This window comes from Rhizobium sp. NFR12, from assembly GCF_900108545.1.
Taxonomy (GTDB): Bacteria; Pseudomonadota; Alphaproteobacteria; order Rhizobiales; family Rhizobiaceae; genus Neorhizobium; species Neorhizobium soli.
This window is the reverse complement of record NZ_FNWM01000003.1, coordinates 1-652,201: the sequence shown is the minus strand read 5'-3', so window position 1 is coordinate 652,201 and position 652,201 is coordinate 1. Positions and strand designations below refer to the sequence as shown.

Below are 652,201 nucleotides of genomic sequence, written 5' to 3'. Positions count from 1 at the left end.
CAGGGACACTTCCGGGGCCTGATGGTTCGGTCCGACCACGCAGCCGGAGAGAAGGAGCATGACGAGAGGAGCGGCTACGCGAATGGATGTCATATGCGTCCGAAGTCCATTACCTTAGCTTCCACAGAGAAATATCCGACGGATCTTCTTCGCTAAAGATTGACGAAATGGGTTAACAAAAGTTTACGATAGAATATTAAGGCCGTTATTTTCGATTTTGGAACGCCCATTTCTTCAAATCATTCCATATACAGCGTAATATCGAGAATAGATCTGTAATATATTCTACTAGTATGAATTTACTGATTTTAGATTGTATATTAAAACTGCGCGTAAAATATTACGTCGTCATTATTTAATATGTAGATGATCCTAATGGAAAATTTCTGTAGAGAACTATGCGTTTTTAGAATATACACTACTCTAGTATCCGACATTATTTTAACGGACCCAACAATTGACGACACCGTTGACTGTTGAGCCGCTTCCGCGATGTTTCGGTCAAATTAAGCGTCAGAGTTGGCCTACCGTTGAGGTCAGGCCAAGCCTTCTGGCCATCCCTAAGCAACGCAGACTGGACAGGTTTACCGGGCAACCTCGTAGTATGCTCGAATCTATACGACGTTCAGCCGTTGATGTTGAGCCATGAGACTTCCTTTAAACCCGTAGCGCGAGACTGTTGTTCATTGGTACGGGGCGGAGTGTAGAGTGAGTTATGAGGCTCGGCGCACGCCAAAGCGTAGTCCGCCACGTCGAGCCTCTACTGCAGTTATAGTCCGTCTTGGCAGCCGCAGGGTGGTATTATGCTGGTTCGGTATCGCAAACGCAACACCTTGGACTTATAAGCATCGTTGTCAGCTCAGTGGATAGTTAAGTCCTCGTCAAGAGGATCCCGGCATAACTCCGCCGCTTCCTCAGATAACTCCTTTAGTCGTTGACATATCGCTTTGAGGAGCACCACAGCTTGCCTTACGGCATTCTCGTCTATTTGCTGCTCCTCGTCTGTCATCGTCGCCTCTACGAAAACTAAGAATTCGGACGTTCTGTTTACATCATATTGATCGTGCAGGAACTCAAGGTTACTACGATCAGTGCCAGCTTCAAGACCTTGCCCGGAGCAAAGCAGCTGCGTGTTCGCGAAAGCGAGAGCAGTGATTTGCGCGGTAGCTGAAGGGAAGTACGAACCTCATATATAGCGCGTGTATCTTGCTACGCCATTGATCTTGACGTCCATGCTTTGCATGGTCGCCCCATAGGCTAGGGCGCCGGGGACAACTTCTCCATTGCCAGTGAAGTAACGCACGTCCTAGGCGCTGGTTACAATCTCAAGGTTCTGTTTCTATCAAGTGCCGATAGCGAACTTGGTCTGATAGGCTGTGAGTGGCCTGCCAACAGCCTTCTTGCCAAGCCGCAGAGCAGCCGCTTCTCCGCCTTTCATACAACGTACTACCTCTTTTGACCCCGTTTCCCCTTCTCGAAAACCGCTTATAGTTTCCAATTGGTCTAATCGAGTCGATATATGGAAAGTCGACAACGCTACATGTATCATCAAGTACAGAATCGCAAAATTGTTTCTATGTCATCAAGGTATATTGCAATGAATGATTTGATGACGGCATTTTTATTTTTTGCGGTCTGTGCCTTATTGGCGTGGGGTATGGCGGGAAAGGAACGAATCTATGAATTTCCTTTCCATGTGGGAGCAGTCTCATTCGCGTTTATCTTAGTACAGGTTCCGGGGCTGGCTCACGACTATTTCGTCACAGAGTTCGCTTTCGTCAGGGCGGTTGCTTTCATGATTATCTGCCTTCTGATGTGTTGGCTTGGATGGACCAGAAACCCTAGACCGCCTGTAATCCTTGAATGGACCTTCAGCGAGACACGGCTTCTTTTTGCGGCCGTGTTGCTTTCGGTAGCAGGGGCTTATTTCTATCTCGTGCTAAGCCGGCTGCCGAGCGAGCTGACGATCGCAGTTCAGATGACTGGGGCTCCAGTAATCTTCGTCTTCTTCTCCCGGTTGCTCGTTTATGGACTTGCGATTTCCGCATTATGTCTCGCGCGCCGCTTTTCCTTCGCGGCACTGGGTATTGTTGCTTTTGACCTTTCGTTCATTTTTGACAGGATCTTTCGGAGTGGAAGTCGCGCGGATACTGTCGAAGTTTGCATGATCTTCGCTCTCGCATGGTGGTTCTATCGAGGTCGCGTCATTCCGAGATGGGCTGTTCTTTTTAGTCTTCTGTTCGGGACCCTGCTAATGAACAGTGTCGGCGACTACCGAGCCATCAGCAAGGGCAGTAGTGGCTTTACTTTTGAGGCGATGTCCGAGATAGACCTCATCGGCAACACCTCGACTGTCCTTGCGAGAGGCGGAGACGAGTTCAGGAATGCTATCAGTAGGATTAGGCATACGAACGAAACAATGCAGTTCGATTACGGTTTGTCGCACTGGAACCGGTTGGTGTTCTCATTCGTCCCAGCGCAGCTTCTCGGAACAAATTTCAAATCTAGTCTGATGGTTCCGCTACCGGCATTGGCGAGAGACTACAATCCTATCCTCGGAACTACCGAGACGGGACTTGCTGACGCTTTTCAGTCCTTCTGGTATTTCGGCGCGGTAAAGTTCTTTTTGTTGGCGTATTTAATGCGGTGCATTTTAACCTCGGCAGAAGCCGGAGAGTTTGCCGGGCAATTTGTGTATGTCCTTTCCGTCGTACCGGCTATGCACGCGATTTCGCATAAGACGGACTGGATCTTAATGGTGTGGGTACACATGATCCTGTTCGCGGCCCCCATCCTCGCCTTCACCATCATACCCTCTTCTCATCGACAGACGCGCCGTGATCTCACTTCCTTGCAGCCATCATAGACAGCAGTATTCGACACCACTTATCCGCGAGCCACGGCGGCTGTGATTAGAGCCATCGCGGCGTTGTTCCGTCAGCAGACGTACAGGGGCCCCGATGTCAAACGAATGTTTCCGTCATGTTAGAATGTTTACGGTCCTGTATCTTGATGAGAACCAGATTCAGCATTCGAGCTTGGGAAGGGGGGCGCTCCCTTACAGGGATGTTTACATCGGATGTGCCTCAAACCTGATAGCAAGTTGCAGTCGACACGGGGTGCATGTCGAGATACTGACGAACCAGCCCGCGTATGTAAATGCGCAGCTGAGGCGTCTGGGCGCGCCCGAGAGCGCGATCGGTGCAAGCTTTTCGCGTGATGTGCCTAAAAATATTCCCTTCTATGCCGCGCATTTCAAGCTTGATGCTATTCGCCGGCTCGCAAGCGGCGAGTTTGGAGATTATGTCAGCTTGATCGACAATGATGTTGTTATGCTTGATCTCCCCAAAGTCGATTTAGCCTTTTGGACCAACACCCGCCTTTTCGTATACGATATCTCCTCTACCGTCTTGGAGGAATATGGCGAGGATCTGGTTCAATCGGATCTGCGACGCGTGGCTGCGGCCAACCTCCAGTCGACGAAATGGTTCGGCGGGGAGTTTATTTCAGGATCGAGTTGTGCGTTCAGAAAACTGTCTGAGAGGCTCGAGCTTTTGTGGCCGACGTATAAGGCGCTGACCCGGGCCTTGCACCATGTGGGTGACGAGATGATCGTATCTGCGGCCCTCAATGGATTGATCGACGAACAGAAAATTCAAGTAATCGATGTCGGCGATGCACCATATCGCTGGATAAGCCGCTGGTTCTCGACGCGGTCCCGGTTTCGTCAGATGCCATTGTCCATTCATCTCCGCAGTTCGATGTTGCACCTTCCTGCTGACAAGCGGTTTATTGCCGGATCCCTTACACGTTCTTTCGAGCCCGAACGATTTATTTCGAAATATCGCAGGCACGTTAGACGCAAGCTGCTTCTCAGGAAAATTGTCAATACAGTCGGCATGATCCGGGGCAAAATGATCCGCCAGGTTCCCCGGCTTTCATGAGAGGAGCGGGACGGGAAACGTCTTGTCTTGGTCTGCCGCGTCTACATGGTGATGCGTAACTTTCGTTCGCGGCCGAAATTCGTTGGCAGTCGTCGGCCTCTTCTGACGACAACGTATACAAAAGCTAATGTCTACTGCTTTCGATCATATTGTCGTCGTTGCGATCCTAGTGCTGATATGCCCTCAAAATTTTGAGGCGAGGAGGATGTGGTGAGGGTTATCTTCGCGAACCGTTATTTTTATCCTGACCAGTCGGCGACGAGCCGCGTGGTATCTTCGGTTGCTTTCGGGCTGGCGAGGAGGGGGTTCGATGTCACTGTGGTTTCAAGCCGCGAGATCCACAATCAGCGCGACGTTGTGCTGCCTGCTAAAGAGATCGTCGGCGGGGTAACGATCAGGCGACTGTCCACGACGCGGTTCGGACGCCATAGCCTCCTGGGCCGGGGTGTTGACTATCTGTTTTTTCATGCGCTGGCCTTCTTCTGGATGATTTGTAATATTTCGTTCGACGATATCGCCGTCATATGCACCGATCCGCCGCTACTTTCGGTGACCAGTGGCCTTGCGCTTCGGTGGAAGAATGCCGTGATGGTAAATTGGATCATGGATCTTTTTCCCGAAGCGGCCATAGAGCTCGGCTATTTCGCTCGGTTCAAAAAAACCGCACGGTTGATGCTGGTGCTACGCGACTGGTCACTTCGCAGTCGCGGCCTCTGCATTTGCCCGACGGATACGATGGCGGAGTACATCACGCGTCGGGGCTTCCGCAAAGATCACGTCATCGTTTCGCACCACTGGTCGGACGGTGAGGAAATCCGCCCAGTCGAGCGGGCTCAGAATAGCCTACGACGCAAATGGGGTATCGAAAGTGCATTTGTCGTAGGTTATTCCGGCAATTTTGGAAGGGCGCATGAATTCGAGACGATGCTCGGTGCGGCCGAACGTTTGAAAGCCGATGAGAATATCCGATTTTTAATGATCGGCGGCGGCCATCATCTCTCAGCCGTTACCGCCAAGGCGCGTACGGATGATCTCCGCAACATATTGTTTCGCCCGCTGCAGCCGATCGAGAACCTTTCCGAAAGCCTCGGCGCCGCGGATGTCCATCTGGTTTCACTCCTCCCACTGCTCGAACATTGCGTAATCCCAAGCAAATTCTACGGCATCCTTGCGGCCGGTCGCGCGACTATCTTCATCGGTGATCCAAAGGGCGAAGTGGCACGCGTCATACAAAAAACGGGCTGCGGTCTGCATGTCGACCTTGGGGATATGGATGGTCTCACGCGAGCTATCCGATACCTTCGCGATAACCCAGCGATCTGTAGGTCCATGGGTGCGCGCGCGCGCCAGCTACTGACCTCAGAATATTCGCGCGACGGCGCCATCGACGCCTGGTGCCGGATTATCACGTCAATTGCTGCACTAGATCTTCCGTCACGTCACGTAAGCCGAGGTGTTTCGCCATGAACAATAAGGTCGTCGTCAGCCAGTTGGGCGCACGGATGCATTACGCCGTCCCTAAGATCTTTGGGTCACACGGAAGGCTGGCGCATTTCTACACGGACATCTGCGCGACTAAAGGTTGGCCACGCGTTCTAAAATTTCTTCCGCGGGGGGTTCTGCCCGCTTCGATCAAGCGTCTTGTCGGACGTCAGCCGAAGGACATACCGGCCGACATGATCACCGTGTTTTCCGGCTTTGGATTGCAGTCGGCGATCCGTAGGATGAAATCCACGGACGTCGTCAGCGAGACCTCACACGCTCTATGGGCTGGTGCGCGGTTTTCGCAACTAGTTGCTGGGCAAGGCTTTCACGGTGCAGCCGGTCTCTACGCGTTCAGCGGCGATGCGCTTGAGCAGATGCAGGCCGCAAAGAGGGAAGGTCTGTGGACGGCCGTCGAGCAAATGATTGCGCCCAGAGAGATTGTCGAAAGGCTGATCGAGCAAGAGGCCGCGCGCTATCCAGCCTGGGCAGGCCAACAAACGACGAATGGCTACGCCTCTGTGTTTGCAGAGCGCGAGAAAGCCGAGTGGGCCATTGCTGATGCGATCATCTGCCCTTCGCGCTTTGTGCGCGACCATGTCGTTGCATGTGGTGGACCCGCCGAGCGCTGCGTCGTCGTTCCCTACGGAGTGAGTGCGCCTGTTGGTCTGGAAAGAACAAATCGCATGCCAGGACCGCTGAAGGTCCTCACAGTCGGAGAAGTCGGCCTGCGGAAAGGCTCACCTTATGTGGTCGAGGCGGCGCGCCTTGTAGGGCGATCCGCAGTGTTCCGCATGGCGGGTCGCACCTTATTGCCGGCGGCGCTCCAGAAGGAAATTTCGGAATGGGTGACGCTAAGAGGCATCATTCCTCGTGCGGACATCGGCGAGGAACTTCGGTGGGCAGACGTTTTTCTTCTACCCTCAATTTGCGAAGGATCGGCTACAGCCGTCTACGAGGCGCTTGCTGCAGGCCTTCCGGTCATCACGACCGAAAATACGGGCAGCGTCGTTCAGGACGGCGTCGAAGGCTTCATCGTTCCTGCAGGCAGCGCGACAGACGTTGCCCATGCTGTGGAACGTCTTGCAAGTGATGACAACCTTCGCTCCGAGATGTCGAGAAATGCCTTGAACCGGGCTGCAGATTTTACCGTAGAGAAATATGGAACTCGCCTACTTGCCGCCATCTCGCAACTACGGATTTCATAGAATCGTGCTTTTAAACAGTAAGCACTGGATCAGCCGATGAAGATCGTCCACGTCATTGCCTCCATAGACCCAAAGAACGGGGGTCTTCAGGCGGTCGCAATGCGGCTTGCAGCAGCCCAGGCCTTAACCGGAGCAGAGGTTCATATCGTCGCGTATGGAAGTGACGACGTTCATCGGCAGGTGATTGAACTGGGCAAGGCCATCCCGGGTTTCTCCAGCGTCGAGCTGCATATTCTCGGGACGCCCGGCTGGTTCGAGAGCGTTTTCTGCGTTAGTGGCAGGCGCTCGCTGAGAAGCTTGTTCGTAGGCACGACTTTCATCCATATTCACGGTATCTGGGAGCCCTTGCTGCTACACGCCTCGAAGTTGTCAGGCAACATTCCCTACTGCGTCTGTCCAGCTGGGATGATCGATCACTGGAGTCTTGCCCAGAAGCGTTGGAAGAAAAGGATCGCCTTGCATCTTTGCTACGCCCGCATGCTGAACAAGGCGGCGTTCATTCATGTCCTCAACCTCGATGAACTGAGGGCGGTCAAGCCACTTAGGTTTCGGGCGCCGAACGTAATCATTCCCAACGGTGTCTTCACCGAAGAATTCGACCCGATGCCGCCGAAGGATCTCTTTCGCGCGCAGATTGGCCTCAACGAGAACCGTCGCTACATACTTTTCCTTTCACGCCTGCACTTCAAAAAAGGGCTCGATATCCTGGCGGACGCCTTCTCGATCCTGGCGCGAGAATATCCAGAGGTCGATCTGGTTGTGGCGGGCCCTGACGGCGGAGCGGAAGCGGGATTTAAAGCCCGCATCGAAAGGTCGGGTCTTTCCGACAGAGTGCATCTGACTGGGCCTCTCTATGGCACTATGAAGATAGCGGCCTTGGCAGAAGCGGAATGTTTCTGCCTCCCCAGTCGTCAGGAAGGATTTAGCATCGCGATCCTTGAGGCACTTGCCTGCGCAACGCCTGTGGTGATCACAGATCAATGCCATTTCCCAGAAGTAGCGGAAGCTGGTGCAGGTTTGATCGTCACACTCAATTCTGGTGACGTTGCCAAAGGTCTTTCTTTCGTTCTTGAAAACAGTTTCACTGCCCGGCAGATGGGCCAGAATGGACGACAGATGATCTTCGAGACGTTTACTTGGCCAGCCATTGGAAAGACGACGCTCCTACACTACGAGGCGAGCGCGTGCGATGCGGCTGCCTCTGGCCGGCGGTCCCGAATTGGCTTTGCCGGATTTCCGACATAGATCGTCCAAGGTTTCAGCGAACGTGCCGCAACCCCTCTTGCTCCGAGAACGGCGCCTTCTCCAAGCGTTACGCCGGGCCCGACAAATGCTTCGGCCGCAACCCATGCGTTGGCGCTTATGACGATCGGGCGAGCGACCAACGGAAACGCACTATCCTGAACGTCGTGCGTACCCGTGCAAAGATGCGCACGCTGCGAGACCGAGGCAAAGGCGTGAATGGTGATCGACGCGACATTGTAGCAGATCACACCAGGGCCCATGGACGCGTAGTCCTCCATCACCAGATGCGCCGGCCACCAGATACGGGCCTTCGCATGGACCGTCGCCGTCTCATCGATCCGACCTCCGAACAAGCGAAGGAGCGTGTTGCGCCAACGACGAAGTTGGGGCGGAGTCCAGGCGGCCAGAAGTAGCCATACAATCGTCCAGACCAACCGAAGAAGGCGGAATCGGAGGGCATACGTCGGCCCTCCGAAGCGAGGTAGGGGAACGCTTTTCATGTCAAAAGACGGGTCATCATATCTCGAGCGCATTTTCACGTCCCTGTTTGTGGTAAATTCTGTCCCAATCCATCTATCGACGGACCCGGCTTAGGCATAGGTTTGGACACACGCGTGCTCATGCTTCTCGCTCGACGTCTCTGCCTCCCTTAAGGACGGCGACCGGTTCCCGAATGCTAAGGATGTCTTGCTCAGTTGCCAAGTTGCGAGCTTTCGTGACGGATTTAGCCAGCCGCGTACGCGTCAGGCAACCTGTCGAAACGAGGACGAAAAGCGTGTGCAACGAAATCGGTAGGAGAAGGCCTGCCGCCATTATGTCTGCGGGAACCCGCAGCCGGATGCCGGCATAACCCACTCCTCCGCACAGAGCGGAAATGTACATCAGGATATGCGTAGCGGAAGACGTGGTAACGCCGTGATCTAGCATGAGATGATGCAGATGCCAGCGATCAGCGGACATAGGGCTCCTCTTCGCAAGGATCCGGCGAACGATCAGGCTAAGCGTATCCATCACGGGAACGAATACCACCCAAAGCAGCGCGGGAAATGAGACAAGTGGGCTGCTTGTAGCTATTAGAAGGATGGCGCAGGCGATTACCATTCCGAGCGCTGTACTGCCCGCGTCACCCAGAAAGACGCTGGCACGTACCCGCCAAGGACTGCGCATGTTGAAGACGAGGAAGGCGCAGAGGCAGACGAGCAGCGTTTCGAGTGACTGGATGAGATCTGGCATGCCAGCGAAGGTCGCGATGGCGATCAACCAGACGAGGCTCACCGCCGCTGTTCCACCAGCAAGCCCGTCGATACCGTCCAGCATGTTCCACGCGTTTATCAGACCCGTAATGAACACGGTGCAGATCAGGAAAAGAACGGGCGCAAGGGCAGGCGCATCCGGCACGTTCAGGACGCTGACTGCCAATGAACCTGTCGGCAGGTTTCCAGTAATGAGGATCGAGACAAGCACCTGTGCCGCTAGACGGCCCGTTGCAGGAAGAGACAGGAGATCGTCTACGACGCCGATACCGACGATCACCGCAAGGCCTAGCCAGAAGTATGGACTTAGAAGTGTCGATGTGGCACTTAACTGAGCCGCAATGGTAAACGTCGCAAAGATCGCCGCCCCTCCGCATAAGGGGACGGCTCCCCGATGGCGCTTTCTGAATGCATCAGGACGATCCACCACCCCGAACGCGATGCTAAGGCGGCGCGCGACTTCCAAGGAGGCGATGCCGAGGACAAATGTCGCACTGGTTGTTCCAAAAAGCATCCAAGACATGGCAGATCCTCTCGATCGTGAAGGGCAACGGAGGTGCGCATTCCACCTAGTATCGACGCTTGCCCCAATTCGAAAAAGCTTGGCGTTTCCGACAAGTCGAGCAAGTACCTGACGTCTCCGTCAACAGGAGAGAGACGCGAGCCTCTTGGCTACAACCTTTCGCGAACTACCCGGAGATAGTTCTTCAATGGAAGTGGAATGACGCTACGCAACCCTGCTCGCAGACCGTTCGGGATCGACCAGGCGTCGAGCTCAAGGATCGGCGAAATTGTTGGGCGATCAATCAGTGCCGACTTTATGATTGCGTTGTAGCGGGCCGCCATCTTCTCGATTCCAAACCGCCCGGGAATGGCCTCCCTTGCAGCAGCCGACATTCTTGCGAGAAGCTCCCGATTGGCATCGAGCTTGCTAATGGCTTGGGCGGCTGCAGTGTAGTTTCCTACGGGAAAGAGGATGCCGTTCCGTCCGTCGTCCACGACAGTATCGGTGACGCCTCTGATGTGCGAGACCACCGGAACGCAACCTCCAGCCATGGCCTCGATCATCGTCATGCCAAGGCCCTCGAACCGAGATGGCATTATGAGTATGTCGTGTTCGGCCATGAATGAGGGTATGCGAGAGGGATCCACTGCCCCTGTGAAATGAACGCGAGACGAATGGGGGGTCAGCCGCCGTTTAAGCTTGGTGAGGTCCGGTCCATCGCCGACAACGGTCAACTGGACTGTGTCCGGCAGGGCATCTAGGATCTCCCGAAGCCATAGGACGCCTTTGGAGGCATCTTCTATACGGCCGACGAACAGCATCCGAAGGTCCGGCGGGGCCGGTTTTCGGCGTTCGCACATAGCGCCAAATGCATCTGTATCGACCGCAGTGGGAATGGCGAACGTTCTGTCATGGGAGAAACCATGGTGTTCGATCAGGTCCTCGCAACAGCGCTCGGAAACACCCACGGTGACATGGGTATAGTCACGGATAGCCTTTGCAGCCGCATAGGTGCCGGGTGTGATGTTGTGGACAATTGCGATGCGCAAGACATCCGGCGGCAAGTATCGGGCGATATTAGTCTGGAAGCGATCCCCGAGAATATTCACGAAAATGCCTTCATATCCCTGTTTTAGGATCTCGCGTACAACAAGCTTTGCCCGCTCTTTCTGACTCGCATCAGGGGGCAAGTGCAGCATTAGCCCGGTATCACTATGACGTTGCGAGGCGCTCGGTGCATCGGGGCTGTACTCGCATATTCCAAACCACCTGACATCAACACCATAGGGCGCCAATCCTGCCCTTAGGGCGGTGAAGACAGAAAAGGTTCCACCAATGTGCGGAACGACGAAATAGGCAAGCTTCATCGGACGCCTCATGAAATTTCTTGACCGGACGTAGGGTACTGATCCGGCACCTGACTAGAGAACAGCTCCAACCGTTCGCCTTACCGGATAGTAGATGGGCTACCAGTCGTGTGTAGTCGTACTGAGGGCGCAAAGCTCGCCTTCTTTGAACGACCTGATGCGGCCGGCTTCTCCCTTTGGGTTAGTCCACTCGCCAAACGGCGGCGTGGAAAGATCGTTAAACGAGCGATAACCGTTGCAGCGTGCCAATCGCGGTCGGCACGCGTCGCCTTCCATATTCTGGTTACGCCACCATCTGGCGTCTTGAAATGAGCATCCCGCGTGTAACCTGGCTTCTTTTTGCGGCGTCACGCCGGCGCTTGGAGATCCGATGAAAATCAGCTTGTTCGGGCAATTCGGTTCCGGCAACACCGGCAATGACGGCTCTTTGGAGTCGATGATTCTTTTCTTGCGCAAAATGCGCCCCGACGCAGAACTTCTGTGCATCTGCTCCGATCCGAAGGATGTTCAGGCACGCTACGGCATTCCTGCGATGAGCGTGGGTGGGCCAGCCTTGTCGGGAACTGCCGCAAGACTGCTAAACAAAACCTTTTGCAATCTGCCGCGAAGGCTTGCCCTTCTCTGTACGGCCCTCGTCCAATTCAGTGGTATCGATCTCTTAATTATTCCCGGCACCGGAATTCTCGATGACTTTCAGGAGCGGGCGTTTGGCTGGCCTCTGGTGCTTTTCTGCTGGTGTCTTGCCGCGCGGGTGCGCAATACCCCGATCGCATTCGTCAGTATCGGGGCGGGGCCGATCAACGGGCGGCTCAGCCGCTGGCTTCTGGTCTCAGCTGCACGGATGGCCACCTATCGCTCCTATCGCGACGACACATCGTTGCACTTCATGAAATCGGTCGGAGTCGATACTATAAAAGACTATCGTTACCCTGATATCGCTTTTAGCTTGCCGTCGCCCCCGTCCAGTCCCAACGAGTCGGGACAACCTCCGGCCCGGCAGCCTTGTGCCGGCCGAGGCGCAACGGGCTCGGACAAACCGCTGACGATCGGCGTCGGGATCATGAAGTATCGCGGATGGCAGAGCGACGACCCGCGGGCCGACAAGATCTATGCCGACTACATTGCCAAAATGTCCCATTTCCTTACAAGGCTGCTCGCGGACGGTCACCGCATCTGTCTATTTATGGGCGATGTAACCGATGAGCTTGCCCGCGACGACATTCTCACCGCTTTGGCAGGCGCAATCTCTACATCGGATCGGGCTCGGCTCGAGGTCCATTCCGTTGCTTCGCTCCATGATGTCATGGCGATCGTCGGACGCGTGAATGTCACAATCGTCTCTCGTTACCACAATTTGGTCTGCTCGCTAAAACTGGCGCGACCGAGCATATCGCTGGGCTACGCTCAAAAAAATGACGATCTGATGCAGGCATTCGGTCAGCAAGCCTATTGCCGGCATATCGAAACATTCGACACGGAGGAACTTCTGGTTCTCGTGCGGCAACTGATTGCCAAAAGGATCGATGTGACCGAGATCATCGACCTTTTCAACGCACGCGTGCAACTGCTACTAGCGGACCAGCAGGACCTCCTAAAGCGGACACTTTTGCCCGACCAATTGCCTCTCATGACGGCAGGTCCTTTGGAGGCGTCGGAGGTTCCAGACCGGTCTGAAGGTAAAGCCGCCGTGCTTTAGTGAGCTTCTGGCGACAAAAACGACCTTATATCTCCGCGTTCTTGCCGATTCCCGATGGAGCTACACGGATGGTCGTAAATACGAAGCTGGCACAAGTGAGCAAGGCTCGAACGTCAAAGGTTTTTACTATTTCAAGGAGGCAGTCATGACAGTTCGACGTGCCTTTATCCTTTCGTCGATCGAACAGTATCTCGCAATCGTGATAAACGTCGTCGTTGTTGCAACGATGGCGCGCTTGCTGACAACGGATGGCATCGGCCACATGGTCACCGGCATCGGCATCGGCGCCGTCGCACTCTCAATCCGGGAGTTCGCCACTCCGGAGTTCCTGATCCAGCGTCAGACGATCGACCTGCGCGATATTCAGACGGCCTTCACACTGCTCGCCGCCATAACGGTATTCGTCACTGTCTGCTTGATGAGCGCGGCACCTTGGATCGCAAGCTTCTACGCTTTCCCGGATCTCCCGTTCTTTCTGTTTCTGGTTCTGCTTTCCGCCTTTGCAGAGATCATATCGCATCCGATCATCGCCATCATGCGCAGAGATATGGCGTTCGGGCGATTGGCCAATATCCGAACCGTCTCTTTGCTGTTCTCCGCTTTGCTGACCATTTTTCTCGGATATCTCGGGGTAGGGTACATGAGCTATGCCTGGGGTGCGCTCGCAGGGGCGGTGTCGCTCGCGATTTTCGCCGCAATCGTATCTCCATATCCGTTGTCGACTATATGCCGCCCGAGCCTCGCGTCGCTCCAATGGGTAATCGCATTCGGACGCTACAAGGGCGCTTCCCAGCTCATCGACCGGATGTATGAAACCCTGCCGCAGTTGCTGCTGGGCAAGATCATCTCGCTGTCATCCGTCGGTCTCTACAACCGTGCCAACACCGTTTGCGGCATTCCAGACCGAATCATCATGTCGGCGTTCTACGCCATGGCCTTTCCAGCGCTCAGCGCTAGTTTGCGGGACGGACGGAACATTCAACATGCCTATCTACAAACGCTCGCGTATATCTCGTGTCTCTACTGGCCCGGCGTGCTTCTTATCGGCTTCACCGCGGACCCGATTGTAAATCTCGTACTTGGATCGCAATGGCATGAGACCATCCAGCTGGTCCGGATACTCTCGTTTGCCTCCGTTTTCTGGTTTGCCGTCATCGTCACCAATCCGCTCCTCCTGGCTCTAGGAAAAAACAGGGACGCCTTCTACAGCAGTCTTATTTGCCGCTGCCTCGCCACAATCGTGCTCTGCACAGCAAGCGTCCACGGCGTGACGGCTATGGCGCTCAGCCAGTTCGCGTCGCTTCCTATCCAGATGATCATCTCTCTAAGCTTTGCGAAGCGACATCTGCATTTTACCCTTTTTGAGCTTTGGTCCGCGATCCTGCCGAGCATCCTTGTCACGGCCTGTACGATGACTGGGCCGCTGGTGCTGCTGATTGTCCGAGGATGGGAGGGAGGCATGGGGCTGGGGGTGCTTGCCCTCACATGTGTTCTTGCGGCGGTGGGATGGTTGACGGGGCTGATAATGGTCCGACATTCCTTTCTTGGTGAGGTCCGCTTCATGGCGTTCAAGCTCCTCACCAGGCTGCCCTGGCTGCGGCGCTGTTTTCCGGCGTTTGGAGGATAACCCTTGTCTAGCATTGATGTTGTCGTCCCAAACTACAATTACGGTCGATACCTTAGGACATGTGTCCGTAGTGTACTGGAGCAGCAGACCGTCGCGGTTCGCATCCTAATTGTCGACAATGCGTCAACGGACGATAGCGTCGAAATCGCAACCGCACTCGCCGCTGAGGACGACAGGGTAAATCTTATGCTACGGCCGCGGAACATGGGTGCGCACGCCTCCTTCAATCAGGGAATTGAATGGGCGAGCGCGGACTATTTCCTCATTTTGTGCGCGGATGACCTGCTTGTTCCCGGTGCGCTCAGCCGCGCTGTGCGTGTCTTGGAAAGTGATCCATCAATTTCGTTCTGTCACGGCCGGGATGTGCCCATTCACGGTAACAAGCAGGTGCCCCGGATCGTAACAAGTACGGATTTGCCGGCTTGCAGACTGATTGGCGGCCGGGCGTTTATCAAGCGCTTCTGCAGGACGGGTGTCTTCCAGATTTCTAGCCCCACGGTCGTCGTGCGGACGAGTGTGCAGAAACGCGCCGGCCACTATCGAGAGACATTGCCACATACGGACGATTACGAGATGTGGCTGCGACTTGCCATGCATGGACCAGTTGCGGAACTCGATTGTGTCCAGGCCGGCTTGCGCCTACACGACCGCAATCGCTCGAAGGGCTTCGTACCGGATCAACTGCATCACATTCTTCATACGGTAGCAGCAGCCAGCTCATTCTTCGACCACGAGGGCGGCACAATGAAGCGCAGTAGAAGTTTGCGCAGGCTGGCCCGGCAGGGTCTCTCCCATCGCGCATATTGGTGCGGGGTCACTCGTCTCCTGCGTCGAAAAGACAGGGCCCTGGACTATTTCCGACTTGCTTTCCGCCTATCACCTATCGTAGTCGCGCTCCCACCTATTTCCTATCTACTCAACCGCCCCGACAGGCTGCGCCGATTTTGTCCCTGGCTTCGATGAGATGAAGGAAGGAGGAGCATGTCTTCCTTTGAACGGGCGGCGACCCGAAGCGTCAGCTACACTAAGTTAGAGAATGAGGCTCTATTCGACCGTCACCGACTTGGCGAGATTACGCGGTTGGTCGACATCCGTCCCCATTAGGACGGCTGTTTGATACGCCAGCATCTGAAGCGGCAGAGCAAAAATCATCGGCGCGATTATGTCGTGCACATGCGGCAGAACGATCCGTGCAACCGACGGGAGATCCGACTTGGCCGCACCCCTTTCGTCGGTGAGGAGTATGATCTTCCCGCCGCGTGCGGCGATTTCTTGCATGTTCGAGACGGTCTTTTCGAAGAAGCGGTCATAGGGTGCAATGACGATTACAGGCATACTTTTGTCGACGAGAGCGATGGGACCGTGCTTCAACTCGCCGGCCGCGTAACCTTCTGCATGGATATAAGCAACCTCCTTCAGTTTGAGAGCGCCTTCCATGGCGAGGGGATAGCTGACGCCCCGTCCGATATAGAGGACGTGCGGAACTCGGACGAGTCGATCTGCCAGGTCTTCAATCTGCAGCTGGATTTCAGAGAGGACTTCCCGCATGATTCTCGGGGCCTCGATAAGATGTCCCACAAGTTCCTGTTCTTGAGCGGCGTCTATTATTCCGCGACGGCGCCCGGCAGCGATGGCAATGCACGCGAACACTGCTAACTGGCAGGTAAAGGCTTTGGTCGAGGCAACACCTATTTCCGGACCCGCAACGATGGGGAAGACAGCATCGGCCTCGCGCGCAATGGTCGAACCCTCAACATTGATCATGGCGCCCGTTGCAATTCCACTCGCCTTACACGCATGCAGCGCCGCGAGCGTATCTGCGGTTTCGCCCGACTGCGAGACGAACAAAGCTACCCTATCCATGGGAAACGGGAGCTCCCGATAGCGGAATTCGGATGCGAATTCAGTTTCTACGTTTAGGCCAGCATACCGCTCAAGGTAGGTTTTACCTATGCAGCCGGCGAGGAAGGCCGTTCCGCAGGCGGAGATTGTAATCCCTGCGGCAACTGAGAAATTCATCTCGCGTTCTATCTTGACGAACTTTGCGGAAAAATCGACGTAACGGGCAAGCACACGGGCGATTGCCTCTGGTTGTTCTGCGATCTCCTTCTCCATGAAGTGACTATAACCGCCCTTGTCCGAGAGGTAGCTACCGACCTCTGAGAGCTGCCGCGCACGCTCGACTGGCTGGCCGTGGGCATCGAAGAGTGTCACATCATTCCGCGTGATCACAGCGCAGTCACCGTTTGCAAGATACGTCACCTCATTCGTGAGCGGCGCCAGGGCAATAGCATCCGAGCCCAAGAACATTTCACCAATGCCATGCCCGACCGCCAGAGGTGGGCCGAACCGCGCAGCCATCATCATACTGGGATCTGAGCGAAACATCACGGCGAAGGCATAGGCACCGCGCAGGCGAGAGAGCATGGCGAGCATGGCGGCGATGGGCTTTTCCCCCCTAGCCAGCGACTGCGCCATGATATGTGCGAGGATCTCTGAATCTGTCTCACTCTCAAAGGAAACGCCGGCCCCCGCTAGGTCCTTCCGAAGCTCTGAGAAGTTCTCGATAATGCCATTATGAACGACGCAGACATCTCCAACGACATGTGGATGTGCGTTTGTCTCGTTCGCAACCCCGTGTGTGGCCCAGCGCGTATGCCCCATGCCGATCACGCCGTCGATTGGATCGGCATCGAGCCGCTGCTGAAGATTTAACAACTTTCCAGGCGCCCGGCGACGCTCCAACCTGCCTCCCTTGATGGTTGCGATGCCTGCGGAATCGTATCCCCGGTAATCTAAGCGCCTCAGGGCGTCCATCAGCCGTCTGGCAACAAGTTCACCGCTCACAATACCGACCAGTCCGCACATCCGCAAATCTCCCTCCGATGATCGAGTAGGGCCGACTGTATAAAACTTGCTTGCGAATCCCATCACGGCTTTAGAATGTAAAAATACGCTGTGTAAGTCTTTTGGACGACGAGACAACATCCTGCAGACGTCGGTCTTGCAAAAAAGCCGGCGGCATGAAAAATACTTTAGAATCAGAATGATAATAGATCTACTAAGTTGGTTAAAGATGGCGATCCTTTCGATAGTGCAGTGACGCTTGTAAATAAAAAAAATTGATATAATATAATTATATTCTGATATCCGTGGGGATAGCACTTTATTCTAGTATTGAACGACGATGCAGAGGCATGAGTACAGAGTTGCAGTCTATCGGCTAGTTGGCGTCTTGCTTGGAAAGTGCGTCGGGGGATCCGTTTGAAGGATGATAGCGCGCCATTCCAATTCGGTTAGTAAGAGCGTCGGCACGCCCGTTCATAACCAATCGGGGGACAATGATGTCAGCAGGCAACGCGACTATTGGCCAATCTTCACGCCCACAAGCATTCAATGTATTTAGTGAAATCGATAGTTTAGGGTTGGAAGCCTCTTCCTGCAGGCTCGCGATCATCGATGATCGCGCGCTTGATCGGGAGTGCCTCGCACAAAGCCTAATCGCTAACGGCCTCCGCATGAATGTCGAACTGTTCTCGTCGATCATCCGATGGCGCAAAGCCTCCAGTAACGGCCATGCCGGTGTGCTTATCAATATTGGCCGCAACAGCTTCACAGAGACGTCGTTCTTGGCTGACGTTCGGCAGCTAGTTGCCGACCATCCGGGCTTGCCTGTCGTCATACTGGGCGAAAATAGAAATCTTCAACAAGTCATGCAGGCTTTTGAGCTTGGCGTCCATGGCTACATTTCTTCCTCCATCGGTCTCTCCGTATGTGTTGGCGCGATCTCGCTGGCCGTCGCCGGTGGTGTCTTCATCTCGGCCGAGAATCTGGATGATCTTCGCCAAATGCTCGTCGTCGCAGAAACAAGGGAGCGGCGGAGGGCGAAAATCTTTACAGAGCGCGAGATGAATGTCATCGATGCGCTGACTAAGGGCAAGCCTAATAAGATCATTGCCTACGAGCTCAATTTGCGGGAAAGCACCGTAAAGGTTCATGTCCGCAACATCATGAAGAAGCTACAAGCACGGAATCGAACGGAAATAATCTTTAAGATTTCGTCTATGCTCGACGGATGAAGTGTCCCCACGTCGCAGCTACCTAAATATCGGAAGATGAGCCTTAAGCCTTTCGGCTATGCGGGGCTGACAAACCGCCAGGCTGACGGCTTTTGCGTCTGCTGACATCCTGCGTGTTGAATCGCAAGACATGGGTGGCGTCGATGGGACAACTGATACACGACTTTGAAAATTCAAACCGCCTTCGCGAGCAGGCGCATCGTATAATTCCGGGTGGGGCGCATACCTATGCCAAGGGTGATGATCAATATCCTTTGCTTGCGCCGGGTTTCATTGCCAATGGCTATGGGAGTCATGTCTGGGACGTAGATGCTAACGAGTACATCGAATATGGAATGGGCAACCGCTCCGTTGGACTCGGCCATGCTTACGCGCACGTGCTCCAAGCCGTGACGAGCGAATTGGTGCGCGGTTGCAATTTTACTCGTCCAGCGAGAATAGAAGTTGAATGTGCTTCGGCGTTTCTGGATACGGTGCCAACTGCGGAAATGGTGAAGTTCTGTAAAAACGGTTCTGACGCGACATCTGCAGCCATCCGCCTCGCGCGCGCAGCAACGTGTCGGGATCTCGTTGCAATCTGCTACGATCATCCGTTCTTTTCAACTGATGACTGGTTCATCGGCTCGACCCCCATGAATGCCGGCGTTCCCGACGCAATCCGAGAGTTGACCATCGGGTTTCGATATAACGACCTCGAGAGCGCTGAAGAGCTGTTCAAACGACATCCGGGCAAGATCGCAGCCTTCATTCTTGAGCCTTCGCGAGGAGAGGATCCTCAGGATCACTATCTCCAAAAGCTGCAGGCGCTCTGCCACGCAAACGGTTCTCTCCTCATACTCGACGAGATGATCACTGGCTTCCGGTGGCATAGATGCGGGGCCCAGCATGTCTATGGCATCGTTCCGGATCTCTCTTGCTTCGGCAAAGCGCTCGGAAACGGGTTCGCCATCGCTGCATTGGCTGGTAAACGTGAGTTTATGGAGCTTGGCGGAACCCAGCAGACGAGTGCCCCCCGGGTGTTTCTTTTGTCTACCACGCATGGGGCGGAAACCCATGCGATGGCTGCCGCCATCGCCACGATGCAGGTCTATAGACACGAACCCGTCATTGAACACGTCGTCCGACAGGGCCTGAAGCTGAAGACGGCGCTTAAGGAGGTCGCGACAGTTCATGGTCTCCAAAACCACTTCAAAGTCTCGGGACATCCGGCTTGTTTGCTATATTCCACCCTGGATGCTGCAGGACAGCCGTCCCAAATCTTCCGGTCGCTTTTTCTTCAGGAAACGATACGGCGAGGGATTCTAGCGCCATCTCTGGTGGTCAGCTACACTCATTCTGACGAGGACATCGAAAAGACAATCGATGCTATCAGCGAAACTCTCGTTGTCTACAAGCGTGCACTCGACCACAAAGTCGAGGCATTTTTGAGTGGCCGATCCTCGGAGCCTGTCTTCCGGAGATTCAACGTCAAGTCGCCGGCGCGTGATGATGCTCCACGCCTCGATGGCGTTGGGGAGGCAGTTTAGTGTCAGGCGTTGCAGCGAGCATGGGCCAAACGACGTAGAAGCCAATTTCCTTCCAACCTTGGCATGCCGGGCGCCTCCGCATGCGGCAATTCCCCGCTCTTGGGTTCAAGCAGTAGGCTTGCCTCTCTCAATCATGTGGAGGATCTGAAATGAAGGTCATGATTACCGGTCATCGCGGTTATATCGGCTCCGTCATGGTGCCCATCCTTAGGGAGGCAGGCCACGACGTGTACGGCTACGACTGCGAGTTATATCATCGCTGCACCTACGCTCCTGGGGGGGCGCTGCCGGTCATCGCCGGTCTGCACCATGACGTGCGTGACATCAGTGAAGCCGACCTGAAGGGTTTTGATGCGGTTATCCACCTGGCAGCTCTATCCAACGATCCGCTGAGCAACCTGAACCCGGAAAACACCTATGCCATCAACTACCACGCAAGCGTAAGGGCGGCGGCGGCAGCTAAAAAGGCGGGCGTGCGGCGGTTCCTCTTTGCGTCGTCCTGCAGCAATTATGGCGCGTCGGGACTGGGCTTGGTCGATGAAACGGCAACTCTCAACCCGGTAACAGACTACGGCCGTTCGAAGGTTCTCGCAGAGCGCGACATTGCTCGCTTGGCAGATAGCGATTTTTGCCCCGTTTATTTGCGTCCAGCGACGGCCTATGGCCTGTCGCCCATGCATCGCTTCGACATCGTCCTCAACAATCTGGTTGCATGGGCGGTTACAGAGGGGGCTATCCGGCTCAAGTCCGATGGTACACCCTGGCGGCCGATCGTTCATATCGCGGACATTTCGCTCGCGTTTCTCGCGGCGCTCGAAGCACCTGTCGATGCGGTCCACAATCAGGCCTTCAATGTTGGCCAGGAAGCGCATAACTACCAAATTAGAGATATCGCGCAACTCGTCGCGGATACGGTTCCCGATTGCCATCTAGTATATGCAGCGGATGCGAGCCCCGATACGCGCTCGTACCGAGTCGATTTTTCGAAAATCCGCAGAGCGTTACCTGCTTTCAAGCCGAGGCACAGTGCCGAGGATGGAGCGAGGGAATTATATCATGCTTATATCAGCGCAAGCTTGACTACGGCGGAATTCGAAGGACCGCGGTATCAGCGTATCGGTCAACTCCAGCAACTCATTCAAAACGGCGAAATTGATCTTTCGCTTCGGCGCGTTAACACGACGCGTAGTACTCGTCGACTGCCTGAGGCAGTGTGATACATGGATCTCACCACGGACGCATCCTGCGCGTCAGAGCCAGATGATGGTGCACAGGACATAGGCAAATCCATTTACGCGCTGGCCGCGCGCCTGTATCCTATATGTCGAAGCATCACGGGGCAGGGCGTATTGGCAACGCTCGATATTCTTCGCCAGCATATCGATATCGACGTGCACAGCGTTGCCTCGGGAACTCAGGTCTTCGGCTGGATCGCTCCCTCCGAATGGATTGTACGCAGCGCAAGCTTGAAGGGTCCATGTGGACGGACAATCGTCGATTTTGCCGATCATAATCTCCACGTTCTAAACTATAGTATCCCGGTGCACGCGCGAATGCCGCTTGGCGACCTCAAGCCACATCTCCATACACTGCCGGAGCAATCGGATGTCATACCGTATAAGACCGCCTATTACACGGATGAGTGGGGGTTTTGCATGCGCCATGATCAGTTCGCTACCTTGGAGGAGGGGTTTTACGAGGTCTCTATCGACACGGAAAAGGTGCCGGGTCACTTAACCTATGGCGACTACCTTCACCGAGGGCAGGTCGAGGACGAGGTGATTCTCTATGCCCACATCTGTCACCCAAGCCTTGCGAACGATAATTGTTCAGGCTTAGCGCTGCTGACCTGTCTTGCGGAAAGCATGCGCTCGGAATCGACTTATTACAGCTATCGCTTCATTTTTGCGCCGGGCACGATTGGCTCTCTAGCTTGGTTGCAGCGGAACGAGGAAAGACTGGGCAGGATCAAGCATGGCTTGGTGCTCTCGTGTGTTGGGGACGGCGGCGGGCCTAACTACAAACGCAGCCGGCAAGGCCTTGCGATGATAGACCGGGCGGCGGCCTGTGTGCGCTGCGGCCCGGACAACATCTCTCCGACTCTTTCGGACTTCATCCCTTACGGATACGATGAGCGCCAGTTCTGCTCACCCGGCTTTAACCTTCCAGTCGGGCTACTCCAAAGGAGTGCTTTCGGCACATTCCCGCAGTACCACACCTCCGCCGACAATCTCGACTTCATACGTCCAGAGCATCTAGGTTCTTCTTTCCAGATGGTGCAGGACATACTCCAGATATTGGAAACCAACTGGACGCCGCTTAACCTCAGTCCGAAGGGCGAACCGCAGCTCGGACAATATGGACTGTTCTCCGCGATCGGCGGACATAAAACCAACAGCGACCGTGTCATGGCCTACCTCTGGGTTCTCAACCTAGGGGACGGCGCCAACTCTCTCCTCGACATCTCAGAACGGTCTCGCATGCCTTTCTCCGAGATCGCGGCCGCCGCGGACACACTTCAATCCGTTGGACTTGTCGCGAACTTAGGTATTGTCCGACTGTAACATCGTTGCTACCGCTGGCCGTTCCAGCGGGGGCCACTCGAGATCTTTGGATGACAGCACCACGGGGGTTGCCGGCCAGTCTATTCCGATGGTGGGATCGTCGTACCGCACGCCCGCGGAGCTGCCGGGAACATATGGCGTTGAGATCAAGTATGTCACAGAAACCTCATCCGTGAGGGACAGAAAACCGTGAGCGAAGCCTTCGGGAATGAGGAACTGTGCGCCGTTCTCATGTGAAAGGACCTTGGATACCCAGGACAGATAGGTTGAGGACGTTGGACGAAGATCGACAGCGACGTCCCATATCGCACCGCGCACGCAGGAAACGATCTTAGTTTCACGGTGTGGATGCTTTTGAAAGTGCAGGCCTCGCAGTGTGTGTTTCCGCGTAGACATTGAAATGCTATTCTGAACGAACCGGTGCGGCAATCCGCGACTGGCGAATTCGTCTGAGCAGAACGTTCGAGCAAAGGATCCCCGGTGATCATCGATCCGTTCCGGTTCGATGATCCAGAGATCCCGAATGGCAGTCTCTAAAAAATGCATTAGAGTTTCTCGTTTCCCGCTTTTAGAGCAGTTGTTTGCTTCATAACACCACGTTCCGTGATCTGGAACGGTCTTCAAGGCACGACTATTGTCGATCTTCTCCACCAAATAACCTGGCAAGTTTCCGTGCCAGACATCCGATTGGCGTTAGAGGTAGAGCGATGGTTAGATCAAAGCAGAAATCGTCGACTCGGCTACGACCATTGGATGAAGGACTAATCCCTCGAGCATCATCGTACGAAATTTCTCTTCGTAATATTCTCGATTGAAATTGTAGGCAGCGTTTCTTCCGCGAATACGAAACTGGGGGACTTGATATGGATGCAAGATCGGAATCCATGGCATGCAGCACGAAGGCAAAGGCAGAACAACACTGCCGCCTCTGCAACACGCGACTACATCACACCTTCGTTGATCTCGGAATGTCGCCGCCCTGCGAGAGTTTTCTAACTGCTGATGCAGTCGATGAAATGGAGAGCTATTATCCTTTGCATGCGTTCGTGTGCGAGGCCTGCTTTCTTGTGCAACTGCCCGAGCACGTCTCACCACAGAACATCTTCGAGGAATATGCCTATTTCTCATCCTACTCGGACAGCTGGGTCGCGCATGCTAAACTCTACTGCGAAACAGTAATCCCGCGTTTCTCCCTTGGGTCGAAGAGCCTCGTCGTCGAGTTGGCAAGCAATGACGGATATTTGTTGCAGCATCTCTTGGCGGCCGAAATTCCGATCCTCGGTGTCGAGCCTGCACTCAACGTTGCACAGATCGCGATCGACAAGGGCATACCCACCATTACCCAGTTCTTTGGGTCGCATCTCGCGAGAGTAATGGTTTCAAACGGGGACCAAGCGGACCTGATCGTCGGAAACAATGTCCTTGCTCAGGTCCCTGACCTCAATGACTTCGTCGCCGGAATGACCCTGCTTCTGAAGCCGCAAGGTGTAATCACTTTGGAGTTCCCGCATGTCGCAGAGCTAATCGCAGAGAGGCAGTTCGACACAATCTATCACGAGCACTTTTCATACTTCTCGCTGCTGACGATTGAAATTCTGGCTGCACGGCATGGACTAAAGGTCTTCGATGTCGATCAGCTGCCCACACACGGGGGATCTCTGCGCGTCTATCTCGTTCATGCGAACAATCCCGTACCATGCGAAGCGAGGGTTAAGCAGCTGCGCGATCAGGAACACGCGGCCGGCCTCGATATGCTTGAAACCTATACAGCCTTTGGTATGGCCGCCCGTCAGAGCAAGAGAGATCTGCTGTCGTTTCTGATCGGGCTGAAGAACGCAGGTAAGACAATCTGCGCCTATGGGGCACCAGGCAAGGGCAACACACTTTTGAACTACTGCGCGATCGGCACGGATTTTATCGACTTCGCCGTCGATCGCAATCCATACAAGCACGATCGTTTCACCCCTGGCATGCATATCCCAATCAAGCCGGTCGAGGAACTTAACCGGGCGCGGCCCGATTACGTCCTCATCCTGCCCTGGAACCTTAAGACGGAGATCATCGCGCAGATGAGATCGATCAGCGACTGGGGCGGCAAATTCATCGTTCCGATTCCACACGCCGTAGAAATCGATCCGAAGGAGCTTGCATCATGAAAGTCGTCCTTTTTTGCGGCGGCCGCGGTACCCGGATCCGTGAATATTCTGAGAGCGTGCCGAAGCCCCTGATACCGCTCGGCTCCCAGCCGATACTGCGTCATGTCATGCAGTATTACGCGGGCTACGGCCACGATAATTTTATATTGTGCCTTGGCTATAAAGCCAATGTCATCAAAGAGTTCTTTCTAAGCAGCAAGCCAGAAACCTATGCCGACTGCATCGTCTCTGGCTCTGGCCGCGTGGAAATGATGAAGGCGCCGACCCGGGACTGGCGGATTGCGATGATTGACACCGGTATCTGGCGCAATATCGGAGAGAGACTGTGGGCGGTCCGCGATCAGGTCCGCGACGAGGAAATCTTCCTTGCGAACTACAGCGATGGACTAACGGATGTCGATCTGGATGACATGATCAAGAAGTTTCGCGCAAGCGACAAACTCGCCTGTTTCCTCGCCGTCCGCCCACCCCTGACCTATCACTTGGCCGACATCGATGCCACCGGCCGCGTACGAGAGTTTCGGTCTTCGGAGACCTCTGACATGTGGATCAACGCCGGTTTCTTCATCATGCGAAACGAGATCTTCAACTACATGTGCGAGGGCGAGGAACTGGTCCTCGAACCCTTTGCGAGGCTGATCGCTGATGACAAGTTGATGGCCTATAAGCATGAGGGCTTCTGGCGGTCCATGGACACACTACGTGACTGGCAGGCCCTCGAAGCGATGGTAGAGCGCGGCGATATGCCTTGGCTCATGCGCGGTTCACCTATCGGAATGGGGGTAAATGCATCGGGAGCGCAGCCATGAAACCAATGTTTATGGTTTCACCGGGTGAGCGTTTGTCGATTCTCTGCCTAGGCGCCCATTCCGACGACATTGAAATTGGCGCTGGAGGAACAATTCTCGACCTCATATCAAAAGGTGTGCTTCTCGATGTTACCTGGTGCGTTCTGAGTGCGGGAAACCAGCGCGTTGTGGAGGCACAAGAGTCGGCTAGGTCATTCCTGAAAGGCGCTGCGTCCGTCAGCGTGAAATTCGGTACCTTCGACGACAGCTTTTTTCCCAGTCAGAGCCGGGAGATTAAAGACTGGCTTAACAATGTACGCGCCGGATGCAATCCCGATATCATCTTCACTCATGCTCGGGAGGATGCGCATCAGGATCATCGGGAAATCAGTAGACTATCGGGAAATGTCTTCCGAGATCACCTGATTATGGAATACGAGATCCCAAAATGGGATGGGGATATATCGAGGCCGAATGTCTACGTTCCCCTCAGCGACTACGCACTCGACCTGAAGGTTGCCCTGCTGCTCGATCATTTCGGGACGCAGCGCTCGAAAGACTGGTTCGACGCTGAAACGTTCCGGGGTCTTGCTCGCTTACGAGGTATTGAATGCCGTGCCCCGGCAAGATTCGCTGAGGCTTTCACCGTTCGAAAGATGACTTTCGCTTAAGTTGCTCGCACCGTTGACGACAATCCATTCAGTCTAACCGATTTTTGGAGCGCTTATGAAATGAGTGTTGATGTAGTCCGGTTGCAGCTCGCGACCCAAGTAACTCCGCCGCAGAACAGCCTATCCTTGATCGCGGCCGTCAATAATACCCAATATTCCCCTCCCCAGGACGAAGCGGGCTACGTCGCGCTGATCGACAAGCGCATGCTCGAAAGGGAGTGTCTGGCGCATAGCCTGGAATATCACAGGATAGGCCGGAAGGTTTTGACATTCTCCGATCTTGGCGAGTGGATAACAGCAAGCCGCTCAATCGGTGTACCATCTGCCGTCCTTTTCAATGCTGGCAATGCAGCTAGTGCGCCGCGACAGCTTGTCGAAGAAATCGCCGAGCTTGTCAAAGCCATGGCACCGGCAGCAGTGGTCATCCTGTCCGACAACCAGGAGATCAACGTCGTTCTTGAGATCATGGCACTTGGCGTGAGGGGATATATCCCAAGTAGCGTGTCCATCAATGTTTGCATTCATGCTATCAGCCTTGCCATAGCAGGTGGGCGGTTCATTCCTGCCAGCAGCCTCCGCGGGGTTCGAGATCTATTCGGCATCTCGGCTCAGCAATCCATGCCCGCATTCGCGTTCACGGATCGACAATTGGCTGTGGCTGAAGCCTTGCGGTGCGGCAAGGGGAACAGGGTCATCGCCGTCGAACTACAACTTAGCGAGAGCACAATCAAAGTTCACATCCGTAACGTCATGAAGAAGCTCGGTGCGACGAATAGGACGGAAGTAGCTTGCAAAATCGGCTCTATGGGATTCACAGATAAAGCGCCAGACGTAACACCAAATTTCTGGCGGGAAGCATGATCACGAACACGAAACCGTCCGCCCATTCGCAAGAGGGTCTCTCCCGTCTTGTTAGCCTAATCTGGCAGCACCGTTTCCTCTTCACCGCTTGCCTCCTCTTCACCGGGCTCGTTGCCGCAATCGGATACATGCGTGCACCTAAGCGGTATCACTCGGAGGCTGTTGTCGCGCTTGATGTTCGTAAACTTCAAGCTCTGCCTAGTGAATCAGTGATGTCTCCTCTCCCTCAGGAGAGCCCCGTGCTACGTACTGAAATCGACATTATTGGATCCCGGTCAATGGCCGAGCGCGTTTATGCGAACCTCGGGCTCGGACAGCCAGCCGCTGACAAGAGCAGCAAGAACGACCGGTTCGTGACCGCGTCCAACGTAGATAGCTACGTAAAAGCGATTGAGGAAATTCTCGCAAATGTTCGAGTTATGAACGATGGTCGCTCCTACACGATCTACATTTCTTACACGGCGAAAGATCCCGTCTTTGCAGCTACCGTCGCAAACGCTTTCGCCAATGCATATATCGACTACCAGATCGACCTTCAGACAACGGCGACGCGGCGAGTCAGCGACTGGCTTGGCGAACGACTTGGCAGCCTTCAAAAAAAGCTTGAGCTTTCCGAGCAGAGCGCAGCAGCTTTTCGCCAAAAGGAGGGGCTCGTCAGCATGGGCGGTACAAATCTCCAGGCACAACAGTTGTCCGGACTTAATACCGAACTAACCTCCCTCCAGGCTCGACTTGCCGAAGCCAGAGCGCGTCTGGCAACGGCCACCGAAGTTTTGCAGACGGGTGAGGGCGTAGGCCTTACCGAGGTTCTTTCCTCGCCCACCATTCAGTTGCTACGGGCAGAAGAGGCCCGCGTGATCCGCAGCATCGCTGACCTTGACCAGAGCGGCGCACGGATGAACCCGCAACGCCCGCAGCTTGGGTACCAGCTTGCGTCGCTGAAGAGCCAGATCCGTCAGGAAGTTATGGAGATTGTGGCAAGCCTCCGCAACGAAATTGATATCAACCAGAAGCAGCAAAGCGAGGTCTATCAAAATCTCCAAGACGTCCAGCGTGCCATGTCGACCGCCAGTATGGCAACAGTCCATGCTGGCCAACTTGAGCGCGAGGCCAATGCCAATCGCTCGATATACGAGACCTACCTTGCCCGCTACAAGCAGATGATTGAGCAGGATGGCATCGCGACGGCAGAGGCGAGAATTATTACGCGAGCCACGCCGCGCACGAAGCCGACAAACCCCGACAAATTTCTGTGGGTTTTGAGCGCTTTGCTGGCCGGTACGACATTCGGGGTGGGGGCGGTGTGGCTGAGGGGGGTCAGCAGCCGATCGGTTGGGTCAATCACGGCACTTCAGCAGAAAACAGGCCTTGTCGTCTTTGGCCGTGTTCCGCGGATGCGGGCCGGCGGGATCTCTGTAGGACCCGGAATGTTTAGCGGAAAGGACAGCGATTTTCATTGCGCGGTCGCTGAGATCCGGACCTCCATTCAACTGGTCCAGGCAAAACGGCAAGGCAAGAGCCAGGTCGTTGCGCTTACTTCTTCGACCTCGGGAGAGGGCAAGACCTTCATCGTCACAAACCTCGCGCGCTCGCTGGCATGCGGCGGTTTTAAGGTGCTTGTCATCGACGCCAACCTCCGAAATCCTTCCATCAGCGATGCATTCGGAATATCAAGCACCTATCATCTGTCGCGCGCAATCAGAGGAAAAATCGCGTTTGACGACCTCATCCACCGTGACCCACTGTCTTCAGTCGATGTCATCGTGTCCGAACGACAGGCAACGCCGCCTGATTTCATTCTCGGCGCCACGAGCTTCACGGCTCTAATTCTGGAAATGCGGACGCGCTACGACCTTGTGCTCGTTGATTGCCCGTCCTGCACTTTCGAATTGGACCTCGCGCGGATCGCCGGCATGGTGGATGCCGTTGCGTTTGTCGTGAATCCGGAGCGCACCGATAGCTTGGTTCTCAAGACTGCCGCCGATTACCTGCGCGCAAACGGCGACCAAGTGCTGGGGATGGTTCTGAACGGAGTCCGGCGTCGAGATTACAAACGGGGCGAAAGGGCAAGTCCCTTAATTCAAGACCCGACCGACAGCCGGCAGATGAAGCCTAGACCTCGTCCAGCTCTGTTGGCTGGAGAATAGAGATGCGCGTTGTTTTGCGTTCCCGGTTTTCTATGACGAAAGTATTCGTGCGCACCGTCATTCTACTGTGGGCCGTACTATCCCATGGTGCTTCCTCGTCTCACGCGGCATCCACGTACCGCGTCGTCGCCGGTGATGTCCTAATGATCTGGGTCTATGGAGACGCCGGCCTTACCGGTACTTTTCCCGTCGGCGCAGACGGCATGATCGGATATCCTATCCTCGGTAATGTGGAGGTGGCCACTAAGACTACGGTCGAGATCGGAGAGGCTATTGGTATGGCGCTTGCCGAGCATGTGCCGAACCTGTCCGTCGCGGTGACCGTCAAAGAATATGCGCCGGTGTTTATTGTGGGCGAGATCCAGAAGCCGGGAAAGTACGAGTTCCGTCCCGGAATGATCACGCTGGAGCTTTTCGCGCTCGGCGGCGGCCTTAGGGACATCGCTACACGGACAGATATGTCGGGCGTGCAACTGATCGCCGCTCAGCAGGAATATGAGGATATGGCGCTACAACTAGTTGGAATGGAGATCAAGCAGGCTAGGTTGGAGGCGGAACTGAACGATGCCCCCTTCGATGAGAAGGCTGCAAGCAATTCCGGCCGCGATCCTTCAGTCGTACAGCAGATGTTAAACGTGGAGGCAGGCATCTACAATCTGCGTCTGGCAGCCCTAAAAAGTGAACGCGATAATCTGCAGACACAAAGTAGAAACTATGCAGAGGAGATTGAAACGTTGACGAAAACGGGTGCAATGCGCAACCAACAGTTCGAGCTGCTTCGTCAGGATGTCGACGCAGCGCAGGAACTTTTTACCAAAGGCGCCTCAACGCAATCAGCCGTACGGGACAGAAAGCGCGACCTTTTGGCGATGAACCAGCAGCTTCTCGAGTTCGGATCATTTTTATCCAGGGCTCAACAGAACAAGAATGAGGTAGAGAGGCGCATTCAAGAGCTTTCGAGCAAACGTCACAACAACGCCGCAGTGGAACTCCGGGACATCCGGCTGGACATGCTGCGACTCAAGAGGAGAATGGCTTTCAGCGGGCAGACCATGGCCGAGATTGGCCTTGCAGCCAAGCGCGTGAGTGCTATGGAAAATATGGTCGAGACCGAATTCACGCTCGTTCGCCTAGTCGATGGGCAATATCAGGAGAGCTCGATTAACGAGCACGCGGCGCTTCAATCAGGCGACGTCGTTCGCGTTCGCCTTGTCGCTTACCGGCCCGCCGAGCGTGCCGTTAAATCGCCAAGACCTGAAGAGCAGCGCTAATCCTAGAATACAGTACGACGCCCCGAGTTTCTGTTGCCACTATTTCTCGATGATGCCGGCGGACGGTCCTAAGTTGCCGGTTTCGAAACGTTTCCATGTTGATCCGATATTGACCCAGCTATTGCCAGGATGCATCGTCACAAAGCCTCGGCTGCCAATCCCTCCGGCAGAGCCACCGTCGAACCGATTATGATATAGCACGGTGCGGAGACGCTTTGAGTGTGGCCCGGGGGCCGCTTTAAACGTCCCGTCATGAGTCCACATCAGCCTATAACCATCTACGAAGCCGAAACGCACATCGACTAAGCTATTACTATCAAAAACCGTTCCGTCGAAATCCGATCCATACTGATCCCATGTATCGTACTCGATCCCGATATGGGTTATCTGCTCGAACCTGTTCTTACGATAGACATTGCCGAGCCCGCCCCAGACGGCCGGGATACCTCTCTCGGCAAACGTCGTACCCACGTAGAGGCCACTGTTGCTGTTGATCACGAGGTTGTTCGAATACTGCAGGAAATAGGGGCTCAGGCCGCTCGCGGAATCCAACGCGACCGTCATCATGCCGTGCCGCATCCGGGAGATGCGGTTGCTGTCCACGACAACATCGTAGACATTACCATAGAGAAGCACTCCGGTCGTATCTGAATCGTGCAGGCTATAGCTTGATCGGCCTTCGAAACGATTGTCATAAATAGCCGCATTAGACGCCACCGCTGCGAGGGCAAGCCGGCTCGTTTTATCGGGGATCACTGTCCAAGGCTCTTCCAGAAGTACAGTGGTGCCCGAATGGGATAGGATATGCCGATGCTGTCCGGCGCCGCGCCCGCCGACGATTACCAAATCCCGGCCGCCGGGAACGTCCTCTGGCATCTCCGCCAGTGACCGGAAGGTGACTTTCCCGGACTGTGCGCTGATGATATCGGTCTGCAACAACCGACTACCATAAATTTCGAAGCAGATCTGCTCGCCTTTGTTGCAATCTACCTTCTTGCAATCGCGCGGGCCTGCATTTTGAGAAATGTTACCAGCCCAATAGAGGTTCCGCATGCTGCCCCGATGTGTCTGGGCAACAAAGAAGCGGCCAATGCCGTTCCCATCTTCTAAGCTTTCGTCCGCGTTGGTCAGTGTGTTGTCCGTCATCGAAAAGTCCCGACCGCCCCAGAGAGACGCAACGGATTCACCGTCGCCTGTCATCCTGAAGCGGTTTCCGGCCAAAAAGACCTGTCGGCTATTTCCATAGAACGAGCCGTCTTCGATTAGTTCGGACGACAGGATCGAAAGACCTTCTACGTCCTGCGCATCGAGCGCGGCAGCTCCCCAGGCGTCAATCTTCACATGATCCAGGCGAATATTGCGTGCTGACCCCATAAAAAGAAGTGGGGCCTGACGAATGTTGCGCCCTGCACTCAGCGTCAGATGCTGGAACTGTAAATTGCGTCCGTCGCTCGCGACCATGCTCGTCGAGAGCGGTGTTCGAAGCCGGATCTCGGTCTTATCCATACCTGCGCCGCGCCAGGTCAAATTATCGGGTGCGACGAGCGTTTTCGAGACAAGATAAGTCCCTTTCGAGAAGACTACCGTAGCCGGCGCAACCGCCGCAGCTGCTTTCAAAGCGAGAACGATCGCTTCTGTATCATCAGTCTTGCCGTCTGCAGCCGCGCCGAAGTTTTCGACATCAACGATGGTTTCGGCCTGCATCGCCCACGGTGATCGCGCCATGATGTCGAGCTCCAAAGGGCCACTCCAGCCAAACCTGCCTCCGTGGCCGTTGTGTAGCCAGACCTCGTAGCCGCCCGAAGGTAGATCCGGAATGTCGATATCTACTTTGAAGGGATTGACTGAGATAGGCTTGAGGTACCTACCCACTTTGCCGACCGGCTTCAGATAGACATGGCTGGTCTCGGTCCCATTCGAGGTGGCGAGATTTCGCCCGTAAATCGATATGCGCTCGCCGGGGGCGCCGGCGTTGGGCCCGACCCACCACGCCTCCGTCTGGTTGATCGCAAGCATAGCACCGCGATCCTCGCCACGCTTCGGCCAAAGAAGGTACATCGACCAAGCAGGAATGCTCTCTGGAAGTAGTAGTGTAGCCGCCGTCGCATCCGCCGACAGTGGCCTAACCTCTGTAGTCGTGCCGCTTGATGCAGATGGCGGCTGGGAAAAGAGCTCAAAGGTCGTTACCCCGTCGAGATCCACCCCTGTCATGGACACGACCTCCCCATGATCCGCAGTTCGAGCCACCTTAGAAATAGCTGGAGCGCCTTCGTCGACCGCGAAAACGTGAGGATCGAAGAGATCAACGCCTTCGGGCAGGGAAGGCTCGGGAACAGGCACTTTAAGCTCAAAGGACAGCGTTTCCCCCTTAGGTGGCGGATTATACATACCTCCCCTCTGGCTTGAGAGCTGCCTCGCGTCTTGGTACATCGATGGAATGGCGAGCAGGGCAACAGCGAGCAGCAGACGCCGATCGAAAGTAAACTTCATCTCGCCCTCTTCTAAGCTCTTAGGCGGCACTTCTAAGTTGCGGGCAGCTCCACAATAACCCTCTCGGCCGCGTCCTGGGCTGAACTCTGCCACCGACGATAGAGATCCTCTATCCCGCTCCGTAGGTCCACTTTCGGCTTCCAGCCCATAGCTGAAAGGCGAGAACTGTTAAGCAGCTTCCTTGGAGCACCGTCCGGCATTTCCTGGTTGAATACGATACTGCCTTTATATCCGACAATGTCCGCGACAAGGTGAGCCAGTTCGCAGATGGAAAGCTCCTGCCCCGATCCAATGTTGATGATTGGCAAGTGGGCATGGTTTTTAACAAGAAAGACACAGGCATCCGCAAGGTCATCAGCATGCAGAAATTCCCGCAATGGCGTACCGCTACCCCACAACGTAACGTTTGGAGCGCGGGTTGTCTTTGCGAGATGCAGTCTGCGAATCATTCCCGGTATTACATGGGAAAGCTCGGGGTCGAAATTGTCGTTCTGCCCGTAGACATTCGTCGGCATGATGCAGATGGAGGGGATGCCATGCTGCTGGGCGTAGGCCTCCGCCAGTTTGAGAGAGGCAATCTTGGCGATAGCATAGGCTTCATTCGTCGGCTCCAGCGGACCAGTCAGGAGAGCTCGTTCATCGATCGGCTGCGGTGCATGCTTGGGGTAAATGCAGCTAGATCCCATCCAGAGCAGGCGCTCGACAGCGTTAGCGGCTGCCGCCTTCATCACATTCATAGAAATCATAGTATTGACGTAGAGGAAATCGGCAGGGTAGGCCACATTCGCCCCGATCCCCCCGACCTTTGCAGCCGCCATCAGTATGACATGTGGACGAGCATACTCGATCCAACGCTCAGTCTCCGATTGGCGAGTCAGATCGACCTCGCGCCGGCTGACGGTGAGCACCGCGCAGCCCTCCTCAGTCAGCCGTCGAACCAGCGCAGATCCCACCAAGCCATTGTGGCCGGCAACCCAGACACGCTTTCCTTCGAGACGGAACGTCGTGTTGGTTTGATCAAGCAAAGACATCGTTGCGGCCCTTCTGTCGGCTCATGAGCAGCAGGTCAGAGTGGACCATGTCCGTAACGAGCTCCTCGAACGACGTCGTGTGATGCCAGTCCAGTTGACGGCGGGCCTTGCTTGGATCGCCAAGGAGAAAATCGACCTCCGTCGGTCGGAAATAGATCGGATCGATCCCGATGATGACCCTTCCGCTTTTCGCGTCGATCCCAACTTCGTCCGCCCCTTTCCCCTCCCATTCAATCCTGCGGTCGACCGCGCCGAATGCGCGTTCAACGAATTCGCGAACCGTGTGGGCCTCTCCGGTTGCCAGAACGTAATCCTCGGGTTTTTCCTGCTGGACGATTCGCCACATGCCGTCTACGTAATCGCGGGCGTGTCCCCAGTCCCGCCTGACGTCCAAGTTTCCGAGGAACAGTTTTTCGGAAAGACCGTGCTCAATGGAAGCGACAGCGCGGGTAATTTTTCTCGTGACGAAAGTCTCTCCGCGCAAAGGGCTCTCGTGATTGAAGAGAATGCCGTTGGAAGCATGGAAGCCGTAGGCTTCGCGATAATTGACGGTCATCCAGTATGCATAGAGCTTGGCCGCTGCGTAAGGGCTCCGGGGATAGAATGGCGTCTTCTCGTGTTGCGCGGCATTGCCCATGCCGCCAAACAGTTCCGACGTCGATGCCTGATAGAAACGGCATTCCTTACCCAGTCCGAGTATACGGACGGCCTCAAGGACCCGGAGTGTGCCTAGCGCGTCGGAATTCGCGGTATATTCCGGTGTCTCGAAGCTGACCTGCACATGGCTCTGTGCCCCGAGATTGTAGATCTCGTGCGGGCAGACTTCCTGGATGACCCTGCAAAGATTGGTCGCGTCGGTCAAATCGCCGAAATGAAGATGGAACCTCGTGTCCGGCCGGCGCGGGTCGCCGTAGAGGTGATTGATCCGACCCGTATTGAACGATGAGGATCGCCGCTTTAGCCCGTGAACGATATAACCCTTGGACAACAGCAACTCACTAAGATAGGCACCATCCTGTCCCGTCACGCCGATGATCAACGCAATTCTACCTGTCATGTACACGTCCTCGGATATCGGTTGGCGGCTCATCCGCTCAGTTCGAGATCGATTATAGGGATGCTGTGCCATGCGACATCCTGCCCAAAGTGTTATGGCGCGATCCCAATGCTCCACCGTTAGTCGTAGGGTATGCGGGAGCGGGCGTTTTCGGAGACCCCTGTTTCCGCTCCTTGTCGGCATCCATCATCGCGGCGAAGCGACCACATTCGGGTTTCCACGGATTGTCGGTAATTTCGTTCCGCGCAGCAAGCTTCCGATGAGATGGGTGTGGAAGCTGACACGAGAAAGCTAGACAAGATCGAGGAATGAGACCCGACGAAGCGTATCATGAGCCCTAAGCTGCATTTGCGTACGTGGACCAAGCATGTGGCGCGTATCGCGTAGACGGTAGCCAACAACCGATATGGTTTCGATCAAGCCGTTTCATGCTTTTGATGTGACGGCAGCTTTCACCTATACCGGTCAGGAAGGAGATCGCCCGCTCCCAGCCCGATTGCAGGTGCAATATTGTGATGAATGTCAGCGGTCGCTTCCTGGAAGAGAACATCAACTCTTTGCAGGCTGTTCCAATTCAAAAATTTACAAGTCTCCGTGCGTTCAGGCCCCCGCAACCAACAAAACGTGTAAATTCGAGCACTTCAAATATTTGCTCTGGAGCTCCTCGCCATAACGGTCGAGGAGTTTTTTGCGTTTTTTCCGCTTATCAATCTCGGCAGCCACAAGCCGCGCCATGAGAACGTTGCCAGCGGTCGCCATTAAATGTTGCTCCATAACATCGAGGACCGCCCTTCAAAGCCAATGATGTTGGCAATTGAACTATGCACCTGCAGGGATGATGGCTTATCGCCGGGTGTTCGCAAATTACCACCGTCTGGATCAGGACGCGAATGGCAACCTCGACATTGGGGATTGGACTGCTACTTCAGTCCGGCGATTTATTACAGATAATCGTCCGCCAGCACGTCGATGCAGGCGAGCCGAGACCACCTTCTAACGCGTGCTTCGAGTTCATCGTGCTGAGCGTCTAGGATGGCAAGGCGCGGCCGGCGCTCTGTGTGTTTGGCGTGAAAGGCGGTCAATCGAATGGACTGAACCCTCGTCGTTTTGGCAATGTCGGAGATACGGAAAGCGCTCCGGCCAACGCTCCCAGCATCCTGTTTCGGTCCCTGGCTGACGTTCGCAAAAGACGCCATATCTGTAGACGAGAGGTGGATTTCATTGCCACTGACTCGATTTTTTGCCAGTCTGTTCCCTGGATAATCTCGGCCACGACATGATCGAAGCAACTCTACAGGGATGACTGGAATAGTATGACAATGTTGAAAAATATCCCGAAGCATCTGAGTCCAGACGTTCTTTGGGCACTCGCAGCAATGGGGCATGGTGATTGTCTCGTAGTGGTGGATGCCAATTATCCAGCATATTCCCGTCATCAACGCGTCTTGCCGATTGTAGGGGTCCCTCTCGTTTCAATCATCACCGATATATTGAAGCTGATGCCGGTCGACGATTTCCTCGAAAAGCCCGTTGTGAAAATGGTCCCTGACGGCGACCTCGGCTACGGCACGTCGGTTCATGACGATGTCGCAAAAATAGTAAACGAAATAGAGCAGCGGGAGGTTGGCTTCCAGCCCGTTGAGAGGACGAGATTCTACGATGTGGCGGCTGGTGCATTTGCTGTTGTCGCGACTACGGACGATCGACCATTTGGATGTTTCATTTTCACAAAAGGCGTCATCCGATCTGTCTAATTTGCATCCAGCGGTTCAATTTACCAGCCTTTTCATGTGGTCATGCCGCCCATCGAGCGCAGGATCGAACCTGCGAGCATGACTCAGTAATGCAACGTGAAGTGGCTTCTGATCGCGATCTCGCCTAGAAATATAGAGGAAAGAGCGCTTGCCTCATCATCGGTCACGCCAGCGGTTCGCGTGTTGATGCTTTCTCCCCCAGCCAGGCTGCGGCTACGCCGACGGCCAACACGGCGCCTGTAAAATTGCCAAAGCCTAAGAGTTGCGACCGCCCAAACGAGCAGCGCGGAAGATTCGGCTGAAGCCAGCCGTTGAAGGGGAGGCGAAGATTGCAACGCCTACCGCAGCGTCGGCAAGACCCCTCCGACATATTCCGCAAAAGCAGTATGTTGGTCGGAACCACGGTCAACAATAACTGATTCCTGCCCACTGGAAATGCCGTGACGCGCAACGCCGCCGCGCACCGGATGGATACAATGCCGGTATACTTTTGGGAAACCCGCAGGCGCGCGCCGTCCGGAATAATCCAGTTCCACGATGTGGAGGTTGCACTCCTTCAACATCGGAGTTGAGAACTCGCCGGTCCAGGCCGCTCGTTGGCCCAGTGCAGAGTTCTCCGCTCCAATCTTCCCGGAGGTCTCCGCGTGCGAGGCCGTCGCCTCGCGCATGGAGTAGAAAGGCGAAATGACGAAACGCTGAATGGGGGATCACGCATCGCGTCAGCGGCTATCGGCCCTCGACAAGGGTTTCGCCTCTGCCATTGCCTTGTTCATCTTCCAACTGATGCCAATCCGCGCACGTGGCTTTGGCTGTTTTTATTCCAGTTGTTCGGCTGCAATCGTCAGATGTGCCTGTAAATCCTCTTGTCAGCTCACCAGCACGCGGGCGGTCGGTTCGTCGGTGATCAGGCCTTTGAGGCGGCGGCTGCGCAGGACGGCGCGGATCGAGGCAAGCTTTTGCAACCCGCCCGCGATTGCTACGATGCGGGTCTGTTCAGGCGTTTCGAGATCGACCGAGAGCGTGCGGGCACTGAGCGTCGTTTCGAGGACGCGGCCATCTCCATCGAAGAAGTGGCCGAGCATTTCCCCGACAGCGCCGACGGCGGCGATTTCCGTGATTTCCCGCCGTTCGATCATACCGGAGGCAACAAGCTGTGCGCTGGCGTCTGCCGTTCCGATGCCGACGAATTTGAGGCCGGCACCGTTCGACATGTCAAAGATTTCCCGCACGCCGCGCTGGGCCAGCAGGATTTCGCGATCTTCTGCAGAGTTGGCAAAAAAGGGTACTGGCATCACATAGGATTGCGACCCGGTCTTCTCCGCCAGATTATACATCACGTCATGCGGATTTGCGGCGTAATTGCGGGTGAGCCCACCAAGCAGTGATACGAAGCACACGCCGGTCGCTTCAAAGCGCGGCATTTGGCGCACCGCAGCAGCCAGTGTGCGGCCATGGCCAAGGCCGATGACTTTGTAATCGCCACCCTCGATCGTGCGGCGCAGGAAGCTGGAGCCGGCAAGGCCGAGCGCGCGAAGCGGCAGGCCGTCCTCTCCCAGATCCGGCGCCACCTCGCAGGTAGCGAGCCCATAGCGATCGCAAAGCTGAGCTTCCAGTTCGGCGCATTCGACGATGGCGCCATCGATCGAGACCTTGACGGCACCGTCGGCCACCGCGCGTGCAATGAGTCGATGCGCCTTAACAGAGGGCACGCCGAGCCGCTTTGCCACCGCAGCCTGCGTCAGTCCGCCAGCGTAATGCAGCCAGGCCGCGCGGATCGCCAGGCTTTCTTCGGGATCGCTGTCACTGCGGCGGGCCATTGCTCTTCCTTCTGCTGCTGTCTGTCGTCAGGCTGGTCAAGACAAGGATCTCCTGCAATTCGCCCTCTGCGCCGTTTCCTGCAAGAGCCGCTGTCTGATGAGATCGGATCAGATATGCAGGTCCTTGATGCCGCTCTCGATATGGGGTGCCCAAAACGCAATGCTTTCGGCGATCTGGGAAATCACCTGACGGTCGTTCGGATCGCGCTCCTTGAAGGACAGTTCTAGGCAGATCTCGTTGTTCTCCGCGCCGCCTTGCGCAAAGGCTTCGAGCAGCGGCTCGGGATGGATGCGGCCCTTGGCGTTGAATTCGGCGATGAACGGCCGGTGACCGCCCTTGTCCATCAGGCTCTGCTTGATGTGGATGATCGGCGACACTTTTGGCACGGAGCGGGCCCAGGCATAAGGGTCGAAATCGTCCGGATTGGCGGAGGTGACATCGCCGTGGTCGATATCGGCCATCATCCACATCGGGATCGCCATATTCGCTGATGTCAGCCGATCCTGAAGGTGAAGACAGCCTGCGATCGTTTCGCCGAATTCGCGCCCGACGCTCATCGGTTCCCAGAACAGGAAGGAGAGGCCGGCACCCTTGGCATGTTCCGCCACCTCGGCCCAGCAGTCGATGGCGATCTTGATCAGCTCTTCGCGACGGGCCGGATCATCGAAATCCTTATAGGTGAAGATCGCAAACTGCGTGCCGACGGAGGTGCCGCCGAGATCGGCGGTGATATCGGCAAAGGTCTTGAACCAGTCGATATAATAGCGCCGCACATCGGCATCCGGATGGCCGAAATGGTTGAGGCGGCCATAGGGTCCGGTCATGCCGCTGGTCACGCGAACGCCGGTGCGGTTAAGGGCAGTGCCCATCTCCCGCGTCAGGCGGCGGATGACGGGCGCCGGCCAGCTCGGGTTGATGAACTCATGGGTCAGCTGCAGGTCGCGGACTTTCAGGTCGCGCGCCACCGTTTCGATGAGATCGGCCGGCTCGGCAAAACGGTTCACCAGCGGGTTGGTGTTGAGGGAAAGCGTCAGCGGCATGGGCGGTCTCCGGTCTCAGGCGGCACTGGCGAGATTTGCTTCGTCAAACCAGGCGGTAAAGGCAGCCTGTTCTGCCTCAGTCAAGTGCAGGTAATGTTTCGTGCGGCGGTAGAGCACGTCCTTGGCTGTGCGTGCCCATTCGCTTTTCACGAGGTAGCGCACCTCCGCCTCGTAAAGCTGGCCACCGAAATGCCGGCCTAGATCTGCAAGACTATCTGCCGTGCCGGCAATCTGGCGCGTGCGCGTGCCGTAAAGGCGGCCGTAATGCTGCAGAAGCGCACGCGGCATCCACGGATAAAGATCACGTAAGGTATTGGCAAAACTCTCGTAGTCAGCATTGGGCATGTCGCCGCCAGGAAGCGGCGCCGTTTCCGTCCAGTTGCCCCCCATTGTGGGAAAGACCTGGGTCAGCTTCTGCATCCCGCGCTCGGCAAGCTCGCGGAACGTGGTGATCTTGCCGCCGAACACATTGAGGAGCGGCGCGCCGCCCGTTTCGTCGAGATCAAAGACATAGTCGCGCGTGACGGCCGACGGATTGCCCTTCCCATCGTCAAACAGGGGCCGCACGCCGGAAAACGTGTGCAGCACATCCTGGCGCCGGAGCTTTTCCTTGAAATACCGGTTCACGGCAGACAGGAGATACTCGATCTCCCGCTCGTCGGCACTCACCTCTTCGGCACGGCCTTCATAGGCAATATCGGTGGTGCCGATCAGAGCCTTGTCTCCCTCGTAAGGGTTGATGAAGATCACCCGCTTGTCGTGGTTCTGCACCAGATAGGCCTGCGGCCCTGCCCACCATTTGGGCACGATGATATGGCTGCCCTTGACGAGGCGCACGTTGCGCGCCGAGTTGGAGCCGGCCACCCGGCCGATAATGTCCGATACCCACGGGCCGGCGCAATTGGCAATGCAGCGGGCGCGGAATTGGCGAGTTTCGCCAGTCAGAACATTCTTCGTGGTAATGGACCAGGCGCTGTCTTCGCGCCGTGCGGTGACGGCGGCTGTGCGGGTCAGAACCTCGCAGCCCTTTTCTGCGGCATCCACTGCGTTCAGTACGACCAGGCGCGCATCGTCCACCCAGCAGTCGGAGTATTCAAACCCCTTGGTGTAGTCGTCGAGGATCGGTGCGCCTTCGGGATCGCGGGTGAGATCCAGCGTACGGGTACCCGGCAGTTTCTTGCGGCCGCCGAGGTGATCGTAGAGAAAGAGGCCGAGCCGTACCAGCCAGGCGGGGCGATCCTGCGGGCTATGCGGCAGAACGAACCGCATCGGCCAGATGATGTGCGGGGCGGCCTTCAGCAGCACCTCGCGTTCGATCAGCGCCTCGCGCACCAGACGGAATTCGTAGTATTCGAGATAACGCAAACCGCCATGCACCAGCTTGCCGGAGCGGGAGGACGTGCCTTCGGCCAGATCGTCCTTCTCGCACAAGACCACTTTGAGGCCGCGGCCGGCAGCGTCGCGCGCCATCCCGGCGCCATTGATGCCACCGCCAATCACGAACAGATCGATCATCTGTGTTTGCGTGCTCATGTCTTTTTCCTCTGAAGTGTCGCATCGCGGGCCGCCGCCAGCTTCGTCCAGGCGGGAACAAGCGCGTGACGCGCGGATTGGAAAGCGGGAAACAGCCGCTCATAGGTGGCGGCAAGTTCTGCGTTCGGGGTCTCCGGTGCAGCAAGCAGCGGCGTCACCCATTCGCCAACGCAGGCGTTCATGTCGGGATAGGCGCCGATGGCAACGGCTGCCATCATTGCGGCACCCGCAGCGCCTGCCTCTTCACGATCGGAGACGCGGACCGGCGCATTGATCGCAGCTGAGAGAACCGCGCGCAGACCGCGCGAGCGCGCCGCGCCGCCGCTGAGGCGTAGTTCCGAGGGAAGGCCGCCCATCGCCGCATAACAATCGCGCATCGCCATACCGAGACCTTCAACCACGGCGCGCACCAGATCCGGGTAACGATGACTGGCCGAAAGGCCGATGAAACCGGCACGGGCCTGCGCGTTAACGAAAGGCCCACGCTCGCCAGCTTCGGAAATATAGGGATGGTAGGCGATCTGGCCGGGAGTGGATTTTTCAAGCCAGCCCTCGATACGGCCCATCAGGTCGCGTGGTGTGATCTCCTGTCGCATCTCGCGCAGCAGGTCTGTGCCAAGGCTTAAGACCCAGTCGAGATTGAGGGTGGCGGCCATATTGGTTTGGGCCTGCACGACCGTATTCGGTACGGGGAGCGCCATGACATATCCGGTGCCTTCGGCGTTCAGATGTACGCCAGCGATATTGGTTGCCCGCATGTGGACGCCGGTCGAGCCGACGATGGAGCAGGCGGTATCGCCGGTACCACCATAAACGCCGGCACCCAGCGCCGTCATCACCATGTCCACGTAACCGAGGCAGACGGGCGTGCCCTCCAGCAAACCCGTCTGTTTTGCCGCCGTCGCTGTCAGCGGATTGAGGGTCTGCGTGCCCTCGATGATTTCAGGCAGCAGATGGCGGCGGTGGCCAAGACCCAGCGCGTCAAAAACCTGGTCTTCATAACCGCGCGTGCGGAAATTCCCGAAGGTGAAATTTGCTTCCGACGGATCGGTGGCGCGCACGTCTGTGAAGTTGAGATAAAGCCAGTCCTTGCAATGGAGGGCAACGTCGGCAGAATCGAGAAGTTCTGGAAAAAACCGGTCCATATGCGCCATTTGCGCACCCTGCTGGCAGGTGTTTAGCCCTGTACCCGTCAGTTCAAATCGAGCCCGGTTGTCAGACTTTGCGGCAAGCACATCAACGGTCGGGGCCGCGCGGGCGTCAAGCCACAGCCAGGCATCGCCAACGGGCCGGTTATCGCGGTCGACAAGCCATGTACCGTCGCCCTGAGCCGTCACCGCAACCGCTGCCGTCCGACGGGCAAGATCCGTGACCCGCTCTCCAAGACCGCGTAGCGCCCGCGTGCAATCGGACCAGGTTCTGTCGAGCGGCTGCGTCGCGGATCCATCGGAACCGGACAGGTAGCTGTTGGGCACGCTGGAGGACGAGATCTGCCGGCCTGCCAGATCGAAGGCCACCGCCTTGATAACCGAGGTGCCGGCATCAATGCCGATGATCACATCACGCATGGCGCATACCGCGGATCGTCGCACAGACAGGGACGCACAAAGGCGCCTTGGAGATAGTCTTCATGCAGTTTCATCCTCCTCCGCGCGATACCGTTGCATCTTGTCGAAGGCATTCCTCACCCCGCGCCCCGGATCGCTTGCACGCTGATAATACATATCACAATGATAACAAGGAACATGATTTTTTTTGCAGACGCGGAAGTTTTTTTCAGCTATGTTAGAAAGCTATAGGGTTTCTTCGTTGCTTGCGTGCGGCCGGCGCTGTCTCGCTACATGCGACAGTCTTTTGCGCTGGTACGCTCGCCTCGGCCACCGGCAGACTTTAGCGCGGTCGCATCGTGGTTTGCGGATTTTTGTTTAAGTTCAAGACATTGCTGCAAGTGCGTTGTGTCGGTCCGCAAGAGTGCTTTGCCCTGCAAGAGCGTCGGGCGGCTTGCACAATCGGCGGCCGGCGCGCCTGGAAGGCCTTCGGATCTGGCGAATGTGCCGTCGATCCCGTGCAAGATCTCACCTCTGCGTGAGCGATCTCTCAAAAAGAACCTGTCTTCAACATAACATACTTGACGGCCTATATAACGTGAATATAGCGTAGCGGGATGAAGCGATCGTAGGGCCTGGAGGAGGCGCTGCGGCTATCAAGAATGGGAGGAGGCCATGCTGCTTTACGCCGCGCGCTGCAAGCGTTTGCCGCCGATCAGGAAGGCCCGGCTTCGGGCTGCCTTCCTGCTTCTTTCCATACTCTTTCAACATCGGGCGAAAGGCGAGGCCGGCTCATGAGCACCCTCCAATCTTCAGTCGCCGCATTGCGTGCGCGCAAAGCCAAGCAATCGTCGAAGCGCACGGGTGTCGTCCTTGTGGGTGCCGGCCTGCTTGTTCTGTCTGCCATCGCGCTCGACACGACGGTTGTCCATGTCGGGTCGGAAGCCGATGTTCGCCAGCAGGCGTTTTCGCCCGATACGTTCGGCACAAAGGAATTTCCGCGTGTTCAGTCGGTGGTGGTGGAAAAGGCTGCCGACGCCGTGACGATCGCGCCGGAAGTGCTTGCCGACAAGGCAGCTGCCGGCAAGAAATACGGCACCGCGTCTACGACCGGTACGGTGATGATGGTCAAATTTTCCGGTGTCGTGGGGGAAGGCAAGTCCGGCATCTATGAGGTGGCTGTCGCCGGAATGCCGGCCGATATCAAGCTGCGCATGCAGACCGGGCCCGCCATTAACGGCACAGATCTGCGCGATGCGCCGGGCGATATCGCCTTCGGGTCGTTCAAGAACCAGATCGAATACCAGGACGCCGGTTCGGCCATCAACCGTGCCATGAAGGCCTCGGTGCTCGATCCGATCGATACGTCGGCGCTGACGGGCAAGAGAGTCGACGTCGTCGGCGCCTTTCGCCTCGTCAACCCGAAAAACTGGTTGATCACGCCGGTGAAGGTGGATGTGAAATGAGCGAGCCAGAGACGAAAGGCCCCCGCCGCGGCGATGTCGTGCTGTCGGCGCGCAACATCGCCAAGTCTTATGGCAACATCCATGCTCTCAAGGGCGTGAATTTCGATATCCGTTATGGCCAGGTCACCACGCTGTTCGGCGAAAATGGTGCCGGCAAGTCGACGCTGATGAAGATCCTGTCTGGCGTCGTTCAGCCGACATCGGGTGAAATCGTGCTGGATGGCGAGGGTGTGAACTTTACCTCGTCGACCGAGGCGCGTGACCACGGCATCTCGATCATCCACCAAGAACTCAGCCTGGCACCCAATCTTTCGGTGCGCGACAACGTGTTCATGGGCCGCGAGATCCAGGGCGCCACGGGCGTAGATTTTGCCGAGGAAGAGCGTCAGGTGCGGCTTCTCCTCGAAGAGTTGGAAGAAGACATCGACCCGCTGACGCCCGTAGAAGACCTGCGTCTCGGCCAGCAGCAGATCGTGGAAATCGCCCGCGCGCTTTCAATCGACAGCCGCATCCTGATCATGGACGAGCCAACCTCGGCGCTTTCGGCGGCCGAAGTCGAGGTGCTGTTCAAGGTTATTCGGGATCTCACAGCCAAGGGCGTATCGATCGTTTATATCTCGCACCATCTCGAAGAAGCGCTGGAAATCACCGATCACGCCGTCGTGCTGCGCGATGGTACCATGACCGCTTATGCGCCGCGCGCCGAGATCGATCTGGAATGGATCGTGCGCAACATGGTGGGCGAACATCATGATCTGGGATCCCCGCCGTCAGGTTATGATTTTGGGGAAACGGCGCTTTCAGTGGTCGATCTGACGGTTGCCGATCCCAATGCCGGCTTCAACCTAGTGGACCGCTTGTCGCTCGATGTGAAGGCCGGCGAAATCGTCTGCATCTACGGGCTGATGGGGGCAGGGCGCACCGAGTTGCTGGAAACGCTGGCCGGCCGCCTCAAGCCGAAATCCGGCAGTATCTTTCTGGAGGGCGAGGAAATCTCCTCGCTCTCGATTGCCGATCGCATTGCCTGTGGTCTAGCGCTCGTGCCGGAAGACCGCCAGCGCGATGGCCTGGTGCAGACCATGAGCGTCGGTGAAAACATGTCGCTCGCATCGATCATGAATTTCACCCGCGGCCTCTTTACCAGCCGGCGGATCGAGCAGTCGCTGATTGCCGATACCATCCGTAAGGTCACCGTGAAGACGTCTGGCGGTGGCGCCCCCATCGGCTCTCTTTCGGGGGGCAACCAGCAGAAGGTGGTCATCGGCAAGATGCTGGCGACCGATCCGACCGTGCTCCTGCTCGACGAGCCATCGCGCGGCATCGATATCGGCGCCAAGGCAGAAGTGTTTAAGCTTCTGGCAGAGCGCGCGCGCACCGGTCTGGCGGTGGTATTTTCCACGTCGGAAGTCAGCGAGTGCCTGTCGGTCGCACATCGCATCATCGTCATGCACAAGGGTCGTATCTCGGCCGAGTTCGATTCGAGCGTCACCAAGGAAAAGATCATGGCTGCCTCCGGCGAGTCTGTGGCTGCCTGATGCCGTCAATTGGGGAATTCTAGACCATGAACCAAGCCATCGCACCGAAAGCCGAAACTGCCAAAGTCGACAAAGCTGGCGGCATGAGCATTGGCCAACTCCTTTTGGAGGGGCGCGCCTTCTTCGCCCTGATCCTCATCATTGCCGTGTTTTCCTACCTGTCGCCGAACTATTTCACCGTCGCCAATTTTCTCATCATGGCTTCGCATGTCGCCATTTACGGTATCCTTGCCATCGGGATGCTGCTAGTGATCCTGAACGGCGGCATTGACCTGTCGGTCGGCTCGATCCTTGCACTCTGCGGGGTCGTTGCCGGCGCCATGATGCAGGGCGTCGAGCTTTCGGCCTTCGGCGTCATCCTTTACCCGCCGGTCTGGGCGGTAGTGGTGCTGACCTGCCTGTTCGGCGCTTTTGTTGGCGCCATCAACGGCATCCTGGTCGCCTGGTTCCGCGTGCCGGCCTTCGTTGCAACGCTCGGCGTCATGTATGTTGCCCGCGGTATCGCGCTGTTGCAGACCAATGGCCTCACCTACAACAACCTGTCGGGCCGTCCCGAACTTGGCAATACCGGCTTCGACTGGCTTGGCTTCAACCGTCTGGCTGGCGTCCCCATCTCCGTCATCGTTCTGACCGTGATCGCCCTCTTGGCCGGCCTGATGCTTGCCCGCTCGGCTTTTGGCCGCTGGCTGTATGCATCTGGTGGCAACGAGCGGGCGGCAGATCTCTCCGGCGTGCCGGTCAAACGCGTCAAGATCACCGTCTATACGCTCTCCGGCATCCTGTCGGCCATTGCCGGGCTGGTGCTGTCATCACAGCTGACATCTGCTGGCCCGACAGCCGGCAGCACCTATGAACTGACGGCAATTGCCGCTGTGGTTGTCGGCGGTGCGGCTTTGACCGGTGGTCGCGGCACGGTACGCGGCACGATGCTTGGCGCTTTCGTCATCGGTTTCCTTTCCGACGGCCTGGTCATCATCGGCGTCTCGTCCTACTGGCAGACCGTTTTCACCGGCTCGGTTATCGTGCTGGCCGTCCTCATGAACACAATTCAGTACGGCTCCGGCGCACGCAAGGGCTGACGTCCAAGAACTTGTCCGCAAAGGCCTGTTGGGAGGGTACCGCGGAAAGGATGCCTGAAGAGGCGAAGACTGCAACATTCCAATGGGAGTAGAAAATGTTGAAATCCTTTCAGAAATTCATGCTTGCCGCCGTCGCGACAGGCCTCATGACGACAGCTGCCATGGCAGACGGCCTGATCTCGATCATCGTCACGGATCCGGCCAACCCCTATTGGCGCACCGAAGGTGAAGTTGCCAAGAAGACGGCGGAAGGCCTTGGCTACAAGGCGAATGTCGCCGCCCACAAGGGCGACACCAACACCGAATCGACCCTCATCGATACGGCGATCACCAACAAGTCGGCCGCCATCATCCTCGATCCAGCCAATGCCGATGGTTCGGTCGGCGCGGTGAAGAAGGCTGTTGCCGCGGGTATCCCGGTCATTCTCGTCAATGCCGAGATCAACCAGGAAGGTCTTGCCAAGGCGCAGCTCGTTTCCAACAACGCGCAAGGGGCAGCGCTTGGTGCCGAAACCTGGATCTCGATGGTCGGTGAAAAGGGCACCTATGTGGAGCTGTTCGGCAACCCCGCAGACAACAATGCCGCGACCCGCTCTAACGGCTACGAAACCGTCATTACCCAGTATCCGGACATGAAGAAGGTCGGCAGGGAAGTGGCCAACTGGGATCGCACCCAGGGCTACCAGAAGATGCAGTCCCTGCTTCAGGCCAACCCGAACATCAACGGCGTTATCGCCGGCAATGACGAAATGGCGCTGGGTGCGATTGCAGCGCTGAAGGAAGCCGGCAAGCTCGACAAGGTCAAGGTCGGCGGCTTCGACGGTTCGCCGGATGCGGTTGCCGCCATCAAGTCCGGCGAGATGCAGTATACGGTGCTCCAGCCGGTTGCCGTCTTCTCGGCCGAAGCCGTGAAGCAGGCCGATTCCTTCATCAAGACGGGCAAGACCGGCGCTGCCACCGAAAAGCAGCTCTTCGATTGCCTGCTGATCACCAAGGACAACGTCGACAAGTATACCGGCCCGTTCACGCTCTCGCAGTAAACGGATACGATCTATCCGGGGCCGCACTCGCTGCGGCCCCGACCTCCCGCGATTTCAGCTCTTCTTTGCGCGGAAGATCATTCCAACCGGTGGCGCCCCGCTGAAGACGTGCTAGATGTCGATTGCACCAGAGGCGCGTATGGCGTGCGGATGTTCCCTGTGAGCGAGCAGCGGTGCGACAGACCGGAGCCATGGAGATGTGCGTTCACCAGTTCGCGCGGTTCTCCGGGAGATGTGGGCAATAAGCATGCGCGACCAACAGGAACGTCCTCTCGAGCGCCTGATGGGCGAGGAGATTTCCAGCGATAGCCGCCAAGCCCGCCAGATCGCTCGAAGGCAGCTGGTGGCCGAGGCCGTGATGGCTGAGGGCACGATGCGCATCGAGGATCTGACCGAGCGGTTTGGCATCAGTCTGATGACCGCTCACCGCGATCTCGATGAGTTGGTGAGCCGCGGCCTGCTCCGCAAGACACGCGGCATTGTCTCAGCGGCACCGACAAGCCTCATCGAATCCAGTGACGTCTATCGATCCACGCGGCAGGCATCCGAAAAGCGCGCCATTGCTGCTGCTGCTGCCGAGTTTATCCAGCCGGGGCAGGCGATCTTCTTTGATGATTCCACGACCGTTTTGCAAATGGTGCCGCATCTTTCAGCGCGCGTGCCGCTCACGGCGATTACCAATTCCATCACGATGATCAATGCCCTGCGTGAGGTGAGCGACCTGACGCTGCTCTGTCTTGGCGGGCAGTTCCAGAACTGGTGCAATGCCTTCATGGGACCCGTGACCACCAACGAGATCCGCCGCCTGCGCCCCGATCAGGTGTTTCTCTCCGTATCCGCCATCAGTGAAGACATGCTGTTTCACCAGTCTCCGGATATGGTGGACATCAAGCGGGCCATGTTCGAATGCGCCTCGCGCCGCATCCTGCTGGTCGACCATACCAAATTCGAGCGGCGCGCGCTGCATGCCATGGGATCGCTGGATGAATTCGACGTGGTCATCGTCGACAGAGCCACGCCTCCGCGCACCATCGAGCGGCTGCGCGCGCGGGGCATCAATCTCGTAGTTGCCGCACCAAACGGCAATGCGGATGATACAAAGAGTGATTTGTAACAGTACATCTTGTGAAGTTAACAGTAGAGTGCCCGTTCTAACGAAGCGGGCCGTCTGCCCGTGCGGGCCGGGCGCCTGACATCTCACGCATTGCGCCGGCCAGACAAGCGGATCTTCGACCACGCGATGCATTTTTTCGGAGCTTCCGATGCCCTGTCTGCTTGGGATCGACAATGGCCTCACCGTCACCAAGGCGGTTGTCTTCGATGAGACGGGTGCCGTCCTGTCGGTGGCGCGGCGACGTATTCCCCAGATCATGACAAAAGCCCGCCATGTCGAGCGCGATATGGCAGGCCTCTGGGCGGCAACCGCCGAGGCCATTTCGGACGCGATTGCCGAAAGCGGCCGGCCGGCATCCGGGATCGCAGCGGTGGCCGCAACCGCTCATGGCGACGGGCTCTACCTTCTGGACCGCGACGGCAATCCGCTCGGCCACGGCATCCTGTCTCTCGACAGCCGCGCCGGCGACATCGTTGCCCACTGGGATGGCGATGGCACGGCAGAGGCGGCGCTGGCCTTGAGCGGCCAGCGGCCGCATGCATCCGCGCCGGCATCACTTCTGGCCCATATCCGAGAGGATGAACCTGAGCGGTTTGGTGCCATCGGAACGGCGTTTGCCTGCAAGGACTGGCTGCGTTACTGCCTGACCGGCACGATCGGCACGGACCTGACGGAAGCCAGCACTTCCTTCACCGAAGTAGCGTCGCAGGCCTACGCGCCTGACATCCTCGAGCTCTACGGCCTCGGCGCGCTTTCCGGCGCTCTGCCGGAGGTGGCGCTGCCGGATGCGGTGATCGGTGGCGTGACACCGCAGGCAGCGGCTTTGACCGGGCTTGTCGCCGGAACGCCTGTTGTCGCCGGCCTGCATGATGTCACGGCCTCGTCGCTCGGCATCGGCGGTTATGGCGTGGGTCAGGTGGCAGTGGTGGCCGGCACCTATTCCATCAACGAGACTGTCTCGACGCGCCCCGTGGTCGATGCCCGCTGGTTCTGCCGAAACGGGTTGAGGTTCGGCCAGTGGAACAATATGGCGATTTCGCCGGCGTCTGCGGCAAACTATGACTGGTTCCTCGACCGCCTGTGTAAATCCGACCAGAAGGCGGCAGAGGTCGAGGGTGCTTCCATCCATGAGCGTCTCGGCCGCGAAATCGGTGAAGCAATCGAGCGTCCCTCGACGGTGCTGTTTCACCCCTACCTGTTCGGCTCTCCGCATGGATCGACGGCCAGCGCCGGATTCCTCGGCCTGCGCGGTTGGCACGGCCGGGCCGACATGCTGCGGGCGGTGATCGAGGGTATTGCCTTCAACCATCGGGTTCATGTGGGCGACCTGCGCCAGGGTTTTGAGATGAAGACGGCAAAGCTGACGGGCGGCATCTCCCGCAATCCGCTTTTTGCGCAGTTGTTTGCCGATGTGCTTGGGATGACGGTGACCGTCACGGACACCGAAGAGGCCGCAGCCTGGGGAGCCGCACTCTGTGCTGGCTCCGGTATCGGGCTTTTTTCCTCCCCGACGGATGATCCGCGAGATCTGGCCTCCATCGGCCACGACTACCATCCCGACCCTGTACGGCAAAGGGCGCTCGACGAGCGGTATGGCCTGCATAGCGATCTGGCGAAGGCGCTTGCGCCGCTCTGGCCCCGTATCGAAGCCTTCGGATCGGAGGGCGCGGAATGACCGCTGATACCCGCCGCGAGGCCATCGCCGCTTATGTGATTGAACGCGGCGAAGCCCGTATCGACGATCTCGTGACAGAATTCGGCGTCTCGCGCATGACGATCCATCGGCACGTGGAGGACCTGGCAAGGCAGGGCGTGTTGCGCAAGCTGCATGGTGCCGTCAGCGCCCAGCCGTCAGGCGTCTATGAGAGCCTGTTCAGCTTCCGCAAGACCCGCTCGCTTGCCGCCAAGGCGGCGCTGGCCAGGGCTGCGGTTGGCGAGATCGAGCCGGGGAGCGTGATCCTCATCGATGATTCCACCACCGTCAACGCGCTCGCGCCGCATATCACGGAGGTGAGGCCGCTCACCGTCGTCACCAACAGCCTTGATCTTTCGGAACGGCTGAGTGGGGTTGATGAGGTGAAGCTGATTTGTCTCGGTGGCGAATATCACCCGACCTATCACGCCTTTATCGGCCATCTCTGCGAAAGCGCCTTGTCGCGCCTGCGCGTCAATCTCTTGATATGCTCGGCGTCGGCGATCAGCGGCACCTCTGCTATGATCCAGGATCCGCTCGTCGTGCGCGTCAAGCAGGCGATGATGGCTTCCGCCGTGCGCAAGGTTCTGCTGGTGGATTCGGAGAAATTCGACCGGGTGGCGCTGCACCTTTTTGCCGATCTCAAAGAGTTCGACGTGGTTTACGTCGATGATCGCCTTCCCGTAAAAACAGCCGATGCCCTACGGGCGGCCGGTGTTAGCCTCAAGCTGGTGACGGAAAATGACTGATATTGAAGACGTGGACGTTCTGATCCTAGGCGCTGGCATCAATGGAGCCGGGGTGTTTCGCGATCTCTGCGAGCAGGGGCTGACCTGCGTCATCTCCGACAAGGCCGATTTCGGTTCCGGCACCTCGGCGGCCCCTTCGCGTCTCATCCATGGCGGCATCAAATATCTTGAGACGGGCGAGTTTCGCCTTGTCGCGCAGTCGACGCTGGAGCGCAATCTTCTCCTCAAGAACGCGCCGCATTGCGTCAGCCGCCTGCCGACAGTGATCCCCATCTTCTCCTGGTTCAAAGGAATTCCGGCAGCACTTCGCACGCTCTTCGGCTCTACAACGGCGCCGCGAAGCCGTGGCGCGGTGCTGATGAAGATTGGTCTCGCGCTTTACGATTTCTATGGCTCGCGTCATCGCATGATGCCGCGCCATTCGCTGTGGAGCAAGGCGCGGGCACTCGCCACCATTCCGGCGCTCACGCCGCGCATTGTGGCGGCCGGCCTCTATTATGACGCCAAGATCAGTCATCCGGAACGGTTGGTCCTGGAATTGATCGAGGATGGCCTGCGGGCAAGTCCTTCGTCACGTGCCCTAAATTATACGCGGATCGGTGGCACGGATGGGCAGGCCGTGGTCCTCGTCGATGAGGACGGGAACGAGCAGCCTATTCGCCCACGCCTCGTCATCAATGCCGCCGGCCCCTGGATCGACCGGGTGAATGAAGATCTGGGTGTAACCTCCCGCCTGATCGGCGGCACCAAGGGGTCCCACATTCTTCTCGATCATCCGGATCTCATCGAAACGCTCGGCGGGCGGATGATCTACTTCGAGGCGGATGACGGGCGCATCTGCCTCGTGTTCGATTATCTCGGCAAGGCGCTGGTCGGCTCGACAGATATTCGCGACGACGACCCGGATCAGGTCACCTGCAGCGATGCCGAGATCGATTACCTGTTGCAGAGCCTCAACGGCCTGTTGCCGGGTCTTTCCTTCGACCGCAGCCAGATCGTCTATACCTATGCCGGCATCCGCCCGCTCCCGGCCTCCGATAGCACGGCCCCCGGCCTCATCAGCCGCGATCATTCGGCACCGGTCATCGAGCCGGAGGGGGAGAGACCGTGGCCGATTGTCTCACTCGTCGGCGGCAAGTGGACGACATTTCGCGGCTTTGCCGAGGAAGTGACCGACATGGTTCTGGTCCGGCTTCAGCAGACGCGCCGCATCAGCACGCAAAGCTTGGCCATTGGAGGAGGACGCGGTTTTCCGCGCGAGAACGAGCGGGTCAAGTGGCTGGACATGGCCTGCTCAAGGACCGGCGTGGATCAGGCTCGCGCCGACACGCTGCTATCGCGTTATGGCACGACGGCGCTTGCCATTCTGGAAGCCGAAGGGAATACGCCCACCATGCTGGCGGATGCACCGGATTATTCATTTGATGAATTGGCCTGGATTACGGGCCATGAGCAGGTGGCGCATCTGGACGATCTTGTGCTGCGCCGCACGGCGCTTGCCATCACCGGCCGCCTCAGCGGACGCGATCTAGATGCGATGGCAGATCGCATGGCGGCGCAGAAAGACTGGAACCCGGAGCGTCTTGCGGTGGAACTTCGCGCCACCAAGGCAAGACTTGCCGCGCGTCACGGGTTTTCGTTTGCTTGAGCAGCTCGGCGACTCCGCCGGTCGCACTGGCCTCAAACCGGTATATTCAAGACCAGCCGAATACGTTTCGTGCCGAGACGGCAGCGATGGGTTGTTTTGTTTCCAACCGCGTCAGGCGGCAATACAACGAAAACCCAGTACTCTCTCTTTTATCCAGAATAACACGTCCTGCGCGTATTTATTTAGGTATTCAGAAGCGCTTTTTCCTCGAACCGATTGCCGCGTTTTTTGTATCCATCGCGGTCATGGGATTGATGCAGATTTTGGTATGAACTCAATCTGTTAGACTGCAAGCCTACGAGAGTTTCGAAGTTCGCTTTTAGGGACTTGCATATGGATAAGCTCCAGTCTGTTAGCCTGCGCCGAGGGAAAGCAGACTAAATTTTCGATGGAGGCTCCTGTCCGGAGCAGGGTCACCAAGCCGCGCGCGATCAATCGGGCTTCCCTCCAAAGCATCTTCCTAGTGTCTAAGAGGAGATAGCGCCGAAAAGCTTGGTCCTTGCCCGATGTCCCAACACTCCAACTAGACACATGGCCTAAGAATTGCGTGTGACCGGGAGATAGTGAGCCGGGAGACGTCATTGGCAGTTTACGCGCCCATCCAATGCATCGTGATTGCGCTGAGCTGCATCGGAATGAGAGCGATCAGCGCATTTTCGCGCCATGATAGGACCAAAGCACTTGTGTTGCCGGTCATTGCCGTACGCGATCTCGAAGTAAGGCAAACCCTGATCTTCGTGAGCAACAGGAGTGCGTCTTTGCTCCGGGGTCGGGGGGCTGCGTCAAGCGTGGGCCGCTTGCATCTCGCATGCCATTGCTCTGTTGCCCCGGCATGAGCAGATCAAAAATCACCACGGACCTGACGATCCTGGTCATCGACGAGAACGCCATCCGGGGTTCGATCATCGAAGAGGGTTTGAACGAGGCGGGGCACCTGAATGTCAGGGTCATCCATGAGATGCAGGGCGTGGCGCGGCTGATCGAGACGATGGATCCGGATGTCATCATCATTGATATCGAAAATCCAAATCGTGACATGATGGAGCACATGTTCCAGCTCACCCGCATGATTTCGCGGCCAATTGCCATGTTCGTGGACAGATCCGATACGGCGGCGATCGAGGCTGCTGTTGATGCCGGGGTTTCCGCCTATGTGGTCGACGGGCTGAAGAAGGAGAGGATCAAGCCGATCCTCGATATGGCGGTGAGCCGCTTCAATGCCTTCAGCCGGTTGCAGCGCGAACTCGCCGAGGCACGCAGTGCGCTTGAAGAGCGCAAGGTCATCGAGCGGGCAAAGGGCATTTTGATGAAGATGCGGGGGATGAGCGAAGAACAGGCATACGCGCTGCTACGCCAGACGGCGATGAACGAGAAGAAGAAGCTGGCAGACATCGCGCAAAGCGTCGTCACGGCTGCAGGAATGCTGCTTTGAGCGCGGCATCGATCGGAGAATGCTGGTGAGTGATCGTGTTTCCACGCAATCGGGCGACAGCGCCGTCAAAGCGCCGTCGCGTGTCCGCGGCAAGGAGCAGAGGCTTCTGCGCGCGGGATACATCCCTTTGATGGATGCCGCGATCCTGATCGTTGCAGCCGAGCTCGGCTTTGCGGAGAAAGAGGGACTGCGTCTCGAACTGGTACGGGATGTCACCTGGGCCAATGTGCGGGACCGGCTGGCGTTTCGTCAGTTCGACATTGCCCATATGCTGTCGCCGATGCCGGTCGCCTCCATGCTGGGGCTGGGATCCAATCCTTCGCCGACGATCACACCCTTTTCGCTTGGCCGCGGCGGCAATGCCATCACGCTGTCGGCGCGGATCTTCGAGCGGATGAAGTCGTTGACGGGGCTTGCCGATGATGCGGGCGCGCTTGCCAATGCGAAGGCTCTCGCGGCTCTACTCGCCGACATGCGCTCCCGCGGCGAAGCCATGCCGACGCTTGGCATGACCTATCCGTTTTCCTCGCACAATTACGAGTTCCGCTACTGGCTGGCAGCTGGCGGCATCAATCCGGACCGCGACGTCAAGCTGGTCGTGGTGCCGCCGCCGCTGACATCCGATGCGCTTTCGGCAGGCGCGATCGATGGATTTTGCGTCGGTGCGCCCTGGAACATGATCGCCTCTGAACGCGGGACTGGCAGGATCGTCGCGGCCAAGCAGGACATATGGCCTCTGGCGCCGGAGAAAGTGCTGGGCATGCGGCCGGAATGGGCTGAGACCAATGCCGATACGGTGTCGCGCCTCATTATTGCGCTCGACAGGGCGGCGCGGTGGTGCGACGACGCCCAGAATCACAACGAACTCGCAGAGATCCTCAGCGCTCCCGATTATATCGCCGCGCCAACGAGCATTATTCGAAGCGTCTTGAGCGGAGAGTTCAATCTGGATGCGCAGGGTACGACGCGAGTCGTTCCCGACTATTTTCTCTACCATGGCAAGGCGGCAAACTATCCGCGGCCGGACCAGGCAAGCTGGATCTATAGCCAGATGATACGCTGGGGGCAGGCTGATTTCAGCGAAGAAGGCATGGCACGGGTCAGGAGCGCCTTCCGGCCCGACCTCTACGAGATGGCGCTGGGCGCAAACGCGGCCACCCCGGATGAGCCGGGCGAACGAAGTGCATCGGGATATGATGGCTTCATGGACGGGGAGATTTTCGACCCTCGTGATGTGCAGGCCTATGCGGAGCGTTTTGCGGTTCGCTCGACGTCGTCAGGCGACGACGTGACCGAAGCGTAATCGCGCGCGGTGCGCAAAGCTGAGGCATCTGCATCGAAAGTCAGGCTTCATAACGTGCAGCGCCGCTTGCCCTGCAATCGGCTACGCGTTCGGCAACTGTCCGTAAATGCAAACTAATCGTTCCCGTTGATGGCCTTATTTCGATCTGGCACGATGTTTGCTTGTATCTAACTGTCCGCGGTCAATGGCGATCGCAGGACAGATGAGCGCCCGATCAGGCGCAAATACCCATCCGACACCGACGTCGCATGCTCCCTTGCCGTCCGGCGCTTATCGCCCGGACCCGGCAGACGGGCACGCGGCGTTTTTTTGTTTCCGGATCTCCGTCACACCAGAGGGGCACAACGCTATGACGAAGACTACAGGAATGAACATCAACCGCCGGCAGATCCTGAAGATCAGTTCTGCCGTTGCTCTGGCAAGTGCTGTGCGCGCCGCATTTCCGTCCGGCGCCTTCGCCGCCTCGGCAGGTCCGGAAGTCAGCGGCCTCAAGATCGGCTACATCGCGCTGACCGACGCCGCGCCGCTGATCATTGCGCAGGAAAAGGGCCTGTTTGCCAAGCATGGCCTGCCGGATGTGGAAGTGCTCAAACAGGCATCCTGGGGCGCGACGCGCGACAATCTCGTGCTCGGCGGTGCCGCCAACGGCATCGACGGTGCGCATATCCTCACCCCGTTGCCCTATCTCATGTCCACCGGCAAGGTGACCCAGAACAACGTACCGGTGCCAATGTCGATCGTTGCCCGCCTCAACCTCGACAGCCAAGGCATTTCGGTTGCCAAGGAATATGCCGGGACCGGGGTCCAGCTCGATGCTTCCAAGCTGCGGGAGGCGTTTGCCGCCAAGAAGGCTGCCGGCAGCGAGATCAAGGTCGCCATGACATTTCCCGGCGGCACCCATGATCTCTGGATCCGCTACTGGCTTGCCGCCGGCGGCATCGATCCGGACAAGGACGTGTCGACGATCGTGGTGCCGCCGCCGCAGATGGTGGCGAACATGAAGGTCGGCAACATGGACGCCTTCTGCGTCGGCGAGCCTTGGAACGAGCAGCTCGTCAACCAGGGTATCGGCTTCACTGCCTGCACCACCGGCGAGATGTGGAAAGGTCATCCGGAAAAAGCGCTCGGGCTTCGCTCCGACTGGATCGAGAAGAACCCGAATGCCGCGCGTGCGCTGATGATGGCCGTCATGGAAGCCCAGATGTGGGCCGACAGCATGGACAACAAGGAAGAGATGGCCGCCATTCTTGGCAAGCGCCAGTGGTTCAACGTCCCGCCGAAGGATGTCGCCGGCCGCCTCAAGGGCACCATCAACTACGGCAACGGGCGCCTTGTCGAGAATACCGGGCTGGAGATGAAGTTCTGGAAGGACCATGCCTCCTATCCGTTCAAGAGCCACGACGCCTGGTTCCTCACCGAGAACGTCCGCTGGGGCAAGTTCGCACCCGATACCGACATCAAGGCGCTGGTCGACAAGGTCAACCGCGAGGACATCTGGCGCGCGGCAGCAGCCGATCTGGGCATTGCTGCCGCCGACATTCCGGCGTCGAGCTCGCGTGGAAAAGAGACCTTCTTCGACGGCAAGGTCTTCGATCCGGAAAACCCGAAGGCCTATCTCGAGAGCCTGACGATCAAGGCAAGTGCCTGAAGCAGCGGCCCTTCACGCGGCAGCGTATGGGGGGCCTGTCTTGTCCAGAACGAACATCACTTGAAGGGATCACCATGACTGCAACAGCCCGCAAGTCAGACCAGGCAACAACGCCAAAAACGCCGGCGGCGTCGGAGAAAAGCGCGACCGTTGTCATGATGGTCCAGCCCCCAGCCCGCAAGCTCGCCATCCGGCATGCCGCCACTGCCGTCTGTCGCAACGTACTGCCGCCGCTGGTGGTGCTGATCGCGCTCCTCGCCATCTGGCAGATCGCCTGCTCCGGTGCTGGCGCTACTTTGCCACCGCCATCGCAGGTCTGGATCGACAGCTATGACCTGATCGCCCATCCGTTCTTCGATTTCGGGCCGCAGGACATAGGTCTTGCCTGGCGCGTGCTGATCTCGCTTCAGCGTGTCGCGATCGGCTTCGGGCTTGCAGCAGTGGTCGGCGTCTTCCTTGGCGCCCTTGTCGGGCAGTCGGTCTGGGCCATGCGCGGCCTCGACCCGATCTTCCAGATCCTGCGCACTGTTCCACCACTCGCCTGGCTGCCGCTCTCGCTCGCCGCCTTCCAGAATTCCAATCCGTCGGCGATCTTCGTGATCTTCATCACCTCGATCTGGCCTGTGATCATCAACACCGCCGTCGGCGTGCGCAACATACCGGACGACTATCGCAACATCGCCCGGGTCCTGCGCCTCAATCAGCTCGAATTCTTCATCCGCATCATGGTGCCGGCGGCAGCCCCTTACATCTTTACCGGCCTTCGCATCGGCATCGGCCTGTCGTGGCTTGCCATCGTGGCCGCGGAAATGCTGACCGGCGGCGTCGGCATCGGCTTCTTCATCTGGGATGCGTGGAACTCCTCGCGCCTCACCGACATCATCGTGGCGCTCGCCTATATCGGCGTGACCGGCTTTGTCCTCGACAAGCTGGTGGGCCTGCTCGGCTCGATCGTCACCCGCGGCACCGCCAGGAATTGAGGAGACGGCCATGAGCGCCTACCTGAAAATCGATCACGTCGACAAGAACTTCGAACGCGCCGGCACAACAACAGAGGTGCTGAAGGACATCTCGCTCACCATCGACAAGGGCGAGTTCGTCTCCATCATCGGCCATTCCGGTTGTGGCAAGTCGACCCTGCTGAACCTGATCGCCGGCTTGACGCGGGTTTCCACCGGTGCCGTCCTGCTCGAAAACGTAGAGGTCAATGCGCCGGGCCCGGAACGCGCCGTCGTTTTCCAGAACCATTCGCTGCTGCCCTGGCTGACCGTCTATGAAAACGTCAATCTTGCGGTCTCCAAGGTCTTTGCCGGCAGGAAGACGCGGGCCGAAAAGCATGACTGGGTGATGCGCAACCTCGATCTCGTCCAGATGGCGCATGCCAAGGACAAGCGCCCTTCCGAAATTTCCGGCGGTATGAAGCAGCGCGTCGGGATTGCCCGCGCGCTCGCCATGGAACCGAAGATCCTCCTGCTCGACGAACCGTTCGGTGCGCTCGATGCGCTCACGCGTGCCCATCTGCAGGATGCGGTGATGGAGATCCATTCCCGCCTCGGCAACACGATGATCATGATCACCCATGACGTCGACGAGGCCGTGCTCCTCTCCGATCGCATCGTCATGATGACCAACGGTCCGGCCGCCCGCATCGGCGAAGTGCTGGATGTGCCCATCCCGCGGGTGCGCGACCGCATCGCGCTCGCGGCCGACCGAACCTACCTCAAGTCCCGCGAAGCCGTGCTGAAGTTCCTCTACGAACGTCACCGCTTCGTCGAAGCTGCGGAGTAACCGACATGACGGAAAAGCTCGTTATCATCGGCAACGGCATGGCGCCCGGTCGCATGCTGGAAGAACTGTTCGAAAGGGCCCCCGGTCGTTTCGACGTGACCATCTTCAACGCCGAACCGCGCGTCAACTATGACCGCATCATGCTCTCGCCGGTTCTGTCCGGCGAAAAGTGCTACGACGACATCGTCATCCACAATGACCATTGGTACGCCACCCATGGCGTGACACTGTATAAGGGTGCAAGGGTCACTGAGATCGACCGCCAGGCGAAGACGGTCACCTCGGCCAACGGCATCACCGCAGCCTATGACAAGCTTGTCATCGCCACCGGCTCTCTCCCGTTCATCATCCCGGTTCCGGGTCACCAAGTGCCGGGCGTTCTCGCCTACCGCGATCTCGCCGATGTCGAGAAGATGGTCGAGATTGCGGGCGCCAAGGGCCGCGCCATCGTCATCGGCGCCGGGCTGCTGGGCTTGGAGGCTGCTTACGGGCTGAAGCGGCAGGGCATGGAGGTGACCGTCATTCACCTCAACCCGACCATCATGGACCGTCAGCTCGATCCGCCGGCCGCCTATCTGCTCGAAAAGGCGCTCACCGAACGCGGCATCGACATCATCACCAAGGCCAATACCAAGCGGATCCTTGGCACCGACAAGGTCGAGGGTATCGAGCTGGATGACGGCCGCGTCATCACCGGCGATATGGTGATCATGGCCGTCGGCATCCGCCCGGCCTCGAGCCTTGCCAAGGATGCCGGCATCGCCGTCAACCGCGGCATCGTCGTCGACGACGGGATGATGACCTCTGACCCGAACGTCTTTTCGCTCGGCGAATGCGCCGAACATCGCGGCATCTGCTATGGGCTCGTTGCGCCCCTTTATGAGGCCGCAAGGGTTCTTGCTGATCGCCTCATCGGCGGTACCAGCGAATATCATGGCTCTGTCGTCAACACGAAGCTCAAAGTCACCGGCATCAACCTGTTTTCGGCAGGCGATTTTGCCGAAGCGCCGGACCGCGAGGAAATCGTGCTGCGCGATGCGTCCGCCGGCATCTACAAGCGGCTGGTCCTGAAGGACAATCGCATCATCGGCGCGGTACTCTACGGCGAGACGGCGGATGGCTCTTGGTTCTTCGACCTGATGAAACGCGGGACCGATATCTCGCAAATGCGCGACACCCTGATATTCGGCCAGTCCTACCAGGGAGGGTCTCCGCTGGACCCTATGGCGGCCGTTGCAGCCTTGCCGGATGATGCGGAAATCTGCGGCTGCAACGGCGTCTGTAAGGGCAAGATCACCACGACCATCACCGGCAAGGGTCTGACCTCGCTGGATGACGTCCGCGCCCACACAAAGGCATCCGCATCCTGCGGCTCCTGCACTGGCCTCGTCGAGCAGCTGATGGCGCTGACGCTGGGCGATGCTTACAATCCGGCCGCCGTCACGCCAATGTGCACCTGCACCGAACTTGGCCATGACGACGTCCGCCGCCTAATCAAGGCCAAGGGTCTGAAGACCATTCCCGCGGTCATGCAGGAACTGGAATGGAAGACCTCCTGCGGCTGCGCCAAGTGCCGGCCTGCGCTCAACTACTATCTCGTCTGCGACTGGCCGGACGAATATGCCGACGACTACCAGTCGCGCTATATCAACGAGCGTGTGCACGCCAACATCCAGAAGGATGGCACCTATTCGGTCGTGCCGCGCATGTGGGGCGGTGTAACGAACGCCGCGGAACTGCGCGCCATCGCCGATGTCGTCGACAAGTTCGAAATACCGATGGTGAAGGTGACCGGCGGCCAGCGCATCGATTTGCTCGGCATCGAGAAGGAAGATCTGCCGGCCGTCTGGGCCGACCTCGGCAAGGCCGGATTCATCTCGGGTCAGGCCTATGCCAAAGGCTTGCGCACGGTAAAAACCTGCGTCGGTTCCGACTGGTGCCGCTTCGGCACGCAGGATTCGACCGGGTTCGGCATCCGCGTCGAGAAGTTCATGTGGGGCTCGTGGACACCGGCCAAACTGAAACTTGCCGTCTCCGGCTGTCCACGCAACTGCGCCGAAGCCACCTGCAAGGATATCGGAGTGATCTGCGTCGACAGCGGTTTCGAGATCCATTTCGCCGGTGCCGCCGGTCTCGACATCAAGGGCACGGATGTCCTGGGTCTGGTGAAAACCGAGGATGAGGCGCTGGAGCATATCGTGGCGCTCACCCAGATGTATCGGGAGCAGGGCCGTTACCTTGAGCGCATCTACAAATGGGCCAAACGCATCGGCCATGACGAGATCCGCCGCCAGATCATGGGCGATCCCGAAAAACGCCGTGCCTATTACGACCGCTTCGTCTTCTCCCAGACATTCGCCCAGGTCGACCCCTGGTCGGAGCGTGTCTCGGGCAAGGACAAGCACGAGTTCAAGCCCATGGCGACCATCAGCTACAACCAGGCAGCGGAGTGAGGCGATGAACAGCAACTGGATGACGATCGGTCGAATCGACGACATTCCGCTGCGCGGGGCGCGTTGCGTAAAGACGCCGCAGGGCAAGGTTGCCGTGTTTCGCACGGCCGAAAACGAGGTCTTTGCAATCGAGGACCGTTGCCCGCACAAGGGCGGTCCGCTCTCCCAGGGCATCGTCCATGGCAAGGCCGTGACCTGCCCCTTGCACAACTGGGTGATCTCGCTTGAGAGCGGCCGCGCACTCGGCGCCGACGAAGGCTCCGTCGCGACACTGCCGCTGCGCAACACGGACGGCGAATTGTCCATCCTCCTGGAGAGGCGGCTGGAAGCGGCCGAGTAAACACCCCCATCCTGCATATTCCCAAGGAGGCGATGATGCTGTCAAAATCAGACGTGACCGAGATGATCTACGAGAAGAAGCGGCAGGCCGGCCTGAGCTGGGCCTCGATTGCCGAAGGGATCGGCATGAGCGAGGTATTTGTTACCTCGGCCTGCCTTGGAATGAATGCGCTGCCACGCGTGAAGGCCGATCTTCTGGTGCGCGATCTCGGTCTGCCCCAGGAATGTGCTGTCGTCCTGGCGGAGTTCCCGACCAAGGTCTGGGGTCGCGATATCCCTACCGATCCCTGCATCTACCGGCTCTACGAGATCGTTGGAGTTTACGGCGAGACCCTGAAAGAGCTCATCCAGGAGAAATGCGGTAACGGCATCATGAGCGCCATCGATTTTGACATGGTGGTGGAGAAGGTTGCCAATCCGAAGGGCGACCGCATTGAGATCCGCATGAGCGGAAAATATCTCGGTTACAATAGTTGGTGAGATGCGGGAAGCCACCATGTCCGGTGTAACCAAGACGACCTGCCCCTATTGCGGTGTCGGCTGCGGCGTGATCGCCGCAGTCGACGACGAGGGCAAGATCAGCGTGTCGGGCGATCCTGACCATCCCGCCAGTTACGGAAGGCTTTGTTCGAAAGGCTCGGCGCTGGCCGAAACGCTGGATATGGACGGTCGCGCACTTTACCCTCGAGTTCATGGCGAAAGAGCCGGCTGGGACGAAGCGCTCGATCTCGTTGCCGCAAATTTTCAGCGGGCCATCGGCAATCATGGCCCGGATTCCGTTGCCTTCTATGTTTCCGGGCAGATGTTGACCGAAGATTATTATGTCGCCAACAAGCTGATGAAGGGGTTTATCGGCTCCGCCAACATAGACACCAACTCACGCCTGTGCATGGCCTCGTCCGTTGCCGGTCATCGCCGCGCCTTCGGCGCCGATACCGTCCCGGCCTGCTATGAGGACCTGGAGCTGGCGGATCTCGTGGTCCTGGTCGGCTCCAACATGGCCTGGTGCCATCCTGTCCTTTACCAGCGTCTGGCGGCGGCCAAGGCTGCCCGGCCTTCCATGAAGGTGGTGGTGATCGACCCGCGCAAAACCGCGACCAGCGACATCGCCGATCTGCATCTGGCCGTGGCCGCCGATGGCGACATAGCCCTGTTCAACGGCCTGCTCACCTATCTGTCCGAGACCGGAGCGGTGGACGAAAACTACGTGTCAAGGCACACATCCGGGTTCCCCGAAGCGTTGATGGCAGCGGCACCTGGCTCTGTTTCTGACCTTTCGGTGGCGACGGGCGTGTCCGGCATGCTCAGCCGTCAGTTCTACCGTCTCTTCGGACAAACCGAGAAGGTCGTCACCTGCTACAGCCAGGGCGTCAACCAGTCTGCCGTCGGCACGGACAAGGTCAATGCCATCATCAACTGCCATCTCGCAACCGGCCGGATCGGTCGGCCTGGAATGGGACCGCTGTCGCTGACCGGCCAGCCGAACGCCATGGGCGGACGCGAAGTCGGCGGCCTCGCCAACATGCTGGCGGCCCACATGGCGATCGAGAACCCGGTGCATAGGGATCGGGTGCAGCGCTTCTGGAGTTCACCCACCATCGCCGACAGACCCGGCCTGAAGGCCGTCGACATGTTCGAGGCGGTGGCAGACGGTCGGATCAAGGCGATCTGGATCATGTCGACCAATCCTGTCGTTTCCATGCCCGATGCCGATGCGGTCAAGGCGGCCCTCAAGGCATGCCCCTTCGTGGTGGTCTCGGACATCCAGCAGGATACCGATACGGCCCGTCTCGCCCATGTCCTGCTTCCGGCCACCGGCTGGGGCGAAAAATCCGGCACGGTGACGAATTCAGAGCGTCGGATCTCCCGGCAGAGACCGTTCCTATCTGAGCCGGGCGAGGCCCGCGCCGACTGGTGGCAGATGGCTGAGGTGGCTAAGCGTATGGGGTTCGGCCCGGCTTTCGATTACGGCGCTCCGGGCGAGATCTTCGCCGAGCACGCGGCCCTATCCGCCTTCGAGAACGAGGGCGAGCGCGATTTCGACATCGGCGCCCATGCCGCAATCAGCCACAGCGCTTATGAGGAGCTCCAGCCATTCCAGTGGCCTTCGCGTTGTGACGGTTCAACGCTTGCCCGTTTCTTTGCCGATGGTGGTTTCTTCACTGCCGATCGAAGGGCTCGTCTCGTACCGGTCGCGACGCCTGCGCTGGAAAAGACGGGTGCCTGTTTTCCCTTCACCCTCAATACGGGCCGGATCCGCGATCACTGGCATACGATGACGCGCACGGGAAAGAGTGCCCGGCTCTCCGCCCATATCGCGGAGCCCTTCTGCGAGATCCATCCGGCGGACGCGGCGAACGTCGGTATCGGCGATGCCGACCTCGTGCATGTCGAAGGCGAAAACGGCAGGTCGATCATCGTGCGCGCCCTGTTGACTGAACGGCAGATGCGGGGGTCGGTCTTCGTTCCCATGCACTGGACCGGCGAGACGGCGCCGAGTGCCCGCGTCGATACGCTTGTCCCACCCCGCGTCGATCCGGTTTCCGGCCAGCCTGCCTTGAAGATGGCGCGCGTTTCTGTCGCCCGCCACGAGGCGCAGGCGCATGGCTTTCTGGTGACGGCGAAGCGTCCGCTCGTTCTCCCGTTTGCCTATTGGGCGATCGCGAGAACCGAAGGCGGTTACCGACTGGAATTTGCAGGTGACCAGCCCGCCGATGGCTGGGAGGACTGGTTGCGGCGCAGCTTGCAACTCGACGACCGCCAGGACTTCTCCGGTTACCTCGACCGGCAGGCCGGGGATCACCGCCTGCTCGCCTTTGGCGGAGAGCATCTGCTGGCAGCCTTGTTCGTGTCATCTGAACCGGTCAGCGTATCGCGGCAATGGGCGGTCGAGCAGCTGAAGGAGCGGCATCTGGACAGCCGCACCCGTTCCATGCTCATAGCCGGCCGTCCGGCAGCGGGGCGACCGGACAAGGGCGCGATCGTCTGCTCTTGTTTTTCGGTCGGTATCAATGAGATTAGTGCCGCCGCCCATCGCGGTTGCCGGTCTGTGGAAGCTGTCGGCCTAGCCTTGAATGCCGGAACCAATTGCGGCTCCTGCCGCCCCGAAATCAGGAGGATCCTGGATGCGACGCAAGCCCTTGCAGCAGAGTGACGGAAACGAGCGCATCGCAGCACTTGCCAAGCTGCCGGTCTTCTGGAACCTTACGGGCAAGCGGGCGGTCATGGCGGGCGGATCGGATGGCGCCGCCTGGAAGGCAGAGCTTCTGCAAGCCTGCGGTGCCGAGGTGGAGCTGTACTGCGAAACCGCCGAGCTCGGCGACACGATGAAGGCGCTGGTCGAGCGGACCGGGCTGACGCATCATGACCATCCCTGGCATTGCGGTATCTTCGCCGGGGCATCGCTGGCGCTCGCCGACTGCGAGACCGATGCCGAGGCGCAGGCCTTCTACTGCGCGGCGCGCGCGGCCGGCATCCCCGTCAATGTGATCGACAAGCCTGCCTATTGCCAGTTCCAGTTCGGCTCGATCGTCAACCGGTCGCCGGTGATCGTGTCGATCTCGACGGATGGAGCGGCACCGATCCTGGCCCAGGCAATCCGCCAGCGGATCGAAACACTGCTGCCGCCGGCGCTGAAGCACTGGGCAAGCCTTGCGCAGTCGCTGCGGGAGGCGGTCAACCGCCGGCTGTCGCCAGGTCCGGCAAGACGCCTTTTCTGGGAGCGTTTCGTTGCCCGAAGCCTCTCGACCAACGAGCCACCAGCGCAAGATACCGCGGACCGGTTGCTCGCCACCGCCGAGCAGATCGCTTCGGTTCCGAGTTTGGGATCGGTGACACTGGTCGGGGCAGGGCCGGGAGATGCCGAACTGCTTACGCTCAAGGCCATGCGGGCGCTGCAGGCCGCCGATGTCATCCTGTTCGATGATCTTGTCTCGCCGGAGGTGCTGGAACTGGCGAGGCGTGAGGCGAAGCGGTTCCTCGTCGGCAAGAGAGGCGGGCGAGAGAGCTGTCGCCAGGATGACATCAACGACATGATGGTGCGGTTCGCAAAGGACGGCAAACGCGTTGTCCGGCTTAAATCCGGTGATCCTATGATCTTCGGGCGGGCTGGCGAAGAAATCGCCCGGCTGCAAAGCGAGGGCATTGCGGTAGACGTGGTGCCGGGCATCACCGCAGCGTCGGCCATGGCCGCGTCGCTGAAGACATCGCTCACCAACCGCGACCACGCCCAGCAGGTCCGCTTCGTCACGGCCCATTCGCGGGATCATGAACTGCCCCAGACCGTCGACTGGGCCTCGCTCGCCAAACCCAACCAGACCTCGGTGTTCTACATGGGCGGCAGAATGGCAAGCCAGATCGAGCAGAGATTGATGGACAATGGGATGACAGCTGACACGCCCGTCGTCGTGGTTTCCTCCGTCAGCCGCACGCACGAACATCGCTGGGCTGGTCCGCTCGCAAGACTTGGCTATGCCATGCGCACGATCGGCGTCGAGGAGCCTGTGCTGATCGGGGTCGGAGAGGTGTTCGGCGCGGTTGCCGGAGAACACGATCAGGAAGGGCAGCAGCATCGGGTTGGAAGCGTTTAAGCGATGCTGAGTGACGTCGCTGGGAGGGAGCGGCAAACAAAGGATAGGCCCTGAATGCGCCGAGACTTGCAAAAGTTGCTACATTCTACTTCCGTGCGCCACGTGGCAGTAACTTCAATGGCCTGCCGCGACGCCGGCCGGTGTCATTCGTCTTTGCAACCACCGCAATGTCTGAAAACTGACGCACGATCGGATTTGGCTTGACCTAGCTCCGCCCTCTGATGCGATTTCGACGAAGACTCACGTTCGGCACGGATTTCTGGTGAATAGTGCGTCGATCTGAGGCGCGTTTTGAGAAAACAATTGCCAGAGGAGCATGGCCAGAACGAACATCACATTCCAGGCAATCACCACGTCCGAGAGGAAGTGGCCTCCGAACATCACTCGGTTGAATGAGAAGGCTGCCGCGACAATGCCGACCGGTGCGAGATAAGTTGTCCGGTGTCTGGGGGTGACGAACACGACAAGTGTGAGCAGCGCAAAGGCGCTTGCGGCCTCTCCCGAGATAAAGGAACAATTCCTGACACATTGGTCGGTGAGCTGCCACGGAGGGGTAAAGATCGCACTGCCGCCGAATTCGTCGAGTGCTCTTGGACGCGCCCTCCCGACCAGCATCTTGATGACTTGAACGCCCAGCCCCGGACCTGCTGCAAAGAACGTCAGCACGAATAACAACTTATGCGGTGCGGCTGAGTATTTCGGGTTCCTGAGGAAAGGACTTGCAAGCAAAAGCACGATTGCAAACCCGATCACGACCCAAGGCAGAAGCCTGTTGAGGTCACGAAACGCAATGAGGAAACTGTATTCCTCGAAAGCGAAGCCCGCGATGGGATCCCAGAAATAACGACTGACGATCAGGTCGATTTCCGGCACAGTCGCAAAGATCAGCGATACAAAACCCAAAAGCATAAGCGCCTCTGGAAGCAAACGGTGTGCTTCGTCTTCAACGGTCTTCGGATTTGCTTTCTGAGCGTGGTTGAGATCAGTTACGTCCATGGGTGGTTCCTCTGTGAGGACCACGTTCTCTCGCCGGATTATCAAGATTTGACCGAGAACCGGAGAAGAGCATGTCAAAGTCAGAGAGTTTGACGATGATCTCATCGCTCGTGCTGGTCGTCGAGGACGACCAAGAGATTGCTTCCCTTATTGAAAAATATCTCGCAAGAGCCGGCTACAGGACGGTAAAGGCTTCGACAGGCCTTACGGCTCTCACCCATGTCCAGAGATTGCAGCCCGACCTGATCCTGCTCGATATCGGCCTGCCTGACATCGATGGCTTCGATCTTCTGGCGAGGGTCCGGGCAAATTCGAGCGTGCCGGTCATCTTCCTGTCGGCGATGGATGACAGTACCGACAAGTTGCTCGGCCTGAAGCTCGGCGCCGATGACTATGTCACCAAACCGTTCAACCCGCAGGAAGTCGTGGCGCGGGTGGGCGCTGTCCTCAAGCGCACCAGAGGCGTTGGCGCTCATGAGGTTGTCCGGCACGACGGGGTCGAGGTTCAGCTGGAGTCCCACATCGCGATTGCCTCGACGGACAAAGGCCGGGTCGAACTGCCGCTGACCGCAACGGAGTTTCGCCTTCTCGTCTGTTTCGTCCGGTCGCCGTTCAAGACCTTCGAAAGAGCATCCTTGCTGGATGCGTGCATGCCCGAAAGCGATGCGCTCGATCGAACCGTCGATACGCATATCGCCAACCTCAGGCGAAAGCTGGCGAGTTGCGGCCTGGACGGCTTTATCGTTGCCGTGCGCGGGATAGGCTATCGTTTCGCGAGGTCGACAGGTGTCTAGACCGGCTCTATCAACACTGACGGCGGCTCTGGTTTCCGTCATTCAACTGATGACCATCGCGCTCCTCTATATCCTGACCGACTGGTATATCGATCATGCCGAATTATCGGCACTGGACGCGCTGCCCCCCGATGCGAAACGTGCCTGGGTCAGCATCAACAATGGCGAGATCCCCGCACCGAGCGATCTCGCGGCACTCGCGCCGCTCTATCCGACACTGGAAGAGGCGACCGAGGCGTCCCCTGTCGAGGGTGTTTTAGGTTTCGGATTTCTGCTGATCGTGTTTACCAGCGGCATTGGCGTCGTCCTGGCCTACCGGCTCGTCGCGCCGCTCACCCGCCTGACGGCCGCAGCCGAAAAGATCCGGCAGGGCGATTTTCAGGTCACGGTCGAACCGGGCGCAACCAAGGAAGTCGAAACGCTTGCGATCACCATCAATCGCATGGCGAGCGAGTTGCTTGCATTGGAGACCCGCCTGAAATTCAACACGCGCGCGGTGGCCCACGAACTGCGCACACCACTGACGGTGCTGCAGGGCAATCTGCAAGGCATGACTGACGGCGTCATTCCCGTCAGCGAAGACCAGTTGCGTGCGCTCTTGGCGCAGACACGGGGCATGTCGCGGCTGGTGGACCAGCTGAACACGCTCTCACTGGCAGGCACGATCGACTTTGTGACCGCGACCACGGCGACCGACCTGGCCTTGCATGCTTCGGAGACGGTGACCCTGTTCCAGATCTCCGCAGGCGGTGATGTCAATTTCCGAACCTACCTTGCGCCCGCACCGGCAATGATCGATCCGGACCGTTTCCGCCAGGCTATCCTCGCTCTTCTGGAAAACGCACGGCGATACGCGGGCGATTTCGGGCCGATCGATGTTCACACTGGGGTGGATGACACGGGGCGGTCGTTCATTTCTGTCCAGGACAAGGGTCCAGGACTACCAGACTATGCGCAGCACTCCTCTTTCGACATGTTCTGGAGAAGCGAGAGGCTCAGCGGTCGTGGCACAAGCGGTTCAGGGCTTGGTCTGACGATCGTCAAAGCGATTGCGGAAGGCCACAATGCCCGCTTGGAGGTCGGAAACAATCCTGACGGTGGCGCATACGCCAAGGTTACATTTGAGGTCGCGTAGACCTAAGCGATCCCGAGGACGCTCCAACTGAAATGGAGGCGAACAGCGCCGGCCTGTCGCACCGGGTAAGAATCTACCGCTCCTGACCGACAGCGGAAATGCCTCCGCCTTGCGCCTCAAATTCGGTCGTCAAGCACTGCATTGCTCAGTTCAGACTGTTGGCCTAGCTTCGTGGCGTCGTCACGTCGTCGGTGTGCATCGTCCATCCTGTTGAACGCAGCTTCCGGGATGGGCCCGCTGTTCGCACAATCCCGTATTCGCTACTTCCCTGAAATAGGAGTGGAGCGTCGTCTGAAGCGCTCATAGCGCTCCATCAGGGACAAATTCCACGCAAGTGGCAATGACGAGGAGACGTTTCATGGCTGGAAGCGGCAAAGCAACGGGCGCTGTCCTGATCGGCCTGGCGCACGCCCATGCCGAAGCGCCACCGGTCGACGTGATCATCGTCGGAGGTGGGTCCGCCGGAGCGGTGCTTGCGACGCGCCTCAGCGCCGATCCTCATCGCACCATACTGTTGCTGGAAGCGGGGCCTGATTTCGCGCCGAGCGCCTATCCGCAGAGCCTGACCGATGCCGGCACTGTGGGGACTCCGGATTTCGATTGGCACTATCACAGCGACGACACGACAAAGCTCGGCCATGACATTCCATTGCCGCGGGGCAGGGTCGTCGGTGGCAGTTCCGCCGTCAATGGTACGGTCGCCATGCGGGCACGGCCGTCCGACTTCGCACGCTGGGCGGCGCGCGGGATCGAAGGTTGGTCCTGGAACGATGTGTCGGCCGCTTACAAGGCTTTGGAAAACACCCCGACCGGCGACGATACCCTGCATGGTCGATCCGGCCCCTTTCCGGTCCGGCAGCGAACCCTCGAGGAACTGACCGCGTCCTCTCGCGGCTTCGTTCACGCCGCGTGGGCCTTGGGTCTGGCTGACGTTTCGGATTTTAACAGCGCGGCTGCGGACGGGGCAGGGGCCTATCCGCTCAACGTCGTCGACGAGAGGAGGATGAATACCGGCATCGTCTATCTCACCGAGGAGGTTCGCGCCCGCCCGAACCTCACCATCCGCGGCGAGACAGAAGTGGATCACGTTGTCTTCAGCGGCAATCGGGCCACCGGCGTCCGGCTGGTGACGGGAGAGGTTTTGACCGGCGGCGAGATCATCCTGTCGGGCGGGGCGTTCGGAAGCCCGGCCATGCTGCTGCGCTCCGGCATCGGGCCTGCCGGCGATCTCCGCGCGCTGGAGATCCCTGTTCTGGCGGATCTGCCGGTCGGATCCCGTCTCCAGGACCATCCGTTCTTTTACAACGTCTACGCACTGAAGGCCTCCGACAGGGCGATGAGCCCCGCAGCCGGTGCGCTTGTCTGGACGGGCTCATCGTCCGCAACCGACGGCGATCTCGACCTCCAGATATCCGCGACCCACTTCATCGACCCGAAGGCGAGCCCGACGGGCGGCGCGATCGTTCTCGCGGCTGCGGTGACGCTGCCAAAGTCGGTCGGCAGCTTCCGCCTGGCCTCGCGAGACCCACGCGTTGCGCCGCGCATCCACTACAATTTCTTCGACGACCCGAGCGATCTCGACAGGATGGTGGAGGCGGTCAAGCTGTCCCGCGAAATCGGCAGAACCGCTCCTTTCGTGGGCATGGTTGATCACGAGATGGCCCCGGGAGACGGCGTGCACAGCGACGCGGACCTGCGCGCCAACATCATCGCCAACATTGCGGCCTACCAGCATCCGACCTCAACGGTTCCAATGGGCATCGACACCGACGAGACCGCCGTTGCCGATGCCTTCGGGCGCGTGCGCGGCACCGAGAACCTCCGCGTCGTCGACGCCTCCATCCTGCCAGACATCCCATCGGTCCCGACCAACGTCACCACCATCATGGTCGTCGAGCGGATCGCCGCGCGCATCCTCGCCTGATCGATCGGACCGAACGGTCAAGCCGACGGTCTCGCCCATCATCGCCCACATACGAAGGAGCATTCTCATGACATCTCTTATAGGCAAGGTGGCGCTGATCACCGGTGCATCGCGCGGCATCGGCCGGGCGATCGGTGAACGGCTTGGCCGCGAGGGCGCAACGGTCGCGATCAATTATCGCAGCCGTCCGGAGGAAGCGGCGGAAGCGGTGCGGGCCGTCGAGGAGGCCGGCGGCGTGGCGCATCCCTTCCAGGCCGATGTGGCCGATATGGCGGACATCCGGCGGCTGTTTGACGAGGTCGATACGGCCTTCGGAAGCCTCGACATCGTCGTTGCCAATGCCGGGCTGCCGTTCATTGGCGTGCCGGTCGTCGACGTCCGGGAAGAGGATTTTGACCGAATTTTTGGTCTCAATGCCAAGGGCTCGTTCTTCGTGCTCCAGGAGGCGGCCAAGCGGGTGCGGGACGGCGGAAGGATCATCGACATCTCGACCTCGACCACCGCGTTCACGGCACAGGGCATGGGCCTGCACGCGGCCTCGAAGGCCGGATCGAAGCTGATCGTCGAGGTTCTGGCGATAGAGCTGGGTCACCGCGGGATTACCGTCAACTCGGTCATGCCCGGCGCAACCAACACCGAGTTCATCAAGGATGCGCCGCAGGAAGAGCGTGACCGGATTGCGGCCGGCTCGCCGCTCGGACGCCTTGGTGAACCCGACGAGATCGCCGATGTCGTCGCCTTCCTAGCTTCCGACCAGGCACGCTGGCTGACGGGGCAGCATGTTCTGGCCAACGGTGGAGCACGGGTATGAGCAAGAGCTATGTCGCCGTCTATACCGCGACCCTTGCGGCAAGCCCGGAACGGATCTGGTCCGTCGTTCGCGATTTCGCAGCGGTCGCCTCGTGGAACCCGATTGCCCGTGAAAGCCGTCTGCTCGCCGACGGAGAACGGGAGCTGGTCACGACCGACGGGACGACCGTCCGCGAGCGGCTGATCAACCGCGACGACGGGGCGCGTCATCTTACCTACCAGATGGTGACGTTACCGATCCCAGTCAGCGAGCAGACGAACCAGATCCAGGTTCGTCCCGGCGTGAGCGCCGATGAAGCCAGCATCCGCTTCGAGGCGTCGTTCGTCCCGGTGAATGGCGTCGATTCGGAGGTGGTGATGGGGATCAACCTCTCGGCGTTTGCGGCGGCATCTAGAGGGCTGGCCCATCATCTCGGGGTTGCGCTTGTCAGGGCGTCTCTCTAATGCTGGTCGTGGTCTCCTTGGAATTGGCCCATAAAAAACGGCCTTTGGCGGTCTTTGCGCCGATCTCGTGGAGGGACTGAACCCGTGCTCGACCTCAATGATTTCCGTACCTTCGTCCAGGTCGTCGACAGCGGCGGCCTGACAGCTGCAAGCCGCAGCACAGGCGTTGCAAAGTCGACCCTCAGCCATCGGCTGCAGCAGCTTGAAGCTGCCCTCGGCGTCCGGCTGATCAATCGAACGTCACGGGTGCAGACGCTGACCGAAGCGGGCACTCTCTTCTATCGCCACGCGCTTGTTATGCTTCAAAACGCCGAGATCGCCGAGAACTCGGTGCGCCAGAGGCTGGAGGAGCCGACGGGGGTCATCAAGTTCACGACGGCAATCGCGACCTCGGTCTATGTCCTACGGCAGATCATACCGCAGTTCGCGATCGACCACCCGAAAATCCAGCTCGTCCAGCACACGGGCGACGAGCAGACGGACATCGTCGGCGGCGCTTTCGATCTCGCGATCCGGGCTCACGAGGGGCAGATGACCGATTCGGCACTGGTGCAGCGGACGCTCTCTCCGGCGCCCTGGTTCATTTTCGCAGCGCCGAGCTATATCGAGCGTCGTGGCGAACCGAAGACACCGGACGAGCTTTCAGAACATGACCTTCTGGCGATGCACCGTCCCGGGCAGGCAACGGTGTGGAAGCTCAGCCATCCCGTGATTGGCGACCGGGTGCTTTCCGTCCAGCCACGCATGGCGGGCAACGACCTGATCATGCTGAAACAGGCTGCGGCAGACGGCATCGGGATCGCGGCGCTTCCCGGTTACATCTGCCGGGAAGACGTGGCTGAGGGCAGATTGCAGAGGGTCATGCCGGAATGGCTGGCCGGCAAGGCGGAGATCACCGCCGTCCTGCCGTTCCGGGATTATGTGCTGCCATCGGTGCGTGCGTTTCTCGACTATCTCATCATCGAGCTGCCGAAAGTGGTCAATCCGGATTCTGATCCCGTTTGATCCGCCTTTTCGTCAGCATTCTCATTTGGAGCCTTTATGTTTGAACCTAAGCCGCTGCACTTCGTGACCCTTCTCGGAAGCCTGCGTCATAAATCCTACAATGCTGCAATCGCTCGCTCCCTGCCGTCTCTCGCCCCCGAGGGCGTGACCATCACGGCACTCGGCTCGGTCGGCACGTTCCCGCTTTATGACGAGGATGTGCAGGCGGCAGGGTTCCCTGCGGAGGTGACGGCGATGGGTGAGGCGATCCGTCTCGCCGACGGCGTAATCATCGTCACGCCCGAGTACAACTACTCGGTCCCGGGTGGCATCAAGAACGCCCTGGACTGGCTTTCGCGCCTGCCGAACCAGCCGTTTTCCGGCAAGCCGGTGGCCATCCAAACGGCGTCAGCCGGTATGCTCGGCGGCGCCCGGGCTCAGTACCATCTCCGACAGATCCTCGTTTATCTGGATGCCGCCGTTCTCAACAAGCCGGAGGTCATGATCGGGCATGTCGCGGCCAAGGTGCACAGCGAAACGCTGGAACTGACCGACGCCGAAACCCGTCACTTCCTGGAAAAACAGGTTTCGGCCTTCGTGCACTTTGCGCAAAGGTACCGAGTCTCAGGCTGAACGCCGCCTGCAACGCGTGCGGATAACCGACGGACCAGGCGCCTTTTGGCTCAGTAGGTCGGAACCCGCATTTTCGTCGCCTTGTCCTCCGGCGGATACGGAAAGGCCGCCTCGGCAACCGTCGCTTTGAGAAACGACCTTTTGCTCAGGCCGAGAGGCGTGGCTTCACCTCGCGGCCGAGCATTTCGATCGACCGCAGCATCGCCGGCTGGTCGCTCGCCGCGGAGCTCATCTGGAACGTCAGCCGGTCGATGCCGCCGAGGTCTTCGGACGTCTGCCGGATCTTTGCCGCCACCGTATCGGGATCACCGACGAGGAACGCGCCGCCGGGCCGAACCAGGTTGTCGAACTGCGCGCGCGTCGACGGTGCCCAGCCACGCTCGAGGCCGATCTTGGTGAACATCGCCTGCCAGCCGGGGAAGAAGCGATCCTCCGCCTCGCGGTCCGTCTCGGCCACGAAGCCGAGCGCATGAATGCCGACGCGCAGTGCTTCGGGCGCGTGCCCGGCGCGTGCTCCGGCCTCCCGGTAGAGATTGACCAGCGATCGAAACCGCCGGAATTCCCCGCCAATGATCGCCACCATCAGCGGAAGACCGAGGATTCCGGCACGGGCGAAGGATTGCGGCGTGCCGCCAACCCCGAGCCATATGGGCATCTTCGGCTGGGCAGGACGTGGGTAGACACCCTGGCCGTCGAGTGGCGCCCGAAACCGGCCGGACCATGTCACATTGGTCTCGTCGCGCAGGGCAAGCAGCAGTTCCAGCTTTTCCTCCGACAGGGCATCGTAGTCGTTGAGGTCGAGACCGAACAGCGGATAGGCCTCGATCGAGGATCCCCGACCGACGACGATTTCAGCCCGTCCCCGCGAGATGAGGTCCAGCGTCGCGAACTCCTGGAAGACGCGGACGGGATCTGCGGCGCCAAGCACCGTTACCGCGCTGGTCAGCCGGATCGACTTCGTCCGCGCGGCGGCGGCGGCAAGGATGACGGCCGGTGCGCTGTCGAGATAGTCGCCGCGGTGGTGCTCCCCAATGCCGAATACGTCTAGGCCGGACGTATCGGCCATCTCGATCTCGTCGAGCAGGAAACCCATGCGATCCATGGCGCTGACACCCTTGACGGTTGCCGCAAAACTGTCAATTCCGATTTCCAAAACCATAGTTCCTTCATTTGCAGTCGATCGCCGGTGATGCGCTCGTTTTAAGTCATGGGCTCCGGCATCAGAAGGGACACGAGCAGGACGCTAAGTCCAGCACGTTGGACAGAGGTAAACGCCGCAAGCGCCATGTCAGAGGGATTTCGCGGCTGTCGCCGATAGCTCTTCCAGATCGAGGTCCCGCTCCAGGTCATGCAGCGTTTCGTCACTGATCTGGTGGGCGCGATGAAGGCGCACGAGTTCGGCCCGGCCGGCCCTTACCGCCTCGAGGACGAGGTCGTAGTGGGCCGTGATCTCGTCTACGAAAGTGTCTTCATCGTCCGCGTTCTGGAATGCCTGGTCGGCGCGCCGCTGGAAGCCCTCGAGCAATCGCGGGTGGGCAAGCGTTCCGTCGTCGGTACAGGCCTGCGACCGGACGGCGACGAGCTGGGCTGCTGCGACCGCCGCTTCCGCCTGTGCAAGGCTCAATGCCGGGCGCACGCCCCGATCAGACAGGTTCGCCGCGCGGATAACCAGCCCAAGCGTCGTCCCCTGGAGAAGAACAGTGACGAGAATGGCGGCGAAAGCTGCGACCAGCATGAGGTCGCGACCTGGCATTGTTTCGGGGACGGTCAGGGCAACAGCGAGGGTGACCACGCCACGCATGCCCGCCCAACTCATCACCGTCGCGGCCCTCGGGCCAAGCGGGTCGTCGATGGGAAATCCGATCCGGTTGAGCAGCGCAAGAACGGCGTCACAGCCGAAGATCCAGACGAAACGCGCCAGCGTCATCGCGACGATCACGCCCACGACCGGAACCGCCATGGTGGCAAGGACAGTCTCGAATCCCCCGACGCGTTCCAGCACGCCACGCAGCGAAAGACCGATGAGGATGAAGATCATGGCCTCCATCAGGAACACCATGACGTGCCAGAAGGCGCCGGCGCGGATGCGAACGCTCGCGGTAAAGACGACGTGCTGGTACCAGCCGAAAACCAGGCCCGCGGTGACTGTGGAGATGACGCCCGAGACGTGGACCGCTTCGCCAGCCAGATAGGCGGCCCAGCCGAGGATCAGGGAGGCGAGGATCATCAGGGTCTCGTCGCCCAGCCGCCGGAGGAGGAAGGTCCAGGCCCCACCCACGACGGCGCCGACCACGACGCCGCCAATCGCCAGGAAGCCGAACTCGCGGCTCGCATCCACGGCATCAAAACTTCCCGTCAAGGCTGCCGCGACAGCGAAGCGGAAAAGCACCAAGCCGCTGGCGTCGTTCAGGAGGCTTTCACCCTCGAGAAGCGTTGTCAGCCTGCGGGGAAGCTTCACGCGCTGCAGAACCGCCCGTGCCGAGACGGCATCCGGTGGCGAAACAATGGCGCCAAGGGCGAAACAGGCGGCCCAGGGCAGCGCCGGGACCAGCCAGTGGACAACAAGTCCCACCACCAGGGTGGTGAAGACGACCGCGCCGATGGCCAGCGACAGAATGCCGGCGCTGTGGCGGCGGAAGGCGGCAAGCGCGGTATAATAGGCCCCGTCCATCAGGAGCGGCGGCAGGAAAAGCACGAGAACCAGCTCGGGATCCAGCTCGATCACCGGCAGTCCGGGAAGGAAGGCCAGGGCCCCGCCGCCGACGAGAAGGGCGACAGAAGGCGGAAGCTTGGCGCGTTCGGCAAACCAGTGCAGGGCGAGGATCGCGAGAAGCAGGGTGAAAACCAGTTCGAACGTTTCGGCCGGATGCATCTCTCTCTCCCCAAGGTGCCAATCTCTCTGATGGCGGCATACCTCCAGAGTATAGGGCCAGTCGCCCAAAATTTACGGTGTCTAACAGATCAATGGATGTGCATTGCTGCTCCTGCACCCGTAGGTATTCGAACAGCTGCTTAAGGCAGTTACTCTGAGCATTTGCGACATAGCAAGAACGGCCGCCTGATCCCAACGCTGCTGATGAACCGACCATGTGGTTCGTCGCGGGCATGCAGACCAAAAGATAGGATGGGTCGCGATAGCGGGCCACACCTGATCAAGTTCGCGGTGCCTCAGGCGGGTTGGATGCCGGCTGACGTCCTGATCGATGGGCCGTCAGCCTTGTTGTGTGCAGTCGAGGGATCAGCGGGCGATGAAGCCGCCGTTGATGAAGAGGGTCTGCGCGGTGACCCAACTGCCGCCTGGGCTGACCAGGAACTCGATCAGCGGCGTGATCTCGTCGATTTCACCGAGCCGGTTCTGCGGGCTCATGCCGGAGAGGAAGGCCTTCGATTCCGCGCTTTCCACCGGGTAGAAGAAGGAGGTGTTGAGCGGGCCGGGTGCTACGGTGTTGACGGTGATGCCCCGGTGGCCGATCTCTTTGGCAAGCGCGCGCGTGAAGTGTTCGAGCGGCGCCTTGGAGCCCGCATAGATCGCGTATAGCCCGGTCGTTGCCGCCTGCAGCGTCGTGCCGATGTTGATGATACGGCCGTTGTCGGCGATCCTTTTTGCGGCTTCCTGCATGCAGAAGAACGCCGCCTTGCTGTTGATTGCGAAGCTCTGGTCGAAGTCGGCCTCGGTGATCTCGACAAATGGCTTCTTGACCACCTTGCCGACCGTGTTCACCACGATGTCGAGCTGGCCGAACGACTTGTCGACCGCGTCGAACAATCTCGCGACATCGGCGACCTGGGTCAGGTCGGCGCTGAACAGGAGGGGTTCGGCACCGTGATGCTTGATCTCGGCGGCAGTTTCTTCCGCTTCGCCGCGGGAGGCCTCGCCGTGATAGTGGACGGCCACGCCGCGGCAGCCGTTGCGCGCCAGCATGACGGCATAGGCCCGACCCTGGTTGCGCGTTGCACCCATCACCACTGCAACCTGGCCGTCGTTATTTTTGATCATGTCGCTGGTCGTCATTGTCTTTCTCCTTGTTGATGATCAAGGAATAGGCGACATGGAGGGGGTGCGGCTTTCAGGATACGCGCATCGTTGTTAGTAAATCCGCACGCTGGACGGGAAACAGCCATGTCAGATGCCATTCCGCCCGAAGCACCGCATGTCGCCACTGCCGACACGCCGGTGCCGAACTGGGGTCGGCTCGTCCGGTCCGATTTCGGGACGGCGGCGTGGAACCGGCGGAACGCAGGCGAGATCAGCCAGTCGATCCCCCATCATCTCGTGCTCTTGTCGTTCAAGCCCTTCAGCAACCGCGAGTCACGCCTTGGCGGGACGCGGATCCGCACCGCCTCGGCTGCGAGCGGATGCTGTGAAATCGTTCCGGCAGGCGCAGACTACTGGGCGCGCTGGCATGAGCCCAAGGAAGTGGCGGCATTCTCGCTGTCGCAGCCATGGCTTGACGGTCTCGCCCAGTCCGACCTCGACCTGCCGGCCGCAACCGTCGTCGCGGATGCCTTGCCGGTCGTCGACCGGCGTGTCGGGTTGATCGGTGGCATGCTGCGCGACGAACTGCGTTCAGGCACGCATGGCACGATGGCCGGCCTCGAGCTCGACTCGCTTCTCAACCTGCTTGGCATCCACCTCATCCGGCAATACGGCGTAGCCCGGCCCCAGAAGGATCTGGGTGGGCTGTCTGATCGGCAGTTCCGACAGGTGCGCGATCACATGCAGGCGCATCTCACACTGGGTGTCAGGCTCGAGGACCTGGCCTCGCTGGTCGGGCTTTCGTCGAGCCAGCTGCTTCGCTCGTTCAGGCGTCGAACGGGCACGAGCCCGCACCAGTACTTCACCCGACTTCGCCTCGACGAGGCCCGTGCACTGATTGTCAACGGACCGCTGCCACTGGCAGAGATCGCGCTTACCTGCGGCTTCTCCAGCCAAAGCCACCTGACGACCATCATGCGCCGGGAAGACGGCCTCACCCCCGGCGCGCTGCGGGTGTGATGAGGTCCGGATTATTGAGGTTTCCGACGGTCTCATGCTTTTCAATTCAGCCGGTGAACGGCCGAAGTTCGCGGCGCAGGTTCTAACGATCTCGGGCAAGCCAGCGGGACGATCGTGTTGATCGGCTCCAGCGCGGGCGACATCGGGACCAAAGGATATGGCGTTTACGGAGCCACAACGACTGATGTGCGCTCCTTCACCCGCACCTGGGCCAACGGGTTTGCTCCGAAAGGCATCCGTGTCAACGTCGTAAGCTGTGGCCCAAACGATACGGCCTTGATGGCCGCAGCCCCGCAAGAGGTCCGGGATGAGCTTCTCCGGTATGATCCCGCTAGGGCGCATGGGCCGGCCAGACGACGCTGCCCATGCCGTCCTACCGGGAGCGTGGATCAAGCGCGTCGCGCAGACCGTCGCCGAGCAGGTTGAACGACAGTACGGTCATGAAGATTGCCATGCCCGGCCATAGCGCCATCCAGGGAGCGTTGCTCATAAACCGTTGGGCAGAATTCAGCATGGAGCCCCAGGATGGTGCCGGCGGCTGTAAGCCGAGGCCGAGGAAGGACATGCTGGCTTCGGCGATAATCGCGGATGCGATCGTCAGGGTCGCCTGTACCATCAACTGGGGAAGAATATTCGGCAGGATATGGCGAACCGCGATCCGCCAACGTGGGTTGCCGACGGCACTTGCGGCTTCGATATACTCTTCGGCCCGGATCGAAAGAACCTGACCCCGGGTCAGTCGGATAAAGAGCGGCATGGCGGTGATGCCGATTGCGAGCATCGCATTCGTCAGGCTTGGACCGAGAAAGGCGGCCAGTGCGATTGCAAGGATCAGGAACGGACAGGCGAGCATGGCATCCGTAAACCGGCTGATAAAGCCATCGACCACGCCGCCGAGAAAACCTGCCGCAAGCCCGAGGGGCACGCCGATTGCCATCGCGATCCCGACCGAGGTGAGTCCTGCCAGCAACGAAGCGCGGGTGCCCCAGATGATGCGGGAAAGTATGTCGCGGCCAGCCTCGTCCGTGCCGAACAGATGCGCCATTGACGGTGCCTTGCGAACCGCCGTCCAGCTCTGGGATGCCGGATCGTAGGGTGCAAGCAGGGGGGCAAGAATGGCGACAAACACGACGAACATCACCACGAAAAGGCCGACGAGCGCGCTTTTGCGCTTCGACAGGCGTCGCCACAGGCGACCTTGGAAAAAGTTCGTGACGGAGCTGATCTTGGGGGAGACAGCAGGTTTGGTCGTTGCGATCGTTGGCACGGTCAGCCTCTCAGTCTCGGGTTAACAAGGATATACCCGATGTCGGCCAGCAGGTTGAGGGTGATGTAGAACAGCGAGGTGACAAGCACCACGCCTTGGACCACAGGATAATCGCGCGTGAAGACCGCATCGACGATCAGCTTCCCGAAGCCGGGGATCGTAAAGATCTGTTCCGTCAGCACGGCGCCGGATAGCAGGGCGCCGAACTCCAGCGCACCGAGCGTGATGATAGGCGTCAGCGCGTTACGCATTGCGTGCTTAAATACGACGACCCACTCGCTTAGACCTTTGGCCCGGGCGGTGCGGACATAGTCGCTTTCCAGCGCCTGCAGCATGGCGCCGCGGGTATGGCGCATGATGACGCCGGCGATCCCGGTGCCCAGAACGAAGGCGGGCATGATCGTCGTCATAAGGTTCATCTTCAGGTCTTCCCACGGGCTGACGAAGCCGGAGGCAGGAAGCCAGCCAAGGTACACCGAGAAGAACATGATCAGCATGATGCCAAGCCAGAAATTCGGAAGCGAGATGCCGGCCAGCGAGACGACATTGGTGGCGTAATCGACCGGAGTGTTCTGGCGCAGCGCCGAAATTACACCTCCGGTAATGCCAAACACCAAAGCAAGGACAATTCCCATCACGGCGAGCTGCAGTGTCACGGGCAGCTTCAGAAGGATAAGTTCGAGAACCGGGCGATTATGGCGCATGGATTGCCCAAGGTCACCGGTAAGGACGCCCTTCACCCAGTAGAGATATTGCACGAGCAAGGGCTGATCGAGATGATACTGGGCGCGGATTGCGGCAAGCGTCGCTTCATCCGGACTTTCTCCCGCAAGCACAAGCGCCGGGTCACCAGGAAGCAGATGCTGGAGCGAGAAGATGATCAGCGACAGCAAGACGATGGTCGGAATGAGCTGCAGCAGACGACGTGCAAGAAGCGAGGTCAAGGGTTTAGCCTCCGGTCACGGTTGAGGAGGGCGTGGTCGTCATCCGGGCTGCAGCCATCGCTTCGAAGGCTGCAAAAAGCTTTTCCAGCTTCGGATCGCGAGGTTCGCGGGTGATCTCGGCCGTATCGAGTTCGGGTAGCTCTCGCCAGAAGGCGCACGCATTCGCATGGCCGCTTGCCTCAACATCGAGCTCCATGCTGACCGCCCTGCATTCGGGTCGCGCGTGGGGACACCGCGTATGCAGCCTGCAACCTTGCGGAGGCGACATCGGGCTTGGCAGATCGCCATGCAGGCGCGCTTCCTTCGAACGCTGCTGGCTGGGCGGGGCGGCGACCGGAATGGCAGACAGCAACGCCCGGGTATAGGGATGGCGCGGGGTCGCGAAGATTTCGTCCGACGTCCCGATCTCGACGATCTTGCCGAGATACATGACCGCAACGCGGTCGGCGATGTGTTTCACGACGCTCAGATCGTGCGAAATAAAGATGAACGCCAGACCCAATCGGTTCTGCAGGCTCTTCAGAAGGTTCAGGACCTGCGCCTGGATCGACACGTCGAGGGCAGACACGGCCTCGTCGCAGATGATTGCCTTCGGTTCGGAGGCAAGCGCACGCGCAATCACCACGCGCTGACGCTGGCCGCCGGAGAATTCATGCGGATATCGGCTGGCCTGCTCTGGACGAAGGCCGACCATTTCGAGCAGTTCCGCAACCCGTCGAGCCCGCTCGTTTGGCGGCACGATATCGTGCAGCATCAGCGGTTCGCCGATTGTCTGGGCAATCGTCATGCGCGGATTGAGCGAAGCGTAAGGGTCCTGGAAGATCAACTGCACATGCCGCCGCTGCCGGCGCATCGCCGCATGGCTGATGTTGGTGATATCCTGACCATCGATCAGGACCTGACCGTCGGTCGGCTGGATGAGGCGCATCAACAACCGGCCGAGCGTCGACTTCCCGCAACCGGATTCGCCGACGATTGCCAGCGTCTCGCCGGGCATCAGGGACAACGACACGTCGTCGACAGCGCCGACGGACGCCAAGGGCCGGCCGAAGACGCTGCGTTTGACGACGAAGTTCTTGCCAAGGTGACGCGCCTCGATGATCGGCGTCTTGGCTTTCAAGAGGGCTTCACTCATGGGACGAGGTCCTGCAATGGCGCACGCCAGCAGCGGCTGAGGTGACCTGGGGATATTTCCATCAGGGTGGGCATCTCGGCGCATTTGTCGATGCTAAACGGACATCGCGCCCGAAACCGGCAGCCGGACGGTGGGTTGGCCATGTCCGGGACCGTGCCGGTGATGGCGACAAGCTGTTCTCGCTTCTCGTCCAGACGCGGCAACGATCCGAGAAGACCAACGGTGTAAGGATGCTGGGGAAAGGTGAAGAGGTCTTCGACCGAGCATTGCTCGACAACCTGACCGGCATACATGACGATCACGTCGTCGCAGGATTCCGCGACAACGCCAAGATCATGGGTGATGAGAACGATGGCAGTTCCGGTCTTCTGCCGCAGTTCCCCCATCAGTTCGAGGACCTGGGCCTGGATTGTCACGTCCAGCGCCGTCGTGGGTTCGTCGGCGATCAACAGTTCCGGCTCGCAGGCAAGCGCCATGGCAATCATCACGCGCTGGCGCATGCCACCGGAAAGATTGTGCGGATACTGGCGGTAACGCGTTTCCGGTGATGGGATACGAACCAGCTTCAGCATGGCGATGCCGCGCTCTGTCGCCTCTTTCTTCGAAATCTGTCGGTGACGCAGGATGACTTCGTTGATTTGCTCGCCGACCGTATAGGACGGATTGAGAGAGGTCATAGGCTCTTGGAAGATCATTCCCATCCGGTTGCCGCGCAGGCTGCGCATACCGCTCGTCGTTTCCTCGAGCAACTCGCGACCGGCGAAATTGATGCTGCCGGACACGCGTGCTGTGTGTTCGGGGAGGAGGCGCATGACGGCCAGGGAGGTCACGCTCTTGCCGCTGCCGGACTCGCCGACGATCGCGAGCGTGCGCCCTTTTCGAACGTCAAAACTCACGCCGTCGACGGCAGTGACGGTACGCGTGTCGTCTTCAAAGACGACACGCAGATCATCGACCCGCAGCACCAAGGCCGCGTGGTCGTCAGCCCGATCCGATCGGGCTGACTTGTCTTGGATGAGATCAGATGAGGTGCTCATTACAGCCTTAAGCCATCAATTCTTCCGGCTCACACCACTCAGGCGGATGATGCCATCCGGAGCGGGCGCAAGGCCGGTGATGTTGGAATTGTGCGCGAAGATCCACTGCGAATGATACATGTAGACGATCGGAAGGTCCTTCTGGAGGATCGCGATTGCCTTGCTGTATTCTGCCTTGCGGGTCTCGACGTCTCCCGATGCGCGGGCTTTCGCCAGGATCGCGTCGAGTTCCTCGTTGCAGTAATGCGCGTCATTGGTCGGAGCACCGCAGGACAGCATCGGCGTGATGTTGAGGTCTGGATCGACGCGTCCGCTCCAGCCGACGAGATGCGATTGGAACTTGCCCTGGCGAGCAACGTCGAGCAGTGTCATCAGCTCAGTCGGCTTGATCGAGACGTTAATTCCGACTTCGGCAACCATCGCTTGGATGAGCTGGGCAACCTGCTGACGTTCGGCATCGGTGGGCACTAGAAGTTCAAGATCGACGGATTCGACGCCGGCTTCCTGCATCTTCTTTTTGGCAGCGTCCAGATCCCGCTGCGGAATTGGGAAGTTCTTATCGTAGTACTGATTGGAAGGCGGGAACGGCTGGTTGCCGATGCTCGCCTGACCATCGAATACGACATCGCTGATGGCCTGGCGGTCGATTGCAAGGCTGAACGCCTCGCGGATTGCTGCCTTCTTGCCGGCATCGAGGTTAGCCCCCTCGCCACCAATGCTGAATGTCACGCCGTAATATCCAAGTCCGACGACCGGCTCCACGGCCAACGATGAATCCGCCTTCACGGCTTCGACTTCGGTGGCAGCGAGCCGTTCGATCAGATCGAGCTGGCCGGAACGAAGGTTGAGCAGCCGCACGTTGGAGTCGGGCATGCCGCGATAGACGAGTCGGTCGAAGTGGTATTTGTCGGCGTTGTAGTATTTTGGGAATTTCGCAAGGACAATGCGGTCCTGGATCACGCGTTCGGCGAAGGTGTAGGGGCCTGAACAGACCGGAGCATCGGTGAACTTCTCACCGAGCTTTTCAGCTGCAGTCGGGCTAACGATCATGCCCGCGCGGTCGCTGAGCGCTGCCAGCAGTGGTACCGATGGCTGTTTCAGGTTGATCTGGACGGTTGTCGGATCGACTACGTCGACGGTGCTGATGGAGCTGATTTCAGGTTTGCGGCGCGAGAACTTAGCATTGAGAGCCCGCTCGAGATTGTACTTGATTGCGGCAGCGTCGACCTTGGTTCCGTCGTGAAAGACGGCATCGTCGCGCAGTTTTAGCGTCAGCGTCTTGCTGTCGTCACCCCATTTCCAGCTGGCAGCCAGCATCGGGATGATCTCACCCTTCTCATCGATATCGACGATCTTGTCACACAGCGACTGAAGAACGTGGCGACCAACGAAGCTCCAGTTGGTTGCGGGGTCGAGCGTATCCGGATCGTCCTGAAGGCCAATATTGAGCGTCGATTGTGCGGCCGCTGGGGCAGCTGTCGCTTGAATGCCTGCGAGCGCCAGTGTGGCGGCCAGTGCGAGATAGTGTGGTTTCATCGCTATTCCCTCTCTTATTCGAAAAGTCTCATTCATCGGGCAACGGCGTAGCCCTGTACGCCCCGCGGATTGGCGCCGGCCTTTACGAGTTGAACGTCACCGTCCATTTCGCGGGCAACTGCCGACAGACGCCCTTCCGACCATGCGTCGCCCACTGTGATCTTGTGTCCGAGTGCTGCCAGATCCTCGCAGACCGTGTTGGAGAAGCGCGATTCAAGCGTCACCGCACCGAGGCTGATTTCTCGCGGCCAGAAGGAGCTCGGCAGGTGATCGGTATGGAATGACGGAGCATCGATCGCCTCCTGCAGGTTCATTCCCTTGTGCAAGTGGCGCAGCAGCATGATCAACTGCCACTGGTCCTGCTGATCTCCGCCCGGAGTTCCCAACGCCATGTAGGGCTTGCCATCGCGGAAGACGGTGGTGGGCGTTAAGGTCGTGCGGGGTCTTGTCGATGGCATCAGCGACGAGTTGAGACCCTCCTCCAACCAGAACATCTGGCCGCGGGTCGTGAGGCTGAAGCCGAGACCTGGAATGACGGGGCTCGATTGGAACCACCCGCCGGACGGCGTGGCAGAAACCATGTTGCCCCATCGGTCGATCGTGCTGACTTGCACGGTATCGCCGCGCTGAGCACCCTCGCGGGTCAGCGCCGGTTCGCCCTGCCGGTCATTGGGCAACGGCTGCTCGCGCGCGACCGTCGGCTCGCCGCCGCCGAGCCCCGGCTGCATAATTGTACCCACAGCGCGCAGGGGCGGCAGGTTGGGGTTGCGACCGTCAGGCGAGCCTGGACGCACCTCAAGAGATGCAGAGCGACCAATCAGAGCGCGACGGATGTCGGCGTAATCTGCAGACAGGAGTGTCGCCATCGGCACGTCGACGCTATCGCCGTACCAGGCCTCGCGATCGGACATGGCAAGCTTTGCGGTTTCAATAACGAGATGCACGAACTCTGCGCCCATCGGGTCAAGGTCCGCGATGTCGGTTCCCTTGAGGATCTGCAACATCTGCAAGAGGACCGGCCCTTGAGACCAAGGTCCGCATTTGAACACTTCACAATCGCCGTAAGTTACCGACACCGGCTTCTCGATCGATGGCGTATAGTCTGCCATGTCCTGCGCTGTGATCAGGCCCTTGTGTCGTCGGCCTGAGACATCCCATACTTCCTGCGTTTCGCAGAACTGCTCGATCTGTTCGGCAACCGGTCCGCGATACCAGAAATCCAGGGCGGCATTGATCCTCGCCTCGCGGCTGCCGGCCGATTTCGTCTGATCGAGGATCAGTTGGTACATGTCTGCAATGTGCGGGTTGCGAAAGAGCTTGCCCGACTGGGGCAGGGCACCGCCTGGCAGATAGACGGCGGCCGATGTTGGCCAGTGCGTCTGAAACAGCTCCTGCATCGATGCGATCGTGTTTGCGATGCGCGGCACCAGCGGGTGACCAGTCCTTGCATAGTAGATCGCCGGGGCAAGAACCTCCTCGAGTTCAGCCTGTCCGTAGTCCCGCAAAAGCGTCAGCCACGCGCCAAAAGCGCCCGGGATACAGGCTGCGAGAAGCCCTGTCCCGGGAATGATGTCCAGACCAAGTTCCTTGAAATACTGAATGGTCGCCTTCGCAGGAGATGGGCCCTGACCGGAAATGACAACCGGAGCATCGGCGCCCGCTGGGGTGACGATAATGGGAACTTCGCCGCCGGGGCCGTTCAGGTGCGGCTCCACCACCTGCAGTACGAAACCAGCTGCCACGGCCGCATCGAACGCCGTGTGCCCTTTTTCGAGAATAGACATACCAACGGTCGAAGCCAGCCAGTGCGTCGACGAAACTGCCCCAAAGGTGCCGCGCAGTTCCGGTCGGGTGGTAAATGTCATTTGCTTCACTCACTCCTCGTGTGAAGGCGGCAGCGGAGACAGGACCATTGTCTATCTCCACGCAAATTGCCTCCAACGTCCCTTTGGGATACAATCCCGTCCTCTGTGGACACATTGTATATTATTCGGGCGCATGGCAAGTCAGTTGTGTAATTTACTTTCGTCGCGATAGGATGGTGTGTGACCTTGTGGGGAAGGAAACCTATGCTGGATGGACGGACGCCACTGAAAAAAGCTCGTAGCGATGTTATCGCCGACCAGCTGGAAGAAGCTGTGATCACAGGGGAAATTGCTGCTGGATCGCGGCTCGACGAGAACTCTCTCGCGGTCCAGTTCCAGGTGTCTCGCACGCCCGTCCGTGAGGCTCTTCGCATCCTGTGCGGCCGGGGACTGGCCGAGCGGGAAGCATTCAAGGGCGTCATTGTCACCCAGATTTCCACGGAGCGCATCGACGAAATGTTCGAGGCCATGGCGGAACTGGAAGCGACATGCGGCAGGCTGTCGTCCCAGCGCATGACGATGCGCGAACGGGCTGAGCTGGAAGCCATGCATCGTGAGATGAACGGCCTCGCACAGGATGGAGACCACGTTGGCTACAACGCCGTCAACACGGAGTTTCACAGCCTGCTGTTTCAGGGTTGCCACAACAGGGATCTGATCAGTGCAGCGCAAACGCTGCGGTTGAAGCTTGCACCCTTCCGGAAATATCAGCTGAAGGACGTAGGGCGTCTGAAACGATCGTGTGACGAGCATCAGCAAATCGTTGACGCGGTTCTCGAGCAGGATGCGAAAGCCGCCGAAAACGCGCTGAGGCGGCATCTGGTCTCGGCCGCGCAAGAGGTTTTGGTCAGGCGTCAGCAGCAGAAGGTAAAGACCATCCAGGACAATGATCCGCTGGATAATAAGGAGGCTCATGATGACGCAGGATGATGAAAAACAGGCCATCCGCGACGTCATTGGCGTTATGCAACAAGCGTGGAATACCGGCAACTTTCATGGCTACATGGCTGGCTTTGCCAACCCGGATGTCGTCTTTGTTTCCCGCGGCCGCGTCCAGAAGGATTGGCAGGCGACGCTCGACCATTACATCAGCGATTATGGCGGGTCCGAGGGCTCGCAAGGTCTGCTGACCTTTTCCAATATCCGCATCGAAATTCTGTGCGACGACGCAGCCCAGCTCATCAGCAACTACCAGCTGATCCGCCCAGCGGGAAATCAGACGGGAGTGAACACGCGGCTGATGCGCAAGCGCGAAGGAAGGTGGCTGATCGCCCTCAACCACGTTTCGCAGATCGAGATGTAATATATGGCGTATGCTTGTTCGCTCAGTCGACTTGTTGTCGCGACCGATCTGACATCAAGGGATAACAGGCAAGCTTTGCTATTGCCGACTGGGTTGCTGATCGTCAGGCGCGCGCCCATGGTAGCCGTCGGATCTAAACCTATGCAGCGGGATGGCTGATGCGCGTTTTTCTTGTTCGCCACGGCGAATCCCTCGGTAACCTCGACGAACGGGCTTACAGCCAGTTTGGAGATCACAACGTACCGCTGACGCAGTGGGGACATCGCCAGGCCGCCGAAGCCGGGGCTGTGATCGCGGCCTATATGTCCGGCCTGACCGGGCGGGGGGTGCAAACGCTGCGCGTATGGTACTCACCGTTCCTGCGGACACGGCAAAGCAAGGACGCGCTCCTTGAAGCCTTGCCTGTCGAACGCATTGGCAAGGTGCGCGAGGACTATCTGTTGCGGGAGCAGGATTTCGGCCTCTTTACTGAAATCTATGACCACGCCGAGCGGAAGCAAAAGTTTCCCGACGAATTCGAGAAGTGGGCGAGACTGCGTAGCAACAGCGGTAAATTCTACGCCCGGCCGCCAGATGGTGAAAGCCGCGCCGATGTTGCACAGCGCATGCGGTTGTTCCTGCAGACGATCATGCACGAGGCCCGACACGGCCACGACAACGTGGTGATCGTCGGCCATGGTGTCACCAACCGAGCCTTCGAGATGAATTTTCTGCAGCATCCTGTCGACTGGTTCGAACGTTCGGACAATCCCGGGAATGCTGACATCACTCTGATCGAGGGAACGCGCGAAATGGGATACACCTCGACGCTGTTGCACCAGGCGACCGACCGTCAGCCTGGTCAGAACGATCTGCGACAGGCGTATGGCGCAGAGCTAACGATCAGGCCAGAGCCGGAGGCGTGAAATGCCTTGACCAAACTGGACCTCGTTTTTGCCGGCGATAGATATCAAGCTGAGTATGGGTATCCCGATAACACCCGCCGAATGACACTGCAGATCGATAACCGGGCTCGCTTGTCGGGTACCTCGAGCGATGGCTGGTTCCGTTCAACGTCCCGCAAATCAGCGATGGTGACGTACTGATGCCGGTGGCGGAGAAGACCAGCTGACAATCGACTAATCGCTATTTTGGGCACTTGCCTTTGATATCAATTGTCATCGATGAGATTCTAGGCACGGTAACCAAGCCTCAATACGTTTTCTCTATAAGGATCGGTATCGTCCTACCATTGAGCCTTGGCAGTTTTCCTGCAGCTCATTCAGCAAGATATCGAGGCCTACGTGAGGTTTTTTGGAAATTTGAAAATAAGGACGCGGGTCGTTCTCGTAGCGTCGATCCCGACCATTGCGTTGATCGCTGCTGTCGTACAGGACAATATGAAGCGCCTTGAGCAGGCTTCGGAAGCGCAATCTGTCGCCGAAATTTCTTCGATGGCGCCCGTTATTGGCTCAGCCATCCATGAAATCCAGAAGGAGCGCGGTGCTTCCGCTGGTTTCGTCGGTGCCAAGGGCCTCGGTGAGTTCGGGTCGCTCCTGGAGAAGCAGCGTCTCGCAGCGGATGCAGCACTCGCCAGTTTCAAGGCCTTGAACCTGACGACGAGCGAAGCTCCGGGTGGCCCTGAATTGCAGCAGCTTGCGCTCTCGGCCCAAGCCAAGCTCGACCAGCTCAAGACAATGCGTGACGAGGTTACGGCGTTAAAGGCAGGCGTGCCTGATATTGCGTCCTATTTCGAGGATACGATAGGTAGCCTCATCAAACTGATCGGATCCATGAGTTCGCTCACCAGCGACAGCACGATCTCAAACCGGATTGTTGCCTACTCGGCTCTTCTGCAGGGTAAGGAACGCGCTGGTCAGGAACGCATGATCGGCACTGCAGCATTCGCGGCCGGTAGTTTCTCGCCGGAAGGATATCAGCAGTTCGTGAAGTTTGGCGTCATGCAGAACGTCTACTTTGCGGATTTCAACAGCTATGCAGGCGCACCGCAGCGTGCCGCGCTTCAGACGGCCCTTGCGAGTGATGCCGGTCAGCTTGTCGAGAAGCAGCGCAGCGTCGCGCTGAAGGCTCCGTTCGGCGGACAGATGGGTGGAATTTCCGGTGAAGACTGGTATAAGGCTTCGACCAACCGCATCAACGCGCTGAAGACAGTGGAAGACCAGACCGGTCTGGAGCTAAAGGATTATGCGTCCGCTTCGGCTGCGGTTCAGCACAGGAATTTCCTGATTTCGGTCTTCACCTCGCTGGGCGTTCTGGCGGTCGTTGCTGTTCTCGCGACCATCGTCACCCGCTCCATCACCCGTCCCGTCACGCGGATCGTGCAGACGATGCGTGAGCTCGCGGCCGGCAACGCACAGGCTGAAATCGATGCCATTGCAGATCGAAGCGAAATCGGCGACATGGTCAAGTCTGTTGCCGTCTTCAAGCAGAACGCGCAGGACACCTTGCGCATGGAAGCGGAAGCGCAGGCTAACCGTTCGATGTCCGAACGTCAGCGCCTCGAGCAGCACGAGCGTCAGGCGGAAGAAGCAGCCGAAGTGCAGTTCGCAGTCGATACGCTCGCCGTTGGCCTCGGTGCCATGGCGAATGGCAAGCTGAACCATCGGATCGACCAGGCGTTTGCAGAACGCCTCGACAAGATCCGCGTCGACTTTAACGGTGCGATCGAGCGTCTCGAAGATGCGATCGTGGACGTCAGCGGCAACGCGCAGGCGATCTCGGCCGGTTCGAACCAGATCCGCTCCGCGGCTGACGACCTTGCAAGGCGCACCGAACAGCAGGCAGCATCTGTCGAGGAGACCGCAGCAGCCCTTGAGCAGATCACCACCACGGTTGCCGACACGACGCGTCGCGCAGAAGAAGCAGGTCGCCTGGTCAGTGAAACGCGCAAGAACGCCGAGCACTCGGGCCTCGTGGTGACAAACGCAATCAACGCAATGAATGCGATCGAAGCGTCATCCAACGAGATCTCCACCATCATCGGCGTCATCGACGAAATCGCGTTCCAGACCAATCTTCTGGCACTGAATGCGGGCGTGGAAGCGGCCCGGGCAGGTGACGCCGGCAAGGGCTTTGCAGTCGTCGCGCAGGAAGTTCGCGAACTTGCGCAACGGTCCGCAAGCGCCGCCAAGGACATCAAGAGCCTGATCGCCAAATCCGGTGAACATGTCAGAAGCGGCGTTTCCCTTGTCGGCGAAACGGGCGAGGCGCTTGGGCAGATCGTCGATCAGGTCAAGGCAATCAGCGTGAACGTCTTCTCGATCGTGGAAGCTTCGCGCGAACAGTCTACGGGTATCAAGGAAATCAACCATGCCGTCTCGTTGATGGATCAGGGGACGCAGCAGAATGCCGCTATGGTGGAAGAATCCACCGCAGCGAGCCATTCTCTCGCGAGAGAAGCCGAAACGCTCTTCCAGCTCGTTGGTATGTTCGAGACAGGATCAGTGGCAGGTGGCATTCACCACTCGCATCAATCCGGCGACGCTCCAGCTCCTTCGAACCGGTTGATGACCCGAGTGACCTCGTCCTTCTCCAGACGCGTGGCATAAGCTTCACGGCATCCCGGCTAACCTCCCAAAGCACACGCAGAGAGTGAACCGTAAAAGCCGCCGAAGAAATCCTTTCGGCGGCTTTTGTATGAGGCTGATCCGTGCTGGTTGGTGAAAAGAAGCTTCCAGCTGTCACGACATCTTTCGCTTGATCTGCAGCCGCCAAGACACCCCCACCAGCCACGTGCTCGTGTCATCGTGGCCGCGATGGACGAAGTGACAGTGAGAGACGCGTTCCTCAAACATCTTCTCATGCTCGCGCAAGATTTCGGCCAACGTCCCCAATCTTCAGCGAGATGCCGTCCCGTCGAAGGTTTCTCGCATCGCCTTGAGGATCACGACCGCGGAGGCAGCGCCCGGGTCGATATGGCCAAGCGAGCGTTCGCCCAGTCTTGCGGCGCGACCACGAAGCGCGATCATGGATTGCGTTGCTTTGGCGCCCAATTCTCCCGCTTCGCAGGCCGAGGACCAAATGTGTCCGGGTTCGCCGGATCTCGCCTCCGCCGCATCGGCTGCCGGCATCCAGGCATCGAGCATGGTCTTGTCTCCGCGCATTCCTTTGCCCCGCTGCTGAATGCCGGTTGTGATGGCTCTCAGCATCGCGACCTGGCCAGCGGCATCGAGAGGTCGATGTGCGTTCATACGATCGGATGCATGGAGAAAGCCGGTCGCATAGAGCGGGCCCGTGGATGCGCCTACCGCATCGAGAAACGTGGTCGCAGCAGCCGCCATGACTTCGGCGGCAGTCATGCTGTCGAGATCGCTCCGCGACAATTCACTCGCAACAGCGCTGAAGCCAAGCGACATCGTGATGCCGTGATCGGCGTCTCCGATCGCCTCATCAAGCTCGGTCAGGAAATCCTTCTCCTTGGCCATCGCATCGGAGATCTTGTTGAACATTCGGCTGAGTAAGCGCGCATCGTTTCCGTGCACCATTTCCCTCCAACTGTTGCACTGTGCCATTGAAAGCCCTGCCTTACCCTATTTTCAACGCCGCAGTGTCGCAGGGATGATGGAGCAGAGTAGTCAGATCGTCATCAAGATGAAGGATTGAGATCGAGGCGCCGACCATATCCAATGATGTGCAGTAGTGGCCAATCCAGTTTGCTTCGATCTCGATGCCCTTGGCCTTCAGCCTCTGCTCGACACGCCTGAACAGAATATAGAGCTCCATCAATGGCGTTGCACCGAAGGAGTTCACCAGCACGGCGACACGGCTGCCTGCGACCGCCCCCATCTCGTGAAATATGCGATCGATAATCTTGTCCGCAATCGCGTCGGCATTCTCGATCTTCTCGCGACTGACACCCCGTTCGCCATGGATGCCGATGCCGAACTCCATCTCGTCTTCCCCGATCTCGAAACTCGGACGGCGCGTCTGCGGCATAGAGCCGGCTTCGAGTGCGACACCCAGCGTGAATGTGCGGGAGTTGGCCTTGCGTGTCAGTGCTTCGCACGCGTCGAGCGAGTGACCGCGGTCGCAGGCTGCACCGGCGATCTTGAAGGTAAAGAAATTGCCGGCGACACCGCGTCGGCCGTCCCGGTCTTCCATGGAGGACGAGGCGACATCATCGGTGGTCAGGACCGTGCGCACCGCGATGCCCTCGGCCTCGGCCATTTCTGCCGCCATCTCAAAGTTCATGACGTCCCCGGCATAGTTGCCGTAGACGAAAAGCACACCGGCATCACCCGAAGCGGCCCGGGCGCAATGCAGGATCGGCATCGGCGGCGGGGAGGAAAAGACATTGCCGACGGCGACCGCATCCGCCAGCCCCTTTCCCACATAGCCGAGAAAGCAGGGTTCATGACCGGAGCCGCCGCCGATGACAAGACCGACCTTGCCGGGCCGCGGACCTTCCCTGGCAATCAACGCCCGGTTGGATTTTCCGGCGGGCATCAGATGTTTCTGATGCGCCCGCACGACGCCTTGCAGCATTTCCTCAACCACATGATCCGGATCATTGAGGAACTTCTTCACGCGATTGCGCGTCCGCGTCCCTGTCACTTGGGTAGACGGGCTTTCCGAGCGAGGGCGCTGCGCTAGCATCTGGTCGATCACGGTCACGCCGTCGGCATTCAGAATACCCCGTCCGGTCGCCGCATCGGTGATCAGCACGTTGACATAGCCGCCGCGCAGGGCAGCGAGGATCGCCGGCACCTTGTCGAATCCTCCGGCCGCAGCAACGCGGAGGCCGACCGATTTGAGCATGTCGAGTGACATGCCGATCAGGCGCTCGTCCAGCGGCCCTGCCACCGGACGCCCCTGGCCGTCGATGAAGCGGCCAGAGACGGCGCCGACGGCGCCCTTGGCGAGATAATCCTGCAGCGCCACGTCTTCGAAAAAGCCGCTTGTGTGAATGGTCGAATTCGGCCTCAGTGACGAGATGCCAAAAAGCGCCTTGTTGGCACGCGACAGCATGCCGAACTGATCGGCCACCAGCGGCTCTTCTAACAGAGCGTCACGCATCGTTCGAGACGAGAGGATGGCGGGGGCGGATATGTTGACGAGCCTGCCGCCAACGGCCCCGGCGACAGCCGCTGCGCAAAGCTCCGGCGTATAGGAAAAGCTTGCCCGTGTTCCGCCCGCCGCCTGAATGACCGTGACATCCTGCAATCCGGGAACATGGGCAGCTTCGCCGATCGCAAGCATTGTGCGCCCCCAGGAAACGGCGACCGTATCGCCCGACTTGATCAGACGCTGCAATGCCTGGCCGCCGGCAGCACCGATCCGTTCGATCAGCGATTTGCCGGTTTCTTCGCTGGGGACGACAAGACAGTCGACGAGCCCGAAATGCCGCTTGAGTTCGCGCGCGATGGTCAGTGACGCAAGCCGGGCGGGTTCGATGGCGATGTTGACGATGCCGCGCTCACGCGCCTCTGCGAGATAGTTGTTCACCGTGGCGCGCGACACACCCATCGTGGCAGCAATATCGCCTTGGGTAAGACCATCCTCGTAATAAAGCCAGCAGGCCCAGACGAGGGGGTCGTCGCCATATCTCAGAGACATGCCCTCGCGGGCGTGTTCGACATCGTTGGTGCCGATCATCGCATTGCCGGACTGCTGTGTCTTCACTGGTGTCAATCCGAAACGTGCTCCGACAGTCGATACGGGGCCGAGCTATCCGGACCGCCGGAATTTTTTAGGACAATTTATCGACGTTGGCTTCTTATTTCTGGAATTAAGCGGCGACCTGCCCGCAAAGGCAGGTCGCCCGGTCCTGGGAGGGGTTTGCTGAGTTCAGGGCGCCTGCAACTTGCCTGTCACGCCCTTCGCGATTTCCTTGAGGATCAAGGCGCATGACGTGGCACCGGCATCGAGAACGCCAAGCGAGCGTTCGCCGAGACGGCTGGCGCGCCCGATCTTCGCGACGAGGTCGATGGTGGAATCACGTCCGTTGTCGGCGGCTTCGGTCATCGCCGCCAGCGCGTCAGCAAAGGACTGTCCGCCTGCGACCGTGCTGTCGAACGCTTCGATGGCTGGCACGAACGCGTCGATCAGCGTCTTGTCGCCAACCTTGGCAGAACCGATCGACTGAATGCCGGCAAGGCCCATATGAAGCATTGTCGAGAAGAGGCGAGCGTCAACGACATCCTTTCCTTCGAGCGTTTCTGCGAACTCGGTGAACATCACGCCGTAAAGCGGACCCATAGAGCCGCCAATCTCCGTCATCAACACAGTGCCGAGCGTATCGAAGGCTTCGGCCAGCGACACGTCTTGGGTCTTGAGGCGCTCGGACGTCATGCCGAAGCCCTTGGCCATGTTGACGCCGTGGTCACCATCACCGATCTTGCCGTCGATCTCACTGAGATAGGCGCGGTTTTCGATGATGCGGTCGGCGATCGCAATCACGATATCGCCCGCGTGGGCATTGAGGAAAGTCTGCATCGCCAGGTCCTTAAAGCAGCATGGTGCAGCGCGTCTCGAGATCGAGAAGCGGCTTAGTTTCGTCGTCGAGCGCCATGACCGTCAGGGTCGCTCCCACCATTTCGAGCGACGTGAAATAGTTGCCGATGAAGGTCTTGTAGACCTTCAGGCCACGTGCGGAAATCTCGGTTTCGATCGTATCGTTGAGGATGTAGAGTTCGTTGAGCGGCGTCGCGCCGAGGCCTGACACGAGCACGGCGACTTCGACGCCGGCCGGCAGGTCATGATCGTCGAGCACGATCTTCACCATGTCCCTTGCAACGTCTTCGGCTTTTTTGAGCGGTTCGACCCGCACCCCAGGCTCGCCATGGTGGCCGATGCCGACTTCCATCGTGCCGGGCTCGATCTGGAAATTGGGATGGCCGACGGCGGGAAGTGTGCAGGGGCCAAGGCCGACCCCGATCGACCGGCAGTTGTCGATCGCCTTCTGCGCGACGGCGCGAACCTCCTCGAGCGAACCGCCCTGGCTGGCCTTGGCGCTGCCGATCTTCCACATGAAGATCTCACCGGCGACCCCGCGGCGCTTCTCCCGCTCGGACAGGGGAGCCGAGCAGACGTCGTCGTTGGCGACGACCGTCAAAACCTCGATTCCTTCCTTGGTGGCAAGCTTGGTTGCCATCTTCACGTTCATGTTGTCGCCGGCATAATTGCCGTAAAGGCACACCACTCCTGCGCCTCCATTCGCCTCGCGGAATGCGTCAGAGAAGCTCTTGGCCGTCGGCGAGGAGAAGAGTTCGCCAACGGCGACCGCATCCAGCATGTTCTTGCCGGTGTAGCCCATGAAGGCGGGTTCATGACCCGAACCGCCGCCGGTGACGATGCCGACCTTGCCTTTGACGGGGGCATTCTTCGCCACGACGACACGTGGGTTTTCCGCAAGCCGGACGATATCGGAATGGGCCTTGACGAAGCCCTTGACCGTATCTTCGACGACAAGATCAGGATTATTGACGAAACGCTGCATGGTTTGTCCTCAGAGAATTGTGTAACCGCCGTCGATCAGGAGATCGGCGCCGTTGATCATGTCCGCACCATTGGAGACAAGAAAGACTGCCGCTGCGGCGATTTCCTGCGGGTAGGCGAAACGGCCGATCGGGATACGCTTCTTCGCATTTTCACCCTTTTCGCCGGCCCAAGCCTTCTTTCCGAGTTCCGTCAGCACGACTGTTGGCGAAATGGTATTCACGCAGATACCGTATTTTCCCCACTCGGCCGCGAAGGTCTTCGACATGCCGATGACGCCGAATTTGGAGGCGCAGTAGGCGACGTGCTCCTCGATTGCGACGGTGCCCGCCTGCGAGGCGAGATTGACGATCTTGCCGCCCTTGCCAGCGGCGATCATCGCCCTTCCGACTGCCTGCGTGAAGAGAAAAGTGCCCTTCAGGTTGATGTCGATCGTCTTATCCCAGTAATCGAGCGACAGATCCTCGGCCGGAGCGAGGAAGACGACCCCCGCGCTGCTGACGGCTATATCGATGTGGCCGAAGGTGTCGAGGACGCCCGCGATCGCCTTCTCGACGGAAGATGCCTGCGAGACATCGCAGACGAAGGATTTCGATGCGCCACCGAGTTCGGCCGCTTTTGCTGCGGCCAGTTCGGCATTGAGGTCAAGCACGGCGACGGTCGCGCCCTTTTCGGTCAGCGCGTCGCAGACGGCAGCGCCGATGCCGGATGCGGCGCCGGTGACGACGGCAATCTTGCCGTTCAGGGGGAAATTCAGGTCGATCTGGGGAGCGGTATCACTCATGTCTTCAAGCCTTTGCGACGGAGACGGGAGGGGCGGCGGTCACCGCCCCTTCCTTGGATCGAAAACGAAAAGTATCAGTTACGGGACTCGAGCAGCTTGTCGGCGTTTTCTTTCGTGACAGGCGTCCAAGGCACGAGGTAGTCCTTCTCGGCGCCATCCGCCCACTTCATGTCCGGATACTGGGTCCAGATCTTCGATTCGGGCTTGTAGTCCTTGTTGGCGGCCTTGATGGCGACGTCGAGAGCGCCCTGAGCCTGGGCGTTGGCGTCCTGCAGGATGGAAGCCATCTCGCCGCGCTTCACCGAGTTGATCGCATCCGTCACGCCATCGACGCCGGCAATCGCGAAGTCTTCAACCTTCAGACCTGCAGCCTTGATTGCCTCGATCGCACCGAGTGCCATTTCGTCGTTCTGGCCGATGATGCCATTGATCTGGCCCGGATGGGATGTCAGCCAGTTTTCCATCAGGGTCTGAGCTTCGGCGCGCGACCAGTTGCCGGTCTGCTTTTCGAGAACCTTTACGTCCGGGCAGGCAGCGAGTGCCTTTTCATTGCCTTCCAGGCGCTGGATCTGGCCGGACTGGCCGATCGGGCCTTCGATGATGACGAGATTGCCCTTGCAGCCCATCTTGTCCAAGACTGCCTTGGCTTCGAGCTCGCCGGCTTCCACGTCGTTCGAGCCGACATAGGATGTGAGGAGATCGGAATTGACGCGGGCATTGGAGCCGACAACGGGGATGCCGGCATCATGGGCCATCTGCACAGCGGTCGCGCCGGCCTCGATATCCATCGGCACGAAGATGATCGCGTCGAATTTCTGTGTGATCATCGTGTTGAACTGTTCCTGCTGGACCAGCGCGTCATATCGGCCATCGAACACCGTGACATCGACCTTGCCGCTCTTGACGGCCGGATGTTCCTTCAGAGCCGCCGACCAGATCTGCATGAATTCAGCATTGAGACCATAGGTGGTCGCGCCAATCTTGAGCTTCTTGTCCTGCGCCATTGCGGGTGCCGAAAGCATCGCCGCACTGGCGACGAGAGCAAGCAAAAGTTTCTTCATTTTCTTCTCCTCCACGGAATGTCCGGTCGCCGTTTTGACGCGCGGTACATGTCGGACCGTTTCGCGATCCGAATTGTTCTGGGGTCAGGCCCCTTGATTGCGTTTTTGATCCAGCATGACCGCACCGACGATCAGCGCCCCTTTGAGGACCTGCTGGTAGTAAGATTCGATGCCGAGCAGATCGAGACCGTTGTTCATGACGCCGATAATGAGCGCGCCGATCAGGGTTCCCGTGACGCGACCGACACCACCCGAGAGGCTGGTACCGCCGATGACCACGGCCGCGATGGCGTCGAGCTCGTAGGCAACACCGGCCTGCGGCAGGCCGGAGCCCGTGCGAGCGGCAAGGATCATACCGGCAAGACCCGCAAGTGCTCCCGAGATGCAGTACACGGCGAACTTGATGCGGGTGACGTTGATTCCTGAAGTCACGGCGGCATGCGGGTTGCCGCCGACGGCGTAGATATAGCGGCCAAAGCGCGTGCGGTTGAGAACCCACCAAGAGGCAATGAAGACGACGGCGAGAACGACGACCGGCATCGGGATGCCGATAATGTTGCCGGTTCCAAGCCAGCGAAAATCCGGGATAAGCGCCGGGACAGGTCTGCCGCCGCCATAGATCAGCGTCATGCCGCGTGCCGCCGACAGCATGCCGAGGGTGGCAACGAAGGCGGGGACGGAGAAGCGCGAGACGATTACACCGACGACCATGCCGCATGCGAGACCGACGAGAATGCCCGCCGCGAACGCGACGAATGCCGGATAGGGGCCGCCCGCAACGCCGGCGGTCGCTGAAGTCGTCGCAAGGCTCGCGGCCACCATACCAGCGAGCGCTACGACCGAGCCGACGGAGAGGTCGATGCCCCGGGTCAGGATGACGAATGTCATGCCGATCGCCAGCACCCCATTGATAGATGTCTGTAGAAGCACGTTCGAGATATTGCCGGCGGTGAGGAAGTACTCGTTGGAGACCGACAGGATGAATGCCAGGAGCAGGAAGGCGAGAAAGATGCCGTATTCCTGGATGAGCAACTTGCGGTTATCCGAACCGAACCATGCGGCTGCCGGCTTGTTTTCTGTGGCGGACACTGTTCTTACCTCTTCCCATGCCGATCGAATCTTGAAAATGCGCGTCTGGCCCAGTGACCCGGGCCCGTCACGTAGAAAGGTGCACCAACGCCTGCGCGTCTGTCTCCGCGCGCGGATAGATGCCAGTCGAGCGACCGTTGCGCATGACGAGGATGCGGTCGGACATGCCCAGCACTTCGTCGATTTCCGATGAAATCATCACTACGGTTCCACCGGCCTCGGCGAATTCGCAGATGATGCGATAGATCTCGCGCTTGGCGCCGACATCGACGCCACGCGTCGGTTCATCGAGCAGAAGCACCTTGGGATTGCGCAGGAACCACTTGCCCAGGACGACCTTTTGCTGATTGCCGCCTGACAGGCCCGAGACCGGCATCGTGTCGCGGGCCGCCTTGATCGCAAATCTTTCGATCATGTTCCGGCTGGCAGCCTGCTCGCCGCGGCGACGCATGACGAAATTGGGGCTGAGTTCCGGCAGGCTGGCAAGCGCAATGTTGCCTCTGACGCTATCGGTCAGATTGAGCCCGGTCAGCTTGCGGTCCTCGGTAACGAAAGCGAGCCCGTGCTCCATCGCGTCAGCCGGCTTGCTGACCTTGACCGGCGCGCCATCGATCCTGATTTCGCCGCTATCGAGACGATCGAGACCAAAGATGCAGTTGAAAATTTCCGACCGGCCGGATCCCATAAGTCCGTAGATCCCGAAGATCTCACCCTTGCAAACCGAAAACGAAATGTCGTCGATCTTGCCGGCGGCTGTCAGCCCCGTAACCTGTAGGCCATCCGCTTCCGTCGGCGTGTTGGTCTTGATATATTCCTCGCCCAGTTCCCGACCGACGATCATCTTGATCAGGCTCGGCCTGTCGATATCAGCCAAGTCACCCGAGCCGATATAGGAGCCGTCGCGGAACACCGTGTAGGCATCCGCGATCTGGAAGATTTCTGACAGGCGGTGCGAGACGTAGACGATACCCTTGCCGGCGGCCTTCAGCCGTTCAATCGTTTTGAAGAGCTGCTGCGCTTCCTTTTCGCCGATTGCCGATGTCGGCTCGTCCATGAAGATGACTTCCGCATCGTGGCTGAGCGCCTTGGCGATCTCGACCAGTTGCATCTGCGCAACCGAAAGGTTCATCATGAACTGAGTGGGACGGATCTGGAATTCGAGCTGATCCAGCAACCGCTGGGCGTTACGGTTCATCGTCTTGAAGTCGACGCCGCCGAAGCGCCCGGAGGGTTCGCGACCAAGATAGATGTTTTCCGCCACGGTCATATGAGGGACAGAGCTCAGTTCCTGTTCGATGATCGCGATGCCGGAGGCGAGCGCTTCGGCTGGGCCTGAAAAATCGACGTCCTGACCGCGACGGCGAATGGAGCCGGCATCGCGCTTGTAAATGCCCATGAGGATTTTGAGGAAGGTCGACTTTCCGGCGCCGTTGCCGCCACACAGCGCGTGCACCGAGCCCGGCTTCAGCTGAAAGCGACCCTCACGCAATGCGGCAACGCCGCCGAAGGACTTCTTCAGTCCTTCCACCTCAAGCAGATATTCCACGCTAATTTCCTCCGATGATCCTTCCGCTCGATGAGCGTCGGACCAATCACTGTCTGGGTTAACCGCCCTCCAGCGGCCAGCACGTGACATTTGTCAGATAGTTTTCGACAAATGTCAACATGCCTTCATTGTAGGCTGAAGGTGTCCCTATGGTGAGCAAAAATCCTGTTTTTATCGTTTTAAAACAAACGGAAGGACTGCTTGGTGGGGAGAGCGAGACCTTGGGGGCGAAGGGGCGATACGCGCAAGAAAGAAGCGATAGCTGCTGAAAATCTCACCAAACAGCACTTTTCTTTTTCAAACCGGTCGCTATTCCTAGGTCAACCGATGCGCCGAATTTGGCGCCCATCGAGCAAAAGGATCCGATGATGAAAGCCTTGGTACTGGAAGAAAAGGGCGTTCTCGCCCTTCGAGACATTGACCTGCCGCTGGCGGTCGGAGCTTCGGAACTGAAGATCAAGATTCACACGGTTGGCGTCTGCGGCAGCGACGTACACTACTACACGCACGGCGCAATCGGACCGTACGTGCTGCGTGAGCCAATGGTTCTGGGACATGAGGCGGCAGGCACGGTGATCGAGGTCGGCTCGGCCGTTTCCGGTTTCAAGGTTGGAGACCGGGTGTGCATGGAACCGGGAATACCGGACCTCTCGTCGCGCGCATCCAAGCTCGGCATCTATAACGTCGATCCCAGCGTCCGGTTCTGGGCAACGCCGCCGATCCATGGCGTTTTGACATCCGAAGTTGTCCATCCCGCGGCGTTCACCTACAAGCTTCCCGACAACGTGTCCTTCGCCGAAGGCGCGATGGTGGAGCCATTTGCCATTGGCATGCAGGCTGCAGCGCGTGCCCGCATCGCCCCCGGCGATGTTGCGGCGGTGATCGGAAGCGGCCCGATCGGGATCATGGTCGCTCTGGCGGCGCTCGCTGGTGGGTGCAGCCGCGTGTTCATTTCCGATTTCAGCGCACCGAAACTCGCCATCGCTGCCCAGTATTCCGGTATCACCCCTGTCAATATCGGGGAGGAAAGCTTCGCCGAGGTCATCGCACGGGAAACCGACGGCTGGGGCGCCGATGTTGTTTTCGAAGCCAGCGGCAGCCCGAAGGCCTATGACGGGATATTCGACCTCGTTCGCCCGGGTGGAGCGATCGTGATGGTCGGCCTGCCGGTGGACAAGGTTTCGTTCGACGTGGCAGGCGCGATCTCGAAGGAAATCCGAATAGAGACGGTCTTCCGCTACGCCAATATCTTCGACCGGGCGCTGCAGCTGATTGCATCCGGCAAGGTGGACCTTAATCCGCTGATTACCGAGACTTTCCCTTTCGACAAGAGCATTGAGGCCTTTGAGAGGGCAGCAGCCGGCAACCCGTCAGACGTCAAGCTGCAGATCCTTCTGGGTGACGCCGCGGTTTAGGAAAATCCGATCAGTTCTGAAGGCCGGTGGCCGGGAAAGCATGGGATCGTCACGCGAGATCATGCCGTCCCGGCCGCGGCTTTTGCGATGTGACGGTAGGACCACCTGGACATCCCAACGATAGACCTGTCTTTTCGGTGCCAATTGATCGTGAGTGCGGAGGCCGGCCTTAAAGCCGACCTCCGGTTTTGTTACTTGCCCGAGGCCTGGGCAGAGTACATGTAGCTGTCATAGCTGTATTCGGCGACGCGGAACCACTCGAAGGACTCGTCCCTGAACTTCTTCCAGCCCGGATAGATCTTTGCCCATGCCGGGTGCTTGGCGCTATATTCCGCGTAGAGTTCGAACGTCGTCTTGTAGGCTGCATCCATGACATCGCGTGGCAGCGGTCGCAGTTTGACGCCCTTGCCGACGAGCGAACGGATCGCTGCGGTGTTCTTCACATCGTAGAGTGCCTGCATGTTGATGTTCGCCGCCTTGCAGGCGGCATCGAGTGCGGCCTTGTAGGCGGGAGGCAGACCCTCATACTGTGCCTTGTTGATGAAGAAGTGGATCGTCAGGCCACCTTCCCAATAGGCCGGATAGTAGTAGTTCGGCGCAATCTGATAGAAGCCGAGGCGTTCGTCGTCATAGGGGCCGATCCACTCGGCCGCGTCGATTGTTCCGCGCTCGAGAGCCGGATAGATATCGCCCCCCGGTAGCTGCTGCGGCACCACGCCGAGCCGAGACATCACTTCGCCGGCGACACCGGCGATGCGCATCTTGACGCCCTTGAGGTCGGCGACGCCCTTGATCTCCTTGCGGAACCATCCACCCATCTGGGCACCGGTGGCCCCGCCGGGGATGCCAACCACGCCATAGGCAGAGAGAAACTCGTTATAGGCCTCGTTGCCGCCGCCGTGGTAAAGCCAGGCGTTCTGCTGACGACCATTGAGACCGAAGGGGATGGTCGAGCCGATCGCAAATGTCGGATCCTTGCCGGTGAAATAGTATCCGCAGGTATGAGCGATCTCGACGGTGTTCGCTTTCACCGCATCGATCGCCTGCGGTCCGGGTACGAGTTCGCCGGCCTGAAACACCTGAATTTGGAATTTCCCGTCGGTGATCTTCGACAGTGTCTCCGCCATGACGGTTGCGCCGCCGTAAATCGTGTCGAGGTTGTTCGGGAAGCCCGAAGTCAGGCGCCATTTGATGCTCGGCAGTTCTTGGGCAACCGCCGGTGCGGCGAGTGCGGTCGCGGCGACTGTTGCCGCCCCTCCGACTGCGCCTTTCGTCAGGAAATTGCGTCTGTTGATGGTTTCCGTCATTGCGTTTCCTCCTCCTCAGGTTCGGCAGTATCGAACGCACGCTGTGCGATCAAAGCGTGTGTCTAGTTTTTCGGTGCGCCGAAGCTTGGCGTCGGGGAACCGAAATCTGGTGCAGGGATATCAACGGCCGGGGCGGCGGGATCGCCGGAAGACTGCTCCGGTGCGCCGAAAGGCTGGGTCGGTGTTCCAAACGGGTTAGCGCCATCGGCACCCGGCATCGGTACGTTGAGCTCAATCGTCGATGGATCGACGACGGCAGATCCTGATTTGTAGTGGGTCACGAGACCCGGAAAGACGATGACGACGACGACCATGACGAGCTGGATCGCCAGGTAGGGCAGGGAGCCCATGTAGATCTGGCCGGATGTGACCGGCTGGATTGTCGCACCGGTGATGCGATCCTTGTAGGCCCGTGTCGGAGCGACGGAGCGCAGGTAAAACAGCGAGAACCCGAACGGCGGATGCATGAACGACGTCTGCATGTTGATCGCCAGCATCACGCCGAACCAGATCAGGTCGATGCCGAGCGCATCGGCAACCGGTGCCAGCAGCGGGATGATGATGAAGGCCAGCTCGAAATAATCGAGAAAGAAGGCCAGGAAGAATACGAGCAGATTGGCAACGATCAGGAAGCCGATCTCGCCGCCCGGGATCGACGTCATCAGGTGCTCTACCCAGACGTGACCGTCGACACCGTAGAAGGTCAGCGAAAACACGCGCGCGCCGAGCAAGATGAAGATCACGAAGGAGGACAGTTTCGCCGTCGCGTAAAGGGCCGACTTGACCATCGCCAGCGTAAGCTTGCGATTAAAGGCTGCAAGAAGCAGAGCACCGACTGCGCCCATCGCGCCGCCTTCGGTCGGCGTCGCAAGGCCGATAAAGATTGTGCCGAGAACGAGGAAGATCAGCACGAGCGGCGGCACGAGCGAGGTGATGACCTTGGCCACAAGCTTCCAGCCACGAAGCGATCGCGCCTCGATGGGAAGAGCCGGCACGCTTGCCGGACGCAGAAAGGACATCAGGATGATGTAGCCGGTATAGGCAGCAACCAGCATGAGACCGGGCACGAGTGCGCCCTTGTACATGTCGCCGACCGACCGGCCGAGCTGGTCGGCCAGAATGATCAGCACGAGGCTGGGCGGAATAATCTGGGCAAGCGTTCCCGACGCTGCGATCGTGCCGGCCGCGACCCGTCGGTCGTAACCATATCGCAGCATGATCGGCAGGGAGATCAGGCCCATCGAGATGACGGAGGCCGCAACGACGCCTGTGGTGGCTGCAAGGATGGCGCCCACGAAGATGACCGCGAAGGCGAGCCCGCCGCGGATCGGGCCGAACAGCTGGCCGATCGTATCGAGCAGATCCTCGGCCATTCCGCTTCGTTCGAGAATCAGCCCCATGAAGGTGAAGAAAGGAATGGCGAGCAGCGTCTCGTTCGACATCTGCCCGAAGATGCGGTCAGGGATCGCTCCGAACAGGTTGATGGGCAAAAGGCCCATTTCGATGCCGATGAAACCGAAGACAAAGCCGACAAAGGCGAGTGCGAAGGCAACCGGATAACCAAGCAGCAACACGACGATCAGTGATAGAAACATGATCGGCGCGAGATTTTCCGCAAAGAATGCAAACATATGAGCGTATCCTGCTACGAATTAGAGCGCTTGCGCTTCGGCGTCGGCGAGAGCGACGGCGTCGGGCATCGCACCGCTGAGGATCGCTAGCCGTTTAATCAGTTCCGACAGTCCCTGTAGTGCCAGCAGTCCGAACCCAATCGGGATCATGGCCCAGACTGGCCACAGCACCAGGCCACCGGTATTGTTGGAGACCTCTCCGCTCACATATTTGGCGATGACGATCGGCCAGGACAGGTAGATGGTGACGAGGCAGAACGGCATCAGGAAGAAGATTGTCCCGAACACCTCGATCCAAAGCTGCGCCCGTCTGGGGAGCTGACCATAGACCAGATCGACCTTGACGTGCTCGCTGCTCAGCAATGTCCAGGCCGCCGCCAACAGGAAGGCTGCGGAGAAAAGGTACCATTGCGCCTCGAGCCAGGCATTTGAGCTGAGATTGAAGACTTTTCGGGTCACTGCGTTGATGGCGCTGATCAGCACTGCCGCCAACAAAAGCCATGAAACGGCTTTACCGAAAAGCGTGTTCATCGCGTCGATAGCGCGCGACACGGCGAGTAGACCAGACATTACAAACCCTCCCAGGCAAGCTGCCCGAAGGCAGCTGTCCCATGCACTACTATCGCCGCAAATCACACGCGACAAGAGCATTATGACAAGAGGCCAATCTAGCGGTCTGGGAAAAGGCTTCGATACACGTTGCTATGGGCTGGAACAGACAGTGACGCAGGGAGCGCAAACGTCCCCGCTGATTCTCGATTTCGACGCTTATTCTTTTCGCATGCAGGGTGAACGCGTGACGCGCATGACGAGCGATTTTTGTCGCCAAATCAGTGACTTTGAGAAAAGAGACCTGGTTGCATCCGCCGTCGCTTCGGGCGACAATCGACGGATAGTGCACCGACGGCAAGCAAACGGGCGCCTAGGGCGCCCGTCGCAATACAGATCCGGAGCGGCCTTATTCGGCCACAACCGTCTTTCCGCCTTCCCACTTGTAGACGGAAAAGCTCTGCGAGCTTAGATCGCCGGTTTCACCGTAGGTCAGTTCGCCAATGGCAGTCTTGATACCGGTGCCATCCTTGAGCGCGGCAGCAACTGCCTCAGCGTCGTCGGTGCTGCCAGCCTTGGCGATGCCGGCGGCGATGACCTCGACGGCTGCATAGGCGTTGAGGGTAAAGGCTTCGGCGGGGATCTTCTTTGCAATGAGCGCATCGGCCGCGGCCTTGCTGTCTGCATTCTTCAGCGCGTCGGCAGCGTTGGTGAAGATCGTGCCGTTGGCTGCGTCGCCGCCCGTGGTGATGAACTCGCTATTGGAAAGGCCGTCACCCGCGATCAGCTGCACATTCATGCCGGCATCCTTCATCTGGCGCACCAGAAGGCCTGCTTCCGGGTGATAGCCGCCGAAATAGAGGACTTCGGTGCCTTCCGACTTCAGGCGTGTCACCAGCGCGCTAAAATCCTTGTCGCCCGCCGTCAGCGCGTCGTTGAAGACTTCCGTGATGCCGGCCGCATTCAGCGATGCCTTGAAGGCATCGGCGAGACCCTTGCCATACTGCCCCTTGTCGTTGAGGATCGCGATCTTCTTGTCCTTGAATTTCTCGACCACGAATTTTGCTGCAACGTCCGCCTGCTGGTCGTCCCGGCCGCAGGTGCGAAACACGGTGGAAAGGCCACGCGCGGTCAGTTCCGGCGAAGTGGCTGTCGGGGTAACCATCAGTGCACCGTTTTCGGCAAACGCGACCGAGGCGGGGATAGAGACGCCCGATGTGACAGGGCCAACCACGAAACGGATATCGTCGGCAATCAGCTGATTGGCGGCAGATACGCCCTGTTTGGGTTCGCCGGCATCGTCGACAATTTTGAGCACGAGCTTCTCGCCGTTGACGCCGCCCTTCTTGTTGATTTCCTCGACCGCTGTTTCAGCGCCGTTCTTGATCTGCGCGCCGATCGCAGCAACCGGGCCGGTCAGCGGCGCGATGAGGCCGACCGTGATGTCGGCGTAGGCAAGCGGGGCGAATGCGAGTGTGGCAGCGAGTGCCGCAGTGATTGTCTTCAATGTCATGTCAGTCTCCTGGGATGCGGACCTCCCGACCCGCGTGCTAATCGTGCGCCGAACCCGCTCAAACCGTCGGCAATGCCATGACTGGTGGAAGAGGGAGGGCGCGTCCGTCCGCGCGTGGCCATATTAGCTTCTCCGTGCGTCCGACAATTTTCCTAGAAATATTGGGCCGGTGACGCAAGAAGATAACCGGAAGCAGTGACCTCTTGATTGAATAATTCACGGCTTCTTGTGGGGACGTAATGGGCCGCTGCAGCCGTGCCTTTTCATGCCGGCAACTCCCACGACGGAACCAACCCATGATTCGAGCAGCCGTCCATGGCGCCCCGCCGGCGATCAGGCGGATACGTGTCTTTCTCCACACTGCGCCGCGGTCCGAAGACGACGACGGTGGGCATATTGCTGAGAGTGGCGACTCAGATGCTGAAAGCGGCTCCGATCAGCGCCCTTGTGTAATCGGCTTTCGGGGCGTCAAAGATCGCGTCCGTATCGCCTTCCTCAACAATCTTTCCGTTGTTCATGACGATCACATGATCCGCGATGGCCCTGACCACGGCAAGGTCGTGGCTGATGAAGACGTAGGAAAGGTTGTGGTCGGACTGCAGCTTGCGCAACAGGTCGATCACCTGTCCCTGCACGGACCGGTCGAGTGCCGAGGTCGGTTCGTCGAGGATAACCACACGCGGCTTGAGGATCATCGCGCGGGCAATCGCGATGCGCTGGCGCTGACCGCCGGAAAATTCGTGCGGGTAGCGATTGCGCGCCTGGGGATCGAGCCCGACTTCGGTCAGGGCGGCGATCGCGCGCCGGTCTCGATCCGCCTTGTTTAGCGAAGGCTCGTGGACGAGCAGACCTTCGGTGATGATCTCGCCGACTGTCTGACGCGGCGAGAGAGACCCAAAGGGATCCTGGAAGACGAGCTGCATCTCCTTGCGCAGGGACCGCATCTGCCGACGGTCGAAGCCGGAGATGTCGGTCTTGTCGAAGCGGTAATGACCATTGCTGTGGAGAAGCCGGAGCAGCGCGCGCCCAAGCGTCGATTTCCCCGAGCCGGACTCACCAACGATACCGATCGTCTGGCCCTGCCTGAGCTTGACGGTGACGCCGTCGACGGCCCGGAAACTCTTTGGACCCTTCGAAAAAAGTCCGCGGCCGATCGGAAAATCGACCGTGACATCGCGTCCCTCCAGGATGATCGGCGCGTTTTCCGCCGGCGGTTGCTTGCGACCCTGCGGTTCGGCATCGATCAGCATGCGGGTATAGGCGGAAGTCGGAGCCTCGAAGATCTGTGATGTGGCTCCCTGTTCCACCACTTCGCCGCGCCGCATGACGACGACACGTTCGGCAAAATGCCGGACAATGCCGAGATCGTGGGTGATCAGCACAATCGCCATGCCGAAACGCTCCTGGAGCGAGCGCAGCAGCTTCAATATTTGCGCCTGGACCGTCACATCAAGCGCCGTCGTCGGCTCGTCGGCGATCAGGACGTCGGGTTCGTTGGCAAGCGCCATGGCGATCATGACGCGCTGCCGCTGGCCGCCGGACAGTTCATGCGGGTAACTGTCAATGCGGCGGGCGGGATCGGGAATGCCGACCAGTTCCAAGAGTTCCAGCACGCGGCTGCGGGCCGCTTTCCGGCTGCCGCCGCGGTGGTAGACGATCGGTTCGGCGATCTGGCGGCCGATCGTGTAAAGCGGATCGAGCGAGGTCATCGGCTCCTGAAAGATCATCGTGATCTTGGCACCGCGGATCTTGTTGAGCTCGTTATTTCGCAGTCCGACCAGTTCCTTGCCCCGATAGGCGGCGGAGCCAGTGACGGTGCCGTTTCCAGCGAGCAGGCCCATAATGCCCATCATCGTCTGGCTCTTGCCGGAGCCGCTTTCGCCGACGACGGCGAGCGTCTCGCCGGCACGGACATCGAAGCCGATGCCCTTGACCGCATTGACCGTGCCATCCGGCGTCGTAAAATTCACTTTCAGGTCGCGGATCGAGAGAATGGTGTCTTTTTGATCGGTCATGTCAACGATCCTTCGGGTCGAGCGCGTCGCGCAGGCCGTCGCCGATAAAGTTCAACGAAAACAGCGTTGCCACGAAGAAGATGGAGGGAAAGATCAGGAGCCAGGGTGCCGACTGGATATTGTTGGCGCCTTCCGAAATCAGAGCGCCCCAGCTGGTCAGTGGCGCCTGAACCCCGAGCCCGAGGAAAGACAGAAAGCTTTCCAGGAGGATTACCTTCGGAACCACGACGGTGACGAAGACGATCACCGGTCCGATCGTGTTCGGGATGATATGCCGGCGGATAATTTGCCAGTCGCTCAGGCCGAGCGCTTGGGCAGCGCCCACGAATTCCCGGCGCTTCAGCGCCAGCGTCTGGCCTCGCACGATGCGCGCCATGTCGAGCCATTCCACAGCACCGATCACCAGGAAGATCAGGATGAAGGAACGACCGAAGAAGACGACCAGGACGACGACAAGAAAGACGAATGGCAGAGAATAGAGGATCTCGACGAAGCGCATCATGACATTGTCGACACGGCCGCCAAGATAACCCGCGGTCGCGCCGTAGAGCACGCCGATGCCAAGCGAGACGAGGCTGGCCAGCACGCCGACGGCAATCGAGATCTGGCCGCCGAGCATGACACGGGCAAGCAGGTCGCGGCCGTTCGGATCCGTGCCGAACAGGAAGTATTCCCGGCTGACATTCCCTTCGACCTTGAGAACGCGCCCGTCTTTTTCGGTCGCCACTACCTTGGTGTCGTCGAACTCGTTGGCACGGTCGAAATAACGCGTAGTGCGTGGGTCGATCGGATCCTCGGCGCTGATGGTCGCGGAAAAGATCTGGCCCGTCACCTCGAACGCGTCGAGGTTGACGCGGGCGCGAGTCGCGACGCCTTGCATGGCGCCCTCCAGCGATGCCTCGTCTGGCCGCGGCTCGAGACTTGGCGCCACCGTCACATAGGAAGAAAAGACCTGGTCATAGCTATGAGGCACAAAAAGTGGGCCGAGATAGGAAAAGAGCGCGATCAGAACGAGCATCACGCAGCCGCCCATCGCCGCCTTGTTGCGACGGAAGCGGATGGCGGCAAGCTGGAAAAGACTGCGGCTTGTGCTCTGGGGCGGGGTGGAAGGCGGATCGTTGGCGATATCAGTCATGACGGACCCTCGGATCGAGCAGGCCGTAGAGAAGGTCGACCAGGAGATTGAAGACGATAACAAAGATGGCGATCAGGACGACGGTGCCCATGACCAGCGTATAGTCACGATTGAGCGCGCCGAGCACGAAATAACGGCCGACGCCCGGAATGGTGAAGATGGTCTCGACGACGGCCGAGCCGGTCATCAATGCGGCGGCACAGGGTGCGAGATAGGAGACGACCGGCAGCATGGCGCCGCGCATGGCATGCGTGATGACGACGATCCTTGCCGGAAGGCCATAAGCGCGCGCGGTGCGGATATGGTCGGCATGCAGCGCCTCGATCATCGATCCGCGCGTCAGCCTGGCGAAAACGGCAAGCTGCGGCAGCGCCAGTGCGATCATCGGCAGGAGCAGGAACGAGAACGAACCATCTCCCCAGCCACCGGCCGGCAACAGCGCAAGAAGAATTGCGAAAATCAGCGTCAAAACCGGGCCGACGACGAAATTCGGGATCGTCGTACCCATCGTCGCGAGCGTCATGATGGAAAAATCGAGCACGCTGTTCTGGCGCAGGGCCGCGATCGTGCCGAGCGTCACGCCGCCAATCAGGGCCAGAAGCAGAGCGTAGAAACCGAGTTCAATGGAGTAGGGAAGGCCTTTTCCGATCAGTTCCGCGACGGTGTTGTCCTTGTAGATATAGCTTGGACCGAAATCACCCTGCACGGCATTGCCGATATAGGTGAGATATTGACGCCATAACGGCTGGTCTAGCTGGTAGGTCCGCATGATGTTTTCCATCGTTGCGGGTGGCAGCGGACGTTCCAGGTTGAAGGGACCGCCCGGAGCAAAACGCATCAGGAAGAAGGAAATCGTCACGACGATGAACAGCGTCGGGACGGCGCTCGCGAGGCGGCGCAGGATAAAAGACAGCATGCAGTAGTCTCCTGCGGGATGGCGTCCGAAACGCTGTCGGACGCCATCCCGTGTCGATTATTCGGAAACGCTCAGGAAGCGGCTCAGGTGTTCATTGGCAGCATTGTCCTGCCAGCCCTTGATGCGGTCCGAAACAAGCCACAGATCGGCCTGGGTCAGGAAGGGAGCAATCGGCTGGTCGCGCATCAGGATTGTTTCCGCCTCATGCATGATCTTCGATCGCGCAGCCGGATCCGTTTCCGCATACGACTTCTTCATCAGATCGTCGAATTCCTTGCTCTCGTAATGCCCGTAATTGAAGGTCTTGTTGGTCGAGAGGTTCAAGGCGAGGAAGTTTTCCGGATCGGCATAATCGGCAACCCAGCCGGCACGTGCCACGTTGAACTTGCCGCCTTCCTGGAGATAGGCGTAGTGCGAGGAGACATCGAGATTGCTCATCGTCACCTTGGCACCGAACGTGTTTTTCCACATGTCGGCAACGGCGGTGGCGACACGTTCGTGGTTCGGGTTGGTGTTGTAGCGGACCTCGATATTGAGCGGCTTGCCGCCTTCACCGTAACCGGCTTCCTTCATCAGTTCGATCGCCTTGTCTTCGCGGTCGAGCTGGGAAAGTTCTGCGAAATCGGCCTTGGCGGGTTCGCCATAGTTCGCCATGCCCGGCGGCACCAGCGAATAGGCGGGAAGCTGCGACCCGCTATAGATCTTCTTGGCCAGGAAATCGCGGTCGACGGCCATGGACAGGGCCTGGCGGACACGAACGTCGTTGAAGGGAGCCTCGCGGCCATCGAAGACGTAATAATAGGTTGCAAGCGTCGGCGACACGTGCACCTGGTCCTTGTAGGCCGAGCGCAGCCGCTCGATCTGGTCGGCGGAGAAGTTATAGACGAGATCCATTTCCTTCGCCTCGAAGCGGCGGACGGATGCGGCCTGGTCGTCGATCGGGTAGAAGATCACCTTGTCGAGCTTGACGTTGGCGGCATCCCAGAAATTGGGGTTCTTTTGGACAACGAGGCTGTCGTTCGGCACATGGCTGACGAGCTGGAAGGCCCCGTTCGACACCATCGTGCCTGGCTTGACGAAATCGGCGCCGTTCTTCTCAAGGCTTGCCTTGGAGACAGGCAGGGCAGTCTGGTGAGCAAGAAGTTCAAGGAAGAAGGGGGTCGGGCGCTCGAGGGTGATCTCGAACGTCTTGTCATCGACGGCCTTGATGCCGAGTTCCTTCGGATCGGCCTTGCCGGTGTTGACCATTTCCGCGTTCTTGATCGGGTAGAGGATGTTAGCATATTTCGCGGCGGTCTTCGGATCTTCCACGCGCTTGAACGAGAATTCGAAATCCTGCGCCGTGACGGGCGAGCCATCGGACCACTTGGCATTCTCGCGCAGCTTAAACGTGTATGTCAGTCCGTCGTCGGAGACCTTCCACGACTCCGCTGCACCCGGTACAATCTTGCCCGCAGCGTCGTAGATCGTCAGACCTTCATAAAGATCCTTCAGGATGAAGGCTTCGATATTGATCGAGGTCTGGGCCTGATCGAGCGTCTGCGGTTCGCCGGAATTGCCACGATGAAGCACCGTTTCAGCAAATGCCGGTGCCCCGGCCAGCAGAGTTGATCCGAGCAAAGCGACTGCAGCCGCACGCATGAGACGAGATGACATACCGTTATCCTCCTGGTTTTCCGTCCGATTGGGCGAGTGAATGCCAGAAATATCGGAACCGCAAGGCTTTTTTGCTCTCGACTCAAATGCGGAGTGTATATCCGCGCGCCTCGACTAACCTCATAATTGCAGGGTCCTGTAGAGGCGATAGCCGGGGTATCCTGACCTTGCATCCGCGCCAGACCGTGAATCGAGAGAGCAGCGACATTTTACGTTCAGGTAAACCGAGCAGCGAATACCATGGTGTCGCGATCAGGGTGCCTGGAGTAATTTTATTGCAGGACCGCAAATGAAAGCAGTTCCCACCGATCCATCTCGATACAATCAGGGAGGGCATGGTTGGGCATCATCGGACTGCCATATGCGCCTCTCGCAATATGACGATCCGGCACCCCATCAGCGGCTCTCAAACATCGGGGACGGTGTAGCGTCGGCTATCACGGGCAACGAGCCGATGAGGCAAAGCGTCACGAATCTGCACGCTCCGCGGCTCATCCCTTCAACAAAGCGCTTCGGCCAAGCATGCGGGAGGTCGCGCCTAGTGGCGCTTTCTTCTGGAGATCTTGTTGCCGTGTGGACCGCTGACGACCGGCGTCCTGTCCCGATTTTCGGTGACCAGGGTTCGCCACCGGTCGAGACGATCGCCTGCAAGTTCGCCGCTTGCGACTGCAGCCTGAACGGCACATCCGGGTTCGTGGACATGGCTGCAATCGCGAAACCGGCACTGCGATGCCAGTTCGGCGATATCGGAAAAGAAGACATCGATACCGTCGGCAACATCACTTACATACAGCGTCCGGATCCCGGGTGTATCGATCACCCATCCGCCACCCGGTAGCGCGTGCAGCGATCGTGCCGTCGTGGTGTGTCTGCCCTGCGAGTCGTATTCCCGGATCGTGCCGGTCTTCTGTGTGTCCGACTGAGACCCGACGAGCGAGTTGACCAGGGTTGATTTCCCAACGCCCGACGATCCCACGAGCGCGCAGGTCTGTCCCTCGCCGCACCACGGCGCCAGGAGTTCGCGTGCCTCTACCGAGCGTCCGTTCAGGAGGATAACGGGCAGGCCAGGCTGCAGTCCCTGCGCCTGGACCCGGAAGACGTCAGCGTCTTCGGTCGTGTCCGCCTTTGTCAGGACGATCACCGGGTTGCTCCCGGCTTGTTCGGCCAGGATCAGATACCGTTCCAACCTTGAAAGGTTGAATTCGGCGTTGCAGGACGTCACGATGAACAGGGTATCGACGTTGGCAGCAACCAGTTGCGGGATCGTGTCGTTCCCCGCACGTCGTTGAAAGAGAGTTTTCCGTTCGAGACGGCGAACCAGCATGCCGCTGATCGGGTCGGCGAGGATCCAATCGCCGACCGCGAAATCGGCTGTGTTGGCGTTGGCTGGGAGCTCGAGGGCGGCCGGACCACCGGCATCAATAGCCTCCACGCGCGACCGGTGGACGGAGGCAATGCGCCGCGGCGCGAGTTCGTCTTCATCGGATGTGAGCTGATCCGAAAAGAAGTCCGACCAACCAAGTCGTTTAAGCGCTGTCATGTGAAGGGGGTCGATCAAAGGAAGGTCGCAATCTTTGGAGCTGTTAGGGTTGGACGGGGCCTGTTGGCTTCGGTTTCCCTTGGCTGCGCGAGAAGTTTGGCCGAAAAGAGTCTATGAGCGTCGGTGCGTCGCGGACGGAGGCAAGTTCTTTTGGACGCTGGCATACACAACCATCCTCTTCAGACTGTATGCGCGGGGCAGTTGGCGGACAAGCCCTAACGAACCTCGTCGTGCGGGACGGGTCTGCAGAGCAGGTCAAAACTAAAGGTTGACTTGGCGGCCCTTCGTCTCTATCTTTGGTTTATCGATCTTTTGCTTGCTGAACTTTGGTTACCGCGCGATTGGCACCGCGCTCTGAACGAACTTCCCTCTCAAAATCAATCGTTACACTCATCCGTTCGGCTTCGGTCCTACGGTCACTCAACATTGCTTTGAAAGGGTTCATCATGACCACAGGCACAGTAAAATGGTTTAATTCCACCAAGGGTTTCGGCTTCATCGAGCCTGACAACGGCGGCGCTGACGCGTTCGTCCACATCTCTGCCGTCGAGCGCGCGGGAATGCGCGAAATCGTAGAAGGCCAGAAGCTTGGCTACGAACTCGAGCGCGACGCGAAGTCGGGCAAGATGTCGGCCTGCAACCTTCAGGCTGCCTAATCGTACCTGGTTTCGTCCTTGACCACGGATGTACTGGCACCGACGACACCAAGTTATCTGAGAGGCCGGGCTTATAGCCTGGCCTTTTTTGTTGGCTCGCTCAAAGCAGGCTCAACCACAGGAAAATCCATGACACAGACCCATTCGAAATCCAGACAGCAGGCCGAGATTGCCTTCGGCAACACGCAGACGCAGTTCTTTGCCCGAAATCACGCCGTCGCGGAAATGGACTCCCTCGTTGCGGCGCGCGAGACGAAAACACAAAGGCTGCGGCAGGCACGCCTCGCGAAGGATGCCGACGACATCGCCAAGGCATCCGCAGGCCTGATCGCAATGCGCGCCCGCAAGTCCGACCTTTAAGGATGCCATCTTGATGGACCAGAACACCGAGTGGACATCCGGTCAGCTGCGACGCGCGATCAAGGCGGCAGGCGTGGCGCTGTGGACCTGGAACGTCGATACGGACGCGTTCACGATGGACCAGCGTGGATATGCACTATGGGATTTGGAGGTCGATGGCGTCCTGTCCTTTGAGGACCTGTCGGCCAAGGTCCATCCGGCCGACCGCGATCGTGTCAGGGCAGCGTTCTCGGCAACACGTGCCGTCGTTGGACCTTACGAGATCGACTTCAGGATCATGAGCGATGTTGAAGTTCGCTGGATCTCAGCACGCGGTCAGGGGAGCGATGAGGATATTCTGGCTCGGCAGATGACCGGCATCTTTCTCGATGTCACAGGCCGCAAGCAGGCTGAAGAAGGGCATGAGCTTCTCGCCGGAGAAATGAGCCACCGGGTCAAGAACCTGCTCGCCATCGCGTCAGGGCTGACGCAGATGACATCCCGGTCCTCGAGTTCGATCGCCGATATGACCTCACAGCTCACTCTAAGGCTAACCGCTCTCGGCCGTGCTCACGACCTTGTCCGGCCTTTACCTGGCGGGCAGGGCAAGGCCGCTCTTCTCGGTGACCTGATCACGATCTTGCTCTCCCCCTATGACGAGACGGCGGCGTTTGCTGGCCGTATTCGGGTAGCAGTTCCAAGGATGGGCGTGGGAGAGGCGGCAGCCACAGGCCTCTCGCTGGTGATCCACGAACTCGCCACGAATTCACTGAAATACGGCGCCCTGTCAGTCGGCACCGGAACACTGGATGTGTCCGGATCGGTCGAGGAGAACAATCTGATGGTGACCTGGATCGAGCAGGGCGGGCCCGAGGTTGTCTTCCCACAGGGCCCGGCCGGCTACGGTAGCAGAATGCTGGACCGTACCATGTCCGCTCACCTTGGAGGAACGATCTCCTATAACTGGACACCGGACGGAGCGCTGGTCACGCTTATCATCAACACGAGCCGGCTTGCCTCTTGACCGCTTGGAAAAGGCCTCGGCCGCAAGCCCGCGCCGGAAACTCCTACGGGCTGACGCGCAGCCGTGTTGTCGTTGAACGTCTGCGCGGTCGCTCTTTTGCCGGTGAATAAGTTAGCGTCCGCTTGTACCGGAAACATGGGTAGATGAAGCGCGCTGATCAGCGCTTTTCGACATCGACTCGAAGCGTGCAACGATCAGATCAAGGTCATACGGCTTCGAGAAGAATTGTGCCGAAGACGGCAAGTCGATCTCACCGGGCGTGATGCGACCGGAGGCAACCACGATCCCGGCGTGAGGGAACCGAGCGGCGACTTCGTGGGCAAGGTCCACACCCGTCAGAAGGCCGGGCATCTGGATATCTGTGAACAAGAAGTGAATGGTCCCGTCATCGATCTTGTCCAGGGCCTCGTCCACCGTGCCGGCCTCTATGACCTCGAACCCCGCATCCTCCAGGGCGTCTGTGACCGTCATCCGGATCAACACCTCGTCGTCCACCACGAGTACTTTGCGCATGTCCCACTCCCTGCATGTGGCCCTACAACAGACCGACGCGGTTATCGTTCCAAAAAACGCAGTGGGTATCAGACAACTGCATTGGCCTTTCCGGCTAGTGCGTTGGATTGCAGTGGCAGTGGCAGTGCCAGCTTTCGGTGAGTAGCAAGTAGATGGCAGTATCCTTTGGTCTGCTTCGGGTGTGGGGACAATCTTCTTGTAGCCGATGGGCTATCGGCGGCGCTTTCAACACCACGGCTGTGACCGAAGCGGCCGCCCAGGGGTACGGCGCAAACATGTTGGTCATTGCGCTGCCAGCCGCCGACCACAAGACAGGAATGCACCCTACCGGACATCTGAACACACGGTTGTATTCAGATGTGCGGCGTGGTTCGGCGCACGTACGTCGCGCGCCTTGCTGCAACGCGCAGGATCCATGTCACGAGACGGTACCGGCTCCACGAAGCCGGTGTCCGGATCTTCTCGGCCATGTACGGACGTGATTTCGCGGCTGAGAACGATCTTCTCAACGCGCTTGATCTAGACGTAATGTCATTGGATGAATTAAAGACCCTTTGCCAAAACGGGTTTGCACCCTTGGCCGCGTGACCATCGTAAGCCTTCGATCTTTGCTTCACCGTCCGGCAAACGGACCGAGCAGCTTAAGGTCGAGGCAGGGGAGGTAGGAGCGTCAACGCGCTTCTCCTGTCCCATACCCGAACTTCTCAAAGCCGCGACGCGGATGCGTCGGAGGCAAACAAGGTTGCATTCACAATGAGCAACGCATTCCTCGCACATCTCTCCACCGAACTTGCGGGTCTGAGGTCTTCGGGTCTCTACAAGACCGAGCGGGTGATCGTTTCCAAACAGGCCGGCGAGATCGAAGTCGCATCTGGTCGCAAGGTTTTGAATTTTTGCGCCAACAATTACCTTGGCCTTGCCGACAACGCCGAACTGGTGGAGGCCGGCAAGAACGCGCTGGATCGTTACGGCTACGGCATGGCATCTGTGCGTTTCATCTGCGGGACGCAGGAAGAGCACAAGCAGCTCGAAGACCGGATTTCGAAGTTTCTGGGATTGGAGGATACGATCCTCTATTCGTCCTGCTTTGATGCCAATGGTGGATTGTTCGAGACGCTTCTCGGCGAGGAGGACGCGATCATATCGGACGCACTCAACCACGCTTCGATCATCGACGGGGTGCGCCTCTCCAAGGCGAAACGTTTCCGCTACGCCAATAACGACATGGCGGCGCTGGAGGAGGAACTGAAAAAGGCCGAAGGCAGCCGGTTCAAGATGATCGCCACAGACGGCGTGTTTTCGATGGACGGCATCATCGCCAATCTTGCGGGCGTCTGCGACCTTGCCGAGAAATATGGCGCCATGGTCATGGTCGATGACAGCCATGCCGTCGGCTTCGTCGGCAAGCACGGTCGCGGCTCGGCGGAACATTGCGGCGTCGAGGGCAGGGTGGATATCATCACCGGCACGCTCGGCAAGGCGCTCGGCGGTGCATCCGGCGGCTATACGTCCGGCAAGAAGGAAGTGGTCGACTGGCTGCGCCAGCGCTCGCGTCCCTATCTGTTTTCCAACACCCTCGCTCCGGTGATTGCGAGCGCCTCGCTGAAGGTGTTTGACCTGATCGACAATGGTGACGCATTGCGCGCCCGGCTAGAAGCCAATTCCCGCCTCTTCCGCGATGAAATGAGCAAGCTTGGGTTCACGTTGGCGGGCGAGGGGCATCCGATCATTCCCGTTATGCTCGGCGATGCGTCGCTGGCGCAGGACATGGCGGCGAGGATGCTGGAAAAGGGTGTCTACGTCGTCGGCTTCGCCTTCCCGGTCGTACCGAAAGGCCAGGCGCGTATCCGCACCCAGATGTCTGCGGCGCATAGTGAGGACGATGTGCGCCGGGCCATTGCGGCGTTCGAAGAGGTCGGCAGGGAACTGCGCGTGATCGAGTAGATGCCCGGCCCGAACCGATCCAACTCATTGACAGGAATTTTTCGATGACCAACATGATGCGCGCCCTCGTCAAGTCGAAAGCCGAAACCGGTCTCTGGATGGAGCATATCCCTGTTCCGGACCCCGGCCCCAACGACGTGCTGATCCGGGTGAAGAAGTCCGCGATATGCGGCACCGACGTTCATATCTGGAACTGGGACAGTTGGGCCCAAAAAACCATCCCGGTGCCGATGGTCGTCGGCCACGAGTTCTGCGGGGAGATCGCGCAGGTGGGCTCTGCGGTCACCAAGGTCCAGGTCGGCGCGCGCGTCTCCGGCGAGGGGCATATCGTTTGCGGCAAGTGCCGCAACTGCCGCGCGGGGCGCGGACACCTTTGCCGCAACACGTTGGGCGTGGGTGTCCACCGGCCCGGATCTTTTGCCGAATTTGTCTGCATTCCCGAAGACAATGTCGTGCCGATCCCGGATGATGTGCCGGACGAGATTGCCGCGATCTTCGATCCGTTCGGCAACGCCGTGCACACCGCTCTCTCCTTCGATCTGGTCGGCGAGGACGTCCTGGTGACCGGAGCCGGTCCGATCGGCATCATGGGTGCGATGGTTGCCAAGCGCTCCGGCGCCCGCAAGGTCGTGATCACCGACATCAACCCGGTGCGCCTGGCACTTGCCGAAAAGCTCGGCATCGACCACGTCGTCGATGCGTCCAAGGCAAACCTGTCGGACGTGATGAAGCGCATCGGTATGACCGAGGGCTTCGATGTCGGTTTGGAAATGTCGGGCGCGGCCCCCGCCTTCCGCGACATGATCGACAAGATGAACAATGGCGGCAAGATTGCCATTCTCGGCATCGCGCCGACCGGGTTCGAGATCGACTGGAACAAGGTGATCTTCAAGATGCTCGATCTCAAGGGCATCTACGGGCGGGAAATGTTCGAGACCTGGTACAAGATGATCGCCTTCGTGCAGGGCGGCCTCGACCTTTCGCCTCTCATTACCCATCGCATCGGCATCGACTCCTTCAGAGACGGGTTCGAGGCCATGCGCTCCGGCAATTCCGGAAAGGTCGTCATGGACTGGTGAAGCCAACATGAGGTCCAACAAAAAGCCGACCGATGGGGGCAATACGATGTCGATCAAGACTATAGGGCAGGCGAAGCTCTTCTGCTCAGGCCCTTTCGGATTATGACCATCTTGCCGGAACAGGGAGCAAAGGAAAACTGGAACCGTCGGATGGTCTTCCTGGCGCTTCCCATCATTCTCGCAAATCTGGCTCAGCCGATCCTGTCACTTGTCGATACGATGGTGGCGGGACATCTCCCGGGGTCTTTCTTTCTCGGCGGGGTAGCGCTGAGCGGCGTGCTGTTCAATTTCCTTTTCTGGAGTTTCAGTTTTCTGCGCATGGCAACGACCGGTCTGGTCTCCCAGGCGTGGGGTGCCAAAGATAGCACGCTCATGCGCATGCATCTGTTTCGGGCGCTGCTTATCGCCGCTGCCGGCGGTGCCGTGATCATCCTGCTGCAAAAGCCGATCATCGAGATCGGACTCGGATTCCTCGGCGGCAGTGAAGCGGTCTACCGGAGCGCGTCGGATTATGCATTCGCCAGAATCTGGTCAGCGCCTGCGACGCTCGGAAATTTTGTCCTTGTCGGCTACCTTCTCGGTTGCCAGCGCGTGATGATCTCACTGGCGCTACAAGTCGCCCTTAATATCGTCAACTTGCTCGCAACTCTCACGCTGGTTCTTGTTTTCGACTGGGGTGTCGCCGGCATAGGGGCGGGGACCGCCGTTGCCGAATGGGTGGCCTTGATCGCAGGCCTCTTCATCATCAAGCCATTCGGTGCGCATCCCGCAGTGCGGATGAAAGAGCTGCTGGACGGGTTGGCACTTCGACGGCTGGTCGCGGTCAACCGGGACATCTTTCTGCGAAGCTTCTTCCTTCTGCTCTGTTTCGGCTGGTTTGCCCGCAGCGGTGCCAAGGAAGGCGACACGATCCTCGCCGCCAATGCCATCCTTCTCAACCTCCACGGCTTTACATCCTATGGGTTGGACGGGTTTGCGAATGCCACTGAAACCCTTGTCGGTTCAGTCATCGGTGCGCGGCAAAAAAAGGCGCTCGCCCAAGTGATCAAGGCCGCGTTTGTGTGGTCGGGTCTGGTGGCGTTTCTGTTTTCGGTCGTTTACGCCTTCGCTGGCTCATCGATCGTCTCGCTCCTCACCGATCAGGAAGATGTTCGTACCGCCGCCATTGCCCTGCTTCCCTTCCTGATCGCGTTGCCGCTCGTTTCCGTGACCAGCTTCATGCTTGATGGCATCATGATCGGAGCCATGCGCGCCCGCGATATGCGCAACAGCATGATCATCTCCACCTGCATCTTCATCGCCACCGCTTATGGTCTGCAGCAGATCTGGGGAAATGAAGGGTTGTGGACAGCGATGATGATCCTGATGATAGCGCGTGCGGTAACGCTCGGCTTGAAACTGAAAGAGACATTTGCGCAGGTGTAGCGGCAATTTGCACAGCGCTCATAGCGGCGAAAACGACAAGGGGCGCAGTACGGTGTGCTGTCCTTCATACCCACCGACGAACCTCAACGGATCAGCGTGACGTGGAAGCAGGGCAAGAGGACCTTCTGTCGAACCGGAAAACGGCTCGAGCAGCGCGACCGCATCAGGCGGCGCATGGTCGGTCACCAATCCTGCACAGTCAGGGGCAAACAAGGGCGTGCCTGCGGGCCGTGGGCCATGCTGCCGGTGACGGTCGGCGACGGCCGTGTCGAAAACGGGTGATCCGCGCCCAAGCGTCGCCAGATAGTTATGCTGCTGCAACACCATCGGGAAAGCCTGGGGGATGAAGCCGTTTACCCAAGCCTCTTCATTCGAGAGTGCGGCGCGGCATGCTTCGCGTTCAGCCCAGTCCGCATAGGTCCAGAGATGGTGGATCACGTTCAGAGGGCCGGTTTCCGCCTGCCAGTAGCCGAGAAGCGGCAGGTGCCGTGTCACAAGCGGAAGCCCGAGGTCTGCAAGCAGTGCGAGGTACTCGCCGGTTGCGCCCGGCTTTAGCTGATAGGTTCGCCATTCGTGGATCATCACCGTCTCCCGTCGCGCAAGTCTGGCACGCCGGACCGCCCGCGAACATGGATAAGGCATGCAAGAGATTGGACAATTGAGCCTATCAGCTGTCGTGTCGTGCCGCCTGTTTGCGATAGGTCCCCGGAGAGATCCCGACACGCTGGGTAAAGAAGCGGTTGAAATAGGCGGGGTCGTCGAAACCGGTCATATGTGCCACCTGCGCGACGCTGCTCTCGGTATAGACGAGGTAGCGCTTGGCTTCCATCAACAGCCGCTCGTAGAGCAGGTCCGACGCGGTCTTGCCGGCGCGCGCCTTGCAGGCAGCATTGAGCCGCGCCTGCGTCGCCGCCAGCTCTTTCGCGTAGAAGGTCAAGGATCGCTCCGTCCGGAAGTGGCGCTCCAAAAGGGCCCTGTAGCGCAAAAGCAGATCATAACCCCGGTCTGGCGTGGATATACCGGTCTCGTCATGGGTGATGTTAAGCCTCAGCACGATCACGAGCAGCCGCATGTAGTGTGCCATCATCGATATGCGCCGGCCGGGTGCCGACCAGATGAATTCCCGATGCAGCCAGTGAAACGTGTCGACGACGGCCGGAATGCTGACGCCGGTTCCTTCGATCGGGTAGACTGCCGGTCTCGATGCAGCCGTTTCGAGCCGCGGGTCCGAGCTCGACGCTGCCTTCAGGCAACCGAGTGCGGCCGTCACCACGTAGCCGTCAGTCCCCGGATCAAAATCGATCTGGTGCACGATACCGGCTGGAACAACCATGATCGCAGGCGCGGGTATGAATGAGATCTGATCCTCCATGCGGATCGTTCCACCCCCCTCTCTGACCAGCAGAACCTGCATATGGTCCGGATGGGCATGCGGACGAATTCTCCAATCGTTTGGCCCGCTGCGGTCACGCAGGGGTTCAATATGCAGGAAGTCCAGATCGACGTCGGCACCCTGATCGCCATAGAGATAGTAAAGCGGAATGCCGCCTGCGGCCAAGCTTCCCATGTGTCCTCCTCATTATCTCCCTGGCAAATAGTGCAACAATTGCGCGACGGCGTCCATTGGTCATCCCCGGTATGCGGGTTAGCAAGATCTCCATCAAACGCGACCGGGAGAAGCGGATGGAGCCGAAGAGGGAGGAGGGGCACGTCTGTGACGTGCTGGTCGTCGGATCGGGCGCGGGAGGGCTTGCCACCGCGATCACGGCGAGGAAACACGGCCTGTCCGTGATCGTGATCGAGAAGGAGCCTGTGTTCGGAGGCACGACGGCGTTTTCGGGTGGCGTGCTGTGGATACCCGGAAACCGGCACGGGAAATCGAACAACCCGAGCGATACGCGCGACGCGGCGCGCCGTTACCTCAAGGCCGAGACCGGGAACTGGTTCGACGCGCAAACGATCGACGCGTTTCTCGAGGCCGGTCCGAAAATGCTCGACTGGTTCGAACGCGAGACGGTGGTGAAATTCGTCCCCACGCTTTACCCGGACTATCACCCGACGGTGGATGGCGGCGTCGATGTCGGGCGCTCGGTGCTGGCGGCGCCTTTCGACAGCAGCGTGCTCGGCAGCGATCTTGCCCGGCTGCGGCCGCCGCTCGGCTCGATCACGTTCATGGGCATGATGTTCAACTCGTCCAATGCCGATATCAGGCATTTCTTCAACGCCACCAAATCGCTGACCTCGTTTTCCTACGTGATGAAACGCCTTGTCGCGCATGCCGGCGAGGTTGTGCGTCACGGCCGCGGCGTCCAGGTCACGAGCGGCAACGCGCTGGCAGCGCGGCTGGCCGCAGCCTGTCTCGATCTCGATATTCCGATCCTGACCGATACGCCGGCGCTAAGGATGACCAAGGACGGTGGTCGTATCACCGGTGTCGAGGTCGGTGGCGCGTCACCCGGCCGTATCGTCGCCCGGCGGGGAGTAGTCCTTGCTTGCGGAGGATATGCGCAGGATCTCGCGAGGCGAGCCGGGATCTACGCCCATCTCAAGGCAGGCGGTGAGCATTTTTCGCCGGTACCGGAGGGCAATACCGGCGACGGCATCCGTCTCGGCGAAGAGGCAGGCGGCGCATTTGATGCCGAATTCGCCCAGCCGGCTGCCTGGATGCCGATCAGCCGTGTGCCAGGCATAGGCTATTTTCCGCATCTGCTCGATCGCTACAAGCCGGGCATGATTGCCGTTCTGTCCAATGGCCGGCGATTTACCAATGAGAGCGAGAGCTACCACGATGTCGGCGCTGCCATGGTTGCGGTGGGCGAGGGGGGCGCGTGGCTGATTTGCGACCATCGGGCGATCCGCAAGTATGGTCTTGGCCACGCAAAGCCCGCGCCGGTGCCGCTTCTGCCGTGGCTGAGAAACGGCTACCTCAAGAAGGGAAAGACACTTGCCGATCTCGCCAAGGTCTGCGGGATCGATGCGACCGGTCTGGTGGCGACCGTGGCCGAATTCAACCGGGGCGCCAGGCACGGACGGGACGAACAGTTCCATCGCGGCGAGACCACCTTCAACCGATACCTTGCCGATCCCGACCACAAGCCCAACCCTTCGGTTGCGCCTCTCGAGCATGGGCCGTTCTACGCCGTCCGGCTAGAAATCGGCGACCTCGGAACGTTCGACGGACTGAAAACCACAGTGGAGGGCTCGGTCGTCGATCGGGATGGCCGGGTGATCGATGGCCTGTTTGCGGTCGGTAACGACCGGGCCTCGATCATGGGCGGCAATTATCCCGGTGCCGGGATCACGCTCGGCCCGGCGATGACATTCGGCTGGATCACCGGGCGCTATCTCGCAGGGATCGCACCGGCGGCGACGGGGGAGGGAGACGCGGCATGAGCTGGCTTGGACTGGAGGGAAAGACGGCCGTCATCACCGGCGCCGGAGGCGGCATCGGTCAGGGGCTGGCGCGCGCCTTCGCTGCGGAAGGTGTGCGGGTCGTGCTGCTCGACCGTGACGAGGCGCAGACGGCGTCGCTCGCTGCCGAACTGGGTATGGGTAGTTTCTCGCTCAAGTGTGATGTGTCGCGGGCAGACGACGTTGCCGCAGCGGCGGATGCGGTCGAGGCGCTGGGAGGCGCTGATATCCTGATCAACAACGCCGGAATCCTGCGGCCCGGCCCGCTCGAAAGCGTCTCCGAGGCCGACTGGTCGGCGATGCTTTCCGTCAACCTTACGGGTTATCTCGTCACCGCTCAGGCGTTCGGTCGCGGCATGATGTCCCGCGGACAAGGTGCCTTGGTGCATGTGGCGAGCATCTCGGGCAGCTACCCTCAACCTGCAAGCGGCGCCTATTCCGCGTCGAAGGCAGCAATCCTGATGCTGTCGCGCCAGCTTGCCTATGAATGGGGACCGAAGGGCATCCGCTCGAATACGTTGAGCCCGGGACTGGTGCGCACGGCGCTTTCCGAAACCTTCTACGCCGATCCGCAGGTCAAGGCCCGGCGCGAAGCCATGGTCCCCATCCGCCGTATCGCAAGCCCTGAAGATCTGGCAGATGCGGCTTTGTTCCTCGCCTCGCCGCGCGCATCCTACATCACGGGACAGGACATCCTCGTCGATGGGGGGCTGTCGCAATCGCTGATGGGACTGGTACCGAGGCCTGGTTATGCGTGAAGCCCTCGTCACCGGCGGCGCCGACGGGATCGGCCTGGCAATTGCCCGAGCGCTTGCTCAAAGCGGCCACCGCATCACCATCGCCGATATCGACGGCGATAAGGCTGCTGAGCGGGCGTCTGAGCTGGGCGATGTCCATCGCGGCATGGCGTGCGATGTGACCGACGAGGCGCAGGTGGCCGCGGTAGCTGGTTCGGCTCCGTTCAGTGTGCTGGTCAACAATGCCGGGATCGGCGACAGCCACCTGCCAACGCTGGAGCAGGGGATCGAGGCTTTCCGGAGGGTGCTCGATGTGCATCTGGCCGGCACGTTTCTGATGTCGCGGGAAGTGGCGCGTGGCATGGTCGCGCGGGGCGATGGCGCAATCGTCAACCTGTCCTCGATTGCCGGACTGACCGGTCTTCCCAAGCGCAATGCCTATGGTGCTGCCAAGGCCGGGATTGTTGCCATGACGCGGGCGATGGCCTGCGAGTGGGCTGGGCGTGGTGTGCGGGTCAATGCCGTTGCGCCGGCTTTCGTGCAGACGGCGCTCGTGGAAAAGCTGGCGGCCGCAGGCCGGATCGATCTGCCAACGCTTCGCCGCCGCACGCCGATCGGGCGGCTGATCATGGCCGAGGAGGTAGCTGCCGCCGTGAATTTTCTAGCCTCTCCAGCGGCATCGGCGATCACCGGCGTGGTGCTGCCGGTCGACGGCGGCTGGACCGCGTTCGGTGATTTCGGCGACGCGTCCCCTTGAGAACGCGTCGCCGAAAAGGTTATGCGATCGCGAGGATCGATCAGGCGGCATCCTCGATGTGACCGCCGAGAAACAGCTGGCCGACACGCGGATCATTGAGCAGCTTATCCGACTTGTCGAACATACGCGTCTGGCCGAGTTCCAGCACCAGCCCGTAATCGGACATGGCGAGCGCCGCCTTGGCATTCTGTTCGACCATCAGGATCGTTACGCCCTGGTCGCGCAGGCGGGTCAGCGTCTGGAACACCTCCTGCACGAGATTGGGGGACAGGCCGATCGACGGTTCGTCGATCAGGATCAGCTTCGGATCGAGCAGCAGCGCGCGGGCGATCTCAAGCTGTTTCTGCTGGCCGCCGGAGAGCTCGATCGCCTTCTGGTCCTTGCGCTGGCGCAGCATGGGGAACTGGTCCATGACCTGTTCCATCCGCATTTTCACCCGCGCCTGATCCTTGGCGGTGATGCCGCCGAGTTCGAGATTGTGCAGCACGGACAGTTGCGGCACGACATTGCGGCCCTGCGGCACGTAGGTGACGCCGCGGGCAATCATGTCGGCCGGGCGCTTGCGCGTCACGTCCTCGCCTTCCAGGTGGATGGAGCCGGAATTGATGTCGAGCAAACCGAAGATCGCCTTGAACACCGTGGATTTGCCAGCGCCGTTCGGACCGATCACCGTGGTGATGGAAGCTTTCGGTATGCTGAAAGACGTCCCGTTGAGAATTGTGATGCGGCCGTAACCGCCATTGAGGTTTTTCACTTCCAGCATGTCAGCCTCCGAGATACGCGTCGATGACCAATTGGTTCGCCCGGATTTCGTCCGGGGTCCCCTCGGCGATGATCTCGCCCTGCGCCAGCACGATGACGCGGGTGCAGAGCGACATGACGAATTCCATATTGTGTTCGATCACCACGAAGGTTGTGCCGTGTTCGCGGTTGTAGGTGATCAGCCGGTCCTTGAGGTGCCCAAGCATGGTCAGGTTGACGCCGCCGGCCGGCTCGTCGAGAAGTACGATGCCGGGTCCCGCCATGAAGGCCATGGCCGCATCGACCAGCTTTTGCTGGCCGTAGGAAAGCGAGCCCGCCGGCGTATCGCGGTAAGGCGTCAACCGGAAGAACTCGATCAGCTGTTCGGCTTTTTCCGTCAGTCCGGCGTCCGATTCGCCGAACAGGCGCGACAGCATCGAGCCTTCATGCTCCTGGCCGGCAACGATGATATTGTCGAGCACCGTCATGTTGGGGAAGACCGAAAGCTGCTGGAAGGTGCGGCCGACACCCATCAGAGACAGGTCGGCAGGCCTTACGCCGTCGGTGGACTTGCCGTTGATCTGGCAGTGACCCTCGGTCGGCTTCGACTGGCCGAGAATGCAGTTGAACAGCGTCGATTTGCCAGATCCGTTCGGGCCAATCAAACCAAGAATTTCGCCTTTGTGCACGTCGAAGCTGACCTGGTGGACGGCACGGATGCCGCCGAACCGTTTCGAGATGTTGTGAACCGAAAGAATGACCTCCTGGGCCGCCGCATTCATAGCTGGACTCCCTGTTTGAGATCGCGGCGGGCCTCATGCTTGGGCCGGAACCTTTCCGCGAGTTTCTTGCCGGCCCCGATCAGGCCGGTTGGCGAAAACACCATCAGGACGATCACCAGCGTCGAGTAGATGATCAGGTAATAGCCTTCCGTGAAGCGCAGCAGTTCCGGCAGGAGAATCACCACGGCGGCACCCAGCATCGGGCCGAAGAAGAAGCCCGAACCGCCGACCACCACCATCAGCAGGATTTTCAGGGAATGGATCAGTGCAAAGCTGCTGGGCTCGATGAACTGCACCAGCGGTGCCTGCAGCGCGCCGGCAAGACCGCCGAACGCAGAGCCGATGGCAAAGGCGAGCAGTGTCTGGCGTCGAACCTTAAGGCCGAGGCTTTCGGCGCGGATTGGATTTTCCCGCAGCGCCCTGAAGGCTCGCCCCCAGGGAGAGCGCAGGATCCACCACATGGCGCCGGCGGAAACGATGAAACACACCAGCGTGAAATAGTAAAAGGCGATGTTGCTGTCGGTGGTGATACCGAAAAACGACGGCCGAGGCATGCCCACAAGGCCGAACGACCCGCCGGTTATCTCTTCCTCGTTGCGCAGCACGAGGAACAACAGCGTGTTGAAGGCAAGCGTGACGAAGGCGAGGAAGTGGTGCTGAACCCGCAGCGCGGGGTAGCCGAGCAGCAAGCCGACCGCGAAGCTTGCTGCGATCGACACGATCACGGCCAGTCCCCAGTGAATGCCGTTGAGTGTCATCAGCGCGGTGATGTAGGCGCCGATGCCCATGAAGGCGGCCTGCGCCAGGCTGACTTGGCCGGCATAACCGAGCGTCAGGTTGAGACCCATGGCGGTGATCGAGAAAATCAGCCACGAGGCCAGCGTGTAGACAATGTAGTTGCCCTGGCCGATCGGAGCGGCGACGAGGGCAGCAATACCCAGCAGAAGCAGAAACGGTTTCAGGCGGATCATACGGTTCTCCCTTCCGAGGTGCCGAGCAGGCCCTGCGGACGCAAGAGGATGATGGCGATCAGCAGCAGAAGCGGCATGGCCGAGCGGTACTGGGCGGAGATGTAGACGGCTGACAGATTGTCGATCACGCCGATCAGCAGACCGCCGACCAGGGCGCCGCGGATCTGGTTGAACCCGCCGACGATGGCGGCGATGAAGGCGACGAGGCCGAGCGTTTCACCATTGGAAAACTTGGCGAGATAGATCGGCGAGATCAGCACCGAGGCCACGGTGGCAAGGCCGGCATTGATCAGAAATGTATAGAGCACCATGCGCTTGACGTTGACGCCGAGGATTTCGGCGACCGCCGGATTCTGGGCGCTGGCCTGCATGCATCGGCCGGTCCGTGTTCGATTGAGAAACAGCTGCAGGCTGCCGATGGCGAGCATCGAGACAACGAGATTGCCGATATCCTGCATAGAAACGCTGGCGCCAGCGATCTCGTAGACCGTCTGCGGAAAGATCGCAGGGAAGGGCTGGGCGGTCGCGCCGTAAAATTCCTTGACGCTTTCCTTCATCAGGAGGCCGAGCGAAATGGTGGCGATGACCAGCGGCAGCGTTCCGTGCGGCAGCATCGGTTCGACGATCAGCCGCTTGAAGGCCACGCCGAGAATAAGAAGCGACAGCGCGAGCGCCAGCGCCACGGAGGGCCATAGCGGCAGGCCAAACACTGTCATACCAACCAGCACGAAAAAGGCTGGCAGCATGACGAACTCGCCTTGGGCAAAGTTGATGGTTTGCGATGCCTGCCACAACAGGGTGAAGCCGACTGCCGCAAGGGCGTAGATGGAGCCGGCGGCGAGACCGGAGACAATAATCTGGATAAACTCGGCCATGGGGTCGTCCTCACGGGCTGGTAATCGGCGTGACGTGCAGGATTGATGACGACGTGCCGGCGGCGCGAACCGCCGGCACTTGTCTCGTCATGCGATCGGCATCAGTTCGGCGGCAGCACCGCCTGGACCACCTGTTTGCCGTTCTCGACTTTCACGACAAAGCTTTCGCGCGACATCTCGCCGGTGTCGTCCCAACTCACATCCATCAGGACGCCGGGATGATCCTTGGCGGTCAGCTTGAGACCGTGCAGCTTTTCCGCGATGGCCTTGCTGTCCGGCTTGCCGACCATTTCCGTGACGTATTTCAGCGTCCAGGCGGCGGTGTAGCCTTTGATGGCATTGTGGTCGGGCGTGTACTTGAACTTCGTCTTGAAGCGCTCGACCATTTCCTTGACGGCGGGGATATCGGCATCGGGCGTCAGGCCGACATGGCCCATAGCGCCGTTGGCAGCATCGCCGGCAAGTTCGATGACCTTGTGGCCGATCAGAGTAGTTTCGCCGAGAAGCGGTTTGTTCAGGCCTTGCTTGCGGGCTTCGCGCAGGAAGCGGGCGCTTTCTTCCTCGGTGTAATAGATGAAGAAGGCTTCGGCCGTGGAGCCCTTCAGCTTCAGCACGTCGGCGGAGAAGTCAGCCTGCGCCTGTTCAGACGGCACATCGACGACGACCTCGATATTGGCAGCCTTCATCGCATCGACGAAAGCCTTGTGGCCGCCCTTGCCGAATTCGGTATTGGCCCAAGCGACGCCGACCTTTTTCAGACCCATCGTCTCGGACATGTATTTGGCAAGTTTCGGCACGCCCTTTTGCGAGCCGAAGGCGGTGCGGAAGATGTAGGGGTTTTTCATGGCGACGATGGACGGGGCCTCGGAGCCGGTGAACTGCGGAATGCCGGCCTGACGCGCGACCAGCATGTTGACCACGGTTGATGACGAGAACACCGTTCCCATGATCGCGTAGATGCCGTCGTCGATACCCTTCTGCACCATGGCGCGCGAAACCTGCGGGTCGGTCTGGCTGTCATATTCCAGAACCTTGACCGGCTCCTTGAGGATGCCGCCCTGCGCATTGATTTCCTCAAAGCCCATCTTCACGCCATCGCGGAAGTTGGTGCCGGCCGCGGCACCGGGTCCGGACAACTCGACGATCGAGCCGACCTTCAGTTCGGCAAGCGCCGGCATTGCGCCGAGCGCCAGTACCATTGCAGTCGTGGTGATTAGTTTTCTGATCATGACCTTCCTCCTTGGCTGATCGATATTTCCGTCCCGGCGGCCAGGTCTCCTCCCTTGTCGCCGTATCCCTCCTGCCCGTGCGTAAAGCCGGGCCTGCGGTGTCTTCGTCTCGATCGCCTAGGCGTCGATCGTGCGTGTCCCCATCAACAGATCGGCCAGCAGCACGGCCTGGGCGTCGAACATGCCTGACCCGGACATGGTGCCGCAGCCCTTGTCGCGGGCAGCAGCAATCAGCGGCGGCACGGCCGGTCGCGTCACGACGTCCGAGACGAACTGGTCTGAGGTCAGAAGATCCGTCTGCACCGGCAGGGGATCGGTCTCCCGCATGCCAAGTGGCGTGGCATTGGCGACCAGTGCAAAACCGCGTGGATCTGTTGAGCCTATCCGCGCACGACCCGGAAATGCCTTGTTCAACTGCGCGATCAACGCATCGCGTTTGTGCGTGTCGAGATCGTGCAGGGCCAGTTCCGAGGCGCCGCGCGCCAGGATTTCGTAGGCGATGGCCGCTCCGGCGCCGCCGGTACCCACCAGAAGCGCAGACTTGCCGGCGATCTCGAAGCCTTGGGCCGCGATACCGTCAAGGCAGCCGTGTCCGTCGGTCGCGTCGCCCACCCAGTCGTCGCCATCGCGGATCATGATGTTGACGGCGCCGGATGCCTTTGCGCGGGCCGATATGCGGGCGCAGAATTCGAGGCAGGGGACTTTGTGCGGTACCGTGACAATGATGCCCGCGACATTGCGCATGCTCTTTGCCTGCGACAGCCAGCCGGCCAGGTCTTCGGGGAGAATATGGACCGGTGCGACGATGCCGTTAAAGCCGCGATCGGCCATGATCTGGCTGAGCGAAGCGGGCGATTTCACCTGTCCGATCGGATGGCCGATGATCGGGAAGAGCTTGGTCTCCCCATCGACCTTTATATGTATACTCACGCCTTCCTCCCCTCGGCATGCGATCCGACCCTTGTCCGGTCGTTCTCAAGCTCGACAAAAACATAGGCCCCGTCATCGGCAAATGGACGATGGGGGCGAAACGTTGGACTATTCAACACCGGCGGTCTCCTTCAGTTCGGCCAAGGCCCGGGCGATGCCGTTGCTGACGGTCGTGACAGGCTGATTGCCGAGGAGGTGTGGCACCGGGTCCGACGCCAAATTGGCGGGAATACGCAAGGGCGGCCCGCTGATCCGGATCTCGTTCCAGCCGGACTGGTGCCTGAGTTCGGCGACAAAATCGGTCATCTCCACCGTATCGCCGACCATTGTCAGAACGGTCGCTCCTTCCAGCGGCACTGTCATCGCGGTCGACAACATCTGTGCCACGTCGTCCACGTAGACGAAGCCGACGCGGCCGGAAAAACGGATTTCAGCCGGTTCGTGGCGCACGGCGGCTCCAAGCGCGATCGACGGACCAGCCGCGATGCCAGCGCTTTCGCCGGGACCGTAGACGATGTAGGGGCGAAGGCCGAGGCTCGGGATGCCGTGGTCGAGCAGATAGGCCCGCGCCATGCCTTCGACCGCAAGCTTTGTCGCCCCATAGACCGTCATCGGCCTTGGATTGACGGCATCGTCGAGTCCAAACACGCCGGCCGAACTCAGATAGGCAATCGGTAGGCGCTTTGCCTTTGCCGCCTCGAACACGTTGATGCTGCCTAGAAGATTGACGCGCGTGCCGAGCGCCGGGCTGCGGGCACAATCGACCGTCATCAGGCCGACGAGATGGACAGTTCCGTTGCATCCATCGGCAGCTTTCGCCACCGCGGCGGCATCGGTGATGTCGCCCGAGACGATCTCGACGCCATCCATGACGGATAGTCGTTCCGGCTTGGGAGCCAGGTCGAAGATCCGGACCCGGTGCCCGGCCGCCTGCAATGCCCTGACGGTTCGCAGGCCGACGAAGCCGGTTCCGCCGGTCACAAGGACGAGGCTCATGCAGCCTCTCCCTTGCGAGCAGCGACGGCGCGGCGGGCTGCATGACGGGCGGCGATGGCCCCGAACACGATCGCCGGGCCAACAGTGATGCCTGGGCCGGGATAGACCCCGCCCATGATCGACTGCAAATCGTTGCCGCAGGCGTAAAGGCCTGAGATCGCCGATCCGTCGCGCCGCAGAAGCTGGGCATTTTCGTCGCCGACCAGGCCTATGGCCGAGCCGATATCGCCAGGCCAGAGTTTGACGGCATAATAGGGAGCCGTCTCGAGCGGCCCGAGCGTCGGATTGGGCCCATGCGTCGGATCGCCATTGGCCTTTTCGTAGACGGTGGTGCCGCGGGCGAAATCGGCGTCCGTGCCGGTCCTTGCATAGGCGTTCATTCTGGCCACGCTGTCGTTCAGGCCGGCAGCGTCGATGCCGAGCTTTCTGGCGAGTTCGTCGAGCGTCGCAGCCTCGGTCAGGTAGCCATCGGCAAGATAGGGGGCAATGTTCGCACCACCGGGCCGGATCATCCCCATGCCGTATTTCTTCAGCGCCGCAGCGTCGGCAATCAGATAGGTGGGCACATGGCTGCCGTCCTTGTTCGCCGCATACATGGCCGACACGAACAGGTGGTAGCTGGTGCTTTCGTTGACAAAGCGACGACCGTCGCGGCCAACCGAGATGATGCCGGGTTTGGAACGGTCGAAGACGAAATGCGGAAAAACCGCCATCGAGCCATCGGCGCGCTTGCGATGCGAGACCGGCGCCCAGAAGCACGGCTGCGCCGCCGTGTCGCCGTGATAGGCGCCCGCGGTAAAGGCGAGATCATGCAGCGTGCCCGTATGACCAGGCGCCGACGGGCTGAATTCGGGCAGTGGTTGCGGCAACTTGTCTGCACGCATGGTCGGGTGACGGGCAAAGCCGCCGGAGGCGAGGATCAAACCGCCCGTGACGTGAATCTGCCGTTCGGTATCCTTCTGACGGAGTGTCACGCCTGTTACGCCTTGAGGCCCGGTCGTGAAGGCCAATGCCTCGGTTTCGGTTAGGATGGTGACCCCAAGCTTGCGCGCGGCAAGCAGCATCCTGCCGATGAGAGCATTGCCCATCACCAGCCGCGTTCCGCGGCCATGGCGGATCTTGTCCAGGTAGTAATGTCCGATCAGTCGAGCCGAGTAAGCGGTCGACTTCGCCGATTTGCCGATTTTCATCAGATGGGCGATGTCGTCACGGTCCACCATGAGGCCGCCGAGAATGGTAAATTCCGGGATGGGCGGACGGATGAGATGCAGGTCTTTCCCGAGCGCCGATGCATCGAACGGCAAAGGTTCGAGAGCCCGCCCGAAGGACGTGGCGCCCTCCAGCTCGTAAAGATAGTCGGGGTGAAAAGGGCGCGCACGGAATTTGACGTCCGTTTTGTCTTCCAGCGCATCGACCACACCTTTCCCGGCTGCAACAAACGCATCGCGCACGGATTTGGAGCTGTGGTTGCCGACAGCGCGATCGAGAAAGCCCGAAACCTTATCGCGGCTGTCGTCGGCACCCATGGCCTGCGCGTGACGGGTAAGCGGGATCCATGTAGTCGCGGCGGAATAGGAGGTCGTGCCGCCGAGATATTCGGTGCGCTCGACCAAAAGGACACGTGCGCCTTCCATCGCGGCAAAGATGGCGGCCGACATGCCGCCTGCGCCAGCTCCCAGTACGACGACATCGTAATCTGGCCCGACTTTCGTCAGTGCATGTTGCATGTGGCAATCCTCCCAAAAGACGAGACAGGCCAATCTTCTGTGGCCACCATCACAAATTATGGAATGACATTCAAGAATAAAAACTAGTTCCATTTTTTTCGTCTGTCTGATACCTCATATCTCCGTTCTGGGAGGATCTGGATGAGAAGTGTAATCGACATTGCTGTGATTGGAGCCGGTGCCATCGGCCGCACGCATATCGATACGCTGGCTGGAATGCCGCGTTTTCGCCTGACCTCGATCGTCGACCCGATGCCGGCGGGAGCTGTTCTCGCTGCCTCGCTCGGCATTCCCTGTCTTCCTTCCGCAGAGGCGTTGATCGATTCGGGTCTCGCTCAAGCGGCGATCGTTGCTACGCCGAACGAGACGCATCTTCCCGTATCCGAAGCCCTGTTGCGGGCCGGAATTCCGGTGCTTTTGGAAAAGCCGGTTGCCGAAAGCCTGGCTTCGGCGCTGAGGCTGATCGCGATTGCCGACGAGACCGGTCTGCCGCTTCTGATCGGCCATCACCGTCGCCATAACCCGATCATCCGCGCAGCCCATGCGGCGATTCATGCCGGCCGGATTGGCGATCTGGTGATGGCGACCGTGACCTGTTCGCTTGCCAAGCCGGCCGGATACTTCGAGGCCGCGTGGCGCAGAACTCCGGGCGCCGGCGGGCCACTGCTGATCAACATGGTCCACGAAATCGATCTGCTGCGGCATTTCTTCGGCGAGATTGCGCAGGTCCAGGCGATCGCCAGCCATGCGCGCCGCGGTTTTGCCGTCGAGGATACGGCGGCGGTCAATCTCTCCTTTGTCGATGGCGGGATCGCGACCCTGTGCATTTCCGATACCGCGGTCGGCCCCTGGGCTTGGGACCTGACAGCGGCGGAAAATCCGGCACGCTTTCCAGCTCATCCGGTAACCGCCCATCATTATGCCGGCAGCAAAGCTGGCCTCTCGCTGCCCGATCTGACGCTCTGGGAACCGAAGGGCGAGCCGGACTGGACTGAGAAGTTGCGACCGACAGTACTCGATGTCATCCAGGCCGACCCCTACGAGCGCCAGCTTTCCCATTTTGCCGATCTGATGGACGGGTCAGGCACGCCGATCGTGTCAGTACGGGACGCGACGGCCAACCTGATCGTGCTCGATGCGATCCGCACGGCAGCCGATACCGGACAGTCCGTCACAGTTGACCTTTCACCGCTCGAAAGCCTTAGTGGAACCGTGTTCAACAACGGAATGGGTCCATGAGCAGCGTTCTCGGAAAATCCCTCGCCATCATCGAACTGCTGGTCAATCATCCGGCCGGCCTCACCGTGTCGGCGATCGCCAGCGAAATCGATCAGCCGGCAAGCGGCGTACACCGGACTTTGCAGGAGCTCGCGCGGCTAGGTTATGTGCGCCAGGCGCAGGCGCAGGGCGATTACGCCCTGACCATCAAGCTGCCGGCCATGGGCGTCGGGTTTCTCGGCCGTGCCGGCATTACGGATGTGGCGCAGCCGGTGCTCGACGAACTGGCGGCGCATTCCGGCGAGTTGATCCGGCTTTCCGTCATCGATGGCGACCGTCTGACCTGGGTGGCGGTGGCGCAGGGGGCAACACGTGGCCTCCGTTACGATCCGGGCCAGGAACAGGGCGTTGTCGTGCATCTGGCGAGTTCCGCCGGCGGTAAGGCGTGGCTTTCGTCGATGAGTGATGAAGAGGCGCTGTCGCTTGTCTCTGGCCAAGGGCTTTTGCGACAGGCGGAAGGCACGGGACCGAACGCCCCGCGCAGCCTTACGCTGCTGTTGGAACAACTGGCTGAGGCCCGCGCCCTCGGTTACGCGACGGCGGTGGATAGCTATATCGCCGGCATGGCGGCTATGGCCGTTCCGGTCCGGTATCACGGCCATGGTCAGGTGCTCGGATGTCTCTCGATCGCCGGCCCGGCCGTGCGGATGACGGCGGAGCGGATGGCGGTGCTCGCACCCCGGCTCCAGGCCGCGGCCATCGAACTTGGCGAGGCAGCCTCGGGATCGCAATATTTTCAGGCAGTCGTGAAGGCGGTTGAGCCGGCCAGAGGAATGGAACGAAAGACCGCGTAGCAACGCGCCGTTCCACTGTCTTGTCCGGGCATGTACGTAAGGCGGGGATGGATGGAACGGCAATCTGTGAACACCATGACCTGTGATGTTCTCGTCATCGGTTCCGGCGCTGCCGGGCTCGCGGCGGCGGTGACGGCAGCGCACTACGGCTGCAAGGTCATCGTCGCTGAAAAGGCTTCTGTTTTCGGCGGTACATCGGCTTGGTCGGGCGGCTGGCTCTGGATACCCCGCAATCCTCTGGCGCGGGCTGCCGGAATAGACGAACCACCGGAGGGCCCCCGCGGATACCTGCGCAGCGAACTCGGCAACCGTTACGGTGATCCGCGCGTCGCGGCCTTCCTGGACAATGGTCCGGAAATGGTTTCCTTCTTCCAGGATCATACGGAGGTCCGCTGGGTGGACGGCAATCGCGTGCCGGATTTCCACGACACGCCCGGTGCTCTGAAGGGTGGCCGGTCGGTGACGGCAGCTCCGTATGACGGGCGGCGGCTCGGGCCATGGATCGACAAGCTCCGCCCGCCGCTCGACGTCGCCAGCCTCTGGGGCATGGGGCTCGCAAGTGGTGCCGACATCGGACATTTCTTCAAGGCAACCCGCAAGCCGCGTTCGGGGCTCTACGCAGCGGGCCGTCTCGTCCGGCATCTCCGCGATCTTGCCCTGCACCGGCGCGGCATGCATCTCGTCAACGGCAATGCTCTTGTTGCACGCTTGTTGCGATCAGCGCTCGATCTCGGCGTTTCGATGATGGAACAGGCGCCGGTAAAAGAGCTGTTGCGGAATGGCGATCGGGTCGTCGGCGCGCGGCTGGGCACCGACGGTGGCGATACGATCGTTCATGCGGCGCGGGGCGTCGTGCTGGCGACCGGTGGTTTTCCGCATGACCGCGACCGTCTGACTGCGCTTGCCGGATCGGCCGGCGGCGGCGAGGGACATTTCTCGGCAGCACCCCGCAGCAATACGGGCGACGGATTGCGGCTGGGGGAAACCGTCGGCGCCACCGTTTCGGCAGATCTCGCATCGGCCATGGCGTTGGCGCCGGTGTCGCTGGTGACACGGCCGGATGGCAGCGTGGCACATTTCCCGCACCTGATCGAACGCGCCAAACCCGGCATCATCGCCGTCACCGCGTCGGGCAGACGGTTCGTCAACGAGGCGGACAGTTATCACGACTTTACCAAGGCGCTGCTCGATGCGACGCCGCAGGCAAGCGCGCCCGTTGCCTGGCTGATCGCAGACCACAAGGCACAGCGGCGCTGGGGCCTCGGATGGGCAAAGCCGTTTCCCTTTCCTCTCGGCCCGGCGATCCGATCGGGTTACCTCAAAAAAGGTCGAACGCTGGCCGAGCTTGCCGCGGTCTGTGGCATTCCCGAAGCGGCACTCAATGACACGGTCGCGACTTTCAATCGACATGCCGAGCGCGGCGAAGACCCCGAATTCGGGCGCGGCCAGTCCGCCTACAACCGGGTCCAGGGCGATGCCGACCACGGGCCCAATCCATCGCTTGCACCGCTTGCCCATGGGCCGTTTTACGCGGTGAAGATCGTGCCCGGATCGCTCGGAAGCTTCGCCGGATTACGCACCGATCCGCAGGCCCGGGTTCTGGATGCGGGCGGCGAGGCGATCCCCGGTCTGTTTGCCGTCGGCAACGACATGACGTCGATCATGGGCGGCAATTACCCGTCCGGCGGCATCACACTCGGTCCGGGCATGACGTTCGGATACATCGCCGGTCGCGTTCTATCCGGCCAGTCCGTCACGGTATCCGACACACTTTCACAGGAGGAAATGCAATGAGCCTTTATGAACTCGCGACGCTCGACACGGTGATCTTTGGCGCCGGCAAGGCAACGCCTGGGATCGAAGCCTGGGTGGCCGCAGGCGAGGGGCGCCTCTGCGGAGCCTGGGGCACCGATATCGGCTCGCTGAACCGTATCTTCCTGCTGCGCGCCTTCGACAGTCTCGATAGTCTCTACGGCGAGCGCGAGCGGGCGTTGCGTAGCGACAACCCCTTCGGCTGCGTCGAGCAACTGGTTTCGCTCAGCATGGAAAGCTACCGGGCGCTGGAATTCCTGGCTCCCGTCGAGGCGGGCACGTTCGGTCCCGTCTATGAATTCCGCACCTATCACACCCGGATCAACGGCATCACGCCGACCGCGGAAAAATGGGCCGATGCGGTGCCCGCGCGCGAGGCCTATTCGAAGCTCACCGTTGCCATGTACGGGCTCGACGGCAGGCCGCGGCTCACCCAGATCTGGCCCTATGCCAGCCTTGCCGCCCGCACAGAGGCACGCGGGAAGTCGGTCACCGACGGAAAATGGCCACCGAAGGGCGGGCCGGACTGGTTGACACCTGAAATGACCAGCCAGATCGCCATGCCGCTGCCCTTCTCGCCGCTGAAGTGAAGGCGTCGATCGGGCAGGCCATCATCGCGACGGCCTGGTACGATACGTCTGGACGTCATCCTACCGCTCTCCGTGTCCAGCGAGCGTTGCTTTTCTGCGTGAAGGCGGACCGGGATCAGTCCTATAGATTGGCCGTATAATCCATTGCTCAAACGCCTGCGGGTGCGCTTAAAGAGACCCCAAGATCTACGGAGGATTTCATGCGCACCCAAGTCGCCATCATCGGTTCAGGCCCGTCGGGTCTCCTGCTTGGCCAATTGCTGACCAATGCCGGTATCGACAACGTCATTCTTGACAGGGTGAGCAAGGACTACATTCTTGGCCGGGTGCGGGCGGGCGTGCTGGAGGAGGGCATGGTCAGCATGATGGAGCGTGCCGGCGCGGCGGACAGGATGCACCGGGACGGCCTGCCGCATGACGGGTTCTCGCTTGCCTTCGACGGCCGCGACCACCGTATAGACCTGTTCGGGCTGACCGGAAAGCGCGTGCTGGTTTACGGCCAGACCGAAGTCACCCGCGACCTGATGGATCAGCGCGAAGCCTCCGGCGCAACCACGATCTATAGTGCCGAAAACGTAGCGCCGCATGACTTCGATGGAACGAACCCGTACGTGACATTCGAAAGAGAGGGCGTCAGCCACCGGATCGACTGCGATTTCATCGCCGGCTGCGACGGTTACCACGGCATCAGCCGTAAATCGGTGCCGGAGCACAGTCTCACGACGTTCGAACGGGTCTATCCGTTCGGCTGGCTCGGGATCCTGGCGGATGTGCCGCCGGTCAGCCACGAACTGATCTACGCCAATCACAGCCGCGGTTTCGCACTGTGTTCGATGCGCTCGGCCAGCCGCAGCCGCTACTATATCCAGTGCGGACTGGACGAGAAGATCGAGGATTGGTCGGATGAGCGCTTCTACGACGAACTGCGTCGGCGGCTGCCGGCGGAGCATGCGGAAAGCATGGTCGTCGGCCCCTCATTCGAAAAATCGATCGCGCCGTTGCGGTCCTTCGTTGCCGAGCCGATGCGGATCGGCCGCCTGTTCCTGGTCGGCGATGCCGCCCATATCGTGCCCCCGACCGGCGCCAAGGGGTTGAACCTTGCAACCAGTGACGTGTTCTACCTGTTCGAAGGTCTGCAGGAGTATTTCTCAGAGAAATCAGCCGCGGCAATCGACGCCTATTCGATGCGAGCCCTCAAACGGGTATGGGGCGCCGTGCGCTTCTCCTGGTCGATGACGACGATGATGCACCGCTTTCCCGAAGCCGGCGAGTTCGACCGGAAAATCCAGGAAGCGGAACTCAATTACCTCGTAGGCTCGAAGGCTGCCGCAACAGCACTCGCCGAAAACTATGTCGGCATTCCCTATTAGGCTCCGTCGGAAAGAGTTGTAGGCCGAAGCTGCGGAGCGGCCGCCATACACGCCGATCGCGATCATTGCCCATCGCAAACGTGATAATATGTTGTATTCGTCGACATGCGTCATACACTTGGCAGGATGGTTGGGCGTTCCTGATCGTCGGCATCCGCAATATCGGTTGTGTGTCCCACTGAATATTTTATGTTGAAGTGACAGCAGACGAGAACGATCGATTGGTAGATACGCACGACAGTCCTTTCACCACTCAGAAATCGGTACATCGGCGGAAAGCGTGCAGCGCTTGTGCCAACTGCGATGTGCGCACAATGGCTGTTTGTGCTGCGTTGGCTGACGAGGAACTTTCCGAACTCGACAAGATCATGACCTCTCGGCATCTTGCTCCCAACGAGATGCTTGTGAGTGAAGGCGACCCTTTGCATCGGACCTACAGCCTTACTGCAGGCATGTTGCGACTATCGATCGCGCTCCCCGATGGACGCCGCCAGATCACCGGCTTTCTGCTGCCGGGCGACTATCTTGGCCTGGCGGATGAGGACGTCCATTCCTCCACGGCGGAAGCGATTGGTTCAGTCCAGCTCTGTTCGTTCTCGACGCGCGAAATGCATGCGCTGATGGAACGCTACCCCAAGCTGAAGGACCGGCTGCATTCCTTTACCCGCTCGGCGCTTCGCGAGGCCCGTGATAATCAGATGATCCTCGGGCGCCTGGCGCCGGTCGAAAAGCTTGCGAGCTTTCTTCTGGCGCTGTCTGCAAGGGCTGCGGAGCATAAGCTTTCCGCCAATCCTCTGTCACTGCCAATGTCGCGGACCGACATAGCGGACTATCTTGGGCTGACGATCGAAACCGTCAGCCGCTCCTTCACCAAGCTGCGCAATACTGGCATGATCCGGCTACCCGATTCGCAAACCGTCGAACTGATCGACATGTCTGCGTTGGAGGCCGTTGCAGGCATCAACGTTCACTGATCTTCGCGCAGACGTCCGTCCGTCAGATGGAGGATGCGGTCAACGATCCCGAACGGCAAGTGCGCATGGCTGATGAGGAGGACGGTTCGTCCCACCGTCGCGTTCCTGAGATCACTGAAGAACGAGAGTTCGGTTTCCCGGTCGAGACCGCTGGTCGGCTCATCGAGAACGAGGATCTCCGCCTTGGACAGAAGTGTGCGGGCGAGGCAAAGCCGCCGTGCCTGTCCGACGGAGAGTGTATGACCGGCTTCTCCGACCGGCATTTCCAGACCGGCAGGCAGACTGCGCACAAAATCGGCGAGACGCGCCTTGCCGAGAGCGAACCAGCATTCGTCATCGCTCGCTCCGTTGCAGCCGATCCTCAGATTGTCACCGATCGTGCCGATGAAGACCGGCGCGTTCTGTTCGAGAAGGGCGATCCTGGCGTGAAGATCGGACTGCGCGATGTCGCGGATATCCGTACCCGCAACGCGCACGGCTCCCGCGATGGGATCAGCGAGGCGCATGAGAAGGGCGCCGAGTGTGGATTTTCCGGCGCCGCTTTCCCCCATGATGGCGACGCTGCTTCCGGCGTCCACCGTCAGATCGAGGTTCCGTAGGACAGGCCGCCGCGGATCGTAGCCGAAGGTCAGGCCTTCGATTGAGATACTTCCCCCGGCGGGAAGGGCTGCCGGGTGGAGCGTATCGACGACAACAGGTGGTGTCTCCGCCAGTCTCCTCAGTCGCTCCGCCGCAGCGATCGCGCTACCGAACTTTGCGACCTGACGGGTGACGGCCGCCGTTGCCTCGAAGCTCCCGAGCGAGGCGAGAAGAAGGCCGACGAGAATAGGGCCGCTGATCAGGCCACGTTCCAGAGCCGTCAGCCCGGTCAGCAATGTGCAGACGACTGCAAGTCCTCCCAGGACGGCGATTGCTGCTGACGCCGATGCCGAGGCACGGGCGAGACGCAGCCTCGTCCTTGAAAGATCTGCAGCGATTGCATCGGAGCGTGCCCGCATCCGATCGGCAGCACCGAATGCAGTCAGATCGGCGTGGCCGTCGACCATGTCGAACGCCGCCACACGCAGTTCGGTCGAGAGGTCTATGATCCGGGCGCCCAGCCGGCGCGTTCCGCTTGAAAGGAGAATCGGAACGACAAACAGAGCTGTCGCCATGACGACCGCATATACGATAACAGCTGCCGGCAGCATGACGGACAGGAAAACGGTCACTGCCGTTGCTGTGAGTACACCCGTCACGAGCGGACCGGCTGCGACGATGAACACACTGTCGAGCGCATCCACGTCTGCCGTTAGCCGTGAAACCGCATCGCCTTTGCGGAGCGCTTTGCTGGCTTGATGCACGCCGGGACCGAGGCGTCTGAACAGCCATTCTCTGATGTCGGCCAGTACTCGAAGCGTCGTGTCGTGACCGACGAGCTTTTCGCCGTAGCGCGACAGGATGCGCAGCATCGACAGTCCTCGGACAGCAGCCGACGGACCGAAAAGATTGAAGCTCATGGCAGCGGTGGTCAGGAATGCCGCGGTCAGGAACCAGCCGGACAGGCCCAGCAGAGCAACGCCCGCGAGAAGGGTCGCCAGCGAAAGCCAAAGCGCAATAGCGAAGCCTGCCAGATGGCGCCGAAACAGCGGGTGAAAAGACAGAAGCGCTCTCATGCGGCAAACTCCCGACCAGAGGAAACAACAGACAGGGTCGGCTTCATTGGCAAGAGATGTCCGTTCTCGAACCGCAATGTCGCATCCATGCGGGACGCGACTGTCATCGAATGCGTGGCAATGATCATCGTCCGTCCATGGGCGAAACCCTGGAGGCGATCGAGCACGGTCGCTTCCGTTTCGGGATCGAGATGCGCGGTCGGCTCGTCAAGCAGGATGATGGACGGATCGGTGAGATAGAGGCGGGCCAGGCCGACGCGATGCGCCTCGCCGCCCGACAGACCGAGACCGCCTTCTCCGATGCCGGTGGCAAGGCCGTCCGGAAGGCCATCGCTGAACGTCGTGACCAGGGCCAGATCGGCCGCGCGGCGGATCTCGTCGTCGCTGGCGCCGGGATGGGCAAGGCGGATATTGTCGGCGATCGTGCCGTGAAAGAGATGCGGTTTCTGACTGACGAAGGTCAGCATCCGGCGGAGCTCGCGCTCATCGATGTCGTCAAGCCGGTGATTGCTGAACTCGATTGTGCCCTCAGTGCGCGCAAGCCTTGCCAGCACATTCAGCAGCGTCGACTTGCCGATGCCACTGCGGCCGACGAGGGCGATATGCTGGCCAGCCGGGATGGAAAGTCTGCTCGATGTGAGCAGAATGGAGCAACCGTCCGGCGTTTTGATGCTGAAATTGGTGGCGAGGATCGGGACCGCGGAGGAGACAAGCCGCACCGGTGCCGGAGGGATGATCACAGCCACGGGCATGGGAAGCTCGCCGAATTGCCGCACGATCTCTGCGACCGCCCCCTTGGCATGGGCGCGGTCGTGGTAATGTGCGGCGAGCGATCTAAGCGGAAGATAAACTTCCGGAGCCAGCAGCAGACAGAAGAGCCCGGATTGGAGCGACAACTGCGTACCCGGCAGGTCGACCATGCCGAGATAGCTGAGGCCGACGTAAAGTGCGACGCCGGCAACGCCAAGCGCTGCGAAAAATTCGAGCACTGCCGATGACAGGAACGCGATGCGCAGCACGCGCAGCGTCCGCCGGCGAAGCTGGTCTGTCGCCTCGTGCATGGCTCCAGCCTCGATCTCCATTCGTCCGAACAGCTTCAGCGTGAGGAGACCGCCGAGACGGTCGGCGAAATACTCCGACAGCCGCGACAGCGCATTGGCCTGTGCATCGCTTGCGGCCTGTGCCCCGAAGCCGACCAGTGCCATGAACAGCGGGATCAACGGCGCAGTGAACAGAAACAGCAACCCGACCACCCAGTCGAACGGCATGACGGCCGCGGCAAAGATGATAGGGAGCAGCGCGGCCTGGATGGTTGCGGGCAGGAACCGCGAAAAGAATCCCTCCAGAGCCTCGACCTGATCGACGACCGTGCTCGCAAGCGCGCCGGACGACCGGTCTTGTCTCCAGTCCGGACCAGGGGCAAGCAGCCGCGTGGTCAGGCTGTCGCGCACCGTTCGCTTGATCTTTTCGGCGGCGAGCGATCCCGCCCATTCGGCAGCAAAGGCAAGCGCGATCCGGAGAGCAAGGAGGGAGGCGAAACCGAAGATCTGCGGCCAGAGCTGGTCTAAGGGAACGCCATCCTCGATCGCCCGGCCAAGCACCTGCGACAAAAGCAGCACCTGCCCGATCAGCAGCAGGCCGGAGACTATAGGGAGTGCGACCGCGATGCCGAGGGCGATGCCGCCGTGTCGGCGCAGGGCGGAAAGCGCTTTCCGGTCGCCGCCATCTTCACCCATTTCCTGCTCGTCTGTGCTTGTGGTCATCGGTTTCCGCACTGCCCTGATCGTCGTGGGACTATCTAATCCGGCATGCAGGAGGGCTCATTGATTGCAATCAATGCACGGGGCCCGTGCGGTGGATTATGCCGCTTTCAGACCGGGGATTTCGAACCGGAAAACCTGAAAACAGGCGGGTAGACAAATGATCGACTTTACGGTTGTCGACCTTTCGCGACTGCAGTTCGCGGCGACGGCAATGTACCACTTCCTCTTTGTTCCGTTGACCTTAGGGCTGTCGTTTCTGATGGCCATCATGGAAAGCGTCTATGTGATGACCGGGCGCGAAATCTGGCGGCGCATGACGCTCTTCTGGGGCACGCTGTTCGGCATCAACTTTGCGCTGGGCGTCGCAACCGGCATCGTCATGGAGTTCCAGTTCGGCATGAACTGGAGCTATTACAGCCACTATGTCGGCGATATCTTCGGGGCGCCCCTGGCGATCGAGGGCCTGATGGCCTTCTTCCTGGAAGCCACGTTTATCGGCATCTTCTTCTTTGGCTGGGACAGGCTTTCCAAAGTCGGCCATCTGGCCGTGACCTGGCTCGTGGCGCTCGGCGCCAACTTCTCGGCCCTGTGGATCCTGATCGCCAACGGCTGGATGCAGAACCCCGTCGGCTCGACCTTCAATCCCGATACCATGCGCATGGAAATCACCGATTTCGCCGCTGTCATCTTTAATCCCGTGGCGCAGGCAAAGTTCGTCCACACGGTCAGCGCCGGCTATGTCACCGGCTCCATGTTCGTCATGGCGATCAGCGCCTGGTTCCTGCTGCGGGGACGCCATCTGGATCTAGCCAAGCGGTCGATGGCGGTCGCTGCGAGCTTCGGCCTCGCCTCGGCTCTTTCCGTCGTCGTCCTTGGTGACGAGAGCGGCTATGTCGCGACCGAGCACCAGCAGATGAAGATCGCTGCGATGGAAAGCATGTGGGAAACAGAACCGGCCCCTGCCGGCCTCAATGTCTTTGCCATCCCGGGCGTCCGCGAGAACAGCTATGAGGTGAAAATCCCTTACGTCCTTGGCCTCATCACCACGCGATCACTCTCCACCGAAGTGCCCGGCATTCTGCCCTTGGTCGAGCGTGCGGAAGTCCGCATCCGCAACGGCATGACCGCCTATGCGGCGCTGGACCAGATCCGCGCCGACCGCAACAATGCCGCTGCCCGCCAGACCTTTGCCGATACGTGGCGTGACCTCGGTTATGCACTCCTGTTGAAGCGTTACGTCGATGACGTGCCGGCCGCGACCGAAGAACAGATCGAAAAGGCCGCCTGGGATACGGTGCCGGACGTGCCGACGCTGTTCTGGAGCTTCCGGTTCATGGTCGCGATCGGCCTCTACCTGATCGTCTTCTTTGCGGTGGCTTTCTATCTGGCCTCCCGCCACAGGCTTGGTGAAAACCGCGTGCTTCTGTGGATCGCCCTGTTCAGCCTGCCGCTGCCATGGGTTGCCATCGAATTCGGCTGGCTCGTTGCCGAATACGGGCGTCAGCCCTGGGTGGTCGAGGGAGTGCTGCCGACTTTCTATGCCGCGTCGGGCCTAACCCTCGTGGATCTGGCGATCAGCCTCGGCTTCTTCCTCACGGTCTACACGACGCTTGCCGTCATCATGGTTCTGCTGATGCTCAAAATCATCAAGGCAGGTCCGAGCGAAAGAAACGTGCTGATCGACGGCATTCGCGGATCGGCAGTGGTTCCCGAACGCGCCGCTGCTGCGCCGCAACGCTGACCCTCTCATTCGAAAGCAAGGTCCATGTCCCATTTACCTCTCGATTATGAAACATTGCGGATCATCTGGTGGCTGCTGCTCGGCGTCCTCCTGATCGGCTTTGCCATCGCCGACGGCTACGATCTCGGCGTTGGCGCCCTCCTGCCATTTGCGGCCAAGACGGACGAGGAGCGGCGCATCCTGCTCAACCTGATTGGGCCGACCTGGGAAGGGAACCAGGTCTGGCTCGTTCTGGGCGGCGGCGCCATCTTTGCCGCTTGGCCGGCGCTCTACGCGGCTTCTTTCTCCGGCTTCTACCTTGCCATGATCGCCATCCTGCTGGCCCTCATCCTCCGGCCGGTCGGTTTCAAGTTCCGCGGCAAGGTCAAGGATCCGCGCTGGAGAAGCACCTGGGACTGGGCGCTTTTCATCGGCGGTTTCGTGCCGGCGCTGATCTTCGGTGTAGCGGTCGGTAACGTGCTGCTCGGCGTACCTTTCGGCCTCGATGGCACGATGAGGGCCCATTACGACGGGAATTTCTTCGGTCTTCTTCGGCCATTTGCCCTGGTCGCTGGCCTCACCAGCCTGTCGATGCTGGTCATGCACGGAGCCGTGGTCATTGCCATGCGCTGCTCGGGGCCGGTCGCCGAACGCGCGACGCGCTTTGGCCGGATGGCGGCCGCAGCCACCGTCGCCCTGTTCGCGCTCGCCGGCTTGTGGGTCGCCTTCGGCATGGACGGCTATGTCGTCACCAGTATTCAGGAAGCTGCCGGTCCATCCAATCCGCTGGCGAAAACCGTCGTCACGCAGGCTGGAGCATGGCTCAACAACTACCATGCATATCCCTGGATGATCATTGCGCCGGTTCTCGGTTTCGTCGGGTCGCTCGTCGCCCTGGCAGGACTTGGCAGCCGCCGGTTCAAGATCGCACTCGCTGGATCGAGCCTTGCCATCTTCGGCATCATCTCGACCGCCGGCCTGTCGCTGTTTCCCTTTCTTCTGCCGTCCTCGATCGATCCGGCCGTGAGCCTGACGGTCTGGGACGCGTCATCCAGCCACCTCACCCTGTTCATCATGCTGCTGGCGACCGTCGTCTTCCTGCCGATCGTGCTCGCCTACACGGCCTGGGTCTACCACGTGATGCGCGGTCCAGTGAACGCGGCCTCGATCGGTCGCAATCCGAACGCTTACTGAAGGAGATCATTTATGTGGTATTTTTCCTGGATCCTCGGCGTCGGCCTCGCCTGCGTCTTTGCCATCCTCAACGCCATGTGGTTCGAGATGAAGGAAGACCGGCGCCTCTCGGCGCTTCCGGACCCCTCAAACAAGCCAAAACGCAGCTCCGTCGGAGATCCGGCCGCATGAAACCGGATATGGTCGAGCGTCTCGCGGAAATGCCGGTTCCACGATACACATCCTACCCCACCGCCGCGGATTTCAGCGAGGCGGTGGGGCCCAAGGAACAGGCCGCCTGGCTCGGCCAACTTGATCCGGCCGAACCGGTCTCTGTCTATCTGCACGTTCCCTATTGCCGGCAGCTTTGCCACTATTGCGGTTGCCATGCCAAGGCGGTTCGGAAGGCCGAGCCGGTCGAGGACTACCGGACCACGCTGGAGGCAGAGATCGCGCTGGTTGCCGCTCACCTGCCAGCCCGGCTGAAGATCGGCCGCATCGCCTGGGGCGGCGGCACGCCCTCCATTCTGGGCGAGGCAGGCTTGAGCTCCGTTCTCGGTATGCTTAAGAAGCATTTCGACCTGGAAGACGACTACGAGCATTCGATCGAACTCGACCCGCGGATGCTCGGGCGCGATCTCTGCCAAGCGCTCGGCCGGCTCGGGATCAACCGCGCCAGTCTCGGCGTCCAGGATCTCGACACCGTTGTGCAACAGGCAATCGGGCGGGAGCAGCCGGAAGAAAAGGTGGCCGCCGCCGTCCGCGACCTGCGCGACGCCGGCATTTCACGCATCAATTTCGATTTGATCTATGGTCTGCCGAACCAAACCCAGGAAAGCTTGCTGACGACCTGCCGTTCCGTCGTGGACCTTAATCCGGATCGCATCGCCTTTTATGGATACGCCCATCTACCATCACGAAGGGCCAACCAGCGCCTGATCGATAGCGCATCGCTTCCTGGACCCGTCGAGCGTTTGCAGCAGGCAAGCGCGATCGCGTCTTTCTTCATTGGCGAGGGCTATCAGGCGATCGGCATCGATCATTTTGCCACGCCTTCCGATCGACTGGCGGCTGCCGCAAGAGAAGGTCGGCTCCACCGCAATTTTCAAGGCTACACGGACGACGATCGCCCGACCCTGCTGGGGTTCGGGTGCTCTTCCATCTCGCGGCTCCCCGGTGGCTACACGCAGTCGGAATCCGGTATCGAGGCTTACAAACGCCATATCGCGGAGGGGTCTCTACCCACGCGACGCGGCCACGCCTTTGTCGAGGACGATCATGAACGCGCGACAATCATCGAACGCCTGATGTGCGATTTCTCCGTCGATCTGGGACAGAATGCCGCCGGTTATGCCGACGAACTGGCCTTGCTGCGACCGTTCGCTCTGAGCGGTCTGTTGACGGTGCGGGCGAACCGCATCTCGATGACGGCAAAGGGGAGACCCTATGTTCGCACGGTTTCGGCGATCTTTGACCGGTTCAGAAGCCAGGGGCAAAATCTGTTCAGCCCGAGCGTATGAACGTCACCACTGAACGTCATCACTGACATAATGAATTTGAGGATTTCGGCTTGAGGAGCGGAAAGCGCGCCCTCACGAAAGGCAGACGGGATGAATATAAGAGAACTTGATTATCAGGAGTGCATGGCATTCCTTTCAAAAACCCGGATGGGGAGATTGTCCTGCGTCCTCGAAGGCCGCCCGTACACGGTTCCGATTTCTTTCATCATCGAGGACGACTGGTTCTACAGCTTCTCGCTCGAGGGCAAGAAGATCTCGTGGATGCGCGAGAATAACTCCGTCTGCATTCTGGCAGACGAAATCTCCAGTCCGCAACAATGGCGGACCGTTATCGCGAATGGGCAGTTCAAGGAATTCGATCAGGCTGCCGAATGGGCGAAGTATGCGCGTGCATGGTCTCTTCTGCAGTCCAGCAACGCAACCTATTGGTTGCCTGGAGGACTGAAAACAGCAGCGGCCGGGGTGCAAAACAAACCCGTCTACTATGGAATTCGGATCGAAAGCGTCTTGGGGAGAGAGGCTTATCTTTCGAGCGAGAGCGAACGTGTGCCCGGCATGCATCCGCATTGATGCGCGCGATGTCGCCCGGCTCACGCGCCAGCCGGGCGACATCAAAGCCGTCCGGCTTCGGCTGCCGCCAGACTTAGACGCGCGCTACTCTGCGGGGTGCTGCTTGCGCGTGTGGAACCGCGCTTTCAGCCAGACCAAAAGATCATCCAGGAATGTGAACACGACCGGGATGACCAGCAAGCTCAGGAAGGTCGAGGTGATCAGCCCGCCGATCACCACGATGCCCATCGGCTGGCGGAAGCTTGAATCGCCGGATACGAGGCTGAGTGCGGCGGGCAGCATGCCGCCCGCCATGGCGATCGTCGTCATCACGATCGGCCGCGCTCGCTTGTGACAGGCATCCACCAGAGCGTCATAGCGGGACATGCCGGCGCGCCGCGCCTCGATCGCGTATTCGACGAGCAGGATCGAGTTTTTCGACACGATGCCCATCAGAAGCAGCAGGCCGATGACCGCAGGCATCGAGAAGCTTGTTCCCGTCAGCACCAGTGGCAAGAGCGCGCCGCCGAGAGCCAGCGGCAAGGCCATCAGGATCGTGACCGGCTGCAGGAAGTCATGGAAAAGCAGGACCAGCACCGCGTAGACGCAGAAGATGCCGATCGCCATCGCCAATCCGAAACTGCTGAACAGCTCGCTCTGGCGCTTCAACTCTCCCTGCTCGACGAATTTCACGCCCTGCGGCAGGTTCTTGTAGCCGGGAAGCTGCGCTGCCTCGTTCGTCACTTCCGAAAGGCTCCGGCCGTTGAGCTCGATCGTGAGCGAGACGTTGCGCGACCGGTCGAGCCGGTCGATCTGGCTGGGGCTAGAGCCTAGCGATATGTCGGCGATGGCGCCGAGCGCGACATTGCCGTCCTTGCCCTCGACCGGGATGAGCGACAGCGCATCCAGCGATTGCCGGCTCGCCGTGTCGAGCATGACCCGGATGGGGACCTGGCGTTCCGGCAGGTTGAGCTTCGACAGGGCCGCATCATAGGCGCCGGCCGTTGCGACCCGAATGGCGTCGGCGATCGCCTTCGAGGTCACACCCAGAGATGCGGCTTCCGCGAGATTAGGGCGGATGGTGATCTCCGGTGATTGGGTCGCGGCCGACGAGGTCACGTTGCCGATGCCGGGTAGCGTGCGCAGATCGGATTCGAGGCTGGCGGCCGCTTTTTCCAGTAGGTCGGAATCGTCGCCGGCCAGCGTCAGCGTCAGCTGCGTACCATTGCCGCCGGATCCGATCTCAAGACGGACGCCGGGCAAGGTTTCCAGCGCCTTGCGCAAATCCGCTTCGATCTGAGATTGCTTGACGTCGCGGTCGTCGATCGACGTGAGGTTGACGACGAGCGTCGCACTGTTGGTGCTGGCATTCGAGGTGCTGTTCATCCCGCCTGTGGAGGCCGTGCCCGTTGCCTGGAAAACCGAGGTGACGTGGTCGACGCCGGCAATGACCGCGGACGCCTTTCGCGCCGCTTCGTCGGTCGATTCAATTGTGGAGCTCGGAGGCGTCGTGATCGTGACCTGGGTCTGGCTGCTATCGGAAGCCGGAAAGAACCCGGTCGACAGATGGCTGAGCAGCAGGATCGTGAAGGCCAGAAAGCCGACCGTGCCGAGCACTGGTATCCAGCGCCGACGAAGCGCGCCTTTGACGGCCCAGAGGTAGGACCGCATCAGGCGACCGTCGCCTTCGTGTGTTTTGCCGCTCGGCTTCATGATGTAGGCCGCCATCATCGGCGTCACCAGGCGCGCGACGAGAAGCGAGGCCAACACGGCGACAGAGGCCGTGATGCCGAATTGCTTGAAAATGATGCCGGGAATACCGCCCATGAAGGCTGTCGGCAGGAACACGGCGACCAGGGTGAAGGTGGTGGCGATCACGGCGAGGCCGATCTCATCGGCCGCTTCCATGGCCGCATCCATGGGGCTTTTCCCCATGTTGAGATGTCGCTCGATATTCTCGATCTCGACGATCGCATCGTCGACCAAAATCCCGACCACAAGAGACAGCGCCAGAAGCGTGATCGTGTTCAGTGTATAGTCGAGGAGATACATCACGAGGAACGTCGGGATGATCGACAAGGGCAAGGCAACAGCGGCCAAAAGCGTTGCCCGCCAGTCACGCAGGAAGAGCCAGACCACGAAGATCGCGATCAACGCGCCCTCATAGACCATATGCATCGATGATTCGTAGTTCTGCTCGATCGGGACGATCGTGTTGTAGGCCTCTTCGATCGTCACTTGCGGATTTTCTGCCGCGAACGACTTCATCTGTTCGCGGATACTGTCCGTGACGGCGACGTCCGAGTAGCCCTTGGACCGCTTGATCTGCGCGGCAATGACCGGCTTGCCGTTGATATAGGCAAGCGAGCTGAGATCGCTGTGGGAATCGGTGACCGTGCCGAGTTCGTCCAGCCGAACCCAGTTTCCCGCCGGCAATGGTATCGGCAGTGCGCGGAGCTGTTCGACGCTGCCGACGGCCGCCAGCGTTCGGACAGACTGGCTTTCGCCGCCGATCCGCCCCTTGCCGCCCGACAGGTCAGACTGCACTGAATCGAGCTGCCCGTTGACGTCGTTTGCAGACAGACCGAGGCCATCGAGCAGATTGGCGTTGAGTTCGACGCGGACCTCCCGGTCGACGCCACCCAGGCGCCCGACTTCGCCGACGCCTTCGACAGCCATCAGGGCACGCGACATATTGTTGTCGATGAACCAAGAGAGTTCCGCCGCATCCAGCGTGTCTGACCGCACCACATAGGTAATCAGCGGCGATGCATTCAGCGACTGTTTGGAAACCGTCGGTGCGTTCATTTCTTCCGGCAAGTCGTCCTGCGCCTGATCGACGGCGCTCTTTACCTCGTCGAGTGCCTCTTGCGTGTTCTTTCCAACTTCGAAGGCGACGGAAATGCTGACGGAACCATCGGTGACCGTCGTGGTCACGGAATCGAGCCGCGTCAGTCCCGTCAGTTCGTCTTCGATCTTGCGGGCGACCTCGGTCTCAAGCTGTGAGGCTGCGGCCCCGTCGAGCGACGCACTGATCTCGATCGTCGGAAGATCCATGTCGGGAAAGTTCTGGATGTCGAGACGGTTGAACGCCCACAGGCCGCAGGCCGTCAGCAGGACGAACAGCAGGATTGGCGGAACGGGATTGCGGATGGACCAGGAGGAAAAATTCACTTCGTCGCCTCCGTCTCGGCTGCGGCGACCGTATCGACCACCCGCACCACGGAACCGTCCGCAAGAAACGCGCCGCCGGAGACGACGACTTCCTCGGTCGTGTCGATCCCCGATACGATCTCGACCCGGTCGCCTTGCCGCCGGCCGGTCTCGACACGCTTGCGGGTTACCGTCGGCTGATCGGTCGCGTTGAGGACGAATGCGTAGGAAAAGCCGTCCCTCAGGGTGACTGCCGTTGCCGGAACTGTCAGCGCATCGGTGGCGCTGAATTCGAAATTGCCGCTGACGAGAATGCCGGTCTTCGGTTGTGGCATTCCGACTGCGGGCTGCAGGGCGACATAGACAGTGACCCGACCGCTGGCGGTCGAGCTCGTGGGCGAGACAAGCCGCACCTCGCCACGGACATCGCCGAGCGGCGTCGGAATGACCGCTTTGGTGCCTTCCTTGACATCGGCCAGCCGCTTGACCGGCAGCTCCGCCTGCCACTCGATGCGGTTCTGGCGGATCAGCTTGAACAGTTCGTCGCCGGCGGTCACCACCTTGCCAAGCGACGCGGACCGTTCAGAGATTACGCCATCGTCGTTCGCGTAGACGTTCGTGCGGTCAAGGGTCAGCTGCGCGGATGCCAGCGCGGCCTTCGACGACGCAAGGGCTGCTTTCGACTTGCGCTCCGTGATCAGATATTCCGTCGTCTGCTGGGCGGAGATCGCACCGGAGCCGGTCAGCCCGCGGGCGCGGTCGGCATTCGCGACCGCCTGATCGAGATCGGCCTTTGCCTGCTCGACGCTTGCCTGCTGTTGCTCGAGCTCGGCCTGCGCGGTTTCGGCGTCGAATTGCACCAGCAACTCGCCTTTTTTTACCGTCGCTCCCACATCCGCATTGATGCCGATGATCCGCAATCCGCTGACTTCGGCGGAGATCACCGCTTCATGCCAGGCCGCAAGGCGCCCGCTTGCCGGAATGAGCACCGGCCACTGGGAAACCTCCGGTTTCGTCACGCTGACCGTGAGGGCGGCCGCGGCGGCGGTCGTCTGCGTCGCGTCCTGTGCCCGGCCTGCCGGGGTGAAAGCGAGACAGACGACGCAGGCAAGCGCCATCGTCGTGAGCGGGTGTGATGTTTTAAGCATTAGTTGAGTTCCCGTGCAGAAGAGGCAGCGGCGGTCGGAATGGACCAGCCTCCGCCAAGCGCTTTGTAGAGGGCGATCCAGTATTGGACGGCGTCGCGCCTAATTTCGATGAGAGTGATGGCCGCCGATTGCGCCGATCGGCGAGCTTCTTCGCGGTCGAGAATGCTGACGCCTCCGGACGCCCAGTTCTGGTCGACCGCGCGAAAATAGCGCTGATAGTTGTCGGCAGCGCTTTTTGCGTCGGCAATCCGCCGAAGCGCCGTATCGACCCGCAACATCGCCGTCTCGACTTCGGCAACGGCGCCAAGCACGCCAGACTTATAGTTCGCAACCGCGATATCGTAGTCGGCAACCGCACTGCGCACAGCCGCCCGTCGTGCTCCGCCATCCAGCAACGGCACCGACAGCGCCGGTCCGAAGGACCAGGGAACGGATCGGCCGGTCACGGTGGACTGGCTGATCGAGATTGATCCGCTGAGGCTGAGGCTGGGGTAAAGATCGGCCTTCGCCGCGCCGACGTCCGAAATCGTTGCGGCGACTTCAGCCTCCAGCGCATTGACGTCGGGCCTCTGTCGCAGGACGTCAGCAGGCACGGCAGTGATCCGCACCGCAGTTGGCTGCGGAATACGCCGTTTGCCCTGATCGAGTAGCCGGCGGACCGCCGGTTCGTCGCCGCCCGTCAATTGTGTGATCGATTTGATCAGGATCTCGCACTCGCCGCGCTGGGCCGTCAGGCTTGACGAGGAGGCAGCAGCGCTTGCCCGTGCCAGCGCCAGGTCAGCTGTGGACGTAAAGCCTGACTGTGCCGACCGTTCCGTGGCGCGGATGGTGGCCGTCTGCGATGCAAGCTCGTCGCGGTAGAGGCGCTCCAGTTCGCGGCAGGCGCGGTACTGGACATAGTCGTCGCCCACTTCGGCGGCAATCGAAACGCGGGCATCGTGCCAGGACCAGACCTCGCCAGCGGCCCGCGATGCAGCGGCGCGCACCTGCTTCTTGGTCTTGCCGAACAGATCGACTTCCCAGGCGGAATCAAGCCCACCGCTTTTTGTCGTCCCGGCGGTCAGCCTGTTATTGTCGTTACCCTTATTGCCCTCACGGCTCGCCGATGCAGAGCCGTCGAGCGATGGGAAAAGCCCTGACGCGGTGCTGTCGAGCGTGGCGCGCGCCTTGTCGATATTCGCCACCGCTTGCTCGATGGTCGGGTTTTTGCGGTCCGCCATGTACAACAAGGCGTCCAGCGAGGGATCCTTGAAGCTTGCCCACCAGGTCACGAGATCGGCTGTTCGACCGCCATGCGGAAGCGTCGCGTGCCAGAAGGCGGCAACAGCCGGCGTCGCCTGCTTGAGAGTGCCAAGGCTCGTGCAGCCGGTAAGCAAGGCCGCGACGGCCAGAACTGGTAGAACTGAAGAAAGAGTGCTGCGCATCGATTGGACACCGCCTTAACTGAAGGCCGCAGTATAGGGATCGCGATGTTAATGTCGGTCAAGAGCAGGTTAAGTTAGGTAAAACTGCTGTCTTCGCAGCCTCAAGGTCGTAAAGCTGAAGTTATCGAAGGAGCAAGAGCAGGGCATGACCAAGCTACTATTGATCGATGACGATGCCGAGCTGACCAACCTGCTGGGCGAGTATCTGACAGAGGAAGGCTTCGCCGTCGAAACGACTGCGGATGGTCGCGTCGGCGTGGCCGAGGCCATGTCGTCCTCGACCGATCTGATTGTTCTCGACATCATGATGCCGCGGATGAACGGCATCGAGGTTCTGCGCAAGATCCGGCAGGTGAGCGATGTGCCGGTGCTGATGCTGACGGCACGGGGAGACGATATCGACCGCATCGCCGGCCTCAATCTCGGAGCCGATGATTACGTCTCAAAACCCTGTTCGCCGGGGGAACTGGCTGCGCGCATTCGCGCCATCCTGCGCCGCTCGGGCCGAACCGAGCGGGACGGCACCGTCAATGAGATCAGGACGGGCGAACTGGTGCTTTATCCGTCGAACCGCAGGGCGATGTGGCGGGCGGCACCCCTGGAACTGACCGGAACCGAGTTCAGCCTGCTGGAAGTGCTTGCCCGCTCCTCCGGCCAGCTCGTCTCCAAGCAGGAGATATCGTTGCGGGCGTTTGCCAAGCCGCTCACCGCGTTCGATCGCCGGATCGACGTCCACATCAGCAGCATCCGGCAGAAACTCGGCGCCCGCCCGGATGGGCAGCCCTGGATCCAGGCCGTGCGCGGCCGTGGCTACCAGTTGCTGGAAGGCTGACCATGCATCGCCTGTTCTGGAAATTCTTCACCGTCGTCTGGTTGGCCATGGCCGGCTCGATTGCGATCCTGTTTGCGATCAGCACGCTGTTCCAATCACCGTTCGAGGAGGAGGTTGCTGGCCGGGAACTTAGCCTGACGCTGGAGACCGCAGCCCAGGTGCTCCAGTCGGATGGCCTGGAGGCGACGGCCAGGCTGGTGGCGGCGGTTCGGCGGACCGGTCGCGACATCCCGGTTACCGTCACGACCGACGGGCCGGCGATCGATTGTGCCGAACAAAATGAGGAGGCGCTCGTTCGGACCGCCGTGCGCGACGGAGAGTGTTATCGCCTGGAAATTGCCGGCGCAGCGCCGAGCATGATGGCTAAAACCTGGCCTCGGGCTGTTCCGTGGCTGGCAGCCCTTCTGGCGGCAGCAGCTGCGGCCTATTGGCTCGCCCGCTATTTCATTACCCCGGTCGAGCAGCTGCGCTATGGGCTGCGCTCGCTTGCCAGGGGAGAACTGGACGTGCGGATCGCCCACAAGATCGGCGCCAAACGCGACGAGATCGCGTCGCTGGCGCACGATCTGGATATCACCGCTGCCCGGTTGCAGGAGCTCCAGATGGCTCAGCAGCAGCTGTTCCACGATATTTCGCACGAACTGCGCTCGCCTTTATCGCGTCTGCAAGCTGCTATCGGCGTTTTGCAACAGAACCCCGTACGGCTGGCGGTGATGATCGAGCGGATGAGCCGCGAGGTCGAGCGGCTCGACGAACTGGTCGGCGAAATCCTCACTCTCGCCCGGCTGTCGGATCGCGATACACCGAGGTTCGAGCGGCAGACGCTCGACCTTGTCGATCTCCTGCGTGAGATTGTGGACGATGCCGGCTTCGAGGGACAGGCACGCGGGGTAACCGTCCAGTATGAGGGCGTCGACACATTCGTGGCTTCCGTCAACGGCGAGCTGATCTACCGCGCGCTGGAAAATGTGATCCGCAACGCCATTACCCACACGGGACCAAGCACCGCTGTCCGTGTGACGTCCAAGGTCTTGGACCGGAAGCTGATCGTGACCGTCGAGGACGACGGCGAGGGTGTGCCGGAGACGGAACTGGAGGCGATCTTCAAGCCGTTTTCGCAAAGTTCAACCGTCACCACCCGTTCCGGCTTCGGCCTTGGGCTTGCCATTACCCGGCGTGCGGCGGAATGGCACGGCGGGGGCGCAAAGGCAGAAAACAGACCGGCCGGTGGTCTGTCCGTCCAAATCACAATTCCGACCTGTGCTGCCCCACGAAAGCTTGTGGCAGCAAATTAATCGCCCATCGCGGTTCGGCCTTGGCAAATCGGTGCCGCCGACTACTTCACCCGGGAGTCGACAACGACAAGGAGACACACAGGATGACCGCCATTCGCCGCATCGTCTTGGCAAGCCGACCGACCGGTCAGCCCGAGGCTGAGAATTTCCGCATCGAGAATTTCGAACTCCCGGAAGCAGCAGAAGGAGAGGTCACCTTGCGATGCCTCTATCTTTCGCTCGACCCTTACATGCGCGGTCGCATGAGCGACGCAAAGTCTTATGCAGCGCCCGTTCCCATTGATGGCGTTATGGAAGGCGAAACGATCTGCGAAGTGGTGAAGTCGCGCCACACAGCCTTTTCGCCCGGCGATAGCGTTCGTGCTCGGACCGGATGGACGACCAATGCGGTTGTCCACGGAGATACCCTGACGCGTGTCGAAACGCACGGCGCAACGCTGACGACGGCACTCGGCGTGCTGGGAATGCCAGGCTCCACCGCCTGGAGCGGAATGAAGTTCATCGGGAAGCCTAAGCAAGGCGAGACCGTCGTTGTCGCCGCTGCCTCCGGGCCTGTCGGTTCGCTGGTCGGCCAGCTTGCGAAACTTGCCGGGGCGAGGGCAGTCGGGATTGCCGGTGGACCGGACAAATGTGCGTATGTGAAAGATGGCCTCGGCTTTGACGCCGTTGTCGATCACCGCTCGAAAGATTTTGCGTCCGATCTCGCTGCTGCATGCCCTGACGGCGTCGATGTCTATTTCGAAAATGTCGGCGGGCACGTTTGGGACGCCGTCCTGCCGCTGCTGAACCAGTTTGCCCGTGTCCCCGTCTGCGGGCTTGTCGCGCACTACAATGGCGCCGGATCTGCGGAAACGGACAGGCTTCCGATCACCATGTCGGCGGTTCTGAGGCGCAGCCTTCTCATCCGCGGCTTCATCCAGACTGAATTCATCAGCCACTTTGGAGACTTCCTCGATGAGGTCGGCCCGCGCGTCGCGTCCGGCGACATAAAGTATCGGGAAGATATCGTTGACGGCCTCGAACGTGCGCCCGAGGCTTTCATCGGCATGCTCACCGGCGGCAATTTTGGAAAGCTGATCGTGAAAATCGCTGACTGACTGGCTCAAGCAGCCTAATCCGGCCATGAATTCGCCGTGTGTAACAAAGACCAGACCCCGGACCGTGGCAACACCGTCCGGGGCCTGCAAATCCTGGCCTGCCTCGGATCTCTCCGCTTGAATGATGCACTCGCGTTCCGGTCGACTGGCCAGGTGGTGCAGGCGAATTTAGCGTGGATTTCAGCCAGTTGAGTTCGGCAACATTTCGTGGCATCAACCGGCACCATTCACCTTTCGAAAGTCGCTGGTTACGATGCAGTATTCCGTATTGACGCGGCGATGGATCTCGGCTGCGATTATCGCGATCGTGTCCGCTCAGCTCGTTGCCTGTGCCAACAGGCCTTCGGCCTCTGTTCTCGATCCGGTCGCGGTCAACCCGGCATCCAGCCGTCAGCTTACCGTCCTTACTGCGACGAACCGGTCGCGGGACGGCGACGGATACTCGTCCCGCCGTAACGCAGATCCGGCCTTCGAAACGTTCACGGTCGCAATCCCGCCCTCGCACCGGCCGCCGAAGATCGAATGGCCTGTCGGTAGACCCGACGCGTCGACGGACATGGTTGTTTCCGAAAGACGCTCTCTCGACCAAAAACAGTTTCTGGCGTTGGCGGACGCGCCCAACAAGGATGGGGCGGTTGGCATCTTTGTCCACGGGTATAACTATACGTTCCAGGAGGGTCTGTACCGGCTCGCGCAGGTCGCCGCCGATTCCAAGACGGATGGAAAACCCGTCCTTTTCTCCTGGCCGTCGCAGGGATCCCTTGCCGGATATCTCGCGGATCGTGACGCGGCCCTGGCTTCGCGTGACACCCTGGTCTGGCTCGTCAAATCGATGGCAGCCAAACGCGATGTGAAACGGGTCATCCTGTTCGGGCACAGCATCGGCGGCTTCCTGATCATGGAAACGCTTCGCCAGCTGAAGCTGGAAGGCCGCGGTGACGTCCTCGACAAGTTGGTCGTCGTGCTCGCGGCTCCAGACATTGACGACGATCTGTTCAGGTCGCAGCTGGAGGTCGTCGGTCGGATGCGTACCCCCATCACGCTGTTTGTTTCCAAGGACGACAAGGCGCTCAAGATCTCCAGTTTCATCAGCGGGGAGAAGCCGCGCGCGGGATCGCTCAATGTCGATAGCCCTTCGGTGCGCGACGCAGCCTTGCGCTATGGTCTGCGGATCATCGACATCTCGTCGGTCAAGGCAGCAGATGGGGTCGGGCACGACCGGTACGCCAATCTCGCACAACTGGGTCCGCAGCTTGCGCAGGCGGGTGGCGGGGCGGTTTCGGTGCCGGAGGCGGGCGCCTTCGTCTTCGACGTCGCGGCATCGGTCATTTCAAGTCCGTTCAGATTGGCAGGCGCGGTCGTCGGCGGGCGCTGAGCTTGCGGTTTCTGGAGAAAGACCAGGGAAGAATGCTTGATCCTTCTCTCTCATTCTTGTGTCCGTGCGTGGTCGCACTTGTCGATTGTCACCCTATGTTGCGTGTGTTGAACCGAGAGACACCGATTTGCGCCGAGCATTCCACTTCCTCGCCCTGACGGGCGTTTTCATCGTCATTCTACTCGTCTCGGCGTGGTCATCGCTGGCACTGTGGTACCGTCTGCCATTGCCGCTCCCGGCAAGAGCGGTGTTCGCTGCGCTGTTTGCCGCTCTCGGTGTCTGGACCATCGTCTCTGTGATCCGCCACCGATGGCGGGCTCCGACGGGCGTGTTCTCGGTGGCCTTCGCGATCGTGCTTTCGTGGTGGTTCACGCTCGCGCCCCCAGCGGTAGGAGACTGGTCGCCGGACGTTGCGCGACAGGTCACCGGAACGATTTCGGGCGACACGTTGACCCTGAACGGTGTGCGGGACTTTACCTGGAGAAGCGATACCGATTTCACCGAAAACTGGGAAACAAAGACGTATGATCTAAAGACGCTGACGTCGGTTGATCTCTTCATGTCCTACTGGTCGGGACCGCTGATGGGCCACATGCTGGTCAGCTTCGGCTTCTCGAATGGCGAGCACGTCGCCTGGTCCGTCGAGGTCCGCCGCAAGCGCGGAGGCGCGTTTTCGCCGATCGCGGATCTCTTCAAGAGCAATCCGCTTGTGATCGTCGCGGCAGAGGAGCGGGATATCATCGGGGTTCGTACGATCGTGCGCGGCGAGGACGTCCAGCTCTACCGGGTGAACGTCTTGCCGCAGACAGCACGCAACCTCCTGGTCGCCTATGTCGAGGATGCAAACAAGCTGTCCCGCCAGCCGCAGTGGTACAACTCGCTGATGACGAACTGCACGACTGCGGTTGTGGCCATCGTCAGAACGCTTGGAGGCACGGTCCCTCTCGACTGGCGGCTGTATGTGAACGGCTATCTACCCGAATACGCCTACGATCAGGGCATCCTCGACACTGGGTCCCCGATGGCGGTGCTCAGGAAGCAGTCCCATATTGCCGAGAAAGCCAAGGCGGCGGGCATGTCCGAGGACTTTTCAGAGGCGATCAGGCGAGATCGGGTAACCGAACCGCCTGCAACGAACTAGGCGCAGCTACCGGGAGCCTGTCATCTTACGACGTATAGGCGTTAAGCGTCTGCCAGACATCATAGGCCGAGATCACCGTCTCCATCTGCGCCGTATGGCCCGTGACGAAATCGTCGCCGTAGATAGTCTCGTCAGGATATTCGGTGATCAGCGTCAGCGGTACGGTATGGCGATCGTCAATCGACGACAGGCACGGGAAGCCGTTGATGATGCGGAAGCCCGTCTCGCCGGCATGGGTTTCGTAGAGTGCGATCTGGCGATTGTTGTAGTCGAGAATGCCTGGAATTGCGCCGAGATGCCGGGTGACGTGGTCGAGGATGGCTTCCGCCTGCTGCGTCCAGCCGGCGTGGTGGCGCATGATCAGGAAGAAACCCTTCGGCAGCGTCCACATGCCAAAACCGCGCGGCACGTAGCCGGATAGCGGCCGCGTCCATTCGTGCGATGGATAGCCGTGCAGGTTGATATGCAGCTGTGCGCCGCTCAATTCCTGCGCTGTGAAACGGATAGCTTTTTCGTTGAGATGCTGGCCGGAATTTTCCGCCGTCCGGTATTCAAGATCGTCGCCGAGCGCGGTGTAGCGGGCGGCGTGGTGCATGTGGCGCGGGTTATCGACCCGCAGGCGCTGGTGCAGCGCGTAGCCGTCCGGGTTCTCGATCGGCGAGATGGTGAAATGAGCACCGGCACGCTGCTTCAGCGCACGGGCAGCGCGGATGGCACCGACAATGCCGGTCGTCTCGTTCGGATGCTGGCCGCCGCTGATCATGACCGCCGTGTCGCTGCCTCTGACGTATCGCGCCGAGAGAACGCGGCCGGAGCGCGACCGGGCATCGAATTCCTCTCCACCGATGTCCGACAGCAGTCTCGACATCTGCGCAACGGCCGGTGGTTCGCTGGCCGTATCGATTTCCTGTTCGGGGCCATCCCTAAAACCTGTGCTCAACGGCCGGGTCTCGACACGAACGCTGATCTCGCCGTTGCTGCGCACCATCTCCGGCACGATCTGGCCGGGCTTCAGGCCACGGTCGCCAAGCGGACGTCCGGATTTCTTCTGGAAGAATTCCAGCAGCGAGAAATAGAAATCCTCGTGCAGGGCCTCGCGGAGGCTGACGACCTCGTCGCCAACCGCCAGCGGCATGTCTTCCGCCGGATGGGAAACGGCGATGTTGAGTTCTTCGAAATAGGGTTCTTCGTTGCCCCAGTCGTGGTTTGCGATCGCGTCGATTGCGAGGCTGAACAGGCGCTCGTAATCCGTTTTCAGGCGCTCGCCGGTCGCGCCATCGCGGCTGATCCAGCCGGTCGGGGAGAGATTGGTTTCCCCGACCGCATCGGTATGCACGCGGTTCGGTGCCTGAACCTTCAGCGTTTCCGTCTGGCCGTTGCGGGTGAGCGCGACGTCATAGACCAGTTCGTCATCTTCCCGCGCGATGAACGCGATATCAGCGTCTCCGACAAGTGCCGCAAGCGGATAGGCTTCGAGCCGGAAACGGTTGGCCGGGGCGTCGGCATGAACCGGATAACGCACCTCGATCGCTGTGACGCCTTGACAGTCGATCTCTTCCAGAAACGCAAACAGAAGCGGCTTGTAGGCACTGCGGATGCGGGCGGTGACGCCTCTGTACTTCAACGCCTGTTCGGCGGCACGACGGCTCGTCGTGTCGTCGAATGTCCAGGTCTCGATGGACTGCCCGGGCGTCGCGCTTGCAACCAGCGTGTCGAGCGTACGCTCCAGTTTGGTTTCAAAGATCGAAGTCATGACGCTTAACCCTTGTGAATGCCGTGCTGCTTATCGGGACGTGCGGCCGGTCGGATCGAGGCTGTCGCGCAGCCAGTCTCCGAGAAGGTTGAGCCCGAGCACCGTGAGCAGGATCGCAAGACCCGGGAAGACGCTGACCCACCATGCAGTCTGCAGATAGGTTCGGCCATCGGCGAGCATGCCGCCCCAGCTTGGAATGGTGGGATCGACGCCGAGGCCGAGGAAGGTCAGGCTGCTTTCGAGCAGAATGTTGTTGGCGACATTGAGCGTCATCAGAACGATCACCGGTCCGATCAGGTTCGGCAGCAGGTGCTGGATGATGATGCGCCAGTCCTTCACCCCGATCGCGCGGGCCGACAGGACGAACTCACGCTCCCTCAGCGTCAGCACCGAGCCGCGCACCAGACGGGCATACTGCACCCATTGCGACACGATCAGAAGGATGATCGTGTTGGTCAGGCTTCCGCCGACGATGGCGATGAATGTGATAGCGAGCAGAATGAACGGCATCGCGAGCTGCAGGTCGGCAAAACGCATCACCAGCATGTCCCAGAAACCGCGGTAATAGCCGGCGATCAGGCCTACCAGCACGCCGAAGACGACGGCGCCGATGACGGAGGTGAAGCCTACCAGAAGCGATATCTTGCCGCCGGCAACAACACGGGCCAGCACGTCGCGGCCCAGCGGATCGGTTCCGAACGGGTGAGCGGCGGTCGCAAAGGGTTTGGCGAGCCGCGCCATCAGGTCGATCTTGTCGGCACCGCCCGGAAACAGCACGTCGGAAAACAGCACTGCAAGGCAGATGACGACGGTCAGGACCGTGCCGAGAACGAATTCAAGGCTCGCGAAGCGCCAGCGGCTAGAGGTTTTGGTTGCCATTGCCGGTTACTCCGTGCGGATGCGGGGATCGACGAGGCCATAGGCGATGTCGACCAGAAGGTTGATGCCGACGATCATCAGCGACAGAACGGTGATGACGGCCTGAAGCACGGGAAAGTCGCGGGCGCCGACGGCGTCGAAGGCAAGCGTGCCCAGTCCCGGCCAGTTGAAGACACGCTCGATGACGACGATGCCGCCGAGCAGGCCACCGAACTGCAGGCCGAAATAGGTGATCAGCGGAATGGCGCAGTTGCGCAGCGCGTGCTTGTAGAGAACCTTGCTCTCGCTCAAGCCTTTGGCGCGCGCGACCATGATGTATTGCGACTGCAGCGTTTCCAGCATCGACGTGCGGACAAGACGCACATTCGTCGCAGTCAGGATCACGCCCATGGTGACGGCCGGCATGACATAGCTCGAAAAGCCCGACATGCCGCTTGGCGGCAGCCAGCCGAGAGTGATCGAAAACAGCAGGACGAGCATGGTGGCGAGCCAGAAATTCGGAAACGACAGGCCGATCAGCGAGAAGATGCGGATCGCCTGATCGGCGGCCTTGCCGCGCGACGTCGCGGCCTTGATGCCGAGCGGGATCGACAGCGCGATCGACACGAACATCGAGATGAAGGCGAGCAGCAGTGTCGCCGGCAGGGCATTGCCGATCAGCATCGAGACCGACGTACCGCCGGAAAAACTGCGGCCGAAGTCGAGCGTGACCAGCCCCTTCATGAACGTCCAGTACTGGACGAGGAACGGCTGGTCGGTTCCGAGCGCTGCGCGAATGCGCGCCAGATCGTCTTCCGTCATGCTGCCGCCGCCCTGGAACATCGTGACGGCCGGATCACCGGTGAGGCGAATGGCGAACGAGACGATGAGCGTGATGGCGATGACGACGAAAATCGCCTGTAGCAATCGCTTGATGAGGAAACCGGCCACTGTGTTGTCCTTAAGGAGAAGTTCGGCCCCGCCCGGGTTGGCCCGGGCGGGGTGGCTTTTCAGATGACTATTCGACGGTGACGTCGGTCAGCTTCAGGCGGTTGTCCGGGGGCGCGATGAAGCCCTTGACCCGCTTGTTGATGCCGAAGATGGCGTTGCTGTTGTAGAGCGGCAGTTCGAGCGCGCGTTCCGACGCATAGGCGCCGACTTCGCGGAGGATCTTTTCGCGGGCCGCACGGTCGGTCAGTGGACGCTGCGATTCCAGCAGCTTGTCCAGCTTTTCGTCCTTGTCGTACGGGTTCCACTTTTCGCCCGAGTGGTACATCGAGTAGGCGGTGTTGTCGTAGTCGAAGGTCCAGCCGCCCCACTTCTGCTGGAACATCGCGCCGGTCTTGCCCTGCGGGATGATGTCGTTCAGCAACACGTTGGTCTCATAAGGCTTGATGGTGGCGGTGATGCCGACCATCGACAGGTAGCTCGAAATGACCTGCGCCACTTCGTTCATCGTCGCATCATTGCCGCGGATATCGATCTGCAGCGTCGCACCAGCCTTCACGCCGGCCTCTGCCAGCAGCTTCTTGGCACCGGCCGGATCATAAGGGATTGCCTTGAGATCAGGATCGAAGCCGAAGGAAAGCGCGCTCTGGAAGCTGGTGATCTCGGAGGCCTGGCCGGCGAGGATCGACTTGACGATCGTGCCCCGATCGACAGCCATGATGATCGCCTTGCGCACTTTTGGGTCGGCAGTGATGCCGTCGCGGGTGTTGAAGCGCAGCGCGTCGACGGTCGGGCCGGGAACGGAAACGATTTCCAGCTTGTTGTCGCCTTCGATGACCGGCAGCATGCCGATCGGAATGGTCGGCGGGATCACCAGATCGACGCGGCCAGCCTGCAGTTCGGCAACAGCGGTTGCCGGCTCAGCGATAAATCGGAACTGGAGTTCCGACAGTTTCGGCGCGCCGCCCCAATAGTCGGCATTGGCTTCGAGCTTGATGTCGACCTTCGGCTGGTAGGACACGAACTTGAACGCGCCCGTGCCGATCGGGTTGAGGTTGAAATTGTCCTCACCCTTTTCCTGGATGTATTTCGGCGGAACGATCATCGCGCCGTAACCGGCGAGCTTGGTCAGAAGAACCGGATCGGCAGCCTTGAGCTTCAGGTCGACCGTATAGTCGTCGATGACGTCGATGCTCTCGATCGAGATGTAGTTCGAACGCTGCGGTCCCTTGGCACCCTGTTCGCCGAGAAGGCGCTCGAAGGTGAACTTGACGGCGGCTGCGTTGAAGGGCTCGCCGTTGTGGAACTTCACATTCTGGCGCAGCTTGAAGCGAATCCGCTTTCCTTCGTCGAGTTCTTCCCAGGATTCAGCGAGACCCGGAACCAGCTTCAGGTCCGGACCACGATAGGTCAGTCCGTCGAAGATGTTGGTGGCAACGGCTGCCCACTGCACGAGAAACGTATCGATCGGATCCCAGCTGCCCGGATCCTGTGGGCTCGAAATGGTCAGCTTTCCGGCAGCGAAGGCGGGCGCCGACGCGAAAGCTGTCGAGAGCGCAAGCGCCACTGCGGTCGCCTTCAGTCCCCGTTTGATTGTTGTCATTGATCTGTTCCTCTTCAGATGGTTGCGATTGTGTCGCTGGTTTCAGGCGCTCTTCGCGACGAAGTGGCCTGGATTGATTTCCTCGTGCACGAGGATGGCGGGCTCGTCACCGACGCGCCTCACCGGATTGGGAATTTCGCCCTCGATCATCGCCGACTGGCGGGCAACGGTCGGATCGGCGACCGGTACCGCGGACAGAAGGCGACGGGTGTAGTCGTGGGCAGGCGTCTCGAAAACCTGGCGCCGTGAGCCAAGTTCCATGATCTGGCCGAGAAAGAGAACGGCGACGCGGTGGCTCATCTTCTCGACGACGGCCATGTCATGGCTGATGAACAGGTAGGCGAGACCGCGTTCGGCCTGCAGGTCCATGAACAGGTTGATGATCTGCGCCTGGATCGACACGTCGAGCGCCGACAGAGCCTCGTCGGCGATGATCAGCTTTGGATCGGAGGCGAGCGCGCGGGCAATACAGACGCGCTGCCGCTGGCCGCCGGAAAACTCGTGCGGATAACGGGTTGCGACATCGGAGGTGAGGCCGACACGCTCCAGCAGTTCGTCGACGCGGCGGCGGACGGCCTTGGCATCGGAGATCAGGCTGTGGGTGTTGATCGGCTCTGCGATCGAGAAGCCGACGGTCTTGCGCGGATCGAGCGAGGCGAACGGGTCCTGGAAGATGTACTGGACATCCTGGCGCAGGCGGAAACGTTCGGCAGCCGACATCGACGAGAAGGTTCGGCCGTTGAAGGCGATGTCGCCGGACATGGCAGACTGAAGCTGCTGGATCGTCCGGCCGATCGTCGACTTGCCCGATCCGCTTTCGCCAACCAGTGCCAGCGTCTCACCGGGGTTGATGTCGAAACTCACTTTCTGCACGGCGCTCAAGCGATGGGTGGCCTTGCCGAACAGGTTTTTCTTGATGTCGAAGCGGACGTAGAGATCCTTGACCGACAGGAGCGGCGTTGCGCCATTCTTGACCGTGTCCTGGATCCGCTCCTCGCCGACGACGGTCGGCTTGCCATCCTGCAAAATGGTCAGCGGCAGACGCTTGGGGAAAGCCTCTCCCGTCATGCTGCCGAGCTTCGGCACGGCGGAAAGCAGGGCCTGGGTATAGGGGTGCTGCGGGTTGGCGAAGATCTCGCGAACCGGGCCTTCCTCGACTTTCTTACCCTTCCACATGACGACGACATGGTCTGCCATTTCGGCAACGACGCCCATGTCATGGGTGATGAACACCATGCCCATGCCGAGGGTCTTCTGCAGATCGCGCATGATGTTGAGGATCTGCGCCTGGATGGTGACATCAAGCGCAGTCGTCGGCTCGTCGGCAATCAGCAGCTTCGGGCGGCAGGCAAGCGCCATCGCGATCATCACACGCTGCCGCATGCCACCGGAAAGCTGGTGCGGATAGCGGGTCAGAAGTTCTTCAGAGTCGGGCAGTCGCACCATGTCGAGCAGCCGGCCGGCCTCAGTCAGGGCCGCGCTCTTGCTCATCTTCTCGTGCAGGACAAGCACTTCGCAGATCTGGTCGCCGATGGTGAAGACCGGGTTGAGCGAGGTCATCGGCTCCTGGAAGATCATGGCGATCTCCTTGCCGCGGACCGACCGCATCTCTTTCTGACTAGCTTGCAACAGGTCGCGGCCGTTGAACATGATACGACCGGACGCATAATTCGCACCCATCATGTCGGCGAGACGCATGGTCGACAGCGAGGTCACCGACTTGCCCGAACCGGACTCGCCGACGACCGCGACCGTCTGGCCGGCCTCGACGGTAAAGGATAGGTCGTCGACGACGCGGCTTTCGCCGAATTCGACGCTCAGGCGTTCGACCGACAGGAGCGGCTTGCTGTTTTCGGTCATGCTCATGTCCGCGTCTCCGTCTTGCTAGTGGTTCCGGGGTCGTCCGGGGCGATACGGGCAATGACTGCGCCGGCAGTCTGGGAGGATCCGGCCTTTGCCAGTAGGCTGATGATACCGTTAACAGGTGCGGTGACGGCGGTTTCCATCTTCATCACGTCCATCATGGCAACAACCTCGCCTTCACGGACGGCTGCGCCATCCTCGACATTCCATTGCACGAGCAGGCCTGGAACCGAGGCGCGAACAGCGCCGGCATCATTCTCGGCAGCGTCCGGTCCGGCGCTCGATGCCGTCGCAGGCATCTGGCCTAGCAGGCGAAGGAAATTATCGGGAATGCCGATCTCGACACGTTTGCCGTCGATCTCGACATGGCCGCGAAGAAGCCCGCTGGCGGATGCCGGGGCAGGGCGGGCAGCGTCTTCGAGCGTCTCGGCGAAATCCGTTTCGATCCAGCGCGTGTGAACGCGGAAGTCCGTGCTCGAGAAATCCGCATGATCGAGCACCGCACGGTGGAACGGCAGGACGGACGGCACGCCTTCGATCGTGAATTCGCTGAGCGCGCGGCGGGCACGGGCAATGGCCTGATCGCGCGTCGCACCCCAGACGACGAGCTTTGCAGCCAGCGAGTCGAACATCGGCGGAATGACCGAACCCGTCGTGACGCCGCTATCGAGACGTACGCCCGGCCCCGATGGCGCCGTGAAATTCGAGATCTCGCCGGCGGACGGCAGGAAGCCGCGACCGGGATCTTCCATATTGATGCGGAATTCGATCGCGTGGCCACGCGGCTCCGGCATCGTGGTCACGCTGATCGGCAGGCCTTCGGCAATGCGGAACTGTTCGATGACGAGGTCGAGACCGGTAGTCTCTTCGGTGATCGGATGTTCCACCTGCAGGCGGGTATTCACCTCGAGGAAGGAGATGACGCCATCGGCGCTGAGCAGGAATTCGACTGTGCCGGCACCGGTATAGCCAGCCTCTGCGCAGATATCGCGCGAGGCCGCGTGGATCTTTTCGCGCTGCTCGTCCGAGAGGAACGGTGCGGGGGCTTCCTCGACGAGCTTCTGGTTGCGGCGCTGCAGCGAGCAATCGCGAGTGCCGACGACAACCACATTGCCGTGGCTGTCGGCCAGAACCTGAGCTTCGATATGTCTTGGGCGGTCCAGGAACTGCTCGACGTAGCACTCACCACGACCGAAGGCCGCGACCGCTTCGCGCGTAGCCGATGAGAACAGTTCTTCGACCTCATCGAGATCGCGCGCGATCTTCATTCCGCGTCCGCCACCGCCATGCGCCGCCTTGATGGCGATCGGCATGCCGAATTGGCGTGCGAAAGCTAAGGCCTCGGCAGGCGAGGTGATTGCGCCGTCGCTACCGGCAACCAGCGGCGCGCCGACCTTCTGCGCGATCGCGCGGGCCTGGAGCTTGTCGCCGAGCGCTTCGATCACGTGAGGGGCAGGGCCGATCCAGATCAGCCCGGCATCGATGACAGCCTTTGCGAATTCAGCGCGCTCGGAGAGAAAGCCATATCCCGGATGCACGGCGTCGGCGCCGGAGCGCTTTGCGACCGCGATCAGCTTCTCGATGTCGAGGTAGGTTTCCCGGGCCGTGGCACCGTTCAGGGAATAGGCTTCGTCTGCCTGAGCCACGAACATCGCATCGGCATCGGCGTCCGCATAGACGGCAACCGAGGTCAGGCCGTAATCCTTGCAGGCCCGAATGATCCGCACCGCGATCTCGCCGCGGTTAGCTATCAGAACCTTCTTCATGGGTATTTTCCTAGGATGGACCGGGGAGCGAAGGCGCTGATCGCGTTGAAACGGATCCTTGCTCCGACAGGGATCTGGCCGGCGAGATCGAGATGATGGCGGGCGACATTGGCAATGACCGGATAACCGCCGGTCAGCGGATGATCGGCAAGAAACAGGACCGGCTGACCGCTTGCCGGCACCTGAAGCGCCCCGCGCACGGTCGCCTCACTCGGCAACTCGCCATGGTTCTGGCGCTCCAGCGCTTCGCCTGAAAGACGGATGCCGACTCGACTCGATTGCGGTGTCACCGACCATTCCTGGGAAAGGAAGTTCTCGACGGCGCTTTGTGTGAACCAGTCTGTGCGCGGCCCCATGACCACGTCGAGCACGACGGTTTCGCCTGCGACCGGCATGTCGAACGCCGGTAGTTCTGACGCAGCAACAGTCGATCCGGGCGCCGGCGGGAGAATTCCGATAACGGCGCCCGCGCCAAGTGCTGCAGGCCCGATCTGCGCCAGGGTATCCGTCGCCGCGCTGCCGAGAACCGGCGTCACGTCAAAGCCGCCTCGCATCGCCAGATAGGAGCGCATGCCGGCCGGAGGCTGTCCGAGAGAAACGATGTCGCCGTCATCGAGCGCGATCGCCTCGCCATGGGCTACCGACAGCTTTTGGCCAAAGGTGGTGACAATCGTGATCGGCGCCAGCGCACCCGTCACCGCCATCACGCCGCGGCCGCGCATGCGAAAACGGAAGCCGCCAAGGGAGATCTCCAGCGCCGGCGTGCCGAGCGGATTGCCGACGAGGCGGTTGGCGGCCTTGAAACTGCTGCGATCGACTGCGCCAGATACGCTGATGCCCTGGTTTGCTTGACCAGCGCGGCCGAGATCCTGAAACAGGACCGGCAGGCCGACGGCCAGAACCTCGATTGCGCAGTTTGAATAGCTTGCCGCAACAGGAGCAGTCGCAGTTTTCGCAGGGGCCGAAACTTCGTAGGCTTTGTCGGCCGCCATATCGCGAAAACGCACGCGACTTCCCGGCTGGAGAAGCGAGGCGGGTGCGCGATCGATATCGAACATGGCAAGCGGCGTCGTGCCGATCAGCTGCCAGCCGCCTGGGCTGGTCTTGGGATAGATGCCGCTGAATTCTCCGGCAAGGCCGACGGCGCCGGCTGGAACCCGTGTCCGGGGCGATTTGCGTCGGGGTACGTTAAGCCGCGGATCGCCGCCGGAGAGATAGGCGAAACCGGGCGCGAAACCGGTAAAGGCTGCGACATACTCACTTTCGCCGTGCAGGCGAATGACGTCCGCGACGCTCAGGCTGAGGATGCCAGCAACTTCGCCAAGATCCTCGCCATCGTAGCGAACCGGGATTTCGACGAGCGGGCCGGAAGCCGCCTTGCGCTCGCCCCCGGCGAGTGCAGCGACCGCATCCGTCAGGGCTTCGTTGGAGATCACGCCCGGATCGAAGGCAATCAGCAGCGTGCGGGCTGCCGGAATGATCTCGCGGATACCGTCGACTGGGTTGGTATCCAGCGCATCGAACAGCGCCAGCGCCTCACCGAGCTCGGCCAATTCGACAAGAACACTGTCGTCGCGCACGGGTAGAAAGCGCATGGATGTATCACGAGGCATGGACGGGGGAGCGATATGCATGCCGGGTTATACGGCCGGCGCGAAGGGCTGGACGGCATGGCCGGATTCTTCCAGAAGCGCGCGCAGCCGCTCCGCGATCGCGACTGCTCCGGGGCTGTCGCCATGCACGCAGATCGACTGGGCATCGATCTGCGTCATCGTGCCGTCGATGGCCTCGATCACACCGTCGCGGACCATGCGCAGCATCCGCTGGGCCACGAGTTCGGGATCATGCAGGACCGAGCCTTTTTCGCGGCGGGAGACAAGGTTGCCTTCCGGCGTATAGGCGCGATCGGCAAAGGCCTCGGCAACAACCGTCAGGCCGGCCGTGCGAGCCTGCTCGACCAGCTGCGAACCGGCCAGAGCCATCAACACCAGCGAGGGATCGATGGCCCGGATTGCCGCGATGACGTCGGCTGCCTGCCGCGCGTCGATGGCAATCGTATTGTAGAGCGCACCATGCGGCTTCACATAGGTAACGCGGGTGCCGGCAGCCTTGGCCAAGCCCTGCAAGGCGCCGATCTGATAGATCACGTCGCCAATCAGTTCTTCGCTCGAAGGATCCATGTTGCGACGGCCAAAGCCTGCCAGATCGCGATAGCCGACATGCGCACCAATCGCCACGCCACGTTCTGCGGCGGCCTTCACTGTCTTGAGAATCCCTGCCGGATCGCCGGCGTGGAAACCACAGGCGACGTTGGCGCTGCTCACCACGTCGAGCATGGCGGAATCGTCACCCATCTTCCAGGCGCCGAAGCTCTCGCCCAAGTCACTGTTGATGTCGATGGTCAGCATACTGTCCGCGCGCCCTCATCCTCGTTGACTAGACGCTAACAAAGGCGAACAATGCTGTCCAGAGTGTTGAACAATTTTTATATGTTGCTCTACAGTTAGGCAAATGCGCAATAATGATGCGTCACCCGCGTTTTGCACGGTTTAGTGGACAATGCGGGTTCGAGTTCGGCTCATTTCGCTTGTGACGGGGTTCGAAGCGCTTTACCGAAAATTGAGACGAGATCCGGAGCGAGGGGCAAAGGCTTGGCTGAACGCAAACTGCAAGGCGCTGATAAAGGCGTGCTTTCTGTTCCAGACGGCAACGGTCCAGTGATTGCGCGTCCGGGCGAGCCGGTGCAGACGCTTGCCGAAAGCGTTGCCAGTCGTATCCGCGATCAGGTTATCTCCGGCAGGCTTACCCCCGGCAGCCATCTTTCCGAACTGACGCTCAGCGACGAGATGCAGGTATCACGCAACACGTTGCGCGAAGTATTCCGCATTCTGACCAAGGAAGGGCTGCTGCGATACGAAGCCAATCGGGGCGTTTTCGTTTCGACGCCCAGCATGGCGACAATCATCGATATCTACCGCGTCCGGCGGGTCATCGAATGCTCGGCAATTGCCAATGCGCATCCGCGCCATCCGGGCGTTGCGAAAATGCGGGCGGCCGTCGAGGCTGCGGCACTCTCGCGGGAGACGAAGGACTGGTTGAGCGTCGGTACTGCCGATATCGCATTCCATTCCGCCGTCGTCGAACTCGCGGACAGTTCACGCCTTTCGGCCTTCTACGCACAGATATCGCTGGAACTGCGGCTCGTCTTCGGCCTACTGCGCGATCCGGAGCTGCTGCATGGTCCGTTCATCGACCAGAACCTCGAGATCCTCACCGAACTGGAAGCGGGTCGCGCGCAGGAAGCATCCATCATGCTCGAGGCCTACCTCCTGCGCGCCGAACGGCTCATTCTGGGCGCCTATGCGCGCGTGACGAAGTAACGCTTTAGTCTTCGAATTCGACCATCACGCCGGGCTTCACCATGCTGGCCAGTTCCTCGGCATCCCAGTTCGTGAGACGCACACAACCGTGCGAACCCGCCTTATCGATCAGCGACGGCTCTGGTGTTCCGTGAATGCCATAGGTCGGCTCAGACAGATCGATCCAAACCGTTCCGACCGGATTGTTGGCACCGCTCGGGAGTGTGAGCTTGGACTTGTTTTGTCCCTGCTGGAAGTTGATTTTCGGATTGTATTCATAGGTCGGGTTACGGGCGACGCCGTTGACCTTATGCTTGCCGGAGGGCGAAGGGTTGTCCTCGCTCCCGATCGTGGCCGGATAAACCGCGATGATAGCATCCTGATCGTCGTAAGCGACCAGCTGTCCTTCCTTGCGGCGAGCTTCTATCCGTTTGACGACGCCGGCCCGGGGCGCGCCAATGTTAGCGACCAAGATGGTTTCCCCGGCCTCAAATTTCGCCGATGGGTTCAGCGCATGCACGAGGTCCACGTCCATATGGAACCGCTCGGCGAGCTTTTCAGCGACGCTGGTAAAGCCAAGATGCTCCATCTTCGCCTGTTCGGCATAGTCCTTCGGAATCTCGGCGACGATGTCTGCAGCATCATCGGGATCGATCTGGTATGGACCGATGACATGCTGATCGTCTGCCAGACGGGTAACCACGTCGGTGTCGACTTTCCCGTCGACTGGAAGGCTCTGCAGAGCTTCGAAACCAGCGACAGCCTTGCGAACATTGTTTCCGTCCAGGCCGTCGATCACGCCCGGGGAAGCGCCGGCGCGATCGAGGAGAACCTGAAGGTGAATGATCGCGGGATCCGGGGCAGGCTTCTCCTGCTGCTGGACTGGCTCTGGCGGAACAGAAGCAATATTCGCGTTATTGACCGCCTCAGCGGTCAATTCCTGCGCTTGCGCGGCTCCGAATGTGATTGAGGATAGAAGCGAGACGAGCAGGATTTTGTTTTTCATGGCGTTAGAAGGCGTGAGTCCGACCGAAGTTCCGTCCATTTAGAAATTCTGGTCGGGCAAGCGGCTTAGACAGCCAGAGAACGCGCCAGCCGTTATCCTGACGACGGGTTTACAGCCCGCGAATATCGAGCCGTCCCGACTTCTGCATGTCTTCGAACCAGCGCTTTTCGGCGCCCCAGGCATGACCGTCCCAGCCTTCGAACGAAAAGCCCGCTACGATCACAGGCGGTGCATCTTCCGGGCGATCGAGGAGGGTTTCGAACGCATAGACAAAGCCCGAGCTCAAGGCTGCGTCCGGCGCCGCGCCACGTGCCTCCAGCTCCTGTCGGGCCTGATCGTGAACGGATTGCTCGATATAGCGCACGCGTTTTCCGATGCCCTCCAGCAACGACGTGAGCTCCAAGGCGCCGCATTCGTCGCCGGGATCCGAACTCGGCGGAAAAACCAAGGTAATCAGTGCGGCTTTCGTCACCGCGGGGCGATTGGTGAACTCCGGGTCGGCCAGCCATTCGGTCGCCTGTCCGCCGCGGCTGACGAGAACCAGTTCGGAGATCTCCGTCCCCGAGACGTCCATGAACCCCGCGGTATTGTTAAAGCGGGTGACCCAGTCACAGCGATCCGTCATCTGCCCGGCATCGACGAAGTCAGGAGAGTTGCCGATGATCGCGATATGGCTTTCGTCTCGGATGTTTGTCTCGTCCTTCACGGTTTTGCCTTTCCAGACTTGGCTATTGCCTGCCGGTAGAGCGCCATGGTCTCGCGACCGAGATAGGGTCTATCGAAACGGCCGGCGGCCAGCACGGCGCGGTAATGCAGTTGTTCGCGCAACTGTGGCGACTGGATAAGGGATCGCAATGAGGCTGCGATGTCCTGGGGAAGCGTTCGTTCCGCGAGTAGCCCGGCTCCGGTCGCTCCGACGAATTCCCGCGCGCTCGGATCTTCAGCCGATGCGACCACGGGCCGCCCGAACGCAATCGCCTCCTGGTAAACCAGTCCGAAGCTTTCGTATCGCGACGGTGCCGCAACGATATGAGCCTGCCGATAGAGGTCGTGCAGCATTTCGTCGGGTTGGCGGCCCAGGGCGGTTACCCGTTCGCGCGCATGAGCGCTCATCTGCGACGGCAGATCGACGGACGGCACGCCGAGCAGATTGACGTGAAACGGAGGAAGTGTTCCGGAAGCGACTTCGGCGGCCAGAAGCTCTACCGCGCCCATCAGCTCTGCAAAACCCTTGCGCTGTTCCGCACGTCCGACGAACAGGATTCTGACAGGTTCCTCTCCAGCCGGGTAGGGCGATGACTGTGCCGTCTTCAGCAATTCAGGCGGCAGCGAGAGACCGATCGTCCGATGCGGTATTTGGCTATCGATCTTATAGAGGTCGACGATCCGTCGACCGTGTTCGTCCGTGTTGGAGATCAGCCCGGCGCTCGACCCCGCCTGCTTCTTTTCCAGCAAGTCCGCAGCAGCCGCGTCCAGCTTGTCGCGAACCGGCAGCTCAGCCATCCTGCTCCAGGCAGCGGGCGTCGAATTGCGCGTCACAAGCGCAAATCCGTGCCGACCCGTCAGCAAACTCGCTGGCGCGTACCAGTTGGTTGCTTCCACCACGTCGAAGGGCTTTGCCGCATGATCACGCAAAACGGCCTGCCGGAACCGCAGCGGTGCGGCGGCGTGACCGATCGCAGCCCATTTGCGCAGGCGGCCGATACGGGATTGATCCGGGATATCACAACCGACGACGCGAACGCCGTCTATGTCCTGAGCTCCCGAGCGATCGAGCGTAAAGACAGTCACGTCGCAGCCCTCGCCAGAGAGCGCCATAGCGATCTCCCTGGCCGCCGTCGAAAGTCCGCTTGGAGACGGCGGGTAGTCCCAGGCGAGAAGCGCTGTCCGCATCACGACTTCAGCATCCTCTTGTATATCTCGATATAGTCCCGCGCCATGCGGTCTGCGGTAAAGCGCTCCTCGAACCGGGCGCGGATGCCGCGGCGATCGAGGCTCGCGACTTTGTTGACCGCTTCGACTGCCTGCGCTTCGTTCTCAACGATAAAGCCGGTGACACCGTCTTCGACCACTTCGGAGACCGAACCCTTGTTCCATGCAATCACGGGCGTACCGCAGGCCATGGCCTCGATCATGACCAAACCGAACGGTTCCGGCCAGTCGATTGGAAACAGCAGCGCTGTCGCACCGCGGAGCAGCTCGCTCTTGGCCGCATCACCGACCGGGCCGACATACTCGACACCATCGCCAAGCTTCGGCCGGACATAGGTGTCGAAATAGAGAGGATTGCCGACGTCAACCGTACCGGCGAGCTTGATGGGGTGACCGCACTCGACCGCAACGTCGATTGCCTTGTCCGGCCGCTTCTGGTCGGTCATGCGCCCGATGAAGGCGAGATAGGAACCGGGCTCAAAGGAGGGCTCGAAGCGGTCTCCGTCGACGCCGTGAAGGACGACGCCGGCGCGGTTGGCTTCTGGGATCCCACGTTGCTGGGACGCTGAGATGGCCGCGACCGGCAGGTCGGGGAAGGCATTGAAGAACAGCTTCCGGTCAAGCTCGTCGACGCGCCAATGGATCGTTGTCAGCGATTTCGAGCGCTGATCGCCCAACAGGGTCGCGTGAAAGAACTCGCCGTGGAAATGCAGGATGTCAAACTCGGCGAGCCGCTGGCGAACCTCATCCAACGTCACGCTTTCGAGCACTGCCGGTATCGAAGGCGGCACGGTGCCGTGTTCGCTCTCCAGAAACTGCAAGCTCGGCAGGGACCCGATCCGGGTGACCGGCGTGGTGCTGTCGGATGCCGCAAACAGGGTAACCTCACAACCCTGGCGTTGCATCGCTACGCAGAGATCGTGGATCACACGCTCCGTTCCGCCATGATCGCGGGGAGGAACGGGGAAGATACTTGGTGCAACCTGCGCAACCCTTATCGGCTTCGGGAGTTCCGGTGCGCATTCTAGCATTTTGTATCCTTGTTGCTCAGAAAGGTTGTGTATGTTCGTTCTTCATGTTGCACTTCAAGGGTGTCTGCGCGGAAATAATGTCGAGTATGGGCTAACGGCCGATACCGGCGGGCATATCCGCTACTTGATGGATCTTGTCGGCGCCTGTGAAGCCTCTGACACCGACTCCAAAATAGTGATCGCAACGCGTGCCTTCGAAGGCCACGGCGAGGACTATCAGCGGCCTTCCGAGGCCGTGAGCCCCCAGATTTCGATTGTACGGTTGCGTACCAACCGCCCCGATTATGTCAGTAAAGAGGATATGCATGCAGAGGTTGCATCCTTCAGCGACGCGCTGATCGCGCACCTTCGCGAACATGGGCTTCCTGACATTGTCCATGCGCATTACGCGGATGCTGCGGTCGTCGCTGCGCGGATCAAAACGGAGTTGGGCATCCCTTTCGTTTTCACGGGGCATTCGCTCGGCAGGGTGAAAATTTCGGCCATGCCGGAAATCGCATCGGATGCATCCATGACGCATCGTCTTGCGGCGGAAGAATGCGCGCTTGAAGAGGCGTCCCTGATCATTGCGTCCTCGCGCGACGAGGCTGAGCTGCAGTACAAAGGATATGACAACTACGACGCCGGCAAAATCCGCGTGCTTCCGCCCGGCAGCGACCTAGATGCTTTTCAGGGCGCCCAGTCATCGGAAACTGTCGAGGTCCAGCTCGCTCGTTTCCTCGCTGAACCGGAAAAGCCTGTCTTGCTTGCCATCGCGCGCCCGGTCACCAAAAAGAACTTGATCGGGCTTGTACGGGCCTACGGAAAATCGCCAGCGCTCCAGGAAGCTGCGAACCTTGTGATCCTCGCCGGCAACCGCTGCGAAATCGACGAGCTCGAACCGGATCTCGCGGACAACCTGCGCGAAATCCTTCATCTCGTCGATACCTACGATCTGTACGGCAAGATCGCCTATCCGAAGATGCATCAACCGGATTTGGTGCCAGCCTATTATGCCTATGCTCGCGATCGCGGTGGCATTTTCGTCAATCCGGCACTCAACGAACCGTTCGGATTGACGCTCCTGGAAGCCTCGGCCGTTGGTCTGCCTTTGATCGCGACAGACAGCGGCGGCCCCAATGATATCGTCGAGACCTGCGGCAACGGTGTCTTGATAGACCCGCGCGACGAGGACGGTCTTGCTTCCGCGGCGCTGAAAATCCTGGGCTGCTCGGAAACGTGGCAGACTTACTCCAAGGCCGGCGAACGTGCTGTCGCCTGTTATGACTGGGCACGACATACCGAACGGTATCACGGCCTGCTCTCGGAGCTGATCGACAAGCCCGCAGCCAAGACGGAAAAGCCCTCGCAGCTACTGATCAGCGACATCGACAACACTCTGGTGGGATCGGTTCCGCATCTTCATGCCTTTGGCAATTGGCGGCGACAGCAGAGTGGATTGTCTTTCGGGGTCGCGACCGGTCGTTCCTTCCACAGCGCCATGGCCATTCTCGAACAGGAGGATGTGCCGAGGCCGGAAGTCATGATCACCTCGGTCGGATCCGAGATCTATCACCTGAGCGAGAACGGCGTCTCCTACGAGTATGACCGGCATTGGGCCGAGCGCATCGCCGAGAACTGGGACCGAAGCGGCATCGAGAGAGTTCTGCGCAAGGCAGGCTTCCTCACCCCGCAGGCGTCACTCGAACAGCGCGATTTCAAGCTCAGCTATTTCAGTGACGGCTCGAGCTCCGTCGTGGCACGCATCAAGGAACTGCTGGAAAAGGCAGGTTTGCGCGCGTCGGTGATCCACAGCCATCGACGGTACCTCGACGTCCTGCCGCTCAAGGCATCGAAGGGTACGGCCGTTGACTACGTCCGTCGTGGTGCTGGACTGTCTGAAAACATGGTGTTCGTCGCCGGCGATTCCGGCAACGATATCGAGATGCTTCAGGCCATCCCGCAGTCGATCATCGTCGCCAACTACTCGGATGGACTGGCCACGCTTCCTGCACTCAGCCATTCCTATATCGCCTCAGAAACCCATGCGGCAGGCATCATCGAAGGTGTTCTCCACTTCCGCAGACAGGCGGAGGCTGAATGTCTCTCAGTGTCCTGACCCTGGTTCGTGGCCGCGAGCGACATCTCGCCAACCTGATGCGCAGCCTTGGGGAGCAGTCGTGCCTTCCGACGGAACTCGTGATCGCCTGGATGCAGCCAGAGCCTTTCGAGGATCTGCCGAGCCTGCCGTTTCCGGTCAAGCACGTGTTCGTCGAGGGAGAGGACTTGCCGCTTGCTAAGGCGCGGAACGCGGCGGCAAACGCGGCGTCGGGGGACACGCTCATGTTTCTCGATGTTGACTGCATCGCGTCGCCAACGGTTGTTGAATCCTACTCTGCCGCCTTGAACGAGCATGACGGTATCTGTCTGAGCGAAGTTCTGTATCTGCCGGCAGAAGTGACCGATTTCCGGGGAGACTACGGTGTGCTCGACGAGCTCGGCAAACCGCATGTCTCCAAGCCTCGGTTTCCTGAATTCGGCCGTGTCGAGCAGGAACCGGATGGCGGCCAGCTTTGGGGCCTGTCCTTCGCGCTGCGAAAACGCACGTGGCAAGCGATCGGCGGTATGGATGAGCGCTTCGTCGGTTATGGCGGGGAAGAAACCGACTTCGCCGCATCGGCAGAGCAAGCCGGAGTGAAGACCTACCGGGTGGGTGGCGCGCGCGTCTACCACCAGCATCACCCGGTCCTCATACCGCCTCTGCACAACTTCGACCCGATCCTTCGCAATGCCCGCCTCTTTCAGGAAAAGCATGGCCGCTGGTGCATGGGCTACTGGCTTGGCCAGTTCCGCGAGGCGGGGCTGATCCGATGGGAGGAGGATGGCGATGCGCTGGACGTCCTGCGCTTTCCGGACCCGACTGAAATTGAGGCCGCGCGACAGCCCGGTACCGTTCTGTATTCATAGGAATTATCGAGTATGAAAAAGCCAATCGCGTTTTTCGCCCATCATCAGGGCCGCGGACATGCCAACCGTATTATGGCCATTGCCGAGCATTTCAGCCAGGACAGGCAGGTCTCTGTTCTGACGGCCGGGCCGGACTATTTCGAGTCCGTAAGCTCAAGCGTCGAGGTCGTCGCGCTGCCGAACATGATCGGCGAAACGGTCCCGACCGCGCGGCTGTTCGATGAGCCTACACCATCGGTCATGCACTGCGTTCCCTTGGGCCTGCCGTCGATGCGGAAAACGATGCGCACCATCGTCGAGCATCTCGACGACCGCGATATTGGTCTGTTTGTCGTGGACGTGTCGTCGGAGATCGGAATGTTGGGTCGGATCTGCTCCACCCCAACGGTTCAGATGCGCCTCCACGGCGACCGCAACGACGTCGGTCATATCGGATCCTACGAAGCGATGGTCGGCATTCTGGCGCCGTTCGACGAGCGTATGGAGCAGCAGGACTATCCGCGCCATCTTCGCGACAAGACGTTCTATACGGGTGGTCTTTGCACCACCCGCGATCAGGTTCTGTCCCGTGCAGAGGCACGCCAGAGACTTGGGCTGCCCTCTGATCAGAAGATCGTGCTGGTCATGACAGGTGGCGGCGGCAGCGGCACGCCCTATGCGCCGCTGACGATTGCCGCACGGGCCGTCCCGGATGCGCTGTGGCTCGTCGCCGGTCCTGTTCTGCGGGAAGGCCATGAGACGGATTTCCCCAATTTGAAGGAACTCGGCTGGGTCGACAACGTCACGGACCATATCGCAGCGGCCGATATCGTTGTGGCCTCCGCTGGCGACAACACGGTTCATGAGATTGCGCGTGCGGCCCGGAAATTCGTGGTGATGCCCGAATGGCGGTATTTTTCCGAACAGCATCGCAAGGCATCCGAGCTCGTCCGACTTGGCGCAGCGGTTTCCGCTCCATACTGGCCGGGAGATTACGAGGGATGGCGGGGGCTTCTGCAGCGTGCCGAAGAGCTCGACACGGAAGCACTTGCAACTCTGCACGAGCCGGCCGCTGCGGCCAGGGCCGCAAACTGGCTGGAAGAGCTCTGCGACCAGCTCTGGATGGGTGATGCGCGGCGTATTGCAAGCCCGATGCTCAAGGTCGTCTGATCATGGTCACGTTGACGACCGTCCTGCGCTCCGGGGGGCGCTACGAGCCGATCTGGGTGGAACGCCTTGCCCGCGGGGCGAGGCGGCATATTGCGGGCCTTGATCGCATCGTCTGTATCACGGATTTCGATGAGGCAATGGACGGTGTCGAGACCGTCAAATTTCGCCACGACTGGCCGAAGTGGTGGTCGAAATTCGAGGCTTTCCGTCCCGAGCTCTCCGACGATGTCAACATACTCTGCGACCTGGACACGATCTTCATGTCCTCGGCCAGCGAGCTTGCATCAAAAGGCGATGCCGTTGTGATGGAGGATCATTTCCTGAAGTCTCGAGCGTCGACCGCGTTGATGCGCTGGAACAAAGACGATTTCTCGTTTCTGTACGAGCGGTTCAAACGCGATCCGGATCACTGGATTGCGCCGGGCAGTTGCGGAACCGTTCCCAACTCCGTGCACGGCGACCAGGTCGTGGTCGACCATTTCCTACGCGACCAGCAACCGTTCCCGGGCTTCATCCAAAACGAGTATCCTGATCTACTCGATTTCTACGATCCGGTTCGCAAGAACAGCGGACCGGTACTGATCTTCATTGGGGATTCCAAGCCCGACAACGCGACGGCCGACGTCAAGGACGCATGGCTGAACAGCTAGCACTGTCGGGAAGTGCTAGCTGCTGCCACCTCAGACTGTGAGCACCGCCCCGATTTGAGCCATTGACGCATCCATCTTCAGCACAAGTCCTGTGGGATTATATGCGACATCAACAGATCCCATCGAGCCCAGGCTCGACTTGATCAGTTTTGATCCGAAACCCTTATGCTCTGGAACGGCGACGATGGGTCCGTCCACTTCGATCCAACTAAACTGAAGCCTTTTCTCGCCACCCTGTGGCACGACAGACCACTCGATATCGATATGGCCAACCTCGTTGGAAAGCGCACCGTATTTGACGGCGTTGGTCATCAGCTCGTGAAGTACCAGGCCGAAGGACATGGCAGCCTGGGGTCCGAGCATGACGGTCGTCCCACGAACCTTGATGCGGTCGCTGTCCTGCATCCCGATATTGCAGACAGTGTTGGCCACCACATCGCGCAATTCGGCTCCGCGCCAATCCTCTTGCGTCAGCATGTCATGCGCTTTGGAAAGAGCGGAGAGGCGCGACTGGATCTTGTCGCGCGCATCGTCCACCGTCTGGGCATTGCGCAAAGACTGGGTGGTGATGGCCTGCACCACGGCAAGCGTGTTTTTGACCCGGTGCGCGAGTTCGTGCATCAGCAGCTTTTGCGTTTCTTCGGCCTGCTTACGCTCGGTGATTTCGACAGATGCACCCGAAAAACGCACGGGCTCGCCGGAAGAGTCGCGGATAAGACGGCCCTTTGCGTGGACCCAGCGAACACCGCCACCTGGCTGGATGATGCGGTATTCGTTATCGAAGGTCGACTGTCCCTCGAACAACCGCCCCAGTTCCGCTTCGAACGCTGGCATGTCGTCGGGATGGAAATTCCGGGTGTATTCCTCAAGCGGCGCGCCGGCGGCTGCGCGACCCGGTTCTACCGTATAGATTTCGGCGAAGTTGGGGTCGGCATAGATCAGGTTCGTCTTCAGATCCCAATCCCAGATGCCGACCATTGTCGATGCGCCGAGAGCAAGCTGCAGGCGCTCTTCGCTTCGTGAAAGCTTGTCCTGCATGGATTTGAGCTCGGTGATATCGAGCGATACGCCGCACATCGCGACGGCCTGCCCCCGGTCATCGTGGACGAGCTGGCCACGCGCGAGCACCCAGGCCACAACACCGTCGGGACGGATGACGCGGTACTGGACATCGTAGTCCGAGCTTCCTGCCAGGGTTTCCTCCACCGCGGCTTGCATGCGGGGCAAGTCGTCGGGATGGATAGCGCTCTGCAGATCGTCATAGCTGAGGGACTGGTCCCTGTGACGACCGAAGTTTTCCCGGCACACGTCAGAGGTCTGGAGTGCCATCGTCGCGAGGTCGAGCTCCCAATACCCGAGGCTTCCAGCCTCGAGAGTTTCCTTCATCCGGCGCTCGGAGCGAATAGCTGCCTGTTCCGCCTTTTTCGTTCCTGTGATGTCGCGGGAGATGGACAGGATCCGATCGGGCTTGCCGTCTCCTCCAAGGATTGGGGAAACTTTCACTTCCCACCAACGCGAGTTTCCTTTGGCCGTTTCCGCCGTCCCGACAAAGCTACAGCTCCGTCCGGAGCGCGCAGCCTCAAGCGCTTCGCGCGCTGCCGCGTTCCCGTCGTCTTTCCAGAAATCAGGCCAAGGACAGTTGCGGATGGTTTCGAAATCGTCGATTTCCATGACGCGCATGCCGCCAGCGCTCATGAACGTAATGTTGCCGGCGAGGTCGATAACCTTGATACAGTCGTCGCTCGCGGACAGGATTTCCGCCATGAGAGCAACGTCCATCGTGTTTGCCAATGCGACTTCGTGCGGTCGCTGGGATACCGTGTTCATTGTGTATCCGATCGCAAGCGTATGGATATCCGTGTCGAAGTCATTGTCGGCCGTTTCTGAACTGCGAGTGCAAGGTAGCCGCGAGACGGCAGTGGGTGAATGTTGCGGGGAGTTCCCGGTAGTTCAATCAGTCTCAGTCACGGTGCAGGCGGCGCGACGATAATGCTGGGTGGAACGCTCAACCCGATGTCGCCGCGCAGAAGTCGCGCGATGTATTCGAGAGCATTCTTCAAGCCGTTCATCGTATACGGCTTTTCGATTACACCGATTGCACCCACGAAATCTTCCGGAATGCGCTTCAGGTTTCCGGTGATGAATACGTACGGGATCCCCCGGTCGGCAAGGTGCCGCCCGACCTCGAGTCCGGTCGGGCCATCGGTCAGATGCACATCGACAAAGGCAAATTCCGGTATCTGGCCTTCCAGAATGGCCAGCGCCTTTTTCCGGTTCATGGCCTGACCGATTACAGAATGGCCCGCCGCCTCGACTTCTTCTTCGAGCTCAAGCGCCAGAAGGGCCTCGTCTTCAACGATCATGATTTTCAAGCTATGCTCCATATCAGCTATCTAGCGGCAAGATGATGCGGACAGTGGTTCGCCGACCCTCTACCTCACGTTCGATCTCGGCCTCGACCTGACGGCAGCACGTCTCCAGCATCAGCCGTCCGAATTCGTTATCCTCTTCGTCGACGTCGACCGGATCGGCCGTATCGCGGACTTCGATGATGAAATGCCCGTTTGGACGATTGACCACGAGGTGGATCTCTCCACCGCCCACGCTCAATCCGCGTCGGACCGCATCGCCAATGAGTTCATTGACGATCAGAGACAGTGGGGAGGCCTTGGCGGCGGGCACAAGAACCGGTGACAGATCCATGGTGATCCGGATATCGTCGCGCCCGAGCGATCCCACAAGGTCGACAACGTGATCGCGGGCAAAGTCGGCGACATCGAAGCGACCGACGTCGTTCGACATGAAGAGCTTGCGTTGCACCGTGCTGAGGGCCTCGACACGGTTGAGAACCGACAAAAGCGTATGCCGGACCGTTTCGTCCCGTGTTTTCCTGGCCTTGAGTTTCACGATCGAAGCGATGGTCAGCAGGTTGTTCTTGACGCGGTGGTCGACCTCGTGGACGAGGGTCGTCTTTGCATCGAGGGCCTGGGTGAGTTCTGCTGTTCGGGCAGCGACCTCCGCCTCGGCTCTCCGACGCGCCGAAGCCGACTGCATCTCCAACGTCTTGTCGTCCGTGAAATCAAGCTGCGACGCGAAGTAGTAGAGCGGATCGCCCTGATCGTCGAACACAGGGCTGATGAAAAGAGCGTTCCAAAATGTCGAGCCGTCTTTCCGGTGGTTGACGATATCGATCGCGATCGACCTCTGGTCCCTGATCGCTTCCCTTATCTTCTGAACTGCCGATGGGTCGGTCTCGGGTCCTTGCAAAAACCGGCAGTTGCGTCCCACCAGTTCGTCCGCCGGATATCCGGTCAGGTCACTAAAGGCCTTGTTGGAAAAGATGATCGGATTGTCGTACTGGCGCGGATCCGTGATGATCATCGGCATCCGGGTTGCTTTGAATGCTGCGGAGAAGGGATCCTTGGAAGAATGCTCTGCAAGAAGCTTGTCCCCGGCGTCCTGTGCCCCCCTTTTCGCCGAGATCGAGTCGTTCATGAGCATGCCTAATTTACAATTTGCTTTCCAACGCGTGCTCTTGGCTAAATGTTCCGCGCGGTAAAGCCACACGACGGTTTGGGTGCTTTGTGTCACGCGGCCGCTTCAGACGCCGCATCTAAACAGCGCACAGATCTTGATCGTCGTGCGGGATATTACCGGGACAACACCAAAGACCGATGCAGCGGAAACGAGCACTCGGCTGACAACCATCTCATATGATCGGTTCGCGCCGATATTCCTGAGCGCCTCTCGCTTGCTGATCAGGCGATTTTCAGTAAGTGTAAATAACTGTAAATAAACGTAAATGTCAGATCCCTGATAGGAACCGCATGGAGCCTTTGCTGTTGTTCGCTTGCTATCAAAGGAGCTGACATTGAAATACTCTGCATACCTCGCGACAGGATTGGTCGGCATACTCGTGCTGACCGGGATCTCCACTGCCAATGCCCAGATGATGGGGGCGAAGCCGCTTTCCAGGGGTGACGTTCAGCTTGTCCAGAAGCAACAGGGCAAACAGCATATGCTCAAGGGCCACCGCGGTATGAAGGAACGCCGTCAGGGCTACCGGCGCCACAGCGACGGCTACTGGTACCGCCCGCAGCATTCGCGTCTGAGGCTCCAAAGAAAAAGCCAGGCCGATCGGACAAAGCTCCGTCACCGGTCAGAAAATTCTAGGAGAGAACGCGGCTCATGGGCACTCATCCTCAGGCCGTCAACGAGGTAGTGCCGCGTATTGTGCATAGCTGCACTGCAACATGCTGCCTTTCTACATTCGGATAAATGGAATATCCAGGCTTCCAACGAAGCAATGCACCTCCTCCCGCAGAGCTTCGTGTTCCAGGCGACCACTCCTCCCAATGGGCGTCTGGCAGAACAGCGGCACTCCTCCTCCCAGCCGTTGTTCGATCTTTTCGAAAAGCCTGCCGCACCTCCTCCCGCGGCAGGCTTTTTCGTTTTCGGCGAGCCACAAGGCACGTTCGACTGGCCGGCACTTTGGCGCTGCAGCGTGCGCTTTGTGGCAAACAGGGATGTGAACGAGGGCCATGCGGTTCTTCTTTGAGGTTCACCTGTAGTTTTCGACAACCTTATGCCGTACCGAGCGTTTCGATCCTTTACCGACGTCGTCCAGGGAGAAGCGCGTGCCGCAGGAATTTCGTTTTGAGATGCTAGCTAAGTTCGGCTATGCCGCGCGAGGTGTCGTTTTTCTTCTGGTTGCGGCGTTGGCGCTGTTTTCGAGCTTCGGCGGCGGTCGCCCCGAAAGCAAGTCGGCCATATCGTCGTTGCTGGATCAGCCGTTCGGCAAGGTGTGGGTCGGGATAATCGGCATCGGGCTTTTCTGTTTTGTGGCCTGGCGGCTTGCCCAGGCTCTGGCCGACAGTGACGGACATGGCAGCGATGCCAAAGGAATGGTCATTCGAGCAAGCCTTCTCGGCAGCGCCGTGACCTATGTCGGTCTCGGGATCTACGCAATCGGGCTTTCGGTCTTCTCGGGCGGCGGAGGCGGTGGTTCTGGAGAGAAGGGCCTGGCGACATGGATCATGTCCCAACCTTTCGGCTCCTACCTCGCCATCATCGCCGGCATTGGACTGTTCGCAGGAGGTGTCGTTACCATGATAAAGGGCCTGACGCGGAAATTCGAGAAGTATATCAGCATCCCGAGCAACGCCAGCTGGCTCACTTATGTCTGTGTATACGGTCTCGTCGCCCGCGGTGTCGTCTTTGCCGTTGTCGGCATCCTGTTTGCCTATGCCGGCTTCAAGGTCGATCCTGATCAAGCTGGCGGCATGGCTGACGCGATGGACTGGTTGAGCGAGCTGCCGGGCGGTGCGACCATCTTCATCGTCATCGCAGCCGGGCTCGCAGCGTTCGGTATCTATAACCTTGTCGCCGCAAGATACCGGACAGTCCGTGGCCCCTCCATGGCAGACGTCAAGCGCACTGTCAGCCGGCCCTTCAACTAGCCGATCGGGACCGTTGACTGGGATCCTGAACTCAGCTGGTCATCGAAATCGCGACCATCATAAACGCGTGAGGGGGTGGGAACGGTCCGTTCCCACCCCCTCATTTGCTATATCCGGCATGCCACGAAAGCAGTGACACGCAGGGCTATTTATTGCGTTAGGCGAGCATGCGCACCTTGGGTTCGCGATCCCAGTACCGCTTTGCAGCGGCCTTCAGGAAGCCGTCCATCCCGACAACACCGTCATCGGTTTCGACGCCGGCTTTCTGCAGCAGTGGCTGGGCCTCGTTCGTATGGCCAATAGCCTTGAGGTGGCCGAACGCATCCATCACCCACTGGACCGCTGCGGCTTCTCGGGTCAGCATGTCGCTGCCTTCCTTCGAGAGGAGAACCGCGACCGCGTCGAAGAGCTGTGACGGCGAACCGGCGAGCTGACCATCGGCTTTCGTTACGTTGCCGTCGGACAGTTTTGCCTTTCCGATCTTAGGCGCAACGACGAATGCGGTGGCGCCAGCCTGGCTGATGGCGTTCTTCAGATCACTCAATGCCTTCGCATCGGTGCCATCAGCAATAAGGATGCCGATCTTTCGACCCTTGACCGTCTCGACCATGTTCTTCTGGATCGACAGGGCTGGCGACGGATCGAGATCGACCGGTTCCCGTGCAGCCGGATTGGCAGCCGGAAGGTCGATTCCGAGACCATCGGCGACCCGCTGCGCCAACTCCTCGTCAACGTTCAGGAGATTACCAATAACGCGCGGCGGAACGTGATCGAACTCGACCTTGGAAAGCTCGAACACGAAAGACGACGCGATATGCGCTTGCTCGGACGCTGTCTGAGACTTCCAGAACATTCGTGCCTGGCTGTAATGGTCGGCAAAGAGCTCGGCGCGGACCCGCAGCTTGTCGCCCTGTTCCTGATCACCTGTCGCCCGTTCGAACGACCGGAAGCCAGTTGCGGGACACTCGCGTGGGCCGCCTTCTTCTCCAGCCATTGAGAGGCTGTTGGGTTCGTAATTGGCACGACCCTTCGGAACGCTCATCTGCATCATGCCGTCACGCTGGAAATTCTGCATGGGGCACTTCGGCGCGTTGATCGGCAGCTGATGGAAATTGGCCGTGCCGAGACGCGATTTCTGGGTATCCAGATAGGAGAACAACCGGCCTTGCAAAAGCGGATCGTTGGAGAAGTCGATTCCCGGGACGACGTTCGACGGCAGGAAAGCCACCTGTTCCGTTTCGGCGAAGAAGTTATCGGGGTTGCGATCAAGCACAAGCCGACCGACGATCTTGACCGGCAAAATCTCTTCCGGGATGATCTTGGTGGAGTCGAGCACGTCGTAGGGGAGCTTGCTTGCGAATTCCTCGTCGAAAAGCTGAACGCCGAGCTCCCATTCCGGAAAGTCACCACTGTCGATGGCTTCCCAGAGATCGCGACGGTGGTAGTCGTTGTCGGCGGCCTGAAGCTTGAGCGCCTCATCCCAGATCGTCGACTGAACGCCGAGCTTCGGCTTCCAGTGGAACTTCACGAAGGTCGACTTGCCCTCTTCGTTGACGAAGCGGAACGTATGAATGCCAAAGCCCTGCATCATGCGCAGCGAGCGCGGAATGCCACGGTCCGACATGGCCCATAGAAGCATGTGGGTGGTCTCAGGCATCAGCGACGCGAAATCCCAGAAGGTACCGTGCGCGCTGCCGGCCTGCGGATAGGCGCGGTCAGCTTCCATTTTCACCGAGTGAATGAGATCGGGAAACTTGATTGCATCCTGGATAAAGAAGACCGGAATGTTGTTGCCGACCAGATCCCAGTTGCCTTCCTGCGTGTAGAATTTGACGGCGAAGCCGCGAACGTCGCGAGGGGTATCGACAGAGCCAGCGCCGCCTGCAACGGTCGAGAAGCGGACGAAAACCGGAACCTTGTCCCCTACACGCTGAAACACGTCGGCTTTTGTCACGTCACTGAGGGATTCCGTGAGCTCGAAGTAACCGTGTGCGGCAGAGCCTCTGGCATGCACGATGCGCTCAGGGATGCGTTCGTGGTCGAAATGAAAGATTTTCTCGCGGAGAACGAAGTCCTCAAGCAGGCTCGGACCGCGATTGCCGGATTTCAGACTGTTCTGATTGTCGGAGATCCGAACGCCGTGGTTTGTCGTCAGGTGGGCCTGAGCAGGATGCGAGCCATCGGACGGAACATGCTGGTGGGTCTCGCCGCCTTCACCGCGGTCCGTATCGTATGTCGTCGGGTCAGCCATTGGATGGTCCTTTGCTCGAATTCAATCAAGCAACAGATATGCCCGCGCGACGCTGCGGCAAGCGTCCGTCGGAGAGATTATCCAAGGGATTACTTTCAAAGCTGCAGGTCAGGCACCGGAGGTGGCTGTGGGCTGAGCTCCCGAGAGTGGTCAGTAAAGGTGTCTCGTAGTCCGCTGTGCCTGCATTAGTGGCCTGACCGGCGTTCGAGGAGGCGCTGCGGTGACGCCGGTCCGGCCGGGAGAGATGCCTATCCCGCGCAAAACTTTCCCGATTGCTCTCTTAGCAAGGCAAGCCCTTGCTCTGTCACGAGGTTCATCCTCGGGTTGCCGCGGCGCCCCGCGAAAAGGTCCGGATACTGGGATGACGTAACAAGTCTCACTTCCGTTCGCGGCAGCTTCTGCAGGTGAACACTTGCACCCTTACGCGCAATATCGACGCCCAGCGCACGAAGCGCGTCAGGTGCCGCGATCCAAATGGTGCCGCTGATGTTCAGCATCCGGATGGTGTGTCCATGGCAGGTCACGGTGTTCATCGTCCGTCCTCAGCCGTCGCGACGTCAGCCAGGCCGTCGCTCGAAATCGCAACGACGACGGCTTTCGACGGAGAAACAGGTGTATCTCCAACCGCTCCGAAAAATCCTGACAGCATCCGTAAATCCTTCGTGAACCACCGATTATGTGCATTGCACAAAACTAGACGCCGGTTATATACGTGCCCGACTGTATGTAAACTATTCTTGTGCGGAGCACTCGATGCCTAAGGCGTTGCGATCTATCCTGACCATCACTTGCCTCCTCGCCCTCGTCGGGTGCCAGAAGGAAGAAGCCGCAGCACCTCCGGCGCCGCCTCCATCGCCCGTTGGCGTGGTGACGGTGCAGCCCGAGACCTTGCCGATTACCAGCGATCTGCCCGGCCGTATCGCTCCGACCCGTCTCGCCGAGGTGCGCCCGCGTATCTCCGGGATCATCGTCGAGCGCGTCTTCGAACAGGGATCCATCGTCAAGGCGGGCGACGTGCTTTACCGCATCGACCCGGCACCGTTCCAGGTTCAGGTCGACAGCGCGCAGGCCACGCTTCGGAGTGCGCAGGCAGCGCAGATGCAGGCTCGCCAGACCGCCGATCGTCAGACCCAGCTCAGCAAATCGAACGTCGCCACTCGCCAGGACCTCGATACCGCGATCTCTGCACTGGCGCAGGCGGACGCTCAAGTCGCCGTCGCCCAGGCCGGCCTTGCCCAGGCCGAGCTCAGCCTGCAATACGCCAATGTCACGGCACCGATCAGCGGCCGCATCGGCCGTGCGCTGATCACGGAAGGCGCCCTGGTCAGCTCGACTGGCTCTGAAAACCTCGCGACCATCCAGCAGCTCGACCCGATCTATGCGGACTTCACCCAACCGGCCGCCGATCTGATCCGCCTGCGCAAGGCGCTGCAGGACGGCAAGCTGATGACGGGACCGAACGAGGCGAACGCCTATCTCATGCTCGACGACGGCACCAAATACCCGGAAACGGGCCGTTTGCTGTTTTCGGAAGCAGCGGTCGATGAAACCACTGGGCAGGTGACCCTGCGCGGTGAATTCCCCAATACCAATGGGGATCTCCTCCCGGGCATGTATGTCCGCGTGCAGATCGAGGAAGGTCTGGAGCGCGACGCCTTCGCCGTGCCGCAGCAGGCCCTGCAGCGCGATTCCGGCGGCCAGGCGAGCGTGCTCGTGGTCGGCGCCGAAGACAAGGTCGAGCAGCGCCGCGTCACCGTAGGCCGCGCGCTTGGCGAACGCTGGGTCATCTCGCAGGGCCTGAAGGCCGGCGACCGCGTGATTGCCGAGGGGTTCCAGAAGACGGCCCCCGGCGCCACCGTCAAGCCTGAGCCCTGGTCCGCGGACAAGCCGGCGACCGAGCAATCGACGCAGGGCGACGCCAAGGCTGCTCCTGCAGAGCCGGCGAAGAAGTAAGGACCAGGTTACATGGCAAGTTTCTTCATCGACCGGCCGATCTTCGCCTGGGTCGTCGCAATCTTCATCATGCTCGCAGGCGTGCTGACAATTCCGATGCTGCCGATCGCGCAGTATCCGAATGTCGCGCCGCCGCAGATCACCGTCTCCACCAACTATCCCGGCGCTTCGCCAGACGATATCTACCAAGGCGTGACGCGTCCGATCGAAGAAGAACTGAACGGCGTTCCCGGGCTGATCTATTTCGAATCGACGTCTGAATCGTCGGGCCGCGTGTCCATCAACGTCACCTTCGCACCCGGTACGAATATCGGCGAAGCGCAGGTCGAGGTGCAGAACCGCATCGCCCGCGCCGAACCCCGCCTCCCGGGTGCCGTCACATCGCAGGGCGTGCGCGTCGAGCAGGCAGGCACATCGTTCCTGATGGTCGTGTCGCTGACCTCCACGGACGGCAATACTGACGTCATTGGTCTCGGCGACTATCTGAACCGCAACGTGCTTGGCGAGATCCGCCGCGTGCCCGGCGTCGGCAGTGCTCAGTTGTTCGCGACCCAGCGCTCCATGCGGATCTGGATGGATCCCGACAAGATGGTCGGCCTCAAGCTGACGGCCTCCGATGTTACGGCTGCGATCAGCGCCCAGAACGCCCAGGTTGCCGCCGGTCGTATCGGCGCGACGCCGAACCCGATCGGCCAGCAGATTTCCGCAACCATCAACGTCCAGGGACAGTTGACCAACCCCGAAGCGTTCGGAGCGATCGTTTTGCGTGCCAATCCCGATGGTTCGTCGGTGCGGTTGCGCGATGTCGCCCGCATCGAGGTCGGCGGCGAAAGCTACAACTTCTCCAGCCGCCTCAACGGCAAGCCAAGCGCTGCCATCGGCGTCCAGCTGTCGCCAACCGCCAATGCACTCGATACGGCGAAAGGCGTGCGCGCGGTCATGACCGAGCTGCAGCAGTATTTCCCGTCCGGCATCGAATACGAGATCCCGTACGATACCAGCCCGTTCGTGGAAGTCTCGATCGAGAAGGTGATCCATACGCTGATCGAGGCGATGATCCTCGTCTTCGTGGTGATGTACGTCTTCCTGCAGAACATCCGCTACACGCTGATCCCGACACTGGTCGTCCCGGTGGCGCTGCTTGGCACCTGTGCGGTGATGTATGTCTCCGGCTTCTCCATCAATGTGCTCACCATGTTTGCGATGGTGCTCGCGATCGGCATTCTCGTCGACGACGCCATCGTCGTCGTCGAAAACGTCGAGCGCATCATGGCACAGGAAAAGCTGTCGCCGAAGGAGGCGACCCGCAAGGCGATGGGCCAGATTTCGGGCGCCATCATCGGCATCACGCTCGTCCTGAGTGCGGTGTTCATCCCGATGGCCTTCTTCCCCGGTGCGGTCGGCATCATCTATCAGCAGTTCTCGCTGACCATGGTGGTCTCGATCCTGTTCTCGGGTTTCCTTGCCCTGTCGCTCACGCCCGCACTGTGCGGTTCGTTCCTCAAGCCGATCAAAGGCGATCACCACGAGAAGAAGGGCGTCTTCGGCATTTTCAACCGCGGTTTCGACAAGGCTTCGCACGGCTATTCCCGCACGGTCGGTGGCATCATCAAGCGATCCGGTCGCTTCATGGTCATCTACGTCGCGCTTCTGGTCGGCCTCGGCTGGGCCTATCTGCAGCTGCCGAGCTCGTTCCTGCCCAACGAAGACCAAGGCTTCCTGATCGTCGACGTTCAGGCACCGGCCGAGGCAAGCACCGACCGCACCACCGAGGTCGTCGCGCAGATCGAAAAGATCGCGCTGAGTGAAAAGGCCGTCGAGCGCATTATCGCCATCAACGGCTACTCCTTCTCCGGCAGCGGCCAGAATGCCGCGCTCGCCTTCATCACCCTAAAGGACTGGTCGGATCGCGGTCCCGAGGATTCGGCTGATGCGATCGCCAAACGGATCAACGGCCAGATCTTTGGCATCCGCGATGCGATCGCGTTCTCGCTGTCGCCGCCGCCGATCCAGGGTCTCGGCAACTCGTCCGGCTTTACCTTCCGATTGCAGGATCGTGCCGGCAACGGCCAGACGGCACTTGGCGCGGCGCGCGACCAGTTGATGGCCGCAATCGCCAAGAGCCCGGTTCTCGCCGGCGTTCGCATCGAAGGCATGCCGGATGCAGCGCAGGTCAACCTTCTTATCGACCGCGAGAAGGCCAACACGTTCGGCGTCACATTCGGCGACATCAACTCGACGATCACCGCAAACCTCGGCTCGTCCTATGTGAACGACTTCCCGAATGCGGGACGCATGCAGCGCGTGCAGGTTCAGGCCGACGGCAAGCAGCGCATGAAGACAGAAGACCTGCTGCGGCTCAACGTCCGCAACGCCAATGGCGGCATGGTGCCGATGGCCTCATTCGCGTCGGTCGAATGGGTCCGGGGCCCGTCGCAGGTTGTTGGCTATAACGGCTACCCGTCGATCCGCATCGCCGGCCAGGCAGCACCGGGCTTCTCCTCCGGTGACGCCATCACCGAGATGGAACGGCTTGCCGGCGAACTGCCGAACGGTTTCGGTTACGAATGGACCGGCCAGTCGCTGCAGGAAATCCAGTCGGGGTCGCAGGCACCCGCCCTGATCGCGCTCAGCGTGCTCTTCGTGTTCCTGCTGCTGGCAGCCTTGTACGAAAGCTGGTCGATCCCGATCTCGGTCATGCTCGTGGTGCCGCTGGGCGTCATCGGTTCGGTTGCGGCCGTCATGCTTCGGGGAATGTCGAATGACGTCTACTTCCTCGTGGGTCTGATCGCCATTATTGGTCTGTCGGCGAAGAACGCCATTCTGATCATCGAGTTCGCCAAGGACCTCCGCGCCGAAGGCCGCTCCACGTTCGATGCGACGGTCGAGGCAGCGCATCTGCGCTTCCGCCCGATCCTGATGACGTCGCTTGCGTTCACCCTCGGCGTCGTTCCAATGGCAATTGCCACTGGTGCCAGTGCTGCCAGTCAGAATGCGATCGGCACCGGCGTGCTCGGCGGGATGATCTCGGCGACCTTGCTGGCCATCTTCTTCGTTCCCGTGTTCTTCGTCTTCGTGATGAAAGTCTTCCGCGTGAAGGAGCCGAACCACGAAGCAGAAAAGGCAGCTCCCAAACCGGCGGAGTAGGGGAGAGCGGGAAGAGGAGACAAGGATGAGACGAACGAAAGCCGAAGCGGCCGAGACGCGCTGTGCCGTCCTGACCGCAGCCGAGCAGCTTTTTTTCGAGAAGGGCGTCGCCAACAGTACTCTGGACGAAATCGCGGCTGCCGCGGGTGTCACACGTGGAGCGGTCTACTGGCACTTTGCCAGCAAGAGCGACCTGTTCCTCCAACTCTACAACGCGGCGCAGCTTCCCCGGGTCGACATGAGCGACGCTGCCGGCTCGGGTTGCGAGGATACTGATCCGATCTCGGCGGTGGAAACCATTGCTCTCGACTGGTTTGGGATGCTCGCAAGCGACGTCCAGCGTCAGCGGCTCCTCACGATCCTTCTGAGAACGAACTTCGAACATGAGTTCGAACCTGTCCTGCAGGAGATGGACGCCCTCAGCGCTGAGCACACTAAAAACATGGAGCGCATCTTTGCCAAGGCTGAAGACAAGGGACAGCTGTCACCCTTGTGGACTCCTGCCGCGTGCAGCCGCGCCGTGCACTGGCAGATGAAGGGTATCTGTTGGGAGTGGCTGCTGTTTGGCCGGAAGTTCGACCTCGTCATCTTGGGCGGAGACAGCGTCCGAAAGCTGTTCGCGACCTTCAGGCGCTGATCGTGATGGATGGGGAGAAATCGGCAGGCTCGGTCAAGCAAGTGGACATTGTCGCCGGATCTGTCGATGCTATGCTTTCCCCGATGACCGATATCTTCCAGGTCTATACTGACGGTTCGTTCGACGCCACTTCCCGATCTGGCGGCTGGGCGATCGTCGCTTTCAAAGGCGACGTGCAGATCCATGTCGCCTCGGGGACGACGATCGGCAGCTCGAACAATTCGTTCGAGGTGCTGTCTGTCATGCGCGCGGCGTCTTGGCTTGAAGCCGAAGCGACGGGAATGGCTGCGGTGATCTGGACCGATTCCGCCCACGTCGTCGAAGGGTGTCGTCGATGGCGGTTCATGTGGCGCGGCAACGGCTGGAAGCGGGTAAGATCAAACCCGCACGAACGTCGTCGGCCAATCCCGGATGCAGATGTCTGGCGCGAATTGGACACTCTCCTGGAGCACAACCCGCTTATAGCAATTCAATTGTGCAAAGGGCATTCCGGAATCTCCGGAAATGAACAGGCCGATGCGGCAGCGAGATCCGCCTTGGGTCTGGGATAAGGCACGTTGCCGGCTCCCGAGCGCGAAAGACCTGCTAAACTTGACAGAAGTCATGTGGCGGACTTGCAACTGTGATTGTGCAGTCGCTACTGCAAGATCATCTTTATTAGCTCTTTCCGTTAGCAAACAGCGCGACTCTGATAGTGGATTGAATCACCGATCAGGCATCGGACCACTAAAGGATATGTCATGAACACTCTCTCAAAAGCCCTGGCCACCGTTCTCCTCGCCTCGGCAATCGCAGTCCCGGTGTCTGCCGCAGATCTCGCGCCCATGGAAACTCCGCTTGCCGCACCGGCGACGTCTGGTTTTTACTTTGGTTCGCTGAGCTCCGTAAACTTCCTTGACGATACAGGCTTTGATTTCGGCGCCGCGTCGGTGTCCACCGAGTATGACGTCGGCTACTACAGCGCACTGCGCGCCGGCTATAACTTCGGATCGATGGGCTTCGTTTCGCCGCGCCTCGAGCTTGAACTTGGTTATGGCAGCGCGTCTGTCGACGAACACAGCGTTTCCGGATTTGGCGGCGTTGGTGGTATCGACTCCTACGGCGACGCTCGCTCGTTCCAGGGCTATGTCAATGGCTATCTCGATATCCCGCTTGCAGCTGAAGGCGCAGTCAGCGCGATCACGCCTTACGTCGGCGGCGGTGCAGGTTTCATGAACCTGGAACTGCGCAAGCAGGGCGTCAGCGGAACCGGTACCGGCACGCTGATGGATGATTCCGACACCCAGTTCGCCTACCACCTTGATGCCGGCGTCGGCATCAATCTGCAGGCTATCGGTCTGTTCACGAACACTTCGCTGTTCGACAACACGACGTTTGATATCGGGTATCGCTTCACAGCTGCCGACGATTTCAACTTCGAGGCCCGCGACGGATCCACGTCGAGCACCGACTTCCGCAGCCATGCTGTGACATTCGGCCTGCGTCGCCAGTTCTGATCTGAGGGTCTGGCCGGTTTCGCGACCGGCCAGACCTATTCTGCTTGAGACGTTTCAGATCTCGCCCTCGGGCTTTTCGCCCTTGGCGTCTTCAAGGCCTTTTTCGGCCTTCTTCAGCAAATCCTCACGGTCCTTGTCGGCATTCTCGCTCGTGCGATCTGCATCGCTTCCGGTCTTTTTGTCGTCACTCATTTTATTCTCCTTCTGGTCAGAGATTCACGATGGCCAGATGGTCCAGAATATAATTCCGACCACCACGATGAACGACAGCGGCAGCGCTAGGAACCGCAGCATGCCAGTGCCTGTGTTGTCCCGGCCCAGCCAGGCGAACCACCAGTCCGGGCCTTGATTTCCGCTCTGTGACATCAGCGCCCTTTCACTTGGTTGTGCCGTATCCGGGCGTACCTGTTTTCTCCGGGGCGTCTTTGCGTTCCTGCTCCGGAGTTCGCGTCGTGTCGACGCTTTCCTTGAAGCGCTGGTGCCCATCATTTTCGATCAGCGTTTTGTCGGCGTCCTCGGTAACCGGTGGGTTCTTCACGGTCATTCCTTCCAGTCCTGTCACGACGAGCTCATGAGCCCGTAGATGACGATTGCGATATACAGGCTGAAGGCGCCGAGCACGTATATGCCAAGCACGACGATCACTCCGCGCCCTAACAGTCCCTTCTTCTTTCGGACTTCAGGCGGGTCTCTCATTTTGTCGATACTGGGTTCATCTTCGGGCTTCATCGCATTTCCTTTCATTCAAGGAGGCGAACAGTCCGCGAGCCGCATAGTTCCGGCCGTTTCGAGGCGCAGCAGAATGTGAGGACAATCCGTGCGGCCTATCCACCAGTGCCGTCTTCTTTTGAAATTTAAACGCAAAATTTCGGCGAGACGTCGATCTCGCCGAAATCCGGTGTTTGCCGTGCGTTTACTGCTGCGGTTCGTGGAACGGACAGCCGTTGAACTTGGCTCTGAAATCGGCAGAGTGGCGGTAGGTTTCGTTACGTGCCCGGTTGATGCCGCCGAGAGGCTGGTGATCTGCAAGTCCGGTCCAGACGCTGAACCGCATTTCCTCGTCGACCTTCTGCACCTTGGCGTCGCTCCAGCTATCCTGCGGAGCGGCGCTCAAAGTGGCAACGGTCACGAACGGAGCTTCGTCTTCCTTCCATTCTACGGTCGGATCCTCGATCGGTTGCGCTTCAATATCGCGACAGAGCTGGACCTGGAATTCCCAAAGGCCTCGCGTTTCCTGCATTTCCGCCTGGACCGTCTCACGGATGGCGTTCTCGCGGACGCTGGCATCGATTTCGGTTCCGGTGCGCTTGGTCAGATCCGGTGAGATCGGCTTCACGCGGAACTTCGCGACGTAGTCACCATAGCGGAACGGCGTGACACTGAAATAGGTCTCGCCGAGCGGATCGACATTCGGCGCGCCGCCGAGCGACTGAATGGTGGGGCTCGTCACGCCGACGGCTTCGAGGCCCTTGTTGACGGTCTGAAGCACGCTGGACATCACGGTCTTTGTGCCTTCCAGCTTGTCCGTGGTCTTGGCAAGGAGCTTGAGGCTGGAGAGAAATTTCTTCGGATCCGGCGTCTGGAAGATCGGGCCGTTGACCATCACGAAGTCCTGGTTATTGCCGTCCGCGCCCGGCAGGCGAGTACCCTCGACGCCGACAACCTTGATCGCCAACCCGCGTGGAAGAGCAACAGCGTCGGGCAAGATGTCGCCGGCGTTTGTGGAAAGACGCATGTAGACCGGATGTTCGCCCGGTTTGGCAAACAGACCTTGCGCGAACTCCGGCGGCAGCCCGCTCTTGACGGTCATTGTACCCTCAAGGATGCCGTGTGCTTTTGCGTGCACGGACCGAACGGCATGGCCGTAATCCTCTGCGGTCTTTTCAAGAATGATGTCGAACTGATCGATAAGACCCGAGATCGTCTCGCGCTCATCAGGTTTGACTGTTTCGAGGTCTGGGGAATAACGGACGGGCGTGGCTGCAATCATCTGGCGCTCCTTCAAAATCGAAAAACGCCAGAATAGTGCTCCTGGTTCCAGCGCAAGCTAATATGCTCGCCGGCTGAGGATGCGGCCCATCGGGGAGCCGCATCCTGAGTAGTCACTCAGGCGCTACGGGCCTGCTGTGGGTGTTTGCCCTCTTCGAATTCCTCGACGATCTTCGCACAGAAAGCCGGCAAATCCTTCGGGGTTCGGCTCGTTACGAGCCCCTTGTCGACAACAACTTCCTTGTCGACCCAGATGCCACCAGCGTTCTCAATGTCCTTGCGAACTGTCGGATACGATGTCACCGTCCGGCCATTCAGGACGTCTGCTTCGACGAGAAGCCACGGTGCGTGACAGATGACGCCCACGGGTTTTGCCTGCTGGAAGAATGCGTGCACGAAGGCGATCGTCGCCTTGTCGGCTCTCAGCTTGTCGGCGCCCACGCATCCGCCCGGAATGACGAGGCCGTCGAACTCGTCAGCCGAGACATCACTGACCGTCTTGTCAACGGTATAGCTGCTCCCGGCGTCGAGGTCGTTGTTGTTCGTCTGGGCCTCGCCGCTTTCAAGGCCGATGACAGTGACCGTGGCACCGGCTGCCTCGACCGCGTCTTTCGGCTGCTTGAACTCGGGCTCTTCAGTGCCGCGCGGAGCGATAAGAATGGCGATTTTTTTGCCTTGAAGGGTCATCGTGTTTCCTCACTTTTCTTGATGTGGAGGAGCCTTAATGACGGTTGGCATGAAAAGTTTCATCCAGCCGAACACTTCGACTTGTCACCTTGCTCTGCCGCCAGTCGAAGTTTCCGGAGGCGCTCGCTTTTTTCCTCTCGACGTCGCCGTTCGTCATCTGCAGTCTCGCGCGCAACGGCATTGGTGTGCTCGAAGGCGGCCGCGCGTTCGCCCATGGTCAGCGTTCTCCTGATCCTTGAAACCATCGTATCCATCTCTGTGATTGCTTCCCCGATACATGGGACTCGTTGAGCGCCTCATCAACATGTTGCGCCTGTACGGTAGCGGACCGACACGACACGAAGGCACGCGAGACATCGCAGATCGCGGAGGAATCCCCATATCAGCAAGGTGAAACCCGGCTCGTTGCTGTTTGCTCAGTCTGGACAGATGGGGAACATCTTTCGATGTCGGTTGTTCTGTCAATGTGCGCCGCTTTCCGCGGGGCAGGAGATTAAGATGCGTAAACGCGTAGCCATTATTGGATCGGGTCCGACAGCCATATTCGCACTGCAGGACCTCGTGAAATGCAGCGCCTCCCTGGATATCGCAATTTTCGAGCGAACCGACGTCGCCGGCAAGGGAACACCCTACCAGCGGGGCATCAACGACCTCGCGATGCTGTCGAATATACCGAGCATCGAGGTGCCGGCTCTGCCGGTGATGCTCCACGACTGGCTGGCACTCCAGTCCGACGAGTACCTGAACGAGATTGGTGTTGCTCGCTCGGAAATCACAGACCGTGCATTCTATCCGCGTGTCGTGGTTGGCGATTATTTCAGATCTCAGTTCGACGCGATCATCGACGCATCGCGGGCCTCCAGGCATACGGTCGACGTGTTTGAGAACGCATCCGTCGACGACGTTCAGCCTGTCGGTGATCAGTTCAAATTGTGCCTGAGCCCTGAACATGGCGGCGCAGAGGCGCTGTTCGATTACGTCGTCATTGCGACCGGACATAGCTTTCCGTCCGAACCTGAGACGTCGCCCGGCTTCTTCGAGGCGCCATGGCCCGCGACCGCATTGCAGAGCATCCCGAGCGGCAAGATCGGAATTTTGGGGACTTCGCTGAGTGCGATTGATGCCGTCATGACGGTCGCAACCAAGTTCGGTGAATTCACCAAAAGCAAGGGTGGCGAACTTAAGTACTCCTTCAACGCGGACGGCCAGGCTCTTGATATCGTGATGATGTCCCGCAAGGGTCTTCTTCCCGAAGCCGATTTCTATTTTCCGATCCCCTATCTTGAGCCGAAGATCTGCACGCAGCAGGCGGTCGATGACCGCATCGCGCTTGGCAGCAGCGGACTGCTCGATGACATTTTCGAGCTGTTTCGCCAGGAACTTGCTGTTGCCGATCCGGAATATTCCAAGGCCATCGGTCTAGACGGCTTGACTGTCGATACGTTCGCCGTTGCGTATTACGGGGTTCGCGACAAGGAAGACCCGTTCGAATGGGCGGCGTCTAACCTTACCGAAGCCAAGCGGAACTATGCCCAGAAGCACACTGTTCCGTGGCGCTACGCCATTCTCATTACCCATGAGATCATCGAGACGGCGGTCGGCTTTATGAACGCTGACGACCTTGGCCGGTTCAACCGGAACTTCAAGAGCATTTTCGCTGACGACTATGCGACCGTTCCACACCTGTCGATCGAGCGCCTACTTGCGCTTCATCGGAGCGGTTGTCTTGGTATCGTTGCCCTTGGCGATGACTCGGAGATCGTGAAAGAAGGTCTTGAACGGGGCGCTACTGTCGAAATCGGCGGTACCACCATGCGCTTCGATACGTTTATCGACGCCACGGGCCAGAAAACTCTGTCGGCGACCGACCTGCCATTCCCATCCCTTATCGAACGAGGGCTGATATCCGAGGCAAAGACGATGACAGCCATTGGCAATCACCGCCGTACGGGCGGGATTGACGTGGACGACCAGTGCCGACCGCTGATCGCGGGCGTGCGACCGGTGAGGCGACTGTACGTCCCGGCTGTCTCATATCTTCTGCACAAACGTCCGTTCATTCAGGGCATCACAAGTGCTGCCGAACTCGGACAGATCGTTGCAGCCTCCATCATTGCCGAGGTGACAAGACCGGTCCGCAGCCGCCGCGTCAGGTCATCCGCCCGTGCACAGGCGCCGGCTGAGATCGCAGCGTAAGATCTGCGTGCTAGTGAGCGTTGGTCGACTGAAGTGATAATCCCGCCTCTCGAGGCGGGATTTCTTTTTCAATGCCTGCTCACCTCGACCATACGCGGTTCTCGCTGACGGTGTGGGGTTTTTGATTATGCCAACTGAAACCACTCTGCCTATACGGCAGCGGAGAGGCACGCCTACAACCTTGAGCGATGACGAACCGAAGCATCATAGCAGCACGATCGAGCCGACCGGCGTCAGCGTGGCCGGCAATCTCTCGGCTGTGACCCGGACCTGCGGATCACGAGCAGCAGGGCTCCCCTGAGATGCGTGTCGGACGAGAAACCTTCAGGACTGACCGAAGGGGAACGCAACGAAGCCTCTGTCTCATCCTGAGAGCAGAGGCTTGTTTCTTGAGATGGAAGTCGGATCGTCGAAGAAAACCAGGCCCTCAAACGCTGAGCTTATTCTCTGCTTCAGCCCGCCGTGGCGTTTCGAATGGCGTCGATGACAGTTGCGAGAACGCTTTGACCTTCGTCGGTAATCTCCGCTCTTTTTCCGTCGATGCGGATGAGGCCGCCGTCTTCGAGTTCTGCCTTGCCCTTCGAGCTTGCGTGATGACCAGCACCATCGTCCAGAACGACTTCCTTTACGGGGTCACCGCTAAGGAGTTGATGATAGGCCGCAAACACGAGGATGGAACGCGCATCGTCTGAAAGTTTCATAGGGATCTACCGTTTTGCTTGAGGATGAAGGGATGGTGCCCCTTCCAATCACACTGTCGATGTTGGGTCGTCTGCGGGAACCTTGCCATCCGGGGTCAGCTCATCGACCGCGCGGGGAAGATCCTTGCTCAGCCGCGCAAGTATCTCATCTCGCGACAGTCCTGTTTTCGCTGCCAGTTCATCGAGAACTTCGGGTCCGATCGCTTCGGCAAGCTGATCCCCATCGATATCCTCGTTGGATCCGGGCTTGACCCAAGATTCGGCCTTCTGACCATATCCGTTCTGCTGGAAGGTTTTCAGGAGGTCACCCAGACCACCACTCAAGACACCGCCGGACGCAAGTCCTCCGAGAATTCCGCCAAGGCCGCCTGCTTCCTTGCCGCCCGTAAGCTTGCCGAGCAGACCCTCAAGACCACTTGTCTGCCGGGGACTGGTCTCCGGAGCGGTGTTCGCTCCAGCCGGTTGGGTCTTGTTCACGCCCCGTAGGAGCTCCGCGATTTTGTCCCTGTTCTGAAATCCAGCAACGGCGAGTACGCCGAGCAGTGCTTTCAATTGACCGCTTGCCATGGTGTTCTCCTCGATTTCGCAGCCATAGCCGGGATGGCGTTAAGGCTTCATGCAAAGCAAACGACCAGTCGGCGGCGAGGTTCCTGCAAGGGCACCCGTTGGCCGAACATTTGCTGCTGGGAGAGGGTTCGGGGCGGTTCGGAATAACTCCGAAGGTGAGGTGACACGGCCGCCGATCCGCTGCCGTGGTCCAAAAAACGAAAAACCCCGCCATTGCTGGCGGGGTCTCTCATTTACGCACCGGTGAAGATGTTAGCGGCAAACCCGGCGTGGGCCCGAGTTCGGCTGGTAGGTGTTGTCCGAAGCGCGATACGAGCGGTAACGCGCTGCGCAGCTGCTGCTGCCGTTGCGGTTCTGCGAAGCGATCGCACCACCGATGAGTGCACCTGCAGCCAAGCCGCCGATGATGGCGCCGGTGTTGTTGCGACGACGGTTGTCGTAGCGACGGTCATGGCGGCGGTGGTTGCTGTAACGGTTGCGGCGATCGTAGCGGTCACGACGATCGTAGCGATTGTTGTATCGACGCTCGCCACGGGGGACGTAACGGCGGTTGTCGTTGCGGTACTGGACCTGCTGGACGTCAGCCGACGGTGCAGCCGCGGTAATCGCTGCCTTCGGCATGGCCTGCGCGGGCACGTATCCGGTAAACGCGGTCATGATCGAAATGATTATAATTGCGAGCTTTTTCATCTGTCTCTTTCATTGTTGTAAAACGGAGATAGGGCGAATCTCCCGTATGGGTAGAGCGCTGGTTGAACTTGTGAACACGTCCACGACACAAGCGCTTGCGCAAACACCGGCGTCAGAGTTCGACCGCAGCTGGTGGTCCGCGGAAGGCGTCGAGTCGGTCTGGGGCATGGAGCCTCACGGGCGCTCCCGATCGCGCTGACTCGTAGATTGCTTCCATCACAACATGATCCTGCACACCTTCCTCGCCGGGCGTTCGTGGCTTGCGGTCCTCGATGATGCAGGTCGCCATGTGGTCGATCTCGGCCGCAAACTGGTTGTTGAGCGCGATCTCGACCTTCTTCTGCACGGACTTTTCGCCGTCCAGTTCGGTGACAGTCAGGCTCTGGCCGTCGTATTTGTAGGCGTTCGCCATATCCACGGTGGCCTTTTCGAAATTGAGCCGCTGATGCTTGTCGTCTCGCGCGCCATAGCTGGTGAAGCAGTTGGCGATGAAATTGGATGGGAAGCGCAAGGTGAACGAGACCGTTTCCTCGACCTCGGCATAGCGAGCGTCACCTTCGGGGCTGTAGTGCGTCGCCATGACTTCGACCGGTTCCTCACCTGTCAGGAAGCGTGCGGTGTTCAGGCAGTAAAGCCCAATGTCAGGGAGTGATCCGCCACCGGCAAGAGCCTTCTTGTGCCGCCATTGCTCGGCACCGTTTTCGGCAACCGTCTGAACGTTGATCGCGGACATTCCGACAAGGCGGCCATAGGCTTTGCTGCGGACTTTTTCGGCGAGGTAGAGATTGGCGGCTTCGTACTGGATGCGGTAGGCCACCATCAGCTTGACGTTCTGCTCTTCGCAAACCTTGACCATTTCCTGCCCGTCCGCCGAGCTGATCGACATGGGCTTCTCGCAAAGGACATGCTTGCCTGCCCTCGCTGCCCGTTCGACATATTCGCGATGCATGCTGTTGGGCAGAACGATGTAGACGGCCTTGATGTCCGGATTGGCCTTGATGGCATCGAAACTCTCGTAATCGTAACAGGCATCCTCAGCGATGCCGTATTGCCGGGCGACGGCCGATAGCTTCTCCGGCGTTCCGGACACGAGTGCCACGAGTTTCGATTTTTTCGTTTCGCCAAAGGCGGGAAGTATTTCTTCGAGGCTGAGACGACCGAGAGCTACGACCGCAAAGCCGACCCTATCTTCCGGAGGAAGCGGCGCTGACGGGTTTCCGCTCGGGGTCTCATCGGGCCCGCGCCATTCCGGGAACTTGACCTTGCCGTCCTCGACCATGCCGGTGTCCACCTGCGTCGGTGCGGGGTAGCTCTGAGCGCCGGCAACCGTCGTGGACAACACCACCCCCGTTGCGCCTGCGGCTCCAAGTTTCAGAAGATTGCGTCTGTTGAAAGCGCTTGCCTGATCCATGCCGGTCTCCAAATTGCTCGCCGCCTCACAAACAACGCCGTTTCGCCGATGTTCCTTTGCATCCCGCGTTTGTCGGATGCGGAAGGTGGCTTGGATATGCGGGTCCGGTGTGAGTATTCGTCGGGGCGCGGATGCCAAGTCGTCGCGGCGCCGACCCTTCTCGCAACTTGCCTCTATTTCCCTTTCGAGAATTGCTGGTTGCACCGAGAAGCCTATATCCCCGTGAGGACCTCATGGAAGGAGCTATGCGTGATTCCGAAAAAAGCACCGCCCGTTACTCTCGTCATCTTCGGCGCCACCGGCGACCTGACGCGTCGCCTGCTCATTCCGGCGATCATCAACCTGACACGCAGCGGCCTGGTCGGAGACGATCTCGCTATCCTCGGCGTCGGGATCGATGAAGGCGACGACGAATTTCTGCGCGGTCGGCTCGATGAGTTCCTCACCCATCTCAGCCCAGACGGCGAAGAGCCGACCCGCAAAGACGACGCTTGGTTCAGTCTGCGATCCCGCATTTCCTATATGAGCGGCGATTTCACCAGGGACGATATCTATCAGGCGATTGAAACGCGGCTTGGATCGACGGCAAATGCTGCTTTCTACCTCGCCGTCCCGCCCGTTCTGTTCGGACCTATCGTCGAGAAGCTGGCAGTACATGGCCTGATGCAGGAAACCGAGACATGCTTCCGGCGCGTCGCGATCGAGAAACCCTTCGGGACCGATCTCGCCTCGGCGAAGGCTCTCAATGCCCGTATATTGTCGAATGTCGAGGAAACCCAGGTCTACCGGCTGGATCATTTTCTCGGCAAGGAGACTGTGCAGAACCTGATGACGGCCCGTTTTGCCAACATGATCATCGAGGGCCTGTGGAGCAACACCCATATCGACCATGTTCAGATCACGGCGGCGGAGGTTGTCGATGTCGGCAGTCGCGGCAAGTTCTACGATGCGACAGGTGCTCTCCGCGACATGGTTCCGAACCACCTGTTCCAGTTGCTGGCCATGATCGCGATGGAACCCCCGAACAGTTTCGATGCCGAGGCTATTAGAAACGAGAAGGGCAAGGTGCTGAAAGCGCTGCGTGTCTATTCGGCTGAAGAGGCTGCCGCAAACAGCGTGCGCGGCGCCTATGGTTCGGGCGATCTCGGCGGCAAGTCGTTGTCAGCCTACCGGGACACCAAGGATGTCGCGCCCGACAGTCGGACCGAAACCTATGTGGCCCTCAAGCTTTATGCCGATACATGGCGCTGGGCCGGTGTACCGTTCTACTTGAGGACGGGAAAGGCTTTGACCGCCCGCGACACGGAAATCGTCATCACGTTCAACAAGGTCCCATTTGCCCAGTTTCGCGAAACGGACGTGACGCGTCGTCTGCCGCCCAACCGGCTCGTCATCCAGGTTCAGCCGGATGAAGGGATGAGCATGGAAATCTCGATCAAACGCCCCGGCCAATCCGTCGAGACAGTGCCGGTGACACTGGATTTCCGCTATTCCGACAGGTTCGACATCGGCAACACGACGGGCTACGAATCCCTGATCTACGACCTGTTCATCGGCGATCAGGCGCTGTTTCAACGCGCCGACAGTATCGAAGCCGGATGGGCTGCCGTCCAGCCTTTCCTGGACGCCTGGGCAGAAGACGGCTCGGTTCCAGAACCCTACGCCCCCGGCAGCATGGGCCCAGCCTCAGCCGATGACCTTATCCGCAAAGACGGTCGTGAGTGGCATGAACTCGGGGTGGTGCTGCATCAGAGGAAGTGAAGCGGTGATTTTGTGTGAAGACCGTCGGTGTCTAGAAGCCCGACTGGTTTTTGTTTTCCACAGGTCTTCGAAATTTTTCGAAGTTATCAAATGCCGTGCGCGATGAACCCATCCTGTTGATACGATGAGTGGCGGGTAGCGGCCGAGGCAGCCACAACGGGACCAATTCCGTTAGTGCTCGCAGTTGAAGGACAGCTTCTCACGAGACTTACGAGGTAAAACTATTCTGCTTTGGAATGGCCCATCACCAATTTTCATTGGACGTGTCTGTCTCTCCGCGACATCATGATTAAATATTATACATGCATAAATTTTATGCATATTGGACGTTGTCGTGGTGCTTATCGAAATGCCTCAAAGCCAACAGCCCCTTACCTATCTCGTGCAAGCTGACGAAATGCATGTCCTGCATGTCGAGGAATTCGGGAGCAAAGACGGTGTTCCGGTCGTCATCCTGCATGGAGGGCCAGGTGCCGGCATCTCGCCACAGCAGATCAAGACATTCGATGCCTCTGCGTTCCGCATCATCACTTTCGATCAGCGGGGCGCAGGGAAATCTACCCCTCATGCCGAGCTTACCGGAAACACGACCGATGCGCTGATCGAAGATATTGAGGGTGTCCGCACGGCGCTCGGTATCGAACGGTGGGTGGTCGCCGGCGGTTCCTGGGGCAGCTGCCTGGCACTTGCCTATGGACAGGCGTATCCGCAACGGTGCCTCGGCTTTCGCCTGCACGGAATTTTCCTGGCCGGCCCGGACGATATCGACTGGTGGTTTAACGGTGTCCGCTCGATCTTTCCCGAGGAATGGGAGGAGTTCGCGGACTTCATTCCGGAAAACGAACGCGGTGGCCTGCTATCGGCATACCACCGCCGCCTGACGAGCGGAAACCCGCAGGTGGAAGCCGCCGCCGCACTGAGCCTCCGCGGCTTTTCAGCGAAGACGCAGACGTTCCTGCCGGATCCTGCCCATGTCGCCGCCCTAATGGATCCCAAGGCGGCCCTCGCCGTCGCCCGCATCTTCACCCACTACTGCGTCAACGGTGCGTTTCTGAAGCCGGGGCAGCTGCTCGTCGATATCGACCACATCCGGCATCTTCCCTGCCAGATCGTCCATGGCCGCTACGACACGGTGACGCCGATGCTTTCAGCGTGGCGGCTGCATCGAGCCTGGCCCGAAGCCGGCTTCACCATCGTTACGGAAGCCAACCACCAGTCGACCAAAGGCCCGCTCTTCGACGAGCTCAAGGCCGCATCCGAGAGGCTGTTGCACCAGCTGGCCGACAACCGAGACCTCAATCTGGAGCATAACCATCGATGACGAGAACGATCGACGCATCCGCGATCCTGCCATTCATCGGGATCTGCTCCGTCAAATCGCCGGCGGTATCACCTGATGGGCAGTGGCTTGCATACCTATCGGACGCCACCGGGTTTCACCAGATCTGGATCCGTCCATTTGCGGGAGGGCAGGCACGTCAGCTGACTGAAATGCCGGAACCCATCGGGGCTTTTGCCTTCAACCCGAAGGGACCGCAAATCCTCTTCACAATGGATTGTGGCGGCGATGAGCGTCATCAGCTCTGGCTGCTCACGGACCTGACGGCAGAGCCTGTTGCGCTGACATCCGCCACGACCGTGGTGCATTTTTGGGGAGCCTGGTCGCCTGAGGGAACGCGTATTGCGTATACTTCCAACGCTCGTTCACCCTATGACATGGACGTCCACGTCACCGACATCGCGAGCCGCGAAACGAAGGTTGTCCATGTCGGCAGTGGCATGCGAGAAGTTCTTGCGTTTATGCCGGATGGCCAGTCGCTCCTGGTGCGAGAATCGCTGCGCTCCGGCAATGACCAGGACATCTATCGTCTCGATATGGCCACCGGTTCTCTTGCGCCACTGATGCCGCATGACGGCAAGGCGCGCTATCTTTCCGCCCGGCTTTTTAAGGAGGGCACCGGTGGTTTGACAATCAGCGATCAGAATCGCGACTTCATGGCCATCTCGAGGTTTTCGGCCGAAGGCGGCGAGACCACGCCTGTGCTGGAGTTCTCAGGCTGCGATATCGAGGCGATGGCGCTGTCTCCCGGTCAGGACCGCATCGCCTTCACAGTCAATGAGGATGGCTGGAGCCGGATCGGCATCGCAGATCGCGATGGTAGCAATTCAATCCGTTTCGACCACCAACCCAGCGGCGTCATTACCTCTGTCGCCTTTACGCCAGATGGTCAGTCGCTCGTCTTCCCCCTGGAAAGTGCGTCGAAGCCCTCATCTCTCTGGAAGGTCGACCTCGTGACTGGCCAGTTCGAACAACTCGTCGCGCCACATACGAACGGCTTCGATGGCGGCGACTTTGTCGAACCGGTTGTCGAGCGCTTTGAAAGCTTCGATGGTCGCTTGATCCCGGCATGCGTCTACGTTCCGGCATCGCCGCCTCCGCTGCTGGGATACCCCGTGCTGTTCATCATGCATGGCGGCCCGGAAATGCAGTGGCGTCCGGATTTTCGCGCCGACGTGCAGTTCTTGCTGAGCCAGGGCGTCATGGTCGTTGCGCCAAACGTTCGCGGCAGCACCGGTTATGGCCGCTCCTTCCATCAACTCGACGATCGCGAAAACCGGATGGATACCGTGTCCGATCTGCGGGCGATCAGGCTGGCGATCGGTGCCCGTGACGACGTCGATGACGATCGCATCGGCGTGTTCGGCCGCTCCTATGGCGGGTTCATGGTCCTTTCGGCGTTGACGGAAGATCCGGACCTCTGGTCGCTCGGCGTGGATTTTTACGGCGTCGGAAACTTCCTCACCCATCTGCGCGCAACCGGCCCCTGGGGACGGCAGCAGCGGGTTGCCGAGTATGGCGATCCGACTGTGATGCGCGAAGCACTGGAGCGGTTCTCGCCGATCAACCGCATCGACCGGATGAAGGCACCCTTGCTGACCGTCCATGCCAACCGCGATCCGCGCGTACCGATGGGCCAGAGCGAAGACGTCTATTCCTGCCTGAGCGGCCTCGGACACGACTGCGACTATCTGCGGATCGATCACGAGGGGCATGGTTTTGCCCGGCTGGACAACCGCCGCACCGTGTTTTCCGCGTTTGCCCGTTTTCTACAGAAACACCTTTAACAGCAGCCTTCTTGGAGAATTTTTACCATGCAGAACAGTGAGCCGATCTGGGATCTCGTCGACGAACACAAGGCGGAATTCGAAGCGCTCAGCGACCGCGTCTGGGGAATGCCTGAAATCGCCTATACCGAATACGCCTCTGTTGCCGAGCATGCCGACATGCTGCGCCAGCAAGGATTTCGCGTAACCGATAATGTCGCGGGCATTCCGACGGCCGTGATGGGCGAAGCGGGGGAGGGTGGACCGATCATCGCCATCCTCGGCGAATACGACGCGCTGCCGGGCCTCAGCCAGGAAGCAGGCATTGCCGAGCCGAAACCAATGCCGGGCAACGGTCACGGCCATGGCTGCGGTCACAATCTCCTTGGCTCTGCCGCCATGCTTGCCGCGACGGCGATCAAGGATTGGCTGGAGAAATCCGGCACGCCGGGCCGTGTCCGGTATTACGGCTGCCCGGCTGAAGAAGGTGGTGCGGCAAAGTCCTTCATGGCACGCGAAGGCGCTTTCGATGGCGTCGACGCGGCGATCACCTGGCACCCGAGTGCCTTCACCGAAGTCGCGCGCGCGCAGTCGCTTGCCAACACCCGCATGGATTTCCGCTTTACCGGCCGCGCCTCGCACGCCGCCGCAGCACCTCACCTTGGCCGCTCGGCACTCGATGCCGTCGAACTGATGAATGTCGGTGTCAACTATCTGCGCGAACACGTGCCGGAATCCAGCCGTATCCACTATGCCATGCTCGATTCCGGCGGCATCGCGCCGAACGTCGTGCAGGCGAAGTCAGCCGTGCGTTACGCCATCCGGTCCCGTGACCTCAAGGGCATGCTCGACCTCAACGAACGCGTGAAGCGCGTGGCACATGGTGCGGCGATGATGACCGACACGACGGTCGAAATCTCCATCATGAGCGCGGTCTCCAATCTGCTCGGCAACCGGCCGCTGGAAGAGGCGATGCAGCGCATTCTCGAACGGCTTGGCCCTGTGCCTTTCGACGCCGCCGACAAGGCGTTTGCCGCTGAAATCCAGGCGACGTTGAGCGATGATGATATCGACAACGCCTATCTGCGCACCGGCCTGCCGCGCCGCGAGGAAACGCCGCTTTGTGATTTCATCGTGCCGCTCGATGTCCAAGGCGAGCCGATGATCGGTTCTACCGATGTCGGCGATGTCAGCTGGATCATGCCGACCGTCCAAGCCCATACGGCGACGATTGCCATCGGCACGCCGGGTCATTCCTGGCAGGTGACGGCGCAGGGCAAGACGCCGGCCGCGCACAAGGGCATGACCCATGCCGCCAAGATGATGGCCGGCACGGCGATCGATCTTCTGGAAGACGCGGAACTGCTGGCAGCCGCCAAGGCCGACCATCAGGCGCGCCTGGGCAAGACGGCATACGTCTGCCCGATCCCGGAAGACGTCAATCCGCCGCTTCAGCCACGCCCGAAAGAGGCTGCCTGAGATCCAACTGCCGGGGGCGGAAAAGCCCTCGGCCTGAAATCAGCGTTCAAGATTCAAAAACAGGGGAACTGAAAGCATGATGACGAAACACTTTGCCAAGCATAAGAGGGCGATTGCCGCCACTGCCGCCGCATTGCTCACCTCGATTGCTCTGCCTGCCCACGCTGCGACGCCGGCTTCGGCACTTGTCATGGCATGGAATGTCGATGCGATCAGCACGTTCGATCCGGCTCAGGTCGGCGAGGTCGTCACCAACGAGCTTCTGCAGAACACGTGCGACTCGCTTGTCGACTTCGATCCCAAGGATGAATCCAAGGTCATGCCGCTGCTTGCGAAAAGCTGGGACGTGTCTGAGGATCGCAAGCAGATCACCTTCCACCTCAATGAAGGCATGAAGTTCCCGAGCGGCGAAGCCGCCACTGCGAAGGAGCTCGCCTGGTCAATGCAGCGCGTCGTGATGCTGGGTTACGGCAACGCCGCGACGCTGACCGAATACGGCTTCACCAAGGACACGGTGAAGGACCGTATCGTTGCCAAGGATGACAACACGCTTGTCCTGACGCTCGACAACCCCTATCCGACCAACCTCATCCTGCAGGCGATCGGTGCGAACCGCGTTTCGGCGCTGCTGGATCAGGCGACGCTGACCAAGAACGAAGTCAACGGCGATTTCGGCAACAAGTATCTTGCCACCAACACCGCCTGCGTCGGGCCTTACAAACTCGTGCAATGGAATGCCGGTGAATCTATCGTACTCCAAGCCAACGACGATTATTACGGCAAGGCGGCCAAGCTCAAGCGCGTGCTCATTCGCCACGTCGCCGAGCCGGGCACCCAGCGCCTGCTGCTCCAGAAGGGTGACGTCGATATCGCCCGTGACCTGTCGCCGGACGATCTGGCCGATCTCGACGGCAAGCCCGGCCTGAAGGTCGAACGTGTCCTGAAGCCGCAGCTGTTTTTCTGGACTTTCAATGCGCTCGATCCGGTTTTCAAGGACGAGAAGGTGCGCCTCGCGATGCGGTACCTGATCGACTATGACGGCCTTGGCAAGTCGGTGATGAAATATCTCGGCGTGCCGCGTGCAAGCTTTGCACAGCTCGGCGCCACCGGTGCGCTCGATGCCGAACAAGGCCAGCCCTTCAAGCTCGATATCGAAAAGGCCAAGGCGCTTCTGACTGAAGCCGGCTATCCCAATGGCTTCGAGGCAAACGTGCTGATCGGCACGCTGCCGCACTCGGCGCCGATCGCGCAGAGCATCCAGCAGAACGCCTCCAAGGTCGGGGTTAAACTGAACCTTGAGCGCATGGCCAATTCTCAGTTGTTTGCCCGTATTCGTGGCCGCGAATTCCAGACTGGAATGCTCGCCTGGCAGACCAGTGTACCGGATGCGCACGGCAACGCCTCGCGCCTGATCTACAATCCGGACAACCGCCCGGAAGCCAAGCTGACGCAGATTCCGGCTTGGCGCTCAGCCTACCAGAACGAAGACTTCAACAAGCGGATCAAGGAGGCGCTTCTCGAAGGCGATCCGGAAAAGCGCAACCAGATCTACTACCAGCTGCAGAAGGACACGATGCAGCAGGGGCCGTCGGCGATCATGTTCCAGATGTATAATATCCTCGGCATCAGCGATAAGGTTCAGAACTGGACCTGGAACGGTTTCCGCGTCTACTACGATATGGCCTCCAAGTAGGGCGGGTCATCATGGCGGACATCACCCACTCGGTTCCCCGCAGCGATGCGGGGAACGGTACGAAGCCTAATCCGGTCCTCGTCGTGCTCAGCATTCTGGGCAAGACGCTGCTACCGGTCTTCGTCACCCTTTTTGGCCTCGCGGCGCTCACATTTTTCATCGGCAGAATGCTGCCGATCGACCCGGTTGCCTCCATCCTCGGCGATAATGCCACGCAGGAGGCGTATGAGAAGATGTCGGCGGCGCTCGGCATGGACAAACCGCTCTGGTACCAGTTCGGTGTCTATCTCAAAGGCATCGTCGTTCTCGATTTCGGCGACGCGCTGACGACGGGCAAGCCCGTGATCGACGATATCGCACGCGTCTTCCCGGCAACGATCGAGCTTGCCACGCTGTCGATCATCATCGGGACCGGACTTGGGATTCCGGCTGGCGTTCTGTCTGCCATGTACCGTAATTCCTGGCTCGACAACGTCATCCGCTTCACGGGCCTGATCGGTTATTCGGCCCCGAATTTCTGGCTCGGCCTGATGGGACTGGTGCTGTTTTACGCCACGCTCGGTTGGATCGGCGGGCCGGGACGTATCGATTTCATCTACGAATTCGATATCGAGCCGATAACGGGCTTCTACCTGATCGACACGGCGCTCGTTGGCAATTGGGAAGTGTTTCGCAACGTCTTCGGCCACATCATCCTGCCGGCTTCGATCCTCGGCTTTGGCGCGCTCGCCTATATCAGCCGCATGACGCGCAGTTTCATGATCGAGCAGCTCGGCCAGGAATATATCGTCACCGCGCGTGTCAAAGGCCTGTCCTGGGCGAGAACCGTCTGGATCCATGCCTTCCGCAATGTCGCGGTTCAGGTGATGACCGTCGTTGCGCTCTCTTACGCCTTCCTGCTCGAGGGTGCGGTGCTGACGGAAACGGTGTTCGCCTGGCCGGGCTTCGGCCGCTACCTCACCAACGCACTTCTCGTCGGTGATATGAATGCCGTGGTTGGCTGCTCGCTTCTCGTCGGTGTCATCTTCGTGACGCTCAACCTGATCTGCGATCTTCTTTATCGCGTCTTCGACCCCAGAACCCGCTGAGGCCGCCATGACTGACAAAGCCATCACCCCTTCGACCGCGCTGCCCGCCAATGCCCGAACGGGACTTGGCGCCTGGCTGCGCGCGCCGGTTCCGACCTCGCCCTCGCATGCCCGCATGCAGCAACTGTGGCTGCAATGGCGGCGGTTGCGCGCCAACGGTTCCGCCCTGTTCGGATTGTGCGTTATCGTCTTCCTGCTGATCGCGGCGACGTTTGCACCGCTTCTCGCGACGCACGACATCTATGATCAGAACCTCGCGGCACGCTTGCTCGCCCCATCCGCGCAGCACTGGCTGGGAACAGACGAACTCGGCCGAGACGTCTACAGCCGGCTGCTGTTCGGCGCCCGCATCACCCTCTACATCGCGCTTCTGACCACCGTCATCGTCGCACCGATCGGGCTTATCGTCGGCACCACCGCGGGCTATCTCGGCGGATGGGTGGATACAGTCCTGATGCGCATCGTCGATGTGTTTCTCGCATTCCCCAACCTCATCCTCGCACTTGCCTTCGTCGCAGCGCTTGGTCCGGGCATCGAGAATGCGATTATTGCCATTTCGCTTGCCTCATGGCCGCCGATCGCTCGCCTTGCCCGTGCCGAAACGCTCACCGTTCGGCACTCGGATTATATCGCCGCCGTCCGCCTTCAGGGCGCGTCCAGTCTTCGCATCATCTTCAGCCATATCATGCCGATGTGCATTCCCTCGGTCGTGGTGCGCGTCACCCTCAATATGGCCGCGATCATCCTGACGGCCGCGGGCCTCGGTTTCCTCGGTCTCGGTGCTCAGCCACCGAGCCCGGAATGGGGTACGATGCTGTCATCCGGCCGCGAATTCGTGATGACCAGCTGGTGGATCGCAGCCATTCCCGGCACTGCCATCCTCATCACCAGCCTTGCCTTCAACCTGTTGGGCGATGGCCTGCGCGACGTATTGGATCCCCGCAATGGATAAGCCGCTGATCGACGTCAAGGATCTGACCATCCGCTTCGAGACCCCGCAACGCAGCTTCGATGCGGTGCGCGGGCTGTCCTTCACCATCGGCCGGGAAAAGGTCGGCATCGTCGGCGAGTCCGGATCAGGCAAGTCGCAGACCGGTCGCGCCCTTCTAAAGCTGACGCCGAAGGTTGCAAAGATCACTGCCAGTCATATGCGCTTCAAGGATACCGATCTGCTTGCAGCCAGCGAAAGGGACATGCGAAAGATTCGTGGCAACCGCATTTCGATGATCCTGCAGGACCCGAAATATTCGCTCAACCCGTTGATGCGCATCGGCCAGCAGATCGTCGAAGCGTATCGCCTGCATCACAATTCGCCAAAGGCGGAAGCGAAGGCCAAGGCGCTCGCCATGCTGGAATCGGTGCAGATCCGGGATCCGGAACGTGTCTTCAAGCTCTATCCGCATGAAGTCTCCGGGGGCATGGGCCAACGCGTCATGATTGCCATGATGCTGATCCCTGAGCCGGACCTGATCATTGCCGACGAGCCGACCTCCGCCCTCGACGTGACTGTCCGCCGCCAGGTGTTGACCATTCTGGATGAACTGGTAACGCGCCGCGGCACCGGCCTGATGTTCATCAGCCACGACCTCAACCTCGTGGCGGATTTCTGCGATCGGGTCCTGGTCATGTATGCCGGTCGCATCATGGAAGACCTGCCGGCGAAGGATTTGCACAAGGCGCAGCACCCCTACACGAAGGCCCTGCTCAAGAGCCTTCCGCGGCTCGATGTCGAGGCCGACGAACTGACGGTGCCGGTGCGAGATCCCGACTGGCTCGACGGTCCTGTTTATCGCAACGGAGTTTTGGCATGATCGCAGCAAGACCCCTTATCGAGGCGATCGGTCTCTCCATCAGCTTCGGCCCGCACCATGCCTGCAATCGCGTTGTCGACGACGTGTCGTTCCGTATCGGAAAAGGCGAAGCCTATGGCCTGATCGGTGAATCCGGCTGCGGCAAGTCGACCATTCTGAGGGCATTGTCGGGCCTCAGCAGCGAGTACCACGGCGCTTTGACGCTTGCCGATCGCGAGCTGCCGAAGAAGCGCAGCAAGGATTTCTTCCGCCGCGCGCAAATGGTGTTTCAGGATCCCTATGGCTCGCTTCATCCGCGCAAGATCGTCGAAAAGGTTTTGTCGGAACCGTTGCGCATCCACGGCTTCGATCGACATTCTGAACGCATCGCTGAGACGCTCGACGCCGTCGGCCTTGGTGCGTCCTTCCGGTATCGTTATCCACACGAGCTATCGGGTGGCCAGCGCCAGCGTGTAGCGATCGCGCGGGCGCTGATCGTTGAACCGGAAATCCTGCTGCTCGACGAACCGACCTCCGCACTCGACGTCTCGGTGCAGGCGGAAATCCTCAATCTCCTGAAGCGTCTGCGGAGAGAGCGAAACCTTACCTATCTGATGGTCAGCCACGACCTCGCCGTCATCGCTCATATCTGCGAGCGGGCCGGCATGATGTACAAGGGGCGTATTCTCGAGGAGCTGACATCGCAGCAGATCCGACAGTCCGAAGCGAAGGAAGACTATACGCGGGAATTTCTTCAGGCGAGTGTCGAGGCCGTTGCCCGCTCGCCGGAGGTGGCGGCATGATCGCTGCCTCATCCGTTGCCAATCCCGGAAAGGATTGGGAATTGCACGGGAGCGAGACCGAGGCGGGATTTGATGGCGATGGCCTCGATACTTTGCGTGCGTTTGTGGCGACCCAGCCGACCGACATGCTTCTCGTCGTCAGGCAAGGAAAGGTGGCGCTGTCGCTTGGCGAGCCAGACCGCAAATTTCTCTGCCATTCGATGCGCAAGAGCTTTCTCGCAGCCCTGATCGGCTTTGAGGTCGAGGAGGGGCGGATCGATCTTTCTGCGACGCTCGAACATCTCGGCATCAACGATCGCGAAGGGCTGAGCGACATAGAAAGGCAGGCAACGGTCTATGACCTCCTGACGGCACGCTCCGGCATCTATCACCCTGCCGGATACGAGACGCCCTGGATGCGGCGCATCAAGGAACCTCGCCACTCGCACGCGCCGGGCACGTTCTGGTGCTACAACAATTGGGATTTCAACGCCCTCGGCACGATCTTCGAGACGTTGACGGGCGAAACCGTGCATCAGGCATTCGCGCGACGGATCGCTGGACCGATCGGCATGCAGGATTTCACCCATGCAGGCGATGAGCCGGATGGCTGGCACGAGAGCTTCGATATCAGCGAGCACCGGGCCTATCCGTTTCGCATGTCGAGCAGAGATCTCGCACGCTTCGGGCAGCTGTTTCTGCAGCGGGGCCTCTGGAGCGGTACCTCGGTTCTGCCCTCCGGTTGGGCACAGCAATGCGTTATGCCCTATTCGCATGCCGGCACGCATGGTGGTTATGGCTATATGTGGTGGCTGGAGCGGGAAGGCGTCTTCCTGCCGAGCGTTGTGACGCCGAGAGGGAGTTATGCGGCAATGGGTGCCGGCGGGCATTATTGCATCGTCATCCCGGCACTCGACATGGTGGTCGTCCATCGCGTCGACACCGAAATCCAAGGGCGTGAGGTCACGCGTTTCGGCATGGGGAAATTGTTGCGTTTGCTCCTCGCGGCCATGAACGATACGTCCTGATATCCTCCCCACACCGCCCCAAGATACCTCGTCCTGAAACGGGCTCCTCGGCGCGGCAAGGACTGCTTTTTCATTTCCAGCAACGGGCCTTCGAACATGACCGTCATCGAAACCATAGCGAACTGGTGCTGGGCACCACCGACCAGCAGCGATACGGCCCGCCGTCTGGCGCGAGAAGCGATCGCCGATACCGTTGCCTGCCTTTACGCTGGTCGCAACGACATGACCACCCGTGCCGTTGCCGATGCGTTCGGCCGCCAAGCAGACGGAGAGGCAGCGCTCGTCACCGGTGGGCGGCATTCGCAATCCGTCGCGGCTCTGGTCAATGGGACGGCGGCACACGCACTCGACTACGACGATAATTTTCGCCCCGGGATGAGCCACGCTTCGGCGGTCATCTTGCCGGCACTGCTGGCCGTTGCCAATCGCGCGAGTGCAAGCGGCTGCATGCTGGTGGATGCCTATCTCGTTGCCCTGCAGGCGCAGGCATTTGTGGGGAGCGGTGTTGCCGGTTCCCACTACACCGCCGGCTGGCACGGGACCTCGACCGTCGGCAGCATCGGCACGGCTGCGGGCGTTGCCACGCTGCTGGGGCTCGATGCCGCCGGTATCGCGCGCGCTCTTTCGCTCGGCGCCAGCATGGCATCTGGCACAAAGGGTCAGTTCGGCACGCCGGTCAAACCCTTCCACGCCGGCATGGCAGCCCGAAATGCCGTGGAGGCAGCTTTGCTCGCTGCGCAGGGCCTGAGCGGCCGCCTCGATATTCTCGAGGGCGAGCAGGGGTTTCTCGAAATGTTTGGTGGTATCGGTCCTCTAGGCTACGACATCAATACTATCGCTCAGACCCGAGAACACACGATCGAAACGACGGGCGTGATGCCGAAAATGCACCCATGCTGCGGTTCCACCCACATGATCGTCGATGCAGCCCTCGACCTGATGCAGATGGAGCAATTCGATATCGACGCGATCGTCTCGGCCGAATGCCATGTCGGAATCGCAAACTATCGAAACCTTGCCTATCCGGAGCCGAGGGACGAGATGCAGGCGCGGTTTTCCATGCAGTATTGCCTAACCCTTGCGCTTCGCAGGAAGACGCTTGTCCTGTCGGATTTCACGCCTGCCGCGATCGAGAGTTTTGCAAGCGATCCGCTGCTAACGAAGATCTCCATGACACATTACAGCGCTGAGGAAGAGGCTGCCGCCAAATCCAATCTGCCGCACAGGCTGACAATAACGCTTTCTGATGGAAGGATTCTGGAAACGCAACGCGCAGCGGCCCGCGGCGGCCTCGCCAATCCCTTCCAGGATGATGCGCGTCGCGCAAAGATCAGCAATTGCCTCGATGATATGGAGGATGTCGAGCTCATCCAGACCAAGCTGAACCAGTTGGACGACCAACCCGACCTGCATTTCCTGGATGTGCTTTTCGATGGCCGTGCCGCTGCTGCTTGAGGCAGTTTACGGCAGGGCAACCCGGTCGGCGAGCATGCCGACCTCTTCCGCACGGCTCCAGAACCGGCCGACGCTTTTGCATCTCAGCCGGAAGGAGCGGTAGAGCCTAATCTCCACGATCATGTCATAGGCGGAGTCGGCAGCTCTCACGAGTTGCTTGTTCTTGAGCTCGTTGACGGCAAGGCTTTCGGGTATCCACGCAACCCCGTGGCCCGCGACGGCCATTGCTTTCAGGGCAGCAGACATGGCGTTCTCGTAAACGGTGTTGAGCTGGAAAGGTGCTCTTTCAAAGATCGCTTGTGGCAGTGCCTGCGCGAAGAAGGAACTATCCCGGTAGCTGAGATAATTCACCGGCGCCCCGCCGATCGTGAGTGGGTGGATCGGCTGCCCTGCCTCGTCCGGGGCGGAAATGGCAATCACGCGTTCCGAGCCCAGCGTCAGATAGGGGTGCTCCGCGAGATCGCGGATCGCCGGCACGCTTTCATGCGCATAGGTCAGAAGGAAATCGCATTCGTTGCGGAGCAGCTTGGAGACATTTCCGGAAAATGAGGAATAGGCTTCCGAAAACCGCGTCCGGAACGGCTCCCCCAGTGCCTCGACCTTCTCCATCCAGAGCGGGAAGAATGTTAGGACCAGAGTACTCATCGTTGCGAAGGAAATTACTTCTTCAGGAGCGCTGTGAGTTCGCAGCGTATCCTCGCGCAGCGAGGAAATTGTATCGACTGCCTTGCGAGCCCGCGGCAGAAAGCTTTCGCCGGCCGGTGTAAGCCGCACCGGATAGGTCGAGCGATCGACCAGCGTCAGTCCCGCCCATTGCTCAAGCTGCATGATGCGGCGGCTGAGGGCTGACTGTGTGATATTCCTGTCCTTGGCTGCGGCCGTAAAGTTCAAGAAATGGCCGAGAGTCAGGAAGTCCTCTAACCATCTGACTTCCATAGAAAACCTCTGTATTGCTTTCGAAACAAACCATTACACGGCGCCTCGCGACCGGCAAGCGGTTACATTCGGCGATCAAGGCCACCTCCGCTATCTGCTGTGTCGATCAAGTGCTGACAGGTTGACAGTTGATTCAAGGTAGACGCCGTCATTCGATGTTCGATGCGATAGCGGAACTTTAAAGGCCTCTGCCCAGCTTTTTGCAGGGCGGATGATGGTCGATCCTGCGACCAGAAACAATCACCACCCTACTGGCCAGTCGAGCCGCCGCTACGCGGTGTCTACCTCACCGTACCCACTGCATCCCGTCGATCTGGATGTCTTGTCCGGTGAGGAAGTTCGGCTCCGATGTCGCGAGGAAGGTGACCACGCTTGCCACATCCTGTGGCGTGCCGACGCGCTTCATAGCAATGCCGGCGGCGAGTTGGGCTTCTCGGGCGTCGATCATGGCGTTCGAGCGTTCCGTCTTGATCACACCCGGGCAGATGGCGTTGACGACGATTTTGGGGGCGAGTTCCTTGGCGAGCGCCCGGGTCATGCCAAGAATGCCGGCCTTGGCTGACGTATACGCAAACTTGCTGACAGCGCTGGTCACGCCACCGGTGTGGGCGTTCATCGACGACATATTGATGATCCGGCCGCCGCCGTTGCGGCGCATAAGGGGTACGGTCGGCTGGATATAATTGAAGGCACCCTTGAGATTGATATCGATCGTCGTGTCGAACTCGTCCTCGGTGATCTCCTCGATCCCCTTCGGCATCGGCTTTCCGGCATTGTTGAACAGCACGTCGATACGGCCCCAGTGCGCATCGACTTCGGCGACGATCTCAGCGGCGCGTCGGTAGTCGCGTACGTCGGCGACGAAGGTCAGTGCCTGGCGGCCGAGATCGGCAATTTCGCCGGCGGTTCGAGCCAGATCGTCCTCGATCAGATCGACCAGAACGATATCGAAACCGTGTTTTGCCAGATCCAGCGCGCAGGCGCGACCGATGCCGCGGCCGCCGCCGGTGACGAGAGCCACTTTGGGTGTCGTGTCAGTCGTTTCAGCCATCGGCATTCTCCTTGGCAAAGCGGGCAATGTCGGCATGGGTGCCGAACCATACGTCGTCGTGCTGCTTGATGTGCTGGATCAACTCTTCGAGGATGAAGATGCGCGAGCGGTAACCGGAGACATGCGGATGCATGGTGAGCAGAAACAGGCCGCCTTCCTGGTAGGCGAGGTCGAACTCGCGCTTGAAGATGTCGAGCACGGCCGGCGGCGGCGTGTAGGGGCGGTGGGCGGTAAACCGGTTCATGTTGAAGTAGACGGCATCGTCGCGGATCCATTCGACGGGCAGTTCTACCATTCCCGTCGGTTCGCCGTTCTCGACCAGCTCGTAGGGATCGTCGTCGGCCATCAAGGATGAATCGTAGATCAGGCCCAGTTCGCGTTCGATCTCCAGCGTTACGTCAGAGAAATCCCAGGACGGGGTGCGCATGCCGACGGCCCGTACGCCGGTGATCTTTTCCAGCGTGTCGGCGGCGCGCAGATGCAGTTCGCGTTCCTTCTCCGGCGGGACCTTGGTGTTCACCTCGTGGATCCAGCCATGCAGGCCGATCTCGTGGCCCTCGGCGATGACTCGTTTCTGCTCGTCCGGATGAAGGAGGGCTGCAACGGCCGGCACGAAGAATGTGGCGGGCACGTCGGCAGCCTTCAGCGTTTCCAAGATGCGCGGTACACCGCGGCGATTGCCATATTGGCCCCATGACAGGCGACCGATGGATTCGCCGCCGTCACGCAATTCGTTGGTCTCATGGTCGCTATCGAAAGAGAGTGCGACGGCGCAGCGGGCGCCATTCTTCCAGGTCTTCGGCTTCAGCGAACGGCCGGCCCGCACCTTGTCGACCTTGCCGCGCCAGGTCGCTTCGTCCCATTCCCAGGGTTCCATATCCCGTCCTCCGTTTAAGTCATTCGGCTGCCTGTGGCAGCACCGGTACGGCCGCCAGCAGTCGCTGCGTGTAGGCATGCTGCGGATCGGCATAGATGGCGGCGGCTTCGCCCTCCTCGACGATCCGGCCCTGGTACATGATGGCAACGCGGTCGCAGAGGTGGCGTACCACCGACAGATCGTGACTGATGAACACCAGCGACAGATCGAGTTCGGCGCGAAGTCGGATCAGAAGGTTGATGATCTGCGCCTGGATCGACACGTCGAGCGAGGCGACCGGCTCATCGCAAACGATCACATCCGGCTGCATGGCGAGCGCCCGGGCAATAGCGATGCGCTGCCGCTGGCCGCCGGAAAACTGGTGCGGGAAGCGGTTGGAAAAGCTCGGGTCGAGACCGACGGCTGCCAGCCATTGTCCGACATAAACCGCCGCCTCGGCACGGCTTACCAGCCGGTGGGCAAGCGGCCCCTCGGCGATGATGTCGCCGATGCGCATGCGGCCGTTGAGCGAGGCAAACGGATCCTGGAAGATCGTCTGGATGCGGGTCGTGATCTTTTTTGGCGCTCGGCCGGTGCTCATGACGGGCTGGCCGTTCAAGCGGATCGTGCCCGATGTCGGCACGGTGATGCCGGCTGCCATACGACCGAGCGTCGATTTACCGGATCCGGATTCGCCGACGAGGCCCAGAACTTCGCCACGCTTGACCGTCAGCGAGACACCGGCGACGGCGTGGACGACATTGAGCGGCTGTGACAGACCGGACTTGATCGCGAGGTTCCTGAACAACCCGGCCGGCTTTTCGAAGCGTTTCACGACATCGTCGATGACCAGATAGGGACTTCCGAGGGGCGGCAGGTTGGCGGTTGCCGATTTGCGCGGCGGTGGTGCCGCGTCTGCGATACCGCTGCCGCGCAACAGAAGTTCGCCGGGTTTGGCGCGCGAGGGCAGGGCATCGAGCAGCGCGCGCGTATAGTCGTGCTGCGGTTTCGTCAGCACGCCGAGTGCCGGGCCGATCTCGACGATGTTGCCGGATTTCATGACCGCAACCCGGTCGGCGATCGATGATACGATGGCAAGGTCGTGGCTGATCCAGATCAGCGCCGTGCCGAGCTCGGAGACAAGCTCCTTCATCTCGGCAAGGATTTCCGCCTGGATAGACACGTCAAGTGCGGTCGTCGGTTCATCGCAGATGATCAGTTTTGGCCGGTGCAAAAGCGCTATCGCAATCGCCACGCGCTGGCGCATGCCGCCGGAAAACTGGTGAGGGAAGAAATCCACCTTGCGTTCCGGATCGCTGATGCGAACCTGGGCCAGCGCCTTGATCGCGCGCTCACGGGCTTCGGCACTGCCGATATTTTCGTGAGCTTCCAGCGCGAGCTTGATCTGCATGCCGATGCTCAGGACCGGGTTGAGTGTCATCATCGGGTCTTGGAAGACCATCGAAATGGTCTTGCCGCGAATGGCACGAAGCTCGTGGGCGGGCAAGCCGACCAGTTCGCGACCTTCCAGCTTGATCGAGCCCTCGACGATGCGGCCGGGTTCGTCGATCAGGCCAATTATTGAAAAGCCGGTGATCGACTTGCCGGAACCGGATTCACCGACGAGACCCAGCACCTCTCCCGGCGCGATCGAGAAGGAGACGCCGTCGACGGCTTTGACTTCGCTGCGCCCGCTTGGGAACCAGGTCTTGAGATTGGTGACTTCGAGAAGCGGCGTCGCCGGTGTTGTCACTGTATCGGTCATCGGCGGAGCCTCGGGTTGAGCTGGTCGCGGATCTGGTCGCCGACGAGATTGAGTGAGACGATGAAGATGATCAGTGCCAGGCCGGGGTAGATCGAGATCCAGTAGCGACCAGAGAGCAGATACTGGAAACCGTTGGCAATCAGCATGCCGAGCGACGGTTCGGTCGGCGGCAGGCCGACGCCCAGGAACGACAGCGTTGCTTCAAGCGAAATCGCGCTGGCGATCTGCACGGTGGCGACCACGATCAGTGGTGGCAGCGAGTTGGGCAGGATATGCCGCAGCACCACGCGCCAGGGCGACAGCGGGATGGAGAGCGCTGCCTCGACATAATCCTTCTGCCGTTCGGCCGCCGCCGCACCATGGGCGGTCCGGGCAAAATAGGCGTATTGGGCAAAGATCAGCGCGAGGATCAGCTGGTAGCGACCCTGGCCGAGAATGGCGGCGATGACGAAGGCGAGCAGAATGGCCGGGAACGACAGCTGCAGGTCGACGATGCGCATGACAAGGCTTTCGAAGCGACCGCCGATATAGGCGGCGGCACAGCCGACCACGGCGCCGATGACGAAAGCGGTGCCGCTGGCGATGATGCCCATCTGCAGCGAGATCCGCAGGCCGTAGATGATGGCGGACAGAAGGTCGCGGCCTTGCGAGTCGGTCCCGAGCCAATGGGTGTAGCCGCCGGTCCCGACGTAACCGGGCGGACGCCGCGCGTCGCGCAGCACCAGATGCGCGAGGTCGTAAGGGTCTTGCGGCGTCACCAGCGGCGCGATCAGGGCGATGAACACGATGACGAACACGAACACGGCAGCGCCGGTGGCAACCTTGTTGCGGCGGAATTCATTGAGAAAACGGGAGAGTGGAGTGTCGCGCATCAGGCACGCCCCTTTCTCAGACGCGGATCGAGCAGCGCATAGGTGAGGTCGACCACGAAATTGATGACGATGAACAGGAGGGCGACGAACATCAGGTAGGCAACCATGACCGGACGGTCGAGCGAGGTAATGCTGTCGATGATCAGCTTGCCGAGGCCGGGCCAAGAAAAGATCGTTTCGGTGACGACGGCAAAGGCGAGCGTCGAGCCGAGTTCGAGGCCAAACACGGTGACCAGCGGAATGGAAATCAGCCGCAGCACATGCCGGCTCAGCACCGTGAATTCCGAAAGGCCGGCGGCGCGAGCAAATTTCACCGTGTCGCTGAGCATCAGCTCGCGAGTGCCGGCACGGGCAAGACGGATCATCAGCGAGAACTTGAACAGTGAGAGGTTCAGCGCCGGCAGGATCATGTGGGAAAGGCCATCACCGGTGAGGAAGCTGAAGTCGACGCCGAACAGGCTGGCGGTCTCGCCGCGTCCGCCGGCCGGCATGCAGCCGCATTGCACGGCAAACACCATGATCAGCATCAGGCCGAACCAGAAGGTCGGGACGGAAAAGCCGAGGATGGAAAGCGCCATGATGGCACGCGAGATGGGGCTGTGCGGCTTATAGCCGGCATACATGCCAATCGGGATGCCGACGAGGCTGGCAAACAGCACGGCCGCCAGTGTCAGTTCGAGCGTTGCCGGGAGACGGGTCAGGATCAGTTCGCTGACCGGCATGTTGTAGACGAATGAGCGGCCGAAATCACCGTGCAGGATACGCCCGACAAAGGTGAAATACTGCTGCCACAGCGGCTGGTCGAGACCGTATTGCGCGATGACGGCGGCGCGGATGTCTTGCGTTGCGTCCGGTGAGATCAGCACGTCGATCGGGTTGCCCACGGCATAGACGCCACAGAATACCAGTGCCGACATGGCAAGGACCACGATCAGCGCCTGCCACAGCCTTTGCAGGATGAATCCAAACATTCGTTCCCTGTTCTCCCGTCTCGTGCGGGGTTCGAAAATGCGTCGTGTGTCAGGCGGTGGTCAGTGCCAGTCGCCTTCCAGTAGTGCGCGGGTCTCGGAAACGGCGACCTCCCAGATCGCTGCCATGTCTTCATCGGGGCGTTGGTAGAGACCGTGATAATTGCCGTCACCGAGCAGTTCGCGCTTCTGCGCAGCGCCGACGCGGGCAAGCGCCGCGTAGTCGATCTGTGGCTTGGCAGTCGTCGGCTGACGCGCGTCGGTGGTGCGCGTCCAGGGGAAATTCTCCATCCAAGACGCGTGCGATGCGGCGGGATCGGTCTGCTGCACCTTGGCCAGCGTCTGCGGCGCCCGCCACCAGTCGTGGAATTTGACCGATGCGTCGGGGTGGGCATTCAGCCATTCGGAAATCACCACCGTCGCCGGCGTGTTGCCGCCATGGCCGTTGACGATCAGGATTCGCCGGAAACCGGAGCGGTAGATACTGTCGAGCAGATCCTCGATAACGCCAATATAGGTGGCGAGCGACAGCGTCAGCGTGCCCGGAAACGTCGCGAACGACGAGGCGAGACCATAAGGCACGACCGGGAAGACCGGAATACCGAGCGGCTCTGCGGCATCGACCGAGACCTTTTCAGCCAGGATCATATCGGTCGCGAGACTGAGATAGGCGTGCTGCTCGACGCTGCCGATCGGTAAAATACAGCGATCATCTTTTGCGACGCGCTCCTCAACCTGCATCCAGTTCATGTCGGCAATCTTCAATTCGCTACCCTCGTTCTCAAACTTCGTGCAACTGCGCAAAGAACGTTCTGTTTTTCGCACGGACGCACAATATTTGTGCTTTCCGATGCTTTGTGTCGCATGAAGCAAAGTTCCATACGGGACTAAAAAAAGAAATTGACAGCCATTTAAACGATCGTCAAGTTCCATACGGGACTAAACTTCACGAAGCTCGAAAGCGACCGAAGAGTGCGACAGACGCGTGGACCGACACTGGAGACCCTGCTGCGGGAGGGCGGAAAAGCCGCCGCCGGCACGCATGGCGTCGAGGATCTGGTGTCCGTGAAACTTTGGCGGAACCCGTGCTGGTTGTCGTTCCGGTTCAACTTTCTGGCGCTGCAGTTCAACGAGCCGATCTACCGACTGATCGAAAAGGAACACGGCCTGGCGCGGCCGGAATTCGTCGTCATCTATTCGCTCGGCCTGTCCGACGGACTGACGGCCAGTGCCATCTGCAATTCCTCGGGCTTTCCGAAGAACACGATCAGCCGGGCGATCCAGAAGCTGATCGACAAGAACATCGTCCGTCGCGAAATCGACCAGGCGGACCTCAGAAGTTTTGTCCTCTACATCACCGAGGAGGGCAGACGCATCGTCGATCAGGCCATGCAGCCGATGGTGGAGCGCGAGATGGCCATGATCTCGTCGCTGACGCCGGCCGAACAGCTGATGTTGTCGGAACTGCTCGCCAAGGTCGTCGTCGATTCACCCAACTGGCCACCAATGACAACAATAGAGGAGAACGAAGAATGACGGCTTCCAAGACATTCCGCACCATCGTGCTCGCCACCGGCTTGCTCGGCGGCGTTTCGGGCGCAGCCCTTGCTGCCGACCTCACCATCGGCGTGCGCGCCGGTCCGCTGTCGATCGATCCCGATTTTACCGCCGCCGGCACTCACGCCGAGGCGATGAAGCACATCTACGACTCGCTGATCAAGTCGGGCAACAATCTCGAACTCGAGCCGGGCCTTGCCACCAGATGGACGGCGATCGACGACACGACCTGGGAATTCAAGCTGCGCCCGAACGTCAAATTCCATGACGGTTCGGACTTCACCGCCGAGGACGTCAAGTTCTCGATCGAGCGTATTCCGAAAGTCGCCGGCCCGAACCCGACAACCATCTACGTCCGCCGCGTCAAGGGCGTCGAAATCGTCGATCCGCTGACGATCCGCGTCAAGACCGATGGCCCGGCACCGAACCTGCCCAACGATTTCATCCGTCTGTTCGTGGTGTCGCACATCGCTGCCAAGGATTATTCCGACAGCGCGGAAAAGGCCTCGGAAGGTTTCAATTCCGGCAAGGCTGCAATCGGGACCGGTCCATACAAGTTCGTGTCCTGGACGCCGAAGGAGCAGCTGGTTCTTCAGAGCTTTGACGGTTACTGGGGCGGTAAGGAGCCGTGGGACAAGGTCATTCGCAAGGAGCTCCCCAACGACGCCGCGCGCGTTGCACAGCTGAAGGCCGGTCAGGTCGATCTGATCGCCCGTATTCCGGCATCCGACGTGCCGACACTGGAAACGGATTCGAAGCTGACGATCGTTCGCCAGGACAGCGTCTACCTGTTCAACATGGCTTTCGACTTCCGCGAAAAGTCGCCGCAGGTGAGCGCCAAGAACGGTTCGCCGCTGCCGAAGAACCCCTTCATCGATCCCCGTGTGCGTGAAGCCTTCGATCTTGCGATCGATCGCGAAACCATCACCGAGATCGCCATGGAAGGCATGGGCACCGTCCAGTCGCAGCTCGTGACGCCCAACATCTTCGGCTACAATCCGGATGTGAAGCCGGCACCTTCCGATGTCGAGAAGGCAAAGAAGCTGCTTGCCGACGCCGGTTATCCCGATGGTTTTAAGGTGACGTTCTCCTTCACCAACGACCGCCTGCCGGGAGACAAGGACACCGGCACGACGATCGCCCAGATGCTGACTGCGATCGGCATCCAGGTGGAAGCCAACGCACAGCCCGGCGCCGTCTATTTCCCGGCCAACACACGCGGCGATTATTCGCTGACCATGTCCGGCTGGGGCACGCTGACGGGTGAGGCGAACTACACGCTCTCGTCGCTGGTCCATACCAACGATCCGACGAAGAAGCTCGGCGCCTTCAACATCCGCGGTTACTCCAACCCTGAGATGGACAAGCTGATCGAGGCGGCCGGTGTCGAGATGGATGCGGGCAAGCGCGAACAGTACCTGAAGGACGCCAACGCGCTGGTCGCTTCCGATCGCCCCAATCTTTCGATCGCCTCGATCGTATCCGCCTGGGGCATGAAGAAGAGCATCACCATCGTGCCGCGTTCGGACGAAGACACACTGGCCATGAACATCAGGCCTGCGAAATAGCCTCCACGCCAACCGGAGGTAAACTTGGCCGGGCGGTTCTGCTGCCCGGCTTTTTTATTCATGGGAAGGAGAAGATCATGGGCAAGATTGCACTGGCGATCCATGGCGGTTGCGGCGTGATGGCAAAGCTCGGCCTCAGCGAAGCGGAATGGGAAGCGGCACGCGTCGATCTCGGTCATGCGTTGAAAGCCGGATGGGCGGTGCTGAGCACCGGCGGCTCGGCGCTTGACGCCGTACAGGCATCGGTCGTGGTGCTGGAAGACAGCCCGCATTTCAATGCCGGCTATGGCGCAGCCCTCAATGCCGCCGGCGAGCACGAACTCGATGCCTCGATCATGGATGGCGCGACGCTCGAAGCAGGCGCCGTGACACTGGTGCGGCGCATCCGCAATCCCGTCAAGGCGGCGCGGCGGGTGATGGAAAAGGGTGAAGCGGTGCTGATGGGCGGCCATGCCGCCGACGAGTTTGCCAAGGTCGAGGGCCTGGACGTCGTCGAACCCGATTATTTCACCACCGAAAAGCGCGTGAAAGCGCTGGCTGCGATGAAGGCGCATGCGGCGGCCGGCACGGCTGCATCGGCGAGCGAATCCGAAAAGCACGGCACGGTGGGGGCCGTCGCGCTCGACAGTGCCGGACATCTGGCGGCCGCAACCTCGACCGGTGGCTACAACAACAAACCGGTCGGTCGTATCGGCGATACCCCGATCGTCGGCGCCGGCACCTATGCCCGCGACGGTCTCTGCGCTGTATCTGGCACCGGCAAGGGCGAGCTCTTCATCCGCTATGCCGTCGGCCATGAGGTCGCAAGCCGCATTGGCTATCTCGGCGAAACCGTGGAGCAGGCGGCGTCGAAGGTGATCATGGAAGACTTGAAGCCGCACGCTATCGGTGCCGGACTTGTGGCCGTCGGAGCCGACGGAACGATCACCACACCTTACAACACCGACGGCATGTTTCGCGGCTGGGTCACGCCTGACGGCGAATTCTTCGTTGCTACCCACGACGTGGTGTTCAGGATCGAGTAAGGCGACCCGGAGATTGCGGAGGCCGCTGTTACGGCGGCCTCGCGGCGCTTAGATTGCGCTGGCGATCTTGTCGGCGATGTAGAGTTCGCGCAGTTTGAGCGTCAGAGGCCCCGGCTTGCCGTCGCCGACGGGTTCACCGTCGATGCGGGTGACCGGCATGACGAAGTTGGTGGCGGATGTGATGAAGGCTTCCGCGGCATTCATCGCTTCATCGGGCGTGAAGGCGCGCTCGTCATAGGGAATGCCGGCTTTCTCCGCGAGATCAAGCACGCTTGCGCGCGTGATGCCGTGCAGGATTGCGTTCGACAGCGGGCGGGTGATCAGCCTGCGACTCTTGTCGATGATATGGGCGGTCGCCGAGCTTGCCTCCGTGACGAAGCCGTCCTCTACAAGCCAGGCGTCATCGGCGCCTTTGTCCATCGCCTGCACTTTGGCCATCGATGGATAGAGCAACTGCACCGTCTTGATATCGCGGCGCTCCCAGCGCCAGTCGGGCAGCAGAGCGACGGACAGGCCGGTCGCTAGCTTGGGGTTTTCGATCACAGATTTTGCCTGGGTAAAGAGAACCAGCGTCGGCAAAGGATCCTTCGGGAAGGCGAAGTCACGGTCGGCCGGGCCGCGCGACAGCTGAAGGTAGATCAGGCCTTCCTTGAGTTCATTGCGTCTGATGATCTCCCGGTGAGCCTCCAGAAGTTCGCTGGCGGAAATCGGCAGGTTCAGACCCAGTTCCGTGATCGAGCGCTTCAGGCGGGCGGCGTGGCCCTCATATTCGAGAAGCTTGCCGTCGATGACGCCGGTCACTTCGTAGATGGCATCCGCGAACAGAAATCCGCGGTCGAACACGGAGACCTTTGCTTCGGCTTCGGGCAGCCATTCGCCATTCAAATAAACGATACGGGACAAGACAATCTCCTTCAGCATGTCGGGAATTCAAAACACATCGCCGGCGGCTCGCTTCAGTTCGGCGATGAACCCGTGCAGCAGGCGTGAGCGCGGTATGCCTTTGCGGGTAATCAGGACGGCCGCGACTTCTCGGGGTGGCTGGAAGGGCAGTTGCACCAACCCCTGCAATGACTGGTGGGCTGCACTATAGGGATCGACGACCGCCGCCCCGACGCCTGCTCCGGCCAGAACCGCAGCCGTTGCGCAATAGCGCACCTCGACCCGTGGCTCATAGTCGATACCTTCGCGATCGAAGGCGTCGCGCAGCATCTGGCCCATGCGCGATTCTGCTTCGAGGCCGATAAAACCGTGTTCGGACAAATCACTGACCGTCACCTCCTGCCGGCTAGCGACCGGGTGGTCCTTCGGCACGAGCGCGACCATATGGGTGCGCGACAGGATCTCTACATTCACAGACGGATGCCGTTCCAGCGCGATCGCAAGACCGACGTCGGCGGCCCCGCTCTGCACAGCTTCGATGACGTGTTCGAGCCGGCGGACATCGTAAGCGACCGAGACATCCGGACGGTCCTTCAGGAACCGTGCAAGCGCCACCGGTGCGACCGTATTGCCAAGCGGCGGCGTCGACATGACGCGCAACCGTCCCGATGTGCCATGCCTTATCGAGCGAGCGCGGGCGGAAAAGCTGCGCAACATGCTGAAGACCGGGCGCACCTCTTCAAACAGAAGCGTGGCTTCCTCAGTCGGCTCAAGCCGCCGGTGCAGCCGCTCGAACAGCGTTATGCCGAGCTGGTTTTCCAGCTGGCGGATGCCGTTCGAAACGGCGGGCTGGGAAATGCCCAACTGCTCGGCGGCCTCGACGGTCGTTTCGCAGCGCATCATGGCCCCGAAGATTTCGAGGAGGCGCAGGGAGATATCTGGTTTCTGCTCGGTTTCGGTCATGGCGTTCAGGTGAGGACTGCGCCAAGCGCCATCGCGACGGCAGCCTGGGTCGGATCGATCACGCGCACATCGAGCTCCTCTTCAAGCCGGCGGCGGTGGCCGGACATGCCGGCACAGCCCAGCACGATCGCGCCGGCGCCCATCTGGCGCAATTTCAGCCCGGCTTTCACGAGAGCCGCATAGCTTTCCTCTCCATGGCCGCTGTCGGCGACGCTGATTGCGCCTTCAAGCGCGACCTCGCCGGCAAGCCTGCCATCGACGCCGAGGCGGCGAAGGTTGCGCATGTGACGGGGGATTGAACCTTCGGCGACTGCGATGACGCCGAAGAGATCTGCAAGCGCCAGGGCGCTCAGTACGCCGGCATCCTGGATGCCGTAGACCGGCTTGGTGGTGATCGACCGTGCAAGGTCCAGCCCGGGCTGCGAATAGCAGGCGAGCACATAGGCTGATGCATCCGGCCGGGTTTCGATCAGGTCGGCAGTGCGCAACGCGGCTTCATCCACATGGCGCTGGGTGACGACGCCGGGCGGACCCTCATCGATCGTGACGCATTCGATAACGGGACCAGCCGGAAACTGCATTCCGGAGAGCGCCTCGCGCAGGCCTTCGGTGACGCTTTCCGAACTGTTCGGGTTGATGACGAGGATCCGGCCGACGGTTCTCATGGGGCGATCTCCACGCCGAAATTCTGCGCCGGATCGAATTCCTTGGCACGGTAGCCGGGCTTGCCGGTCAGGTCGATGGGGCTGCGGGCAATGAAACGACCACGACCACGGTCCGCCTTCAACTCGCCGTTCTCGACGATGACATCGCCGCGGTTCATGGTGAGGACTGGCCAGCCTTCGATCTCCATGCCCTCAAACGGTGTGTAGTCCATATTGTCGTGCTGATCGGCAAGCGTTGCCTTGCGGCGGGTTTCCGGGTCCCAGATGCAGATATCGGCTTCGTAGCCGGGTGCGATCGATCCCTTTTTAGCCATACCGAATGTCTTGGCCGCATTGGTGCTTGAGAGTGCAACGAACTGCTGCAGCGTGATGCGGCCTTTAGCGACGCCCTCCGAAAACAGATAGGGCAGGCGCATGGCGATGCCGGGCATGCCGTTGGAGATCTTCGGGTAGTGCGCATCGGCACCATTGGCAAATTTTCCGCTGGCATCGAAACGGTAGGGCGCGTGGTCGGAGGAGACGCTTTCGAACGTGCCTGACTGCACATGTCGCCAGAGCGCTTCCTGCGTTGCCGCGTCGCGGAGCGGTGGAGAGCAGATGAATTTCGCCCCTTCCATGCCGGGCCGATCGAGATCATCACGGGTCAGCGCCAGATATTGCGGGCATGTTTCGGCAAACAGTTTCGTGCCGGCGAGCTTTTCGCGCTGGACGATGGCAGCGCCGCCAGCCGTTGAGACGTGGACGATGAAGAGTGCTGCATCGACCAGCTTTGCCAGCGAGACGGCCCGGTTGATCGCTTCTTCCTCCGCAAGCTCCGGACGGCTGATCGCGTGGTATTTTGGCGCGGTCAGCCCGGCCGCCGCGAGCCGCTTGTTCATCCACTTCACCATGTCGTTGTTTTCGGCATGGACCATGGTGAGCGCCCCATGGGTTTTGGCAACGGTCAGGATATCGAGCATGCCGCCGTCGCCAATATTCATCAGGTCGTAGGTCATGAACACCTTGAACGACGTGATGCCCTTGGCAAACACGCCCGGCAGCTCTGCAAGAACTGACGCCGAGGGGTCGGAAATGATCAGGTGGTAGGAATAGTCGAGCACCGAGTGCGGCGCGGCACGACCGTCATAGGTCGCGATGACATCGGCGATCGACTGGCCGCGATGCTGGGCCGCGAACGGGATGAATGACGAATTGCCACCGAAGGCGGCGGAGACCGAGCCCGAATAGTAGTCGTCCGCGGTCATCACGCCCGCGGAGCTTTCCTGGGCGATGTGGGCATGTGCCTCGATGCCGCCGGGAACGACCAGCCTGCCTCCGGCATTGATCCGGCGCGCGCCTCCAGCGATCTTCTCGCCGATCGCCGCAATCCGACCATCGGTGATGCCGATATCGCCATCGAATATGTCGGATGCGGTGACGATGCGACCGCCATGGATGACCGTATCAAACGCTGTCATGTCGGTCTTTCCTTACACTTCGATGATCACGCCGGTCTGGCTCGTTAGGCGCCCGTAATGCTCGATACGACGATGGCGCTCGAAATCAAAGATCGTCTTCTTGCCGAAGTCGCATTTGGAAAAATCGCATTCGGCGATGATGAGTTCGTCCTCCTCCGTCACGGCACGGGCGAGAACGAAACCGTCAGGATCGACGATAATCGAGCCGCCCATCAGCGGGTGGCCGTCCTCGTTGCCCGCCTTGGCGACGCCGACGACATAGGTCGAGTTCTGGTAGGCGCCGGACTGCAAGGAAAGGTCGGAATGGAAAAGCCGCTTCTCCAACCCTTCGGCGCTCATCTGGCTGTTCACCGACGGCGTGTTGTAGCCGATCGTCACAAGTTCGACACCCTGCAGGCCGAGGCAGCGGAACGTTTCCGGCCAGCGGCGGTCGTTGCAGATAGCCATGCCCATGATGACGCCTTCGTTGCGCCAGACGTTGAAACCGAGATCACCGGGCTCGAAATAGCGCTTCTCAAGATGCTGGAAGGCCCGTTCGGTATCGTATTCGGAATGACCGGGAAGATGCACCTTGCGATACTTGCCGACGATATTGGCCTGCCGGTCAGTAACAACCGAGGTGTTGTAATAGTGTCCGTCCGGGGTCTTCTCGCCGTAACCAAAGGTGATGGCGATGTTGAGCTCGCGGGCGCGATCGAACAGCGGCAGCGTCGCGGCATTGGGCATTTCTGTCTCGAACCAGAAATCGACCTCGGCCTGGTCTTCCATATACCAGCGGGGGAAGAAGGTCGTGAGCGCCAGTTCCGGGTAGACGACCATGTCGGCGCCCTTCGAAGCGGCTTCATCGAGAAGCGCAATCATGCGGATGACGACGCTTTCGCGGCTGTCTGCTTTCTGGATGGCGCCGAGCTGGGCACCTGCGATCTTCATGATGGTCATCGGAGTTTCCTTTCGAAAGCGATCAGGCGGCAAGGCGCCGCTGGAAATGACTGACGAGGCGCACCAGCGGCCACAGCAGTACGAGATAGATGAGAGCCGCCAGCACCAGCGGCGAGGCATTGTAGGTGACCGAGCGCGCCATGCCGGCATTGTAGAGAAGTTCGGACAGCGAGATGACGGAGGCAAGCGAGGTGAGCTTGACGACTTCCACGGTGTTGGACAGCAGGTCCGGCAGGATATTGCGCACGGCCTGAGGCAGGACGACATAGGCAAGCGTCTGTACCGGGCTGAGGCCCGTCGACTGCGCCGCTTCCCACTGTCCCTTGGCAACCGAGATGAGCCCGGCGCGATAGACCTCGGCGTAATAGGAAGAGTTGTTGAGCAGGAAGGCGATGACGACGGCGTAAAACGGCGAGATGTTGACCCCCGCAAAGGGCAGGCCGGCATAGATGAAGATGAGCAGCACCAGCGGCGGCAAGGCGCGGAAGAGATCCGTATAGGCGATCGAGATCCAGCGCAGCCAGCGGCGCTCGCTCATGTTGCCGAGCGCAACGAACAGCCCGCCGATCAGCCCGAGCAGAATGACGGCGCTGCAGAGTTTCAGCGTCATCCAGAGGCCCGACATCATCAACGGCAACGACTGGCGCATGATGTCTAGATTGAAGAACTGGTCGATGAAGATGTCCATGTCAGCCTCCTATCGCTTCTTCCAGGCGGTCCGGCTTTCCAGCCAGCGGGCGAAGACCACCATCGGCAGAAAAATCACCAGATAGGCGACGACCGACATGGTGAGCGGCGTGGCACTGCCGGAAAAACTCTGCGCCGTCGTGGCACTCGACAGGATTTCCGACACACCGATGGCAGAGCCGAGCGCCGTCATCTTGGTGATGGCGAGCACGCGGTTGACGAGCGGCGGTATGGCAAGACGGACGGCCTGGGGCAGTGCGACATAGGCAAGCGTTCGGGTGAAACCGAGCCCGGTCGCGATGCCGGCCTCCCACTGGCCCTTTTCGACAGAGGAAAAGCCGGCCCAGAATATCTCTTCGGCAAATGCTGCAAGGGTTGCCGCGAGAACGAGGAAAAGAACCATCGGGCCTGACAGCTGGATGCCGATCGATGGAAAACCGAAATAGAGGATCAGGATGACGACGAGAGGCGGCAGGGCGCGAAAGATGTCGGCATAGCAGATTATGAAGAAGTTGAGCGTCCTGACGCCATAGCTGCGCAGGCAGGCGAGCGCGAGGCCCGCGAGGATTCCGGCCACGATCACCGCAGCAGCAATCTGCAGCGTGACCCAGATCCCGGCAATGATGTCAGGCGTATACTGCGCCATGACCACCGGGTTGAAGAAGGTTTCGAGGAACCGGTCCATCGCCGTTACCCGGAAACGCGTGAAAGAAAGGCGCGGGTGCGATCGGCCTTCGGGTTGCCGAAGAGCTCGTCCGGCGTCCCCTCTTCGACGACGACACCGCCATCCATGAAGATCACCCGGTCCGCGGTCTCGCGAGCAAAGCCCATCTCGTGGCTGACGACGACCATCGTCATGCCCTTGGATTTGAGGTCCTTCATCACCTTGAGGACGGAGCCGACCAGTTCGGGGTCAAGCGCCGACGTCGGTTCATCGAACAGCATGACTTTCGGATCGAGCGCGAGAGAGCGGGCGATCGCCACGCGCTGCTGCTGGCCCCCGGACAGTTCACCGGGATAGGCATCCGCCTTGTGCGCCAGGCCAACCTGTTCGAGCATGTCCATCGCCCGCGCATCGGCCTCTTCCTTGGCGCGCTTCAGCGCCTTGCGCTGGGCGAGCGTGACATTCTTGAGGACACTCATATGCGGGTAGAGGTGAAAACCCTGGAACACCATGCCGATCTGCAGCCGCATACGGTCGAGATCGCGGCGGGTACCGGCCATGATGTTGCGGCCGTTGACGATGATATCGCCCGATGTTGGCTCCTCGAGCCGGTTGCAACAGCGCAGCATCGTGCTCTTGCCGGAACCGGAAGGACCGATGACGAACACGAGTTCGCCCTCTGCGACCCTCAGGTCGATCTTCTTGAGGACGGAGGTGGTCCCGAAGCGCTTTTCCAGCGCGACGACTTCGAGCATTGGGCGATTGGCCATCTTGGCACCTCCGGCAGGCACGATGCGGGCAGATTGCCGGCTGGATTCCAAGCGCGCTCTCCGATGGGAGAGACGATTGGGGGCCGGCTGCCGCATCCTGTCTGATCAAGGGGGAGGGCAGGCGACGGACGCGCCTGCCCGTGCTGCAGAGCGTTACTTCAGGTTATCGCAGGAGGCTTTGTGGTAATCGTCCTTGTAACCGTCGAAGCCTGGCGTCCCGAAACCCTTGGTCGGGGTGACGATCGTGGTGCCAGCTTCCGGCGTGACGCCGAACCATTTGACCGAAAGCTTCGCCATCGAGCCGTCGAGCTTCAGGCATTCCATCGCACGATCGACGAGATCACGGTTCGTCTCGTCGCCTTTGCGGAAGGACAGCGCCCAAACAAGGCCTGTCTCGTATTCGAAGGAGAGTTTCAGGCGTGGGTTCTTCTTGACCGCCCATGCAGCGGCAGTGTTGCCGGCAAGGTTCGCATCGGCGCGTCCAGCAATGACGGCTGCCACGGCGTCGGTATTGGTACCGTAGCTTTCGACCTTCCAGCCGAATTCCTTTTCCTTCTCCCGCAGGAAGCTGTCATAGGCAGAGCCCTTGTTGACGGCGATCGTCATGCCCTTGAAGTCTTCCAGCGTCTTGTATTCAGGCGCATTGGCCGGCACGACGAAGCCGAAATTGGTGTCCATGAAGCCTTCGGTGAAGAGAAGGTTCGCGGCGCGCTCCTTGTTCACGGTGACCGGTGCGACAAGGAAGTCGTAGGTGCCGGCCTGAAGTGCTGGGATGAGGCCGGAGAACTGCGCTCCGGTCAGATCGACTTTCTTGCCCAACCGTTCGCCGATCAGGTTTGCCATATCGACGTTGAAACCCTCGATCTTGCCGTCGAGGGTTGGCATCGCGTGCGGCGCGAAGGTCGCGTCGATCGCGGTCTTGATCGTGTCTCCGAGGGAGTAGGCTGGCGTGCAGGCAAGCAGAGTAGCTAAGCCGACAAAGCCGGCCCTGATAGATGGTTTCATCGATGTTCTCCTACTGGCGGCTCCAGGCCTTTGCGGCCCTTGTTGACGCCAGTGTTCCACCGAACCTGCTGCGCTGCAATATAATTGATTATTATAATCGAACTAGGATTATACGATTTTCAAATAGTGATTGTGTCGATCGTCGTCGTTGTCGCAACCGGCCAATGGCGCATATTGCGTCAGCTCTGAAGAGGCTGAGGCTCTTTCGGAAGAAGTTCGCCTTCGATGCGGTAGTGCAATCCATCCGTGCGGTAGTCCACGTTGGCGACGCCGTTGAAATAGGTCGGCACAACGCGCTCCATCAGGCGGGAGCCAAAGCCGCGCCGCGTCGGTTCGCTCACGGCCGGCCCCTTGCTTTCGATCCATGTGAAGGCAAAGCCGTTTTCGCCGGGCGCCGTCCAGCGGATCTCGACCTTGCCGTCGGCCGTGCTGAGCGCGCCATATTTGGTGGCATTTGTCGCAAGTTCATGGATTGCCAGTGCCAAACCCATGGAAGGCTGTGCTTCCAGCACCATCGGAGGCCCGAAGATATCGAAGCGGTCGGGACTGTCCTGGTGCGGTTCGACGGATGTCCGTACAATCGTCTCGACATCTGCTGCGGACCAGTTCGTTGCCGTCAACGTATCCTGTGCCCGGGCAAGTGCGTCGATGCGGGCCGACGCCATTTCACCGGCAAGCTTCACGTCTGTCGCATTGCGCAGGCTCTGGGATACGACGGCTTGAACCATCGCCAGCGTGTTCTTCATTCGGTGGGACAATTCGCGCTGCAACACACGCTGTTGGCGCTCCCGTTCCTTTTGCTCGGCAAGAAGGCGCTGTTGTTCGCGCACCAGATCTTCGCTGCGCAGACGTTCTTCCTGAAGATCATCAACCGCCTTGTGCATGACCTGGATCAGCAGAATGTCCACGATGACCACGCACGCGTAGAAGGTCAAAGCCACGAGGACCGACCCGTTGATCTCGAACATCGCAAACGGAGGTATAAACCAGTACCAGGCAGCCACGCCACAGGCCACGGCGCAAACGGCCCCGGGCCAGACGCCCGCCAGAAACGTCGTCAGGATTACCGCGGGGAAGAAGGTCAGATACGGGAAGCCCGGCGGCAGGAGATGGTCGCATAGAAACCGCGCGTAGAGCGCAAGCCCGAACGCTGCAACCGCCACTCCCCAGCGCTTTCCCGGGGAAGCGCGGACGTGGTCGCTCATCTCGAACAATTGCATACGTAAGGGCTTCATTCCAAGTGGGTTCCCGCGGCGTTGCTTGTTCTTGGCTTGTTCGGGGTGTTCCGTCAATCAGCAACTAGAAAGGTACGTAATGTCCGACGGGATAAGGGACAAGTTTGGCAACACCGGTGAAAGCACGGCGTATGCGGACAACAAACGTGACGAGCACGTTGAGGCATCAGAGGCGCGATATGCGGGGACAGGAGGCGCTCCGCGAGACTGACAGATCGTCAGCCTCCGACGCGGGGTTCTGACAAAAATTCGCGGGCCCACAGTACGGGCCCGCGCTATCGTCGATCAAGTCAAACCGTAAAGCCTCAAGGCCTTCGCGCCGCCAGAATGAGCCGCTCGAAGAACTTCAGCTGCTCGTCGCAGGTCTGGGCGACCGTCTCAAATATCAGCCGGTCTTCCCGCCGGATTGCCGCAATCTTCTTCGTCAGGGCCGAAATCACCCTTGCCGGCATCTTGGCAATGGTCATCGCAATCGCCTTCGGTCCGGCTTCGAGTTTGGCGATACCGAGATGGCCTGCTGCAAGCTGCAGCCTGGTTGTGCGCAACAACAGCAGCGTCTCCTGCGGCAATTCGCCGAAGCGATCCTCGAACTCTTCTTCCAGATCATTCACGTCGCGCTGTGAGGATGCCCGCAGAAGTCTGGCATAGAGATTGAGCCTGACAGCCGGATCCGGCACGTAATCCGCCGGTATCGTGCCCGCGACGTCGAGATGCAGGATTGCGCGCTTTCTGGTGGCCGAAAGTCGTTTTCCCAGTTTCGCGACTGCACGCGCGAGGAGCTTCTGGTAAAGGCCAATGCCGATGACCTTCATATGCCCAGCCTGATCCTCGCCGGCGATGTCGCCCCCGCCGCGCAGATCGAGATCGCGCAGACTGATCGCAAGCCCGGCGCCCAGGCGGTCGTTCTCTACGAGTGTCAAAAGCCGCAAGCGCGTTTCCTCGGGCAGTTCTGCACCTTCTTCCGTCAGAAGCGTGGTCATGCCCTGCGCGCCTCCACGGCCGACCCGTCCACGCAACTGGTGCAGCTGGGCCAAACCGAACCGCTCCGCATTCCAGATGAACATCGTATTGGCGCGCGGCACATCGAGGCCGTTTTCAATAATGTTGGTGGCGAGAAGGACATCGCCATCGCCGTCCGCGAAACCGACGATCGCTTCGTCGATCGTCGCCGCCGGCATCTTGCCATGCGCGACCTTAACCAAGAGCTCGGGAACAATCTTGCGCAGGATCGCCTCGACGGCTTCGATATCCTCTATGCGCGGCACCACGACGAAGCTTTGTCCGCCCCGGCGGTATTCGCGCATCAATCCGGTGCGCATCGATGCGTTGTCGAATGCTGCAAGCGATGTGCGAACGGGTCGGCGCCGGGCGGGCGGAGTCGTCAGGAGGCTGATCTCCTGAACTCCGACCATTGCCGACTGCAAGGTGCGTGGGATAGGTGTTGCCGACATGGCGAGCGTGTGGAGGGTCGGCGCGAGCGCGTTCATGGCCCGTTTATCCTTGAGCCCGAACCGATGTTCCTCATCCACGATCAAAAGCCCGAGATGCGCAAAGCGCACGTCTTTTGCAAGGATCGCATGGGTCGCGACGATAACGTCGATTTCACCCTCGGCCAACGCCGCCTTGACCTGCTTCGCCTCGCTTGGCTTGACGAGCCGTGACAACATTCCGACAGAGATGCCTGTTCCTTCGAAGCGTCGCTTGAAGGTGGCGAAATGCTGACGTGTGAGAACAGTCGTTGGGGCGATGACGACCACCTGACCGCCCGCAAGTGCTACCGCTGCTGCGGCCCGCAGTGCGATCTCCGTCTTGCCGAAGCCGACATCGCCGCAGACAAGGCGGTTCATCGCATGCCCGGACGCGAGATCGGAAAGCGTGGCCTTGATGGCTTCGGCCTGATCTGGTGTCTCGGCGAAAGGGAACCGTCGGATGAAGGCTGAAAATTCGGCGCGGGGGGGAATGAACGTCTCGGCCGGCGAGGCCTGCCTGTGCTTTGCGATGGTCGAAAAATGACGCGCCGTCGATTTGATGTCCGCGACGATCTTCTCGTGCTTCTTTTGCCAGGCGTCGGTGTGAAGACGATCGAGCGAGACCGCCTCGGGTTCGGAACCGTAGCGCCACAGCTTTCCGAATTCTTCCATCGGAACAAGCACGGAAGCACCTTCGCGATATTCCAGACGGGCAGCGTCACGCGCGACACCTGCAACGGCGATGCTCTCCAGATCTTTTAAAATGCCAATGCCGTGATCTTCGTGGACGACGACGTCGCCGATCCGAAGATCTGGTTCGGCAAGAAAGGAATTGGCACTGGAAACATGTCGGTGTTCGTCGCCCGCGGCGATCACAGCAACATTTTGCGCGACGTCGAGGAACCCGTGATCGAGGGCGCAGGCGAGCTTCAAAAGCGCGCCGGATTTGGCGTCCATCACCTGCGTCCAGCTGTCGACGGACCGAGGCGATACGCCAGTTGCTTTCGCGACACGGCGGCAAAGCGCCTCTGATGCCTTGCCTTGCCCGGAAATTACAACCTTCATTCCATCGCCCAGGCGTTCCTGTGCAAACTTGACCAGTGCCTTGCGCGGGTCCGCATCCGACGCCCCGGAAGGCAGGTCACCCCCTTGTTCGAGATCCAGTGCGCTGGTCTGCACGCCGGTGAAGCGCTGTTCCCACTCCTCGCTGTCAAGATAGAACGAGCAAGGAGAGGATGTTCCGGTCTTACCGAAATCCGTGCGGGACTGGCGGGCGTCGTCGATGATTTCCAGATTCCGTGCGACCCGGTCTGCTGCGCCCGGAGCCGCAGTCAGAGCGGCATTGCCGAGGATATCGAAAACCGTCACCATGTCCGGGTAAAGGCGGGAAAGCTGGCGCTCCATCGTCTCAGATTTTGAAGCAGGGGCTTCCGGAATGAGGTCTGCGAGTATGGCTTCGGATGCCGGACCGAAGCTCAACCGTTCAAGGTAGCTCTCGGTTCGCTGCGAGACGCGGTCAAACCCACGCAATTCGGTCACGTGATCGTCTTCCGACAGGACGATGCGCATTGGGCCCGGGGCGCCGGCGGGATAGATGTCGATCATCCCGTCGCGCACCGCCAGTTCGCCGGGATCGTCGGCAACGCCCTCTTCCACATAGCCTGATCGTCTGACGAAATTCAGGAATGCCTCGCGATCGAATGGCTCGCCGACCACCAGTTCGATCTGGCCATCGGCGATGACCCCCGCCGGCGGAATGCGCTGCAGCGTCGCGTCGATCGATGTCAGCAGCAGTCGCGGCGTGTCGCTAGGCCTGGCCCATATCCGCAATGCGTCCATGCGTCGGCCCATGCAGTGCCGCGAGGGCGGAACCCGATCATAAGGAAGGCAGTCCCAAGGCGGCAGAACAATGAATTGGACCGAGGGAAAGAGCGCTGCCATGGCATCCGCTATTTTTTGCGCAGCATTTTCGCTCAATGCCACGTAGCAGAGCGAACGACCGGAGCTCCGGAGCGATGCTTCAAGCCGGGTTGCCACCAAACCCGGCGGCAGTTTCAGATGCGGGGTCTGTTCGGATGCGGGGAGGGGAGAGGGGGCGTTTTCATTTCGGGACTCAACGATACTCACATGAACCTGCCATTCTCGCGTCAGCAATTTTATCAGGCTGCAAGAACTTAGTTTGTCGCGCCCTGTTCCCTTCGAACTTTGCGTTTTCTCTTCACGCGGTCAGGCCGCCATGACGGTGAGACATCAGCGACCGGATGCCGCGTTGCCTTGCAGGGAACAGGTCGATGTCGAGCGGGTTATTCGACCTCACGGATAGGAGAACCATGTGAAAGTGTTCATCTACGGCACCCTGAAAAGAGGCTTTGCGCTTCACGATAAGGGGCTTGGGAATTCGGAATATATCGGGGATGTAGTGACGGTCGAGCCCTACCCCCTGTTGATAGCAGCACCATTCTACGGGCCGATGATGCTCGAACAACCGGGAACCGGTTTGCAGGTGACAGGGGAGTTGTTTGAAGTCCCTGAAGACGATCTGCCGGTTCTGGATAAGCTGGAAGACGTGGGTGAAGAGGGCAGTTTCCGGGCAATGCTCAAGGTTCAGGCATCGGGCGGCGGTCTCGTTCATGACGCCCTTGTCTTTTTGAAAGACGAGAACTGGCTCGACCCCATCCATTCCGGGTTCCTGTCCGCCTATAACGACCGCAGATTTATCCCGCCATGGAACCGGTAACGACAAGACAAGAGGGACGTCACGATGCGCTACGAGGCAAAGCCCGGCGATGTCAGCCTATTCGAAAATGAAAAAGCCGGCCACGAGCGTGCACCGGACCACCGCGGCTATTTCATCGCTCACAGAGATATCAAGGCCGGAGAGAAGATCGAAATGGTGCTATGGGCCGGAAGGCCGAACAGTTCGCGCTCATTTGGTGGCAGACTATCCGACGACCAGAAGGCGAGCGCGTCAGCGGTTCCCGACCCGGTTGATCTGTTTGGCAATCCTTTGCCAAAGCCACCGAAAGCGTGACGCTCCGTTCTCGTTCGATTTGACGTCTCAAACCACGGCTGTGCTCTCGCTTCGCGTCTCGGTGGAGGAACTATGGCTCCGGTTGCTGGTTACGGGGCGAGTCAACGAGAGAGATACAGTGATGAAATTTGGACTTCTTGGCGTCGCGTCGGTCGCGACCGCGGTATTCTTGAGCAGCGCAGCCTATGCACAGCAGGGCGATGGAACCGAAGTCCAGATCACGACCAACGTGTTCAAGCCGAACAAGATTCCGGCAACCGCGGAACGGATCGCCACCTTGAAGGCGCCGGAAGGTTTCACCGTTGAGCCTTTCGCCCAGGGTCTCGGAAACAGCCGCATCATCGCCGTGTCGGATAAGGGCTATATCTATGTCAGCCGCCGCGAGGAAGGCGACGTGCTGCTGCTGAAGGACGAGAACGGCGACGGCAAGGCCGACGGCGCTCCGGTGAAAGTGGCAGCGCGTGCGCAGGCCCACGGTCTGGCAATCAAGGATAACAGGCTGTACCTCGTCACGGTCAAAGAGGTGTTCGTCGCGGACATCAAGGACGACGGCACGCTCGGGCCACTCGAAATGATCATTGGCGATCTGCCGGATTCCGGACAGCATCCCAACCGCGTCATGGAATTCGGTCCTGATGGCATGCTCTACATCAGCGTCGGCTCCACCTGCAACGCCTGCAATGAGAGCAATGCCGAAAACGCAACGGTGCTCCGGGCGACCCCTGATGGCAAGAGCCGAACCATCTTCGCGTCCGGCCTTCGCAACACGATCGGCTACGACTGGAACCGCGAGACCGGTGAACTTTGGGGGCTCGACCATGGCATCGATCTCCTCGGTGATGAGGTGCAGGCAGAAGAACTCAACCTCATCGAACAGGGAAAGCAATATGGCTGGCCGCATGTTTACGGAGCAGGCGACATCTATCCGCAGTCGACACCGGTCGGCGGGGTGACCAAGGAGGAGTGGAAGGCGCAGAGCGATCCGATGAAACTCGGCTACACGGCACACGCAGCCCCCATGCAGATGAAATTCTACAGCGGAACGTCGTTTCCGGCCGAGTTCTCGGGCGATGCGTTTGCAACCATGCGCGGATCCTGGAATCGTAACCCGGCATCCGGATACGAGATTGTTCGCATTCACTTCGAAAATGGCAAGCCGAAATCCTTCGAACCTTTCGTCACCGGCTTCCTCAGCGATGGTGGCAAGACGCATTTTGCACGACCGGTCGGACTGGCCGTCGCCAAGGATGGCGCCTTGCTGATGGCCGACGATGCAAACGGTGTCATCTACAGGGTGGCTTACACCGGCGACGCGCAAAAGGCACAAGCGCAGCCCGCTGCGCCCGTTGAACCTATGAAGGCGCAGGCCGCCAAAGGTATCGATGTGCCACTTGCCATGGATCGCCCGGAGACCAAGACGGAAGGCAGCGTATCCGTCTCGTCCTCGTCTTTCGACAACGACGAACTCATGCCGCAGCGTCATAGCGAATATGCCGAGAGTGTCTCACCGGCGATCAGCTGGAAGGCCGTCCCGAAGGCCGCGTCCTACGCGATCATCGTAGAGGATCCAGGCTCCTCACCAACCAAGCCGTTTGTTCACTGGCTGGCGTGGAATATCCCGGCAACGGTGACGTCCCTGCCGGAAGGGTTGCAGGAACAGCTCCGCCTCGTCGAACCGGAAGGCGTCCTTCAGGGCCGCAACACGTCCGGCAGTCACGGCTATTTCGGACCAAAGCCGCCGGCCGGCGACCCGGCGCATCACTATCACTTCCAGGTTCTTGCGCTCGACAAGATGCTGGATCTTCCCCCGACATCCGACAGGGATGATCTTCTCGCCGCAGTGGCCGGTCATGTGATCGGCAAGGGTGAGATCGTGGGTCGCTACCAGCAGAAGGTCGATCCTGCGAAGAAGTAAGGCTTCGTCCGATCACGCCCCGCTGCAACGCTCAGCAGTAGACGATGTTTTTTGGAGGAGGAGGCCGTTCTGGAATCAGGCGGCCTCTTCTTCGATTGCGAGGTCTCGCAACAGGGTGTGGATCTGCTCGCCGCTTAGCCGCGACGGATCGAAACCGCTTGACGAGCCGACGTCGGAGAAGCGCTTTGCGTGGGCTTCGGATGTCCCGATAAAACCCATTGCCCAGTTCGGGAAATACCGATGGCTGATCGGGTCCACGGCCAGCAGCGAAACTTCGCCGTGGCGTTCGTCCTGCTGGATGCGCTCGAATGCGGCTTCCACCCGCTCGAGCGGACCTTCCAGAACCTGGGCGAAGCAGCCCGCGTTGAACAAAAGCGCCCCGGTGATCTCGTCACGCAGATTGTTCACCCGACTTTTCGCCAGGATCTCGTCGACGTTTGAGCTAAACGCCGCGCCATCGTCGCCGATCTGGTTGCGGCTGTAGTAGACCAGGCGATACAAGCTGTTATCCATTATTAGTTCCCCTTTATAAAATGTGTTGTGCCAGGAACGCCGGAATCTGATCCGTGCCCATGGGCCGTCCCGTCAGATAGCCCTGCACATGGGTGCAGCGTTCGCCACGAATGCGCGCCAACTGTTCCGCCGTCTCAACGCCTTCAGCCGTGATCGACATCCCGAGGCTCGTCCCGAGACTTGCGATTGATCGCAGGATCGCCTCGCTGTCTGCGTCTTCACAGGCGACAAACGAGCGATCGATCTTCAGTTTGTTGAATGGAAACTTCTGCAGGTAGCTCAAGGACGAATAGCCAGTGCCGAAATCGTCCATGGAGATTCTGACGCCAAGCGCGCGCATGGCATTCAGCGTCTGGATGACGTTATCCGTGTCATCGAGCAGGGCGCCCTCGGTAATTTCGATTTCCAGGCGATGGGCTGGCAATCCCGAGTGCCTTAGCGCCGATGCGACCGTTTCCAGCAGTGTGTCCGCCTTGAACTGAAGCGGCGAGACGTTGACGGCGACAATCATATCATTCGGCCAGGACATGGCCTCCAGACAGGCTGTGCGCAAAACCCATTCGCCGATCTTGACGATCAGGCCGTTTTCCTCTGCAAGCGAGATAAAGGAAAGAGGCGGGATGTTGCCTTTGACGGGATGTTCCCAGCGGAGCAGGGCCTCAAAGCCATCCACGCGTTTGGTCGAGACATCGAGGAACGGCTGATAGTTGAGCTTGAACTGCTTCAGGGCCAGCGCGCGGCGGAGATCGATCTCCATTTCCCGACGTCCGAGGAGTAGAGCGCCCATCCCACTTTCGAACATGCGGTAACGTCCACGCCCGGCCTTCTTTGCCTCATAGAGAGCAAGATCACCGTTGCGGAGCAGGTCGTCTGGCTGGAGCGCATCAGCGCCAAAGGCGACGCCGACGCTTGCGCCGATATTGATTGTGTGACCGTTCAGAACATAGGTGCGGCCGACAAGGTCCACGATCCGCGAAGCGAGTTTTTCGGCCGCAGCAAGATCATCGACATCATGCTGGAGGATCACGAACTCGTCCCCGCCAAGACGCGCAACGACATCGCTTTTGCGGCACGCGGCCTTGAGGCGGTCGGCCACCTTTTTCAAAAGAAGGTCGCCTGTTGCATGTCCCAGCGTGTCGTTGACTATCTTGAAGCGGTCAAGATCGAGGCAGTGGACGGCGATCGATGAAGATTTAGAACCGTTGCTCAAAGCGGACGACAGGTGCGACAGCAAGGCGTTCCGCTTGGCAAGGCCCGTCAGTTCGTCGACATCGGTCTTGATGGCGATGCCCTGGTTCTGCGATGCAGGTCGCAGGTCAACGAGATACTGCCCGTCGTCGAAAGAGACGAACGCGGCATCGAAGCTCTCACCGCTATGGATGGACGTGACTGAAACCGGGGCGCAGCTGGTGTCGGGCAGGTCTGTGACCAGGCCCGTAAAAAGCGCGTGGACAGCGCCCCCGGGAAATGCGCCGAATGAGACTTCGCTCGCCTTGTTGGCGTAGACGACGAGACCATCGGATCCGACAACCAAGACCGGGCGCGGCAACATCTCTAGTATTTTCTCGGTGTTGAGAAGCTGAAACGGATGAGGTTCCAATGTGTGGAGGATAGACGTCACAGCGTTCATGGTTGGTTACCGTTCGGAGTTGACCGAGAGGTAATCCGCAAACGTTTCTAGGCAATGGATGCCAAGCCCCGGGACATGACTGTTTGTCGAGAGAGGGTTATCGATTGCTAAAGATGGACTGATGGCGGCAGGAAGGGCACGCCGCACAGGATGCTCGCCTCTACTTCCGGCAAACTGAACGTGAGACTACCCAACATAGATTAGGCAATAGGAATATACTATTGAGCAACGCTTAAATGTATTTTTACAAAGGCTTATTCTTGTTTTTTGCCAAGTCTTAATTACTAATTTAACAATTGTTTGCGATGAAGGTTGACCAATCACCTGTATTGCAAGGCTTCGTAATGTTCGATTTTTTCGGCGCAAACTCTAATCAAATTCTTTCGGCCTTAGACCTGTCCTTCGCGATCATCGAGTTCGATACCGAAGGACGCATATTGCGAGCCAATACAAACTTCTGCGATCTGATGGGATATAGCGAGCAGGAGATTATCGGTCAGCATCACCGGATTTTTGTCGACGGAGATTACGCTGCAACGCCTGAATACAAAGCCTTCTGGAGCAAGCTTAAGGGCGGCACGTTCGAGTGCAGCGAATTCAAGCGCATTGCGAAAAACGGCCAGGAAATCTGGATCCGCGGCAATTACAATCCGGTAAAGAATGCCAGCGGCAAGGTGTTGAAGATCATCAAGTTTGCCAACGACATCAGCGAAACAAAGATGAATGGGCTCGACAGCGCGGCCAAACTTTCAGCTGTTTCCCGCGCGCAGGCAACCATCGAATTCACGCCCGAGGGTGAAATCCTTACCGCCAACGACAACTTCCTGTCGGCGCTCGGATATTCCTTGAACGAGATCGTGGGTAAGCATCACCGGATCTTTATGGACCCGACCGAAGCGGCATCCCCGCAATACACGCAGTTATGGGAGCGCCTGCGCGGCGGCGAATATGTTGCCGACGAGTTCCGCCGCATCAGCAAGGACGGCCGTAGCGTCTACATCCAGGCTTCCTACAACCCCGTTTTCGATCCCAGTGGCAAGGTCATCAAGGTCGCCAAGTTTGCCACCGATGTTACCGGCCGGGTCGAGAACGTCGAGCGCCTCGCGGAAGGCCTGACGCGTTTCGCCGATGGTGACCTTTCGCAGCAAATTGCAAAGCCGTTTATTCCATCACTGGAGCGCCTGCGGACCGACTTCAATGCCGCGTCGCAGAAGCTGAAGCAGGCCATGGTGATGGTTGCCGAAAACGCGAAGGCAATTTCGGCCGGTTCGAATGAGGTTCGCACATCGGCGGACGATCTGGCGAAGCGGACCGAACAGCAAGCCGCATCGGTCGAGCAGACCGCAGCTGCTCTGGAAGAGATCACCACGACCGTGAAGGATTCCAGCCGACGCGCAGAGGAAGCCGGCCAACTGGTTGCCCGCACGAAGGAGCATGCCAACCATTCCGGTGACGTGGTGCGTGAAGCGATTGGTGCCATGGACCAGATCGAAGCGTCGTCGAAGGCAATCTCGAACATCATCGGTGTGATCGACGAAATCGCCTTCCAGACAAACCTGTTGGCGCTGAACGCCGGTGTTGAAGCGGCGCGCGCAGGCGAGGCCGGTAAAGGCTTTGCCGTCGTTGCGCAGGAAGTGCGTGAACTCGCGCAGCGCTCTGCAACAGCGGCCAAGGAAATCAAGACACTCATCACGGCCTCCAGCACGCATGTCGGAAACGGCGTCTCGCTGGTCACGAAGGCAGGCGCCGCCCTGCGCGAGATCGCGACCCATGTCGAAGGTATCAACGGCGACATCACCGCGATCGTCGAAACCTCACGCGAACAGTCCACCGCGCTGACCGAAATCAACCGTGCGATCAACACGGTCGATCAGGGCACACAGCAAAACGCCGCGATGGTCGAGCAGCAGACAGCTGCGAGCCATGAAATGGCAAGGGAAGCGGCCGCGCTGTTCCAGTTGCTCGAACAGTTCAATTTCGACAACGATCGGGCCCCGGCCCAGACATTGCAGAAGCGCAATCCGATCGCCCATCGCCCCGTCGCTTCAAGACCGGTCGCACAGCCCATTTCCGATCGCCCTGCAGCCGTCGCAATGCCGCGCAAGATTGCTAACGCCTCGTCTTCCGCTGCCCTGGCGGTTGCGGACTGGGAAGAATTCTGAGTTAACAATAGGCTCCAAGCCGTTGAAAATAAGCTGTTACCGCCGCGAGCCCGGATCACGCTCGCGGCGGTTTCGCCATCTCGTTTTGGTTTTCTAGACGTTGCGCTAATGTAGCAAAGCTCATCGCGTCAGATGCTTCAGTGTTGAAGCTTGATCGCGCGCTTACTGTATCTCGTTGACGTAGCGGTGGTCCGCAGTCGTCGCCCGGTGCGCAGAGATGAGCACTGGCACGGCCATCTGGTCGTAGGCCACTTCGTCGATCGTCATGACTGCGGCTGGAAGCGTCAGGTTCAGCCAGCGTGCATCATCCTCCGATGCCAGGTCCGCGCCGATCTGTTCACGGATCGCCGAAATCCGGATCCCGTAGTTTTCGAGGAGATGCAGATAAAAGAGCGGCGGGATGTCCTCCTGCTTCTGCGGAAAGCCGGGGACGCGCTCGCGCGGCAGCGTCAATGTTTCGTGCATGATTGGCCGGTCGTCGATATAGCGGACGCGGTGGAAATGCACGATCGGCCGGCCCGTTTCAATCTGCAGCTTCGCCGCTGTTTCGTCCGAAGCCTCGCCGAATTCCAGCGACGTGACCTTGGTAACGGATTTGCTCAGCGAGCCGTCCAGCCCGTGAAGACGAAAATACTGGAAGAACAGGCGCAATCCGTGCTGCGGTTTGCGTCCGGTCACGACGGTCCCGGTCTTGCGGCGTCGGCTCAAAAGTCCGTCGTTGGTGAGATCCATCAGCGCGCGTCGAATCGTTCCGACAGCAACGCCATAGGTTTGCGCCAGGGCGATCTCGCTCGGCAGCACGGAGCCGGGCTCCAGGGCGCCGATCATGATCGCCTCGGTGATCTGTCGTTTCACGACCTCATAGAGAGGCAGAGACAGGTCGCTCAGTCGGGCGGCATTTGCTGAATTATCAGGCAATGAATTGCCTCTTCTTTGGAGTTGACACGTGATGCCGATCTACGCTGTATTACTATATAGTTTATATTAATGAGCCGAGTTGTGAAGGCTGTCGGAATGCGGAGGACGACCGAGATGAGCCTACAGCAACCAGGCACCACTTCTGAGCCCCTGACGTCTGCCATGGCAGCGATTGACCGCGATGTCGAGATGGCCGTGCAGGATCTTGCACGGATGGTTGCGGTCGACACCACCTTTCCACCGGGCGAAGGCTATGGCGCGTTTGCGGATCTGATGACCGAGTTGCTGATGCCGCTTGGCTTCGAATTCGAGCGCGTGACGGTGCCTCACGACCTCTGGCATGTCGAGGGCGGACCGGCGTCCGGCGAACGCATCAATCTCGTTGCAAGGCGCGAAACGGACAGGCCTGTCTGCGGTCTCTACTATCATGTCGATACGGTTCCGGTTGCTCCGGGCTGGAGCCGCGATCCGCTGAAGCTGACGGTCGAAGGCGATGACCTTTTCGGGCTTGGTGCTGCCGACATGAAGGGCACAATCGCTGCGACGCTTCTGGCGCTTCGGGCGGCACGCGAATGCGGCGTTTCTCTCGCTTACGATCCGATGCTGCTCCTGTGCACGGATGAAGAAGGCGGTCTCTATCCCGGCATCCGCTATCTCGCAGAGCAGGGCATGCTCAAGGGCCATATCCTCAATTTCAACGGAACGGCCGCACCACGCGTCTGGGCCGGCTGCTTCGGCATCTTCAACCTGCAGGTCACGATTACCGGCCATGCGGTCCATGCCGGCGAGGGCAATCGCACCGGCGCGGGTGTGAATGCCATCGAGGGCGCCTTGCCGGTTCTGAATGCGCTCGCAGCGCTAAAGCCTGACGTGGCCAAACGCGCATCCAAGCTCGCGCCGCCGCCGCATGCAACCGGGCCGCTGCGGCCACAGCTGACCATATCCGCCGTCAACGGCGGCACAGCGGGCGGGCAGGTTCCGGCCGAGGTGAAGATCCTCGTCAGCCGTCGATATGCCCCGGAGGAAAGCTATGAGGACACGCGCGCCGAGATCGAAGCGACGATCCGAAATTGCATCGAAGGGACAGAGCTCGGGCTCAAAGTCGATCTTGTCGGTCATCTGATCCCGACCGACGATCCCGATGGCCCGCACTGGCCGCGCTGGCAACAGGCGCTTTCGCTCGGCTTCGGATACAAGCCGAACGATTTTCAGAAATGGGGCGCCGCCAGCTGTTCGGACTTCGGCTATGTCCAGAAGGCCGGCTTTGGCCCTGAAGTATTGCTCGGTGGCCTCGGCCGCCCGGAAAGCTGCATCCACAGCCCGGAAGAGCACACGACCCGACAGGACATCATCGCACTCGCAAAAAGCATTCTCGCCTATCTCGCGGCGGATTTCGCTGCCGAGGCCATGCCCGAAAGTCGCATATAACCATACCAAGCAGCATCGAAGCATAAAGGGAACGATAAACATGCTGGAAATGAAACGCCGCTTCTTCCTGGCCGGCACCGCCGCCATTCTCGCAACGCCATCGCTGGGCTCTGCCCAGGCCGCAGCACCGGCCAAGGGCGGTACGCTGAAAATCTCCGTCGACCAGGCCGTCAGCGTCATCCACCCGCTTCTGACCCGCGTCAACCCGGAATACCTGGTGACCGAGCTGCTCTACAGCAACCTCACCCGTCTCAAGGTCGACATGTCGGTCGAGCCGGATCTGGCCGAAAGCTGGACACCGAACGAGGCGCTGACCGAATGGACGTTCAAGCTGCGCACCGGCGTTACCTTCCATGATGGCTCGCCGTTCACGGCCAAGGACGTCGTCGCAACCTTCAAGGCAATCCTTGATCCAGCGACAGCATCCCCCGGCCGCAACAATGTTGGCCCGATCGCCGATATCGTCGCCGTCGACGACGCAACCGTCATGTTCAAGCTGACCGGCGCCTATGCCGACCTTCCCGTCTCCATGGCCTATACAAGCGCCCGCATCATTCCGGCATCGATCGCCACCGGCGACCTCAAGAGTCTGTCGACCAAGGCCGTCGGTACGGGTCCGTTCAAGCTGGTCTCCTATGAGCCCGATCGCCTGATCGTCGTCGAGCGCAACGAGAAATATTACGACCCGGCTCGTCCTTATCTTGACCGCGTCGAAGTGCAGGTCTTCCCGGACATTTCCGCTGAAGGTTCCGCGATGATGTCTGGCGATGTCGACATCGTCTCCACCATCCAGCCGACAGAATATCTGCGCCTCGACGGCAGCGATGGCGTCGACGTGCTGCGCACGCCGTCCGGCCAGTTCTGCAACATCAACTTCGGTTGCGATACGGCGCCCTTCAACGATCCGCGCGTTCGCCGCGCCATCGCACTGACCGTCGATCGTGAGGCAATGGTCGGTTTCGTCACCGAAGGTTTCGGAACACAGGGTAACGACACGCCGCTCAACGGCTCCTACCAGTTCTTCAAGGGCGTCAAGCAGCGCGAGCAGAACATCGAGGAAGCCAAGAAGCTGCTTGCAGAAGCCGGGTTCCCGAACGGTTTTGAAGCCACCCTTGTCGCCTCCGACCGCCCCGCTGTTCGCACGCAGCTTGCCGTTGCGCTGAAGGAAATGGCCAAGGAAGTCGGCATCACCATCAACGTGCAGACGATGCCGCATGCGACCTACCTCGAGCAGGTGTGGAAGAAGGGCTCTTTCTACGTCGGCTTCTACAACATGCAGCCGACACCTGATGGCATCTTCAAGCTGCTCTACACGTCGGACGCATCCTGGAACGAGACGCGCTGGAACAACAAGGCGTTCGATGCGCTGGTCAACGAAGCGCGCGGAACGATCGACACCGACAAGCGGACCGAGCTCTACACCAAAGCGCAGGAGATCATGAACGAGGAGGTTCCCTCGATCATTCCGTCCTTCTTCGACGTCCTCTCGGCTAAGCGCAGCTGGGTTTCAGGTTACGAAGCGCATCCGCGCGCATCGGTGTTTCGTCTCGACTATGTCTCGCTGACATCTGACGCACCGAAGCGCGGCTGATCTTAAAACCTGCCGGACGCCACCGGGCGTCCGGCTCTCTTGTCAGAGGAACACGACCCTGTCCCCGAATTACATAGCCAAGCGGCTGGTGATGATCGTCTACACGCTGTTCGTCGTGTCGCTGATCGTCTTTGCCATAACCCAGGTCCTGCCGGCCGATGCGGCCGTCATGATGTTGGGGGAAAACGCAACCCAGGAAGCGCTGGACGCGCTGCGCGCAACCATGGGCTTGAATGCGCCGATCTGGCAGCAGTATCTGACCTGGCTGTGGCATGTGGTTCAGGGTGATCTCGGAACATCTCTGCGCACCGGCCAACCGGTCGGCCCGGTCATGTTCGAGGCGCTCGGTCGTTCGCTGCTTCTGGCCTTCCTGTCGATCGGCCTGATGCTGGTTCTCGCCATTCCGCTCGGCATCATCGCCGCCATCCGTCGCGGCAAGGTCGCCGACATGGTGGTGAGCCTGATCTCCTATGCGGGCGTCGCACTTCCGGAATTCGTGACGGCGACGGTGGCCGTGCTGTTCTTCGCCGACTGGCTGAAGTGGCTGCCGCCAACCGGTTACGTGCCGCTGACCGAGGACTTTTCCCGCGGGATCGCCCATCTCGTCCTGCCCGTCTGCGTCATCTCGATCATCCTGATTGCCCATGTTTCGCGCATGGTTCGGTCCGAACTGGTGGACGTGCTGCATACCGACTATATCCGCGCCGCACGGCTCAAGGGGATTTCCCGCGGACAGGTTCTGCGCCGCCATGCGCTGCGCAACGCGCTTCTTCCCACCATCACCATTGTCGCGCTCGATGTCGGTTATCTTCTGGGCGGCGTCATCGTCGTGGAAGAGATCTTTGCCATTCCGGGCATCGGACGCCAGCTGATCGTCGCCATCCAGGCCCGCGACCTGCCGGCAATCCAGGCCGGCGTGCTGATCATGGCTGCAACCTATTCGATCGTCAATTTCATCGCCGACATCCTCTATGCCTGGCTCGACAAGAGGATTCAGTATGATTGATTTCACAAAACGTCTGTTGAAGACGCCGCAGGGCGCGATCGGAATTTTCCTCGTCGTGTTCGTGCTCCTGGTCGTCGTCTTCGGCCCTCTTGTCGCGCCGCACGATCCGGAAAAGCTGTCGCCTCTTGCCCGCTATAAAGGTCCGAGCCTCACCTACTGGCTCGGCACCGACCAGTATGGTCGCGACATTTTCAGCCGGCTTCTTATTGGAGCGCGGGCCACCGTCGTCATGGCCGTACTGGCCACGATCGTCGGCACCCTGATCGGGGCGCTGATCGGAACCGCATCCGCCTTTCTCGGCGGTCGCGCGGACGAGTTGATCATGCGCACCATCGATGCCGTCATGTCGATACCGAGCCTGCTGTTTGCGCTTCTGGTGGTCAATCTTCTCGGCTCCAGCACCGTCAATGCGCTGGTCGCTGTCGCCATCGCATTTGCGCCGGGCATGGCCCGCATCACCCGCAGCGTTGCGCTGTCGGTGCGAAAGCAGGACTATGTCAACGCCGCTGTCGCGCGGGGCGAAAGCGCCGGCTACATCATCCGCCGCGAAATGCTGCCGAACGTGATTGCGCCGATCATCGTCGAGATGACCATTCGCGTGTCCTTTGCGGTGATGCTGTTTGCGACCTTGAGCTTTCTTGGTCTCGGCGCCCAGCCACCGGCTGCCGAATGGGGCCTGATGGTATCGGAAGCGCGCCGCTACATGCATCTTTCCGCCGGCATCCTGATCTGGCCGAGCGTGGCGATCGCCATCGTCGCCGTCGGTTTCAACCTCCTGGGCGACGGTCTCCGCGATGCCCTCAATCCGCGGGCCTGAGGTGAAAATCATGACCACTACCGAACACCCTTCGCCCGATACCCCAGTTCTCACAATCGAGAACTATTCGCTGGATTACGAGACCACCAACGGCCCGTTTCACGCGCTGAAGAACATCGACCTTGCCATCCACCGCGGCGAGATCCTTGGCCTCGTCGGAGAATCCGGATCGGGCAAGACGTCGCTTGCATGGTCGATCATGCGCTACCTGCCCAAGAACGCCCGCGAGCCCGGCGGACGTATCTTGCTGGGCTCAGACAATCTGCTGGAAAAGGCGGAGCGCGAAATGGAAACGTTTCGCGGACGGCGTATCAGCATGGTGTTCCAGGATCCAAGCACATCGCTCAATCCGACCCTCTCGCTCGGCAAACAACTGGCCGAGGTTCTCGTGCGCCACCGCGGCCTGTCCTGGCAGCAGGCATGGACGGAAGGAGAGGCGCGGCTTGCCCATGTCGGCCTGAAGACGCCAGCGCAGATGATGCACCGCATGCCGCATGAGGCATCCGGTGGCGAAAAGCAGCGCGTCGTCATCGCCTCGGCGTTTGCCTGCAATCCCGAATGCATCATCTTCGACGAGCCGACCACCGCACTCGACGTCATCACCTCGCGACAGATCCTCGATCTCTTCGTCGAGCTGCAGGCCGAAACCGGCGTCGCCTCGCTCTACATCTCCCACGACCTTGCGCTGGTCGCCCGCACCGCCGGCCGCGTGGCGGTCATCAAACGCGGCGAGATCGTTGAGCAGGGAACCGTGCGTGCCATCTTCACCAATCCGCTGCAGGACTATACCCGCGAGCTGATCAACGCGGTTCCCGATCCCGCCCGCCGGCTGGTGAACGATGATGTCGCTCCGGCGGACAAGCCGCTGGTCGAGGTCGAGAATGTCAGTGTCCATTTCGGTCGCAAGCCGTTTCTTTCGGCCCTGACCGGCCGGAAGACGGAGCGCGTGACCGGCAACAATGCGATCAGCCTCAGCATCAGTCCGGGAGAAATCCTCGGCATTGTCGGAGAATCCGGCTCGGGCAAGTCGACGCTTGCCAAGGCCATGACCGGTCTCAACCGGTTCGAGGGCAAGATCCGGTTCGAAGGACGTGAGATCCGCAATCTCGGCGATATGGACAATGCCTATCGCAAGGACGTGCAGATCATCTTCCAGCACCCGGATGCCTCGCTCAATCCGCGTCAGAAGATTTTCGAGATCCTCTCGCGTCCGCTGAAACTGTTCGGCGATGCCAGCGATCTCGAGAGACAGGTCGGCGACATGCTGGAGCAGGTGCGCCTGCCGCGCACCCACGCAAACCGCTATCCGCATCAGCTCTCAGGCGGCGAAAAGCAGCGCGTGGCGATTGCCCGTGCCTTCGCCTCCAAACCGAAGCTTGTGATCTGCGACGAGATCACGTCTGCGCTCGACGTCTCGGTGCAGGCCTCGGTCGTCGAGCTTCTGCTGGAACTGCAGAAGGCCAGCGGCACGGCATACCTCTTCATCACCCACGATCTCAACCTGATCCGCCAGATCGCCCACCGGATCGCCGTCATGTATCGCGGCGATCTGATCGAGGTGGTGAAGGCGTCCGAGATCGATAGTCCCGACCGGGCGGAATACACCCGCCGTCTGATCGAGGCGGTGCCACGCGCCGCCGCGCAATACCAGTAATACCGCATCAAGGAGCATGACAATGGACCCGAAGTCCCTCGTGGATCGGATCGACGAAAAGGCCTGCCTCGATTTTCTGTCGAAGATGGTTCAGCATAAGAGCCATTCGGAGACGGAAGGCGAGAAGGTTCTGGCGCGCTGGATGGCAGTTGAGCTGGAAGAAATCGGCGTCGAAGCCGAGCTTCAGCCCTTCGACGATGGCCGGCGGTTCAACACGATCGGTCGCCTTAAAGGCCAAGGCGGCGGCAAGAGCCTGCTGTTCAACGGCCATCTCGATACCAATCCGGTCACCGAGGGCTGGACTGTCGACCCCTATGCCGGTCTCATCGACGACAAGTTCATCTACGGTATCGGCGTTTCCAACATGAAGGCCGGCGATGCCGCCTATTTCTGTGCGGTAAAGACGCTGCTCGAGGCGGGCGTCAAGCTCAAGGGCGACGTGATCCTGACCTTCGTCGTCGGCGAATTGCAGGGCGGCGTTGGCACACTTGCTGCCATCAAAAGCGGCGTGAAGGCCGACTATTTCATCAACAGCGAACCGAGCGATCTCGTTGCCGTCACCATGCATGCGGCAGCACTGAGCTATGTCATCGAGCTGACCGGCGACACCCGCCACCTGTCGAAGCGCGAGGAATCCGTCGACGCGATTGCCGCCGCCTGCGATATCATTCCGCGCATCAATGCGATGACCTTCAGCGGCGCCAGAAGCGATGTGCATCGCTCGATCAACCGCGGCCATGTGGGCGTCGTCCACGGCGCGCTCGGTCGCGACCTCGAGGAATGGCGTCCGCCGCAAGTGGCCGACTTCGTTCGCCTCAAAGGATCGTGCCGCTATGCGCCCGGCCAGACGCAGGAAGGCGTTCTCGCCGATCTCGACAAGGAGTTGCGGGCACTTGAGGGCCGGTTCCCGGGCCTGAAGGCAAAGCTGGTTCCCGAGATGATCGAAGGCCGTCCGTTGATGCCGCCCTTCGAAGTATCGCCGGATAGCCGCATCGTGACCTCGATCAATGCGGCCTATGAGGCCGTCCGCGGTGAAAAGCAGCCGACCGGCGCGATCACGCCGACGCGCTTCTATGGCACCGATGCCGGGCATCTCTACCATGAGCTCGGTATGGAAGGCATCGTCTGCGGTCCGGGTGGTCGTTACAACACCATGCCGGACGAGCGTGTCGACATCGTCGATTTCCTCGACATGATCCGCGTCTACATGCTGACCATCCTCGATATCTGCGAAGTGGCCTGAAACCTGGTCCCGGGCGTATCGATCGCCCGGGACACCCGACTTGCTGACGCTGGCTCCTTCACTCAGCAGCAACAATCGATCGGCCCCGGATCCGTGCCGCCATGCGGTAGGCGCGCGGTGTCAGCCCGGTTTCCATCCGGAAATAGCGGTTGAAATTGGAGAGGTTGTTGAAGCCTGCTTCAAAGCAGACGCCGGTGATCGGCATCTCCGTTTCCGCTAGCATGGTCCGAGCCCGCCAGACCCGGACCGAACGGCTGTAATGAGAAAAGTTCATTCCCGTCAGGCGTCTGAACGCGCGGGAAAATGCGGAAGGCGCCAGACCGACCATATCAGCTACCTCATGCATCTGCTTGACCGGGTCGGACTGCAGGATCTGGATGGCTTGGTCGATCCGGCGATGCCGTTTGTCGGACTGTTCGTTGTAGAATGATATGAAGTGCTCGCTGGCAAGCAGGCGCTTGCGGGGAGCGGCTTCGATCTCGTTGAGGATGTCGAGGAACAGCGTCAGACCGCCGCGGCCTTGCGTTTGGTGCAGGAGGAGAACCTTCGCCCCGATCTCCGCTGCCTCGGGCCCGAGGATCTCGACCCCACGCGCGGCAAGCGAACTCAGTCTGTGGAGCACGTCGAATTCAGGGCACACATTGCGGATTCCGATCAGCGCGTCCGCATCAAATTGCAGGACGAGATCGCGGCCGGGAAGCGAAGGAGCGCCGGGCGAGATCCAGTTATGCGGTAGATTGGTTCCGGTGAGGATCAGATGCTCGGATTTGAACGGCCCCACATAATCACCGACATAGGCAAAACCCTGGCCTTCGGGAATATAGTGGATCTCCCATTCCGGATGATAATTCCAGACGCCGATCGGGTTCGGATAGTCGTCACGGCGGATGAGGTAGGACATGCCGCCGGGCAGAACGATCTGCTCGCGCATGGCCGCGTGCGAAACAGGCTGCGCCAAATTCCGTTGGTTTGTTGTCGCCATCCCGTCACCTTGCACCGCAGCATGTCAAAATAATACCAGTTGAAAGCAAGAAGCCAACTAGTTTCATGTCGTAGGAGCGTTCACAGTGGCGATGTCTGCGGCATGGAAGAAAGATAAAGATCATGAAAGCACTAGTTCTCGAACGCGTCGGCGAGCTTACCCTGCGCGATATCGACCTGCCGCAAAACCTTGGCCCTGACGACGTCCGCATCAAGCTGCACACCGTCGGCGTGTGCGGCAGTGATGTCCATTATTACACGCACGGTCGCATCGGCGATTTCGTCGTCAACGAGCCGATGGTGCTGGGCCACGAGGCTGCCGGCACAGTGATCGAGGTGGGCGCCAACGTCAGCCACCTGAAAGACGGCGACCGTGTCTGCATGGAACCCGGCATTCCCGACCCAAATTCGCGCGCGTCCCGCCTCGGGATCTACAATGTCGATCCCGCAGTGACATTCTGGGCAACGCCGCCGGTTCATGGCATCCTCACCCCGGAGACCGTCCATCCAGCAGCTTTCACCTACAAGCTCGCCGACAACGTCTCGTTTGCCGAGGGCGCGATGGTCGAGCCCTTTGCCGTCGGCATGCAGGCTGCATCCCGCGCCCGCATCACGCCCGGCGACACGGCGGTCGTCACCGGTTGCGGCACGATTGGCATCATGGTGGCGCTGGCCGCACTGGCTGGCGGATGCTCGCGTGTGCTGATTTCGGACCTGTCGGAAACCAAGCTCAAGCTTGCCGAGACCTATGCCGGGATTACCGGCGTCAATCTGCGAGAGACCGACATCGTCACAGCCACAAACAACGCCACCGACGGCTGGGGCGCGGATATCGTGTTCGAATGCTCCGGTGCGCCCGCCGCCATCTGCGACATCTTCAAGATCGTTCGCCCCGGGGGTGCCGTGGTGCTCGTCGGCCTGCCGCCGGAACCCGTCCCGTTTGATATCGCCGCCGCCTGCTCGCGCGAATGCCGGATCGAGACCGTGTTCCGCTACGCCAACGTGTTTGACCGGGCCCTGGCGCTGATCGCGGCCGGCAAGGTCGATCTCAAGCCGCTGGTATCGGACACGTTCGATTTCGACCAGTCGATCAAGGCGTTCGAACGGGCAGCGGAAGGCCGGCCGGAAGACGTAAAGCTGCAGATTGTCATGGGCGGCTGACTGCCGGCCCGGAAGAAATTCCGGGCGGCGACCTCCTGATCGAAAACCGGCTCGTCGAGGCTTACTTCAGCTCGACGACACCGGCGGCAATGTCGGGCATTTCAGGAATGATACCGCTTTTGGCGTACCACTCAGCCACGGCACTGATCTGCTTCACGTCGGCTTGCGAAACGGCTGTCGTCGCTACCGCATTGTTTTCACCGATCTTCGCCCCGAGTTCGGCCGGGACGTTCATTTCCTTGACCCAGATTGCACCGGCCTCCGCCTTGTTGGCGACTGCCCAGGCGTTTTCGGACTTGATGACATCGAACACGAGCTGCAACTGATCGGCCTTGTCCTTAGCGAAATCGCGGCTCGCAACAAGAACCACGGCATTGTCGGACCTGATGGCGGCGCCATCGGCGATGACCCTGCCGTCATAGGCTTTTTCCGCGATGGTCAGGAACGGATCCCAGGTCGCCCAGGCGTCGACATGGCCCTGGCTGAAGCTCGGGCCGCTGTCGCTGGGGCTGAGATAGACGCGTTCGACGCTCGTCTGATCAATCCCGTTCGTCTCCAGTCCGCGCATCAGCAGATATTCCCCCGTTCCCCCGCGGTTCACTGCCACCTTTTTGCCGGCGAGGTCCTTGATGGCGGCGATGCCGGAACCCTTCGTCGCCACGATGCCCTCAGAGCCTGGCGCCATCTTCTGATAGGCAAAGATTACCAGCGGGATTTTTGCGGAAAGGGCTGCAATCGCCGATGTCGAGCTGCCGGCCGTGATATCGATGCTGCCGGCGTTGAGCGCTTCGAAAGCGGGTGCCGCCGCCGGGAAGGGGCCGGCCCACTCGACCTTGATGCCCTTTTCGGACAGCGCCTTTTCCAGCGTGCCCCGCGACTTGGCGAGCGTGATGTCGTTGGGTCCCCGCAACCAGCCGATCCGCACCACCGGATCGGCTGCCTGCACAGAGGGGGCGAACACGGCTGCGGCAGCGACGAGGGTGACAGCGGCAAGGAGAATACGCTTGGTGATCATGGCTTAGTCCGATCTGCTATTTGGGTACGGAAGTCAGTCTTGCGTGGGAAGGACGCCGAGCTCCTCCAGAAGCGCCGCTTCGATACGGCCTGTTCTGGGGTCGTCGCGGCGGCGGGGGCGGTCGATATCGACCTTGATTTCGAGCACGAAACGTCCCTGGTCGAGCACCAGGATACGGTCGGCAAGGGCGACGGCTTCCCAGACATCATGGGTGACGAGCAGCACGGCCGGGCAATGCTTGCGCCACAACGCGAGGACGAGCTCATGCATTCGCAACCGGGTCAGCGCGTCGAGGGAGGCAAACGGTTCGTCCAGCAGCAGCAGTTGAGGTTCGCGGACCAGCGCCCGCGCAAGCGCCGATCGCTGCGCCTCGCCGCCCGAGAGCGTCAGCGGCCAGGCATCGAGCCGGTGCGACAGGCCGACTTCCTCCAGTGCCTGGGTCGCCAGCGCTCGCGCATCCGGGTGGAGCAGACCGAGCGCGACGTTGTCGATGACGCTTTTCCACGGCAGCAGGCGCGGTTCCTGGAAAACCACTGAACGGCGGGTGGTCAGCTGAAGCTTTTCGGCTGGAGAGGTATCGAGCCCTGCCAGAATGCGCAGCAGCGTGGTTTTTCCGGAACCACTGCGGCCGAGCAGGGCGACGAATTCGCCGGGCGCCATGGCGAGGTCGATGCCGTCGAGAACGGCCGCGCCGCCAAACGAGCGGGTGAGTTGCCTGATGTCGACGAGGGGGATCAACCGAACACCACCGGACGCCAGCGCAGCGCATAAGCCTCGATCATGCGTACGAGACCATCAGTCAGCAGGCCTAAGATGGCGTAGACTAGAAGGCAGACGACGATGACATCTGTCTGCATAAAGTCGCGGGCATAGGAAATCGTGTATCCGATACCACTGGAGGCATTGATCTGTTCGCCGACGACGAGGCTGAGCCAGGCGACGCTGAGGCCGTATCGGACGCCCACGAGCAGCGAGGGGAGGGCGCCTGGAATGATGATATGGCGAATGATGCTTGTCGTGCCGAGGTCCATCATCTGCCCCGCCTCGATCAGCTTCCTGTCAATGCCGCGAATGCCGCCATAAAGGGTGAGGTAGATCGGAAAGATGGCGCCGAAGGCGACGAGCCCGATCTTCGGCATCTCGCCGATCCCGAACCAGAGGATGAACAGTGGCAGAAGACCCAGGAACGGCATCGCCTTCAGCATCTGGATCGGCGGGTCTATCACCGCTTCTCCGAACCGAGACAGGCCGGAGATCAGAGCCAGAACAATCCCGGCGACGAGCGCAATCGAAAAGCCTGCAAGCACCCGCAGGAACGATACGATCAGCCCGTTGATCAGTTCACCGGACGCGATGAGGCGGCTGGCTGTCGCGACGATGTCGCTCGGTCCGGCGAGAATACGCGGCGACAGCAGTCCCGTCATGCTGGTGGTCTGCCAGATGACAAGGAGGGCAATCGGCGAGGCGAGCCGCGACGCGAATTGCGCCAGGCGGCCGGGCCTCGCAGGACCCGCCATAGCTCGGTTCATGCCGGCCACCATTTGTGGAAGTGGTGGACCGGGCCATGCCCGCCGCCGATAGAAAGAGCTTTTCCGGCAATCAAAGCGTCCTGAAGATATGTTTTTGCAGCGCCAACGGACTCATGCAACGACAGGCCGCGGGCGAGGCCGGCGGTGATGGCCGCCGCAAGCGTGCAACCGGTGCCATGGTCGTTTCTCGTATCGACACGGGGAGAAGAAAACTCCGTCACGCCTGACTGGTCGAAGAGGAGATCGATGCTGTCGCAGCCGGTTCCATGCCCGCCCTTGATCAGAACGGCACGGGCTCCGGCGTTGAGGATGGTCTCCGCCTGACGGGTCATGTCGGACCGGGTTTCGGAGACCGGCATGCCGGTTAGCAGTGCAGCTTCCGGCAGGTTCGGCGTCACGATCGTCGCTTTCGGCACGAGGCTGGAAATCAGCGCGGATATTGCATCTTCGCGCAGCAGCCGATCGCCCGAGGTGGCGACCATGACCGGATCGAGGACGACGGGACCGCTGTAGTCTGTCAGCCCCCCGGCAACCGCGTGGATTGTTTCGCAGCGGGACACCATGCCGATCTTGATCGCATGGACCGTGATATCGGCGAGCACCGCGCGCATCTGCTCCCGGATCATTGTCGGCGAGATGTCTTCGACGGCGCTCACGCCCCGCGTGTTCTGGGCGGTCACGGCGGTGATGACGCTGGTGGCGAAGACGTTGAGGGCGGAAAAGGTCTTGATATCGGCCTGAATGCCGGCACCTCCGCCACTGTCGGAGCCGGCGATTGTCATGGCAACGGATGTCATCGTTTCACCTCGCTCAGAGCATCATCCACCCGGCGCCAAAAACTGCGGCAGGCGTCTGCAGGGTCCGGTGCGCGGAAGATTGCCGAAATGACCGCGACACCGTCGGCCCCCGCGTCGATGACGCTCCGCACCTGCTCCAGCCCAATGCCCGCGATCGCGCCGACCGGGAGGGCCGGATCAAGTTGTCGCAACCGTTCGCGCAGATCCCGCAAGCCTTCGAGGCCAACCGGTGGATCGGGGTTCTGTTTCGACAGGGTCTCGAATACCCCGCCGATACAGGCATAGCTCGCCTGCGCCCGGCCGGCGCGTTCCGCATCGGCACGTGTCTTGACGGTGAGGCCGATGATGGCGTCGGGGCCGAGCAGCCGGCGTGCGGTCCCGGCATCCATGTCGTCAGCACCCAGATGCACGCCGTCGGCGCCTGAAGCGAGCGCCACATCGACACGGTCGTTGATCACAAGCGGCACGCCGGTGCCTTCAAGGGCGGCCTTGATGCTTTTGGCCATGGCGATCATCTGCCGGGTGGAGTCGGTCTTGTCGCGGTACTGGATCAGCGTCGCGCCATTTCGGGCGGCGATCGCGGCGAGGTCGACGAGATCGCCGACATCGGAAAGACCCGCATCGACGATCGGGTTCAGTCGGTAGTCAAATTTCATGGTCGATCCTTCCGTGCAGACTGAGCTCTTCGGCCGTCAGCGCTGACAGTGCATCCAGGAAGGCAACGGCGAAACTGCCGGGACCGCGCGCGTGCTCGGCGGCCTGTTCCGCGGCGACGCCGGTCGCCGCCAGCGCTGCTGCGGCCGCTGCCATAGCATCCGGTTCCACGGCCAGAAACGCGGCGATGACGCCGCCCGATAGGCAACCGGTCCCGGTGACATCCGCCATCCATCGGTGGCCGTTACGAACAGTGCCGGTTCGCGCGCCATCCGTCAGGCGATCGTGAGCGCCGGTCTCGATTTTCAGTGTTTCGCCAATGTCTCCGAACAGCGCCATCTCCGCGCTGTTGCCACGCAGTACTGTTGGGCGGCGGGCGATCAATGTCTTTGCAAACTCCAGCCGCACGGGGGAATAGTCGCTATGAACGGGATCGAGGACCCAGGGTTTTCCATGATCGTTTGCGACCTCGACAGCCAGTTCGATCACCTTGCGACGGTCAGCATCCAGCGTGCCGAGATTGACGACGAGGACATCAGCCTTGGAGACGAAACCGACGATTTCGTCCGGGGAGGAGGTCATCGAGGGGATGGCGCCGATTGCAGTGATGCCGTCAGCAACGAATTTCTGCACCACGGTGTTCATCAGGCAATGGACGCGCGGGCGCCGGGCCCTCACACGTGCCAGGAGATCGCCGGCCTGTTGCGGCGTCGGGGAATTGTTCATTGTCATCACCGGATTTCGATCGCCACGTCATCGACCGGCGGGGCCTGCGGAATAAGGCCGCTCGCGGCCATGAACTCACCGAAGCGCTGGTAGCGACCCCGATCCAGCGCTGCAGGCCGTTTGGCGAAACGCGGCAGCGTGTCGGTGAACGCCTGACGATTGAGCGGGTCGTCGAGGTTGGGATAGGCCTTGATGAACAGTTTCCAGGCATCATCGGGGTGATTGGTCAGGAAAATGGCAGCCTTCTCGACGGCTTCGAGAAAGCGGGGCAGGCGAGGATCTGTCGCCAGCCCGTCGCGTGTGACGAAGATCAGCTCGTCGTAAACGGGGACGCCGTGTTCTTCCGGAAAGAATGAACGGCCCTCGTGCCCTTCGATCCGCATCTGCGTCAGTTCGAAGTTTCTGAAGCCGCCAAGCGTGGCATCGACCTTGCCGCCGATCAGCGACGGCGAGAGGGCGAAATTGACGTTGATCAGTTCGACCTCGGTAAGCCCAATGCCTTCGCCCTCGAGCATGCGCTTCAGCATCGCGTCTTCGAAACCCGTGACGGAAAAGCCGACCTTCTTGCCGCGCAGGTCCTTGAGGCTCTTGATCGGGCCATCGGCGAGAACCGTCACCGTATTCAAGGGCGTTTCGACGAGGGTACCGATTCGCTTGAGCGGCAGGCCGGCTGCACGATCGAGATACAGGTTCGGTTGGTAGTGGATGCCGATATCGGCCTGGCCGGCGGCAACGAGGCGAGGCACCGTCGACGGGTCGGCGGGAGGCACCAGCTCGACATCGAGGCCGGCGGCTTTGAAATAGCCGTTTTCGGCGGCAATCACGAGCGGCGCATGGTCCGGGTTCAAAAACCATTCAAGCATGACGGTGAGCTTTTCTGCGGCATGCGTTGCGGATGCATTCATGCTGGCGGATATGGCAATGGCAAAGGCCAGAAGCATGCGTTTCATGGGTGGTCGTCTCTCCTCACGATGATAACTGTGTCTGTTGTTCGGTCTCGGTCGCCCAATGGGGGCGTCCCTTTACGAGACGGTCGAAACCGAGGCGCAGCGCGACGCTGGTCAGGGCCAGGATGGTCATGGCTGCGAAAACGGTGTCGGTCTGCATGCGGGCGTTCGCCTGAACCATGACGAAGCCGAGCCCGGCTGAAGCCCCGACCCATTCGCCGATCACGGCACCCAGCGGCGCGAGCGGCACGGCGACGCGCAGACCGGACACGAGCGCCGGCAGCGCAAGCGGTGTTCTGAGCCTCACAAGGATCTGCCAGGGCGTCGCGCTTGTCAGCGCGGCGGCTTCCAGGATCGCTGGTTCCGTCCGCCTCAGGCCATCTGCGAAGGCGGAGGCGACCGGGAAGAAGATGACGAGCGTCGTCATCATCACTTTCGACGCCATGCCGAAACCGAGCCAGAGCACCAGGATGGGTGCCAGCACGAAGACCGGAAAGGTCTGCAGGATAAGGATGATCGGCCAGGCAAGCCTGCCGGCCCGCGGGAATGCCACGACGAGAAACGCGACCGCCGCACCGAAGATGCTGCCGGCGACGAGACCTGCAAAAATCTCGGTGATGGTGACAGCGGTATGATGAGCGAGGAAGCTGCTCTGACGCACCAATGCCTGCACCACCGCGAGCGGTGACGGCAAAAGATAGCGTGGCGGCGAAAAGACCTGAACGGCTATCTGCCAGCCTACCAGCAGCAGAAAAAGCCCGAGGGCTGCAAACCGGGACTGCATGTCAGCGACGCGGGTTGAAACCGTCGAACCGCATTCGTCCTATTCGGGTATTTCTCGAGAGCGTAAGCATGGCTGATCTCCTGACCTTGACATCATGGAGATCCAGGCGAGCGGAGAATAAGAAAGAGGTGCGGTATTGCGCCGTTTCCGTTCCTACGCCGGTATGACCCGGATCAGGTTCAAGGGTCCGGCTCACCGCCATCTCAGCACCGTTCGATGCTCCCCTCGGAATGACGCTAAGGTTGAACAAAGAAACGGCCTTTGTCAATCGCTTGCGATCGCTGTCCGGCAGAGCCTGCGCGGCGAGCTGACAAAAATTTTATTCTATGTCATCCGCCTCCCGGAAACCCGGGGCCCGTCCGCTGGTTATGTCTTCGCAACTTAGGAGGAGCAACCATGACCGATAGAGAACAGGAACAGCGCGAACGGGCCTACAGACTGTGGGAGGAAGAAGGCCGTCCTGAAGGGTCCCATGACGATCACTGGAAGCGTTCCGAGCATCCAGCCGACATGTCGGATCAGGAAAGCGACGATGTGACCAAGGTCAACCAGCAGGCTGATGCGGCGTTTGGTGGAGAGAACGATGCAGCGGCCGACGATGCCGCCACAATCCGGCCTCCGTCGTCAGTCGCGCCGGACTGACGTCGACCAGCGGTAGTCTGGATAGGTATCAGACCTGCCCTGCATGAAAGGGGTTGGCACAACACCTCGAAATATCGGCTGCCGATAGTTCGGCCGTCGACACACTTCAGCCGTCACAAAACCCGTTCGTCCGGTCCACTTTATGCGTCGTCGGGCGATCGAGAACCTGACCGAAACACACGACGGCCACCCGTTTTCCGGTGGCTTTCGCCAGATACATATAGTCGTCAGCGCGTTTGACATAGGTTTGCGGCGTGTCTTCGGCCTTTAGGAACGTAACGCCGACCGCGGCACCCGTGAATGTCACCTGGCCATCGATGGGGATCGGCTTGAACACCCTTTCCATCGTTTCCTGAATATGCGTCTGCATATCGCCCGCAAACTTGCGATCCATGTCGAGAAGAATAGCAAACTCGTCTCCTCCGACCCTGGCGATGAAATCCGTTGCTCGGAAACTTTCGCGAAGTCTCGCCGAGATCGTTCGCAGGACTTCGTCGCCTGCGGAATGCCCCAGACTGTCGTTGACGATCTTGAAGCCGTTGAGATCGATGTAGGCGATGGCGAGCTTTCTGTCATTGAGCAGGTTGCGGGCAACCTCTCCGGCAACAACCTCATCGAAACAGGCTCGGTTTGGGAGACCTGACAGGGCATCGGTCTGCGCGGAGGTTTTCAGAGCGCTTTCGATAGCGCGCTGCTGCCTGACGCGGGCAGACACATCGACAATGACCTCCACATCGAATGAAACGCCATCGACGATCGTGCGTTGCGCGGAAATCAGGGTTGGGATGATCGTACCATCCGAATGAGCAATCTCAACATCTTCGAGCTCGTAGGCGCCGTCCTCGCGCAATAGCCGGTGCCGTCTGTCGCGGGCGGGATTGTCGATCGCGGCACCCTCGGAAATCAGCTTCTTTCCGTTGATCTCGTCCCATTTCAGGCCGGTGAGCTTCAGATAGGCATCGTTGACTTTGACGTAGCTCGAGGTTTTCGTGTCGCTCGTCGTGATGGCCATGGCAATGGGCGCGGACTCAAACATCCTCATCAGCATTGAGATCAAGTGTTGCGTCGGCAGGACATCAGCCTGGTCCGGATCATGCCAGACATGAGGAGCCTTCACGGATACTTTCCCGTCCAGCGGGACCTCCGTGGGCACGATCTCGGTGATGGTGCCGTACCATTTCACGATCTTGCCGGTCGCATCGCGATGAGGCTTTGCCCGACTGACCATCCATCGCCAGCTGTCGTCGTGCAGACGCATGCGAAACCTGGTTTCGAATGGGTCGCCGGATGGCAGCCATCCAAGCCATTCCCGCCGAACCCGCAAACTGTCGTCCGGATGCATCCGACCGTACCAGTCCGCGATCCGGTCACGCATCCTGGACATCGTCGGGTCTGGCGTTGGCCCCATGAAATTGACAATGCCTTCGGCATCGCTCGACCAGGGAATGTTCGGGCTGAGTTCGATCGACCATCGTGCGTGGTCTTCCGTCTCGGTCAGCGCCTTTTCCATCGACTTGTGACCGGTAACATCGATCGCCGTGACCGAAATGCCGATCGGCTCGCCCGCGTCGTCATCGACCCGCTGGTTCACCACGAGGAGAATGTTCTCACTTCCGGGCGGACGATATTCGTCCACAATCAAAGGCTCGCCCGCAAAGACTCGCTGAAGATCTTTGGTGACCCGGCGCGCCTCTCGTGCCGGCATGAAACTGTGAACGGTGAGCCCGATCATCTGCTCGGGCGTTAATCCCAGCATTGCAGCGAACCGATTGTTTACACTGACATGGCGCAAGTCTGAATCGAGAAAGCAGAGACCGACCGGTGCCGCCTCATAGAGCGTTTCCAGTTGATGGACCCGCTGGAACAGCGAGCCGGTTCCGCGGCGTTCCGTGAGTGGCTTCTGCTTGCTGACAGCGAGAAGCCGTTCTGTCGCATCACCGTCGACAGGTCTGCCAAACAGCCACCCCTGTCCAACGTCGCAACCAAGGCGCTTCAGCATTTCTGCCTGTTCTTCGGTTTCAACGCCTTCGGCAACAACCGTCATGCCAAGGCTTTGCCCCAGCCCAATGACCGAGGCGACGATTTTCCGGCTGCCGCTGTCATGCTGCATGGAGCGCACGAAGCTTGTGTCGATCTTCAGTTTGTCGAAGGGGAACGCGTGAAGCCGCGTCAGGCTGGCAAAGCCGGTCCCGAAGTCGTCGAGGGAGATGCCCATTCCGGCAGACTTGAGCGATGCTATGTTTTCCCTGACGACTGTATCGTCATCGAGCAGTGCGCTTTCCGTCATTTCGATATGGATCCGGTTCATCGGAAACCCGGTGTCCGAGATTATCGAAGCCAGAAAGTGGAAGAGGTCTGGGTCCTGAAACTGCGTCGGCGACAGGTTGATCGCGAGGACAAAGCCTCCCCTCCAGCTTGCAGCTTTGCGACAGGCATCCTGGACGATCTTTTGCGTCAAAGCGCCAATCAGATTGCTGGTTTCGGCGAACGGAATGAAATCTGAAGGTGCGATGGCACCTGCTTCAGAATCGGTCCAACGCGCAAGAACCTCAAAGCCGATGATCGCACCGCTCTGCAGATCGACAAGCGGCTGAAATGCCGGCCAGATCGCATCGGTTGAGAGGGCGTCGGAAAGTCGTCGCTTTGACAAGATGCCGTCTTTGGCGGACGCGGGTCCTTTCGTCAAAACCTGCGGTGCAGATTTCCGATTTGCCGGACCGATATGTCGACCAGAGATCATGGCACTTTCCACACTTGCGGAAAAGCAATGTCAGAGACCGCTTAAGAATAGATTAGCATGGCTTAATTTAAGAAACGATGCGTATCTGTCGGCATCTACATTGGTTCGATGGCCGCCATGAGCTATGACCCCGATCGTGAGACTACAGGAGCGCGCTGCGGATCTTGCTGATGGCGACGTCGGGATCCGAGCCATAGGGAATGAGCCCCTTCAACCGGCCATCCGCACCGATCAGGAACAGGTCCATCGTGTGGCTCATGGAATAGCCGCCACTCTTGTTCGGCTTCTTTTCCGCGAATGCGCGCCATCCGGCGACCACCCGCCGGATCTCTTCAGGCGTTCCGGTCACCCCCGTGATCCGGTCGGAAAAGGCGGTGACATAGCCGTTCATAATGTCAGGAGTGTCCCGTTCCGGATCGACCGTGAACAGGTAGCTTTTGATCGGCAGGCCGTCTTCACCCAGTTCCTTGAGGTATCCAGCAACTTCATAAAGCGTCGTCGGGCAGGCTTCCGGGCAATGCGTGTAGCCGAAATAGACCAGTGACGGGTTGCCCTTGAAGATCGACTGATCGACCGCTTCTCCCCGATCGTTGATCAGAGAAAACGCGGTATTGAATGTGGTGTTTCTTGGCTCATCCTTGAACGTGAAGAAGAGGATTCCGACGAGGACAGTGATGAAGATTGCCGAGATTGTCGTTGCAACCAGCATGAACGGGTTCTTCGTCATCAGTCGTGACCTCCGTGTGCGGCATGAGGCTTCTGCGCGCCGGCAAACGGTCCGACGGCAAACTCGACCTCGATCGGCCCGGCCTTTTCGAAGATCAGCGTGACCGCCAGCGTCTCGCCCTCCTTGAAAGGTCTAGAGACATTCGTGAACATGAGATGATAGCCACCGGGTTCCAGCTTGACGGTAGACTTGGCCGGCACGGGGATACCGTTGTCCAATTCCCGCATTTCCATCACGGCGCCGGTCATCTTCATCTCGTGGATCTGGACTTCTTCGGCACGATCAGACTTCGCACCGACAAGCCGATCGGCCGCGCCGGCGTTGTTGATCGTCAGGTAACCCCCTCCGACCTTTGCCACCGGCAGCATGGCGCGGGAAAAGGCGGATTCGATCGTGATATTACCGGTCCCGTGTGCATGCATGTGCTGGGAAGATGCGGTGCCAGGCAGCATCAATGCCACGGCCGCTACAAGAAATTTCGCTCGGATTGTCGACATGGGTATTCGCCTTCGATGTAGCAGAATCGGTTTTGCTTATTCCGTCAGCTACGAAGAGGGGGCCCTCTGGCCGAGGTGCCGGTCAGCAGGACGAACCGAGGAGGGCTCTCGTCGGTTCCGGAATGGGCGTGAACGATCTCGCGCAGGATCGGCGCACCCAACGTATCTGTCGGCAGTGGCAGTATTGATGCCGTCACATGCCGGCAGGCGTCGCAGGAGATCTTGCTTTCACCTTTATGGTGCTGCGTTTTCCCGGCTTTTGAGGGAAGGCAAAGAACAGGCAGACTTCCGTCCGGGAGGATGTAGGACGCAATCGCGATGGTCTCGATCGAGCGCGCATTGGCGGTCGGATGGGAATTGGCAAATCCGAGCAACAGAAACGCAAGGCTGCAGAGAATGCGCAACCCTACCTGTCTAATCTGCCCAAAACGCCGGATCATCTCGCCTATCAGCTCATCGTGCAGCCCAAGGTCATAATGAGTTACGGCAACCCATGCAATGAGTTGCAACCACAAGGACATTGTGACGCAGGTGAGCCGAGCGGGCAGACGACCCTCCCGATCACGTGCAGCGCTGAATCGGCGTCAGAGGCTCACGCCGCTTTCCCGGTCGAAGACGTAGACAAGGTTTTTGTCGATGCCGGCGCGAAACTGAGTCCCGTGTCGGACAGGATGATCTCCGTCGACGATCGCTGTCATCTGCTGACCGGCAAATTCGAACAGGACGTGTGTTTGCGCGCCCGTGGGTTCGACGAGCAGCGTTTCGCCACCGATATTGTCGCCGCCGGCCGTCAGGTGTTCGGGGCGGAGCCCGAGCTTGACGCTCTGGCCGCGTCGCACCTTGCGCAGCGGTGAAATGTCGATTGCGGATCCTTCCGCCAGACGAACGACCGGCCTGTCGTTTTCGCCGTCGATCGTGCCGTCGAGAAGGTTCATCGCGGGTGAGCCGATGAAGCCCGCGACGAAGAGGTTGGCGGGTGTCCGGTAGAGCTCCATCGGCGTGCCGACCTGCTCGATGCGGCCGGAATTGAGGACCACGATCCTGTCGGCGAGGGTCATCGCCTCGATCTGGTCATGCGTCACATAGATGGACGTCGTCCCGACCTTCTGGTGCAGCGCCTTGATCTCGGTGCGCATCTGCACGCGCAGTTTGGCGTCGAGATTGGACAAGGGTTCGTCGAACAAAAAGACTGCCGGATCGCGAACGATCGCCCGTCCCATCGCGACGCGCTGCCGTTGCCCGCCCGAAAGCTGGCTGGGCTTGCGGTCCAGCAGATCCTCGAGCGCCAGCATGCGGGCGGCTTCTCCCACCCGGGTGGCGATATCTGGTTTGGTGACACCGGCAAGCTTGAGGTTGAAGCCCATGTTCTCGCCGACCGTCATGTGCGGGTAGAGTGCGTAGGACTGGAACACCATGGCAATGTTGCGTTCCCGCGGCGTCATGGCATTGACCACCGTGCCGCCGATCGTGACTTCGCCGTCGCTGATGTCTTCAAGCCCCGCGATCATGCGCAGCAGCGTCGACTTTCCGCAGCCCGACGGCCCAACCAGGGCGATGAATTCGCCGTCATCGACCGACAGCGAGATATCGTGGACCACCTGGAGCGCGCCGTAGCTCTTGCGAACGTTTGTAAGGCCAACCGATGCCATGATGCTAATCCTTCAATTCAAGACTTTACGGCGCCGGCGGTGAGGCCTGCGATGATGTGTTTCTGGGCCAGGAAGAAGACGATGATCGTCGGCAGGATGGTGAGCGTGATAAAGGCAAGCACCAGTTGCCAGTCGGTGCCGAACTCGCCGCGATAGACCATGATGCCGAGAGGCCACGGATATTTGCTTTCGGTATTCAGCATGATCAGCGGCAGGATGTAGCTGTTCCAGCTGCTAACGAAGGTGACGATGCCGACCGTGGCAACGATCGGCCGCGATAGCGGCAGCGATATGTACCAGAAAAAGCGGATATAGCCGCAGCCATCGACAAAGGCCGCCTGGAACAGCTCTTCCGGCAGGTTGCGGAAATAGTTGCGGAACAGAAGGATGCTCATACCGAGCCCGAATGCGACCTGCGGCAGGATCACGCCCCAATAGGAGTCGAGCAGGCCAAGATCGCGAATACGGATGAACAGCGGGAGAATTGCCGTTGCTGCCGGAAACATCAGCCCAATCAGGAAGTAGTTGAGCAGCTGGTTTGAGCCGAAGAAGCGGATATGCGCAAAACAGAAGGCCGCCATCGATGAGACCACCAGTGTCAGGAACACGGTAACACCCGCGATGATCAGCGAGTTCATCATCTGGCGCCAGTAGCGCTCGCCAAACAGGATATCGACATAGTTGGACCAGACCCATTCGCTTGGCAGTCCGAACGGATTGAGCCGGAGGTCGCCAAGCGTCTTGAAGCCGCCTAATGCCGTGGTCACAAGCGGGACGAGCACGATGGCAGCGACCAGCGACAGCGAAACATAGACATAGAGGCGCGTTGCTGTGGACACGCGGACTGTGGACGATGTGTCAGTCATTGCGCATGAATATCCTTTTGTAACCGAATGCGATCGTTACACAAATGACGAACAGGACGACGCCGACGGCGCTCCCCAATCCGACCTGCATGCGCGTGACGCCGTAGGTGTAGAGAAAGGTGACCATGGTCTGCGTCGAGTTCGACGGACCGCCGCCGGTCAGCGGCATGATCAGGTCGAACAGTTGCAGCGATCCGATGATGGCAAAGAAGACGGACAGGCGCACGGTCGATCCGAGCAGTGGCAAGGTGACGTAGCGGAATTTCTGCCAGCCGGTCGCACCGTCGATCTCGGCCGCTTCCATGACGCTCTTGTCGATCGACTGGAGGCCGGCGATGAACAGCATCATGTGAAAGCCGAAATATTTCCAGATGACGACGGCCAGCACCGCGTAGATCGCAAGATCCCTGTCAGCTAGAACATACGGTGTCGCTACGCCGAGAAAGCCGGCGATTGCGGCGAACAATCCATAGTCACCGTCATAGACGAAGCGCCAGATGAGACCGGCGGCCACGTCGGCCAGAACATAAGGTAGAAAGAAGATCAGCCGGAATGCGACGACGCCTCTGATCTTCTTGCCGAGCATCACCGCCAGCCAGATTGCCAGCGGCACCTGCAGCAGCAGGGACACGACGATGATCAGGCCATTGTTGATCAAAGCGGTCGAAAAGGCGGCGTTGTTGAACAGCACCTCGAAATTGCGAACGCCCACAAATTCGGTCGGCGTGCCGTAGCCGTTCCAGCGATAGAAACTGTACCACGCGGCTTCGCCCATGGGCAGGATCACAAAGAGCGTGAACAGAAGCAGGGCGGGCGGCAGGAAGATGATCAGCGCCGGCAATCGGCCACGCGCGGTCGGGCTTTTGTAGCGCACCTTTTCCGGCACACCCATGACGGAGGCGCCGCTGATCTTCGCGGTCATGTTGTTCATCCGGTCTATCCTTGTCGCACCAATTCAGAAGTGCCGTTGCCGGTGACGGCGCTGCCGCCACCGGCTTGTCGGCTTACTCCAGTTCGGTCGCGTCCTGGATTGCCTGCGCTCCCTCTTCGGCGGTCATCTGCCCGGCGAGAATTTCGACCGAGACATCATTGACGACGCGGCCAACCGATGGACCGAGATCCTGGTCGAAGAAGTTCTGGTGCCAGGTGGATGCGGCGAGCTGGTCGGCAGATTCCCGCATCAGCGGATTTTTCAAGCCTTCCTCGGCATCGACAGCCGCAGGAATGATCATTCCTTCGGAGGCCATCTGCCGCTCCATCTCCTGACTGGTCAGGAAGCGGAGGAAATCGACAGCCGCCGGCGAAGCGTTCTTGCTGACGCCCCAGCCGTTCAGCCCGCCCAGCGTATCGGTGGCTTTGCCGGCGCCGCCTTCGACAATCGGGAACCCGAAGCGGCCGATGTTGTCGGCAGCAAGCCCCTTGCCGTCGCCGGCATTCTTGCGCTGGTTTGGCTCGGTATTTTCAAAGCCGAGAAGCATTGCAGCCCGTCCATCGCCGAACGCACCGAGCGTCTGCGGCCAGTTGGCGCCGAGATAGCCATTCTGGAAAGGCTGAAGCTTCCCGAGCTCTGCCAGTTGCTCGCCGGCCTTGATCACCGCAGGGTGCATGAAGCCTTCGCCTTCCTTATTCTTGGCGGCTTCGAACACCGCTTCGCCGCCATTGCGCATGACGAGGAAGCTCCAGTAGAAATGCAGCGGCCACTTATCGCCACCGCCACCTGCGATCGGTGCAATGCCGGCACCTTTCAACGTCTTGACCGCTCCCAGGAAATCGTCCCAGGTCTTGATGTCTTCGGCCTTGACGCCTGCCTTGGCGAACAACTCCTTGTTGTAGAAGAAGCTGACGGTCCCCATGCGGTAAGGGACGGCATAGATCTTGTCATCGAATGTCAGGCCGGCGACGGCGGCTGGCTTGTAGGTCTTGGCCCATTCGCCGCCGTTTGCGTTCATGGCCTCCGTCAGGTCCATCAGGGCGCCCGTCTGGGACTGCTGACGAAGAACGCCGCCACCCCAGCTGTAGAAGAAGTCAGGCGCCGCGTCAGACTGCAGAAGCGTCGGCAACTTGGCCTTGAACGCTTCGTTTTCCAGAAACTGCAGCTGGATATCAACATCCGGATGCTGGGTTTCATATTTCTTGGCGATGTCTTCCCACGTCTTGATATAGGCGGGGACAGTTTCGACGTGCATCCATTTGACGACGGTCTGCGCAGCAGTTGCCGTATGGGTCCCGAAAAGCGTCGAAAGTGCTGTGGCTGCGGCGAGCGCAGTGATCCGAACGCCCGTATAGGACGTTGCCTTGTGGTGATAGGTCATTCTTCCTCCTCCAAAGGGAAACAACCATCCTCAATTTTTCCCTTATGCGGATTAATTCAAACGACATTTGCATCATTGTCAACCGCGCTCGCTGAAGTTTTGCTCACATTGGCTTGACAAGAGGCAGTTCGTCGACGCTATTTAATTCGTGATCCGACATAAATATCGGAATCAAACGTCATAGCGATACGGGCATCCGGCTTTCCATGAAGACTGCAGATCCAGAATTGATGCGGGCGATCAATCGTTTCACGGTGCTGGACAAGATCCGCAGGCGCGGCCCGATTTCCCGGGTCGAGATCAGCGAACGTTCGCAGCTGTCGACCACGACCGTCTCGGCTATCACCGCATCGCTGCTCGATGACGGGCTGATCCTGACAAGGCACGAGGGCGATATCCGCAATACGGCGGCACGTGGCAGGCCGCGTGTGATGCTGGAGCTGAACCCGGATGCGGCACGCGTCGTCGGCGCAAAGATCGCCACCAACCGCCTCGTCTTTGCTCTCACGAATTTCTGCGGCGAGGTTCTGTCGCAGCTCACCATTCCGGTCCGCGTTGACAGGTTGCCGATCGCCGTCATCAGCGATCTGGTCGAAGACGGCGTGCGCCGGTGCATCGTCGATGCCGGGATTTCGCTGAGCGACATCGACACAGTGTGCCTGGGCCTGCCGGGTGTTGTCGAACATCGCACCGGAAAGGTGCGCTCCAGCCCGATCTTTCGCGAGACGGATATCAATTTTGCCGAGGAGATGACGAGCCGGCTTGGCCTTCCGACCATCGTCGAAAGCGATGCGCACGCGATCGCCTTGTCGCATCACTGGTTCGGTCAGGCCCGGGATCTCGACGATTTCGTCATCGTCTCGCTGGAGCAGACATTAGGCCTTGCCCTTCTTCACAACGGCCAGGTTTTCCGTGGCGCTGGCGGTCTCAGTCATAACCTCGGCGATCTGGTGCTCGGGGCGACATGCGAGGAGACTCTGCGGCTTTCAGCGGTCGCGGGCGAGACAGCCATTTTCGGCGAGCAGCAAATGGTCGGTCACTTTGCCGAAGCCGTGCGGCTTGGGCGCGGCATGGCGCATGCGCAGGCGCTGATCGCCTCCGAGAACAATCCCTTGTCGGGCGCCGCCGTAAGGGCCGGCGAAGCGGTCGGCTTGGCGATTGCCAACATCGTCACACTGTTCGGTCCGCCCCGCGTCATCATCGTCGGCTCGACGCTGGGGCTCGGCGCCGTGTTTACCGACAGCCTGCAGCAATCCTATTCCCGCGCGATCCCGAGCTCGATCAGCGAAGTCGCCGAACTGGTTTTCGACCAGTCGACCGACGAGGCGTGGGCGCAGGGCGCGGCGGTCGTCGCGTTGCGCGAGCTTTACGAGTCGCCCTGGGGAACGACAGGTCCCGCTTCGAGCCTCTAGCGCAGGCGAACCACATATTTGCAACTTTGGGAGGAGACTATGCAAAAACTCGGCATCGGCATCATCGGATGCGGCAACATATCGTCAGCCTATCTGAAAGCGATGGCATCTTTCCCGGTCCTCGACATCCGCGGCATCGCCGACCTCAATCACGGTCTGGCCGAGCAGCGAGCCGGCGAGTTCAACCTTGCGGCCAAGAGCATCGATGAGTTGCTCGGCGATCCGGAGATCCAGCTGATCGTCAACCTCACCGTGCCAAAGGCGCATGTGGAGGTCGGTCTTCGCGCCCTTGCGCATGGCAAGCATACCTACTCCGAAAAGCCTCTCGGCATTACCTTTGCAGAAGGCAAGAAGCTCGCGGAGACCGCGAAGTCGACTGGTCTCCGGATCGGCGCAGCGCCGGATACCTTTCTTGGCGGTTCGCACCAGACAGCCCGGTCGATCATCGATACGGGCGTGCTGGGAACGCCGGTTGGCGGAACCGCCACCTTCATGTGCCCCGGGCACGAACGCTGGCATCCAAACCCTGACTTCTACTATGAAGCCGGCGGCGGGCCGATGCTCGATATGGGACCTTACTACATCACCGACCTCGTCAACCTTCTGGGTCCGGTTGCCAAAGTTGCAGGCTTTGCGGTCACTCCGCGCAATGAGCGGACCATCACCAGCGAGCCTCGCAACGGCCAGAAGATCCCAGTGCATATTCCGACGCATGTTTCGAGCGTCATGGCGTTTGAAAACGGCGCCGTGGTGCAGATCAGCATGAGCTTCGATGTCGCGGGCCACAAGCATGTGCCGCTCGAAGTCTATGGCACCGAGGGAACGCTGATCGTCCCCGATCCGAACCATTTTGGCGGCGACATTCAGCTGCTGAGGAAAGGCGGCAGCTTCGAGCTGCAGCCGACGACGGAACCCTATGTGGATGGCAATTACCGGTCGCTCGGCGTTGCCGACATGGCGCATGCCATCCTGTCCGACCGCCCGCATCGGGCAAGCGGCGACCTGGCTCTGCATGTCCTTGAGGTTATGGAAGCCTTCGGCACCGCGGCGGACAAGGGGCAGACCGTTGACATCACCACCAAGCCGGAGCGGCCGGCGCCGCTTTCGCAATCCTTGATAGACGGGCAGATCGCCCGCTGACACTACACTGGAGGAGACTGATATGCGCGAAGCTTTGATCGTATGGGGTGGCTGGAGCGGGCATGAACCGCAGGAATGCGCTCATGTCATAAGGGACATTCTTCAGGAGGATGGTTTCAAGGTCTATCTGGAAAACACGACGGAAGCGTTTGCTGATCCTTCCATTCACGACCTGTCCCTGATCGTGCCGATCATGACCATGTCGAAGATCGAAAAGGAGGAGGCGAAGAACCTCGCGTCTGCAGTCGAAAACGGTGTCGGCATCGCCGGCTACCACGGTGGCGCCGGTGACGCGTTTCGCGAATGCGTGGAATACCAGTTCATCATTGGCGGCCAGTGGGTGGCCCACCCCGGCAACATCATCGACTACACCGTCAATGTGACCCGCCCGGACGACGAGTTGATGCAGGGTATCGGCGATTTTCCCTACACGTCCGAGCAATACTATATGCACGTGGACCCTTCGAACGAGGTGCTTGCGACGACCACGTTCAATGGCGATCACGCCTACTGGATCGACGGCGTTGTCATGCCTGTCGTCTGGAAGCGCAGATACGGCAAAGGGCGCGTCTTCTATTCGTCGCTTGGCCATGTGGCGAAGGAATTCGACGTGCCGCAGATGAAGACGATCTTTAGACGTGGTGCAAACTGGGCGGCGCGCTGATGGTTGCCTGACGCTCAGTCCACCCGATCTCCGACAAGCATGGCTCGGCTCTCATGAAAATCTCGGCGATAAAGCCCTATGTCACCAAACTCGGTGTTCGCAACCAACTGCTTCTCAAGGTGGAAACGGAGGAGGGGATTTATGGTTGGGGCGAGTCGGGCCTGTCATATCGAGAGAAGGCGGTTCTCGGGGCGATCGATCACTACAGCCGGTTTCTGATGGGTCGCGATCCGATGCATTGCGGCGCGCTGTGGCAGGAGATGTATCGAAGCCAGTATTTTGAGGGCGGCCGGGTGTTGACGGCGGCGATCTCTGCCCTCGACATCGCCTTTCACGATATCAAGGGCAAGGCTCTCGGAGTGCCCGTCTACCAGTTGCTCGGAGGCCGGCAGCGCGACCGGGTGCCGGCCTTCGCGACAACCTCTGCCGAACCGGGACCAGAGATGGTGGAGCAGGCGCTGCTTTTGAAAGACCAGGGATGGCGGTGCATCCGGATGATCGCCACCGGCCAGGAAAATAGCGATCATTTCGAACCGCGCGAGTCGATCGCGACGACGGCCGAGTGGGTCACGCGGGTGCGCGAGGCCGTGGGTCATGAGATAACGCTTGGCGTCGAGTACCATCATCGCCTCAGCGTCGCCGAGGCCGCCTCGTTCTGTCAAAAGCTGCCGCGGGGCACTCTGGATTTCATCGAGGAACCGATCCGCGACGAGACGCCCGGTGCCTACGAAGCACTGCGCAGAATGACGGAGATACCGTTTGCTATCGGCGAGGAGTTTTCGTCGAAATGGCAATTCCTTCCCTATGTCGAACGTGACCTCCTGCAGTTCTGCCGCATCGACATCTGCAATGTCGGCGGTTTCACCGAAGCGATGAAGATTGCCGGTTGGTGCGAGGCGCATTACGTCGACCTCATGCCGCATGCGCCGCTTGGCGCCGTATGCACGGCGGCCTCCGTCCACCTTGCCGCAGCCGTCGCCAACTTCGCTTGGCTGGAATGCCGCAACTCACCGACAGAGCAGCTGGGTTTCGGTGACCCCGCAACCTACCCGAAACAGATCGGGATGGATGGAGCCTTCTACCGCGTGCCGGACGAGCCGGGTCTCGGTGTCGATGTCAATGAATCGCTTCTTCAGGCGTCGAGCTTCGAATACAGCGAGCCGCCGCACCTGCGCCGCGATGACGGCTCTTTCACCAACTGGTGAGATCGGGACCAACCGTGTTCGTATCGTGGGTGAACGCGGATGCGCGTCCTTGGTTGATCCGCCGTGCCTAATCTCAACGGAACAAAATCCGGCTCCGCGGGTTGTCCTCCGCGCATTCGAAAGTGAATGCAGAACTTGGAGGAACACCATGAAAAAACTTAGCTTTGGCCTCGCTGCAGTCCTTCTTTCGGCATCCGCCGTTCTGGCTCAGACAGAGCCTAAGACGACCGAGACGACACCAGCGGTGAGCACCTCCGGCGAAACAAATCCGGCCGCACCGGTTGCTGGCAAGAACAGCTTCACAGAGGCGCAGGCAAAATCGAGAATCGAAGAAGCCGGTTACGCGGAAGTCTCCGGTCTCAAGCTGGACGACCAGGGCATCTGGCGCGCCATGGGTACCAAGGACGGCAAGCACGGCAACGTGGCGCTGGACTTCCAGGGCAATGTGGTGATGGCGAAGTAAGCCTGATCGTCCCAACAACAATAACGACGAATACGAAGAGGAAATTCCCATGCGTACCATTACTGGACTTTACGACAGCTACGATGACGCCCGCGCCGCGGTGAAGGCTCTCGAAGATGCTGGCGTGTCATCCGACGACATCAGCATCGTGTCGCACAAGAACGGCAAAGAAGATATCGAAGGCCAGGGCAGCAACGCTGCTGAAGGCGCGGGCACAGGCGCTGGCATCGGTGCCGTCGCTGGTGGCGCCGGTGGTCTTCTGGCCGGTCTCGGAATGCTCGCAATCCCAGGCGTTGGCCCGGTTGTAGCAGCTGGTTGGCTTGCAGCAACGGCAGCCGGTGCTGTCGCTGGCGCAGTGGCCGGTGGCGCAGCAGGCGGCATCGTCGGTGCAATGATCGAATCCGGTGTGTCGGAGAAGGACGCCCACCTTTATGCCGAAGGCGTACGCCGCGGCGGTTCGCTGGTCGTCGCCAAGGTCGATGACGACAAGGCAGTGGCTTCGGAAGCGATCCTGACCCGTTCGCGTTCTGTCGATCTCAACGAGCGTCGTACAGCCTACACCAATGATGGCTGGTCGCAGTTCGACGACAACGCTGATCCTTACACACAGGACCAGATCGATGCCGAGCGCGGTCGCTACCGCACCAACACTCCGATCTGATCCATATTCTGAAAGGGCGGTCTTCATGGCCGCCCTTTCTCTATGCCGGGCAACTGCCGGCGACTCCGCAAGGCGGCATCGATCTGTCAACTTGTGCTTTGTCAAAACCAACACGCAGCACCGCAAATTTTGGCTGGGCCGCGAACTCGATAGTAGCACTCGGGTACAATTCGCGTGAAAATAGCCAGCTACAACGTCAACGGCATCAACGGGCGGATCGATATCCTCCTCCAGTGGCTGGAGGAATCGCAGCCTGATGTCGTGTGTCTGCAGGAGCTCAAAGCGCCTGATCAAAAGTTTCCCATCAAAGCCATTGAAGCAGCCGGTTACGGCGCCGTGTGGCACGGGCAGAAATCCTGGAATGGCGTGGCGATTCTAGCGCGCGGCGAAGAGCCGCTGCTGACTCGAAAGGGCCTCCCTGGCGATCCTGACGATGTCCAAAGCCGCTATATCGAAGCCCTAGTGGACGGTATCCTCATCGGCAACGTCTATCTTCCGAATGGTAATCCTTCACCCGGCCCGAAATTCGATTACAAGCTCGCGTGGCTTTCGCGACTGCAGGACTATGCCGCCGAGCTGATAGAATTAGACGTTCCGGTCGTCATCGCGGGTGATTACAACATCATACCGACCGAACTCGACGTCTATAAGCCTGAGCGATGGGCAGATGATGCGTTGTTCCGGGCCGAAGTTCGCAATGAATTCAGGGAGCTTCTCGCGCAGGGCTGGACGGATGCCATTCGCAGGTTACATGCCGACGAGCGCATCTACACCTTCTGGGACTACATCCGGAGCGCGTATGGGCGAAACGCAGGACTTCGCCTCGACCATTTCCTGTTGAGCCCAGGTCTCGCAGACGACCTCTCGCGAGCCGAGGTCGACACGCATGTTCGTGGCTGGGCCCACACGAGCGACCATGCACCTGTATGGATAGAGTTGTTGGACGATCTTAAAAAAGGAGCTGAGTGATGGAAGGCCATTGGACAAACGAACTTCGCCAGAAGGTTGAGGCACTCGTCGACGAATACGTTGCAGCTGGAGCATCCCAGAGCGATGTGCTCGATGTCATAGCAAAGACAGGGGTCGATCTGCGGCTTCCGAAAACCGATGAGCCTGATCGCGCCAGCGACAAGGCTGTTGTCGAGGAACCCGCCAACGATTGGCCGGCTGCGACGTAAGGCTGCGCGGAGGGGCGTGACGATCACGTTGCCGCGGACTACCATAACCGCCCGGCATGGCGGTTATGGCTCACATATGGGAAGGGAACAGAAACATGACAAAGCGGATCGTTTTCACTGGCGGCACCGGAAAAGCCGGCAAGCATGCGGTATCGTATCTTCTGGCGAAGGGATACTCGGTCCTGAATGTCGATCTGAAACCGCTCGATATGCCCGGCGTGAATACGCTGATCACGGATATCACCGACAGCGGCCAGGTCTTCAATGCGTTGACGACGCATTTTGGGTTCTCCGGCTTCGAAGACGGCGCACCGCCATCGGCACCCGATGCGGTCGTCCATTTCGCAGCGGTTCCACGCGTGCTGATCGAGCCTGATAACAAAACATTCGAAGCCAATGTCATGGGCACCTATAACGTGCTGGAAGCCGCCATGAAGCTCGGCGTACGCAAAGTCGTGATTGCTTCAAGCGAGACGACCTACGGCGTCTGCTTTGCCGAAGGTGACAAGAATTTCCACGCGTTTCCGCTGGAAGAAGATTACGACAGCGATCCGATGGACAGCTACGGATTGTCGAAAGTCGTCAACGAAAAAACCGCTCGCGCCTTTGCCATGCGCTACGGAGCCGACGTCTATGCTCTGCGCATCGGAAACGTGATCGAGCCTGACGAATACGACAATTTCGCAGATTTCCTTGAACAGCCGATGTCGCGAAAACGCAATGCGTGGAGCTACATCGACGCGCGCGACCTTGGTCAGATCGTCCATCTCTGCCTGGAGAAAGACGGGCTTGGCTATCAGGTCTTCAACGCAGTCAACGACACGATCACCGCCGAGCTGCCAACCGCCGAATTCCTCGCCAAATATTGTCCGGATACGCCGGTCTGGCGCGAGATGGGTCGGGATGAAGCGCCGCTCTCGAACCGCAAGGCCCGCGAAGTTTTAGGCTTCCGCGAAGAGCATCCCTGGCGGCGATATATGCTTCGCTGAGCTGCCAGATTGTCCGCTTCCGCGAGGGCGGGGGAGCTTGAAATGGATGCGGACGTCAGCCTATCGGAGGGGCTGGCGTCATCTCCGGCAAGCGGTTAGCAATAGTTCTAGACGAAGCCGCAGCTTCATCTTTGATCGCGAAGGCATAAGGCGCGCCGCTGTCGCATCAGCCTTAGCTGGGGCACGGGGACGAGGGGATGGGAGACGACAACGCATGCTGCAGATAATCGAACAGCTGGAACAACGCAGGGCTGAGGCGCGTCTCGGAGGGGGACAAAGACGGATCGACGCCCAGCACGCGAAGGGCAAGCTGACGGCGCGCGAGCGGATAGAGGTCCTGCTGGACGAGGGCTCCTTCGAGGAGTTCGACATGTATGTCACCCATCGCTGTACGGATTTCGGCATGGAGACACAGAAGGTGGCCGGCGACGGTGTCGTGACCGGCTGGGGCACCATCAACGGGCGCCAGGTCTATGTCTTCAGCCAGGATTTCACAGTGCTCGGCGGGTCTCTGTCCGAAACCCATGCCCAGAAGATCTGCAAGATCATGGATATGGCGGTGAAGGTCGGGGCGCCCGTCATAGGCCTCAACGATTCCGGCGGGGCTCGCATTCAGGAAGGTGTTGCGTCCTTGGGCGGCTATGCGGAGGTGTTTCGACGCAATGCCGAGGTTTCCGGCGTCATCCCGCAGATCTCGGTGATCATGGGACCATGCGCCGGCGGCGCCGTCTATTCGCCTGCCATGACCGACTTCATCTTCATGGTGCGTGACACGTCCTACATGTTCGTGACGGGCCCGGACGTGGTGAAGACCGTGACGAACGAGATCGTGAGCGCCGAAGAACTGGGGGGCGCCACGACCCATACCCAGAAATCCTCGGTCGCGGATGCCGCATTCGAAAACGACGTGGAAGCGCTGGAAGCGGTCAGACAGCTGTTCGACTTTCTGCCTCTCAACAATCGCCAGAAGCCACCGGTTCGACCCGTTCATGACGATCCGTCGCGGTTGGAGATGCGCCTGGACACACTGATCCCGGATAGCGCGGCCAAGCCCTACGACATGAAGGAGCTTATCACCGCACTTGCCGATGAAGGCGACTTCTTCGAGATCCAGGAAGCCTTTGCGAAAAACATCATCACCGGTTTCATTCGCATGGAAGGCCAGACGATCGGCATCGTTGCCAACCAGCCGATGGTGCTGGCCGGCTGCCTCGATATCGACTCGTCGCGCAAGGCAGCGCGGTTCGTGCGGTTCTGCGATGCGTTTTCCATTCCGCTGCTGACGCTGGTCGATGTGCCGGGCTTCCTTCCGGGCACGGCGCAGGAATATGGCGGCGTCATCAAGCACGGCGCAAAGCTGCTGTTTGCCTATTCGCAGGCCACCGTGCCGATGGTGACGCTGATAACCCGCAAGGCATATGGGGGCGCGTATGACGTGATGGCGTCCAAGCATATCGGCGCCGATATCAACTATGCCTGGCCGACGGCTGAAATCGCCGTTATGGGCGCTAAAGGTGCGACCGAGATCCTGTATAGGTCGGAGCTTGACGATCCGGACAAGATCGCAGCCCGCACCCGGGAATACGAGGAGCGGTTCGCCAACCCGTTTATCGCGGCAGAGCGTGGCTTTATCGACGATGTGATCATGCCGCATTCGTCGCGCCGTCGTATCGCAAGGGCATTTGCCTCGTTGCGCGACAAGCAGGTGCAGACCCATTGGAAAAAGCACGACACAATCCCGCTGTGAGGCTCTAAGCATGATCAAGAAAATCCTGATCGCCAATCGCGGCGAAATTGCCTGCCGGGTCATCCGGACCGCCAAGCGGATGGGTATCGCAACCGTCGCCGTCTACTCCGACGCCGATCGTGATGCGCTGCATGTGAGGATGGCGGATGAGGCGGTTCATATCGGTCCAGCACCTTCCGACCAGTCCTATATCGTCATCGACCGTATTCTCGATGCCGTCGCGAAAACAGGCGCAGATGCCGTCCACCCTGGATACGGGTTTCTGTCGGAAAACGCCCTGTTCGCAGCAGCGCTCGAGAAAGCCGGCATCATCTTCATCGGTCCGCCGGTCAGGGCGATCGAAGCGATGGGCGACAAGATCACGTCCAAGAAGATCGCCGCCGAAGCGGGCGTTTCGACCGTGCCGGGTCACATGGATCTCATTGCGGATGCCGATGAGGCCGTAAAGATTTCCTCCTCGATCGGCTATCCGGTTATGATCAAGGCGTCTGCCGGCGGTGGCGGCAAGGGCATGCGGATCGCCTGGAACGATGCCGAAGCCCGGGAAGGTTTCCAGTCATCCAAAAACGAGGCGAAGTCTTCCTTTGGCGACGATCGCATCTTCATCGAAAAATTTGTGACGCAACCGCGTCACATCGAGATCCAGGTACTCGGCGACCAGCACGGGACCACGCTCTATCTCGGGGAGCGCGAATGCTCGATCCAGAGGCGAAACCAGAAGGTTATCGAGGAAGCGCCGTCTCCCTTCCTCGATGAGCAGACCCGGAAAGCGATGGGCGAGCAGGCCGTCTTGCTCGCAAAGGCCGTTGGTTATTTCTCCGCAGGAACAGTCGAATTCATCGTCGACGGCAACAGGAATTTCTACGTCCTCGAAATGAACACCCGGCTGCAGGTCGAGCATCCCGTGACGGAGCTAATTACCGGCGTCGATCTCGTCGAACAGATGATCCGGATCGCGGCTGGCGAAAAGCTGGCTTTCAGACAGGATGACGTGAAGCTCGAGGGCTGGGCGATCGAAAGCCGGCTCTATGCCGAAGATCCCTATCGCAATTTCCTGCCGTCGATCGGCAGGCTCAGCCGCTATCGTCCGCCAGTCGAGGGCGTGAAGCAAGATGGCACGATCGTGCGCAACGATACCGGCGTCTTCGAGGGTGGCGAGATCTCGATGTACTACGACCCGATGGTCGCCAAGCTCTGCACCTGGGCGAAAGACAGGACGGCTGCGATCGATGCGATGGCGACAGCGCTCGACGGTTTTGAGGTCGAGGGCATCGGCCACAACCTACCCTTCCTCTCGGCGGTCATGAGCCAGGAGCGTTTCCGCTCCGGCAACTTGACGACGGCCTATATCGCCGAGGAGTTTCCCGATGGCTTTTCCGGTGTGCATCCCGATGCGGATGCGTTGCGGACGCTGGCAGTGATTGCGGCGTTTGCGCATCAGATGATCAGGCAGCGGGCGCTGCAGATCTCAGGAACGCTTGCGACCGCTCGCCGCGTGGCGGCAAAGGACTGGATCGTGGCACTGGCAGACGCTGAGGAAACGGTCACGATCGAGACCGGATCGGCAGAAAGCGCCGTCGTATTTGCAGATGGCAGTCGCTTCGCGATCTCTTCGGACTGGCTGCCCGGCAAGCGACTTGCCAGTTTTACCATCGGTGACAGAGTTGCCGAAGTGAAAATCGATCTGATCGGATCGGCCATCCGGCTACGTTGGCGCGGTATGGATGTCAGGGCGCGGGTGCGTTCACCGCGTATTGCGCAGCTTGCACGCCTGATGCCGGTCAAGGTCCCGCCGGATATGTCGCGAATGCTGCTCTGCCCGATGCCCGGTGTCATCACCTCGGTCACGGTCGGCGTGGGCGATCAGGTCGAACCAGGTCAGACGCTGGCGACTGTCGAGGCGATGAAGATGGAAAATGTCCTGAAGGCGGAACGTCGTGGCGTGGTAAAGCGGGTGACAGCCGTACCCGGCCAGAGCCTCGCGGTCGATGAACTGATCATGGAGTTCGAGTAAGGTTCGCCGACGATCTCTCATAATCGGTGCCGACGCCGCACTCGGGACACAGAGTTTCAGCGGTTCTTGAGAACCGTGCAGGAAACGCCGTGGGCTTTGATTTCATTGCAAAGCTTGACTGCAGCGGCCCGGCTTTCCTCACCGATGCGGGCTGCGTATCGCGGACGACGACCGAAATTTCCGCCGCGCTGGCGCACGATAAGTGCGCGTTCGGCATTAAGCGGCGAGGGCAGTTTCGCAGCCGAGGCGGCAAATAGCCGGCCGGCAACGCCAGGGTTATAATGCGCGGCGAGCTGGACACCCCAGGGCGCCCAGTCGGCTGACGCACCGAGAACCGGATCGTTGATGCGACGAGTGTCCGCCAGCGCGACGCAGGCGTCCTTGAACGGTTTTTGAGGGTCCAGATCGGGTGCGGCAACCGCCGGAGCATTGTCTCTCCAGACTTCCGCGGGATAGCCTGTAATCGCGAAGACGTAGTCCCGCGTCTCCATCGGCAGGCTTCCTGAACCGAGAAACCGCTGAAGCCTTGCCTCTCCGGCATTGTAGGCGGCTGCCGAGAGACCAAAATTGCCGAACTTGTCTTTCATTTCAGCGAGATATTTGGCCGAAGCATCGAGCGCATCGATGACGTTGAAGCTGTTGTTCAAGCCGCGCAAACGGGCGGTATCGGGCATGAATTGCGCGATACCCTGCGCGCCCTTCGGGCTGACTGCTTCAGGCCGAAACAGGCTTTCACGCCATATCAGGCGGGCGAAAAAGGCGGGCGGGATCTTCTGTTCTGTCGCGAAATGTTCGATTGCGTGACAGAGATCGACGTTGAACGTCTCCTTGGCGATGCAGAGCGCTTCGTCGCCGTCGCGCCGCTCGTAGAGGCACTCCGTCTCTTTGGTTGGTTCCGGAAGTGAGGTCTCGGCAGCGACAGGGTCGGCAAAGGCAGCCGCGACCATCAAAGCGCCAGCGCCCAGAAGTTGGAATTCCCTCTTCAACAAAAACCGCTCTCTTCTATCCGCTTGCATGTCCGCCGCCCAGTGTCACGACAGAGGCGATCTTTGGCGCAGCCTTCTTCTTGACGACATCCTCCAGCGTTACCGGCCGAAGCCCCTGCGCATCGACGCCAACATCAAACTGCCGTGGCAGCGGTTTGAGCCGGCCATGCGAGTGGCCGTGGAGGTTGATCGATTTCTTGCCCATCTTGTTCCAGGTGCGAAACGCGTAGTGGCAGAGGATCAGATGGACATCGTCGATATGAAGCTCATGATAGTGCTGCACGGACGTCCAGCCACTGGCCGACGTCGTGGTCTCCGGGTCGTTATTGCCGATGATCAGGTGTTTGCGGCCGTTGAGCTTCGCCAGTAGCCCATCGCAATCGCCACCGCGTACCGACTTGAAATCGCCGAGATGCCAGACATCGTCGTCAGCGCCGACTATATCATTCCAGTATTGAATGAGTGCCTCGTCGTGCGCGACCATGTCCGGGAACGGTCGCCGGTCAATGCGCAACACGCGGGGATCGCCAAAATGAGTGTCGCTGGTGAAGTAGATCATGAGGTTTTAACCGGACCGCGCGAAAAAAACAGCAACATCTATAACGGACATGCTGGTGCTATGCGGTCTCTGTCTTGGCCTCCAGATTTTCTGCCTTAGCTTTGCGACCGCTGAAGATGCGCCGTACGAGCACGAAAAACAGCGGGACGTAAAGCGTTGCAAGGATCGTCGCCGTGATCATGCCGCCGATGACCGCCGTACCGATGGCGATGCGGCTCTGTGCACCCGCGCCGGACGAAATTGCAAGCGGCAAAACGCCGAAGATGAAGGCAAGACTGGTCATCAGGATCGGTCTTAGCCGCAGGCGGGCGGCTTCCATGGCCGAATCGTAAGCGCTCTTGCCGGCCCGTTCCGCCTGTTCCGCGAACTCGACGATCAGGATCGCATTCTTTGCGGAAAGGCCCATCGTGGTCAGAAGGCCGATCTGGAAGTAAACGTCGTTCTCCAGTCCGCGCAACGTGACAGCACAGACCGCTCCGATGATGCCAAGCGGGATGATGAGCATGACCGAGAACGGGATCGACCAGCTTTCGTAAAGTGCTGCAAGACATAAGAAGATGACGAGAAGCGACAGCCCGTAGAGGATGGGCGCTTGTCCGGCGGACAGTCTTTCCTGGTACGAGAGACTGCTCCAGGCCACCGACGTCCCCGGCAGGTCCGCGGCCAGTTCCGTCATACGGTCCATTGCCTGACCGGAGCTTAGGCCCGGTCCCGCTTGTCCCTGGATTTCGTAGGACTGCAACCCGTTGAACCGCGTCAGCGTTGTCGGCGCCTGGGACCAGCTCGTCTTGGCAAACGAAGAGAAAGGTGCCATTTCGCCGCTTGCCGTGCGCACATACCAGCCGTCGAGATCCTCGACAGCGCCGCGGTGGGCGGCATCACCCTGGACGTAGACCCGCTTCACGCGCCCACGGTCCACGAAATCGTTGACATAGACGCCACCCCAGGCTGCGCTCAGGGTTGCATCGACATCGGACTGCTGGATCCCGAGTGCGCCGACCTTTTCGTCGTCTATGTCGATCTGTAACGTCGGGACGTCTTCAAGTCCGCTCGGACGTACGCGCGCAAGTGTCGGATCCGCCGTCGCCGCAGCGAGAAGCTGGTCGCGCCGCTGCTTGAATTCCGTCAGGCTGAGATCGCCATTGTTCAAAAGTTGCATGGTGAAGCCGTTGGACTGACCCAGTCCCTGCACCGATGGCGGTGTCAGCGCGAAGAACTGGGCGTCGCGCAAGGAGCGCCCGAGCGCGGCTGTGGCACGCGCCACAATCGAGGCGGCCGCGTTCTCTTCGCCCACTCGTTCGTCCCATGGCTTGAACTGCACAAAACCCTGACCGACGTTCTGGCCGGAACCGCTGAAACGGAAACCCGAAATCGTAAACAGGCCAGCAATATTCGCCTGCTCCGGTCCGAGGAAGTGGTCTTCGATCGCGGCTGCCGTCTCGACCGTGCGAACGCGTGTTGCGCCGGGCGGAAGCGTGTACTGAACCACGCCGTAACCTTGATCCTCAACCGGAAGAAAGCCGCCGGGAAGTTGGAGGAAGAGAAACACGACGGCGCCGACCAGCGCACAAAAGGCGATGATCGAAAGCCAGATCCTGCGGATGGCGATATTGACGGCCGCGAGATATGTCTTTTGAACCCAGCCGTAACCGCGGTCGAACATCGTCCCAAATCGCCGGATCAGACCACCAGTGCGCTTCGGCGCATTCTCTTTGACGCGTGGTTTCATGAGGGTTGCGGTCAGGGCCGGCGTCAGCACCAGCGCCACCACGACCGACAGAACCATTGCGGAGATAACAGTGACCGAGAACTGCCGGTAAATGACACCGGTTGAGCCGCCGAAGAATGCCATCGGAACAAACACCGCCGACAGGACCAGCGCGATCGCAATCAACGCCGTCTGGATTTCACCCATCGAGCGAAGCGTCGCGTCTCGGGGGCTTAAGTCCGGCTCCTCCTCCATGACACGTTCGACATTCTCGACGACGACGATCGCGTCATCGACCAGAAGACCGATCGAAAGGACCAGTCCGAATAGGGTGAGCGTGTTGATCGAATATCCGAACAGTGCGAGCACGCCGAAGGTGCCGAGCACGACGACCGGGACGGCAAGTGCTGGAATAAGCGTCGCGCGCCAGCTGCGCAGGAAGACGAACATGACGATGACGACAAGAACGATCGCCTCGATCAGCGTTTTCACCACTTCCTCGATCGAAAGCCGGATGAACTCGGTGGAGTCACGAGGGTAGGTGACGCGGTAGCCATCCGGCATGTTTGCCGCTTCGCCATCGATAGCCGCTTTCACCAGCTCGGCCGTTTCAAGCGCGTCCGCGCCGGGGGCAAGCTGAACGGCAATGCCGGATGCCGGATGACGGTTGAAACGGGTGAAGCGCGTATAGCTTTCCTGTCCGAGTTCGACGCGGGCGACATCCGCCAAGGTGACACGTGCGCCGCTTTCGTCTGTGCGGATGACGATCCGCTGGAACTCCTCCGGTGTCGTCAGGCGCGAACGGGCGGTCACGATCGCATTCAGCATCTGCGTGTCGGGGGAGGGTTGGGCGCCGATCTGGCCGGCCGCAACCTGCGTATTCTGCGCCTCGATCGCGGTGATGACGTCCGACGGCATCATCCCGTATGAAAACAAACGACCCGGGTCGAGCCAGATGCGCATCGCGTATTGCGAGCCGAAAAGGTTGGTATCGCCGACGCCGGGAAGGCGACCGATCCGCTCCTGGAGATTGGCGGCAATGTAGTCCGAAATGTCGGAATCCTTCGCCTTATCGGTTTCATCGTAAACTGCGGCGACAAGCAAAAAGTCACTGTTGGACTTTGTAACGGTGAGACCTTGCTGCTGCACCTGCTGGGGCAGACGAGAGAGAGCCTGCTGCACTCTGTTTTGAACCTGAACCTGTGCGATATCGGGATCGGTGCCCTTGTCGAATGTTACCGCGATCGTGACCTGGCCTTCGGCGCTGGAGGTCGACGTGAAGTAGATGAGGCCGTCGATGCCGGTAAGCTGCTGCTCGATCACCTGTGTCACGCTGGTTTCAAGCGTTGCAGCAGAAGCCCCAGTGTAATTGGCGCGGATGTTCACCTGCGGCGGCGCGATATCCGGATACTGCTCGACCGGAAGCGTCAGGATGGAGCCGATACCACCCAACATGATCACGATCGCGATCACCCAGGCAAAGATTGGACGATCGACAAAGATACGGCTGATCATAGCGCGGGGACCGCCTTGTTCTCTGTTGCTTCTGCGGTCTGCTTCTTACCCACGTCGACAGTCTTGACCTTGTCGTCGGGTTTGACCTTGGAGACGCCTTCAACGATGACCCGGTCTCCGGGAGCAAGGCCTTCCGTCACAAGCCAGCGATTGCCGACAGCCTGAGCGACCTGTAGCGCACGCCGCTGGACGGTATCTCCCTCGCCGACCACGAGCGCGCTTGCCTCTCCCGTCGGGCTCCTCGTCACGCTCTGCTGCGGCACGAGGATCGCGTCCTTCGCTTGAGTCTGTGAGAGAACTGCGCGGACATACATGCCTGGCAGCAGGATGGCGTCGGGGTTCGGAAACTCGGCGCGAAGTGTGACAGATCCGGTCGAAGGATTGACGGTGACATCGGTAAACTGGAGTTTGCCCGGAAGCGGATATTCCTGACCGTCTTCCAGTTTCAAACGCACCTCGGCCGTGTCCTTGGACAATTCGCTCGAGGCCATCGCATCTCGCAGCTTCAGAAGCGCGGTCGAGGATTGCTGAATATCGACGAAGATCGGGTCGAGGCGCTGGATGGTCGCCAAGGCCTGCGTCTGCTGAGCCGACACGAGCGCACCTGTCGTCACCAGCGAACGGCCGATCCTGCCGCTGATCGGCGCGGTCACCTTGCTGTAGCGCAGGTTGATCTCCGCGGTCTGGAGCTTCGCATTGTTCTGTGCGACGGCCGCAGTGGCAGACCGGAGCGCTGCAGTGGCATCCGTAAACGCCTGCTCGCTAACCGCTCCCTTTTGCGCCAGGGGCTTTAAACGTTCGAATTCGATCCGCGCGTTGTCTTCGCCGGCCTTGGCACTTTCGAGATTGGCACGTGCCTCCGCAACCGAGGCTTCGAACAGGCTTGCATCGATCTGGTAGAGCGTGTCTCCCTTCTTGACGAAAGCACCTTCGGTAAACGAGCGAGCCTCGATGATCCCTGACACCTGGGGCCTGACCTCAGAAGTCTCGAACGGGGATGTGCGACCTGCAAGCTCGTTCACGAGCGGCACGTCTTCTGTCATCGCCGTCACAATCCCGACTTCCGTTGGCTGGCGCGGTGGCTTTGCTTCCTCCTCTGCCTGCAGATTGCAGCCGGCAAGTGCAACGGCACAGCCGATGGCTGCAAGCCGCGGCAGCAACCCCTTCTTCGGGTAGGAGAACTGTGTGGGGATCATCGTAATTTGGCCTGTTCCGTCGCTGCCGAGATGAGTTGCTCGGCAGGTAACGCGGAAGGTGGCAAATCGTACGGTGCTGTTTCATCACGATGTTGCGATGCAATCGCGAGCCGGACATTTTGCGTCCGAGAGGCCTGAGAAAGCTGGCCTGTCCGCAGTTTCTGCAAACAGTTTCAGAGTAGCTGTATGGTGACTGCTTCGACCAGAATATGATAGATATTCTCTATGACCGTCTGGGAATCCGTTTTGAACGGTGCCGACAGGTTTTTAGAATGTTCCTAAAGTGTTCATATTATCGGTATCTAATATTATCGTTTGCTAATTTTGCAACGCGGTCGCGATCCCGCTGCCCCCTTAAATCTAGGGGTGTGTCGATTGATATTTTCTATCAGGTCATTTGTTTCGTGCCTCAATGTCATTCGGGCACGAACCGCTTGATGGATAGTGGCGATATCTGCGGCGGCGGGCTTTGCAAAGGTCGTGCCGTGTGAGATGGCTCGCGAGCAAGGATGGAGGCGGAACGAGCTCATGCAAGCGAAATCAACCAGCCAAGATGGTGAACGCAAAAGCGGTATGCAGGCGGATCCGGTCGGGGTTTTGCAGAAGGTTTACGGCTACCCTTCCTTTCGCGGCGACCAGGAGGCTGTCGTTCGCCATGTTGTTTCGGGCGGAGACGCGGTCGTGCTGTTTCCGACGGGCGCAGGAAAATCCCTTTGCTTTCAGATCCCGGCTCTCTGCCGCGACGGCGTCGGCATCGTTGTTTCGCCGCTGATTGCGCTGATGCGCGATCAGGTCGAGGCGTTGAAGCAGATCGGAGTCCGTGCCGCCTCGATCAACTCCTCCATGCCGCGGGAAACGTTCGGTGAGGTCAAACGCGCGCTCGCGGCCGGCACGCTCGACATGCTGTACGTGACCCCCGAGAGGATCGTGACATCAGGGTTTCGCGAGTTGATCGGAGACGCCAAGGTCGCGCTGTTTGCAATCGATGAAGCGCATTGCGTCTCGCAATGGGGGCATGATTTTCGCCCGGAGTATCGGCAGCTCGGTGAACTCGCCGACCTTTACCCGGGCGTGCCGCGTATGGCGCTGACCGCGACCGCCGACCCGCATACGCGGGAAGATCTCATCGACAGGCTCACCCTGCGCGATGCCCGGGTCTTCACCGCGTCGTTCGATCGCCCCAATATTGCCTACGAGATCGTTGAACGGGATCAGCCGCGCCAGCAGTTGCTGCGCTTCCTGGAGAATCACAAGGGATCGAGCGGTATCGTCTACTGCCTGTCGCGCGCGAAGGTCGAGGAAACCGCGGAGTGGTTGAGTGCGCAAGGCATCCGCGCGTTGCCCTACCATGCCGGTATGGACCGGGAGGTTCGCGATGCCAATCAGGACGCCTTCCTGAAAGAGGAAGACCTCTGCCTCGTCGCAACCGTCGCGTTCGGGATGGGCATCGACAAACCCGATGTACGCTACGTCGCGCACCTGGATTTGCCGAGCTCAGTCGAAGCCTATTATCAGGAGACGGGCCGTGCCGGTCGTGACGGTCTGCCGTCCGAAGTTTGGATGGCCTACGGGATGGCCGACGTCATTCAGCGCGGCAGGATGATCGACAACGGCACGTCCGGCGACGACGTCAAGCGGGTCGAGCGCGCCAAGCTCAATGCGTTGCTTGCGATCTGCGAAACAGCCGGCTGCCGACGACAGGCGATCCTCGCACATTTTGGAGAAGAGCATGCGGGGCATTGCGGAAACTGCGATACCTGCATCAAGCCCGTGGACACCTGGGACGGAACCGAGGCCGCCATCAAGGCGCTCGCTGCCGTGTATCGAACAGAGGAACGGTTCGGTACCGGCCATTTGATCGATGTCCTGCTCGGCAATGACAACGAAAAGACACGTCGCTTTGGCCATGTGGACATGCCGGTCTTCGGTGCGGGAAAGGATCTGGCGCAAAAGACGTGGCAGTCCGTCTATCGCCAGCTTCTGGCCGCAGGCCTGGTGCGCGTCGATCACCAGGCTTTCGGGGCTTTGAAACTGGAGCCTTCGGCACGCGATGTCTTCCGCCACGAGCGGACCGTCCGTTTCCGCAAGGACCCGGTGACCGGCCGCAAGACGGCACGAGGGCAAACGGCAGGCTCGAAAAACCCAAGGTCGCAGTTGGGAGAGACCGATGCGGTCTTGTTTGAGGCATTGCGCAAAATGAGAATGACGATTGCGAAGGATCTGGCGATCCCTCCCTACGTCGTATTCGCCGATGCGACGCTGATCGCGTTTGCAACGCAGAGGCCGACAACCCACGATGCGCTCCTCGGTGTATCCGGCGTCGGGCAAGCGAAACTTGAGCGTTATGGCGACGCGTTCCTCGATATTATTCGGGCACACGACGGATAATCGATAGACGACTGTTCGATTGAAAGGTGGAAGGGCGCTGCGAGCGGCTAATGGTCGTCCCGACACTATATCGGGACGACGCCAGTCTTACTGCTTTGTGACGGGAAACGTTCTGAGGCGGTCCGGCGGGCACGTGCCCTCGATCCCGGCGCGTCTGTCCGCTACGTACTGGATTGCTTTCACGACCTCGAGATCGAGGATCGGCTTCTCCATGACGCCAAGCGTTCCCTTCACGCCCGCCCCCAACGCGCCCGGATCGCTCGTCATGAACAAGACGGTGATGTCGGCGATTGCGAGGTCGCGCCCGATGCCCGGACCGGTTGGACCGTCATCGAGGTTAACATCGACCAAAGCCATATCCGCTGTGGCCGCAAGCAACGTGGCTTCCGCTCTGTTTCTCGCCACACCGATTGAATGGTGCCCCAACGCTTCGACAGCGTCCTCCAGACCCATTGCAATAATCGGCTGATCTTCGACAATCAGAACATTGAAAGCCATTTCCATTCTCCGTTCATGAAGACTTTTGCGTAATCTCTTAGTGAGCGAACGGGCGGAAATGCAGGGTGTTCCAGTCTTCGTCACAAATACTTATGGTTGAGCGTGGTTATCGCGTGATGCCCCACAGAAATCCGATAGCCGCCGCAAGCCCAACGGCTCCGATTGGCGATCTTTGGATACCGCGCTTGATGTCGTCCACAATAAGGCGGGGTTCGTTCGCGTACTCGCGGTATGTTGCCGGCTCTACGGCTCTGTCCTTCAAACTTTCGAGCTCGGCACGCAGGGCTGTCAGCGTATCTCGTGCTTTGGCAGTTGCCGAGTTGTCGCGGTCGTGGACCGATGCCAGAGCTTCATCGACAAGCGGTTCGTCTGAACTCGTGCTCGGGCCGCCAAAGCCTGTGGCAGTGGACGACGATGAAACAGGATCGGAACCCGGGAAGGTCTCCTCGAGGCCCTGTTGCAGGACTTCGTCTGGAGTGCGGGCGCGTTGTGCTGCCTGTTCGCGGAGAAGAGACGCGGCAGCAGGCGACTGGGAATGATCGGCCATTGGGTTTTCCTTGCTTGTTTGTTTGGGGATCGAGACATCCTCTGATCCGGCTCGTGTTTCTTTGGGTACCGAACTCGCTCTTCGAGAGCGGTTTCGGGAGAGGAGCGAGCCTTCCCGAAACCGAACGACAATGAACGGATCAGATCATGATCTCGCCGCCGGTCACCGGAATGACGGCGCCAGTCATGTAGCTGCCAAGGTCGGACGCCAAGAGAACATAGGCACCTGCCAATTCGGCTGGCTGGCCCGCACGACCGAGCAGGGTCTGCTCGCCGAACTTCGCCGCCTTTTCAGCCGGCATGGTCGAGGGAATGAGAGGCGTCCAGATCGGGCCCGGCGCGACGGCATTCACCCGGATCCCATGTTCTGCCAACATTTCGGCAAGACCAGCCGTAAAGTTGGAGATGGCACCCTTGGTCGAGGCGTAGGCGAGAAGCTGTGGCGAAGGTTGACGAGACTGGATCGACGTCGTGTTGATGATCGAGCTACCCGGCTTCATCAGAGGGACAGCCGCCTTCGATAGGAAGAATGGTGCGTAGATGTTGGTCCGGAACGTCTCGTCCCACTCTTCCGCAGTGATATCGGTAATGGTGGCATAGGTGCGCTGGAAGGCGGCATTGTTGACGAGGATGTCAATTTTTCCGAGCTCATCGGCCGTGCGCTTCACGAGCGCGTTGCAATGCTCTTCCGACTTGATGTCGCCGGGAACGACCACTGCCTTGCGGCCTGCTTCGCGCACCCACTTCGCCGTGTCTTCAGCGTCTTCGTGTTCGCTGAGGTACGAAATCAGGATATCTGCGCCTTCGCGGGCGAATGCGATCGCCACAGCTTTGCCGATGCCTGAGTCAGCACCGGTGATCAGCGCGACCTTGCCCTCAAGACGACCATTGCCCTTGTAGGAGTGTTCGCCATGATCCGGCGCCGGATCCATCAATGCGGTCTGGCCTGGCGGATCCTGATGCTGGGCGGGGTGGGGAGGTGTCGGGCGACGTGTTTCTTGCATGGTTTGATCTCCAGTCTAGCGTTCTGAGCAGAAACAAGCTGATCCACAATCGGTTCCGTTGTCGCTCACGCAGCCTCTTCGAAAGCGCTCCAGTCGGGCCGGGGAAACTAAAAGTTGACTTTCGGGAGCGTAGCCGCTATTTGTGGTTTATCGATATTTTGCTTGCTGATCTTTGGTTATTGCGCTTCGAACGAAGCGCCTGAGCGAACTTCCTCTTCAAAACAAATCGCTATCACCTTCTGCAAGATCTCGTTTTGCAGATATCTTCTCTATGCTTTGAAAGGGTTCACTATGACCACCGGCACAGTAAAATGGTTTAATTCCACTAAGGGCTTCGGCTTCATTCAGCCTGACGATGGCGGCGCTGATGCGTTCGTTCACATCTCCGCAGTCGAGCGCGCCGGAATGCGCGAAATCGTTGAAGGCCAGAAGCTGGGCTACGAACTTGAGCGCGACGCAAAGTCGGGCAAGATGTCGGCCTGCAACCTTCAGGCTGCTTAATTCGATTTTTGCTTCGCTTTGACCACGGATGTACTGGCACTGTCGAAGTAGCAGTTGGTGAGGGCCGAGCATACGTGCTCGGCCTTCTTATTTGGCGTCTACCGCCAGGATTGGATAAGAAATGACGGAAACAATGTCGAAGTCGCGCGAGCGTGCGGAAGCCGCATTTGCTCAGACCCAGACCCAGTTTTTCTCCCGCGTCGAAGCGGTCGCAGAATTAAACGCACACGTCGCCGAACGTGACTCAAAGACGGCTCGGCTCAAGGCTGCGCGCCTTGCAAAAGAAATTGAAGACCGCGCCTCGGCGACTGCTGCCCTGATTGCCAAGCGCGCCAAGAAGGCCTGACACTAGCCCGACTTCGAATGAACTCGGCCCGCAGCCTGCGCGGCCGATCTTGTTTCATGCCCGTGGCTCCGACTACCGCTATAGTCGACCAGAGATCACGGACCTCCGATCGTGGGCAGATACGTCTCGACTTCACGCCTTCCCACGGTGTCGAGCACAGCGATATTCTCGTTCCAGAAATCTTCAGCTTCTTTGGTATCGGTTCCCCATGCACGCGTAGCGCTGCGACGGCCACCGAGACGCAGATACTGATGGGCCAGCATCGACAGGCCGGACGCAGTCCCAGTCTCAATCGTGGAGTTTCTAACGGGAAGTGCAGATAGCATCCGCTCAAGCGCGTCGTGCTCGGGGCCACGTGGGTGTTGACCCAGGAACACGTCCACTGGAATCCGCGTTTCGTGGCCACCGGACGGCAAGTTGCCACGGTGCGTGACCGTTGCGCGATGGTTCTCGGAAGCAGGATCGATAAACCACCGATCTCCATTGGTGCTGTGCGCAAACTCCTGCGGTTCGTTCATGCTGCCGATCCTTACGAGTTTTCGAGGGAGAGACGCTATCCGGCTTGTGTTCTTGCCGTGCGCCTCGCTTATCAACAGTCACCGCCGCCAATGGTTGCCGGAGGCGTCGAATTGTCTTCGAGCTCCGGCTGCAATCCCCCTAAACTCGTTCCAAAGCCAGAGCTATCCCCTGGCCAACGCCGATGCACATCGTGGCAAGCGCGTATCGCGTACTCCCGAGCGATAGATTCAGTGCAGCGGTTCCGGCAATGCGTGCTCCGGACATGCCGAGCGGGTGACCCAGCGCGATCGCACCGCCATTCGCGTTGACATGCTCCGCATCATCGGGGATTCCGAGCTCGCGCAAAACGGCGATGCCCTGAGAGGCGAAGGCTTCGTTTAGCTCGACAATCCCGAAATCCTGCGGCGACAAGCCGAGGCGTGCGCAGAGTTTCTGCGTCGCTGGCGCAGGCCCGATGCCCATCACCCGTGGCGGAACGCCAGCCGCAGCGCCGCCGAGGATGCGTGCAATCGGCGTCAGGCCATATTTTAGGGCCGCTTCCTGCGAGGCGATGATCAGTGCCGCTGCCCCGTCATTGACGCCGGATGCGTTGCCGGCAGTGACCGTGCCGCCTTCCATTTTGTTCACCGGCCGGAGTTTAGCCAATGCCTCCAAGCTGGTTGCGCGGGGATGCTCGTCCTTGTCGACGATGATGCTATCGCCCTTCTTTTGCGGAACGCTGACGGCTTTGATTTCTCTTGCTAGCCTGCCGTTCTGCTGGGCGGCAGACGCCTTGTTCTGGCTGCGCACTGCAAACGCGTCCTGATCCTCGCGAGAGACATGGTAATCGATCGCGACATTGTCGCCGGTTTCCGGCATGGAATCGACGCCGTACTGCTTCTTCATGAGCGGATTGACGAAACGCCACCCAATGGTGGTGTCGTATATCTCCGCGTTGCGTGAAAACGCGGTCTCGGCCTTCGGCATCACGAACGGAGCGCGGCTCATGCTTTCCACGCCACCGGCAATCATGATGTCGGCTTCGCCGGCCTTGATGGCGCGGGCAGCGGTGATCACGGCATCCATGCCCGATCCGCAGAGACGGTTGATCGTCGTGCCGGATACGGACACTGGCAGGCCGGCAAGCAGCAGCGACATGCGCGCGACATTCCGGTTATCTTCGCCCGCCTGGTTGGCGCAGCCAAAGACCACGTCGCCGACCGCTTCCCAGTCGACGGCAGCGTTTCGCTCCATCAGTGCCTTAAGAGGTACAGCGCCAAGATCGTCCGCCCGGACCGATGACAGCGCGCCGCCGAAGCGACCGATCGGGGTGCGGATATAATCGCAGATAAATGCTTCGGTCATCAATCTCTCCTCAACGCGCCGGTACGACAAGATCGGCAACAGCGCCGTCCACATGGAGCTGCGCGCCGGTCATCGCCTGCAATTCCTCGATGGTCATTGCGGCGAGCTTTTCACGCAGGACAAAACGGCCGTCAGCGATATCGATCACCGCATGGCTCGTATAGACCCTCGTGATGCAGCCGACGCCAGTCAGGGGAAATGTGCATTTGGAGACAAGTTTCGGCTTGCCGTCCTTCGTCACATGCTCGGTGATGACGAAAACCTGCTTGGCACCATGCACCAGATCCATGGCGCCGCCGACCGCCGGCACGCCTTTGGAGCCGACGCGCCAGTTGGCGAGGTCGCCATTTTCCGCCACCTGATAGGCGCCGAGGATTGCAACGTTGAGATGGCCGCCCCGCACCATGGCGAAGCTGTCCGCATGATGAAAGAAAGCCGCGCCGGGCTTGACCGTGACGGCCTTTTTGCCCGCGTTGATCAGATCCCAGTCTTCCTCACCAGCTGCCGGAGGCTCGCCGAAATCGAGGATGCCGTTTTCCGTATGGAAGATCGCCTGTCTGCCGGGCGGCTGATAGCGGGCGACCATTTCCGGAAAACCGATCCCGAGATTGATATAGGCGCCATCTTCGATATCCTGCGCGGCACGCCAGGCGATCTGCGTGTTCGACAGTTTGATGTCTTCGCGGGTGTCCAGTGTCTGAGTTTCGCCGCTCATGCGCTCATTCCTCCGGCATAGGCCACTCCGGCCCGGATGAGTTCTTCTTCTTGCTGAGGGTTTGAAACCTCGACCACCGCATCGACAAAGATGCCGGGCGTGATCACGTGTTCGGGGTCGATGTCGCCGGGTTCAACGATCTGCGAGACCTGGGCGATGGTGGTGGTCGCCGCCATGCACATCAGAGGATTGAAGTTCCGGCCGGCCTTGCGATAGGTGAGGTTGCCATGGGTGTCGCCGAGATGCGCCTTGACGATGGCAAAGTCGGCCTTGAGCCAGCGCTCCTGCACATAATGTCGTCCATCGAATTCGGCGACCGGTTTGCCCTCGGCCAGTTCCGTTCCATAACCCGTCGGCGTGTAGAAGGCCGGTATGCCAGCGCCACCTGCGCGGATCCGCTCGGCGAGCGTGCCTTGGGGGACGAGTTCCAACTCGATTTTTCCGGCCAGATAGGTATCGGTAAAAGCCCGCGGATCGGACGAGCGAGGGAAAGAGCAGATCATCTTTGCGATCATGCCCGCATCGATCATTGCCGCAATGCCGATGCGTCCGTTCCCGGCGTTGTTATTGATCACGGTCAGGTTTTTAGGACCATTGTCGATCAGCGCGTGGATGAGTTCGATCGGCGCACCGGAGCCTCCAAAACCACCGATCATCACCGTGGCACCGTCGGTAACCTTGGACACGGCATCAGTCAAAGTCCGAATTGTTTTATCCATCAGTATCCTCCGCAAACCGCTCCCGCTGCAGAAACAACTAAATCCCATAAGGATGGACGGCAAACCATTTGTGCGATATCGTCTCTTTGTACGATTATCGCACAAAACGAGGCTCTGTTGGACGTCAAGACGAGAGACATGATGGGCGGGCTGGCAAAGGGCCTCAAGGTCATAGAAGCCTTCTCTGCCGAGCGACCGCGTCTCAGCATCGCCGAAGCCTCACAGCTCACCGGTTACGATCGCGCGACGGTAAGACGATGCTTACTGACGCTAGCCGAACTGGGCTATTGTGCCTATGACGGAAAATTCTTCACCGTCACGCCACGCGTCCTGCGACTGGGAACGGGATGTCTGGCGGCCATGCCACTGCCGAAGATCGTACAGCCCTGGCTCGATCACCTGTCGGAACAAACAGGCCAAAGCACATCCGTCTCCATTCTCGATGCAAGCGACATCGTCTACGTCGCGCGGGCCGCGCAGCGCAGGGTCATGTCGATTTCGCTGATGCCGGGCTCACGCCTTCCAGCCTACTGCACCTCTATGGGGCGGGTGATGCTGGCAGCACTTCCTGTCGAGCAGGCAGAAGATCTTCTTTCATTAAAGCCGCTCGTGGCGAGGACGGCAAAGACCGTGACCGACATCGAAACGCTCAAGGGCGAACTGCTCCGCATCCGTGATCGCGGCTATGCCTGCATCGATCAGGAGGTCGAAATCGGCCTTCGCTCTCTGGCCGTCCCGCTATTCGGCCCCCGCGGCCAAGTCGTCGCCGCGCTGAACATCGGGCTAGCCGCGTCAGAGGAGCCGATGCAGGCTGTCGCTGACCGTTACATTCCGTCACTGCTTAAAGTTCAGAAGGAGCTGACCGGCATATCCGGTTGAATTTGCGGCATATGCCGGCGTTCCAACTCCGAAACCATCTTATTCCCGCGGTATCTCCTGCAGCATCCGGATGATGGCGGAAAAGTCCTCGCCGCCGTGTCCGGCTGCCTCGAACTGGGCGTAGAGGTCGGCCGCGTGGGCTCCGAGCGGTGTCGCGGCGCCGGATTGTTGTGCTGCCTCTTGTGACAGCAGCAAGTCCTTCAGCATCAACGCCGTGGCAAAGCCGGGGCGGTAGTCGTTGTTGGCAGGCGATGTCGGCACGGGACCGGGCACGGGGCAATAGGTCGTCAGCGACCAGCACTGGCCCGATGAGGTCGAGGCGACATCGAACAGCGCCTGATGCGAGAGGCCGAGCTTTTCAGCCAGGCCGAACGCTTCGCAGACGCCGATCATCGAGATGCCGAGGATCATGTTGTTGCAGATCTTTGCAGCCTGACCCGCACCATCGCCGCCGCAGTGGACAATCTTGCGGCCCATGGCTTCGAGGATAGCCTTACCCGACGCAAACGCACTCTCCGAGCCGCCCACCATGAATGTCAGCGTGCCCGCTTCCGCGCCGGTCGTTCCGCCGGACACCGGAGCATCGAGAGAGAGGCAACCCATCGCGCTGCCCAGAGCATGCGCCTTGCGGGCGCTCTCCACGTCCACGGTCGAACAATCGATGAGCAGCGTTCCCTCGGGGATCACGGATGCCAGATCCGACCAGACGGCGAGGACATGCTGGCCCTTGGGCAGCATGGTGATGATGCAGTCTGCATTCAGCACAGCCTGGGGGAGGGTGCTTGCCGCGTTGACGCCATGCGCGCTTGCGGCATTCCTGCTCGCCTCCGAAAGATCGAAGCCCCAGACGTCATGTCCCGCCTTGACGAGATTGGCCGCCATCGGCCCGCCCATGTTCCCAAGTCCAACGAATGCAACCTTGCTCATAGTCCCCCCTTACCGATTGTCCGCCAAGATCATCGCCGCCGCCTTTTCGGCAATCATGATCGTCGGAGAATTCGTGTTGCCCGATGTGATGGCGGGCATGATTGATGCGTCGGCAATTCTCAGCCGGCCGAGTGCTCTCATTTTCAGTCGCGGATCGACGACGCTATCGGGATCCGACCCCATCCGGGCCGTGCCCACGGGATGGAAAATCGTCGTTCCTATTTCGCCGGCAGCGCGCTCCAGATCTGCATCCGTGTCGTAGGCCGGCCCCGGCTTGTATTCTTCCGGCTGGTAGCGGGCGAAAGCAGGCTGCGCGACGATGTTGCGGGTCAGCCGGATCGAACTTGCCGCGACACTGCGGTCGCCAGCTGTCGAAAGATAGTTCGGCCGGATCGCCGGCGCTGCTGCAAAATCGGGGCCTTTCAGATGCACGGAACCGCGGCTCTCGGGACGAAGGTTGCACACGCTTGCGGTGATTGCCGGAAAAGTATGAACCGGATCGCCGAAGCGGTCCAGCGAGACCGGTTGGACATGGTATTCGAGATCAGCCGTTTCCTTGTCCGGACCCGACCGGGTAAAAATCCCGAGCTGGCTTGGAGCCATGGACATCGGTCCTGAGCGTTTCAGCGCATATTCCAGCCCGATCGCAGCCTTGCCGAGCCAGCGAGAGGCTTTCTCGTTCAGCGTCGGCACGCCGGTGACCTTGTAGACCAGCCGTAGCTGCAGGTGATCCTGCAGGTTTTCGCCGACCTGTCGCACCTCCTTGACCATCTCGACCCCGGCGTCCGCCAGAACTTCGCCGCGTCCGACGCCTGAGAGTTCGAGCACATGCGGCGTCCCGATCGCGCCGGCCGAAAGCACCGTCTCGCGACGGGCATGAGCCACCTGCGACACGCCATTCTGCTGAAACTCGACGCCTTTCACCTCACCGGTTTCGATGATCAGGCGGCGGACATGCGCCTTGGTGAGGACGCGTAGGTTCGGCCGCTTCATCGCGGGCCGCAGAAAGGCCTTGGAGGTGTTCCAGCGAATGCCCGAACGCTGGTTGACGTCGAAATAGCTCGAGCCTTCGTTGTCGCCGCGGTTGAAATCCTCGATCATCGGGATGCCCGCCTGTTCCGCCGCCTTGCGGAAACTGTCGAGCACCGCCCAGTGCAGACGCTGCTTTTCGACCCGCCATTCGCCGCCTTCGCCATGCAAATGGTCGCCGCCCTTGTAGAAGTCCTGGCTCTTGCGAAACAGCGGCAGCACGTCGTCCCAGCCCCAGCCGGCACATCCCATCTGCCGCCATAGGTCGTAATCGCGCGCTTGGCCGCGCATATAGATCATGCCGTTGATCGAGGAGCAGCCACCGAGCAGCTTTCCGCGCGGATAAAACAGGGAGCGGCCGTTAAGGCCTTCCTCCTTTTCGGTGGCAAAACACCAGTCGGTGCGCGGGTTGTTGATGCAGTAGAGATAGCCGACCGGGATATGCACCCAATGATAGTTGTCGGTCCCGCCGGCTTCGAGAAGCAGCACGCTGTTGCGGCTATCGGCCGAAAGGCGGTTCGCAAGAACGCAGCCGGCGCTTCCGGCACCGATGATGATGTAGTCGTAGGTTTCCATGATCTTCAGCCAATCAGCGGCGGTGCTCGAAGCCGAGTTTGCGGCCGAGCCGGGAAGCGTAGAATTCCCCGATCAGGCCGCGCCGGAAGAGGAGGACGCAGACCATGAAGACCACGCCGGTGATGATCGTCACGGGGAATTCCGAGGTCGCGAGATAGTTCTGCAGGGCCACTACGAGCCCGGCGCCGAAGATCGGACCGATCAGCGTGCCGATGCCACCGAGCAGCGTCATCAGGATCACTTCGCCGGACATCTGCCAGCCGACATCGGTCAGCGTCGCGAACTGGAAAACGAGCGCCTTGGTGCCGCCTGCGAGCCCGGCAAGGGCTGCCGACATCACGAAGGCGCCAAGCTTGTAGCGGGATACGGAGTAGCCGAGCGAGATGGCGCGCTGCTCATTCTCGCGGATCGATTTTAGGATCATCCCGAAGGGCGAGTTGATGAAGCGCCAGATGATCGCCATGCCAATCATGAAGACGGCGAGCACGAAATAGTACATGTTCGTCGTTTCGCTGAGATCGATGAAGCCGAACAGGTGGCCGCGCGGCACGGACTGGATGCCGTCTTCGCCATGCGTGAATTCCGCCTGCAGGCAGAAGAAGAAGAACATCTGCGAAAGCGCAAGCGTGATCATCGCAAAGTAGATGCCCTGCCGCCGTATCGCAAAGAAGCCCATGATCAGGCCAAGCACGGCCGCTCCGAATGCACCGACGAGAATGCCGAGTTCCGGCGACAGACCCCAGACCTTCACGACATGGGCAGTAAAATAGGCGGCTCCGCCGAAGAACGTCGCATGGCCAAAGGACAACAGGCCCGTGTAACCCAACAGCAGGTTGAAAGCGCAGGCAAATAGCGCAAAGCACAAAAGCTTCATCAGAAAGATCGGGTAGAAGAACAGCGGTGCAACAAGGAGCAGCACCAGTCCCAACCCGATGAAGATCGCGTAGGTTTTCGTGGCTGTGCCCGACCTCTCTATGCGCGGCGGGGCGGCGGTGTGGATGATGTCGCTCATCTCTGGCATCCTTCCCTAAACATCCCGGCCGAAAAGACCGGCTGGCCGCAGAAGCAGCACGATCGCCATGATCACGAAGATCACGATGCTCGATGCTTCCGGATAAAACACTTTCGTCAGGCCCTCGGCGATTCCGAGCATGTAGCCGGTCAGGATCGCACCCATGATCGATCCCATGCCGCCCACCACGACGACCGCAAAGACGACGATGATGATGTTGGATCCCATCAGCGGCGAGACCTGGTAGATCGGCGCGGCCAACACACCCGCGAAGGCTGCAAGTCCGGCGCCGAGCCCGTAGGTCAGGGTCAGGAGCACCGGCACGTTGACGCCGAAGGCCTGCACGAGGGTCGGATTTTCCGTCGCTGCCCGCAGATAGGCCCCGAGCTTGGTTTTTTCGATCAAAAGCCAGGTGCCGATACAGGCGATCAGCGACACGACCACGACCCAGCCGCGATAGATGGGCAGGAACATGAAGCCGAGATTGGTGCCGCCGGCAAGCTGCGGCGGGACCGAATAGGGCTGGCCTGACGATCCGTAGAGATACCGGAACGTGCCCTCGATGGTAAGCGCTAGCCCGAAGGTGAAGAGCAGACCGTAGAGATGGTCCAGCTTGTAAAGCCGCGATAGCAGAAAGCGTTCGGTGACGGCGCCGAACAGGCCGACGATGAGCGGCGCGAAAACAAGCGCGAACCAGTAGTTGATGCCGAAATACTGCAGCAGCAGCATGGCGACGAACGCGCCGAGCATATACTGCGCGCCGTGGGCAAAGTTGATGACCCGCAGCAACCCGAAGATGACCGCAAGACCGAGGCTTAAGAGTGCGTAGAAAGAGCCGTTGATCAGGCCGATCAGGAGCTGTCCGAGGAAAGCCTGGAGCGGAATGCCGAAAATCATGGTCATGGTGCGGCGCTCCCGAACTGAGACATATCAAAGGGGTAGAAAGTCCCCTCCCCACCCTCCCCACAAGGGGGAGGGCTTAACCTGGCCGACCCGCTGTGGCTCAATCGGGGCCGGCGTGTGAGGCAGGTCTTCTCCCCCCTTGTGGGGGAGATGGCCGGCAGGCCAGAGGGGGTTTCGGTCAGCGCGCTGCCAGGGTGCAATGCCATCCTCAAACCCCCAGAACCTTGTGCAGCATGTCCATCCTCTCCGGCAGCTCGCCGACGGGGAAATTGGCCACCATTTTTCCGTGGTCCATCAGGTAGAACCGGTCAGCGACGCGGCTTGCGAAGCGGAAATTCTGCTCGACCATCAGCACGGTCATGCCGCGGTCCTTCAGCGTTTTCAGGACCTCGCCGATGCGCTGCACGATGACAGGCGCAAGCCCTTCCGTCGGCTCGTCGAGGATGAGCAGTTTTACCCCGGTGCGCAGGATGCGGGCGATCGCCAGCATCTGCTGTTCGCCACCGGAGAGCTTCGTGCCCGGGCTGGAGCGGCGTTCGTGAAGGTTCGGGAATAGCTCGTAGATCTCGCTGAGTGGCATTCCCCCTTGCGCAACGACCGGCGGCAGCATGAGGTTTTCCTCGACGGTCAGCGTCGAGAAGATACCACGCTCCTCAGGCACAAAGCCGAGACCCGCATGGGCGGTTCTGTGCAATGGAACCCGCGACATGTCCTGGCCGGAAAAGAGGATCTCGCCGCGGCGTTCGCGGATGATGCCCATGATCGTGCGCAGCGTCGTGGTCTTGCCGACGCCGTTGCGACCGAGAATGGTGATGGTTTCGCCCTCATGCACCGTCATGTCGACGCCGTGCAGGACGTGGCTTTCGCCATACCAGGCATTGAGATTGGAAACCTGAAGCAGGGGTTGCGCCATCATGCCTCCTCCGTGCCCATGTAAGCCGTGCGGACGCGCGGATCCTGGCTGACCGTCGCGTAATCGCCCTCGGCCAGAATTTCGCCGCGCTGTAGCACCGTGACGTGGTGGCAGATATCTGCAACGACGGAAAGATTGTGCTCCACCATCAGCACCGCGCGGGTTTTCGCCACTTCGCGGATGATGGCGGACACGGTACCGATATCCTCCTGGCCCATGCCGGCCATCGGCTCGTCGAGCAGCAGCACTTTGGGATCGAGTGCCAAAGTCGTGGCAATCTCCAGTACCCGCTTGCGACCGTAGGAAAGGTCGGCCGCCAGCGCGTTGCGCTCGCGTTTCAGCCCCACAGTCTCGATCAGCTCGTCGGCGCGGGCATCCAGCCGGTCGAGCGAGGAGAGCGGCAGCCAGAACTGTGTCGACAACCCGCTCGGACGCTGCAATGCGACGCGGACATTGTCACGCACTGTCAGATGCGGAAACACGGCTGAGATCTGGAAGGAGCGGACCAGCCCCATGCGCGCCACCTTGTCCGGCGGCAGTTTCGTGATGTCGGCGCCGAGCAGCGTGATCGAACCGGCGGTCGGCTGCAAAAACTTGGTGAGCAGATTGAACACCGTCGTCTTGCCGGCGCCATTCGGACCGATCAGCGCATGGACACTGGCGTCGTGAACATCGAGATCGACATTCTTGACGGCTGCGAATGCTCCAAAGCTCTTCGACAGGCCACGGGCGGACAAGACCACCCGTGGCTGCTCGTTAGTCGAGATCGATGCGACTGCCATCGCTCACTTCACCAGCTCGCAACCGGCCTTGGCCGGGTCGAGATAGGCCTCCTTGCCGGGAATGGTGGCAAGCACGTTGTAATAGTCCCACGGTTCCTTGCTTTCATCAGGCTTCTTCACCTGCAAAAGGTACATGTCGTGGATCATTCGGCCGTTTGCGCCAACCGTACCGCCGCGAGCGAAGAAGTCGTCGACCGGCATTTCATGCAGCGCTTTGGAAACCGCGTCGCTTTCGTCCGTACCGGCCTTCTGCACGGCTTTGAGATACTGCGTCACGGCAGAATAGGTGCCCGCATGAACCATGTTCGGCATCTTGTTGGTCCGGGCAAAAAACTTCTTGGCAAACTCGCGGCTCTTATCGTCGAGGTTCCAGTAATAACCTTCCGTCAGCGTCAGGCCTTGTGCTGCCTCAAGTCCGAGCCCGTGCACTTCGGCCAGCGTGAACAGGAGCGCGGCCAATTTCTGACCGCCTTGGACAATACCGAACTCGGCCGCCTGCTTGATCGAGTTGGCCGTGTCGAGACCGGCGTTGGCAAGCCCGATCACCTTCGCGCCTGATGACTGCGCCTGCAGCAGGAAGGATGAGAAATCCTGGCTCGACAGGGGATGCCGCACCGAACCGACGACCGTGCCGCCATTGGCCTTCACGTAGTCGCTGGTCTGCTGCTCGAGGGAATAGCCGAAAGCATAGTCCGCGGTCAGGAAAAACCAGCTGTCACCGCCCTGTTTGACCATCGCACCGCCTGTGCCGACCGCAAGCGCATGGGTATCATATGCCCAGTGGAAGCCGTAGGGCGTGCAGGACTTGCCCGTGAGATCAGTGGTCGCCGCACCGGTGTTGATGGTGATCTTCTTCTTGTCCTTGGACAGCGCCTGGACCGCGAGACCGACCGACGACGTTGTCAGGTCCATGATCGTATCGACCTGCTGGGTATCGTACCACTGGCGGGCGATGTTGGAGGCGATGTCGGGCTTGTTCTGGTGATCGGCGTCGATGACCTCGATCGGAACATCCAGAACCTTGCCGCCAAAATCCTCGACCGCCATCTTTGCAGCCTCAACGGACGACTTGCCGCCGAAATCGGAATACACCCCGGACTGGTCGTTCAGGATACCGATCCTGACCTTGCCGTCGGATGCCGCTTGGGAAAATGCAGTGCTGCTGGCAAGCAATACGGCCAGCGGTGTAACAACGGACGCCACAAACGTCTTTCGCATAAGGTCTCCTCCCAGAGATAACAGCGCGCGAATCTGTTCAAATTTGGCGGGCCACCCTCCTCAAAGCAGCCCCTCCTGTGGGTATGGTCGAGTAAAACGAACGTTGACGCAAGGAGGAGCGCGCTATTAATTGCAAACAGCCTCTGTTCAATTTTGAACAGACACGTGACAGCGTTTGAACAGATAGGGACATTGGAGCGCTAACCGCCGACATGACAGCCAGCCCGAACTTCACCTGGGACGACCTTCAATATTTCCTGGCCGTCGCCCGAACCGGGCAGCTTTCCGTCGCGGCCCGGCAATTGCGCACCAGCCATGCCACCGTATCGCGCCGCATCGACCGGCTGGAATTCAGTCTCCGGATCAAGCTTTTCGAGCGCAATCCGCGCGGATACGTTCTGACGGGCATTGGTCAGCGCTTTATCGAAGCGGCGGAACGCATGGAGGCGGAAGCGGACCGGTTGCAGATGGATATCTTCTCGGGGAGCGCTGCTCACCAGGGCGTCGTCCGTCTCAGTGCTCCGGAAGGAATTGCGAACTTCTTCCTCGCGCATCAGATCAGTGATTTCACCGTCCAGCATCCCAATCTCTCGCTCGAGCTGGTGACGATCCAGCAAATCATGTCCTTGTCGCGCAAGGAGGCCGACATTGCCATCTCGCTCGATCCGCCGAAGGGCGGACCCTACGAAATCGAGAAGATCACCGACTATCGGCTGAACATCTACGGCGCAAAATCCTACCTGTCCGAGCGACCGGAGGTTAAAAGCCGCGACGACCTGCTGCTTCACCCGTTCATCGGCTACATCCAGGATATGATCTTTGCGCCGGGACTGGACTATCTTGGCGACGTCCATCCGGGAATCCGGCCGCGGTTTCAGAGCTCAAGCATCTCGGCGCAACTGACGGCGACGCTTCAGGGCCAGGGTCTCTGCATCCTGCCGCATTTCATTGCGCGCCGTCAGCCGGATCTCGAGCTGGTGCTGTCCCGCGAGGTGCAGTTGACCCGGCACTACTACCTGGTCCGCCACCGCGACATAAGCCGCATTCCCCGTGTACGTGCCGTCGCCGATTACCTTTTGGCAGTCGTGCAGAACAATCGAGATGCTTTTCTTGGCGAAATAGAAAGCGCCTGAGCAGAACGAAATGTGCCCGCCAAACCGGGTTTACCTGGCGTGGCGGGCACTGTACCGAGACAGTACTCGCGTTCGGAATCAGTGGCTGAAGATTTTTACCGGGATTGCCTTGGACGCCGGCGTCTTGGACATCTCGTCGTGATGGTCGATTGCGTTCAGCACATTGCATTCGGGATAGTACCCGCCGATCGTGCCGCGCGGAAGCTTGTGGGCTCGGACCGTCAGCCCGCTGAGTTCGCGATGTTTGCCGTCTTCGAAGTCACTGACGAGCGATACGACCTGACCTTCCCGAAGCCCTGCTGCAGCGATGTCTTCGGGGCACATGAGAAGCACGTCTCGCGTGCCCTCAATGCCGCGGAATCGATCCGAATAGCCATAGATCGTTGTGTTAAACTGGTCGTTGGACCGCATCGTGATCAGCCGGAACCGACCAGGCGCATCCTCGAACGACAACGCGTTGAGCTGATGCGGCGTTGTAAAGACCGCTCTCTTTTCCTCGGTATTCCACTTGCGTTCGTGTGCATCATTGCCGCGATAAAAGCCGCCGGGCTCGAACATGCGCTGGTTGTAATGCTTGAAGTCGTCGGGGTAGGTTGCCTCGATGAGATTGCGAACGAGGCTGTAGTCCCGCGTCCATTCGTCCCATTTCAGCTTCGGGTTATGGTCGAGGGTTGCCTTGGCGATGCCGGTCACGATCGCAAGTTCGCTCTGGAGTTGCTTGGATGCCGGCGTGCGCTTTCCGATCGAACCGGAAATGTGGGAGAAGCTGTCTTCCGTCGTGACGGACTGATTTCCGGTCGCCTGCATGTCGATCTCGGTTCGGCTGAGACATGGCAAGATCCAGGCCTCCTTGCCCGGAAACAGATGGCTGCGGTTGAGCTTGGTCGAGACCATGACCGTCAGCTCCTGCTCGGCCCAGACCCGCTCCATATCGACCTGATCCGGCACGGCGCGAAGCAGATTGCCGCCGAGTGAGATCGTGGCGCGAATGGTTCCCGCCATCATGCCTTTGACCGCATCGACGATGTGCGTTCCGTCCTCGGTCGGAGGATCGAAATCGAACAGTTCCTTCAGTTTGTCCATCGGGATGAGCTTGGTCTTTTCAGCGATGCCGACGGTCCGCTGGCCCTGAACGTTCGAGTGCCCACGCACCGGACAGCAACCAGCTCCCTCGCGGCCGATATTGCCGCGCAGGAGGAGAAGGTTGACTAGCATCGCGATGTTGAGGCCGCCCTGCGAATGCTGGGTCAGTCCCATTCCGTAGACGCCGATGACACGCTTGGCGGCAATATAAGTCGCGCCTGCCTCGCGCAGATCAGCCTCCGTGAGCCCGCTTTCGCGCACAATGTCCGACCAAGGCGTGTCGCGCACGCATTCGATGAACTTGTCGAAGCCCGTCGTATGCTCGGCGATGAAATCGACATCGAGAACACGCGCCCGGCCAGCGGCAACCGCTGCATCATCGGCCTCGACGACGGTCTTACAGAGACCCAGCATGGCAGCGACGTCACCACCGGCCTGCACCTGCAGATACTGATCGGATATCTTGGTCTCGTTGCCCGTGACCATGTCGAGCGGATTTTGCGGGTTCACGAATGACACGAGACCCTGCTCGATGACAGGGTTGAATGTGACGATCTTCGCGCCGCGCTTTTTAGCTTCCTGCAGCGGATGCAGGAAACGTGGACTGTTGGTGCCCGGGTTCTGGCCGAAGAAGAAGAAGGCGTCGGTCTTTTCCAAATCTTCCCAGACGATGGTACCGACCGGCGAGCCGATGACCTTGGTGAGGCCGACGGACGTCGTCTCGTGGCACATGTTCGAGCTCTGCGGCAGGTTGTTGTTGCCATAGGCGCGTGCCAGCAAGGCATAGAGGTAGGATGCTTCCAGTCCGGCATGGCCGGACGAATAGAAGACTACGCTCTTCTTCTCCAGGCGCTTTAGCGTTGCGCCGATCTTCTGGAACGCCTCGTTCCAGGTGGCTTCCACGTATTGTCCGGTCGCGTGATCGAAGCGGAGAGGATGGGTCAGGCGACCTGTCATCTCCAGATCGTGGTCTTTCCAGCCCTTCAGCTCCTCCACCGTGTGCTTCTTGAAGAAATCAGGTCCGCAACGGGAGTTGGTCAGGTCCCACATGGTGGCCTTGGCACCATTCTCGCAAAACTCGAAAGGGTGATAGTTTTTGGGCTTTGGCCAGGCGCACGAGACGCACATGAATCCGCCCGGCTTGTTTTGGCGAGACAACGTTTCGAGAAACGCTGGTGGAGGCGAACTCTCGCCGTAGATCCGGAAGATCGACTTTACCGAGCCCCAACCACCTGCAGGGCCTTTGCCTTCAGGATTGCTGATGTTGTCTGCCATGGGTGGGCCTCCGAAATGTTCGCTGAAAGGGATGCTAGGGGCGGCATCGACATAACTCGAATAAGGCGCGATCGTTCCTCCCGCCGGGCAGTCGTTTCCGAGCAGCTGTCGGATCCGGAGACGGCATACGGCCTCGGTTTCAGGACGAGGCATACCGCAAATGACTGACGTGACGTTGCTCCACTATTCTTCTTGAACCGGCGGCATATATAGGCGTTTGCGTCCGGACGATTGCGGTTGGGCGCGCGAGGCAAGACTAGTTGTAAACAGGGAGATACCGGCCGTGCACCTGCCCAAGATCGTGATCGGAACCATATTCGCCATTGCCGCATCTGCGGCCACGGCATCGGCGCAAGTCGTCGTATCATCAAAGATCGATACCGAGGGCGGCGTCCTCGGCAACATCATTTTGTCCATCCTGAACGCAAACGACATCAAGACGACGGATCGCGTTCAGCTCGGTGCCACACCTGTCGTGCGCAAGGCGATCACCGCTGGCGAAATCGACATCTATCCGGAATATACCGGCAATGCGGCGTTCTTCTTCGAAAAAGCCGAAGACCCGGCCTGGAAGGATGCGGCAAAGGCCTATACTGAGGCCAAGAAGCTGGATTACGATGCAAACAAGATTGTCTGGCTGACCCCGTCTCCGGCAAACAACACCTGGGCGGTCGCCATCCGCAAGGAAGTCGCGGACGAAGGCAAGATCAAGACCTTTAGCGAATTCGGCTCCTATGTTGCTGGCGGCGGTAAGGTCGTTCTGGCTGCCTCCTCGGAATTCGTCAACTCGGCTGCAGCCCTTCCGGCCTTCCAGAAGACCTACGGCTTCACGCTGAAGTCCGACCAGCTGATCACGCTGTCCGGCGGCGACACCGCTGCCACGATCGCAGCAGCTGCAAACCAGACCAACGGCGCCAATGCGGCGATGGTCTACGGCACGGACGGTGGCATTGCGCCATCGGGTCTCGTCGTTCTGGAAGACGACAAGGGCGTCCAGCCGGTCTACCAGCCGGCTCCGATCATACGTGAAGCGGTTCTGAAGGAGCATCCACAGATCGAAACGCTTTTGAAGCCTGTCTTCGAAAAGCTTGACCTTGTGACACTTCAGGAATTGAACGGCCGCGTGCAGCTCGGTGGCGAACCGCCGAAGGCCGTTGCCGAAGACTTCCTGAAGAAGAACGGATTTCTGAAGTAAAGCTGGCTGTATGAGGCATTCCACCCTCAGGGGCGGGATGCATCACCCGGGGGCCAAGGAGGATCGGATTGAAGCTTCGCCTCGATAAGCTGGGTGTCGTCGTGGCGCTGCTGGCGGTCTACGCTGCCTTCTTCGCGCCCCTCATGATTTTCCGTCCCAACCGGATCGTGCCGGGGCAGGGGAAGTCTCTCTGGGAATCCCTGCCGCCCTCCACGTCGATCGCCTTCGTCGTCGTTATCGGCGTCGCGATCCTCATAACACTCTTCAAAACACCTCTTTATCTGAGGCTGTCGGCTGCGGCGGCCGTTCTCGCGGGACTTGCCATCTCCGTCGGTTCCGCCGCGTCGTTTCTGACGCCGGACGGCAATACCTATGCTCGTGTTTCGCCGGCCTCCGGTGCCTGGCTGTTGATGCTTGCCTTCGCTCTGCTCGCCGCCGATGCGATCGCCAGACTGCGGCCAACGCCCGTCGTTCGGATCGCCTTGCTGGCGGTCAGCCTAGCGGGAATAGCGGTCGTCCTGTCTTCGGGTCTCTGGGACGGACTTTCCATCATCAGGGAATATGCGGGCCGCGCCGACGTCTTCTGGCAGGAAGCGGGAAAACATGTGACATTGGCGATCGGATCGCTGATTGCAGCCGTCGTCGTCGGTCTTCCCCTCGGCGTTCTTGCCCACCGAGTCACGTCCTTGCGTTCCGGCATTCTCAACACGCTGAACTTCGTCCAGACGATCCCGTCGATTGCCCTGTTCGGCATTCTCATCGCGCCGCTCGGCTGGATCGCCATCAACGTGCCGGGTGCGGCCGCGATCGGCATACGCGGCATTGGCGCTGCACCCGCGTTCGTCGCGCTGTTCCTCTACTCCCTGTTGCCTGTTGTCGCCAACACCGTCGTGGGACTCGAAGGCGTGCCCCGGGAAGCAAACGAGGCGGCCCGCGGAGTCGGCATGACCGGGCGCCAACGCCTGTTCGGCATCGAACTGCCGCTCGCCATGCCCGTCATCCTGACCGGTATCCGCATCGTTCTGGTTCAGAATATCGGGCTTGCGACCATTGCGGCCCTGATCGGCGGCGGCGGGTTCGGCGTCTTCGTCTTCCAGGGCGTCGGCCAGACGGCAATGGATCTTGTGCTCCTGGGCGCCGTACCCACCGTCGTGCTCGCCTTCACCGCAGCCACCGTATTGGACGCACTCGTCGAACTGAACGCCCCTGTTGGCACTCGAGGCAAAGCCGCATGATCGAAATCGAGACCCTCACCAAGCGTTACGGCGACAATACGGTTGTCGACACAGTGACTATGACGATCCAACCGCGCACGGTAACGGTCATTGTCGGAACGTCCGGCTCCGGCAAGACCACGCTTCTGCGGATGATCAACCGGCTCGTGGAACCGACCTCCGGAACCATCAAGCTCGACGGCGTCGACAATCGCGACCTGCCGGGGTTCGAACTGCGGCGCAGGATCGGCTACGCGATCCAGGGACACGGGCTTTTTCCGCATCGAACCGTCGCGCAGAATATCGCCACTGTTCCGGGTCTGCTTGGCTGGGACCGGCCCCGCATCGACGCCAAAGTAAAAGAGCTGCTCGAACTCTTCCAGCTCGACCCCGACGATTTCGCCTCGCGTTTTCCGCATGAACTCTCCGGCGGGCAGCAACAGCGAGTCGGCGTGGCACGCGCTCTCGCGGCTGAACCCAACGTGCTCCTGATGGATGAGCCGTTCGGCGCTCTCGACCCGATCATTCGCGCTAAGGCGCAGCAAGACCTTATCAGCATTCAAAAAGTGCTCGGCACGACTATCGTTCTCGTCACGCACGATATGGACGAGGCCTTTCATCTGGCGGACCGGATTGCGGTGATGGACAAGGGCAAGGTCGTTCAATACGGCGCGCCCGTCGAGCTGGTTCGACAGCCTGCGACCCCGTTCGTCGAGACCCTGATCGGTGATACGGAGCGGCCGTTCCGGCTCCTGTCGATGCAGACTATCGGTGAGGCCCTCGAGCCCAGACAAGCGACAGGGGAACCACTGTCCGAAGACATGAGCCAGCGAGAAGCGCTGTCAAAGCTTTTGTGGACGGGACAGCAGGCATTGCCTGTTCGCGCATCCGATGGGCGGATCATCGGCTCTGTTTCGGTCGAAGGACTTTCGAAGCGCGCGGCGGGTCTGGCATGAGAGCGTGGCTTCCTCTCATGCTGCGGGCGTTACTGCTCGTTCTTCTGCTGACGTTCCTGCTGATGCCCGAATTGTTCGATCCCATCCTGCGCCCGCTGGTTCAGCAGAATGCGCCCGCGATCTACAATCAGGGAAGTCTTCTGACACTGACGCTTCTGCATCTGAGGACGGTCGCCATCGCCACGACAGCAGCGATTCTTGTGGCTGTTCCCATGGCAGTTCTCGTGACGCGGCCGATCGGCGCCGAGTTTTTGCCGCTCTCGCGGGGCCTCGTGAATATCGGGCAAACCTTCCCGCCAGTGGCGGTGCTGGCGCTCGCGGTTCCAACGCTGGGCTTTGGTGAAAAACCGACGCTGGTCGCGCTCTTTCTCTACGGTTTGCTGCCGATTTTCGAAAACACACTGACGGGGCTGACGACCCTTCCGCCGTCTGTCATGGAGGCGGCGCGCGGGACAGGCATGACCGGGTTGCAGCGGCTGTTCAAGGTCGAGCTGCCGCTCGCCACACCCGTCATCCTCGCCGGTATCCGTCTGTCGGTCGTGATCAGTCTCGCCACGGCCACGATCGGTTCGACCGTTGCCGCAAAAACCCTGGGCGAAGTCATCATCGCCGGCCTGCAGGCCAACAACCTCGCCTTTATCCTGCAAGGCGGCCTGATCGTCGGCGCTCTTGCGATCCTCATCTACGACACGCTGTCCGCCGTCGAGCGGGTTGCAGCTCGTCGTACGGGCCTGAACGTGCGGTAATTCCGCTTCTGGTAGAGCTTCAACGCTGACAGTCTAGCTGTCCCACTTCGGCCCGACACCGCGGCCGGTGATCAACCAGCCGAGGCTTACCTGCAGGGAGCGTGCGACGATCTCGAGATCGGTTGCGATCGGTGCGTCACGGTCGTTCTCCCAGGCCTCCCAGACACTCCGGTCAACACCGGACATGTGGGCGGCATCATCTACCGAAAGATCAGTCGCGTCGCGTGCCAGCGAGATACGCCCGCCGAGCGTATCGCCGGTAGCCTGGTCGAGATCCGTTCCGTCAATAAACATCGTCTGCTCCTAACAACTGGACGCTGGCATCAAGTAGCAAAATGGCTCCGCGGATACCCGCGAAGCCCGAGGCCTATGTCAGCCGTCTTCTCCAACCCAGGCCTTGACCTGATCCGGATGGTCCTTGATGTATTTTGCGACCGCTTCGTCGTAGGACGTCTCCTGCGCGGTAAACATCCCCGCCTCGAGATCAGCGATCGGCAGCTTCATGCGCGAGAGGAAGCCGGCAACCTTCGGATTTTCGGTCTTGAAATCCTTGCGGGCGAGAACGTCGACATGCTCTGCTTCACCCAACGACTTCTTGGGGTCGGTCAGGTAACGAAGCTTGTACTTTCCGAACATCCAATGGGGGCTCCAGGACGTGGCGACGAACCACTTTTCGCTGCGCATGGCGCGATCGACCGTCGTCAGCATGCCCGCCTCACTGGAGATCTGCAGCTTGTAGTCGTCGAGACCGTAATCCTTCACGGCCTTTTCTGACAACCGTGTCAGACCTGCTCCCGGATCGATGCCCTGCACGATGCCGGAAAGCTTCTTCTGCACTTCAGGCTTCTTCAGATCCTCGATCGAAGCGATCTCGCTTTCCGGGATATAGGCCGGAACGACCCAGCCCAGCTTTGCGCCATCATAGACGGTACCGAGCGTTTCGACCTTGTCTTTCACCTTGTCGTAATAGTCCGCATGGGTCTGCGGCAACCAGGCCATCATCATCGCGTCGAGATCGCCGCGGCTGACACCCTGGTAGAGCGGAGCGACATCGGACTGTACCAGCTCGACTTCCGTGCCGAGTTCATCCTTGATGAGCTTGGCGGCGAGCTTGGTGACAAATTCAGCATCGGACCAAGCGGACCAGCCGATCTTTACCGGCTTGGCGTCCTGCGCCATCGTTGCGGTCACAGATCCACCGATGAGGGTGGCGGCGAGCCCGAGGGTTGCGAGGGTCTTGAACATGTAGTCTCCTTTTTGGGAGGTTTGCAATTGCGGGTTCATCACCCGCACGGTTCGGCGAAGGACTGGATCAGGCGGTTGCCGTCACCATATCCTCACGCTCGTTTCTCTTGAAAAGCGCGCGCCAGAGGGCGTTCGGCTTTCTGGATTTCTGGCCGAGGCTCTGGGTGATCCGGTCGAGAATGACGGCCAGGATGACGACGGCAAGACCGCCCTCGAAACCCGTGCCCACATCCAGGCGCTGGATACCGGTCAGGACCGTGTTGCCGAGCCCGCCGGCGCCGATCATCGAAGCGATGACGACCATCGACAGCGACAGCATGATCGTCTGGTTGATACCGGCCATGATCGAGGGCAGGGCATTGGGAAGCTGGATCTTGAACAGAAGCTGCGTCGAGGTGCAGCCAAACGCGTTGCCTGCCTCGATAAACTCGTGATGTACCTGGCGGATGCCAAGATTGGTCAGTCGCACGACAGGCGGCATTGCAAAGATCACCGTGGCGATGGCACCCGGTACTGCTCCAAGCCCGAAGAACATCGCTGCCGGAATGAGGTAGACGAACGCCGGCATGGTCTGCATCAGATCGAGGATGGGCCGGACGATGGCTGCGACACTATCCTTGCGGGCCATGGCAATGCCGAGCGGCAGGCCGATGATCATCGCCATCAGCGTGGACGCGATCACCAGGGAAAGCGTCTCCATCATGGCGCTCCAAAGACCCATGTGGTCCACCAGCCAAAGTGCGATGCCGGTCAGCAGGCCGAAGCCGAGGCCGACCCGCCAGAGGGATAGCGCAACAAAGATGGCAATGCCGACGGGCATCGGGAGCGCAAGCAGCGCATCCTGAATCGTCCCGGTCACAAAGCCGATCGCCGACGCGATCAGATCGAGAAAGGGGGAGAAGTTGTCGAGGATGTAGTTGACGGCTGTATCGATGCCGTCGCCGATGTTGAAATTCATGTCTGTCTCCGGTTTCTGGCCGGCTACAGCGCCGCCTGCATCATGGGCCGGCAGGGCGCTGCAACAATTCTAAGGTCGTGAATGGAAATCAGCTGGCGCGGTCGAGCGTTTCAAGCAGCGTCGTTTTGCTGATCGATCCGAGATAGCGCTTGGCGTCATCGATGACGGGGACCGGCCAGGCGCTGGCGGCGACCGTGCCGAGAACGTTGGAGAGCGGTTCGTCGGCTGCGATTGTCTCGATCCCGGTGAGAAACGCTCCGCGGTAGGGATCATCCGCCTTGGCGCGCAGCTTTTCGACAAGCGATGTCTGGCTGACCATTCCCTGGTAGGTCTTGTCGCGACCAAGAATGATCGCGTATTCGCGGTCGAAGTGCTTCATGCGTTCGAGTGCGGCGGCGGCCGATACACCCTGACGGTCGATGATCGTGACCTGGGTCTTGCGGGCAACATCGCCGGCCTTGAAGACATGGCTGACATCAACATTGCGGAAGAAGGAGCGGACGTAATCATTGGCCGGGCTCATGACGATTTCGTCCGGCGTGCCGACCTGAATGACGCTGCCGTTCTGCATGATGCAGATACGGTCGCCGATCCGCATGGCTTCGTCGAGATCGTGGCTGACGAAGACGATCGTGCGGCTTTGTTCGGACTGAAGACGGACCAACTCGTCCTGCATCTCGGTCCGGATGAGCGGGTCAAGTGCCGAGAAGGCTTCGTCCATGAGAAGAATGGTCGGTTCACTGGCCAACGCACGGGCAAGGCCGACGCGCTGCTTCATGCCGCCGGACAGCTGATCCGGAAGGCTGTCCTCGTAACCGTCGAGGCCCACGGCCTTCAAAGCAACGAGAGCCTTCTGCCGACGCTCGGCTTCGTTGACGCCTGCGACCTCGAGACCGAAGGAAGCGTTGTTGAGCACGGTACGGTTGGGCAGAAGCGCGAAGGACTGGAACACCATGCTGATATCGCGGCGCCGCAGATCGATCAGTTCCTTGCGCGACATCTGGGTGATGTCACGCCCGTCGATTTTTATCGCACCGGATGTCGGCTCGATGAGCCTGTTCAGCAGACGAAGGAGGGTGGATTTTCCGGAGCCGGACAGGCCCATGATCACGAAAATCTCGCCAGCCTTGATCTCGAAGCTCGCGTCGTTGACACCGACGGAGCAACCGGTCGCTGAATGGATTTCGGATTTTGTCTTGCCGGCGCGGATCATGTCCAAGGCCTTGTCAGGCCGCTCGCCGAAGATTTTGTAGACGTTGTTTAGACTGATCTTGGTCGGTGTCGCTTCGAGCGGCGCGTCATTTTCAGTTGCATAAGCCATTAAAAATTTGGCCCGGGCTCGGTAGCGCGGGCATTCTCCTAGACAGTCGGATCTACTCTACGGCGGAAGCATAGGCTTTCCGGCCAGAGGTCGTCCGTGTATTTTATTTGGGCGATATAGCCATCGCCGGCGAAGAACCAATCCGATCAGCGTATCGCGAGGATTGTATCAAGTCAGACGTCACGCACTAAAAGCGCGCTTCAGACGCACATTCGTTATGCGCATCTGCAGCCCGTCCATGACCTGTTTGTAGAGCGAGAGATGTGGATGTCCATCAAAAAATCCAATTTGCATGGGTCGGAAAACCTCCCGAAGCAGGCTCATCCATCGCAGATCCACTGCATCAACGAGCATCTCGCCCTATCGAACCCGGATTTCAGACCGGCCATCACGAAACCGTGAAACAATGAAAATCTTGCTCTAGCCCAGATTGCGAAGGTCCAGACTTGTGAGCCGGTGAGCTACACTCCGCCGCGCAATCGTCCCAACAAGCCGATTTCCCGACCGTTAGCCAGCCAACGCAACTCCCCGCAGCCGCTCTGAGAAACACTCGCGTTGCAATGCGACATGGGATATTTGCATTGTTGGGTGATGGGCGAGTAACGACGTCTGGTCTTTGTGAAGCGGTTTACTCAGCGTGGTCTCATGAGCGTTGTCGGGCAGAGTACTTTTATCATCGACAATCTGAGATTAGCGGACGGTCGCCAAGGCATGTCGCTGAGTGTTTCGAACGGCGTGATAGTCGCGATCGGAGAGCAGACCGCACAGCTATCGTCGCCGCGTCTCGATGCTGGAGGGGTGCTGATCCTGCCGGGACTGACGGATGCGCATGTCCATCTCGACAAGGCGATGATCCTTGGCCGCTGCCCGCTGTGCGAGGGGACCCTTGCTGAAGCCGTTCGGCTGACGGCGCAAGCGAAACGCAGCTTTACCGCAGAGGATGTCGACGCGCGCGGCGCGCAAGTCTTGGAATTGGCTGTGCGTGCGGGTACGCAGCGCATGCGCAGCTTCGTCGAGGTGGATCCACGCGCAGGTCTTCGAAGTCTGGAAGGTCTGCTGCGGCTGAAGCGCAGATGGTCGGGTCTCATCGACGTCCAGCTTTGCGCCTTCGTGCAGGAAGGCCTGACCAACGAGCCTGAAACCATCGACCTTCTTCACGAAGCCATGAAGATGGGTGCGGATCTGATTGGCGGATGTCCTTATACGGACCCTGATCCCGTTGCCCATGTCGAGCTCATCTTCGGCCTTGCCCGTCATTACAACGTTGATGTCGACTTCCACGCCGACTTCGATCTCGATCCCGGAAATTCCATTTTGCCCGAGATCATCAGGCAGACCGAAGCCTTCGGCTGGGGTGGGCGTGTCACTGTCGGCCATGCAACGAAGCTTGCAGCCTTCGACCCTGACGAGCGTGAGAGGATGGCGCGGAGCATGGCCGAGGCCGGTATCGCTCTCGTCGTCTTGCCCGCGACAGACGCGTTTTTGAACGGATCGCGCGACAACCCGATGCGGCCGCGAGGCATCGCTCCGGCAGCCCAGATGAAGCGCTTCGGGGTGGATGTCGCGCTCGCCACCAACAATGTGCAAAACCCGTTCACACCGTACGGCGACGCCTCACTGCTTCGGATGGCAGGCCTCTACGCCAATCTTGATCAGCTCTCGACGGCAGCCGATATGCACAGCGTTTTCGAGATGGTGTCGACAGATGCGGAGAAGATCACGGGGATGCTGGCGCCACCGATCGCTGTGGGGGCGAAGGCCGAATTCATTCTTGTTGCCGCAGAAACGGCTGAAGATGCGATCCGCCGCAACGCGCCCGTCGTCGCCGCTGTCAAACGCGGCGTGTTGCGACTATGGGCGCCTCTTGCGCCTTTGATCATTCCGGACTGAAACTTTCCTTGTCCCGCGCGCGTAGTAGGAGCGAAATGCTCATTTCGGCGAAACGCATTGAGGACTAATGCAAAAGATTGTCTTGCTTCTGGGGTTTGCGCTCGCGGCGTTCGGCATCGTCGGCGCGCGGCAGGTGACGGCCGATGACCATGTGCCACAAGCGGTCCGGGTCGATGTCGGCGGTTACAAACTCAACAGCGTTCTGATCGAGCCGGACAAAAAAGCGGATCTTCCCCCGATCGTTTTTCTCCATGGTGCGAGCACGAGCCTGAAAGATCCCCTCTTTTCGTTCAGGAAGACGTTGCAGGGCAGGGCGCGACTGCTGTTCGTCGACCGACCGGGACATGGCAGTTCCGATATCGGAGGCGAACAGAATATCCTTCCGGATGGCCAGGCTGATGCCGTCGCGCAACTGATGAGGAAGCGGGGGATCGGCAAGGCCATTATCGTCGGCCATTCCTTCGGGGGCGCCATCGCCGCAGCATTTGCAGTTCGGCATCCGGACATGGTGTCCGGTCTCGTCTTCCTGTCGCCGGCGGTCTACCCCTGGGACGGAAGCGTCGCATGGTATTATTCTGCAGCCACAGCCCCTGTCACGGGCCAGGTCTTCAGCGCGCTCGTCGTTCCACCGGTGGGGCTGCTGGCGATCAAGGGGGCGGCCAGCGCAGTCTTCTCTCCCAATCCTGTCCCAGCCGGCTATATTGCCGAGACCAATGCGTTTCAGGCGCTGAGCCCAACCGCATTTCGCCATAATGCGCGGGAAATCTCGGCGCTCAGCGACTGGGCACGTACCGCCTCGCGACAATATCCGAAGATCAAGGCGCCGACCGTGATCATCACCGGTGATGCCGATGAGATCGTGTCTCCCGAAATCCATGCCAAACATCTGGCGCGCGATATCCGCGGCGCAAAACTGATCGTCGTCCACAAGCTCGGGCACAAGTCCGACTACGTCGCAAGGGATCTGGCGGTGGCTGCCATGGAAAGCGTTGCGGGCCGACGCAGGGACTTAGCCTCCATTGCAAGGTCGGTGGAGCGACGGATAGCGGCAGATGCAAAGGATTGAACCCGCCAGGGAACGCGAGGGACAGGACCTGACCGTCTGGCGCCGTCGGTGCCGGTTGGGCCTCTTCCTGTTCTACGCCGCAGCGGGCGTCCTGCATATCACCGTGCCGCGGCCGTTTCTCAGCATCACACCCAGCTGGGTCCCTGATGCGCCGGAGGTGATTCTTGTAACGGGCCTTTGCGAGATCGCAGGCGCGATCGGATTGCTTGTTCCGTGGTCGCGTCGGTATGCGGGCATTGGCCTGGCGCTGTACGCAGCCTGCGTCTTTCCTGCCAATATCAAGCACGCAGTTACCAGCCTGACTGCGCCAGACGCCTCGCAGTGGCAGTGGCTCTATCACATGGTCAGATTGCCGTTGCAGCCTGTTCTGATCTGGATCGCCCTGTTTGCGGCGGGCATCGTCAGGTGGCCGATGAGGGCGAGGGGCTGATCTGTCGCCTCTGCGCGACAACAATTCCGCGCCGGCATCGTGCCGCGCTCGGCGAAGGTCGGAGGATTTCCAACCCGAATCCACCGGCAGCACGACACGACCTTAAGGGTTTCAAAAAGGAAGAGACCATGTCCTCCATTTCCAGAACCGGCTTTACGATACTCTCAGGCGCACTGATCGCCGTCACGCTCGGTGTTTCGGCCTTTGCGGCAGACACCGTCCGGGTCCGCGGTACAGTCGAGAGCCTCCAAGGCAAGACCCTGTCTGTCAAAACCCGCGAAGGCACGAATGCCAAGATCATGCTCAAGGATGACTGGAAGGTGTCGAGCGTTGCCAAGGCCTCTATCGATGACATCAAGCCTGGTGACTTTGTAGGGATCGCCTCGCTGCCGACTGCCGATGGCGGTGACGGCGCTCTTGAAGTTCTGATCTTCCCGGCGGCGATGAAAGGCACCGGCGAAGGCAGCTACGCCTGGGATCTGAAGCCGAACAGCTCGATGACCAATGCGACGGTTGCCGATGCGGTCAAATCCGTCGATGGCCACACAGTCACCGTGACGTACAATGGCCAGGAGAAAAAGATCTCGATCCCTGAGGGCACACCGATCGTGACGTTCGCGTCAGCAGTCGAAGCGGATATCAAGGCAGGCGCGACTGTGTTTGTGCCGTCGGAAAAGGCGGCCGATGGCTCCATGTCGAGCGGCCGGGTCGTTGTCGGCACCAACGGCGTCGTGCCTCCGATGTGAACGAGCTCGTCGATCGCCTAGAGATGGCGCAGTTCTATCCGCGCTTCGAAACCGTCGGAGCGTCCTGTCGCCGGAGATGCGAGGATCAACTGTCCGTTCATCTGACCGAGTAGTCGGTCCACAATTGAAAGACCGAGACCGGAGCCTTCGGCTTCGGTCCGGCCACGCCCGAAGCGCTTGCGAATGGCGGCAAGTTCAATCGCACTCATAACCGGCGATCCGTTGGTAATGCGCACTGGGCCACCATCCTCAAGAAACACCTCGACCGGTTTATCCGGTGTCCCGTGAATGAGTGCGTTTTCGATCAGATTGCGCAGCACGATCGCGAACCCGTCTTCGCTCACCGGCGCCGTCAGGCGCGCGCCAGTTGGATGGCGGAGGACCAGCCGGTCGGGATCGGCCATGCCGCGCTGAAAATCGGTCACCACCATGTCCAGAACACGACCGAGATCGACGGCGTGGTCGGCGAGGCCGATGCCCGCTTCCGCGCGAGACAGTTGCAGCATCTTTTCCGCAAGGTGGCTCAGTCGCGTCAGTGAGGCTTCAACCTGGTCGGCACGCCGGCGATGAGGGTTTCCCACAAGTTCGGCGACCAGCATCTGAGTCTGCGCCAGCGCGCCCGCAATCGGCGTTCTCAGCTCGTGGGCGCTGTTGGCGGTAAATTCACGCTCCGCATCAAGTGCTGTGCGCAGGCGCTGCATCAGCCGATTGACCGATGCGGCAATCGGCATCAACTCTTTCGGAAGCGCCGTCGCGTCGATCGGCTCGGTGTTGCCGCCGTCCTTGGTTTCGATCTCCTCGCGCAACGCACCGACGGGACGGACAGCTCGACGCACCACGAACCAGATCGCCATTCCGCAGACGGGAATAAGCAGCAGGAGTGGCAGAAACAGTGCCATGGCGCCTTCGCGAAGCGCTTCTTCTCTGTTTTCGAAAGCGTCGGCGACCTGCACGAAGACACTCCGATCGCCATTCGCCGCGGTATAAAATTGATAGGTGTCGTTTCGCCACAGCCCTGCCTTCAGCGGCGCCTCGAAAGGTTCTGCCGGCGCATCATGGGACCGGATCAGGATCCGCCCGGCCGTGTCTCTCACCTGATAGATCAGGTACTCCCGTTCGCCGCTCGAACTCGCGGTCTGTAGTTGTTGGGGGGAGGCGCCGACGAGGCTGCGATGTTCAAGGTCGTCGACGGCAAGAGGAACCAGTCTCTCGGCCGTATCCTGCAGAGTACCATCGAAAATTTCGGCGAGCTCCTCTTCCATCACAACCAAGCCCAGGCCCACGGCAAGCAGCCAGAGAAACGCCATCACCACAGTCAGCCACAAAATCAGACGCCGGGTCATGGAAGGCGCCGTCTTGGCAAGAAGCATGCTCATCGATCTACCCTAGCCGATATCCAATTCCGCGCAGTGTTGTGATGTGGTCGCGGCCAAGCTTCTTGCGCAAGCGGCTGACATAGACTTCGACGGTATTGCTCTCGATTTCGGAGCCGAAGGCGTAAAGCGCTTCCTCGATCTGCGATTTGGAAACGACCGCGCCGACACGAGACGACAGCGCGTCAAGCACGGCCCATTCCCGGCTGGAAAGTTCGATGACGGCGCCCGTTGCGGTAACGCGACGGTCGGTCGCATCGATCTCGAGATCGCCCACGCGAAGAAGCGAAACCGGACGGCCGCTGTAACGGCGACTAACCGCCAACATGCGCGCCGTCAGCTCACCCAGGTTGAAAGGCTTCACAAGGTAGTCGTCTGCACCGCTGTTCAATCCTTCGATGCGATCTGAAATCTGGTCATGTGCCGTCAGAATGATTACCGGCGTGGTAATACCCTTGGCGCGCAGGCGTTTCAAAAGCGCGATGCCGCTGCCATCCGGCAGGCGCAGATCCAGAAGGACAAGACCGTAGCCGGTCGTCGAGAGGGCGCTCTCTGCAGCGTCAAGCGTCTTGGTCCAGTCGACTGCATGGTCGGCGCTCGCCACATGGTCGCGCACTGCTTCCCCAAGTGTCACGTCATCCTCGACCAGAAGAACTCTCAAGCAGTCTGCTCCATCCCTTTGCCATTTCGCTTCGGCGATCCGGAGGCGAGAATAGCCGGAAATCTCAGGAAGTGGAGCGACAATCGTGCGCACACAAGCGAAGCACGAGAGTCCTGTTGCCAACCCAGCAAGCGATGTCGAGAAGAACTGTCTGACCGGACTACCACCAGTGTCGAACGGGTCAGAAGTCTGCACGCGCGCTGGCAACGCCGCTACTGTCTCTCACCCGCCGGCATGATGCCATTACGTCAAGGTCCGGCTTGTAGCTCGAAGTCCGAACGGACATCATTCCGAGTACGGTGTGAAACAGATTGTCATGTGAGGCGGGTGCAGCCGCTCGGGAAGAGAGGCATTGCGGATCGGTCGTGGTTTTCAACTCCGACCCTTGCCACAGCACAAAGGGCACGTGGGTCTGCTGCGATGGCGCAACGACATACGGAGCGCCGTGCAGATAAAGGCCATGCTCACCGAGCGACTCGCCGTGATCGGACATGTAGATCATGGCTGGAGCGATGACGTCCTGACGCGCCTTCAAACTGTCGATAACCGACGCGAGGATGTGGTCGGTGTAAAGGATCGTGTTGTCATAGGCGTTGACGATCTCATCGGTTTTGCAATTGCCCAGTTCAGCATTGCGGCATTCCGGCTTGAAGCGGGCAAAGGACGTGGGATAGCGCTCAGAATAGGCGGGGCCATGACTTCCCATCTGATGGAGGACCAGGACGCTGTCGCCCTTGACTGTCGAGAGCCAGCCATCGAGTGCCGCGACCATTCCCTCGTCGAGGCACTCCCTGTCTTTGCAGTAGCGGGGATCGTTGGCATCGGAAAACGAGTGGTAGGCGGTACGGCTTGCAACGTTCTTGCTGCCGGTGTTGTCGTCCCACCATTCCGTTTTGACACCCGCGTGACCGAGGACGTCGAGCAGATTTTCATTCGCGAGGCCGGCACGATGGGAATAGCCGCGCCGTGTCAGGTTGGAAAACATGCAGGGCACGGAAACCGCTGTTGCCGTGCCGCAGCTTGATGTTTCCTTGAAGTAGGTAATGTCTCGGCGGGCGAGCTCCGGATTGGTGTCGCGGCCGTAGCCACCAAGCGAAAAATTCTCGGCACGGGCCGTCTCGCCGACAACGATCACCACGACGCGCGGTCGGCCGGAGGATGTCGGGGCAATGACGCGGGCATCGGTCCCGAGCGATTTCACGACGACGGTTTCGTCCTCGCCGGTCGCCGTGGCAAAGCCGATGGCATTGCCGATCGGCACGAAGGGGTTGAGTGTCATCATCAGGTCTTTGTGGAGCCGCGTGACGGAGGCAATGCTGCGAGCGCTGCTCATTCCGCAGGCGAGCGCGACCAGCAGAAGTGGAACGATTGCCGCGCTGTTCCACAAAACTTTGCCGAAGAAAGGCCTGTGTTCGATCTTGACCCAGCAGACCAGAAGCGATGGCAGAATACCGAAAACAGCCATGTGCAGCACGAAGGCCGGTGTCAACAGATGCCCGGCTTCGGACGACGTCGTCTGGACGGCGTTGCGGATCATGTCGACGTCGATGATCGTTCCGAACCTGTCCATGAACCAGGAGCCCGCAGCAGCGCTCACGAAAAGAAAGACCAGAACCGGCTTCAGGACATACTTGAGCGACAACGATACGATCAACGCTGCGAAAAGGCATGCGAGACCGAGTATGAAGGCAGCAAAGGCGAGGTGACTGTCGAAATAGGCGAAAGCCCGCGTGAGAAACATCCGGTTGGTAAAGGCCGCCAGATAGAGCGCACCTGTCACAGCCAGGGTAACGCTACCCATCCGCGGGCGGAAGAAAGGAGGTGCGGTTCTGGACAGACTGTAGATCGGCACTGGTTGATCCTCGGCGAACTCGATTGCCACGGATTTGCATCGGATCCTGACACGCACCTGAATGCCCTAGACCAACGGCCACCCTTCAGCTGGGAGTCAGCTTCGTTCGTCATCATTGCCTGAGTGAGAAGCAACAAGGCCTATACTCGGTGAACAGTTTTCGTCTTCGGCCCGGTCTAATTTTCGTGGGCATATTCGTACTGATCGTTTGCTCGATCTCGCTGCTGCGCGATCCCCGGCACGTTCGCAATCCCCAGACGCTACCGGGATCGAACGTTCGACAAACACATATGCCGACGGGTTGAGCCACCGCATCTTGACCGGCCGATGTCCGGTGCGCCATGTCATGGGGTGCATCTTTACGGACGACGGGGACAGGCAGTGGGCGATATCGATCGGGACAGGGCAGAGCGATTGATGCAAGAGGCCGATCTTGACGGCCTGCTGCTATTCCAACCCGAGGCATTCCGCTACGCAATCGGCGCACCCGCTGGCGTCGCAACGATGTGGGGCAGGGCAGGGGCAGCAATCGCTTTTGTCCCCGCGCATGCGGGGCTCGCGCTTGCCGCCGTCGTCAGCGATCACGCCCTGCCAAGCATCCGCAAATCCGCACCTGATGTCGAGCTGCGCAGTCATCGGATCTGGATCGACACCGTCGATACATCGGACGCCGGCTCCATCGCGCAAATCGACCAGTGCTATCGCCGAGGTAGGTCGACGGGGGAAAGGCCTGAAACCTTTGATCGCGAAGCGTCCTTCTGCCTGCTGGGAGAACTGCTTCGCGAGCGCGGTCTATCTGAGGCTCGTCTTGGCGTTGACATGGAGTTCATGCCCGCCGCCGATTTTGCCGCGCTGAAGCACCATCTGCCCCGCGCCTTGTTGACAGATGGATCTGCGGTTCTGCGCCGCCTGCGCTCGGTGAAGACGCCGGTCGAGATCGCTCGATTGCGTCTTGCGGCCAATGCGGCAGAGGCAGGCATCGTCAGAATGGTCGAGGCCATACGGACTGGCTCCTCTGTCCAATCGCTTTCCGACGCTTGGAAATCCGGCGCGAAGGCGTTCGCAATCGGGAAGGGCGTCAGCCTGTCCGGGTCATGGGACTACATCTCCGTTGGCCCGGATCTTTCAGACGCGAACGCAACGGTTGTTCCGGGTGCGCTCATCAAGGCAGATGTAGGAACGCTGGTGGAGGGATATTCTTCCGATAGCGCACGAACCTTTGTCTATGGCGAGGCGTCGCCGCTCGCGAACGATCTCGATAAGATCCTCCTCGAGGCATTTGAAGCGGGCCTCGAGCACATCCGGCCCGGCAATACATTCGGCGCGGTGCATCGGGTTGTCACGGCCGCCATCCGCCGTGGGGGATTGAGCGAATATCATCGTGGGCATTTCGGGCATTCGGTCGGCGGCAGTGCCGGCATCGAGGAATGGCCATTTTTCTCGATGGGAAATGAGGAACTGATCCAGCCGGGCATGGTGGTGGCGCTCGAGACGCCCTTCTACGGGAATGGCTTTGGTGCCCTGATGATCGAGGACCAGTTCCTTGTGACCTCTGACAGCACGGAATGCATGAATAGATTGCCGCGCGGTCTTCAGAAGATCATGCATTGAAGCCTGACGACCGAACGCCCGCGAACGGCATTCTTCAGAAATCAGGGGCCCTCCGCGCACGCCGTTCGTCCTGGTTCTTGCGATGGACACGCAATATTGCACACCCAGACAGTTGCCAAAACTCGATCATTGTTGCACCACCATTGCGCAAAACGAACCGACATCGCAATTGGAACATAGCGGAATGCGTCTGAGATATTCTTTCTTTGGTCTACTTCTTGCCATCGCACCAGCAGCCTATGCCTTGGAACCGGGCACACCCCCCGTCTTGGCTCCGCTCGATCGGCAGGCACAGGCGGCCAATATCAGCGCACAGTTTCTCGGCCGCTACAGCTATAAGCCCGTACCGCTGGACGACGCGCTGTCGGTCAAGATCATGAACAGCTTCATCAAGTCGCTGGATCCGGACCGGAGCTTTTTTCTCAAATCCGATATCGACAGCTTTGCCGCGAACAGCAAGAAGATCGACGATGCGATCGAAGACGAGGACCTGAAGCTTCCCTTCTCGATTTTCAACGTTTATTCGCAGCGCGTTTCAGAGCGCCTGACCTATGCACGTGAGTTGCTGAAGCAGGGTTTCGACTTCACCCAGCGGGAAGAGTATTCCGTGCTGCGAGACGACGCGCCGTGGCCGCAGTCGCAACAGGAAAGCAACGACCTGTGGCGCAAGCGTGTGAAAAGCGACTGGCTGCGCCTGAAACTGGCAGGCTCCCAGGACGCGACGATCCGCGAGACGCTCGACAAGCGCTACCAGAACGTCCTTGATCGGACCTACCGTTATAAGAGCGACGATGTATTCCAGTCTTTCATGGCTGCCTACACGACGTCGGTCGACCCGCACACGGACTATTTCGGGGCGAGGGCGGCGGCTGAATTCGACATCTCCATGAGCCTGTCTCTCGTCGGTATCGGCGCGGTTCTGCAAGAACGCGACGGTTACACCACGATCCGTGAACTCGTGCCTGGCGGCCCGGCACAACTTTCTGGAAAGCTCGCTGTTGGCGATCGCATCGCAGGCGTTGCGCAAGGTGAAGATGGCCCGATGAAGGACGTCGTGGGTACGCGCCTCGACGAAATTGTGCAGATGATCCGTGGCGCGAAGGATTCTGTCGTCCGTCTGGACGTGCTGCCTGCAGATACCGGTGAGACCGGAAGCCACCGGGTTATCAGCCTTGTGCGCGACCGGGTTAGTCTTGAAAAACAGGCGGCCCAGAAAAGCATTATTCCGGTCGAGGACAAAGGTGTCACCCGCCGCATCGGCGTGATCACTCTGCCTGCCTTTTACGAGGACTTCGAAGCGAGACGCAAAGGCGAGAAGAACTACAAGAGCGCCAGCCGCGATGTCGCCAAGCTGCTCGTTGAACTCAAACTGGAAAACGTTGATGGCGTCCTGATTGACCTGCGCGATAACGGAGGCGGATCCCTGTCTGAAGCGATTGAACTCACCGGGCTCTTTGTCGGCAAGGGACCGGTCGTGCAGCAGCGCGATGCCAAGGGTAAGGTTGAAATCCTGAAGGACGATCGGTCTGCTCCCGCTTGGGCGGGCCCGGTCGGCGTGCTCATCAACCGCGGTTCGGCTTCGGCCTCCGAGATCTTTGCTGCAGCTATCCAGGATTATGGTCGAGGCGTTGTGATCGGCGAGCCCAGCTTCGGCAAGGGAACCGTGCAGACCGTAGTGGATCTCGATCAGGCGACGCGCAGCAGCGAATCGAAATACGGCGAATTGAAACTGACCATCGCCCAGTTCTTCCGCGTCGATGGCGGTACGACCCAGCTTCGCGGTGTGACGCCGGATATCAGCCTCCCGGGCCTTTCTGACCCGAAGACGCTGGGTGAGGCGAGCTATGACAATGCGCTCCCATGGACACGTATCAAGCCTGCCAAATATGCCGCAGTCGGAAATGTCGCATCGGTTCTGCCACAACTGCAGACCCAGCACGAAGCCCGAATCAAGGATGACCCGGATTTCCAGCGGTTCATCGAGGACGCTGCCGAACTGAAGCAGCAGCGCGAGAAAAAGGTCATCTCGCTCAACGAGGCCGAACGCCGGGCAGAACTCGCAGCCGTCGCCAGTCGTCTGAAGGCTCGCGAGCAGATCAACAATGGCCTGGTCGGCAGTGAAGACGATGGTCTGCAAGCAAACGAACGTAGCTTGAGTGCGGAGATTGCTCTTGAGGATGCGCGCAAGAATGCCAAGGACGTCCTGAAAAACGAGGCGTCTGCGATTGTCGCCGATCAGGCGACCTTGCTGCAAGACAGCAATGCACAGCCCGGGCGCGCCAAGCGGAACTAGTCACAAGCGGGCTGCGGGGTCGTCGGGGTTCAAGTGAACCTTATGACGGTCAGTGGAGCAACGTAAAAAGACGTTGACAGCGCGCGGTAGAGATACCGTGCGCTGTCGTCAAAGCGAAGGGGATATGCAGTTTCGCCGACGTGGAAAACCCGAGTCACCCAACACAGCGCATCACCCAGTTATCAGATAATATGCATTATGGAACCAACGGATATTGATGGCAAGTAGCAGGCTTAGCGGCCTTGGCTGAGACGGTAGATACGTCCGCTACGGTTCAACGTGCCGCCTCTGAAGCGCCGATATCAGCACGCCATTTCCGGCTATCTTTGCCGACGCGTGAGAGACGAAGCGAGAGAGACGAAGCGTGACAAAGCAAGTGGCCGCGGGTTTGAAAAATGCAAATCCTGGTTCAGCCGCGACCTTCGGTAGCTTGTAATCCCGGCCGACCTTGGAGCCTTACCAGACCGCGGCTAAAACTCCTCCCACGCCTCGGCGACAGCTGCACTTGTTGGAAAAGAGCTGTTCACTCTCGCCATCAGCTTTCTGGCTGGGGACGGCATATGGGGCGCGCCGTTGGCGTTTCCGGTTCGAGGTTGAAGGTCATGTCCTTTGCTCAACGTGAACCGACCAATCATGGTGAAAAGGTTATCTGCTTCGCGGGCAAGGCTGTTGCTGGCTGCAGTCGATTGTTCGACCATGGCCGCATTCTGTTGCGTGCCCTGGTCCATCGTATTGACCGCCATATTGATTTCCTTGAGCCCGACCGCCTGCTCCTTGGCCGCTTCGACGATGGCGGTGACATTGACGCTGACGTCTTGGACGCGGGAGACGATCTCAGTGAGCGATTTTCCGGTTTCTGCAACAAGCTGAACCCCGTTTCGAACCTGCTCGCCTGACGTGTTGATCAGGGTTTTGATCTCCTTGGCCGCCTTTGCAGAGCGTTGAGCAAGTTCACGGACCTCCTGGGCGACGACGGCAAATCCCTTTCCGGCCTCCCCGGCGCGCGCCGCCTCGACGCCGGCATTCAATGCCAGCAGATTTGTCTGGAAAGCGATATCATCGATGACCCCTATGATATTGACGATCTCGTTCGACGAGCGCTCGATTTCGCCCATTGCCGAAATCGCTTTTCGCACGACGTCGCCAGACTTTTCGGCACTGTCCTTTGTCTCGGTGACAAGGCGACCAGCGGCTTCGGCACGCTTGCTCGATTCGGCAACGGTGGTCGTGATCTGCTCAAGGGCCGCAGCCGTTTCTTCAACAGAGGCAGCCTGTTGCTCGGTGCGCTTCGAAAGATCATTGGCGGCCGACATGATCTGGTTGGAACCCGCCGCGATCGTCTGCGCGTTCTGGCCGACGGTGCGCAAGGTCTGCTCGAGGCGTTCCATGGAGCTGTTGAAGTTCGTCCTCAACACATCAAGCTGCGCAACGAATGCTGCATCGATCCGATGCACGAGGTTCCCATTCGCAAGCTGATCGAGACCATGTTTCAGGTTATCGACAGCGAACTCCATCGCTTCGGCTTCGGCGGCTCTGATCCGGTCGCGTTCAATACGCTCCCGCTCCGAAACGCTGCGGTTTGCATCGGCCTCGGCCTCCAGACGAGCTCGATCTTTCGCACTTTGCCTGAAGACACCAACGGCGCCTGCCATTGTGCCGATCTCGTCGCGGCGGCCCTCGCCGAAGATGCGCACGTCAAGTTTGCCGCCCGCCAACTCGGTCATGGCCCTCGTCATCTCGGTCAACGGCCGGATAACCGCAGAACGAACCGTCCAAACCGAAATCACCACGACGGTAAGACCCGCGAAGGCAATGATCGCCATGACCAATGTCAGGCCAGCCTTCATCTCCTTTCCTGTCGCGAGCGTTTCGGCTGCGACACGAAGCTGAAGCTTCACCAGTTCGTCGATGGGACCACCAAGCGGATCGATTGTCGGATAAAGATCGGCGTCGGCGAAGCGTCCCAAGGCATCCAGATCGCCGGATGCAATCAGGGTCAGCAGGCCTTTCAGCTTTGCATCGGCCGCTGAGCGAGACGCCTCGAAGGTCGTAGCGATCGCCGACTCATCGGCTGTCATCTTCGTGTTGCGATATTCGCGCCATCGCAGGTCGATGACCTTCATGGCGGTCTCGATGTTTTCGGTCGCCTGCCGGGCTGTCAACGTTCTCGCGCGGGCCTTGTGGACCGTATCGACGATGTTTACCGCGTAACTATCGGCGACCTGCTTCAACTGTGCCAAGGGGATGACGCGATCTTCAACGATGGAATTGGCAAGCTTGCCTTCTTCGTCGAGTGCATAGAAAGCAAAACCAGCCATCAACAGTAGCGCCGTAGCAAGGACGAAAAGACAGGCTAGAAGCTTTGTTCGTATTAACATTTTCAACCTCTCATCGGGCATCGACCCGCCACCGGCACAACGGGCCGGAAGTCAGTATGGTCGCAGATTGTGGATTTTGGAAAAACTGACCGTATGCAGTGGCAAGGCGTCTTGCTCGCCGGTACCGCAGGGGTCGATCGGAAAAGGAATTCTAGACGATTGGCCCAAACTAAAATTGTTGCCGTTTACCGGGCAGTGCAAATCCTGAAATCGGTCTCGCGCTGACAAAAGACGAGCGCCTACCCACTCCCTCGATTTGTAGGGCAGATTCGTTAAACTGTGGTTACGATGCGAAAATCAGCAATTCGTCTTAATCAAATACTCATACGTTGTGTGATTGAGGCGTAAGTTGCGTTTCAGGTTGTACCTGCTTCCGCAAGCCAAGTTTGGTCGTGCACCGAACTGTCATCTGACAGTCACGGAGCGTCTAGGCGGATGCGTGCGAACGGCGCAGCTATCAGGCGGCGATGAGGCCGGCGGTATTCAAACCTTCGAACATTCGTTCCAGGTTCAGAAAACAGATCATTCCTGTGGGCTGGACGATGATGCCGTCGGAATAGCTCGTCGCGGCACCCGCGTTCATGTCAGGCACAGGCTGCATGTTTTCGACGGGAATCGTGAGGATGTCCGAGACCCGGTCGACAACAAGACCAAAGGCCATTCCGTGGACTTCCGCCACGACGATCGCACTCCGCTCATTGGGTTCGGTACTCCGCATACCGAGCTTGCAGGCGAGGTCGATGATCGGAATCACCGCACCGCGGAGGTTCATCACTCCCAGAACCTCTCTGGGTGAATGCGGGATCGGCGTCGCAGGGCCCCAGCCGCGGATTTCGCGGATCGTCACCGTCCTGACGCAGAACTCCTGGTCGTGAAGGCGGAACGCGATGATTTCCAGGGTCTCACCGGAACGTGCAGAATTGGAAGGATGCAAAGTGTTCATTTCATCGTCCTTGCAAAGCGGTCGGTTGATTTTCGAGTTCGTAGTTCTGTGTTGTTGGTGACGTCATCATTGCAACAGTCAGTGGACCGTCATTTTTCTCCACGCGGGCATCGCTGATGGCGCGGCGGCAGCGTTCAAAGGATTCCTTCGACTGCGAGCACCCAGCGTGAACCGGGATGCAGCTTGTAGGCACTGAAAGCAGGCTTTCCCTGCGATCGGTCTCCATGATTTCGAGAATGACGGACAATGCCTTGTCGAAGGCATCGACGCAGCGGGGGTCGAAGTGGCTCCCCGATCTTTCACGTATGTGGGCTACGGCGCGATCCACGCTCCACGCCTCTTTGTAGGGCCTTGCGCTCGTCAACGCATCGAAATTATCGGCAATAGCGACGATGCGGCCGGAAACCGGAATGGTCTCACCCGAAAGACGGAACGGGTACCCCTGCCCGTCCCAGCGTTCATGATGACTGCCAGCAATTTCGGCAGCAAGCTGCAGAAGACTCGACTTCGATTCCCGGAGAATATCGCAGCCGACGACCGTATGTCGCTGCATGGCCGCGAACTCCTGTTCGGTCAGCTTGCCGTTCTTCAGGAGGACGGCATCGGGAATGGCGACCTTTCCGATATCGTGCATCGGCGAGGCAAGCCTGATGTCGGAACAAGCCCGCGCCTCCATGCCGTAGGCCCGCGCGATTGCCTCGGAGTAAAGGCCTACGCGCCGCGTGTGCCGGGCCGTCTCGAAGTCCTTGTAACTTGCTGCGATAGTCAAGCGGTCAATGATTTCCTCCTCGCGGGCACGCAGCTCAACGACCGCTTTCTCGACCTCGATACGAAGCCACTCGGCCTTGTCGGCAAGCTTGTTGCGCGCGTCCACGAGGGCGACCAGGTTCTTGATCCGGGCCTGAAACTCCAACGGGTTCACGGGTTTCGTCAAAAAGTCGATCGCGCCTGCATTGAGCGCCGCCATGCGCGTCGCCGTATCGGTATCGGCCGTGACAAATACCACGGGCTTGTCGCGGTAATTCTCGAAGCGAACGAGTTCGGTCAATAGCTCGATGCCGCTATAGACAGGCATCTGGAAATCGATGACGGCGATGTCGAATTCGAGCGCTGGAGCATCTGCCAGCACGTCTTCGGGATGAAGATAGGGAATGGCGACGCAGTCCGGCAGTTTCTCGACGAGTCTCGTCAGGAGAGAGAGGTTCGTTTTATTGTCGTCGACAAGTAGAATGCGCATGTGAACGTCCCTTATGCGACAAGGAGCTGCCTGTAGCGGGTGACTGTGTCTTCAAGGTCTGCAAGTACGGTTTCGGTGATTGATGCATGACGGAGGTCCTGAGACCGGTCAGCCACGTCTTGAAGACCGACGCTGCTTGCTGCGCCCTTCAGAGTGTGCAGCAGATGATCGGTATGACGGTGGTCATTGACGGCCAAGGCGGAGTGAAGATCAGTGAGGAGTAGGCTTGCGTCTTCGAAAAAGCTCGACAGGAGTTCGTCGAACGTCTCTTCGCCCAGTGCATCCACGATCTCCAACCGCCGGGTTTCGAACGCGTTATCGATGCTCGGACTTTGGACAGCCTCCACAGCAGTTTCCGCAGCCGCCTCCAGAGACCCGATGATACCCCGAAGCTGATGCATCGAGACCGGCTTCGACTGGAACCCCGTCATCCCCGCCTCCTCGCAAAGCCGCCTGTCGTCGTCAGAAGCATTCGCGGTCATGGCGATGATGGGAGCATTCCGGCTAAGGCCGTTGGAAGCGCGAATTTGCTTGGTAGCCTCTATGCCGTCCAGCCTCGGCATTTGCATGTCCATGAGGACGAGATCGAAGCGGGTCGTCTCCGCCAGTTTGACGGCTTCCAGCCCGTCGTTCGCGATCGTGACCAACTGGCCGAGATGGGCGAGAAACCCGGCCGCGACCTGCTGATTGATCACGTTGTCCTCGACAAGAAGGATATTCCATGCCTGAAACTGTTGGGGCGCGGCCTTTGCCGCCAAGGCGTCGACAAGACCCTTCTCGGCCGGGTTGGCAGGGATTACGAACCAAAAGATGCTGCCCTCGCCTTTGCGGCTGTTGACACCTATTGTTCCCGACAGCGCCTCTACGATCTGCTTGCAGATGGTCAGTCCCAGTCCCGTACCACCGTATTTCCGGCTGATAGACGCATCGACCTGCGAGAACGGCTGGAATAGCTTGCCAAGACCTTCACCGTCGATCCCGATGCCTGTATCTTCAATCTCAAACCTCAGCTGTGCGTCTTGCGGATCGCCAATCTCCAGCACGCGCAACGTGACGGTGCCCTCGCTCGTGAATTTGATGGCGTTGCTCAACAGGTTGAGAAGAACCTGACGCAGACGGGTGGGGTCCGATGATATGACCGGCGTGGTGAACGAGATCGGCAGTTCGAGCGCAATGCGATTTCCGTGTTCAGTTGCCCTGTCTCGTACCATTTCGACCGTGGCTGTGACGACGGCCCGAACGTCAACCGCGCGGGTCTCGACGTCCAGTTTTCCGTGTTCGATCTTTGCGAAGTCTAGGATTTCGTTGATGATCTCGAGAAGCGCCTGACCAGAACGCCTGATGGTCTGCAGGCCAGGGGCAACTGACGGCGGTAGCGGAGACAACTCCAGTAGTTCCGCAGTTCCGAGAATGGCGTTCAAAGGTGTGCGGATCTCGTGTCCCATCGTCGCCATGAACTGGGACTTGGCGCGGTTCCCGGCTTCCGCCGCGAGATATGACTCCTTCAGCTGGTTCGAAATCGCCTCCAGGCTGAGACCGGCAAGCTGAACTGACTTGAGCTGACGTCGCAGCGTAAGAATGAGGAATACCACGCAGCAGACAAGAAGTGCGACGAGACCCGCCGATTTCATCTGAAGGTCAAGGACTGCGTCCCGAGCCTCAGCCCGTTCGATGCTGACGGTGCTGTTCGTATAGAGAAGCAGTTTTTCCGTATTCTCTACCAGCCTCTCAAACTCTGAATCTGCTGTCTCTAGCTGCACCGGATCCACGGGGTCGCCTGCGGCCAGTCTGTCGAAAACGGCGCTGCGACCGAACACCGCGTCGCGAATGGCAGTGACCTGCTCGGCAACAGCCGCATCCAGCTTGAACTTCGTCTCGAACGAGGTTTTGTCGAGAATATTCATTCGCGAGTACAGAATGTCGTAGCGCGTCCCGAGAGCCTTGATGCGCTCCGGAGTCAGGTCGTTTTCGACGAGCATGATGTGCAGGGTCTCGTGCAACCGGCGCGCTTCCCGGTCGAGCTGGTAGACGGACCACAAAGCGTTCTCGCGAATGCCGTCCTGCAGGGCGGAGTATTTCCTTGAGATATCGGCAAACAGAAAAACGAGGCCCAGCAACAGCAACACGGCAAAGCACTGCAGCACGACGGTCGCCTTGCTGGCTTTCCGGATGATATCGCCACTCTGCTGGGCGGCAGTGATCATTCAGCGACCTCGATATCCTTGATCTGCCAGACCGACCGGGAGAAGTATTTCTCGTTGAACAGACCTTGGTCCTTATCGAAAGGATACACGAGGAAGAGCGGGCCCTTGTCGCGGACAGACATCAGCTTGCCGTCCATGCGGGTGGCGAGCATTGTGTCGAGCAAGGTTGCATCTTCCATCGGCAGGTCAGCGGCATAATCGTTGAGCGCAATGACCTTGAGCTTGGTGCCATGGGCCCCCGCTGCCTCGAGTACAGACCGCAGAAGCGGGCCGGAGAACTTGACCACGCCTTCGGTCCAGGGGGTCTCCATTTCACCCGTGCGGCCCGCAAGGGCTTCGAGCATAGGCATGTCGAACTGGGCTTTGCCACCGACGTTGGGATGATCGAGCTTGGTGCCAGTCACCGTAAGCACCACCTTGCCTTTCGGCAAGTCAAGCGCCGTCGCCTGAAGAGGAAGCAGCGCGCCGGCGACAATGACGGCTGCGATCATGATGCGGTTTATCACTTGAAACTCCAAGATACGAAGTAGACTCGCGGCGCGCGCGACAAGCTGTCAAAACGGGGGGTGCCTATTGGCCAGCGTCCCATCGGGGCATGCGTGGTGGAATACACCGCGCGCTCCTCCCAGATCGGCGTCATGCCGATTGCGTGTTCAACGCTGTGGACGCCTTAATTCTAGGGCGGAGGCATTTATATTAGGTGAATCTTGAAATGAGAATTGGAGTAGAAAGAGACGTTACGAGACGTATCGCTCAATTCTTACTTCTTTGCTGTTGCCTCAGGCGCTTACGGTCGAAAAGATGACCGCGCCCTGTGGCAGATCGCTTTTTAGCTAAGCCGATGCGATCATGCGATGAGCCGGCGGCGTATAGCTTCGGCAATGGCCTGCGTTCGGTTGGTCGCGCCGATCTTCTTCACGGCCGACTTTATGTAACTGTTGACAGTATCGTTCTGGTATCCGGTCGCGACCGCAATTGCCTCGCTCGTAAGCCCAAGACTGGCCTGGGTCAGGCAGGCAATTTCACCCTTGGAAAGCCGAAGCTGGTGGGCAGCGAAGCGATCCATCAGCGGCTTGGTGACAGCCGTGTGAATGGATTCCGCTACAAGCGAAAGGAAGATCAACTCCTTTTCGTCAAACGGTGTCGAGCGGGAAAAACAGATCGCTCCGTAAATGACATCGTTCCTGAGGATCGGGATAAGCGTTCGGTTGTGCAGGCCGAAGGTTCGTTGGAGGTAAACGAGCCTCTGCGGCGGCGGAGTTTCCGCGTAGACCTCGCTCTCGACCACGATCACGTTCGAGGCCTTCGCGGCTAGCACGAACGGGTCGGTCAGATAGAGGCGATCCGCGTCATAGGCGTCGAGGAATGCAGGAGGCATGTCGGTGTCGATCGAAAAACCCTGACCGAACCTGTAGTGGTCGACGTCGAGACCGCTGATGGAGATGTAGTCAAATGGAACCGCCAACCGCAGGCGGTCAACGATGTCGTTTTTTCCGAAATGACGATGCTTCGGCACCGAACGCAGGTCGCAATAGTCGTCGAGAGCGTTTGGATCAAGAATGGAAAGCGCGCTGACGGGCATATCAGAATCCGTTGGAAGATCGTCAACACGAGTTTTGGCGTCTCAGCGTTAACAAAAGGTAAAGACTCAACCTTGGATTTTGCAACCAACAGTCGGGCTCTTTCAAGCGAGGGCTTTTCTGAGGTCGATATATGGGAGGAGCCGCCCGTCCGCTGACCGAACCATGAAGTCTCCCAGGATCCGGTGCTCGAACCCGCTGGAGTCCGTAGCGTCCGGTCCTGTCGCACATTTCGAGGCCATTTCGATCCGTGCCAGACTGTCGACCACCAGGCCAGTCGTCTTGAGGCCGTCCGACACGAGCAGAACGCGACCTTCTTGGCCGGGAGGAACTGCAGGCAACCGGAGCCGTCTGGCAAGGGAGATGAGAGGGATAGCTGTGCCACGGTGGACAAACAGGCCCATCGTGCCGCGTCCGACATTGTTCAACGAAACGTAGTCTTCCGGCATCTCGACGATCTCCCGGACATCGGCAACCGGCGTTGCCATGTCTCCCCCTGCTCTGAAGACCAAGTATGGCAGCAACGCGTCTCCGCGCTGCCCCGGCGCTCGACCGGCCGCCGCTGTCTTGGGCTTGGTGGATGAAAGTCGCGAAAACATCAGCAGGACATCGTCACTCATCATTGTGCGCTCGTCGAGGACGAGAAACAATGTCCGTCCGTCGACGGAATAGACACCGCTAAGAACAGACCCGGTCTCTACGGCATTATCAGGCATCGCCATAATGTCGCCCAACGGTATCGGCCGTATATCGACGACGGTATCGAGCGCAAAGCCCAGCAGCCGGTCGTCGGGGTAACGCAGGACGAGGACGGACGACTGCTTGCGTTCCGACAGGACGCCCATGCCAAGCACCCGAAGCGTATCAAGAACCGGCACCTGGGTGCCATGATGATCGATGACACCGAGGCAGGTCTCCGTCTTCATCGGCGAATCCTTCAACTGCGCGGTCGGCGCGGTGGCCTCGACCACCCCGGCCGCAACGCCGAAAGAAAACGCGCCGCACGTGAACAGCAGAAGCGGCTTCGCATTCGAGCTCGTCTTTGCGACCGCCTCCGCGACTGGCTCTTGCACCGACGGAATTCCCGGCAACGCCAAGATGCGCTCCGCTGCCAGGACCGAGATTACCTTTCCGCTGTGGAAGAATGAATGCGTGACCAAAGGTCCCTGTACAGCGGGTCGCGACACGCCCAGTTCATCGAGTGCCGCGACGTCTTCTGTCGCGATGCCGCGCACTTCGTCAGCAAAAATGCATATCAGCCTCTGTCTTACCCGCAGGACCAGAATCACGGCGCCGTAGGCCTCCGTCGCCGGCAGGCCGAGCATCGGTCGGATATCCATAACCGGGATGGTGCTGCCTCTCAATTCGAACAACCCGCACAAGCCGGTTGCCGCGATGCCTGCATTCGATAGCCCACCGGGCGCCGGAACGACTTCTCGGATATTCTCGACATTGATGGCAAGCATCGCCTCGCCAATGCGCAGGAGGCCGAACTGCTGCGTTGCAGGGCGACTGCCTCTCAGCACTTCCGGCATCGCGAGAGATCTGACCATCTGGTTCATGGGTTAACCCACTTTGCGCTGTTGCGCCGTCGATGACGTCAGGTCATTGATGAGCTCGACAACAGTCCTTGAGACACGCTGCTGAGCATCCGTCGATTGCGCAATCTCCCGGATGGACTCGCCGGTCTTGTTCACGCTGCCGACGATCCGTTCGAAAGCCAGTCTCGCATGCTGCGACCGGTCCGTTCCCTGGTTGACGCGCATGGTCGATTCCTGGATGAGCTTGGATATCTCGTGCGCAGCTTCCGAACTTCTCTCGGCGAGTTTCCTGACCTCGCCCGCGACGACCGAGAACCCGACCCCATGTTCCCCTGCCCTTGCGGCTTCGATTGCCGCGTTGAAGGCGAGAAGGTTGGTCTGACTGGCGATCTCGCCAATCACCTTGACGATATCGGAGATTTCCGTGGAGGACTTCTGGATGAGATCGATTGCCGCGATCGCGCTGCCCAGCGCTTCTGAACCCTGTTCCGCATTGCCCTGCGTCTCGGACGCAAGCGTGGTGGCCGTGCGGGTGTTAGCGGTGATTTCCGCGATCGATCCGGACAGTTCTCCGACAATGCTGGTCATTTGCTGCGATTTCGAACGGATGTCATGCTCGAGCTTGACCTGATCGGTGATGTCGCTGGCATACTTCACCACGCGCACCGTCTCGCCCCGCAGATTGACGATCGGGCTGTAGATCCCCTGAATGTGCACTTCCCGGCCATACTTTCCAACGCGGGCAAAACGCCCCGAAAAGAATTCACCCTTGTTGAGACGCAGCCAGAAATCCCGGTAGTCTTCCGAGACGATGTAATCCTGGCTGCAGAACATGCTGTGGTGCTGCCCCGTGATTTCGCGAAGTGAGTATCCCATGACCCGTAGGAAGTTCTCGTTGGCGGAAACGACATGTCCGTCGAGATCGAATTCGACGACCGCCTGCCCCCGCGAGATCGCGTCGACCCTTCCCTCGAACTCGATGTTGCGCAGTTTCGCCTGGGTGATGTCAGAGGCGAACTTTACGATCTTGATCGGGCGGCCTGCGAGGTCGAGGATCGGATTGTAAGTCGCCTGAAGCCATATGTCGTTACCGCTTCTGGTGAGGCGTCGGTATTCCCCTCCTTCGAACTGGCCACGTCCCAGCCGGTCCCAGAAGGAAGCGTATTCCGCTGTCTGCGTGAAGGCAGGGTCGCAGAACATCCGGTGGTGCTTGCCCCGGACTTCTTCCAGTGAGTAGCCGACGGCGGCAAGAAAGTTCTCGTTCGCGTCAAGGATATTGCCGTGCAAGTCGAACTCGATGACGGCCTGGGCCCGGCCGATCGCGTTGACCTTGCCTTCGAACTCGGCGTTCCGGATCTTGCTTGCAGTCACGTCATAGGCATACTTGACCACCTTGCAGGGGTTGCCGTTGAGATCGAAGATGGGATTGTAGGTCGCCTGGATCCAGACATCCTTTCCGCCCTTGGCGAGACGACGGTACTCTCCGCTCTCATAGTCGCCGCGCCCCAACCTCTGCCAGAATGCCTTGTAGGCGGGTGTTCGGGTTTGGTCGGCTCCGCACAGCATCCGGTGATGCTGACCGATGACCTCTTCCCGAGCGAATCCCATCAGGGTGAGGAAATTTTCGTTCACTGCGAGGACGTGGCCTTCGAGGTCGAATTCGATCACGGCCATTGCGCGGTCGATCGCCGCTACTTTTCCCAGGAGTTCCGCCTCTACCGACTTGGTCGCTGTGACATCCATCGCGTACTTGACCACGCCAACGATCACGCCGTTGTCGTCGAGGATCGGATTGTAGCTCGCCCGTATCCAGACCTCGCGTCCGCCGCGTCCGATGCGCTTGAACTCACCGTCGTGGAGCTTGCCCTCCGCCAGATCACTCCAAAACGCGGCATATTCGGGAGCTTCCACGATCTCCGGCTCGCAGAACATGGAGTGATGCCGGCCACGCACCTCGGCCAGCGAATAGCCCATGAGGGAAAGGAAGTTCTCGTTAGCGTTCTTTACCGTGCCGGTTAGATCGAATTCGATGACCGCTTGCGCACGGTCGATTGCGCGTGCCTTGTTGCGCAGAACGGCGATCTCGTTGAGGTCCGAAAGGGTGCTGACAGAAGACTTTAAAGTCATGGGAGAGCACTTTCGGTAACCAGGCAAACTTCGAATTTCATCACGAACCCCCTCCATCTGAAGCAACGGCACGACCGCGACGGTCTGATACCCGAATTTTAGAGGCAACTAACTAATGAAGGATTAATGCTAAATTAGAGCCCGCGTCGTTATGCGTCCGTTTCCGGTCGTACTGGCGCCGTCGCGGTAACCAAGTCGCTGTAACCAAATTTTGACGGGTTAGCGCTCATCCTTGTCCTGAATTGTAGTGAGTACGGGATAGGAACATGCGTTTCAGCGCTCAGCGGCTTGGCGATCTCGCCGGTATCATCCGGCATCTGAACTGGCGCCTCAGCCCGCTCAGCCGGATGGGTGTCGCCCGGATGGTCAACGACACGACGGCAGCGCTGGAAACTCTTGCTCGCAGCGAGGCCGATCTCTCGATATCGGAGCAAGCTGAAATACGGGCTATTGCCTCGCGGCTGATCGTGATCCTCCAGGACGCGTATTCCGGCAAAACACCGACAATCCATTGACGTCGGCAACCGGCCGTGTCCCTCCCACCTTTTTTATCGGACCGGTCCTGCGGATCCCGCCACCTGAATTTCGAACGCCGACAGCGATCCGCCGGCAAATTGACAATTGATAATAATACTCGATGAAGTCGAGCAAGCCACGAACTTCCCGCAGAGGTAGGCATTTGTGCGCACGCATGGCAGCATCGCTAATTAGCGCAAAATTTTTCTCATAAATCGTACCTCATAAGCATTGCATACTCAAACCTTGCGGGTTTAAAGGTCAGCAACGAATGAGGCCATATGTCGCAGCGACGGGTGCCTCACGTTTCCAGCCTATTCGGTTCCGGCCCCCTGTCGGGACACCAAGGAGCGATACAATGAGAGATGTCCCGGGGTTACCGTCCCGCCGTAGCTTTTTGAAAGCTTCGGCGGCAAGTGCGGCCGTCGTCGGCGTGGTGATGCAGGCGAAGGCGGAGACCCCGCCGGCCCCGCCACCGATCGAAGAATACCAGCCGGTCTGTCTCAAGCCCACTGAGTGGGCCTTCGTTATGGCTGCCACGGCGCGGCTCATTCCCTCCGAAGGCGAAGGTCCCGGTGCCATCGAGGCCCGCGTCCCCGTCTTTATCGACAAGGAACTGGCCGGTGGATTCGGTGAGGCGGCAGACTGGTACATGGAAGGTCCGCACGATGCCGCAGCCCATCCGTTCCGCGGCTGGCAATCGCCTTTGACGCCGCTGCAAATCTATCAGCAGGGTATCCCGGTGTTCGACGCATGGTGTCAGCAGACCCACGGCAAGATATTTGCCGAGCTTGACGCCGCAACTCAGGACAAGGCCCTGACCTCCCTCCAGAAAGACGAGATGAAGATCAAGCCCGAACTGCGCGACTTCTTCACGATCCTCTTGCAGAACACCAAGGAGGGCTACTTCGCAGACCCGATGTATGGCGGCAATCACGGCATGCAGGCCTGGAAATATATCGGTTTTCCAGGTGCCCGCGGCAGCTACAAGGAGTGGGTGTTGAAGCACAACGTCGCCTACCCGCTCGGTCCCGTTTCGATTTCCGGTGAGAGGGCATAACGATGGCACGCACTGCAAAGAAGAAGGACGTCGTCATCGTCGGTCTCGGCTGGACCGGCTCGATCCTCGGCATGGAACTCGCCAACGAGGGTCTGGAGATCGTTGCGCTTGAACGCGGCCATGACCAGAACACCGTTCCGGATTTCCAGTACCCGAACATGATCGACGAGCTGAAATACGGCGTTCGTCTCGGCATGATGCAAAAGCCGCGCAATTCGACCCTGACGATCCGTCGCAACGTCGATGAAGCCGCCCTGCCCTATCGCAGCCTCGGCTCGTTCCTGCCGGGTATCGGTGTGGGCGGTGCAGGCACCCACTGGAACGGTCTGAACTGGCGTCCGCAGCTCTCGGAATACCGTCTGCGCTCGCATGTGGAAGAGCGCTGGGGCGCCGGCATCATTCCGGAAGACATGAACCTGCAGGATTACCCCGTCAGCTACGAAGAGCTGGAGCCGTTTTTCGATCGGTTCGAGCATGTCGCGGGGATTTCCGGCAAGGCCGGCAATCTCAATGGCAAGAAAATCGAGGGCGGCAATCCGTTCGAGGCACCGCGCTCGCGCGAATACCCGATGCCGCCTATGCCGGTGACCTGGGACGGAGCCAAATTTGCCGAAGCCGCGAAAGCTGCCGGCTGTCACCCGTTCCCAAGCCCGGGCGGCATTGCCTCGCAGGCCTATGTCAACGAATACGGAATGCAGATGGGCCCTTGCAACCACTGCGGTTTCTGCGAGCGCTACGGCTGCTACAACTATTCGAAATCCTCGCCGCAGACGGCGATCCTCGACGCGTTGAAGCGCAAGCCGAATTTCGAATACCGCACCCATGCGGAAGTGCTGAAAATCGAAATGGCGCCCGACGGCAAAACCGCGACCGGCGTGACCTATTTTGACGAAAAGGCCGGCGAAGAGGTGTTCCAGCCCGCGGATCTGGTAATCCTGGCCGCCTATCAGTTGCACAACGTCCATCTGATGCTGCTCTCGGGCATCGGTCAGCCGTTTGATCCCGCAACGAACGAAGGCGTCACCGGTCGCAGCTATGCCTACCAGATGAACGGCGGCTACACGATGTTCTTCAAGGACGAGGTGTTCAATCCGTTCATCGGTACCGGTGCCAACGGCATGTCGATCGATGATTTCGGCATGGACAACATCGACTTCGGTCGTGAAGGCTTTATCGGCGGTGCCTACTGGCGTGCCGGCCAGTCCAACGGTCAGCCGATCCGCTCCATGGCGCTCCCCGCGGGCACGCCGACCTGGGGTGCCGGCTGGAAGAAGGGCATCGGCGAGTGGTACGGCCACTCGATGTCGATCGGCTCGCACGGCTCGCACATGTCCTATCGCGGCAACTATCTCGACCTCGACCCGACCTACAAGGATCGCCACGGTCGTCCGCTGATGCGCATGACGTTTAACTGGCAGCCGAACGACATCCGCATGACCCAGTTCATGAAGTCGAAGATGGAGCCGATCGCCAAGTCGATGAACCCGACCTCAATGCAGGAAGGCTTCAAGAAGGACGGCGCCATGTACGACGTGCGTCCTTACCAGACGACGCACAATGTGGGCGGCACTGTGATGGGAGACAATCCGAAGACCTCGGCAATCAATCGATATCTGCAGGCCTGGGACAAGCACAACATCTTCGTGATGGGCGCCGGCGCCTTCCCGCAGAACACCCAGTACAACCCGACCGGCATGGTCGGCGGCCTGGCCTATTGGGCGGCGCATGCGATCCGGACGCAGTACCTGTCCAATCCGCGGCCACTGGTGTGAGGAGCGCAACGATGAAAACCTTTCTTCGCGTCATTCTCATCCTCGCCGTTCTCGGCGTCGTCGGCCTTCTCGCCTTCATCTTCGTGCCGGTCCAGCGCACTGCCGCGGTTGCCCAGCTCCCGGCTGATTACAAAGCACCGGCAGGCAGTGGCGAATACGCCATGCGGGCCGGTGACTGCATGGCCTGTCACACCGCGGAAGGCGGCGAGCCCTTCGCCGGCGGCCGGCCGATCCACAGCCCGATGGGCACGATCTGGGCCACCAACATCACCCCGGACAAGGAAACCGGCATCGGCAATTACACGCTCGATGATTTCCGCGCGGCGCTCTACGACGGCGTTCGCAACGACGGTGCGCATCTCTACCCGGCCATGCCTTACGAAAACTATCGCAAGCTGACGGAACAGGACATCCAGGCCCTCTACCAGTATTTCATGACCGAGGTGCCTGCAGTTTCCAACAAGGTCGAGGAAACGGCACTGTCCTTCCCGTTCAACCAGCGCTGGGGCATTCGCGCCTGGAACTGGCTGGCGCTGGGCAAGCCGGGCTTTGAACCTGTTTCGCAGGACGAGCAGTTCAACCGTGGTGCCTATCTCGTGCAGGGCGCCGGACACTGCGCCGCCTGCCACAGCCCGCGCAACCTGCTGATGGCACAGGACGGTACCGACGAGAGCAGCGCTGCCTTCCTGACCGGTGGCGAGATCGATGGCTATACGGCACCTGACCTGCGCGGCCCGCAAAGCGCACCGCAGAAATGGTCCACCGAAGAGCTCGCGGCCTATCTTACGACTGCCCGCAACGCGCATTCCACGGCAACCGGCGAGATGATGCTGGTGGTGCGCGATTCGCTGCAATACATGACGCCCGAGGACAATCTGGCGATCGCAACCTACCTCAAGAAGATCGGCAGCACTGGCGGTTCCACGGCACCGGCAACGCCTTCGGCGGCGCCTGAAAAGGCCGAGGTTACCGACACCGAGAAAATGCTGACGGAAGCCAAAGCGGATATGCCGCTCGGTCCCCGCCTCTATCTCGACAATTGCGGTGGCTGCCACTTTGTCAACGGCAAGGGTGCCGCGGAAATCTTCCCGGAGCTTGACGGAAATTCGCTGGTTACCGCGAAGTCTTCAAAGGGCCTATTGGATGTCATGCTGCACGGAGCGGAACTGCCTTCGACCAAGGACCGTCCCATGCGCGTGCGCATGCAGGGCTATAACGACCGCCTGAACGACGAAGAAGCGGCAGCACTTGCCACCTTCCTGCGCCAGGCCTGGCATAACGACGCTCCGCCGGTCACTGCGGAAGACGTCAAGGCTGTCCGCCGCTAGACCACGACATCAGACCCTGCCGGTTCGTAACCGGCAGGGTCTTTACACGTCGCCATGGGTGGCATCAGCCGTTGGCCGTTGCCAAGGCCTCCGGCGGCCCGAGGATCGCAATACTTCGCCGCGTCAGTTTGGCGTGATACATGCGCCGATCTACGAGAGCGACAAGAGCCGTTCTCGACCACTTGACCTCGCTTGCAAAGCCAAAACCCAGCGCCGCACCGACGCGCAGCGTTTTGCTTCCGATCGTGACGGCGGCCAGCACAGTGTCCATCATCACGGCGAGCCTCTGCTCCTGCATTTCACTGTCTCCCATGTCTGACTGGAACAGGAGGGCAAACTCGTCACCGCCCAGCCGCGAGACGAATTCGCCCGCTCTCAGGGACGACAAAAGCCTTTTCCCGATAACCGCAAGCAACTCGTCCCCGACCGGGTGACCGTGCATGTCATTGACGATCTTGAAGCCGTTGAGATCGAAGATTGCGAGTCCGAACTCCTCATGGTTGGCGCGATCTTCGATAAAGTGAGCGATCCGTTGCTCGAACCCAAGACGGTTCGGAAGCCCGGTCAGGCTATCGGTGACGGCCGCGGCTCGCAACGCCTCTTCCTGTCTGATTTGCGCGCTCGTCTGTTCGGTGACATCGGTCAGCGCCTCGAGATCGTAGAGGTCGTTTCCAATCTTGATCCGGCGTGCGGAGATCATCACGGAAATTTCCCGCCCGTCACGATGCCGGATCTTGCCCGACTGCGCGGAGTAATACCCAACCTCGTCAAGGAGTTTGATCCTGGCAACACGGTCTGAGCCATCGACGATCAGGCCGACATCCGTCAGTTTGCGACCAACCAGTGCCGTTTCGTTCATCCCGACGAGGTCCATGTAAGCCTGGTTGACCCGCACATAAACGGAGTTTGGCCCGGCCGTCGAAATGGCATAGGCAAGCGGAGAGATGTGAAACAGCGTCTGCAACATTCCGTCCAGCCCATCTCCGCCTTGTGTCGCAAGGGAAAAGAGTGAGGCTGCCGCCCGTTCATCCGAAAGCATCGGCCTAACCCTTATTCACTTTAGGGGATTGCCACAGCAGGACGACCGGTGACGGCAAGAACCGCAGATCCACCCGATATTGCATGTCGCAGGTTCTGTCTGTCATCATTCCCTAGCCTCAACCTCGCCCGATGGAGAGGTTCGCGGGTGAAAAACCTCCAGCTAGTTTTGCGTCCACAATACGAGTCACAAACTCGACGACTTCCGTCATCTCTATCCATTCGTTTCCGGTCGCTTTGGATCCCGACCTATACCCTCGGCGACCCGCAAACCCCGTGAGCATGTTCAGATCGAACTGCGCCGTATTCCCGACGTCCAGGTGCTCGAGATTCCTCCTGACCAAAAGGATCAGTTTATCGAGCGCTTGTGCGGTGGAGAGCCCGGCAGCCAGCAGTGCGAGTGGTATTGCGATCAGCATTTTCACAAAACTACCCTCATGATGTGGCGTACCGGGTCGCCCTGCTCAGAATTCCGACCAGCCTTCATTGGCCGCCTTCGACCGCTGTAGTTTGCCAGGAAGCGACTGGATCATTTGTCGCGCAGGCGAAGCTGCAGGCGCATGCGCCCGACCGTTGCTTTGGCCTACCGCGCTTGGCGTCGTTTTGAACCCGGCGACAAGCTCGGAAAGTCTCTCGGCCTCGTTGGAGAGTTTTATCGTCGCCGCAGACGTCTCTTCCACCATGGCAGCGTTTTGCTGCGTGATCGTATCCATGCTGCCCACGGCAGAGTTGATTTCAGCTATCCCAGTCGCCTGTTCGCGCGACGACATGGCAATCGATACCATGTGTTCGTCGATCGTCTGCACCTGTCTGCCGATGCTTCTCAATGCCTTGCCCGTTGTGTTCACAAGATCGACGCCGCGCGCGACATCCTGAGAAGATCTCGAGATGAGATCCTTGATTTCCTTGGCGGCCCGGGCTGAGCGTTGCGCGAGCTCCCGCACCTCCTGCGCCACCACCGCAAAGCCTTTCCCCTGGTCACCGGCACGGGCTGCTTCGACCCCCGCATTGAGTGCGAGGAGGTTCGTCTGGAACGCAATTTCGTCAATGACACTAATGATGTCGTTCATTTGTTTGGATGACTCGACAATGTCGCTCATCGCCTTGACGGCCTGCTCTACGATTTCTCCGGACGTTGCTGCCTCTGTTGCAGAGGCCGTTACGACCGCCTGGACTTCTGTCGTCCGGGTTTGAGACTGCCGCGCGATTGAACTGATCTGCTCTAGCGCTGCCGCTGTTTCTTCAAGCGCCGTGGCCTGCCGTTCGGTGCGCTTTGCCATTTCGTCGGTCGCAGTGGCGATTTCGGCCGACTGCGAGAGAACGAAGCCGACCGTGCTTGAGATCTCGGAAAGAGCACCGTTGAGGCTCGATACGGAATCGTTGAAATTATGCTTGAGCCCGTCGAAACTGACCGCGAGGGGCTGTTCCAAGGGCCGGGTCAGATCACCGCCGGAGAGAGATCTCAACGCACTTTCGAGGGCTGAGAGCGCTGTGTCTTGTTCCGCTTTCAGCGTCGCCTGCTCCGCTTCGGCCTTGGCTCTCTCGTCCGCAAGGACGTCGAGATAGACGGAGATCGCGTAATCCATGTCCACGAGGGCCGCTTTGACAACCGTCGTTACGTCGTCTCCGATCTTCTGGCGTTTGCCGCGCACCAGGAAACTACCGAGCTCGTTATCGATGACGGCGCGCACAATGTTCTCGATCATCAACGCATAGCCGCCAATGTACCAGCGCGGTTGAAGCCCAAGCCTTGCATGGGCTTTGCCGATCATGGTGACTTCATCAACATAGGCTTCGTCGAACTTTGCCGAGGAAATCGTTTCCCAGTGTCGAGCCTGTCGTCCTTTTGCCTGGGTGATGTGATTTTCACCGGAAAAGTATTTGGAGGTTTCCGGGTGATGACGGACCTTGGCGTAAAACACATCGAGCGCGCTATCGAGCGACCCGTTAATGATGGGCGCCAATGCTGCGAGTGTCCTGCGCTGTGGATCGCCAAGACCAGCGAAGTCCAGTCGGTCGTTAAGCGTTGCCTGTGCTGATTTCTGCGTACTCATGTATGTCCCCTGCTGCGGTCCCTTGGTAACAAGGCATGGTTGGTCTGCCCGCTAAAGCGAGTGCGATCTGTTGCTGACGGGAACGCAGTCCATCACCGGCGCGCGTGCTTCGAAGCCATCGCGGGGCAAGCAAGGGGGCTCAAAAACCCAGATGTCTACCGAACAGGTGTTAGACTGTCAGGTGGCGGCTGTTCCTGATCTTCACGGCCATAAAACCCTCATGGGTATGCGGCGCCACGGCGCCTATCTGGCACCACAAATCTAGGATTCAGGGGATAAAAAACCGTTAATAGTTCGCCCTATGCTATAGTAGCAGAACTTGATTTAAGCAGCGCGATCGTTTGACCGAGGCTATATCTGGCAATCGTCAAGCATAGAGCCAAAAATACGAGTTTTTGCCTTAAAATTCATGCCGCATGTAAGCGCTGCTATGACCGGCAGCGTGCTCATTGCATTCTCAAGACAGCGGTCGATATTGACAAAAGAGAGCTGGGACATCGTCAAGGTCATTGCGTAGGGTCTAAGCGTAGGCAACCGCCACAGCTTCGTGAGTCTCTGCGACGGGACAGAATATGCTTTGCATACAGTCAAGAACCTGGCGGACACCTTCCTCGTGAGAGCGATAGAAAACCGTCTGCGCTTGTCGACGCGCCGAGACGAGGTTCGCGTCCCTGAGAATCTTCAGATGTTGAGAGAGTGCCGATTGGCTGAGATTCACCGCCTTTGCGAGTGAACGCACGTCGCGCTCCCGATCCTGCACCAGACAAAGGACTTTGAACCGTGCGGGGTGCCCCATAACCTTCAGTAGATCGGCGGCGTCGCCCTCATCGAAGGGAAGAACTTCTCCCGACAGACCGATGTCCATAACGCCTCCAACCACCATTGAATAAAATCGCGTATCTTCATGGACCGAACCGAGTCCGGCGCCACATAAGCGAGAAGTAATACAAGCAAGATATAAGCTGCGGTGGCTAAGCATCTCCGCATTACGTCTCTGCTTCAATACGCAAGTTGTACTTTATTTTATCGCAGTCCAGACGTTTTACGCATCTTAACAATACTTAACTCTGATAACCGCCGAATCTGTATTAAGGCAGATACGAAACGCGGTCTCGCCGCCCAATATACATTCAATGCTGGTGTAAAATGACAGAAGCAGACGCGTTGGAGATCCTGCGGATCTCTGTCTGGGCAATGCTCCTTGCGTCAGCGCCTGCGGTTTTCACCGCGATGGCAGTCGGCCTGGTTATCAGCCTTGTCCAGGCTCTCACGCAGGTCCAGGAAAGCACGCTGAGCTTTGCGCCAAAGATTGTTGCTGTCTTTGTAGCGCTGGCAGTGGCCGCCCCGTTCATAGGCGGCCAACTCAATCTTCTCGTTGTCGAGATTTTCTCTCACGTACAGTCGGGTTTCTAGGCCGGCTGCGATCTTAAGAGGTCAGGCGTCTGCAGTCTCTCGCACTTCGTCGAGCAGGAAGAACACGACCACATAGCGGGTCGCATAGGATCGGCCGCCCTCGGCATCGCCTGCGTCCGAACCTCCGTCCGCCGGGTGCCATTGCTGGTAGTGCGGATTGTTGGCGATCAGCGTGATCGCTTTGCCAGTACGGCTACCGCCAAGACGATAGCGTGTTTCCGCCAACGGCCAGACACGTTCGTAATCCTGTTGCGTGAGACGGACCTTAAGAGCATGGCGCGTTACCGTTTCGCCCTGCGAAACATCTCCCTTGCGGGCCACTGGAACCTCCAGCGAAACCTCCTCAGCCCCATCCAGTATGAAGTCGAATTCCTCAGGCCACGTCCGCTTCATGTAATCGCTCCTCCAAGCTATACCGAGGGTTGCCGACGACTGTATCGTCGTCTGCCGAGACAATATGCAAACATTATCCCCTTCTGAAAAGCATCAAACCGCCTGCGGCCGCACTATTTCGTGAGGTTGCGCTTGGCGCCGACAAATGTCTTACCAGGCCGCCACAGGGAAGGCGTCGATCGGGATCTTCAGGTACCTCACACCGTTCGCCTCCTTTGGCGGCAGCTCTCCTGCCATCAGATTGACCTGCAGGGCATGCAGCATCAGTTTTGGAAACGGCAACGTTTTGTCACGGCTGATGCGGGACTGGATGAACTCGTCACGCCCTGACCGGAGGTGAATGTTCTGCGCCTTCTGTTGCGCGACGGTGCTTTCCCAGAGCGCTTCCCGCCCGCCATGACGATAATCGTGACCGGTGAACAGCCGGGTGTCGTCGGGCAAGTTCAGGATTGCCTCAATCGACGACCAGAGATCTTCAGCGCTGCCTCCGGGAAAATCGGCGCGGGCCGAACCGCTGTCGGGCATGAACAGCGTGTCGTGGATGAAGGTCGCATCACCGACCAGATACGTGATCGATGCCAGTGTGTGGCCGGGCGAATGCATGACGCGGCTCTCGATCTCACCGATCATGAACCGGTCGCCATCCGAAAACAGCCGGTCCCACTGGGATCCGTCGGTTGGCATCGCCGGCGCATTGTAGATGTCCTTCCATAGCGCCTGGACCTTGACCACGTCGGCGCCGATCGCGGTCGGCGCGCCGGTCTTCGACTTGAGGTATGCTGCTGCGGTGAGATGGTCTGCATGGGGATGCGTGTCGAGGATCCACGCGACGTCCAGTCCCTGCATCTGGATATGTGAAAGGAGCGCATCGGCGTGACGCGTGGCCGTGCTTCCGGATTTCTCGTCGTAGTCGAGAACCGGATCGATGATGGCGCATTTCTTCGTGGCCTTGCAGCTTACGACATACTGGATGCTGCCGCTACGCGCGTCGTAAAAACCAGCGACTTCGGGTTGGGCACTCATGGTGTAAAATCCGGCTTGTCAAACGCCTGCACTGGCGCGGCTTTATGATGGTCTGGCCACAGGATGTCCACGAGGCAGGTCTGATCGCAGCAACGCTGTGACAGCGGGCAAGACGAGGACATCAAGCGTCACGGCGGCCCCTCCTAAGTCAACCTCTCACGAACGTCAACTCGGAGCCCTTTGCCGCAATCTTGCTTACCAAGCGATAGGGCCAACCCGATAAGCCGCGCCATTGGATCGAGACCAGCCGAGCAGTTGTTCGCGCGTGGCAACGCGCTTGATTTTGCCCGTCGCAGCCATAGATCCACATCGTTGGCCGGCAAACAAACTGGTTGTGCCTGTGGCGCATGTCTCGGCGACCCTGGATGCGGCTGATGTGTGGTTCCGTTTGGCAACTGCGAGTACTTCCGCGGGGAGTACGGTTGCCTCGAGATCACGCGGGATCGGCAACCGACAGGATGAGCATATGCACAATCTTATCAGACATCTCAGCTTGCACTTAATCACATGCCTTTTCGCGATCGGCGTCGTATCGCAGGCCCTCGCCGCTCCCGATGTCGTCAAAGTCGGGCCGGATCATTACCAGGGGACATGGCTGGAAATCGGGAGGACCCCGATGTTCCTGACCGACGGCTGTGTTGCCGGTTATTCCACCTACCGCAAGGGCAAAACGCCTGACACGGTCATGGTCGAAGACGGTTGTCGTGTCGATACTCCAAACGGTCGCCTCAAAACGATCAATGGGACCGGGAAGATCCAGGATTACGGAACGACGAACGCAACGATGCGCGTCCGCTATCCACTGTTCATCACCTTCACCTACCGCGTGCTCTACAAATCGCCGGATAAATCCTGGTTCATCAGCGCCAACCCGTCGATGTCGGACCTGTGGATCTATTCGCGAACCGTACCATCGAAATCCAAGCTCAACCGCATGGTGCGCAAGGCGAGCGAACTCGGCTACGACGTAAAGAAGCTGGAATTTCCGCCAGCCCGCTAGGCTGACTGGAAAGCGTCCGAACGGTTTGGCGTCCACGCGACAAGACAACCGTTCGGAACGCGAGCTTCGCTGCGGCTTCGAGCCTTGGTTTTATAAAGCTCGGCCCCTACCCTGCGACCAGCTTGAGAGACCGAATGGAATTCTGGGATCGAGCGCGCGGGCTTCGTCACGCAGATTGTTTTCGACCAATATTTCAATAATCCTTGAAGTCTTGAATAATTGTTGTTCTATTGCTTTACCTGGCTTTGAGGGCCGGGCAAGCGCCCGCGCCTGGTCACTATCAGCGCGTATTGGACAAGGAATGAACTGGTGAACGAGCGACAGGTCCTTGATGCGTTTGGCGCACTGTCACAGCAGACCCGGTTGCAGGTCATTCGTAAGCTCGTCATCGCCGGCCCCGGCGGACTGGCGGCGGGTATGATTGCCGACGCTGTGAACGTGTCGCCTTCCAACATTTCCTTTCATCTCAAAGAACTGGAACATGCGGGCCTGATCAGCGCTCAGCGGGAGTCACGCTCCATCGTCTACAGCGCGAATTTCGAGACCCTCAACGGCCTCGCCCATTTCCTGATGGAGAACTGTTGTTCGAGCCAATCTGATGCCGGTTGCGGGCCTACAGAACTCGTAGGGTCTGCGTTATAGGAGCCTCAAATGCGAACGTTTCAATCTTTTTCGATGGAGTATCCAAATGGCTGATCTGCCAGCCGCCTCGCTTGATCTCATTTCCCAGCCCGACCTTGAGGCACTTCGACCACCCTATTCGCAGCACAAGCCGCGGATCCTGATCCTCTATGGATCGCTGCGGAAGATTTCGTTCAGCCGTCTTTTGGCGGAAGAGGCAGCACGGCTCCTCGAGCACCTTGGATGCGAGGTGAAGATCTTCAATCCCGAAGGTCTGCCCCTTCCCGATGGCGCACCGGATACGGATCCGAAGGTTCAGGAATTGCGCGCGCTTTCTCTCTGGTCGGAAGGCCATGTCTGGGTCAGCCCCGAGCGGCACGGTGCGATGACCGGCATTATCAAAGCGCAGATCGACTGGATCCCCCTCACGACCGGTTCGGTGCGACCGACGCAGGGCAAGACGCTCGCCGTCATGCAGGTCTCCGGTGGCTCGCAATCCTTCAACGCGGTCAATCAGTTGCGCATTCTCGGTCGCTGGATGCGGATGATCACCATTCCGAACCAGTCGTCGGTTGCCAAGGCATGGCAGGAGTTCGACACGGATGGCCGCATGAAACCCTCGGCCTACTACGATCGCGTCGTCGATGTCTGCGAGGAACTGGTCAAATTCACACTGCTGACCCGCGATGCGTCCGACTACCTGACAGACCGCTATAGCGAGAGGAAGGAAGAGGCCGCAAAGCTCGAACAGCGCGTGGATCTGAAGTCGATATGAGCGAGCGGCCGCCGATCGGCACTATCCTTGCCCTGGGCCTCACCCAGATCATCGGCTATGGAACTCTCTATTACAGCTTCAGCATTCTTGCACCCGATATGGCGCGAGACCTGAACTGGTCGACGGAGTGGATATTTGCCGCACTTTCGGCGGCACTTCTTCTGGGCGGCTTGACCGCTCCCTGGCTCGGCCGGGCCATTGATCATTTTGGCGCAGGACGGGTGATGACGGCCGGATCCGCGATTGCTGCGGCAGCGCTGGTCGCTTGTGCCTATGCGCCGGGAAAGAGCGGCTTCGTCGCCGCTCTGGTCGTGATCGAGATCGCCGCCAATCTCGTACAATATGGCGCAGCCTTTGCGCTGCTGGTGCAGGCAAGCCCCCGCACCGCCCAGCGCAGCATCACCTATCTGACCCTGATCGCCGGCTTCGCCTCGACGATCTTCTGGCCCATAACAACGGCTCTGCACGCCAATCTGTCCTGGCAGAATGTCTACCTGGTGTTTGCCGGGCTCAATCTGCTCGTCTGCCTGCCTCTGCACGCCTGGCTGTCCTACGGCCTTGCCCAGGGGAAGTCGCAGAAACAGAACGGCACGGCGCAAGTCGTCGAGGGGTGCCTCTGCCCGGACGTCCGCCAGTTCGGGTTCAAGCTGATGGTGGTGGGGTTTTCGCTGCAATCTCTCGTCAGTGCGGCGATCCTGGTGCATATGGTGCCGCTGCTGTCGGGTCTTGGCCTTGGGGCCACCGCCGCCATTGTCGGCACGCTGTTTGGTCCGTCACAAGTGCTGAGCCGGTTTGCCAATATCGTGCTCGGCGGCAATCTGCCGCCGCTGGCTTTGGCAACGATTGCCGCCACGTTGATCCCCGGGGGTGTATTGATCCTCACCCTTACCGCTCCGTCGGTGGCAGGCGCCATGGCGTTTGCCGTTGTCTTCGGTTTGGGCAACGGTCTTTTCAGCATCGTCACCGGCACCCTGCCGCTGATGCTGTTTGGCAGCGCTGGCTACGGCAGGCTGCAGGGCAAGGTCATGGCCGCACGATTGATCCTGTCCGCGACCGCGCCGTTTGCGCTGTCGTTTGCCATGGCCCATATCGGCACGCTGTGGTCACTGACCATCACAACAGCGCTCGGGGCCTGTGCGATTGTCGCCTTCGTCGGGATTGCGCGACTGGAGCGCCGCCAAAAGTCTGGCGATCATCTCGCGAGCCGTCCGGCCTGAACCAGTACGCTGGGATCCGTGCGTCCTTGGTTGCCCGCTGGGAGCGCTACACGGCCGGGCTTCCTGCCGATTTGGCAAAATATCTGCGGCCCATCCACAGTGCCATCTTTACCAAAAGGATCAGCACAGGCACCTCGACGAGCGGGCCGATGACGGCCGCAAATGCGACCGGGGACGCCAGGCCGAACGCGGCAATGGCAACCGCGATAGCCAGCTCGAAGTTGTTGCCGGCCGCAGTAAAGGCAACCGCTGTCGTGCGCGGATAATCCGTCCCCACCGACCTCGCCATCCAAAAACTGACAAGAAACATGATAAGAAAGTAGATCGTCAGAGGAATGGCGATCATCACCACATCGCCCGGCAGGCGGACCACGTCTCCGCCCTTCAGGCTGAACATGGCGACGATCGTAAACAGAAGGGCGGCCAGCGTCATCGGGCTGATCTTCGGCAGGAAAACGTTTTCGTACCAGTCCCTGCCCTTGCTCGCGGTCAGCAAGCGGCGCGACAGATATCCCGCAAGGAACGGAATACCGAGATAGATCAACACCGCTTCCGCAATCGTCCAGAACGAGACGTCAATCACACTGCCTTCAAGACCAAACAGCGGAGGCAGGACGGACAGGAAGAACCACGCATAGACGCTGAAAAACAGGATCTGGAAAATCGAATTGAAGGCAACGAGACCCGCGACATACTGGTTGTCACCCCGGGCAAGCTGGTTCCAGACGAGAACCATTGCAATGCAGCGGGCAAGACCGATCAGGATGAGGCCGGTCATGTATTCCGGATAGTCCCGCAGGAAGATCACCGCCAGCGCAAACATCAGCACCGGACCGATAATCCAGTTCTGCAGGAGAGAGATCGCCAGAACCCGCTTGTCGGCAAACACCTGAGGGAGTTCCTCAAAGCGCACTTTCGCCAGAGGCGGATACATCATCAGGATGAGGCCGATGGCAATCGGAATATTGGTGGTGCCGATGGACAGGCTGTCGAGCGCTACGGGCAGACCGGTAAACACAGTTCCGAGCAGCACACCCAGTGCCATTGCGGCAAAAATCCAGACGGTCAGATAGCGGTCGAGGAACGACAGACGCAGTGTTGGTTCTTCGGGACGCATGGCGGCCTCCTTGGCAAAATCGTCGCACGGGTTCGGCTTGAATGGCTTGCGTCAGACGACGCGACGACCGGTCTGGTCGACGACGACTTCGCCATCTTCCTTGGCAAACGCAGCCTGCTGGCCAGCTGGAAGAATATCTAACACCGCTTCCGATGGTCGGCACAGCCTGACACCGGCAGGCGTGACGACGATCGGGCGGTTGATCAGGATGGGATGGTCCATCATGGCATCGACCAGTTGCTCATCGGACAAGGAAGGGTCGCCCAAACCGAGTTCGGAAAACGGCGTTCCCTTTTCGCGAAGAAGATCGCGCGCGGAAATTCCCATCCGGTCGATCAACTGCTTAACCAGCGCGCGCGCTGGCGGGGTTTTGAGATACTCAACCACATGGGGTTCGATGCCGGCGTTGCGGATCATCGCAAGCGTGTTGCGCGAGGTCCCGCAGTCCGGGTTGTGGTAGATGACGATATCGATGGGGTTAGTCATGCAACGTCAGGCCTTTTGTTTGTCGATCCTTCGAGCTGACCGATTTCCTGAAGCTTGGCGGTCAAGCTTATCCTTTCGAGGCTTTCCAAAGGCAGCGCGGCGAAAGCTGCAATACGAAACTTCATGTGGCGAAGCGCTGTGGTGAAGGCGATGCGCTTTTCCGCGTCGGTACCCTCCACTGCAACAGGATCGTCGATACCCCAATGGGCGGTCATTGGTTTTCCCGGCCAGACCGGGCAGGATTCGCCAGCAGCGTTGTCGCAGACCGTAAAGATAAAATCTAATTGCGGAGCCTCGGCACCCGCAAACTCGTCCCAACTTTTTGACCGAAGTCCCTCCGTGGGAAACTTGTGGCCAACAAGCACATCGAGCGCCATTGGGTTGACGTTGCCTTTAGGCTGGCTTCCCGCCGAGTAGGCATTGAATTTCCCAGCGCCAATTTTTCGCAAAACACTTTCCGCGAGGATCGATCTCGCAGAGTTGCCGGTGCACAGAAACAGGACGTTGAATGTCTTGTCGGTCATGAGAGCGCCTTTTCCGGAGGGCAGCACGGGGTGAGTTCCGCAATCAGCGGCGCGCAGAGCTCTGCGTTTCCGCCACAGCAGTCCTTGAGAAGGAAGAGCACCAATTCCCGTAACGTCTCCATCTCCACACGGTAGGTAACGACGCGGCTTTGGCGCTGCGAAGAAACAAGACCCGCGCGTGACAAGATGTTCAGATGCGCAGACATCGTGTTTTGTGGCACCGCGAGCGCGCGCGCTATGTCACCTGCGGGCAGTCCATCCGGTTCATGCCTGACAAGCAGGCGAAAAGCTTCGAGCCGGGTTGGCTGAGCAAGCGCAGCAAGGGCGAGAATAGCGACTTCTGATTCCATATATCCAGAATACTGGATTTATGGAATCAGTCAAGATGCGTGTTCCGGGTCGTCTTCTTACGATCGACGGCAGGTACTCGTGTTCAGAACCAGGAAGTCAGTGCGATTTCCGCCGGCCAGCGCTTGCGTAGATCAGCGCTGCCACCACAACCAGCAATCCCTGGAAGAGATACTGGTAGGTCTGGGTCAGCCCCAGGAATGTCACCGCGTTCAGCACTTCGGTCAGAAGCACGGCTCCGAGAAGGGTTCCGATGAAGGTTCCCCGCCCGCCCGAAAGGCTCGTTCCGCCCAGAACGACTGCGGTGATGCTGGCCAGCGTGTAGTTCACGCCCTGGCGCGGGTCACCGACACCGATCTGCGTCATCAGCATGATGGCACCGACAGCGGTCAGCAGCGAACAGGCGATATAGCCGCCGATGAAGGTGAGTTCGACAGGAATGCCGGCCCGGCGCGCAGATTGTTCATCGGATCCGACCGCCCGCAGACGCCATCCGGCCCGGGTCCGGCGCAGCAAGAATTCGGCGCCGACCGCTGCAACAACCAGTACCAGAAAGGCGACCGGGAAAGGACCCAATTGCCAGTTGACCCAGTCGGTGACCGTCGCGCTGATATAGCCATCCGGATTGTCACGCAGCAGGAAGCTGCAGCCCTGGATCGCGATATACATGGCGAGCGTCGCGGCAATCGGGGTGAAATTCGCAAATCGGATCAGCACACCGTTGATAGCCCCGGTCACAAAGGCGCCGGCAAACATCAGGAGGAAGCCGACCGCCATCATCGCAGTGGAATTGTCGTCGGTAATGAAAAATGACGCGACCACGACCAGAAATCCGGCGAGCGGACCGACCGAAAGATCGATCCCGCCCATCAGCAGCGCCACGGTCTGGCCCATGGCAATAAAGCCGAGCGCGGTCGCCAGAAGCAGGATGTTGTAGATGTTGTAGACGGAGAAGAAGTTCTCGTTCTGGCCATAGACATAGAGCCCGAGAAGCACGGTCACGATGGCAAGCGGGACCGCTGGAGCATTGTCCGACCGCAGAAGGTCGCGCCATCGGCTGCCGGTACTCGGCTGTGCCACCGTCGAACTGCTGTCGCCATGCGTCTCCGCTCCAACTGCCGCAGTGACTATTCGTTCTTCGGTGACGTCGTCACCTTCGAGGATCTCGACCACATGCCCGCGCGACAGCACGACGACCTTGTCGCACAGCCCTTCGAGCTCCACGGCATCGGACGAGTTCACCACAACCGGCGTTCCCGCCTCGGAGACTTCGCGCAGGATGCGATAGATTTCGAACCGGGCGCCGACATCCACCCCTTGCGTCGGTTCGTCCGCAATGATCAATCCCGGCTCGGACAAAAGCGCGCGCGCCATGACCACTTTTTGCTGGTTGCCGCCCGACAGGGCAAAGATCGGCGCTTCCATACCGGGCGTCTTCACCGCCAGTTCGCTGAAGATCGCGCCGACCTGCGCCAGTTCCTTCTTGCGGCTCATCACGCCACCGACCGCGAACTTCTCAAGCGCGGAATAGGTTGCATTTTCCCGAACGGTCAAACTGCCGGCGACACCTTCGACGTGGCGATCCGACGGCATGAAGGCCGCCTCATGGAGGAGTTCCGGTTGGGCGAGTGCGCGCCCGCGTAAGACGATCTGCCCCTCGGCAGGCCTCAGCCCTGCAAGAACCCGCATCAGTTCCGGCTGACCGTTGCCGGCGACACCGGCGATCCCCACGATCTGCCCGCGCGGTACGTCGAAGCTGATATTCTTCAGGTCCCTGTTGGTGATGCCCACCACGGACAGACCGGTCTCCGTATCGGCCGATGACGCTTTCGGCGGGAATGCCGATTCCAGAGTACGCCCGACGATAAGCCCGACCAGATCGGCATCGCTGATCTCGCCGATGACGGCGGAGCCGCGCACGCGACCATCCCGAAGCACGGTGACCCGATCGGCAATCTGGCGAAGTTCGGCCAGGCGGTGGGTGATGTAGATGACCGATGTGCCAGCGGCCGCCACCTCGCGGATGCGGGCAAACAGCATGTCGGTCGAATCCTGGTCGAGCGAGGCGGTGGGTTCGTCCAGGATCAGCACCTTCGGCTCGAGCGCCAGCGCCTTGGCGATCTCAAGCAAATGCTTCTGCGCAACCGTCAGACCGTCGGCGCGCATGCCAAGAGGGAGATGCAGGCCGACCTTGGCAAGCACGCGCCGGCCCACATCGTCGGGCTTTGCGCCCGCAAACACCGAGGCTGGCAAGGCCACGCGCAGGTTTTCCAGGATCGACAGATCGTCCAGAATGGCAGGATGCTGGAAGCAGATGCCAATCCCGTGGGACTTGGCGATTTCCGGGGTCATTTGCTGTACGGCGCGGCCTTCGAAGTGAATCTCTCCCTCGGTCGGCTGCAGCGTTCCGGAAATGATGTTCATCAGGGTCGATTTGCCGGCGCCGTTCTCGCCGAGAAGGGCATGCACTTCGCCGGCGCGGAATTCCACGCTGACATCGGCCAGTGCCGCGACAACCGAGAAATATTTCGAGATGCCCGAAAGGCGGATCACCACATCCCGAGCGTCCAGCGCCACGTCTTGACTGTTTCGTGCCAACATTATTTGCAATCCGTCCTGGTGACAGAGCCCCGGAAGGTAAACCCTCCGGGGTCAGCGATGCGTAAGTTTCAGTTACTGGCCGACGGCCTTTGCCTGGTCTTCCGGCTTCAGCGCCGAGGACATGTAGATGGCGCCCGGCAGATCCTTGCGGCACTGAACGGCATTGGGCTTGCCCGATACGGAATCCTCATAAGCAGGCGCCTCGAAGATCTGCTCCTTCGGCTTTTCGCCGCCGGTTGCAAGCGCGACGGCCCACTGCACGGCCAACCGGACATTGTCGTTACCGGTGGCGACGGTGAACAGCTTGAAGTCCGGGTTGCTGGCGTGATTGTCCTGCCAGAAGCAGCCGAGCGAGTTGCCGTCCGACGTGGCAAGCGCCGGGATGGACTTGCCCTGCTTGGTGAAGGCCGGCAGAGCACCGACCAGCGACGGGCCGAAATCGGACACGATGACGTCGATCTTGGCGTTCTTGGCGATTTCGGCGGTCAGCACCTTTTGCGTCAGCGCCGGATCCCAGTTGGTGACGGCAAAAGGCGCCTGATTGACGAAGACATACTCAGGCCCGAGCACGCTCTTCAGCCCTTTCAGCTCATCCAGACCCTGGCTGTTGCCGGCAGGACCGCTGAGGAACAGGACATTGCCACCCTTGGGAAGCACACCCTTGATCCATTTGCCCCAGGTGACGCCGTCGTTTTCGAAGGAGGAGCCGATGAACTTCGAATAGTTCATGCCTTCCTTGCCGCCAACAGCGACGCGGTAGGGCACAATGATCTTTCCGGCCTTGAAGACGCTGGTGATGGCCGGCAGCATGGCCGGGCCGGCGTCGCCAAAGACGACCAGCGCATCGACGCCCTTGGCGGCCATACCCTTGATGTCGGAGATTGCCTTCTGGGTGTCGCCCTGGCCGTCGGCATACTCATACTTGGTGATACTGGGGCACAGTTCGACGGTCTGCTTGCCGGATGCCGTCGTCACCTGACGCCAGCTGTTGCCGCCGTAGCCGTCGAGAAGGGCAAGCGTCGCCTTCTTCGGCCCGCACCAGGACGGTGTCTCCGCCTTGGCCAGACCCGCACCTCCCAGTGCGATGACCGCAGTCGCAACCGAGACTGCCAGGCCCTTCTTCAAATTTGCATAGTTCATGTCTGCTCCTCCACTTGTTATTGTTAGGTTGTTTTTCTGACTTTCCCGCTCCACCGGAGCGAGTAGACGCCGATGCCGAAACCAAGGGCCAAAGCCTGGATGATGGTTTGTGCTGAATAGGGCACACCGACCGACAGCGCGAACTGGCTCAGCTGGTTGAGGAAGAAGGCCGCCAGCACCGTCGAGATGGGAAATCCGCGCCCGCCGAGCAGCGACGTGCCTCCCAGCACGACGACGGCAACCGACGGCAGCAGCAGGCTATCGCCTTGGAAGGCCGTGGGTTCGCGGGTGATGCCGGCAATCAGGACGCCGGCCAGGCAATAGAACAGCTGGGCATAGACATACGCCATCATCTGATAGTAGCGCACGCGCAGGCCGGCGGCCTCTCCGGCAGCAGGGCTTGCGCCGATCGCCTCGAACCGGCGGCCGCCCACGGTCTTTTTCAGCATGAAGGAGACCAGCGCGGTGGCGCCGAGGGCGAAGTAGACGGCATTGGGCAGGCCGAAGGTTTCGCCGCCGGCAATATTGGCAAGCAGGCCCGTCGTAACAGACGGCACCCCGCCCGACATGGCAAAGACGGTCGCATAAAGCAGTGCGTTGGTGCCAATCGTCGCAATGATCGAGTTCAGGCGGAAGATGCTGACGAGCGCGCCATTGAGAAAGCCGATCGTCAGATTGAAGGCCAGCGCCAAGAGCACCGCCTGATACAGCAATCCGTCATTCTGCTGCGGGTAATGGGTCGAGACCACGACGGCGAGAGAGACGGCACCGGGAAGCGAGAGGTCAAAGCCGCCCTGCTGGACCACCAGCAACTGGCCAAGGCCGACGATGGCAATGATCGCCGCGAACGGAAGACTGCCTGACAGGGCACCCCAAGATACGCTTGAGGGCGCAAAGACTAGGCAGGCGATCAGAAGGACCATGGTTGAGAAGACCACGGTCACGAAACTCCGCGTCAGCTTCATCCGGCCTGGGGCATAGCTGTCCGCCCGTGTGGGGATTGTCGAGACTGCACTCACCGGTCGGCTCCTTTTGATGATCGCACCTCACCCGAGGCGATGGCCGGGCGGCGCAAGCCGATCTCTTCGGCGGCGCTGGACGCCGCCTTGAAGTCTGCAAAGAGACACGTCGGTTTGTCAGCAAAATCAGGCATCGCGTCCTCCTCCCAGAGCCGGTTATGGTTCATACCTGGAGGAAGCAATCTGCTGGACAGATCCTTGGCATCGTCGGCCTCAGCCTCAAGCTTCGGCAAGCCTGTAGCTGGCTCCGAACCGCTGCGCGGTCAGAACTTCACAAGGCACGATGATTTGCGGATTGCCCAAATTCTTGCTCCTCCAAGAATTTGTCACTCTGACCGGTCAGCATCTCTTGCTAAAACAAGTACGCAATCCGGCGCTTCAAATACGTCAGGAAATTCTCTCCTCCGAACTCCTTCCGATCAACTGTATGTATTTTGAAGACTACGAAAACCCTGAAAATATCCGCTTTGGATAAGTGTATTCGAGACGGGAAACATATCAGTGCGCCCTCAGCCCGCCGGGATGCTGGCCGCATAGGTTTCGATCAGCAGAGCGGCGTTTTCTGGCTTCGCCTCAAGCGTGTCCGCCTCGATCTCATAGGCCAGGTCTACGACCCGCTGATTGATCGGGGCCGTCCGGCCATGCGCTTTCAGCGTGTCGATGACCCAGCCGTTGACCTCCTGGATCTCGGCTCGCCGGCCCTTCCGCCAGTCCTGCAGCGAGGTCGTGAGCGTATCGGCTTGCGAGAAGACGGTGAGCACTTCCTCGAAGATCTGGTCCACATAGCGCTCCGGATGATTGGTGGTGACCGGCGGCATGCCGATGATCGGAACGATCTTTGCGCCATCGGCAATTGCCGCCTGCATGGCCTCGTAACCGGCAGCCCGCATCACCTCGAGCATTCCCGGACTGCGCGCCGCATCGCCGAGCGGCAGGTTGACGATGGCAGACGGAATAAGTTCGGCAGCGTTGACCACGAGCTTCATCCATTTGGCGGAGCGGATATCATCCGTCACCTCGACGGTCCCTGTGCAGCGCAGGAGTTCCGCGACCGATTCCACCCTCTCCTGGGTCTGCGGATCGAGGGCGCCGAGCGCAAACCAGGATGTGTCGTGATCGTTCTGCCGGTTGGTGACGCCGGGTACGAACATGTTGGAAGCGATCTCTATGACGGCGCCAATGGTGCGCTCCCGCCCGACGATCGCGGCGATATCCTCATGCGTCATGCCGTTCTGGAGGCCGATGACCAAGCCGTCCTTGGCCAGCACCGGCTCGATCAGCTGGGTCGCCCATTTCGTGTCGTAGGCTTTGACCACCAGGAAGACGAGATCAAACGGCTCCTTGATCTCCGCGACTTCGCAGAGATGCAGGGCCTTGACCTTGGCGTTGATCGTCCGGCTCGGCAGATTGACGGTGATCCCATTTTCCCGGATCGCGTTCACATGGTCGGGCCATTGCTCGATGAAAGTCACGTCATGACCGGCGAGAACGAAGTCCGCCCCGATCGAAGCGCCCTGAGCGCCGGTTCCGAGAAAGGCAATTCTCGGCGTCTTGGTGGAATGGGAGGTCATGCGATGGTCTCCTTGAATGGCATGAAGGCGGGGCCGCGCCGCGCTTGTCGCGCGGTCAGGCGACACGCGTGGTCAGCAGATATAATCGACCTGATGGCGGGCGATCCGGATGCCCTCGAGCTCGGCCCGCACCTTCGCGTGCGCCGGATGGTCCGCGTAAAGCTTGAGAGCGGCTTCGTCGTCGAACTCGGAGTAGAGAACTACGTCGCAGGCATAGGAGATGCGGCTGATGTCCAACCCCACCTCAATTGTACTCAAACCGGGGATCTGTCCTTTGAGGCCTTCGAATTTGGTCTTGATCAGACGCGCAGCCGCCAGTTTCTCCTCGGGCGTCTCGCCGCGCACGTTCCACATGACGATGTGCCTGATCATGGCTTGTCTTTTCGCTCGGATGAGCCGTCGTCCACGACGTGGGCCGCGCCCAGTTCACGAAGCCAATCCGATATCACCTGCCAGTATTCACTAAGCCACTTGCTCATCGCTACCCCCTCCCAAGGGCCTTTCATTATAGGACGTTATTCTGGTCGCTGGCCCTCGTAAGCCCCGGCTAGGAGCTGGTGCAAACCATCCTTTTCCAGCACTCGCGGGTTCCAGTAGGCATTGGCCATGGCCTGCTCGACGGCAGGATCGATGCCGTCGTCCGGCATGCCCATAGTTTTAAGAGCCATCGAAGCCCCCAGTCCTTGAGCCAAATCAAACAGCCCCGTTGCCGCATCCTTTGCGGAGAGCGCCTGCGCAATACGCGCCATGGCTTCCGGCGCGGCCGGTGCGTTATAAGCGACCGCATGCGGCAGAAGTGCCGTATGCATGGGGGCGTGCGGCAGGTTGAACATGCCGCCGAGCGTGTGGCAAAGCTTGTGGTGCAACGCCATGCCGACGGATCCAAGGCACACGCCACAGAGCCAGGCGCCATAGAGCGCGTCCGCCCTGGCATCCGGATCATCCGGGCGACGGGCAATGATGGGGAGCGCGCGGGCAATCGCGGAAATCCCCTGCTCCGCCATCAGCGAAACAATCGGGTTGGCCTCGCGGGCATAAAGCGCTTCCACCGCATGCGCCACGGCATTGATGCCGCTTGTAACCGACATGGCAACCGGCAGGGTGAGAGTGAGGTCCACGTCGTAGACGATGACCTCGGGAAGGATGCGCGGGTCGGATTTCGTCACCTTACGGCCATTCTCCGTCTCACCCAGAATGGGAGTCGCTTCAGACCCGGCATAGGTCGTCGGCACGACGATCTGCGGAAGGTCGGTGCGAAAGGCGATCGCTTTACCAAGCCCTGTCGTAGACCCGCCGCCGATCGACAGAACCGCATTGGCCCCGAGGCGCTCGACCTCACGCAAAGCATCGGCCGTCACGTCGACCGGCGTATGCATCTGCGCCTTGGAATACAGCCCGGCAAAGCGCGAGCCCAGAACCTCTGCAATCCCTTGCGCCTGGTCTGCCTGTTCGGGCGTTGAAAGCACCAGCACCCGGTCGGCCGACAATCGCTCGGCCTCTTCCGCCAGGCGAGAGATCGTTCCACGCCCGAAAATCACGCGGGCCGGATTTCCATTATAGATGAAATTGTCCAAGCCTGGCTCCTATCTTGACTGGTCAGGTCGCACGAGGATGAAATCGAACTCCGAACGCCACAGCGTGTCGCCGTCTTCAAGGCGGTCGAAGGGTGCGACGAGGGTCGATTTGACGCCAAACACCGCGTCGGATTCGAGATACGCATCACCACCGACAAACGTATGCGTCACCAGCTTCTGATAGCCTTCGGCTCGCACCATGTAGTGCATGTGGGCCGGGCGATATGGGTGCCGTCCCAGATGCGCGAGCATCTCGCCCACAGGACCGTCGTCGGGAATGGGGTAGGACACCGGCTTGATGCCGATGAAGCTGTAATGTCCGTCGGCCCCGGTGACGAATACGCCGCGATTGTTCCATTTCGGCTGAATGTCGGGCTGCTGGACGTCATAGTAGCCGTCGGCATTGTCGGACCACACGTCGATCCGCGCCCCCTCGATCGGCTTGCCCTCGAGATCGAGCACACGGCCGAGGAACAGGCAGCTCTCGCCCTTACCATCCAGACAGATCTCGTCGCCCATCTCCCGCACCGGCGCGCCTTCGACATGGAACGGACCGAACACTGTGTTTTCCGTGGCACCCTTGGGCCGGCGGTTGTTGATGGCATCGACCAGCATCGAGAGACCGAGCGTATCGGACAGAAGAATGAACTCCTGCCGCTCCGGCGTGCAGGTCTGGCCCGTGCGCGTGAGGAACCCAATCGCTGTCTCCCACTCGTCCTGCGTCAGCTGGATCTCCCGGGCGAACCGATGCAGATGCTTCACGAGGCTCGCCATCACTTGCGCAAGGCGCGGATCAACGTCATCGCCCATGCGCGCATTGACGGTGTCGACCGAGTTGGTCTCCGTAAAATAACCGATGTCAGCCATGGCGTGTCGATCTCCTTGCTGGTCGCTTGGTTCCGGCATCACGGAATGATCCGGTCGGCGCGCAGACGATCGAAGGCGTCCGTGAACGATTTCGTCGTGTCCTGGTAGGCGAGGAAGCCCGCCTTGCGGCTGCGGGCCATGTCGTTGAACGTTTCCACCTGCCGTCCGAGGTCGGCATCCGTGTGCCAGAATGAGGCGACGCGCGAGAGCGCATTTTCCTTCAGACCGTGCTTCTTCACCAGCGCGTCCCAAATGGGCGCGGCATCGGCCATCTTTATCTCGAGCGGCTGGGGAGAGCCCGGATAGTCCGCAGCTTCGATGCCGAAATAGGCGGCGATGCGCGGCCAGAGCCACTTCCAGCGGAACACGTCACCATTGACCACATTAAACGCCGTGTCGGCAGCTGCTGGCGTCGTTGCCGCCCAGGCGAGTTGATTGGCAAGGATGCGGGCATCCGTCACGTCGGTCGCCGCCTGCCATTGCTCGGCGGATCCCGGAAACACGAAGGGCGTGCCGGTTTCCTTGCAGATGGAGGCATAAACGCCGAGCGTGGCCGCCATGTTCATGGCATTGCCGACCGCATAGCCGATCAGCGTGTGGGGCCGATGCACCGACCAGGTGAACCCTTCCCGGGCCGCTGCCTCGAAGACCTCGTCTTCCTGCACATAGTAGAAGTTCTGGTTGGGAAGGCGCTCCTGCTCTTCGCGGAACGGCGTCTGCGGCGCGACTTTCGCATAGTTCTCGAAAGGCCCAAGATAATGCTTGGTGCCGGTAACGAGGGCGACATGGTTCACACCTCGGCCACGCAGGGCATCGAGAACGTTGCGGACGATCGCACCATTCACCTTGCAGTTCTCGTCTTCCGTCTCCTGCCGCGACCAGGCGGTGATGAAGACATGGGTAGGCCGGATACCCTCGAGGGCGGCAGCGACGGAGGCAGCGTCGGTGAGGTCGCAGGACAGGGTCCGGACGGCGGCAATCGGGCTTTGCGACCGGGACAGACCGGAAATCTCCCAGCCGCCTTGGGCCAGCAGGTATTCGGCAAGATTGCTGCCGGCAATGCCGGTCGCACCGACAATGAGAGCGTGATGTGTCATGTTCTCATCCATTCAAAAGAGTGATCTTGATGCTCTTGGTCGCATCCTTGCCAAAGCCGAATGCCTCCACGGCATCCGTCAGAGCATAGTCATGGGTCTGGATCGGCGAGAGGTCGATGCCTGTTCGCTCCAGGAAGCGGATTGCGGCCGGCCAGACGCCGGGGGAGCCGATGCAGCCTCGGACCGTCAGATTCTTCATCTGGATCTGGCCGATGACAACAGGGACTTTGCGGCCAATGTTGATGCCGACCATCGACATGCGCCCGTCTTCTCTTGCGTAGTCGAACGCCGCCGCAAGCGAGGCATCATGTCCGGAGGCTTCGACCACCAGATCAGCGCCATGACCACCGGTCATCTCGCGGATCCGATCTGCCGCGCCACAATCGGATGGATCGATCGCAGCGTCTGCGCCGAGTTTCAGCGCCACATCGCGACGGGTTGCGAGCGGATCAACGACGATGACGCGCGCACCCATGCCAATCGCAGCCGCTGCCGACACCAGGCCGATGGTTCCGCCGCCGGAGACGACGACCGTCTCGCTGGCATTGGTGCCGCCGGACCGCAGCACCGCATAGAAGCCGCAGGTAAACGGCTCGATCAGCGCCGCCTTCTTGTCGTCCACCGCGTCCGGCAGCTTATGCAGCCACTCCGGATTGACGGCGAAGAACTCCCGGTCGGCGCCGCTTATCGAAAAACCGAAATGATGAAGCCGCTCGGGCGTGCGCACCACGCATTCGCCGACGACACGGTCTCCCGCCTTGAAGCCCGTGACGTTGCGACCGACCTCGACGATCTCGCCGCTCCACTCGTGGCCGGGCGTCACCGGATAGGAGATCGGAATGATGTAGCGACCGGCCAGAAGTTCGTAATCCGAGTGACAGATGCCGACGGCACGGGTTCGGACGAGGACCTCGTTGGCAGAGATTTCCGGCATGGCCAGATCGGCAATGACAGGCTTGTCCGGTGCTTCGAATACCAAGGCTTTCATGATGCTCCTCCCAAAGCCAATCTCAAAGTTGCTCGACTGCGCCCGAGCGGGCAGACAGGATGATCGCTTCGAGCAGCGCAATATTGTCGATCATTTCTTCGCCGCTGATCGGATAGGTCTCTCTGCCGCGGACAGCGCGCGCAAAAGCCCGCAGGTTGTCCCGGACCGGCTCGGCCGGTGACACTTCGCGGGTCGTTATCGGCTGGCCCTTCCAGCCCTCGGTGACGATCCACCCATCAGGCGATTCCACATGCGCTTTGTCCCGCACCTCGATCCAGCCGAGCGTGCCGAACACCGCAAAGCGCGAGATGAACGGCGTTGCAAGTGTGGCGGACACATAGGCCGACCCGCCGGACTTGAAGCGGATATGCGCACTCATGGTGTCGCCCTGCGGGATTTCCGACGCGAGGTTTTCGCAGATGACGCGGACATCCTTCGCCGGCCCCATCAGCTTGACGGAGAGGTCCGTCAGATGGATGCCGGTGGCGGTCATGCCGCCCGCCGGCGCCTGTTCGGCATTGAGCCGCCAGTTGGACGGATCGAGCCCCAGGAACTTGTCATGGCTGAAATTGGCTTCGATCTGCAGCAGGCGGCCAAGGCGGCCCGTGGCTGCGGCATCACGGATCTCGGCAATCGGCGGTTCAAAGCGGCGCTCGTGGCCCATGCCAAGCACCAGACCGGCGTTCTCGCACAGCGCGACAGAGGCTTCGGCGTCCTTCCTGGTCATCGCAAGCGGCTTTTCGCAAAAGACATGCTTGCCGGCGGCAACCGCCTGCGCGATCTGGCTCTGGTGCAGCGAATGTGGCGTTGCCAAAATCACCGCCTCGACCTCGGGATCGGCAAGCGCCTCGCCGAGTTCGGAGGAGAAACGCATGCCCCGTTCCGCGGCAAAGCCCTGCTCTGCCGGGTTGGGGTCGACGCCATGCACGAAGTGCATTTCAGCACCTCCGGCATTGACCAGCGTCGCCATTTTCTTGCCCCACCAGCCAAGGCCGACAATGGCCGCCTGGACGGGTTTTCCCTCGTAGCCGCTCATCGGTTGTCCACCCGCTTGGCAAAGGGATGGATGTTTACCGACGCCCAGACGCCGGCAGCATTGAACGGATCTGCCTGGTTGAAGGCCACCACCTCGTCCTTCGTGTCGGCCTCGAGCAGGAACAGCGAGCCGATCATCGTCTCGTTGTCGTCGGCGAGAAGAGGACCGGAGATTACGGTCTTTGTCTTGGCAGATGCCAGATAGGCCTTATGGGCATCGTAATGGGCGAGGCGCTTGTCAACGGCACCGGGATGGTCGAGGCAATGAACGATGTAATGCATGATAACCCCCTTGGATCAGGCTGTTTCAAGTGCTGCAGACCGCCCGCAAATCACCTTTGGTCGGACGGATCTGCGTGGCGGCCGCGCTTGTCACGGTCCGCGGCAAGCGCAGGGTGTCAGCCCTGCATGTTGACCAGAATCTTCATGTGTGACGCATTGGGATCGAGCAGAGCCTCGAAACCCTTCTCGACCACATCCTCCGGCGAGATCTGCGCGGTCACAATCTGCTCAACCGGAAAGATGCCGGCGCCGATCATCTGGGCGATGCGTGGCCAGATCGTCACCGGATAGCACCACGTCGCCTCCACTGTGATGTCCTTCAAGGCCCAGAGCATGGCGTCGATCGAGGCAGGTTTGACATGCAGGCCGACCTGGACGACCGTGCCTCGGCGCTTGACGGCCTTGACGCAGAGATTGAGAGAGGCTTCCGCGCCGACGCATTCGAGCGCCACATCGACGCCGACGCCGTCCTCGGTATGCTGGCGGAACAGGCTTTCCGCATCCGTTTCGCGCGGGTCGAAGACGATCGCCTCCGGGACAAGCTTTTGCGCCAGCGCCCGGCGGTTGGGGTTGAGTTCGGAAACGAAGATCGTCGTCGCACCGGCTGCGCGGGTCGCCAGAAGGACCAGCGCTCCGATCGGCCCGACGCCGGAGACAAGGACCGTGCTTCCGGCCTCGACACCGCCGCGATCGACGCCATAGAGCGCGACCGCCGCCGGTTCGATCATCGCCGCCTGAACGTCGCTGACGCTGTCAGGGACCGGAAAGACGTTGTAGCTGTTGACGACAGCGCGCTCGCCCATGCCGCCCCAGTCCCAGGACAGGCCGACGCAGGCCATTTTCTCGCTGAGATGATATTGACCGCGGCGCCCGTAATAGTCGTCGCGTGGGGAGATGAGCGGCTGCACCGACACGCGGGTTCCAGGCGAAACATGCGTGACGTTGCGCCCGACTTCGAGGACGCGCGCCGAAAATTCGTGGCCTAGAATCTGTGGCAGTGTTGCGCCCGAATAGACATGAGGCGTACTCGGCGTGACGATCGGCCCGGCAATGTATTCATGCAGGTCGGTCCCGCAAATGCCACAGACCAGCGGCTCTATCAGCACCATGTCGTCCCCGAGCGGACCCGAAGGCACCGGGACATCCTCCACCCGGATGTCTTTCTGTGTGTAGTAGCGAACGGCTTTCATCTGACTGTCCTTCCCGAAATAACTGCATCTGCCTGCGCTGCCAGCCGCGCCCCGCCAATCTCCGATGTCACGAGGCGACATGGCGGCAGTGGCCTCACCAACGCATTGCCGAGGTTTGCTAGCGGCGAATATCCAAATTTCTGAAATGATCGTCTTGCATGGCGGATCCTCCTCCGATCCTCGACATATCCTGCGAAACACACGGCACAGGTGAACGACGCTCGACAGCGCGCACACCATGATCCTTGTTGTCAGCTAAGTTCCTCCCACGGAACGCTGAACGGTCCGACTTCAGGCTAGTAGATAACGGAACCTGTCACAGCCCCCCTTTTGTCCAGAATGGATATTTTGCAGAGAGCATTCGGTAGGCTGTCGCTCTAGTGTTTTGGAGGGAGGAAATGTCTGGTCCGCGCTGATCGATGCGCGCGCTGGGCGTATGGATCCCCAGGCGATGGCCAGATCGGTGGTCCGTCACAGCCTGTTGTCGATTGGGACGGGAGGACGCAATGAACGAAGAAATTTCAGTCGGCTGGGCTGGCATAGGCAAGATGGGCGCTCCGATGAGCCGCCGGGTACTGGAAGCCGGTTACCGGCTTCACGTCTATGAACCCTTGCCCGAAAATCGGGCGACGATCGTTGCGGAAGGCGCCAATGTCGCCCACACGCTTGAGGATCTGGCCGCGAAATCCGACGTCGTGATCCTGACTATTCCCAACGACGCCGTTTTGCGCGACCTCATCTTCGGCAAGGGCGGCCTTGCGAGCGTCATGACATCAGGCCAGACGCTGGTGGAAATGAGCACTGTGTCGCCCGCGATCTCCGCCGAAGTGAATGAAGCCATGAGCGCATGCGGCGTCCATTACCTGCGCGCACCGGTCTCGGGCAGCACGGCGACCGCGTCTGCGGGAACCCTTTCGGTCATGGCGTCAGGTCCGGAAGACGCCTACAAGCGCCTCGATCCTATCTTTGGTTGCTTTGCCTCGCGTCGCTTCTATGTCGGCCAGGCCGAGGAGGCCCGCTATCTGAAGCTCGTCCTCAACGCCTTGGTGGGCGCCACATCGGCGCTGCTGGGCGAAGCGCTGACGCTCGGCCTCAAGGGAAACCTCTCGGTTGAGACCATGCTCAATGTCATTTGCGAAAGTGCAGTTGCGTCGCCTTTGATCGCCTATAAGCGTGACCTTCTGGTCCAGCGCAATTTCGATCCGGCATTTTCGGTGTCGCAGATGATGAAGGACTTCGACCTGATCCTCGACGCGGCCCGGGCAGACCATATCCCGATGTACATGGCATCGATGATCCGTCAGCAATACGAGACCGCCTTTACGGAAGGGCTGGCTGAAAAGGACTTCTTTGTGCTGTTCGAGCAGTCCGAACGCCGCGCGGGTCTGCTGCCGCCGGCGGAAAAATAATCACCACATTCGCGTCAGCACCTGGAGCGCCTAGCCAAGAGGCGCTGCAATGGCTACGAACATCGTCTAGTGACGCGACGGACGGGGGGCCGACGTGAACGACTACGAAATGCTGCGGGTGATTGAGTTCCTGGACAAGACCCGGCGGCCCTTCGGCGACGTGATCGGCGGATTCGACGAAGACCCCGGCTGGAAAATCGTGGTCTTTCTCATCAAGGCCCATATCCACAGCCAGACTGTCGCCATCTCAACGCTCGGCCAGGAATCCGGCCTGCCCTACGCAACTTCCATGCGGCTGATCAATCGCATGGTGGACAGTGGCTACATTTTGAAAGTCCCCAAGGGGCCCGGCGCCAAGACCTTTTCCCTGCAACCGAGCGAAAAGCTCCTGCAGTCCTTCCAGGCTTATGCCGGAAAGACGAAGTCCCTGCTTGCCCAGACGCTCGGCCTGCGCGGCGGCGAGCAGGAGGAAGACTATTACTTTGGCGGGACCCCGTTGGGCTCGCAGATCATCCCGCCCATGCGACTGGTGCAGAAGCGGGTCGAGTCGCATATCGAACTGCGCTTCCTCCTCAACGACGACAACTACTTTTCGTCCATGCGCAACATGTGGGCCGACTTCCGCAACAACCTCGCATCGAAGAAGAACTTCGATCTTCTGCCCCTGCCGGATCTCTATCGCCGCATCCTGGACAATCGGAACAAACCGGTCTCCGACTACGATGTTCTCGCCATCAACATGCCCTGGCTTGGCGAGTTTGCCGAAAAGGACATCATCCGCCCCTTTGATGCCCTGATTCAGAAAACCGGTATTAACCCGCTCGACTTCCATCCTTCCATCTGGTCGACGGCCCGTTGGGATGGCCAGGACTATGGCGTTCCGGGCTACTGCACGATTGAGATCCTCGCCGCCCGGCGGGACCTGTTTGCCGATGCCGGGCTGGATTTCCCGCGAAAGTTCGAGGACGTGCTTGCCGCAGGCCGGCATTTCCACGCCCCGCAGCACGGCATGTATGGCGCAGTCTGGGACGGTGCCCGCGGCATGCCGATCGCGTCGAGCTTCATGTTCTTTCTCGGCGCTTGCGGCCAGCCGACCATTTCACTGCGCAAGTCCCGGGCGGGCTTTACGCTGGAGGGTGTGAACCTCGAAGAACTGCACTGTACCATCCAGTCGGATGCCGCCCTCTCCGCGCTGGACTTCATGCGGCGCCTGATCGAGATCTCGCCGCCGGGCATTCTCAACATGGCGTGGGACAAGACGCTTGACGTGTTCATGAAGGGAAAGGCCAGTCTCGGCTATTTCTGGACGATGCGCGCGGCAAGGTTCGAGTACGACGTCCAGTCCGTGGTCAAGCGGCGGGTCGAGTACCTGCCACAGCCCTCCGGGCCCGGCGGCACCCGCGCCTCGCCGATCGGCGGTTTCCTTTTCTGCATTCCGTCCAATCTGCCCGAAGCCCGGGTGGAACTCGCCGCAGACGCAATCGCCTGGATGGCGTCGCGCGAGGCCATGAAGGCCCATGTCAAGAACGGCTTTCCGATCGCCCCGCGCTTCTCGGTGAGTGCGGACCCGGAAGCTGCGGCGAGTTCGCCGATCGTGCGTTTTGTCGATCAGCTCGCGAAGAAGAACCTGCTGCACACATGGCAGCGACCCAATATTCCGCAATATTCAGCGATCGAAAGGATCCTTGGCGAGGAAGTGCATGACGCATTGTCGGGGGCAAAGTCAGACAGGACAGCATTGGCAGATGCGGCCGATCGGATCAACCGGGAGCTTAAAACCTCAGGGAAACGACGCACCGGGCCTGCGAGCTAGAAAAGGACGGAAGCCGTCTTGAGACGGCCACCGGCACTGTGCCATCGAGATACCTGCGGCTTCGCCAACCTATCGAGTTGATGACGCTTGAGAGCGCAGTTTCAGCCACCCGTTCAAAAGACGTAGCGGAAAAGCATGACGCCATAGGCAAGCGCGACAAGCGCAGTCACCCGAATGCGCAGTTTCCAATACCACTGCCGTGAAGGATCCGTAGAAAGGGTCCTGTGGTCGGCGATCAGCAGAAGGGCAAACAACAACACCTGTACCAGCAGGGCTATCGGCAAAGGACTGGCAACCAGTGTCGCAAAGGCAATGAGAGCCAGCACGTTACTGGCGACAATGATCACCAGGTCGCCCCTGCCGGTTTGAGCGCTTCCCCAGAGGGCTCCGGCCATAAAGGATGCGATGACTGCCCCGTAGGACAGGAATGCGGGTGCCGTTTCAAAACCGAGAACGGTCGAGGGGGCAAATGCCAGCAGCCAGAACGGCAGGGCCCCGCAATAGGTCAGAAGCGTGGAGATGGTCCGCGGGGTCATTGTCATGGCGCTACCTTTACGATCTGTTTGAGCGCATCGCCAAGGGCCGCGGCGCTGAGGAACGCTGCCTCGACCCGCCCTGCGATGCACCAGTCTCCGCAAGCCGCCAATTGGGACACATCATCGAGAAGGAAAGCCTGTCCGGCCGGCCGATCGACATTGGCATAGCGCCAACGATGGATGGTTGCAGCCTCAGCCTCACTCGGGGAGATCGGAATATAGCGCTGGAGCGCCTCCAGCATCGTCCGACGAACGTCTTCCAGTGGCTCCTCCAAATTATCGTCCGACCACTTGGCCGTCGCGTTCACCACTAGACAGGGGTCGTCAGGCCGTTCCGGCTTGGAATTGTTGCGGGAGATCCAGCCGATGACCGGATCATCGACACGGGCGGCAGCAAAGGGAAGCTTTGCATCCTCGGTCTGGCGAATCATCAGCGTGAAGCAGGCATTCATCCGGGTTTTTGCCAGCGCCCCGTGATGCGTAAACTCGTCAGGAAGAAGCAATGCCGACTGTGGGGCTGGCGCCGCTGAAACCAGCCAGTCGAACGGGCCCTCGCGGCGATCGCCGATTTTCAAGAACCACTTACCCGCCGTGCCGCTGATCGCCTCCACAGGCGCGTCGGTCTGGATATCAAGGCCTGCCGCCATCGCTTTCGCAAGCGCGTTCATCGAAGGGCTCCCGACATAACGCGTGGTGTCGCCCCCCGACAAAGCCGCGAGATTGCCGTCGGGCAGCGTTGCAAGCGCACCGGTCCAGGGCTGAATCACTCCGTCGGCCTGCGCCGTCTGCAGCGCTGCACGGAAACGTCCGTCCCTGATGGTGAAATACTGCGCTCCATGATCAAAAGTCACGGCATCGGTTCGCCGTGTCGCCATCCGTCCGCCGACGCCTCTGCTTTTCTCGAAAATCCTGACATCCGCACAGTCGGCCATGGCTCTGGCCAGAGTCACCCCGGCGATCCCTGCACCGACAATGCCCAGTCGTATTCGTCTTGCCATGTCTGTCGATCTCCGGCGGTGGCTGAGGCCATCAATGCCCCATAGGTTCCGCCGCCGCAAGCCGATCAGGCTGCGTCTCTGGTTTCCATCTTGGATGCGGCCTTGGTTGAATACTTGGGCGCTCGTGGGCGCAAGGTGCCCTGTATCGGGGGTAGAGAGCACCGATCCAGCAGGTAGGCTGTGATGTAACCTATGCTTGCGGAACATCTGTGCAGATGGGATGGTTTGGCATTCTTCGCACTCGAGGTATTAGCCATGCTCATCAACACTACGAAGCACACGTCATGATGGAGCAAGTCACCGTCTGGTTTGACAGCGGCTGCCCGCTTTGCCGGCGCGAGATCGCGATCATCCGGAGGCTGGACCGCCGCAATGCAATCCGCTTCATCGACGCCTGCGATCCCATGGCATCGTGTCCTGTCGATCGTGTGGAGATCCTGTCGCGGTTTCATGCCGAAGAAGGAGGCAAGCTTTTGTCGGGGGCGGCAGCCTTTGCCGCAATGTGGCGGGCGATACCCCTTTTGCGCCCGCTCGGTCTCATCGCAGGCTGGCCTCCCGCCACGCCATTGTTCGAGATGGCCTATCGGGGGTTCCTGCGACTGAGGCCGTCTCTGCAGAAGTTTTTCCGGTGAGTGATACCGTGGTCACGGCGCTGTCTGAGCGCGGCTCGCTGCCGACCGTCTGGAAATTTGCCGATTAGAGCGGGGGAAGCCAGGCACGCCTTCATCAAGAGCGTGCCTGGCTATGAAACCGGGTTGTTAGGCCAGCCAGAAGATGATCCCGGAAAGCGCAAAGCCAACGAGGCCCACCAACGTCTGCATCGCGGTCCAGGTCTTGAACGTGGTCTTGATGTCCATGTTGAAGAAGCGACCGACCAGCCAAAAGCCGGAATCATTGACATGCGACAGCATGACAGAACCGGATGCGACCGCGATGACGATCGCTGACAGCTGAATACCCTGATAACCGGCAGCCTGCACCGCAGGCTGCACCAGGCCAGCAGCCGTGATGAGTGCAACCGTCGCGGAGCCCTGTGCAACGCGCAGCGCGGTCGAGATCAGGAAGCCTGCCACCAGTATGGGCATACCGATATCGGCAAGCACATCCGACAAAGCATTGCCGATCCCAGAAGCACGCAGAACGCCGCCAAACATGCCGCCCGCGCCGGTGATCAGGATAACAGAGCAGACAGGTCCAAGAGCAGAGTCAACGATGCGCTCCACCTTGATCGGATCGCGACCGCGCATTGGCCCAAGAACGTAGCCGGCGACGAGAACCGAAATCAGAAGTGCGATTGGAGTAGAGCCTACGGTGCGGGCAAGCTGGAACCAGCTGGCATCCTTGCTGACCCATTCCTGTGCGCGCGCGAAGTCGAGGCCGGTATTCATGAAGATGAGAACGAGCGGCAAAAGAAGAAGTGCAACGACGAGGCCAGGGCTCGGCAGGGAGATTCTATCGTCGTCGGAGGATTGCTCATCAGTGACGTTGTCGGGCACCGGCAGGTAGATGCGTTTGCCGATCCAGCTTCCGAAAAAATGGCCCGCAACGACCCAGGTCGGGATGGCGACCAACAGACCGACGATGATCAGAAGTCCGACGTCAGCGCCCAGCAGTTCGGCTGCGGCGACAGGCCCGGGATGCGGCGGCACGAAAACGTGCATGCACGAGAAGGCGGTCGCGACCGGGATGCCGTAGAGAAGAAGGCTTCCGCCAAGGCGACGCCCTACCGTGAACATCACCGGAAGCATGACGACGAGGCCTGCATCGAAGAAGATCGGGAAGCCGAAGAACAGCGACGCGATGCCCAACGCCAGCGGTGCACGTTTTTCGCCAAATCGGCGGACGAGGTCATCCGCAAGAGCCTGCGCACCACCCGATACTTCCAGCAAGCGACCCAGCATGGCGCCAAGGCCGACAAGCAGAGCAACGCCCCCGAGGGTCGAGCCAAATGCGGACGTGAGGGTGGTGAGGATATTCCCCGCCGGAATTCCCGTCACGAGCGCGGTCAGGAAACTGACGAGAATGAGCGAGACAAAAGCGTGGATGCGAAACTTGATGATAAGAACCAGCAGCAGCGCAACGGCGCCAGCCGCAATGGATATGAGCGTACCCGCTCCCAGGGTCTGTTCGAACTCCGGCAAAATTATACTCCTACAGGGCTTAGCGGTTGTGTCTGCGCGATGTACGGAGGTATCGCCCAGAATGCAAACTCAACCTCAATCGACGTGCACGACCACGTTAGGGCCGCTGCTCAGCGCGGCTTACAGGAATTGCCTGCGAAGGCTCTATTCAACTTGAAATCGGACGTTCAACCAGAACGGCTGGTCATCAAGCAGTGTCAGTCGCGTCGCGCATTTGCCTGCATCCTGCGGCGAAACGCGGATGGCCGGTCGGCGAAGCGGTCAGCAAAAGCTTCGTAGAAGCGCGACACCGAGCCGAAGCCGGATTCGAAGGCGACATTCGTGATCGACATGTCTGTCGAGATCAAAAGCGAGCGAGCCGTGTCCAGCCGGTGGCGGGCAATCGCCTGGTTCATCGTCTGGCCGACCGCCCGCTTGAACAGGCTCATGGCATAATTTGGATGAAGTCCCACATCCCGCGCCACGTGATCGACGGAAATATCGCCGAGGGCGTGTTCGGCAATGAAACGCAACATCTGCTCCACATGACCGGCGCGCCCGCTGTCACTGGATGATAGGCCGGCAATGGCAGGGGCGTGTTCGCGCAGATCCCGCCAACCTTCCCGTTCGATCCTCAAAACCCGGGCCGTGAGCTCGGTTCGGACGATCTCTGCCAGTCCCTCGTCACCCTGCAAGAGTTCCTCGCGCCATCTGAGAAAGACGTCCTCATCGAAAGGCCTGATAACGGTCGCTTCGATGACCGCACCACGGAAGACGGCATCCCGGAACCGGCTGAGAGTGGCAAGACCAAGAAAAACGGACATGGGAACATAGAGACAGACAAACCGCGTACCTTTTTCGATCTCCGTCACCTGATGCGGAACCATGCCCCAGAAAAGGCAGAGACGGCCCGCGCCGATCGTCAATTCCCGCCCGTCGAACCAGTAGGTCATTTGGCCCTGGGTAAGAAAATTCAGTTCGATCTGACTGTGCATATGCGGGCCTGCCATCCGCTGCACGACAAGAGTTTCGCCGGCGCAGAACCGATGGTCGCCGAACACGACAAGCGGGTGCCGCGGATCGAGATCGGGATGTGCCGGAACCGATCCGTCCTTTGAAATGGTTGATGCGGCCTTATCCATCTTAGGATCCCGGAAAACATTCCCTGAAATACGGTGGAACTCTACGGGTTTGTGGCGGAACATCAAGACGGGCTGGAGGAGCTCGATCGGTAAGGCTGAAATCTAGGACTTCATCCGGTTACCGATGGTCACAAGGGAGGAACACATGACCGTTCTAAGAAAGAGGCTGCTTGGCCTCGCATTGTCGACTTTTCTGATCGCGCCATCGGTTTTCGCGGGCGAAATCACTGTCAATTCAGACCATTCGGATCCCGTGCCGAAAAAGGCGATGGGCGATCTGATTGCCGCCTTCGAGAAGGCCAACCCCGACATCAAGGTGAAGTGGAACAACTTTGACCACGAAGGCTACAAGGCCGCCATCCGCAACTTCCTGACCGCCGACGCGCCTGATGTCGTCGCCTGGTATGCCGGCAATCGCATGGAGCCCTTCGTCAAGGCGGGACTGTTTGCCGATGTGAGCGATGTCTGGGCGGCCAATGGCTACGATCAGCAGATGAAGGCTGCCGTACCGTCAATGACGATCGACGGCAAGAAGTGGGGCATGCCCTACACCTATTACCAGTGGGGCATCTACTACCGTAAGGACATCTTTGCCGAAAAGGGCATCACCCCGCCAAAGAACTGGGCAGAGCTGATTGCCGCGAGCGCCAAGCTCAAGGCTGCGGGGATCACGCCCTTCACGATCGGCACCAAGGCACTCTGGCCGACCGGCGGCTGGTTCGACTATCTCAATCTTCGCGTCAACGGCTACCAGTTCCACATGGACCTGACGGCCGGCAAGGTTCCTTACACCGATCCCAAGGTAAAGGCCGTGTTCGAGAAATGGGCCGAGCTCGTCAAGCCCGGCTATTTCATCGAAAACCATGCGGCGATCGACTGGCAGGACGCAGTCCCGCAGCTTGTCCAGGGCAAGGCCGCCATGTATCTGCTGGGCAATTTCGCCGTCGCCACGATGAAGGACGGCGGTCTGAAGGAAGAGCAGATCGGCTTCCTTCCCTTCCCTGAAATCACCCCCGGCCTGCCGAGGGCCGAAGAAGCGCCGACGGATACGTTCCACATTCCGGCCAAGGCCAAGAACAAGGAAGACGCCAAGAAATTCCTCGCTTACGTCGGCTCGGCCCAGGCACAGTCAACGATGAATGCGACGCTTGGCCAGCTGCCCGTCAACAATCAGGCGGAAAAGCCTAAGGACGTCTTCCTCGAGGCGGGCTTCACGATGCTATCGGGCGCCCAGGGTCTTGCGCAGTTCTATGACCGCGATGCCAATGCCGAAATGGCAAAGGCCGGCATGGAAGGCTTCCAGGAGTTCATGGTCAAGCCGGACAAGATCGACGCCATCCTGGCGCGGCTCGAGAAGATCCGCACCCGCGTCTACAAGTAGCGCTTCCTCCCAGGAAACCGGGCGCAGCGACCGAAAGGTCCTGCGTCCGGCCGCAATCCGAAGAAATCTGCAGGGGTATCGTCGTGAGCTATTCCGCAACGCCGCCGTCGCGCCGCTCGAAGAACAACAGGGAATGGCTCACGCCATGGCTGTTTCTCGCCCCCGGCCTTTTCATGTTCATCGTCTATGTCCTTTTGCCGATCTTCCAGTCGATCTGGATCAGCTTTCATGACTGGGACGGGCTTGGCGAAAAGGTCTGGATCGGGCTTGGCAACTACAGCGAACTTCTGGATGACGATTCCTTCTACGTTTCCCTCAAGAACAACGTCATCTGGCTGCTGCTCTATCTTTTGGCGATCCCTGCGGGCCTTGCCGTAGCACTTTTTCTCAACCAGTCGGTCACCGGCATCCGGCTCTACAAATCGCTGTTCTTCTTTCCGTTTGTCATCAGCCAGGTCGTGGTCGGCCTGATCTTCACCTGGTTCTACGCGCCGGATTTCGGGCCGTTTTCGAAACTGCTGGAGTGGCTGACGGGCGAGCAGCTGGCGGTCCTGGCGGATGAGCGCTACGTCACCTACGGCATCATCATCGCCGGCCTGTGGCCACAGACGGCCTATTGCATGATCCTCTACCTGACAGGTCTCAACAACATCAATCCGGAACAGGTCGAGGCCGCGCGGATGGATGGCGCGAAGGGGCTCAAGCTTCTCTGGTACGTCGTCCTGCCGCAGCTTGCGCCGGCGACTTTCATCGCGATGGTCGTCACCGTCATCGGTTCGCTGCGCTCCTTCGACCTCGTGTCGATCATGACCGCCGGCGGTCCTTACGGATCGAGCCAGGTTCTCTCCTACTTCATGTTCGAACAGGCATTGTCGGAATACGGTTTCCGCATGGGGTATGGCGCCGCCATCGCAGTCGTGCTGTTCCTGATCATGATGGTGTTCATCTCGCTCTTCATCGTGCGGATGCTTGTCCAGGAAAGGAACGCCTGATGTTCCCCTCCCCCATTCAGAACGCATCGCCATGGATGCGGACCGGCTACAAGGTGCTCTTGCCTGTGTCGCTCGTCCTCTGGCTGCTGCCGCTGATCGGCGTCGCCATCACCTCGGTGCGGCCGGCGGGCGATCTTGCAGCCGGCAACTACTTCGGCATTCCCTCCGGTTTTGCCGGTGTCGAGAACTATACGGCCGTCTTCCGGGATTCTCCGATCGGTCTCTACATCCTGAACTCGTTCAAGGTGACGATCCCGACGGTGATCGGCGCGGTCGGTATTTCCTGCCTGACCGGGTTTGCGCTTGCGGTCTATCGCTTCAAGGGCAATCTCGTCCTGTTCTTCATGTTCGTCGCGGGCAATTTCATTCCGTTCCAGATCCTGATGGTGCCGGTTCGCGACCTGACGCTGAAACTCGGTCTCTATGACACCGTGACAGGACTGGTGCTTTTCCATGCAGCCTTCCAGACCGGTTTCTGCACGCTCTTCATGCGCAACTTCATCAAGGGCTTGCCCTTTGCCCTGATTGAATCCGCGCGCGTCGAAGGCGTGTCGGAATGGAAGATCTTTCGCCATATCGTGCTGCCGCTGATGCGGCCGGCGATTGCGGCGCTGTCCGTCCTGATCTTCACCTTTGTCTGGAACGACTATTTCTGGGCGACCGTGCTCGTGCAAGGCCAGCACGCCATGCCGGTGACTGCCGGCCTCTACTCGCTGAACGGCCAATGGGTTGCCGCCTGGCATCTGGTGTCCGCCGGTTCGATCATCGCGGCCCTGCCGCCGGTCGCCATGTTTTTCCTGATGCAACGGCATTTCATTGCCGGCCTGACACTTGGAGCGACCAAGGGATGAGTGACATCGTAACTGTCGGCTCGGGCGATTTCGCACTCAGCCTGCGCCTGCCCGAAACCGGAATGCCCGAGTTCCTGGCCTTCGGCCGCCCGCCGGTTGTCGCCGATCCGCTGTTTGAGATCGAACGATCGAGCCGTATCAACGGCATGGACGTCGCCGTCCCCTCGGCCGTCCTGCTGCCATCTGGCGGAATGGGCTTTTTCGGCTGGCCGGCGATTGCAGGCCACCGCGCCGGCCGCGATTTCATTCTCGCGTTCAGCGGCTGGTCGGTAGCACGGGACGGAGCACAGACCGTGCTTTCGGCAAGCGACCCGGTTGCCCGGATCGGGATCGCCATCACGCTTACGGACCATGCTTCCGGCGTGCTCTCGATCGCAACCCGGCTCTCCAATCTAGGCGATACCGACTACCAGCTCGATCGCTGCATGGCCGCGAGCTTCCTCGCGCCCTCAGGTGAGACAACGATCACCAGTTTTACCGGCTCATGGGGACGAGAATTCCAGACCCGTCGTGAAACGCTCGGCAATGGCCTGTGGATGCAGGAAAACCGCCGCGGCCGCACCTCCCACGACCGGTTGCCGATGCTGTTCGTCGAGAGCGCTGACCAGCGTTTCGGCGTCACGCTCGGATGGAGCGGCAATCACCAGATCGCCATCGACCGTACCGATGATGGTCAGCGGCTCGTCCATCTCGGCGAACTGTTCGAGCCGGGCGAGATCATTCTAGCGCCGGGCGAGAGTTACCAAAGCCCGGTCGCCTATGCCGGGCCGCATAGCGAGGCATTTCATGCCTTCGTCCGCACCGAGCTTGTGCAGTGGCCGGGCGGCTCCATGAGCCCACGGCCGGTCACGCTCAACACCTGGGAAGGCAACTATTTCGACCACCTGCTGGGTTCGCTTCAGGCACAGGCGTCCGCTGCGGCCGCACTCGGCATCGAGCGGTTCGTTCTGGACGACGGATGGTTCGGCAAACGCGACGACGACACGACCAGTCTCGGCGACTGGGATATCGACCCACGCAAATATCCTGACGGACTGAAACCGCTCGTCGATCACGTGACCGGCCTCGGCATGCAGTTTGGCATCTGGTTCGAACCGGAAATGGTCAATCCCTTGTCCGACCTGTTTACCGCCCACCCGGACTGGGCGCTGCAGGTCGAAGGGCGGCCACTGCTCGCGTCCCGCAACCAGCTCGTGCTCGATCTCACCCGGCGGGACGTCTCCGACTATCTGTTTTCGAAGATTGATGCGGTGCTTGGCGCCCACGCGGTTTCCTATGTCAAATGGGACATGAACCGCGACCTGACCCATAGCGGCGGTCGCGACGGCAAAGCAAGGACCGCCGCCCAGACACGCGCCGTCTACGCCCTGATGGACCGCGTTCGCGCCGCTCACCCCGATGTCGAGATCGAAAGCTGCGCATCGGGCGGTGGTCGGATCGATTATGGCGCACTGGCGCGCACCCACCGCGTTTGGACATCGGACTGCACCGATGCGCTGGAGCGGCTGGAAATCCAGCGCGGCGCCTCGGTTTTCGTACCGCCGGAAATCCTCGGAAGTCACATCTCCGCAGACCCCAACCACCAGACCAACCGTCGCCATTCCCTGAGCTTCCGGGCGCTGGTGGCGATGGCCTATCATTTCGGCGTCGAACTCAACCCGCTGGAGCTCTCGGCAAAAGAGCGCGCCGAACTGGCGCTCTGTATTGAGACCCACAAGCGGCTTCGCCCTCTTCTGCATGCGCCCGGCGCCAATTTCCGGCTTGAGCCGATCGACGGCCGTTATGTCTGGGGTGCCGCCAGCGCTGAAAAGATCGTCGTCATCGTTGCGCAGGGACCGCAGATGGTGGGCGAACAGCCCTCTCCGCTGCGATTGCCCGAACAGATCACGCGCTTCCGCGGAACCTGGCGCATCGAGACCGTTCTGCCCGAAGAGCCCGAGTTCATCCGCATATCGGACGGTCAGAAGCGCCTGCTTTCGGGCGAGATCACTTTCGATTTGGCGAATGCCGGTCTTGCTGGCCTTCCCTTGCCGATGCTTCGGCCCGAAAGCGCCCTGCTTCTTGAACTAACACCTAACCATGGGAGACAGATGCGATGAGCGACGTCAGCCTGCGCGCCGTCAAGAAAAGCTTTGGCGCCGTCAATGTCATCAAGGGTGTCGATCTCGATATTGCCGATGGCGAGTTCTGCGTTTTCGTCGGCCCGTCCGGCTGTGGCAAGTCCACGCTGTTGCGGATGATCGCCGGCCTGGAGAAGATTTCCGAGGGCTCGCTGTCGATCGGCGGGCAGGAGATGACCGATGTCGGCCCGTCCGAGCGCGGCGTCGCCATGGTCTTCCAGTCCTATGCGCTCTATCCCCATATGACTGTTGCGGAGAATATCGGTTTTGGCCTGAAGATGACGGGCCATCCGAAGGCTCTGGTCGCGGAGCGCACAGCCTATGCGGCAAAGATGCTGCAGCTTGAGCCGCTGCTGCAGCGCAAGCCGGGGCAATTGTCGGGCGGTCAGCGCCAGCGCGTCGCGATCGGCCGCGCCATCGTCCGCAATCCGGACGTCTTCCTGTTCGACGAGCCGCTCTCCAATCTGGATGCGGCGCTGCGCGTGCAGATGCGCTCGGAGCTTTCGAAACTGCATCAGGATCTGAAGGCGACGATGATCTACGTCACCCACGATCAGGTCGAGGCGATGACCATGGCCGACAAGATCGTCGTGCTGTCGGCAGGTCGCATCGAGCAGGTCGGTGCGCCGCTCGAGCTCTATCACCGGCCGAAAAACCTGTTCGTCGCCGGTTTTATCGGTTCGCCAAAGATGAATTTCCTCACCGTTCCCGTGACATCAGGAGAAAACGGCCGTGTCAATGCAAGCCTTCCCGGCGGCGCATCGCTTTCGCTCGACACGCACGGCGCCTCTGTGAAAGGCGCAACGATGACGCTTGGCATTCGCCCCGAACATCTGGATGCGACCGGCACGGGCGACGTCGTTCTCGAAGGCCGCGTCAAGCTTGCCGAACATCTCGGGTCCGAGACGCTGTTCTTCGTTTCGCTCGCCGATGGTGCAGAGATTTCTGTCAAGGCCGACGGTCTTGCAAGCCAGCGGGCCGGCGACCCTATCCGCATCGGCATTCCGGCCAGGGCCTGCCATCTGTTCGATACCGACGGCCTCGCCGTCGTCAATGGGGATCTGACACGATAATGCTTGGCGTCTGCTACTATCCGGAACACTGGAACGAAGACCGCTGGGAAACCGATGCCCGGCGCATGCGCGAGCTCGGAATTTCCTTCGTGCGCATCGGCGAATTCGCCTGGTCACGGCTTGAGCCGAGCCGCGGCAACTTCGACTTCGCCTGGCTCGACCGGGCGATGGACGTCCTGACAAAGGCTGGCCTCAAAATCGTGCTCGGCACGCCGACGGCGACACCACCAAAGTGGTTGATCGACGAGTATCCCGACATCCTGCCCTATGACGAACACGGCCGTCTGCGCGGTTTCGGCTCGAGGCGTCATTACACGTTTTCCTCAGAGACTTGGTGGCGCGAGAGCGCCCGCATCGTCGAGGCGGTCGCAAAACGGTACGGCGACCATCCGGGCCTCGCCGGCTGGCAGACCGACAACGAATACGGCTGCCACGACACGACCCTGTCCTTTGGGCCTGAAGACCTCAAGGCATTCCGCCGCTGGCTGCGGCTGCGTTACCAGTCTGCCGAGCAGCTCAACGAAGCCTGGGGTTCGGTGTTCTGGTCGATGGAAGTCGGAAGCTTCGACGATGTCGCGCTGCCGAACCTCACTGTGACCGAAAGCAATCCGGCAACGCGGCTCGATTTCTGGCGTTTTCACTCGGATCAGGTCGCAGCCTATGACGCGATGCAGTGCGAGATCATCCGCCGGCATTCACCGGATCGCTGGATCACCCACAACTTCATGGGCTTCGTTCTTGATTTCGACCATTTCCAGGTGGCCGACAATCTCGACCTCGCCTCCTGGGACAGCTACCCGATCGGCTTCGTCGAGAAGTTTCCGTTCTCCGAGGCGGAGCGCAATCGCTGGGCCGAGACATCGCATCCGGATATCGCGCCGTTCCACCACGATCTCTATCGCGCGGTGGGTCGTGGCCGGTTCTGGGTGATGGAACAGCAACCCGGCCCGGTAAACTGGGCGCCCTGGAACCCGATCCCGAAGCCCGGAATGGTGCGCCTCTGGACCTGGGAAGCGCTGGCCCATGGCGCGGAAGTCGTCAGCTATTTCCGCTGGAGGCAGGCACCCTTCGCGCAGGAGCAGATGCATGCGGGTCTGAACCTTCCCGGCCTAGACGAACTTTCGCCCGGCGGCCGTGAAGCGGGACAGGTAGCGAGCGAGCTCGCCACCTTCGGAACTCTGCCGGAAACACAGACGGCTAAAGTTGCTGTTGTCTTCGATTACCAGAGCTACTGGACGACGGTGATCCAGCCACAGGGCAAGGACTTCCGTTACGAAGAACTGACCTTCCGCTGGTATGAAAGCCTTCGGCGCCTCGGCGTCGATATCGACTTCGTGCGCCCCGGCGCGCCGCTGGATGGCTACGCGCTCGTCGTTCTGCCCTGCGTCACGGAAGTACCCGCGGATCTGGAGAGGGAACTCCGCCAATTCGACGGCGTGGTCCTGATCGGTCCACGAACCGGATCCCGAACCCGCAACTTCACCATTCCCGACAATCTGCCCCCCGGTCCGCTCGCCGATCTCACAGGCCACCGCGTCCTGCAGGTCGCCACCCTGCGGCCGGGCCTTGCCCAGCCTGTGACCGGACAGATCTCAGGCGCAGCAATCCGCTGGCGCGAAGATATAGAAGCGACCGGCGATGTTCTTGCCCGCTTCGGCGATGGCATGCCGGCCCTCACCCGCAAGGAGAAGATCCATTACCTGGCCTGCTGGCCGGATGAGTCACTCCTTGCCGCAACGATGAGCCTGGTTCTGGACGCTGCGGACATCCCCACGTTCGAGCTGCCGGAACATGTTCGTATGCGGCGACGCGGCGAGCTCGTCTTCGCGTTTAACTACGGTGCGGAGGACTGGACGGTACCAACCGGGATCCGCATCGTGCTCGGCGAGCGCACTCTTCGCCCGTATGAGGTTGCTGTCTGGCGGGCGTGAGCGAGCCAGACAGCAACCAAACACGCGCCTGCCAAACGGTTGCTCGGGAGCTGAACGGGCCCTATGGAACGGTGCGGAACTGACCGAAATGATGCGAGCGGATCTCCACTACGACATTCGCTGAGCTGTATCAGGATTCCGGCTTAGGCCGGTTCGCGGCAGGGTGTCGACCCGACATCCTGTTTCGATCTTCAGGAATGCCAGATGGCCCGCATCAACGGATGCTGAAGGGGAAATATTTCGCGTTGATGCTGTCATAGACTTCGCCAGCCTGAAGCTCCGCCAGGGCCGCATTGATCTTTGCCGTCAACGCAGCATCGTCCTTGCGGAAAGCGATGCCCGCACCTTCGCCGAAGATCGATGTGTCCTTGACGTCGGTGCCAACGAACTTGCAGCAACGTCCTTCATTTGTGTTCGTGAGCCAGTCGTACACGGCAAGCTTGTCTTCAAGCATGACGTCAACGTCCTCGTTTGCCAGCGCCTTGTAAAGCTCCGGCGAGGAGCGAAACACCGTTGTCTCGGCGCTTGGGAAAAACTTCTTGATGTATGCCTGCTGTGAGGTCTCCGCCGCGATGCCGACGCGCAGGCCCTTGAGGCTTTCGTCCGATATGGTGGTCAAGACCGAGTCTTTGCGTGCGATAAAGACGGAGGGACTGTCGTAGTATTTGTCCGAGAATGTCACGAGTTTGCGTCTCTCTGCACTCATCGACATGGACGATACGATCATGTCGTATTTGTTCGAAAGCAGATTGGGGATCATGTCGGTCCATTCCTGGACGACCAGTTCGCAGGAAAGCCGTGCCGTCTCACAAAGGGCCTTGGCGATGTCGACGTCGAAACCCTGCAGTTGACCGCTGGAGTCCACGTAGTTGAAGGGAGGAAAGCCTCCCTCAAACGCAACCTTGATCTTCTGATCTCCTGCCCGGTCGGCAGCGACTGCCTCTCTAAGGTTATGTGTGGGCAAAAGGAGCAACGAAGCAGCTATACACAGTGTGATCAGCGCTCTGGGGTTCATTTTCGGCATCTGGCTCTCCTCTTGTCGTCCGGGCTCGATTCCCGTATTGGGAATATTAGAACATACAAGGATTAAGAGCTTCTCTCGCATGCTTGTCAGCGGCCAACCAGAAGCTCATCTTGACCCCGGCCGCTTCCGGCATTGCGTGTTTTCGTCATCAATCGCGAATGCTTCAATTTTGAGACATGCTTTAAAAGCATTTCGTAATTAATCCCCTCTACACTTCCCTGGGCGAGGGGAGATTCCGTGTCTTCAAACTGGGTGTTTTCATTGTTGACGCGACTGTCGGCTCGTTCGTCGTCGCAGTCGGTTTTGATCCTGCTGACCGGAACCGGTCTTGCAATATTAGGGCTCGTTGTTCTCGCAGCCATTTGGGCCGGAAGTGAAAGCGACTCTGCGGCGCGCGACAGGCAACGAGAGCTGGTTGACGGCAGGCTGCAAAATCAGGTCGACCGCGTTGCACAGGATATGCAACTGCTGGCGGAAGGCTATGCTTCATTCTTATCGCCCGGCTCTTCGGACAGCGGCACGGAGATATCCAGAAGCGCGTCGATCCAGACGTTTGGTCGGATCGCCACATCCGTCTTTGGCTACAGCGCCGTTTTTCTGATTTCGCCCGACGGAGAACTCGCACTCCAGCCTGACCCCGATAGCGTGCGTCGTTTCAAATGGGTTCGTCCCGTCCTTTGGCCAATGATCTCGGCCGTAACAAAAGGCCTGGAAACCAATGGGCAGCACGCTCCCGCTCCCCAAAAGAACCAGGTGGAGTTGCTCCGGCTGGAAGGCAGGCCCTCGATTGCGGGCATCGTTCCGGTGGTTCATCAGGTGCAAGATGATCCAGGTAAGGTGAAGGCGGAATACTATCTGATCGCCATCCGGTTTTTGGACGGCCCGACGCTCGATATGTTGAGCAGGGAGCAGGGTCTCGCGGGGGCACGTTATGCTCGCACAGCGGATTACGAACCGGGTGAGGTCGCGTTCCAGGTGGCGTCCACCCGCACGGCAGAGCCCATCGGATTTATCGTCTGGAAACCGGATCTGCCTGGGTCTCGCGTTATCGCGCGTCTCCTGCCCTTCCTGTCTGCCGCCGGACTTGTCGTCACCATCTTGTTTTCCGCCCTGCTGCTGCGCCTGCGTTATAGCCTGAAACAACTCGCTGCGAGCGAGACCCATGCGCGGCATCTTTCCCATCACGACGTGCTGACCGGTCTTCCCAACCGCGCTTTGTTTGCGACAAGACTTGAGCAATGTCTTACCGAACTCGGGACACAAGACCGCCAGACTGTCGTCGCGCTGATCGACCTCGACCGATTCAAGCAGGTCAACGACGTCTACGGCCATCTCGCTGGCGATGAGCTGTTGCGTATCGCCGTAGAGCGGATGAAGTCGCTTCTTCGGCCTGGTGACACACTTGCGCGTTTCGGCGGCGACGAGTTTGCCCTCCTCATCCCCTCTCTCGGCCACAACCGAAGCATCATCGGTTTGTGCAACGAGATCATGGCGCGCATCAGCGACCCGTTTCATCTTGTGAACGGTACTGTCGTTGTCTCTATCGGCGGCTCCATCGGATACACGGCCCCTGAGGGCGCGTTTACCACTGCCCGGGAACTCCTTCGTCGGGCAGACGTCGCACTCTACGATGCCAAGGAAAGTGGCCGCGGCCGCGCGGCAGAATACAATAGTTCACTGGACACCCGCGCAAACGAACGCACCGAACTGCGGAACGAACTGCGCATCATGCTGGAAAGAGATGAAGGTCCGGGTGACACGCAACGGGTGATCCGCGACAACAGGGTAGGTCATCTGGAAGTTTTTGCTCAAGGCGTCCATCAGGCAGACAGGTCAGGTGATCTTACAGGTGCGGAAGCTCTTGTCCGATGGCGCCACCCGACAAGGGGGCTTCTGTCGCCCGACAAGTTTATTCCGATTGCTGAAGAAGCCGGGATGATCAACCAGCTTGGCCGATGGGTCTTGCTCACGGCCGCCGCCGCTGCTGCGTCCTGGCCGGCTCATCTCTCGATTGCCGTCAACGTCTCCCCGTCACAAATCGGACAGCGCAACTTTGCCCAGATGGTTCTGTCGATTCTGAGAGATTGCGGGCTTTCGCCGGATCGCTTGGAGCTTGAAGTAACAGAGGCTGCCATTTTCAACCTCGACGAAGGCGCGGCCGAGAACCTGAACCTACTCAGGTCACGCGGGGTGAGAATTGCGCTCGACGATTTCGGCACCGGCTTTTCGTCGCTGAGCCATTTGATTGACCTCAAAATCGACCGCGTAAAGATCGACAGGTCTTTCGTCCAATTGCTGGGCTGCAAGGCAGAAGGTGCCGCCATCGTCTCCGCTATCGCCAGTCTGAGCCGAACATTGGGCAAGGCAACAACGGCCGAGGGTGTCGAAACCGAGGAGCAGAGGGAGTTCCTGATCGCAGCGGGATGCGACGAGCTGCAAGGTTACCTTTTCTCGCGACCCATACCGATCGAGGCCTTCGGCCACCAGGTGCGGCCGAGCCAAATACGCCTCTCGTTATAAACGGAACACGAACGGTGGCAGAATTCCTTCGGTCGTTTCGGATCTGCCACAACTCTCGACAGTCGATGACGTCTTGCCTACAACGGATCAGGTCGTATGTTGTCTTGCTAACGTTACGGCGCGCGAAACAACTCCTGAGGAGGAAAGCTGGAATGAATTTCTTCCCGAGGGTGGCTTTGGTGGCCGTTGTCTTGCAGTTGGGTCTCGGTCATGCGCGGGCAGACCGTCCTGATGTGGATCAGTCGGTGATGGTGTTCGGTGGCGCTATGGTCGATGAGAACATGCTCGACGCTGCCAACGTGTTCGGTTCTGACTACGAAGATAACGCGTTGATTGGGCTGGGTTACCAGGTGTTCCCATACCAGTTCGGGACGTTCAGCTTCGGCCTCGAGGCGGGTCTTGCTGGTCGGTTCGGCCAGAGCACGAGCGGCGAGGTGTGGGGCGGTGTCGTGGGCCGACATGACGGCGTCAAGCTTGGTCCTGTGCGTGTCGCGCCATCTTTCACGTTCGGCCTCAGCCATGTCACCAAAAGCCAGAAAGGTCGGGAGCGGGATCACGAGCAGGAACGGGACGGCAACGCCCGCACCCTGTTCTACCTTGGGCCTGAGCTGAGCCTTTCGAGCGACAAGCTCCCGAACACGGAAGTGTTCTGGCGGCTCCACCATCGCTCAGGCGCATGGGGAACGCTGGGCGACATGCACGGCGGCTCGAACGCCAATGTCGTAGGGGTCCGGTACAAGTTCTGACAAAAAAGGTCCGTATCAGGCTCAGCCTGATCGCATGGCCTGACGTTTGAAATGTCGATCGGCAGATGCCGGCGGCAGATCACACTGACTTTGGGAACAGTGGAGTCACATTCGTGGTTGCATTCCCGGTGGCGGGTTGGAGCTTGTTTGCGGTCGCCTTATCGAGGCCGTGCAGAATCTTGGCCAGCCCTTCCGCCTGACGATAGTAGTCCGGTTTTTCAGGAAGGGTCAGGTCGAACTCGCTGCTGATCCGAGCAATCAGATCCATCGCTCTTGCAGCAAGCCGGGCGTAACCCTCAATGCGGCGCTCGAAAAAGCCGTCATGCGCGGGTTTCGACAAATCGAGGCTTTCGAGAGCGTTCTCGTGGTTGCTAACACGGTTTGAAAACCACAATATCTCTTCGCCAAGATCTGCCCCGAAAAGTTGCCAGTCCGCGTCGTCAGGAAGGATCAGCACTGGTTCGGGAAGATGGAACGCGAACTCCTCTTGGTCCATAGGATTGAACTCAGGCCGGTCATGGACGGCTGCGTAGGCAGCCCCGACATAGTCATCGAGCGCCAGCATCGTTCGCATTGCAAGGCTGCGCGCGTTCCGGTTTGTCTGTCCCGGACGGACGAGAACGCCAAGTTTGTGGATGGACCGACTGGCGGATCCCAGAGCAAAGCTACCAGCGCCAATCAGCGCTCCCAACGTCATGAAACCTTGCGTTGTGCCGAAGAAATCAATCACCGAGTACCTCGTTAAGTAAGCCCGTCGTGGAGTCGACTGAAGAGTAAAAAACCGGAATCGTTCCAAGTGACAGTCTGCACCGAAGCGTGCATAAAACAAACGTTACCGTTCCAGTTTGATGAGATTTTCAAGATGGAGCGGGCTTTACCGGCAATAGATGTGATGCCGAGCAGCCGTGTTCAAGTCTGCGGGCGATGCCCATCCTTCAGCGCGGGGCCTACGTCATAGAGGTTCTCCATGTCTTCTGGACGAGGCATTGTCACGAGAAACAGGCTTCGTCGCCGGCAACAAGAACCGCGTCCATGCGTTATCGTCGCAACGGTCTCATGGTAACTGCGAATAGATCGATAATGGAGACGACGATGGTGGCGGGTGTATTTGACGTTACGCAACTCAACTTGATCAGAGACGCGCACCTCGACTGGTGCGCCGTTAACACCGTTGAGCCGACCAGCGTGTTGGGGGAGGAAGCGGTTGCCTATCTGTTGAGGGCATATGGCGCTGGCTGCGACAGCCCCCAAGAGATGATCGCGTCCCTCGATCGTCACATCAGCGAACGGGCGAGCCACGTACAGCTGGGATCGCCTGCTATACCATCATCCGGCGACGAACGTTGAAACCAGCGGCTGAGGCAACGCTGCCCGGCGACCGACCACGCAATCTCGTGTGTAAGTCTTAGACGATCGTTCGAGCGCCGGTCACAAGGCTTTGCCTTCCAAACGGGCCCGCAGTGTCGCGTTTTCTGCTTCCAGCTGATGCAGTCTTTGACGAAGGGGTGCTACCGCTTCCTCGACCTGCTGCTCGGTATAGCGCGGGATGATGTGTTGCGGGCAGTTCCAGTCGTAAGCCTCGAGCCGAAGCTTGAATAACCGCTCCGGCCTGCCTTTGTAGGTGGGATCGGAGACCAGATCGGTAAGAGCCTGATCGGCATCGAGCGTTAGCCGCTCGACATGTGCGTAGATTTTGAGCCGGGCTCGTCGGACGTAGTCCATCAGGAACAGGCAGGCTCGGTCGTTGGCTGCGAAATTTCCTGCACTGATGTACTGGCGGTTACCTCGATAGTCGGCAAATGCCATGGTTCGAGGATCGACGACCTTCAAAAAACCAGCTCTCCCTCCACGGTGTTGAACGTATGGCCACCCGGTTTCAGACACCGATGCCATGTAGAAGCTGTCGCGCGAGGCGATGAAGGCGATTTCGTTTTCCGTGAATGTATCTGAGGGGCGGTCGTGGTTGCCCAACCATATTTGATCCGCACCCATATCCGCCTGTGCGGCTCTGACGCTCGGCGTCACGGCGACTTCCAGGAAATGATACGACACGTGAACCCCCATATTCAGGCGGGCCCGCATGGTGACCGGACGGCGCCGCGGATCGGACTATAGCTCGACCAAATCAAAGATTGGAATGCTCATTCTTCCGGCCGGTGGACATTCCGGCCGCAGTTGATCGGGATCACACTCTTCGGTTCGTCTCTATCGATGCACGCTTTCTCCCGTCAAATTCTTCCTGTCCGATCTCCTACCGCACAACAGTGAAAACCGAGACTTCCTCGCTCTTGCCTTTGACGAGGATGCGGCCGAGCTCCCTCACACCGCTCGTGTCGGCCAGGCTGGCCGCCGTCCCTGCCCCGATCAATAGTGAGACGCCGAGGTTCTTGGATTCCCCCTCAAGACGTGCTGCCAGATTGACGGCATCGCCGAGCGCGGAATAGTCAAAGCGCCGGGTCGAACCCATGTTGCCCACGACGCAATCACCCGTGTTGATGCCGATGCCGATACGCAGCTCGTGATGCGTTCGACCGGCGATCTCCGCCACACGCGCGAGCTCGGCGTTCAGGCTCTCCATTGAAGCGAGCATTGAGAGCGCGGCTGAAACCGCGTGATCGGCATGGTGGGGATCGTCGAGCGGCGCATTCCAGAATGCCATCAGGCAGTCGCCGATATATTTGTCGATCGTTCCCCCATGGGAGAGCACGATATCCGACAGCGGCGTCAACAGCCGGTTTATCAGCTCGGTGAGGTGTTGAGGGTCATCCTTTAGCTGCTCGGCGATTGTCGTGAACCCGCGGACATCGCAGAAAAGGACGCTCAGCTTCTTCTTCTCGCCGCCAAGCTTCAAACGGGTCGGATCGCTGGCCAATTGAGAAACAAGGTCAGGCGATAGGTACTGAGCGAACGCTTGCGTGATTTGGCGACGGCCCGCCCGCTCCTTCGCGTAATCGAGCCCCGCCTGCGCAGCGCTCATGCTGAGCATCGCCAAAGCGGGTGAGACCGGAGACACAAACACCCTCCCGAACCGCAACGCCGCGTAAGCTCCACCCAGCATCACGACAAGCGCGACACTGTTGTACAACACGGTTTTCCAACCCGTATCCTTGCGGACCAGCAGCGCCCCGATGACGACCGCACCAAACAGCAGAAGTTGACGCAGTGCCTGGTCAGCTTCTGTAACGGAAGATCCCAGTCTTATGTTGTCGACGATCGTCGCCTGGATTTCAGCGCCGGCCGTCAGGTGACCGGTGTGGACGGTGTAGGGTGTTGCATAAGCGTCCGCTCCGCCCTTCTCCACCGTCGCTGCGGTTTGAAGGCTTAGACCGACCAGAACGATCCTATCCTTGAAAAACCCATCGGGCAGGAACCGCTCCGGCTCGAGCGCCTGGTAATAGGAAACTGTCGGGTATGTGCGGGCTGGCCCGTAAACCTGAAGCAGTTTGTTCGGCACTCCCAGAGGAATTTCGAAACCTGCAGCAGTCGCAACCGTGGCGGCGAAGCCATCGTCATAGGGTGGCAGACGACGCAGAACGCCGTCGCGATCAAGCGTAATCGAGGCAATGCCCGTCAAAGCATAGGCGTCACTGAACATTTGCAGCGGCAGAACCCGCACGAACTGATCCGCCTGCGCAGACGTCACAAGCGTTTCGTCACCGGCGAGCACGACGTCTGGTCCAAGCGCTGCGGCAAGGGCGGCGTCGTCTCCCGGATTGGACGGCTCCGCGAAGATGATGTCCATGCCGATCGTCTTGGCACCGGCCGCGCGCAACGCCGTGATCAGTCTTGCATGCAGGCCTCGTGGCCACGGCCACTGGCTCTGGATTTCGGCGAGAGAGGGTTCGTCGATCGCAACGACGATCGGGCTGTCCGAGGTAAGCGGCAAAGGGTTGAGGGTCGAGAGATAGTCGAACGCACGGTTGTCGAGCAGCGACCAAGCTGGAAGCTGAGCGATCAACGTCAATGCGACGTAGATTATCAGTGACAGCGCCGTGAGCTTTAGCTGCCGAGACCGGAGCATGGGCCCGCCGCGGGCATTCGACCGACTACCGGACATCTAAAAACGAACCTTCAACGTACCCTTGAAGGATCTTCCCCATGCGGGAACGCCGGCGTCGACTTCGAACTCTTCGTCGAGCAGATTGAAAGCCTCCAGTATCAGCGCCATCCGCTTGTCGAGAGGCTCCCAGGTCAGCTTGCTGTCGAGCGTCCAGTAGTCACCAAGGCCAGTCCCGGCACTGCCTATCCGCTCGCCAATGTAGTTGGCGGCCAGCGAAACCTGGACATTGGCCGGATTGACATAGGTGAGCGCCAGCTGGCCTGCCCATTCCGGGATGAACGGCAAGGATGAGCCGGCGGGCAGGCTGCCGCCTTTTTCTTCCGTATCCGCGTAGGCGATCGTGGACGAGAGACCGAAGCCGTGCCCTAAGAGAAGATTGCCTGTCAGACTCGCCCTATCGATGCGTCCCTCGCTGGTGGTGAAGGGAACGGCTGTCAGTGGAACTGCGATCTGCATGTCGCGCACGTCCTGGTGCTGGAACTCCGCAGCCGTGAAGAACCGGTCTGTCCACTCGGCATCCCACCGAAGTGCGACCGTATCGGCACGTCCTTCGGGTGCAACGTCGAAAGCATTCGGCTGCAGGCCGACGACAGAGACCGGCGACAGCGTCGGCGTCGACAGATCCGTGCTGCTGCGCATCACGGCAGCGCGGAGCCACTGTCCCTCGACCGGTGACCAGGCAAGGCCGAGACGCGGCTCAAGGCGAACACCGTCAGATGCGTCGTTGCTGAGGTAGTTACCGAATACGGCGTACTCAGCCTTCAAGTTTGACTGGATCTCGTGGAGCAGATCGACATAAACGCTTGCGACGCTCGTGCGATCCGAGCTGCTGGCGGTCCCGGAAGCCCCGCCGATAAGGTCTTCTATCGTCTGTGTCTGGGATTCGGAGATCCAGCCACCTTCCAAACCATAGCGCCAGGTGAGATCACCCGCTTTGAACGTATGGCTTAGAGCAGCAATATAGGCATTTTCTTCATACTTATCGCGTTCGCGAGCATTTGGAATCGTCGGAAACGGAGTTCCAAGGTCGATCTCGCTGTACCGTGTGTCATTGCGCCTCGTGCCGCTGTGAAGAATGGCGGCATTCACGACATTCTCGTAGGCGAACGTGTGGCTCCAGCCCAAACCTCCGTTGCGGCTTCGGCCGACAATCTCGTCTTGCCGCGTTTCCGTGACGACGGGCAACGTTCCGGGGATCGTCACTTCTTGCTCGAAGGTACTCTTTGCATCGTTATAGTAGAATACGATGCGGTCGTAATAGGTCGGACTGGTGGTCAGGAAGACATTGCCGCCGAGCACCTCCAGCTCTGTCCCGATATCCGTGATCAAGCCGGCGTCGCGGGCGTCGAGTGACTTCTGCCATTCGAAATTGGCGTAGTAGCTCGTTGGGTTCGGGAAGTTCGTATAGCCCTGAATCTCTGCCTCGCCCGTCCCGCCGGTGCCTCCGCCCGCCGCAGTGAAGCCACCTCCGACAGATACTTCGAAGAACGGCCGGGTGAGAATGTCAAACCCGCGACTGGGAGACGAGATCAGTGTCGGCTCCAGCAGGAGCCCCTGAAGCGTTGATGAAAAAAATTGCCCGTTCGGGGCATTGTTGATGACGTCCTCACCATAGAGGTAGCTGTTCGCGAATGGGTTGACGCTGCCACGGATGCTTTCATCGATATAGGCAGCACCGGAAAACGGATCGAAGACGGCATCGCTGTAGAATTCGCCCCAGGCGTTCAGCCCTTGAAAGCGGAACGCACTGTTGAGAATCGAACCCGCCTGCTGGTTTGCGCCAAGCGACGTGTACTCACCGCCGCGCGCTCGCGCACGCAGGACGTAGTCTCGCGCATGTTGGATCGCACCCGGCGCATCATACTCCGAAATGGCCACCGACGCCCGAACCGCCGAGATGACGGGATCGTTGTTATCCAGTCTATCGGCATTGTCGATCGCCTGTTCTGCAGCGACACGGTCCCCTTTCTGGTAGTAGGCTGCGCCAAGGACGATCTGCCCCTGGGCATCCGCCGGATTGGAAACAGTGCCTGCGAGCAGGTCTTCGACCGCCTTGTCGGGCTCGCCTGTTTGGAGATAGTAGCGACCTCTCGCAATCAGAACCTGATCCAGCGCCGGATCCGCAGCCATGGCGAGATCGATCTCGCGCTTCGCCTCCTTCACCCGGTTTGTGTCCAGATAGAAGATCGCCAGATTCGAGTGCGATATAGGATCGATCGGATCCAACTCGATCGCCTTTCGAAGCGCTGCCTCTGCCTCTCGATTGGCACCTCTGGTCGAGTGGATGTCGGCGATCGCATTCCAGGTGGTGCTGCTTCCAGGCGTTACCTTCAGAACCTCGTAGAGATCTGCCAGCGCTCCGTCGTTATCGCCCTGGAACCCTGCCTTGAAATGAGATCGCGCCTCCAGCGCAGTGGGCTCATGCGGATCGAGAGACAGTGAGCGGTTTATCGCCTCCTCCGCCTGCTTGCGGTCATTCAACAACAGTGCGATCCAGCCGCGATAGGCCGGAAGCGAGGGGTCGGAGGGGTACTGTCGCTCCGCTTCGCGAAGAGCCTCGATCGACGCGTTCAGGTCCTTCAGGAAACCGACCGCATAGGCCCGCAGAAAAGCGGCTTCCGGTCCTCCAGCGCTCGGTGGCAGCGGCTCGACACGGCTTGGATCTGCCAGCGATCGTGCGTAATAGCCACCCCAGAGCGCGATCGCTCTCCTGCGCGGATCGAGGCGGTGAGAAACCTGCGCGAAAAGGGCCGCCGCTTCACCGTATTCCGCTTGGTTGGCTGCGATGATGGCCTTGATCAGGATCAGCCGGTCCCGTTGGGTCGACGGTAACTGCGTGCGCTCCAGCGCACCAAGCATCCCCATTGTCTTTGCCGGGCCTTCAAGCGACAACTGCGCTTCCGCCAGATCGACCAGGTCGGCGGTCGAACGTTTCTCAGGTGGAATCGCCAGAATCCGATCGGCATTTCGGCGCATGTCTGCAAATGGGACCGCTGCTGGCGGCATACGCTCGAACGCTTCTCGCGGTGGAAGGTAGAACAGCATTTGTTCGCGGTCATCGGACTCGACGATAACCACCTTGCGAGGCGCCTGACCCAAGGTGGCTGCTGCCGCCTCACCCGCACGCACGTCGACCATGCCTTGTGGATTGGCGAGTTGCACGACCCCGTCGAGGACCGTCAGCGACGTGTCGTTGCCGCTGACCGTCATGGTCCAGTCGGTCCCTCGAATAGCGGCAGCCGCTGCGGCCGTCTGGACCTGTACGCCGGGCCCTCCGCGCTCGGCCCGGGCCCAGATCGTTCCTGACTGAAGCTGCAACACCGTGTCGGAACTCGTCTCACTGGTGATCTGCTTCACGACCATCGAGGTGTTGCGGCCGAGCCTGACCTGGGTACGGTCCGAGAAAACGATGGCGAGCTGGCCGACCGCGTTCGTGCGCAGGATATCGCCGCTCATCAGGTCTTGTTTGAGATCGACGGACCGCCAGTCGGACACGTCAATAAAGCGGACTTCCTCGCCAGTCTTACGTGCGATGACGGCCCCAGCTGCAGTACCTGAGCGCGGAACGGGCTCCGCACCCGCAGGCTCAAGTGCAGCCGACAACAGAACAGCCGTCGTCAGCGACAGCACTGTTGCTGCCTTAAAAAGTTTCACTCTACAATCCGGCATCCCCCGCCGCTCCACCCTTAAGCAACTAAGTGTCGTAGTCGCCCTAGCAAGACTATTGAATAGCCGCCAGAGTCTTATTAGAGAGGATACTTTGTAAGCGGAGAATTTTCACGTGAGTGACTTTGATAGCGCACCTACGGAGATGCTTGACCTGACCATGGCGAGCGGTGAGGTGACGGAGGAGTACATAAACCACATCCGAAAGATCAACGACGTCTTCTATGACCAGATTAAGATAGCTGACCAAAAGGCCGCCTATATCTTCACGTTCATGCTGGCTTTCTTGATCTCTTCTGCGGAAGGGCGAAGTGTGTTCGACTGGGCGCTCTATGCAAAGGCAGACATTCCGGAGGCATTGCTTCGCGCGATACTGGCCTGCGCGTCAGTCTTTTCAATCATTTGCGCAATCCTGGTTGTCCTCCCCCGCAACATCCCCCGCTCGACGTCTCTCTTCTGGGGAACCTGGCCGCATCATCGCCCGCTGTTCGAGCTCGCTGCGGCGAACCGCGATGTCTCTTACCTGTTCAACGAATATCTCGATAACGCCGACATCCTGTCGCTGATCTCGCGCCGTAAGTACAAGTGCGTGTCGTTCGCCTTCCGCGGACTGGTCCTGACCGTCCTCGCCTATGTCATTCTCCTGCTGGCGACGCAGAACATCCGCTAATCACGCCATCTTGTGGCGATGAGCAGTACTCAACCCCGGTCCTGTTCATCGTCACATCGGCACGGCTGCGGCACCCACCAAGCGACCGCGGAATCGGTCTTTCGAAAGAGGTCGATCCATTCCGTTTCTGACGTCGATTTGGATCAGGTGTGATCGCCGCTATGCCACATCGTGTTGGTGTCGATCTCGGACCGATGCGAGGGAAAGTCTTCGCCGCGGTAGCTGATCAGCAGCTTGAACAGGTCGCTGCGCAGCCTTTTGCGGGGTTCGAGACGGTGCTCGATCTGACGCGTCAATGCGGCCTGCATGACCGATAAAGCTTCGACAGAGGTTCCTTCGGCGATGATGACAACATTGACCGTATCAGGGTCGGTCGCTTCATCTTGCTCGAAAACCTCGTACACCTGGTTGGGCTCGGCGAGTGCGACCTGGAAGCCCGTTATGCGGGTTTGGGTCATCAGCTGGCGCAGAGTTTCTTCCATCATCGGTATTGATGCATGGGCCTTTCCGCTTTCGACAGAATAGGCCTGCACGAGTGTTGCGCCGCCGATACCGCTTCCAGCCTTTACAGCGATCTCGCCTGGGATCCGCAGCACGCTCGAAAAATGCTGCCGCATTTTCTGAGACCAGGGGGTCGGATTTCGCACAAGATCGAGATAGGACGGCTGCTCGATCACCTCGAGACTTTCAAGCTCGTAGAGGGTGAAATAGCTCTCTTTTTCGGCTGCCGAAACGTATCGGCTGGCGGCACGCATGCCGGCGACCGTCAATCGCTCCGGGACATGCTCGAATGTGTGCCAGGCGTCGTATTCCTCCGCCATGGCGGCGGGATAATCGTTCCAGAGCGCGAGAATGGCGGGGCTCATCAGGGCTCTCCCATGCGAAGGACGACCTTCGATGCGATACGGTCCTGCGCGGCCTGGAACCCCGTTAGCGCGTCCGACAGTGTGAGCGTGTGCGAAATCAGCTGTCGCATCAGCGGCTGATTGGCGTCAAGAAAGGCAATGACGCCGTCCCAGTCGGCAGCAGGTGCCCGGTAGGAGCCGCGGATCTGCTGATGCATGCGCACGACGGCTGTGAGGTCGATTTCGGCTGGCCGAGGGTGGATGCCGACAACGGTGAAGATCCCGCGCTTCTTAAGATACGGGAGCGTGGCGCTGACGAGCGCGGGTACGCCGGCCGCCTCGATGATCGCGTCGAACGGCGCAAGGTCCGCCAGGGCGCTCGCCATGTCTGTCTTCGCCGTATCGATCAGTTGCTCGAAACCGGCCGCGCGGAGTGCATCCAGCCGCGGCCCGTCATCGCGGCCGATCACTACGACCTTGGCACCTATCGCCCGTGCCATGATGGCGATGCCCTGCCCGATGAAACCCGGACCGATCACCAGAATGGTTTGCCCCGACTGGACCTCCGCAGTCGCGACCGCCTCGGCGCAGACGGTCATCGGCTCTGTCAAAGCCGCGACATCCATGTCGAGACTGTCGGGAAGGACGTGGCAGTTATGGTAGGGCACACACACGAACCCTGCAAATGCGCCGTTGCGGCCGATGCCGATGCCTTTGCGCGCCGTGCAATTGTCTTCGTCGCCGCGAAGGCAGGCATCGCAACGGCCGCAGGTGGTAGAGGGTCTTGCGGTAACGCGGGTGCCGATAATCGTTTCCGACAAAGCCTCCCCTACCCGTTCGATCGTGCCCGCAAACTCGTGGCCAAGGGTGACGGGCATGGCGCGCTCCATCGACTCGTAACCCGGGGTCCACTCCGCGATGTGCAGGTCTGTTCCGCAGATGCCGGCCGAATGGACACGGACCAGAACGTCGCGCGGAGCAAGAGCTTCCGGCACGCCGATCTCGCGAAACTCCACGCCTTTGGCGGGCCGGACCTTTTGCAATGCCAGCATGGTGTCGTTCCCTTCGATAATATTTAGGTGTTCAGCCGCGCCAGCTCAGAAAGCGCTTTTCGACCTGCCCGATTACAAAATTCACGAGCAGTCCCATGACCGAGAGGATGGTGACGCCGGCAAAGAGCTTTTCCAGGTCGTAGAGCGAGCCGGCCTCGAGGATGTAAGAGCCGACGCCGTATTGCGCACCGAGCATCTCTGCGGCAACGAGAAGAATGATCGCGATCGAAATCGAGACGCGCAGACCCGAAAGGATGGCCGGGAATGCCCCGGGCAGGACGATCTTGCGGACGATCGACCACCAATTCAGCCCGAAGCTCTGGCCCATGCGGATCAGCGTGCGATCGACGTTGTCGACGGCTCCATAGGTGGCAACCACGGTTGGCGTAAACGTGCCAAAAGCGATCAGTGCGTATTTCGACATTTCGTCGATGCCGAACCAGATGACGAACAGAGGCAGGAGCGCGATCTTGGGGATCGGAAACAGCGCGGCGACAAGCGGGACCAGTCCGGCGCGGACATAACTGAAAAGACCGATCAGCACACCGACCGCTATGCCGACGCTAATGCCCATGAACGCACCGACGAAAAGCCGCTGCAGTGAAGGCAGAAGATGCTTCCACAGCAGACCCGTCTGCCAAAGCTGGACAAAGGTATCGAGGACCGCCGAGGGCCGTGGCAGCGTCAGGTTCGAGATGAACCCGCTACGGGTGCCGATTTCGGCGAGCGCGATCAGAACGACAAAGACTGCAATGCCGACGCCCTGCACCGGGATCGGCGCAAAGCCGCCACCGCGGAACGATACGGTCGATATCTTTCCTGTTTCACCCTTGCTTGATGTCTCTACAGGGCTGGAAAACGAGGTGACGTCAGACATTGACCAACTCCTTGTCGGCCGCCATGGCCTCTTCGCGCATCAGGTCCCAGAGCTGCTTCTGTTTTTCTTCCAGTACAGGATCGCCGAGATGCCGATCCGACAGTGGAATGTCGATATCGACGATCTCGCGGATCCGGCCTGGCCGGCGGGACAAGACGACGACGCGGTGCCCGAGCCGGACCGCTTCGTTGAGATTGTGGGTTACATAAACCGAGGTGAACGGCTGGCGCGTCCAGAGCGAGATCAGGTCATCCATCAGCAGTTCGCGGGTCTGGCTGTCGAGGGCTGATAGCGGTTCGTCCATCAGCATGACTGCGGGACGGACCGCAAGCGCCCGGCTGATTGCCACACGCTGGCGCATGCCGCCCGACAGTTGCTTGGGGAGCGCTTTGCGGAACTCGGAAAGGCGGGTGCGATCGAGAACATCCGTCACGATTTCGTCCATCTGACGTCCGCTCAGCCCATGGTCCTCGAGGACCAACCGGATATTGCCCTCGACCGTGCGCCAGGGCAGCAGAGCGAAATGCTGGAAGACGTATGTCAGCGGGTTGAGCGAATCTGCCGGCGGATTGCCGACCTGCAGCACGTTGCCGGAGGTCGGCCGCTCCAGGCCACCCAGGAACCGAAGCAGGGTCGACTTGCCGCAGCCCGACGGTCCGATCAGGCAGATGATCTGCCCTTGCGGAATGTCGAGCGAAATATCCTCCAGAACCTCGACGGCTCCATAGGAGTGGCTGATGTTGTTGAGCTTCAGATCCATGGGTACTCCAGGCAGGCCGCAGTGCTGCCGCGGGTTCGACCGGTCAGATAGTCTTGACGTAGGACGTATCGAACAGCTGTTCGTTGGTGATCGCGTCCTTGACCATGCCTTCGGACTTGAACCATTCGAGCTGTTCGACACAGCTTCCAAGCGACAATGCGAGGCCCTCGTTGACGCGCATGGCGCCTTCGATCAGGTTCTGCTTGGCCGTTTCGAATGGGCTGTCGCTTTCCACATATTTGTGGACGATCTTGGCCAGGGCGTCGCGCTCGGCGTCACCTGCCTTGTTGTCGACGAAAGCAGCGTTGTAGTCGGCGATCGCCCGCGAATAGGCCTTGACGAAAGACGCGGTCATGTCGCGCTCGTTGGCGGCGTTTTTGGTCGAGGTAAAGGCGGTCGTCACCTGGTAATCCGGTGCGTAGTCCGACACGAGGCCGATTTGCTTGGCAGCGCCTTCGCGGATCATCTTCTTGGCGACATTCGGCTGAATGGCCCAGGCATCGATCTGGCCCGTGGTCAGGGCGCCGACGATTGCGCCAAGCTTCTGCAGCGGACGCAGCTGGATGTCGGACAGCTTGATGTTGTTGGCTGTGGCAATCTTGTGCGCCATGAAATGGAAGGAGGATCCGGCCGTTGTGATGCCGAAACTCTTGCCGGACAGTTTCGAAGGGTCGGTGAGACCGGCCTCATAAGCCTTGTTCGACGCCAGGATGATCGCGCCGGTAACGCCCTTCTGTTCGGTCAGCGCGCCGCCGATAACCTTGATGGCGTCCTTTTGCGCGAGGCTGATCAAGCCACCGCTCATCGCGGTAACGCCGAAGTCGGCATCACCCGAAGCGATTGACACGGCCATTGGCTGCGCTGCTTCGAAGAACTTCAGTTCGATGTCCAGCCCTGCGTCCTTGTAGTAACCGCGTTCGAAGGCAATGAAGCTCGGTGCGTGGCTGGCAAGGTGAAGCACGGCGAGGTTACGGGTTGCAGCCCGCGCAGGCAGACCAAAAGCCGCAGCGCTGCCGAGTGCACCCATGCCGATGAGTGCCTGACGGCGATTCATTTGAAACTTCATGATTATCCTCCTCCAAGGACGGCGTTGCGTTACGCCAGTGCCCCTCATTGCCACTCACCGCACCAGAAGACAACAAACAATGATTATGCCTCCCATGCCTTCAGAGCATGTTATCCGGCCTCTCAGGGCAGCGGCGGCAGGGCTGACAGTCGTGCGGCGATGATCTCGATCAGTTTGCGCAGGTTGGCAGAGTGCGAGCGACGACGGTTCCACAGGACGGATATCGAGAACTGGGGTGCGTTGTGGATCGGTCGGATGACAAGATTGCTGCCAACCGGACCGAGAGTCGTGACGTAGTCGACAAGGACGATACCCATGGCTTCGTTCGCCAGCGCCAAGGCAGTGTCGGAAAAGCGCGCAACGGCACGGGTGTTGACCTTCAGTTTCTCGCGGCTGAGGAAACGATCAACGATTGTCTGATGGGCACCCCCGGCGGCAAAGCTGATGAAATCCACGTCGGCAAGATCCGCTGCATGGATGACGGGACGGGCCGCAAGGCTATGGCTCTTGGGAATGACGGCCACCAGATCGACGCGCCCGACATGTTCCCTTTCGATCAGCGGATGGTCCAGCGAAGCAATCGTCACCACCGCTTCACCGCGGCCGGTAATCAGATATTCCTCGATCTGGTCGACCGGCAGCACGTCGAAGAACAACTCGATACCCGGCACTTCGACGGAGAGCGTCCGCAGCGCCTGCGGAACCAGCGCCCGCGCCACGCTGGCCGTCGAGCCGACCCGAAACACGGCGGTTTCGCCGCGCGCGATACGGCCGATCTGCGTTCCAACACCGGTCAGCTGGCGGATCAACGGATCGATTTCCGCGTATATTTCCAGCGCCTCGGACGTCGGCACCAGCCCGTTACGATCACGGGCGAAAAGCGCGATTCCAAGCAGGTCCTCAATCCGGCGGATCGTGCGGCTGAGCGCCGGTTGCGATATGGTGAGAACCTTGGAGGCGCCGGTGATCGAACGCGCCTGCATTACCGCATGGAAAACCTCCATCTGGCGCAGGCTCAGCAATCCGTCGGTGGTGGCCGGCACCCTGTGCTGGTGGTCGTCGTTCTCAGCGGGCATCGGTGATTTTCCCAAGGAAGGCCAGCAACCTCTCGATCATCTGGTCAGCCGCCGTTTCGGGCAGCAGATGTCCGCCTGGAAGACCCTCGCATTCTACCGAGACCGCCCAGTCAGCCCAGATGTCGAGCGGCGTGCGTCCGCCACCGTAGAGCCGGCCTTGTTCGGAGAGCACCAGCACCGGCGCCTGTATCTTTCGACCGGAGTTGCGATCGGCAAGGTCGTCTGCCTCGTCCACCGACGCGCCAGCCCTGTAGTCTTCGCACATCGCATGACGGACCTCGTCACTGTCGAAGGCCATCCGGTAGTCTTCCAGCGCCGCAGGATCGATCAGGCGGATGTCGCCGGCCATCTTGGCGAGCGTCAAGTCGATAAGAAAACGCGGATCGGCCGCCATCAGCGTTTCAGGCAGCGGTGCGGGTTGCGCCAGCATGAACCAGTGCCAGGCGCCAAGCCCGAAAGCCTTGCCTGCCCCTTCCCACATTTCCGGCGTCGGCACGACGGTGACGGACACCAGTGCGCGCACCTCCTCCTCGAAATCGAGCGCGAGTCGATAGGCAACCCTTCCGCCGCGATCGTGGCCGACGACGACGAAGCGGTCGTGCCCAAGGGCTCGCATCATCTCGTGCAGGCTCTTCGCCATCCGGCGCTTGGACCCCATATCCATGAGCGTCCCGGTGACCCGGCTATTACCGTAACCCGGCAGGTCGGGCACGACCACGGAATAGGAAGCAGCGAGCACGGGCGCGATCCGGTGCCAGGCCGAACGGGTTTCCGGATAGCCGTGCAGCAGCAGGATGGCAGGGCCGGAGCCTGAGGTGAGGACGGCGAAATCGACATCAGCCGTCTGGACGCGACGGTCCTTGAACCCCGGGAACAGGGCGTTTGCCGGTCTACTCATCGGTTTTCGCTCCTGCTTGCGTGTTCGTCACAGCTGCCGCGATTTCTCGGAGCGCGGTTATTAGGCTGTCGACGCCTTTCTGTCTTGGACGACGGTCGCAGACGTGAACATAGGCGGAAACGCTGGCGCTGTTTTCGATCGGTATTGCCACCAACCCATGGACATCGCAGTCGATTGCCGAAAAGGCATCGAGAACGCTGATGCCGATACGTTCGGCGACGAAGGCGAGAGCGGCGTCGACAAAATGGACGTAGACCGCCGTTTTGCGCGTCTCGCCCCAGCGCTGATAGGTCTGATCGATCAGAAGACCGTGCGTCGTGGTCGCGCCAAACGAAATTAGTTGTTCGTCCGAAAGATCCGCTGGCCTGACGGACCGTCTACCTGCCAGCGGATGGCCAGCAGGCACCACGCAGACCAGGCCAGCGGTGGCGATCGGGACAGTCTGGATAACCGGATCGTTAACCTCCGCGATCGTCGCGACGCAGGCCCCTTGGCCAAAGAGGAGGTAGTCACGCACATCGCGCTGCGACAAGGAATCGCTGTAGAAAGTGCCGGCGGTGCCTTGCTGCTGCAAGCGCTTCAGTGCCTTCGGGATCAGCCGGGCGCCAAGGCTTGGCGTGGAGCCGAAGCGGAAGGTGGACGCGTCGCCCCGGGCAATCGAGTAGATGACATCGGACAGTATTTCCGACTGCTGATGAACATGCTCGACCTCGGCAAGAATGAGTTCGGCCTCCTGCGTCGGGACCAGCCGGCCGGAGATGCGGGCAAACAGCGCGATGCCGAGCTGGTCCTCCAGACGCTTGATCGCGGTCGACAGGCTGGGCTGAGAAACGCCGAGATGTCTTGCGGCAACCGTCAGCGAACCCGTCGCCATGATCGTCCGAAAAATCTCGATCTGCCGTTCCTTGAGCTTGGGGTTCGGCATCCGCCACGGGTCTCCGTCCTATAAATCCGGGTTATACCCTGGTTCGGAAACTGTATTGGCGTCAATACCCGCGGCCGCCTATCGTCGCCTTTATGCTCGCAACCGCAGTGAGCATCATCGATTGAGATCCATAGGATGAGCATTATGCGTGGTGGTCGATATGATGTCGTGGTGGTCGGAGGCGGTGCAGCCGGCATGAGCGCGGCGGTGGCCGCATCCCGGTTTGGCGCACGAGTTCTGCTCGTCGAGCGGTACGGCTTTCTCGGTGGCGCAGCGGCAAACGCGCTGGTGCTTGCCTATTGCGGCTTCTACCAGAAAGGCCCCGAACCGGTCTTTGCCGTGCGCGGCATAGGTGCGGATCTCTTGCACACCCTCGGCACGCTCGGCCAGGAGGTCGCGCCGATCAGGTCGAGCAGCGGCAACTGGATCGTCATGCTGGATCCGGAGGCAATCAAGTTCGGCTTCGACCAGATGACCGACGCTGCCGGTATCGACGTGTTGCTGCACTCTCGCGTGACAGCCGTCGCAACCGGCTCGGACGGCCTGACCGCAATCACCGTGACTGACCACGCCGGTTGCTACGAGATCACTGCCGCCGCATTCGTCGATGCCAGTGGCGAGGCAGCGCTCGCATCGCTCGCCGGGTTCGAAATGACAGTCAACAGCATGGCAGGCGACAAGGTTCAGCCGGCCTCATTGCCGGTTCGCATCGGCGGAGTAGCGCCAGGGGTTTCATTCGACCGGGCGCGGATGGCAGACCTGATTGCAAGGCACAACGAGAGCGGCGATACGCAAATCCACCGTGCAGACGGGGGCGTTATGCTGCGGCTTCCGACATCGAACGACTACTGGTGGATGACGATCGACCTCGACACGGACGGTTTGAGCGGCGCAAGTCTTGGATCAGCGGAACGCCAGGCACGACGAGAAGCGTGGCGAAACCTTCAGTTGCTGCGGCAGCTACCGGGCTTTGAAACGGCCTTCATCGCAGCGACCGGACCGCAGATCGGCATCCGCGAAACGCGCCGGACACGGTCGCGCAACGATCTGACCGGTGCAGCCCTGGCAAAAGGCGAGCGGCGCGAAGACGGTATCGGCCGCGCAGCCTGGCCGATGGAGGTTCACGAGGCGCCTGGGAAAGTTCGTTTCGTCGATCTTGGGGGAGAAGGATTTGCAGACATCCCGATGGGATCGATCGAGGCTGCCGGAGCTTCCAATCTTTTCCTCGCGGGCCGCGTCGCCGGGGCCGATCAGGCAGCCTATGGTTCGCTGCGGGTGATGGGAACCGCTTTCGCAACAGGGCATGCAGCCGGCATTGCCGCAGCATTGCGCGCCTCGAGCACCACAGTTTCGGCCGACGACGTGCGGGCAGCGCTTACGCTCCAGGGCGCGTTGATTTGAAATCCTGCAGGTTCACTGGCGGCCGGAAATCTTCGGGGCAACAATGACTTTGATCACCGCAGTGCCGGGGCCGCGTTGAGTTCAACACGGCCACGGCGTTTATCGTCGCGGAAACAGGAACCGTTTTACCCGCGAGCGCAAAGATCAGGGCTTGCAGGTCTGTACAGCGCCGGGGAGCGTGCACCAGTCGGCATACCAGGTGTCGAACAGCGTCAGCTGGGCTTCCACATAGCCGCGCTGGCTGTCGCTGAGCACGTCCGTTTCGATGAAGTTCAGCGCATATTCTGCGTCGCCCTTCAGGACCATCATGTGCTTGAAGTAGAGAACCAGATCCGGGCCTTCATCGAAGGAGGAAAGCACGCCGAGCGCTTCTTCCAGTTCCTTGGCGCGCAAGCGTGCATCCGCGTTACCCGTGGCCGCGGCTTTCGCGAGGTTGCACAGATGCAGCACTTCCCTGGGAAGAACGTTGCCGATGCCTGTAATGGCGCCGGTTGCGCCGCAATTGACGTAGCCGTGGTAGACGGCCGTATCGACGCCGATCATCAAAGACACGCCGTCATCGCGGCTGGTAATGGTTTCGGCCGCATAGCGCATGTCGGCCGGACCGCCGAATTCCTTGAAACCAACAAGGTTGGGGTGTTCCGCGCGAAGCGCGAAAAACAGATCGGCGCGCGTGGCAAAGCCGTAATAGGGGCTGTTGTAGATGACCGCAGGCAGGTCCGGTGCAGCGGACAGGATTGCCTTGAAATGCGCCTTCTGGGCGGCGATCACAGAGCCGCGCGACAGAACCCGCGGGATGACCATGAGACCGTTTGCGCCGACCTTCTGGGCGTGTGCGGCAAGCGCGACGGCAGATGCGGAGTTGATCGCGCCAGTGCCGACAATCACGGGGATGCCAGCCTCAACCAGGCGCGAGACGCCTTCCATGCGCTGCGCATCTGTGAGCAGGGGCCAGTCGCCCATGGATCCGCAATAGACCACTGCCGACATGCCCGTTTCGATCAACTGCTGTGCCTTACGGACCAGCGCGTCAAAATCCGGCATGCGGTTTGCGGTGCACGGTGTCATCAGCGCCGGAACGACGCCCGAAAATATGCTTGCAGTCACGGGAAGCTCCTTCGTTTCGGCGCACGGAAACGCGCCCCTGTCCCTATCGACGAGCAGCATAGCGTCTTCTTCAATCTTGTCGACAAGAAAAATACAAGGACCTACAGGAGGATGTCGAGCCTGTCATGGCGGGTGAGCAACCGCTCGATCTGGGCTTCGATCTGCTCACTGTGAGCGCGGCCGAGCCTGTCCGCGGCCTCGACGTCTCGCGCTTCGATCGCCGCGATGATTTCTTCGTGTTCGTCCACAAAGCGGGATGGCAGCCGATCATCATAGGATTGGTAGTAGAGACGCAGCATTCTCCGCCCTTCGCCCAGCAGACGCTCAAAGAAGCGCGCATAGTATTCATTGCGGCCAGCCGCAGCGATCGCCGCGTGAAAGTCCGCATTGGTTGCGATCATGGCCAAGGCGTCCTGGGCTTCGACAGCCGCTTTGAATTCTGCCTGATGAGCTCGAATGATGTCGAGGTCACCTGCCTTGTGGTGCTGCGCGGCGAGCCGCGTCGTGACCCGGTACATCAAACCCAGCGCATCGAAATAGGCGTGCATGCCGAGAAAGTCGATGTTCGACACCATGGTCGACCGGTTCGGCAGGGTCTCGATCAGCCCCTCTCCGGCAAGCCGCACCAGAGCTTCACGGATCGGCGTGCGCGACATGCCGAACCGCGTTGCCAGTTGAACTTCGTCGATCGCACTTCCAGGGGCGAGGCGAAGATCAAGGATTTCATCCCGCAAGAGGTCATAGACCTGCCTCGCGCCGGATCCCCTCTTGCGCTCCAGCGCATGATTTTGATTGCTGTCGTCCATGCCGGCACCCACAAAGTTTTTATCTGTCATTCATGCACTACTGCATCCTCTCCTCGTCGTCAGCCCGTCCGGCAATTCGAACGAAAGTCTTGACGACCGTCGACAGCAGCATATTCATCGCCCAACGCTACCGCTACGCCAACTGCGCACGCTCAAAGATCTCACCCCTCGCGTAGGCCCCGCCCGCCGAACAGCGCTTTCAGGAAAGTCCCAGCATGAGTGCCCCTGCCTACATATCGTTCGAACAGTCGCTTGCCGGTTTTGACAATATTGCTGCCGCGGTTCCGCCGATCTCGAAGGAGGAACTGAACGCGCGCATAGCCAAGCTGCAGGGGCTGATGCGCGACGGAGGCGTCAAGGCGGTCTATCTCGATACATCGACGAGCCTCACCTATTTTACCGCCATGACGCTCGGGGCGAGCGAACGCATGCATGGTGCGATCATCCCTTCGCGCGGCGCTCCGATCTATATCAGCCCAGCCTTCGAGGAGCCGAAGACCCAGACGCTAATCACGATCCCCGGCGAGATCGCGGTCTGGGAGGAGCATGAGGATCCGGCCCGTTTGGTCGCTGACCTGATCTGCAGCCTTGCCGCAGACGGGAACATTCTGGCCTTCGATCCGGCGACGCCGTTCGCATTTTCCAGCCCAATCACCACGCATCTCGGCGACCGCCTGACGGTTACCGGCGCCAAGGACTTGATTGCCCAGTGCCGGCAGATCAAGTCGGCGAACGAGATCGCGATCATCCAGGCCGCGATGACCGCGAGCCTTGGTGTTCACAAGGCCGTCTGGGAAGGTCTCTACGAGGGCGTGAAGACAACGGAAGTCACCGATTTCATTGCCGCTGCGCATGCCAAGCTCGGTATGAAACACATCTTTGCCGCTGCGCAGTTCGGCGAAGCGACCGCCTATCCGCACGGCGTTCCCTATGCGCAGACGCTGAAGGCGGGCGACATGGTGCTGATCGATCTCGGCGCGCATATCCACCGCTACTGCTCTGATATCACCCGCACCTATGTCTTCGGAGAGCCGACGGAACGGCAGCGCGAGATCTGGTCGCTCGAACAGAAAGCCCATCGCGCCGCCTTTGACGCGGCAAAGATCGGGATCGCCTGCGAAGAGGTTGATTTTGCCGCCCGCAAGGTGCTGACCGATGCCGGCTACGGTCCCGACTATCAGGTTCCCGGCCTGCCGCACCGAACCGGACACGGGCTCGGCATGGATATGCACGAAGACCCCTACATCGTTCGCGGCAACAAGACACCTCTTGCTCCAGGCATGGTGTTTTCCGACGAGCCGATGCTTGCACTATACGGCGAATGCGGCGTGCGCCTGGAAGACATCATCTACATGACCGAAGAGGGCCCCGCCTTCTTCACGCAGCCGTCGTCCTCTCTCGAGCGGCCGTTTGATTGACGAGGCGAGTCTATCCGAGGGCGTGAGCCGGGGCCGGCGTCACCTGTGTCGGCCGGCGCAGCCTTCTAGCCAGTCGTCATCCTGCGCAGAACATTTGTTTTCCAATAGAACTGGTGGACAAGAGCGCCCAGCACATGGCCGGAGATCAGCACCCATAAGGCGACTTTGAGGACATCGGCATGCAGTTCCCCTGCACTGCCGTAGCCAAGATAGTATGCAGCCATGCCAGTCAGCGGCATTGCGACGAGCAGAATGTAGAGCGCGGCATGCGCGGCTGTGGCAGCCATCCGAAAAATCGGGGGTTCCTGCGGCGGGGATGCCGGAACGCCACGGGTGAAGCGGATGATCAGGCGAAGCACGACGAGAGCCAGAATAGAAATGCCCACATAGGCGTGAATATTGGCACTTGCCACTTGGTCGGCAGAGGCCATCCCGTCTCGCTCCATACTCCGGTTCCAGTCGCTCATGCCATCGGGCAGGACGAGGTTGAAAGTGACGAGCGCAGCGGTAAGCCAGTGCAGGACGCGTTGAGATACGGAGAATGATAGAGGTCTAGACGTTGTCATTGGTGATCCTTCCATCGTGGTTGTCTCAGACGTCGCATGGGGCGATCGGATGGTGAGCGTCGAAGGGGCATTGGGTTTGATCATCGAGATCGCTTGGTGCGGGGACTTCAGCTTCACACGCACCGTTTCATTCCTTCGGTTGTCAGGATGATCGACTAGAGGCCGAAGCTGACATTGAACTGAAGGCGGTCAGGGTCATTTCCCAACGCCTGCCTCCGCTGCCATGACGCGGTCTCGAAGCGTTTCGCGACTGCATCAGGTAGAGAGACCCAGCCGCCACGACGTCCCGTTCCGGACGGCCCGAACACCGTGCCGGTCGCCGTGGAAAGGTTCATCCGCGGCAGCCGTTGCGGTCACGGATAGAGTTACACGGGGTGAAAGTCCGATCATTCAAAGCGTATGCGAAAGCAGAAAAAAACAGACGCCGTGTTCAGGGGAGTCAATCCAAAAGTTCGCGTAAGACGGTCGCGAGCTCCCGAGCAGTATGTGGTTTCCGCAACCATCGTCCTGACTGAGCCAGTTCTTTACCTGCGATGGTTGGCTCGGCGTATCCGGACGTGAACAGAACCTTTATCGTCGGCTTTGCCATCCTCACTTGATCCGCAAGCTCGTTGCCTGTCATGCCGCCTGGCATGACGATGTCGGTAAAGAGGAGCGAGATGTCATCGTGCTTTTGGAGGAGTTCGAGCGCCTGAATTCCAGTTGCTGCTTCGATGATTTGGTAGCCGAGGTCTGCAAGCCGTGCGACCACCACTCGACGCACCCTCGGATCGTCTTCGACGACCAAAAGCTTTTCCCGGCCTCGGGGCAACGGAGCGGTTTCTGCCGTGTCGAAATGCGTGATCTCTTCGTCAGCTTTTGACCGGGCGGAAGGCAGAAAGAGCCTGACGCTCGTTCCCTGCCCGGGCTCGCTGTAGAGCTGAATGTTTCCACCGGATTGCTTGGCAAAACCGTAGACCATACTCAAACCCAGACCTGTCCCGGCACCAAGGCCCTTCGTTGTGAAGAACGGGTCAAAAGCCTTCTCGCGAACCTCGGCCGTCATTCCCGAACCCGTGTCCGTTACTGAGATCAAGACAAAGTCACCAGTCCTTACCGACGGATAGGTTTTCGCGTAGTCAGCATCGAGTTTGACGCTGGAGATATCGATCGTCAGCCTTCCGCCTTTTGGCATAGCGTCGCGCGCATTTATCGCCAAGTTCAGGATGGCATTCTGAAGCTGCGATCCGTCGACCGAAGCCTCGATGGCCGCGCCTGATATAACCGTGCGAAGCTCAACGGCTTCTCCAAGGGTTCTGCGCAACAGGTCCGAAAAGCCGCCGACGAGTTGCCCTATGTCCACCGTTCTCGGATTGAGGCTTTGACGCCGTCCGAATGCGAGAAGCTGGCTTGTCAGTTTGGCACCGTCATCTGCCGCGCTTTGCGCCTCACGCAGGAGCACTCGAAGCTTTGGGTCCTCAAGCTTGTTATCGATCATTTCCAGATTGCCGCTGACCACGGTCAGGAGATTGTTGAAATCATGAGCCAAACCGCCGGTCAGCTGGCCAATTGCCTCCATCTTCTGCGATTGGCGCAGTTCTTCCTCGATCTTGTGTCGGCTCGTCAGGTCCCGGATGAAGCCCGTAAAGATCCGCTTGTTGCGGGTTGCTGCTTCGCCCACCGAAAGCTCCATCGGAAAGGTCGAGCCGTCCTTGCGTCGTCCGGTCACAACCCGGCCATATCCGATGATGCGCCGTTCGCCGGTCGTCAGGTAATTGGAAATGTAGCTATCGTGCGCCGCGCGGTCGGGGTCGGGCATCAAAACTTTGACGTTCAGTCCGCAGACTTCTGCTGCCTTGTATCCGAACAGCCGTTCCGCAGCCGCGCTGAACGACGAGATGATGCCCGCTTCATCAATGACGACCATCCCGTCAGGAACGGTATCCAGGATAGAAAGCTGGTGGGCCTCGCGCTCGGCGACGGTTTCCTGCATCACTTTCATCGCCGTGACATCGTTGTTTGTCTGGACCACGACCTGCTCGGCCGAGCCCAGCGGCGATAGAAGAACCCAGTGGGTCGCAATGAAGAGAGGACGGCCATCCTTGTGGTGATGGATGACTTCGCCGCTCCAAGACTGCGCAGCCAAGAACCGGTTTCTTTGCTCTTCAACAGATTCAGGGAACTGCGTGCCGAGAAGCTCGTGAACCTCTTGGCCAACGGCCTCAATGCGTGACCATCCGTAGAGGTTTTCGCATCCTGCAGTCCAGCTGCGGATGATACCATCCGTTCCGTGAACAATGATGTTTGCCGCATCCAGCAAGCCTGTAACAGCAGAAAGCTGTCGTTCGAGCTCATCTCGACTGCCTCTATATGACATAGCTTTCCCATGATCGCACGCTCAGTGGGACCGTCCCCCGCGGACGATCGTTAACCGGGGCTCGCGGGAACGATCATCTTCATCTCCGGCCATCTGCGCAAGCAGAACCGGACGGCAGATCGTTATCGCGTTTCGAGCCGCCACACCGTCGATTTGGATGGCACCCTTGCCGATGAGCTTTGTCATGGTGCGCGAGACTGTTTCGATTGTCAGTCCAAGGTAATCGGCTATGTCCTGCCTCCCCATGGGAAGCTCCAGCGTGGTCCGGTTGCCTGAGGAAGCCGCTTGGCGCCGGAGTGTCGCCAGCAGAAAGGAACAAAGGCGTTCCTCCGCGTTCTTGGATGACAGGAGCACCATCTGATCCTGCGCTGCCGCCATCTCGTCGGAGACCAGAGCGAAGAGCTGTGGGCGCAAGTGATCACTCTCGGTCACCGCTGCATCGAACCGGCGTCGTGACAATCGCCTCAGGGTTACAGACGTCACCGCCTCGGCACTGTAGAGATAACGCCCGCCAAGCGAGATGCCGACGATATCGTTTGGATAGAGGAAGCCGGTAATCACGCGCCGTCCGTCGGCGATGATCCGAAAAATTCTCAAGGTACCTTCGAGAATTTCGAAAACATCGACCGCATCGTCGCTCTCAAAGAAAAGCGCTTTTCCCGCTGTCAAATGTTCAAACGGCTGCTTGCAGAACAGGCTGTGAAGGCTGGTTTGGTGATGGACTGCGTGAAGAGCAGTCGTCCCACTTTCATAATTCTGAGTTGTACTAAGCATAACCGTGCCTCCAATCTCGATGCACGCAGTTGACTCGCGTGGCGTGACGGGCGGATGCTGTTTCCGTGACAATCTATGGAATTGCGTAACACATTGTAACAGGAGGGGATAATGGCGCGGCAAAATCCTGCGACAGCTCACATCCTCATCGTCGATGATGATGTGAGGATCACTCAAATGTTGAAGCGATATCTCAACGAAGAGGGCTATTTAACCAGCGAGGCCAAGGACGGTGAGGAGATGCGCCTGCAACTTGCGCACACACAGGTCGATCTCATCCTGCTGGACGTCTCTTTGCCCGGAGGGGCCGATGGTTTTGATCTTGTTCGGGAGGTGCGAGCGGCGTCCGATACCCCGATCATCATGCTGACCGGTCGAAATGACGTTGTGGACCGGATCATCGGGCTTGAGATGGGCGCCGACGACTATCTCGCGAAGCCGTTTAACCTCAGGGAGCTGCACGCCAGGCTGAAAGCCATTCTGCGCCGGCGAAACGTGCAACCTTCCGAGCAGGAAGAGACCGACAAGATCGTCCATTTCGACCGCTGGGCTCTGAACCTTACGCGACGCGAGCTGTCATCAGCGGATGGCGAAGGTATCCATCTGACAACAGGCGAATACGACCTCCTTGCTGCCTTTGTGGCCCATCCAGGACGCGTGCTGTCGCGAGATTTCTTGCTAGAGGAAACAAAAGGGCGCCATCTCGATGCCTATGATCGGGCAATCGACGCTCAAATCGTCCGGATTCGGCGCAAGGTGGAGGTCGACCCCAAACAGCCGCAAATCATTCGCTCCATCCGGGGCGTCGGCTACATGTTCGCCGCACGCGTCAGCGTGGCGAAGGTTGCTTAGAGGGCGATAGGTCATACGTTAAACCGGCCCGCGGTACTTTGAAAGTCGAGGTGTCGCCCAGGAGCCAGTGGTCGGTTTTGGCGACGGGCCAGACGTGGATGCGATTGCATCCTTCCTCTGCAGCGCGGTGTTTCGCATACTCCAACAAGCGCCCTGCCACGCTATGCTCATTGAGGAGACTTACGGACGCGAGAACAGGAACTTCCAGCTGTTTGCTCAAGCCACTTTGCGTGCTGACAAATACCAGGGAAATCCCGCGGACAACCCCTGCCGGGTCAATTACAGTAAGCCAATTTCTCCGGAGGTCTTCTTTGGAAGTCGCTGCCTGCCACTCGGCAAGATCAATGTTCGGAAAGAGATGCCGAACGATTGCGTAAGCACGAGCAACGTCCGAGGCTCGAAGTGCACTGACCGTATAGTCCGCATCCATCTCCATCCCCCCGTTGCACCGATAATCTTTGGTGGACCGGCTGAGCCTGCATTGACGGCGGTCAACGCAACGACTGCAGATGTCGAAGGGTTAGCGCGGGTGAAGAAAGACGCAATATGGACGCTGAAGCGCCTTCTTCAGCGCGTAGCGTGAGGATCGAAGGAGAGCGCAAGGATGTGCTTATCCATTCGCCCGATGAACCTGGAAGGCATGCCTGCTCGGAAATCAGGCGACGGTCTTCAACTGGTCCTCTGCCAACATCCGCTGCGCCACAAACGCCTGACCCGCAATGGCTCAACGATCAACGCCCCGTTGCATTGCGCTTTATCAATGAGAGCCGCACCATTCCGGGTGAAAGAGTTACCGGAGGCGAGCCACCGAGAACGACCGTTTTGAACACGCGGCCCCAAAGCCCAGCCATGCGGTCGCAGGACTACTGAATGATTGCCATTACAGCGCCGTGTCGAGCCGCGGGCTGCAAGAGGACGTGAAACAAGGACGCCTTTATGACGGACAAGCTTCTCCTCACCTTCAATGCCGGATCTTCATCCGTGAAAATCGGCATCTTCAGAGTGGACGGTGAAAGGCCTGAGCGGATCGGCAAAGCCGTGGTCGATTTTGCAAGCGACCCCGTGTCGCTGCATCTGAAGGAAGGTCCGGCGCAGTTCGAACTGTCGCTGGAAGGCGCTTCCGGCGACGATCTTGCCGGCCTGATGGACAAGGTGTTCGGGGAACTGAGTGCCCATTTCGATCTCGACGCCGTCACCTCCGCCGGTCACCGCATCGTCCATGGCGGCGACGTCGTCGACGGTCCCGTGGAACTGACGACCGCGACTGTTGCGAAGGTTCGGTCGTTGACGGCACTTGCGCCACTCCATCAGCCCCAGGCGCTGCGGATGATCGAAGCCGTCCGGCACCTGCGCCCTGATCTGTTCCAGACCGGCTCCTTCGATACGACTTTCCATGCGACACAGTCCGACCTCGTGCGGCGTCTCGCAATTCCGCGCGCCTATCATGACGAGGGCATCAAGCGGTACGGCTTCCATGGACTGTCCTATCGCTACGTCGCCGGTGCACTGGCCGCCAAGGCGCCCGGTATTGCGGACGGCAAGGTCATCATCGCCCATCTGGGCAGCGGCGCCAGCCTCTGCGCCATCGAAAACGGTCTCAGCCGCGATTCCAGCATGGGCTTTTCGACGCTGGACGGAATCCCGATGGCAACGCGACCCGGCTGGCTTGATCCCGGTGTGCTGCTGCATTTTCTGGGGCCGCTCGGCAAGTCGGTCGAAGACGTGGAGGACATGCTCTACCACAAGTCCGGCCTGCTGGGTGTTTCAGGCCTTAGCGGCGATACGCGCGAGCTCCTGGAGAACGACAGTGAAGAAGCGCGGGAGGCAATCGATCTCTTCACGCTCCGGATCGCCGGCGAGGTCGGGAGGCTTTCATCCACGCTCGGCGGGCTCGACGGCCTCGTCTTCACCGCCGGCATTGGCGAGAACCAACCGGAGATCCGCAGGCGTATTACAGACCAGCTTTTGTGGCTGGGCGTAGAGCTGGACGGTTCGGCCAATCAAAACAACGCGCTCACGATCAGCACCGCGGCAAGCCGCGTTGCCCTTCATGTCATCGCTACGGATGAAGAACAGATGATCGCAGAGGAGTGCCTGTCCGTTTTTCGCGCGGGGGAAAATCCCGCCACCTGACGGCACCCCGGAGGCGTCGCTCCCAGTCACGACAGTAATTTTCGATCACTCGCCCTTTCGAAGGAGCAAGAAGATGCAGCTACGTAACAACCTGCCCGTCACGCCCGAGATCAGCACCGAGGAGCTGACGCTCATCGACCGCTATTGGCGGGCGGCAAACTATCTCTCAGTCGGGCAGATTTATCTTCTCGACAACCCACTGTTGAAGGAGCCCTTGAAGCCGGAGCATATCAAGGCACGGTTGCTCGGCCACTGGGGCACGACGCCCGGCCTCAACTTCATCTACGCGCATCTCAACCGGATGATCCGCAACCGCGATCTCAGCATGATCTATGTCTGCGGACCCGGCCATGGCGGTCCCGGCATGGTGGCGAGCACCTATCTCGAGGGCACCTATAGCGAAATCTATCCGGACATCTCCGAGGATGCCGAAGGTATGCGGAAACTGTTCCGGCAGTTTTCCTTCCCTGGCGGGATTCCGAGCCATGCAGCGCCGGAAACCCCGGGCTCGATCCATGAAGGCGGTGAACTCGGCTACGCTCTGGTGCATGCCTATGGCGCAGCCTTCGACAATCCGAACCTCATCGTCGCCTGCGTCGTCGGCGATGGCGAGGCAGAGACCGGACCGCTTTCCGCAAGCTGGCAGTCGAACAAGTTCCTGAACCCCGCCCGCGACGGTGCGGTGCTGCCGATCCTGCATCTGAACGGCTACAAGATCGCCAACCCAACTCTTCTCGGCCGCATGGCCGACGAAGACATCGAGCACCTTTTCCGCGGACACGGCTACGAACCGTTTTTCGTGGAGGGCCATGAGCCTGCCGATATGCACCGGCAGATGGCTGCGGCATTCGAGACGGTTTTCGATCGCATCCGCACGATACAGGCCGAAGCCCGCGACGGTACGGTGTCGGAAGGCTTCCCACGCTGGCCGATGATCGTGTTTCGCAGCCCCAAGGGCTGGACGGGACCAAAGGAAGTCGACGGCAAGAAGGTCGAGGGTTTCTGGCGCGCTCATCAAGTGCCGGTCTCCGGCTGCCGTGAGGACGACGGGCATCGCAAGGTCCTCGAGGACTGGATGCGGAGCTACCATCCGGACGATCTGTTCGACGCCAACGGCCGGCTGAAAGAGGAATTGCGGGCGCTTTCGCCCGGCGGCGAACGCCGCATGGGTGCCAACCCCCACGCCAATGGCGGCCTTTTGCGCAAGGAACTCATCGTTCCCGACATCCGCGACTATGCGGTTCCCGTAAAGACGCGGGGCGCCGACATGGTGCAGACGACGGAGATCCTCGGGAAGTATCTGCGCGACGTGATGAAGCGCAACGACGCGAATTCGAACTTCCGCATCTTTGGTCCGGACGAAACGGAATCGAACCGGCTCGGCAATGTCTTTGAGGTCACCGACCGCGTCTGGATGGAGAAGATCGAGCCCTACGACGTGCATCTGTCCCGTGACGGCCGTGTGATGGAGGTGCTTTCAGAGCATCTTTGCCAGGGCTGGTTGGAAGGTTATCTGCTGACCGGCAGGCATGGCCTTTTCTCCTGCTACGAGGCCTTCATCCACATCATCGATTCGATGTTCAACCAGCACGCCAAGTGGCTGAAAGTGTCGAGTGAACTGCCATGGCGCAAGCCCGTCTCCTCGCTCAACTACCTGCTCACCTCGCATGTCTGGCGGCAGGACCATAACGGCTTTTCCCACCAGGACCCGGGCTTCCTCGATCTCGTTGCCAACAAGAAGGCGGATATCGTGCGCATCTACCTGCCGCCGGATGCCAATACTCTGTTGTGGATCGGCGACCATTGCCTGAAGACCTGGGACCGCGTCAACGTGATCGTTGCCGGCAAACAGCCTGAACCGCAATGGCTGACCATGGACGAAGCGATCCGGCATTGCGAGGCCGGCATCGGCATCTGGGACTGGGCTGGCAACGAGGACGGTGCGGTCGAACCCGACGTGGTGATGGCCTGCGCCGGTGACGTGCCGACGCTCGAGACGCTGGCGGCGGTTTGCCTGCTGCGGGACGCGATCCCGGAACTCAGCATCCGCGTCGTCAATGTCGTCGACCTGCTCGCCCTGCAATCGCAGGACCAGCATCCCCATGGTCTCTCAGACGAGATGTTCGATCGTCTGTTCACCACCGACAGGCCGGTGATCTTCGCCTATCACGGTTACCCCTACCTCATCCACCGGCTGACCTACAAACGCACCAACCACCAGAACATCCATGTTCGAGGCTTCATCGAAGAAGGCACGACGACAACTCCATTCGACATGACGGTGCTGAACGAACTCGATCGCTTCCATCTCGCGATAGAGGCGATCGAACGCGTACCCGGTTTGAAGGACAAGGCAGGCAGCGTGATCGCGATGCTTGAGGACAAGCTGGCGGAACACACACGCTATGTCCGCGAACATGGCGAGGACATGCCGGAAATTCGCGACTGGAAATGGAAAACCTCCAAGACGGTTGGATAAAAGGCCGGGCATCAAACGAAGCAGCCCGACCTATCACGCTCGGGCTGCTTTGAGCGGAAGCACCAAGTCCCCTTGACCACGATCAATGCCCTTTCCTGCGAGTGGAAGACTATCCGGTCTCACACTCAAAACTCGGGGACACGATGACGACATTCTCATTTGAGCAGCGGGAGCAGCGCGAGACGAAGTTCAAGGCGATCCTCCTCCAACGACAGCAGTATCTGCAAACACGCCTCGAAAAAATCGAGCATGACTTTGAACAACCTCGTAATCGCGACGACGACGATCGTGCGGTCGAACGCAACAACGACGAGGTTCTGGATGAGCTCGGCGAGGCGGGGCAAACGGAGCTGTTGGCGATCGAGGCCGCCCTTCACCGGGTAAAGGAAGGCACTTTCGGTATCTGCGCCAAATGCGGCAATGCCATCAGCGACCAACGTCTCGACGTCGTCCCGCACACGCCGTTCTGCCAATCCTGCGCACACGCGCTTCAGCATCTCTAGACCGCCCTATGGCGGCGTTACGGGCGAAGGCGTGAATTCCGGCGGTGGCTGCGTCTCGGGCGCCTTGCGTTGCGCAAGATCAAAGGTCTCCAGCATCGCATCTGTCAAAGTGAATAAAAGCTGCGAGAGGATTGTTTGATGTTGGTCAGGGACTTCATGACACAGAGGCCGATCTGCGTGTCGGCGAACACGAGTATCAAACATGCGATCCAGCTGATGCTCGATCACAAGGTCAGCGGTCTGCCGGTGATCAGCGACGATGGTCAAGTCGTCGGGATGCTGACGGAAGGCGATCTCTTGAGTCGGAGCGTCTTCAATCTCGGCCCGCAGTCTCCACCGAAAGACCCTGACGATAGTTTCTTCGAAAATTACGTGCGAGCGCACGGCACCACCGTGGCAGATTCCATGACAAAGGACGTTATCTCCGTCTCGCCACAACAATCGCTTGCGGATGTTGCAGCGCTTGTCAGGACGCATGGTATCAAACGGTTGCCCGTACTTCAGTCGGAAAGGCTCGTGGGGATCATCAGTCGGAGCGATATCATGCGGGCCGTGACTGCAAACCGCGATGCCGTGGCAAAAGGAGATGTCGCGTTGCGGCTTGCAGTTTTGACGCGGCTGCGCTCGGAGCTCGGCCTCGAGCCAGAGCGACTTACAGTTGAGGTCAGGAATTCGATCGTCGAAATCTTCGGCCCTGTCCCCTCGCCTGCGCAAAGGCGTGCCATGCAAGTCGTGGCAGAAAGCGTTGCTGGTGTAGCCGGCCTGATTTTCGAAACCAACTGCGTTGAGACACTGGACCACTGACGCGACGTTCGCCCTGTCTGACGCCTTTCGGTTGTCCACATAGGCGGGCGCAGGCGGCGACCGCCCCTCAAAACGAAGACGATCATGCGCGAGCGATTTCGTACGGTCCGTCCTTCGCAGGCACTGTTCGGCTTAAAATCCTGGAGGTGAGACTGGCATCTCCGGTAGTCCGACAACCAGAATCTGATCGATCACCTTGGTGACACCCAGAGTGTTCTCAGCCGCGACCCGCGCAGCCGTCTTTTCGCGTGCATCCAGTACCCTCCCTTCCAGTGTGACCACAGTCGCGTCGACGGCCACCGTGATGGTGTCACCCCACCGTTGCCGGTCATATTCAGCCTCAAGTCCGGCTTTGATATCCGCGTCGATTCGATCGACGGCGGACGCTGACATCTGTCGGATCAGGGTGCGCATGATGTCGGCTCGCGTGACGATGCCGACGAGCTTGTTATTTTCGACAACCGGCAGGCGTTTGATGCCGCGATCGCCCATCAGGTTCGCGGCATCCTCGACGGTTATCCATGGCTCTACCGTGATCGCCGGCGAGGACATGACTTCGCTCACCTCTTTCCCGAAAGCTTTCGCGTAATCCTCCGCCAACGCACCGCGTGACGAAAACAGCCTACGCCACATCCCGGGCGAAGCCTGCGACCTAAGCTCCCCGCGTCGCAGGAAATCGCTTTCACTGATTACGCCCAGCACCTGCTCGTCATGATCGATCACAGGCAGACCGCTGAACCCGCAATCCAACATGGTGTTGGCCGCCTCCCAGATCTTGGCGTCTGGGTGAAGAGAAATCGGATCTGTCGTCATGATGGATCGCACGGTCTGCATGGTTTTTTCTCCCTCGTTGTGGGGAGGTTAAACCCGCGGCTGGGGCCGTCCTTGATCTTCATCAACGATCACCGCTTCGAGCGCCCCAGTCCGGGCAACGCGCGTGCGACGAGGCCGGTCTGAAGATAATGGACCTGTTGGGTCTCCCGAAAGCGCTTTCGTACCCATCGATTGACAAAGATCATCGCCATCTCTTCCGAGGCTTCTAGGCTTGCTTCATCCAAGACCTCTGAAATGATGGAGCCAACCATGTCGTTCAAAACTATTCTTGCTGTCGTCGGTGAACACGGCGCCAACGCCGATATTGCCAAGGCCATCGAGCTGACAATTGAGTCAGACGCGCATCTTTCGATCATGGTCATCGGCACGGCGTTGCAGCCGATCACGTCCGACTATCCCGTGGGGACCGCCTGGCTTGAGCAACGGCAGGAAGAGATAAAGGCGCTGGTCAACGTCAAGACGGCCGCCGAGGCGCTGTGCAGCCAGAGCGCCATTTCCTTTGATATCGATCACTTTTACGACGACAATTTCATCCTTCAGAGCAATATCGGCGTGCGCGCCATGTATGCCGACCTCGTCATTCTCGGCAACAGCGTCCGGCGCGAAAGAGGGTTGCGACGTCTTGTGGTCTCGGCTGCAGCCTTTGACGCCCGCACGCCGATCCTGCTGATCCCTTCCAAGGGCAACATCACTTTTCCGCCCAAAAATGTTCTTCTCGCCTGGAATTCCAGAGCGGAATCCGCAACAGCCGCCAAGGATGCACTGGATATTCTGAAACGAGCCGATGCCGTGCATGTCGTTCTCGTCGATCCGGATGGTGCCTACTTCAAAAACGGGGGCGAGCCTGGCGCAGACGTTGCCGCATTTCTCTCGCGACATGGCATAAAGGTTGTCGTCGAACAGCTGGCGAGCGGCGGCCGAGCAACGGAGGACATTCTCACGCAGCATGCATTGGAGACCGGCTGCGACATGATCGTCATGGGAGCCTACGGCCATTCGCGGCTGCATGAACGTATCTTCGGCGGTGTGACGGCAACCTTGCTGGAATCTTCGGATTTTCCGATATTCATGGCCCGATGAGCGGCTGTCACGCACAGTCTCCGAACCTTAGGCGCATCGGCTGCGGTCGGGCCTCTCGTTCCGTCCGGCGCGTTGACGGCCTCACGGCCGTCGCGCGCCCGATGGTTCTCGTGGTTCAGGGCTTGGTCCGCCCGGCACGTTCCCCCGTCGCTGACCCGGTCGATCCTATGCAAATCGTCTCGGCGGCAACCGGGGTTGGGAATACCGCACTCTTAAGATTGCAATCCTGATCATGCGGTCGGTCCCTGGTAGCGGATCCCGGTGACGGTCCCCTGCCTCATCAACAAGCGCTTGAAGACGAGGATGACTATGCCCCTGGAACACTGGCTCCGGCCGTTACGGCCCCTTCTCGTCGCGGCCCCGATCTTCGGGCTGACAATAGGATTGATCGCCTGGCACGGCGGATTTCAGGATCTCTATGCCACATCGCTGGCGCTTGCGACCGGCCTCGTCATGGTCGCCCTCGTTGCCCAGATCATCGCGCGGATTGGCGCCGGTGAAATCGGTCTGGATGTCATCGCGCTTCTCTCAATGGGCGGAGCCCTACTTTTTGGCGAATACCTTGCGGCGGCGATCGTGGCCTTGATGTATTCCGGCGGTCAATATCTCGAGAATGTCGCCGAGGGCAGAGCCCGCCGCGAGATGACCGCGCTTCTTTCGCGTGCACCTCATGTGGCAACGAGGCGCCGTGAAAGCCAGATGGAGGAAGTGTCGGTCGATTCCATAGCGGTTGGCGACTGCCTTGTTGTTCGGCGTGGCGATCTGGTGCCGGTCGACGGAACCGTGAATGACGGCGAGGCTGTTCTTGACGAGTCCGCACTGACAGGCGAACCGCTGCCTGCCAAGAAACGCCCGGGCGATGTCGTCATGAGCGGGGCCGCCAATGTCGGTGACCTCTTTAATATGACCGCCACAAAAGCAGCCTCCGACAGTACCTATGCGGGCATCTTGAAGCTTGTTGAGGCGGCCCAGCAGAGCAAGGCGCCGATGTCCCGCATGGCAGACCGGTATGCGTTGGTCTTCCTGACCGTCACAATCGCAATCGCTTTGCTGGCTTGGTGGATTTCCGGGGATCCCGTCAGGTCCGTCGCTGTCCTCGTGGTCGCAACACCCTGCCCACTCATCCTCGCCGTACCGATCGCTTGGGCTGCTGGTGTCTCAAGGGCGGCAAGCTCCGGTCTTCTGATCAAGGGGGCAAAAATCCTTGAAGAGCTTAGCATGATCCGGACGCTGGTGCTCGACAAGACAGGGACGCTGACCGATGGCCGACCGACCCTGCGAGAAATTTCTACATCTTGGCCGGAGGACGAGTTTCTGCGCCTCGTCGCCTCGCTCGATCAGGCATCGAGTCACGTGGCCGCCAAGGCGCTGGTTGATGCAGCGCATGCCCGGAACTTGAGCCTTGTTTCGCCGGAACAGGTGAGCGAGGAACCCGGCGAAGGAATTGCCGGGACGGTTGGCGACAGAAAGGTTGCCATCGGTGGCATCAACTTCATCGCCTCGGCCTACGGCGTTGAAATCAACGACGCACACACACCAGGAACCATCGCCGCAGCGGTCGCGATCGACGGGAAATTTGCCGGCATCTTGTTGTTTTCGGATCAACTGAGGGCGGGAGCTGCTTCGGCGTTGAACGGTTTCAAGGCAATTGGGGTAACGCGGATCATTCTGGCCACGGGCGACCGCGCGATTGTCGCACGCCAAATCACCGCCGGCCTGCCTTTCGATGAGGTCAGAGCCGACCTCTCGCCAGGCCAAAAGATCGACATCGTCAAGGATGAAAAGACACGCGCGCCGGTGATGATGATCGGCGATGGCGTGAATGACGCGCCTGCCCTTGCTGCAGCGAATATCGGACTTGCCATGGGTGCGCATGGCTCAGCTGCCGCCATCGAGTCGGCCGATGCGGTTCTGTTGGTGGAGAGGCTCGACAGGATTGTGGAGGGCATCGCGATTGCGCACGCCTGTCGACGGATCGCGCTACAGAGTATTTTTGCGGGCATCGGTCTGTCGGTTGGCGCGATGATCCTCGCCGCAGCGGGGTATTTGACGCCGGTGCAAGGTGCACTGTTTCAGGAGATCATCGATATCGCCGTCATCCTCAACGCCCTGCGTGCCCTGAGAATCCGACCTTCCGCCTCGCGTCTGTCATAACGCGATTGGCGTCGCGCCTGTCTATTCTACCGCCACTGCTTGGTTTGGCTTGGATCGACGACCCGATCTACATAGGCGGCAGTTCTCAGCTGCTTTCACCTTCAATCAGGTCCATGGGCCATACCAAACGTTTGACGGCATCAGGGTAGTGCAGCTTGTATTCCGGCATGATAGATAACAGACCTTCGGCAAGGCTTATGCCGAGATCGCGAAGAGAAAGACTGAAGCAGGTCAGGCTTGGTTTGAGAAACTGGGCCTGCGGGCTCTGCCGCCCGATGATGGCGATGTCCTTGCCGGGCATCAGCCCGACCTCTTCCAGCCCACGGTAGAGCCCGGTCACCAACGTCTCGTTGACAAGGACAACAGCCGTCGGACGGGTTTTGCAGTCCATGATCTGACGAGCCACGCCATAGCCACCCGTTTCGCTCGGCGTGGCACGAAAAATGTGCTCCGGCGAAAGCGACAGATTGTGCCGGGCAAGAACCTCCTGGGATCGGTGAACGAACAGATGGCCGAGGTTCAGATCACCATTCGGCCAGATCAGGCCGATGTGCCGGTGACCGCTTTTCACAAGCCGCTCGATGGCGACCTCCGCCATGCCCTCGAAATCCAGATCGATCCAAGGCTGGCCGACATCGGTCTGGCTTCGCCCCAAGGTGATGAAGGGAATATTGTGGCGAGCGAGCAGTTCGAAACGCGCATCGTGGAGACGGGTGGCAGACAGAATGACAGCATCCGCGAAGCCACGCGCGACGACGCGCTGAAGATAGGCGTCCGGGTCTTGGTCGGATGAACACAGCAGTGCGACGAGATCGAGCTTGTGACGGGCAAGGACGGTTTGCACGCCGTCGAAGACACTCATAAAGAACGTGTCGCCCTGGCCTGTAATTTCGGGTCCCGTCTGCATCATGAAGCCGATGACGCCTGTCGACCCCTTGCGCAGAGAACGCCCCGACTGGTTGGCGACATAGCCCAGTCTGGTGGCCGCTTCGAGAACCCGGCGCCGAGTCTCTTCATTCACGTCCGCCTTTCCGTTCAAGGCGCGGGACACAGTTCCTATTGATATATCTAGATAATTTGCCAGCTGGCGAATGCCCTTCATGAACTGCCTTTCCGCGGACCCGAATGCGTCGCCCAAAACAATATTGACAAATTCTGGCTCCTGTCCATACTACCGTAAACGTTTACGGAAAATCGGAAGAGGAGTTTTGATTTCCGTAAGGAGGAGGATACCAGTGACATACAATGCTGTTTTGTGTGGATGCGGAGCTATGGCCAAAGGCTGGCTCCGGGCGGTGCGGGACACGCCCCACATCAAAGATGCCATAGAAATCGTTGGCCTCGTTGATCTCGACCGAGCGACAGCTGAGGCGCTTGCAACCGAATTCAATCTTCAACAAGCGGTTATCGGGACGGATCTGGAAGTTGTTCTCGCGGAGACCAGGCCAGACATCCTGTTGGATGTCGTCATCCCCAACGCTCGCCATTCGGTGGTCAGCGCCGGCCTCGCCCATGGCTGCCACGTCCTAAGCGAAAAGCCGATGGCAACCTCCATGGAGGAAGCGCAGGATCTGCGCCGTGCCGCCAGCGCAGCGGGTCGTATTCATGCCGTCGTTCAGAACCGACGTTTCATTGCAGGCGTCCGCCGCATGCGTCGTCTGGTCGAAAGCGGCGCGATCGGCGAGGTCACGGGCATTCATTCCGATTTCTTCCTCGGCCCACATTTCGGTGGCTTTCGAGAAGAGATGGAGAATGTCCTGCTCCTCGACATGGCGATCCATACGTTTGATGCAGCGCGTTTCGTGTCCGGCAAGGCACCCCTCTCGGTCTATTGCGTTGAAACCAATCCGGCCGGCTCATGGTACGCCCATGGCGCTGCGGCCAATGCGATTTTCCGTTTCTCGGACGATGTGGTCTTTACCTATCGAGGTTCCTGGTGTGCCGAAGGCGAGCGCACCAGCTGGGAAAGCGCGTGGCGCATTGTCGGCTCGAAAGGCATGCTGACCTGGGATGGCGAAGACACGTTTAGGGCTGCCGTTGCCGGGAACGATACCGGCCTCCTCCCGGGCTTTACGTCAATTGACGTGCCTGCCCCTGCCAGAGACGAGGAAACCCACGGCCACGCCAGCGTGATCGCCGATTTCCTCGTTGCCATCAGCACCGGGCGCGAACCCGAAACAGTCAACCACGACAATATTAAAAGCCTGGCCATGGTGCTTGGCGCCATCGAAAGCGCCAAGTCGGGCCAATCCGTCGACATTTCATCATAGGGACCGTGACATTGATCAACCAGCAGGAAAAATCCATTCGCATCGGCACCATGGTCAGCGCCTCGAAGGGGCAGGCTGCAGAACGCATTTCGCAGATCGCCGACATGGGGTTTGAAAGTTTCGAGCCCTTTTTCTGGCAGACGACCAATGGTCAGGACATTGCCGAGCTCGGCAAGCGCTGCCGCGAGGCGATTGGAGATCGCGACATTACGATGTCGACACTTGGCATGTTCGGTAACCCGCTCGAAGAGACCGACATGGACCTTCAGACGTTGCAGGGTTGGAAGGATTGCATCGACAACGCCCACCATTTTGGAGCGACGTGCGTTGCCGGCTTTACCGGCCGCATCCGCAACAAGCCCCTGCCCGACAGCCTTCCACGTTACAAGCAGATTTGGAGTGAGCTGGCCAAGCGGGCGGCGGACAAGGGTGTGAAAATCGCTTTTGAGAACTGCGCCATGGACGGCAACTGGGCGACGGGCGACTGGAATATCGCTCACAATCCGGATGCCTGGGAGCTGATGTTCAACGAGACCCCCGATGACAATATTGGGCTTGAATGGGAGCCCTGCCATCAGATGGTCTATCTCATCGACCCACTGCCGCAGATCCGCAAATGGGCTTCGAAGATCTTTCACGTCCACGGCAAGGATGCGACCATTCGGTGGGACGTCATTCGCGAACATGGCATCTTCGGCAAACATCCGTTCGTTTTGATGCGCACACCCGGTTTCGGCGACAGCAACTGGACGGACATCATCTCCGAGCTGCGACTGGCGGGCTGGTCCGGCTCCATCGACATCGAAGGCTGGCACGACCCGGTCTATCGGGATGGACTGGAGATGACCGGACAGGTTCACGGTCTCAATCACCTGAAACAGGCGCGCGGCGGCGATTTCGTCGTCGACCCGGCTTAGATCGTTCAATGTTGGCGCGGCAAGGAGGAGGCCGCGCCGCGCGAAAGTGCATTCCGGAGAACCACAAAGGAGGACAAAATGGGTATCCGAACATATACGATCGCCATCGCTACGGCGTTTGCAGCAACTGCATCGCTTTTTGCGCTCAGCGCTCAGGCAGAAGACGTCAAGCTGACGCTATGGTCGCTCGACCGAGACATTCAGCCCGCCCCCAATCTCATCAAGGAATTCAACGCCCAGAAGAACGGCATCCAGATCGAATATCGCCAGATTCAGTTCGACGATGTGGTCAGCGAGGCGATGCGAGCCTATTCGACCGGTAAAGCACCTGACATTATCGCAATCGACAATCCAAATCATGCCATGTTTGCGTCTCGCAAGGCATTTCTGGACCTTACCGACATGATTGCCGGTTCAAGCACGATCAAGCCGGAAAACTACTTCCCCGGCCCGCTCGCCTCCGCCACCTGGGACGGAAAATATTACGGCGTGCCGAAAGCGACCAATACGATCGCGCTTTATTACAACAAGGACCTGTTCAAGGCCGCGGGTCTGGATCCGGAAAAGCCGCCGCAGACCTGGGACGAGTTGCTCGAGACCGCCAAGAAGCTGACCGACCCATCCAAGAATGGTTACGGCATCACCTTCTCGGCCAAAGCCAATGAGGAAGGCACGTTCCAGTTCCTGCCCTGGGCACAGATGGGCGGCGCCACCTACAAGTCCATCAACAGTGATGGGGCTGTCCGGGCGCTGACGATCTGGAAGCAATTGCTCGACGGCAAAATGACATCTCCCGACACATTGACGCGCAGCCAGTGGGATTCCACGGCAACCTTCAATGCGGGCAATGCGGCGATGGCGATATCCGGACCTTGGGAAATCGACCGCATGGTGACCGATGCCAAGTTTGACTGGGGAACCGCGCTCTTGCCGGTGCCGCAGGAAGGTGCCGAGCGCTCTTCCGCTATGGGCGACTACAACTGGGCAATTTTCTCCAACACCAAACATCCGGAAGAGGCGTTCAAGGCGCTTGAGTTCTTCGCCTCCAAAGACGTCACCATGTACAAGGATTTCGGCCAGATCCCTGCCCGTTCCGACCTGCCGATCCCGCCGACCGGAAATGCGCTTAAGGATGCGGCCCTCAAGACCTTCGTGGAACAGCTGAAATATGCCAAGCCACGCGGCCCTTCGCCAGAATGGCCGAAGATTTCCAAGGCAATTCAAGATGCCGTCCAGGCGGCGCTGACCGGACAGATGGAGCCTAAGGCCGCGCTCGATCAGGCTGCAGAGAAGATCAAGCTAATCGAAGGCTGAGGCAGGACTGCCTTTCTCAGGAGCCGATGGCACTCGTGCCATCCACCTTTTCCTCCCGGAAGGAGCTGTCTCGTTCGTCAAGAGCGGACAGCTCCACACCGGATCTTATGGGGTTTCCATGAAAAGGATACTTTCCAGCATCACGGACGGCCGCGGCTTCGACATTGGCCTGGTCGGAGTTCCCTTTGCCTTCCTGTTCATTCTTGCGGGCTTGCCCTTGCTCTACAATATCCTGATGAGCTTTCAGGAAGTGGACATGTTCAGTCTGGGAAGCATCATCAGGCCATTCGTCGGCTTCAAGAATTACATCGATCTGTTCAAGCAGCCCGAAACCCTGCCCATTCTCTTCAACACCGTCATTTTCGTGGTCGGCTCGATCGCTGGCCAGTTTCTCATCGGGTTTGGCCTTGCGCTGTTTTTCTGGGTCAACTTTCCGGGATCATCGTGGCTTCGTGGATTGTTTCTGGTCTCTTGGGTCATGCCGGGTCTGGTCGTCGGTGCGATCTGGAACTGGATACTCTCGGGGGACTTTGGCGTCCTGAACTTCTTTCTGCGTGAAAGCGGCCTGATCGACAGCAATATCTTCTGGCGCTCAGACCCCAATTTCTCGCTCTGGGCGGTCGTGCTCGCCAATATCTGGCTTGGTACATCGTTCAATATGATCCTTCTGTCCGTCGGTCTTTCCGCCATACCCGGCGATCTCTATGAAGCAGCCGAGCTGGACGGTGCAAACGCCTGGCAGCGCTTCTGGACCATCACATTGCCCATGATGCGCTCCACCATCGGTGCGATCATTTCGCTCGGGCTTATCTTCACACTGCAACAGTTCGATCTGTTCGCGGCAATCACGGATGGCGGGCCGAACAACTCATCCAATGTCGCCCAATACTGGGCCTGGGACCTCTCCTTCCGGCAATACGACTTTGGCAAAGGTGCCACGATCTCGGTCATCATGACTGTGTTCGTGATGTTTGCGGCTATCGTCTATGTGCGCTCGACCCGTCATGAGGTGCGCGGATGACTGAAACCAACCGAAACCGCCTGATGCTCGCCATCGCCATCATCATGGCGGCGATCTACCTGTTTCCGCCCTACTGGATGTACGTCACGGCTCTCAAAACGGGCTCTGAGATGTTTGCCACCCCGCCCAGCTTCTGGCCATCGACAGCGCAGTGGAGCACCTTCGCGTATGTCTGGGAAAGCCGGAACATGGGGCGCTACCTTTGGAACTCAACGCTGATCGCCTTTGGATCGGTGGCGCTCATCGCCGTTCTCGGTACCGGCTGTGCCTATGTACTGGCGCGGTACCGTAACCGCTGGGTGGATGTGGGCCTGTTCCTCATTCTGATGCTGCAGGTTCTGCCCGCATCGCTAATGATCACGCCGATCTTCGTCGGGTTCTCCCAAGTCGGTTTGCTGGACTACCCGCGCTTTGCCGTCATCCTGGCGATAGCGGCAAAGAGCATGCCGTTCTTCGTGGTCCTCGTGCGGGCGACATTCATGGCTGTGCCGATGGAGCTTGAGGAGGCCGCATTGGTCGATGGCAACTCGCGCATCGGTGCCTTCTTCAACATCGTGCTCCCGCTTGCCCGCAACGGTATTCTTGTCAGCGCCATCCTCATCTTCATGCAGGCATTCGGCGAGTTCGTCTATTCGAAGTCGATGATCCAGAACATCGAATTGCAGCCCGCAAGTGTCGGTCTCAACTCGTTCATGGGCCCAAACACCAGCGAATGGAACAACATCATGGCGTACGCAACGATGTACGTAACCCCGATCCTTGCCATCTTCGTCCTTCTGCAGCGCCGCATCGTTTCCGGCCTCACATCGGGAGCTCTCAAATGACCAATCAAATCGAATTGTCGGGTGTCAACAAATATTACGGTGCCTATCACGCGCTGAAGAACATCGACCTCACCATTCGCAAAGGCGCTTTCGTCGCCCTGGTGGGACCGTCCGGATGTGGCAAATCAACGCTTCTGCGCGCCCTCGCAGGGCTTGAATCGATCTCCGAAGGTAACCTTGTTATTGCCGGCGACCGCATGAACAATGTACCGCCCCGCAAGCGGGATCTGGCCATGGTGTTCCAGTCCTATGCGCTCTACCCGCATATGACGGTTGAGGAAAACCTCACCTATAGCCTGCGCATTCGCGGCACCAAGAAGGCGGAGGCGAAGAAGGCGGCAGAGGACGTGGCCGCCATTACCGGCCTGTCGGACCTGCTGCATCGCTATCCCCGCGAACTCTCCGGCGGACAGCGACAGCGTGTCGCGATGAGCCGGGCCATTATCCGCAATCCCAAAGCCTTTCTGTTCGATGAGCCACTGTCCAACCTCGACGCCGCCCTGCGTGTCCATATGCGCAAGGAAATCAGGGCACTGCATGACCGGCTTGGCGCGACCTCGGTCTATGTCACGCACGACCAGATCGAAGCGATGACAATGGCTGATCACGTCGTGGTCATGCGCCAGGGCGTGATCGAGCAACAGGGCCAGCCGCTTGAACTCTATGACCGACCGGTCAACCGTTTCGTTGCCGGATTTATAGGATCGCCGGCCATGAATTTCATTCCGGCAACGACAGGACCGGATGGAAGAAGCCTCATCCTGGATCTTGGCCGGCCACAGACGATCGGTCTCGACAGAACCATTCCGGCCAATCGAAATCTTGTCGTCGGTCTGCGGCCCGAACATCTTACCATCGCCGAAGACGGCAAGGGTTTGTTGGAAGCACCAGTGGCCTTGGTCGAGTCGACAGGGTCAACGACCTTCGTCACAACGGCAACGACGCCCGAATGTGTCGTCGTCGTAAATGGGCGGGTTCCAATAACCGGCGGTCAAACCGTCGGATTAAATTTTCAGCAGGAACACATTCATCTGTTCGATGCGGAAACGGACAGTCGGATTGAATGATTGATGCCTATGGCGACAAGCGTAACCACGCTCTTGAGCCGGGTGGCCGCGTCCGACGGCTTGCAGAAATCGTTCTGGCCGGTTTTGGTGAGCGCAGCTGGCACCGTTGTTTTTCCGCTGCGGCTTTCTTCTCTGCATTTTCCCCTTGCGGTCCGCCAATTCTGACCCGCCACACCCCCATGTTCATGGCTGGCGCGGTTTGGGGATTTGCTCAATAATCCTTTCTGGCCAAGCCGAGGCCTGAAAGCGAGTGTTATCTTGAACACCCAAACGGAGAGAGCCGGACCTATATCCGTTGTCATCGTCGAGGACGATGGACCAACACGTCGGCGTATCGCTGACGGCCTGTCCGACGCTTCCGCATTTTCGGTTCTTCAGGCGGGAACGCTCTCGGAGGCGCGCCAAGTGCTGGAGTCTGGTTATCCTGATGTGCTTCTGACTGACCTCCAGCTACCCGATGGCCATGGCATGGACCTGATCCGCGACGTCCGGCAGCATAGCCAGACCACCGAGATCTTGGTCATCTCCATCCTGGGCGATGAAGAAAGCGTCATTTCGGCTATTTTACTCGGCGCCAACGGCTATCTGCTGAAGGACGCTCTGCTGACCGACATCGCCGACACGGTGCGCGATCTTATGCGGGGCCACTCGCCAATCTCGGCCTCGATAGCCCGTTTCATCGTCAAACGGACCCAAGGCGTCAAGGATCCCGTCGTCGGGACGGACTTGAATACCGCCAAGCTGACAGCGCGCGAAATCGACATTCTGTGGGGCATCGCCAAGGGTTTCAGCTACGCCGACATCGCGGATTATCTGGGTATTTCACGCCAGACCGTTCCCGGCTATATAAAGAACATCTATCGCAAGCTCGAGGTGAATACCCGCGGTGAGGCCGTATTCGAAGCCTTGCAGCAGGGCTTGATAAAGCTTTAGGATGAAAGCTGCCGCTCACCAAGTTGGAAGGATGGCTCGACCGCGTGGCAGGATCGGCTGGCTGCTGCTGTACCTGGCGCTGCAACCTGTCATCATCGTCCTTTGCATCCTGGCCCGCCAGATCGGCCCGCCCCTGCCTCCCGCGGTCTATGAACTGAGCGGCGTTGAGCTTCAAGACGCGACAGGCCAATTCCGTTCTGTGGACCTCCCGGACTTTCGCCCCGTCTCCGAAGATGCGACCTCCTCTGCGATTTATCGCGTCTCACTCGAACGACCGACCACGCAGAAAGATGTGGCATGGAGCATTTTCGTGCCGCGCTTTACCACGGGCGTACAATTCGAGGTTAACGGCTCAATGATCCACGATACGCACCGGAATGTTATGAGCCGCAGACCCGACCGCAATACGTCCGCCATAGCGACGATTCCGGAGAGCCTGCTGCATGAGGGGCGCAATGAGCTGATCATTCACCTCGTCACATGGGGGCCGGTCGGCGGCTATCTGGACAGCGTTTATGCCGGTCCGGACAAGGTCCTGAGACCGGTTCACGATCAGCGGTCAATCATGTTCGAGACCCTGCCACTCATCCTCGTTGCCGGACAGGCGACATTGGGAGCGATCCTCGGCCTGATCTGGATCAACCGCCGGAACGATCGCAGCTATGGGCTGCTTGCGCTCGCCATGCTGATCGGTTTTTTTCAGTATTTCGTCTCGATGCCAGCATCACCACAAACTCTCGGCCTCGTCGGCGCTGCCGTTGTTACGCAAGCGCCGCTGGTTCTGCACTTCATCGTGCGCTTCATCGACATGCCGCCACCGCGATGGCTTCATCTCACATTCGTACCCGGCATTATTATTGCCTTTGCGGGCCTTACGGGACAGCATGATTTACTTCACGCACTCTTCCTGCCGCTAGGGCCACCAACGATTGCTCTCTGCGCCGCCGTTGCTTGCCTCCTTTTGGGCAACGCAGCTCTGCGCGGAAACCGAAAGGCGCTGATAATGGCGCCTGTATTCTCAGTCATGCTGGGGTGCGCCCTGAACGATATCCTGACGGTCAGCCGGCTCATTCCGGGTGAACGGATCTTTATCGGCTGGTTCGGTTATTCGATCGTCCTGATCGTCATCGGAGTCTGGCTGACCTGGCGTTTCGTCCAAGCTTTGAATGATGCCGACAGTTTCGCCGACCGGTTGGTGAAGCAAGTGTCGGAGGCGAGGTCAAGCTCAGGGCAAGTTTTTCCCGCGAAGAAGAACGCGCAAGGGCGGCGGCTTTGGCCTCGGAGCGGACGCGATTGATGCGGGACCTGCATGACGGGTTGGGCGGGCAACTCGTCAGCATCGTCGCTCTTGCCGAACAGCCGAGAGATACAACGAATACAATCGGAGATGCCGCTCGCGCTGCGCTGCGCGATCTTCGTCTGGTCATCAACGCAATGGAAGAGATCGATGGCGACCTCATGCTTGCCCTTGGCTCCTGGAGGGAGCGGATATCAGGCCAGTTGCGCGCCCACGACATGCAGCTGGTTTGGAGCGTACAGTCGCCACACGGACTTCCCGTCTATCCAGGCCTGCGTCCAAGGCACGTTATCCAGGTTATCAGGCTGCTTGACGAAGCTGTCACCAATGCGATCAAACACTCGGGCGCATCGATCGTGACGATCATGATCGAGACCATAGCTGGCCCCGACGGCGACGCGAGGGGCCAGATCTCCGTCAGGGACAACGGTTGCGGCTTTGCGGTCGATGCGGTGAATGGGGCGGGGACGGTGCAGGGCCGGGGCTTGCTCAACATGAAAAAGCGCGCAGCCCTCTGCGATGTGACCTTGTCCGTCACAAGCGCACCGCTCGGCACGACGGTCTCGCTGCTGCTACCCCCCGACTTCCCCGAAGCCACCCAAGGGGGCTGATGCCAGCGGGGAGCGCGCGTATAAGGTCATAGGAACCGAGCGCGGAGACACTTCCATCGCCTGGACTATCTGATGCCGAGACGGTTCCTCGGGCCACCACGATTGACCGGCGCGACACCGAGACCGGGTGCGCGAACGCCCGGCCTGCGGACACAGCCAACCGGCAAGCCCGGAGCAGTACAATAGATCGCGGTCCTTGCCACGGGACGCGCCACGCAACCAAGCGGAACCCCCGGCGCCGTGCAGTAGACGACCACCGCGGCCTGGGGGCGCACCACGCAGCCTTTTGGGACGCCGACGGCGTTGCAATACACGACGGCCGCCGCCGGCGCGGCCGTGAAAATTGGCGCTGCCAGCACGGCAAGATAGGTAAGGGCCAATGCGGCCTTGAAACCATTTGGGCGATGTTTCATGGCGAATGTCTCCCGGATTCTAAACTGCGCCGACGGATACCGGCTTGACCCCATCATGCCCGTTTCCGGTGCCGCGAATACGCCATGAACATGGGGTGGATGCGCATCTTAAACGCACTTAATGGTTGAAACTATCGATTGCTCGCCAGGCCGGTTTGCCCGGCGAGCCGTAGTTTCTCTGCAAGTGCGAACGGGACTGGCACGATGGACGTCTCCGCGACTGCAACAGGCCCGTCCCCGGCCCCCGATCAGCCTGTCGTCAACGTCGCGGACTGGATCGTCAGTGCAGAGCAGGTCGTCGATCGTCTCGAGACGGCGTTGGTGGACACGGCGCTCGCCCTGCCACATCTTGATCGGGAACTGTTATGGGCGGGCACGGTGTCCATGACCTCGGCGCCCAAGGTTCTTGCCCTAAGCCTTGGCGCCGGCGGTGTCGTCATGTTGATTTTTCTGCTCAGCAGTTACGGTCTGAGAGGCCGACGCGAGGCTGCCGCGCGCGAACGCGTCCCATTCCTCGCCGTCTTGAAACGGACGGCCTGGAGCCTTGTGCCGTTGCTGGCCGCCATCGCGGTGGGGCGCGCAATAGCCGTTCGACTGCTGAGCGCCGATCCGCTCGGGGATGGTTTTGCCAGGGAGTTTCTCGTTTCCGTCATCTACTGGCTGTCTGCCATTACCTTTCTCGGCATTGTCTTTTCGCCCCGCACTCCTCAATTGCGGCTTCTGCCGCTGGACGAGAGCGGCGCGGAAAAAGGACTTCGGCGAAGCGCCGTGATCCTGGCGTGCGGATACCTGATGGTGTGCCTTCTGGCAGCAGCCGCCCGCGTCGGCATGCCGCCGAACTCGGTGCGGCTGCTGGCGATACTCGGCGCGTTTGCCATGACGGCGGCGGCTCTTCGATTGCTGCATCTTCTGCGCCGGCACGGCCTGACGCCGCTGCTACAGATGGTCGCCGCCTGGATGATCCTGCTGGTGTTAGGCTTGTGGATATGGGGCTGGCTGATGCAGCAGTTTGACCTGTACCAGGGGATCAAGGGAACAACGATCGCCCTTATGCTGGCGCTGGCCTTCGATCGCTCGATCGCCCTCTCGATCCAGCTGTCGCGCAAGCCCGAGGTGATGCGTCGACTGTTCGTGGTGCGGGTGGTGATCGATGCCTTGGCGGCAGCTGTCATCCTCAGGCTGATCGTCGAGTACTGGCTGGTCGGCACGCTTGCGGTCATCCCGCAACAGGATTGGCCGCGATACTCTCGGCAGATCAATTTTTCGCTTATGGTGCTGGTGCTCGCTGCCGTGCTCGCCGCGGTTACCCACGCATGGGTAGAGTCGCGCATGATGCCGAAGGAGGCTCTCACCTCGCTGGAAGACGCGGAGTTGCACCTTGCGCGTATGACAACGGTTCTGCCGATCCTTCGTGTAGTCTTGCTGGGGCTCATCGGATCGATTTTCTCGCTGGTGACCCTGTCGGTTTTAGGGGTCGACACCACTCCCATCATAGCCGGCGCCGGCATTTTGGGTCTGGCCATCAGTCTCGGGTCCCAGGCGTTGGTGAAGGACGTAATATCGGGCATTTTCTGGATGCTGGACGATGCTTTCCGGCTCGGCGAAGAGATTGAGATCGACTCCACTCCCGGCAGGGTGGAGCAGATACTGATCCGCAGTCTCAGACTGCGCGGCTTGGATGACAGGCTGCATACAATTCCCTACGGCCAGATCGAGACCGTTGTCAGCCGCAGTCGCGGACTCGTCCTCGCTCGGGTGAGCCTGAGACTGGAGAACGAAACGGACGCCGTCGGGCACGCGCGGTTACTGCGGTTGGCGGCGTCGACCCTTCGAAGCGAAACCAGGCTTCAGGCCGATATCGTCGGCAAGATCGCCATCAGCCCGCCTGAAGCCCATCTGCAGACCAGGGAGCTGGTGTTGAGCTTCAATTTGGCGCGTGCCGCAGCGGTGACCGCCATTCCCCTGATCCGCTCTCTGCTGCTTGAAGTGCTCGAAGCCTCCGGCTTCGATCTCGCGCCAGATGGCGTCCATGTCTCCCTTGCTGAAAGGCGCGCCACGGCAGACCCGATGGCTGGCACGCTGGACGAGGTGCAGACCCCATGAACATGGGATGGCTTCACTGCAGCCTTTGGTTGATCGTGCCGTCCAGCATCGCAGGGACATTGACCAGTCCCTTGGAGCAAGTCCTGCGGCCTCGTCGCGAAGAATTGGTCCGGATTAGTTGATGCTGGCAGTTCCGCAACTGAAGAATGGACTGCTGACCGCGTCCGCCCGGCAGGAGGCTCCCGACACAGGGATCAACCTGGCGGATATCGCAACACTCAAAGGAGATCGAAATGGCAAACGTTAAGCTGATCACCCCTGTTCTGGTCGTCTTCGGGGGGCTCGCCGTCGCTTCGAGCGGCTATGCGCAACAGGAGGCCTTCATGACCGCAGACAAGAACGCCGACACGATGCTGGACCAACCCGAATTCAAGGTCTTTATCGACACGATGGCCGCGTCCGGAAAGCCGATAGCCCTCAAGGTCAAGCAGGCCGGTCGCTACAACCTGGCGTTTGGCCGGATCGACAAGGACAAGAACGGACTCCTGACGCCGAACGAGTTGCAGTCGCTGAAATAGCTGCCGCTCCCTGAGCAGGCCTGCCACGACATGCGCAAGGGAAGGATCTTTCCATGAAACATGCACTGTTGCCCCTGGTGGCCGCAGCTCTGCTGATTGGCTGGGTCGGGCAGGCCTGCGCCCAGGCCGAGAAGCGGAAAGTCATGGTCGAGGCACCTACCCTCGTCGAGGTGACGCTGTACCTGGAGACGACGGGAACGTTCCGCGCGGTCAACCAGGTTGACCTCGTCGCCCGAGTCTCCGGTACGCTCGAGAAAGTGAACTTCAATGAAGGCGACACCGTGCGAAAAGGTGACGTCGTCTTTCTCATAGAGCCCGAACCCTATCGCATCAGCCTCGCAGCTGCCGAAGCAGAACTGCGTCAGCAACAGGCCAACCTGCAACAGGCGGTCTCAAACGCGGCCCGGCAGGAAGGACTTTCTGCCAAGCAGGTCGTATCGCTAAGCGCAAATGAATCGGCGGTGGCACAGCGACTGGCAGCCGACCACAGGTCGAGGCCGCCAAGACCAAGGTGCGAAGTGCTGACATCAACCTCAGCTACACGGAAGTGAAGGCGCCGTTCGACGGTATCCTATCCGCACGCGCGGCCGATCTCGGCGCCTTTATCAATGCCGCATCGGCTCCGAAGCTCGCCTCGCTGGTCGAACCGGACCCGCTCCACGTACTCTTCTCGGCCGATGAGCGGCAGGTAATCGCCATTCGCCGCGCGATGGCTGAGCGCCATATAGACCTGAGGAGCCTCGGGGCGATCCGAGTTGAAGCCGGTCTTCAGGGTGATGCGACCTACCCTTACAGTGGATATCTCGACTACATCGCGCCAGAGCTGGATAGCGCGAGTGGGACCATGACCCTTCGCGGCGTTATTGCCAACACGCACCGCTTGCTATCGCCGGGCATGTTTGCCCGCGTCCGAGTCCCGATCGTCACGCGCAAGGCACTGACCGTGCCGGAGGCCGCGATCGGCAATTCCCAGTTGGGCCGAACGCTTCAAATCGTCGATGCCGAAGGCAAGGTCGCAGCCGTCAAAGTCGCGCTCGGAGAAAAAGCCGCCGGCGGCCGACGGGAGGTTGTCAATGGCGTGAGAGAGGGCGACCGCGTGATCGTCAAGGGCGGGGCTGGGTTGCGTGCCAGAGAAGTCGTCGAAGTCGTGACGGCACTCGATTGATCTGCTTACAGAAACAGGGAATGCCCCAGGATGGCCAGGTTCTTTATCGATAGACCGGTGCTTGCGAACGTGATCGCGCTCCTGACCGTCATACTCGGTCTGGTGGCGCTGGTCGGCCTGCCTGTCGCACAATATCCGAATGTCGTACCGCCCTCGGTGCAGGTGACGGCACGCTATCCCGGTGCCAACGCCGAGACGATCGTCCAGGATGTGGCATTGCCGATCGAGCAAAAGGTCAATGGGGTCGAGGGCATGCTCTACATGCAATCGACCTCCACCAGTGACGGCACCTACGCACTCACCGTGACCTTTGCCATCGGCACCGATCCCGACGCGGCGCAGATCCTTGTGCAGAACCGTGTGGCGAGTGCGACGCCTTCCCTTCCGGATGCCGTACAGGCACAAGGCGTGCAGACGGCCAAGCGCTCGACGGCTATTCTGGCGATTGTAGCACTCACCTCCGACAACCCGGATCATGACAGCCTGTTCATGACCAATTATGCAACCATCAACCTGATCGATCAGATCGCTCGCATCCCCGGCGTCGGTAGTGTTTCGGTTTTCGGCGCCGGCAACTATGCGGTGCGCATCTGGATGGATCCGGACCTGATGGCGGCACGCGGTCTCATGCCGTCAGATGTGAACAACGCGATCCGTCAGCAAAGCCGCACATCGTCCGCCGGCCAGCTTGGCCTTCCACCGGTGCCGGAGGGGCGCGATTTCCAATACACGCTGAAGCTCGACTCCAAGCTCGCCGATGTGGCGGCCTTCGAAGACATCGTCCTGCGCGCAAATGACAATGGTGATCTTGTGCGCCTGCGCGACGTGGCACGGGTAGAGCTGGGTGCTCAGCAATACAGCCAGGATTTCAGTCTCGATGGAAAGCCGGCGGCAGGCCTCGCACTGTTTCTGTTGCCCGAGGCCAATGCGCTTGACGTCGTAGCGGCGGTCAAGGCGAAACTGGAGGTCATGTCGACCGACTTTCCCGAAGGGCTTCGCCACTCCGTGCCGTTCGACACGACGCTGTTCGTCAAGGCCGCCATCGATGATGTCTACCACACCCTGGTGGAAGCCGCGTTCCTCGTGCTGGTTGTCATCCTCATCTTCCTGCAGGATTGGCGCGCGATGCTGGTGCCTGCCACTACGGTGCCTGTCACCATCATCGGCGCCTTCGGCGCATTGGCATTGTTCGGTTTCTCCATCAATCTTTCCACCCTGTTCGCCATCATCCTTGCCATCGGCATCGTGGTTGACGATGCAATCATCGTGGTCGAGGCCGCTGCTCGCCATCTCGATGACGGAAAAACGCCAACGGAGGCTGCGGCGCTTGCCATGGACGAGTTGATGGGCCCGATCATCGGCATCACACTTGTGCTGCTTGCCGTGTTCCTCCCGGCCTCCTTTCTGCCTGGCCTCAGTGGCGAAATGTATCGCCAGTTCTCGCTGGTCATTGCCGCCACTGCCCTGATCAGCGCGGTCAACGCCGTGACCCTGAAGCCGACCCAATGCGCCCTATGGCTGAAACCACATGCCCTGAAGCCGCGCAAGAACGTCGTCTACCGCGGTTTCAACGCAAGTTACGATGCCGTCGAACGGGTCTATGTAGGGCTGGTGAGGGTCATGACCCGTTTCAGTGTGACGGTCTCGCTGGTGGCACTGCTGTTGGTCGCGCTCTCGCTCTCCCTGCTGGCGCAGGTGCCGACGGCCTTCCTGCCGATCGAGGACCAGGGTTATTTTCTGGTATCGGTCCAGTTGCCCGAGGGCGCGTCGCTCGAGCGCACACGCCTCGCAATCGAAAACCTGCGGGGGCGGGTCGAGAAGCTGGATGCCGTTGAAACGGCGGTCGCAATCAGCGGCGTCTCCGCCCTCAACAACAATGCCAGCCTTTCCAACGCGGGTGTCCTCTACGTGATCCTCAAGGACTGGAGCCTTCGCCAACAGGGAGATGACCTGTTGTCGCTCTACACCTCCCTGCGGAGGCTGACTGCCGATCTCCCGGACGGACAGGCGCTCGTGCTTCCGCCGCCTCCGATCCAGGGTATCGGCAACGCGGCGGGCTTCACCATGCAGGTAGAGGCCCGTGACGGCGCCTTCGACTATGCGGCTTTGGAAGAAGTGGCGGCCAGCATCGCCCGTGCAGCAGGGTCTGATCCGACATTCCGCGAAGCCTTCAGTCCGTTCCGTGCCGACGCCCCCCAATTTGCCGTCTCGATTGATCGAAGCAAGGCTCAGCGCGCCGAGATCGATGTCGGCGGCGCCTACGACGCTGTCAGCCAGTACATCGGATCGTCCTATTCCGGCCAGATCAACCTCTTCGGCCGCATTTTCCAGGTTTATGTACAGGCAGACGCCTCAAGGCGCGCCGAAGTCGCCGACCTGGAGCGGCTTCGGCTGCGCGGCGCCTCCGGCCAGATGGTGCCGCTGGGCTCGATCGCAGACGTAAAACCGGCCACCGGGCCTGCGCTGATCAGCCTCTACAATCTCTATCCATCCGCTCAAATCATCGGCTCGCAGGCGCAAGGCTATTCGACCGGCCAGGCGCTCGATGCACTCGACGGGATCGCAAAGTCGCTGCTGCCTCACAATTTCGAACGGGAATGGACGGCTGTGTCCTACCAGGAACGAGAACTCGGCGGACAGATTTATCTGGTCTACGGCCTGAGCCTGCTTCTGGTCTATTTCGTTCTGGCTGGCCAATATGAGAGCTGGTACGCACCAATCAGCGTCATCGCGAGCGTCCCGCTCGCGCTGATCGGAACGGCTACGACGCTGCTGTCGCTCAATGCCGCCGTCAACCTCTACACGCAGATCGGTCTGGTGCTGCTCGTCGCACTGTCGGCCAAAAACGCGATCCTGATCGTTGAAACCGCGCGGCATCTGCGGCTGCATGACGGCGCAGAGATTGTGGATGCGGCCATAAGGGCCGCGATCACGCGGCTTCGACCGATCCTGATGACGTCGATCGCCTTCATCCTCGGCGTCGTGCCGCTCGTGCTGCAGACCGGGGCGGGAGCGAGCGCGCAAAAGTCGATCGGGATCGCGGTTCTGACCGGCATGATGGGCTCAACCTGCCTGACCGTCGTCTTCGTACCGTCGCTCTTCGTCGTCCTGCAGAGATTGGAAGAGCGCTTCAAACGTCGCGTTCCAGTTTCAAGCTAACTGTGGCCGGCAAGCAGAGAGCCTTGTAAAGTCGTTCGCATGAAACCGAACCTCCACGTAAGCGCTTTCGTTGCGGGGACCTAGAACGACGCCTTCAGCTGGCCGCCGATGCTCCATACAGGATCGGCGTCTTCGCGAAACGTTGCTGCGGCAGAGGTGTTGACCTGCCATTTTTCGGTAACCATCCACCCGATGCGTCCGCCAAGCGCCGCATAATTCTGGTCCTCTGTGCTGCCCTTGACATCGCCGACCCAGTCGACGGAGGCTTCTACGCCCTTCTTGTCTGCGGACGTGCGTCCTACACCCAGTAAAAGCGTCAGGTCGAACCGCTCATCGAGCTTGCGGCTCCAAGCTAATTCGGCGCCGAGACTGTCAGTGATCGTTGAGCCGGATCCCATCCTGGCGGCGAAGAGATTGTCGGTCTTGTCTTCCCCATAGCCATCGAGGTCGAGCCAGGATCGAGCGAAACGGGTCGACAGCGCCAGTTCGTTGGTATCGTCGGGCGCGTAGATGACACCAACCCGAGCGTAGGACGCAAACAACGATCCAGATGTCGCACCCCCGGTCTGGATCATCTCATCGATGTTCATGTAGCTTCGGGTGAGCGACGCGGAAACATCGGGCGATCCCCATGCGCCAGCCTCCCCGAAAGCACGCCATGTTGCCGGCGCAGTCGTGTATCGGATACCTCCGGCAAAGAGCGCAAGGTCGTCCGAGAGAGCGTCCGACGCGCTCGCGCTGACGCGTGTTGCGCCCCCAAGCAGGCTGAAGCCGCTGCCAGCTTCCCAGCGAGCGTTAAAGCCCGCCGCCGCGTCACTGTTGCCCGAGAGAGAGACATAGCTTCCGCTGTCGAAGCGCTCGGATTGGCCTAACAGCGTTAGTGCTGTTTGAGAAAGATCGAGCGCGATGGACTGCCGTTGATGTGCAATCTGGTTCATCGAGTCCACGACGGAGCGGGTTGTGGTGAAGCCGAGGCGAGCGAAATCGATGGTATCGAGGAACAGGATTGCGTCCTGGGCCTCATCGTCCAAGGGCCCGGCGGATGTGAGGAGCACTGTAAGGTCGAGTGTGCTGGATCCCGAGACCCCGACCTTGCCACCAACCGCGACGTCGGCATCCACTGGGCCGGACGCCTCGTATTTCAGTATCTCCATCCGATCCTTGAGAGCTTGAATGGACACGGCCTGCCCTTCCGACGGCGAAACAAAGCCGCGATAGTCCATCGCATAAACTGAGTGACCATCCGGCTGTGTCACCGGTACGCTGAGCGAGCAGCGTGTCGTGGCGCGGCGGATACCGGAGGCACCGCCCGCTGTCGCCGAAAAATCGTCGAACAGATAACTGGTCGCGTTGCCGTCGGGTGATCGGACGCGCGAGTATGTCCCTTCAGCGCATCCGTCTGCTGCGAGCACCAGATCTGGAACAGAGAAATTGACCACAGCAAGCAGCGGGAGGAAACGGCGGATACGCATGACAAAATATTCCCGGCATCGGGGGGGCAGCGACCGTGCTGCCCCGGATTTTCCTTTTTAGCGGCAGTCGCGCCACTGAAGTTGGTAGACGATCGCTGCCTTCACGTCCTGCGTATCAACTGTCGCCATGGCCTCCTGCTTGCGCGTGGTATTGACGCGGATGCTGGAATTGGTGCGCAGGTTTACGTCCTCGCCGCACGCCGACCAGATCAGTGATTCCGCAACGAGCTTGTTTGAAATCAGATAATCCTTCTCGACCGGGCCGTTGAACGTTTTTGTGAATGCCGGACCACTTCTGCCCGCGAAGAAGTACTCCACATTGAACTGCGAGCGCGCGCCGCGTGGGAGCTGGTTAAACCCGCGGTAATCGATCGCGAGGACCGAAACACTGCGACCCTGCGGGACATGGACCGGTATGGCAACGTTGCAGGTCTTGCGGTCCAGGGATTTGCCGGTATCACCGCCGGCTTCAACAATGTAGTTGTCGAACAGCAGGCTGAGAGCCTTTCCATCAGGGCTGATGGTCGCCGATACGCTGTCAGAAGGGCAACCACTTCCGCCATAGCCTGGTGTGCCAAGCGAGATATCGTCTGCTTGGGCGGCCGAGGCCATAAGGAGAGATGCGAGCAAGAGACCTGCGGTTTTCATGGGGTTCCTCAAATTTTGTCGAACGTGGCGTTCGGTAGCGGCATGACGCGAGTGAGCTGAACTTCTCCTGAGTGGGACATTCATGTCGGAGTCATTCGCCTGATGCCAAATGTCAGTAGGAGAGTTAAAAGATTTTTAACTAAAAGTGGCGGTGAAGGTACTTTTCGTAGGTCTAATTAAGGCAATTCAATCACTTTGCGCGAGAAACCGGATCCATCGAAGCAAAAAGCACTGACCGAGGAGATTCAGATGTTCAGGATTGGCACAACTTTGCGTCTTTCAGCTCTGGCGGTCAGCCTCGGCATTGGCCTGTCGAGTTGCGCTGCGACGGCACCATCCATCCGTTCCAGTGAAGCCGGACCATCTCAATCCTCGCGGGCTGCCGAACACCGGCGCGCGCAGAGGCAAAAAGCGATTGATGGCGGTTATCAGCGGCTTTATCGTCCTAAAGGATGCCGCTCCTCGACGGCATCATGCGATGGATTTCCTCGAATGTCGTTCAAGCTGTCCACACCGGGCACGGCGACGACATAGAATTCACACCGAGCGACGCCCGATGGTGATCGTCTCTACCGCTCAAGCCCGCCGTCACATTTGAACAACCAGCCGGATCACTTCGCCTCGGTGCAAGCGGTCGAAACCTTCGTTGATCTCGTCGAGCCGGATCTCGCCGCTGAGAAGCTTGTTCACCGGCAGGCGCCCGGACTTGTAGAGAGCAACATAGCGTGGAATGTCACGGACGGGGACGCAGGTGCCGATATAGCTGCCCTTCAGCGTTCGCTCCTCGGCGACAAGACTGACGATGTTGAGCGGAAGCGTCGCGGTGGGTGCCGGCAGTCCGGCCGTCACCGTCGTCCCGCCGCGCCGTGTCATCCTGTAGGCGCTCTCCAGCGCCTTTTCGGAACCGGCAAACTCGAAAGCGAAATCGGCGCCGCCATTGGTGAGCTGCCGAACCTTGTCGACCGCGTCCGCATCGCGTGCATTGACAGTCGCCGTCGCGCCCAGATCGCGGGCGATGCTGAGCTTGTCATCCGAGAGGTCGACGGCGATGACCTGCGCCGCACCCGCCGAAATAGCTCCCAGCAGAGCGGCAAGCCCGACCCCGCCGAGGCCGATGATGACCGTGGTCTGGCCTGCCTGGACCTTCGCCGTATTCACCACCGCGCCGACGCCGGTCAGGACCGCGCAGCCGAACAGCGCTGCTTCGTTGAACGGCAGGTCCTTGTCGATCTTGACGATCGAGCGGCGCGACACGACCGCGTGTTCGGCAAAAGCCGAGCAACCGATGTGATGATGGACCGGCTCGCCATGCGATTTCAGCCGAATGCTGCCTGTCAGTAGTGTGCCCTTGCCGTTTGCTGCAGCGCCCGGTTCGCAGAGCGCCGGTCTTCCTTCCGCACAGGGAAGGCAGTGGCCGCAGCTTGGCACGAAGGCAAGCACGACGTGATCGCCGACCTCAAGATCGTCGACACCTTCACCCAGCTCCACCACTTCGCCCGCGGCCTCGTGACCGATTGCCATCGGCAGCGGTCGCGGCCGGCTTCCGTTGATCACCGAGAGATCTGAGTGGCAGAGCCCTGCGGCACGAATGCGCACAAGCACCTCTCCCTGCCCCGGCGGATCGAGATCCAGCTCGGCGATTTCAAGCGGCTTGCTCTCTGCATAAGGCATGCTCGCGCCTGTCTGGCGAAGCGTTGCGGCTCGGATCTTCATGTCATACCTCTCTGAAATTCGGAATGCGGCGCGTGAAAACTAGCATTGTCTGCACCGCATGCGAAAACTTCCGCCTTCGGTTTCGATCTGCGTGGCGTGTGGCGCCAGGAAATGCCCCGTCATCAGCATAGTCTCTGTATCGGCGATATCGCCCAGCAATGCTGCCCGCGTAAGCGCGGACTGGGCCTGATTTTCGCAGCCCATGCAACTCAGTTGCGGATATTTGAGCTGGATCGGGTGATGGATGATATCGCCTGAAAACACGCATTCGCGGCCATTGGAATGCAGCCATATCGCGACATGGCCAGGCGTGTGGCCCGGCGCCGGTTTGAACGTGAGGCAGCCATCCAGTTCATACCCATCGTCGACCAGCACGACCTGACCAGTCTCCACGACGGGCAGAACGCTGTCGCTATAGGCTGCAAGATGATGACCGCCGGGATCGGAGCCGTATTTCTCGGCCCAGTAATCGTACTCTTTGCGGCCAAAGATGTATTTGGCATTCGGGAAGGTCGGAACCCAGCGCCCGTCGATCAGCCTTGTGTTCCAGCCGACATGATCGGCGTGGAGATGGGTGCAGCAGACATAATCGATGTCCTCAGGCTCAACGCCTGCTGCACGAAGACGCTCGAGAAACGAGGTCGAAAGGTTGGACCACTGGGTGCGAGCGTGCCGTTCCTTGTCGTTGCCGACGCAGGTATCGATCAGGATCTTGTGCCGGCCGGTGTCGACCAGCCAGGCATGGATGCTGAGCCTGATCCGATCGCTATCGGCATCGTAGAACGCCGGTGCAAGCCAGGAACGCTCGCGCTCGAGGATCTCGTCCGTGACGAGAGGGAAGAACGTCTTCATCCGGAACGATGTATCTTCCAGCTCCCAGATGGCCGAAACGGTGATGTCTCCAATGGCAAAACGGGTCATGAAAATCTCCGAAGTTCGGGCCTGCTCACGCGCTCGCGACAACTGCCTGTTGCCGGACCGGCGGCCAACCGGAATCAGTCGATGTCGCAAGCCGGTTCAGCAACTGTTTCAGCACCCAGACCTCGTTTTCGTCGAGAAGCGCAAGGCAGTCGGCTTCGGCAGCCTTCAGCATGGCGACGATCTCCATCATCGCCTTGCGTCCCGCGCCCGTCAGATGCGCACGCCGTGGGGCTGTCCCGTCGATCTCGATCAACCCTTCGGCCTCGAGCTTTGCCATCGTCTCGTCGGTAATCTCGTCTCCGCGTGAGCGACCGATCTCGCTGATGGTGTCGAGTGTCCTGCCATCCTCATGGCCGAGCAGCGTCAGCACGGCATAGTCCGCGCCGCTCCATCCGCGCCGCCGGCGTTCGACCACCGCGTCGTTGCGGATTTGATAGAAGACCCGTGAGATCTGGTAGATGAAATCATCGGGCGAAAGACTGCTTTCCGTTTTCTCAAACGAGGTGTTTTCGCCCGCGTGGCGAATGAGCCGGCCGTATTGCCCGCCATGGAAGACCAGCGGCGGTGTGCTCGAATGCTCGAACCCGGTGATCTCGCCCACGAAAATGATATGGTCCCCGCCTTCATACTGATGGGCGGTCCGGCATTCGAAACGGGCAGCGCAGTCTTTGAGCAGCGGAATGTCGCCGTCTCCCCTCTCCACGGTCAGCCCCTCGAACTTGTCTTCCTTCTTGCTGGCGAAAAGACCGGAGATGTCGCTCTGTTCGGCTGACAGGATGTGAACTGCGAAATGGCCCGCCTGCCGGAAATCGTCGAAGCTCGAGGATGTCCTGGCAAGGCTCCAGAGGATCATCGGCGGATCGAGCGACACCGAACTGAAGCTGTTTGCTGTGCGTCCGATATCCTGCCCGTCCGCGGATCGGGTGGTGACGACGGTCACGCCGGTCGCGAAGGATCCAAGCGCGTTTCGGAGAATGCGGGGGTCGTTGGACATGGTGATTGCTCCCTGTCTTATTGATGGTGATGAATGGTCTTTGCGGATGATGCCGGTTGGGGCAGCGAGCCGCTCTGTTCGTCCTCGAGATCGGCACCGGCCGCCTCGCGCAACGGAATGATCGTGACGACCGACAGGCAGGCGGCGGCGATGATGTAGCAGGCAAGCGGTATCCAGCTCCCTGACCAGGCCCAGAGCGCGGCTGCGATCATCGGCGTCGGTCCGCTCCAGAGCACGGTTGCGAACTGATAGGCGACAGACACGCCGCTATAGCGGACCGACGCCCCATACTGCTCGGCGAAAAGGCTGGGCTGGGTGGATTGCGTCGTGGCCTGCCCGAAAATGATGGACAGGGTCATCGCAGCGGTGATCCAGAATACGCTCGCCGTATCCATGAGAAGAAAGAACGGCACGATGAAGAGGCCGTTGAAGATCATGCCCCCCATGAACACCCGCTTGCGGCCGATCCGGTCGGAAAGTCCGGCAAACAGGGGCTGGGCGATAAAGCAGAAAACGGCTGCGATCATCAGCGAATTGAGCGCCGTCGCCCGGTCGATGCCGACGACCGTCGTCAGATAGACCAGCGAATACACCGCCACGATATAGAAACTGGTGTTTTCCGCGGCCTGACAGGCGACCAGAAGCGCTGTCTTCTTTCCATGCTTGCCCAGCACGTCCACGATCGGCAGGCGCTGGCGTTCGCCACCGGATTTCAGCTTCTGGAAGCTTGGCGATTCCGCAAGGCGTCTGCGGAGGAAGATGCCGAAGACGAGAAGGATGCCACTGAACAGGAAGGGCAAGCGCCATCCCCAGGCCATGAACTGCTCGGGCGTCGTCAATCCGCCGACAAGCGCCATCACGCCGGACGAAAGAAGAAGGGCCGCCGGAATGCCCATCTGCGGCCAGCTGCCGAAAAAGCCGCGCGTCTTGTTCGGCGCGTGTTCGACGACCATCAGGGTCGCTCCACCCCATTCGCCGCCAACTGCAAAGCCCTGCAGGAAGCGAAGCACGGTAAGCAGGATCGGCGCCCCGACGCCGAGGACGGCATAGGTCGGGATAAGACCGATCAGAAATGTGATTCCGCCCATCATGGTGAGGCTGAGGATCAGCATCGCCTTGCGGCCGATCCGGTCACCGAAATGGCCGAACACGATGCCTCCGAGAGGCCGGGCAATGAACCCGATGGCGAAGGTCGCGAAGGCCGCGATCATACCTGTGACCGGGTCGAATTCCGGAAAGAACAGTTTGTTGAAGACGAGTGCCGTGGCGGTACCGAAGATGAAGAAATCGTACCATTCCAGGGTCGATCCGATAAAGCTCGCCAGTGCGACCTTGCGGATGTCGGATGTTTGCGTGGCCATGAAGCTCCTCCCCGAGCTGTTATTGGCAATCGCATGGGTCTCCCTCAAGCCTCCAGCGGAAGACCCATGCGCAGATCGTGGTTAGTTTTCGAGCGGGATATCGACATCCAGCAGGGGGGCGTGCTGTTGCGCACCGTAGACGTCGGTATCGCCGATATCGCCGGCGGGAATCGCTCGCGGGAACGTCGCCTTGAACGCAGCGGCGGTATCGTAGGGCGTAAACAGCACGTCTTCTTCCCTGACGCCGTAGAGCCTGGAGAAAAGGGCCGCATTGAGCACTCCCGTCGCCTTCACGCGGCGGTAGAGGTCGTGATCCTCGAACAGGACGTCGATCGTGACGTTGAAAGGACCGGCATTCTTGCTCTTGCAGATCTGGGCGATGTCTCTGATGAGGGCCATGTCACACCTTCTCGTATTCGATGGGGAACAGGGCGCAGGGATCGCTGACTTCGACCGTATGGAAGATGCTGAAGCGATACATCGGCCCCATGTCGATATCCGACGGACTGAACGGGAACGCCATGTTGCCTTCCTTGCACAGACGCCCCGGAAAATCCGCATGCAGCATCGAGGTGCGCGCCATGGCGATGACCGCATTGGCGACATCCGCCGTCTTGGCGACAACCTCGATCACGAAGCCAAGTTCGTGGCTCGTGATCTGCTTGACCGGCTCCCAGCCGCCCATGACGCCGTCCTTGCCGTAGCAATGGATGATCATCCGGTAATCGTCGCGCGGAACGCCGAAGGATTCGGCCTTCACGGCAACCTTCTCGCGGTGGGTGGCGAGATAGTCGTCGATCTGCGAGATCAGGATCGGATCGCGCGTGCCGCAGATCGCGATGGACCGGTAACCGGCCATCTCGACGCCTTCGAGCTTGATCGTGTACCGATCGGCCGGCGTCCAGGTCATGCCGTCGATCTTGACGGCACGATCGCTGATCGCCTCGAACCGGCAATCGGTCGTGTCCAAGAGACCACCGGGCTCGACGTGGTGGATCGGGCTCGAATTCTCATGCAGCGCGAAATTCGCGACGGCCAACGGCGTCGAGCGCCGAATCGGGTTCGGCGGCTCGCAGACGACATGGTCGTCGCGAACGCGAAGGAAAATGCAGTCCGGCTCCTTTGGCACGGTCGGCTCGGCGCCGCATTCCAGCATCTTGCCCGCATACCACGACGGTGCAGGCGCCATGCCGGCCCGGATGGCGGGTGCCGCCCACTGCGCCGGATCGCTGCTTCGACCGGCAAGAATGACTTGCGCGCCCTCATCGAGTGCCTTTGCAAACGGCTCCGGCCCCATCATGCCGACGACGCGGGTAGAGTTGTCGATCATCTGCCGGTTGAGCGGCTTCATCTTTGCCAGCGGTTTCGTGAGGCCCTTCTCGGCCCAGCCGGCGAGGTCGCTCTTGCTTTGCTCGGAATGGATCAGCGCCATCTTGAACGACAGCCCCTCCTCCCGCGCAATTTCCCTCACCAGTGCTGCCGTATCCTGCAGATGCGGCTCGCCCCCTGCCCCACCAGACGTGCCGATGATGCAGGGAATACCGGCCGCAATGCTGGCCTGCAGCATCAGCCGCAGGTCACGCTTGACCGAAAGGCGCGAGCAGAAGGACGTTCCGGCACCGAGATAGTAGGGCCCCGGATCGGTACTGCCGCCATCACAACCGATGACATGGGGCTCCCAGGACATTCCGATCTTGAGCGATTCCTCGGCATAACCGTAGCCGAGGATGCCGCTCGTCGAGAGCATTCTGAATTCTTTCATCACTCTTCTCCGACTGCTCGCTTATTCCGCCGCCTGGCGCTGGGCGGGATGGACCGGCATGGGGATGCCGAGGTTTTCGCGCAGCGTCGTGCCGGCATAGTCCTTCTGATAGACGCCGCGACGCTGGAGCTCCGGCACCACGTAGCGGACGAAGTCCTCGTAGGCGCCCGGTGTATGGGTCGCCGCCAGCACGAAACCGTCACAGGCTCCTGATGTGAACCACTCTTCCATCTGGTCGGCGACCATGGTCGGCGTCCCGCAGAAGATCGGAAACTCGCCGATCGTGCCGCGGCCCGAATAGTGCACGAAGTCACGCACGGTCGGATTGGGTTTGCCGCTCAGGGAGATGACGCGCTCCTTGAAGCCCGACCAGGACAGCTTCTTCAGCTCCTCGTCGGTGAATTCGCTATCCATCGGCTTGCTGGCGAAATCGAAGTTGAGCGCTTCCGACAACAGCACGACAGCATCGATCGGCTTGGCGAGCGCACGAATGTACTCGCGCTTCTCCTCGGCGATTTCCTGGCTTTCGCCGACGCAGACGTAGCAGGCCGGGCAGATTGCAACCTCGTCGGGATTACGACCGGCGGCAGCGACCTCCTGCTTCACGGCGGCATACTGTTTCTGCCCTGCCTCAAGCGTCGGGTAGACGACAAAGATCAGATCGCCCCACTTGCCGGCGAACTCGCGACCGCGGCCGCTCTGGCCTGCCTGGATCAGCACCGGGCGCCCCTGTGCCGAGGGCGGCACCGGCAGCGGACCCTTCGAGCTGAAATACTTGCCCTTGTGATCGAGCCGATGGACCTTCTTCGGATCGGCAAACTGGCCGGTCTCCTTGTCGACGATCAGCGCATCGGGCTCCCAGCTGTTCCAGAGCCCTGTCACCACGTCCAGGAATTCGTCGGCCCGCTCGTAGCGCAGGTCATGCGCAAGATGCTCGACGCGGCCGAAGTTGGCCGCCTCGGAATTGTTGAGCGAGGTCACGACGTTCCACGCAGCACGACCCTTGGTCATCAGGTCGAGCGTTGCGAACAGACGTGCCACATGGAAGGGCTCGTAATAGGTGGTCGAATAGGTGATGCCCAGGCCGATATGGCTGGTTGCCATGCCGATCGCCGTGATGATCGAGACCGGATCCATCTTGACGACGCGAACGCCGTTCTCGACCGCTTCCTGGTGATCGTCACCGTAGATGTCGGGCATGGCTAGACGGTCGTCGAAAAAGGCGAGATGGAACTTGCCGTCCTCAAGGATGCGTCCGATGCGCTGGAAATATTCGGCGGACAGAAAATCGGTGGCGCCGGCAGGATGCCGCCATGAGCCGGGCGCAATCGAGCAGTTCTGCGCCTGCAGGAAGCCCACCATTTTCATCTGGCGTTTTGAAGTAGACATCGTTCCTCCCGTGTCATCGTCAATCGCAAATATATGCGCAAACGTTTGCGCACTCCGATCCAATCGCTTTCTGGAGGAGATGTCAAGTTGGGAGCGAATATTTTGTCATGCAGCCCCTCTTTTTCGCATCGGTGCGGATGCGGAGTGGCGCGACAGGGCGCAGCTGTTTTGTTATGAATCGGTATGAACTCAACACTGCCGCCTTCCACACCGCGCCGAGCGACGGTCGTTACCCTGTCAGCACTGGCAGGAGTCGCGCCATCGACGGTGACCCGCGCGCTCAAAGGCGACACGCGGATTTCCCAAAAAATGCGGGACCTGATCATCGGGCTTGCGAAAGAACACGGCTACATGCCGAACGTTCTGGCGCGCACGCTGTCTTCGGGGAAGAGCGGTCTGTACGGACTTGTCCTCGGACCGGCTGAAAACCCGTTCTATACGGAGCTGTTGCACGAAGCGACGCGACAAGCGGAGAAGCTCGGCTTTCGCCTCCTCATCATTCATGCCGGCGGCGGGCCTATCGAGGATACCACTGCGCAAGCGCTGATTCAGTACCAGGTCGATGGCTGCATCATCTCGTCGGCCATATTGTCCTCAAAGGCCGCCGACATCTGCGCCCAGAACAACGTCCCGCTCGTTATGGTCAACCGCGTCGCACTTTCGCACGGATGCTTCGTCACCTGCGACAACCGTGCCGGCGGTGCTGAGATGGCGAAACTTCTGATGTCGCGCGGCTGCCGTCGTTTCGGACTGATCTACACCTCCTCCACCAGTTCGACGTCTCGCGAACGCGAGGAAGGATTTGTCGCCGAACTGGAACAGGCCGGCCTGGCACTCTCGTTTCGAATCGACGGCCACTCCAATTACGACGGCGGTTTCGAGGCCGGTCGCGAGATCGCGGCGATCCCGTCGGCGGAGCGCCCGGATGCGATCTTCGCGTTGAGCGACATCATGGCCATGGGCGTCCTCGACGCACTGCGCCTGGCGTCGATCGATGTGCCCGGCGACATCCTGGTTGCCGGCTTCGATGGCGTTGCGGCGTCCGCCCGGCCGATCTACGACCTCACGACAATCCAGCAGCCCCTGCCCCTGATGATCCAGCGCGCCTTTGAACTGCTGCGAGCGCGCACGGTCGATCCGAGCCTGCCGGACGAACTGATCGCCATGCGCGGCAAGCTGATTGTTCGCGGCTCCACCGGCAGGGCATGAAAAAGGGCGCTAAAAGCGCCCTTCCTCGATCCAAAATCCGTGCAGCCTATCCCCCCGCTTTCGGAATATACATCACGATTGCGGGGAAGAAGTAGATGGCAAGCACGGCGAACAGCATGATGACGACGTATGGCAGAGCCCCGTACATCACCTCCTTCAAACTCGATTTCGCCACCGACTGGATCACGAAGAGGTTCATACCCACCGGCGGCGTGATGAGCGCGATCTCGATCATCAGCACGAAGTAGATGCCGAACCAGATCGGATCGATTCCGTGCACGCCGAGCGACGGGAGGAGCACCGGAAGGACGATCAAGATCATCGCGATCCCCTCCAGGAACAGGCCGAGCAGGAGCAATACCGCCGTGACCGCCAGCATGAACATGCCAGCCGTCTCGATATTAACGGCGATCCACTGGGAGATTTCGTAGGGAATGCGGTAAAGCATGATCGCCTTGCCGAATACGTTTGCCCCCGCAATGATGAGCAGCAGGTTCGCCGTGGTAAGACCCGCGCCGAACACCGCCCCCCGAAAATCTGCAAAAGACACGCCGCGGCGTATGCCGAACACGTAGATCAGGGTCATGACGAGGCCCACAGCTGCCGACTCCGTCGGCGTGAAGACGCCTGCATAGATCCCGACGATCATCGTCAGCGCAATGACCATGGTCGGCAGGGCGCGAAGGCTTGCAGCCATCCGACCACCCGAACCGGATTCACCTTTTTCCGCCTTCGGTGCCGCGCCCATGAACGACTTGACGATGCAGTAGATCAGGAACAGCACGATCAAGAACAGCCCGGGCCCGACGCCGGCAAGGAACATCGAGGCGGTCGACTGCTCCGCGACCGCCGAATAGATGATCAGCGGAATGGACGGCGGGATGAGAATGCCAAGCGTTGCGCCAGCAGCGAGCGTTCCCATGACAAAGCGACGATCGTAGCCGCGCTTGGTCATCTCGGGAATTGCCACGGTGCCAATCATGGCCGCAACGGCCACGGAAGAGCCCGAGATCGCGGCAAAGATGCCGCAGGAGATGATCGTTGCGATCGCGACACCGCCGCGCACGCCGCCGACCCATCGCTGCACCGCATCGAACAGGTCTTTTGCGACCCCCGCCTTCAGCAGGATATTCGATGTCAAAAGAAACACCGGCACCGCCAGCAGGATGAAATTGTTGACCGAGCCGAGGAATTCCATCGACACGCTGGCGAGCGGCACGTCCTTCATCAGGAGAAGAACGATACCCGTCGTCGAAAGCGCGATACCGACCGGTATGCCCGCAAACAGAAAGACGAAGAGCGCGACTAGTACGATAACGCTTTCCATATCAGATCTCCTCGTGCGCGAGTTCGAGCTTGCGTCGCTGCCCCGTCGCAACAAGCAGGATCAGTTCCAGCGCAGCCTGGACGAAGAAAAGAAAGAACCCGATCGCGACCGGCAGGTAGAAGAGCCAATAGGGGATGCGCAGGACACTCGCCGTAGCGCGGCCGACTGTCGCCGCGTCGATTGCGGCAACAAGCGCCTCGAAGGAGACGACGGCACAGGCGAGCGCAATGATCGCAAAGCTTATGCCTTCGAGAACGACCTTGGCGCGTTCGCCGACCGCATCGGAGAAAAGCGTGATCGAGATCAACTGCCGGCGCCCCATGCAGGCTGGAAACAGCAGGAATGTTGCCCATACCATGCCGAGACGTGAGGTCTCCTCGACCCAGTCCGTCGGACTGTTGAAGAAGTATCGCGACGCCACTTCATAGGCGACGATGATGCCGATGAAGAGGTAGATCCATGAACTGTATTCACCGATCCTCATGATGGTCGACTCGATTGTGCCGACCCATTTCTTTTCTTGCGGGGGCATGGTGCCGTTCCTCCCAGACGTTCGCGTCTGACCCTCTCAGACGCTGCGCGAATGCGCGTTTCGCCGCGACGGTGGCATTGCGCCCCGCCCTTGTTTTTGGTGTCGTGCTTTTACATTGTGCCGACTCTGTGCGAGGCGGCGCGGCTAGCCAATTGCCGCTACTGAAGCTTTTGCGCTTCGTCGAAAACAGATTTCGCAAGGTCGTTTCCGTTGTCGTAGAACGACTTTGCGACAGGTGCCGTTTCCTCTTTCCACCGGACGATTTCATCCGGCGTGAGATCGATGATCTCCATCTTCTTAGCGAGAACCTCGCGCGTATGCTTGGTGGCATCGAAGATGCGATCCATGAGCACCGTCTCGAGTTTCGCGGCCTCCTCCTGGAAGATCGCACGAAGTTCGGTAGGCATCTTTTCGAGCGCTTTTTCGCTCATCAGGGCGAAATGCGTCTCATACATGTGGTCCGTCGCGATGACGTAGCGCGAAACCTCGAAAAGGCGGCGCTCCTCGACCGACGGCCATCCCGTCAGCCCGCCATCGACGATACCGCGCTGAAGCGCCAGGAACTGTTCGCTACCGCTGGTGACGACCGGAGCGGCTCCCACGGCCTCGACGAATTCGCTGACGGTGGAGCCGAACGTTCTGATCTTCAGGTTGCGCATATCCGCAGGGACATGAACTTCCTTGTCGCGGGTGATCATCGTGATGAAGCCATAAGGGATCCAGAACATCGCGCGCGACCCGGTCTGGTTGATCCTCTTGTCGAGTATGGTCCTGATCGGGGTTCCGGGCAGCACAGCGCGATCAAGCTTTTCGCGCGTATCGAAAAAGAATGGCACGGCGAACACGTTGAGAGCGGGCACGGTGCCGGCAAGGATTGATGCAGAGGCAATGCCGATATCGATCGTGCCGTTTGCAACCGCCTCGTCCATGTGCTGGTCGCTGACGAGTGAACCCGAGTCATAGAATTCGAAGGTAATTTCGCCGTTTGTCCGCTTCGACACGTTGTCTGCGAACTCCTTGATGACGTTGGTGAGGTAGTGATTGTGCGGAACGCTGGTGGCGACGCGAAGGGCCCGCTCGGCGGCGAAACCCTGTCCCGTTCCCATCACAAGAGCTGCCAGAACGACAGCAAGTGTCTTGAGCTTCATCTTATCCCTCCCGGTCAATGCTTGCATCCGGTGACTCAGCCGCGACCTCCTTATCGCCACTGCAGATGCGCAAACGTGTGCACTAACTTTCGCAAATTTGCCCGTCCCGTCAAGTTTTTTTCTGCCGACGCCCGAAATATCCTTCTTCCCTGGTCGTGAAGGATCGTCTTCAGGCACTGCCGCGCACGATCAATTTGCCAGGCAGGATGCTGGTCGTCGTCTCGTCGAGTGGAACGGTATTGCTGGCCTGTATCAGGCCCACGACCTCGGAGATCATGCGGGTAATCGGCTGCCGGATCGTCGTCAGACGATAGGATCTCCAGCCGGCCATGGGAATGTCGTCAAATCCAACGATCGAAAGATCCTCAGGTGCGGACAGTCCAAGTTCGCGGGCAGCATCTATGGCGGCGAGCGCCATGATGTCGTTGCAGCAGAACAGCGCATCCGGACGGTTTTTTGCTGTCAGCAGTGATAGCACTGCGCCGTAGCTGCCTCGGTAGGTGAACTCCCCGTTTCCCTCGGCAAGCACGGAATGCCCGCTCTCGCGTAATGCTTCAGAAAAGCCTTCCGCCCGGTCACGGTGAGTAGACGTGTTGGAAATCCCGCCGATGAAGCCTATCCGGCGGCGCCCCCTGCCGAGCAGAAACAGTGCCGCATCACGACCGCCTGCGTGATTGTCGCACGCGACCGCATTAACGCGGACATTGCGCTGGATCCGGTTGAGCAGCACCACCCGGATGCCATGCTGCCGGCAGGCGTTGGCCATTCCAGACGTCAGGCTTGCGGAGGTCACGACAAGTGCGCTGGGGCGAGCGGCAAGGATCTGCGGCGTCAGCTGGTCCATGTCCGCCTGCGGCGGGATGGCATAGACGAGCAATTGTCTCCCGACCGCCTGCAGTGCTTTTGCGAGCGTGTCGAGAACGAGTGGATAGAACGGGTTGGCGAGATCGCCGGCAACCAACGTCACTGTACCGGCGGAGATCACCTCGGCAGTACGGCGCGCCGGACTGCTATAACCCAACTGCGCTGCGACCTGAAGGATACGCTGTCTTTTCAACGGATCGATGGACGACCCCGGCGAAAACGCGCGTGATACCGCGGCGATGGAAACGCCCGCTTCATGAGCGACCTGCTTGGCTGTCGGCTTCAAAACAGACTCCATGAAATTTTTTCACGCAATGATGAAAACTTGCATTCAGCGTCGCTAGCACATTACGCTCGATGTCAAAAGGGAGGTGAGACATGTCAATTCGCTATATGAAACAGGGGAAGGCGGCCGCCGAACGCGCCGAAGATGACGCCAAAGTCAGGACGCTTGTCGAAGCGACGCTCAAGGACATCGAAACCCGAGGCGACGCCGCAGTACGCGACCTGTCGGCGAAATTCGACAACTTCTCTCCGGCCTCGTTTAGACTGACCACGTCCGAGATCGAGGCGGCAATCAACAAGGTGTCGGCTCGCGACATGGACGACATCAGGTTTGCCCAGACTCAGATCCGCAAATTTGCCGAAGCCCAAAGAGCGTCGATGACCGATATCGAAATCGAGACAATGCCGGGGGTCTTCCTCGGCCACCGCAATATTCCGGTCCAGTCGGTCGGTTGCTATGTTCCAGGCGGCAAGTACCCGATGGTCGCGTCGGCGCATATGTCTGTCCTCACGGCCTCGGTGGCGGGAGTTCCCCGCATCGCAGCAGCGGCTCCGGCCCAAAAAGGCGAACCCCACCCCGCCATCGTCGCTGCAATGCATCTCGGCGGGGCTCATGAAATTTATGTCCTCGGCGGCATTCAGGCGATCGGCGCGATGGCGCTCGGGACCGAGACCATTCGCCCCGTCGACATGCTTGTCGGCCCCGGCAACGCGTTTGTTGCGGAAGCAAAGCGCCAGCTCTACGGGCGCGTCGGAATAGATCTCTTTGCCGGCCCGACCGAAACGATGGTCATTGCGGACGAGACTGTGGACGCGGAAATGTGCGCCACAGACCTTCTGGGGCAAGCCGAACATGGCTACAATTCCCCGGCGGTTCTCGTGACCAATTCGGAGACGCTGGCGAAAGCGACGATCGCTGAAATCGATCGAATTCTCGGAATCCTGCCAACTGCCGAAACCGCTTCCGTATCCTGGCGCGAGTACGGCGAGATCATCGTCTGCGACACCTACGAGGAGATTCTCAACGTCGCCAACGACATCGCCTCCGAGCACGTGCAGGTTATGACAGACCGGGACGACTGGTTTCTCGAAAACATGCATTCCTACGGTGCGCTCTTCCTCGGCCCACGCACCAACGTTGCCAATGGCGACAAGGTCATCGGCACCAACCATACTTTGCCGACGAAAAAGGCGGGGCGTTATACCGGCGGTCTCTGGGTCGGCAAGTTTCTCAAGACCCATTCCTACCAGCGCGTCACAACGGACCAAGCGGCGGCTGAGATCGGCGCCTATTGCTCGAGGCTGAGCATGCTCGAGGGTTTCGTCGGCCATGCCGAACAGGCGAACTTACGGGTGAGACGCTATGGCAACCGCGACGTCGCCTATGGCGAAGCAGCCGAATGAGCGGCCTTTTCAATCTTGCCGGAAAGCGGGCGCTCGTCACCGGCGCCAGCCGTGGCATTGGACGCGCGGTCGCCGAAGGCCTTGCCGAGGCGGGTGCCGAGGTAACGCTTTGCGCGCGCTCGCGGACGGAGATCGAGGAGGCCTGCTCTTTGATGTCTACGCGCGGCTGGAGGGCGCGGCCGCTTGTGTGCGATGTCACCGACATTGCCGGCTTCCGCCGACATGTCGAAGCGCAAGCGCCGTTCGATATCTTTGTCAACAATGCCGGCACCAATCGCCCCAAGCCGCTGACCGAGATCACTGAAGACGACTACGATGCCGTCTTCGGCCTGAACACGAAGGCTGCAATTTTTGCAGCCCAGGCCGTGACGGCCGTGATGCTGAAGCACGGTAGGCGGGGCACCGTCATCAACATGTCCTCGCAGATGGGCCATGTCGGCGCGGCCAACAGGACGCTCTACTGCGGCTCGAAGTTTGCGATTGAAGGTTTTACCAAGGCGTTGGCGGTCGAACTTGGACCTGCCGGCATCCGCATCAATACCCTTTGCCCTACCTTTATCGAGACACCGATGACCGCCTCGTATTTCGAGGATGAGGAGTTTCGCCGCGAGACGCTGTCCAAGATCAAGCTAGGTCGCCTGGGACAGCCGGCTGACGTCGTCGGCGCCGCCATTTTCCTTGCATCCGACGCGTCGTCCCTGATGACCGGCTCGGCGTTGATGATCGACGGCGGCTGGACGGCGGACTAGTCCGCCACCGCCTGCTTCGCCCGGACGATCCGCATCAGCATTTCATCGCGCCAGGAGCGTCTGGCATCGAGATCCTGCTCTGCGAGCAGTTCGCGACGCTCCGCATCCGCCCGTGTCACCGCATCCGGCGCCCAGCCTCGGTCTGCCCTGCGCTGATCGGCAAATCCGGCATACATCGGCCCGAGCCGTTCGGCATAATCTGCAAGCCCCTTCGGCGCGTTGAGATCGATGGTCTCGAACGGTCCCATGAACGACCAGCGCAACCCAAGCCCGTCGCGCACCGTGCGATCGATGTCTTCGGCCGTAGCATAGCCTTCCGCAAACAGTGCAAACGCTTCGTCCAGCAGGGCGCCCTGCAACCTGTTCAGCACGAAGCCGGGAATTTCGCGCGACAGCGACACGGCTGACTGCCCCACATCCTCCATCAGGCGCCGGACACGGCTCGCTGCCTGTGGCGCAGTCCAGGGCGTCGGGACGATTTCGACCAGCGGCACGAGATGCGGAGGATTGACGGGATGCACCACCATCAACCGCTCCCGGTTGCCACACTCCTCATAGAACGCCGACCCGGGAAATCCTGAGGTGGAACTGCCGACGATGGCATGGGCGGGAAGCACCGCATCGATCGCAAGACTGACCTCGCGCTTCACATCGATCCGCTCGAACGCCGACTCCTGTACGTAGTCGCAGCCCGACACAGCCTCGCTGAGGCTCCGCGCAAAACGGATGCGCGACAGGACCAAGGACGCGTCGCCGCAAAGCCCCCCGGCGGCAAGATCGCCGACGGCCTTGTCGATCTGCGCGCCGATGACAGCCTCGGCGTTTTCGCGGGCATCATAAACGGTGACGTCCATGCCGGCCCGCGCGAAGACAATCGCCCAGCCCTGCCCCACCAGACCTGCGCCGACGATGGCAACGTTCCTGATCGCATTCATGTCCTGGATCTCCCCTTGTGAGCTGCAGTCAAAGGCAGCGCCTCCACGCTGGCTGGGTGAGCAAGCAGCAAGGCAGCCCGAGGGTCAATCGCCGATCATTCAAGTGAAAATCTTTCACGAAGGAAGGCGTCCCACCGTCGTCGTATCGGCTTTTGGCAGTGGACGAGGCAGGCGGTTGCTCCCGGACTGATATCCCGAAGCAGCGTCACCGCCCCGGGGTTACTTCATTCCAGAACCGAACTTTTCCGAAGGCATTTCTGCAATCTCGGTGCTAGTGCGTCCTTGACGGCGAAGAGCCTGTCTCGCCGTAAACAGAGAAATCCTTGGACAGCCCACCTCATGCAGAGATGCGATGCCGGAGGACCGCTCCGACGAATTCGCTAGCGTGACGCCGAACAGCATTGAAAGCCTTCCAACCACGCGAGGAATTCGGACGGTTGTGTCAGTGCGCTGAAAGGACAGTGGCCAACATCGCGGTTTGCCTTCGCGGCGAGGGTTCCCTGATGGAAAGCCAACAGAAGTTGCTCCTTATCGACTCCAAGGTTTCCATCCTGTTCTTCGCGGACTGAGAAGTCATCGAAGACACTTTTGCATCGCGTAGCGAGCATCAGCCCATGCCTCCCATTGTTAAGTTGGAGGTCAAACTAGTCATCGGGCCTGAATGGTGACTGAATACCAGCTCCCGCAATTTCACACGACCAGAAGTTCCAAGGGCGCGCGACCACTGTGTTGGACGCAGTTTGTGTGGCGGTAATTTCCGATTGGAAGCCCGCCAAACGGCGTCGGGCCGCCCGTGAATGGTTGATGGGTGTTGTCCAGGCAAAGGCTGGTAGGCAGTTCGCGCATGCCAGTTAACCCAGCGGATTTGTCCGGAGAATGCCTCGCGGCAAGGCTTACTCCGTGACCCTCTTCGCACTCGTTAATTGGAGGATGCCTGAGGAAGTCGTGCCGCTGTTTCGCCATTTAACGCAGACGTAACCACCTTACTTACCCGTGCTTTAATAGCCTCTGTTTTACCATCACGTAAAATAAGAGATGACGGTTGCGGGATGAAGATACAGTTTCAGAGTCAGTGGTTTCTACGATGGTGCCTGCCGGCTCTCGTTTCTTTGGTCGTCTGTGGTCTGCTTTTACTGAGTTTGAGTTGGGCGGCTGCTACAAGCGATGAGGTGGCCGCGGCACGGCAGCGCGATCTCATGAAACTTACGGTCGCGAAACTGACGGCTGGCATTGCGCATGACCAGGAAAGCGCAACTGTCTGGGACGACGCCGTGAGGCATGCAACCAGTGGCGACCTGAAATGGATCGAGACGAACCTCGGTTCATGGATGCACAGCTATTTTGGGCATGATGGCGCCTTGGTCCTTCGACCGGACCTCTCTGTGCAATATCTGTTTTCATCCGAGACAGACTATTCCCCTACCCCAGATGATCTCCGCAACGCCTACTTGCCGCTCGCTAAAAAGCTTCAAGCGCGTCTACTTGCCGAAGATACCGAGGGTATCAGCGAACGGACGCTTTCGATTGGCGAAGCTGATCTGAGCTATGTCGGATTTCGACCTGCAATTGTCAGCATAAAGCCAATCGTTTCAGACACCGGTGATCTGGAACAGACGCCTGGCGAGGAAATGCTGCATGTGAGCATACGCTTTCTCGACGGCGATCTTCCTCTGGCAATCGGTACCGAATATGAGTTCGCCAAACTGGAGTTCACCTCTAAGCGACCTCTGGAACGGAATGTTGCGTACGTGCCCTTGGTCGCACGAGACGGGCAAGTTTTTGGATACTTCCGTTGGAACCCATTCCAACCCGGACAATATGTATTCGAAGCCACTGCCCCAGCCCTTTTTATCGCGTTTATTGCACTTTTCGCTGGGACCAGTTTTTCTGGAGGTGCAATCTGGCGCCGCTCCGAGCGGCTGGCTGCGAGCCGCGCAGAACTGAAACATCAAGCCTCCCACGATGCCCTGACCGGGCTTGCAAACCGCGCTTACTTCAACGAGCAACTCAATCGTCAACTATCGAGCGGGCACGCCGAGGCTCTCCACTGTGTGTTGTTCGTTGATCTTGATCGCTTCAAGGCTGTCAACGATACGTTCGGTCACCCGGTTGGCGACAAGCTGATCTGCTTGGCAGCGAACCGGATGCGCGATCTCCTGCCGCAATCTCTTCTGGCGCGGGTGGGAGGCGACGAATTCACCATTCTGCTGGGAGAAAACGATGCCAGGAATGCTGAAGATCTCGCATCGAAAATTGTGCAGTCACTGCGGGCACCGTTCGAAATCGGAACGACGCATGTCGTCATTGGCGCAAGCGTCGGAGCAGCTCTAGCAACCGGCCCCTGTGACCCCATCGAACTGACGCGCCAGGCGGATATCGCGCTTTATCATGCCAAAGCAGCCGGCAGGAATACCCATGCGGTGTTTGGTGAACATATGGACGAACTGCTACGCAGGCGCAGAGCGTTGGAAAGCGATCTCCGTTTTGCAGTCGAGACCAGGACACAGCTCGAGACTTTTTATCAACCAGTCTTCAATGCGACCGACGGAAGCATTTGTTCCCTCGAAGCGCTTGCTCGGTGGAAGCACCCGACGATGGGCTACATAAGTCCCGACCAGTTCATTCCTCTGGCGGAGGACATCGGGTTGATCAACGACATCGGCGCCCTTGTGCTGGACAACGCATGCAGGACTCTTGCTGATCTTCCCGGCATCTCTATTGCGATCAACGCTTCGCCGCTTGAGCTTGGTTCTCCCGGTTACAGTCTGCGGGTCTTGACGACTCTCGCAAACATGAACGTAAGCCCCGAGAGGCTTGAGATCGAGATGACCGAAACTGCAACTGCGGATAACACGATCGACCTGAAGCGAACCATAGCCATGCTGCGAAAAGCAGGCGTCCGGTTTGCCATAGACGACTTTGGAACCGGGTATTCTTCATTCTCGCGCGTGCAGAATATCGAGGTGGATCGCATCAAAATCGATAGGTCGTTTATCGGCGAAATGCACCAAAGCGGCAGCAGAGCCGTTGTTGTCGCGATGATTGGCATGGCCAGAGCGAAAGGGCTGAAGATAACGGCTGAAGGCGTTGAGACAATCGAGCAGCGTGCCGAACTTGAACGGCTTGGATGCGACGATCTCCAGGGCTTTCTGATGTCGCGACCTCTTCCTCGCCAGGACGTTGCAGCATACGTCTCCCGGATGGCTCGAACCTGAAGGGGTCAGGTTACGCTGGGCTTTGCATTGTGATGCCATGCCCCGGCAGGAAGACCCCACGCGCAGACTTAAACGCATGCGTCCATCGCTGCGTCATCGTAACGGAACTTGCTCGGCGTCGTTTCGGACGCGCTTACGGCCATCACGCGTTTAGCAGTACCGCGCTGCTGCTGCGTTGTCATTTGAGCGTGTAGGGACTGCGCGCCAGTTCCCCCTGGCCGAAGACAACGGCATCCATTATCTGAAGATATCGGTCAACGCGCTGTCGGCGCCAAGGAAACGACCCATGTCTGATCTCAGCTTTATCTGGCCGCTGTCCGGCGGCCTTCTGATTGGCCTTTCCGCCGCGATCTACCTGCTGCTGAACGGTCGGATAGCCGGAATTTCCGGTCTGGCCGCATCTGCTGTCGGATGGACAGGCAGTGGAATCAGTCCGCTCGGGGTCGCTTTTCTGGTTGGCATACTCGGTGGAGCTGCCGCCGCCTTTACCTTGTTACGGCACGCAGAGTTCGCGATCACCGCCTCGCCTCCCCTTCTTGTGGTAGGCGGGCTCCTGGTCGGCTTCGGGACGCGGCTTGGTTCCGGCTGCACCAGCGGCCACGGTGTTTGCGGACTGGCACGCCTATCGCCCCGGTCCATCGTCGCGACGGCAACATTCATGATCGTGGCGGCAGCAACCGTCTTCATAACCCGGCATCTGATCGGAGTGGCATGATGACCCAGCGCATTCTCGTCTCCATCGCCTGCGGAATTCTGTTCGGCATTGGCCTTGTCGTGTCCGACATGGTCAATCCCGCCCGTGTTCTGGCGTTCCTCGATGTGACCGGTAACTGGGATCCGTCGCTTGCTTTGGTGATGGGCGGGGCACTGATCCCGTCATCAATTGCCTATGCGATCCGGCGTCGTTGCAGCAGACCGGTCTTCGAAACCCAGTTCCATGTGCCGACGAGCCGCATGATCGACCGTCCACTTGTCGCAGGCGCTGCACTGTTTGGTCTCGGCTGGGGCCTCGTCGGTCTATGCCCGGGTCCCGCAATCGCCTCTCTCGTTACAGGCCGCTGGGAAGCAGCACTGTTCGTCGCGGCCATGCTTGCCGGTATGTTTGTCCATCGCATGGTGTCGTCCCGACAGACTGTGGCAGCGCGGTCCTGATGGGACGGAGAAGGTAACTTCCGCAACCTCGATGGCATTCGAACCACCATCCCATGAACCATTGAAGGCAGTATAAGGGGTTCTTTACTCCCGCATTGTCGAGCATAGCATTTACCAGAAGCCAGTTTAGCTTCGCCCTCTCGTCCGGCCCGCGGCGCGGCCTTTTCCCGCCCACTCCGACAACACAATCATCATGCTCCAGAGACTGACGAGATCTCAGTTAAGCAGTCATTAACCATCTTGAGACGTATATTAGAATTGCTTGAAATGCTTCGGCTTGGAAAGTAGTCGAGCGACGGTGGTTTGTCTTTGCAGGTCCGTCTGGACCTGCGGGCTTGGGGGATATGATGAGCATGCTTTCCCGTGTTGTCCGGACGGCGATATTTGTGCCGCTCGCCTTCAGCGTTGCGTCTTGCGCGCAGACGCAGACGCGGGCGCGGACGGCATCGGTCGACAGTATCGCGACCGCATCAGTCCCGAGCTCTCGGCCCGCAGTGAAGGACCGGAACACGAATTTGACCATGCAGGCGGCCGTCCGGCGGGCGGTCGACTATCAGCCATCGATCATGCAGGCGGCGGGCGAACTCAACCAGCAAGGCGCGGCGATCCGGGATGCACGATCGGGATATTTTCCGTCGATCGGGGGCGGGATCGATGTCGGCAGGCGCAGCGCTTTCGGGAACGGTTTTCAGCCGGCCGCCACCGTGACGGCGTCGCAGATGATCTACGACTTCGGGAAAGTCTCCAGTCAGGTCGCCAGTGCCACGGCGACAGAGGAAACCCGGCGCGCCGAGTTCATTGCCGTGGTCGACAACGTGATCAGGGACACCGCGCTTGCGTCCCTCGAAACCCTGAGAAACCGCAGTCTGGCGGTTGTCGCGTCCGATCAGGTGCGCGACACAAAGGAAATACTCGAGCTCGTCAACGCGCGAACGGAACAGGGAGCCAGCACGAGATCGGACAAGCTTCAGGCCGAAGCGCGGGTAAAGATGGCCCAGACCACGGCACTGGAGATCAGGTCTCAGTCGGAGCGCTGGCAGGGCAGCATGGCGTCGCTGTTGGGTATGTCCGGGAAGATCAATCTCGGAGCGAGTATTCCCGCAGACCTCCCCAATGCCTGCTCTGCGAAAGAGCCCGATTGGGATACGGTGCCGAGCGTCCGAGCGGCGGCATCGAAGAAGACGGCCGCCGAGGCCAATCTGCGGTTCAGCAAGGCCGATGTCCTGCCCACCCTGGCGCTTGAAGGCGGTAGCAGCATGGATCTGCTCGGAAATTCACCAGGCAGCCCGGACTATACGATCGGTCTGAAACTGACCGGCAAGCTTTACAATGGCGGCTCTTATAAGGCCCGGAGCGAAGCTGGCCAGTTCGCGGTTCAGTCCGCTGAGGCCGGCATCGCCAATGCCAGGACAGGCGCGCAGCGGAGCTGGATGGAATCGCGCACGCAGCTGTCTGGAATGCGCGCTTTGCTCACGACACTCGCCTCGCGACAGACGCTGATGCGCGAAACCCGAGATCTTTATCAGAGGCAGTTCCTCGACCTGGGAACGCGGACTCTCCTCGATGTCTTGAATGCCGATCAGGAGCTACATGCCGCACGTTTCGACGCAATCAACATCCAGTTCGATGTCCATAAGCTGAATATCGAGTGTGCCTCCGCAGCGGGGCGCTTGCGGGACATCTTCAAGCTCGAAAAGAAGCCGGGCACGGCCGCGACCGTCGTGAACGGCGGCGCATCCAAGTCGGAGACGCCAATCGAAATGGCGGTCGCGATGCCTGCGCGACAAGCACTGCCGATAGAGGCAGGACCAGCTGCCGCAGAGAATGCCGAACGCGGAGCAGACGTTGAGACCGAGCTAAGCGAGGCGCTTGCCGTTTCGCTTCAAGCCTCCAGTATCGGCGCGGACGTTAAGGACAAGCGAAACCGGTTCGAAGAGCTTGCTTTGCGCGGCGCTCTCTAGCCCGCAGGGGTCAAATTCGGTTCTGTCCGCCTTTCATAAACGCAAATACGCTGACCGGCATTAACACTGCATCAACCGTCCGATGCGAGAATTAGTTATCGCTAATTGATAACGTTCTAAAATTGAGCAAGTCTTATCCCAGAGTTTCTTGGTAGGATTGACAGCAATCGAGACACTGCCGGACCAGCCAGTTCGGTATTCAACATTTTGCCCGGCGCAGACCTTTGACGGTCCGTGTCATCGCATCTCGCTGCCCATCCGCCAAGTCCGTTCGGTTTCGCTGTGACGCTCACGGCCTTAAGAGGATGTATCCATGGTTGCCGTTGTAACGAATATCGCAAGTGGTGAAAGCATTACCGTCGCATCGGGAAACATCTCTGTCCGTGAACCAAGTGTTATTCAGCTTGAGGTCGGCCCGAAAGACATTGCTGCGACCATCCGTCAGGGCGACGATCTCGTCATCCGCCTGCAGAACGGTGAGGCGATCCGAGTTGCCGATTTCTACGCCAGCGGCCCTGGTGAAGCATCAAGCAAGCTGGTCCTGGTGGATGAGAACGGGGTCGTCTGGGATGGCAACCACACCGTCGGAGAAGCCGATTTCTCATTCACCGAGTCGGCCGGCGGCGACCAGTTGGTGGGTGGCGCTGAAGGTGGGGGCGATGCATCCATTCTCGGCCTTGCTGCACTCGGCGCGCTTGGAGCTGGAGGAATAGCTCTCGCTTCCGGAGGCGGCGGCGGTGGCGACGACAACGATGACTCGGACGCAGATGCAGACGCGGATGCCGACGCCGACGCCGACGCCGATGCAGATGCTGACGCCGATGCCGATGCGGATGCCGACGCGGATGCGGATGCAGATGCAGACGCCGACGCGGATGCGGATGCGGATGCCGATGCGGATGCCGACGCGGATGCGGATGCGGACGCGGATGCTGACGCAGACGCGGATGCTGACGCAGACGCGGATGCCGATGCTGACGCAGATGCCGATGCTGACGCAGATGCCGATGCGGATGCAGATGCCGACGCGGATGCAGATGCTGACGCAGATGCCGACGCGGATGCAGATGCTGATGCTGACGCAGATGCCGACGCGGATGCGGATGCCGATGCAGACGCGGATGCCGACGCGGATGCGGATGCCGATGCAGACGCGGATGCAGACGCTGATGCTGACGCAGATGCCGACGCGGATGCGGATGCCGATGCAGACGCGGATGCCGACGCCGATGCGGATGCCGATGCAGACGCGGATGCCGACGCCGATGCGGATGCCGACGCCGATGCGGATGCCGATGCAGACGCGGATGCGGATGCGGATGCAGATGCTGACGCGGATGCAGACACAACCGCCTACGACAATACCGCCGTCGCGTCGATCAACCTTTCCCCCGTGGTGACCAACGTTGATATAGGTACCCAGACTTACGGCGTTGCCGTCAGCCTTGGTGGCTTGGATCTCCAGGTGCTTCCGAACGTCGAAACGATCGATTTCAACGTCGAGGAGGGCCATACGCTCGATGCACGTTTTGAACTCGACGAGGGCCTCAGTCTCGGCGTTCTGTCCGATTATCAGGTGGTCATCCAACGATTTGACGGTGTCCAGTGGACCAACGTCACAGGCACCGGCACCGGCAATGCCACACTGCTGGACCTGCAGTTGCTGGATGGTGCACCGACAGTGAGCCTGGAGGATCTTGGACCGGGCCAGTACCGCGCCTTTATCGCCTATGACGGCTTGCTGGGTGCGGGCCTCGGAAGCGAGCTGACGATCACCGGGACGGATACCGACACAACCAGTATCGGCGCCATCGCCGTAGTTGCGGCCAGCGGCAACGTCATTACCGACGCAGGTGTCGGCGGCGAAATCGACGCGGTCAATCCCGGCACCATCATTCAGAGCATCAATGCCACACCGGTGACCGCTGCAGGCGCGACCATCCAGGGAGATCACGGTACACTGGTCATCGGCCAGGATGGCAGCTACACCTACACCCCGAACCCCGATGCAGCCGGCATCGGACGGGTAGACTCCTTCGAATACACGATCTTCGATCCGCAAACCCAGGCGACTTCGACTGCGGAACTGCATGTCCAGATCGACAGCGAGGGACAAAACCTCACCTTCTCGACGATTGATCCAACGGCGGATGCGAGCCTTGGAATTGTCGCCACGGACGACGCTGGGGCGGCGACCGTCGTGACCACTCACCCGGTGACGGAGGCCGTGAACGCCGACTTCCTCGATGTCTCGTTGGGACTGTTTGGGGGAAGTGAAACGGGAACGTTCACGGTGGCCGCCGGATCCTTGGCAACGGTTCAGATCGGCGCGGACACAGACCAGCTCCTGGGTCTCCTCGGGACAACGACGATCACCGTCGAAATGCAGCAGGCTGACCTCAGTTGGACGGTCGTCGAAACCAGCACAGGTGCCAATCTGGCCGAGCTTGCCGGTTTGCTTGGCGGCTCCACAGGCCTGGAACTGCAGGACCTGGAAGCGGGCAACTACCGAGTTACGGTATCGCAGGATGGCGTGAACATCGGTGGCAACATCGACGTGCAGCTCGCCACGTCGACGAGTGACCTCGGAACGGTCATTTCCGATGGCGTAGTCGCGGCAGTCGGCAACGTTCTGGACGGTGATACGCTCGGCTCCAACTTCACCAACTTCCAGGTGTCCAATGGGACAGTGTTTGTCGATCCGGCCGCCGCAGGTACCGTCATCGTGGGTGATCACGGCACGCTCAGAGTCTCTGCCGATGGCAGCTATTCCTATGAGCCGAACGACACACTCGGCCTCGATGGAATGACCGACAGCTTCACCTACCGTCTCGTTCATCCCAATGGAGAGGTCGTTGAAGCAGAGTTGACGATCCTCATCGACCAGGCAGAGCCCGTCGCCGGAACGTCGATGATGATGGCGGCCGATACAGGCTCTGAAGCTTTGCAGCCGAGCATGCTGACGTCCGCGTTCGCAGACGTCGACCTCCTGGATCTCGATACCGGAAACCATGGCCGTTTCGGCGATCTGACAGACGTCATCTCGCTGGATGGTGTGAGCACCGATCTCGGTGAGTTCATCGATCTCGGGAGCGTCAGCGCACTGCCGATCGACGTTGGCCTCCACGAACTTCTGAGCGGAGACCAGGGCCTTGTCGTGGACGGTGACCTTGATATCGGCGGGCTCGCCGGAGCCGACGGTGTTGCCGACCTGCCCGAGTTTGCCGGCAACATCGTCCCCACGGTCTTGGAGGACACGACCGTGGAGCTGCTGGACGGTTCGGCCTCAGACAGTGTGCTGCATGGCGGCTTGCTGGGGGGAACTGTGGGCAGCCTGCTCGACGACGACGCTCTGCACCATGCCGGTACCTCAGTGATCTAGCCCTCAGTCGTGCTGCTGCCGGTTCTGCGGCAGCGGCACGACACCCGCTCGCCCGTCGTTTGCAGACGCTTGAAAGGCACGGCATTGACCCAAGCAACACCTCAGTTCGACGTCGTGCAGCAGAACCAGGCGGACGACTGGATCGAAGTGTTTGAGCAGGTTGCCCGGATTTACGGACTGGGCTTCTCGATCGAAGCGGCCCGCAAGGCTGCGGCGGCTTATTCGCTGGAAGACCAGGCGAAATACGTCCAGCGGCTCGCGCAAAAATTCGGGCTTCGTGTGAAGCTGGCTCAACCCAGTCTGGACATGATGACCAGCTGGAGGCTTCCCGTCATCGTGCAGCTCAAGGACGGGTCGGTTGCAACGGTTGTCGCCATCGATGCGCAACGCAATGGCGCCGTCGTCTTTGCAGGCGACAACGGTCTGAAAACGACGCTGGCGATCGATGTGCTGTGTGCCGAGGCAACGCTTGCGGCCATTCCCAGGCCGGCACGCTCCACACCTGACTCGAGGGTGGACACCTATATCGCCCCGCATGACGAAAGCTGGTTCAGACGGTTCGCGCTCGGTGACCTGCGCCCCTATGGCTACGTTCTGGTCGCATCCCTGATCGCCAACGCGCTGTCGCTCGCCGGCGTCATCTTTTCGATGCAGGTCTATGACCGCGTTGTCCCCGCCAACTCCATGAGCACGCTTTATGTGCTGTTTGCAGGCGTCATGCTCGCCGTGCTGTTCGACTTTGTCGTTCGCAAGATCAGAGGTTCGATCATCGATATCCTCGGCAAGCGCTGTGATCTGCGACTGTCCGATCTGATCTTCGGCCACGCGCTGCGTGTGAAAAACAGCGTCCGCCCAAGATCGACCGGAACATTCATTGCTCAGTTGCGGGATCTTGAGCAGGTCCGCGAGGTGTTCACCTCGACCACCGTTGCCGCAGTCGCGGACCTGCCGTTCTTCTTCCTGTTTCTGGTCATCTTCTGGTTCGTGGGCGGGATGCTGGTCGTCATTCCGGCGGTCGCACTCGTGCTGCTTGTCCTGCCCGGAATTCTATCACAACGAAGACTGCACCAGAGCGCCAGCGCTGCAATGCGCGAGGCATCACTCCGCAACGCGATCCTGGTAGAGAGCATTCAGGGCATCGAAGACATCAAGATGCTGCAGGCGGAGGAGCGCTTCCAGCAGAAGTGGAATAACTACAACGCGGTCAATGCCGATGCCCAACTGAAGATGCGCGTTCTGACGTCGTCTCTGACCGGCTGGAGCCACAGCGTTCAGACGAGCGTTTACGCGTTCATCGTATTCTTCGGCGCACCGATCGTCATGGCTGGGGACATGACAACGGGTGCGCTTGTTGCCTGCTCCATTCTCGGTTCCAGGATGATGGCGCCGATGGCGCAGCTCACCCAGGTTCTCAGCCGTGTCCAGCAGGCAAAAATCGGGCTGAAGAGCCTTGACGCGATCATGCAGATGCCCGTCGACCATCCGGTCGCCGAGACACGCATATCCATCTCCGCCATTGCCGGAACCTACGAATTTCGATCGACCGCGTTCCACCACGCGGAGCCTGCCAGTAAACCCGCTCTGGTGCTGAGAAGCCTCAAGATCGCCGCCGGCGACAAGATTGCCGTACTGGGCAAGAACGGTGCAGGGAAATCAACTTTTCTGCAGGCGCTATCCGGGATGATCGAACCGAGTTCCGGCGAAGTCATGCTCGACAATATTGCGCTGAGGCATATCGATCCGTCGGATCTGCGCCGTGACGTGGGGCTGCTGACCCAGAATTCCCGCCTGTTCCACGGGACCCTGAGGGAGAACGTTACGCTCGGTGCCTCCAACGCCTCCCAGTCCGCAATCCTCGACGCGCTCTCGATCGTCGGTGCCGACGAATTTATCCGCGCTCTGCCGAAGGGACTGGACTACCCGTTGCAGGAGGGCGGCAACGGGCTGTCCGGCGGGCAGCTGCAGGCGCTCCTCCTCGCCCGCCTGCTGGTGCGCGATCCCAATGTCGTCCTGCTCGATGAGCCGACAGCCGCCATGGACGAGGCGACGGAGCGGTTGTTCATAGCGCGCTTCCAGACCTGGTCGCGCGACAAGACGGTTGTCATCGCAACCCATCGCATGCGGGTTCTGGAACTGGTCGACAGGGTGATGGTGTTCGACAAGGGTCAGCTGGTGCTCGACGAGGCAAAGGCAGATGCGATGACGACGCTGAAGGGCATAAAGCCGCTCGCCCCAGAAAAAACAGTGCCACCCAAACTGGTTCCTGTTCACAACACGTCTGGCGGGATTTGAAGACATGGCAGAGATCTCGAGCGACAAGGCTTCGGACTACGGGTGGGCTTTCGGTGACGAGGACGATGTCCAGCTGTCAAAGGCAAAGACCGTCATTCTTTTGGCCATGATCCTCCTGACAATCGCGACGGTTTGGGCTTATTTCGCCATGCTTGAAGAGGTCTCCACCGGCGCGGGTCGTGTCGTTCCGATCAGGCGCGAACAGGTCGTCCAGTCGCTTGAGGGGGGCATCGTTTCGGAGCTCTTTGTTCGCGAAAACCAGATTGTAGAAACCGGCCAGCTTCTGGCGCAGCTGGATCCGACGATCACCGAATCGGATGTCGGTGAATCATCGGCCAAATACCGTGCCTCGCTTGCGGCCGCCGCACGCCTGACGGCCGAGATCAACCGGACAGCTTTGACCTTTCCGACCGAGCTGAATGCCTATCCGGACCTCATCCGTTCGGAAACCCAGCAATTCGAGGCGCGGACGACAAGCCTTGAACAGTCTCTGGAATGGATGGAACAAGCGATCGTGCTGGCCAAACGCGAGCTGGAAATGAGCGAGTCGCTTGCCAAGATCGGCGCCGCCAGCAATGTCGAGATCATCCGGCTGAAGCGGGAACTGGTCGATCTTGAAATGAAGAAGGTCGATATCGCCGCCAAGCAGAACCTCAGCGCCCGCGAGGAACTCGCCAAGGCAAATTCCGACATCACATCGCTGTCCTCGACCATCAAGGGACGGTCCGACAGCCTGCAGCGCCTGACGCATCGCTCACCGGTTCGGGGCATCGTCAAGAATATCGAGGTGTCGACGATCGGTGGCGTCGTGCCGCCAAACGGCAAGCTGATGGATATCATCCCGCTCGACGACGAGTTGCTGATAGAAGCGCGTATATCGCCACGCGATATCGCCTTCATTCACCCCGATCAGCGCGCCAGCGTCAAGATCAGCGCCTATGACTACGCCGTCTATGGCGGGCTGGAGGGACGGGTAACTGCGATTTCCCCCGATACGATGCGCGACGAGGTCGATCCCAACACGTTCTATTACCGTGTGTTCGTACAGACCACCACAGATGCGCTGGTGACCGCGCAAGGGACGCGCCTGCCGATCGTTCCGGGCATGGTGGCAACCGTCGATGTCAACACGGGCAGCAAGAGTGTGCTGGACTACTTGATCAAACCCTTCAACAAGGCGCGTGAAGCGCTGCGCGAGCGATAGGTGACCATGCCCGCAGAAACTTTCGGCCTTGCGCGACTGGATCGCCTTCGAGACCCTGTTCGGCAGGTCATCCAACCACTCGACGCACCGCATCCGGCTTATGTGCTGTTTGTCTCGATCAGCGACGGAGACAGACGAGCGTCCGTTGCAACGGTCGGCGCCGACAGTTTTGACGCAGTCTGGCAAAAAGCTTTAAGCGCCGCCGGCGACCTCCTGGACAGCCAGAGGCTCGACGGCCGTCTGTTGCGGATCGACTGGCCGGTGCGGATCGAGAAGATCACGGTCGAGACCCTCCACAAACAGCTTGGTCGCACCAAGAGAAACTACTTCCGGCTCGGACTGTCGCTGGACAATCAATTCGAAACCGCGTTCCTGGACAACGAACTGAACGCCAACGCCATGCTTTATGGTGGCAACAAGGTCGAGCACTGCGTTCTAAACGAACGAAACTTCGCGCTCTATGCGAAGACACGATTTGGAAAAGCGTTCGAAACGGATTTTGCCGAGGCGAGAGCGCTCTGGGCGTTTACAACGAGGGGTTTTTTTCTCGATGAGGAAGGCCGACACCACCGTCTTTGCGGCGAAGGTGCGGGAATTGGTCAGCGCGAAGGTCATCCGCTTGATCGTGCCATGCTCGATCGCCTGATCGACTCCTCATCCAGCTATCTTGCGTCTCAGGTCAAGCCGGACGGCGCGTTCGTCTACGGCTATCACCCGTGCTTCGACCGCGAGATCCGCACCTACAATGTCCTGCGCCATGCAAGCACGACGTATGCAATGATCGAAGCTTACGAGGTAACGAGGGATAGCAAGACGAGAGCGGCAATAGAGCGCTCGCTCGGGCAGCTAACCGGTCATCTTACCCGGATCGCAAGACTGCCTGATGGGGCCGAGGCCGCCTTTCTGATCGACGTCGGTTCGGAGATAAAGCTCGGCGGCAATGCCGTCTTCCTCCTGGCGCTCGCGAAATATACAAGTGTCATGAGCGATAATCGATATCTGCCGCTGATGGATAAGCTCGCCACCGGTATCGTTCATATGCAGGACGCAAAGACCGGTGAATTCCGCCACGTCCTGCTTTACCCGGACCTTTCCACCAAGGCCGAGTTCCGCACTGTCTATTACGACGGCGAGGCCGCCTTCGCGCTGATGCGCCTTTATGCGCTCACCCGCGATATCCGCTGGCTCGGCGCGGTTGAAAAGGCTTTCGAGCATTTCCTGCGCCGGAACTACACGCAATATCACGACCACTGGCTGGGTTATTGCGCCAACGAACTGACGCTGTTTCGGCCGGAGGAACGCTATTTCCGCTTCTGCGTCGAAAATGTCAGCACCTATCTCGATTTTGTCGCCAATCGCATCACCACCTTTCCGACACTGCTGGAACTGATGATGGCAACCCGGCAGGCGCTGTCGCGGATTGCTGACCACCCGGATCTGGTTCCGCTCCTCGGCGAGATCGACCTTGCAGCGTTCGAGGTAGCGCTCGAAAAACGCGCTCATTACCTGCTGAACGGTCATTTCTACCCGGAGGTGGCGATGTTCATGCGCAACCCAAGGCGGATCATGGGTTCGTTCTACATCCGCCACCACGCGTTTCGCGTAAGGATCGACGATGTGGAACACTATCTGTCCGGGCTGATCGCCTATCGCGCGTATCTGAACGAGAAAGAGGCGTTCAAATCGCTGGTCTCTCGGCAAGAAGGAGCCGGTTCATAGTAGGGCTCAGCAAGGGCGAGTGGCGTAACGATCGGTCAGTCGCGGTAACATTTTACCATATCAAGAATGACCATTGGGGAAGCTCGAACAGATCAAGATAAAGGATCCTCAGAAACTGCGACCCTAGGCGTGGAAATATGATATATTTTCCATGCTCTATGCCATGGGATCGAATTGTCTTGAGACGTGTCAACATCCATGCACTCCTTGCCTACGCGGCCTTCTCCATCACTGACGCTAGTGTAAAGGCCGCCGGCGGCGGCCATTTGTCGGTCTTCCAGATGGCATTCATCGTCAACGTCTTCGCAGCTCTGGCCGTTCTCTTCACCCGCCATCCCGGCGAACGATGGCGCGACTTCTGGCGCACCGCCCATCCTCTTGCCGTGCACGGCCGCGCGATCTGCGGCGTTGTCGCCAGTCTTACAGGTGTCTACGCTTTCACCGCGATCCCGCTGGCGCAGGCCTACGCGCTGGTGTTCATGGCGCCCCTGTTCGTGACCATCATGTCGGCACTGGTGCTGAAGGAGCATGTGGGGATGTGGCGCTGGTCAGCCGTTATCATCGGCTTCATCGGCGTTCTCCTTGTCGTGAAGCCGGGCCACGAGGCATTCGAGGGCGGCCATCTTGCCGCGATATTCACCGGCCTCGGCACTGGCACGGCGGTCATCATTCTTCGGCGCGTTAACGGCAAGGTTAAGACAACGAGTGTTCTGGGAACACTCATCGCCTACCTTCTCCTAGTCAACGCGGGGGTTATGCTCATCCACGGCGCCATCGTGCCGACATTGAAGGAATGCGCCCTGCTGGCGCTTGCCGGCATGTCTTACGGCCTTGGTCAATGGGCCTTCGTGTCGGCCACGCGCCACGGGAACGCTACCCAGATCGCGCCAATGCACTACTCGCAGCTGGCGTGGGCTGTGGTCTTCGGCGCATTGATCTTCGACGAATTTCCCGATGCCGTTGCGCTTGTCGGTATCTCGATCATAATTTTCGCTGGCCTCTTGACGGTGTTGCGCGAGAAAATGCGTGGCACCAGCGGTCCGATCGGTAAGGCTGCAACCGTTGACAACGCCGACCTCGGGCACGATGCCGCGGAAAATTATCCGCCACCCATTCCCAAATAAAATATTTGATATATCATGTATCGTCTATCTGAAGCGCAACAGGGATGGTCGTGCAGACATGATGGGCAAGCCGGTGTTCGGGGTCGTGGCCGACGATCTCACAGGTGGAATGGAAACTGCCGCAATGCTTGTCGCGCACGGCGTCGACTGCGCATTTGTGACCGATCCTGAGGCTGTGGATACAATCGGCGATGTCGACGCTATCGTCGTTGCGCAGAAAACCCGCGTCATTCCGGCGGCACAAGCCGTTGCAAGAACCGAAAGAGCGGCCCGAGCATTGCTTGCGCGCGCCACACGCCAAATCTTCTTCAAGTATTGCGCAACGTTCGACTCGACCGATGACGGAAATATCGGCCCCGTGGCTGACATCCTGATGGCGACCACCGGCGCGCCCTATGCCGCCTTCTGTCCTGCCTCGCCGGCACTGAAGCGTACAGTCTACAACGGGCACCTGTTTCTCGGCAGCCAACTGATTTCGGAATCCCCCAAGCGGCACGATCCACTGACACCAATGACCGATCCGGACCTCGTCCGCGTGCTGCAGCGGCAGACGAAGACCCGAGTCGGGCTACTTGCCCACCCCGCCGTCAGTCAGGGCGGCACGACGCTCCGGCTGGCCGTCGCCGACCAAGCAGCAGAGGGCATCCGCTATTTCATTACCGATACGATCTACGATCGTGATCTCGACGCCATCGCCGAACTGACCTGCGACTGGCCTCTAATGACCGGCAATGCCACAATCGTCCAGCACTATCCGGCGCTGTGGCGACAGAGAGGTCTCCTGACCGGCGAACCGCATACGCGCAGCCTTCAGCCTGTGTCAGGCAAGGGTGTCGTGCTGTCTGGCAGTTGCGCCGAACGGACACTCGAACAGCTCGCCGACTTCGAGCGGTCGCATCCCGTCCTGCGGATCGATCTAACTGACATCGACAGCGCCGAGTCCGCGGTCGATGCAGCCCTCCGTTGGGCGCTGCCAAAACTCGAGACCGGCCCAGTCGGACTGTCGACATCCGCCGCGCCAGAGGCCGTTGCCGCTGCGCAGGCGCGGTACGGCAGGGATGGCGCTGCGGCGCTTGGCGAAAAGATCGTCGGCGACCTTGCCGTCGCCTTCCATGGCGCCGGCGTGCGGCGGTTCGTCGTCGCCGGTGGAGAAACGTCCGGGTCCGTCGTCGAGCGCCTCGGCATCCGCGGCCTGAATGTCGGTCCCTATGGCGGACCGGGCGTCGGCACGGCGGTCACTAACGGCGATGATCCGGTCGCGCTTTGCTTGAAGTCCGGAAAACTCGGCCCGGTCGACCTGTTCACCCGGGCGCTGGCCTCGATGCAGAACCCGGAGGAGAACGCATGAACGAGATGGACCTACGCAAGACGATGCTTGACGTCGTCGCGACGCTCGAATTCAAGGGCTTCAATCACGGATCGAGCGGCAATGTCAGCTGCCGGCTTGGCGAAGACATGCTGGTCACACCGACCGGCGGCAACAGCGCCAACATGACGCCCGAGCGGCTGGTTCGACTGGATCGCAACGGCGACACGATCGGCGACGGCCTTCCCTCCAGCGAATGGCACATGCATCAGGCGATCCTGCACGCCTATCCGCATGTCCAGGCCATCATCCACACCCACGCCGACTGCTGCGTGGCGCTCTCCTGCCTCGCAAGACCAATCCCCGCCTTCCACTACATGATCGCCAGCTTCGGCGGTACGGACGTTCCGTGCGCGCCCTATGCCACCTTCGGCACGAAGGCGCTGGCGGACGGCGCCGTCGCGGCGCTGAAGAACCGCAAGGCCTGCCTGCTCGCCAATCACGGTATGATCGTTGCCGGAACATCCCTGCAACAGGCCCTGGACCTGACTGTGAAGCTCGAAACGCTGGCCCGCCAGTACATTCTGGCTCGCCAGGCCGGTGAGCCGGCCATCATTCCCGACGACGAGATCGAGCGGGTTCTGGAACGCTACAAGGGCTACGGCCGCAGCCGGTTGCCCGGCTGATCATAGGGGGAAAAGCTCCATGGAGATCACTGGTCATTCGAAGATCATGTTCGTGCTGGCAGATCCCGTAGACCATGTCCGCGCCAGCGCCGTGCTGAATGCCTACTTCTCAGGGATCGGTGAGGATGTGGCGACATCGCCTCTCGCCGTTCTCCCGCAGGACCTTGGGACCGTTGTCAATGCGATCCGCCTCATGGGCAATGTCGTCGGTTTCGGTGTCACCATTCCGCACAAGGTGGCCATCATGCAGCTTCTCGACGACGTCACCGATCGGGCCGGGATGATTGGCGCCGTCAACTTCGTACGGCGGTGTCAGGACGGAAGGCTGGTGGGGGACAACCTGGATGCGCCCGGCTTCCTCGCAGGCCTCAGCGCCCACGGATTTTCAGCCGCCGGCAAGCGCGTCCTGCAACTGGGCGCGGGCGGTGCAGGACGCGCGACGGCACTCGCGGTCGCACAGGCTGGAGCCGCCGAACTGCGGATCTCCAATCGAGACCAAGCCCGGGGCCACGCACTCGCCGTTGCGGTTCAAGCCCTCTTTCCGGCAACACAGGTGTCGGCCGGGCCGGCCGCCGCCGAAGCGTTTGATCTGATCGTCAACACGACCCCGCTCGGAATGAAGGCTGCCGATGCGATGCCGGTCGATATCAGCAACATTACCAGTTCTACGGTTGTCTACGACATCATCGTCAATCCGCCGGTAACACGATTGATGGATGCCGCCAGAGCGCGTGGAACCGTTACCATCGGCGGAAAAGCCATGCTCGACGCGCAAATGGCCCTTGTCGCAACGTTCATTAAGCGGTAGCATTCCGATATATCAAATATCATAGGGGAGTTCGACACGTACAAAGACGGGATCGACTGCAATCTGGAGGGTCCTTCCGGTCTAAGCCAAGCCAAACAATAAAAAATGGGAACAGGCTTCAGTGACGATAGCAATGAACAGAGAACCGGCGGCAGGCGCATCCATTCGCATCAGCCGGCTGGAAAAGCGCTTCGGGAGTGTTGTCGCGGTCGACGGCGTGGATATAGACATCGCCGCCGGCGAATTTCTGGCGCTGCTCGGGCCGAGCGGCTCCGGCAAGACGACAATCCTGATGAGCGTAGCGGGCTTCGAGTTTCCGACGAGCGGAAACATCGTCGTCGATGAGGAAGACCTCACCTATCTCCCCGCCAACAAGCGCAATCTGGGAATGGTGTTTCAGAACTACACGCTGTTTCCGCACATGTCCATTTTGGACAACGTGGCGTTCCCTCTGAAGATGCGCGGCATGGCGAAAGCCGAGCGACACGCAAAGGCTGAAGAAGCACTCGCCACCGTACGCCTCGCCGGGTACGGGAAGCGCTTCCCCAACCAGTTGTCGGGTGGGCAGCAGCAGCGCATCGCGCTGGCGCGGGCTATCGTCTATCGACCCCGCGTCCTGCTGATGGACGAGCCTTTGAGCGCCCTCGACAAGAACCTTCGCGAAGATATGCAGCTCGAGATCAAGCGCCTGCATGCCGAGCTCGGCATTACCGTGATCTTTGTCACCCACGACCAGAGCGAAGCGCTGACCATGGCAGACCGGGTCGCGGTGCTGAAAGACGGCAAGATCCAGCAGATCGGCCCGTCGCGCGAGCTTTACGAGCGTCCAGCCAATCTCTTCACCGCCGGATTTATCGGCGAGATGAACTTCATCAACGTCACGGTGGAAAGCATCGGCGACACGATGACGGTGCTCCTGCCATCAGGCGAGCGCTGGACCGTTCCGGCGAGTGCTGCGGTCGACACCATGAAAGCCGGCCAGAAAGCTGTCCTCGGCTTCCGGCCCGAGCGCCTGCATCTTGGGACGGCAGGATCCGACTACACGTTGCAGGCGACCCTTTCGGACGTCGTCTACGCGGGATCGGCCCTGCTTCTGATCGGCAAGCTGCCCGACGGCTCGGAAATCCGGGCACGTCTTCCCGGTGCTTCGGCTCTTGCTGCACTGACCCGGGGTGCGACAGCGACCTTCGGCGTACCGAAAGAGGCCATCCTGCTTTATGCCGGAGGCGCGAAGTGACCAGCCACACCCGATCCCAGTTCTGGCATTCCGACGGCCGGCGCTTGAGCGGACTGGCAACCCTTCTACTGCTGTCGCCATTCTTCGCCATTATCGCCTTCGTGTTCCTCTATCCGATCGCACAGCTTCTTTATATCAGCGTTATGGAGCCTACCCCGACGCTCGACAATTATGCGCGGGTCGTCACCAATCCTGTCTATGCTCGGGTGCTGATGCGCACAGTCTGGACGGCTGTGCTGGTAACCGGACTTGCGGTGCTTCTCGGTTTTCCAGTCGCCTACTTCATGAGCCGCGCTGGCAGGACAGCAGCGGCCCTGGTGGGCGCCTGCGTCATCCTTCCCCTGTGGTCGAGCGTGCTGGTGCGCACCGCTGCATGGTCCTTCCTGTTCCAGCGGGAAGGCCTGATAAACTCCGGCCTCCTCGCAATCGGCATCACGTCCGAACCGCTGAAACTGCTCTATACGCAAGGGGCGGTCGTCGTCGCGATGACCCATGTGCTGCTGCCATTCATGATCCTGCCGATCTTCGGATCTCTTCGCGCAATTCCGGACGACTATCTCCGTGCCGCGGCAGTCCTCGGCGCCTCCCGTTTTGCGGCGTTTCGGGAAGTGATCCTGCCGCTTAGCCTGCCGGGCATCGCAAGCGGCTCGCTGCTGGTATTCCTGACGGCACTCGGCTTCTTCATCACGCCGGCGCTGCTCGGCTCGCCGCAGGAACTTATGATTGCGACTCTCGTCTCGCAGCAAATTCGTGAGGTCCTGGACTGGCCCTTCGCTTCGGCGCTCGTCGGTGTCTTGACGCTGTTCGTTACTCTGCTGGCGATCATCTTCAGCAAAACCCTTCGGTTCGACCGCCTGATGGGAGCGCAATCATGAAGCCGCCCGTCGACAAAGGCTCGCTGGCTCTCGGCGCATATGTCTACGCCGTTCTCGCGTTCATCATCATTCCGCTGGTCATCGTCATCCCGATGTCCTTCGGCACAAGCGATTACCTGGAGTTCCCGCCGCGCGGTTTCACCCTCAAATGGTATGAGGAGTATTTCAGCAGCCGCCAATGGCGCAACGCGACCTGGCTCAGCGTGCAGGTCGCCTTCCTGACCGCCATCTCGGCGTCGGTCATCGGCACCGCGGCGACGTACGCCATGGTCCGCGGAAGGAGCAGTCTCGCGACGCTCTTCCAGATCCTGCTGATCGGCCCGATCATTGTCCCGCACATCGCGCTGGCGGTCGGTCTCTACCTGTTCTTCCAGTCGATCGGGCTGTCCGGGACGGTTCCCGGCTTTGTGCTTGCCCACACCATCCTGGCGCTTCCCTTCGTCGTGTTCACAACCGCCTCTGCACTTGGGAAGGTGGATGCGAACCTGGAAGCGGCGGCGATGAGCTGCGGTGCGAGCCGTTTCAACGCTTTCCGTTTGATTACGCTTCCCCTCATTCTGCCGAACGTGGTGAGCGGCGCGCTGTTTGCCTTCATCATCTCCTTCGATGAACCGGTCGTTTCCTTCTTCCTGTCCGGTGTCCGCTACAAAACCCTTCCGCGACGGATGTTCGAAGACATCGAGCAAAACCTGACCCCCATCATTCCGGCGATCGCCACGCTGCTGATCGTCCTCTCCATAATAATACTCGCCGTCGCCTTCCTCATGAGGTCGCGAGCCAAAAACTGACTGGGAACCACGCGTAAAACTGAAAAACAAGAGGAGAACCATCATGCCGATACAGAACTGGAAATGGACCACCGCAGCGATCACAATCGCCGCAGGAATAGCCGCCACGACGCCCGCCGTCGCGCAGGAACTGGAGGAGCAGCTGGTCATCGCCACGACAGGCGGCCTGATGGGCAATTCGCTTGCCAAGTATTTCTACGAACCGTTCGCCGAGGCCAAGGACGTCGAAGTGGTGCCCGTCGCCATCGAGGTTCCCGACCAGTGGGCGCGTGCGGAAGCGATGACGCGCACAGGAAACGTCGAATTCGATATCGTCACTGCCACCGGCCCCGATCTCGTCGCGCGCACCAACATGCTCGAGGAGATTGACTGTAGCCAGCTTCCCAGCGTGCAGAAATTCGGCGTTGCGGATGCTTGCACGCCCTACGGCGTCGCCCGGACCACCGGTGGCATGCTGATCAACTACAATACCGACGTGTTCAAGGACAAGGCGCCGAAGACCTGGGCAGATTTCTGGAACGTCAAGGATTTTCCCGGCCCGCGCGGCCTGCCTGACACCGGCGATCGCGACTGGTGGGTTCCGGTCGCCGCACTTCTGGCAGACGGAGTGAAACAGACCGAACTCTTCCCGCTCGATCTTGAACGCGCGTATAAAAAGCTCGATGAAATCAGGCCGCATGTCGCGGTCTGGTGGAAGACTGGCGACCAGGTGCAGCAGATCATGCGCAACAAGGAAGTCGTGATGACCATGAGCTACTCCGGCCGCGCGCTGGCAGTGGTCAAGGAAGGCGCGCCGGTTGCCATGTCCTGGGACGGAGCTATCCGCGACACAGGCTATATGGCGATCCTCAAGGGTGCGCCCGACAAGAATGCCGCGCTCGCCTATCTCGACTACTTCTATGCCAATTCCGAAGCGCATGTGCCTTTCATGCGTGACGTGAACTACGCGACCGGCAGCAAGACGGTCTACGACCAGCTGAAGCCGGAGGAAGCCAAGCTCTTCGCGACGTCGCCGGAGAACTACGAGAAGCTGGTGAAACCCGACTTCGAATGGATCGGCGCCCATCGCGACGAACTGCGTCAGCGCTGGACAGCCTGGCTGACCCGCTAATTGCTATAAAACGGTCAGTCACAACTGCTCCTCATCGCCTTCTCCCCGTTCTGTTGGGGGGGAAGGCCCAAAATGCCGATAAGCAAATACATACGACTGCAACGACAGGACGATTTCCATGGATCACACCAGTGACCCGAACGCGCTGCGCTATGTCATCGACCCGCAACGGCTCGATCTCGTGGAGGAGTTCCGTGAAAGCCCGCTTGGCGTGCATGGGGCCGAACTTCGCAAGATGCTGGCCAAGATGCGCTGGGGCAAAGCCCAGGGTCGTCTCGTGCTGGTCGTGCTGGAGGCCGGGAAGGCCTGGCGCCTGTCGCGCATTCCCGAGCGGCGCGGCGATCCGATGCCTTTCGTCGACGAGCGCATCTTCACCTCGCTGGCCGAGGCGGAATGGCATGTCTTCAAAATCCGCTGGCAGGCCATGACGGGTGCAACATTACCCCCGGAGTATCAAGGTGATCTATAAGACCAACGAGTATCTCGGCTACCCCGACCGCATCAGCGTTCCGGCTGGAGAAACCGTCAAGTTCCAGCTGTCGAGCAAGCGAGACGCCGTTAAGGTCGAAGTCATGCGCCTTCGCTGCGGTGACGTCGACGTCAACGGACCGGGTTTCAAGTACGACCTGATGAACAGCACCATCGATGGCGTCCATACCTGCCTTGACCAAGAAATTCGCCCCGGCTCTTGCGCGGTGATACATCACGGTGGCGCACTTGTTCCGAGCGGCGACGCATGGTCTTTCGGCTGCTACATTTATCCGACCCGTATCGCCGACAACGCCCGCGGTATCATGGGCAGCTGGTGCGAAAGCACAGCCGAGGGATATGCGCTCGAACTCGATGTCGAGGGCCATCCCGTTCTGCGCATCGGAAGCCTTAGCCTGACCCTCGACGTCAAGGCGCGCGAGCGTGTCTGGTCCTTCATCTCCGCAACTCTCGACTTCGCAAAGAAGACTGCAACGCTGTCGCTGATCGTGCCTGCTGACGGCACGCGTCCGGCTGTTGCCCACGCCGAGACTTTCGACCTTTCCGACATGTGGGCATTCGACAGCGGCCTGGATTTTCTGATCGCAGCGCATCATCTGGACGGCGCGAAGCGTTACACTGCCCACTTCGACGGCAAGATCGAGGCGCCACGGGTCGTGTCGCTGGCGCTGGATGCGGAAGCGCTGCGGGTCTACGACTGCCAGCCGCGTACCGGCACTGCCGCTTCCGGTCTCGTCGCCTCCTGGGATTTCGGCGACGGTATCACCTCGCTCGACGTGAAGGATCTTTCCGCCAACTGCCTGCACGGGCGTCTGCACCAGTTGCCCCGCCGCGGCGTCACGGGCTTCTTCTGGTCCGGTGCGGTTCATGACTTCCGGCTTGCGCCGCGCGAATACGCCGCCACCCATTTCCACAGCGACGACATCTACGACTGCGAGTGGCAGACGACGTTCTCGCTCAACGTACCGGCGGAATGGCGCACCGGCGTATATGCGCTCCGGCTCACGCCGGCTGGCGACGAACCGGAGCCGGACTGCGAGAGCTATGTGACGTTCTTCGTGACACCCGGCAAGAAGACGAAGCGGGCCGACCTCGTGGTGGTGCTCTCGGTTGCCACCTATCTGGCCTATGCCAACAGCGCGCTCCGTCTTTATCAGGTGCATTTCGAGACGCTGATGGAGCACGTGCTGTGGCTGCCGCTGGACGATGTCTACATGCAGGAGCATCCGCAGATCGGCCAGTCTACCTATGACAGCCATGTTGATGGATCCGGCCGCGCCTTCTCGTCCTGGCTCCGCCCGGTTCTCAGCATGCGGCCACGCGGCTACTGGTTCAACCTGATCAACGACACCCATATTCTCGACTGGCTCGAGGAGAAGGGCATCGCCTACGACATCATCACCGATGTCGAGCTGGACCGCGAGGGTGCCCGGGCGCTCAAACCCTACCGGGCGATGATGACGCCGACGCACGCCGAATACTACTCGTTCAATATGATGAACGGCATCATGGAGTACCAGAATGCCGGCGGTCGCCACGTCTCGATGGGCGGCAATGCCTTCTACTGGCGCTGCGGCTTTCATCCGGCAGCTCCGGCGGCGCTCGAAGTGCGCCGCGGCATGGCGGGTACGCGCACCTGGGAGTCCGAGCCGGGCGAAGTGCATCTGGCCGGTACCGGCGAACCGGGTGCACTCTGGCGGCACAGCGGCTTTGCGCCACAAAAACTGGTCGGCACGGGCTTCTCGGCCATGATCAACGACACCTGCACCTACTATGTGCGCATGCCCGACAGCGAGGATGAAAGAGCGGCCTTCATCTTCAAAGGCACCGGCAGACACGAAAAATTTGGCGATTTCGGCTTCCGCTATGGCGGCGCCGTCGGCAGCGAGATCGACCGTCTCGACTACGAGCTCGGAACGCCGCGCCACGCGCTGCTGCTTGCAACCTCCGAAGGTCTCGGCGCCGGCGCGCTTCCGACACCGGAGGAGTTCCGAACCATGGTCGACGGGCTCGACGGCACCCAGAACGCACTTGTCCGCGCCGACATGGTGTTCTTCGAGACAGCCAATGGCGGGGCGGTCTTCGCTTCGGGCTCGATCACGTTCGGCATGTCGCTGGGCTACAACAACTACGACAACAATATCAGCGCCATCACGCTCAACGTCGTGAAGCGGTTCCTCGACCCGGAACCGTTCGTCCTGCCGAGTTTGGCATAGGCGGAAATGCCGGGCCGCACATGCCAGTGCGGCCTTTCGAACCTGGCGGCATCGGCCGCAAATATCGCAAGAGACCATCACCATGGCAGACAGACCGGAATTCCAATCGCCTGAACTCGGCACCATGAATGTTGCGCCCCGCAAGGTGCGGCCGATGTACGCCGACGATCACTGGAACAGCCAGCCATGGTACGAGGCGCCGCGCGAAGATCCCGATATTCCCGAGGTCTATACCTACACCGACGCAATCTCCTACGATCCGGGCGATGAGGTCACCTTCCATTCGACCTCGACCGCCAGGACATGGCGCATGCAGATCTATCGTGACGGATTGCACCCGGAGACGGTGCACGAGGTCGAGGCGATCGACGGTGTGTTCGCGCCAACACCCAAGGACGCCTACCGCAATGGCTGCAACTGGCCGATCAGCCATCAGTGGACGCTTCCGGCAGACCTGAAGTCTGGTTTCTACCGGGTCGTCTCGACCTGCGAGAGGCCAAACGGCATCAAGTTCGTGCAGCACCACTTTTTCGTGGTGCGCCCCACAGAAAAAACCCGCCGCGCCAAGATCCTGATGGTCCTGCCGACCGGAACCTGGACATCCTACAACGACTTCGGTGGCGCCAACCACTATTTCGGTGTCGAAGGCGAGCAGCGGGATGAACCTTCGCCCGTCCTGTCGCTGGAACGGCCATGGACGCGCGGCATCGTCTGGCTGCCAGCGGGCGCCCCGCGCATCTGCGCCGATCCCGCACCAGAGATGGGCGACGCTCCGCGATACGCGATGAAGGAATGGGCCTACGCCAACGGTTTTGGCCAGTATTATGCGGCTGCCGGCTGGGCGCAATACGACCGTCACTTCGTGCTTTGGGCCGAAAAGGAGGGGTTCGAGCTGGACATGATTACCCAGACCGACCTGCACTACCGACCGGAACTGCTCGACGCCTATCCTTGCGTCACAATTATCGGTCATGACGAATACTGGACCTGGGAGATGCGCGAGACGATTGAGCGCTATGTCGAAGGCGGTGGACACCTCGCTCGCTTCGGCGCCAACTTCCTCTGGCAGATCCGGCTTGAGGAGGATGGCAAACGCCAGATCTGCCACAAATTCAAAGCAAGCCAGAAGGACCCGGTCGCCGGCACGGACAAGGCGCACCTGCTCACCAGCGCCTGGGAAGACCACACCGTGAAGTGGCCAGGCGCCTCCACCGTAGGCGTCAACGGTGCGCACGGAATGTACGCATCTTGGGGTGGTTTCGCCCCGAACGGCCAAAAAGGCATGACCGTTTACCGACCGACCCACTGGGCATTTGCGGGGACCGGACTGCACTATGCCGACATCTTCGGCGACAAGCAGCATATCTTCGCCTACGAGGTGGACGGGCTGGACTACACGTTCCGCCACGGCCTCCCCTACCCCGTCGAGGTCGAGGGCCAACCCGACACGATCGAGATCCTTGCCATGTCGCCGGCGGTTCTCGCCGAAGACGAGCCCGAAGGCGAAGGCTTCCGCTACTATGTGCGCGGCAGCGACCACGAGGGCCTTGTCGAATGCGTGACCGGCGAAGTAACGCCGGAGGGGCTCGCCAAATACAAGTACGGTTCCGGCATGATGGTGCATATGACCCGCGGCAAAGGCGAGGTGTTGACCGCCGCCACCTGCGAATGGGTCATGGGCCTGAAACGCGGCGATCCTTTTACCCAGCGCATCACGCGCAACATCCTCGACCGGTTCACGGCCCGCTGAACCGCACTGCGGGGAGCCGGAACAATGTCAGAAATGAACGATGGCTTAGGAGCGCCTTATCGATGAACAGTGCCATCAGCCACGAACGACAGCCCGCCGCCCGCATCCGTGATGCAGCTGAACTCGCGCGCATCGCCCGGTTACTCCGGCGTGATGTGATCAATCTCGTGGCGCCCACGGGCCAGGGCTATGTCCAACAGGGACTTGGTGCAGCCGATCTCTTTGCCGTCCTGTATTTTGCCGAAATGCGGATCGATCCGACCGACCCGCGGTGGCCGGATCGCGACCGCTTTCTTCTCTCGACGGCGCATAACACTGCGATCTTTTACGCGACGCTTGCTGCGCGCGGGCTCGTCGACCGAAATCTGGTGCGCGACTACTGCAAGGACGGCTCCGTATTCGAGGTCAACGCGTCGGAGCGGGTCGGCACGGCGATCGAAGCAACGCTTGGTTCGCTCGGACAAGGCCTTTCGGTTGGCATCGGCATGGCGCTGGCAGCACGGCGCAGGAAGTCGGACAGCCGCATCTATGTGGTGCTTGGCGACGGCGAATTGCAGGAGGGCCAGCTCTGGGAGGCTGCCCTCTACGCTGGCAGCGCCGGTCTCTCCAATCTCTGTCTGATCATCGACTACAATAGCATGCAGGTCGAAGGTCACATCGACAAGGTAGTATCGGTTGAGCCCGTTGCCGAGAAGTTCAAGGCATTCGGATGGGCATCCGAGAACATCGACGGACACGATATTCCGGCATTGCTAACGGCGCTCGATCAAGCCCGTGGTCGGGACAGGCCAACCTGCCTCGTGGCCACAACGATTGCCGGCAAGGGCGTGCCTTCGCTCGAAGGGATCCTCGCACACAATCTGAAACTGCCAGCCGACGTCGCCGAGGAAGCGCTGGTCGCACTTGCTGACGCAAAGGAGCGCACATGAGCCAGAGCAAAGATCGCGGATCGCTGGAAGTCCTGGACTTCAACGTGCGTGGTGCGTCTGCGGCAACTGCACGGAAACACTACGGCGAAGCGCTATTGCAGGCCGCACGCGACGACGAACGGATTGTATGCCTGACGGCGGATCTGACACTTCCAACGGAGACGGACCTGTTTCGGGATCAATTGCCGGAGCGCTTTCACCAGGTCGGCATCGCCGAAGCCAATATGATCGGCATCGCCGGGGGCTTGGCCCGGTCCGGCGAAATCCCATTCGTTCACAGCTTTTGCGTCTTTGCAACCCGTCGATGCTACGACCAGGTGGCGATGCAAGTCGCCTATCCACGCGCCAACGTGAAGATCGTCGGCGTCATTCCCGGATTGACGACACTGCTTGGTGTATCCCATCAGGCGATCGACGATATTGCCCTGATGCGCGCTTTGCCGAACATGACGGTAATCGAACCGAGCAGCCCGGACCAAGTACGTGCATCGGTCGCCGCGATCGCCAAGTATGACGGTCCCGTCTACCTTCGGCTAAAGCGCACCGACGGGACGGAAAGAGCCGGTGAAACCGCGTCCGAATTCACCATCGGGAAGATGCGGGTGCTGCGCGAGGGCAGACAGGGTCTGATTGTCGCCTGCGGCATGATGGTCGACATCGCACTGTCGGCCGCTGACGAACTGAGCCGCGAGGGCGTCGAAATGACGATCGTCGACATGTCGACGATCAAGCCGCTCGATCCCGACTTGATCGACCTCGCCCGACGGATGCCGCTCGTGGTTACGGCGGAGAATCACTCGATCATCGGCGGGCTCGGCAGCGCGGTGGCGGAGATGCTGATGGAGAACGACGTGTCGTCGAAATTCCGCCGGATCGGCGTCCGCGACACGTTTGCGGAAGGCGGCACCACGCCATTTCTCTTCGAGAAATATGGACTATCCGCAAATGCCCTAGCCGCGACGGTGCGGCAGACCCTAGCGCAGCAGGAGCGATAACAGGCGCTACAAACTTTGCAGAGTCAGGGAGTGGGTGGCGGCAGGTATCGGGTACCGCCGGATTTCTCTAGCAGGCGCACTAGGTTTTGGCCACCCTCCATCATGTCTGCCTGAATGGCCTCGCGTACCTTGTCCGCACGACGCTGCCGCAAGTACTTGAGGACGGAGAGGTGCTGATGCTCGTTCGGGTAGGTCGGGGGAGCGCTCGGGTAGTGAAAGTTCAAGAGCGGACCGTTGCGCATCCAGATATCGTCTAGTATGGCCAGGACCTCCGGCAGTTCGGACCCCTCGTACAGGCCGCGATGGAACTGCCAGTTGGCGCGCACGGCATCCGACCACCGCTGCTGCTGCTCCGCGGCAATCAGTTCGGCGTGGATGGCCTCCATACGATCGATGTCTGCTTCCGATACACGCGTCGTCGCGTGTTCCGCCGCAAGGCCCTCCAAGAACAGCCTGACCGTCCGCAGCTCGATATACTGCTTGGCGGTCATGTGTGACACGGCAATTGAACGGCCAGCCTGCATCTCTAACGCTCTGGCGCGAACGAGCTGCATCAGGGCTTCGCGAATTGGCGTTTCGGACACGTTCATCGTTGCAGCCAGTTCGCGGATCTTAAAGCGATGGCCCGGCCAGAAGCGCCCTTCCATCAAAGCCTGCCGAAGGTTGTTGTAAACCAGTCCGGTGAGGCTATCACGTGCGACTGGTCCAACACCAATCGCGTCTGTCGCCCGATCCGATTCACTCATCTCATTCCCCATCACAGCCGAACCATGCCAACCAAGCCACGGACTATATATAATATACGTGGAGGGCGCAGGTTGTTTCAAGCTTCGGCGGTCGGAGCGTTGATTTGGGTGCAGATGATGCCCTGCCTCCCACGATTCTCTCACCATTTGTTATGATACGTCGGCTGCACGAGACAGGGGTACTCGTTCGAATTTCTCTATTAAATATTGTTTGCCACCGACATATATGATATATCAAATTATCAGATGGAGTTTTCGATGTTAGAGCTGGTCAGGATGCAAGACGCCGCGTTGCGCGCACGTGCACAAAAAGTCGTTCCTGGTGGAATGTGGGGACACCTGAATGCTGCAAAGCTGCCGGACAGATATCCGCAGTTTTTCAGCCACGGTGAAGGTGGCCTGCTTTGGGATGTCGATGGCAACCGCTATGTTGACTTCATGTGCAGTTGGGGTCCCAATCTCCTGGGTCACAAGCATCCCGAAGTCGAGGAGGCGGCCGAACGCCAGAGGCGCATGGGTGATTGCCTCAACGGACCAGCTGAAGTCATGGTCGAACTGGCCGAACTCGTAGTGGATACTATTTCCCACGCCGACTGGACAATGTTCCAGAAGAACGGCACCGACGCGACTACAACCTGCGTCACTGTTGCTCGCGCGGCGACCGGTAAGCGGAAAATCCTTGTCGCCAAGGGCGCCTATCACGGCGCAGTTCCCTGGTGCTCTCCGTCGCTCATCGGCGTAACGGCAGAAGATCGTGCTCACCTCGCCTACTACACGTTCAATGATATTGAATCGCTCGAAGATGCGGTCAATGAAGCTGGTGACGACATTGCCGCGATCGTCGTCTCGGCCTATCGCCACGACATGAGTTTTGATCAGGAACTGCCCACTCAGGATTTTGCCAGAGCCGTAAGACGGCTCGCCGACGCCAAAGGTGCGGCCGTTATCCTCGACGAGGTTCGCACCGGTTTCCGTCTTCATACGGCCGGCAGCTGGGAGCCGCTTGGCGTCAGTCCCGATCTTTCCGCCTGGAGCAAGGCAATCGCCAACGGTTACGCCCTTTCGGCGGTGACCGGCAGTGACTGGCTGCGCAAGGCGGCCTCGCAGGTGTTCGTCACGGGCTCATTCTGGGCTGGTGCCGTGTCGATGGCTGCCGCTCTTGCAACGCTGAAGGTGGTCCGCCGCGACAACGTCCCGGACAAGATTGCACGGCTTGGTCAAATGCTGCGCGATGGTCTGGAAACACGTTCACGCCAGTTCGGTCTATCGATCCGTCAGTCAGGCCCCGCGCAGATGCCGACCGTTCTGTTTGACGACGACGCCGACTTCGCGAAAGGATATGCGTTCTGTAACGCAACCCTTGCCAAGGGCGTCTATTTCCATCCGCGGCACAACATGTTCCTTTGCGCGGCCCATACGGAAGCTGACATCGCCGTCGCTCTCGAAGCCGCCGAGCACGGATTTGCAACTGTTGCCAAGACTGCTCCGAATTAGCTCGACGCGCCTCATGCGGCGTTGCAACGGTTACAGCTCGCTCGAGGCGCACTGAACGATCAACCAGAATGGGCTCGCTTCGAGAAATAGCTATAAGGCGGCCGCTTCACTCCTGATATTTCCGCATGAAGCGGCTGTCGATGCGATGCTTCCAATTGGCCACCCAGCGGCCGGCCACGGCTATGTTCCACTTGTCGGCAATGGCCCGCCCGTCGGCGAGAGAGATCAGTGCCAGCCACTGCCGTTGCGGTTGATAAGAAAGCGGGGCTTCTCCGCAGAGGCTGCGGAGGATGTTCTCGGCCAGAACCGGTCCTTGCCGCACGGCAAACACGCCGGCCTTTGGACGGGGGCTCGGCAGAGATGCGACGTCGCCGGCGGCGAAGACATCCGGATGCGACAGGGATCGCAACGTTTCGTCCACGCAAATGAAACCGCTTCGGTCGAGGAGAAGGCCGGTCTTGCGCAAGAAGGCTGGGGCGCCGCTCGACGTCGTCCAGATGACCTCGTTCACCGCAAGTCGCCGACCGTCGCGGGCGACGAGCTCAGCGTCGTGGAAAGCGACGACATCGAACGCGGGGTGGTGGGCGATGGCCGCCCTTCGCAATTCCCGCTCCAACAAATGCCGCGCCCGCCGACTGCGCTCCGGAACCAGCTCCGCTGCCCGTCCGACGAGGGTTATGCGGATGTCTCGTCCGGCAAACCGGCGTCTGAGCGCAAAGGCGACCTCCACGCCTGCCACCCCCTGCCCTACGACCGCGATCGTTGAGAGCCGTCCTTCTGGGGCCTGCGCATCGAGCCGGGCAAGGCGATCGGCAAAGCTTGCGATCGGCTTTACGGAGATGCCGGCCGATATGCCGTCGGGCAGTATAGGGGTGGAGCCGATATCGATCGAGAGCAGCCCGTAGCCGAGGTTTTGGCCGCTCGCGACTGAGACCACCCGGCGTTCCGGGTCGATAGCGGTCGCCGTGGTTTCGGCAAAGGCGCCGCCAGCGCGCGCGCACAAGGTCGCCAGATCGATGTGGAAATCGTCGAAACCGTATTCCCCCGAGATATGGCCCGGAAGCATGCCGGAGTAAGGCGCATAGCGCGATGGCGAAACCAGCGTGATCTGCGCGCCGAGACCCATCTGCCCCAACAGGCGCACCACCTCGACATGGGCGTGGCCACCACCGAGAAGCACGACCGGGATTTTCGCGTTCGCCTCAGTCATGAGCTGCTCCCTTCATGCCAATACGATGAACGGGACCGCCAGCGGCCTCGGCATCCGCTTCGTCATGGGTGACAAGAATGACCGGCAGGCCGGCGGTTCTTGCACGCTCGAACACGAGGGTTCGCATCTGGGCGCGCAACTCCATATCGAGCTTGGAGAAGGGCTCGTCGAGAAGCAGCAATCTCGGCCGGGAGACGAGAACGCGAGCAAGCGCCACCCTGCCCTTTTGCCCGCCGGAGAGCGTGGCCGGGTCCCGATCCGCAAAATCTGCAAGGTTCATGTCGGCGAGAATGTCTGCCGCGATCTGCCGGCGTTGGCGGCGATCTCGCACATCTGCCGGAATGGCGAAGGCGACATTGGCGCCAACAGACATATGCGGGAAGAGCAGCGGGTCCTGGAACAGGATCCCGGCGCGACGGGCTTGCGGCTCCAGCGACAGGAGATCGACACCATCGACAAAGACGGTCCCTTTGGCGTCGAATACAGGATCGAGAAACCCGCCGATGAAGGACAGCAAGGTGGATTTGCCCGATCCCGAAGGTCCCATGACGGTGACGACTGAACCGGGAGGAACGTCCGCGGTCAGCGCAATCAGGCTGACATCACCCAGACGGATCAACACATTCGAGAGGGAGAGGCCATTGGTCGGCTGTCGCTGGATGATCATCAGACCCTCATATCCCGGCGGTTGCGGTGGAGCGCTGCGGGGATCAGCGCGAAGAGCACGAAGGCGAGGAAAGGCAGGATGGTCTGCAGCAGGGCATAGACTCCGATGACACGGCGGTTGTTGCCGGAGGCTAGAGCGACGGCCTCCGTGGTGATGGTCGAGAGCCGCCCCTCCCCGATCAGGAGGGTTGGCAGATACTGCCCAACCGAGACGGCAAAGCCAAGGGCAAGTGCTGTCAGGATCGGACGGACCAGCATGGGCAGGCGGATCGACACGAGCACCGACAGCCGTGACCGGCCGAGTGCTGTCGCAATGATCTCGTAGCGACGATCGAGCGCGCGCCAGGGATCGGCGAGCGAGAGAAAGACATAAGGCAGCACAAAGACCAGGTGCACGAGCACGAGGGCTGTCAGCCTGTAATCGCCGCCACCACTACCGATGAAAAGCAGCTGCAGGCCGAAAACGAAGGTGATCTGCGGCACGATCAGCGGCAGGTAGAGCATCAACAGCGCCTTCTGGCTCACGCGGCGTCCCGTCTGAATCTCCCGCTCCAGGCAGCCGACGGTCAGCAGGATGGCCAGCAGCGTCGAGGCGAGACCTGTCACCAGTGTCGTTACGAGCGGATCGCCAATGCGCGGCAAGGCACTCATCCAGCTCCTCGGCGTAAAACTCTGCGGCAGGATATCGGGAAACTGCCAAAGACCGGCGACAGACCAGATGGCCAGAATGGCGAGGCCTGCGAAGACGGCTCCGCCGATCAGGCCGACGACCAGGATCGACGCGCGGCGCAGCAACTGGTCGCGAACGAACCGCCATCCCCTGTCCCGCGATGCGCGGAGCAGGACCGCAGCGACCCGCTCCAGCATCAACCACAAGAGCAATCCTGCCAGGGTGACGCCCAGTTGCAGGACGGCACCGGCCGAGGCGAGGAAACGCACGGACAGATCCGGATCGTTCATCCACTGGACGAGCCGGGTCGCGAGCGTGCCGGGCAGGTTGGGACCAAGGATCAGCGCCACATCCACGACCGAGGACGAGTAGGCGATGACGGCATAGACGGCAAAACGGATCTGCCGGTAAAGCGACGGCCAGAGCAGGTAGACGAAGCCCGCAATACGCCCATAACCGAAGGAGGCTGCAAGCCTTCGCGCAGCGGAAAGCTCCACCTGCGGCAGGGCCGCCAACGTGACCAGAAACAGGAACGGTGTTTCCTTGATCACGAGGCCCGCGATCATCGTCAGCCCCATCGGGTCATGCGGGATAAGAATGTCCGGCGGCCGATCAATGCCAAAGAGAGGCGCGACGAGGCGAATAAGGAAACCCGATGGCGCGATCAGGAAGGCGAGCCCGAAAGCGGCCGCCGCATGGGGCACGGCCAGGAGAGGCGACAGCAGATGCTGCAGGCGTGACAGCGTCGGTGTGCCGGCGTAACTCGCAACGAAGATCAGCGTGATGCCGAGAGAAATCAGGGTGGCGGCGAGGCCGGTTGCTACACTCAAGACTGCCGCTGTTGGCAGACCCGGTGTCGCCGCAAGATCTCGAAAGGGTTGCAGGCTGAGGTCATGTCCGCCGAGTGCGGGCAGATAGCCGAAGGCCGGCAGCAACGTGCCGAGGAGCCCGAAAGTGATCGGCAGGACCAGAAGGCTAAGCGTGACGGCAACCGCACTCCTCGGAAGAAGTGCGGTCATTCCGTTCAAAAAGGAGCGATCGGTCGCCTGGGCTGTCACAGCTCAGTTTCCGCTGGCGTAGCGCCGGCGCCATTCGACCTCGATGCGCTCCATCCAGCTCGCATGCGGCTCGGCAATCACGGGGCCGAGCTTGTCCGGCGCAAGGGTGGCTGCGCCGAGGTCGAGCGCTTTGAAGGCGGCACGATCCGGCTCCGGCAGTTTTGACATGGCGAGAACGGTCGGATCACCCCAATAAGTCGGGTCCTGCTTGCGAAGCTGCGCTTCAGGCGAGATGAGGAAGTTCGCCGTCACCAGCGCCCCCTCCTTCGCATTGGCATTGTAGGGGATGGCGACGAAATGGGTGTTGCCGAGCGTGCCTTTGGAGAAGGTGAAGGAGCGCACGGTCTGGGGCAGTTCGCCGGCCTTGATCCCGGCAGAGGCTTCCGACGGATTGAAGGCGAAGATGATGTCCAGTTCGCCGTCGGCCAGCTTCTGTTTCATATCCGAATAGTTCTGCGGGAATGTCTTGCCCGAACGCCAGGCTGCCGGATGCAACTGGTCGAGATAGGCAAAGAGCGGCTCGACATCAGCGTTAAAAGTCTCTTCGCTGACCGGCTTCGCCAGTTTGGAGGGGTCGGCGATCACCTCGCTCAAAACCTGTTTCAGAAAGGACGAGCCGCTGAAGTCCGGTGGGGCCGGATAGGAAAACCGGCCTGGGTTCTTCTTCGCCCAATCGAGAAGCGCAGTCGCGTTGTCCGGCATGGCGAAGGCTTCGGTGCGCGCGCTGTCATGGAAGAAAACCATCTTCGCGCCACCCCAGGGGCTTTCAAGGCCCTCTGTCGGCTCGGTGAAATCTGTGAGGATGGTCGGCTGGTTTTCGACATCGACATAGGCCCAGTTGGGCAGCGAGCTTGCCCAGCCGGGGGTGAGGAGCAGCCCTTGCTGCTTCATCGAGACGAAGTTTTCGCCGTTGATCCAGATGAGATCGACCGAGCCGCCGTCATTCTTGCCGGCGGCTTTCTCGGCGATCACCTTGGCGACCGCGCTTGCGGTATCCTCGAGCTTCACCTGCACCACGCTCACCCCGTAGCGTGACTGCATCTCGGCGCCCACCCATTCGAGATAGGCGTTGATGTTTTCCGAGCCGCCCCAGGCGTTGAAATAGACCGTCTGGCCGGTTGCTGCCTTCTCGACGGCTGCCCAGTCGGAAAGCTCGGGGCCGGCGGCTTTCGCCGGAAAGCTACTTGTGGCTGCCATCAAAGCGGCGGCGAAAATCCCTGTCATCAATCGCATTCTGTGCCCTACTCCCTGAAAGTCGACCGCCTGACGCTGACGCGCTGCGGCTCCTGTTTGAATTACGTCTTCGAGATGCGCCGGGTTTCATGCTTTCTTGCCGGGACCCATTTGTCGTCGCGCGAGCGCGGCCGCAATCTCCTCGCTTGGCTCCGAATCAAACGTGGCGCCCGCCATTGCAGTCAGCTCATGGGTAATGCGCATTTGTTCGACGAAGGCCCGGCATCCCCGGCAAATCGCCAGATGTAGCCTGATGTTGAGCCGCGGCCAGAAGCCGAGATCGCCGTCGATCAGAAGGCTGGCGCGCTCGACCACTTCATTGCATCGAAACATGGCTCAGCCCTCCCCGGATGTGGTAAAGTGAACGCTCATTGCGAACTCCTGCGCTTGGCGATCTGCCGCACGAGCGTCGGGATCAGCGCCACCAGCGCCAGCGCGAAGAAGGCGAGCGTGATATCGCGCGTCACGAGATCCGAAATCTGCGCTTGCCTTCCGCTCGCCTGCGCGGCGACCAGCACACTGTCAACTCCCTGGCCGAGATAGGCATAGGCGAAAGTGCCGGGCAGGATGCCGAAGAACGTGGCGGCTATGAAACGCCCGAGGCTGATGTCGAACAGGGCAGCAGCGATATTGACGACGAAGAAGGGAAAGACCGGAGCGAGACGGATGACGAAGAGATAGCCGAAGGCATTCTCCCGGAAACCGTCCGCCATTTTCTTGATGACGCCATCAACCCGGTGGCGCAGAAAATCGCCGAAGGCCGAGCGCGTGGCGAGGAACAGGATCGCCGCACCGACCGTGGCACCAACGGCCACCAGCGCCCCCCCGATCATCCAGCCGAAGAGGAAACCACCGAAGATGGTCAGCACGGACGCTGCCGGAAACGAGAAGGCGACGGCCGCGGTATAGACGAGCAGGAAGATGACCGCCGACCAGAGGACATTGGTGTCGACGTAACTCCTCAAAGCCTGCCGTTGTTCGGCAAGAAACGTGAGGCTGAGATAGTCCTGCAGGCCGAAGACATAGCCGAGTGCGAGGCCGGTGATGACGAGGACCACGGGCGTGTAGCGCCACACGCTACCTTTGCGGACGGGGCCTTTAGAGGTGGCGGGCTCGTCATCCGGCGGCCCGCTGTGTTGTGGGGAACGGCTGTCAATCATGGCGGTTTCCGTGAAGCTGCGGCGCGCCTTGTGAGATCGGATGTTCAGGCGCGACTGATCCCCCATGGTCACTATGGCTTGATAGGATCGAATGCGGCTGGACTTTAAAGGCGATTGTTTTGCTAATGATGCCTGAGCTGAGGCTGGGGGCAGCATGGCGCAGGTTGATTGTGATGATCGGGCTCTGGCGCTGCGTCTCGTCGAGGGGGATGCGGCAGCGTTCGAGTTGCTTTATCGTCGGCACAATGCTGCGATGATCCGCCTTTGCAACGGCATCGTACGCTCGCGTGTCATCGCGGAAGACGTCGCGCAGGACACCTGGGTAACAGTGCTCGACCGCATCGATCTCTTCGAAGGGCGCGGATCGCTTGCAAGCTGGATCTACACTATCCTGATCAACAAGGCGCGCAGCCGCGCCAGACGCGAAGGCCGCACGGTGTCCTTCGACGATTTTGGTGTCGACGGCACCCTCAACGACGCGTTCGACGGGCGCGGCCACTGGCGCACCATGCCCGCACTTTGGGAAAATCTGACGCCGGAACGCCATGTCGAGGGTCGAAGCGTTCTGCAGAATGTGGAAGCCGTCATCGAAACGCTGCCGCAGGCGCAGCGCGCGGTGCTGATCCTGCGCGGCCAGCAGGAGCTCGATCCGGCGGAGGTCTGCACCCTTCTCGACATTTCCGAGGGCAATATGCGGGTACTTCTGCACCGAGCGCGGCTGACGGTGCGCAACGCGCTTGACCGGCTGAATGCGGATCTCTGAGAGGGACACGGCGTGGCTCATCGATCATCTCCGGAAAAGGCGACCCAGCCCTGGCGCCAGCGGATGACGGTCGTCACCCCGCAAAGCGCGGCAAATCCATAGGCAATCAGCGGGAAATGCCAAGGCAAGAGGCACATGGCGATGAAGACCGCGATCGTCTCGAAGCCTTCGGCGAGACCGCCAGCGTAGTAGATGCCCTTGGTGGGAAATTCCGGGGCCTCGCGGCCGAGTTTCGCCGCAACTGCCGAGAAAGCGAGGAAGGACGAGCCTGTGCCGACGAAGGACACGATCAGCACCGCTGCGGGCAGCGCATTGATCTCGGGCACCGCAACCGCGAAACCGAGCGGGATCAGCGCGTAGAAGACCATGTCGAGCGCGATGTCGAGATACGCGCCACGATCCGTCGGACCATGCAGGCGGGCAACCGCACCATCGAGCCCGTCCAGCGCCCGGTTCACAAGGATCAGCAGAAGCGCCACCCAAAAGTAGCCGAGGCAAAGCGCGGCAAAGGCGCCGAGCCCGCCCATGAAACCAACGAGGCTGATCTGATCTGCACGAACCCCGCGATGGGCCAGAAACGCAGCGATGGGCTGCAGAGCTGCCTTCTGCAGCGGCAGGATCTTGGCGTCGATCATCCGCGCCTCCAGGTCTGGAAGCGTTCAAGCAGCGAGAGCAGAAACCCGTTGATGTGATTGCGGCGCCACTGACCGGCCACCAGCTTGTTGGCCTCTGCGAGCGTCGGGTAAATGTGGATCGTGCCGAGGATCTTGCCGAGCCCATGGCCATGTTTCATGGCGAAGACGAATTCCGCCAGCAGGTCGCCGGCATGCTCGCCGACAATCGTTGCACCCAGGATCTTGTCCTTGCCCGGCACCGTCAGCACCTTGACGAAGCCACGGGCGGCCCCATCGGCGATCGCGCGATCGAGATCGTCCAAGCCAAAACGCGTGACCTCATGCGGTATCTTCGTCTCCTTTGCCTCGGTCTCGGACAAGCCCACCCGCGCCACTTCTGGATCGGTGAAGGTCGCCCACGGAATGACTGAGTAATCAGCCTTGAAGCGCTTGAGATCACCGAACAGCGCATTGACAGCGGCAAACCAGGCCTGATGTCCGGCGACATGGGTAAACTGGTAGGGCCCTGCCACATCGCCGGCGGCGAGAATGTTCGGATGAAGGGTCTGGAGGTATTCGTTGGTCTCCACCACACGATCGACCTTAATGCCGAGATCCTCGAGCCCGAACCCCTTCAGCCGCGGGGCGCGTCCGACCGCGACGATGATCTCGTCGAAGCCGATGCGGAACCTAGCCCCGTCCTTTTCGACCTCGATCCATTTTTCACCGCCATCCGCCCCACAGGCGACCGCCTTGTGGCTCGTCAGCACATTGACGCCGTCCGCCTTCATCGAGGCTTCGACGACCCTGGCCGCATCATCGTCCTCACGCATCATCAGCCGTGGTGCCATCTGGATCTGCGTGACCTCGGAGCCAAGTCGAGCAAAACTCTGCGCCAGCTCGCAGCCGATCGGCCCTCCGCCCAAAACGACGAGCCTCTGCGCCACAGAAGGGCGATCGCGGAGCCGCTCCCACATGGTATCGGATGTGAGATAACCAATTTCGGCGAGGCCCGGTATCGGGGGCACAAAGGCCCGGGCGCCGGTCGCAATGATGATCGCGCGCGTCGTCAGACGCTGCGTGCCGCCTTCGTTCAGGGAAATTTCCACCGTCCAGGGATCGATCAGCTTTGCGTAGCCTTGCAGGACGTCGACGCCGAGCCCCGTATAGCGTTCGACGCTGTCATGCGGCTCGATTTCGGCGATCACCTTGTGGATCCGCTCCATCACCGCAGAAAAAGGCACCTTCGGCTCGACCGGCTCCAGGCCATAATGGTCCGCATGGCGCATCTGGTGCGCCACCTTTGCGCTCTTGATCAGGGCCTTCGAAGGGACGCAGCCATAGTTCAGGCAATCGCCGCCCATCTTGTTCGCCTCGACCAGCGTCACCTTCGCCTTGGCGGCGGCAGCGATATAGGCCGACACCAGCCCAGCGGATCCGGCGCCAATGACCACCAGGTTGCGATCGAAACGCTTCGGCCGCGTCCAGGTGGATCGGGAAAAGCCCTCGTTCTGGTCCATAGATTTCGTCTTTCCACCCGCAATAGACGTTGCTTCAGGAAGACGCGCAGGAATCCACATTGTTACAAGGCTTCATCAAGATTTCCTGTGATGAATGGATTTTCCCTTCAGAACAGCGCTATTACGCGATGCTGGCTTCGCTCGTCACGCTTGAACAACCGCAGCTACAATCCCCCAACCGCCTCTGCCGCGGCTTTCACGCGCTCGAAATCCGCCGGCAAGGTCAGTCCATGTTTGGCCCGCTCAAGGGCCTCCCTCGAGTGGCGTATGGCATTGTCGCGATAGCGATCATGTTCAAACGTCGCGAGAATTCGCAGCACTTTCTGCAATCTCAGCCCGACTTCGACAACGCCGGCGCCGTCCCGCGCGATCGGTGTGAAGAGATCATCAAACAGTTCGTCAAGGCTGATCGCCGGCACGTAGACATTTGGATACGGCACTTCATGCTCATCCTCCCCTGTCGTTTCGTTCCAGACAGCCAGAACGCGCACTGTCCGCGTGAGAACATCGATCGCGGTACCGGGATCGTTGGTGGCCGCCGAAAGGGCGCGAGACGCAATCTCCGACAGAACTGCAGCGCCAAATCGCGGGTCCTGATCATAGGACCTGGTATCGCCCACCGTGAAACAGCGGGAGATTGCCGTTGTCTCCTCGGCGTCATCGGCGCCGTCGATCCACGCAACCGGCGTCGACGGATCAACAAACTGACCCGGAATCATGTGAATGTATATCTGCGCTTTCGCGTCGGTTGCGATGCCGGAAAGGGCGCCGGTATCAAGGTGCTGCACATACCCTATCCGATCGACAAAGACCGGTCTCGCCGTGGCCGGAATGGTCTCTGCAGCGCTTAACCGGCTTCCGCCGAGATACGGTTGCTTACGCCGGGACCGCATCGCCTCTATGGTGACCTTTTCCACTCTCTCGGTCGTTTCTGTGACACGCCCGAGCCTGGAAAGGTGGTCGATCCAACGCAAGAGCGTGACGACAATCAGCACAATCACGGCAACTGTCACAACAAAGAGAACGACGCGACCGCGGTCGCCGTAGGCGCCGGTGCTCAACGCGATGATCCCGACAAGACTGAAGAGGAAGGAGCCGATGAAGGTCGCGAGCACGTTTTGCGTCGTGCTGTCCTCCATGACCAGCGTGGTCGCGCGGGGCGTGACGTTGCTGGTTGCAGCCGAATAGGCCGACACCATCGTGCTGAGAGAGAATGTCGTGACTGTCAGCATACTTGAGGCAATGATGCCTAGTATATTATCGACAGCGTCAGCGCCAATCTTCGTGGGAAGATCACCCGGAATGAACGGACTGGCGACGATGGCGACAAGTGCGGTGATAATGGCAAGGATGGAAAACAGACTTGCCCGAAACCAGATTTTCCGGACCAGTTTCGACAAAAGCCAAACCCAGCGTGACGTCATCGGTATTCTCACTCTTCTGGCTCATCGCGGGCCGTCTCTTGTCGACGTCTCAGGTGTACGCCTTTGCCTGCCAAGTTGGGATTAATCAGGTCGCCCGTCAGTCTGCCGCGACAGTTGGTGTCCGCTTTGGATCTCAACCCACGTAGCGGGACCTCTGATCAAGCGTCTGCGAACAGACCGCCTTCCGCTACGATGAGCGTCGGACCTATTATGGTAACAGGCGCGCCTTGCAACGAGGCCGCCCCCCATAACAGCTAGATTCCAGATGGATGTTCTGGAGCACTGTGGACCAGCTGAAACTCCGGCGAATGCACCAGGTGCAGATAGCGTTCGAACTGCGCCAGGACGTCGCTGATGAGTTGATCGCGCGACATCCCCATCACGTCATACCCGCGATTGCCGCTTGAGAAATAGGTCCGCGCCTCAAAGCGAAACTCAGGCTCTCCGGCCCGCACAGGCGTAAAACTCGCGACGCGCTGCCGTGTGGGTGTGACACCGTAGACAAAGTCACGAACATCTTGTGCGGGTGAGCGCAGGACGATCGCCCCGTCCGTGTCATCGACCACCTGCGCATGCCGTCCCCTGGAGGTCAGTTCCTGCGCGACCTGATCAAGGGCTGGACGCACATGCGTGTCGATGAAGCGACGGACATCGGCTTCGGTCGCGGTGGCCAGCATCAGGGCCAGTCTCCGCTGCCAGGTCTGCCCGGATGCCGGCTGGGCAGCCGGAAGGGTGGCGCCGTTGTGCGCATCGCGCTGTGCAAGGTCCTCTCGCATGCCCAGATACAGCGAAAGGACAAGACCGAGCATGATCACGGCAAACGGCAGCGCGCTGGCGACAGTGGCAGATTGCAGCGCCGTCAGGCCACCGGCGAGCAGCAGGCACCCCGCCACGAAACCCTCCATAACGCACCAGAAAACCCGCTGTCCTGTTGTCGTGTTCGTCTCGCCGCCGGCTGCAATGGAGTCCACGACAAGCGCACCCGAATCTGCCGAGGTGATGAAGAAGATTGACACCAGCAGAACCGCGAGCGTCGAGGTAATTGCCGGCAGCGGCAGATACTCGAAGAACCGGAACAGACCGACTGAGACGTCATTGGCGATAGCCGCGCCGAGAGCGCCGTTGGCGATGCCGGTATCGATAAACATCGCCGTATTGCCAAACACCGTCATCCAGAAAAAGGTGAACCCGGCGGGAATAAAGAGGACGGCGACGACGAATTCCCGCACGGTTCTGCCGCGGGAAATGCGGGCGATGAACATGCCGACGAAGGGCGACCAGGAAATCCACCAGGCCCAGTAGAACAAGGTCCAGGCATCAACCCAGGGCGTCGGCTCATAGGCGTAGATGTTGAATGTGCGCAGGACCAGCGTGTCGAAATAGAGACCGAGGTTCTGCACGAAATCCCGAAACAACAGGCTGGTCGGACCAACCACGAGAACGAATATCATCAACAGGATGGCAACGATAAGGTTGGTTTCCGACAGGATGCGGACGCCCTTGTCGAGGCCGGTCACGACCGACACTGTCGCCATCGCGGTCACGACTGCGATCAACGGCAACTGCACAGCGATGCCGATCGGAACGCCGAGAAGATGGTTGAGACCCGCATTGATCTGCGAGACGCCGACACCGAGCGACGTGGCGATCCCAAACATCGTGCCGACAATCGCAAAGATATCCACCGCGTGACCGATCGGACCATCGATACGGTTTTTGAGAATCGGATAGAGGCCGGAACGGATCGTCAGCGGCAGGTTGTAGCGATAGCCGAAATAGGCGAGCGACAGGCCGACAACGGCGTAGATTGCCCAGGCGTGGATCCCCCAATGGAAGAAGGTCACGGTCATTGCTTCGCGCATGGCTGCGACCGAACGCGGCTCGGCCGTCGGCGGCGCCATGAAATGCGTCATCGGCTCACCGACGGCGTAGAACATCAGGCCGATCCCCATGCCGGCGGCAAACAGCATGGCGATCCACGACAGAAAGCGGAAATCGGGAACGGAATCATCCGGACCAAGCTTGAGCTGTCCGAAGCGGCCGAAACAGAGCAGCAGGACGGATGCGAGAAATATGCCGACGGAAAGCAGATAGAACCAGCCGAACGCGCCGAGGATCGATGCCTGCACGGCGCCAAAAAAAGCGCCCGCTTGCCCGGGTATGGCGATGCCGACCACCAGAAACAGACCGATGACGATGACTGAGCCGTAGAAAACCGGGGGGTTGATGACAAAACTTTTCATACCGCGGATTTGTCCTCCTGCGCTCCGACTTGCGGATTATGGGAACGGACGATCCCGCCCCAATCCGGCCGCTTTTCATGGAAACTAGGCGGCGCTCCTGAAAAGTCCACAATGACGACGCAAGCCGATGCCTATCGCAAATGTCCATTCTTCGACCATGACGGCGAGACATGATACGAGACCGAAGTTTGCAATCGTGCTCCAGCTTGGCCGTCGTTACTCGCGAACAGCGTATGTCGGCCTCCGGTGAGGCGTTGAAACGCGCGGCAACCACCGATCATCGTGATAGGGCAAAATAGCTTCGCAAGCGCCATCTCCAGAGGTCTTGGCCGACCGTCACCCTGGACCCCGACCTCCATCCCCTCACCGACCATTCGACTTTCTCCATTCGGCGAAGATCGACAAATTGTTCTCGTCCGTGGCGGGATACAGGCCAATGATCGTGTAACCGGCCTTGACACGTTCGGCGGCAAAATCCTCGTAGGCCGTCATCTCGACCGCCTCGTCTGCGATGTCGTCGGCGATTTCCAGCGGGATGATGATGACACTGTCGTCGTCGCCGACCACGATATCGCCCGGGAATACGGCGACGTCGCCGCAGCCGATCGGCACGTTGATGTCGATCGCTTCGTGCAGGGTGAGGTTTGTCGGGCTGGAGGGTCGGTGATGATAGGCGGGAATGTCCAGTTCGCCGATCACCATTGCGTCACGAAAGCCGCCATCGGTCACGACGCCTGCCCCGCCGCGCACCATCAGGCGGGTAATGAGGATATCGCCGGCGGACGCTGCACGCGCATCCTTTCGGCTGTCCATCACAAGCACATGGCCCTGAGGGCAGGTCTCGATCGCGTGGCGCTGCGGATGCTGCGGGTTGCGGAACACCGTCATGGGATTGCGGTCCTCGCGCGCCGGCATGTAGCGCAGCGTGAAAGCGGGCCCGACCATATTGCGACCCTTTGGCTTGACCGGCCGCACGTCCTGGATCGTCTGGTTCCTGAGGCCACGCTTGTAGAGCGCCGAGCAGAGCGTCGCGACGGAGACGCCCATCAGTTTGTCACGGGTTGCGGGGTTCATAGTTTCTCCTTGATGCTTGCTCAATTGATCGCCGGCTCGGTCACCTTGGCGCCGAAGTCCGTCTTCAGGAAGTCGAAGTCGCAGCCCTTGTCGGCCTGCTCGATATGTTTGGTGAACATGAAGCCGTAGCCCCGTTCATAGCGCGGCTCCGGCGCCACCCAGGCGGCGCGACGCGCGTCGAGCTCTTCGCCCGCGACCAGCATGTTGAGGCTGCGTGCCGGAATATCGAGTTCCACCATGTCACCAGTCTTCAGCAGCGCCAGCGGACCGCCGACGAAGGCTTCTGGCGAGGCATGCAACACGCAGGCGCCGAAACTCGTGCCCGACATGCGGGCATCGGAAATCCGCACCATATCGCGCAGGCCGAGCTTCAGAAGCGCCTTCGGCATCGGGATCATGCCCCATTCCGGCATGCCCGGCCCGCCTTGAGGCCCGGCATTGCGGAGGACCAGCACGGTTTCCGGCGTCAGCGGATAATCCGGGTCGTCGATGATCGTCTTCAATTCGGCATAGCTGTTTGCCACCAGTGCCGGGCCGCGGTGCTTGTGAAATTTCGGATCGCAGGCGGCGGGCTTGATCACCGCTCCATCCGGGCAAAGGTTGCCCTTCAGCACGGCGAGAGACCCTTCATGATAGACCGGATTGTCGAGCGGCCGAATGACGTCCTCGTTGTAGATCTTCACCTGATCCAGCCCTTCGGTCAGCGGCAGGCCGGTGACGGTGATCGCCGTCGGATCGAGCTTGTCGCCCAGTTGCTTCATCAGTGCCCTCAGGCCGCCGGCATAAAAGAAGTCTTCCATCAGATAGGTGCTGCCGGATGGGCGGATATTGGCAATGACGGGCGTGGTGCGGCCGATCCGGTCAAGGTCGTCGAGTTCGAGCGGAATGCCGGCCCGGCGCGCCATGGCGATCAGGTGAATGATCGCATTGGTCGAACACCCCGTCGCCATCGCGATCGTCACGGCATTGTTCACGGCAGCCTGTGTGATCACCTTGTCCGGCGTCAGATCCTCCCACACCATCTCGACGATCCGCCTCCCGCAGGTGGCCGACATGCGCTGGTGGTTGGCATCTGCAGCCGGAATGGAAGAGGCGTTCGGCAGCGTCAGCCCCATGCCTTCGGCAATCGCCGTCATCGTGGAGGCCGTGCCCATCGTCATGCAGTGCCCATAGCTTCGGGCGATACCGCCCTCGATCCCCTGCCATTCCTCCTTGGAGATCGTGCCGGCCCGTCGCTCGTCCCAGTATTTGAACCCGTCCGTGCCGGAGCCCAGCGCCTTGCCGGCATAATTGCCGCGCAGCATCGGGCCGGCCGGTAGGTAGATGAAGGGAACGCCCATCGATACCGCGCCCATCACCAGGCCCGGCGTTGTCTTGTCACAGCCGCCCATCAGCACGGCGCCGTCGACGGGGTGCGAGCGGAGAAGCTCTTCCGTCTCCATGGCCAGCATGTTGCGGTAAAGCATCGTGGTCGGCTTGACGAAATTTTCAGAAAGCGACAGCGCCGGCAGCTCCATCGGGAACCCGCCCGCCTGCAGCACGCCGCGCTTTACCCATTCCACACGCTCACGAAAATGCATGTGGCAGGGCTGCGCATCCGACCAGGTGTTGATGATCGCGATGATCGGCCGGCCTTCCCAATCCTCCGGGGCATAGCCCATCTGCATCGTTCGCGACCGATGTCCGAACGACCGCTGATCATCCGGCATCATCCAGCGCGCCGAGCGTAGTTCTTCGTAAGTCTTCCTGCCTGCCATTCCAAACTCCCGTGCCGCGAGGGCACTCTTCCAAGATCAAGACGATCGCTTATTCGGTAAACGCCTCTTCGCGTTTGCGGCTGATGCTCGGCGCCAGAACGAGCGCGAGGACGGCGACGGCGAAGATCAGCAGCGACAGGCTGAGCGGGCTGCGCACGAAGATCGACGGATCGCCTTGGCTGATCAGCATCGCGCGACGCAGGTTCTCCTCCAGCATCGGTCCGAGAATGAAACCCAGCAAAAGCGGTGCCGGCTCGAAGCGCATCTTGCTAAGCGCGAAACCGACGACGGTGAAACCTGCCATGACGAAGACGTCGAACACGCTGTTGTTGATGCTGTAGGCGCCGATGCAGCAGAAGCCGATGATGGCCGGAAACAGCAAATGATAGGGGACCGTCAGCATCCGCACCCAGAGCCCGATCAGCGGCAGGTTGAGGATCACAAGCATCAGATTGCCCGACCACATCGAGACGATCATGCCCCAGAACAGTTCCGGCTCGTCGGAGATGACATTTGGGCCGGGCGTGATGCCCTGGATGATCATTGCGCCCACCATCAGCGCCATCACCGGGTTGCCGGGAATGCCGAGCGTCAACATCGGGATGAACGAGGTCTGCGCGCCGGCATTGTTGGCCGCTTCCGGCGCAGCCACACCCTCGATCGCCCCTTTGCCGAATTCGGCCCGGTTCGGAGAGATCCGTTTTTCCACGGCGTAAGAGGCAAACGACGCAAGCATCGCCCCGCCACCCGGCAGCACGCCAAGGAAGGAACCGAGTGCCGTTCCCCGCAGAACCGGCGCGATGATCCGCTTGAAATCCTCCTTGGTCAGCATCAGGCCGGTTACCTTCTTGACGCCGACCGAGCGTTCCTGCTCGCTTTCCAGATTGCGCAGGATCTCGCAGATACCGAATATGCCCATGCTGACGGCGACGAAATTCAGTCCGTCATAGAGTTCCGGAATGTCGAAGACGTAGCGGGGCGTTCCGCTCTCGACATCCGTCCCGACCGTGCCGAGGATCAGTCCGAACACGATCATCGCGAATGCCTTGAGCAGTGATCCGCTGGCAAGCGCCACGGACGCGACAAGGCCGAGAACCATCAGCGAGAAATATTCCGCAGGCCCGAAATTGAGGGCGACGGCAGCAAGCGGCGGTGCTGCGACCGCAAGCAGGATCGTCGCGACCGTGCCGGCGAAGAAGGATCCGAGCGCTGCGGTTGCAAGCGCTGGTCCGGCGCGGCCGTTTCGGGCCATTTGGTAACCGTCGATCGCAGTGACGACGGACGAACTTTCGCCGGGAAGGTTGATGAGCACCGCCGTCGTCGAGCCGCCATACTGGGCACCGTAGAAAATGCCGGCCAGCATGATGAGGGCCGATTCCGGCGGAAGTCCGAAGGTGATCGGCAAAAGCATGGCGATCGTTGCCGTCGGGCCGAGGCCCGGCAGCACGCCGATCGCGGTGCCCAACAGACAGCCGACAAAACCGTAGAACAGGTTCATCGGCATGAAGGCGGTCGACGCGCCGAGCCAGAGGTTAGAAAAGAGATCCATATGCAATCCAATCCGGTTTCGTCGGCTGCGCTAAGGCATCAGATGCGGGCGTCAGATGAGTTCGCCGATGAAGGGAATCCATGGGCCGAAGGCGCTGACAGGAAGCGAAAGGAGTTTTGTGAAAAGCAGAGAGGAACAGACCGCGAGAAACAGCCCGAGCAGGATCGAGTGCCGCCAGTTGGCGTATCGGCTTGCGGTCGCCACCCCGACGATCATGAGGAACATCGTAGGCGCAAGACCAAGGCCCGAGAGCAACAGGCCGAAGCCGACCGGCGCCGCAATCACCAGGGCATAGGCCTTCCAGTTCCAGACCTCCGGCTCGCTCGCCTCGACGCCGACCATCAGTGCCTGCACGATGATCAGCCCACCGATCCCGATCAGGAGCAGGCTCAGCATGATCGGGAAATAGCCGGGGCCCATCTGAAACGAGGTGCCGACTGCGAGCTCGCGGCCGAACCAGATGAACAGAAGTCCGGCGCAAATCATCGTCACGCCGCCGACGAAGTCGCGGCCGTTTCTAATTTTCAGCATGGCTTGATACTCAGGTGTGAAAGATGTGCCGGCCGGAGACTAGACCCGGCCGGCAGATTGTCTCACTGCAGCGGCACGTTGGCGGCCTTGATGACTTCGGCCCACTTCGCCGTTTCCTTGTCGATGAAGGCCTGGAACTCGGCCGACGTATTGCCGACAGGTGTCACGCCCATCGCTTCGAGCTTTGCCTTCATCGCGGGATCGGCAACGATCGCCTGCACTTCCTTGCTGAGCTTTTCGACGATTTCCGGCGGCGTGCCGGGAGGAGCAAAGAGCCCGTGCCAGGAGGTCGCCTCAAAGCCTGGGATGACGCTTGCCATGGTCGGCACGTCAGCGAGCAGATTGGCCTTTTCCAGGCTGGTGACGGCCAGCGCCTTCACCTTGCCGGCCTTTACCTGCTGGGCGGCAGTGGGAATATTGTCGAACATCATATCCACATGTCCGGCGACAACGTCCAGGATGGCCTGGCTGCTACCCTTGTAGGGGACATGCGTGATCTTGATGCCGGTCTTTGTCGCGAGCAGCTCACCTGCAAGGTGAATCGATGTGCCGACACCTGACGAAGCGTAGGTATGTTTGCCCGGCTCCGTTTTCAGGAACGCGACGAGTTCCTCGACAGTGTTCGCCTTGATCTTGTCCGGGTTGACGACGAGCACGTTCGGCAGGCTGGCGATCAGCGAAATCGGCGCAAAGCCCTTTTCCCGGTCGTAAGGGAGGTTTTTGTAAAGTGTCTGGTTGATCGCGTTCGAGCTGACTGTGCCCATGCCGATCGTGTAGCCATCCGGCTTGGAGCGGGCGAGATCGCCAAGGCCGATATTGCCGCCGGCGCCTGGCTTGTTCTCAACAATGAAACGCTGGCCCAACCGCTTGTCGAGTTCTTCCGCGACGAGGCGGCCGAATGTGTCGGTATTGCCGCCGGCCGCAAAGGGAACGACGACGGTCACGGTCTTGGTCGGATAGTCCTGCGCACGGCCAGCCGTCATGCCGACTGCTGAAATCACGGCCGTAGCGGCCGCCAACGTCATGAAACGCTTGAGGTTCATATTACTTCCTCCACTTATCCGGCATCTGGCCGGTCCCATTTAACCACTCTTCGAAACCCTCCTCCCGAAGAAATGGTAGCGCTTTCATTCTATCGCCAAAATCCACGACCGCAACCTCCAAGGCAAATTTTTAAAGTTTTTTAAATCAATGCTTTGTGCTTCTAGCAGCAGGATTTTCTCCACGCCCACTTGATTAGTTCTGAAATGAAAGCGTAACTCATTTTGACGGGGACACTCACGATGACAGACGATTTCAATATCAAGCGCATGACGAGCAACAGCCCGGTGACACTTGCCGATATCGCGAAGCTCGCAGGGGTCTCGCCTGTCACCGTGTCGCGTGCTATCAACACGCCCGCTCTGGTCAAACCGCGGACGCTGGAGACGATCGAGAAAGTCATTGCGAGGACGGGCTATGTGCCCAATCTTCTCGCGGGCGGCCTCGCCTCCCGAAGGACAAGGCTCATCGCCGCGATCGTTCCCTCTGTTGCCAGCACCATCTTTGCCGAAACAATCGAGGGCCTCAATGCCGAACTGGTCTCTGCCGGTTATCAGCTGCTGCTCGGCCTTTCCGGCTATGAGCCAGCGCGCGAACTGGAACTGACCCGCGCCATTCTTGCCCGCCGGCCCGATGGCGTGATCCTTACCGGCATCACACATCTCAAGGAAACCCGCGCGATGCTGACGGGCGCCGGCCTGCCAATCGTCGAGATCTGGGATTCGACACCTTCGCCACTCGATACCGCCGTCGGGTTTTCGCATGCCGCCGTCGGTGCACTGGTTGCCGACCATCTTCTCATCCGGGGATATGACCGTTACGCACAGGTCGGCGCCAACGATCCGCGCGCCGTCCAGCGCCGCGACGGTTTCGTCAGCCGCCTCAAGGGCGTCGCCGATGTCGAGCTGCCGGACCTGGAAATGAATTCGCCCTCCACCTTCCGCGACGGAAGGCTGGCGATGGCACAGCTTCTCGATCGCGGAAAGGGAACTCTCGGGGTCTTCTGCTCGTCGGACGTGGTTGCCCACGGGGCACTGGCGGAAGCTTACGCCCGCGGATGCCGCATGCCGGACGAACTCGCCATTGTCGGGTTCGGTGATTTCGACTTTGCGCCTCACACCCACCCGCCGCTGACCACCGTGCGCATCGATCGCCGCGATATCGGAACCAAAGCGGCCCAGTCGATCCTAAGAAAGATTGCTGGCGGCAAGGATGTGGAAGCGATGATCAATATCGATTTTCACATCGTTGTCCGTGGAACCGCCTGAGTCTCAGTGCCTCAGGCCCGCTTGCCGAACTCCGCCGTGCCGCGTGTCCAGTGGGCAGCCTGTTCCGAAAGCGTGATCCCGAGGCCCGGACGGTTTGGTACCAGCATGCGCCCATCTCTGATCTCGAGCCGTTCGTTGAACAGCGGATCGAGCCAGTCGAAATGCTCCACCCACGGCTCCAGCTCGTAGGCTGCGGCAAGATGCAGATGGATCTCCATGGCGAAATGCGGGGCGAGCTGGAGTTTCTTTGTCTCGGCCAGCGCACAGATCTTCAGAAACGGTGTGATGCCGCCCACTCGCGGGGCGTCCGGCTGGATGAAATCGACCGAATTGTTCTGGATCAGTGCCACATGCTCCAGCACACTTGTGAGCATCTCACCGGTGGCGATGGGCGTATCGAACTGGGCTGCAAGTGCCGCATGCCCCTCGACGTCATAGGCATCCAGCGGCTCTTCGATCCAGGTCAGGTGATAGGGCTCCATCAGGCGGCCGAAGCGCATGGCGGTCGGGCGGTCCCATTGCTGGTTGGCATCGACCATCATCGCCGCCCGCTCGCCGATACGCTCGTGCACGGCAGCAACTCGCTTGAGGTCGAGTGCTAGGTCGGGCTGGCCCACCTTGATCTTGATACCGCCGATACCGTCGGCAATCGACTGTTCGACATTCTCGAGAACCTCCTCGATCGGAGAAGAGAGAAACCCACCAGAGGTATTGTAACACTGGACGCTATCGCGATGCGCGCCCAGCAGCTTTGCGAGGGGCAGTCCGGCGCGCTTGGCCTTGAGGTCCCACAGGGCCACGTCGAAGGCCGCGATCGCCTGCACCGCAAGCCCGCTGCGCCCAACCGATGCCCCCGCCCAGCACAGCTTATTCCACAACTTGCCGATATCGTTCGGATCCTCACCGATCAGCACATTGGCGATTTCCTTGGCATGCTCGTACTGGCCAGGTCCTCCGGCGCGCTTGGAATAGCTGAAGCCGATGCCGGAATGGCCATTTTTCGTCTCGATCTCGGCAAACAGGAACGCCACTTCGGTGAGCGGGCGTTGCCGTCCGGTCAGCACCTTCGCATCACTGATCGGTGTCTTCAGCGGCAGGAAGACCGAAGACAGCTTGATCCAGGCGATGCTATCCGCCTCAACGGCGGCCTGCGATGCAGTCTTCTTTTCCATTTGCGCGTCCATGTCTCCAACTCCTCCTGTCGTGCGCCCGCAAGGAGCGTCCTGCTTGACGAATACGCGTCCGATCCATTTAAGTCCAAACCGAAGATTGTCGCTCAGCGATACAGGAATTGAATAGATGCTCGATATGGTTCAGGTGAAATCCTTCGTCGCTGTCGCGTCGGAACTCAATTTCAGCCGCGCCGCGAGGCAGTTGAACATGACCCAGCCGCCACTCAGCCGGCAGATCAGGCTGCTGGAACAGCAACTCGACGTGACGCTCTTCGAGCGCAACAGCCGGCGCGTCACGCTGACCCCGGCGGGCCTCGCGTTTCTCGCCGAAGCGCAAAAGCTTCTGGCACAAGGTGATGCAGCGATAACGGCAACACGCCGCGCCGCCCGCGGCAGCGCCGGCTCCATCCGGATCGCTTTCGTCGGCGCCGCAACCTACGGCTTTCTACCGCACTTCATATCAGCCGCCCGGACGCTGACGCCGCAGATCGAACTCGACCTGGTACAGATGGAAACGGCCGAACAGTTGCAGGCGATCAATCGCGGCGATGTCGACCTCGGCTTCTCCCGCCCGCTTTCGGGCACGCATCAATTGCAAAGCCTGTGCGTTGTGCGGGAACCGATGATGCTGGCCATCCCGCGGGCACACCCGCTGGGATCGCGGCGAAGGCCGACGCTGGAGGCGCTGAACGGCGAACCGATCATCATGTTCTCACCCCAGGCCCGCTATCTGCACGAAAAGCTCGCCGCATTGATGACCGACAACAACATCACGCCCCACATCGTCCAGAGCATGACCCATTCACAGGCCATCCTGTCGCTGGTCAGCGCCGGCATCGGCCTCGCCATCGTCCCGGCGGCAACGCGCCACGCATGCTACGACAACGTCGTCTTCCGCCCGCTCGACCTCAGGCAGGAATGCGTCGCGGAACTGCATGCCATATGGAGCAGCGAAAACCGCAATCCCCTATTGCCGGAGATTCGCTCTCTTGTTGGAAGCTCCGCAGTGCGTGATCTCTCCAGCTAGATCTGCAGAGGCAGTCGGTGCTCGATTTCAGGACCATCTCTCGCCAATCCAGTTCTCGGACGAGTCTTGGATGTTAATCGGGCCTCGTGCTGCCTGACTCCACTCTTCGTGGCCGAGTGCCCCAGAATAGCTGATCGCAGCATCAGGATCCGTCAGCGCTGCATGACTGGAGCACGGTTCCGGTCCGGACCTTCAATATCTCAGTCGCTGCTTACAGCAGTCCGAACGTCTTCAGCGTTTCGCCGATGCGGGCATCCTGCTCGGCATTTGGCAGCAGCGCCGGCTGGCGGCTGGCGCCGACGGAGGGATCCTGCAGGTAGAGCGCGCGCTTGACCATGGCCGGCGGGAAGCCGTGGGCGTAGAGATCGGTGCGGAAAGCGGTGTAGATGTCCTGCTGCCGTTCGGCTTCTGCGATATCGCCTGAATTGAAGCCGCCGACGATGCCGGCCAAGACGTCAGGCATAGCGTTTCCGAGACCGGAGATGCAGCCGGCAGCGCCGTTCTGCAGCGCCCAGAGCACGAGATGGTCGGGGCCGGAATAGACTTCGAAACCGTCGACCTCCTTGGAAACCTGAAGATAGGCGGCCAGTGTCTCCTGCGCGCCGCCGGAATCCTTGATGCCCGCGATATTGCCGTGGGTCGCCAGTTTGCGGGCGGTTTCCGGCTCGATATGGTTCTGGGTACGGGCTGGGATATCGTAGAGATAGACCGGCGTGTCGACGGCATCAGCGACAGTCGAGAAGTGGCGGACCAGACCATCCTGCGTGCAGGCTATGAAGAACGGCGTGATGACGGCGATGCCGGTCACGCCGATCCGGTCGAATTCCTTGGCAAGCTGCAGCGTTTCGAAAGTGGCCGGCATGCCGGCATTGACGATGACATCGACCTTGCCGCCGACTTCGTCGACCACTTCCTCGAGCAGCTTGATCTTTTCGCCGTGGGTCAGCGCCGAAAAATCGCCATTGGTGCCGGCGCACATGATGTTGTTGCCAGCCGCGACCTGACGGCGCACCTGGGCGCGCGTGGCCTCATAATTGATGGTCTCGTCGTCGTTGAAGCATGTCACGATCGCGACGAAGGCTTTCTTGGTCATTATTCTACTCCGGGATCAAATCTGGGAAACGCGTGCGAGGCGCGCATTGCGGTTTGTGGCCTGCACGTCCGGGTCGGGGTCGAGGCTCGCGGCAAGAAGTGCCTGCGTATAGGGCATTTGCGGATTGTCGAAGACCTGCGCGACCGTGCCGAACTCGACGACCTCGCCCTTCTGCATGACCATCACGTAATCGGCGAAATCGCGCACCAGCGGCAGGTCGTGGGCGATGAAGATAAAGGCGATGCCCATCTTCTTGCGCAAGCCGTCGAGCAGCCGGATCACCTGCGCCTGGACAGACACGTCGAGTGCCGACACGGCCTCGTCGCAGACGATCAGTTGCGGCTCGAGCGCAAGGGCGCGGGCAATGGCGATGCGCTGGCGCTGACCGCCGGAAAACTGGTGCGGATAGCGCCCCATATGCTCAGGCGACAGGCCGACCTGATCGAGCAGTTCCGCGGCACGCTCCCGCCATTTGGCTTTGGGCAGGATTTCCGGGTGGATGACCCAGGCCTCGGAGATCAGCTGATAGACCGTCATGCGCGGATTGAGCGACTGCGTCGGGTCCTGAAAGACCATCTGCAGATCGCGGCGCAGCTTGAACAGGTCGCCCGGCGACATCGTGAAGAGGTCCTTGCCCTTCCAGCGCGCGGTGCCACCATCCGGCTCTTCGAGGCGCAACAGCACGCGGGCAAGCGTCGATTTTCCCGACCCGCTTTCGCCAACGACGGCGACGGTTTCACCCGGCTTCAGCTCGAAGGACACGCCCTTCAGCGCTTCGAAGCCCCCATAGAACTTGCGGACATCCTTGACGCTGAGGATCGATGCGCCGTGTGCGTCCGGCTCGTGCATGTCGCCCTTGCCGGGGGCGGCGGCGATCAACTTCTTGGTATAGGCGTGCTGCGGGTTGCGGTAGACGTCGCGAACCGTGCCGCTTTCGACAAGTTGGCCCTTTTCCATCACGACGACACGATCGGCAACTTCCGAGACGACGCCGAGATCGTGCGTGATGATCAGCACACCCATTCCCGTCTCGCGCTGCAACTCCTTCAAAAGTGCCAGCACCTCCGCCTGCACGGTGACATCGAGTGCAGTGGTCGGCTCGTCGGCAATCAGCAGGTCGGGTTTGAGCGCCAGCGCCATGGCGATCATGACGCGCTGACGCTGGCCGCCGGAAAACTCGTGCGGATATTTGTCGAGCGCAGCTTCAGGATCCGGCAGCGCCACCCGCTTGAACAGGCGCAAGGCTTCGGCCTGCGCCTGCGTGGTGCTGATGCCGTGGGTCTTCAGCGCCTCGCGCATCTGCCAGCCAACGGTATAGACCGGGTTGAGGTGGCTGAGCGGATCCTGGAAGATCATGGCGATGCGTCGGCCGTTGACCGCGCGGCGAGCCTCGCCCGACATTTTCAAGAGATTCTTGCCGTCGAGCAGGATCTCGCCGGACGTGATCTTGCCCGGCGGCATGTCGATCAGGTTCATGATCGCCGCCGACGATACCGATTTGCCAGAACCGCTTTCGCCGAGGATGGCGAGCGTTTCGCCACGGTCGAGATAGTAGGAAATGTTGCGCACGGCGTGGACGGTGCCGGACACGGTGTGAAAGTCGACGGAGAGATCGCGGACCTCGAGAAGATGATCAGCCATGTTTCGATCCTTTCATTTCCAGGCGCCAGCGCTGAACCGGGTCGAGCGCAATCCGCAGCCAGTTGGACAGAAGGTTGAGCGACAGCGTGGTCAGAATGATTGCAAGACCGGGCCAGAAGGACAGCCACCAGGCATTGGTCAGGTATTGGCGCCCCTGGGCAATCATCAGGCCCCAGGTGATTTCCGGCGGCTGGATGCCGATGCCGAGGAAGGAAAGCGCGCTTTCCGCCAGCATCACATAGGCAAAATCGAGCGTGGCAAGCGTCATCAGCGTCGGAAAGACGACGGGCAGGATGTGGCGGAAGAGTATGCGCTTGGACGATGCGCCCATGACGCGGGCGGCCTGCACGAACATGCGGCTCTTAATTTCGAGAACCTCCGCGCGGGTGGTGCGCAGATAGACCGGGATACGGGTGATCGACAGGACCAGCATCAGGTTGAGGATCGATGAGCCCAGAATATAGAGCACGATCACCGCAACCAGCAGCGACGGGAAGGACATGATGACGTCGGCGATACGCATGATGACCTGGCTCGTCCGCTCCGACGCGAAGCCGGCGATCAGACCGAGCAGCGTGCCGATGACAGCGGAGATCAGCACGGCGCCGGCAGCGACCATGATCGTGTTCTGCGTGGCGACAATGATGCGCGGCCAGAGCGGGCGACCCAGTGCATCGGCGCCGAGCCACATGAACCAGTCGCGGCTGAAATCGAACGGCGCGAGATTGCGACCGCGCAGGTTCTGCTTGGTGGCGAGATCATCAAGAAGGGTCGGTCCGATGATCGCCATGACAATGACGAAGACGAGGAAGATGGCGGCGCAGAGCGCAAACTTGTCGGCCCAGAGCATACGCGCCATGCGGACGAAGAAGCCCGGTTCGGCGGCAATGGCATTCTCGGGCGCGGGGGATGGGACGGCCATGGTCATGTCGATCCTCAGTAGCGGATGCGTGGATCAAGCAGAGCATAGGCAAGGTCGATCACGAGGTTCATGAGGAAGATGGCGAAAGCGGTGACAAGGATCGCCGCCAGCACGACGTTGAAGTCTCGCTGCAGGATGCTGTCGATCATTAGCTTGCCGACGCCCGGGAAACCGAAGATGGTTTCGACGATCACCGCGCCGTTGAGAAGGCTGGCGGCCTGATCGCCGATGACGGTTATGACCGGCAGCATGGCGTTGCGCAGGGCGTGGATAAAGATGATCGGCCCCGATTTGACGCCCTTGGCGCGGGCAGTCTTCACGTAAGCCGAAGACAGTGCCGAAATCATCGAGCCGCGCACCACCTGGACGATGATACCGAATGGGCGCACGAACAGAACGCAGATCGGCAGGATCCAGTGCGAGAGCGTGCCCGTGCCCGAGGTCGGCAACCAGGACAGCTGGATGGCAAACACCACGATTGCGACGATCGCGAGCCAGAAATCCGGGACGGAAGCACCGATCAGCGACACCATCGAGGAAAACCGGTCGAAGAAGCCGCCAGTGCGAAACGCAGCAAGCGAGCCGACGACGATCGCCGCGATGGTGACCAGCGTCATGGTGATGACGGCAAGCCACAGCGTCCAGGTGAAGGCTTCGAGCACGACATCGAGCGCCGGGCGCGCCTTGCGCAGGCTTTCGCCGAGATCGCCGGTCACGACATTGCCGACATACTGGCCGAACTGCACGAGAAGCGGCTGATCGAGGCCGTGCAGTGCACGGAACTCGGCCTTCATTTCGGCCGATGCTTCGACGGGGAGAAAAAGGGAAGCCGGGTCGCCTGTCAGGCGCGACAGGAAGAACACCATGACCAGCAGCCCGACGAGCGAGATGAGGCTGGCAAAGGCGCGCTTGCGAACGAAAGTGAGCATGGTGACCTCGATCTTGCTGGAATGGACGGCGGCAGGAGCGCCGCCCATTTCACTTCGATTGGGACGATCAAAATACGTCCTCGGAGTATGGTCCGCGTTAGTTCTTGATGCCGATCTCGGAGAGCTGCAGCATCGAGTTGGTGGCGATGCTCGGCTTGAAGTCGAGACGTTCGGACACGCGGGAATAACCAACCATGTGGAAGAGCAGAACGTCAGCGACGAGATCATCGTGGACGTAGGCGATCAGTTCCGACCACAACTTTGCACGTTCATCACCAGTGGCAGCGGAGGCGCGGGACACGAGGTCATCGACCTTCGGATCGGAATAACCCGACTGGGTGCCCTTCGAGTCGTATTTGAAGAACATGGTGAAGGACGGATCACCCTTGGAATTGTCGTGCATGGCGGCAACGATCTGCGGACCGCGACCTTCCTTGAACGGCTTCGAGTAGTAAACCTCGTGCTCGGCTACTTCGACAAACCGGAGGTCGATCTTGAAGCCGACATCCTGCAACTGAGCCTGGATAGCTTCCATGATTTCCGTCACGTTCGGGAAATTGGCCGTCCGCGCGACGACGGTGATCGGCGTGTCGACTGCAACACCGTCAGCTTTTGCCTCATCGAGCAGCTTCTTCGCCTCGTCCGGATCATACGGGAAAACTTTCACATCCGGGTTCCAGCCGAGTGTCGTCGGCGGCACAAGCGCCGTTGCGAGAACCGCGTCCTGCGGCACGAGTGTGCCGATAAAGGCCTCCCGGTCGATGGCGAGGTTCAGCGCCTTGCGGATGCGGACATCATTGAGCGGCGCGATATTGCCATCGATGCGAAGATACACGGTTTCGCTGTCGAGATAGGAGAAGTCCGTCTTCTCGTTGGTCGCTTCCACCTGCGAGATCGACGGAGCAAGGTCGGCTTCGCCGGTCTGAACCATGGCTGCGCGCACGGCCGGATCGGAACGGAAGAGATAGGTTGCCTTGGTAACGGCGGGCTTCTTGCCCCAGTAATTGTCACGCGCGTCGAGCACGATCTGCTGGCCCGGCGTCCAGTTGGACAGTTTGTACGGGCCGGTGCCGACGGGCTCGCGGATGAATTCCAGAGGCGTGCCCTCGGGAACGATGGTGACGAGCGAGAGCAACAGCGGCAGGATCGGCTGAACCGGATAGACCTTGAAATCGATGGTGGTGTCGTCGACGATCTTCACGTCGAACTTCATGCCGCCGAAGTAACGGCGGGATTCGCAGATGTTCTTGTCGCTGAAAATACGATCGAAGCTGTATTTGACGTCCTTGGCGCCGAAGGCTTTTCCGTCGGAGAATGTCACGCCGTGGCGCAGATGAAAGCGCCAGGTGCCGTCGCCGGTCTGCTCCCACTTTTCGGCGAGCCGCGGCATAACGCCCTGCTTGCCGCGCACATCGAGCTCGGTCAGCGTTTCACTGACATTCTCCATGATGACGCGGCCGATATTGGAGCGCGTCGCCATGCAGGGCTCGAGCAGGTCGGCTTCCTCAGGCAAGACGATTTTGATGTCACTCGACGCAGCCTGAGCCGGAGAAAAACCGGTACCGAGTGCGAGGACGGAGCACAGAACGGCTCCAAGTAGGTGCGAAGTTTTCATGTCATTCTCCTCCCTCTAGCTGCGGATCGCACTGGTCAGTGCTCATCTTGCGATGGCCTCCCAACTGTGCGCTTCAGGCATTCCTCCGTGTGGCCCTGTGCGTCGGTCGGATGCCTCCATCCGTTTCGTCGCCATAAGCGGGCTGACGCAGACCATCTGATGTCTGACCAAGTTTGTCAAATTAATTATTCCTCTATATGAATTGGACAAACTTTCGTGAGGATAAATCCATTTATTATCATGACGATGAGGCTGATGAACTGGCCTCAATCTTCAAATTTCAACGCCCTTCAAACTTGACAACTTTGTTATTTTGGTGATTTTCACGGTGGCAAGAGGAGACGCCGATGACGCCTGAACAGATTGCAACCGTCATGACCGGCACGGTGAAAGCCGTCGGAAACGGACGACACGAGGCCATGCTGGCTTCACCGATGATCCAGAACCACGCCTCATTCCTGCACCTTGCCGAAGACGGCGCGCTGATCTGCGCCTGGTTCGGCGGCACGCTGGAAGGCAAGTCGGATATCTCGATCTTTGCTTCCGTTCTGGCGCCAGGGTCGGACACATGGGGCGAGCCGCAGCGGTTGAGTTCCGACCCCGCCCATTCCGAACAGAACCCGGTTCTGTTTGCGGCCCCTGAAGGCGGCCTGTTCCTGTTCCACACGTCTCAGCCTTCAGGCAATCAGGACGAATGCCGTATCCGCATGGCGGAGGTAAATCGCGATGCCGGTGATGCGACCAAGCTGACGGTCAGTGATGGCCGCTATCTCGATTTGCCGCGCGGTTGTTTCGTTCGGGCACCGCTGACCGTTCGCGACGATGGAGCCTGGCTTTTGCCGATTTTCCGCTGCATCCAGCGGCCCGGCCAGAAATGGAACGGCAGCCATGACCGCGCCGCCGTCGGCATTTCCGAAGATCACGGCAAAACCTGGCGTCTTGACGACCTTGAGCAGTCGACCGGCTGCGTCCATATGAGCCCGGTGTCCATCGGAGACGGGAAATTCGCCGCCGTGTTCCGCCGCAGGCAGGCCGATTTCGTCTATCGCACCGAGAGTGCCGACGGCGGGCGCACATGGTCCGCGCCCGAAGCGACAGACGTTCCCAACAACAATTCATCGATCGCCGCAACCCGTCTGCAGGATGGCCGTATCGCGATGATCTGCAACCCGACCAATGCGGACATGTCCGCAGACCGCCGCGCCTCGCTTTACGACGAGCTGGGCGAAGACGACGACCGGCCGGATGCCAATCCGGATGGTGGCTGCGTACCGATCTGGGGTGTTCCCCGTGCGCCGGTTACCGTCTGCATTTCCGAAGACGGCGCAAGAAGCTTCTCGCAGCGGATCATCATCGAGGATGGACCCGGCACCTGCCTGTCGAACAATTCGATCGACGGTCACAACAAGGAAATGTCCTATCCGTCGCTGCTTGAGGGTAACGACGGCAGTCTTCATATCGCCTACACCTATTACAGGCGCGCCATCAAATACGTTCGTCTGGCTCCAGGCTGGGCCAGTTCAGCAGCGGGAGAACAAGCATGAGCAACATTATCGGCATCACCATGGGTGACCCCTGCGGCGTTGGACCTGAGATCACGGTGCGGGCGCTGGCCGAAATGAGCGACGCGGATCGGGCCATCACACGCATCTATGGAAACCTGCCGACGCTGGAAGCCGCCCGCAAGGCGCTGAACGTCGAGATCGATCTTGCGGCCTATGTCGTTGACCTGCCGATCGAAGGGGCACCCCTGCCCTGGGGCCAGCTTTCACCGGTCGCCGGCGATGCAGCTTTCCGCTTTATCGAAAAGGCCGTGCGCGATTCCGAAGCCGGCGTGATCGGCTGCATCGTGACAGCCCCGATCAACAAGGAAGCGCTCAACCTTGCCGGCCATCATTACGACGGCCACACCGGCATGCTGCGCAGCCTCACGAAATCGGCCGCCGCCTATATGCTGCTCGCTTCGGAAAAGCTGAAGGTCATCCACGTCTCCACCCATGTCTCGCTGCAGGAAGCGATCCGCCGCGCAACCACGGAACGGGTGCTGGCCACCATCAAGGCCGGCAACAATCACCTGAAGCGCACCGGTTACGAGCGTCCGCGCATCGCGGTCGCCGGTATCAATCCGCATTGCGGTGAAAACGGCCTGTTCGGCACCGAGGATGACGACCAGATCGCGCCGGCTGTGGCTGCCGCCCGCGCCGAAGGCATCGACGCCTACGGCCCGATCTCGGCAGACACCGTGTTCCACCGTGCCTATTCCGGCGGCTTCGACCTCGTCGTCGCGCAATACCACGATCAGGGCCATATCCCGATCAAGCTCGTCGCTTTCGATACGGCCGTAAACGTCTCCGTCGATCTTACCATCGACCGCACGTCCGTCGACCACGGCACAGCCTTTGACATCGCCGGCAAGGGCATCGCCAACCACGGCAACATGCTGTCGGCCATCGCCTATGCCCGCAAACTGGTAGCCGGCGGCAAGGGAGAGCAGACATGAGCAGCGCTCCCCTGATCGTTCTGCATCAACCGAAACGACTTATCGTCGGCGCAGGCACTGTCGGCGAGGTCGGCACCTGGGCCTGCGACGTTTCCTCGACACTGGTGATCGCCACGCCGATCACCGCTGGTTTCGTCGAGCGGTTGAAACTGCCAGGCAAGGTCACCCTGTTCGACGCCATCCCCGGCGAACCGGAGATCGAAACGCTGAACGCGGCGCTGGCAGCTGCCCGTGCCGCAAAGCCGGATCTCGTCGTCGGCCTCGGCGGCGGCTCCGTCATGGACGTGGCCAAGCTTGTCGCCGCTCTCTGGGATAGCGAACAGACGCTGTCCGATGTCGCCGGCCCCAACAAAGTGGCAGGGCGCAGCACGCGGCTGGCGCAGGTTGCCACAACGGCCGGAACAGGCTCGGAAGCCGGCATCCGCTCGCTGATCACCGATCCCGTAAAGGGCGCGAAGATTGCCGTCGAATCCCCTCACCTGATCGCCGATCTTGCAGTGCTAGACCCGGAACTCACCTACTCGGTTCCGCCGGCGGTCACCGCTGCAACCGGCGTCGATGCGATGGCGCATTGCGTCGAGGCCTTCACTAGCAAGCGTTCGCATCCGATGATCGACGGTTTTGCGCGCATGGGCATTCACCTCGTCGGCAAGTTCTTGGGCCGCGCGGTCAAGGACGGCGCAGATCGTGAGGCCCGCGAAGGGCTGATGCTGGCGTCCTATTACGGCGGCATCTGCCTCGGGCCTGTCAATACCGCGGCAGGCCATGCCATCGCCTATCCGCTCGGCACGCTGCTGCATCTGCCGCACGGGCTGGCCAATGCCATCGTGTTTCCCCACGTCCTGGCGTTCAACGCGCCAGTGGCAAAGGACAAGACTGCGGAAGTAGCACAGGCGCTGGGGCTAGGCCAAAATCTCTCGCAGCCCGACCTGTCCGCGCAGGCCCATGGCTTCTGCGCCGATCTCGGCATCGAGATGTCATTGGCAAAACATGGCGCGACCGAAGCCGATCTTCCGCGCTTTGCCGCAGATGCGCACGCTATCCGTCGCCTGATGGACAACAACCCAGCCGATATGAGCGTGGATGACGTTCTGGCGATCTATCGGGCCAGCTTCTGAGAAGCTACCTCCAGTGAAAAAGGCGGTGCCGCCAAGCACCGCCTTTTGCGTACCATACCGAAGTCAAATCGCTCGCGATCCTCAAGATCGAGCCTACAGATGCGACGACTGAAAGAGCCTCTCCCGCGACCCCTTCAGATGCTCGAACATCAGACGGCGCGCTTCTTCCTCATTGCTGTTGGCGATCGCCGTCGCAATCGCCTCATGCTCGCCAAACACGCGCGACAGGCCGGACGCTTCCCTCTTGATCGAGGCGCCATGGAATTTCATGCCGACCGCAATATGATCCTTCAGGGCTTCCATGGCGGTGGTGAAATAATTGTTCTGCCCGGCCCGGGCGATGGCGAGGTGGAACTGAAAGTCGGCATCCTCGCGGTGTGACTGACGGTTCGTGGCATCGCGCAGCAGTTCGAGCGCCTGGCGGATCGCCTTCAGACTGTCGGCATCGTGACGGGCGGCAGCGGCAGCGGCGGCAGCCGGCTCCATCGTCAGGCGGAATTCGTAACAGTTGAGAAGGTCTGCGACGTTTTCCAATTGGCCGAAACCGAGGGGATCGCGCAAGCCCACCGAGCGGACGAAACTGCCGGCACCGCGCCTTGAATAGATCAGGCTCTGGTCGCGCAGCCGTTTCAGTGCTTCGCGGATGACGGGTCGGGACACCTCGAATTCGGCGGCCAGATCGTGTTCCGTCGGCAGGCGCTCGTCGGGCTTGTACGCACCGGACTTGATTGCGCGCAACATCCGCTCGAACACGATATCCGCAAGGCCCTTGCGGGCGGTTCCCGTTTCCAGTCCCATCGTCAACCTGCCTTTCGCAGGACCATGTCTGCAATTTGCTTCAACGTATGGGGATGACCGAAGCCACCCGATTTTGCAATAATGCAGCGCCCTTGTGCCGACGCAACACCAAGACCCGGCAGGCATTCGCCATGCAGACGCAGCCTCGACAGGCCCAGCCGACGCAGCACCGCCTCGGCCGTCGCTCCACCGGAGAGAAGCAGCGTTCCGTCGTAACCGGCAAGGTTCTCGTGCACGCCGTCAGCCAGAGCTTCCGCCACAAGCTGCGCATCGAGCTCTTCCTCACCCGGCGTCGCGTGCACCAGCGTCAGATCAGGTCTTGTCCCACTTTCCGCGTCCAGCCGGCCGTTCGGCGCAGGCAGATACGTCAGGCTGTGGCCGTTGCGCAGGGCGTCGATCTGCGCAAGCGTGATCGGATCGCGCGATCCGATGACAAATGTGATCGGACCGGACGGGATGGTCGCTGCCTGCGCATCGACCTTGTTCGTCATGCGACGGGCGAGCGCTTCTGCAAGACCGCGAGCGCCGATCAGCAGATCGGTCCCGTTGTTCTCAGCGACGTCGAGCGCAACGTCCATGTCGGCGGCTGAGCTAGCGTCAGGGATATGGGCACGAGCTGTGTGCGCACCGAGCCTGTCGGCGATCACGATCGGAGCGTCGATACCAAAGCCGGTGACACATCCGTTCGCAACCACCCGACCGAACTCTGGTATCCCAGGCGCAACGAGGGCACGTGTGAAAGGGATGGCGTCCAGTTCGGCAACGATATTTCCCTTGAGGCGGGAATCGACCTTCTTGAACAGCCGCGTTCCCGGCGGCAGCAAGGTGATTGTCGCAGCCGTGGCGGCACGTGCTTCGCCGGCACTTGTTTCGCGGGTGTTGAGGTTGATGGACAGAACGTCGGGGCGATCGGCGACGATCCCCGTAATTGCATCAAGGTTGAGCGCCACGTCGGTGCGAATACCTCGCCCGGCAAAAGGCGCCGCCGAGTCGAGCGCACCGGTCAGGTCGTCCGCAAGAATGACTAACATACGCCTCCACCTACTTATGTTGTAAGCTTTATACCACGGAAAAGTGCTTATAAGTCAACATGGGTATGGAGTGAAATGACAAATGTAAGGTATTGAGCTCGGTTGGGGCAACAGTGTTAAATTTCAGAGAGGTTGGCATGAATGACATCGTCGTCGACGACTAATCGCGATGGCGTGATCCGTGATCATCATTCGAGACGACCAGCCGTCAAAGTCCCCAAAAGTGTTTCTGGGAACCATGCCATTCTCGACCAGATCAGCGCGCTTGAATGCGTCCGTGACAATGTTGTCGGCTTTCGCCCGCATACGGATTGTATCCGGCGACCACGACCCTAGGCTGGTCGATGCCCGCAGCCTTCAGGCAGGCTCGCGTCAACTCGATTTCGCCGACAATGCGCTCGACCGAGAGACAGATTGCAACGGCCGTTAGCGGGATATGCGAGATGGCGCGTGCATTTCAATCATTTTCAGCACGTTGAACTCGCGCATCTTGAGTTTGAACGACAGGGCATCTGGCAAGAAGATGGCGTCATCACTATAGCCGGGATCGGCTAGGTACATCGTCGACTTATCAAACACCCAGCGCTTTGCAGGTATCGCGCGCGCTCGGTGGTTACGTCGACATCTGGCGCGATATAGGCCTTTCCTTGAAACCGGCGAGCTTAAGCAGGCCGCCGGTCAGTTCCGGGCTAATACCCGCCGGATCGCCCGTCGCCAACGAGACGATCGGACGGTCATCGTGTTGCATATCGGTGGACAGAGTTTCTTTCGATTGAAGGCCGGTCATAGAACCGTGACGGCTTTGCCATGCTGATTGATGATAATCCTTTCCTTAGTTGAGGCGCAAGCCGGCGTCGTTGTCGAAGAGGTGCAGCTTTTGAACATCCGGTATGACGCGGATGATCTCGCCGGGCCGCGCCGTGATACGATCCCGGAAGAGGCAGGTAATTTCAGTATTGTTCGCCCGCGCGACAACCTGGGTCTCCGATCCGGTCGGCTCGACGACGACAATCTCCATCGGCATACCCTCGCCGGACATGATCAAGTGCTCGGGACGGAAGCCATACCGTGCCGGCCGGCCCGAGGAGCCCGACGGCGCATTGGCGATCGGGAACGTTAGGTCGCCGAAGGCGAAACCGGAGGATTCGATGCGGCCTTCCAGAACGTTCATGGAAGGCGAGCCGATGAAGCCGGCAACGAACAAATTGGCCGGCCGGTCATAAAGCTCGAGCGGTGCGCCGACCTGTTCGATGATGCCACCATGCATGACGACGATCTTGTCTGCCATGGTCATCGCTTCGATCTGGTCATGGGTGACGTAAATCGTCGTGGTTTTCAGGCGCTGGTGCATCGCCTTAATCTCGGTGCGCATCTGCACGCGCAGCTTTGCATCGAGATTGGAGAGTGGCTCGTCGAACAGGAAGACCTGCGGATCCCGAACGATGGCGCGGCCCATGGCTACGCGCTGGCGCTGGCCGCCGGAAAGCTGGCGCGGATGGCGTTCGAGTAGCTTGTCGAGGCTGAGGATCTCGGCAGCCTTTTTGACCTTCTCGGCAATCTCAGCTTTGGGCAGGCCCTTGAGCTGAAGTGAAAAACCCATGTTTTCGGCCACCGTCATATGCGGGTACAGCGCATAGTTCTGGAAGACCATTGCAATGTCTCGGTCTTTCGGCGGCACATTGTTTACCACTCGGCCACCGATGCTGATATCGCCGCCGGTGATGCTTTCCAGCCCGGCGATCATGCGCAGCAGAGTCGACTTTCCGCAGCCCGAAGGGCCGACGAGCGTGACGAACTCCCCGTCCTCGACGTCGACCGAGATCCCGTGGATCGCCGCGACCGCGCCATACGATTTCTTGACATTGCGAATGCTGACGTCAGCCATGATCTACTCCCATTATTGCAGTCGAAATGGCGGCGACACGGCATCGCGTCCGCCGCCCTCTCCTCAAGCGGATTTGCGCAGTGTGGTGGCGGTCCGACCGCGGATGCCTGCCGGCATCGCATCGCCGTGGGCCTCGATCAGTTCGTCGACCATGGCGCGGATGTCCTTGATTGACAGCACGCTTGTCGCATGGCGGTCGAGCATGGCGGCGCGATGCACTTGGTCACGATCGCCGTTGAGCGCTGCCTTTACGGTCAGGTCCTGAACGTAGACATGTGGGGCGCAGTACCCGGCAAGCTCAGGCGGCAACGAGCCGGCATTGCAGGCGCGCATGCCGCTCTTGTCGACGACGACTGGAACTTCGACGCAGCATCCGTCCGGAAGGTTGCTGATCAGGCCATCGTTGCGGACGTTGCCGTAGATCAACTGCGGCTTGCCGGTCGCCATCGCATGAATGATTAGCGAACCGTATTCGCGCGAGCGCTCCAGCGGGAAGGTCTCTCCCGCCAAGAGCTTGCGGCGGGTCTCGGCATAGCGACCAAGGTTGCGAACGCTGCGACGGATGTACTCATCAACTGGAACGTCGTACGCGGCGATATCTGCTTCGCTCTTCAGGAAATAGGGCGTGTATTCCGCATTGTGCTCGCTGGACTCGCTGATGAAGCGGCCGAAGGAACGCATCAGTTCGAAGCGGACCTTGTCCTTGGCAAAGATTTCCGGATTCTCCATGGCCGCCCAGAGCCGGGGATAGGCATCCTCGTCGTCGATCTTGAGTTTCAGGAACCAGGTCATGTGGTTGATGCCGGCGCAATCGTAGGACAAGCTTTCGACCGGGACGTCGAGATAGGATGCGAGCTCATGCGCGGTGTTCTGCACGTTGTGGCAGAGGCCAATCACCTTCTGCTCCGGATAGGCTTCGTAGACGGCCTGGGTCAGGATGCTCATCGGGTTGGTGTAGTTGAGCAGGACCGCGTCCGGGCAGAGTTCGCGCATGTCGGCGACGAGATCCAGCATGAACGGAATGGTGCGCAGGCCGCGGAACATGCCGCCGATGCCGAGGCTGTCTGCGATGGTCTGCTTGAGGCCGTATTTGCGCGGGATTTCGAAATCCAGCAGCGTCGCCTCGTGCATGCCGATCTGTACCATGTTGATGACGAAATCCGCATCCTTCAATGCAGCCCGCCGGTCGAGATGTTCTTCGATGACCGGGTTCGCATCGAACTGCGCCGCCGTCCAGCGGGTCATCATGCCCGCCGTCTCCAGCCGCTCCTGGTCGATGTCGTGGAGCGTGATGGTGACATCGCGGAGTTCCGGGAAATCAAGAATGTCGGTCAGCAGATTCTTGACGAAGACGACGCTGCCGGCGCCGATCATGGCAACTTTCAACATAGGTAGTCCTTTCACGTAGAATTCAAATTTGCATCGCCACCAAGTCTTGTGAGCCGGCTTACTTGAGGCCCGTTCCGGCAATGCCTTGGATCAGTTGGCGCTGGAAAAACACGAAAATGACGAGCATCGGCACTAGGGACAAAAGCGCGATGGACATGATGTCCGTCCATTCGGTGTTGTACTGGCCCTTGAGCAGGTTGAGGCCGAGTTGGACGGTGTACATCTCCTGATCAGTGAGCATGACCAAGGGCATTACGAAGTCGTTCCACCGCCACATGAAGGTGAAGATGATCAGCACCGCGATAATCGGCTTGGACAACGGCAGGACGATCTTGCGAAAGATCGTGAGCTCGCTGGCGCCATCAAGCCGCGCGGCCTCGATCAACTCGTCCGGGATCGACACCATGAACTGGCGTACCATGAAGATGCCGAAAGCTTCGGCAGCACGCGGCAGGATCACGCCCCAGTAGGAATTAAGCAGCCCAAGCTCGGACACGACGAAGAAAAGCGGGACGATGATGACCTGGACCGGTATCATCAGGGCGCTCAGCACCGCCAGAAACAGCACGTCGCGTCCGGCGAACCTGAACTTTGCGAAGGCATAACCGCACAGCAGGTTGATGGTGACGGTGATCGCCACTGCCACCACGGCGATGACGGTCGAGTTCCAGAACCAATGCAGGAACGGCATATGCGCCAGCGCGTCGGCGAAGTTCTGCCAGACCCATCCCGTGGGCATTAGGCTGACGTCAGGGATGAAGATCTGATCCTTTGGCCTGACTGCCGTCACGAACATCCAGTAGATCGGAAAGATCATGATGACGGCGCCAAACGCCATGAGAACCCAAAGACCGATCGTTTCCAGCCGCTTTTTCGTCGGAGTAGTTGTGGTGACCATCATGGCCGTGGTCTCCTACACAAATTCTTCGGTCCGCTTGTTCACGCGCCACTGCAGCAGAGTGAACAGGAGGATCAGAAGGAAGAGGACGATACCCATGGCGCTCGCATAACCCATTTCGGATGTCGCGAATGCCGACTGGTAGATGTATTGGACGATCATCGTCGTCGAGAAACCTGGACCACCACCCGTCATCACGAAGATCAGGTCGAAGACCTGGAAGGAATGGATGACGTTGAGGATGAGCAGCAGGAATGTCGTGGGACGCAGGAGCGGCCATGTGACGTGGCGAAACTGCTGAAGGCGGGTGGCGCCGTCGATTGACGCGGCCTCGTAATAGGTCGGCGAAATCGACTGCAGCGCCGCCAGATAGACGACCATACAGAATCCAACGCGCGTCCACAGCGTCGTGATGATGATCGACGGCAGGGCCCAGCTTGTGGTCGAGAGCCAGGCGACCGGCTGGATCCCAACGAGCTTCAGCAAAGCGTTGATGACGCCGTAATGGTCGTTGAACAGCCAGGCTGCGATGATCGCCGTCGCAACGCTCGACACGACGACGGGGAGAAAGTAGATGCTGCGCAAGAACGTGCGGGCATAGAGATCACGGTTGAGGCCGACGGCGAGCAACAGGCCAATGGCGAGGCTCGTCGGCACGGTTGCCACAGAATAGATGACGGTATTCTTTATCGCCTGCCAGAACTGGTAGTCGGTCAGGAGGCGAGTGTAGTTTTCCGCGCCGATATAGAACGGTTCATCGATCAGGGACCATTCGTGCACGCTGATGAAAGCCGCATAGAGAAGCGGAAAGAAGATGAAGACCGAAAATAGAACGAGATTGGGCGCGATGAACAGATAAGGCGTCAGTCGCGGCCGGAAGGATGCCCACCAGCCGGAAAACCGGCTGGTGGCAGTCTCGTTCATTGCCTTCTCAAGGGATATTGAGGTGGGGGCCATGACCTGCATTCGCTTTGATAAGATTTCAGGGGTTTAACGATTCGTTCAGGCCCGCAGCAGAAGCCGCTCGATATGGGCTTGGATATTCTCGGCTGTCTGCTCCGCAGACTGGCCGGATGTAAAAGCCAGATCGAGCTCGTCGGCCATCTTGGGGTTGAACCTGCCCCAGTTGGGATGGATGACCGTACTGACGAGATGTTCGGGAATGGTCTTCGTCTGCTCTACGAAGACCTTCATCTCATTCGGCCGTAGAGAGAACTCGATCCCCTTGTCCACAATCGACGTGCGCACCGGCAGAAGCTGGGCCGTATTGACGAAGCTGCGCATGTTTTCCTCGTTGACGAGGAATTTGACAAACTCGGCGGCCAATTCTGGCGTCTTGCTATCGCGGGAAACCGCGACGCAGGTGCCGCCAAGATCGTCGGCCATTGCGACGTCACGCGGCAGGTAGGTGACGCCCCATTTGGCCTTCATCTGCTGCTCGACGAAGGGAATCTGCCAATTGCCATTCAGCATCATGGCGATCGTGCCGTTGGCGAACAGGTTCTGCACCTTCTCGGCGCTCTTGACCGAGGTGCTGGGCGGAACCAGTCCTTCGGTGAACCAGCTCTGTGTCCATGCAATCGTCTCGATGCCGGCCTTCTCGGTGATGCGGGAGGCCGTCAGGTCCTCGCTCAGCAAGCGCCCGCCATGCTGGTAGAGATAGAACATCCAGCGATGCACGGCGCCGTTCTGCCAGCTCATGGCGAACGGATAGGATGAGCCGCCCTGCGTCTTGAGCTTTTTGGCGTTGTCGATGAACGCCGCCCATGTCCAAGCTTCGTCGAGGCTGGACGGTACCGCGATATTGGCCTTTTCCAACAGTTCCTCGTTGTAGAACAGGGCAAACGTATCGGTGTGATGCGGCAGCGCGTAGGGAGTGCCCTTGACGTTGGCGGCGCTCCAGACGGCAGGTGTGAAGCCCTTGCCGAAGTCCTTCTCGAGATACTGCGTAAGGTCGATGGCGGCCTTGTTGCTCGCGTATCGCCCGATCTGCTGATAGGTCACGCGGAAGAGGTCGGGCGCCTGGCGGCCCGCAAGGCGCGTATCGACCTGCTGGTAGAATTGCGCGAACGGCATCACATCAAGCTTGACCTTGACGCCGGGATTGGCGCTTTCAAATTTGGCGATCACGTTCCTGTAGCCAGCAACTTCTGAATCGCCGCCCCAGACGGCAAATGTCAGCTGTTTTTCCTGTGCAAGCGCCGGCATGCCGAGCGCGCCGGTCACAAGCCCCGCGCCGAGACCCGCGCCGGTCTTCAAAATGGTACGTCGATTGATAAATTGCGTCATGTCTTCCTCCCATGAGTGTCAATTTCCAACGCCTCCCTCGACACACATGCCGGGAAGGCACGTTTTCAGTTGTGCGGCATTCCCTCCGAATCGACCTCCGTTCCACCGCACGATTCGCGCACAAGTAGCCTGACGGGCAGCAGATGATCCTGCCGCCCTTCCTTCTTATCGATTGCATCTATGACCGCTTGCATTGCCAGCTTCCCGAGCTCCTCCCGGGAGCTGTCGACTGTTGTCAACGTCGGGGCGGTAAAGCCACCGAAGGCAATGCCATCGAAACCGACGACGGCGAAATCATCCGGCACCCTCAGCCCGCGCTTGCGCAATCCATGCAAAGCGCCGATCGCGAGCCGGTCGTTATAGGCGAAGAGAGCCGTCGGCGGGACGTCAAGCGCCAGGATGCGGTCAAGGGCGAGGACACCGCCTGACAGCGAATTCTCGGTCACCACAACGAGATCTTCATCGAATGGCAGACCAGCCTCGGAAAGCGCATGCATATAGCCATCGATACGGTCATGCCCGCCATGCGAACTTCGCAACGCCTGTGTAAAGTGTGCGATGCGCCGATGTCCAAGCGAAATGAGGTGGCGGGTGGCGATATATCCACCTCTCTCAAGATCGACGCGGACGCTTTGAATTCCCGGTGCGGGGCTAGGCTCCTGCAGCACGACAACGCCGACACCGCGCTTTACGAGAGCAGGTAGTTCCGGAGCAGCGCAGTTATTGTGTCCTGCGACGATGATCCCGTCGTAAGCCGCCCCTTGCAACAAGAGCGCAGTGTGAAACTCGCTCAGTTCGTTGCGGGACGAAATGATCGTGACCGAATATCCGCGCAAACTGGCTTCCGCTTGCGCCGCACTCGCGATCTCTAGGAAGTACGGATTCTCCAAGGTCGGCAGAATGAAAGTGATGATCTTGGTGCTGCGCTGCCGCAGGCTTCTGGCGGCATGATTGGGCGTGTAGCCCAACTGGGCAGCGGCGGACATCACGCGTTCCCGTGTCTCCGGAGAAATGCGCACGGCACTATCCCGGCCATTGAGCACGAGGGAAATGGTCGCTTGGGAGACACCCGCGAGGCGTGCGACATCAGCGCTTGTCGGTGCAGCGGCGGCCGAATGTTCACCCGTGGACTTGCGGTTCATCGCGGACCCTACACTTGCTAAATCGTATTAGCTAATACGTATTAGCTTGAGCGACGGGCTGTCAAGCCCTCACATGGAGGCGAAAACAATCGCATCGTCGCGTCCTTTCTGGAAGGGAATAGGTGACCGTCGGAGGTAGCTTTTGTTGCCTTCAGCGTATGGGAGATCCGCTTCACGGTCTCGCCTACAGCGGGATGCTGAGGAGGCTCCGGACCCAATGGCTTTGCATGATCTTGAAAAAGCCCGTCCCCAGTAAGTGGCTCCTTCAAATCGAGAGCTATATGGTAGGGTCACTTGCAGCTGGGAGGATCGACGAGCAAACGTTCCTCGCCTCCGTTGCTGCGGCCACGTTCAGGTTTCTGCGAGGGCGCGATACGCTCGTGCGCCAACACACCCACCGTTCGACGGGTCTTGCACGATTTATTGTGCTAGCAACGTGATCATGACGTGGGTAATGGCTTGAGCTTAGAGCGGCGGCAGCGTTCAGAACAGTACTTCACGTCGCTCCAGTTCTTGGCCCACTTCAGCCTCCATGCAAAAGGTTTTCCGCATGTCGCACACGTTTTTATCGGCAGATCCGCTTTCTTGACCATTCTCGCCATATGGATCCTCTCCTATTCAACGTGTTTACGAAAATGCGAACGAACCACTCGCCGCTCAGTTACCGAAGTGGCACTTCCACGAGCCCTACCCTATCTGGGGAAGCACTCAGCGATTGGAAGCACCCGACTTCAACCTCTTTTCATGTCCGCTCGAGCTATTTCTGTTCACTTTACGTTCCGCCTGCCCTATGACAGGCGGGTTTGCCATGTTTGAGACAGTGGATGATCAACCGATCGACTTTTGAATTTCTAGAGGAAGCCTCCAGTAATCACGGCGCCGAGTGGCTCGACGACAACCGAGCTAGACTTGATTGCGCGCGCCGCGACTTAATTGAATTCACCCTAGCGTTAGCTAATAGCACAGGGTCGATCGACAAGCGCGTAGATGAGGCCAACCGAGATCCCCGCAAATGTTTGAGTGCCGCGTCTATCTCGAAAGGCACCTGCTGCATCACGTTGCGAGTTTCGCCTTCGAAGAACGCAGCCGCGACATATTTCGTGCAAATCTCTCCGCACAGCTCATACAGCGGAGGCGGAGCGCTGCTACCCCCGCCACGGCTTGCCCGCATTTTGCGGCAAACAATCGCAAGCCACACCGGCAAATGGAGAGGGATCGTCGAGGGTCCATTATTTCGGACATATTTCCCAAGTGGTCTGACAGGCGGTCATGATTTGAGCGCCAGCGGGTACGTCAGAAATCACGACGCGCTCGACTTTTTCAATCTCAAAAACTTCGGAGCCTGTCGCAACGTTTCTGACGAGATGCTCGTGTCCTCCAATCTCGTAGAGGAAATAGTAAAATCATTCGCCGCTGCCCGCGGCCTGGTCGATTACATCAATCGGGCATCGACTAAGCTCCCCGAGTCCCGATAACCGGACGGCTCTTGCGCGCACACTTACTGACCCGAAGCTTATCGAGACGAAAAAGTAGGCTCGCGACTATCAGCACGGTCGGGATGTGCTTGATCGGTTTCCTGTCATTGAGCTTGTTTAGGACGCTAAAAAGGTGGCTGCAGAAGTCTCGGCATTAGAGATTTTGCTTGCGAGCACTTATACGGTAGGGACCGGCTCTCTCCCCCATTACGACAGATTTCCAGGAAAGGGTGATCTCTCTTCGCGCAGTCAAGGCATCAACCGCTTCATGGACGGCTGGCATGTAGTCACGCCACTCAAGCGGAGCGTTGTGATCATTTGCAAGGCTGCGCGCAACTTCGCTCGGGCACGTCGTCCCATCAGGTCGACTGGCGACAAAACTCAAAATGGTCGATTCCGCATCCGCTCTCATGGCTCGTCCCCATCTAATTGAACTGTTTCGCGGGTAATTTGACAGGTAAATTGTCTCAGCAAAGCATCAGGCAAGACGATCTCTGCGCAATATGTCTCACAGAGGTGGTGTTGCGCTGGACGGCTCCGTTTTGAATAAGGGAGAGAGCTACCTCGTTCAGGCAAAGCGATATGGAAAACCGTTCAACCATGCGGCGGCTCTTGACGCTGTCTCAGCTGCCGGGAGACGCAGCGGATCGTTACTCAAGATCTTACCGATGCGCCACCCCGTCATCGCAGAGGCTTTGGAGACGCCATTGATTGTCAGCTTGGGATGCTTGAGCCACTGCTCGATCGCAACAGTGGTGACGAACCTGAAGGCGTCATAGATGGTATTGCTGATCGGACTTGAGGCGAAATCCCGCGTCCGCGTCGCAGGGATCATGACCGGGACGCCGCTGCAGATCTCGACGTTGTCCGAATACGGGGTTGCCGAGCGCACGCCGGCCTTGGCTGCGGAAACCGCTCGGTTGCCGCCCTTGCCGCAACATGCCGGGTTCCAGGCGGAGCCGGTGACTGTTTCGCCTTTGCGCGGCCGTGCCGGACCGGACATTTGACGATGATGTCGTAATGCAGACTGCCGAAAACGACGACAGCGGGGCTGAATGCGGTCTTAGAAATTTGTCTTTCCGTCTGGAGGCGACGGCCGCCATAGTCTTTTCGGGATTTTCCCCAAATTGCCTATTGCACATCACCGGTCGCCGAAGTCCCGCCGCCAGGCGCAAGTAGATGTAAACGCTCGTCTATTTGCTCCGCATCCGGCCAAATCAAAGCCTCTGACCAATCGCGCGCGCCGCCCTCGCCGGCCCTCGATATGACTCAAAGGTTTTCCTTGAGTAGAATTTCGATGCGGATCTTTTCCTGTGCGGCGAGCGGCTCGCGGGCATCCGAGCGGGCGCGCATGATGCGAATTGCACTGCGCACCGCATGGCCCGGATCCTGTGCGATCACGGCATCGATACGGTCGTCCCGAAGCGCCTGTTCGGTGAAGGGAGTTCGCTCGTGGACAACCACGGCAATACCGCCGAGATCGACGTTTCCGGCAGCAGCCAGGATCGGCACGCGAGCCTCTGCGCTCAGCACGTAGATTCCGGAAACATCGCGATTGCCGGCCAACACGCGGGCCATCACCTGCTGGCTACGTGCCTCGTCGGCGTGGGTTTCGATGGACGGCAGACAGGTCAGATGCGGAAAGGCACTGTTGATCACGTGGTCGAAGCCAAGGCGGCGTTGGATGCTGTCGAGCGACTGCATGGTTTCCGCGATCACCATGACCTTTCCCGGTTGGGGACCCGCAAGCATGCCCATCAGCTTGCCCGCGGTCGCACCCGCCGCAAAGTTGTCGATACCGACGAAATCAGCCTCTGGCAGCTTTTCCTGCCCGGACAGGAATTGCACCACCTTGATGTTGCGCTGGAGAAGCCGCGCCATGGCGTCACGCACCTGAGGCGATTCAGGCGCCATGACAGCCACGCCGTCGACCTCCTCCTTGTCGAGGCTGGAGAGGAGCTTTGCCACGCCGTGCGCATCGTCGATCCCGATCTGGCGGTAGGCAATCTCGGTGAGGTCGCCCTTGAGCGCATCGGTCAGCTCTTCAACGTGCCGCAGGAGCTCCTTGAGGTATAGATCGCCGCTTGCCGGAAGCAGGAAGAGAAAGCGGTACACCTTGTTGCGGGCAAGGCTGACAGCCGCCGGATTTCGAACGAAGCCGATCCGCTCGATTGCGTCATTGACCAGCCGGGCGGCCTTCAGGCTCACATTCGGTCGTTCGTTCAAGACACGATCGACCGTTGCAAGGCTCACGCCTGCAGCCTCGGCCAGATCCTTCGCTGTTGGACGCATGACGACTTCCCAATGATTTCCGCCTTCCAGAGCTTTCCTCCAAAACATCAACAAACGCAAGAATTGATGTGCGCACCTCAAAAATCACTTGCTTTGAGGTGCGCACATCAATTAGCCTCCATCTGGGTTCGGGAGAGGCATCCATTACACCCCGTTCCGCTGGAGGAGGCCGGCCAGAGATTAGGGTCCGGAGCCGGCATTTGGCCCGCAAGGGCGTTTCGCCATCCGCAGGAGACCGGACGGCGCTGGGAGGATGACATGATGAAATCGCTTTACGTGAAAGGTCTGCTTACTGCCGGAACGGTCGCCTGTTCGATGGGTTTCGGCACTATGATGGCGCATGCCGACGAAAAAGAACTGACGCTCTGCTGGGCCGCATGGGACCCGGCAAACGCACTCGTCGAACTCAGCAAGGGCTTCGAGGCGTCGTCCGGCATCAAGATGAAATTCGAGTTCGTCCCGTGGCCGAACTTCGCCGACCGCATGCTCAATGAACTCAACTCGGGCGGCAAGCTCTGCGATCTGATGATCGGTGACAGCCAGTGGATCGGCGGCGCCGCCGAGAACGGCTGGTATGTGAAGCTCAACGAGTTCTTCGACAAGGAAGGCATCAAGATGGATGCCTTCGTTCCGGCAACCGTCACGGGTTATTCCGAATGGCCGAAGAACACCCCGAACTACTGGTCGCTGCCAGCCTTCGGGGACGTGGTCGGCTGGACCTACCGCAAGGACTGGTTCGAGCGGCCCGAAATTATGACAGCCTTCAAGGAGAAGTTCGGTCGCGACCTGACGCCGCCCGCAACCTTCGACGAACTGAAGCAGGTCGCCGAATTCTTCCAGGGCCGCAAAATCGATGGCAAGACCGTCTACGGCGCCTCGATCTATACCGAACGTGGCTCTGAAGGCATCACGATGGGCGTGATGGACGTGCTCTACAGCTATGGCTTCAAGTACGAAAACCCGAAAAAACCATATGATATGAGAGGCTTTGTCGATTCCGAGGGCGCTGTGAAGGGCCTCGAATTCTACAAGTCGCTCTATGATTGCTGCGTCGCACCGGGCACATCCAACACCTACATGGGGGAAGGCATCGACGCCTACAAATCGGGCCAGGTCGCCATGCAGATGAACTTCGCCTTTACCTGGCCGGGGTTCGAGGCTGATCCGAATGTCGGGGGCGGAAGGACTGGTTATCTCGTCAATCCCGCAGGGCCCGGTGGCGAGAAGTTCGCCCAGCTCGGCGGCCAGGGCATTTCGGTCGTCGCCAATACAGACAACATGGACGGCGCACTGGGCTACATCAAATGGTTCGCCCAGAAGGATGTACAGGACAAATGGTGGTCCATGGGCGGCTTCTCGTGCCTTCGCGCCGTCGTCGAAGACCCGAATTTTGCCAAGAGCCAGCCCTATGCGCAGACCTTCCTCGACAGCATGGCGATCGTAAAGGACTTCTGGGCCGAGCCGTCCTATGCGACGCTGCTGCAGGCATCGCAGAAGCGGTTCCACGACTATGTCGTCGCTGGCAATGGCACCGCGAAGGAAGCTCTGGACGGGTTGATTGCCGACTGGACGGAAACGTTCGAGGACGAAGGCAAGCTCTGACACAAGAAGATCTTGGCTCCTGGATCTGATCCTGGCGCAGTGTCTCTAATCTTTCCCCCGGCAATGCCGGGGGAAAGCCAAAGCCAAGCGTTGCCGCCTGCACATCTTTAGAAACCCAGCCTGCCGGCACAACCCGAGCTTTGCCTTGTTGCCTCACCGGCCACGGCACCGCATGCGGTTGCCCTTTGGAAACGCCACACGGATCCGGACGATGACCGACACACCCGCAGACCGCCTCGCCCGCGCGACGCCACAACCGGTTGCAAAACGCATCCGGGGCTTAAGCGACAGGGCAATCGCCTGGATCTTCGTGGCGCCCACGATCTTCCTGCTTCTGTCGGTCAACATATTTCCGCTGATCTGGACGATCCGCCTGTCCTTTACGAACTTTGCTGCCAACAAGCCGAACGCGGAGGTGAAGTGGGTCGGATTGCGGAACTACACGCGCATCCTCACCGACGCCGATACCTGGGCGAACATGCAGACGACCGCCCATTTCCTCATCTGGACGATCACCTTCCAGGTGCTGATCGGCTTCTCCTTGGCATGGCTGATCAACCGCAAGTTCAAGGGCAACGACCTGGTGACGACGCTGATCGTCATCCCGATGATGCTTTCGCCCGCCGTGGTCGGCAACTTCTGGACCTTCCTCTACCAGCCGCAGATCGGCCTCGTGAACTACGCCGTCGAATTCCTGACCGGCATTTCCGCCGACAGCTTCTCGATGCTTGGCCCCGGCGGCTGGGCGCGCTGGGCGATCGTGATTGTCGACACCTGGATGTGGACGCCCTTCGTCATGCTGATCTGCCTCGCCGGACTGCGCTCCATCCCCGATTACATCTATGAAGCAGCCGAAGTCGACCGCGCATCGAAGTGGCGGCAGTTCTGGACGATCACGCTGCCGATGGCGCTGCCATTTCTGATGCTGGCAGTCCTGTTCCGCGGCATCGAGAACTTCCGGATGTTCGACCTCGTGGTCCTTCTCACCGGCGGCGGGCCGGGGGACGAGACGCTGCTCGCCTCGATCGACCTCAAGCGCGAGGCCTTCGAGAAATGGCGGACCGGCTATTCCAGCGCCTATGCAATTGTCCTGTTCGTCACGGTATTCGGCCTCGCCTCCATCTATGTGAAGGCCCTGAACAAGGTAAAAGAACGATGAGCGCACATTCCGTCACCGAACCGTCGCCCGCCTCGAAGTGGATTGCCGGCATCCTGGTCGGACTTTATGCGGTGATCACGCTGATCCCGCTCATCTGGATCATTTCGACGAGCTTCAAGTCCGGCCCGGATTCGATCAGCTATCCGCCGAAGGTCGTCTTCCAGCCGACGCTCGAAGGCTACGTGAACCTCTTCACGACACAGTCGCGCCCCTCGGCGGAAGACCTTGCCAGGCTGCCGGCACCAACCACGTGGTATGACAGGATCACGCGGGAAAGGGGCATGATCATTTCGGGCCCCTCACGCTTCGGGCAACGGTTCCTGAACTCGGTCATCATCGGCTTTGGCTCGACATTCCTGTCGATCTTCCTCGGAACGCTGGCAGCCTACGCCTTCAGCCGCTTCAAGGTGCCGCTCAAGGACGACCTTCTGTTCTTCATCCTGTCGACCAGGATGATGCCGCCAATCGCCGTCGCAATCCCGATCTACCTGATGTTCCGTCAACTGGGGCTTTCGGATACGCACCTCGGCATGATCCTGCTTTATACGGCGGTCAACCTGTCGCTGTCGGTCTGGCTGCTCAAGGGATTTATTGACGAAATTCCGCGCGAATACGAAGAAGCGGCCCTGATCGATGGCTATACCCGCTTCCAGGCCTTCTACAAAGTCGTCCTGCCGCAGGCGGCAACAGGCATCGCCTCGACCGCGATCTTCTGCCTGATCTTCGCCTGGAACGAATATGCTTTCGCAGTCCTGTTGACGAGCGGCAATGCCCAGACGGCGCCCCCCTTCATCCCGACCATCCTGTCGGTTGGCGGCGGTATCGACTGGCCGGCCGTTGCGGCTGCAGCGACACTGTTCCTGCTGCCCGTGATTATCTTCACCGTGCTGCTGCGCAAGCATCTGCTGCGGGGCATCACCTTCGGAGCCGTGCGCAAATGATGAACTTCCTTGCCCGCCTGCGCCGGTTCCGGCGACCCGAATGGGAGATGTTTGCCTCGGCGCTGATCGCGCTCGGCGTGGTCATGCTCATGCAGCCGCTTTCGCTGACACTCTTTACCTTCTCCTTTCCAGTGACGCTGATCGGAACCGTCATGTTCATCGTCGTCAGTCATTTTCCGGAGTAGATCATGGCCCAGATTCGCGTTGAGAACCTGCGTAAGGACTTCGGAGCCTTCAATGCGGTGAAGTCGTCCAGCTTCACCGTCGAGGATGGAGAGTTCTTCATGCTGCTCGGCCCGTCCGGCTGCGGCAAGACGACGACGCTGCGGATGATGGCCGGCCTTGAACTGCCGACCAGTGGCGAGATCTATATCGGCGGCGAAGAGGTCGGCATGAAGCGCGCGAGCGAGCGCGACATCGCCTTCGTCTTTCAGATGTTTGCGCTTTATCCGCACATGAACGTGCGCAAGAACATCTCCTATCCCCTGGTCAGCCAAGGCATAGCGCGCTCGGAAGTCGATCGCCGCTTGGCGGAAGTCGTCCGCATCCTGCAGATTGAATCCATCCTCGACAAACCGGTCGGCGGGCTTTCGGGCGGCGACCGCCAGCGCGTCGCACTCGGCCGTGCGATCGTGCGCCAGCCGAAGGCCTTCTTCATGGATGAGCCCCTCGGCGCGCTCGATGCGGAGTTCCGCGAGCATATGGCAGAGGAGCTGCGCGCCCTGCATGACCGCATGGGGGCGACCACCGTTTATGTCACCCACGACCAGCTGGAAGCCATGCAGATGGGCGACAAGATTGTCGTCATGAACCACGGCGTGATCGAGCAATTCGGCAAGCCCCAGCAGATCTATGACTGGCCGGCAACCAAGTTCGTGGCGAAATTCATCGGCTCGCCCCCGATGTCGTTCCTGGAATTCGAAGGTGCGATCGACGACGGGGGCGACGCGGTGACGATCGGTGGGTCCCGCATCGAGGTTCCCAAATCCCGCGAAGGCGGCAAGGGTGCGCTCACGCTCGGCGTCAGGCCGGAACATGTCCGCCTGTCGGACGCAGCCGGTCTTCGCGGGCGGGTGGCCGCCGTCGAATATCTCGGCACCACACAGATCGTCACGATCGAGACGGCGCATGGAGAGATCAAGGCGCGGACGGCGTCGAGCGATGCCATCCGGACGGATGTTCCCGTCGGGCTTGAATTCGATCGCCGCTCACTCACCCTCTTTGATGCGAACAGCGGGATCGCACTGGTGTCCGAAGCCAATGAAGGAGTTCTCACCCGTGGCTGAAGTCGTCCTTTCCAGCATCCGCAAGTCGTTTGGCGCCACCCGCGCGCTCGACGACGCGGTGATGACCGTACCGGACGGCGCCTTCGTGGTGCTTCTCGGTCCGACCGGAGCCGGCAAGAGCACGCTGCTGCGCCTGGTCTCGGGCCTCGACACGCAGGACAGCGGCGACATCAGGATTGCCGGACAGTCCATGGCCGGGCTGACGCCGGCACAGCGCAATGTCGCGATGGTCTTCCAGCAATATTCCCTCTACCCGCACGTGACGGTGCGGCAGAACCTCGAATTTCCGCTGAAGTCGCCGCTGTTGCGCACGCCGCAGGCGGTGATCGACCAGAAGGTGAAGGCAATCGCCGAGGTCCTGCAGATCGCCCACAAGCTGGACAACCGGGCAACGGCCCTTTCGGGCGGCGAGATGCAGCGCGTGTCGATCGGCCGGGCGCTGGTCCGCAATCCGCAGATCTATCTCATGGATGAGCCGCTGAGCTCGCTCGATGCGAAACTCCGCGCCGACCTTCGGGTCGAACTGAAGAACATCCAGGCCCGGTCCGGCGCCACCTTCCTCTACGTGACGCATGACCAGATCGAGGCGATGACCATGGCAACCCATGTCGGCGTGCTCAAGGAAGGACGCCTCGTGCAGTTCGGTTCGCCGCGCGAGATCTACGAAGCGCCGGTCAGCATCTATGCCGCGACCCGGCTTGGCCAGCCGCGCATCAACGTGCTCCCCGCACACCTCTTCCCCGGAGCAGTGGCGGGGGCCCATACGATCGGGCTTCGGCCCGAGCATATTCTCCAGGGAGAAGGGCAGGAAGCCAAGGTGGTCCGGGTGGAACATCTCGGCGACCAGACGCGCCTTCATCTCACACTTGGAGAATATCCGATCATCACCGTCACCGATGCCCACACCGCCCTGAAGGGCGGCGACATCATCAAAATCCAGCCGCAGGAGCCGATCTATTTCGATGCGGCCGGAATGCGTCTCGTCTAAGGGAGGGTCTCATGTCTCAATTCCTCAACAGCCGCGAAAATGCCGTCACCGAGGCGATCGACGGCATGCTCATGGCCTCGGCTGGAGCGCTGAGCCGCCTCGACGGCTATCCGCACATCCGCGTCGTGTTGCGATCCGACTGGGACAAGTCGAAGGTCGTGATTGTCTCGGGCGGCGGATCCGGCCATGAACCGGCCCATGCCGGTTTCGTCGGTCGCGGCATGCTGACAGCCGCCGTCTGTGGTGATGTCTTCGCCTCGCCGAGCGTTGACGCTATTCTAACCGCGATCCTCGCGGTGACTGGCCCGCTCGGTTGCCTGCTGATCGTCAAGAACTATACAGGCGACCGGCTGAACTTCGGCCTTGCGGCCGAACGCGCCCGTGCCTTCGGGCTGAATGTCGGCATGGTGATCGTGGATGATGACATCGCGCTCCCCGATCTGCCGCAGTCCCGCGGTGTGGCGGGCACGCTCTTCGTCCACAAGATCGCCGGTGCGATGGCGGAAAACGGCGCAAGTCTTGATGCCGTCATCGACACTGCGCGGCGGGTGATCGCCAATACCCGCTCGATCGGCATTGCACTCGACACCTGTACCGTGCCGGGCTCGCCGAAGGAAAAACGCATTCCCGAAGGTCACGCCGAACTCGGCCTTGGCATCCACGGTGAGGCGGGTGTAGAGCAGATCGAGTATGACGGCGTGCGCGGCGCCGTGGCCGCCATGGTGGAGCGGCTTGCGGCGGGCATGGAGGACAAGCCGCATGTCGTGCTTGTCAACAATCTCGGCGGCACCTCCGTGCTGGAAATGGCCGTGGTCGTCAACGAACTGGTTCAATCGGCGATCGGCGCGCGCCTCTCGCATATCGTCGGGCCTGCTGCGATGATGACCTCGCTCGACATGCAGGGCTTTTCGATTTCCGTATTGCCGGCGGAAAAGGCCGATCTCGACTTGCTGGCCAAGCCGGTCGGCCTTGCAGCATGGCCAGGCGTGACGGCGATGCGACCCGTCAACGTCATCGCCCTGCCCGATGGACTGACCCCGATCGCGCCGCTTGCCTCGCAGCATCTGCCCACCCGTCAATTCCTCACAGAGTGCTGCAAGCTCCTGATCGAGGCGGAAAAAGACCTTAACGCGCTCGATGCCAAATCCGGCGACGGTGACACCGGCTCGACCCTTGCAAGCGCCGCGCGTGCCCTGATCGAGGCCCTCGATAGGCTACCGCTTGCAGATCACACCCAGCTCTTTCGCGCCATGGGCCAGGAACTCAGCCAGACCATGGGCGGCTCTTCCGGCGTCTTGCTCGCCATCTTCTTTGCCGCGGCAGGCGATGGGGCCTCAAGTGGTCTTGGCATGCGCGACGCGCTCAGGGCCGGCCTTGCCCGCATGCAGGAAATCGGCGGCGCAGAGCTCGGCGACCGCACCATTGTCGATGCGCTCTCGCCTGCACTGGACGCCTATGACAAGGGTTTTGCAGCAGCGGCCAGTGCAGCCCGCGCCGGCGCCAACCTGACCGCAACCTATCTCAACGCACGCGCAGGCCGGGCGGCTTACCTGAATGCCCGGCAGCTCGAAGGTCACATCGATCCCGGCGCGGAGGCAGTCGCGCGTCTCTTCGAGTTTCTCTCCCTTCGACATAGCAGGTCGGAGGACAAACCCGCGGACTGACGGCGGGGATCGGCGCGGCGGGAGCCATCCTGGGCGAGGTCCGCCGCAACGCAAAACACCCGCAGCTTAGAGCTACGGGTGCTTTTTGATGATTTGGTTGCGGGGGCCTGATGGCGCAGCGATCTGAAAACTCGACCGCCTTAAACCCAAAGGAACCGTCGACTCGGTACTTACGCAGTTTGCAGAGTGGGTGTGCCGGCAGCTCCGCTCTTTACTGGGCACCGCGAAACCTGGATTTGAGGATGTCGCGCTATCGGTGTTCGGACGCTTTGGGTGTGAGGAAAGCAAGAAGTCTGTTGGTAGAACCGACAACTCCGGGGTAAGTGAGGATGCAGTTTCCAATAGGCAGGCTCTTTTCGGGAGGCTTGCTACCTGCATCGGCCTGCAATAATCCCTGTACTCCCGCTCCGGCTTCGAGGCATTAATGACGCTACCAAGCAATGAATCAATCGAAGAGCTCGTCGCTTTGTCGATGTTGCAACAAGCACGTACATTTGCCGAGGCATACGGAGGGCAGTCGCGCCTATGGCAGCGGCCCTATGCAGAGGCGCGGCCTCGGGTCGCTTCATCGATCGCATCGGTCTGGATGACGGCCTATCCTCCTTCGGTAATCCCGTTGCCCGGCGAATCCGTTCTCAAGACCCTTGGCGACGCACATCTGTGGTCAGCCCTTTCGGCGATCGGCGTACGCGGTATTCACACGGGGCCGATGAAACGTGCCGGCAGTATGAAAGACGGCGTCTACAGCCCGACGATCGACGGCAACTTCGACAGAATAAGCTTCGACATCGATCCGACTTTCGGTACGAACGAAGAATTCGTTGCCATCAGCCGCATGGCGGCGGCACACAACGCCATCGTCATTGACGATGTCATTCCTTCACACACGGGCAAGGGTGCGGATTTTCGGCTCGCCGAAATGAATCATTCGACATACCCTGGTCTCTACCACATGGTCGAAATTCCAGAGGAAGAATGGCAGCGTCTTCCGGACGTGCCTGAGGGCCGGGAGGCGGTCAACCTGCCTGCCGATACCGTTGACTACCTGAGGGATCGTGGCTTGATTGTCGGCCAGCTCCAGCGGGTCATTTTCTTCGAGCCCGGCGTCAAAGAGACGGACTGGAGTGCGACCGGCCCGATTACCGGCGTCGACGGCAAGGAGCGCCGCTGGGTTTACCTGCACTACTTCAAGGAGGGGCAGCCGAGCCTGAACTGGCTGGATCCATCATTTGCCGCGCAGCAGATGATCATCGGCGATGCGTTGCATTCGATCGACCAGATGGGCGCCCGTGGCCTGCGTTTGGATGCGAACGGATTTCTCGGCGTCGAGCGTCGAGTGGAGGGCCCGGCATGGTCGGAAAGCCATCCGCTTTCCGTGACGGGCAACGCACTGCTCGCTGGCATGATCCGCAAGGCCGGCGGGTTTTCGTTTCAGGAGCTTAACCTGACGATCGATGATATTGCCGCGATGTCGAAGGGTGGAGCGGATCTGTCCTACGATTTCATCACGCGCCCGGCCTATCATCACGCGCTGTTGACAGGCAATACCGAGTTCTTGCGCATGATGCTGCGGATGGTCCATGAATTTGGCATCGACCCTGCGTCGCTTATTCATGCGCTTCAGAATCACGATGAACTGACGACGGAACTCGTGCATTTCTGGACATTGCATGCAGACGATATTTACACCTTTGCCGGCCAGACCTGGCAGGGGCGTACTCTGCGCATGCATATTCGCGACGTAATACGCGAGCGCCTTTCGGGACCCAACGCCCCCTATAACCTTCCCTTTGTCACCAACGGCATCGCCTGCACGACAGCGAGCGTCATTGCCGCAGCCCTCGACATTGCCGACCTGGAGAGCATCGATGACGAGACGACGAAGCTGATCCAGAAAATTCACCTTCTGCTGGTGATGTACAACGCTTTTCAGCCGGGCGTATTCGCACTTTCCGGATGGGATCTGGTCGGCGCTTTGCCATTAACGCCGGCTCAGGTGCAGCACCTGATGGCCGACGGCGACACCCGCTGGATCGAACGCGGCGCCTATGATCTGACGGGTCAGAACTCTGGCGAGGAGTTTTCCGCCGACGGCATGCCGCGTGCCCGCGCCCTATACGGCCCGATCAGCGAGCAGCTCGCGCAGCCGGACTCGTTTGCCTCGCAGCTCAAACGCCTGCTGGCCGTTCGGGAAGCTTATGGGATCGCGGCCAGTCGACAAGTCTCGATACCTGATACCACCGCCCCAGGTTTGCTCATCATGGTCCACGAACTTCCGGATCTACGAGGCACGCAGGTGACCGCCCTAAATTTCAGCTCCTCGGCGATCTCCGAAGTCGTGATCTTGCAGAACGTCAGGCCAGGACCTGTCGTCGACATGATTGCGGAGTCAATCGAAGGCGACCTCACAGAAGATGGCGCATTGACTATCAATCTGGAGCCCTACGAGGGTCTATCCCTCAGAGTTGTTGGAACGCTCCCGACGCTCTGAATGTCACGCGCATATCTCTGCAAATAGCCGCGTTTTTGCGTTCGCTGGTGGGTCTACAACCCGCTTGCGAACGTGATGCTTGACGGGGTTTTAGACGGCTTGGCCGGCGGTGATCCAACGATACGGGATCTCTGACGCCTACACCTGCTGTCGAGTAACAACCAATCGCAGGACCACGCGGGCGACATTACGCTGCCTCCATGCGTCACATCACATGGACAGCTCGAAAGCGCTCGGGATGCTGCTCCTGGCGGCATGGACCGGCACGTCGATGCGTTGTCCTGTGGTCCGGTCGTAGAGGTGCAGTGCCTCTGGCGGCAGGGTTAGCCAGACAGGCCGGCCTTCCAGTTGCTGGTCGCCGGGTGGGAGGGTCGCCGCGATCTCCCGGTCGCCAAGGGTGCAATAGGCGACACGCGAGCCACCCAGTTCCTCGACAAAGTCGACCGTCGCCGGAAGGCCGGTTCCGGCAAATTCACTCAGAAGGAGGTTTTCGGGCCTGACGCCAACGGTGACCGGAGTGCCTTCGGCAATGCTTGTCCGGCCGATGCCGACCCCGCCAGCCGTAGCATCGATGACGAGAGCACCGCCTGCCCCGATGGTGGCCGGAAAAAGGTTCATGGCCGGCGCCCCCATGAACCCGGCGACAAAGACAGAGGCCGGCTTTCGGTAGACCTCGGCCGGCGAGCCGATCTGCTCGACGCGGCCGGCATTCATCACGATCAGCGTGTCGGCAAGCGTCATCGCTTCGACCTGATCGTGCGTCACGAACACCGACGTCGCCTTGAGGCGCCGGTGCAGTTTCTTGATCTCGATGCGCATCTGGACGCGTAGCAGTGCATCGAGATTGGACAGCGGTTCGTCGAACAGGAAGACGTCGGGCTCGCGCACCATAGCGCGGCCCATGGCCACGCGTTGCCGCTGCCCGCCGGAGAGCTGCGCCGGGCGCCGGTCGAGATACTCCGTCAGGTTCAGGATCTTCGCCACAGCCTCGACCTTGCTGTCGCGCTCGGCCCGCGGCAGCTTGGCGATCCGAAGCGGATAGGCGATGTTCTGGCGCACGGTCATGTGCGGATAGAGTGCATAGTTCTGGAACACCATGGCACAGCCACGATCGGCCGGCTCGATGTCGTTCATCACCGTTTCACCGATGGAAATCGTGCCTGACGTGACCTCCTCCAGTCCCGCGATCATGCGCAGGAGGGTCGACTTGCCGCAGCCCGATGGACCGACGATGACGACGAAATGGCCATCGGGGATGGTGATGTCGACGCCATGCAGGACCGGCTTGCCGTCGTAGGATTTTTTCAGGTTTGAGAGTGTCAGATCAGCCATCAGATGTCTCCCGGACGACGGTTGTGCAGGTGTGCAATCGTGGACGTGTCGCGGCCGATGCCTGCGAGAATGGGTCTGCCGCGCATCAGCGGATACCGGATTTCATGAAGGACTGGACGACCTGGCGCTGCAGGAGGACGTAGATGACGAGGACCGGCAGGCTTGCGAGCGTCGAGGCTGCCATCAGTGGTCCCCACTGGTTGCCCTCGGCCGTCATGAACATCTGGATGCCGATCTGGATGACGGAATTTTCGGCCGTGCGGCTGAGCAGCAGTGGCCAGAAATACTCGTTCCAGGTCGAGATGAAGATGAGGATGGCAAGCGAGGCAATCGTGCCGCGCAGATTGGGCACCATCACCTCCCGGAGAATCCGCCAGTTGCGTGCGCCGTCCATCCGCGCCGCCTCGATGACTTCCCGGGGGAAGCTGCGCATGGCCTGGGCAAGAAGCAGGATCGCAAGCGCCGAGACAAGGTTCGGCAGGATCAGCGCCACGATGCTATCGAGCAGACCCATCTGGGCAATCAGCAGATAGTTCGGGATCATCACCACCTGAAAGGGTACCAGCCAGGTCAGCGCCACGGCGCTATACACCAGCTTGTCGAGCGCGAATGTCCAGCGGGCGAAGGCGAAGGCGGCAAGAAGCCCGGTCAGAAGCTGGAAGGCCGTGGACACGACGGAAAAGACCAGCGTGTTGACCAGCATGCGGCCGATCGGGATGGCCTCCAGAGCCTGCCGGTAATTGTCGAGCGACACGCTCGTCGGCCATAGGCTCGTCTCGAACATGGCATTGGCGGGACGCAGCGAACTGGCCAGCATCCAGTAGACCGGGAAAAGGCACAGGATCGACAGAAGGACCATGAGGACGTGCCCGGCCGCGGTGTCGAGGCCGGATTTGTCCGAGATGCGGCGAAGCGGGCGCGCCATCGGGCGGGGCGCGTGCAGGACGTCAGTTGTCATGGAAAGTATACCTGTCGATCAGGCGGAAGAGCACAAAGGCCACTGCGCCGAAGCCGAGGAAAAGGATGACGGCCGCAGCCGAGCCCCAGCCCACCGACATGGTGGAGAAGCCGAAATCCCAAAGGAGATAGTAGATGTTGGAGGTGGAGCCGAGCGGGCCGCCGCCTGTCAGCACGTTGATATAGGTGAAACTCCACTGCGCGCCGAGCAGGATCGTCATGACGACCAGGAACAGGGCCGTGGAACTGAGGAGCGGGAGGCGGATGTCGCGGATGATCTCCCATTTGCTGGCGCCGTCCATACGGGCGGCCTCGACCAGGGAGGGGTTGATGTTGGCATTGGCGGCAGACAGGATCAGCGTCGAAAACCCGATCAGCTTCCAGCCGGTGATCAGGATGACCGTCCAGATCGCGGTGTTGGGATCGGAAAGGAACTTCACGGGCTTGAAGCCGATGCCCTGGAGCATCTGGTTGACCAGGCCGTAGCCGGGATCGAGCAGCCAGCGCCAGACGGCGGCGGCCACCACCGGCGCGATGATCATCGGCACGAAGATGATGGCGCGGTAGATGTTGCGCGAGCGCTCGGGAAGGTCATGCGTATAGATGGCGATCGCCAGCGGAATCAGCACGGCGAGCGGCAAAAGGCCGAAAATGTAGATCCCGGTATTGCGCAGCGACTGCCAGAATTTGGGCAGGGCAAAGATGCGCGTGTAGTTGTTCCAGCCGACATAGATCTGCGGCGAATTGGGCAGCATGTTCCACTGGTAGAAGCTCAGACGCAGCGCATCGACCAGCGGCCAGTAGATCCAAACCACAAGCAGGATGATGGCCGGAGACAGGTAGAGCCAGGGTGCCCAGCGCGACTGGGTCATCCGTCTGCGGCGGGTCGGTACTTGTGTGGCCAAGGCCATTCTACGCTCCAGTGGGTTTGAAAGGCGTTGGCCTTTTCCGTCGGTCCGGTCGTGGCAATTCGGGCGACGGGTGTCTTACGCGCACAGACGGTCCGTCAGCGCTTCGATCTCCGCGGGCGTGAGGCCGATCCGTTGAAGATAGGCCGCGATCCCGCCATGCGCCGCATCGAGAAAGGCGAGGAAGGCCTCCATCGTTACGGCGTCGCTGGCGAGCATCCGATCGACATGGCCGGCATCGATGCCTGCCGCAAGCGAACGGGCGCGAAGCTGCGCGATCAGGCCCTCGGCGGAGGCGGTGAGCGCATAGTCGGCCACGATGTCGGCATGCGAGACGCCGGCGGTGGCCAGAAGCATGGCAGCGACGACGCCGGTGCGGTCCTTGCCGGCCGTGCAGTGGAACAGCACCATCCCTGGTCGGGCTTGCCCGATGGCGCGAAAGACCGTGGCGAACTGCGCGCCACAATGATCCAGCGCGCTGCAATAGCGCTCCGCCATGTCGAAGGGCTGCCGCACCATTGCGATCGGCGCCAGCGCGTCGAAGAGCACGATATTGCGGTAGGACACCGTCTCGTGGCCGATGAAGGGGTGGCTGGTGACCGCAGTCTCGTGCGGCCCGCGCAGGTCGATCACGAGCGAGAGATCATCGGCGACAAGCGTCGCCAGGCTGTCGCTCGTCAGCGGGTGCAGCGCTTCACCGCGCAGGATCCGGCGCCATTGCGTGGTGCCGCCGGCCTGCCGATTGTACCCGCCGAGATCGCGGATGTTGTGGGTGTCGGGCAGCGTCCAGTGACGCATGGCGGCCTCCTGCTGTGCTTCGGTCTGTTTGTCTTGGTACAATTTGGGGGCGCGCGTCGTCGCGGATGCAACGCCCCCACTCGCGCGTGGTCAGGGCATCAGCGCCTGGGCATTGGCTTGCGCCTCGGTCAGGGTCTTCACCACGTCATTGGGACCGAGCACGGCCTCCGAGACGGCTTCCTTCATCATCGCTTCGGCCTGGCGATAGTTCGGGCCGGGGAAGGCGACATTGGGGGTTAGACGCGACAGCTGTTCGAGGTTCGGACGGATCAGCGGGTGCGTCGCTGTCCAGGGGCCGAGCAGCTTTGGATCGTCGACGATGTTGAGGCGAAGCGGCAGATAGCCGATCTTCGAGGTGATGATTGTGTAGCCGTAGTCAGAGGTGAGGAACTTCATCAACTCGTAGGCGGCGCGCTGCTTGACCGGATCCTGCGAGAAGGCATAGAGCGCCGAGCCCGAATTGGTGGGCGCGGTCGGCTTGGTCCCGAAGGCCGGCATGCCGGTCACGCGCAGTTCCCACTTGCCGTCGGCGGATTTGGACAGGGAGTTCTGCAGGGCGCTGGTGTAGAGATACATGCCCAGCCGGCCGGCGGCAAAAGCCTCCTGCGGATTGGCCGGGTCGAGGCGGGCATGGGCGCCGCTGTCGACCATGTCGCGCAGCATCTGCACCGCTTCAATGCCGTTCTTGTCGGCGAAGGTCAGCGTGTTGTCATCGCGGACCTTGCCGCCGTTCGACATCAGGATCGCCTGATAGACGAAGGTGCCGTCTGTCGGGCCATAGGCGCCGGGAAAGAAGCCGTCCGCGCCGGTCTTGGCGACGATGGCTTCGGCGGCCGTCTTCACCTCGGCCCAGGTCTTGGGTGGGGTCTCGGGATCGAGGCCGGCTTTGCGGAAGAGGTCGGCGTTGTAGTAGAGGATCGGCGTCGAGAACGTGTAGGCAAGCCCATAGGTCTTGCCGTTGATCTTGCCGAGGTTGACGCCACGCGGGATCAGTCCGTCGGTAAGGGCAGCGTAGCCCTTGGCTCCGGCCAGATCCTCGAGCGGCTGTGCACCAAGATCGGAGGCAAGATAGATGAGGTCGCGAAACACCAGCTGGGCCACATCGGGCTGCATGCCGGCGGCCATATCGGCCTGCAGGCGCGTGATGATGTCGTTGGACGGAACTCCGACAGTCTTCACCTTGATCAGCGGGTGTTCCTGCTCGAACTTGGCGATCATCTCGCGGGTGGCGTCGGCACCGGCGCTCGCCGTGGCGAGGTTGTAGTTGTAGAAGGTGATGGTCACCGGCTTGGTGATCTCGGCAGCCATTTCGGCATGCGCGGCGCCGGTTATTCCGGCGGCACCGAGGACTGCGGCGACCGCAAGGCCGAGGAAGGTGCGTTTTCTCATCGCGGGAAGCTCCTGTTGGGAGAAGTTGATCATTCGGTGGCGCCCGCCATGGCCGCATCCTGCTTGTGGCGCAGCAGCGAGAGGTCGTAGCGGTTGAGTTCGTTGCGGGTCTGCGGCAGGGGCACAAGCGCCATGGTCAGGCCCGAGGTGCGAATGGTGCCGATCCCGAAGGAGGCGCCTTCGACCATGCGCAGGATGTCTGTCGTCAGGATATCGGTCGCGGCATGCTGGCCCATGCCGACGATGACGGGGATGCCATGCCATGAGGAGAACCGGTCGTGATGGATATGACCGGAGAGAATCCCGAGGATGTTGCGGCCCTTGAGCACGCCGGCCAGCTGCTGGCTTTGGCTGAACTCGATCGTGCGCCAGTGGTCCCATGGAACAGCGTCGCCCAGCACCGGGGCGTGGTGGGCAACGATCAGCTTGGGCAGATCGCCGTGCCGGTCGAGCGCGTGAGCGAGCCAGGCGAATTGCGCGGGCGTCAGGCTGCCGCCGATCTCGCCAGGGGTCGTGGTGTCGAGCGTGACGATATGGATGCCGCCGATAACCTGGTCGTGGTCATAGGGGGCATCGAGATCGCTGGTTCGGTCAAGCATGCCTTTGTAGAACCCGGCGCGCGTGTCGTGATTGCCGATCGCGTAGACGACCGGCACGTCGGTGGCGGCCATCAGCGACCGCAGCTGGCGGTAGCTCTCGACATCGCCGCGATTGGTGAGATCGCCGCTGGCGATAATGAACTGCGGCTTCTGATCCATCGACCCGATCAGCGCGAGCACGCGCGAAAGCGTGGCCGAGGTGTCGCTGAACAGATGGCTATCGGCGACGGAAGGATTGCCGACATGTAGATCGGTGATGTGGATGAACGTCGTTTCGACCATGGGGAGCTCCTGCGTTGGAGCCTGTCTAGGCGCTTCCCGTCTCAGCGGGATGACGGCTTTGAAACGCTGTTTGAAATCGGCGTGGTAAACATCGGCTCCGTTGCTGCAACAACGAGGGCAATGATGCTGCTGGCATTGCCAAGATCGAGCTGGTGGTCCGTAAGTTCGTCGGTGCGGCCGCGGCTTCTCGTCATCTGCGTGCGCACCCCGAGAAGGCACGAGATGCGGAATCCGACATCGACCTCGCTCAGCCATGGCGCGATTTTTCTGAAGTGCGGGACGAACTGGCGATGATGCTCGATATCCTCGACCATCGGCCGGAATATTTCCGGGTCGTCGCTGGATTGTGCAAGCGTCGTCAGATGACGCAGCACCCCGTAACTGGAATGGGGATCGAGGCTCCAGCGGATGGATGGCCCGACAAGCGCTGCGATAAGATCGCCGGCGCAGGCAGGTGCCGGATCGGCCCGTTGAACCGCCGCCTGAAGCAATGCCAGGCGCTCCGCATTGAGGCGGAGATAGACGCGCTCGGCAGCCGAAAAAATCAGGTGCTGAAGGGTTCCAAAATGATAGTTGACCGCCGCCACATTGGTGCCCGCCCGACAGGTGATCGTCCGCACCGTCACGTCATCGGGGTGCCGAGCAGCCGACAGCAGTTGCTCGCACGCAGTGCGCAATTTCTCTCGCGTATGGCTTGCTATCATACGGTTGCGTAGCGCAATTTCTGTGACATCCGAGTGAAGGTCAAGGAGAAGGCTGGCGCGGAGACCACGCCTCTCGCGCAAATCGGATCGGGCAGGCCCGCGAGAACGCCCGTCTCCTGAAAGGGGCTACCGGCGACCGCGCCAGAGAAGCGATGAGGTTTGTCGCAACACGCCGAGCCGGTTGGGACTTTCAGTGAAAAGAGGCCACTCGAGACCAGATATACGTGCGTCGCCAAAGCGGCGGACCTTCCGCAGGTACGTAATGAAGGCGGTGAAGAACCGGAACACGCTAAGCGAAGTAGCTGTACCGGGAGGGGGCAGGAAAACAGGCCATCCCTTCGTACAACGACGTTAACGCCAGCCGCGTCGAAGCTGTCCCCTCATTGAGGTAGTGACCATTCACCTCCTCGTGCTCGGCGAAACGGACGTCATGATCCCATAAGAGGCCAAAATTACTCCTATCTACGCGCGCAATCCCTCGGACCAGACAGATGTGCGTATCGAGCTGCAGATCGAACTTTGTCAGGACTTTAGCAAGACCCGCGGCTGGCGTCTGCTCGAACCCTACTCACACAAGGCGATCAGCGGGACGGACTATAATGGTGGGTCAGCATGTGCTGTCGCGCCAACTTTCAGGCAACCTTGGCAATCAGCCCAGAACGCGAAAGCTGCTCAGCGATCATGCCGAGGAGCTTTTAGTAGAGTTTTCCCGAGTAGGAGGATTTACAAGTTTTATTGGTTTCAGGGCGTAATTGCGCCGCGACCTGTAAAATCGGCCACCTTGAACGGGTTCGAACCTCCGACTCTGTTATATTAGAACTAACGCGATGAAACTGCTCAACAGAGAACGTCGGTTTGTCGTATGGAGAACGACCGATATAGGGCCGTGCGGGGGCAGTCCGCTCCTAGCGACGGTACCACGGAAGCGGACATATCTGCTCAATGAGCCAGCGGTGCCAGACGCGGGGCTGAACAAATCTTCGCCGCTAGCTCAAGCCCATTTCCGATGTAGACATGCACGGCTTAGGCCGTGTTTGATAGATCATGGCGCTATGGTCCCAGGGAACACGGCTTTTGAGCAAGGCCCTGTTTTGGCCCAAAGCGTTTTCATTCAAAAAAGCATCCACTACAAAATCCATCAGAACGCGGACACGTCGCGGCAACTGTCCTCGGGTAAGATAGACGAGTTGCACCGCGGCGCCGAACTCGTCCTAGCCGGTCAAGACCTGTACCAGAGGGCTTATTCCCCGAGTTGTCTAATCTGTTGTTAAGATAATTACGACTTCAGTAAAGCAGAGTAAATAAGACGCCATCACACAGTAATCGCTCGATTTTTGCCATAGTGTGCCGACTTTGGTTCTCGCGTTAACGAGAGAACAAACATGAATAGAATATCGATTGCACTTCTGGCAGTGTCCGTCGTCATCGCCTCGCCGGCCTGGGCACAATTCTTCCCGCCTGTTAATGAGGCCCCCAAATCCATCATTGTCGCGCAGAATGGGCCCGGTTTTTTGAACGGCTATCGCGGCGAACCTGAGCCGAGAGGCGGGTTACGTCGTGGCCCCGATGGATGGTGGTACCCACTGTCGGCGTTTGCGGCCGGCTCGATAGTTGGCGGAGCGATCGCCGCGCAGGATGATGGTCCGCCACCTCCACCTCTGGGTTACGAGCCGCCACCACCAGGATACAGACCACCTGGCCACCGCATGCGTCAGGATTTGCCACCGGAACATTTCGCTTGGTGCGCGAAGCGTTACCGATCCTATGTCGCATCCGACAACAGCTATGTTCCGCGAGCAGGAATACGCGCGCATTGCATGTCACCCTACAGCTAACGCGTAGTGTGAGAGCCGTCCTGATCGCGAAGAGCTTTCGCGATCAGGATAACGTTGAAGCGCTAATCAAGGCCTGCAAAATTGGCGTCACCCTTCCGTGCGGCTTTGATTCCGCTGCCAACGTTCTGCTTAAGAGGCGTGCTTAGCAGCCTCATCATCGCTCTGGGTTTGTTCGGTTGTACATCGGCAAGAGAGCCTTACTCTCGAGACGATGCGCGTGGCGCCGAGATCCCCGGATTTGCGAATGTGCGCAAGCCTTTGGACGGCGAAGTCGGACTATTTGCCAAGAAAAGAGTACCGCGGACACCATCTCCATTGCGGCATAAATATCTGGCAATTTCTGGCGGCGGCGCTGGCGGTGCGTTCTCTGTGGGCGCTCTCAAAGCGTGGTCGCAACGCGGCGACCGTCCAACATTCGACGTTGTCAGTGGCGTCAGCACGGGAGCACTCATCGCCCCGTTTGCGTTTCTCGGCCCTGACTACGACGATACGCTGGAGCATCTATACACGAGTGGAGTCGCTGAAGATCTGCTCCAACGCAGACCAATTATTTCTGGGCTTCTCGGCGAGAGCCTATACTACCAGAAGCCTTTAATGAACATGGTCGAGCAACACGTAACGCAAGAAGTACTCGACCGAATTGCGGTGGAATACCGAAAAGGCAGAGATCTTTTTGTCCTGACAACCAATCTCGATACTCAGCGCGGCATGCTCTGGGACATGGGCGCGATTGCCGCCAGCTCGCGCCCGGATGCGCTTAATCTGTTCCGCAATGTATTGGTGGCATCTGCCAGTATTCCCGGCGCTTTTCCAGCGGTAAAGATCATTGCTACGATCGATGGTCGAACGATTTCCGAGCTTCATTCAGATGGAGCCCCGTCTTCCCAGATCGTGACTGTTCCCGAAGCGATGTTGTCGGATACGAATGTCTCGTTGCCCGCAGTCATTCGCGGGGCGGACATGTATTTCTTAATCAACAATACACTGATGCCTGAGTTTTCTGTCACGTCCAATTCGACCGTACCCGTAGTGACGCGGGCTTACGCAAGCTTGGTTAAATCTCAGACACGGCAGTCTCTCTACGCGGCCTACGAGTATTGCAGGCGTACCAGAGTAAACTTCCACATGGCAGTCATTGACGCCCCTGTCCCCTACAATTTCAGTCAACCCTTCGGCAATGTGTACATGAGGGCGGTGTTCAAGATCGGTTACGATCGCATGGAACAGGGCCGGATATGGCGACAAAAGCCTATTTTCACTCCCGGCGTACCCCAAGCCCTTTCCGGTGCAAGATAGCTGTCTCGTTTGGCGACACGAGCATGATCGCAGCTGACGAGATCGCCCGGTCGAAAATTGAACCTCTCCAGATGGCGGCGACGATACCGAGACCGAGCGCCAGCGGAATGGTGATCGCCATGGTGATGGCAGCGAGTGTGAGCGAGTTCGGCAGGCGTTCGGCGACGAGGTTGGCAACCGGCCGGTCAGAGACATGCGAGTAACCGAGGTCGCCGGTCAGCAGCCCAAAAATCCACTCGAAATAACGCAGGATTGCCGGACGATCGAGACCGAGCGTTTCGCGAAGCTGGGATGCGGCTTCCGTCGTCACGGCTTGGCCAAGCAGTTCTTGTGAGGTATCGCCGGGCAACAACTCCGTGATGAAGAAGACCGCCAGCGACACGAGGAACAGCGACAGTCACTTCCAACGCATCGTGAATCCCGTCAAAGCACCACCGAGCACTTCCGCAAGGCGACCGACATCGGCTGTCGAAATCATCCCTCTGCGATTTTCTTCGAAGGGCAGGATGCCTAACCATGCTTGCAGCAAAAAAAAGCTGCTTGCTGAAAGCGCTGTGGCGCATGGCTAATTCAACGGTTGCGGCGGTGACGCTTCCAGTCCGAACGATCCCCTCAAGGAACAGTAGCAGCTCTTCTCAACTGTCTTCCGGAAGTTTCCCTTGGCTCATCCATGAGTGCGATCAAATAAAGCCATGATGACCAGCCCCGCTGTTACGCCGGCTGCAAACAGGCTCAATCCTAGAATAACACTCCTGGCTGACAGGACAGGCCGCTTGGAGACATTTGCATCGGCTTGATTGACGCCTGAGGCCTCAAGCACGATGTCTTGCTGGATCCGTTTCGGGGATGATCGAGGATCTTGCGCAGTCGGTTGCGCGGCTCCCCATGCAGGGACGTTGGCAACCGTCACCTGCCGGATCGTCTCTTCATCGTGTTTGACGGTGAATCTCACGGCGGAATCCGACTTCAACTTCGTGAGGACTTTCCGAGCGGCTTCAACTTCATCCGCACCCTCCACGAGCGACGTCTGGGTGACGAGGTAATATGGCATGCAGCATTGCTTTCTGTTCACGCGATTGCAGTGTGATCGACCAGGCCGACTTGCGCCGTCAAGGCCCCACAGCCTTGAACACTCCCACTCCTCTTCCCAAATCATGTTCGACCCGCTGGTCCGGGCCCCTCTGGTGAAAGTCTTCGGCGCTTTCACGATGTCGGACCCCATACCGACAGATGCCGTAAGACACGGGACCAGGATGATGATCGCAGACATTGCCGCATGGATTTTTACGCTATTCGTTATCGATCCGCTGCATGCCGAGATGCGGCAACATCTCGATAACGCTAACGCGCCGGTAGAGCTTGTGCAGCAGTCGCGCCAATGCCTCGCTATTGAGGTTCCACGCCTCATCGACAAGGCCGGCAATGAGCCGGGCTGGGCGACGGCTACAGCGATCGGCATCTCGATTGGGTGGATGTCACCTGAACGGGTGTTTGATGGTGCCGATCCGAGCTGCGGCGCGTTGCGCGCACTGATCAGCACTAAAAATACGCGCGAGGCGGAAGGTTGACCCTGGCAGGGCCCGACCGCGAGCACGATACCGGCACAGCGTCCAAGACCTTGTCACATCTTGTAGCAAACGCACGCACCCGGGACGGCCTGACGATTGCCGACGCTCTCGAGCTCATAGGGAGGTCCGGCTTCGGTTTCGTGATGCTTCTTCTGGCACTGCCGGCGCTGATCCCGATCCCCGGTCCTTTCGGGATGATATTCGGCTCCGCGCTCGCAATTGTTTCGCTTCAATTCGCGATCGGACTGGAATCCCTATGGCTTCCGTCGCTGCTAGCCAATCGACGCATATCGGCAAAGGCATTCGAAGCGTTGGAGCGGTATGCATCGCCGTTGGTCCGACGGATCGAACAATTTGTCCGGCCGGGTCGGATGAAGGCATTTGCCGGACCACGCATGCCCTACCTGCTTGCGCTTCCGGTCTTCTGCCTTGCAGTCGCCGTCGCTCTGCCAATCCCGTTTGGAAACCTTGCCCCCGTTGCGGCACTCTGTGCGATCGCCATCGGTCTGATCGAGCGCGACGGGCTCGTGGTTCTTGTCGGGCTTAGTATGACGGCCATCGCGCTCGGCATCACGGGAGCGCTCCTTTACATGGCGGCTGGCGCCATCCCGTGGCTTTGACGTTCGCCCTCCCGGACATGAAGTGCGAACGTCATGGGGGCTGAAAGAATGGAGCAGACGTCAGCCACATTTCTCGCAGTCCACCCAGATATCCGTGACTGCAACTTCGAAGGCGTCCAGGATGCAAAGCCGTTCAAACTCGACTGTCCGGTGAGACAAGGATCGCAGACACTCGACAAGCTGATGTATTGCCTGAACGGATCTGAACCCAAAACACCATGTGAAACCGGCGCAAATCGTTGATACGCCGTTCAACCGGAATCTTTTGCTGTGGATGAATTCACATGGTGATTCCTCTCTCCCTTCCCATCATATGATCTTGCGCACTTCGACCTCGAAACTCAGGACGTGGTTCATCGACGGCTTTTCGGCATCCTCGCCATGGCCGGCGCAGACGGCTTGGAGCATTGCGATCTGCTCGCGCAGAACGTCCTCCAGGCGTGGCACGAGAACGGGGAAGCGTTTCATTGCGACGTAGAGTATTCGCAGGGACAGGTTGTGATAGTGCTCGAGTGTCGTGAGAAGATATGGATTTTTCGCCGCCCGATAGATGAAACGGTGCACCCGGCGGTCAAGAGCGAGGATGTCGCTCAGCTCCCATCGGACCTTCCGTGCGCTGCAACTCATCGACCAGCGCTAGGGCCTCTACGCGCTCATATTCGCGCAGACGTTCTGCTGCCAGCCGGGTGGCGTAGGATTCAATGCGTGCCCGTGCCTCATAGACTGCGGTGAGATCGGTAATATCGACCTTGCTGGCAAACGTGCCCCGGCGAGCGCCGACGACCACGAACCCGTCGTGCTGTAATCGTTGCAGGGCCTCCCGGACAGGGTCCTGCCGCTTTCAAGACTCTCCATCAGCTCGGCCTCACGCAGCAACGTGCCGGGAGTCAGTTGCGTGGTGATGATCTCTTCGCGCAGCCGAACATAGGTTCGATCGGCAAGTGTCAGCTCCGGCTCGGCATATCCTGGTTCTGTTACCAGCATTTCTTCATTCCCTTTCGACCAACCAAGCCGCTTTGGCTAAGATCGGCTCATAAATTAGGAGCCAAGGGATCAGGATGCGGGGACAAACGGCGCGGAAGTTTTCGAACTGGAACCCCGACCGCTGATGCGGCGGGCAACGACTTGGAGCTTTGACATGCGCGTACTCGTCCTCCACTCCCATCCCCTCGAAGAAAGCTTCGGCCGGGCGCTCTGCAAGCTCACCTGCGAGAGCTTGGAAAATGCCGGCCACGAGGTGGACGGCTGCAATCTCTACGAGGAGGGTTTCGATCCTGTCCTCTCCGCCCATGACCGCCGCGTCTATCACGACATTCCCGACAATCTCTCCCTCGTTCAGCCCTATGTCGAGCGCCTGAGGAAGGCGGGAGCACTTGTCATCGTCTCCCCCGTCCGGAATTTCGGTTTTCCCGCCATGCTGAAGGGCTATTTCGACCGCGTCTGGCTACCGGGCGTCTCCTTTGACCTCGTGGATGGCAAACTGACTCCGACGCTGCGCCACATCAGGAAGCTCGCAGCCGTCATGACCTACGGCGCCACCCCGATGCGCGCCTTCCTCGCCGGCAATCCGCCGAAAAAGATCGTCAAGCGCGTGATCCGCGGCCAGATCAAGATCGGAGCCCCAGTGAAGTATCTCGCCGATTACGACATGAACAACTGCACCGAACAAACCCGCTCCGCCTTCATGGCCAGGGTCCGTTGCGCGATAGAAAACTTCCGAGAGGAACGCAGCCTGTCAGACCACCGTGCCCGCCGTCACATCGACTTCTACGAGGAATTCCGGGGACGTTGAACGGAAGGCCCAAGGTCTTCTAAGCTAACTCCGCCGTCTATCGGTCTGCAGCGTCGCTGGTACATCGCAAGCCCATTGAACGTTATCTGGCCCCATTCACCAACGCTCTGTCCCAGGCGGACCTTTGAACGGGCCAGCAACGGCTGAGGTGATCCAGCCGCCGTAGAACGTCCCGGCTTGGGGCACAACGGCCTCGTCGTCTACGAGGCACAAGTCCATGGCCTTTGGGTAGAAGGCTATGAAACTCTTAATCAGGGCAAAGGATGTCGTGGGATGCGCATAGGCCCAGGCTGCGTTCCTGCTCGTTTTGTCGCCCGATTGAATATCGAAATAGCGCGCCTGTCCTTTCCACTCGCAGATCGACCTGCTGCTGCTCTCAAGCAGCATAGAGAGATCTACGTCGGCGGGCGGAAAATAATAGGTCGGCGGATGGCTTGTTTCGATCGTGCGCACTGCGGCCGTCGTCTCCGCGAGAACGCGGCCGTTGTAGATGATTTTCAAATGATTGCGCACAGGCTGGGCGATGCTCGGCCTCGGGAAAGACCAGACACTCTCCTGCCCGGGCAGGCATGGGTCTGGAACGGGATAAGTAAGTGTAGCCATGATGTCCTCCAGTCCGTGCCAGGATGCATCAGCGACGGTAATTTACAAGGGCGGAAGGACGACATGGCTGGTCCTCGCAATCGGCCGTCTCAACAAACATTCAACCTGCGCCGCAGCCGCCGGCGCATTTCAACAAGATGCTGGGCGAGCGCGCCGACACATCAGCTGATGAGAAGGTTATTATCAACGACATTGCTCACATACAGGCTAAAACAAACCCGGTCGTCGCTCAGATAATCTCTATTGTCCGCAACGGGAACAGTGCAGACGCTTAAGTCCTGCTGATGCAAAAGGCCCGCCCATACTTCGTGGAATGGCTGGCCGCAATCAACCGCTTCATCGACTAACAGGAGACACAGAACAAGACGATCGGTGCTGATGTCTCGGAGGCTGCCGGCAGCTTTCCCTACCTGCAGATGATCGGACTTGGATCTGCACTGGTTCTCGCCGCCCTCTCAATCTGGGCCGTCATCGCCAGCGTCACCGTCCCCCTCAACGCGATTGCAAAGGCAATACGCTCGCTAGCGCACCGCAACGTCGATTTCTTGATATATAGCGAAGGCAGATCAGACGAAATCGGCGCGATGGCCTCAACCGTCGCGATCTTCCGCGACAAGGCCCGCGAACGCAGTCGTCTCGAAGAAGAGGCCTCCGCGAACCGCCCCATGTCGGAACAGGAGAGAATGGAGCGGGAGAAGCGCCGAGCGGTTCAAAGCGACTTCTGAGACCGTAGGGCGTTGGTGCGCGGATCAGCAAATATGCGAAAGTCGAGGTTAGATGAGGCGATTGCCTGGTTGCTCCGTCAAGGGTTGGCAACGGACCCGCATCGAGGTCAGGCAATCCACGAATACGCGTCGCCTTAACTGTGATGGCGACGCGCAGCGGGATCGGGGATCGGGACGGCAGCCATCAACGCCCGCGTATAGTCGTTCTTCGGCTGTTCGAAGACGTCGCGGCGGCGGCCCATCTCGACGATAGACCCGCCGCGCATCACCGCGACATTGTGGGACATGCGCTCGATCACCGCCATGTCGTGGCTGATGAACAGATAGGCGATCCCCATCGTCTCCTGCAGTTCCAGCATCAGGTCGAGCACGCGCGCGCGCACCGAGACATCGAGCGCCGCAACGCTTTCGTCGGCGACGATGAGCTTGGGTTCGAGAGCCAGCGCCCGGGCGATGCAGATGCGCTGGCGCTGGCCGCCTGAAAACTCGTGCGGATACCGGCTGGCAGCCTCCGGCGGCAGCCCGACGCGGCGAAGCAGGTCTGCGACCCGGTCCTGCCGCTCGGTTCTGTTGCCGATACCGTGGATGACCATTGGTTCGGCGATCGCCCGCCCGACCGCCATGCGCGGATCGAGCGAGGCGTAGGGATCCTGGAAGATCATCTGCGCCGACCGGCGCACCGCCTGCATATCACGCTGGCTGAGCATGCCGATCTCGCGGCCGTCGATCATCACCTGGCCGGTGAAGGGAATGAGCCCGAGGACGGCCTTTCCGGTGGTCGATTTGCCCGATCCGCTTTCGCCGACCAGACCCAGCGTCTCGCCGGGCAGGATATCGAAGGCGACGTCGCTGACCGCATTCACCGGCGGCTTGCCCTTGAAAATCCGGCCGGCGACGCTGCCATAGCTGACGCCGAGATCGCGGACATTGAGGACAGGCGACCGATCGGGCGCGGGAAGCGGCTGCTTCGGTTCGGCCGAGACACGCGGCGGACCGTCGGTTCCCGCATGCGCACCAAGGATCGGCACGGCGGCCAGCAACTGCTGCGTATAGGCCGCCTGCGGCCGGTGGAAGATATCGATGACACCGCCCTGCTCGACGATCCCGCCGTTCTGCAGGATGACGACGCGGTCGGCCATTTCCGCCACAACACCCATGTCGTGGGTGATCATAATGATCGAGGTGTCGAACTCGCGCTTCAATTCGCGCATCAGCTTCAGGATCTGCGCCTGCACCGTCACATCGAGCGCGGTTGTCGGCTCGTCGGCGATCAACACTTTCGGCCGGCAGGACAGCGCCATGGCGATCATCACCCGCTGCCGCATGCCGCCGGAAAGCTCGTGCGGGAACTGTTTCATCCGGCGCGCCGGTTCGGTCATATTTACCGCGTCGAGCATCTTGAGCGCCACGGCGTCCGCATTGTCTCGGCCCTGATGCTCGCGGATCGCTTCGGTCAGCTGCGTGCCGATCGAGATCACAGGATTGAGCGAGGTCATCGGCTCCTGGAAGATCATGGCGATATCGCCACCCCGCACCGCGCGCATCGCCCGGTCGGAAAGCGATGTCAGGTCGCGATCGCCGAGCAGGATCTTGCCCGAGGTCACCGTCAGCGAGGCCTTCGGCAACAGCCCCATGATCGACAGCGAGGTGACTGATTTGCCCGACCCGGATTCGCCGGCGATGCAGAGCGTTTCGCCCGCTGCCAGATCGAAACTTACATTTCGCAGAACCGGCTTACGCCCCTCGGGCGTTCGCGCATCGACATCGAGATCGCGGACGCTGAGGATCGGCATTGTCGCTTTGGCGGAATGCTCGTTCACGCGAAGACGATCCGCGGGAAGTAGAACGAGACCACCCAGTTTGGCGCATCGACAATCTCGCTGATCCTGAGATCGCCGCAGACGGAACAAAGCATATAGGCATCGACCGGGTTCAACCCATGCTCGACGGTCAGCAGATCGATCATCCGCATGACGCTTTCGCGCGCACCCGTCATCAGGTCCGGCCCGATGCCGGTCGTGACTTCGTATCCGGCGCCGTCGAGATGGCGGGTCACCGGCTCGGTCACGGTGAAGCGCGGCGACTGGAGCTTTGCATCCTTAACCAGCTCGATGGTCGCCTCGACATTCATCTGGCTTTCGATCGCCGTGCCGCAGACCTCGCCGTCGCCCTGGGCGGCATGCGTATCGCCGATCGAGAACAGCGCACCCTCGACTTCAACCGGCAGGTAGAGCGTCACGCCGGCCGACAGGTCGCGAATATCGAGATTGCCCCCGACCCGGCGCGGCGGCACGACCGAATGAGTGCCCGGTTCGGCAGGAGCGACACCGATCGTCCCGGCAAACGGCTTCAGCGGCACCCGTCCACCGGGGCCGAATAGCGACGGCGCCATGGTGGTGGTATCATAGGTCCAGACATGCAGCGCCGGGTCCTTGAACTGGTCGGCCAGAAGACCGAAGCCCGGAATGTTGGCCGTCCAGCCGACGCCTGACGGAATGAACTTGCGCAGCGTGACCTTCAGCGCGTCACCGGGCTTGGCGCCTTCCACATAAACAGGTCCGGAAACAGGATTGATCTTTCCGAAATCGAGACTGTTCAGCGTCTCCAGCGTCGCATCGCGACCGAGCTGGCCGCCGGAGGAGTCTAGGCACTCGAAATGGATCGTCTCGCCCGATTTCGCGACCACGGCCGGTTCGAAATCCTTGTTCCAGCCGAAATTATGCTGAGCGCGGTGAATGGTGTGGGTACAGGCTATGCACATGAATGTTCTCCCTGGTATCTTTTGGTAGCAAGTCCCCTCCCCGACCCCTCCCCACAAGGGGAGGCGGCTAGCCTGCCGCTACGTCCGCGATCGAAACTAGAAGACGTCGCGGATTTTCTCCCCCCTTGTGGGGGAGATGGCCGGCAGGCCAGAGGGGGTATCGGCCTCAAGCGAAGGCCGAAAGCGTCTACTGCTTCACGAAGATCGCGTCGTAATTGATGACGCGGGTCGGATCGATGTAGATGTTGTCGGCACCGCCCATGCGCAGCGACTTGGCGACGACGCGGCGCTCGTTGATCACAGGAACCCATGGCGCATCGGCCATGATGTCGGTGAAGACCTTGCCCCAGGCAGCGGTACGCTCGGCAGCCTTTGCCGGATCGGACATCGAATCTGCCGCAACGGCGCGGGCATCGAGATCCTTGTTGCAGTACCAGGACCAGTTCCAGCCGCCCTGTACGGCACCGGCACAGCCGAGGATCGGGCCGTAGAAGTTCGACGCATCCGGGAAGTCGGCGATCCAGGCCATGCCGCCCGACCAGATCATCGGCGCTTCGCCTTCCGTGCCGCCGGCAGCAATCACGTTCGCCTGTGCAAGAGCCCGGATTTCGGCCTTGACGCCGATCGCTGCCAGATCCTGCTGGATGGCCTGGGCAATGCGTGGCTGCGGATCGGTATTCGTCGAGTAGAGCACCGTCTCGAAACCGTCGGTGAAGCCCGCTTCCGCAAGCAGCGCCTTGGCTTTCGCGACGTCGTAGGCATAACCCGTAAACGACTTGTCGTAACCGGGCATCAGCGGCGGCAGCGGCTGGTTGGCGGGCGTGGCGCGGCCGTTGAGGATACGCGCGACCCGCTCCTTGTTGACCGCCATGTTGAGAGCCTGACGCACCTTGACGTTGTCGAACGGCTTCATCTTGGTGTTGAGCGTGATGTAGCCGGTATGCAGCTGCGCGCCGTCGACAATGATCTGAGCGCCGTCGGGCGAGTTCTTGATTTCCAGGAACTTTGCCGGCGGGATGCCGTCACCGGCGATATCGACCTCGCCTTTCTGTAGACGCAGCAATGCGACGAGAGGTTCCTGGCCAACCTCCACGGTGAATTTGTCGATATGCGGCACGTTCTTGACGTAATAGGCCGGGTTCTTCTCGAACACGAGACGCTGACCGATCGTCCATTCCTTCAGAGTGAACGTACCGGAGCCGACAGGGCTCTTGCCGAAATCACCACCGGCTGCCTCGACGGCTTCCTTCGGCACGACCGAGGCGAAGTTGATGGCGAGCACGTGCAGGAAGGTCGCATCCGGACGCGACAATTTGAACACGACCGTGCCGGCATCCGGCGTCTCGATGCCCGACAATGTCGTCGATTTGCCGCCCGTTACGTCCTCGAAGCCATTGATGGCGCCGAAGAAGCCGGCACCGGGGCCTTGCGTCTTCGGATCGACGGCACGCTCGATCGAGTATTTGACGTCGGAGGCGACGACTTCGCGACCGTTCGAGAATTTTACGCCCTTGCGGAGCTTGAACGTGTAGGTCAGCCCGTCCGGAGCGACCTCAAAGCTTTCGGCGAGCGACGGCACCGGGTTCGGCGTGCCCGGCTCGTAATCCATCAGGCGCGAATAAAGGCTCTTGATCATCGACCAGTTGACCCAGTCGTAACCGATCGCCGGATCGAGCGTGGTGATGTCGTCCTTGTAGGTGACGACGATATCGCCGCCCTGCTGCGGTGAGCCCTGCGCCATTGCGGACATGGTGCCCACGGGGGTGATTGCCACCATGGTTGCAACGGTTGTGTTTCGAAGCCAGCGTTTGAACATGTCGTTCCCCTTTTTGTTGCTGTCAGCGGGTTCTAATGCGCGGGTCGATGACCGGCGCGATAAGGTCTGCAACGAGGTTGCCGAGAATGATGGCGAGCGCAGAGGTGAGCGTGACGCCCATGATGATCGGAATATCCACCTGCTGGATCGCCTGCCAGGCCAGCTGGCCGATGCCCGGCCAGCCATAGACGGCCTCGACAACGACGACACCGCCCATGAACTGACCGATGTCGATGCCGATCATGGCGATGACCGGAAGCACCGCATTGGGCAGCGCATGGCGCAAGGTGATGCGGCGCGACGACAACCCTTTGGCGCGCGCCGTGCGAACGTAATCCTGGTTCAGCACGTCGATCATTGCCGAGCGGACCATGCGGGCATACCAGCCGGCACCGAGCACGCCGAGCGTGGCGGCCGGCAGAACCACATGGGAGGACGTGCCGTAGCCGCTCATCGGAAACCAGCCGAGCGTCGCGGCAAACACATAGAGCAGCAGCAGCGCCACCACGAATTGCGGCGCCGACACGCCGACAAAGGACGCCATCATCACCAGCCGGTCGACGAAACCGCCGCGCCGGACGGCAGCGATCGTTCCAAGCGTCAGCCCGAGCATCACTTCGACGACGATGCCGGAAAACATCAGCGTCAGGGTGGCCGGCAGCCGCGCCATAATCAGCGTCGCGACTTCGGTCTTCTGCGCATAGGATCGACCGAGATTGCCCTGCAGCAGGTTGGACAGATAGGACCAGAACTGCACCGGCAACGACTGGTCGAGGCCGAGTTCTCGGCGAATGTTGGCGACCGTCTGCGCCGTTGCGCTGCGGCCGGCAATCATCCGGGCCGGATCCGCCGGCAGGGCGTAGAGCAGCACGAAGGTGATCGCCGCGACCCCGAGCAGGATCAGAGCCATCTGCACGAGGCGCCGGAGAAAGAGCATCGCCATCAGCCTCGTCCCCGCTGCGTCGGATCGAGAATGTCGCGAAGGGCGTCACCGACGAGGTTGAAGGAGAGTGCCGTCAAAAGGATGATCGCGCCGGGGAAGAACACCAGCCATGGTGCCGCCTGGAAGTAGCTCTGGCTCTCGAAGATGATATTGCCCCAGGACGGCTGCGGCGGCTGCACACCGATCCCGAGGAAGGACAGCGTCGCTTCGAGAAGCACGGTCGTCGCGATGCCGAGCGTGCCCCAGACGATCGCTGTCGGCATCAGATGCGGCAGGATATGCAGGAACAGGATCCGCCCGTGACCGGCGCCGAGCGAGCGTTCGGCCATGATGAAGTCGCGCTCCACCAGCCCGCGGGTTTCGGTATAGATGATGCGGGCCACCTGCACCCAGTTGACCAGCGCGATCACCATCGCGACGATCCAGAGGCTCGGGCGAAGCAGGGCGGCCAGCACGATCGCCAGCAGCAGCGCCGGAAACGCCATCATCAGATCGGTAAACCGCATCAGGAGCGTGCCGAAGAAGCCGCGCACATAGCCGGCCACGATGCCGACGAACAGCCCGATCGTAACAGCCACGCCATTGGCGACGAGCCCGATGATCAGCGATGTGCGGGCGCCGTAGAGAAGACGCGAGAACAGGTCCCGGCCAAGCGTGTCGGTGCCGAGCAGGAACGGTCCGCCCGGCGGCAGCGGCGCACCTTCGAGCGAAAGCCCGTCGAACATCTGGTTGTCAGGATCGAACGGCGCGATCATCGGCGCGGCGAGCGCTGCAATGACGACCGTCAAGACGATGAGAACGCCGAACAACGCGACCGGCTGCCTCAGAAGCTCTTTCATCACCCGCATCAGATTGCCTCCGGGAGCGGTTCGGCGCCTGCGACGATAAAGGCAGCGATCTGCTCCATCGGCAACCGGCGGCGCATCGCGCATTCGCGCAGCGTCCGATAGGCCTGATCCTCGCCGATTGCATGCGAGACCATCAGACGCTCGACCGCCGCATAGACCAGCGGCCTCAGGCGCGAGCGCTCCTCCAGATGCCGAATGCGATCCTGTGCTTCCTCGCGCTCCTGTTGGATGGACAGCGCCATGACAAGCGCGGGATAGACGGCGGAACTGGCGACGGGCTTGGCGATGATGGCGCCCGCCCCTTGCGACAGCGCCCAGGCAATGCGACCGGGCGCTTCCGATCCGAGCAGTGCCACGACAGGGCGAAGCGGCGCCTGCCTGTCGAACGGCAGGAGATCGTCCCAGCCTTGGTCCGCATCGACCATGACGATGTCGGGCAGATCGCCTGAAGACAGCGGCGCCCACTGGACATTTGCCTCGACACCGAGCAGCCGAAGCTGGCGCACGAGCTTTTCGGTATTGCCGTCTTCGCGGTGCAGGATCGTGACCTTTGAGCCGGCGAAAGTCGGGGTCTGCCTCATGACACCACCCGCAGTCTCGGCTGCAGACGGTTGCCGCCGGTGAGATAAGGATCTGCCGCAAGCGGCGGCCGCGATGCAATCACGTCGAAACCGTTGTTGCCGTTGATGCGCCCGAGATGGAAGGGCAGCGCCGCATGGTTGGTTTCGGCATCGATGGCAAGCGGCCCGAACAGGCTCGGCCATGGCTGGCGGCTGAGCTGCTGCCGCACGGCCCGCGGATCGTCGGTACTCGCCGCCGAAATTGCCGCAAGTGCGAGTTTGACCGCCGTGTAGGCGCTCGCAAAGACACTCGACACCCGGCGCTCGCCGAACCTCGCATGAACATTCCGCTTGAAGCGCGCGTTTTCGGACGTCGCCAGCGTATCGAAATAGGAGGCGGCGCAAAGCTGCCCCGTGGCAGCACCCGGCGCGATATCGACAAGCTCGCATTCCATCAGATCGCAGCTTACGACCGGGCAGACCTCAGGCCGAAACGCAGGATCCCTGTCAGCCAGCGCCCGCATCGCGGCCAGAAACGCATAGCTCGAAGGCCCGATAAGGTTGTTCAGAATGAAACTTGGACGCCGCTGCTCGATCTCCGCGATGATCCGTTCGACGGCGGTTTCATCAAGCGGCAGGTAACGCTCACCGAGAACCTCGCCGCCGGCACTGCCCACCAGTTCGCGCGCCAGCCGGTTCATTTCCCAGCCCCAGACATAGTTGGCGCCGACCAGATAGGGCCGCTTGCCATAGCGCGGGATGAGATACTCGAACAGCGGCAGGAGGTGCTGGTTCGGACAGCCGCCGAGATAGATGACGCTCTCATTGGCCTCGAACCCCTCGTAGGGGCACATGTACCAGAGAAGACCGTCATGCTTTTCGATCAGCGGCAGGACTTCCTTGCGGGCAGCCGAAGTGATGGTGCCGACGATGTGGCGGCATCCCTGTCTTAGCAGATCGCGGGCACCATCCAGATAGGCGGCAAGATCCGCGTGGGGATCGAAGAACAGAGCATCGACGCCGCCATCAGACACGTCGCCGAATTCGGCAATCGCGAGATCGGCACCGTCGCGCGCGTCCCGCCCCATCGACCCATAGGGTCCGGTTGTCGAAAAGAGAATGCCAATCCTGATCGGGTCGCTCATGCGGGTGCACCAAAACCAAAAAACCCCACAACGCAGATCCCGCACGGGGCGGGGCGATGTGAGGCGAAGCTGCCTGGAGACAATCGAAGTCATGTGATGCGGCGGCGCATGCCTATTCCGCGAGCTTGAGTAAAATACAGGCAGCACTGCGTTGTCAAGTGCGACGGGTCTTCGACTTCGGGATCGCACGCTGTCTGCTGGACATCCAGACGTCCTCGCTGACTTGATCTCGGATGCAGATCACAGGGATCGAGACACCGTCAGAAACGCATGGATAAGCCCAATACCGGGCCATGCTGGGTAACGTCCCAGCGAAATTTGTTTCCGGTGAAATCGTCCGTTTCGTAGTCTTGCGAAAGCACACGATACCCAACGCGCAAAATCGTTGGATGATTAAACATGTAGGTCCGGTATCCGAGATAGGCCTGGGCATTTATTGCGAGCTTCGAACCAATATCGAACCCGCCAATGTCGGCTTCGCCGGCTAGGTTCCACCGGTCGGAAAGGTCTGTGCTCAGACGCATGCCCACGAACGGGTCAAGCCAGTCCGCAGACTTGTTTGCCGAGGTGAAGCCTGCATCAGCATGCGCTTCGAGTTTTGTCCAACGGATGCCGACCGTAGGCTCGACGGTGAAATGCCGCGGTTCACCAAACACCGTGTCGCCCCCAAGTGCGAGGTCGTAGACGCGGTAGTAAGCGCCGGCTGCCAGAATAGTCGTCTTGATCTTCAAGCCGACCTCGAAGTCGGCGAGATCCTCGTCCTGGCTCGTCTGAACGTACTGTCCATCAAAGTAGAAGCCGAAAAGTCCGTTCGTCACTTCGACATTGCCCATGGCCGCAAGATCGAGGTGTTTGAAAATATCCGAAAACGGAATATCGACATTGCTGTCCAAACCTGCCAGCGACGCATCGCCATCCAGGGACGCAGCCCAGACATAGGGACTGACGATGATGCTCCATTCACGGTCAGCAAGTAGATCAGTCGCCTGATCTTCGGCGGATGCCGGAAGCGACAATGCGAGCGTAATTCCGGCCGCGAGAACGATGTTGTACAACATAGGTTTCTCCCATCGGAACCTGTGCGTACTTCCACGATATCACTATAGTTTTTGCTTGCAAGCAGTGGTTATTCACGCGTAACCTATTTCGACTTTTCGTGGAAAACTGAATGCGGGCGTATGCTTGTGTCGTGATGCTCGCGGAGGGGGGAAGCATGAGATTTCGGTTTGGCACCAAGTACGACCATCTCACCAGCGACCTGCCGTGCAAATGTTGCGATCCCGTATTGCAGACGCTCACGCACCGAATGAATGGCGATCTCCGGCGCCGCGGATTTTTCGTCGGCGCCGCTGCGATGCTGGCGGGGTTCGGGCTGGCGGGTCTGCCGAGCGCCGTGCAGGCTCAAGCAACGCCGACAAAAGCCGTGTTGTTCGAAAATGTGCGCATATTCGACGGTATGTCGGAAACATTGTCCAATCCATCCAATGTGCTGGTGATCGGAAACCGGATAACGTCGATTTCACCGTCACCGATCCAGATTCCAGCCGACCTTTCCGTCACGCGAATAGCGGGCGGCGGGCGAACGCTGATGCCGGGCATGATCGACGCGCATACCCACATCATGTTTGCGACGGTTCCCCAATTGGCCGTCCTGACGTCTGATATCGGCTTCATCAATGTCGCGGCAGTGAAGGCGGCCAACGACACCTTGATGAGGGGGTTCACCACAATTCGCGATATGGGCGGCCCCTGCTTCGGGTTGAAGCGCGGCATCGATGCCGGGCTCGTTCCCGGGCCCAGGATCTGGCCATCGGGTGCGTTCATTTCGCAAACGGGTGGCCACGGCGACTTCAGGCTTCCGATCGACCTCCCCGCGCGGCCGGACGATTTCACCTACAGTGAGCGTGTGGGCGGCTCGGCCATTGCCGACGATCCCGGCACGGTCCGAAAGCGCGCCCGCGAACAACTGGCACTCGGCGCGTCGCAGATCAAGATCATGGCGGGTGGAGGCGTGTCATCCGCGTTCGACCCGCTCGATGTGACGCAGTTCACGCTTGAGGAAATGGAAGCGGGCGTCGGCGCTTCGGAGAACTGGGGGACCTACGCGACGGTTCATGCCTATACGCCAAAAGCAGTCGCCCAGGCGGTCGCCGCTGGCGTTCGGTGCATAGAGCATGGCAACCTGCTCGACGACGAGACGGTGGCCCTGCTCGCGGAAAAAGGTATCTGGTGGTGCCTACAGCCCTTTCTGGACGATCAGGACGCAACGCCCTTTGCCGAGGGGTCGCCAAACAGACGCAAGCAACTGCAGATGTTTTCCGGCACCGACGCCGCCTACGCGCTTGCCAAGAAGCACAAGGTCAAGACGGCCTGGGGTACCGACACGCTGTTCGATGATAAGGCAGCCGCGCGGCAGGGTGCACAACTCACAAAACTCACCCGCTGGTACAAGCCTGCCGAAATCCTGAAGATGGCGACGGGGGACAATGGCCAGCTACTCGCGCTCTCCGGCCTTCGGAGCCCTTACGAAGGGAAGCTGGGCGTGGTTCAGGAAGGCGCACTCGCCGACTTACTGCTGGTCGACGGCGACCCGATTGCGGACATCGCCTTAATCGAGGACCCGGCGAAAAACTTCCTTGTGATCATGAAGGATGGGCAGTTGAACAAGAACATTGCTGCGTAGATCAGTTCGTCCTCTGGCCGTCCCCTCCCACGGAGATTATTGGATCACGCCGAAATCGGTCACTTGGCAAACCGCGCCTTGAGTTGCTCGACCACCGAGTGATCCATATTGGGCGGATCGGTCAATGCGATCCAACTGTCGATGTAGTCCTCCGGTGCATAGACGTGGCCAAACCCCATTGGCGATGTTGTGCCGATCGCCATGTCAAATGTCAGTTGCAGCATGGTCACCACGGGAAACCACCTGAGCCGCGGCGAGACATCCGGGCCTCTTTCCCCCTTCATCCAATCCGGCTCCTTGAACAACGAAGCAGTTTCAAAAAAGACGATCGGGTCACTGGCATATTGCAAGTAGACAAACCGTATCGGTCCCCAGGACGCATCAAACTGGACAGGAGGGGATGCTTGGTTCGCAAAGCGCACCAAGGAACCGTCGCGAAACCTGGGAAGCCACGCAGGCGAAAGGTCTTGCCGCTGATCTGTGATTGTGCGCCATCTTTGACTGCGGAATGGGGGACCGGTCCAAAGTGCTCCCTGGAACGGATCGGCCACAACATCATAGATGTCCGTCGATAGCTGCGAATTGAGCGCACCGAGGCTCAAGCCATACAGATAAAGCTTCGGCCGCCGTTCACGCGGAAGCGTTTTCCAGTGGCTGTAGACTTCGGTGAACAATGCCCTCGCCGCAGCCTGACCATTGTCCGGCTCCACCATCAAAGACAACCAGCTCGCAAGATAGGAATATTGGAGCGCGACGCTCGCCACATCGCCGCGGTGAAGAAACTCGAGCGTGTCCATGGCGGCTGGATCAACCCATCCGGTTCCTGTCGGGACGATAATGACGAGGATCGACCGATCGAAACCGCCCTGTCGCTGAAGCTCTCTCAGGGCGAGCGCGGCTCTTGCTTCCACCGTCTCGCCGTTGTTGAGCCCGACATAGGCGCGGATCGGCTTTTCGGCTGTCTGCTGCCAGAACGCGCCGACGTCGGGCGCAGTGGGGCCAGAGCTGACAAAACGGCGCCCTTGCAGTCCAAGGCCCTCCCACGAAACCAGTGAAGATGCACTCCCGGTTTTCGCCTGGTCGGTCGGTGCAGGAGTGTCGTCGTCAATCAGGGCATCAACTTGCTGGAACGAGGCATCCGTTGCGTCCAGCGCCCATCGCAGCAGCAGCCCCTGCCCGGCAGTCCAGAACAACAGGGCGGCCAGTGTTACGCCTAGGGCGTTCGCCACCCGTCGAGGAACGTACCTGTTGATCCACCCCGAAAGACCGCGAGCCGCAAGCTGAAAGACACGTCCTGTAAAGAGCAGCACGGCGAAGGCGAGGATGGCAACGGCAGCCAGTTTCAAAGGTTCAGCGCTATCGAGCGCATCCATGCCCCAAAGCAGGCGAATGGAATTTTGCCATTCGACCGCGTGCCAGAGAAAAACACCCAGGATGGCAATGGCAGCGATGAGGAATGCGACCTTCAGGGGTCGTTCCCTGTTCGAGGCGCGAGGAAGTTCCAGGTAGCGCCAAAGCCAAGCCACTGCCACGCCCGCCATATAGCCCACGGCGGCGCAGACGCCCGAAAGCGCTCCTTGTACCAGGTAAGACCGAGGCAAGAGACTTGGAGTGAGAGAGGCAGCAAAGAAAACAAGCGCGATGAACGTGCCTGTGTGGGACAAAGAACCAAGAAAACGTCGGACCATTTGGTACATCAAACCGCTCCTAACCGGAGTTTCGCTACCCATAGCATCCCATCGCGGGAAATCGTCGCCGGCATCATTGCCCTATGCTCAAAGCTGATTTTGCGGTGCGTGCTCGAAGGCGTCGACACCCAATAGGAGATGGCTGTTCTTGCTGCCCTCAAGCCGCATCTGATCAAGTGATACCTGTTCGGACTGCCCATGAGCGATAGGGATGCCAGCCAACTCATCGAAAGTCAGCAGCAATCAAATGCAAATCAAACAGCATTACAAATCCAGTCAGCTCGAGGGATCAAGATTTGAACCCTTCACTGGATCCGACAGCGTAGTCTCCCCGTTTCAGAAGCGGAGACAAGTGTTTCACAGAGCTATTGGCGGCTTGTCATCGAATGCGCAGCGAACGACTGGTTACGGGATTTAGGTCCAAGGTCGCGAATGACCGATTGGCGGGGCGCGGAGATTATTCCCGCATGCGGCCCGAAGCGTCTACCGGCGATCGTAGCGGTGTGCCGCTACGATCGGTTTTTGAGACATTGATACAGGTGATCCGACTGCTGACTGCGGCATCTTCTATTCGGCTACGTCGATGACGATTTTCCCAAATGCTCCTCGATCCAAATGGTCGAAGGCCGCTGGAAGATCGGCCAGAGAATAGCAGGAATCCACCACAGGGACGAGCCCTGTACCCATGGCGGTTCGAAGGTGCCGATGGCGTCCTCGATGTTGATGTCGAGAACGTCGTTACCGTCAACGATACGGAGCTACTCCTTTCAGCAGCTCGCGAGGGACTTGGACTGGCTTACCTCATCGAGGACCTGGTGGAACCCTATTTGAAAACTAACGAACTCAAGCGAGTGCTCGAACCGGCTTGCAAGCTCTTCCCGGGATTCTATCTCTACTACTCGGAACGCTCTCACATGGCCGCATCTGTTCGGGCATTCATCGATTTCATGAAAGCCAGGAGCTCTTAGACGATCGGCCGATGCGAGAGATTGCTTCCCAGCCTTTCGGAAGGAGGCAACCGGTAATTCGCCGTTTTGACCCGACCGCATCGCGCGACATTGAGGAAGATGGTGTTGACCGACGGAGGGAAAGGCAGGATGGCGGAAAATGAGTTTGCGATAGACCAATGTCATACACACGCCTTCTGCGATCAATCTCTCGCTCTGAGCACGAAAGGACACGCTCGACGGTTTAGGCGCTATGAAGGTGATCCGGTTGCTGGTAGCACGTTGCATCACATAGGAATGATCATGACCCTGGACGAAACAAACCAAATTATCGTCAACGCTTTTAAGAATAACAAGTTTGGCGTATCACCGACTTCGACACGCGGTGCTGTGCAAAACTTTTCGAAGAAGCATGGCCTCGAAGGTGCCGAATTCACAGAGGCCCTCGCTTCAGCGATCGCAAGCGGCCTTATCGCACCCATGGCGGACTCAGCGCTCACAATTAGAAATGCCGGCCGAGCCATGCTGCCTGCGCGCTAATCCTGTCTTCTTATCTTCTGGTGCGGGCAAGGCTGCCACTTGGGATAGGTGGGAGTGGTCTGATGAATACCCGTTTGCTGGAAGTCGGATGTGAACGACCATTTCGCGATGATCACGCCGTCGGGCAGTAAGCGGGTGATCGACTTAAAGCAGGCGCAACCACGATCGGAGGTCGTCGAGGACGCGGCGGTGTGTCTCGACCGCTCCAAGGACCTGGTGGATGCTCTTCCTGAGCGAGACTTGTGTTCTCAATTTCCACCGTCTGATCCCGCTTTGTGGTGGCCGAAAGCCTCTTGAAAAGCCGGCAGCACCGACGAAAGGAACTAAAATCGCGCAACAGCCGTTCTTCAAGTGAATAGAAGATCGGTTCTCAGATGCGCAACGTCGCCAAGCTCGCCTCCATCGTCTCCTTCAGCGGTCTCATGTTTGCCGCTTTCGTGGCCCCTGCCAATGCGTTTCAGTTCCCCGAGCCCCAGGCGAACGCAGAAGCTTTCGGTGGGAACTCGGCCTCGGCATATGCCGAGAATGGACAAGGTTTGGCGACCGCGAATTCCTCCAAGCTGACGCCGAGCGAAGTCCGACATATTACATGGTGCGCCGCCCGGTATCGGCTGAGCTACGATGCAGTCAATGACGTCCACATCGGCGGAGGCGGCGTCCAGTCGAAGTGTATATCTCCCAGATAACGTATTACCGGCACCTTGACGGCTGACTTCCTGCCTGATGGGTTTTATCCAGACCTTTTTCTTTGCTGCCAACAAGGCATGACGGACGCGTTATCCCACGTCGCGACATCTACAGTCGACGCATGATGGCAGCACGAATTAGTCGCGGCCGTCCTAGCGGAACTGGCCGCCCATCTGATGTCTGGCATCATTGCGAACAGTAGCGTCGAGATCGATCTGGGCATTCTCCGGATTAGCGTAGCCGCCTATCTCGATCTGAAGCAGGCCGTGCAGAACCCGGAGTTTCGGGAGGACCTCTTCTTCCGTCTGGCGGTCCTCCCAATCGAGTCGGTGCCTCTGCGGGACCTGAGGGAAGACATTCCCCTCATCGCCCAGCGTTTTATGGGACGGCAGAGCGTCGCCCACCGGCGCGAGTTGACGCTGTCGAACGCCAACCTCCAGACTCTGCAGCGATATGCCTGGCCGGGCAATGTCCGCGAGTTTTAGAACGCGATCGAACGGGCCTCCATTTTGTCACAGCAGAGCCGCATTGATTTTGCCTTCGCGGACGCTCCCGCACCCGGAGCGCAGCCGCGACCGTCCGGGCGGCTGGAGCGGTCCTCACGGAAGCCGAGATGCGCCGGCAAGACTGGGACAACATCGGCAATGCCTGCAGCGTTGCGGCCGCAAGGTTTTTGGGAAAGGGGGGCCCCGAACTCCTGGACATGAAGCCAACAACGCCTGCCTCGTAGGTGAAGGCACTCGGCATTGTCTGACGGCTCGGTGCACAGGATCACAAGTGCGGGTTACGGCTGGAGACTTCGCTCCAGCCTCGCAAGTAAAGTAATCCCCGACGCAAAACACCCGCAGCTTGTCGCTACGGGTGTTTTTCGATAATGATGATTTGGTTGCGGGGCCCGATTGCACCGAGACTTGTAAAATCGGCCGCCTTGATGGAGTTCGCACGGTCGGCAATTCCGCATTCGCCAAACCACTGATGACACGCGTGAAATCGCTCGCCCTGCCACCGACCGTTCGTGAAGCCGCTACCTTGCACGTTGAGAAGGCAGATGCCGCTAGAATTCGGAAACCTTGCCCCACGATCCCTTGGCGAAACGTTCCAACCTATAATTGGTCAGGTCGACGAAGGTAGCCTGCCCGGTCAACATCTGCGCGACAAGGAGGCCGGCACCGGGACCGATGCCAAACCCGTGACCGGAAAACCCGGCCGCGATCATCAGGCCCGGAATCTTGTCCACCGGGCCAATCACCGGCACGCCATCGGGCGTGCTGTCGATGTAACCGGCCCACGTGGCCTGAACGGGATTGGCAGAAAGGCCGGGTAGAAGTTTTCTTGCTCGTGCAAGCGTATCCTGCGCAATAGCGCGGTTCGGCTTCGGGTCGAGAATACGGGCCCGCTCCATGGGCGTCGGCCGGTCGAGCTTCCAGATGCGGCGCGTCTCGTGTTTCCAGCCCCAGCCCTGCAGACTGCCCGCAGAAAGGTTGCCCCAGCGACGGGTGAACATCGGCAGGAAGGCTTTGGCGTATCGAATATTCTGCGGCGTCGGGTCGAGCTGCGCCCGGCCGGAAACCGCCAGCGTCCAGCCGCCATCGCCGCGCGCGGTGATCGACACATCTTTTGTATGAAGCGCTGGTGGAATGTCTCCGGCGGCACCCGGACCAACAGAGAGGATGGTCGAGCGCGTCGATGCCTGTGGCATTCCGACGCCAAGCTGGTGGCAGAAGGACGATGCCCATGCCCCACCTGCAACGACGACCTGCGACGTAGCGATGGTTCCCTTTTCCGTCACCACGCCGCTGACGCGACCGGCGGAAAGTTCGACGCCGCGCGCGGCGCATTCCTGCAAGACTGCCCCACCATACTTGATGACGCCGAGCGCCAGAACGGGTGCGGCACGCGATGGATCGGCAATGCCGTCATCCTGCGAAAACACGCCGCCCTTCCAGATCTTGGCCGTCGCTCGACCACGCTCAGCGGCTTCCTGCGGCGTCAGCATGGCGGTGCGCACGCCTTGGGTGACGGCAAAGTCGCGCCACTTCGCCCAGCCGGCGATTTCGCTTTCGTCATCGGACAGATAGGTCAGACCGCAACGGCGGAAACCGGTATCCTCGCCAATCTCGGCTGCGAGCGCATCCCATAGTTCGAGGCTTTTGGTCGCCATCGGCAGTTCGCGGGCATCGCGGTTCTGCTGGCGGCACCAGCCCCAGTTCCGGCTCGATTGTTCCGCGCCGATCCGGCCCTTTTCTAAGAGCACGACACTGACGCCGGACCGCGCCAAATAATAGGCGATCGAGGTGCCGACGATGCCGCCTCCGATCACCACCACATCAGCGCGGGCCGGCAGATCGGTTCCGGTGGCAATCGTCATCAGGGGCGCGGGCATAAAACTCTCCAGGCAAAACAGCAATGGTCTCGGCGTGCGACCCTATATGGTCGCCGTGAAATGCGGATCACGCAGCGGCAACGGTCGCGGCGTGTTCCTGTTCAAAATGGTCTAGCCCAATTGCGCACGTACATCCGCGTCCTCGAGCGTCAGGTCAAGCACATGCCGGGTGCGCTCGATGATGGCGTCGATTTCGGCTTCGGTGCAGCACAGAGGCGGCGCATAACCAATGACACCCCAGGCAAAAGCGCGAATGACAAGGCCGGCATCCCAAGCGCGCTCAAAGATACGCGTCGAAGGCAGGGATGCAGCGGGCAGCGGTGTTTTCTTGGCCTTGTCGGTGGTCAGCTCGATCGCGGCCAGCATGCCGCGACCTCTCACATCGCCGACCAGCGGATGATCCTTCAGTGACTGGAGACCTGCCTGCAGGCGCTCGCCCATCAGGCGACCGTTGTCGAGCAGTCCGCCCTCATAGAGGTCGAGGACTGCGAGACCAACGGCAGCCGAGACCGGGTGCGCGGAATAGGTATAACCATGGCCAACGACTGCCTTGCCGGCACCGTCGGCAATCGTCTGGTAGACCTTTTCCGACAGGAACACGGCACCCATCGGCACATAGCCAGAAGTCAGGCCCTTCGCTGTGGTGATCATATCCGGCACGATGCCGTCTTCGCTCGAAGCAAACATCGGGCCGGTGCGGCCGAAAGCGGTGATGACTTCGTCGACGACGAAGAGAATGTCGTATTCGGTGCACAGATCGCGCATTGCCTTCATCCAGCCCTTGGGCGGCACGATGACGCCGCCGGACCCTTGGATCGGTTCGGCATAAAATGCCGCGACGCGTTCCGGCCCGCCCAATTCCTCGATCTTTGCCAGAAACTGTGCCTTCGAGTGTTCGATGATGGCGGCAGCATCATCACCCACCGGGTTGCGGTAGGGATAGGGCGACGGGATCTTGTGCTGCCAGTCATAAGGCACGCCGAAACCGGCATGGAAAGCGGGAATGGCGGTAAGGCCGGCGCCGGCGGTCGAGGAGCCGTGATAGCCGTATTCCAGCGTAACGAACAGGTCCTTCTGCGGCAGACCGCGCGCGTGCCAGTAATACCGGACGAACCGCACCGTGCTGTCGACAGCGTCGGAGCCGCCGAGCGTGAAATAGACATGGTTGAGGTCACCCGGCGCATGATCGGCCAGACGTGCCGCCAGCCGGATTGCCGGTTCCGAACCGAGGCTGAAATAGCCGGTGGCATAGGGCAGTTCGCGCATCTGCTTCATGGCGGCCTCGACGACGCTTTCCTGCCCGTACCCGGCATTGACGCACCACAGGCCGGCAAAACCGTCGATCAGTTCCTTGCCCGAAGCATCGCGCACCGTGGCACCTTGTCCCGACGTCAGCACGCGCACGCCGGCCGCTTCATGACCACGCCAGCTGGCGACCGGATGGATGAGATGGCGGCGATCGAGTTCGACAAGAGAATTGGACAGCATGATCATTTCCGGTTGTTGCGCCCGACCTGCATCGTTCAGATGAGCAGTGGCGACCTTTGATATGGCCCGATTATCCGGCCCGGAACGCGCACTGTTCGGTTGATTGACCGGCTGCCACGAAAGATTGCGCTGTTCGTGATCGATGATGCCAAAGGATATGCCGGCGCAGCGCAAAGCAGATGGCAATGGCGGGACAGCGTTCGCGCGGCTCCCGCAAGATCCTATCGCCGCGGCCTCGACATACGGTGTTTTGTGCTTCTTCCGACCCGCAATGCGGCCGGTCCATCTTCAAACAGGCCATAGGATTTGTGTCAGGAGCCGCGAAGGCTCGCCAACGCTCGCAACACAGGAATTCCCGCCATGACTTTCCGACCGAAGTTCGTCACCTTCGATTGTTACGGCACGCTCACCAATTTCGACATGGCGGGCGCCGCACGACGCATTTACGGCGATGATCTGGCCGAACCTGACATGCTCGCCTTCATCAAGAGCTTTTCCGCTTATCGTCTCGACGAAGTTCTCGGCGCGTGGAAGCCTTATGCGGACGTGGTTCACAATGCCGTGGAGCGCACGTGCAAGAAACATGGCGTGCCGTTCAAGGCCGAAGATGCAAAGCGCATCTATGAGGAAGTTCCAACCTGGGGTCCCCATGACGACGTACCGGCCGGCCTCGCGGCCGTTGCCAAGGAGATCCCGCTCGTCATCCTGTCCAATGCGATGAAGAGCCAGATCATGTCCAATGTCGAAAAGCTCGGTGCGCCTTTCTTCAAGGTGATCACTGCGGAAGAAACCGGCACCTACAAGCCGCAGATGAATGGCTTTGAATACATGCTCGACGTTCTGGGTTGCGGGCCGGAAGACATTACCCATGTCTCCTCGTCCTTCCGCTACGACCTGATGACGGCGCATGATCTCGGCATCAAGTCAAAAGTCTGGGTCAACCGCAAACACGAGCCGGCCAACCCGTTCTACGAGTATACCGAGGTCAAGGGCATTGGCGGCCTGCCGGGCGTGTTTGGCCTTTGAGGATGTGACATGAAATACCTCTCCTACTGGCACGATACGGCGCCCGCCTTCGATGCGGCATCGAAAGATGCCGCTGGCGGCAGCTTTGACTATGCGGTCATCGGCGCGGGCTTTACCGGGCTGGGTGCTGCCCGCAAGCTGGCTCAGGAGGGGCATTCCGTCGTGGTGCTCGAAGCCGAAACTGTCGGCTTTGGGGCATCGGGCCGCAATGGCGGCCATCTCAACAACGGCATCGCTCACAGTTACGGCCATGCCCGTGAAACCTTCGGCCCAGACAAGGCACGTGCTATCTACAAGGCGTTCGACGATGGCATTGCCACGATCGAGCGGATCATTGCGGATGAGAAAATCGACTGCAATTTCCGGCGGTCCGGAAAGCTGAAGCTGGCCTCCAAACCGGCGCACTACGAGGGCCTCGCCCGCAATTTTGAGGCGCTGCACAAGGATGCCGACCCGGATACGGCAATGCTCAGCCGCGCCGACCTCATCAACGAGGTGCGTTCCGACGCCTTTCATGGCGGCATGTTGCAGACAAAGAGCGCGATGATGCATATGGGCCGGTTCGTCAGCGGGCTTGGAACAGCCGCAGCCCGTCACGGTGCCGTCATCCACGAGGAGACACCCGTGACTTCGCGCGAGCGTGACGGCAATGTCTGGCGGCTGAGGACGCCACGCGGCGAAATTTCGGCAGGCAAGGTTCTGCTGGCGACCGGCGCCTATACCACCGCTGCTTTCCCCTTCTTCCGCCGCCGCATTATTCCGGTCGGCAGTTTTCTGATCGCCACCCGTCCGCTGACTGATGCCGAGGTGGCGGCGACGGTTCCGGGCCAGCGCACCTACGTCAACACCATGAACGTCGGCAATTATTTTCGCCTGGCGCCGGACAACCGGCTGATATGGGGCGGGCGGGCGCGTTTCTCCGCCAGTTCGGACCAGCGTTCCGATGCCAAGGCCGGCGCAATACTGCGCGACAGCATGGCAAAAATCTTTCCGCATCTGGCCGATATCGACATCGATTATTGCTGGGGTGGTCTGGTGGACATGACCAAGGACCGCTACCCGCGCGCCGGCGAGGCCGAGGGCCTCTATTACGCCATGGGTTACTCCGGCCACGGTGCGCAGCTTGCCACCCACATGGGCGAGATCATGGCCGACCTGATGACAGGTTGCATCAACCGCAATCCCTGGGATGGCCTCGCCTGGAACGCAGTTCCCGGCCATTTCGGCAAACCCTGGTTTCTTCCCCTGGTCGGCGCCTATTACAAGGCGCTCGACCGCTTCCAGTAATTTTCAGGAGCAAGACATGAGCCTTCTCATCAAATTCGACCAGTCGAAACTCGGCACGCCGGTGACACGCAAATGCGACCCGGAAAAGCTGGTGGAGGGTGATCCGACCTACAGCACATGGGCATTCGAGGATGCCCGCAACGGTGAAGTGATCACCGGTATCTGGGAAGCCACGCCAGGTTCAAACCATTCCATCAAAGGCGAGAAGTTCGAGTTCTGCCACCTGCTAGAAGGTGTCATCGAACTGACTGAACAGGGCCAGGAGCCGCGCATTTTCCGCAAGGGCGACAGTTTCATGATGAAGCCAGGTTATGTTGGCATCTGGAAGACCATCGAAACCGTGCGCAAAATCTACGTCATCGTCGGCTGAAGCCGACCCACGCAGCAGAATCCCCAACGACTTGACCCGGAAACATCGCTGTCTCCGGGTCTTTTTTGATCACTGCACTATCGAAGAAAAATCAACACAGCGCCTGGCTGGCCAGCGCATAGACACGCCCGCCGCCGTATGGGGTGGCGCCTTGTGCGCCGGGCCGGGTCATTGCGATACCGCCGCCGACATGGGCAAGGCCCGCGGCTTCGACCAGCGCGACATCCGCCGCCGCATCGGTAAGATCCACACGCAGGAACTTTCCGTCATGGCGTGCGATGGAGGCTGCAAGCAGCGTCCTGAAAGCTTCTTCGTCTCGCGCAACCAGCGGCCCGAGTATGTGGCCGCGTCCAAACGGGCGGCAGGAGGCAAAACCGCGCAGACCGTTTTGATCCCGCGACAGCAGAAAGGGCTTTTCCTCGATCAACAGCTCCATCAAGGCGCGGCGGTCGAGGCCCTGGGCTGCCGTATCGAATGCGATCAGTTCCGGTAAGTCGGCATACGTCACCTCAGCGACCTCGGCATCAATGGAGGCAGCGCTGACAATGCCCTGATACTGACGGATCTCGCCGGTCGCGACGAAACCGAGTTTCTCATAAAGCGGCAGACCTGACTGTGTGGCGATCAGTCGGCATTCGCGACCACCGGCACGTTCCAGCAGCTTTTCCACCAGCCGGCGCCCGACACCAAGGCCGCGCATTGCCGGATCGACAATGATCATGTTGCAGGTAGCCGCCGTATCACCGTAAGGCGTGAGCAGCGCCGTTCCCATCAGTTTGCCATCACACACCGCGCCAAAACCCTGGCTGATTTCGAGCAGAAACTGCCAATCTTCCAGACGATGCGGCCAGGCTTCCTGCTGGGACAGACGCTGCGCCTCGACTGCATCGGGAGGTCCGAGGTCGACGATGTTGATGTCAGAAGCGGTAACGGTCTGCATGAAGCCTCCACTGCGATAACATCCGATCCTCGCATGAGGCGGCAGTTGCAGGTCGCCGGGGATGGATGCCGTTGCCGCATTTTCTGCCAAGTCTCGAACGTGCTGCGAACGTTGCTGCCACAAGGCATGTGCGACACCCGACCATCCGGATCAATATCCGTGCTTCGGATCGACCAGCCCCTTCGGCAGTTCGCCGTTCAGATGCCGGCGGATGTTGGTGATGGTCGCCTCGGCGGCGCTTTCCGGGCGGCTGTGGCCGGCGATATGCGGTGTCAGCACAACATGCGGATGCGACCACAGACGGTGGCCGACCGGCAGCGGCTCGGGATCGGTGACATCCACGAACGCACCGGCGAGATGGCCGCTGTCGAGTGCTTCAAGAAGTGCGTCCTGATTGAGATGGCCGCCACGGCCCGCATGCACGAGGCCGGCACCCTTCGGCAATTGTGCGAAAAGTGTCGCATCGAGGATATGGCGCGTTTCATCCGTCAGCGGCAGGAGGCAGACGAGGATATCGGTTCCGGCCAGCATGTCGCGCAGGCCATCGGCGCCGTGGTAGCAATCGACGCCGTCGATGGTTTTGGCGGTGCGGCTCCAGCCAGCCAGCTTGAAACCAAAGGGGCGCAGCGCATTGACGGTCGCCATGCCGAGTTCGCCCAAGCCGAGAATGCCGACCTGCCGCTCGTCAGGCCAGACGAAATCGCGGGTCTTCCAGATTTCCTGCCGTTGCTGCGCGAGAAAGGCCGGCAGGTCGCGGTGCAGGCCGAGAACGCCCATCACCACATAATCGCGCACCAGCGTGGTAACGCCCTCCTCGATCATCCGCACCAGTTTTGCGCCCGGCGGGATATCGACGGCGGTCATCTGGTCGATGCCGGCGCCGGTCGAGAAGATCAATTCGAGATTGGGGTAACGCCTTGCGAGATTGTCCGGAAATGTCCAGGCCATCAGATAACGCACATCGGCCGGATCAGCCTCTTCCACCGAGCCCGCAAAGCCGACCTCCGGCATATCGCGGCCAAAAATCTTGCGGAACGTTTCTACACGGCCGGGATAGGACAGGATCTGAAAGGTCATTGCTTCTCCAGTTAGGTGCACAGGGCTGCCCGCCTTGGGCGGACAGCAATAAACCATATGACCTGGCTCAATCTTCCAGATCGGTAATGCTGAGGATCACAGCCAAAAGCGCATGCAGTGAGCGCAGTTGCGGTTCACGATCCACGTCGATCCATTCCTCGAGCGAGTGGGCACGGCCGCCGACACCCGAGCCGGAACCGATGCAGACCGCCGGCACGCCGAGGCTGATCGGAATATTGGCATCGGTGGACGATGCCGTCAGGCGCGGTTCGAAACCGAAAGCCTTGATCGCATCGAGACTCGACGTGATGATTGGCGCATTGTCGGCAACGGCGCCTGCGGGGCGGTGGCCGATGCGCATGGCCTCGACCGTTACCTTGCCGGTAGAGATGTCGGCACGGGCGTTTTCGGCAGCGACCGCCTTTTCCAGCAGGGCATGGAATTCGCCATCGATGCGGTCAAGCTCGGTTTGCGACACGGAGCGCAGATCGAGTTCGAACCACACGGTTTCGGGCGTCGCGTTGATCGAGGTGCCGCCGCCGAAGACGGAAGGGGTCGCGGTGGTTTTGGGTTCCGTCGGCAAATGCAGTTCCGAAAGCCCCGTCAGCACTTCGGCCATGGCATAGGCCGGATTGACCGTGCCGAACGCGCCATAGCTATGGCCGCCCGGACCATTGAAGGTCACGCGGTAACGATAGGAGCCGACCGCCTGATTGACGATGCGCGCCGTTTCCGGGCCATCGACGGAAATGAAGCCGTCGATGCGGTCTCGATACTGGCCTTCCGTAAACAGATGGCGGATGCCGCGCAGGTCACCCTTGCCCTCTTCGCCGACATCACCGACTAACAGGATCGTTTTTTTCGGGCGTATGCCGGACTGCTTGATGGCGCGCATCAGTGTCAGGTTGGCGGCAAGGCCGCGCGTGTCGTCACCGACGCCCGGTGCGAAAAGTTTGGTGCCCTCACGGCGAACGGTAACATCGGTGCCTTCGGGAAAGACCGTGTCCAGATGTGCGGCCACGACGAGATAACCGTCATTGCCGGTGCCGCGGATCAGGCCGCAGACATTGCCGATCTCGTCGCGTGCGGCCTCTTCCAGCCCGGCTTCCTGCATCATTTCCAGATAGGCGGCGGCCTTGCGCTCTTCCCTGAAGGGGGGAGCGGGGATCTCGGTCAGCGTGATCAGTTCGTCGACGAACCGGTCATAGCCAGCATCGATATGGGTAAGTGCACTCTTGAAACCGGCGTGGTCGAGCACTTTGCGGGTAATGTGATTGGTCATGAAATGGCTTTCTTGAGAATCTGGCGTCAGACGTCGCGACACAATTCTGCACCGAGCCTGCGCAGCATCGTCAGACATTCCTGCAATTCGGACAGAAGAATGAATTCGTCCGGCCCATGCGCCCGCCCGATATCGCCGGGCCCGCAGATGATCGATGGGATGCCGGCCTGATGGTACAGCCCAGCCTCGGTGCCGTAGCTGACGGCCTGAACCGAGGGGTTGCCACTCAGCCGCTCCATCAGCGCGACAAACCCGCGATCCTCGCAGGGCGGCAGCGCTGGATAGCTAGAGGTTTCACGCCATGTGGCCGACAGATTGCGCCCTGCCGCCTTCGCTTCGGCGTTCAGCGCGTCGATACGGTCGATAATCGAGACGCTCAGCGAACGCGGATCAATGCCCGGTATGGCGCGCGCTTCGAATTGGATTTCGGCGCTGTCGGGAATGATATTGACGGCAGCGCCGCCGTGTATCACGCCGGCCTGGCAGGTAGAATGAGCCGGTGCGAACCGCTGGTCGAAAGGCCCATCCCTTTCCATTGATTGCGCCATCTCACGGATATGCACCAGCATGTCGGCTGCGGCATATATGGCATTTTCGCCGAGCGCCGGTTTGGAAGAGTGACCCGCCTTGCCGGTAAAGTGCAGCTCCAGCGACTGTTTGCCCTTGTGAGACAAGACCGGCCGCATGCCGCTCGGCTCGCCGATGATGGCGCCCACCGGTGGGGCGCAAAGCTCCGGGAGCCGGGCAATCATGTGGCCGACGCCGCGACAGCCAATCTCCTCGTCATAGGAAAACGCCAGATGCACCGGGCGGCGCAGGGGCATGGCGGCAAACTCCGGCACCATGGCCAGAATACAGGCAAGAAAACCCTTCATGTCGGTGGTGCCGCGTCCAGTCATTTTTTCTCCACTTACGGAGAGCCGAAACGGATCGGATGCCCAGACCTGATTGTCGACCGACACGACATCGCTGTGGCCGGACAGGATGTAACCCGGCTTGCCGCGCGGACCTATTGTTACGAACAGGTTGGCGCGGTCGCTTTCCGGTCCCGGCAGAACCGTCACGTCGATGCCGTCATGCGACAGGTGTGACCGTAGGCAATCGGTCACCACAGTATTTGGCGTGCCGGGAAGTGACGGGATGGCGACCAGATCGGAGAGTATTTCCTGCACAGACATCCGCGTCCCCATCTTTGTCAATTACAGTCCGCCGATATGAAAGGTCTTGGTCTCGAGATATTCCTCGATACCCAGTTGCGAACCTTCCCGCCCGAGGCCCGACTGCTTGATGCCGCCGAAGGGGGCGACTTCGGTCGAGATCAGCCCGGTGTTCAACCCAACCATGCCGGTCTCCAGCGCCTCACCGACCCGGAAAGCTCGTGCCAGATCGCGGGTGTAGAAGTATGACGCGAGACCGAAAGGCGTGTCGTTGGCAATCGCGATCGCCTCTTCTTCCGTTTCGAAACGGAAAAGCGGCGCCACAGGCCCGAAGGTTTCTTCCTGGGCGAGCATCATCTGCGTGGTCGCGCCGCTCAGAACCACGGGGGTCACGTACTGCGCGCCCTCTGCGCTAGAAGCCGCCGAGGAAATGACCTTGGCACCCTTGGCGAGCGCATCTGCGACATGGCGGTTGATCTTCTCCACGGCGGCCGAGTTGATCATCGGGCCGATATCCATGCCATCCGTCAGGCCATCGCCGACCTTCATTGCGGACACACGTGCCGCCAGCTTTTGCGAGAAGGCGTCGTAAATGCCGGCCTGGACAAGAATGCGGTTGGCGCAGACGCAGGTCTGGCCGCCATTGCGGAATTTCGACTGCAACGCACCTTCAATGGCGAGATCGAGATCTGCGTCATCGAACACGATAAACGGCGCGTTGCCGCCGAGTTCCAGCGACAGGCGCTTCACTGTGCCGGCGCATTGCTGCATCAACAGCGAACCGACGCGGGTCGAGCCTGTGAAGGACAGTTTGCGCACCACAGGGCTGGAGGTCAGCACGCCACCGATCGCCTCCGGCTTGCCTGTCAGCACATTTATGACACCGGCCGGGATTCCGGCCCGCTCGGCCAGAACGCCAAGCGCGAGCGCCGACAACGGTGTGAAGTCGGAGGGCTTGATGACGACGGTGCAGCCGGCAGCCAGTGCCGGCGCGACCTTTCGGGTGATCATCGCGTTTGGGAAATTCCACGGTGTGATGATGGCGCAGACGCCGACGGCTTCCTTCATCACCATGATGCGGCGCCCGGCTGTCGGCGACGGGATAGTGCTGCCGCCGATCCGGCGGGCCTCTTCGGCAAACCATTTGATGAAGGCATTGCCATAGGCGATTTCGCCACGCGCTTCGGCAAGCGGCTTTCCCTGTTCGAGCGTCAGGATGCGTGCCAGATCTTCCGTGTGCTTGACAAGCAGCGCTGACCAGCGTTCCAGAAGTTTCGCACGCTCTGCGGCCGTGCGGGCGCGCCATTCGGGAAGGGCCTTTTGCGCAGCGGCAATCGCCTGCGCCGTATCCCCGGCCGTACAGTCGGGCACCTCGGCGATCACCTGTCCATCGGCGGGATTGACCACCGAGATACGTGCGCCGTCCGACGCATCACGCCATTCGCCGCCGATCAGGAAGCCGGTCTGGAAAAGAGAGGTATCAGAAAGCCCAAGCATGAAAACATCCTTTCGTCTTGATCCATATGTGCAACGTCGGGCGCGAACGATCATGCGGTTCTTTTCCAGCGCCGGGCAGAATATGCTGCGCTCGTCGAAAAGACCGGCAGCAAATCACGGACAGGTCTGCGACCCTTGCGACAAAGACATGAGGAGACATGGATGGGTGCCCACAAGATTGCATTGATCCCCGGCGATGGGATCGGAACACCGGTCACTCAGGCCGCATGGCAGGTGATTTCACAGGCCTGCGCGCTCGATGGCGTGGAGCTGGACGGCACCTGGTTAGACTGGTCCTGCGACACTTTTCTCAAGACCGGACGGATGATGCCGGAAGACGGCATTGAGACATTGCGCGCATTCGATGCCATATTGCTCGGTGCCGTCGGCTGGCCGCAGATAGTGCCGGACTCGGTTTCGTTGCACGGATTGCTTTTGCCCATCCGCAAGAATTTCACCCAGTACGCCAACATTCGACCGCATCGCCTTCTGCCGGGCGTGGTCGGCCCGTTGCGCACTGAAAATTTCGACATTCTCTGCATCCGGGAAAACACGGAGGGTGAATATTCCGGTGCTGGCGGCCGGGTGCATCAGGGCACGGCCGATGAAGTGGCGGTCGAAACCTCGATCTTTACCCGCAAGGGCGTCGAGCGAATCTTGCGTTTCGGTTTCGAGCAGGCCCGGAAACGGCGCGGCAAACTGGCATCGGTGACAAAGTCGAATGCCCAGAGATATTCGATGGTGTTCTGGGACGAGGTCACCGATCAGCTAGCCGCCGAATATCCGGATATCGAGGTGTCGCGTTATCACGTCGATGCGATTGCTGCCCGCTTCGTGATGGCGCCGGAAACACTGGATGTCGTTGTGGCTTCCAACCTGTTCGGCGATATCCTTACCGATCTCGGTGCTGCCATCCAGGGCGGGCTGGGTTTTGCGGCGTCTGCCAACATCAACCCGGACCGCTCTGCCCCGTCCATGTTCGAACCTGTCCATGGTTCGGCACCGGATATCGCTCATCTCGGCATTGCCAACCCGATCGCCGCCATCTGGTCCGCGGCGATGATGCTGGAACATCTGGGCGAAACCGCATCGGCCGCTCGGGTCATGGCGGCCATCGAGGCGAACACGGCAGCCGGCATCGGCACGACACCCGGACAGAATTCGACGGACGAAATTACTAGGGCGGTCAGCGACCGCATCGTCTGATCAGCAACGACAGGACGAGCGCCTGCCGGTCCGACTGGCGGGCGGATTCATCTTCAAGACTCGGGAAACAGGGTGCGCAGCGGCAGGTGGTGTTTCACGAAGGGTGATTTCATCACGATGAAGCTGAAATACTTGTCGATGCCGATCTCGGCCTCAAGCAGACGCTCCATCAATTCCTGATAGTCGGAAATACTGGCCGTCACGAATTTCAACAAATAGTCATAGCCACCGGAGATAAGGTGGCATTCTATCGCCTCTTCAACCTTTTCTATTGCTTGCTGGAAGCGCGAAAAATCGTTCTGGCGATGGTTGCTGAGCGTAACTTCGGTAAACACCGTGACGGTGGGCCCGAGTTTTGCCAGATCGATATGGGCGGAATAACCGGTGATATAGCCGACCTGCTGCAGCTTCTTCACCCGCATCAGGCAGGGGCTGGGCGACAGGTGAACTAGGTCGGCAAGTTCGACATTCGTCAGGCGTCCGTTTTTCTGCAACTCGTGCAAAATCCGAATGTCGATGCGGTCAAGCTTCACGTCTGTACCCTTGCGTTATCCGGCCATCCGGCCATCGCGTGCATGATATCGGGGAGTTTGCGATCCAGCCAGAGCAGAAGTCACGTCTCTCCACCGGTGGAGGTTGGCGCGGCAAATCCTATCCCAATGCCTGATTAGCAAGTCCATACACTGTCAGTTCCGGCATCTTGCCGATCGGCTCCAGTTGCATTGTGGTGACGTGATCGAACAGGACGAGACCTGCCTGTTCAAGCGCTGCCTGCAGCGGTCCGTTCGGATGGCGCGTATCCATGCGCAGGAAATTGCCTTCGTGAGCCGCAATGAGCGGGCGGATCAAGGCGATGGCATCCTCTTCACTGGCGGCCACGACCGGGCCGAGCACATGGCCACGGCCGAAACGGCGACACAGGGCGTAACCATTGATCCTGCCATTTTCCTCCAGCACCGTCGCCTCCGACAGCGGCAGAAGATGTTCGACGACATGGCTGCGGTCGGAGCCGAAACCGCGACGGTCGGCGTCGATGATCGCGCCGTTGTCGGCGTCGGTCATGGACCGCACCCGCGTATCTTCGCCCGGCAAGGCAATTGCGGTGCCCTGATGCTGAAGCACAAGCGCATATGGCTGAAAACCCATCGAAAGATAGAGATTGTAGGCGGCCTTGGTGGCGTTGAGCCGCCGTACCTTGCCTTTTGTCCGCTGCAGCATTTCATCCATCAGCCACCGGGCGGCGCCATGGTTCTGCAGGCGCGGCGAGGTGATGACCATGCCGATATTCGCGACACCTTCGCCGAGTGGAAACAGCATGGCCGAACTGACCGGGCGGCCGATCTCGTCAAAAGCGACGACACCTTCGCCGAGCGCCAGTGCCACGGCCCAGTCCTCGGGGCGATGCGGCCAGTTCACGGCGATCGAAAGCTCGTGCAACCGAGGAATATGCTCCTCCGCCATCGGAACGAGCTGAAGCTCGAAATTGTCGATTTTTCTCGTTTCCATGCCGCTATCCGCTCACCGCCGCTTCTGACAGAATAACACTCTAGAGAGGTATCGCAGCATATTCCGCGCTTTACCCGTGGCTGCGCATCATTTTCTTCTGCCGAGTTTCTTGGGCAGGGCGCCAAATGCGCAGTATCTTCGGTCCCCTGAGGTCCATACGGCACAAATGCCCATCCATCCTCCGGTAACCTGTCGGCATTACGGTCGAGCACACATCCTCGGCCGATCGCTTGAAAAACGGATGGACCTTGCATGACGCTCTCCTTTGATCCCGCCACGCTTCGCCTGCCGAAGGGCCATTTTATCGACGGACGTTATGTCGAGGGCGCGGACGCGCTGGAAATCCGGCGCCCGAGCGACGGCAAACCGCTGGCCGCTATTCCGGTCGCCGACGCGGCGCTGGTGGATGAGGCAATCCGGATTTCGGCACGCGTTCAGCGCGAATCCGACTGGGCGACCTGCATGCCGCGGGATCGCGCGCGCATCCTGCGGCGCTTCGCCGACCTGATCGATGAGGAAGCCGGTTATCTGGCACAGCTGGAAGCCGTCTGCTCGACCCGACCGATCACCCAGGCGCGCCAGAGCGACGTGGTCAACTGCGCCGACCATATCCGCTTTTTCGCGGAATTTGCCGACAAGGAAGGTGGCCAGGTCGTTCCGACCGCCGGCGCGCAGATGGGCATGATCCTGCATGAACCCTATGGCGTGATCGGCGCGATCGCGCCCTGGAACGTGCCGCTGTCCATGGCCGCGTGGAAACTTGGCCCAGCGCTTGCCGCCGGCAATGGCATTGTCATCAAACCATCGGAAATGACGCCGTTCTCGACGCTGTATCTCGCCGAACTGGCAGTGCGCGCCGGCATCCCGGCCGGTCTCGTCAATGTCGTGCTCGGCGATGGCCCGGTGACCGGGACTGCCATCACCACGCATCCGCTGGTCGGCAAGGTCAGCTTTACCGGCTCCACCCGCGCCGGTGCGCAGATCATGCAGGATATCGCCCGCACCGGCATCAAGCCGATGACGCTGGAGCTTGGCGGCAAGAGCCCGCAGGTGGTGTTTGCCGATGCCGATATCGACCTCGCCGCCGCCTGTATCGCCCGCTCAATCACCGGCAATGCCGGCCAGGTCTGCGTCGCCGGATCCCGCCTGATCGCCGAGAAATCAGTGGCGCAAGAACTCGCCACCAAGATCGCCGGCCATATGGCGGCGATGCGGCCTGGCAAGACATGGGATGCCGACACCACGTATTCCCCGATCATTTCCGAGACCCAGATCGCCCGCATCGAAGCCATCGTCGATGCCGCCAAATCTGCGGGTGCGGAAGTCGTGGCCGGCGGCTGCCGCATGCAATCGGAGGGTTATTTTTATGCGCCGACCATTCTGGCCGGTGTCGATGAAACCAACCCGGCCGTGACGGAAGAGATTTTCGGACCGGTCCTGAGCATCCAGACATTCGAAACCGAGGAAGAAGCAACAGCACTCGCCACCCACCCGACCTACGGTCTGGCATCGGGCCTGTTCACCCGCGACCTGTCGCGGGCAATCCGTATGTCGCGCAAGCTGGAAGCCGGCACCGTCTGGGTCAACCGCTATGGTCGTTCACGCGACATGATCCTGCCGACCGGTGGCTACAAGAGTTCCGGCCTCGGCAAGGATCTCGGCCGCGAAGCCTATATGGGGGCGATGCGCACCAAGTCGGTGCTGATCGATCTCTGATCGTTCGAACGAGAATGGTCCAGAGCGATCCGGGCCATTTGTCTTTGGGCTGTATTTCCAAGCGTCACGCGTGGGCGAATTTGCGCACCAGTTCCGGGTCCTGTTGCAAATTTTCGAGCCATGTCGGATCGAGCGTCGGCAGCGAAGAGGCCAGCAGTTTCGTATAGGGATGGCGCGCCTCTGCATGCAGGTGAGCGGCGGCAAAGGTTTCCAGCTTCCTGCCGCCGAACATCACCACTACCTCGTCGCAAAGCGATTGCACGGTGTGGATGTCGTGGCTGACGAACAGGTAGGAAAGATGCAGTTCGCGCTGCAACTCCTTCAACAGTTCGAGAACCTTGGCGGCTACGACAGTGTCCAGCGCTGAGGTGATTTCATCGCAGAGTAGCACATCCGGCTTGGCGGCAAGCGCGCGGGCAAGGTTGATGCGCTGGCGTTGACCGCCCGACAGTTCGCGCGGAAGCCGGTGACGGAACTGCGCCGGCATGCGCACCATGTCGAGAAGCTCGATGACCCGCTTGTCGCCCGCTTCGCCCTTCATGCCGTGGTAGAAGGTCAAAGGGCGGCCGATGATGTTGCCGACCGTCTGAGCCGGGTTAAGCGCCGTGTCAGCCAGCTGGAAAACGATCTGCATTTTGCGCAGTTCGTCCTTGCTGCGGGCGCTGACCTGCGGGCGCAGTTCCTTGCTATCGAGAATGCAGGCACCCGTTGCGGCCGGCAGCAGACCTGCGGCAACCCGCAGGAGCGTGCTCTTGCCGCAGCCGGATTCGCCGATCACGCCGAGCGAATGGCCTCGTTGCAGGGTAAGGCTAACGCCGTCGACAGCAACGATATGCGGCCGGCCGTCGCTGTTGACAGGACCGTAACCGGCAACGACATCGCGCATTTCCAGAACGACGCTGTTGCCGGGGCGCGAGCCTGCAGCTTCCGGTTCCACCGGCTCGAAAGCCGAAATCAGCGCCTGCGTATAGGGATGTGCCGGGGCGCCGACGATCTGTTCTGTCTCGCCGGCTTCCTGAACCTCACCATCCTTCAAGACGATGATGCGATCGGAAATCTGCGCCACAACCGCGAGATCATGCGAGACATACACGCCGGTCATGCCACGATCGAGGATGGCGGCCTTGAAGGCTTTCAGCACCTCGATCTGGGTGGTGACGTCGAGCGCGGTCGTTGGTTCGTCGAAAACGACCAGTTCGGGATCGCCAAGCAGGGCCATGGCGGCGGCCAAGCGCTGCAACTGGCCGCCCGAGACCTGATGCGGATAACGGTCGCCGATGGTTTCCGGTGATGGCAACGACAGGCTACGGAACAGGCCAATCGCTTTCTTACGCGCAGCCGCCTTGTCCATGATGCCGTGGATCTCGGCGACTTCGACCACCTGATCCATGATCTTTTTCGACGGATTGAACGACGCCGCCGCACTTTGGGGAACGTAGGACACCGTGTTGCCGCGCAGCTTTCGACGGGCATTCTCATCGAGCCCAACCAGGTCGACACCATCGAGCAGGACACGGCCACCGGAAAAATAGCAGCCGGAGCGAGCATAGGCGAGCAGCGACAAAGCGATCGTGGTTTTGCCAGAGCCGGATTCACCGATCAGTGCCAGCACTTCGCCGCGCCGGACATCGAAGGACACACCCTTGAGGATCTCGATTTTTCGACCGCTGTCAGTGGTCGCGGTCACTCTGAGGTCTTCGACCTTGACCAGCGTGTCGCCCACGTTTTTTGAAAGAATGGTCATGGTCTACTCCAGCTGGTCGCGAATGCGCTGTGGCAGGTTGTCGATCAGGAGGTTGATGGCGAGCGCCAGGCTGGCCAGAGCCAGCGACGGCACGACCACGGCTGGCGATCCGTAGGAAATGCCGATCATGTTTTCGCGCACCAATGCGCCCCAGTCCGCGAAAGGTGGCTGCACGCCGAGGCCGAGAAAACTGAGACCCGACAGAAGCAGGATGATGTGGACGAAACGCAGGCCGAGATCCGCCATGATCGGTCCGACGATATTGGGCAGGATCTCGTGGATCATCACATAGAAATGGCCTTCCCCGCGTGCACGCGCCGCCGAGATAAAATCGAGCGCATTGACATTGACTGCCATCGACCGGGTGAAGCGGAAACAGCCGGGGAAAAAGATGATGGTGATGGCAAAGATCAGGATCGGGATGCTGGAGCCGCCGCCGGCGACGATGACCAGCGCTAGAAGCAGGTTTGGAATGCCGACAAACGTGTCGATGGCGCGGCTGAGGACCATGTCGAACAGGCCACCAAAAGCGGCAGCCAGCAGGCCGAGCGTGATGCCGATCAGCGCCGCAAGGATCAGGCCGACAAAGGCGATGCCGATCGTATAACGGGCGCCGACGATCAGGCGGGAATAGATGTCGCGACCGATGTAATCGGTGCCGAGCCAGTATTCACCGCTCATCGGACCAAAATAATCGTAACTGACCATGTCGCCGACAGGGTAGTGAACCAGCAGCGGTGCAAACATCGCGACGATCGTCCAGAACAGGACGACAGCCAAGCAGACGGCAGCGATCGGGCGAATATGCATGCGGATCTTGCGTCGTGGTGCAGCGGAAACGGTCATCAGCGCAACCTCGGATTGGACAGGATGGCGATGATATCGGCTGCAGTGATCAGCACGAGATAAAAGCCGCAGAAAATCATCGAGCAGGTCTGGATGAGCGGCATGTCGCGCGTCGAGACACCATCAACCATCAGCTTGGCAAGGCCTGGATAGTTGAACACCGTCTCTACGATGATCACACCGCCGAGAAGGCCCGACATGCTGAGCGCAACGGAATTGACGATTGGCGCGACCGAGTTCGGCAGCGCATGGCGCAGCACCATGCGGCCGCGCGAAGCGCCCTTCAGCACGACCATTTCCACATAAGGAGTCGCCATCGCATCGGCGATGGCCGCGCGCGACAGGCGGATCATTTGCGAGCAGCTGCCGAACACCAGAACGGAAACCGGCATGATGAAGGCGAGCACGATGGTGCGAAAATCGGCCGTTGCCGGGATGAAGGACAAAGCCGGCAGCCATTGCATGTAGACGGACAGCCACATCACCAGCAGCGTGGCGATCATGAATTCCGGGAAGGAAACGAGCATAATCGCAGCTGACGAGATCGCCCGGTCGAAAATTGAACCCCTCCAGATGGCGGCGACGATACCGAGACCGAGCGCTAGCGGAATGGTGATGGCCATGGTGATGGCAGCGAGTGTGAGAGAGTTCGGTAGGCGTTCGGCAACGAGGTTGGCAACCGGCCGGTCAGAGACATGCGAATAACCGAGATCACCGGTCAGCAGCCCAAAGATCCACTCGAAATAACGCAGGATGGCCGGACGATCGAGACCGAGCGTTTCGCGAAGCTGGGCTGCGGCTTCCGTCGTCACAGCCTGGCCAAGCAGTTCCTGTGCGGTATCGCCGGGCAACAACTCCGTGATGAAGAAGACCGCCAGCGACACGAGGAACAGCGACAGAACGGCTACCGCCAATCGCCCGCCGATCATCTCAAGGATGCGTTTATTCATATAGGCTGTGCCTCTCGCTCAGTCTGGAAATCCCGCAGAAAAGGCGCGCGGTATCCCGCGCGCCATGATCGATCAGGCGTCGAGCCAGACGGTGTCGGCAATGTTATAGCCCTGCAGCATGCCGAGCGGATGTGGATTGAGGCCGCCGACCTTGGTGCTCATGGCATCGGCGCTAGCGATATAGGCCGGGATGATGGTTGCCGCATCCTTGGCCACCATAGCCTGCATCTCACCGTAGATCTGCTTACGCTTGGCTTCGTCCAGAGAACCGCGCGCTTCGAGCAGCATCTGGTCGAATTTTGGGTTGATGTAGCGGCTTTCGTTCCAGGCGGCGTCCGACTTGTAGAGCAGCGAGAACAGGATATCCGCGGTCGGGCGGGCATTGATGTTGCCGAAGTGGAACGGCGCCTTGATCCACTGGTTCGACCAGTATCCATCGGCCGGCATGCGCTGCACGTCGATCTTGACGCCGATCTTGGCGGCATCCTGCTGCAGCACCATCGCCATGTCGGGCGAAGCCTTGGCAGCGTCCGAGCAGATCAACGGAATGCCGACGCCTAAAAGGCCGGCCTTTTCGAAATGATGCTTGGCGCGCTCGGGATCGAAGGCCGGCGCGACGACATCCGCATTGAAATAGCGGCTGGCGCGCTGGATCGGCTGGTCGTTATGCGGTTCGCCGAAGCCACGCAGGACGGCGCGGTTGATGGCATCGCGGTTGATGAGCGCGCGCACGCCGTCGATGAAGTCCTTCTTGGAGCCCGGCTCCATATCCATGCGGATATTGAGGTTGGTATAGCTGCCGCCGGGAGCGACCATCAGCCGAAGATTGGGGTTGGCCTTCACGAGCGGCGCCGAGCGGGCATCCATCGAAGCACCGATATGGATATCGCCGGAGAGCAACGCGTTGACGCGGGCATTTTCATCCGGGATGCCGAACATCTCGATACTGTCGACATAAGCCGCATCTGACTTGAAATAGTTCGGGTTACGCTTGCCGACCGTGCGGATGCCGGGTTCGAAAACTTCAGTCATATAGGGACCGGTGCCGACAGCCTTGGTGAAATCCGAGGTGCCCTCCGGGATGATGACGAAATGATAGGTGCCTAGGATGGCCGGAAGGTCGGCATTCGCCTGGTCGAGTTCGATGCGCACCGTGGTCTTGTCGAGGGCCTCGATCTTGATCATTGCCTTGGCCAGCGCATTGGCGCGCGAGGTCAGTTTCGGGTCGACATGGCGGCTGAGCGAATAGACCACGTCGGCGGAATCCATCGTCTTGCCGTTGTGGAAGGTGATGCCGGTCTTCAGCTTGATCGTCCAGACCTTGGCGTCCGTGGTGTCAAAACTTTCCGCCAGCTCCATCTGTGGCGTCAGCGAGTTATCGAGCACCGTCAGCTTGTTGTAGAAGGTGGACATGCGCATGTAATCGCCCTGCGCCGAGGCGCGGACCGGATCGAGCGTATCGGCGGTCGAGGTCGAGTTGAGCGCCAAGCGCAACGCGCCACCCTTCTTGGGCGTTTGGGCGACAGCATTTCGTGCTGAACCGATGAACGTGCCAGCAGTTGCGGCGACAACGCCGCCGGCAGCGAGCATGCGAAGCAGATCGCGACGGGTCGCGCCGCGACGAATGGCGTTTTCAACTGCACTGTCGTCGTTGCGGCTCCAGCGGGACTTATCGAACTGATGTGTCATGACGATGCTGTTCCCTTTATTATCGGTTTATCAGCGTTTTTCGAACCATTTGAGGCCCTCACAGAGCCTACGAAAGGCAGGAATTCTCGCTTCAGCCACTATTGCCCGCTTCAGGATGGCTGTTGCGCGGTATTTGCCGCGTGGACCGCATAATATTTCACGAAATGCTGGCGTACAGGCGTTGTGTGCTGTGCGTTGCACTTCGCGTTCAGCAGGCAAAGCTGCGCAATCATAAAGTGTACTTGGCGACACGGCGCTGGTGGAAACCTGTGAGGCTGAAGTATTATAACAAGCCTCCCAACGGTATCCGCAACACACCGGTTCTGTTTGAGCATCGGCTTTCACATCGCCTGGAACTTCACCCAGAGTGGCATCTTCGCAACGGGGGAAGACCGCATGACCGTGTTTGTGAGACTCCCGGAGGAGACGATGTTTAGCGGCATGCCGGCGGACAATTATCAGGAAAAGATCGCCAAGCTGAAGCAGCAATTCGACCTGAACATGTCGAGGTAGCGACCGCAAACGGCTGTTTCTTGCCCGTACAATGGCGAGGAAGAAGCCAAGCAGCGTCTGATGCCGATCGTTCGTGTCACTATTCCCACAACACAAGACACCCGCATCATGAGCTACGGGTTCGTTTTGAATGATTTTGGTTGCGGGGACCTAGTGCTATTGAAACTTGTAAATTCGAACTTCAAAGCGGCCCGGCACATGCAACCAGCACGCTGAAAGCGCACCTACCAACATTGACCTGGCACCGCTGGTGCCAGGATCCTCCCGATCTCGAGCCCGGCGAGCGCAAATTAGCATCGCCGCGAGCGAAATATGATGCTTTTCGCGCACTGCATATTTGCCCTATCGAACGGGATAAGGACACAAATCGGGGCAAGGCCATGGCCAGACCATTCTTCTGGAACGAACTGACGACCTATGATTTCGCCTCGCTTTCGGCCGAGACGACGGTCGCCATTCTTCCGATCGCCTCGACCGAACAGCATGGCCCCCACCTGCCAATCGCCACTGATGTTGCAATCGCCAATGGCATGCTTGCCGAATTGAAGACCCAGCGCCCCGATGACCTCGACTTCCTCGTCCTGCCGACCCAGGAAATCGGCAAGGCCAACGAACATGTCTATGGTCCCGGCAGCCTGTCCTTCGGCCCGGAAATCCTGATCCCCGCCTGGACGGCAATCGGCGCAAAGGTGGCGGAAGCCGGCATCCGCAAGCTCGTTATCGTCAACTCGCACGGCGGCAATGTTGATGTCATGAGCATCGTCGCCCGGGAACTCCGCGTCCGCCACCAGATGGCCGTCGTCTCCACGCAATGGAGCCGCTTCGGCAATCCCGACGGCATGATCTCCGAGCACGAAAGCCGCTACGGTATTCACGGCGGCGAGGTCGAGACCTCGCTGATGCAGCATTTTCGCCCCGACCTGGTGCGCATGGACAAGGCGCAGAACTTTGTGTCCAAGGCCGAGGAAATCCGGGCCAATTCGAAATTCCTCACGCCCCTGCCGCCCCATTCGCTGGCCTGGATCGCCCATGACCTCAACCCGCATGGCGTGGTCGGCGACGCCTCCAAGGGCACGGCGGAAAAGGGCGAGGCGATCTGCAAACATCAGGTGGCAGGCTTCATCGAACTCCTGCGCGACATCGCCGCCTACCCTCTGTCGAACCTCTATACGCCCGGCTGAGGCCACGAACCGTCATGCTGTTGCACGGATACTTTCAGGGATGTGGCCGCGGTCCTTCAGGTCCTGCACCAGGACAAGCAATTCCTGCATCAGATATTCGATGAACAGGCTGGTGGCTGAATCGAGCGGTGCCCGCGCCCGGGCAAACAGTTTCATCGGCTGATGTCGCACATGCGCCTCGGTAAGCGGACGGAAGACGAGCTCGCCGCGTCGGCATTCGGCCACCGCATCAAGCGGGTTTAGCAGCGTCAGCCCGGTGCCCGCCTTGACCAGATGCTTCATCAACTCGGATGAATTCGTCGCGACCACCGGATCGACCGGCAGCGGCAGCGGCGCGAGCGCCAGATCGATAATGTTGCGCAGGCTGGTGCCCGATTGCGCCAGGATCAGCGGCTCCTGCACCACCTCCACAAGATCGATCGGCCCCTCCTCCAGCGCCAGCCGATGCCCCGGCGGCAGCACGACGCCAACAGGTACGTCGAAATTGGCAAGCGTCCGGATACCGGGCGTCGCTGGAATATTGAAGCCGAGGCCGACATCCACCTCGCCTGTCAGCACCGGATTGATCGTCGTCACCCCGCCATCGCTGCGCAGCTTGATCTGCACGCGCGAATGTTTGGCGATAAAGCCCGACAGGATTGCCGGCAGCGGCCCGGAGGCCAGCCCCACGGTCGTCACCAGCGACACCTTGCCAATCTGTGGCGTCTTCAAGCCGCGCAGCCGGCCCTCCAGCCGCTCGTAATTTTTCAGCACGTCGCGGATATGCTCGATGCAGAGCTCGCCGGCAGCCGTCAGCCGCAAACCCTTAGGCAACCTCTCGAAGATCGGCGCCCCCAACTCTTCCTCCAGCACGAGGATCTGCCGGTTCACTGCTGAGGAAGCGACGTTGAGCCGCGCAGCCGCCTTTCGGATGGAGCCGCAACGAACGATTTCATTGATATAGATGAGCTTTCGAGAGTGAAGCACGAGACCTCCGCTGCGCAAAAAATAGCCATGCCGCTTCACTATGCAGTAATCAGCGGAGCAGTGCAAAAAAAGCATCGATGCGGGCGAATTTTGATGCTTTTCAAGACGCATGGCAGCCGATCAAATGTCGCCAAAGGAAGCCCGAAAACGGGACCCGGAACGAACAGGGGAACGACCAATGCGCGACACGCTCACCAAGACCAGTCTTCTCGCCCTTTTCGGCCTCAGCGCATCGCTGGCCGCAACCACGACGGCCTTTGCCCTCGACGAGGTCAGCTACGGCACCAACTGGCTGGCCCAGGCCGAACACGGCGGTTTTTACCAGGCCGTGGCCGATGGCACATATGAAAAACATGGCCTCAAAGTCACCGTCGTGCAGGGAGGCCCGCAGGCCGCCAACCGTGCACTGCTGATCGCCGGCAAGGTCGATTTTTACATGGGAAGCCCGCTCGGTGAAATGGACGCCGTCAAGGAAGGCATCCCGCTGATTGACGTCGCGGCGATCTTCCAGAAGGACCCGCAGGTCCTGCTCGCCCATCCCGACCAGGGCATCGAGAAGTTCGCGGACCTCGTTAAGCTCAACTCGATCTTCATGGGCAAGGACGGCTACGTCACCTATTACGAGTGGATGAAGAAGAACTTTTCCGGCTTCACCGACGAGAAGTACAAGCCCTATACCTTCAACCCGGCCCCCTTCATCACCGATCCGAAGTCCGCCCAGCAGGGTTACCTGACCTCGGAACCCTATGAGATCGAGAAACAGGCCGGCTGGGCACCAAAGGTCTTCCTGCTCGCCGACAACGGCTACAACCCCTATTCCACGATGATCACCACCACGACGACCATGGTCGAAAGCAAGCCTGATGTCGTGCAGCGCTTCGTCGATGCCTCGGCCGAGGGCTGGTACAAATACCTCTACGGCGACAACAAGGCCGCCAACGACCTCATCAAGAAGGACAATCCGGAAATGACGGATGGTCAGATCGAATACTCGATCAAGAAGATGAAGGAATACGGCATCGTTGTGTCAGGCGAAGCGACGGAGAAGGGCATCGGCTGCATGACCGACGCGAAATACAAGGCCTTCTTTGACTCCATGGTCCAGATCGCCGTCCAGCCGGCCGACCTCGACTACAAGAAGGCCTACACCACAAAGTTCGTCTGCAAGGGCGTTGGAATGGCTCTGAAGAAGTGATCTCCACCTCCCCCTTGAGGGGGGAGGTCGCAGCAAAGCTGCGGGTGGGGGTGATCACTGCCAACTGACAGAAAACCCCTCCCAACCCTCCCCACAAGGGGGAGGCCTTAACCCGGCCCCTGCCGTCGATGTTCCGTTTGGGCAGGGCCTTGCCACAAGTTTTCTCCCCCCTTGTGGGGGAGATGGCCGGCAGGCCAGAGGGGGAATTTTGCCCGCTGGAGACGCCGATCAGCATTCCTTCAAATCGAGTATCGCATGGCCGAGATAGACCCAATCACTCCGCCCCCTCCCAAACAGCGCCGGGCGCTCTTGGTGATGAAGGACGTGTCAAAGGTCTTCTCCAGCGGCACAGTCGCGCTGACCGGCATGTCGCTCACCGTCGACGGTGGCGAATTCGTCTCGTTGCTCGGCCCCTCAGGCTGTGGCAAGTCCACAGCGCTCCGGATCATCGCCGGCCTGGGCGACACCACGACCGGCACGATCGATTGGCCGAGCTCGCGCATCAACTCCAAGGGCCTGCCCGACGGCGACATCTCTTTCGTCTTCCAGGAGCCGACGCTGATGCCCTGGGCGACCGTATTCGGCAATGTCCACCTGCCTTTGAAGTTGCGCGGCATTTCGAAGGCCGCCGCCCGAGCCGATATCTTGGCCGCCCTCGACCGCGTCGGCCTCAAAGACTTTGTCGACGCCTATCCGCGCGAACTTTCCGGCGGCATGAAGATGCGCGTGTCGATTGCGCGCGCGCTCGTCACCAAGCCGAGGCTCCTCCTCATGGACGAACCCTTCGCCGCCCTCGACGAGATCACCCGCCAAAAGCTCAACGACGATGTGCTGGCCCTCTGGAAGGAGACCGGCATCACCGTCATCTTCGTCACGCACTCCGTCTTCGAAAGTGCCTATCTCTCGAGCCGCATCGTGGTCATGAAGGCGCGCCCCGGCCGCGTGCATGCCGATTTCCCGCTACAGACCAGCCTCGACCGCGACGCCTTTTACAGGACTTCCGAGGAGTATCGGCAGGCTTGCGAAACCGTTTCCAGGACGCTGCTCGAAGCGATCGGCCGGGAGGAACACTGATGACCGGACCGGCTGAAACCCTCGCCAAGATCTTTGTCCCCATCTTCGTCGTCTGCCTGCTGATCGTGCTCTGGCAGGTCGGCGTCTGGGTCTCGGGCGTGCCGCAATATATCCTGCCCGGCCCGATCGCGATTGCCGGCGCCCTGTTCAAGGACTGGGGCACGCTGTCGCCGGCGCTCTGGGTCACCACCAAGATCACCCTGATGTCGCTGGGCCTCGCCCTTCTCGGCGGCGTCGGCATTGCCGTTGCCCTCGTCCAGTCGAAATGGATCGAGATTGCCTTCTACCCGATCACTGTCATCCTGCAGGTGACCCCGGTCGTCGCGATTGCTCCGCTGATCCTGATCTATTCGCCCTCGACGCAAGTGGCGCTGCTGATCTGCGCCTTCCTCGTCGCCTTCTTCCCGATCCTCTCCAACATGGTTCAGGGCCTGAAGAGCGTCGATCACAACCTGCTCAATCTCTTCGACCTCTACGGCGCCTCCCGCTGGCAGACGCTGCTCTATCTGAAACTGCCGGCCTCGCTCCCTTACTTTATGACCGGCCTCCGGATCGGCGGCGGCCTGGCGCTCATCGCCGCCGTCGTTGCCGAATTTGCGGCAGGCTCGGCCGGCGCCGGCTCCGGTCTTGCCTTCCGCCTGCTTGAGGCTCAGTTCCGTCTGAACATTCCCCGCCTGTTCGCGGCCCTGTCTTTGCTCTCCTGCCTCGGCGTCGTGATTTTTGCCATAACCTCCTTCATTTCCTGGCTGGCGCTTCATCGCTGGCACGAGAGCAGCCTGAAACGAGAAAACTGATGTCGAGCCCGGTCACCGCCCTCCCTGCCGCAAAGCGCTTCGTCCTTGCCAATGCGACGCTGCCGCAGATCTGCGTCGACGGCGTCGAGGCGCCCGCCTGCGAGGGCCTGATCAGCGCCGACATCATCGTTGCCGATGGCAATGTCGAGGCAATCCTGAAGCCCGGCACCGCCCCATCCGGCCTGCCCTCGACCGATCTCAGAAACGGCATGGTCTGGCCGACCTTTGTCGACATGCACACCCATCTCGACAAAGGCCATATCTGGGACCGCCGGCCGAACCCGACAGGCGACTTCATGGGCGCGCTGGAGGCCGTAAAAGCCGACCGGGAAGCCAGGTGGTCGGCTGCCGACGTCAAGACCCGCATGGAATTCTCGCTGCGCACGGCATACGCCCACGGCACCAGCCTGATAAGAACCCATCTCGACAGCCTGGCGCCCCAGCACCGCATCTCCTTTGAGGTGTTTTTCGAGGTGCGAGAGGCCTGGGCCGGCAAGGTCGACCTGCAGGCCGCCGCTCTCTTCCCCTTCGACCAGATCACCGACGAGACCTTCTTCAAGGATCTGGTCGAGGTGATCGTCAACCACAAGGGAGTGCTCGGCGGCGTCACCTATCTGATGCCGGGCCTCGACGAAAAACTCGACATCCTCTTCCGCACAGCCTCCGAAAACAGCCTCGACATCGATCTGCATGTCGACGAGACGCAGGACAAGGAAACCCTGACCCTGAAGACCATCGCGGAAGCCAAAATCCGCAATAGTTTCGAGGGCTCAGTCACCGTCGGCCATTGCTGCTCACTCGCCCGCCAGGACGACGACCTGGCCAGGCGCACCATCGATCTGGTGGCCGAGGCCGGCCTCTCGGTCGTCTCCCTTCCGATGTGCAACATGTATCTGCAGGATCGCCACCCAGGCCGCACGCCACGCCAACGCGGCGTCACCCTCTTCCATGAGCTCACTGCCGCCGGTATCGCGACCGCCGTCTCCTCCGACAACACCCGCGACCCCTTCTACGCCTATGGCGATCTCGACCCCGTCGAGGTCTTCCGCGAGGCGGTGCGCATCATCCATCTCGACCATCCGCTCGACACCGCCGCCCGCGTCGTCACCCGCACACCCGCCGACATCCTGAAGCGCCCCGACCATGGCCGCATCGCCGTCGGCGGCCGCGCCGATCTCGTCATCTTCAGCGCCCGTCGCTGGAGCGAATTTCTTTCCCGTCCGCAGGCCGACCGCATCGTGATGCGGAATGGCATGGGCATCGACCGCAGCCTGCCGGATTACCGCGAACTTGACCCACTTCTTGGAGCTTAGACATGGCTGATTACGCCAAAATCATCGAGGAGCTGGAAGGCATCGCCGTCGAGGACAATCCGGCTCTGATCAAAATGAAAAGCCGCGATTTCTACTGGTATTCGCCGATTTTGAAGGCCGAGCTGGACAACGTGATCGGCGACCTCATCGTCTTGCCGACCACGGAAGAAGAGGTGATCCGCACCCTGAAGGTCGCCTATGCACATGGCGTGCCCGTCACCCCGCGCGGCGGAGGCACCGGAAACTACGGCCAGGCCATGCCGCTCTCGGGGGGCATCGTGCTCAACCTCATCAACATGAACAAGGTGAAAGAGATCCTGCCCGGCCGCGTCATCTGCGAGCCCGGCATCATCATCTCCGAACTGGACCGCCAGACCAAGCAACATTCGGCCCAAGAACTGCGCTTTCATCCCTCCACCAAGCAGACCGCCAGCATCGCCGGCTTCATCGCCGGCGGCTCCGGCGGTGTCGGCTCGATCACCTGGGGCGGCTTGCGCGATCTCGGCAATATCCTGAGGCTGCGCGTCGTAACCATGGAAGCCGAGCCGCGCGTGCTCGAACTCTCCGCCTGGGACCTGCAGAAGGTCTCCCATGCCTATGGCACCAACGGCATCATCACCGAAGTCGAGATGCCGCTGGCGCCTGCTTACGACTGGGTCGATGTCATCGTCGGCTATGACGACTTCATGGATGCGGTGAAATTCGCCGATGCGCTTGCCCACAAGAACGGCATCCTCCTGAAGGAAGTCGCCCCGATCGCAGCACCGATCCCTTACGACTACTTCACCCGCCACAAGCCCTGGCTGAAGGAAGGCCAGTCGGTGGTGGTGCTGATGGTCGCGCCCCATTCCCTCGAACCCTTCCTCGCCTTCGCCGAGAAGATGAAGGGCGATGTCTGCTTCCGCTCCGATACGGTCGAGAGCATGAAGGGCATCCCGCATGCCTTCGAGCTCACCTGGAACCACACGACGCTCCGCGCGCTGAAGGTCGATCCCGCGATCACCTATCTGCAGGTCCAGTATCCCGGCCCCGACCACGTCGAGAAGGTCCGCACCATGACGGAACTCTTCCCCGACGAAGTCATCGGCCATCTCGAATTCATCAAGTTCGACGGCCAAATCCAGTGCGCCGGCCTGCCGCTGGTGCGCTACACGACGAAGGAGCGGCTGGAGGAAATCATCCGCATCCACGAGGAAAACGGCTGCCCGATCTTCAACCCGCATCGCTACACGCTGGAAGAAGGCGGCATGAAGCAGACCGACCACGTCCAGCTCGCCTTCAAGAAGGAAACCGATCCGAAGGGCCTGCTCAACCCCGGCAAGATGATTGCGTGGGAAAACCCGGATTTCGATTTTGCGGCGGGGAAGAACTACCTGTTTCCGGGGCTGGGGGTCTTTTCCGAAGCCTCATAGGCGCACACGATGCGTTGCGGCTCCCCCGTTCCGGAGCCGCAACGATTGACCGCCACCACACCCCATTCCGAAGGTACTCCCGGCCAGACCTTTCCGGCCCATGCCTTTCACGACATGGCATCCTCCATCCCTCGGCTAAAGGCGGCGACGGATCAGCATGCTGGGACAAACGGCGCGGAAGTTTTCGAACTGGAACCCCGACCGCTGATGCGGCGGGCAACGACTTGGAGCTTTTGACATGCGCGTACTCGTCCTCCACTCCCATCCCCTCGAAGAGAGCTTCGGCCGGGCGCTCTACAAGCTCACCTGCGAGAGCCTGGAAAAGTCCGGCCATGAGGTCGACGGATGCAATCTCTATGAGGAGGGTTTCGACCCGGTCCTCTCCGCCCATGACCGCCGCGTCTATCACGACATTCCCGACAACCTCTCCCTCGTGCAGCCCTATGTCGAGCGCCTGAGACAAGCGGAAGCACTTGTCATCGTCACCCCCGTCTGGAACTTCGGCTTCCCGGCCATGCTGAAGGGCTATTTCGACCGCGTCTGGCTGCCCGGCGTCTCCTTTGACCTCGCGGATGGCAGGCTCACCCCGACGTTACGCCACATCAGGAAACTCGCAGCCGTCATGACCTATGGTGCCACCCCGATGCGGGCCTTCCTCGCCGGCAATCCGCCGAAGAAGATCGTCAAGCGCGTCATCCGCGCCCAAATCAAGATCGGCGCCCCAGTCACATATCTCGCCCACTACGACATGAACAATTGCACCGAAGAAACGCGCGCAGCATTCATGGCTAGGGTCCGCCGCGAGATGGAAAACTTCTGAGACGGAAAAAGGATTGAAGACCTTTTTCATGGCCTTGAACCTAGCGTGGCATGCGCGGGCCTGAGTGCAAAGATGCTTCTATAACTTGCCGTGACGCGTCCGTAGCTGTCATCGCGTTTGCTTTGGTGTCGCAACGTCCGTGACGGAGAGCTAAAAGTCCCTGATCTTGCGTAATTCCGACTGGAGCGTCCGGAAAGCTTGGAAGCGCCGGTCGTGAATGGTTCGGATATCGCCGGAAGCCGGTTCGTAGATGCGGCCCGCTTTGCTGAGCGCTTGCATAGCCTGCCTCAGATCAGTGAAAGATTTCGCCGCAGTCGCTCCCAAGAGCGCTGCTCCGAGCAGGACAGGCTCCGACGTCTTTGGTGCAACCACCGGCTTTCCGCTCGCATCTGCCAGGATCTGGCGGGTCAGATCATGCTGGCCAGCGCCACCGCTGATGATGATCTGCTGCACATCTGCGCCAGCCTCTGCCTGTGCTTCGATGATCTGGCGCAGGCCGTAGCCTATGCCGCAGAGCCCAGCCACATAGAGCGCTACCAGATTTTCGAGATCCCTTTCCATGCCGAGACCGGCGATGGCAGCGCGTGCGGCGGGATCGGCAAAAGGTGCACGGTTGCCGAGAAACTCTGGAAGAACATGCAGACCCTTCGCCAGGGAGACGACGTGCGACGTCGAGGATACTGCCTGTAGCGCCAGATTGGCCAGCATCACGGGCAGGGAAAGACCTTCCGTCTTCGCCCGCGCGCTCGCCTCATGGAAGGCGGGATGAAAGCTGATCAATTGATCGATCGCAGCGCCAGCCGCGCTCTGACCACCTTCGTTCAGCCACAGCCCGGGAACCATTGCCGAGAAATAGGGCCCCCAGACGCCGGGGACGAATTTCGGGCTGCTGGTGGAGGTCAGCGTGCAGGATGAGGTGCCGAAAACATAGCCGAGGTTCAGTTCCGGCGTGCCGCCAATGCCAACGGTGCCGATACCGCCGGCATGCGCGTCGATCATGCCGGCGGACACCGGCGTGAAGGGACGAAGACCAAGCTCCTCTGCCGCCGCGTCCGTCAGGCCCTGCCCGACTGCGGTGCCGGGCTCGACGATCTCCTGGCCGATCCGGGCGAAATTCTCGTCGGCGAGTTCCTGCAATCCGATCTGGCGGAAATAGGTGGGGTCCCAGCGGCTTTCATGCGCGAGATAGGTCCACTTGCAGGCAAGCGTGCAGGTAGAGCGAGCGAGGCTGCCCGTGGCGCGCCAGGTGAGGAAGTCGGCCAGATCAAAGAACTGCCAGGCCTCAAGGAAAACCTGCGGGCGATTTTCCTTGAGCCAAAGGAGCTTCGGCGTTTCCATTTCGGGCGAAATACGGCCTCCGACATAGCGCAGCACGCCGTGACCGAGCGCATTGATCCGCTCGGCCTGTTCGACAGCGCGATGATCCATCCAGACGATGATGTCTCGCGCCGGATCGTCCGAAGGACCAACGGGCAGCGGACGTCCGCCCTCGCCGAGAACGACGAGGGAGCAGGTCGCATCGAAACCGAGGCCTGCGACCTGATCTGGCGAAACCTTCGCCTGCTGAAGAGCCGTGCGAACTGCATGGCAGACCGAGGCCCAGATATTGGCGCTGGATTGCTCGACCATGTGAGCGTGATCGCGATAGATCTCGATGTCGCGCTTGCCGGTTCCAAGGCACTCACCCTTCTCATCGAAGACGCCGGCGCGCGCACTGCCCGTGCCGACGTCCACGCCGATAAAATACCTAGAACCGCTCATGCCTCACTCCTCCGGCTAATCGATATCGTGTCGTGCCTATAGATCGACGCTATTCGGCAAGATCACAAGATCCCGAATGACCACATTGCGAGGACGCGACAACATGAAAAAGACTGCCTCCGCCACTTCCTGCGGCTGCATCAGGCTGCCATTCGCCAGCGCCTCATCCATTTTTTCCTTCGGCCAATCATCCAGGAGAGACGTCACGACGGGACCGGGAAGAACAGCACCAACGCGGATACCATGCTCTGAAACCTGGCGACGCGTCGTGTGCACGAAAGCCTGCACCGCGAATTTGGAAGCGGTATAAATCGGCTCCCAGACGACGGGAACCACACCGGCAACCGAACTGGTGAAGAGGATATCGCCGGACTTCTGTGCGATCATATGCGGCAGAACCGCTTGGACGCTGCGGAATGCCGCATTGATGTTCAGGTTCAGCATGCGGTCCCATGCGTCGGGATTGCCTTCTGCCACGGCCCCGCCGACATAGGCACCCGCATTGGCATGGAAGATATCGAGCCTTCCCGCCACGTCCAGAATGCGCGGAAGAAGGCCGGAGACGCGTGGCCCATCGAGGAGATCGACCACCACCATGCGGGCGCGCTCGCCCAGTTCTTCGCAAAGTGACTTCAGCCTGTGCTCGGCGCGATCGACAAGCACGACAGTCGCGCCCTCATCGATCAGCTTTTTCGCGCAAGCAAGCCCGATCCCAGAAGCGGCCCCGGTAATAGCCGCGACCTTTCCGTCCATACTCTTCGTCATGATGAAACTCCTGTGGCGTTGCGCCTCGGTTAATCGGCAAGCCGGATCTGCAGCTTCACATCTTCCGCCAAACCTTTCGCCGCCCGTTCAAAGGCAGCGATGCTATCGGAAAACGCATAGGTCTCCGTGATGAGCGGTTTCAGGTCGACCTTGCCAGATGCGATCAGGTTGACCGCGCGATCGAAATTGTTGGCGTATCTGAACACAGTTTCGATGCGTGCTTCCTTGATAATCGAAGCAGGCACATCGAAGTTGACCGGTTCGATCGGGAGGCCCACCGGGACCAGCGTGCCACCCGGACGCATGAGATTGAAGATACCCTCGTAAGCTCTCGGACTGCCGCTCGCCTCGAAAATCACATCCGCGCCCCAGCCATCGGTTGCGTTCATCACGGCATCCTGCAGCGACGTTTCCTTGATGTTGACGGGCGTGACACCCGCGTATTGCCCGGCGATAGCAAGCTTTGGCGCGCTGAGATCCGAGATGATGACGCGTGAGCAGCCTCCGGCGAGTGCGGCAATCGCCGTCATGATGCCGATCGGGCCGCAGCCGATGACGACAGCGACATCGCCGGGTGTGATCCGCGCACGGGTGGCTGCCTGCATGCCGACCGCAAAGGGTTCGATCATCGCGCCTTCGGCAAAGGATACAGTGTCGGGCAGCTTGTAGGTAAACGCGGCCGGATGAACCACCTCCGCCGTCAGCACGCCATGAATAGGCGGCGTCGCCCAGAAGCGGACATCCGGATCGACATTATAAATGCCAAGCTTGGAGGCCCGCGATTCCATGTTGGGAATGCCTGGCTCCATGCAAACCCGGTCGCCGACCTGCAGCGTCTTCACCTGCGAGCCGACCTCGATCACTGTGCCCGCCGCTTCATGACCCAGAACCATCGGCTCTTTGACGATGAAGGAACCGATTGCGCCATGGGTGTAATAGTGGACGTCACTGCCGCAGACCCCGACGGTGTGAATAGCGACCTTGACGTCGCCGGGGCCGACTTCGCGCGGCAGATCGATATCGCGGATCGCCAGCTCGCCTTTGCGTTCCAGTACCAGAGCTTTCATGTGGTCACATCCTCAGGTCAGAGTGCCAGGCCATCCGGGGTGAAGAGATAGATGTGGCCCGGATCGATGCCAGCGGTGATCTGAGCGCCAGGCGTCAGATCCGGCCGCCCGTTGGCGAGGATGATGATGGTTTCCTCGCCGGTTCGTGCGTAGATCTGCGTTGAGCCACCCAGGTTCTCGGAAAAGTCAGCGGTCAGCTTGAGGAGTGGCGTCGCAGCCGCGACATCCAGATGTTCGGGTCGAAGGCCGACCGTCAGTGTGTCGCCAACCTTCGCCTTACCTGCGGAGAGATGCGTGAGAGACAGGGATCCAGCCTCAAAGGCCGGATGCGAAAGCTGCAGGGTGGCGCTATCGGCACCCGTCACCTTGGCTTTGAGAAAGTTCATCTTCGGCGAACCGATGAAGCCCGCCACGAACGTGTTCGCCGGATGATCGTAAAGCTCGGTCGGCGAGCCGATCTGCTCTACGAGACCGGCGCGCAGAACGACGATGCGGTCCGCCAGCGTCATGGCCTCAACTTGGTCATGGGTGACATAGACCATGGTTGCACCGAGATTGCGGTGCAGCTTGGCGATTTCCACACGCATCTGGCTGCGCAGTTCCGCATCGAGGTTCGAGAGCGGCTCATCGAACAGGAAAATTTTCGGGTTGCGAACGATCGATCGACCGATTGCAACGCGCTGGCGCTGACCGCCGGAAAGCGCGCGCGGCTTGCGCTCCAAGAGGGGCTCGATCTGCAGGATGCGGGCCGCTTCGGCGACGCGACGCTTGATCTCGTCTTCCGGCAGTTTCGCCATGCGCAGGCCGAAGGCCATGTTCTCGAACACACTCATATGCGGATATAGCGCATAGGACTGGAAGACCATCGAGACTTCGCGCTTCGCCGGCTCCTCGTAGGTCACGTCCTTGCCGTCGATGGCGAGCGTTCCTGACGATACGTCCTCAAGACCGGCGATCATCCTCAGCAGCGTGGACTTGCCGCAGCCGGAGGGGCCGACGAAAACCACGAACTCCCCCTTGGAGGCCGAAATGTTGACACCCTTGATGACGCTGAGTTCCCCGAACGTCTTCTTGATGTTGTCCAGCTGCAGGAAAGTCATGTTCACGTTACTCCCAATTCCGCGATACCGGGGCAGATCCTCCAGCAGCGCCTTCTCTATTTGCCTTTGGTGTGTCTCTGGATTTCGGTCTGCAGCAGGCCGGTCGCACAGTTCTCATCGGTCACAAGACGCTTGACATAGCCGCCGCGCAGGATGGCGCGAATGATATCGACCTTGTACCAGCCGCCCGAGGCCAGGATGGAATGCTTGACCGACTTCAACTGCTCCGGTGTCAGCGACAGCACCCGCTCGTGCAACGGATGATCGACAGGCTTGCCATCGGCGTCCAGAAACACGCCGAGCAGGTCGCCCACGGCGCCGGCTGCAAGAAGGCTATCCAGATTTTCGGAAACGGTCGGCGTCTGCACGAGGATAGAACGTGTGGTCATGTCGCCGCAGGAAACTAGCGCCACATCGACGGATCGCGCGCGACGCATGGTTTCGCGAATGCCGTGATGGGCAAGCAGCGCCTCCCGGCTCTCCACCGAAGGAAAATAGAGAGGCGCCGTGAGATACCAGCATTCGGCGGAAATCGCCCGCGCATAGCCTGTCGCAACCTCGAAAGTGCTGGAGCCGGAACCGCGCGTCAGACCGCCCATGACGGACGTGACCCAGCTATCGGGAAGAGGACGTGGCGTCAGCCGTTTGAGACCTGCCGTCAGGGTTTTTCCCCAACCGACGCCAAGCCCCATGCCATCTTCCAACAGCTTGTCGAGAAGGCCGCCCGCGGCATCGCCGACGGCCCGCTGGTTTTCCTGATCGTCGGGCAAAGTCGGGATGACGCAGACCTCATCCAGCCCGTATCGCTCCTTCACCTTGTTCTCAAGCTCGATGCAATTGGCCATCGGCAGTCGGATGTCCACCACGACCGATCCGTCCGTGCGCAATTGTCCAAGCGTCTTGTTCACCCGAAGACGGGTAAGCCCGAGTTGATCAGCGATCTCCTGCTGGGTCAGGCCGCCGATGAAATAGAGCCAGGCGACACGCGCACGGATCTGCTGCGCGTCCATGTCTTCCATCGTTGTCGTCGGCGTCTCGGTTCCCTTGGGCGGCATGGTTCGTCGTCTCCTAATTCAGGCAAAGGCCTGCTTGAGCGACGCGGCCGATGCCTTCAATGCATCCAGTATGGATTTGCTATCTCGTTCGAATGGGTAGAACACTTCGAGGAATACCGGAGATTGCGCAAGTCCCGTGCGGGCAAGCAACGCTTTGGCCTCAGTGGGATCGACTCGACCTTGTTCCGTGAAATCCCAGTGTCGGTCGAACTGGAAATCCGTCTGCTGGATGTGCACAGCGCCGATGACATCGTTCAATTGGGCGAACCATGGCTCCATTGTATCTGCCCGCTCGCCATAAAGCGGCTGGAAGGTGCCGTGCCCCCAATCAACGCAGAGGCTCCAGGGTGTCGCGGATCCGGCCACATCGGTCATCATCTGGCGCGCCTGGTCGACGGTCCACGGCCATTCGCGGCGCATCGGCGTCGGCTCGACGTAAAGCTCGGAAAGACCGGCCGCCTTTGCCTTGTCGCCCAGGCGCAGCATCCGCTCAATCAGGCCTGTATAATCGCGTTCATCGATGGCTTGCGCCTCGCTTCCATCTGTGCGGGAGGCAATAGCGCCCAGCGGACCGCCGACGCCCGGAATGCCGGCCTCGGCGGCGAAACCATAGGCGCGTTCAAGCCATGCCTCGGCGAAAGCGCGCACGTCCTCATCCGGGTGCAGCAACTGATTGAAGGTGTAATGCGCAAGCCCGATGAAGGCGCTGTGAATGAAGATGCCGTGATCGTCTGCCGCCTTTCTCACATCTTTCGCTTGGCGGGAAAGCACAGGCGCTGGCCACATCGGATCGACCAGATCGAAGGAGAACTGGATGAGGTCCAGGCCCAGTTGATCCCGCACCACGGGCGCCCAGAGCTCAGGCGTGATCCAACGCTTGACGCAGAAGGAGAGGTTGATGCCCAAAGGGTTCGCCGCATTCATTTCGTCGCTCCCATTGTAAGGCCGCGCACCATGTGGCGCGATACGATCAGCGCGAAAATGGTGACAGGAAGAACGATGACGGTCCCGGTCGCCATGATCTTGCCCCAGGGCAGTTCATAGCCGGACATGAAACTGGTCGCGACGACCGGGGCGGTCTGCACATCACGGCGGGTCAGCACGAGGGCGTAGAGCAATTCGTTCCAGGAGAAGATGAAGGAGAAGATGGCCGAGACCGCAATGCCCGGCGCGCCGAGCGGCAGGTAGATCTTGCGGAAAATGGTGAACTGATCGGCACCGTCCAGACGCGCCGCCTGTTCAAGATCAGGCGGGATGGACTTGAACTGGTCCGTGCAGATCCACACCACGATCGGCAGGTTGAATGTGAGATAGATCAGGATCAGCACGAGATGCGTATCGAGCATCCTCAACTGAAGTGCCAGAATATAGACCGGGAGCGCCAGAACGATCGGGCTCGTCATGCGGTTGGAAATGAACCAGAACCAGAGGTCGGACTTGCCGCGAAACTCGTAGCGGGCAAGGGCGAAGGCGGCGGGTGCGCCCAGAAGAACGGCAAGTGCCGTTGTCGCCGTGGCTATGATCAGCGAATTGCCGACAGCTCCAATCACCTTCGAATCCGCGAAGATTTCTCGGTAGTTATCGAGCGTCGGGGCAAACATCCAGACCGGCGGCGAAGCCAGGATATCGGCCTGCGTCTTGAAGCTCGCCGAAACCATCCAGTAGAAAGGAAACAGTGTGAACAGGATGACGGCGGTCAGGCCAAGGGCATACAGGATGGTACCGGACGAAAGACGCATCAGTTCACCTCCTTGTAGAGAACGCGGATGTAAAGTCGGCTGAGCAGGATGGTGATCACCAGCAGCAGGATGGCCTGTGCCGATGCCGTGCCGAGATCGAAGATGCGGAATCCGACACGCTGGATGTAGATGGAAACGAGGTCTGTGGCGGAGCCCGGCCCGCCGCGCGTCATGACGAACACCATATCGAAAAGTTTCAGCACATCGGCTGAGCGCAGGATCAGAAGCGCCGTCAAACCTGGCATGAGATAGGGAAGCTGCACATGCTTCAAGAGCGCCCATTTGGAGGAGGTTTCCAGCCGCGCCGCTTCCTCGATTTCACCCGGCACCATGGAGAGACCAGCCAGAAAGATGAGGGCGCAGAAGGGCGTCCATTGCCAGATATCCATGATGACGATGGCCGCAAAGGCACCCGCCTGCGAGCCCAGCCAATCCAGCCCGCCGATACCGAGCGCATCGAGGAACCAGTTTGCCACCCCAAAATCACGATTGAAAATGAGCCGCCCGATGAGGCCGACCACGGCATAAGTGGTGGCGAGCGGCACCACCAGAGTGACGCGCGCCAGCGATTTCAGGAAACCCATGCCCGTCTTGTGCAGAAGAAGCGCGATCATCAGGCCGAGCGCAATCTCGACAGGCAGAACCGTGATGTAGAACTTCGCCGTCAGAAACAGCGAAGCCCAGAAGGTGCCATCGGTCAGCACGGATATGTAGTTTTCCAGCCCGATAAACGGAAAACCATCCCGCGGACGCGCGATATTGTACCGTCTGAATGACGTCACCACCGCAAAGATCGTTGGATAAATGCCGATGATAAACAGCGTGAAGACAGCCGGTGCCAGAAACCAGAACGGTGTCCAGCGGCCGTAACCGCGATTGGGTCTGAGCTTGGGTTGAGGCGTCATCCTCGTCATCGACTTATCCTGTTCATGCCCGGATGGAAGGGGTAGCGTTGGCCCTTGGGGAGCAGCGCAAATTCCCTCATTCCAGATTGGTATGGTTGGCGCGCATGGCAGCGGGCGTCACGCCGAGCTTGTCCCGCACGGCAAGCACGAGCAGCTCGAACGCAACATAAAGAGCGCCTTCGTAAAGCGAACCCATGGGCAGCACCGAGGTGCCCCCACCTTGATCATTCGCCATGGTCTGTGCCGGAACATGCAACACCAAATCCGCTTTCGCAGCAGCTGCTCCGGAAGGTTGGGCTGTCACCACCAGAACCCGGGCACCAACAGCCTTTGCAATGCCAATCAGCGCCGACACGGTTGAGAAATCGCCGGGGCCTGCCGAGACGATGAGGAGATCGCCGTTTTCGACCGGTGGAGTGGTCATATCTCCCACCACCGCGGATTTCAGGCCCAGATGGAAGAGGCGCATGGCCAGCCCCTTGATCTGTAGTCCCTCGCGGCCCACACCGTAGAGTGCGATGCGATTGGCCGTAGCGATGGCGTCGGTTGCCGCCGCAAATGGGGTATGATCGATCCCGGCGATGCAATGGCCAAGTTCCGCCAGCGCCTTTTCATGAAGATGAAGCATGGGTTCTGTTCCGCAGGATCCGAAGAGTGACGTGGATGATGGCGACCGCGCGCCACCATCCACCTGCAAACACCCTGGCAGGTGCTGGAGAGTGTCAGAGGTTTACTGCAACAGCTTCTTCTTGCCGTCGTAGTAGCCTTCCTTCTTCAGGATATCTTCCATGCGGGTGCCGATCTCCTTGGAGCCAGCCTCAACGGAGACCTCACCCAGCATGACCTTGGAGCCCCATTCGGCAACGACTTCGGAAATGGCCGGCCATGCCGGGAAGCGCGGACGGAATTCCGGCACGCCCTTCTGCCAGGAGGCCACCATCGGCTCGACGAACTTGTACTTCGCCTTGATCGCCGGGTCGTTGTAGATCGACATGCGGCCCGAGACGCCGCCCGCTTCCACGTAGGACTTGGCAATATCTTCCGAGGTTGCCCACTGGATGAAGAGCCAGGTGGCCTTCTTCTGCTCCTCGGTGGCTTGTGCAGCCACAGCCAGCGAGAAACCGCCAAGCGCCGGCAGACGCCCAGCCGGGCCAGCCGGTTCCGGAGCAACAGCAAGGCAGTCGCCAAGCTTTGACGTGGCCGGATCGACCAGCGTTCCATAGAATGCCGACCACTCGGTGATCATCGCGACCTGGCCCTGTGCCAGCGCATTGACCGCTTCTGCATGGTCGAAGCTGACGATGCCCGGCGGCATGTACTTCATCAGGGCCTGACGGAAGTTGAGGCCGGCCTGGCTTTCCTTGCTCATCAGGTTGGACTTGAACTGCTTGTCGAGCAGCGAGCCTCCGAAGGGCCACAGGAAGCGCATGAAGCTGTCGGCCGACTGCGTTTCGCCGCGCAGCGACTGAAGCGCGAAGGCATACTGGTTTTTCGATGCATCCGTCAGCTTGGGGCCGTAGACGTTCATCACCTCGTCCCAGGTTGCCGGGGGCTTGTCGAAGCCGGCTTCCTTCAGCTTGCAGGAATTGTAGAACAAGAGGCCGGAATAGTTGTCGAAGGGCAGGCCATAGGTCTTGCCGCCCCAAGAGCCAAAGGCGTCGAGCAGAAGCGGGAAGAAGCCATCCAGCTTCAGGTTGGGGTCGGTGATCGACTTGTCCTCGGCGAATTTATCAATCGGCTCGATCCAGCCGTTTTCCGCAAACTCACCGATCCAGACCAGATCGACGAGCGCCATGGTGATGTCACCCTGCGACGTGAAGTTCAGGACTTCCTTCTCGCGGGTGTTCTCGTAGGGAACGATTTCGTAATTGACCTTGATGCCGGTCTTCTTTTCGAACTCCGGCAGAAGCTTGATGATGGCGCGATAGCCAGGGCGATCCAGAAAGATCCCACTGATTTCCGTACCCTTCAGCGGCTTGGCAGCATTTTCCAGCCAATCGGCATGCGCCGCATGCGGCATCACGGCGCTGGCAGTCGCAAGAGCCAGTACGCTGGCGCAGATTCTCAACAGACGTTTCATTCCACTCCTCCTACGGTGAAAGCCGCCTCCCCGGCAGCCTCGTTCGATCTTCAGACGAAGGGGGTCCGAGAAGGTCCAGTCGTGGCACCACCTCCATCCGGGCCTCCCAAGAACCGGCATTTACCCCTTCGAGCCCAGTAAAAGACATGGCTTCGCCATTCGCGAATACAGCGCGTTTGGCAATCGATATCAGTGACTTAAGCTCGCCGTCCCTCTCGGCGGGGTGGATTATTGATACATCTGTATTTTTATATTTGCAATAGCATCGTTGTGCGAATTAGGATGCCACGAGACACAGGAAACGGGAGGCAGCCGTTGGTTCATCATCACCGCAATCCCAACGATATTGCCATTCGCTGCAAGCTCGCCGAAGACGTTGCGCGCAAAGCGGGAGACAAGGCCCGTTCGTTCCTGGCGACACCGGAAAAGCTCGGCTGGATAGAGAAGGCTTCCTCGCAGGATATCGTGAGCGCCGCCGACGAGGCGACGGAAACCTATCTGCGCCAGATGATCCGGCAGGCCTTTCCGGAGGATGGCATCGTCGGGGAGGAAGCGGGATCAACGACCGGCATTTCCGGCTTCGACTGGGTCATCGATCCCATCGACGGAACCATGGCCTTTCTGGTGGGCCAGCCAAACTGGACCGTTTCGGTCGCAGTGCTCCATCAAGGCGAACCGGTGGTCGGCGTGGTCGTGGCCCCCATCCTGGACGAAGTCTATGTCAGCAGCTTGGGCTGCGGTGCGACCCTGAACGGAAGGCGTCTCGCGATCAACGAGGATTGGACCATTCGCTCCACGACAGTCGGCTTCGGCGGCACTGAAAGAGCTGATCCCCTGAAGGTCGGTGCCTTCGTCACGCGCCTGTACCAGGAAGGGGGTGTCCTCTTCCGCGTTGGTTCGGGTGCCTTGATGCTCGCCTATGTCGCAGCCAACCGGCTAGCCGGCTATTACGACCCGACCCTATTCTGCTGGGACTGCATGGCCGGCATCGTGCTGATCCGCGAGGCTGGCGGTCTGGCGGAATTCGCCGGCAGCCTGTCGGAACCGGGCGAGATATGGGCGGGAAACCGCAATGTCTTCGACAATCTCAAGCGCATCAGTGCAATGCGCGATGAGGGCATGTGAGGGATCGGCTGGAAAATGTCTTATCGCCACTGCGCGAGGTTCGCTCTTCTTGACCGAAGAACCAACCTCGCTTGGAGATATCTCAGGGCGACAGGTCAGCCGCCGAGGACAAACCTCGAAAACGCCAGAGAATTGCGAGCATCCTCATCCATCTTGGCTTCGTTTGCACCATCGGTTAGGTCACGCCAGACGCGAATGTCCGAGCCGATGGTGCCACCGGTCTTGACGAAGGGTTCCATGACGACCACGCCGCTGTAGTTGATCTCGCGGAGGGCGGCACCGATCTCGTGCCAGGGCATCCGGCCCTTGCCTGGGACACGGCGATTGCTTTCGCCGGTATGGAAGTGGCCCAGAAGCGATCCGGCGGTGCGTATCGCATCTCCGAAGCTGTCTTCCTCGATATTCATATGGAAGGTGTCGAGCATCACCTTGACGTTCGGTTTGCCGACCTCCTTGACGAAGGCGACGCCTTCGGCTGCGGTGTTCAGAACGTGGTTCTCGAAGCGGTTCAGCACCTCGATGCAAAGGTTAATGCCGAGATTGTTGGCGAAGTCGGCGATACCATGAATGCCTTCAACACCACGCGCCCAGTCGCCTTCCTTATCAACCGGCTGCGAATAATCGACTGGCCAATAGGAGTGCAATGCCCCGCCGATCGTCTTGATATCAAGCTTGGCAACGTTGCTCAGCGTCTTTTCAAAAAAGGCCTTGCCGGCCGCACGCACGTCTGCATCGGGCGAGGCCAGATATTTGCTCTTCGACGGACCAATGCCGGCCGTCAGAATGATATTATTGTCGATGGCACTCTGCTTGATGGCGGCAAGTTCGGCGTCGTCATAGTCATTGATATGGTGCGCAGCAACTTCGATCACATCGAAGCCGAGCTTGGCGACCTTCTCGATATAGGGGCCGAATTTCGCGCTCCACTCATGCTCCCAATAGGAATAGTAGATGCCGTGTTTCATGAATGTCTCCCTTTGGAATTGAAGTCTTTAGTGGCTTTGCTGATGTGCAGATCGGGTTACCCGCTATTGCTCACACGCAGATCGGGCTCGGCGCTGTTGGCTGCGATGAAGATGCCGTTCGGCAGGTCGTTTTCTTCAACCTTCTTGTTGATCTCCTCAAGGGAAAGGCCGAAGCCGCGCCAGCGGTTTTGAAGACGCTGCCGCAAGTCCTTCAAGGGCACGTCTACGAAAACGGTGAGATCGAAGATGGGCTTCAGCCGGTTCCAGGGCGCCTGCTGTGCCAGCAGGTAATTGCCCTCGCAGACGATGATATCCGTCGACTGGGGAATGAGCCGACCGCCGGCGCGGGCAATCTCGATCGACCGGTCGAAGACGGGAACCGCGATGACATCGTCTTCATTCGCCTTCAGGCGCTGCAGCATGTGCCGCAGACCGTGCGCATCAAAGGTATCGATGGCGCCCTTGAACGCACGCCGACCCATCTCGTTCAGCACGGCATCATCATAGTGATAGCCGTCCATGGGAAAAAGCGCGGCTTTGAGCCCGTGTTGTGATGTCAGCAGATCAACAACCTGTTCCGCCAGCGTCGATTTGCCGGAACCCGGTGCGCCGGCAATGGCGACGAGAACTCGCTTTCGACCCAGCGCATCGAAGCGCTCGGCAGACGCCGTGGCGATGGTCCTTGCCGTCGCCTCGATCCCCGATGATACCGTATCAGCCATTTGATGCCTCCACCCCGTCTGTGCGAACCAACTTACGCCAGCCCGTACTGAACCGCCTTGTTGCGCAGGAATGAGACGCCGTTTTCGAAGACCTCTTCAGCATCGCGGGCAACGGGACGCCATGTTGAAATGGCGCCTGCCATCTCGACCGGCATGCCGGCAAAACTTTCAAGCGTCAGCACCCCCTTGAAGCCGATGGCGGCGAGTGCCGAAAAGAGCGCATCCCACGGCACGTTTCCGTAGCCTGGCGTGCCGCGGTCGCTCTCAGACATGTGCATGTACTTGAGGTGGTCGCGGGCCGCGATGATGCCGTTTGCAACACCCTTTTCCTCCATATTCATGTGGAAGGTGTCGAGATGGACGAAGACATTGTCGAGGCCAATCCGCTCGACCAGCGCAACGGCCTGGGCGGCGGAATTCACGAGATGGTTTTCATAGCGATTGACGGCTTCGATGCCGAACTGAAGTCCGAGGCTCTTGGCGTGCTTCGCTGCGGCCCCAAGAGCTCGGGTCAGATTATCGTATTCCGCTTCGGTGGGGGGAAAGCCGGTGCGCTCATTGGTCCCGCCATAAGTCACGCCGGTCAGTGCCTCGGCGCCGATCTCGGCGGCCGTATCCAGGGCAGACTTGAGATGTTCGATGGCAGCATCCGGGCGACGCGACGGCCATGCCGGCTCAGGCATCACCAGCGAACAGGCAGCCCGAAGACCGTGCTTTTCCAGAAGCCCGCGGCTGTGTTTCGCGTCGACGGACGGAATATCGATCAAAGGGATTTCGATGAAATCCTGTTTGTACCGGGCTGCACCTTCGATGGCGCGCTCTGCCCCTGCGTGGTCCCACACTGTGGTCCACATCATTGCATGTATGCCGAGTCCCTGCACGTCAGGCCTTCTTTCTCTTGAAAAAGCGATAGTTCGAAGCAAGCGTTCGTGCCGCCATCACCACGATCATCAACACGCCCCAGAGCGCTGTCGCCAGATGCTGGTTCGCGCCCATCAGGTTGAGGCCAGACGACAGGAGTTGCAGGACGACCAATGCGACGAAGACCGGCAGCACCCGACCAAACCCACCGAACGGATTGACGCCACCCAGGAATGCCGCGAGCACGGTGATCAGAAGATAGGATTCACCGTGGCCGACGCGCACCGAATTGAACCGGGCGAGCATGATGATGCCGGCGACCGCGCACATGATCCCTGAGAGCGTGTAGACGAGCACGACGATCTTGCGCGTGTTGAGACCGGAATAGTTGGCCGCTTCCATGTTGGAGCCAATCATCAACAGCCCGAAGCCGAGCTTGCTGCGTGTTAACAACACGTGCCAGACGGCCACGCAGACAATGAAGATTAGGAGCGGGATAGGAAGGCCGAGAACCGATCCATGGCCGATGGGCGCCACATAGGCCGGAAAGCCTGAGACATCACCGCCGCGCGTCAGAAACTCTCCAAGCCCGCGCAGGAAAATCATCATCGAAAGTGTGACCAGGATGGGGTGCGCGCGGGTATAGGCGATGGCAACGCCCGTCAAAGCGCCGGCCGCGGCACCGGTCGCAAGTGCGGCAAGGCAGGCCAGCAAAAAAACGCTGACCGAAGCATCCGCGCCGCCGTGCGCCTGCAGCACCCAGGCGGCCGCAAGGCCTGCAAGGTTGGCCGTAAAGGTGATCGAAAGATTGATGCCGCCGGTCAGAAGCGGCAGCAGCATGGCGAGCGTCAGCAGGCCGAGTTCCGGAAGCTGAAAGGCAACCGAGCCGAACGTGGCAAGCGATAGGAAATTATCCGCCGCAAGGCCAAAGATCAGCATGACGGCCACGAAGGCAATGACCGGACCGCCCATGTCCGCACCAAAGGTCTCTTTGAACTTCTGCACAAAGGTCTTCATGAGCGCTGGCTTCCTTTTCGGGAGGAACTCTTCAGGGCCTCAGGCAAAAGCTTGTCGAGCCGGGCGGACGAAAGCGTGATGGCAGCGAGAATGATGGCACCGACAATCATCTTGAAGGCAAAGGGGGAAACACCCATCAGATTGAGCCCGTTCTGTGTGATGGAAACCAGGAGGACGCCCAGCACGCAGCCAAGCACCGATCCCTTGCCACCACCGAGGCGCGCACCGCCCAGCACCGTCGCAGCCAGCACATCAAGCTCTCGGCCATAAAGCGCGTTCGGCACTACCTCCTGCGCGTAATGCGCCTGCATGAGCCCAGCGATACCGGCCATGAGGCCAAGCCAGCCGAAGGAAATGTAGTGCATGGCACCGATATTGATGCCGAAGCGTCGCGCGCCTTCCGGGTTGTCGCCGAAAGCGTAGAGCTTGCGACCGGTCGTCGTGCGCGAGATCATGAAGGACGTGGCGACGCAGCAGAGGATCATCACCACGACCGGCAGGGTAAGTTCCACCCATGACCCGTCCGCCATCTCTTGCTCGTAGAAGACGACACGGTTGGAAAGCCAATCCGGCAGGTTGTAGATCGACACACCCTTGGTGAAGAACATCAACAGGCCGAAGAAGATGTTGAAGGTCGATATGGTCGCGACGATCGAAATGATCTGCAGCCGATAGATCAGAAAGGCGTTGATCAGCCCAAGACCGGTGCCAACGACGCCTGCAATCAGAAATCCTTCTGCCCAATTGCCGCCACCCAAAGCGCCAAGTGCCAGCACCGTCAGATACTGCGCGACTGAAGCGGCGACGGCGAAGGAAATGTCGATACCACCCGAGATCAACACGACCAGAAGCCCGACCGCGAAGATGATGTTGACGGCGGAGATGTTCAGCACGTCGAAGGCGTTGGCGACGGTGAGGAAACGGTCGGTCCCAAAAGACAGGCCGATGCAGAGAAGAACCGTCACGGCAATAAGAGTAGTTTCGGTCGAATGACCTAAGCTGAGCCTACGCATAGACGACGGACTCCAATTCTGTAAGCGACGTTTGGCGCGGGTCGTAGACAGCCTGGAAACGACCCTCCACCATGTGGATGACGCGGTCGGCGTTGAAATAGACTTCCGGCGGCTCGTCGGAGATGAGGATGATCGCAAGGCCTTCGGCAGCCAGCTTTCGGACGATATCGAATATGCCGGCCCTCGCCCCGACATCGACGCCGACGGTCGGCGCATCGAGGATCAGAATCTTGGGGCCGATCGCCAGCCATTTGGCAATCGCCACGCGTTGCTGGTTGCCGCCGGAAAGGGTGCGGATCGGATCGTCCGGCGTACCGATCTTGACGCCGAGTTCCGAAATCCAGTGCGAAACGACATGAGACTTTCGGTTCGACGAGATGAGCCCCCCGGACAAGATGCGGTTCAGCGAGGCCATCACGAGATTGTCGGCGATGGACTGCGGCTGGTTGAGACCGAGCGACAAGCGGTCCTCGGAAAGATAGGCAACACCTGCGCGGATCGCGTCCCTGTTTGACCCAAAGCTGACCTTCTCTCCCTCCAGCAGGATCTCGCCAGAATGCGGCCGGCGCATTCCAAACAGAGTGAGCGCCAGTTCCGTGCGTCCGGCCCCCAGAAGGCCGGTGATACCCAATGTTTCGCCGCGCCTGAGATCGAAAGAAACATTGCTGAATTCGTCGTTGCGCGTCAGGTTCCTGACCGAGAGAACGACCGGCGCATCATCATGGTCAGAGGCGATGACGGCGCTGTCGAAATTGCGGCCGGTCATCAGTTCGGTCACACGTGACTGTGTCATGCCCTCGACGGGATAGACGCCAACGAGTGCCCCGTCGCGCAGTACGGTGATGCGGTCAGAGATCTCAAGCACTTCCGCCAAACGATGAGAAACAAAAACGACGGCGACACCGGACGCCGAGAGATTGCGGACAATCTCGATCAGATAATCGGTTTCCGATTGCGTCAGCGACGCCGTCGGCTCGTCCATGAAGACAAGACGCGCTTCGCCGACCAGCGCACGGGCGATCGCCACGATCTGACGCTGGGCGATCGGCAATTCCTTGAGCGGTTGGTGAACGTCCAGGCTGACACCCAGTCGGGCCAGTGCCTTTTCCGCTGCAGCCTCGATGGCGCGCTTGTCGATCAGGCCGTATTTGCCCTTCACCGCAAGCTGGAAGCCTATGTTTTCAGCGACGGACATTTCGCCGAAAAGCGCAAGGTCCTGCCAGATCACCTGAATGCCGAGCGACTGGGCCAGCGTCGGTGTCATCGCGGCGATCGGTTTGCCGTCAAATAGAAGTTCTGCGCCAGCTTCCGGCTTATAAACCCCAGTGATGACCTTGATGAGCGTGCTCTTGCCGCAACCGTTTTCCCCCGCCAGGCAATGGACTTCCCCCGGATTGACCTCGAAGGATACGCCTTTCAGGGCACGGACGCCGCCGAACGTAACCTTGATGTTTTTCAGGGAGAGAAGCGGGTGTGAGACCGTCATTAACGTGTACTCCGTCTGCCCACGCTTGCCGCGCGACCATGCGACTGACTTGCATTTTTTGAAAGAAGTGGGCCACGCGGACGTTGCCGCCCGCGCAGCCCTCAGGCTCCGGGAGGATCAGAGCCCCATGGAAACCAGCTTATCGATGCTTTCCTTGTCGATCTTCAAAAGCTGATCGACGACGATTGTGTTACCATCTGGCGTGATGGTGCCGAGGCCTTCGATGGTCTCACCGGCAGCCGGTGTCTGGCCCTTGGTAATGCGGTCGGCAAGGGTCACGAAGACTTCGCCGGCCTGCTTCGGGTTCCACATGAAGCCGCCCGTCAATGCGCCGCTCTTGATCAACTTGGCGCCCTGTCCCGGCGAGAAAGGTCCCACAACGAAGATCTTGCCATCCTTGCGACGCTCTTCCACGGCTCGGCCAGCGCCGATCGGACCCTGCGAACCGAACGCCATGAAGCCGGCAAGATCGGGATTGGCCGACATGAGGTCAAGCGCCGTAGAACGGCTCTTGTCGAGATCTTCGGCAACGCCGTAACGATCCCCCACCAGCTTCATGTTCGGATAATTGGCCTTTATATAAGCGATCGCCGCATCGGCCCAGGCGTTATGCAAAGGCACTGTCAGCGAGCCAACGAAAACGGCATAGGAGCCCTTGCCGCCCATCTTCTCGGCGAGAAGCTTGCCATGCGCTTCGCCGAAGCCCTTCGCGGACGCCAGCTCGAAATCCCAGTCTGCACCCGCCTGCTTGGGCGATTCATGGGTGATGACCTTAATGCCAGCGGCCTGAGCCTTCTTCAGAACCGGCTCCAACACTTTGGCATCGTTGGGAACTACGCCGATAAAGTCGACCTTCTGAGCGATCAGGTCTTCGATGGCGCGAACCTGCAGGGCCGGGTCGGCACTGGTGGGACCCACCATGAAACCATTGACCCCGAGCTTTGCGCTCCGCTCCTTGATGCCTGCCTCCATGGCGTTGAACCATGGAATGCCACCGATCTTCACGACAACGCCGATTTTTGTTTCGGCAGCAAATGATGCCGTCGATGCGAACAGCGCCAGCGAAATGCCAAGCGCAACTGAAATAAGTTTCTTCATGGGGTCCTCCTCCTTAGAATATCCCTGACGCGAAAATGCCTGCCTGCAAGAGCTCGTGCCCAGCGGTCGAATTTCCTGTGCCTGATACAGGCTCCTCCCTCGTCGCTCCTCAAGCGAACCACCGGCACAATCGATATTTCTACGTTGCACAATCGATGGTGCAGGCACATTATCACCAAGCGGGCTTTCGTCAAGAGGGTCTGCCATTTACAACATGCAAGATGTAAGGGGTGATTCAGGCATGACTGAAAAGGAACAGAGGAAAGCAACGATTTACGACCTTTCGGTCAAATCAGGCGCATCGGCTTCGACGGTGAGTGCTGTCCTGAACGGCACATGGCGCAAGCGCCGCATTTCGGAGGAGACCGCCAAAAAGATCATCTCCTTGGCAGAGGAACATGACTACACCGCCAACCAGCAGGCCAGGGCGCTCAGGAGTTCGCGGTCGGGATTGGCGGGATTGCTTCTGCCGGTCTATGATACGCGCTTCTTCTCCTCCATGGCGCAAACATTTGAATTGCAGGCCCGCACACGCGGCCTGTTGCCGCTCGTGGTCGCAGGTCGCCGTGATCCGGACGAGGAGCGCCGGACTGTCGAGCAGCTCGTCGCCTATTCCATCGATTCGCTTTTCATTGTCGGGGCAACCGATCCGGACGGCGTTCATAACGTTTGCGTTCGGGCGGGAGTACCCCATGTCAATATCGACCTGCCGGGCACACTGGCCTCTTCGGTCATTTCCGATAACAGGCAGGGTGCGAGGACGCTGACCTCGGCGATCATCCGGCACGCCCAGCAAGCGGGGCCTCTCAATCCGGATGATGTCTACATGTTTGGCGGTCGCGACGATCACGCCAGCCGCGAGCGCACCATCGGCTTCCATGCTGCGAAAGCGGAGATCCTGGGGCCCTCTACAGGCGACGACATGGAAAGCACCGGCTATTCGCCCAGCATGACCGCGCTTGCCTTCGAACGCTTCTATGAGCGCCACGGACGACTGCCGCGCTGCTTCTTCATCAATTCGTCGATCAATTTCGAGGGTTTGCTTCGCTTCATGGGCAAGCACGATGGCGAAGCCTTCGGCGATATCGTCGTTGGCTGTTTTGACTATGACCCCTTCGGATCCTTCCTGCCGTTTCCCGTCTACATGATCAGACCGAATATTACGGACATGCTCGAAAAAGGTTTTGAGCTTGTGGACACAACGAAAGATGCGCCCCGCATTGTCCTGATCGAGCCTCAGCTTGTGCTCCCACGGACGGCCCTCGAAGGACCACTGGATGAGTTGAAGGACAGCGTCGCATCCGTTTAGCCAAAGAAGGGGATCGTCCGGTAGTTGATGCCTATCCACAAATCCGCCTGTATTGCCGAAAAGCTGACTGGGAGTTCCAAGGTGCTTCCAATGATGGCAGCTCTAGCCGATCCGTACGACTTGGGTGCCTCAATCATCCGCCTCTAATTTACACCTTGAAAATTTTCGTGCCCTCGATTTATAACTCGGCCGCAGGCCTTGGCCTGCAATCCGCACAACGCGGCGGGAGGCCGTTGTGCCGGATTCCGAAATGATCGAAAGGCATGCTCCCGCTCCAGCCTTAATGGCTGTTGCGCGATATGCCCGTTCGACTGAGCGACGAGGCCCGCCTGTGAAGATGTCCGATTTCATCTCCCCCATGCCCGCGGTTTTCCACTGTCCTTCAGCCGACACTCTCAAAGGAACTGGAAAATTCAGTTGTCTGACGCAAACGGCTCTCCAACAAGCGACTGACTTGACAGTCAAGCGTTTTGCCATGGTTTTCCGTCCCTGATGATGGCGTTGAGGATGGTGAGCAGTTTGCGCATGGTGGCGACGACGGCGACGATCTTGGGTTTGCCGGCAGCGACAAGACGGTCTCGGAAGGCCTTGAGGGTTGGGTTTTGTCGGCTGGCAACGAGAGCGGCCATGAAAAGCACGGCCCGCACCTTGGCCAGACCTCCGCCGATGAAGCTCTTGCCTTTCCACGTGCCCGATTGTCGGGTCCAGGGGGCAAGCCCCGCGAGGGACGCGATCTGCCGCCGGTCGAGGCTGCCCAGTTCCGGCATCTCGGCGAGAAGCGTGCGCGCCGTCGCCGGCCCAACGCCTGGCACGGAGGTGAGCAGCGTCTCGCGCACCCGCCAGACGGGCGACTTGCGGATGTGGTCGTCGAGGTCCTTGTCGAGGCTTTCGAGCTCGCGCCGGAGAGCCACGAGAAGACGCTTGATGCTCTTCTGTGCCTGTTTCGCGAACGCCATGCGTTCCCGGTTCTCTTCGGCCACGATCATCTGGACGATTTGTCGCCTGCGGGCCACGAGCGCCGAAGCTCGGGCCTGGTCGCCAGCACATAGGCGGCGATCACCGCCGCATCGATGGCGTCGGTCTTGGCCCGTCGGCCGAGCGCATTGGCATAGGCGCGCACCTGGGCTGGGTTGACCACGACAACGGCAAACCCGGCTGCGGACAGTCCGGCAACGGCCGCTGTCTCGAAGCCGCCGGTGGCTTCGAGCGCCACCATGTGGACGCCGATCGGCTGCAAGCGCTGCACCAGATCGTCGATGCCGGCTTGCGTGTTGGCCAACTCGAAGACCCCACCTGACGGCGCCACGGCCACATCCAGGCCATCCTTCGACACATCAATCCCTACCACGATATCCATCTTATCCCATCCTTGCCTAAACGGACTTTGCCTGTGCAAGCGGCCCTGGCGACTGTTCGGATTCGATGGAACGGCGGACGGAGACCCTTGCTCTCCCACGGGCTTGATGTCCCAAAGGGCTCTCGGTCTCCCATCCGCCACCGCATCAGGCATTACAGCGCTGAATGCAGCTTTTGGGAAGTTACAAAAGGGCGCCCTGCCCCTCCCTCCCCACACAAGCATTGTCGTAACCCTGTCGAATCGTCCCTTTCTATCGCTCGCGATAAAATGGCTGCGCTTGGCTTCGGCGATGTGTAGAGGTCAACGGGTGTTTTTTATTCCTAAATATTGACCATTTATTACGTAGCAATTAGTGTTGCTACGTATCAACGGAAGAGATCATGCGGGATCGTAGAGTTACCCAACGGCAGGTCGCTGAACGAGCAGGCGTCGCACAAGCTACAGTTTCTCTTGTCTTGAATGGTGGTCGCGATAAGGTCACCACTGAAACGGCTGAGCGTGTAGAAACGGCTATTGCGGACCTAGGTTACCAGCCAAACCGCTTTGCCCAGGCGCTGAGAACAAGTCGCACCTATGTTATTGCCTGCGTTGTCCCGGATCTTGCCAACCCCTTTTATCCTTGTCTCGTTGTCGCAGTGCAACGGGTTGTTCGTGCCGCCGGCTACGAAGTCATCACCATCGACACGGAAGGTGAGTTGACCAACGAAAGACAGGTGGTGGCGGCCGCGCAACAGGGGCGCTTCGACGGCATCGTCGGCGTTTTCTTCAGACTCGGAGCAAAAGACCTCGCCCCGCTTGAAAGGGCGGGTATCCCAGTCGTGCGGATCGAGGCCAGCCGCAAATCCGGCGGACCGCTGCCGATCGACGATCTCTTCATAGACAACGAAGCCGCTGCGCATGCGCTAACGACACACCTTGGAGACCTCGGCCATCGTGCGATCGCAATGATCGCAGCGCCGGGTGGCCCACAGCAGGTTCGCCTGAGAGGCTATCTCAACGCAATGGAAGCAATCGGGGCAGAACCAATCGCCTTGGAGGCGTCTCACTTCACGGTCGACGGCGGCCGCAAGGCTGCAGATGACCTTTTGGCCACCGGCCGCCCTGTCACCGCGATCATCGCTGCGAACGATCTCATGGCAATCGGGGTCATGCAAAGTCTCATCGCAAACGGCCTTTCCATCCCCGCTGACGTATCGGTGGCAGGCTTCGACGACATTCTGGCATCTGCTCTTGTCACGCCTGCGCTCACGACGGTCGCACAATTCCAGGATCGAATGGGAGCGCGCGCTGCGGATTGCATGCTTACGCGTCTTGCCAGCGGGCACATCGATCCTGGTCGAACCGAGGAAATGCCATTCGAATTGATCATCCGGGCTTCCGTTGCCGCACCCCGACAGCCCCAATGCCACCAGATCAAAACAGGGAGGAAAACTTGATGAGGAAGAGTTCACTTGCCATCGCAGCTATGCTGCTGCTCGGCACCGCACATGCAGCGTTCAGCCAGGGAGGCGTATCCTGGTGGTATGAACAGGCCACGCCGGAGCAACAGAAACTTATCCAGGAGAACATCATAGCGCCCTTTAACGCCGCGCATCCGGACAGCGCTCTGGGCGTCGACTATCGCGGCAGTGAGCTCGACAAGCAGTTGCGCGTCGCCATGCTCTCCGGCAACGGTCCCGATGTCGTCTACACCGCAGGCCCGAGCTATGTCGCGCCCATGGCCCAGTCCGGCCAACTCATGGCACTCGACGACTATGCCGCCAAGTTCAAATGGCAAGACCGCATTCTCCCGGTCTTCCTGAAGATGGGCCAGTATAACGGCAAGATCTATGCGCTGCCGAAGACGTACGAAACAGTCGGCCTATTCTACAACAAGACTCTGTTCGAGAAAAACGGCTGGCAGGCACCCAAGACGCTCGATGAACTGGAGACGCTGGCCGACACCATGCTCAAGGCAGGTGTAACGCCCTTTGCAGCCGGCAATGCCGACTGGCGCGGCGCCAACGAATGGTTCGTGACGCTTGCTCTCAATGCAGTCGCCGGCCCGGAGAACATGAACAAGGCGCTGCGCGGCGAGCTGCCCTGGACGTCCGAACCCTTCGTCAAGGCCATCGACCGGCTCGACGGCTGGTGGCAGAAGGGCTATTTCGGCAAGAACTACTTCTCGCTGACAAGCAGCGAGCAGGCGGCCGACATGATGGCGTCCGGTCGCGCCGGCATGATGCCGACCGGCACCTGGCAATTCCAGAATGTCGCGAGCTACGGCAAGAAGGCAGGAACGGAGGCCGGCTTCGTGGGCTTCCCGAGTGCCAGCGGCGATCCCGTCTTCCCCCTCGGCATCGGCTCCACTTTCTCCATCGCAACGCGGGCAAAAAACCCGGACGGCGCTGCAGCGGTGATCAACTACGTGTTTTCACCCGAGGTCTACGGGACCATGAACTCCGCCTGGCAGGGTGAATGGAACATTCCCTTGAAAGACATCTCCACCGTGAAGATGACAAGTGAAGTCACCCCGCTCTTTACTGAGACGATGAAGGCCCTGACCGCTGCAGTCAACGACGGTGACTACGGCTACACGACCTGGACCTTTCTGCCGCCAGCGACGGACAGCTACCTGATCAACGGCATCGAGGAGGTGTGGCTGAAGAAGAGCACGACGCGGGACTTCCTCACCAAGCTGGACGCGTCCTTCCAGAAGGAAAAGAAAGCCGGAAAGGTGCCCGCCGTCCCGGCACGCTGATCCTCGTCATCCCGAACCGCCGCGCGCCGACCACGGTGCGCGCGAACCGGCTCCCCCATCACGCAGTGGGAGCCGGCGGACTGGTCGGTTTCGAAAGGTACAACCTCATGCACCGTCTCTATGTCTTGCCGACGTTGATCATCAATATCGTCATCATCGCCATACCCGCGCTGATGACGGTCTTGCTCGCCTTTTTCGAGTGGGACGGCATCAGCGATCCGATCTTCGTCGGCCTCGACAATTTCCGCACACTCTGGGACGATAGCGTCTTCTGGACCGCGCTGACCAACAACGTGGTCTGGACGGTCATATTTCTCGTTGTTCCCATCACGATGGGGCTCCTCGCCGCAACCATGATGCTCGTTGCGAGGCGGACCGCAAATTTCTTTCAGGTCATATATTTTCTCCCCGTCATTATCGCGACGGCGATCACGGGCCGCGTGTGGCAAGGCATGATCTACTCCCCCGTCACGGGCATTACGGGCCTCCTCCAACGCTACGGCATGGATGTCGTGAACCCACTGACGGAAACCTCCAGCGCGCTTTACGGCATCGCCGTTGTCGATCTATGGCATTGGTGGGGGTTTCTATGCGTCATTTTTTTTGCGGCGCTCCGGCAAGTCCCCTCCGAACAGATCGAGGCCGCACGGGTTGAAGGCGCCACATTTTTCCAGACGATCCGTTACGTGCTTCTGCCCGGCATCATGCCGACGATCACCTTGATGATGATCATGACCGTGATCTGGTCCTTCCTTGTGTTCGACTTCGTCTACATCCTGACGCAGGGAGGTCCGGCCTATTCCTCCGAAGTGCTGTCAACCTTCGCCTACCGGTCAGCGTTCTACGACCTCGCCGTCGGCAAGGCTGCGGCAATTTCCGTCGTCATCAGCATGTTCGGCCTTGCCGCAACTGTCGTTTATATCCGGGTCCAGGCCAAGGAGTTCGATCAATGAACATGACCGAGAGCCGACTTACGCAGTGGATGGTACAAATCACTCTGGCTGTGCTGCTGATCATCACACTTTTCCCCATAGCTTTGATGGTGCTCAACGCCATCAAACCTTCGACGGAGATCGTCCAGAACCCGCTGTCCTGGCCCACGCACCTGCGCTGGGACAATTTCACGCGGGCCTGGAGCGACGCGAATTTCGGCCGCACACTCTTAAATTCGGCCGTTCTCACGGCCATGACCATCGTCCTTGTCTGTACGACCGGTTCGCTGACGGCATACGTTCTTGCCCGACGGAAAATCAAGACGTGGAAGATCCTCACGTTCTACCTGCTGGCCAGTACGACGGCGCCGATCCAGCTGTTCTTGTTTCCGCTCTATTTCGGCTTCGCCCGCTTCGGCCTGATCAACAATCCCATTGCCGTCGCCTTCGTCTACACGGCGGTCTACTCCCCCTTCGCGATCATGCTGCTGCGAACCTATTTCCTCGCGGTGCCGAAGGAGCTGGAGGAAGCCGCGCTGATCGATGGCGCAACCCACTGGCAGGTCTTTACCAGGGTCTTTCTGCCAATCGTCTCGCCCGGTATCCTTACCGTCGCGCTCATCATCGGCCTCTATTCGTGGAACGAGTTTTTGATCGCGACCACTTTCCTGCAGGGACAGGATCAGCTGACGGCTGTGGTCTCATTCTTTCTTCTCTCCGGCCAGTACGCGTCCGACTGGGGCGTCATCATGGCCGCCGCCCTCATCATCGTTCTTCCCATTGTCGTCCTCTTCATCCTGCTGCAGCGCCGTTTCATTGACGGCATGGCTGGCGGGTCGGTGAAAGGCTAACAGGAGCAAAACATGTCCATCCCCACCGACTACACCAACCGCGTCTACGCGGGCGTCCTCGGCAAGCTCATCGGTGTCTATCTCGGCCGTCCATTCGAAAACTGGCGTTACAAGGACATCCTCGAGAAGCTCGGCCCGATCACCTACTACGTCCACGAGCGGCTCGGCGACCCACTGGTGGTGACAGACGACGATATCGCCGGCACGTTCACCTTCCCCAGAGCGCTCGACGACTATGGCATTTCGCCGGATCTCTCTGCGGAAGATATCGGCAAGGCCTGGTTGAACTACATCATCGAGGAGCGCTCGATCCTCTGGTGGGGCGGCGCTGGAAATTCAACTGAACACACGGCCTGGCTCAATTTGGCGCGCGGCATACCCGCACCGGCCTCAGGCTCGATCGAGACCAACGGCGCCACTGTGGCAGAACAGATCGGTGCGCAGATTTTCATTGACGGCTGGGCACTGGTCTCGCCGGGAAACCCGGCCCAGGCCGCGAAACTGGCTCGTGCCGCCGGCTCGGTCAGCCATGACGGAGAATCTGTCAATGCGGCCGTCCTCTGGGCAGCCATGGAGGCGGAGGCCTTTCTCAGCAAGGATGTCGATCATCTCCTCGATACGGGTCTGTCCTACATTCCAAAGGACAGCCTGATCGCCAAGCTTGTCGCCGACATCCGCGCCTGGACATCGGGCAACGAGGACTGGGAAGCCACGCGACAGAAGATCGAGGATACGTACGGCTACGACAAATACACGGGCAACTGCCATGTGGTGCCGAACCATGCATTGATGATCATGGCGCTGCTCCACGCGCCGCACGACTTCCAGCGCGGGCAGATGATCGTTAACACATCCGGCTGGGACACAGACTGCAACGCTGGCAACCTTGGTTGCCTTCACGGCATCATGCTTGGACTTGAAGGGCTCGAGGCCGGTCCCGACTGGCGGGGACCCGTTGCCGACCGCCTGTATATCTCCTCGGCAGATGGCGGCCGTTCGATCACTGATGCGGTCGATATCTCGCTCTGGCTTGCCAATCTCGGCCGCAAACTTGCAGGCATCCCGGCCCAACCGGCACCCAAGGACGGCGCGAAGTTTCATTTCTCGCTTCCCGGTTCCGTTCAGGGTTTCCGTCCGCAGCCGAGCCGGATTGCGGTGGACGAACTGAGGGTGAGCGGAAACGATACGACGCTTGCGATCGACTTCAAGGCGCTCGCTCCAGGCCGCGAGGCGGCTACCACGACGCCGGTCTTCATCCCCCACGACGTCCTCAAGATGCGAACCTACGATCTCATGGCGAGCCCGCGCCTTCACGCCGGGCAGATACTTCGCGCCCATGTCCAGGCCGGTAACGCGAACAAAGGGACGGTCGAAGCGACGCTGCGTATCCGGCACTACACGAGCGACGACACGCTGGCGGACATTGACATGCCGATGGGCAAGCTACTGTCGGCGGGAGAAACGGTTACGCTCGAATGGGTCGTGCCGGAAACGGGCTACCAGCCGATCGCCGAGGTTGGCGTGGTGCTTGTCTCGCGCGATGGACGCGCCGACGGGCGTATTCTTCTCTCCGCACTGACCTGGGACGGATGCCCGGATGTCACATTCCGCCGGCCGCAGGGTGCGGGCGATTTCTGGCGGCGGGCTTGGGTTTCCAACGTCCATTTCTTCTCGAAGCACTTTCCGCAGGATATCCGGATCAGCCAGAACCGTGGTTCCGGCATCATCCTGCAGGGCACACGTGACTGGACGGACTATGCCGTGGAGGCGGACCTGATGCTGCACCTGGGCGACTACGGTGGCCTTGTCCTGCGGGCGGAAGGACAACGCCGCTATTACGCGGCACGTGTCACGCGCCAGGGCGAGCTTCAAGTCGTCCGACGTCGCGATGCCGACGAGACCATCCTTGCGTCCGTGCCGCTTGAAACGGCCTTCGAGACAGCGTTCACCATGGTTGCTACAGCCAAGGGCGATCGCCTGAGCGTTACCGTCGGCGAAGTCACGCTCGAGGCGCAGGATGACGCCTTTGCCGGCGGCGCAGCCGGCATGGAGATCTACGAGGGCGCCTTGTCGTCGACCCGTATCCGTATCCGGGCAGCCTAGGAGAACGCATCATGGGGAACGTCACGATCAGCAAGGTCGTCAAGACCTACGGCAGCCTGGAAGTGGTTCACGGGATCGACGCGGAGATCGCCGACGGCGAATTCGTGGTCCTGGTGGGGCCGTCGGGCTGTGGCAAGTCCACGCTCCTGCGCATGATCGCAGGCCTAGAAGACATCTCCGGCGGTACGATCTCGATCGGCAACCGGGTCGTCAACGACCTGCCGCCAAAGAGCCGCGACATCTCGATGGTCTTTCAGAACTACGCCCTCTATCCCCATATGACGGTGGAAGAGAACATGGCCTTCTCCATGACCCTTGCCGGTGCCAGCAAGGAAGAGAAGTCGAGGCGGGTACGGGAGGCGGCCGAAATCCTCGGCCTCGTACCTCTTTTGGAACGCAAGCCGAAGGCCCTCTCGGGTGGCCAGCGGCAACGCGTCGCCATGGGCCGCTCGATCGTGCGCGATCCACAGGTCTTCCTGTTTGACGAGCCCTTGTCCAACCTGGATGCCAAGCTACGGGTGCAGATGAGGGGCGAGATCAAGTCGCTTCATCGTCGGCTTCGCACGACAATGGTCTACGTCACCCACGATCAGATCGAGGCCATGACCATGGCCGACAGGATCGTGGTGATGCAGAGCGGGCGGATCGAACAGGTCGGCACCCCGCTTGAACTTTACGATCGGCCCGCCAATGCTTTCGTCGCGCAGTTTATCGGTTCGCCGGCCATGAACCTGTTCCCGGCTGTCGTCGCCGATGGCGGCCTCGTCCTTGCAGGCCGCCGCCCTACGGGCATCCGAGCCCCGGCAGACGCCCGGCCCGGTCAGAAGATCCTCGTCGGCAAGCGCCCGGAGGAAATCGATATCGGCGCCGAGACCGGTCTCGAAGCCACGGTGACAAACATCGAGCCGACCGGATCCGAGACATTCCTGGAAATGCTGATGGACGGAAAATCAATTTCCGTCGTGCTTCGCGACCGGCCCCAATTCGACGTCGGCAGCCGTCAAAAGCTGTCCCTCTCACGGGGCGCAATCCATCTCTTTGATGAGGAATCAGGAAAGCGTATTGGTTAGGACGAGTTGATGGTCAACAGCTCTCGCCTTACAATGACCGTGTGCGGCTTTAAGATGCATCTGGAACTTTCATGCGCTGACGTCATGACCGCGGCACGGGTATCTCAGGCCATGGAAATGATCACGGTCGCCCTGCCTGATCTCGCCATCCTCGACTTCAACCTCGGGCAGGAAACGTCTGAAGCCGTTGCAGACGAACTCATCCGGCGGGGCATCCCGTTTAAGTTCGCAACGGGCTATAGCGACGGCGCCGACGTTCCTCTGCGGTTTTCAGATGTGCGGGTCGTCAACAAGCCGATGTCGATTGATAGCTTGTCCCACGCTCTGTCATTGACGCTCGGGGTCAAAGAGCCTGCCTGAAGTCGACATCGGGTGCGTTGGACTAGATTATGTTCGTGAAAGCCGTGAACACATCGTCCATGCGGTACGGCTTCATCAGGAAGCGCCCATTAACGTTGCCCGATCCGTAGATGTCGGCTGTAGATTGCATTGTCGGATGGCCGAATGTCGGTATTTGGTCATGCCTCGTGGAATAGGGCGATGGAAAACAGTTACGACGCGTCTGACTCGGTCGACGTTCACAAGACGAATGGAACAATACGGCGGTAAGAGGCTTTCGTCTCAGGCCCCAGGTCTCGGAGCCGATGACTCGTCGCGAAGCTGCGATCATCTTCAACGTTACGTACCACAATCCAAGGAAAACCATGTCCATTCAATGGAGCAAGGCCGTTTCGGTTCGAATCGGAACGGGTATTTCTGATGCCATTAGAGGCCCTGGGAAGGATTCGAAGCTCTCAACAATCGTTGGCCAGCCGAGCATGGCCCGCGTTACGACGAAGCAAAACGACTATGCAGTATGGCGGTTGGCGGCAAACTATCCGCCGGATTGCCAGAGACGCATTTATCGGTGCTGCGCTGGAAGCGTTCGTTTTGGCATAGGTTTTAGCAGTATCCTCGGCCGCCGCCCTCAATTGGGTAAGAGAACACAGCGATGGTTGCGGTGGCCCACTATCGACGGCATCTATCGCAGCGAGTGAGCCATCTGGTCATCGAAGGTTTCATAGACACGAGCCGTGACATGGTTTTCACATCACAAGTAGGACACCACTTCACGTCACCGAAATACTTGAAAAGGCGCAGTGCGTCCGTGAAAATGTCGGCGACCGAGAGGGACGGCCATGTTTTTAACCAGCTAGCCGGAGACGCATCGCCGTAAGCTCAGCAGAGAGGTCTGGGTCCACTGTAAGATCGGATTTTATCAACCCGTGGCTCCACCGGTCTCGTGAGCGCGGGGCGTGCCACGGTGGAAGGTCAACGATCGGGTACCACCAAATGCCAGCGACTTCGACACCTCGAAAGCGAGCAATCTCAACCTGATCGACAACATGTTGCAGCCAACTGCCTTTATTGAACCCCGGGTGTCGAGAATGGTGGTCGGGGTGACCATCGTGCCAACTGGTCTCCGATACCATGATTGGCTTACCGTACCGACGCCATGTCTTCATCAACACTTTTGACAAGACCGTCCGCGCCGTGTGCGGATAATAGTTTATGCCGACGACGTCTACATCGACGGCAGACACGATCCCGTCGGTCGATTGGAACTGGCGTTCGCCAACCCCAGCGATGGGATCATTGGTCAAAATTCCGACGTTAGGATGATAGTCGCGCGCGACACGAGTCATCTCAACCGCCATCTCCACAGCCTCGTGGCGGGGCATCCCGGTAAGCGCTGGATAAAGCGAAGGTTCGTTGACTGGACATAGCCACAGGTGCGTGTCCGGCGACAGCGACAAGGCAGCTTCCGCGACCAACGTCGCCCATGAAGCTGGATCAGGGTTTCGATGATAGTGAGACAGGTCCCAAATGCTCTCAGTCTCAGCCGCCTGGGCTGCCCGTAGACGCTCGACAATGCGATGGCCTGGCACAAGACCGTCGCGGATCGTCGCCATCCCATGCTCTCGCACTATCCGATAATGCTGCCGCATAGATTTTGATGGCGTGTGCCGCGTTGTCATAAGCAAATCGTGTCGACCGCAGTTGACCAGTCCGCACTCAAAACCCGCGATCATTTGACTTTTGAAAAGAGGCTTAGGAGCAAGAAGACTAAGTTGCGATTGCAGCATGCACCCTTTTTTGCCAGTATCATCCTGGCGTTGTGTAGGAATAAGTGTAACGCAGAACTCCCATCCAGAAGTTAGTAGATTTCCAGAATTGAGAGCATGAGGTGGTACCATCGGTGCCCGTCATGCCATTGCCCACCTCTGGACCCCAATTGTGACGCTTTCGGGAGTGGAGCCGAGCAGCAATCCAACTCCGAATAGGGAGAACCGTCCAGGCGCTTATGAATGTGTCGAAGTAAACCGCGCAACGGCTGAAAGCGGCAGAAACTTTGATCATTCAATGACGTCTCTAGTCATGACGTCTAGCACGAGAACTGCGGCATCAGTATGCCTTTGAAAGAGACCCAGTCTCAGGCTAACGGCTACGCTCTTCTTCGACGACTTGAAAGGACTTGAACAGCCGTTCGCCTAGATAATGACTTTGGTGGTGTTCATTGGAGTGGTAGCGAATTATTTCTGCAATGACAGTGAGTACCGAGTATGCCGACGTTCACCCGTACGCGTCAGTGCACCGATCTCCACGAGTTGCTGAAGGTCGCGTGTTGCTGTAGCGCGGGATGTATCTGTGATCGAGATATAGTTTTCGGCACTTAGACCTCCCTTGAAGCCAGCCGTGCCTTCCTTGAAGATGCGCGCGACTACCTTTTCTTGCCGCTCGTTCAGCTTGTCCCGAAAACGATCATAGAACTTTGCTTTCTGGATGAAGAAATCTACGCGCTCAAGCGTCGCCTGTTGAGCATCCAGGATAGTTTCTGAAAAGAAAATGACCCAGTCGGTGATATCAAGCGTGCGCTGGTGCCGCTCAAGCTCTGAGTAATAGGCCTTCCGGCGCTTCTCGATTGTGAAGGCGAGTGAAATGAGGCTTGGCTGCCCTATGTTTTGCGCTAGGGATTTCTCGGCGAGCGCGCGTCCAATTCGGCCGTTGCCATCCTCAAATGGATGTATGCTTTCAAAGTAAAGGTGTCCTACTGCGGCGCGCGTCAAAGCTTGAAGCGACGTTTGACCATCTGGCCCGGATTGATTGAACCATGTGCTGAAGGTCTCCATCTCAGCGGCAACCTGGCGAGATGGGGGAGCCTCGAAGTGGATAGTGGGTTTGTCCAATCGACCCGATACAATCTGCATGGCGTCTTCATGCGTGCGGTAAGCACCAACCGTTTCAATATATCGGTTTCCGGCCATCAGCATTGAATGCCAGTGGAACAGTCCCTCATGACACAGCGGCCTATGCCAACTTCGATAGACATCCGCCATCATCTCGGCGATCCCCCGCTCTTGGGGGCGGATCTGTCTATCATCAGTGTTTAGCCCGAACTGCCGGCGGAGTGATGACTGGACACTCACGCGGTCCAGAAATTCCCCCTCAATCTCTGAGGTCTTGACCGCTTCGTCGCTCAGCAACTCAATGCGAAGTTGGTTGCTGTCGTCATCGTTGAAATGTCGAACAGCACCGATAACCTCGCCGGCGGACTGCAAGAATTTCTGCTCCAACGATATCAGGCTTGCGGTGTCGTATCTGAAGTTTGGCCAGTCAGTGTTTTGCCAGTTCCATTTCATGAGTTATAGAATCCCTCTCTATAGCTCATAATTATTGCTGAAAATGAGCTATTGCAAGCCCGTCTATTGCTCAGCACCACAATCTGCATCTCTCCATTCAAGAAGCAGCGATCGACAGCTAACCTCTTGCCCTAAACATATTTTGTTAATGGGCGCCCCCTATTTCCGCTCGCCCTCGGCACTGGTGCCGAGCGAAAAGGAATGAGCATGACCAAACACGACCTTTCATCACGACATTTTCAGCGAAAAATTTCGGAATTCTGCGAGCTTCGTATCGCTCCAGTCGCATCCAGGCGGGTGTTCGAAAATATACGGCCCTATCTGGCCAGTTTGATCATCTACCGCAAATCGCCCCCGCTTCTGAATGGCCATATCGACTGGAAGATGATCGGTCAGGCCTGTGGGATCGAAGCCGAGTTAACGGCAGAACTCAAAAAGCAGGTCCGGCCAGGCTTGGATGCAATCATCCGCTGGCTCGGCGCACCACCAGCTACCGAAGAACGACGACCACCAAAGCCGACAGTTAGCACGGGTAGAATGACGCCCGCCAAGACGGCAGCTTCCGCACGCTCCGCCCGACAGCCACAACGCGCGGCGATCGCTGGCACCTTTGTCCGGTCTGCGTCAACATCGCCCGGCCCAGCACCAAAACCGATAAGCCCTTTCCCAGAAGCACTATTTTAAGCGACAGAAGATCCCGCGAGCTTTCAGGACGCATTAGTCTACCATATGCGTCGGTTCGGCGACACCTATTGGCAGCTTTACCGCGCCGTTGTTCATCTGAATGAGACTTTCAACAACAAGACGCTGCTATCCTGGATCCACGGAGAGCGCGTGCCCCGATCTCTTGCCAGTTTCAACATCCTCCGCCGCATCGAGCGACGCTATCGACTTTCAGAGGGATATTTCAAAGAGAAACTGCCGCATCAGGCACGCTCGCTGTATGGTCACGATCTCGGTGACATCAGCCCAGCTGAGCGTCGACGGATTTCACTGCACCTGCCCGAAGACTTCAACAGCCTGCCCTTTACCAAGCGCGAGGAGATCCTCGATTGGGTGCGCCGGGTGATCATTTCCGGCTCTACGGAATATCGCCGCTATCAGGCGGCGGCCAGCAAGCAGCGATATGCCATCCGATTTCCCGGCGTCACCTATGGCAGCAGTTTTCTTTCCTCTCGGTCATTGGCATCGGCGGCCGGCACCAATCAAAACGTTGCCGCAGAACTTGATGACCCTGATCTGCTCTCCGGCATTGTCGACGCACCGCCGAGACTTGCCACGGAAATGGATGATCGCATCCGCTTCAAGACTTCGACGCTGACGGCGATTGGGTTCCAACGGAACGGCGTCTGGGGTGAAGAAACGGCCTCCCAGAAGATTGAGCACCTCGGCTTGATGTTTGGTGCGCTTGCTGCCTCGCCAAACGGTGTCGTGAAGGGTTTCGGTGTGCCAGTCAGCCAGTTAAGCTTCGGCCTTCTCGTCTTCCCTGGCGTTTGGGACTGGTATCTGCAGTGGCGGGAACAGAGACGTGGCTTCTACACCAAGTGGGAAGAAGACATGCTGATGGTCGCCCAAGCCCTATCTCGCGCGGAAGTCGGTTGGATCCGGCAGCATCCGGAGCTGCTTCGGAATGTCAGGCCCATTGCGGGCTTGATTGAGCAGGAAGAAATCGATTTCGCGGCTCGCGATTGGCATGGCGCCTGTGATGCGTTTCACCGACATGCCGCTAACCGTTCCAAGGAGATCCAGCGAGTGATGCGCGTGCATCGCGATCCATTTGAACCGATCATGTGTGTACTTGAAGCGGACAGCCCGCTGGCGGAATATCGTAAGACCACGGACGAGATCGTGAGACACATGCCGGATGAGAAGAGATATCCACGACCGGCCGCCGAAGCCGTTAGATCATTCCTATTGCTTCGGCTGGGCCTGCACCTTGGGCTCAGACTGACCTGAGACCCTAAACTTCCACCAGATTTTGGTAGAGTCCGTCACAACGAGGAGACGGACGAATGAAGCGTTCACGGTTCACGGAAGAACAGATCATCGGGATATTGAAGGAGCAGGAGGCGGGTGCGAAGACAGTTGACGTCTGCCGCAAGCACGGCATCTCGGACGCAACCTTCTACAAATACAAGGCGAAGTATGGCGGCATGGACGTGTCCGATGCCCGCAAGCTGAAGGCGCTCGAGGACGAGAACGCCAAGCTGAAGAAGCTCTTGGCCGAGGCCATGCTGGACAATGCGATCCTGAAGGATGTCGCGTCAAAAATGTATGGTCCGCCCCGTCCGTGCAAGGGTTCGCGACATCGCAAATGACGATTCCAGTTGCATAAATGTATCCGGCCTCTCGCGAGTGGGCTGCGGTTGCAGCCAGGCCATGATGAGATCCGCACACGCCGTTCCCAATAAATGGTTCGGGCACGAAGCCCGCTTTTTTGCACAGGACTTACGGCATGTTGATCCACTGTTTCGTCATCACTATTCCCGAGCCTTGCAATCGAGCTTGGAGCTTCAGGTGAAGGCAGGGTCTCTGCGTTCGTAGAGTGCTCCAGGCTTGGTCAGGACGACCCAGACAATCCGGGCCATTTTTGCGGCAAG

At 59.9% G+C, this 652,201-nt stretch carries 562 protein-coding genes, 6 pseudogenes and 1 riboswitch; of the genes and pseudogenes, 261 read left to right on the top strand and 307 right to left on the bottom strand.

From position 1 onward, the window contains the following. The first annotated feature begins 1,597 nt into the window (after positions 1-1,597). The 5 genes from BLW69_RS16325 (at position 1,598) to BLW69_RS16305 (ending at position 7,879) form a co-directional block, all read left to right on the top strand. Complete coding sequence (locus BLW69_RS16325) at positions 1,598-2,866, top strand: hypothetical protein (protein WP_092663420.1); 1,269 nt, start codon at positions 1,598-1,600, stop codon at positions 2,864-2,866. Between the two features lie 253 nt (positions 2,867-3,119). After that, positions 3,120-3,944, top strand: coding sequence for a hypothetical protein (locus tag BLW69_RS16320; RefSeq protein ID WP_139283882.1), 825 nt, complete (start codon positions 3,120-3,122; stop codon positions 3,942-3,944). 210 nt (positions 3,945-4,154) lie between these two features. Further along, positions 4,155-5,411 (top strand): glycosyltransferase family 4 protein, encoded by a 1,257-nt coding sequence (locus BLW69_RS16315; protein WP_244508858.1) that lies wholly within the window; start codon positions 4,155-4,157, stop codon positions 5,409-5,411. Then, a complete protein-coding gene (locus tag BLW69_RS16310) occupies positions 5,408-6,634 on the top strand; it encodes a glycosyltransferase family 4 protein (protein WP_092663417.1) in 1,227 nt (408 codons plus the stop codon). The genes BLW69_RS16315 and BLW69_RS16310 overlap by 4 nt, the downstream gene beginning before the upstream one ends. 36 nt (positions 6,635-6,670) lie before the next feature. After that, complete coding sequence (locus BLW69_RS16305) at positions 6,671-7,879, top strand: glycosyltransferase (protein ID WP_092663415.1); 1,209 nt, start codon at positions 6,671-6,673, stop codon at positions 7,877-7,879. Here the strand turns inward: BLW69_RS16305 and BLW69_RS16300 are convergent. The 3 genes from BLW69_RS16300 to BLW69_RS16290 form a co-directional block, all read right to left on the bottom strand. Continuing rightward, positions 7,804-8,232, bottom strand: coding sequence for a putative colanic acid biosynthesis acetyltransferase (locus tag BLW69_RS16300; RefSeq protein ID WP_244508857.1), 429 nt, complete (start codon positions 8,230-8,232; stop codon positions 7,804-7,806). The genes BLW69_RS16305 and BLW69_RS16300 overlap by 76 nt on opposite strands. Positions 8,233-8,497: 265 nt before the next feature. Further along, positions 8,498-9,598 carry an MraY family glycosyltransferase gene (locus BLW69_RS16295; RefSeq protein ID WP_244508856.1) on the bottom strand — a complete coding sequence of 367 codons (1,101 nt, stop codon included), beginning with the start codon at positions 9,596-9,598 and terminating at the stop codon, positions 8,498-8,500. Positions 9,599-9,804: 206 nt separating this feature from the next. Further along, positions 9,805-11,004 (bottom strand): glycosyltransferase family 4 protein, encoded by a 1,200-nt coding sequence (locus BLW69_RS16290; protein ID WP_092663409.1) that lies wholly within the window; start codon positions 11,002-11,004, stop codon positions 9,805-9,807. 370 nt (positions 11,005-11,374) lie between these two features. Here BLW69_RS16290 and BLW69_RS16285 point away from each other — a divergent pair, with 370 nt between their 5' ends. From BLW69_RS16285 to BLW69_RS16275, 3 genes are all read left to right on the top strand, one after another. Next, positions 11,375-12,700 carry a polysaccharide pyruvyl transferase family protein gene (locus BLW69_RS16285; protein WP_092663407.1) on the top strand — a complete coding sequence of 442 codons (1,326 nt, stop codon included), beginning with the start codon at positions 11,375-11,377 and terminating at the stop codon, positions 12,698-12,700. A gap of 145 nt (positions 12,701-12,845) precedes the next feature. Beyond that, entirely contained in the window at positions 12,846-14,327 is a 1,482-nt protein-coding gene (locus tag BLW69_RS16280; RefSeq protein WP_092663405.1) for an oligosaccharide flippase family protein, read from the top strand. Positions 14,328-14,330: 3 nt separating this feature from the next. Continuing rightward, positions 14,331-15,290, top strand: coding sequence for a glycosyltransferase family 2 protein (locus BLW69_RS16275; protein WP_092663403.1), 960 nt, complete (start codon positions 14,331-14,333; stop codon positions 15,288-15,290). An 81-nt stretch (positions 15,291-15,371) separates the two neighbouring features. On the opposite strand, the gene glmS is transcribed toward BLW69_RS16275, so the two are convergent. After that, a complete protein-coding gene (gene glmS, locus BLW69_RS16270) occupies positions 15,372-17,195 on the bottom strand; it encodes a glutamine--fructose-6-phosphate transaminase (isomerizing) (protein ID WP_092663401.1) in 1,824 nt (607 codons plus the stop codon). A gap of 476 nt (positions 17,196-17,671) precedes the next feature. Between glmS and BLW69_RS16265 the strand changes: the two genes are divergently transcribed. From BLW69_RS16265 to BLW69_RS16250, 4 genes are all read left to right on the top strand, one after another. Continuing rightward, the gene (locus tag BLW69_RS16265; protein ID WP_092663399.1) at positions 17,672-18,406 is read left to right on the top strand and encodes a LuxR C-terminal-related transcriptional regulator; all 735 of its coding nucleotides are present in this window, start codon (positions 17,672-17,674) and stop codon (positions 18,404-18,406) included. A gap of 143 nt (positions 18,407-18,549) precedes the next feature. Beyond that, on the top strand, positions 18,550-19,932 hold the full coding sequence (locus BLW69_RS16260; protein WP_092663397.1) for a glutamate-1-semialdehyde 2,1-aminomutase: 1,383 nt from the start codon (positions 18,550-18,552) through the stop codon (positions 19,930-19,932). A gap of 149 nt (positions 19,933-20,081) precedes the next feature. Further along, positions 20,082-21,149 carry an NAD-dependent epimerase/dehydratase family protein gene (locus tag BLW69_RS16255; protein ID WP_092663395.1) on the top strand — a complete coding sequence of 356 codons (1,068 nt, stop codon included), beginning with the start codon at positions 20,082-20,084 and terminating at the stop codon, positions 21,147-21,149. A 3-nt stretch (positions 21,150-21,152) separates the two neighbouring features. Then, positions 21,153-22,496, top strand: a complete 1,344-nt coding sequence (locus BLW69_RS16250) for a DUF4910 domain-containing protein (RefSeq protein WP_092663393.1) — start codon at positions 21,153-21,155, stop codon at positions 22,494-22,496. Here BLW69_RS16250 and rfbC read toward each other — a convergent pair. Beyond that, on the bottom strand, positions 22,476-23,042 hold the full coding sequence (rfbC, locus tag BLW69_RS16245; RefSeq protein WP_092663391.1) for a dTDP-4-dehydrorhamnose 3,5-epimerase: 567 nt from the start codon (positions 23,040-23,042) through the stop codon (positions 22,476-22,478). The two genes, BLW69_RS16250 and rfbC, sit on opposite strands and share 21 nt — an antisense overlap. 317 nt (positions 23,043-23,359) lie before the next feature. Here rfbC and BLW69_RS16240 point away from each other — a divergent pair, with 317 nt between their 5' ends. From BLW69_RS16240 to BLW69_RS16215, 6 genes are read left to right on the top strand one after another with little or no spacing between them, the layout of a single operon-like run. Next, the gene (locus BLW69_RS16240) at positions 23,360-24,652 is read left to right on the top strand and encodes a class I SAM-dependent methyltransferase (protein ID WP_092663389.1); all 1,293 of its coding nucleotides are present in this window, start codon (positions 23,360-23,362) and stop codon (positions 24,650-24,652) included. Then, on the top strand, positions 24,649-25,461 hold the full coding sequence (locus BLW69_RS16235; protein WP_092663387.1) for a sugar phosphate nucleotidyltransferase: 813 nt from the start codon (positions 24,649-24,651) through the stop codon (positions 25,459-25,461). The genes BLW69_RS16240 and BLW69_RS16235 overlap by 4 nt, the downstream gene beginning before the upstream one ends. Next, positions 25,458-26,111: a PIG-L deacetylase family protein gene (locus tag BLW69_RS16230; RefSeq protein ID WP_175487278.1), complete on the top strand. Its 654-nt coding sequence runs from the start codon at positions 25,458-25,460 to the stop codon at positions 26,109-26,111. The genes BLW69_RS16235 and BLW69_RS16230 overlap by 4 nt, the downstream gene beginning before the upstream one ends. 60 nt (positions 26,112-26,171) lie before the next feature. Then, entirely contained in the window at positions 26,172-26,972 is an 801-nt protein-coding gene (locus tag BLW69_RS16225) for a helix-turn-helix transcriptional regulator (protein ID WP_092663385.1), read from the top strand. Next, entirely contained in the window at positions 26,969-29,119 is a 2,151-nt protein-coding gene (locus tag BLW69_RS16220; RefSeq protein ID WP_092663383.1) for a GumC family protein, read from the top strand. The genes BLW69_RS16225 and BLW69_RS16220 overlap by 4 nt, the downstream gene beginning before the upstream one ends. A 2-nt stretch (positions 29,120-29,121) precedes the next feature. Continuing rightward, the gene (locus tag BLW69_RS16215; protein ID WP_092663381.1) at positions 29,122-30,390 is read left to right on the top strand and encodes a polysaccharide biosynthesis/export family protein; all 1,269 of its coding nucleotides are present in this window, start codon (positions 29,122-29,124) and stop codon (positions 30,388-30,390) included. A 39-nt stretch (positions 30,391-30,429) separates the two neighbouring features. Here BLW69_RS16215 and BLW69_RS16210 read toward each other — a convergent pair whose 3' ends face one another. The 4 genes from BLW69_RS16210 to BLW69_RS22835 form a co-directional block, all read right to left on the bottom strand. Then, positions 30,430-32,880: a glycosyl hydrolase family 28-related protein gene (locus tag BLW69_RS16210; protein WP_244508855.1), complete on the bottom strand. Its 2,451-nt coding sequence runs from the start codon at positions 32,878-32,880 to the stop codon at positions 30,430-30,432. A 32-nt stretch (positions 32,881-32,912) separates the two neighbouring features. Next, a complete protein-coding gene (locus BLW69_RS16205) occupies positions 32,913-33,911 on the bottom strand; it encodes a GDP-L-fucose synthase family protein (protein WP_092663379.1) in 999 nt (332 codons plus the stop codon). Next, positions 33,898-34,968, bottom strand: coding sequence for a GDP-mannose 4,6-dehydratase (gmd, locus tag BLW69_RS16200; protein ID WP_092663377.1), 1,071 nt, complete (start codon positions 34,966-34,968; stop codon positions 33,898-33,900). Before gmd ends, BLW69_RS16205 begins: the two co-directional genes overlap by 14 nt. Positions 34,969-35,568: 600 nt before the next feature. After that, positions 35,569-35,727 (bottom strand): hypothetical protein, encoded by a 159-nt coding sequence (locus BLW69_RS22835; protein ID WP_175487277.1) that lies wholly within the window; start codon positions 35,725-35,727, stop codon positions 35,569-35,571. A gap of 560 nt (positions 35,728-36,287) precedes the next feature. Between BLW69_RS22835 and BLW69_RS16190 the strand changes: the two genes are divergently transcribed. Beyond that, entirely contained in the window at positions 36,288-36,722 is a 435-nt protein-coding gene (locus BLW69_RS16190) for an RbsD/FucU family protein (RefSeq protein WP_162237955.1), read from the top strand. An 866-nt stretch (positions 36,723-37,588) separates the two neighbouring features. Here the strand turns inward: BLW69_RS16190 and BLW69_RS16180 are convergent. The 4 genes from BLW69_RS16180 to BLW69_RS16165 all read right to left on the bottom strand — a co-directional run bounded on the left by BLW69_RS16180 (position 37,589) and on the right by BLW69_RS16165 (position 42,681). Beyond that, entirely contained in the window at positions 37,589-38,539 is a 951-nt protein-coding gene (locus BLW69_RS16180) for a sugar-binding transcriptional regulator (protein ID WP_062578350.1), read from the bottom strand. A 108-nt stretch (positions 38,540-38,647) separates the two neighbouring features. Then, complete coding sequence (locus BLW69_RS16175) at positions 38,648-39,580, bottom strand: sugar phosphate isomerase/epimerase family protein (RefSeq protein ID WP_092663371.1); 933 nt, start codon at positions 39,578-39,580, stop codon at positions 38,648-38,650. A gap of 15 nt (positions 39,581-39,595) precedes the next feature. Beyond that, complete coding sequence (locus BLW69_RS16170; RefSeq protein WP_092663369.1) at positions 39,596-41,113, bottom strand: glycerol-3-phosphate dehydrogenase; 1,518 nt, start codon at positions 41,111-41,113, stop codon at positions 39,596-39,598. Next, on the bottom strand, positions 41,110-42,681 hold the full coding sequence (locus BLW69_RS16165; protein ID WP_092663367.1) for an FGGY-family carbohydrate kinase: 1,572 nt from the start codon (positions 42,679-42,681) through the stop codon (positions 41,110-41,112). The genes BLW69_RS16170 and BLW69_RS16165 overlap by 4 nt, the downstream gene beginning before the upstream one ends. Before the next feature lie 773 nt (positions 42,682-43,454). Here BLW69_RS16165 and BLW69_RS16160 point away from each other — a divergent pair. The 19 genes from BLW69_RS16160 (at position 43,455) to cysG (ending at position 66,536) form a co-directional block, all read left to right on the top strand. Continuing rightward, positions 43,455-44,126 carry a DUF2291 family protein gene (locus BLW69_RS16160; RefSeq protein WP_092663365.1) on the top strand — a complete coding sequence of 224 codons (672 nt, stop codon included), beginning with the start codon at positions 43,455-43,457 and terminating at the stop codon, positions 44,124-44,126. Beyond that, entirely contained in the window at positions 44,123-45,661 is a 1,539-nt protein-coding gene (locus tag BLW69_RS16155) for a sugar ABC transporter ATP-binding protein (protein ID WP_092663363.1), read from the top strand. The genes BLW69_RS16160 and BLW69_RS16155 overlap by 4 nt, the downstream gene beginning before the upstream one ends. An 83-nt stretch (positions 45,662-45,744) precedes the next feature. Beyond that, entirely contained in the window at positions 45,745-46,740 is a 996-nt protein-coding gene (locus tag BLW69_RS16150) for an ABC transporter permease (protein ID WP_244473986.1), read from the top strand. Between the two features lie 95 nt (positions 46,741-46,835). Next, a complete protein-coding gene (locus BLW69_RS16145) occupies positions 46,836-47,780 on the top strand; it encodes a D-ribose ABC transporter substrate-binding protein (RefSeq protein ID WP_062578338.1) in 945 nt (314 codons plus the stop codon). Between the two features lie 247 nt (positions 47,781-48,027). Then, on the top strand, positions 48,028-48,894 hold the full coding sequence (locus BLW69_RS16140; RefSeq protein ID WP_092663361.1) for a DeoR/GlpR family DNA-binding transcription regulator: 867 nt from the start codon (positions 48,028-48,030) through the stop codon (positions 48,892-48,894). Between the two features lie 148 nt (positions 48,895-49,042). Further along, the gene (locus BLW69_RS16135) at positions 49,043-50,569 is read left to right on the top strand and encodes an FGGY-family carbohydrate kinase (RefSeq protein WP_092663359.1); all 1,527 of its coding nucleotides are present in this window, start codon (positions 49,043-49,045) and stop codon (positions 50,567-50,569) included. Then, complete coding sequence (locus BLW69_RS16130; RefSeq protein ID WP_092663357.1) at positions 50,566-51,336, top strand: DeoR/GlpR family DNA-binding transcription regulator; 771 nt, start codon at positions 50,566-50,568, stop codon at positions 51,334-51,336. Before BLW69_RS16135 ends, BLW69_RS16130 begins: the two co-directional genes overlap by 4 nt. Beyond that, a complete protein-coding gene (locus BLW69_RS16125) occupies positions 51,329-52,984 on the top strand; it encodes a glycerol-3-phosphate dehydrogenase/oxidase (protein ID WP_092663355.1) in 1,656 nt (551 codons plus the stop codon). Before BLW69_RS16130 ends, BLW69_RS16125 begins: the two co-directional genes overlap by 8 nt. Continuing rightward, positions 52,981-53,256 carry a hypothetical protein gene (locus BLW69_RS22595; RefSeq protein WP_139283881.1) on the top strand — a complete coding sequence of 92 codons (276 nt, stop codon included), beginning with the start codon at positions 52,981-52,983 and terminating at the stop codon, positions 53,254-53,256. Before BLW69_RS16125 ends, BLW69_RS22595 begins: the two co-directional genes overlap by 4 nt. 560 nt (positions 53,257-53,816) lie before the next feature. Beyond that, positions 53,817-54,416, top strand: a complete 600-nt coding sequence (locus tag BLW69_RS16120) for an ANTAR domain-containing response regulator (protein ID WP_092663353.1) — start codon at positions 53,817-53,819, stop codon at positions 54,414-54,416. A gap of 25 nt (positions 54,417-54,441) precedes the next feature. Then, complete coding sequence (locus BLW69_RS16115) at positions 54,442-55,719, top strand: CmpA/NrtA family ABC transporter substrate-binding protein (RefSeq protein ID WP_244508854.1); 1,278 nt, start codon at positions 54,442-54,444, stop codon at positions 55,717-55,719. Between the two features lie 349 nt (positions 55,720-56,068). Then, a complete protein-coding gene (locus BLW69_RS16110; RefSeq protein WP_062578323.1) occupies positions 56,069-57,367 on the top strand; it encodes a CmpA/NrtA family ABC transporter substrate-binding protein in 1,299 nt (432 codons plus the stop codon). A 74-nt stretch (positions 57,368-57,441) separates the two neighbouring features. Next, positions 57,442-58,347 (top strand): nitrate ABC transporter permease, encoded by a 906-nt coding sequence (gene ntrB, locus BLW69_RS16105; RefSeq protein WP_092663349.1) that lies wholly within the window; start codon positions 57,442-57,444, stop codon positions 58,345-58,347. A 10-nt stretch (positions 58,348-58,357) separates the two neighbouring features. Continuing rightward, complete coding sequence (locus BLW69_RS16100) at positions 58,358-59,155, top strand: ABC transporter ATP-binding protein (RefSeq protein ID WP_092663347.1); 798 nt, start codon at positions 58,358-58,360, stop codon at positions 59,153-59,155. A gap of 5 nt (positions 59,156-59,160) precedes the next feature. Further along, positions 59,161-61,608 (top strand): nitrite reductase large subunit NirB, encoded by a 2,448-nt coding sequence (nirB, locus tag BLW69_RS16095; protein WP_092663345.1) that lies wholly within the window; start codon positions 59,161-59,163, stop codon positions 61,606-61,608. Positions 61,609-61,612: 4 nt separating this feature from the next. Continuing rightward, complete coding sequence (nirD, locus tag BLW69_RS16090; RefSeq protein WP_062463257.1) at positions 61,613-61,948, top strand: nitrite reductase small subunit NirD; 336 nt, start codon at positions 61,613-61,615, stop codon at positions 61,946-61,948. 35 nt (positions 61,949-61,983) lie between these two features. After that, the gene (gene cynS, locus BLW69_RS16085) at positions 61,984-62,427 is read left to right on the top strand and encodes a cyanase (RefSeq protein WP_062463338.1); all 444 of its coding nucleotides are present in this window, start codon (positions 61,984-61,986) and stop codon (positions 62,425-62,427) included. A 16-nt stretch (positions 62,428-62,443) separates the two neighbouring features. Continuing rightward, positions 62,444-65,101, top strand: coding sequence for a nitrate reductase (locus BLW69_RS16080; protein WP_092663500.1), 2,658 nt, complete (start codon positions 62,444-62,446; stop codon positions 65,099-65,101). Next, a complete protein-coding gene (gene cysG / locus BLW69_RS16075) occupies positions 65,073-66,536 on the top strand; it encodes a siroheme synthase CysG (protein ID WP_092663343.1) in 1,464 nt (487 codons plus the stop codon). Before BLW69_RS16080 ends, cysG begins: the two co-directional genes overlap by 29 nt. A gap of 240 nt (positions 66,537-66,776) precedes the next feature. On the opposite strand, the gene BLW69_RS16070 is transcribed toward cysG, so the two are convergent. Continuing rightward, a complete protein-coding gene (locus BLW69_RS16070; RefSeq protein WP_162759513.1) occupies positions 66,777-67,532 on the bottom strand; it encodes a phosphatase PAP2 family protein in 756 nt (251 codons plus the stop codon). A gap of 95 nt (positions 67,533-67,627) precedes the next feature. On the opposite strand from BLW69_RS16070, the gene BLW69_RS16065 reads away from it, so the two are divergent. The 7 genes from BLW69_RS16065 to BLW69_RS16035 all read left to right on the top strand — a co-directional run bounded on the left by BLW69_RS16065 (position 67,628) and on the right by BLW69_RS16035 (position 74,256). After that, positions 67,628-68,326, top strand: a complete 699-nt coding sequence (locus BLW69_RS16065; protein ID WP_062578313.1) for a response regulator transcription factor — start codon at positions 67,628-67,630, stop codon at positions 68,324-68,326. Next, positions 68,319-69,461: a sensor histidine kinase gene (locus BLW69_RS16060; RefSeq protein ID WP_139283880.1), complete on the top strand. Its 1,143-nt coding sequence runs from the start codon at positions 68,319-68,321 to the stop codon at positions 69,459-69,461. Before BLW69_RS16065 ends, BLW69_RS16060 begins: the two co-directional genes overlap by 8 nt. Positions 69,462-69,819: 358 nt before the next feature. Next, positions 69,820-71,385 carry a GMC family oxidoreductase gene (locus tag BLW69_RS16055; RefSeq protein ID WP_210184923.1) on the top strand — a complete coding sequence of 522 codons (1,566 nt, stop codon included), beginning with the start codon at positions 69,820-69,822 and terminating at the stop codon, positions 71,383-71,385. A 67-nt stretch (positions 71,386-71,452) separates the two neighbouring features. Further along, positions 71,453-72,196 carry an SDR family oxidoreductase gene (locus tag BLW69_RS16050; protein ID WP_092663335.1) on the top strand — a complete coding sequence of 248 codons (744 nt, stop codon included), beginning with the start codon at positions 71,453-71,455 and terminating at the stop codon, positions 72,194-72,196. Further along, positions 72,193-72,639, top strand: coding sequence for an SRPBCC family protein (locus BLW69_RS16045; protein WP_092663333.1), 447 nt, complete (start codon positions 72,193-72,195; stop codon positions 72,637-72,639). The genes BLW69_RS16050 and BLW69_RS16045 overlap by 4 nt, the downstream gene beginning before the upstream one ends. 84 nt (positions 72,640-72,723) lie before the next feature. Further along, positions 72,724-73,644 carry a LysR substrate-binding domain-containing protein gene (locus tag BLW69_RS16040; RefSeq protein ID WP_092663331.1) on the top strand — a complete coding sequence of 307 codons (921 nt, stop codon included), beginning with the start codon at positions 72,724-72,726 and terminating at the stop codon, positions 73,642-73,644. Between the two features lie 36 nt (positions 73,645-73,680). Next, positions 73,681-74,256: an NADPH-dependent FMN reductase gene (locus BLW69_RS16035; protein ID WP_092663329.1), complete on the top strand. Its 576-nt coding sequence runs from the start codon at positions 73,681-73,683 to the stop codon at positions 74,254-74,256. Between the two features lie 145 nt (positions 74,257-74,401). Here BLW69_RS16035 and BLW69_RS16030 read toward each other — a convergent pair whose 3' ends face one another. From BLW69_RS16030 to BLW69_RS16020, 3 genes are all read right to left on the bottom strand, one after another. Beyond that, complete coding sequence (locus BLW69_RS16030; protein WP_092663498.1) at positions 74,402-75,409, bottom strand: Atu2307/SP_0267 family LLM class monooxygenase; 1,008 nt, start codon at positions 75,407-75,409, stop codon at positions 74,402-74,404. A gap of 135 nt (positions 75,410-75,544) precedes the next feature. Beyond that, on the bottom strand, positions 75,545-77,128 hold the full coding sequence (locus BLW69_RS16025; protein WP_092663327.1) for a Na+/H+ antiporter: 1,584 nt from the start codon (positions 77,126-77,128) through the stop codon (positions 75,545-75,547). 366 nt (positions 77,129-77,494) lie between these two features. Beyond that, positions 77,495-78,268, bottom strand: a complete 774-nt coding sequence (locus tag BLW69_RS16020; protein WP_210184922.1) for an SDR family oxidoreductase — start codon at positions 78,266-78,268, stop codon at positions 77,495-77,497. 108 nt (positions 78,269-78,376) lie between these two features. Here BLW69_RS16020 and BLW69_RS16015 point away from each other — a divergent pair, with 108 nt between their 5' ends. After that, the gene (locus BLW69_RS16015) at positions 78,377-79,252 is read left to right on the top strand and encodes a helix-turn-helix domain-containing protein (protein WP_092663325.1); all 876 of its coding nucleotides are present in this window, start codon (positions 78,377-78,379) and stop codon (positions 79,250-79,252) included. Between the two features lie 114 nt (positions 79,253-79,366). Further along, positions 79,367-79,678, top strand: a complete 312-nt coding sequence (locus tag BLW69_RS16010) for an SDR family oxidoreductase (RefSeq protein ID WP_244508853.1) — start codon at positions 79,367-79,369, stop codon at positions 79,676-79,678. Here BLW69_RS16010 and BLW69_RS16005 read toward each other — a convergent pair. From BLW69_RS16005 to BLW69_RS15980, 6 genes are read right to left on the bottom strand one after another with little or no spacing between them, the layout of a single operon-like run. Beyond that, the gene (locus BLW69_RS16005; protein ID WP_244508868.1) at positions 79,626-80,477 is read right to left on the bottom strand and encodes an ABC transporter permease; all 852 of its coding nucleotides are present in this window, start codon (positions 80,475-80,477) and stop codon (positions 79,626-79,628) included. The genes BLW69_RS16010 and BLW69_RS16005 overlap by 53 nt on opposite strands. 44 nt (positions 80,478-80,521) lie before the next feature. Beyond that, on the bottom strand, positions 80,522-81,463 hold the full coding sequence (locus BLW69_RS16000; protein ID WP_062459249.1) for an ABC transporter permease: 942 nt from the start codon (positions 81,461-81,463) through the stop codon (positions 80,522-80,524). Positions 81,464-81,467: 4 nt separating this feature from the next. Further along, complete coding sequence (locus tag BLW69_RS15995; RefSeq protein ID WP_092663321.1) at positions 81,468-82,598, bottom strand: ABC transporter ATP-binding protein; 1,131 nt, start codon at positions 82,596-82,598, stop codon at positions 81,468-81,470. Then, positions 82,595-83,635: an ABC transporter ATP-binding protein gene (locus tag BLW69_RS15990; protein ID WP_082476361.1), complete on the bottom strand. Its 1,041-nt coding sequence runs from the start codon at positions 83,633-83,635 to the stop codon at positions 82,595-82,597. The genes BLW69_RS15995 and BLW69_RS15990 overlap by 4 nt, the downstream gene beginning before the upstream one ends. A gap of 15 nt (positions 83,636-83,650) precedes the next feature. Beyond that, positions 83,651-85,171, bottom strand: coding sequence for an ABC transporter substrate-binding protein (locus BLW69_RS15985; protein ID WP_092663319.1), 1,521 nt, complete (start codon positions 85,169-85,171; stop codon positions 83,651-83,653). 32 nt (positions 85,172-85,203) lie between these two features. Continuing rightward, complete coding sequence (locus tag BLW69_RS15980; protein ID WP_092663317.1) at positions 85,204-87,036, bottom strand: gamma-glutamyltransferase family protein; 1,833 nt, start codon at positions 87,034-87,036, stop codon at positions 85,204-85,206. Between the two features lie 204 nt (positions 87,037-87,240). On the opposite strand from BLW69_RS15980, the gene BLW69_RS15975 reads away from it, so the two are divergent. The 4 genes from BLW69_RS15975 (at position 87,241) to BLW69_RS15960 (ending at position 91,887) form a co-directional block, all read left to right on the top strand. Then, complete coding sequence (locus BLW69_RS15975) at positions 87,241-87,966, top strand: GntR family transcriptional regulator (RefSeq protein ID WP_062459260.1); 726 nt, start codon at positions 87,241-87,243, stop codon at positions 87,964-87,966. Beyond that, the gene (locus BLW69_RS15970; protein WP_244508852.1) at positions 87,953-88,339 is read left to right on the top strand and encodes an SgcJ/EcaC family oxidoreductase; all 387 of its coding nucleotides are present in this window, start codon (positions 87,953-87,955) and stop codon (positions 88,337-88,339) included. Before BLW69_RS15975 ends, BLW69_RS15970 begins: the two co-directional genes overlap by 14 nt. A gap of 158 nt (positions 88,340-88,497) precedes the next feature. Beyond that, the gene (locus BLW69_RS15965) at positions 88,498-89,244 is read left to right on the top strand and encodes a histidine phosphatase family protein (RefSeq protein ID WP_092663313.1); all 747 of its coding nucleotides are present in this window, start codon (positions 88,498-88,500) and stop codon (positions 89,242-89,244) included. Positions 89,245-89,772: 528 nt separating this feature from the next. Next, positions 89,773-91,887 carry a methyl-accepting chemotaxis protein gene (locus tag BLW69_RS15960; protein ID WP_092663494.1) on the top strand — a complete coding sequence of 705 codons (2,115 nt, stop codon included), beginning with the start codon at positions 89,773-89,775 and terminating at the stop codon, positions 91,885-91,887. A gap of 288 nt (positions 91,888-92,175) precedes the next feature. Here BLW69_RS15960 and dhaL (BLW69_RS15955) read toward each other — a convergent pair whose 3' ends face one another. The 8 genes from dhaL (BLW69_RS15955) to BLW69_RS15920 all read right to left on the bottom strand — a co-directional run bounded on the left by dhaL (BLW69_RS15955) (position 92,176) and on the right by BLW69_RS15920 (position 101,255). Further along, positions 92,176-92,820, bottom strand: a complete 645-nt coding sequence (gene dhaL, locus BLW69_RS15955) for a dihydroxyacetone kinase subunit DhaL (protein WP_092663492.1) — start codon at positions 92,818-92,820, stop codon at positions 92,176-92,178. Positions 92,821-92,863: 43 nt separating this feature from the next. Next, a complete protein-coding gene (locus BLW69_RS15950; protein WP_244508867.1) occupies positions 92,864-94,933 on the bottom strand; it encodes a bifunctional sugar-binding transcriptional regulator/dihydroxyacetone kinase subunit DhaK in 2,070 nt (689 codons plus the stop codon). Between the two features lie 192 nt (positions 94,934-95,125). Further along, complete coding sequence (gene dhaL, locus BLW69_RS15945) at positions 95,126-95,773, bottom strand: dihydroxyacetone kinase subunit DhaL (protein ID WP_092663311.1); 648 nt, start codon at positions 95,771-95,773, stop codon at positions 95,126-95,128. A gap of 10 nt (positions 95,774-95,783) precedes the next feature. After that, positions 95,784-96,776, bottom strand: coding sequence for a dihydroxyacetone kinase subunit DhaK (locus BLW69_RS15940; RefSeq protein WP_062578282.1), 993 nt, complete (start codon positions 96,774-96,776; stop codon positions 95,784-95,786). A 9-nt stretch (positions 96,777-96,785) separates the two neighbouring features. Next, positions 96,786-97,559: an SDR family oxidoreductase gene (locus tag BLW69_RS15935; protein WP_062578280.1), complete on the bottom strand. Its 774-nt coding sequence runs from the start codon at positions 97,557-97,559 to the stop codon at positions 96,786-96,788. A gap of 74 nt (positions 97,560-97,633) precedes the next feature. Next, entirely contained in the window at positions 97,634-98,620 is a 987-nt protein-coding gene (locus BLW69_RS15930) for a substrate-binding domain-containing protein (RefSeq protein ID WP_062578278.1), read from the bottom strand. A gap of 84 nt (positions 98,621-98,704) precedes the next feature. Beyond that, positions 98,705-99,709: an ABC transporter permease gene (locus BLW69_RS15925; RefSeq protein ID WP_062578276.1), complete on the bottom strand. Its 1,005-nt coding sequence runs from the start codon at positions 99,707-99,709 to the stop codon at positions 98,705-98,707. A gap of 67 nt (positions 99,710-99,776) precedes the next feature. Continuing rightward, the gene (locus BLW69_RS15920; protein ID WP_092663309.1) at positions 99,777-101,255 is read right to left on the bottom strand and encodes a sugar ABC transporter ATP-binding protein; all 1,479 of its coding nucleotides are present in this window, start codon (positions 101,253-101,255) and stop codon (positions 99,777-99,779) included. Between the two features lie 368 nt (positions 101,256-101,623). Here BLW69_RS15920 and BLW69_RS15915 point away from each other — a divergent pair, with 368 nt between their 5' ends. After that, positions 101,624-102,670, top strand: coding sequence for an NAD(P)-dependent alcohol dehydrogenase (locus BLW69_RS15915; protein WP_175487276.1), 1,047 nt, complete (start codon positions 101,624-101,626; stop codon positions 102,668-102,670). Positions 102,671-102,861: 191 nt separating this feature from the next. Here BLW69_RS15915 and BLW69_RS15910 read toward each other — a convergent pair whose 3' ends face one another. The 9 genes from BLW69_RS15910 to rsgA form a co-directional block, all read right to left on the bottom strand. Further along, the gene (locus BLW69_RS15910; protein ID WP_062578270.1) at positions 102,862-103,977 is read right to left on the bottom strand and encodes a TRAP transporter substrate-binding protein; all 1,116 of its coding nucleotides are present in this window, start codon (positions 103,975-103,977) and stop codon (positions 102,862-102,864) included. A 62-nt stretch (positions 103,978-104,039) separates the two neighbouring features. Next, entirely contained in the window at positions 104,040-105,608 is a 1,569-nt protein-coding gene (locus BLW69_RS15905) for a TRAP transporter large permease (protein WP_062459274.1), read from the bottom strand. 21 nt (positions 105,609-105,629) lie between these two features. Continuing rightward, entirely contained in the window at positions 105,630-106,178 is a 549-nt protein-coding gene (locus BLW69_RS15900; RefSeq protein WP_062459277.1) for a TRAP transporter small permease subunit, read from the bottom strand. A gap of 388 nt (positions 106,179-106,566) precedes the next feature. Then, entirely contained in the window at positions 106,567-107,670 is a 1,104-nt protein-coding gene (locus BLW69_RS15895) for a branched-chain amino acid ABC transporter substrate-binding protein (RefSeq protein ID WP_092663305.1), read from the bottom strand. Positions 107,671-108,083: 413 nt separating this feature from the next. Further along, entirely contained in the window at positions 108,084-109,685 is a 1,602-nt protein-coding gene (locus BLW69_RS15890) for an ABC transporter ATP-binding protein (protein WP_092663303.1), read from the bottom strand. Position 109,686: 1 nt separating this feature from the next. Next, positions 109,687-110,820, bottom strand: a complete 1,134-nt coding sequence (locus BLW69_RS15885) for an ABC transporter permease (RefSeq protein WP_092663301.1) — start codon at positions 110,818-110,820, stop codon at positions 109,687-109,689. Beyond that, complete coding sequence (gene oppB / locus BLW69_RS15880) at positions 110,813-111,736, bottom strand: oligopeptide ABC transporter permease OppB (RefSeq protein WP_062459288.1); 924 nt, start codon at positions 111,734-111,736, stop codon at positions 110,813-110,815. Before oppB ends, BLW69_RS15885 begins: the two co-directional genes overlap by 8 nt. 57 nt (positions 111,737-111,793) lie before the next feature. Further along, entirely contained in the window at positions 111,794-113,377 is a 1,584-nt protein-coding gene (locus BLW69_RS15875; protein ID WP_244508866.1) for a peptide ABC transporter substrate-binding protein, read from the bottom strand. 553 nt (positions 113,378-113,930) lie between these two features. Beyond that, complete coding sequence (rsgA, locus tag BLW69_RS15870) at positions 113,931-114,932, bottom strand: ribosome small subunit-dependent GTPase A (RefSeq protein ID WP_092663297.1); 1,002 nt, start codon at positions 114,930-114,932, stop codon at positions 113,931-113,933. Positions 114,933-115,378: 446 nt separating this feature from the next. On the opposite strand from rsgA, the gene BLW69_RS15865 reads away from it, so the two are divergent. The 3 genes from BLW69_RS15865 (at position 115,379) to BLW69_RS15855 (ending at position 116,951) form a co-directional block, all read left to right on the top strand. After that, on the top strand, positions 115,379-115,588 hold the full coding sequence (locus tag BLW69_RS15865; protein ID WP_062459297.1) for a cold-shock protein: 210 nt from the start codon (positions 115,379-115,381) through the stop codon (positions 115,586-115,588). Positions 115,589-115,717: 129 nt separating this feature from the next. Further along, on the top strand, positions 115,718-115,948 hold the full coding sequence (locus tag BLW69_RS15860; RefSeq protein ID WP_062459299.1) for a hypothetical protein: 231 nt from the start codon (positions 115,718-115,720) through the stop codon (positions 115,946-115,948). Between the two features lie 13 nt (positions 115,949-115,961). Next, on the top strand, positions 115,962-116,951 hold the full coding sequence (locus tag BLW69_RS15855) for a sensor histidine kinase (RefSeq protein ID WP_092663295.1): 990 nt from the start codon (positions 115,962-115,964) through the stop codon (positions 116,949-116,951). Positions 116,952-117,062: 111 nt separating this feature from the next. Here the strand turns inward: BLW69_RS15855 and BLW69_RS15850 are convergent, their stop codons facing one another. Further along, a complete protein-coding gene (locus tag BLW69_RS15850; RefSeq protein WP_092663293.1) occupies positions 117,063-117,464 on the bottom strand; it encodes a response regulator in 402 nt (133 codons plus the stop codon). A 753-nt stretch (positions 117,465-118,217) separates the two neighbouring features. Here BLW69_RS15850 and BLW69_RS15840 point away from each other — a divergent pair. The 3 genes from BLW69_RS15840 to BLW69_RS15830 all read left to right on the top strand — a co-directional run bounded on the left by BLW69_RS15840 (position 118,218) and on the right by BLW69_RS15830 (position 121,912). After that, a complete protein-coding gene (locus BLW69_RS15840; protein WP_062459309.1) occupies positions 118,218-119,408 on the top strand; it encodes a glycine C-acetyltransferase in 1,191 nt (396 codons plus the stop codon). 44 nt (positions 119,409-119,452) lie between these two features. Next, positions 119,453-120,487, top strand: a complete 1,035-nt coding sequence (gene tdh / locus BLW69_RS15835) for an L-threonine 3-dehydrogenase (RefSeq protein ID WP_092663289.1) — start codon at positions 119,453-119,455, stop codon at positions 120,485-120,487. A 102-nt stretch (positions 120,488-120,589) separates the two neighbouring features. Continuing rightward, on the top strand, positions 120,590-121,912 hold the full coding sequence (locus BLW69_RS15830) for an MATE family efflux transporter (RefSeq protein ID WP_092663287.1): 1,323 nt from the start codon (positions 120,590-120,592) through the stop codon (positions 121,910-121,912). 18 nt (positions 121,913-121,930) lie between these two features. On the opposite strand, the gene BLW69_RS15825 is transcribed toward BLW69_RS15830, so the two are convergent. Next, complete coding sequence (locus BLW69_RS15825) at positions 121,931-122,494, bottom strand: NIPSNAP family protein (RefSeq protein ID WP_162759512.1); 564 nt, start codon at positions 122,492-122,494, stop codon at positions 121,931-121,933. 85 nt (positions 122,495-122,579) lie between these two features. After that, on the bottom strand, positions 122,580-123,479 hold the full coding sequence (locus tag BLW69_RS15820; RefSeq protein ID WP_062578250.1) for a helix-turn-helix domain-containing protein: 900 nt from the start codon (positions 123,477-123,479) through the stop codon (positions 122,580-122,582). A gap of 116 nt (positions 123,480-123,595) precedes the next feature. Here BLW69_RS15820 and BLW69_RS15815 point away from each other — a divergent pair, with 116 nt between their 5' ends. The 3 genes from BLW69_RS15815 to BLW69_RS15805 are packed head-to-tail and all read left to right on the top strand — an operon-like array spanning position 123,596 to position 126,817. Further along, positions 123,596-125,305 carry an FAD-dependent oxidoreductase gene (locus tag BLW69_RS15815; RefSeq protein ID WP_092663283.1) on the top strand — a complete coding sequence of 570 codons (1,710 nt, stop codon included), beginning with the start codon at positions 123,596-123,598 and terminating at the stop codon, positions 125,303-125,305. Beyond that, on the top strand, positions 125,302-126,081 hold the full coding sequence (locus BLW69_RS15810; protein ID WP_092663281.1) for an SDR family NAD(P)-dependent oxidoreductase: 780 nt from the start codon (positions 125,302-125,304) through the stop codon (positions 126,079-126,081). Before BLW69_RS15815 ends, BLW69_RS15810 begins: the two co-directional genes overlap by 4 nt. Then, positions 126,074-126,817, top strand: coding sequence for an SDR family NAD(P)-dependent oxidoreductase (locus BLW69_RS15805; RefSeq protein ID WP_092663279.1), 744 nt, complete (start codon positions 126,074-126,076; stop codon positions 126,815-126,817). The genes BLW69_RS15810 and BLW69_RS15805 overlap by 8 nt, the downstream gene beginning before the upstream one ends. 40 nt (positions 126,818-126,857) lie before the next feature. Here BLW69_RS15805 and BLW69_RS15800 read toward each other — a convergent pair whose 3' ends face one another. The 8 genes from BLW69_RS15800 to BLW69_RS15765 form a co-directional block, all read right to left on the bottom strand. Next, on the bottom strand, positions 126,858-127,580 hold the full coding sequence (locus BLW69_RS15800) for an ABC transporter ATP-binding protein (protein WP_092663277.1): 723 nt from the start codon (positions 127,578-127,580) through the stop codon (positions 126,858-126,860). A gap of 1 nt (position 127,581) precedes the next feature. After that, complete coding sequence (locus tag BLW69_RS15795) at positions 127,582-128,340, bottom strand: ABC transporter ATP-binding protein (protein WP_092663275.1); 759 nt, start codon at positions 128,338-128,340, stop codon at positions 127,582-127,584. Next, a complete protein-coding gene (locus tag BLW69_RS15790; RefSeq protein WP_092663273.1) occupies positions 128,337-129,311 on the bottom strand; it encodes a branched-chain amino acid ABC transporter permease in 975 nt (324 codons plus the stop codon). Before BLW69_RS15790 ends, BLW69_RS15795 begins: the two co-directional genes overlap by 4 nt. Further along, entirely contained in the window at positions 129,308-130,186 is an 879-nt protein-coding gene (locus tag BLW69_RS15785) for a branched-chain amino acid ABC transporter permease (RefSeq protein WP_062459345.1), read from the bottom strand. Before BLW69_RS15785 ends, BLW69_RS15790 begins: the two co-directional genes overlap by 4 nt. 101 nt (positions 130,187-130,287) lie before the next feature. After that, entirely contained in the window at positions 130,288-131,415 is a 1,128-nt protein-coding gene (locus BLW69_RS15780) for an ABC transporter substrate-binding protein (RefSeq protein WP_092663271.1), read from the bottom strand. A gap of 117 nt (positions 131,416-131,532) precedes the next feature. Then, positions 131,533-132,345: a shikimate dehydrogenase family protein gene (locus tag BLW69_RS15775; RefSeq protein WP_244473973.1), complete on the bottom strand. Its 813-nt coding sequence runs from the start codon at positions 132,343-132,345 to the stop codon at positions 131,533-131,535. Between the two features lie 108 nt (positions 132,346-132,453). Next, entirely contained in the window at positions 132,454-133,341 is an 888-nt protein-coding gene (locus tag BLW69_RS15770; RefSeq protein WP_092663269.1) for an NAD-dependent epimerase/dehydratase family protein, read from the bottom strand. Continuing rightward, entirely contained in the window at positions 133,338-135,068 is a 1,731-nt protein-coding gene (locus BLW69_RS15765) for an FAD-dependent oxidoreductase (RefSeq protein WP_092663267.1), read from the bottom strand. The genes BLW69_RS15770 and BLW69_RS15765 overlap by 4 nt, the downstream gene beginning before the upstream one ends. A 141-nt stretch (positions 135,069-135,209) precedes the next feature. Here BLW69_RS15765 and BLW69_RS15760 point away from each other — a divergent pair, with 141 nt between their 5' ends. The 6 genes from BLW69_RS15760 (at position 135,210) to BLW69_RS15735 (ending at position 141,886) form a co-directional block, all read left to right on the top strand. Continuing rightward, positions 135,210-136,307, top strand: a complete 1,098-nt coding sequence (locus tag BLW69_RS15760) for a Gfo/Idh/MocA family protein (protein WP_092663265.1) — start codon at positions 135,210-135,212, stop codon at positions 136,305-136,307. After that, a complete protein-coding gene (locus BLW69_RS15755) occupies positions 136,304-137,140 on the top strand; it encodes an IclR family transcriptional regulator (protein WP_062578227.1) in 837 nt (278 codons plus the stop codon). Before BLW69_RS15760 ends, BLW69_RS15755 begins: the two co-directional genes overlap by 4 nt. A gap of 51 nt (positions 137,141-137,191) precedes the next feature. Beyond that, positions 137,192-138,934 (top strand): FAD-dependent oxidoreductase, encoded by a 1,743-nt coding sequence (locus tag BLW69_RS15750; protein ID WP_092663263.1) that lies wholly within the window; start codon positions 137,192-137,194, stop codon positions 138,932-138,934. Then, complete coding sequence (locus BLW69_RS15745; protein WP_062578224.1) at positions 138,931-139,542, top strand: NIPSNAP family protein; 612 nt, start codon at positions 138,931-138,933, stop codon at positions 139,540-139,542. The genes BLW69_RS15750 and BLW69_RS15745 overlap by 4 nt, the downstream gene beginning before the upstream one ends. A gap of 200 nt (positions 139,543-139,742) precedes the next feature. Beyond that, positions 139,743-140,912: a 4-hydroxybenzoate 3-monooxygenase gene (pobA, locus tag BLW69_RS15740; protein ID WP_092663261.1), complete on the top strand. Its 1,170-nt coding sequence runs from the start codon at positions 139,743-139,745 to the stop codon at positions 140,910-140,912. Between the two features lie 314 nt (positions 140,913-141,226). Further along, a complete protein-coding gene (locus BLW69_RS15735; RefSeq protein ID WP_092663259.1) occupies positions 141,227-141,886 on the top strand; it encodes a helix-turn-helix domain-containing protein in 660 nt (219 codons plus the stop codon). Here BLW69_RS15735 and cydC read toward each other — a convergent pair. Both cydC and cydD read right to left on the bottom strand, forming a co-directional pair. Further along, positions 141,880-143,541, bottom strand: a complete 1,662-nt coding sequence (cydC, locus tag BLW69_RS15730; RefSeq protein WP_092663257.1) for a thiol reductant ABC exporter subunit CydC — start codon at positions 143,539-143,541, stop codon at positions 141,880-141,882. The two genes, BLW69_RS15735 and cydC, sit on opposite strands and share 7 nt — an antisense overlap. Further along, a complete protein-coding gene (gene cydD / locus BLW69_RS15725) occupies positions 143,538-145,304 on the bottom strand; it encodes a thiol reductant ABC exporter subunit CydD (RefSeq protein ID WP_244508851.1) in 1,767 nt (588 codons plus the stop codon). Before cydD ends, cydC begins: the two co-directional genes overlap by 4 nt. 160 nt (positions 145,305-145,464) lie before the next feature. Between cydD and BLW69_RS15720 the strand changes: the two genes are divergently transcribed. The 5 genes from BLW69_RS15720 (at position 145,465) to BLW69_RS15700 (ending at position 150,287) form a co-directional block, all read left to right on the top strand. Next, positions 145,465-147,045, top strand: coding sequence for a cytochrome ubiquinol oxidase subunit I (locus tag BLW69_RS15720; RefSeq protein WP_210184926.1), 1,581 nt, complete (start codon positions 145,465-145,467; stop codon positions 147,043-147,045). Between the two features lie 24 nt (positions 147,046-147,069). Then, positions 147,070-148,218, top strand: coding sequence for a cytochrome d ubiquinol oxidase subunit II (gene cydB / locus BLW69_RS15715; protein ID WP_092663253.1), 1,149 nt, complete (start codon positions 147,070-147,072; stop codon positions 148,216-148,218). A 12-nt stretch (positions 148,219-148,230) separates the two neighbouring features. Further along, positions 148,231-148,389 (top strand): cytochrome bd-I oxidase subunit CydX, encoded by a 159-nt coding sequence (gene cydX, locus BLW69_RS15710; RefSeq protein WP_062459376.1) that lies wholly within the window; start codon positions 148,231-148,233, stop codon positions 148,387-148,389. Beyond that, the gene (gene hemN, locus BLW69_RS15705) at positions 148,386-149,717 is read left to right on the top strand and encodes an oxygen-independent coproporphyrinogen III oxidase (RefSeq protein ID WP_092663251.1); all 1,332 of its coding nucleotides are present in this window, start codon (positions 148,386-148,388) and stop codon (positions 149,715-149,717) included. Before cydX ends, hemN begins: the two co-directional genes overlap by 4 nt. 123 nt (positions 149,718-149,840) lie before the next feature. Continuing rightward, the gene (locus BLW69_RS15700; protein ID WP_162759511.1) at positions 149,841-150,287 is read left to right on the top strand and encodes a pyridoxamine 5'-phosphate oxidase family protein; all 447 of its coding nucleotides are present in this window, start codon (positions 149,841-149,843) and stop codon (positions 150,285-150,287) included. A gap of 84 nt (positions 150,288-150,371) precedes the next feature. Here BLW69_RS15700 and BLW69_RS15695 read toward each other — a convergent pair whose 3' ends face one another. From BLW69_RS15695 to BLW69_RS15685, 3 genes are read right to left on the bottom strand one after another with little or no spacing between them, the layout of a single operon-like run. Continuing rightward, positions 150,372-153,440, bottom strand: a complete 3,069-nt coding sequence (locus BLW69_RS15695; protein WP_092663247.1) for an efflux RND transporter permease subunit — start codon at positions 153,438-153,440, stop codon at positions 150,372-150,374. After that, complete coding sequence (locus BLW69_RS15690) at positions 153,437-154,567, bottom strand: efflux RND transporter periplasmic adaptor subunit (RefSeq protein ID WP_092663245.1); 1,131 nt, start codon at positions 154,565-154,567, stop codon at positions 153,437-153,439. The genes BLW69_RS15695 and BLW69_RS15690 overlap by 4 nt, the downstream gene beginning before the upstream one ends. Continuing rightward, the gene (locus BLW69_RS15685) at positions 154,567-155,991 is read right to left on the bottom strand and encodes an efflux transporter outer membrane subunit (protein WP_092663243.1); all 1,425 of its coding nucleotides are present in this window, start codon (positions 155,989-155,991) and stop codon (positions 154,567-154,569) included. Before BLW69_RS15685 ends, BLW69_RS15690 begins: the two co-directional genes overlap by 1 nt. Before the next feature lie 145 nt (positions 155,992-156,136). On the opposite strand from BLW69_RS15685, the gene BLW69_RS15680 reads away from it, so the two are divergent. The 5 genes from BLW69_RS15680 (at position 156,137) to BLW69_RS15660 (ending at position 161,731) form a co-directional block, all read left to right on the top strand. Next, positions 156,137-156,823, top strand: a complete 687-nt coding sequence (locus tag BLW69_RS15680) for a response regulator transcription factor (protein ID WP_062459393.1) — start codon at positions 156,137-156,139, stop codon at positions 156,821-156,823. Between the two features lie 2 nt (positions 156,824-156,825). After that, positions 156,826-158,118: a HAMP domain-containing sensor histidine kinase gene (locus tag BLW69_RS15675; RefSeq protein ID WP_062578202.1), complete on the top strand. Its 1,293-nt coding sequence runs from the start codon at positions 156,826-156,828 to the stop codon at positions 158,116-158,118. Positions 158,119-158,201: 83 nt separating this feature from the next. Continuing rightward, the gene (locus BLW69_RS15670; protein WP_092663241.1) at positions 158,202-159,215 is read left to right on the top strand and encodes an NADP-dependent oxidoreductase; all 1,014 of its coding nucleotides are present in this window, start codon (positions 158,202-158,204) and stop codon (positions 159,213-159,215) included. A gap of 253 nt (positions 159,216-159,468) precedes the next feature. Next, complete coding sequence (locus BLW69_RS15665; RefSeq protein ID WP_062578198.1) at positions 159,469-160,590, top strand: alpha/beta hydrolase; 1,122 nt, start codon at positions 159,469-159,471, stop codon at positions 160,588-160,590. Between the two features lie 127 nt (positions 160,591-160,717). Next, positions 160,718-161,731 (top strand): Lnb N-terminal periplasmic domain-containing protein, encoded by a 1,014-nt coding sequence (locus BLW69_RS15660; RefSeq protein ID WP_210184921.1) that lies wholly within the window; start codon positions 160,718-160,720, stop codon positions 161,729-161,731. 25 nt (positions 161,732-161,756) lie between these two features. Here BLW69_RS15660 and BLW69_RS15655 read toward each other — a convergent pair whose 3' ends face one another. The 8 genes from BLW69_RS15655 to BLW69_RS15620 form a co-directional block, all read right to left on the bottom strand. Next, positions 161,757-163,484 carry a M14 family metallopeptidase gene (locus tag BLW69_RS15655; protein WP_092663239.1) on the bottom strand — a complete coding sequence of 576 codons (1,728 nt, stop codon included), beginning with the start codon at positions 163,482-163,484 and terminating at the stop codon, positions 161,757-161,759. 30 nt (positions 163,485-163,514) lie between these two features. After that, positions 163,515-164,363: an ABC transporter permease gene (locus BLW69_RS15650; RefSeq protein WP_092663237.1), complete on the bottom strand. Its 849-nt coding sequence runs from the start codon at positions 164,361-164,363 to the stop codon at positions 163,515-163,517. A gap of 6 nt (positions 164,364-164,369) precedes the next feature. Further along, positions 164,370-165,293, bottom strand: coding sequence for an ABC transporter permease (locus BLW69_RS15645; protein ID WP_092663235.1), 924 nt, complete (start codon positions 165,291-165,293; stop codon positions 164,370-164,372). A gap of 67 nt (positions 165,294-165,360) precedes the next feature. Then, positions 165,361-166,893 carry an ABC transporter substrate-binding protein gene (locus tag BLW69_RS15640; RefSeq protein WP_092663233.1) on the bottom strand — a complete coding sequence of 511 codons (1,533 nt, stop codon included), beginning with the start codon at positions 166,891-166,893 and terminating at the stop codon, positions 165,361-165,363. Positions 166,894-166,935: 42 nt separating this feature from the next. Further along, positions 166,936-168,759, bottom strand: a complete 1,824-nt coding sequence (locus BLW69_RS15635) for an ABC transporter ATP-binding protein (protein ID WP_092663231.1) — start codon at positions 168,757-168,759, stop codon at positions 166,936-166,938. Further along, positions 168,756-170,522, bottom strand: a complete 1,767-nt coding sequence (locus BLW69_RS15630; protein WP_092663229.1) for an acetyl/propionyl/methylcrotonyl-CoA carboxylase subunit alpha — start codon at positions 170,520-170,522, stop codon at positions 168,756-168,758. Before BLW69_RS15630 ends, BLW69_RS15635 begins: the two co-directional genes overlap by 4 nt. Further along, complete coding sequence (locus BLW69_RS15625; RefSeq protein ID WP_092663227.1) at positions 170,519-172,117, bottom strand: 5-oxoprolinase subunit B/C family protein; 1,599 nt, start codon at positions 172,115-172,117, stop codon at positions 170,519-170,521. The genes BLW69_RS15630 and BLW69_RS15625 overlap by 4 nt, the downstream gene beginning before the upstream one ends. 45 nt (positions 172,118-172,162) lie before the next feature. Continuing rightward, positions 172,163-172,930 (bottom strand): LamB/YcsF family protein, encoded by a 768-nt coding sequence (locus tag BLW69_RS15620; RefSeq protein WP_162759510.1) that lies wholly within the window; start codon positions 172,928-172,930, stop codon positions 172,163-172,165. A gap of 312 nt (positions 172,931-173,242) precedes the next feature. Between BLW69_RS15620 and BLW69_RS15615 the strand changes: the two genes are divergently transcribed. Continuing rightward, on the top strand, positions 173,243-173,902 hold the full coding sequence (locus tag BLW69_RS15615; protein ID WP_062460443.1) for a GntR family transcriptional regulator: 660 nt from the start codon (positions 173,243-173,245) through the stop codon (positions 173,900-173,902). Positions 173,903-173,906: 4 nt separating this feature from the next. On the opposite strand, the gene BLW69_RS15610 is transcribed toward BLW69_RS15615, so the two are convergent. From BLW69_RS15610 to BLW69_RS15595, 4 genes are all read right to left on the bottom strand, one after another. After that, positions 173,907-174,887 (bottom strand): L,D-transpeptidase family protein, encoded by a 981-nt coding sequence (locus BLW69_RS15610; protein WP_092663225.1) that lies wholly within the window; start codon positions 174,885-174,887, stop codon positions 173,907-173,909. Between the two features lie 109 nt (positions 174,888-174,996). Beyond that, positions 174,997-175,593, bottom strand: coding sequence for a hypothetical protein (locus BLW69_RS15605; RefSeq protein WP_092663223.1), 597 nt, complete (start codon positions 175,591-175,593; stop codon positions 174,997-174,999). Then, on the bottom strand, positions 175,590-176,780 hold the full coding sequence (locus BLW69_RS15600; protein ID WP_092663221.1) for a glycosyltransferase family 4 protein: 1,191 nt from the start codon (positions 176,778-176,780) through the stop codon (positions 175,590-175,592). Before BLW69_RS15600 ends, BLW69_RS15605 begins: the two co-directional genes overlap by 4 nt. Continuing rightward, on the bottom strand, positions 176,780-177,850 hold the full coding sequence (locus BLW69_RS15595; protein WP_092663219.1) for a glycosyltransferase family 4 protein: 1,071 nt from the start codon (positions 177,848-177,850) through the stop codon (positions 176,780-176,782). Before BLW69_RS15595 ends, BLW69_RS15600 begins: the two co-directional genes overlap by 1 nt. A 31-nt stretch (positions 177,851-177,881) precedes the next feature. Between BLW69_RS15595 and BLW69_RS15590 the strand changes: the two genes are divergently transcribed. The 4 genes from BLW69_RS15590 to BLW69_RS15575 are packed head-to-tail and all read left to right on the top strand — an operon-like array spanning position 177,882 to position 182,595. Next, positions 177,882-179,948 (top strand): HAD-IIB family hydrolase, encoded by a 2,067-nt coding sequence (locus BLW69_RS15590; protein ID WP_092663217.1) that lies wholly within the window; start codon positions 177,882-177,884, stop codon positions 179,946-179,948. Further along, positions 179,930-180,796 (top strand): galactosyltransferase-related protein, encoded by an 867-nt coding sequence (locus tag BLW69_RS15585; protein ID WP_092663215.1) that lies wholly within the window; start codon positions 179,930-179,932, stop codon positions 180,794-180,796. The genes BLW69_RS15590 and BLW69_RS15585 overlap by 19 nt, the downstream gene beginning before the upstream one ends. 12 nt (positions 180,797-180,808) lie before the next feature. Beyond that, on the top strand, positions 180,809-181,945 hold the full coding sequence (locus tag BLW69_RS15580; RefSeq protein ID WP_092663213.1) for a glycosyltransferase: 1,137 nt from the start codon (positions 180,809-180,811) through the stop codon (positions 181,943-181,945). Positions 181,946-181,947: 2 nt separating this feature from the next. Continuing rightward, on the top strand, positions 181,948-182,595 hold the full coding sequence (locus tag BLW69_RS15575; protein ID WP_092663211.1) for a hypothetical protein: 648 nt from the start codon (positions 181,948-181,950) through the stop codon (positions 182,593-182,595). 30 nt (positions 182,596-182,625) lie between these two features. On the opposite strand, the gene BLW69_RS15570 is transcribed toward BLW69_RS15575, so the two are convergent. From BLW69_RS15570 to BLW69_RS15560, 3 genes are all read right to left on the bottom strand, one after another. Then, complete coding sequence (locus tag BLW69_RS15570; RefSeq protein WP_092663209.1) at positions 182,626-184,422, bottom strand: PAS domain-containing sensor histidine kinase; 1,797 nt, start codon at positions 184,420-184,422, stop codon at positions 182,626-182,628. 137 nt (positions 184,423-184,559) lie between these two features. Then, positions 184,560-184,967: a response regulator gene (locus BLW69_RS15565; protein ID WP_062459470.1), complete on the bottom strand. Its 408-nt coding sequence runs from the start codon at positions 184,965-184,967 to the stop codon at positions 184,560-184,562. A 13-nt stretch (positions 184,968-184,980) separates the two neighbouring features. Beyond that, on the bottom strand, positions 184,981-186,090 hold the full coding sequence (locus BLW69_RS15560; protein ID WP_092663482.1) for a PAS domain-containing protein: 1,110 nt from the start codon (positions 186,088-186,090) through the stop codon (positions 184,981-184,983). Positions 186,091-187,232: 1,142 nt separating this feature from the next. On the opposite strand from BLW69_RS15560, the gene BLW69_RS15545 reads away from it, so the two are divergent. Further along, complete coding sequence (locus BLW69_RS15545; protein WP_062459479.1) at positions 187,233-188,054, top strand: DUF1206 domain-containing protein; 822 nt, start codon at positions 187,233-187,235, stop codon at positions 188,052-188,054. Positions 188,055-188,211: 157 nt separating this feature from the next. Here BLW69_RS15545 and BLW69_RS15540 read toward each other — a convergent pair whose 3' ends face one another. Continuing rightward, positions 188,212-190,305, bottom strand: a complete 2,094-nt coding sequence (locus tag BLW69_RS15540) for a catalase (protein ID WP_092663203.1) — start codon at positions 190,303-190,305, stop codon at positions 188,212-188,214. A 248-nt stretch (positions 190,306-190,553) separates the two neighbouring features. Next, positions 190,554-190,838 carry a hypothetical protein gene (locus BLW69_RS15535; protein WP_062459484.1) on the bottom strand — a complete coding sequence of 95 codons (285 nt, stop codon included), beginning with the start codon at positions 190,836-190,838 and terminating at the stop codon, positions 190,554-190,556. Positions 190,839-191,058: 220 nt separating this feature from the next. Here BLW69_RS15535 and BLW69_RS15530 point away from each other — a divergent pair, with 220 nt between their 5' ends. The 5 genes from BLW69_RS15530 to BLW69_RS15510 all read left to right on the top strand — a co-directional run bounded on the left by BLW69_RS15530 (position 191,059) and on the right by BLW69_RS15510 (position 197,538). Then, positions 191,059-192,258 (top strand): efflux RND transporter periplasmic adaptor subunit, encoded by a 1,200-nt coding sequence (locus BLW69_RS15530; protein WP_092663201.1) that lies wholly within the window; start codon positions 191,059-191,061, stop codon positions 192,256-192,258. Between the two features lie 12 nt (positions 192,259-192,270). Next, positions 192,271-195,405 carry an efflux RND transporter permease subunit gene (locus BLW69_RS15525; RefSeq protein WP_062459487.1) on the top strand — a complete coding sequence of 1,045 codons (3,135 nt, stop codon included), beginning with the start codon at positions 192,271-192,273 and terminating at the stop codon, positions 195,403-195,405. A gap of 25 nt (positions 195,406-195,430) precedes the next feature. Next, a complete protein-coding gene (locus tag BLW69_RS15520) occupies positions 195,431-196,042 on the top strand; it encodes a TetR family transcriptional regulator (RefSeq protein WP_062459490.1) in 612 nt (203 codons plus the stop codon). Between the two features lie 5 nt (positions 196,043-196,047). After that, positions 196,048-196,593, top strand: coding sequence for an RNase H family protein (locus tag BLW69_RS15515; protein ID WP_342344794.1), 546 nt, complete (start codon positions 196,048-196,050; stop codon positions 196,591-196,593). A 189-nt stretch (positions 196,594-196,782) separates the two neighbouring features. Continuing rightward, a complete protein-coding gene (locus tag BLW69_RS15510) occupies positions 196,783-197,538 on the top strand; it encodes an outer membrane protein (RefSeq protein WP_062578150.1) in 756 nt (251 codons plus the stop codon). A gap of 54 nt (positions 197,539-197,592) precedes the next feature. Here the strand turns inward: BLW69_RS15510 and BLW69_RS22830 are convergent, their stop codons facing one another. The 5 genes from BLW69_RS22830 to BLW69_RS15500 all read right to left on the bottom strand — a co-directional run bounded on the left by BLW69_RS22830 (position 197,593) and on the right by BLW69_RS15500 (position 200,214). After that, a complete protein-coding gene (locus BLW69_RS22830) occupies positions 197,593-197,730 on the bottom strand; it encodes a hypothetical protein (RefSeq protein WP_156461778.1) in 138 nt (45 codons plus the stop codon). Positions 197,731-197,914: 184 nt separating this feature from the next. After that, the gene (locus BLW69_RS22820; protein WP_162759509.1) at positions 197,915-198,082 is read right to left on the bottom strand and encodes a hypothetical protein; all 168 of its coding nucleotides are present in this window, start codon (positions 198,080-198,082) and stop codon (positions 197,915-197,917) included. Positions 198,083-198,096: 14 nt separating this feature from the next. Beyond that, positions 198,097-198,267 (bottom strand): hypothetical protein, encoded by a 171-nt coding sequence (locus tag BLW69_RS22815; RefSeq protein ID WP_156461775.1) that lies wholly within the window; start codon positions 198,265-198,267, stop codon positions 198,097-198,099. Positions 198,268-198,451: 184 nt separating this feature from the next. Next, entirely contained in the window at positions 198,452-199,528 is a 1,077-nt protein-coding gene (locus BLW69_RS15505; RefSeq protein ID WP_092663199.1) for a catalase family protein, read from the bottom strand. A gap of 116 nt (positions 199,529-199,644) precedes the next feature. Further along, positions 199,645-200,214 carry a type 1 glutamine amidotransferase domain-containing protein gene (locus BLW69_RS15500; RefSeq protein ID WP_062459496.1) on the bottom strand — a complete coding sequence of 190 codons (570 nt, stop codon included), beginning with the start codon at positions 200,212-200,214 and terminating at the stop codon, positions 199,645-199,647. A gap of 498 nt (positions 200,215-200,712) precedes the next feature. On the opposite strand from BLW69_RS15500, the gene BLW69_RS15490 reads away from it, so the two are divergent. Next, a complete protein-coding gene (locus BLW69_RS15490) occupies positions 200,713-202,410 on the top strand; it encodes an FAD/NAD(P)-binding protein (protein WP_092663197.1) in 1,698 nt (565 codons plus the stop codon). A 452-nt stretch (positions 202,411-202,862) separates the two neighbouring features. Here BLW69_RS15490 and BLW69_RS15485 read toward each other — a convergent pair whose 3' ends face one another. The 4 genes from BLW69_RS15485 to BLW69_RS15470 all read right to left on the bottom strand — a co-directional run bounded on the left by BLW69_RS15485 (position 202,863) and on the right by BLW69_RS15470 (position 205,779). Next, complete coding sequence (locus BLW69_RS15485; RefSeq protein WP_092663195.1) at positions 202,863-203,111, bottom strand: hypothetical protein; 249 nt, start codon at positions 203,109-203,111, stop codon at positions 202,863-202,865. Between the two features lie 48 nt (positions 203,112-203,159). Then, positions 203,160-203,678 (bottom strand): YidB family protein, encoded by a 519-nt coding sequence (locus tag BLW69_RS15480; RefSeq protein ID WP_092663193.1) that lies wholly within the window; start codon positions 203,676-203,678, stop codon positions 203,160-203,162. Between the two features lie 252 nt (positions 203,679-203,930). Next, positions 203,931-204,368, bottom strand: a complete 438-nt coding sequence (locus BLW69_RS15475) for a BA14K family protein (RefSeq protein WP_092663191.1) — start codon at positions 204,366-204,368, stop codon at positions 203,931-203,933. A 112-nt stretch (positions 204,369-204,480) separates the two neighbouring features. Continuing rightward, positions 204,481-205,779: a Gfo/Idh/MocA family protein gene (locus BLW69_RS15470; protein ID WP_092663189.1), complete on the bottom strand. Its 1,299-nt coding sequence runs from the start codon at positions 205,777-205,779 to the stop codon at positions 204,481-204,483. Positions 205,780-206,028: 249 nt separating this feature from the next. On the opposite strand from BLW69_RS15470, the gene zwf reads away from it, so the two are divergent. The 11 genes from zwf (at position 206,029) to BLW69_RS15415 (ending at position 219,960) form a co-directional block, all read left to right on the top strand. Then, the gene (zwf, locus tag BLW69_RS15465) at positions 206,029-207,540 is read left to right on the top strand and encodes a glucose-6-phosphate dehydrogenase (RefSeq protein ID WP_244508850.1); all 1,512 of its coding nucleotides are present in this window, start codon (positions 206,029-206,031) and stop codon (positions 207,538-207,540) included. A 334-nt stretch (positions 207,541-207,874) separates the two neighbouring features. Then, positions 207,875-208,861, top strand: a complete 987-nt coding sequence (gene pip / locus BLW69_RS15460) for a prolyl aminopeptidase (protein WP_244508849.1) — start codon at positions 207,875-207,877, stop codon at positions 208,859-208,861. Further along, the gene (locus BLW69_RS15455; protein WP_092663185.1) at positions 208,858-210,666 is read left to right on the top strand and encodes a S9 family peptidase; all 1,809 of its coding nucleotides are present in this window, start codon (positions 208,858-208,860) and stop codon (positions 210,664-210,666) included. Before pip ends, BLW69_RS15455 begins: the two co-directional genes overlap by 4 nt. Positions 210,667-210,693: 27 nt before the next feature. After that, on the top strand, positions 210,694-212,124 hold the full coding sequence (locus tag BLW69_RS15450; protein ID WP_092663183.1) for a M20 family metallopeptidase: 1,431 nt from the start codon (positions 210,694-210,696) through the stop codon (positions 212,122-212,124). Between the two features lie 76 nt (positions 212,125-212,200). Then, the gene (locus tag BLW69_RS15445) at positions 212,201-213,817 is read left to right on the top strand and encodes an ABC transporter substrate-binding protein (RefSeq protein ID WP_199864876.1); all 1,617 of its coding nucleotides are present in this window, start codon (positions 212,201-212,203) and stop codon (positions 213,815-213,817) included. Between the two features lie 11 nt (positions 213,818-213,828). Next, on the top strand, positions 213,829-214,905 hold the full coding sequence (locus tag BLW69_RS15440) for an ABC transporter permease (protein WP_092663180.1): 1,077 nt from the start codon (positions 213,829-213,831) through the stop codon (positions 214,903-214,905). 7 nt (positions 214,906-214,912) lie between these two features. Further along, a complete protein-coding gene (gene nikC, locus BLW69_RS15435; RefSeq protein ID WP_092663178.1) occupies positions 214,913-215,857 on the top strand; it encodes a nickel transporter permease in 945 nt (314 codons plus the stop codon). Continuing rightward, a complete protein-coding gene (locus tag BLW69_RS15430; RefSeq protein ID WP_092663176.1) occupies positions 215,850-216,716 on the top strand; it encodes an ABC transporter ATP-binding protein in 867 nt (288 codons plus the stop codon). The genes nikC and BLW69_RS15430 overlap by 8 nt, the downstream gene beginning before the upstream one ends. After that, positions 216,713-217,498: an ABC transporter ATP-binding protein gene (locus tag BLW69_RS15425; RefSeq protein WP_092663174.1), complete on the top strand. Its 786-nt coding sequence runs from the start codon at positions 216,713-216,715 to the stop codon at positions 217,496-217,498. The genes BLW69_RS15430 and BLW69_RS15425 overlap by 4 nt, the downstream gene beginning before the upstream one ends. Continuing rightward, a complete protein-coding gene (locus BLW69_RS15420; RefSeq protein ID WP_092663172.1) occupies positions 217,495-218,505 on the top strand; it encodes a serine hydrolase domain-containing protein in 1,011 nt (336 codons plus the stop codon). The genes BLW69_RS15425 and BLW69_RS15420 overlap by 4 nt, the downstream gene beginning before the upstream one ends. Positions 218,506-218,601: 96 nt before the next feature. Next, a complete protein-coding gene (locus BLW69_RS15415; RefSeq protein WP_092663170.1) occupies positions 218,602-219,960 on the top strand; it encodes an MmgE/PrpD family protein in 1,359 nt (452 codons plus the stop codon). 6 nt (positions 219,961-219,966) lie between these two features. Here the strand turns inward: BLW69_RS15415 and BLW69_RS15410 are convergent, their stop codons facing one another. From BLW69_RS15410 to BLW69_RS15380, 7 genes are all read right to left on the bottom strand, one after another. After that, complete coding sequence (locus BLW69_RS15410; RefSeq protein WP_092663168.1) at positions 219,967-220,896, bottom strand: LysR family transcriptional regulator; 930 nt, start codon at positions 220,894-220,896, stop codon at positions 219,967-219,969. 286 nt (positions 220,897-221,182) lie between these two features. Then, a complete protein-coding gene (locus BLW69_RS15405) occupies positions 221,183-221,947 on the bottom strand; it encodes an SDR family NAD(P)-dependent oxidoreductase (RefSeq protein ID WP_092663166.1) in 765 nt (254 codons plus the stop codon). Continuing rightward, positions 221,940-222,824, bottom strand: a complete 885-nt coding sequence (locus tag BLW69_RS15400) for a polysaccharide deacetylase family protein (protein ID WP_092663164.1) — start codon at positions 222,822-222,824, stop codon at positions 221,940-221,942. Before BLW69_RS15400 ends, BLW69_RS15405 begins: the two co-directional genes overlap by 8 nt. Positions 222,825-222,843: 19 nt before the next feature. Further along, entirely contained in the window at positions 222,844-224,568 is a 1,725-nt protein-coding gene (locus BLW69_RS15395; protein ID WP_092663162.1) for a dipeptide ABC transporter ATP-binding protein, read from the bottom strand. After that, positions 224,565-225,440, bottom strand: a complete 876-nt coding sequence (locus tag BLW69_RS15390) for an ABC transporter permease (RefSeq protein ID WP_062459221.1) — start codon at positions 225,438-225,440, stop codon at positions 224,565-224,567. The genes BLW69_RS15395 and BLW69_RS15390 overlap by 4 nt, the downstream gene beginning before the upstream one ends. Continuing rightward, positions 225,440-226,411: an ABC transporter permease gene (locus BLW69_RS15385; RefSeq protein WP_062459224.1), complete on the bottom strand. Its 972-nt coding sequence runs from the start codon at positions 226,409-226,411 to the stop codon at positions 225,440-225,442. Before BLW69_RS15385 ends, BLW69_RS15390 begins: the two co-directional genes overlap by 1 nt. Positions 226,412-226,471: 60 nt before the next feature. Further along, positions 226,472-227,173, bottom strand: a complete 702-nt coding sequence (locus tag BLW69_RS15380; RefSeq protein WP_092663160.1) for a creatininase family protein — start codon at positions 227,171-227,173, stop codon at positions 226,472-226,474. Positions 227,174-227,380: 207 nt separating this feature from the next. Here BLW69_RS15380 and BLW69_RS15375 point away from each other — a divergent pair, with 207 nt between their 5' ends. The 3 genes from BLW69_RS15375 (at position 227,381) to BLW69_RS15365 (ending at position 230,558) form a co-directional block, all read left to right on the top strand. Next, the gene (locus BLW69_RS15375) at positions 227,381-227,944 is read left to right on the top strand and encodes a MarR family winged helix-turn-helix transcriptional regulator (protein ID WP_244508848.1); all 564 of its coding nucleotides are present in this window, start codon (positions 227,381-227,383) and stop codon (positions 227,942-227,944) included. After that, positions 227,941-229,533, top strand: a complete 1,593-nt coding sequence (locus BLW69_RS15370; RefSeq protein WP_092663158.1) for an ABC transporter substrate-binding protein — start codon at positions 227,941-227,943, stop codon at positions 229,531-229,533. Before BLW69_RS15375 ends, BLW69_RS15370 begins: the two co-directional genes overlap by 4 nt. A 77-nt stretch (positions 229,534-229,610) precedes the next feature. Continuing rightward, positions 229,611-230,558, top strand: a complete 948-nt coding sequence (locus BLW69_RS15365; RefSeq protein ID WP_092663156.1) for an isoaspartyl peptidase/L-asparaginase family protein — start codon at positions 229,611-229,613, stop codon at positions 230,556-230,558. Between the two features lie 48 nt (positions 230,559-230,606). On the opposite strand, the gene BLW69_RS15360 is transcribed toward BLW69_RS15365, so the two are convergent. The 11 genes from BLW69_RS15360 to BLW69_RS15310 form a co-directional block, all read right to left on the bottom strand. Continuing rightward, on the bottom strand, positions 230,607-231,461 hold the full coding sequence (locus BLW69_RS15360; RefSeq protein WP_092663474.1) for a D-amino-acid transaminase: 855 nt from the start codon (positions 231,459-231,461) through the stop codon (positions 230,607-230,609). A gap of 27 nt (positions 231,462-231,488) precedes the next feature. Continuing rightward, entirely contained in the window at positions 231,489-232,403 is a 915-nt protein-coding gene (locus BLW69_RS15355) for a LysR family transcriptional regulator (RefSeq protein WP_092663154.1), read from the bottom strand. A gap of 5 nt (positions 232,404-232,408) precedes the next feature. Then, a complete protein-coding gene (locus tag BLW69_RS15350) occupies positions 232,409-233,068 on the bottom strand; it encodes an aspartate/glutamate racemase family protein (protein ID WP_092663152.1) in 660 nt (219 codons plus the stop codon). Continuing rightward, a complete protein-coding gene (gene hydA / locus BLW69_RS15345) occupies positions 233,065-234,525 on the bottom strand; it encodes a dihydropyrimidinase (RefSeq protein WP_092663150.1) in 1,461 nt (486 codons plus the stop codon). The genes BLW69_RS15350 and hydA overlap by 4 nt, the downstream gene beginning before the upstream one ends. A 12-nt stretch (positions 234,526-234,537) precedes the next feature. Beyond that, a complete protein-coding gene (locus tag BLW69_RS15340; protein ID WP_092663148.1) occupies positions 234,538-235,464 on the bottom strand; it encodes an N-carbamoyl-D-amino-acid hydrolase in 927 nt (308 codons plus the stop codon). A 22-nt stretch (positions 235,465-235,486) separates the two neighbouring features. Continuing rightward, on the bottom strand, positions 235,487-236,152 hold the full coding sequence (locus tag BLW69_RS15335) for an amino acid ABC transporter permease (RefSeq protein WP_092663146.1): 666 nt from the start codon (positions 236,150-236,152) through the stop codon (positions 235,487-235,489). A 9-nt stretch (positions 236,153-236,161) separates the two neighbouring features. Beyond that, positions 236,162-236,836 carry an amino acid ABC transporter permease gene (locus BLW69_RS15330; protein ID WP_092663144.1) on the bottom strand — a complete coding sequence of 225 codons (675 nt, stop codon included), beginning with the start codon at positions 236,834-236,836 and terminating at the stop codon, positions 236,162-236,164. A 5-nt stretch (positions 236,837-236,841) separates the two neighbouring features. Continuing rightward, positions 236,842-237,570 (bottom strand): amino acid ABC transporter ATP-binding protein, encoded by a 729-nt coding sequence (locus tag BLW69_RS15325; RefSeq protein ID WP_092663472.1) that lies wholly within the window; start codon positions 237,568-237,570, stop codon positions 236,842-236,844. 168 nt (positions 237,571-237,738) lie between these two features. Then, positions 237,739-238,590 (bottom strand): transporter substrate-binding domain-containing protein, encoded by an 852-nt coding sequence (locus BLW69_RS15320; protein ID WP_092663142.1) that lies wholly within the window; start codon positions 238,588-238,590, stop codon positions 237,739-237,741. Positions 238,591-238,769: 179 nt separating this feature from the next. Then, on the bottom strand, positions 238,770-239,825 hold the full coding sequence (locus BLW69_RS15315) for a sensor histidine kinase (RefSeq protein ID WP_092663140.1): 1,056 nt from the start codon (positions 239,823-239,825) through the stop codon (positions 238,770-238,772). 305 nt (positions 239,826-240,130) lie between these two features. After that, positions 240,131-243,133, bottom strand: coding sequence for a DEAD/DEAH box helicase (locus BLW69_RS15310; RefSeq protein ID WP_244508847.1), 3,003 nt, complete (start codon positions 243,131-243,133; stop codon positions 240,131-240,133). 493 nt (positions 243,134-243,626) lie between these two features. Between BLW69_RS15310 and BLW69_RS15305 the strand changes: the two genes are divergently transcribed. The 3 genes from BLW69_RS15305 (at position 243,627) to BLW69_RS15295 (ending at position 246,240) form a co-directional block, all read left to right on the top strand. Continuing rightward, positions 243,627-244,031: a gamma-glutamylcyclotransferase family protein gene (locus BLW69_RS15305; RefSeq protein ID WP_092663138.1), complete on the top strand. Its 405-nt coding sequence runs from the start codon at positions 243,627-243,629 to the stop codon at positions 244,029-244,031. Between the two features lie 24 nt (positions 244,032-244,055). Beyond that, the gene (locus BLW69_RS15300; RefSeq protein WP_092663136.1) at positions 244,056-244,325 is read left to right on the top strand and encodes a hypothetical protein; all 270 of its coding nucleotides are present in this window, start codon (positions 244,056-244,058) and stop codon (positions 244,323-244,325) included. 121 nt (positions 244,326-244,446) lie between these two features. Then, complete coding sequence (locus BLW69_RS15295; protein ID WP_092663134.1) at positions 244,447-246,240, top strand: YbhB/YbcL family Raf kinase inhibitor-like protein; 1,794 nt, start codon at positions 244,447-244,449, stop codon at positions 246,238-246,240. 75 nt (positions 246,241-246,315) lie between these two features. Here BLW69_RS15295 and BLW69_RS15290 read toward each other — a convergent pair whose 3' ends face one another. Next, a complete protein-coding gene (locus BLW69_RS15290) occupies positions 246,316-246,753 on the bottom strand; it encodes a BLUF domain-containing protein (protein ID WP_092663132.1) in 438 nt (145 codons plus the stop codon). A gap of 13 nt (positions 246,754-246,766) precedes the next feature. After that, positions 246,767-248,305, bottom strand: coding sequence for a putative bifunctional diguanylate cyclase/phosphodiesterase (locus BLW69_RS15285; RefSeq protein ID WP_244508846.1), 1,539 nt, complete (start codon positions 248,303-248,305; stop codon positions 246,767-246,769). A 422-nt stretch (positions 248,306-248,727) separates the two neighbouring features. On the opposite strand from BLW69_RS15285, the gene BLW69_RS15280 reads away from it, so the two are divergent. Continuing rightward, positions 248,728-250,545 carry a methyl-accepting chemotaxis protein gene (locus tag BLW69_RS15280; protein WP_092663128.1) on the top strand — a complete coding sequence of 606 codons (1,818 nt, stop codon included), beginning with the start codon at positions 248,728-248,730 and terminating at the stop codon, positions 250,543-250,545. A gap of 162 nt (positions 250,546-250,707) precedes the next feature. On the opposite strand, the gene BLW69_RS15275 is transcribed toward BLW69_RS15280, so the two are convergent. Beyond that, the gene (locus BLW69_RS15275) at positions 250,708-251,463 is read right to left on the bottom strand and encodes a GntR family transcriptional regulator (protein ID WP_062459564.1); all 756 of its coding nucleotides are present in this window, start codon (positions 251,461-251,463) and stop codon (positions 250,708-250,710) included. Between the two features lie 162 nt (positions 251,464-251,625). On the opposite strand from BLW69_RS15275, the gene BLW69_RS15270 reads away from it, so the two are divergent. From BLW69_RS15270 to BLW69_RS15245, 6 genes are read left to right on the top strand one after another with little or no spacing between them, the layout of a single operon-like run. Further along, entirely contained in the window at positions 251,626-252,891 is a 1,266-nt protein-coding gene (locus BLW69_RS15270; RefSeq protein ID WP_244508845.1) for a M20 family metallopeptidase, read from the top strand. A 40-nt stretch (positions 252,892-252,931) separates the two neighbouring features. Then, positions 252,932-254,482, top strand: a complete 1,551-nt coding sequence (locus BLW69_RS15265) for an ABC transporter substrate-binding protein (protein WP_092663124.1) — start codon at positions 252,932-252,934, stop codon at positions 254,480-254,482. A gap of 58 nt (positions 254,483-254,540) precedes the next feature. Next, entirely contained in the window at positions 254,541-255,488 is a 948-nt protein-coding gene (locus BLW69_RS15260) for an ABC transporter permease (protein ID WP_092663122.1), read from the top strand. Then, on the top strand, positions 255,481-256,305 hold the full coding sequence (locus tag BLW69_RS15255) for an ABC transporter permease (protein ID WP_062459577.1): 825 nt from the start codon (positions 255,481-255,483) through the stop codon (positions 256,303-256,305). Before BLW69_RS15260 ends, BLW69_RS15255 begins: the two co-directional genes overlap by 8 nt. Before the next feature lie 10 nt (positions 256,306-256,315). Beyond that, positions 256,316-257,959, top strand: a complete 1,644-nt coding sequence (locus BLW69_RS15250) for a nickel ABC transporter ATP-binding protein NikE (RefSeq protein ID WP_092663120.1) — start codon at positions 256,316-256,318, stop codon at positions 257,957-257,959. A gap of 22 nt (positions 257,960-257,981) precedes the next feature. Beyond that, positions 257,982-259,202 (top strand): M20 family metallopeptidase, encoded by a 1,221-nt coding sequence (locus BLW69_RS15245; protein ID WP_092663118.1) that lies wholly within the window; start codon positions 257,982-257,984, stop codon positions 259,200-259,202. Positions 259,203-259,260: 58 nt separating this feature from the next. Here BLW69_RS15245 and BLW69_RS15240 read toward each other — a convergent pair whose 3' ends face one another. Continuing rightward, entirely contained in the window at positions 259,261-260,184 is a 924-nt protein-coding gene (locus BLW69_RS15240) for an AraC family transcriptional regulator (RefSeq protein ID WP_092663116.1), read from the bottom strand. Between the two features lie 122 nt (positions 260,185-260,306). On the opposite strand from BLW69_RS15240, the gene BLW69_RS15235 reads away from it, so the two are divergent. Beyond that, positions 260,307-261,344 carry an NAD(P)-dependent alcohol dehydrogenase gene (locus BLW69_RS15235; RefSeq protein ID WP_092663114.1) on the top strand — a complete coding sequence of 346 codons (1,038 nt, stop codon included), beginning with the start codon at positions 260,307-260,309 and terminating at the stop codon, positions 261,342-261,344. A gap of 61 nt (positions 261,345-261,405) precedes the next feature. On the opposite strand, the gene BLW69_RS15230 is transcribed toward BLW69_RS15235, so the two are convergent. The 8 genes from BLW69_RS15230 to BLW69_RS15195 are packed head-to-tail and all read right to left on the bottom strand — an operon-like array spanning position 261,406 to position 267,796. Further along, positions 261,406-262,359, bottom strand: coding sequence for an aliphatic sulfonate ABC transporter substrate-binding protein (locus BLW69_RS15230; protein WP_092663112.1), 954 nt, complete (start codon positions 262,357-262,359; stop codon positions 261,406-261,408). A gap of 33 nt (positions 262,360-262,392) precedes the next feature. Next, positions 262,393-263,097, bottom strand: coding sequence for an ABC transporter ATP-binding protein (locus BLW69_RS15225; RefSeq protein ID WP_092663110.1), 705 nt, complete (start codon positions 263,095-263,097; stop codon positions 262,393-262,395). Next, positions 263,094-263,888, bottom strand: coding sequence for an ABC transporter permease (locus BLW69_RS15220; protein ID WP_244508844.1), 795 nt, complete (start codon positions 263,886-263,888; stop codon positions 263,094-263,096). Before BLW69_RS15220 ends, BLW69_RS15225 begins: the two co-directional genes overlap by 4 nt. After that, positions 263,885-264,685, bottom strand: coding sequence for a bifunctional hydroxymethylpyrimidine kinase/phosphomethylpyrimidine kinase (gene thiD / locus BLW69_RS15215; RefSeq protein WP_092663106.1), 801 nt, complete (start codon positions 264,683-264,685; stop codon positions 263,885-263,887). The genes BLW69_RS15220 and thiD overlap by 4 nt, the downstream gene beginning before the upstream one ends. Next, positions 264,682-265,341, bottom strand: a complete 660-nt coding sequence (gene thiE / locus BLW69_RS15210; RefSeq protein ID WP_092663104.1) for a thiamine phosphate synthase — start codon at positions 265,339-265,341, stop codon at positions 264,682-264,684. Before thiE ends, thiD begins: the two co-directional genes overlap by 4 nt. Next, on the bottom strand, positions 265,331-266,071 hold the full coding sequence (locus BLW69_RS15205) for a hydroxyethylthiazole kinase (RefSeq protein WP_092663102.1): 741 nt from the start codon (positions 266,069-266,071) through the stop codon (positions 265,331-265,333). The genes thiE and BLW69_RS15205 overlap by 11 nt, the downstream gene beginning before the upstream one ends. After that, the gene (locus tag BLW69_RS15200) at positions 266,071-267,015 is read right to left on the bottom strand and encodes an ABC transporter substrate-binding protein (RefSeq protein ID WP_092663100.1); all 945 of its coding nucleotides are present in this window, start codon (positions 267,013-267,015) and stop codon (positions 266,071-266,073) included. The genes BLW69_RS15205 and BLW69_RS15200 overlap by 1 nt, the downstream gene beginning before the upstream one ends. A gap of 16 nt (positions 267,016-267,031) precedes the next feature. Continuing rightward, positions 267,032-267,796 carry an ABC transporter permease gene (locus BLW69_RS15195; RefSeq protein WP_092663098.1) on the bottom strand — a complete coding sequence of 255 codons (765 nt, stop codon included), beginning with the start codon at positions 267,794-267,796 and terminating at the stop codon, positions 267,032-267,034. Between the two features lie 133 nt (positions 267,797-267,929). Next, positions 267,930-268,032: riboswitch (TPP riboswitch) on the bottom strand. A 160-nt stretch (positions 268,033-268,192) separates the two neighbouring features. On the opposite strand from BLW69_RS15195, the gene BLW69_RS15190 reads away from it, so the two are divergent. After that, on the top strand, positions 268,193-268,438 hold the full coding sequence (locus BLW69_RS15190) for a DUF2934 domain-containing protein (protein ID WP_062459613.1): 246 nt from the start codon (positions 268,193-268,195) through the stop codon (positions 268,436-268,438). A gap of 106 nt (positions 268,439-268,544) precedes the next feature. Here the strand turns inward: BLW69_RS15190 and BLW69_RS15185 are convergent, their stop codons facing one another. From BLW69_RS15185 to BLW69_RS15150, 8 genes are all read right to left on the bottom strand, one after another. Beyond that, on the bottom strand, positions 268,545-271,088 hold the full coding sequence (locus BLW69_RS15185) for an EAL domain-containing protein (protein WP_175487274.1): 2,544 nt from the start codon (positions 271,086-271,088) through the stop codon (positions 268,545-268,547). 232 nt (positions 271,089-271,320) lie between these two features. Beyond that, positions 271,321-271,905 carry an SCO family protein gene (locus BLW69_RS15180; RefSeq protein ID WP_244508843.1) on the bottom strand — a complete coding sequence of 195 codons (585 nt, stop codon included), beginning with the start codon at positions 271,903-271,905 and terminating at the stop codon, positions 271,321-271,323. After that, the gene (locus tag BLW69_RS15175) at positions 271,905-272,402 is read right to left on the bottom strand and encodes a copper chaperone PCu(A)C (protein WP_092663095.1); all 498 of its coding nucleotides are present in this window, start codon (positions 272,400-272,402) and stop codon (positions 271,905-271,907) included. Before BLW69_RS15175 ends, BLW69_RS15180 begins: the two co-directional genes overlap by 1 nt. Positions 272,403-272,446: 44 nt before the next feature. Beyond that, positions 272,447-272,911, bottom strand: coding sequence for a hypothetical protein (locus tag BLW69_RS15170; RefSeq protein WP_139283879.1), 465 nt, complete (start codon positions 272,909-272,911; stop codon positions 272,447-272,449). Between the two features lie 75 nt (positions 272,912-272,986). Continuing rightward, positions 272,987-274,051: an ABC transporter ATP-binding protein gene (gene ugpC / locus BLW69_RS15165; RefSeq protein ID WP_092663091.1), complete on the bottom strand. Its 1,065-nt coding sequence runs from the start codon at positions 274,049-274,051 to the stop codon at positions 272,987-272,989. Between the two features lie 17 nt (positions 274,052-274,068). Then, positions 274,069-274,917 carry a carbohydrate ABC transporter permease gene (locus BLW69_RS15160; protein WP_092663089.1) on the bottom strand — a complete coding sequence of 283 codons (849 nt, stop codon included), beginning with the start codon at positions 274,915-274,917 and terminating at the stop codon, positions 274,069-274,071. After that, a complete protein-coding gene (locus BLW69_RS15155; RefSeq protein ID WP_092663466.1) occupies positions 274,910-275,809 on the bottom strand; it encodes a carbohydrate ABC transporter permease in 900 nt (299 codons plus the stop codon). Before BLW69_RS15155 ends, BLW69_RS15160 begins: the two co-directional genes overlap by 8 nt. A 112-nt stretch (positions 275,810-275,921) precedes the next feature. Continuing rightward, complete coding sequence (locus BLW69_RS15150; protein ID WP_092663087.1) at positions 275,922-277,229, bottom strand: ABC transporter substrate-binding protein; 1,308 nt, start codon at positions 277,227-277,229, stop codon at positions 275,922-275,924. Between the two features lie 206 nt (positions 277,230-277,435). Between BLW69_RS15150 and BLW69_RS15145 the strand changes: the two genes are divergently transcribed. The 11 genes from BLW69_RS15145 (at position 277,436) to BLW69_RS15095 (ending at position 288,702) form a co-directional block, all read left to right on the top strand. Continuing rightward, positions 277,436-278,641: an ROK family transcriptional regulator gene (locus BLW69_RS15145; RefSeq protein WP_092663085.1), complete on the top strand. Its 1,206-nt coding sequence runs from the start codon at positions 277,436-277,438 to the stop codon at positions 278,639-278,641. 39 nt (positions 278,642-278,680) lie between these two features. Continuing rightward, the gene (locus BLW69_RS15140; RefSeq protein ID WP_092663083.1) at positions 278,681-279,781 is read left to right on the top strand and encodes a Gfo/Idh/MocA family protein; all 1,101 of its coding nucleotides are present in this window, start codon (positions 278,681-278,683) and stop codon (positions 279,779-279,781) included. Positions 279,782-279,803: 22 nt separating this feature from the next. Beyond that, on the top strand, positions 279,804-280,445 hold the full coding sequence (locus tag BLW69_RS15135) for a ThuA domain-containing protein (protein ID WP_092663081.1): 642 nt from the start codon (positions 279,804-279,806) through the stop codon (positions 280,443-280,445). A gap of 53 nt (positions 280,446-280,498) precedes the next feature. Then, complete coding sequence (locus BLW69_RS15130; RefSeq protein WP_092663079.1) at positions 280,499-281,650, top strand: mandelate racemase/muconate lactonizing enzyme family protein; 1,152 nt, start codon at positions 280,499-280,501, stop codon at positions 281,648-281,650. A gap of 148 nt (positions 281,651-281,798) precedes the next feature. Beyond that, the gene (locus BLW69_RS15125; protein ID WP_062459650.1) at positions 281,799-282,113 is read left to right on the top strand and encodes a hypothetical protein; all 315 of its coding nucleotides are present in this window, start codon (positions 281,799-281,801) and stop codon (positions 282,111-282,113) included. Between the two features lie 49 nt (positions 282,114-282,162). Further along, positions 282,163-282,774, top strand: coding sequence for a general stress protein (locus BLW69_RS15120; protein WP_092663077.1), 612 nt, complete (start codon positions 282,163-282,165; stop codon positions 282,772-282,774). A 174-nt stretch (positions 282,775-282,948) separates the two neighbouring features. Further along, positions 282,949-283,743: an exodeoxyribonuclease III gene (gene xth, locus BLW69_RS15115; RefSeq protein ID WP_092663075.1), complete on the top strand. Its 795-nt coding sequence runs from the start codon at positions 282,949-282,951 to the stop codon at positions 283,741-283,743. Beyond that, positions 283,743-283,952 carry a hypothetical protein gene (locus BLW69_RS15110; RefSeq protein ID WP_092663073.1) on the top strand — a complete coding sequence of 70 codons (210 nt, stop codon included), beginning with the start codon at positions 283,743-283,745 and terminating at the stop codon, positions 283,950-283,952. The genes xth and BLW69_RS15110 overlap by 1 nt, the downstream gene beginning before the upstream one ends. A 95-nt stretch (positions 283,953-284,047) precedes the next feature. Then, positions 284,048-284,941 carry an NAD-dependent epimerase/dehydratase family protein gene (locus BLW69_RS15105; protein WP_062459663.1) on the top strand — a complete coding sequence of 298 codons (894 nt, stop codon included), beginning with the start codon at positions 284,048-284,050 and terminating at the stop codon, positions 284,939-284,941. A 214-nt stretch (positions 284,942-285,155) separates the two neighbouring features. Next, positions 285,156-286,688 carry an acyl-CoA carboxylase subunit beta gene (locus tag BLW69_RS15100; protein WP_092663071.1) on the top strand — a complete coding sequence of 511 codons (1,533 nt, stop codon included), beginning with the start codon at positions 285,156-285,158 and terminating at the stop codon, positions 286,686-286,688. A gap of 10 nt (positions 286,689-286,698) precedes the next feature. After that, the gene (locus tag BLW69_RS15095) at positions 286,699-288,702 is read left to right on the top strand and encodes an acetyl-CoA carboxylase biotin carboxylase subunit (protein ID WP_092663069.1); all 2,004 of its coding nucleotides are present in this window, start codon (positions 286,699-286,701) and stop codon (positions 288,700-288,702) included. Between the two features lie 56 nt (positions 288,703-288,758). Here BLW69_RS15095 and BLW69_RS15090 read toward each other — a convergent pair whose 3' ends face one another. Genes BLW69_RS15090 through BLW69_RS15075 form a run of 4 tightly spaced genes read right to left on the bottom strand, consistent with a single transcriptional unit; the run spans position 288,759 to position 294,666 of the window. Further along, positions 288,759-289,688, bottom strand: a complete 930-nt coding sequence (locus tag BLW69_RS15090) for a lytic transglycosylase domain-containing protein (RefSeq protein WP_244508842.1) — start codon at positions 289,686-289,688, stop codon at positions 288,759-288,761. Between the two features lie 16 nt (positions 289,689-289,704). Further along, complete coding sequence (locus BLW69_RS15085; protein ID WP_092663065.1) at positions 289,705-290,247, bottom strand: metallophosphoesterase family protein; 543 nt, start codon at positions 290,245-290,247, stop codon at positions 289,705-289,707. Between the two features lie 58 nt (positions 290,248-290,305). Further along, the gene (locus BLW69_RS15080; protein ID WP_092663063.1) at positions 290,306-293,470 is read right to left on the bottom strand and encodes an efflux RND transporter permease subunit; all 3,165 of its coding nucleotides are present in this window, start codon (positions 293,468-293,470) and stop codon (positions 290,306-290,308) included. Continuing rightward, positions 293,467-294,666: an efflux RND transporter periplasmic adaptor subunit gene (locus tag BLW69_RS15075; RefSeq protein ID WP_092663061.1), complete on the bottom strand. Its 1,200-nt coding sequence runs from the start codon at positions 294,664-294,666 to the stop codon at positions 293,467-293,469. The genes BLW69_RS15080 and BLW69_RS15075 overlap by 4 nt, the downstream gene beginning before the upstream one ends. 528 nt (positions 294,667-295,194) lie before the next feature. On the opposite strand from BLW69_RS15075, the gene recQ reads away from it, so the two are divergent. Next, positions 295,195-297,054 carry a DNA helicase RecQ gene (gene recQ / locus BLW69_RS15070; RefSeq protein WP_092663059.1) on the top strand — a complete coding sequence of 620 codons (1,860 nt, stop codon included), beginning with the start codon at positions 295,195-295,197 and terminating at the stop codon, positions 297,052-297,054. 87 nt (positions 297,055-297,141) lie between these two features. Here the strand turns inward: recQ and BLW69_RS15065 are convergent, their stop codons facing one another. From BLW69_RS15065 to BLW69_RS15055, 3 genes are all read right to left on the bottom strand, one after another. Then, a complete protein-coding gene (locus BLW69_RS15065; protein ID WP_082471777.1) occupies positions 297,142-297,552 on the bottom strand; it encodes a response regulator in 411 nt (136 codons plus the stop codon). A 106-nt stretch (positions 297,553-297,658) separates the two neighbouring features. Next, positions 297,659-298,099: a hypothetical protein gene (locus tag BLW69_RS15060; RefSeq protein ID WP_062459686.1), complete on the bottom strand. Its 441-nt coding sequence runs from the start codon at positions 298,097-298,099 to the stop codon at positions 297,659-297,661. A gap of 139 nt (positions 298,100-298,238) precedes the next feature. After that, entirely contained in the window at positions 298,239-299,102 is an 864-nt protein-coding gene (locus tag BLW69_RS15055) for an SDR family oxidoreductase (protein WP_162759507.1), read from the bottom strand. 291 nt (positions 299,103-299,393) lie between these two features. On the opposite strand from BLW69_RS15055, the gene BLW69_RS15045 reads away from it, so the two are divergent. Together BLW69_RS15045 and BLW69_RS15040 are read left to right on the top strand one after the other, a co-directional pair. Continuing rightward, a complete protein-coding gene (locus BLW69_RS15045) occupies positions 299,394-299,603 on the top strand; it encodes a cold-shock protein (protein ID WP_062459695.1) in 210 nt (69 codons plus the stop codon). 121 nt (positions 299,604-299,724) lie between these two features. After that, a complete protein-coding gene (locus BLW69_RS15040; protein WP_062459699.1) occupies positions 299,725-299,949 on the top strand; it encodes a hypothetical protein in 225 nt (74 codons plus the stop codon). A gap of 95 nt (positions 299,950-300,044) precedes the next feature. Here the strand turns inward: BLW69_RS15040 and BLW69_RS15035 are convergent, their stop codons facing one another. The 4 genes from BLW69_RS15035 to BLW69_RS15020 form a co-directional block, all read right to left on the bottom strand. Further along, on the bottom strand, positions 300,045-300,467 hold the full coding sequence (locus BLW69_RS15035; RefSeq protein WP_092663053.1) for a hypothetical protein: 423 nt from the start codon (positions 300,465-300,467) through the stop codon (positions 300,045-300,047). Between the two features lie 139 nt (positions 300,468-300,606). Then, positions 300,607-301,812, bottom strand: a complete 1,206-nt coding sequence (pcaF, locus tag BLW69_RS15030) for a 3-oxoadipyl-CoA thiolase (RefSeq protein WP_092663051.1) — start codon at positions 301,810-301,812, stop codon at positions 300,607-300,609. A 10-nt stretch (positions 301,813-301,822) separates the two neighbouring features. After that, complete coding sequence (locus BLW69_RS15025) at positions 301,823-302,527, bottom strand: CoA transferase subunit B (RefSeq protein WP_092663049.1); 705 nt, start codon at positions 302,525-302,527, stop codon at positions 301,823-301,825. Continuing rightward, positions 302,524-303,246, bottom strand: a complete 723-nt coding sequence (locus BLW69_RS15020) for a 3-oxoacid CoA-transferase subunit A (protein WP_062578015.1) — start codon at positions 303,244-303,246, stop codon at positions 302,524-302,526. The genes BLW69_RS15025 and BLW69_RS15020 overlap by 4 nt, the downstream gene beginning before the upstream one ends. Positions 303,247-303,363: 117 nt before the next feature. Here BLW69_RS15020 and BLW69_RS15015 point away from each other — a divergent pair, with 117 nt between their 5' ends. Next, complete coding sequence (locus BLW69_RS15015; RefSeq protein ID WP_092663047.1) at positions 303,364-304,125, top strand: IclR family transcriptional regulator domain-containing protein; 762 nt, start codon at positions 303,364-303,366, stop codon at positions 304,123-304,125. Positions 304,126-304,164: 39 nt separating this feature from the next. Here the strand turns inward: BLW69_RS15015 and mmsB are convergent, their stop codons facing one another. The 7 genes from mmsB to BLW69_RS14980 all read right to left on the bottom strand — a co-directional run bounded on the left by mmsB (position 304,165) and on the right by BLW69_RS14980 (position 311,485). Then, a complete protein-coding gene (gene mmsB / locus BLW69_RS15010; protein WP_062459718.1) occupies positions 304,165-305,052 on the bottom strand; it encodes a 3-hydroxyisobutyrate dehydrogenase in 888 nt (295 codons plus the stop codon). A 9-nt stretch (positions 305,053-305,061) separates the two neighbouring features. Further along, positions 305,062-306,657 carry a GMC family oxidoreductase gene (locus BLW69_RS15005; protein WP_092663045.1) on the bottom strand — a complete coding sequence of 532 codons (1,596 nt, stop codon included), beginning with the start codon at positions 306,655-306,657 and terminating at the stop codon, positions 305,062-305,064. 13 nt (positions 306,658-306,670) lie between these two features. Continuing rightward, complete coding sequence (locus BLW69_RS15000) at positions 306,671-307,669, bottom strand: branched-chain amino acid ABC transporter permease (RefSeq protein WP_092663043.1); 999 nt, start codon at positions 307,667-307,669, stop codon at positions 306,671-306,673. A 15-nt stretch (positions 307,670-307,684) separates the two neighbouring features. Beyond that, positions 307,685-308,572, bottom strand: a complete 888-nt coding sequence (locus BLW69_RS14995; RefSeq protein ID WP_062578012.1) for a branched-chain amino acid ABC transporter permease — start codon at positions 308,570-308,572, stop codon at positions 307,685-307,687. A gap of 208 nt (positions 308,573-308,780) precedes the next feature. Next, positions 308,781-309,485: an ABC transporter ATP-binding protein gene (locus BLW69_RS14990; protein ID WP_062459733.1), complete on the bottom strand. Its 705-nt coding sequence runs from the start codon at positions 309,483-309,485 to the stop codon at positions 308,781-308,783. Further along, positions 309,485-310,267, bottom strand: coding sequence for an ABC transporter ATP-binding protein (locus tag BLW69_RS14985; protein ID WP_062459736.1), 783 nt, complete (start codon positions 310,265-310,267; stop codon positions 309,485-309,487). Before BLW69_RS14985 ends, BLW69_RS14990 begins: the two co-directional genes overlap by 1 nt. A 3-nt stretch (positions 310,268-310,270) precedes the next feature. Continuing rightward, complete coding sequence (locus tag BLW69_RS14980) at positions 310,271-311,485, bottom strand: ABC transporter substrate-binding protein (protein WP_092663041.1); 1,215 nt, start codon at positions 311,483-311,485, stop codon at positions 310,271-310,273. 212 nt (positions 311,486-311,697) lie between these two features. Between BLW69_RS14980 and BLW69_RS14975 the strand changes: the two genes are divergently transcribed. Next, positions 311,698-312,618 (top strand): LysR family transcriptional regulator, encoded by a 921-nt coding sequence (locus tag BLW69_RS14975; protein ID WP_092663039.1) that lies wholly within the window; start codon positions 311,698-311,700, stop codon positions 312,616-312,618. Positions 312,619-312,696: 78 nt separating this feature from the next. On the opposite strand, the gene BLW69_RS14970 is transcribed toward BLW69_RS14975, so the two are convergent. Beyond that, on the bottom strand, positions 312,697-314,976 hold the full coding sequence (locus BLW69_RS14970) for an FdhF/YdeP family oxidoreductase (RefSeq protein ID WP_092663037.1): 2,280 nt from the start codon (positions 314,974-314,976) through the stop codon (positions 312,697-312,699). A gap of 298 nt (positions 314,977-315,274) precedes the next feature. Between BLW69_RS14970 and BLW69_RS14965 the strand changes: the two genes are divergently transcribed. The 4 genes from BLW69_RS14965 to BLW69_RS14950 all read left to right on the top strand — a co-directional run bounded on the left by BLW69_RS14965 (position 315,275) and on the right by BLW69_RS14950 (position 319,087). Next, positions 315,275-316,171: a glycine betaine ABC transporter substrate-binding protein OsmF gene (locus BLW69_RS14965; RefSeq protein ID WP_244473982.1), complete on the top strand. Its 897-nt coding sequence runs from the start codon at positions 315,275-315,277 to the stop codon at positions 316,169-316,171. Positions 316,172-316,239: 68 nt separating this feature from the next. Beyond that, entirely contained in the window at positions 316,240-317,406 is a 1,167-nt protein-coding gene (locus tag BLW69_RS14960) for an ABC transporter permease (RefSeq protein ID WP_092663035.1), read from the top strand. Beyond that, the gene (locus BLW69_RS14955; RefSeq protein ID WP_092663033.1) at positions 317,403-318,341 is read left to right on the top strand and encodes an ABC transporter ATP-binding protein; all 939 of its coding nucleotides are present in this window, start codon (positions 317,403-317,405) and stop codon (positions 318,339-318,341) included. Before BLW69_RS14960 ends, BLW69_RS14955 begins: the two co-directional genes overlap by 4 nt. Continuing rightward, positions 318,338-319,087: an ABC transporter permease gene (locus BLW69_RS14950; protein ID WP_092663031.1), complete on the top strand. Its 750-nt coding sequence runs from the start codon at positions 318,338-318,340 to the stop codon at positions 319,085-319,087. Before BLW69_RS14955 ends, BLW69_RS14950 begins: the two co-directional genes overlap by 4 nt. 33 nt (positions 319,088-319,120) lie before the next feature. Here the strand turns inward: BLW69_RS14950 and BLW69_RS14945 are convergent, their stop codons facing one another. From BLW69_RS14945 to proV, 4 genes are all read right to left on the bottom strand, one after another. Next, complete coding sequence (locus tag BLW69_RS14945; RefSeq protein WP_062459760.1) at positions 319,121-319,381, bottom strand: helix-turn-helix domain-containing protein; 261 nt, start codon at positions 319,379-319,381, stop codon at positions 319,121-319,123. 78 nt (positions 319,382-319,459) lie between these two features. After that, positions 319,460-320,332 (bottom strand): glycine betaine ABC transporter substrate-binding protein, encoded by an 873-nt coding sequence (locus BLW69_RS14940; protein WP_062577989.1) that lies wholly within the window; start codon positions 320,330-320,332, stop codon positions 319,460-319,462. Between the two features lie 67 nt (positions 320,333-320,399). Next, positions 320,400-321,290: an ABC transporter permease gene (locus BLW69_RS14935; protein WP_062459766.1), complete on the bottom strand. Its 891-nt coding sequence runs from the start codon at positions 321,288-321,290 to the stop codon at positions 320,400-320,402. Between the two features lie 88 nt (positions 321,291-321,378). Then, entirely contained in the window at positions 321,379-322,611 is a 1,233-nt protein-coding gene (gene proV, locus BLW69_RS14930; RefSeq protein WP_062459769.1) for a glycine betaine/L-proline ABC transporter ATP-binding protein ProV, read from the bottom strand. 711 nt (positions 322,612-323,322) lie between these two features. Here proV and BLW69_RS14925 point away from each other — a divergent pair. The 4 genes from BLW69_RS14925 (at position 323,323) to BLW69_RS14910 (ending at position 326,743) form a co-directional block, all read left to right on the top strand. Next, the gene (locus tag BLW69_RS14925) at positions 323,323-324,501 is read left to right on the top strand and encodes an amidohydrolase family protein (RefSeq protein ID WP_210184918.1); all 1,179 of its coding nucleotides are present in this window, start codon (positions 323,323-323,325) and stop codon (positions 324,499-324,501) included. A gap of 67 nt (positions 324,502-324,568) precedes the next feature. Then, on the top strand, positions 324,569-325,567 hold the full coding sequence (locus BLW69_RS14920) for an alpha/beta fold hydrolase (RefSeq protein WP_092663027.1): 999 nt from the start codon (positions 324,569-324,571) through the stop codon (positions 325,565-325,567). Next, positions 325,554-325,997 carry a DoxX family protein gene (locus BLW69_RS14915; RefSeq protein ID WP_062459778.1) on the top strand — a complete coding sequence of 148 codons (444 nt, stop codon included), beginning with the start codon at positions 325,554-325,556 and terminating at the stop codon, positions 325,995-325,997. Before BLW69_RS14920 ends, BLW69_RS14915 begins: the two co-directional genes overlap by 14 nt. Before the next feature lie 128 nt (positions 325,998-326,125). After that, entirely contained in the window at positions 326,126-326,743 is a 618-nt protein-coding gene (locus BLW69_RS14910) for a hypothetical protein (RefSeq protein ID WP_062578413.1), read from the top strand. A 17-nt stretch (positions 326,744-326,760) separates the two neighbouring features. Here BLW69_RS14910 and BLW69_RS14905 read toward each other — a convergent pair whose 3' ends face one another. The 3 genes from BLW69_RS14905 to BLW69_RS14895 form a co-directional block, all read right to left on the bottom strand. Further along, the gene (locus BLW69_RS14905) at positions 326,761-328,113 is read right to left on the bottom strand and encodes a sensor histidine kinase (protein ID WP_092663464.1); all 1,353 of its coding nucleotides are present in this window, start codon (positions 328,111-328,113) and stop codon (positions 326,761-326,763) included. 10 nt (positions 328,114-328,123) lie between these two features. Then, positions 328,124-328,777 carry a response regulator gene (locus BLW69_RS14900; RefSeq protein WP_062577980.1) on the bottom strand — a complete coding sequence of 218 codons (654 nt, stop codon included), beginning with the start codon at positions 328,775-328,777 and terminating at the stop codon, positions 328,124-328,126. Positions 328,778-328,958: 181 nt separating this feature from the next. Beyond that, positions 328,959-330,629, bottom strand: coding sequence for a phosphoethanolamine transferase (locus BLW69_RS14895; protein ID WP_348271848.1), 1,671 nt, complete (start codon positions 330,627-330,629; stop codon positions 328,959-328,961). A 381-nt stretch (positions 330,630-331,010) separates the two neighbouring features. Here BLW69_RS14895 and BLW69_RS14890 point away from each other — a divergent pair, with 381 nt between their 5' ends. Continuing rightward, complete coding sequence (locus BLW69_RS14890; protein WP_092663023.1) at positions 331,011-332,240, top strand: M24 family metallopeptidase; 1,230 nt, start codon at positions 331,011-331,013, stop codon at positions 332,238-332,240. Between the two features lie 184 nt (positions 332,241-332,424). After that, positions 332,425-334,533 carry a carboxy terminal-processing peptidase gene (locus BLW69_RS14885; RefSeq protein WP_092663021.1) on the top strand — a complete coding sequence of 703 codons (2,109 nt, stop codon included), beginning with the start codon at positions 332,425-332,427 and terminating at the stop codon, positions 334,531-334,533. Positions 334,534-335,003: 470 nt separating this feature from the next. Here BLW69_RS14885 and BLW69_RS14880 read toward each other — a convergent pair whose 3' ends face one another. From BLW69_RS14880 to BLW69_RS14845, 8 genes are all read right to left on the bottom strand, one after another. Next, complete coding sequence (locus BLW69_RS14880) at positions 335,004-336,356, bottom strand: methyl-accepting chemotaxis protein (protein WP_280141293.1); 1,353 nt, start codon at positions 336,354-336,356, stop codon at positions 335,004-335,006. A 1,012-nt stretch (positions 336,357-337,368) separates the two neighbouring features. Continuing rightward, positions 337,369-337,854, bottom strand: coding sequence for a chemotaxis protein CheW (locus tag BLW69_RS14875; RefSeq protein ID WP_062459796.1), 486 nt, complete (start codon positions 337,852-337,854; stop codon positions 337,369-337,371). 1 nt (position 337,855) lies between these two features. Next, positions 337,856-339,091: an HD-GYP domain-containing protein gene (locus BLW69_RS14870; RefSeq protein WP_092663017.1), complete on the bottom strand. Its 1,236-nt coding sequence runs from the start codon at positions 339,089-339,091 to the stop codon at positions 337,856-337,858. Between the two features lie 11 nt (positions 339,092-339,102). Further along, positions 339,103-341,295 carry an ATP-binding protein gene (locus BLW69_RS14865; RefSeq protein WP_092663015.1) on the bottom strand — a complete coding sequence of 731 codons (2,193 nt, stop codon included), beginning with the start codon at positions 341,293-341,295 and terminating at the stop codon, positions 339,103-339,105. Next, positions 341,292-341,801 carry a putative pterin-binding protein gene (locus tag BLW69_RS14860; RefSeq protein ID WP_244473966.1) on the bottom strand — a complete coding sequence of 170 codons (510 nt, stop codon included), beginning with the start codon at positions 341,799-341,801 and terminating at the stop codon, positions 341,292-341,294. The genes BLW69_RS14865 and BLW69_RS14860 overlap by 4 nt, the downstream gene beginning before the upstream one ends. Positions 341,802-342,142: 341 nt before the next feature. Beyond that, entirely contained in the window at positions 342,143-342,877 is a 735-nt protein-coding gene (locus tag BLW69_RS14855) for a helix-turn-helix transcriptional regulator (RefSeq protein WP_062459805.1), read from the bottom strand. Between the two features lie 102 nt (positions 342,878-342,979). Beyond that, complete coding sequence (locus tag BLW69_RS14850; RefSeq protein WP_092663013.1) at positions 342,980-344,437, bottom strand: chemotaxis protein CheW; 1,458 nt, start codon at positions 344,435-344,437, stop codon at positions 342,980-342,982. Positions 344,438-344,440: 3 nt separating this feature from the next. Continuing rightward, the gene (locus tag BLW69_RS14845; RefSeq protein WP_162759474.1) at positions 344,441-346,543 is read right to left on the bottom strand and encodes a methyl-accepting chemotaxis protein; all 2,103 of its coding nucleotides are present in this window, start codon (positions 346,541-346,543) and stop codon (positions 344,441-344,443) included. A gap of 266 nt (positions 346,544-346,809) precedes the next feature. Between BLW69_RS14845 and BLW69_RS14840 the strand changes: the two genes are divergently transcribed. The 4 genes from BLW69_RS14840 (at position 346,810) to BLW69_RS14825 (ending at position 351,219) form a co-directional block, all read left to right on the top strand. Further along, entirely contained in the window at positions 346,810-347,058 is a 249-nt protein-coding gene (locus BLW69_RS14840) for a hypothetical protein (protein WP_062459810.1), read from the top strand. A gap of 359 nt (positions 347,059-347,417) precedes the next feature. After that, complete coding sequence (locus BLW69_RS14835; RefSeq protein WP_062577964.1) at positions 347,418-348,119, top strand: gluconate 2-dehydrogenase subunit 3 family protein; 702 nt, start codon at positions 347,418-347,420, stop codon at positions 348,117-348,119. Positions 348,120-348,121: 2 nt separating this feature from the next. Then, positions 348,122-349,891 carry a GMC family oxidoreductase gene (locus BLW69_RS14830; protein WP_062459814.1) on the top strand — a complete coding sequence of 590 codons (1,770 nt, stop codon included), beginning with the start codon at positions 348,122-348,124 and terminating at the stop codon, positions 349,889-349,891. An 11-nt stretch (positions 349,892-349,902) separates the two neighbouring features. Beyond that, positions 349,903-351,219 (top strand): cytochrome c, encoded by a 1,317-nt coding sequence (locus tag BLW69_RS14825; RefSeq protein ID WP_092663009.1) that lies wholly within the window; start codon positions 349,903-349,905, stop codon positions 351,217-351,219. A gap of 64 nt (positions 351,220-351,283) precedes the next feature. Here BLW69_RS14825 and BLW69_RS14820 read toward each other — a convergent pair whose 3' ends face one another. The 4 genes from BLW69_RS14820 to BLW69_RS14805 form a co-directional block, all read right to left on the bottom strand. After that, positions 351,284-352,186: a GGDEF domain-containing protein gene (locus BLW69_RS14820; protein WP_162759475.1), complete on the bottom strand. Its 903-nt coding sequence runs from the start codon at positions 352,184-352,186 to the stop codon at positions 351,284-351,286. Positions 352,187-352,376: 190 nt separating this feature from the next. Continuing rightward, positions 352,377-352,682 (bottom strand): hypothetical protein, encoded by a 306-nt coding sequence (locus tag BLW69_RS14815; protein ID WP_139283877.1) that lies wholly within the window; start codon positions 352,680-352,682, stop codon positions 352,377-352,379. 39 nt (positions 352,683-352,721) lie between these two features. Further along, positions 352,722-354,311, bottom strand: a complete 1,590-nt coding sequence (locus BLW69_RS14810; RefSeq protein WP_092663004.1) for a globin-coupled sensor protein — start codon at positions 354,309-354,311, stop codon at positions 352,722-352,724. 520 nt (positions 354,312-354,831) lie between these two features. Then, positions 354,832-355,176 carry an ArsR/SmtB family transcription factor gene (locus BLW69_RS14805; protein ID WP_092663462.1) on the bottom strand — a complete coding sequence of 115 codons (345 nt, stop codon included), beginning with the start codon at positions 355,174-355,176 and terminating at the stop codon, positions 354,832-354,834. Positions 355,177-355,457: 281 nt separating this feature from the next. On the opposite strand from BLW69_RS14805, the gene fliQ reads away from it, so the two are divergent. Then, a complete protein-coding gene (gene fliQ, locus BLW69_RS14800; RefSeq protein WP_062459823.1) occupies positions 355,458-355,724 on the top strand; it encodes a flagellar biosynthesis protein FliQ in 267 nt (88 codons plus the stop codon). 21 nt (positions 355,725-355,745) lie between these two features. Here fliQ and BLW69_RS14795 read toward each other — a convergent pair whose 3' ends face one another. Together BLW69_RS14795 and BLW69_RS14790 are read right to left on the bottom strand one after the other, a co-directional pair. Further along, complete coding sequence (locus tag BLW69_RS14795; RefSeq protein ID WP_062459825.1) at positions 355,746-356,117, bottom strand: hypothetical protein; 372 nt, start codon at positions 356,115-356,117, stop codon at positions 355,746-355,748. Positions 356,118-356,267: 150 nt separating this feature from the next. Further along, positions 356,268-357,140 (bottom strand): MBL fold metallo-hydrolase, encoded by an 873-nt coding sequence (locus tag BLW69_RS14790; protein WP_092663002.1) that lies wholly within the window; start codon positions 357,138-357,140, stop codon positions 356,268-356,270. 466 nt (positions 357,141-357,606) lie between these two features. On the opposite strand from BLW69_RS14790, the gene BLW69_RS14785 reads away from it, so the two are divergent. From BLW69_RS14785 to arsK, 4 genes are all read left to right on the top strand, one after another. Next, entirely contained in the window at positions 357,607-358,140 is a 534-nt protein-coding gene (locus tag BLW69_RS14785; protein ID WP_062577956.1) for a lipocalin family protein, read from the top strand. A gap of 309 nt (positions 358,141-358,449) precedes the next feature. Then, entirely contained in the window at positions 358,450-358,782 is a 333-nt protein-coding gene (locus tag BLW69_RS14780; protein WP_092663000.1) for an ArsR/SmtB family transcription factor, read from the top strand. A gap of 46 nt (positions 358,783-358,828) precedes the next feature. Then, entirely contained in the window at positions 358,829-359,536 is a 708-nt protein-coding gene (gene arsH / locus BLW69_RS14775; protein ID WP_062459832.1) for an arsenical resistance protein ArsH, read from the top strand. Then, complete coding sequence (gene arsK, locus BLW69_RS14770; protein WP_092662998.1) at positions 359,533-360,753, top strand: arsenite efflux MFS transporter ArsK; 1,221 nt, start codon at positions 359,533-359,535, stop codon at positions 360,751-360,753. Before arsH ends, arsK begins: the two co-directional genes overlap by 4 nt. A gap of 46 nt (positions 360,754-360,799) precedes the next feature. Here arsK and arsB read toward each other — a convergent pair whose 3' ends face one another. The 17 genes from arsB to BLW69_RS14680 form a co-directional block, all read right to left on the bottom strand. Continuing rightward, positions 360,800-361,870, bottom strand: coding sequence for an ACR3 family arsenite efflux transporter (gene arsB, locus BLW69_RS14765; protein WP_092662996.1), 1,071 nt, complete (start codon positions 361,868-361,870; stop codon positions 360,800-360,802). Between the two features lie 51 nt (positions 361,871-361,921). Then, the gene (gene arsC, locus BLW69_RS14760) at positions 361,922-362,356 is read right to left on the bottom strand and encodes an arsenate reductase (glutaredoxin) (RefSeq protein ID WP_092662994.1); all 435 of its coding nucleotides are present in this window, start codon (positions 362,354-362,356) and stop codon (positions 361,922-361,924) included. Next, positions 362,353-362,880: an arsenate reductase ArsC gene (locus BLW69_RS14755; RefSeq protein ID WP_092662992.1), complete on the bottom strand. Its 528-nt coding sequence runs from the start codon at positions 362,878-362,880 to the stop codon at positions 362,353-362,355. The genes arsC and BLW69_RS14755 overlap by 4 nt, the downstream gene beginning before the upstream one ends. Continuing rightward, positions 362,877-363,230 (bottom strand): ArsR/SmtB family transcription factor, encoded by a 354-nt coding sequence (locus BLW69_RS14750; protein WP_092662990.1) that lies wholly within the window; start codon positions 363,228-363,230, stop codon positions 362,877-362,879. The genes BLW69_RS14755 and BLW69_RS14750 overlap by 4 nt, the downstream gene beginning before the upstream one ends. A gap of 97 nt (positions 363,231-363,327) precedes the next feature. Continuing rightward, positions 363,328-365,829, bottom strand: coding sequence for an ATP-binding cassette domain-containing protein (locus BLW69_RS14745; RefSeq protein ID WP_092662988.1), 2,502 nt, complete (start codon positions 365,827-365,829; stop codon positions 363,328-363,330). A gap of 72 nt (positions 365,830-365,901) precedes the next feature. Next, a complete protein-coding gene (locus BLW69_RS14740) occupies positions 365,902-366,969 on the bottom strand; it encodes a substrate-binding domain-containing protein (protein ID WP_062459847.1) in 1,068 nt (355 codons plus the stop codon). A 23-nt stretch (positions 366,970-366,992) separates the two neighbouring features. Next, positions 366,993-367,988 (bottom strand): ABC transporter permease, encoded by a 996-nt coding sequence (locus BLW69_RS14735; protein ID WP_210184916.1) that lies wholly within the window; start codon positions 367,986-367,988, stop codon positions 366,993-366,995. Beyond that, on the bottom strand, positions 367,985-368,221 hold the full coding sequence (locus tag BLW69_RS14730) for a hypothetical protein (protein WP_062459851.1): 237 nt from the start codon (positions 368,219-368,221) through the stop codon (positions 367,985-367,987). The genes BLW69_RS14735 and BLW69_RS14730 overlap by 4 nt, the downstream gene beginning before the upstream one ends. A gap of 276 nt (positions 368,222-368,497) precedes the next feature. Then, positions 368,498-369,559: a ketopantoate reductase family protein gene (locus tag BLW69_RS14720; protein ID WP_092662984.1), complete on the bottom strand. Its 1,062-nt coding sequence runs from the start codon at positions 369,557-369,559 to the stop codon at positions 368,498-368,500. Positions 369,560-369,631: 72 nt separating this feature from the next. Beyond that, on the bottom strand, positions 369,632-369,931 hold the full coding sequence (locus BLW69_RS14715) for a Dabb family protein (RefSeq protein ID WP_062459857.1): 300 nt from the start codon (positions 369,929-369,931) through the stop codon (positions 369,632-369,634). A gap of 143 nt (positions 369,932-370,074) precedes the next feature. Further along, positions 370,075-371,133, bottom strand: coding sequence for a maleylacetate reductase (locus BLW69_RS14710; RefSeq protein WP_092662982.1), 1,059 nt, complete (start codon positions 371,131-371,133; stop codon positions 370,075-370,077). 9 nt (positions 371,134-371,142) lie between these two features. Beyond that, positions 371,143-372,000 (bottom strand): intradiol ring-cleavage dioxygenase, encoded by an 858-nt coding sequence (locus tag BLW69_RS14705; RefSeq protein WP_092662980.1) that lies wholly within the window; start codon positions 371,998-372,000, stop codon positions 371,143-371,145. A 38-nt stretch (positions 372,001-372,038) separates the two neighbouring features. Further along, positions 372,039-373,097, bottom strand: coding sequence for an SDR family oxidoreductase (locus tag BLW69_RS14700; protein ID WP_092663458.1), 1,059 nt, complete (start codon positions 373,095-373,097; stop codon positions 372,039-372,041). A gap of 4 nt (positions 373,098-373,101) precedes the next feature. After that, complete coding sequence (locus BLW69_RS14695; protein ID WP_092662973.1) at positions 373,102-374,085, bottom strand: zinc-dependent alcohol dehydrogenase; 984 nt, start codon at positions 374,083-374,085, stop codon at positions 373,102-373,104. Between the two features lie 22 nt (positions 374,086-374,107). Beyond that, positions 374,108-375,121, bottom strand: a complete 1,014-nt coding sequence (locus tag BLW69_RS14690) for a Gfo/Idh/MocA family protein (RefSeq protein ID WP_092662971.1) — start codon at positions 375,119-375,121, stop codon at positions 374,108-374,110. Next, positions 375,118-375,402: a YciI family protein gene (locus BLW69_RS14685; RefSeq protein ID WP_062459867.1), complete on the bottom strand. Its 285-nt coding sequence runs from the start codon at positions 375,400-375,402 to the stop codon at positions 375,118-375,120. The genes BLW69_RS14690 and BLW69_RS14685 overlap by 4 nt, the downstream gene beginning before the upstream one ends. A 116-nt stretch (positions 375,403-375,518) precedes the next feature. Beyond that, positions 375,519-376,592 (bottom strand): 2,3-butanediol dehydrogenase, encoded by a 1,074-nt coding sequence (locus tag BLW69_RS14680; RefSeq protein WP_092662969.1) that lies wholly within the window; start codon positions 376,590-376,592, stop codon positions 375,519-375,521. 506 nt (positions 376,593-377,098) lie between these two features. Here BLW69_RS14680 and BLW69_RS14675 point away from each other — a divergent pair. Both BLW69_RS14675 and BLW69_RS14670 read left to right on the top strand, forming a co-directional pair. Then, entirely contained in the window at positions 377,099-378,001 is a 903-nt protein-coding gene (locus tag BLW69_RS14675) for an NAD(P)-dependent oxidoreductase (protein WP_062577915.1), read from the top strand. A gap of 94 nt (positions 378,002-378,095) precedes the next feature. Next, positions 378,096-379,814, top strand: coding sequence for an extracellular solute-binding protein (locus BLW69_RS14670; protein ID WP_092662965.1), 1,719 nt, complete (start codon positions 378,096-378,098; stop codon positions 379,812-379,814). A 113-nt stretch (positions 379,815-379,927) separates the two neighbouring features. Here the strand turns inward: BLW69_RS14670 and BLW69_RS14665 are convergent, their stop codons facing one another. Continuing rightward, entirely contained in the window at positions 379,928-380,356 is a 429-nt protein-coding gene (locus tag BLW69_RS14665) for a DUF3429 domain-containing protein (RefSeq protein ID WP_092662963.1), read from the bottom strand. After that, on the bottom strand, positions 380,353-381,348 hold the full coding sequence (locus BLW69_RS14660; RefSeq protein ID WP_162759476.1) for an NAD(P)/FAD-dependent oxidoreductase: 996 nt from the start codon (positions 381,346-381,348) through the stop codon (positions 380,353-380,355). Before BLW69_RS14660 ends, BLW69_RS14665 begins: the two co-directional genes overlap by 4 nt. A gap of 215 nt (positions 381,349-381,563) precedes the next feature. Between BLW69_RS14660 and BLW69_RS14655 the strand changes: the two genes are divergently transcribed. Further along, positions 381,564-381,980: a thiol-disulfide oxidoreductase DCC family protein gene (locus BLW69_RS14655; protein WP_244508865.1), complete on the top strand. Its 417-nt coding sequence runs from the start codon at positions 381,564-381,566 to the stop codon at positions 381,978-381,980. A 126-nt stretch (positions 381,981-382,106) separates the two neighbouring features. On the opposite strand, the gene BLW69_RS14650 is transcribed toward BLW69_RS14655, so the two are convergent. Beyond that, positions 382,107-383,489: a GntP family permease gene (locus BLW69_RS14650; RefSeq protein WP_175487273.1), complete on the bottom strand. Its 1,383-nt coding sequence runs from the start codon at positions 383,487-383,489 to the stop codon at positions 382,107-382,109. Between the two features lie 197 nt (positions 383,490-383,686). Next, positions 383,687-384,610: a helix-turn-helix domain-containing protein gene (locus tag BLW69_RS14645; RefSeq protein WP_092662955.1), complete on the bottom strand. Its 924-nt coding sequence runs from the start codon at positions 384,608-384,610 to the stop codon at positions 383,687-383,689. Positions 384,611-384,755: 145 nt separating this feature from the next. Between BLW69_RS14645 and BLW69_RS14640 the strand changes: the two genes are divergently transcribed. The 6 genes from BLW69_RS14640 (at position 384,756) to BLW69_RS14615 (ending at position 392,958) form a co-directional block, all read left to right on the top strand. Further along, positions 384,756-385,991, top strand: a complete 1,236-nt coding sequence (locus BLW69_RS14640; RefSeq protein ID WP_092662953.1) for an ABC transporter substrate-binding protein — start codon at positions 384,756-384,758, stop codon at positions 385,989-385,991. A 173-nt stretch (positions 385,992-386,164) separates the two neighbouring features. Further along, complete coding sequence (locus BLW69_RS14635) at positions 386,165-386,983, top strand: carbohydrate ABC transporter permease (RefSeq protein WP_092663456.1); 819 nt, start codon at positions 386,165-386,167, stop codon at positions 386,981-386,983. Beyond that, positions 386,983-387,834: a carbohydrate ABC transporter permease gene (locus BLW69_RS14630; RefSeq protein WP_092662951.1), complete on the top strand. Its 852-nt coding sequence runs from the start codon at positions 386,983-386,985 to the stop codon at positions 387,832-387,834. The genes BLW69_RS14635 and BLW69_RS14630 overlap by 1 nt, the downstream gene beginning before the upstream one ends. Further along, positions 387,831-389,933 carry an alpha-galactosidase gene (locus BLW69_RS14625; RefSeq protein ID WP_092662949.1) on the top strand — a complete coding sequence of 701 codons (2,103 nt, stop codon included), beginning with the start codon at positions 387,831-387,833 and terminating at the stop codon, positions 389,931-389,933. The genes BLW69_RS14630 and BLW69_RS14625 overlap by 4 nt, the downstream gene beginning before the upstream one ends. Then, positions 389,930-391,027 (top strand): ABC transporter ATP-binding protein, encoded by a 1,098-nt coding sequence (ugpC, locus tag BLW69_RS14620; protein ID WP_092662947.1) that lies wholly within the window; start codon positions 389,930-389,932, stop codon positions 391,025-391,027. Before BLW69_RS14625 ends, ugpC (BLW69_RS14620) begins: the two co-directional genes overlap by 4 nt. Then, positions 391,027-392,958, top strand: coding sequence for a beta-galactosidase (locus BLW69_RS14615; protein WP_092662945.1), 1,932 nt, complete (start codon positions 391,027-391,029; stop codon positions 392,956-392,958). The genes ugpC (BLW69_RS14620) and BLW69_RS14615 overlap by 1 nt, the downstream gene beginning before the upstream one ends. Before the next feature lie 214 nt (positions 392,959-393,172). Here BLW69_RS14615 and BLW69_RS14610 read toward each other — a convergent pair whose 3' ends face one another. Next, on the bottom strand, positions 393,173-393,982 hold the full coding sequence (locus tag BLW69_RS14610) for a transporter substrate-binding domain-containing protein (RefSeq protein WP_244508841.1): 810 nt from the start codon (positions 393,980-393,982) through the stop codon (positions 393,173-393,175). Between the two features lie 237 nt (positions 393,983-394,219). Here BLW69_RS14610 and BLW69_RS14605 point away from each other — a divergent pair, with 237 nt between their 5' ends. Together BLW69_RS14605 and BLW69_RS14600 are read left to right on the top strand one after the other, a co-directional pair. Beyond that, complete coding sequence (locus BLW69_RS14605) at positions 394,220-396,502, top strand: putative bifunctional diguanylate cyclase/phosphodiesterase (RefSeq protein ID WP_092662943.1); 2,283 nt, start codon at positions 394,220-394,222, stop codon at positions 396,500-396,502. A gap of 152 nt (positions 396,503-396,654) precedes the next feature. Further along, on the top strand, positions 396,655-397,248 hold the full coding sequence (locus BLW69_RS14600) for a hypothetical protein (RefSeq protein ID WP_162759477.1): 594 nt from the start codon (positions 396,655-396,657) through the stop codon (positions 397,246-397,248). Positions 397,249-397,327: 79 nt separating this feature from the next. Here BLW69_RS14600 and BLW69_RS14595 read toward each other — a convergent pair whose 3' ends face one another. The 4 genes from BLW69_RS14595 to BLW69_RS14575 form a co-directional block, all read right to left on the bottom strand. Beyond that, positions 397,328-397,978 (bottom strand): hypothetical protein, encoded by a 651-nt coding sequence (locus BLW69_RS14595; RefSeq protein WP_092662941.1) that lies wholly within the window; start codon positions 397,976-397,978, stop codon positions 397,328-397,330. Positions 397,979-398,676: 698 nt separating this feature from the next. Next, entirely contained in the window at positions 398,677-399,300 is a 624-nt protein-coding gene (locus BLW69_RS14585) for a pyridoxamine 5'-phosphate oxidase family protein (protein ID WP_092663452.1), read from the bottom strand. A gap of 199 nt (positions 399,301-399,499) precedes the next feature. Continuing rightward, complete coding sequence (locus BLW69_RS14580) at positions 399,500-401,269, bottom strand: CHASE2 domain-containing protein (protein ID WP_280141292.1); 1,770 nt, start codon at positions 401,267-401,269, stop codon at positions 399,500-399,502. Between the two features lie 36 nt (positions 401,270-401,305). Next, on the bottom strand, positions 401,306-404,962 hold the full coding sequence (locus BLW69_RS14575; protein ID WP_244508840.1) for a FecR domain-containing protein: 3,657 nt from the start codon (positions 404,960-404,962) through the stop codon (positions 401,306-401,308). A gap of 127 nt (positions 404,963-405,089) precedes the next feature. Here BLW69_RS14575 and BLW69_RS14570 point away from each other — a divergent pair, with 127 nt between their 5' ends. Next, entirely contained in the window at positions 405,090-405,644 is a 555-nt protein-coding gene (locus BLW69_RS14570) for a Pycsar system effector family protein (protein ID WP_062459905.1), read from the top strand. Between the two features lie 143 nt (positions 405,645-405,787). Here the strand turns inward: BLW69_RS14570 and BLW69_RS14565 are convergent, their stop codons facing one another. The 8 genes from BLW69_RS14565 to BLW69_RS14530 form a co-directional block, all read right to left on the bottom strand. Continuing rightward, positions 405,788-406,510 (bottom strand): hypothetical protein, encoded by a 723-nt coding sequence (locus BLW69_RS14565; RefSeq protein WP_092662933.1) that lies wholly within the window; start codon positions 406,508-406,510, stop codon positions 405,788-405,790. Beyond that, positions 406,510-407,541: a zinc-dependent alcohol dehydrogenase gene (locus BLW69_RS14560; RefSeq protein ID WP_092662931.1), complete on the bottom strand. Its 1,032-nt coding sequence runs from the start codon at positions 407,539-407,541 to the stop codon at positions 406,510-406,512. Before BLW69_RS14560 ends, BLW69_RS14565 begins: the two co-directional genes overlap by 1 nt. 31 nt (positions 407,542-407,572) lie before the next feature. After that, positions 407,573-408,418, bottom strand: a complete 846-nt coding sequence (locus BLW69_RS14555) for an ABC transporter permease (protein WP_092662929.1) — start codon at positions 408,416-408,418, stop codon at positions 407,573-407,575. Then, positions 408,411-409,178: an ABC transporter ATP-binding protein gene (locus BLW69_RS14550; RefSeq protein ID WP_092662927.1), complete on the bottom strand. Its 768-nt coding sequence runs from the start codon at positions 409,176-409,178 to the stop codon at positions 408,411-408,413. Before BLW69_RS14550 ends, BLW69_RS14555 begins: the two co-directional genes overlap by 8 nt. A 43-nt stretch (positions 409,179-409,221) precedes the next feature. Then, entirely contained in the window at positions 409,222-410,244 is a 1,023-nt protein-coding gene (locus BLW69_RS14545) for an ABC transporter substrate-binding protein (protein WP_092662925.1), read from the bottom strand. Positions 410,245-410,366: 122 nt separating this feature from the next. Continuing rightward, a complete protein-coding gene (locus BLW69_RS14540; RefSeq protein WP_062459917.1) occupies positions 410,367-411,320 on the bottom strand; it encodes a LysR family transcriptional regulator in 954 nt (317 codons plus the stop codon). Then, on the bottom strand, positions 411,310-412,218 hold the full coding sequence (locus BLW69_RS14535) for an alpha/beta fold hydrolase (protein WP_092662923.1): 909 nt from the start codon (positions 412,216-412,218) through the stop codon (positions 411,310-411,312). Before BLW69_RS14535 ends, BLW69_RS14540 begins: the two co-directional genes overlap by 11 nt. Continuing rightward, positions 412,211-413,143 (bottom strand): LysR substrate-binding domain-containing protein, encoded by a 933-nt coding sequence (locus BLW69_RS14530; RefSeq protein ID WP_062459921.1) that lies wholly within the window; start codon positions 413,141-413,143, stop codon positions 412,211-412,213. Before BLW69_RS14530 ends, BLW69_RS14535 begins: the two co-directional genes overlap by 8 nt. A 135-nt stretch (positions 413,144-413,278) precedes the next feature. On the opposite strand from BLW69_RS14530, the gene BLW69_RS14525 reads away from it, so the two are divergent. Beyond that, positions 413,279-414,544: an FAD-dependent oxidoreductase gene (locus tag BLW69_RS14525; protein ID WP_092662921.1), complete on the top strand. Its 1,266-nt coding sequence runs from the start codon at positions 413,279-413,281 to the stop codon at positions 414,542-414,544. Positions 414,545-414,688: 144 nt separating this feature from the next. Here the strand turns inward: BLW69_RS14525 and BLW69_RS14520 are convergent, their stop codons facing one another. Then, positions 414,689-415,651, bottom strand: coding sequence for a dihydrodipicolinate synthase family protein (locus BLW69_RS14520; RefSeq protein WP_092663450.1), 963 nt, complete (start codon positions 415,649-415,651; stop codon positions 414,689-414,691). 101 nt (positions 415,652-415,752) lie between these two features. Next, complete coding sequence (locus BLW69_RS14515; RefSeq protein ID WP_062578394.1) at positions 415,753-416,457, bottom strand: GntR family transcriptional regulator; 705 nt, start codon at positions 416,455-416,457, stop codon at positions 415,753-415,755. Positions 416,458-416,672: 215 nt separating this feature from the next. On the opposite strand from BLW69_RS14515, the gene BLW69_RS14510 reads away from it, so the two are divergent. Next, the gene (locus tag BLW69_RS14510) at positions 416,673-417,875 is read left to right on the top strand and encodes a M24 family metallopeptidase (RefSeq protein ID WP_092662919.1); all 1,203 of its coding nucleotides are present in this window, start codon (positions 416,673-416,675) and stop codon (positions 417,873-417,875) included. A 65-nt stretch (positions 417,876-417,940) separates the two neighbouring features. Here BLW69_RS14510 and BLW69_RS14505 read toward each other — a convergent pair whose 3' ends face one another. The 3 genes from BLW69_RS14505 to BLW69_RS14495 all read right to left on the bottom strand — a co-directional run bounded on the left by BLW69_RS14505 (position 417,941) and on the right by BLW69_RS14495 (position 421,643). Beyond that, on the bottom strand, positions 417,941-418,441 hold the full coding sequence (locus BLW69_RS14505) for a cytochrome b (protein WP_062578392.1): 501 nt from the start codon (positions 418,439-418,441) through the stop codon (positions 417,941-417,943). 439 nt (positions 418,442-418,880) lie between these two features. Further along, positions 418,881-420,797, bottom strand: coding sequence for a hybrid sensor histidine kinase/response regulator (locus BLW69_RS14500; protein WP_092662917.1), 1,917 nt, complete (start codon positions 420,795-420,797; stop codon positions 418,881-418,883). A gap of 21 nt (positions 420,798-420,818) precedes the next feature. Beyond that, positions 420,819-421,643, bottom strand: a complete 825-nt coding sequence (locus tag BLW69_RS14495) for a Crp/Fnr family transcriptional regulator (RefSeq protein WP_244508839.1) — start codon at positions 421,641-421,643, stop codon at positions 420,819-420,821. 39 nt (positions 421,644-421,682) lie between these two features. On the opposite strand from BLW69_RS14495, the gene BLW69_RS14490 reads away from it, so the two are divergent. The 5 genes from BLW69_RS14490 (at position 421,683) to BLW69_RS14465 (ending at position 428,342) form a co-directional block, all read left to right on the top strand. Beyond that, a complete protein-coding gene (locus tag BLW69_RS14490) occupies positions 421,683-422,423 on the top strand; it encodes a response regulator (RefSeq protein WP_092662915.1) in 741 nt (246 codons plus the stop codon). Positions 422,424-423,359: 936 nt separating this feature from the next. Continuing rightward, positions 423,360-424,556 (top strand): acetate/propionate family kinase, encoded by a 1,197-nt coding sequence (locus tag BLW69_RS14480; protein WP_092662911.1) that lies wholly within the window; start codon positions 423,360-423,362, stop codon positions 424,554-424,556. Between the two features lie 73 nt (positions 424,557-424,629). After that, the gene (locus BLW69_RS14475) at positions 424,630-427,035 is read left to right on the top strand and encodes a phosphoketolase family protein (protein WP_092662909.1); all 2,406 of its coding nucleotides are present in this window, start codon (positions 424,630-424,632) and stop codon (positions 427,033-427,035) included. 143 nt (positions 427,036-427,178) lie between these two features. Beyond that, positions 427,179-427,538: a TraR/DksA family transcriptional regulator gene (locus BLW69_RS14470; RefSeq protein ID WP_092662907.1), complete on the top strand. Its 360-nt coding sequence runs from the start codon at positions 427,179-427,181 to the stop codon at positions 427,536-427,538. A gap of 138 nt (positions 427,539-427,676) precedes the next feature. Continuing rightward, positions 427,677-428,342 carry a CBS domain-containing protein gene (locus BLW69_RS14465; protein ID WP_092662905.1) on the top strand — a complete coding sequence of 222 codons (666 nt, stop codon included), beginning with the start codon at positions 427,677-427,679 and terminating at the stop codon, positions 428,340-428,342. A gap of 132 nt (positions 428,343-428,474) precedes the next feature. On the opposite strand, the gene BLW69_RS14460 is transcribed toward BLW69_RS14465, so the two are convergent. After that, positions 428,475-429,176, bottom strand: coding sequence for a CBS domain-containing protein (locus tag BLW69_RS14460; RefSeq protein ID WP_092662903.1), 702 nt, complete (start codon positions 429,174-429,176; stop codon positions 428,475-428,477). Between the two features lie 249 nt (positions 429,177-429,425). Between BLW69_RS14460 and BLW69_RS14450 the strand changes: the two genes are divergently transcribed. Together BLW69_RS14450 and BLW69_RS14445 are read left to right on the top strand one after the other, a co-directional pair. Then, positions 429,426-430,256 (top strand): universal stress protein, encoded by an 831-nt coding sequence (locus BLW69_RS14450; protein ID WP_092662899.1) that lies wholly within the window; start codon positions 429,426-429,428, stop codon positions 430,254-430,256. A 303-nt stretch (positions 430,257-430,559) separates the two neighbouring features. Next, positions 430,560-432,410, top strand: a complete 1,851-nt coding sequence (locus tag BLW69_RS14445) for a heavy metal translocating P-type ATPase (RefSeq protein ID WP_244508838.1) — start codon at positions 430,560-430,562, stop codon at positions 432,408-432,410. An 85-nt stretch (positions 432,411-432,495) separates the two neighbouring features. On the opposite strand, the gene BLW69_RS14440 is transcribed toward BLW69_RS14445, so the two are convergent. Continuing rightward, positions 432,496-433,512, bottom strand: coding sequence for a LacI family DNA-binding transcriptional regulator (locus tag BLW69_RS14440; RefSeq protein WP_092662895.1), 1,017 nt, complete (start codon positions 433,510-433,512; stop codon positions 432,496-432,498). Between the two features lie 133 nt (positions 433,513-433,645). On the opposite strand from BLW69_RS14440, the gene BLW69_RS14435 reads away from it, so the two are divergent. The 10 genes from BLW69_RS14435 (at position 433,646) to BLW69_RS14395 (ending at position 442,664) form a co-directional block, all read left to right on the top strand. Then, on the top strand, positions 433,646-434,680 hold the full coding sequence (locus BLW69_RS14435; protein ID WP_092662893.1) for a Gfo/Idh/MocA family protein: 1,035 nt from the start codon (positions 433,646-433,648) through the stop codon (positions 434,678-434,680). 14 nt (positions 434,681-434,694) lie between these two features. After that, positions 434,695-435,597: a sugar phosphate isomerase/epimerase family protein gene (locus BLW69_RS14430; RefSeq protein WP_092663448.1), complete on the top strand. Its 903-nt coding sequence runs from the start codon at positions 434,695-434,697 to the stop codon at positions 435,595-435,597. Between the two features lie 78 nt (positions 435,598-435,675). Then, entirely contained in the window at positions 435,676-436,911 is a 1,236-nt protein-coding gene (locus BLW69_RS14425) for an ABC transporter substrate-binding protein (protein WP_092662891.1), read from the top strand. Positions 436,912-437,029: 118 nt separating this feature from the next. Continuing rightward, entirely contained in the window at positions 437,030-437,932 is a 903-nt protein-coding gene (locus BLW69_RS14420; protein WP_062459955.1) for a carbohydrate ABC transporter permease, read from the top strand. Continuing rightward, positions 437,929-438,756, top strand: a complete 828-nt coding sequence (locus BLW69_RS14415) for a carbohydrate ABC transporter permease (protein WP_092662889.1) — start codon at positions 437,929-437,931, stop codon at positions 438,754-438,756. The genes BLW69_RS14420 and BLW69_RS14415 overlap by 4 nt, the downstream gene beginning before the upstream one ends. Next, the gene (gene ugpC / locus BLW69_RS14410) at positions 438,753-439,823 is read left to right on the top strand and encodes an ABC transporter ATP-binding protein (protein ID WP_062577840.1); all 1,071 of its coding nucleotides are present in this window, start codon (positions 438,753-438,755) and stop codon (positions 439,821-439,823) included. The genes BLW69_RS14415 and ugpC (BLW69_RS14410) overlap by 4 nt, the downstream gene beginning before the upstream one ends. Next, the gene (locus BLW69_RS22590) at positions 439,820-440,041 is read left to right on the top strand and encodes a hypothetical protein (RefSeq protein WP_139283875.1); all 222 of its coding nucleotides are present in this window, start codon (positions 439,820-439,822) and stop codon (positions 440,039-440,041) included. The genes ugpC (BLW69_RS14410) and BLW69_RS22590 overlap by 4 nt, the downstream gene beginning before the upstream one ends. A 40-nt stretch (positions 440,042-440,081) precedes the next feature. After that, positions 440,082-440,756, top strand: a complete 675-nt coding sequence (locus BLW69_RS14405; RefSeq protein ID WP_092662887.1) for a response regulator — start codon at positions 440,082-440,084, stop codon at positions 440,754-440,756. 31 nt (positions 440,757-440,787) lie between these two features. Beyond that, the gene (locus BLW69_RS14400; RefSeq protein ID WP_092662885.1) at positions 440,788-442,053 is read left to right on the top strand and encodes a hypothetical protein; all 1,266 of its coding nucleotides are present in this window, start codon (positions 440,788-440,790) and stop codon (positions 442,051-442,053) included. Continuing rightward, entirely contained in the window at positions 442,053-442,664 is a 612-nt protein-coding gene (locus BLW69_RS14395) for a sensor histidine kinase (RefSeq protein WP_092662883.1), read from the top strand. The genes BLW69_RS14400 and BLW69_RS14395 overlap by 1 nt, the downstream gene beginning before the upstream one ends. A 65-nt stretch (positions 442,665-442,729) precedes the next feature. Here BLW69_RS14395 and BLW69_RS14390 read toward each other — a convergent pair whose 3' ends face one another. Then, a complete protein-coding gene (locus BLW69_RS14390) occupies positions 442,730-443,077 on the bottom strand; it encodes a hypothetical protein (protein ID WP_210184915.1) in 348 nt (115 codons plus the stop codon). A 204-nt stretch (positions 443,078-443,281) separates the two neighbouring features. On the opposite strand from BLW69_RS14390, the gene BLW69_RS14385 reads away from it, so the two are divergent. From BLW69_RS14385 to BLW69_RS14365, 5 genes are all read left to right on the top strand, one after another. Beyond that, positions 443,282-445,180 carry a mechanosensitive ion channel family protein gene (locus BLW69_RS14385; protein WP_092662881.1) on the top strand — a complete coding sequence of 633 codons (1,899 nt, stop codon included), beginning with the start codon at positions 443,282-443,284 and terminating at the stop codon, positions 445,178-445,180. A gap of 233 nt (positions 445,181-445,413) precedes the next feature. Continuing rightward, positions 445,414-445,698, top strand: coding sequence for an EF-hand domain-containing protein (locus BLW69_RS14380; RefSeq protein WP_062459967.1), 285 nt, complete (start codon positions 445,414-445,416; stop codon positions 445,696-445,698). A 53-nt stretch (positions 445,699-445,751) separates the two neighbouring features. After that, positions 445,752-446,249 carry an efflux RND transporter periplasmic adaptor subunit gene (locus BLW69_RS14375; protein ID WP_092662879.1) on the top strand — a complete coding sequence of 166 codons (498 nt, stop codon included), beginning with the start codon at positions 445,752-445,754 and terminating at the stop codon, positions 446,247-446,249. After that, positions 446,210-446,863 carry an efflux RND transporter periplasmic adaptor subunit gene (locus tag BLW69_RS14370; protein WP_162759479.1) on the top strand — a complete coding sequence of 218 codons (654 nt, stop codon included), beginning with the start codon at positions 446,210-446,212 and terminating at the stop codon, positions 446,861-446,863. Before BLW69_RS14375 ends, BLW69_RS14370 begins: the two co-directional genes overlap by 40 nt. 30 nt (positions 446,864-446,893) lie before the next feature. Further along, positions 446,894-450,022, top strand: a complete 3,129-nt coding sequence (locus tag BLW69_RS14365; RefSeq protein WP_092662875.1) for an efflux RND transporter permease subunit — start codon at positions 446,894-446,896, stop codon at positions 450,020-450,022. A gap of 80 nt (positions 450,023-450,102) precedes the next feature. Here the strand turns inward: BLW69_RS14365 and BLW69_RS14360 are convergent, their stop codons facing one another. The 9 genes from BLW69_RS14360 to BLW69_RS14320 all read right to left on the bottom strand — a co-directional run bounded on the left by BLW69_RS14360 (position 450,103) and on the right by BLW69_RS14320 (position 460,282). Continuing rightward, positions 450,103-451,494, bottom strand: a complete 1,392-nt coding sequence (locus tag BLW69_RS14360) for a DUF4360 domain-containing protein (RefSeq protein WP_092662873.1) — start codon at positions 451,492-451,494, stop codon at positions 450,103-450,105. 57 nt (positions 451,495-451,551) lie between these two features. Continuing rightward, complete coding sequence (locus BLW69_RS14355) at positions 451,552-452,142, bottom strand: DUF4360 domain-containing protein (RefSeq protein ID WP_062577828.1); 591 nt, start codon at positions 452,140-452,142, stop codon at positions 451,552-451,554. A 588-nt stretch (positions 452,143-452,730) separates the two neighbouring features. Then, on the bottom strand, positions 452,731-453,855 hold the full coding sequence (locus BLW69_RS14350; protein WP_092662871.1) for a zinc-dependent alcohol dehydrogenase family protein: 1,125 nt from the start codon (positions 453,853-453,855) through the stop codon (positions 452,731-452,733). Between the two features lie 39 nt (positions 453,856-453,894). After that, the gene (locus tag BLW69_RS14345) at positions 453,895-454,776 is read right to left on the bottom strand and encodes an MBL fold metallo-hydrolase (protein WP_092662869.1); all 882 of its coding nucleotides are present in this window, start codon (positions 454,774-454,776) and stop codon (positions 453,895-453,897) included. A 25-nt stretch (positions 454,777-454,801) separates the two neighbouring features. Beyond that, the gene (locus tag BLW69_RS14340) at positions 454,802-455,770 is read right to left on the bottom strand and encodes a flavin reductase (protein ID WP_092662867.1); all 969 of its coding nucleotides are present in this window, start codon (positions 455,768-455,770) and stop codon (positions 454,802-454,804) included. 17 nt (positions 455,771-455,787) lie between these two features. Then, positions 455,788-457,131, bottom strand: coding sequence for an MFS transporter (locus tag BLW69_RS14335; RefSeq protein WP_092662865.1), 1,344 nt, complete (start codon positions 457,129-457,131; stop codon positions 455,788-455,790). A gap of 81 nt (positions 457,132-457,212) precedes the next feature. Then, complete coding sequence (locus tag BLW69_RS14330) at positions 457,213-457,530, bottom strand: DUF4387 domain-containing protein (RefSeq protein ID WP_092662863.1); 318 nt, start codon at positions 457,528-457,530, stop codon at positions 457,213-457,215. Position 457,531: 1 nt separating this feature from the next. Next, the gene (locus BLW69_RS14325) at positions 457,532-458,893 is read right to left on the bottom strand and encodes an acyclic terpene utilization AtuA family protein (RefSeq protein ID WP_210184914.1); all 1,362 of its coding nucleotides are present in this window, start codon (positions 458,891-458,893) and stop codon (positions 457,532-457,534) included. 21 nt (positions 458,894-458,914) lie between these two features. Then, positions 458,915-460,282, bottom strand: coding sequence for an LLM class flavin-dependent oxidoreductase (locus BLW69_RS14320; RefSeq protein WP_082476357.1), 1,368 nt, complete (start codon positions 460,280-460,282; stop codon positions 458,915-458,917). A 183-nt stretch (positions 460,283-460,465) separates the two neighbouring features. On the opposite strand from BLW69_RS14320, the gene BLW69_RS14315 reads away from it, so the two are divergent. Next, on the top strand, positions 460,466-461,491 hold the full coding sequence (locus BLW69_RS14315) for a LacI family DNA-binding transcriptional regulator (protein WP_092662861.1): 1,026 nt from the start codon (positions 460,466-460,468) through the stop codon (positions 461,489-461,491). A 46-nt stretch (positions 461,492-461,537) separates the two neighbouring features. Here the strand turns inward: BLW69_RS14315 and BLW69_RS14310 are convergent, their stop codons facing one another. The 4 genes from BLW69_RS14310 to BLW69_RS14295 all read right to left on the bottom strand — a co-directional run bounded on the left by BLW69_RS14310 (position 461,538) and on the right by BLW69_RS14295 (position 465,660). After that, complete coding sequence (locus BLW69_RS14310; RefSeq protein WP_092662859.1) at positions 461,538-462,818, bottom strand: TRAP transporter large permease; 1,281 nt, start codon at positions 462,816-462,818, stop codon at positions 461,538-461,540. 1 nt (position 462,819) lies between these two features. Continuing rightward, positions 462,820-463,350 (bottom strand): TRAP transporter small permease, encoded by a 531-nt coding sequence (locus tag BLW69_RS14305; RefSeq protein ID WP_062459152.1) that lies wholly within the window; start codon positions 463,348-463,350, stop codon positions 462,820-462,822. A gap of 158 nt (positions 463,351-463,508) precedes the next feature. After that, positions 463,509-464,498: a TRAP transporter substrate-binding protein gene (dctP, locus tag BLW69_RS14300; RefSeq protein WP_062459149.1), complete on the bottom strand. Its 990-nt coding sequence runs from the start codon at positions 464,496-464,498 to the stop codon at positions 463,509-463,511. 169 nt (positions 464,499-464,667) lie between these two features. Beyond that, positions 464,668-465,660, bottom strand: coding sequence for a LacI family DNA-binding transcriptional regulator (locus tag BLW69_RS14295; RefSeq protein WP_092662857.1), 993 nt, complete (start codon positions 465,658-465,660; stop codon positions 464,668-464,670). A gap of 80 nt (positions 465,661-465,740) precedes the next feature. Here BLW69_RS14295 and hisD point away from each other — a divergent pair, with 80 nt between their 5' ends. Continuing rightward, complete coding sequence (gene hisD / locus BLW69_RS14290) at positions 465,741-467,051, top strand: histidinol dehydrogenase (protein ID WP_092662855.1); 1,311 nt, start codon at positions 465,741-465,743, stop codon at positions 467,049-467,051. Then, the gene (locus tag BLW69_RS14285) at positions 467,048-467,800 is read left to right on the top strand and encodes an SDR family NAD(P)-dependent oxidoreductase (RefSeq protein ID WP_092662853.1); all 753 of its coding nucleotides are present in this window, start codon (positions 467,048-467,050) and stop codon (positions 467,798-467,800) included. Before hisD ends, BLW69_RS14285 begins: the two co-directional genes overlap by 4 nt. Here the strand turns inward: BLW69_RS14285 and BLW69_RS14280 are convergent. Continuing rightward, positions 467,797-468,735 carry a 3-hydroxyacyl-CoA dehydrogenase gene (locus tag BLW69_RS14280; RefSeq protein ID WP_092662851.1) on the bottom strand — a complete coding sequence of 313 codons (939 nt, stop codon included), beginning with the start codon at positions 468,733-468,735 and terminating at the stop codon, positions 467,797-467,799. The genes BLW69_RS14285 and BLW69_RS14280 overlap by 4 nt on opposite strands. A gap of 1,049 nt (positions 468,736-469,784) precedes the next feature. Between BLW69_RS14280 and BLW69_RS14275 the strand changes: the two genes are divergently transcribed. The 5 genes and pseudogenes from BLW69_RS14275 to BLW69_RS23010 form a co-directional block, all read left to right on the top strand. Next, entirely contained in the window at positions 469,785-471,950 is a 2,166-nt protein-coding gene (locus BLW69_RS14275) for a bifunctional diguanylate cyclase/phosphodiesterase (RefSeq protein ID WP_092662849.1), read from the top strand. Between the two features lie 286 nt (positions 471,951-472,236). Further along, positions 472,237-472,665: a YeeE/YedE family protein gene (locus BLW69_RS14270; RefSeq protein ID WP_092662846.1), complete on the top strand. Its 429-nt coding sequence runs from the start codon at positions 472,237-472,239 to the stop codon at positions 472,663-472,665. Beyond that, the gene (locus BLW69_RS14265; RefSeq protein ID WP_092662845.1) at positions 472,665-473,102 is read left to right on the top strand and encodes a YeeE/YedE family protein; all 438 of its coding nucleotides are present in this window, start codon (positions 472,665-472,667) and stop codon (positions 473,100-473,102) included. The genes BLW69_RS14270 and BLW69_RS14265 overlap by 1 nt, the downstream gene beginning before the upstream one ends. A gap of 521 nt (positions 473,103-473,623) precedes the next feature. Then, positions 473,624-475,063 (top strand): TolC family protein, encoded by a 1,440-nt coding sequence (locus BLW69_RS14260; protein ID WP_244508864.1) that lies wholly within the window; start codon positions 473,624-473,626, stop codon positions 475,061-475,063. Between the two features lie 313 nt (positions 475,064-475,376). Then, positions 475,377-475,559, top strand: a pseudogene (locus BLW69_RS23010) (BapA prefix-like domain-containing protein); the annotation flags it as partial. 105 nt (positions 475,560-475,664) lie between these two features. Here the strand turns inward: BLW69_RS23010 and BLW69_RS23005 are convergent. Further along, entirely contained in the window at positions 475,665-476,576 is a 912-nt protein-coding gene (locus tag BLW69_RS23005) for a hypothetical protein (protein ID WP_244508869.1), read from the bottom strand. Here BLW69_RS23005 and BLW69_RS23000 point away from each other — a divergent pair. The 17 genes from BLW69_RS23000 to BLW69_RS14175 all read left to right on the top strand — a co-directional run bounded on the left by BLW69_RS23000 (position 476,529) and on the right by BLW69_RS14175 (position 497,974). After that, positions 476,529-478,445, top strand: coding sequence for an Ig-like domain-containing protein (locus BLW69_RS23000; protein WP_244508863.1), 1,917 nt, complete (start codon positions 476,529-476,531; stop codon positions 478,443-478,445). The genes BLW69_RS23005 and BLW69_RS23000 overlap by 48 nt on opposite strands. 84 nt (positions 478,446-478,529) lie before the next feature. Then, positions 478,530-480,737, top strand: a complete 2,208-nt coding sequence (locus BLW69_RS14250; protein WP_092662841.1) for a type I secretion system permease/ATPase — start codon at positions 478,530-478,532, stop codon at positions 480,735-480,737. A gap of 4 nt (positions 480,738-480,741) precedes the next feature. After that, positions 480,742-481,941: a beta-barrel domain-containing protein gene (locus BLW69_RS14245; RefSeq protein WP_092662839.1), complete on the top strand. Its 1,200-nt coding sequence runs from the start codon at positions 480,742-480,744 to the stop codon at positions 481,939-481,941. Positions 481,942-481,947: 6 nt separating this feature from the next. Next, positions 481,948-483,660, top strand: a complete 1,713-nt coding sequence (locus BLW69_RS14240) for a YyaL domain-containing protein (protein WP_092662837.1) — start codon at positions 481,948-481,950, stop codon at positions 483,658-483,660. A 179-nt stretch (positions 483,661-483,839) separates the two neighbouring features. Beyond that, positions 483,840-484,784 carry a DMT family transporter gene (locus BLW69_RS14235; RefSeq protein WP_162759483.1) on the top strand — a complete coding sequence of 315 codons (945 nt, stop codon included), beginning with the start codon at positions 483,840-483,842 and terminating at the stop codon, positions 484,782-484,784. A gap of 58 nt (positions 484,785-484,842) precedes the next feature. Continuing rightward, entirely contained in the window at positions 484,843-486,132 is a 1,290-nt protein-coding gene (gene otnK / locus BLW69_RS14230; RefSeq protein ID WP_092662833.1) for a 3-oxo-tetronate kinase, read from the top strand. Further along, positions 486,129-486,776 (top strand): class II aldolase/adducin family protein, encoded by a 648-nt coding sequence (locus BLW69_RS14225; RefSeq protein ID WP_092662831.1) that lies wholly within the window; start codon positions 486,129-486,131, stop codon positions 486,774-486,776. Before otnK ends, BLW69_RS14225 begins: the two co-directional genes overlap by 4 nt. A 19-nt stretch (positions 486,777-486,795) precedes the next feature. Further along, positions 486,796-487,584, top strand: coding sequence for a shikimate dehydrogenase family protein (locus tag BLW69_RS14220; RefSeq protein WP_092662829.1), 789 nt, complete (start codon positions 486,796-486,798; stop codon positions 487,582-487,584). A gap of 133 nt (positions 487,585-487,717) precedes the next feature. Continuing rightward, the gene (locus tag BLW69_RS14215) at positions 487,718-488,821 is read left to right on the top strand and encodes an ABC transporter ATP-binding protein (protein WP_092662827.1); all 1,104 of its coding nucleotides are present in this window, start codon (positions 487,718-487,720) and stop codon (positions 488,819-488,821) included. Between the two features lie 44 nt (positions 488,822-488,865). Then, a complete protein-coding gene (locus tag BLW69_RS14210; protein ID WP_244508862.1) occupies positions 488,866-489,696 on the top strand; it encodes an ABC transporter permease in 831 nt (276 codons plus the stop codon). Then, complete coding sequence (locus BLW69_RS14205) at positions 489,693-490,484, top strand: ABC transporter permease (protein ID WP_092662824.1); 792 nt, start codon at positions 489,693-489,695, stop codon at positions 490,482-490,484. The genes BLW69_RS14210 and BLW69_RS14205 overlap by 4 nt, the downstream gene beginning before the upstream one ends. 43 nt (positions 490,485-490,527) lie before the next feature. Continuing rightward, positions 490,528-491,595: an extracellular solute-binding protein gene (locus BLW69_RS14200; RefSeq protein ID WP_092662822.1), complete on the top strand. Its 1,068-nt coding sequence runs from the start codon at positions 490,528-490,530 to the stop codon at positions 491,593-491,595. A gap of 118 nt (positions 491,596-491,713) precedes the next feature. Beyond that, positions 491,714-492,064: a N,N-dimethylformamidase alpha subunit family protein gene (locus BLW69_RS14195; RefSeq protein WP_092662820.1), complete on the top strand. Its 351-nt coding sequence runs from the start codon at positions 491,714-491,716 to the stop codon at positions 492,062-492,064. Then, positions 492,054-494,300, top strand: a complete 2,247-nt coding sequence (locus BLW69_RS14190; RefSeq protein WP_092662818.1) for a N,N-dimethylformamidase beta subunit family domain-containing protein — start codon at positions 492,054-492,056, stop codon at positions 494,298-494,300. Before BLW69_RS14195 ends, BLW69_RS14190 begins: the two co-directional genes overlap by 11 nt. 82 nt (positions 494,301-494,382) lie before the next feature. Further along, entirely contained in the window at positions 494,383-496,050 is a 1,668-nt protein-coding gene (locus BLW69_RS14185; RefSeq protein ID WP_092662816.1) for a N,N-dimethylformamidase beta subunit family domain-containing protein, read from the top strand. A 62-nt stretch (positions 496,051-496,112) separates the two neighbouring features. Then, positions 496,113-496,979: a transketolase gene (locus BLW69_RS14180; protein WP_162759484.1), complete on the top strand. Its 867-nt coding sequence runs from the start codon at positions 496,113-496,115 to the stop codon at positions 496,977-496,979. Next, on the top strand, positions 496,976-497,974 hold the full coding sequence (locus BLW69_RS14175; protein ID WP_092662812.1) for a transketolase family protein: 999 nt from the start codon (positions 496,976-496,978) through the stop codon (positions 497,972-497,974). The genes BLW69_RS14180 and BLW69_RS14175 overlap by 4 nt, the downstream gene beginning before the upstream one ends. Before the next feature lie 23 nt (positions 497,975-497,997). Here the strand turns inward: BLW69_RS14175 and BLW69_RS14170 are convergent, their stop codons facing one another. Next, complete coding sequence (locus BLW69_RS14170; RefSeq protein ID WP_092663442.1) at positions 497,998-498,720, bottom strand: GntR family transcriptional regulator; 723 nt, start codon at positions 498,718-498,720, stop codon at positions 497,998-498,000. A 258-nt stretch (positions 498,721-498,978) separates the two neighbouring features. Between BLW69_RS14170 and BLW69_RS14165 the strand changes: the two genes are divergently transcribed. Beyond that, positions 498,979-500,214: an aminotransferase class III-fold pyridoxal phosphate-dependent enzyme gene (locus tag BLW69_RS14165; RefSeq protein ID WP_092663440.1), complete on the top strand. Its 1,236-nt coding sequence runs from the start codon at positions 498,979-498,981 to the stop codon at positions 500,212-500,214. Between the two features lie 106 nt (positions 500,215-500,320). Here BLW69_RS14165 and BLW69_RS14160 read toward each other — a convergent pair whose 3' ends face one another. From BLW69_RS14160 to BLW69_RS14135, 6 genes are all read right to left on the bottom strand, one after another. Further along, positions 500,321-501,424, bottom strand: coding sequence for an FAD-dependent oxidoreductase (locus BLW69_RS14160; RefSeq protein ID WP_092662810.1), 1,104 nt, complete (start codon positions 501,422-501,424; stop codon positions 500,321-500,323). Continuing rightward, positions 501,417-502,091 carry an ATP-binding cassette domain-containing protein gene (locus BLW69_RS14155; protein ID WP_092662808.1) on the bottom strand — a complete coding sequence of 225 codons (675 nt, stop codon included), beginning with the start codon at positions 502,089-502,091 and terminating at the stop codon, positions 501,417-501,419. Before BLW69_RS14155 ends, BLW69_RS14160 begins: the two co-directional genes overlap by 8 nt. Further along, the gene (locus BLW69_RS14150; RefSeq protein WP_092663438.1) at positions 502,091-503,779 is read right to left on the bottom strand and encodes an ABC transporter permease; all 1,689 of its coding nucleotides are present in this window, start codon (positions 503,777-503,779) and stop codon (positions 502,091-502,093) included. Before BLW69_RS14150 ends, BLW69_RS14155 begins: the two co-directional genes overlap by 1 nt. A gap of 42 nt (positions 503,780-503,821) precedes the next feature. Next, positions 503,822-505,042: an ABC transporter substrate-binding protein gene (locus tag BLW69_RS14145; RefSeq protein ID WP_162734832.1), complete on the bottom strand. Its 1,221-nt coding sequence runs from the start codon at positions 505,040-505,042 to the stop codon at positions 503,822-503,824. Between the two features lie 96 nt (positions 505,043-505,138). After that, entirely contained in the window at positions 505,139-505,384 is a 246-nt protein-coding gene (locus BLW69_RS14140) for a zf-HC2 domain-containing protein (protein ID WP_092662804.1), read from the bottom strand. A gap of 35 nt (positions 505,385-505,419) precedes the next feature. Beyond that, positions 505,420-506,211 carry a TVP38/TMEM64 family protein gene (locus tag BLW69_RS14135; protein ID WP_092663436.1) on the bottom strand — a complete coding sequence of 264 codons (792 nt, stop codon included), beginning with the start codon at positions 506,209-506,211 and terminating at the stop codon, positions 505,420-505,422. A gap of 154 nt (positions 506,212-506,365) precedes the next feature. Here BLW69_RS14135 and BLW69_RS14130 point away from each other — a divergent pair, with 154 nt between their 5' ends. Continuing rightward, entirely contained in the window at positions 506,366-506,974 is a 609-nt protein-coding gene (locus BLW69_RS14130) for an RNA polymerase sigma factor (RefSeq protein ID WP_092662803.1), read from the top strand. A gap of 17 nt (positions 506,975-506,991) precedes the next feature. On the opposite strand, the gene BLW69_RS14125 is transcribed toward BLW69_RS14130, so the two are convergent. From BLW69_RS14125 to BLW69_RS14085, 9 genes are all read right to left on the bottom strand, one after another. Continuing rightward, positions 506,992-507,609, bottom strand: coding sequence for a CDP-alcohol phosphatidyltransferase family protein (locus BLW69_RS14125; RefSeq protein ID WP_062463275.1), 618 nt, complete (start codon positions 507,607-507,609; stop codon positions 506,992-506,994). Further along, a complete protein-coding gene (locus BLW69_RS14120; protein WP_092662801.1) occupies positions 507,606-509,108 on the bottom strand; it encodes a dihydrolipoyl dehydrogenase family protein in 1,503 nt (500 codons plus the stop codon). The genes BLW69_RS14125 and BLW69_RS14120 overlap by 4 nt, the downstream gene beginning before the upstream one ends. Before the next feature lie 164 nt (positions 509,109-509,272). Beyond that, on the bottom strand, positions 509,273-510,532 hold the full coding sequence (locus BLW69_RS14115; protein ID WP_092662799.1) for a DUF2254 domain-containing protein: 1,260 nt from the start codon (positions 510,530-510,532) through the stop codon (positions 509,273-509,275). Positions 510,533-510,786: 254 nt separating this feature from the next. Continuing rightward, entirely contained in the window at positions 510,787-512,775 is a 1,989-nt protein-coding gene (locus tag BLW69_RS14110; protein WP_092662797.1) for a BCCT family transporter, read from the bottom strand. 363 nt (positions 512,776-513,138) lie between these two features. Further along, entirely contained in the window at positions 513,139-513,849 is a 711-nt protein-coding gene (locus BLW69_RS14105) for a ribonuclease activity regulator RraA (protein WP_092662795.1), read from the bottom strand. A 20-nt stretch (positions 513,850-513,869) separates the two neighbouring features. Next, on the bottom strand, positions 513,870-515,606 hold the full coding sequence (araD, locus tag BLW69_RS14100; RefSeq protein WP_092662793.1) for an L-arabinonate dehydratase: 1,737 nt from the start codon (positions 515,604-515,606) through the stop codon (positions 513,870-513,872). 49 nt (positions 515,607-515,655) lie between these two features. After that, positions 515,656-517,155: a tripartite tricarboxylate transporter permease gene (locus BLW69_RS14095; protein ID WP_162759485.1), complete on the bottom strand. Its 1,500-nt coding sequence runs from the start codon at positions 517,153-517,155 to the stop codon at positions 515,656-515,658. 51 nt (positions 517,156-517,206) lie between these two features. Further along, a complete protein-coding gene (locus BLW69_RS14090) occupies positions 517,207-517,686 on the bottom strand; it encodes a tripartite tricarboxylate transporter TctB family protein (protein WP_092662790.1) in 480 nt (159 codons plus the stop codon). Between the two features lie 62 nt (positions 517,687-517,748). Then, entirely contained in the window at positions 517,749-518,729 is a 981-nt protein-coding gene (locus tag BLW69_RS14085; protein WP_092662788.1) for a Bug family tripartite tricarboxylate transporter substrate binding protein, read from the bottom strand. Between the two features lie 240 nt (positions 518,730-518,969). On the opposite strand from BLW69_RS14085, the gene BLW69_RS14080 reads away from it, so the two are divergent. After that, positions 518,970-519,995 carry a LacI family DNA-binding transcriptional regulator gene (locus tag BLW69_RS14080; RefSeq protein ID WP_092662786.1) on the top strand — a complete coding sequence of 342 codons (1,026 nt, stop codon included), beginning with the start codon at positions 518,970-518,972 and terminating at the stop codon, positions 519,993-519,995. A gap of 11 nt (positions 519,996-520,006) precedes the next feature. Here BLW69_RS14080 and BLW69_RS14075 read toward each other — a convergent pair whose 3' ends face one another. Beyond that, entirely contained in the window at positions 520,007-521,179 is a 1,173-nt protein-coding gene (locus BLW69_RS14075; protein WP_092662784.1) for an L-talarate/galactarate dehydratase, read from the bottom strand. A 115-nt stretch (positions 521,180-521,294) separates the two neighbouring features. On the opposite strand from BLW69_RS14075, the gene BLW69_RS14070 reads away from it, so the two are divergent. Next, positions 521,295-522,194, top strand: a complete 900-nt coding sequence (locus BLW69_RS14070; protein WP_092662782.1) for a LysR family transcriptional regulator — start codon at positions 521,295-521,297, stop codon at positions 522,192-522,194. 211 nt (positions 522,195-522,405) lie between these two features. Here BLW69_RS14070 and BLW69_RS14065 read toward each other — a convergent pair whose 3' ends face one another. The 5 genes from BLW69_RS14065 to BLW69_RS14045 all read right to left on the bottom strand — a co-directional run bounded on the left by BLW69_RS14065 (position 522,406) and on the right by BLW69_RS14045 (position 528,394). Then, a complete protein-coding gene (locus BLW69_RS14065) occupies positions 522,406-523,287 on the bottom strand; it encodes a dihydrodipicolinate synthase family protein (protein ID WP_092662780.1) in 882 nt (293 codons plus the stop codon). Positions 523,288-523,302: 15 nt separating this feature from the next. After that, positions 523,303-524,928, bottom strand: coding sequence for an ABC transporter ATP-binding protein (locus BLW69_RS14060; protein ID WP_092662778.1), 1,626 nt, complete (start codon positions 524,926-524,928; stop codon positions 523,303-523,305). Then, positions 524,921-525,850, bottom strand: a complete 930-nt coding sequence (locus BLW69_RS14055) for an ABC transporter permease (protein WP_092663434.1) — start codon at positions 525,848-525,850, stop codon at positions 524,921-524,923. The genes BLW69_RS14060 and BLW69_RS14055 overlap by 8 nt, the downstream gene beginning before the upstream one ends. Before the next feature lie 14 nt (positions 525,851-525,864). Continuing rightward, positions 525,865-526,779, bottom strand: a complete 915-nt coding sequence (locus BLW69_RS14050) for an ABC transporter permease (RefSeq protein ID WP_092663432.1) — start codon at positions 526,777-526,779, stop codon at positions 525,865-525,867. Positions 526,780-526,876: 97 nt separating this feature from the next. Beyond that, positions 526,877-528,394 (bottom strand): ABC transporter substrate-binding protein, encoded by a 1,518-nt coding sequence (locus BLW69_RS14045; protein WP_092662776.1) that lies wholly within the window; start codon positions 528,392-528,394, stop codon positions 526,877-526,879. A 347-nt stretch (positions 528,395-528,741) separates the two neighbouring features. Here BLW69_RS14045 and BLW69_RS14040 point away from each other — a divergent pair, with 347 nt between their 5' ends. The 3 genes from BLW69_RS14040 to BLW69_RS14030 are packed head-to-tail and all read left to right on the top strand — an operon-like array spanning position 528,742 to position 532,012. Beyond that, entirely contained in the window at positions 528,742-529,938 is a 1,197-nt protein-coding gene (locus BLW69_RS14040) for a sialidase family protein (protein WP_092662774.1), read from the top strand. Next, positions 529,935-530,894: a 4-hydroxythreonine-4-phosphate dehydrogenase PdxA gene (pdxA, locus tag BLW69_RS14035; protein WP_092662772.1), complete on the top strand. Its 960-nt coding sequence runs from the start codon at positions 529,935-529,937 to the stop codon at positions 530,892-530,894. The genes BLW69_RS14040 and pdxA overlap by 4 nt, the downstream gene beginning before the upstream one ends. Further along, a complete protein-coding gene (locus BLW69_RS14030) occupies positions 530,891-532,012 on the top strand; it encodes an iron-containing alcohol dehydrogenase (RefSeq protein WP_092662770.1) in 1,122 nt (373 codons plus the stop codon). Before pdxA ends, BLW69_RS14030 begins: the two co-directional genes overlap by 4 nt. 93 nt (positions 532,013-532,105) lie before the next feature. Here BLW69_RS14030 and BLW69_RS14025 read toward each other — a convergent pair whose 3' ends face one another. The 10 genes from BLW69_RS14025 to BLW69_RS13975 all read right to left on the bottom strand — a co-directional run bounded on the left by BLW69_RS14025 (position 532,106) and on the right by BLW69_RS13975 (position 542,037). Further along, a complete protein-coding gene (locus tag BLW69_RS14025) occupies positions 532,106-532,810 on the bottom strand; it encodes a FadR/GntR family transcriptional regulator (RefSeq protein WP_092662768.1) in 705 nt (234 codons plus the stop codon). A gap of 2 nt (positions 532,811-532,812) precedes the next feature. Further along, positions 532,813-533,841: a four-carbon acid sugar kinase family protein gene (locus BLW69_RS14020; protein ID WP_092662766.1), complete on the bottom strand. Its 1,029-nt coding sequence runs from the start codon at positions 533,839-533,841 to the stop codon at positions 532,813-532,815. A gap of 613 nt (positions 533,842-534,454) precedes the next feature. Further along, a complete protein-coding gene (locus tag BLW69_RS23160) occupies positions 534,455-534,589 on the bottom strand; it encodes a hypothetical protein (protein WP_280141291.1) in 135 nt (44 codons plus the stop codon). 84 nt (positions 534,590-534,673) lie between these two features. Then, complete coding sequence (ugpC, locus tag BLW69_RS14010) at positions 534,674-535,726, bottom strand: ABC transporter ATP-binding protein (protein ID WP_062577719.1); 1,053 nt, start codon at positions 535,724-535,726, stop codon at positions 534,674-534,676. A gap of 63 nt (positions 535,727-535,789) precedes the next feature. After that, positions 535,790-537,115, bottom strand: coding sequence for an alpha-glucosidase/alpha-galactosidase (locus tag BLW69_RS14005; RefSeq protein WP_092662764.1), 1,326 nt, complete (start codon positions 537,113-537,115; stop codon positions 535,790-535,792). A 58-nt stretch (positions 537,116-537,173) separates the two neighbouring features. Then, positions 537,174-538,016 (bottom strand): carbohydrate ABC transporter permease, encoded by an 843-nt coding sequence (locus BLW69_RS14000; protein ID WP_092662762.1) that lies wholly within the window; start codon positions 538,014-538,016, stop codon positions 537,174-537,176. A 12-nt stretch (positions 538,017-538,028) separates the two neighbouring features. Further along, positions 538,029-538,937 carry a carbohydrate ABC transporter permease gene (locus BLW69_RS13995; RefSeq protein WP_062577712.1) on the bottom strand — a complete coding sequence of 303 codons (909 nt, stop codon included), beginning with the start codon at positions 538,935-538,937 and terminating at the stop codon, positions 538,029-538,031. 78 nt (positions 538,938-539,015) lie between these two features. Beyond that, entirely contained in the window at positions 539,016-540,302 is a 1,287-nt protein-coding gene (locus tag BLW69_RS13990; RefSeq protein ID WP_062577711.1) for an extracellular solute-binding protein, read from the bottom strand. 65 nt (positions 540,303-540,367) lie between these two features. Further along, positions 540,368-541,444 (bottom strand): LacI family DNA-binding transcriptional regulator, encoded by a 1,077-nt coding sequence (locus tag BLW69_RS13985; RefSeq protein ID WP_062577710.1) that lies wholly within the window; start codon positions 541,442-541,444, stop codon positions 540,368-540,370. 440 nt (positions 541,445-541,884) lie between these two features. Continuing rightward, entirely contained in the window at positions 541,885-542,037 is a 153-nt protein-coding gene (locus tag BLW69_RS13975; RefSeq protein WP_342344795.1) for a DUF2256 domain-containing protein, read from the bottom strand. A gap of 231 nt (positions 542,038-542,268) precedes the next feature. On the opposite strand from BLW69_RS13975, the gene BLW69_RS13970 reads away from it, so the two are divergent. Next, entirely contained in the window at positions 542,269-542,919 is a 651-nt protein-coding gene (locus tag BLW69_RS13970) for a DUF2461 family protein (RefSeq protein ID WP_092662758.1), read from the top strand. A gap of 880 nt (positions 542,920-543,799) precedes the next feature. Here BLW69_RS13970 and BLW69_RS22995 read toward each other — a convergent pair. Both BLW69_RS22995 and BLW69_RS13955 read right to left on the bottom strand, forming a co-directional pair. Then, positions 543,800-543,990: pseudogene (locus BLW69_RS22995) on the bottom strand (ribokinase); the annotation flags it as partial. Positions 543,991-544,188: 198 nt separating this feature from the next. Beyond that, positions 544,189-545,211, bottom strand: a complete 1,023-nt coding sequence (locus BLW69_RS13955) for a LacI family DNA-binding transcriptional regulator (RefSeq protein ID WP_092662755.1) — start codon at positions 545,209-545,211, stop codon at positions 544,189-544,191. A gap of 315 nt (positions 545,212-545,526) precedes the next feature. Here BLW69_RS13955 and BLW69_RS13950 point away from each other — a divergent pair, with 315 nt between their 5' ends. The 8 genes from BLW69_RS13950 to treS all read left to right on the top strand — a co-directional run bounded on the left by BLW69_RS13950 (position 545,527) and on the right by treS (position 555,342). Further along, complete coding sequence (locus BLW69_RS13950; protein ID WP_244508861.1) at positions 545,527-546,813, top strand: ABC transporter substrate-binding protein; 1,287 nt, start codon at positions 545,527-545,529, stop codon at positions 546,811-546,813. Positions 546,814-547,024: 211 nt separating this feature from the next. Then, on the top strand, positions 547,025-547,972 hold the full coding sequence (locus BLW69_RS13945) for a carbohydrate ABC transporter permease (RefSeq protein WP_092662751.1): 948 nt from the start codon (positions 547,025-547,027) through the stop codon (positions 547,970-547,972). Beyond that, positions 547,969-548,913, top strand: a complete 945-nt coding sequence (locus BLW69_RS13940; protein ID WP_092662749.1) for a carbohydrate ABC transporter permease — start codon at positions 547,969-547,971, stop codon at positions 548,911-548,913. Before BLW69_RS13945 ends, BLW69_RS13940 begins: the two co-directional genes overlap by 4 nt. After that, the gene (locus BLW69_RS13935; protein ID WP_092662747.1) at positions 548,910-549,098 is read left to right on the top strand and encodes a hypothetical protein; all 189 of its coding nucleotides are present in this window, start codon (positions 548,910-548,912) and stop codon (positions 549,096-549,098) included. The genes BLW69_RS13940 and BLW69_RS13935 overlap by 4 nt, the downstream gene beginning before the upstream one ends. 3 nt (positions 549,099-549,101) lie before the next feature. Then, positions 549,102-550,199 carry an ABC transporter ATP-binding protein gene (locus BLW69_RS13930; protein WP_092662745.1) on the top strand — a complete coding sequence of 366 codons (1,098 nt, stop codon included), beginning with the start codon at positions 549,102-549,104 and terminating at the stop codon, positions 550,197-550,199. Next, positions 550,192-551,187: an ABC transporter ATP-binding protein gene (locus tag BLW69_RS13925; RefSeq protein ID WP_092663428.1), complete on the top strand. Its 996-nt coding sequence runs from the start codon at positions 550,192-550,194 to the stop codon at positions 551,185-551,187. The genes BLW69_RS13930 and BLW69_RS13925 overlap by 8 nt, the downstream gene beginning before the upstream one ends. 11 nt (positions 551,188-551,198) lie before the next feature. Beyond that, positions 551,199-552,851 (top strand): dihydroxyacetone kinase subunit DhaK, encoded by a 1,653-nt coding sequence (locus tag BLW69_RS13920; RefSeq protein ID WP_092662743.1) that lies wholly within the window; start codon positions 551,199-551,201, stop codon positions 552,849-552,851. Between the two features lie 424 nt (positions 552,852-553,275). After that, positions 553,276-555,342, top strand: coding sequence for a maltose alpha-D-glucosyltransferase (gene treS / locus BLW69_RS13915; protein WP_092662741.1), 2,067 nt, complete (start codon positions 553,276-553,278; stop codon positions 555,340-555,342). A gap of 210 nt (positions 555,343-555,552) precedes the next feature. On the opposite strand, the gene ugpC (BLW69_RS13910) is transcribed toward treS, so the two are convergent. The 7 genes from ugpC (BLW69_RS13910) to BLW69_RS13880 form a co-directional block, all read right to left on the bottom strand. Next, positions 555,553-556,674, bottom strand: coding sequence for an ABC transporter ATP-binding protein (gene ugpC / locus BLW69_RS13910; protein WP_092662739.1), 1,122 nt, complete (start codon positions 556,672-556,674; stop codon positions 555,553-555,555). A gap of 85 nt (positions 556,675-556,759) precedes the next feature. Further along, positions 556,760-557,632 (bottom strand): carbohydrate ABC transporter permease, encoded by an 873-nt coding sequence (locus BLW69_RS13905; protein ID WP_092662737.1) that lies wholly within the window; start codon positions 557,630-557,632, stop codon positions 556,760-556,762. Beyond that, complete coding sequence (locus tag BLW69_RS13900) at positions 557,622-558,542, bottom strand: carbohydrate ABC transporter permease (protein WP_092662735.1); 921 nt, start codon at positions 558,540-558,542, stop codon at positions 557,622-557,624. Before BLW69_RS13900 ends, BLW69_RS13905 begins: the two co-directional genes overlap by 11 nt. Positions 558,543-558,617: 75 nt before the next feature. Beyond that, complete coding sequence (locus BLW69_RS13895; protein WP_092662733.1) at positions 558,618-559,337, bottom strand: tyrosine-protein phosphatase; 720 nt, start codon at positions 559,335-559,337, stop codon at positions 558,618-558,620. Between the two features lie 90 nt (positions 559,338-559,427). Further along, positions 559,428-560,726, bottom strand: a complete 1,299-nt coding sequence (locus BLW69_RS13890; protein WP_092663426.1) for an ABC transporter substrate-binding protein — start codon at positions 560,724-560,726, stop codon at positions 559,428-559,430. 29 nt (positions 560,727-560,755) lie between these two features. After that, complete coding sequence (locus BLW69_RS13885; protein ID WP_062460098.1) at positions 560,756-561,607, bottom strand: metallophosphoesterase; 852 nt, start codon at positions 561,605-561,607, stop codon at positions 560,756-560,758. Positions 561,608-561,648: 41 nt separating this feature from the next. Further along, positions 561,649-562,284: a TetR/AcrR family transcriptional regulator gene (locus BLW69_RS13880; protein ID WP_174197842.1), complete on the bottom strand. Its 636-nt coding sequence runs from the start codon at positions 562,282-562,284 to the stop codon at positions 561,649-561,651. A 1,409-nt stretch (positions 562,285-563,693) separates the two neighbouring features. Here BLW69_RS13880 and BLW69_RS23200 point away from each other — a divergent pair. Next, positions 563,694-564,146: a BA14K family protein gene (locus BLW69_RS23200; RefSeq protein ID WP_092662729.1), complete on the top strand. Its 453-nt coding sequence runs from the start codon at positions 563,694-563,696 to the stop codon at positions 564,144-564,146. Positions 564,147-564,227: 81 nt separating this feature from the next. Next, complete coding sequence (locus BLW69_RS13865) at positions 564,228-565,442, top strand: patatin-like phospholipase family protein (protein WP_244508837.1); 1,215 nt, start codon at positions 564,228-564,230, stop codon at positions 565,440-565,442. On the opposite strand, the gene BLW69_RS13860 is transcribed toward BLW69_RS13865, so the two are convergent. Both BLW69_RS13860 and BLW69_RS13855 read right to left on the bottom strand, forming a co-directional pair. Continuing rightward, positions 565,402-565,824: an ABC transporter permease gene (locus BLW69_RS13860; RefSeq protein WP_062463200.1), complete on the bottom strand. Its 423-nt coding sequence runs from the start codon at positions 565,822-565,824 to the stop codon at positions 565,402-565,404. The genes BLW69_RS13865 and BLW69_RS13860 overlap by 41 nt on opposite strands. 282 nt (positions 565,825-566,106) lie before the next feature. Continuing rightward, the gene (locus BLW69_RS13855; protein ID WP_062463197.1) at positions 566,107-566,493 is read right to left on the bottom strand and encodes a hypothetical protein; all 387 of its coding nucleotides are present in this window, start codon (positions 566,491-566,493) and stop codon (positions 566,107-566,109) included. A 202-nt stretch (positions 566,494-566,695) separates the two neighbouring features. On the opposite strand from BLW69_RS13855, the gene BLW69_RS13850 reads away from it, so the two are divergent. Continuing rightward, positions 566,696-567,010, top strand: coding sequence for a hypothetical protein (locus tag BLW69_RS13850; RefSeq protein WP_244473955.1), 315 nt, complete (start codon positions 566,696-566,698; stop codon positions 567,008-567,010). Continuing rightward, entirely contained in the window at positions 567,007-567,630 is a 624-nt protein-coding gene (locus BLW69_RS13845; protein WP_092662725.1) for an exopolysaccharide biosynthesis protein, read from the top strand. Before BLW69_RS13850 ends, BLW69_RS13845 begins: the two co-directional genes overlap by 4 nt. A 309-nt stretch (positions 567,631-567,939) precedes the next feature. Here the strand turns inward: BLW69_RS13845 and BLW69_RS22990 are convergent, their stop codons facing one another. Continuing rightward, the gene (locus tag BLW69_RS22990; protein WP_244508836.1) at positions 567,940-568,257 is read right to left on the bottom strand and encodes an FCD domain-containing protein; all 318 of its coding nucleotides are present in this window, start codon (positions 568,255-568,257) and stop codon (positions 567,940-567,942) included. A gap of 18 nt (positions 568,258-568,275) precedes the next feature. Further along, on the bottom strand, positions 568,276-568,614 hold the full coding sequence (locus tag BLW69_RS23150) for a GntR family transcriptional regulator (protein ID WP_280141290.1): 339 nt from the start codon (positions 568,612-568,614) through the stop codon (positions 568,276-568,278). A 154-nt stretch (positions 568,615-568,768) separates the two neighbouring features. Here BLW69_RS23150 and BLW69_RS13835 point away from each other — a divergent pair, with 154 nt between their 5' ends. Continuing rightward, positions 568,769-569,422, top strand: a complete 654-nt coding sequence (locus tag BLW69_RS13835; protein WP_244508835.1) for an NAD(P)H-dependent oxidoreductase — start codon at positions 568,769-568,771, stop codon at positions 569,420-569,422. Positions 569,423-569,518: 96 nt separating this feature from the next. Here the strand turns inward: BLW69_RS13835 and BLW69_RS13830 are convergent, their stop codons facing one another. Continuing rightward, complete coding sequence (locus BLW69_RS13830) at positions 569,519-570,025, bottom strand: DUF427 domain-containing protein (RefSeq protein ID WP_092662723.1); 507 nt, start codon at positions 570,023-570,025, stop codon at positions 569,519-569,521. 584 nt (positions 570,026-570,609) lie between these two features. Between BLW69_RS13830 and BLW69_RS22800 the strand changes: the two genes are divergently transcribed. After that, entirely contained in the window at positions 570,610-570,750 is a 141-nt protein-coding gene (locus tag BLW69_RS22800; RefSeq protein WP_162759487.1) for a hypothetical protein, read from the top strand. Positions 570,751-570,884: 134 nt separating this feature from the next. On the opposite strand, the gene BLW69_RS13820 is transcribed toward BLW69_RS22800, so the two are convergent. The 8 genes from BLW69_RS13820 to BLW69_RS13785 all read right to left on the bottom strand — a co-directional run bounded on the left by BLW69_RS13820 (position 570,885) and on the right by BLW69_RS13785 (position 579,878). Then, complete coding sequence (locus BLW69_RS13820) at positions 570,885-572,570, bottom strand: ABC transporter ATP-binding protein (protein ID WP_092662719.1); 1,686 nt, start codon at positions 572,568-572,570, stop codon at positions 570,885-570,887. Continuing rightward, a complete protein-coding gene (locus tag BLW69_RS13815) occupies positions 572,567-573,511 on the bottom strand; it encodes an acetamidase/formamidase family protein (protein ID WP_092662717.1) in 945 nt (314 codons plus the stop codon). The genes BLW69_RS13820 and BLW69_RS13815 overlap by 4 nt, the downstream gene beginning before the upstream one ends. A 187-nt stretch (positions 573,512-573,698) precedes the next feature. Next, on the bottom strand, positions 573,699-575,327 hold the full coding sequence (locus BLW69_RS13810) for an ABC transporter substrate-binding protein (RefSeq protein ID WP_092662715.1): 1,629 nt from the start codon (positions 575,325-575,327) through the stop codon (positions 573,699-573,701). 22 nt (positions 575,328-575,349) lie between these two features. Further along, the gene (locus tag BLW69_RS13805; RefSeq protein ID WP_092662713.1) at positions 575,350-576,270 is read right to left on the bottom strand and encodes an ABC transporter permease; all 921 of its coding nucleotides are present in this window, start codon (positions 576,268-576,270) and stop codon (positions 575,350-575,352) included. Continuing rightward, entirely contained in the window at positions 576,270-577,118 is an 849-nt protein-coding gene (locus BLW69_RS13800; RefSeq protein ID WP_092662711.1) for an ABC transporter permease, read from the bottom strand. Before BLW69_RS13800 ends, BLW69_RS13805 begins: the two co-directional genes overlap by 1 nt. Then, complete coding sequence (locus BLW69_RS13795; RefSeq protein ID WP_062577661.1) at positions 577,118-577,699, bottom strand: ANTAR domain-containing response regulator; 582 nt, start codon at positions 577,697-577,699, stop codon at positions 577,118-577,120. Before BLW69_RS13795 ends, BLW69_RS13800 begins: the two co-directional genes overlap by 1 nt. Beyond that, entirely contained in the window at positions 577,696-578,823 is a 1,128-nt protein-coding gene (locus tag BLW69_RS13790; RefSeq protein WP_092662709.1) for a transporter substrate-binding protein, read from the bottom strand. The genes BLW69_RS13795 and BLW69_RS13790 overlap by 4 nt, the downstream gene beginning before the upstream one ends. 260 nt (positions 578,824-579,083) lie before the next feature. Further along, a complete protein-coding gene (locus BLW69_RS13785; RefSeq protein ID WP_244508834.1) occupies positions 579,084-579,878 on the bottom strand; it encodes a porin family protein in 795 nt (264 codons plus the stop codon). 137 nt (positions 579,879-580,015) lie between these two features. Here BLW69_RS13785 and BLW69_RS13780 point away from each other — a divergent pair, with 137 nt between their 5' ends. Next, positions 580,016-581,506, top strand: coding sequence for a metal-dependent hydrolase family protein (locus BLW69_RS13780; protein WP_244508860.1), 1,491 nt, complete (start codon positions 580,016-580,018; stop codon positions 581,504-581,506). 59 nt (positions 581,507-581,565) lie between these two features. On the opposite strand, the gene BLW69_RS13775 is transcribed toward BLW69_RS13780, so the two are convergent. Together BLW69_RS13775 and BLW69_RS22980 are read right to left on the bottom strand one after the other, a co-directional pair. Next, the gene (locus BLW69_RS13775; RefSeq protein ID WP_092662703.1) at positions 581,566-583,203 is read right to left on the bottom strand and encodes an alpha/beta hydrolase; all 1,638 of its coding nucleotides are present in this window, start codon (positions 583,201-583,203) and stop codon (positions 581,566-581,568) included. A 558-nt stretch (positions 583,204-583,761) separates the two neighbouring features. Continuing rightward, a pseudogene (locus BLW69_RS22980) lies at positions 583,762-583,872 on the bottom strand (NAD(P)-dependent alcohol dehydrogenase); the annotation flags it as partial. Between BLW69_RS22980 and BLW69_RS13770 the strand changes: the two are divergent. From BLW69_RS13770 to BLW69_RS13755, 4 genes are all read left to right on the top strand, one after another. Beyond that, positions 583,824-584,162, top strand: a complete 339-nt coding sequence (locus BLW69_RS13770) for a LysR substrate-binding domain-containing protein (protein WP_244508859.1) — start codon at positions 583,824-583,826, stop codon at positions 584,160-584,162. The pseudogene BLW69_RS22980 and the gene BLW69_RS13770 sit on opposite strands and share 49 nt — an antisense overlap. Positions 584,163-584,444: 282 nt before the next feature. After that, the gene (locus BLW69_RS22575) at positions 584,445-584,681 is read left to right on the top strand and encodes a hypothetical protein (protein WP_139283871.1); all 237 of its coding nucleotides are present in this window, start codon (positions 584,445-584,447) and stop codon (positions 584,679-584,681) included. Positions 584,682-584,771: 90 nt separating this feature from the next. Beyond that, a complete protein-coding gene (locus BLW69_RS22570) occupies positions 584,772-584,978 on the top strand; it encodes a hypothetical protein (RefSeq protein WP_139283869.1) in 207 nt (68 codons plus the stop codon). 566 nt (positions 584,979-585,544) lie between these two features. Further along, positions 585,545-585,853 (top strand): AAA-type ATPase lid domain-containing protein, encoded by a 309-nt coding sequence (locus BLW69_RS13755; protein ID WP_092662695.1) that lies wholly within the window; start codon positions 585,545-585,547, stop codon positions 585,851-585,853. Between the two features lie 569 nt (positions 585,854-586,422). Here BLW69_RS13755 and BLW69_RS13750 read toward each other — a convergent pair. Both BLW69_RS13750 and BLW69_RS13745 read right to left on the bottom strand, forming a co-directional pair. Beyond that, the gene (locus BLW69_RS13750) at positions 586,423-587,751 is read right to left on the bottom strand and encodes an NAD(P)/FAD-dependent oxidoreductase (RefSeq protein WP_092662693.1); all 1,329 of its coding nucleotides are present in this window, start codon (positions 587,749-587,751) and stop codon (positions 586,423-586,425) included. Between the two features lie 111 nt (positions 587,752-587,862). Continuing rightward, positions 587,863-589,239 (bottom strand): aspartate aminotransferase family protein, encoded by a 1,377-nt coding sequence (locus BLW69_RS13745; protein WP_092663424.1) that lies wholly within the window; start codon positions 589,237-589,239, stop codon positions 587,863-587,865. Between the two features lie 360 nt (positions 589,240-589,599). On the opposite strand from BLW69_RS13745, the gene BLW69_RS13740 reads away from it, so the two are divergent. From BLW69_RS13740 to BLW69_RS13730, 3 genes are read left to right on the top strand one after another with little or no spacing between them, the layout of a single operon-like run. Further along, entirely contained in the window at positions 589,600-590,265 is a 666-nt protein-coding gene (locus BLW69_RS13740; RefSeq protein WP_092662691.1) for a haloacid dehalogenase type II, read from the top strand. A 9-nt stretch (positions 590,266-590,274) separates the two neighbouring features. Continuing rightward, positions 590,275-591,552 carry an NAD(P)/FAD-dependent oxidoreductase gene (locus tag BLW69_RS13735; RefSeq protein WP_092662689.1) on the top strand — a complete coding sequence of 426 codons (1,278 nt, stop codon included), beginning with the start codon at positions 590,275-590,277 and terminating at the stop codon, positions 591,550-591,552. Positions 591,553-591,568: 16 nt separating this feature from the next. Further along, positions 591,569-591,922, top strand: coding sequence for a cupin domain-containing protein (locus tag BLW69_RS13730; RefSeq protein WP_092662688.1), 354 nt, complete (start codon positions 591,569-591,571; stop codon positions 591,920-591,922). 91 nt (positions 591,923-592,013) lie between these two features. Here BLW69_RS13730 and BLW69_RS13725 read toward each other — a convergent pair whose 3' ends face one another. The 5 genes from BLW69_RS13725 to BLW69_RS13705 form a co-directional block, all read right to left on the bottom strand. Continuing rightward, positions 592,014-592,862, bottom strand: coding sequence for a GNAT family N-acetyltransferase (locus tag BLW69_RS13725; RefSeq protein WP_092662686.1), 849 nt, complete (start codon positions 592,860-592,862; stop codon positions 592,014-592,016). 150 nt (positions 592,863-593,012) lie between these two features. Then, positions 593,013-593,939, bottom strand: a complete 927-nt coding sequence (locus BLW69_RS13720) for a 2-hydroxyacid dehydrogenase (protein ID WP_092662684.1) — start codon at positions 593,937-593,939, stop codon at positions 593,013-593,015. Between the two features lie 67 nt (positions 593,940-594,006). Continuing rightward, positions 594,007-595,221 (bottom strand): M20/M25/M40 family metallo-hydrolase, encoded by a 1,215-nt coding sequence (locus BLW69_RS13715; protein ID WP_092662682.1) that lies wholly within the window; start codon positions 595,219-595,221, stop codon positions 594,007-594,009. Positions 595,222-595,247: 26 nt separating this feature from the next. After that, a complete protein-coding gene (argE, locus tag BLW69_RS13710) occupies positions 595,248-596,399 on the bottom strand; it encodes an acetylornithine deacetylase (protein WP_092662680.1) in 1,152 nt (383 codons plus the stop codon). Positions 596,400-596,420: 21 nt separating this feature from the next. Beyond that, positions 596,421-597,875: an NAD-dependent succinate-semialdehyde dehydrogenase gene (locus tag BLW69_RS13705; RefSeq protein WP_092662678.1), complete on the bottom strand. Its 1,455-nt coding sequence runs from the start codon at positions 597,873-597,875 to the stop codon at positions 596,421-596,423. 162 nt (positions 597,876-598,037) lie between these two features. Here BLW69_RS13705 and BLW69_RS13700 point away from each other — a divergent pair, with 162 nt between their 5' ends. Next, the gene (locus tag BLW69_RS13700) at positions 598,038-599,081 is read left to right on the top strand and encodes a tartrate dehydrogenase (RefSeq protein WP_092662676.1); all 1,044 of its coding nucleotides are present in this window, start codon (positions 598,038-598,040) and stop codon (positions 599,079-599,081) included. Between the two features lie 53 nt (positions 599,082-599,134). Here the strand turns inward: BLW69_RS13700 and BLW69_RS13695 are convergent, their stop codons facing one another. Together BLW69_RS13695 and BLW69_RS13690 are read right to left on the bottom strand one after the other, a co-directional pair. After that, positions 599,135-599,614: an Lrp/AsnC family transcriptional regulator gene (locus BLW69_RS13695; protein WP_092662674.1), complete on the bottom strand. Its 480-nt coding sequence runs from the start codon at positions 599,612-599,614 to the stop codon at positions 599,135-599,137. 118 nt (positions 599,615-599,732) lie between these two features. Then, complete coding sequence (locus tag BLW69_RS13690) at positions 599,733-600,587, bottom strand: GNAT family N-acetyltransferase (RefSeq protein WP_092662672.1); 855 nt, start codon at positions 600,585-600,587, stop codon at positions 599,733-599,735. A gap of 252 nt (positions 600,588-600,839) precedes the next feature. On the opposite strand from BLW69_RS13690, the gene BLW69_RS13685 reads away from it, so the two are divergent. Continuing rightward, the gene (locus BLW69_RS13685) at positions 600,840-602,303 is read left to right on the top strand and encodes an aldehyde dehydrogenase family protein (RefSeq protein WP_092662670.1); all 1,464 of its coding nucleotides are present in this window, start codon (positions 600,840-600,842) and stop codon (positions 602,301-602,303) included. A gap of 64 nt (positions 602,304-602,367) precedes the next feature. Here BLW69_RS13685 and BLW69_RS13680 read toward each other — a convergent pair whose 3' ends face one another. The 4 genes from BLW69_RS13680 to BLW69_RS13665 form a co-directional block, all read right to left on the bottom strand. Beyond that, positions 602,368-604,047 (bottom strand): ABC transporter ATP-binding protein, encoded by a 1,680-nt coding sequence (locus BLW69_RS13680; protein WP_092662668.1) that lies wholly within the window; start codon positions 604,045-604,047, stop codon positions 602,368-602,370. Between the two features lie 3 nt (positions 604,048-604,050). Continuing rightward, the gene (locus BLW69_RS13675) at positions 604,051-604,893 is read right to left on the bottom strand and encodes an ABC transporter permease (RefSeq protein ID WP_092662666.1); all 843 of its coding nucleotides are present in this window, start codon (positions 604,891-604,893) and stop codon (positions 604,051-604,053) included. Then, positions 604,893-605,843 carry an ABC transporter permease gene (locus tag BLW69_RS13670; RefSeq protein ID WP_092662664.1) on the bottom strand — a complete coding sequence of 317 codons (951 nt, stop codon included), beginning with the start codon at positions 605,841-605,843 and terminating at the stop codon, positions 604,893-604,895. Before BLW69_RS13670 ends, BLW69_RS13675 begins: the two co-directional genes overlap by 1 nt. Before the next feature lie 72 nt (positions 605,844-605,915). Beyond that, positions 605,916-607,532, bottom strand: coding sequence for an ABC transporter substrate-binding protein (locus tag BLW69_RS13665; RefSeq protein ID WP_092662663.1), 1,617 nt, complete (start codon positions 607,530-607,532; stop codon positions 605,916-605,918). A gap of 893 nt (positions 607,533-608,425) precedes the next feature. Here BLW69_RS13665 and BLW69_RS13655 point away from each other — a divergent pair. After that, entirely contained in the window at positions 608,426-609,226 is an 801-nt protein-coding gene (locus BLW69_RS13655; protein ID WP_092662659.1) for a creatininase family protein, read from the top strand. Between the two features lie 12 nt (positions 609,227-609,238). On the opposite strand, the gene BLW69_RS13650 is transcribed toward BLW69_RS13655, so the two are convergent. Then, positions 609,239-610,192 carry a LysR family transcriptional regulator gene (locus BLW69_RS13650; protein ID WP_092663422.1) on the bottom strand — a complete coding sequence of 318 codons (954 nt, stop codon included), beginning with the start codon at positions 610,190-610,192 and terminating at the stop codon, positions 609,239-609,241. A 178-nt stretch (positions 610,193-610,370) separates the two neighbouring features. On the opposite strand from BLW69_RS13650, the gene BLW69_RS13645 reads away from it, so the two are divergent. From BLW69_RS13645 to BLW69_RS13620, 6 genes are all read left to right on the top strand, one after another. After that, positions 610,371-611,387 carry an ABC transporter substrate-binding protein gene (locus BLW69_RS13645; RefSeq protein ID WP_092662657.1) on the top strand — a complete coding sequence of 339 codons (1,017 nt, stop codon included), beginning with the start codon at positions 610,371-610,373 and terminating at the stop codon, positions 611,385-611,387. Positions 611,388-611,702: 315 nt separating this feature from the next. Beyond that, on the top strand, positions 611,703-612,461 hold the full coding sequence (locus tag BLW69_RS13640; RefSeq protein WP_244508833.1) for an ABC transporter ATP-binding protein: 759 nt from the start codon (positions 611,703-611,705) through the stop codon (positions 612,459-612,461). After that, positions 612,461-613,255: an ABC transporter permease gene (locus BLW69_RS13635; RefSeq protein WP_092662654.1), complete on the top strand. Its 795-nt coding sequence runs from the start codon at positions 612,461-612,463 to the stop codon at positions 613,253-613,255. Before BLW69_RS13640 ends, BLW69_RS13635 begins: the two co-directional genes overlap by 1 nt. Beyond that, positions 613,255-614,568: a cytosine deaminase gene (locus tag BLW69_RS13630; RefSeq protein WP_092662652.1), complete on the top strand. Its 1,314-nt coding sequence runs from the start codon at positions 613,255-613,257 to the stop codon at positions 614,566-614,568. The genes BLW69_RS13635 and BLW69_RS13630 overlap by 1 nt, the downstream gene beginning before the upstream one ends. A gap of 2 nt (positions 614,569-614,570) precedes the next feature. After that, positions 614,571-615,980 carry an FAD-binding oxidoreductase gene (locus tag BLW69_RS13625; protein WP_092662650.1) on the top strand — a complete coding sequence of 470 codons (1,410 nt, stop codon included), beginning with the start codon at positions 614,571-614,573 and terminating at the stop codon, positions 615,978-615,980. 238 nt (positions 615,981-616,218) lie between these two features. Further along, positions 616,219-616,800, top strand: a complete 582-nt coding sequence (locus BLW69_RS13620) for an NAD(P)H-dependent oxidoreductase (RefSeq protein ID WP_092662648.1) — start codon at positions 616,219-616,221, stop codon at positions 616,798-616,800. Positions 616,801-616,950: 150 nt separating this feature from the next. On the opposite strand, the gene BLW69_RS13615 is transcribed toward BLW69_RS13620, so the two are convergent. The 10 genes from BLW69_RS13615 to BLW69_RS13570 all read right to left on the bottom strand — a co-directional run bounded on the left by BLW69_RS13615 (position 616,951) and on the right by BLW69_RS13570 (position 627,272). Next, complete coding sequence (locus BLW69_RS13615; RefSeq protein ID WP_092662646.1) at positions 616,951-618,561, bottom strand: FGGY-family carbohydrate kinase; 1,611 nt, start codon at positions 618,559-618,561, stop codon at positions 616,951-616,953. Positions 618,562-618,597: 36 nt separating this feature from the next. Further along, complete coding sequence (locus tag BLW69_RS13610) at positions 618,598-619,326, bottom strand: SDR family oxidoreductase (RefSeq protein WP_092662644.1); 729 nt, start codon at positions 619,324-619,326, stop codon at positions 618,598-618,600. A gap of 29 nt (positions 619,327-619,355) precedes the next feature. Beyond that, the gene (locus tag BLW69_RS13605; RefSeq protein WP_092662642.1) at positions 619,356-620,393 is read right to left on the bottom strand and encodes an NAD(P)-dependent alcohol dehydrogenase; all 1,038 of its coding nucleotides are present in this window, start codon (positions 620,391-620,393) and stop codon (positions 619,356-619,358) included. A gap of 17 nt (positions 620,394-620,410) precedes the next feature. Continuing rightward, positions 620,411-621,493: an ABC transporter ATP-binding protein gene (ugpC, locus tag BLW69_RS13600; RefSeq protein ID WP_092662640.1), complete on the bottom strand. Its 1,083-nt coding sequence runs from the start codon at positions 621,491-621,493 to the stop codon at positions 620,411-620,413. A gap of 56 nt (positions 621,494-621,549) precedes the next feature. Beyond that, positions 621,550-622,548, bottom strand: a complete 999-nt coding sequence (locus tag BLW69_RS13595; RefSeq protein WP_092662638.1) for a sugar-binding transcriptional regulator — start codon at positions 622,546-622,548, stop codon at positions 621,550-621,552. Positions 622,549-622,566: 18 nt separating this feature from the next. Then, the gene (locus BLW69_RS13590; RefSeq protein WP_092662636.1) at positions 622,567-623,472 is read right to left on the bottom strand and encodes a sugar phosphate isomerase/epimerase family protein; all 906 of its coding nucleotides are present in this window, start codon (positions 623,470-623,472) and stop codon (positions 622,567-622,569) included. Beyond that, a complete protein-coding gene (locus BLW69_RS13585) occupies positions 623,469-624,287 on the bottom strand; it encodes a carbohydrate ABC transporter permease (protein WP_092662634.1) in 819 nt (272 codons plus the stop codon). The genes BLW69_RS13590 and BLW69_RS13585 overlap by 4 nt, the downstream gene beginning before the upstream one ends. After that, positions 624,287-625,201, bottom strand: a complete 915-nt coding sequence (locus BLW69_RS13580; RefSeq protein ID WP_092662632.1) for a carbohydrate ABC transporter permease — start codon at positions 625,199-625,201, stop codon at positions 624,287-624,289. The genes BLW69_RS13585 and BLW69_RS13580 overlap by 1 nt, the downstream gene beginning before the upstream one ends. Before the next feature lie 67 nt (positions 625,202-625,268). Continuing rightward, positions 625,269-625,820 (bottom strand): SIS domain-containing protein, encoded by a 552-nt coding sequence (locus BLW69_RS13575; protein ID WP_092662631.1) that lies wholly within the window; start codon positions 625,818-625,820, stop codon positions 625,269-625,271. Between the two features lie 102 nt (positions 625,821-625,922). After that, positions 625,923-627,272: an ABC transporter substrate-binding protein gene (locus tag BLW69_RS13570; RefSeq protein WP_092662629.1), complete on the bottom strand. Its 1,350-nt coding sequence runs from the start codon at positions 627,270-627,272 to the stop codon at positions 625,923-625,925. Between the two features lie 315 nt (positions 627,273-627,587). On the opposite strand from BLW69_RS13570, the gene BLW69_RS13565 reads away from it, so the two are divergent. Next, on the top strand, positions 627,588-628,397 hold the full coding sequence (locus BLW69_RS13565; RefSeq protein ID WP_244508832.1) for an inositol monophosphatase family protein: 810 nt from the start codon (positions 627,588-627,590) through the stop codon (positions 628,395-628,397). A gap of 95 nt (positions 628,398-628,492) precedes the next feature. On the opposite strand, the gene BLW69_RS13560 is transcribed toward BLW69_RS13565, so the two are convergent. From BLW69_RS13560 to BLW69_RS13530, 7 genes are all read right to left on the bottom strand, one after another. Continuing rightward, on the bottom strand, positions 628,493-629,362 hold the full coding sequence (locus BLW69_RS13560) for a D-psicose 3-epimerase (protein WP_092662625.1): 870 nt from the start codon (positions 629,360-629,362) through the stop codon (positions 628,493-628,495). A gap of 56 nt (positions 629,363-629,418) precedes the next feature. Then, positions 629,419-630,084 carry a nucleoside triphosphate hydrolase gene (locus tag BLW69_RS13555; protein WP_092662624.1) on the bottom strand — a complete coding sequence of 222 codons (666 nt, stop codon included), beginning with the start codon at positions 630,082-630,084 and terminating at the stop codon, positions 629,419-629,421. Between the two features lie 32 nt (positions 630,085-630,116). Then, positions 630,117-630,965: a sugar phosphate isomerase/epimerase family protein gene (locus tag BLW69_RS13550; protein ID WP_092662622.1), complete on the bottom strand. Its 849-nt coding sequence runs from the start codon at positions 630,963-630,965 to the stop codon at positions 630,117-630,119. Between the two features lies 1 nt (position 630,966). After that, positions 630,967-631,962, bottom strand: coding sequence for an ABC transporter permease (locus BLW69_RS13545; protein ID WP_092662620.1), 996 nt, complete (start codon positions 631,960-631,962; stop codon positions 630,967-630,969). Further along, positions 631,959-632,975: an ABC transporter permease gene (locus tag BLW69_RS13540; protein ID WP_092662618.1), complete on the bottom strand. Its 1,017-nt coding sequence runs from the start codon at positions 632,973-632,975 to the stop codon at positions 631,959-631,961. Before BLW69_RS13540 ends, BLW69_RS13545 begins: the two co-directional genes overlap by 4 nt. Next, on the bottom strand, positions 632,968-634,461 hold the full coding sequence (locus BLW69_RS13535) for a sugar ABC transporter ATP-binding protein (protein ID WP_092662616.1): 1,494 nt from the start codon (positions 634,459-634,461) through the stop codon (positions 632,968-632,970). Before BLW69_RS13535 ends, BLW69_RS13540 begins: the two co-directional genes overlap by 8 nt. A gap of 117 nt (positions 634,462-634,578) precedes the next feature. Beyond that, on the bottom strand, positions 634,579-635,559 hold the full coding sequence (locus BLW69_RS13530) for an autoinducer 2 ABC transporter substrate-binding protein (protein ID WP_092662614.1): 981 nt from the start codon (positions 635,557-635,559) through the stop codon (positions 634,579-634,581). Positions 635,560-635,800: 241 nt separating this feature from the next. Here BLW69_RS13530 and BLW69_RS13525 point away from each other — a divergent pair, with 241 nt between their 5' ends. Next, entirely contained in the window at positions 635,801-636,868 is a 1,068-nt protein-coding gene (locus BLW69_RS13525) for a LacI family DNA-binding transcriptional regulator (protein WP_092662612.1), read from the top strand. 461 nt (positions 636,869-637,329) lie between these two features. Here the strand turns inward: BLW69_RS13525 and BLW69_RS13520 are convergent. Further along, positions 637,330-638,225: pseudogene (locus BLW69_RS13520) on the bottom strand (IS110 family transposase). Positions 638,226-638,605: 380 nt separating this feature from the next. Here BLW69_RS13520 and BLW69_RS13515 point away from each other — a divergent pair. The 7 genes from BLW69_RS13515 to BLW69_RS13485 all read left to right on the top strand — a co-directional run bounded on the left by BLW69_RS13515 (position 638,606) and on the right by BLW69_RS13485 (position 646,281). Then, the gene (locus BLW69_RS13515; RefSeq protein WP_092662610.1) at positions 638,606-639,661 is read left to right on the top strand and encodes a LacI family DNA-binding transcriptional regulator; all 1,056 of its coding nucleotides are present in this window, start codon (positions 638,606-638,608) and stop codon (positions 639,659-639,661) included. Continuing rightward, a complete protein-coding gene (locus tag BLW69_RS13510) occupies positions 639,661-640,965 on the top strand; it encodes an ABC transporter substrate-binding protein (RefSeq protein ID WP_092662608.1) in 1,305 nt (434 codons plus the stop codon). Before BLW69_RS13515 ends, BLW69_RS13510 begins: the two co-directional genes overlap by 1 nt. Before the next feature lie 107 nt (positions 640,966-641,072). Further along, positions 641,073-641,918: a carbohydrate ABC transporter permease gene (locus BLW69_RS13505; RefSeq protein ID WP_092662606.1), complete on the top strand. Its 846-nt coding sequence runs from the start codon at positions 641,073-641,075 to the stop codon at positions 641,916-641,918. Beyond that, positions 641,915-642,748: a carbohydrate ABC transporter permease gene (locus BLW69_RS13500; RefSeq protein WP_092662604.1), complete on the top strand. Its 834-nt coding sequence runs from the start codon at positions 641,915-641,917 to the stop codon at positions 642,746-642,748. Before BLW69_RS13505 ends, BLW69_RS13500 begins: the two co-directional genes overlap by 4 nt. A 12-nt stretch (positions 642,749-642,760) precedes the next feature. Beyond that, positions 642,761-644,851, top strand: a complete 2,091-nt coding sequence (locus BLW69_RS13495) for an ADP-ribosylglycohydrolase family protein (protein ID WP_092662602.1) — start codon at positions 642,761-642,763, stop codon at positions 644,849-644,851. An 11-nt stretch (positions 644,852-644,862) separates the two neighbouring features. After that, positions 644,863-645,921, top strand: coding sequence for an ABC transporter ATP-binding protein (ugpC, locus tag BLW69_RS13490; protein WP_092662600.1), 1,059 nt, complete (start codon positions 644,863-644,865; stop codon positions 645,919-645,921). Between the two features lie 111 nt (positions 645,922-646,032). Beyond that, complete coding sequence (locus BLW69_RS13485; RefSeq protein WP_139283867.1) at positions 646,033-646,281, top strand: response regulator; 249 nt, start codon at positions 646,033-646,035, stop codon at positions 646,279-646,281. A gap of 824 nt (positions 646,282-647,105) precedes the next feature. Here the strand turns inward: BLW69_RS13485 and BLW69_RS13475 are convergent. Together BLW69_RS13475 and BLW69_RS13470 are read right to left on the bottom strand one after the other, a co-directional pair. Continuing rightward, the gene (locus BLW69_RS13475) at positions 647,106-647,873 is read right to left on the bottom strand and encodes a glycosyl hydrolase 53 family protein (RefSeq protein ID WP_092662594.1); all 768 of its coding nucleotides are present in this window, start codon (positions 647,871-647,873) and stop codon (positions 647,106-647,108) included. 621 nt (positions 647,874-648,494) lie between these two features. After that, positions 648,495-649,601: a Fic family protein gene (locus BLW69_RS13470; protein WP_092662592.1), complete on the bottom strand. Its 1,107-nt coding sequence runs from the start codon at positions 649,599-649,601 to the stop codon at positions 648,495-648,497. Positions 649,602-649,802: 201 nt separating this feature from the next. Here BLW69_RS13470 and BLW69_RS13465 point away from each other — a divergent pair. Next, positions 649,803-651,548 (top strand): annotated as a pseudogene (locus BLW69_RS13465) (hypothetical protein); the annotation flags it as partial. 65 nt (positions 651,549-651,613) lie between these two features. Then, positions 651,614-651,862: pseudogene (locus BLW69_RS13460) on the top strand (transposase); the annotation flags it as partial. Positions 651,863-652,201: the final 339 nt, after the last annotated feature.

Bases quoted from the DNA above. Each gene is read 5' to 3' on its own strand.
- BLW69_RS15370 (WP_092663158.1), top strand. From the start codon at position 227,941: ATGACGGCTTCCAAGACATTCCGCACCATCGTGCTCGCCACCGGCTTG.
- BLW69_RS13810 (WP_092662715.1), bottom strand. From the start codon at position 575,327: ATGTTCAAACGCTGGCTTCGAAACACAACCGTTGCAACCATGGTGGCA.
- BLW69_RS14020 (WP_092662766.1), bottom strand. From the start codon at position 533,841: ATGTTAGTCATTCTTGCGGACGACCTGACCGGTGCGCTCGACTCGGCG.
- BLW69_RS16215 (WP_092663381.1), top strand. From the start codon at position 29,122: ATGCGCGTTGTTTTGCGTTCCCGGTTTTCTATGACGAAAGTATTCGTG.
- BLW69_RS15915 (WP_175487276.1), top strand. From the start codon at position 101,624: ATGAAAGCCTTGGTACTGGAAGAAAAGGGCGTTCTCGCCCTTCGAGAC.
- BLW69_RS13645 (WP_092662657.1), top strand. From the start codon at position 610,371: ATGCGCGACACGCTCACCAAGACCAGTCTTCTCGCCCTTTTCGGCCTC.
- BLW69_RS22820 (WP_162759509.1), bottom strand. From the start codon at position 198,082: ATGACCGTGAAGAACCCACCGGTTACCGAGGACGCCGACAAAACGCTG.
- BLW69_RS14865 (WP_092663015.1), bottom strand. From the start codon at position 341,295: ATGATCACTGCCGCCCAGCAGAGTGGCGATATCATCCGGAAAGCCAGC.
- hisD (WP_092662855.1), top strand. From the start codon at position 465,741: ATGTCAATTCGCTATATGAAACAGGGGAAGGCGGCCGCCGAACGCGCC.
- BLW69_RS16150 (WP_244473986.1), top strand. From the start codon at position 45,745: ATGAGCATTGGCCAACTCCTTTTGGAGGGGCGCGCCTTCTTCGCCCTG.
- BLW69_RS13495 (WP_092662602.1), top strand. From the start codon at position 642,761: ATGTCCATCCCCACCGACTACACCAACCGCGTCTACGCGGGCGTCCTC.
- dhaL (WP_092663311.1), bottom strand. From the start codon at position 95,773: ATGCAGACTTTCCTCAATGCCCACGCGGGCGATATCGTGATTGCGATC.
- thiE (WP_092663104.1), bottom strand. From the start codon at position 265,341: ATGAAATTTGACTACCGACTGAACCCGATCGTCGATGCGGGTCTTTCC.
- BLW69_RS15600 (WP_092663221.1), bottom strand. From the start codon at position 176,780: ATGCGGACAGCGCTTCTCGCCTGGGACTACCCGCCGTCTCCAAGCGGA.
- BLW69_RS15480 (WP_092663193.1), bottom strand. From the start codon at position 203,678: ATGGCAAGCGGTCAATTGAAAGCACTGCTCGGCGTACTCGCCGTTGCT.
- BLW69_RS13690 (WP_092662672.1), bottom strand. From the start codon at position 600,587: ATGGAAACGAGAAAAATCGACAATTTCGAGCTTCAGCTCGTTCCGATG.
- BLW69_RS15895 (WP_092663305.1), bottom strand. From the start codon at position 107,670: ATGACATTGAAGACAATCACTGCGGCACTCGCTGCCACACTCGCATTC.
- BLW69_RS14465 (WP_092662905.1), top strand. From the start codon at position 427,677: ATGTTGGTCAGGGACTTCATGACACAGAGGCCGATCTGCGTGTCGGCG.
- BLW69_RS13950 (WP_244508861.1), top strand. From the start codon at position 545,527: ATGGGTTTCGGCACTATGATGGCGCATGCCGACGAAAAAGAACTGACG.
- BLW69_RS14885 (WP_092663021.1), top strand. From the start codon at position 332,425: ATGCGTCTGAGATATTCTTTCTTTGGTCTACTTCTTGCCATCGCACCA.
- BLW69_RS16305 (WP_092663415.1), top strand. From the start codon at position 6,671: ATGAAGATCGTCCACGTCATTGCCTCCATAGACCCAAAGAACGGGGGT.
- BLW69_RS14065 (WP_092662780.1), bottom strand. From the start codon at position 523,287: ATGACCAAGAAAGCCTTCGTCGCGATCGTGACATGCTTCAACGACGAC.
- BLW69_RS15330 (WP_092663144.1), bottom strand. From the start codon at position 236,836: ATGGACCGGTTCCTCGAAACCTTCTTCAACCCGGTGGTCATGGCGCAG.
- BLW69_RS15770 (WP_092663269.1), bottom strand. From the start codon at position 133,341: ATGAGCCTCGTCCTTGTGACCGGCGGAACCGGCTTCGTCGGCCTGCGA.
- BLW69_RS16015 (WP_092663325.1), top strand. From the start codon at position 78,377: ATGTCAGATGCCATTCCGCCCGAAGCACCGCATGTCGCCACTGCCGAC.
- BLW69_RS13615 (WP_092662646.1), bottom strand. From the start codon at position 618,561: ATGAGCGGTTCTAGGTATTTTATCGGCGTGGACGTCGGCACGGGCAGT.
- BLW69_RS15975 (WP_062459260.1), top strand. From the start codon at position 87,241: ATGCTGGATGGACGGACGCCACTGAAAAAAGCTCGTAGCGATGTTATC.
- BLW69_RS15610 (WP_092663225.1), bottom strand. From the start codon at position 174,887: ATGAAAAACAAAATCCTGCTCGTCTCGCTTCTATCCTCAATCACATTC.
- BLW69_RS16230 (WP_175487278.1), top strand. From the start codon at position 25,458: ATGAAACCAATGTTTATGGTTTCACCGGGTGAGCGTTTGTCGATTCTC.
- BLW69_RS13720 (WP_092662684.1), bottom strand. From the start codon at position 593,939: ATGACCTTTCAGATCCTGTCCTATCCCGGCCGTGTAGAAACGTTCCGC.
- BLW69_RS15950 (WP_244508867.1), bottom strand. From the start codon at position 94,933: ATGATCGGCACCAACGATGTCGAACACGCCCGCGAGGGCATGTCTCTG.
- BLW69_RS15855 (WP_092663295.1), top strand. From the start codon at position 115,962: ATGGACCAGAACACCGAGTGGACATCCGGTCAGCTGCGACGCGCGATC.
- BLW69_RS14075 (WP_092662784.1), bottom strand. From the start codon at position 521,179: ATGGACGCGCAAATGGAAAAGAAGACTGCATCGCAGGCCGCCGTTGAG.
- BLW69_RS13975 (WP_342344795.1), bottom strand. From the start codon at position 542,037: ATGGTCAAGAAAGCGGATCTGCCGATAAAAACGTGTGCGACATGCGGA.
- BLW69_RS23160 (WP_280141291.1), bottom strand. From the start codon at position 534,589: ATGCAACACGATGACCGTCCGATCGTCTCGTTGGCGACGGGCGATCCG.
- BLW69_RS15325 (WP_092663472.1), bottom strand. From the start codon at position 237,570: ATGCTCGAAGTCGTCGCGCTGGAAAAGCGCTTCGGGACCACCTCCGTC.
- BLW69_RS15655 (WP_092663239.1), bottom strand. From the start codon at position 163,484: ATGACTTCGATCTTTGAAACCAAACTGGAGCGTACGCTCGACACGCTG.
- BLW69_RS14740 (WP_062459847.1), bottom strand. From the start codon at position 366,969: ATGAACTATGCAAATTTGAAGAAGGGCCTGGCAGTCTCGGTTGCGACT.
- BLW69_RS14505 (WP_062578392.1), bottom strand. From the start codon at position 418,441: ATGACAACGTCTAGACCTCTATCATTCTCCGTATCTCAACGCGTCCTG.
- BLW69_RS16045 (WP_092663333.1), top strand. From the start codon at position 72,193: ATGAGCAAGAGCTATGTCGCCGTCTATACCGCGACCCTTGCGGCAAGC.
- BLW69_RS15390 (WP_062459221.1), bottom strand. From the start codon at position 225,440: ATGCGCGACACTCCACTCTCCCGTTTTCTCAATGAATTCCGCCGCAAC.
- BLW69_RS16070 (WP_162759513.1), bottom strand. From the start codon at position 67,532: ATGGACGTAACTGATCTCAACCACGCTCAGAAAGCAAATCCGAAGACC.
- BLW69_RS15350 (WP_092663152.1), bottom strand. From the start codon at position 233,068: ATGAGAACCGTCGGCCGGATCCTCGTCATCAACCCGAACAGTTCGGAA.
- BLW69_RS15810 (WP_092663281.1), top strand. From the start codon at position 125,302: ATGAGCTGGCTTGGACTGGAGGGAAAGACGGCCGTCATCACCGGCGCC.
- BLW69_RS15890 (WP_092663303.1), bottom strand. From the start codon at position 109,685: ATGACCGATCAAAAAGACACCATTCTCTCGATCCGCGACCTGAAAGTG.
- BLW69_RS15255 (WP_062459577.1), top strand. From the start codon at position 255,481: ATGATTGATTTCACAAAACGTCTGTTGAAGACGCCGCAGGGCGCGATC.
- BLW69_RS14240 (WP_092662837.1), top strand. From the start codon at position 481,948: ATGCCCGCAGAAACTTTCGGCCTTGCGCGACTGGATCGCCTTCGAGAC.
- BLW69_RS14275 (WP_092662849.1), top strand. From the start codon at position 469,785: ATGAAGATACAGTTTCAGAGTCAGTGGTTTCTACGATGGTGCCTGCCG.
- BLW69_RS16020 (WP_210184922.1), bottom strand. From the start codon at position 78,268: ATGACGACCAGCGACATGATCAAAAATAACGACGGCCAGGTTGCAGTG.
- BLW69_RS13995 (WP_062577712.1), bottom strand. From the start codon at position 538,937: ATGAACGAGACTGCCACCAGCCGGTTTTCCGGCTGGTGGGCATCCTTC.
- BLW69_RS15405 (WP_092663166.1), bottom strand. From the start codon at position 221,947: ATGGCTGAAACGACTGACACGACACCCAAAGTGGCTCTCGTCACCGGC.
- BLW69_RS14580 (WP_280141292.1), bottom strand. From the start codon at position 401,269: ATGCTCCGGTCTCGGCAGCTAAAGCTCACGGCGCTGTCACTGATAATC.
- BLW69_RS14055 (WP_092663434.1), bottom strand. From the start codon at position 525,850: ATGGCCGTCCCATCCCCCGCGCCCGAGAATGCCATTGCCGCCGAACCG.
- BLW69_RS14415 (WP_092662889.1), top strand. From the start codon at position 437,929: ATGACTGAAACCAACCGAAACCGCCTGATGCTCGCCATCGCCATCATC.
- BLW69_RS13515 (WP_092662610.1), top strand. From the start codon at position 638,606: ATGCGGGATCGTAGAGTTACCCAACGGCAGGTCGCTGAACGAGCAGGC.
- BLW69_RS13680 (WP_092662668.1), bottom strand. From the start codon at position 604,047: ATGACCATTCTTTCAAAAAACGTGGGCGACACGCTGGTCAAGGTCGAA.
- BLW69_RS13580 (WP_092662632.1), bottom strand. From the start codon at position 625,201: ATGACGAGGATGACGCCTCAACCCAAGCTCAGACCCAATCGCGGTTAC.
- BLW69_RS14340 (WP_092662867.1), bottom strand. From the start codon at position 455,770: ATGTCCAACGACCCCCGCATTCTCCGAAACGCGCTTGGATCCTTCGCG.
- BLW69_RS14700 (WP_092663458.1), bottom strand. From the start codon at position 373,097: ATGACACATCACGCTCTCATTGTCGGTGCGACCGGCATTGCCGGCAGC.
- cydX (WP_062459376.1), top strand. From the start codon at position 148,231: ATGTGGTATTTTTCCTGGATCCTCGGCGTCGGCCTCGCCTGCGTCTTT.
- treS (WP_092662741.1), top strand. From the start codon at position 553,276: ATGACGCTACCAAGCAATGAATCAATCGAAGAGCTCGTCGCTTTGTCG.
- BLW69_RS14630 (WP_092662951.1), top strand. From the start codon at position 386,983: ATGTTCCCCTCCCCCATTCAGAACGCATCGCCATGGATGCGGACCGGC.
- BLW69_RS14380 (WP_062459967.1), top strand. From the start codon at position 445,414: ATGGCAAACGTTAAGCTGATCACCCCTGTTCTGGTCGTCTTCGGGGGG.
- otnK (WP_092662833.1), top strand. From the start codon at position 484,843: ATGATGGGCAAGCCGGTGTTCGGGGTCGTGGCCGACGATCTCACAGGT.
- BLW69_RS15455 (WP_092663185.1), top strand. From the start codon at position 208,858: ATGACGAGAACGATCGACGCATCCGCGATCCTGCCATTCATCGGGATC.
- BLW69_RS16190 (WP_162237955.1), top strand. From the start codon at position 36,288: ATGTTGAAAAATATCCCGAAGCATCTGAGTCCAGACGTTCTTTGGGCA.
- BLW69_RS14000 (WP_092662762.1), bottom strand. From the start codon at position 538,016: ATGATGGTCACCACAACTACTCCGACGAAAAAGCGGCTGGAAACGATC.
- BLW69_RS15080 (WP_092663063.1), bottom strand. From the start codon at position 293,470: ATGATCAGCCGTATCTTTGTCGATCGTCCAATCTTTGCCTGGGTGATC.
- BLW69_RS16225 (WP_092663385.1), top strand. From the start codon at position 26,172: ATGAGTGTTGATGTAGTCCGGTTGCAGCTCGCGACCCAAGTAACTCCG.
- BLW69_RS15130 (WP_092663079.1), top strand. From the start codon at position 280,499: ATGAAAATCTCGGCGATAAAGCCCTATGTCACCAAACTCGGTGTTCGC.
- recQ (WP_092663059.1), top strand. From the start codon at position 295,195: ATGCAAGCGAAATCAACCAGCCAAGATGGTGAACGCAAAAGCGGTATG.
- BLW69_RS14070 (WP_092662782.1), top strand. From the start codon at position 521,295: ATGCTCGATATGGTTCAGGTGAAATCCTTCGTCGCTGTCGCGTCGGAA.
- BLW69_RS13485 (WP_139283867.1), top strand. From the start codon at position 646,033: ATGGAAATGATCACGGTCGCCCTGCCTGATCTCGCCATCCTCGACTTC.
- BLW69_RS15620 (WP_162759510.1), bottom strand. From the start codon at position 172,930: ATGCTGACCATCGACATCAACAGTGACTTGGGCGAGAGCTTCGGCGCC.
- BLW69_RS14260 (WP_244508864.1), top strand. From the start codon at position 473,624: ATGCAGGCGGCCGTCCGGCGGGCGGTCGACTATCAGCCATCGATCATG.
- BLW69_RS15000 (WP_092663043.1), bottom strand. From the start codon at position 307,669: ATGAGCGACATCATCCACACCGCCGCCCCGCCGCGCATAGAGAGGTCG.
- BLW69_RS14320 (WP_082476357.1), bottom strand. From the start codon at position 460,282: ATGTCTACTTCAAAACGCCAGATGAAAATGGTGGGCTTCCTGCAGGCG.
- BLW69_RS14350 (WP_092662871.1), bottom strand. From the start codon at position 453,855: ATGAAGATCCGAGCCGCAACGCTTCGCCAGACAGGCGCGAGCATGCCT.
- BLW69_RS15960 (WP_092663494.1), top strand. From the start codon at position 89,773: ATGGCGCCCGTTATTGGCTCAGCCATCCATGAAATCCAGAAGGAGCGC.
- ugpC (WP_062577719.1), bottom strand. From the start codon at position 535,726: ATGGCTGACGTCAGCATTCGCAATGTCAAGAAATCGTATGGCGCGGTC.
- BLW69_RS14490 (WP_092662915.1), top strand. From the start codon at position 421,683: ATGGCGCGGCAAAATCCTGCGACAGCTCACATCCTCATCGTCGATGAT.
- BLW69_RS14820 (WP_162759475.1), bottom strand. From the start codon at position 352,186: ATGTTGCAGACGCTGTTTCACATCTCTCCGCTTGCCTATGCCATTTCG.
- BLW69_RS14310 (WP_092662859.1), bottom strand. From the start codon at position 462,818: ATGGAAAGCGTTATCGTACTAGTCGCGCTCTTCGTCTTTCTGTTTGCG.
- BLW69_RS15750 (WP_092663263.1), top strand. From the start codon at position 137,192: ATGGAACGGCAATCTGTGAACACCATGACCTGTGATGTTCTCGTCATC.
- BLW69_RS14510 (WP_092662919.1), top strand. From the start codon at position 416,673: ATGAGTGCCCCTGCCTACATATCGTTCGAACAGTCGCTTGCCGGTTTT.
- BLW69_RS14975 (WP_092663039.1), top strand. From the start codon at position 311,698: ATGACAGCCAGCCCGAACTTCACCTGGGACGACCTTCAATATTTCCTG.
- BLW69_RS15075 (WP_092663061.1), bottom strand. From the start codon at position 294,666: ATGATCCCCACACAGTTCTCCTACCCGAAGAAGGGGTTGCTGCCGCGG.
- BLW69_RS15220 (WP_244508844.1), bottom strand. From the start codon at position 263,888: ATGAACCGAGCTATGGCGGGTCCTGCGAGGCCCGGCCGCCTGGCGCAA.
- BLW69_RS15335 (WP_092663146.1), bottom strand. From the start codon at position 236,152: ATGGACATCTTCATCGACCAGTTCTTCAATCTAGACATCATGCGCCAG.
- BLW69_RS15060 (WP_062459686.1), bottom strand. From the start codon at position 298,099: ATGGCCGATCATTCCCAGTCGCCTGCTGCCGCGTCTCTTCTCCGCGAA.
- BLW69_RS15985 (WP_092663319.1), bottom strand. From the start codon at position 85,171: ATGAAACCACACTATCTCGCACTGGCCGCCACACTGGCGCTCGCAGGC.
- BLW69_RS13945 (WP_092662751.1), top strand. From the start codon at position 547,025: ATGACCGACACACCCGCAGACCGCCTCGCCCGCGCGACGCCACAACCG.
- BLW69_RS14970 (WP_092663037.1), bottom strand. From the start codon at position 314,976: ATGGCAGACAACATCAGCAATCCTGAAGGCAAAGGCCCTGCAGGTGGT.
- BLW69_RS15280 (WP_092663128.1), top strand. From the start codon at position 248,728: ATGTTCGATTTTTTCGGCGCAAACTCTAATCAAATTCTTTCGGCCTTA.
- BLW69_RS15875 (WP_244508866.1), bottom strand. From the start codon at position 113,377: ATGCGTGCGGCTGCAGTCGCTTTGCTCGGATCAACTCTGCTGGCCGGG.
- BLW69_RS15135 (WP_092663081.1), top strand. From the start codon at position 279,804: ATGCGCGAAGCTTTGATCGTATGGGGTGGCTGGAGCGGGCATGAACCG.
- BLW69_RS15965 (WP_092663313.1), top strand. From the start codon at position 88,498: ATGCGCGTTTTTCTTGTTCGCCACGGCGAATCCCTCGGTAACCTCGAC.
- nirB (WP_092663345.1), top strand. From the start codon at position 59,161: ATGACGGAAAAGCTCGTTATCATCGGCAACGGCATGGCGCCCGGTCGC.
- BLW69_RS15025 (WP_092663049.1), bottom strand. From the start codon at position 302,527: ATGAGCGGCGAAACTCAGACACTGGACACCCGCGAAGACATCAAACTG.
- BLW69_RS14095 (WP_162759485.1), bottom strand. From the start codon at position 517,155: ATGGATCTCTTTTCTAACCTCTGGCTCGGCGCGTCGACCGCCTTCATG.
- BLW69_RS14545 (WP_092662925.1), bottom strand. From the start codon at position 410,244: ATGAAGTTTCAAATGAATCGCCGTCAGGCACTCATCGGCATGGGTGCA.
- BLW69_RS14180 (WP_162759484.1), top strand. From the start codon at position 496,113: ATGAACAGTGCCATCAGCCACGAACGACAGCCCGCCGCCCGCATCCGT.
- BLW69_RS15140 (WP_092663083.1), top strand. From the start codon at position 278,681: ATGCAAAAACTCGGCATCGGCATCATCGGATGCGGCAACATATCGTCA.
- BLW69_RS15980 (WP_092663317.1), bottom strand. From the start codon at position 87,036: ATGACATTTACCACCCGACCGGAACTGCGCGGCACCTTTGGGGCAGTT.
- BLW69_RS14625 (WP_092662949.1), top strand. From the start codon at position 387,831: ATGAGTGACATCGTAACTGTCGGCTCGGGCGATTTCGCACTCAGCCTG.
- BLW69_RS13940 (WP_092662749.1), top strand. From the start codon at position 547,969: ATGAGCGCACATTCCGTCACCGAACCGTCGCCCGCCTCGAAGTGGATT.
- BLW69_RS14270 (WP_092662846.1), top strand. From the start codon at position 472,237: ATGTCTGATCTCAGCTTTATCTGGCCGCTGTCCGGCGGCCTTCTGATT.
- BLW69_RS15800 (WP_092663277.1), bottom strand. From the start codon at position 127,580: ATGCTGGAAGTGAAAAACCTCAATGGCGGTTACGGCCGCATCACAATT.
- BLW69_RS16120 (WP_092663353.1), top strand. From the start codon at position 53,817: ATGAGCAGATCAAAAATCACCACGGACCTGACGATCCTGGTCATCGAC.
- BLW69_RS14085 (WP_092662788.1), bottom strand. From the start codon at position 518,729: ATGAACCTCAAGCGTTTCATGACGTTGGCGGCCGCTACGGCCGTGATT.
- BLW69_RS13470 (WP_092662592.1), bottom strand. From the start codon at position 649,601: ATGAAATGGAACTGGCAAAACACTGACTGGCCAAACTTCAGATACGAC.
- BLW69_RS15820 (WP_062578250.1), bottom strand. From the start codon at position 123,479: ATGGGAAGCTTGGCCGCAGGCGGCATTCCGCTTTACTATCTCTATGGC.
- BLW69_RS15940 (WP_062578282.1), bottom strand. From the start codon at position 96,776: ATGCAGCGTTTCGTCAATAATCCTGATCTTGTCGTCGAAGATACGGTC.
- dctP (WP_062459149.1), bottom strand. From the start codon at position 464,498: ATGAAGCTCAAGACACTTGCTGTCGTTCTGGCAGCTCTTGTGATGGGA.
- BLW69_RS13655 (WP_092662659.1), top strand. From the start codon at position 608,426: ATGGCCAGACCATTCTTCTGGAACGAACTGACGACCTATGATTTCGCC.
- BLW69_RS23005 (WP_244508869.1), bottom strand. From the start codon at position 476,576: ATGGCCCTCCTCGACGTTGAAATCGATCGTTTCGACGTTCGGAAGCAC.
- BLW69_RS22800 (WP_162759487.1), top strand. From the start codon at position 570,610: ATGGCCTCAACCGTCGCGATCTTCCGCGACAAGGCCCGCGAACGCAGT.
- BLW69_RS15105 (WP_062459663.1), top strand. From the start codon at position 284,048: ATGACAAAGCGGATCGTTTTCACTGGCGGCACCGGAAAAGCCGGCAAG.
- BLW69_RS14460 (WP_092662903.1), bottom strand. From the start codon at position 429,176: ATGCAGACCGTGCGATCCATCATGACGACAGATCCGATTTCTCTTCAC.
- BLW69_RS14005 (WP_092662764.1), bottom strand. From the start codon at position 537,115: ATGTTGAAAGTTGCCATGATCGGCGCCGGCAGCGTCGTCTTCGTCAAG.
- BLW69_RS15315 (WP_092663140.1), bottom strand. From the start codon at position 239,825: ATGAAGCCCTTACGTATGCAATTGTTCGAGATGAGCGACCACGTCCGC.
- BLW69_RS14655 (WP_244508865.1), top strand. From the start codon at position 381,564: ATGGGATGGTTTGGCATTCTTCGCACTCGAGGTATTAGCCATGCTCAT.
- BLW69_RS15430 (WP_092663176.1), top strand. From the start codon at position 215,850: ATGGATAAGCCGCTGATCGACGTCAAGGATCTGACCATCCGCTTCGAG.
- BLW69_RS15700 (WP_162759511.1), top strand. From the start codon at position 149,841: ATGGCATTCCTTTCAAAAACCCGGATGGGGAGATTGTCCTGCGTCCTC.
- BLW69_RS16220 (WP_092663383.1), top strand. From the start codon at position 26,969: ATGATCACGAACACGAAACCGTCCGCCCATTCGCAAGAGGGTCTCTCC.
- BLW69_RS14750 (WP_092662990.1), bottom strand. From the start codon at position 363,230: ATGGAATCAGAAGTCGCTATTCTCGCCCTTGCTGCGCTTGCTCAGCCA.
- BLW69_RS14220 (WP_092662829.1), top strand. From the start codon at position 486,796: ATGGAGATCACTGGTCATTCGAAGATCATGTTCGTGCTGGCAGATCCC.
- BLW69_RS15595 (WP_092663219.1), bottom strand. From the start codon at position 177,850: ATGCTAGAATGCGCACCGGAACTCCCGAAGCCGATAAGGGTTGCGCAG.
- BLW69_RS13475 (WP_092662594.1), bottom strand. From the start codon at position 647,873: ATGGCGACGATCCGCGACGGTCTTGTGCCAGGCCATCGCATTGTCGAG.
- BLW69_RS15530 (WP_092663201.1), top strand. From the start codon at position 191,059: ATGCCTAAGGCGTTGCGATCTATCCTGACCATCACTTGCCTCCTCGCC.
- arsB (WP_092662996.1), bottom strand. From the start codon at position 361,870: ATGCGTCCCGAAGAACCAACACTGCGTCTGTCGTTCCTCGACCGCTAT.
- BLW69_RS14330 (WP_092662863.1), bottom strand. From the start codon at position 457,530: ATGGCCCTCATCAGAGACATCGCCCAGATCTGCAAGAGCAAGAATGCC.
- proV (WP_062459769.1), bottom strand. From the start codon at position 322,611: ATGGCTTATGCAACTGAAAATGACGCGCCGCTCGAAGCGACACCGACC.
- BLW69_RS15995 (WP_092663321.1), bottom strand. From the start codon at position 82,598: ATGAGTGAAGCCCTCTTGAAAGCCAAGACGCCGATCATCGAGGCGCGT.
- BLW69_RS13885 (WP_062460098.1), bottom strand. From the start codon at position 561,607: ATGGTCGAAACGACGTTCATCCACATCACCGATCTACATGTCGGCAAT.
- BLW69_RS14480 (WP_092662911.1), top strand. From the start codon at position 423,360: ATGACGGACAAGCTTCTCCTCACCTTCAATGCCGGATCTTCATCCGTG.
- cysG (WP_092663343.1), top strand. From the start codon at position 65,073: ATGCGACGCAAGCCCTTGCAGCAGAGTGACGGAAACGAGCGCATCGCA.
- BLW69_RS15270 (WP_244508845.1), top strand. From the start codon at position 251,626: ATGGCAGCGATTGACCGCGATGTCGAGATGGCCGTGCAGGATCTTGCA.
- BLW69_RS14990 (WP_062459733.1), bottom strand. From the start codon at position 309,485: ATGGCGCAACCCCTGCTTCAGGTTTCCAATCTCAATGCCTGGTATGGC.
- BLW69_RS14830 (WP_062459814.1), top strand. From the start codon at position 348,122: ATGGCACGCACTGCAAAGAAGAAGGACGTCGTCATCGTCGGTCTCGGC.
- BLW69_RS13625 (WP_092662650.1), top strand. From the start codon at position 614,571: ATGGCTGATTACGCCAAAATCATCGAGGAGCTGGAAGGCATCGCCGTC.
- BLW69_RS15340 (WP_092663148.1), bottom strand. From the start codon at position 235,464: ATGACCATCATGAAGATCGCAGGTGCCCAGCTCGGCGCCATCCAGAAA.
- BLW69_RS13525 (WP_092662612.1), top strand. From the start codon at position 635,801: ATGACTGAAAAGGAACAGAGGAAAGCAACGATTTACGACCTTTCGGTC.
- BLW69_RS16160 (WP_092663365.1), top strand. From the start codon at position 43,455: ATGAGCACCCTCCAATCTTCAGTCGCCGCATTGCGTGCGCGCAAAGCC.
- BLW69_RS13635 (WP_092662654.1), top strand. From the start codon at position 612,461: ATGACCGGACCGGCTGAAACCCTCGCCAAGATCTTTGTCCCCATCTTC.
- BLW69_RS15395 (WP_092663162.1), bottom strand. From the start codon at position 224,568: ATGACCGATACAGTGACAACACCGGCGACGCCGCTTCTCGAAGTCACC.
- BLW69_RS15520 (WP_062459490.1), top strand. From the start codon at position 195,431: ATGAGACGAACGAAAGCCGAAGCGGCCGAGACGCGCTGTGCCGTCCTG.
- BLW69_RS16235 (WP_092663387.1), top strand. From the start codon at position 24,649: ATGAAAGTCGTCCTTTTTTGCGGCGGCCGCGGTACCCGGATCCGTGAA.
- glmS (WP_092663401.1), bottom strand. From the start codon at position 17,195: ATGTGCGGACTGGTCGGTATTGTGAGCGGTGAACTTGTTGCCAGACGG.
- BLW69_RS15490 (WP_092663197.1), top strand. From the start codon at position 200,713: ATGCGTAAACGCGTAGCCATTATTGGATCGGGTCCGACAGCCATATTC.
- BLW69_RS15485 (WP_092663195.1), bottom strand. From the start codon at position 203,111: ATGAAACTTTCAGACGATGCGCGTTCCATCCTCGTGTTTGCGGCCTAT.
- BLW69_RS14600 (WP_162759477.1), top strand. From the start codon at position 396,655: ATGAATTTCTTCCCGAGGGTGGCTTTGGTGGCCGTTGTCTTGCAGTTG.
- BLW69_RS15755 (WP_062578227.1), top strand. From the start codon at position 136,304: ATGAGCAGCGTTCTCGGAAAATCCCTCGCCATCATCGAACTGCTGGTC.
- BLW69_RS14810 (WP_092663004.1), bottom strand. From the start codon at position 354,311: ATGAGTACGCAGAAATCAGCACAGGCAACGCTTAACGACCGACTGGAC.
- BLW69_RS14980 (WP_092663041.1), bottom strand. From the start codon at position 311,485: ATGCGAAAGACGTTTGTGGCGTCCGTTGTTACACCGCTGGCCGTATTG.
- BLW69_RS14665 (WP_092662963.1), bottom strand. From the start codon at position 380,356: ATGACAATGACCCCGCGGACCATCTCCACGCTTCTGACCTATTGCGGG.
- BLW69_RS16135 (WP_092663359.1), top strand. From the start codon at position 49,043: ATGCCCTGTCTGCTTGGGATCGACAATGGCCTCACCGTCACCAAGGCG.
- BLW69_RS13890 (WP_092663426.1), bottom strand. From the start codon at position 560,726: ATGAGAAAACGCACCTTCCTCGGCCTTGCGGTCGCCGCAGTCCTCGGT.
- BLW69_RS13685 (WP_092662670.1), top strand. From the start codon at position 600,840: ATGACGCTCTCCTTTGATCCCGCCACGCTTCGCCTGCCGAAGGGCCAT.
- oppB (WP_062459288.1), bottom strand. From the start codon at position 111,736: ATGCTGTCTTTTATCCTGCGCCGCCTCGCGAGCGCCGTCCCGACGCTG.
- BLW69_RS15780 (WP_092663271.1), bottom strand. From the start codon at position 131,415: ATGATCAGAAAACTAATCACCACGACTGCAATGGTACTGGCGCTCGGC.
- BLW69_RS14645 (WP_092662955.1), bottom strand. From the start codon at position 384,610: ATGGATAAGGCCGCATCAACCATTTCAAAGGACGGATCGGTTCCGGCA.
- BLW69_RS16100 (WP_092663347.1), top strand. From the start codon at position 58,358: ATGAGCGCCTACCTGAAAATCGATCACGTCGACAAGAACTTCGAACGC.
- BLW69_RS14375 (WP_092662879.1), top strand. From the start codon at position 445,752: ATGAAACATGCACTGTTGCCCCTGGTGGCCGCAGCTCTGCTGATTGGC.
- BLW69_RS16050 (WP_092663335.1), top strand. From the start codon at position 71,453: ATGACATCTCTTATAGGCAAGGTGGCGCTGATCACCGGTGCATCGCGC.
- BLW69_RS13955 (WP_092662755.1), bottom strand. From the start codon at position 545,211: ATGCGTCCAACAGCGAAGGATCTGGCCGAGGCTGCAGGCGTGAGCCTT.
- BLW69_RS14280 (WP_092662851.1), bottom strand. From the start codon at position 468,735: ATGAATGCGATCAGGAACGTTGCCATCGTCGGCGCAGGTCTGGTGGGG.
- pdxA (WP_092662772.1), top strand. From the start codon at position 529,935: ATGAGCAACATTATCGGCATCACCATGGGTGACCCCTGCGGCGTTGGA.
- BLW69_RS15865 (WP_062459297.1), top strand. From the start codon at position 115,379: ATGACCACAGGCACAGTAAAATGGTTTAATTCCACCAAGGGTTTCGGC.
- BLW69_RS16240 (WP_092663389.1), top strand. From the start codon at position 23,360: ATGGATGCAAGATCGGAATCCATGGCATGCAGCACGAAGGCAAAGGCA.
- BLW69_RS15510 (WP_062578150.1), top strand. From the start codon at position 196,783: ATGAACACTCTCTCAAAAGCCCTGGCCACCGTTCTCCTCGCCTCGGCA.
- BLW69_RS13715 (WP_092662682.1), bottom strand. From the start codon at position 595,221: ATGACCAATCACATTACCCGCAAAGTGCTCGACCACGCCGGTTTCAAG.
- BLW69_RS13530 (WP_092662614.1), bottom strand. From the start codon at position 635,559: ATGAAGAAACTTATTTCAGTTGCGCTTGGCATTTCGCTGGCGCTGTTC.
- BLW69_RS14305 (WP_062459152.1), bottom strand. From the start codon at position 463,350: ATGCCCCCGCAAGAAAAGAAATGGGTCGGCACAATCGAGTCGACCATC.
- BLW69_RS13630 (WP_092662652.1), top strand. From the start codon at position 613,255: ATGTCGAGCCCGGTCACCGCCCTCCCTGCCGCAAAGCGCTTCGTCCTT.
- BLW69_RS14325 (WP_210184914.1), bottom strand. From the start codon at position 458,893: ATGAAAGAATTCAGAATGCTCTCGACGAGCGGCATCCTCGGCTACGGT.
- BLW69_RS13935 (WP_092662747.1), top strand. From the start codon at position 548,910: ATGATGAACTTCCTTGCCCGCCTGCGCCGGTTCCGGCGACCCGAATGG.
- BLW69_RS15525 (WP_062459487.1), top strand. From the start codon at position 192,271: ATGGCAAGTTTCTTCATCGACCGGCCGATCTTCGCCTGGGTCGTCGCA.
- BLW69_RS13570 (WP_092662629.1), bottom strand. From the start codon at position 627,272: ATGAAACGTCTGTTGAGAATCTGCGCCAGCGTACTGGCTCTTGCGACT.
- BLW69_RS14080 (WP_092662786.1), top strand. From the start codon at position 518,970: ATGACAGACGATTTCAATATCAAGCGCATGACGAGCAACAGCCCGGTG.
- BLW69_RS15420 (WP_092663172.1), top strand. From the start codon at position 217,495: ATGATCGCTGCCTCATCCGTTGCCAATCCCGGAAAGGATTGGGAATTG.
- BLW69_RS14175 (WP_092662812.1), top strand. From the start codon at position 496,976: ATGAGCCAGAGCAAAGATCGCGGATCGCTGGAAGTCCTGGACTTCAAC.
- BLW69_RS15040 (WP_062459699.1), top strand. From the start codon at position 299,725: ATGACGGAAACAATGTCGAAGTCGCGCGAGCGTGCGGAAGCCGCATTT.
- BLW69_RS14995 (WP_062578012.1), bottom strand. From the start codon at position 308,572: ATGACCATGATTTTCGGCATTCCGCTCCAGGCTTTCCTCGGACAGCTC.
- cynS (WP_062463338.1), top strand. From the start codon at position 61,984: ATGCTGTCAAAATCAGACGTGACCGAGATGATCTACGAGAAGAAGCGG.
- BLW69_RS15685 (WP_092663243.1), bottom strand. From the start codon at position 155,991: ATGCGCAGCACTCTTTCTTCAGTTCTACCAGTTCTGGCCGTCGCGGCC.
- BLW69_RS14825 (WP_092663009.1), top strand. From the start codon at position 349,903: ATGAAAACCTTTCTTCGCGTCATTCTCATCCTCGCCGTTCTCGGCGTC.
- BLW69_RS15175 (WP_092663095.1), bottom strand. From the start codon at position 272,402: ATGTCGACAATCCGAGCGAAATTTCTTGTAGCGGCCGTGGCATTGATG.
- BLW69_RS13665 (WP_092662663.1), bottom strand. From the start codon at position 607,532: ATGACACATCAGTTCGATAAGTCCCGCTGGAGCCGCAACGACGACAGT.
- cydD (WP_244508851.1), bottom strand. From the start codon at position 145,304: ATGACCACAAGCACAGACGAGCAGGAAATGGGTGAAGATGGCGGCGAC.
- BLW69_RS13905 (WP_092662737.1), bottom strand. From the start codon at position 557,632: ATGACAACTGACGTCCTGCACGCGCCCCGCCCGATGGCGCGCCCGCTT.
- BLW69_RS16155 (WP_092663363.1), top strand. From the start codon at position 44,123: ATGAGCGAGCCAGAGACGAAAGGCCCCCGCCGCGGCGATGTCGTGCTG.
- BLW69_RS16170 (WP_092663369.1), bottom strand. From the start codon at position 41,113: ATGAGCACGCAAACACAGATGATCGATCTGTTCGTGATTGGCGGTGGC.
- ugpC (WP_092662739.1), bottom strand. From the start codon at position 556,674: ATGGCTGATCTGACACTCTCAAACCTGAAAAAATCCTACGACGGCAAG.
- BLW69_RS15230 (WP_092663112.1), bottom strand. From the start codon at position 262,359: ATGATCACCAAGCGTATTCTCCTTGCCGCTGTCACCCTCGTCGCTGCC.
- BLW69_RS13575 (WP_092662631.1), bottom strand. From the start codon at position 625,820: ATGCTTCATCTTCATGAAAAGGCGCTGGCGGAACTTGGCCATTGCATC.
- BLW69_RS14345 (WP_092662869.1), bottom strand. From the start codon at position 454,776: ATGACCCGTTTTGCCATTGGAGACATCACCGTTTCGGCCATCTGGGAG.
- BLW69_RS14715 (WP_062459857.1), bottom strand. From the start codon at position 369,931: ATGATCAGGCACATCGTCATGTGGAACGTGCGCGGCGAGACGCCCGAG.
- BLW69_RS14135 (WP_092663436.1), bottom strand. From the start codon at position 506,211: ATGATTGACAGCCGTTCCCCACAACACAGCGGGCCGCCGGATGACGAG.
- BLW69_RS14610 (WP_244508841.1), bottom strand. From the start codon at position 393,982: ATGCCGAAAATGAACCCCAGAGCGCTGATCACACTGTGTATAGCTGCT.
- BLW69_RS14140 (WP_092662804.1), bottom strand. From the start codon at position 505,384: ATGTTTCGATGCAATGAAGTGGTCGAGCGCGCCAGCCTTCTGATCGAC.
- cydC (WP_092663257.1), bottom strand. From the start codon at position 143,541: ATGAGAGCGCTTCTGTCTTTTCACCCGCTGTTTCGGCGCCATCTGGCA.
- BLW69_RS15065 (WP_082471777.1), bottom strand. From the start codon at position 297,552: ATGGCTTTCAATGTTCTGATTGTCGAAGATCAGCCGATTATTGCAATG.
- BLW69_RS14635 (WP_092663456.1), top strand. From the start codon at position 386,165: ATGTTCATCGTCTATGTCCTTTTGCCGATCTTCCAGTCGATCTGGATC.
- BLW69_RS15445 (WP_199864876.1), top strand. From the start codon at position 212,201: ATGATGACGAAACACTTTGCCAAGCATAAGAGGGCGATTGCCGCCACT.
- BLW69_RS14170 (WP_092663442.1), bottom strand. From the start codon at position 498,720: ATGAGTGAATCGGATCGGGCGACAGACGCGATTGGTGTTGGACCAGTC.
- BLW69_RS16175 (WP_092663371.1), bottom strand. From the start codon at position 39,580: ATGCCGCTGACGCTTTCCCTCAACACCAACCCGCTGGTGAACCGTTTT.
- BLW69_RS15285 (WP_244508846.1), bottom strand. From the start codon at position 248,305: ATGTTGCCGCGCCCGGTCTTGGTTGTCGGATCCGATGGTCTCGTCGTC.
- BLW69_RS15900 (WP_062459277.1), bottom strand. From the start codon at position 106,178: ATGTCTGGTCTACTCGCCGTGTCGCGCGCTATCGACGCGATGAACACG.
- hemN (WP_092663251.1), top strand. From the start codon at position 148,386: ATGAAACCGGATATGGTCGAGCGTCTCGCGGAAATGCCGGTTCCACGA.
- BLW69_RS15745 (WP_062578224.1), top strand. From the start codon at position 138,931: ATGAGCCTTTATGAACTCGCGACGCTCGACACGGTGATCTTTGGCGCC.
- BLW69_RS15205 (WP_092663102.1), bottom strand. From the start codon at position 266,071: ATGACAATGAACAATTCCCCGACGCCGCAACAGGCCGGCGATCTCCTG.
- BLW69_RS13920 (WP_092662743.1), top strand. From the start codon at position 551,199: ATGTCTCAATTCCTCAACAGCCGCGAAAATGCCGTCACCGAGGCGATC.
- BLW69_RS15675 (WP_062578202.1), top strand. From the start codon at position 156,826: ATGCATCGCCTGTTCTGGAAATTCTTCACCGTCGTCTGGTTGGCCATG.
- BLW69_RS15585 (WP_092663215.1), top strand. From the start codon at position 179,930: ATGTCTCTCAGTGTCCTGACCCTGGTTCGTGGCCGCGAGCGACATCTC.
- BLW69_RS15120 (WP_092663077.1), top strand. From the start codon at position 282,163: ATGCGTACCATTACTGGACTTTACGACAGCTACGATGACGCCCGCGCC.
- tdh (WP_092663289.1), top strand. From the start codon at position 119,453: ATGACCAACATGATGCGCGCCCTCGTCAAGTCGAAAGCCGAAACCGGT.
- BLW69_RS15310 (WP_244508847.1), bottom strand. From the start codon at position 243,133: ATGGACGCATTGCGGATATGGGCCAGGCCTAGCGACACGCCGCGACTG.
- BLW69_RS14530 (WP_062459921.1), bottom strand. From the start codon at position 413,143: ATGCCGAACCCCAAGCTCAAGGAACGGCAGATCGAGATTTTTCGGACG.
- BLW69_RS15100 (WP_092663071.1), top strand. From the start codon at position 285,156: ATGCTGCAGATAATCGAACAGCTGGAACAACGCAGGGCTGAGGCGCGT.
- rsgA (WP_092663297.1), bottom strand. From the start codon at position 114,932: ATGACAGCGCTTAAACGACTTGGTTGGTCGGACTTCTTTTCGGATCAG.
- BLW69_RS15450 (WP_092663183.1), top strand. From the start codon at position 210,694: ATGCAGAACAGTGAGCCGATCTGGGATCTCGTCGACGAACACAAGGCG.
- BLW69_RS15760 (WP_092663265.1), top strand. From the start codon at position 135,210: ATGAGAAGTGTAATCGACATTGCTGTGATTGGAGCCGGTGCCATCGGC.
- BLW69_RS13595 (WP_092662638.1), bottom strand. From the start codon at position 622,548: ATGCCGCCCAAGGGAACCGAGACGCCGACGACAACGATGGAAGACATG.
- BLW69_RS16310 (WP_092663417.1), top strand. From the start codon at position 5,408: ATGAACAATAAGGTCGTCGTCAGCCAGTTGGGCGCACGGATGCATTAC.
- BLW69_RS13505 (WP_092662606.1), top strand. From the start codon at position 641,073: ATGCACCGTCTCTATGTCTTGCCGACGTTGATCATCAATATCGTCATC.
- BLW69_RS15300 (WP_092663136.1), top strand. From the start codon at position 244,056: ATGCGCTACGAGGCAAAGCCCGGCGATGTCAGCCTATTCGAAAATGAA.
- BLW69_RS16125 (WP_092663355.1), top strand. From the start codon at position 51,329: ATGACTGATATTGAAGACGTGGACGTTCTGATCCTAGGCGCTGGCATC.
- BLW69_RS15425 (WP_092663174.1), top strand. From the start codon at position 216,713: ATGATCGCAGCAAGACCCCTTATCGAGGCGATCGGTCTCTCCATCAGC.
- BLW69_RS14105 (WP_092662795.1), bottom strand. From the start codon at position 513,849: ATGAACCCCGCAACCCGTGACAAACTGATGGGCGTCTCCGTCGCGACG.
- BLW69_RS14245 (WP_092662839.1), top strand. From the start codon at position 480,742: ATGGCAGAGATCTCGAGCGACAAGGCTTCGGACTACGGGTGGGCTTTC.
- BLW69_RS14945 (WP_062459760.1), bottom strand. From the start codon at position 319,381: ATGTTTATTGACGGAACGGATCTCGACCAGGCTACCGGCGATACGCTC.
- ugpC (WP_092662600.1), top strand. From the start codon at position 644,863: ATGGGGAACGTCACGATCAGCAAGGTCGTCAAGACCTACGGCAGCCTG.
- BLW69_RS14400 (WP_092662885.1), top strand. From the start codon at position 440,788: ATGGCTCGACCGCGTGGCAGGATCGGCTGGCTGCTGCTGTACCTGGCG.
- BLW69_RS16180 (WP_062578350.1), bottom strand. From the start codon at position 38,539: ATGGCCCGCCGCAGTGACAGCGATCCCGAAGAAAGCCTGGCGATCCGC.
- BLW69_RS14025 (WP_092662768.1), bottom strand. From the start codon at position 532,810: ATGGGACTGGAAACGGGAACCGCCCGCAAGGGCCTTGCGGATATCGTG.
- BLW69_RS22590 (WP_139283875.1), top strand. From the start codon at position 439,820: ATGATTGATGCCTATGGCGACAAGCGTAACCACGCTCTTGAGCCGGGT.
- BLW69_RS14785 (WP_062577956.1), top strand. From the start codon at position 357,607: ATGCACAATCTTATCAGACATCTCAGCTTGCACTTAATCACATGCCTT.
- BLW69_RS15970 (WP_244508852.1), top strand. From the start codon at position 87,953: ATGACGCAGGATGATGAAAAACAGGCCATCCGCGACGTCATTGGCGTT.
- BLW69_RS16325 (WP_092663420.1), top strand. From the start codon at position 1,598: ATGAATGATTTGATGACGGCATTTTTATTTTTTGCGGTCTGTGCCTTA.
- BLW69_RS13740 (WP_092662691.1), top strand. From the start codon at position 589,600: ATGACTTTCCGACCGAAGTTCGTCACCTTCGATTGTTACGGCACGCTC.
- BLW69_RS14695 (WP_092662973.1), bottom strand. From the start codon at position 374,085: ATGAAAGCCTTGGTATTCGAAGCACCGGACAAGCCTGTCATTGCCGAT.
- cydB (WP_092663253.1), top strand. From the start codon at position 147,070: ATGTCCCATTTACCTCTCGATTATGAAACATTGCGGATCATCTGGTGG.
- BLW69_RS13555 (WP_092662624.1), bottom strand. From the start codon at position 630,084: ATGGCTGATACGGTATCATCGGGGATCGAGGCGACGGCAAGGACCATC.
- BLW69_RS14090 (WP_092662790.1), bottom strand. From the start codon at position 517,686: ATGCTGAAAATTAGAAACGGCCGCGACTTCGTCGGCGGCGTGACGATG.
- BLW69_RS15290 (WP_092663132.1), bottom strand. From the start codon at position 246,753: ATGGATAACAGCTTGTATCGCCTGGTCTACTACAGCCGCAACCAGATC.
- BLW69_RS15825 (WP_162759512.1), bottom strand. From the start codon at position 122,494: ATGATCCACGAATGGCGAACCTATCAGCTAAAGCCGGGCGCAACCGGC.
- BLW69_RS15805 (WP_092663279.1), top strand. From the start codon at position 126,074: ATGCGTGAAGCCCTCGTCACCGGCGGCGCCGACGGGATCGGCCTGGCA.
- BLW69_RS16055 (WP_210184923.1), top strand. From the start codon at position 69,820: ATGGCTGGAAGCGGCAAAGCAACGGGCGCTGTCCTGATCGGCCTGGCG.
- BLW69_RS14565 (WP_092662933.1), bottom strand. From the start codon at position 406,510: ATGAGCCCCGCCATTCTCGCGCTCTGGAACGATTATCCCGCCGCCATG.
- BLW69_RS14160 (WP_092662810.1), bottom strand. From the start codon at position 501,424: ATGACTGAGGCGAACGCGAAAATCCCGGTCGTGCTTCTCGGTGGTGGC.
- BLW69_RS14335 (WP_092662865.1), bottom strand. From the start codon at position 457,131: ATGGCCACGCAAACATCCGACATCCGCAAGGTCGCACTGGCGAGCTTT.
- BLW69_RS13725 (WP_092662686.1), bottom strand. From the start codon at position 592,862: ATGCAGACCGTTACCGCTTCTGACATCAACATCGTCGACCTCGGACCT.
- BLW69_RS15005 (WP_092663045.1), bottom strand. From the start codon at position 306,657: ATGGAAACCTACGACTACATCATCATCGGTGCCGGAAGCGCCGGCTGC.
- ugpC (WP_062577840.1), top strand. From the start codon at position 438,753: ATGACCAATCAAATCGAATTGTCGGGTGTCAACAAATATTACGGTGCC.
- BLW69_RS13610 (WP_092662644.1), bottom strand. From the start codon at position 619,326: ATGACGAAGAGTATGGACGGAAAGGTCGCGGCTATTACCGGGGCCGCT.
- BLW69_RS14195 (WP_092662820.1), top strand. From the start codon at position 491,714: ATGGATCACACCAGTGACCCGAACGCGCTGCGCTATGTCATCGACCCG.
- BLW69_RS13800 (WP_092662711.1), bottom strand. From the start codon at position 577,118: ATGCGGGTGATGAAAGAGCTTCTGAGGCAGCCGGTCGCGTTGTTCGGC.
- BLW69_RS16260 (WP_092663397.1), top strand. From the start codon at position 18,550: ATGGGACAACTGATACACGACTTTGAAAATTCAAACCGCCTTCGCGAG.
- BLW69_RS14745 (WP_092662988.1), bottom strand. From the start codon at position 365,829: ATGTTGGCACGAAACAGTCAAGACGTGGCGCTGGACGCTCGGGATGTG.
- BLW69_RS16250 (WP_092663393.1), top strand. From the start codon at position 21,153: ATGGATCTCACCACGGACGCATCCTGCGCGTCAGAGCCAGATGATGGT.
- BLW69_RS14225 (WP_092662831.1), top strand. From the start codon at position 486,129: ATGAACGAGATGGACCTACGCAAGACGATGCTTGACGTCGTCGCGACG.
- BLW69_RS15630 (WP_092663229.1), bottom strand. From the start codon at position 170,522: ATGAAGAAGGTTCTGATAGCTAACCGCGGCGAGATCGCGGTGCGGATC.
- BLW69_RS14040 (WP_092662774.1), top strand. From the start codon at position 528,742: ATGACGCCTGAACAGATTGCAACCGTCATGACCGGCACGGTGAAAGCC.
- BLW69_RS14680 (WP_092662969.1), bottom strand. From the start codon at position 376,592: ATGAAAGCCGTTCGCTACTACACACAGAAAGACATCCGGGTGGAGGAT.
- BLW69_RS15240 (WP_092663116.1), bottom strand. From the start codon at position 260,184: ATGGCGACAACAAACCAACGGAATTTGGCGCAGCCTGTTTCGCACGCG.
- BLW69_RS14720 (WP_092662984.1), bottom strand. From the start codon at position 369,559: ATGACCTCCCATTCCACCAAGACGCCGAGAATTGCCTTTCTCGGAACC.
- BLW69_RS14915 (WP_062459778.1), top strand. From the start codon at position 325,554: ATGCAAAGGATTGAACCCGCCAGGGAACGCGAGGGACAGGACCTGACC.
- BLW69_RS14950 (WP_092663031.1), top strand. From the start codon at position 318,338: ATGAGAGCGTGGCTTCCTCTCATGCTGCGGGCGTTACTGCTCGTTCTT.
- BLW69_RS13985 (WP_062577710.1), bottom strand. From the start codon at position 541,444: ATGAACCGCAAGTCCACGGGTGAACATTCGGCCGCCGCTGCACCGACA.
- BLW69_RS23200 (WP_092662729.1), top strand. From the start codon at position 563,694: ATGAATAGAATATCGATTGCACTTCTGGCAGTGTCCGTCGTCATCGCC.
- BLW69_RS15155 (WP_092663466.1), bottom strand. From the start codon at position 275,809: ATGGGTGTGCCGGAAAAGGTGCGCTACAAAAGCCCGACCGCGCGTGGC.
- BLW69_RS14475 (WP_092662909.1), top strand. From the start codon at position 424,630: ATGCAGCTACGTAACAACCTGCCCGTCACGCCCGAGATCAGCACCGAG.
- BLW69_RS14440 (WP_092662895.1), bottom strand. From the start codon at position 433,512: ATGAAGGGCATTCGCCAGCTGGCAAATTATCTAGATATATCAATAGGA.
- BLW69_RS14285 (WP_092662853.1), top strand. From the start codon at position 467,048: ATGAGCGGCCTTTTCAATCTTGCCGGAAAGCGGGCGCTCGTCACCGGC.
- BLW69_RS15195 (WP_092663098.1), bottom strand. From the start codon at position 267,796: ATGCAGTCCCGGTTTGCAGCCCTCGGGCTTTTTCTGCTGCTGGTAGGC.
- BLW69_RS15440 (WP_092663180.1), top strand. From the start codon at position 213,829: ATGGCGGACATCACCCACTCGGTTCCCCGCAGCGATGCGGGGAACGGT.
- BLW69_RS13900 (WP_092662735.1), bottom strand. From the start codon at position 558,542: ATGGCCTTGGCCACACAAGTACCGACCCGCCGCAGACGGATGACCCAG.
- BLW69_RS14125 (WP_062463275.1), bottom strand. From the start codon at position 507,609: ATGATCGACGCCAAGATCCTGCCGCTGCAGAAGGCAGCTCTGCAGCCC.
- BLW69_RS15500 (WP_062459496.1), bottom strand. From the start codon at position 200,214: ATGACCCTTCAAGGCAAAAAAATCGCCATTCTTATCGCTCCGCGCGGC.
- BLW69_RS13675 (WP_092662666.1), bottom strand. From the start codon at position 604,893: ATGACCGTTTCCGCTGCACCACGACGCAAGATCCGCATGCATATTCGC.
- BLW69_RS14985 (WP_062459736.1), bottom strand. From the start codon at position 310,267: ATGGCAGTCGCATCGATCTCGACTAACGAGCAGCCACGGGTGGTCTTG.
- BLW69_RS13545 (WP_092662620.1), bottom strand. From the start codon at position 631,962: ATGAAGACCTTTGTGCAGAAGTTCAAAGAGACCTTTGGTGCGGACATG.
- fliQ (WP_062459823.1), top strand. From the start codon at position 355,458: ATGACAGAAGCAGACGCGTTGGAGATCCTGCGGATCTCTGTCTGGGCA.
- BLW69_RS16140 (WP_092663361.1), top strand. From the start codon at position 48,028: ATGCGCGACCAACAGGAACGTCCTCTCGAGCGCCTGATGGGCGAGGAG.
- BLW69_RS15085 (WP_092663065.1), bottom strand. From the start codon at position 290,247: ATGATCTACTTCACCAGCGACACTCATTTTGGCGATCCCCGCGTGTTG.
- BLW69_RS14315 (WP_092662861.1), top strand. From the start codon at position 460,466: ATGAACTCAACACTGCCGCCTTCCACACCGCGCCGAGCGACGGTCGTT.
- BLW69_RS14790 (WP_092663002.1), bottom strand. From the start codon at position 357,140: ATGAGTGCCCAACCCGAAGTCGCTGGTTTTTACGACGCGCGTAGCGGC.
- BLW69_RS14855 (WP_062459805.1), bottom strand. From the start codon at position 342,877: ATGCCCGTCAGCGCGCTTTCCATTCTTGATCCAAACGCTCTCGACGAC.
- arsH (WP_062459832.1), top strand. From the start codon at position 358,829: ATGGCTGATCTGCCAGCCGCCTCGCTTGATCTCATTTCCCAGCCCGAC.
- BLW69_RS13510 (WP_092662608.1), top strand. From the start codon at position 639,661: ATGAGGAAGAGTTCACTTGCCATCGCAGCTATGCTGCTGCTCGGCACC.
- BLW69_RS14185 (WP_092662816.1), top strand. From the start codon at position 494,383: ATGGCAGACAGACCGGAATTCCAATCGCCTGAACTCGGCACCATGAAT.
- BLW69_RS14905 (WP_092663464.1), bottom strand. From the start codon at position 328,113: ATGCTTCTTGCCAAGACGGCGCCTTCCATGACCCGGCGTCTGATTTTG.
- BLW69_RS14690 (WP_092662971.1), bottom strand. From the start codon at position 375,121: ATGAGCGGCTACGAGGGAAAACCCGTCCAGGCGGCCATTGTCGGCCTT.
- BLW69_RS15850 (WP_092663293.1), bottom strand. From the start codon at position 117,464: ATGCGCAAAGTACTCGTGGTGGACGACGAGGTGTTGATCCGGATGACG.
- hydA (WP_092663150.1), bottom strand. From the start codon at position 234,525: ATGACAGCGTTTGATACGGTCATCCATGGCGGTCGCATCGTCACCGCA.
- BLW69_RS16285 (WP_092663407.1), top strand. From the start codon at position 11,375: ATGAAAATCAGCTTGTTCGGGCAATTCGGTTCCGGCAACACCGGCAAT.
- BLW69_RS13930 (WP_092662745.1), top strand. From the start codon at position 549,102: ATGGCCCAGATTCGCGTTGAGAACCTGCGTAAGGACTTCGGAGCCTTC.
- BLW69_RS15815 (WP_092663283.1), top strand. From the start codon at position 123,596: ATGGAGCCGAAGAGGGAGGAGGGGCACGTCTGTGACGTGCTGGTCGTC.
- BLW69_RS15625 (WP_092663227.1), bottom strand. From the start codon at position 172,117: ATGCGCTTTCTACCCGTGCGCGACGACAGTGTTCTTGTCGAATTGGCC.
- BLW69_RS16145 (WP_062578338.1), top strand. From the start codon at position 46,836: ATGTTGAAATCCTTTCAGAAATTCATGCTTGCCGCCGTCGCGACAGGC.
- arsC (WP_092662994.1), bottom strand. From the start codon at position 362,356: ATGACTAACCCCATCGATATCGTCATCTACCACAACCCGGACTGCGGG.
- BLW69_RS22830 (WP_156461778.1), bottom strand. From the start codon at position 197,730: ATGAGTGACGACAAAAAGACCGGAAGCGATGCAGATCGCACGAGCGAG.
- BLW69_RS14615 (WP_092662945.1), top strand. From the start codon at position 391,027: ATGCTTGGCGTCTGCTACTATCCGGAACACTGGAACGAAGACCGCTGG.
- BLW69_RS15320 (WP_092663142.1), bottom strand. From the start codon at position 238,590: ATGAAACCATCTATCAGGGCCGGCTTTGTCGGCTTAGCTACTCTGCTT.
- BLW69_RS13835 (WP_244508835.1), top strand. From the start codon at position 568,769: ATGCGCGTACTCGTCCTCCACTCCCATCCCCTCGAAGAAAGCTTCGGC.
- BLW69_RS16255 (WP_092663395.1), top strand. From the start codon at position 20,082: ATGAAGGTCATGATTACCGGTCATCGCGGTTATATCGGCTCCGTCATG.
- BLW69_RS13590 (WP_092662636.1), bottom strand. From the start codon at position 623,472: ATGAATGCGGCGAACCCTTTGGGCATCAACCTCTCCTTCTGCGTCAAG.
- nikC (WP_092663178.1), top strand. From the start codon at position 214,913: ATGACTGACAAAGCCATCACCCCTTCGACCGCGCTGCCCGCCAATGCC.
- BLW69_RS13815 (WP_092662717.1), bottom strand. From the start codon at position 573,511: ATGTGCATAGCCTGTACCCACACCATTCACCGCGCTCAGCATAATTTC.
- BLW69_RS13620 (WP_092662648.1), top strand. From the start codon at position 616,219: ATGCGCGTACTCGTCCTCCACTCCCATCCCCTCGAAGAGAGCTTCGGC.
- BLW69_RS15125 (WP_062459650.1), top strand. From the start codon at position 281,799: ATGAAAAAACTTAGCTTTGGCCTCGCTGCAGTCCTTCTTTCGGCATCC.
- BLW69_RS14385 (WP_092662881.1), top strand. From the start codon at position 443,282: ATGGACGTCTCCGCGACTGCAACAGGCCCGTCCCCGGCCCCCGATCAG.
- BLW69_RS15905 (WP_062459274.1), bottom strand. From the start codon at position 105,608: ATGTTTGCATTCTTTGCGGAAAATCTCGCGCCGATCATGTTTCTATCA.
- BLW69_RS14685 (WP_062459867.1), bottom strand. From the start codon at position 375,402: ATGCATTACATCGTTCATTGCCTCGACCATCCCGGTGCCGTTGACAAG.
- BLW69_RS16205 (WP_092663379.1), bottom strand. From the start codon at position 33,911: ATGTCTTTGCTTGATCAAACCAACACGACGTTCCGTCTCGAAGGAAAG.
- BLW69_RS14555 (WP_092662929.1), bottom strand. From the start codon at position 408,418: ATGTCTGACGTCACCTCGTTTTCCAGCCCTGTAGAGACATCAAGCAAG.
- BLW69_RS15385 (WP_062459224.1), bottom strand. From the start codon at position 226,411: ATGTTTGGATTCATCCTGCAAAGGCTGTGGCAGGCGCTGATCGTGGTC.
- mmsB (WP_062459718.1), bottom strand. From the start codon at position 305,052: ATGAGCAAGGTTGCATTCGTTGGACTTGGGAACATGGGCGGGCCGATG.
- BLW69_RS15035 (WP_092663053.1), bottom strand. From the start codon at position 300,467: ATGAACGAACCGCAGGAGTTTGCGCACAGCACCAATGGAGATCGGTGG.
- BLW69_RS15470 (WP_092663189.1), bottom strand. From the start codon at position 205,779: ATGGATCAGGCAAGCGCTTTCAACAGACGCAATCTTCTGAAACTTGGA.
- BLW69_RS22815 (WP_156461775.1), bottom strand. From the start codon at position 198,267: ATGAAGCCCGAAGATGAACCCAGTATCGACAAAATGAGAGACCCGCCT.
- BLW69_RS14205 (WP_092662824.1), top strand. From the start codon at position 489,693: ATGAAGCCGCCCGTCGACAAAGGCTCGCTGGCTCTCGGCGCATATGTC.
- BLW69_RS13990 (WP_062577711.1), bottom strand. From the start codon at position 540,302: ATGACGCAATTTATCAATCGACGTACCATTTTGAAGACCGGCGCGGGT.
- BLW69_RS14755 (WP_092662992.1), bottom strand. From the start codon at position 362,880: ATGACCGACAAGACATTCAACGTCCTGTTTCTGTGCACCGGCAACTCT.
- BLW69_RS13775 (WP_092662703.1), bottom strand. From the start codon at position 583,203: ATGTACCAAATGGTCCGACGTTTTCTTGGTTCTTTGTCCCACACAGGC.
- BLW69_RS13795 (WP_062577661.1), bottom strand. From the start codon at position 577,699: ATGAGGCAGACCCCGACTTTCGCCGGCTCAAAGGTCACGATCCTGCAC.
- BLW69_RS14200 (WP_092662822.1), top strand. From the start codon at position 490,528: ATGCCGATACAGAACTGGAAATGGACCACCGCAGCGATCACAATCGCC.
- BLW69_RS14850 (WP_092663013.1), bottom strand. From the start codon at position 344,437: ATGAACCAGATGGTCAGATCTCTCGCGATGCCGGAAGTGCTGAGAGGC.
- BLW69_RS13585 (WP_092662634.1), bottom strand. From the start codon at position 624,287: ATGCGTCTTTCGTCCGGTACCATCCTGTATGCCCTTGGCCTGACCGCC.
- BLW69_RS14955 (WP_092663033.1), top strand. From the start codon at position 317,403: ATGATCGAAATCGAGACCCTCACCAAGCGTTACGGCGACAATACGGTT.
- BLW69_RS14060 (WP_092662778.1), bottom strand. From the start codon at position 524,928: ATGGCTGATCATCTTCTCGAGGTCCGCGATCTCTCCGTCGACTTTCAC.
- BLW69_RS15935 (WP_062578280.1), bottom strand. From the start codon at position 97,559: ATGAGTGATACCGCTCCCCAGATCGACCTGAATTTCCCCCTGAACGGC.
- BLW69_RS14940 (WP_062577989.1), bottom strand. From the start codon at position 320,332: ATGTTCAAGACCCTCGCAACCCTCGGGCTCGCCGCCACCCTCATCGGT.
- BLW69_RS13540 (WP_092662618.1), bottom strand. From the start codon at position 632,975: ATGCGTAGGCTCAGCTTAGGTCATTCGACCGAAACTACTCTTATTGCC.
- BLW69_RS13670 (WP_092662664.1), bottom strand. From the start codon at position 605,843: ATGAATAAACGCATCCTTGAGATGATCGGCGGGCGATTGGCGGTAGCC.
- BLW69_RS14360 (WP_092662873.1), bottom strand. From the start codon at position 451,494: ATGCGTATCCGCCGTTTCCTCCCGCTGCTTGCTGTGGTCAATTTCTCT.
- BLW69_RS15570 (WP_092663209.1), bottom strand. From the start codon at position 184,422: ATGAACACGGTATCCCAGCGACCGCACGAAGTCGCATTGGCAAACACG.
- BLW69_RS14395 (WP_092662883.1), top strand. From the start codon at position 442,053: ATGCGGGACCTGCATGACGGGTTGGGCGGGCAACTCGTCAGCATCGTC.
- BLW69_RS15670 (WP_092663241.1), top strand. From the start codon at position 158,202: ATGACCGCCATTCGCCGCATCGTCTTGGCAAGCCGACCGACCGGTCAG.
- BLW69_RS15250 (WP_092663120.1), top strand. From the start codon at position 256,316: ATGACCACTACCGAACACCCTTCGCCCGATACCCCAGTTCTCACAATC.
- BLW69_RS13700 (WP_092662676.1), top strand. From the start codon at position 598,038: ATGGGTGCCCACAAGATTGCATTGATCCCCGGCGATGGGATCGGAACA.
- BLW69_RS14920 (WP_092663027.1), top strand. From the start codon at position 324,569: ATGCAAAAGATTGTCTTGCTTCTGGGGTTTGCGCTCGCGGCGTTCGGC.
- BLW69_RS15590 (WP_092663217.1), top strand. From the start codon at position 177,882: ATGTTCGTTCTTCATGTTGCACTTCAAGGGTGTCTGCGCGGAAATAAT.
- BLW69_RS15990 (WP_082476361.1), bottom strand. From the start codon at position 83,635: ATGAGCACCTCATCTGATCTCATCCAAGACAAGTCAGCCCGATCGGAT.
- BLW69_RS15650 (WP_092663237.1), bottom strand. From the start codon at position 164,363: ATGGCAACCAAAACCTCTAGCCGCTGGCGCTTCGCGAGCCTTGAATTC.
- BLW69_RS14675 (WP_062577915.1), top strand. From the start codon at position 377,099: ATGAACGAAGAAATTTCAGTCGGCTGGGCTGGCATAGGCAAGATGGGC.
- BLW69_RS13895 (WP_092662733.1), bottom strand. From the start codon at position 559,337: ATGCGTCACTGGACGCTGCCCGACACCCACAACATCCGCGATCTCGGC.
- BLW69_RS15575 (WP_092663211.1), top strand. From the start codon at position 181,948: ATGGTCACGTTGACGACCGTCCTGCGCTCCGGGGGGCGCTACGAGCCG.
- BLW69_RS15180 (WP_244508843.1), bottom strand. From the start codon at position 271,905: ATGACGAAGAACCCGTTCATGCTGGTTGCAACGACAATCTCGGCAATC.
- BLW69_RS13780 (WP_244508860.1), top strand. From the start codon at position 580,016: ATGCTCGCGGAGGGGGGAAGCATGAGATTTCGGTTTGGCACCAAGTAC.
- BLW69_RS14215 (WP_092662827.1), top strand. From the start codon at position 487,718: ATGAACAGAGAACCGGCGGCAGGCGCATCCATTCGCATCAGCCGGCTG.
- BLW69_RS15860 (WP_062459299.1), top strand. From the start codon at position 115,718: ATGACACAGACCCATTCGAAATCCAGACAGCAGGCCGAGATTGCCTTC.
- BLW69_RS16025 (WP_092663327.1), bottom strand. From the start codon at position 77,128: ATGCATCCGGCCGAAACGTTCGAACTGGTTTTCACCCTGCTTCTCGCG.
- BLW69_RS14390 (WP_210184915.1), bottom strand. From the start codon at position 443,077: ATGAAACATCGCCCAAATGGTTTCAAGGCCGCATTGGCCCTTACCTAT.
- BLW69_RS13830 (WP_092662723.1), bottom strand. From the start codon at position 570,025: ATGGCTACACTTACTTATCCCGTTCCAGACCCATGCCTGCCCGGGCAG.
- BLW69_RS14935 (WP_062459766.1), bottom strand. From the start codon at position 321,290: ATGAATTTCAACATCGGCGACGGCATCGATACAGCCGTCAACTACATC.
- BLW69_RS15190 (WP_062459613.1), top strand. From the start codon at position 268,193: ATGACCGATAGAGAACAGGAACAGCGCGAACGGGCCTACAGACTGTGG.
- thiD (WP_092663106.1), bottom strand. From the start codon at position 264,685: ATGACATCCGTTGCCATGACAATCGCCGGCTCCGACAGTGGCGGAGGT.
- BLW69_RS14265 (WP_092662845.1), top strand. From the start codon at position 472,665: ATGACCCAGCGCATTCTCGTCTCCATCGCCTGCGGAATTCTGTTCGGC.
- BLW69_RS14110 (WP_092662797.1), bottom strand. From the start codon at position 512,775: ATGAAAAGTTTTGTCATCAACCCCCCGGTTTTCTACGGCTCAGTCATC.
- BLW69_RS15690 (WP_092663245.1), bottom strand. From the start codon at position 154,567: ATGCTTAAAACATCACACCCGCTCACGACGATGGCGCTTGCCTGCGTC.
- BLW69_RS14640 (WP_092662953.1), top strand. From the start codon at position 384,756: ATGACCGTTCTAAGAAAGAGGCTGCTTGGCCTCGCATTGTCGACTTTT.
- BLW69_RS14525 (WP_092662921.1), top strand. From the start codon at position 413,279: ATGAGCATTATGCGTGGTGGTCGATATGATGTCGTGGTGGTCGGAGGC.
- BLW69_RS15665 (WP_062578198.1), top strand. From the start codon at position 159,469: ATGCAGTATTCCGTATTGACGCGGCGATGGATCTCGGCTGCGATTATC.
- BLW69_RS15355 (WP_092663154.1), bottom strand. From the start codon at position 232,403: ATGACCGAAACCGAGCAGAAACCAGATATCTCCCTGCGCCTCCTCGAA.
- BLW69_RS15145 (WP_092663085.1), top strand. From the start codon at position 277,436: ATGAAGACTGCAGATCCAGAATTGATGCGGGCGATCAATCGTTTCACG.
- BLW69_RS13805 (WP_092662713.1), bottom strand. From the start codon at position 576,270: ATGGCGATGCTCTTTCTCCGGCGCCTCGTGCAGATGGCTCTGATCCTG.
- BLW69_RS14845 (WP_162759474.1), bottom strand. From the start codon at position 346,543: ATGACTTTAAAGTCTTCTGTCAGCACCCTTTCGGACCTCAACGAGATC.
- BLW69_RS14535 (WP_092662923.1), bottom strand. From the start codon at position 412,218: ATGAGTAGACCGGCAAACGCCCTGTTCCCGGGGTTCAAGGACCGTCGC.
- BLW69_RS15150 (WP_092663087.1), bottom strand. From the start codon at position 277,229: ATGACCTATCACCACAAGGCAACGTCCTATACGGGCGTTCGGATCACT.
- BLW69_RS15400 (WP_092663164.1), bottom strand. From the start codon at position 222,824: ATGGAACCCTGGGAATGGGACGAAGCGACCTGGCGCGGCAAGGTCGAC.
- BLW69_RS14880 (WP_280141293.1), bottom strand. From the start codon at position 336,356: ATGGCGATCATTGCCTTCGCGGGTCTTACCGTCGTGGTGATTTCGGTT.
- BLW69_RS15910 (WP_062578270.1), bottom strand. From the start codon at position 103,977: ATGACGGAAACCATCAACAGACGCAATTTCCTGACGAAAGGCGCAGTC.
- BLW69_RS16290 (WP_092663409.1), bottom strand. From the start codon at position 11,004: ATGAAGCTTGCCTATTTCGTCGTTCCGCACATTGGTGGAACCTTTTCT.
- BLW69_RS13850 (WP_244473955.1), top strand. From the start codon at position 566,696: ATGATGATCGCAGACATTGCCGCATGGATTTTTACGCTATTCGTTATC.
- BLW69_RS16280 (WP_092663405.1), top strand. From the start codon at position 12,846: ATGACAGTTCGACGTGCCTTTATCCTTTCGTCGATCGAACAGTATCTC.
- BLW69_RS14420 (WP_062459955.1), top strand. From the start codon at position 437,030: ATGAAAAGGATACTTTCCAGCATCACGGACGGCCGCGGCTTCGACATT.
- BLW69_RS14115 (WP_092662799.1), bottom strand. From the start codon at position 510,532: ATGACGTCACGCTGGGTTTGGCTTTTGTCGAAACTGGTCCGGAAAATC.
- BLW69_RS13750 (WP_092662693.1), bottom strand. From the start codon at position 587,751: ATGCCCGCGCCCCTGATGACGATTGCCACCGGAACCGATCTGCCGGCC.
- BLW69_RS15415 (WP_092663170.1), top strand. From the start codon at position 218,602: ATGACCGTCATCGAAACCATAGCGAACTGGTGCTGGGCACCACCGACC.
- BLW69_RS15020 (WP_062578015.1), bottom strand. From the start codon at position 303,246: ATGGATAAAACAATTCGGACTTTGACTGATGCCGTGTCCAAGGTTACC.
- BLW69_RS14050 (WP_092663432.1), bottom strand. From the start codon at position 526,779: ATGCTCACTTTCGTTCGCAAGCGCGCCTTTGCCAGCCTCATCTCGCTC.
- BLW69_RS16265 (WP_092663399.1), top strand. From the start codon at position 17,672: ATGTCAGCAGGCAACGCGACTATTGGCCAATCTTCACGCCCACAAGCA.
- BLW69_RS14515 (WP_062578394.1), bottom strand. From the start codon at position 416,457: ATGGACGACAGCAATCAAAATCATGCGCTGGAGCGCAAGAGGGGATCC.
- BLW69_RS14540 (WP_062459917.1), bottom strand. From the start codon at position 411,320: ATGCCCGCTGAGAACGACGACCACCAGCACAGGGTGCCGGCCACCACC.
- BLW69_RS15160 (WP_092663089.1), bottom strand. From the start codon at position 274,917: ATGACTGACACATCGTCCACAGTCCGCGTGTCCACAGCAACGCGCCTC.
- BLW69_RS14705 (WP_092662980.1), bottom strand. From the start codon at position 372,000: ATGGCTGACATCGGTTATTTTACGGAGACCAACTCGGTCGACACCGTC.
- BLW69_RS16065 (WP_062578313.1), top strand. From the start codon at position 67,628: ATGATCTCATCGCTCGTGCTGGTCGTCGAGGACGACCAAGAGATTGCT.
- BLW69_RS15200 (WP_092663100.1), bottom strand. From the start codon at position 267,015: ATGAAACGCATGCTTCTGGCCTTTGCCATTGCCATATCCGCCAGCATG.
- BLW69_RS14355 (WP_062577828.1), bottom strand. From the start codon at position 452,142: ATGAAAACCGCAGGTCTCTTGCTCGCATCTCTCCTTATGGCCTCGGCC.
- BLW69_RS13755 (WP_092662695.1), top strand. From the start codon at position 585,545: ATGTCTGGCATCATTGCGAACAGTAGCGTCGAGATCGATCTGGGCATT.
- BLW69_RS15830 (WP_092663287.1), top strand. From the start codon at position 120,590: ATGACCATCTTGCCGGAACAGGGAGCAAAGGAAAACTGGAACCGTCGG.
- BLW69_RS14875 (WP_062459796.1), bottom strand. From the start codon at position 337,854: ATGAACACTTTGCATCCTTCCAATTCTGCACGTTCCGGTGAGACCCTG.
- BLW69_RS15410 (WP_092663168.1), bottom strand. From the start codon at position 220,896: ATGGAAGTCAGATGGTTAGAGGACTTCCTGACTCTCGGCCATTTCTTG.
- BLW69_RS13605 (WP_092662642.1), bottom strand. From the start codon at position 620,393: ATGAAAGCTCTGGTACTGGAACGCAAAGGCGAGCTGGCGATCCGCGAT.
- ntrB (WP_092663349.1), top strand. From the start codon at position 57,442: ATGACTGCAACAGCCCGCAAGTCAGACCAGGCAACAACGCCAAAAACG.
- BLW69_RS13500 (WP_092662604.1), top strand. From the start codon at position 641,915: ATGAACATGACCGAGAGCCGACTTACGCAGTGGATGGTACAAATCACT.
- BLW69_RS16165 (WP_092663367.1), bottom strand. From the start codon at position 42,681: ATGCGTGATGTGATCATCGGCATTGATGCCGGCACCTCGGTTATCAAG.
- BLW69_RS13560 (WP_092662625.1), bottom strand. From the start codon at position 629,362: ATGAAACACGGCATCTACTATTCCTATTGGGAGCATGAGTGGAGCGCG.
- BLW69_RS15245 (WP_092663118.1), top strand. From the start codon at position 257,982: ATGGACCCGAAGTCCCTCGTGGATCGGATCGACGAAAAGGCCTGCCTC.
- BLW69_RS14445 (WP_244508838.1), top strand. From the start codon at position 430,560: ATGACTATGCCCCTGGAACACTGGCTCCGGCCGTTACGGCCCCTTCTC.
- BLW69_RS13735 (WP_092662689.1), top strand. From the start codon at position 590,275: ATGAAATACCTCTCCTACTGGCACGATACGGCGCCCGCCTTCGATGCG.
- BLW69_RS15885 (WP_092663301.1), bottom strand. From the start codon at position 110,820: ATGACTGATATCGCCAACGATCCGCCTTCCACCCCGCCCCAGAGCACA.
- BLW69_RS14450 (WP_092662899.1), top strand. From the start codon at position 429,426: ATGTCGTTCAAAACTATTCTTGCTGTCGTCGGTGAACACGGCGCCAAC.
- BLW69_RS14155 (WP_092662808.1), bottom strand. From the start codon at position 502,091: ATGATCATCCAGCGACAGCCGACCAATGGCCTCTCCCTCTCGAATGTG.
- BLW69_RS15045 (WP_062459695.1), top strand. From the start codon at position 299,394: ATGACCACCGGCACAGTAAAATGGTTTAATTCCACTAAGGGCTTCGGC.
- BLW69_RS14470 (WP_092662907.1), top strand. From the start codon at position 427,179: ATGACGACATTCTCATTTGAGCAGCGGGAGCAGCGCGAGACGAAGTTC.
- BLW69_RS16110 (WP_062578323.1), top strand. From the start codon at position 56,069: ATGACGAAGACTACAGGAATGAACATCAACCGCCGGCAGATCCTGAAG.
- BLW69_RS15475 (WP_092663191.1), bottom strand. From the start codon at position 204,368: ATGAAAAAGCTCGCAATTATAATCATTTCGATCATGACCGCGTTTACC.
- BLW69_RS14030 (WP_092662770.1), top strand. From the start codon at position 530,891: ATGAGCAGCGCTCCCCTGATCGTTCTGCATCAACCGAAACGACTTATC.
- BLW69_RS22990 (WP_244508836.1), bottom strand. From the start codon at position 568,257: ATGAGTTGCAGCGCACGGAAGGTCCGATGGGAGCTGAGCGACATCCTC.
- BLW69_RS15785 (WP_062459345.1), bottom strand. From the start codon at position 130,186: ATGGCCGAGTTTATCCAGATTATTGTCTCCGGTCTCGCCGCCGGCTCC.
- BLW69_RS14870 (WP_092663017.1), bottom strand. From the start codon at position 339,091: ATGCGCATTCTACTTGTCGACGACAATAAAACGAACCTCTCTCTCCTG.
- BLW69_RS15930 (WP_062578278.1), bottom strand. From the start codon at position 98,620: ATGAAGAAACTTTTGCTTGCTCTCGTCGCCAGTGCGGCGATGCTTTCG.
- BLW69_RS15765 (WP_092663267.1), bottom strand. From the start codon at position 135,068: ATGCAACATGCACTGACGAAAGTCGGGCCAGATTACGATGTCGTCGTA.
- BLW69_RS15365 (WP_092663156.1), top strand. From the start codon at position 229,611: ATGGGCAAGATTGCACTGGCGATCCATGGCGGTTGCGGCGTGATGGCA.
- BLW69_RS14045 (WP_092662776.1), bottom strand. From the start codon at position 528,394: ATGAAAACTTCGCACCTACTTGGAGCCGTTCTGTGCTCCGTCCTCGCA.
- BLW69_RS15640 (WP_092663233.1), bottom strand. From the start codon at position 166,893: ATGACAACAATCAAACGGGGACTGAAGGCGACCGCAGTGGCGCTTGCG.
- BLW69_RS14130 (WP_092662803.1), top strand. From the start codon at position 506,366: ATGGCGCAGGTTGATTGTGATGATCGGGCTCTGGCGCTGCGTCTCGTC.
- ugpC (WP_092662640.1), bottom strand. From the start codon at position 621,493: ATGACTTTCCTGCAGCTGGACAACATCAAGAAGACGTTCGGGGAACTC.
- BLW69_RS16210 (WP_244508855.1), bottom strand. From the start codon at position 32,880: ATGAAGTTTACTTTCGATCGGCGTCTGCTGCTCGCTGTTGCCCTGCTC.
- BLW69_RS15795 (WP_092663275.1), bottom strand. From the start codon at position 128,340: ATGAATGCGGCGGCCCAGGAGGTCATTCTTTCGGTTCACAACATCTCG.
- BLW69_RS13640 (WP_244508833.1), top strand. From the start codon at position 611,703: ATGAAGGACGTGTCAAAGGTCTTCTCCAGCGGCACAGTCGCGCTGACC.
- BLW69_RS14165 (WP_092663440.1), top strand. From the start codon at position 498,979: ATGTTAGAGCTGGTCAGGATGCAAGACGCCGCGTTGCGCGCACGTGCA.
- BLW69_RS14145 (WP_162734832.1), bottom strand. From the start codon at position 505,042: ATGACAGGGATTTTCGCCGCCGCTTTGATGGCAGCCACAAGTAGCTTT.
- BLW69_RS14295 (WP_092662857.1), bottom strand. From the start codon at position 465,660: ATGGAGTCTGTTTTGAAGCCGACAGCCAAGCAGGTCGCTCATGAAGCG.
- BLW69_RS13970 (WP_092662758.1), top strand. From the start codon at position 542,269: ATGATCAACCGATCGACTTTTGAATTTCTAGAGGAAGCCTCCAGTAAT.
- BLW69_RS16130 (WP_092663357.1), top strand. From the start codon at position 50,566: ATGACCGCTGATACCCGCCGCGAGGCCATCGCCGCTTATGTGATTGAA.
- BLW69_RS14425 (WP_092662891.1), top strand. From the start codon at position 435,676: ATGGGTATCCGAACATATACGATCGCCATCGCTACGGCGTTTGCAGCA.
- BLW69_RS15680 (WP_062459393.1), top strand. From the start codon at position 156,137: ATGACCAAGCTACTATTGATCGATGACGATGCCGAGCTGACCAACCTG.
- araD (WP_092662793.1), bottom strand. From the start codon at position 515,606: ATGGCAGGCAGGAAGACTTACGAAGAACTACGCTCGGCGCGCTGGATG.
- BLW69_RS14925 (WP_210184918.1), top strand. From the start codon at position 323,323: ATGTCGCTGAGTGTTTCGAACGGCGTGATAGTCGCGATCGGAGAGCAG.
- BLW69_RS15580 (WP_092663213.1), top strand. From the start codon at position 180,809: ATGAAAAAGCCAATCGCGTTTTTCGCCCATCATCAGGGCCGCGGACAT.
- argE (WP_092662680.1), bottom strand. From the start codon at position 596,399: ATGTCTGTGCAGGAAATACTCTCCGATCTGGTCGCCATCCCGTCACTT.
- BLW69_RS15110 (WP_092663073.1), top strand. From the start codon at position 283,743: ATGGAAGGCCATTGGACAAACGAACTTCGCCAGAAGGTTGAGGCACTC.
- BLW69_RS15235 (WP_092663114.1), top strand. From the start codon at position 260,307: ATGAAAGCACTAGTTCTCGAACGCGTCGGCGAGCTTACCCTGCGCGAT.
- BLW69_RS13790 (WP_092662709.1), bottom strand. From the start codon at position 578,823: ATGAGCGACCCGATCAGGATTGGCATTCTCTTTTCGACAACCGGACCC.
- BLW69_RS15560 (WP_092663482.1), bottom strand. From the start codon at position 186,090: ATGAACGACTCGATCTCGGCGAAAAGGGGGGCACAGGACGCCGGGGAC.
- BLW69_RS14500 (WP_092662917.1), bottom strand. From the start codon at position 420,797: ATGTCATATAGAGGCAGTCGAGATGAGCTCGAACGACAGCTTTCTGCT.
- BLW69_RS15790 (WP_092663273.1), bottom strand. From the start codon at position 129,311: ATGATCCGCCTGAAACCGTTTCTGCTTCTGCTGGGTATTGCTGCCCTC.
- BLW69_RS14795 (WP_062459825.1), bottom strand. From the start codon at position 356,117: ATGAAGCGGACGTGGCCTGAGGAATTCGACTTCATACTGGATGGGGCT.
- ugpC (WP_092662947.1), top strand. From the start codon at position 389,930: ATGAGCGACGTCAGCCTGCGCGCCGTCAAGAAAAGCTTTGGCGCCGTC.
- BLW69_RS13855 (WP_062463197.1), bottom strand. From the start codon at position 566,493: ATGCCATATTACCTCGTCACCCAGACGTCGCTCGTGGAGGGTGCGGAT.
- BLW69_RS15055 (WP_162759507.1), bottom strand. From the start codon at position 299,102: ATGCAAGAAACACGTCGCCCGACACCTCCCCACCCCGCCCAGCATCAG.
- BLW69_RS14840 (WP_062459810.1), top strand. From the start codon at position 346,810: ATGCGTTTCAGCGCTCAGCGGCTTGGCGATCTCGCCGGTATCATCCGG.
- BLW69_RS23150 (WP_280141290.1), bottom strand. From the start codon at position 568,614: ATGCTGGTAACAGAACCAGGATATGCCGAGCCGGAGCTGACACTTGCC.
- BLW69_RS22575 (WP_139283871.1), top strand. From the start codon at position 584,445: ATGACCCTGGACGAAACAAACCAAATTATCGTCAACGCTTTTAAGAAT.
- BLW69_RS15095 (WP_092663069.1), top strand. From the start codon at position 286,699: ATGATCAAGAAAATCCTGATCGCCAATCGCGGCGAAATTGCCTGCCGG.
- ugpC (WP_092663091.1), bottom strand. From the start codon at position 274,051: ATGGCATCGGTTGGCCTTACAAACGTTCGCAAGAGCTACGGCGCGCTC.
- BLW69_RS13730 (WP_092662688.1), top strand. From the start codon at position 591,569: ATGAGCCTTCTCATCAAATTCGACCAGTCGAAACTCGGCACGCCGGTG.
- BLW69_RS22835 (WP_175487277.1), bottom strand. From the start codon at position 35,727: ATGGCGACCGCTGGCAACGTTCTCATGGCGCGGCTTGTGGCTGCCGAG.
- pcaF (WP_092663051.1), bottom strand. From the start codon at position 301,812: ATGACCGAAGCATTTATCTGCGATTATATCCGCACCCCGATCGGTCGC.
- BLW69_RS15515 (WP_342344794.1), top strand. From the start codon at position 196,048: ATGGATGGGGAGAAATCGGCAGGCTCGGTCAAGCAAGTGGACATTGTC.
- BLW69_RS14120 (WP_092662801.1), bottom strand. From the start codon at position 509,108: ATGGACCAGAACGAGGGCTTTTCCCGATCCACCTGGACGCGGCCGAAG.
- arsK (WP_092662998.1), top strand. From the start codon at position 359,533: ATGAGCGAGCGGCCGCCGATCGGCACTATCCTTGCCCTGGGCCTCACC.
- BLW69_RS14805 (WP_092663462.1), bottom strand. From the start codon at position 355,176: ATGGACATCGGTCTGTCGGGAGAAGTTCTTCCCTTCGATGAGGGCGAC.
- BLW69_RS13705 (WP_092662678.1), bottom strand. From the start codon at position 597,875: ATGCTTGGGCTTTCTGATACCTCTCTTTTCCAGACCGGCTTCCTGATC.
- BLW69_RS15265 (WP_092663124.1), top strand. From the start codon at position 252,932: ATGCTGGAAATGAAACGCCGCTTCTTCCTGGCCGGCACCGCCGCCATT.
- nirD (WP_062463257.1), top strand. From the start codon at position 61,613: ATGAACAGCAACTGGATGACGATCGGTCGAATCGACGACATTCCGCTG.
- BLW69_RS15535 (WP_062459484.1), bottom strand. From the start codon at position 190,838: ATGAACACCGTGACCTGCCATGGACACACCATCCGGATGCTGAACATC.
- pobA (WP_092663261.1), top strand. From the start codon at position 139,743: ATGCGCACCCAAGTCGCCATCATCGGTTCAGGCCCGTCGGGTCTCCTG.
- rfbC (WP_092663391.1), bottom strand. From the start codon at position 23,042: ATGCATTTTTTAGAGACTGCCATTCGGGATCTCTGGATCATCGAACCG.
- BLW69_RS15295 (WP_092663134.1), top strand. From the start codon at position 244,447: ATGAAATTTGGACTTCTTGGCGTCGCGTCGGTCGCGACCGCGGTATTC.
- BLW69_RS16080 (WP_092663500.1), top strand. From the start codon at position 62,444: ATGTCCGGTGTAACCAAGACGACCTGCCCCTATTGCGGTGTCGGCTGC.
- BLW69_RS14150 (WP_092663438.1), bottom strand. From the start codon at position 503,779: ATGACCGCACTTCTTCCGAGGAGTGCGGTTGCCGTCACGCTTAGCCTT.
- BLW69_RS13535 (WP_092662616.1), bottom strand. From the start codon at position 634,461: ATGACGGTCTCACACCCGCTTCTCTCCCTGAAAAACATCAAGGTTACG.
- gmd (WP_092663377.1), bottom strand. From the start codon at position 34,968: ATGACAGGTAGAATTGCGTTGATCATCGGCGTGACGGGACAGGATGGT.
- BLW69_RS16035 (WP_092663329.1), top strand. From the start codon at position 73,681: ATGTTTGAACCTAAGCCGCTGCACTTCGTGACCCTTCTCGGAAGCCTG.
- BLW69_RS15840 (WP_062459309.1), top strand. From the start codon at position 118,218: ATGAGCAACGCATTCCTCGCACATCTCTCCACCGAACTTGCGGGTCTG.
- BLW69_RS14365 (WP_092662875.1), top strand. From the start codon at position 446,894: ATGGCCAGGTTCTTTATCGATAGACCGGTGCTTGCGAACGTGATCGCG.
- BLW69_RS13745 (WP_092663424.1), bottom strand. From the start codon at position 589,239: ATGCTGTCCAATTCTCTTGTCGAACTCGATCGCCGCCATCTCATCCAT.
- BLW69_RS14835 (WP_062577964.1), top strand. From the start codon at position 347,418: ATGAGAGATGTCCCGGGGTTACCGTCCCGCCGTAGCTTTTTGAAAGCT.
- BLW69_RS14910 (WP_062578413.1), top strand. From the start codon at position 326,126: ATGTCCTCCATTTCCAGAACCGGCTTTACGATACTCTCAGGCGCACTG.
- BLW69_RS14660 (WP_162759476.1), bottom strand. From the start codon at position 381,348: ATGGCAAGACGAATACGACTGGGCATTGTCGGTGCAGGGATCGCCGGG.
- BLW69_RS14560 (WP_092662931.1), bottom strand. From the start codon at position 407,541: ATGCTGGCATTGCAAAAGGTCCGGCCCGCCAAAGGCGTGGAGTTTCGC.
- BLW69_RS14550 (WP_092662927.1), bottom strand. From the start codon at position 409,178: ATGGATCTGAAGCTCAACAACATCAGCCACTCCTATGGAGCCGTCGAG.
- BLW69_RS15505 (WP_092663199.1), bottom strand. From the start codon at position 199,528: ATGATTGCAGCCACGCCCGTCCGTTATTCCCCAGACCTCGAAACAGTC.
- BLW69_RS15540 (WP_092663203.1), bottom strand. From the start codon at position 190,305: ATGGCTGACCCGACGACATACGATACGGACCGCGGTGAAGGCGGCGAG.
- BLW69_RS15735 (WP_092663259.1), top strand. From the start codon at position 141,227: ATGGCTGTTTGTGCTGCGTTGGCTGACGAGGAACTTTCCGAACTCGAC.
- BLW69_RS15635 (WP_092663231.1), bottom strand. From the start codon at position 168,759: ATGAGCATGACCGAAAACAGCAAGCCGCTCCTGTCGGTCGAACGCCTG.